Origin of the sequence: Sphingomonas adhaesiva (genome assembly GCF_036946125.1) — a bacterium.
GTDB classification, from domain to species: Bacteria; Pseudomonadota; Alphaproteobacteria; order Sphingomonadales; family Sphingomonadaceae; genus Sphingomonas; species Sphingomonas adhaesiva_A.
On record NZ_JAQIJT010000002.1, the window covers coordinates 1,777,057 to 2,598,655 of the forward strand.

The 821,599-nt window shown below is 69.7% G+C and carries 726 protein-coding genes, 10 tRNA genes and 8 pseudogenes (1 of these 744 cut by a window edge); 344 read left to right on the plus strand and 400 right to left on the minus strand.

All coding sequences use genetic code 11. The annotated features are described in order from the left end of the window. Nucleotides 1-231: the 5' portion of an FtsB family cell division protein gene (locus PGN23_RS14675; protein ID WP_335303745.1), read on the minus strand. 84 nt of this gene lie to the left of the window's left edge; only the first 231 of its 315 coding nucleotides appear in the window; the start codon lies at nucleotides 229-231; its stop codon lies beyond the left edge, outside the window. Between the two features lie 57 nt (nucleotides 232-288). Beyond that, entirely contained in the window at nucleotides 289-1,569 is a 1,281-nt protein-coding gene (eno, locus tag PGN23_RS14680) for a phosphopyruvate hydratase (RefSeq protein WP_335303746.1), read from the minus strand. A 176-nt stretch (nucleotides 1,570-1,745) separates the two neighbouring features. Between eno and PGN23_RS14685 the strand changes: the two genes are divergently transcribed. The 5 genes from PGN23_RS14685 to PGN23_RS14705 all read left to right on the plus strand — a co-directional run bounded on the left by PGN23_RS14685 (nucleotide 1,746) and on the right by PGN23_RS14705 (nucleotide 3,777). Continuing rightward, nucleotides 1,746-2,267 (plus strand): hypothetical protein, encoded by a 522-nt coding sequence (locus tag PGN23_RS14685; RefSeq protein WP_335303748.1) that lies wholly within the window; start codon nucleotides 1,746-1,748, stop codon nucleotides 2,265-2,267. Nucleotides 2,268-2,270: 3 nt separating this feature from the next. Continuing rightward, entirely contained in the window at nucleotides 2,271-2,600 is a 330-nt protein-coding gene (locus PGN23_RS14690) for a phage holin family protein (RefSeq protein ID WP_335303750.1), read from the plus strand. Further along, entirely contained in the window at nucleotides 2,597-2,872 is a 276-nt protein-coding gene (locus tag PGN23_RS14695) for a phosphatase (RefSeq protein WP_335303752.1), read from the plus strand. Before PGN23_RS14690 ends, PGN23_RS14695 begins: the two co-directional genes overlap by 4 nt. 37 nt (nucleotides 2,873-2,909) lie before the next feature. Continuing rightward, nucleotides 2,910-3,371, plus strand: a complete 462-nt coding sequence (locus PGN23_RS14700) for a hypothetical protein (RefSeq protein WP_335303754.1) — start codon at nucleotides 2,910-2,912, stop codon at nucleotides 3,369-3,371. Nucleotides 3,372-3,546: 175 nt separating this feature from the next. Continuing rightward, nucleotides 3,547-3,777 (plus strand): DUF4170 domain-containing protein, encoded by a 231-nt coding sequence (locus PGN23_RS14705; protein WP_335303756.1) that lies wholly within the window; start codon nucleotides 3,547-3,549, stop codon nucleotides 3,775-3,777. A 341-nt stretch (nucleotides 3,778-4,118) separates the two neighbouring features. Here the strand turns inward: PGN23_RS14705 and PGN23_RS14710 are convergent, their stop codons facing one another. From PGN23_RS14710 to carB, 3 genes are all read right to left on the minus strand, one after another. Further along, entirely contained in the window at nucleotides 4,119-4,895 is a 777-nt protein-coding gene (locus PGN23_RS14710; RefSeq protein WP_335303758.1) for an APH(3') family aminoglycoside O-phosphotransferase, read from the minus strand. 1 nt (nucleotide 4,896) lies between these two features. Then, the gene (gene greA, locus PGN23_RS14715) at nucleotides 4,897-5,373 is read right to left on the minus strand and encodes a transcription elongation factor GreA (RefSeq protein WP_335303760.1); all 477 of its coding nucleotides are present in this window, start codon (nucleotides 5,371-5,373) and stop codon (nucleotides 4,897-4,899) included. A gap of 90 nt (nucleotides 5,374-5,463) precedes the next feature. Next, nucleotides 5,464-8,808 (minus strand): carbamoyl-phosphate synthase large subunit, encoded by a 3,345-nt coding sequence (gene carB, locus PGN23_RS14720; protein ID WP_335303762.1) that lies wholly within the window; start codon nucleotides 8,806-8,808, stop codon nucleotides 5,464-5,466. Between the two features lie 56 nt (nucleotides 8,809-8,864). On the opposite strand from carB, the gene PGN23_RS14725 reads away from it, so the two are divergent. Further along, entirely contained in the window at nucleotides 8,865-9,134 is a 270-nt protein-coding gene (locus PGN23_RS14725; protein WP_335303763.1) for a FitA-like ribbon-helix-helix domain-containing protein, read from the plus strand. Further along, on the plus strand, nucleotides 9,115-9,531 hold the full coding sequence (locus tag PGN23_RS14730) for a PIN domain-containing protein (RefSeq protein WP_335303764.1): 417 nt from the start codon (nucleotides 9,115-9,117) through the stop codon (nucleotides 9,529-9,531). The genes PGN23_RS14725 and PGN23_RS14730 overlap by 20 nt, the downstream gene beginning before the upstream one ends. Here the strand turns inward: PGN23_RS14730 and carA are convergent. Continuing rightward, complete coding sequence (gene carA, locus PGN23_RS14735; RefSeq protein WP_335303765.1) at nucleotides 9,512-10,708, minus strand: glutamine-hydrolyzing carbamoyl-phosphate synthase small subunit; 1,197 nt, start codon at nucleotides 10,706-10,708, stop codon at nucleotides 9,512-9,514. The two genes, PGN23_RS14730 and carA, sit on opposite strands and share 20 nt — an antisense overlap. 123 nt (nucleotides 10,709-10,831) lie before the next feature. Here carA and PGN23_RS14740 point away from each other — a divergent pair, with 123 nt between their 5' ends. From PGN23_RS14740 to PGN23_RS14770, 7 genes are all read left to right on the plus strand, one after another. After that, a complete protein-coding gene (locus PGN23_RS14740; protein ID WP_335303766.1) occupies nucleotides 10,832-11,299 on the plus strand; it encodes a GatB/YqeY domain-containing protein in 468 nt (155 codons plus the stop codon). A gap of 303 nt (nucleotides 11,300-11,602) precedes the next feature. Further along, complete coding sequence (dnaG, locus tag PGN23_RS14745) at nucleotides 11,603-13,501, plus strand: DNA primase (RefSeq protein ID WP_335303767.1); 1,899 nt, start codon at nucleotides 11,603-11,605, stop codon at nucleotides 13,499-13,501. Beyond that, nucleotides 13,501-15,528, plus strand: a complete 2,028-nt coding sequence (rpoD, locus tag PGN23_RS14750; RefSeq protein ID WP_335303768.1) for an RNA polymerase sigma factor RpoD — start codon at nucleotides 13,501-13,503, stop codon at nucleotides 15,526-15,528. Before dnaG ends, rpoD begins: the two co-directional genes overlap by 1 nt. Before the next feature lie 500 nt (nucleotides 15,529-16,028). Then, nucleotides 16,029-16,700 (plus strand): DUF6975 family protein, encoded by a 672-nt coding sequence (locus PGN23_RS14755; protein ID WP_335303769.1) that lies wholly within the window; start codon nucleotides 16,029-16,031, stop codon nucleotides 16,698-16,700. Between the two features lie 73 nt (nucleotides 16,701-16,773). Next, nucleotides 16,774-17,628 (plus strand): AAA family ATPase, encoded by an 855-nt coding sequence (locus PGN23_RS14760; RefSeq protein WP_335303771.1) that lies wholly within the window; start codon nucleotides 16,774-16,776, stop codon nucleotides 17,626-17,628. Between the two features lie 103 nt (nucleotides 17,629-17,731). Next, nucleotides 17,732-18,685, plus strand: a complete 954-nt coding sequence (locus PGN23_RS14765; RefSeq protein WP_335303773.1) for an AraC family transcriptional regulator — start codon at nucleotides 17,732-17,734, stop codon at nucleotides 18,683-18,685. Nucleotides 18,686-18,862: 177 nt separating this feature from the next. Continuing rightward, complete coding sequence (locus PGN23_RS14770; RefSeq protein WP_335303775.1) at nucleotides 18,863-20,041, plus strand: vWA domain-containing protein; 1,179 nt, start codon at nucleotides 18,863-18,865, stop codon at nucleotides 20,039-20,041. 231 nt (nucleotides 20,042-20,272) lie between these two features. Here PGN23_RS14770 and PGN23_RS14775 read toward each other — a convergent pair whose 3' ends face one another. The 3 genes from PGN23_RS14775 to PGN23_RS14785 all read right to left on the minus strand — a co-directional run bounded on the left by PGN23_RS14775 (nucleotide 20,273) and on the right by PGN23_RS14785 (nucleotide 22,422). Continuing rightward, a complete protein-coding gene (locus PGN23_RS14775; protein WP_335304615.1) occupies nucleotides 20,273-20,995 on the minus strand; it encodes a ribonuclease T2 in 723 nt (240 codons plus the stop codon). Nucleotides 20,996-21,097: 102 nt separating this feature from the next. After that, nucleotides 21,098-21,943, minus strand: a complete 846-nt coding sequence (nadC, locus tag PGN23_RS14780; protein ID WP_335303777.1) for a carboxylating nicotinate-nucleotide diphosphorylase — start codon at nucleotides 21,941-21,943, stop codon at nucleotides 21,098-21,100. Continuing rightward, nucleotides 21,940-22,422 (minus strand): SH3 domain-containing protein, encoded by a 483-nt coding sequence (locus PGN23_RS14785; RefSeq protein ID WP_335303778.1) that lies wholly within the window; start codon nucleotides 22,420-22,422, stop codon nucleotides 21,940-21,942. Before PGN23_RS14785 ends, nadC begins: the two co-directional genes overlap by 4 nt. Nucleotides 22,423-22,533: 111 nt before the next feature. Between PGN23_RS14785 and PGN23_RS14790 the strand changes: the two genes are divergently transcribed. Beyond that, the gene (locus PGN23_RS14790; protein WP_335303779.1) at nucleotides 22,534-23,532 is read left to right on the plus strand and encodes a 2-hydroxyacid dehydrogenase; all 999 of its coding nucleotides are present in this window, start codon (nucleotides 22,534-22,536) and stop codon (nucleotides 23,530-23,532) included. Between the two features lie 4 nt (nucleotides 23,533-23,536). Here PGN23_RS14790 and PGN23_RS14795 read toward each other — a convergent pair whose 3' ends face one another. Next, nucleotides 23,537-23,725, minus strand: coding sequence for a hypothetical protein (locus PGN23_RS14795; RefSeq protein ID WP_335303780.1), 189 nt, complete (start codon nucleotides 23,723-23,725; stop codon nucleotides 23,537-23,539). Nucleotides 23,726-23,935: 210 nt separating this feature from the next. Here PGN23_RS14795 and PGN23_RS14800 point away from each other — a divergent pair, with 210 nt between their 5' ends. Continuing rightward, entirely contained in the window at nucleotides 23,936-24,127 is a 192-nt protein-coding gene (locus PGN23_RS14800; RefSeq protein WP_335299972.1) for a hypothetical protein, read from the plus strand. Nucleotides 24,128-24,134: 7 nt separating this feature from the next. Here the strand turns inward: PGN23_RS14800 and PGN23_RS14805 are convergent, their stop codons facing one another. From PGN23_RS14805 to thiE, 29 genes are all read right to left on the minus strand, one after another. Further along, on the minus strand, nucleotides 24,135-24,581 hold the full coding sequence (locus PGN23_RS14805) for a hypothetical protein (protein WP_335303781.1): 447 nt from the start codon (nucleotides 24,579-24,581) through the stop codon (nucleotides 24,135-24,137). Beyond that, nucleotides 24,581-25,984 carry an NAD(P)H-dependent flavin oxidoreductase gene (locus tag PGN23_RS14810; protein WP_335303782.1) on the minus strand — a complete coding sequence of 468 codons (1,404 nt, stop codon included), beginning with the start codon at nucleotides 25,982-25,984 and terminating at the stop codon, nucleotides 24,581-24,583. Before PGN23_RS14810 ends, PGN23_RS14805 begins: the two co-directional genes overlap by 1 nt. Nucleotides 25,985-26,064: 80 nt before the next feature. Further along, the gene (locus PGN23_RS14815; protein ID WP_335303783.1) at nucleotides 26,065-27,207 is read right to left on the minus strand and encodes a glycosyltransferase; all 1,143 of its coding nucleotides are present in this window, start codon (nucleotides 27,205-27,207) and stop codon (nucleotides 26,065-26,067) included. Nucleotides 27,208-27,322: 115 nt separating this feature from the next. Then, on the minus strand, nucleotides 27,323-27,610 hold the full coding sequence (locus PGN23_RS14820) for a hypothetical protein (RefSeq protein WP_335303784.1): 288 nt from the start codon (nucleotides 27,608-27,610) through the stop codon (nucleotides 27,323-27,325). Nucleotides 27,611-27,729: 119 nt separating this feature from the next. After that, the gene (locus PGN23_RS14825) at nucleotides 27,730-27,996 is read right to left on the minus strand and encodes a DUF1467 family protein (RefSeq protein WP_335303785.1); all 267 of its coding nucleotides are present in this window, start codon (nucleotides 27,994-27,996) and stop codon (nucleotides 27,730-27,732) included. 4 nt (nucleotides 27,997-28,000) lie between these two features. Further along, on the minus strand, nucleotides 28,001-29,644 hold the full coding sequence (locus PGN23_RS14830; protein ID WP_335303786.1) for a ribonuclease J: 1,644 nt from the start codon (nucleotides 29,642-29,644) through the stop codon (nucleotides 28,001-28,003). Between the two features lie 96 nt (nucleotides 29,645-29,740). Continuing rightward, nucleotides 29,741-30,532, minus strand: a complete 792-nt coding sequence (locus PGN23_RS14835) for a type III pantothenate kinase (protein ID WP_335303787.1) — start codon at nucleotides 30,530-30,532, stop codon at nucleotides 29,741-29,743. Between the two features lie 11 nt (nucleotides 30,533-30,543). Further along, on the minus strand, nucleotides 30,544-31,257 hold the full coding sequence (locus PGN23_RS14840) for a biotin--[acetyl-CoA-carboxylase] ligase (protein ID WP_335304616.1): 714 nt from the start codon (nucleotides 31,255-31,257) through the stop codon (nucleotides 30,544-30,546). Between the two features lie 19 nt (nucleotides 31,258-31,276). After that, on the minus strand, nucleotides 31,277-32,737 hold the full coding sequence (gene nuoN / locus PGN23_RS14845) for an NADH-quinone oxidoreductase subunit NuoN (RefSeq protein ID WP_335303788.1): 1,461 nt from the start codon (nucleotides 32,735-32,737) through the stop codon (nucleotides 31,277-31,279). Beyond that, nucleotides 32,737-34,275 (minus strand): NADH-quinone oxidoreductase subunit M, encoded by a 1,539-nt coding sequence (locus tag PGN23_RS14850; protein ID WP_335303789.1) that lies wholly within the window; start codon nucleotides 34,273-34,275, stop codon nucleotides 32,737-32,739. The genes nuoN and PGN23_RS14850 overlap by 1 nt, the downstream gene beginning before the upstream one ends. A 13-nt stretch (nucleotides 34,276-34,288) precedes the next feature. Then, a complete protein-coding gene (gene nuoL, locus PGN23_RS14855) occupies nucleotides 34,289-36,370 on the minus strand; it encodes an NADH-quinone oxidoreductase subunit L (RefSeq protein ID WP_335303790.1) in 2,082 nt (693 codons plus the stop codon). Nucleotides 36,371-36,377: 7 nt separating this feature from the next. Continuing rightward, complete coding sequence (gene nuoK / locus PGN23_RS14860) at nucleotides 36,378-36,692, minus strand: NADH-quinone oxidoreductase subunit NuoK (protein ID WP_082740649.1); 315 nt, start codon at nucleotides 36,690-36,692, stop codon at nucleotides 36,378-36,380. Beyond that, nucleotides 36,689-37,300 carry an NADH-quinone oxidoreductase subunit J gene (locus PGN23_RS14865; RefSeq protein WP_335303791.1) on the minus strand — a complete coding sequence of 204 codons (612 nt, stop codon included), beginning with the start codon at nucleotides 37,298-37,300 and terminating at the stop codon, nucleotides 36,689-36,691. The genes nuoK and PGN23_RS14865 overlap by 4 nt, the downstream gene beginning before the upstream one ends. 132 nt (nucleotides 37,301-37,432) lie before the next feature. Then, nucleotides 37,433-37,918 carry an NADH-quinone oxidoreductase subunit NuoI gene (gene nuoI, locus PGN23_RS14870; RefSeq protein WP_335299987.1) on the minus strand — a complete coding sequence of 162 codons (486 nt, stop codon included), beginning with the start codon at nucleotides 37,916-37,918 and terminating at the stop codon, nucleotides 37,433-37,435. A 1-nt stretch (nucleotide 37,919) separates the two neighbouring features. Beyond that, nucleotides 37,920-38,960, minus strand: coding sequence for an NADH-quinone oxidoreductase subunit NuoH (gene nuoH / locus PGN23_RS14875; RefSeq protein ID WP_335303792.1), 1,041 nt, complete (start codon nucleotides 38,958-38,960; stop codon nucleotides 37,920-37,922). Next, a complete protein-coding gene (nuoG, locus tag PGN23_RS14880) occupies nucleotides 38,957-40,951 on the minus strand; it encodes an NADH-quinone oxidoreductase subunit NuoG (RefSeq protein ID WP_335303793.1) in 1,995 nt (664 codons plus the stop codon). The genes nuoH and nuoG overlap by 4 nt, the downstream gene beginning before the upstream one ends. Nucleotides 40,952-41,089: 138 nt before the next feature. After that, on the minus strand, nucleotides 41,090-42,394 hold the full coding sequence (nuoF, locus tag PGN23_RS14885; RefSeq protein ID WP_335304617.1) for an NADH-quinone oxidoreductase subunit NuoF: 1,305 nt from the start codon (nucleotides 42,392-42,394) through the stop codon (nucleotides 41,090-41,092). Continuing rightward, nucleotides 42,394-42,627: a hypothetical protein gene (locus tag PGN23_RS14890; RefSeq protein WP_335303794.1), complete on the minus strand. Its 234-nt coding sequence runs from the start codon at nucleotides 42,625-42,627 to the stop codon at nucleotides 42,394-42,396. The genes nuoF and PGN23_RS14890 overlap by 1 nt, the downstream gene beginning before the upstream one ends. Further along, nucleotides 42,620-43,297, minus strand: a complete 678-nt coding sequence (locus tag PGN23_RS14895) for a complex I 24 kDa subunit family protein (protein WP_335303795.1) — start codon at nucleotides 43,295-43,297, stop codon at nucleotides 42,620-42,622. The genes PGN23_RS14890 and PGN23_RS14895 overlap by 8 nt, the downstream gene beginning before the upstream one ends. Continuing rightward, a complete protein-coding gene (locus PGN23_RS14900) occupies nucleotides 43,297-43,602 on the minus strand; it encodes a nuclear transport factor 2 family protein (RefSeq protein WP_335304618.1) in 306 nt (101 codons plus the stop codon). The genes PGN23_RS14895 and PGN23_RS14900 overlap by 1 nt, the downstream gene beginning before the upstream one ends. Nucleotides 43,603-43,628: 26 nt before the next feature. Continuing rightward, nucleotides 43,629-44,864, minus strand: a complete 1,236-nt coding sequence (locus PGN23_RS14905) for an NADH-quinone oxidoreductase subunit D (RefSeq protein WP_335304619.1) — start codon at nucleotides 44,862-44,864, stop codon at nucleotides 43,629-43,631. Nucleotides 44,865-44,908: 44 nt separating this feature from the next. Beyond that, on the minus strand, nucleotides 44,909-45,772 hold the full coding sequence (locus tag PGN23_RS14910; protein WP_335303796.1) for an NADH-quinone oxidoreductase subunit C: 864 nt from the start codon (nucleotides 45,770-45,772) through the stop codon (nucleotides 44,909-44,911). Continuing rightward, nucleotides 45,769-46,326 (minus strand): NuoB/complex I 20 kDa subunit family protein, encoded by a 558-nt coding sequence (locus tag PGN23_RS14915; RefSeq protein ID WP_335303797.1) that lies wholly within the window; start codon nucleotides 46,324-46,326, stop codon nucleotides 45,769-45,771. The genes PGN23_RS14910 and PGN23_RS14915 overlap by 4 nt, the downstream gene beginning before the upstream one ends. Then, a complete protein-coding gene (gene ndhC, locus PGN23_RS14920) occupies nucleotides 46,317-46,691 on the minus strand; it encodes an NADH-quinone oxidoreductase subunit A (protein ID WP_335303798.1) in 375 nt (124 codons plus the stop codon). The genes PGN23_RS14915 and ndhC overlap by 10 nt, the downstream gene beginning before the upstream one ends. 278 nt (nucleotides 46,692-46,969) lie before the next feature. Then, nucleotides 46,970-47,782: an inositol monophosphatase family protein gene (locus PGN23_RS14925; protein ID WP_335303799.1), complete on the minus strand. Its 813-nt coding sequence runs from the start codon at nucleotides 47,780-47,782 to the stop codon at nucleotides 46,970-46,972. Nucleotides 47,783-48,019: 237 nt separating this feature from the next. Continuing rightward, nucleotides 48,020-48,583 carry an elongation factor P gene (gene efp, locus PGN23_RS14930; RefSeq protein ID WP_335303800.1) on the minus strand — a complete coding sequence of 188 codons (564 nt, stop codon included), beginning with the start codon at nucleotides 48,581-48,583 and terminating at the stop codon, nucleotides 48,020-48,022. Between the two features lie 60 nt (nucleotides 48,584-48,643). Beyond that, nucleotides 48,644-49,243: a M23 family metallopeptidase gene (locus tag PGN23_RS14935; protein WP_335303801.1), complete on the minus strand. Its 600-nt coding sequence runs from the start codon at nucleotides 49,241-49,243 to the stop codon at nucleotides 48,644-48,646. 19 nt (nucleotides 49,244-49,262) lie between these two features. Continuing rightward, on the minus strand, nucleotides 49,263-50,249 hold the full coding sequence (locus tag PGN23_RS14940) for a L,D-transpeptidase family protein (RefSeq protein WP_335303802.1): 987 nt from the start codon (nucleotides 50,247-50,249) through the stop codon (nucleotides 49,263-49,265). 64 nt (nucleotides 50,250-50,313) lie between these two features. Then, nucleotides 50,314-50,997: a thiamine phosphate synthase gene (gene thiE, locus PGN23_RS14945; RefSeq protein WP_335303803.1), complete on the minus strand. Its 684-nt coding sequence runs from the start codon at nucleotides 50,995-50,997 to the stop codon at nucleotides 50,314-50,316. Nucleotides 50,998-51,342: 345 nt separating this feature from the next. On the opposite strand from thiE, the gene PGN23_RS14950 reads away from it, so the two are divergent. Further along, nucleotides 51,343-52,149 carry a hypothetical protein gene (locus PGN23_RS14950; RefSeq protein WP_335303804.1) on the plus strand — a complete coding sequence of 269 codons (807 nt, stop codon included), beginning with the start codon at nucleotides 51,343-51,345 and terminating at the stop codon, nucleotides 52,147-52,149. On the opposite strand, the gene PGN23_RS14955 is transcribed toward PGN23_RS14950, so the two are convergent. From PGN23_RS14955 to gap, 6 genes are all read right to left on the minus strand, one after another. Further along, on the minus strand, nucleotides 52,140-53,048 hold the full coding sequence (locus PGN23_RS14955) for a class I fructose-bisphosphate aldolase (protein WP_335303805.1): 909 nt from the start codon (nucleotides 53,046-53,048) through the stop codon (nucleotides 52,140-52,142). The genes PGN23_RS14950 and PGN23_RS14955 overlap by 10 nt on opposite strands. A 27-nt stretch (nucleotides 53,049-53,075) precedes the next feature. Beyond that, a complete protein-coding gene (locus PGN23_RS14960) occupies nucleotides 53,076-53,438 on the minus strand; it encodes a type II toxin-antitoxin system PemK/MazF family toxin (RefSeq protein ID WP_335303806.1) in 363 nt (120 codons plus the stop codon). Next, nucleotides 53,429-53,665, minus strand: coding sequence for a ribbon-helix-helix protein, CopG family (locus PGN23_RS14965; RefSeq protein WP_335303807.1), 237 nt, complete (start codon nucleotides 53,663-53,665; stop codon nucleotides 53,429-53,431). Before PGN23_RS14965 ends, PGN23_RS14960 begins: the two co-directional genes overlap by 10 nt. 189 nt (nucleotides 53,666-53,854) lie before the next feature. Then, entirely contained in the window at nucleotides 53,855-55,045 is a 1,191-nt protein-coding gene (locus PGN23_RS14970) for a phosphoglycerate kinase (RefSeq protein WP_335303808.1), read from the minus strand. Continuing rightward, complete coding sequence (locus PGN23_RS14975) at nucleotides 55,042-55,449, minus strand: MOSC domain-containing protein (protein ID WP_335304620.1); 408 nt, start codon at nucleotides 55,447-55,449, stop codon at nucleotides 55,042-55,044. The genes PGN23_RS14970 and PGN23_RS14975 overlap by 4 nt, the downstream gene beginning before the upstream one ends. Nucleotides 55,450-55,836: 387 nt before the next feature. Next, nucleotides 55,837-56,838 (minus strand): type I glyceraldehyde-3-phosphate dehydrogenase, encoded by a 1,002-nt coding sequence (gene gap, locus PGN23_RS14980; RefSeq protein WP_335303809.1) that lies wholly within the window; start codon nucleotides 56,836-56,838, stop codon nucleotides 55,837-55,839. Between the two features lie 149 nt (nucleotides 56,839-56,987). Between gap and PGN23_RS14985 the strand changes: the two genes are divergently transcribed. From PGN23_RS14985 to PGN23_RS15000, 4 genes are all read left to right on the plus strand, one after another. Next, nucleotides 56,988-57,179 carry a hypothetical protein gene (locus PGN23_RS14985; protein ID WP_335303810.1) on the plus strand — a complete coding sequence of 64 codons (192 nt, stop codon included), beginning with the start codon at nucleotides 56,988-56,990 and terminating at the stop codon, nucleotides 57,177-57,179. Continuing rightward, nucleotides 57,179-57,484 carry a cell division protein ZapA gene (locus tag PGN23_RS14990; RefSeq protein ID WP_335303811.1) on the plus strand — a complete coding sequence of 102 codons (306 nt, stop codon included), beginning with the start codon at nucleotides 57,179-57,181 and terminating at the stop codon, nucleotides 57,482-57,484. The genes PGN23_RS14985 and PGN23_RS14990 overlap by 1 nt, the downstream gene beginning before the upstream one ends. Nucleotides 57,485-57,670: 186 nt before the next feature. Then, a complete protein-coding gene (locus PGN23_RS14995; RefSeq protein WP_335303812.1) occupies nucleotides 57,671-58,216 on the plus strand; it encodes a 5-formyltetrahydrofolate cyclo-ligase in 546 nt (181 codons plus the stop codon). Next, nucleotides 58,198-58,419, plus strand: coding sequence for a DUF2842 domain-containing protein (locus PGN23_RS15000; RefSeq protein ID WP_443019789.1), 222 nt, complete (start codon nucleotides 58,198-58,200; stop codon nucleotides 58,417-58,419). The genes PGN23_RS14995 and PGN23_RS15000 overlap by 19 nt, the downstream gene beginning before the upstream one ends. Nucleotides 58,420-58,422: 3 nt before the next feature. Here the strand turns inward: PGN23_RS15000 and PGN23_RS15005 are convergent, their stop codons facing one another. From PGN23_RS15005 to PGN23_RS15035, 7 genes are all read right to left on the minus strand, one after another. Then, nucleotides 58,423-58,905 (minus strand): DUF421 domain-containing protein, encoded by a 483-nt coding sequence (locus tag PGN23_RS15005; protein ID WP_335303813.1) that lies wholly within the window; start codon nucleotides 58,903-58,905, stop codon nucleotides 58,423-58,425. After that, nucleotides 58,905-59,351 carry a hypothetical protein gene (locus PGN23_RS15010; protein ID WP_335303815.1) on the minus strand — a complete coding sequence of 149 codons (447 nt, stop codon included), beginning with the start codon at nucleotides 59,349-59,351 and terminating at the stop codon, nucleotides 58,905-58,907. The genes PGN23_RS15005 and PGN23_RS15010 overlap by 1 nt, the downstream gene beginning before the upstream one ends. 162 nt (nucleotides 59,352-59,513) lie before the next feature. After that, nucleotides 59,514-59,590, minus strand: a tRNA-Asp gene (locus PGN23_RS15015). A gap of 111 nt (nucleotides 59,591-59,701) precedes the next feature. Then, a tRNA-Asp gene (locus PGN23_RS15020) sits at nucleotides 59,702-59,778 on the minus strand. A 46-nt stretch (nucleotides 59,779-59,824) separates the two neighbouring features. Then, entirely contained in the window at nucleotides 59,825-61,039 is a 1,215-nt protein-coding gene (locus PGN23_RS15025; RefSeq protein ID WP_335303816.1) for an AI-2E family transporter, read from the minus strand. A 75-nt stretch (nucleotides 61,040-61,114) separates the two neighbouring features. Further along, nucleotides 61,115-61,855, minus strand: a complete 741-nt coding sequence (locus PGN23_RS15030) for a Crp/Fnr family transcriptional regulator (RefSeq protein WP_335303818.1) — start codon at nucleotides 61,853-61,855, stop codon at nucleotides 61,115-61,117. A 38-nt stretch (nucleotides 61,856-61,893) separates the two neighbouring features. Then, nucleotides 61,894-63,612 (minus strand): class I adenylate-forming enzyme family protein, encoded by a 1,719-nt coding sequence (locus PGN23_RS15035; protein ID WP_335304622.1) that lies wholly within the window; start codon nucleotides 63,610-63,612, stop codon nucleotides 61,894-61,896. Between the two features lie 124 nt (nucleotides 63,613-63,736). Here PGN23_RS15035 and PGN23_RS15040 point away from each other — a divergent pair, with 124 nt between their 5' ends. The 6 genes from PGN23_RS15040 (at nucleotide 63,737) to PGN23_RS15065 (ending at nucleotide 72,015) form a co-directional block, all read left to right on the plus strand. Next, nucleotides 63,737-64,957 carry a serine hydrolase domain-containing protein gene (locus tag PGN23_RS15040; protein ID WP_335303819.1) on the plus strand — a complete coding sequence of 407 codons (1,221 nt, stop codon included), beginning with the start codon at nucleotides 63,737-63,739 and terminating at the stop codon, nucleotides 64,955-64,957. A 103-nt stretch (nucleotides 64,958-65,060) separates the two neighbouring features. Continuing rightward, a complete protein-coding gene (locus tag PGN23_RS15045; protein WP_335303820.1) occupies nucleotides 65,061-67,085 on the plus strand; it encodes a 3-hydroxyacyl-CoA dehydrogenase NAD-binding domain-containing protein in 2,025 nt (674 codons plus the stop codon). A gap of 97 nt (nucleotides 67,086-67,182) precedes the next feature. Next, on the plus strand, nucleotides 67,183-68,499 hold the full coding sequence (locus tag PGN23_RS15050) for an amidase family protein (protein ID WP_335303821.1): 1,317 nt from the start codon (nucleotides 67,183-67,185) through the stop codon (nucleotides 68,497-68,499). Nucleotides 68,500-68,587: 88 nt separating this feature from the next. Continuing rightward, nucleotides 68,588-69,775 (plus strand): acyl-CoA dehydrogenase family protein, encoded by a 1,188-nt coding sequence (locus tag PGN23_RS15055; protein ID WP_335303822.1) that lies wholly within the window; start codon nucleotides 68,588-68,590, stop codon nucleotides 69,773-69,775. Between the two features lie 117 nt (nucleotides 69,776-69,892). Continuing rightward, on the plus strand, nucleotides 69,893-71,020 hold the full coding sequence (locus tag PGN23_RS15060) for an acyl-CoA dehydrogenase family protein (RefSeq protein ID WP_335303823.1): 1,128 nt from the start codon (nucleotides 69,893-69,895) through the stop codon (nucleotides 71,018-71,020). Between the two features lie 89 nt (nucleotides 71,021-71,109). After that, nucleotides 71,110-72,015 carry an acyl-CoA thioesterase gene (locus PGN23_RS15065; protein WP_335303824.1) on the plus strand — a complete coding sequence of 302 codons (906 nt, stop codon included), beginning with the start codon at nucleotides 71,110-71,112 and terminating at the stop codon, nucleotides 72,013-72,015. Between the two features lie 7 nt (nucleotides 72,016-72,022). Here the strand turns inward: PGN23_RS15065 and PGN23_RS15070 are convergent, their stop codons facing one another. Together PGN23_RS15070 and PGN23_RS15075 are read right to left on the minus strand one after the other, a co-directional pair. Further along, a complete protein-coding gene (locus tag PGN23_RS15070; protein WP_335303825.1) occupies nucleotides 72,023-72,766 on the minus strand; it encodes a Crp/Fnr family transcriptional regulator in 744 nt (247 codons plus the stop codon). A gap of 197 nt (nucleotides 72,767-72,963) precedes the next feature. Further along, nucleotides 72,964-73,040, minus strand: a tRNA-Pro gene (locus tag PGN23_RS15075). Between the two features lie 167 nt (nucleotides 73,041-73,207). Between PGN23_RS15075 and yajC the strand changes: the two genes are divergently transcribed. Genes yajC through PGN23_RS15095 form a run of 4 tightly spaced genes read left to right on the plus strand, consistent with a single transcriptional unit; the run spans nucleotide 73,208 to nucleotide 76,526 of the window. Then, nucleotides 73,208-73,549, plus strand: coding sequence for a preprotein translocase subunit YajC (gene yajC, locus PGN23_RS15080; RefSeq protein ID WP_335303826.1), 342 nt, complete (start codon nucleotides 73,208-73,210; stop codon nucleotides 73,547-73,549). A 1-nt stretch (nucleotide 73,550) separates the two neighbouring features. Next, a complete protein-coding gene (gene secD, locus PGN23_RS15085) occupies nucleotides 73,551-75,152 on the plus strand; it encodes a protein translocase subunit SecD (RefSeq protein WP_335303827.1) in 1,602 nt (533 codons plus the stop codon). A gap of 13 nt (nucleotides 75,153-75,165) precedes the next feature. Continuing rightward, nucleotides 75,166-76,140, plus strand: coding sequence for a protein translocase subunit SecF (gene secF, locus PGN23_RS15090; RefSeq protein WP_335303828.1), 975 nt, complete (start codon nucleotides 75,166-75,168; stop codon nucleotides 76,138-76,140). Further along, nucleotides 76,140-76,526 (plus strand): Mth938-like domain-containing protein, encoded by a 387-nt coding sequence (locus PGN23_RS15095; protein WP_335303829.1) that lies wholly within the window; start codon nucleotides 76,140-76,142, stop codon nucleotides 76,524-76,526. The genes secF and PGN23_RS15095 overlap by 1 nt, the downstream gene beginning before the upstream one ends. 250 nt (nucleotides 76,527-76,776) lie before the next feature. Here PGN23_RS15095 and PGN23_RS15100 read toward each other — a convergent pair whose 3' ends face one another. The 3 genes from PGN23_RS15100 to PGN23_RS15110 all read right to left on the minus strand — a co-directional run bounded on the left by PGN23_RS15100 (nucleotide 76,777) and on the right by PGN23_RS15110 (nucleotide 79,572). Continuing rightward, nucleotides 76,777-77,940, minus strand: a complete 1,164-nt coding sequence (locus tag PGN23_RS15100; protein ID WP_335303830.1) for a glycosyltransferase — start codon at nucleotides 77,938-77,940, stop codon at nucleotides 76,777-76,779. 43 nt (nucleotides 77,941-77,983) lie between these two features. Further along, complete coding sequence (locus PGN23_RS15105) at nucleotides 77,984-78,664, minus strand: PAS domain-containing protein (RefSeq protein WP_335303831.1); 681 nt, start codon at nucleotides 78,662-78,664, stop codon at nucleotides 77,984-77,986. An 83-nt stretch (nucleotides 78,665-78,747) separates the two neighbouring features. Then, nucleotides 78,748-79,572 carry a phosphoheptose isomerase gene (locus tag PGN23_RS15110; RefSeq protein WP_335303832.1) on the minus strand — a complete coding sequence of 275 codons (825 nt, stop codon included), beginning with the start codon at nucleotides 79,570-79,572 and terminating at the stop codon, nucleotides 78,748-78,750. 122 nt (nucleotides 79,573-79,694) lie between these two features. Between PGN23_RS15110 and PGN23_RS15115 the strand changes: the two genes are divergently transcribed. Both PGN23_RS15115 and recN read left to right on the plus strand, forming a co-directional pair. Then, a complete protein-coding gene (locus PGN23_RS15115) occupies nucleotides 79,695-80,681 on the plus strand; it encodes an outer membrane protein assembly factor BamD (protein ID WP_335303833.1) in 987 nt (328 codons plus the stop codon). Between the two features lie 78 nt (nucleotides 80,682-80,759). Next, entirely contained in the window at nucleotides 80,760-82,412 is a 1,653-nt protein-coding gene (recN, locus tag PGN23_RS15120) for a DNA repair protein RecN (RefSeq protein WP_335303835.1), read from the plus strand. Nucleotides 82,413-82,552: 140 nt separating this feature from the next. On the opposite strand, the gene PGN23_RS15125 is transcribed toward recN, so the two are convergent. Then, nucleotides 82,553-83,704 carry a glycosidase gene (locus PGN23_RS15125; protein WP_335303836.1) on the minus strand — a complete coding sequence of 384 codons (1,152 nt, stop codon included), beginning with the start codon at nucleotides 83,702-83,704 and terminating at the stop codon, nucleotides 82,553-82,555. 159 nt (nucleotides 83,705-83,863) lie between these two features. Further along, nucleotides 83,864-84,739 (minus strand): alpha/beta fold hydrolase, encoded by an 876-nt coding sequence (locus PGN23_RS15130; protein ID WP_335303838.1) that lies wholly within the window; start codon nucleotides 84,737-84,739, stop codon nucleotides 83,864-83,866. A 40-nt stretch (nucleotides 84,740-84,779) separates the two neighbouring features. Between PGN23_RS15130 and PGN23_RS15135 the strand changes: the two genes are divergently transcribed. The 8 genes from PGN23_RS15135 to PGN23_RS15170 all read left to right on the plus strand — a co-directional run bounded on the left by PGN23_RS15135 (nucleotide 84,780) and on the right by PGN23_RS15170 (nucleotide 92,602). Next, the gene (locus PGN23_RS15135; protein ID WP_335303839.1) at nucleotides 84,780-86,138 is read left to right on the plus strand and encodes a protein adenylyltransferase SelO family protein; all 1,359 of its coding nucleotides are present in this window, start codon (nucleotides 84,780-84,782) and stop codon (nucleotides 86,136-86,138) included. Nucleotides 86,139-86,159: 21 nt separating this feature from the next. Further along, entirely contained in the window at nucleotides 86,160-87,569 is a 1,410-nt protein-coding gene (astD, locus tag PGN23_RS15140) for a succinylglutamate-semialdehyde dehydrogenase (protein WP_335303840.1), read from the plus strand. An 18-nt stretch (nucleotides 87,570-87,587) separates the two neighbouring features. Beyond that, a complete protein-coding gene (locus PGN23_RS15145; RefSeq protein WP_335303841.1) occupies nucleotides 87,588-88,505 on the plus strand; it encodes a DUF808 domain-containing protein in 918 nt (305 codons plus the stop codon). 203 nt (nucleotides 88,506-88,708) lie between these two features. Beyond that, nucleotides 88,709-89,497 (plus strand): uroporphyrinogen-III C-methyltransferase, encoded by a 789-nt coding sequence (cobA, locus tag PGN23_RS15150; protein WP_335303842.1) that lies wholly within the window; start codon nucleotides 88,709-88,711, stop codon nucleotides 89,495-89,497. Further along, nucleotides 89,494-89,790 (plus strand): DUF2849 domain-containing protein, encoded by a 297-nt coding sequence (locus PGN23_RS15155; protein ID WP_335303843.1) that lies wholly within the window; start codon nucleotides 89,494-89,496, stop codon nucleotides 89,788-89,790. Before cobA ends, PGN23_RS15155 begins: the two co-directional genes overlap by 4 nt. Further along, entirely contained in the window at nucleotides 89,790-91,421 is a 1,632-nt protein-coding gene (locus tag PGN23_RS15160) for a nitrite/sulfite reductase (RefSeq protein ID WP_335303846.1), read from the plus strand. Before PGN23_RS15155 ends, PGN23_RS15160 begins: the two co-directional genes overlap by 1 nt. Then, on the plus strand, nucleotides 91,414-91,851 hold the full coding sequence (locus tag PGN23_RS15165; RefSeq protein WP_335303848.1) for a DUF934 domain-containing protein: 438 nt from the start codon (nucleotides 91,414-91,416) through the stop codon (nucleotides 91,849-91,851). Before PGN23_RS15160 ends, PGN23_RS15165 begins: the two co-directional genes overlap by 8 nt. Next, nucleotides 91,844-92,602, plus strand: a complete 759-nt coding sequence (locus PGN23_RS15170) for a phosphoadenylyl-sulfate reductase (protein ID WP_335303849.1) — start codon at nucleotides 91,844-91,846, stop codon at nucleotides 92,600-92,602. Before PGN23_RS15165 ends, PGN23_RS15170 begins: the two co-directional genes overlap by 8 nt. A 135-nt stretch (nucleotides 92,603-92,737) precedes the next feature. Here PGN23_RS15170 and PGN23_RS15175 read toward each other — a convergent pair whose 3' ends face one another. From PGN23_RS15175 to PGN23_RS15200, 6 genes are all read right to left on the minus strand, one after another. Beyond that, the gene (locus tag PGN23_RS15175; protein WP_335303850.1) at nucleotides 92,738-93,010 is read right to left on the minus strand and encodes a tetratricopeptide repeat protein; all 273 of its coding nucleotides are present in this window, start codon (nucleotides 93,008-93,010) and stop codon (nucleotides 92,738-92,740) included. 366 nt (nucleotides 93,011-93,376) lie between these two features. Next, nucleotides 93,377-93,814, minus strand: coding sequence for a cytochrome c maturation protein CcmE (gene ccmE, locus PGN23_RS15180; protein ID WP_335303851.1), 438 nt, complete (start codon nucleotides 93,812-93,814; stop codon nucleotides 93,377-93,379). A gap of 100 nt (nucleotides 93,815-93,914) precedes the next feature. After that, nucleotides 93,915-94,640, minus strand: a complete 726-nt coding sequence (ccmC, locus tag PGN23_RS15185; protein ID WP_335303853.1) for a heme ABC transporter permease CcmC — start codon at nucleotides 94,638-94,640, stop codon at nucleotides 93,915-93,917. 172 nt (nucleotides 94,641-94,812) lie between these two features. After that, the gene (locus PGN23_RS15190) at nucleotides 94,813-95,370 is read right to left on the minus strand and encodes an FKBP-type peptidyl-prolyl cis-trans isomerase (protein WP_335303854.1); all 558 of its coding nucleotides are present in this window, start codon (nucleotides 95,368-95,370) and stop codon (nucleotides 94,813-94,815) included. 101 nt (nucleotides 95,371-95,471) lie between these two features. After that, the gene (gene rpsU, locus PGN23_RS15195) at nucleotides 95,472-95,678 is read right to left on the minus strand and encodes a 30S ribosomal protein S21 (protein ID WP_007404630.1); all 207 of its coding nucleotides are present in this window, start codon (nucleotides 95,676-95,678) and stop codon (nucleotides 95,472-95,474) included. Nucleotides 95,679-95,791: 113 nt separating this feature from the next. Beyond that, a complete protein-coding gene (locus PGN23_RS15200; RefSeq protein WP_443019790.1) occupies nucleotides 95,792-96,646 on the minus strand; it encodes a carbon-nitrogen hydrolase family protein in 855 nt (284 codons plus the stop codon). A 145-nt stretch (nucleotides 96,647-96,791) separates the two neighbouring features. On the opposite strand from PGN23_RS15200, the gene cysS reads away from it, so the two are divergent. The 3 genes from cysS to PGN23_RS15215 all read left to right on the plus strand — a co-directional run bounded on the left by cysS (nucleotide 96,792) and on the right by PGN23_RS15215 (nucleotide 99,530). After that, nucleotides 96,792-98,222: a cysteine--tRNA ligase gene (cysS, locus tag PGN23_RS15205; RefSeq protein ID WP_335303857.1), complete on the plus strand. Its 1,431-nt coding sequence runs from the start codon at nucleotides 96,792-96,794 to the stop codon at nucleotides 98,220-98,222. 134 nt (nucleotides 98,223-98,356) lie between these two features. Next, nucleotides 98,357-99,304, plus strand: a complete 948-nt coding sequence (locus PGN23_RS15210) for a D-2-hydroxyacid dehydrogenase (RefSeq protein ID WP_335303859.1) — start codon at nucleotides 98,357-98,359, stop codon at nucleotides 99,302-99,304. A 76-nt stretch (nucleotides 99,305-99,380) separates the two neighbouring features. Continuing rightward, a complete protein-coding gene (locus PGN23_RS15215; protein WP_335303860.1) occupies nucleotides 99,381-99,530 on the plus strand; it encodes a hypothetical protein in 150 nt (49 codons plus the stop codon). A gap of 31 nt (nucleotides 99,531-99,561) precedes the next feature. On the opposite strand, the gene PGN23_RS15220 is transcribed toward PGN23_RS15215, so the two are convergent. Next, complete coding sequence (locus PGN23_RS15220) at nucleotides 99,562-99,747, minus strand: hypothetical protein (RefSeq protein ID WP_335303861.1); 186 nt, start codon at nucleotides 99,745-99,747, stop codon at nucleotides 99,562-99,564. 123 nt (nucleotides 99,748-99,870) lie between these two features. Between PGN23_RS15220 and PGN23_RS15225 the strand changes: the two genes are divergently transcribed. The 3 genes from PGN23_RS15225 (at nucleotide 99,871) to PGN23_RS15235 (ending at nucleotide 102,334) form a co-directional block, all read left to right on the plus strand. After that, nucleotides 99,871-100,653: an SDR family oxidoreductase gene (locus PGN23_RS15225; RefSeq protein WP_335303862.1), complete on the plus strand. Its 783-nt coding sequence runs from the start codon at nucleotides 99,871-99,873 to the stop codon at nucleotides 100,651-100,653. 69 nt (nucleotides 100,654-100,722) lie between these two features. After that, entirely contained in the window at nucleotides 100,723-102,093 is a 1,371-nt protein-coding gene (locus PGN23_RS15230) for a class II 3-deoxy-7-phosphoheptulonate synthase (protein ID WP_335303863.1), read from the plus strand. A gap of 166 nt (nucleotides 102,094-102,259) precedes the next feature. Beyond that, nucleotides 102,260-102,334, plus strand: a tRNA-Glu gene (locus PGN23_RS15235). A 322-nt stretch (nucleotides 102,335-102,656) separates the two neighbouring features. Here the strand turns inward: PGN23_RS15235 and glpX are convergent. The 3 genes from glpX to PGN23_RS15250 form a co-directional block, all read right to left on the minus strand. Further along, nucleotides 102,657-103,628, minus strand: a complete 972-nt coding sequence (glpX, locus tag PGN23_RS15240; protein WP_335303864.1) for a class II fructose-bisphosphatase — start codon at nucleotides 103,626-103,628, stop codon at nucleotides 102,657-102,659. A 100-nt stretch (nucleotides 103,629-103,728) separates the two neighbouring features. Beyond that, entirely contained in the window at nucleotides 103,729-104,547 is an 819-nt protein-coding gene (gene dapD / locus PGN23_RS15245) for a 2,3,4,5-tetrahydropyridine-2,6-dicarboxylate N-succinyltransferase (protein WP_335304623.1), read from the minus strand. Beyond that, a complete protein-coding gene (locus tag PGN23_RS15250) occupies nucleotides 104,547-105,209 on the minus strand; it encodes a pyrimidine 5'-nucleotidase (protein ID WP_335303865.1) in 663 nt (220 codons plus the stop codon). Before PGN23_RS15250 ends, dapD begins: the two co-directional genes overlap by 1 nt. Before the next feature lie 237 nt (nucleotides 105,210-105,446). Here PGN23_RS15250 and PGN23_RS15255 point away from each other — a divergent pair, with 237 nt between their 5' ends. Beyond that, the gene (locus PGN23_RS15255; RefSeq protein WP_335303866.1) at nucleotides 105,447-106,445 is read left to right on the plus strand and encodes an LLM class flavin-dependent oxidoreductase; all 999 of its coding nucleotides are present in this window, start codon (nucleotides 105,447-105,449) and stop codon (nucleotides 106,443-106,445) included. Nucleotides 106,446-106,707: 262 nt separating this feature from the next. Here PGN23_RS15255 and PGN23_RS15260 read toward each other — a convergent pair whose 3' ends face one another. Both PGN23_RS15260 and PGN23_RS15265 read right to left on the minus strand, forming a co-directional pair. After that, nucleotides 106,708-107,601, minus strand: a complete 894-nt coding sequence (locus PGN23_RS15260; RefSeq protein WP_335303867.1) for an alpha/beta fold hydrolase — start codon at nucleotides 107,599-107,601, stop codon at nucleotides 106,708-106,710. After that, nucleotides 107,598-107,906 carry an EthD family reductase gene (locus PGN23_RS15265; protein WP_335303868.1) on the minus strand — a complete coding sequence of 103 codons (309 nt, stop codon included), beginning with the start codon at nucleotides 107,904-107,906 and terminating at the stop codon, nucleotides 107,598-107,600. Before PGN23_RS15265 ends, PGN23_RS15260 begins: the two co-directional genes overlap by 4 nt. A 120-nt stretch (nucleotides 107,907-108,026) precedes the next feature. Between PGN23_RS15265 and PGN23_RS15270 the strand changes: the two genes are divergently transcribed. From PGN23_RS15270 to PGN23_RS15290, 5 genes are all read left to right on the plus strand, one after another. Beyond that, nucleotides 108,027-109,361, plus strand: a complete 1,335-nt coding sequence (locus PGN23_RS15270; protein WP_335303869.1) for a flavin-containing monooxygenase — start codon at nucleotides 108,027-108,029, stop codon at nucleotides 109,359-109,361. A 124-nt stretch (nucleotides 109,362-109,485) separates the two neighbouring features. Beyond that, nucleotides 109,486-110,535 (plus strand): acyl-CoA dehydrogenase family protein, encoded by a 1,050-nt coding sequence (locus PGN23_RS15275; RefSeq protein ID WP_335303870.1) that lies wholly within the window; start codon nucleotides 109,486-109,488, stop codon nucleotides 110,533-110,535. Continuing rightward, on the plus strand, nucleotides 110,532-111,731 hold the full coding sequence (locus PGN23_RS15280) for an acyl-CoA dehydrogenase family protein (protein ID WP_335303871.1): 1,200 nt from the start codon (nucleotides 110,532-110,534) through the stop codon (nucleotides 111,729-111,731). Before PGN23_RS15275 ends, PGN23_RS15280 begins: the two co-directional genes overlap by 4 nt. Before the next feature lie 210 nt (nucleotides 111,732-111,941). Then, nucleotides 111,942-112,718 (plus strand): SDR family oxidoreductase, encoded by a 777-nt coding sequence (locus PGN23_RS15285; protein ID WP_335303873.1) that lies wholly within the window; start codon nucleotides 111,942-111,944, stop codon nucleotides 112,716-112,718. 33 nt (nucleotides 112,719-112,751) lie between these two features. Further along, nucleotides 112,752-113,147: a hypothetical protein gene (locus PGN23_RS15290; RefSeq protein ID WP_335303874.1), complete on the plus strand. Its 396-nt coding sequence runs from the start codon at nucleotides 112,752-112,754 to the stop codon at nucleotides 113,145-113,147. A 42-nt stretch (nucleotides 113,148-113,189) separates the two neighbouring features. Here PGN23_RS15290 and PGN23_RS15295 read toward each other — a convergent pair whose 3' ends face one another. From PGN23_RS15295 to lepB, 3 genes are read right to left on the minus strand one after another with little or no spacing between them, the layout of a single operon-like run. After that, a complete protein-coding gene (locus PGN23_RS15295) occupies nucleotides 113,190-113,498 on the minus strand; it encodes an excalibur calcium-binding domain-containing protein (RefSeq protein WP_335303875.1) in 309 nt (102 codons plus the stop codon). 35 nt (nucleotides 113,499-113,533) lie between these two features. Beyond that, nucleotides 113,534-114,232 (minus strand): ribonuclease III, encoded by a 699-nt coding sequence (rnc, locus tag PGN23_RS15300; protein ID WP_335304624.1) that lies wholly within the window; start codon nucleotides 114,230-114,232, stop codon nucleotides 113,534-113,536. A 13-nt stretch (nucleotides 114,233-114,245) separates the two neighbouring features. Further along, on the minus strand, nucleotides 114,246-115,061 hold the full coding sequence (gene lepB, locus PGN23_RS15305) for a signal peptidase I (RefSeq protein WP_335303876.1): 816 nt from the start codon (nucleotides 115,059-115,061) through the stop codon (nucleotides 114,246-114,248). A gap of 54 nt (nucleotides 115,062-115,115) precedes the next feature. On the opposite strand from lepB, the gene pgi reads away from it, so the two are divergent. From pgi to gorA, 4 genes are read left to right on the plus strand one after another with little or no spacing between them, the layout of a single operon-like run. Further along, complete coding sequence (pgi, locus tag PGN23_RS15310; protein WP_335303877.1) at nucleotides 115,116-116,606, plus strand: glucose-6-phosphate isomerase; 1,491 nt, start codon at nucleotides 115,116-115,118, stop codon at nucleotides 116,604-116,606. A 50-nt stretch (nucleotides 116,607-116,656) separates the two neighbouring features. Continuing rightward, a complete protein-coding gene (locus PGN23_RS15315; RefSeq protein ID WP_335303878.1) occupies nucleotides 116,657-116,857 on the plus strand; it encodes a type II toxin-antitoxin system VapB family antitoxin in 201 nt (66 codons plus the stop codon). Further along, entirely contained in the window at nucleotides 116,854-117,267 is a 414-nt protein-coding gene (gene vapC / locus PGN23_RS15320) for a type II toxin-antitoxin system VapC family toxin (RefSeq protein ID WP_335303879.1), read from the plus strand. Before PGN23_RS15315 ends, vapC begins: the two co-directional genes overlap by 4 nt. Then, nucleotides 117,268-118,617: a glutathione-disulfide reductase gene (gorA, locus tag PGN23_RS15325; protein WP_335303880.1), complete on the plus strand. Its 1,350-nt coding sequence runs from the start codon at nucleotides 117,268-117,270 to the stop codon at nucleotides 118,615-118,617. Nucleotides 118,618-118,668: 51 nt separating this feature from the next. Here gorA and PGN23_RS15330 read toward each other — a convergent pair whose 3' ends face one another. The 5 genes from PGN23_RS15330 to PGN23_RS15350 form a co-directional block, all read right to left on the minus strand. After that, on the minus strand, nucleotides 118,669-119,118 hold the full coding sequence (locus tag PGN23_RS15330; RefSeq protein ID WP_335303881.1) for a hotdog fold thioesterase: 450 nt from the start codon (nucleotides 119,116-119,118) through the stop codon (nucleotides 118,669-118,671). Further along, nucleotides 119,115-119,576, minus strand: a complete 462-nt coding sequence (locus tag PGN23_RS15335) for a vgr related protein (RefSeq protein WP_335303882.1) — start codon at nucleotides 119,574-119,576, stop codon at nucleotides 119,115-119,117. The genes PGN23_RS15330 and PGN23_RS15335 overlap by 4 nt, the downstream gene beginning before the upstream one ends. After that, complete coding sequence (locus tag PGN23_RS15340; protein WP_335303883.1) at nucleotides 119,573-120,013, minus strand: copper chaperone PCu(A)C; 441 nt, start codon at nucleotides 120,011-120,013, stop codon at nucleotides 119,573-119,575. The genes PGN23_RS15335 and PGN23_RS15340 overlap by 4 nt, the downstream gene beginning before the upstream one ends. Before the next feature lie 76 nt (nucleotides 120,014-120,089). After that, nucleotides 120,090-122,507, minus strand: coding sequence for an ATP-dependent helicase HrpB (hrpB, locus tag PGN23_RS15345; RefSeq protein ID WP_335303884.1), 2,418 nt, complete (start codon nucleotides 122,505-122,507; stop codon nucleotides 120,090-120,092). A 202-nt stretch (nucleotides 122,508-122,709) separates the two neighbouring features. Beyond that, on the minus strand, nucleotides 122,710-123,714 hold the full coding sequence (locus tag PGN23_RS15350) for an adenosine kinase (protein WP_335303885.1): 1,005 nt from the start codon (nucleotides 123,712-123,714) through the stop codon (nucleotides 122,710-122,712). A gap of 243 nt (nucleotides 123,715-123,957) precedes the next feature. Between PGN23_RS15350 and PGN23_RS15355 the strand changes: the two genes are divergently transcribed. The 10 genes from PGN23_RS15355 to PGN23_RS15400 all read left to right on the plus strand — a co-directional run bounded on the left by PGN23_RS15355 (nucleotide 123,958) and on the right by PGN23_RS15400 (nucleotide 137,496). Beyond that, the gene (locus PGN23_RS15355; protein WP_335303886.1) at nucleotides 123,958-124,626 is read left to right on the plus strand and encodes an EI24 domain-containing protein; all 669 of its coding nucleotides are present in this window, start codon (nucleotides 123,958-123,960) and stop codon (nucleotides 124,624-124,626) included. After that, the gene (locus PGN23_RS15360; protein ID WP_335303887.1) at nucleotides 124,623-124,985 is read left to right on the plus strand and encodes a hypothetical protein; all 363 of its coding nucleotides are present in this window, start codon (nucleotides 124,623-124,625) and stop codon (nucleotides 124,983-124,985) included. Before PGN23_RS15355 ends, PGN23_RS15360 begins: the two co-directional genes overlap by 4 nt. Beyond that, nucleotides 124,982-125,881, plus strand: a complete 900-nt coding sequence (locus PGN23_RS15365; RefSeq protein WP_335303889.1) for an ABC transporter ATP-binding protein — start codon at nucleotides 124,982-124,984, stop codon at nucleotides 125,879-125,881. The genes PGN23_RS15360 and PGN23_RS15365 overlap by 4 nt, the downstream gene beginning before the upstream one ends. A gap of 166 nt (nucleotides 125,882-126,047) precedes the next feature. Then, nucleotides 126,048-127,298, plus strand: a complete 1,251-nt coding sequence (locus tag PGN23_RS15370; RefSeq protein WP_335303890.1) for an ABC transporter permease — start codon at nucleotides 126,048-126,050, stop codon at nucleotides 127,296-127,298. A gap of 36 nt (nucleotides 127,299-127,334) precedes the next feature. Then, nucleotides 127,335-128,567: a cytochrome P450 gene (locus PGN23_RS15375; protein WP_335304625.1), complete on the plus strand. Its 1,233-nt coding sequence runs from the start codon at nucleotides 127,335-127,337 to the stop codon at nucleotides 128,565-128,567. 241 nt (nucleotides 128,568-128,808) lie between these two features. Then, on the plus strand, nucleotides 128,809-132,222 hold the full coding sequence (locus tag PGN23_RS15380; RefSeq protein WP_335303891.1) for a TonB-dependent receptor: 3,414 nt from the start codon (nucleotides 128,809-128,811) through the stop codon (nucleotides 132,220-132,222). Nucleotides 132,223-132,324: 102 nt separating this feature from the next. Then, nucleotides 132,325-133,488, plus strand: a complete 1,164-nt coding sequence (locus PGN23_RS15385) for a sensor histidine kinase (protein ID WP_335303892.1) — start codon at nucleotides 132,325-132,327, stop codon at nucleotides 133,486-133,488. Next, nucleotides 133,488-134,294, plus strand: coding sequence for a LytR/AlgR family response regulator transcription factor (locus PGN23_RS15390; protein WP_335303893.1), 807 nt, complete (start codon nucleotides 133,488-133,490; stop codon nucleotides 134,292-134,294). The genes PGN23_RS15385 and PGN23_RS15390 overlap by 1 nt, the downstream gene beginning before the upstream one ends. After that, nucleotides 134,294-135,208, plus strand: a complete 915-nt coding sequence (gene trhO, locus PGN23_RS15395) for an oxygen-dependent tRNA uridine(34) hydroxylase TrhO (protein ID WP_335303895.1) — start codon at nucleotides 134,294-134,296, stop codon at nucleotides 135,206-135,208. The genes PGN23_RS15390 and trhO overlap by 1 nt, the downstream gene beginning before the upstream one ends. A gap of 413 nt (nucleotides 135,209-135,621) precedes the next feature. Next, nucleotides 135,622-137,496, plus strand: a complete 1,875-nt coding sequence (locus tag PGN23_RS15400; RefSeq protein ID WP_335303896.1) for an ABC-F family ATP-binding cassette domain-containing protein — start codon at nucleotides 135,622-135,624, stop codon at nucleotides 137,494-137,496. A 449-nt stretch (nucleotides 137,497-137,945) separates the two neighbouring features. On the opposite strand, the gene PGN23_RS15405 is transcribed toward PGN23_RS15400, so the two are convergent. The 3 genes from PGN23_RS15405 to PGN23_RS15415 form a co-directional block, all read right to left on the minus strand. After that, the gene (locus PGN23_RS15405; RefSeq protein WP_335303898.1) at nucleotides 137,946-138,212 is read right to left on the minus strand and encodes a DUF3297 family protein; all 267 of its coding nucleotides are present in this window, start codon (nucleotides 138,210-138,212) and stop codon (nucleotides 137,946-137,948) included. Nucleotides 138,213-138,290: 78 nt separating this feature from the next. Then, nucleotides 138,291-138,653 (minus strand): hypothetical protein, encoded by a 363-nt coding sequence (locus PGN23_RS15410; RefSeq protein ID WP_335303899.1) that lies wholly within the window; start codon nucleotides 138,651-138,653, stop codon nucleotides 138,291-138,293. A gap of 133 nt (nucleotides 138,654-138,786) precedes the next feature. Continuing rightward, complete coding sequence (locus tag PGN23_RS15415) at nucleotides 138,787-139,413, minus strand: DNA-3-methyladenine glycosylase family protein (RefSeq protein ID WP_335303900.1); 627 nt, start codon at nucleotides 139,411-139,413, stop codon at nucleotides 138,787-138,789. Between the two features lie 54 nt (nucleotides 139,414-139,467). Here PGN23_RS15415 and PGN23_RS15420 point away from each other — a divergent pair, with 54 nt between their 5' ends. Then, nucleotides 139,468-139,785, plus strand: coding sequence for a 2Fe-2S iron-sulfur cluster-binding protein (locus PGN23_RS15420; RefSeq protein WP_335303902.1), 318 nt, complete (start codon nucleotides 139,468-139,470; stop codon nucleotides 139,783-139,785). Between the two features lie 122 nt (nucleotides 139,786-139,907). Here PGN23_RS15420 and rlmB read toward each other — a convergent pair whose 3' ends face one another. Further along, nucleotides 139,908-140,657, minus strand: coding sequence for a 23S rRNA (guanosine(2251)-2'-O)-methyltransferase RlmB (gene rlmB, locus PGN23_RS15425; RefSeq protein WP_335303904.1), 750 nt, complete (start codon nucleotides 140,655-140,657; stop codon nucleotides 139,908-139,910). Continuing rightward, a complete protein-coding gene (locus PGN23_RS15430) occupies nucleotides 140,657-142,273 on the minus strand; it encodes a M20/M25/M40 family metallo-hydrolase (RefSeq protein WP_335303905.1) in 1,617 nt (538 codons plus the stop codon). Before PGN23_RS15430 ends, rlmB begins: the two co-directional genes overlap by 1 nt. 159 nt (nucleotides 142,274-142,432) lie before the next feature. On the opposite strand from PGN23_RS15430, the gene PGN23_RS15435 reads away from it, so the two are divergent. Further along, a tRNA-Tyr gene (locus PGN23_RS15435) sits at nucleotides 142,433-142,518 on the plus strand. A 74-nt stretch (nucleotides 142,519-142,592) separates the two neighbouring features. Here the strand turns inward: PGN23_RS15435 and PGN23_RS15440 are convergent. Beyond that, nucleotides 142,593-142,832 (minus strand): hypothetical protein, encoded by a 240-nt coding sequence (locus PGN23_RS15440; RefSeq protein WP_335303906.1) that lies wholly within the window; start codon nucleotides 142,830-142,832, stop codon nucleotides 142,593-142,595. A gap of 274 nt (nucleotides 142,833-143,106) precedes the next feature. Here PGN23_RS15440 and PGN23_RS15445 point away from each other — a divergent pair, with 274 nt between their 5' ends. The 3 genes from PGN23_RS15445 (at nucleotide 143,107) to PGN23_RS15455 (ending at nucleotide 144,555) form a co-directional block, all read left to right on the plus strand. Then, nucleotides 143,107-143,268, plus strand: a complete 162-nt coding sequence (locus tag PGN23_RS15445) for a hypothetical protein (protein ID WP_335303907.1) — start codon at nucleotides 143,107-143,109, stop codon at nucleotides 143,266-143,268. Beyond that, the gene (locus PGN23_RS15450) at nucleotides 143,265-143,564 is read left to right on the plus strand and encodes a hypothetical protein (protein ID WP_335303908.1); all 300 of its coding nucleotides are present in this window, start codon (nucleotides 143,265-143,267) and stop codon (nucleotides 143,562-143,564) included. The genes PGN23_RS15445 and PGN23_RS15450 overlap by 4 nt, the downstream gene beginning before the upstream one ends. A 457-nt stretch (nucleotides 143,565-144,021) precedes the next feature. Next, a complete protein-coding gene (locus PGN23_RS15455; protein ID WP_335303909.1) occupies nucleotides 144,022-144,555 on the plus strand; it encodes a hypothetical protein in 534 nt (177 codons plus the stop codon). Nucleotides 144,556-144,668: 113 nt separating this feature from the next. Here the strand turns inward: PGN23_RS15455 and PGN23_RS15460 are convergent, their stop codons facing one another. The 9 genes from PGN23_RS15460 to PGN23_RS15500 form a co-directional block, all read right to left on the minus strand. Then, nucleotides 144,669-145,178, minus strand: coding sequence for a DUF4411 family protein (locus PGN23_RS15460; RefSeq protein WP_335303911.1), 510 nt, complete (start codon nucleotides 145,176-145,178; stop codon nucleotides 144,669-144,671). Then, nucleotides 145,178-146,371: an XRE family transcriptional regulator gene (locus PGN23_RS15465; RefSeq protein ID WP_335303912.1), complete on the minus strand. Its 1,194-nt coding sequence runs from the start codon at nucleotides 146,369-146,371 to the stop codon at nucleotides 145,178-145,180. Before PGN23_RS15465 ends, PGN23_RS15460 begins: the two co-directional genes overlap by 1 nt. A 92-nt stretch (nucleotides 146,372-146,463) precedes the next feature. Continuing rightward, a complete protein-coding gene (locus PGN23_RS15470) occupies nucleotides 146,464-146,607 on the minus strand; it encodes a hypothetical protein (protein ID WP_335303914.1) in 144 nt (47 codons plus the stop codon). A gap of 389 nt (nucleotides 146,608-146,996) precedes the next feature. Beyond that, the gene (locus PGN23_RS15475; RefSeq protein WP_335303915.1) at nucleotides 146,997-147,491 is read right to left on the minus strand and encodes a P27 family phage terminase small subunit; all 495 of its coding nucleotides are present in this window, start codon (nucleotides 147,489-147,491) and stop codon (nucleotides 146,997-146,999) included. A 153-nt stretch (nucleotides 147,492-147,644) separates the two neighbouring features. Further along, the gene (locus PGN23_RS15480) at nucleotides 147,645-147,977 is read right to left on the minus strand and encodes a hypothetical protein (RefSeq protein WP_335303916.1); all 333 of its coding nucleotides are present in this window, start codon (nucleotides 147,975-147,977) and stop codon (nucleotides 147,645-147,647) included. Nucleotides 147,978-148,096: 119 nt separating this feature from the next. Continuing rightward, nucleotides 148,097-150,187, minus strand: coding sequence for an AAA family ATPase (locus PGN23_RS15485; protein WP_335303918.1), 2,091 nt, complete (start codon nucleotides 150,185-150,187; stop codon nucleotides 148,097-148,099). Beyond that, a complete protein-coding gene (locus PGN23_RS15490; RefSeq protein WP_335303919.1) occupies nucleotides 150,187-150,399 on the minus strand; it encodes a helix-turn-helix transcriptional regulator in 213 nt (70 codons plus the stop codon). Before PGN23_RS15490 ends, PGN23_RS15485 begins: the two co-directional genes overlap by 1 nt. A 147-nt stretch (nucleotides 150,400-150,546) precedes the next feature. Further along, entirely contained in the window at nucleotides 150,547-151,587 is a 1,041-nt protein-coding gene (locus PGN23_RS15495; protein ID WP_335303920.1) for a hypothetical protein, read from the minus strand. Next, nucleotides 151,584-152,828 (minus strand): tyrosine-type recombinase/integrase, encoded by a 1,245-nt coding sequence (locus PGN23_RS15500; RefSeq protein WP_335303922.1) that lies wholly within the window; start codon nucleotides 152,826-152,828, stop codon nucleotides 151,584-151,586. The genes PGN23_RS15495 and PGN23_RS15500 overlap by 4 nt, the downstream gene beginning before the upstream one ends. A gap of 414 nt (nucleotides 152,829-153,242) precedes the next feature. Between PGN23_RS15500 and PGN23_RS15505 the strand changes: the two genes are divergently transcribed. Then, nucleotides 153,243-154,526: an HD-GYP domain-containing protein gene (locus PGN23_RS15505; protein WP_335303923.1), complete on the plus strand. Its 1,284-nt coding sequence runs from the start codon at nucleotides 153,243-153,245 to the stop codon at nucleotides 154,524-154,526. A 4-nt stretch (nucleotides 154,527-154,530) separates the two neighbouring features. Continuing rightward, nucleotides 154,531-155,631, plus strand: a complete 1,101-nt coding sequence (locus tag PGN23_RS15510) for a GGDEF domain-containing protein (RefSeq protein WP_335303924.1) — start codon at nucleotides 154,531-154,533, stop codon at nucleotides 155,629-155,631. 15 nt (nucleotides 155,632-155,646) lie between these two features. Here PGN23_RS15510 and dapF read toward each other — a convergent pair whose 3' ends face one another. From dapF to PGN23_RS15550, 8 genes are all read right to left on the minus strand, one after another. Then, complete coding sequence (dapF, locus tag PGN23_RS15515; protein WP_335303926.1) at nucleotides 155,647-156,591, minus strand: diaminopimelate epimerase; 945 nt, start codon at nucleotides 156,589-156,591, stop codon at nucleotides 155,647-155,649. A 41-nt stretch (nucleotides 156,592-156,632) separates the two neighbouring features. Then, the gene (locus PGN23_RS15520; RefSeq protein ID WP_335303927.1) at nucleotides 156,633-157,088 is read right to left on the minus strand and encodes a DUF6456 domain-containing protein; all 456 of its coding nucleotides are present in this window, start codon (nucleotides 157,086-157,088) and stop codon (nucleotides 156,633-156,635) included. A gap of 75 nt (nucleotides 157,089-157,163) precedes the next feature. Continuing rightward, a tRNA-Val gene (locus PGN23_RS15525) sits at nucleotides 157,164-157,239 on the minus strand. A 119-nt stretch (nucleotides 157,240-157,358) separates the two neighbouring features. Beyond that, nucleotides 157,359-158,294: a winged helix DNA-binding protein gene (locus PGN23_RS15530; RefSeq protein WP_335303928.1), complete on the minus strand. Its 936-nt coding sequence runs from the start codon at nucleotides 158,292-158,294 to the stop codon at nucleotides 157,359-157,361. Between the two features lie 2 nt (nucleotides 158,295-158,296). Continuing rightward, nucleotides 158,297-159,790 carry an NAD(P)(+) transhydrogenase (Re/Si-specific) subunit beta gene (locus tag PGN23_RS15535; RefSeq protein WP_335303929.1) on the minus strand — a complete coding sequence of 498 codons (1,494 nt, stop codon included), beginning with the start codon at nucleotides 159,788-159,790 and terminating at the stop codon, nucleotides 158,297-158,299. A 100-nt stretch (nucleotides 159,791-159,890) separates the two neighbouring features. Then, a complete protein-coding gene (locus tag PGN23_RS15540; RefSeq protein WP_335303930.1) occupies nucleotides 159,891-160,193 on the minus strand; it encodes an NAD(P) transhydrogenase subunit alpha in 303 nt (100 codons plus the stop codon). A gap of 14 nt (nucleotides 160,194-160,207) precedes the next feature. Next, on the minus strand, nucleotides 160,208-161,332 hold the full coding sequence (locus PGN23_RS15545) for an NAD(P) transhydrogenase subunit alpha (protein ID WP_335303931.1): 1,125 nt from the start codon (nucleotides 161,330-161,332) through the stop codon (nucleotides 160,208-160,210). A gap of 3 nt (nucleotides 161,333-161,335) precedes the next feature. Then, nucleotides 161,336-161,455: an aa3-type cytochrome c oxidase subunit IV gene (locus tag PGN23_RS15550; RefSeq protein WP_335303932.1), complete on the minus strand. Its 120-nt coding sequence runs from the start codon at nucleotides 161,453-161,455 to the stop codon at nucleotides 161,336-161,338. 153 nt (nucleotides 161,456-161,608) lie between these two features. On the opposite strand from PGN23_RS15550, the gene PGN23_RS15555 reads away from it, so the two are divergent. Both PGN23_RS15555 and PGN23_RS15560 read left to right on the plus strand, forming a co-directional pair. Further along, entirely contained in the window at nucleotides 161,609-163,066 is a 1,458-nt protein-coding gene (locus tag PGN23_RS15555) for a sigma-54-dependent transcriptional regulator (RefSeq protein ID WP_335303933.1), read from the plus strand. Between the two features lie 20 nt (nucleotides 163,067-163,086). Further along, nucleotides 163,087-163,839, plus strand: coding sequence for an SDR family NAD(P)-dependent oxidoreductase (locus PGN23_RS15560; RefSeq protein WP_335303935.1), 753 nt, complete (start codon nucleotides 163,087-163,089; stop codon nucleotides 163,837-163,839). Here PGN23_RS15560 and PGN23_RS15565 read toward each other — a convergent pair whose 3' ends face one another. From PGN23_RS15565 to PGN23_RS15590, 6 genes are all read right to left on the minus strand, one after another. Next, nucleotides 163,840-164,724 carry a bestrophin family protein gene (locus PGN23_RS15565; RefSeq protein WP_335303936.1) on the minus strand — a complete coding sequence of 295 codons (885 nt, stop codon included), beginning with the start codon at nucleotides 164,722-164,724 and terminating at the stop codon, nucleotides 163,840-163,842. 332 nt (nucleotides 164,725-165,056) lie between these two features. Further along, a complete protein-coding gene (folP, locus tag PGN23_RS15570) occupies nucleotides 165,057-166,103 on the minus strand; it encodes a dihydropteroate synthase (protein ID WP_335303937.1) in 1,047 nt (348 codons plus the stop codon). Between the two features lie 140 nt (nucleotides 166,104-166,243). Further along, nucleotides 166,244-167,392, minus strand: a complete 1,149-nt coding sequence (locus PGN23_RS15575; RefSeq protein WP_335303938.1) for a site-specific DNA-methyltransferase — start codon at nucleotides 167,390-167,392, stop codon at nucleotides 166,244-166,246. A gap of 150 nt (nucleotides 167,393-167,542) precedes the next feature. Further along, entirely contained in the window at nucleotides 167,543-168,196 is a 654-nt protein-coding gene (locus PGN23_RS15580; RefSeq protein ID WP_335303939.1) for a ribonuclease HII, read from the minus strand. Further along, complete coding sequence (thiD, locus tag PGN23_RS15585; RefSeq protein WP_335303940.1) at nucleotides 168,184-168,969, minus strand: bifunctional hydroxymethylpyrimidine kinase/phosphomethylpyrimidine kinase; 786 nt, start codon at nucleotides 168,967-168,969, stop codon at nucleotides 168,184-168,186. Before thiD ends, PGN23_RS15580 begins: the two co-directional genes overlap by 13 nt. Continuing rightward, nucleotides 168,966-169,190: a DUF1272 domain-containing protein gene (locus PGN23_RS15590; protein ID WP_335303941.1), complete on the minus strand. Its 225-nt coding sequence runs from the start codon at nucleotides 169,188-169,190 to the stop codon at nucleotides 168,966-168,968. The genes thiD and PGN23_RS15590 overlap by 4 nt, the downstream gene beginning before the upstream one ends. 106 nt (nucleotides 169,191-169,296) lie before the next feature. Between PGN23_RS15590 and PGN23_RS15595 the strand changes: the two genes are divergently transcribed. Then, the gene (locus PGN23_RS15595; RefSeq protein ID WP_335303943.1) at nucleotides 169,297-171,504 is read left to right on the plus strand and encodes a TonB-dependent receptor; all 2,208 of its coding nucleotides are present in this window, start codon (nucleotides 169,297-169,299) and stop codon (nucleotides 171,502-171,504) included. Nucleotides 171,505-171,528: 24 nt separating this feature from the next. Here PGN23_RS15595 and PGN23_RS15600 read toward each other — a convergent pair whose 3' ends face one another. Next, nucleotides 171,529-172,251 carry a hypothetical protein gene (locus PGN23_RS15600; RefSeq protein WP_335303944.1) on the minus strand — a complete coding sequence of 241 codons (723 nt, stop codon included), beginning with the start codon at nucleotides 172,249-172,251 and terminating at the stop codon, nucleotides 171,529-171,531. Nucleotide 172,252: 1 nt separating this feature from the next. Then, nucleotides 172,253-173,590 carry a phosphoglucosamine mutase gene (gene glmM / locus PGN23_RS15605; RefSeq protein ID WP_335303945.1) on the minus strand — a complete coding sequence of 446 codons (1,338 nt, stop codon included), beginning with the start codon at nucleotides 173,588-173,590 and terminating at the stop codon, nucleotides 172,253-172,255. A 72-nt stretch (nucleotides 173,591-173,662) separates the two neighbouring features. Here glmM and PGN23_RS15610 point away from each other — a divergent pair, with 72 nt between their 5' ends. From PGN23_RS15610 to aat, 5 genes are all read left to right on the plus strand, one after another. Beyond that, on the plus strand, nucleotides 173,663-174,916 hold the full coding sequence (locus PGN23_RS15610) for a dicarboxylate/amino acid:cation symporter (protein ID WP_335303946.1): 1,254 nt from the start codon (nucleotides 173,663-173,665) through the stop codon (nucleotides 174,914-174,916). Beyond that, nucleotides 174,913-175,899 carry an aldo/keto reductase gene (locus tag PGN23_RS15615; protein ID WP_335303947.1) on the plus strand — a complete coding sequence of 329 codons (987 nt, stop codon included), beginning with the start codon at nucleotides 174,913-174,915 and terminating at the stop codon, nucleotides 175,897-175,899. The genes PGN23_RS15610 and PGN23_RS15615 overlap by 4 nt, the downstream gene beginning before the upstream one ends. 130 nt (nucleotides 175,900-176,029) lie before the next feature. Continuing rightward, nucleotides 176,030-176,797, plus strand: coding sequence for a Coq4 family protein (locus PGN23_RS15620; protein WP_335303949.1), 768 nt, complete (start codon nucleotides 176,030-176,032; stop codon nucleotides 176,795-176,797). 45 nt (nucleotides 176,798-176,842) lie between these two features. Further along, complete coding sequence (locus tag PGN23_RS15625; protein ID WP_335303950.1) at nucleotides 176,843-177,550, plus strand: ParA family protein; 708 nt, start codon at nucleotides 176,843-176,845, stop codon at nucleotides 177,548-177,550. A 2-nt stretch (nucleotides 177,551-177,552) separates the two neighbouring features. Next, nucleotides 177,553-178,275, plus strand: coding sequence for a leucyl/phenylalanyl-tRNA--protein transferase (aat, locus tag PGN23_RS15630; protein WP_335303951.1), 723 nt, complete (start codon nucleotides 177,553-177,555; stop codon nucleotides 178,273-178,275). 35 nt (nucleotides 178,276-178,310) lie between these two features. Here aat and PGN23_RS15635 read toward each other — a convergent pair. The 5 genes and pseudogenes from PGN23_RS15635 to PGN23_RS15655 form a co-directional block, all read right to left on the minus strand. After that, nucleotides 178,311-178,778, minus strand: a pseudogene (locus PGN23_RS15635) (DUF2155 domain-containing protein); the annotation flags it as partial. Beyond that, on the minus strand, nucleotides 178,775-179,170 hold the full coding sequence (locus tag PGN23_RS15640) for an NADH:ubiquinone oxidoreductase subunit NDUFA12 (RefSeq protein WP_335303952.1): 396 nt from the start codon (nucleotides 179,168-179,170) through the stop codon (nucleotides 178,775-178,777). The gene PGN23_RS15640 and the pseudogene PGN23_RS15635, both read right to left, overlap by 4 nt. A 66-nt stretch (nucleotides 179,171-179,236) precedes the next feature. Then, nucleotides 179,237-179,731: a DUF192 domain-containing protein gene (locus PGN23_RS15645; protein ID WP_335303953.1), complete on the minus strand. Its 495-nt coding sequence runs from the start codon at nucleotides 179,729-179,731 to the stop codon at nucleotides 179,237-179,239. Beyond that, the gene (locus PGN23_RS15650; RefSeq protein WP_335303954.1) at nucleotides 179,728-180,273 is read right to left on the minus strand and encodes a cold shock domain-containing protein; all 546 of its coding nucleotides are present in this window, start codon (nucleotides 180,271-180,273) and stop codon (nucleotides 179,728-179,730) included. Before PGN23_RS15650 ends, PGN23_RS15645 begins: the two co-directional genes overlap by 4 nt. Nucleotides 180,274-180,430: 157 nt before the next feature. Continuing rightward, entirely contained in the window at nucleotides 180,431-180,955 is a 525-nt protein-coding gene (locus PGN23_RS15655; protein ID WP_335303955.1) for a RecX family transcriptional regulator, read from the minus strand. Nucleotides 180,956-181,061: 106 nt separating this feature from the next. On the opposite strand from PGN23_RS15655, the gene PGN23_RS15660 reads away from it, so the two are divergent. The 3 genes from PGN23_RS15660 (at nucleotide 181,062) to PGN23_RS15670 (ending at nucleotide 183,433) form a co-directional block, all read left to right on the plus strand. Beyond that, a complete protein-coding gene (locus tag PGN23_RS15660; protein WP_335303956.1) occupies nucleotides 181,062-182,819 on the plus strand; it encodes a fatty acyl-AMP ligase in 1,758 nt (585 codons plus the stop codon). A 52-nt stretch (nucleotides 182,820-182,871) separates the two neighbouring features. Next, nucleotides 182,872-182,947: transfer RNA gene (locus tag PGN23_RS15665), tRNA-Trp, on the plus strand. A gap of 141 nt (nucleotides 182,948-183,088) precedes the next feature. Continuing rightward, a complete protein-coding gene (locus PGN23_RS15670; protein WP_335303957.1) occupies nucleotides 183,089-183,433 on the plus strand; it encodes a hypothetical protein in 345 nt (114 codons plus the stop codon). Between the two features lie 49 nt (nucleotides 183,434-183,482). Here PGN23_RS15670 and PGN23_RS15675 read toward each other — a convergent pair whose 3' ends face one another. After that, nucleotides 183,483-183,812, minus strand: a complete 330-nt coding sequence (locus PGN23_RS15675; protein WP_335303958.1) for a hypothetical protein — start codon at nucleotides 183,810-183,812, stop codon at nucleotides 183,483-183,485. A gap of 297 nt (nucleotides 183,813-184,109) precedes the next feature. Here PGN23_RS15675 and secE point away from each other — a divergent pair, with 297 nt between their 5' ends. Continuing rightward, nucleotides 184,110-184,307, plus strand: coding sequence for a preprotein translocase subunit SecE (gene secE / locus PGN23_RS15680; RefSeq protein ID WP_335303960.1), 198 nt, complete (start codon nucleotides 184,110-184,112; stop codon nucleotides 184,305-184,307). A 26-nt stretch (nucleotides 184,308-184,333) separates the two neighbouring features. Beyond that, nucleotides 184,334-184,870 (plus strand): transcription termination/antitermination protein NusG, encoded by a 537-nt coding sequence (gene nusG / locus PGN23_RS15685; protein WP_335303962.1) that lies wholly within the window; start codon nucleotides 184,334-184,336, stop codon nucleotides 184,868-184,870. A gap of 139 nt (nucleotides 184,871-185,009) precedes the next feature. Here nusG and PGN23_RS15690 read toward each other — a convergent pair whose 3' ends face one another. Next, a complete protein-coding gene (locus tag PGN23_RS15690) occupies nucleotides 185,010-186,854 on the minus strand; it encodes a methyl-accepting chemotaxis protein (RefSeq protein WP_335303963.1) in 1,845 nt (614 codons plus the stop codon). A gap of 231 nt (nucleotides 186,855-187,085) precedes the next feature. On the opposite strand from PGN23_RS15690, the gene PGN23_RS15695 reads away from it, so the two are divergent. The 4 genes from PGN23_RS15695 (at nucleotide 187,086) to rplA (ending at nucleotide 191,774) form a co-directional block, all read left to right on the plus strand. Then, entirely contained in the window at nucleotides 187,086-188,780 is a 1,695-nt protein-coding gene (locus PGN23_RS15695) for an Hsp70 family protein (protein WP_335303964.1), read from the plus strand. After that, nucleotides 188,777-190,498 (plus strand): hypothetical protein, encoded by a 1,722-nt coding sequence (locus PGN23_RS15700; RefSeq protein WP_335303965.1) that lies wholly within the window; start codon nucleotides 188,777-188,779, stop codon nucleotides 190,496-190,498. The genes PGN23_RS15695 and PGN23_RS15700 overlap by 4 nt, the downstream gene beginning before the upstream one ends. Nucleotides 190,499-190,645: 147 nt before the next feature. Then, nucleotides 190,646-191,077 (plus strand): 50S ribosomal protein L11, encoded by a 432-nt coding sequence (gene rplK, locus PGN23_RS15705; protein ID WP_335303968.1) that lies wholly within the window; start codon nucleotides 190,646-190,648, stop codon nucleotides 191,075-191,077. 4 nt (nucleotides 191,078-191,081) lie between these two features. After that, a complete protein-coding gene (gene rplA / locus PGN23_RS15710; protein ID WP_335303970.1) occupies nucleotides 191,082-191,774 on the plus strand; it encodes a 50S ribosomal protein L1 in 693 nt (230 codons plus the stop codon). 144 nt (nucleotides 191,775-191,918) lie between these two features. Here rplA and PGN23_RS15715 read toward each other — a convergent pair whose 3' ends face one another. Further along, nucleotides 191,919-193,040 carry a citrate synthase gene (locus PGN23_RS15715; RefSeq protein ID WP_335303971.1) on the minus strand — a complete coding sequence of 374 codons (1,122 nt, stop codon included), beginning with the start codon at nucleotides 193,038-193,040 and terminating at the stop codon, nucleotides 191,919-191,921. A 76-nt stretch (nucleotides 193,041-193,116) separates the two neighbouring features. Here PGN23_RS15715 and PGN23_RS15720 point away from each other — a divergent pair, with 76 nt between their 5' ends. After that, nucleotides 193,117-194,181 (plus strand): citrate synthase, encoded by a 1,065-nt coding sequence (locus PGN23_RS15720; RefSeq protein ID WP_335303973.1) that lies wholly within the window; start codon nucleotides 193,117-193,119, stop codon nucleotides 194,179-194,181. Between the two features lie 51 nt (nucleotides 194,182-194,232). Here PGN23_RS15720 and PGN23_RS15725 read toward each other — a convergent pair whose 3' ends face one another. After that, nucleotides 194,233-194,973, minus strand: coding sequence for an outer membrane protein (locus PGN23_RS15725; RefSeq protein WP_335303974.1), 741 nt, complete (start codon nucleotides 194,971-194,973; stop codon nucleotides 194,233-194,235). Between the two features lie 153 nt (nucleotides 194,974-195,126). Here PGN23_RS15725 and PGN23_RS15730 point away from each other — a divergent pair, with 153 nt between their 5' ends. Continuing rightward, nucleotides 195,127-196,296, plus strand: a complete 1,170-nt coding sequence (locus PGN23_RS15730; protein ID WP_335303975.1) for an alpha-hydroxy-acid oxidizing protein — start codon at nucleotides 195,127-195,129, stop codon at nucleotides 196,294-196,296. On the opposite strand, the gene PGN23_RS15735 is transcribed toward PGN23_RS15730, so the two are convergent. After that, the gene (locus PGN23_RS15735; protein ID WP_335303976.1) at nucleotides 196,253-196,852 is read right to left on the minus strand and encodes a hypothetical protein; all 600 of its coding nucleotides are present in this window, start codon (nucleotides 196,850-196,852) and stop codon (nucleotides 196,253-196,255) included. The two genes, PGN23_RS15730 and PGN23_RS15735, sit on opposite strands and share 44 nt — an antisense overlap. A 108-nt stretch (nucleotides 196,853-196,960) precedes the next feature. Here PGN23_RS15735 and ychF point away from each other — a divergent pair, with 108 nt between their 5' ends. Then, the gene (gene ychF, locus PGN23_RS15740; RefSeq protein ID WP_335303977.1) at nucleotides 196,961-198,061 is read left to right on the plus strand and encodes a redox-regulated ATPase YchF; all 1,101 of its coding nucleotides are present in this window, start codon (nucleotides 196,961-196,963) and stop codon (nucleotides 198,059-198,061) included. A 46-nt stretch (nucleotides 198,062-198,107) separates the two neighbouring features. On the opposite strand, the gene PGN23_RS15745 is transcribed toward ychF, so the two are convergent. Next, nucleotides 198,108-198,368, minus strand: a complete 261-nt coding sequence (locus PGN23_RS15745) for a hypothetical protein (protein WP_335303978.1) — start codon at nucleotides 198,366-198,368, stop codon at nucleotides 198,108-198,110. Between the two features lie 136 nt (nucleotides 198,369-198,504). Between PGN23_RS15745 and PGN23_RS15750 the strand changes: the two genes are divergently transcribed. Together PGN23_RS15750 and PGN23_RS15755 are read left to right on the plus strand one after the other, a co-directional pair. Continuing rightward, nucleotides 198,505-199,848: an alkaline phosphatase family protein gene (locus tag PGN23_RS15750; RefSeq protein WP_443019791.1), complete on the plus strand. Its 1,344-nt coding sequence runs from the start codon at nucleotides 198,505-198,507 to the stop codon at nucleotides 199,846-199,848. Nucleotides 199,849-199,866: 18 nt separating this feature from the next. After that, a complete protein-coding gene (locus PGN23_RS15755) occupies nucleotides 199,867-200,313 on the plus strand; it encodes a MaoC family dehydratase (RefSeq protein WP_335303980.1) in 447 nt (148 codons plus the stop codon). A 49-nt stretch (nucleotides 200,314-200,362) separates the two neighbouring features. On the opposite strand, the gene PGN23_RS15760 is transcribed toward PGN23_RS15755, so the two are convergent. The 6 genes from PGN23_RS15760 to petA form a co-directional block, all read right to left on the minus strand. Next, nucleotides 200,363-200,932 (minus strand): hypothetical protein, encoded by a 570-nt coding sequence (locus tag PGN23_RS15760; RefSeq protein ID WP_335303981.1) that lies wholly within the window; start codon nucleotides 200,930-200,932, stop codon nucleotides 200,363-200,365. Between the two features lie 441 nt (nucleotides 200,933-201,373). Then, a protein-coding gene (locus tag PGN23_RS15765; RefSeq protein ID WP_335303982.1) for an IS630 family transposase occupies nucleotides 201,374-202,322 on the minus strand; the annotation gives its coding sequence in 2 pieces (ribosomal slippage) (nucleotides 201,374-201,974 and nucleotides 201,973-202,322; 951 coding nt in all). A gap of 79 nt (nucleotides 202,323-202,401) precedes the next feature. Then, nucleotides 202,402-202,932, minus strand: coding sequence for an adenine phosphoribosyltransferase (locus PGN23_RS15770; protein WP_335303983.1), 531 nt, complete (start codon nucleotides 202,930-202,932; stop codon nucleotides 202,402-202,404). Nucleotides 202,933-203,042: 110 nt separating this feature from the next. Then, on the minus strand, nucleotides 203,043-203,885 hold the full coding sequence (locus PGN23_RS15775) for a cytochrome c1 (protein ID WP_335303984.1): 843 nt from the start codon (nucleotides 203,883-203,885) through the stop codon (nucleotides 203,043-203,045). A 33-nt stretch (nucleotides 203,886-203,918) separates the two neighbouring features. Then, nucleotides 203,919-205,205 carry a cytochrome b gene (locus PGN23_RS15780; protein WP_335303985.1) on the minus strand — a complete coding sequence of 429 codons (1,287 nt, stop codon included), beginning with the start codon at nucleotides 205,203-205,205 and terminating at the stop codon, nucleotides 203,919-203,921. 13 nt (nucleotides 205,206-205,218) lie between these two features. Further along, the gene (gene petA / locus PGN23_RS15785) at nucleotides 205,219-205,803 is read right to left on the minus strand and encodes a ubiquinol-cytochrome c reductase iron-sulfur subunit (protein WP_335303986.1); all 585 of its coding nucleotides are present in this window, start codon (nucleotides 205,801-205,803) and stop codon (nucleotides 205,219-205,221) included. A 181-nt stretch (nucleotides 205,804-205,984) separates the two neighbouring features. Here petA and PGN23_RS15790 point away from each other — a divergent pair, with 181 nt between their 5' ends. The 3 genes from PGN23_RS15790 to PGN23_RS15800 are packed head-to-tail and all read left to right on the plus strand — an operon-like array spanning nucleotide 205,985 to nucleotide 207,922. Further along, the gene (locus tag PGN23_RS15790) at nucleotides 205,985-206,443 is read left to right on the plus strand and encodes a tRNA (cytidine(34)-2'-O)-methyltransferase (RefSeq protein WP_335303987.1); all 459 of its coding nucleotides are present in this window, start codon (nucleotides 205,985-205,987) and stop codon (nucleotides 206,441-206,443) included. 32 nt (nucleotides 206,444-206,475) lie between these two features. Beyond that, the gene (gene hemF, locus PGN23_RS15795) at nucleotides 206,476-207,324 is read left to right on the plus strand and encodes an oxygen-dependent coproporphyrinogen oxidase (protein ID WP_335303988.1); all 849 of its coding nucleotides are present in this window, start codon (nucleotides 206,476-206,478) and stop codon (nucleotides 207,322-207,324) included. A gap of 4 nt (nucleotides 207,325-207,328) precedes the next feature. Further along, nucleotides 207,329-207,922 carry a GNAT family N-acetyltransferase gene (locus tag PGN23_RS15800; RefSeq protein ID WP_335303989.1) on the plus strand — a complete coding sequence of 198 codons (594 nt, stop codon included), beginning with the start codon at nucleotides 207,329-207,331 and terminating at the stop codon, nucleotides 207,920-207,922. On the opposite strand, the gene PGN23_RS15805 is transcribed toward PGN23_RS15800, so the two are convergent. Both PGN23_RS15805 and PGN23_RS15810 read right to left on the minus strand, forming a co-directional pair. Then, nucleotides 207,892-208,635 carry a hypothetical protein gene (locus tag PGN23_RS15805; protein ID WP_335303990.1) on the minus strand — a complete coding sequence of 248 codons (744 nt, stop codon included), beginning with the start codon at nucleotides 208,633-208,635 and terminating at the stop codon, nucleotides 207,892-207,894. The two genes, PGN23_RS15800 and PGN23_RS15805, sit on opposite strands and share 31 nt — an antisense overlap. Next, entirely contained in the window at nucleotides 208,632-209,513 is an 882-nt protein-coding gene (locus PGN23_RS15810) for a hypothetical protein (protein ID WP_335304655.1), read from the minus strand. The genes PGN23_RS15805 and PGN23_RS15810 overlap by 4 nt, the downstream gene beginning before the upstream one ends. Before the next feature lie 9 nt (nucleotides 209,514-209,522). Here PGN23_RS15810 and lipB point away from each other — a divergent pair, with 9 nt between their 5' ends. The 3 genes from lipB to PGN23_RS15825 all read left to right on the plus strand — a co-directional run bounded on the left by lipB (nucleotide 209,523) and on the right by PGN23_RS15825 (nucleotide 211,491). Then, nucleotides 209,523-210,188 carry a lipoyl(octanoyl) transferase LipB gene (gene lipB / locus PGN23_RS15815; RefSeq protein WP_443019792.1) on the plus strand — a complete coding sequence of 222 codons (666 nt, stop codon included), beginning with the start codon at nucleotides 209,523-209,525 and terminating at the stop codon, nucleotides 210,186-210,188. 88 nt (nucleotides 210,189-210,276) lie between these two features. After that, nucleotides 210,277-210,537 (plus strand): hypothetical protein, encoded by a 261-nt coding sequence (locus PGN23_RS15820; protein ID WP_335303991.1) that lies wholly within the window; start codon nucleotides 210,277-210,279, stop codon nucleotides 210,535-210,537. A 249-nt stretch (nucleotides 210,538-210,786) separates the two neighbouring features. Continuing rightward, nucleotides 210,787-211,491: a hypothetical protein gene (locus tag PGN23_RS15825; protein ID WP_443019793.1), complete on the plus strand. Its 705-nt coding sequence runs from the start codon at nucleotides 210,787-210,789 to the stop codon at nucleotides 211,489-211,491. Between the two features lie 43 nt (nucleotides 211,492-211,534). On the opposite strand, the gene queE is transcribed toward PGN23_RS15825, so the two are convergent. From queE to PGN23_RS15855, 6 genes are all read right to left on the minus strand, one after another. Then, on the minus strand, nucleotides 211,535-212,167 hold the full coding sequence (queE, locus tag PGN23_RS15830) for a 7-carboxy-7-deazaguanine synthase (RefSeq protein ID WP_335303992.1): 633 nt from the start codon (nucleotides 212,165-212,167) through the stop codon (nucleotides 211,535-211,537). Further along, nucleotides 212,164-212,862, minus strand: a complete 699-nt coding sequence (queC, locus tag PGN23_RS15835) for a 7-cyano-7-deazaguanine synthase QueC (protein ID WP_335303993.1) — start codon at nucleotides 212,860-212,862, stop codon at nucleotides 212,164-212,166. Before queC ends, queE begins: the two co-directional genes overlap by 4 nt. A 453-nt stretch (nucleotides 212,863-213,315) precedes the next feature. Continuing rightward, the gene (locus PGN23_RS15840; RefSeq protein WP_335303994.1) at nucleotides 213,316-214,113 is read right to left on the minus strand and encodes a transglutaminase family protein; all 798 of its coding nucleotides are present in this window, start codon (nucleotides 214,111-214,113) and stop codon (nucleotides 213,316-213,318) included. Nucleotides 214,114-214,126: 13 nt separating this feature from the next. Then, a complete protein-coding gene (locus PGN23_RS15845) occupies nucleotides 214,127-215,065 on the minus strand; it encodes an alpha-E domain-containing protein (protein ID WP_335303995.1) in 939 nt (312 codons plus the stop codon). Then, nucleotides 215,065-216,642, minus strand: a complete 1,578-nt coding sequence (locus tag PGN23_RS15850; RefSeq protein ID WP_335303996.1) for a circularly permuted type 2 ATP-grasp protein — start codon at nucleotides 216,640-216,642, stop codon at nucleotides 215,065-215,067. Before PGN23_RS15850 ends, PGN23_RS15845 begins: the two co-directional genes overlap by 1 nt. A 69-nt stretch (nucleotides 216,643-216,711) precedes the next feature. Then, nucleotides 216,712-218,715: a protein-disulfide reductase DsbD family protein gene (locus tag PGN23_RS15855; RefSeq protein ID WP_443019815.1), complete on the minus strand. Its 2,004-nt coding sequence runs from the start codon at nucleotides 218,713-218,715 to the stop codon at nucleotides 216,712-216,714. A 50-nt stretch (nucleotides 218,716-218,765) separates the two neighbouring features. Here PGN23_RS15855 and PGN23_RS15860 point away from each other — a divergent pair, with 50 nt between their 5' ends. Then, entirely contained in the window at nucleotides 218,766-220,400 is a 1,635-nt protein-coding gene (locus PGN23_RS15860; RefSeq protein ID WP_335303997.1) for an alkaline phosphatase family protein, read from the plus strand. A 189-nt stretch (nucleotides 220,401-220,589) separates the two neighbouring features. On the opposite strand, the gene PGN23_RS15865 is transcribed toward PGN23_RS15860, so the two are convergent. From PGN23_RS15865 to PGN23_RS15915, 11 genes are all read right to left on the minus strand, one after another. Further along, nucleotides 220,590-221,072, minus strand: a complete 483-nt coding sequence (locus tag PGN23_RS15865; protein ID WP_335303998.1) for an asparaginase domain-containing protein — start codon at nucleotides 221,070-221,072, stop codon at nucleotides 220,590-220,592. Continuing rightward, the gene (locus tag PGN23_RS15870) at nucleotides 221,069-223,108 is read right to left on the minus strand and encodes a M3 family metallopeptidase (RefSeq protein WP_335303999.1); all 2,040 of its coding nucleotides are present in this window, start codon (nucleotides 223,106-223,108) and stop codon (nucleotides 221,069-221,071) included. Before PGN23_RS15870 ends, PGN23_RS15865 begins: the two co-directional genes overlap by 4 nt. Before the next feature lie 279 nt (nucleotides 223,109-223,387). Further along, entirely contained in the window at nucleotides 223,388-224,593 is a 1,206-nt protein-coding gene (locus PGN23_RS15875; protein WP_335304000.1) for a hypothetical protein, read from the minus strand. A 71-nt stretch (nucleotides 224,594-224,664) separates the two neighbouring features. Continuing rightward, on the minus strand, nucleotides 224,665-224,820 hold the full coding sequence (locus PGN23_RS15880) for a DUF2256 domain-containing protein (RefSeq protein ID WP_335304001.1): 156 nt from the start codon (nucleotides 224,818-224,820) through the stop codon (nucleotides 224,665-224,667). Beyond that, nucleotides 224,817-225,719: an NAD(P)/FAD-dependent oxidoreductase gene (locus PGN23_RS15885; RefSeq protein ID WP_335304002.1), complete on the minus strand. Its 903-nt coding sequence runs from the start codon at nucleotides 225,717-225,719 to the stop codon at nucleotides 224,817-224,819. The genes PGN23_RS15880 and PGN23_RS15885 overlap by 4 nt, the downstream gene beginning before the upstream one ends. Before the next feature lie 37 nt (nucleotides 225,720-225,756). Continuing rightward, nucleotides 225,757-227,052, minus strand: a complete 1,296-nt coding sequence (locus PGN23_RS15890) for an Hsp70 family protein (RefSeq protein WP_335304003.1) — start codon at nucleotides 227,050-227,052, stop codon at nucleotides 225,757-225,759. 71 nt (nucleotides 227,053-227,123) lie between these two features. Beyond that, nucleotides 227,124-228,677, minus strand: coding sequence for a cryptochrome/photolyase family protein (locus PGN23_RS15895; protein ID WP_335304004.1), 1,554 nt, complete (start codon nucleotides 228,675-228,677; stop codon nucleotides 227,124-227,126). A gap of 86 nt (nucleotides 228,678-228,763) precedes the next feature. Further along, nucleotides 228,764-230,014 carry an arsenic transporter gene (locus PGN23_RS15900; protein WP_335304005.1) on the minus strand — a complete coding sequence of 417 codons (1,251 nt, stop codon included), beginning with the start codon at nucleotides 230,012-230,014 and terminating at the stop codon, nucleotides 228,764-228,766. A gap of 273 nt (nucleotides 230,015-230,287) precedes the next feature. Then, on the minus strand, nucleotides 230,288-231,205 hold the full coding sequence (gene epsC / locus PGN23_RS15905) for a serine O-acetyltransferase EpsC (protein WP_335304006.1): 918 nt from the start codon (nucleotides 231,203-231,205) through the stop codon (nucleotides 230,288-230,290). Between the two features lie 23 nt (nucleotides 231,206-231,228). Then, nucleotides 231,229-232,107, minus strand: a complete 879-nt coding sequence (locus PGN23_RS15910; protein ID WP_335304007.1) for an LOG family protein — start codon at nucleotides 232,105-232,107, stop codon at nucleotides 231,229-231,231. 45 nt (nucleotides 232,108-232,152) lie between these two features. Then, on the minus strand, nucleotides 232,153-232,869 hold the full coding sequence (locus tag PGN23_RS15915) for an extensin family protein (RefSeq protein WP_335304009.1): 717 nt from the start codon (nucleotides 232,867-232,869) through the stop codon (nucleotides 232,153-232,155). A 194-nt stretch (nucleotides 232,870-233,063) separates the two neighbouring features. Between PGN23_RS15915 and PGN23_RS15920 the strand changes: the two genes are divergently transcribed. The 5 genes from PGN23_RS15920 (at nucleotide 233,064) to PGN23_RS15940 (ending at nucleotide 240,945) form a co-directional block, all read left to right on the plus strand. After that, nucleotides 233,064-234,218, plus strand: coding sequence for a phosphoserine transaminase (locus PGN23_RS15920; protein WP_335304011.1), 1,155 nt, complete (start codon nucleotides 233,064-233,066; stop codon nucleotides 234,216-234,218). A gap of 123 nt (nucleotides 234,219-234,341) precedes the next feature. Then, the gene (serA, locus tag PGN23_RS15925; protein ID WP_335304012.1) at nucleotides 234,342-235,919 is read left to right on the plus strand and encodes a phosphoglycerate dehydrogenase; all 1,578 of its coding nucleotides are present in this window, start codon (nucleotides 234,342-234,344) and stop codon (nucleotides 235,917-235,919) included. Between the two features lie 164 nt (nucleotides 235,920-236,083). Continuing rightward, nucleotides 236,084-238,126, plus strand: coding sequence for a M13 family metallopeptidase (locus tag PGN23_RS15930; RefSeq protein WP_335304013.1), 2,043 nt, complete (start codon nucleotides 236,084-236,086; stop codon nucleotides 238,124-238,126). 114 nt (nucleotides 238,127-238,240) lie between these two features. Beyond that, nucleotides 238,241-240,151, plus strand: coding sequence for a nuclear transport factor 2 family protein (locus PGN23_RS15935; RefSeq protein WP_335304014.1), 1,911 nt, complete (start codon nucleotides 238,241-238,243; stop codon nucleotides 240,149-240,151). A 107-nt stretch (nucleotides 240,152-240,258) separates the two neighbouring features. Beyond that, complete coding sequence (locus PGN23_RS15940) at nucleotides 240,259-240,945, plus strand: DUF2490 domain-containing protein (RefSeq protein WP_335304015.1); 687 nt, start codon at nucleotides 240,259-240,261, stop codon at nucleotides 240,943-240,945. 6 nt (nucleotides 240,946-240,951) lie between these two features. On the opposite strand, the gene PGN23_RS15945 is transcribed toward PGN23_RS15940, so the two are convergent. After that, nucleotides 240,952-242,223 carry a metal-dependent hydrolase family protein gene (locus tag PGN23_RS15945; protein ID WP_335304016.1) on the minus strand — a complete coding sequence of 424 codons (1,272 nt, stop codon included), beginning with the start codon at nucleotides 242,221-242,223 and terminating at the stop codon, nucleotides 240,952-240,954. Between the two features lie 29 nt (nucleotides 242,224-242,252). On the opposite strand from PGN23_RS15945, the gene PGN23_RS15950 reads away from it, so the two are divergent. Next, the gene (locus PGN23_RS15950) at nucleotides 242,253-244,442 is read left to right on the plus strand and encodes a penicillin acylase family protein (protein WP_335304017.1); all 2,190 of its coding nucleotides are present in this window, start codon (nucleotides 242,253-242,255) and stop codon (nucleotides 244,440-244,442) included. Between the two features lie 71 nt (nucleotides 244,443-244,513). Further along, the gene (locus PGN23_RS15955; protein WP_335304018.1) at nucleotides 244,514-246,535 is read left to right on the plus strand and encodes a hybrid sensor histidine kinase/response regulator; all 2,022 of its coding nucleotides are present in this window, start codon (nucleotides 244,514-244,516) and stop codon (nucleotides 246,533-246,535) included. A gap of 296 nt (nucleotides 246,536-246,831) precedes the next feature. On the opposite strand, the gene PGN23_RS15960 is transcribed toward PGN23_RS15955, so the two are convergent. From PGN23_RS15960 to PGN23_RS15985, 6 genes are all read right to left on the minus strand, one after another. Beyond that, on the minus strand, nucleotides 246,832-249,771 hold the full coding sequence (locus PGN23_RS15960) for a M14 family zinc carboxypeptidase (protein WP_335304019.1): 2,940 nt from the start codon (nucleotides 249,769-249,771) through the stop codon (nucleotides 246,832-246,834). Between the two features lie 128 nt (nucleotides 249,772-249,899). Continuing rightward, nucleotides 249,900-251,216: an amidohydrolase family protein gene (locus tag PGN23_RS15965; RefSeq protein ID WP_335304020.1), complete on the minus strand. Its 1,317-nt coding sequence runs from the start codon at nucleotides 251,214-251,216 to the stop codon at nucleotides 249,900-249,902. Next, nucleotides 251,213-252,526, minus strand: coding sequence for an amidohydrolase family protein (locus PGN23_RS15970; RefSeq protein ID WP_335304021.1), 1,314 nt, complete (start codon nucleotides 252,524-252,526; stop codon nucleotides 251,213-251,215). Before PGN23_RS15970 ends, PGN23_RS15965 begins: the two co-directional genes overlap by 4 nt. A 23-nt stretch (nucleotides 252,527-252,549) precedes the next feature. Beyond that, nucleotides 252,550-255,174 carry a TonB-dependent receptor gene (locus tag PGN23_RS15975; protein ID WP_335304023.1) on the minus strand — a complete coding sequence of 875 codons (2,625 nt, stop codon included), beginning with the start codon at nucleotides 255,172-255,174 and terminating at the stop codon, nucleotides 252,550-252,552. A gap of 239 nt (nucleotides 255,175-255,413) precedes the next feature. Further along, complete coding sequence (locus PGN23_RS15980) at nucleotides 255,414-257,405, minus strand: TonB-dependent receptor (protein ID WP_335304024.1); 1,992 nt, start codon at nucleotides 257,403-257,405, stop codon at nucleotides 255,414-255,416. Then, nucleotides 257,389-260,769: a WD40/YVTN/BNR-like repeat-containing protein gene (locus tag PGN23_RS15985; RefSeq protein WP_335304025.1), complete on the minus strand. Its 3,381-nt coding sequence runs from the start codon at nucleotides 260,767-260,769 to the stop codon at nucleotides 257,389-257,391. The genes PGN23_RS15980 and PGN23_RS15985 overlap by 17 nt, the downstream gene beginning before the upstream one ends. Before the next feature lie 98 nt (nucleotides 260,770-260,867). Between PGN23_RS15985 and PGN23_RS15990 the strand changes: the two genes are divergently transcribed. The 10 genes from PGN23_RS15990 (at nucleotide 260,868) to PGN23_RS16035 (ending at nucleotide 276,706) form a co-directional block, all read left to right on the plus strand. Further along, entirely contained in the window at nucleotides 260,868-261,329 is a 462-nt protein-coding gene (locus PGN23_RS15990; RefSeq protein WP_335304026.1) for an Lrp/AsnC family transcriptional regulator, read from the plus strand. Nucleotides 261,330-261,573: 244 nt separating this feature from the next. Then, nucleotides 261,574-262,245 carry a TadE/TadG family type IV pilus assembly protein gene (locus tag PGN23_RS15995; RefSeq protein ID WP_335304027.1) on the plus strand — a complete coding sequence of 224 codons (672 nt, stop codon included), beginning with the start codon at nucleotides 261,574-261,576 and terminating at the stop codon, nucleotides 262,243-262,245. Continuing rightward, nucleotides 262,218-262,913, plus strand: a complete 696-nt coding sequence (locus tag PGN23_RS16000; protein WP_335304028.1) for a TadE/TadG family type IV pilus assembly protein — start codon at nucleotides 262,218-262,220, stop codon at nucleotides 262,911-262,913. Before PGN23_RS15995 ends, PGN23_RS16000 begins: the two co-directional genes overlap by 28 nt. An 11-nt stretch (nucleotides 262,914-262,924) precedes the next feature. Continuing rightward, a complete protein-coding gene (locus PGN23_RS16005; RefSeq protein WP_335304029.1) occupies nucleotides 262,925-264,772 on the plus strand; it encodes a TadE/TadG family type IV pilus assembly protein in 1,848 nt (615 codons plus the stop codon). Between the two features lie 120 nt (nucleotides 264,773-264,892). Then, a complete protein-coding gene (locus PGN23_RS16010; RefSeq protein WP_335304030.1) occupies nucleotides 264,893-266,278 on the plus strand; it encodes a multiheme c-type cytochrome in 1,386 nt (461 codons plus the stop codon). Continuing rightward, a complete protein-coding gene (locus tag PGN23_RS16015; protein WP_335304032.1) occupies nucleotides 266,275-268,230 on the plus strand; it encodes a heme-binding protein in 1,956 nt (651 codons plus the stop codon). The genes PGN23_RS16010 and PGN23_RS16015 overlap by 4 nt, the downstream gene beginning before the upstream one ends. Continuing rightward, nucleotides 268,211-270,217, plus strand: coding sequence for a hypothetical protein (locus tag PGN23_RS16020; protein WP_335304033.1), 2,007 nt, complete (start codon nucleotides 268,211-268,213; stop codon nucleotides 270,215-270,217). Before PGN23_RS16015 ends, PGN23_RS16020 begins: the two co-directional genes overlap by 20 nt. A gap of 17 nt (nucleotides 270,218-270,234) precedes the next feature. Then, on the plus strand, nucleotides 270,235-274,197 hold the full coding sequence (locus tag PGN23_RS16025) for an LVIVD repeat-containing protein (protein ID WP_335304034.1): 3,963 nt from the start codon (nucleotides 270,235-270,237) through the stop codon (nucleotides 274,195-274,197). Next, nucleotides 274,197-276,098, plus strand: coding sequence for a heme lyase CcmF/NrfE family subunit (locus tag PGN23_RS16030; RefSeq protein WP_335304035.1), 1,902 nt, complete (start codon nucleotides 274,197-274,199; stop codon nucleotides 276,096-276,098). Before PGN23_RS16025 ends, PGN23_RS16030 begins: the two co-directional genes overlap by 1 nt. Beyond that, the gene (locus PGN23_RS16035) at nucleotides 276,095-276,706 is read left to right on the plus strand and encodes a tetratricopeptide repeat protein (protein ID WP_335304036.1); all 612 of its coding nucleotides are present in this window, start codon (nucleotides 276,095-276,097) and stop codon (nucleotides 276,704-276,706) included. The genes PGN23_RS16030 and PGN23_RS16035 overlap by 4 nt, the downstream gene beginning before the upstream one ends. Before the next feature lie 6 nt (nucleotides 276,707-276,712). Here the strand turns inward: PGN23_RS16035 and PGN23_RS16040 are convergent, their stop codons facing one another. From PGN23_RS16040 to PGN23_RS16055, 4 genes are read right to left on the minus strand one after another with little or no spacing between them, the layout of a single operon-like run. Continuing rightward, complete coding sequence (locus PGN23_RS16040; RefSeq protein WP_335304037.1) at nucleotides 276,713-277,594, minus strand: phosphodiesterase; 882 nt, start codon at nucleotides 277,592-277,594, stop codon at nucleotides 276,713-276,715. Next, a complete protein-coding gene (locus tag PGN23_RS16045) occupies nucleotides 277,591-279,399 on the minus strand; it encodes a cytochrome c3 family protein (RefSeq protein WP_335304039.1) in 1,809 nt (602 codons plus the stop codon). Before PGN23_RS16045 ends, PGN23_RS16040 begins: the two co-directional genes overlap by 4 nt. A gap of 10 nt (nucleotides 279,400-279,409) precedes the next feature. Further along, nucleotides 279,410-280,279 (minus strand): hypothetical protein, encoded by an 870-nt coding sequence (locus PGN23_RS16050; protein WP_443019797.1) that lies wholly within the window; start codon nucleotides 280,277-280,279, stop codon nucleotides 279,410-279,412. Continuing rightward, nucleotides 280,276-282,756, minus strand: coding sequence for a cyclic nucleotide-binding domain-containing protein (locus PGN23_RS16055; protein ID WP_335304041.1), 2,481 nt, complete (start codon nucleotides 282,754-282,756; stop codon nucleotides 280,276-280,278). The genes PGN23_RS16050 and PGN23_RS16055 overlap by 4 nt, the downstream gene beginning before the upstream one ends. 102 nt (nucleotides 282,757-282,858) lie before the next feature. Between PGN23_RS16055 and PGN23_RS16060 the strand changes: the two genes are divergently transcribed. Continuing rightward, complete coding sequence (locus PGN23_RS16060) at nucleotides 282,859-283,785, plus strand: tetratricopeptide repeat protein (protein ID WP_335304042.1); 927 nt, start codon at nucleotides 282,859-282,861, stop codon at nucleotides 283,783-283,785. Nucleotides 283,786-283,792: 7 nt separating this feature from the next. On the opposite strand, the gene PGN23_RS16065 is transcribed toward PGN23_RS16060, so the two are convergent. Beyond that, nucleotides 283,793-284,530 (minus strand): hypothetical protein, encoded by a 738-nt coding sequence (locus PGN23_RS16065; protein ID WP_335304043.1) that lies wholly within the window; start codon nucleotides 284,528-284,530, stop codon nucleotides 283,793-283,795. Continuing rightward, nucleotides 284,517-286,508, minus strand: coding sequence for an adenylate/guanylate cyclase domain-containing protein (locus tag PGN23_RS16070; RefSeq protein WP_335304044.1), 1,992 nt, complete (start codon nucleotides 286,506-286,508; stop codon nucleotides 284,517-284,519). Before PGN23_RS16070 ends, PGN23_RS16065 begins: the two co-directional genes overlap by 14 nt. 198 nt (nucleotides 286,509-286,706) lie before the next feature. On the opposite strand from PGN23_RS16070, the gene PGN23_RS16075 reads away from it, so the two are divergent. From PGN23_RS16075 to PGN23_RS16085, 3 genes are read left to right on the plus strand one after another with little or no spacing between them, the layout of a single operon-like run. After that, nucleotides 286,707-288,401, plus strand: a complete 1,695-nt coding sequence (locus PGN23_RS16075; protein WP_335304045.1) for a ShlB/FhaC/HecB family hemolysin secretion/activation protein — start codon at nucleotides 286,707-286,709, stop codon at nucleotides 288,399-288,401. Continuing rightward, complete coding sequence (locus PGN23_RS16080; RefSeq protein WP_335304046.1) at nucleotides 288,401-296,722, plus strand: beta strand repeat-containing protein; 8,322 nt, start codon at nucleotides 288,401-288,403, stop codon at nucleotides 296,720-296,722. The genes PGN23_RS16075 and PGN23_RS16080 overlap by 1 nt, the downstream gene beginning before the upstream one ends. After that, nucleotides 296,719-299,748, plus strand: coding sequence for a CHAT domain-containing protein (locus PGN23_RS16085; protein ID WP_335304047.1), 3,030 nt, complete (start codon nucleotides 296,719-296,721; stop codon nucleotides 299,746-299,748). Before PGN23_RS16080 ends, PGN23_RS16085 begins: the two co-directional genes overlap by 4 nt. Before the next feature lie 4 nt (nucleotides 299,749-299,752). On the opposite strand, the gene PGN23_RS16090 is transcribed toward PGN23_RS16085, so the two are convergent. Continuing rightward, on the minus strand, nucleotides 299,753-300,397 hold the full coding sequence (locus PGN23_RS16090; protein ID WP_335304048.1) for a hypothetical protein: 645 nt from the start codon (nucleotides 300,395-300,397) through the stop codon (nucleotides 299,753-299,755). A gap of 116 nt (nucleotides 300,398-300,513) precedes the next feature. Between PGN23_RS16090 and PGN23_RS16095 the strand changes: the two genes are divergently transcribed. Both PGN23_RS16095 and PGN23_RS16100 read left to right on the plus strand, forming a co-directional pair. Further along, entirely contained in the window at nucleotides 300,514-301,179 is a 666-nt protein-coding gene (locus PGN23_RS16095) for a nitroreductase (protein ID WP_335304049.1), read from the plus strand. 150 nt (nucleotides 301,180-301,329) lie between these two features. After that, nucleotides 301,330-301,476 carry a hypothetical protein gene (locus PGN23_RS16100; protein ID WP_335304051.1) on the plus strand — a complete coding sequence of 49 codons (147 nt, stop codon included), beginning with the start codon at nucleotides 301,330-301,332 and terminating at the stop codon, nucleotides 301,474-301,476. Between the two features lie 27 nt (nucleotides 301,477-301,503). On the opposite strand, the gene guaA is transcribed toward PGN23_RS16100, so the two are convergent. From guaA to PGN23_RS16135, 7 genes are all read right to left on the minus strand, one after another. Continuing rightward, the gene (guaA, locus tag PGN23_RS16105) at nucleotides 301,504-303,057 is read right to left on the minus strand and encodes a glutamine-hydrolyzing GMP synthase (RefSeq protein ID WP_335304053.1); all 1,554 of its coding nucleotides are present in this window, start codon (nucleotides 303,055-303,057) and stop codon (nucleotides 301,504-301,506) included. Nucleotides 303,058-303,105: 48 nt separating this feature from the next. Then, on the minus strand, nucleotides 303,106-303,876 hold the full coding sequence (locus PGN23_RS16110; protein ID WP_335304054.1) for an EAL domain-containing protein: 771 nt from the start codon (nucleotides 303,874-303,876) through the stop codon (nucleotides 303,106-303,108). Between the two features lie 287 nt (nucleotides 303,877-304,163). Beyond that, entirely contained in the window at nucleotides 304,164-304,589 is a 426-nt protein-coding gene (rplQ, locus tag PGN23_RS16115; RefSeq protein ID WP_335304055.1) for a 50S ribosomal protein L17, read from the minus strand. Nucleotides 304,590-304,803: 214 nt separating this feature from the next. After that, nucleotides 304,804-305,865 (minus strand): DNA-directed RNA polymerase subunit alpha, encoded by a 1,062-nt coding sequence (locus PGN23_RS16120; RefSeq protein ID WP_335304056.1) that lies wholly within the window; start codon nucleotides 305,863-305,865, stop codon nucleotides 304,804-304,806. Between the two features lie 94 nt (nucleotides 305,866-305,959). Then, nucleotides 305,960-306,349, minus strand: a complete 390-nt coding sequence (gene rpsK, locus PGN23_RS16125) for a 30S ribosomal protein S11 (protein WP_066486290.1) — start codon at nucleotides 306,347-306,349, stop codon at nucleotides 305,960-305,962. A 103-nt stretch (nucleotides 306,350-306,452) separates the two neighbouring features. Continuing rightward, entirely contained in the window at nucleotides 306,453-306,821 is a 369-nt protein-coding gene (gene rpsM, locus PGN23_RS16130; protein ID WP_335300373.1) for a 30S ribosomal protein S13, read from the minus strand. A gap of 187 nt (nucleotides 306,822-307,008) precedes the next feature. Beyond that, nucleotides 307,009-307,242 carry a hypothetical protein gene (locus PGN23_RS16135; protein ID WP_335304057.1) on the minus strand — a complete coding sequence of 78 codons (234 nt, stop codon included), beginning with the start codon at nucleotides 307,240-307,242 and terminating at the stop codon, nucleotides 307,009-307,011. Between the two features lie 296 nt (nucleotides 307,243-307,538). On the opposite strand from PGN23_RS16135, the gene PGN23_RS16140 reads away from it, so the two are divergent. After that, nucleotides 307,539-307,751 (plus strand): hypothetical protein, encoded by a 213-nt coding sequence (locus PGN23_RS16140; protein ID WP_335304059.1) that lies wholly within the window; start codon nucleotides 307,539-307,541, stop codon nucleotides 307,749-307,751. Here PGN23_RS16140 and PGN23_RS16145 read toward each other — a convergent pair. The 29 genes from PGN23_RS16145 to PGN23_RS16285 form a co-directional block, all read right to left on the minus strand. Continuing rightward, on the minus strand, nucleotides 307,717-308,364 hold the full coding sequence (locus PGN23_RS16145; RefSeq protein WP_335304060.1) for an adenylate kinase: 648 nt from the start codon (nucleotides 308,362-308,364) through the stop codon (nucleotides 307,717-307,719). The two genes, PGN23_RS16140 and PGN23_RS16145, sit on opposite strands and share 35 nt — an antisense overlap. 56 nt (nucleotides 308,365-308,420) lie before the next feature. Beyond that, a complete protein-coding gene (secY, locus tag PGN23_RS16150; RefSeq protein ID WP_335304061.1) occupies nucleotides 308,421-309,767 on the minus strand; it encodes a preprotein translocase subunit SecY in 1,347 nt (448 codons plus the stop codon). Nucleotides 309,768-309,928: 161 nt separating this feature from the next. Continuing rightward, nucleotides 309,929-310,468 (minus strand): 50S ribosomal protein L15, encoded by a 540-nt coding sequence (gene rplO / locus PGN23_RS16155; protein ID WP_335304063.1) that lies wholly within the window; start codon nucleotides 310,466-310,468, stop codon nucleotides 309,929-309,931. Between the two features lie 101 nt (nucleotides 310,469-310,569). Beyond that, entirely contained in the window at nucleotides 310,570-310,749 is a 180-nt protein-coding gene (gene rpmD / locus PGN23_RS16160) for a 50S ribosomal protein L30 (RefSeq protein ID WP_335304064.1), read from the minus strand. Nucleotides 310,750-310,755: 6 nt separating this feature from the next. Further along, nucleotides 310,756-311,544 (minus strand): 30S ribosomal protein S5, encoded by a 789-nt coding sequence (rpsE, locus tag PGN23_RS16165; RefSeq protein WP_335304065.1) that lies wholly within the window; start codon nucleotides 311,542-311,544, stop codon nucleotides 310,756-310,758. A 3-nt stretch (nucleotides 311,545-311,547) separates the two neighbouring features. Then, nucleotides 311,548-311,898 (minus strand): 50S ribosomal protein L18, encoded by a 351-nt coding sequence (gene rplR, locus PGN23_RS16170; protein WP_335304066.1) that lies wholly within the window; start codon nucleotides 311,896-311,898, stop codon nucleotides 311,548-311,550. Further along, nucleotides 311,895-312,428 (minus strand): 50S ribosomal protein L6, encoded by a 534-nt coding sequence (gene rplF / locus PGN23_RS16175; protein WP_335304067.1) that lies wholly within the window; start codon nucleotides 312,426-312,428, stop codon nucleotides 311,895-311,897. Before rplF ends, rplR begins: the two co-directional genes overlap by 4 nt. Next, nucleotides 312,428-312,838 carry a 30S ribosomal protein S8 gene (rpsH, locus tag PGN23_RS16180; RefSeq protein WP_335304068.1) on the minus strand — a complete coding sequence of 137 codons (411 nt, stop codon included), beginning with the start codon at nucleotides 312,836-312,838 and terminating at the stop codon, nucleotides 312,428-312,430. The genes rplF and rpsH overlap by 1 nt, the downstream gene beginning before the upstream one ends. Before the next feature lie 10 nt (nucleotides 312,839-312,848). Continuing rightward, complete coding sequence (gene rpsN / locus PGN23_RS16185; RefSeq protein WP_335304070.1) at nucleotides 312,849-313,154, minus strand: 30S ribosomal protein S14; 306 nt, start codon at nucleotides 313,152-313,154, stop codon at nucleotides 312,849-312,851. Nucleotides 313,155-313,189: 35 nt separating this feature from the next. Next, on the minus strand, nucleotides 313,190-313,774 hold the full coding sequence (gene rplE / locus PGN23_RS16190; RefSeq protein WP_335304071.1) for a 50S ribosomal protein L5: 585 nt from the start codon (nucleotides 313,772-313,774) through the stop codon (nucleotides 313,190-313,192). Then, entirely contained in the window at nucleotides 313,767-314,084 is a 318-nt protein-coding gene (rplX, locus tag PGN23_RS16195; protein WP_335304072.1) for a 50S ribosomal protein L24, read from the minus strand. The genes rplE and rplX overlap by 8 nt, the downstream gene beginning before the upstream one ends. Beyond that, nucleotides 314,084-314,452: a 50S ribosomal protein L14 gene (gene rplN, locus PGN23_RS16200; protein WP_335304074.1), complete on the minus strand. Its 369-nt coding sequence runs from the start codon at nucleotides 314,450-314,452 to the stop codon at nucleotides 314,084-314,086. The genes rplX and rplN overlap by 1 nt, the downstream gene beginning before the upstream one ends. A gap of 182 nt (nucleotides 314,453-314,634) precedes the next feature. Then, nucleotides 314,635-314,907 carry a 30S ribosomal protein S17 gene (gene rpsQ, locus PGN23_RS16205; RefSeq protein WP_335300359.1) on the minus strand — a complete coding sequence of 91 codons (273 nt, stop codon included), beginning with the start codon at nucleotides 314,905-314,907 and terminating at the stop codon, nucleotides 314,635-314,637. A 13-nt stretch (nucleotides 314,908-314,920) separates the two neighbouring features. After that, nucleotides 314,921-315,124 (minus strand): 50S ribosomal protein L29, encoded by a 204-nt coding sequence (gene rpmC, locus PGN23_RS16210; protein WP_335304075.1) that lies wholly within the window; start codon nucleotides 315,122-315,124, stop codon nucleotides 314,921-314,923. A gap of 1 nt (nucleotide 315,125) precedes the next feature. After that, on the minus strand, nucleotides 315,126-315,560 hold the full coding sequence (gene rplP / locus PGN23_RS16215; RefSeq protein WP_335304076.1) for a 50S ribosomal protein L16: 435 nt from the start codon (nucleotides 315,558-315,560) through the stop codon (nucleotides 315,126-315,128). 12 nt (nucleotides 315,561-315,572) lie between these two features. Further along, the gene (gene rpsC / locus PGN23_RS16220) at nucleotides 315,573-316,283 is read right to left on the minus strand and encodes a 30S ribosomal protein S3 (RefSeq protein WP_335304077.1); all 711 of its coding nucleotides are present in this window, start codon (nucleotides 316,281-316,283) and stop codon (nucleotides 315,573-315,575) included. Further along, nucleotides 316,283-316,660, minus strand: a complete 378-nt coding sequence (rplV, locus tag PGN23_RS16225) for a 50S ribosomal protein L22 (RefSeq protein ID WP_335304079.1) — start codon at nucleotides 316,658-316,660, stop codon at nucleotides 316,283-316,285. Before rplV ends, rpsC begins: the two co-directional genes overlap by 1 nt. Then, nucleotides 316,660-316,935: a 30S ribosomal protein S19 gene (gene rpsS, locus PGN23_RS16230; protein WP_335304080.1), complete on the minus strand. Its 276-nt coding sequence runs from the start codon at nucleotides 316,933-316,935 to the stop codon at nucleotides 316,660-316,662. The genes rplV and rpsS overlap by 1 nt, the downstream gene beginning before the upstream one ends. Next, nucleotides 316,935-317,768 carry a 50S ribosomal protein L2 gene (rplB, locus tag PGN23_RS16235; protein ID WP_335304081.1) on the minus strand — a complete coding sequence of 278 codons (834 nt, stop codon included), beginning with the start codon at nucleotides 317,766-317,768 and terminating at the stop codon, nucleotides 316,935-316,937. The genes rpsS and rplB overlap by 1 nt, the downstream gene beginning before the upstream one ends. A gap of 1 nt (nucleotide 317,769) precedes the next feature. Further along, nucleotides 317,770-318,084, minus strand: a complete 315-nt coding sequence (locus tag PGN23_RS16240; RefSeq protein WP_335304083.1) for a 50S ribosomal protein L23 — start codon at nucleotides 318,082-318,084, stop codon at nucleotides 317,770-317,772. Continuing rightward, nucleotides 318,077-318,691 (minus strand): 50S ribosomal protein L4, encoded by a 615-nt coding sequence (rplD, locus tag PGN23_RS16245; protein ID WP_335304084.1) that lies wholly within the window; start codon nucleotides 318,689-318,691, stop codon nucleotides 318,077-318,079. The genes PGN23_RS16240 and rplD overlap by 8 nt, the downstream gene beginning before the upstream one ends. Before the next feature lie 3 nt (nucleotides 318,692-318,694). After that, nucleotides 318,695-319,447: a 50S ribosomal protein L3 gene (gene rplC, locus PGN23_RS16250; RefSeq protein ID WP_335304631.1), complete on the minus strand. Its 753-nt coding sequence runs from the start codon at nucleotides 319,445-319,447 to the stop codon at nucleotides 318,695-318,697. Between the two features lie 388 nt (nucleotides 319,448-319,835). Then, the gene (gene rpsJ / locus PGN23_RS16255; protein WP_007406109.1) at nucleotides 319,836-320,144 is read right to left on the minus strand and encodes a 30S ribosomal protein S10; all 309 of its coding nucleotides are present in this window, start codon (nucleotides 320,142-320,144) and stop codon (nucleotides 319,836-319,838) included. A 269-nt stretch (nucleotides 320,145-320,413) separates the two neighbouring features. After that, nucleotides 320,414-321,610, minus strand: coding sequence for an elongation factor Tu (gene tuf / locus PGN23_RS16260; RefSeq protein ID WP_335304085.1), 1,197 nt, complete (start codon nucleotides 321,608-321,610; stop codon nucleotides 320,414-320,416). 179 nt (nucleotides 321,611-321,789) lie between these two features. Continuing rightward, nucleotides 321,790-323,883 (minus strand): elongation factor G, encoded by a 2,094-nt coding sequence (gene fusA / locus PGN23_RS16265; RefSeq protein ID WP_335304086.1) that lies wholly within the window; start codon nucleotides 323,881-323,883, stop codon nucleotides 321,790-321,792. A gap of 49 nt (nucleotides 323,884-323,932) precedes the next feature. After that, the gene (locus PGN23_RS16270) at nucleotides 323,933-324,166 is read right to left on the minus strand and encodes a hypothetical protein (RefSeq protein WP_335304087.1); all 234 of its coding nucleotides are present in this window, start codon (nucleotides 324,164-324,166) and stop codon (nucleotides 323,933-323,935) included. A 29-nt stretch (nucleotides 324,167-324,195) separates the two neighbouring features. Further along, the gene (gene rpsG / locus PGN23_RS16275; protein WP_294300574.1) at nucleotides 324,196-324,666 is read right to left on the minus strand and encodes a 30S ribosomal protein S7; all 471 of its coding nucleotides are present in this window, start codon (nucleotides 324,664-324,666) and stop codon (nucleotides 324,196-324,198) included. A 62-nt stretch (nucleotides 324,667-324,728) separates the two neighbouring features. After that, nucleotides 324,729-325,100, minus strand: a complete 372-nt coding sequence (gene rpsL, locus PGN23_RS16280) for a 30S ribosomal protein S12 (RefSeq protein WP_022691828.1) — start codon at nucleotides 325,098-325,100, stop codon at nucleotides 324,729-324,731. A 357-nt stretch (nucleotides 325,101-325,457) separates the two neighbouring features. Further along, nucleotides 325,458-325,802: a DUF3140 domain-containing protein gene (locus tag PGN23_RS16285; RefSeq protein ID WP_335304088.1), complete on the minus strand. Its 345-nt coding sequence runs from the start codon at nucleotides 325,800-325,802 to the stop codon at nucleotides 325,458-325,460. Between the two features lie 80 nt (nucleotides 325,803-325,882). Between PGN23_RS16285 and PGN23_RS16290 the strand changes: the two genes are divergently transcribed. Then, nucleotides 325,883-327,331, plus strand: a complete 1,449-nt coding sequence (locus PGN23_RS16290) for a hypothetical protein (RefSeq protein WP_335304090.1) — start codon at nucleotides 325,883-325,885, stop codon at nucleotides 327,329-327,331. Between the two features lie 108 nt (nucleotides 327,332-327,439). Here the strand turns inward: PGN23_RS16290 and PGN23_RS16295 are convergent, their stop codons facing one another. Together PGN23_RS16295 and PGN23_RS16300 are read right to left on the minus strand one after the other, a co-directional pair. Continuing rightward, on the minus strand, nucleotides 327,440-328,693 hold the full coding sequence (locus PGN23_RS16295; protein ID WP_335304092.1) for a Xaa-Pro dipeptidase: 1,254 nt from the start codon (nucleotides 328,691-328,693) through the stop codon (nucleotides 327,440-327,442). Nucleotides 328,694-328,748: 55 nt separating this feature from the next. Further along, a complete protein-coding gene (locus PGN23_RS16300) occupies nucleotides 328,749-329,636 on the minus strand; it encodes a LysR family transcriptional regulator (protein ID WP_335304093.1) in 888 nt (295 codons plus the stop codon). Between the two features lie 96 nt (nucleotides 329,637-329,732). On the opposite strand from PGN23_RS16300, the gene PGN23_RS16305 reads away from it, so the two are divergent. After that, complete coding sequence (locus tag PGN23_RS16305) at nucleotides 329,733-330,461, plus strand: pirin family protein (RefSeq protein WP_335304095.1); 729 nt, start codon at nucleotides 329,733-329,735, stop codon at nucleotides 330,459-330,461. 22 nt (nucleotides 330,462-330,483) lie between these two features. Continuing rightward, nucleotides 330,484-331,086 (plus strand): NAD(P)H:quinone oxidoreductase, encoded by a 603-nt coding sequence (gene wrbA, locus PGN23_RS16310; RefSeq protein WP_335304096.1) that lies wholly within the window; start codon nucleotides 330,484-330,486, stop codon nucleotides 331,084-331,086. Between the two features lie 333 nt (nucleotides 331,087-331,419). On the opposite strand, the gene PGN23_RS16315 is transcribed toward wrbA, so the two are convergent. Then, on the minus strand, nucleotides 331,420-332,253 hold the full coding sequence (locus PGN23_RS16315; protein ID WP_335304097.1) for a M15 family metallopeptidase: 834 nt from the start codon (nucleotides 332,251-332,253) through the stop codon (nucleotides 331,420-331,422). Between PGN23_RS16315 and PGN23_RS16320 the strand changes: the two genes are divergently transcribed. From PGN23_RS16320 to PGN23_RS16335, 4 genes are all read left to right on the plus strand, one after another. Next, a complete protein-coding gene (locus PGN23_RS16320; protein ID WP_335304098.1) occupies nucleotides 332,252-332,905 on the plus strand; it encodes an RluA family pseudouridine synthase in 654 nt (217 codons plus the stop codon). The two genes, PGN23_RS16315 and PGN23_RS16320, sit on opposite strands and share 2 nt — an antisense overlap. Then, nucleotides 332,898-333,296: an alternative ribosome rescue aminoacyl-tRNA hydrolase ArfB gene (gene arfB / locus PGN23_RS16325; RefSeq protein ID WP_335304099.1), complete on the plus strand. Its 399-nt coding sequence runs from the start codon at nucleotides 332,898-332,900 to the stop codon at nucleotides 333,294-333,296. Before PGN23_RS16320 ends, arfB begins: the two co-directional genes overlap by 8 nt. A gap of 157 nt (nucleotides 333,297-333,453) precedes the next feature. Next, complete coding sequence (locus PGN23_RS16330) at nucleotides 333,454-333,933, plus strand: GAF domain-containing protein (RefSeq protein ID WP_335304100.1); 480 nt, start codon at nucleotides 333,454-333,456, stop codon at nucleotides 333,931-333,933. Nucleotides 333,934-334,069: 136 nt separating this feature from the next. Next, a complete protein-coding gene (locus PGN23_RS16335) occupies nucleotides 334,070-335,218 on the plus strand; it encodes an RcnB family protein (protein ID WP_335304101.1) in 1,149 nt (382 codons plus the stop codon). 423 nt (nucleotides 335,219-335,641) lie between these two features. Here PGN23_RS16335 and PGN23_RS16340 read toward each other — a convergent pair whose 3' ends face one another. After that, nucleotides 335,642-336,934, minus strand: a complete 1,293-nt coding sequence (locus tag PGN23_RS16340) for a M20/M25/M40 family metallo-hydrolase (RefSeq protein ID WP_335304102.1) — start codon at nucleotides 336,932-336,934, stop codon at nucleotides 335,642-335,644. Nucleotides 336,935-337,024: 90 nt separating this feature from the next. Next, on the minus strand, nucleotides 337,025-337,477 hold the full coding sequence (locus tag PGN23_RS16345; RefSeq protein WP_335304104.1) for a universal stress protein: 453 nt from the start codon (nucleotides 337,475-337,477) through the stop codon (nucleotides 337,025-337,027). 108 nt (nucleotides 337,478-337,585) lie between these two features. Between PGN23_RS16345 and PGN23_RS16350 the strand changes: the two genes are divergently transcribed. The 9 genes from PGN23_RS16350 (at nucleotide 337,586) to PGN23_RS16390 (ending at nucleotide 351,453) form a co-directional block, all read left to right on the plus strand. Continuing rightward, entirely contained in the window at nucleotides 337,586-338,947 is a 1,362-nt protein-coding gene (locus PGN23_RS16350) for a pyruvate dehydrogenase complex dihydrolipoamide acetyltransferase (RefSeq protein WP_335304105.1), read from the plus strand. A gap of 13 nt (nucleotides 338,948-338,960) precedes the next feature. Further along, on the plus strand, nucleotides 338,961-339,194 hold the full coding sequence (locus PGN23_RS16355; RefSeq protein WP_335304106.1) for a hypothetical protein: 234 nt from the start codon (nucleotides 338,961-338,963) through the stop codon (nucleotides 339,192-339,194). Continuing rightward, nucleotides 339,187-340,581: a dihydrolipoyl dehydrogenase gene (gene lpdA, locus PGN23_RS16360; RefSeq protein ID WP_335304107.1), complete on the plus strand. Its 1,395-nt coding sequence runs from the start codon at nucleotides 339,187-339,189 to the stop codon at nucleotides 340,579-340,581. Before PGN23_RS16355 ends, lpdA begins: the two co-directional genes overlap by 8 nt. Before the next feature lie 136 nt (nucleotides 340,582-340,717). Further along, complete coding sequence (locus tag PGN23_RS16365; protein WP_335304108.1) at nucleotides 340,718-341,563, plus strand: transglutaminase-like cysteine peptidase; 846 nt, start codon at nucleotides 340,718-340,720, stop codon at nucleotides 341,561-341,563. A gap of 188 nt (nucleotides 341,564-341,751) precedes the next feature. Further along, nucleotides 341,752-345,798: a beta strand repeat-containing protein gene (locus PGN23_RS16370; protein ID WP_335304109.1), complete on the plus strand. Its 4,047-nt coding sequence runs from the start codon at nucleotides 341,752-341,754 to the stop codon at nucleotides 345,796-345,798. An 83-nt stretch (nucleotides 345,799-345,881) separates the two neighbouring features. Then, a complete protein-coding gene (locus PGN23_RS16375) occupies nucleotides 345,882-346,613 on the plus strand; it encodes an OmpA family protein (RefSeq protein WP_335304111.1) in 732 nt (243 codons plus the stop codon). Nucleotides 346,614-346,633: 20 nt separating this feature from the next. Then, a complete protein-coding gene (locus PGN23_RS16380) occupies nucleotides 346,634-348,016 on the plus strand; it encodes a TolC family protein (RefSeq protein ID WP_335304112.1) in 1,383 nt (460 codons plus the stop codon). A gap of 9 nt (nucleotides 348,017-348,025) precedes the next feature. Next, nucleotides 348,026-350,170 (plus strand): type I secretion system permease/ATPase, encoded by a 2,145-nt coding sequence (locus PGN23_RS16385; RefSeq protein ID WP_335304113.1) that lies wholly within the window; start codon nucleotides 348,026-348,028, stop codon nucleotides 350,168-350,170. Beyond that, the gene (locus PGN23_RS16390; RefSeq protein WP_335304114.1) at nucleotides 350,167-351,453 is read left to right on the plus strand and encodes an HlyD family type I secretion periplasmic adaptor subunit; all 1,287 of its coding nucleotides are present in this window, start codon (nucleotides 350,167-350,169) and stop codon (nucleotides 351,451-351,453) included. Before PGN23_RS16385 ends, PGN23_RS16390 begins: the two co-directional genes overlap by 4 nt. A 267-nt stretch (nucleotides 351,454-351,720) precedes the next feature. Here PGN23_RS16390 and PGN23_RS18445 read toward each other — a convergent pair. Both PGN23_RS18445 and PGN23_RS18450 read right to left on the minus strand, forming a co-directional pair. Next, nucleotides 351,721-352,926: pseudogene (locus PGN23_RS18445) on the minus strand (ATP-binding protein); the annotation flags it as partial. A gap of 69 nt (nucleotides 352,927-352,995) precedes the next feature. Further along, nucleotides 352,996-353,829, minus strand: a pseudogene (locus PGN23_RS18450) (PAS domain-containing protein); the annotation flags it as partial. Nucleotides 353,830-354,101: 272 nt separating this feature from the next. On the opposite strand from PGN23_RS18450, the gene PGN23_RS16400 reads away from it, so the two are divergent. Next, entirely contained in the window at nucleotides 354,102-355,490 is a 1,389-nt protein-coding gene (locus PGN23_RS16400; protein WP_335304116.1) for a DEAD/DEAH box helicase, read from the plus strand. Nucleotides 355,491-355,960: 470 nt separating this feature from the next. Here the strand turns inward: PGN23_RS16400 and PGN23_RS16405 are convergent, their stop codons facing one another. Beyond that, nucleotides 355,961-356,632 (minus strand): hypothetical protein, encoded by a 672-nt coding sequence (locus PGN23_RS16405; protein WP_443019798.1) that lies wholly within the window; start codon nucleotides 356,630-356,632, stop codon nucleotides 355,961-355,963. A gap of 124 nt (nucleotides 356,633-356,756) precedes the next feature. Between PGN23_RS16405 and ispH the strand changes: the two genes are divergently transcribed. The 3 genes from ispH to rnhA all read left to right on the plus strand — a co-directional run bounded on the left by ispH (nucleotide 356,757) and on the right by rnhA (nucleotide 359,252). Continuing rightward, entirely contained in the window at nucleotides 356,757-357,719 is a 963-nt protein-coding gene (ispH, locus tag PGN23_RS16410; protein WP_335304117.1) for a 4-hydroxy-3-methylbut-2-enyl diphosphate reductase, read from the plus strand. 130 nt (nucleotides 357,720-357,849) lie between these two features. After that, on the plus strand, nucleotides 357,850-358,800 hold the full coding sequence (gene thrB / locus PGN23_RS16415; protein ID WP_335304118.1) for a homoserine kinase: 951 nt from the start codon (nucleotides 357,850-357,852) through the stop codon (nucleotides 358,798-358,800). Next, the gene (gene rnhA, locus PGN23_RS16420) at nucleotides 358,797-359,252 is read left to right on the plus strand and encodes a ribonuclease HI (protein WP_335304119.1); all 456 of its coding nucleotides are present in this window, start codon (nucleotides 358,797-358,799) and stop codon (nucleotides 359,250-359,252) included. The genes thrB and rnhA overlap by 4 nt, the downstream gene beginning before the upstream one ends. A 262-nt stretch (nucleotides 359,253-359,514) precedes the next feature. Here the strand turns inward: rnhA and PGN23_RS16425 are convergent, their stop codons facing one another. Further along, entirely contained in the window at nucleotides 359,515-360,594 is a 1,080-nt protein-coding gene (locus PGN23_RS16425) for an NAD(P)/FAD-dependent oxidoreductase (protein WP_335304120.1), read from the minus strand. Continuing rightward, entirely contained in the window at nucleotides 360,591-361,511 is a 921-nt protein-coding gene (locus PGN23_RS16430; protein WP_335304121.1) for an alpha/beta hydrolase, read from the minus strand. The genes PGN23_RS16425 and PGN23_RS16430 overlap by 4 nt, the downstream gene beginning before the upstream one ends. A 47-nt stretch (nucleotides 361,512-361,558) precedes the next feature. Here PGN23_RS16430 and PGN23_RS16435 point away from each other — a divergent pair, with 47 nt between their 5' ends. From PGN23_RS16435 to PGN23_RS16470, 8 genes are all read left to right on the plus strand, one after another. After that, entirely contained in the window at nucleotides 361,559-362,035 is a 477-nt protein-coding gene (locus PGN23_RS16435; RefSeq protein ID WP_335304123.1) for an A24 family peptidase, read from the plus strand. Nucleotides 362,036-362,097: 62 nt separating this feature from the next. Further along, complete coding sequence (gene cpaB / locus PGN23_RS16440; RefSeq protein WP_335304124.1) at nucleotides 362,098-363,141, plus strand: Flp pilus assembly protein CpaB; 1,044 nt, start codon at nucleotides 362,098-362,100, stop codon at nucleotides 363,139-363,141. Next, nucleotides 363,141-364,703: a type II and III secretion system protein family protein gene (locus tag PGN23_RS16445; RefSeq protein WP_335304125.1), complete on the plus strand. Its 1,563-nt coding sequence runs from the start codon at nucleotides 363,141-363,143 to the stop codon at nucleotides 364,701-364,703. The genes cpaB and PGN23_RS16445 overlap by 1 nt, the downstream gene beginning before the upstream one ends. 21 nt (nucleotides 364,704-364,724) lie before the next feature. Then, the gene (locus tag PGN23_RS16450) at nucleotides 364,725-365,381 is read left to right on the plus strand and encodes a CpaD family pilus assembly lipoprotein (RefSeq protein WP_335304126.1); all 657 of its coding nucleotides are present in this window, start codon (nucleotides 364,725-364,727) and stop codon (nucleotides 365,379-365,381) included. Nucleotide 365,382: 1 nt separating this feature from the next. Next, complete coding sequence (locus PGN23_RS16455) at nucleotides 365,383-366,654, plus strand: AAA family ATPase (RefSeq protein WP_335304127.1); 1,272 nt, start codon at nucleotides 365,383-365,385, stop codon at nucleotides 366,652-366,654. A gap of 40 nt (nucleotides 366,655-366,694) precedes the next feature. Then, complete coding sequence (locus tag PGN23_RS16460; RefSeq protein WP_335304128.1) at nucleotides 366,695-367,669, plus strand: type II secretion system F family protein; 975 nt, start codon at nucleotides 366,695-366,697, stop codon at nucleotides 367,667-367,669. A 3-nt stretch (nucleotides 367,670-367,672) separates the two neighbouring features. Then, nucleotides 367,673-368,674, plus strand: a complete 1,002-nt coding sequence (locus PGN23_RS16465; protein WP_335304129.1) for a type II secretion system F family protein — start codon at nucleotides 367,673-367,675, stop codon at nucleotides 368,672-368,674. A 71-nt stretch (nucleotides 368,675-368,745) separates the two neighbouring features. Beyond that, on the plus strand, nucleotides 368,746-369,063 hold the full coding sequence (locus PGN23_RS16470; RefSeq protein WP_335304130.1) for a hypothetical protein: 318 nt from the start codon (nucleotides 368,746-368,748) through the stop codon (nucleotides 369,061-369,063). 333 nt (nucleotides 369,064-369,396) lie between these two features. Here PGN23_RS16470 and PGN23_RS16475 read toward each other — a convergent pair whose 3' ends face one another. The 9 genes from PGN23_RS16475 to PGN23_RS16515 all read right to left on the minus strand — a co-directional run bounded on the left by PGN23_RS16475 (nucleotide 369,397) and on the right by PGN23_RS16515 (nucleotide 378,644). Next, the gene (locus PGN23_RS16475) at nucleotides 369,397-371,091 is read right to left on the minus strand and encodes a hypothetical protein (protein WP_335304132.1); all 1,695 of its coding nucleotides are present in this window, start codon (nucleotides 371,089-371,091) and stop codon (nucleotides 369,397-369,399) included. Between the two features lie 11 nt (nucleotides 371,092-371,102). Then, nucleotides 371,103-372,176, minus strand: a complete 1,074-nt coding sequence (locus PGN23_RS16480) for a protein-glutamate methylesterase/protein-glutamine glutaminase (protein ID WP_335304133.1) — start codon at nucleotides 372,174-372,176, stop codon at nucleotides 371,103-371,105. A 2-nt stretch (nucleotides 372,177-372,178) separates the two neighbouring features. After that, nucleotides 372,179-373,030 (minus strand): CheR family methyltransferase, encoded by an 852-nt coding sequence (locus tag PGN23_RS16485; RefSeq protein WP_335304134.1) that lies wholly within the window; start codon nucleotides 373,028-373,030, stop codon nucleotides 372,179-372,181. Between the two features lie 75 nt (nucleotides 373,031-373,105). Continuing rightward, nucleotides 373,106-373,597 (minus strand): chemotaxis protein CheW, encoded by a 492-nt coding sequence (locus PGN23_RS16490; RefSeq protein WP_335304135.1) that lies wholly within the window; start codon nucleotides 373,595-373,597, stop codon nucleotides 373,106-373,108. Next, nucleotides 373,594-375,399 carry a methyl-accepting chemotaxis protein gene (locus PGN23_RS16495; RefSeq protein WP_335304136.1) on the minus strand — a complete coding sequence of 602 codons (1,806 nt, stop codon included), beginning with the start codon at nucleotides 375,397-375,399 and terminating at the stop codon, nucleotides 373,594-373,596. Before PGN23_RS16495 ends, PGN23_RS16490 begins: the two co-directional genes overlap by 4 nt. 75 nt (nucleotides 375,400-375,474) lie before the next feature. Then, nucleotides 375,475-375,978, minus strand: a complete 504-nt coding sequence (locus tag PGN23_RS16500) for a chemotaxis protein CheW (RefSeq protein ID WP_335304137.1) — start codon at nucleotides 375,976-375,978, stop codon at nucleotides 375,475-375,477. 4 nt (nucleotides 375,979-375,982) lie between these two features. Next, on the minus strand, nucleotides 375,983-377,968 hold the full coding sequence (locus PGN23_RS16505) for a chemotaxis protein CheA (protein WP_335304139.1): 1,986 nt from the start codon (nucleotides 377,966-377,968) through the stop codon (nucleotides 375,983-375,985). Beyond that, nucleotides 377,965-378,333, minus strand: a complete 369-nt coding sequence (locus PGN23_RS16510) for a response regulator (protein ID WP_335304140.1) — start codon at nucleotides 378,331-378,333, stop codon at nucleotides 377,965-377,967. Before PGN23_RS16510 ends, PGN23_RS16505 begins: the two co-directional genes overlap by 4 nt. Beyond that, entirely contained in the window at nucleotides 378,330-378,644 is a 315-nt protein-coding gene (locus PGN23_RS16515; RefSeq protein ID WP_335304141.1) for an STAS domain-containing protein, read from the minus strand. Before PGN23_RS16515 ends, PGN23_RS16510 begins: the two co-directional genes overlap by 4 nt. A 307-nt stretch (nucleotides 378,645-378,951) precedes the next feature. Here PGN23_RS16515 and PGN23_RS16520 point away from each other — a divergent pair, with 307 nt between their 5' ends. Continuing rightward, nucleotides 378,952-379,941 (plus strand): LacI family DNA-binding transcriptional regulator, encoded by a 990-nt coding sequence (locus tag PGN23_RS16520; protein ID WP_335304142.1) that lies wholly within the window; start codon nucleotides 378,952-378,954, stop codon nucleotides 379,939-379,941. A 7-nt stretch (nucleotides 379,942-379,948) separates the two neighbouring features. Here the strand turns inward: PGN23_RS16520 and PGN23_RS16525 are convergent, their stop codons facing one another. Beyond that, the gene (locus PGN23_RS16525; protein WP_335304143.1) at nucleotides 379,949-381,433 is read right to left on the minus strand and encodes an alginate export family protein; all 1,485 of its coding nucleotides are present in this window, start codon (nucleotides 381,431-381,433) and stop codon (nucleotides 379,949-379,951) included. A gap of 12 nt (nucleotides 381,434-381,445) precedes the next feature. Beyond that, entirely contained in the window at nucleotides 381,446-382,786 is a 1,341-nt protein-coding gene (locus tag PGN23_RS16530) for a dicarboxylate/amino acid:cation symporter (RefSeq protein ID WP_335304145.1), read from the minus strand. 46 nt (nucleotides 382,787-382,832) lie between these two features. On the opposite strand from PGN23_RS16530, the gene PGN23_RS16535 reads away from it, so the two are divergent. Then, nucleotides 382,833-383,066, plus strand: coding sequence for a hypothetical protein (locus PGN23_RS16535; RefSeq protein ID WP_335304147.1), 234 nt, complete (start codon nucleotides 382,833-382,835; stop codon nucleotides 383,064-383,066). Continuing rightward, entirely contained in the window at nucleotides 383,063-384,496 is a 1,434-nt protein-coding gene (locus PGN23_RS16540; protein WP_335304149.1) for an aldehyde dehydrogenase family protein, read from the plus strand. Before PGN23_RS16535 ends, PGN23_RS16540 begins: the two co-directional genes overlap by 4 nt. A 238-nt stretch (nucleotides 384,497-384,734) precedes the next feature. Here the strand turns inward: PGN23_RS16540 and PGN23_RS16545 are convergent, their stop codons facing one another. From PGN23_RS16545 to PGN23_RS16560, 4 genes are read right to left on the minus strand one after another with little or no spacing between them, the layout of a single operon-like run. After that, nucleotides 384,735-385,151 (minus strand): hypothetical protein, encoded by a 417-nt coding sequence (locus PGN23_RS16545; protein WP_335304150.1) that lies wholly within the window; start codon nucleotides 385,149-385,151, stop codon nucleotides 384,735-384,737. Then, complete coding sequence (locus PGN23_RS16550; RefSeq protein ID WP_335304151.1) at nucleotides 385,144-385,851, minus strand: GDSL-type esterase/lipase family protein; 708 nt, start codon at nucleotides 385,849-385,851, stop codon at nucleotides 385,144-385,146. The genes PGN23_RS16545 and PGN23_RS16550 overlap by 8 nt, the downstream gene beginning before the upstream one ends. After that, nucleotides 385,848-387,269, minus strand: coding sequence for a carboxylesterase/lipase family protein (locus tag PGN23_RS16555; RefSeq protein WP_335304152.1), 1,422 nt, complete (start codon nucleotides 387,267-387,269; stop codon nucleotides 385,848-385,850). Before PGN23_RS16555 ends, PGN23_RS16550 begins: the two co-directional genes overlap by 4 nt. Next, entirely contained in the window at nucleotides 387,266-390,670 is a 3,405-nt protein-coding gene (locus tag PGN23_RS16560; RefSeq protein WP_335304153.1) for a glycosyl hydrolase 2 galactose-binding domain-containing protein, read from the minus strand. Before PGN23_RS16560 ends, PGN23_RS16555 begins: the two co-directional genes overlap by 4 nt. A 124-nt stretch (nucleotides 390,671-390,794) precedes the next feature. On the opposite strand from PGN23_RS16560, the gene PGN23_RS16565 reads away from it, so the two are divergent. Further along, nucleotides 390,795-392,135, plus strand: a complete 1,341-nt coding sequence (locus PGN23_RS16565; RefSeq protein WP_335304154.1) for an MFS transporter — start codon at nucleotides 390,795-390,797, stop codon at nucleotides 392,133-392,135. A 267-nt stretch (nucleotides 392,136-392,402) separates the two neighbouring features. Here the strand turns inward: PGN23_RS16565 and PGN23_RS16570 are convergent, their stop codons facing one another. Both PGN23_RS16570 and PGN23_RS16575 read right to left on the minus strand, forming a co-directional pair. Next, nucleotides 392,403-393,281, minus strand: a complete 879-nt coding sequence (locus PGN23_RS16570) for an ROK family protein (protein ID WP_335304155.1) — start codon at nucleotides 393,279-393,281, stop codon at nucleotides 392,403-392,405. A gap of 29 nt (nucleotides 393,282-393,310) precedes the next feature. Continuing rightward, nucleotides 393,311-394,528, minus strand: coding sequence for an ROK family transcriptional regulator (locus PGN23_RS16575; RefSeq protein ID WP_335304156.1), 1,218 nt, complete (start codon nucleotides 394,526-394,528; stop codon nucleotides 393,311-393,313). A 78-nt stretch (nucleotides 394,529-394,606) separates the two neighbouring features. Between PGN23_RS16575 and PGN23_RS16580 the strand changes: the two genes are divergently transcribed. After that, a complete protein-coding gene (locus tag PGN23_RS16580) occupies nucleotides 394,607-397,114 on the plus strand; it encodes an exo 1,3/1,4-beta-D-glucan glucohydrolase (RefSeq protein WP_335304157.1) in 2,508 nt (835 codons plus the stop codon). Nucleotides 397,115-397,213: 99 nt separating this feature from the next. Here PGN23_RS16580 and PGN23_RS16585 read toward each other — a convergent pair whose 3' ends face one another. The 3 genes from PGN23_RS16585 to PGN23_RS16595 all read right to left on the minus strand — a co-directional run bounded on the left by PGN23_RS16585 (nucleotide 397,214) and on the right by PGN23_RS16595 (nucleotide 402,605). Then, complete coding sequence (locus tag PGN23_RS16585; RefSeq protein ID WP_335304158.1) at nucleotides 397,214-398,722, minus strand: tryptophan halogenase family protein; 1,509 nt, start codon at nucleotides 398,720-398,722, stop codon at nucleotides 397,214-397,216. A gap of 129 nt (nucleotides 398,723-398,851) precedes the next feature. Then, nucleotides 398,852-401,998 carry a TonB-dependent receptor gene (locus PGN23_RS16590; protein ID WP_335304160.1) on the minus strand — a complete coding sequence of 1,049 codons (3,147 nt, stop codon included), beginning with the start codon at nucleotides 401,996-401,998 and terminating at the stop codon, nucleotides 398,852-398,854. A gap of 139 nt (nucleotides 401,999-402,137) precedes the next feature. Further along, on the minus strand, nucleotides 402,138-402,605 hold the full coding sequence (locus PGN23_RS16595; protein WP_335304161.1) for an Lrp/AsnC family transcriptional regulator: 468 nt from the start codon (nucleotides 402,603-402,605) through the stop codon (nucleotides 402,138-402,140). Between the two features lie 116 nt (nucleotides 402,606-402,721). On the opposite strand from PGN23_RS16595, the gene PGN23_RS16600 reads away from it, so the two are divergent. The 11 genes from PGN23_RS16600 to PGN23_RS16650 all read left to right on the plus strand — a co-directional run bounded on the left by PGN23_RS16600 (nucleotide 402,722) and on the right by PGN23_RS16650 (nucleotide 416,847). Then, nucleotides 402,722-402,931: a DUF6356 family protein gene (locus PGN23_RS16600; protein ID WP_335304162.1), complete on the plus strand. Its 210-nt coding sequence runs from the start codon at nucleotides 402,722-402,724 to the stop codon at nucleotides 402,929-402,931. A 161-nt stretch (nucleotides 402,932-403,092) separates the two neighbouring features. After that, nucleotides 403,093-406,167 carry a TonB-dependent receptor domain-containing protein gene (locus tag PGN23_RS16605; RefSeq protein ID WP_335304164.1) on the plus strand — a complete coding sequence of 1,025 codons (3,075 nt, stop codon included), beginning with the start codon at nucleotides 403,093-403,095 and terminating at the stop codon, nucleotides 406,165-406,167. Then, entirely contained in the window at nucleotides 406,167-407,882 is a 1,716-nt protein-coding gene (locus PGN23_RS16610) for a peptidase M61 (RefSeq protein WP_335304165.1), read from the plus strand. Before PGN23_RS16605 ends, PGN23_RS16610 begins: the two co-directional genes overlap by 1 nt. Before the next feature lie 5 nt (nucleotides 407,883-407,887). After that, nucleotides 407,888-409,948: an amidohydrolase family protein gene (locus tag PGN23_RS16615; protein ID WP_335304166.1), complete on the plus strand. Its 2,061-nt coding sequence runs from the start codon at nucleotides 407,888-407,890 to the stop codon at nucleotides 409,946-409,948. After that, entirely contained in the window at nucleotides 409,932-411,236 is a 1,305-nt protein-coding gene (locus tag PGN23_RS16620) for an APC family permease (RefSeq protein WP_335304168.1), read from the plus strand. The genes PGN23_RS16615 and PGN23_RS16620 overlap by 17 nt, the downstream gene beginning before the upstream one ends. 101 nt (nucleotides 411,237-411,337) lie before the next feature. Further along, on the plus strand, nucleotides 411,338-412,501 hold the full coding sequence (locus tag PGN23_RS16625) for a pyridoxal phosphate-dependent aminotransferase (protein WP_335304169.1): 1,164 nt from the start codon (nucleotides 411,338-411,340) through the stop codon (nucleotides 412,499-412,501). Nucleotides 412,502-412,534: 33 nt separating this feature from the next. Beyond that, nucleotides 412,535-413,551, plus strand: coding sequence for a nicotinate-nucleotide--dimethylbenzimidazole phosphoribosyltransferase (gene cobT, locus PGN23_RS16630; RefSeq protein WP_335304170.1), 1,017 nt, complete (start codon nucleotides 412,535-412,537; stop codon nucleotides 413,549-413,551). A 26-nt stretch (nucleotides 413,552-413,577) separates the two neighbouring features. After that, nucleotides 413,578-414,105, plus strand: coding sequence for a histidine phosphatase family protein (locus PGN23_RS16635; RefSeq protein ID WP_335304634.1), 528 nt, complete (start codon nucleotides 413,578-413,580; stop codon nucleotides 414,103-414,105). After that, a complete protein-coding gene (gene cobS, locus PGN23_RS16640; protein WP_335304172.1) occupies nucleotides 414,102-414,806 on the plus strand; it encodes an adenosylcobinamide-GDP ribazoletransferase in 705 nt (234 codons plus the stop codon). Before PGN23_RS16635 ends, cobS begins: the two co-directional genes overlap by 4 nt. Beyond that, nucleotides 414,797-415,318, plus strand: a complete 522-nt coding sequence (gene cobU / locus PGN23_RS16645; protein ID WP_335304173.1) for a bifunctional adenosylcobinamide kinase/adenosylcobinamide-phosphate guanylyltransferase — start codon at nucleotides 414,797-414,799, stop codon at nucleotides 415,316-415,318. The genes cobS and cobU overlap by 10 nt, the downstream gene beginning before the upstream one ends. A 26-nt stretch (nucleotides 415,319-415,344) precedes the next feature. Beyond that, a complete protein-coding gene (locus PGN23_RS16650; protein ID WP_335304174.1) occupies nucleotides 415,345-416,847 on the plus strand; it encodes a S10 family peptidase in 1,503 nt (500 codons plus the stop codon). Between the two features lie 248 nt (nucleotides 416,848-417,095). On the opposite strand, the gene PGN23_RS16655 is transcribed toward PGN23_RS16650, so the two are convergent. From PGN23_RS16655 to PGN23_RS16675, 5 genes are all read right to left on the minus strand, one after another. Next, nucleotides 417,096-418,574, minus strand: a complete 1,479-nt coding sequence (locus PGN23_RS16655; RefSeq protein ID WP_335304175.1) for a S10 family serine carboxypeptidase-like protein — start codon at nucleotides 418,572-418,574, stop codon at nucleotides 417,096-417,098. A 5-nt stretch (nucleotides 418,575-418,579) separates the two neighbouring features. Continuing rightward, complete coding sequence (locus PGN23_RS16660) at nucleotides 418,580-420,019, minus strand: S10 family serine carboxypeptidase-like protein (protein WP_335304176.1); 1,440 nt, start codon at nucleotides 420,017-420,019, stop codon at nucleotides 418,580-418,582. A 114-nt stretch (nucleotides 420,020-420,133) separates the two neighbouring features. Then, nucleotides 420,134-420,871, minus strand: a complete 738-nt coding sequence (locus PGN23_RS16665; RefSeq protein WP_335304177.1) for an NRDE family protein — start codon at nucleotides 420,869-420,871, stop codon at nucleotides 420,134-420,136. Nucleotides 420,872-420,875: 4 nt separating this feature from the next. Next, on the minus strand, nucleotides 420,876-421,811 hold the full coding sequence (locus PGN23_RS16670) for an alpha/beta hydrolase (protein ID WP_335304178.1): 936 nt from the start codon (nucleotides 421,809-421,811) through the stop codon (nucleotides 420,876-420,878). Between the two features lie 147 nt (nucleotides 421,812-421,958). After that, nucleotides 421,959-422,444 carry an Lrp/AsnC family transcriptional regulator gene (locus PGN23_RS16675; protein WP_335304180.1) on the minus strand — a complete coding sequence of 162 codons (486 nt, stop codon included), beginning with the start codon at nucleotides 422,442-422,444 and terminating at the stop codon, nucleotides 421,959-421,961. A gap of 82 nt (nucleotides 422,445-422,526) precedes the next feature. Between PGN23_RS16675 and putA the strand changes: the two genes are divergently transcribed. From putA to PGN23_RS16695, 4 genes are all read left to right on the plus strand, one after another. After that, a complete protein-coding gene (gene putA / locus PGN23_RS16680) occupies nucleotides 422,527-426,111 on the plus strand; it encodes a trifunctional transcriptional regulator/proline dehydrogenase/L-glutamate gamma-semialdehyde dehydrogenase (RefSeq protein ID WP_335304181.1) in 3,585 nt (1,194 codons plus the stop codon). A gap of 128 nt (nucleotides 426,112-426,239) precedes the next feature. Next, nucleotides 426,240-427,388 (plus strand): CaiB/BaiF CoA transferase family protein, encoded by a 1,149-nt coding sequence (locus tag PGN23_RS16685; protein ID WP_335304182.1) that lies wholly within the window; start codon nucleotides 426,240-426,242, stop codon nucleotides 427,386-427,388. A gap of 4 nt (nucleotides 427,389-427,392) precedes the next feature. Further along, nucleotides 427,393-428,058 (plus strand): TetR family transcriptional regulator, encoded by a 666-nt coding sequence (locus PGN23_RS16690; RefSeq protein WP_335304184.1) that lies wholly within the window; start codon nucleotides 427,393-427,395, stop codon nucleotides 428,056-428,058. Between the two features lie 87 nt (nucleotides 428,059-428,145). Continuing rightward, nucleotides 428,146-430,215 carry a putative bifunctional diguanylate cyclase/phosphodiesterase gene (locus PGN23_RS16695; protein WP_335304185.1) on the plus strand — a complete coding sequence of 690 codons (2,070 nt, stop codon included), beginning with the start codon at nucleotides 428,146-428,148 and terminating at the stop codon, nucleotides 430,213-430,215. Between the two features lie 45 nt (nucleotides 430,216-430,260). Here PGN23_RS16695 and PGN23_RS16700 read toward each other — a convergent pair whose 3' ends face one another. The 5 genes from PGN23_RS16700 to PGN23_RS16720 all read right to left on the minus strand — a co-directional run bounded on the left by PGN23_RS16700 (nucleotide 430,261) and on the right by PGN23_RS16720 (nucleotide 437,166). Next, nucleotides 430,261-433,086 (minus strand): TonB-dependent receptor domain-containing protein, encoded by a 2,826-nt coding sequence (locus PGN23_RS16700; RefSeq protein WP_335304186.1) that lies wholly within the window; start codon nucleotides 433,084-433,086, stop codon nucleotides 430,261-430,263. 325 nt (nucleotides 433,087-433,411) lie between these two features. Continuing rightward, nucleotides 433,412-434,779 carry a sugar porter family MFS transporter gene (locus PGN23_RS16705; protein WP_335304187.1) on the minus strand — a complete coding sequence of 456 codons (1,368 nt, stop codon included), beginning with the start codon at nucleotides 434,777-434,779 and terminating at the stop codon, nucleotides 433,412-433,414. 96 nt (nucleotides 434,780-434,875) lie between these two features. After that, complete coding sequence (locus PGN23_RS16710; protein WP_335304189.1) at nucleotides 434,876-435,505, minus strand: MSMEG_1061 family FMN-dependent PPOX-type flavoprotein; 630 nt, start codon at nucleotides 435,503-435,505, stop codon at nucleotides 434,876-434,878. A gap of 69 nt (nucleotides 435,506-435,574) precedes the next feature. Further along, nucleotides 435,575-436,738, minus strand: a complete 1,164-nt coding sequence (locus PGN23_RS16715; protein WP_335304191.1) for an NAD(P)/FAD-dependent oxidoreductase — start codon at nucleotides 436,736-436,738, stop codon at nucleotides 435,575-435,577. A gap of 41 nt (nucleotides 436,739-436,779) precedes the next feature. After that, nucleotides 436,780-437,166 (minus strand): winged helix-turn-helix domain-containing protein, encoded by a 387-nt coding sequence (locus PGN23_RS16720; protein WP_335304193.1) that lies wholly within the window; start codon nucleotides 437,164-437,166, stop codon nucleotides 436,780-436,782. Nucleotides 437,167-437,295: 129 nt separating this feature from the next. Here PGN23_RS16720 and PGN23_RS16725 point away from each other — a divergent pair, with 129 nt between their 5' ends. Then, a complete protein-coding gene (locus tag PGN23_RS16725) occupies nucleotides 437,296-438,213 on the plus strand; it encodes a DUF2971 domain-containing protein (RefSeq protein WP_335304194.1) in 918 nt (305 codons plus the stop codon). A 10-nt stretch (nucleotides 438,214-438,223) separates the two neighbouring features. Here the strand turns inward: PGN23_RS16725 and PGN23_RS16730 are convergent, their stop codons facing one another. After that, on the minus strand, nucleotides 438,224-439,684 hold the full coding sequence (locus PGN23_RS16730; RefSeq protein ID WP_335304195.1) for a flavin-containing monooxygenase: 1,461 nt from the start codon (nucleotides 439,682-439,684) through the stop codon (nucleotides 438,224-438,226). Between the two features lie 335 nt (nucleotides 439,685-440,019). On the opposite strand from PGN23_RS16730, the gene PGN23_RS16735 reads away from it, so the two are divergent. From PGN23_RS16735 to PGN23_RS16750, 4 genes are all read left to right on the plus strand, one after another. Beyond that, complete coding sequence (locus PGN23_RS16735) at nucleotides 440,020-440,202, plus strand: hypothetical protein (protein ID WP_335304196.1); 183 nt, start codon at nucleotides 440,020-440,022, stop codon at nucleotides 440,200-440,202. Between the two features lie 31 nt (nucleotides 440,203-440,233). Further along, nucleotides 440,234-440,569 carry a phosphoribosyl-ATP diphosphatase gene (locus PGN23_RS16740; RefSeq protein ID WP_335304197.1) on the plus strand — a complete coding sequence of 112 codons (336 nt, stop codon included), beginning with the start codon at nucleotides 440,234-440,236 and terminating at the stop codon, nucleotides 440,567-440,569. 11 nt (nucleotides 440,570-440,580) lie between these two features. Beyond that, nucleotides 440,581-440,973, plus strand: a complete 393-nt coding sequence (locus tag PGN23_RS16745; RefSeq protein ID WP_335304198.1) for an HIT domain-containing protein — start codon at nucleotides 440,581-440,583, stop codon at nucleotides 440,971-440,973. A 107-nt stretch (nucleotides 440,974-441,080) separates the two neighbouring features. After that, nucleotides 441,081-442,646 (plus strand): amino acid permease, encoded by a 1,566-nt coding sequence (locus tag PGN23_RS16750; protein WP_335304199.1) that lies wholly within the window; start codon nucleotides 441,081-441,083, stop codon nucleotides 442,644-442,646. A 45-nt stretch (nucleotides 442,647-442,691) separates the two neighbouring features. On the opposite strand, the gene mscL is transcribed toward PGN23_RS16750, so the two are convergent. Next, the gene (gene mscL, locus PGN23_RS16755; protein ID WP_335304200.1) at nucleotides 442,692-443,150 is read right to left on the minus strand and encodes a large conductance mechanosensitive channel protein MscL; all 459 of its coding nucleotides are present in this window, start codon (nucleotides 443,148-443,150) and stop codon (nucleotides 442,692-442,694) included. A gap of 110 nt (nucleotides 443,151-443,260) precedes the next feature. On the opposite strand from mscL, the gene PGN23_RS16760 reads away from it, so the two are divergent. The 6 genes from PGN23_RS16760 (at nucleotide 443,261) to PGN23_RS16785 (ending at nucleotide 447,732) form a co-directional block, all read left to right on the plus strand. Beyond that, the gene (locus PGN23_RS16760) at nucleotides 443,261-443,836 is read left to right on the plus strand and encodes a LemA family protein (RefSeq protein WP_335304635.1); all 576 of its coding nucleotides are present in this window, start codon (nucleotides 443,261-443,263) and stop codon (nucleotides 443,834-443,836) included. A gap of 97 nt (nucleotides 443,837-443,933) precedes the next feature. Then, a complete protein-coding gene (locus PGN23_RS16765) occupies nucleotides 443,934-444,764 on the plus strand; it encodes a TPM domain-containing protein (RefSeq protein ID WP_335304201.1) in 831 nt (276 codons plus the stop codon). 9 nt (nucleotides 444,765-444,773) lie between these two features. Continuing rightward, nucleotides 444,774-445,430: a TPM domain-containing protein gene (locus tag PGN23_RS16770; protein WP_335304636.1), complete on the plus strand. Its 657-nt coding sequence runs from the start codon at nucleotides 444,774-444,776 to the stop codon at nucleotides 445,428-445,430. Continuing rightward, the gene (locus tag PGN23_RS16775) at nucleotides 445,427-445,960 is read left to right on the plus strand and encodes an NUDIX hydrolase (protein ID WP_335304202.1); all 534 of its coding nucleotides are present in this window, start codon (nucleotides 445,427-445,429) and stop codon (nucleotides 445,958-445,960) included. The genes PGN23_RS16770 and PGN23_RS16775 overlap by 4 nt, the downstream gene beginning before the upstream one ends. 237 nt (nucleotides 445,961-446,197) lie before the next feature. Beyond that, nucleotides 446,198-446,995, plus strand: a complete 798-nt coding sequence (locus PGN23_RS16780) for an NUDIX hydrolase (protein ID WP_335304203.1) — start codon at nucleotides 446,198-446,200, stop codon at nucleotides 446,993-446,995. After that, nucleotides 446,995-447,732: an extensin-like domain-containing protein gene (locus tag PGN23_RS16785; RefSeq protein ID WP_443019816.1), complete on the plus strand. Its 738-nt coding sequence runs from the start codon at nucleotides 446,995-446,997 to the stop codon at nucleotides 447,730-447,732. Before PGN23_RS16780 ends, PGN23_RS16785 begins: the two co-directional genes overlap by 1 nt. A 49-nt stretch (nucleotides 447,733-447,781) precedes the next feature. On the opposite strand, the gene PGN23_RS16790 is transcribed toward PGN23_RS16785, so the two are convergent. The 4 genes from PGN23_RS16790 to PGN23_RS16805 form a co-directional block, all read right to left on the minus strand. Next, entirely contained in the window at nucleotides 447,782-448,333 is a 552-nt protein-coding gene (locus PGN23_RS16790) for a hypothetical protein (RefSeq protein WP_335304205.1), read from the minus strand. Nucleotides 448,334-448,525: 192 nt separating this feature from the next. Beyond that, entirely contained in the window at nucleotides 448,526-448,795 is a 270-nt protein-coding gene (locus PGN23_RS16795) for a hypothetical protein (protein WP_335304206.1), read from the minus strand. A gap of 48 nt (nucleotides 448,796-448,843) precedes the next feature. Beyond that, entirely contained in the window at nucleotides 448,844-449,641 is a 798-nt protein-coding gene (locus PGN23_RS16800; protein ID WP_335304207.1) for a transglutaminase-like domain-containing protein, read from the minus strand. A gap of 83 nt (nucleotides 449,642-449,724) precedes the next feature. After that, nucleotides 449,725-450,465: a Bax inhibitor-1/YccA family protein gene (locus PGN23_RS16805; RefSeq protein WP_335304208.1), complete on the minus strand. Its 741-nt coding sequence runs from the start codon at nucleotides 450,463-450,465 to the stop codon at nucleotides 449,725-449,727. A 135-nt stretch (nucleotides 450,466-450,600) separates the two neighbouring features. Between PGN23_RS16805 and thpR the strand changes: the two genes are divergently transcribed. From thpR to PGN23_RS16825, 4 genes are all read left to right on the plus strand, one after another. Then, nucleotides 450,601-451,143 (plus strand): RNA 2',3'-cyclic phosphodiesterase, encoded by a 543-nt coding sequence (gene thpR / locus PGN23_RS16810; protein ID WP_335304210.1) that lies wholly within the window; start codon nucleotides 450,601-450,603, stop codon nucleotides 451,141-451,143. 78 nt (nucleotides 451,144-451,221) lie between these two features. Beyond that, a complete protein-coding gene (locus tag PGN23_RS16815; RefSeq protein ID WP_335304211.1) occupies nucleotides 451,222-452,070 on the plus strand; it encodes a hypothetical protein in 849 nt (282 codons plus the stop codon). A gap of 211 nt (nucleotides 452,071-452,281) precedes the next feature. After that, a complete protein-coding gene (locus PGN23_RS16820) occupies nucleotides 452,282-452,608 on the plus strand; it encodes a hypothetical protein (protein ID WP_335304212.1) in 327 nt (108 codons plus the stop codon). 58 nt (nucleotides 452,609-452,666) lie between these two features. Next, nucleotides 452,667-454,217, plus strand: a complete 1,551-nt coding sequence (locus tag PGN23_RS16825) for a spinster family MFS transporter (protein WP_335304213.1) — start codon at nucleotides 452,667-452,669, stop codon at nucleotides 454,215-454,217. Between the two features lie 43 nt (nucleotides 454,218-454,260). Here the strand turns inward: PGN23_RS16825 and PGN23_RS16830 are convergent, their stop codons facing one another. Genes PGN23_RS16830 through PGN23_RS16840 form a run of 3 tightly spaced genes read right to left on the minus strand, consistent with a single transcriptional unit; the run spans nucleotide 454,261 to nucleotide 456,149 of the window. Then, nucleotides 454,261-454,800 (minus strand): superoxide dismutase family protein, encoded by a 540-nt coding sequence (locus PGN23_RS16830; RefSeq protein WP_335304214.1) that lies wholly within the window; start codon nucleotides 454,798-454,800, stop codon nucleotides 454,261-454,263. Between the two features lie 58 nt (nucleotides 454,801-454,858). Continuing rightward, nucleotides 454,859-455,326 carry a MaoC family dehydratase gene (locus tag PGN23_RS16835; RefSeq protein WP_335304215.1) on the minus strand — a complete coding sequence of 156 codons (468 nt, stop codon included), beginning with the start codon at nucleotides 455,324-455,326 and terminating at the stop codon, nucleotides 454,859-454,861. 1 nt (nucleotide 455,327) lies between these two features. Continuing rightward, nucleotides 455,328-456,149, minus strand: a complete 822-nt coding sequence (locus PGN23_RS16840) for a CDP-alcohol phosphatidyltransferase family protein (RefSeq protein WP_335304216.1) — start codon at nucleotides 456,147-456,149, stop codon at nucleotides 455,328-455,330. Nucleotides 456,150-456,347: 198 nt separating this feature from the next. Here PGN23_RS16840 and PGN23_RS16845 point away from each other — a divergent pair, with 198 nt between their 5' ends. From PGN23_RS16845 to PGN23_RS16870, 6 genes are all read left to right on the plus strand, one after another. After that, entirely contained in the window at nucleotides 456,348-457,454 is a 1,107-nt protein-coding gene (locus PGN23_RS16845) for an inositol-3-phosphate synthase (RefSeq protein WP_335304217.1), read from the plus strand. 5 nt (nucleotides 457,455-457,459) lie between these two features. Then, nucleotides 457,460-458,191, plus strand: a complete 732-nt coding sequence (locus tag PGN23_RS16850) for a phosphocholine cytidylyltransferase family protein (protein WP_335304218.1) — start codon at nucleotides 457,460-457,462, stop codon at nucleotides 458,189-458,191. Between the two features lie 214 nt (nucleotides 458,192-458,405). Beyond that, nucleotides 458,406-458,606 carry a hypothetical protein gene (locus PGN23_RS16855; RefSeq protein WP_335304219.1) on the plus strand — a complete coding sequence of 67 codons (201 nt, stop codon included), beginning with the start codon at nucleotides 458,406-458,408 and terminating at the stop codon, nucleotides 458,604-458,606. Between the two features lie 335 nt (nucleotides 458,607-458,941). Further along, on the plus strand, nucleotides 458,942-460,138 hold the full coding sequence (locus PGN23_RS16860; protein WP_335304220.1) for an acetyl-CoA C-acyltransferase: 1,197 nt from the start codon (nucleotides 458,942-458,944) through the stop codon (nucleotides 460,136-460,138). 34 nt (nucleotides 460,139-460,172) lie between these two features. Continuing rightward, on the plus strand, nucleotides 460,173-460,502 hold the full coding sequence (locus PGN23_RS16865) for a hypothetical protein (RefSeq protein WP_335304221.1): 330 nt from the start codon (nucleotides 460,173-460,175) through the stop codon (nucleotides 460,500-460,502). Between the two features lie 61 nt (nucleotides 460,503-460,563). Then, complete coding sequence (locus PGN23_RS16870) at nucleotides 460,564-460,707, plus strand: lmo0937 family membrane protein (RefSeq protein ID WP_335304222.1); 144 nt, start codon at nucleotides 460,564-460,566, stop codon at nucleotides 460,705-460,707. Between the two features lie 212 nt (nucleotides 460,708-460,919). On the opposite strand, the gene PGN23_RS16875 is transcribed toward PGN23_RS16870, so the two are convergent. The 4 genes from PGN23_RS16875 to PGN23_RS16890 all read right to left on the minus strand — a co-directional run bounded on the left by PGN23_RS16875 (nucleotide 460,920) and on the right by PGN23_RS16890 (nucleotide 465,735). Further along, complete coding sequence (locus tag PGN23_RS16875) at nucleotides 460,920-461,735, minus strand: hypothetical protein (protein WP_335304223.1); 816 nt, start codon at nucleotides 461,733-461,735, stop codon at nucleotides 460,920-460,922. Between the two features lie 19 nt (nucleotides 461,736-461,754). Then, nucleotides 461,755-463,086 (minus strand): dihydrolipoamide acetyltransferase family protein, encoded by a 1,332-nt coding sequence (locus PGN23_RS16880; protein ID WP_335304224.1) that lies wholly within the window; start codon nucleotides 463,084-463,086, stop codon nucleotides 461,755-461,757. Nucleotides 463,087-463,091: 5 nt separating this feature from the next. After that, the gene (locus tag PGN23_RS16885) at nucleotides 463,092-464,096 is read right to left on the minus strand and encodes an alpha-ketoacid dehydrogenase subunit beta (RefSeq protein WP_335304637.1); all 1,005 of its coding nucleotides are present in this window, start codon (nucleotides 464,094-464,096) and stop codon (nucleotides 463,092-463,094) included. Between the two features lie 349 nt (nucleotides 464,097-464,445). Then, complete coding sequence (locus PGN23_RS16890; protein ID WP_335304225.1) at nucleotides 464,446-465,735, minus strand: 3-methyl-2-oxobutanoate dehydrogenase (2-methylpropanoyl-transferring) subunit alpha; 1,290 nt, start codon at nucleotides 465,733-465,735, stop codon at nucleotides 464,446-464,448. 397 nt (nucleotides 465,736-466,132) lie between these two features. On the opposite strand from PGN23_RS16890, the gene PGN23_RS16895 reads away from it, so the two are divergent. Beyond that, nucleotides 466,133-466,885 carry an ImuA family protein gene (locus PGN23_RS16895; protein ID WP_335304226.1) on the plus strand — a complete coding sequence of 251 codons (753 nt, stop codon included), beginning with the start codon at nucleotides 466,133-466,135 and terminating at the stop codon, nucleotides 466,883-466,885. Continuing rightward, on the plus strand, nucleotides 466,797-468,917 hold the full coding sequence (locus PGN23_RS16900) for a DNA polymerase Y family protein (protein WP_335304227.1): 2,121 nt from the start codon (nucleotides 466,797-466,799) through the stop codon (nucleotides 468,915-468,917). The genes PGN23_RS16895 and PGN23_RS16900 overlap by 89 nt, the downstream gene beginning before the upstream one ends. A gap of 4 nt (nucleotides 468,918-468,921) precedes the next feature. Here the strand turns inward: PGN23_RS16900 and PGN23_RS16905 are convergent, their stop codons facing one another. Continuing rightward, complete coding sequence (locus tag PGN23_RS16905) at nucleotides 468,922-469,326, minus strand: type II toxin-antitoxin system VapC family toxin (protein ID WP_335304228.1); 405 nt, start codon at nucleotides 469,324-469,326, stop codon at nucleotides 468,922-468,924. After that, a complete protein-coding gene (locus PGN23_RS16910; RefSeq protein ID WP_335304229.1) occupies nucleotides 469,323-469,613 on the minus strand; it encodes a type II toxin-antitoxin system Phd/YefM family antitoxin in 291 nt (96 codons plus the stop codon). The genes PGN23_RS16905 and PGN23_RS16910 overlap by 4 nt, the downstream gene beginning before the upstream one ends. A 54-nt stretch (nucleotides 469,614-469,667) precedes the next feature. Here PGN23_RS16910 and PGN23_RS16915 point away from each other — a divergent pair, with 54 nt between their 5' ends. Further along, a complete protein-coding gene (locus PGN23_RS16915; RefSeq protein ID WP_335304230.1) occupies nucleotides 469,668-472,934 on the plus strand; it encodes an error-prone DNA polymerase in 3,267 nt (1,088 codons plus the stop codon). A 129-nt stretch (nucleotides 472,935-473,063) separates the two neighbouring features. Here PGN23_RS16915 and PGN23_RS16920 read toward each other — a convergent pair whose 3' ends face one another. The 3 genes from PGN23_RS16920 to PGN23_RS16930 form a co-directional block, all read right to left on the minus strand. After that, on the minus strand, nucleotides 473,064-474,155 hold the full coding sequence (locus PGN23_RS16920) for an AI-2E family transporter (protein ID WP_335304232.1): 1,092 nt from the start codon (nucleotides 474,153-474,155) through the stop codon (nucleotides 473,064-473,066). Between the two features lie 69 nt (nucleotides 474,156-474,224). Next, nucleotides 474,225-475,760 carry an alpha,alpha-trehalase TreF gene (gene treF / locus PGN23_RS16925; RefSeq protein WP_335304638.1) on the minus strand — a complete coding sequence of 512 codons (1,536 nt, stop codon included), beginning with the start codon at nucleotides 475,758-475,760 and terminating at the stop codon, nucleotides 474,225-474,227. Beyond that, nucleotides 475,760-476,761, minus strand: coding sequence for a fumarylacetoacetate hydrolase family protein (locus PGN23_RS16930; RefSeq protein WP_335304234.1), 1,002 nt, complete (start codon nucleotides 476,759-476,761; stop codon nucleotides 475,760-475,762). Before PGN23_RS16930 ends, treF begins: the two co-directional genes overlap by 1 nt. A 148-nt stretch (nucleotides 476,762-476,909) precedes the next feature. On the opposite strand from PGN23_RS16930, the gene PGN23_RS16935 reads away from it, so the two are divergent. Together PGN23_RS16935 and PGN23_RS16940 are read left to right on the plus strand one after the other, a co-directional pair. Beyond that, on the plus strand, nucleotides 476,910-478,064 hold the full coding sequence (locus PGN23_RS16935) for an acyl-CoA dehydrogenase family protein (protein ID WP_335304235.1): 1,155 nt from the start codon (nucleotides 476,910-476,912) through the stop codon (nucleotides 478,062-478,064). Nucleotides 478,065-478,551: 487 nt separating this feature from the next. Beyond that, nucleotides 478,552-479,013 carry a DUF3429 domain-containing protein gene (locus PGN23_RS16940; protein WP_335304236.1) on the plus strand — a complete coding sequence of 154 codons (462 nt, stop codon included), beginning with the start codon at nucleotides 478,552-478,554 and terminating at the stop codon, nucleotides 479,011-479,013. Nucleotides 479,014-479,187: 174 nt separating this feature from the next. On the opposite strand, the gene PGN23_RS16945 is transcribed toward PGN23_RS16940, so the two are convergent. Then, the gene (locus PGN23_RS16945; protein ID WP_335304237.1) at nucleotides 479,188-480,414 is read right to left on the minus strand and encodes an acyl-CoA dehydrogenase family protein; all 1,227 of its coding nucleotides are present in this window, start codon (nucleotides 480,412-480,414) and stop codon (nucleotides 479,188-479,190) included. 16 nt (nucleotides 480,415-480,430) lie between these two features. Next, nucleotides 480,431-481,507 (minus strand): phosphotransferase family protein, encoded by a 1,077-nt coding sequence (locus PGN23_RS16950; protein WP_335304239.1) that lies wholly within the window; start codon nucleotides 481,505-481,507, stop codon nucleotides 480,431-480,433. 100 nt (nucleotides 481,508-481,607) lie between these two features. Here PGN23_RS16950 and PGN23_RS16955 point away from each other — a divergent pair, with 100 nt between their 5' ends. Both PGN23_RS16955 and PGN23_RS16960 read left to right on the plus strand, forming a co-directional pair. After that, a complete protein-coding gene (locus tag PGN23_RS16955; protein ID WP_335304240.1) occupies nucleotides 481,608-482,516 on the plus strand; it encodes a LysR family transcriptional regulator in 909 nt (302 codons plus the stop codon). Nucleotides 482,517-482,610: 94 nt separating this feature from the next. Then, a complete protein-coding gene (locus tag PGN23_RS16960) occupies nucleotides 482,611-484,467 on the plus strand; it encodes a methyl-accepting chemotaxis protein (protein ID WP_335304241.1) in 1,857 nt (618 codons plus the stop codon). 3 nt (nucleotides 484,468-484,470) lie between these two features. Here the strand turns inward: PGN23_RS16960 and kynU are convergent, their stop codons facing one another. The 4 genes from kynU to PGN23_RS16980 form a co-directional block, all read right to left on the minus strand. Continuing rightward, the gene (gene kynU / locus PGN23_RS16965) at nucleotides 484,471-485,712 is read right to left on the minus strand and encodes a kynureninase (RefSeq protein ID WP_335304242.1); all 1,242 of its coding nucleotides are present in this window, start codon (nucleotides 485,710-485,712) and stop codon (nucleotides 484,471-484,473) included. Then, nucleotides 485,712-486,569, minus strand: coding sequence for a formyltetrahydrofolate deformylase (purU, locus tag PGN23_RS16970; RefSeq protein WP_335304243.1), 858 nt, complete (start codon nucleotides 486,567-486,569; stop codon nucleotides 485,712-485,714). Before purU ends, kynU begins: the two co-directional genes overlap by 1 nt. A 5-nt stretch (nucleotides 486,570-486,574) precedes the next feature. After that, a complete protein-coding gene (locus tag PGN23_RS16975; RefSeq protein WP_335304244.1) occupies nucleotides 486,575-488,137 on the minus strand; it encodes a hypothetical protein in 1,563 nt (520 codons plus the stop codon). Nucleotides 488,138-488,309: 172 nt separating this feature from the next. Beyond that, a complete protein-coding gene (locus PGN23_RS16980) occupies nucleotides 488,310-488,879 on the minus strand; it encodes a TetR/AcrR family transcriptional regulator (protein WP_335304245.1) in 570 nt (189 codons plus the stop codon). A gap of 143 nt (nucleotides 488,880-489,022) precedes the next feature. Here PGN23_RS16980 and PGN23_RS16985 point away from each other — a divergent pair, with 143 nt between their 5' ends. The 4 genes from PGN23_RS16985 to PGN23_RS17000 all read left to right on the plus strand — a co-directional run bounded on the left by PGN23_RS16985 (nucleotide 489,023) and on the right by PGN23_RS17000 (nucleotide 494,353). Then, a complete protein-coding gene (locus tag PGN23_RS16985; RefSeq protein ID WP_335304247.1) occupies nucleotides 489,023-491,440 on the plus strand; it encodes a TonB-dependent receptor in 2,418 nt (805 codons plus the stop codon). A gap of 39 nt (nucleotides 491,441-491,479) precedes the next feature. After that, nucleotides 491,480-492,730 carry a cytochrome P450 gene (locus PGN23_RS16990; RefSeq protein WP_335304249.1) on the plus strand — a complete coding sequence of 417 codons (1,251 nt, stop codon included), beginning with the start codon at nucleotides 491,480-491,482 and terminating at the stop codon, nucleotides 492,728-492,730. A gap of 64 nt (nucleotides 492,731-492,794) precedes the next feature. After that, nucleotides 492,795-493,586, plus strand: a complete 792-nt coding sequence (locus PGN23_RS16995; protein WP_335304250.1) for a hypothetical protein — start codon at nucleotides 492,795-492,797, stop codon at nucleotides 493,584-493,586. After that, entirely contained in the window at nucleotides 493,583-494,353 is a 771-nt protein-coding gene (locus PGN23_RS17000; RefSeq protein ID WP_335304251.1) for a metallophosphoesterase, read from the plus strand. The genes PGN23_RS16995 and PGN23_RS17000 overlap by 4 nt, the downstream gene beginning before the upstream one ends. Here PGN23_RS17000 and PGN23_RS17005 read toward each other — a convergent pair. Further along, nucleotides 494,350-495,915, minus strand: coding sequence for an acyl-CoA dehydrogenase family protein (locus PGN23_RS17005; protein ID WP_335304252.1), 1,566 nt, complete (start codon nucleotides 495,913-495,915; stop codon nucleotides 494,350-494,352). The two genes, PGN23_RS17000 and PGN23_RS17005, sit on opposite strands and share 4 nt — an antisense overlap. Nucleotides 495,916-496,187: 272 nt before the next feature. Here PGN23_RS17005 and PGN23_RS17010 point away from each other — a divergent pair, with 272 nt between their 5' ends. The 3 genes from PGN23_RS17010 (at nucleotide 496,188) to PGN23_RS17020 (ending at nucleotide 499,291) form a co-directional block, all read left to right on the plus strand. Next, complete coding sequence (locus PGN23_RS17010) at nucleotides 496,188-497,315, plus strand: acyl-CoA dehydrogenase family protein (protein WP_335304253.1); 1,128 nt, start codon at nucleotides 496,188-496,190, stop codon at nucleotides 497,313-497,315. A gap of 126 nt (nucleotides 497,316-497,441) precedes the next feature. Further along, nucleotides 497,442-498,206, plus strand: a complete 765-nt coding sequence (locus PGN23_RS17015; protein ID WP_335304254.1) for an SDR family NAD(P)-dependent oxidoreductase — start codon at nucleotides 497,442-497,444, stop codon at nucleotides 498,204-498,206. Beyond that, nucleotides 498,203-499,291 (plus strand): phosphotransferase family protein, encoded by a 1,089-nt coding sequence (locus PGN23_RS17020; RefSeq protein WP_335304255.1) that lies wholly within the window; start codon nucleotides 498,203-498,205, stop codon nucleotides 499,289-499,291. The genes PGN23_RS17015 and PGN23_RS17020 overlap by 4 nt, the downstream gene beginning before the upstream one ends. Nucleotides 499,292-499,313: 22 nt before the next feature. Here PGN23_RS17020 and PGN23_RS17025 read toward each other — a convergent pair whose 3' ends face one another. Then, nucleotides 499,314-500,150, minus strand: coding sequence for an SDR family oxidoreductase (locus tag PGN23_RS17025; RefSeq protein WP_335304257.1), 837 nt, complete (start codon nucleotides 500,148-500,150; stop codon nucleotides 499,314-499,316). A gap of 132 nt (nucleotides 500,151-500,282) precedes the next feature. Here PGN23_RS17025 and PGN23_RS17030 point away from each other — a divergent pair. After that, nucleotides 500,283-501,384, plus strand: a pseudogene (locus tag PGN23_RS17030) (ATP phosphoribosyltransferase regulatory subunit). A 27-nt stretch (nucleotides 501,385-501,411) separates the two neighbouring features. Here PGN23_RS17030 and PGN23_RS17035 read toward each other — a convergent pair. From PGN23_RS17035 to PGN23_RS17050, 4 genes are all read right to left on the minus strand, one after another. Further along, nucleotides 501,412-503,238: a DUF885 domain-containing protein gene (locus PGN23_RS17035; RefSeq protein ID WP_335304258.1), complete on the minus strand. Its 1,827-nt coding sequence runs from the start codon at nucleotides 503,236-503,238 to the stop codon at nucleotides 501,412-501,414. A 36-nt stretch (nucleotides 503,239-503,274) separates the two neighbouring features. Further along, nucleotides 503,275-503,901: a glutathione S-transferase family protein gene (locus tag PGN23_RS17040; protein WP_335304259.1), complete on the minus strand. Its 627-nt coding sequence runs from the start codon at nucleotides 503,899-503,901 to the stop codon at nucleotides 503,275-503,277. A gap of 820 nt (nucleotides 503,902-504,721) precedes the next feature. Then, a complete protein-coding gene (locus tag PGN23_RS17045) occupies nucleotides 504,722-505,021 on the minus strand; it encodes a hypothetical protein (protein ID WP_335304260.1) in 300 nt (99 codons plus the stop codon). A gap of 11 nt (nucleotides 505,022-505,032) precedes the next feature. Next, complete coding sequence (locus PGN23_RS17050) at nucleotides 505,033-507,900, minus strand: M16 family metallopeptidase (protein ID WP_335304261.1); 2,868 nt, start codon at nucleotides 507,898-507,900, stop codon at nucleotides 505,033-505,035. 107 nt (nucleotides 507,901-508,007) lie between these two features. On the opposite strand from PGN23_RS17050, the gene PGN23_RS17055 reads away from it, so the two are divergent. The 4 genes from PGN23_RS17055 to PGN23_RS17070 all read left to right on the plus strand — a co-directional run bounded on the left by PGN23_RS17055 (nucleotide 508,008) and on the right by PGN23_RS17070 (nucleotide 512,896). Next, nucleotides 508,008-508,478 carry a MarR family winged helix-turn-helix transcriptional regulator gene (locus tag PGN23_RS17055; RefSeq protein ID WP_335304639.1) on the plus strand — a complete coding sequence of 157 codons (471 nt, stop codon included), beginning with the start codon at nucleotides 508,008-508,010 and terminating at the stop codon, nucleotides 508,476-508,478. Continuing rightward, complete coding sequence (locus PGN23_RS17060; protein WP_335304262.1) at nucleotides 508,466-509,863, plus strand: efflux transporter outer membrane subunit; 1,398 nt, start codon at nucleotides 508,466-508,468, stop codon at nucleotides 509,861-509,863. The genes PGN23_RS17055 and PGN23_RS17060 overlap by 13 nt, the downstream gene beginning before the upstream one ends. After that, nucleotides 509,860-511,062, plus strand: a complete 1,203-nt coding sequence (locus PGN23_RS17065; protein ID WP_335304264.1) for an HlyD family efflux transporter periplasmic adaptor subunit — start codon at nucleotides 509,860-509,862, stop codon at nucleotides 511,060-511,062. The genes PGN23_RS17060 and PGN23_RS17065 overlap by 4 nt, the downstream gene beginning before the upstream one ends. A gap of 295 nt (nucleotides 511,063-511,357) precedes the next feature. Next, nucleotides 511,358-512,896, plus strand: coding sequence for a DHA2 family efflux MFS transporter permease subunit (locus PGN23_RS17070; RefSeq protein WP_335304265.1), 1,539 nt, complete (start codon nucleotides 511,358-511,360; stop codon nucleotides 512,894-512,896). A gap of 119 nt (nucleotides 512,897-513,015) precedes the next feature. Here PGN23_RS17070 and PGN23_RS17075 read toward each other — a convergent pair whose 3' ends face one another. The 3 genes from PGN23_RS17075 to PGN23_RS17085 all read right to left on the minus strand — a co-directional run bounded on the left by PGN23_RS17075 (nucleotide 513,016) and on the right by PGN23_RS17085 (nucleotide 517,912). Continuing rightward, nucleotides 513,016-514,455, minus strand: coding sequence for an NAD-dependent succinate-semialdehyde dehydrogenase (locus tag PGN23_RS17075; protein WP_335304266.1), 1,440 nt, complete (start codon nucleotides 514,453-514,455; stop codon nucleotides 513,016-513,018). Between the two features lie 64 nt (nucleotides 514,456-514,519). Beyond that, nucleotides 514,520-516,535: a M3 family metallopeptidase gene (locus PGN23_RS17080; protein ID WP_335304267.1), complete on the minus strand. Its 2,016-nt coding sequence runs from the start codon at nucleotides 516,533-516,535 to the stop codon at nucleotides 514,520-514,522. 75 nt (nucleotides 516,536-516,610) lie between these two features. Further along, nucleotides 516,611-517,912, minus strand: coding sequence for an MFS transporter (locus PGN23_RS17085; RefSeq protein WP_335304268.1), 1,302 nt, complete (start codon nucleotides 517,910-517,912; stop codon nucleotides 516,611-516,613). 154 nt (nucleotides 517,913-518,066) lie between these two features. Here PGN23_RS17085 and PGN23_RS17090 point away from each other — a divergent pair, with 154 nt between their 5' ends. Both PGN23_RS17090 and PGN23_RS17095 read left to right on the plus strand, forming a co-directional pair. Then, entirely contained in the window at nucleotides 518,067-520,577 is a 2,511-nt protein-coding gene (locus PGN23_RS17090) for a TonB-dependent receptor (protein WP_335304270.1), read from the plus strand. Next, nucleotides 520,564-521,724, plus strand: coding sequence for a glycoside hydrolase family 68 protein (locus PGN23_RS17095; RefSeq protein ID WP_335304271.1), 1,161 nt, complete (start codon nucleotides 520,564-520,566; stop codon nucleotides 521,722-521,724). The genes PGN23_RS17090 and PGN23_RS17095 overlap by 14 nt, the downstream gene beginning before the upstream one ends. Before the next feature lie 211 nt (nucleotides 521,725-521,935). Here PGN23_RS17095 and PGN23_RS17100 read toward each other — a convergent pair whose 3' ends face one another. Continuing rightward, the gene (locus PGN23_RS17100; protein ID WP_335304272.1) at nucleotides 521,936-522,550 is read right to left on the minus strand and encodes a glutathione S-transferase family protein; all 615 of its coding nucleotides are present in this window, start codon (nucleotides 522,548-522,550) and stop codon (nucleotides 521,936-521,938) included. A 12-nt stretch (nucleotides 522,551-522,562) separates the two neighbouring features. Next, a complete protein-coding gene (locus PGN23_RS17105; RefSeq protein WP_335304273.1) occupies nucleotides 522,563-524,965 on the minus strand; it encodes a TonB-dependent receptor in 2,403 nt (800 codons plus the stop codon). A gap of 114 nt (nucleotides 524,966-525,079) precedes the next feature. Here PGN23_RS17105 and PGN23_RS17110 point away from each other — a divergent pair, with 114 nt between their 5' ends. Continuing rightward, the gene (locus PGN23_RS17110) at nucleotides 525,080-525,994 is read left to right on the plus strand and encodes a TetR/AcrR family transcriptional regulator (protein ID WP_335304274.1); all 915 of its coding nucleotides are present in this window, start codon (nucleotides 525,080-525,082) and stop codon (nucleotides 525,992-525,994) included. On the opposite strand, the gene PGN23_RS17115 is transcribed toward PGN23_RS17110, so the two are convergent. Together PGN23_RS17115 and PGN23_RS17120 are read right to left on the minus strand one after the other, a co-directional pair. Beyond that, a complete protein-coding gene (locus PGN23_RS17115; protein ID WP_335304275.1) occupies nucleotides 525,974-526,624 on the minus strand; it encodes a TetR/AcrR family transcriptional regulator in 651 nt (216 codons plus the stop codon). The genes PGN23_RS17110 and PGN23_RS17115 overlap by 21 nt on opposite strands. Before the next feature lie 49 nt (nucleotides 526,625-526,673). Beyond that, nucleotides 526,674-528,131 carry a spinster family MFS transporter gene (locus tag PGN23_RS17120; protein WP_335304276.1) on the minus strand — a complete coding sequence of 486 codons (1,458 nt, stop codon included), beginning with the start codon at nucleotides 528,129-528,131 and terminating at the stop codon, nucleotides 526,674-526,676. Nucleotides 528,132-528,406: 275 nt separating this feature from the next. Here PGN23_RS17120 and PGN23_RS17125 point away from each other — a divergent pair, with 275 nt between their 5' ends. After that, nucleotides 528,407-530,479: a catalase gene (locus tag PGN23_RS17125; RefSeq protein ID WP_335304277.1), complete on the plus strand. Its 2,073-nt coding sequence runs from the start codon at nucleotides 528,407-528,409 to the stop codon at nucleotides 530,477-530,479. Further along, entirely contained in the window at nucleotides 530,476-531,405 is a 930-nt protein-coding gene (glsA, locus tag PGN23_RS17130) for a glutaminase A (RefSeq protein ID WP_335304278.1), read from the plus strand. The genes PGN23_RS17125 and glsA overlap by 4 nt, the downstream gene beginning before the upstream one ends. Before the next feature lie 20 nt (nucleotides 531,406-531,425). Here the strand turns inward: glsA and PGN23_RS17135 are convergent, their stop codons facing one another. The 7 genes from PGN23_RS17135 to PGN23_RS17165 all read right to left on the minus strand — a co-directional run bounded on the left by PGN23_RS17135 (nucleotide 531,426) and on the right by PGN23_RS17165 (nucleotide 536,880). After that, nucleotides 531,426-532,121, minus strand: coding sequence for a hypothetical protein (locus PGN23_RS17135; RefSeq protein ID WP_335304279.1), 696 nt, complete (start codon nucleotides 532,119-532,121; stop codon nucleotides 531,426-531,428). 73 nt (nucleotides 532,122-532,194) lie between these two features. After that, nucleotides 532,195-532,503: a hypothetical protein gene (locus PGN23_RS17140; RefSeq protein WP_335304280.1), complete on the minus strand. Its 309-nt coding sequence runs from the start codon at nucleotides 532,501-532,503 to the stop codon at nucleotides 532,195-532,197. A gap of 191 nt (nucleotides 532,504-532,694) precedes the next feature. Next, entirely contained in the window at nucleotides 532,695-533,273 is a 579-nt protein-coding gene (locus PGN23_RS17145; RefSeq protein WP_335304281.1) for a hypothetical protein, read from the minus strand. A gap of 13 nt (nucleotides 533,274-533,286) precedes the next feature. Beyond that, nucleotides 533,287-534,369 carry an NADH:flavin oxidoreductase gene (locus tag PGN23_RS17150; RefSeq protein ID WP_335304282.1) on the minus strand — a complete coding sequence of 361 codons (1,083 nt, stop codon included), beginning with the start codon at nucleotides 534,367-534,369 and terminating at the stop codon, nucleotides 533,287-533,289. Nucleotides 534,370-534,421: 52 nt separating this feature from the next. Next, nucleotides 534,422-535,315: a crotonase/enoyl-CoA hydratase family protein gene (locus PGN23_RS17155; protein ID WP_335304283.1), complete on the minus strand. Its 894-nt coding sequence runs from the start codon at nucleotides 535,313-535,315 to the stop codon at nucleotides 534,422-534,424. Between the two features lie 317 nt (nucleotides 535,316-535,632). After that, complete coding sequence (locus PGN23_RS17160; protein WP_335304284.1) at nucleotides 535,633-535,947, minus strand: hypothetical protein; 315 nt, start codon at nucleotides 535,945-535,947, stop codon at nucleotides 535,633-535,635. 54 nt (nucleotides 535,948-536,001) lie between these two features. Then, entirely contained in the window at nucleotides 536,002-536,880 is an 879-nt protein-coding gene (locus tag PGN23_RS17165) for an energy transducer TonB (protein ID WP_335304285.1), read from the minus strand. A 109-nt stretch (nucleotides 536,881-536,989) separates the two neighbouring features. Here PGN23_RS17165 and uvrA point away from each other — a divergent pair, with 109 nt between their 5' ends. Beyond that, nucleotides 536,990-539,905 (plus strand): excinuclease ABC subunit UvrA, encoded by a 2,916-nt coding sequence (uvrA, locus tag PGN23_RS17170; protein ID WP_335304286.1) that lies wholly within the window; start codon nucleotides 536,990-536,992, stop codon nucleotides 539,903-539,905. 348 nt (nucleotides 539,906-540,253) lie between these two features. Here the strand turns inward: uvrA and PGN23_RS17175 are convergent, their stop codons facing one another. Together PGN23_RS17175 and PGN23_RS17180 are read right to left on the minus strand one after the other, a co-directional pair. Continuing rightward, a complete protein-coding gene (locus PGN23_RS17175; protein ID WP_335304287.1) occupies nucleotides 540,254-540,994 on the minus strand; it encodes a cupin domain-containing protein in 741 nt (246 codons plus the stop codon). Continuing rightward, on the minus strand, nucleotides 540,991-541,662 hold the full coding sequence (locus tag PGN23_RS17180; RefSeq protein ID WP_335304288.1) for a haloacid dehalogenase type II: 672 nt from the start codon (nucleotides 541,660-541,662) through the stop codon (nucleotides 540,991-540,993). The genes PGN23_RS17175 and PGN23_RS17180 overlap by 4 nt, the downstream gene beginning before the upstream one ends. A 193-nt stretch (nucleotides 541,663-541,855) precedes the next feature. Here PGN23_RS17180 and PGN23_RS17185 point away from each other — a divergent pair, with 193 nt between their 5' ends. Both PGN23_RS17185 and PGN23_RS17190 read left to right on the plus strand, forming a co-directional pair. Further along, nucleotides 541,856-542,530 (plus strand): response regulator transcription factor, encoded by a 675-nt coding sequence (locus PGN23_RS17185; protein WP_335304289.1) that lies wholly within the window; start codon nucleotides 541,856-541,858, stop codon nucleotides 542,528-542,530. 4 nt (nucleotides 542,531-542,534) lie between these two features. After that, nucleotides 542,535-543,920 (plus strand): sensor histidine kinase, encoded by a 1,386-nt coding sequence (locus tag PGN23_RS17190; protein ID WP_335304290.1) that lies wholly within the window; start codon nucleotides 542,535-542,537, stop codon nucleotides 543,918-543,920. On the opposite strand, the gene PGN23_RS17195 is transcribed toward PGN23_RS17190, so the two are convergent. Further along, nucleotides 543,910-546,504 carry a TonB-dependent receptor gene (locus PGN23_RS17195; RefSeq protein ID WP_335304291.1) on the minus strand — a complete coding sequence of 865 codons (2,595 nt, stop codon included), beginning with the start codon at nucleotides 546,502-546,504 and terminating at the stop codon, nucleotides 543,910-543,912. The two genes, PGN23_RS17190 and PGN23_RS17195, sit on opposite strands and share 11 nt — an antisense overlap. Nucleotides 546,505-546,906: 402 nt before the next feature. After that, nucleotides 546,907-547,383 carry a hypothetical protein gene (locus PGN23_RS17200; protein WP_335304292.1) on the minus strand — a complete coding sequence of 159 codons (477 nt, stop codon included), beginning with the start codon at nucleotides 547,381-547,383 and terminating at the stop codon, nucleotides 546,907-546,909. Nucleotides 547,384-547,666: 283 nt separating this feature from the next. Here PGN23_RS17200 and PGN23_RS17205 point away from each other — a divergent pair, with 283 nt between their 5' ends. Further along, entirely contained in the window at nucleotides 547,667-548,932 is a 1,266-nt protein-coding gene (locus tag PGN23_RS17205; RefSeq protein WP_335304293.1) for a glycosyltransferase, read from the plus strand. Here the strand turns inward: PGN23_RS17205 and PGN23_RS17210 are convergent. The 3 genes from PGN23_RS17210 to PGN23_RS17220 are packed head-to-tail and all read right to left on the minus strand — an operon-like array spanning nucleotide 548,889 to nucleotide 552,226. After that, entirely contained in the window at nucleotides 548,889-549,800 is a 912-nt protein-coding gene (locus PGN23_RS17210) for a glycoside hydrolase family 16 protein (protein ID WP_335304295.1), read from the minus strand. The genes PGN23_RS17205 and PGN23_RS17210 overlap by 44 nt on opposite strands. Before the next feature lie 21 nt (nucleotides 549,801-549,821). Further along, complete coding sequence (locus PGN23_RS17215) at nucleotides 549,822-550,916, minus strand: acyltransferase family protein (protein WP_335304296.1); 1,095 nt, start codon at nucleotides 550,914-550,916, stop codon at nucleotides 549,822-549,824. A 14-nt stretch (nucleotides 550,917-550,930) separates the two neighbouring features. Beyond that, a complete protein-coding gene (locus PGN23_RS17220) occupies nucleotides 550,931-552,226 on the minus strand; it encodes an O-antigen ligase family protein (RefSeq protein WP_335304297.1) in 1,296 nt (431 codons plus the stop codon). A 222-nt stretch (nucleotides 552,227-552,448) separates the two neighbouring features. Here PGN23_RS17220 and PGN23_RS17225 point away from each other — a divergent pair, with 222 nt between their 5' ends. After that, on the plus strand, nucleotides 552,449-552,970 hold the full coding sequence (locus PGN23_RS17225; protein WP_335304298.1) for an acyltransferase: 522 nt from the start codon (nucleotides 552,449-552,451) through the stop codon (nucleotides 552,968-552,970). Between the two features lie 34 nt (nucleotides 552,971-553,004). Next, a complete protein-coding gene (locus PGN23_RS17230) occupies nucleotides 553,005-554,111 on the plus strand; it encodes an acyltransferase family protein (protein WP_335304299.1) in 1,107 nt (368 codons plus the stop codon). Nucleotides 554,112-554,115: 4 nt separating this feature from the next. Here PGN23_RS17230 and PGN23_RS17235 read toward each other — a convergent pair whose 3' ends face one another. After that, nucleotides 554,116-555,105 (minus strand): glycosyltransferase family 2 protein, encoded by a 990-nt coding sequence (locus PGN23_RS17235; protein WP_335304300.1) that lies wholly within the window; start codon nucleotides 555,103-555,105, stop codon nucleotides 554,116-554,118. 242 nt (nucleotides 555,106-555,347) lie between these two features. Between PGN23_RS17235 and PGN23_RS17240 the strand changes: the two genes are divergently transcribed. Next, nucleotides 555,348-558,119 carry a family 16 glycosylhydrolase gene (locus PGN23_RS17240; RefSeq protein ID WP_335304301.1) on the plus strand — a complete coding sequence of 924 codons (2,772 nt, stop codon included), beginning with the start codon at nucleotides 555,348-555,350 and terminating at the stop codon, nucleotides 558,117-558,119. 73 nt (nucleotides 558,120-558,192) lie between these two features. On the opposite strand, the gene PGN23_RS17245 is transcribed toward PGN23_RS17240, so the two are convergent. Both PGN23_RS17245 and PGN23_RS17250 read right to left on the minus strand, forming a co-directional pair. Beyond that, a complete protein-coding gene (locus tag PGN23_RS17245) occupies nucleotides 558,193-558,453 on the minus strand; it encodes a hypothetical protein (RefSeq protein ID WP_335304302.1) in 261 nt (86 codons plus the stop codon). A 107-nt stretch (nucleotides 558,454-558,560) separates the two neighbouring features. Continuing rightward, nucleotides 558,561-559,844, minus strand: a complete 1,284-nt coding sequence (locus PGN23_RS17250) for an outer membrane beta-barrel protein (RefSeq protein WP_335304303.1) — start codon at nucleotides 559,842-559,844, stop codon at nucleotides 558,561-558,563. Nucleotides 559,845-559,975: 131 nt separating this feature from the next. Here PGN23_RS17250 and PGN23_RS17255 point away from each other — a divergent pair, with 131 nt between their 5' ends. Beyond that, nucleotides 559,976-560,245, plus strand: a complete 270-nt coding sequence (locus PGN23_RS17255) for a hypothetical protein (protein ID WP_335304304.1) — start codon at nucleotides 559,976-559,978, stop codon at nucleotides 560,243-560,245. Between the two features lie 24 nt (nucleotides 560,246-560,269). Further along, entirely contained in the window at nucleotides 560,270-560,662 is a 393-nt protein-coding gene (locus PGN23_RS17260; RefSeq protein WP_335304305.1) for a hypothetical protein, read from the plus strand. On the opposite strand, the gene PGN23_RS17265 is transcribed toward PGN23_RS17260, so the two are convergent. From PGN23_RS17265 to PGN23_RS17275, 3 genes are all read right to left on the minus strand, one after another. Continuing rightward, nucleotides 560,617-562,302, minus strand: coding sequence for an SGNH/GDSL hydrolase family protein (locus PGN23_RS17265; RefSeq protein WP_335304306.1), 1,686 nt, complete (start codon nucleotides 562,300-562,302; stop codon nucleotides 560,617-560,619). The genes PGN23_RS17260 and PGN23_RS17265 overlap by 46 nt on opposite strands. Before the next feature lie 3 nt (nucleotides 562,303-562,305). After that, nucleotides 562,306-562,710, minus strand: a complete 405-nt coding sequence (locus tag PGN23_RS17270) for a hypothetical protein (protein WP_335304308.1) — start codon at nucleotides 562,708-562,710, stop codon at nucleotides 562,306-562,308. A 101-nt stretch (nucleotides 562,711-562,811) separates the two neighbouring features. Further along, complete coding sequence (locus tag PGN23_RS17275; protein WP_335304310.1) at nucleotides 562,812-563,798, minus strand: polysaccharide pyruvyl transferase family protein; 987 nt, start codon at nucleotides 563,796-563,798, stop codon at nucleotides 562,812-562,814. 188 nt (nucleotides 563,799-563,986) lie between these two features. Here PGN23_RS17275 and PGN23_RS17280 point away from each other — a divergent pair, with 188 nt between their 5' ends. After that, a complete protein-coding gene (locus PGN23_RS17280) occupies nucleotides 563,987-564,619 on the plus strand; it encodes a polysaccharide biosynthesis/export family protein (protein WP_335304312.1) in 633 nt (210 codons plus the stop codon). Nucleotides 564,620-565,204: 585 nt separating this feature from the next. Next, nucleotides 565,205-565,681: a hypothetical protein gene (locus tag PGN23_RS17285; protein WP_335304313.1), complete on the plus strand. Its 477-nt coding sequence runs from the start codon at nucleotides 565,205-565,207 to the stop codon at nucleotides 565,679-565,681. 274 nt (nucleotides 565,682-565,955) lie between these two features. On the opposite strand, the gene PGN23_RS17290 is transcribed toward PGN23_RS17285, so the two are convergent. The 5 genes from PGN23_RS17290 to PGN23_RS17310 all read right to left on the minus strand — a co-directional run bounded on the left by PGN23_RS17290 (nucleotide 565,956) and on the right by PGN23_RS17310 (nucleotide 574,179). Beyond that, the gene (locus PGN23_RS17290; protein ID WP_335304314.1) at nucleotides 565,956-567,071 is read right to left on the minus strand and encodes a hypothetical protein; all 1,116 of its coding nucleotides are present in this window, start codon (nucleotides 567,069-567,071) and stop codon (nucleotides 565,956-565,958) included. An 11-nt stretch (nucleotides 567,072-567,082) separates the two neighbouring features. After that, on the minus strand, nucleotides 567,083-568,549 hold the full coding sequence (locus PGN23_RS17295) for an MBOAT family O-acyltransferase (RefSeq protein ID WP_335304316.1): 1,467 nt from the start codon (nucleotides 568,547-568,549) through the stop codon (nucleotides 567,083-567,085). A 91-nt stretch (nucleotides 568,550-568,640) separates the two neighbouring features. Then, nucleotides 568,641-570,014 carry an HlyD family type I secretion periplasmic adaptor subunit gene (locus tag PGN23_RS17300; RefSeq protein WP_335304317.1) on the minus strand — a complete coding sequence of 458 codons (1,374 nt, stop codon included), beginning with the start codon at nucleotides 570,012-570,014 and terminating at the stop codon, nucleotides 568,641-568,643. A 5-nt stretch (nucleotides 570,015-570,019) separates the two neighbouring features. After that, nucleotides 570,020-571,885 (minus strand): type I secretion system permease/ATPase, encoded by a 1,866-nt coding sequence (locus tag PGN23_RS17305; RefSeq protein ID WP_335304318.1) that lies wholly within the window; start codon nucleotides 571,883-571,885, stop codon nucleotides 570,020-570,022. An 83-nt stretch (nucleotides 571,886-571,968) separates the two neighbouring features. Continuing rightward, the gene (locus tag PGN23_RS17310; RefSeq protein WP_335304319.1) at nucleotides 571,969-574,179 is read right to left on the minus strand and encodes a GumC family protein; all 2,211 of its coding nucleotides are present in this window, start codon (nucleotides 574,177-574,179) and stop codon (nucleotides 571,969-571,971) included. 384 nt (nucleotides 574,180-574,563) lie between these two features. Here PGN23_RS17310 and PGN23_RS17315 point away from each other — a divergent pair, with 384 nt between their 5' ends. Next, on the plus strand, nucleotides 574,564-575,637 hold the full coding sequence (locus tag PGN23_RS17315; RefSeq protein ID WP_335304321.1) for a calcium-binding protein: 1,074 nt from the start codon (nucleotides 574,564-574,566) through the stop codon (nucleotides 575,635-575,637). A 115-nt stretch (nucleotides 575,638-575,752) separates the two neighbouring features. Here PGN23_RS17315 and PGN23_RS17320 read toward each other — a convergent pair whose 3' ends face one another. From PGN23_RS17320 to PGN23_RS17375, 13 genes and pseudogenes are all read right to left on the minus strand, one after another. After that, nucleotides 575,753-577,231, minus strand: coding sequence for a lipopolysaccharide biosynthesis protein (locus tag PGN23_RS17320; protein WP_335304322.1), 1,479 nt, complete (start codon nucleotides 577,229-577,231; stop codon nucleotides 575,753-575,755). A 220-nt stretch (nucleotides 577,232-577,451) separates the two neighbouring features. Further along, nucleotides 577,452-578,831 (minus strand): calcium-binding protein, encoded by a 1,380-nt coding sequence (locus tag PGN23_RS17325; RefSeq protein WP_335304323.1) that lies wholly within the window; start codon nucleotides 578,829-578,831, stop codon nucleotides 577,452-577,454. Nucleotides 578,832-578,940: 109 nt separating this feature from the next. After that, nucleotides 578,941-579,702, minus strand: a pseudogene (locus PGN23_RS18455) (matrixin family metalloprotease); the annotation flags it as partial. Next, the gene (locus PGN23_RS17330; protein ID WP_335304324.1) at nucleotides 579,645-580,100 is read right to left on the minus strand and encodes a hypothetical protein; all 456 of its coding nucleotides are present in this window, start codon (nucleotides 580,098-580,100) and stop codon (nucleotides 579,645-579,647) included. The gene PGN23_RS17330 and the pseudogene PGN23_RS18455, both read right to left, overlap by 58 nt. A gap of 146 nt (nucleotides 580,101-580,246) precedes the next feature. After that, a complete protein-coding gene (locus tag PGN23_RS17335) occupies nucleotides 580,247-580,555 on the minus strand; it encodes a hypothetical protein (RefSeq protein ID WP_335304325.1) in 309 nt (102 codons plus the stop codon). Between the two features lie 60 nt (nucleotides 580,556-580,615). Further along, nucleotides 580,616-581,653 (minus strand): cell wall hydrolase, encoded by a 1,038-nt coding sequence (locus PGN23_RS17340; RefSeq protein WP_443019801.1) that lies wholly within the window; start codon nucleotides 581,651-581,653, stop codon nucleotides 580,616-580,618. A gap of 54 nt (nucleotides 581,654-581,707) precedes the next feature. Then, on the minus strand, nucleotides 581,708-581,917 hold the full coding sequence (locus tag PGN23_RS17345) for a hypothetical protein (RefSeq protein ID WP_335304327.1): 210 nt from the start codon (nucleotides 581,915-581,917) through the stop codon (nucleotides 581,708-581,710). After that, nucleotides 581,914-583,053 carry a tRNA guanosine(34) transglycosylase Tgt gene (tgt, locus tag PGN23_RS17350; RefSeq protein ID WP_335304328.1) on the minus strand — a complete coding sequence of 380 codons (1,140 nt, stop codon included), beginning with the start codon at nucleotides 583,051-583,053 and terminating at the stop codon, nucleotides 581,914-581,916. Before tgt ends, PGN23_RS17345 begins: the two co-directional genes overlap by 4 nt. Continuing rightward, a complete protein-coding gene (locus PGN23_RS17355) occupies nucleotides 583,050-583,628 on the minus strand; it encodes an EF-hand domain-containing protein (RefSeq protein ID WP_335304330.1) in 579 nt (192 codons plus the stop codon). Before PGN23_RS17355 ends, tgt begins: the two co-directional genes overlap by 4 nt. 456 nt (nucleotides 583,629-584,084) lie before the next feature. After that, nucleotides 584,085-586,727 carry a response regulator gene (locus tag PGN23_RS17360; protein ID WP_335304332.1) on the minus strand — a complete coding sequence of 881 codons (2,643 nt, stop codon included), beginning with the start codon at nucleotides 586,725-586,727 and terminating at the stop codon, nucleotides 584,085-584,087. Between the two features lie 87 nt (nucleotides 586,728-586,814). Further along, nucleotides 586,815-588,656, minus strand: a complete 1,842-nt coding sequence (locus tag PGN23_RS17365; protein WP_335304333.1) for a M61 family metallopeptidase — start codon at nucleotides 588,654-588,656, stop codon at nucleotides 586,815-586,817. Between the two features lie 244 nt (nucleotides 588,657-588,900). Next, complete coding sequence (locus PGN23_RS17370; protein WP_335304335.1) at nucleotides 588,901-589,653, minus strand: GntR family transcriptional regulator; 753 nt, start codon at nucleotides 589,651-589,653, stop codon at nucleotides 588,901-588,903. Further along, complete coding sequence (locus PGN23_RS17375; protein ID WP_335304337.1) at nucleotides 589,646-590,542, minus strand: N-acetylmuramic acid 6-phosphate etherase; 897 nt, start codon at nucleotides 590,540-590,542, stop codon at nucleotides 589,646-589,648. The genes PGN23_RS17370 and PGN23_RS17375 overlap by 8 nt, the downstream gene beginning before the upstream one ends. 110 nt (nucleotides 590,543-590,652) lie before the next feature. On the opposite strand from PGN23_RS17375, the gene PGN23_RS17380 reads away from it, so the two are divergent. The 3 genes from PGN23_RS17380 (at nucleotide 590,653) to PGN23_RS17390 (ending at nucleotide 594,012) form a co-directional block, all read left to right on the plus strand. Then, nucleotides 590,653-591,699: an SIS domain-containing protein gene (locus tag PGN23_RS17380; protein WP_335304339.1), complete on the plus strand. Its 1,047-nt coding sequence runs from the start codon at nucleotides 590,653-590,655 to the stop codon at nucleotides 591,697-591,699. A 133-nt stretch (nucleotides 591,700-591,832) separates the two neighbouring features. After that, the gene (nagA, locus tag PGN23_RS17385) at nucleotides 591,833-592,978 is read left to right on the plus strand and encodes an N-acetylglucosamine-6-phosphate deacetylase (protein WP_335304341.1); all 1,146 of its coding nucleotides are present in this window, start codon (nucleotides 591,833-591,835) and stop codon (nucleotides 592,976-592,978) included. 59 nt (nucleotides 592,979-593,037) lie between these two features. Continuing rightward, nucleotides 593,038-594,012 carry a bile acid:sodium symporter family protein gene (locus tag PGN23_RS17390; protein ID WP_335304342.1) on the plus strand — a complete coding sequence of 325 codons (975 nt, stop codon included), beginning with the start codon at nucleotides 593,038-593,040 and terminating at the stop codon, nucleotides 594,010-594,012. Between the two features lie 216 nt (nucleotides 594,013-594,228). Here PGN23_RS17390 and PGN23_RS17395 read toward each other — a convergent pair whose 3' ends face one another. Further along, nucleotides 594,229-596,334, minus strand: a complete 2,106-nt coding sequence (locus PGN23_RS17395; RefSeq protein ID WP_335304343.1) for a malate synthase G — start codon at nucleotides 596,332-596,334, stop codon at nucleotides 594,229-594,231. A gap of 129 nt (nucleotides 596,335-596,463) precedes the next feature. Here PGN23_RS17395 and PGN23_RS17400 point away from each other — a divergent pair, with 129 nt between their 5' ends. From PGN23_RS17400 to dld (PGN23_RS17425), 6 genes are all read left to right on the plus strand, one after another. Further along, nucleotides 596,464-597,357: a LysR family transcriptional regulator gene (locus tag PGN23_RS17400; protein WP_335304344.1), complete on the plus strand. Its 894-nt coding sequence runs from the start codon at nucleotides 596,464-596,466 to the stop codon at nucleotides 597,355-597,357. 94 nt (nucleotides 597,358-597,451) lie between these two features. Further along, nucleotides 597,452-598,522 (plus strand): 4-hydroxyphenylpyruvate dioxygenase, encoded by a 1,071-nt coding sequence (gene hppD, locus PGN23_RS17405; protein ID WP_335304345.1) that lies wholly within the window; start codon nucleotides 597,452-597,454, stop codon nucleotides 598,520-598,522. 350 nt (nucleotides 598,523-598,872) lie between these two features. Further along, complete coding sequence (gene hmgA, locus PGN23_RS17410; protein WP_335304347.1) at nucleotides 598,873-600,156, plus strand: homogentisate 1,2-dioxygenase; 1,284 nt, start codon at nucleotides 598,873-598,875, stop codon at nucleotides 600,154-600,156. Continuing rightward, nucleotides 600,153-600,782: a maleylacetoacetate isomerase gene (gene maiA, locus PGN23_RS17415; protein ID WP_335304349.1), complete on the plus strand. Its 630-nt coding sequence runs from the start codon at nucleotides 600,153-600,155 to the stop codon at nucleotides 600,780-600,782. The genes hmgA and maiA overlap by 4 nt, the downstream gene beginning before the upstream one ends. Before the next feature lie 120 nt (nucleotides 600,783-600,902). Further along, nucleotides 600,903-601,262: a Rieske (2Fe-2S) protein gene (locus PGN23_RS17420; protein WP_335304351.1), complete on the plus strand. Its 360-nt coding sequence runs from the start codon at nucleotides 600,903-600,905 to the stop codon at nucleotides 601,260-601,262. An 8-nt stretch (nucleotides 601,263-601,270) separates the two neighbouring features. Beyond that, nucleotides 601,271-602,908 (plus strand): D-lactate dehydrogenase, encoded by a 1,638-nt coding sequence (dld, locus tag PGN23_RS17425; protein ID WP_335304353.1) that lies wholly within the window; start codon nucleotides 601,271-601,273, stop codon nucleotides 602,906-602,908. Between the two features lie 164 nt (nucleotides 602,909-603,072). On the opposite strand, the gene PGN23_RS17430 is transcribed toward dld (PGN23_RS17425), so the two are convergent. Further along, nucleotides 603,073-603,540 (minus strand): Lrp/AsnC family transcriptional regulator, encoded by a 468-nt coding sequence (locus tag PGN23_RS17430; RefSeq protein ID WP_335304355.1) that lies wholly within the window; start codon nucleotides 603,538-603,540, stop codon nucleotides 603,073-603,075. 119 nt (nucleotides 603,541-603,659) lie between these two features. Between PGN23_RS17430 and ald the strand changes: the two genes are divergently transcribed. Both ald and PGN23_RS17440 read left to right on the plus strand, forming a co-directional pair. Beyond that, nucleotides 603,660-604,775 carry an alanine dehydrogenase gene (ald, locus tag PGN23_RS17435; protein WP_335304356.1) on the plus strand — a complete coding sequence of 372 codons (1,116 nt, stop codon included), beginning with the start codon at nucleotides 603,660-603,662 and terminating at the stop codon, nucleotides 604,773-604,775. A gap of 354 nt (nucleotides 604,776-605,129) precedes the next feature. Continuing rightward, a complete protein-coding gene (locus tag PGN23_RS17440) occupies nucleotides 605,130-606,182 on the plus strand; it encodes an NAD(P)H-dependent flavin oxidoreductase (RefSeq protein WP_335304358.1) in 1,053 nt (350 codons plus the stop codon). Between the two features lie 126 nt (nucleotides 606,183-606,308). On the opposite strand, the gene PGN23_RS17445 is transcribed toward PGN23_RS17440, so the two are convergent. Together PGN23_RS17445 and PGN23_RS17450 are read right to left on the minus strand one after the other, a co-directional pair. Beyond that, a complete protein-coding gene (locus tag PGN23_RS17445) occupies nucleotides 606,309-606,983 on the minus strand; it encodes an NnrU family protein (RefSeq protein WP_335304360.1) in 675 nt (224 codons plus the stop codon). 17 nt (nucleotides 606,984-607,000) lie between these two features. Then, complete coding sequence (locus PGN23_RS17450) at nucleotides 607,001-608,611, minus strand: peptide MFS transporter (RefSeq protein WP_443019802.1); 1,611 nt, start codon at nucleotides 608,609-608,611, stop codon at nucleotides 607,001-607,003. Between the two features lie 100 nt (nucleotides 608,612-608,711). On the opposite strand from PGN23_RS17450, the gene PGN23_RS17455 reads away from it, so the two are divergent. Continuing rightward, nucleotides 608,712-609,290 (plus strand): nitroreductase family protein, encoded by a 579-nt coding sequence (locus tag PGN23_RS17455; RefSeq protein WP_335304361.1) that lies wholly within the window; start codon nucleotides 608,712-608,714, stop codon nucleotides 609,288-609,290. A gap of 96 nt (nucleotides 609,291-609,386) precedes the next feature. On the opposite strand, the gene gltB is transcribed toward PGN23_RS17455, so the two are convergent. The 6 genes from gltB to PGN23_RS17485 all read right to left on the minus strand — a co-directional run bounded on the left by gltB (nucleotide 609,387) and on the right by PGN23_RS17485 (nucleotide 618,046). Then, nucleotides 609,387-613,910: a glutamate synthase large subunit gene (gltB, locus tag PGN23_RS17460; protein WP_335304363.1), complete on the minus strand. Its 4,524-nt coding sequence runs from the start codon at nucleotides 613,908-613,910 to the stop codon at nucleotides 609,387-609,389. Further along, nucleotides 613,907-614,389, minus strand: a complete 483-nt coding sequence (locus PGN23_RS17465; RefSeq protein ID WP_335304364.1) for a hypothetical protein — start codon at nucleotides 614,387-614,389, stop codon at nucleotides 613,907-613,909. Before PGN23_RS17465 ends, gltB begins: the two co-directional genes overlap by 4 nt. Next, complete coding sequence (locus tag PGN23_RS17470) at nucleotides 614,386-614,682, minus strand: nucleotidyltransferase domain-containing protein (RefSeq protein WP_335304365.1); 297 nt, start codon at nucleotides 614,680-614,682, stop codon at nucleotides 614,386-614,388. Before PGN23_RS17470 ends, PGN23_RS17465 begins: the two co-directional genes overlap by 4 nt. Continuing rightward, nucleotides 614,679-616,133, minus strand: coding sequence for an NAD(P)-dependent oxidoreductase (locus tag PGN23_RS17475; protein ID WP_335304366.1), 1,455 nt, complete (start codon nucleotides 616,131-616,133; stop codon nucleotides 614,679-614,681). Before PGN23_RS17475 ends, PGN23_RS17470 begins: the two co-directional genes overlap by 4 nt. A 153-nt stretch (nucleotides 616,134-616,286) precedes the next feature. Next, entirely contained in the window at nucleotides 616,287-617,096 is an 810-nt protein-coding gene (locus PGN23_RS17480) for an undecaprenyl-diphosphate phosphatase (RefSeq protein WP_335304367.1), read from the minus strand. Nucleotides 617,097-617,119: 23 nt separating this feature from the next. Then, a complete protein-coding gene (locus tag PGN23_RS17485; protein WP_335304369.1) occupies nucleotides 617,120-618,046 on the minus strand; it encodes a complex I NDUFA9 subunit family protein in 927 nt (308 codons plus the stop codon). A gap of 175 nt (nucleotides 618,047-618,221) precedes the next feature. On the opposite strand from PGN23_RS17485, the gene PGN23_RS17490 reads away from it, so the two are divergent. From PGN23_RS17490 to PGN23_RS17510, 5 genes and pseudogenes are all read left to right on the plus strand, one after another. Continuing rightward, a tRNA-Leu gene (locus tag PGN23_RS17490) sits at nucleotides 618,222-618,308 on the plus strand. Nucleotides 618,309-618,398: 90 nt separating this feature from the next. Further along, nucleotides 618,399-619,946 carry a site-specific integrase gene (locus PGN23_RS17495; RefSeq protein WP_335304371.1) on the plus strand — a complete coding sequence of 516 codons (1,548 nt, stop codon included), beginning with the start codon at nucleotides 618,399-618,401 and terminating at the stop codon, nucleotides 619,944-619,946. Nucleotides 619,947-620,334: 388 nt separating this feature from the next. Then, a pseudogene (locus PGN23_RS17500) lies at nucleotides 620,335-621,543 on the plus strand (IS3 family transposase). 540 nt (nucleotides 621,544-622,083) lie between these two features. Then, the gene (locus PGN23_RS17505; RefSeq protein WP_335300808.1) at nucleotides 622,084-622,506 is read left to right on the plus strand and encodes a DNA/RNA non-specific endonuclease; all 423 of its coding nucleotides are present in this window, start codon (nucleotides 622,084-622,086) and stop codon (nucleotides 622,504-622,506) included. After that, nucleotides 622,493-622,912: a hypothetical protein gene (locus tag PGN23_RS17510; RefSeq protein WP_335300807.1), complete on the plus strand. Its 420-nt coding sequence runs from the start codon at nucleotides 622,493-622,495 to the stop codon at nucleotides 622,910-622,912. The genes PGN23_RS17505 and PGN23_RS17510 overlap by 14 nt, the downstream gene beginning before the upstream one ends. Nucleotides 622,913-623,213: 301 nt before the next feature. Here PGN23_RS17510 and PGN23_RS17515 read toward each other — a convergent pair whose 3' ends face one another. The 3 genes from PGN23_RS17515 to rraA all read right to left on the minus strand — a co-directional run bounded on the left by PGN23_RS17515 (nucleotide 623,214) and on the right by rraA (nucleotide 628,004). Then, nucleotides 623,214-626,696 (minus strand): indolepyruvate ferredoxin oxidoreductase family protein, encoded by a 3,483-nt coding sequence (locus PGN23_RS17515; protein WP_335304373.1) that lies wholly within the window; start codon nucleotides 626,694-626,696, stop codon nucleotides 623,214-623,216. 69 nt (nucleotides 626,697-626,765) lie between these two features. Beyond that, the gene (locus PGN23_RS17520; RefSeq protein ID WP_335304374.1) at nucleotides 626,766-627,434 is read right to left on the minus strand and encodes a Crp/Fnr family transcriptional regulator; all 669 of its coding nucleotides are present in this window, start codon (nucleotides 627,432-627,434) and stop codon (nucleotides 626,766-626,768) included. Nucleotides 627,435-627,509: 75 nt separating this feature from the next. After that, nucleotides 627,510-628,004: a ribonuclease E activity regulator RraA gene (gene rraA / locus PGN23_RS17525; protein WP_335304375.1), complete on the minus strand. Its 495-nt coding sequence runs from the start codon at nucleotides 628,002-628,004 to the stop codon at nucleotides 627,510-627,512. A gap of 164 nt (nucleotides 628,005-628,168) precedes the next feature. On the opposite strand from rraA, the gene PGN23_RS17530 reads away from it, so the two are divergent. From PGN23_RS17530 to PGN23_RS17550, 5 genes are all read left to right on the plus strand, one after another. Beyond that, nucleotides 628,169-629,101: a LysR substrate-binding domain-containing protein gene (locus tag PGN23_RS17530; RefSeq protein ID WP_335304376.1), complete on the plus strand. Its 933-nt coding sequence runs from the start codon at nucleotides 628,169-628,171 to the stop codon at nucleotides 629,099-629,101. 107 nt (nucleotides 629,102-629,208) lie between these two features. Further along, nucleotides 629,209-630,609 carry an MFS transporter gene (locus PGN23_RS17535; RefSeq protein ID WP_335304378.1) on the plus strand — a complete coding sequence of 467 codons (1,401 nt, stop codon included), beginning with the start codon at nucleotides 629,209-629,211 and terminating at the stop codon, nucleotides 630,607-630,609. Nucleotides 630,610-630,637: 28 nt separating this feature from the next. Then, nucleotides 630,638-631,924: a 3-isopropylmalate dehydratase large subunit gene (locus tag PGN23_RS17540; protein WP_335304379.1), complete on the plus strand. Its 1,287-nt coding sequence runs from the start codon at nucleotides 630,638-630,640 to the stop codon at nucleotides 631,922-631,924. After that, nucleotides 631,921-632,448: a LeuD/DmdB family oxidoreductase small subunit gene (locus tag PGN23_RS17545; protein WP_335304380.1), complete on the plus strand. Its 528-nt coding sequence runs from the start codon at nucleotides 631,921-631,923 to the stop codon at nucleotides 632,446-632,448. The genes PGN23_RS17540 and PGN23_RS17545 overlap by 4 nt, the downstream gene beginning before the upstream one ends. 59 nt (nucleotides 632,449-632,507) lie before the next feature. Next, nucleotides 632,508-635,375, plus strand: coding sequence for a TonB-dependent receptor domain-containing protein (locus tag PGN23_RS17550; protein ID WP_335304381.1), 2,868 nt, complete (start codon nucleotides 632,508-632,510; stop codon nucleotides 635,373-635,375). Nucleotides 635,376-635,433: 58 nt separating this feature from the next. On the opposite strand, the gene PGN23_RS17555 is transcribed toward PGN23_RS17550, so the two are convergent. From PGN23_RS17555 to PGN23_RS17590, 9 genes and pseudogenes are all read right to left on the minus strand, one after another. Continuing rightward, on the minus strand, nucleotides 635,434-638,208 hold the full coding sequence (locus PGN23_RS17555; RefSeq protein WP_335304382.1) for a M16 family metallopeptidase: 2,775 nt from the start codon (nucleotides 638,206-638,208) through the stop codon (nucleotides 635,434-635,436). Next, a complete protein-coding gene (locus tag PGN23_RS17560; RefSeq protein WP_335304383.1) occupies nucleotides 638,205-639,005 on the minus strand; it encodes a hypothetical protein in 801 nt (266 codons plus the stop codon). Before PGN23_RS17560 ends, PGN23_RS17555 begins: the two co-directional genes overlap by 4 nt. Further along, nucleotides 639,002-639,331, minus strand: coding sequence for a thioredoxin (gene trxA, locus PGN23_RS17565; protein WP_335304385.1), 330 nt, complete (start codon nucleotides 639,329-639,331; stop codon nucleotides 639,002-639,004). Before trxA ends, PGN23_RS17560 begins: the two co-directional genes overlap by 4 nt. A gap of 8 nt (nucleotides 639,332-639,339) precedes the next feature. Then, nucleotides 639,340-640,791, minus strand: coding sequence for a metallopeptidase TldD-related protein (locus PGN23_RS17570; RefSeq protein WP_335304387.1), 1,452 nt, complete (start codon nucleotides 640,789-640,791; stop codon nucleotides 639,340-639,342). Continuing rightward, nucleotides 640,788-641,780, minus strand: coding sequence for a TldD/PmbA family protein (locus PGN23_RS17575; protein ID WP_443019817.1), 993 nt, complete (start codon nucleotides 641,778-641,780; stop codon nucleotides 640,788-640,790). The genes PGN23_RS17570 and PGN23_RS17575 overlap by 4 nt, the downstream gene beginning before the upstream one ends. A 78-nt stretch (nucleotides 641,781-641,858) precedes the next feature. After that, nucleotides 641,859-642,140 (minus strand): annotated as a pseudogene (locus PGN23_RS18460) (PmbA/TldA family metallopeptidase); the annotation flags it as partial. Continuing rightward, nucleotides 642,137-643,933 (minus strand): ABC transporter ATP-binding protein/permease, encoded by a 1,797-nt coding sequence (locus PGN23_RS17580; RefSeq protein ID WP_335304390.1) that lies wholly within the window; start codon nucleotides 643,931-643,933, stop codon nucleotides 642,137-642,139. The gene PGN23_RS17580 and the pseudogene PGN23_RS18460, both read right to left, overlap by 4 nt. 22 nt (nucleotides 643,934-643,955) lie before the next feature. Then, the gene (locus tag PGN23_RS17585; protein ID WP_335304391.1) at nucleotides 643,956-646,265 is read right to left on the minus strand and encodes a TonB-dependent siderophore receptor; all 2,310 of its coding nucleotides are present in this window, start codon (nucleotides 646,263-646,265) and stop codon (nucleotides 643,956-643,958) included. Nucleotides 646,266-646,522: 257 nt separating this feature from the next. Then, complete coding sequence (locus PGN23_RS17590) at nucleotides 646,523-647,491, minus strand: LysR family transcriptional regulator (protein WP_335304392.1); 969 nt, start codon at nucleotides 647,489-647,491, stop codon at nucleotides 646,523-646,525. A 157-nt stretch (nucleotides 647,492-647,648) separates the two neighbouring features. Here PGN23_RS17590 and PGN23_RS17595 point away from each other — a divergent pair, with 157 nt between their 5' ends. Then, the gene (locus tag PGN23_RS17595) at nucleotides 647,649-648,416 is read left to right on the plus strand and encodes an SDR family oxidoreductase (RefSeq protein WP_335304394.1); all 768 of its coding nucleotides are present in this window, start codon (nucleotides 647,649-647,651) and stop codon (nucleotides 648,414-648,416) included. Beyond that, complete coding sequence (locus tag PGN23_RS17600; RefSeq protein WP_443019819.1) at nucleotides 648,416-649,369, plus strand: glycosidase; 954 nt, start codon at nucleotides 648,416-648,418, stop codon at nucleotides 649,367-649,369. Before PGN23_RS17595 ends, PGN23_RS17600 begins: the two co-directional genes overlap by 1 nt. A gap of 3 nt (nucleotides 649,370-649,372) precedes the next feature. Here the strand turns inward: PGN23_RS17600 and PGN23_RS17605 are convergent, their stop codons facing one another. Beyond that, entirely contained in the window at nucleotides 649,373-649,867 is a 495-nt protein-coding gene (locus tag PGN23_RS17605) for a hypothetical protein (protein WP_335304397.1), read from the minus strand. A gap of 16 nt (nucleotides 649,868-649,883) precedes the next feature. Continuing rightward, nucleotides 649,884-650,240 (minus strand): GntR family transcriptional regulator, encoded by a 357-nt coding sequence (locus PGN23_RS17610; protein ID WP_335304399.1) that lies wholly within the window; start codon nucleotides 650,238-650,240, stop codon nucleotides 649,884-649,886. Between the two features lie 126 nt (nucleotides 650,241-650,366). On the opposite strand from PGN23_RS17610, the gene PGN23_RS17615 reads away from it, so the two are divergent. Genes PGN23_RS17615 through PGN23_RS17625 form a run of 3 tightly spaced genes read left to right on the plus strand, consistent with a single transcriptional unit; the run spans nucleotide 650,367 to nucleotide 651,825 of the window. Continuing rightward, nucleotides 650,367-651,038 (plus strand): glutathione S-transferase family protein, encoded by a 672-nt coding sequence (locus PGN23_RS17615; protein WP_335304400.1) that lies wholly within the window; start codon nucleotides 650,367-650,369, stop codon nucleotides 651,036-651,038. Next, entirely contained in the window at nucleotides 651,038-651,409 is a 372-nt protein-coding gene (locus tag PGN23_RS17620; RefSeq protein WP_335304402.1) for a tRNA-binding protein, read from the plus strand. The genes PGN23_RS17615 and PGN23_RS17620 overlap by 1 nt, the downstream gene beginning before the upstream one ends. Then, nucleotides 651,409-651,825 (plus strand): secondary thiamine-phosphate synthase enzyme YjbQ, encoded by a 417-nt coding sequence (locus PGN23_RS17625; RefSeq protein WP_335304403.1) that lies wholly within the window; start codon nucleotides 651,409-651,411, stop codon nucleotides 651,823-651,825. Before PGN23_RS17620 ends, PGN23_RS17625 begins: the two co-directional genes overlap by 1 nt. Nucleotides 651,826-651,941: 116 nt before the next feature. On the opposite strand, the gene PGN23_RS17630 is transcribed toward PGN23_RS17625, so the two are convergent. Together PGN23_RS17630 and PGN23_RS17635 are read right to left on the minus strand one after the other, a co-directional pair. Continuing rightward, nucleotides 651,942-652,670 (minus strand): class I SAM-dependent methyltransferase, encoded by a 729-nt coding sequence (locus PGN23_RS17630; RefSeq protein ID WP_335304404.1) that lies wholly within the window; start codon nucleotides 652,668-652,670, stop codon nucleotides 651,942-651,944. Nucleotides 652,671-652,673: 3 nt separating this feature from the next. Beyond that, on the minus strand, nucleotides 652,674-653,096 hold the full coding sequence (locus PGN23_RS17635; RefSeq protein ID WP_335304405.1) for a GtrA family protein: 423 nt from the start codon (nucleotides 653,094-653,096) through the stop codon (nucleotides 652,674-652,676). 94 nt (nucleotides 653,097-653,190) lie between these two features. Between PGN23_RS17635 and PGN23_RS17640 the strand changes: the two genes are divergently transcribed. Continuing rightward, entirely contained in the window at nucleotides 653,191-654,960 is a 1,770-nt protein-coding gene (locus PGN23_RS17640) for an AcrB/AcrD/AcrF family protein (RefSeq protein ID WP_335304406.1), read from the plus strand. A 101-nt stretch (nucleotides 654,961-655,061) separates the two neighbouring features. Here PGN23_RS17640 and PGN23_RS17645 read toward each other — a convergent pair whose 3' ends face one another. The 7 genes from PGN23_RS17645 to PGN23_RS17675 form a co-directional block, all read right to left on the minus strand. Further along, entirely contained in the window at nucleotides 655,062-655,679 is a 618-nt protein-coding gene (locus PGN23_RS17645; protein WP_335304407.1) for a MarC family protein, read from the minus strand. Next, nucleotides 655,676-656,440 carry a hypothetical protein gene (locus tag PGN23_RS17650; protein ID WP_335304408.1) on the minus strand — a complete coding sequence of 255 codons (765 nt, stop codon included), beginning with the start codon at nucleotides 656,438-656,440 and terminating at the stop codon, nucleotides 655,676-655,678. Before PGN23_RS17650 ends, PGN23_RS17645 begins: the two co-directional genes overlap by 4 nt. Next, complete coding sequence (locus PGN23_RS17655) at nucleotides 656,437-657,306, minus strand: bifunctional 5,10-methylenetetrahydrofolate dehydrogenase/5,10-methenyltetrahydrofolate cyclohydrolase (RefSeq protein WP_335304409.1); 870 nt, start codon at nucleotides 657,304-657,306, stop codon at nucleotides 656,437-656,439. Before PGN23_RS17655 ends, PGN23_RS17650 begins: the two co-directional genes overlap by 4 nt. Continuing rightward, entirely contained in the window at nucleotides 657,303-657,605 is a 303-nt protein-coding gene (locus PGN23_RS17660; protein ID WP_335304641.1) for a DUF167 domain-containing protein, read from the minus strand. The genes PGN23_RS17655 and PGN23_RS17660 overlap by 4 nt, the downstream gene beginning before the upstream one ends. Further along, entirely contained in the window at nucleotides 657,602-657,904 is a 303-nt protein-coding gene (locus PGN23_RS17665) for a YggT family protein (RefSeq protein ID WP_335304642.1), read from the minus strand. Before PGN23_RS17665 ends, PGN23_RS17660 begins: the two co-directional genes overlap by 4 nt. Before the next feature lie 267 nt (nucleotides 657,905-658,171). Continuing rightward, entirely contained in the window at nucleotides 658,172-659,083 is a 912-nt protein-coding gene (gene argB, locus PGN23_RS17670) for an acetylglutamate kinase (protein WP_335304410.1), read from the minus strand. A gap of 26 nt (nucleotides 659,084-659,109) precedes the next feature. Next, on the minus strand, nucleotides 659,110-659,748 hold the full coding sequence (locus PGN23_RS17675) for a queuosine precursor transporter (protein ID WP_335304411.1): 639 nt from the start codon (nucleotides 659,746-659,748) through the stop codon (nucleotides 659,110-659,112). Between the two features lie 440 nt (nucleotides 659,749-660,188). Here PGN23_RS17675 and PGN23_RS17680 point away from each other — a divergent pair, with 440 nt between their 5' ends. The 3 genes from PGN23_RS17680 to aguB all read left to right on the plus strand — a co-directional run bounded on the left by PGN23_RS17680 (nucleotide 660,189) and on the right by aguB (nucleotide 663,171). Then, on the plus strand, nucleotides 660,189-661,523 hold the full coding sequence (locus PGN23_RS17680) for a NupC/NupG family nucleoside CNT transporter (RefSeq protein WP_335304412.1): 1,335 nt from the start codon (nucleotides 660,189-660,191) through the stop codon (nucleotides 661,521-661,523). Further along, on the plus strand, nucleotides 661,520-662,257 hold the full coding sequence (locus tag PGN23_RS17685; RefSeq protein WP_335304414.1) for a DUF2490 domain-containing protein: 738 nt from the start codon (nucleotides 661,520-661,522) through the stop codon (nucleotides 662,255-662,257). The genes PGN23_RS17680 and PGN23_RS17685 overlap by 4 nt, the downstream gene beginning before the upstream one ends. Before the next feature lie 62 nt (nucleotides 662,258-662,319). Continuing rightward, complete coding sequence (aguB, locus tag PGN23_RS17690; protein WP_335304415.1) at nucleotides 662,320-663,171, plus strand: N-carbamoylputrescine amidase; 852 nt, start codon at nucleotides 662,320-662,322, stop codon at nucleotides 663,169-663,171. Nucleotides 663,172-663,379: 208 nt separating this feature from the next. Here aguB and PGN23_RS17695 read toward each other — a convergent pair whose 3' ends face one another. Next, nucleotides 663,380-664,054 (minus strand): uracil-DNA glycosylase, encoded by a 675-nt coding sequence (locus tag PGN23_RS17695; RefSeq protein ID WP_335304416.1) that lies wholly within the window; start codon nucleotides 664,052-664,054, stop codon nucleotides 663,380-663,382. Between the two features lie 24 nt (nucleotides 664,055-664,078). On the opposite strand from PGN23_RS17695, the gene folK reads away from it, so the two are divergent. The 4 genes from folK (at nucleotide 664,079) to PGN23_RS17715 (ending at nucleotide 667,708) form a co-directional block, all read left to right on the plus strand. Next, nucleotides 664,079-664,567: a 2-amino-4-hydroxy-6-hydroxymethyldihydropteridine diphosphokinase gene (gene folK, locus PGN23_RS17700; protein WP_335304417.1), complete on the plus strand. Its 489-nt coding sequence runs from the start codon at nucleotides 664,079-664,081 to the stop codon at nucleotides 664,565-664,567. After that, a tRNA-Lys gene (locus PGN23_RS17705) sits at nucleotides 664,568-664,643 on the plus strand. It abuts the gene before it with no gap. Nucleotides 664,644-664,752: 109 nt separating this feature from the next. After that, the gene (locus tag PGN23_RS17710) at nucleotides 664,753-666,549 is read left to right on the plus strand and encodes an SLC13 family permease (protein ID WP_335304418.1); all 1,797 of its coding nucleotides are present in this window, start codon (nucleotides 664,753-664,755) and stop codon (nucleotides 666,547-666,549) included. 43 nt (nucleotides 666,550-666,592) lie between these two features. Continuing rightward, nucleotides 666,593-667,708 carry an alpha/beta fold hydrolase gene (locus PGN23_RS17715; RefSeq protein WP_335304419.1) on the plus strand — a complete coding sequence of 372 codons (1,116 nt, stop codon included), beginning with the start codon at nucleotides 666,593-666,595 and terminating at the stop codon, nucleotides 667,706-667,708. A gap of 16 nt (nucleotides 667,709-667,724) precedes the next feature. Here PGN23_RS17715 and PGN23_RS17720 read toward each other — a convergent pair whose 3' ends face one another. From PGN23_RS17720 to PGN23_RS17765, 10 genes are all read right to left on the minus strand, one after another. Beyond that, nucleotides 667,725-668,378, minus strand: a complete 654-nt coding sequence (locus PGN23_RS17720) for an IS630 family transposase (protein WP_335303501.1) — start codon at nucleotides 668,376-668,378, stop codon at nucleotides 667,725-667,727. Then, entirely contained in the window at nucleotides 668,308-668,670 is a 363-nt protein-coding gene (locus PGN23_RS17725) for a helix-turn-helix domain-containing protein (protein ID WP_335303502.1), read from the minus strand. Before PGN23_RS17725 ends, PGN23_RS17720 begins: the two co-directional genes overlap by 71 nt. 89 nt (nucleotides 668,671-668,759) lie before the next feature. Beyond that, nucleotides 668,760-669,431: a TetR family transcriptional regulator gene (locus PGN23_RS17730; protein WP_335304420.1), complete on the minus strand. Its 672-nt coding sequence runs from the start codon at nucleotides 669,429-669,431 to the stop codon at nucleotides 668,760-668,762. 124 nt (nucleotides 669,432-669,555) lie between these two features. Further along, nucleotides 669,556-670,434 carry a 3-hydroxyisobutyrate dehydrogenase gene (gene mmsB / locus PGN23_RS17735; RefSeq protein WP_335304421.1) on the minus strand — a complete coding sequence of 293 codons (879 nt, stop codon included), beginning with the start codon at nucleotides 670,432-670,434 and terminating at the stop codon, nucleotides 669,556-669,558. Between the two features lie 113 nt (nucleotides 670,435-670,547). Next, nucleotides 670,548-671,324: an enoyl-CoA hydratase gene (locus PGN23_RS17740; protein ID WP_335304422.1), complete on the minus strand. Its 777-nt coding sequence runs from the start codon at nucleotides 671,322-671,324 to the stop codon at nucleotides 670,548-670,550. 19 nt (nucleotides 671,325-671,343) lie between these two features. Next, nucleotides 671,344-672,384, minus strand: a complete 1,041-nt coding sequence (locus tag PGN23_RS17745; RefSeq protein WP_335304423.1) for an enoyl-CoA hydratase/isomerase family protein — start codon at nucleotides 672,382-672,384, stop codon at nucleotides 671,344-671,346. A gap of 43 nt (nucleotides 672,385-672,427) precedes the next feature. Next, nucleotides 672,428-673,573: an acyl-CoA dehydrogenase family protein gene (locus tag PGN23_RS17750; RefSeq protein WP_335304425.1), complete on the minus strand. Its 1,146-nt coding sequence runs from the start codon at nucleotides 673,571-673,573 to the stop codon at nucleotides 672,428-672,430. Nucleotides 673,574-673,592: 19 nt separating this feature from the next. Next, nucleotides 673,593-674,117, minus strand: coding sequence for a hypothetical protein (locus tag PGN23_RS17755; RefSeq protein ID WP_335304426.1), 525 nt, complete (start codon nucleotides 674,115-674,117; stop codon nucleotides 673,593-673,595). Further along, complete coding sequence (locus tag PGN23_RS17760) at nucleotides 674,114-675,064, minus strand: polysaccharide deacetylase family protein (protein WP_335304427.1); 951 nt, start codon at nucleotides 675,062-675,064, stop codon at nucleotides 674,114-674,116. Before PGN23_RS17760 ends, PGN23_RS17755 begins: the two co-directional genes overlap by 4 nt. A gap of 111 nt (nucleotides 675,065-675,175) precedes the next feature. Further along, a complete protein-coding gene (locus tag PGN23_RS17765; protein ID WP_335304643.1) occupies nucleotides 675,176-676,678 on the minus strand; it encodes a CoA-acylating methylmalonate-semialdehyde dehydrogenase in 1,503 nt (500 codons plus the stop codon). 84 nt (nucleotides 676,679-676,762) lie between these two features. On the opposite strand from PGN23_RS17765, the gene PGN23_RS17770 reads away from it, so the two are divergent. After that, complete coding sequence (locus tag PGN23_RS17770; protein WP_335304645.1) at nucleotides 676,763-677,659, plus strand: LysR family transcriptional regulator; 897 nt, start codon at nucleotides 676,763-676,765, stop codon at nucleotides 677,657-677,659. A 77-nt stretch (nucleotides 677,660-677,736) separates the two neighbouring features. After that, a complete protein-coding gene (locus tag PGN23_RS17775; protein ID WP_335304428.1) occupies nucleotides 677,737-679,467 on the plus strand; it encodes a TolC family protein in 1,731 nt (576 codons plus the stop codon). A gap of 36 nt (nucleotides 679,468-679,503) precedes the next feature. Here the strand turns inward: PGN23_RS17775 and PGN23_RS17780 are convergent, their stop codons facing one another. The 5 genes from PGN23_RS17780 to PGN23_RS17800 all read right to left on the minus strand — a co-directional run bounded on the left by PGN23_RS17780 (nucleotide 679,504) and on the right by PGN23_RS17800 (nucleotide 684,772). Continuing rightward, nucleotides 679,504-680,505 carry an acyltransferase family protein gene (locus PGN23_RS17780; RefSeq protein ID WP_335304429.1) on the minus strand — a complete coding sequence of 334 codons (1,002 nt, stop codon included), beginning with the start codon at nucleotides 680,503-680,505 and terminating at the stop codon, nucleotides 679,504-679,506. Beyond that, the gene (locus tag PGN23_RS17785) at nucleotides 680,505-681,515 is read right to left on the minus strand and encodes a glycosyltransferase family 2 protein (protein ID WP_335304431.1); all 1,011 of its coding nucleotides are present in this window, start codon (nucleotides 681,513-681,515) and stop codon (nucleotides 680,505-680,507) included. The genes PGN23_RS17780 and PGN23_RS17785 overlap by 1 nt, the downstream gene beginning before the upstream one ends. Beyond that, nucleotides 681,512-682,624 carry a hypothetical protein gene (locus PGN23_RS17790; protein WP_335304432.1) on the minus strand — a complete coding sequence of 371 codons (1,113 nt, stop codon included), beginning with the start codon at nucleotides 682,622-682,624 and terminating at the stop codon, nucleotides 681,512-681,514. Before PGN23_RS17790 ends, PGN23_RS17785 begins: the two co-directional genes overlap by 4 nt. A 98-nt stretch (nucleotides 682,625-682,722) precedes the next feature. After that, complete coding sequence (locus tag PGN23_RS17795; protein WP_335304433.1) at nucleotides 682,723-683,400, minus strand: sugar transferase; 678 nt, start codon at nucleotides 683,398-683,400, stop codon at nucleotides 682,723-682,725. Nucleotides 683,401-683,560: 160 nt separating this feature from the next. After that, entirely contained in the window at nucleotides 683,561-684,772 is a 1,212-nt protein-coding gene (locus PGN23_RS17800) for a glycosyltransferase family 2 protein (RefSeq protein ID WP_335304434.1), read from the minus strand. Nucleotides 684,773-684,922: 150 nt separating this feature from the next. Between PGN23_RS17800 and purE the strand changes: the two genes are divergently transcribed. Together purE and PGN23_RS17810 are read left to right on the plus strand one after the other, a co-directional pair. Further along, nucleotides 684,923-685,399 carry a 5-(carboxyamino)imidazole ribonucleotide mutase gene (gene purE / locus PGN23_RS17805; RefSeq protein ID WP_335304435.1) on the plus strand — a complete coding sequence of 159 codons (477 nt, stop codon included), beginning with the start codon at nucleotides 684,923-684,925 and terminating at the stop codon, nucleotides 685,397-685,399. Then, on the plus strand, nucleotides 685,396-686,463 hold the full coding sequence (locus PGN23_RS17810; RefSeq protein ID WP_335304436.1) for a 5-(carboxyamino)imidazole ribonucleotide synthase: 1,068 nt from the start codon (nucleotides 685,396-685,398) through the stop codon (nucleotides 686,461-686,463). The genes purE and PGN23_RS17810 overlap by 4 nt, the downstream gene beginning before the upstream one ends. Nucleotides 686,464-686,469: 6 nt before the next feature. Here PGN23_RS17810 and PGN23_RS17815 read toward each other — a convergent pair whose 3' ends face one another. Further along, entirely contained in the window at nucleotides 686,470-686,913 is a 444-nt protein-coding gene (locus PGN23_RS17815) for a hypothetical protein (RefSeq protein ID WP_335304437.1), read from the minus strand. A gap of 47 nt (nucleotides 686,914-686,960) precedes the next feature. After that, complete coding sequence (locus tag PGN23_RS17820) at nucleotides 686,961-687,920, minus strand: M48 family metallopeptidase (protein ID WP_335304438.1); 960 nt, start codon at nucleotides 687,918-687,920, stop codon at nucleotides 686,961-686,963. A 92-nt stretch (nucleotides 687,921-688,012) separates the two neighbouring features. Between PGN23_RS17820 and PGN23_RS17825 the strand changes: the two genes are divergently transcribed. The 5 genes from PGN23_RS17825 to PGN23_RS17845 all read left to right on the plus strand — a co-directional run bounded on the left by PGN23_RS17825 (nucleotide 688,013) and on the right by PGN23_RS17845 (nucleotide 692,869). Continuing rightward, a complete protein-coding gene (locus PGN23_RS17825) occupies nucleotides 688,013-689,269 on the plus strand; it encodes a DUF445 domain-containing protein (RefSeq protein WP_335304439.1) in 1,257 nt (418 codons plus the stop codon). 72 nt (nucleotides 689,270-689,341) lie between these two features. Continuing rightward, the gene (locus tag PGN23_RS17830) at nucleotides 689,342-690,454 is read left to right on the plus strand and encodes an ABC transporter permease (RefSeq protein WP_335304440.1); all 1,113 of its coding nucleotides are present in this window, start codon (nucleotides 689,342-689,344) and stop codon (nucleotides 690,452-690,454) included. Beyond that, nucleotides 690,454-691,296 carry an ABC transporter ATP-binding protein gene (locus PGN23_RS17835; protein ID WP_335304441.1) on the plus strand — a complete coding sequence of 281 codons (843 nt, stop codon included), beginning with the start codon at nucleotides 690,454-690,456 and terminating at the stop codon, nucleotides 691,294-691,296. Before PGN23_RS17830 ends, PGN23_RS17835 begins: the two co-directional genes overlap by 1 nt. Beyond that, the gene (locus PGN23_RS17840; protein WP_335304442.1) at nucleotides 691,296-692,258 is read left to right on the plus strand and encodes an MlaD family protein; all 963 of its coding nucleotides are present in this window, start codon (nucleotides 691,296-691,298) and stop codon (nucleotides 692,256-692,258) included. Before PGN23_RS17835 ends, PGN23_RS17840 begins: the two co-directional genes overlap by 1 nt. Before the next feature lie 11 nt (nucleotides 692,259-692,269). Continuing rightward, nucleotides 692,270-692,869, plus strand: a complete 600-nt coding sequence (locus PGN23_RS17845) for an ABC-type transport auxiliary lipoprotein family protein (RefSeq protein WP_335304443.1) — start codon at nucleotides 692,270-692,272, stop codon at nucleotides 692,867-692,869. A gap of 10 nt (nucleotides 692,870-692,879) precedes the next feature. Here the strand turns inward: PGN23_RS17845 and PGN23_RS17850 are convergent, their stop codons facing one another. Next, nucleotides 692,880-693,734, minus strand: coding sequence for a peptidylprolyl isomerase (locus PGN23_RS17850; protein ID WP_335304444.1), 855 nt, complete (start codon nucleotides 693,732-693,734; stop codon nucleotides 692,880-692,882). A gap of 91 nt (nucleotides 693,735-693,825) precedes the next feature. Between PGN23_RS17850 and PGN23_RS17855 the strand changes: the two genes are divergently transcribed. Then, a tRNA-Ser gene (locus tag PGN23_RS17855) sits at nucleotides 693,826-693,916 on the plus strand. Between the two features lie 209 nt (nucleotides 693,917-694,125). On the opposite strand, the gene PGN23_RS17860 is transcribed toward PGN23_RS17855, so the two are convergent. Together PGN23_RS17860 and PGN23_RS17865 are read right to left on the minus strand one after the other, a co-directional pair. Beyond that, nucleotides 694,126-694,779 carry an IS630 family transposase gene (locus tag PGN23_RS17860; RefSeq protein ID WP_335303501.1) on the minus strand — a complete coding sequence of 218 codons (654 nt, stop codon included), beginning with the start codon at nucleotides 694,777-694,779 and terminating at the stop codon, nucleotides 694,126-694,128. After that, a complete protein-coding gene (locus PGN23_RS17865) occupies nucleotides 694,709-695,071 on the minus strand; it encodes a helix-turn-helix domain-containing protein (RefSeq protein ID WP_335303502.1) in 363 nt (120 codons plus the stop codon). The genes PGN23_RS17860 and PGN23_RS17865 overlap by 71 nt, the downstream gene beginning before the upstream one ends. Before the next feature lie 447 nt (nucleotides 695,072-695,518). Between PGN23_RS17865 and PGN23_RS17870 the strand changes: the two genes are divergently transcribed. Then, complete coding sequence (locus PGN23_RS17870; RefSeq protein ID WP_335304445.1) at nucleotides 695,519-695,659, plus strand: DDE-type integrase/transposase/recombinase; 141 nt, start codon at nucleotides 695,519-695,521, stop codon at nucleotides 695,657-695,659. Between the two features lie 180 nt (nucleotides 695,660-695,839). Here the strand turns inward: PGN23_RS17870 and PGN23_RS17875 are convergent, their stop codons facing one another. Continuing rightward, a complete protein-coding gene (locus PGN23_RS17875; protein WP_335304446.1) occupies nucleotides 695,840-696,829 on the minus strand; it encodes a Gfo/Idh/MocA family protein in 990 nt (329 codons plus the stop codon). After that, nucleotides 696,822-697,790 (minus strand): MDR/zinc-dependent alcohol dehydrogenase-like family protein, encoded by a 969-nt coding sequence (locus tag PGN23_RS17880; RefSeq protein WP_335304447.1) that lies wholly within the window; start codon nucleotides 697,788-697,790, stop codon nucleotides 696,822-696,824. The genes PGN23_RS17875 and PGN23_RS17880 overlap by 8 nt, the downstream gene beginning before the upstream one ends. Nucleotides 697,791-697,828: 38 nt before the next feature. Here PGN23_RS17880 and PGN23_RS17885 point away from each other — a divergent pair, with 38 nt between their 5' ends. Then, the gene (locus PGN23_RS17885; protein WP_335304448.1) at nucleotides 697,829-698,341 is read left to right on the plus strand and encodes a DUF1003 domain-containing protein; all 513 of its coding nucleotides are present in this window, start codon (nucleotides 697,829-697,831) and stop codon (nucleotides 698,339-698,341) included. On the opposite strand, the gene PGN23_RS17890 is transcribed toward PGN23_RS17885, so the two are convergent. Together PGN23_RS17890 and PGN23_RS17895 are read right to left on the minus strand one after the other, a co-directional pair. Next, the gene (locus tag PGN23_RS17890) at nucleotides 698,313-699,233 is read right to left on the minus strand and encodes a glycosyl hydrolase (protein ID WP_335304449.1); all 921 of its coding nucleotides are present in this window, start codon (nucleotides 699,231-699,233) and stop codon (nucleotides 698,313-698,315) included. The genes PGN23_RS17885 and PGN23_RS17890 overlap by 29 nt on opposite strands. Beyond that, nucleotides 699,230-700,063: a TIGR04290 family methyltransferase gene (locus PGN23_RS17895; RefSeq protein WP_335304451.1), complete on the minus strand. Its 834-nt coding sequence runs from the start codon at nucleotides 700,061-700,063 to the stop codon at nucleotides 699,230-699,232. Before PGN23_RS17895 ends, PGN23_RS17890 begins: the two co-directional genes overlap by 4 nt. A 100-nt stretch (nucleotides 700,064-700,163) precedes the next feature. Here PGN23_RS17895 and PGN23_RS17900 point away from each other — a divergent pair, with 100 nt between their 5' ends. Beyond that, complete coding sequence (locus PGN23_RS17900; RefSeq protein ID WP_335304452.1) at nucleotides 700,164-701,099, plus strand: glycosyltransferase family 9 protein; 936 nt, start codon at nucleotides 700,164-700,166, stop codon at nucleotides 701,097-701,099. Next, nucleotides 701,056-701,508 (plus strand): DUF6165 family protein, encoded by a 453-nt coding sequence (locus tag PGN23_RS17905; protein WP_335304454.1) that lies wholly within the window; start codon nucleotides 701,056-701,058, stop codon nucleotides 701,506-701,508. The genes PGN23_RS17900 and PGN23_RS17905 overlap by 44 nt, the downstream gene beginning before the upstream one ends. On the opposite strand, the gene PGN23_RS17910 is transcribed toward PGN23_RS17905, so the two are convergent. Further along, nucleotides 701,447-702,028, minus strand: coding sequence for a histidine phosphatase family protein (locus tag PGN23_RS17910; protein ID WP_335304456.1), 582 nt, complete (start codon nucleotides 702,026-702,028; stop codon nucleotides 701,447-701,449). The two genes, PGN23_RS17905 and PGN23_RS17910, sit on opposite strands and share 62 nt — an antisense overlap. A gap of 112 nt (nucleotides 702,029-702,140) precedes the next feature. On the opposite strand from PGN23_RS17910, the gene PGN23_RS17915 reads away from it, so the two are divergent. The 10 genes from PGN23_RS17915 to PGN23_RS17960 all read left to right on the plus strand — a co-directional run bounded on the left by PGN23_RS17915 (nucleotide 702,141) and on the right by PGN23_RS17960 (nucleotide 712,232). Beyond that, nucleotides 702,141-703,253 carry an NAD-dependent epimerase/dehydratase family protein gene (locus tag PGN23_RS17915; protein ID WP_335304457.1) on the plus strand — a complete coding sequence of 371 codons (1,113 nt, stop codon included), beginning with the start codon at nucleotides 702,141-702,143 and terminating at the stop codon, nucleotides 703,251-703,253. Then, nucleotides 703,250-704,293: an SDR family NAD(P)-dependent oxidoreductase gene (locus tag PGN23_RS17920; protein WP_335304458.1), complete on the plus strand. Its 1,044-nt coding sequence runs from the start codon at nucleotides 703,250-703,252 to the stop codon at nucleotides 704,291-704,293. Before PGN23_RS17915 ends, PGN23_RS17920 begins: the two co-directional genes overlap by 4 nt. Beyond that, on the plus strand, nucleotides 704,290-705,363 hold the full coding sequence (locus PGN23_RS17925; protein ID WP_335304459.1) for a glycosyltransferase family 4 protein: 1,074 nt from the start codon (nucleotides 704,290-704,292) through the stop codon (nucleotides 705,361-705,363). Before PGN23_RS17920 ends, PGN23_RS17925 begins: the two co-directional genes overlap by 4 nt. Beyond that, nucleotides 705,360-706,469, plus strand: a complete 1,110-nt coding sequence (locus PGN23_RS17930) for a CgeB family protein (protein WP_335304460.1) — start codon at nucleotides 705,360-705,362, stop codon at nucleotides 706,467-706,469. The genes PGN23_RS17925 and PGN23_RS17930 overlap by 4 nt, the downstream gene beginning before the upstream one ends. Continuing rightward, complete coding sequence (locus PGN23_RS17935) at nucleotides 706,466-707,551, plus strand: CgeB family protein (protein ID WP_335304461.1); 1,086 nt, start codon at nucleotides 706,466-706,468, stop codon at nucleotides 707,549-707,551. The genes PGN23_RS17930 and PGN23_RS17935 overlap by 4 nt, the downstream gene beginning before the upstream one ends. Further along, nucleotides 707,548-708,624: a CgeB family protein gene (locus PGN23_RS17940; protein WP_335304463.1), complete on the plus strand. Its 1,077-nt coding sequence runs from the start codon at nucleotides 707,548-707,550 to the stop codon at nucleotides 708,622-708,624. The genes PGN23_RS17935 and PGN23_RS17940 overlap by 4 nt, the downstream gene beginning before the upstream one ends. 15 nt (nucleotides 708,625-708,639) lie before the next feature. After that, nucleotides 708,640-709,638 carry a UDP-glucuronic acid decarboxylase family protein gene (locus tag PGN23_RS17945; RefSeq protein WP_335304464.1) on the plus strand — a complete coding sequence of 333 codons (999 nt, stop codon included), beginning with the start codon at nucleotides 708,640-708,642 and terminating at the stop codon, nucleotides 709,636-709,638. A 451-nt stretch (nucleotides 709,639-710,089) separates the two neighbouring features. Further along, on the plus strand, nucleotides 710,090-711,049 hold the full coding sequence (locus PGN23_RS17950; protein ID WP_335304466.1) for a manganese catalase family protein: 960 nt from the start codon (nucleotides 710,090-710,092) through the stop codon (nucleotides 711,047-711,049). Nucleotides 711,050-711,062: 13 nt separating this feature from the next. Continuing rightward, on the plus strand, nucleotides 711,063-711,668 hold the full coding sequence (locus tag PGN23_RS17955) for an isochorismatase family cysteine hydrolase (protein WP_335304467.1): 606 nt from the start codon (nucleotides 711,063-711,065) through the stop codon (nucleotides 711,666-711,668). A gap of 300 nt (nucleotides 711,669-711,968) precedes the next feature. Further along, nucleotides 711,969-712,232 carry a helix-turn-helix domain-containing protein gene (locus tag PGN23_RS17960; protein ID WP_335304468.1) on the plus strand — a complete coding sequence of 88 codons (264 nt, stop codon included), beginning with the start codon at nucleotides 711,969-711,971 and terminating at the stop codon, nucleotides 712,230-712,232. Between the two features lie 44 nt (nucleotides 712,233-712,276). Here the strand turns inward: PGN23_RS17960 and PGN23_RS17965 are convergent, their stop codons facing one another. Then, nucleotides 712,277-712,720, minus strand: a complete 444-nt coding sequence (locus tag PGN23_RS17965; RefSeq protein WP_335304469.1) for a hypothetical protein — start codon at nucleotides 712,718-712,720, stop codon at nucleotides 712,277-712,279. Nucleotides 712,721-712,847: 127 nt separating this feature from the next. On the opposite strand from PGN23_RS17965, the gene PGN23_RS17970 reads away from it, so the two are divergent. The 4 genes from PGN23_RS17970 to PGN23_RS17985 are packed head-to-tail and all read left to right on the plus strand — an operon-like array spanning nucleotide 712,848 to nucleotide 717,052. After that, a complete protein-coding gene (locus PGN23_RS17970; RefSeq protein ID WP_335304646.1) occupies nucleotides 712,848-713,360 on the plus strand; it encodes a DUF4142 domain-containing protein in 513 nt (170 codons plus the stop codon). Between the two features lie 23 nt (nucleotides 713,361-713,383). Then, the gene (locus tag PGN23_RS17975; protein WP_335304470.1) at nucleotides 713,384-714,238 is read left to right on the plus strand and encodes an MBL fold metallo-hydrolase; all 855 of its coding nucleotides are present in this window, start codon (nucleotides 713,384-713,386) and stop codon (nucleotides 714,236-714,238) included. Between the two features lie 34 nt (nucleotides 714,239-714,272). Beyond that, a complete protein-coding gene (locus PGN23_RS17980; RefSeq protein WP_335304471.1) occupies nucleotides 714,273-714,791 on the plus strand; it encodes a ferritin-like domain-containing protein in 519 nt (172 codons plus the stop codon). An 11-nt stretch (nucleotides 714,792-714,802) separates the two neighbouring features. Next, entirely contained in the window at nucleotides 714,803-717,052 is a 2,250-nt protein-coding gene (locus PGN23_RS17985) for a hypothetical protein (RefSeq protein WP_335304647.1), read from the plus strand. 25 nt (nucleotides 717,053-717,077) lie between these two features. Here PGN23_RS17985 and PGN23_RS17990 read toward each other — a convergent pair whose 3' ends face one another. From PGN23_RS17990 to PGN23_RS18000, 3 genes are read right to left on the minus strand one after another with little or no spacing between them, the layout of a single operon-like run. After that, nucleotides 717,078-717,842: an SDR family NAD(P)-dependent oxidoreductase gene (locus tag PGN23_RS17990; RefSeq protein ID WP_335304472.1), complete on the minus strand. Its 765-nt coding sequence runs from the start codon at nucleotides 717,840-717,842 to the stop codon at nucleotides 717,078-717,080. Then, a complete protein-coding gene (locus tag PGN23_RS17995; protein ID WP_335304473.1) occupies nucleotides 717,842-719,038 on the minus strand; it encodes a zinc-dependent alcohol dehydrogenase in 1,197 nt (398 codons plus the stop codon). The genes PGN23_RS17990 and PGN23_RS17995 overlap by 1 nt, the downstream gene beginning before the upstream one ends. Further along, nucleotides 719,035-719,574: an SRPBCC family protein gene (locus tag PGN23_RS18000; RefSeq protein WP_335304474.1), complete on the minus strand. Its 540-nt coding sequence runs from the start codon at nucleotides 719,572-719,574 to the stop codon at nucleotides 719,035-719,037. Before PGN23_RS18000 ends, PGN23_RS17995 begins: the two co-directional genes overlap by 4 nt. A 971-nt stretch (nucleotides 719,575-720,545) precedes the next feature. On the opposite strand from PGN23_RS18000, the gene PGN23_RS18005 reads away from it, so the two are divergent. From PGN23_RS18005 to PGN23_RS18015, 3 genes are read left to right on the plus strand one after another with little or no spacing between them, the layout of a single operon-like run. Then, nucleotides 720,546-722,900, plus strand: coding sequence for a TonB-dependent receptor (locus PGN23_RS18005; protein WP_335304475.1), 2,355 nt, complete (start codon nucleotides 720,546-720,548; stop codon nucleotides 722,898-722,900). Nucleotides 722,901-722,924: 24 nt separating this feature from the next. Next, nucleotides 722,925-723,800 (plus strand): alpha/beta fold hydrolase, encoded by an 876-nt coding sequence (locus tag PGN23_RS18010; protein WP_335304648.1) that lies wholly within the window; start codon nucleotides 722,925-722,927, stop codon nucleotides 723,798-723,800. A gap of 7 nt (nucleotides 723,801-723,807) precedes the next feature. Next, complete coding sequence (locus tag PGN23_RS18015; RefSeq protein ID WP_335304476.1) at nucleotides 723,808-724,587, plus strand: SDR family NAD(P)-dependent oxidoreductase; 780 nt, start codon at nucleotides 723,808-723,810, stop codon at nucleotides 724,585-724,587. A gap of 4 nt (nucleotides 724,588-724,591) precedes the next feature. Here PGN23_RS18015 and PGN23_RS18020 read toward each other — a convergent pair whose 3' ends face one another. Then, a complete protein-coding gene (locus PGN23_RS18020) occupies nucleotides 724,592-725,377 on the minus strand; it encodes an IclR family transcriptional regulator (RefSeq protein WP_335304477.1) in 786 nt (261 codons plus the stop codon). A gap of 128 nt (nucleotides 725,378-725,505) precedes the next feature. On the opposite strand from PGN23_RS18020, the gene PGN23_RS18025 reads away from it, so the two are divergent. The 10 genes from PGN23_RS18025 (at nucleotide 725,506) to PGN23_RS18070 (ending at nucleotide 737,589) form a co-directional block, all read left to right on the plus strand. Next, entirely contained in the window at nucleotides 725,506-726,039 is a 534-nt protein-coding gene (locus tag PGN23_RS18025; RefSeq protein WP_335304478.1) for a PCC domain-containing protein, read from the plus strand. After that, complete coding sequence (locus tag PGN23_RS18030) at nucleotides 726,036-726,377, plus strand: PCC domain-containing protein (protein WP_335304479.1); 342 nt, start codon at nucleotides 726,036-726,038, stop codon at nucleotides 726,375-726,377. Before PGN23_RS18025 ends, PGN23_RS18030 begins: the two co-directional genes overlap by 4 nt. Beyond that, nucleotides 726,374-728,092 (plus strand): D-lactate dehydrogenase, encoded by a 1,719-nt coding sequence (dld, locus tag PGN23_RS18035; RefSeq protein WP_335304480.1) that lies wholly within the window; start codon nucleotides 726,374-726,376, stop codon nucleotides 728,090-728,092. Before PGN23_RS18030 ends, dld (PGN23_RS18035) begins: the two co-directional genes overlap by 4 nt. Next, nucleotides 728,089-729,258: an acetyl-CoA acetyltransferase gene (locus PGN23_RS18040; protein ID WP_335304481.1), complete on the plus strand. Its 1,170-nt coding sequence runs from the start codon at nucleotides 728,089-728,091 to the stop codon at nucleotides 729,256-729,258. The genes dld (PGN23_RS18035) and PGN23_RS18040 overlap by 4 nt, the downstream gene beginning before the upstream one ends. Continuing rightward, on the plus strand, nucleotides 729,255-730,823 hold the full coding sequence (locus PGN23_RS18045; protein ID WP_335304482.1) for an acyl-CoA synthetase: 1,569 nt from the start codon (nucleotides 729,255-729,257) through the stop codon (nucleotides 730,821-730,823). Before PGN23_RS18040 ends, PGN23_RS18045 begins: the two co-directional genes overlap by 4 nt. 445 nt (nucleotides 730,824-731,268) lie before the next feature. Beyond that, entirely contained in the window at nucleotides 731,269-733,632 is a 2,364-nt protein-coding gene (locus PGN23_RS18050) for a TonB-dependent receptor (protein WP_335304483.1), read from the plus strand. Nucleotides 733,633-733,649: 17 nt separating this feature from the next. Beyond that, nucleotides 733,650-735,014 (plus strand): LLM class flavin-dependent oxidoreductase, encoded by a 1,365-nt coding sequence (locus tag PGN23_RS18055; RefSeq protein ID WP_335304484.1) that lies wholly within the window; start codon nucleotides 733,650-733,652, stop codon nucleotides 735,012-735,014. Then, nucleotides 735,011-735,973 (plus strand): aliphatic sulfonate ABC transporter substrate-binding protein, encoded by a 963-nt coding sequence (locus PGN23_RS18060; protein WP_335304485.1) that lies wholly within the window; start codon nucleotides 735,011-735,013, stop codon nucleotides 735,971-735,973. Before PGN23_RS18055 ends, PGN23_RS18060 begins: the two co-directional genes overlap by 4 nt. A 10-nt stretch (nucleotides 735,974-735,983) precedes the next feature. Continuing rightward, a complete protein-coding gene (locus PGN23_RS18065) occupies nucleotides 735,984-736,847 on the plus strand; it encodes an ABC transporter permease subunit (protein ID WP_335304486.1) in 864 nt (287 codons plus the stop codon). A 1-nt stretch (nucleotide 736,848) separates the two neighbouring features. Beyond that, nucleotides 736,849-737,589: an ABC transporter ATP-binding protein gene (locus PGN23_RS18070; protein ID WP_335304487.1), complete on the plus strand. Its 741-nt coding sequence runs from the start codon at nucleotides 736,849-736,851 to the stop codon at nucleotides 737,587-737,589. A gap of 219 nt (nucleotides 737,590-737,808) precedes the next feature. Here the strand turns inward: PGN23_RS18070 and PGN23_RS18075 are convergent, their stop codons facing one another. The 6 genes from PGN23_RS18075 to PGN23_RS18100 form a co-directional block, all read right to left on the minus strand. After that, nucleotides 737,809-738,741, minus strand: coding sequence for a TauD/TfdA dioxygenase family protein (locus PGN23_RS18075; protein ID WP_335304488.1), 933 nt, complete (start codon nucleotides 738,739-738,741; stop codon nucleotides 737,809-737,811). A gap of 190 nt (nucleotides 738,742-738,931) precedes the next feature. Further along, nucleotides 738,932-739,480 (minus strand): hypothetical protein, encoded by a 549-nt coding sequence (locus tag PGN23_RS18080; RefSeq protein ID WP_335304489.1) that lies wholly within the window; start codon nucleotides 739,478-739,480, stop codon nucleotides 738,932-738,934. Further along, nucleotides 739,480-740,166 carry a hypothetical protein gene (locus PGN23_RS18085; RefSeq protein ID WP_335304490.1) on the minus strand — a complete coding sequence of 229 codons (687 nt, stop codon included), beginning with the start codon at nucleotides 740,164-740,166 and terminating at the stop codon, nucleotides 739,480-739,482. Before PGN23_RS18085 ends, PGN23_RS18080 begins: the two co-directional genes overlap by 1 nt. Before the next feature lie 63 nt (nucleotides 740,167-740,229). After that, a complete protein-coding gene (locus PGN23_RS18090; RefSeq protein ID WP_335304491.1) occupies nucleotides 740,230-745,371 on the minus strand; it encodes a beta strand repeat-containing protein in 5,142 nt (1,713 codons plus the stop codon). A gap of 156 nt (nucleotides 745,372-745,527) precedes the next feature. After that, nucleotides 745,528-746,298 (minus strand): response regulator, encoded by a 771-nt coding sequence (locus PGN23_RS18095; RefSeq protein WP_335304492.1) that lies wholly within the window; start codon nucleotides 746,296-746,298, stop codon nucleotides 745,528-745,530. Beyond that, nucleotides 746,295-750,716 carry a GAF domain-containing protein gene (locus tag PGN23_RS18100; RefSeq protein WP_335304493.1) on the minus strand — a complete coding sequence of 1,474 codons (4,422 nt, stop codon included), beginning with the start codon at nucleotides 750,714-750,716 and terminating at the stop codon, nucleotides 746,295-746,297. The genes PGN23_RS18095 and PGN23_RS18100 overlap by 4 nt, the downstream gene beginning before the upstream one ends. Before the next feature lie 181 nt (nucleotides 750,717-750,897). Here PGN23_RS18100 and PGN23_RS18105 point away from each other — a divergent pair, with 181 nt between their 5' ends. Next, complete coding sequence (locus tag PGN23_RS18105; RefSeq protein WP_335304494.1) at nucleotides 750,898-751,524, plus strand: LysR substrate-binding domain-containing protein; 627 nt, start codon at nucleotides 750,898-750,900, stop codon at nucleotides 751,522-751,524. Between the two features lie 484 nt (nucleotides 751,525-752,008). Here PGN23_RS18105 and PGN23_RS18110 read toward each other — a convergent pair whose 3' ends face one another. Together PGN23_RS18110 and PGN23_RS18115 are read right to left on the minus strand one after the other, a co-directional pair. Beyond that, nucleotides 752,009-752,611: an outer membrane protein gene (locus tag PGN23_RS18110; protein WP_335304495.1), complete on the minus strand. Its 603-nt coding sequence runs from the start codon at nucleotides 752,609-752,611 to the stop codon at nucleotides 752,009-752,011. Nucleotides 752,612-752,848: 237 nt separating this feature from the next. Further along, complete coding sequence (locus tag PGN23_RS18115; RefSeq protein WP_335304649.1) at nucleotides 752,849-754,420, minus strand: alpha-N-arabinofuranosidase; 1,572 nt, start codon at nucleotides 754,418-754,420, stop codon at nucleotides 752,849-752,851. 305 nt (nucleotides 754,421-754,725) lie between these two features. Between PGN23_RS18115 and PGN23_RS18120 the strand changes: the two genes are divergently transcribed. Then, entirely contained in the window at nucleotides 754,726-755,475 is a 750-nt protein-coding gene (locus tag PGN23_RS18120; protein WP_335304496.1) for a FadR/GntR family transcriptional regulator, read from the plus strand. 24 nt (nucleotides 755,476-755,499) lie between these two features. Here PGN23_RS18120 and PGN23_RS18125 read toward each other — a convergent pair whose 3' ends face one another. After that, a complete protein-coding gene (locus PGN23_RS18125; protein ID WP_335304497.1) occupies nucleotides 755,500-757,299 on the minus strand; it encodes an IlvD/Edd family dehydratase in 1,800 nt (599 codons plus the stop codon). 18 nt (nucleotides 757,300-757,317) lie between these two features. After that, nucleotides 757,318-758,460, minus strand: a complete 1,143-nt coding sequence (locus tag PGN23_RS18130) for an aldose epimerase family protein (protein ID WP_335304650.1) — start codon at nucleotides 758,458-758,460, stop codon at nucleotides 757,318-757,320. A gap of 131 nt (nucleotides 758,461-758,591) precedes the next feature. On the opposite strand from PGN23_RS18130, the gene PGN23_RS18135 reads away from it, so the two are divergent. Beyond that, the gene (locus tag PGN23_RS18135) at nucleotides 758,592-759,908 is read left to right on the plus strand and encodes a sugar MFS transporter (protein ID WP_335304498.1); all 1,317 of its coding nucleotides are present in this window, start codon (nucleotides 758,592-758,594) and stop codon (nucleotides 759,906-759,908) included. Then, complete coding sequence (locus tag PGN23_RS18140) at nucleotides 759,905-762,268, plus strand: glycoside hydrolase family 127 protein (protein ID WP_335304499.1); 2,364 nt, start codon at nucleotides 759,905-759,907, stop codon at nucleotides 762,266-762,268. Before PGN23_RS18135 ends, PGN23_RS18140 begins: the two co-directional genes overlap by 4 nt. A gap of 60 nt (nucleotides 762,269-762,328) precedes the next feature. Here the strand turns inward: PGN23_RS18140 and PGN23_RS18145 are convergent, their stop codons facing one another. Further along, nucleotides 762,329-763,207 carry an SMP-30/gluconolactonase/LRE family protein gene (locus PGN23_RS18145; RefSeq protein WP_335304500.1) on the minus strand — a complete coding sequence of 293 codons (879 nt, stop codon included), beginning with the start codon at nucleotides 763,205-763,207 and terminating at the stop codon, nucleotides 762,329-762,331. 93 nt (nucleotides 763,208-763,300) lie between these two features. On the opposite strand from PGN23_RS18145, the gene PGN23_RS18150 reads away from it, so the two are divergent. The 5 genes from PGN23_RS18150 to PGN23_RS18170 are packed head-to-tail and all read left to right on the plus strand — an operon-like array spanning nucleotide 763,301 to nucleotide 770,516. Then, a complete protein-coding gene (locus PGN23_RS18150) occupies nucleotides 763,301-764,818 on the plus strand; it encodes an aldehyde dehydrogenase (NADP(+)) (protein WP_443019822.1) in 1,518 nt (505 codons plus the stop codon). Between the two features lie 53 nt (nucleotides 764,819-764,871). Next, nucleotides 764,872-765,321, plus strand: coding sequence for a hypothetical protein (locus tag PGN23_RS18155; RefSeq protein ID WP_335304502.1), 450 nt, complete (start codon nucleotides 764,872-764,874; stop codon nucleotides 765,319-765,321). Between the two features lie 10 nt (nucleotides 765,322-765,331). Further along, nucleotides 765,332-766,327: an AraD1 family protein gene (gene araD1 / locus PGN23_RS18160; RefSeq protein WP_335304503.1), complete on the plus strand. Its 996-nt coding sequence runs from the start codon at nucleotides 765,332-765,334 to the stop codon at nucleotides 766,325-766,327. Further along, on the plus strand, nucleotides 766,324-767,265 hold the full coding sequence (locus PGN23_RS18165; RefSeq protein ID WP_335304504.1) for a Gfo/Idh/MocA family protein: 942 nt from the start codon (nucleotides 766,324-766,326) through the stop codon (nucleotides 767,263-767,265). Before araD1 ends, PGN23_RS18165 begins: the two co-directional genes overlap by 4 nt. Then, nucleotides 767,259-770,516: a glycoside hydrolase family 2 TIM barrel-domain containing protein gene (locus PGN23_RS18170; RefSeq protein WP_335304505.1), complete on the plus strand. Its 3,258-nt coding sequence runs from the start codon at nucleotides 767,259-767,261 to the stop codon at nucleotides 770,514-770,516. Before PGN23_RS18165 ends, PGN23_RS18170 begins: the two co-directional genes overlap by 7 nt. 22 nt (nucleotides 770,517-770,538) lie before the next feature. Here the strand turns inward: PGN23_RS18170 and PGN23_RS18175 are convergent, their stop codons facing one another. Together PGN23_RS18175 and PGN23_RS18180 are read right to left on the minus strand one after the other, a co-directional pair. Further along, nucleotides 770,539-772,752 carry an alpha-galactosidase gene (locus tag PGN23_RS18175; RefSeq protein WP_335304506.1) on the minus strand — a complete coding sequence of 738 codons (2,214 nt, stop codon included), beginning with the start codon at nucleotides 772,750-772,752 and terminating at the stop codon, nucleotides 770,539-770,541. Nucleotides 772,753-772,827: 75 nt separating this feature from the next. Then, nucleotides 772,828-775,722 (minus strand): TonB-dependent receptor, encoded by a 2,895-nt coding sequence (locus PGN23_RS18180; RefSeq protein ID WP_335304507.1) that lies wholly within the window; start codon nucleotides 775,720-775,722, stop codon nucleotides 772,828-772,830. Nucleotides 775,723-775,946: 224 nt separating this feature from the next. Between PGN23_RS18180 and PGN23_RS18185 the strand changes: the two genes are divergently transcribed. From PGN23_RS18185 to PGN23_RS18195, 3 genes are all read left to right on the plus strand, one after another. Next, the gene (locus PGN23_RS18185) at nucleotides 775,947-777,353 is read left to right on the plus strand and encodes a glycoside hydrolase family 27 protein (RefSeq protein ID WP_335304508.1); all 1,407 of its coding nucleotides are present in this window, start codon (nucleotides 775,947-775,949) and stop codon (nucleotides 777,351-777,353) included. A 161-nt stretch (nucleotides 777,354-777,514) separates the two neighbouring features. After that, nucleotides 777,515-778,915 (plus strand): glycoside hydrolase family 27 protein, encoded by a 1,401-nt coding sequence (locus PGN23_RS18190; RefSeq protein ID WP_443019823.1) that lies wholly within the window; start codon nucleotides 777,515-777,517, stop codon nucleotides 778,913-778,915. 247 nt (nucleotides 778,916-779,162) lie between these two features. Further along, nucleotides 779,163-780,239 carry a phosphotransferase gene (locus tag PGN23_RS18195; RefSeq protein ID WP_335304510.1) on the plus strand — a complete coding sequence of 359 codons (1,077 nt, stop codon included), beginning with the start codon at nucleotides 779,163-779,165 and terminating at the stop codon, nucleotides 780,237-780,239. Between the two features lie 22 nt (nucleotides 780,240-780,261). Here PGN23_RS18195 and PGN23_RS18200 read toward each other — a convergent pair whose 3' ends face one another. From PGN23_RS18200 to PGN23_RS18210, 3 genes are all read right to left on the minus strand, one after another. Further along, nucleotides 780,262-780,711, minus strand: coding sequence for a nuclear transport factor 2 family protein (locus tag PGN23_RS18200; protein ID WP_335304511.1), 450 nt, complete (start codon nucleotides 780,709-780,711; stop codon nucleotides 780,262-780,264). Further along, nucleotides 780,708-781,955, minus strand: coding sequence for a cytochrome P450 (locus PGN23_RS18205; protein ID WP_335304512.1), 1,248 nt, complete (start codon nucleotides 781,953-781,955; stop codon nucleotides 780,708-780,710). The genes PGN23_RS18200 and PGN23_RS18205 overlap by 4 nt, the downstream gene beginning before the upstream one ends. A gap of 111 nt (nucleotides 781,956-782,066) precedes the next feature. After that, nucleotides 782,067-783,140, minus strand: coding sequence for a phosphotransferase family protein (locus PGN23_RS18210; protein WP_335304513.1), 1,074 nt, complete (start codon nucleotides 783,138-783,140; stop codon nucleotides 782,067-782,069). Nucleotides 783,141-783,406: 266 nt separating this feature from the next. Between PGN23_RS18210 and PGN23_RS18215 the strand changes: the two genes are divergently transcribed. Further along, nucleotides 783,407-784,375 carry a LysR family transcriptional regulator gene (locus PGN23_RS18215; protein ID WP_335304514.1) on the plus strand — a complete coding sequence of 323 codons (969 nt, stop codon included), beginning with the start codon at nucleotides 783,407-783,409 and terminating at the stop codon, nucleotides 784,373-784,375. A 76-nt stretch (nucleotides 784,376-784,451) separates the two neighbouring features. On the opposite strand, the gene PGN23_RS18220 is transcribed toward PGN23_RS18215, so the two are convergent. Next, entirely contained in the window at nucleotides 784,452-786,068 is a 1,617-nt protein-coding gene (locus tag PGN23_RS18220; RefSeq protein ID WP_335304515.1) for an AMP-binding protein, read from the minus strand. After that, nucleotides 786,065-788,596 (minus strand): TonB-dependent receptor, encoded by a 2,532-nt coding sequence (locus PGN23_RS18225; RefSeq protein WP_335304516.1) that lies wholly within the window; start codon nucleotides 788,594-788,596, stop codon nucleotides 786,065-786,067. Before PGN23_RS18225 ends, PGN23_RS18220 begins: the two co-directional genes overlap by 4 nt. Before the next feature lie 119 nt (nucleotides 788,597-788,715). Here PGN23_RS18225 and PGN23_RS18230 point away from each other — a divergent pair, with 119 nt between their 5' ends. Genes PGN23_RS18230 through PGN23_RS18250 form a run of 5 tightly spaced genes read left to right on the plus strand, consistent with a single transcriptional unit; the run spans nucleotide 788,716 to nucleotide 793,631 of the window. Then, on the plus strand, nucleotides 788,716-789,015 hold the full coding sequence (locus PGN23_RS18230) for an SCP2 sterol-binding domain-containing protein (protein WP_335304517.1): 300 nt from the start codon (nucleotides 788,716-788,718) through the stop codon (nucleotides 789,013-789,015). Then, nucleotides 789,006-790,217, plus strand: a complete 1,212-nt coding sequence (locus tag PGN23_RS18235) for a serine hydrolase domain-containing protein (RefSeq protein WP_335304518.1) — start codon at nucleotides 789,006-789,008, stop codon at nucleotides 790,215-790,217. The genes PGN23_RS18230 and PGN23_RS18235 overlap by 10 nt, the downstream gene beginning before the upstream one ends. A gap of 5 nt (nucleotides 790,218-790,222) precedes the next feature. Continuing rightward, on the plus strand, nucleotides 790,223-791,275 hold the full coding sequence (locus PGN23_RS18240) for a thioesterase domain-containing protein (RefSeq protein ID WP_335304519.1): 1,053 nt from the start codon (nucleotides 790,223-790,225) through the stop codon (nucleotides 791,273-791,275). Next, nucleotides 791,272-792,732 carry a lipopolysaccharide biosynthesis protein gene (locus tag PGN23_RS18245; protein WP_335304520.1) on the plus strand — a complete coding sequence of 487 codons (1,461 nt, stop codon included), beginning with the start codon at nucleotides 791,272-791,274 and terminating at the stop codon, nucleotides 792,730-792,732. The genes PGN23_RS18240 and PGN23_RS18245 overlap by 4 nt, the downstream gene beginning before the upstream one ends. After that, nucleotides 792,729-793,631, plus strand: a complete 903-nt coding sequence (locus PGN23_RS18250; RefSeq protein WP_335304521.1) for a hypothetical protein — start codon at nucleotides 792,729-792,731, stop codon at nucleotides 793,629-793,631. The genes PGN23_RS18245 and PGN23_RS18250 overlap by 4 nt, the downstream gene beginning before the upstream one ends. Nucleotides 793,632-793,822: 191 nt before the next feature. Here the strand turns inward: PGN23_RS18250 and PGN23_RS18255 are convergent, their stop codons facing one another. Continuing rightward, nucleotides 793,823-794,563, minus strand: a complete 741-nt coding sequence (locus tag PGN23_RS18255) for a glycosyltransferase family 2 protein (RefSeq protein ID WP_335304522.1) — start codon at nucleotides 794,561-794,563, stop codon at nucleotides 793,823-793,825. Between the two features lie 48 nt (nucleotides 794,564-794,611). Continuing rightward, nucleotides 794,612-797,548: a TonB-dependent receptor plug domain-containing protein gene (locus tag PGN23_RS18260; RefSeq protein WP_335304523.1), complete on the minus strand. Its 2,937-nt coding sequence runs from the start codon at nucleotides 797,546-797,548 to the stop codon at nucleotides 794,612-794,614. A gap of 143 nt (nucleotides 797,549-797,691) precedes the next feature. Here PGN23_RS18260 and PGN23_RS18265 point away from each other — a divergent pair, with 143 nt between their 5' ends. The 3 genes from PGN23_RS18265 to PGN23_RS18275 are packed head-to-tail and all read left to right on the plus strand — an operon-like array spanning nucleotide 797,692 to nucleotide 800,722. Beyond that, nucleotides 797,692-798,993 carry an extracellular solute-binding protein gene (locus PGN23_RS18265; protein WP_335304524.1) on the plus strand — a complete coding sequence of 434 codons (1,302 nt, stop codon included), beginning with the start codon at nucleotides 797,692-797,694 and terminating at the stop codon, nucleotides 798,991-798,993. Further along, nucleotides 798,990-799,871 carry a carbohydrate ABC transporter permease gene (locus tag PGN23_RS18270; protein ID WP_335304525.1) on the plus strand — a complete coding sequence of 294 codons (882 nt, stop codon included), beginning with the start codon at nucleotides 798,990-798,992 and terminating at the stop codon, nucleotides 799,869-799,871. The genes PGN23_RS18265 and PGN23_RS18270 overlap by 4 nt, the downstream gene beginning before the upstream one ends. Next, entirely contained in the window at nucleotides 799,871-800,722 is an 852-nt protein-coding gene (locus tag PGN23_RS18275; RefSeq protein ID WP_335304526.1) for a carbohydrate ABC transporter permease, read from the plus strand. Before PGN23_RS18270 ends, PGN23_RS18275 begins: the two co-directional genes overlap by 1 nt. Here the strand turns inward: PGN23_RS18275 and PGN23_RS18280 are convergent. Next, entirely contained in the window at nucleotides 800,712-801,791 is a 1,080-nt protein-coding gene (locus PGN23_RS18280; protein WP_335304527.1) for an ABC transporter ATP-binding protein, read from the minus strand. The two genes, PGN23_RS18275 and PGN23_RS18280, sit on opposite strands and share 11 nt — an antisense overlap. A 204-nt stretch (nucleotides 801,792-801,995) precedes the next feature. Here PGN23_RS18280 and PGN23_RS18285 point away from each other — a divergent pair, with 204 nt between their 5' ends. The 10 genes and pseudogenes from PGN23_RS18285 (at nucleotide 801,996) to PGN23_RS18330 (ending at nucleotide 809,554) form a co-directional block, all read left to right on the plus strand. Continuing rightward, on the plus strand, nucleotides 801,996-802,898 hold the full coding sequence (locus PGN23_RS18285; RefSeq protein ID WP_335304528.1) for a glutathione S-transferase family protein: 903 nt from the start codon (nucleotides 801,996-801,998) through the stop codon (nucleotides 802,896-802,898). 506 nt (nucleotides 802,899-803,404) lie between these two features. Further along, a pseudogene (locus PGN23_RS18290) lies at nucleotides 803,405-804,364 on the plus strand (proton-conducting transporter transmembrane domain-containing protein); the annotation flags it as partial. Nucleotides 804,365-805,028: 664 nt separating this feature from the next. Then, nucleotides 805,029-806,033 carry a hydrogen gas-evolving membrane-bound hydrogenase subunit E gene (gene mbhE, locus PGN23_RS18295; RefSeq protein WP_335304652.1) on the plus strand — a complete coding sequence of 335 codons (1,005 nt, stop codon included), beginning with the start codon at nucleotides 805,029-805,031 and terminating at the stop codon, nucleotides 806,031-806,033. Then, on the plus strand, nucleotides 806,030-806,371 hold the full coding sequence (locus tag PGN23_RS18300; RefSeq protein ID WP_335304653.1) for a Na+/H+ antiporter subunit C: 342 nt from the start codon (nucleotides 806,030-806,032) through the stop codon (nucleotides 806,369-806,371). The genes mbhE and PGN23_RS18300 overlap by 4 nt, the downstream gene beginning before the upstream one ends. Beyond that, nucleotides 806,368-807,891 carry a monovalent cation/H+ antiporter subunit D gene (locus PGN23_RS18305; protein WP_335304529.1) on the plus strand — a complete coding sequence of 508 codons (1,524 nt, stop codon included), beginning with the start codon at nucleotides 806,368-806,370 and terminating at the stop codon, nucleotides 807,889-807,891. The genes PGN23_RS18300 and PGN23_RS18305 overlap by 4 nt, the downstream gene beginning before the upstream one ends. Further along, nucleotides 807,888-808,376, plus strand: coding sequence for a Na+/H+ antiporter subunit E (locus PGN23_RS18310; RefSeq protein ID WP_335304530.1), 489 nt, complete (start codon nucleotides 807,888-807,890; stop codon nucleotides 808,374-808,376). The genes PGN23_RS18305 and PGN23_RS18310 overlap by 4 nt, the downstream gene beginning before the upstream one ends. Then, a complete protein-coding gene (locus PGN23_RS18315) occupies nucleotides 808,373-808,642 on the plus strand; it encodes a K+/H+ antiporter subunit F (protein WP_335300735.1) in 270 nt (89 codons plus the stop codon). Before PGN23_RS18310 ends, PGN23_RS18315 begins: the two co-directional genes overlap by 4 nt. Then, nucleotides 808,639-809,052 (plus strand): Na+/H+ antiporter subunit G, encoded by a 414-nt coding sequence (locus PGN23_RS18320; protein WP_335304531.1) that lies wholly within the window; start codon nucleotides 808,639-808,641, stop codon nucleotides 809,050-809,052. Before PGN23_RS18315 ends, PGN23_RS18320 begins: the two co-directional genes overlap by 4 nt. A gap of 137 nt (nucleotides 809,053-809,189) precedes the next feature. Next, on the plus strand, nucleotides 809,190-809,351 hold the full coding sequence (locus tag PGN23_RS18325) for a hypothetical protein (protein ID WP_335300737.1): 162 nt from the start codon (nucleotides 809,190-809,192) through the stop codon (nucleotides 809,349-809,351). Then, the gene (locus PGN23_RS18330) at nucleotides 809,351-809,554 is read left to right on the plus strand and encodes a hypothetical protein (protein ID WP_335304532.1); all 204 of its coding nucleotides are present in this window, start codon (nucleotides 809,351-809,353) and stop codon (nucleotides 809,552-809,554) included. Before PGN23_RS18325 ends, PGN23_RS18330 begins: the two co-directional genes overlap by 1 nt. Before the next feature lie 71 nt (nucleotides 809,555-809,625). On the opposite strand, the gene PGN23_RS18335 is transcribed toward PGN23_RS18330, so the two are convergent. Next, nucleotides 809,626-810,537, minus strand: a complete 912-nt coding sequence (locus PGN23_RS18335; protein WP_335304533.1) for a Gfo/Idh/MocA family protein — start codon at nucleotides 810,535-810,537, stop codon at nucleotides 809,626-809,628. 102 nt (nucleotides 810,538-810,639) lie between these two features. Between PGN23_RS18335 and PGN23_RS18340 the strand changes: the two genes are divergently transcribed. Next, the gene (locus PGN23_RS18340) at nucleotides 810,640-812,445 is read left to right on the plus strand and encodes an IlvD/Edd family dehydratase (RefSeq protein WP_335304534.1); all 1,806 of its coding nucleotides are present in this window, start codon (nucleotides 810,640-810,642) and stop codon (nucleotides 812,443-812,445) included. Nucleotide 812,446: 1 nt separating this feature from the next. Further along, a complete protein-coding gene (locus PGN23_RS18345) occupies nucleotides 812,447-813,310 on the plus strand; it encodes an SMP-30/gluconolactonase/LRE family protein (protein WP_335300741.1) in 864 nt (287 codons plus the stop codon). A 38-nt stretch (nucleotides 813,311-813,348) separates the two neighbouring features. On the opposite strand, the gene PGN23_RS18350 is transcribed toward PGN23_RS18345, so the two are convergent. Then, on the minus strand, nucleotides 813,349-814,077 hold the full coding sequence (locus tag PGN23_RS18350) for a FadR/GntR family transcriptional regulator (RefSeq protein ID WP_335300742.1): 729 nt from the start codon (nucleotides 814,075-814,077) through the stop codon (nucleotides 813,349-813,351). Nucleotides 814,078-814,178: 101 nt separating this feature from the next. Here PGN23_RS18350 and PGN23_RS18355 point away from each other — a divergent pair, with 101 nt between their 5' ends. The 3 genes from PGN23_RS18355 to PGN23_RS18365 are packed head-to-tail and all read left to right on the plus strand — an operon-like array spanning nucleotide 814,179 to nucleotide 817,259. Then, on the plus strand, nucleotides 814,179-815,777 hold the full coding sequence (locus PGN23_RS18355; RefSeq protein ID WP_335300743.1) for a sodium/sugar symporter: 1,599 nt from the start codon (nucleotides 814,179-814,181) through the stop codon (nucleotides 815,775-815,777). Between the two features lies 1 nt (nucleotide 815,778). Next, complete coding sequence (locus tag PGN23_RS18360) at nucleotides 815,779-816,639, plus strand: 2-dehydro-3-deoxygalactonokinase (RefSeq protein WP_335300744.1); 861 nt, start codon at nucleotides 815,779-815,781, stop codon at nucleotides 816,637-816,639. Continuing rightward, entirely contained in the window at nucleotides 816,636-817,259 is a 624-nt protein-coding gene (locus PGN23_RS18365) for a 2-dehydro-3-deoxy-6-phosphogalactonate aldolase (protein ID WP_335300745.1), read from the plus strand. Before PGN23_RS18360 ends, PGN23_RS18365 begins: the two co-directional genes overlap by 4 nt. A 407-nt stretch (nucleotides 817,260-817,666) precedes the next feature. Here PGN23_RS18365 and PGN23_RS18370 read toward each other — a convergent pair whose 3' ends face one another. Both PGN23_RS18370 and PGN23_RS18375 read right to left on the minus strand, forming a co-directional pair. Beyond that, nucleotides 817,667-818,782 (minus strand): glycoside hydrolase family 53 protein, encoded by a 1,116-nt coding sequence (locus PGN23_RS18370; protein WP_335300747.1) that lies wholly within the window; start codon nucleotides 818,780-818,782, stop codon nucleotides 817,667-817,669. Then, a complete protein-coding gene (locus tag PGN23_RS18375) occupies nucleotides 818,782-821,286 on the minus strand; it encodes a TonB-dependent receptor (protein WP_335304535.1) in 2,505 nt (834 codons plus the stop codon). Before PGN23_RS18375 ends, PGN23_RS18370 begins: the two co-directional genes overlap by 1 nt. Nucleotides 821,287-821,599 lie beyond the last annotated feature (313 nt).

Sequence of the window (821,599 nt, forward strand, 5' to 3'; positions counted from 1 at the left end):
ATGGCGCGGATCGAGGAGTGCGACGCGGTTCTTCAGCATCGCGCGGCGCTGGTCCAGCGTGGCATATACGCGCTCGCGCTGGACGATCTGCCGCTTGTAGTCGCCCAGCGCCAGCACGCCATTGGGGCCCAGGAACGCATAGGCACCGAAGAACGTCAGCACGGCGACGAACAACGCCGGCGCGATCGCGCGGCGTAGCGTGGCCTTGAGCGGATGGGGCTTGCGCGGCATGATGGGCGCGATTCTCGCGTCCCATCCGCCGCTTGGCAAGCATGTTTGACGAATAATTTACCGCGTGCGCAGCACGTCGCGCCCCGCATAGCGCGCGATATCGCCCAATTCCTCCTCGATTCGAATCAGTTGGTTGTATTTGGCGAGCCGGTCCGACCGCGCGAGGCTGCCCGTCTTGATCTGCCCGCAGTTGGTCGCGACCGCCAGATCGGCGATCGTCGCGTCCTCGGTCTCGCCCGAGCGGTGCGACATCACCGCGGTATAGCCCGCCCGCTCGGCGACGCGGATCGCCTCCAGCGTCTCGGTCAGCGTGCCGATCTGGTTGACCTTCACCAGCAGCGAATTGGCGAGCCCGCGCGCGATGCCGTCGCGCAGACGCTTCGGATTGGTCACGAACAGGTCGTCGCCGACCAGCTGGACCTTGCCGCCGACCGCGTCGGTCAGCGCCTTCCAGCCCTCGAAATCGTCCTCCGCCATGCCGTCCTCGATCGACAGGATCGGGTAGCGCGCGACCAGATCGGCGAGATATTCCGCCATCGCGCCCGGCTCCAGCGTCAGATTCTCGCCCGAGATGACGTACCGGCCGTCCTTGAAGAATTCGGTCGCGGCGCAGTCGAGCGCCAGCATCACGTCCTCGCCCGGCGTGTAGCCCGCCGCCTCGATGCTCTTCATGATGAAGTCGAGCGCGTCGGTGGTGCTCGCCAGGTTCGGCGCGAACCCGCCCTCGTCACCGACCGCGGTCGCCAGCCCCTTGTCGTGCAGCCCCTTCTTCAGCGTGTGGAAGATCTCCGAGCCGCAACGGACCGCATCCGCGAGCGTCGGCGCGCCCACCGGCATAATCATGAATTCCTGAAAATCGATTGGGTTGTCAGCGTGTTCGCCGCCATTGATGATGTTCATCATCGGCACGGGCAGAACATGCGCCGCCACGCCGCCGACATAGCGATACAGCGGCAGCCCGCGCGCATCCGCCGCCGCCTTCGCCACCGCCAGGCTGACGCCCAGGATCGCGTTGGCGCCGAGCCGGCTCTTGTTCTCGGTGCCGTCCAGCGCGATCATCGCGTGGTCGATGTCGATCTGATCCTCCGCATCCATGCCGAGCACGACATCGACGATCTCGTCGTTGACCGCGTCGACCGCGCCGTCGACGCCCTTGCCGCCCCACTTCGCCTTGTCGCCGTCGCGCTTCTCGACCGCCTCGTGCGCGCCGGTCGACGCGCCCGAGGGCACCGCGGCGCGGCCGAAGCTGCCGTCCTCCAGCAGCACGTCGACCTCGACGGTCGGGTTGCCGCGGCTGTCGATGATGCGGCGGCCGTGCAGGTCGATGATTGCGGTCACGTAACGTTCCCCCTATCTTTGGTGCCGATGGCGGCAGGACGCGCTCGCCTTAGCGGTCAGGTTGCGTTGCGGCAAATCCGCAGGCGCGCAGGCGGGCGAGGCGCTTGCCGGGACCGGGCGGCGGAACCGTGGCCCCACCCTGGGGTTGTTTCGCATCGAAGATGAAAGGGATTCAGATGGCCGAGCAACAGGATCGCGACACGACGACCGACGGTTACGTCGCACCGCCGCCCACCGGCACCACGTTCCAGCCCGAACCCTCGCTGGGCGAGGCCGCCGGCTTCACCCCCGAAGGGGAAAAGGGAACGATCGCGGGCGCCAAGCAGGCGCTGCTCGACAATGTCGCCAAGGGCCGCGAGCAGGCCGGCGACAAGGCCCGCGTGTTCGCCGAGGACGGCAAGGCCAGGGCGACCAGCGCGCTGGGCCAGCTGTCGTCGATGCTGACCGACGCCGCGTCGCAGGTCGACGAGAAACTGGGCGAGCAATATGGCCAGTATGCGCGCCAGGCGGCGGACCGCGTACAGGGTTTCTCCAGCGCGGTCGACGCCAAGAGCATCGACGACCTGCTGGAGGACGTCCGCGAACTGGTGAAGAAGAGCCCCGCGGTCGCCGTGGGGGTCGCCGCCGGGCTCGGTTTCGTGATCGCGCGCGTGCTGTCGTCGGGCCTCGACCAGCGCCCCGGACAGAGCGACCTCTGATCGATGGATCTGCGTGAGCCGGTGCTGGACGATCGCAGCATCCCCCATCTCGTCTCCCGCCTGACCGGCGACGCGCGCGAGGTCGCGCGCGCCGAAATCGCCCTCGCCAGGGCGAAGGCTGGGGCGGCGATGACGCGCTATCGCACCGCCGCGGTCTATTTCGCGGTGGCGGGCGTGCTGGCGCTGGCGGCGCTGATCGCGCTGCTGGTGGGGCTGATCCTGTCGCTGGCGACGCTGGTCGGCCCCGGTTTCGCCACGCTGATCGTCATCGGCGCGACGCTGGGGATCGCAGCCGTCCTCGCCTTCGCCGGCAAGTCGAGGCTGGCACGATGAACGACGTCGCCGAAGCGGAGGCCCGCGCGCTCGCCGCGCGCGCACGCCTCAACGGCACGGTCGAGGCGCTTCAAGGCGAACTCGCGCCGGAGAAGCTTGCGCGCGTCGCGCTGGCGGAGGTCAGCGACGGCGGCGCGCGCGCGGCGCAGGCCTCGATCGACGCGGCGCGGCGCAATCCCGCCGCGGTCGCCGGGGCGGGTGCGGTCGCGCTCGCCGTGCTCAACCGCAAACGTATCGCGGGCCTGTTGCGCCGGTTGCGCGGCAAGCCCTGATGAACCTTATCGTCCGTCCGCCCGAAAGGAATGGATCATGACCGACCACGATATCACGAACGACACCAGCGGGCGCATCCGCGACGGCATCGACACCGCGAAGGAGGCCGCGTCCGCCGCGTATGACACCACGCGCGAGAAGGCGAGCGAGGCAGCGCACGCCGCCGCCGATGCGATCGAGACCAACCCGCTCGGCATCGTCGTCGGCGGGCTGGCGCTGGGCGCGCTGGTCGCGGCGGTGATCCCGCGCAGCCGGCGCGAGAAGGAATTGCTCGCCCCCGTCGGCAAGCGGGTCAGCGCCGCCACCGTCGCGGCGATCGCCGCGGCGAAGGAGGCCGGGCGCGCCGAGCTCGACAACCTGGGCCTCAACAAGGGCGCGGCCAAGGATCAGGCGCGCTCGCTGTTCCAGGGCGTGGTGAAGGCCGCGACCACCGCCGGCGCCGCCGCGGCGCAGGCGGGCAAGGAGAAGGTGAAGGGCGACGGCACGACCGCGCGCTGACGCGCCCCTTCAAAAACGTCGCGTCCCGCGCTAGGGCGAGGCGACGGACACGTCCGCTTCAGGACGATACGGGAGAGCCGGCGCGCGACGATCGCCTCGTCGCGCGCCGGCTTTACCATATCGGCACCGCGGCGCGGATAGGGTCCGGCCCGTCCCTTCCCCAAGGAGCCCGCGCATGAGCAAGCTGCACCTCGTCTTCGGCGGCCGCGTCGCCGATCCCCGCACGCTCGACTTCGACGATCTGACGTCGATCGAGGTCGTCGGCATCTTCCCCGACTATGCCAGCGCCGAAAAGGCATGGCGCGCCGCCGCGCAGCGCACGGTCGACGATGCCGAGATGAAATATGTCGTCGTCCATCTCCACCGCCTGCTGGAGCCGGACCTGCTGGCGAAGCCGGAGGCGTAAGGCGCGGCCGCGCGCCGGGGTCGTTTGGCGGGCGCCAGATCCGCTGCGCTTCGCCGCCCGGGGTTCCTGCCTCCGCTACCGCACCTCGGCGCTCGGGTGTGACCCGCGCACGCTGAAGCACCTCTCCGGCCTTCGCAGGAGCTGCGCAACGTGGAAGCAGCAGCGCCGCGTACCGGCCGTGCTCCTGCGCAGGCAGGAGCCCAGGGTCAGGCAGAACAACGCCTGTAGTGACTGGCAACCCTGGGCTCCTGCCTTCGCAGGAGAACATTGGAGACGTTTGCAAACGCCCCGCCCTTTCCGGGAAGGCGGTTACGGCCGGTTCGCGCCGGGCCGCTCAGACGCTAGAACAGTTCGTCCAGCGCGCGGTGCAGTTCGCGCCGGGTCGGATCGAGCGCGTCGATCCCCAGCGCCGCGAGGAACGCCGCCTGTGCCGCCGCGCCGAACCCTCCCAGGTCGCGCCAGCCGATGAACACGTCGCGGTAGGGATCGCCCGCGCCCAGTCGCCCGACGTCGATACACCCGGTGATCGTGCCATCGTCGCCGACGATGATGTTGCCGAGCGAGAAGTCGCCGTGGACGACGACGTGACCGCGCTCGGCACCTGCCAATTCCTCCACCTTCGCGAGCACGCGCGCGGCGCTCCACCCGCCATGCTCGTCGTCGAAGTCGTCGGTATCGACCAGCCCGTCCGCGACCAGCCGGCGCACCACCGGCAACCACGCCGCCAGGGTGGAATCGAACGGACAGTCGGCGACCGGCAGAGCATGCAATTGCCGCAGGAAGGCGGCCATCGCCTGCGCGACCGCCACGGCGCGCGCGCGATCCGCCTTGATGAAGGCGCCGGCCGGGACACCCGGCAGCGCGGTGGTCAGCAGCCAGGCCGCATCGCCCTCCTCCACCACCTCCACGACGCGCGGCGCCGGGACACGCCCGGTCAGCCAGCGAAGCCGGTCGGCTTCGTCCAGCACCAGCCCGCGGACATGCCCGCGTCCCGTCTTCAGGAACAGGTCACCCGCATCGCCGTGCAGGCGGACGGTATCGGCCCCCGACTGGCCGTCGTCGACCGCGGCCGGGCGGCGATCACCGACACGCGCGGCGATCGCCTCCGGCCACGGCACGTCAGATGAACTCGATCTTCGACACGACATAATAGCGGTCGCCCGCGGGCACCGACACCTCGACCTCGTCATCGACGCTGCGGCCGATCAGCGCGCGGCCGAGCGGGGAATTGTAGCTGATGCGCCCGGTCTTCGCATCTGCCTCGGTCTGGCCGACGATCTGGTATTTCACCGGCTTGTCGTCGTCGTCGAGCAAGGTGACGGTCGCGCCGAACACGATCTTGTCGCCCGACAGGTCGCGCGGATCGATGATCTGCGCGCGGCTCAGCTTGTCCTCGATATCGGCGATCGTCGCCTCCACCTGCCCCTGCCGCTCCTTCGCCGCATGATATTCGGCGTTTTCCGACAGGTCGCCGTGGGCGCGCGCTTCCTCGATCGCGTCGACGATCAGCGGGCGTTCGGTCTTCAGGCGCTTCAGGTCCGCGGTCAGCTTCTCATAGCCTTCCTGCAGCATCGGCATCTTGTCGACGGTCGCCATCGCTAGTCCTTCAAATTCATAGCCCCCAACAACCAGCGGTCGGGCGGCCCCCGCCGGGGGAGCCGCCCGCGCTGTCCGAAACTGTGGGGATCAGTTGTGCGGCTGCGAATAATAGGCCTGTAGCGGGCGTACTTCAAGATTGCGCGCACCGCCCGCGTTCGCGCCCGCGCGGATCGCCGCCGCCGCCTGCACCGCGGCCGACGCGGTGGTGAAATACGGCACCTTGCCGTTCACCGCCGAGGCGCGGATCGGCTGCGAATCCTGCAGGCTCTGCCACCCCTCCGTCGTGTTGAAGATCAGCGCGATGCCGCCGTCCTTGATCCGGTCGACGATATGCGGGCGGCCCTGCGCCACCTTGTTGATCTTCTCCACCGGCAATCCGCCGCGCGCCAGGTGATCCGCGGTGCCCCCGGTCGCGACGATCGCGAAGCCGGCCTCCACCAGCGCGCTGACGGCGGGGACGATCGCGTCCTTGTCGCCGTCCTTCACGCTCACGAACACCGCGCCCGACGTGGGCAGGACAGTCCCCGCGCCAAGCTGCGACTTGGCGAAGGCGGTGGTGAAATCGCGATCGATCCCCATCACTTCGCCCGTGCTCTTCATTTCCGGTGACAGCACCGGATCGATCCCCGGGAAGCGCGTGAAGGGGAATACCGCCTCCTTCACCGCATAATAATCGATGTGGCGGTCGATCGCGGGCAGGTCGCGCAGCTTCTCACCCGCCATCACGCGGCTGGCGATCTTCGCGATCGGGGCGCCGATCGCCTTGGCGACGAAGGGCACGGTGCGCGACGCGCGGGGATTGACCTCGATCAGATAGACCTGACCGTCCTTCACCGCGAACTGGATGTTCATGAGCCCGCGCACGTCGAGCCCGCGCGCCAGCGCCTCGGTCTGGCGCTCGATCTCCGCGATCACCTCGGGCGGCAGCGAATAGGGCGGGATCGAGCAGGCGCTGTCGCCCGAATGGACGCCCGCCTCCTCGATATGCTGGAGCACGCCCGCGACCACCACGTCGTCGCCGTCGCAGATCGCGTCGACGTCGACCTCGGTCGCATCGCGCAGATACTGGTCGATCAGCACGGGCGCGTCGCCCGACACCTGCACCGCGGTCTGGATGTAATGGTCCAGCTGCTGGTCGCTGTCGACGATCTCCATCGCGCGCCCGCCCAGCACGTAGCTGGGCCGCATCAGCACGGGGTAGCCGATGCGGTTGGCGACGTTCAGCGCCTCGTCGCGGCTGCGCGCGATGCCGTTGGCGGGCTGGAGCAGCTTCAGCCGGTTGACCAGGGCCGCGAACCGCTCGCGGTCCTCCGCCAGGTCGATCGCGTCCGGCGTCGTGCCCAGGATCGGGATCCCCGCCTTTTCGAGCGCACGCGCCAGGTTGAGCGGGGTCTGCCCGCCGAACTGGACGATCACCCCGACCAGCTCGCCCGCCTGTTGCTCGACATGCAGGATCTCCAGCACGTCCTCCGCGGTCAGCGGTTCGAAATAAAGGCGGTCGGAGGTGTCGTAATCGGTCGACACCGTCTCCGGATTGCAGTTGATCATGATCGTCTCGAACCCGGCATCCGCCAGCGCGAAGCATGCGTGGCAGCAGCAATAGTCGAACTCGATCCCCTGCCCGATCCGGTTCGGCCCGCCGCCCAGGATCACGACCTTGCGCCGATCCGACGGCTGCGCCTCGTTCTCCGGCTCGCCGAAGCTGGGCGCCTCGTAGGTCGAATACATATACGGCGTCTTCGCGTCGAACTCGGCGGCACAGGTGTCGATCCGCTTGAACACCGGGCGCACGCCCAGCTTCAGGCGATGCTCGCGCACCTCCTCCTCGGTCACGCCGCCGGTCATCGCCTTGACCGCCTCGTGGATCAGCCCCGAACCGCGCGCGATCCCGCGCTCCATGCCGCGCAGGTTCGCGGATTGCAGCGCCAGCCAGGCGAGCCGCTTGTCGCTGAACCCCATCGCCTTCAGCCGGCGCATCCCCGCGGCGTCGATCGGCAGGCCGTCCTTCATCACCTCCGCCTCGGCGGCGACGATCTCGGCGATCCGCTCGACGAACCAGGGATCGAACTTGGCGATCGCGTTCACCTCCGCGACGGTGAAGCCTTCGCGAAGGGCCTGCGCCGCCACCAGCAGCCGGTCGGGCGTGGGTGAGGCGAGCGCCGCCTCGATCTCCGCGCGCGGTGCGCCGACCAGCCGGTCGACGTTGTTGAACCCCGACAGCCCGGTTTCCAGCCCGCGCAGCGCCTTCTGCATCGACTCCTGGATGTTGCGGCCGATCGCCATCACCTCGCCGACGCTCTTCATCGCGGTGCCCAGCGTCGCCTGCGCGCCCTTGAACTTCTCGAACGCGAAGCGCGGGATCTTGGTGACGACATAGTCGATCGTCGGCTCGAACGAGGCCGGGGTCGCGCCGGTGATGTCGTTGGTGATCTCGTCCAGCGTATAGCCGACCGCGAGCTTCGCCGCGACCTTCGCGATCGGGAAGCCGGTCGCCTTCGACGCGAGCGCGGACGACCGCGAAACGCGCGGGTTCATCTCGATCACGATCAGCCGGCCATCCTTGGGATTGACCGCGAACTGGACATTGGAACCGCCTGTTTCCACGCCGATTTCGCGCAGCACCGCAATGCTGGCGTTGCGCATGATCTGATATTCCTTGTCGGTCAGCGTCAGCGCCGGCGCGACGGTGATGGAATCGCCGGTGTGGACGCCCATCGGATCGACATTCTCGATCGAGCAGATGATGATGCAATTGTCCGCGCGGTCGCGGACCACCTCCATCTCATACTCCTTCCAGCCGAGCAGCGATTCCTCGATCAGCACCTCGGTGGTGGGGGACAGGTCCAGCCCGCGCCGGACGATCTCGATGAACTCCTCGCGGTTGTAGGCGATGCCACCGCCGGTCCCGCCCATCGTGAAGCTGGGGCGGATGATGGCGGGAAGGCCCACCTTCTCAAGCCCTTCGAGCGCTTCCTTCTCGCTGTGTGCGATATGGCTGCGCGCGCTTTCCAGCCCGATCTTATCCATCGCGTTGCGGAACTTCAGCCGGTCCTCGGCCTTGTCGATCGCATCGGCGTCGGCGCCGATCATCTGCACGCCGAACTTCTCCAGCGTGCCGTCGCGGAACAGCGCCAGCGCGGTGTTGAGCGCGGTCTGCCCGCCCATCGTCGGCAGGACGGCGTCGGGCCGCTCCTTCTCGATGATCTTCGCGACGACCTCGGGCGTGATCGGCTCGACATAGGTCGCGTCGGCCAGCTCGGGATCGGTCATGATCGTCGCCGGGTTCGAATTGACCAGGACGATGCGATAGCCCTCTTCCTTGAGCGCCTTGATCGCCTGCGTGCCCGAATAATCGAACTCGCACGCCTGCCCGATGATGATCGGGCCCGCGCCGATGACGAGGATGGAGGAGATGTCGGTGCGTTTGGGCATTGCTATGTCAATCTCGTTGCATACGTTGATTGCAGTGCAATCACGGGAGACAGAAGGTGGGCAGCGTCACCATCCGGAATCTGGACGATGCGGTGAAGCGGAGTGCGCGACTGGAAGCGGCCCGGAACGGGCGATCGCTGGAGGCGGAACTGCGGGCGTTGCTGGAGCGCAGCTATCCGCCCGCCGCGAACGATCGCGCGGCGCAGGTACGCGCGATGTCCAGCGACGCCTTCGTCGAGCACCTCGTCCGCACCGCGAACGGCGCCTCGCTGGAGACGGTCGAACGTCCGCGCGACGACGCGGCGGATGTCTTCGGTGCTGGTTGACACCAACGTCTGGAGCGAATTGTCGCGACCGCACCCCGATGACAGGGTCTGCAGCTGGTTCGCCGCCAACCTGTCGACCTGCATGCTGTCGTCGATCGTCCTGGCCGAGATGCGATACGGCGTCGCGCTGGCCGAGGGACAAAGACGCGACACGCTCGACTCCTTCGTCTCCGACATCGCGACACGACTGGCCGACCGGATCGTCGACTTCGACGCGGAGGCCGCCGCCGTCTGGGGCGCGATGCGCGCACGGCTCCAGCCCTCGGGCACGCTGATCGGCGAATGCGACATGTTCATCGCCGCGCAGGCGATGGCGCGCGGCGTCCCGCTGGTGACGCGGAACGTCTCCGACATGGCGAGGACCGGCGCGATCATCGTCAACCCCTGGGAGGGCTGACGCGGCGGCCGTCGTGCAGCGCCCCCACGAACCGCTCGAACAGGTAGAAGCTGTCCTGCGGCCCCGGGCTCGCCTCGGGGTGATACTGGACCGAGAACGCGGGGCGATCGGTCAGTTCCAGCCCGGCGTTCGACCCGTCGAACAGCGACACGTGCGTCTCGCGCGCATTCTGCGGCAGCGTCTCACGTTCGACCGCGAAGCCGTGGTTCATGCTGGTGATTTCGACCGCGCCGTCGCTCAACCGCTTGACCGGGTGATTGGCGCCGCGGTGGCCCTGGAACATCTTGGTCGTCTTCGCACCGACCGCCAGGCCGAGCAGCTGGTGGCCCAGGCAGATGCCGAACAGCGGCAGCTTCGTATCGAGCAGCTGCCGGATCACCGGCACCGCATAGGCGCCGGTCGCGGCGGGGTCGCCGGGGCCGTTCGACAGGAAGATGCCGTCCGGGTTCAGCGCCATGATCTCGTCGAAGGTCGCCTGAGCGGGCACCACCGACACCTTAGCCCCCGCCTGAACGAGATTGCGGAAGATGTTGAACTTGCTGCCATAGTCGATCGCGACGACGTGCGGACGCTCGCCCCCGTCGGCCGCGCCGTAACCGAAGCCGAGCCGCCAGATGCCGCCCTCCCACGTGCCGTGCGTCTCGCGCGTCACGTCCTTGGCGAGGTCCATCCCCTCCAGCCCCGGCCAGTCGCGCGCCATGGCGAGCAGCGCGGGCAGGTCGAACCGGCCCTCGGGCGAGTGCGCGACGACGCCGTTGGGCGCGCCGCCGGTGCGGATGCGGCGGGTCAGCGCGCGCGTGTCGATGCCGGCGAGGCCGATGCGCGTGTGCCGCCGCATCCAGCCGTGGAGATTCTCCATCGCGCGGAAGCTGGACGGCGCGGTCGGATCCTCGCGCACGATCATCGCCAGCGCGTGCGGATCGTCCGCCTCGACGTCGTCCGGATTGGCGCCGACGTTGCCGATGTGCGGGAAGGTGAAGGTGATGATCTGCCCCGCGAAGGACGGGTCGGTCATGATCTCCTGATACCCGGTCATCGCGGTGTGGAAACACACCTCGCCCACCGCCGCACCTTCCGCGCCGAAGCCGCGGCCCCATGCCACCTCGCCATTCGCCAGGACGACGACGCCGGTGGCGCCTTCCGGTTGGGGGACGCGCGAAATGTCGGGCTCAGCCATGATCGGCGGGCACTCCTCAGGGTGTTTGCAGCAATGTCGCTAAGTCCCGCCCGCTAGTCCCCCGGCCCCGCAACGTCAACCGGCCACTCGCCTCGCGAAGCGGGTGGCGCTATCGCAGCGGGCATGATTCGAGACGACATCAAGCAAGCCCAGATCGCCGCCATGAAGGCCGGCGACAAGGAAACCCGCGCCGCGATCGGCCTGATCCAGGCGGCGGTGAAGAACCGCGACATAGAGTTGAGAGGGGGGGAAGCGCGCACCGGCGGCGCGCCCGCGGACGACGACGCGCTGGTGATCGAGGTGCTCCAGAAGATGGTCAAGCAGCGCCGCGAATCGATCGCGATGTTCGAGCAGGGCGGGCGCACCGAACTGGCGGCCGCCGAGGCCGCGGAGGTGGCAGTGATCGAGCGCTTCCTCCCCGCGCAGATGAGCGAGGAGGAGACGAAGGCCGCGATCGAGGCGATCAAGGTGGAGCTGGGCGCGGCCGGCATGAAGGACATGGGCCGCGTGATGGCGGAGCTGAAGGCGCGGCATGCGACGACGCTGGACATGAGCAAGGCGTCGGGACTGGTGAAGGCGGCGCTGTCCTAGGCACTTCACGACATCCGTCATTCCCGCGCAGGCGGGAATGACGGGTCGGTTTGGTTCGCGCGAAGACGCGAAGACGCGAAGAAGGTTGCTTCACGCGGAGGCGCGGAGGCGCGGAGGCGCGGAGGGTTTCGCTTTCGCCGGATGCCCCGAGCCGCGCCGGCGGCTCATCAAGGGGCAAGCCGGGAGCATCGTTTGCGCTGACGCGCAGCATGGCCCCGGGCGCATCCACTCCGCGGCGCCGTCGCACGAACAGAATCGTTGCAAATTCGCGCTCCTCGCGGTAGCCCCGCGTTACAATCGCGCGTGAGCCTCACTCCCGCCTTTCTCGACGAACTGCGCGCCCGCACCTCGCTGTCGGCGCTGCTCGGCAAGACGGTGAAGCTGACTCGCGCCGGGCGCGAGATGAAGGGGTGCTGCCCCTTCCACAACGAAAAGACGCCCAGCTTCTACGTCAACGACGACAAGGGCTTCTACCATTGCTTCGGCTGCTCGGCGCATGGCGATGCGATCCGCTGGCTGACCGATCACCAGGGCCTGCCGTTCATGGATGCGGTGAAGGAGCTGGCCGCCGCCGCCGGGATGGAGGTGCCCGCGCAGGACCGCCACGCCGCGCAGCGCGCCGAGCGGGCGAAGTCGCTCCACGACGTGATGCAGGCGGCGGCCGATTTCTTCGTCCAGCAGCTGGGCGGGATCGACGGGGCGGAGGCGCGCGCGCTGCTCGACCGGCGCGGCGTGTCGCCCGCCAGCGTCAAGGCGTTCGGGATCGGCTATGCGCCCAATTCTCGCACGCGGCTGCGCGCCGCGCTCAAGGATTTCGGCGATGCGATGCTCGTCGAGGCGGGGCTGCTGATCCAGGTCGAGGGGAAGGAACCCTACGACCGCTTTCGCGGCCGGCTGATGATCCCGATCCGCGATCCGCGCGGGCGCGTCATCGCGTTCGGCGGGCGCATCATCGGAGAAGGCGAGCCCAAGTATCTCAATTCGCCCGACACTCCGCTGTTCGACAAGGGGCGCACGCTCTACAATCTCGACCGCGCCGCCCCCGCCGCGCGCAAGGCCGACCGGCTGTTCGTGGTCGAGGGCTATATGGATGCGATCGCGCTGGCGCAGGGCGGCGTGGGCGAGGCGGTCGCCCCGCTGGGCACCGCGCTGACCGAGGCGCAGCTGGAGCGGCTGTGGCGCGTGGTCGACGTGCCGGTCCTGTGCCTCGACGGCGATGCCGCGGGGCAGAAGGCCGCGATCCGCGCCGCGCACCGCGCGCTGCCGATGCTGGCGCCGGGCCGCAGCCTCGCCTTCGTCACGCTGCCTGACGGACAGGACCCCGACGATCTGATGCGCGCCAAGGGCCCCGCCGCGTTCGAGACGCTGGTGCGCGAGGCGGAACCCTTGGTCGACCGGCTGTGGAAGCACGAACTGGCCGCCGAGCCGCTGGGCACGCCCGAGCAGCGCGCGGGGCTGAAGCGCCGCCTGTCGGAGCTGGCGCAGTCGATCGCCGACCCGTCGGTGAAGGGCGAGTATCAGGCCGAGTTCCGCCACCGCTTCGACGAGCAGTTCGCGCGCAACCGCGCCACGAACTTCCAGCAGCGCCAGCCCTTCTACCCGATGGCGCAGCGGCGCCCGGGGCAGAAGTGGACGCCCCCGCCCCCGCCCGTCACGGAGGACGCGAAGAAGCTGCGTGCCGCGGGCGGGATCGACCGCGTGCTGGCCAAGGCGGTGCTCGCCGGGCTGATCCGCCACCCCGCGGAGATCGCGCGGCATATGGAGGTGCTGGGCAGCCTGAAGCTGGCCGACGGCGCGCTGGGACGGTTGTTCGAGGCGGTGGTGGACGTGGCGCTGGAGGACCGGCGCGACGGCACGCTTGATAGCGGGCGCCTCGTCACCATATTGGCCCGGTCCGGTTTCGATACGGTCGCGCACGATCTCCTGAGAGCCGATACGATGCCTTACTCCTTCACGCGCGCCGATGGCGACACGAAGCAGGCATGTGAGGATCTCGACGAGGCGATCGCGATCCTCGTGACCCGGCCGGAGGTGGATGCGGCATTGGCGGAGGCCACCTCCGCGATGCAGGCGCGCTTCACCGACGAGGCGTTCGAACGGCAGGTGGCATTGGTGAACGAACAGCGGGCGCTGGACCAGCGCCTTGCAAATCTCGTGCAGGCGAACGAAGACGCCCGCGCGCTTGGACCTGAGGACGATTGATGGCGAAGATGAACGCTGGCGTGGCGGAAGATGGTGCAGAAACGACGGATGCCCCGCTGATCGATCTGAACGACGCGAACGTCAAGAAGCTGATCGCGCGGGCGAAGAAGCGCGGCTACATCACGTACGACCAGCTCAACGAGGCGCTGCCGCAGGACCAGATGTCCTCCGACCAGCTCGAGGACATCATGTCCGCGCTGAACGAGATGGGCGTCAATATCGTCGAGAACGAGGAAGCGGGCGAGGACGGCGAGACCGAGGAGCGCGCCGACGACGAGGAAGCGGAGTCGACCGACGCCGAGGCCGACGGTTCCGCCCCCGTCGTCGAGAAGAAGAAGGAGACGGTCGATCGCACCGACGATCCCGTCCGCATGTACCTGCGCGAGATGGGGGCGGTGGAGCTGCTGTCGCGCGAGGGCGAGATCGCGATCGCCAAGCGGATCGAGGCCGGTCGCGACACGATGATCCTGGGGCTGTGCGAAAGCCCGATCACGTTCAACGCCATCATCGACTGGTCCACCGCGCTGAACGAAGGCACGATGCAGCTGCGCGAGATCGTCGATCTCGACGCGATGCTGTCCAAGGGCCCGTCGGCCGAGCAGGTCGAGGGCGCCGAGGACGACAACGGCGAGATCAGCGCGTCCAACGCCGGCCCGCAGTTCAAGGAAGAGGAAGAGCCCGAGGAGGTCGCCGCCGACGACGAGGACGACATGACCGAGCGTCGTGCGCCGCGCCCCAGCGACGACGAGGAGGAGGACAATACCCTCAGCCTCGCGCAGATGGAGGAGACGCTCAAGCCGGTCGCGCTGGAGAAATTCGCCAACATCACCGCGATCTACAAGAAGTTCTCCAGGATGCAGGAGAGCCGGCTGTTCGCGATGACGTCGGGCGACGGGCTGTCGACCGCCGAGGAGCGCAAGTACCAGAAGCTGCGCGAGGAGCTGACCGCCGAGGTCGAGAGCGTCCAGTTCCACCAGAGCAAGATCGAGTATCTGGTCGACCAGCTGTACAGCTACAACCGGCGCCTGACCGCGCTGGGCGGGCAGATGCTGCGGCTGGCGGAGCGCCACAAGGTCAACCGCAAGGACTTCCTGGAGCGGTACATGGGGCATGAGCTGGACGAGGGCTTCATTCCCTCGGTCGCGGGCCTCGACAAGAAGTGGGCGGCGTTCGCGACCAACGAGGTGGCGGCGGTCGATCGTATCCGGACCGAGATCAGCGAGATCAGCCAGCAGACCGGCATGGCGCTGAGCGAGTTCCGCCGCATCGTGAACATGGTGCAGAAGGCGGAGCGCGAGGCGCGGATCGCCAAGAAGGAGATGGTGGAGGCCAACCTGCGCCTCGTCATCTCGATCGCCAAGAAATACACCAACCGCGGGCTGCAGTTCCTGGACCTGATCCAGGAGGGCAACATCGGGCTGATGAAGGCGGTCGACAAGTTCGAGTATCGCCGCGGCTACAAATTCTCGACCTATGCCACCTGGTGGATCCGCCAGGCGATCACGCGGTCGATCGCGGACCAGGCGCGCACGATCCGCATTCCGGTCCATATGATCGAGACGATCAACAAGCTGGTGCGCACCAGCCGCCAGTTCCTGCACGAGCAGGGCCGCGAACCGACGCCGGAGGAAATGGCGGAGCGCCTTTCCATGCCGCTGGAGAAGGTGCGCAAGGTGATGAAGATCGCCAAGGAGCCGATCTCCCTCGAAACGCCGATCGGCGACGAGGAGGATTCGCACCTGGGCGACTTCATCGAGGACAAGAATGCGGTGATCCCGGTCGATGCCGCGATCCAGGCGAACCTGAAGGAGACGGTGACGCGCGTGCTCGCCAGCCTCACCCCGCGCGAGGAGCGGGTGCTGCGCATGCGCTTCGGCATCGGAATGAACACCGACCACACGCTGGAGGAGGTCGGCCAGCAGTTCAGCGTGACCCGCGAGCGTATCCGCCAGATCGAGGCCAAGGCGCTGCGCAAGCTGAAGCACCCCAGCCGCAGCCGCAAGATGCGGTCGTTCCTGGACCAGTGACCGGCGTCTGCGGCGTCGGGGAGTCGGAGGCGTTCCGATCCCCGGTGGCCGCGAAACCTGCATGACAGCCCACGTCGTCATGCCGGACCCGTTCCGGCATCCACCGCGCCGCGCCCCGGCACGGTGCCGGTGTGCGCAGCGCCAGACGCCGGAACGAGTCGGGACCTTTGCAAAAGTCTTCGTCCCCGGCGAAGGCGAGACCTTTGCAAAAGGCTACACCGTGCTCCTGCGCAGGCAGGAGCCCGGAGTTGCGGGTCCCATAAGGCGTTGTTCTGCTTGGCCCTGGGCTCCTGCCTGCGCACGAGCACGGCGTGGGCTCGATGCCGTTGCACCTGTTTTGCAAAGGTCCGGCCTCCACCGGGGACAGAAGAGGATGCAACGCCTCCCCGATTGTAAAAAATTCCGACATAAACCTCCCATTTACGTCGCGCTGCTATTTCCGCGTCACGGGATGCGGGGGTCGCCTTCCGGTTCTCGCAAGCTGGCGTTCGGGAGGCGCGATGATGGCGACGATACTCGGTAACGTCGGGCTCAAACCCACAGGCGCGGCTGCCACCATCCTGACGCTGGTCGCGTCGGACGGCACCGCGGCCTCGCCGCATGCCGCGACGCTGGGGAGTGCGACCGCTACGCTGCGCGACCTGACCGACGCGGTCCACGCGCTCGCGGTCGTCCACGGCGCGTTCCCGGGGATCGTCGACCACGCCATGGCGCGGACGACCGACGATGCGGCGCGCGACTGGCTGATTGCGGCGGGGGCGGCGATGACCGCGGAGCGATCGATGCTGATCCGGCTGGCGTCCGCGGTCGGCCCCCTGCCCTCCACCCCCAACCAGGCCGCGTCGCAGGCCGCGATATTGGGCCAGCGCCATACGCTGGAGATGCTGGCGCAATCCGACCGCAACGGCTGTGCGACCGGCACCGCGCTGGCCTTCGTCCTGGACTGGGCCGCGGTGCGCCGCGTGCTCGACAGTTGCGCCGATCGCGTCGGCCTGCGCGCCGCCACCGACTTCACCGCCACGAGCATCGCCGCGCACGCCTTCGTCGAGGGGGTGGACGCCACGCCCCCGGTCGAACGCGCGATGGCGTTCGGCGCGCAGCAGATGCTCGCGCAGCACCGCGGCCTGTGGCATCTGCTCGCGGCACGGGCCACCGCCCGCGCCCAGCTGTAACCGCGCGCTTGCGCAGCGGCGATCCTTCCCGCTACACCATACCCGTTATTCGAGATGACGACGGGAAGAGGCTATGCAGCGGTTCGAGGGAACGCAGAATTATGTCGCGACCGATGACCTGAAGGTCGCGGTCAATGCTGCGGTGACGCTGCGCCGCCCGCTGCTGGTGAAGGGGGAGCCGGGCACCGGCAAGACGGTCCTCGCCTACGAAATCGCCAAGGCGGTCGGCACCGACCTGATCGAATGGAACATCAAGTCGACCACCAAGGCGCAGCAGGGCCTCTACGAATATGACGCGGTCGCGCGCCTGCGCGACGGCCAGCTGGGCGACGAGCGCGTCCACGACATCGCCAATTACATCCGCAAGGGCAAGTTGTGGGAGGCGTTCCAGCGCGAAAAGCCCGCCGTCCTGCTGATCGACGAGATCGACAAGGCGGATATCGAATTCCCCAACGACCTGTTGCAGGAGCTCGATCGGATGGAATTCCACGTCTACGAGACGAAGGAAACCGTCCGCGCCACGGAGCGCCCGATCGTCGTCATCACCTCGAACAACGAAAAGGAGCTGCCCGACGCGTTCCTGCGCCGCTGCTTCTTCCACTATATCAAGTTCCCGGATCGCGAGACGATGCAGTCGATCGTCGACGTCCACTTCCCCGGCATCCAGAAGATGCTCGTCGCCAGGGCGATGGACATCTTCTACGACGTGCGCGAGGTCCCGGGGCTGAAGAAGAAGCCGTCGACCAGCGAGTTGCTCGACTGGCTGAAGCTGCTGCTGCACGAGGATATGCCGCTGGAGGTGTTGCAGAACCGCGATCCGACCAAGGCGATCCCGCCGCTTCACGGCGCCTTGCTCAAGAACGAGCAGGACGTGATGCTGTTCGAGCGGCTGGCATTCATGGCGAAGCGGCAGGCGAACAAGAACTGATCGCGCGCGCGTCCCGGTTGCGACCGACATTGTTCATCCGACGTTAACCACGCTACACGGGTCCCGTGCGGCGGGAGGTTGGCGTATGATCGAAAGCGGTTCGTTGACCCCGGGCGTGCACGTCGACCGCTTCGACGTGCCCGATCACACCGCGCTGCGGGTGGAGATGCCGGCCCCGGCGCTCCGCGACCTCGTCAGCAACTATCACGTCATGGATTCGGAGCGCACGCATCATGACGGGCGGGAGCAATGGCTGTTGCCGTCATGGCCCGCGCTGCGCTTCGTCCTGGCGCCGGACCCGATCACGCTGACGATCGGGTCGCGGCGGTACGATCCCATTCCCGAGGCCGCATTGTACGGCACTGCCAGCAAGGCGATGCAGATGACGACGCACGGCGGCGTCACGGTCGGGGTCGACCTCACCCCGCTGGGCTGGGCGCGGCTGATGAACCGGCGCGCCGATCTCTACCGCGACCGCATCGTGCCGCTGGAGACGGTGCTGCCCGCGGCCTGGGTGGCGCGCACGCTCCAGCGGCTGCGCGACAGCGACCAGGGCAGCGAGGTGAAGGCGATCCTGGACGACATGCTGCTCGCGATCGTGGCGCCTGCGACCCCCGACGATGCCGCGATCGTCGCGGTGCAGCGGCTGATCGCGGACGATGCCACCCGCGACCTGTCCGCCGCCGCGACCGCGGTCGGGATGACCCCCGCCGCGCTGCGTCGGCTGGCGACGCGCTATTTCGGCTTCCCGCCCAAGACGCTGCTGATCCGCACCCGCTTCCTGCGCTCGCTGGTGCGGATGATGCACGCCGGCGACGACGCCGGTTACGGCGCGATCGCGCCGACCTATTTCGACGCCTCGCACTTCCTGCGCGATGCCGATCGCTTCCTGGGCACCACGCCGCGGCGGTTCCTGCGACAGGATCACCGCTATCTCAGCGCCGTGCTGAAGGCGACGCGCGAGGTACGCCGCGCCGCGCGGGCGGCGACCGAGCGCCCGGCGTCGTCGCGCGCGGGCGCGGCCGCGCCGGTGCAGCATCTGTCCAACATGGGTTGACCGGCCATCAACCCGGATCGCCCATGATCGGCGCCCTGCCGCGCCGCCGACCCACGCCAACGATATCGGCGCGCTCATCGGCGCCCATGTCCCGAAGGCGGCAACCGCCGCCCGCTGTACCAACCGGGTCTTCGATAGCAACTCGACACGGCCGTCCGGGCGGGGCATCATGCGGGCATGTTCCTCGCTTTCCTCGACGAGCTCCGCTCCGCCGGCATCCCGGCCAGCATGAAAGAGCATCTCCTCCTTCTCGAAGCGTTGCAGGCCGACGTGATCGACCGCTCGCCGGAGGATTTCTATTACCTCAGCCGCGCGGTGTACGTGAAGGACGAGGGGCTGCTCGACAAGTTCGACCAGGTCTTCGCCAAGGTGTTCAAGGGACTGGAGGCCAGCTTCGGCCAAGCCGGCGCGGAAATCCCCGAGGATTGGCTGAAGGCGATCGCGGAGAAATACCTGACTCCCGAGGAGATGGAGGCGATCAAGTCGCTCGGCTCCTGGGACGAGATCATGGAGACGCTGAAGAGGCGGCTCGAGGAGCAGCAGAAGCGCCACCAGGGCGGCAACAAATGGATCGGGACCGGCGGCACCAGCCCCTATGGCAATGCGGGCTACAATCCCGAGGGCGTGCGGATCGGCGGCGAGTCGAAGGAGAAGCGCGCGATCAAGGTGTGGGACCAGCGCGAGTTCCGCAATCTGGACAGCACGCGCGAGCTGGGCACCCGCAACATCAAGATCGCGCTGCGGCGATTGCGCAAGTTCGCGCGCGAGGGCGCGGCGGACGAGCTGGACATCGACGCGACGATCGACGGCACCGCGCGGCAGGGCTGGCTGGACGTGCATATGCGCGCGGAACGGCGCAATGCGGTCAAGCTGCTGCTGTTCCTCGATGTCGGCGGGTCGATGGACCCGTTCATCAGGCTGTGCGAGGAACTGTTCTCCGCCGCGACGACCGAGTTCAAGAACCTCGAATTCTTCTACTTCCACAATTGCCCGTATGAGGGCGTGTGGAAGGACAACAAGCGCCGCTTTCAGGAGCGCACTCCGCTGTGGGACGTGCTCCACAAATACGGCCACGACTACAAGCTGATCTTCGTCGGCGATGCATCGATGAGCCCGTACGAGATCACGCATCCCGGCGGCTCGGTCGAGCATTTCAACGAGGAGTCGGGCGCGGTGTGGATGCAGCGGCTGACCAACACCTATCCCGCCGCGGTGTGGCTCAACCCCGTGGCGCAGGCGCAATGGGGCTATTCGCAATCGGTGAAGATCATCCGCGAGCTGATGACCGATCGCATGTACCCGCTGACGCTCGCCGGACTGGACGATGCGATGCGCGAGCTCACGCGCAAGCGGTAGTCTGCTGGAACAGGGGTTCGCTCCTTGCCGTCACCCCGGGCCCTTCGACTTCGCTCAGGAGAGCCTTGACCCGGGGTCCAGGTTTTCTTCGGCCAGAGTTTGATCCACGCGGCTTGAACCGGCCACAACCGCCTCCCCGGCGAAGGCGGGACGTTTGCAAGAAGGGCGCAGGAGCACGGTGTAGCCTTTTGCAAAGGTCCCGCGAAGGCCGGGGAACAGCGACATCGCGCCTTATCGCGCCGCCGCCATCGCCCGCCCGCGCCAGATGCGCACCGTGGTGGCGGGCGTCACGCCGCCCTGATGCGTGGGGCAGCGCGCGTACCGGAAACGCTTGTCGAGGCACAACCAGATCTCGTCCAGCCAGCCCTGCCGCGTCGTCGTGATCCGCATCATGTCGACACCCAGCCCGGGATTGCTGCGCGCCATCTCCTCCGCCAGCCGCCCGGCGGTCTGGGGCGTGCGCGACAGTCGCTCCATGTCCGGGAAGCGCAGCTGCGCGAACAACGCGTTCGACTTCGCGAAGTAGCGCTGCGGCGTGTAGCCGGCCATGCAGGTGCCGTGCTTCGCCCACTCGTGCTGCAACAGCTGCGGCGACGGGGTGGCGCACAGGTGGTCGCGGATCACCTTGCGCGACAGGATCGGGGTCGCGCGGCAATATTGCGGCCAGTCCTTGCCCGGCCCGTCGGGCCACAGCCCGTGGAGCACGAAGCCGAAACGGTTGCCGCCGCCGCACTGGAACTGCGCGTTCGGCCGGTCGGCGCGGGTGCGGCAGAACTCCGGGCTCCAGCTGATCGCGAGCGTGTAGCTGGCGATCGGCAACCGGCGGACGGGCTGGCTCGCGCTAGGCAGGTCGGGGCGCGGACGCGGCAGCTGTGCGGGGATCTCGCACGACAGCGCCTGCGCCGCCGCCGCACCCGGCACCATCGCCAGCCCCATCGCGATCGCCATCGGCATGGCATAATGCAGGATCGATCGGGCAGCGGTCACGGCCGGGCTTTCGTCGTTGGTCACGCGCCCTTCCTGCGCGTGCGGTCGCGTTCACGCAAGCTAAGGTCGTCAGGCCGCGGCGAAATCCAGCCCGATATCGGCCGCCGGCGCCGACTGGGTGATGCGACCCACGCTGACATAGGTGACGCCCGTCTCCGCGATGGCGCGGATCGTCTCCAGCGTGACCCCGCCCGAGGCCTCGCTCGGCACCCGCCCCGCGATCAGCGCCACCGCCTGGCGCAGGGTCGCGGGCGGCATGTTGTCGAGCAGCAGGTGCGTCGCGCCGGCGTCGAGCGCGGGCGCGATCTGGTCGATGCGGTCGACCTCGACGATGATGTCCGCGATACCGGCCGCCTTCGCCAGCGCCGCCGCGCGACCGACCCCGCCGGCGACGGCGACGTGATTATCCTTTATCATCGCCGCATCCCACAGCCCCATGCGGTGGTTGCGCGCGCCGCCGGTGCGCGTGGCGTATTTCTCCAGCCGCCGCAGCCCCGGGATCGTCTTGCGGGTGTCGAGCAGCGTGGCCCCGGTGCCCTCGATCCGGTCGACATAGGCGCGCGTCAGCGTCGCGATCCCCGACAGATGCTGGACCGTGTTGAGCGCGGATCGCTCCGCAGTCAGCAGCGCGCGCGCATCGCCGGTCACGCGCATCAGGTCGCTGTCTGGCGCGACGCGGTCCCCGTCCGCCGCGATCAGCTCGATCGATGCGTCGGGGTCGAGCGTGCGGAAGAAGGCCGCGGCGATCTCCAGCCCGCACACCGTGATCGCGTCGCGGCTGTCCATCACCGCCGCGAAGCGCGCCGTCGCCGGAATGACCGCAGCGGAGGTGACGTCGCCGCCCTCCCCCAGATCCTCCGCCAGCGTCGCCGCGACGAAGGCGTCGAGATCGAACCCGTCGAGCCGGAACGTCATGGCAGCGCCTCCCCCGCGTCGACGCCCCACAGGCGATCGGTCTGGACGAACCCGGCCTGCCCGCGCACGTCGAAATGGCACCAGCCGTTCGCGCACTGGCCGACGCGTCCCACGACGCCGGGCTGAGCGCGAAAGACGATGCGCGGGCCGCCGGGGCGATCGCGCATGTCCGCAGCCTCCGTCCCCTGGATGATCGCGGTGCGGGTGCTGCTGACCATATTGCCCAGCATCCACCCTTGCGTTCCGCTCGGATCCTCGATCTTGCGCCATTCCTTGAACGTGTCGATCACCCGCACCGGCAGCCCGGCGCGGACGTATAGCCAGCTGGCGGGAAAGGTACGACCCGGGCCCGTGCGCATCCGGGCGCGCGCGGGCGCGAGCGAGGCGTAATAGGGCGGCTTGCGCTCCTCCGGCGCGGCCTCCGCGGGCAGCGGCGCGACCACCGCCGCCATCATCGCCCAGACCGCCACCCGTCGCATCGCCGTCGTCCTTCCCAAGTCAGGCTTCCCCGTCCAGGATCGTCCTGTAGCGTCGGGATCGCCGTGGCATCAACCGTTGACGCGCCCCCTCCCCTGCGCCAATCCGCTGGCATGGCCGATACGCGACGCTCCGCCCGCCCCAAGGTGATCGTCACGCGCGAGCTGCCGGACGTCGTCATGCGGCGACTGGAGGAGCTGTTCGATACGCAGCTGCGCCGCGACGACCGCCCCATGACCCGCGACGAGCTTGCCGCCGCGATGGCGGATTGCGACGTGCTGGTCCCCGCCGTCACCGACGCGATCGACGCCGGGCTGATCGAGGCGGCGGGCGATCGGCTGCGCCTGATCGCGAATTTCGGTGCGGGGGTGAACCATATCGATCTGACCGCGGCGCGCGCGCGCGGCATCATCGTGACCAACACCCCCGGCGTGCTGACCGAGGATACCGCCGACATGACGATGGCGCTGATCCTGTCGGTGCCGCGGCGACTGGCGGAGGGCGAGAAGCTGGTCCGCACCGGCGAGTGGAAGGGGTGGAGCCCCGGCGGGATGCTGGGCTACCGCATCGGCGGCAAGGCGCTGGGCATCGTCGGCATGGGGCGTATCGGGCAGGCGGTGGCGCGCCGCGCGCGCGCGTTCGGCCTGTCGATCCACTATCACAACCGCACGCGCCTGCCCAAGGTGGTGGAGGCGGAGTTCGGCGCGCAATGGCACCCCAACCTGGACGAAATGCTGGGCGCGATCGACATCCTGACGATCCACACGCCGCTCAACGCCGACAGCCGCGACCTGCTCGATGCGCGGCGCATCGCGCTGCTGCGCGACCATGTGTTCGTCATCAACGCCAGCCGCGGCGGCATCCTGGACGAGGATGCGCTGGTGACGGCGCTGGAACAGGGGCGGCTGGCCGGTGCCGGGCTCGACGTCTGGCGGCACGAGCCGGAGATCGACCCCCGCCTGCTGGCGCTTCCCAACGTCGTGATGACCCCGCACATGGGCTCCGCGACCTACGAGGGGCGCGTCGCCTCTGGCGAGCGGGTCATCGCCAACATCCGCATGTGGGCCGACGGTCATCGCCCGCCGGATCAGGTGCTGGAGGGCTGGGCCTGACGCCTCATGCGCCGCGCGGGCGCCGCCTGACGCGATCCGCCGCACCCAGGATCAGCGCCGCGATCATTCGCCCGCTGTAGCGCAGGCACAATTCCTGATGGATCGCCGCGGCCTGCCCGCGGGCATGGATCGCGCGCACCGCCTCCTCGCGCGCGCGCCTGGCATGATAATCGGCTTCATGGTCGTGCAGCATCGCAGGGCACCTCCGGTTCGAGGCCGTCCGGATGCGCGCCGCGCCGTACCGCGCGATGTCGCGCGCGTTGCAGCGCGGACACGTTTGTCGCGGACGCCACGACCGGGCCCCGGCCCAAGCCACGGAGAAAGCGTGACGAAACATGTCCTGCCGGAACCTGACATGTTGCGCTGCATTAATCACGCAGCCATCCAACAGAGGAACCGTCCCATGAAGAAGATCGCCCTGTCCGCGCTGCTCGTCGCGTCCGCCGTGTCGATGTCGGCCTGTTCCACGCTGCGCGGTGCGGCGATCGGCGGTGCGGGCGGCGCCGGTGTCGCGGCGGCGACCGGCGGCAGCATCGAAAAGGGTGCAGCGGTCGGCGGCGTCGGTGGCGCCGTGGTCGGCACCGTCGTCGACTGAGCCGGTTTCAGCCGACCGTGAAGGGCGGCGCCGCACCCAGCAGCGCGGCCCTTCGCATGTCCTTCGGCCGCCCGAACAGCCGCAGGATCGCGATCAGCTCGGCCCGGTCGGGTACCGGAAATCCGCCGTGAACGACCCGCGACCGCGGCAACACCGGGCGCCAAGCGCCATCGCGATGGACGTGCAGCCCGGCCATGATCTCGATCGGCAACGCCGCACCGTCCAGACGCGCGAACGGCGTCGAGCGAAAGCGGTGGTCCGCTGCCCCGATGACGACCCCGCGGCGCCACGCGGCGACGATCGCTTCCCCGTCCGCGACGCTGGTCAGCACGTCGATATCGGCAACCGGCGTCTCCACGCCGTGCAGCCGCACCGCCGCGCTGCCGATCACCCACCAGGGATCCCGCGCCGACGCCATCGCCGCCGCGACGGCGCGCAGCGCGCCGTCCAGCATCAATCCCCCGTCAGGATGCGATCGACCAGCTGCTTCACGCTTGGCACGAAGCCGTTGGAATAGAAGGGATCGCGCTTGAAGTTGTAGGCGGCGTGACCCGCGAACATCAGGTTGCGATCGGTCTCGCCGCCGTGCGCGATGTCCTGCAATGTCTTCTGGATGCAGAAGCTGCGCGGATCGGCGAGGCGCCCGGTCGAGTTCGTCTCGGTATCCGCCCAGCTGGAGAACAGGCACTGGCTGAGGCAGCCCATGCAGTCCGCCTGGTCCTTGCGAATCTCCGCCTTCTCGCCCGGCGATACGAAGACCAGCGTGTTGTCCGGCGTCTTCAGCGCGTCGGTGAAGCCCTCCCCGAACCACTGGCGCGCGCGCAGCAGGTCGCCCCGCGTCACCCAGAAGTTCTTGCCCTTCACCCCGACGTCAAGCTGGAAGACGTGATCGCCGGCCTCCTGCGTCGAAAACGGGATCTGGCGCTCCGAGCGCGCCTCCAGCTGGCGCAGGAACGGGTTGCGGACCGCGGAGGAATAGAAGCCGGTGGGCGAGAAGCGGTGGAGCGATACCTCGCCCTCCTCGATCTCCATCAGCTTGGCCTTCCACCCCTCCGGGATCGGGCTTTCCTTCGTCAGCAGCGGCCGCGTGCCGTACTGGAACGCGATCTGCCCCAGCTCCGGATTGTCGATCCAGTCGTTCCAGTCGCGCAGGTACCAGACGCCGCCCGCCATGATGATCGGCGTGCTGTCGGGGATGCCGCCGTCGCGCATCGTGTCGCGCAGCACCTTCACGCGGGGATAGGGATCCTCCGGCTTCAGCGGATCCTCCGCATTCGATAGGCCGTTGTGCCCGCCCGCGAGCCACGGATCCTCGTAGACGACCGCGCCCAGCAGGTCCGCGACCTTCGAATAGGCGCGCTTCCACAGCGCGCGGAAGGCGCGGCCGGAGCTGACGATCGGCAGATAGTTGACGTTGTGCGCGGCGGCGATCTCGGACAGCTTGTACGGCATGCCCGCGCCGCAGGTGACGCCCGCGACCAGCCCGCGGGTCCGCTCCAGCACCCCCTCCAGCACGCGCTGCGCGCCGCCCATTTCCCACAGGACGTTGATGTTGATCGCCCCCTTGCCGCCGGCGATGTCCCAGGCGCGCTGCACCTGCTGGACCGCGCCGTCGATGGCGTAGGCGATCAGTTCCTCATGCCGCTCGCGCCGGGTCAGCGCGCGATACACCTGCGGGATGATCCGCCCCTCGGGGTCGTAGCTGTCGGCGTTGACTGCGGATACGGTGCCGATCCCGCCGGCCGCGGCCCATGCCCCCGCGGAGGCATGATTGGTGGCCGCGACGCCCTTGCCACCCTCCACCAGCGGCCAGACTTCGCGGCCCGCATAGACGATCGGCTTCAGCCCCTTGAACACGCGCTTTCCCGTTTACAGCCAGATGACGAAGCGCCCGTATAAACCAAACCGGCCGGGACGCGACAAAATTGCGACCTGCGCTACCGCGGGGTCAGGCATCCCGGGCGGCCCAGCGCGCCCGCGTACAGGTTTGCATAGCGCTCGATCATCACGCCCTCGTCATGCTCGGCCCTGGCCTTCGCCTGGTTCGCGGCCCCGATCGCACGGCGTCCGTCCGGGTTGTCGGCCAGCGCCTGGATCATGTCGCGCAGGCGCACCTCGCCGTGATGCTCGGTGATGAAGGGGCGGTTGGCGTCGGACACCATGTCGGCGACGTCGCCGACCGGCGGGGCGACGACCGGCAGCCCCGCCGCCATCGCCTCCAGCACGCTGATCGGCGCCTGTTCCGAGCGGGACGACAGCGCCAGCACGTCGAACAACCCCATGTAGCGATACGGACGGTCGATAAAGCCGGGCAGGACGACGCGATCGTCGATCCCCATCGCCATCGCGGCCTGCTCGATCGCGGCGCGCTCCGGCCCCTCCCCCACGATCACCAGCCGGAACCGCGCCGACAGCCCGCCCACCGCGCGGACCAGCGCGGGCAGGTCCTTGACCGCGCGCAGCCCGGCGACGCTGCCGATCACCAGCTCGCGCTCGTTGCGGACGAAGCCGGGGATCGCCCCGGGATCGGGTCGCCCGGCGTAGAGTGCGGTCGCGATGCCGTTGCCGATGCGATGCACGCGCCCGCGCGGCTGCTTCCACGTCTCCAGCGCGATCTGCTCCAGCGCCTTGCTGGGCACCACCAGCGCCGCCGCGGCACCCAGCGCCAGCCGGCGGTAGAGGTTGCGCTCGCGCTTCAGCCCGCCGGCCTCGTCCTCGTTGAAGCCGTCCTCGTGATGGACGACGGGCGGCGTGCCGCGCGCGAACACGCGCCTGGCCATCACCCCGTCGATCGCGCCCCAATTGTAGGTGAGCACCAGGTCGAAGCGCCGCATGTAACGCGCGATCGCCTCGTAGCGCGCGACCGAAGGCTTGCCGGTCAGCGGCGGCGCGTCCTGCGCGATCTCGTAGCGGATGCGCTGGTCGATCCGCCCCCGCGCGCCGAGGCGGTCGGGCATCGCGGAGACGATCGTATGCCGCGCGCGATCGCCGAACGCGTTCATCAGCCGGACGGCGCGCGCCTCCTTGCCGCCCAGGTCGAAGGTGGAATGGAGATGGAGGATCGACAGCGGTTGCGACATGCCCGCCCCTTACGCGCTGTCGCGGCCGGATGCACCTGTACGTCCGGTACACGACGACGCAAAAGGGCGGACCGTCGCCGGTCCGCCCCGCCGTTACCGGCTTATCGGGTGACGATCACTTCTCGCCATTGTCCTTCACGCCCACGACAGGCACGTCGACCTCGGTCTTCTTGGTGCCGACGACGACTTCCTTGCTGTCCAGATCGACCTTCGGCAGCTCGCCGCCCTTGGCCGACACGTCCACCTTCGGCAGCGAGCCCTCCTTGACGTCCGCGCTCCAGAAGCCGGTGGCGAACAGGACGATGGCGATCAGGAGCGCGATCCCGGCGATGATCGCGATCGTCCGCCCGGCGCCGCCGCGGCGCACGACCACCCGCTCGTCCGTGGTCCGATAGTCCGCCATGTTACTCTCCCGTTACATATCGTTGCGGGAGCCGAACCATCGTCGCCAACCAATTGTTCCGGCGGCGGAAAAGCGAACCTGTCTCACAACGGGAAACGAGCGCGGTCCCGTGCGCGGCGTCAGCGCTCCACCGCGCCGACGACCATGCCGGGGTGTACCCAGCCGAATTCGTAATTGGCGATGAACAGCGCGAACAGGATCGTCGCTACGATGGTGGTGCGGATCGCGACCTTCTTCAGCGAAAATTCGTGCGGCGCGCTCTCCGCGGTGCCGGGGACGTGCTCCGCCCCCGCCTCTGCGGAGGTGCGCACGCCCCATGGCAGGACGAGGAAGACCGAGAACGCCCAGAACAGGACGTAGATCGCCAGCATCGACGTCCAGCGCATCGCGTCAGACCTGGACGATCACGACGTCGATGATCGGCTTCTTGCCGGTCCAGCGCGTGGCGACCTTGCGTACCGCGAGGCGCACGTCCTCGCGCAGCCGCTCGCGGTCGCGCACGCGGCCCTGCATCGCGTCCTTCGCGGCCTCGACCGCATCCTCCAGGAAGGGCTCGCGCTCCTCCTCCACCGGGATACCCTGAAAGCGGACCTCGGGGACGCCGCCCGCACGGCCGTTGCGGTCGACCGCGATCCCGACCGAGATCTGCCCGTTGACCGCGATACGGCGGCGGTCGTTGATCGTGCCGCCGTCGGACGGCAGGATCACGTCGCCGTCCAGCACCAGCCGCCCGACCGGCGCGTTGCCGATCTTCTCGGGCTTGCCCGGCGCCAGGCGGACGATGTCGCCGTTGGTCTGGACGAAAGCGTCGCGGATGCCCTGCGTCTGGCCGTAGCGCGCATGCTCCATCAGGTGGCGCATCTCGCCATGCACCGGCAGCAGTACGCGCGGGCGCAGCCAGCCGTACATCTTGGCCAGTTCCGGACGGCCCGGGTGGCCGGAGACGTGGACGTGCGCCTGCTTCTCGGTCACCATCTCCACGCCCTTGGCGGCGAGCTGGTTCTGGATACGGCCGATCGCCACCTCGTTGCCGGGGATCTGCTTCGACGAGAAAATGACCATGTCGCCCATGTCGAGCTTGATCGGGTGCGATCCCGCGGCGATGCGCGCCAGCGCGGCGCGTTCCTCGCCCTGCCCGCCCGTCGCGACCACCAGCACCTTGTTGCGCGGCATACGCATCGCGGCGTCCATGTCGATCGTGTCGGGGAAATCCTTCAGATAGCCCGTCTGCCGCGCGACCTTGATGATCCGGTCGAGCGAGCGCCCGGTGACGCACAGCTTGCGGCCCGTCTCCTGCGCCACCTTGCCCAGCGTCGACAGGCGCGCGGCGTTCGAGGCGAAGGTCGTGACGACGACGCGACCGCGCGCGCGCCCCACACTCTCCATCAGCCCGTCGCGCACGCTCGCCTCGCTGGGCGAGGCGTCATTGTTGAAGACGTTGGTCGAATCGCACACCAGCACGTCGACGCCGTCGTCGCCGATCGCGGTCAGTTCCGCGGGCGAGGCCGGCTTGCCGATCACCGGGGTGGGATCCAGCTTCCAGTCGCCGGTGTGGAAAACCGTGCCCGCCTTGGTCCCGATCAGCAGCGCATTGGCCTCGGGTATCGAATGCGACAGCGGCACCACCTCGAGCTTGAACGGGCCGACGTCGAACGGCTTGCGCGCATGGACCAGCCGGATCTTCACCCGGTCCTCGATCCGCTCCTCCTCCAGCTTGCCGCGCACCAGCCCCGCGGTGAAGGGGGTGGCGTAGATCGGCACGCCCAGATCCTCGGCCAGATACGGCAGCGCGCCGATATGGTCCTCATGCCCGTGGGTCAGCACGATCCCGACCAGATCGCCCAGCCGCTCCTCGATGAAGCGCAGGTCGGGCAGGATCACGTCGATCCCGGGATAATGCGCATCGGCGAAGGTCACGCCGCAATCGATCATCAGCCACTTGCCGGCATGGCCGTACAAGGTGACGTTCATGCCGATTTCGCCGGAACCGCCGAGCGCGCAGAAAAGGAGTTCGTTCTTCGTTGGATTGGTCATTTATGTCTTTCGTCCGTCATCCCAGCGAGAGCCGGAATCTCCAGCCGCGAGACGTCATAGGGTGAAATGCCCGGAAAGCGCCGGGCGGCGCGAATATCACGAAGCTATATGGGCGCGTTCCCACATGATCGCCAGCCCCTGGATCGTCAGGTCGGGCTCGATCGCATCGAACACGTCGGTATGCTGCTCGAACAACGTGGCGAGGCCGCCGGTCGCGACCACCTTCACCGGGCGCGCGATCTCGCGCTTCATCCGCGCGACCAGCCCCTCGATCATCGCGATATAGCCCCAATAGATGCCGATGTTCATCTGATCGACCGTGTTGCGGCCGATCACGCTCATGTTCCCGCGCGGCGCCTCGATCGCGATGCGCGGCAGCTTGGCGGCGGCGTTGACCAGCGCGTCGAGCGACAGGTTGATGCCCGGGGCGATGATCCCGCCCTTGTACGCGCCCTTGAAGTCGGAATGATCGACCGTCGTCGCGGTGCCGAAGTCGATGACGATCAGGTCGCCGGCGTGGAGCGCATGTGCCGCGATCGTGTTGACCGCGCGGTCCGCGCCCAGGTTCTGCGGCTCGTCGACGTCGAGCGCCAGACCCCATTCGACCGGCTTGCGCCCCGCCACCAGCGCATCGACCTTGAAATATTTCGACGCCAGCACCTCCAGATTGTGGAGCGCGCGCGGCACCACGGTGGAGACGATCACCGCCTCGACATCGTCGCGGCTGAACCCTTCCAGCGCGAGCAGCTGGCTGAGCCACACCGCATATTCATCGGCGGTGCGGCGCGGGTCGGTGGCGATGCGCCAGCGCGCCTTGATCTCGCGCGTCCCCGCCTCGACCAGCGCGAAGACCAGGTTGGTGTTGCCGGCATCCACCGCGAGCAGCATGGCCTATCCCCTCATCCGACCAGGAACACGTCGCCGGCGTGGATGACACGCGCGGTGCCGTCCGCCAAGCGGAGCACCAGCGCGCCGTCTTCGTCCAGCGTCTCGAACGTGCCGGGCACCTCCTCGCCATCGGGCAGGCGCGCGACCAGCGGGGTGCCCGGCGGGTGCGCCCGTTCGCGCCAGCGCTGGGCGACCGGCGCCAGCCCCTGCCTCCGCCACAGCGTCAGCCACGCGCCGAACTGCGCCGCGAGCGAATCCAGAAACGCGGCCGCGTCCAGAGTCGCGCCCTCGGCATGCAGGCTGGTGGTCGCGCGATCGGGCAGATCGGGATGACAGGCGACGTTGACGCCGATCCCGATCACGACCCAGTCGCCGCTGCGCTCCAGCAGGATGCCCGACAGCTTCGCGCCCGCCAGCAGCAGGTCGTTGGGCCATTTGAGCGCCAGCCGGCGCGCGCGGTCGGCGGGGATGGCGAGGCGCACCGCCTCGTCCAGCGCGACCGCCGCGACCAACGCCAGCGTCGGCGCGGGCGGCTCGCCCGGCGACAGGCGGACCAGCGTGCTGGCGAACAGATTGCCCTCGGGCGAGTCCCACGGCCTGCCCTGCCGCCCGCGCCCGGCGGTCTGTCGCCGCGCGCGCAGCCACAGGCCGTCCTCACCCGCGCCGTCGCGGGCGAGCGCCACCAGATCGGCGTTGGTCGACCCGGTATCGGCGACCGTGACGATGCGGGTCAGCGGGATCGCCTCAGAACAGGCTGCGCGCGGCGGCCAGCGTCCAGCCGGAGAGCAGCGGGATCGCCAGATAGCCGAGCGGCGACACGATCACCGCCGCGACCGCGATCAGCCCGCCCTCCAGCGCATCGCCCTCGCCATACGCGGCCGCGGGCTCGTCGAAGTACATCGTCTTGACGACGCGCAGGTAGTAATAGGCGCCGATCACGCTCATCGCGATGCCGACCACCGCGAGCGGGAACAGTCCCGCCTCGACCGCGGCATAGAAGACCGCGAACTTGGCGTAGAAGCCGAACAGCGGCGGGATGCCCGCCAGCGAGAACATGAACATCGCCATCGCCGCAGCGAGGCCGGGCCGCGTGCGCGACAGGCCGGCGAGGCTGGCGATCGTCTCGACCGGCTGGCCGTCGGCATCGCGCATCTGGAGCACCACCAGGAAGCTGCCCAGCGTCATCGCGATATAGATCGTCAGATAGGTCATCACCGACGCCACGCCCGCCTCGGTCCCCGCGGCGAGGCCGATCAGCGCGAAGCCGACGTTGTTGATCGACGAATAGGCGAGCAGCCGCTTGATGTTCTGCTGCCCGATCGCCGCGACCGCGCCGAGCAGGATCGAGGCGAGCGCGGCGAAAATGACGATCTGGCGCCACTGCGCCTCCGCCGGGCCCATCGCCTCCACCGCGACCCGCACGCCCAGCGCCATCGCCGCGACCTTGGGCGCGGAGGCGAAGAAGGCGGTCACCGGGGTCGGCGCGCCCTCGTACACGTCGGGCGTCCACATATGGAACGGCACCGCCGACATCTTGAACGCCAGCCCTGCGAACACGAACACCAGCCCGAACAGCAGGCCGATCGACTTGCCATGGCCCGTCAGCGGCACGGCGGCATAGGCGCCTGCGATCTCGTCGAACAGCGTCGAGCCGGTGAAGCCGTACACCAGGCTGATGCCGTAGAGCAGGATGCCGGAGGCGAGCGCGCCCAGCACGAAATACTTCAGCCCCGCCTCGGCCGAGCGCGTGTCCTGCCGCATGAAGCTGGCGAGCACATAGGCCGCCAGGCTCTGCAGTTCGAGGCCGACGTACAGCGTCAGCAGATCGGCCGCGGACACCATGATCCCCATGCCGCAGGCGGACAGCAGGATCAGCACCGGATATTCGGGCCGAAGATTGTCGCCCGCCGTGCGCCGGAAGAAGTCGGGCGCCATCACCACCGCGACCGCGGCGGCGATATAGATCAGCACCTTGGCGAACGCGGCGAAGGCGTCCGCGCGGTACAGCCCGGCAAAGGCGCTGCCGCCCGACGACGCCGGCCCGATCAGCGCGAGGCACGCGCCCGCGAGGACGGCCACCGCGGCCCAGGACACCGCACGGGTCGCCGCCGGGCCACCCCAGGCAGACACCAGCATCAGCGCGATCGCGCCCAGCGCGAGCACCAGCTCGGGCAGCGTCATCGCAAGGTTGGCGGCATAGCTCATCAGTGTGCGCTCCCATGCGCAGGCGTTTCGGCATGGGCCGCGGGGATCACGCCCGTTCCCTTCGTCGGCCTGGAGTCACCCGCGGGCTTCGCCCGGTCGATGCGGGCGAGCAGGATCTGCGTATCCTTGCGCATCGGCGCCAGGAAGCTTTCCGGATAGACGCCCATCCACAGCACCGCCGCCGCGATCGGCGCCAGCAGCCAGAGCTCGCGCGGCGACAGATCGGGCATCGCGCGCACCTCGTCCGAGGTGATCTCGCCGAAGACGACGCGGCGGTACAGGTACAGCATGTACGCCGCACCCAGGATGATGCCGGTCGTGCACAGCAGGGCGATGGTGGTCGACACCTGATAGGTGCCCATCAGCGCCAGTATCTCGCCGACGAAGTTGCTGGTTCCCGGCAGCCCGATCGAGGCCATGGTGAACAGCAGGAACAGCAGGGCATAGCGCGGCATGTTGATCGCGAGCCCGCCGTAGCGGCTGATCTCACGCGTGTGCAGCCGGTCGTAGATGACGCCGACGCACAGGAACAGCGCGCCCGACACCAGGCCGTGACCCAGCATCACCATCATCGCGCCCTCGATCCCCTGCGCGTTGAACGCGAACAGACCGATCGTCACGATCGCCATGTGCGCGACCGAGGAATAGGCGATCAGCTTCTTCATGTCGGACTGAACCAGCGCGACGAGGCTGGTGTAGATCACCGCCACCGCCGACAGGCCGAACACCAGCCACACGAGGCTTGCCGAGGCCTCCGGGAACATCGGCAGGCTGAAGCGCAGGAAGCCGTAGCCGCCGAGCTTCAGCAGCACGCCCGCCAGGATCACCGACCCCGCGGTGGGCGCCTGCACGTGCGCGTCGGGCAGCCAGGTGTGGACCGGCCACATCGGCATCTTCACCGCGAACGACGCGAAGAAGGCGAGCCACAGCCACGTCTGCACCTGCGGCGGGAAGTCGTAGTCGAGCAGCACCGGGATGCTGGTCGTGCCCGCGGTGATGCTCATGTACAGCATCGCCACGAACATCAGCAGCGAGCCGAGCAGCGTGTACAGGAAGAACTTGTACGACGCGTAGATGCGGTTCGCGCCCCCCCAGATGCCGATGATGAGGAACATCGGGATCAGGCCGGCTTCGAAGAAGATGTAGAACAGGAACAGGTCCTGCGCCGCGAAGGTGCCGATCATCAGCACCTCGGTCAGCAGGAACGCCGACATATATTCCGGCACGCGCTTCTCGATCGCCTGCCAGCTGGCGCCGATGCAGATCGGCATCAGGAAGACCGACAGCGCGATCAGCAGCAGCGCATAGCCGTCGATGCCCAGCGCCCATGCGAACCGTCCGAAGACGGGGGCATATTCGACGAACTGCCACTGCGCGCCGCCGACGTCGAACGACAGCCACAGCACGACGCCCAGCGCCAGATCGGCGAGCGTCGCGGCGAGCGCGGTCACGCGCGCCGCCTGGGGAGAGAGGAAGAGGCAGGCGACCGCGGCCACGGCCGGGATCGCGAGCATCAGCGACAGGATCGGGAACGACACGTTACTGACCCCCTCAGCCCGCGATCGCCCAGGTGATCGCGGCGGTGAGCCCGATCAGCATGACGAAAGCATAGGTATAGACATATCCGGTTTGCAGCCGTGCGGTGACCCGGCTGCCCATCTGCACCACCCAGGCCGATCCGTTCGGCCCGAAGCGGTCGATCGTCCCCTCGTCGCCGCGGTGCCACAGGAGGCGACCGATCGCGAAGGCGGGGCGGACGAACAGGAAGTTGTACAGCTCGTCGAAATACCATTTCCGCAGCAGGAACTGGTAGATCGGCTGGAACGTATCGACGAACTTAGCCGGGAAGGACGGCGACCGGATGTAGCTGGCCCAGGCGATCAGCAGCCCGGTCAGCATCACGATCGTCGCGGCCAGCTTCACCAGCAGCGGCACCTCGTGCATCTCGTGCATCAGGTGCTCGTCGAAGAAGAGCGCCCCCTTCCAGAAGTCGCCCGCCGTCTCCGGCTCGATGAACCAGCCGTGGAAGACGAAGCCCGCGGCGACCGCGCCGATCGACAGCACGATCAGCGGGATCAGCATCGGCAGCGGGCTCTCGTGCGGGTGATAGCCGCCGGTCCCGGTCGGGATCTCGTTGAACCCGCGCGTCTCGACGTGCGGCGCGTGGCCCGCATCTTCCGTCGCCGCCTCGCCATGATGCGCCTCGGCCGAATGATCGTGCGCGTGATCGTGGGCATCGTGCAGCGCGTGCTGGATATGCTCCGACGCGGCCCAGCGCGGCGTGCCCCAGAAGGTCAGGAACATCAGCCGCCACGAATAGAAGCTGGTCAGCAGTGCGGCGAATACGCCCACCATCGAGGCGACCGGCGACCCGGCGGCCCAGGCGACCTCGATGATCGCGTCCTTCGAATGGTAGCCCGCGAACCCGCCGATACCGTAGATGCCGACGCCGGTGATCGCGAGCGTCCCCAGCAGCATCGCCCAGAAGGTGACCGGGATCGCCTTCCGCAGCCCGCCGTAGAAGCGCATGTCCTGCTCGTGGTGCATCGCGTGGATCACCGAGCCCGCGCCCAGGAACAGCAGCGCCTTGAAGAAGGCGTGCGTGAACAGGTGGAACATCGCCGCGCCGTAGGCGCCGACGCCCGCGGCGAAGAACATGTAGCCCAGCTGCGAACAGGTCGAATAGGCGATCACTCGCTTGATATCGGTCTGCGTCGTGCCGACGGTCGCGGCGAACAGGCAGGTCGCGGCACCGATGAAGGTGATGAACCCCATCGCGGTCGGCGACGTCTGGAACATCGGCGACAGGCGGCACACCATGAAGACACCCGCGGTGACCATCGTCGCGGCGTGGATCAGCGCCGACACCGGGGTCGGCCCCTCCATCGCGTCGGGAAGCCAGGTGTGGAGGCCCAGCTGCGCCGACTTGCCCATCGCACCGACGAACAGCAGCAGGCAGATGACCGTCATCGTATCCGCGCGGAACCACAGGAAGCCGATCGTCGACCCCGCCATCGACGGCGCCGCGGCGAGGATCGCGGGGATCGAGACCGTGTCGAAGACGAGATAGGTCGCGAAGATGCCGAGCATGAAGCCCAGGTCGCCGACGCGGTTGACGACGAACGCCTTGATCGCGGCGGCATTGGCGCTGGGCTTGCGGAACCAGAAACCGATCAGCAGGTAGCTGGCGAGGCCCACGCCCTCCCAGCCGAAGAACATCTGGATCAGATTGTCCGCGGTCACCAGCATGAGCATCGCGAAGGTGAACAGCGACAGATAGGCGAAGAAGCGCGGCTGGTCCGGGTCCTCGCTCATATAGCCCCAGCTATAGAGGTGGACAAGCGCGGAGACGCTGGTGATGACCACCAGCATGACCGCGGTCAGCGCGTCGACGCGCAGCGCCCAGGACACGTCGAACGTGCCCGAGGTGATGAAGTGCAGCACCGGCACGACGGTCGCGGTGCTGGTCTCCATCAGATAGCCGATGAACACCGGCCACGACAAAGCGCACGACACGAACAGCGCGCCCGTGGTGATCGCCTTGGGCAGCGTGGCGCCGAACGACTTGTTGGCGAAGCCGGCGACGACCGCCGCGACGAGCGGCAGGAAGACGATGAAGAGGATCGGGTGCACGGAGATCTTACCCCTTCATCCGGCTGGGATCGTCGACCGAGATGGAACCGCGGCCGCGGAAGAAGATGACGATGATGGCGAGGCCGATCGCGGATTCGCCCGCGGCGACCGTCAGCACGAACATCGCGAACACCTGCCCCACCAGGTCCTGCAGCGCCGCCGAGAAAGCGACGAGGTTGATGTTCACCGCCAGCAGGATCAGCTCGATCGCCATCAGGATGACGATGATGTTCTTGCGGTTCAGGAAGATGCCCAGCACCCCCATCGTGAACAGCAGCGCCGCCACGACGAGATAGTGGATCAGGCCGACGCCACCAGTCACAGCTGCACCCCCTGCCCCACGTCGGGCTTCATGTTGCGCGTCGCATCCTGCGGACGCCGCGCGATCTGGCGCGCGATATTCTGATAGCGCGACCCCGACCGCTCGCGGTGGGTCAGCACGATGGCGCCGATCATCGCCACCAGCAGCACCAGCCCCGCGCCTTCGAAAACGAAAAGATAGCGCGAGTAGAGCACGTTGCCGACCTGGACGATGTTGGGCACCGCCGCATCCGCGGGCGCCGCGCGCCGCGCCAGGTCGATCCCGCCGGCCTCCCACGCGAACACGCCGATCAGGATTTCCGCCACCAGCGCGACCGCCAGGACCAGCCCGATCCCGAAATAGCGCACGAACCCGGCGCGCAGCTGCGCGAAGTCGATGTCCAGCATCATCACGACGAAGAGGAACAGCACCGCGACCGCGCCGACATAGACGATCACGAGCACCATCGCGATGAATTCCGCCCCCACCAGCACCATGAGGCCGGCGGCGTTGAAGAACGCCAGGATCAGCCACAGCACCGAATGCACCGGGTTGCGCGACGCGATCGTCATCGCGCCGGACATCAGCACCACGGCGGAGAAGATGTAAAAGGCGATGGCCTGGATCACCGCATACCTCCGCTCGCCGCGGGCACCGCCGCGGCGTCAAGCAATGAGCGCGCACCCGCGGGGCGCGATACCCCGGCCGCAGCCGGGATGACGAACGTCAGAATCATGTCGGCCCCCGAGGTCACGCGCCGGTTACCGATACGGCGCATCGGCGGCAAGGTTCGCCGCGATCGCGCGCTCCCAGCGGTCGCCGTTGTCGAGCAGCTTGGCCTTGTCGTAGATCAGCTCCTCGCGCGTCTCGGTCGCGAAATCCAGGTTCGGCCCCTCGACGATCGCATCCACCGGGCACGCCTCCTGGCACAGCCCGCAATAGATGCACTTCGTCATGTCGATATCGTAGCGCGTGGTGCGGCGGCTGCCGTCGTCGCGCGGCTCCGCCTCGATCGTGATCGCCAGCGCCGGGCACACCGCCTCGCACAGCTTGCACGCGATGCAGCGCTCCTCGCCATTGGGATAGCGGCGCAGCGCGTGTTCGCCGCGGAAGCGCGGGGACAGCGGGTTCTTCTCGAACGGATAGTTGATCGTCGCTTTCGGCTTGAAGAAATACTTCAGCGTCAGCGCGTGCGCCTTCACGAACTCCCAGAGCGTGAACGCCTTGATCGTGGATGCGATACCCATCTTACACTCCCACGCGCAGCAACATGAGCACGCCCGACACCAGGAAGACCCAGAACAGCGACAGCGGCAGGAACACCTTCCACCCCAGCCGCATCAGCTGGTCGTAGCGGTAGCGCGGCACCGTCGCCTTGATCCACGAGAACACGAAGAAGAAGAACAGGATCTTCGCGAACAGCCAGATGATGCCCGGCACGACGTACAGCGGCGCCCAGTCGAACGGCGGCAGATACCCGCCCCAGAACAGCGTCGCGTTCAGCGCGCACATCAGCAGCACGTTGGCATATTCGCCGAGCCAGTAGAGTGCGAACGCCATCGACGAATATTCCGTCTGATAGCCCGCGACCAGCTCGCTCTCCGCCTCGGTCAGGTCGAACGGCGGGCGCTGCGTCTCAGCCAGCGCCGAGATCAGGAACACCACCGCCATCGGGAACAGCAGCGGATTGAACCCGAAGCCGTTGACGAAGCCATACAATCCCTTCTGCGCCTCGACGATCGCGGTCAGGTTGAACGACCCCGCCCACATCACCACCGAAATGATGACGAAGCCGATCGCGACCTCGTAGCTGACCATCTGCGCCGCAGCGCGGATCGCGGAGAAGAACGGATATTTGGAGTTCGACGCCCAGCCCGCCAGGATGATCCCGTACACCCCCAGCGACGACGCCGCGAGGACGTAGAGCAGCCCGACGTTGATGTCCGCCAGCACCACCCCGACCTGGAAGGGCATCACCGCCCACACGATCAGCGCCACCGTGAAGGTGATGATCGGCGCCAGCAGGAACAGCACCTTGTTCGAGGCCGCGGGGACGATCGTCTCCTGCAGGAAGACCTTCAGGCCGTCCGCGAACGACTGGAGCAGCCCGAACGGACCGACGACGTTGGGGCCGCGGCGCAGCGCCATCGCCGCCCAGATCTTGCGATCGGCATAGATAATCATCGCGACCGCCAGCATCAGCGGCAGCGCGATCAGCAGGATGCCGATGATCGTCGCCAGCGTCCATGCGGCGCCATAGGGCATGTAGGAAGCGAAGAAGCCGGTCATTCCGCCGCCTCCGCGAAGGTCTCGCCATGGACGAGTTCGGCCGAGCAGCGCTGCATCGTCGGCGACGCGCGACAGACCGCGTTGGTCAAATAGAAGTCCTTGATCGGATAGCCTTCCATCACCCCCTCGGCCGTGGTGCCGAGCGACGGCGGGTTCCAGGCGAAGGTCTTCAGCCCCAGCTCCGCCAGCTCGGGACAGTCGAGCGCCATCGCCGCGCGCAGCTCGTCGAGCGTGTCGAACGACAGCGTCTTGCCCATCCGCTCCGACAAGGCACGGAAGATCGTCCAGTCCTCGCGCGCGTCGCCCGGCGGGAACACGGCGCGCTCGCCGCGCTGCACCCGGCCCTCGATGTTGACGAAGGTGCCACTCTTCTCGGCATAGCTCGCCCCCGGCAGGACGACGTCGGCCTGCTGCGCGCCCTTGTCGCCGTGGTGGCCGACATACACCTTGAAGCCGCGGAAGTTGGCGAACGCGCATTCGTCGGCCCCCAGAAAGAAGGCCAATTTGGCGTCGTACAGCGCCGCAATGCCCGCCTTCTGCGCATAGCCGAGCATCAGCCCGCCCATGCGGCTGGCGGCCATATGGACGACGTTGAAGCCGTTCCACCCGTCCTTCACCAGCCCCAGCGTCTCGACGAGCGCGAGCGCCGCGCCGTGCGCGCCCTTCAGCGCGCCGCCGCCGACGATCACCATCGGCCGTTCCGCCTTCGCGAAGACATCGGTCAGCGCCTGCGGCAGGTTGCCGAGCACCGACAGGTCCGCGCCCAGCCACTCGACCTTGTAGGTCAGGTCCGTCTCCGGCCCGATCGCGAACACCTTCGCCCCACGCTTGATCGCCTTGCGGATGCGCGTGTTCACCAGCGGCGCCTCCCAGCGCAGGTTGGTGCCCACCAGCAGGATCGCATCGGCGCGCTCGGCCCCGGCGATCGTGGTGTTGAAGTTCACCGCCGCGAGGCTGGACGTGTCATAGTCCATGCCGGTCTGCCGCCCCTCGAGCAGCGACGAGCCGAATTCCCCCAGCAGCGCCTTGGCCGCGAACATCGTCTCGCAATCGACCAGGTCGCCCGCGACCGCCGCGATGCTGCCCCCGTGATCGACGCCGGCGATCGCCGCGAACGCCTCGTCCCAGGTGGCGGGCACCAGCTTGCCGTCGTGACGCACATAGGGGCGATCGAGCCGCCGGCGAACCAGTCCGTCGACCGCGTGGCGCGTCTTGTCGGTCGCCCATTCCTCGTTCACGTCGTCGTTGACGCGCGGCACGCAGCGCAGCACCTGCCGCCCGCGGCTGTCGAGGCGGATGTTGGTGCCGACCGCGTCCATCACATCGATGGTCAGCGTCTTCTTCAGCTCCCACGGCCGCGCCTCGAACGCGTACGGCTTGCTGGTCAGCGCGCCGACCGGGCACAGGTCGACGACGTTGCCCGACAGCTCCGACGTCACCGCCTCCTCCAGATAGGAGGTGATCTGCATGTTCTCGCCGCGATAGATCGCGCCGATCTCCTCCACGCCCGCGACCTCTTCCGCGAAGCGGATGCAGCGCGTGCACTGGATGCAGCGGGTCATGACCGTCTTCACGATCGGACCCATGTACTTCTCGGTCACCGCCCGCTTGTTCTCGTCGAACCGGCTGTGCCCGCGGCCATAGGCGATCGACTGGTCCTGCAGGTCGCACTCGCCGCCCTGATCGCAGATCGGGCAATCGAGCGGGTGGTTGATGAGCAGGAATTCCATGATGCCCTCGCGGGCATGCTTCACCATCGGCGTGGTGGTGAAGATCTCCTGATTGTCCGCCGCCGGCAGCGCGCACGACGCCTGCGGCTTGGGCGGTCCGGGCTTCACCTCGACCAGGCACATGCGGCAATTGCCCGCGATGGACAGCCGCTCGTGATAGCAGAAGCGCGGGATTTCCTTGCCCGCGGCCTCGCATGCCTGGAGCACCGTGGCGCCCGCGGGCACCTCGACCTCGATACCGTCGACCTTCACTTTAGGCATTTGTGTGTCCTGCAGGCAGGGGCATCGCAAGCATCCGATCGATGCACGCCGACATGTCGGCCAACGACGACCTGATGGCGCGGATGTCGCTTTGAATTGCGCCAAGCACCATTAGCGCACGTTGCGTTTGCGCCTCGCTCACTCGGCCGCCTCCTGCATCGGAGACAAGCCGCCGCCGGCACGCTCGTTGATGCGGCGCTCCAGCTCCGGGCGGAAGTGGCGGATGAGGCCCTGGATCGGCCACGCCGCCGCATCGCCCAGCGCGCAGATCGAGTGGCCCTCGACCTGCTTGGTCACCTGCTGGAGCATGTCGATCTCGTTGATCTCCGCGTCGCCGGTACGCAGCCGCTCCATCACGCGCCACATCCAGCCGGTGCCTTCGCGGCACGGCGTGCACTGGCCGCAGCTTTCATGCTTGTAGAAATAGCTCAAGCGGCTGATCGCGCGGACGACGTCGGTCGACTTGTCCATGACGATCACCGCCGCGGTGCCCAGCCCGGAACCGACCGCCTTCAACCCGTCGAAGTCCATCGGCGCGTCGATGATGTCCTTCGCCGGGACCAGCGGCACCGACGACCCGCCCGGAATGACCGCGAGCAGATTGTCCCAGCCGCCGCGGATGCCGCCGCAATGCTTCTCGATCAGTTCGCGGAACGGGATGCTCATCGCCTCCTCGACCACGCAGGGCGTGTTCACGTGACCCGAGATCTGGAAGAGTTTCGTGCCCTTGTTGTTCTCCGCGCCGAAGCTGGAGAACCATTCCGCGCCGCGCCGCAGGATCGTCGGCGCGACCGCGATCGATTCGACGTTGTTGACCGTCGTCGGGCAGCCGTAGAGCCCCGCGCCCGCCGGGAACGGCGGCTTGAGCCGCGGCTGCCCCTTCTTGCCCTCCAGGCTTTCGAGCATCGCGGTCTCTTCGCCGCAGATGTACGCGCCCGCGCCGCGGTGGACGAACACGTCGAAGTCGTAGCCCGAGCCGCAGGCGTTCCTGCCGACGAGGCCCTTGTCATAGGCCTCCGCCACCGCGGCGAAGAGCACCTCCGCCTCGCGGATATATTCGCCGCGGATGTAGATGTACGCCGCGCGCGCGCGCATCGCGAAGCCCGCGACCAGCGCGCCCTCGATCAGCTTGTGCGGATCGTGGCGGATGATCTCGCGGTCCTTGCAGCTGCCCGGCTCGGATTCATCGGCGTTGATGACCAGGAAGTTCGGCCGGTCGGGCTTGGGCTCCTTGGGCATGAACGACCATTTGGTGCCGGTCGGGAACCCGGCCCCGCCGCGCCCGCGCAGACCCGACGCCTTGATGGTGTCGATGATCTTGTCCTGGCCCAGCTCCAGCAGCGCCCTGGTATTGTCCCAGTCGCCGCGCGCCATCGCCGCGTCCAGCCGCCACGACTGATAGCCGTAGAGGTTGGTGAAGATACGATCCTTGTCGGCCAGCATCATCCTACGTCCGTCAAATCGAGTCGGCGATCCACGCGACCGAGGCGCTCTTCCATCCGGTCGAGTCGAGAATTGATCCCGGCAACCGACATCATCATCCCCGCGAGATGATCGTCGATCGACGACAGCCGCATCCTGGTTTCAAGATCCTCCACGTCCTTCTTGTCGAAGCGCGCGTTGAGCCGGCGGAACTGCTCGCCGATGAAGTCGAGGATGTCGGCCCCCTCAGCCATTCGCCCACTCCCCACGATAGTCGTGGTTCTCGGTCACCATCGCGGTCAGCGAGGTCGCGCCGCCCTTGGGCTCGACGGTGTGGCGGCCCGGCTCCTGCGTCCCCGGCTTGGGCGTGCCGCCGTTCGCCAGCGTCTCCAGGATCGCGATCGTGCGGTCGTAGTCGAGGTCTTCGTAATTGTCGTCGTTGATCTGGACCATCGGCGCGCTGGCGCAATTGCCCATGCACTCGACCTCGGTCAGCGTGAACAGGCCGTCGGGCGTGGTCTTGCCCTTGATGAGCCCCTTGTTCTTGCACGCCGCGAACACGTCGTCCGACCCGCGCAGCATGCACGGCGTCGTGCCGCACACCTGCACGTGATAGCGGCCGACGGGGGCGAGGTTGAACATCGTGTAGAAGGTCGCGACCTCGTACACGCGCATGTACGGCACGCCGATCTCGCGCGCGACGAACTCGATCACCGGGACCGGCAGCCACCCTTGCGTCTGCGTCTCCGCGCCGACCTGACGCTGCGCGAGGTCGAGCAAGGGGATCGAGGCGGACTGCTCGCGCCCCGCGGGGTAGCGCGACAGGATCGCGTTGCGCTTCTCGCGGCTGTCGTCCGACCATTGGAAATTGCCCCAGCGGGCGCGGACCTCGGCCTCGTCGGGAATGATGGCTGCGTCGGCCATTAGCGGATGAACTCCACGCGCGACACGCGGTCGCCCTCGAACGAATAGATGGACATGACCTCGAACGCCTCGCCGCCCGGCGCGCGCTCGACCTTCTCGTGCAGCAGCACGGTGTCGCCCAGCGTCCAGTCGGCGATGATCTCGGCGCGGTTCTGCGGATATTGCGCGAACATCGCCGTCAGCCCCGCGCGGACGCCCTCGCGCCCCTCGCGCAGCACCGCGCCGCGATACGTCGCCTCGCAGGCGTCGTCGGTCATCAGCGCGACATAGGCGTCGGCATCCTGTGCGTTGTAGCGCGCGATCATCTCGCGCGCGATCGCCGCCTTCGCCGTCACCGATCGCACTCCCCGAAGACGATGTCCATCGCCCCCAGGATGGCGGTCGTGTCCGCGAGCATGTGCCCGCGGCTCATGAAGTCCATCGCCTGGAGGTGGCTGAACGCGGTCGGGCGGATCTTGCAGCGGTACGGCTTGTTGCTGCCGTCGCTGACCAGGTACACGCCGAACTCGCCCTTGGGGCTTTCGGTCGCGACATACACTTCGCCCGCCGGGACGTGATAGCCCTCGGTATAGAGCTTGAAGTGGTGGATCAGCGCCTCCATCGAGCGCTTCATCTCGGCGCGCTTGGGCGGCACGACCTTGCGGTCGAGCGAGGCGATCGGCCCCTCGGGCATTTCGCTCAGGCACTGACGCATGATCCGCGCCGACTGGCGGACCTCCTCGACGCGCACCATGAAGCGGTCGTAGCAGTCGCCGCGCGTGCCCACCGGCACCTCGAAGTCCATCTTCGCATAGACATCGTACGGCTGCGACTTGCGCAGGTCCCACGCGATGCCCGCGGCGCGGATCATCGGGCCGGAGAAGCCCCAGGCGATCGCATCCTCGCGGCTGACGGTCGCGATGTCGACGTTGCGCTGCTTGAAGATGCGGTTGTCCGCGACCAGGCTGATCGCATCCTCGAACAGCTGCGGCAGCCGCGTGTCGAGCCAGTCGCCGATATCGGTCAGCAGCTTGAGCGGCACGTCCTGATGGACGCCGCCGGGGCGCAGGTAATTGTGGTGCATCCGCGCGCCGGACGCGCGCTCCAGGAAGCCCATGCAGTCTTCGCGGATCTCGAACAGCCACAGGTTGGGCGTCATCGCTCCCACGTCCATGACGTGGCTGCCGAGGTTCAGCATGTGGTTGCAGATGCGCGTCAGCTCGGCGAAGAACACGCGCAGATATTGCGCGCGGATCGGCACCTCCAGATCGAGCAGCTTCTCGATCGCCAGCACGAAGCTGTGCTCCATGCACATCGGCGAGCAATAATCGAGGCGGTCGAAATAGGGGATCGCCTGCGCATAGGTCTTGTATTCGATCAGCTTCTCAGTGCCGCGGTGGAGCAGCCCGACGTGCGGATCGATCCGCTCGACGATCTCGCCGTCCAGCTCCATCACCAGTCGCAGCACGCCGTGCGCGGCCGGGTGCTGGGGACCGAAGTTGATCGTGTAATTCTGGATCGCGACGTCGCCGTCGGTCGGGTGCGCCGCGTCGGTGGCGTGGACCAGCTTCTCGATCGCGGGATCCATGGCAGGGGCGTCGGTCGCCGCGCCGGCGGTGGCAGGAGCGTCGGTCACTGGTTCTGTCCTCCCGTGCCGTCCCCGCCCTTGCCGGGGATCACGTCCGGGTTCGCGGGCCTGGGCTCGCCGCCGTCCGGGCCGGGATTGCCGGCGCCGGTCTCGGCGGTGCTCTTCGCATCGTGGTTGGCGTAGGGCTGGCTGGGCGCTGCGGGCGCCTTGGTCGCGCTCTGCGCCGCGTCGGCCTGCTGGATCTGGGTCGCGGTCACCGGCGAGGGCGCGCCCTTCGCCTGCGGAAGCGCCGCCTTCTCGTCACCCGGCAGCACGTACTCCGCGCCCTCCCACGGGCTCATGAAGTCGAACGTGCGGAAGTCCTGCGCCAGCTGCACCGGCTCGTACACGACGCGCTTCTGCTCCTCGGAATAGCGCAGCTCGACATAGCCGGTCAGCGGGAAGTCCTTGCGGAACGGATGCCCGCGGAAGCCATAGTCGGTCAGGATGCGGCGCAGGTCGCGGTTGCCCGCGAACAGCACGCCGAACATGTCATAGACCTCGCGCTCCAGCCAGCCCGCGACCGGCCACAGCCCCGTCACCGACGGCACCGGCGTATCCTCGGTCGCGCCGACGTGGACGTGGAGGCGGTGGTTGCGCGTCAGCGACAGCAGGCAATAGACGACCTCGAACCGCTCGTCGCGATCGGGATAGTCGACGCCGGCGATCTCCATCAGCTGCTGATATTCCAGTCCCGGCGTATCGCGCAGCGCCGTCAGCGCCGCGACCAGCCCGTCGCGGGTGACGTGCAGCTGGACCTCGCCCGCCACCTCGACCGCGTCGAGCAGCGCAGCGCCGATCGCGCCGCGCGCCGCCTCGATCGTCGCCTCGTTCCGGTCCGCCGCCCAGGCGGGTGCAGGCGCCCTCACCGTTCGATGCTCCCGGCGCGGCGGATCTTCCGCTGCAGCTGCATCACGCCGTACAGCAACGCCTCCGCGGTCGGGGGGCAGCCGGGGACGTAGATGTCGACCGGCACCACGCGGTCGCAGCCGCGCACGACGCTGTAGCTGTAGTGATAATAGCCGCCGCCGTTGGCGCACGACCCCATCGAGATGACGTACTTCGGCTCCGACATCTGGTCGTAGACGCGGCGCAGGGCGGGCGCCATCTTGTTGCACAGCGTACCCGCGACGATCATCACGTCCGACTGGCGCGGGGAGGCGCGCGGCGCAGCGCCGAACCGCTCCATGTCGTAGCGCGGCATGTTGACGTGGATCATCTCGACCGCGCAGCACGCCAGCCCGAACGTCATCCACCACAGCGAGCCGGTACGCGCCCACTGGAACAGCTCCTCGGTCGAGGTGACCAGGAAGCCCTTGTCGGTGAGTTCGCCGTTCAGCCCGTCGAAGAACGCCTGATCGGGCGCGATCACGCCCTGGCCGCTCGCGGGCCCGTTAGCGGGATGGGTCAATTCTACTCCCATTCCAGCGCTCCCTTCTTCCATGCGTAGACGAGGCCCAGCGCGAGCTCGGCGATGAAGATCATCATGCTGATCCAGGCGACCCAGCCCAGCGAGAAGACGCTGACCGCCCAGGGGTACAGGAACGCCGCCTCCAGATCGAAGATGATGAAGAGGATGGCGACCAGATAGAAGCGCACGTCGAACTGCGCGCGGCTGTCCTCGAACGCGGGGAAGCCGCATTCATATTCCGCCAGCTTCTCGGGCGTGGGCTTCGCCGCGCCCGTCAGCTTCGCGACCGCCATCGGCAGGAACACGAAAGCGCAGGACAGCAGCAGCGCCACGCCCAGGAACATCAGGATCGGCAGATATTGCGACAGATCGACCACTATGGCTCTCTCTCGGGGCTTCTCTCGCAGGTGCGAAACAGGGTTGGCGACGCTCTAGACCCCTGCCCCATTAGGGGCAAGGGTGCGGGCGGTGAGAATGAATCGCAGGAAGCGGCGGCAATGCTTCGTCACCCCGGGCTTGACCGGGACCGTCGCGAAGGATGTCCCCGTGCTCCAGCACGGGCAGGAGCACGACGGATGTGCGCACCGTCCCGGCCGTTTTGCCAAGGTCTCGCTCGAGGAGCGGGACCCCGGGTCAAGCCCGGGGTGACGCCACCCTAGCGCAGCGCGTTGGCGACCATCTTGTGCAGCTTCGAATGCATCGCGTCGTTGGCGGCGAGGAATTCGTTGCGCTCGATCGCGCGGTCGCCGCCACGGAAGTCGGTGACGAAGCCGCCGGCTTCCTTCACCAGCAGCATGCCGGCCGCGACGTCCCAGATCTTCAGGTCGCTTTCCCAGAAGCCGTCGAACCGCCCCGCCGCGACCCAGGCGAGGTCGAGCGCGGCGGCGCCCAGCCGGCGGATGCCCGCCACCTGCGGCGCGACGGCACCGAAGATGCGCGTCCATTGCGCGAAATCGCCGTGCCCCATGAAGGGGATGCCGGTCGCGATCAGCGCCTCCGCCGGGTCGCGCCGCGAGGACACGCGCAGCCGCTGGTCCTGCAACCAGGCGCCGCGCCCCTTCTCCGCCCAGAAGCTCTCGTCGGTCAGCGGCTGATAGACGAGCGCGGTCGTGATCTCGCGCTTGCCGTTCGGCATCGGCTCCTCGACCGCGATCGAGATGCAGAAATGCGGGATGCCGTGGAGGAAGTTCGACGTGCCGTCGAGCGGATCGATGATGAAGCGCGGCTTGTTCGGATCGCCCTCGACCGACCCGCGCTCCTCCATCACGAACCCCCAGTCGGGGCGCGCCTTCGACAATTCCTCGTAGAGCGTCTGCTCGGCGCGCTGGTCGGCCTGGCTGACGAAGTCCGCCGGCCCCTTGCGACTGACCTGGAGGTTCTGCACCTCGTTGAAGTCGCGCCGCAGCCGCGGCGCGGCCTTGCGCGCGGCGCGCTCGATGACGGTGAACAGGCCGGAATGGGATGGCATTTTATGTCTCCCCCCTCCCTGGAAGGGAGGGGTCGGGGGTGGGTCGTGTCCGGGTGTTACGGCGAGGTCCGCGTGCCCCGCGCCGTATCGCGAGCACGCCACCCACCCCCGGCCCCTCCCTTGAAAGGGAGGGGAGATGATTACTGCGCCGGCCCGCCGCGGGCAAAGCCCGCGTCGTCGGACGGGCGGTGCCCGCCGGCCGGGCGGCAGCCTGTACGAATAGCGACGCTATTCGTCTCAGTCCGCACGCCGGACATAGGTCTGCTCGTACACGTCGACCACGATCCGCGTGCCCGCCGCGATATGCGGCGGCACCATCACGCGCACGCCGTTGTCGAGCACCGCGGGCTTGTAGCTGGACGAGGCGGTCTGCCCCTTCACTACCGCATCCGCCTCGACGATCGTCGCCTCGATCGTGTCGGGCAGCTGGACGCTGATCGGCTCTTCGTCGTGAAGCTCCATGACCACGTCCATGCCGTCCTGCAGGAAGGCGGCGGCGTCGCCGAGCAGGTCGCGCGGCAGCGTCACCTGGTCGTAGGTTTCCTTGTCCATGAAGACCAGCCCGTCGCCCTCGGCGAAGAGGAACTGGAAGTCCTTGGTATCGAGCCGGACGCGCTCGACCGTCTCCGCCGAGCGGAAGCGGACGTTGTTCTTGCGGCCGTCGCGCAGGTTCTTCAGCTCGACCTGCATATAGGCGCCGCCCTTGCCGGGCTGGGTGTGCTGGATCTTGACCGCGCGCCAGATGCCGCCTTCGTATTCGATGATGTTGCCGGGACGGATGTCCACGCCGCTGATCTTCATGGGGCTTCGCCTATGGAAAAGAGCTGGCCGCACCGCAAAGGGCGACCGGATGGCGGCGACTTAGCGGCTGCGCGCCGCGCGGGCAAGCAGCGGATAGGGGTCGATCGCCTGCCCCTGGTACCAGCGCTGGTCGGGCGTCGTGCGCGTCACGCCGAAGTGGAGGTGGTAGTTCCCCGCCCCGGCATTGCCGCTGTCGCCGACATAGCCCAGCGTCTGGCCGGCGCGGACGCGCTGCCCCTCCGCGATACCGGGGGCGTAACCGGCGAGGTGCGCGTAATAATAGGTCCACCGCCGGTCGGGCGAGCGCTGGTAGAGCGTGGTGCCGCCGGCGTTGCTGAGGAACAGCTTCTCCACCCTGCCCGGCGCCGCCGCGACGACGGGCGTTCCCGCCGGTGCCATCAGGTCGATGCCGGTATGCGCGCGCGCACCGCCGTCGCGCGGGTCGCCCCAATTGTCGCGCAGGTCGGCACGGTCGTAGCCGGCGACGGGAAGCGTGAGCGCGCCCGTCGATGCGGGCGGCGCCTCCGCGACGGGGGGCGGCGCGGCCTGCGTCGCGACCGCACGGCGGGTACGCTCGGCGCCGTCGAAGGACAGCAGCGAGGCGAACCCCGCGACCGCCAGCAGGATGATGCCGAGGATCGACCAGCCCAGCCGCGTCATCGCACCACGCCTCCCGCCGCTATGCCTGGAAGATCACCGGCGTGCCGCTCTTCACCATCAGCGCGACGCGCGCCGCGTCCCAGTTGGTGAGGCGGACGCAGCCGTTGGATTGCGCGCGGCCGATCTGCGCCGGCTCGTTCGTCCCGTGGATGCCGTAATGCTCCTTGCTGAGATCGATCCACACCACGCCCACGGGATTGTTGGGGCCGGGCGGGATGATCTGCGCCTTCTTGTCGTCGCTGACGCCCTTCAGGATCAGCGGGTTCATCTTCCAGTCCGGGTTGGGCGAGACGTGCAGCACCTTCCAGGTGCCGAGCGGCAGCGGATCGCGCGCCGAGCCGATCGTCGCGGTGTATTGCGATACCAGCCGGTCCCGGTCGTCATAGACGCGCAGGATGCCGTCCGACTTGTCGACCACGATCTTCGCGGCTTTGGGCACCTGCGCCTCGACGTTGAGCGAGGCGAGCGTGGCGCGCCATGCGGGCGTCGCGTCGGCCGGATAGGCGCGCGACGCGGGGAAGGTGTTGGGCACGCGGATCGTCGTGCCCGGCGCGATCGTCGTCACGCCGGGGTTGAGCTCCGCGAGCACCGCGGGGGTGGTGTGGAAGCGCTCGGCCAGCTTCTCCAGCGGACGGGTATAGGCCATCGACGGCAGCTTGGCCTGTAACGCATAGTCCTTGGGGATGTGCGCGACATAGGGTCCGCGCATCGCGTCGCGATCCAGCGTGACCTCCAGCGTCGGGCGCAGGCCGGCATAGGGGCGCAGCGCGGCGAGGGTCGCGGCGTCGGATTTGCCGGTCACCGGCAGGTCCCGGCTTTGCTGGAAGCCCTTGAGCGCGTTGGTCAGGGATTGCCCGCCGCGCCCGTCGATGATGCCGGGGCCGAAGCCCAGGCGGTCGAGCGTCACCTGCAGGCGCATCACCGCCGGGTCGATCGCCGGCGGTGCGGGTTGCGCGAGGACGGGCGCCGCGAGCGCCACGGCGGTCAGGACGGCGATACGCTTCACGGGCCTCTCCCTCTTTACGGTGCCGGAACAACGCGTCGAGGGGCCGTCGGGTCCGTGTGCCGCGTCAGCGCGCGCCCAGCACCTCCGCGAAGCCGCGCACCGCCGCCACCTCGTCGGTTTTCCAGACCGCGCCGGATACCGCGACGAAGTCCGCCCCCGCCTTCACCAGCGGCGCGGCATTGGCGGGCGTGATGCCGCCGATCGCGACGCTGGGGAGTTCGAACAGCGCCGACCACCAGGACAGGATCACCGGCTCCGGATGGTGCGACACCGCCTTGGTGGTGGTGGGATAGAAGCTGCCGAACGCCACGTAATCGGCGCCCGCCTCCCCCGCCTCCATCGCCAGGTGACGGCTGTCGTGACAGGTCACGCCGATCTGGACGCCCGGGCCCAGGATCATGCGCGCCTCGCGCGGGTCGCCGTCCTCCTGCCCGAGATGGACACCGTCCGCGCCGAGTCGCTTCGCCAGCGACACCGAGTCGTTGACGATGAACGCGACCTCGCGATCCGCGCAGATGCGCTGGAGCGGCTCGGCGAGGCGCGCGGCGCTGTGCTGGTCCACGTCCTTCACGCGGAACTGGAACGCGGCGACCGGCCCGGCGTCGAGCGCACGCGCCAGCCGGTCGGGAAAGGTGCCGGTCACGTCGAGCGGCGAGATGAGGTACAGCTGGCACGGCGGGCGCGACAGGTCGCGCGTGAACGCGGCGGCGAAATCGGGGTCCAGCGGGCCGAGCGGGTCGTCGATCATGCGCCCCCGCCTACCCGCTCCCACGCCGGGGCGAAAGCGGCTGCGTGGTCGCGGCGGTGCGCGACCGCGTGGAGGGGCCATGACGAGCGACAGGGCGATCGTGCCGGCGGGTGGAGAAGCCGTCGGTCATGGGACGAGGAGCAGCGTTTATCGGGCAGAGGCCGCCCCAGCATCGTCATGCCGGGCGTGTCCCGGCATCCAGGGTTCCGCGCACCTCACCGGGTTGAACGTGCGAAACCCCGGCCCCCGGGACAAGCCCAACGTGACGGGCCGGATGCGACTAGGTTGCTGCCCTTCCTCATGTTACACTCCCCCCGTCACGCCCGACCGGGGGGAGAGTGTGTGATGCCGTTCCATCGATCCTATTACGCCGTCCTGCTGCTCGCGCCGCTGGTGCTGGTCGCCTTCTGGCCGGGCTATTTCGCGATCCCGCGCCAGGTCGTGTTCGGGGTGCACGCGCATGCGCTCACCGCGATCCTCTGGCTCGTGCTGCTGGCCACGCAGATGTGGGCGATTCGCGCCCGCCGCGGGCACCTGCATCGCACGCTGGGCCTGGCGCTGTTCGTATTCGTGCCGCTGTTCGTCGCGGGGGGCGCGCTGGCGATCCAGGCGATGATGACCAAGGCGCTGGCCGGGCATCCGTTCTACGCGCGGTTCGGCCCCGGGCTGGCGGCGGCCGACGCGCTGGCGACACCCTGTTTCCTCGCGTTGGTCGCTTATGCGGTGGCACGCCGGCGTGACGTCCATGCGCATGGGGGCGCGATGCTGGCGACGGCGGTGCTCGTCCTGCCCCCCGCTCTGGGGCGCGTACTGCCGGCAGTCCTGCCCACGATGCCGTCGCTCCACCCCTTCGTGCCCGCCTTCTACGCAGCGCAGATCGTTGCGGTCGTCGTGGCCTTGGTGGCGGCGCGCGCGGATCGGCGACAGGCGGGGCCGTTCCTGTTGGTGGCAGCAAATGTGACACTGCAGGCGGCCGCATTCGCGCTGCTCTCCCCGTCACCCGCCGCGATGCGCGCCTTCCGGGCGGCGACCGCGACGCCTGCCGCCGTCGTCGCGCTGACCGCGATCGCCGTGGCGGCGGCGGTATTGTGGTGGGCGTGGCGCGCCGGCGGCGGGGTCCGCCGCCGGTCGCCAGCGGTCGCCTATTCCTGATTCTTGTAGATCGCGACCAGCTTCTCCAGCATCGCCAGCGCCTCGCCGCGCTCGCGCTGGAAGGTGTTGCGCCCGATGATCGAGCCGTTGCCGCCGCCGTCGCGGATGTCGCGCGCATCCTGATAGACCGCGTCGGCGCCCTTCGCCGCGCCGCCCGAGAAGACGACGATGCGACGCCCGGCGAAGCTCGACTGGACGACGTGGCGCACGCGATCGGCCTGCTTCGACCAGTCGGTGCCCTCGTAGCTCTTCCTGGCGTCCTTCTGCTCGATATGGTCGCTCGGCAGCTTCACCTTGATGATGTGCGCGCCCAGCAGCGCCGCCATGTGCGCGGCATAGGCACCGACGTCGAGCGCCAGCTCGCCCGCCTTCGACAGCTCGCCGCCGCGCGGATAGCTCCAGATGACGGTGGCGAGGCCGGCCGCGGCGGCTTCCTCGCGCAGCGCGCGGATCTGCTCCATCGCGTCGAAGATGCCATCCGACCCCGGATAGATGGTGAAGCCGATCGCGGCGCAGCCCAGCCGCAGCGCATCCTCCACGCTGCCCGTCTGCGCCTGCGCGATCGAGGTGGCCCAGCTGTTCGAGCTGTTGACCTTCAGGATGGTCGGGATCTGCCCCGCGAACGTATCGGCGCCCGCCTCCAGCATGCCGAGCGGCGCGGCATAGGCCGACAGGCCGGCGTCGATCGCGATCTGATAGTGATAGTGCGGGTCATAGGCGGGCGGGTTGATCGCGAAGCTGCGCGCCGGGCCGTGCTCGAACCCCTGATCGACCGGCAGGATGATGAGCTTGCCGGTGCCGCCCAGCTTGCCGTGCATCAGGATCCGCGCCAGATTGGCCTTCACCGCCGGGCTGGTACCCTCGTACTTGTCCAGAATGGCCTTCACGGTCGGGGTCATGATATTCTCCTGCCTGTCTGATGTTGCTTAGAGGGCGAGCCAGCGGCGCAGCGCCTGATCGACCTGCTCCATGCGCGTGGCCGATGCATGGCCGATCACCTTGACGATGCGATGACGGCGCACGCTGGTGATGCGGTCGACCTGCACCTCGCATTCGACCGGAAGGCCGGTGTGCTCCTGCGGCGAGATGGCGACGCGGAACAGCGCCTCGCCGCCGACGATCGTGGTCAGCGGGCACAAGGTGACGGTCGCATGGGTGTCGTTGAACAGGTCCGCCTGTACCACGACGCAGGCGCGCGGCGCGCCGTCGCACCCCTCCGGCGGGGCGACCATGACGATCGCGCCGTGCGCGACGGCGGGCTCCGTGCCGGTGACGGGGGTCACTTCCACGCGGCGTCCTCCGCCTCGGCGACTTCCCAGAAGGCATAGTCGGCCTGCGTGTCGCGTCGCGACGCGCGTTGCGACTGGCGCCGCGCCTCGCGCCGGAACGCCTCGTCGTGCAGCTCGACGTAGCGGCGGACCGCCTCGCGTGCGATGTCGCTCTTGCTCCGCCCCTGGGTGCGTGCGACCGCGGCGAGCCGCTCTTCCAGTTCCGTGTCGAGCCTGACGCCGAGCAACGCGTGCCTCCGTTTAACGCGTTAAACGATAGGCGGTCCTTTGGTGCGGTGCAACCCGAATTACCGGCCGGATTTGACACAGGTCGCCCACGCGGCCTTTTCCGTTCGTGGCAAGCGACGGCGACGCACAGCCGCCACGGCTGGCGCATGACCCGGGACGTCGCTCGCGCGGAACGGCGGCCGGTGCGGCTACTTCTGCAGCGCCGCGACGCCCGGCAGCTCGCGGCCTTCCATCCACTCCAGGAACGCGCCGCCGGCGGTCGAGACGAAGGTGAAGCTGTCGCCCACCCCCGCGTGGTTGAGCGCCGCGACGGTGTCGCCGCCGCCCGCGACCGAGACGAGGCTGCCTTCCTTGGTCAGCGCCGCCGCGGTCCTCGCCAGCGCGACGGTCGCGGTGTCGAACGGGCGCGTCTCGAACGCGCCCATCGGCCCGTTCCACACGAGCGTGCGGCAGGTCTTGAGCACGTCGCCCAGCGCCTCGACCGCGGCGGGGCCGACGTCGAGGATCATCTCGTCCGCCGCGACCTCGTGCACGTTGACGGTGCGGGTCGGCGGATCGGCGCGGAATTCCTTCGCCACCACCACGTCATAGGGCAGATGGACGGTGCAGTCCGCCTTGTCCGCCGCGTCGAGGATCGCCTCCGCGGTGCCGGTCAGGTCGTGCTCGCACAGGCTCTTGCCCACGTCGACGCCGCGCGCCGCGAGGAAGGTGTTGGCCATGCCGCCGCCGATGATGAGGTGATCGACGCGGGCGACGAGGTGCTTGAGCACGTCGAGCTTGGTCGACACCTTCGCCCCGCCGACGACCGCGGCGACGGGATGGTCGGGCTGCCCCAGCGCCTTTTCCAGCGCGACGAGTTCGGCCTCCATCGCGCGTCCCGCAAAGGCGGGCAGCCTGTGCGCCAGCCCCTCGGTCGAGGCGTGCGCGCGGTGCGCCGCGGAAAAGGCATCGTTGACGTAGAGGTCGCCGAGCGCGGCGAAGCGATCGACCACCGCGGCGTCGTTCTTCTCCTCGCCCCCGAAGAAGCGGGTGTTCTCCAGCACCGCGATGTCGCCCGGCTGCATCGTCGCGACCGCGTCCGCGGCGCCCTCCCAGTCGACGAAGCGCACCGGGCGGCCCAGTACCGCCTCGTAGGGCTTCACGATGGGAGCGAGCGACATGTCCGGGTCGGGCACGCCCTTGGGACGGCCGAAGTGCGCGAGGACGAGCACGATCGCGCCCTTGTCCGACAGCTCGGCGACGGTGGCGACGGTGGCGCGCAGGCGGGTGTCGTCGGTAACGCGGCCGTCGGCCAGCGGCACGTTCAGATCCTCGCGCACCAGCACGCGGCGGCCGTGGACGTCACCGATATCGTCTAGCGTACGGAAGGACTTGGTCATGATTCCTCGATCCTGATAGCATCGTTGATCGCGATCCAGCCGCCGTGGATCACCTGAGCGCACGCACCCCCGCGCCAGTCGGCCAGCAGCGCTGCCTTGAGCCCGGGGGCCAGCGCCTCCATCCGCTCGCACGGGTCGGTCTCGCGCGTCACCTCCAGCACCACGTCGGCGCCGATGCGCAGGCGGACGCCGGCCGTCTGCGGCAGGTCGAGGCCGTCGACCAGCAGGTTGGCGCGCCGCTCCTCCCAGCCGATCGTATGGCCGACCTCCGCCATCGCCGCGTCCCAGTCGCCACGCTCGATCAGCGTGACCTGCCGCTTGTACGGCTTGCGCTTCATCGCGCCGCGGAAATCGCCGTGGATGCCGCCCTCGGGCGACACCCCGACCCGGTCGACGAGCTCCATCGGCGCCTTGGGAAAGGCGTGGCGCGCGATACCGATCAGGGTGCCCGCGCTCACTTTCGTGCGCCATGGTCGCGGTTGCGGGGCGAGTGCGGTGGCTGTGCTTCGACTACGCTCAGCACGAACGGGGGTTGGAACGCCACGCCATTGCGGTCCCGAAGCAAGAGGACGCCGCCCCTCACCGCAGTGCCCCCCCGAACGCGGTCGACGGACACGCGCTGTGGCCGTGCTTCGACTTCGCTCCGCACGAACGGGGGTAGCGACGCTTCACCATTGGGGCCGCGGACCAGGAGGAGGCCGCCCCTCACCCCCGTTCGCCCTGAGCGCAGTCGAAGGGCACGCACGACGGCTGCGCCTCGACCTTGCCCAAAACGAACGGAGGCTGGCGCATCAGCCCAGCTTGGCCATCGCGGTCGCGGTGTCGACCATGCGGTTGGAGAAGCCCCATTCGTTGTCGTACCAGCTCACGACGCGCACCAGCTTGCCGTCGATCACCGCGGTCTCCAGGCTGTCGACGGTCGATGAGAACGGCGTGTGGACGATGTCGATCGAGACCAGCGGCTCGTCCGAATATTCCAGCACGCCCTTCATCGGCCCCTCGGCCGCAGCCTTCAGCAGCGCGTTGACCTCTTCCTTCGTCGTGTCGCGCGAGGGCGTGAAGGTCAGGTCGACCAGGCTGCCGTCCGGGGTCGGCACCCGCACCGCGGAACCGTCCAGCTTGCCCTTCAGCTCGGGCAGCACCTCACCCACCGCGCGCGCGGCGCCGGTGGTGGTCGGGATCATGCTCATCGCCGCGGCGCGCGCACGGCGCAGGTCGGGGTGGATCTGGTCGAGGATCTTCTGGTCGTTGGTATAGGCGTGGATCGTGGTCATCAGCCCGCGCTCGATCCCGATCGCGTCGTTCAGCACCTTGGCGACCGGCGCCAGGCAGTTGGTGGTGCACGATGCGTTCGACACGATCGTGTGGCCCGCCTCCAGCCTGTCGTGGTTGACGCCGTAGACGACGGTCAGGTCGACGCCCTTCGCCGGGGCGGAGATCAGCACCTTCTTCGCGCCCGCATCGATATGCTTCTGCGCGCTGGCGCGGTCGGTGAAGAAGCCGGTGCATTCCAGCACCAGGTCGACGCCCAGCTCCTTGTGCGGCAGGTTGGCGGGATCGCGCTCGGCGGTCACGCGGATGCGCTTGCCGTCGATCACCATGTCCTGCCCGTCCGCCTCGACGGTGCCGGCCCACTTGCCGTGGACGCTGTCGCGGCTGAACAGCCACGCGTTCGACTTCGTGTCGGCGAGGTCGTTGATCGCCACCAGCTCCAGCTCGCTGCCGCGCTCCAGCAGCGCGCGCGCCACCAGCCGGCCGATCCGCCCGAAGCCGTTGATCGCTACCTTCGTCATCGTCGTTCCTCGCCCCTATGAATGTCCGATGCGCGCGCTCTTGCGCAGGCGCGGGCGTGTCCGTCAACCGCCGCCGGCGATCCGTCCGTCCCGCAACAGGCCCGCGACGGGCTTGTCGTGCGCGTCGCGCGATCCTATTCGCTGGCCCCATGGACAATCCCGCGATCCACCGGCTGGACGCCGCCATCACCCGCGTCGAGCGCGTCGTGGAGCAGCGCCGCGCCGCCGCCGCCAAGCTGGAGCGCCGGCACGCGCAGCTGCGTGACACGATGACGCAGGCGGTCGCCGCGCTCGACCGAATCATCGCCAACGATCCGGCCGATGCGGCGGAGGAGAACTGATGGCGCGCGTCACGCTGAAGATCGGCGACACCAGCACCGAGATCGGCTGCCGCGACGGCGGCGAGGCGCGGCTGCTGCAGGCCGCGGCGCTGATCGACGAGCGGTGGGAGGATGCCAAACGCGCCGCGGGCGCCGGCGGCGTCAACCGCGTCATGATGCTGGCGGCGCTGATGGTCGCCGACGCGCTGATCGACGAGCGCGCCAAGCCGCCGCCCGAGACGCCCGAGGGCCGCGCGCTGGACGCATTGTCGCAGCGGCTGGAGGCGCTGGCGGATGCCCTTGAGAAAGCCGGGCCGAGCGCCTAAATCGGTGGCGGCGGGTTCTGCCCGGTACGAGCCGGAAATTATCCCTGAGGCTATTCTTCATCCAAGGGGGTTGTCCCTGCTAGGACCCTGGTCCGACGTACATGATCCCCACCTGACGTATCGGGCGTCGGTGGATACTTTGGCACACGGCCACGGCGGTCCCGCCACCCGCCCCCTTCCCACGTCATGAGCGACAAGAACGCCCTGCGGGCCGCGTTGCGCGCGCGGCGCGACGGATTCGCGGCCACGGCCTCGGCGGCGATCCGCGTCGACCCCGCCTTCGCGATGCTGCTGACCCCGGGGATGGTGGTCGCCAGCTACGTGCCGGTCGGTGGCGAGGCCGATCCGACGCCGCTGGAGCAGGTCGCGCTGGCGACCGGCTGCCGCCTCGCGCTGCCGCAGGTGATCGACCGCGCCACGCCGCTGCGGTTCGCGCTGCACGACGCCGCTGCCGCGCTCGTGCCCGGGCCGTTCGGGCTGCGCCAGCCGCCCGCCGCCGCGCCGGAGGCCGTACCCGATGTCGTGCTGACCCCGCTGGTCGGGTTCGACCGCGCGCTCCACCGCATCGGCCAGGGTGCGGGGCATTACGACCGCGCCTTCGCCGCCTTCCCTGCGGCGCATCGCATCGGTATCGCCTGGAGCGTGCAGGAAACCGATCCGCTTCAGCCCGACCCGTGGGACATCCCGCTCCACGCCATCGCCACCGAACGCGAATGGATCGTACGCGCATGACGCCGTCGTGGCGCAAGCCGGCGGGGATGCTGCTGATCCTGCTGCTGATCGCGATATGGTGCGTCCTGATCGTGTCGCTGTCGGCGACGGTCGGCGGATGGCACTGGCTGCTCCAGCTCGTCTTCTACATCGTCACCGGGATCGTCTGGATCACGCCGCTGAAGCCGCTGCTGCGCTGGATGGAGACGGGACGCTGGCGGTAGTCGTCAGCCCGCCGGCCCCTCACCGTCCGGCGGGTTCACCTCGCCGCCGTCGCGGCGGATGAAGCTGATCTTTCCCTGCGGCTCCAGGATCGCCCATTCGACGTCCGTCATGCGCGCGATCCCGGCGAGCCGCATTTCCGATTCCACCTCCGCCCGCGTCATGCGGTCGCGGCGCAGATTGTCCTCCAGCAGCTCGCCATGCCGCACGATGACTCGCGGGGCGCCTTCCAGTGCGGTCTTGAGCCGCGGGAAGAGATAGGCCAGCCAGCCCAGTACCAGCCCCCAGAAGGCGAAGGTGACGATCGCCAGCGTCGCGCCGGTCAGGCTGAAATCGTTGTGCGTGATCCCCTGCTGGATCAAATCGCCCATCACCACCAGCACGACGACCTCGAACGGGGTCATCTGCCCCAGCTCGCGCTTGCCGAGAAGCCGCAGCAGCCCATAGAGGATGAAGAACATCGCGGTCGCGCGCAGGACGATGTCCATCAGGGCAGCACCCGCGTCGCCACCGGCACGCGCGCCAGCGGACGTTCGCCGTCGAGCAGCACGACCTCGCCCCGCGTGCCCAGCGTCAGCGGCGGGTTGATCTGCCCGTCCACTTTCGTTTCCAGCCGCTCGCCGGGCTTCAGCGGGCCGTAATGGAAGCGCCAGAGGCCGTCGCGATACTCTTCGCTCTCGGCGGCGGGTAGCTGCGTGTTGATCGTCATGTCGCGCCACAAGGCCGGCGGGAAGGCGATGACCGCATCCGCCATCGGACGGCGCGCCTGCACGACGACCACCGTTTCGAAGAAGAGCCCGCTGCGCAACGTCTGCGGCGTCTTGACGGTCAGGGTGGCGCTTGGCGTCACGGCGCGCGTCACGGGCGACCGCGCGCCGCCCAGCAGTCCCGTCATCGGGAGGATCAGCAGCACTCCCAGCAGAAGGAGCGCCATCGGCGTGGCATGTCGGTGGAAGCCGCCGCGTGACACGGCGTGGCCGGGATGCAATCCGTCTGGATAGCCGCTCGCCATCCGCTCCGACTCCTCTGATGCGGAAGACGTAACGATCGGTAATGATGCGGGTTTCCGCGCTGCGGCTACGAACCACCCCGGCGCTGGCGCGAGTGACGGGGCTCGAACCCGCGACCTCCGGCGTGACAGGCCGGCGCTCTAACCAACTGAGCTACACCCGCTTGCAAAGCGATCGACGCACGCACCCGGGCATACACCGGAACGATATTCCGGCGCAGGAAATGCTGCTTGCCGCATGAAGTTCACGCACCGGCTGCGTATCACCGCAGGGATGGCGCGAGTGACGGGGCTCGAACCCGCGACCTCCGGCGTGACAGGCCGGCGCTCTAACCAACTGAGCTACACCCGCTTGGAGAAGCGTGAGGCGCGCCAACTAGGCGGCGCCCCGGTGGCTGTCAACGCGATTCTTCGTCTTTTTCGCGCGACCGCCAGCCCGGTTGCGGCGAGCCCGCGTTCTCGCGCGTCAGCGTGCCGTGTTCGAAGAGGAAGCCCGCGATGTCGGGGCGTCCCGCCGCCGACAGGATCGTCTGCACGATGATGAGGATCGGCACCGCCAGCAGCGCCCCCACCGTGCCCCACACCCAGCCCCAGAAGCTGATCGAGATGAGGATCATGACCGGGTTGATGGTCAGCCGGTGCCCGACGATCAGCGGGGTGACGACATTCGCCTCCACCAAGTGGAAGCCGTACATCATCGCGGGCGCGGCCAGCGCGGTCCACACGTCCGAAAAGGTCATCAGCCCGCCGACCGCGAGCAGCAGCGCGGCGACGACCGGGCCGAAATAGGGGATGTAGTTCAGCAGCGCGACGATGCCGCCCCACATGAGCGGAAACGGCATCCCCAGCAGGTGCAGCGCGCCCGCGACGAGCAGCCCGAGCGAAATGTTGATCGCGGTGATCGTGCCCAGATAGGAGGAGACGGCGTCGACCATCTCCTGCAGCACGCGCGCGGTTGCCATCGCCCCGCCGAAGCTGGCGCGCGCCGTGATGAGCCGCTCGCGCATCCGGGTCCAGCCCGACAGGAAGAAGAACGCGACCAGGATCGCGTAGAAGACCTGGACGATGACCGCGGGCGCGGACGTCGCCGCCAGCTCGACGATCGAGCTGGGCGGCGCGACGGCGGCGGTGGGCGACGGGCGCACCGGCGTGGAGGCGATCTGGCGCAGCGTGCGATTGGCGTAGCGCTCCAGGCTGGAATACAGATCAAGCAGCGGCGCCAGATTGGCCTGGATGCGGCCGATCCGCGTCGGCAGCAGGCGGAAGAACTCGGTCGCGGGCACGACGATCGCGGCCAGCGCGACATTGGCGACGATCAGGAACAGGATCACGCACATCAGCGCCGCGACCGCGGACGGGATGCGGCGACGCTCCAGCCACTCCAGCAGCGGGATCAGCGCCAGCGCGACGACCAGCGCGACCGCGGTGGGCATGAAGAACTCCGCTCCCTCCTTCAGCGCGAACGGCAGGCCGACGACCAGCCCGATCCCCGCCGTCAGCGTCAGCGCGGCGAGCAGCCGGTCGCGACGCAGCGCGACGACGGGCCCGTCGGTGGCGGCGTCGCCGGTTTCGTCCGGGACGCCGGGCGTCGCGTCATGGGGGAGATCGTACATGCCGTTAGCTAACGCCAATCCGGCCCACAGGCCAAGCGGTTACACCATCGCGCGCCGGTCTGCCGGCCCTGCCCGCTATTCCGCGGCGTCGCGCGCCCAGGCGCTGTCCTCCAGATAGAGATATTCGGGCTCGAACTCCGCGACCCGCGACAATGCCGCAGCGTCCAGGATGCGCACCGTGCCGCGCGCGACCTCCGCCAGCCCGTCCTCGCGCAGCCGGCGCAGCGTGCGGTTGACGTGGACGCTGGTGAGGCCGCACGCCTCGCCCAGATCCTGCTGCGTCAGCGGGAGCGCGAACTCCCCGTCGCGCGTCCGCCCGACCGCATCCAGGCGACGATAGGTCTCCATCAGGAAATGCGCGACGCGCCCCGCGGCGTCGAGGCGGCCGAGACGGAAGATCCATTCCCGGTGCAACGCCGCGTCGAGCAGGGTCGAGCGCCACAGCAGGCGCGCCAGGTGCGGCATGTCGCGCGTCAGGGCGTCGAGCCGCGCGTGCGGGATGACCGCGACGCGCGCCTCCGACAGCGTGGCGACGTCGTGATCGAGCATTTCCAGCGGATAGCCGTGGAGGTCGACGAAGTCCCCCGGCACCTGGAGCGCCACCAGCTGGCGATAGCCGTCGCGCGCATCCATGTAGCGGCACATCGTCCCGTCGAGCAGCAGCGTGCTGTAGCGCACGCGCTGCCCGCGGTTGATGAGGATCGTTCGCGCCGGCAGGGTTTCGACGCGGTCGACCGCGGCATCCAGCGCGTCCTTCTCCGCGGCGGTCATCCGCTCGCGGCCGCGTCCTCGCAGAAAATCCCTGGTGACGCGCATCGATCGCCTGTTCCCGAATGTGACCGCAGCGAAACGACCTACGCGGCGATACGATCCTCGAACAGGGTTTTCAGGTCGCGCTTCAGGATCTTGCCGTTGGCGTTGCGCGGCAGCATCTCGGACGAGAAGCGGATCGCGACCGGCACCTTGAACGCCGCCAGCCGCTCGCGCACCCATGCCTGCAGCTCCGCCTCGGTCGCCTGCGCATCGGGCGCGAGATGGACGACCGCCGCCGGTTCCTCGCCCAGAATGCGGTGCGGAATGCCGATCAGCGCGCAGTCGGTGACGGCGGGGTGGTCGTAGAGGACGTTCTCCACCTCGGTCGAATAGATGTTCTCGCCGCCGCGGATAATCATGTCCTTGGCGCGGTCGAGGATGAAGCAGAACCCCTCCGCGTCGATCCGCGCCAGGTCGCCGGTGCGCACCCAGCCGTCGACGAAGGTCGCCGCGGTCGCCTCCGGCTTGTTCCAATAGCCCTTCACGACCATCGGCCCGCGCGCCCACAATTCGCCGATCGTATCGGTCGGCAGGACCGTCACGCCGTCCTCGTCGCGGACTTCCAGATCGGCGACCGCCACGGGCGGGCCGCAACTGTCGGGGCGGTGGAGGTAATCCTCCGCGCCGTGCGTGGTCACGGTCGCGGTCGTCTCCGTCATGCCCCAGCCGTTGCCCGGCATCGCCTTCAGGTCGCTCGCGATCTTGCGCACCAGTTCGGGTGCGGACGGCGCACCGCCATAGCCGATGCTCTCCAGGCTGGAGAGGTCGTATTTGCCGCGGTCGGGATGCTCCAGGATCTGCCACGCGATCGTCGGCACCCCGCCGGTCGCGTTGACGCGCTCGCGCTCGATGATCTCCATCGCGCGGACGACCTCGAACTTGCGCATGTAGATGGTGGTGTGGCCCGCGGCCATCGACCCCATCAGCCCGGCCGACAGCGCGGTGGCGTGGAACAGCGGGATGACCGTCAGCGACACCTTGCGCACCGGATCGGGCAACGGATCGCCGCGGCGCAGGATCATCCGTGCGGCGGCATAGCCGGTCGACAGGATGTTGGTCATGAAGTTGCGGTGGGTGCCGAGCGCCCCCTTGGGCTTGCCGGTGGTGCCGCTGGTGTAGAGGATCGTGGCGTCGTCCTCCGGCGCCAGCGCGACCTCGGGCAGGTCGCGGTCGGGCAGCGCGGCCCAGTCGTGCGGGGTGCCGATCACGTCCTCCAGCCGCTGCGCGCCCGCGACCGGGGCGGCGGCGCGCGCGACGAGGACGTGGCGCAGCGCGGGCAGGTCGTCGCGGTGCGCCGCGATCCGCTGCCAGCGCTCGTCGTCGCACACCAGCAGCGACGCGCCCGAATCGGACAGGCCGTAGGTCAGCTCCTCGCCCGTCCACCACGCGTTGAGCGGCACCGCGACGGCACCGATCACCGTCGCGGCGAAGAAGGCGACGATCCATTCCGGCAGGTTGCGCGCCGCCACCGCGACGCGATCCCCCTTCGCCACGCCCAGCGAGCGATAGTAAGCGGCGAGCGCGGCGATGGCGCGGAACTGCGCGTCGTAGCTGACGCGCTCGTCCTCGTGGATGGTGGCCAGCGAGTCGCCGTGGGTGCGCGACAGCCGCACCAGCGCGGCCATGTGCGGCGGCGCATTCTTCCACACGCGCGTGGGGAGCCCACGGATATCGACCGTCTCCATCTCGAATCGCGCGCCCGGCGCGGTGAGCGCGGCGCGGACCTCGTCCATGCCCATCGCGGGCCAGGCACGTTCCATCGTCACGGCATTCCTCTCATCAACTTGAACATTCGGTTCGTTCGGATGCGAGACTAGAGTTGATTTACGCTGGGCTCAAGCGATAGACGTGGCGTGACATTCGAAGCGGGGGTATGGAGAGGCCATGAAGATCGCCAAGGCCGAGAAGCACGGCTTCGACCCGCGACGCCTCGCCGCGATCGATGCGCTGCTCAAGGAACGCTATCTCGACACCGGCGGCTTCGCGCAGGCGCAGCTGCTGGTCGCACGCGACGACCAGATCGTCCATTTCTCGCATCAGGGCACCGCGCGCGAGGGCGGCGCGGCGGTGGACGAGGGATCGCTGTTCCGCATCGCCTCCATGACGAAGCCGATCACCTCGGTCGCGTTCATGATGCTGGTGGAGGAGGCGAAGGTCGCGCTGGACACGCCGGTGCATCATGTCCTGCCCGAGCTGAAGGGCGTCGGCGTCTATGACGGCGGGGGCGCGGGCGTGCCGTTCATGACCAGGCCGGCGCAGGCGCCGATGCGGATGGTCGACCTGCTGCGCCATACCGCCGGCTTCACCTACGGCTTCCAGAACCGCAGCAACATCGACGCCGCGCACCGCGAGCAGAAGCTGGAGAACTGGCACGGCAACCTCGACCTCGACGGCTTCGTCGCGGCGCTGGGGAAGCTGCCGCTGGAATTCTCGCCGGGCAGCGCGTGGAATTATTCGGTCGCCACCGACGTGCTCGGGCTGGTGGTGGAGCGCGTGTCGGGGATGAAGCTGCCGCGCTTCTTCGAGGAGCGCATCTTCGCGCCGCTCAAGATGCACGACACCTTCTTCACGGTGCCCGGCGACAAGATCGACCGGCTGACCGATTGCTATACGCTGGTGCCCGGCAAGGGCCGCCAGATGTTCGACCGCGGGGCGGAGAGCATGTGGTCGGTGCCGTTCCGCTTCGTCTCGGGCGGCGGCGGGCTGGTGTCGACCGCGCTCGACTATCACCGCTTCTGCCTGATGTGCCTCAACGGCGGCGAGCTGGACGGCGCGCGCATCCTGGGGCGCAAGACGGTGGAGCTGATGACGCAGAACCACCTGCCCGGGAACGCCGACCTGTCGACCATGTCGCGTTCGCTGTTCAGCGAGACGCAGAATGCGGGCACCGGCTTCGGCCTCGGCTTTGCGGTGACGATCGATCCGGCGCGCTCGATGATGCCGGGGTCGGTGGGCGAATATTATTGGGGCGGCATGTTCTCGACCGCCTTCTTCGTCGATCCGGTCGAGCGGATCAGCATGGTCTTCATGACGCAGCTGTCGCCCTCGATGATCTATCCCATCCGCCGCGAGCTGAAGACGATGATCTACGCCGCGCTGACCTGAGTTCACCGTGCTCCTGCGGACGCAGGAGCCCAGAGCCACGAACGCCGCGCTGGCGGCCCTAGGCTCCTGCGTCCGCAGGAGCACTCAGACGGAGATCCGACGAATGACTTCCCCCGTCCGCACCGAACGCCACGACGACATCCTGGTCATCATCTCCGACTCGCCGCCGGTGAACGCGCTGGGCGCGGGCGTGCGCGACGGGCTGGAGGCCGGGGTCAAGCAAGGCGTGGCGGATGCCGGCATCAAGGCGATGGTGATCCGCTGCGACGGGCGCACCTTCTTCGCGGGCGCGGACATCACCGAGTTCGGCAAGCCGCCCAAGGGGGCGAGCCTGCACGAGGTCATCGACATGATGGATGCCAGCAGCAAGCCGATCGTCGCCGCGATCCACGGCACCGCGCTGGGCGGCGGATGCGAGGTCGCACTCGCCTGCCATTACCGCGTCGCGGTGCCGAGCGCGATGATGGGCCTTCCGGAAGTGAAGCTGGGCCTGCTGCCCGGCGCCGGGGGCACGCAGCGGCTGCCGCGCGTGGTCGGCGTGAAGGCGGCGCTGGAAATGGTCGCGATCGGCGATCCGATCCCCGCAAAGAAGGCCGCCGAGGTCGGGCTGGTCGACCGGGTGGTGGGCGAGGATTCGCTGGAGGCGGATGCGATCGCGTTCGCGCGCGAGATCGCGGACAAGCGCCCGATCCCGCGCGTGCGCGACAAGACGGTGTCCCCCGATCCGGAGGCGGTCGCCGCCTTCCAGAAGGCGCACGGCCGCAAGATGCGCGGCTTCGACGCGCCCGCGGCCAACATCGCCTGCGTCGTCGCGGCGAGCGAGCAGCCCTTCGAGGAGGGCATGAAGTTCGAGCGCGAGCAGTTCATGAAGCTGATGACGGGCACCCAGTCCGCGGCGCAGCGCCACATCTTCTTCGCCGAGCGCCAGGCCGCGAAGATCGACGACGTCGACCCCAAGACCCCGCTGCGCCCGATCAACAAGGTGGGCGTGATCGGCGCGGGCACGATGGGCGGCGGCATCTCGATGAACTTCCTCTCCGCCGGCATCCCGGTGACGATCGTCGAGATGCAGCAGGACGCGCTCGACCGCGGCACCGGCGTGATGCGCAGGAATTACGAGGCATCCGCCGCCAAGGGCCGGCTGAAGCCCGACGCGCCGGAGAAGCTGATGGGGCTGCTGACCCCCACGCTCAGCCTCGACGACCTCGCCGACTGCGACCTCATCATCGAGGCGGTCTATGAGAATATGGACGTCAAGAAGGAGCTGTTCGGGAAGCTCGACGCGATCGCGAGGCCGGGCGCGATCCTGGCCAGCAACACCAGCTACCTGAACGTCGACGAGATCGCGGCGAGCACGAAGCGGCCCGAGGACGTGGTGGGGATGCACTTCTTCTCCCCCGCCAATGTCATGAAGCTGCTGGAGGTGGTGCGCGGCGAGAAGACCGCGGGCGACGTGCTGGCGACGGTCATGGCGCTGGCCAAGAAGATCAAGAAGGTCGCGGTCGTCGCCGGCGTCTGCCACGGCTTCATCGGCAACCGCATGCTCTCCCCCCGGCAGATCGAGGCGAACAAGCTGCTGATGGAGGGCGCCACCCCGCAGCAGATCGACAAGGTGCACACCGACTTCGGCATGCCGATGGGGCCGTTCCAGATGAGCGACCTGGCGGGCGTCGACATCGGCTGGCACCGCGATCCCAACCGGATCGAGAGCATCCGCGACGCGCTCGCCGCGGAGGGGCGCTGGGGGCAGAAGAAGAACGCCGGATTCTACGATTACGACGAGAAGCGTAACCCCTCCCCCTCCCCGCGCGTGGCGGAGATCATCGAGGACTTCCGGTCGCGGTCGAACCTCGCCAAGCGCGAGATCACCGACCAGGAGATCGTCGAGCGCACGCTGTACCCGATGGTCAACGAGGGCGCGCTGATCCTGGAGGAAGGCAAGGCGCAACGGTCGAGCGACATCGATGTCGTCTGGATCTACGGCTATGGCTGGCCGGTCTATCGCGGCGGCCCGATGTTCTGGGCGCAGACCGAGGGGTTGGACAAGGTCGTCGCCGGGCTGGAGAAGCACGGCTTCAAGGTCGCCCCCAGCCTGAAGGCGGCGGCGGAGAGCGGGGGGAAGCTGTGATGCCCCGCCGTCCTTGTGTTCCTGCGCACGCAGGAACCCAGGGCCACGAAGCGCGGTATCCCGGACTCTGGGCTCCTGCGTTCGCAGGAGCACGCGCATGACCGAGAAAACCGCGCTCCAGACCGCTGCCGCGATCCGCGCGGGGGAGACGAGCGCGCTCGCCGAAACCGACGCCGCGATCGCGCGGATCGAGGCGGGCGACGGCGCGCTCAACGCGGTCGTCGTGCGCGACTTCGATCGCGCGCGAAAGGCCGCGGCGGAACTGGACGCGCGGATCGCCCGGGGCTTCGACGCGACGCTGCTCGGCGTGCCGATGACGATCAAGGAAAGCTATGACGTCGCCGGGCTGCCGACGACGTTCGGCTTCACCGAACATCGCGCCTTCGTCGCGCAGGAGGATGCGGTCGTCGTCCAGCGGCTGAAGGCGGCGGGCGTCGTGGTGCTGGGCAAGACCAACGTGCCGCCCGCGCTCGCCGACCTGCAATCCGACAATCCCGTCTACGGCCGCACCCTCAATGCGATCGATCCGACGCGCAGCGCGGGCGGATCGTCGGGCGGGTCCGCGGTATCGCTCGCCGCGGGGTTCGTGCCGCTGGAGTTCGGCTCCGACATCGGCGGGTCGATCCGCGTTCCCGCCGCCTTCAACGGCGTATGGGGGCACAAGCCGACCTGGGGCGTGGTGCCCCCGGACGGCCATTTCCATCCCGGCACCGACAGCGCGCGCACCGCTTTGTCGGTCGTCGGACCGATGGCGCGCGATGCCGACGACCTCGACGCCGCGCTCGGCGTGGTCGCCGACCACCCGCTCGCGCCGGCGCGGCAACATGCGCCGGGGCAGTGGCGCGTCCTGCTGCTCACCGGGCATCCGCTGGCGACCGTCCAGCGCGCGATCGTCGATGCGCTGGAGGCGCTGGGCGAGCGTTTCGCCGCGGCGGGCGCGACGGTCGATCGCGACAGCGACCTGCTCCCCGATCTGGCGCGGCATCACGACGGCTATTGGCAGATGCTCAACATCGCCATGTCGCGCCGCGCGCCGCTGCCCGAGGGGGCCGAGCCCCCCGCGCTGGAGACGTGGCACCACCTCCACGACGAACAGGCGCGCATCCAGCGCCAGTGGCGGCGCCTGTTCACCCGCTACGACGTAGTGATCGCGCCCACCGTGGGGATGACCGCCTTCCCGCACGATCCGACCCCGCTCGCCACGCGGCAGCTGGATATCGACGGCGAGGATACCGTCTTCTTCCACCAGTTCGCCTTCCCCGGCCTCGCCACCTTCCCGATGCTGCCCGCGACCAGCGTGCGCATCGGCACCGACGCGCACGGACTGCCGATCGGGGTGCAGGTGATCGCCGATCTCTTTGCCGACCGAACCGCCATCGCCGCCGCGCGCACCGCGCAGGAGCTGACACAATGACCCCCGCTCGTGCTGAGCGCAGTCGAAGCACAGCCGCTGCGCTTGCCCTTCGACTTCGCTCAGGGCGAACGGCTGTTGGAGACCAACGATGACCACCGACCTCGACACCTTCCGCAAGGAAACTCGCGCCTGGCTGGAAGCCAACTGCCCGCCCGAAATGCGCGAGCCGATCCGCACCGAAAAGGATGCGGTGTGGGGCGGGCGCGACCAGAGCGACCTGACCCCGGCGCAGAAGCAGTGGATGGACGCGATGGGCAGCCGCGGCTGGACCGTCCCCGACTGGCCTAGGGAATATGGCGGCGGCGGGCTGTCCGCGGCCGAGACCAAGGTGCTGCGCGAGGAAATGGCCGCGATCCGCGCGCGCAACCCGCTGAACTCCTTCGGCATCTCGATGCTCGGGCCGGCGCTGCTGAAATACGGCACGGAAGCGCAGAAGAAGCGCTTCCTGCCCGAGATCGCACGCGGCGAGATCCGCTGGTGCCAGGGCTATTCGGAGCCCAACGCCGGGTCCGACCTCGCCAGCCTGGCCACCAGTGCGGAGGACAAGGGCGACCATTTCCTCGTCAACGGCCAGAAGATCTGGACCAGCTACGCCGACAAGGCGGACTGGATCTTCTGCCTGGTGCGCACCGACCGGACGAACAAGCACAACGGCATCAGCTTCGTGCTGTTCGACATGCGCACGCCGGGCGTCTCGACCAAGCCGATCCTGCTCATCAGCGGCTATTCGCCCTTCTGCGAAACCTTCTTCGACAATGTGAAGGTGCCCAAGGAGAATCTGGTCGGCGAGCTGAACAAGGGCTGGGACGTCGCCAAATACCTGCTGGGCCACGAGCGCGAGATGATCTCGGGCATGGGGCTGGGCGGCACGGGCGGCAAGAACCCGCTGGTGCTCGGCGCGCTGGCGACGATCGGCGTCGATCACGACGGCAAGCTGGCCGACCCGCTGCTGCGCGCGCAGATCGCGCTGTTCGAGGTCCGCGCCAAGGCGTTCGCGGCGCAGAGCGAGCGCTTCATCGACGAGCTGAAGGCGGGTCGTGCGCATCCCGCGCAGCCGAGCATGATGAAATATTACGGCACCGAGCTGAACAAGGCGCGCTACGAGCTGCTGATGTCGGCCGGCGGCTCCGACGAGCTGGAGTGGGAAAGCGAGGCCAGCAACGGCGGCCGCGAGGCGCGCGCGTGGCTGCGCACCAAGGCGAATTCGATCGAGGGCGGCACCAGCGAGGTGCAGCTCAACATCATCGCCAAGCGCATCCTCGAGCTGCCGGCGTAACCCCGACCCCCATCGTCACCCCGGACCTGTTCCGGGGTCCACTCATCCACCAGCGCCACGGCCAAGAGGCGCGGTAGACCCCGGAACAAGTCCGGGATGACGTACAGGACTGATGACATGCCCCTTTTCCTGAACGACGAACAGACGATGCTGCGCGACACCGCGAAGGACTTCGTCGCCGCCTCCGCCCCCGTCAGCCACATGCGCGCCCTGCGCGACGCCAACGACGCCACCGGCTTCAGCCGCGACCTGTGGAAGCAGTTCGCGGAGATGGGCTTCACCGGCATCCTGATCGGCGAGGACGCCGGCGGCCTGGGGCTCGGCCATGTCGAGGCGGGCGTGGTGCTGGAGGAGATCGGCCGCAACCTGTCGCCCTCCCCGTTCCTGTCCACCGCGGTCGCGGCGGTCGAGGCGCTGAAGGGCACCGCGCAGGCGGAGCGCTGGTTCCCCGGCATCCTGGCAGGCGAGACGGTCGCCGCGCTCGCGATCGACGAGGGCGCCAAGCATCGCTCGACCGTGGAGATGAAGGCGGAGCGCGCCGGCAACGGCTTCCGCCTGACCGGCAAGAAGCAGTTCGTGACCCACGGGCATGTCGCCGATCTGCTGATCGTCGCCGCGCGCACCGCCGGCAGCGCCGCGGACGAGCAGGGGGTGACGCTGTTCGCCGTCCCCAAGGATGCCGCCGGCTTGACCGCGACGCCCGAGCGCCTGGCCGACGCCAGCCTCGCCGCGCGGATCGCGTTCGACGGGGTCGAGGTGGATGCCGATGCGGTGATCGGCGAGGTGGACGCGGGGCGCGATCCGCTGAACCGCCTGCTGCGCGCGGGGCGCACCGGCGCGGCGGCGGAGATGCTGGGCGTCGGCGGCGGCGCGATGGACATGACCGTCAGCTATCTGAAGGAGCGCAAGCAGTTCGGGACGCTGATCGGCAGCTTTCAGGCGCTCCAGCACCGCGCCGCGCATCTCTATTCGGAGATGGAGGTCGCGCGCGCCGCGGTGCTGAAGGCGCAGCAGCTGCTCGACGCCGGCGACGACCGCGCGATGCAGGCGGTGTCGGTGGCCAAGGCGATGACCGGCCTCGCCACGACGCTCAGCGTCCAGGAAGGCGTCCAGATGCACGGCGGCATGGGCATGACCGACGCGTTCGACATCGGCTTCTACATGAAGCGCGGGCGCGTGCTGGCGGAGATGTTCGGCGATTCGAACTTCCACGCCGACCTGCTGGCGACCACCGCGGGCTATTGACCCCGCATATGCTCCTGCGCACGCGGGAGCCCAGGATGACGAACGCGACGCCTGCGGCCCTGGGCTCCTGCGTGCGCAGGAGCACGTAGATGACCGATACGCCCCCCACCCCCGCCGCGCTCGCCGCCGACCTCGTCGACCTGCTCGACGTCGAGGAGATCGACACGGATCTGTACCGCGGGCGGCGCTCGGCGGGGGGCGTGGGGCGCGTGTTCGGCGGGCAGGTCATCGCGCAGGCGCTCCAGGCCGCGCAGCGCTCGACCGATGGCGCAGGCGAGAGCGACGGCAAGATCGCGCATTCGCTCCACGCCTATTTCATGCGCGCCGGGTCGGAGGATCATCCGATCATCTACCGCGTGGTGCGCGATTTCGAGGGGCGCAGCTTCGCCACGCGCCGCGTGATCGCGATGCAGCGCGGGCAGCCCATCCTGAACATGGCGGCCTCGTTCCAGCTGCCAGAGGACGGCTATCACCATCAGGACCGCATGCCCGACGTCCCCCCGCCCGAGTCGCTCAGGACCGAGGCGGAGCTGCGCGCCGCCGACAGCGCGCATGTCGAGGAGCGCTTCCGCAAGCAGCTGACGCGGCCGCGCCCGATCGAGATCCGTCCGGTCTATCCGCGCAAATGGTTCAGCCCGACGCCGGCCGATCCGGTCCAGCACAGCTGGTTCCGCGTCGTCGCGCCGGTGGGCGACGATCCCGCCGTGCACCGCGCGATCGTCGCCTATGCCAGCGACATGGCGCTGCTGGGGACGTGCATGCTGCCGCACGGCGTCAACTGGACCACGCCGGGGTTCCAGAGCGCGAGCCTCGACCACTCGCTGTGGCTGCACGAGCCGGTGCGCGCCGACGAATGGATGCTCTACGCCACCGACAGCCCCTGGGCGGGCCATGCGCGCGGCATGAACCGCGGCAGCATCTTCACCGCGGACGGGCGGCTGGTCGCGACGGTGGCACAGGAAGGCCTGATCCGGATGCGCAAGCCGCGGGGGTGAGCGCCGCTTACCCCACCACCAACGGCTGGTAATCCGCGAGTCGGGACAGCGCGGGCACGTCGATCAGCCCGACCTCGCGCTCGCGCAGCGTGACCAGCCCCTGCTGGCGCATCGCCTGGAGCGTGCGATTGACGTGGACGCTGGTCAGCCCCAGCGCATCCGCCAGCATCTCCTGCGTCAGCGGCATCTCGAACCGGGTGCCGTCGCCCAGCCCCGCGAGCCGCAGTCGGTCGCGCAATTCCAGCAACAGATGCGCGAACCGCTCCAGCGACGATTGCCGCCCCACGCGCGCCACCGCGTTGAAGAGGTGCTGGAGCATCAGCGCGGCGTGGCGGCGCACCGCTTCCTGCAACATGGATTCCGCCGGGGCCGCCGGGGTATCGAGCTCGATCAGCGTCACCGGGGTGAGCGCCAGGAGCGACGCGGTCAGCGGGCCCCCTGGCCCCAGGCCGACGATATCCCCCGGCACCAGCAGATGCTCGATCTGCCGCCGCCCATCGTGGAAGTGCCGCGCGAACGCCGCCCAGCCCGACTGGATCGCCAGCGTCGTCCCCGGACATTCGCCATCGCGCAGGATCTCGCGGCGGGCGCGGATCGTCCGCATCGGCATGCGCCGGATGCCCAGTCCGATCGCGTCCGCCACTCCGGGCATCAGCGCATTCAACCGGCAGCGCAGCGGATCCACGATCGGCCGCGCCCGCCCCGGCCGGCTTGCGGCGATCATCGCCCCGCTCCGTGCCGCGCTCGACATCCAGGCGTCATCTCGATCTCCCGTCGATCCACCCCGCCCCTGCGCCACTAACCCCGAACGGAGTGACGCCGTAAATATAACAGGTTGGGAAAAGGGCTTAAACCGGATCAACCGCCCCGCGTCCGCCGGGAGGCGCGCGCGCGACGAAGCCCGTGCGCCGCACGGCCACGCGCTTCGAAACCGACGATGTCGTGAATTGGTCGGGGCGACAGGATTCGAACCTGCGACCCCCACACCCCCAGTGTGATGCGCTACCAGGCTGCGCTACGCCCCGACCGAAGGCGCGCTCCTACGCGCGCTGTTGCGGCAATGCAAGGCCCGTGGCGCCGCGAAGACATATGGGCGAAGACGCATGGATTGCGCCGTCGCGCGTGCGATGATAGCGGCAGCGGCTTCGCGGACGGCATCGGTCGCCCGCTCCATGGCCATGCACGGAATTCCATGCTCATCTCTCCAGCCTATGCGCAGACCGCGGCGGGTGCCGCCAACTCCGGCGGCGGGCTCGCCGGTTTCCTCGGCCTCGCGCCGCTGTTCCTCGTCTTCATCGTCTTCTATTTTCTGATGATCCGTCCGCAGCAGCGGCGGATGAAGGCGCTGCAAAGCGCGGTGGCGGGCGTGAAGAAGGGCGACTCGGTCGTCACCGCCGGGGGCCTGATCGGGCGCGTGACCAAGGTGGAGGACGCCGTGGTCGAGGTGGAGATCGCCCCCAACACCCGCGTGCGCGTGGTGAAGGCGACGCTGGCGGAAGTCACCCCGCTCGGCGGCAAGCCGGCGAACGACTGACATGCTCGATTTCCCCCGCTGGAAGGTCACCGCCATCTGGCTGGTGCTGGCGATCCTGGTGTCGCTGTCGATCCCGAGCTTCCTGCCGGAGCGCGTGACGCAGGGCTGGCCGTTCACGCCGCCGCGGATCAACCTGGGGCTCGACCTCGCCGGCGGCAGCTATCTGCTGCTGGAGGCGGATACCAACGACGTCGCCGCGACCCGCGTCGAGGCGATGCGCGAGCAGGTCCAGACCGAGATGCGGCGGCAGAATCCGCGCATCGAGATCGGCGAAATCTCCAGCCGCAACGGGCAATTGTCGTTCCTGTTGCGCGATCCGTCGCAGGTCGACGCCGCACGCGAGCGGCTGCTGTCGATCACCGGCACCGGCGCGGGCATGACCGGGCAGCGGCAATGGGACATCCAGGTGGTGGATTCGAGCCGCTTCGTGCTCACCCCGACCGCCGCGGGCCTGGCGCAGGCGGTCGATACCGCGATGGGCGACGCGACCGAGGTCGTGCGCCGCCGCATCGACGAGCTGGGCACGCGCGAGCCGACGATCATCCGCCAGGGCGCGAACCGCATCGTCGTGCAGGTGCCGGGCCTGCAGGACCCGCAGGCGCTGAAGAACCTGCTGGGCAAGACCGCCAAGCTGGAATTCAAGCTGGTCGACACCAACGCCGACCCGGCGGGCCTCGCCAGGGGACAGGCGCCCGCGGGCAGCCAGGTGCTGCCCTATCCCAACAATCCCTCGGGCATCCCCTTCATCGCGGTGAAGCGCTCCGCGATCATCACCGGCGACATGCTGGCCGACGCGCGGCAGGAGTTCGAGCCGACGACCAACGCGCCGCAGGTGTCGATCACCTTCGACAGCCAGGGCGGGCGTCGCTTCGCACGCGTGACGCAGGAAAACGTCAATCGCCCGTTCGCGATCATCATCGACAATTCGGTGATCTCCGCGCCCAACATCAACGAGCCGATCCTGGGCGGCCGCGCCTCGATCAGCGGCGGCTTCACCACCGACAGCGCCAACCAGCTCGCCATCGCGCTGCGCTCGGGCAAGCTGCCGGTCGATCTGAAGATCGTCGAGGAATCGACCGTCGGCCCCGACCTGGGCGCCGATTCGATCCGCGCCGGCATCCTCGCCTCCGCGATCGCGGTGGCGCTGGTGGTGGCGTTCATGCTCGTCACCTACGGCCGGTTCGGCGTCTATGCGAACCTGGCCGTCGTCATCAACGTGTTCGTCATCCTGGGCGTGCTGGCGCTCATCAACGGCACGCTGACGCTGCCGGGCATCGCCGGCTTCGTGCTGACGATCGGCACCGCGGTCGACGCCAACGTGCTCATCAACGAGCGTATCCGCGAGGAGCGGCACCGCGGGCGCGGCGTGGTGCAGGCGGTGGAGCTGGGCTACAAGGAGGCCAGCCGCACCATCTTCGAGGCGAACGTGACTCACGCCATCTCGGGCATCATCATGTTCTTCCTCGGCTCCGGCCCGGTGAAGGGCTTCGCGGTCGTGCTGCTGATCGGCATCGCCACCAGCGTGTTCACTGCGGTGCTGTTCACCCGGATGCTCGTCGCGGGCTGGCTACGCCGCACGAAGCCCAAGACGATCAATATCTGAGGCGGGACGTCAGATGAAACTTCTCAAGCTCGTCCCCGACGACACGAACATCGATTTCGTCCGGCTGCGCGGCTGGGCCTTCGGGCTCACCCTGCTGCTCAGCGTGCTGGCGGTGGGCGTCACCTTCTACAAGGGGCTGAACTTCGGCGTCGATTTCGAAGGCGGCCTGATGATCGAGGAACGCTTCGCACAGAAGCCGGACCTCGATCAGGTCCGTGCCGTCGTCGATGCGCAGGGCGTGGGCGAGGCCGCGCTCCAGCAGTTCGGCGACCCGCGCACCATCACCATCCGCCTGCCCGTCCAGCAGGGCGGCGACGAAGGCGCGACCAACGCCGCGGTGAAGAAGATCGAGGCCGCGCTGGCGCAGCGCTTCCCCGGCGCGGAGTTCCGCCGCTATTCGACCGTGTCGGGCAAGGTATCGGGCGAGCTGATCCGCAACGGCCTGCTCGCGGTGGTGCTGGCGATCCTGGGCATCGGCCTGTTCGCGATCTTCCGCTTCGAATGGCAGTTCGGCGTGTCGACAATCGTCGCGATCGTCCACGACCTGCTGATGACGCTCGGCTTCTTCGCGCTGACGCAGTTCGAGTTCGACCTGAACATCGTCGCCGCGGTGCTGACCATCATCGGCTATTCGATCAACGACAAGATCGTGATCGACGACCGCATCCGCGAGAACATGCGCCGCTATCGCAAGATGGAGATGCGCGACATCATCAACCTGTCGGTCAACGAAACGCTGCCGCGCACTGTCATGACCTCGGTCACGATCCTGCTGGCGCTGTTCGCGCTGCTGTTCCTGGGCGGGCATGTGCTGCGCGGGTTCACCGCGGCGATGATCCTGGGCATCGTGGTCGGCACCTATTCATCGATCTACGTCTCGTCCTCGCTGCTGATCTCGCTGGGCCTGCGTGCCGAGCCCGAGGCGGCCGACAAGGCGCGCCCGGCGAACAGCGTCGAGGGTGCCGAGCGGGTCGGTCCGCGCACCTGATGCGGATCGACCGCGACCGTCCCGCCGCCGGGCCGCTGGTGCGCGGCTTCGGCGCCGGCGGCTTCAAGGTGGACGCGCCGGACGGCACGATGGGCGTCTATCCCGCGCTGCTGCTGACCGCGACGCGCGCCGATACGTGGTCCCCCCCGCCGATCGAGGCGTTGGACGAAGCGGCACTGGCGCCGCTGCTGGGTGAGCCGATCGAGTTCATCGTGCTCGGCACGGGCGAGAATGTGCGCCGCCCCCCGCGCGCGTTGGTGAGCGCGCTGGAGGAACGGGGCATCGGTATCGAGCCGATGGACAGCCGCGCCGCGGCCAAGGCCTGGGGAATCCTGCGCGCCGAGGATCGCCGCGTCGCCGCCGCGCTGTACCCGCTCGGCTCCTAAGGGTCCTCCCGTAGAAGGCAGGGTTCGGGGTGGTGGGAGGCCGGGTGATACGGACACCGCGATCCGAGTCCGATCCGCACCGCCAAGCCTCCACCCACCCCCGGCCCCTTCCTTGAAAAGGAGGGGAGCTACTCCCCCCGCACTGGCCACTCCTTGACCGGGTGCCGCCCCGCGGTGGGCCGTCGCATCGCCGTAGTGGATACCGTCATCGTCCAGCCCGGCCGCACCGTGCGCCGGCGCCGCCGGTGCTTCAACCACGACCCGTGCGATGCCGGTGAACCAGGCTAGCGAGATGTTCGTGCAGCGCCGCCGCATTCGCCGCCCACGTGAACCGCTCCGCCGCGGCGCGCACCGCAGCGCGTGGCGGCGGAGCGGCGATCAGGTCGCCGATCGCGCCGGCGAAGGCGACCGCGTCACGCGCCACGATCCGTCCCACGGCGGGCGTCGTCACCACTTCCCGCGCGCCGCCGGCATCGGCGATGACGATCGGCGTCCCGCAGGCGAGCGATTCGACCCAGGCGTTGGCCAGCCCCTCCGACGCGGAGGCAAGCGCCATGACATCGGCATCGGCCAGGATCGCGGGCAAGTCACGGTGCGCGACCGCGCCGGTCAGGTGGACGCGCCCTGCGACCCCCAGCCGCCGGGCCAGCGCCATGAGCCGCGCGCGCTCCGGCCCTTCCCCCACGATCGACAGCGTCACGCCGGGGAGCCGTGCGATAGCCGCGATCACCACGTCATGCCCCTTGCGCGGGATCAGCGCGCCCAGCGACACCACGTGCGGCGCCCCTCGCCGCCGCTCGACCGGCACGAAGCGGTCGAGATCGACCCCGGTGCGATGCACGCGCACCCGTGCCGGATCGATGCCGAGCGCCGCCATGTCGTCGCGCATCGCCGCGCTCACCGCGAGCAATCCGTCCGCCGCCGTGGCCGACGCGCGAACCTGCCCGCGCGTGGCGCCCTGCCGAGCCCAGAAATGAATGTCCGCGCCGCGCGCCTTGATCGACACCGGCACGTCGTATCGCCGCCCCAGCGCCACCGCCGCCGGTCCATCGGGGAAGAAGAACGACGCGTCGATCGCGTCGAACGGCGCCTCGCGCCACAGGTCGTCCAGCACCGGCCGCAGCGCGCGCGCCAGCAACGGCGCGTGCCACCGCCCGCGCGTCGCGGGGATCGCCGCGAACCGCGGGCGCGCCACCGGCAGCCCGTGCCACGTCTCCCGCGGCGGCAGGGTCGCCAGCGCATGGTGACGCGCCGCGCGCGGCAGCGGCCATGGCGGCAGTCCGACCGGCGCCACCACGCGCACCGATACGCCGTCGCGCGCCGCCAGCGCCTGCGCCTGCCGCTCCACGAACACGCCGAAGGTCGGCCGCGTCGCGTCGGGAAACAGCGTGGAAAGCGTGACGACCCGCAACATGGCGCAGCTTCTACCCGAGGCGGGTAAGCGCCGCGTGAACGCGCTAGACCCCGTCCGCCGCGGTCAGGTAGCGCCACATCGCTTTCGACCCCTTCTCGGTCAGCTGCACCATGACGCGGCGGCGATCGACCGGGTCCGGCGCACGCCGCACGTATCCGCGGTCGACCAGCATCGCGATCTGGCGCAGTGCGGTGGTCAGCGGCGCGCCGGACGCCACCGCCAGACTGGTGGTATAGGCGTTCTGCCCGTCGACCTCCTGGATGAAGAGGTCGAGCAGCAGGTCGAACGCCGGCTCGCCGTACATGTCGTCGCCGAAATGGTCCTGCCGCAGCCGCCGCCGCGTCAGGATCTGCACCGCGGCGCGGCGGACGATCACGCGCGGATCGTCGGGCACCGCGTCGCCCATCGGCTCGACGGTCGCGATCAGCTGCCGCCGCTGCGCCGCGCCGAACAGGCTGATGTGGCTGGTCATCCACAACAGCCGTCCGTCCACCGTGCAGAAGCGCTGGCGCATCCCCACCGACGCACCGTCCCGCATCAGCCGATCGAGATGCTCGCGCACGAAATCGCGATCGTCCGCGTGGGTGAGGTCGAGCAGGTCGCGCCGCAGCAGTTCGTCGCGCCCATAACCCAGCGCGTCGACGAACGCCTGGTCCGCGTCGACCAGCCGCCAGCGATCATCCGCCAGCCAGCTCATCAATCGCCGCGACCGAGCCCGATCCATCCGCTTGTCAATCCCCGGTTACCGTACCATCCGAGCTGGAGCGATTAACCTGCATCACGCCGCGTTCACAGCGTTTTCGGATGCTATCGGAAACTTGCGCCGACATAGGCGAAGAGCAGATCGGCATCGGCGGAGGCGTGCAGTTCCTCCGGCCCCTCGACCAGCACGCACTCGCCGGCCTTCCACGCCACCCCGGCGACGACGCCCTCTCCCCTGATCGGCACCAGCCAGCCCTGCCTGCCCTCGGGCAACTCGATCATCCGCTTGCCCCCGGTCCAGCGCTCCAGCACGAACTTCGGCCCGTTGACCAGGATGATGCGTCCGGGCGCGATCTCGCCGGGTGCCTCGGGCGCGACATAGGGGGTCAATTCGGCGACCGCGACGCCGTCGTCCAGATGCAGTTCGCGCGGACGACCGTAATCGAACAGGCGATACGTCGTGTCCGAATTCTGCTGCACCTCGATCACGGTGAGCCCCGCGCCGATCGCGTGGATCACGCCGGAGTGCGAATAATAGAAGTCGCCCGCCTTCACCGGCTTCCAGTCGAGCTTGTGCTCCAGGCTGCCGTCCTCCGCCGAGGCGCGCAGCTCCTCGCGTGTCATCGGCCTGAGCGGCCCAATCGCGATCGTCGAATCGGGCTCCGCGGTCAGCACGGTCCAGCATTCGTCCTTGCCGCGCGGCAGGCCGCGCTTGTGCGCCTCCTCGTCCGACGGGTGATTCTGCACCGACAGCTTCTCGCTGGTGAAGAGGTATTTGATGAGCAGTTCCGGCTCCTCGGGGTGCGGCGACTGGAACCACACCTCGCCGATCGGCTCCGCGTCGGGCGCGGGGTCGGGAAAGCCGGGATACAGGTGATGCCGGCCCCAGGGCTTCTCGACGCGCTTCGTGGCGAGCAGGGTGGCGGGCATTCGAACTCCTGTGGCTGGACGCGATCGTCGCGGACATCAACGCGCACCCCGGCCTGCCCGCTCCGCATGGTCGCGCAAAAGCCGTTGTTCGCGGCCCGCTCTCTACGCTAAGAGCCGGGCCGATGCGTACCCCCCTTTTCCGCCCGCTCACGCTCGGGCTCCTCGCCGCGCTCGCGCTTCCCGTCACCGGTTGTGCGCGTAACAGCGCCAAGGGCGACCTGCCCTATGTCGCGCGCGACGTCGGCACGCTGTATTCCGCCGCCAAGCAGCGGCTGGACCAGGGCCGCTACAAGGAAGCCGCCGCGCTGTTCGACGAGGTGGAGCGCCAGCACCCCTATTCGGTATGGGCCCGCCGGGCGCAGCTGATGGGTGCGTTCAGCTATTATCTGAACCGCGATTACACGCAGGCGATCCAGGGCGCGCAGCGCTTCCTGTCGGTCCACCCCGGCAACCGCGACGCGCCTTATGCCTATTATCTCGTCGCGATGAGCTATTACGAGCAGATCAGCGACGTCAGCCGCGATCAGAAGATCACGCAGCAGGCGCAGGATTCGCTGGGCGAGTTGATGCGGCGCTATCCCAACACCCGCTATGCCGCGGATGCGCGGCTGAAGCTGGACCTGGTGCGCGACCATCTGGCGGGCAAGGAGATGGAGGTCGGCCGCTTCTACGAGCGTCGCCGCCAGTGGCTCGCCGCGACGCTGCGCTTCCGCCGCGTGATCGACCAGTATCAGACGACGACGCATACGCCCGAGGCGCTGATGCGGCTGACCGAGACATATCTGGCGCTGGGCGTCCGCGACGAGGCGCGCAAGGCCGCCGCGGTGCTGGGCGCGAACTATCCCGGCACCGACTGGTACCAGCGCGCCTACAAGCTGATGGGGGAAAATCCCGCGACGCCGATCGCGCCGCTGGCACCGGGCGAGACGGTCGTCCCGCCGCCGCCGCGTCCGCAGGTCGAGGTGCTGGAGCCGCTGCCCGAGGGCGCGGCCAAGCCCGCCGCGCCGGCCCCGGCCCCGCCCACCCCGACGACGACCGGGGGCGACAACCCCGCCGGTGCGACGGGGGCGACCGGGGGCACGCCGGCGCCGGGGCTGCCGCCGGCCTGACGTCGGGCGTTCCAACCCGCCGTCAGAGAACAAACAGGGTAAACACCCGCCTCTTTTGCGGCTAAGGAGCGCGCGACCATGCTGACCGCGCTATCCATCCGTGACGTCGTGCTGATCGAGGCGCTGGACCTGGAGTTCGGCCCCGGGCTGGGCGTGCTGACCGGCGAGACCGGGGCGGGCAAATCGATCCTGCTCGACGCGCTCGGGCTCGCGCTGGGGCGGCGCGGCGAAACCTCGCTGGTGCGCAGCGGCGCGGCGCAGGCGGTGGTGACCGCCACCTTCGACGCGCCTGCGGGCGTCGCGGACCTGCTGACCGGCAACGGGCTGGAGATCGACGCCGGCGAGCCGCTGATCGTGCGCCGTATCGTGAAGGCGGACGGCGGCAGCCGCGCCTTCGTCAACGATCAGCCCGCCGCCGCCGCGCTGCTGCGCGAGATCGGCGCGATGCTGGTCGAAATCCACGGCCAGCACGACGATCGCGGGCTGCTGGCGGCGACCGGGCACCGCGCGCTGCTCGACGCCTATGCAAAGGGCGGCACGCGCGAGGTGGCGCAGGCGCATGCCGCATGGCGCGCCGCGACGGCGGCGCTGGACGAGGCCCGCGACGGTATCGCCGCGGCACGGCGCGACCGCGAGTGGCTGGAGCATGCGGTCGGCGAACTGACCACGCTGGCGCCCGAACCGGGCGAGGAGGAGGCGCTCGCCGAGCGCCGCCGCACGATGCAGCGCGCGGAGAAGATCGCCGACGATCTGAATGCGGTCAGCGGACATCTGGAGGGCAGCGGCGGCGCGCTGACGCATCTGCGCCAGGCCGCGCGTGTGCTGGAGCGGATCGCGGAGGATCATCCCGCGCTCGGCGAGGCATTGGCCGCGGTCGACCGCGCGGTGATCGAGGGCGCGGTGGCCGAGGAAAAGCTGCGCGACGCCTCGATCGCGCTGATGCACGATCCGCGCGCGCTGGAGGACGACGAGGAGCGATTGTTCGAGCTGCGCGCGATGGCGCGCAAGCACCGCGTCCAGCCCGACGAGCTGGCGGCGCTGGCGGACGATCTGCGCGGGCGACTGGAACGGCTCGACGCGGGCGAACAGGGGCTGGCCGGGCTGGAGGCGCGCGTCGCCACCGCGCGCGCCGCCTATGAGAAAGCCGCCGCGGCGCTGAGTGCGATCCGCAGCGCGGCCGCCGCGCGGCTGGACGCCGCAGTGGCCGCCGAGCTGGCCCCGCTCAAGCTGGACGCGGCGCGTTTCCGCACGGTAGTCGCCCCGCTCGACGAGCGCGACTGGTCGGCGGCGGGGCGCGACCGGGTGGAGTTCGAGATCGCGACGAACCCCGGCGCGCCGTTCGGCCCGCTGGCGAAGATCGCGTCGGGGGGCGAATTGTCGCGCTTCATCCTGGCGCTGAAGGTCGCGCTGGCGGAGGAAGGCGGGGCGGCGACGATGATCTTCGACGAGATCGATCGCGGCGTCGGCGGCGCGGTCGCCTCCGCGATCGGCGACCGGCTCGCGCGGCTGGCGACGGCGACGCAATTGCTGGTGGTGACCCACAGCCCGCAGGTCGCCGCACGCGGTGCGACGCACCTGCTGATCGCGAAGTCGAGCGACGGCACCGTGACGCGCACCGGCGTCCGCCCGCTCGACGCCGGCGAACGCCGCGAGGAGATCGCGCGGATGCTGTCGGGCGCGACCGTCACCGACGAGGCGCGCGCGCAGGCGGAGCGGCTGCTGGCGGGCTGATGGAGCCCTTCCCCTTCAGGGGAGGGGTTGGGGTGGGGTGGAGACCTCGTGAAACGACTCGTCCCGCGCTCGCGGATCCGTATCGGGGTCACGCCACCCACCCCCGGCCCCTCCCTTGAAAGGGAGGGGAGAAAGACGCCTCACTCCGCCGTCACCGCCCCCTTCGCCACGTGCGTGATGCGGCACGCGAGGTCGGCCTCCCCGCTTGCCACCACCCAATGCGCGCCACCGTCCGCGATACCCGTCGTGAAGACGACGTCGTCGAGGTACATCCGCTCCTTCATCGCCTCCGTCAGCGCGGGCGCTGGCTCCAGCAGCGGCGTGTGGCTGGTCGCCAGCGCCACCGACGGATCGTCGCGGTCGAGCAGCGTCCAATAGGTGCGATAGATGCCGACGACGCCCGACGGCTCAACCCCGTGCCACAGGGTAAGCCACCCTTCGCGCCCGTCGACCTGCGCCAGCACCGGCGGCGCGCCGCCGCCCATCCGCGCGGTGGCGGTCGTCGCCGCATGCGCGCGGAGGCCGGGGCGGTCGTGCGGCTTCCAGTGGAGCGCGTCGGGCGAGGTGGCGAGGTTGATCGACGGCCCCGATCGCCATTCGCTGTCGGGCGGATAGGCGAAATACAGATCGCCGAGCGGCCGCGTCTGCGCCCAGAACCTGCCCTGCACCTTCCCCTCGAAGATCAGCATGTCCTTGTTCTGGTGATCGAGGACGATCCCCTCCAGCGTCCAGTCGAGCGCATCGTCGCTGGTGTAGAGCGTGGTCGAGTGCCGCTCCGGACTGACCGAACAGGTGGTCATGTAATAGCGCCCGTCGACACGGCTGATCCGCGCATCCTCGACGCCGTAGCATTGGTAGGACGCACGCGGCGCGATCGCGCGGTCGTAATGGACCGCCACCACGCTCCTGCCCTCGCCGTCGAGCTCGACCGGCAGCAGCCACGACAGCGAGGTGAGCGCCATCACCCGCCACCCGCCGCCGCGCATCATGAACTTGCGCGGATCGGACGTATCGACCAGCGCCAGCGGCCAGGCGTCGAGGCGATAGCCGCCCCCATCCGCATCGCCCGACCAGCGGATCGCGTGGATCCTGCCATCGGCGATCGGGTGGCGCAGCGCCTCCGCGACGCGCACCATCAGCAGCAGATTGCCGTTCGGCAGCCGCGTCATGCCGGGGTTGAACGCGCCGAGCACATAGGTCTCCGCATCGATCCGGCCCGCCAGCGGCGATCGCGACAGGTCGACGTCGTCGGGTCCGAAGATCAACGCGTCGTACAGATGCTCCACCGTCATGCCGGGCCTCACTCCTCGTCCTGCAAGAAGCGGCTGATCGTCAGCCGCCGGACCGCCGCGCGGCACCCGGATGACGGCGGCACGACCGTGTGCGCGTCGGAAGAATCGATCATGTCGGCATCCTCGTGCGGCCGGGAGTGTCCGCTCGAGACGCCCCAGCTAAGCGGGTTGTTCCGGGGACGCGCGCAAGGTCGCCTCGATCGCGGCGACCGCCTCCGGCTCGTCCAGCGTGGGCGCATGGCCGACGCCGGGCAGCGTCAGCAGCGCCCCCTGCGGCAGCGCCTCGACCATGCGCCGCGCCGTTGCCGCGGACAGGATGTCGGAGCGCCCGCCGCGCACGACCAGCACCGGGACCCCCGCCAGCGCGGCCAGCGCGCGCCACATGTCCGGCCCCGCCTCCCCGCCGGGCAGGCGGAACGGCTCGGCGATCTTCATGTCGTAGTCCAGCACGATCCGGCCCGCGGAATTGAGCCGGTACAGCCGCTTGGCCATCGCCAGCCATTGCTCGATCCCCCAGTCGGGATAGGCGTCGGCGTTCATTTCCTGCACCCCGCGCGCGGCGTGCATCCAGGTCGGCCAGGTGCTCGACCTGCCGACATAGCCGCGGATGCGGGCGAGGCCCGCCGCCTCGATCTCCGGCCCGACGTCGTTGAGCACGGCGGCGGCGATCCGCCCCGGCAGCATCCCCGCCAGCAGCATGGTGACGATCCCGCCCAGCGACGTGCCGATCGCGACGAAGCGGTGGATCTTCTCCTCCTCCAGCAGCGCCACCACGTCCTGCGCATAGGTCAGCGGGACATAGGTCATCGGGTCCCTGGCATAGCCGCTCTCGCCGCGACCGCGGAAATCGACCGCGATCACGCGCCGCGTCGCGGACAGCGTGGCGGCCAGCGTCGCGAAGTCGCGCGCGTTGCGGGTCAGCCCGGCCATGCAGACGACCGGGGGTGCGTCGCTCTCCGCCGGGCCGGGATAATCGCGCGCGTGAAGCCGGATGCCATCGGCGGACCACCAGAACAGATCCCGATATTCGGACATGCGTGTTGCGCCCCTCGCCAAGCCGCCCCCATATCGCGGCATGGCTTTCGACCCGCAAGCATATCGACCCGAGCGGACCATCCTGACGCTCGGCGACGCCTTCTACGATCCCGTCGCCGCCGCGGACTTTCCGGACGCGCGGCTGCGCTGGCGCAACGACCGCGCCGCGGCGGAGGTGGGCGCGGGCACGCTCGACGATGGGGAGTGGGTGCGCCATTTCGGCCGCTTCGCCCCCCTGCCCGGCTCGCTCGATCGGCCGCTGGCGCTGCGCTATCACGGCCACCAGTTCCGCACCTACAACCCGGAGCTGGGCGACGGCCGCGGCTTCACCTTCGCGCAACTGCGCGATCGGAACGGCCGGCTGATGGACCTCGGGACCAAGGGTTCGGGCCAGACGCCGTGGAGCCGCTTCGGCGACGGCCGCCTGACGCTGAAGGGCGGCGTGCGCGAGGTGCTGGCGAGCGAGATGCTGGAGGCGCTGAACGTCCCCACCTCGCGCACGTTCTCGCTGATCGAGACCGGCGAGGCGCTGGAGCGCAACGACGAGCCCTCCCCCACGCGCTCGGCGGTGCTGGTGCGGCTCAGCCACGGGCATATCCGCATCGGCACGTTCCAGCGGCTGGCGTATCTGCGCGACGAGGACGGGCTGCGACGGCTCACCGCCTACGCCCTGCAAGAGCTGTATGGCGAGGACGGCGACGATCCCGTCCGGCTGCTGGCGCTGGTGGTGGAGCGCACCGCGCGGCTGGCGGCGCGCTACATGGCGGCGGGGTTCGTCCACGGCGTGCTGAATACGGACAATATCAACGTCACCGGGGAGAGCTTCGACTACGGCCCGTGGCGGTTCGCGCCGACGTGGGACCCCGGTTTCGTCGCCGCCTATTTCGACCAGACCGGGCTTTACGCCTTCGGCCGGCAGCCCGAGGCGATCCACTGGAACGCGATGCAGCTGGCGGTCGCGCTTCGGCCGCTGGTCGAGGCCGAGCCGCTGATCGCCGAGCTGGACCGCTTCCCCGCGCTCTACCAGCCCGCCGTCACCGCGGCGATCCTGTGGCGGCTGGGGCGGACGCCCCGGTCTGCGGACGAGGATCGCGCGCTGGTGCAGGAGGTGGAGCGCGCGCTGCGCATCACCGGGGTCGGCATCGACCGCTTCTTCTTCGATGCCTTCGCACAGGCGCCGCCCGACAGCTACGGCAGCGAATGGGATGCCGCGCGCGCGCTGCTGGACCGCCATGCCCCGCGCGCGGCGCGCGACCACGAATACTGGCGCGGCAGCCCGCGATCGATGCTGATCGAGGAGGTCGAGGCGATCTGGCACGCGATCGCACAGGCCGACGACTGGACACCGTTCCACGATACCGTCGCGCAGATCCGCGCGATGGGCGTTGCACTCGCGTAATGGCCCTCTAGAAAAGACGGCATGGCAGACCTGATCTCCTACGAACCCGCGACCGGCGCGGAGCTGTGGCGCGGGCCGATCGGCGATGTCGAGCTGGAGGTGGCGACCGCGCGCGACGGGTTCATGCCGTGGGCGTCGCGCTCGCTGGCCTATCGGATCGAGACGCTGCGCCGCTTCGCCAACGTCGTGCGCCAGCGCGCCGAGCCGTTCGCCGACGTGATCGCGCGCGAGACGGGCAAGCCGCTGTGGGAGGCGCGCACCGAGGTCGACAGCGTCATCGCCAAGGTCGACATCTCGGTCACCGCTTATGCCGAGCGGACCGCGCAGCGCCGCATGGACGCGCCGATGAACAGCCGCATCGCGCTGCGCCACAAGCCGCATGGCGTGCTGGCGGTATTGGGGCCGTACAATTTCCCCGCGCATCTGCCCAACGGCCATATCGTCCCCGCGCTGATCGCGGGCAATGCGGTCGTCTTCAAACCGTCGGAAAAGACCCCGGCGAGCGGCATCTTCCTGGTCGACTGCCTCTATGCCGCCGGCGTGCCGGAGGAGACGGTGCGCGTCCTGATCGGCGGCCCGGCGGAGGGGCGCGCGCTCGCCGCCCACCCCGATATCGACGGGCTGCTGTTCACCGGCTCCGCGCGCACGGGGATCGCGCTCAACCGCCAATATGCGGAGATGCCGGAGAAGATCCTCGCGCTGGAGATGGGCGGCAACAACCCCATCGTGGTATGGGACACCCCCGACCTGCACACCGCCGCGGTGCTGGTGGCGCAATCCGCCTTCACCAGCGCCGGGCAGCGCTGCACCGCCGCGCGCCGGCTGATCGTCGACCAGCAGCTGGCCGACGCGCTGCTCGCCGAACTGTCGAAGCTGACCGCGCGGCTGATCCTGGGCGCGCCGCACGACACGCCGCAGCCGTTCATGGGGCCGGTCATCGACAACGAGACCGCCGATGGCCTGACCGAAAGCTTCCTGACGCTGCTGATGAAGGGCGGCCGCCCGATCCGCCACATGGCGCGCCCCGATCCGGCGCGCCCGTTCGTCACCCCCGGCATCATCGACGTCACCGATCTGGTCGAGCGACCCGATGTCGAGCTGTTCGGCCCGCTGCTCCAGGTCGTGCGCGTCGACGATTTCGACGCCGCCATCGCGGAGGCGAACAACACCCGCTACGGCCTGTCGGCGTCGCTGATATGCCAGACGCCGGCCCTGTTCGACCGCTTCTGGGCCGGTGCGCGCGCCGGCATCGTCAACTGGAACAAGCCGACCAACGGCGCATCGTCCTCCGCGCCGTTCGGTGGCATCGGCTGGTCGGGCAACCACCGGCCGAGCGCCTATTACGCCGCGGACTATTGCGCCTATCCCGTCGTCTCGAACGAGGCGGAGGCGGCGCGCGCGGCGATCGGCATCGGGCTGGCGGACGGCTGAACACGACAGGGATTCTTCATGGCAAGTGGACTGGTCGCGCTGCTGGACGACATCGCGGGGCTGACCCGGCTGGCCGCCGCCTCTCTCGACGACGTGGGTGCCGCGGCGAGCAAGGCGGGGGTGAAGGCGGCGGGGGTCGTGGTGGACGATACCGCGGTCACGCCGCGCTACGTCACCGGCCTGTCGCCCAAGCGCGAGCTGCCGATCATCGGCAGGATCGCGCTGGGATCGATCCGCAACAAGCTGCTGTTCCTGCTGCCCGCCGCGCTGATCCTGAGCGCGGTCGCCCCCTGGGCGCTGGCCCCGCTGCTGATGCTGGGCGGCGCGTTTCTCTGCTTCGAGGGCGCGGAGAAGGTGCTCGAAGCGATCGGCGGCCATCACGCCCCGATGGAGGAGGATGTCGTCACCGACCCCGTCGCGCTGGAGAATCAGAAGGTTGCCGGCGCGATCCGCACCGACTTCATCCTGTCGGCCGAGATCATGGTGATCGCCCTGCGCGAGGTCAGCGACTATGCGCTGCCGATGCAGGCGATCACGCTCGCGGTGGTCGCCATCGCGATCACCGCGGGCGTCTACGGCGTCGTCGCGCTGATCGTGAAGGCGGACGATGTCGGCCTGTACCTCGCGCAGCGCCGGTCCGGCGTGGCGCGCCGCGTCGGTCGCGGGCTGGTGAAGGGCGTGCCCTATCTGATGAGCGTGCTGTCGGTGGTCGGCACCGCCGCGATGATCTGGGTCGGCGGCGGGCTGCTGCTCCACAGCGCGGAAGAGATCGGCTTCGGCGGACCCGCGCACTGGGTCCACCATGTCGCGGAAGGGGCCGGCGGCGGCGCGATCGGGTGGATCGTCAACGCCGCGCTGTCAGGCGTGCTGGGGCTGATCGTCGGCGCGATCATCGCGTGGGTGGTGCACCAGGTCGCGAAGATGCGCGGGCATTGAGGGCACCACCGTTCCCGTCATTCCCGCGAAGGCGGGAATCCATAGACGCTGCCGCTGCGGCCCTTTCGATGACCTGCGCGTATGGATTCCCGCCTTCGCAGGAATGACGGCCGTTTCGGGCGCTGCCGTCACAAAACCTCTCCTACGCCGCCGCCAAGCATCGCTGGTTTGCCGTTCCGCATCGACGCGCCCATCTCCACCCCATGGCAACCTTGCTCGATCCCGATGCGCGCGGCCGCGTCATCCTCGTCGGAGCCGGTCCCGGTGATCCCGGGCTGCTCACCGTTCGCGCGGTCGACGCGCTGCGCAGCGCCGATGTCGTCGTCCACGATGGGCTGATCGACCCGCGCGTGCTCGACATCGCGCCCCCCGGCGCCCAGCGCATCTCGGTCGCCAAGCGCCGCGCGCGTCATACGCTGCCGCAGGAAGCGATCAACGCGCTGATCGTCGCGCATGTCATGGCGGGCAGCGTCGTCGTCCGGCTGAAGGGCGGCGACCCGTTCATCTTCGGCCGCGGGGGCGAGGAAGTCGAGGCGGTGCGCGCCGCCGGGCTGACCGTCGAGGTGATCCCCGGCGTGTCCGCCGCGCTCGGCTGCGCCGCGGAGGCGATGCTGCCGCTCACCCACCGCGACCACAGTTCCGCGGTCAGCTTCGTCGCGGGCCAGTGCAAGGGGCTGTCGGAGCAGGACTGGTCCGGCCTCGCCGGTCAGGGCCGCACGCTCGTGATCTACATGGGGGTCGCGACGGCGGAGGCGATCGCCGACAAGCTGATCGCGGACGGTGTCGCCCCCGACATGCCGGTCGCGGTGCTGGAAAAGGGTACGCTCCCCGGCCATCGCGCGCTCCGGACGATGCTGGCGGACCTGGGCGCCATGGTGGCGCGCGAGAATGTGGCCAGCCCCGCGATCATCGTTGTGGGCGAGGTCGTCGAACTGTCGGATGCGGAGGACAAGCTGGCCTCCTACGCGAAGGTAGCGGAGAATATGTCGTGAAGCTGGTGACGGGCAACGATCTGGCGAGCGGCGACGTGATCTGGTGGACCGGCAGCGACTGGTCGCGCCACATCGAGGAAGCGCGCGACGCGGGCGACCGTGCCGAGGCGATCGCGCGCGAGGAGGAGGCGGCGCGGCGCGTCAACGGCCCCTATGTCATTGCCGCGACCGACACGCCCGAGGGTCCGCGCCCGGCGCATATCAAGGACCGCATCCGCGCGCTCGGCCCCACCGTGCGCCCCGACCTGACGTTGAAGCCCGCGGATGCCTCCGCCGGAAGCTGGGTGATCTGATGTACAAGTATGACGAATACGATCAGGCGATCGTCGATGCGCGCGTCGACGAGTTCCGCGACCAGGTGAAGCGCCGCCTGGCGGGCGAGATCACCGAGGATCAGTTCAAGCCGTTGCGGCTGATGAACGGCCTGTATCTCCAGCTGCACGCGTACATGCTGCGCGTCGCGGTGCCCTATGGCACGCTCGACAGCCGGCAGATGCGGATGCTGGCGCATATCGCGCGCACCTACGACCGCGGCTACGGCCATTTCACCACGCGGCAGAACATCCAGTACAATTGGATCAAGCTGGACCAGGCGCCCGACATCCTCGCCGAGCTGGCGACGGTCGAGATGCACGCCATCCAGACGAGCGGCAATTGCATCCGCAACATCAGCTCCGACCAGTATGCCGGCGCCGCCGCGGACGAGGTGACCGACCCCCGCCCCTGGGCCGAGCTGCTGCGCCAGTGGAGCACCTTCCACCCCGAATTCAGCTACCTGCCGCGCAAGTTCAAGATCGCGGTGATCGCCGCGGACGAGGATCGCGCCGCGATGCGGCTCCACGACATCGGCATCCAGCTTTTGGAGCGTAACGGCGTATTGGGTGCGAAGATCTTCGTCGGCGGCGGCATGGGGCGCACCCCGATGATCGCGCCGGAGATCAAGGACTTCGTCACCGCCGGGGACCTGCTCAGCTATCTGGAGGCGTGCCTGCGCGTCTACAATCGCTATGGCCGGCGCGACAATATCTACAAGGCGCGGATCAAGATCCTGATCCACGAGCTGGGCGCGGACGAATACCGCCGCCAGGTCGAGGAGGAGTTCGTGCAGGTGAAGGCGCTGGGGATCGATCCCCCCGCCGCCGAGCTGGCGCGCATCACCGCGATGTTCGCGCCGCCGGCCTATGCCGCGGACGCGCCGAGCGATCTCGACCGCAGCGACCCCGATTTCGCGGTCTGGCTCGACCAGAACGTGAAGCCGCACAAGGCGCCGGGCCATGCGATTGTCAACATCTCGCTCAAGCCCGTCGGCGGCATCCCCGGCGACGCCTCGGCGGACCAGATCGACGTGATGGCGGATCTGGCGCAGCGCTACGGCCATGACGAACTGCGCGTCACCCATGCGCAGAACATCGTCCTGCCGCACGTCCGCATCGCCGATCTGAAGGCGGTGTGGGAGGCGCTGGTGGAGGCGCGGCTGGCCGAGGCGAACCTCGACCTCATCAGCGACATCATCGCCTGCCCCGGTCTGGATTATTGCAGCCTCGCCAACGCGCGCTCGATCCCCGTGGCGCAGAAGATCGCGCAGCGCTTCGCCGATCCGGCGCGGCAGCGCGACCTGGGCGAGCTGAAGCTGAAGATCTCGGGCTGCATCAACGCCTGCGGCCACCATCATGCCGGGCACATCGGCATCCTGGGCGTCGATAAGAAGGGCACCGAGAACTATCAGCTGCTGCTGGGCGGATCGGGCGCGCAGGACGTGTCGCTCGGCAGGATCACCGGCCCCGGTTTCGACGAGGACGGCGTGGTCGACGCGATCGAGCGCGTGACCGACAAGTACGTCCAGGTGCGCGAAGAGGGCGAGCGGTTCGTCGACACCTACCGCCGCGTCGGCATGGAGCCGTTCAAGGAGGCGATCTATGGTTGAGGTGCCCGCCCACCTGCTGTTCCGCGAGGATACCCCGCACGAGGAGCCGGCGGTGACGCTCGACGCGTTCCTGGCCGATCAGTCGAACGCGACCGCGGTGCGGATCGAGCCCGGCGACGACGCGCGCCAGCTGATCCCGCTGCTCGACCGGATCGCGCTGATCGAGGTGTCGTTCCCGACCTTCCGCGACGGGCGCGGCTATTCGGTCGCGCGCATCCTGCGCGAGGCGGGCTATGCCGGCGAGCTGCGCGCGGAGGGCGACGTGCTGGTCGACCAGATCCCGCTGATGCGCCGCTGCGGCTTCGACAGCTTCGCGCCGCAGGCGGCGGTCGATGCCGCGACGCTCGCGCGCTCACTCGACCGCTACGACCATGTCTATCAGAAGGCCGCCGATGGCGCGGTCCCGGTGTGGAAACTGCGCCATGGGTGAAGCCGCCCGCACGCTCGACATGATCGACGTCCGTCCCGTCTTCACCGCGGAGGATGCCGCCGCGATGGAGGCGCGCTTCGCCGGGGTCGCAACGCAGGACATGCTGCGCGAATTGCTGCAGGGCGAGCTGAAGGGCCGCATCGCCGCGGTGTCGTCGTTCGGGGCCGAGTCGGCGGTGTTGCTGCACATGATCGCGTCGGTCGACACCGACGTGCCGGTCATCTTCACCAATACGCAGAAGATGTTCGGCGAAACCCTCGCTTACCGCGACGAACTGTCGGAGCGGCTGGGCTTCACCGACCTGCGCGTATTCCGCCCCGACCCGCGGCTGCTGCGGCTGAAGGACGACAAGGGGCTGCGCTGGTCCTACGACCCCGACGGCTGCTGCGACCTGCGCAAGGTGGAGCCGCTGCGCCGCGCGCTGCTGCCGTTCGACGCCTGGATCTCGGGCCGCAAGGGTTTCCAGGCGAAGACCCGCGCCGCATTGCCGCGATTCGAGGCGGACGAGGGCCGGTTGAAGATCAACCCGCTGGCGTCATGGGACAAGGCCCGCCTCGACGCCTATTTCGACGCGCACGACCTGCCCCGCCACCCGCTGGAGGCGCAGGGCTATCTCTCGATCGGCTGCGCGCCCTGCACCTCCAAGGTACGCCCGGGCGAGGACCCGCGCGCCGGTCGCTGGCGCGGCTGGGACAAGGTGGAATGCGGCATCCACGTGCCCGAGAAGCCGGGCGAGGAACCGGCGTTCTGATCGTCGCCCCCCGTCACCCCGGACTTGTTCCGGGGTCGAGGGTTCAGCACGCATCACCGTCGTTCGGCGCGGAAAACCCTGGATGCCGGAACAAGTCCGGCATGACGGCTCGGGGATGACACCGCGAGTGGACCTCTACCGTCCGATCCCCGCCCGCTGCATCGCCAGAAAGCGATCCACCAGCGCCAGCCGCGCCGCGATCTCGCGCCCATAGGCCGACCCCGGCGGCGACAGCGCCAGCGCGCGGCGCCAATAGCGTTGCGCCTCTGCCGCATCCCCGGCGCGCACATAGGCCAGCCCGAGATAATAGCGCGGCGCGGGATGCTCCGGCGCCAGCCGCGCCGCCTGGCGGAACGCGAGCAGCGCGGGCGGCGTCACCTGATCCTTCGCATCCGCCGCCAGCGTCACCCCCCGCCCAGGTCCACAGGATGAAGCTGCGCGGCAGTCGCGACAGTCCGCCCATCACCGCGCGCGCCGCCGACGCGGTATCGCCGCTGCGCGTCATCGCGTCCGCCGCGACGAGATAGGCGGCATCCTGCGTGTAGCGGCCCAGCAGCATGTCGCGCAGCGCGATCTCGTCCGGGTCGATCTCCGCCATCGTGGTACGGGCCTGCGCGGGCGCGGCCTCCAGCGAGGGCCGCCCCTGCCACGCATAGCCGATCGCGCCCAGGAACAGCGCCGCGCCCACCGTCGACCACAGCAGCCGGCCGAGCCCCAGCAGCACCATCGCGCCGAACGCCCCCACCCCCAGTACCGCGAGCGCGACGAAGCCCATCACCTGGCCTCCAGCGTCTTCGTCTCGTGCATCTTTCCCGCCATCTGGGGGGGCATGTACTTCTCGTCGTGCTTGGCGAGCAGGTTGGTCGCGACGAACGAAGCGTCGGGCCGGAAATGCCCCTCCGCCACCACGCCCGACCCTTCGCGGAACAGGTCGGGCGCGATCCCCGCGAAGCGCACCGGCGTCGTCGCCTTCCCATCGGTGACGACGAAGTCGATCGTGACGCCGTCGGCCGCACGCCTGATCGACCCGCGCTCCACCATGCCGCCCAGCCGCACCGCCTCGTCCGGGGCCGGCAACCGCGCCGCGACATCGGACGGCGCGTAGAAGAACGCCGCCTGATCCTTCAGCCCGGACAGCGCCAGCAGCGCCGCCGCGACGATCGCGCCCAGCCCCAGCAGGACGAGCGTCAGCCGCTGGTTCTTGCGCGTCACTTCTCGGCCCGCCGCATCGCGCGCCACGCCAGCAACGAGACGACACCCGTCCCCGCGATCACCAGCGCATAGGCCGCGGTGACGAAGGCCCACTGCCCCGTCATGCGCGCGCCCTCCGACGCATCCGCGCCTCCGCCTTGGCCGCGGCGAGCATCGCGCGCATCCGCATCAGGACGATCCCGCCGAACAGCAGGGTGAAGCCGATCGTCGTGATCGGCAGCGGCCACAGCAAGGAGCGATCGATCGTGGAGCTGGTCAGTCCGATGCTGGGCCCCTGGTGCAGCGTGTTCCACCAGATCACCGAATAGCGGATGATCGGCAGCAGCACCGTGCCTGCGATCCCGTAGAGCGCGGGCACGCGCCCGTCGCCGCCGCGCTCGCGATCGGCGTTCGACAGCGCGATGAAGCCCAGATAGACGAAGAACAGCAGCAGCATCGACGTCAGCCGCCCGTCCCACTGCCACCACGTCCCCCATGTCGGCCGCCCCCAGATCGCGCCGGTGACGAGGCACAGCGCGGCGAAACAGGCGCCCGGCAGCGCGATCGCGCGCGCCGCGACGGCCGCGAGCGGGTGGCGCCAGACGAGATAGACGATGCTGCTGATCGCGATCCCGCTCCAGCCCCCCATCCCCAGCCAGGCGGCGGGGACATGGATATAGAGGATGCGCACCGTCTCACCCTGAAGATAGTCGGCCGGCGTCTGCGTCAGCCCGGCCCAGCACCCGATGGCGATCAGCACCCCGCCCGTCCACCACAGGATCGGCGTCAGCGGTCGCGCGAGGCGCAGGAACCGCGCGGGATTGGCAAGGGCATGAAGGGTGGCCACGATGCCGCTCGATAAGACAGGATCACGGCGCCGTCATCCCCCCGCGATCGGGGAAAAGATGCCGCGCCCGGTCAAGGAATGACGGCCCGTGGCTCGCGCCGTCGTGGAGAGGAAAACGGCGCCGCGGATATGCTCCGCGACGCCGTGCCTATGGTGCCGTCGGTCGGCCGGATCAGCGCCCGGTCGGCGGCGCTCCCGCGCCCGGCGCGCCGCCACCCGGCATGCCGCCGGCGCCGCCCATCATCTGCTGCTGCATCTGCAACTGGCGCAGCGTGGCCTCCGGGATGAAGTCCTGCAGCTCGACGTCGAAGACGAGCGTCGAATTGGGCGGGATCGGGCCGGTGGCGCGGTCGCCGTAGCCCAGTTCCGGCTTGATCCAGAAGCGATACCGGGCGCCCTTGTGCATCAGCTTCAGCCCCTCGGAGAAGCCGGGCACGACGCCCGCCACCGGGAAGGGCGTCGGCTGCTGCGACTTGTCGAAGGTGGTGCCGTCCAGCAGCTTGCCCTCATAGTTCACCAGCGCGACATCGGCGTCGGTCGGGCGTGCGCCCTTCACGTCGCCGGGCTTGATGACCTTGTAGCGCAGCCCCGACGGCGTCGTCAGGATGCCGGTGTCGCCCGCCCGCGCCAGCGCCACCCCGGCGACCAGCGCCAGGATCAGCCCGACGACGAGCCACGTCACATAGGCACGCTTCACAGGCTGGAGCGGAACGGCGGTCACGGTCGACATGCGGCAAATCCCGATTCGCGAGCGACCGCGAACGGTCGCCGCCGGAAGAGAACATCAGGCGTGCCGGCCCCGGTCAGCGGGCACCGGCCGGCGACACGTTCTTACCGTGCGCCGTCGCGCTCGGCGCGCTTGCGCTCCAGCTTGCGCGCACGACGCACCGCCGCCGCACGCTCGCGCGCGCGCTTCTCGGACGGCTTCTCGTAGTGGCGACGCAGCTTCATCTCGCGATACACACCCTCGCGCTGCAGCTTCTTCTTGAGCGCACGAAGGGCCTGGTCGACGTTGTTGTCGCGAACGATGATCTGCATAAAACCGTAAGACTCCGGACGAAACGGGTTATAGCGGCTGCGGGCATAACCCGCGCCGAACGCACCGCCCCTAGCAGCACGTCCGCAAAACCGCAACCCGCGCGCGCCCAGACCTAACCGACCACCATCGGCGCCGGCACCGCGCGGCGGTGGCGCAGCGCGGGCACCCGCGCGCGGACGTCGGCGGTCATCGCCGCGTCGATGTCGGCATAGCCGATGCCGGGCGCCTCCCCCATGTCCAGCACCACCTGTCCCCAGGGGTCCACGACCAGCGAATGGCCGTAGGTGGCGCGCCCGTCCTGATGCTCGCCCGTCTGGGCGGCCGCCACGACCCACACGCCCGCCTCGATCGCGCGGGCGCGCAACAGCGTATGCCAATGCGCCTGCCCGGTCGGGCGCGTGAAGGCGGCCGGTACCGACAGCACCTCCGCCCCGGCATCGGTCAGCGCGCGATAGAGATCGGGGAAGCGCATATCGTAGCAGATCGACAGGCCCAGCGGCCCGACCGGGGTGCGCACCACGACCGGGCGGTCGCCGCCGGCATAAGCGGCCGACTCGCGATAGCGCTCGCCATTGGCCAGATCGACGTCGAACAGGTGCATCTTGTCGTAGCGCGCGCGGATGCTGCCCGTGTCGTCGATCACGAAGCCGCGATTCGCCATGCGCGGGTCCTGCCGTCGCAGCGCCAGCGACCCCAGGTGGACCCATACGCCCGCGCTGGCCGCGGCCTCGCGCACCGCGACCAGCACCGCATCCTCGCCCTCTTTGCGCACCGACGCCGCGGCCCGCTCGCGGTCGCGGTCGAGCAGCCCCGACATCTCGGGCGTGAAGACCATCCGCGCACCTTGCGCCCCCGCGGTCGCGATCGCCGCGACCAGCGCCGCGGCATTGGCGGCGGGATCGATACCCGTATTGGTCTGGACGACGGCAATCTTCGGCACGCATTTCTCCTCGACGGCGACCCTCATGCGGCCAACGCCCGCGCTGTGGCCCGCGCGCCACACATAGCGGGAAAATTCGACCCGGTGCAGCCATGCCGTCCGTCCGGATCGAATCGCCCCCGCCGCGTCATCGGGCTTGCGTGGCGACGCCGCCCTCGCGCATGGGCGCGGGATGACCGGCGCGCCCCTGATCCTGTACAACAGCCTGACCCGTAGCGCGGAGCCGTTCCGCCCGCTCGATCCGAGCAACGTGCGCGTCTATTCGTGCGGCCCGACCGTCTACAACTATGCGCATGTCGGCAATCTGCGCGCCTATGTCTTCACCGATACGCTGGCGCGGACCATCCGGTGGAAGGGCTGGCCGCTCACCCATGTCATCAACATCACCGATGTCGGCCACCTGACCAGCGATGCCGACGCCGGCGACGACAAGATGGAGGCCGCGGCGCGCGCGCAGGGCCGCGACATCTGGGCGATCGCGCGGCATTACACCGACGCGTTCAAGCAGAATCTCGCCGATCTGAACATCACGCCCCCCACCCACCTGCCGCTGGCGACCGATCACGTCGCGGAGATGATCGAATGGGGCGTCCGGATCGCGGACAGACACTGCTACCGGCTCGCCGACGGCCTGTATTTCGATACCACCACCGTTCCCGACTACGGCCGGCTGGCGGGGGCCGCGGACGATGCGGCGCATGCGCGGATCGAGGCGGTCGCCGGCAAGCGCCATCCGCAGGACTTCGCGATCTGGCGCGCGACCCCGCCGGGCGAGACGCGCCAGATGGAATGGGATTCGCCCTGGGGCCGCGGCGCGCCGGGCTGGCACCTGGAATGTTCGGTGATGGCGGCCAAGTACCTGGGCCCCGCGTTCGACATCCACACCGGCGGGATCGACCACCGCGAGATCCACCACCCCAACGAGATCGCGCAGAACCAGGCGCATTGCGAGTGCGCCGACACCGGCGCGCAGCTGTGGATGCACAACAACTTCCTGGTCGATCGCACGGGGAAGATGAGCAAATCCTCGGGCGAGTTCCTGACGCTCGCGCGCCTTGTCGAGCGCGGCTTCCACCCCCTGGCGTACCGTCTGATGTGCCTTCAGGCGCATTATCGCAGCGAGCTGGAATTCTCCTGGGAGAATCTCGCCGCCGCGCAGGTGCGGCTGAAGCGACTGGTCCACGCCGTCGCCGCGCTGAAGGCGCGGGGCGAGACGCCCGCGACCGGCAGCGCCGCCGCGTACCGCGAGCAGCTCGACGCCGCGCTGTCCGACGACCTCAACACCCCGCGCGCACTGCCGGTGCTCGACGCGATGCTGGCCGACAAGAAGGTATCGCCCGCCGACCGCCTCGCGATGCTGGCGGAGTTCGACGCGGTGCTCGGCCTCGACCTGCTCCAGCGCGACCGCGCCGGCCTGCGCGTCCGCCCGGCGAGCGCGACGATCGACGCCGACACGATAGAGGCGCGCCTGGTCGAGCGGCGCGAGGCGCGCGCGGCGAAGGACTTCCCCCGCTCCGACGCGATCCGCGACGCGCTCGCGGCCGCAGGCGTCGAGGTGATGGACGGCGACCCGCTCGGCTGGGACTGGAAGCTCAATCCGTGAACCTCGTCACCCCCGGGCCCTTCGACTTCGCTCAGGGGAGTCTTGACCCGGGGGCTCGCTTCCTGTGCAAGGTCAATCAGTAAGCGGGACGCCGGATCACGTCCGGGGTGACGAAAGCAAGCGGGAGAGGCACGATGTCCGAACTCAAACTGGTCCTCCCCGCCGCCGCGCGCCCGCTGCTCGAGCCGCACCTCCCTGCCGACGTCACCGTGGACTGGTTCGCCAGCGCCGCCGAGGCGAAGGCGATGACCGCCGATGCCGATATCGCCTGGATCGACATGGAGTCGAAGACCGCGATGCGCGACGCCATCATCGGTGCCGGCCCGCGGCTGAAATGGGTGTCGACGCTGTACGCGGGGCTCGACGCCTTGCCGCTCGACGATCTGAAGCGCCGCGGCGCGACCGTCACCAACGGCGCGGGCATCAATGCGATCGCGGTCGCCGAATATGCGGTAATGGGGGTCCTGGTCGGCGCCAAGCGCTTCGACCAGGTGCTGCGCGCGCACGACCGCCACGAATGGCCGCGCGACGCACCGGGCAAGATGGAGCTTTTCGAGAGCCGCGCGCTGATCGTCGGTTACGGCGCGATCGGGCGGCTGATCGGCGAGCGGCTGGCCGCGTTCGGCGTCGCGGTGACCGGCGTCACCCGCTCGGGCCGCGACGGTACGATCCGCCCCGATGCGTGGCGCGCGCGGCTGGGCGAATTCGACTGGGTCATCCTCGCCGCGCCCTCTACCGACGCGACCCGGGCGATGATCGGCGCGGCGGAGCTCGCCGCGATGAAGCCCTCCGCCTGGCTCATCAACATCGCGCGCGGCGACATGATCGACGACGACGCGCTGATCGCGGCGCTGACCGACAAGAGCATCGCCGGCGCCTTCCTCGATCCCACCAACCCGGAGCCGCTTCCTGCCGATGCCGCCTTGTGGGACGCCCCGAACTGCATCGTCACGATGCATCTGTCGGGCCGCAGCCAGACAAAGATGTTCCAGCGCGCAGGCGCCCTGTTCCTGCGCAACCTGGACGCGTTCCGCGCCGGTCGCGCGATGGAGAATGTCGCCGATCTCGACGCAGGTTATTGAGCGCGCGCCGCGCATTTGTCATCGCGCGCCCATCTTGCCATAGGGGCCGCATCGTCGGCGCGAGAAGGAGCATGACTTGGAACTGCGACTGGTCATCGCCTATTTGATTATTGCCGCGTTCGTGGTCGGTGTGGTCATCGGCGCGATCGTATTTCAGCGTCGCCGCGCCGCGCGACGGCTGCGGATGCGCGGGGTGAAGGTCGACCAGCGGGCCCAGCGTCCTTAGGCCCAGCGTCCTTAGGCCCAGCGTCCGTAGGTCAGCGGAACGCCACCGCGATCGCGGCGAAGATGGTGGCACCCCCGATCGGGGCCACCAGCAGCAGGAACAGGTTCAGCCCGATCACGCCGGTCATCACGCGCCGCTGACGCTCGGTGAGGCGCGGCTGCGGTCGCGGCGGCTGCCATGGCGGCGGTGCAGGCGTATCGCGGAAATCGACGAACATCGTGAGCCTCCGATCGAGACGCCATGCTCAACGATCGGCGTGGCACAACGCCTCACCTCCCCTTACCTTCCTCGATCGACGGGCTATTCTGCGCCCGCTTCGTCGCTTTGTGAAGGAAACCCCATGGACCTCGGCCTCTCCGGCAAGACCGCGATCGTCTGCGCCTCCAGCCACGGGCTCGGCCGCGCCTGCGCCACCGCGCTCGCCGATGCGGGATGCGCCATCGTCCTCAACGGCCGCCACACCGACGCGCTGGAGGAAGCCGCCGCCGCCCTGCGCGACCGCGGCGCTGCCGTCACGGGCGTCGTCACCGGCGACGTCGCCGACGACGGCGTGCAGCGGGCGCTGATCGATGCCGCGGGGCGCGCGCCCGATATCCTGATCAACAACAACGCCGGCCCGCCGCTGCGCGACTTCCGTCAGCTCGACGCCGATGCGCTGCACGCCGGGCTCGACGCCAACATGGTCACCCCGATCCGGCTGGTGCAAAAGGTGATCGATGGCATGATCGAACGCCGCTTCGGCCGCATCCTGTGCATCACCTCCGGCTCGGTGAAGTCGCCCGCCGCCGGGCTGGACCTGTCGAGCGGCGCGCGGGTCGGGCTCACCGGCTTCCTCGCCGGGGTGGCGCGGCAGGCCGCGCATGCCAACGTCACGATCAACTTCCTGCTCCCGGGCCTGTTCGCCACGCGCCGGCTGGAGGGCGTCCACGCCTTCGCCGCCAAGGCCCAGGGGGTCGACGTCGCGGAGGCCGAAAGGCGCGCCCGCGCCCGCGTCCCCGCCGCGCGCTTCGGCGATCCGGCGGAGTTCGGCGACGCCTGTGCGTTCCTCTGTTCCGCGCAGGCCGGATTCATCACCGGGCAGAGCCTGCTGATCGACGGCGGGGCCTATCCGGGACTGCTGTAAAGCGGAAGTTGTTTGCGGTTCGCGCACGATTCGGTCATGGACGCGCCCGCATTGGAAGGAAGATTACCGATGGCCACCAATTGGGCCCCCGACAGCTGGACCGCGGCAGAGGCACGCCAGCTCCCCGAATATCCCGACGCCGCCGCGCTGAACGCCGCCACGGAGAAGCTCACCAGCTTCCCGCCGCTGGTCTTCGCGGGCGAGGCGCGCAACCTCACCACCGACCTCGCGCGCGTGGCGGAGGGCAAGGCGTTCCTGCTCCAGGGCGGCGACTGCGCGGAAAGCTTCGCGGAGTTTCACCCCAACAACATCCGCGACACCTTCCGCGTCATCCTCCAGATGGCGGTCGTGCTGACCTATGCATCGAAGCTGCCGGTGGTGAAGGTCGGCCGCATGGCGGGCCAGTTCGCCAAGCCGCGCTCCGCCCCGACCGAGACGATCGACGGGGTCGAGCTGCCCAGCTACCGCGGCGACAACGTCAACGACATCGCCTTCACCGCGGAAAGCCGCATCCCCGATCCCGACCGGATGCTGCGCGGCTATGCGCAGTCGGCCGCGACGCTCAACCTGCTGCGCGCCTTCGCGCAGGGCGGCTATGCGAACCTCCACCAGGTCCACCGCTGGACTCACGACTTCATGGGCCGCAGCCCCTGGGCCGCGAAATATGCGGAGACCGCCGACCGGATCGGCGAGGCGCTCGACTTCATGGAGGCGTGCGGGATCAACCCCGACACGGTGCCGCAGCTGTCGCAGACCACCTTCTACACCAGCCACGAGGCGCTGCTGCTCCCCTATGAGCAGGCGATGACGCGGCAGGATTCGCTGACCGGCGACTGGTACGATACCTCCGCCCACATGCTGTGGATCGGCGACCGCACCCGCTTCGAAGGGTCGGCGCACGTCGAGTTCCTGCGCGGCATCGGCAACCCGATCGGGATCAAGTGCGGCCCCAGCCTGGAGCCCGACGCGCTGCTGGCGATGCTCGACACGCTCAATCCGGGGCGCGTGCCCGGGCGCATGACGCTCATCACCCGCTATGGCTATGACACGATCGAGAAGCACCTGCCCCGCCTGGTCCGCGCGGTGAAGCGCTCGGGCCATCCGGTGGTGTGGAGCTGCGACCCGATGCACGGCAACGTCGTGAAGGCGGCCAACGGCTACAAGACGCGCCCGTTCGAGCGCATCCTGGCCGAGGTCCGCGGCTTCTTCGCCGTGCATCGCGCGGAGGGCACGCATGCCGGCGGCATCCATGCCGAGATGACGGGGCAGAACGTCACCGAATGCACCGGCGGCGCGATCGACGTCACCGAGCAGACGCTGGCCGACCGCTACCACACGCACTGCGACCCGCGCCTCAACGCGGGCCAGAGCCTGGAGCTGGCGTTCCTGCTGGCGGAAATGCTCAACACCGAGATGGCGGAGCGCCGCAAGGCGGCCTGATGCGCCGGTAGGGGATCCTCCGGCCTGGTGCCCGGCGCAGGCCGGGCCCCGGGCGGGACGGCGCGCCGGGGCTGCCGGGTGGCGACGACCACCACCGGCGGAAAGGCGACGAATCCCCTTGACGCACCCGGCCCGCCTTCGTAACAGCGCGCCTCACACCGCGCACGGCCCCTTCGTCTAGCGGTTAGGACGTCGCCCTCTCACGGCGAAAACACGAGTTCGATTCTCGTAGGGGTCACCAGCGACATTGCGGTGTCGGATGCCACACTGTGGCTTACCCCCGCAATTTCGGTAGCGAAGCGGCTATAAGCGCTCCCGGTGTACCGCGGACTGCGGCACTCGCTTGGCTATCGCATCACACCGCTTGAGAAAGTGGATCGCGACCCGATCCGGGCGAGAGAGCACCCATTCGCAGCGCGTCTGGCATAAGCCACTGATTTCGTCGTGTCCTGACATCCCCGACGCGGCCCGAGCCCGGCCGCGAAACGCAGCCGTACGACGCGCGGGCGACTGGGCGAGCGCGCCAGGGGGCGAGCGGGGCGGCCTCGCGCCCCGCTTCGTCCTCAGCGATCCAGCCGGTGCTCGCCCTTCACCCAGCGCACGGTGCCCGAGGAGGCGCGCATCACGACGCTCTCGGTGCTCATCACCTTGCCCTTGCGCTTGACCCCGGCGAGCAGCGAGCCGTCGGTCACGCCGGTCGCGGCGAAGATGCAGTCGCCCTTCGCCAGATCCTTCAGATCGTACTGCCGGTCGAGATCCTCGATCCCCCATTTGCGCGCGCGGGCGCGCTCGTCGTCGTTGCGGAACAGCAGGCGGCCCTTGAACTGTCCGCCGACGCAGCGCAGCGCGGCGCAGGCGAGCACGCCCTCGGGCGCGCCGCCCGACCCCATATAGACGTCGATCGTCGTATCGGGATCGGTCGTCGCGATCACGCCCGCCACGTCGCCGTCGCCGATCAGCACCACGCCGCAGCCCAGCGCGCGCAGCTCCGCGATCAGCGCCTCGTGCCGCGGACGGTCGAGGACGCAGGCGATGATGTCCCTGGGCTCGACGCCCTTGGCCGCGGCGATCGCCTTCACGTTCTCGGTCGGCGAGCGGTCGAGGTCGATCACGCCCGCGGGCAGGCCCGGGCCGACCGCCAGCTTGTCCATATAGACGTCGGGCGCGTTGAGCAGCCCGCCCGCCTCGGCGATCGCGAGCACCGCCAGGCTGTTGGGGCCGGACTTGGCGCAGATCGTCGTACCCTCCAGCGGATCGAGCGCGATGTCGATCGCAGGACCGCTGCCGGTGCCGACCTTCTCGCCGATGTAGAGCATCGGGGCCTCGTCCCGCTCGCCCTCGCCGATGACGACGGTGCCGTCCATGTCGAGCTCGTTGAGCGCAGCGCGCATCGCCTCGACCGCGGCGGCGTCCGCCGCCTTCTCGTCGCCGCGCCCGGTCAGGGTCGAGGCGGCGATCGCCGCGGCCTCGGTCACGCGGACCATTTCGAGGACGAGAACGCGGTCGAGTACCTTGCTGGCGGTCGTCGTCGTCATGCTGCTGCCTGCCCCTGGATCGTTGATCGTTAAACGCGTTTAACGGGCTTAGAAGACACGCACGTGACGAACAAGCCCGTTGATCGCACGCGCGTACCGATCAATCCCGCAACAATTCGTTGATGCTGGTCTTGCTGCGGGTCTGCGCATCGACGCGCTTGACGATGACCGCGCAATACAGGCCGAGATTGCCGCCGGTCGAGCCGGGGACGACGACCGCATAGGGCGGCACCTCGCCGCGATAGACCTCGCCGGTGGCGCGATCGACGATCTTGGTCGAGGCGCCGAGATAGACGCCCATCGACAGCACCGCGCCCTCGCCGACGCGGACGCCCTCCGCCACTTCCGAGCGCGCGCCGATGAAGGCGCCGTCGCCGATGATGACCGGATCGGCCTGGAGCGGCTCCAGCACGCCGCCGATCCCGGCGCCGCCGGATATGTGGACGTTCTTCCCGATCTGCGCGCAGCTGCCGACCGTGGCCCAGGTATCGACCATCGTTCCTTCACCGACATAGGCGCCGATGTTGACGAAACTGGGCATCAGGACCGCGCCCTTCGCGACGTGCGCGCCGCGGCGCACGACGCTGCCGGGCACCGCGCGGAAACCCGCGGCGCGGAACGCGGCCTCGTCCCAGCCGGAGAACTTGCTCGGCACCTTGTCGAACCAGTGGCCCGCGCCCGGGCCGTTGTCGATCAGCACGTTGTCGTTGAGGCGGAAGGACAGCAGCACGGCCTTCTTGAGCCACTGGTTCACCTGCCAGCCGCCCCGACCGTCGGGCTGCGCCACGCGCGCCTCACCCGAATCGAGCAGCGCCAGCGCCTGCTCGACCGCGTCGCGCACCTCGCCCTGCGTCGTCAGGCCGAGCTCGGCGCGATGGTCCCAGGCGGCGTCGATCGTGGCGGCCAGGTCAGCAGTCATCATTCCTCCAGCAGGGATTCGAGCCAGGCGGTCACGTCGGTGACGCGGACGTCCACATAGGCGCGGTCGTGGTCGTGGTCCTGCTCGGACCCGTTGTCGACCCAGACCGTCGTCATGCCGATCGCCTTGGCGGGTTTCAGGTTGCGCGCCATGTCCTCGACGAACAGCGCGCGGGTGGGATCGATCGCGAAGGCGGCGCACAGCCCCGCATAGGCCGAGGCGGCCGGCTTGGGCACCAGGTCCATCGCATGGATGTCGTGCACCGCCTCGAAACTGGCACCCAGGCCGAGGCGGTCGAGCACCTTGAGCGCATACGGCTTGTCGCCGTTGGTGAAGACCAGCTTGCGCCCCGGCAGCTTCGCGAGTGCGGCGGCGAGCGGGGCGTTCTCCTCCAGCACGTCCATCTCGATATCGTGGACGTAGGTGAGGAAGTCGGCCGGATCGACCTCATGCTCCGCCATCAGCCCGGCGAGCGTGGTGCCGTGATCGAGGAAATGCTGCTTCTGGACGCGGCGCGCCTCTACGCGATCGAGGTCGAGCAGGCGCGCGACATAGGCGGTCATCCTCGCGTCGATCAGCGCGAACAGATTGGCGCGCGCCGGGTAGAGCGTGTTGTCCAGATCGAAGATCCAGGTATCGATATGGGCGAACGCAGGCGGCATCGGGGGCGGCGTGTAGTGGGTTTTGGCGGGGGGTGGAAGGCCGCCCGCGTCACTTCACGCCGTCATTCCCGCGAAGGCGGGTATCCAGAAGCGCTGTCGTCGATGGAGGCACGAGCGCAGCGCGTCTGGATCCCCGCCTGCGCGGGGATGACGGAAGGAGGCTGGGCAAAGTTGGCCTTTCCGCCCCCCAACGCCAAGCGACTGGTATCGAAACGCAACCGACCCCATGTTCCCGGCATGACCCGATATTCGCTCCTCGATCTCGTCCCCGTCACCGACACCGGCACGGTGGCGACCGCGCTGGCCAACGCCGCCGATCTCGCCCGCCATGCCGAGGCGTGCGGCTACAACCGCTATTGGGTGGCGGAGCATCACGGGATGGAGGGGATCGCGTCCGCCGCCACCGCGGTGGTGCTGGCGCATATCGGACAGGCGACGTCGACCATCCGCATCGGTGCGGGCGGGATCATGCTGCCCAATTCGGCGCCGTTGCAGATCGCCGAGCAGTTCGGGACGCTCGACGCGCTGTTTCCCGGGCGCATCGACCTGGGGCTCGGGCGCGCGCCCGGCTCCGACCAGCGCGTGGCGAACGCGCTGCGACGCAACCTGAACAGCGACGCCAACCAGTTCCCCAACGATGTCGTCGAGTTGCAGAGCTATTTCGCGGACGACGGACGCACCGGCATCCGCGCGACCCCGGGCGCGGGTGCCGCACCGCAGATGTGGATCCTGGGATCGAGCCTGTTCGGCGCGCAGCTGGCGGCGATCCTGGGGCTGCCGTACGCCTTCGCGTCGCATTTCGCGCCCGATGCGCTGGATCAGGCGCTGGCGATCTACCGCCGCGAGTTCCGGCCGTCGGCGGTGCTGGAGCGGCCCTATGCGATGGCGGGGTTCAACGTCTTCGCCGCGGACACCCATGCGGAGGCGGAGCTGCTCGCCTCGTCGCAGCAGCAGTCGTTCGTGGCGCTGCGCACCGGGACGCCGGGCAAGATGCGCCCGCCCGTGGAGGGTTATCGCCAGTCGCTGCCGCCGTCGCACGCCGCGATCCTCGACCATGTGCTGTCGGCGAGCGCGATCGGCACGCGCGACGAGGTGGCGCGCGGGATCGCCGCCTTCGTCGAGCGGACGGGGGTGGACGAGGTGATGGTGACGAGCGCGATCTACGATCACGACGCGCGCAAGCGCTCGGTGGCGCTGGCGGCGGAGGCGATGGCGGAGGTGCGCGTGGCGGCGTGAGGGTTGGCGCGCGCCGGGCTTGTCCCGGGGTCCAGGGCGTACGTCGCAACGGCACCCATGCGCGCGGAACCCTGGATGCCGGGACGAGCCCGGCATGACGGGTGAGCGGGGCGAGCGTTTCATGACCGCATCGTCTCCCCGGACTTGATCCGGGGTCCCGCTTTTACGGGCTGTCGCAGAGGAAGTGGGACCCCGGCTCGAGGCCGGGGTGACGGGAGTTACCGACGGCTCAGGCTCCGCCTTCCTCCGCGCGCCGACCATGTCACGCGTCCGGCAGCCACTCCGACAGGATTGCGTTGACCTTCTCCGGCGCCTCCTGCTGCACCCAGTGCGACACACCGGGCAGGCGGCGGATCGTCAGGTCGGCGACGAAGCGCTCTGTCCCGTCGAGCGTCTCCAGGCCCAGCGCCTTGTCCTCCTCGCCCCAGACGATCAGCGTCGGCACGTCGACGCGGCCGCCGTTCTCCAGCGCCAGCCCCTCGCGGTAACGCGCGGCGGCGCGGTACCAGTTGATCATCGCGGTCATCGCGCCCGGGCGCTGCGCCGCCTTGGCATAGACGTCGAGCACCTCGGGGCCGAAGCGCGCCTTGTCGATCGCCATGCCGTGGAAGGCGCGGCGGATCGCGGCGGCGTCGCGCGCCAGCATCATCCGCTCCGGCAGCCACGGCAGCTGGAAGAAGGCCATGTACCAGCTGCGGCGGCGCTGCGCCTTGTGCCTGAGCGCCTCGGCGAAGCAGCGCGGGTGCGGCAGGTTCATCACCACCAGCCGCTCGATCGGGCGGGCGCGGTTGATCGCGAACAGCCATGCGATCGCCCCGCCCCAGTCGTGCGCGATCAGGGTGAGCTTCGTCGCCCCGCTGGCGTCGAACAGCGCGGCGGCGTCCGCGACGAGGCGATCGGCGCGATAGGCATCCACCCCGCCGGGTCGCGACGAGGCGCCGTAACCGCGCTGGTTGGGTGCCCAGACGCGGTAGCCCTTCGCCGCCAGCAGCGGCATCTGCTCGCGCCACGAATAGTTCAGTTCCGGAAAGCCGTGGAGGCACAATGCGAGGTGATCCCCCTCGCCTGCCTCCGCCACCTCGAACGTCAGGCCGCCCGCCGCGACCTCGCGCACGCGGACACCGCTGTCGGGATCGGGCTGCCAGCTGGGCGTCACGCCGCGCGCCGGCTGATCTGGGTATGCGGCACGACGCCGGCGAAGTTGGCGACATCCGCCTGCACCTCCGCGCTGCGCGGGTTCGCCATCGCCTGCTGGAACGCCTCCATCGACGCAAATTCGAGCTGGGCGATCGCGGCGAATGCCGGGTCGCCCGCAAGGCCCGCCAGCGGGTAGTGGACGCTGACGCCGGTGACCGCATCGCCCCACACCTCCTTCGCCAGCGGGAGGTGATGCTCCAGATAATAGCGCTCGTCGAAGGGCTTGGCGGCGTCATACGGGTAGGCGACCGTGAGCGTGACCATGTTCGAACATCCTCTTCGCGCTGGTCGTCCGTCGAGCCTGGGAGGTTGATTCGATCGTCGACCGCGGGCATCATAACTTTCGTTACGGCGGAATGAAAAGGCCGGGCGAGAGGAGCGGGTATGACGGATCGCAAGCGCGCCTGTATCATCGGCGCGGGCTGTTCGGGGTTCACCACGGCCAAGCGGCTGCGGGACGAGGGCATCGCCTTCGACTGTTTCGAGATGTCCGACGATGTCGGCGGGAACTGGTATTACCAGAATCCGAACAATCGCTCCGCCTGCTATCAGAGCCTGCATATCGACACGTCGAAATGGCGGCTGGCGTTCGAGGATTATCCCGTCCCCGCCGACTGGCCCGATTTTCCCAGCCACGCGCAATTGTGGCAGTATTTCAAGGATTACGTCGCGCACTTCGGCTTGCGTGAGACGATCACCTTCAACACCGCGGTGACGCAGGCGGCGCGGCGCGCGGGCGGCGGGTGGCGCGTCACGCTGTCGACCGGCGAGACGCGGGAATACGACGTGCTGTTCGTGTGCAACGGCCACCATTGGGACCCGCGCATCCCCGCCTATCCGGGCACCTTCGACAACCCGCATTTCCACGCGCACGACTATCGCACGCCGTACGATCCGGTCGATCTGCGGGGCAAGAACGTGGTCGTCGTCGGCATGGGCAATTCGGCGATGGATATCGCCAGCGAGCTGTCGCAGCGGCACGTGGCGGGCAACCTGTGGGTCGCGGCGCGGCGCGGGGTGTGGGTGCTGCCCAAGATGGCGGGCGGCAAGCCGATGGACAAATCCGCGATCCCGCCGTGGTTTCCGCGCAAGCTGGGCAAGGCGCTGGCGCGCCGCAAGATCAAGCAGCTGGTCGGGCGGATGGAGGATTACGGCCTGCCCACCCCCGATCACGAGCCGCTGGACGCGCATCCGTCCGTCTCGGGCGAATTCCTGACCCGCGCGTCGTGCGGAGACATCCGGTTCAAGCCGAATATCAAGGCGCTGGAGGGGCGCTACGTCCGGTTCGAGGACGACAGCGTCGAGCCGGTGGACGCGATCATCTATGCCACGGGGTACAAGATCAGCTTCCCGTTCTTCGACGACGCCGCGCTGCTGCCCGACAAGGACAACCGCTTCCCGCTGTTCAAGCGGATGGTGATCCCCGGCGTGCACGACCTGTTCTTCATGGGTCTGGCGCAACCGCTGCCGACGCTGGTGAACTTCGCGGAGCAACAGTCGAAGCTGGCGGCGGCGTATCTGGCCGGACGCTATGCGCTGCCCGACGTGGAGGAGATGCGGCGCATCACCGCGCGCGACGAGGAGGTGGAGCTGGGGGATTACTACCAGTCCGCGCGGCACACGATCCAGGTCGATTTCGGACGCTACGTCGCGGACCTGCACAAGGAGATCGCCGCGGGCGAGAAGCGCGCGAGCGCGATTCAGAAGGTGGCGGCGTGAGGTGCGTTCCCCTTCGTCATGCCGGGCTTGTCCCGGCATCCAGGGTTCCCGGCACATCGCGGGCGTTGGGTGCCCGCAACCCTGGACCCCGGGACGACCCCGGGGTGACGGGGAGTGCGGGGCGGTGACAGCACTCTCCCACGAAGATCGTGCCGCGCTGGTCGATTCCGTCCGGCGGCTGCTCGCGGACCGCTGTACCGAGGCGGACGTGCGGCGCATCATGGACAGCGAGTCCGGACACGACCCGGCGCTGTGGCGCGCCCTCGCCGACATGGGGGTGCCCGGCCTCACCATCGCCGCGGAGCATGGTGGCGCCGGGCTCGGGCCGGTCGAGCTGGAGCTGGTGATGGAGGAAGCGGGGGTGGCGCTGCTCCCCGCCCCGTTGCTGTCGTGCACGATCGCCGCCGCGCTGCTGGCGGACGGCGACGCCGGCGACCTGCTGCCCGGCATCGCCGACGGCTCGTTCATCGCGACGGTGGCGTTTGCGGGGGCGGGCGGCTGGTCGGGCGAGGGCGACGTGATCGTGCGCGGCGGCCGCGCCACCGGCACCGCGCGGTTCGTGACCGATGCCGCGATCGCCGACGCGGTGCTGATCGCGAGCGACGACGGCGCGTACCTGCCGCTGCACGCGCCGCGCGTGACGCCGCTGCCGGTGTTCGACCGCACGCGCCGCATGGCGGACGTGACCTTCTACGGCGAGGTGCGGCGCGTCGGCGACGCCGCGGCGGTGCGCCGCGCGCTCGATCTGGCGGTCGTGGCCCTCGCGGGCGAACAGGCGGGCGTGGCGCGCCGCGTGCTGGAGATGTCGGTCGGCTATGCCGCGGAGCGCCACCAGTTCGGTCGCGCCATCGGCAGCTTCCAGGCGGTGAAGCACATGGCCGCCGACCTGCTGCTGGAGAGCGAGAGTGCGACCAGCGCCGCGCGCGACGCCGCCGAGCATTTGGCGGCGGGGAGCGGCGAGAGGGAGGCGGCGGTGGCGCTCGCCGCCTTCGCCTGCGCCGATGCCGCGGTGCGCTGCACGAAGGATGCGATCCAGATGCACGGCGGCATCGCCTTCACCTGGGCGCACCCGGCGCATCTGTATCTCAGGCGCGCGCGATCCGCAGCGCAAATGTTCGGCGCGTCGCCGCTGTGGCGCGACCGTTACCTGACCGCGCTGGAGGCGATGGCATGACCGACGACGAGGTGCTGCGCGAGGTGCAGGACTGGCTGGCGGCGCACTGGAAGGGGCTGCCCGCGCATCACGAGAGTTTCGGGCGTGACCCGCGTTCCGAATGGCTGGCGCAGGTGCGCGACGCCGGCTGGGCGGTGCCGCGCTGGTCGCGCGACTGGTACGGGCGCGAATTGTCCAACGACCAGGCCAGGATCGTCGAGCGCGCCTTTGCCGCCGCCGGCGCGCCCGGCGCCGGGCAGGACCGCAGCAACCTGTGGGCGAACACCGCGCTGGCGCACGCGACCGACGCGTTCAAGCGCGTCATCGTGCCGCAACTGCTGGCAGGCGAGGTCGGCATGTGCCTGCTGTATTCGGAGCCGGGCGCGGGATCGGACCTGGCGGCGATCCGCACGCGCGCGGACAAGGTGCCGGAGTCGGAGGGCGGCGGCTGGCGCATCACCGGGCAAAAGGTTTGGACGTCGGGCGCGGCGGTGGCCGATTATGGCATGCTGATCGCGCGCACCGACTGGGACGTGCCCAAGCATCGCGGCATCAGCTTCTTCTTCCTGCCGATGAAGCAGGATGGCGTCGAGGTGCGTCCGCTGCGCCAGATCACCGACGAGGCGCATTTCAACGAGGTGTTCATCACCGACGCATTCGTGCCGGAGGCGAACCTGCTGGGCCCGCTGAACGGCGGGTGGGGCGTGCTCCAGACCGCGCTCGCCTATGAACGGTCGGTGATGGGCGACAATGCGCGCGGGCCGCGATCGGGGGCGGGCGGGCCCAAGGGCGACCATTCGCTGCTGGGGCTGGCGCGCGAGGCGGGGAAGCTGGACGATCCGGTCGTGCGGCAGGAGGTGGCGCAGGTGATCGCATGGCGCGTGCTCAACAAGCTGAACACGCGGCGCGCGAAGGCGGAGCTGGCGCAGGGCAATTCGTCCTCGATCATGTCGCTCGGCAAGCTGGCGATGAGCCGCATCCTCCACGAGGAGGCCCGCGTACGCACCCTGCTGCTGGGGGCGGAGAGCCTGCTGGAGGGGCCGGAGCATCCGCGGGCGGAGGATGCCAACTTCCTGGCGCTCAACGCCTATTTCACCTCGATCGGCGGCGGCACCGACCAGATCCAGCGCAACATCATCGGCGAGCGCGTGCTGGGCCTGCCGCGCGAGCCCGAGGTGGATCGCACCGTGCCGTTCCGCGAGGTGCGCGCGGGGTGATGTGGTGTGCCCCGGCGAAGGCGGGACCTTTGCAAAAGGCTACACCGTGCTCCTGCAAACGCAGGAGCCCGGAGTTGCAGGTCCCATAAGGCGTTGTCCTGCTGGGCCCTGGGCTCCTGCCTTCGCAGGAGCACGGTGTGGACTCCGCGTCGTTGCACCCGTTTTTTGCAAAGGTCCCGCCTTCGCCGGGGAAGGAGAGAGGGAAGCTCGATGACCGACCAACGCAGCATCTTCATCACCGGCGGTGCTTCGGGCATCGGGCTGGCGGCCGCGCGGCGGTTTCATGGCGAGGGGTGGCGCGTCGGCATCGGCGACATCGACCATGCGGGGATGGCGCGGGTGGCCGACGAGCTGGGCGTCTTCACCGCCCCGCTCGACGTGCGCGACCGCGCGCAATGGGCCGGGGCGCTCGGCGGGTTCGTCGGCGCAGGCGCGCGGCTCGACGTGCTGCTCAACAACGCGGGCATCGCGCGGTTCGGCATGTTCGAGGAGGTGTCGCCCGACGAATCCGACCTTCAGGTCGACATCAATGTGAAGGGCGTCATCAACGGCGCCTACGCCGCCCTCCCCCACCTGAAGGCCACGGCGGGCGCGAAGCTGGTCAACGTCGCATCGTGCGCGGGATTGTTCGGATCGCCGGGGCTGGCGGTCTATTCCGCGACCAAATTCGCGGTGCGCGGGCTGTCGGAGGCGCTGGACGCGGAGTTCACGCGCCACGGGGTCGGCGTCGCCTGCGTGATGCCGTGGTTCGTCGAGACGCCGATCCTCGATTCGGGATCGGCCGGCACCAACCGCACCCTGCGCGATGCGACCGCGGGCCAGGAGGTCTATACCGTCGAGGAAGCCGCGGACGTCATCTGGCAGGCGGTCCACGGGCGCGAGCGGGATTATATCGTCGGCAAGGCGGGGAAGAAGGTGCGCTTCGCCAGCCGCTTCATGCCGGGGCAGATGCGCAAGCGGCTGAAGGCGGCGTTTGCGGCGGGGTGAGGCTTCTTAACGCCTGACCGATATGGGTGGGCGATGTTCGAGATCCGCTTCGACCCGGCGCAGCGCGTCCTGCACCTGACGCTGTCGGGCTTCTGGACGATGGCGACGGTCGTGCGCTTCGCCGCGGAGATGATGCTCCGCGCGACGATGATACGCGCGCGATACGGCACGTTCGCGACGCTGAGCGACGCGCGCGACTTTCCGATCCAGTCGGCGGCGGTATCGGAACGGTTCGAGCGCATTCGTGCGCGGGGACTGGAAATGAACCTCGGCCCGACGGCGATCGTCGTGGCGTCGCAACTCAGCAAGCTCCAGGCCGAGCGGGTGCTGAAGACCGAGCAGGTTCGCGTCTTCCTCGACAGGGCGGCGGCGGAGGCGTGGCTGGAAGCGCAATGGGCGCTGCATCCGGGGGCGGCAACCGAGGGATGATTTCCTGCCGTCGCGCCGAGAGGCACGAAGGCAGGGGGCAGATCAGTCCCGGATCGGTTCGCACGCCACCCCGTCACCGTCGCCGTCCATGCGGTCGTCGAACCCCGGCTCGCCTCGATAGATCGGCGCGGTCCCGGCGGAGCGGGCGTCGTGGCACCCGCCCCAATGATCGCCGGCGACAGGTTCTCGCGCGCGCCGCATCCCCGTGGCGATGGCGACAACGGCGGCGGCGCGACCGATCCCTGCCCGGCCCTCCGTTTCGAGGGCGAGCGATCCTGCGCCGGCGGCCAGCCCCACCAGACCACCGCCCAGCAATACGTGCGACAAGGATGATGGGCGGCGCGTTCCCATGGCGGGACCGTCGCATGGTGGCGGTGAAAGTTTCCCTAACGCCGACGCTTCTTCCGCTTCGGCACCGCCTGCGCCTCCAGCGTGGCCAGCAGCGCGGTGGCGGCGGCCGTTTCGGCCTCCTGCTTGCTCGCGCCCTCGGCCGTCACCTCGTCCTTGCCGACGCCGACGCGGACAGTGAAGCGCGGCGCGTGGCCGGGGCCGGAGCGCTCGACCAGCGCATAGGCGGGGACCGCACGGCGGTTGGCCGCGGCCCATTCCTGAAGCGCGGATTTCGGATGCTGCGGCGCGCGGTCGTCGGCCTGGATGCGGTCGGCCCACAGGCGACGCACCGCGGCACGCGCGGCGTCGAGCCCGGCGGTGCGATAGAGCGCGCCGAGCAGCGCCTCCATCACGTCGCCCAGCACGTTGTCGCCGTGCTGCGCGCCGTCGTTCTGCGCCTGCTTGCCGAGCCGGACGCGCGCCTCCGCCCCGATCGAGCGCGCCACCGCGGCACAGACCGCGCCGGTGACCAGCGCGTTGAACCGCTTCGACAGCGAACCCTCGGGGTCGTCGGGGAAGGCTTCCGACAGCCATTCCGCCATGACGAGGCCCAGGACACGGTCGCCCAGGAACTCCAGCCGCTCGTAGCTTTGGCCGTCATGGCTGGAATGGGTCAGCGCGCGGACGAACAGCGCGGCGTCGGCCGGGCGCGTCCCGAACGACTGCTCGATCCAGTCCTCCAGCGGCGTACTCAGAAACGCATCCCCGTCAGAACCCCTGCCCGATGCGGCGGAACCGCGCCGCCGACACCCAGGTCCACGGCTTCAGCCACTCCGCCGATCCGTCGGTCGACCAGAAGGTGACGAGCGCCCTCCCCTCGATCCGGTCCATCGGGATGTAGCCCATCCCCTCCGGCGGGGCGAAGCGGCTGTCGGCGCTGTCGTCGCGATTGTCGCCCATCAGGAAGACGGTGCCGGCGGGGACGCGGTAGACGTCGGTATCGTCGGCGCGCGGGATGTTCTCCTGATCCAGCACCTCGTAGCTGCGGCCGTTTGGCAGCGTCTCGCGAAAGCGCGGGTAGCGGCAGATCGCAGCACCGTCGGCATCGACGTCCTGGAACGCGGTGCCGCATTTTTCCGACGGGAAATTGGGCGTGATCGGCACGATGAAATCGGCCACGCGATCCTTGGGCACGGCGCGGCCGTTCAGGAACAGCTGGCCGCCGCGCATCTGCACCGTATCGCCGGGCAGCCCGATCACGCGCTTGATGACGTCGTGATCGTCCGGCCCCATCGAGCGGAACACGACCGTGTCGCCGCGCGTCGGATCGCGACCGAAGATTCGCCCCGGGATCAACGGGATGCCCCAGGGCAGCGACCAGCGCGAATAGCCGTAGTTCCACTTCGACACGAACAGATAGTCGCCGATCAGCAACCGCGGCAGCATGGACTCGGACGGGATCGAGAAGGGCGCGAAGATGAAGCTGCGCAGGATGAAGACGAACAACGCCAGCTTCAGGAAGAAGCGGATCGATTCGCTCGTTTCCGAACGCGCGGGCTTGCCGGTCGCAACAGGGGTGGCCATGTCGCACCGCGTCGCCTAACGGCGCGGGCGCGTCAAGCGAAAGGGAAGTCTCATATGGCCGATTGGTCTGCGATCGAAGCACTGCCCAACGAGCGGCTGGAAACGCTGTTCGCGAACGACGCCGAGCGGTTGCGGCGGCTGTCGCTGGACGTCGCCGGCATCCATTTCGACTGGTCGAAGACGCATCTGACGCCCGACGCGGTGGCGGCGTTCGAGGCGCTGGCGAAGCAGGTGGACCTGGCCGGCAAGCGCGAGGCGATGTTCGGCGGCAGCCACGTCAACGTGACCGAGGATCGTCCGGTCGAGCACACCGCCGAGCGCGGCGAGGGCAAGGCCGAGAGCGTGTCGCGCGCCGCCTCCTATCACGCCCGCATGCGCGCGGTGATCGACGCGATCGAGGCGGAGGCCTTCGGGCCGATCCGCCACGTCCTGCACGTCGGCATCGGCGGTTCCGCGCTGGGGCCGCACCTGCTGGTCGATGCGCTGGGGCGCGACAGCGACCGCTATGACGTGGCGATCGTCTCCAATGTCGACGGCGTGGCGCTGGACGATGTCTTCGACCGTTTCGACCCGGCGACCACGCTGCTGGCGGTGGCGTCCAAGACCTTCACCACGACCGAGACGATGATGAACGCCGAGAGCGTCATCGAGTGGATGAGCGGCGCGGGCGTCGCGGACCCGTATGGCCGCGTCATCGCGATCACCGCCTCGCCCGAGAAGGCGATCGAATGGGGCGTCGACGAGACGCGCGTCCTGCCCTTCTCCGAAGGGGTCGGCGGGCGCTATTCGCTGTGGTCGTCGATCGGCTTCCCCGCCGCGATCAAGCTGGGCTGGGAGCAGTTCCAGGAGCTGCTGGAGGGCGCCGCCGAGATGGACCGCCACTTCCGCCTGTCCGCGCTGCACGAGAACGCGCCCGCGCTCGCGGCATTCGCGGACCTCTATTACACCCAGGTCCGTGGGTGCGAGACGCGTGCGCCCTTCGCCTATGACGAGCGGCTGCGGCTGCTGCCGAGCTACCTTCAGCAGCTGGAGATGGAGTCGAACGGCAAGAGCGTGACCGCCGACGGCCGGCCGGTCGGCCGCCCGACCGCGCCAATCACCTGGGGCGGCGTGGGCACCGATGCGCAGCATGCGGTGTTCCAGCTGCTGCACCAGGGCACGCACCTGATCCCGGTCGAGTTCCTGGCCGTGATCGAGCCGGGCGACACGCTGCCTGCGGAGCATCACCGCCAGTTGCTGCTCAACGCCTTCGCGCAGGGTGCCGCGCTGATGAAGGGCAAGCAGGTCGACGATCCGGCGCGCAGCTATGCCGGCGACCGCCCGTCGTCGACGCTGCTGCTCGACCGCCTCGACGCGCGGACGCTCGGCGCGCTGATCGCCTTCTACGAGCATCGCACGTTCGTGAACGGCGTGCTGCTGGGGATCAATTCGTTCGACCAGTTCGGGGTCGAGCTGGGCAAGGAAATGGCGAAGGCCGCGGCCAAGGGCGGCGGCGACTTCGACCCTTCCACCACCGACCTGATCGCGCGCGCCGGTCTGGCGTAGGCGGCGCGGCACGCCTATGTGTATGGCTCTGCGGAGCCATACACATGCGGATGACACTCAACATCGACGACCAGCTCCTTGCGCTTGCCGTCCGGTCCAGCGGCAAGCGGACGCGTAGCGAGGCGGTCGAGGAAGCCCTGCGCCGTATGATCGCCATCAACCAGCAGGAAGCGCTCCTGTCCTTGCGCGGCATCGGGTGGGAAGGTGACTTGGACGACATGCGGACGAGCAAATACATTCCAGCCGAATGATCATTCTCGTCGTTTCCAGTATCTGGATTGATCTGTTTCGCGGCCGTTCGACGGTCGGCACGGCGGCGTTGGAAACCCTCATCAAACGTCGGCGGGTTGCCATCGGCGACCTGATCCTGACCGAAGTGCTCCAAGGCTTCAAACGTGAGACGGAATTCGAACGAGCACGGCAGACGCTGCTGCTCGCCGCGCCGTTAACGATCGTCGATGAAGAAGTCGCGCTGCAAGCCGCCCGCCACTACCGCACGCTGCGCGACCGCGGCATCACCGTGCGCAAGACGATCGACACGCTGATCGCCACGCGCTGCATCCTCGATCGCACCCCGCTGTTGTACAGCGACCGCGATTTCGACCCGTTCGTCCAGCATCTCGGCCTCCGGTCGGCGATGGACCTGCCCGGAGTGACCTGAATGCCCGAGTTCGACTACGATCTGTTCGTCATCGGTGCCGGTTCCGGCGGCACGCGTGCGGCGCGCGTGTCGGCGGCGCACGGTGCGCGCGTGGCGGTGGCGGAGGAATATCGCGTCGGCGGCACCTGCGTCATCCGCGGCTGCGTGCCCAAGAAGCTGCTCGTCTACGGTGCGCATTTCGCCGAGGACCTGCGCGATGCGCGCCACTTCGGCTGGGACGTGCCCGACGACTGCAACTTCCACTGGCCGCGGCTGCGCGACAACGTGCTGAAGGAAGTCGACCGGATCAACCAGGCGTACACCGCCACGCTGGAATCGAACGGCGCGGAGATCATCCACCAGCGCGCCACCGTCTCGGGCCCGAACGAGGTGACGCTGGCGGACGGGGCGAAGAAGACCGCGAAGACGATCCTGATCGCGGTCGGTGCGCATCCCGCGGTGCCGGAATGCCCCGGGCACGAACACGGCATCACCTCCAACGAGGCGTTCCACCTGGAGGCGATCCCCAAGCGCATTCTGATCGCTGGCGCGGGCTATATCGCCAACGAGTTCGCGGGCGTGTTTCACCAATTGGGCGCGCACGTCATCCTGATGAACCGGACGAAGGAGATCCTGCGCGGCTACGACCTGCAGATCCGCGACCGGCTGCTCCAGATCAGCATGATGAAGGGGCTGGAATTCCGCTTCGACGCCGCCTTCCAGGGGATCGAGAAGATGGAGGACGGCTGCCTGAAGGTGAGCATGGCCAACCACGAGCCGGCGATCGTCGACATGGTGATGTTCGCGACCGGGCGGAAGCCGAACACGCACGGTCTGGGGCTGGACACCGCCGGGGTCGAACTGGACGACATGGGCGCGGTGAAGGTGGACGGCGACAACCGCAGCACCTGCCCGTCGATCTACGCGGTGGGCGATGTGACCAACCGTATCCAGCTGACTCCGGTCGCGATCCGCGAGGGGCAGGCGTTCGCGGACAATCTGTTCGGCAAGGGCGGCGCGACGGTCGATTACGACTGCGTTCCCTCCGCGGTGTTCAGCCATCCGCCGCTCGCGGGCGTCGGCATGACCGAGGCGGAGGCGCGGCAGAAGCTGGGATCGGTGAAGGTCTATTCCAGCGACTTCCGCCCGATGAAGAACGTGCTGGCCGGGCGCGACGAGCGCGCGCTGTACAAGATGGTGTGCGACGGGGAGACCGACCGCGTCGTCGGTATCCATATGATCGGCCCCGACGTGCCCGAGATCATCCAGAGCGCCGCGGTGGCGGTGAAGGCGGGACTGACCAAGGCGCAGTTCGACGCCACGGTGGCGCTGCACCCGACGATGGCGGAGGAACTGGTGCTGTTGAAGTGATCGTGCTCCTGCGCACGCAGGAGCACGGTGAAGCGCGGGGTGACGTTCGACCTACCCCGCCGCCACCCCGCCGCGCCCGGTCGGAATGACCGCGGCGGTCATGCGCGCGACGCACACCAGCCGCCCATCCTCGTCCTCGATCCGGATCGACCAGACCTGGCTGGTGCGGCCGCGCGCCTCGGCGCGGGCGGTGGCGTAGACGAAGCCGTCGCCGGCGGGGCGGATGTGGTTCGCGTTGATCTCCATGCCCACGGCGGCGGATACCGCGGGGTCGACGGTCATCGCCGCGGCGACCGAGGCGACCGTCTCCGCCAGCGCGACCGAGGCGCCGCCGTGGAGCCGGCCGTAGGGCTGCTTCGTCCGCTCGTTCACCGGCATCCGCGCCCTGATCCAGTCGTCGCCCGCCTCGACGAACTCGATGCCGAGGAATCCGGGCATGGAGGTCGCCCCGGTGCGCGTCATCGCGGCCAGATCGGGGGTACCGGCGTGCCAGATCGTCATGATGTTCCTCCGAAAGGCAGGATGGATTCGTAGCTGTCGAGCGGCGGCGCGCCGGGCACGGTCCGCCCGCGGCGCAGCAGGAAGGCGTGGCGGACGATCTCCGCCTGCTGTTCGATGCCGTAGCGCCGAAGCGGCCAGCCGGGGCGGACGCTGTAATAATAGCGGCAGAAGGGATGGCGCGCGAGCGGCAGGCATATCCCCTGCTGATGCTGCCACACGTGGCACATCTCGTGGATGAACAACCCCTGCGCGTCGAGCGGAGCGGCGGCGAAATCGTCGCGGCACAGCCCGCCCCGGGGGTGGAAGTGGATATGCCCGCGCGGCGCCATGACCACGTCGGCGGGCTGGAAGAAGGCCCATTTGCGCCGGACGATCGTCACCGGCGCATAGTCGATCGCATCGCCGTAGACCGACCGCGCCAGCGCGATCTCGCCCGGGGTCAGCGGGCGCGCGGTCAATGCGGCGCCGCCTCGCCCGCGCCGACGACCTGCGCCGCGGCCTCCACCGCATGACCATCGGCGAAGCGGAAGGTCAGCGGCAACGTCGCGCCGGCGGTCACGGTGGCGGGGACGCCGAACATCATCGCGTGATAGCCCCCCGGCGCGAGCTTCGCGGCACCGCCGGCCGCGACGGGGAGCGCGGCGACGGCGTCCATCGCCATCATCCCGTTGCCGGTCATGCGGCTTTCGTGAAGCTCGATCCGCGCGACGCCGGGGGCGGTGATCTGCACCAGCTGCGCGTCCTTCGCGCCGCCGTGGAGCACGGCATAAGCGGCGGCGGGGCGGCCGGGGACGGCGGCGAGGCGGACCCAGGCGTCGCTGACGGTCGGGGTGGCGGGCGCCTGCGAGCAGGCGGCGACCAGCAGGGCGGCGGCGATCGTGGCGAAACGGCGCATCGGTTCTTCCTTCGTGTCGTATCGGATTAGGGAGCGTAGCGGATGGCGGCAACTCCCCCGCAGTGACGACGAGTCATTACGACCGCCGCCGCGCATCCGCGTTCTTCGTGCGCAGCGTCGCCGCCGCGCCGGCGGGGTCGTCGGGCCAGGGATGGCGCGGGTAGCGCCCGCGCATCTCCTTCGCCACCGCGCTCCAGCTGCCGCGCCAGAAGCCGGGCAGGTCGCGCGTGGTCTGGATCGGACGGCCGGCCGGGCTGGTGAGCGACAGGACGAGCGGCACGCGCCCCTCCCCCACCACCGGATGCGCCGACACGCCGAACAGGGCCTGGACGCGCAATTCCACCGTCGGCCCGGCCTCCGCCCCATAGTCGATCGCATGGGTGGAGCCCGCGGGGCTGGTGAACGAGGCGGGGGCGAGGCGGTCGATCTGCCGCATCGCGTCCCAGCCGGCGAGCGTGCGCAGCGCCTCGACCAGGGCGCCGGGCGGAATCGCGTCGAGCCGGCGGCGCCCCTCGACCAGCGCGGGGAGCCAGTCGTCGAGGCGGTCGAGCAGCGTCGCATCGTCGAGCGCGACGCCGGCATAGGCGGCGCGCGTGCGCAGCGCCTGCGCGCCCTCCGACCAGGGCAGCAGCGACAGGCCGTACGTCCTCACCCCCTCCACCAGCGCGTCGGCGATCGCGGCGGGATCGGCGGCGGTGTCGGGGCCGCTGGACAGGCGGATCGCGCCCAGCCTGCGTTCGCGCAAGGGCTGGACCGCGCCGGTCGCGGGGTCGAAGGCGGCGGTGCGGCGGGTTTCGAGGCGATCGGCGAACATGCGCTCCACCTCGGCCGGGTCGATCGCCGCGGCCGAGAGGATGCGCGCCCCCGCCGCCATCCCCTGCGTCTCGGCGACTGCAAGCCATTCGGCACGCGCCAGCGGGGAGGTGGCGTCGAGCCTGAACCCGCGCCCGCCGGCGGAGGCCCAGCGCTCGCCGCCGGCGTCGCGGCGTTTCGCGACGCGGTCGGGGAAGGCGAGCGCGATACAGCCCGCGATCGTCCCCTCGCCGCCTGCGCCCTTCACCATCCCCGCCCAGCGACGCGCCAGCCCGCGCGCGCTTTCCGCCTTGGGCGAGCGGTCGCCGCGCCAGCGTCGCCACCGCAGCTCCAGATCGGCGTCGTTGCCGCCCAGCCCGCGCTCCTGCAACAGCACCGCGACCTCGGCGGCGAGGCGCTTGTCGGGCGCGAGCAGCAGCATGTGCGCGAGCCGCGGCGACATCGGGAGCGCCGCCATCGCGCGGCCATGCGCGGTCGGGCGGCCGTCGTCATCCAGCGCGCCCAGCGTGGCGAGCCGCGCGCGCGCCTCCGCCACCGCCGCCTCGGGCGGCGGGTCGAGCCAGGCGAGCGAGCGCGGGTCCGCCACGCCCCAGATCGCGGTGGCGAGCAGCAGCGCGGACAGGTCCGCCTCCAGGATCTCGGGCGGGTCGAAGCGCGGCATTCCCGCGGTCGCCGCCTCCTCCCACAAGCGATAGGCGACGCCCAGTCCCTGTCGCGCTGCGCGCCCGGCGCGCTGGGTGGCGGCGGCCTGGCTCTCGCGCTCGGTCACCAGCCGCGTCATGCCCGCGGCGCGATCGTAGCGCGGGCGGCGCGCGAGCCCCGAATCGACGACGATGCGGATGCCGTCCAGCGTCAGGCTGGTTTCCGCGATCGACGTGGCGAGCACCAGCTTGCGCGCGCCGTCGGGCTCGGGGCGGATCGCGGCGCGCTGCGCGGCGGGGTCCAGGCTGCCGTGGAGGCGGTGGAGACGGACGCCGGGCAGGTCGGGGAGACGCTCGGCGGTCCGCTCGATCTCGGCGACGCCGGGCAGGAAGGCGAGCAGCCCGCCCTCCGCCTCCGCCAGCGCGCGGCGGATCGCGGCGGCCATGCCGTCCTCGATCCGCGCCTCCGCGGCGCGGCCGATATGGCGCAGGTCGAGCGGGTGGCTGCGCCCTTCGCTCTCGATCACCGGCGCGCCGTTCATCAACGCGGCGAAGCGCGCGCCGTCCAGCGTCGCGGACATGGCGACGATGCGCAGGTCGGGGCGCAACGCCCCCTGCGCGTCGAGCGCGAGCGCGAGGCCGAAGTCGCCGTCGAGGCTGCGTTCGTGAACCTCGTCGAAGAGGATCGCGGCGACGCCCGCCAGTTCGGGATCGTCCTGCAACCGCGCAGTCAGGATGCCTTCGGTCACGACCGTGACGCGGGTCGCGGCGGAGCGCCTGGTATCGAGCCGCGTGGCATAGCCGAAGGTGCGCCCGACGGGCTCGTCGGCGAGCGCGGCCATCCGCTCCGCGGCGGCGCGCGCGGCGAGGCGGCGCGGCGAGGTGACGAGGACCTCGCCCGTGCACCACGGCTCGGCCAGCAGCGCGGGCGCGACCGCGGTGGTCTTGCCCGCGCCGGGCGGGGCGACCAGCACCGCCGCCGGCCCCGCCCGCAATGCGGCGAGCAGGTCGGGGAGGACGGCGTGGATCGGGAGGGTCATGCAGGCGGCCCTAGCGCGATCGGGGGCCGGGGTGAAAGCGGGACGGTCGCCCCACCTACCACGTCACCCCGGACTTGTTCCGGGGTCCAGGGGTCCGCACGAAGCGGTCAGCGAGGTTCATGGAACCCTGGATGCCGGGACAAGCCCGGCATGACGGGTGACGACGGCGTCATTTCCGCCCGCCCCCCCGGGACCACACGGATCACACGTGCGCGGTCAGCGCCTTCAGGTCGACGATCGGGCGTGCGCCGAAATGCTGGATCACCTCCGCGGCGCAGATCGCGCCCATCGTGAGCGAGGCCTCCAGCGACCGCCCGCGCGCCTGACCGTGGAGGAAGCCCGCGGCGAACAGGTCGCCGGCCCCCGTGGTGTCGACCACCTTCTCGATCGGTTGCGCGGGGACGGTGACGCGCTCGTCACCCGCCACCGCCATCGCGCCACGCTCGGCGAGGGTGACGACGACCAGCGGCACCTTGCCCGACACCGCGGCGACCGCGGCATCGACCGACGACGTCTCGGTCAGGAACATGATCTCCGCCTCGTTGGCGAACAGAACGTCGATCAGCCCGGCGTCGATCAGCTCGTGGAAGGCGGCGCGGTGGCGATCGATCACGAATTCCGCCGACAGCGTGAAGGCGACCTTGCGCCCCGCGGCGCGCGCGATGTCGATCGCGGCGCGCATCGCGGCGCGCGGTTCCTCGGGATCCCACAGATAGCCCTCCAGATACAGATAGCGCGCGTCCGCGATCAGCGTCGCGTCGAGCTGGTCGGCGGGCAGATAGTGCGACGCGCCCAAGAAGGTGTTCATCGTGCGCTGCCCGTCCGGCGTCACGAAGATCAGGCAGCGGCCGGTGGTGGGAGCGCCGGCGCGCGCGGGCGTGTCGAAGCGGATGCCGGCGGCGCGGATGTCGTGCGCGAACACCTCGCCCAGCTGGTCGTCGGCGACCTGACCGATGAAGGCGCACGCGCTGCCCAGCGTCGCCATGCCCGCGATCGTGTTCGCCGCGGAGCCGCCCGACACTTCCTGCCCCGGTCCCATCCTGGCATAGAGCGCGTCGGCCTCCTCCGGCGAGAAGACGAGCGCCATCGCGCCCTTCGTCATGCCGTTGTCGGCGATGAAATCGTCCTGCGCGGGAGACAGGATGTCGACGATGGCATTGCCGATGGCGACGATGTCGTAATGGGGTTCGGGGCGGGAGTCGGTCACGGGGGGCCTTTCGGGAAAGAACGCGAGGAGCCCCGCAACCTCCGTTCGTGCTGAGGAGGCATCGAGCGAAGTCGAGAGGCCGTCTCGAAGCACAAGCGCTGCGCTTACCCTTCGAGACGGGTCCTCGACAAGCTCGGCCCCTCCTCAGGGCGAACGGAGGGGGTGGCGGGGCGATGTTGGCCCGCGCGGTAAAGGGCGCCTGGCACTTGCGCAACCATTGCGACCCCGCAACGCTATGACGGGATGATCCGCGCCTTCCTCCTGTCGCTGGGCCAGCTCGGCGATCCGCCGGTGCTGCGCGTGCTGGCGGCGTCGCTCGCGATCACGCTCGCGCTGTTCGCCGCGCTGGGTGCGGGGCTATGGTGGGGGATCGACGCGGCGCTGGCCGGATGGACGTGGCACGGCACGCTGGCGGGAATCGCCGCGGCGTTCGCGACCGCGCTTGCGGGATGGCTGCTGTTCCGCGCGGTCGCGGTGCTGGTGGTCGGGCTGTTCGCGGACACGATCGTCGCCGCGGTGGAGCGGCGGCATTATCCCCACGCACTCGCCGGCGCGCGCGACGTGCCGTTCCACCGCGGCCTGGCGATGGGGCTGGCGTCGGCGGGGCGGTTCGTCGCGGTCAATTTGGCGCTGTCGCCGCTCTACCTGCTGCTGCTGCCGACCGGGGTGGGCACGCCGATCGCCTTTTCGACCGCCAACGCCTGGCTGCTGGGGCGCGACCTGGGCGACATGGTGGCGGTGCGGCACATGGATGCCGCGGCGATGCGGGGCTGGCGTGCGGCGACCGCGGGGCGGCGGTTCGCGCTGGGGCTTGCGGGAACCGCGCTGTTCGTGGTTCCGCTGGTCAACATCCTCGCCCCCGTGCTGGGGGCGGCGATGGCGACGCATCTATTCCACGGAACCCGCCGATGAAGCCTGTTGCCGCCCTCCTGCTGCTCGCCCCGCTCGCGGCGTGCGCGACCGACACCGCCTCGACCGCGGCGCCCCCGGTGCTGGCGCCGATCCCGCAGGCCGGGTTGCAGACGGTGATGGGGCAGGACGCCGCCGCGCTGGTTCGCGGGTTCGGCACGCCCGACGCCGACGTGCGCGAAGGGACCGCGCGCAAGCTGCAATTCTCCAGCGCGATCTGTATCATGGACGCCTATCTCTACCCCGCGAAGGCGGGCGCCGAGCCGCGCGTCAGCTGGGTCGATACGCGGCAGCGCGACGGCAGCGCGATCGACCGCGCCAGCTGCGTGGCCGCGCTCGCGCGGCGGACCGGGGGCAAGTGAACGCGGTCGAGGCGACCGGGCTGGTCAAGCGCTTCGGCACCCGCCGCGTCGTCGACGGCGTCGACCTGAGCGTGCCGGCGGGTGCGATCTACGGCGTGCTCGGCCCCAATGGCGCGGGCAAGACGACGACGCTGCGGATGATGCTGGGCATCATCGAGCCCGACGCGGGCATGCGCACGCTGCTGGGCGCGGCGCACCCGCGCGACGCGGGCGACCGCGTCGGCTATCTGCCCGAGGAGCGCGGGCTGTATCCCGCGATGAAGGCCCGCGAGGCGATCGCCTTCATGGGGGCGCTGCGCGGGCTCGACTGGCGCACGGGCCGCGCGCGCGCGGGCGACCTGCTGGAGGCGGCGGGGCTGGCGCAGGCGGCCGACCAGAAGATCCGCAAGCTGTCCAAGGGGATGGCGCAGCTCGTCCAGCTGCTGGGGTCGGTGGTGCATCGCCCCGACCTGCTGGTGCTGGACGAGCCCTTCTCCGGGCTCGACCCGGTCAACCAGGAACGGCTGGAGGCGCTGATCCTGGCCGAGCGCGACCGCGGGGCGACGATCCTGTTCTCCACGCACGTCATGGCGCATGCGCAGCGGCTTTGCGACCGGCTGGCGATCATCGCGGGCGGGCGACGCCGGTTCGAGGGGACGGTCGACGAGGCGCGCGGCACGCTGCCGCAGCAGGTGCATTACGTGCCGCATCGCCCCGATTCCGCGATCGTCGCGATCCTGCCGCCGGATGCGCGCGCGGAGGGCGACGGCTGGCGCTTCGCGCTGCCGGCGGAGGGGATCGAGGGATTGCTGAAGCGGCTGATCGACGCGGGATACGGCATCGCGGGGCTATCGATCGAGCGGCCCGGGCTGCACGAGGCGTTCGTGCGGATCGTGGGCGGGGCGCAGGCGCAATGATGGGACGGCGCCTCCCGGCCTCCGCCACGCCGTGCTCCTGCGCAGGCAGGAGCCCAGAGCCCGGCAGAGCCACGTCCGTGACGAACAGCAACCCTGGGCTCCTGCGTTCGCAGGAGCATTGCAATTACTTGGGCAACCGTCTTGTAGCGCGAACGGCGATGCGCGCATGACCCGCCTGCGCCGCCAGATCCGCCAGACGCTGACCATCGCGCGGCGCGATTTCATCGCGACGGTGTTCACCCCCGTCTTCCTGCTGTTCCTCTTCGCCCCGCTCATCATGGTGTCGTTCGGTGCGATCGGCGGGCTGGGCGCCGCGACCGCAACGCAGAGCGCCGCCGACGGCCAGCGGATCGTCGCGATCCTGCCCCCCGCGGAAGCCCGCGCGCTCGCCGCCGCCGACGCGCGGCTGCGTCCGCTATTCGGCAGCGAACGCCCGCCGCCCGCGCTCCAGCTGCGCCGCCCGGCCAGCGATACCGCGGCCGAGGCGCAGCGCGCGCTCGCCAACCCGCATGTCGACGTCGCCGCGGTACTGCGCGGCCCGCTCGACCGCCCCGCGATCCTCCACGACGACGGCGACGGGGACGCCGCGCGCTACCTCGCCGCCACGGCACGCGAGGCGGCGTGGGCGCTGCGCGCGCCGGCACCGCGACCGGCGACGCTGGAGAGCGTCCGGCGCGCCGCCCCTCCGGCACAGGCGCGCGGCACGTCGGGGTTCTTCGCGGTCTTCGGCATCTTCTTCCTGACGCTGTTCCTCTCGGGGCAGGTCGTCGGCACGATGGCGGAGGAGCGCAACAACAAGGTGATCGAGGTGCTGGCCGCCGCGGTCCCGCTGGAAAGCGTGTTCCTGGGCAAATTGCTCGGCATGTTCGGGGTCGCGGTGCTGTTCGTCGCCTTCTGGGGCACGGTGGTGACGCAGGTCGGTGCGCTGCTCCCCGGCGAGATCGGGGCGGACATCGCGATGCTGTCGCCGGCGATGGGCCGCGGCGGGTTCGCGCTGCTGTTCGGCGCCTATTTCACCACCGCCTATCTGCTGCTCGGATCGGTCTTCCTGGGGGTGGGCGCGCAGGCCTCGACCATGCGCGAGATCCAGATGCTGTCGCTGCCGATCACCGTGATTCAGGTGGCGATGTTCGCGCTGGCGTCCGCCGCGGTGGCGCAGCCCGGCTCCACGCTGGCGCTGGTCGCGGAGCTGTTCCCGCTCTCATCCCCCTTCGCGATGGCCGGGCGCGCCGCCGCGTCCGCTGCGGTATGGCCGCATGTCGCGGCGCTGGCGTGGCAGCTGCTGTGGGTGTCGCTGTTCATCGTCACCGGCGCGCGCGCCTTCCGCCGCGGGGTCCTGCAATCGGGCAGCGCCGCGCCGATGTGGCGGCGGATATTTACCATTCGCCGCAAGGCCATTGACACGACTGTCAGTTAGGTTTTCTCTCGCAACCAATAGAATGGGAGAGGAATGATGGCGACTCTGGCGAGAGACGTGTCGGCGCCCGTCGATCCGTTCGACATGAGCCGGGCGGAATTGTACCGCGACGATACCTGGCACGCACCCTTCCGCCAGCTGCGCGCCGAGGCGCCGGTCCACAAGGTCGAACATTCCGACTTCGGCCCCTATTGGTCGCTGAGCACCTACAAGCCGATCGTCGAGGTCGAGTCGCTCCCCGACCTCTATTCGTCGGAGGCCAACGGCTTCACCATCTCGCGCATCGCCAATGACGAGGTGCGGATGCCGATGTTCATCGGCCGCGACCGCCCGATCCACACCGCGCAGCGCCGCACCGTCGCCCCCGCCTTCACGCCGAGCGAGATGGTGCGCCTGTCGCAGGACATCCGGCGCCGCTCGGGCGAGATCCTGGACGGGCTGCCGTGGAATACCGGCTTCGACTGGGTCGAGCGCGTGTCGATCGAGCTGACCACGCAGATGCTGGCGCTGCTGTTCGACTTCCCCTGGCACGACCGTGCGAAGCTGACGATGTGGTCCGACTGGATGGGCGACATCGAGATCGCGAAGGACGAGAGCCTGCGCCAGCAGCGGCTGGAGAAGATCTACGAGTGCGGCGCCTATTTCCAGAAGCTGTGGGCCGCCAAGGCGCAGGGCGAACCGACGCCCGACCTCATCTCGATGATGATCCATTCGGACGCGATGAGCCACATGGACCATAACGAGTTCATGGGGAACCTCATCCTCCTGATCGTCGGCGGCAACGACACCACGCGCAACACCATGTCGGGCCTCGTCTATGCGCTCGACAAATTCCCCGACCAGCGCGCGAAGCTGGAGGCGGACACGTCGCTGATCCCCAATGCGACGAGCGAGATCATCCGCTGGCAGACGCCGCTGGCGCATATGGCGCGCACCGCGCTGCGCGATACCGAGCTGGCCGGGCAGCAGATCGCGGCGGGCGACAAGCTGGTGATGTGGTACATCTCCGCCAATCGCGACGAGAGCGTGTTCGGCCCCCATGCCGACGATTACCAGGTCGATCGCCCCAACGCGCGCCGCCACCTGGCGTTCGGCCACGGGATCCACCGCTGCGTCGGGGCACGTCTGGCGGAGCTTCAGGTGTCGATCCTGCTGGAGGAGATGGCGAAGCGCCGGATGCGCGTGAACGTGACCGGCGCGCCCGACCGCGTGCCGGCGTGCTTCGTCCACGGCTACCGGCACCTGCCGGTCGAGATCGAGCGCTACTAGGCTGCTTCCCCGGCACACCGGCCGTTCGCTCGGGCGACGGGTACGACAGGGGCGGCGACAAGGGCGACAGGGCGGGAAGGACACCCGCCCTGTCGCTTTTTTGCAACGCACAAACCTCACGTTTCATTCACGAACGAATCGACTCGCGCCTGTCACCGGACTGACATAATCGCGGGGCAGTGGCGCATACAGGACGGCAACAGCCGCACGTCACGGGCCAGGGCTCAAAGGGACAAAATTCATGCGAAACAACCTCTTCATGGGCGCGGCCGCGATCTCGCTCATCGCACCGATGGGCGCCATGGCGCAGGAGACGACCTCCACGATCCGCGGCACCGTGACCAGCGCCGGCGCGCCGGTGGCGGGGGCTTCGGTGGAGATCGTGAACGTTCCGACCGGCGGCACCACGAACGTGACGACCGACGCGGCCGGCAGCTTCAATTCCACCGGCCTGCGCGCCGGCGGGCCCTACACCGTGACCGTCACGGCGCCGGGCTATGCGTCCGTCACCGTCACCGACATCAACACCGTGATCGCGCAGAGCTACGAGCTCCCGATCGAACTGACCGCCGCGGATGCAGCGACGGCCGGCAGCGACATCGTCGTGACCGCATCGCGCCTGCCGAACGCCCGCACGCTGAGCCAGGGTCCGGCGACCGTGCTGTCGGCGGCCCAGATCGCCAGCGTGGCGTCCGTCAACCGCGACATCCGCGACCTGATGCGCCGCGACCCGTTCGCCCGGCTCGACTACGCCGAGGGCAGCGGCCGCGCCGTCAGCTTCGCGGGCCAGAACGCGCGCTTCAACCGCTTCTCCGTCGACGGCGTCCCCGTCACCGACAATTTCGGCCTCAACCCGGACGGCCTCCCCACCCGCCGTTCGCCGGTCCCGTTCGACGCGATCGGCCAGTTCCAGACCAAGGTCGCGCCGTACGACGTTCGCGAAGGCAACTTCCAGGGCGGTGCCATCAACGCCATCCTGAAGTCGGGCACCAACACCTTCCACGGCACCGGCTTCTACGCCTATTCGAGCGACAAGCTGACGGGCAAGGAGACGAAGGCAGGCCCGGGCGTGCCGACCGGCCGCGTCTCCATCCCGAGCTTCAAGTACGAGAATTACGGCGCCGAGCTGTCGGGTCCGATCATCAAGGACAAGCTGTTCTTCATGGTCGCGGGCGAGCGTATCCGCGCGGGCACGCCGATCGTCGAGGGAACGCCGGGCGACAACGCCGGCACCGTGATCCCGAACATCACCGACGCGGCCGTGGCGCGTATCCAGCAGGTGGCGCAGAGCCGCTATGGCTATAACACCGGCGGCATCCTGAACAATTCGGACGACCAGGACGATCGCCTCGTCGCCAAGCTGGATGCGAACCTGTCCGATACGCAGCGTGCGTCGGCGACGTACATGTACACGAAGGATTCGATCCGCTTCAACCAGAACACCAATACCAGCCCGGCAAGCGGCACCGCCAACGCGACCGGCCTGGGCCTCGAGTCCAACGGCTACATCGCGACGAATCGGCTGCACACCGGCGTGTTCCAGCTGAACTCGGACTGGAGCGACGATTTCTCCACCGAGGTCCGCGGCTTCTACAAGGACTACAAGCGCGGACAGGACCCGATCCTGGGCCGCGGTTTCGCGCAGTTCCAGGTCTGCACCGCACCGACCTCGGATCGCGGCACGTTCGGAACCGGAACCAATTCCGGCAGCCTGGGTACGGGCAACGATCTGTCGATCAACTGCGCCTCGGGTAACGGCGTGGTGTCGTTCGGCCCGGACATCTCGCGCCAGGCGAATTCGCTCACCAGCCGCACCTATGGCGGTCTCGTCCAGGGTCGCCTGACCCGTGAGAACCACGACCTGCGCGTCTTCGGCGAGTTCCAGGACACGAAGATCTTCAACCTCTTCGTGCAGCGCACCGCGGGCGATTACTACTTCGACTCGCTGGCGGATTTCGAGGCCGGCAACGCACAGCGCCTGCGCTACCAGAATGCGGTTCCGTCGCTCGACCCCGCGAACGGCGCGGCGCGGTTCCGCTACCAGTCCTACTCGTTCGGCATCCAGGACATCTGGCGCCTGAGCGACATGCTCACGCTGTCCTACGGCGCGCGTTGGGACATGTACGGCGGGCAGAGCCGCCCGGCGCTGAATACTAACTTCCTGAACCGCTACGGCTTCTCCAACCTGACCTACATTTCGGGCCGGGGCGTGTTCCAGCCGCGTATCGGGTTCGACTTCAAGGCGACGCAGAACCTGGTCTTCGGCGGCGGCATCGGCATCTTCTCGGGCGGTTCGCCGGACGTCTATGTGTCGAACAGCTTCTCGAACACCGGCTTCCTGACCAACAGTATCGACGTTCGTCAGAACAACAACGGCAGCTACACGACGGGTACGGGTTCGCAGATCCTGACCAACGTGAACGGGACGACGATCCCCGCCGCCGCCAACACGCTGCTGACCAACGCCAGCTCGTCGACCACGTCGCCGACGAATGCGCTGGTGCCGGACTTCCGCCTGCCGTCGCAGTGGCGCGGCACCCTGTCCGCCGATTACGACAGCGACTTCGGCGGTTTCCTGGGCGGTGGCTGGCACCTCGGCGCCGACTTCCTGTGGTCGGGCGTCCGCGACCAGGTCTATTTCGCCGATCAGCGCGTCACGCCGACCACGCTGCTGACGCCGGACGGACGGACGCGCTACGCATCCGTCACCACGTTCGGCGACACGTTCCAGGACATCGTTCTGCGCAACACCAGCCTGGGGCGTTCGTACGTCGCCGTCGGCCGCTTCGACAAGACGTTCGACCTGGGCCTGACCCTTTCGGCGAGCTACACCTACCAGGACGTCAGGGATCAGACGCCCGCCACGTCGTCGACCGCCGGGTCCAACTACGGCAACGGCGCCTTCTTCGACGGCAGCGGCGCGGCATACGGTCGGTCGAACGACGAGGTTCGTCACCTCATCAAGTATAGCGTGACGCTCGATCGCGCGTTCTTCGGTGACTACAAGACCAACATCTCGCTGTTCGGCGAAACCCGGATCGGCAAGCCGTACAGCTACACGATGCAGGACACCTCGTCGGCGCGCAGCCAGATCTTCGGCAACGTCGGCACCCAGTCGCGCTACCTGCTCTACGTGCCGACCAGCACCACCGATCCGCTGGTCAGCTACGGCGATCGCACCGTGGGCGGCACGGTCGTGACCGCCGCACAGACTCAGGCGGCGCTGGATGCGCTCATCAACTCGACCGATCTGGCCAAGTATCGGGGCAAGGTGGCGCCGCGCAACGGCTTCAACTCGCCGTGGTTCACCCGGATCGACCTGCACGTCTCGCAGGAAATCCCGACGGGCCTGGGCGGCAGCCGTATCCAGCTGTTCATGGACATCGAGAATCTGACCAACCTCATCAACAAGAACTGGGGTCAGATCCGCGAATACTCCTTCCCGTACACGATCCCGGCGGTGCAGGTGACCTGCCTGACGACCCCGGTCGCGACGGGTACGGCGGCGACCGCCGCGCAGACGACGCAGAACACGACGCAGCCCTGCGCCCAGTACCGCTACACCGCGGCCTCGACGGCGCCGGACCAGCAGAACATCATCTCGTCGCGTCAGTCGCTGTACCAGATCCGCATCGGCGCACGCTTCAGCTTCTAAGCCTCGGCGCGCACCAAACGGGCCATACGGGCCGCCGTCCTCACCGGGACGGCGGCCCTTCTTTTTGCACGTGTCCACGCCACGGTGTAGAACGCCGCCGCAATGGCGACCCTTTCCGCTTCCCCCGCCCCCTCGTCGGCCCCCTCCTCCGCCCCGCTGCCGTCGGGCCCGAGCCCGGAACGCCCGCTCTTCGTGCGGCCCTTCTTCGAGGACAAGTCGGCCGCGTTCTGGAAGCTCCAGGCGGCAGGGTGGACCGGCTATCTGCTGCTGCGCTCGGTCTCCACGCTGTCGGGCAATTTCTCGCTCCAGGCGATCGTGCCCAACATCATCGAGGCGATCGTCGGCTATTGCCTGACGCTGCTGCTGAGCGTGCTGTACGGCCATTACCGCCAGCTGCCGCGCGTCACCGGCATCCTGCTGTCGATCTTCACGCTGGCGTTCGCGACCTTCCTCTACGCCACGCTCGACGCCTTCTCGTTCAGCTTCATCAAGCTGGCCGCGCCCGGGGTCGACGTGTCGCTGCTGCTGGGAACGCTGTTCCTGAACTTCACGGTGCTCGCGGGGTGGTCGGCGCTGTATTTCGGGATCAATTTCTACCTGATCGTCGAATCGCAGATCGACCAGATGGAGCATCTGGAGAACCAGGCGTCCTCGGCGCAGCTGGCGATGCTGCGCTATCAGCTGAACCCGCATTTCCTGTTCAACACGCTCAATTCGATCTCGACGCTGGTGCTGCTCAAGCAGACCGAGCGCGCCAATGCGATGCTCAGCCGCCTGTCGTCGTTCCTGCGCTACACGCTGGCGAACGAGCCCACCGCGCATGTGACGGTGGCGCAGGAGATGGAGACGCTGAAACTGTACCTCGAGATCGAGAAGATGCGGTTCGAGGACCGGCTGCGCCCGATCTTCGATGTCGATCCCGCGGTGGAGAAGGCGCGGCTGCCGTCGCTGCTGCTCCAGCCGTTGGTCGAGAATGCGATCAAATATGCGGTCACCCCGCAGGAGGACGGCGCCGAAATCCGCGTGTCCGTGCGGCTCGTCGGGGAGCGGGTGCTGCTGGGCGTATCCGACACCGGACCGGGTTTGATGCCGACCAAATCGCGTCCAAGCCTTTCAACCGGCGTGGGCATCGCCAATATCAGGGAGCGGCTGGCGCAGGCTTACGGGGCCGACCACCGCTTCGATGTGCGCGCCATGCCGACGGGCGGGTTCGGGGTCCAGATCGAGATCCCGTTCCAGCTCGAAGTACCGAATAGAGAGGTGTGATGACCATTCGTACCATCCTCGTCGACGACGAGCCGCTTGCGATCCAGGGGCTCGAGCTGCGGCTTCAGGCGCACGACGACGTCGAGATCATCGCCAAGTGCCAGAACGGGCGCGAGGCGATCAGCGCGATCAAGACCCACAAGCCCGACCTCGTCTTCCTCGACATCCAGATGCCCGGCTTCGACGGATTCTCGGTGGTGCAGGGGCTGATGGAGGTGGAGCCGCCGCTGTTCGTGTTCGTGACCGCCTATTCCGACCATGCGATCCGCGCGTTCGAGGCGCAGGCGACCGATTATCTGATGAAGCCGGTCGAGGAGACGCGGCTGGCCGACACGCTCGACCGGGTGCGCCAGCGGCTGGCCGAGCGGCAGAGCGCGGGCGAGGCGGACCGGCTGAAGGAAGTGCTGGCCGAACATGCACCCGAGGCGGCGGCGGAGATGGTCGACACCGGCAGCGGCGATCAGGTCAACGCCAGCCGGTTCGAGAAGATGATTAACATCAAGGACCGCGGCCAGATCTTCCGCGTCGATGTCGATACGATCGAGCGGATCGACGCCGCGGGCGACTATATGTGCATCTACACCGGCGACAACACGCTGATCCTGCGCGAGACGATGAAGGACCTGGAGAAGCGCCTGGACCCGCGCCGGTTCCAGCGCATCCACCGCTCGACCATCGTCAACCTGGACCTGGTCAAGCAGGTGAAGCCGCACACCAACGGCGAATGCTTCCTGGTGCTGGATTCGGGGGCGAGCGTGAAGGTCAGCCGGTCCTATCGCGACGTGGTGGCGCGCTTCGTCCACTGATGATCCGGATTTCGGCACTCTATCGCTTCGCCCGCTTCGATGACCCTTCCGCGCTGCGCGGCCCGCTGCTCGCGGCGGCGCAGGCGGCGGGGGTGAAGGGCACGCTGCTGCTCGCGACCGAGGGCATCAACGGGACGATCGCGGGCGAGGCGGCGGCGCTCGACCGCGTGATCGCGCACATTCGCGCGTTGCCGGGCTGTGCCGACCTGTCGCTCAAGCACAGCTGGGCGGAGGCGAGTCCGTTCCACCGGCTGAAAGTGAAGGTGAAGCGCGAGATCGTGACGATGGGGGTCGCGGTCGATCCGCTGGCGCACGCGGGCACCTATGTCGCACCGGCCGAGTGGAACGCGCTGATCGCCGATCCCGCGACGCTCGTGATCGACACGCGCAACGCCTACGAGGTGGCGGTGGGCACCTTCGCAGGGGCAGTCGATCCGGCGACCGCGAGCTTCGCCGACTTCCCCGCATGGTTCCGCGATCATCGCGACACGCTGATGGCGGGCAAGACGCGTGTCGCGATGTTCTGCACCGGCGGCATCCGCTGCGAGAAGTCGACCGCCTTCCTGAAGGCTGAAGGCGTGGAGGCGGTCCACCACCTCGACGGCGGCATCCTGCGCTATCTGGAGGAAGTGCCCGCAAGCGAGAGCCGGTGGCAGGGCGAATGCTTCGTCTTCGACCAGCGCGTCGCGGTCGGACACGGTCTGGCGCCCGGAACCCACGCGCTCTGCCACGCCTGCCGCATGCCGGTGAGCGCGGCGGATCGCGCATCCCCCCTGTATGTCGAGGGGGCGAGCTGCCCCGCCTGCCATACCACCCGCGACGATACGCAGCGCGCCGGCTATGCCGAACGCCACCGCCAGCAGCGGCTGGCGGAGGATCGCGGCGAGGCGCATGTCGGGCGGCGGTTCGACTGAAGGTCATCGCGGTCCTGATCGGGGGGTCCCGCCTCTCACCATGACTGAAGACGAAGGCGACCCCGGATCGAGGCGGAACCCTATGCGAACGTCTCACCCGTGCTCCTGCGAAGGCAGGAGCCCAGGGTCCGGCAGAACAACGCCTTATGGGGGCGGCAATTCTGGGCTCCTGCCTCCGCAGGAGCACGGCCGGTATGCGGCGCCGTTCCGCCGTCATTCAGAGGCATTGCTCAAGCGTGTCCTGAGCAAGGCCGAAGGGGCTGGGCTTGGTGCGAAGCGCGCTCATCCTCTCCGCGCGCGGGCGGCAGTCGTATCGGCCTGAACGCAAAGGTGACCCCGCGCTCCGCACACACCCTTCGCGGCTTCGCATGAACCCACCTTCCCGATTTCGCCGCAATGCGGTATGAGCGCGCATGCTCAACCTCAACGGCATCACCGTGCGCCTCGGCGGGCGCACGATCCTCGACGGCGCGACGGCGGCGCTGCCGCCCGGCAGCCGCGTCGGGCTGATCGGGCGCAACGGCGCGGGCAAGTCGACGCTGGTCCGCGTCATCGCCGGCATGCTGGAGCCGGACGACGGCTCCGCCGACATGCCGAAGGGCGCGCGGCTGGGCTATATCGCGCAGGAGGCGCCGTCGGGCACCGCGACGCCGTTCGACACGGTGCTCGCCGCCGATGTCGAGCGCGCGGCGCTGATGCTCGAATCGGAGACAACCGAGGATCCCGACCGGCTGGGCGACGTGTACGAGCGGCTGATCGCGATCGACGCCTATACCGCGCCCGCGCGCGCTGCGCAGATCCTGCTCGGGCTCGGCTTCGACGAGGAGATGCAGCAGCGTCCGCTCGACAGTTTCTCGGGCGGGTGGAAGATGCGCGTGGCGCTGGCGGCGTTGCTGTTCTCGCAGCCCGACCTGCTGCTGCTCGACGAGCCGTCGAACCACCTCGACCTGGAGGCGGTGATGTGGCTGGAGGACTTCCTGGTCAATTACAAGGCGACGATCGTGGTGGTCAGCCACGAGCGCGACTTCCTCAACAACGTCGTCGACCATATCCTCCACCTGCAAGGCGGGAAGATCACGCTCTATCCGGGCGGCTACGACAGTTTCGAGCGCCAGCGCGCCGAGCGGATGGCGCAGCTGGCCGCCGCGAAGGCGAACCAGGATGCGCAGCGCGCCAAGCTGCAGGACTATGTCGCGCGCAATTCCGCCCGCGCCTCCACCGCGAAGCAGGCGCAGAGCCGCCAGAAGATGCTGGCCAAGATGCAGCCGATCGCGGAGCTGGCCAACGATCCGTCGCTGTCGTTCGACTTCCCCGATCCCAGCGAATTGCGCCCGCCGCTCATCACGCTCGACATGGCGAGCGTCGGCTATGGCGAGACGCCGATCCTCAAGCGGCTCAACATGCGGCTCGACCCCGACGACCGCGTCGCGCTGCTGGGGCGCAACGGCAACGGCAAGACGACGCTCGCCCGCCTGCTCGCCGCACAGCTGACGCCGATGGAGGGCGACATGGCGTCGTCGGGCAAGATGAAGGTCGGCTATTTCACCCAATATCAGGTGGAGGAGCTGGACGCCGACGACACGCCGCTGGAGCATATGACGCGCACGATGAAGGGCGCGAGCCCCGCCGCGGTGCGTGCGCAGCTGGGCCGGTTCGGCTTTTCGGGCGACAAGGCGACGGGCAAGGTCGGCAAGATGTCGGGCGGCGAGAAGGCGCGGCTGGCGCTGGCGCTCATCACCCGCGACGCGCCGCACCTGCTGATCCTCGACGAGCCGACCAACCACCTCGACGTCGACGCGCGCGAGGCGCTGGTGCAGGCGCTCAATTCCTACACCGGCGCGGTCGTGCTGGTCAGCCACGATCGCCACATGCTGGAGATGACGGCCGACCGGCTGGTGCTGGTCGATGACGGCACCGCGGCCGAGTTCGACGGGACGCTCGACGATTATATCGCGCTGGTGCTGTCGGGCGAGAACAAGGCGGAGGGCAAGCCCGCCAAGGGCAGCAAGAAGGACCGCGCCGCCGCCGCCGATCGCCGCGCGGCGGAAACCGCGATCCGCAAGAAGGCCAAGGAGGCCGAGGAGGCGCTCGCCAAGCTCAACGCGCAGCGGGCGGCGGTGGACCGGGCGATGTTCGACCCCTCGACCGCGGACAAGACGCTGGCGAACCTGTCGATGACCGAGCTGATGAAGCGGCGGTCGGAGCTGTCGGATCGGATCGACACGGCGGAAGCGACGTGGCTGGAGGCGAGCGAGAAGCTGGAAGCCGGGTTGGTCGCCGCGGCGTAGCCAGCGGCTACCAACCCGGCCGGCCGGCCTCGCTCATACGAGGACCGACGGCGCGGCTACGCCGCGACGGGGTTCCAGGTCGTGCCGGTCAGGCTCGTGCCCGCGTTCGAGCGACGCTTGCCCCCAGGCACGGCGTCACCCGGACTTGTTCGAGACCTCTGCGAAACGGGTGCAACGGCACCGAGTACTTGCCGTGCTCCTGCGCAGGCAGGAGCCCAGGGCCCAGCAGAACAACGCCTTGTGGGATCCGCAACCCTGGGCTCCTGCCTATGCAGGAGCACGGCGTAGCCATTCGCAGAGGTCTCGACTTGTTCCGGGGTCCAGGGTTCCGCGCCCCCAACGCCGGCAAGGCGCGCGACGCCCTGGATGCCGGGACGGGCCCGGCATGACGGCGTGAGAAAGGCGGCATCCCCCCAGCGCCCCGTCCTGCGCCGGAATGCAAGCGGACGTCAGTCCTGTGCTTCGTCCCCGTCCTCGGCACCACGCTCGAACCATGCCTCGACCGGGCCGGTCAGCTTGATCGTCAGCGGGCGACCGCGGCGGTCGACCTTCTTGCCCAACGCGACGCGGATCCAGCCTTCGGAGATGCTGTATTCCTCGACGTCCTTGCGCTCGACACCCTTGAAGCGGATGCCGACGCCGCGCTCCAGCGCGGGCTGGTCGAAGTACGGACTCGACGGATCGATCGAGAGATGATCGGGAGGGGTATCGCTCATGGCGCGCGGCCATGCCGCAATTGACGCGCGCGGGCCACAAAAAACGGCGCGGGGACAACTCCCCGCGCCGTCGTGCGCCTACCAGCCGTAGCCGTAATAGCCGCGCGGCTGGCCATAATAGCCGCGGTACGGGTCGCGATAGTAATCGCGGTACACCACCGGGGGCGGCGGCGCGTAGTAACGCTCGCGATAGACCACGCGTGGCGGCGGCGCATAATAGCGGTCGTCGTAATAGCCGCGGTCGTAGAAGCGGTCGCGGTTGCTCGACGCGATCGCCGCGCCCAGCCCCAGACCGATCACGCCGCCGATGATCGCCCCCGCCGCGGCATCCCCGCCACGGTCGCGGCGCCAGTAACGCTGCGCCTCCGCCGGCGCGGCGGTCGCGAGCACGCTGGCCGCCAGCGCGGTGCCCAGCACGGCCTTCTTGCCCATACCCATCATGTCGGAATACTCCTTCCGTTACGCAGGGTTCGCACACGGGTTGAACGCAACCGCTGCGATCCTGTTTCCGTGCCTACGCGAGTCGCGCTGAACGGGTGCGGAATGCGATGTTCATAAGGGGTTTATTCGTCGGCTATACCGGCGCGGCGTCCGCCCCCGCCCCATAATGGTGCCACGTGAAGATCGCCGCCGCCCCGCGGTACGGCCGCCACGCCTCCGCCAGTTCGCGGGTCAGCTTCTCGCTGGGACGCGTGTCATGGCCCAGGATGCGGCCGACCTCGATCTGTACCGCCAGGTCACCGGCGGGCCAGATGTCGGGCCGCCCTTCCGCGAACAACAGGTACACCTCCGCCGACCAGCGGCCGATGCCCTTGACGCGGACCAGTTGCGCGATCGCTTCCTCGTCGTCCTGCGGCAGCGCGTCGAGGTCGAGGCGGCCGCTGGTCACTTCCTCGGCGAGGCTGCGGGCATAGCCGCTTTTCTGGCGCGAGAAGCCGCACGCGCGCAGCATGTCGTCGTCGAGCCGCTGGACGAGCGCGGGGTCGGCGGGGTCGCCCAGCGCCTCCAGCTTGCGCCACACCGCGTCGGCGGCCTTCACGCTGACCTGCTGGCCCAGGATGGTGCGCAGCAGCGTGGCATAGCCACGCGCGCGGATGCGCGGCGCGGGATAGCCGACACGCTCCAGCGCCGCGGCGAAGGCGGGCTCGCGGGCAGCGAGAGCGTCGAGGCCCGCGTTCAGGTCCGGCGCGCTCAGCCCCATTGCACCGGCCCCCGGCAGGCGGCATGGGGAGACGGATTCATCGGGGAGACAAACATGCCCAAGCTTATCGTCGTCACGCGTGAGGGGGAAGAACGCGAAATCGACGGCGACGCCGGTCTGTCGGTGATGGAGGTCATCCGCGACGCCGGTATCGACGAGATCCTGGCGCTGTGCGGCGGCTGCTGCAGCTGTGCGACCTGCCACATCCACATCGATCCCGCCTTCGTCGACAAGCTGCCGCCGATCAGCGAGGACGAGAACGACCTGCTCGATTCGTCCGCCGACCGCGACGAGACGTCGCGCCTGTCGTGCCAGGTCGAGTTCGGCGACGCGCTGGACGGGATGAAGGTGCGCATCGCCGCGGAGGATTGAGGGCCCGCCCCACGCACAACGTCACCCCGGCCCCGTGCCGGGGTCCAGGGTCCCGCTCACCAACGCCAGTGGGTCGCGTGGAACCCGTCATGCCGGGACGCGCCCGGCATGACGGGTGCGCGTTACGACACCCGCGCCGCCACCGCGTAGAGCGCGATCGCGGCGGCGTTGGAGACGTTCAGGCTCTCCACCTTGCCCGAAATGGGCAGCTTCGCCAGTTCGTCGCAATGCGCCTCGGTATTCTGGCGCATCCCCTCGCCCTCCGCGCCCAGCACGATCGCGATCCGTTGCGGCCCCATGGCCTGCGCCAGCGTCTGCGTGGCATGGCCGGTGAGGCCGATCCGCCAGAAACCGCCCTCGCCGATCTCGTCCAGCGCGCGCGCCAGGTTGACGACACGCACCCACGGTACCGTCTCCAGCGCGCCCGAGGCCGCGCGCGCCAGCGCGCCCGATTCGGGTGGCGAGTGGCGATCCTGCGTGACGATGCCCAATGCGTCGAACGCCGCGGCCGAGCGCAGGATCGCGCCGACGTTATGCGGGTCGGTCACCTGATCGAGGATCACCAGCGGGCGCTGATCGCCCTGTCCCTGATCCAGCAGGTCGCCGAGCCATACGTCCTCCAGCGGATCGACCTCCGCCACCAGCCCCTGATGCGGTGCGTCCGACGGCACCAGCCGCCCGAGATCGGGTGCCTCGGCATAGACGATCGGCAGCACCGGCGGCAGGTCGAGCGCCGCCAGCGCCTCGCGCGTGCCCCACACCTTGCGCACGACGCGCTCCGGATTGGCCAGCGCGGCGGTCACCGCATGGCGGCCCCACAGGCGGGGCCGGTTGCCCTGCGTCTGGCTGGGGCGGTGTCCACGGCGTGCCATCAATCGTCGTCCTTCGGATAGGCATAGGGGTCACTGACCACCGGCTGCGTCGGCAAGGGCCCCCGTGGCAGCGGCTGTTCGGCATTGGCGGCGTTGAGCAGGAACGAGGCGAGGATGGTCGACGCCTGCCGCATGTCCTCCGCCTTCAGGTGATCGAACGTGTCGATGCTGCTGTGGTGGATGCGCGTCTCATAGTCGAGCGGATCCTGGATGAACTGGAAACCGGGCACGCCAACCGACTGCATGAAGACATGGTCGGTGCCCCCGGTCGACATCATCGACACCTCGGTCATGCCCATCGCGCGGAACGGCGCCATCCATTCCTGGAAGATCGGCACCACGGCCGGGTTGCCCTCGGCATAGATGCCGCGCAGCTTGCCCGCGCCATTGTCGATGTTGAAATAGGCGGCCAGCTCGCCCCAGCCGGGCTGCGGGGTGATCGGGAAGCGCGTCGGGAAGCCGTAATATTTCTCGTCCCCGCGGCCGGTGCCGGTCGCCGTCACCCCGCCGCGCGTCGCCAGGTGCCGCTCGGTATAGGCCAGCGAGCCGAGCAGCCCCTGTTCCTCGCCGGTCCACAGCGCGAAGCGGATCGTGCGCTTCGGCCGGATGCCGGTGCGCGCCAGGATGCGTGCCGCCTCCATCACCATCGCCGAACCGGCGGCATTGTCCGCCGCACCGTCGCCCGCGACCCAACTGTCGAGATGCGCGCCCGCCATGACATAGCCCGCCTTCGCGTCGGTGCCGGGGATCTCGGCGATGACGTTATAGGCGTTCATGTCGCTGTCGTCGAAGCGCACGTCGCTCACGATCTCCAGCGTCGGTGCCGGGCCGGTCTTCGCCAGCCGCGCGAGCCGGCGATAGTCCTCCGCCGCGATCTGCACCGCGGGCAGCGCCGGCGTCTCGTCCTTGCCGAACAGATAGCCCTCGCCGTGGAGCAGCTTGCCGTCGCGATAGGACATGGTCGCCTGCGCCACCGCCCCCTCCGCCTTCAGGAACGCGTCGAGTTTGGCGGGGAACAGCGCACGCTTCATGCGACGATCGAGCGCGCCGGGGTCGTAGGTCGGCTGGCGGTAGCCGTCCTCCTTCGCCAGATCGGCATCGCTCAGCCGCTGGAACGGCGCCTCCCGGGGCTCCGATCCGCTGTCGGGGCGCGTCACCATCACGATCTTTCCCGCCAGCTTGCCGCGCCACTTGGCGAAGTCCGCCTCCTTGCTCATCGGCGCCACCACGACCGGCGCGGTCAGCGTGCCGTTGGTCGCGGGCGTCCAGGCGACGGGGATCGCGGTCAGCTGGATCGGGCGCGGCGTGACCATCCGCACGCTCGACCGCTCGATCCACCAGCCGCGCCCGAACGGGACCGGCTCCTTGTGGACCTTCAGTCCCCATTCGGCGAAGCGCGCCTGCGTCCACGCCTCCGCCGCGCGGGCCTGTGGCGAATTGGTCAGCCGCGGGCCGATCACGTCGGTCAGATGCTGCGCGATCGGCATCACCTCGCTGTGGTTCATCCCCTGGTCGATGATGCGGTTGGTCGCGGGCGTGCTGGCCGCGCGCTGCGCCGCGGCCGGCGGGACGATCAGGGCCGCCGCGGCGACGGCGGCGAGAAGGGTGTGGCGCATAGGGTCGCGAGATCTCCGGCGACGGCACGTCGCATGATAGGCGACGCTATGCGGCGACACCGCCGCGCGCAAGCATGTGCGAATTGGCGCGAGGATGGCGTTGACACGGCCCCGCCGCGCGGGCATTGGGCGCCCTCGCTTTCGACGAGCGTCATCCGTGGAAGGGTGGCCGAGTGGTTAAAGGCAGCAGACTGTAAATCTGCCCACGCAAGTGTACGCTGGTTCGAATCCAGCCCCTTCCACCATCGCTTTTCCGCCAATTTTTGGCGTTGAGAGGCAGAGCCCTGCGGAGCGCAGGGAAACACAAATAAGCACTGAGCTAGCGCGTGGAACGGTCGACGAGTGCGGCCTGTTCGGCGGCCAGGCAGAGCAGGACCTCCGACAGGTGCCACTCGTGCAGATCGGCAGCGCCAGCGCCATGCTCGCGAACGGCGCCGCGAAGCGCCACGAGCTGATCGGCGATCAGGTCGACCAGGCAGCCGATCGCGTCGGCGGCGCCCCGGACGTCGATGGGTGTCGCGTTCTGCGCGAGCGCCGTGATAGGGGAATGCTCAGCCATGATCGTCTCCATAGGACGGTTGAGGTCAGAGCCGGCGCTTGGGTTCCAGCCTTGCGTCGGCTCGCATTTCGTGACACCATTTATTAACCATGTCAAATAATGACGCCATAAAATCGCGTGGCCGTCCGGCGACCGGCAAAGGTCAGCCGGTAACGGTTCGTCTGAAACCGAATCAACTCGCTGCACTCGACCGCTGGATCGAGCTGCAGCCTGAGCCCCGGCCAACCCGTCCGGAGGCGCTCCGTCGTCTCGCCGAGCTGAGGCTAGAGAAACAATGACCTACAAGGGCCAATACCGCGTGAAGGGCAGCGGCGGCGCTCCGGATAGGGCTTTGGTATCGGACGGTGATCTAGAATGGTGGATCGACAAGGCCGAATACCAGGCGGGCAGCGCCATTTCGCCGCCGTGGGACGACCTTCCTTGGCGTGACGCATGATCGAACCAACAAAGCGCGAGATGGACGTCCTTCAGGCCTTATCCGGCGGCGCTGTCGAGGGTCGCGGAGGGCTGCCTTTTATTGGCGAAAAGACGATCGGCGACATGCTCGCCAAAGGCTGGATCGAAGAAGTGCCGCGTGGTGGGGTCGGTCGAACGATGGGCTATCGCAGCACCGCCGCCGGAGATGCCGTCCGAGCCGCCGGACGCAAACCGAAGCAACGAAAGCCATCGCGCCTGAAAACGCTCGCACCGCGGCTTAGGACCATACCGCCGCGCTTGCATACATTAGACTAACGCCGAGGAACGCCCATGACAAAGCAAGAGCAGTTTCTCTGGGTCGTTCAGACCCTCTCACTCCATAATGCTATTAACTTGTCGACCGACCCAGAGCGTCGTGACAAATATCGCCACGAGATATCTCCAACGGGCGCGTTCATGACCTGTGACGAGGCATTGCGTGCAAGCACCCTCATCCCAGAGGAAATGAGCGCGATCGAAGCAGCGAACGAATTCTTCTTTTTCATCGCCAGCAACCTCCGGGATCACGAAGAAAGGGCTGAGGGAAAGCGGGCAGAGTGCCCAGAGTGGTTTGTCCGACGCCCGGGAAGGCCGTAATAACGATGACAATGGTCGTTGAGGGTATCATCCGTGGCCTGAACGAGCATCAAGCCGCTACAGATGCAGAACGGCTCGCTTCCATGTTAAGCGTTGCCAACATGCATACCGTACCCGCTAGCTAACAGGGGCAGCGATGACTGACCCCTGGAACGTGGTCGCGGCCGTTGGGGGAGCGGTCAGCGCCGCCGCCGCCGTCGCCACGCTCGTGATCCTCGTTCGGACCAATGCGAATCAGCGCGCTGACGAGGATCCACTGATTGAGGTCGAGCGCCAGGGGCAGGGCGAAACCGCGACTATCACTCTCACCGCAATCAATCGGTCCCGCGCTCGTTGGATGCTCGAAGAGGTCCGGATCGTTACCCCAATCTCAGCCACTATCGCGACTCAGGAAGGCCTGCACCGATACGAACCAGGCGGCAGCTTCGTGCCTCTACCCGCCGAGGAATACGATAAAAAGTTCAGCCGCACAGCCATTCTGGGATACGAACTGCGCTCCGCAGGGACACAACCGGGGGCGCATAGCGGCATCGCGGGCGATACGCACAGAGTACCACTTGTGGTGCGGGGCATCTTGCAGCGATCGCCCCTTAAGCTGCGGGTGTCACTGCGGACCCTAGAAGCCAAGCCCAGACGGCTACGACGCAACATCACGCTCTCGCCGCAATAACGGCGCCTGCCCAACACCGCGTAGAGCGGCCCACTATCTAGCTGACCCGCGGCCCGAGGTCTTCGGAAGATTGCCATCGGGCATCTCTCATATACTTTACCGCTTCAGTCGCATTATCCTAAGAGCTTGTCGAAAGCGTCCCAGTCGGTCGAAAAGTCGAGGTCGGCGATGAAGGTCACTGGATGCATCCATCTGACCCCGCAGTCGTCGCAAACGTCGGGAACGTGCCGCCGCGCCCCAGTGCGTGTCGGCTTGGAAACCTCTGCGGTTACCACGCGACGATCGGCATGGCCCAGAGCCGCAGCGATCAGGAACGGGTCCTGCCCGATGGTGATGAGGTCCGCTTCGGTCGGCGCCTCGCCGTAGAGCGCAAGGACCGCTTGGACGGCCGCTGCATCGCTCGACCCACCCAGGAGCAGCGCCCTCTTCGTTGCCGCGTCGTGCATCCACGCGGCGAGGTCATCATTCCCACCCTCGACCTCGGCGTAGATTTCCGCCGGCATCTTCACTGTGCCAGCCTCTCCGTGATGGAGAAGCCAACGCCAAAATTCAGGGACGCGCTTGTGCCCATACCAGGTATTATGGGCCGTGATCAGCGCGTTCGCGTCGAGAAGATACAGCATTAGGCGGTCACCCGCCGCGGCTCGGCCAAGAGCGGGTAGACCGCCATCGGCTTAACGCCGAGCATTCGGGCGGCGCGCGTGGGGGTTAGCGATCCGTCCGCCATACCCTGCTTGGCGACGGCAAGGATCGCGGAGCCTAAACGGTGACGCCGGACGACGTACCAGTTCGGCCCGCCCTCCTTCGCTCGGTTCTTCTCACGCTCGCGCTCCTTCTGCGCGAGCCAATGGCCGCGGAAAGCGTCGCGTAGCTCAATCCAGCGAGCCTCGGTGATCGCCCTTGCACGATACAGCTGATATGCGACCATGGATCGGCTAATGCGCGCACGGCCCGCCAGCGCCCCGATAGCCGCGGTGTCGGCGGCGTTGCCCTGCAACGCGCGGCCGAGTTCGGCGATCTCCTCCTGGTCTATCAGCATCTCTGCCGCTGCATCGTTGCAAAGCTGCTCGACGCGACCGTTTGGAGCGCCTCCGCTCACTCCCGTTTCGCCGAGCAACAGGTGTGCGACCTCGTGCAATAGGGTGAACGGCCACGCCGCCTTCGCATCCTGATCGTTGATCACGATGAAAGGCGCGAGCTGGTCTGCAATCGCAAAGCCTCGAAAAATTCCGACCTCGATCGCGGTGGACCAATGGCCGCAATCCCCGGCGAGCAGGACGAATACGCCCTTCGCCTCGACCAACTCGCGGAGGTAGTCGAAGGCGTCCGAAGTCCTATTCCATCCGCGATAGGCCGCCCGGTCGAAGCCGATGGCATCGACCATAGACGCTGCCAGAACGGCGGCCTCGCCTACAGCCTTGGCAGATCCAACCAAGTCGACTTCCACCGCATCCTCGTCATCCTCTAGGATTTCACGCACCAGCGCCTGACGGGCCTTCACGTCGCGCAACAGCGTGGCGAGCAGGACGTTGGAAGGGTCGCCCTTGTCGGGCAGCGTTCGGAAGTCCTGTCCAAGCTCAGGTGGCGCTGGGATCTGGGGCAGGTAGAAGGTGAGGATCGGCCGATGGTATTGAGCCGCCAAGCGACGCAAGAGCGCTGCGGTGGGCACGACCTCGCCGGCCTCAATCTTTGCGAGCCGATCCGCCCCGCTCATTCCACGGGCGGCCTTGAGGTCAATCTTGCGGGCAGCCGTCTCCCGGTCGAGCCCGGCTGTCTCGCGCGCCCAGATCAGGACCTCAGGGTTCAAGCCTGCCACGTGCGTACCATGCACATCCCACGATTAAGAAGCCACTCCGATCATCAATCGCGCAGGCATCGATCCGTGGGATCGGCGCGACGGCGCGGTGGTCAGCGCGGTGGTCCGAACGCGACAAGCGCCCACGGCTCCCGGGGATGATCGGCGCGCGAGCCCAGGAATGCGGAGCCGAGGCGACGCCACGGCGGCGCCACGGCGGCGCCGGCCGCCGCGGCGGCGTCCTGGTGATGCGTCATGCGCCGTCTCCTTCGGGGGTAAGGGGGGTTCGGCGGTTCCGCGCCCGCTGGCGCTCCGCTCGCTTGCGGCACGTCTCCGAACAGAACCGGATGGTGCGCTGGTTTCGGGCGAACACGCCCAAGGTGAACCGCCGGCAGCAATGCTGGCAGATGCGGGAGTGCATGGGGGTGCCTCCGGGGTCGGGTGGGGGTCTCGAAAAGTCGCGGGGGGCCGAAAGTTTAATTCGTACGCGCGAAAAAGGACCCCGGGTTACGGTCCTGCGGCCGGGGGCGGCCGACTTTCGACCCGCCCCCGGGGTGCCGACTGCAGTTCGCACGCGAGGGGGTTCAGAAGCGGTGAGCCCCTTTCAGCGATCACGGTCAATCGACCTGCCCGGGGCGTCGCTCTATCAAGCCGATGCATCGGGCTCGTCTTCATTGGTGGGGCTGGGTGGCGGCGGCGAAGGCAGTCCCGAGCGGGATAGGTATGGGTTCCGCGCCGGGCGCGGCGGGGTAGGAATCGGATCGCCATCGCCGCGCGATCGCGGCGTAATGGCAAGCTCCGCCTCGATCGTGGCCGCGGTCTTACCGGCCTGCGTCATGGCGGTGTACCAAGGCGAGTGCATCGGGGTGCCGGTCTTCGGGGCCTTCACCACCGGCCCCGATCGCGCGACCTGTGCGGCGGCGCGATCGTAGATCAGCCAGGCCAGCACCAGCCGCTTGATCGCATGGCCGTTCACCAGCGCAAGGCGGTTGACGCTGCGAAGCTCGCGAACGACGACCCCCCAATATTGTGATGCCGCGACGCGTTCCGCCGCCGCCGCCTTCGATCGACCGGGCACCTCTTTCGTCCAGTCCGGTTCGGGCGGCGCCCCCGCCGTGGGGTCGAGTGCGATGACGTTCATGCTGCCTCCAATGGGGTCCAGGAAGGTCCCCCCTGTCCAAAATTGCTCTCGCTGCGCACGGAGGGGCCGGTCGGTCCCCAACCGCGGGGCCGATAGACTTTCGAGCCGGGGGTGGGGTCGCAGCTGGCCGCGCATCGGCTTGGGAAGCTGCCATCAGGCGCACCAGACGTTGCCGCCCACGCCGCTCCAGCGATGATCGAGCCACGAAGCGGCGCGAACGCCATGCGCCGCCTCGAATGCATCAAACACCTGGTCCATGAGCTCGCGACCGGCGACGAGACACAGCGTCTCGCCGATCACCCAGGCCGCGTAACGCGCGCAGCCCTCGCTGTCTGTGATGGCTTCCAAACGGCTCGGGATTGGACCAGCGCCCATAATGTTGGCGCGTATCGCCACAGCACCGCTCGCAGCGGCGGCGCGATGCAGCCGACTGTGCTCGTAAAGGCGAAAAAGGCGAACGACGATCGCCGGTGTGTCGATGTTCACCCTCGGTGCTTCCTCGATGCATTTGCAAGCGCGACTGGAACCGGGACACCGGGACACCCCTAAAGGGGTGTGTCCCGGCATGTCCCGGTGTCCCGCCTGTTCCCCTGCTATGTCCCGCCTCATGTCCCGGCGTGTCCCGGGGCGATCGTGTTCAGCCACGCAAAGTCGCCCCAAACCCTCACAATTCCGCGGGTTTGAAGCACCTTCAGCGCGCGATTGAACGCCTTCTTGCCCGTGTCCCGGTCCATGTCCCGGTCCGTCCCGGCCGCCTGAATTGCCCGCTCACGCCATGTCCCGGTGGGCACGACGCGAGGCGTCAGGACGCGGTCGATCTCGGCATCTGGAATCTCGGCTGGCGGGGACACGCCATCGTGCTCGGTCGCCTCGTCCAGCTGGCGAAGCGCTAGCTTAGGGCCATCGGGCAGAGCGGCGATCGCCTGCGCCAGTGGGTCGGCCTCATCGACCGTGGCGACGGCCGGCTGGACGATGCACGACGTCACGTCCTCGCCGTCCTCGTCTTCGCCCAGGTAGATGGGCAGCAGGCCAAACAACTCGGTCACCCCCTCCGGGCCGTCCTTCTGCTTGGTGACGGTGGCTTTGCGCACGCGCCCGGCCTCCACGAGGATCACCGTGTCCACGCCACCCTTTAGGCTTCCGTGCCCGCGGGGTTCGGCGTTGTCGGAGTCTTTGGGCCGATGATGAACGGGCAGGACGCAGCAGGCGAACGCCTCGGCCACCTTGCCGCAGTTGGCGACGTAGGTCGCCATGTCGTCTGTGTTCTCCTTGCCCGCGCCGAACGTTTTCGACAGCGTATCGACGACGATCAGAGCGGGATCGTATCCGCTTTCGTCCGCGGCCTGGCGGATCAGCTCGATCAGCCGAGGGGTATCCGCGTTGGCGGCCTGGAGGTCGATCGCGGATGGAACGAGCGCCAGCGGCACCGGCGTATCCGCGGCGATCTGATGGTGGTGGCGGAACGCGACCATACGGTTCTTCAGCCCCGCAAGGCCCTCCGCCCCTACATAGACGACGAGCCCGCGACGGACGCGCCGTCCCCGCCACTCCCATCCAAGCGCGACGTGGAAGGCGAAATCAAGCGCCAGGAAGCTCTTGCCGGACCCAGGGTGCCCATAGATCAGCGCGAGGCCCGACGCCGGCAACAGTCGCTTGATGAGCCACAACCCGCTCAATTGGGGGCTGATATCGCCGAACCATTGATAGTCGAGCGCGCCGGGGTTCGGCGATTGCGGCGCGCCAAATCTGGCCGGCGACGCATCGCCGCGCACGCGCTCGATGCAGCGCCAGGCGGCCCGCACGGGGTTGGCCTGCGCGAGGCAATGCTCCGACACCAGGTTGGCCGGGTTGAGCAGCACACCCTCGATCTGCGCCTCGCTGAACCCGGCGCGGAGCAGCGCCCCAGCGCAGGCCAAGGCGTCGTCCGATCGGTCGAGGCCCCCCGGGTGGTCAATCGTCGCGCGGATTGGGTCGTATTCGCCCAGCCCGAGGTCGTCGGCGTCGAGGTGCGGAGCGGAGCCGCGGTGCGCCTGGTCGTGCTCCGCCGGCTTCTCTCGCGCAGGCCGCGCGGGGAAGCGGTGCGCCAACGCGAGCGGATCGTGGCAGATGCCCGCATCCGCCTCGACGATCGTCGCCAGCGCAGGCGCCCTGCCCCGCGCGCGCTTCCGGGCGTCTGGATAGTTGACCGTGCCGGGCAGCCGCATGACGCGATCGATGTTCCAGCAGGCGTCGCCGCCGAAGCGGTCGCGCAGGCCCATGTTGATCGCCTCGATATCGTTGAGGCGGGCCGACCCGTCATCAAGGCGCCAGAAGCCCTGCAATCCGCCGCCGCTGTCGATGACGAACGACGGCTCGGCGCCGCGCACCGCCATCATCTCCGCTAGCGCCGCGGCCTTGTCCCACTCGCCGCCGGTCTTGGGCGGGTCAACGTCGATATGGGCGAAGCGCGCCAGCTCGACGTCGGCCTTCGTCGCCTTCTTGTGCACGCCAGGGCGCACAGCGTTCGGCGTCCAATAGACGTTCGCGCCACCGCGATTGCGCTCGGCCGCCCAGATGGTCGCCGCCGCCACGTCATCGCCGAACCAGCGGCCCGCCGGCGCACCGTCGGGCACGATCGCGACGAGATGGATGGCGGTGCCGACCGACCCGGCCAGAAAGCCTTGGATCGCATCGGCATTCGCTGCCGCATCGCTCATTAGGCGGCGGTCCGAACTTCGCTGGTCGAACGCACGCGGCGCGCCGCCTTCCACTCTTCCAGGTCGCGCACGTCGTAGCGCACGGCGCGGCCGAGCTTCATGAAGGTCGGGCCGGCACCCGACACCCTGTACTTCTGCAGCGTGGATACCCCGAGGCCGAGGATGCGTGCGGCGTCCGCTTCCCCCAAGGGCGCATTGCTATCGATCGCCATCGCCGTCGAACTCCGTCTAAGTCGCTCCCAATCGAGCGAGCCTCAGATGGCAGGCGGCAAGTCGCGTGAAACCGCGACACGATAGCCAAGGTGTCAGTCAGCGATTCGATACGAGGGGATGAAAGCGTATCGAATCGGGTGCGACGATTACGGCCGACGCCCCGGCTTCGCCCTATCGGGCCGGCTGACGACTGCGTTTCCCCAAGCGGTGGCGAAGCCACGCGCGCTGAGCCGACCTCGCCAACGTTGCAGCGCTTCTTCCTTGAACTGGTCCTTCACCATTCGCTCTGTCGCCTGGTCGTCGAAGCGTTCGATCAGCCAGGCGGTGACCTCGCCCAAGGCCGCAGCTTTCGAGGGGAAATGGGCGACGTTGGTTTTCTCGAGCTGCTGAGCCTCCGCGACGTCCAACAGCGCGCGCGGCCTCGGCTGCAACTCTGGCAGCAGGGATCCCTGTTCGATGCCGGCGACGAATGCGTCGAGGCTCTCACGCTCCACGAACAACCAGTGGGTCGGAGCCGCGTTGAGGTCGAAGGGACGTTCGGGATCGAGGCCGCACCAGGCAAGGCGCACCATCGCGCTATCGATCTCCCACGTGTCGGCCGGCAGCTGGATCGCGGCGCCGCCGTAGAATGGTCGAGCCATCGTGTTCAGCGCCCCCGACTGTGCGCCCGCGAGGATCATAGCCGCCACCGGAAACAGGTAGCGTCGCGCGCCATCAAGCTCGTCGGCGTGGATAGTGCCCTGCCACCAAGCACTGTTCCAATGCCGCTCGGTGATGGGATCGTCCGCGTCCTCCCCCCTCCGATGACGAAGACCGGCGCGAGTCGTGGGTTCTCCGCCATCGGGATCTGGCACCACGTTGGCCAGCCATTCCGCCATCGGCGCTTTTAACAGCTCCCTGTGCTGGAAGACGCCGACAGGCATGATCTTGCGAACCATTGGCGCGTACAGGTCGTATAACCGTTGGTCGATCCCTTTGGCGGTGAAGACGTGTTCCGCCTCGGGAATGAACGGGTGATCTCCCCCGGTCGGCCAAGTAAGGGCCGCGTCGCTCCATTCGATGAACATCGCGCTGCCGATGCGCTGCGCAGCGACCGCCAGGAACACGGCGCCCCTTGCGGCGGGCCATGCGTTCGTCATGACATGGATCGCCCACGGCTCGGAAGGCGGGGAAGGCATAAAGGTCATTCCCCTTCCCTCCCGACGAACGCCCGCACCAGGTACTTTAGATGGGCATCCCACCTGTTCAGGGCGTCCGTCTTCTCGGGCAGGTAGGCGTAACGATTATAGACACCGGCGACGCCCGACTTCGCGCCGCTGATGTGGTTCAGCACCGCCTCGACCACCTCGGCGGAAACGCCGATGGCGGGCATTTCAGTCGCCACGGTCCTGCGAAGATCGTGCAAGGTCCAGCGCGGCACGACGACCTGGGCCGGATCGTTGCCTTGTCGCTCCGCCTGCTCTTGCATCAGCGTAAGCACGATCGCGTCCAGCTTCTCTTTCGCCGCGGTCCAGTTGCCCGGCGACCCGCCGCGCGAGCCGGCGAACACGAAAACCGACTTGCCTCGCGTCTGGCGCTCGACGATCTCCACCGACTGTGGCCCCAGCGGCACGATGTGAGGCAGCCCGTTCTTCGTGCGGGGGCCGGGCAAGTTCCACTGCCGCGCAGCCACGTCGAGTTCCGTCCACTCCATTGCGGCGTCCTCTTCGAGGCGCTGGCCGTTAAGGATCAGCAGGCGCGTGACCGACCCGTGACGATCGTCGATCCGCCCGGCAGCGATCCACACCGCCGCCAGTTCGTCGCGCGAAAGGACCCGCTGCCGAGGCTTCACGCCGGCGGGAGTGTCCATCCCGGTCAACGGCGACGCATCGATATCGCCGCGGTTGACCGCCCAATTGAACAGCTTCCGTAACGTCGCGAAGACGTTCTTTGCGGTCGCCGGCCGATCAGCCAGCTTGTCGATGATCGCGGCGACATCCTGCTTGCGGATCGTGGATATGGGCTTCCCCTTCAGGACGGGGGTGCAGTGCAGATCGAGGTGTCGCTTGCCGTCCTCCCACGCCTTCCAGTTCGGCTTGAGATAGAGGTTCGTAAACAGCTCGGCATACGATCCGAACGCCAGTTCGACGGCTTCCCGGCGGCGGCGACGTTCGGCCTCGCGCGGATCGGCGCCTTGATCTGCCAAGCGCAGCAATCGCCGCGCCTCTTCGCGGGCCAGATCGGGCGTCCATACGCCGTGCTTCCCGATCGTATAGCGGGTAGGGTTGGTTTCGCGGCCACCCATGCGATATTGGACGACATAGGAGCGGGCACCCTTCGGTGTGACCTTGAGGCCGAAGCCGGGCACCTCCGTGTCCCAGAGGAAGTGGTCGCGATCGGTTGCCGTTGCGGCATCCACGGCCCGTTTCGTGATCTTGGCGGTCGGCATCGCGACTTTTCCAGTAAGCACCGAGGAAGCACCAGGAGCGAAACCGGGGGCAACTCGATGCGATTGACGGCAACTCAACTGGCGAAAAATCGTTGGAAAATCAAGCTGCCGGCAACTCGGGGCAAATCGCGGACACGGCAGACGCAGAACTGTAAATCTGCCCACGCAAGTGTACGCTGGTTCGAATCCAGCCCCTTCCACCATCACCCCGGACATCGGGGCCGCGGCCCCGGCGCCGCCCCCCCATCGCCATCCGCCGACTGACGGCGCCCCCCGGTGCGGGTTCGGTATCACGATATATTTTTTACCGAATGGCCGCCAAGTCGGCCATTCTGGGTAGTCCTTAGCGTTGGGAGTAAAGCGTCTTTAATCACGCCGGCCCTAACCCACGTCACATATGAAAGGTGGACCTGGGTGCTGATCGAAATCGCTACGAAGGATGCCCGGCTTGGCATGTACGTCCACGCGGTCGAGGGGGGGTGGCTCGCCAGTCCCTTCTGGCGGTCGCATCTGGTGCTCTCCAAACCCTCGGAGATCGCCAAGCTGGTGAAGGCCGGCATCGCCACGATCACGATCGATACGTCGAAGGGCGTCGGCCCCGCACGGGCGGCACCGCCCGCGCCGCCGGTCGACGACGTGCCGGCGATTGCCGACCGTCGCGTCGCCAGCGAGGATGCGCCCTACAACGGCCCCGAGCGACGCCTGCGCAAGCGTGGGCCGAGCGAGCTGGACCGCGCCCGCGAGACGGTGGAACGCTCCAAGGAAGCCGTGTCGCGCATGTTCGCGGAGGTGCGGATGGGCAATGCCGTGGATGCCGCCGACGTATCGCCGCTGGTCGACGAGATCGCGGAATCGGTGGCGCGCGACGCGACCGCGATGCTGAAGGTCACGCGGCTGAAGAACAAGGACGAATACACCTACCTGCATTCGGTCGCGGTGTGTGCGCTGATGATCAACTTCGCCCGCCGCCTGAACCTGCCCGAGGACGAGGTACGCGACCTGGGCATGGCCGGGCTGCTCCACGACATCGGCAAGATGTCGGTGCCCAGCGCGCTGCTGGACAAGCCGGGCGCGCTGGAGCCGGGCGAGCGCAGCGTCGTGCAGAGCCATCCCGTCAAGGGGCACCAGCTGCTGAGCGAGAGCGAGAACATCTCCGCCGCGGTGCTCGACGTCTGCCTCCACCATCACGAACGCGTCGACGGCACCGGCTATCCCGAGCGGCTGACCGGCGAACAGCTGAGCCTGCACGCCCGCATGAGCGCGATCTGCGACGTCTATGACGCGGTCACCTCCAACCGTCCCTACAAACGGCCGTGGTCGCCGAGCGAAGCGCTGGCGCGGATGCGATCGTGGGAGGGGCATTTCGATCCCGCGCTGTTCGCGATCTTCATCGAGAGCATCGGCATCTATCCCGTCGGCGGGCTGGTGCGGATGGGCGACAACAAGCTCGCGGTCATCCTGACCGCCAATGACGAGGACCCGACCGCCCCGCGCGTGCGCTGCTTCTACGACATTCCCGCGCAGGCCATGGTGCCGCACCGCGACGTCGACACCGGCGGCGGCGCGTCGCATCGCACCATCCTGCGCTCCGAACGCGGCGAGCACTGGTTCGGCGACAATTGGGGCGCGATCCACGCCCAGGTCCAGGCCGGGCCGATCGGCGATGCGGCACCGCGCCGCACCGCAGTGGGGGCATAAGGTCATGCCGCGCACCGCTGCCCGCACCGCCGCCTTGCATCAACGGATGCTGGGCTGGCTTCAGGCCGATCACACGAGCCCTGCGCCCGCCCCGCCCCCGACGCCGGAACAGACGCGCTCCGCCGTGCGGCGCCAGCTGTACCGCGACGTGGGCGAATTTCTCTTTTCCAACGGTCTGGAGCCGACGCCGCGCAACTTCATGGTCGCGCACGCCTATCTGTCGGGCGAGGACTGGGAGGTCGCGCTCGCCGTCGGAGCGCACCTGCGTTCCGGCACCCCGCTGTCCGACAGCGAGGTGACGCAGATCGTCGAGAAGCAGCGCGCGTCGGATCTCACCCCGGAGCGCCTCACCACCCTGGCCAATCAGCTGGAGGCGCGGTTGAACGACTGCGTCACCGCGGTCGACACCACGCGCGATTCGGCCGCCACCTTCGGCTCCGCGCTGGATGAGGAGGCGCAGAAGCTGAGCAGCGACCCGGTCGGGACGCTCCACCGCGTCATCGCGCTGACCCGCGATGCGGTGGAGGCGACGCGACTGGCAGAACTGCAACTCCACAAGACCCGGCAGGAAGCCGCGGCGCTGCGCAACGAGCTGGAGCAGGCACGCCGTGCCGCCGAGCACGACCATCTGACCGGCCTGCCCAATCGCCGCCGGTTCGAGGCGAAGCTGGCGGAGGTGATCGCCGACGGCGGCGAGGGGGTCGCCACGGTGGCGCTGTGCGACATCGACGACTTCAAGCAGGTGAACGACAGCCACGGCCACTCCGCGGGCGACCGCGTGCTGCGCTTCGTCGGCGACTTCCTGCGCACCCATCTGGGGCGCGGGACGATGGTGGCGCGCTACGGCGGGGAGGAGTTCGCCTGCCTGTTCGAGGGCGAAACGCCGCACGGCGCGCACGCCAGGCTCGACGCGGTGCGCGAGAAGCTGTCCACCCGTTCGCTGGTCAATCAGGAAACCGCGGCGCCGATCGGCATCGTCACCTTCTCCGGCGGGGTCGCGCCAATCCTGAACCAGGATGCGCAAGCCGCGATGCAGGACGCCGATACCGCGCTCTACGCCGCCAAGCGCAGCGGGAAGAACACGGTGGTCGTCGCGCGCGGCTGAATCGGCGCGCCCGGCTCAGCACGCAGCGTCGGCCACCGCGGCCCAGGCGGCGATCTCCGCATCCATGTGGCGCGCGATCGTCAGGTCGCCCGCGCGGGCGTGGATGAGGTCGATCGTCGCCTCGCCCGCCCATTCCCAGGTCGCATTGCCCGACAGCGTCACCATCGCATCGCGCTCCGCCCGCGCGCGGACCAGCCCGCCACGGTTGAGCACCGTCACATCGCGTCCGAACGCGACCCGGCCGTCCAGGCAGGCGGCATAGGTGGACGCCGCCATCGCGCTGCCGCAACTGTCGGTCAGGCCGACCCCGCGCTCGAACGTCCGCACGAACAGCCGGTCCTCGCCGCGTCCCTCGACGAAGGACACGTTGGCGCGGCGCGGCAGCCAGACGGGCGCCGCTTCGCAGACCGTGCCCAGCCGCACCAGCTCGTCCTCGTCGACGCGGTCGACGAAGCTCACCAGATGCGGGTTGGGGATCGCCACCGCGGTAAAGGCGCGGTGCGGATCGAGCGGGGGCACCGGCGCCGCGACGACCTGCGCCGCGCCGGCGTCCAACGGCCAGGCGGCGACGTCGAGCGTCGCGGGACCGGCGGTCTCGGTGACCGTATAGACCCCCGGTGCCAGATCGGTCGCGCGCGCCACCGTGGCCACGCTGGTCTTCAGCCGCACCGTCGCCCGGTCCAGCCCCAGCGCCTCGAACCCCGCGCGCGCGACGCAACGCAAGCCGTTGAGGCAGGTTTCCGCCTCGCTGCCGTCGCTGTTGAACATCCGCATGCCGAATGCCGCGTCGTCGTCGCCCGCGGTCAGCACCAGCAACCCGTCGCCCCCGACCGGCCCGGCGCGATCCGACAGCGCGCGCGCCACCTGTCCCCATTGCGCATCGGACAGGTCGAGCGCGCGGCCGTCGACCAGCGGGAAATCGTTGCCGGACCCATGGCATTTGATGAAGGACAATCGCATCGCGTGTTCCTGCGCCGCGGCCCGGCGCAGGGCAAGCGCGATCACGGCAGCCGGTAATGATCCGCCAGCCGGTCGAGCGCCAGTGTCAGCACCAGCCGGCCGCTGCGCGCGGGCCAGCCGAGCGCGCGTTCGCTCTCCGGCAGGGCCTCGCCCGCGCACACCACGCGCCACAGCACGTCGTTCAGGCCGCGTCCCACCGCGCTCACCGCCGCATCGAACCGTCGCCTGGCCGCGAGCTGCGCCTCCGCCGGGGACAATCCCGGCGCCCCGCCGCCGTCGACGCGCGGCGTCCAGCGCATCGTCACCGCCGCCGCCAGCTGCGCGCGTTCGTAATCGGCGCGCAGCCGCTCCCCCGCCTCCGACTGCCGCGGCGTCACCAACCCGCGCGAGGCCAGCCACGACAGCGGCGATTCGCGCCGGTTGACCGTCACCGTCCGCGCGCGCGTGCCGCCGCGCCCCGCCGTTTCCCCGACCTTGCGTTCCACCAGCTCGCGCATCACCGACTCCCATTCCGCTTGCGAACGGAGGGGCTGGCAATTGTTGGATCGTGTAGGACAGCGGCGATTTCGCGATGGTGGGCGCTGACGGGTTCGAACCGCCGACCTACTCGGTGTAAACGAGCCGCTCTACCAGCTGAGCTAAGCGCCCGATGGCGGTGCCATCGCGATGACGTCCCTGTACCGCGCCCGCGCGGACGATCAAGCCCGTACCGCGCCCGCGCGCGCGATCAAGCCCGTACCGCGCCCGCGCGCACGAGCAAGGGGCGCCTACACCAGCGGCAGCCGCGCCTCCGCGAGGGCGGCGACATACCGCTCCATCGCGATCGCCGCCTCGTCGCTCAGCGCGATGAAGGCGCGGCGGCGATCGTCGGGATCGGGGCGGCGCTCCAGCAGACGCGCCGCGGTGAGCTTCGCGATCCAGCGCAGCGCGGTGGTCGGCGCCACCGCCGATGCGATACACAGGCTGGACACCGAGACGCGCGTCCCCTCCAGCCGGGCGGCGAACAGGTCGAGCAGCATGTCCCAGGCGGGATCCTCGAACAGCGCCGCGCCGAAGAAGCGGTCGCGCAGCCGCCGCGCACGCAGCACGTCCCGCACCGCATTCGCGGCGGGCAGCGCACGCGGTGCGCCGTCCGCCGCGCCGAAGGTCATGTGCCGATCGCGCGCGCCGCCGGCACCCGGCCCGGCGCGCCGTGCGATCTGCGCGAGCAGCGCGGCGATCCGCGCCACCTCCGCATTCAGCCGCGCCTGCCGCTCCGACTCGTCGTCGCCGCTGGCGAGGCGACCGTCGTCGCGCACCGCCGCCATCGCCAGCGCGCTGATCCATTCCGCCTGGTCGGGATCGCACAGCAGCTGGATCGCGGGAGCATCCTCGGGCAGCGCCGCGATGACCGGATCGATCTGCGCCACGGTCATCGCCACCACGACGGGGCAGCCCCGCGCCAGCGCCGACGGCACCAGCGCCGCGAGTGCGTCCTGCACGGCGGCGTCGTCGGCCCCGTCCAGCGCCAGGATGACGGCCGGCGCGGCGCCGTCGTCCAGCGCCACCGCCGCTTCCGCCTGCGCCAGCGTCACGTCCGCCACCAGCGTCCCGTCGATCAGCGCCACCGCCTCGCGCGCGGCGAGCGCCCCTGCCCCGCCCGCGCTGGCGAGCAGGAAACGCGCGCCGAGCGCGTCCTCGAGTCCGAATCGTGCCGCCGGCATCGTCAGTCGATCGACTTCACGATGTCTTCGACCATCTTCTTGGCGTCGGCGAGCAGCATCATCGTGTTGTCCATGTAGAAGACGTCGTTGTCGACCCCGGCATAGCCCACGCCGCCCATGCTGCGCTTCACGAACAGCACCGTCTTCGCCTTCTCCACGTCGAGCACCGGCATGCCGTAGATGGGGGACGATTTGTCGGTCTTCGCCGCCGGGTTGGTCACGTCGTTGGCGCCGATGACGAAGGCGACGTCGGTCTGCGCGAACTCGCTGTTGATGTCCTCCAGCTCGAACACCTCGTCATAGGGCACGTTCGCCTCGGCCAGCAGCACGTTCATATGCCCCGGCATGCGGCCCGCGACCGGATGGATCGCGTATTTCACGCGGACGCCGTGCTCCTTCAGCTTGTCGCCCATCTCGCGCAGCACGTGTTGCGCCTGCGCCACCGCCATGCCGTAGCCCGGCACGATGATGACCTGCTCGGCCTGCGTCATCAGGAAGGCGGCGTCCTCCGCCGAGCCGCGCTTCCAGGGCCGGTCGATCTTCGCCGCGCCGCCGCCGCCCGCCTCGGGCGCGCTGCCGAAGCCGCCCGCGATCACGCTGATGAAGCTGCGGTTCATCGCGCGGCACATGATGTAGGAGAGGATCGCACCCGACGAGCCGACCAGCGCGCCGGTGATGATCATCGCGCTGTTGTGCAGCGTGAAGCCCATCGCCGCCGCCGCCCAGCCCGAATAGCTGTTCAGCATGCTGACCACGACCGGCATGTCCGCGCCGCCGATCGGGATGATGAGCAGGAAGCCGATGACGAACGACAGCAGCGTGATCGTCCAGAACACCCACGGGCTCTGATCGACCGTGAAATAGGCCACCAGCCCCAGGATCGCGGCCAGCACGCCCAGGTTGATGACGTGGCGCCCCGGCAGCATGATCGGCGCGCCGCCCATGTTGCCGTTCAGCTTCAGGAAGGCGATGACCGAGCCCGAAAAGGTGATCGCGCCGATCGCGACGCCCAGCCCCATCTCGATCCGGCTGACCGGATTGATGAGCGCGAACGCCCCGTCCGGCGTCAGCACCGGGATGGCGATGCCGAACGCGACCGGGTTCAGGAAGGCGGCGGCCGCCACCAGCACCGCGGCGAGGCCGACGAGGCTGTGGAACGCGGCGACCAGCTGCGGCATCGCGGTCATCGCGATGCGCCGCGCGATCGTCATGCCGATGACCGCGCCCAGCGCGATCGCCGCCACGATCTCGAACGCCGCGACATAGTCGATGCGCGCGATCAGCGCGGCATAGTCATAGCCCTCGACCAGCGTGGCGACGACGGGGATGTGCGTCAGCAGCGTGGTGACGACCGCGATCCCCATGCCGATCATGCCGTAGCGGTTGCCGCGCTGGCTCGTGGTCGGGCTCGACAGCCCGCGCAGCGCCAGGATGAAGCACACCCCCGCCACGAGGTAGGCGAGCGCCACCCAGGGATTTACCGCAACGTGTTCCATTCTTTCCCCCCTCGTCACCCCGGTCCAGAGCCGGGGTCCGGCCTTTTCTGCCCGCTTCCCGGAGGAAGCGGCGCCCCGGATCAGGTCCGGGGCGACGGTATCAGTGCCTGGCGGCCGCGGCCGGGCGCTCTTTCTTCTTGTACATCGCCAGCATGCGGTGCGTGACCGCGAAGCCGCCGAAGATGTTGACGCTGGCCAGCACGACCGCCAGCAATCCCAGCCACTTGCCGCCGGTACTTCCCGCCGCCGCCGAGGCGATCAGCGCGCCGACGATGATGACCGAGGAGATCGCGTTGGTCACCGCCATCAGCGGCGTGTGCAGCGCGGGCGTGACCGACCAGACGACATAATAGCCGACGAAACAGGCCAGCACGAACACTGACAGGATCGAGATGAAGTCCATTTGCCCAGTCCCCCTCAGGCGCCCAGCAGCCGCTGGTTGACGACCTGTCCGTCCTTCGTCAGCCGCACCGCGTCGCCGATCTCCTCGTCCAGCACCGGCTTGCCGGCCTCCTTGTCCCAGAAGGTGGACAGGAAATTGTAGAGGTTGCGGCTGAACAGCGCGGACGCATCCGCGGGCAGGCGCCCGGCGACGTTGCGATGGCCGACGATCCTGACCCCGTGGCGCGTCACCACCTCGCCCGCGACCGAGCCCTCGACATTGCCGCCGCTCTCCACCGCCAGGTCGACGATGACGCTGCCGGGGCGCATCGTCGCGATCTGCGCGTCGCTGATGAGGCGCGGCGCGGGGCGCCCCGGAATCAGCGCGGTGGTGATGACGATGTCCTGTTTGGCGATATGCCCGGACACCAGCTCGGCCTGCGCCTTCTGGTACTCCGGCGTCATCTCGCCGGCGTAGCCGCCCGCGCCTTCGCCCTCGATCCCGGCGACATTCTCGACGAAGATCGGCTTGGCGCCGAGCGACTGGATCTGCTCCTTCGTCGCGGAGCGGACGTCGGTGGCGGACACCTGCGCGCCGAGGCGCCGCGCGGTCGCGATGGCCTGCAGCCCGGCGACGCCGACGCCCATGACGAACGCCTTCGCCGCACTCACCGTGCCCGCCGCGGTCATCATCATCGGAAACGCACGGCCGTATTCGGCCGCGGCGTCCAGCACCGCCTTGTACCCCGCCAGGTTCGACTGCGAGCTGAGGATGTCCATCGACTGCGCGCGCGTGATACGCGGCATGAACTCCATCGCCAGCGCCTCGTACCCCGCCTGCGCATAGGCATCGACGCGTGCGCGCTCCCCGAACGGGTTCAGCCCGGCGACGATCCACGCGCCGGGCGCGGCACCACCCAGCGATGCGGGGTCCGGCCCCTGCACGCCCAGCACGATGCCGGCCCCCGCCAGCGTCGCGGCGCGGTCGCCGACCGCCGCACCCGCCGCGGCATAATCCGAATCGGCGAAGCTCGCCCCCTCGCCCGCGCCTGCCTCGACCGCGACATCCGCGCCCAGGGCGATGAATTTCTTGACCGTTTCCGGCGTCGCGGCCACCCGGCGTTCACCGGGAGCCCCCTCCCTCAGGACCGCGATCCGCATCTCTTACGAGATCAGCCAGATGACGAGAAAAGCGAGTAGAAAGCACGCGATCGCGCCGTATTTAAGCATCGACAGCATGCTGAAATAGGTCGATTCGTGCGCCTTGATATTGGCGTCGGCCATGACGATCCCCTTCTATTCGTGCTACGCTAGAGCCTAAAGACGCCGGATAGGCGAGGCAATATCCCCTGTGTCTCGCTTAAGCCGGCCTTTACCCCCCGTGCCTTAGGTGCGGGCCGGAGCCGCGATCGGGCAAACCGGGGGACGAATCGACCAATGACGCGTAACGGCCAACGTCTGCTGATGCTGATCGACGACGATCCCGCGCAGCGCCGCCAGGTCGCCTCGATCGCCGCACGCGCCGGATGGCGCTCGATCTTCGCCAACGACGGCGAGATGGCGCTGGCGATGTTCGGGACGCAGGACGGGATGCAGCTGGATGCGATCCTGCTCGACGCCGAATCGGCGGCGACCGGCGATATGCTGCCGGTCGAGGGAGCGGCCGATCCCGCGCCGCTGATCGCGCAGCTGCGCGGCTACCGCCCGCAGCTTCCCATCCTGCTGCTGGCGGCGGAGACCTCCGTGGCGCAGGCGGTGGGCGCGATGCGCGCGGGCGCGACCGATTATCTCTCCAAGCCGCTGGCCCCGCAGCGGCTGCTGTCGGCACTGGAGGCCGCCGTCGCCGGCAGCGTCACGGGCGAGCTGCGCCCGCTGACCGAGAAGATCCCGGCGATGCTGGAGTTCGACGAGATCGTCGGTTCCGCGCCCGAGTTCCGCGCCGCGCTGGCGATCGCCGCCAAGGCCGCGCGCGCGCGCGTGCCGGTGTTGATCGAGGGCGAGAGCGGCGTCGGCAAGGAAGTGGTGGCGGAGGCGATCCACAACGCCAGCCCGCGCGCCAAATCGCCGCGGCTGACGGTGAATTGCGCCGCGATCGCCGCCAATCTGATTGAAAGCGAGCTGTTCGGGCACGAACCCGGCGCCTTCGCGGGCGCGTTCGAGCGCCGCAACGGCAGCTTCGCGATGGCCGACGGCGGCACGCTGTTCCTCGACGAGGTCGACCATCTGTCGCTCGACGCGCAGGCGCAGCTGCTGCGCGTGCTGCATACCGGCGAGGTGCTGCCGATGGGCGCGCGCCACCCGCGCGAAGTCGACGTGCGCGTCGTCGCCGCCACGAACAAAAGGCTGCTGGACGAGGTCGGCGCGGGGCGGTTCCGCGAGGATCTCTATTACCGCCTCAACGCGGTGACCGTGACGATCCCGCCGCTGCGCCACCGCAGCGGCGACATCCCCGCGCTCGCCCGCCACCTGCTGGCGCGGATCGCGGGGCAGCCGGGGCTGCGCCAGCTGGGCATCACCGACGATGCGCTGGCGCTGCTGGTCGATTACGACTGGCCCGGCAACGTCCGCCAGCTGCAGAACGCGCTCTTCCGCGCGGCGGTGCTGTGCGACGGCGACGCGCTGACCCGCGCCGACTTCCCGCAGCTGGCCGCGCTGGGCACGCGCCCCTCGACCCGCAGCACGATCGCCCCGCCGACGCTGGGTCCCTCGGGCGGGGTCACCCTGTTCAACCCGGACGGCAACATGCGCGCGCTGGAGGAGATCGAGGCCGATGTCATCCGCCTCGCGATCGGTCACTATCGCGGGCGCATGACCGAAGTCGCGCGGCGGCTGGGAATCGGGCGCTCGACGCTCTACCGCAAGCTGAGCGAGCTGGGGATCGACAGCGCCGCCTGACGTATCGCAGAAGGTCGCGCATGACCGGCCTTCGCGATCGCAGCTTCCTTGTCACCGGCGCCGCCTCGGGCATCGGCCTCGCCACCGCGTGGCATCTGGCGGATGCGGGCGCGGCGCGGCTGGTGCTGGCCGATACGGATGCCGCGACACTGGCGCGCGTCGATCTGGGCTGCACGATCGACCTGCTGCCCGGCGACGTGCGGGAGGAGCGCTTCTGGGACGAGGCGGCCGCGGTGCTGGCGGGGATAAACGGGGCGGTCGTCAACGCCGGGGTCGCCGGGGCGGGCGCGATCGAAACCCTGGCGTTCGACGAATGGCGGCGCATCCTCTCGGTCAATCTCGACGGAGCGTTCCTGACGCTGCGCGCGGCGATGCGCGCGCTGGCGGGCCGCAGCGGCGCGATCGTCACGGTCGCCTCCGCCGCGGGGGTGAAGGCGGAGGCGGGCGTTTCCGCTTACGGCGCATCGAAGGCCGGGCTGATCCAGCTCACCAGGGTCGCCGCGAAGGAGGGCGCCGCCACGGGCATCCGCGTCAACGCGATCGCCCCCGCCGGGGTGGAGACCCCGGTATGGGATGCGGTTCCGATGTTCGCCGACCGCGCCGCTGCCATCGGCCGCGACGCTGCCTTTGCCGAGCTGGCGGCGATGGCGACGCCGCTGGGCCGCTATGCCAAGCCCGCGGAAATCGCGGCACAGATCGCGTTTTTGCTGTCCGACGCGGCCGCGACGATCACCGGCAGCGTGCTGGTCAGCGACGGCGGCTACACGCTGTAATCACCACAACACACCCTTCACCGGCTGGACCGGCTCCGGCGGGGTGTCGCCGATCGACTGGAGCAGATCGATCTCGATCGTACGACACATCGCGTTCAGCGGCAGGTCGTGGACCGTATTGGCGAACGGATCGACCAGGTCGTCGCCGATCGCCAGCACCGCCAGAAACATCAGCCCCGCCACCGTCGACCCCAGCGGCGTCGCGAAGCCCAGCGTCTCCACCAGCCCGATCGGCAGGAAGATGCAGAACATGTGCGTGAAGATCGTCGGAAAGAAGCGATACTGGTTCGGCAGCGGCGTGTTCTTCAGCCGCTCCATCCCGCCTTGCGCATTCGCGATGTCGACCAGAATGCTCTCCATCGCGCTCTGCTGGATGGTGTCGATCCAGCCGTTTTCGCGGGCGATGTTGATGCGGCGGCCGGTGCCATCGACGATGCCGTTGGCGATGTTGACGCGCGCGAGCGCGAAATCCGCCTCTCCCTTCGACAGGTAGCGCAGCACTTCCTGGTCCGCGGGCTGGCGCCGCAGCTGGCAGCGCAAGGCGTTCACATAGGCGATCTGGCGCAGGACGATGGTGCGCTTCAGGTCCGCGGCATCGGGATCGGGCAGGAAGTTGCGCGCCTGACGCGCCAGATTGCGGCTGGCGTTGATCATCAGCCCCCATAGCGACCGCCCCTCCCACCAGCGCTGATAGGCGGAGTTGCTGCGGAAGCCGAGGAACAGCGCCAGCGCGGAGCCGAACAGGGTCAGCGGCAGCGACGGCGCCTTGAACGGCAGGATGTAATAGGTGACGGTGACGATCACGTCCCAGACGAACAGCACGGTCAGCGGACGCCAGACCTCACGCATGATCTGGGTGAAGCGGGGGGTGGATGTGACGATCATGCGCGCGCTAACGCATGTTCGCGTTTCGCGTTGCGTAGGTGAAACGTTTCGATGTGTGTCCGGCTAGAGCGTGATCACGTGATGTTGACCCATCGTGATTGTCCTGAGCCGTTCGTCGGCGAGGAGCGACGTGCAGCGCGAGCTGGTAGTCCGTGCCAGCGGCGCGACGTCGTCCGGCGGGCGGCTCAGGACAACCGCTTTGCGGCGGGCGGAATGTCGTTCGTGGCGTCGTCCCTCGTCAGTCACGGGGGCAAAGCCCCGTTCCCTCCTCGCTCCTATCCACGAACGACATTCCGCTCCGTCCCGACGTGTCAACATCACGTCATCACGCTCTAGGGCGCCAGCGCGCGGTCGCGCAGTCCGCGCCACACCCGCAGCGCCTGTACCGTCGCCGCGACATCGTGCACGCGCAGCAGCTGGACGCCCGCCTGCGCCCCCGCTACCGCCAGCGCGACCGAGCCGCCCAGCCGCTCGCCCACGGGTGCCTCGTTGTCGAGGGCGCCGATCATCCGCTTGCGGCTGGTGCCGAGCATGATCGGGCAGCCGAGCCCGTGGAAGAGCGGGAGCGCCTGGATCAGGGCGAGGTTGTCGGCCAGCGACTTGCCGAAGCCGATGCCGGGGTCGACCATGATCCGTGCACGATCGAAGCCGGCCGCGACCACCGCCGCGATCCGCGCCTCCAGCCAGTCGAACACCTCGGTCGCGACATGGCGATAGGTGGGTCGCCCGTGCCCGCCGGCCCGGGGATCGGGCGAGTGCATCAGCACCACCGGCGCACCGCTGCGCGCGACCAGATCCAGCGCGCGCTCGTCCCACAACAGCGCGGACACGTCGTTGACGATCCCCGCACCGGCGGCAAGCGCGGCCTCCATCACCGGCGCCTTGCGCGTATCGATCGAGACAAGCGCCCCCGCCCGCGCCAGCCGCTCCACCACGGGGGCGGCGCGGCGGGCCTCGTCCTCCTCCCATACCAGTGTCGCGCCGGGGCGGGTGGATTCGGCGCCGACGTCGATCACCGCCGCGCCCGCCGCCGCCATCGCCATCCCCGCCGCCGCCGCGCCGGCGGGATCGTCGACATGCGCGCCGCCGTCGGAGAAGCTGTCGGGCGTGACGTTGAGGATGCCCGCGACCGCCGGCTGGTCGAAGCGCAGCGTGCGTTCGCCCAGCACCCATGCGGGGCGCGGCGACGTGATGCGCGCGTGGAGCGTGGCGGCACGCTCGCCCAGCGCGGCGATATCGGCGACGGGGACGATGCGGCGCGCGTCGCCCTCGCTGACCTCATAGGCGGCGAACCACTGCATCCCCCCCGCCAGCCGCGCGACATGGCCATCGGGGTAGGCGAAGGGCGCGTCGGCGAAATGGATCGGGCGCAGGTGCATCGAACATCTCCCCCCTCCCTTTCAAGGGAGGGGCCGGGGGTGGGTGGCGTGCTCGCGATACGGCGGCGCGGCGCTCTTGGGGAGCCGTATCGCCCGGCCTCGACCCACCCCAACCCCTCCCTTGAAAGGGAGGGGCCTCGTCAGGGCTGCGTCGCGAGCAGGTAGGTCTGGCGCAGCGTGTCGATCGGCGCCAGCGCGCCCTCGTGCTCATGGTGCCAGAAGGTCCAGCCGTTGCAGGCCGGCGCGCCCTGCAACGTCGCGCCCAGCTTGTGGATCGACCCCGTCGCACCGCACGGCGACGCCAGCGACCCGTCCGCGCGCACCGTCGCGCGGAAGCGGCGCTTCGCGTCGGTCAGGACGTCACCCGGGGTGAGGTATCCGTTCTCCACCAGCACGCCGAACGCCACCTTGGGCTGCGCACGGGGGCTCTGCATCGTCGACAGCGCGGATTCGTCCAGCGGCAGCGCGGCTTCGATCCGCTCCTGCGCGGCCGCGATATAATCCGCCTCGCGCTCGATCCCGATCCAGCGCCGCCCCAGCCGCTTCGCCACCGCGCCGGTGGTGCCGGTGCCGAAGAAGGGGTCGAGCACGACGTCCCCCGGTTTCGTGCAGGCCAGCAGGATGCGGTACAGCAGCGCCTCCGGCTTCTGCGTCGGATGGACCTTCACCCCGCCCTTCTTCAGCCGCTCGCCCCCGCCGCAGATCGGGAATTCCCAATCCGAGCGCATCTGGATCTCGTCGTTCAGCGTCTTCATGCTGCGGTAGTTGAAGGTGTATTTCGCCTTCTCGCCCTTCGATGCCCAGATCAGCGTCTCGTGCGCGTTGGTGAAGCGGGTGCCGCGGAAGTTCGGCATCGGGTTGGCCTTGCGCCAGACGATGTCGTTCAGGATCCAATAGCCCAGATCCTGCACCGCCGCGCCGACGCGGAAGATGTTGTGATAGCTGCCGATCACCCAGATCGTGCCGTCGTCCTTCAGGATGCGGTGCGCCTCCGCCAGCCATGCGCGGGTGAAGGCGTCATATTGCTGGAAGGTGTCGAACTTGTCCCAGTCGTCGGTGACCGCGTCGACATGGCTGCCGTCGGGGCGGAACAGCTCGCCGCCGAGTTGCAGGTTGTAGGGCGGATCGGCGAAGATCATGTCCACCGACTTCGCCGGCAGCGCCATCATCGCGGCGATGCAATCGCCCGCGATGATGCGGTCGAGCGCCAACGGCGGCGCGGCGTCCGACGCCGCCGGCGCCGTCCTGGCCGCACGCGAGACCCGCGCGATCTTTTCGATCACCCCCATGTCATTCCCCCGGTTTCGAGGGGCCAAAAGCGCGGAAAGCGCGGACTCCGTCAAGCGAATGTTGGTTAACGCGACTCGCCGGGAAACCGTTGAGGTGGCGGAACATTTCGTGGCCGCGACCAGATGTTGAGTCTCGCCCGCGGACGAGACTCAACCGATAGCGTGTTGCGCGAAAGACTCAGCCGCGGACGGTTCGTCGCGAAACAGGCCCAGCTGCGCGACGGGGGCGAAGCTGCGGCGGTGGAGCGGCGTCGGGCCGTGCTCGCGCAGCGCCTTCAGATGGGCGGCGCTGCCATAGCCCTTGTTGCGCTCCCACGCATATTGCGGGTGCGCCAGTGCGGCCTCGATCATGATCGTGTCGCGGACATGCTTGGCGACGATGGAGGCGGCGGCGATCGAGCGGCTGATCGCATCCCCGCCGACGATCGCGGTCGCGGGATAGACCCATCGCGGCAGGCGGTTGCCGTCGACCAGGACATGGCCCGGCGCGCAGCCCAGCGCCTGTGCCAGCTGCTCGACCGCCAGCGTCATCGCCTTCATCGTCGCCCAGTGGATGTTCAGCGTATCGATCTCCGCGGGCTCGACGATGCCGACCCCCACCACCGCGCACGCCCGCAGCCGCGCGCACAGCCGCGCGCGCTCGCCCGCCGGCAGCTGCTTCGAATCGTCGATCCCGCGCGGCACGCCCTTCGCGGGCAGGACGACGGCGGCGGCCACCACCGGCCCGGCAAGAGGCCCCCGGCCCGCCTCGTCCACCCCGGCGACGGGGGGAAGGCACAGGCGCTCGTGCTTCAATCCGGGCATCGGAACCCGGTGGCGTCCTGTTGTCCCATGGGGCCCTGCCCCTGCCCCAGCCCCGGCGCGTGCTCAAGGCTGGCACGGACGAACGCGATGGCCCGTTCGATCGCTGCGGGCAGCGACATGGCCACACCCAGCCCGGTGGCGATCGCACTCGCCAGGGTGCATCCGGTCCCGTGCGAATGGCGCGTATCGATCCGTGGATTTTCCCAGCGCGCGACCTGCCCCGAGGCATCGAACAGCCGGTCGACCACGGTTTCGCCCTCGGCATGGCCGCCCTTGACCAGCACCGCCGCGGCGCGCGCCAGCAGGGCCTCGCGTCCGCCCAGCGCCGCCAGTTCGGGCAGGTTGGGCGTCACCAGCGCCGCGCGGGCGATGAGCCGCTCCAGCCCCGCGACCGTGGCGGCATCCGCCAGCACCGATCCCGACGTGGCCACCATGACCGGATCGACCACCACGGGCACGTCCAGCCCGGCCAGCACCTCCGCCACCGCCAGCGCGGTGTCGGCCGAACCGATCATCCCGATCTTCACCGCGTCGACGCCCAGATCGTCGATCACCGAGCGCATCTGCGTCACGACGATCTCGGTCGGCACGGGGTGGACCGCCTGCACGCCGAGCGTGTTCTGCGCGGTGATCGCGGTGATCGCGGTCATCGCATGTCCGCCCAGCATCGTGACCGTCTTGATATCGGCCTGGATGCCCGCGCCGCCGCCCGAATCCGATCCCGCGACGATCAGGACGCGGGGCAGGACGCGGGGCAGAACACGCGGTGTCATCCCTTGAAATGCCGGACGGTGGACGCCGGATGCCGCCTCAGCGCCTCGTCGACGCGCGCCGGGCGGTCGAGCAGTTCGCCGCCGCAATTCGGGCAGCGCTCGTCCAGGGCATCCGCGCAATCGGCGCAGAAGGTGCATTCGAACGAACAGATGAAGGCACCCCCCTCGTCCGCGGGCAGGTCGACGCCGCAGCGTTCGCAATCGGGGCGCATCTCGAGCATCCGCCGCCCATAGCCGCGCCGCACATCTGTAACAATCCGCCCGTATGCGCGCGCTCGTCGGGGACACGCGGCAACTCGCGACCCCTCCTTGCTTGGGGGCAACAACATGATCGGGAAGACCTATTGGGCCGCCGCGCTGGCGGCGCTGACGGCCGCCATGCCGGCATGGGCGCAGGAAGCGCCCGCGGAGGAGGGCGAGATCGTCGTCACCGCGCAGCGCCGGCAGGAGAATATCCGCGACGTGCCGCTGGCGGTCTCCGTCGTCGGCGGCGAACGCGTGTCGGCCATCGCGGAAGGGGGCGCGGACATCCTGTCGCTCGCCGGGCGGGTCCCCAGCCTCTACGTCGAAAGCTCGAACGGCCGCTACGCGCCGCGCTTCTACATCCGCGGCCTGGGCAACGTCGATTTCGACTTCAACGCGTCGCAGCCGGTGTCGGTGGTGCTGGACGACGTGGTGCTGGAAAACGTCTTCCTGAAGGGCTTCCCGATGTTCGACCTCGACCGGGTCGAGGTGCTCAAGGGGCCGCAGGGCACGCTGTTCGGGCGCAACACCCCCGCCGGCGTCGTCAAGCTGGAGACGCGCCGCCCCGGTCGCGACGCGGAAGGGCAGATGACGCTGACCGCGGGCGAGCTGGGCACGATGCGCGGCGAGCTGGGCGTCACCGTACCCGCGTCGGACACGCTGTCGATCCGGCTCGCGGGCCTGGTCAACCACCGCGACAATTGGGTCGACAACGCCTTCAACCCCTCCTTCGCGCGCGCGGGCAAGGACCTGGGCCGGTTCGACGACATCGCGGGGCGCATCCACGTCGCCTGGAACCCGGACAGCCCGCTGTCGGTGCTGCTGACGGTGCAGGGGCGGCGGCTGGACGGCACCGGCACGCTCAACCGCGCCAACGTGCTGACCACCGGCTCGAACCGGCTCAACGCGCGCTACGACCGCGACCGCGTGTTCTACGACGGCGGGCTCAACAATCCGCAGCGTCAGGGGACCACGTCGCAGGCGATCCACGCCGATTACGACCTGGGCGCGGCGACGCTGACCGCGATCGTCTCGGCCTATCAGGGCAGCAGCGCGGGGCGCGGCGACATCGACGGCGGCGTGCTGGGCACGACGGCGGGCAGCGGCTTCATCCCCTTCCGCTCGGAAACGGGAACGCTGTCGAGCGATCTGGACCAGCAGACGTACGAACTGCGCCTCGCCAGCAACGGCGACACCCGCTTCGGGTATCAGATCGGCGCCTTCTACTGGCATGAGCGGTTCAAGCTGGTCTCGGGCAGCTTCGACGGGGTGGGCGGGATCAACCCGACGATCATCTCCGAGCTGCGCCAGACGAGTGACAGCTGGTCGGGCTTCGGCCAGCTGCGCTACGATCTGACCGATCGCCTGCGCGTGACCGCGGGCGCGCGCTGGACCCATGACCTGCGCAATCTGGCGGCCGACCGCACCCGTGGTGCGGCCTTCTCCACCACGCGCCGCGTCAGCGACGGGCAGCCGAGCTGGGACGTCAGCCTGCTGTACCGCGCCGACGACAGCGTCAGCCTGTTCGCGCGGGTCGCGCGCGGTTATCGCGGGCCGTCGATCCAGGGGCGCATCGCCACGTCGAACATCGTGACGACCGCCCGTTCGGAAACGCTGACCTCGTACGAGGCGGGGCTGAAGGCGGCCAGCGCGGACAATCGCTTCCGCCTCGATCTCACCGGCTATACCTATCAGATCGACGATCCGCAGTTCACCGCGATCGGCGGCCAGGGCAATTTCAACCAGCTCATCAACGCGCGCCGCGGCATCGGGCGCGGTGTCGAGGTGGAGGCGACCGCCAACCTCTTCCGCGGTTTCCAGCTGAACGGCGGCGCGTCGTACAACTACACCCGCATCTCCGACCCCAACCTGCTGGTGGCCTTCTGCGGGGCGGCCTGCACCGTGCTGGACCCGATCGTGAACGTCGGCACGACGCGCCGCGCGGCGATCAACGGCAACCCGTTCCCGCAGGCGCCGCGCTGGCAGTTCAACGTCAACGCTGCCTATACCCACAGGCTGGCGGGCGGCGGCGAGCTGTACGCGCAGACCGACTGGGTCGGGCAATCGCGCTTCAACCTGTTCCTCTACGAAGCGACCGAGTTCCGGGTCGGCACCAATGTGGAGGGCGGCGCGCGCATCGGCTGGCGGATGACGAACGGCGTCGACCTGTTCGCCTTCGCCCGCAACATCACCGACGAGAGCAACGTGATCGGCGCGATCGACTTCAACAACCTGACCGCGTTCGTCAACGAACCGCGCGTGATCGGCGCGGGCGTGGGGTACCGCTTCTGAAAGTCCGGCAATGCCACCGCCGCCTCATCGCGACGGTGGCGCCCGCCGCCACGTGCGGATCAGGAAAAGAATCTGCAGAATCGTCCATATGGGCCTGCGCCCGGACACACGCAAAAATCTGGATGAGCTGACACGCAGGCGTCGCCGACGACGGCGCTGAGCCGCGACTTCACGACCACGCGTCTTTCGGCGTTCGGCATTTAGTGCGCTCTTCAGTCCGCAGGCGGCCCCGCCGATCGGGAACAGGATCGCGAACGCGAACACGCAAAATCGATAGTATCCAGCAGCGGAATCTTCGAACGGCGATCCAATCCTGTCGTACGTCACGACAGACAGGATCGCTATGGACGAGATGCAAGCGGGCACCATTACATAAAGGAAGACGTTCCCGAGAATTTTCGCGTTGGAGAGAGTCTGAATACGTTGCTTCCACGTTCCATGACCTGGCGGATGTGGCCAGTCAGGCGTTCGACGATAGGCCCTGAAGGCCGCGAACACCAACGCCATCCGCTTTGCCTCGCCCAGCAGATGGATCCACGCGAAGAGTGATACCGCCACCCCGAAGAGTGGCAGCATGACGATAAGCCAACCAAACTCAAGCATTTGCGGCTTGATGAACGGACCCAATATACAAAGACTGACCGCTACACTCCAGATGTTGAATGATAGCCAGAATGCACGGTGCCGATACTCCCACTCCTTATACAGCAAATCCCAACGTTTCTCGGCGCTGATGTCATCATCCATCTTACGCCGCCTTGCGGACCGCGTCGCAGATGCGGTCGACGATCCGCTCGACCTGTTGCGGGTCGTCGCCTTCGGCCATGACGCGGATCACGGGCTCCGTGCCGGACGGGCGGATCACCAGCCGGCCGGAACCCGCGAGCTCGCGCTCGGCCTCCGCGATCACCGCTTTTACCGCCTCCGCCTCCAGCGGCTTGCCCCCGGCGAAGCGAACGTTCTTGAGCAGTTGCGGTAGCGGTTCGAAGCGATTGAGCACGCGGCTGGCGGGCGCATCCGCGCGGCAGATCTCGGCGAGCACCTGAAGCGCCGCGACCAGCCCGTCGCCGGTGGTCGCATAGTCGGACAGGATGATATGCCCCGACTGCTCGCCGCCGACATTGTATCCCCTGGCGCGCATCGCCTCCAGCACGTGGCGATCGCCGACCGCGGTGCGGAGCAGTTTCAGCCCCTGCGCCGCCAGATGCCGCTCCAGCCCCAGGTTGGACATGACGGTCGCGACCAGCCCGCCGCCCTGCAACCGCCCGGCGCGCGCCCAGCCGCCCGCGATCGTGGCCATCAACTGGTCGCCGTCGATCACCTGTCCCCTTTCATCGACCACGATCAGCCGGTCGGCGTCGCCGTCGAGCGCGATGCCGATGTCGGCGCGCACCTCCACCACCTTCGCGGCCAGCGCGTGCGGGTGAGTGGAGCCGATCTTGTCGTTGATGTTCAGGCCGTTGGGATTGACGCCGATCTGAACGACGTCGGCGCCCAGCTCCCACAGCGCCTCGGGCGCGACCTGATAGGCGGCGCCGTTCGCGCAATCGACCACGACGCGGACCCCGTCCAGTCGCAGATCGGACGGGAAGGTCGACTTGGCGAAATGGATGTAGCGCCCGCGCGCGTCGTCGATCCGCTTGGCGCGGCCGATCTCGCCGGGCGTGGCCAGCGTCACCGCGCCGTCGATCGCCGCCTCGATCGCCAGTTCGTCCTCGTCGGACAGCTTGTAGCCGTCGGGACCGAACAGCTTGATGCCGTTGTCCGCATAGGGGTTGTGACTGGCGGAGATCATCACGCCCATGTCGGCGCGCATCGACTTCGTCAGCATCGCGACCGCCGGGGTCGGCATCGGCCCGACCAGCGTCACGTCCATCCCGACGCTGGTGAACCCCGCCTGCAACGCCGATTCGATCATATAGCCCGACAGCCGCGTATCCTTGCCGATGACGACCCGGTGGCGGTGCTCGCCGCGCAGGAAGTGCCGGCCCGCCGCCATCCCGACCTTCATCGCCATTTCCGCGGTCATCGCGCCGCTGTTGGTGAGCCCGCGAATGCCGTCGGTGCCGAAATATTTCCTTGCCATGTCGCCGTCCGTTCGCTCCGCTTGGTTGCATGCCGCATAACGAAGCGCGGATGAAAGGGCGACTACCGGAACATGACGCAAGCGACACGTATTCTCCTTTCGTTGGTCGTCGGGCTGAGCGCGGGGATCGCGCTGGCGGCCTTCGCGCCGGGGGCGGTTCCGGGTGCCACCGCGGTGGCGGAGCCGATCGGCACCGCATGGCTGCACGCGTTGCAGATGACGATCGTCCCGCTGGTCGTCTCGCTGCTGGTCACCGGGGTCGCGGCCACCGCGGAGGCCGCGCGCGCGGGACGGCTCGCGGCGCGGGCCATCGCGCTCTATGTGACGTTACTGTTCCTGTCGGCGGTGATGGCGGCACTGCTGACGCCGCTGTTCCTCTCGGTCGCGCCGCTTCCCGCCGCCTCGGCCGCCGCGCTGCGCGCCGCGCTGTCCGGCGCGGCGGCGATCCCGCCGGTCGCGCCGCTGGGCGAGTTCTTCGCCGGGATCGTGCCGACCAACATCGTGAAGGCCGCCGCGGCGGACGCGTTCCTGTCGCTCATCATCTTCACCCTCGTCTTCGCCTTCGCCATCGCGCGGATCGGCGCGGACGAGCGTGCGCTGATGGTCCGCTTCTTCACCGCGCTGCGCGACACGATGCTGGTGGTGATCGACTGGGTATTGTGGGTCGCGCCGGTCGGCGTCTTCGCGCTGACGCTGGTGGTGGGCGCGCGCGCGGGCACCGGGGCGTTCGGTGCGCTGGTCCATTATATCCTCACGGTCTCCGCGGTCGGGTTCGCGGTGGCGCTGATCGCCTATCCGCTGGTCCGCTTCGGCGCGCGTATCCGCCTGCGCGCCTTCACCCGCGCCGCCTTGCCCGCGCAGGCGGTCGCGATCAGCACGCAGAGCTCGCTCGCCTCGCTGCCCGCGATGCTGGAGGGCGCGCGCGCGCTGGGCGTGCCGGTGTCGACCGCGGGCGTCACGCTGCCGCTGGCGGTCGCGATCTTCCGCGCGACCGGGCCGGCGATGAACCTGGCGGTGGCGATCTACGTCGCGACCTGGTTCGGGGTGCCGCTGTCGCCCGCGACGCTGGCGATCGGCGTCGTCGTCGCGACGCTCACCTCGCTCGGCTCGGTCAGCCTGCCGGGCACGGTCAGCTACGTGAGCGCGATCGCGCCGATCGCGGGCACGATCGGCGCGCCGCTCGCGCCGCTGGGGCTGCTGGTGGCGGTGGAAACCATCCCCGACATCATGCGTACCGTCGGCAACGTCACCATGGATCTGGCGACCACCGCCTTGCTCGGGCGCGGCGCGCCGCGCGATCACGACGAAGAGGACATTCTGCCATGAAGACACGCACGCTGGGCGACGGCCTGACCGTCAGCGCGCTGGGCGTCGGCTGCATGCCGATGGCGGCGGGGCGCATCAATTACGGCGCCGCCGACCTCGACGAAGCGATCGCCACCATCCACCGCGCGATCGATCTGGGCATCACCTTCTTCGACACCGCCGAAGTCTATGGCCCCGAGGAGAACGAGCGCATCGTCGGCCGCGCGATCAGGGGCAGGCGCGACGGGCTGGTCATCGCCACCAAGTTCGGGCTGGTCGGCAGCAAGGGCCCGTTCGTCCCCGACAGCACGCCCGACAACATCCGCCGCGCCTGCGACGGCTCGCTGGAGCGGCTGGGCATCGAGACGATCGACCTCTATTACCAGCACCGCGTCGACCCCGACGTGCCGATCGAGGACGTGATCGGCGCGCTGGCCGAGCTCAAGCGGGCCGGCAAGATCCGCCACATCGGCCTGTCGGAGGCGGCGGCCGCCACGCTGCGGCGCGCCTGCGCGGTCCATCCCATTGCCGCGCTCCAGTCGGAATATTCGTTGTGGGAGCGCGACGTCGAGGCGGAGATCCTGCCGACCGCGCGCGAACTGGGGGTCGGCTTCGTCCCCTACAGCCCGTTGGGGCGCGGTTTCCTCACCGGGCAGGTGACCCGGCCCGAGGACATGGAGGAGGGCGACTATCGCCGCAACGACCCGCGCTACCAGCCGGGCAATTTCGAGGCGAACCTGAAGCTGGTCGAGGTGGTGAAGCAGGTCGCCGCGGCGCACGACGCCAGCGCGGCGCAGGTGGCGCTCGCCTGGCTGCTGGCGCAGGATGCGGCGATCGTCCCCATCCCCGGCTCCAAGCGGCGCGTGACGATGGAGGACAGCGTGAAGGCCGCCGAGCTGTCGCTGTCGACGGAGGATCTGGCGCGCCTCGACGCCGCCGCGCCGCGTGGGCAGACGGCGGGACCGCGATACGGCGAGGCGCAGCTGAAGATGGTGCGGATCTGAACGGTACTCCCCCGTCATCGCTTCGCTCCGCTCGCAATGACGAATCCAGCAATGCCAGAGTGACCGAGACGCCATTGACTCCGCCACCCTTCACGACTTATTGACACATCTGTCAGTAGGAGTGTGAGTCATGGCACAGCTTCCCCCCTTCCCCGGCACCAGCGGTCGTCGCGACTGGCGCACCGCGTTCGATGCGGTCGGCAAGCTCATGGCGAATGGCGACGATACGCAGCAGGTGTTCCGCATCATGCGCGCGCTGAACGTCGGCAACGCGCCGCAGAATTACGCGCGGCTGATCGCGACCGAGCAAGGCGGGCGGATCGCCTATGAGCGCGTCGAGCTGGCGCAGCGCTTCTCCGATCCCGCCTTCGTCGCCTCGTTCGCGCCCGGCACGGTGGGGGCGGCGTATCGCACCTTCCTGGAGACGACCGGCTATTCCGCCGACGGGCTGGTCGAGGTCAGCAAGCTGGAGGGCGATCCCGAGGCGGTCGATCACCCCTATGCGTGGATGGGGCGGCGGATCCGCGACACGCACGACATCTGGCACGTCATCACCGGCTATCAGGCGGACGAGCCGATGGGCGAGGCCGCGCTGGTCGCGTTCAGCTTCGCGCAGGTCGGCGGGCTCGGCTGGGCGCTGATCGCGACCGCCGCCGCGCTGAAGAGCCTGCGCGTCGCGAAGAACCGGCTGTTCGCGGATGCGGTGTGGGAGGGCTATCGCCACGGCCGCGCCGCCAGGTGGCTGCAGGGTGAGGATTATCTCATGCTGCTGCACGAGCCGATGGACGCGGCCCGCGCGCGGCTGGGCATTCGTGAGCCGGTCGCCTATCGCCGGGCGCAGCGCGAATTGGGCGCGGCGATGGCCGATTTCCTGAAGGAGCGCCGCGCCGTCGCCTGACGACCGCTTGCCGCCCCGGCGGTGCGCTCCTAACGTGCGTCCATCATGACGACGGTCGCGATCTACAGCCTGAAGGGCGGCGTCGGCAAGTCGACGCTGGCGGTCAATCTCGCCTGGTGCGCGGCGACGCTGTCGGCGCGGCGCACGCTGCTGTGGGACCTCGATCCGCAGGCCGCGTCCAGCTGGATACTGGGCGACGGCGGCCAGCACGATCGCGCGCAGGCGCTGTTCTCGCGCGATGTCGCCCCGGCGCGGATGATCGCGGCGACGGGGATCGATCGGCTCGACCTGCTGCCCGCCGATGCGTCGCTGCGCGACCTCAACCACCTGTTCCGCGAGATCGACAAGAAGCGGCGCCTGCGCAAGCTCGTCTCCGACCTGGGCGAGCATGATTACGTCATCCTTGATTGCCCGCCGGGGCTGACCGAAACCGCCGACCAGGTGGCGCGCGCGGCGGACCTGATCGTGGTGCCGGTGATCCCCTCCCCGCTCTCGCAGCGCGCCTTCGCCGCGGTGGAGCGGCATTTCGGCGGACAGGTGCCGATGTTGCCCGTCCATGTGATGGTCGACCGCCGCCGCGCGCTGCATGTCGAGGCGATGCAGCGCCACCCCGACTGGCCCGCGATCCCGATGGCGAGCGCAGTGGAAAACGCGACCGCGCGCCGCCTGCCCGTCGGCGCCGCCGCCCCGCGCAGCCCGGTGACGGCGGCGTTCACGCATCTGTGGCGCCGGATCGAGCGGACCGCGGGATAGGGATGACGGCGACGCTCGATCTGCCGCAACTGCTGGCCGCCTATGCGATCGGCGCGTTTCCGATGGCGGACAGCCGCGACGCCGACAGCATCTATTGGGTGGAGCCGCGGCGGCGCGCGATCCTGCCGCTGGACGGTTTCCACCTGTCGCGATCGCTGCGGAAGACCATCGCGGGGGATCGCTTCCGCGTCACCGCGGATGCCGCGTTCGACCGCATCATCGCGCTGTGCGCGGAGGCGGTCGAGAACCGTCCCGACACCTGGATCAACGCCACGATCGAGGAGGCCTTTCGCCGGCTCCACGGCCTGGGGCTCGCGCATTCGATCGAATGCTGGGACGGGGAGCGGCTGGTCGGCGGTCTCTACGGCCTGGCGCTGGGGCGCGCCTTCTTCGGCGAGAGCATGGTCAGCCGCGCCGCCGATGCGTCGAAGGTGGCCATCGCGGCGCTGGTGGCGCGGTTGCGCGTCGGCGGGTTCACCTTGCTCGACTGCCAGTTCATGACCGACCATCTCGCGACGCTGGGCGCGCGCGAGATCGACCGCCGCGACTACATGGCGTTGCTGGGTGCGGCGCTCTCGGCCACCGGCTCGTCCGCGGCGGCGTCCTCCTCATTGGCCGGAGCCGCCTCGGCGGGGGCGGACTTCCGCGCGCTGGATGCCGCCGCGGGCGCGGACGGCGCGGTGCCGGGGAAGGTCATCGTGCAGGCCTTGACCCAGACGTCGTAGACCGGGTGCAGCACGACGTTGTACGCGGGCCGCTCCTTGTAGAGCCAGCCGGAGAAGGCGCGGCGCCAATGGCCGTCGATCCCGCGCACGTCGAGCTGGACGAAGCCGCCGGTCAGCTGCTCGGGTTCCCACGGCGCGGTCCGCTCGCAGGCGCGCAGGCGGATCACGACGTCGCCGACGCGCATCGCCTGCCCCGGCTTCATCGTCACGTCGCGGCCGACGCCGTTGCGCTTGTTGAGGAGCCCGAGCGTGGCGACGCGCTGCGCCATCGGAGTCGCGCCCGCGTCGACCGCCGCCGTGTCGTCGCCGGCGACCTGGACCACGTCGCGCCCGGCCTCCGCCGGGGGCGGCGCGTCGGGCACCGCCTTGCTGACGACGCGGGTATTCGCGCGCGAACCGTCACCGCCGCCGGTCAGCCGTATTCCCAGCAGGTTCGTGGCCGCGAAGCCGGCGCCTGCCAATGCCACCACCACCAGCCCGCCGATCGCGAGCGGGCGGTTCATGCGTCGGGGTTCCACGCCTCGTAATCGCCGGTCGCGGACGCCCGCGCGCCGCCCTTCTCCAGCGCGCCGGACGGGCGATAGGCGAGCGCGGTGCCGGTCATGTTGGGCACGGGCGGCTTCTGCCAGGCGCGCGGCGGGGGCAGCGCCTGGTCGGGCACGTCGTCGATCTGGCGATGGAGCCAGCTGTACCATTCGGGCGGGATGCGGCTGACGTCGTTGGCGCCGCTGTAGATCACCCAGCGGCGCGGCTCGCCCGCGGTGTCGCGGCCGCCGATCCAGTAGGTGTTGCCGAGCGAATCCTCGCCGACCTGTCGCTTGCCGCGCAGGCCGTAGATGATCGTGCCGACGGTGGCGCCGTTCCACCAGGTGAAGGGGTTGAGGTTGATGCCCATCGTGCCGACCGCTTACCCGCCCCCGCCGCCGCCTTCAATGGCGGATGTTGGCGAAGGTGGCGCGTATCACCACGCGACGCGGTCGCCGGGCGCGATCCCGAGTTCGGCGGCGCGCCCGCCGCGTAGTTCGAGCACCGCCGTCACCGGCTCGGAAGAGGACACCGGGGCCTCCGAAAAGGGCAGGGTATCCGCCTCGATGTTGGCGATGGTGCGATCGGGACGGATGAAGATGATGTCGAGCGCGCTGGGCGTGTTCTTCATCCAGAAGCTGGCGACCCGTGCGCCGCCCGCCTTCCCGTCGGCGCCCGCGGGATAGGGCGCGAACAGCATCCCGCCGTCCGCGGGGATATGGGTGCGGTACATCAGCCCGCGCTGCTGCGCCTCGGGCGTGGCCGCCACCTCCACCGCGAAGGCATGGCGCCTGCCCCCGGACACGATCGTCAGCGGCACCGTGGCGCGCGCGGTCGCCGCCGCGTCGGGCGCGCTCGCCCCATCGCCGCAGCCGGCGAGCGCGATCGCCAGCGCGGCGGCGGCGGCGGCGGCGGCGGCCAGCGCCCTCACTCCGGCAGCCCCACGCCCACCGCGAGCGGCCCCTTGCGCCCCGGCACGATCCGCGCACGCAGCGGCTGGTCGGGCTCCACCTCGACGATGCCGGCGCGGCGCAGCGTTTCCATGTGGACGAAGATGTCGCCCGGTCGCGCGGTCGCCACCAGGAAGCCGTAGCCCTTCAGCCGGTTGAACCACTTGACGGTCACGTCCTCCCAGTCGCCGGCATCCTCGGCCGTGTCGGGCGCGACGCGCTCGCGGTCACGCTCGCGCACGACATCGGCGGCGGGGGCGGTGTCGATCGCGGTGATCTCCACCGCCTGCCAGCCGCGCGGGCCCAGGATCACGCGCCCCGCGACCTTCGCGCCCTCCGGCAGGGTACGGCGACCGAACGCCTGCAACACGCTGAAATGGATCAGGATGTCGCCCATCCCCCCGCCCGGATCATCGCCCGGCGCCCCCGGCGCGCCGGCACCGGCGCCGGCGCCGGCGTCCGCCACCATGAAGCCGAAGCCGCGCGTCGCGTCGAACCATTTGAGCACGCCGGATACCGCCACCGCCGCGTCATCGGCGGCAGCGTGCTGTGGGCCGGTGTCATCCCCACGACCACCGGCGGGTGCGGAGCCGTCGTCGCGCACGTGTGCCTTTCCGTCCCCCTGTTGGAGAGCGTGCCATGGGTGCACTGCACCATGCGACAACGCAAGACGGTAAACGTCAATCGGCCTGCGGAATCTCGCCCGGGGCCGCGGAAACGATGCGCCGCGCCATCGCCATGTCGTGCCCGGCGCGCAGCAGCGCCGCCAGATGCCGCTCGCGCAGCTTCGGATCGAGCACCTCCTGCGCCGCGAAGGGACCGATCCGCCGCCGCTGCGCCAGCCGCAGCGCGCTGTCCCAGGCGGCGGCGCGCGCCTGCGCCATCGCCTCGGCCGCATCGTCGCCCGTCACCCCGGCGGCGCGCAAGGTGTCGGCGACGCGGCGCGCGCCATAGCCGCGCCGCGCGAGCGACGCGCCCTTCAGGTCGGCGAAGGCACGGTCGTCGACATAGCCGAGCGCCGCCATCCGCTGCGCGACCGCGGCGGGATCCGCCGGCGCCGCCCCCGCCCAGCCACGCTCGCGCACCTTGCGCGTCAGATAGGCGGCCAGCTTCCCGCGGGTGGTCGCGAACCGCTCGACATAGCGCAGCGCCAGCCGCTCCAGCGCGGGCGGATCGAGCGGAGAAAGGGGGCGTGGCGCGCGCACGCCATGTTTGTGCCACAGTGCCGAGGGATGTTGGGAGTGGATTTTTAACGATTGGTCACGGCGAGGGCGCGCGCACGGCGCTGCACCGCCACGACAGGGATACAGAATGACGACGCAGACCGCCCCGGCTCCTATCGTGGACGCCCCCGTTTCGACGCCGACCGCGGACACGCTGCCGCGGCGGATGTCCGACTTCGCCACGCTGGGCGAGGCGCTGGACTATGCCGCGCAAGGGGCACGCGGGCTGAATTTCCACGACGCGCGCGGCACGCTGGTGCGGGGCTATCCCTTCGCGCGGATGAAGGACGATGCGCACGACATGGCGCTGCGGCTGATCGCGATGGGCGTGACCCCGGGCGAGCGGGTCGCGATCGTCGCTGAGACGAGCGCGGAGTTCGCCGCGCTGTTCTTCGGCACGGTGCTGTCGGGCGCGTGGCCGGTGCCGCTGCCGCTGCCGACCTCGTTCGGCGGGCGCGAGAGCTATATCGACCAGCTGCGCGTCCAGCTGGCGAGCTGCGACCCGACGATGCTGGTCTATCCGCCCGAGCTGTCGTCGCTGGCGGGGGCCGCGGCCGAGGCGGCGGGCGTGCGCGGGCTGGACTGGGCCGAGCTGGCGACGCGCCCCGCCCCCGATGCGCCGCTGCCGGCGGTGTCGGGCGACGACGTCTGCTACCTGCAATATTCCAGCGGCTCGACGCGTTTCCCGCACGGCGTCGTCATCACCCACCGCGCGCTGCTGAGCAACCTGGCGGCGCACGCGCACGGGATGCGGATCCAGGACAGCGACCGCTGCGTGTCGTGGCTGCCGTGGTATCACGACATGGGGCTGGTCGGCTGCTTCCTGTCGCCGCTCGCCAACCAGGTGTCGACCGACTATCTGAAGACCGAGGATTTCGCGCGCCGCCCGCTGTCGTGGCTCGACCTCATCAGCCGCAACACCGGCACGACGCTCAGCTATTCGCCGACCTTCGGCTATGACATCTGCGCGCGCCGCATCTCCAGCCAGACGAAGGCCTCGGACCGTTTCGACCTGTCGCGCTGGCGCGTGGCGGGCAACGGCGCGGACATGATCCGCCCCGACGTGATGCAGGCGTTCGTCGACGCCTTCGCCGATGCCGGGTTCCAGGCGACCGCGTTCCTGCCCTCCTACGGCCTTGCCGAATCGACGCTGGCGGTGTCGCTGATGCCGCCGGGCGAGGGCATCCGCGTCGAGCTGGTCGAGGAAACCGAGCTGTCGGGCGGCGACCATGGCGGCGATCGTCCGCAGCGGTACCGCGCGATCGTGAACTGCGGCAAGGCGGTGCGCGACATGGAGATCGAGGTGCGCGAGGAGGACGGCACCCCGCTGCCCGACGGCGCGATCGGCAAGGTGTGGTGCCGCGGCCCCAGCGTCATGGTCGGCTATTTCCGCGACCAGGCCGCGACCGACGCCTGCCTGGTCGACGGCTGGCTGGACACCGGCGACATGGGGTACATGTCGGACGGCTATATCTTCATCGTCGGCCGCGCCAAGGACATGATTATCATCAACGGGCGCAACCACTGGCCGCAGGACATCGAATGGGCGGTCGAGCAGCTGCCCGGATTCAAGGCGGGCGACATCGCCGCCTTCGCGATCACGACGCCCGGCGGCGAGGAGACGCCGGCGGTGCTGGTACAATGCCGCAGCTCCGACGAGAGCGAGCGCGTGCGGCTGCGCGACGAGATCCGCGACCGGGTGCGGTCGGTGACGGGCATGAACTGCGTCGTCGAGCTGATCCCCCCGCGCACGCTGCCGCGCACCAGCTCGGGCAAGCTGAGCCGCGCCAAGGCGCGCAACCTGTACCTGAACGGCGAGATCAAGCCGTACGATCTGGCGGCGTGACCGCGCCCCGCTTGACGCGGACGCGGCGACCGGACTAGGGGGACCGTCACACAGGAGTGTAGCTCAGTTGGTAGAGCATCGGTCTCCAAAACCGAGGGCCCACGGTTCGAGTCCGTGCACTCCTGCCATTCCCGTCATCCTCTATCCCCGGGTACGCGGACCTGAACCTGCGGCATCGGGATGTTGTTTGTCGTTCATGCAACGACCCTCACCCGACATGCATTGACGCTCCCAGCCGGCATGACGCCGCAACAACGGGAGTATTCGTCATGAAGCGTATCATCGCCCTTTCCCTCGCCGCCGCGGTCGCCGCCACGCCGGTGGTCGCGACCGCGCAGGCGCGTACGGTCACCGCCGCCGAGAAGCAGCGCCTGATCGCGGAGGCGCAGGCCGAGAACCAGCGACTGGCCGAGCGCGAGAAGGAATTCTACGCCAGCGAGGCACGCCTGCGCGAGCAGCTGGCCGATGCCCGCGCGAAGGGCGACAACGCCCGCTACACCCAGCTCCAGACGCTGGTCGAGCGCAACGCCGCGCAGCGCGAGCGCCAGCGCGCGGCCAACGCCGACCGCCAGCGTCGCATCCAGGCGATCTACGCGCTCCAGGTCCGCAACTGATCCACGGCGCGGCCGGCCCGCGACCTGCGGGCCGGCCACCTCGCCTGCGCTATTTCCCGCCTTCCAGATAAGCGCCGCGATCGCCCTGCACCCGGTGGATCGTCCGCGTTGCGGTGACGCGGGCCTTCTCCATCTTCTGGACCGCCTTGTTGGCGGTGTAGAGCACCTTGGTGCGGCCATGCAGCCCCAGGTTGATGAGCGCGAACCACGCGACCATGCAGGCCATCGCCCCGGCGATCAGGTAATAACGCCGCAGCTGCCGGCTGCGCCCGCCATGCATCACCAGCCGCTTGTCGCAGCGGCGACAGCGATAGACCGTGGTGCCCGGCCGCGCGGTCGCGCGCGCCTGCCAGCTATGCCATCCCAGAACGCAGAACATCGACATCCCCATGGGTTGCGCCGGACGTCGCCCGCTTGCAACATCGATCTCGCGGCGATGCGGCGTATCGCGCCCGTTTCCGGACGGTAGAACCTCCGCACCCCCACGCCCGGTTCCCCCGTCGCGTCGCAGGAAGCGTCGCGCGGCGGGCCGCTTGCCTTTTGACGGTACGCGGCCTATGTCCCGCCCCCATCCCACAGCGCGGACGGCCATCACCGCTTCCTTCATCGGCGGAAGCGGTGGCGGACCCATGCCGGGACGACGCATGAAGCACAGACGAAGCAGGGCTCAACCGACGTGGCGAAGACGACAGCGCTCGAATTCATCAAGCAGGTCCGTACCGAAACCGCCAAGGTGGTCTGGCCCACCCGGCGCGAAACGGTGATGACGGGCGTGATGGTGGTCATCATGACGACGGTGCTGGCGATCTTCTTCCTCGGCGTTGACAGCTTCTTCAACGCGGTGGTGAAGCTGCTGCTGAGCCTGGCCCAGTAAAGCGAACAGACGGGAAATTTGACGCGATGGCGCGCTGGTACATCATCCACGCCTACTCGGGCTTCGAGGGCAAGGTCCGCGATTCGATCATGTCGGAGGCGGCCCGCATGGGGCTGGAGCAACTGGTCGAGCAGATCGAGGTGCCGACCGAGACGGTGACCGAGGCGCGCCGCGGCAAGAAGATCTCGGTCGAGCGCAAGTTCATGCCGGGCTATGTGCTGGCCAAGCTGGCGATGAACGACGACGTCTATCACCTCGTCAAGAACACGCCGAAGGTGACGGGCTTCCTGGGGTCCTCCGGCAAGCCGCAGCCGATCAGCGACGCGGAGGCCGCGCGCATGCTCAGCTCCAAGGAAGAGACCGCCGCCGCGCCGAAGACCAAGGTCAAGGTGGATTACGAGATCGGCGACGCGGTGAAGGTGCTGGAAGGCCCGTTCGCCAGCTTCAACGGTACGGTCGAGGAACTCGACTTCGACAAGAGCAAGGTCAAGGTATCGGTCAGCATCTTCGGCCGCGCCACCCCGGTCGAGCTGGACTTCGAACAGGTCGAGCGCAGCAAGTAACGCGCGTCCCGGACGGGATATGGCGGGCGCCGCGGGACGATGGTCCTGCGGCGCCCGTTTCGTTTGGGGCGGGAATGCGCAGTGCGTGCGCTTCGCGGATGTGCTCGCCGAAGGGGCAGGCGCGTCCCGAAATCCGGGGTCAGAACTCCGACCAGTCCTCCGCCAGCGCGGTGTTGCCCGCCGTGCGCGGCGCGGGCGCGGAGCGCGGGGCGAGCGCGGCGGCGGCGCGCGCCTGGAGCTGGTGGACGGGCGAGGGGCTGCGCGTCGCGCCGCCGGTGCGGCCCAGCTCGAACTTCGCGATCTCCTGCGTCATCGCCTGCGTCTCGTCGGCGAGGCTGCGTGCGGCGGCGGTGGTTTCCTCCACCATCGCGGCGTTCTGCTGCGTCACGCCGTCCATCTCCGCGACGGCGGTATTGACCTGGCTCAACCCGGTCGCCTGCTGATCCGCGGCCGACGCGATGTCGCCGACCAGCCGGCTGATCTCGCCGATCCGCCCGGTGATGCGGCCCAGCGCGTCGCCGGTCTCTGCGACCAGGCGCACGCCGACCTCGACCTGTTCGCCCGAGGCGGTGATCTTCGCCTTCACGTCCTTGGCGGCATCGGCGGAGCGCTGCGCCAGCGCGCGCACCTCGCTCGCCACCACCGCGAAGCCCTTGCCCGCATCGCCTGCGCGCGCCGCCTCGACGCCGGCGTTGAGCGCCAGAAGGTTGGTCTGGAACGCGATGCCGTCGATGACCGCGATGATCTCCGTGATCTCGGCGGACGAGCGCTCGATGCCGTTCATCGCGTCGACCGCCTTGCGCACCACGTCGCCCGATGCCTCCACGTCGCGGTGCGCCTCCACGACCACGGTGTTGGCGCGGGTCGCGTTGGCGGCGGTTTCGCGCACCGTCTCCGTGATCTCGTGCATCGCCGCGGCGGTTTCCTCCAGCGAGGCGGCCTGCTGCTCGGTGCGGCGCGACAGATCGTCGCCGGCCTGGCGGATGTCGACCGCCCCGTTCTCGATCCCGCGCGCGCTGTCGGTGATCGCGCCCAGCGTGGTCGATACGGAGGACATGGCGTTGTTGAAATCGGCCTTCAGCTTGGCGAACGGGCCGACCAGCTCGACCTCGATCCGCGCGGTCAGGTCCCCCCTGGCGAGCGAGTCCAGCCCGGAGCCGACGCTGTCGACGATCAGGCGGGTCTGCTGCTCCTTGGCCGCCTCCGCCGCCGCCAGCTGATCGCGGAACGCGACAAGCGAGCGGGCGAGCGCGCCCACCTCGTCGCGGCGATCGTCGACCGCGACATCGGCGCGCAGATCGCCCTCCGCCAGACGGCCCATCGTCGCGGTCATCGCGGTCAACGGCGTGGCGATCGCGCGGATCAGCGATACCAGCAGCGCGATCGCCAGCGCGATGACGCCCAGCGCCAGCGCGATCGAGATGTTGCGCGACCAGACGTAGGTGTCGTTCGCGGCGGCCATCGTGTCCTCCATGACCTTGACCTGGATGGCCTGCATGTCGGTCGCGGTGGCCTTCGCCGTTTCGAACAGCGGACGGCCCTCGCGAAGGCTCGCGAGCGCCTCGGCATTGCGATTGACGTGCGACAGAGCGAGGGTCGTGCGGGCGTGCGCCAGATAGGCCGTCCACTCGTCCTTGAACCGCTTCATGGTCGCGATGGCGGTCGGGTTGGTCAGCACGCGATCGAGATAGGCGATGTTGCGCGTGACGACCGCGGCCTGGACGCCCACCGCCTTCTCCGCGGCGGCGATGTCGGAGGCCTCGTCCGACAGAATGCTCGACATCATGCCGATCCGGTAGTCCGACGTCGCCGTGTTGATGGCGGCGATCGCGATCAGCTTGTCGCGGCGGTCCTGCCCCAGCTCGTTGGCGGCGGCATTCAGCCGCTGCTGGCTGATGACGGACGCCGTCGCCAGCACCACGAGCGCCGCGACCAGGACGCCGAACACGACGGCCAATTTTGCACTGATCTTGAGATTTTTCACGACATCGACCTTGAAAGACGCTCAGTCGTCGATAACGGAACTTCATTATGAATCCGTTGCGGCGAGCGCGCGCGCGGCCGCATGACGAGCGCTCGGGCGCACACGGGAACAGAACGGGACAAAACTGGTTCATTTCGACGATGTTTCGGCTTCTGGCCGTCATCACGCTTTGCCATACCGACCCTAACACACATCAGCTTCGTCAGTGGGCGAAGCGGGCCGGGGGGCAGCATGATCGTTGGCATTGATCTGGGGACGACCAATAGTGCGGTGGCGATCTGGCGCGAGGGCGCGGCGCACCTCATCCCCAACAGTCTAGGCGACTTGCTGACGCCCTCCGCGGTCAGCATGACCGACGATGGCGACGTGCTGATCGGGGCGGCGGCGCGGGACCGCCAGGCCACCCATCACAAGATGACCGCGACGGTGTTCAAGCGGTTGATGGGGACGCCGAAGCCGATCCACTTGGGGACCACTCGCTTCACCGCCGAGGACCTGTCCGCGCTGATCCTCCGCAACCTGAAGCGCGATGCCGAGCAATATTGCGGCGAGGAAGTGACCGGAGCGGTCATCACGGTGCCCGCCTATTTCAACGACCGGCAGCGCAAGGCGACACGGCGCGCGGGCGAGCTGGCGGGGCTGAACGTCGAGCGGCTCGTCAACGAACCGACTGCGGCCGCGCTGGCCTATGGCATTGCCGACCGCAGCGACCGCGAGCCGTTCCTGGTGTTCGACCTGGGCGGCGGCACGTTCGACGTATCGATCGTCGAGATCTTCGATGGCATCGTCGAGGTGCGGGCCTCGGCCGGCGACAATCGGCTGGGTGGTGAGGACTTCAACGACGCGCTGGCGCTGCTGGCGCAACAGCGGCTCGGATTGCCCGCGCCCGGGTCGATGGGGCCGCTGCGCGAGTTGATGCGCGCCGCCGCCGAGCGCACCCGCCGCGCGCTCACCCATGCCGATGCCGCGTCCTTCTCCGTCGTATGGGACGATCGCGAGTACCGCACCGACATCGCTGCGGACGAATTCGAGGCCGCCGCCGCACGCCTGGTCGAGAAGCTGCGCGAGCCGGTGCTGCGCGCGATGCGCGACAGCCGCCTGCGGATCGACGAAATCAGCGAGATCGTGCTGGTCGGCGGCGCCACGCGGATGCCCGTGGTTCGCAAGGCGGTCACGCGGATGTTCTCGCGCTTCCCCAATAGCGGGATCGACCCCGATCGCGCGATCGCGCTGGGGGCCGCGGTTCAGGCCGGGCTGAAGGCGAAGAGCGTCGATCTGGCGGAAATCCGCCTGACCGACGTCTGCCCTTTCACGCTCGGCGTCGACGTCATGGAGCAGGATCGCGCCGGTAACGTGCGCCACGGCGTGTTCGCCCCCATCATCGAGCGCAACACGATCCTGCCGACGAGCCGGTCGCACCGCTTCCAGACCGCGCATCATCATCAAAACACGGTCGCCTTCGGGATCTATCAGGGCGAATCGCGTCTCGTTTCCGCCAATGTCCAGCTGGGATCGGTCACCATCCCCGTGCCGACGCGACCCGCGGGGCAGGTCGTGGTGGACTGCCGCTTCAGCTACGACGTCAGCGGCCTGCTGGAGGTGGACGTGACCATTCCCGCGACGGGGGCGACGCACCAGCTCGTCATCTGCGACGACGAAGAGGTCGGCACGACAGACCTGGAGGAACGCCGTGCCGCCCTTGCCCTGCTGAAGGTGCACCCGCGCGATCAGGACGCGAACGTCGCGCTGCTCAGCCGTGCGGAGCGGTGCTACGAGGCGTTCATCGGCGACGCGCGCGACGATATCGGCCAGTTGATCGCGCAGTTCGAATCGACGCTGTCGACGCAGGACGAGCGTCTCATCTCCGACATGCGGCGCGAGGCGAACGACCAGCTCGACCGGCTCGAAGGTGAGCGTTTCCTGTGAGCGCCGGCCCCTGGGGGGAGCAGCAGGATGTCTGGACGATCCTCGACCTGGCCCCGACCGACGACCGCTCCGCGATCCGTCGCGCCTATGCGAAAAAGTTGCGCGCGATCGACGCGGATCATGACGCGGCAGCCTTCATGGCGCTGCGTGAGGCACGGGATGGGGCGTTGGCGCTGGCCGACGACGCCGAGGCGCTGGAGGGAGCGGACACGCTCGTCGCCGAGCGCGATCCCGGCCTGCTCGACGAGAGCGATCCGGCGCCCGAGAGCGCACCGCCGCCCTTCGACCTCGCAGCACTGCAGCGGCTTCATGCGATGCTGTTCGATCCCGCGGAGGCGCATACCGGGCCAGAGGCCATCGCCGCGCAGTTAGAGATGGTGCTGGGTGATCCATACATGGCGAACCTCGACCACGCCGTGGCCATGGAGGCGACGATCGCGGAGTGGATCGCGCAGGGGTCGCCACGCAGCGATCCGATGCTGGATCCCGCGATCGGCTATTTTCGCTGGGACCGTTTCGATGAGCTGGATCGGCCGCCGGTCGTCGACTGGATCCTGCGCCGGCGCGAGGATCGCTTGTTCGAGCTGGGGCTGCCGGTCAGGAGCGCCGGCTATACGCGGCTGCTCGAGCGGCTGCGCGGCGATCCGCCGAAACGCTGGCGAGCGCTGACCGCATGGTATCTGGGTCCGCGGATGGAGTATCTGCTCGGCTATCTCCAGACCTACCACCCGACCTCGTTCGACAGCCTGAACGACGGGGCAGTCCGTTGGTGGATGCACCGGATCGAGGCGCAGCAGTCGTGGCGTTTCCCCCTGGGATCGATCTACGAGCGGCGTCGGCGGGTGGCGTGGGCGCGGGGGATCGATGAGTTTCCTGCCGGCAATGAGTTCGCATTGTACTGGGCGATCCTCGTCGTGCCGCAGGTTTTCGTGTGGTTTCTGCTGCGAAGGCGCCACACCCAGACAGAGCGGATAGTCGGTTTCGTCTATCTTGCGGTGGTCACCGGCGCGTTTTTCCTGACCAATGCTCCCGCATCGCGATCGCAGCCGGGGCGGGCCGGCAACGATCAAACGACGATCGCCGCCGAGCCCCCATACTTCCAGAGCGTCAACGCCGATCTGGATCGTATATTGGCCAGCGCGACCGAAGGGACCGTCAACGTCGCGGCCCTCAAGGCGCGAAATCCCGCCATGTATCACCTGCTGCACGAAGAATGGAAAGCGGCGCGTCAGCAACAGACCAGCAGCGACGACTTTCGATCGGCTGCCCATCGGGGGATCTTCGCCACGTTGCGGTCCGCGCGCAAGACGGGCGACCCGAAGATCGTGCGAGACTATGCCAAATGGTACGAGTCCCAGCTTCGCTGGGCCTTGCGCGCCGATCCCCGGCAGTGCGTCGATTTCATCAAGGGACGGGCGCGCGTCGAATTGCCGCCAAGCTTTGCGAGCTATCTCGATCGCCTCGTCGGGCGCGCACTGCTGGACGGTGCGATGCCGTATCCGACGCAGAAAGATGGTCGCAAGACGTTCCGCATCGCCCCCGCGCTCTACGACGACGCCCGGGCGCGCTCGGGTCTGGACGAAAAGCGGTTCAGTCGCGCCTTGCTGTCCGAGAAGGGCACGCCCGCCGATATCTGCGTCGCCGACATCGCCCTGATCGACGCGGGTGTGGCCGATACGGGGACGAACGGGACCAAGCTGCTCCGCGACATGTTCTAGGGCGCTGCCCTTCCGGGCTTGCCCGGGCGCTCGCCATCGGCTATGCGCGCGCTCTTCCAGAGCCACAGCGACGGAAACGTGCGGGAGTCGCGGATCATGTCCGCGGCGTTCGGACCGCTAAACTTGTAACAGAGTGAGCAAGGCCACATGGCAAAGAAGATCACCGGCTATATCAAGCTGCAGGTGCCCGCGGGCGCTGCCAACCCCTCGCCCCCGATCGGCCCGGCGCTGGGTCAGCGCGGCGTGAACATCATGGAATTCTGCAAGGCGTTCAACGCGCAGACCGGCGACATGGAGAAGGGCGCCCCCCTCCCCACCGTCATCACCGTCTATGCCGACCGCTCCTTCTCCTTCGTGACGAAGACGCCGCCGGCGACCTTCCTCATCAAGAAGGCCGCGAACCTGAAGTCGGGCTCCAAGGAGCCGGGCAAGGTCTCCGCGGGCAAGATCAAGCGCTCGCAGCTGTCGGAAATCGCGCAGACCAAGATGAAGGATCTGAACGCGAACGACATCGAGGCGGCGACCAGGATCATCGAAGGCTCGGCCCGCGCGATGGGCCTCGAAGTGGTGGAGGGCTGAGATCATGGCGAAGCTGACCAAGAAGCAGAAGGCCGTCACGATCGATCGTGAGAAGCTGCACGGCGTCGACGAGGCGATCGCGCTGGCGAAGTCGGGGGCGACCTCGAAGTTCGACGAGACGATCGAGGTCGCGCTGAACCTGGGCGTCGACCCGCGTCACGCCGACCAGATGGTCCGCGGCGTCGTCACGCTGCCGGCCGGCACCGGCAAGACGGTGCGCGTGGGCGTCTTCGCGCGCGGTGCGAAGGCCGAGGAGGCGCTGGCCGCCGGGGCCGACGTCGTCGGTGCCGAGGACCTGATGGAGACGATCCAGGGCGGCACGATCGACTTCGATCGCTGCATCGCGACCCCGGACATGATGGGCATCGTCGGCCGGCTGGGCAAGGTGCTGGGTCCCAAGGGCCTGATGCCGAACCCGAAGCTGGGCACCGTGACGATGAACGTCGCGGAAGCGGTCAAGGCGGCCAAGGGCGGCCAGGTCGAGTATCGCGTCGAGAAGGCCGGCATCATCCACTCCGGCATCGGCAAGGCGTCGTTCGCGCAGGAAGACCTGCGTCGCAACTTCGACGCGCTGGTCGATGCGGTGGTGAAGGCCAAGCCGTCGGGCGCCAAGGGCAAGTACGTCCGCAAGATCGCGGTGTCCTCGACGATGGGCGCGGGCATCAAGGTCGACGTGGCGGAAGTGTCCGCGGCCTGATCCGCACGCGGATAGCGCTTGCTATCCGCCAGACGGACAGGCGCGACCGGCGCGGCACCGCCGCGACCGACGAGGGACCGGATTCACTCCGGTCCCGGGCCAGAGAAAAGACGGGGCCGGCGGATCACTCCGCCGGCCCCTTTCTCATTCCCGCACCCGCGCCCCGGCATACCGCGCGCGCGGGCGGATGATCGCGTCATGCATCGCCTGCTCCATGACGTGCGCGGCCCAGCCGATGCTCCGCCCCAGCGCGAACAGGCGGAAGCTCGCATCCTCCGGCAGCGCCAGCGCGCGCGTCATCGCCAGCAGCGCGAAATCGACATTGGGTGCGCCGTCGCACGCCTCCGCCGCGGCATCGCACAGCGCGGCCAGTGCCGGGTCGAGCGCGATCCCGTCCAGCAGCGCCGCGGCGCGCGGGTCGCCCAGCGGATAGAGCGGGTGGCCGAAGCCGGGCAGGACGCGGTGATCCGCCAGCCAGCGCGCGACCGCTGCGCCCGCGCCGCGCGCGTCCGCCTCCTGCGCCAGCGCCGCGGTTGCCGCACCGGCGCGGCCATGACGCGGGCCGGACAGCGCCGACAGGCCGGCGAGCAGGCATGCGGCCATCGGCGCGCCGGTCGATGCCGCCACCCGCGCGGCGAAGGTAGAGGCGTTGAGTTCGTGATCCGCCAGCAGCACGAGCGCGCGGCGGACGACATCGGCGGCGGACGGGTCCAGCCCCCAGCCGCGCGCCAGCCGCCGGTGGAGCGGCCCCTCGCCCGAGGCCCCCAATGCCCCGCCCAGCGCGGCGATGGCGGCCGCGGCGTCCGTGCAGCGACGTTCGTGCGACCGGCCCGGCAGCGCGCGCGCGGTGCCGACCAGCGCGGCGAGCGCGACGAACGGATCGAGCGCCGCCGCGCCGGGCGGCAACGCCGGGATCGCGTCCCCCTGCCACAGCAGCCGCGCGACATCCTCCACGGGCGCGGTTGCGGCCAACGTCGTCGCGTCCTGCCCGCGATAGATCAGGCGGCCGTGGACGACGGTGGAGATGGCGGTGTCGATCACCGGCTCGCCCCAGGCGATGGTGCTGGCCGCGATGGCGGCGGGGCGACGGCCCCGCGCGCGCCGCTGCGTCAGTGCGGCGATATCGTCGCTGCGATACTGGCTGCGGCGCGGATCGGCGGGATCGGCACGGCGCGCGATCATCCCGCGGCTGACATAGGCGTAGAGCGTCTGCGCTGCGACGCCGAGTTCGCGCAGCGCCTGTTCGCGGGAGTACCAATCGTCCATTGATCGGTCGTATCAAGATTGATCCATATCCGCACCCTCCGCATCCTTGCTGCACGGCACAATGATGGAGGAAGCGATGGCGATCGGTCTGGACGACGTGGTGGCGGCGGAGACGATGTTGTCGGACGTCGACGGTGCCCGCGGGCAGCTGGTGATCCGCGGCCACCGGCTCGACGAGCTCGCAGGGCGGGCGTCGTTCGAGCAGGTGACGGCTTTGTTGTTCGACGGACTGATCCCCCTGCCCGCCGCCATGCCCGCGGCCATGGGGGCGGCGCGGGGCGAGGTCTTCGCGTGCACGCGGCCGCTCCTGCCGCTGCTGGCGGACCTGCCGGTCTATGACGCGATGCGCGCGGCCGTGGCGCTGCTGGCCGACGGGACGGAGACGGAGGATGCGCTGATGCTGGTCGCCGCGCCGGGGGTGCTGATCCCCGCGCTGCTGCGACAGGCCGAAGGCCGGGACATGATCGCGCCAGATCCGACGCTGGGGCATGCCGCCGATGCGGTACGGATGCTGGGGCTCGGCCGCGACGCCGCGCGCGCCGCGGCGCTCGATACCTACCTCGTCACCGTCAGCGACCATGGACTGAACGCCTCTACCTTCGCCGCGCGGGTCGTCGCCTCCACCGCTGCGGGGCTGACCTCCGCCGTGCTGGCGGGGCTCGGCGCGCTGAAGGGGCCGCTGCACGGCGGTGCGCCGGGGCCGGTGCTCGACATGCTCGACGCGATCGCGGCGGCGGGGGATGCGCGCGCGTGGCTGAGCCGGGCGGTGGCGCGGGGCGAACGGCTGATGGGGTTCGGGCATCGCATCTACCGCGTGCGCGATCCGCGCGCCGACGCGCTGAAGGCCGCGGTGGCGCTACTGCCGCAGACCGCGGGGCGGCTGGCCGAGGCGCAGGCGGTGGAGGCGGTCGCGCTCGACGTGCTGCGCGCGCATCGGCCCGGGCGCGTGCTGGAGACGAACGTCGAATTCTATACCGCGCTGCTGCTGGAGGCGGTGGGCTTCCCGCGCGAGGCGTTCACCGGCGTGTTCGCGATGGGGCGCGTGGCGGGGTGGGTCGCGCATGCGCGCGAGCAGGCGCTGACCGGGCGGCTGATCCGGCCGCAGTCGCGATATGTGGCGCACCCGCCGGTCGCGGCGTGAGCGAACGGTTGCCGCCCCCGGCGCGCGCCGGGGACGGCCGTGCGTCATCGATCAGAAGCGGAAGCGCAGGCCCGCCGAGAAGGTGTCGGTCTTCACCTTGCCGACGATGACCCCGGCGCCGTCGTCGTCGATCGTCGCGCCATTGGTCTGGCGGCGGCGATAGTCTGCGGTCAGCGCGATCGACGGGTTGATGTCGACCGACACGCCCGCGCCCAGCTGCCAGGCGAAGCGCGCCTTGCCCTCGCCGCCCAGCTCGTAGCCGCCGATGCCCGCACCGCCGCCGACGTACGGCGTCACGACCGAGCCGGTCGGAATGTCGAGCCACACATTGGCCAGCGCGCTCAGCTGGCGCAAATGGTCGCCGTCGAAGGCGAAGGTGTTGCCGCTACCCGCGCAGGACGTGGTTTCCAGATAGTCGCACACGTCCTGGCGGATCGCCGGGGTGATCGTGACCGCCTGGTTGTTGATCGAGCGGAGCGTGAACTGCCGGGTGCGGTTGCGCGCATAGTCGACCTGCACGTCGGCGCGGATCATGCCGAAGTCGTAGCCGACGGTGCCGCCGAACGCGAACGCGCTCTTCAGGTCGACGTCGAACGCGGCGGTGTCGCGCGATCCGGTGCCGCCGAAGGTGCCGCCGGCGTCGAAATAGGTCGCATCGACGTTCTTCACCGACGCGACGCCGCCGCGCAGCTCGACATAGGCGCCGCGGACGTCGGACGCGTCCTGCGCCGCCGCGGTGGCCGCCACCAGCATCGTCGCGGCCGCCGCGGCCGTGCAGATCAGCTTCTTCATTATCGTTACCCCTTGCTTATCCACGATTCTTCGTCGTGCGGCGACGGGAGTTAGCGCGGTGGGCGAATTTGGACATACACCGTCCGGAGTATGCCGCGCTGCCTCGACAAGCGCCGGGCGCGACGCCACTCTGTGGACGACGGGAGAGACGACATGCCGCATTACGGCGACTTGCAGAACGCGATCTACGGCGCCGGACTGACGGGCGTGCAGCCGACCTGGCCGGTGGATTTCGCCACGCTGAAGGCGCGCGCGGAGGCGGCGATGCCGCCCAGCGTGCTCAACTACGTCCAGGGCGGATGCGGCGACGAAGGGACGCAGGACGAGAATGCGCGTGCGTTCCGCCACTGGGGCATGGTGCCGCGGATGATGGTGGATTGTACGCAGCGCGACCTGTCGACGACGCTGTTCGGGCGTACCCTGCCCAGCCCGCTGTTCATGGCGCCGATCGGGGTGACGGGGATCGTGACGCAGGACCAGCACGGCGACGTGGCGGCGGCGCGCGCCTCGGCGATGACGGGGGTGCCGCTGACCGCCTCGACGCTGTCGAACGATCCGCTGGAGGAGGTGAAGCGCGCGTGCGGCGATACGCCGGCGATGTTCCAGCTCTATACCCCGCGCGATCCGGACGTCGCCGCCAGCCTGGTGTCGCGCGCGGAGGCGGCGGGCTATGACGCGATCGTCGTCACGCTCGACACCTGGGTGACGGGGTGGCGCCCGCGCGACCTGAACGTGTCCAACTTTCCGCAGCTGCGCGGGCATGTGCTGACCAATTATTTCACCGACCCCGTCTTCCGCAAGCTGCTGGCCAGGCCGCCGGAGGAGGACCTGCGCACCGCGATCGGCACCTGGGGCGCGACCTTCGGCAAGGTGCTGACGTGGGACGACATGGCGTGGCTGCGCTCGCTCACCAGGCTGCCGATCGTGCTGAAGGGCATCTGCCACCCCGACGATGCGCGGCGCGCGATCGATCACGGGGCGGACGCGATCTATGTCTCCAACCACGGCGGGCGGCAGGCGAACGGCGGCATCGCGGCGATCGACATGCTGCCCGCGGTCGCCGCGGCGGTGGCGCGCCGCGTGCCGGTGCTGTTCGACAGCGGCATCCGCTCCGGCACCGACGTGGTGAAGGCGGTGGCGCTGGGGGCGGACATGGTGGGCGTCGGGCGGCCGTACAGCTACGGGCTGGCGCTGGGCGGCGCGGAGGGCTGCGCGCACGTGCTGCGCTGCCTGCTGGCGGAGGCGGACCTGCTGATGGCGGTCAACGGGATGCCGACGCTCAAGGCGGTACGCGAGGCGGGGGTGGTGCGGACGGATCGGTGAGGTCGACCTCCTCACATTCGAGCGACGGGTAGCGCCGCTCGCGCACGACACGAACGGTATCGATCGACGCCCGGAGTTCGATGGCGACCGGCTGCGGCATAGCGCCCGCCCGGGCGTAGCGCGCCAGCGTGATATGGGCGCGATCGTAGGTCGGGGCAATTTCGTCCGCAGCCGCCATCACCTCGCCCAATCGGCGACGGACGTCGACCAGCAGCATCGGCAGGTCGTGCGTCGACACGATCAAGGCATGGTGCGTGAAGATGGCATCATGGAAGACGAGCGAAAAGGCCGGCAGGAGTGGACGCTTCATGCGCCATGCGGTAGCGATCCGTTGCCAACGGGCGTCCCTGCCCTCAATCGACGCAAACGCCGGCAGCATGGTCATGACCGACAGATGCAAGGCCGCTGGTGGAATCAGCCGCAACGGCACGTCAGAACGTGCAGCCAGCCGACGCTGGAGCGCCAATAGGGCATCGACCGACGCCGGATCCGGACGCCCCTGAACGTGATAGCCGGTGCAGCGACATCCCCAGCGTTCGTCCACCTCCAACATCATGTGCCTCGCCATGCCGTCCGGGGAATGCCGGATACGCATAGCCTAGCGTTCTTCGTCCAGCTGGCCTATCCGGCGCGCTTTCCCACCTCCTTCTGACAGGTTTTCCCCATGGGTTTCCGCTGCGGCATCGTGGGCCTGCCCAACGTCGGCAAGTCCACCCTCTTCAACGCGCTGACCGAGACGGCCGCGGCGCAGGCGGCCAATTATCCGTTCTGCACGATCGAGCCGAACGTCGGCAACGTGGGCGTGCCCGACCCGCGGCTGGCCAGGCTGGCGGAGATCGCGGGCTCGGCGAAGATCATCGAGACGCAGCTCGGCTTCGTCGACATCGCCGGGCTGGTGCGCGGCGCCAGCAAGGGCGAGGGACTGGGCAACCAGTTCCTGGGCAATATCCGCGAGGTGGACGCGATCGTCCACGTGCTGCGCTGCTTCGAGAACGACGACATCCAGCACGTCGACAACCGCGTCGATCCGATCGCGGACGCCGAAACGGTCGAGACCGAGCTGATGCTGTCCGACCTCGACAGCCTGGAGAAGCGCGTCCCCAACCTCGCCAAGAAGGGGCAGCAGGGCGACAAGGAGGCGAAGCTGGCCGCGGTGGTGCTGGGCCGCGCGCTCGACCTTCTGCGCGACGGCAAGCCCGCGCGGCTGACGCCGGTCGGCGACGCGGAGGAGAAGCGCGTGCTGGACCAGGCACAGCTGCTGACCGCCAAGCCCGTCCTGTACGTCTGCAACGTGAACGAGGAGGATGCCGCGAACGGCAATGCGCTGTCGCAGAAGGTGTTCGACAAGGCCGCAGCCGAGGGCGCGCAGGCGGTGGTCGTCTCCGCCGCGATCGAGGCGGAGATCGCCACCATGCCCGCGGAGGACCGCGGCGAGTTCCTGGCCGAGCTGGGGCTGGACGAAACCGGCCTCGCCCGCGTCATCCGCGCCGGATATGCGCTGCTCCACCTGCTGACCTTCTTCACGGTCGGGCCGAAGGAGGCGCGGGCCTGGACGGTCGAGGCGGGATCGAAGGCACCGCAGGCGGCGGGTGCGATCCACTCCGACTTCGAGCGCGGCTTCATCCGCGCCGAGACGATCGCGTTCGACGATTACGTCGCCTGCAAGGGTGAGGCCGGCGCGCGCGACGCGGGCAAGCTGCGGCAGGAGGGCAAGGAATATGTCGTCCACGATGGCGACGTGATGCTGTTCCGCTTCAACGTGTAACGACGTTCCCGCTACGGCGGGGCACGGGCGTCGCGCGCGCGGCCGGCTATTTCTTCGCTGCGCCCACGAGCGGCTGGTCGAGAAGATTGCCGTAGGGCGCCTGCGTCGGCGCATCGCCGTCCGGGCGCGGCTCCAGCCACGACGCCTCGTTGCCGGGCGCGGGGCTGACCTGCATCACCGGGGTGCGCGGCGGCGGTAGCGTCGAGGCCGGCGTCGGGCGGGCCGCGACCTCGTTGCCGGTGCCCTCCCCGCGCCCACAGGCCGCGAGCAGCAGCAGCGATATCGCGGCGGGGACGAGCTTCGACATGGCGGATCAAAGCGCGACCCGCCCCGTGCGTTCCCACCTTGCGGTCCCGGAGCTTTCCCGCCGGGCGGGATCGGGACTTTCCCGCCGCGCGGGATCGGGACTTTCCCGCGCCATGTCAGCGGCGTAAGCGCGTGGCATGACATTGCCGTCTGCCGCGCCCCTCGCGGGCCTCGCCGCCGCCCTCGCGCTCCTGTCGGGATGCGCCTACCCTTATACTCCCCCCGCATTGTCGCCGGTGACTGAGGCTGCGCCCGCCGCCGCCACGGGCGTCGCGTCGCGCAGCGGTCCGCCGGTGGAGCTGCGGGCGCCGGTGACGATCCTGGTGTCGATCGACGGCTTCCGTCCCGATTATCTCGACCGCGGCGTCACGCCGAACCTGTCGCGGCTGGCGGCGGACGGGGTGAGCGGGCCGATGCGCCCCTCCTTCCCGTCCAAGACCTTCCCCAACCACTGGACCATCGTGACCGGCAAGGTGCCCGATCATCACGGCATCACCGCCAACAACATGAACGACCCCGCGCGCCCGAACGAGGCGTTCACGATGGCGAGCGACGACCCCTTCTGGTGGAATGCCGCCGAGCCGATCTGGGTCACCGCCGAGAAGGCGGGCATCCGCACCGCGACGATGTTCTGGCCCGGCAGCAACGTCGGCTGGGGCGGCACGCGCGCGAGCGAATGGCCGCACGTCATCACCGGGGCGACGCGCCCCTCCGACTGGCAGCAATATAACGAGGACCTGACCGGCGAGCAGCGCGTCGCCGCGGTGATCGACTGGCTGCGGCGCCCGGCGGCGACGCGCCCGCGCTTCGTCACGCTGTATTTCGATGCGGTGGACACCGCGGGGCATCAATATGGCCCCGGCGATCCGCGCACGACCCGCGCGGTGGCGGGGGTGGATGCGCAGATCGGCGCGCTGACCCGCGGTCTGGTGGAACTGGGGCAGCCCGCCAACCTCGTCATCGTCGCGGATCATGGCATGGCGGCGACCTCGTCCGCGCGGACGATCGCGCTCGACACCATCGTGCCGCCCGCCGATGCGCGCATCGTGGAGGCCGGCCCCTATGCCACGCTGGAGCCCGCGCCCGGGCGGGAGGCCGCGGTGGCGGCGGCGCTGCTGCGCCCCCACCCGCACATGACCTGCTGGCGCAAGGGGCAGATCCCGGCGCGCTTCCGCTACGGTACCAACCCGCGCATCCCGCCGTTCCTGTGCCTGGCGCAGGACGCGCCGGACGGCGCCTGGGTGATCGCCAAGACCGCGCCGAGGAAGGCGGAGACCGGCGGCAACCACGGGTTCGACAACGACGCCGCGGACATGCGCGCGCTGTTCATCGCGAACGGACCCGCCTTCGTCGCTGGGCGCCGCATCGGCGTGTTCGACAATACCGATGTCGCGCCGCTGCTCCGCGACCTGCTGGGCCTGCCCGCGGGAACCGGGCTGGACGGCGACGACCGCGTGTTCCGCACGGTACTGACAAGATAACGACAAGGGACGGGGAAGATGCAATATTTCGAGGATCTGGCGGTCGGCCATGTCGCGTGCTTCGGCCATTACGAGGTCACCCGCGACGAGGTGATCGCCTTCGCCGGCGCCTATGATCCGCAGCCGTTCCATCTGTCCGACGAGGCCGCGGCGAAGACGCATTTCGGGCGGCTGTCGGCGAGCGGGTGGCATACCTGCGCGATGGTGATGGCGATGCTGGTGGAGAATTTGAAGAAGCACCGTCAGGCGGGGCTGGGATCGCCGGGTGTGGACGAACTGCGCTGGCTGAAGCCGGTCTATCCCGGGGATACGCTGCGCGTCGAAACCGAGGTGCTGGAAAAGCGCGTGTCGCAGTCGCGGCCGGAGATGGGGCTCTACAAGAGCCGGATCATGGTCTTCAACCAGGACGATGTCGCGGTCCTGTCGATGATCTCCAACGGGATGATCGCCTGCCGTCCGGCGTGATGCACCCCGTCATGCCGGCATCCGTCCGGCATGACGGGTCTGCGCGCCGTTATCGATTGCGGCGGGGACGGAACGCGCGATCGGGACGCGGGGTGCGATAGCCCTCGGCGCGGTTCGCGCGGCGCAGGTCGCGATAATCCTGGCGGACGTCGCGGCGATATTCGCGCGCCGCGTCGCGCCGCCCGTCGCGAAACTGGTCGCGGGTGATGGCCCCGGCGCGATAGGCCTCGCGCTGGGCGCGGACATCGCCGCGATAGTCCCGCCGCTCGCGCCGCACGTCGCGGCCGAAATCCTGCCAGTTGGCGCGCACATCGCGGTTGCCCCAGCTTCCGCGCCGGCCCTGCCAGTAACGTTGCTGGTCGCCGTTCCAGCGATACGGGCGGCGGTATCGATCATAAACCACGACGCCGGTGCCGGGGTAATAATAGTCGCCGTACCAGCCGTAATAGCTCGGCACCCCGGCGAACCCGATCCCGCCGCCGCCATAATATGGGTCGCCGTAATAGCCGGCACTGCCATAGCCGACGTTGACGCCGCTATACCCGTAGCCGTCGGTGCACGCCGTCGTCGCCAGTACCAGGCCGCCCAGGCCCAGCATCGCCCATCGCTTGAGGAACATCGCCACTCTCCCATACGCCGGAGGAACGGCGGCGGATACGCACCGCCGGTACAAGGCGAACGACGGGCGGGTGGGGAGGTTCCGGCAGGCAGCCGCGACAGCCGGCACCCTCAGGCAGGACCCCGGGGCAGGACGAGACCTCTGCGAAAGTCGTGGATCGCCCGACAATGTCGCCGTTCCCCGGCGAAGGCGAGACCTTTGTAAAAGGCTACACCGTGCTCCTGCGCAGGCAGGAGCCCAGAGTTACAGGTCCCATAAGGCGTTGTTCTGCTGGGCTCTGGGCTCCTGCCTGCGCAGGAGCACGGCGTGGGCTCGGTGCTGTTGCACCTGTTTTGCAAAGGTCCCGCTTTCGCCGGGGAACAAGGAACTGAGTTTCGCAGAGGTCTCGGCAGGACCGGGGTCCGACGCGGTCGTCCGGAAGGCGTTGGCTAGAGCCGTTTGTCATCTGACGGGCTCATAGCCTGCGTGGCGAAGGTAGTTGGCGCATTCGGCGGGCGGGAAGTCGTCGAGAAGGCGGCCGATGCGGTTCCACAGGCCATCTCGGGTTCGCTCGCCGGCGCGACGGAGCAGGCCCTTGAGCTTGGCGAAGACCTGCTCGATCGGGTTGAGGTCGGGCGAGTAAGGGGGCAGGAACAGGAGCGTGGCGCCGGCGGCTTCGGCCAGGGCGGCGGCCTCGACGCCCTTGTGGCTGGACAGGTTGTCGAGGATGACGATGTCGCCGGGCGTCAGCTCGGGCAGGAGATACTGGCGGACATACTGGGTGAAGATGGCCCGGTTCATCGGCTGGTCGACGACGAAGGGGGCGACGATGCCGTTGCTGGTGAGGCCGGCGAGGAAGGTCGTCACTTTCCAGTGTCCGGCCGGTGCGTAGCCCCTGACCCGCTCTCCGCGCGGTGCACGGCCGTAGCGGCGCACCATGTTGGTGGTGACGCCGGTCTCGTCGAGGAAAATCAGTCGCCCCGCGTCCAGTCGCGGCTGCATCGCGCGCCAGGCCTCGCGACGCTCGGCGACATCAGGCCGGAGTTGCTCGCTGGCGTGAACGCTTTTTTTTGAAGCTGATCCCGCGCCGCGTGAAGAACCGGCTCAGCATGCCCGCGTCCGCCTTGACGCCGTGCTCGCCGAGCAGCCGCTGACCCACCTGGGCCAGCGTCAGGTCGTTCTCCGCTGCGATCAGCGCCAAAAGCCAGCCCTCGTGCAGGGGCAGCCGCGACCGGCGATCGCCACCCTGCGCCCGCGGACCGCGCCGGCCCGCCCTCAGCGCCGCCAGCCAGCGCACCGCCGTCGCCTCCCCGATCCGATATCGCCGCGCCGCCTCCCGACGCGACAGCCCCTCCTGTTCAACCGCCGCGATCACGCGATCACGCAGGTCCTGCGAATACGCTCTCGTCATCCAGGCCAGCCTCCAACTCCAGCCAGCAGGTTGAATCAGAACACAACGCTCTTGTGAATCCCTCAGATCGCAAGCGGCTCTAATGCCCCTCGAACGCCGTCAGCGCGTCGACCGCGATGCCGTCGCCGCGCAGCAGGTCGGCACCGCCCAGATCGGGCAGGTCGACCAGGAACTGCGCCTGCGTCACCACCGCGCCCGCCTTGCGCAACAGGCGAACCGCGGCGCGCGCGGTGCCGCCGGTGGCGATCAGGTCGTCGACCAGCAGGACGCGCGCACCCGGCGCCAGCGCATCGGCGTGCATCGCGATCCGGTCGGTGCCGTATTCCAGCGCATAATCCTCCGCGATCGTCGCGCCGGGCAGCTTGCCGTCCTTGCGGATCAGCAGCACCCCGGCGCCGAGCGGGACCGCGAGCGCGGCCGCGAACAGGAAGCCGCGTGCCTCGATCCCCGCGACCAGATCGACCGGCGCGTGCGTCGCCGCCACCATCCGCTCGACCGCGGTCGCCAGTCCCTGCGGCGACAACAGCAACGTGGTGATGTCGCGGAACTGGATGCCGGGCTTGGGGAAGTCCGGGATGGTGCGGATCAGCGCCTTCAGGTCGTCGTTCATGCGCGCTGGCGTACACGAAAACGGCGACCGGGACAGGGTCCTGGTCGCCGTTCGTTTCATGCCGGAAGGGCGTTGGGTCCCGTCGTGCGCTGCACGGCGGGGCCGCCCGCTCAATGCTTCACGTTGCGCCAGACGTTCTGATAGGCGCCCCAGGTCAGATAGACGAAGATCAGCAGGAAGATCACCGCCGCGAACCCGGCCGCGTGACGCGCCTCCAGATTGGGCTCCGCGGTCCAGGTCAGGAAGGCGGCGACGTCGCGCGCCATCTGATCCTTGGTCGCCTTCGTCCCGTCGCTATAGGTCACCTGACCGTCCGACGTGAGCGGCGGCGGCATCGCGATGTTGAGGTTCGCGAAATACGGGTTGTAGTGCAGGCCGTTGGGCGTCTTCACGTCCGGGAACTTGCGCAGCAGCTCCGCCGGCTGGTTGCGATAGCCCGTGATGAGCGCGTGGACGTAGTTCGCGCCGTCCTCCCGCGCCTTGGTCATCAGCGACAGGTCGGGCGGCAGCGCGTTGTTGTTCGCGGCGCGCGCGGCGACGTCGTTGGCGAAGGGCAGCGGGAAACGATCCGACGGCAGGTTCTTGCGCGTCGCCGCCTCGCCCGTCTCCGGGTTCACCGACGGCTGCTCGATCACCCACTGGCTGGCGATCGCCTTCACCTCGGGCTCGGAATAGCCGATCTGTTGCAGGTCGCGGAAGGACACGTACTTCAGCGAGTGGCAGGCGGCGCAGACTTCCTTGTACACCTGGAAGCCGCGCTGCAGCTGCTGGCGGTCGAACTTGCCGAAGAAGCCATTCGACGACAGCCCGATGTTCTCGGGATGCAGGTGGAACTCATGCTCCGCGGATTCGGGCGCCGGATTCTGGATCGCGTCCTTCGCGGTGAAGAACAGCGCCAGCGCGAGGACGAAGACGAACCCCGCACCGATCACCAGTGAAATGAGACGAGCCATTGTTCTATCAGTCCCCTATTCGTCTCGTTTCGCTCAGTGCGCCAGCGCGGTCTGCGCGGGGCTGGTGCCACCGTGCTTCGCCAGCACCGCATCGGTGATCGAATTCGGCAGCGCGCGCGGGCGCTCCGATGCCGACACCAGCGGCAGGATGATGAGGAAGTGCGCGAAATAATAGGCCGCCGCGATCTGCCCGATCATCACGTTGCGCGCGGTCGCCTCCGCCCCGCCGACATAGCCCAGCACCACCACGTCGACCAGCAGCACCGCCAGGAACCAGCGGTAGGTCGGGCGATAATTGGCCGAGCGGACCGGCGAATTGTCGAGCCACGGCAGGAAGAACAGCAGCAGGATCGAGCCGAACATCGCCAGCACGCCCCACAGCTTCGCGGGCAGGATGAAGTCCGCGGTGAAGCTCTTCAGGATCGCGTAGAACGGCAGGAAGTACCATTCCGGCACGATGTGCGCGGGCGTCGAGAGTGGGTTCGCCTCGATGTAATTGTCCGGATGGCCCAGCAGGTTCGGCGAGAAGAAGATCAGCAGCGCGAACACCAGGAAGAACACCGCGACGCCGACGCCGTCCTTGGCCGTGTAATACGGATGGAACGGCACCGTGTCCTGCTCGCCCTTCACGTCCACCCCGGTCGGGTTGTTCGAGCCGGGGATGTGGAGCGCCCAGATGTGCAGGATGATGACGCCCGCGATCACGAACGGCAGCAGGTAGTGGAGCGAGAAGAAGCGGTTGAGCGCGGCATTGTCCGGCGCGAACCCGCCCAGCAGCCACACGCGGATGGTGTCGCCGACCAGCGGGATGGCCGAGAAGAAGCCGGTGATGACCTGCGCGCCCCAGAAGCTCATCTGGCCCCACGGCAGCACGTAGCCCATGAACGCGGTCGCCATCATCAGCAGGAAGATGACCACGCCCAGCAGCCACACCATCTCGCGCGGCGCCTTGTACGAGCCGTAGTAGAGGCCGCGGCCGATGTGGATATAGACGACCAGCAGGAACATCGACGCGCCGTTGGCGTGCGCATAGCGCAGGAACCAGCCGGCGTTCACGTCGCGCATGATGCTCTCGACCGAGCCGAAGGCGACGCCCGCATTGGCGGCGAAATGCATCGCCAGCACGACGCCGGTGACGATCTGGCACACCAGCGCGAGCCCGGCGAGCACGCCGAAGTTCCAGAAATAGTTGAGGTTGCGCGGCACCGGATAGCCCGCGCCGATGGCGTTGTAGACGAGGCGCGGCAGCGGCAGCTTCTCGTCCATCCACCGCATCAGCGGCTGCTTCGGCTCATAATGCTTGGCCCAGGGAAAGCTCACGTCTCTATCTCCCTCAGCCGACCGTCACGACGGTGTCGGAATTGAAGTTGTATTCGGGAACGACCAGGTTCTTGGGCGCCGGCCCCTGGCGGATGCGCGCGGCGGTGTCGTAGGCCGAACCGTGGCACGGGCAGAAATAGCCGCCGAACGGGCCCTTGTTCTCACCCTCGCCCGCGCCCAGCGGCACGCAGCCCAGGTGGGTGCAGACGCCGAGCGTGATGAGCCAGTTCTTCTTGCCCGCCTTGGTGCGCTGCTCCAGCGTCTCGGGATCGCGCAGCGACCCCACGGGAACCGCATCCGCCTCCGCGATCTCCTTGGGCGTCAGGTTGCGGACGAACAGCGGCTGCTTGCGGAAGCTCGCCTTGATCGCCTGGCCGGGCTGGATCTTCGAGATGTCGATCTCGGTCGTCGACAGCGCCAGCACGTCGGCGGACGGGTTCATCTGGTTGATGAGCGGCAGCACGATCGCGACCGCGCCGACCCCCGCGAAGGACACCGCGGCGATGTTGATGAAGTCGCGGCGACGCGGATCGTGCGGTTCCTCGTGATAGGGCGCGGGATTCTCGCCCGGGGGAATCGTATTCTCTGCCGTCGCCATTCGCGTCAAACCTCTACCCGTTCCCATGAGCGCCGGGGTGGTGCCGATGCCGCAATGACATGAAGGCCCCCGCCGCAAGCCAGCCCGTCCCCACGGCGGCTCCGCGGCCTGATAGCCGTGCGATTGCGCCTTTGCCAATCCCATTTTGCGTGAGGCAGCCGAGCGGGTAGTGGCACGGCGCATGCGGATCGCCCTCTATCAGCCCGATATCGCCGGCAATGTCGGCACCCTGTTGCGGCTCGGCGCGTGCATGGGGGTGGCGATCGACCTGATCGAGCCGATGGGATTCGCGTGGAGCGAACGCGCGCTGGCTCGCGCCGGCATGGACTATGCCGCGCTGGTCGACGTGACGCGGCATGCCGACTGGGACGCGTTCCTGGCGAGCACGCGCGGGCGAATCGTGCTGGGCACCACGACGGGGGCGATCCCCCTGCCCCGGGCCCGGTTCCTGGCCGACGACGTGCTGCTGCTGGGCAGCGAGGGCGCGGGCGTACCGGGCGACGTTCACGCGCGCGCCGACCTGCGCGTCCGCGTGCCGATGCGCGACGGGCTGCGCTCGCTCAACGTGGCGGTCGCGGGGGCGATCCTGCTGGGGGAGGCGATGCGGCAGACGGGTCTGTGGGACGATCTGACCGATTGACCCGCCCGCCCGGTCACGCGATGGCGGCGGGCATGGAGCTGGACAACCAACAAGCCCGCGCGCGCGCCTGGTTCGAGGAATTGCGCGACCGCATTTGTGCCGAGTTCGAGGCGATCGAGCGCGAGGCGGGATCGGACGCCGCCTTCGCCTATATCCCCTGGGACCGCACCGATGCGTCAGGCGAGGGCGGCGGCGGGGGCGGCGGCGGCGTCCGGGGCGTGATGAAGGGGCGCGTGTTCGAGAAGGTGGGGGTCAACGTCTCCACCGTGGGCGGCGCGTTCGAGGGCGACTTCGCGAAGACGATCCACGGCGCGGGCGACGATCCGCGCTTCTTCGCCACCGGGATCAGCCTGGTCGCGCACATGGCCAATCCGCATGTGCCCGCGGTGCACATGAACACGCGCTTCCTGGTCACGACCAGGCGCTGGTTCGGCGGCGGGGCGGACCTCAACCCGCCGCTGCCGGTCGCGGAGGATACCGAGGAGTTCCACGCCGTCCTGAAGACGGCGTGCGATGCGCATGATCCGGCGCATTATCCCCGCTTCAAGGAGTGGGCGGACGACTATTTCTACATCCCCCACCGCCACGTGCATCGCGGGGTCGGCGGCATCTTCTACGATCATCTGGAGGGCGATTTCGACGCGAACTTCGCCTTCACGCAGGATGTCGGGCGCGCCTTCCTCGACGTCTATCCGCGGATCGTGCGGCGGCGGATGGACCAGCCGTTCACCGCCGACGACGTAGGCCAGCAGCGCGCGTGGCGCGGGCGCTATGCCGAGTTCAACCTGGTCTACGACCGCGGCACGCTGTTCGGGCTGAAGACCGGCGGCAACATCGATGCGATCCTGATGAGCCTGCCGCCGGTGGCGCATTGGGACTGACCCCATGGGATTGACCGGCCTTCCCGACGATCACGTCGCGGCGATCGTCACCACGCTTGAGATGACGCAGCGCCCGCCGCTGCGCGCGATGCCCGCCTCCCCGCTGCGGCTGGTGCGCTGGGCCGCGCCCGCGCCGGACAAGTACCGCACGCTCTTCGCGCGGGTCGGTGCGCCATGGCTGTGGTTCTCCCGCCTGGCGATGCGCGACGACGCGCTGACCGCGATCGTCCACGACGCGCGCGTCCATGTCTTCGCGGTGGTCGACCGCGCCGGGGTGGAGGTGGGGATGCTGGAGCTCGACCACCGCACCGCGGGCGCGTGCGAGATCGGCTATTTCGCGCTCGTGCCCGAGCTCGCCGGGCAGGGCCACGGACGCTGGCTGATGGCGCAGGCGCTGACGCTCGCCTGGGCGCGCGACGTGACGCGGGTGTGGCTGCACACCTGCACGCTGGATCATCCGTCGGCGCTCAACTTCTACCGCGCGCAGGGGTTCGTCGCGGTGAAGCGGACGGTGGAGACCTTCGCCGATCCGCGCGTGCTGGGCCTGCTGCCGGAGGACGCCGCGCCTCAGGTGCCGCTGTTGACCCGCAGGCGGTAGAAGACCGCGCCCAACAGCATCGTCGCGACCGCATAGGCGGCGCCCACGCCCGCGACCCCGGCGTCGACCAGCGCCAGCAGCAGCGGATTGCCGTGCCCGGGCGCGCGCAGCCACTCGTCCGCCGACATCAGCGGGACGACCACGATCCACTGCATCAGGAACAGCGTGACCAGCGCGCCGGTGATGCCCCAGCCGTGCCCCCGCGTCATCGCGGCACTGACGCGGATCGCCTGCCACGCGCCGAGATCGTCGCGCCGCGCCAGCACCGGCACCGCCGCGATCAGCCGCGCCTGTATATACAGGCCCGGCAGCACGAACAGCCACAGCCCCAGCCCGACCGGCAGCGCCACGATCATGCTCGCCAGCAGGAACGGCCAGGCCCGCGCCGCCGCCATCCGCAGCGCCCCCTGCGCGGTCGGACGCTTCGGCGACAGCAGCAGCAGCGCGATCGCCGCCACGCCCAGGATGCCGATCAGGTCGGCGAGCAGGAACCACAGCCCGAAATTCTGGCCCCAGGCGGTGACCGCATCGATCCACGCCGCCATCGTCGCCTCATCCCGCGTCTCGGGCAGCGCCGGGATCGGATCGCACAGCAGCAAAGCGGCATAGGCGGGCAGGAAGACGAACATGCCCGCCACCGCCGTGACGGTATCCGCGCTGCGGCGGAGCGTGCGCCACGCCGCGACCAGTAAGGTGGTGAAGGACACGGTCATGCCGCCCCCTCGCCGATGGCGTCCCGCGCGGCGACGTAGAAGCGCGCGGCGAAGACGCCCTGCACCACCGCGAGCCCCGCGCTGACGAGGCCGGAGACGAGCGCGATGACCAGCGCCGCGCCGCCCTCCCCCAGCGTCAGCCGGGCGAGGACGCCGACGACCGACGTCACCGCCGCGGTCACGATGCTCGCGACGACGAGGTAGAGCAGCGACACCCCGACCAGCCGCCAGCCCGCGCCCCCGGTCAGCGCGAAACTGCGATGCAGCGAGCGAAAGGACAGCGGCTCGTTGGCGACCACCGGGATCACCGGCAGCAGGCGGGCGCTCAGCCATATCGCCAGCACGGCGATGCCCAGCGCGACGAGCGAGGACACGCCCAGCCCCGCGGTGGTCATCGCGCCCACGTCCATCGCGGCGGTGGCTTCATTCGCGCGCACGCCGAAGGCGTAGGCGACCGCCAGGACGGGGATGAGCAGGCCGACGAAGAGCAGGCCGATCGACAGCGACGCGATCACGCCCGCGCCCAGCCGCCGCCAGCCGATCGCCTGCGCGCGCGCATGGCCGACCGCCGGATCGCTCGCCACCGCCGCGATCGCGAGCAGCGCGACGATCACCAGCACCAGCTGCGCCAGCGACACCAGCGCGCCGCCCCATGCCCCGCCCCCCGCCAGAGCCAGCGCCGACGGCGCGACGGCGGGCACGACCAGATAGAGCAGCGCCAGCGACGCCAGGATGCCGGCGCGTCCGCGCAGCACCTCGACGGTGGAATCCCACACCGCCCCGATCCGCACCGCCTGCGCGCCCATGCCCGTTCCTTTCGTCACCCGCCGCGCGTAGCCGTCCCCGCCGCGCTTGCCAATCGCCGCGCGGGATCGCATCTGGACATCGTGCAGGGACCGGACGGGATCGAGTGGCGCGTGTCGCCGGGGCTGACCGATTATGCGGCAGCGCTTCGCGAGATGGAGGCGCGCGCCGGCGCGGTCGCCGCGGGAGACGCGCGCGAGCTGATCTGGCTGCTGGAGCACCCCCCGGTCTATACCGCGGGTACGAGCGCGGACCCCAGCGAGCTGGTCGACCCGCGCTTTCCCGTCGTGCCCGCGGGCCGCGGCGGCAAATATACCTATCACGGACCGGGGCAGCGCGTCGGCTATCTGGTGCTCGACCTGAACCGGCGCGGGCGCGACGTGCGCTGCTTCGTCCATGCGGTGGAGGGCTGGGTGATCGCCGCGCTGGCGCGGATCGGGATCGCGGCGTTTCGCGCGCCGGGGCGGATCGGCATCTGGACGATCGATGCCGCGGGGCAGGAGGCGAAGATCGGCGCGATCGGCATCCGCGTGCGCCGCTGGGTCACGCTCCACGGCTTTTCGGTCAACCTGTCGCCCGATCTGGCGGATTTCGGCGGGATCGTGCCGTGCGGGATCGCGGAATATCCGGTGACGAGCGCGCAAGCCGTTGGAAAGCCGTGCGACGATGCAACCTTCGACGCCGCGCTGGCGTTCACCGCCTCGGCATTCCTCGATAGCCTGACTTGTGACGGTGAAATCGAGGCTTGAGAGCCCGGTCATCTGCGATTAACGTCCACGACGATTTGGGGTGAAGGGCCAACAAGGTCACCAAATCCACAGTCTAGGGAGCAATTTCATGCGTGCAGTCATCACCAAGGTTCTGGCTAGCTCGGCGCTGGCAGCCGCAGCACTCGCGGTTTCGGCGTGCGGGTCGAAGACCGAGACCACCGAGAACACCATGATCACCGACATGAACGCCACCGAGGGCATGGACACCATGACCGACAACATGACCGCCGTCGACGGCAGCATGAACGGTGGCATGATGGCTAACGACACCATGATGGGCAACGACGCCATGATGTCGAACATGGGCGGCATGTCGAACGCGATGTAATCTGCCGCACGGCGATTGTATCAGGAGGGGCCGTCCGGGCGACCGGGCGGCCCCTTCTCGTTTCCCGCCCCCTCTCATTTTGAGCAGAGGGATCCGCGATCATTACGCAAGCCAATCGAAATGCTTGCCGGTCGCGCGACGAGCCGAGTCATTCGCGCGATGGAATTCCGTGGTCGCGCGGCGACATTTACCGTAAACAACGCGGCCGTTGGATGACGGGCGGCGGTGCCGCGACGAGGAGTTTCGGGGATGCGTAACACGGGGTACGTCGGCATGGTCGGCCGGCGGGTGGCGAGCGTGCTGCTGGCGGGCGCGATGACGGTGGCGGCGATGCCCGCATCGGCGCAGTTCTTCTTCAAGTCCAAGGATTTAAGCGGTGAACCCGTGACGGGGACCGAGGCCGGGATCGGCCAGCCGCTACCCGGCGCCACGCCGGCGGAGCTGCGCGCGGGCGTGGCATGGAACATGCGCGCCGCGCTGAACGTCGCCGCGCTGCAATGCCAGTTCGAGCCGACGTTGCTGACCGTCAACAATTACAATGCCATCCTGACCGATCACAAGGCGGAGCTGGCGGCGTCGTTCGACACGCTCACCAAATATTTCGCCCGCCTCGCCAAGACCAAGAAGGAGGGGCAGGCCGCGCTCGACCAGTTCGGTACGCGGACCTATTCGGGCTTCGCCACCGTGGCGGCGCAATATGGCTTCTGCACCACCGCCGCGCGGATCGGGCGCGAGGCGCTGTATGCCCCGCGCGGCTCCTTCGGCGACCTGGCGCTGGGGCGGATGCGCGAGCTGCGCAACAGCCTGACGCCGTGGGGCGAGCAGCAATTCCCGGGGTCGCAGGTGATGCCGGCGGCGCTGCCGCGGTTCGACAAGGCCTGCTGGAAGAAGGACGAGTTCGACACCCGCCGGTGCGGCGAGCCGATCGTCCCGGTCGTCTACGCGGCGCGCTGACGTTACGGCAAAGCCCCTCCCCTTCCCGGGGAGGGGAGAAGAATTACCGCAACCCCAGCATCTTGTGCGTCTGGAGCGACAGCCGCCAGCGGGGGCGCTCCATCACCAGCGCCATCGCGGCGTCGACATTCGCCTGACCGCGGACATCGTCCATCGGTTGCAGCAGGAAATGGGCGAAGTCCCACCCCTCGACCGCGGCGAGATCGGTGCCCGGCTGCGGCCAGACCAGCTTCAGCTCGTCGCCGCGGCGCTGCACCACCTCGCTGCCCGCCTTGGGGCTGATGCAGACCCAGTCGATGCCGGGGTGGACCGGCAAGGTGCCGTTGCTCTCGATCGCGATCGTGAAGCCCTGCGCGTGGAGCGCATCGACCAGCGCATCGTCGACCTGGAGCATCGGCTCGCCCCCGGTCAGCACGACGAAGCGCCGCTCGTCCCCCTCGCCCCAGAACGCCGCCGCCGCCGTCGCGACCGCCGCGGCATCCGCGAACCTGCCGCCGCCCAGGCCGTCGATGCCGACGAAATCGGTATCGCAGAAGCGGCAGATGGCGGCGGCGCGATCCTGCTCGCGCCCGGACCACAGATTGCACCCGGCGAACCGCACGAACACCGCACGGCGACCGGCCTGCACGCCCTCGCCCTGGAGCGTCAGGAACATCTCCTTGACGGCATAGGTCATGGCGCGGGCGGCGTCACCGCATAGACGGTGGGATCGGGCACGCCGGCTTCCTGGAAGCCCTTGTGCCGCAGCCGGCAGCTGTCGCACAGCCCGCAATGCATCGCGCCGGAGGCGGGATCGTAGCACGACCAGCTGATCCCCATGTCGAGCCCGAGGCGAGCGCCCTCGCGCACGATATCGGCCTTGGTCATGTGCTGGAGCGGCGCGCGCAGGCGGAACGGCTCGCCCTCGACCCCCGCCTTGGTCGCCAGCTCCGCCAGCGCCTCGAACCCGGCGATGAATTCCGGGCGGCAGTCGGGATAGCCGGAATAATCGAGCGCGTTGACCCCCAGATACAGGTCGCGCGCGCCCGCCGCCTCCGCCCAGCCGAGCGCCAGGCTGAGGAAGATCGTGTTGCGCGCGGGCACATAGGTGACCGGGATCGTCGCGCCGACGCCGTCCTTGGGCACCGCGATCGTCGCGTCGGTCAGCGCGGAGCCGCCGAACGCCGAGAGATCGATCGGCAGCACCACGTGGCGCTCCGCACCCAGCGCATGCGCGACGCGGCGAGCGGCCGCGAGTTCGATATGGTGGCGCTGGTTATAGTCGATCGAGAGCGCGAGGAGCGGATGCCCGGCCTCGCGCGCGAGCGCGGCGGACACCATCGAGTCGAGCCCGCCGGAAACCAGCGCGACCGCAGGAGTGAGGCGTGTCATGATCGCGCGCAGCTAGGCCTTGTCGCCGCGCGGCGCAACCCATCGGCCGGGTGCGGACGAAAAGCGGCGGGATGTCCCGTCGGACATCCCGCCAGTTCGCTTGACCAGCAAGCAGGGAGAGAGCGTGCCCAAGGAGAACACGCGACCCGTATGACGCGAGAGGGTTAAGATTCGGATAACGAAGCGGTGATGCGCCACCGTCCCCGATCGTCATCGCCGCCTCCGCGGGCCCTCTGCGGAACCCAGTTCCTTGTTCCCCGGCGAAGGCGGGATATTTTCAAAATCGCTGCAACAGCGCCGCGTACCGGCCGTGCTCCTGCGCAGGCAGGAGCCCAGGGTCAGGCAGAGCAACGCCTTATCGGACCTGCAACCTTGGGCTCCTGCCTGCGCAGGAGCACGGGGGAGCCTTTCGCAAAGGTCTCGCCTCCGCGGGAACGACGAACGGAAACCGCCCTATTGCGCGCTGACCGTCACCTCGACGTCCAGCTCCTCCTCGCCCTCGCCCAGCCGCGAACCCGCGACCGGGGACGACCCCGCCGCATCGAGCGCGACCGCGACGCGGACGTGATGCTCCTCCGGCGACAGGCCCAGCATGGGGTCGAAGCCGACCCAGCCCAGCCCCTCGACCCAGGCGTCGGCCCAGCCGTGTGCGGTGGCGCGGCCGCCGTCCCGCAGGTCGCAATAGCCGGTGACGTAGCGTGCCGGCACGCCCACGGCGCGCGCGCAGGCGACGAACATCTGCGCCAGATCGCGCGGCGTCGCTGCCTCGCGCGCGAATGCCTGCGCCGCCGTCAGCCCCGGCTCCGGCCGCCCGGTCGACCGCGCGAAGCGACGGCACAGCGCATCGTTGATCGCGTGCAGTCCGGCGAGCGGCACGCGCGATCCCATGATGGTGCGCGCGAAATCGGTCAGCGCGCCGTCCGCCGTCGTGGCGGGCGTGGCGCGCAGGAACAGCGCCGGCGGCAGCGGCTCGAAGGTGCCGTGGAGGATGCCGTCGGAATGGCTCGTCACCACTTCCCCCGCGACCGCGATCTCGATCCGCTCCAGCGGCCCCTCGGCATAGAGCATCGTCGTCAGATTGCCGAAGCCGTCGCGATGCTGGCGCAGCCGCGCGTCGCAATCGACCGAGATGTGCCAGTCCGCCACCGTCTGGTCGTGCGTATTGGGCGGCGTCATCCGCAGCAGCTGGACGATGCGGCCCTGCGGCGCGGTGAAACGATAGGTCGTGCGGTGGTCGATCGAGAGGCGCATCAGGGGGCGTGTATCACAGGTGGAACTTGAACTGGCGGCCGATCGCCTCGTGCAGCATCGCATTTTCCGCGATCAGCGCCTGGAGATGCTGGTGCAGCCCGGCGGCGATGACGTCCCCGGTGCGGGTCTTCACCACGCGCGCCTGACGCGTGCGCGCCATGCGGTCCGCCTCGCCCTGCATCCCGCTGGAGCGCGCCAGCGCGGTCAGCACCGCCACTGTCTCCTCGGTCGAGGCGGCGAGGCTGCGCGGCAGTTCGGCGCGGCTGAGCAGCAGGTCGATCACGTTGGCGGGCTTCAACCCCTCGTTATACAACCAGCGATAGGCGGTGACGGCGGACACCGTCTGCAGGATCGTGGTCCATTGGTCGCGGTCGACGGTGCCGCCCACGCGCTCGCCCTCGGGTAGCAGGATGTGATACTTCACGTCCAGCAACCGCGCGGTATTGTCGGTCCGCTCCAGCGCCTGCCCCAGCCGGATGAACAGCGTCGTCTGGTTGCGCAGCATGCGGTGCAGCGCGCCCTCGAACCCGCGCGTCTCCGCCTTCACCGCATCCATGATCGCTAGCGTCGCGGTGGGATCGAGCCGGCTCATCCGCTGGTCGAAGATCAGCCAGGCGCCGTTGATCGCCTGCCACGCCTCGCGGCTGAGCGCGGTGCGCACCGCGCGCGCATTGTCGCGCGCCATCGCCAGGCTGCGCAGGATCGACCCCGGATTGGTCGCGTCGCCGATCAGGAAACGGGCCACCTCCTCGCGCGAGAGCGACAGCCCGCGCGCGGCGAAGCCGGCCTCGGTCTCGGTCACGGTCAGCGCGGAACGCCACGCATCCTCCCCCGCCGAGCGCGTCGACAGCACGTCGAGGCGCAGCGTCGCCTCCACCAGCCGCGCGATGAAGTCCGCACGCTCGATATAGCGGCCCAGCCAGTAGAGCGACGAAGCGGTACGACTGAGCATCAGTGATCGCCCCCGTCCACCTTGGTGTGCGTCGGCTCCGGCGTGTCGGGCTGCGCGGGCGGCTCCGTCGTCTGCGTCATCGCGGAGAAGCCGCCGATCCCGGCCATTCCCTGCGTCATGCCGGGCGAGGTCTGCGTCATCTCTGAGCGCTTGTCCATCAGCACGAAACTGTCCTTGGTCCCGCCGCCCTGCGACGAATTGACCACCAGCGACCCCTCGCGCAGCGCGACGCGGGTGAGCCCGCCGGGCACCACGCGCACGCCCTGCGACCCGGTCAGGACGAAGGGGCGGAAATCGACGTGGCGTGGGCACAGCCCGCTATCCGCCAGCGTCGGCACGGTGGAGAGCGCGAGCGTCGGCTGCGCGATATAGCGCTGCGGCTCCGCGACCAGCGCGGCGCGGAACGTCTCCACCTCCGCCTTCGACGCGGTCGGGCCGACCAGCATGCCGTATCCGCCCGAGCCGTCGACCAGCTTCACCACCAGCTGATCGAGATGGTCGAGGACGTATCTCAGCGCCTCCGGCTCGCGGCAGCGGTAGGTTTCGACATTGGGCAGCCTGGGCTCCCCGCCGGAGTAGAATTTCACGATCTCCGGCATGTAGCTGTAGATCGCCTTGTCGTCGGCGATGCCGTTGCCCGGCGCGTTGATGATCGCGACATGGCCCGCGGCATAGGCCGCGATCAGCCCCGGCACGCCCAGCATCGAATCCGCGCGGAAGACCAGCGGGTCGAGGAAGTCGTCGTCGACGCGGCGATAGATCACGTCGACGCGGACACGCCCCGCGATCGTGCGCATGTAGACGATGTCGTCGTCGACCACGAGGTCGGCGGCCTCCACCAGCTCGATCCCCATCGAATCGGCGAGGAAGCTGTGTTCGTAATAGGCCGAATTGTAATGGCCCGGGGTCAGGACGACGCAATTGGGGTTCTGACCCGCGCTGCGCGGCGCGACCGATCGCATCGTCTCCAGCAGCATGTCCGGGTAGCTGTCGACCGCGGCGACGCGGAATTTGGAGAACAGCTCGGGGCACAGCCGCACCATCGCCTCGCGGTTCTCCAGCATGTAGCTGACGCCGCTCGGCGTGCGGGCATTGTCCTCCAGCACGTAGAATTCGTCCGGCCCGGTGCGGACCAGATCGATCCCGCAGATATGCGCCCACACGTCGTGCGGCGGGCGGAAGCCCGCGATTTCGGGGCGGAATTGCGGATTGCCCAGGATCAGGTCGGGGGGCAGCACGCCCTCCTTCAGGATGCGGCGCTCTCCGTAGATGTCGACCAGGAAGGCGTTGATCGCCTCGACCCGCTGGACCAGCCCCTCCGACAGACGCGACCATTCGTCGGCCAGGAAGACGCGCGGCACGATATCGAACGGGATGATCCGCTCGCTCGCCTCGCTCTCCCCGTACACGGCGAAGGTGATGCCGAGCTGGCGGAAGGTCGTTTCGGCGGATTGCTGGCGTCGTCGCAATTCGTCGGGCGGCGTCTCGCTCAGCCAGCGGTGCAGCTCCGCCAGTTCCGTACGGGTGCTGCCGCCGTTCGGCGCCCCCATGACCTCGTCGAACGCCTGTGTCCCCATCGGTCCCCATAACGCGCGTGTTGCGAATTGGCCGCATGCTGCGTCACTTTGCTGCGGCGCACAAGTGTCCTATTTCAACGCCGCGAGCATGCCCGTCGTCAGCACCTGCGGCATGACCCGCGGCTCTGGCGCGCGGGGGGCGTAGAAGAGGTACAGCGGCACGCCGGCGCGGTTGTGGCGCTCGATGAAGCGCCCGAGCACCGGGTCGCCATCGGTCCAGTCGCCGACCAGTACCGCCACCTTATTGCGGCGGAACGCCTGCGCGGTGGCGGCGGTCTCGATCGCGGTCTTCTCGTTCACCTTGCAGGTCAGGCACCAGTCGGCGGTGAAATAGGCGAAGACGGGACGCCCCTGTGCGCGCAGCGCCGCCAGCCGCGCCTCGCTGAACGGCTCGGCACCGGCGAGCGCGAGCTCCTGCTTCGCCGCCGGGCGGATCGTCGCCACCGCCGCGGTGGCCAGCAGCGCGCCCGCGGCCGCGATCCAGCCGCCGCGCGCCAGCCCCGCCAGCTGCCGCCGCCCCGCGATCCACAGCGCCAGCGCCAGCAAGAGCGCGGCGGCGAGTCCCAGCGTCATGCCGTCGACCCCCGCCTGCCGCCCTAGCACCCAGGCGAGCGCGAGCGCGGTCAGGAACATCGGCACCGACAGAATGCGCCGCACGCGCCCCATCCACGCCCCCGGCCGCGGCAGCCGCCGGCGCAGCGCGGGCACGAAGCCGATCGCGAGGAACGGCAGCGCGATCCCCAGCCCCAGCCCGGCGAAGACGAGGATCGCCGCGACCGGGGGCAGCACCAGCGCCGCGCCCATCGCCCCCGCCATGAACGGCCCCGTGCACGGCGTCGCGACGAAGGCGGCGAGCGCGCCGGTCATGAAGGCGCCGGTGGCCCCGCTCCGGCCCGCGAACTCGGGCGTCGGCAGCTCGAACAACCCCGCGAGGTTGAGCGCGATCGCCACCGTCACCAGCAGCAGCACGCCGATGACGCGCGGATCCTGCAACTGGAACGCCCAGCCCGCGCTCGATCCCGCCGCCCGCAGCCCCAGCAGCAGCGCACCCAGCGCGACGCACACCGCCACGACGCCCGCGGTATAGGCCAGCGCCTCCGCGCGCGCGTGGCGCTCGCTCTCGCCCGAGCGCGCGAGCCCGAGCGCCTTGAGGCTGAGGATCGGGAAGACGCACGGCATGACGTTGAGCAGCAGTCCGCCGAGCACCGCGCCCGCGAACGCGACCAGCGCCGCCTGCCAGTCCGCCCCGGAACGCGGCATCGCGACCTCGCCCGGCTGCGCCGTGATCGACAGGCCGCGTCCCTCCCCCGTCGCCAGCACGCCCGCGATCGTGCCCGTCGCGGGCGTGGCCGCCCCCTTCGTCTCGACCACCACGCGGTCGCCGTCGCGCGTCACGGTCTGCGCCGCGGGATAGTCGGTCGCGCCGGCGGCGGCGGGATAGAACCACGCCTCTCCCAGCGCCGCCTCGCGCGGATAGGGCACCGACAGGCGGAAGCGGTCGCCCGCGCGGCTCCACGTGGCGGCGGCATCCAGCGGGCGCGGCAGCGCGCTGCGCCAGGCATCGAAGCGCGCGCGCGTCGCGGGCGCGATCGCGCCGTCGCCGACCGTCAGCACGGTCGACAGGGTCTGCGTTTCGGGCACGCAGATTTCGGTGGTGCAGACGAGATAGTCGATCTTCGCCGTGACCGGCAGCCGCGTCCCCCCGGCGAGCCCGGCGGGGATCGTGAGGCGCGTCAGCAGCGCCCACGGCTTTTCATAGACGTGGTTCATCAGCCCCGCGATGACGAGGCGCTGCGGCACCGGATAATCCAGCGGCGCCGCGGTGACGCCCGCGGGCAACGTCCAGTCGACGCGCGTCTCCACCCCGGCATCGCCGGGGTTCTTCCAGTATCCGTGCCAGCCCGGCTGCGGCGTCGCCGCGAACGCCAGAGCCACCTCCCGCCCCGGCGCGGGGGTCGTGCTCTCCGCCACCAGCTGAATCGCGACGTGCCGCGCCGGCTGCGCGGCGGCCGGCAACGCGCAACAGGCTGTCATGAGGATGAAAAGCGCCGCGCGCACAGCTTGCCTGAGCATCATCCGCGGCTCATAGCCGCAACCGATCCCTCTTGCATCAGGCCCGCTCCATGAAAGCGCTTCTCGCCGCCCTCCTGCTCACCACCACCGCCGCGCCCGCGATGGCCCAGACGGCAGCGGCCCCCGCTCCGGCCGCGCCGCGCATACCGCCGAAGCTGATCGTCGCGATCTCGGTCGATCAATTCTCCGCCGACCTGTTCGCGCAATATCGCAACCGCTTCAGCGACGGCATGGCGCGGCTGGCGGGCGGCGTGGTCTTCCCGGCGGGCTATCAGAGCCATGCCGCGACCGAGACGTGCCCGGGCCACTCCACGATCCTGACCGGCATGCGGCCCGCGCATACCGGGATCGTCGCCAACACCTGGCTCGACCAGTCGGCCGTCCGCCCCGACAAGCTGGTCTATTGCGCGGAGGACGAGACCGCGCCCGGCAGCGACCACGAGAAATACACGCCGTCCGACATCCACCTGAAGGTGCCGACGCTGGGCGACATGATGAAGCGCGCCGATCCGCGCACGCGCGTCGTCTCGGTCGCGGGCAAGGACCGCGCCGCGATCATGATGGGCGGGCACGACACCGACCAGATCTGGTTCTGGGGCGGCAAGAGCTTCATCTCGCTCGCCGGGCGGCAGGAGCCGGCCGTGGTGACGCGCGCCAATACCGCGGTCGCCGCGCTGCTGGCGGCGCCGCAGGAGGCGCTGCCGCTGCCGGGCTATTGCAAGGGCCTGTCGCAGCCGATCGCGGTCGGCGAGCAGACGCTGGGCACCGGCCGGTTCGAGCGCGCGGCGGGCGACGCCAAGGCGTTCCGCGCCTCGCCCGCGCTCGACGGCGCGGTCTTCGCGCTGGCGGCGGGACTGATCCAGGACATGAAGCTGGGGCAGGGCCCGGCCACCGACCTGATCGCGATCGGCGCGTCGGCGACCGATTACGTCGGCCATTCGCGCGGCACGCAGGGGGCCGAGATGTGCATCCAGATGGAGCAGTTCGACCAGACGATCGGCGGCTTCCTCGCCTTCCTCGACCAGCAGGGCGTGGATTACGAGGTCATGCTGACCGCCGATCACGGCGCACACGACATGACCGAGCGGCAGGTGCAGCGCGCGATGCCGATGGAATCGCACCTCGACCCGGCATCGATGGCGAAGACGGTGGGCGCCGCGATCGGGCGCGACCTGGGCATCGCCGGCCCCGTGCTGCTCGGGCCGGAGGGCGACGTCTATATCGCCGATTCGGTGCCCAGGGCGCGGCGCGCGCAGGTGCTCGCGGAGGCGAAGCGCCGCTATCTCGCGATGCCGCAGGTCGCCGCCGCGCTGACCCGCGACGAGATCGCGGCGACGCCGATGGCGACGACGCCGCCGGAGAACTGGACGTTGCTGGAGCGCGCGCGCGCCTCGTTCGACCCGCAGCGCTCGGGCGACCTGACCGTGCTGCTGAAGCCGCGCGTCACCTCGATCATCGCGCCGGCGCCCTATTATGTCGAAACGCACGGCAGCCCGTGGGATTACGACCGCCGCGTCCCGATCCTGTTCTGGCGCAAGGGGATGACCGCGTTCGAACAGCCGCTGTCGGTCGAGACGGTCGACATCGCCCCGACGCTGGCGGCGACGATCGGGCTGAAGGTGTCGGGGCTCGACGGACGCTGCCTCGATCTGGATGCGGGTGCGGGGGATACCTGCGCGCGGTGACGTAGCGCGCGGATAGCCCCATCTTCAACGTCACCCCGGACTTGTTCCGGGGTCCAGGATTCCGCGCCCCGACGGTCGGTAAGGCGCATGGGCCTCTGGATGCCGGGACAGGCCCGGCATGACGGGGCGGATTTGGTGAATGGCCCGCCCGTTTCACCCGTCACCCCCGGCGCAAGGCCGGGGTGACGATCACGCCGCGACGAAGCTGTTGATCGAGCGATCCTTGCGCACCTTCGCGCCGTCGAAGATCGTGCCGTTCATCGCGATCCACACCCCCGGCCGCGCCACCTGCGCCGCGGCGAAGGCCATGCCCAGGTTGAAGGTCGCGTCGCTCTCCGCGAACCGCGCCGGCGCCAGCGCGCCGACCAGCACCACCGTCTTGCCCGCGCCGTCGCCCAGCGCGTGCGCGGTGTCGGTCATCGTGTCGGTGCCGTGGGTGACGATCACGCGCTCCTCCGGCGCCTCGCGCACCGCCGCGACGATCGCGCGGCGGTCGTCGTCGGTGATCTCCAGGCTGTCCTTGCGCATCAATTCCCGCACGCGGAACGCGGGCGCGACGCGCGCGGTGCGCAGCAGCCGCTCCACCACGCTGTCGCCGATCTGATACTCGCTCAGCGCGTCGAAATACAGCTTGTCGATCGTGCCCCCGGTGGTGAGGATCAGGATGCTCACTTCTCCACCACCTCCAGCAGACCGTGCCGCGCCAGCATCGCGGTGGGATCGGCATCGCGCCCGCGGAACGCGCGGAAGCTGTCGGCCGCCGGTCGCGTCGCGCCCTTCGCCAGCACTTCCTCGCGGAACGCCGTCCCCGTCGCGCGGTCGACCAGCCCGGCCTCGGCAAAGCGCAGGAAGCCGTCCGCCGCCAGCACCTCGGCCCACAGATAGCTGTAATAGCCCGAGGCGTAGCCGCCCGCGAAGATATGCGCGAAGCCGTGCGGGAAGCGGTGCCATTCCGGCGGGCGGATCACCGACACCTCGTCGCGCACCGCCTCGATCACCTCCATCGGGTCGCTGCCCAGCGTGCCGAGGTGAAGCAGCAGGTCGAACAGCGCGAATTCCAGCTGGCGCACGATGAACATGCCCGACTGGAAACGGCGCGCAGACACCATCTTCTCGAACAGTTCGGGCGGCAGCGGCGCGCCGGTCGCGTGATGCCCCGACATGCCGGTCAGCACCTCGCGGTCCCAGGCGAAATCCTCCATCAGCTGGCTGGGCAGTTCCACCGCATCCCATTCGAACCCGCTGGTGCCCGCGATCGACGGGCGATCGACGCGGGTGAACAGATGGTGGAGGCAATGCCCCGTCTCGTGCAGCAGGGTGACCACGTCGTTGTGGCTCAGCAGCGAGGGCGCGGCACCGCCGGCCGGCGCGAAGTTGCAGACCAGATAGGCGACCGGCACGCGCACCATGTTGCCGTCATGAAGCCGCGGGCGCGCCTGCGCCATCCACGCGCCGCCGCGCTTGCCGGGGCGGGCGTGCAGGTCGAGATAGAGGCCGGAGAACACCTCGCCCGCATCGTCCACCACATCGAAATAGCGCGCATCGGGGTGATACAGCGCGACGTCGGTGCGTTCGACCAGCCTGATCCCGAACAGCCGCCCCAGCAGCGCCTGCCACCCCGCGGTGACGCGCTCGACCGGGAAATAGCCGCGCACCTCCTGCTCGTCGACCGCGAAGCGCGCCTGGCGCAGGCGGTTGGCGGCGAAGCCGGCATCCCAGGGCTGAAAATCGGCGATCCCCAGCGTCTCCGCCGCGAAGGCGCGCAATTGCTCCAGATCGCGCTCCGCCGCCGGGCGAGCGCGCTTGCCGAGGTCGCGCAGGAAGGCCAGCACCTCGCCCGCATTGGGCGCCATCTTGGTTTCCAGCGACCAGGCGACGGGATCGGGGAAGCCGAGCAGCTTCGCCGCTTCGCGCCGCAGCTCCAGGATGCGCGCGATCCGCGGGCCGTTATCGTATTCGCCCGCGTTCGGCCCCTGGTCGGAGGCGCGGGTGCCATAGGCGCGGTACACCGCGGCGCGCAGGTCGCGATCCTCGGCGAAGGTCAGCACCGCGTTGACGCTGGGCTGCTGGAGCGTGACGAGCCAGCCGTCCAGCCCCTTCGCCTGCGCGGCGGCGGCGAACATCGCCTTGTCCGTGTCGGACAGGCCGGCGAGCCGCCCCCCGTCGGTGAGGTGCTCGCTCCACGCGTCGGTCGCGTCGAGCAGCGCGCTGCCGAACTCCGTCGAGAGCGTCGACAGCTCGACCGAGATCGCGGCGAAGCGGTCGCGATCCTCCGCGTCGAGGGCGACGCCCGCCAGCGTGAAGTCGCGGATGGCGTATTCCACCGCGACGCGATCCGCCTGCGGCAGGTCGGCGAAGGCGGGGGACGCCTGGAGCGCGGTCAGCACCTCGTACAGGTCGCGGTTCTGCGCCACCGCCATCGAATGCTGGACGAGCTTCTCCTGCCCCGCGGCATGCGCGGCGCGCAGCTCCGGCGTGTCCGCCACGCCGCGCAGGTGCGACACCGCCGACCAGAGCGCGTCGATCGCCGCCTCGGCGCGCTCCAGCGGCAGCCACGCCTGATCGAACGTCGTCGGCCGGTCGCGGGTGACGGTGGCGACCGCATCGGCATGGCGCGCGATCGCGGCGTCGAGCGCGGGGGCAATGGCGTCCGGCGTGAGCGCGGTGAAGTCCGGCAGCGCCAGCGGATCGAGCAAGGTAGAGGTCATCGGGTCGTCCTATCGTGATGCCGACAGGATAGGAATGCGCGGCGTTTGTGGGAAGTGTTCGGGGCAAACCGTCATGCCGGAACAAATCGAAAACCTCTGCGAACGTCGTGGATCGATCGACAATGTCGCCGTTCCCCGGCGCAGGCCGGGGTCCAGTTGGCGTGGCTTTTCCGTCTGTTACCACCGTCCCCCAGCTGGGCCCCGGCCTTCGCCGGGGAACAAGGAACTGCGTTTCGCAGAGGTTTCGAACACGTCCGGGGTGACGGAGGTATCAAACGCTCACAGCACCCAGTCGAACTGCAGCCACAGCTTCTTGGTATCCGCGCCGAATCCCTTGGCGCGGTAGTCGGCATAGCGCAGGCTGGCGAGCGTGCGCCCCAGCTTGCCGGCGGCGAGCAGGTCGATCTCGTCGCCATATCGCCGCACCAGCCGGTCGCTGTCGAAACGGTGGTACACCGCCTGAAGCGACACGCCGCTCCACCGCCCGACCTGCTTCCACCCCCAGCCGGCGCTGGCATAGGCGTCGCGGATGCCGTCGGGCGGGGTGGTGGTGAACTTGTCGGCCCAGCCCTGGAACTTGAAGATCGCCGACAGCGGGGTCTGGAAGCTGGTCAGCGCGCGGCCGTCATCGGCCCCCAGCACCTCACGCCCCGCGCCGACGCGCGGGCCGCCCAGATCGAGCGCGACGTCCGCCATCCAGTAATCGGCGCGGAAGCGATTGGGGTTGCGCGCATAGTCGGACTGACGCGCATAGCTCCCCTGCCACGTCAGCCTGGCCTGGCCGAACGCGCGCGATCCGACGAGGCGCGCGCCATAGGTCTGGCTGGACAGGCGGAAGCCCTGCAATGCCGCCTCGTCCAGGTCGAGCAGATAGGAGAAGCCGGTGACGGTGCCGACCGGCGTCGCGACGCCCAGGGTGGCGAAGACGGTGTCGCCGCCGATCGAGCGCGGGCGCGCGCCGGTGCCGTCGATGCCCCAGACGGTCCACACGTTCCACACATAGGTGACGTCCGCCGTCACCCCCTTCAGCGGTTCGAGCTGCGCGCGCACCGCGTCGAAGGTCTGGCCGTTGTTGCGGATCGCCGCGCCGCCGACGAAGCGTTCGTCCTCCAGCATGATGCGCTGCCGCCCCGCGGTGACGGTGGCACCGGGCGCGCGATACTGGATCTGCGCGCGGTACAGCGCGATGCTCTGCGGATCGCCGATTAGCGGGCGGAGGGTCGAAGGTCCCTCCACCCCGTTGTAATAGTCTGCGACGATGGCGAGATTGCCCTGCGCCTCCGCCAGCGCCGACCAGCGCCCGCGCGTCGCCTCCAGCCCCGAACGGACACGCACCGTCACCGCGTCCGAGTCCTGCGGCAGGTCGTCCTGCTCGACATGCTCCTCGCGCAGCCGCGCCTCCACCACTGGCTTCAGCGCGACCGTCTCCGCCACTGCCGGAGAGGCGATGGCGAGCAGCAGGCACGAGGCGGCAAAACAGCGCATGGAACGACGAATCCGGTGGGTGAGGCGCCCCTTCCTACAGCTTTGAGGGTAAGCGAACAGTAACCCTGTCGCTAGGCGGCATCGCCCTTCCCCCGCGCGCTCGTCCGGCACCGATCCGAGCAATATTTCACCTGATCCCAATCGCGCGCCCATTTCTTGCGCCAGGCGAACGGACGCTGGCACACGACACAGGTCTTGGTCGGCAGATGCGGCTTGCGGTGGGTCATGCGCTGCGCCGGATCGGCACGCGCGCGGCGAGGTCGTTGCGGATCGTCGTCGCCGCCACCCCGCCCTCGCCCATGGCGTGGCTGATCTGGTCGAGCCCGAGCACCACGTCGCCCGCGGCATACAGGCCGCGGACGCCGGTGCGCTGGTGCGCATCGACGATCATGCAGCCGTCGGGGCTGACCTCCGCCCCCAGCATCCGCGCCAGCCCCGAATGGATCGCGGAACCCATCGCGGGATAAGCGGTGTCGAAGGCCCGCCCGCCGATCAGGATCGCGTCGTCCGCCAGCGCGATCGGACCGCACGGGACCTCCGCGACGGCGACGCCCGCCGCGTCCAGCGCCGCCCGCGCCGCCGCGTCGAGGTCGTGCGCGCCATCGGGGGCGATCAGCGTGACGTCGGCGGTATAGCTGCGCAGGAACAGCGCCTCCCTGACCCCGCGCTCGCCCGTGCCGATCACCGCGACGCGGCGGTCGGTCACCTCGTAACCGTCGCAGATCGGGCAATAGCGCAGCAGCCCGCGCGCCAGCGCCGCATCATGCATGGCATCGTCCATCGCGGGACGGTGGTTGGTCACCCCCGTCGCCAGCAGCACCGCGCGCGCCGCCACCTCCTGCTCCCCCGCCGCCGCGGCGAAACCGTCCTCCAGCCGCACCAGCGCCGTTACCTCGGCATCGATCAGCCGCGCGCCGTAGCGGGCGGCCTGATCGCGCATCCGCCCGACCAGCTCCGCGCCGCCGATGCCCTCCGGGAAACCCGCATGGTTGCGCGTCCGCGGGATCAGAGTCGCGCGCCCGCCGCCGCGGTCGGCCACGACGACCGACAGGTGGAAACGCGCGAGATAGATCGCCGCGGTCAGCCCGGCCGGGCCACCGCCCACGATCAGCACGTCCACCCTCATGCGCGCGGCAACGGCAGGCGCGCGCGGCGGTTCCCGCTCAGGCGGTCCAGGGGGTCAGGTCGTCCTCCGCCCCGATCAGCGCGAGGCCGTGCGCGATCGACGTCAGCTCGCCCCCGGTCGCGATCCGCTCCTCGCCGAAGCGGCGCAGGAACAGCGCGCGGATCGCCGGGATCAGCGAGGAACCGCCGGTCAGGAACACGCGGTCGATCGCCTCGACCGGCAGCGCCGCCTTCGCGAGCGCGGCGTTCATCGCCGCCTCGATCCGGCGCAGGTCGTCGGCGATCCACGCCTCGAACGCGTCGCGGCGCACCTCCGCCTCGATACGCACGCCGCCGCCCTCGAACCGGAACGGTGCCACCTCCGCGTCCGACAGCGCGCGCTTCACGCGGCCGACCGCGTCGTAGAGCGGAAAACCCTGCTCGTTCTCGATCAGCGCGATCATCCGCCCGATCGCCGCGGGGTCGAGCGCGTCGCGCTGGAGCCGGCGCAACTCCTCCAGCGTGCGGCGATTGCGCATCATCGCCAGGCGCGACCAGTCGGCGACATCGTTGAAATAGCCGCCGGGGATCTCCAGCAGCTTGCCCATCGAGCGATATTGCCCGCCCTTGCCCAGCAGCGGCAGCACCAGCTGCGTCACGATCCGCTGATCGAAACGGTCGCCCGCGATCCCGACGCCCGCGCTGGCGAGCGGCACGCAGCGCCGCGCCGCGCCCGGCGCCGCGACCCGCACGATCGAGAAATCGGTCGTGCCCCCGCCGAAGTCCGCGACCAGGATCGTCGCGGGCTCGCTCAGCCGCGTGGCATAGCTGTGCGCCGCGCCCAGCGGCTCGTAGACGTAATGCACCTGCGCCCCGAACGCGGCCATCATCGCATCGTAGCGCGTCCGCGCCAGCGCCGCGTCCGCGCGCGCCCCCGCATATTCGACCGGACGCCCGACGACGACGCGCGCGGGGCGCCGATCCAGCTGCCCGCCGGCGTGCATGACCAGCTTCTGCAACAGCAGCCGCCCTATATCCTCGAACCGGAACGGCTTGTTGAAGATCAGCGCGCGGTCGAACAGCGGGCTGGCGGCGACGCTCTTGAACGACTGAATGAAGCGGCTGTCGAGCGGCGACTGGAGATATTCGTCGATCGCCCACGGCCCCGCCTCGCTGGCGATGCCGTTCCAGCCCTGCTCGTCCTCCCAGAAGCACAGCGCCGAGCGGAACACCGCGCCCGCCGCCGCCTCGCCCGCGAACTCGATCAGCCGCGACCGTCCCGCGCCGTCCGCCGCCGCGACGACGGTATTGGTGGTGCCGAAGTCGAGCCCCAGCGCAACGATGTCGTCGGCCACGCGGGTGCTCCTTCGATCACCGGGAAAGGGCGGCGCCTATCGCACGGTGCGGGGGCGCGCGCAACGACCGCTCACGACCGCGCCCAGCCCGGCCGTGCGGGCGCCAGCGTGGCCAGGAACGCCGCCGCGCTGTCGCGGTATGCCGCCCGCGTGTCCGGCGTCATCCGGTTCCACGTCGCGTACATGTTCGCCATCCGCCGGTTGCGCGCGAACCGCCGCTCGTGCCGCGCGAGGAAGTCCCAGTACAGCGCGTTGAACGGGCACGCGCCCTCCCCGGTCTTCTTCTTCACGTCGTACCGGCACGCCCCGCAATGGTCCGACATGCGGTCGATATAGGCGCCGCCCCCGGCATAGGGCTTGGTCGCCATCCGCCCGCCATCGGCGTGCTGGCTCATCCCGATGACGTTGGGCAGTTCGACCCATTCATAGGCGTCGGCATAGACGACCAGGAACCAGTCGGCGACCTCCTGCGGCCGTACGCCCGCCAGCATCGCGAAATTGCCGAGCACCATCAGCCGCTGGATATGGTGCGCATAGCCGTGGTCGCGGGTGTTGCGCACCGCCTCCGCCACACACAGCATGTCGGTGTCCCCCGTCCAGTAGAAGTCGGGGAGCGCGCGCGTGGCGCCCAGCGCATTGGCGTCCGCCACCTCGGGCATCTCCAGCCAGTAATAGCCGCGGACATATTCGCGCCAGCCGATGATCTGGCGGACGAAGCCCTCCGCCGCGTTCAGCGGCACGTCGCCCGCGGTATAGGCCTGCGCGGCGGCCGTCGCGACCTCCAGCGGGGTCAGCAGCCCCAGGTTGATCGCGGGGCTGAGCCAGCTGTGGAACAGCCAGTCCTGCCCGGTGACCATCGCATCCTGAAACGTGCCGAAATGCGGCAGCGCGGTGCGGACGAAATGCGTCAGCGCGCGGCGCGCCTGTGCCGCGGTGACCGGAAGCGCGAACCCCTCCAGCCGCCCGAAATGGTCGCCGAAGCGCGCGGCGACCAACGCCATCACCTCGCGCGTGATCGCATCGGGCGCGACCGCGAGCGGTTCGGGGTAATTGACCCCGCGCTTGGGGGGCGCACGGTTCTCCTTGTCGAGATTCCACCGGCCGCCCTCCGGCTTGCCGTCGGCCGTCATCAGCAGCCCGGTCTTGCGCCGCATCTCGCGGTAGAAGAACTCCATCACCAGATCGTTGCGCGACTGCGCCCAGGTCTGGAACTCCAGCAGCGAACAGATGAAGCGGTCGTCGGGAATGACCTCGACCGGCACGCCGAGCGAGCCGGCCCAGCCGTCGATCATCTCCTTCACGCGCCATTCGCCGGGCTCGACGATGCGGACCGCGCGCGCGGCATGCCGCTTCACCGCGCGCGCTACCTCGCCGGTGAAGCTGCCGGTGTTGGCCGGATCGTCGAGCCGGATATAGTCCACGCGCCAGCCCGCCGCGCGCAGCTCGTCGGCGAAATGCCGCATCGCCGACAGGATCAGCGCGATCTTGCGCTGGTGATGGCGGACATAGGTCGTCTCCTGTGCCACCTCCATCAGCAGCACGACCGCCTCGTCCGGCGCCACGTCGCGCAGCGAGGCGAGGCCGTGCGACAGCTGGTCGCCCAGCACCGGGATCAGGATCGTCATGCGCGCGCCAACGCGTGAGCCCCGTGCGCGGGGGCAACGCCGGACATCGGGTGTGCGTTTACCCGTCATCGCGAGCGGACTCGCCGCTACCCGATCAGCAGCCGCGCGCCCAAAGCGACCGCGAGCGCGGGGAACATCGTCACCGCACCGACCTTCAGGAAACGCCGGAAGCCGACGTCCTCGCCCTCCCGCCGGATCGCCTGCAGCCACAGGATGGTCGCCAGCGACCCGGTGATCGACAGGTTGGGACCCAGGTCGACCGCGATCAGCAGCGCATCGACCACCAGCCGCGGCGGATGCGCCTGCGCCACCGCCTCGCTCGCGATCAATCCGGCCGGCAGGTTGTTGACGAGGTTCGACCCCACCGCCAGCGCGCCCCCGGCGACCGCCGCCGCCTGCGTCGGATCGGCGGACAGCGCACGCAGCCACGCCGCGATCGCCGCGATCACCCCGCTGCGATCGAGCGCCTCGACCAGCACGAAAAGCCCCGCCACCAGCGGCAGGACGCTCCACGAGACGTCGCGCGCGATCCCGAGCGGCGAGGTGCGCGTCATCGCCGCGACGAACAGTGTGGTCGCCACCCCCGCGATGCACGTCGGCAACCCCAGTGCGCGGTCGAGCGCGGAGGCCGCCAGCAGCACGGCCGCGGTCGCGACGATCCCCGCCAGCGCCGCCTTGCCCCCCGACGACAGCGCGTCGCGCGCCACGTCGGTCGCGCAGGTGCCCGCGATCCGCGCCCGCTCGGCCCAGCGCAGCGCGGCGAAGGTGACGACGATCGCACCGAGCGAAGGCCAGGCGAACGACGCGAACCACTGCCCCAGCGGCGGCATCGTCCCGCCATAGAGGACGAGGTTCGCCGGGTTGGAGATCGGCAGCACGAAGCTGGCGGCATTGGCGACCAGCGCACAGGCGAACAGCAGCGGCAGCGGATCGGCGCGGGCATGGCGCGCGGCGGCATAGACCGCCGGCGTCAGCACGACCGCGGTCGCGTCGTTCGACAGGAACGTCGTCGTGACGACCCCCGCGGCATAGACCAGCGCGAACAGTCGCGGCGTCGAGCCCCTCGCATGGCGCACCGCGGTCGCCGCGACCCAGTCGAACAGGCCGTGCCGCCGCGCGGTTTCGCTCAGCAGCATCATGCCGATCAGGAAGAGATAGACGTCGCCGCCCTTCCCCGCCGCGGCGATGGCGGCGGACAGCGGCAGTAGCCCCGCGACGAGCAGGACGACCGCGCCCAGCACCGCCCAGATCGCCTCCGGCCAGCGGAACGGGCGCACGATCACGCCCGCGGTCGACAGCGCGCAAATGCCCCAGGTGGCGGTGGTGGCGAGGATCATGCACGCGTCCGTGACGAAGAATGAACGCCGCGGCAACGGCGGTCGTGGGCAGAAGGTCCGTCCAGCCTCCCCCGTCATCCCGGCTCAGGGCGGGACCTTTGTAAAAGTCTCCACCGTGCTCCTGCGAAGGCAGGAGCCCTGGGTTGCCGGTCCCTACAGGCGTCGTTCTGCCTGACCCTGGGCTCCTGCCTGCCCAGGAGCACGGCGTGGGCTCGACGCCGTTGCACCCGTTTTGCAAACGTCCCGCTCAGGGCCGGGGTGACGGGAGCAACCTCAGCCCCGCACGTCCTCGGCCACGACATGCCCCGGCGGCAGCGTCGCCGCGACGGTCGCGCGCTCCGCACAGGCCTGATGGATGGCGCTGCGCGGCGGTACGCTTTCGGTCAGCCACACGTTGCCGCCGATCACCGATCCCGCGCCGATCGTGACCCGCCCCAGGATCGTCGCACCGGCATAGATCACGACGTCGTCCTCGATGATCGGATGGCGTGCGATGCCCTTGATGAGCGCGCCGTCCTCGTCCGCGGGGAAGCTGCGCGCGCCCAGCGTCACCGCCTGATAGACGCGCACGCGCTCGCCGATCACCGCGGTCTCGCCGATCACCACGCCGCTGCCGTGGTCGATGAAGAAGCCGCGCCCGATCGTGGCGCCCGGATGGATGTCGATCGCGGTTTCGGAATGCGCCAGCTCCGCGATCATCCGCGCGACCAGCGTCATCCCCTGCCGGTACAGCTCGTGCGCGAGCCGGTGGCACAGGATCGCGGTGACGCACGGGTAGCACAGCAGGATCTCGTCGACGCTGCGGGCCGCGGGATCGCCCGCGAACGCCGCCTCGACATCGCTGTCGAGCAGGCGGCGGATCGCGGGCAGGCGCCGGGCGAAGGTGGCGACGACCTCCTGCGCGCGCGCCGGATCGGCGCGATCGTAGAGCAGCTCCAGCCGCACCTGCTGCGCCAGCCGGTCGAGCGCACGCGCCAGCGTCTCGCGCACATAGCCATGCTCGTCCGCGGGCGGTGCGCCGTCATGCCCCAGCCGGGCGGGGAACAGCGCGGCAAACAGGTCGGCCACGACGCCGCGCATCACCTGGCGCGACGGAAACCCCGCCTCGCCGTGGCGGGGGTGCGCGGCGCGCCAGTCGTCGCGCGCGGCGCGCAGTTCCGCGGCGATGTCGTCGATCGGCCAGTCGCTCACGTCGTCCTCCCCGGCCGGCAGCGTCAGCGCGCCGCCTGCGCGGCACGCTCCTGGTAGAATTGCTGGACGACCGCCCAGCCCTCCGCCGCGGTTTCGACGTAGCGGAAGATGCCCAGATCGCGCTCCGACACCACGCCTTCCTCGACCAGCGCGTCGAAATTGACGACCCGCTCCCAGAATTCGCGGCCGAACAGCAGCACCGGCATCGGCTCCACCTTGCCGGTCTGGATGAGCGTCAGCAGCTCGAACAGTTCGTCGAACGTCCCGAACCCGCCGGGGAACGCGGCCAGCGCGCGCGCATGGAGCAGGAAGTGCATCTTGCGCAGCGCGAAATAGTGGAATTGCGTGCTGAGCGCGGGCGTGACGTACGGATTGGGCGCCTGTTCGTGCGGCAGGACGATGTTCAGCCCGATCGATTCGGCGTGAACGTCCGCCGCACCGCGGTTCGCGGCCTCCATGATCGAGGGGCCGCCGCCCGAACACACCACGAAATGCCGCTTTCCGGACTCGTCACGCGGGAAGTTGGAGCACAATTGCGCCAGTTCGCGCGCCATGTCGTAATATTTGCTCTTCGCCACCAGCCGCTCGGCGATGCGGCGGCTCTTCTCGTCGGTGGCCAGATCGAGCAGCGCCTGCGCCTTCGACGGCTCCGGGATGCGGGCCGAGCCGTAGAAGACGAAGGTGGAGCCGATATGCGCTTCCTCGAGGATCAGCTGCGTCTTGAGCAGTTCGAGCTGGAAGCGGACCGGGCGCAGGTCCTCGCGCAGCAGGAAATCCATGTCCTGGAACGCGAGCGTGTACGCCGGGCTTTCGGTCTGGGGGGTGGAGATGCCGGTCTTGGCGACTTCGGCATCCTGTTTCGCGCGCGGGAAGACGCGGCTGGGTACGCGGGTTTCTGTCATTCGCGGGGTGTAGTCACGCGCCGTGACCGCGGCAAGACACCTGAATTACCGGCAGAACCGCTTTCCGTCATCCTCCAGGTGCAGATGATCGCGGTGCGCGGCGTTGAAATCGGGGGTCAGGACGGTGCCGAAGCGGCGGCATGCGGAGGTGCGGACCGTCTCCAGGAAACGGCGGATGTCGGGATCGGGCGAATTCCAGTCGCGCAGGATCGAGATGCGGCGCCCGTCCTTCAGCTCGAACGCGCCGATGTCGATCGCATTGGCGATGGCGTGGCCGGAGCGGCGCGCGGGTCCCGTCGTCCCCACCGTGTCGCGACAGGCATAGCTGCCCATGCTGACGACGCGCGACAGTTCGGAGCCGAGGATCTGGTACGCCGCGGGCGCGACGCCGTTGCGCGCCCAGGATGCATAGGCGCGCGCCTCGCCGCAGCGGACCGCCCCCAGATTGGCGGTGGGCACGCCGATGTCGAGCAGCTTGACCGTACCGACGAGGCCGCAGCCGCGCCCCATCGAAGGGCGATCGGGCAGCCGCTGGAAATCGACCCCCAGCGCGCGCAGGTCGGCCAGGCACTGCGCGGTCTCGCGGTCGGACGGCGCCTGCACCTCGGGCCGCGGCGGCGCGACCGGGCCGACCGGCGCCGGGCGATCGGAACGACCGCAGGCGGCGAGGATCAGGGCGGTGACGGGAACGAGCCGAGCCTGCCACGACCGCTTGTTCCCCGGCGAAGGCCGGGGCCCAGTTGGAAGCGGCTTACGCATCATCACCACCCGCTCCCATCTGGACCCGGCCTTCGCCGGGGAACTTAGGGAGAATAATGACGGCCGGCACAAGTCCGCCGGTGACGGAACGATTCTGCGCTGCGACGGGCGGTTGCCAACCCCGCCCCGCGCCGCTAGGGCCGTCGACGGGCCACGCGGTCCCAACGCCGCGCGTGCTCTCTGTGAGGAGAGTCTATATGACCGATTCGATTGCCGCCGACGCCACTCTTGCGCCTGCGAAGCCCGCCACCAGGCCGGCACGCCCCCATTTTTCCTCCGGCCCCTGCGCCAAGCCGCCGGGATACGATCCGGCCAAGCTCGCGACCGACGTCCTCGGGCGTTCGCACCGCTCGAAGCTGGGCAAGCAGCGGCTGCAATATTGCATCGACCTGATGCGCGAACTGCTCGACCTGCCCGACACCCACCGCATCGGCATCGTCCCCGGCTCCGACACGGGCGCGTATGAGATGGCGATGTGGACGATGCTGGGCGCGCGCCCGGTCACCGCGCTGGCGTGGGAAAGCTTCGGCGAGGGCTGGGTGACCGACGCGGTCAAGCAGCTGAAGATCGATCCCACCGTCCTGCGCGCCGATTACGGCCAGCTGCCGGACCTGAGCGCGGTCGACTGGTCGAACGACGTCCTCTTCACCTGGAACGGCACCACCAGCGGCGTGCGCGTTCCCGATGGCGACTGGATCGCGGACGATCGCGAGGGGCTCTCCTTCGCGGACGCGACGTCGGGCGTGTTCGCCTACGACCTGCCGTGGGACAAGATCGACGTCGCGACGTTCAGCTGGCAGAAGGTGCTGGGCGGCGAAGGCGCGCACGGCGTCCTGATCCTGGGCCCGCGCGCGGTCGAGCGGCTGGAAAGCTACACCCCCGCCTGGCCGCTGCCGAAGGTGTTCCGCCTCGTCTCCAAGGGCAAGCTGACCGAGGGCGTGTTCAGGGGCGAGACGATCAACACGCCGTCGATGCTGGCGGTCGAGGATGCGATCTGGTCGCTGGAATGGGCCAAGTCGCTGGGCGCGGGCGGCCTCATCAAGCGCTCCGACGCCAATGCCGCGGCGCTCGACCGGATCGTCGCGACGCGCGACTGGCTGGGGCATCTGGCGCAGGACGAAGCCTCGCGGTCGAAGACCAGCGTGTGCCTGACGGTGGATGCGGACGAAGCGGTCATCAAGAAGATGGTGTCGCTGCTGGAGGCCGAAGGCGCCGCGCTCGACATCGGCGGCTATCGCGATGCGCCGCCGGGGTTGCGCATCTGGTGCGGCGCCACCGTCGACACCGCGGATATCGAGGCGCTGGGGCCGTGGCTCGACTGGGCCTATGCCACCGCCAGGGCCGCTGCCTGATCCCTTCGCGTCACCCCGGCCTTGAGCCGGGGTCCCGCTTCTTCTTCTTCTTCACCGCCCGCCGAAAAGAGCGGGACCCCGGCTCGAGGCCGGGGTGACGGTGCCGTTCAAGGATAGCCGAACATGCCCAAGGTACTGATTTCCGACAAGATGGACCCGCGCGCTGCCGAAATCTTCCGCGAGCGCGGAGTCGAGGTGGACGAGATCACCGGCAAGACCCCCGACGAGCTGAAGGCGATCATCGGCCAGTATGACGGCCTCGCCATCCGCTCCTCGACCAAGGTGACCAAGGACATCCTGGACCACGCGACCAACCTGAAGGTGGTCGGGCGCGCCGGGATCGGGGTCGACAACGTCGACATCCCCGCCGCCTCGGCGAAGGGCGTGGTGGTCATGAACACGCCGTTCGGCAATTCGATCACCACCGCCGAACACGCCATCGCGCTGATGTTCGCGCTGGCGCGGCAATTGCCGGAGGCGGACGCCTCGACGCAGGCGGGCAAGTGGGAGAAGAACCGCTTCATGGGTGTCGAGATGACCGCCAAGACGCTGGGGCTGATCGGCGCGGGCAACATCGGCTCGATCGTCGCCGATCGCGCGCTGGGGCTGAAGATGAAGGTCGTCGCGTTCGATCCGTTCCTGACCGAGGAGCGCGCGGTCGAGCTGGGCGTGACCAAGGTGACGCTGGACGAGCTGCTGGCGCGCGCCGATTTCATCACCCTGCACACGCCGCTGACCGACCAGACCCGCAACATCCTGTCGGCGGAAAATCTCGCCAAGACCAAGAAGGGCGTGCGCATCGTCAATTGCGCGCGCGGCGGGCTGATCGACGAGGCGGCGCTGAAGGCGGGGCTCGACAGCGGGCATATCGCGGGTGCGGCGCTGGACGTGTTCGTGACCGAGCCGGCGAAGGAGAGCCCGCTGTTCGGCACCCCCAACTTCATCTCCACGCCGCATCTGGGCGCGTCGACCAACGAGGCGCAGGTGAACGTGGCGATCCAGGTCGCCGAGCAGATGGCCGACTATCTGGTCGACGGCGGCGTCACCAACGCGCTGAACATGCCCAGCCTGTCGGCGGAGGAAGCGCCGAAGCTGCGCCCGTACATGGGGCTGGCGGAGAAGCTGGGCTCGCTGGTCGGGCAGCTGGCGACCGGCGCGATCGACCGCGTGTCGATCCACCGCGAGGGTGCGGCCGCGGACCTCAATCCGAAGCCGATCACCTCCGCCGTGCTCACCGGCTTCCTGCGCACGCAGACCGACACGGTGAACATGGTCAACGCGCCGGTGCTGGCGCGCGACCGCGGCATGGAGGTGCGCGAGATCCGCACCGAGCGCGAGGGCGACTACCACACGCTGCTGCGCGTCGCGGTGCGCACCGCGGACGGCGAGCGCTCGGTCGTCGGCACGTTGTTCGGCGACGCCGCGCCGCGACTGGTCGAGCTGTTCGGGATCAAGGTCGAGGCCGATCTGGCCGGCCCGATGCTGTACGTGGTCAACGAGGACGCGCCCGGGTTCATCGGGCGTCTGGGCACCCTGCTGGGCGAGGCGGGGGTCAACATCGGCACCTTCCACCTGGGCCGCCGTCAGGCCGGTGGCGAGGCGGTGCTGCTGCTGTCGGTGGACGAGGCGGTGAACGCGGACCTGCTGGCGAGGGTGAAGGCGCTGCCCGGCGTGAAGACCGCGATGGGGCTGTCGTTCTGAGGCCTTGAAAGCCCCTCCCCTTCAGGGGAGGGGTAGGGGGTGAGGGATGTCTCACCGAGACGATCGCCCTTGACTGCCCCACCCCAACCCCTGCCCTGAAGGGCAGGGGCTTTCCGGCCCGCCCCGATCCTCGTAGCGTGGCGCACCCGTCACGAGGATCCCCGATGCGCCGTACCTATCTGCTCGCCGCCGCCAGCCTGCTCGCCGCCCCCGCCCTGCTGATCGCGCAGACCGCCAGGCCCCGCTACGGCAGCTGGGGCCTCGAGCTCGCCGACATGGATCGCAGCGTGAAGCCGGGCGACGACTTCTACGAATTTGCCGAAGGGACCTGGCTGAAGAACCATCCGATCCCCGCGGACAAGGTGGGCGCCGGCTACAATTACGACCTGCCCGACGAGATCGAGGGGCAGGTGCGGCAGATCGTCGAGGAGGCCGCGGCGAACCCCACCTCCCCCACCGCGCGCAAGGTGGGCGACTTCTATGCCGCATGGATGGACGAGCAGGGGATCGAGGCGCGCGGGCTCGCGCCGCTGCGGCCGTATCTGGCGAAGATCGACGCGGTGAGGACCCGCCCCGCGCTGGTGCGGCTGATGATGCACCCGGGCATGCCCTCCCCGCTGAACGTCGGGATCAACGCCGATCAGGACGACCCTACGCGCTACACCGTCAATGCGGGGCAGGGGCAGCTCGGGCTGCCGGTGCGCGACTATTACCTGCTCGACGGCGAGAAATATGTCGCGATCCGCAAGGCGTACCGCGATTACCTCATCCGGCTGCAGACGCTGGCCGGGCTGTCCGATCCGCAGGGGCGGGCCGACCGCATCATCGCGCTGGAGACGCGGCTGAGCCAGGATCAGTGGACGCCCGAGCGGCGGCGCGATCCGGTGGCGACGCACAATCCGATAACGCGCGCGCAGCTGACCGCGCTGGCGCCCGAGTTCGACTGGGACGCGACGCTGGCCGCGATGGGGCTGGGCGCGGCGAAGACGGTCGATGTCGCGGAGACGACTGCGGTGACCGCCACGGGCAAGCGGCTGGCCGACGTGCCGCTGTCGACGTGGAAGGAGTGGATGACCGCGCGCTTCCTGAGCGACCACGCCGCCTATCTGCCGCGCGCGTTCGACCAGGCGAATTTCGATTTCTACAAGAAGACGCTGTACGACGTGCCGGAGCAGCGCGCGCGGTGGAAGCGCGGGATCGCGCTGCTCGACGACGCGCTGGGCGAGGCGGTCGGTGCGATCTACGTCCAGCGTTACTGGACCCCGGCGACCCAGGCGAAGGCGGACGAGCTGGTCGCCGACATGCGCGCCGCCTACCGGGACAAGATCCAGGCCGCGTCGTGGATGGACGATGCCACCCGCACCGCGGCGCTGGCGAAGCTCGCGACGTTCGACCCGCGCATCGGGCATCCGGCGAAGTGGATCGACTATTCGACGCTGGCGGTGTCGCGCACCGACCCGCTGGCCAATGCGATGGCGTCCGACGCGTTCGGCTGGCGGCTGGCGCTGGCGCGCTTCCCGCATCCGGTCGATCGCGGGCTGTGGTACATGACGCCGCAGACGGTAAACGCCTATTACGACCCGACGATGAACCAGATCACGTTGCCGGCCGCGATCCTGCAACCGCCGTTCTTCGATCCCAACGCCGACCCGGCGGTCAATTACGCGGAAACGGGCGCGACGACGATCGGGCACGAAATGGGGCACGGCTTCGACGATCAGGGCCGGCAATATGACGAGAAGGGCCGCCTGCGCGACTGGTGGACCGCGGCCAGCGCGGCGAAATACACCGTCCAGGCCGACCGGCTGGCGAACCAGTTCGACCAGTACGAGCCGATTCCGGGGACGAGGATCAAGGGGCGGCTGACGCTGGGCGAGAATCTGGCCGACCTGGGCGGGCTGGAGACCGCCTATGCCGCCTATCGCCGCTACGTCTCGCGCCACGGCGAGCCGCCGGTGCTGGACGGCTTCACCGGCGACCAGCGCTTCTTCCTGGCCTATGCGCAGGCGTGGCAGGGCAAGCGGCGCGAGGGCGCGCAGCGTGCCGCGCTGCTGTCCGACCCGCACAGCCCGGACAAGTACCGCGTCAACGGCATCGTGCGCAATTTCGGCCCCTGGTACACCGCCTTCGCGGTGAAGCCGGGCGATGCGCTGTACCTCGCCCCCGAGCGGCGCGTGTCCGTCTGGGGGCCGGTGAAGGGCGATTGATCGGCGATCGGCATCAATCGCCGCGTCGCGCCGATTGGACTTTCGCGCGCACGCGGGCGACGATGGAGGGAGAACGACCGCAGCGGCGGCGCACGTGAGAGAGGACAGACCCGCATGGTTCGACCCGCCGTCATGGACGACAGCAGCGTCCCCTCTCCCACCGATCTGATCCGCGCCTATTGGGAGGAGGTGTGGAACCGGCGCCGTGCGGAGCTGATCGGGCAATTGTGCCACGACCAGATCATCCGCCACGACCCCTCCTGCGTGAATGCGCTGAGCGCGGAGGCGCAGATCGCGCGCGTCCGCCAGCAAAGCGAGATGCTGAACCCCCGCTTCACGCACGAGGTGCTGCTGGGGGACGATCGCTTCGTGTGCTCGGTGTGGAACATGACCACGACCCGGGGCGAGCGGGTCGATCTGTCGGGGATCGAGGTGTTCGAGGTGTCGGGCGGGCGCTTCAGCGACTGCTGGAACACGCCGTACAGCAAGGGCTTCTGGGCGCGCGCGGGAGAGGATCGCGACATCTTCCATCCGCGCGATCCGGTCGGCGGCGTGGGCGATGCGGACGGCACCGCAGAGGTCGCCAGCGCCTTCCTGACGGCCTGGGCGTCGCGTGACGAGGCGCTGTTGCGCTCGACGCTGGGCGACGGCGCGATGCGGTATCGCACCGGCGAGGCGACCGCGGTCATGCCCGCCGATCTGCTCGACGATCCGGTGACCGGCAGCGGCGCGCGCATCGCGTTCGACGCGCTGTTCGCACAGGGCGATCTGGCCTGCGCGGTGTGGAACCTGCATCCCGCGGACCCCGATGCGCGCGCGACCTGCGGGATCGACGTGGTCCGCGTCGCGGGCGGGCGCGTGGTCGAATGGTGGGCGCCGCCGCGCACCGCCGGTGCCTGGGGCCGCGACGGCGACGGCCAGGTGCCGGGCGACCTGCCCCCGCCCGTCATGCTCGCCTCGGTCGAGGAAATCGACGGACATTGGCTGCAGGCGGTGTTCCGGCACGCCGGGCTCGACCTGCCGCGCATCTCGATGGCGCGGATCGCTCCGCTGGGCCATGGCAACGTCAGCGACACGGTGCGGGTGGCGATCAACTATAACAAGCCCGTCGTGGACGAGCCGACGAGCGTCGTGTGCAAGTTCCACTCCCGCCATGAGGGGATGCGCGACCTGGTCGCCGCGATCGACCCGTATCGCGCCGAGGTGGAGGCGTATCGCCTGTTCGGCGACACGCCGCCGCTGCGTACGGCGCGCGCGTGGCACGTCGCCTGTTCCGGGGACGGTCACAGCGCCAATCTGGTGCTGGAGGATCTGGGCGCCTTCTGCACGCCGGGCGACCAGATCGCGGGTTGCTCGACGCAGGACGCCGCGGCGGTCGTTCATGAACTGGGCCGGCTGCACGCGCGTTTCTGGCGCGCACCGGAGCTGACGCGGTGGCCGTGGATCGCGGCGAACCGCGCCGCCGCCCCCGGCACCCCCGACTTCTACGCTGTGGGGCTCCGGGTGTTCGAGGATCGCTATGCCGCGGACATGGGCCAGGAGGACATGGACATCATCCGCGCCTTCGCCGCCCTGCGGGCCGCATGGGGCGCGCACGATTATGGCCATGCGACGCTGATCCACGCCGATCCGCGCGTCGACAACGTGATGTTCGACCGGCGCGGCGCCGCGCCGCTGGCGTATCTGATCGACTGGCAGATGGTGAGCCGCGGCGCACCCGCGATCGACCTGGCCTATTTCCTGACCGGCAGCCTGTCGGTCGAGGATCGGCGCGCGGTCGAGCGCGCGCTGATCGCGGACCATGCCGCGGCGATCGGCGCGATCGATCCGGCCTATACCCCGGCGCGTGCGGAGGCGGATTATCGCATCGCCGCCGCCAGCGGGCTGGCCGCCACCGTGGGGGCGGCGGCGGTGATGCCGGATACGCCGCACAATCGCGCGCTGCTGGTGACGCTGGCGCGCCGCAACGTGGCCGCGGTGCGCGACTGGGGCACCATCGAGGCGCTGGCCCGGGCCGGCGCGTAGGCCGTGATGGCCCTTTCCCGGGCGCGCATGGCCTGATAGCGGCACCTCCGGACGTGGAAACGCGGCGGGGGGCCGCGACGCGCCGCGTGCCTGGGGGGAACTCATCCGTGCGCCGACGTCATCTGGTCTGGTCGATCCCCGCGCTGTTCGCCGCCGCGCCCGCGACGGCGCAGGTGGAGGACGACCAGCTGTGGGAGCAGGTCAATCTGAACGTGCCGCTGACGTCGGACGTGCGCGTCACGCTGGAGCAGATCGCGCGCTGGGGCGACCGGGCGGACGGGCTGAACCAGACCGAATATGGCGCGCTGCTGGGGTTCAGGGCGAACAGGACGTTCGAATTCGGCATCGGCTATCGCCGTGTCGGGCTGTTCAGCAACACCAGTCCCGACGTGCGGGAGAACCGGCTGCGCCAACAGGTCGTCGTCACGCACGGCCGCCTCTCCGGCCGGTTCCGCGTCGACGAGCGGTTCAACCCCGGCGGAAGCGAGGTGGGTTTCCGCGTCCGGCCGCTGGTGCGCTACAACCACCCGCTGGGGTCGAGGGGTTTCGCGCTGTTCGCCAGCCATGAAAGCTTCCTGATCCCCAACACCACCAGCTGGGGCCAGCGCGCCGGCTATGAGCGGATGCGCAACGTGCTGGGCGTGACGATCCCGTTCCTGCACCGCAAGGCGCTGCTCGACGCGGGCTACCTCAACCAGTACCGGCTGGGTCTGGGCGGCCGTCGGCCGACGATGGAGCATACGCTGAGCCTGCAGCTGACGATCAACGCGCTGGGGCCGCTGCTCCACGATTGAGGCACGTCACGGCCGCGCGACGACCGCGCCGTTCTTCATCACCCAGCGCACCTGCCGCGTCGCCGCCATGTCGCGCAGCGGATCGCCCGCGACCGCGACCAGATCGGCGAGCATCCCGGCGCGGATCGCACCGACGCGGTCGCCCACGCGCATCCACCGCGCATTGCCCGAGGTCGCGGCGAGCAGCACCTGCGCCGCCGGCATCCCCGCCGCCGCCATCAGCACCATCTCGCGCGCATTGTCGCCGTGCGCGTACACGCCGACGTCGCCCCCCATGCACATCGGCACGCGCTCGGCCAGCGCCAGGCGGAAACTATCCCGGCTGAGGCGCACCGCCGCGGGGGCCGGCTCCGCGCCGTTCCAGCCGCGATAGCGCGCGCTGGCCTCCGCGGCGGCGAGCGTCGGGCACAGCGCGATCCCCTTCGCCGCCATCGCGGCATAGATCGCGCGGGTGCCGCCATAGCCATGCTCGATCGTGTCGACCCCGGCGGCGACCGCGCGGCGCATCCCCTCCGGCGTGGAGGCATGGACCGCGACCGGGCGCCCGGCATCGTGCGCCGCCGCCACCGCGGCCTCGATCTCGCGCTGGCTCAGCGTCGCGCGGCTGTCCTCGCCGGGGCGCCAGCGGTAGTCGGCATAGAGCTTCACCCAGTCCGCCCCCGCCGCGATCTGACGACGGACGGCGGCGACCATCTGGTCGGGGCCGGACACCTCCTCCGCCCCCTGCGGCACTTCGACGCCCGGCTCGAACCCCTTGGGTCCGTAGGCGCCCAGCGCGACAATGGCGCGGGTCGCGACGTGCAGCCGGGGCCCCTCGACTACGCCCTGATCGATCGCCGATTTCAGCCCGACATCGGCATAGCCCGCCCCTTCCGTGCCCAGATCGCGCACCGTGGTGAACCCGGCGCGCAGCGTGGCGCCCGCCTGCGCCACCGCGCGCGCGGTGCGCAGCGCCAGCGGCTCGTGCAGCACCTGATCGTCCCATGTCGCCTCGTCATAGGGGTGCAGGAACAGATGCGCATGCCCCTCGATCATGCCGGGCATCAGCGTGGTGCCGGCAAGCTCGATCACCTGCGCATCGGCGGGCGCGGCCGGAGACGGGCCGACCGCGACGATGCGGTCGCCGCGCACCAGCACCTGCCACCCGACATGCGCCACGCCGTCGACCCCGTCGAACACCGCGGCGGGGCGCAGCAGCGTCACGCGGGGCTCCGGCGGGGGCACCGTTGCGCCGCCGAGCATCACCGCCGCAACAACCGTCAACCAGCGCATGGCCATCCCGCCCCGTTTCGTCCTAGACCCGCTGCATGGATAGGCTTCTTCCCCGCGCACGCGATCCGCTGCTCCTGCTGGCGCTGCTCGCCACCACGGCGGCGGTCCCCGCCCCCGCCCCCGAAACGGCACGCTGGCAGGCGCAGGCGGCGCGCGTGACGATCACGCGCGACGACTGGGGCATCCCGCATGTCCGCGGCAAAAGCGACGCGGATGCGGTGTTCGGGATGATCTACGCGCAGGCGGAGGACGACTTTTCACGTATCGAGGCGAATTACCTGACCGCGCTGGGCCGCACCGCGGAGGCCGAGGGCGAAGAGGCGATCTGGGCCGACCTGCGCCAGCGGCTGTATGTCGATCCGGCGGAATTGCAGGCGCAATATGCCGCCAGCCCGGACTGGCTGCGCGCGCTGATGGACGCCTGGGCGGACGGGCTGAACTATTATCTGGCGACGCATCCGCAGACCCGCCCGCGCGTGCTCACCCGGTTCGAGCCGTGGATGGCGCTGAGCTTTACCGAGGGGAGCATCGGCGGCGACATCGAGCGGATCGCGCTGTCCGACCTGAAGACCTTCTACGGCCGCCCGACACCCCCCACCCCGGAGGAGCGCGGCACCGTCCCGCGCGAGCCGTCGGGGTCGAACGGCATCGCCATCGCGCCGAAGCTGACGAGCGCGGGCCATGCGCTGCTGCTCATCAACCCGCACACCAGCTTCTACTTCCGCTCCGAGGCGCAGGTGACGAGCGACGCGGGGCTGAACGCTTATGGGGCGAGCACCTGGGGGCAGTTCTTCGTCTATCAGGGGTTCAACGCGCATGCCGGGTGGATGCACACCTCGTCCACGGTCGACAACGTCGACCAGTTCGCAGAGGCCGTGACGCGGCGCGCGGGCGGCTGGGCCTATCGCTACGGCAAGGAGGTGCGCCCGGTCGAGGAGCGCGGCGTGACGCTGCGCTATCGCCGCGCCGACGGCAGCATGGCGGAACGCCGCTTCGCGACGTGGCGGACGCATCACGGGTCGATCGTCGCGGCGAAGGACGGGCGCTGGATCGCCACCGCGCTGATGTGGCGGCCCGTCCCGGCGCTGGAGCAGAGCTGGCTGCGCACGAAGGCGACCGACCTCGCGTCGTTCATGGCGATCGCCGAGCGCAAGGCGAATTCGTCCAACGACACGCTCTTCGCCGACGACAAGGGCGAGATCGCGTTCCTGATGCCGCAGTTCATGCCGGTGCGCGACGACCGCTTCGACTATACCCGCCCGGTCGACGGCAGCGATCCCGCGACCGACTGGCGCGGGCTGCACACGCTCGCCAGCCTGCCCAGCGTCGCCAATCCGCGCGTCGGCTGGGTCCACAACACCAACGACTGGCCGTGGAGCGCGGCCGGGCCGGACAGCCCCAAGGCGGCGGACTATCCGCGCTACATGGACCAGACCGGCGCCAATGCGCGCGGCGAACATGCGGACCTGTTGCTGACCGGCAAAACCGGCTGGACCGCGGAGCGGCTGCGCATCGCCGCCTACGATCCGTACCTGCCCGCCTTCGCGCATTTGCTGCCCGGCGTGGTGTCGGCGTGGCGCGCGCTGCCCGCGGGCGACCCGCGCCGCCGCGCGCTGGCGGCGCCGGTCGCGACGCTGGCCGGCTGGGACCATCGCTGGGGCTACGATTCGGTCGCGACCAGCCTCGCGGTGTTCTGGGGCGACGAGCTCTGGCGCGAGGTCGGCGAATTCGCGCAGGCGGAACGGATGAACGTGCCCGATTATATCGCGACCCGCGTCACCCCAGCGGCGAAGCTGGCCGCGCTGGAGCGTGCGGTCGCGCGGCTGTCGCGCGATTTCGGGACGTGGCGGACGCCGTGGCGGGCGATCAACCGCTTCCAGCGGCTGGACGACGCGATCCAGCCGCATTTCGACGACCGCCGCCCCTCCACCCCGGTGCCCTTCACCTCGGCGCAATGGGGCAGCCTGGCCTCGTTCGGGGCGAAGCCATGGCCGGGGACGAAGCGCTATTACGGCACCAGCGGCAACAGCTTCGTCGCGATCGTGGAGTTCGGGCAGCGCGTGACGGCCACCGCGGTGATGGCGGGCGGGCAGAGCGGCGACCCCGCCTCGCCGCATTTCGCCGATCAGGTCGACCGCTATGCCGACGGCCGCCTGCGTCCGGTCTATTTCCACCCCGACGAGCTGGCGGGGCACGTCGAGCGTACCTATCGACCCGGCGGCTGATGACGCGGGGCGCGGAACCTCCTATACCGATCGGCGTCTCCACCCGCAGGGGGCATCGCGCGAGACATGACATGGCCGATCCGGCGTCCCCGACCATCCCGACCGCCCACGACCATATCCTGGCCGAGGGGGAGGCGCGGTTCCGCCAGATGGTGGATACGGTGCCGCAGATCGTCTGGATCGCGGATGCGCAGGGGCAGATCGAGTTCCTGAACCAGCAGTTCACCGACTACACCGGCGCCAGCTATCGCTCCATGTCGCCGGCCGAGATCGCCGCGGCTTTCATCCACCCCGACGACGCGCCGCACGTGGTCGCCGCCTTCACCGCCGCGCTCGCCACCGGCACGCCGCATCATTGCGAGCATCGCATCCGCTCCGCCACGGGCGAATATCGCTGGTTCCTCGACCGCGCCAACCCGTACCGCGACCCCGCGACGGGCGAGATCACGCGCTGGTTCGGCTCGTCGGTCGACATCCACGACCGGAAGGCGGCGGAGGAGGCGCTGCGTCACTCCGCCTCGGTGCTGGAGGAGCGCGTGCTGGCGCGCACGCGCGAGCGCAACCTGCTCGCGACGATGATCGAAAACACCGACATGATGGTGATGGCGGTCGATCTCGACTTCAACATCCTGGCGATCAACCTCGCCAATGCCGACGAATTCGAGCGCGTCTTCGGGGTGCGTCCGCGCACCGGCGACAACATGCTGGCGCTGCTGGCCGACCAGCCCGAGCATCAGGCGGAGGTGCGCGCCGCCTGGCTGTGCGGCATGCGCAACGAGCCGGTGACGCTGATCGACGATTTCGGCGACCCCGACCGCGCGCGTCCCTATTATGCCATCAACCTGCATCCGCTGCGCGACGATCGGGGGCGGCAGGTCGGCGTCTACCAGTTCGTCACCGACGTGACCGAGCGGCTGCGGCGCGACCATCAGCTCGCCGATGCGCAGGAGGCGTTGCGCCAGGCGCAGAAGATGGAGGCGATGGGCCAGCTGACGGGCGGCGTGGCGCACGATTTCAACAATTTGCTGACCCCGATCGTCGGCGTCCTCGACATGCTCGGGCGCAGGACCGCGAGCAGCGAGCGCGAGCAGCGGCTGATCGCGGGCGCGCTGCAATCGGCGGAGCGCGCAAAGACGCTGGTGCAACGCCTGCTCGCCTTCGCGCGCCGCCAGCCGCTCCAGCCGGTCGCGGTCGATCTGGCCGAGCTGGTCGCCGGCATGGGCGAGCTGATCGCGAGCACCACCGGGCCGCAGATCAACGTCGTCGTCGATGCGCCGTCGGGCCTCCCGCGCGCCAGCGCCGATGCCAATCAGGTGGAAATGGCGCTGCTGAACCTGGTGGTGAATGCGCGCGACGCGATGCCCGCGGGCGGCACGCTGCGGATCGGCGTCGCGGAGGAAGCGGTGGGCGACGGCCACCGGGCCCGCCTGCCGCACGGGCGCTACCTGCGGCTGGGCGTGTCCGACAGCGGCACCGGGATGGATGCGGCGACGCTGGCGCGTGCGATCGAGCCGTTCTTCTCGACCAAGGGCGTCGGCAAGGGTACCGGGCTGGGCCTGTCGATGGTCCATGGGCTCGCGCTCCAGCTCGGCGGCACGCTGACCATCGCGTCCGCACCCGGCGCCGGGACGCAGATCGAGCTGTGGCTGCCGCGCAGCGCGGCGGCGGACGCGCCGGTCGAGACGGTGGTGATCGCCGATCCGGCGACGCGCACCAGCGGCCGCGTGCTGCTGGTCGACGACGAGGAGCTGGTTCGGCTGAGCACCGCCGACATGCTCGCGGAGCTGGGCTATGACGTCGTCGAGGCATCGTCCGGAGAGGAGGCGTTGGGGCTGATCGAGCGCGGCGTGGCGTTCGACCTGCTGCTGACCGACCATCTGATGCCCGGGATCACCGGCGCGGAACTGGCCGCGCTGGTCCATGCGCGCCGGCCCGACGCGGGGGTGCTGCTGATCTCGGGCTATGCCGAAGGCGACGATCTGTCGCACGTCACGGCACGGCTGACGAAGCCGTTCCGCAAGGACGAGCTGGCCGCGGCGCTGGCACCGTTCGCGGCGGCGGCAGAGATGCTGGTGGCGACACCGCTGGTTTAGAGTTTGATCCACGCGGTGTGAACCGGCCAAAACCGCCACCCCGGCGAAGGCGGGGCCTTTGCAAAGCAGGTGCAACGGCGTCGAGCCCACGCCGTGCTCCTGCGCAGGCAGGAGCCTCAGGTCACGCAGAACAACGCCTTATGGGACCTGCAACTCTGGGCTCCTGCCTTCGCAGGAGCACGGTGCAACCTTTTGCAAAGGCCCCGCCTTCGCCGGGGAACGGCGAATTTGTCAAGCGATCCACGACTTTCGCAGAGGTCTCGACTTGACCCGGGGTGACGAATGGAACCGCCCCCTCACCGCGCCGCGGGCGTGCCCGCGTCGAGGTGATCCCAGTTCAGAATCGTGTTGAACCCCAGCATGTAGCTGCCCTGCGTCTGCCAGCGCCAGAACGGGCGTAGCCCGAACAGCACCATGTGGCCGCGCCCCGCCGGCACGTCGACCACCAGCGCCTTGTTGGTCAGCGCGTCGCCGCCGCTCAGCATCCCGCTGAGCAGGATGTCGTTCGCCTTCGTCGGGAAGCTCATCACCACGCGCGGGAATTGCGTCGGTTCCGCCCCGCTCGACCGCGACGCCGGCAGCGCCGAGCCGAAGGGCGAGTTCTCCACCTCCGCATTGGCCAGCACGCTGGTCGCGCCGCCGGGCCAGGGCGAGATCGGCACCGGGGTGACGTTGGGGGTCACGTTCTGCGCCAGCTTCGTGCCCGGACCGTTGGGATCGAAGTAACCCATCCCGCCGCCGGTGCGCGACACGGTGATGACCGGCGTCTGGCTGAAATAGACCGGCAGCTGGCGCCCCTCATAGCCATAGACGATCGGGCTGGTGGTGTCGGCGATCAGCCCGCGCATGATCGCGCCCTTGCTGTAATAGTCCGACGGCGCGGTGACCGACACGCCCTGCGCCATGCCGAACGACGCCAGCATCTCCACCGTCGAGCCGTCCGCCAGCAGCGTGCCGCCGTCCTCGACGAAGCGGCGCAGCGCGTCGAGCCCCGCCCCGCCGACCCCGCCGCGAATGTCCTTTGCGCTGTCGAGCGCGCCCAGATGCGGGGTCAGCGCAGACTTTTCATAGGGAATCGCGTCCTTGCCGTTCATCGGCACGCCGACGAACTGCTCGCGCGCGTTGTTGGCGACGGTGGGATAGATGATGACGTCGTACTTGCCGCGCAGCCTCGCACCCGATTTCAGCGTGGTGTCCGCGAAATAATCGTACGGGATGCCATAGGTGTCGAGCGCGGCGCGCCACCAGCCCTCGTCCTGGGTGCGCAGCCAGCTGTGGATATAGCCGATCCGCGGGGCGGTGAGCGCATGGGTGGCCACCTGCGGCATCGTCGCCACCGCCTCGCCCGACACGCCCAGCGCCTCCGCCGCGCGCGCCACCGCAGCGCGATCGGCGCCCGGGAGGATGAAGCTGCCCGCGGCATATTTGCGGCCGTCGACCTCGAACGGTGCCTCGGCCGCCAGCATCCGCGTGCCCTTCAGGCGGAAGCGCAGGCCGACCAGCGCATTGTCGCCGCTGTGGTTGAACACGATCGTCGAGCCGTTGCCCGACACGCCCGCCGGTGCCCTCGCCGCGTCGGTCAGCGGGGTCAGCGCCTGCTGGAACACCGCGGGATCCTTGATCGTCTTCAGCGCGACGTTGTGCATATACTGCATCGTCCAGCCGGTATCGTCGTAGGGACGCGGATTGGCGGCGGGGTAATTCTGCACGCTCAGGTACATGTCGAGCAGGGTGCGATACGGCTGATCGGCGCGGATGACGTAATCGCCCGCCGCGACCGGCACCCCGCCCGCGGTGAACGGCTGCGCGGCCCGGTGCACCTCGATCCCCTGCCGGCGCAGCATGTTGACCATGTCGGCGGCATTGCCCGCGGCATGCTGCGCGGCGGGGATGACATAGGCGTTGACCGCGCCGGTGCGCCCCGCCTCCACCGCGTTGCGGTTCTTCGCCCAGTAATTCTCCAGATAGCTAGTGCGGTCGGTCGCGACGCGGTTGAGCACGAAGAGCAGCGCCGATTCCTGGATGTTGGTGTTCTGCCGCGGTGCCCAGTCGACCGAGGGAAGCGGCGGATTGGGGCGGAACCACTCGCGGCTGGTGGTCGCGGGCGGCATCTTCAGCCCCTTCTGCACGTCGGGGCCGTAGCTCTGCACCTCGTAAAAGCGTCCGGTGCTGTTGTGGGTGTGCGCGATCCAGAACAGGTAATTGGGCACCCAGCCGTCGTAGAAGCCGTAGGTCCACACGCCGGGCACGCCGCGCTTGCTGAGCTCCATCACCTCGGTCTCGGCGAGCAGCCACCATTCGTTCGACTGGATCGGGTCGAGCGACGGGTTGTAGGGCCCGGTGCCGGTCGAGGTGTAGAGATACGCGACCGATTCATGCAGGTCGTGCAGCACGGTCGGGTGCCATTCCAGGAACCCCTTCGTGATGTTCTGCGTCAGCTTGAGATATTGGCCCAGGCCGTCGCGGTTGTTGTCGTGCGCGACATACTTGCCCCAATAGACGAGCGGCGGCTTGGGCTTGCCGGTCTTCTTGCCGTAATAATAGGTGTCGACCATCTTCTCGCGCCCGTCGACCTCGACGACCGGCGTGATGAAGGTGATGACGTTGTCGCGGATGTTGCGGATCATCGGCGTATCCTCGACCGCGAGGCGATAGGCCAGTTCCAGCAGCATCTCCGGCCCGCCCGTCTCGGGCGAATGGATGCCGCTGGTCAGCCAGTAGATCGGCTTGGCGGTCCTGATGATCTCCGCGGCCTGTTTCGCATCGGTGCGCCGGGGATCGCCGAGCATCGCGAGCTTCGCCTTGTTCTCGTCCAGCCCGGCGAGCACCGCCTCGTCCGCGATCGCGATCACGACCTGCTCGCGCCCTTCTTCGGTGGTGCCGAGCGTCATGTACTTCACGCGCTTCGAGGTGCGCGCCAGCTCGCGGTAATAGCGGTGGATGTCGGCGGCATAGGTCAGCTCGCCCGGGGTGCCCGGGATGCGACCGAAGAACTTGAGCGGCGACGGCACCGTGTCCGATGCGGGCATGTGATCGGTCAGCTCGGTCTGGAAGCGCTGGTCGATCATGTGCTGGCGGATCAGGCGGCCGTATTCCTCGTCCTGCGGCTGCGTCAGCGGGGCGGTGCCGCTGGGCATCGCGACGTTGGTGCCGGGCGGGGTCTGCGCGGTCGCGGGAATGGTGGAGAGGATCGTCGCGGCGAGGGCCGCTGCCTGAACCGAGAAGCGCGTGCGCATGATGATCTCTCCCTGACGTGCCGTTTTGGCTATTGTTCCCCGGCGCAGGCCGGGGTCCCGTCACGCACGGCTCGTTGTCTATCGTAACGCTTTCCCAACTGGGCCCCGGCCTTCGCCGGGGAACAGGGTCACTCCGCGATCGGCTGCATCGCGCCGTCGCGCTTCAGCACGTCGCCGCCCTTCATCACGAACGCGACGCGTTGCAGGACCGTGATGTCGGCCAGCGGATCGCCGTCGACCGCGACGATATCGGCATAGCGGCCCGCCTGGACCGAGCCGATGTCCTGCGGCGCGCCGATCAGCTCGGCGGCGTTGCGGGTGCCCGCGAAGATCGCGTCCATCGGCGTCAGCCCCGCCTTCACCAGCAGCGCGAACTCCTCCGCCTTGTTGCGGTCGCCCAGCCCGGTGAAGTCGGTGCCGAGCGCGATCTTCACCCCCGCCTTGTACGCGCGGCCGGCGTTGCCGATCATCGTCGGGGTGACCGCGATCGCCTTCTCCGCGACGGTGGGGGGCAGCGCCTGCGGTGTCTTGACCGCGGTCTGGTAGATCCAGTCCGCGACCAGCAGCGTCGGCACCAGGAAGGTGCCGTGCTTCTTCATCAGCGCATAGCTGGTGGCGTCGGCATAGGTGCCGTGGTCGACCGAATCCACACCCGCCTCGACCGCATGGTTGATCGCCTTGTTCCCGTGCACGTGCGCGGCGACCTTCATGCCGAGCTCGTGCGCGGTGGAGGTGACGGCGCGCATCTCCTCGTCGGTCATCGTCATATGGTTGGGATCGTCGCCGATCGAGCCCACCCCGCCCGAGGGCATGATCTTGATGAGCGCGGCGCCATCGCGCCGGTGCGCGCGCACCTTGCGCTGCGCATCCTCGGGCCCGTCGACGATCGAATTCTCGCGACCCTCGAAATGGATCTCGGGCTGCATGCCGTTGGCGGGATCGGAATGGCCCCCGGTCGCGGACAGCGGCTGCATCGCGGACCAGATGCGCGGCCCCACCAGCTGCCGGGCGGCGATGGCTCGGTTGAGCGCGGGCGCCTCGATCGCGCCGGAGCCGCAGTCGCGCACCGTGGTGAAGCCCATCTCGATATCGCGCACCGCATTGCGCATCGCGGTGACGACGCCGTCCGCCTGGTTGCGGGTGAAGCGGTTGATGACGCTCCAGTCCGGCCCCATCGAGATATGGTCGTGGGTGTCGATGAAGCCCGGCAGCACGGTCTTGCCCGACAGGTCGATGACCTCCGCCCCCGCGGGCGTGACGAAGCCCGGCTGGACCGCGACGATGCGCTCGTCCTTGACGATGATCGACACCTGGCGGCGCGGGGTGGCGGACGCACCGTCGATCAGCGTGCCGGCGTGGATGACGACGTCCTTCGCCCACGCGGGCGCGGCGGACAATGCGGTGGAGGCAGCAAGCAGCGCCGCTGCGACACGGGTCAGTCTCACTTCACCATCCTCCCGCCGGTCTTGAACACCTCGCCGCCCTTCATCACGAAGTTCACGCGTTGCAGCGTGGTGATGTCGGCCAGCGGATCGCCGTCCACCGCGACGATATCGGCATAGCGGCCCGCCTGGATCGCACCGATGTCCTTGCTGCCCAGCAGGTCGGCGGCGGCACGGCTGCCCGCCAGGATCGCATCCGCCGGGGTGAAGCCGGCCTTCACCAGCAGCGCATATTCCTCCGCCTTGTTGCGACCCGAACTCGCCGACTGATCGGTGCCCAGTGCGATCCTGACTCCGGCCTTATAGGCGCGGCCCGCGTTGCCGATCATCGTCGGCGTCACCGCGATCGCCTTCTCGGCGACGGTCGGCGGCAGCGTCTCGGGCGACTTGATCGCATTCTGGTAGATCGCGTCGGCGACCAGCAGCGTGGGCACCAGATAGGTGCCGTGCTGCTTCATCAGGCGATAGCTCTCGGCATCGGCATAGGTGCCGTGCTCGATCGAATCGACGCCCGCCATGACGGCATGATCGATCGCCTTCTTGCCATGCGCATGCGCGGCGACCTTCAGCCCCAGTTCGTGCGCCGCCTCGACCGCGGCGACCATCTCGGCGTCGGACATCACCATGTGATGGGGATCGTCGCCGATCGAGCCGACCCCGCCGGAGGGCATGATCTTGATGACGGTGGCGCCGTTGCGGCGATGCTCGCGCACGCGCATCTGCATCTCCTCCGGCCCGTCGGCGATCGCCTCCGCGCGTCCGTCGATCGTCACCGCAGGCGACAGGCCGTTCTGGCGGTCGCTGTGCCCGCCGGTCGGCCCCAGCGCCTGGAGCGCGGTCCAGTAGCGCGGGCCGACCATCTGCCCCGCCTCGATCGCGCGGATGATCGCGGGCGCGGTGATCTCGCTCGACCCCAGGTCGCGGATCGTGGTGAAGCCGGTCTCGATCGCCTTGCGCGCATTGACCGCCGCGGCGATCGTCGAATCCCCCTCGGTCAGGACGAAGCGGTTGATCGGCTTGCGGCTGCCGGTGGCGGAGATGTGGTCGTGCGTGTCGATGAAGCCGGGCAATACCGTCTTCGTCGACAGGTCGATCACCTGCGCGCCGGCCGGGGTGACGAAGCCGTCGCTGACCCCGGCGATGCGGTCGTCATGGATCAGGATCGACACCTGGCGCCGCGGGGTCGCGGTCTGGCCGTCGATGAGCGTGCCGGCGTGGATGACCACATCCTTCGCCGCCGCGGTGCCGGCGGGGAGCAATCCCGCCGATGCCAGGGCGACCGCCGCGCAGGCGTGCGCGAAACGTGCGTGCATGATCGTGTCCTTCGTTGGGAGGATCAGCGGAACCGGGCGGTGGCCTGGATCCCGATGACGCGCGGCGGGGCGGTCTGGACGAAGTTCGGCCGGATCAACTGCCCGTTATAGCGCTGCGACAATTGGGTCGCGCTCGCCTGACCGTTGGTCAGCGCGGTCAGCCCCAGCGTGTTGAACACGTTGTTGGCGAACAGATAGACGCCCCAGCGGCCCCCGTCCTTCTCCAGGCCCATGCGCAGCCCCACGGTGGCGAACCCCGGCAGCGTGTAGAGCGCCGCGCCGCCCGGCGTGCCCGCCGGACCGTTGGGATAGGCCGCCGCGAAGCGCGGCAGGTCGTAGGTCGTCAGCGACTTGCTGCGATAGGCGAGGTCGGCGTGGTAGATCGCCTCCAGATCGTTCGGCAGCGGCACGCTGTAGTCGGCCGAGCCCTGGATCGTCCACTTGGGCGAATAGGGGATCGTATCGCCCTTGCGTCCGGCGGCCAGCGTGGCGCACCCGGTCGTGCCGGGCACGAACGGGACCGGGCATTGCGTGATCCCCGCGGGCAGGCCCTGATCGCCGCGCAGCTTGGCATCGATATAGCTGCCCGACAGGCGGAACGACAGGCGATCGACCGGATAGACCGACGTATCCAGCTCGATACCCTGGATGCGCGCCGCGCTGGAGCTGTTGGTGATGAAGCCGAAGGCGTTGTTGAAGCTGGCGGAGATCTGCATCCCGTCCCAGTCCATGCGGAACGCGTCCAGATTGACGATCAGCTTGCGGTCCAGCCAGCTGGTCTTCACGCCCGCCTCGTAGCTCCAGACCGAGTCCGATTCGTACGTGGTGGCATAGCTGGGCAGGCCCAGTGCCTGGTTGACGCCGCCCGGGCGATAGCCCTGCGCCGCGGTGGCGTAGAACATCACGTCGCGGTTGACGGTATAGTCGACGCCGAACTTCAGCAGCGATCCCGTCTCGTCCCCGCGCGCGGTCTGCGGTGCCTGCCGCCGGTTGCCCGCGATATAGCTGGGCACGACGACCTCGGCGGTGGTACGCTTCTTGTATTTGAAGTAGCGCGCGCCGCCCGTGGCGCTCAGCCGGTCGGTGATGTCCCAGGTCAGCTCGGCGAAGCCCGCGAACTGCTCCAGCCGGTCGTCGATCGTGCGGTCGAGGCCGGTGGAATTGACCCCCACGATCAGCGCGGTGCCATTGGCGAAGCCGTTGGGATAATTCTGGAACCCGGTCACCGGATCGGCACGCTCCAGGATCGAGCGGGTCAGGTTCTTGCGATAGCTGTGATAGACGCCCACCGTCCATTTCAGCGCATTGGCATCGTCCGCCAGCCGCACTTCCTCGGTCGTGGTTTCGTTGCTCTGCGGCTGGTAGGTCGACTGGTTGCCATAGCTGTTGACCAGCGCCTGATAGCCCGCGCCGTCGCAGGTCGCGCGCTGGATGTAGCCCGCGACGCAATCCTCCTGGAAGCGCGCGAAGCCCGGGATCGCGGTCCCCGCCCCGGTGTAGGTCGGGGTCAGGCCACGCGTATCGTTGGTGGTCTGATAGCGCGCGAAGAACGGCGTATAGTCGAAGCTGTATTCCAGGTTCCGCTTCGAATAGGACCCGGTCGCGGTCAGCGTGGCGAAGCCGAAGTCCCAGTTGAGCGTCGCGCCGAACAGCGCCAGCTCGTCGGTCTGCGGCTGGCGGATCAGCACCTGCTGATCGTAGCGGCGCCCGGTCAGCTGATAGTTGGTGTAGTTCCAGTCGCTGCGCGCGCCGGTCCGCTTCTGATAGACGCCGAGCAGGTCGAGCGTGATGGTGTCGAGCGGCTTGATGCGTACCGTCGCACGACCGCCGAAGCTCTCGGCATCGTTGATGTTCCTCACGCCCAGCAGGCTGTTGTCGATGAAGCCGGGCTGCTTTTCGTAGAAGCCGACGACGCGCGCGGCCGCGGCACCGTCGACGATCGGCAGGTTGACCATGCCGTTCATCTGATAGCCGAACGCGCCGCCGCTGCCGTCGATGCTGCTGGTCTGGCCGTCGATCGCCCCTTCGTAGCGGTCGAGCTTGGGCTTGGCGAAGATCACGCGGATCGTGCCGCCCATCGAGCTGGCGCCGTACAGCGTCCCCTGCGGACCGCGCAGCACCTCGGCGCGCTCCACGTCGAACAGGCGCAGGCCGGGCAGCGTCGCGCCGGCGTCGTTGGACACGCCGCCGGTACCGCTCAGCGGAACCTCGTCGTAATAGAGGCCGACCAGCGGCTCGCCGGTGGCGTACAGGTTGCGGATGATGACGCGGCTGCCGCCGTTGGCGCCTTCGTTGACGACCAGGCTGGGCGCGACGCGACCCAGCGCGTTGGAATCGGTGATATTCTGACGCACCAGCGAATCCGCGGTCACCGCCGAGATCGAGATCGGCGTCTGCTGGATGCTGGTCGAGCGCTTCAGCGCGGTGACGACGATGTCGCCCTGCTGCGTCACCTCGGACTGCGGCGTGGCGCTGCCGTCGGTGGTCGGCGGCGCCTCGGTCGTGGGCGTGCTGCCGGTGCCGCCCTCCTGCGTGCCGATCGGCGGCGCCGGCACGGTCTGCGCGTGGAGCGCGGTGGTCGCCGCGAGCAGCGATGCGCCCAGCAGCATGCCCGAACGACGGACCAGTGACGAAAGACGATGACTCATTTGATGTGCCCCCTTGCCCACGGGGACGCAGCCCCGGGAAGTTCCCTCACCCGCCATCGCAATTTTTTTCCTGCGTTTGGCGATCGTTACGCCCACCTGCACCCGTTCGGTGGCATGATGAGAAACCCTCCGTCACGAAATCGCAACACCAATTTCATTCAGATTTCACGATGAGATTGGTCTATTTTCGCCGCGCAGGACGGTGATTTTGGCGCGAACGATCCAATCGCCGGCGCACGTCAGAAATTGCCTACCGCGAGCCCGATTCTCAGCGTGCGTCCGGGGGCGGGCAGCCCGAGCTGCGGCAGCACCAGGGCGTCACCGATATTGTCGGCGCGGGCGAACAGCTCGATCGCTCGCCCGGCCACCGCGACGCGCTGTCCCACGCGCAAATTGACCGCGGTCGAGCGCGGCAGCGCCACCAATACGCCGTTCGCGTCGGCCGAATAGGCGCGCCCGGTGTAGAGCACCTCCGCCAGCGCGTTGAAGCCGCCGTCCGCGGTATAACCGCCATAGCCGCGCGAGAGGACCGACGGGCGTTCGGCGAGCCGGTTGAGCGTGCCCGGCGCCGCGCCCTTGCGCCGCACCCTGCTGAAGGTCGCGTTGCCGCCCAGCGACCATCCCGGCGCGGGGCGCCACGCGCCGCCCGCCTCGACCCCTTTCACGGTCGAGCCCGTCAGGTTGATGCGCTGGCGCAGGCGACCGACGTTGCGCTGGTCGATCGTGCCGTCCAGATCCTGTCCGAAGGCGACCACGAACACCTCGGCATCGCGCCCGCGCCATTCCGCGGCCATCTCCGCGCTCACGATACGCTCCGGCTGCAGATCGGGGTTGAGCAGGAAGCGGTTGAGCGCCTGCCCGAACAGTTCGCGCATCGTCGCGGCGCGGATCTTGCGCCCGAGCGCCGCGCGCAGCCGCCAGCCGGACGGCATTTCCCACGCCAGCGCGGCGCGTCCCGTCCAGCCGCCGACGGCGGGGATCGCGGGCTTATCGCCGGTAACGAGATAGTCGACGCGGTCGTAGCCGCCCCCGGCCTCCGCGGTCAGCCGCGGCGTCAGCATCACCGCGGCATCGCCGCCGAGCGCCCAGTTGCGCTGGCGATAGCGCAGATAGCCCGGCAGGATCGCCGGTGCGGCGCCGCCGGTGAAGGCGATGTCGCGCTGGTCGTGGACGGAATCGAGCACATTGCCCGACACGGTCAGGCGCACCGCCTCGCCCGCGGCCTGGCTCAGCAGGGCGCGTGCGCCCCATGTCCGGTCGCGGTTCGCCTCCTGCGCGTCGCGGCGGTCGTAGGATGCGGTCGTATAGCTGTCGATCACCTGGTCGAAGCGCTGGTGCCAGCCGACCAGCATCAGCGAGGTATCCGGCGTCAGCGCCAGCCCGGCATTGGCGGATATGAGCGTGTGCCGGACGGTGGGATAGCGCCAGAAGCGTGCGCCGCTGGCGCGATCGCCCTCCGGCGCGATGCCCTTGCCCGCATCGACGTGGAAGGCGGTGAGCGACAGCGTCCGGCCGGCGCGCTCGGTCGCGAGACGCGCGAAGACGCTCGCCAGATCGCGGTCGGTGTTGGTACGCAGCCCCTCCGCGGGCTGGGAGTATGGCAGGCGCTCCGCATGCGACAGCGGCTCGCCGCGCCGCGCGGACGCGCCGCCGCCGACGACCAGCGACGTGTCGCCCGACACCAGCGGCGCGATCGCCTGCACCTCGCGCAGCCGCCCCGATCCGATCAGCCCGCGCGCGACGGTGCCGTCGGGCTCGCGCGGCGAGAAGCTGACCGCCCCCAGCGCGTTGACGCCGTACAGCGGGGCGAGCGGCGCGACCGCGACGCGCGCGCTGCCCACCAGCGCGGCGGGTAGCAAGCTGAGGTCGAGGCGATTGTCCCACGGCACGTTGATCGCCGCGCCATCGTAGAACACCGCGACCTGCCGCTCCGCCGCGCCGCGCAGCACCGCGATCGCCTCGCCACGCGAATTGACCGGCACGGCGAGCGAGGGCAGCCGGCGCACGATCTCGTCGACGCTGTTCGCCGCGATCGCATCGATCGCGCGCGCGTCGAGCGCGTGGCGCGTCTCGAACGGGGTGGTCAGCCGGCCGGCCTGTCCCTGGACCACGATGTCGCTGGTGGGGTCGGCGGGGGCATCGGAGGGGGCGTCCGCCGCCGCCCCCGACGCCGCCAGCACGACGGCGAGCGCCAGCACGCCCGCCGCCACGCGCTCAGTTCGTCTCCGCACCGACCGCCTCATATTCCGGCACCGCGGAGGCCAGCTGCGCGGCGCGATCCGCCGCCAGCTGCGCCTCCGCCGCGAGCGTGACGGGGGCGAGCTTCTGGCGGCGCAGCACGTCGTTGAGCGCGGCGACATCCTCCTGCTTGATGCGGCTCCACGCGCCCAGCTGCGTGTCGGCGACCGCCTTCAGCTTGGCGAATTCCTCGCGATGCTGCTGCGCGGGGGCGGTGTCGCCCTGTGCGACGGTGGTCGCCAGCGACGCGAGCATGTTGTTGAGCCGGATCGGATAGTTGAGCGGATCCTGCGAGGCGACGTTCTTCACCTGGATCAGCACGTCCTCGACCGCGACCGCCTTCGCCTCGACCGCATCGGCGGCGGCGGTGACCTGCGGATCGCGCGAGGCGGTGCGCGCCTCGCCCAGCTGGCGATGGAGCGCGCGCAGCTCCAGCACCGCGGTGTTGACCAGCGCCAGCTCGCGATTGATCGCCGCGACCAGGTCATATTGCTGCTGCAACTCGGCCTGCGTGACCGACAGGTTGGGGTTGGGCAGCACGCGGATCGTCTGCGACTGCGTCTTCCCGTCGACGGTCAGCCGCGCGGTATAGGTGCCGGGCACGACGGTCGGGCCGCCGCGCATCGCATGCCACACCGACGCCTTGGGCACCGCGACCGCGGCCTCCTCGCGGAAGTCCCAGACGAAGCGGTTGACACCGGCGTGGCGCGTCAGCCCGGCGGGCTTGCGGCTGCGCGCGCCTTCCTCATCTTCCCCCTCGTCGGGCACCGCCTGGTGCGGCGAGGGATAGGTGCGGATGACGCGACCCGACGCGTCGACGATCTCCAGCTTCAGGCGGTCGTCGGGCTTCTTGCGCGCGACCGCGGGGGTGACGATCGCCTTGGCGGCGGACGGTGCCTGTTGCGGCGCGGGGTCGATGCCCTTCGCGGCGACGGGCTCCGCCTTCGTCTCGGCCTCGCCATCCTTCAGATAGTAATAAAGGATGACACCCTGCGGCGGATTGGCCGCCGTCGGCCCGCCCATCGACGTGCCGCGCCCTTCGTACAGGATGCGCATCGTGTCGCGCGGGGCGAACAGGTGGAACGGCTTGCGTGCGATCTCGGGCGACCATTGCCGCACCGCGCTCAGATCGTCGAGCACCCAGAAGGAGCGCCCGTGCGTCGCCACCGCCAGATCGCCCGCCCCCGCGACCGCGAGATCGTGGACCGGGCTGCGCGGCAGCGCCATCTGGAACGGCTCCCACCTCGCCCCGCTGTCGAAGGAGACGAAGACCCCGTTCTCGGTCCCGGCATACAGCAGCCCGGGGCGCGCCGGATCGGCGCGGATGACGTGCAGATAGGCGTCCGCCGGCAGTCCGGCGGTGATCGACGTCCACGTCTCCCCGAAATCGTCGGTGCGAAAGCCGTAGGGCGCGAAGTCGTCGAGCCGGTGGCGGTCCGCCGCGACGTACATCGTGCCGGGCTTGCGCGGGTCGGGCTCGACCATGTTGACGGTCGCCCATTCCGGCATCGCCCTGGGCGTCACATTCTGCCAGCTGCCGCCACCGTCGCGGGTCAGATGGATCAGCCCGTCGTCGGTGCCGACCCACAGCAGGTCCTTCTGCACCGGCGATTCGTTGACCGAGAAGATCGTGTTGTAATATTCGACCCCGGTATTGTCCTTGGTCAGCGGCCCACCCGACGCCACCTGCTTCGACTTGTCGTTGCGCGTCAGGTCGGGCGATATCTGCTTCCAGCTCTTGCCCTCGTCGGTCGTCTTCCACAGCACTTCGGTGGCGTTGTACAGGACGTTCGGGTCGTGCGGCGAATAGAGGAGCGGCTCGGTCCATTGCGGACGATGCTCCAGATCCTTCGCCGCCCAGCCCATCGCCTCGTGCGGGAACGGGCCGATCGCGTACAATTGCCCGGTCTTGTGGTCGTAGCGCGTGACCTGGTTGCCGTAGCTGTTGGCGATCACGACGTCGGGGTTCTTCGGATCGGCGACGACGTAGCCGCTCTCGCCCCCGCCGACCGCCCAGAAGCTCTCCTGCCCGATCGGCCCGCGCGTGTTGCCGCTGGCGATCGAGACCGTCGTATTGTCCTGCTGCGCGCCGTAGATGCGGTACGGCACCTGCCGGTCGACCGAGATGTGGTAGAATTGCGCCGTCGCCTGGTTGGCGCCCGTCGTCCACGACGCGCCGCCGTTGACCGAGACGTTAGCGGCGCCGTCGTTGCCCTCCACCATACGGTCGGTGTCGGTCGGGTTGATCCACAAAGCGTGATTGTCGCCGTGGAAGGTCGGCATGGTCTTGAACGTCTTGCCCGCGTCGGTCGACTTGTAGGCGCCGGTGTTCAGGACATAGACCTTGTCCGCGTCCTTCGGGTCCGCGATCACATGCATGTAATACCAGGCGCGCTGGCGGAAATCGCCGCGGTCGCTGATGCGCTGCCACGACGCGCCGCCGTCGTCGGTGCGGAACAGCCCACCCTCCTTCGCCTCGATCAGCGCGTAGACCCGCTTGGGGTCCGGCGTCGGCGCGACGCCGATGCGGCCCAGCAGCCCCTCGGGCAGGCCGCGGCCGGTCTGCTTCTGCCACGTCTCGCCGCCGTCGGTGGAGCGGTACAGGCCGCTGCCGGGGCCGCCGCTCTCCATGATCCACGGCTTGCGGTGCGCCTGCCACATGCCGGCCCACAGTACGTTGGGGTTGCCCGGCTCCATCTGCACGTCGATCGCGCCGGTCCTGTCGTCGACGAAGAGCACGCGCTGCCACGTCTTGCCGCCGTCGCGCGTGCGGAACACGCCGCGTTCCGCATTGTCGCCGAAGGGATGGCCGAGCGCCGCGACGAAGACGGTGTCCGGATCGGTCGGGTGCACGACCATCCGCCCGATCGCCATCGTGTCGCGCAGCCCGGCGAAGGTCCAGGTCTTGCCCTCGTCGGTCGACTTGTAGACGCCGTTGCCGGTGATGACGTTGCCGCGGATATTGGCCTCGCCCGTGCCGACGTAGATCGTCTTCGGATCGGACGGCGCGACCGCCATCGCGCCGATCGACGGCGACGCCTCGGGCAGCTTGTCCCACAGCGGCTTCCAGCTGTTGCCGCCGTCGTCGGTGCGCCACACGCCCCCGCCCGACGCGCCCATGTAATAGGTGTCCGGCTTCTGCACGACGCCCGCCACCGCGCTGACGCGCCCGCCGCGGAACGGCCCGATCAGGCGATATTGCATCCCCGCGAACCGGCTCGCCTCCGCCTTCCGCGCAGCTTCGGCAGGGGCGCGCGACTTTACGGCGGGGGCGGCCCATGCGGCGGGGGCGAGCCCCTGCCCGGCGAGCAGCGTGCCCGCCAGCAGGAGGGCGATCGTCTGGCGCGTCATCATCATTTCCCCTTTTCACGCAGCATGTTGAGCACGTTGCAGCAGCGGCCCCGTCGTGCGTATGACGCACGTCCGATCCCCAGCCTCAGCCGGAAAGTGCGACCATGAAGGCCAAGCTCGATTCCTTCGATACGCGCATCCTGCGGATCCTGACGACGCAGGGGCGGATGACGTGGCGCGATCTGGCCGACGAAATCGGGCTGTCGCTGACCCCGACGCTGCGGCGCGTGCGCTGGCTGGAGAGCGAGGGCTATATCCTGGGCTATGGCGCGCGGCTGGACGAGGCGCGGCTGGGCGGCGCGCTGGAGGCGCTGGTGACGGTGACGCTGGAGCGCCAGTCGGAGGAAGCGCTGACGCTGTTCGAGCAGGCGATCGGCGACGTGGGCGAGATCACCGACTGCTATCAGGTGACCGGGCAGGACGATTACGTGCTGCGCGTGGTGGTCAGCGACCTGACGCATTACCAGGCCACGATCATGGCATTGTCGCGCATCCCGATGCTGGCGCGGATCAATTCCAGTTTCGTGCTGAAGACCGTCATGCGCCGCAGCACGCAGGTGCTGTAGGCCGCCCCTCCCCGCCCGTCATGCCGGCCTCCCTTTCTCTTGCGGAGGCTAACGCGGCATCGCCGGGCGTGTCTTGCCAAAATCACGCTCGTCCAGCGGCCCGACTTGGTAGAAAGTCGTTGGTTTCGCACGGATGTTGGTTCGATCGACGCACCGATCCACCAGCGGCGACCCCGCGGCACGCCGCCGGCCGTTTACGAAATGTGAACGCCGATGCGCGATGGCAGGCTCAAGGAGGCCTTGCTTGTCGTATCTGCGCCGGATCGTATCCGCAGGAAATGTCGCTCGCCGGTTCGGCAGGAAACTGTCGGAGGATCGGGGTGGCACGGCTGCGCTCGAATTCGCGCTGGTCGGCCCGGCGCTGATCGCGCTGCTGCTCGCGATCCTGTACACGATGCTGATCTATCTGGCGCAGCAGATGCTGGAGACGACCGCGCAGAGCGCCGGACGCCTGTTGCTGACCGGCGCGGCGCAGACGACGACGCTGGCCAACGGCCGCGTCGGCATGAACGCCGCCGATTTCAAGGATGCGATCTGCAACGGCTATGCCGGCACCGCCGCCAATGGCCAGGCGGTCCGCGTGGCCTCGCTGATGCCGCCGATGCTCACCTGCTCGCGGCTGACCGTCAACGTCACCACCGCCAATGCCTATACCACCGGCGGGCTGGCGGCGCCGAACTTCATCTATGACAGCAACGGCAACGTGACCTCGACCGGGACCGGCTACAGCCCCCAGTCCGGCGGCAGCGGCAAGGGCAAGATCGTCGTCCTGCAACTCATCTACCTGTGGCCCACGGGCAAGGGGCCGCTGGGCGTCAACCTGGCCAATCAGCCCAATTCCAACCGCAAGCTGGTCGCCACGTCGGTGTTCACGACGGAGGATTTCTCATGCAACGCAGCGCAGGCGTCGTGCTGAGGCGGGCCGCCACCGACGCGCGCGGCACGGCGCTGGTCGAGTTCGCGCTGTGCCTGCCGGTCCTGATCCTGCTGTACACCGGCGGATGCTGCGTGTCGGACATGCTGGCCGCCAGCCGCAAGGTGACGATCGCGACGCGGTCGCTGGTCGACCTCACCAGCCGTTCGCTGTCGCCCTCGATCGTCTATAACGATCCGGGCAGCATCAACGGCCGATCCTATCTGAGCGCCAGCGCGGTCGTCCTGTCGCCATACAAGCTCGACAAGGCGTCGCAGGAGGTGTCGCTGGTGCGCGTGTGCGACGCGACCCACGCCTATGTCCTGTGGACGCAGGCGCAGACGCAGAACGCCGATGGCAGCACGACGACCCCGGTCGCCTCGAGCGTGACCGCCGGCACGCTGCCGAAAAGCGAGACGCAGTCGGCCGCCAACGTGATCCCGGTCCCGGCGAACATGATAAGTACGGGCATGATCCCGGTATCCCCCGACGGGTCGAACGTGTGCGGCAATCTGGCGCCGGGGACCAGCACGAAGACCCAGGTCGGGACCGCCGGCGGCTGGCTCTACATGGGCACGGTCCGATACGACTTCACCCCCTCGGTCAGCTTCGTCCCCATCGCGACGACGCGCATGACCCACACCCTCTTCATGACCCCCCGCCTCTTCTAGGTGCCCGACCGATGACGACGACCTCCCGTTTGCTCGCCACGCGCTCGCTGCTGGGCACGACCGCCCGCCGGCTGGCGTCCGACCGACGCGGCGGCGCGATGCTGCTCACCGCCTTCGCGATGGTGCCGCTCACCTTCGCGGTCGGGTTCGGCGTCGATTATTCGCGCGCGATGAGCCTGCAGACGCACCTGAACGCCGCCGCCGACGCCGCCGCGCTGGCCGCGGTGTCGCCGTCGATGATCCTGCAGGACGAGGGGGCATCCGCGAAGGCGGCGGAGGCGATCTTCCGCGCGCAGGCCGCGCTGGTCGACGGCTTTCAGGGACTGGAACCCAGGGTCACCGTCGCTCCGGACAATTCGGGCGGCAACGGCGCGCTGGGCTATCTGCGCAAGGCGACCGTTTCCTACACGGTCCAGTCGGTCAACGCGTTCGGCGGCATCCTGGGCGCGCGCACGATGACCGTGACCGGCACGTCCAGCGCCAGCGCGGCGCAGCCGCCCAACGTCGATTTCTATCTGGCGATGGACAATTCGCCGTCGATGCTGCTGCCGGCGACGTCGGACGGGATCAGCAAGATCCTGGCGGCCACGGCGATGGTCGAGAGCACCCCCGACGCCAACCTGGGAAAACAGTGCGCCTTCGCGTGTCATGCCATGATCGCGAAGGACGACGGCATCTATGTGATGGACCCGCAGTATCGCCATATCCTGCTGCCGGTATCGGGCGGCGACTTCTACCGCTGGGACAAGCCGAACAACCTGCTGTACGATGCCTCCGGGAACCCGATGGCGTCGTCGACGGCCAAGCAAAGCAACACCGTGCAGACGACGAGCAACGGTTGCAACTACAACACGACCACGACGACGTGGAGCGTCACGACCTATTCGGTTACCGAAAATCGTTCCGGACCCGCCGCGGTCGTCACGAAGACGGTGACGCCCTACACGTCGGTGAAGTCGGTTCCCCGGCGGCGGAATTGCGGCACGACGTCCGACACGGGCGACACGAAAGGGACGCAAAGCACCTCCACGTTCAACGGCTATTGGGCCGATGGCTATTGGCTGACGCACAATTACGGCCGGCTGTTCAACAACGCGTCCAGCATCGCGCTGCGCAAGGACGACATGGTCGCCGCCGCGACGCAGCTGATCCCGTTCGCCAGCAATCAGGCATCGCAGTACAACGTCACCTACCGCGCGCAGATGTTTTCGTTCGACTGGATCAAACCCGGCAACACGTCGTCGGTGAATCAGCTGAACGACCTCACCAACGTATCCCAATACGGCAGCGGTTTCTCGGCAGCCTCGCTCTTTCCGGCAGACGATTACTGGTGGAAGAACGGGCAGCCGACCAGTTCGACCAACAACGACGACAGGGCGACCGACGTCATCAACATGCTCGGCGTGATGAAGGACAAGATTCCCACGGCGGGGACGGGTGCGCCCAGGGACACGCCGCAGAAGATCCTGTTCATCATCACCGACGGCATGCTGGATCAGCCGAATGGCGGCGGCCGCTACTTCGGCCCGATGCGTAGCAACGAGCAGACCCAGTGCACCGCGATCAAGGCCAAGGGGATCAAGATCGCGATCCTGTACACGCAGTACCTGCCCGAATCGCTCGTCGGCGACGGCTGGTCGCAGAGCAACGTCGCTCCGTTCCTGCCGCCGCCGCCGCCATCGTACCCCAGGGGCAATCCGGGCAGTTCCGACCAGGTCCTGACCGCGCTGCAACGCTGCGCCTCGCCCGGCACGAGCGGATCGCCGCTGGTGCAGGTCGTGACCGCCGACGACAATATCGGGGCGGCGCTGCGCAACCTGTTCTCCACCGCGCTCCAGACCGCGCGACTGGTGCGATGAGCTGATCCGGGCGCGCTGCCGACCCACCTTGGCATGATCGGTACGGGCGAGGCGGCGCGTTCCGCTTGCCTCCGCCCGAACCGATGTTAAGCGAAGGCGGGGCGATAGGGCGTGGGGGGCATGGTCGGATTCGGCCGCATCGCATTGTGGGTGACGACGATCGCGCTGGCGGTGACGCTGGTGCTGGGCGCGTTCCATCAGCGTGCGGTCGCCGGACCCGCCGTCGCCGCCGGGGCTGCGTCGCCAGAGGATACGCGGCACCTGGGCGTCGGATCGTGCGCCGGATCGACCTGTCACGGCCGTCAGGAAGCGACCGGCGCGGTGGTGCGCCAGGACGAACTGATGCGGTGGCAGGACCCCGCCTCGCCCGCGGGCGCGCACAGTCGCGCGTGGACAGTGCTGAACGCGCCGCGCGGGCGCGCCATCGCGGCCAGGCTGGGCATCGGCGATCCGGGCAGCAGCGCGTCGTGCATCGGCTGCCATGCCGATCCGATGGCCGGCACGAGCCCCGGCGTCCGGCTGGCGGACGGCGTCGGGTGCGAGGCGTGCCACGGCGGCGCCGCCGGCTGGATCGCCAGCCATGCCGCGGTCGGCGGCACCCATGCCGACAACGTCCGCCGCGGAATGATCGCACTCGACGACCCGCGCACGCGCGCGTCGCGGTGTCTCGACTGCCATTTCGGCAGCGACCGGCCGGGCCAGTTCGTCGACCACCGCATCATGGCGGCGGGGCATCCGCGCATCTCGTTCGAGCTCGACCTGTTCTCCACCATCCAGCAGCATTGGAACGAGGATGCGGATTACGCCCGGCGCAAGCGGCGACCCTCCGCGGTGCGCACCTGGGCGGTGGGACAGGCCGCGGCGCTGACGCGCGCGCTGGCGACCTTCTCGGGGCCGCGCGGCACCGCGGGTGCGTTTCCCGAATTCTACTTCTTCGACTGCCACAGCTGCCATCGCCGCATTTCCGACGATGCCGGATATCGCCCCGCCGCGGTGGCCAATCCCGGACGTCCGGTCCCGCCGGGCACGCCGCCGTTCCAGGACGAGAACATGATCATGCTCTCCGCCGCGGCGCAGGTGGTGGCACCGGCGGCGGGCGCCCGCTTCGACCGCGACAGCCGCGCGTTCCACGCCGCGCTGACACAGGGTCGCCCGCAGGCGCTGGCCGCCGCGCGCACGCTGTGGGGCAGCGCGGACGCGCTCTCCGCCGCCTTCGCCGCGCACGCCTTCGGCGCGAGCGAGACGCTGGCGATCGTCGGCGCGGTCGCGAACGGTGCGGCGGCGCGCTACACCGATTACGAGGCGAGCGTGCAGGCGGTGATGGCGGTCGATACGCTGCTGAGCGCACTGGTCCATGACGGCACCGTCTCGGCCGATGCAGCGGCGGGGATCAGGGCCGAGGTCAACCGCGCCTATGCCGCGACGCGCGATCCCAACGCCTATCGTCCGCTCGAATTCCGTGCCGCCATCGCGCGGGCGGGCGCGGCGATCCGGAGGCTGGGATGAGGCAGGCGGCCGGCGCGCTGGCCATCGCTGCGCTGCTGCTCGCGTCCTGCGGCGGTGGCGGCGGCGGTGCCCCGGCGACGAGCGCGCAGCCGACGCCCGCACCGACATCGCCGACATCGGGCCGCGCCTATTCGGCGCCGGCGCAGGAAGCGCTGACCACCGCCGATGTCGGGCGGATCGTCGCTCAGGCCGCGGCGGAGGCGAAGGCCCGCTCGCTGCCCGCGGTGATCGCGGTCAGCGACCGCGTCGGCAACGTGCTGGCGGTGTTCCGGATGGACGGCGCGCGCCCGACCGCCACCGCCCCCGTCCCGCGCGGCACCCCGCACGACGTGCAGGGCGTGAGCTTCCCGGCCGAGCTGGGGGCCATCGCCAAGGCGCTGACCGGCGCCTATCTGTCGAGCGGGGGCAATGCCTTCTCCACGCGCACCGCGTCGCAGATCGTGCAGGAGCATTTCCCGCCCGCCCCCTCCACGGCGGGGCTGGAAAGCGGGCCGTTGTTCGGGGTGCAGTTCAGCCAGCTGCCCTGCTCCGATCTGTCGGCGCGCTATGCCGTCGCGGGCGGCGCGGGCGCGATGATCGGCCCGAAGCGCTCGCCCCTGGGGCTGGCCGCCGATCCGGGCGGCATGCCGCTGTACAAGAACGGCGTGCTGGTCGGCGGCATCGGCGTGATGGCGGACGGCGTCTACGGCTTCGACGCCGACATCCGCGATGTCGAGGATGACGCCGAAGAGGGGATAGCGGTCGCGGGCAGCACCGGCTTTACCGCGCCGGAGACGATCGCCGCCGACCGGATCAGCGTCGACGGCACCACCTTGCGCTTCGCCGATACGCGCACGTTGCGCAGCGTGCCGTCCGCCGCCCCCGGGCTGTCGACGGTTCCGGGCGCGCTGCTTGCGGTACGCGGCTATTTCGGCGAAGGCGGGGCGCCGGCGATCCTGGCCGGCACCGCGTACGGTAGCGAGGCGTCGGGGCTGCGCGCGGCCACGGCCGCCGACTTCTCCAATGCCGATGCGTTCGTGCTGAGCGACGGCGCGGGCAACAATCGCTACCCGATCACCGGCGGCAGCGTCGGGGCCGAGGTCCGCCAGCCGCTGACCGCCGCGGAGGTGCGCGCCGCGCTGGAGGCGGCGTTCGCGATCATGACGCGCGCACGCGCGCAGATCCGCCGTCCGCTCGACAGCCGCGCGCAGGTGTCGATCACCGTCGTCGACACGCGCGGCACCCCGCTGGGGCTGGTGCGCGCGCCCGATGCGCCGATCTTCGGTACCGACGTCGCCTTGCAGAAGGCGCGCAGCGCGGCCTTCTTCTCCGCCGCCGACGCCGGTGCGCAGCTGACCGCGGCGGGCGGCGAGGGTCCGGCCTATGCCGCCGCGTTCCGCAGCTTCCTGTCCGATCCGGCGGCACTGACCGGGCGCACCGCCTTTTCCGCGCGCGCACTCGGCAATCTGGCACGACCGTATTTCCCGGATGGCGAGGTGGGGCGCCCGCAGGGGCCGCTGTCGCGCGACATCGCGGACTTCAACCCGTTTTCGACCGGGCTTCAGTCGGCATTGGTGATCGGCAATCTGGCCGCGCATATCGGCTATGTCGCGAGCGGGGGCGCGGACACCCCGGTCGGCTGTACGACCCTGCCCGCCACCGGCAGCGGGCGCGCGCGGCTCGCCAACGGGTTGCAGATCTTCCCCGGCGGCGTGCCCATCTACCGCGGCGACACGCTGGTCGGCGCGATCGGCGTGTCGGGGGACGGCATCGACCAGGACGACATGATCGCGTTCCTGGGGGCCAACGACGGCGGCATGGTGACGAAGGCGTTCGGCAATGCCGCCCCGGCGATGCGCTCCGACCGTGTCGTCATCCGCGTCGGCGGCAACGACGTGCGGCTGCGCTGGGTCGGCTGCCCGTTCGCGCCCTTCCTCGATACGAGCGACCAGAATGCCTGTTCGGGCAAATAGGCTGGCGCTGCTGCTGACGGTCGCGGCGCTGCCCGCGCACGCCCAGACGCCAACCCATGCTCCCCCGACCGGCGATCCGGTCGCGGATACCGTCCGCACCGGCGCACCGCTGCCCGCCCGCCCCGACGTCCCCTCGCCCGGCCCGCAGGCGCAGCTGGAGCCCGCCCCCGCCGGCGATGCCGCGCTGCTCGAGCCGCAGGCGGTCGACGCCCCGCCCCCGCCCGATCCGCTCGACGATGCGCTGCTGCCCGGCCGCCGCCGCCCCGGCGCAGCCCCCGCCGCGCTGCCCGAACGCGTGACGCAGGTGAACCCCGGCGCGGTCGCCCCGCCCTCGCCCAATGCCTTTCCCGAGCATGAGTTCGCGGTCCCCGACCGCTGGCGCCTGGTCCACGCCTTGTGTCCCGATCCGCTCTATACCGCGGTCCACGCGGTATGCCGGTCGAAGCGCGATCCCTATCACCAGAATTTGCTGAAGGGCGACATCCCGCTCGATCCCGCGAAGGTGGGACCGTTGCCGATCACCGGACACGACTGGTTCCTGGTGCTGAGCGGGATCAGCGATACCGTGGTCGAGCCGCGCTCCTTCCCCACCCCCGTCGGCGTGCAGACGACGAGCCGCCCGGACAGCCTGGACGTGTTCGGCAAGACCTCCAGCATCGTCTTCTCGCAGACGTTCACCGCGTCCGCCGCGCTCATCAAGGGGCTGACCGCGTTCAAGCCGCCCGAGATCGAGTATCGCGTCACGCTGGCGGTGAACTACAATTACGCGGCCATCCCGGAGCGGCGCATCCTGTCGGTGCAGCCGTCGCGGCCGCCCCATCGCCACGATGCCTTCGTCGGCGTGCAGGAAGCGTTCGTCGACTATCACCTGCGCAACGTGTCGGACCGCTACGACTTCGACTCGGTGCGCATCGGCATCCAGGGGTTCCAGGCCGATTTCCGCGGCTTCCTGTTCAACGACAACCAGCCGGGCGTGCGGCTGTTCGGCAACCGCGACAACAACCGCTTCCAGTATAATCTCGCGATCTTCGGCCGGCTGGAAAAGGACACCAATTCCGGGCTGAACGACCTCACGCGCACGCCGCGCAAGGACGTCGTGTTCCTGGCGAACGTGTATCGGCAGGACCTGCCCGTGCCCGGTTTCACCAGCCAGGTGACGCTCGCCTACAACGCCAATCGCGAGCGCCGGAACATCCAGATCGATACCAACGGCTTCCCGGTGCGCCCGGCGCTGCTCGGAGATCTTCGCGGGCGCAATTACGACGTGGTCTATGCCGGCTATAACGGCGACGGGCATATCGGGCGGCTGAACCTGACCGCGTCGGGCTATGTGGCGCTGGGGCAGGACCGCAACAGCTTCTTCACCAGCCGCCCCGCGCGCATCCGCGCCTTCTTCGCCGCGGTGGAGCCGTCGATCGACTTCGACTGGCTCCGCGTGCGCGGCGCCGCACTCTACGCCAGCGGCGACGGCAACCCCTACGACGATGTCGAGGGCGGCTATGACGCGATCGTCGAGAACCCGATCTTCGCCGGGGCCGACACCAGCTACTGGATCCGCCAGTCGATCCCGTTCGCGGGCGGCGGGCGCGCGATCGGGGTCAACGGGCGCAACGGCGTGCTCGCGTCGCTGCGCTCGTCGAAGGATCAGGGTCAGTCGAACTTCAACAACCCCGGCACCGTCCTGTTCGGCGTCGGCGCGGATGCGGACCTGACCCCGCAGTGGCGGTTGTCGGCGAACGTCAATCACCTGTCGTTCGCCAACACCGCGACGTTGCAGGCATTGCGCGTCGAGGGATCGATCCCGCGTGAGATCGGCTGGGACCTGTCGACCGCCGCGATCTGGCGCCCGCATTTCACGCAGAACCTCGTCTTCCGCCTGTCCGCCGCGGTGTTGCAGGCGGGGCGGGGCTTCCGCGACCTCTTCGCGCAATCGAACGGCAGCCGGCGCTACCATTCGATCCTCGCCAATGCGATCGTGACCTATTGATGCGTGCTGCCCTCTCCATGATCCGCTCGGTCGCGCTGCTGCTGGCGCTCGCCTTCGCGGCATCGATGGCGCTGGCCTCGGACGCGGAGCACCCCCGCACGATCACCTATGCCGTCACGCCAGACGCGCCGGCGTCCCAGTCGCAGGCGGCGGCGGATGCGAAGAGCGCAGGCTGCCTCGGCTGCCATTCGGCGAGCGATGCCAGGTCGATGCACGTCAGCCAGGCGGTCGTGCTGGGTTGCACCGACTGCCACGGCGGCGATGCGACGGTGAGGGTCCCGGCCAGCCTGAAACAGGACGACGCCGGCTATGTCGCGGCGCGCGACACGGCGCACGTCCTGCCGCGCTATCCGCAAAGCTGGGGCTGGCCGCGGTCCGCCAACCCGAAGCGATCCTATGCGCTGCTCAATCGCGAGGCGCCGGAGTTCATCCGCTTCGTCAATCCGTCCGACTATCGCGTCGCGCGTCAGGCGTGCGGCGCGTGCCATCTGGAGATCATCCAGGCGTCCGAGCGCTCGCTGATGGCGACGGGCGCGATGCTGTGGGGCGGGGCCGCGTACAATAACGGCATCGCCCCCTATAAGAATTACAAGTTCGGCGAGGCGTTCACCCGCACCGGCGAGCCCGCCAGGCTGCTGTCGCCGGGCAGGCCGGTCGGTACCGTCACCCCGCAGCAGGCGGCGCGCGGTGCGCTGCCCGAGCTCTACCCGCTGCCGACATGGCAGGTGGTGCCCCCCGCCGACGTCTTTCGCGTGTTCGAGCGCGGCGGGCGCAACATCGGGACGCAGTTCGCGGAGGTCGGCCTGCCCAACCCCTCGGGCAGCATCCAGCGGCTGGAGGAGCCGGGACGCCCCGACCTGAAACAGTCGAACCGCGGCCCCGGCACCGGCCTGCGCGTCGCGATCCCCGTGCTCAACATCCACAAGACGCGGCTCAACGATCCCTTCACGACGATGATGGGCACCAACGACCAGCCCGGCGACTATCGCTCGTCGGGCTGCGCCAGCTGCCATGTCGTCTATGCCAACGACCGCGATCCGAAACATTCGCTCGGCTGGGCGCAATATGGCCGCGACGGGCAGACCGCGACGGTCGATCCGACGATCGCCACGCTGATGGAACGCGCCGCGGCCGACCTGCATGGCGGGCACGACGCGCCGCCCGCGAACCATCCGATCGGCGCGATCAAGGAGAGCGGGCATCCGGTGAAGCACGCCTTCACCCGCGCGATCCCGACCGCGCAATGCATGAATTGCCACATGCACCAGCCGAACATCTTCCTGAACTCCTACCTCGGCTATACGATGTGGGATTACGAGGCGGATGCGCCGCTGATGTGGCCGGACAAGCAGAAATTCCCGAGCGCCGCGGAGACGCGCGCGATCAACGAGCGCAATCCGGAGGCCGCCGCCGCGCGCGGCAAATGGGGCGACGTCGACTTCCTGCGCCGCGTCTACGACGACGTGAACCCGAAGGCGAAGGACACGCAGTTCGCAGACTATCACGGCCATGGCTGGAATTTCCGGGCAGTCTACAAACGCGATCGCGAGGGCCACCTGCTCGACGCCGCGGGCAACCGCATCGCCGCCGACGATCCGGAGAAGTTCCGCAAGAGCGGCATGGGCGAGTTCGCGCCCGTCGGCGAGCAGAAGGGCAAGGCGGTCCATCTGATGGACATCCATGCCGAAAAGGGCATGCAATGCGCCGACTGCCACTTCGCGCAGGACAGCCACGGCAACGGGCTGATCTACGGCGAGGTCGCCAATGCGGTCGAGATCGGGTGCAAGGATTGTCACGGCACCGCCGATGCCTATCCCACACTCAGGACCTCCGGCCCGGCCGCGCGTCCCGGCGGCACCGACCTGACCCTGCTGCGCAATCCCGATGGCCAGCCGCGGTTCGAATGGAGCACCGATGCCGCCGGCCGGCGGCGGCTGCTGCAACGCTCGATCGTCGACCCCCGGCTCGCCTGGCCGGTGAAGCTGGTACGCAATTCGGTGGATCGCAGCGATCCCGAGTTCAACGCCAAGGCGGCGCGCGCCAAGCTGATGGGGCGCGAGGGCATGGACACCGGGCGCTTCACCTTCGGCCCCGGCATTCCCGCCAGCGCACGCGCGCATTCGCCGGACAAGGTCGCGTGCTTCACCTGCCATCTGTCGTGGACGACGTCGTGTGGCGGCTGCCACCTGCCGATCGAGGCGAACTGGAAGACGACGACGCACAAGTACGAGGGCGAGGAGACGCGTAATTTCGCGACATACAACCCGCAGGTCGCGCGCGACGACATGTTCCAGCTCGGCATCCACATGACGACCAAGGGCAACCAGGTCGCGCCGGTGCGCTCCACCTCCGCGCTGGTGCTGTCGTCGACCAACGTCAACCGCGAGCGGATCTACGTCCAGCAGCCGCCGATCAGCGCGATCGGCTTCTCCAGCCAAGCCTTCGCGCCGCACTTCCCGCACACGGTCCGCACGACCGAGACGAAGCAGTGCAGCGACTGCCATCTGTCGGCGGCGAACGACAACAACGCGATCATGTCGCAGCTGTTGCTGCTGGGGACCGGCAGCGTGAACTTCGTGGGGCTGAACGCTTGGCTCGGCCTGGATCGCGGGATCGAGGCGGTGCGCGTGACCGAGTGGGACGAGCCGCAGGCGGTGTTCGGCTCCTACCTGCATCGCTACGCCTATCCCGAATGGTATCGCCAGCATGTCGAGCGCAACAGGCGCGAGCTGGTCGGCTGGAACCGCGGCCGCACGTTCAACGGCAAGCTGTCGGGCGAGCGCGACGCGCGCGAGGCGATCTTCAATTCGGTGCAGAGGACCGGCGACGCGGCACGCTGCGTCCAGCTGCGCGGCGAATATCTGTATGTCGCCGAAGGGCGCGGCGGTTTCCGCGTCTATGACGTCGCCTCGATCGCGAACAAGGGCGTGTCGGACCGCATCCTGACCGCGCCCTTCTCGAAGCTGGGCCACGACACGCATGTCGCGAGCCGCAATGCGACCTGCATGGCGCTGCCGACGACGCAGCCGATCAACCCGCTGCGCAACACCCCCGCGATGCGCGCCGCCAATCAGGAACAGCCGTTCGACCCGATCTATCACTATGCCGCGATCACCGATGCGGAGGAAGGGCTGATCCTCGTCAACGTCGACACGATGGCGGACGGCGAGCCGCGCAACAATTTCCTGAAGCGCGCGGTGACGTGGAACCCGGACGGCGCGCTGACCGGCGCGCGCCACGTGATCCTGGCGGGGCATATCGCCTATGTCGCGACGCCGCGCGGGCTGGCGGTCGTCGACCTTGCCGATCCGCTGCGGCCCCGGCTGACCGCGCAGGTGCCGCTGGAGGATGCGCGCGCCAGTGCGATCCAGTTCCGTTACCTGTGGGTCACGACCGCGCGCGGGCTTCAGGTGCTGGACGTCACCGACCTGCGTCGCCCGAAGCTGCTGCCCGCCACGGTGCCGCTGGCGGATGCGCGCCGCGTCTACGTCGCGCGAACCTACGCCTATGTCGCGGCGGGGCGCGAGGGGCTGGCGATCGTCAACGTCACCAACCCGGAGGCGCCGCGGATGCTGCGCAAGGAGACGTTCGGCGGCGCGCTGGCCGACGCGTCCGACGTGGTGGTGGGCGCGACCAACGCGTCGCTGTTCGCCTATGTCGCGGACGGCAGCGGCGGGCTGAAGGTCGTCCAGCTGTATTCGCCCGCGACCCAGCCCGATTTCTACGGCTTCTCGCCCGAGCCGCGCCCCGAGCTGATCGCGTGGGCGCGCACCCCCAGCCCCGCCCGGGCGATCTCGCGCGGGCTCGACCGCGACCGCGCGGTGGACGAAACCGGCGGACAGGTCGCGGTGTTCGGCCGGCTCGGCTCCCGCCCGTTCAACCGCGCCGAGATGGAGCGGCTGTTCCTCAACCGCCGCGGCATCCCGTGGAAGGTGGTCGACCGCGCCGACATGACCGACTGGGTCGCGGCGACGCGCTGATGCTCGCCGAACTGGGTCTGATCGCGCTGTGGCTGGCCGCGGCGCTGGCGCTGGCGCAGCTGGTCTGCGCCACGCTGGCGGTCCGCGATCCCGCGAGCGGTGTCGGCGGCGCGGTGCGCCCCGTCGCGGTGGCGCAGGGGCTGCTCGCCGCGCTGGCGATGGCGGCGCTGACCGCGGCATTCGTCCGCGTCGACCTGTCGCTGGCGCTGGTGGTCGCGAACGATCATCCCGACAAGCCGCTGCTCTATCGCTTCGCCGGCGCCTGGGGAAACCACGAGGGCTCGATGCTGCTGTGGGTCACGATCCTGGGCGTCGCGGGCGGTGCGGTCGCGATCCTGGAACGCGCGCTGGCGCCGCGCACCACGCTCGCAACGCTGGGGGCGCAGGCGTTCCTCGCGCTCGGCTTCCACGCCTTCCTGCTCTTCAGCTCCAATCCGTTCACGCGCATCGATCCGGCACCCGCGACCGGCAACGGGCTGAACCCGCTGCTGCAGGACCCGGGCCTCGCCTTCCATCCGCCGACGCTCTACGCCGGCTATGTCGGCCTCTCGGTCGCCTTTTCCTTTGCGGTCGGGGCGCTGGTGACGCGCGACGTCGGCCCCTCCTTCGCCCGCGCGATGCGCCCGTGGGTGCTGGGCGCCTGGGTCTTCCTGACGCTCGGCATCACCGCGGGCTCCTATTGGGCCTATTACGAGCTGGGCTGGGGCGGCTGGTGGTTCTGGGACCCGGTCGAAAACGCCAGTCTGATGCCGTGGCTTGCCGCGACCGCGCTGCTGCACTCGGTCACGGTGCTCGCGACCCGCGACGGTTTGCGCGCCTGGACGATCCTGCTCGCGGTGGTCGCCTTTTCGATGAGCATGCTGGGCACGTTCCTGGTGCGCTCGGGCATCCTGACGAGCGTCCACGCCTTCGCGGTCGATCCGGCGCGCGGCGCGTTCATCCTCGCGCTGCTGGCGCTCTACATCGGCGGCGCGCTGGTGCTGTTCGGGATGCGAGTCGGCACGGTGCGGCGCGGCACGCTGTTCGATCCGCTGAGCCGCGAAGGCGGGCTGGTGGTCAACAACCTGCTGCTCAGCGTCATCCTGGGCATCGTGCTGATCGGCACGCTGTACCCGATCGTCGCGTCCGCGATGGGGGTGCAGCTGTCGGTGGGCCCACCGTTCTTCGACCGCGCGGCAGGGCCGGTGGCGCTCGTGCTGCTGCTGGTCATGGCGGTAGGGCCGCTGATCCGCTGGCGTCGCGATACGGCGCGCGCGGTCGCGCGGCGGGTGCGCTGGCCGGCGGCGGCGCTGGCGGGCGCGGGCGGCGTTCTCCTGATCCTCCACCCCGCGATGGGCGTGTTGCCGTTGCTGGGGCTGATCGTCGCCACGGGGGTGATCGCGGCTAGCCTCGCGCCGCTGTGGGGGCGCCACCTGCGCCGTACGCCGCTGACGATCTGGGGGATGGTGGTGGCACATCTGGGCATCGGCGTCAGCCTGGCGGGGATGGCGAGCGACAGCGCCTTCACGCGAGAGACACTGGTCGCCGCTCCGCTGGGCGGCACCGCGATGGTAGGGCCGTGGCGCGTGCGCTTCGTCGGGGTCACGCCGACCGCCGGGCCGAACTGGACCGCGGTCGAGGCGCGTCTGGCGGCGAGCCGCGACGGTGACATCGACTATATCCTGCGCCCGCAGGCACGGCTGTTCAACGCCCCGATGACCGCCACCAGCGAAAGCGCGATCCGCACCGTGTGGAACGGGCAGCTTTATGCCGTGCTGGGTGCGCAGGACGACCGCGGGCGGTGGCAGTTGCGGCTGTGGTGGAAGCCGTTCGTGACGCTGATCTGGCTCGGCGGTGCCCTGGTCGCGTTCGGCGGCATGCTGTCGCTGGCCGGGCGCTGGCAGCGGAGGCGGGCGCGATGACCGGGTGGTTGCTGCTGATCGCGCTCGTGGCGCTGACCGCGATCGGGCTGTGGCGCCTCGGCCGGGTGCCGCCCGCGGCGGTCGAGCTGCTGGGCGCCGCCGCGTTGATCGCGGTCGCGGGCTATGTGTGGCAGGGGTCCCCTGCCCTGCCGGGCAAGCCCACTTCGCCCGCCGGATCGACCTCGGCGCCCGCCGACCGCGCCCTGCTGGCCGCGATCGTCGCAGGGCGCGTCGACAACAGGGAGGCGGTGCTGTCCGCGGCCGACCGAATGATCGCATCCGGCGCCACGCAGGAAGCGGCGACCGCGATCCAGGCGACGCTCGACCGGCATCCCGGCGACCCCGATCTGTGGGTCGGGCTGGGCAACGCGCTGGTCGCGCACAACAACGGCGTGGTCGCCCCCGCCGCGCGGCTCGCCTTCGCCCATGCCGCCACGCTCGCGCCGGGGCATCCGGGCCCCGCCTTCTTCGCCGGTCTCGCCTATGCCCAATCCGGGCAGGTGGAGGCGGCGCGACGCGAGTGGCGGCGCTTGCTGGCGCGCACGCCGCCCGGCGCACCGTGGCGCGAGGATCTGGAGCAGAAGCTGCGTTCGCTGGACGCGCGCTAACCCGGCCTAACGCCCGCCGGGACGCTCCGCCGCCATCTCGGCGATCATGCCGCGCAGCTTCTCGTCGTAGAAGGCGACCGCGGGCGCATCGTCGATCAGCACGAAATGGCTCACCAGCGCCTCGCCGTCCCAGCGATGCAGCGCATAGCCGGGCGTACCGTCGACGATCAGGCGGCGGCCGTCCGGCTTGTCCGGATCGATCGGCCCCAGTTCCAGCGCGACGCGCGGCGCCACCGACGGCGCCACCGTCACCGGCAGCCCGGCCCAGCGCGCCGCGATCGCGCGGTGCAGGTGCCCCGACACCAGCCCGACGACGTTCCGCCCCGCCGCCAGCGCGCCGCGCAACCGCTCCAGCCACGGCTCGGCCGGGTCGACGTCCATCCACGGAATGCCGGTGACGCACGGCGGGTGATGCAGGAAGATCAGCGTCGGCGTGTCGGGTGCCTCCGCCAGTCGTGCGCTCAGCCACGCCTCGCGCGCCGCGCAGAAGGCGCCGCCGTGTCGTCCCTCCTCGAGCGTGTCGAGCAGGATGCAGCGCAGGCCCGCCTGCTCGACGACATGGTGCAGAAAACCACCGCTCAGCGGCACGTCCGCGAACGCCGCGGCGAAGGCGGCGCGCGCGTCGTGATTGCCCAGCATCAGCCGCACCGGCGCGCGGAGCGGTGCGAGCGCCTCGCGCACGCGGGCATAGGACGCCGCGTCGCCATGCTCGACCAGGTCGCCGCTGACGACGATGAGGTCCGGCGCGGGGTCGAGCGCACCGATCGCGGCGACCACCTTGTCCAGCCGCAGCCGGTTGGGCTCGTCCGCACGGTCCCGCTCGAACCCCAGGTGCAGGTCGGTCAGCTGCGCGATCAGCAGCGGGCGCGCGGGCGAGGCGTGCGTCACCGTGCCGTCGCTCCCGGCGCGAGCGCGGAGGGCGGGAACGGCGTGGCGCGACGGCGGCGGATGTCCGCCACCACGCCGCCGGGGTCCTGGTGATAGACGTGGCACATCGCGCAGGTCGACTTGATCTGCCCGCGCGCCGGCTCCGCCCCGGCGTGGCAGGTGCGGCATTGTGCGATCTTCGGCAGCAGCACGTCGCGCGCGCTGGTGGAGGTCGGCGCGGCGTGGCAGCTGGCGCAGGTCTCGCCCGCATGCGCGCGGTGATCGAACCAGCCATGCGCGAAGTAGCGCGTCTGCTGCACCACCGGCCTGATCCGGAACGCGAGGCTCCCCGCCCGCGCCGGCGGCTCGACCACATGGCAGTCGTAACAGGCGCCGCCGGGGGAGAAGACCGCGCGGATCGAGCGATCGACGCCGCCGCCCGCGCGCGCCGCCACCGCGCGGCCATAGGTCGCCGCCATGCTGTCCGCGGCGAAATCGCCGGGACGCCGGCGACCGCCCTCCATCGCCATCGGTCGCACCGGCCCGCGCAGCGCGTAGAAATCGCGGAGTTCCGCCACCACCTGGCGCGGGTCGCCGTGGCGCAGGGTGCGCACCGTGCCGTCCGATCGTGCGAAGGCGAGGCTGTGGCACGACTGGCAATTCGCCTCCATCGACACCGGCGCGAACCCGCCGCGCGCATCGGAGACGTGGCAGTCGGCACAGTCCATCGCCTTGCCGGCGCGCGCCTGTCCCTGCCGTACCGCCATCTGTGCCACCGCATTGGTCGTCGACAGGTGGAGCGCGTGCGGGAAGGTGAGGCCGCCATCCTGCTTCGGTGCATCGTCCAGCGAGATACGCTCGAACACCGGCCTGGGATCGCTGCGCACCAGCACGGCGGGGCGGAATTGCGGATGCCCCTTCGCGAAGTCGGTGGCGTCGCCGAACGGGGTATCGGGCAGTTGCTGCTTCAGCGTCCCGTGGCAATCGGCGCAGAACTTCTGCGGCGTCGGTGCCATCGCGGTCGCGCCCTGATGCTCGGTATGGCAGTCGACGCAGCGGCCGGGCGGACGGTTGAACGCCATCGCGATGCGCCGGTTCAGCCGCTCGCCCACGCCCAGCGCAGGCATCGCCGCTGCCAGCCGTGCGGGCGGTGCGTGATCGTGCACCGACTGATGGCACGAGCGGCAGCTGTCGTCGCGCACCGCGACGAACGGCGTGTCGTGGCAGGCGCGGCAGTTGTTCTCCAGCCCGGCATGCGCGTTGGACAGCTTGCCCGGCGACCAGCTGGCATCCGCGACCAGCCCGGCATGCGGATTGGCGACCGCATCGGCGCGCCCGTAGAAATGCCAGACCGGCCAGGCGAGGAACGCGAGCAGCACCGCCGCCGCCAGCGCCCACGCCAGCGGGCGCTTGGACGGCAGCGCACTGCCCAGCGCGAACAGCGTACGCTCGTCCTTACCGCCGATCGAATGCGCGACATCGCCTGCGCGCGCGATGTCGATCAGGATGTCGCCTGCCTCGTCGCGGCGGATCAGCAGGCGGTGCGTGCCCAGCCGCACCTCGCCGCCGCGCGCCAGATCGATCGTCGCGCGTTCGGTGCTCGCCCCCTCGACATCGATCGGCATCCCGGCGGTCGCCAGTACCAGCAGCCGCGCACCATCGCCCCGCTCCAGCCGGGCATGATCGAGCGCCAGCAGCAAATCGGGCAGCACCAGGTCGCGGTCGCTGCCGCGGCCGACGGTCAGCGCCGGCCGATCGACCCGGACCGCGCGAACCACCTCGCGCCCGCTCGCGAGCCGCTCCGTGGTGCGAAGGACGAACGCCATCTTCCTGCGCCTACCAGTAGAAGAACACGGAGACGACGTGCGCGGTCAGCGCCGCCAGCAGGGCGATCGTCATCGGGACGTGGACGTACAGCCAGATCTCCAGCAGCGCGCGCAACCGCAGGTGGCGGTGGATCTGGCGCGCGATCTCCAGCTTGCGTTCCAGCAGCCGCTCGACGCGCAGGATCGCATCGTCGCCGCCGCGGATCGCCGCGCGTGCCGCCGCGGTCGCCCCGCGCCGCTCGCTGCCCGACAGCCGCCGCCAGATGCCGCCGGCGAACACATCCTCGTCCAGCGCGCGCGCGACGAGCTCGGCGCGGTCGGGCGGCAAGGGTTGCGCGGCATCGTGCAGCTGGCGGTCGAGCGAACGCAGGTTTTCCAGCATCTGCGTCTCGGTCAGCTCGCCGCGGTTCTGCGACAGCAGCCGCGGCAGCGTGGCATAGACGACGATCCCGAACAGCCCCGACAGGATCACCAGCATCATCAGCGCATAGGCGAGCGTGTGGACGTTCCAGCCGAACTGGAACCCGGCATGCAGCGTGCCGATGACGATCAGCGACAGCCCCAGATAGACGTGCGCCGACGTCCACGCCTTCAGCGACCACGCCCCGCGCGTCATGGTACGCTTGCGCAGACCCAGCGCGGTCAGCCACAGGATCAGCAGCGCGCCGATCGTGCCCAGGACATAGCCGTACCAGCTGCCGCCATTGGGACGCGGATCGGGATCATGCCAGGCATAGACCGCGATCGCGACGATCGCGATCACGCTGGCGAGCTTCGCCCAGCGGAAGCCGCGGTAGCGCAGGAAGCCTTCGTGCCGGAACGCCGACTCGCGCGCGACCTGCCGTCGTCCGCCTGCCCCTGCGGCCCTCGACGCGCTCACGGCCGGTCGTCCTCCAGCCGCGCGACGGAGAGGAACTGCTCGGGCGCGACACGGATCGCGGCGCCGGTGGGACAGGCGCGTACGCAGGCGGGGCCACCGCTGATCCCCGAACACATGTCGCACTTGATCGCACGCTTGGGCGCCTCGGGATCGGCCTTCTTCTTCTTCCACTTCGCGCCCGCCTCGCCCGGCCCGGGGCCGGTGCCGAACAGCAGCCAGGCGAGCAACGGCGGCTTCTTCGGCGGGATCTTGTCCATGCGGATCACGCCATAGGGGCAGCCGCGCTGGCAATTGCCGCAGCCGATGCAGGTGTCGTCGATGAAGACCTCGCCATCCGGGCCGCGGTGAATCGCGTTGGGCGGGCAGTCGGCCATGCAATGCGGATGTTCGCAGTGGCGGCAGCTGGTGGGGACGTGCAGATGCGCATAGGTGCGCCCCGCCTCGCGATCGAGCCGCGACAGGCCCTCGTGGCTGTCCGCGCACGCCTTTTCGCAATTGTCGCAGCCGATACACAGCTTCTCGTCGATCAGCAGTACGTCGGTCGCCTCGCCGATGCCGTTGTCGACCAGGAAGCCGGCGACCGACGAATACATGTCGACCGCGCCCGAGAAGCTGTCCTTGCGCGCCTCGACGAAGGCATTGACCTCGCGCCGCGCCGCCATGTCGCGGCGCGCGCGCTCGGCCAAAGCCGGCCTGGCGGCGAGCAGCCGGCCGAACGCGTCGCCGTCGAGCCGGATCACTTCGGACCGGATCGCGGCGCGCACGCTGGCGGTGCGCCTGCCGCCGTCCAGCAGCGCCATCTCGCCGACGTAGGAGCCGGCCGGCAGGTAGGAGAGGAAGATCGGCTTCCCGCCGATCGTCTTTTCCACCACCATCGAGCCGGAGCGGATGACGTAAATGTCGCGCCCCTCGTCGCCCTCGCGCAGGATCGTCTCGCCCGCGCGCACCGCCTTCACCTCGGCGGTTTCCAGGACTTCGGCCAGATCCTCGGCGACCAGCCCCGCGCCGAACATCTGCAACAGCTGCCGCTCGATCGAGATGCGCGTGATCGCGCGCCCTGCCGCGGGGACGGTGGAAATGAGCTTCAGCGCGGCGGCGCGCGGCACCTCGACCAGGATCGCGGCTTCCGCGGTGCGCACGGTCGACCCGCGCGGGCGGCCGGAGATCAGCCCGACCTCGCCGAAGATCGAGCCCTGCCCGATCCGCACCGACCGTCCGCCGCCGATGTCGACAGCGACCGCCCCTTCCGCGATGCCGAACAGCGACGAGCCGGGCTGATCGCGCTCGAATACGACCGCGCCGGCGGGCATCGCGCGCACCTCCGCCTCCAGCATGAACTCACGCATCTGGAGCGACGACAGCTCGTTCAGGATGCCCACCTCGCGGCGCAGACGGTCCAGCCACTCGTCGACCGGGCGCGCCCCCGGCAGGCCGGCGAACTTCGCCTCCAGGATCGGCTCGTCCGCCGGCTTCAGCGCGGTGTTCCCGGCGATGAACTCGATCACGTCGTGACCCTGGTTCATGCAATGCTTGATGAGCGGATAGCCCGCCAGCGCGCCTATCACGTAGATGCCGGGAACGGTCGACTCGAACGTCGCCGACAGTTTCGGATAGGCGACGCGGTCGGCGCTGGTGAATTGCACGCCGGTGCCCGGCACCGATGCGCGGCGACCGCCGTCACCCTCCGCCATCTGCGCACAGCAGCTTTCGACGAAGCCGCGCGGCGGGGCCGAGCCCATGCGCGCGATCACGCGGTCGCAGCGTACCCGCACCGCGCCGTCGCGCGCATCCAGCGTCGCCTCGCCCGCGTCGATCGCGGCGAGCGTGGTCTCCATCATCACCTTCAGCCGGCCCTCGCGGTCGGCGGCGAGCAGCGCCTCGACATTGGCGGGTTTCGCGGTGCGGAAGTCGAGGCCGCGATTGAGCAGCGTGACGGTGTTGCGCTGCGCCGGATCGGCGACCAGGCCGAGCGCATTCTCGATGCCCGCATCGCCGCTGCCCGCGACGATGATATGTTCGTCGAGATATTCGGTGGGGTCGTCCAGCGTATATTGGACCTGCGCGCCCTCGGCGACCGGGCAGCGCACCAGGTTGGGATTGCCCTGCGTCCCGATGGCGAGGACGACATGCTCCGCCTCGACCGTCCGTCCGCCCGGCAACGATAGGGTGAAGCCGCCCCGCGCGCCGGTGATCGCGCGCACCTCCGCCTCGTACAGCACGTTGACGCCGGTCGCCTCGGCCCCGTCCTGCCACCGCTCCAGCACCGTCTCGCGCCGGCCGGCCTCGAACGTCAGGTCGCTGCGCAGCACCAGCTGGCTGGGCGTCGCCATGACGTGCTTGCCCTTTTGATAGCGGTAGATGGTGTCCGAGAGATGATCGGCCTTTTCGAGCAGGACATGGTCCAGCCCGAGTCGCGCCGCGTGCGCAGCCGCGCTCAACCCGGCCGGGCCGGAGCCGATGATGGCGACCTTGTGCACTTTCCCCCCGCCGCGCCCCCGCACGCGCCTTTCCCACACGACGCATCCATGCCAGTAGCGCAACGCCTACGGCAAGCGCCTTCATAAACTGGGATAACCGAAATGGGTGGATCGCCGCGACTGGGACGGTATCTGTTGGCGGGCGCAGGCGCGGTGGCGCTGGTGGCGATCGGTGCCCGCGCGCTGGGCGGCAGGGACGAGGCCGCGCCCCCCACTCCGGGCGCCAGCGCACCCGCCGCCCCCGATGTGGGCGAGATGGTCGCCGGGCTGGAGGCGCGGCTGAAGGCGGAGCCGAACGACGCGGCGGGCTGGCGGATGCTGGGCTGGTCCTATTTCAACATGCAGCGCTTCGACAGGGCGGCCGAGGCCTATCGCCGTGCGACCGCGCTGTCGCCGGACGACGCCGCCTTGTGGTCTGCGCTGGGCGAGACGCTGGTGCTGGGCGGCAAGGGCGTCGGCGACGATGCGGCGCAGGCGTTCCGGCGCGCGCTGGCGGTCGATCCCAAGGATCCGCGCGCGCGCTACTTCCTGGCGGTGAAGCAGGACATGGACGGCGACCATGCCGGCGCCGTCGACGCCTGGATCGCGTTGCTGCACGACACGCCCGCGGGCGCGCCGTGGGAGCAATCGGTGCGCGAACTGGTGCAGACGGTCGCCGCCCGCGAGAAGATCGACATCGCCGGCCGCCTGCCCGCCGCCTCCGCTCCTCCCACCGCCCCGTCGACGGGAGGGGCGGATGCCGCGACCGCCGGCATTCCGGGGCCGTCGCAGGAGCAGCTCGCCGCCGCCGCCGCGCTGCCCCCCAGCCAGCAGAACGAGATGGCGCGCGGCATGGTCGACCGGCTGGCGGCACGTCTCGCGCAGAACCCGCGCGACGTCGACGGCTGGCTGCGGCTGATGCGCGCGCGCGTCGTGCTGGAGGACCGCGCCGGCGCGACCCAGGCGCTGGCGACCGCGCGCCGCACCTTCGCCGACGACGCGGTGGCGCGCGCCCGCCTCGACGAGGGCGCGCGCGCGTTGTCGTTGTAGGGAACCGTCAGTTCGCGGGCAGCGACGCGGCGACCAGCTGGTCCAGCTGCGCCTTGCACCCGGCGGCGATCAGCGTGCCGGCCGCCTCGGTCAGTTCGGTGCCCGGCGCCGCGATGATCTTCACCGTCACCTCCACCGGGGCGGTGCCGGTGCCGGTGCCGGGGCCGGGGCCGGTCAGGCGAAAGCGCGCGCCGTCGGCGATCGGCAGCGCGGCGGGCCACGCCGCGCTCGACTGCCCCGCCTCCCACGCGGCGGTCTGTGCAGGTCCGCCGGCGACGGGGGTGATCGTCACCTTGCCCGCGGCGGTGGCATCGGGGCGCCACAGCGGCGGGGCATTGGTGTCGAGCAGGCAGACGGGCCCCGGCTTCGACACGTCGATCATCCACAGGCTGGGGCGTTCCGCGGTGATGCCCGGGGCGGAGCGGACGGCCCCGACGCGCACCCGGCGATTGTCGTTCTGCGCCAGCGCGAACGACGGTGCGCTCGCGGGTGCGGGGGAGGATGCGGCGTTGGCGCTGAACACCCCCGGTCCGCGCAGCACGCGGGTGCCCTTCGCATCGATCAGGACGATCGCGTCGCCCGCCGCCAGCTTCAGCCGCGCGGTATCGGACAGCTTGCGACCGACCGGATAGGTTGCCGCCGACGGCCCGGTCGCACGTACGACCAGCACATCGGCGTGCGCGGTCGCGGGCAACAGCAGCGCCAATATCGTGCCCAGCGCGGCGGTTCGGTCAATCGAGCGCATAATGTCCTCCGGGTCCGGCGGCGACCAGCCGCGTCAACAGGCAGGCGAGCGCGGCATCGTCGGGCCGCTTCGCGGAAAGAACCGATAGCGTATCGAGGGCGTTGCTGTCGCCTGCATCGAACGTGCCGACCGCCTGCGTGACCTGTGCGCGGACCGTCGGGTCCAGATCGGGCACCGCCTCGTAGACGGCGATCGGTGTCGAGCGCCCCCGTACCGTCACGCGTCCCATAGGGCGAAAGATGTCGAGCGACGTGCGCGCGACGACGCTGTCGCTGACCAGCACGGTCGTGGACAGCGGTTTGTTCGCGCTTTCGAGACGCGCCGCGGTGTTCATGCTGTCGCCCAATGCGGTGTACTGGATGCGTCCCTCGCCGCCGAAATTGCCGACGATCGCCTCGCCGTGATGCAGCCCGACGCGGGTGCGGCCGACCGGCGGCAGCGCGGGGTCGACCTCGGCACGGAAGCGCTCGCCCGCCTGGTACAGCGCGACCGCGGCGCGCACCGCGCGATCGGCATCGTCGGCGCGCGCGATCGGGGCGCCCCAGAACGCCACGACCGCGTCGCCCACGAACTTGTCGAGCGTCCCGCCATGCGCCAGCACCACCTCCGACAGCAGGTCGAGGTAGCGGTTGAGCAGGGTCGCCACCGTCTCCGGCGGGATGCGGTGGCTTAGCTTCGTGAAGCCTTCCAGATCGGAGAACAGCGCATAGATCTCGCGCTTCTCGCCCTGAAGGGTCAGGCGATCGGGATCGGCGATGATCTGCCTGGCGACATCGACCGGCAGGTAGCGGCCCAGCGTCGCCTGCGCGAACCGCCGCCGCGCCGAGCCGACCGCGCGCGCCGCCGCACCGACCGCGACGAAGGCGATCAGCCAGCCGAGCATCCAGCCGAACATCGGCACGCCCTGCGTGTCCCATCCGCCGCGCTCCAGCGCCCAGGGGAGCGTGACGATCAGGATCGCCGATCCGATCAGCTCGGTCGCCATCGCGCGCGACGACTGGTCGCGTGCGCCGATCGCGCCGCCCAGCAGCACCAGCGCCAGCGCCGCCAGCCACAGCGACCAGTCGGGCAGCGCGCGCGGAAACTGCCCGTCGAGCATCTGCGCCAGCATCGCCGCGTGGATCTCCACCCCCCAGGTCATCCTGCCGGTCAGCCGGCTGGCGGGGGTGTCGAACTGGTCGGTGTCCGCGATCTCGGCACCGACGAAGACATAGCGGCCCGCGATCTGGTCGCGCAGCAGCGGCGCGGTGTCGGCGTCGCCGAACAACCCGATCGGCAGCACCGCGAAGACCGGCCGCTCGTCTGACACGGGTGCCCGGTACTTCACGCTGCCGGTATAATCGGCGAAGCGGGCGTCGCGCGGATACATCGCCACGCTCAGCAGCGGCGGCACGCCGGGGGGGCGCGTCGGCCAGCTGCGCAGGACGTTGTCGGGATCGGCCTCGATCCGGACGCTGCCGGGGTGGACGTTGCCGGGCGCCAGCGACGCCTGGAAGCGGCGCATGAACCCCTCCTGCCAGTCGAGGACGCTGTCGGCGTTGGTCGCACTGCCCGCAAAGCCCAGATAGACCGGCGTGCGCATCGCGCGCAGCGCCGCGATCAGCTGCGGATCCTCGGGCTGGGCCTGGTCGATCAGGATGTCGACCCCGATCGCCTTCGCGCCCATCGCGTCCAACTGGGTCAGCGCGCGCGCCAGCACCGCGCGATCGAGCGGGGACCGCTTGCCCGTGACGCGCAGCGTCTCGTCGTCGTAGACGACCAGCGCGATACGCCCGTCCTGATCGACGCGGGGCTGCGCCGCGGCGCTGCGCGCATCGTAAAGCGCCCGCTCCGCATCGACCAGCAGCGGCACCTGCCACCCGTAGCGCGCGACCAGTAACGCGAGCAGCAGGAACGCCGCGGTGCGCAGCAGCCGCCACGCGCCGATCTGACGCGCGGCACGCGCTGCAACGCCGATCTGGTTCCGGAATCGATCCACGCGCACGCATCAACGCCAGCCCGCGACGATCGGCAAGCGCCGCGTTCGCGCAGGTGGCCGTTTTGTCGTATTCTCGTCGCACGACGTAGCGAAATCCGGTGTCCTGGCGTAATCGGTCTGCGACATCGGCGCGTGCAGGGGGCGCGACGCGGTGCGACTCGGGGGCGGGACGTGGTGACGGGGCGGGGGATGTATCGGGTGTCGCTCGTGGCAGCGGCGCTGGGAACGGTGGCGGGCACCCCGCTGGCGGCGCAGCAATTGCAGCCCCCTCCCCCCACGCGCGAGGAAGTGACGCCGCCGCCGGTGGCCCCGGTCGCCCCCGCGCCGCGGGTCGAGGTGACCGGCGACATCGAACGCGCACCCTGCGCGCTCGCCGACCCGGCCTATGCCGCGGTGCGGGTGACCATCACCGAGGCGGCGTTCGCGAATCTGGGCCCCGTCACCCCGCAGGAATTGTTGCCCGCGTATCGCGACCTGCTGGGCGCGGACCGCCCGGTCGCCACGATCTGCGACATTCGCGATGCCGCGGCGACCGTGCTGCGCCGCAAGGGCTATCTCGCCGCGATCCAGGTGCCGGTGCAGAAGATCGAGAACGGGCGCGTCGCGTTCGAGGTGATCTACGGCCGGCTGACCGCGATCCGCGTGCGCGGCGATGTCGGGCGCGCGGAGCGTCTGATCGAGGGCTATCTGTCGCAGCTGACGCGCCAGCCGGTGTTCAACCGCAACGAGGCGGAGCGCTATCTGCTGCTGGCGCGCGACCTGCCGGGGTATGACGTGCGCCTGGCGCTGCGTCCTGCGGGTACCGTGCCCGGCGAGCTGATCGGCGAAGTGACCGTCCGGCGCAGCGTCCTCGACATGGATGTCAACGTCCAGAACTATGCCGCGCCCGATACCGGCCGCTGGGGCGGGCAGTTGCGCGCGCAATTCTACGGCCTGACCGGGATGGGCGATCGCACCACCGTATCGCTGTATTCGACCGCACAGACGCGCGAGCAGCAGATCCTGCAGCTGGCGCACGACGTCAGGCTGGGCTCGGAAGGGCTGGGCTTCGCGGCACGCTATACGCGGGCGTGGAGCCGCCCGTCGGGAATCGCGGCGGGCCGGATCCGCGCGGACACGCATTTCGGCACGTTCGAGGCGAACTTCCCGTTCGTCCGTGCCGAGCGCGGCAATCTGCGCGGCGCGGCGGGGCTCGACGTGGTCGATCAGACGGTGCGCTTCGACGGCCTCGCGCTCAGCCGCGACCGCATCCGTATCGCCTATCTGCGCGTCGACGGGGATGCGACGGACGTCCGCACCGGCCCGGCGCCGGGATGGCGTGGCAGCTATTCGCTGGAGCTGCGTCGCGGACTGGCGATCCTGCACGCGTCGCGACTCGATCCGGCCTCCGGCGTCGGGCTCAGCCGGCTGGACGGCGACGCCACCGCCACCGTGATCCGCGGCTCCGCCTATGCCGAGATGGGGCTCGGCCGCCGCGTGATCCTGACCGCGGCGCCGCGCTTCCAATACGCCTTCTCCCCGCTGCTCAGCTTCGAGGAATTCTCGGGCGGCACCTACACGGTCGGGCGCGGCTACGATCCCGGCGCGATCATCGGGGACGAGGGCGTCGGGCTGACGGTGGAGGCGCGGCTGGCCCGGTTCGCGCCGCTGCCCAACCGCAACATCGTGATGCAGCCGTTCGCGTTCGTCGACTCCGCGCGGGTGTGGAACCGCGACCGCGGCGGCATCGACGGATCGCTCGTCTCGATCGGCGGCGGCGTGCGCGCCGCGGTCGCCAACCGGATGCGGATCGACGCGACGCTGGCCGCGCCGCTGCACCGCACCGCGCTGCAGACCCGTCGCGGCCCGGTGCGCGCGCTCCTCTCGATCACGACCCGCCTCGGAGGCCTCTGATGATCCGCATCCCGCACCTGCACGGCTCCGCGGTATCGCTGATGGCGCTCGCCGCCGGGCTGGTCGCCGCGCCCGCGGCAGCACAGACGTCGTACAACGCGAACGATCCCACGGTCACGTCCGGCACCGTAACCTATGACCGCGGCGTCACGACGCCCGGCACCGAAGTCTACACGATCGACTCCCCGACCGCGGTACTCGACTTCCAAGTGTTCGGTAACAGCAGCTTCGTCATCAATTTCCAGCGGCCCGACACCACCGTCGTCTATCAGAACGGCACGAATACGCCCGATTTCACCGTCCTGAACCGGATCCAGGATAACGGCATCCAGCCGATCCGGTTCGACGGCACCGTGCTCAGCCGACTGCGCGATACGGCAGGCAACGTGACACCCGGCGGGACAGTATGGTTTTACAACCCCGGCGGCATCATCGTCGGCAGCAGCGCGACCTTCGACGTCGGCAGCCTGCTGCTGACCACCGCCGATCCCACGGGGGGCACCGGCGTCATCAACAGCACGTCGCGATTAGTGTTGGCGACCGACGTCAACCAGGATCGCGCACTGCCGGGCATCGAGGTCGAGCCGGGCGCGCAGCTGACCGCGACGCGCAACAACAGCTATATCGCGCTGGTCGCGCCCTTCGTCCGGCACGGGGGCACGACGAGCGTCAACGGCGGCGCGGCCTTCGTCGCGGCGGAAACCGCGACGCTGACGATCGATCAGGGACTGTTCGACATCCAGGTCGCGGTCGGCTCCGACGGGGAGGCAGACGATCAGGGCCAGAACCGCTCGTCGATGGAGCTCTATGGCTCGATCGCGGGCCAGGGGCCGACCGCCGCCGGACAAAATCGCGCCATCTACGCGGTCGCGGTGCCGAAGAACCAGGCGATCACGATGCTGGTCGATGCCGACCGGCTGGGTTTCACCCCGGCGACGTCGGTCAGTGTCGAGAACGGCGCGATCTACCTTCAGGCCGGCGGCGGGATCACCGTCGCCCCCAGTACGCCCATTGTCAGCCGCATGAACCTGCCCACGCAGGGGACGGCAGATATCTCGCTGACGCTCGACAACATCACCTCACCGATCGCGGCGCAGGCGGCCAATGCGCTGACGGTCCGCACTCCGCTCACCGAGATACCGCCGGGATCCCAGCCGGTATCGACACCCTTGGGCGGGGGCGCCTATTTTTACGGCGGCCGCTCAGCGACCGTGACGATCGACGACGGCAAGCTGTTGTCGACGCTGACGGGATCGGTCCGGATACAATCTTTCGGCAATGGCACTGCCGGGACGGCGCGGCTCGAGGTTTCGAACGGCAGCACCTTCGACGTCGGCGGCCAGCTTGGGGTTCGCGCCGACACGGTCGGAAGGATATTGCCGGCCGGATGGACCGCGGTGGCTGGCGAGGCGTCACTATCCGTGACGGCGTCGACGCTGACGGCGCAGACCGTGGACGTCGTCTCGGATTACACATCCGGCAGTCAGGGACCTCTGACCGGCAGCGCCGGCACGGCGTCGATCGCCGTGTCGGGCGGCGGGGCGCTGAATGCGTCGCGTTATGTGGGCGCCGGAGCATCGGCGATCGGTACCGGCGGCACGGTCCGCATCACGCTCGACGACGGGACGATCGCCGCGGATCAATTGTTCGCCACTGCGCGAGGCGGTGGGCCCGATGGCGGCATCGGCGGCTCGGCCCGCATCGCCACGCTCGATGGCGGCGGCGCTTTTACCATCACGCGCGGCGTCCTGATCGACGCCACCGCGCTCGGCAATCCGCGCGTCGACGCCCGCCTCGGAACCGTTGCCAACGTCGGCGGCGATGCCTCGCTGTCGCTGGGCGGCGGGCGCACCAGCACCGCGCGTTCGATCACCATCGACGCGTCCGTCGACGGCTTCGACAACGGCGGCTTCGCCAACGATGCCGCGACGCTCCGTTCGACGGGCGGTACCGCGACGCTCTCGCTCGCGGGCGACACCGGGCTGACGGCGGACAGCCTGACGCTGACCGCGGCGGCGACCGACTTCGGCGTCAGCAGCGCCGCCACCCGGCGTACCACCGGAGGCACCGTCACCGCGGCGATCGACGGGGCATTGCGCGTCGGAACGCTGTCGCTGGTGAGTGATGCCACCGGCGGTGCGGTGTCGGGAAGCCAGTCCGTGGCCGGCAGTGCGCTCGGCGGCTCCACATCGCTTTCGGTGAACGCGGGCGGGACGATCGCCGCGAGCAGCCTGATTTCGCTTACCGCCGGGGCGGTCGGCGGCGCGAGCAGCGGCACCGCGACGGGCGGCGCAGCCACCGGCGGCACGTCGGCACTGACGGTCGATACCAATGGCACGCTGAACGCCGCCGGGATCGACATGGCCGCGAATGCGCTCGCTGGCGCATCGCAAGCCGGAACCGGCGGTGCGGCGCAGGGCGGCTCGACGAGCGGGGTCGTCAGGGGTAACCTGACTGCGGCGTCGCTCACCCTGCGCGCGCGGGTCACGGGCGGCGACGGCGCCGCGGGTGGCGATGCTACCGCAGGCGCGGTGAGCGCGAGCGTAAGCGGCGGCACCCTCACCGTCTCGCAGGCACTGACTCTCGGCGCGAACGCGCTGGGGGGTGCTGCGAAGGGTGGCGGGGGCGGCGGCATCGGCCGCGGCGGATCCGCCGTGGCGGACGTATCGAACGGCACATTGACGTTTGCCGACGCCGTCGTCGCCGCGCGCGCTACCGGCGGGGCCGCAAGTGCGGGAACCGGCGGCGCAGGATACGGCGGCACTGCGACCTTCGCCACCGGAACGGACGGCGTGGCGCGCTTCGCCAGCGGGACGATCGGGGCCGAGGCCATCGGTGGCGATGCCACTGGCGGCACCGGCGGGGTCGCGTTCGGAGGCGACGTCGCGATACGGCTGGCCGACGGCCGCATGGAGACCAGCGCCGACGGTCTGGCGCTATTGGCACGGGCGCAGGCAACCGGGGGGAGCGGCATCGATGGCGGGGCCGCTACCGGCGGCACGGCACGGCTGACCGCGACATCGGGCGTCGCGGCGACGCGCAGCGTCTTGTCGCTTGTCGCCTCCGCTTTCGGCGGGGCAGGCGCGGGTGGCACGGCCTCCGCCGGCACCGCCACCCTCGCCACGACCGAGGCGGCCGACCTCACCTTCCGGCAGGTGAGTTTGATCGCCACCGCCCAGTCCCCCGGCACCAGCGTCACCGCGCGTAGCGCGACAGGCGGACAGGCGGGCATCGATGTCGCCGCCGGGCGCCTGACGACCGACATCCTCGCGATGAACGTCAACGCTTTCGGTGCCTCGCCGCAGGGCGGCACCGTCTCGGTCGCGAGCGGCAGCGGCGCGATCGGCGTGCTGCAAACCTCGCTGCTGCTGGCACGCTCGGCGCTGGGCACCGTAGCCGGCACCGGCGGGACCGTGCGCGTCCGCGCGGACACGACCGGCGGCGGCGGGACCACCGATCTGGGCGATGCCACGATCTTCGCCAACGATCTGGTGGCCATCGGGGCGGTCGGCGGCAATCGCGCGGACAGCCCGGTCGGTTTTGCCGCCCTGGACGCCCGTGCGAACCGGGCGATCCAGGTCGGTCAGAACCTCGCCATGCGCACCGGCGCGCTCACCTTGTCCAGTAACGGAACGCTGAACGCGCTCGACCTGAACAGCCCGACGACGGTCACCGTCTTCGCCGCCAATGCCGCCAACATCGGCAACGTAACGGGCAGCGACGTGTCGTTGGCGGGCAACGGGACGGTGGCCGCAGGAAACGTCACCGCAACGCGCAACGTCGCGCTCGGCGCCGGTAGCGCCACCATCGGCGACGTCGTCGCCCAAGGGACGGTCCGGCTCATCACGACCGGCGACCTGACCAGCGGGAGCCTGCGCGGCGGGTCGATCCTGGCGCAGGCGGACGGCGCGCTGCGGGTCGGCGCGCCGACGATCGTGCCCAACAGCGCGACGGACGGCAGCATCACGCTGATTTCCGGCCAGGCGCTGGCCGTCGGCGACATCACCGCACCCGGCAGCGTCGCGCTGGCCGCGCGCGGTGGCGGCCTAACCGCGGGTACGCTCGATGGCGGCGGCGACGTGGTGATGCTCGCGCGGGACGGCGTCACCGCGACCGGCATTCGGGCCGGCGGCGTCGCGAAGATCGGCAACGTCGCCGGCCTCGGCAGCGTCCCTGCCCCGCTGGCGCAGGTCGGAACCGCAGCGACGCGGCTGGGCGGTGCCGCACAGGTGACGAACGGCATACAGGCGAGCCGCATCGACGTCGCCGCCGGCGGCATCACCGCCCCCACCGTCGCCGCGACCGGCGACGTCCGCCTCGACAGCGGCAACGGCATCACCATCGCCACCCTCGGCGCCGGTTCCTCCACGATCGGCGGCGAGGGGCGGGTCGCGATCGACAGCGCGACCACCACCGCCGCATTCGCGGTCGCGACGCGCGGCGACGTGGCGCTCGGTGCCTTCGCCAGCGGCGGCACGGCGGTGGTGAGCGCCACCGGCGCGCGCCTCGACGTGGCGCGCGCGTCGCGCGCCGCCGGCGACCTCACGCTGACGGGTGCCACGATCACCGCCGCACCGCTGCAAAGCGGCGCCCGCCTGTCGGCGAGTGCGATCGGGTCGGCGACCTTCGCCACGGTCGGTAGCACGAACGCGCTGGCGATTACCGCGGGGAACGGCGTCATCGTCGACAGCTTCGCCAGCGGCGGCACCGCGTCGCTGGCGTCGAGCACCGGGGGCCTGCGTATCGCAGGCGCCTCGCGCGCGGCGGGGGACATCACCCTGTCCGCCGCGTCCCTCGACGTCGCCGCCGTGCAGAGCGACGCCGGCCTTGCCGCTATCGCGAGCGGGCCGGCCATCTTCGCCACGGTCACGACGGGTAGCGGGCTGTCGATCGCGGGCGGTAGCGGCGTTACCGTCGACAGCTTCGCCAGCGGCGGCACCGCGTCGCTGGCGTCGAGCACCGGGGGCCTGCGTATCGCAGGCGCCTCGCGCGCGGCGGGCGACATCACCCTGTCCGCCGCGTCCCTCGATGTCGCGGCCGTGCAGAGCGACGCCGGCCTTGACGCCGTCGCGAGCGGGCCGGCCGTCTTCGCCACGGTCACGACGGGTACCGGGCTGTCGATCGCGGGCGGTAGCGGCGTTACCGTCGACAGCTTCGCCAGCGGCGGGGCGGCGGTGCTGAATGCCACCGGCGCGCGCCTCAGCATCGCGCGCGCGTCGCGCGCCGGCGGCGGCATCACGCTGTCCGGCGGCGTCGTCGACGCGGTCGATCTGGACAGCGCCGCTGGCCTGACCGCTACCGCAAGCGGTGCCGCGACGTTCGGGATGCTCGCCACCGACGAAGCGCTGTCGGTCACCGCGGGGGGCCCGATCACCCTCGCCAGCTTCGCCAGCGGCGGGGCGGCATCGCTCGCCTCGACGGGTGGACCGCTCCGCCTCACCGGCGCGTCGCGTGCGGCGGGCGACCTCACCCTTTCCGCCAGCGCGATCGAGGCCGTCGCGCTGGACAGCGGCGGCCTGCTGAGTGCCGCCACCACGGGGACGGCGGCCATCGACGCCATCACGGCGGCCACCGGCGTGGTCGTGAACGGAAGTAGTGGCGTCAGCATCGGCAGCTTCGCGACCGGCGGCGCCGCGGCGCTGACGGCAGCGCGCGGGCCGCTCACCATCGCGCGCGCCTCCCGCGCGGGCGGAGACCTCACCCTCGTGGCGGACACGCTTGCTGCCGCGGCGCTGGGGAGCGGCGCACGGCTGAGGGCCGACGTCGCTCGGACCGCCTCGATCGACACGGTGGCGGCGTCCGGCGACCTGACGCTCACGACGAACGGCGGCCTGACCATCGGCAGCTTCCAAAGCGGCGGCACGGCCGCGCTGATCGCACGCGAAGCGCCGCTGACGATCGCACGCGGTTCGCAGGCGAGCGGGGCCGTGACGCTGGAGGGCGGCACGATCACGGCCGCCGCGCTGAATGGCGCCGCCGGCCTGTCCGCTTCCGCAAGCGGCGCCGCCACCTTCGACACGATCGCGACCGCGGGTGCACTGGCGCTGTCGGCGGGCGGCGACCTGACCGTAGGCAGCTTCGCCAGCGGTGGCGCGGCGACCCTCGCCACGAGCGGCGGGCAACTGAGCATCGCCCGCGCGGCACGATCGACCGGCGAGATGACGCTGACGGGGACGGCGATCACCGCCGGCCCGCTGGACAGCGGCGCCGGATTGACCGCCACCGCGAGCCGCGCCGGGACCTTCGACGCCGTGACCGCCGCCGACACGCTCACGCTCGTCGCCGGGGGCGATCTGTCGACCGGCGCGCTGCGGAGTGGCGCGGTCGTCGCGCAAGCGGGGGGCGTGCTGGCGACCGGCGCGCTCGCGGTCGATACGACCCCGCGCGCGAGCGGGGACATCCGCCTGACGTCGGCCCGCACGCTGAGCGTGGGCGACATCGCCGCGCCCGGCAGCATCGCCCTGACCGCGCGTGACGGCGGATTACAGCTGGGCACGCTCGCGGCCGGCCGCGACGTGGCGCTGACCGCGGCGGGCGACGTGTCGGCCGCCAGCCTGAGCGCGGGCAATGCGGTGCGGATCGGCGGTATCGACGGGGCGTCCACCGGGTCACCATCGCCGCCGCTTCCCGGCAGCGTGCGGATCGCCGGTGCGATCGGCGCGCGGACGATCGCCATCGCCGCTGCCGGCGAGGTCCGCTTCGACGCCCTCGCTGGAGGCGACCAGTTCCGGATCGACAGCGGCGCGGCGATCACGGGGCGTATCGTCACCGCCGGCCGCGGCGCCCTTCTCGCGGTCGGCGACATCGCGCTGGGCGGTGCGACGACGAGCGGCGACCTGCTGCTGTTGAGCGGGGGCGGGATTGGCGTGACCGGGCCCGCGCGTGTCGGCGGCAGCCTCGCCTTGCTGGCGCAACGGGCCGTTTCGGCGGGGCCGATCATCGCCGACGGTGTCGTCTTCGCCGGCGGCGTCGCGAATGCGAACCGCATCACGAGCGCGACGGCGCTGCCGGCGTCCTTCGCCGACTCGTCGAGTGCGAACGTCGCAGGGCCGGTGACGTTCGCCGGCCCGGTCGGTGCGCAGGCCGTGCGCGTGGCCGCCGACGGCGCGGTATCCACCGCCGGGGTGGCGGCAACGCGCACGCTGTCGCTGACCGGCGCGACGGTGACGCTTGCGGGTGCCGTCGCGGCGCCTGCCATTACGCTCTCCGCCAACGACCTGACGATCGCTGGTGCGGGCACGCTGGGGGATGCAGGCACGACCGCGATCACGATCGCCCCCCTGCCCGGCACGACGACCCTCTCGCTGGGGGACGGTCTCGCTGCGGGCGGCTTCGCGATCGACCAGGCGGAGTTCGGCCGTATCCGCGCGGGAACGCTGTCGATCGGCGATACCGCCGCCACCGGGCTGCGCACCGTCATCGGCACCCTGACCGTGGCGGGGGATCGCATCGGCACGTTGCAGGCCGCCGGGGAGCAGCTGGCGGTGGTGGGTGCGCTCCGCATGACGACGGCCGATGCGCGATCGGGCATCGATCTCTCCGCGGCGCGCGACCTCGTCGTGCGCACCGATACGGGGTCGATCGGCGTGACGGGCACCGGCGATGCGCTGGCGGGGACGCTCCGGCTGCGCGGCGGCGACGTCGCGATCGGTACGCCGGCGTTCGTGACCGCTGCCGTGGGCCAGTCCCCCGCCGCCGTCGCGACCGCGGCCGGCACGCCCTATGCCACGCCGGTGCCCGGTGGCGTGGTACGCGCGGGCGGCATCGACCTGGGCGCGGCGCGGCTGATCGCGGTGCAGAACAGCGGCAGCACGCTGACCGCGGCCGGTATCCTGGCGGGGGACGGCGGGCTGACGCTGACGTCCACCGCGGCAGGCGGCAGCGCGACCACCGCGATCGTCTATGGCGCGATCCGGAACGGCGGCACGCTGCTGACCAACCGCGACGTGCGGCGTGTCGTGCGGCTGGCGCGGGATGGCGCGAACGGTACGGCCGCGGACTTCGACGCCGGCTCGACGGTCAACGGATGTGCGCTGACGCCGTCCAGTGCCTGTCTGTTCGGTGCGGCGGCGTTGTCGGAGGAGCCGATCGTCGCCTCGATCCCGACCGACGTGCAGGGGATCGTCGGCAAGCTGACCGGCACGGAGAGCAGCGCGCTGGGCCCGCGGCTGACGGTCGGGACCGAGTTGCTGATCGACACCACCGCGATCGACCTGCCGCAGCGGATCGGCGATCCGGTCGGCAGCGCCGGCAATGCGGCGCTGTGGGATCCGAACGATCCCGAGGCCGAAGAACGCAGTGACAGGGAGGGCGGCCGATGACCCGCATTCTGGGGATGCTGGCCGCGGTCGCGCTGTCGATCGGCGCGGGGGGTGCCGCGGATGCGCCGCTGTCCTCGCGCGCCAGCTTTCGCATCGGCACGTCGGGCGTGCTGTGTTCGGCGCAGGTGCGGCTGAGCGATCCCGTGCTGGGGGGGATGTTCGATCGCGGCTATGCGATCACCTGCCGCGATGCCGCCGCGCCGGTGGGGCGTCTCTACGCGCTGCGCGGCCCCCAGGATCGCAGCGCGGTCGTGACCCGCAGCAACGGCGAGCCGCTGACCTGCATCGCCCCGACGCGCGAGACGATCGCGAAGGTCGGGGCGGTCGCGGTCAGCCAGTGTACCGGGGGAACGACCGGGCTGCCGTATCGCCTGTACGCGGTGCAGCATGGCCGCACGCAGCTGCTCGCGATCGGACTGGCCGGGTACGATCCGGCGTTGCGGCTGGGGCTGGTATCGCTCGCCACGGATCGCCCCGCGGAGGGCGCAGTGGAGGTCGCGGCCACCGCGGCAGGCGATCCCGCCGCCTTTGCCCGCGCACAGGCCGGCGCGCTCGATGCGTCCGCCGCGCTGTCGCAGGCGTATGAGCGCAACAATGCGGGCAATTTCGCGGAGGCCGCGGAGTTCTTCGCCAGCCTGTCCGACCGGCCGCAGCGGGCCGGCGATGTCGATCGCTCGGCGGAATATCTGCTGGGCCAGGCGATGCAGCAGTCCAATCTGGGCAATCGTGCCGGCGCGCGGCGGCTGTTCGCGCGCGCCGATGCCGCGATCCGGCCCGGCGACGTCGTCACCGCGCGGCTGCTGCGCAATTATCGCGCGATGGAGGCGCTCAACCGGCACGAATCCGCTGCGGCGCGCGCGTTGCTCGACGCGCCGCTGCCGCTGGTGGATCGCGGGACCGACGATGCGCTGACGTCCGGGCGGATCGACGCCGCCCTCGCCGCGCAGATCAATGCGGAAAACGGCGTGCTGGGGCGCCTGGCCGGGGTGGAGCCGGGGCTGCTCCCCAGCGAACGCGTCGCGATCTTGGATGGTCAGGCCGCGCAATTGCGCGGCGTCGCGTTGCGAATGGAGGGGCGCTACGCCGATGCGCTGCTGGCGCTGGAGCAAGCCGGCCGTGCCATCGCGGCGGTACGCGAGGGGCGCGTGGCCTCCGCCGCGTTCATCCGGTCGGAGGCGCAGACCGAAACCGCGCTGATCCGCGAAGCCGGGGGCGACTATCCCGCCGCCGAGCGCGCTTTGACCGCAGCGGTGGCGATCCTGGATGCGGATTATCCGCGCTCCAGCGCCGCGCTGACGGCCCGCGCCCGGCTGGCCGGATTCCTGGCGCGGCGCGGTCAGGATGCGCGGGCCAGCACGCTTTATGCCGAGGTGGTGGCGCAGATTCGCGACACGCCGGGCTCGGCCGCGACGCTGCGCGACCTGCTCGCCCCCTATTTCGCCACGCTGGCGCGGCGCGCGGGGACCGATCCCGCCGCCGCCGCCGCGCTGTTCGACGCCGCGCAGGTGCTGGTCCGCCCCGGCGTGGCGCAGACGCAGGCGGTGTTCGCCCGCGAACTGTCCGCCGGCGACGACCGCGCCGCGGCGCTGTTCCGTCAGTCGATCAACCTGACGCGACAGGTGGCGCAGGCCTCCGGCGAGGTGGCGCGCCTGTCGTCCGCGGGTGACACCACCGCGACCGCCGCCGCGCGCGCGCGACTGGATGCGCTGGAGCGGGAGCAGACCGGCGTCACGGCACAGCTGGCGGCCTATCCGCGCTTTCGCGCGACGATCAGCGACGCCGCCGACCTGGCGACGCTGCGCGCCGCGCTCCGCCCCGACGAGGCGTATCTGCTGGTACGCGCGGTCGGCAGCGACCTGTACGCCGCGTTCGTCACCCCGACGACGCTGCGCGCCTATCGCCTCGACACGACGCTGGCGAAGCTGGGGCGTGACGTCGCGGCCCTACGCGCCAGCGTCGTGACGGTCACCGACGGGCGCAGCATCGTGTCGCCGTTCGATCTCGACCGCGCGCGACGGCTCCACACCATCTTGCTGGGGCCGGTCGGCGACCTGCTGCCGGGGGTGCGCAGCCTCGTCTACGAGCCGGACGGGCCGCTGCTCCAGCTGCCCATGAACCTGCTGGTCGAAAGCGACGCGGGGCTGGCCGATTATCGCCGCCGTCAGAGCGCACCGGGCGCGGACCCGTTCGACTATCGCGGCGTCGCCTGGCTGGGTCGCGACCGGACGGTGACGACCGCGGTGTCCCCGCGCGCCTTCGTCGACGTTCGCGCCGCCGCGCCGTCGCGCGGGGGCAAGGCGTACCTGGGCTTCGGCGAGAACGCGCCCCCGGCAGCCGTCGCCAGCCTGCTCGCCCCGGTCGCGGCGCGCGGCGAGTGCGACTGGCCGCTCGCCGCGTGGCGCAACCCCATTTCGGCGGCGGAACTGCGCTATGCGCGCGACGCGCTGGGCGATCGCCGCGGCGAAATCGTCACCGGCGCGGCGTTCAGCGACACCGCGGTGGAGGCTCGCCGCGACCTGGCCGACTATCGCATCCTGCATTTCGCGACCCACGGGCTCGTCACCGCGCCGCGCCCGATCTGCCCGGCACGGCCCGCCCTGCTGACGTCGTTCGGGGGGGCGGGGTCGGACGGGCTGCTGAGCTTCCGCGAGATCTTCGACCTGCGGCTCGATGCCGATGTCGTGATCCTCTCCGCCTGCGACACCGCGGGCATGGCCACGATCGAGGCCACGCGCGAGGCCGGGGTGACCACGGGCGGCAATTTCGCGCTCGACGGGCTGGTCCGCGCCTTCGTGGGGGCCGGCGCGCGGACGGTCGTCGCCAGCCACTGGCCGATCCCCGACGATTACGGCGCCACGCAGCAACTGGTCAGCACGCTGTTCGCCGCCAGGCCGGGCACCTCGATCGCCGACGCGCTCGCCACGGGGCAGCGTGCGCTGATGGACCGCGCGGAAACCTCACACCCCTTCTACTGGTCGGCGTTCGCGATCGTCGGCGACGGGCGGCAGCCGCTGCTGCGCCGCTGACGCCTCAGGCGAAGAACAGCGGCTGGTCGCGGATGTGGCCGGTCGCGCGGGACAGGGCATGGTCGACATGGATCGGCACGCCATGCGCGCGCAGCAGGTCGCACAGCAGCCAGTCCTCGCCCTCGATCGTGCCGTCGGCATGGGCACGCGTCTCGAACAGGGGACGTCCGGCCGCCGTCACCGCCTGAAGCACCGTCGCCACGTCCATCAGCGCGAGCCCCAGCCCGATCCGGTCGACCGCCTCCAGCGGCTGGGCGGCGGCCTTCTGCGCGCTGCTCTCGACCAGGCGCCACCCACCCTGCCCGTCCGCCGCCAGCGCGGTCGGGACCAGCGCATCGTGGCGGCGCGGATAGTTGGCCCCCACCATCGGTTGCCGCCACAGCAGCAGGCGGACGAGCGCATCGGCCGGGAAGACATGATCCGCGTCCAGCCACAGGATGCGATCCGCGCCCCAGTCGCGCGCCCAACCGAACAGGCTGGTGCGCGCCTGCACCAGGATCGAGCCGTGGGCGATGAACGTGTCCATCTCCAGCCCCCGAACGGAGGCCAGCGTCGCCGGGATCATCCGCGCCAGGCTGGAGACGAACCCCGCCTTCACGTCGCCGAACGTCGGGATGCAGATCGCGACCTTCACCGCCGCAGCCCACATGGCAGCGTCAGCGCGGTCGTCGGCGCGCCGCCGCCGGCCGGGATGGCGGAGATGATCCCCACCGCACTGGACTTCGCGCGTCCGCCTGCCCATGCGCATCGCGAGAGGACAAGCATATGCAATTCAACGAGGTTGTCCGCGCCCGGCGCTCGGTGCGCGCCTTCCGTCCCGATCCGGTCGCGCCGGAGGTACTGCGCGAGGTGCTGGGCACCGCGTGCCTCGCGCCGTCGGGCACCAACATCCAGCCATGGAAGGTGCATGTCGTCACCGGCGACGCACGCCGCCGGTTGGAGGAGGAGGTGCTCGCGCACCGCGATACCGGCCCCGCCGACGATCGCGCGGAGTTTCCGCGCACCTCGAAGCGCAAGGAGCCCTATACCTCGCGGATGCGCGCGCTGGGCAAGGACATGTACGGGCGCATCGGCATCCCGCGCGGGGACGAGGCGGCGAGCTGGCAGCAATGGGGACGCAACTATCGCTTCTTCGATGCGCCGGTCGGCCTGATCTTCACGATCGACAAGGATCTGGACGCGATGTCCTTCCTCGACATCGGCATGTTCATGCAGACGCTGATGCTCGCCGCAAAGGATCGCGGGCTCGACACCTGCGCACAGGGCGCCTGGAACATGTTCTGGACCGTCACCCGCCGCGTCCTGTCGATCCCGGACGACGAATATATCATCGCCGGCATGGCGCTGGGCTATGCCGACCACGCGCATCCGGTGAACGGCGTGGTCGCCCCGCGGGAGCCGCTGGAGCAGGTCGTCACCTTCCACGAATGAGGACCGGCTTCCGTCGTCGAGGCGCCGTCCGTTACCGCGATCTTTTCCACCAACGGTCGGAAAACCCACGATCATTCCCGCCCCTTAACGATTTGTTTACCTTTTCCGGTCATCTTTGCGGTCGGACTTCAGGGGGACTGGAGAGCCGTCATGGTATTGACCGAGAAGATGCGAGAGGAACTGCAGCGCGCCCGCCGGACCGTGGCACGGATCCAGCCGAGCGACGCCGATCCGCTGCGCGACGTGCTCGACCGCGTCGAGGCGCTGCTGGTGCGCGGGGACCTGCCGCGTCGCTGATGCGGCCCGGCGCCCGGCGTCGGCGCCTCATTCCCATTCGATCGTGCCCGGCGGCTTCGAGGTATAGTCGTAGGTCACGCGGTTCACGCCCTTCACCTCGTTGACGATTCGCGTCGCGACCCGCGGCAGGAAGTCGCCCGGAAACTGGAACGCCTGCGCGGTCATGCCGTCGGTCGAGGTCACCGCACGCAGCGCCAGCACGCTGTCATAGGTCCGCCCGTCGCCCATTACGCCGACCGACCGCACCGGCAGCAGCACCGCGAACGCCTGCCAGATCGTGTCGTAGAGCCCGGCGTTGCGGATTTCCTCCAGATAGATCGCATCCGCCTTGCGCAGGATGTCGCACCGCTCCTTCGTCACCTCGCCCGGCAGGCGGATCGCCAGCCCCGGCCCGGGGAAGGGATGCCGCCCGACGAACACGTCCGGCAGCCCCAGCTCGCGACCCAGCGCGCGCACCTCGTCCTTGAACAGCTCGCGCAGCGGCTCGACCAGCTTCATATTCATCCGCTCGGGCAGGCCGCCGACATTGTGGTGGCTCTTGATCGTCACCGACGGGCCGCCGGTGAAGCTGACGCTCTCGATCACGTCGGGGTAGAGCGTACCCTGCGCCAGGAAGTCGGCGCCGCCGATCTTCTTCGCCTGCGCCTCGAACACCTCGATGAAGGTCCTGCCGATGAACTTGCGCTTGGCCTCCGGGTCGGTGACGCCGGCGAGACCGCCGAGGAACGTCTCCTCGACGTTCACATGCACCAGCGGGATGTTGTAGGCGCCGCGGAACAGGCCGACGACCTGATCCGCCTCCCCGGCGCGCAGCAGGCCGTGGTCGACGAAGACGCAGGTCAGCTGGTCGCCGATCGCCTCGTGGATGAGCACCGCCGCGACCGCCGAATCGACCCCGCCCGACAGGCCGCAGATGACGCGGCCCGTACCGACCTGCTCGCGGATCTCCGCGATCTTGGTGGCGCGGAACTCGGCCATCGTCCAGTCGCCGGCCAGCCCGCAGACGTGACGCGCGAAATTGGCGATCAGCTTGCCGCCGTCGGGGGTGTGGACCACCTCGGGGTGGAATTGCATCCCGTAATAGCGCCGCGCCTCATCGGCGACGACCGCATAAGGCGCGCCGGGCGAGGTCGCCACGGGGGCGAAGCCGGGGGCGAGCGCCGCGACATGGTCGCCGTGGCTCATCCACACCTGGTGCCGCTCGCCGCTTTGCCACAGGCCGTCGAACAGCGCGCAATCGCCCTCGACCGTGACATAGGCCTCGCCGAACTCGCCCGAATTTCCCTTGTCGACGCGCCCGCCGAGCTGCGCGGTCATCACCTGCTGGCCATAGCAGATGCCCATGACGGGCACGCCGCTGTCGAACACCGCCTGCGGCGCGCGCGGGCTGCCCTCGTCCACCACCGATGCGGGACCGCCCGACAGGATGACGCCCCTGGGCTTCATCCGCTCGAACGCGTCGGCCGCGGACTGGAACGGCGCGATCTCGCTATAGACCCCCGCCTCGCGCACGCGGCGCGCGATCAGCTGGGTCACCTGGCTGCCGAAATCGATGATGAGGATGCTGTCGGGGTGTTCCATGGCGGGCCTGTAGCCGGTGGCGTGCGCGGGTGGAAGGGGTGCGGGCCGCTATGCCGCGACCGCGGCGGATGCCGACGCGGGCGGCAGGACCGGACGCGGCAGCGCCATCAGTGCCGGGCGTGCCAGCAGATAGCCCTGCATGTAGCGTACGCCCATGGCGCGCAGCGTCTCATATTCGCCGGGCGTCTCGATCCCCTCTGCCAGCACGGTGATCCCCATGCGCGCGAACATGCCCAACAGCCCCTCGACGATCATCCGCCGCGGCATGCTGGTATCGATGTTGCGGATCAGCTCCATATCGAGCTTGACGATGTCGGTCTGCAACCGCGCGAGGAGCGACAGCCCGGCGTGACCGGCGCCGAAATCGTCGAGCGCGGTGGCGAAGCCCATGCGGCGATAGGTGTCGATGATGTTGGCGACATGCCCGGTGTCGGTCATCTCCTCATTCTCGGTGAACTCGAAGATCAGGCGCTTCGTGGGAAAACCCACCGCCGCGGCGGTCTTCAGCGTCAGCTGGATACAGGCGACGGGCGAATAGACCGCATTGGGCAGGAAGTTGATCGACAGCCGCGCCCCGGTGTCGAGGATCCCGGCCGCGACCGCATGGGTGATGGCGGCCACCCGGCATTGCTGGTCGAAGGCGTAGCGAGCCTGTGGCGTGACGCGCGCCAGCACCTCCGCCGCCGATTCCCCATGGATGCCGCGGACCAGCGCCTCATAGGCCCAGACGTCACCCGTCCGGACATCCACGATCGGCTGATACGCCATCGCCAGTTCGAACGGCTCGGCCGCGCCGCGGCATCCCTCGCACCCACTCATCGTCGAAACTCCTCATCCGACCCCTTCGACCATGGAGGTTAACGAATCCCGTCATCGCCCTCTCTGCCGGGGCAGCGACTCGGCGGAAGTTGACAAAGTTGACGCCACGTCGCGCCCGGAACTCCTCCCCCGCGAGCATTCCCCCATGGCCCGGACGCCCGCCCGCGAAGGAACCCGTGACGGATACCACGTCATGTGCGCTGTAGGACAGCGCGACGAACCACAAGAAAAAGGGGCCGCGCCATCGCTGGCGCGGCCCCCTCCCGGAAACGTTCGTGACGCGCCGATCAGGCGGCGGCGTCGAAATCCTCGTCGTCGTTCATCACCGGACCCGAATCCTGGCCCTTCGCCGAGACGTCGCGGTCGACGAACTCGATGATCGCCATCGGCGAGGCGTCCGACGCGCGGATGCCCGCCTTGATGATGCGGGTGTAGCCGCCGTTGCGCGAGGCGTAGCGCGACGCCAGCACGTCGAACAGCTTCACCAGCTGCGCATCGTCGAGCAGGCGCGCATGCGCCAGACGACGGTTGGACAGCCCGCCCTTCTTCGCCAGCGTGACCAGCTTCTCGACGTAGGGGCGCAGCTCCTTCGCCTTGGCGACGGTGGTGGTGATCTGCTCGTGCTTGATGAGCGCGGCCGACATGTTGCGGAACAGTGCGATACGATGAGCCGAGGTACGCTGCAGCTTACGACCGCCAACACGATGACGCATGATATGTCCTTCTCGTTCGCTCGGGGGCCGTGTCAGGTACCCCGGACCAGGTGGGACGGCAGGCCACCGGGAAAACCGTCACCTCCGCGCAGGAGGTCCAAAACATCGGCCGGTCACGACGCGGCGAAGCCGCGTCGTCGGTCGGGGCGGCTCGCCGCCCCGCCGGCCGGGCCTGGCCTGTCTCCGCCGCAAGCACGCTTGCGGCGGTGCAGGCTCAACCCATTATTTCCTGTTCCAGCTTCTTGGCGACTTCCTCGATGTTCTCGGGCGGCCAGCCGGGGATTTCCATGCCCAGCCGCAGCCCCATCGACGACAGCACTTCCTTGATCTCGTTCAAGGACTTGCGCCCGAAGTTCGGGGTACGCAGCATCTCGGCCTCGGTCTTGCCGACCAGATCGCCGATATAGATGATGTTGTCGTTCTTCAGGCAGTTCGCCGAGCGCACCGACAGCTCCAGCTCGTCCACCTTCTTCAGGAGGTAGCGGTTGATCTGCTGCGTGTCGCTGGTCGCCTCGCCCGCGGCCGCCGGAGCCGCGACGCCGACCGGCGCCGAGCGCGTGACCGCCGAATCGTCGAAGTGGACGAACAGCGCCAGCTGGTCCTGCAGGATGCGGCCGGCATAACCCACCGCGTCCTCGGGCGTGACCGTGCCGTCGGTCTCGATCGTCAACGTCAGCTTGTCGTAATCCAGGTCCTGACCGACGCGGGTCGGGTCGACCTTGTACGACACCTGGCGCACCGGCGAGTACAGCGCGTCGACCGGGATCAGCCCGATCGGCGCATCCGCCGGACGGTTCGCGACCGCCGCGACATAGCCCTTACCGACGTCCGCGGTCAGCTCCATGTTGAGCGTCGCGCCTTCGTCCAGGTGGCAGATGACCAGCTCGGGGTTCATCACCTCGATGTCGCCCGACACCGCGATGTCGCCCGCCTTCACCGCCGCCGGACCCGTCGCGGACAGCTGGAGCCGCTTCGGCCCCTCGCCCTGCATGCGGATCGCGATCTGCTTCACGTTCAGGACGATGTCGGTCACGTCCTCGCGGACGCCCGCCAGGCTGCTGAATTCGTGCAGCACGTTCTCGATCTTGATCGACGTGACCGCCGCGCCCTGAAGCGACGACAGCAGCACGCGACGCAGCGCGTTGCCGAGCGTCAGGCCGAAGCCGCGCTCCAGCGGCTCGGCCACGAAGGTCGCCTTGCGCTTGCCGTCACCGCTCTTCTTCTCGAGCTGGTTGGGCTTCTTCAGTTCTTGCCAGTTCTTTGCGTTGACAGACAAGCTCTCGTCCCCTGGGGTTGGGCACCCCCGCGAGCGCGGGGGAGCCGGAGTAGTAGCCGCAGCCGCTCGTCAGCGGCCACGCGAAGAAGAACGATCAGACGCGACGCCGCTTCGACGGACGCACGCCGTTGTGCGGGATCGAGGTCACGTCGCGGATCGACGTGATCTGGAAGCCGACCGCCTGCAGCGCGCGCAGCGCCGATTCGCGACCCGAACCCGGACCCTTCACCTCGACCTCGAGCGTGCGGACGCCGTGCTCGGCGGCCTTCTTGCCCGCGTCCTCGGCCGCGACCTGCGCCGCATACGGGGTCGACTTGCGCGAGCCCTTGAAGCCCATCATGCCGGCCGACGACCAGCTGATCGCATTGCCCTGCGCATCGGTGATGGTGATCATGGTGTTGTTGAAGCTGGCGTTCACGTGCGCGACGCCCGCGGTGATGTTCTTGCGTTCGCGCCGACGAAGGCGCTGCGGTGCCTGAGCCATGTGGTATTCCTGACCTGTATCTTCAATACGGAGGGCGGGAGGCTGTCAGCCGTCGACCTGCCTCCGGTGGAGAAGAAGTAGAAAATCGTCCCCCGGACGATTTTTACTTCTTCTTGCCCGCGATCGGCTTCGCCTTGCCCTTGCGGGTGCGCGCGTTGGTGTGCGTGCGCTGGCCGCGGACCGGCAGGCCCTTGCGGTGGCGCAGGCCGCGATAGCAGGCCAGGTCCATCAGGCGCTTGATGTTCATCGCGGTCTGGCGGCGCAGGTCGCCCTCGACGCTGTACGACGCGTCGATCGTCTCGCGGATCTGCAGGATCTCCTGGTCGGAGAGGTCCTGGACGCGGCGGTCGGCGGCGATCTCCAGCTTGTCGGTGATCTCCTTGGCCTTCGCCGGACCGATGCCGTGGATATAGGTCAGCGCGATGATAACGCGCTTGTTGGTGGGGATGTTGACCCCCGCGATACGTGCCATGAACTACGTCCTCCTGTGCTCCACGGGATGCGGCATGGCTGCCACGCACCCCATCTCGTCGCATTGCGCTCCACCCTTCCGCTTCCGATTCGCCCCCGCGACACGCAGGAACGCGGCGGACGCACATGTACGCCGCCGACGATCGGTGGATGGAAGGAAGGTCGGATAGGCGCGCGCCAACGCACTGTCAAGCGCGCGGTTCCCGCCGGTGGCGCAGCCCCACCCACCGCCGGAGCGCGACCACGAACCAGATCAGCTCCACCGCGCCGAACGGCCACGCCCCCTGAAGGAAGCCGTACGCCGACCCCATCAGGCACCCGAGCGCGAACAGGAACGTCCAGAAGGGCGCGCGATCCTCCAGCACGTAGCAGATCAGCATGAAGGTGACGGCGAACAGGCCGAAGGCGGTGAGGGCGTCCATGACGCAAGGCCATGCCCGCGGGAGGCCCCGCCAGGCAAGCCCCGCGCAGGCGACGACACGCGGCGACACATTTGGCGTGCGATGGGGGGGGGGGGAGCCGGCGGAGGGGAGCCACCCTCCGCCGGCGGGGGACCGCGCCAGGCGACAACACCGGGAGATAGGTGCCGCCTGACGGGGTTCGCGTCGTTTCGACCCCCGCTCTATGCCGCACCCCGCTTCTCGAACGCGTGGCGGGCGGATGAACTTTCCGTCATGTCCGCGACGCATCGCGCGCGGCCGCGGTGCGTTCGTGCGGCATGAGCGAGCCGCAACGCGCCTATGTGGAGCTGTCGACCGCGCGCCTGACCGCGCGCGCCGGCATCAGCGTGACGCCGGCCGGGCTGATGGCGATCGGAACCATGGTGTCGATGATCCTGGCGGGCAGCGCCGCGATCGTCGTCGCGGCCCGTACCCCCAGGCTGCGGGACGGGCGCGTCAGCGCGCGCGGAGGATCGCGTCGATCGCCTTAGTCACGACCGCGATATCGGCCATGCCGTCGACGCGGCGCAGCAGCCCGCGCGATTCGTAGATCGGGATGATCGGCGCGGTCTTGGCCCGGTATTCGGCCATGCGCGTCCGCACCGTCTCCTCATTGTCGTCGGGGCGGCGCTTGAACTCGGTCGCGCCGCAGGCGTCGCACACGCCCGCGACCCTGGGCTGCTTGAACGTGTCGTGATAGCCCGCGCCGCAATGGGCGCAGGTGAACCGGCCGACGATCCGCTCGACCAGCGCATCCTCGTTCACTTCCAGCTCGATCACATGATCCAGCCGCTGCCCGCGATCCTGCAATAGTCCATCGAGCGACTCCGCCTGCGCCGCGGTGCGCGGATAGCCGTCGAAGATCGCGCCCGCGCCGGTGCCCGCATCCAGCCGCTCGCCGATGAGCGCGGACACGATCGCGTCGGACACCAGCCCGCCGGCGTCCATGATCGACTTGGCCTCGATCCCGACCGGGGTCCCCGCCTTCACCGCGGCGCGCAGCATGTCGCCGGTCGACAGCTGCACCATGCCGCGGTCCTCGACCAGCCGCTGCGCCTGCGTGCCCTTGCCCGCACCCGGCGGCCCCAGGAGGATGATGTTCACGAAGCCCCGCTCCCTTTCGTCACTCGTCCCGCACCCTACACTCGACCGGCACCGCGTCAGCGGCGGCGCGCGCCCTTCAGCTTCGACTTCTTGATGAGGTCACCATATTGGTGCGCCAGCAAGTGCGACTGAATCTGCGTCACCGTGTCCATGGTCACGTTCACGACGATGAGCAAGCTCGTTCCGCCCAGATAGAAGGGGATCGAGAGCGCCGAGACGAGATATTCCGGCACCACGCAGATGAAGGTGAGGTACGCCGCACCGATTACCGTGATGCGGGTCAGCACATAGTCGAAATACGTCTCGGTATTCTTGCCCGGGCGGATGCCTGGGATGAACCCGCCGTAGCGCTTCAGATTCTCCGCGGTCTCCTCCGGGTTGAACACCACCGCGGTGTAGAAGAACGAGAAGAAGATGATCCCCGCCGCATAGAGTGCCATGTAGATCGGCGAGCCGTGCTGGAGATACTGGTTCAGCGTGATGAGCACGTCGCCGAAGCGGCTCTCGCCCGACACGCGGTTGCCCGCGAACTGCGTGATCGTCAGCGGCAGCAGCAGCAGCGACGAGGCGAAGATCGGCGGGATCACGCCCGCGGTGTTGATCTTCAGCGGCAGGTGGCTGCGATCGGCCTGCATCCCGCGCTGTGTCTGGCGCTTGGGATACTGGATCAGGATGCGGCGCTGCGCGCGCTCCATGAAGCAGATCAGCAGGATGAGCCCCACGACGACGACGACGATCGCGATCAGCGTCGGCGCGCCCATCGAGCCCGAGCGGCCGCCCTCCAGCAGGTTCAGCAGCGTCGTCGGCAGATGCGCGACGATGCCCGCCATGATGATGAGGCTGATGCCGTTGCCGATGCCGCGGCTGGTGATCTGCTCGCCCAGCCACATCAGGAACATCGTGCCCCCGATCAGCGAGATGACCGCGCCGATGCGGAAGATCATCCCCGGCTCGATCACCGCGCCGCCGGCCTCCAGCCCGCGCGCGATGAAATAGCCCTGTACCGCGGTCAGCGCGACGGTGCCGTAGCGGGTGTACTGGTTCAGCTTCTTGCGGCCCGATTCGCCTTCCTTCTTGATGGCGGCGAGCTGCGGGCTGAGGCTGGTGGCCAGCTGCACCACGATCGAGGCGGTGATGTACGGCATCACGCCCAGTGCGATCAGCGACGCGCGCGACAGCGATCCGCCGGAGAAGGTGTTGAAGAAGTCGAGCACGCCGCCCTTCATCCGCTCCGCCAGCACGCCCAGCTGCGTCGGGTCGATCCCCGGCAGCGGCACGTAGCTGAGCAGACGGAAGACGATCAGCGCGCCGATCGTGAACCACAGCCGTTTCTTGAGGTCGGTGGCCTGCGAGAATTTCGCGAGGCTGATGCTCTGCGCCATCTGGTCGGCTGCGGATGCCATGCGTGTCGATGTCCTGGAAACAAAAACGGCGGGAAACGAAAACGGCGGGAAGCGTTGCTCCGCCCCCCGCCGCTCATATAGGCGCTGGACGCGCCCTGTCTAATCCCGGCGGTTCGATGGCGACATGGCCGGCGCGACGCGTGTCGCCCCGGCCACAGGGATCACGCCTTGAACGACGCCTTCTTCTCCTGGCGCGCCTTGTAGGCGACGCCCTTCTTCGCCGCGGCCTTCTCGGCCGCGGGGACGACCTCGATCACGTTGACCGAACCGCCCGCCTTCTCGATCGCGGCGCGCGCGCCGGCCGACACGCCGGCCACGGTGAACGACAGCTTCGCGGAATACTCGCCCTTGGCGAGCACGCGCACGCCGTCCTTGCCGCCGCGCGCCAGACCGGCCGCCTTCAGCGCCTCGTGGTCGATGTCGCTGCCGGTCAGCTTGCCCGCGTCGACCGCCTTCTGTATCGCGCCCAGGTTCACCTCGGCATAATCCTTGGCGAAGATGTTGTTGAAGCCACGCTTCGGCAGACGCATGTGGAGCGGCATCTGGCCGCCCTCGAAGCCGGCGATGGACACGCCCTCGCGGCTCTTCTGACCCTTGACGCCGCGGCCGCCGGTCTTGCCCTTACCCGAGCCGATGCCGCGTCCGACGCGGATCTTGCGGTGACGGGCGCCCGCGTTGTCGCGGAGTTCGTTGAGCTTCATGATAGGCACTCGCTTTCGCTTTTGTCGCGCTGATGGAAAAATGAGGAAGGGGGCCGGTTAGCCCCCTTCCCCGCATATGTCACGAGTCGAATGCGGAAGGCTCAGCCCTCCACCACCTCGACCATGTGCTGCACCTTGCGGATCATGCCGCGCACCTCGGGGGTGTCCTGCAGCTCCGCGACGCGGTGCATCTTGTTCAGGCCCAGCCCGACCAGGGTCGCGCGCTGGTCCTTGGTGCGACGGATCGGGGATCCGGTCTGCTTCACCTTGATGGTCGCCATGTCGCCTTACTCCACCACGGCCGCGGCATCCGCCTCGGCGGTCTGCGCATCGGCACCGTGCGCGCGGCCCAGCAGGTCCGCGATCTTCTTGCCGCGACGCTGTGCCACCGCCTTCGGCGAGGTCTGGTTGCCCAGCGCCTCGAAGGTCGCACGGATCATGTTGTACGGGTTGGACGTGCCCACCGACTTCGTCACCACGTCGTGGACGCCCAGGCTCTCGAAGACGGCGCGCATCGGGCCGCCCGCGATGATCCCGGTGCCCTGCGGCGCCGAACGCAGCGTCACGCGGCCGGCACCGAAGTGGCCGTTGCCGTCGTGATGCAGCGTGCGGCCTTCCTTCAGCGGCACGCGGACCATCTTCTTCTTGGCCGCGGCGGTCGCCTTCGAGATCGCCTCCGGCACCTCGCGCGCCTTGCCGTGGCCGAAGCCGACGCGGCCCTTGCCGTCGCCCACGACGACCAGCGCCGCGAAGCCGAAGCGCTTGCCGCCCTTCACCGTCTTCGACACGCGGTTGATGTGGACGAGCTTCTCGATCAGCTCCTCGCCGCCGTCATCCGCACCGGGGCCGCCACGGCCGCGATTGTCGCGACCGCGGTTGCCGTCGCGACCGCCACGGTTGCCGCCGGGACCACCCGGACCGCGACCGCGACCACCGCCGCCGCCACCGCGACCGCCACGAAAGCCGCCGCCCTGGCCGCCGCCGGCGTAACCGCCGCCGGCATTGCCGCCGTCCTGCTGCTGCGCCGGGGCCGACGCCTCGGCGGTCTGCGGCTGGTTGTTTGCTTCGTCAGCCATGTCTTAGAACTCCAGTCCGGCTTCGCGCGCGGCTTCCGCCAGCGCCTTCACCCGGCCGTGAAAGAGGAAGCCGCCACGGTCGAAGACGACCTGCGTGACGCCGGCGGCCTTCGCCGCCTCCGCGACGCGCTTGCCCACCGCGGCTGCCGCCTCGATGTTGGCCGACTTGCCCTCGTGCCCCGACAGGGTCGAGGCCGAGGCCACGGTGCGGCCCTGAGCGTCGTCGATCACCTGCGCATAGATGTGCTGGCCCGAACGATGCACCGACAGACGCGGACGCGTACCCGCGCGAGCGCGCAGCGCCGTGCGGTTGCGGCGACGCCGCTTCTCGAAAAGCGAAAGACCCTTGGTCACTTCTTCTTCCCTTCCTTGCGGAAGATGAACTCGCCCGCGTACTTGATGCCCTTGCCCTTGTACGGCTCGGGCTTGCGCCAGCGGCGGATTTCCGCGGCCAGCTGACCCACGCGCTGCTTGTCGGCGCCGCTGATCTCGACCGTGGTCGCGTCGGGCGTCTTCACCTCGATGCCTTCCGGCACGTCGATGTTGACGTCGTGGCTGTAGCCCAGCTGCAGCTTCAGCGTCTTGCCCTGCGCCGCGGCGCGGTAGCCGACGCCGGTGATGAGCAGCTTCTTCGAGAAGCCCTCGGTCACGCCGGTCACCAGGTTCTGCACCAGCGTGCGCTGCATGCCCCAGAACGCGCGCGCGCGCTTGGTGTCGTTCGCCGGCTGGACGCCGATCGAATCCGCCTGCACGTCGTACGAGATCAGGTCCGACAGCGGCATCGTCAGCGTGCCCTTGGGGCCCTTGACCGACAGCTCGTTGCCGTTGCGGGTCGCGGTCACGCCCGAAGGAATGGCGACCGCCTTCTTGCCGATGCGGCTCATCAGAACACCTCCGCCAGCACTTCGCCGCCGACGTTCTGCTCGCGTGCTTCCGCATCGGACAGCACGCCGCGCGGCGTCGAGACGATGGTGATGCCCAGGCCGTTCATCACGCGCGGCAGGTCCTGCGACCCGCTGTAGATGCGGCGGCCGGGCTTGGAGACGCGCGCGACATGCTTGATCGCGGGCTGGCCCTCGAAATACTTCAGCTCGATGCGCACGCCCTTGGTCGTGGCACCCTTGCCCAGCGCCAGCTCTTCCTCGGAATAGCCGCGGATGTAGCCCTCGCGCTGGAGCACATCGAGCACGCGGACGCGCAGCTTCGACGCGGGCGACAGGACGCTGTCCTTCTTCGCGCGCTGGCCGTTGCGGATGCGGGTGAGCAGGTCACCCAGGGGATCGGTCACTGCCATGATCGTATCCTTACCAGCTCGACTTCGTGAGGCCCGGGATCAGGCCCTTGTTGGCCAGATCGCGCAGCATGACACGGGCGAGCCCGAACTTGCGGTAGTAGGCGCGCGGACGCCCGGTCAGCGCGCAGCGGTTGCGGATACGCGTGGGATTCGCGTTGCGCGGCAGCTCGGCCATCTTGAGGCGCGCGATGAGACGCTCGGTCTCGTCGAGCGACTCGTCGTTCGCCTGCGCCTTCAGCTTCGCCAGCTTCGGCGCATATTGCGCCACGAGCTTCTTGCGACGCTCGTTCTTGTTCACGGAACTCAGTTTCGCCATGGACTTAAGCTCTCTTTGTCAAAACGCGAAGGCGGTCATGCCGCCTTCTTCTCTTCGCCCGATTCCTCGATCGGGAACGGGAAGCCGAACAGGCGGAGCAGCTCGCGCGCCTCGTCGTCCGTCTTCGCGGTCGTGGTGACGATCACGTCCATGCCGCGCACCTTGTCGACGCGGTCATAGCTGATCTCGGGGAACACGATCTGCTCCTTGATGCCGCAGGCATAGTTGCCGCGGCCGTCGAAGGACTTCGGGTTGAGACCACGGAAGTCGCGCACGCGCGGCAGCGCGATCGTGATGAAGCGGTCGAGGAACTCGTACATGCGCTCGCGACGCAGCGTCACCTTGACGCCGATCGGCATGCCCTCGCGCAGCTTGAACTGCGCGATCGACTTCTTCGCCTTGGTGATGACCGGCTTCTGGCCCGCGATCAGCTCCATCTCGGACGCGGCCTGGTCGACGCGCTTCTTGTCCTGGGTCGCTTCGCCCACGCCCATGTTCAGCACGATCTTCTCGATCCGCGGAATCTCGAGCGCGTTCTTGTAGCCGAACTTGTCGGTCATCGCCTTGATGATGCGATCGTCGTAGATCGCCTTCATGCGGGGCTTGTAGGCATCAGCCATCGATCTTCTCCCCGGTCTTGACGGCGACACGAACCTTCTTGCCGTCCTGGGTCTCGAAACGGACGCGGGTCGGCTTGCCGTCGGCGGTCACGTGCGCGACCTTCGAGATGTGCAGCGGCGCCTCGATGCGCTCCAGCCCGCCCTGCGGGTTCGCCTGGCTCGGCTTGCGGTGGCGGGTCGCGACGTTCACGCCCTCGACCACGACCTTGCCGTCCTTCGGCAGCGCCGTCGTGACGGTGCCGGTCTTGCCCTTGTCCTTGCCGGACAGGACGACGACGCGGTCGCCCTTCTTGATCTTCGCGGCGGCCATTACAGCACCTCCGGCGCCAGAGAGATGATCTTCATGTGCTTCTTGCCGCGCAGCTCGCGCACGACCGGGCCGAAGATACGGGTGCCGATCGGCTCCTCGTTCTTGTTGACCAGCACCGCGGCGTTGCCGTCGAAACGGATCACCGAACCGTCGGCACGACGGATGTCCTTGGCGGTGCGCACGATGACGGCACGGTGCACGTCACCCTTCTTCACCTTGCCCCGGGGCTGCGCTTCCTTGACGCTGACGACGATGATGTCGCCGACGCTGGCCGTGCGACGCTTCGAGCCGCCCAGCACCTTGATGCACTGCACCCGCTTCGCGCCGCTGTTGTCAGCGACGTCGAGATTGGATTGCATCTGGATCATCGATCCGCTTCCTTCTCGCTCATGGGGTGGATACCGACCCAGCCCCGCCTAAAAAATGACCCCCGGCAGCGGGCGGACCCGCGCCAGGGGGAGCGGCCCCATAGCCACTCCGGCGGCGGATGGCAATGCCCCCGCCCCCTCGCCCGTCGATCGCCCCGGCGCCAGGCCGGGGCGACGATCGATCAGCCGTCGATCTCGACCCGCTCGGGCGACACGTGCGTGTTGACGCGCGCGATCACCTTCCAGGTCTTCAGCTTGGAGATCGGCGCGGTCTCTTCGATGCGCACGGTCTCGCCCGCCTTGTACTCGTTCGCCTCGTCATGGGCGTGATACTTCTTCGAGCGGCGGATGATCTTGCCGTAGAGCGGGTGCTTCACCTTGCGCTCGACGTTCACCACCACGGTCTTCTCGCCCTTGTCGGACACGACCAGCCCGGTCAGCACGCGCTTCGGCATGTGCTCGGTTCCCTTACTTGCCGGACGCAGCGTTGCGCTGCGCCTGGATGGTCTTGATGCGGGCGATGTCCTTGCGGACCTCGCGCACGCGGCTCGGCTTCTCCAGCTGGCTGGTCGCGGCCTGGAAGCGCAGGTTGAACTGCTCGCGCTTCAGGTTGCCCAGCGTCTCGCCCAGCTGGTCGTCGCTCTGCCCGGTCAAATCGATCTTCTTCGCCATCTCACTCACCCCCGAGGTGCGACGTGTCGCCGAGGCGCGCCACGACCTTGGTCTTGATCGGCAGCTTCATCGCGGCGCGCTCGAACGCCTCCGCGGCCAGCGGCCCTGCGACGCCGTCCAGCTCGAACAGGATCCGGCCCGGCTTGACGCGCGCGGCCCAGAATTCCGGCGAGCCCTTGCCCGAGCCCATGCGGACTTCGGCCGGCTTCGACGACACCGGCACGTCCGGGAACACGCGGATCCACAGACGCCCCTGGCGCTTGATGTGACGCGTGATCGCGCGGCGGGCCGCCTCGATCTGGCGCGCGGTGATACGCTCCGGCTCCATCGCCTTGAGGCCATAGGAGCCGAAGTTCAGCGACGTGCCGCCCTTGGCGTCGCCGTGGATACGGCCCTTGAACGCCTTGCGGAACTTGGTGCGCTTCGGTTGCAGCATTGCTCTATTTCCTTAGCGGCGATGGTCGTCGCGCGCCGGGCGCACGCCGGAGGTCTGGGCCTCCATCATCAGGCGATCGGTCGCGAGCGGGTCGTGACCCAGGATCTCGCCCTTGAACACCCACACCTTGACGCCGCAGACGCCATAGGCGGTGTGCGCCTCGGCATGAGCGTAGTCGATGTTGGCGCGCAGCGTGTGCAGCGGCACGCGGCCCTCGCGATAGCTCTCCGAACGCGCGATTTCCGCACCGCCCAGACGGCCGCCGCAATACACCTTGATGCCGTCGGCACCCAGGCGCATCGCGGACTGCACCGCGCGCTTCATCGCGCGGCGGAACGCGATACGACGCTCCAGCTGGTCGGCGATGCCCTGCGCGATCAGCTTGGCATCGACCTCCGGCTTGCGGATCTCGACGATGTTCAGCGACACGTCCGAGCTGGTCATCGCGCCGAGGGTCTTCCTCAGCTTCTCGATGTCCGAGCCCTTCTTGCCGATGATGACGCCGGGACGCGCCGCGAAGATCGAGATGCGGCACAGCTTGGCCGGACGGTCGATCACCACCTTCGAGATCGCGGCCTGCGGCAGCGTCTTCAGGATGTACTCGCGGATCTTCAGATCCTCGAGCAGCAGGCGCTTGTAGTCCGCACCCTCGGCGTACCAGCGGCTGTCCCAGGTGCGGTTGATCTGCAGACGCAGACCGATCGGGTTGCTCTTGTGACCCATTACGCTTCTTCCTGCTCGCGCACGACGATCCGCAGCCGCGAGAACGGCTTCAGGATGCGGGTGGACTTGCCGCGGCCGCGCGTGGCGAACCGCTTCATCACGATCGACTTGCCGACCGACGCCTCCGCGACGACGAGCGCGTCGACGTCGAGGTTGTGGTTGTTCTCGGCATTGGCGATGGCCGAGGCCAGCACCTTGCGCGCGTCGATCGCCATGGACTTCTTCGAGAAGGCCAGGATGTTCATCGCGTCGCCGACCTTGCGGCCGCGGATCAGCGCGGCGACCAGGCCCAGCTTCTGCGCCGAACCACGGATCTGCGTGCCGACCGACAAGGCTTCCTTGTCGCCGACCTTGCGGGGGGACTGAGGCTTGCTCATCAGCGCTTGCCCTTCTTGTCAGCCGCGTGACCCGGGAAATAACGGGTCGGCGCGAACTCGCCGAGCTTCATGCCGACCATGTCCTCGTTGACCGAGACGGGCACGAACTTGCGGCCATTGTAGACGGAGAACGTGAGACCCACGAACGACGGCAGGATGGTGGAGCGGCGCGACCAGGTCTTGATCGGCGCGCGGCCACCGGCGTCCTGCGCGGCTTCGGCCTTCTTGAGCAGGCTCAGTTCGACGAACGGGCCCTTCCAGACGGAGCGCGCCATTACTTCTTCCTCGCGTGACGGCTACGGATAATCATCTTGTCCGTCGCCTTGTTGTGGCGCGTGCGCGCACCCTTGGTCGGCTTGCCCCACGGCGTGACCGGGTGACGGCCGCCCGAGGTCCGGCCTTCACCACCGCCGTGCGGGTGGTCGACCGGGTTTTTCGCAACACCGCGCGTCAGCGGGCGCTTGCCCATCCAGCGCGAACGGCCCGCCTTGCCGAGGTTCTGGTTCTGGTTGTCCGGGTTGGACACCGCCCCCACGGTCGCCATGCAATCGGCGTGGATATAGCGCTGCTCGCCCGAGTTCAGGCGGACCATCACCATGCCCTTGTCGCGACCGACGACCTGCACGTAGGTGCCGGCCGACCGCGCGATCTGACCACCCTTGCCCGGCTTCATCTCCACGTTGTGGACGATGGTGCCGACGGGGACCTGGCCGATCTCCATCGCGTTGCCCGGCTTGGTGTCGGCCTTCTTCGCCGCGATCACCTTGTCGCCCGGCGCCAGCCGCTGCGGCGCGATGATATACGCCTGCTCGCCGTCCGGGTACGACACCAGCGCGATGAACGCGGTGCGGTTCGGATCATACTCCAGCCGCTCGACGGTGCCCTCGACGTCCCACTTGCGACGCTTGAAGTCGACGTAGCGGTACTTCTGCTTGTGGCCGCCCGCGATGCCGCGGCTGGTCACATGGCCCTTGTTGTTGCGGCCGCCGGTCTTGTTCTTGCCCTCGGTCAGCGCCTTGACGGGCTTGCCCTTCCACAGCGACGACTTGTCGACGAGGATGAGGCCGCGCTGCGCGGGCGAGGTCGGATTGTAATGCTTGAGTGCCATGTTACTTGGCCCCCTCGGTAACGTCGATCGACTGGCCTTCGCCCAGCGTCACGATCGCCTTCTTGACGTCGGAGCGACGGTAGGGCGCACCCTTCCAGCGCTTGGTCTTGCCCTTCTGGACGATGGTGTTCACGCCGACGACGCGCACGTCGAACAGCGCTTCCACCGCCGCCTTGATCTCGGGCTTGGTCGCCTTGTTGGCGACCTTGAAGACCACCGCATTCTGCTCGGAGAGCAGGGTCGCCTTCTCGGTGATGTGCGGCGCGACAATCACGTCGTAATGACGGTTGTCGATCGCCTTTGCCGGCTTAGCCATTGAAGCGCGCCTCCAGCTTCTCGACCGCCGCGCGCGTCAGCACCAGCGTGTCTGCCTTGATGATGTCGTAGACGTTCGCACCGACCGCGGGCAGCAGGTCCACGCCCGGCAGGTTGCGACCGGCGCGGAAGCTCTCGCCCGCCTCGCCGTCGATCACCAGCGTGCGCTTGCCCGTGTTCAGCGTGGCGAAGTGACCCTTCAGGTCCTTCGTCTTCTGCACCTCGAACCCGTCGAGCACGATCAGCGAGCCGGCCTTCGCATGGCTGCTGAGCGCCATCTTCAGACCGAGCGCGCGGATCTTCTTGTTCAGACCCGGATTGAAGTCGCGGACGCGGGCGCCGTGCGCCTTGCCGCCGCCGATGAACACCGGCGCGCGGCGATCGCCGTGACGGGCCACGCCGCCGCCCTTCTGGCGACCGAGCTTCTTGCCCGAGCGCGCGACGTCCGAACGCTCGCGGGTGCCGCGCGCGGTGGCGCGACGCTTCTCGAGCTGCCAGGTCACGACGCGGTGCAGGATGTCGGCGCGCGGATCGAGGCCGAAGACCTCGTCGTTGAGCTCGATGTCCGCTGCGTCGGTGCCGGCAAAGGAGGAAACCTTGACCTTCACTTCTTAGCCCTCCTGGCCGTCGGTCGCGGTCGCGTCCGCCGAAGTCTCGGCCGGCGTATCCGCTGCGGTGTTGCTGTTGGCCGCCTGCTTCAGGCTGGCCGGGTACGGAGCGTCCGCGTGGCGATCGAGCTTGACCGCATCCTTCACGAACAGCCAGCCGCCCTTCGAACCGGGGACCGAACCCTTCACGAAGATCAGACCGCGCTCGACGTCGGTGCCGACGATCTCGAGGTTCTGCTGCGTGCGGTTCTTGTCGCCCATGTGGCCGGCCATCTTCTTGTTCTTGAAGACGCGACCCGGATCCTGGCGGTTGCCGGTCGAACCGTGCGAACGGTGGCTGACCGAAACGCCGTGCGTCGCGCGCAGACCGCCGAAGTTCCAGCGCTTCATGGCGCCGGCGAAGCCCTTGCCCTGCGTGCGACCCTGGATGTCGACGTACTGGCCGGCGACGAAATGGTCCGCCGACAACTCGGCGCCGACGTCGAGGAGGTTGTCCTCGCTCACGCGGAACTCGTGGACGATCGCCTTGGGCTCCACCTCGGCCTTGCCGAAGTGGCCGCGCTGCGGCTTGGCGACATTCTTTGCCTTGGCGACACCGGCGCCAAGCTGGACGGCGGTATAGCCGTCACGATCCATCTCGCGGCGGGCGACGACCTGAAGCGCCTCGATCTGCAGGACGGTGACCGGCACGTGCCGACCGTCATCCTGGAACAGGCGGGTCATCCCCATTTTCTTCGCGATCACGCCAGTACGCATGACCTCGTGCTCCTTGACAGAGGCACCCACGGGCCCATCCCATGGGTGCTTGTGACCACCGGCTCGCGCCGGCGATCGGTTCAGCCCGGAAATGCGAAGCGTGCCCCCGTCCCGGGCTGGGCGCTCCCCACGACGGGAAGCAGACGGGAGACGCTGTCCCGGCAGCCCGAAGGCGGCCGGCGGTATCTCTATTGTCGCCATGCCGGCGTCGTGGCCGGCATCTCATCGGGTCCGGCGATACGCCCGTTCCCGCAAAGATCCCGCCGGACGACGGGATGACGCGAAGGGGACGAGACTCACCCCTCGCGAGAAGCCGCGCGTTTAGGCCAACCTGTTGACGCAGTCAACAGGGACCCCGGCCTTCGCCGGGGCCAAAGGCAAGCTTGCTTCAAGCAAGCTTGATCTCGACGTCAACACCGGCCGCCAGGTCGAGCTTCATCAGCGCGTCGACGGTCTGCGGGGTCGGCTGCACGATGTCGAGCATGCGCTTGTAGGTGCGCACCTCGAACTGCTCGCGCGACTTCTTGTCGATGTGCGGACCGCGGTTGACGGTGAACTTCTCGATGCGGGTCGGCAGCGGGATCGGGCCGCGGATGAGCGCGCCGGTACGGCGTGCGGTGTCGGCGATGTCGCCGGTCGCCTGGTCGAGCACGCGATGGTCGAACGCCTTCAGGCGGATGCGGATGTTGCTGTCCATATTCCCTACCGATAACTGCGGTCACGACCCCGGCCGTTACCCCGGGCCGAAGACCGGAGACTCGCGCCGCAGGTGGAAGCACCGGCGGGATGAGATCCCCCTCGCAAGGCCTGGGCCTCCAAGGAAGAAACGGAGAAAGAGCCGCAACTCGAATTTCGAAGGGGCGCCAATAACGGCGCCCTCATAAAAAGGCAACGCCCGCCGCACAAAAAACGTGCGGCGGGCGGAACCTTTTGCGGTGGGCCGCCGAGGCGGCCCGCCGGACCAGCTTACTTCGAGATCGCGCTGACCACGCCCGCACCCACGGTGCGGCCACCCTCGCGGATGGTGAAGCGCTGGCCGACGTCCATCGCGATCGGGGCGATCAGCTTGATGCCGAGCGCCACGTTGTCGCCGGGCATGACCATCTCGGTGCCCTCGGGCAGCTCGACGGTGCCGGTCACGTCGGTCGTGCGGAAGTAGAACTGCGGGCGATAGTTGGCGAAGAACGGCGTGTGACGGCCACCCTCGTCCTTCGACAGCACGTACACCTCCGACGAGAAGTCGGTGTGCGGCTTGATCGAGCCGGGCTTGCAGAGCACCTGGCCGCGCTCGACCTCGTCACGCGCCACGCCGCGGATCAGCGCACCGACGTTGTCGCCGGCCTGGCCCTGGTCGAGCAGCTTGCGGAACATCTCGACGCCGGTGACGGTGGTCTTGCGGACGGTCGGGTGGATACCGACGATCTCGACTTCCTCGCCGACCTTCACGATGCCGGTCTCGACACGGCCGGTGACGACGGTGCCGCGACCCGAGATCGAGAACACGTCCTCGATCGGCATCATGAACGGCTTGTCGAGCGGACGCTCCGGCTGCGGGATGTAGTCGTCGACCGCCTGCATCAGCTCCATCACCGCGTCGGTGCCGAGCTTCTGGTTCGAACCCGACAGCGCGCAGGTGGCCGAGCCCTTGATGATCGGAATGTCGTCGCCCGGGAACTCGTACGAGCTCAGCAGCTCGCGGACTTCCAGCTCGACCAGCTCGAGGATTTCCTCGTCGTCGACCAGATCGACCTTGTTCATGAACACGACCATCGCCGGCACGCCGACCTGGCGCGCGAGCAGGATGTGCTCGCGGGTCTGCGGCATCGGGCCGTCGGTGGCCGACACGACCAGGATCGCGCCGTCCATCTGCGCCGCGCCGGTGATCATGTTCTTCACATAATCGGCGTGGCCGGGGCAGTCGACGTGCGCATAGTGGCGGTTCGCCGTCTCGTACTCGACGTGCGCGGTCGAGATCGTGATGCCGCGCTCGCGCTCTTCCGGCGCCTTGTCGATGTTCGCGAAGTCGACCGCGGCGTTGCCCGCGACGTTCTCCGCCAGCACCTTCGTGATCGCTGCGGTCAGCGAGGTCTTGCCATGGTCGACGTGACCGATGGTGCCGATGTTGAGGTGCGGCTTGGTCCGCTCAAACTTAGCCTTGGCCATTGTTTCCCTACCTTCTTGGATTCGTCTTCGCGAACGGAGCCGCGCCAGAACGCGGCCCCATAGCGAACCGTTTTCGATATTGCTACCCCGTCATGCCGGCCTTGAGCCGGCATCCCGCTTCTTTCGCCCACGAAGAGGAAGCGGGACCCCGGCTCGAGGCCGGGGTGACGGTCATCTCATCAGGCGAGCTTCGCCTTGACTTCATCGGCCACGTTCTGCGGCACTTCGTCATAGTGCGAGAACTGCATCGAGTAGCTCGCGCGGCCCTGCGTGAACGACCGCAGCGAGTTGACGTAGCCGAACATGTTGGCGAGCGGCACCATCGCGGTCACCGCCTGCGCGTTGCCGCGCGTGTCGGTGCCCTGGATCTGGCCACGGCGCGAGTTCATGTCGCCGATGACATCGCCCAGATAGTCCTCCGGGGTGACGACCTCGACCTTCATGACCGGCTCGAGCAGGGTGATGCCCGACTTCTGCGCGGCCTCGCGCATCGCGCCGCGCGCGGTGATCTCGAACGCCAGCGCCGACGAGTCGACGTCGTGATACGCACCGTCATAGAGCGTGATCTCGAAGTCGATGATCGGGAAGCCGACCAGCGAGCCGGTCGCCGCCGTCTCGCGGAAGCCCTTCTCGATCGCGGGGATATATTCCTTCGGAATGTTACCGCCCTTGATCTCGTCCTTGAAGATGATGCCCGCGCCGCGCTCGCCCGGGGTCAGCTTCACCTTCACGCGGCCAAACTGGCCGGTGCCGCCCGACTGCTTCTTGTGCGTGTAGTCGATGTCGACCGGCTTCTTGAGGTACTCGCGATACGCCACCTGCGGCGCACCGACGTTCGCCTCGACCTTGAACTCGCGCTTCATGCGGTCGACCAGGATCTCGAGGTGGAGCTCGCCCATCCCCTTGATGATGGTCTGGCCCGATTCGTGGTCGGTCGACACGCGGAACGAGGGATCCTCGGCGGCCAGGCGGTTGAGCGCGATGCCCATCTTCTCCTGGTCGGCCTTGGTCTTGGGCTCCACCGACAGCTCGATCACGGGCTCGGGGAATTCCATCCGCTCCAGGATGATCGGGTGCGCCGGGTCGCACAGCGTGTCGCCTGTCGTCGTCTCCTTCAGGCCCGCGATCGCGACGATGTCGCCCGCACGCGCCTCGTCGATGTCCTCACGCGAGTTCGCGTGCATGAGGAGCATGCGGCCGATCTTTTCCTTCTTGTCCTTCACCGAGTTCAGGTAGCCGCCCTTCACCAGGACGCCCGAATAGATGCGCGCGAAGGTCAGCGAGCCGACGAAGGGATCGTTCATGATCTTGAACGCCAGCGCCGAGAACGGCGCCTCGTCCGAGGACGGACGCTCGTCCGGCGTCTCGCCGTCGAGCTTCACGCCCTTGATCGCCGGCACGTCGAGCGGCGACGGCAGGAAGTCTACCACCGCGTCGAGCAGCGGCTGGACGCCCTTGTTCTTGAACGCCGAGCCGCAGACGACCGGCACGAACGACATGTTGAGCGTGCCCTTGCGGATCAGCGCCTTCAGCGTCTTCGTGTCGGGCTCGTTGCCCTCCAGATACGCCTCCATCGCCTCGTCGTCCTGCTCGACGGCGAGCTCGATCAGGTCGTTGCGATACTTCGCCGCCTTCTCGGCCATGTCGTCGGGGATCGGCTGATATTCGAACTTCGCGCCCAGCGACTCCTCAAGCCAGATGATCGCGCGGTTCTCGACCAGGTCGACCAGGCCCTTGAACCCGCCCTCGATACCGATCGGCAGGTACAGCACCGCCGGCTTCGCCCCCAGGCGATCGATGATCGACTGGACGCAGAAGTAGAAATCGGCGCCGGTGCGGTCGAGCTTGTTGACGAAGCACATGCGCGGCACGCCGTACTTGTCGGCCTGACGCCACACCGTCTCGGACTGCGGCTCCACGCCGGCGACGCCGTCGAAGCACGCCACCGCGCCGTCGAGCACGCGCAGCGAACGCTCGACCTCGATCGTGAAGTCGACGTGGCCCGGCGTGTCGATGATGTTGATGAGGTGCTCGGGCCCCTTGCCCTCCTCGGCCTTCCACTTGCAGGTGGTGGCAGCCGAGGTGATCGTGATCCCGCGCTCCTGCTCCTGCTCCATCCAGTCCATCGTCGCGGTGCCTTCGTGCACTTCGCCGATCTTGTAGGACTTGCCGGTGTAATAGAGGATGCGCTCGGTCGTCGTCGTCTTGCCGGCGTCGATGTGCGCCATGATGCCGATATTGCGATACAGTTCGAGCGGATGGCTGCGGGCCATGATCGTGGTCCTTGCGTTGGATTGTCTGCGCGCCCGGCGGACCGGGATATTAGGGGAAGAACAGCTTTGCGATCGCCGCACCTGCACCCAGCAGACCGGCGATGGCGATCAGGCCCTGGAACACCGTCGCAAACGGAACGGCCTTCGTTTCGGCGCCGACCTTGTTGGCCCCGGCCAGCAGCTTCCGCGTCTCCGCCGACATCTTCTCGACTTCCTCGATCGCGCGCACAATCCTCATGCGCTGCTCCTCGAAGTCGAGATTGCCGGTCGGTTGGGTCGCCACTGGCCTAGCCTCCAAGCCTTATATAGCGCTTACCAGCGATAATGCGAGAACGCGCGGTTCGCTTCCGCCATGCGGTGCGTGTCCTCGCGCTTCTTCACCGCGTTGCCGCGGTTGTTGGCGGCATCCATCAGCTCGCCCGACAGGCGCGCCGACATGGTGTTCTCGCTGCGGCCGCGCGCCGCGGAGATCAGCCAGCGGATCGCCAGCGCCTGTGCACGCTCGGGACGCACCTCGACCGGCACCTGGTAGGTCGCACCGCCGACGCGGCGCGAACGGACCTCGATGCCCGGCTTGATGTTGTTCAGCGCATCGTGGAACACGCCGATCGGCTCGCGCTTGGCGCGGGTCTCGACCGTGTTGAGCGCGGAATAGACGATGCCTTCGGCGACGGACTTCTTGCCGTCCAGCATCACCGAATTCATGAACTTGGAGAGAACCTCATCACCATAGACGGGGTCCGGCAGAATTTCCCGCTTTTCGGGGCGACGACGACGAGCCATCTCAGATTTCCTTCTTGAACTTCAGCGAACCCGGAACACGTCCGGCGCTTACTCTGGCTGAATTACTTCGGACGCTTCGCGCCGTACTTCGAGCGGCTCTGCTTGCGGTCCTTCACGCCCTGCGTGTCGAGGACGCCGCGCAGCACGTGGTAGCGCACGCCGGGAAGGTCGCGCACACGGCCGCCGCGGATCAGCACCACCGAGTGCTCCTGCAGGTTGTGGCCTTCGCCCGGGATGTAGCTGATGACCTCGCGCTGGTTGGTCAGGCGGACCTTGGCCACCTTGCGCAGCGCCGAGTTCGGCTTCTTCGGGGTCGTGGTGTAGACACGGGTGCAGACGCCGCGCTTCTGCGGGTTCTGCTCCATCGCAGGAACCTTGCTCTTGGCCTTCTGCGGGTCGCGGCCCTTGCGGACCAGCTGGTTGATCGTCGGCATTGAAGCCTTCACCTTTCTTGAGGTTACTTTGCTGGAGCCATCACAAGCTATACGGAATACGAAAAGGACCATCGGCCACCGTCGCCGGCGCCTTCGGCCCTTAATGCATCCAGCAATGTTCAAGCGTCGCGGCGGGAGTCGCTCCCGTCGGACCGGCGCGCTATACCTACCACCGCCCCCGCGGTCAATCCGCGCTACTTTTGGGGCCTTTGCAAAAAAGGTGCAACGGCACCCAGCCCACGCCGTGCTCCTGCGCAGGCAGGAGCCCCAGGCCAGGCGGAACAACGCCTTATGGGACCTGCAACTCCGGGCTCCTGCCTGCGCAGGAGCACGGCGTCGCCTTTGACAAAGGTCCCGCTACTTTTCGGGGTCGTGGCCCCAGTTCATCAGCGAATAGCGCCAGTCGGAATGCGCCGCGTCCTTCTTCGGCCCGCCCTGCGCCAGATGACGGTGCACATAGCTCACCACCTTCTTCATATGCGCATAATCGTCGTCGGTGAGATCGACCTTCTTCTTGCGCTTGATCGCGACGATGCGGCGGCCGGACTGGTGGCCGACGCTTTCACCCTTTCCGTCGCCGCCCTCGCCCTTCCAGCCGACCCGCTTGCTGTCGTCGGTGTCGAGCCACTTTTCCAGGTCGGCCGGCGCCATGTTGACCGCCTCGGCAAAGTCCTTCGCGATCGCATCGTGGTCGTCGGCCATGCCCTGTCTCCTCTGCCCCGTCCAAAGCGCGAGCGGGCGACGGGTTCAATTCCCGTCGCTTGCCGCTATCACGCGGCGCCATGGCCCTCCCCCTCGAGCTCGATCGCCCCGCGCGTGCCGCCCTGCTGCTGGCGCTGGTCGCCGTCGCCGCGCGCATCGCGATGTGGGGAAACCCCGCGACCGGCTTCGACGAGCAATATTACCTGCTGGTCGGCGACCGGATGCTCCACGGCGCGCTGGTCTATGTCGACATCTGGGATCGCAAGCCGATCGGGCTGTTCCTGATCTTCGCCGCGATCCGCCTGCTGGGCGGCGACGGGGTGCTGCACTACCAGGTCGTCGCGACCCTCGCCGCCTGGGCGACCGCGTGCGTCCTCTACCGCGTGGCGCGGCGCGGCACCGGCGCGGCGGGGGCCCTCGCCGCCGGCGCCGCCTATCTGCTGTGGCTCGACTTCACCGAGGGGGAGGGCGGACAGTCCGCGGTGTTCTACAACCTGCCGATGGCGATCGCCGCGGCGCTGGTGCTGCGCCACGTGACCGGGCGCCCCCGCCGCCCGACCGCCGAGGGTGTCACCGCGATGCTGCTGGTCGGCATCGCGTTGCAGATCAAATATTCGGTGGTGTTCGAGGGCATGTTCTTCGGCCTCGCACTGCTCTGGACCGCATGGCGGCGGGGCACGCACCTGCCGGCGCTCGCCGGCCATGCGCTGGCGCTCGTCGCCGCGGCGCTGCTGCCGACCGCGATCGCGGTCGCGGCCTATTGGCGGGCGGGCGCGCTCGACGCCTTCGTGTTCGCCAATTTCCTGTCGATCCTGGGCAAGGAGGGCGGCGCGCTGGCGGACAAGGCGACGGGCTGGCTGCTCGCGCTGGCGATCCTGGCGCCGCTGTGGATCGCCGCCTTGCTCGCGCCGCGCGGGGCGAACGCCGATCCGGCGCGGCGCTTTGCCTGGGGCTGGCTCGCCGCGGCGATCGTCGGGCTGATCCCGTTCGTCAACGGGCCCAATCCCAATGCGCTGCCGCCCGCGCTGCTGCCGCTGGCGCTGCTCGCCGCGCCGGGGCTGGACCGGCGGCCCGGGCGGACGCTGGCGCTGCTGGCCACGATCTTCGTCGTCGGACAGGTGGTGCTTCAGCTCAACACGCGGGTGAAGGGGACGCGCGCGCAGGCCTATGCCTTCGCCGCCGCCGCGACGCCGCGGCAGGGCTGCCTCTATGTCTATGACGGCTATCCGGTGCTGTACCATCTGACGCACACGTGCCTGCCGACGCGCTACGCCTTCCCCGGGCTGCTCAATACGCGGTCGGAGGACAATGCCGCGGCGCTGGGCGTGGATCCGGCCGCGGAGGTGCGCCGCATCCTGGCGACGCGGCCGGAGAAGATCGCCGACGTCCTGCCCGCGTTCGGCGGCGGCAACCCGCGCACCCGCGCGCTGGTCGAGGCGGCGCTGGCGCGGGACTACCGCGCGACGTTCGAGATGCGCACGGGCGGCGGGCGGCGGATCGTCTATACGCGGCGGGATGCGGTGCGGTAAGTACCAAGCACCGCCCCCGCTCCCCGTTCGTGCTGAGCGAAGTCGAAGCACAGCCGCCGTCCCGCATGGCCTTCGACTTCGCTCAGGCTGAACGGAGGTGGCGCCCCCTCACTCTACCCGCACGCCGCCCTTGATGACCGCGACCGGCCGCTCCAGCACCGTCACGTCCGCGGTCGGATCGCCCTTCACCGCGACCATGTCGCCCCAGCGGCCGACCGCGATCGCGCCGACGTCGTCGCGCCCCAGCGCCAGCGCCGCCTGCGAGGTGGCGGCACGGATCGCCTGAAGCGGGGTCATCCCCCATTGCACCATCTTCGCGAACTGCTTCGCATTGTCGCCGTGCGGATAGACGCCCGCATCGGTCCCGAACGTCATCGGCACGCCCATGCGCACCGCGCGCTGGAAGGTCTGGCGCTGCTTCAGCCCGATCGCCTTTTCCTTGTCGAGGCTCTCCTGCTCGGTGCCGTTCGCGGTCCCGGTCGCCAGGATGTAGTCGTCGTTGTAGATATCCATGTCGAACCAGGTCCTGTGCTGGATCGCGAGCTTCATCGCCTCGTCGGAGGCCAGGCTGACATGCTCGATCGTGTCGATGCCGGCGACGATCGCGGCCTTGATCCCCTCGTCGCCGTGCGCGTGCGCCGCGACCTTGAGGTGGAGCATGTGCGCCTCGTCCGCGATCGCCTTCATCTCCTCGACGCTCAGCTGCTGCCCGCCGACCGAATCGCCCAGCGAGAAGACGCCGCCCGTCGCGCAGATCTTGATGACCTGCGCGCCGTATTTGTGGAGCCAGCGCACCTTGGCGCGCGCTTCCGCAGGCGAGTTCACCACGCTGGGCAGCGTCTTGTCATAGGAGGGCGGCAGCGCATTGTCGTCGCAATGCCCGCCGGTCGCGCCGATCGCATAGCCCGCGGGGACGATCCGCGGGCCGATCACCCAGCCGCCGTCGATCGCCTCCTTCAGCCCGACGTCCTGGAAATCCGCCGCGCCGACGTTGCGCACGGTGGTGAAGCCCGCGCGCAGCGTCTTCGCCGCATTGGCCACGCCCACCGCACCCCAGAAGCTGTCGGTATATTTCAGCGTCTGATAGCCGCCGATCTCCGCCAGACTGGTCAGGTGGACGTGCATGTCGATCAGCCCGGGCACCAGCGTCACGTCGCCCAGGTCGACGCGCTTCGCGTCCGCAGGGGCGTCGCCGCCGCCGGTGGAGACGATCTTCCCGTCGGTCACGACGATCGTCGGGCGATCGACCATGCGTCCGCTGTCGACGTCCAGCATCCGTGCCGCGGTGACCACGACCGTCTCCGCCGTCGCCGGCGCACTCCCCATCGCCAGCGCCATCAGCGCCCAGCCCGCTACCTTCATGCCGTGATCCCCCGATGCCCGTGTGTCCGTGGCGGGGAACCATGGCGCGCGCGCGTCAGTCGCGCAACCGCTCGCTCAGGAACGCGATCAGCCGCTCGACCCGTGCCGGGCGCAGCGCGCTGGGCGGCGTCAGCAGATGGAGCCCGATGGGCGGAGGCGCCCATTCGCGCAGGATCTCCACCACCCGTCCGTCGCCCAGCGCATCGCCCAGGATGAACGCCGGCAGCCGTGCGATCCCCAGCCCCGCGACCAGCGCCGGCATCAGCGCGTCGCCGCTGTTCGCCGCCAGCGGCCCCTGCGCCTTGACCGACAGGTCGGTGCCGTCGCGCCCGCGGAAGCGCCACGGCCCGGTGACGTTGGTGTAGGACAGCAGGCGATGCTCCCCCAGCTGCGCGGGGTGCGTCGGCGTGCCGTGGCGCGCCAGATAGGCGGGGGCGGCGACCAGATGCGTCGCCACGCCGCACAATCGCCGCGCGCGCAGCGAACTGTCGGGCAGGTCCGCAATGCGCAGCGCGACGTCATACCCCTCCGCGACGATGTCGACCCGCGCATCGGACAGGTGCAGCTCGATCTCCACCGCGGGATGCGCGACCAGGAACTCCGCCACCAGCGGCGCGACGTTGCTGACCCCGAAGGTCATCGGCGCCGCCAGCCGGACGCGTCCCGCCGGCGCGCTCGCCCCCTGCCGCGCGGCCTCCTCCGCCGCCTGCGCCTCGACGACGATGCGCGCGGCGTGCTCCGCCAGCGGCCGCCCCGCCTCGGTCAGCGCAAGCCGGCGCGAGGTGCGATGGAACAGCGACAGCCCCAGATGCGCTTCCAGCCGCGACACGCCCTTGGAGACCGTCGCCTTGCTGAGTCCGATCGCATCCGCCGCGCCGCTGAACGAGCGATGCTCCGCGACGGCAGCGAAGATCGCCCAGGCTTCCAGATCGGGTAACCGCATCGCGCGATGCTATCGATCGAAACGATCCGTTTCAATCGTTTCCGTTTTCGCGCGACGCTCGCCGTCCTATCTCCGCTCCATCACAGGAGGCAGATCATGACCACCGATACCATCGCCCGCGTCGAACGCCGCCCCTTCGTCACGCTGGGTCATGCCGATCACGGCTGGCTCGACGCGCGCCACCATTTCTCGTTCGCGAACTATCACGATCCGGCCCGCATGAGCTGGGGCGCGATCCGCGTCTGGAACGACGACCGGATCGCCCCCAACAGCGGCTTTCCGCCGCATCCGCACCGCGACATGGAGATCGTCACCTACGTCCGCTCGGGCGCGATCACGCACCAGGATTCGATGGGCAACACCGGCCGGACCGAGGCGGGCGACGTGCAGGTGATGAGCGCCGGCAGCGGCGTGCGCCACGCGGAATACAATCTGGAGGCCGAGCCGACGACGCTCTTCCAGATCTGGATCGAGCCGACGCGCCGCGGCGGCAGCCCCAGCTGGGGCGCCAAGCCCTTTCCCAAGGGCGATCGCTCGGGCCGGTTCGTGACGCTGGCCAGCGGCTATGACGCCGACCTGACCGGCGAACAGCCCGCGCTGCCGATCCGCGCCGAGGCGCGGGTGCTGGCGGCGACGCTGAAGGCGGGCGAGACGCTGACCCACACGGTGGGCGACGGCCGGCACGCCTATCTCGTCCCCGCGACGGGTGCGATCCTGATCGATGGCCAGCCGTTCGCCGCGCGCGACGGCGCCGCCATTGCCGCGGGCACCGTCACCATCACCGCGACGCAGGACGCCGAACTCGTCCTGGTCGACGCCGAATAACGATCACGAAAAGGAGCTGAACATGACCAAGGTCCTCGTCCTCTATTACTCCTCCTACGGCCATATCGAGAAGATGGCGGATGCCGTCGCCGAAGGTGCGCGCGAGGGCGGCGCGCAGGTCGACATCCGCCGCGTCGCCGAGACCGCACCGGCGGAGGTGGTCAAGGCCGCCGGGTTCAAGACCGACACCGCGCACCCGGAGATCGAGGGGCCGGACGCGCTCGCCAATTATGATGCGATCATCGTCGGCGCACCGACGCGATACGGCCGGATGCCCAGCCAGATGGCGGCGTTCTGGGACACCACCGGCGGGCTGTGGATGAAGGGCGCGCTGGTCGGCAAGGTCGGCGGCGCGTTCACCTCCACCGCCAGCCAGCACGGCGGGCAGGAGACGACGCTGTTCTCGATCATCACCAACCTGCTCCACCACGGCATGGCCATCGTCGGGCTGGACTATGGCTATCAGGGCCAGATGGGGGTGAAGGAGGTCCACGGCGGCACGCCGTACGGCGCCAGCACGCTGGCCGACGGCGACGGCAGCCGCCAGCCGAGCCAGGTCGACTTGGACGGCGCGCGCTATCAGGGCCGCCGCATCGCGCAGACCGCAGCGAAGCTGGCGGGGTAAGGACGCCATTGGTCATGCCGGACGTGTTCCGGCATCCACCGTTCCGCAAACCGTCACTCCGGCGTGGGCGCGGAACAGTGGGACCGTTGCGAAAGTCTTCGTCCCCCCGGCGAAGGCGGGACCTGTGCCAAAGGCGACACCGTGCTCCTGCGCAGGCAGGAGCCCAGAGTTGCGGGTCCCATAAGGCGTTGTTCTGTTTGGCCCTGGGCTCCTGCCTGCGCAGGAGCACGGCGTGGGCTCGGGGCTGTTGCGCCCGATTTTGCAAAGGTCCCGCGAAGGCCGGGGCTCGGAAAAGGGGTTTGCAGAGGCCGCGATCAGGTCCGGGGTGACGCGTTACTTCCGTTTAGCCTTCGCCACCCTGCACTTCCCCTTGCGGCATTCCGGCGGCGGGATTGCCTCCATATACACCGGCGGCGGCGCTACGTCGCGGATCACCAGCGCGTCGGGCGCCACCGCCGGGTTCGCCGGAAACGCGGCGCGCGCGCGCGCGAACACCGCGCGTGCCCGCCCTGCCCCCGGCGCATCGCCGCTCGCACCGACCCAGCGCCAGTGCCACGGCTCCCATTTCACCCGCTGCCGGTTGCCCGCGGGGAACGACATCTCGAACCCGAACCGCGTCGCATTCGCCGCCAGCCAGCGGAACGCCGGCGTCGCGGCGACGCACGCCTCCGCATCGGGGCAATCGTTGACGCGCGGGCGGAACGCGAAGTCGAGCGCGAAGCCCGTCGCATGCTCGCTGTGCCCCGGGGGTGCCACCGACTGCGCACGGTCGTCGACCGCCGAATTGGCCTCGCGGCAGAAGACCGACTGCTGATAGCCGAGCGAGCGGTGACACGACAGCGTCAGGATCCGCCCGCCGACCGCCGGATCGCCCGCCGCCGCCGTGAGCAACCGCAACAGGTCGGGCAGCATGTCGCGCCGCACCAGGCACGCGCCGCCCGCATTCCACGGCGCCGGGACCGGGACCAGTTCGCCCGGCGCGACGTCGCCGTAAGGCAGATGTCCCAGCACGCGACCGTCCGCCGCCACGGCGGGCTGCCGCCCGTCGGCGCACAATTGCGCGTGCGCGGGGAGCGACACGGTCATCATCACGAAAACGGCAAGCAGGCGGCGCAGCATGACGCCCTCTGGCCAGCCGGGCGCCATGATGGCAAGGGCCGTCGCCATGCTGGGTGACCGAGTGCTCTTCCTCGACGGCGAGGCGTTGGTGATCGACAAGCCCGCGGGCCTGCCGGTGGACAGGCCGCGCGACGGCGCGATCAGTCTGGAGAATCACCTCGAATCGCTGCGGCTGGGGTTCAGGCGCTGGCCGATGGCGGTGCACCGGCTGGATCGCGACACCAGCGGCTGCCTGCTGCTGTCGCGCAACCCGAAGGCGCATGCCCGCTTCCAGCAGGCGTTCGAACAGGGACTGGTCGCGAAGCGCTATGTCGCGATCCTCGACGCGGTGCCGCGCGCGACCGCGGGTCTGATCGACCTGCCGCTCGCCAAGATCTCCAGCGCCGAGCAGGGCTGGCGGATGACCGGCGATCCGCGCGGCAAATCGGCGCGCACCGCCTGGACGCTGCTGGCCGAGAAGGACGGCCGCGCGCTGGTCGAGTTCCGCCCGGAGACGGGACGCACCCATCAGATCCGCGTCCATGCGCGCGAGGGGCTGGGCGCGGCGGTCACCGGCGATGCCGTCTATGGCGCGGCGCATCCCGCGGGGATGATGCTCCACGCCGCCGCGCTGACCGTCCCGCGCGCCGGCAAGCCCGATGTCGCCGCCGAGGCGCCCTGGCCGGAGCGATTCGCCGCGGCCGGGTTCGACCATGGCTGACGTGCCCGAGGATGCGGTCGAGGAGCGCTTCCTCGCCGCCACGGGGCCGGGCGGGCAGAACGTCAACAAGGTCGCCACCGCCTGCCAGTTGCGCGTCGACGTGTTCCGGCTGGGACTGTCGCCGGAGACCTATCGCCGGCTGAAGGCGATCGCGGGCAGCCGCCTGACCGCGTCGGGGACGCTGGTGCTGACCGCCAGGCGGTACCGCACGCAGGACGCCAACAGGCAGGACGCGCGCGCGCGCCTGGCGGAGATGCTGGCCGAGGCGGAGAAGCGCGAGGCGCGGCGCGTGAAGACCAAGCCGTCGCGCGCGGCGAAGGCGAAGCGCGTCGACGAGAAGAAGGGCCGCGCGCAGGTGAAGGCGGGGCGGGGCAAGGTGCGGCTGGAATAGCGCGAACGCCCGACGTCTCCCACGGTGCTCCTGCGCAGGCAGGAGCCCAGCGTTGTCGTTCCCACAAGGCGTTACCATGCCTGGCTCTGGGCTCCTGCGTTCGCAGGAGCACGGTGTGGGATTGGCACCGCCACCCGCCCCACCTACCTACGCCGGCATGTACGCCTTCGACATCGCCGCCGGCTCCAGGCAGGAGCTGTACCGCGACCTTCACGCCGCGCTCGACGCGCTGACCGCGGACGAGCCCGACGCCATCGCCAACATGGCCAATGCCGCCGCACTGATCGCGCAGTATCTGCCCGACCTGAACTGGTCCGGCTTCTACCGGCTGGTCGACGGCGAACTGGTGCTCGGCCCGTTCCAGGGCAAGGCGGCGTGCATCCGCATCCCGCTGGGCAAGGGCGTGTGCGGCACCGCCGCAGCCGAGCGGCGCACGCAGCTGGTGGAGGACGTCCACGCCTTTCCTGGCCATATCGCGTGCGATGCGGCGAGCCGCTCGGAACTGGTCGTCCCGATCCTCGCGGGCGAGCGGCTGATCGGGGTGCTCGACCTCGACAGCCCCTCGCCCGCGCGCTTCGACGACGAGGATGCGCGCGGGTGCGAGGCGTTGATGGCGCTGCTCGCGCCGCGGCTCTAGAACGCCCGCCCGACCGTCCCGCTCCTCCCGTTTCGGGACAGGCGGGACGCTGGTTGCGTGTCCGTGACGATGGTACGGCAACTCTCATCAGGATGCGGGCGTTGCCGCGCGCAGTCCACGAACAGGGGAGTTATCCGTGCCCATCCGCACGCTGCTGATCGCCACCGCCGCCCTTGCCGGGTCCCTCGCCGCCACCGCCGCCGCGGCACAGGCCCCCGTGTCGCATGGCTGGAACGGCACCCGCTGGAGCAATGCCGGCACCGGGGGCGGTGCCTGGAACGGCACGCGCGGGCGCTGGGGCGAGCGGATCGGCGGCCGCTGGTGGGGCGGCGTGCGCGCGCCGGGCGGCTGGGGCGCGTATCGCCGCCCGGTCCGCGGCTGGGTGCTGCCGCGCTACTGGGTCGCGCCGACTTGGTACGTCAACGACTGGTCGTCCTACGGCCTGCCGCAGCCGCCGCAGGGCTATGTCTGGTCGCGCTATTACGACGATGCGGTGCTGATCGACGGCCGCGGCAGCGTCTATGACAGCGTCGGCGGCGTCGCCTGGGATCAGGGCGACCCGGGCTATGCGTATGACGAGCGCGGTTACGGACCCGCCTATGGCGCACCGCAGCTGCCCTATCCGACCCGCGATGCCGACGACGGGCTGGGCGGCGCGGCGACCGGCGCGGTGGTCGGCGGCGTGGCGGGCAACGTCATCGCCGGGCGCGGCAACCGGCTGGGCGGCACCTTGCTGGGCGCGGGCGCAGGTGCGCTGGCGGGCATGGCGATCGACCGCTCGGATCGCGCCGGCCGCGTCCCCGTCGCGCCGCCGCCCGCCTATGGCGCCGGCTATGCCCCGCCGCCCGCGTACGGCGCGGGTTACGCGCCGCCGCCCGCTTACGGCGCAGGCTACGCACCGCCCCCGCCGTACCGCGCCGGGGGAGCGCCGGTGGTCGCCTATCAGCAGGGCAGCTACGGCGGCGATTATGCGGGCACCACCTATTCGGGCACGACCTATTACGGCCCCGCGCCGCAGCCAGCGCCCGCGCTGGTCGCGCAGCCTTACGGCTATGGCGCGCCGGCGACCGTCTACGGCGCCGACGGGACGGTCGTGACGACCTCCACCACGCAGGGCAGCGCGGGCTATGTCGCGGGCGGCTGGTATTATCCCGGCACCACGGTCACGACCGTCACCGTCCAGTCGGGCAGCAGCGCCGCCGCGGAGGTGTTCGAGGAGCAGGCGGTCGCCTACAAGGGCGGCTATCGCGGGCGCCGCTTCACCAAGGGCCGCTGCCGCTGCTGAGCGGGTCGGGGGACAAGCGCGCATCGGCGCCGTCGAAACAGGAAAGGGTCCAGACCGCTACAAAGGTCGCGCACCGTTCGACATAGCAGCCGTTCCCCGGCGAAGGCCGGGGGCCAGATGGCATGGCTCCTCAGCATCTCGCCGCCGTCCCCCAACTGGGCCCCGGCCGTCGCGGGACGTTTGCAAAACAGGTGCAGCGGCATCGGGCCCACGCCGTGATCCTGCGCAGGCAGGAGCGCAACGCCTTAAGGGACCTGCAACTCCGGGCTCCTGCCTGCGCAGGAGCACGGTGTCGCCTTTGGCACAGGTTCCGCCTTCGCCGGGGAACGGGCAGGCGACTGTCGAAGCGGCTTCGAACCGGCCGGGGCGACCGACCCGCGGTGCAGGCGAGGATCGCGGACCGACGTCCTGCCCGCCCGTCCGCTACTTCCTCTCCTTGCCCGCGAAGGTGACGAGGCTTTCGCTGCCGTCGCCGGCCAGCGCCGCGACGCCGAAGAAATGGTCGTCCACCGCCACCGCCGGCACGTCCAGCATCGTCGCGGTCGTGTCGCGCGACTGCTGCCAGTCCTGCGCGTCCGTGCGGCGCCAATAGACGCGGTACCCCGTCGCGCCCGGCACCGCCGGCCACGTCACCCTGGTATCATAGGACAAGGCGCCCGAGATCGCCGCGCCGGCGGGCGCGGCGGGGGCGGCCGCCAGCCGGGCGATGGTGGCGACGTTGATCGCGGTCACCTTCGCCAGATAGGCGAAGTCCATCCCCTCGATCGTGTCGCCGTAGACGCGCCCGTTCTCCTGGCGCAGATCCTGATGCTGGCGATCCCAATTCTCCGCCGCGACGGTGAAGCGCACCGCGGGGAAGCCCAACGCCAGGAAGGGCTCGTGATCGCCGCCGCGCCCGAAACGATCGGGGCGGCGGTCGACGAACACGTCGAACCCGCCCGGCAGCGTCGCCGCCACCTTGTCCACCGCCTTCGCCAGCGCGCGACTCTGGCCATCGTCCTCGCCGCCGATCGCGCGGCGGTCCATCGCCTGCACCAGCGACTCGCTCGCGCGGATACCCTCGGAGAAGACGCGGACATGGCCGTCCATCACGACGCCGCCCTGCCCGGCCGAATTGCCGACGATGTCGTTGTTGAGCATCGCATCGACCTGCCACCCGCGCGCCCTGGCGGTGTCCGCCAGCAACGTCGCGCCCAGCAGCCCCTGCTCCTCGCCGGAAAAGGCGACATAGACGATGTTCGCGGCGAACGTTTCGCGCGAGAGGATACGCGCCGCCTCCAGCACCAGCGACACGCCGCTGGCATCGTCGTTCGCCCCCGGCGCATCGGCGGTGGCGTTCATCACGTCGGTCACGCGGCTGTCGATATGCGCGCCGACGATGATGTAGCGGTCGGGGTCGCTTCCCTTCTGGATGCCCAGCACGTCCTCGATCATCACGCCCTGCGGTGCGCGCGCGTTGACGAAGCGGCGCCGCGGGCGCTCGACCGCGATGCACCCGCCGCACGTCCGCGACAGCCGGGCGAATTCGCCCGCCACCCAGTCGCGCGCCGCGCCGATCCCCCGCTTCGGGTCGGTCGCGGACGAGAGCGAATGGCGCGTGCCGAAGGATACCAGCTTCTCGACATTGGCGCGCAACCGCGGCTGCGACGGCGCGTCGCGCGCGAAGGCGGGGGTGGCGAGGAGCGTGGAGGCGGCGAGCAGGGTGCGCAGGATCATGCCGCGGTGATGGCGCAAGAAACGCGGGCGCTCAACCACTTGCCGTACCGCCGCCCGCGCGCGGGCGGGGATCCGGCAGCGCCGCTCAGCTCAGCTCAGCCGGTCGATCGCGTCCGCGTCCAGCCCGCCCGGCACGATCATCAGCGGCACCGGCAGCGTCCCGGCCTCCGCGGCGAAGTGGCTGACCAGCACGCCCGGCGCGCCGCTCGCCGCCGCTCCCAGGACGAGCGCGGCGATGCTGGGGTTGTCCGCGATCATCTCGCGGATCACCCGGGGCCCGTCGCCTTCGCGCACCGTCAGCGACGGGCGCACGCCCGATTCCTCCAGGATCGTGCCGGCGGCGCGCGCCACCAGGCCCTCGGCATGCTGGCGCTGCTCCTGCTCGATCGTCGCCTGCACGCCGCCGAAGGGGATGAATTCCTGCGGCGGCAGCAGCGCCAGTATCTCCACGCCGCCCCCCGTCTTCACCGCGCGCCGCGCCGCGAACCGCAGCGCGCTCAGCGCCTCGGGAGTGTCGTCGATCACGGTCAGATAGATGCGCATCGCGCCTGTGTACGCCTCCGCCACGCCGTCGCCAAGGCGCGCGCACTTGACCCTACGGCGTCCGTCCGCAAGAGACGCGACTTCCCCAGGAGCCTTTCGAGGATCACGATGCCCATCGAAATCAAGATGCCTGCGCTGTCGCCGACGATGGAGGAAGGCACGCTCGCCAAATGGCTCGTCAAGGAAGGCGACACCGTCAGGTCCGGCGACATCATGGCCGAGATCGAGACCGACAAGGCGACGATGGAGTTCGAGGCGGTCGACGAGGGCGTGATCGCGAAGATCGTCGTGGCCGAGGGTAGCGACGGCGTGAAGGTGGGCGAGGTGATCGCGCTGCTCCAGGGCGAGGACGAGGAAGCGGGCGAGAGCACGCCCGCCCCCGCCGCCAGGGAGAGCGAGGCCAAGCCCTCGCCCGAGGATCCCAACAAGACCGGCACCGAGGCGAAGCCCGCGAAGGAAGACGTCGAGGATCACGGCAAGCCCGCCGACCGGCAGGTGGCGAAGGAAGAGACGCCGGCCGCCGCCCCCGCGCATCGGGACGGCGCGAGGGAGCACGGCCGCGTGAAGGCCAGCCCGCTGGCGCGCCGCATCGCCGCGGACAAGGGCGTCGACCTGTCCGCGGTGCAGGGCTCCGGCCCCAACGGCCGCATCGTGAAGGCCGACATCGAGAACGCACAGCCGGGCGCCGCACCCGCCGCCGCCGGATCGAGCGACACCCCCGCCGCCGCCGCCGTCGCGCCGGCCCCCGCCCCGGCGAAACCCGCCGCGATTCCCGACATCCCGCACGAGCTCACGAAGCTCAGCAACATGCGCAAGACGATCGCGCGCCGCCTGACCGAATCGAAGCAGCAGGTGCCGCACATCTACCTCACGGTCGACGTGCGCCTCGACAAGCTGCTGAAGCTGCGCGGCGAGCTGAACGCCGGGCTGGAGGCGCGCGGCGTCAAGCTGTCGGTCAACGACCTGATGATAAAGGCGCTGGCGGTGGCGCTGATCCAGGTGCCCAAGTGCAACGTGATGTTCACCCCCGACCAGCTGGTCAGCTTCGCGCGCGCCGACATCTCGGTCGCGGTGTCGACGCCCGAGGGCCTCATCACCCCGGTCATCACCGAGGCGGACAGCGCCTCGCTGTCGAGCATCTCCACCCGGATGAAGGACCTGGCCGCGCGCGCCCGCGACAAGAAGCTGAAGCCGGAGGAATTCACCGGCGGCACCGCCTCGATCAGCAACATGGGCATGTACGGGATCAAGCAGTTCGAGGCGGTCATCAACCCGCCGCAGGGCATGATCCTGGCGATCGGCGCGGGCGAGAAGCGCCCGTGGGTGATGGAGGACGGCCAGCTGGGCGTCGCCAGCATCATGAGCGCGACCGGCAGCTTCGACCACCGCGCGATCGACGGTGCGGACGGCGCGGAGCTGATGCAGGCGTTCAAGACGCTGGTCGAGAACCCGCTGTCGATGCTCGCCTGAGGCGGGCGTCGCGATGGCACAGATGCAGCTGCCCGAGGTGTGGCGCGAGGTGGCGTGGGGGCTGCTCGGCCTCGGCTTCACCGCGCTCGCCTTCCACGGCGCGGCATGGAGCTATCCGCAGGGGTATGAGACGATCTGGGCGATCGGCGGCCTGACCCTGGCCGCGGTCGCGATCCTGAGCGGGCGGGAGGTGATGCGCGTGCACGCCGCCTCCCCCGCCGATACCAAGGACATTCATCATGGCTGACACCTACGACCTCATCGTGCTCGGCTCCGGTCCGGGCGGTTACGTGGCGGCGATCCGCGCATCGCAGCTGGGCCTGAAGGTCGCGATCGTCGAGCGCGAGCGGCTGGGCGGCATCTGCCTCAACTGGGGCTGCATCCCGACCAAGGCGCTGCTGCGCACGTCGGAGATCTATCATTACATGACCCACGCCGCCGACTACGGGCTGAAGGCGGAGAAGATCGGCTTCGACCTCCCCAAGATCGTCGAGCGCAGTCGCAAGGTGTCCGGGCAGCTGAACGCCGGCGTGAAGTCGCTGATGAAGAAGAACAAGGTGACGGTGGTCGAGGGTGTCGGCGCACTGGCCGGAAAGGGCAAGCTGTCCGTCAGGCAGGGCAACGGCACGGTCGAGCTGGAGGCGAAGCACATCATGGTCGCGACCGGCGCGCGCGCGCGCGACCTGCCGTTTGCGAAGGCGGACGGCAAGCGCATCTGGACCTATCGCCACGCGATGGTGCCCGAGGAGATGCCGACGAAGCTGCTGGTCATCGGATCGGGCGCGATCGGGGTGGAGTTCGCCAGCTTCTACAACGACATGGGCGCCGACGTGACGATCGTCGAGATGCTGCCGCGCATCCTGCCGGTCGAGGACGAGGAGGTCAGCGCCTTCATGGAGAAGCGCCTGGGCAAGGACGGGATCAGGATCGTCACCGGCGCGGGCGTGGAGAAGATCGACAGCGACGCGAAGGGCGTGAAGGCGACGATCAAGGGCAAGGACGGCAAGTCCACCACCGAGGATTACAGCCACGTCATCGTCGCGATCGGCATCGTGCCGAACACCGAGGAGATCGGGCTGGAGACACTGGGCGTCGAGACCGAGCGCGGGCATATCAAGGTCGACGGCTTCGGGCGAACCAATGTCGAGGGCATCTACGCGATTGGCGACGTCACCGGCGCGCCGTGGCTGGCGCACAAGGCGAGCCATGAGGGCGTGGTGTGCGTCGAGAAGATCGCGGGCGAGGATCCGCATCCGTTCGAGACGTGGAACATTCCGGGCTGCACCTATTCGCGCCCGCAGGTGGCGTCGGTCGGGCTGACCGAGGCGAAGGCGAAGGAGCAGGGCCGCGACGTGAAGGTCGGCAAGTTTCCCTTCATCGGCAACGGCAAGGCGATCGCGCTGGGCGAGGCGGACGGTTTCATCAAGACCGTGTTCGACGCCGGGACCGGCGAACTGCTCGGCGCGCATATGGTCGGGGCGGAAGTGACCGAGCTGATCCAGGGCTATGTCGTCGCGCGTCAGCTGGAGACGACGGAAGCCGAGCTGATGGAGACGGTGTTCGCGCACCCGACGCTCAGCGAGATGATGCACGAGAGCGTGCTCGGCGCCTACGGCCGCGCGCTGCATTTCTAGGCGGTTGCCGCCCCCCCCTTCCGGGGGCGGGGCGCGCCCGCCGGGCATGAGCCGGCTCGCAGATTGTTGATGGTGGACAGCGGCTTAACCGCGTCCGTTCGTAAGTTCTTCCGCTGTTCCCGGCATCTTTCGGGATATGAAGAACGCGAGCCGCCTCTCCCTTTCGCGAGTCGCCGTCCTGATGACGGCGGCGGCGCTGACCGTCGCGGCCGAGGCCCGCGCCGACGATCTCCCGGCCGATGGTGCCGGACGCGCGATGTCCGCGCTGGAGGCGGTCGTGTCGCGACAGGGCGGCGCCCCCGCCCGCGTCGCCGCCGTGACGACGCCGCCGCGCGGTTCGTGGCGGGCCGGCGCGTCCGATCGTTACGGCCTAGCGTCGGTTCCTTTCGCGACCGTTAACCGCGACGCGCCCGATGTGTTCGGGTCCACCTCGCTGCGGGTCGGACGCACCCCGCTCGACCAGCGGTGGCAGCGGGTGTCGGTGGGCGCGGCGCGGGCGCTGGACGCCTCCGCCCGCCGCTTCGTCGCCTCGATCCGCCATCTCGACCGGCGCGCGCAGGTCGATGCGGTCAACGGCTGGGTGAACGCGCGCGTCACCTTCCGGTCCGACCGCGAGGGTCACGACATATGGGCCGATGCCGCGCAGACGCTGCGCACCGGCCGCGGCGATTGCGAGGATTATGCGATCGCGAAGATGCAGCTGCTGCGCGCGCTGGGCCATCCCGCCACCAGCCTGTATTTCGTGGTGGCGCAGGATCTGGTCCGGCGGCAGGGTCACGCCGTCCTGGTCGTCCGCCACCAGGGCACGATGCTGATGCTCGACAGCAGCAGCGACCGCATCCAGGACGCGACCCGCCGCGCCGATTACCGGCCGATCCTGTCCTTCTCGGCGGACCGGGCATGGATCCACGGCTATGCCGGCGAGGGAATCGCGACGCGAATGGCCAGCACGGGGAACCCCGACCCGGGTGTGTCATTATGACCGCATATTCGTGGTTAACGCGCAGAAAGTTGTAAATTCGGCCGTAACCTCGTTGACCTTTTCGCCCCCTCGCGCGCTTTAATGCGAGCGAGAGTACGGGAGCGTCATCCATGGTCAGCGTTCGTGTTGCCGAGTCGTCGGCGCCGCTGGTTCAGACCCGCTCGGGCCCGGGCGTTGCGCCGGCGCCCGTGTCGGCCAGCGATGTTCAGGTGGTGCAGGGTCAGGGCGGCGGCATCATGCGCATCGCCGTGCCGGTGGACGGCGTGGTGCAGCTGCCCGCCGGCACCGATCTGGGCACGATCGTCGCGGACGGACGCGACCTGATCGTCGCGCTGCCCGACGGGACGAAGCTGGTCATCGTCGACGGCGCGGTGTTCGTCCCCGACCTGGTCGTCGGCACGGTCGAGGTGCCTCCCTCCACGCTGGTCGCGCTGCTGATCGGGCATGAGCCGCAGACCGCGGCCGGCCCGCCGTCCAGCTCGGGCGGCAATTTCGCGGTGCCGGTCGGCTCGCTGGGCGATGCCTTCGCGATCGGCGACCTGCTGCCGCCCACCGCGCTCGCCTTCACCGTGCCCACGTTCGAGGATATCGACGTGCGCCCGCGCAACATCGTCGACAACCTGTTCCCCGACATCACGATCACCACGCCGCAGACCCCCGGCGGCGCGATCGATGCGGTGGCGACCGTGTCGGAGGCCGGGCTGCCCGCGCGCGGCAATGAGCCCGCGGGGACGAACCCGACCTCCAATCTGGAGACGACCACCGGATCGGTGCAATACGATCCGGGCGACGCCCCCGCGGTCGTCGCCGTGGACGGCAATGCGATCACGACGGTCGGCCAGACCATCACCACCCAGTTCGGCGTGGTCACGATCACCGCGGTGCGCGCGGACGGGTTCGACTATAGCTACACGCTCAGCGACAATACGTCGGGCCAGAACGTCCGCGAGGTGCTGAACCTCACCGTCACCGATCGCGACGGCGACCGGGCGACCGGCACGCTGACGGTGACGATCATCGACGATGCGCCGATCGCGCGCGCCGACATCGACAGCGTCGCCGCCCCCACCGGCCCGGCGGCGTCCAGCGCCACGGTCGGGGTCGATTTCACCGACGCCGCCTTCTGGTCGGGCGTGCCCGCGGGGAGCACCTCGGTCGCGCTGAACGGGGCGACGCTGTCGTCGATCAACGGCGCGCTCGGCTTCTACCTGGGCGCCAGCGTCTTCTCGCCCGGCGACGGCCGTCCGGGCCAGTCGTGGACCAACGAGGTCGACGCCTTCAACGACCAGCCCGAGGGGCTGCGCATCACCTTCGCCACCGCACAGTCGAACGTGCGGCTGGCGCTGGGACAGCTGTACCAGGAGCGGCTGTTCAGCCCGACGCCGGACGCGGAGCGCGTGACGGTGGAGGTCACGCTGGCGGACGGCACGACGCAGACGCGCACCGTCACCGCGGTGGCGACGTCGCAGCCCGGGTTGCTGAACGTGTCGCTCGCCGCGTCCGATTTCGGCGGCGTCGCGATCACGTCGGTGGTGCTGACCCCCGATCTGTCGCTGGCGCCCGTACCCGCGGGGGTGACGCCGGCCAGCAACGCGCTGCTGCCCTATTCGGAGTTCGTGCTGCGCGGCATCAGCTACGACGTCGCCTCCTTCGTGCCGCCCACCGCACCGTTCGCGGACGGCAACGTCCTGACCGGCGTCGGCGGGACCGATGCCAACACCACCGATGGCGTGGCCGATACGCAGGGCGCGGACGGCGCGACCGTGACCGGCGTGGTCGCGGGCGTCGCGACCAGCGCCAGCGGCAACCTGGGCACCGCGGTCGCGGGCACCTACGGCACGCTGACGCTGACGGCGGACGGCAGCTACCGCTACGTCCCCTCGTCCACCAATGCGGAGCTGCGCGCGCTGATCCCCGGCGAGACGCGGACCGACACCTTCACCTACACGCTGACCGACGGCGACGGCAGCACCGCCACGACCACGCTGACGATCACCATCGACGGCACCGACGATCCCGTGGCGCTGACCGGGCTGACCCCCGCGATCACCGGCGGCGACGTGATCGTGGCGGAGGCGAACCTGGCGAACGGCACCGCGCCGGACGCGACCGCACTGTCGCCGCAGGGCGACTTCACGATCGTGGCGCCGGACGGCTACGGCAATTTGAGCATCGCGGGCCAGACCGTGATGACGGGGGGCGCCTTCACCGCGACGACGATCACCACGCCGCTCGGCAACACGCTGGCGATCACCGGCTTCGACGCCGCGACGGGGCGCGTCACCTATCAGTACACGCTGAACGGCCCGGTCGATTCCGGCGGCACCCTGGGCGACCGCGTGACGGAGACGTTCAACGTCGTCGCCACCGACCGCAACGGGTCGAGCACGCAGGGGTCGCTGGTCGCGACGATCGTCGACGACGCGCCGATCCTGTCCGCCGATGCCGACCGCGTGACCGTGGGCACGCCCGCGACGCAGCAGAGCAGCACGACCGTGGTCGATTTCACCGACGCCGGCCTGTGGAACGGCGTTCCCGCGGGCAGCACGCAGGCCGGCTTCGGCGGCGGCGGCGTCACCTTGTCCTCGATCAACGGCGCGCTGGGTTACTATCTCGGCGCCAGCGTCTTTTCCCCCAGCGACGGCCAGCCGCGGCAGGCGTGGACCAACGAGGTCGACGCCTATAACGATCAGCCCGAGGGCCTGGTGCTGTCGTTCGCGCAGGCGCAGTCGACGGTGCGGATCACGCTCGGGCAATTGTATGTCGAGCGCCAGTTCAACTTCGCGCCCGACGCCGAGAAGGTCGACGTCACGGTCACGCTGGCGGACGGTTCCACCGCGACCCGCATCGTCACCGCCTCGCCCACGGCGGTGGGCGGCCAGGCGACGGTGACGTTGACGTCGGCGGACTTCGGCGGGCAGGCCATCCGCTCGGTCGCGCTGACCCCCGACCTGTCACCGCCCGCGCCGCCGGCGAACGGCGCGACGGGGCCGACGCTGAACACCCCGTTCTCGGAGTTCGTGCTGCGTGGTGTCGAGTTCCAGACGACGAGCGACACCCCGCAGTCGCGCTCCTTCGCGGACGGCAACGTGCTGACCGGCGTCGGCGGGACCGATGCCAACACCACCGACGGGGTGGCCGATCGGCTGGGGGCGGACGGCGGACAGGTCACCGGCGTCGGGCTGGGGTATCAGACCGTCACCGGCGGCGTGGGGACGCCGCTGACCGGCACCTACGGCACGCTGACGCTGACGGCGGACGGCTCCTATACCTATGTCCTCAACAACGACCTGCCCGCGGTCCAGCGGCTGTCGGGGTCGAACACGCTCGTCGATCGCTTCACCTATACGGTGACCGACGGCGACGGGGATCGCGCCTCGACCCAGCTGACGATCACGATCCAGCCGCAGAGCGCCGCCGCGCGCTTCTCCGCATCGGCCGGGCCGGTGATGGCGGCGGAGGATACCGCCGCGCTGCATCTGTCGCGCGCGACGGAGACGACGACCGGCACCACCACGCTGACCGCGGCGCTGCTGACCGCGGCGGTGGTGGCGGGCGAGCCGGCGCATGCCCGCTCGCCGGCACCCGAGGCCGCGGCGACGCACACCGATGCGGACGCGACCGGACAGGCCGCCACGACGCATGCCGCCGCCGCCGCGATCGAGCCGGTGCATCAGGCCGCGGCGACGGAGCCGGCCACGACCCAGCCCGCTGCCACGACCACCACCACCCCGACCCATGCGTCGGCCACGGCGGAGCCGGTCACGACGACCGATCATGCGGGCGTCGCCGGCAGCCACGCCGCGTCCGCGTCGGAACCCGCGCACGACACCGCCCCCCATGCCGACGCGACGCCCGTCGCCGCCGCGCCAGTGGCGGCGCTGGCGGAGGGGATCGCCATCCCCGCCGCGCTGGCCCCCGCCGCCCAGGTCGCGGAGGCGCCCGCCGCCGCGAACGCGACGCAGGCGGCGCAGGTACTGGCCGATGTGCTGCACGGTGGCGCGCCCGCGCATGCGGCAGGGATCGATACCCTGCTGTCCGCGTTACCCCAGGATCAGGGGGTTTCGGACAATAGCATCCACGCCGCATCCGCTCCGGCCTATGTCGCCGCCAACGATACCGGCGCTGCGGAGGCGATGTCGGCGGCCTGGAACGCGATGGCGGCCGCCCATGCACAGGCCGCCGCCGCGGTGACGGCGCACGACGGGGTGATGGTGGTCGCTCACTCCGCCTGACGAGACGTTCGACGATAGCGCGGCGATCCGCGCGCCAACCGCAGCATAGCGGGGCGCGGGTCGCGGCAACGGGGAGTAGAGGGATGAAAAGGGGTTTGGGCGTCGCCGTGGCGGCGCTGGCGGCGGCGACCGCGGCACCGGCGCTCGCACAGGGTGCATCGGTCGGCGAGCTGCGCGCGGAGATGACGCGCAACTACGACGCCGCGCTGGCGATGACGCTGCGCCGCGATGTCGTGGCGGCGGACGACAGCCGGTACATCTGGGCGTCGGAGGCCAAGGTCGCGTGCGGGATCGCGATCGGCTATCTGAAGACGCGCACGATCGACGACGAGACGATCGCACGCTGCCGCTCCATGTCCGGCCTGATGACGAACACCGCGGTCGCGCCGCCGGTGGCCGACACGCTCCCCCCGCCTCCCCCGCCCCCGGCGATGGCGCAACCCCTGCCGCCGCCCCCGGCGCCCGCCGCCTGCCCGGTCGCGCTGCCGGCGGAGGTGCATTTCGACTGGGCGGTCGCGACCCCGCTGCCCGACAGCAGCGCGATCATCGAATCGATCGCGTCGTCCGCCGCGGCCTGCGGCGTGCGCGCGGTGGCGGTGGTGGGACACGCCGATCGCTCGGGCAGCGCAGGCTTCAACCAGCGCCTCTCGCAGCGCCGCGCCGAAGCGGTCGCCGCCGCGCTGGTCGCGGAGGGGATGCCGCGATCCGCGGTGAGCGTGCGCGCGGTGGGTGAGCGCGATCCCGCGGTGCCGACCGCGGACGGCGTCCGCGAACCGGCGAACCGCCGCGTCGCGATCAGCCGCAACGACCGATAAGAAAAGGGAGGAGCCACCTCATGCGTATCATCCGTGCGTCGCTCGGCGCGATCGCGGCCGTCCTTGCCGCCTCCGCCGCGGGTGCCACCGACCTGCGCACCGCCATCGCCAGCGCGATGGAGAGCAATCCCGAGATCAACCAGGCGGTCCAGAACAAGGAAGCGATCGAGTTCGAGCGCGAGCAGGCGCAGGGCCTGTGGCGCCCGCGCATCTCGGTCGAGGCCGCAGGCGGCGTGCGCCGCGTCGACAGCCCGACGCGCCGCGCGATCCAGGCCGACCGCGACGCGCTCGCCACGCGCGAGGCGAGCGTGTTCGCCGACCAGACGCTGTTCGATTCGGGCCGCCGCCGCTCGGAATTGCAGCGTCAGGCCGCGCGCACCGACGGCGCCGCCAGCCGGGTGCAGGAACGCTCGCAGTTCATCGCGCTGGAGGTCGCGCGCCGCTACATCGACTACCTGCTCCAGCAGCGCGTGCTCGCCGCGGCGGCGGACAACGTCTCCTTCCATCAGAAGCTCGCCGGTGATCTGGGTCAGGGCGTGCGGGGCGGCTCGGTCAGCATCGCCGACCAGCAGCAGGCGCAGGAGCGGCTGCAATCCGCGATGGCGCGCCGTACCGAGGCGCAGGAGGAGCTGGAAAACGCCGCGATCAGCTTTCGCACGCTGACCGGCCTGACGCTCGACAACGCCACGCTGCCGCCCGAGCTGACCGCGAAGATGCCGCCGTCGCTGTCGGAGGCGATCGCGCTGGCGCGCACCGACAACCCCCGCGTGCGCGAGGCGGTGGCGGACGTCGATGCGGCATACGGGGTCCTGGGCGTGGCGAAGGCCGCGCTGGGCCCGCGCGTCAACCTGGAGGGTCGCGCGCGCTACGGCGAGGATGTCGACGGCTTCCGCGGCTATACCAGCGACCTTCAGGCGCGCGTCGTGCTGCGCTGGGACCTCTACACCGGCGGAGTGAACCAGGCCGCGGTGCAGGAGAACGTCCGCCGCGCGAGCGAGGCGCGCTACCGCCTCCACCAGATGGAGCGCGAGGCGGAGAACGACGTGCGCACGTCGTGGAACCGCCTGCAGCAGCAGACCAAGCTGGTCGGCGAGCTGGATACGCAGGCGGGCGTCTCGGGCGACCTGATCCTGTCCTATCGCGAGCAGTTCAACGTCGGGCGGCGCTCGCTGCTGGACCTGCTGGATGCGCAGAACACGCGTTACAACGTGGTCGTCCAGGCGGAAACCGCGCGGCTGGCGCAGCTGTTCGCGCAATATCGCGTGCTCGCCGCCACCAACCAGCTGATCGAGGCGGTGGGCGTCACCCCGCAGAAGGCCGCGATCGGCGACGCGCGCAAGCGCTACGACGTGCCGATGATCCCGCCGGCCGAATTGATGGACCGCCGCTATCCCGGCAAGTGACGCGAACCGATGAGCATCGGTGACTGGTATGGCGACTGGACGCGCGAGCGCGATCCGGTGCTGGCGTGCATGGTCCGCCTGGCGGTGCTGCACGATCGACCGGCCGCGCCCGCGCGGATCCTGACCGGCATCGCGCTCGACGACGACGGCCGCCTCCCCTTCCATCAGGTGGAGGCGGTCGCCGAACAGCTGGGGATGAACGCGCACCCGCTGACGCGCCCCTTCGCGCGCTGGCCGGTCGACGCCGCGCCCGCGCTGCTCGCCACGCAGGGCGACCGTGCGATCCTGCTGCTGGAGCTGACCCAGACCGACGCGTTGGTCTTCGTCCCCGGCCGAGACGACCCGTTCTGGACCCCGCGCGCCGCGCTCGCGCCGTTTCTGACCGGCGCGGCGGTACGTATCGACCCCGATCCGACCGCCGAGCGCGATGCCGAGCGGCCGTGGGAGCGCGCGGTGCGCCGCCACTGGTTCTGGAGCGAGGCGTGGAAGATGCGCGGCGCGCTGTGGTACGTCGTCCTCGCCGCCGCGGTCATCAACCTGCTGGGTTTCGCGGTCCCGCTGTTCACGATGAACGTGTACGACCGCGTCATCCCCAATCGCGCCGCCGCCAGCCTGTGGGTGCTGGCGATCGGGGCGGTGCTGGCGCTGGGGATGGAGCTGACGCTGCGGCTGGCGCGGGCGCGGCTGATCGACGAGGTCGGCCGGCGGCTCGACGCGCGATTGTCGCAGAAGCTGTTCGAGAAACTCCTCAACCTGCCGCTGTCGCAGAAGCAGGGCAGCACCGGCGCGCTGGCGAAGCGCGTGTCGGATTACGAGCAGGTGCGCGACTTCTTCGCCTCCACCACCGTGGTGCTGACGGTCGACATCAGCTTCCTGCTGCTGTTCCTCGTCATGATCGCGGTACTGGCGGGATGGCTGGTGCTGGTGCCCGTCGTCGGCATCGTCGCGATGCTGGTCGCGGGCTGGCTGCTGCAGCGCGCGATGGGGCGCGTCGCGCTCGACGCGCAGGCGGATTCGGGGCTGCAACATTCCGCGCTGGTCGAATCGATCGGCGCGCTGGAGACGCTGAAGGCGGTCCACGGCGAGGGGCGGATGCTCGGCCGCTGGCGCCGCCACGCGCAGTCCAGCGCGATGACGCAGGAGCGGTTCCGCCGCCTGACCGCGATCAGCGTCAACCTCGCCACCTTCTGCCAGCAGGCGATCACGATCGGGCTGGTGGTCGGCGGCTTCTACCTCTTTTCCGCCGGCACGATCTCGATGGGCGGGATCATCGGCATCGCGATGATCGCGGGGCGCGCGCTGGCGCCGATCGGGCAGTTCGCATTCCTGATGACGCGCGCGCGACAGGCGCTGCTGACGATGGCGACGCTCCAGCGGATGATGGAGCAGCCCGACGAACGCAGCGAGGGCGCGCGCACCATCGCGCCGACGATCGCGGCGGGCTCGCTGGTGCTCGACCATGTCGGCTTCGCCTATCCCGGCAGCGGGCGCGCCTCGCTCAGCGACGTATCGCTGACGATCCGGCCCGGCGAGCGGATCGCGATCATCGGCCGCGTCGCCTCGGGCAAGTCGACGCTCGGCAAGCTGCTGTGCGGCCTCCATGCGCCGGGCGAGGGCAGCTACCTGATCGACGACATCGACAGCCGCCAGTACCAGCCGCATGCGATCCGCGAGACGTTCCGCTACGTCGGCCAGGATGCCGAGCTTTTCAGCGGCACGGTACGCGACAATCTGACGCTCGCCGCCAACGGCGCGGACGACGCGCAGCTGATCGAGGCCACGCGCAAGGCGGGTGCGGACAGCTTCCTGGCGCGCGATGCCGCCGGGTTCGACCTGTTGGTGGGGGAGCGCGGCGCGCGGCTGTCGGGCGGGCAGCGCAGCTTCCTGGTCCTCGCGCGCGCCTTCGCCGCGCCCGCCAAGCTGCTGTTCCTCGACGAGCCGACCGGGGCGATGGATACCGCGAGCGAGGCGCTGTTCGTCCAGCGGATGCGTGACGCGATGCGGCCCGACCAGACCGTGATCGTCTCCACCCACCGCCACGCGCTGCTGGCGCTGGTCGACCGGCTGATCGTGATCGACCAGGGGCGTATCGTCGCCGACGGCGCGCGCGACGCGGTGCTGGCGCAACTCGCCGCGATGGGAGCGCCGAAATGACGGCCCGGACGACATGGCGCGATCGCTGGGATGCGCTGGACGGCACGCGCCGCATCATCCTCGTCACCGGGGTGGGCTTCTTCCTGCTGCTGCTATGGGCCGCGCTCGCCCCGATCGACGAGGTGACGCGCGGCGAGGGCCGCGTGATCCCGTCGAGCAAGGTGCAGGTGGTGCAGGCGTCCGAGGCGTCGAGCGTGCGCCAGATCCTGGTCCGCTCGGGCCAGCAGGTGAAGAAGGGCCAGCTGCTGGTCCGCATGGACGACACCGAATCCGCCGCCGCGCGCGGGCAGATCGAGGCTGAGCGCCAGTCGCTCGCCGCGCGCTCCGAACGGTTGGCGGGCGAGGTGTCCGGCCGCAGCGCCGACTGTCCGCCCGGCACGCCGCAGTCGCTGTGCAACAGCGAGGCGCAGCTGGCCGACCTGCGCGCCGCGACGCTGCGCAGCAAGCTGTCCGGGCTCGGCTCCGCGATCGAGCAGCGCCGCCGCGAACTGGGCGAGGCACAGGCGACCGTCGCCTCGCTGCGCAGCAGCGTCGCGCTGGCGCAGAAGAACGTCGACATGCTCGCCCCGCTCGCGGCGAAGTCGATCGTCCCGCAGACCGAGCTGCTGGCAGCGCAACGCGACGTCAACGACCAGCGCGGGCGGCTCGCGGCGGCGCAGCAGACCGTGTCGCGCGCGATGGCCGCGGTCCGCGAGGCGCAGGCGCAGGCCTCCGAGGCGAACCTGCAATTCCGGCAGGAGGCGCTCAACGAGCAGAGCCAGCTGAATGCGAAGATCGCGGTCAGCGACCAGTCGCTGCGCGGCGCGACCGGCAAGCTGGCGCGCTCCGAAATCCGCTCGCCGCTGGCGGGCGTCGTCAACGACGTGCAGGTGACGACGATCGGCGCATTCCTGAACCCGGGGCAGAAGATCATGGAGGTGGTGCCGCTGGGCGACCGCCTGCTGGTCGAGACGCGCGTCACGCCCAAGGACATCGCCTTCATCAAGGTGGGCGATGCCGCGACCGTGAAGGTCACCGCCTACGATTTCTCGATCTACGGCGGGCTCGACGCGCGCGTGGTGCAGGTGTCGCCCGACAGCATCTACGACGAGGTGAAGCGCGAGCCGTATTTCTCGGTCATGGTGGAGACGCGTCGCTCGTACCTGACGATGGGCGACCGCCGCCTGCCGATCACGCCGGGGATGCTGTGCGACGTGGAGATCGTCACCGGCCACAAGACGGTGCTGAGCTACCTGCTGAAGCCGGTGCTCAAGGCGCGCAGCGAGGCGCTGCGGGAGAAGTAAGGCTTTCCGTCACGCGGCCTTGAGCGGGGCCTTTGCAAAACAGGTGCAACGGCACCCAGCCCACGCCGTGCTCCTGCGCAGGCAGGAGCTCCGAGCCAAGCAGAACAACGCCTTATGTGACCTGCAACTCTGGGCTCCTGCCTGCGCAGGAGCACGATGTAGCCTTTTGCAAAGGTCTCGCCTTGAGCCGGGGTCCCGCTTCTTCTTCTCTCATCGAGGTAAAAAGCGGGACCCCGGGTCAGGCCCGGGGTGACGATAAGGACCGATCTACTCCGCCAATACCCCGCGCACCTTCGCCGCGAATGCCTCCATCGCGAAGGGCTTCGTCAGCAGCGCCATGTTCGGCGCCAGCTGCCCGTTGCCGATCACCGCATTCTCCGCATAGCCGGTGATGAACAGCACGCGCAGGTCCGGGATCAGCGCCAGCGCGGCGTCCGCCACCTGCCGCCCGTTCATCTGCCCCGGCAGGCCGACGTCGGTCACGAGCAAGTCGGGGCGCACCCCGCTCGCCAGCAATCGCAGCGCCGCGGTGCCGTCGCCCGCCTCCAGCGTGGTATAGCCCAGCTCCGACAGCACCTCGATCGCCAGCATCCGGATCGTCGGCTCGTCATCGACCACCAGGACCATGCGCGCGCCGTCCGAATGCGGCGCGCGGTCGAGCGACACCGCGGGCGCCTCGTCCGGCAGCGCGCTGCCGTAATGGCGCGGCAGGTAGATGCACAGCGTCGTCCCCTGCCCCGGCTCGCTGTAGATGCGCACCTGCCCCCCCGACTGGCGCGCGAAGCCGTAGATCATCGACAGCCCCAGCCCGGTTCCCTCGCCCAGCGGCTTGGTGGTGTAGAAGGGGTCGAACGCGCGCGCCTGTACCTCGGGCGTCATGCCGGTGCCGGTATCGGTCACGCACAGCGACAGATATTGCCCCGCATCCAGATCGCGCTCCTTCGCCGCGCGTTCGTCGAGCCAGCGGTTGGCGGTCTCGATCGTGATCCGCCCGCCGTCGGGCATCGCGTCGCGGGCGTTGATGCACAGGTTGAGCAGCGCATTTTCCAGCTGGTTGGGATCGACCAGCGCGTCCCACAGCCCCGCCGCGCCGACCACCTCGACCGCGATCGCCGGACCGACGGTGCGGCGGATCAGATCCTCCATCCCCTGGACCAGCCGGTTGACGTCGGTCGGGCGCGGGTCGAGCGTCTGGCGGCGCGAGAAGGCGAGCAGCCGATGCGTCAGCGCCGCCGCGCGCCGCGTCGCCCCCTGCGCCGCGGTGACATAGCGGTCGAGATCGCCGACCCGCCCCTGCGCCACGCGGACCTGGATCATCTCCAGCGCGCCGGAGATGCCGGTCAGCAGATTGTTGAAATCGTGCGCCAGCCCGCCGGTCAACTGGCCGACCGCCTCCATCTTCTGCGCCTGGCGCAGATGCTCCTCGGCGACCATCAGCTCGGCGCTGCGCGCCTCCACCTCCTGCTCCAGCCGTTCGTTGAGCGCCGCCAGTTCGGTTTCCGCCCGGCGCCGCTCCACCGCATCGCGCGTCCGCTCCGCCACCTCGCGGACGAAGGCCAGCTCCTCCTGCGTCCACCGGCGCGGCTCGGCATGGTTCAGGTACAGCAGCGCGACGAAGCCACCCTGCTCGGTCACGGGCATGTTGATGAACGACATCGCCGACAACCGGCGCAGCGCCTCCGCGGTGTCGCGGGTGCGATCGTCCTCGCGCACGTCGGCGATCGCGACGGTGACACCGTTCTTCAGATCCTCGATGTACGAGCCGTAGTCGCGGAAGTGGAGGATCGGCGGCAGCGCGGCGATCCCCCCTGCGCAATAGGCGCGTTCGGTCACGATCGTCTCCGCCGCCGGATCGACGATGCCATAGCCGACGCGGCTGACGTCCAGCGCGCGCCCCAGCACGGTCGCCGCCGCCAGCGCCAGATCGCCGGCGTCGCCCGGCTGGCGCAGCCGGTCGCCCAGCTCGACCAGCGCGGCCAGCCGCAGCTCGGCCCGCTTGCGGGTGTCGATGTCGAAGCTGATCCCGGGGAAGTGCACCGCGCGCCCCGCCTCGTCACGGTCGAGCCGCCCCTGCGCGGCGAGCCAGCGCGTCTGCCCGTCGCGCCCGACCACGCGATATTCCGCCTCGAACGCGGCGCCGGTCGCCAGCGTATGCGCGATGGCGGCGCGGACGCGCGGCAGGTCGTCCCGGTGGATACCGCCGAAAAAGGCGTCGATCGGCGCGCCGCCGGCGGCATCGGCGGGCGCGACGCCGTACAGTTCGGCGAACCCGGCGTCGGCGGTCACGCGATCGGCCAGGACATCCCAGTCCCATCGCCCGACACTGGGGGCATCGGCATGGCGGCGGTGGGGGTCGGTCGTGATCGGGTCGGTCATGTCAGTGCGCCAACGATAGACGCGGCAAAAGGTGTCTTCATTGTGTGTATTGGTGTCATATCAATACGATAGCGCCGCCATCTTGACGTTTTGCAGTGCAGCGGTCATATCGCCGCCATCGGGACGTCGGCAGCGTGATCGGGCTCATCGCCCAGGCTCCGTCCCGGTCAGTTTGTTCACGGGCTTCCCAAGTCACGCGGGGTGTCATTTTTCCCCCGCCCCTCGTACGCCATGCCGCGTGCGAGCCCGGCATCGTACAGGATTACCATTTCATGCCATTCGCTTCTCTCGGCCTCGCCGATACCCTCGTGCGTGCTCTCGCCGCCAAGGGCTATAACGAACCCACCCCGATCCAGCGCGACAGCATCCCGCAGCTGCTGGAGGGCCGCGACCTGCTCGGCATCGCGCAGACCGGCACCGGCAAGACCGCGGCGTTCGTGCTGCCGTCGATCCAGAACCTGGTCGCCGCGAACAAGCGCGTCCTGCCGACGCATTGCCGCATGCTGGTGCTGGCGCCGACGCGCGAGCTGGCCGGGCAGATCGCCGACAATGCGCGCGCCTATGCGCAATTCTCGAAGCTGTCGGTCGCGACGATCTTCGGCGGCACCAGCATCGCGAAGAACCGCAACGACGTGGCGCGCGGCGTCGACATCCTGGTGGCGACGCCGGGTCGCCTGATCGACGTGGTCGAGCAGGGCTATCTGAACCTGTCGATGATCGAGATCCTGGTGCTGGACGAGGCCGACCAGATGCTCGACCTGGGCTTCATCCACGCGCTCAGGAAGATCGTGCGGATGCTGCCGCGCAAGCGCCAGACGCTGTTCTTCTCCGCCACCATGCCGCCGTCGATCCGCCAGCTGGCCGACCAGTTCCTGACCGATCCGGTCACCGTGTCGGTCGTGCCGCAATCGACCACCGCGGAGCGCGTCGACCAGTCGGTGATCTTCTGCAACCAGACCGAAAAGCAGGCGCTGCTGACGATCATGCTGCGCGATCTGCCCATCGACCGCGCGCTGGTGTTCACCCGCACCAAGCACGGCGCGGACCGCGTCGTGAAGCTGCTGGCGGGCAACGGCCAGGGCGCGGTCGCGATCCACGGCAACAAGAGCCAGCCGCAGCGCGAGCGTGCGCTGGCCGCGTTCAAGTCGGGCGAGGTCAAGGTACTGGTCGCGACCGACATCGCCGCGCGCGGCATCGACGTCTCGGGCGTCAGCCACGTGTTCAACTTCGAGCTGCCCAACGTGCCGGAGCAATATGTCCACCGCATCGGCCGCACCGCGCGCGCGGGCGCCAGCGGCGAGGCGATCGCCTTCTGCGCGGACGACGAGAAGCCATACCTGAAGGACATCGAGAAGCTGACGCGGCAGAAGGTCGCGGTGGCGCCGCTGCCCGACGACTTCCTGCGTCAGGCCGATAAGATCAAGGCCGAGCGCGTCAAGGCGATCGGTGCCGACCCCGCCCCGCGCGAGGATCGCCCCCGTCAGCAGCGCGGCCCCGCGCGCCCCAAGGCTAGCCACGCGCCGCGCGCGACGAGCGGCAGCCCGCAGGACCGCAACTACGCCAACGCCAGCCGCCGCGGCGGCGGCAATGGCGGCGGCAGCGGTGGCGGTCGCCGCCGCGGCGGCGGCGGTGGCCGCCCGCAGGCGCAGGCCGGGCGGTAACGCCTCCCCGTCATGCCGGGCTCGTCCCGGCATCCGCGGTGCCGCGCGCCACAAGCCGTGGGGCGCGCGGAGCCGTGGACCCCGGAACACGTCGAGACTTTTGCGAAACGGGCGGAACGGCGCGACGTCCACGCCCGCAAAGGTCCGGAACAAGTCCGGAGCGTCATCCCCGGCTCAACCGCGGACCCAACCGCGCGCGATCGGCTATCGAAGCGGGCTCGCAGAAGGAACACGCCTCCCCGTCATGCCGGGCTCGTCCCGGCATCCAGGGTGCCGTGCTCCACAAGCCGTGAAGCGCGGAACCCTGGACCCCGGAACACGTCCGGGGTGACGACGGAAATTCGGGAGGGTATCGACCGAAACGACGGTGGCGTTACCCCAACGCGCTCATGCGCAGGCAGGAGCCCAGGGTTGTCGGATCCATCGGACGTTGCTCACCGGGCTCCTGCCGTCGCAGGAACGCCATCCCGTCACCGCGTCGCGTTATACTTCAGCTGGTCGTCGGTCAGCTGGAACCCCACCAGCGCCTCGAACGAGGCGGAGAGCACCGCCTGACGCACCGCCGGATCGGCGAGCGGGTCGGTGGCGGCGTCCTCGTCGCCGGCCTTGCGCTTGCGCGTCAGGCGGTCGCGCACCTCCTGCGGCACCGTCGCCGCCGCGCGCGCGACCGCGCTGGTCGCCTCGGCATTGGCGGTCGCGATCGGCTGGCCCGCGTCGAAGTGCAGCTGCACCTGTCCCAACCGCTTGGCCACCACCTCGCTGCCGCCGCGCGTGATCGCGATGAAATAGGGCAAGGTCACGTCGCGCGCGCCATCGGTCCGCGTCCGCCGCGCCCTCACGTCGAAGGTGACGCGCGTCACCACGTCCGACCCCTGATCGTCGCAGGTCGAGCGCACGTTGCTGATCGCGGCGGAGACGTCGATCGCGCTCGCGTCGCGGCTGGCGGGCGGGTCGAACAAGGTCACGTCGCCGGTCCCCGCGGGCACGCCCACGGTCGGGCAGGCGGTCCGCACCGCGGTGATCCCGACCCCCTGCGACACGTCGATATCGCCGCTCTTGGCACACCCCGCGATCAGCAGCAGGGCGAGCGGGGCGGCGGCAAGCATGGCGGGGGCAAGCGGGCGAGCGATCAACGTAGGCATCCCGGACAATTGGGCACACGCGATACGGGGCCGCCCGGCACTCTGGCCGGGTACGGCCCCGTCACGCCGCGCCACCATAGGAACCGACTATCGCGGCGGCAAGCATTCGCGTAAGTGCTGCGCCATGGCCGAACCTGCATCCGACCGCCGCCCGCTGGAACTGCTGATCGCCGCGCCGCGCGGGTTCTGTGCCGGGGTGGACCGCGCGATCCGCATCGTCGAGCTGGCGATCGAGAAGCACGGCGCCCCCGTCTATGTCCGGCACGAGATCGTCCACAACAGGTTCGTGGTCGACGCGCTGAAGGCGAAGGGCGCGGTCTTCGTCGAGGAACTGGACGAGGTGCCGGACGGCGCCCCGGTCGTCTTCTCCGCGCACGGCGTGCCCAAGTCGGTCCCGGCCGCGGCGCAGGACCGCGGGCTCGACTATCTCGACGCGACCTGCCCGCTGGTCTCCAAGGTGCACCGCCAGGCCGAGCGGCTGGTCGCCGCGGGGCGCCACATCCTCTTCATCGGCCATGCCGGTCATCCGGAGGTGATCGGCACCTTCGGACAGGTGCCGGCCGGCGCGATGTCGCTGATCGAGACGGTGGAGGACGTCGCGACACTTTCGGTGCCCGACGAGGCCAACCTGGCCTTCCTGACGCAGACCACGCTGTCGGTCGACGATACCGCCGCGATCGTCGCCGCGCTCCAGGCGCGCTTCCCGCTGGTGCAGGCGCCGCGCGGCGAGGACATCTGCTACGCCACCTCCAACCGGCAGGCCGCGGTGAAGGCGATCGCCGCCGCGTGCGATGCGGTGCTGGTGATCGGCGCGCCCAATTCCTCCAACTCGGTGCGGCTGGTCGAGGTCGCCGAGCGGCAGGGCGTGCGCGCCGCGCTGATCCAGCGCGCGGCCGATCTCGACTGGTTGTTCCTCGACGGCGTCGGCACGCTCGGCATCACCGCGGGCGCCAGCGCGCCCGAGCTGCTGGTGCGCGAGCTGGTCGACCTGCTCGCCACCCGCTTCGATGTGACCGAGCGCGAGGAGGAGACCACGCGCGAGACGATCGCCTTCAAGCTGCCGCGCGGGCTCGACGCCGCCGCCTGAGCCCCCGTCGCCCCGGCCCTGAGCCGGGGTCCCGCTTCCCTGCCACCCTTGCGGAGGAAGCAGCGGGATCCCGGATCGCGTCCGGGATGACGAAGAATTTCACACCGCTTCTTGCACGCCGGACACGACCATGGCCGTCTACACACAGGTTTCCGCCGAGGCGCTGGCCGCCTTCCTCACGCGCTACGACGCCGGCGCGCTCGTCTCCGCGAAGGGCATCGCCGAGGGGGTGGAGAACAGCAACTATCTGGTCGACACCACCAGCGCGCGCTTCATCCTGACGCTGTACGAGAAGCGCGTGGCCGCGGAGGACCTGCCGTTCTTCATGGCGCTGCTGGCCCATCTCGACGCGCGCGGGCTGCCGGTGCCGCCCGCGATCAAGGACCGCACGGGCACCGAGATACAGGAGCTGGCCGGTCGCCCCGCCTGCCTCATCAAGTTCCTGACCGGCGTGTCGCTGTCCGATCCCACCCCGGCGCAGGCACGAAGCGCCGCGCGCGCGATGGCGGCGATGCACGAGGCGCTCGCCGACTTCGCGCCGACGCGCGACAATTCGATGGGCGTCGCGACATGGCGTCCGCTGCTGGAGCGCTGCGGGCGCGCGGCGATGGACACGATCCGCCCCGGACTGTTCGACCGCGTCGACGCGGCGCTGGCGCAGGTCGAGGCGGCATGGCCCGCCGACCTGCCGGTCAGCGCGATCCACGCCGACCTGTTCCCCGACAACGTGCTGATGCTGGGTGACGCGGTCACCGGGTTGATCGACTTCTATTTCGCCTGCACCGACCTGCGCGCCTACGACCTGGCGATCATGCACACCGCGTGGATGTTCGATGCCCGGGGGCTGAACCCGCGGACCGCGGTGGGCGCCGCCTTGCTGGAGGGCTATGGCGACGGCCTGACCGCGGCGGAACGGGCCGCGCTGCCGGTGCTGGCGAAGGGGGCGTGCATCCGCTTCCTGCTCAGCCGCGCCTGGGACTGGATCCACACGCCCGCGGACGCGCTGGTCGTGCGCAAGGACCCGCTCGCCTATCTCAACCGCCTCGACTGGTACGAGGCGAACCCGGACGCCTTCGCATGACCGCCGAACTCACGACCGTGGAGATCGCCACCGACGGCGCGTGCAAGGGCAATCCCGGCCCCGGCGGCTGGGGCGTCCTGATCCGCTCGGGCACGCACGAGAAGGAAATGTCGGGAGGCGAGCCGCTGACCACCAACAACCGCATGGAGCTGACCGCGGCGATCGAGGGGCTGAACGCGCTGACCCGCCCGTGCCGCGTCCTGCTGTCGACCGACAGCCGCTATGTCATGGACGGCCTGACCAAGTGGATCCACGGCTGGCAGAAGAACGGCTGGAAGACCGCCGACAGGAAGCCGGTGAAGAACGCCGAGCTGTGGCAGGCGCTGCTCGCCGCCGCGAAGCCGCACCGGGTCGAGTGGAAATGGGTGAAGGGCCACGCCGGCCACCCCGACAACGAACGCGCCGACCGCCTCGCCAGCGATGCCGCGGTCGCGGCGGGGAAGCGGCGTTAAGACGCAGATGTGCTCCTGCGCAGGCAGGAGCCCGGGGTTGCCGATCCCAAAGGCGTCGTTCTTCCCGGCTCCGGGCTACTGCGGGACGTTTGCAAAAGGCTACACCGTGCTCCTGCGAAGGCAGGAGCCCAGGGTTCCAGGTCACATAAGGCGTTGTTCTGCTTGGCGCTGGGCTCCTGCCTGCGCAGGAGCACGGTGTGGGCTCGGTGCCGATGCACCCGTTTTGCAAAGGCCCCGCTCCTGCCTGCGCAGGAGAACCGGCTTACCCGAATCGCCCCGCGGCGTACCGATCCGCGTCCAGCCCCGTCGGTACCGCATCGTCCAGCAGCAACGCCGCCCCCAGCGCCGCCGCGGCGGGTGCGGTCTGGATGCCGAAGCCGCCCTGCCCCGCGAACCAGAAGAAGCCGGAGATGCGGGGGTCCGCGCCGAAGACCGGCAGCCGGTCGGGCGCGAAGGAGCGCAATCCCGCCCACGACCGCTCCACCCGCTTCACCCGCCAGTCGACCGCCCGTTCGAAGCGGTCGATCGCGATCGCCACGTCGATTTCCTCCGGCGCGACGTCGTGCGCGGCGACCGGGTGCTCGTCATGCGGGCTCAGCCACAGCCGCCCGCCGGCCTCCGGCTTGAAGTAGAAGCCGCCCGCCAGATCGACCACGAACGGCATCCCCGCGGGCGCGCCGGGGTCCGTCTCCAGCTGCACCATCGTGCGCCGGTACGGCTGGATGCCCAGCGGCCGTGCACCCGCGACCGCGGCGACCGGGTCCGCCCACGCCCCCGCCGCATTCACCAGCACCTCCGCCGCGAAGCGCGCGCCGTCCCGCACGGTCAGCTGCCACGCGCCATCCGCGCGCACCGCCTCCGCCAGCGCCGCGCCCGCCACGATCGTCGCGCCCGCGCGCCGCGCTTGTGCCAGACAGTCGCCGTGCAGCCGCGCGGCATCGATATAGGCGCAGGTCGGCTCGCTGACCCCCAGCGTCCATTCGGGGCGCAGCCCAGGGATCAGCGCGGCGGGCGTCACCCGCTCCAGCGCGACCGGCGTGCCCGCGAATTCGTCGAGCAGCGCCGCCATCGCCGCACCGTCGCCCGCGCGCCCGATGTGCACCGCACCCAGCGGATCGAGATAGCCGCCGTCGCGCAGCGCCGGGCCCGATGCGGTGGTCAGCGGCTGGATCCCCGCGCCGCCGTAGGTTTCCGACCAGAAGGCCGCGGATCGCCCGGTCGCATGATAGCCGGGCTGCGCCTCCGCCTCCAGCAGCAGCACGCGCGCCCGGTCGCCGATCGCCGCCGCCAGGCTGGCGCCCGCGATGCCCCCGCCCACGATCGCGATGTCGTGGCGCGTCACCCCGCGCGTTCCGCCAGAAACGCGTCGATCGCGGCCAGCGCGCGGTCGCGCACCGGGTCCGCCTCGCGCAGGATCTCGTGCGCCGACTCCGCCCCGAACCGCACCAGCCGCGCATCGGGCAGTCGGCGCACGACCGCCGCCGCCGCCTGCGGGTCGACCAGCCGGTCGTGATCCGCCACCAGCGTCAGCACCGGGGTGCGCATCGTCGCCAGCCGCGCGTCGGCGCGCAGCCGCGCCGTCGCTGCGAACGCCTCCGCCAGCCACGCCCAGCTCGGCGGACCCAGCCGCAATGCCGGGTCGGCGCGGTAGAAGAAGTCCTCGTCGTCGTAGCGATCGGCATCCGCGGTCAGCAGCAGGCGGCGATCGGGCGCACCGGGGCGCTCATGCCCCTTCCACGCCGCACGCGCCGGGTCGCCCAGCGCGCGCATCAGCGCCGCGACCTTGCCCCCCAGCCACGCCCCCACCGGGCTGCGCAGCCCCAGCATCGGCGCGATCAGCACCGCCGCATCGGCGTCGATCGCGCCCTCCACCAGCGCCCGCAGCGTCAGATACCCGCCCATCGAGTGCCCCATCGCCACGCGCGGGCGCGCGCGCGGCGCCTCCCACTCACCCCACAATTGCGCCAGATCCGCGATCCAGGGGGTGAAATCGGCGCAATGCCCGACGTTGGGATCGGCGCTCAGCCGCCCCGAGCCGCCCTGCCCGCGCCAGTCGAACGCGCTGACCGACCAGCCCTGCCGATGCCAATAGGCGAATGTTTCCAGATACTTCTCGAAAATGTCACCGCGCCCGGCCTGGAACAGGATCGCGCCCCGCCCGCCCCCCGGCCAGTCGAACCGCCGCAGCGGCCAGCCATCGGCCGCCCGCCAATGGGTCACCCGCGCATCCGGGGGCAGCGTTCGGCGGTCGATGGTCATCGCGCGTGGTTACGGTTTCTCAAACCCTTCCGTCTAGCGGCGATGGCATGGGATGGAACATTCTCACCTTTCTGCTGCCCGCGGCTTTGGGCGTCCTGCTGGTATCGGCGGGCATCCAGGACATCCGCATGCGCGAGATATCCAATGCGAAGAACGCCGCGATCGCGCTGATGGCGCCGTTGTGGTGGGTGTCGATCGGGCTGGCGCCATGGCCCGGCATGGCGATCCAGCTGGGCGTCGCGCTGATCGTCTTCGCGCTGTTCATCGGCGCGTTCGCGCTGGGGCAGATGGGCGGCGGCGACGTGAAGCTGATCGGCGCGCTGTCGCTGTGGCTGACCCCGCTCAAGCTGCTCGACATGCTGACGGCGATGGCGATCGCGGGCGGCGTGCTGACGCTGCTCTTCCTGATCGACCGGCGCTGGCACCGTCGCGAGGGCCCGGTGGAGGTGCCCTACGGCGTCGCCATCGCGGTCGCCGGGCTGCTCGCGCTTCGCGAACCGCTTCTTAACCAATTTACCCAATAACCAGCCGACGAGAACGGCCTGACGCGCGTCCGAGGGGCGCGCATCCGAGGGACACGGACAATATGGACAGTCGCAAGGTGATGATGCTGGTGGGGGCGCTGTTGGTGGCGGCCGTCACCGCCTTTGCCGCCCGCTCGCTGATCGCAGGCGCCGCCGCCCCGCAGGCGCAGGCCGCCGCCGCGACCCCTGCCCCCGTCGTGATCGACGGACCGGAGGTGCTGGTCGCCACCCGCGCGCTGCCGGTCGGCACGATCCTGGACGCCACCGCGCTGAAGTTCCAGCCGTGGCCCAAGGAACTGGTCGAGAACGCCTATTTCCAGAAGCAGACGACCGATATGTCGAAGCTGCTCGGCACCGTCGTGCGCCTGCCGATCACCGCGGGGCAGCCGGTCACGCAGGGCGTGCTGGTGAAGCCCGGCGACCGCGGCTTCCTGGCCGCGGCCCTCGGGCCGGGGATGCGCGCGGTGACGGTGCCGGTGTCGGCGCAGACGTCGGTCGCGGGCTTCGTCTTCCCCGGCGATCACATCGACCTGCTGCTCACCCAGTCGGTCGGCGGCACCAACGACGGCCCCGCGCTGAAGGCGACCGAGACCGTGGTGCGCAACCTGCGCGTGCTGGCGACCGACCAGCGCACCAGCGACAACAAGGACGAGGCGGGCAACACGATCGTCCAGACCTTCTCCAACGTAACCGTGGAGGCGACGCCGCGCATCGCCGAGCAGATCGCGGTCGCGCAGACGATCGGCACGCTGTCGCTGTCGCTGCGCTCGATCGCGGACAATGCCTCCGAGCTGGAGCAGGCCATCGCCTCGGGCGCGGTCAGCGTCGGCGACGGCAAGGATCCGGGCGCCGAGAAGGCGATGCTGGCGAAGGCCTCCGCCATGCCGCAGGCGGGCAATTCCACCTATGTCGTCGGTGCCGACGTGTCGCGTTTCCAGCGCCGCACCGTGCCCGCGATGACCGACAACAACGCACCGGCCGCGATGGGCGCCGCGCCCGGCGCCGCGATGGGGATCGCCGCCGCTCCCACCCGACCCGCCGGTCCGGTGGTGCGCATCGCGCGCGGCAACAACGTGACCGAGGTTCCGGTCGGAGGAAAGTTCTGATGCGTATCTCGTCCACGATGGCGGTGTCGCTGGCAGCGCTGACGCTGTCCGCGACCTCGGCCTCCGCCCCGGCGCAGATGGCCCCGGAGACCGCAGCGGTCGCGGCGCCTTCCGGGCAGACGTTCCAGGTCGCGACCAACCGCGGTCGCCTCATCAAGCTGGCGCGCCCGATGAGCGACCTGTTCGTCGCCAATCCGGACATCGCCGATGTCCAGGTCCGCTCGCCCACATTGCTCTACGTCTTCGGCAAGAAGCCGGGCGAGACGACCGTCTCCGCCACCGCGAAGGGCGGCGCGGTGGTCTATGCCAGCACGGTCCGGGTGGGGAACAACTTCGATTCGATCCAGCAGATGCTGAACCTGGCGCTGCCCGATGCGCAGATCGTCTCAACTCCGATGAACGGGCTGATCCTGCTGACCGGCACCGTCCACGGGCCGGAGGACGGCGCGGAGGCCGAGCGGCTGGTGAAGGCCTTCGTCGGCGAGGACGTGAAGGTGCTCAGCCGCCTGCGCACCGCGACCCCGCTGCAGGTCAACCTGCAGGTGAGGTTCGCGGAGGTCAGCCGTACCTTCCTGAAGAACATCGGTGCGAACCTCGCCTCGGTAGACGGCACCGGCGGGTTCCAGTTCGGACTGACGCGCGGTCGCGGCGGCGGCAGCCAGTATACGCCGGGCGGACCGCTCGGCGTCGGCTTCACCTCGGCACCGGCGGGCGGCACCGTCGTGTCGCAGGGGACGTCGAACACGACGCTGGGCCTCGCGGGCAAGCTGCTCGGGCTGAACCTGCTGGGCGCGATCGATCTGGGCGAGACGATGGGTCAGGTGACGACGCTCGCCAATCCCAACCTGACCGCGCTGTCGGGCGAGACGGGCACGTTCCTGGCCGGTGGCGAGATCCCGGTGCCGATCGCGCAGGCGCTCGGCACCAATTCGATCGAGTACAAGCAGTTCGGCGTCAGCCTGGCCTATACGCCCACGGTGCTGTCGGACGGGCGCATCTCGCTGCGCGTCCGCCCGGAGGTATCGCAGCTGGATTACGCCAACGCGATCACGGTCAGCGGCGGGCGCGTCCCCGCGCTCACCACGCGCCGCGCGGAGACGACGGTCGAGCTGGGCTCGGGCCAGAGCTTCATGATCGCGGGGCTGATGCAGAACTCGCACAACAACAGCTACGACAAGACCCCCGGGCTGGGCGACGTTCCCGTACTGGGCGCGCTGTTCAAGTCGAATGCGTTCCAGCGCAACGAAACCGAGCTGGTCATCGTCATCACCCCGTATCTGGTGAAGCCGGTGAACGGGAACGACATCCGCCTGCCGACCGACAATTACCGCCAGCCCGGCGACCTGGAACGCATCCTGCTCGGGCCGATCGACGACGGATCGCGCGGTGCCACCCGGCCGAAGCCGACGATGCAGGTGACGCAGCCCGCCGCGGCGCCCGCGGTCGGCGCGGTCGCCCCCGCGCCGCTCGCCCCGGTGCCGGCCGCACCCGCCGATCGCAAGGCGACCAGGGCCGCCGTCCGCAAGGGAGCCGCCCCGGCCCCCGGTTTCTCGATCAACTGACGCGCGCGAAGGTTCACGACCATGACGCATCCCTCCTCCTTCCGGCGCCCGCTCCTGCTGGTCGCGCTCGCCGCCGCCCTCCCGCTCGGCGGGTGCGGTGCGGTCAACCGCGGAGTCGAATCGGTCAACCAGCCGGTCGTCACCCGCACCGACTATGCCTTCGACGTGCAGGCCGGCCCCGGTGGCCTCGCCGCCGGAGAGGCGCAGCGGCTGCGCGGCTGGCTCGATGCGTTGCGGCTGGGCTATGGCGACAGCGTCGCGATCGACGATCCCGCCGGCACCGGCACCGCCGCCCGCGCCGACGTGGCGGCGGCGGCGGCGCGCTACGGCCTGCTGCTGGCGGGCGATACGCCCGTCACCGGCGCCCCGGTCGCGCCCGGCACGCTGCGCGTGGTGGTCAGCCGTTCGCGCGCCTCGGTACCCAGCTGTACCGACGGCCGCCGCAACGTGGAGCCCGCGTTCGAGCACAACAACACGACCGATTACGGCTGCGCGATCAACACCAACCTGGCGGCGATGATCGCCAATCCGGCCGATCTGGTGCGCGGTGCGTCGACCGACGGCAACTACGATGCGCAATGGGGCACCCGCGCGATCACCACACTGCGCGATGCCAAGCCGACCGGCGGCGGCGGCACCTCGCTCAAGGGTCAGTCCGAATCCACGGGGAGCAAGTGACATGAACGCGCCCTGGAAACCCGGCAGCACCGGCACGCGCACGCCGTTCCTCGCCTTCGCCTGCGACGACGCCTCCGTCGAGCAGCTGCGCCCGATCGCGGCCGAGCTCGGCTGGCCGGTCGACAACGTCTACAAGGGCGGCGTGCGCAACGCGGTGCAGACGCTGTCGGTGACGTCCAGCCCGCACGTGCTGTTCGTCGACCTCGCCGAATCGGGTGATCCGCTGGGCGACATCAACAGCCTGGCCGAGGTGTGCGAACCCGGCACGATCGTGATCGCCGCGGGGCAGGTCAACGACGTGCGGCTGTACCGCGACCTGCTGGCCAGCGGCATCCAGGACTATCTGCTCAAGCCGCTGGGCGCCGATGCGCTGCGCGATGCCTTCGCGCAGGCGCACAACGTGATGAACGCGCCCAAGGTGTCGGACATGGCGATGAACCGCCCGCATTGCGGCGTGGCGGTGATCGGCACGCGCGGCGGCGCGGGCGCATCGACGCTGGCGACGTCGCTGGCATGGCTGATGAGCGAGCGCGGCAAGCGCACCACCGCGCTGCTCGACCTCGACGTGCATTTCGGCACCGGCGCGCTCGCGCTCGACCTGGAGCCGGGCCGGGGGCTGACCGACGCGATCGAGAACCCCAGCCGCATCGACGGGCTGTTCATCGAACGCGCGATGGTGAAGGCGTCGGAGAAACTGTCGGTGCTATCGGCCGAGGCGCCGATCAGCAATCCGATCGTGACCGACGGCGCCGCCTATCACCAGCTGCACGAGGAGATGCGCAACGCGTTCGAGTGCAGCGTGCTCGACCTGCCGCGCGCGATGCTGGTGCAGCACCCGCACCTGCTGTCAGACGTCAATGCGATCGTGCTGGTGACCGAGCTGACGCTGGCCGCCGCGCGCGATACCATCCGCCTGCTGTCGTGGCTGCGCACGCACGCGCCGCAGGCCACGGTGACGCTGGCCGTCAATCGCATGCATCCCGGCGCACAAGCGGAGATCACGCGCAAGGATTTCGAGACCTCGATCGAGCGCAAGGTCGATGTCGCGATCCCGTTCGACCAGAAGCTGGCCGCGCAATCGGCGAAGCTGGGGAAGCCGCTGGCGGAGACCGGCAAGGTGTCCAAGACCGTGGCGCCGCTCGCGGATCTGGCGGACCGGCTGCTCAGCGCGGCCGACGACGGCGGCGACGGCGGTGCGACGGGCGCGCGCAAGGGCGCATCGCTCATGGCGCGCTTCACCGACCTGAAGGGGCTGGTGGCCCGGAAGAAATAGGCCCCCTTCCCCCTCTCCTCCTGCCGGACCGCCTCCTTCCATGCCCATGCTCCCGCTCCTGCTGATCGCGCTCGGTGCCCTGATGGCGCTGGGCATGATCCTGTTCGCGCTCGCCGGCCCCTCGGCGCAGAAGGCGGGCACGCGTCGGCTGGCGGCGGTGCGCGAACGGCACACCGCGTCGCCCGGCAGCGCGATCGAGGCGCAGATGCGCCGCATCACGGGGCGCAGCGCGACCAAGGCCGATCTCGCGGCGATGCGGCTCCTGCCCAATGTCGAGCAGTTGCAGAAGCGGCTGAACATGACGGGCAAGGCATGGACGGTGGGCCAGTACGGCTTCGCCACCGTCGGCATCGCGCTGTTCGCCGCGGTCGCGCTAATGCTGAAGGGGGCGCCGCTGCTGCTCGCGCTGCTGCTCGGCCTCGCACTGGGCGCGGGCATCCCGCACGTGGTGGTGGGCAAGGTCATCAAGCGCCGCGTCGCGAAGTTCACCGCCAAATTCCCCGATGCGATCGAGCTGCTGGTCCGCGGCCTGCGCTCCGGCCTCCCGATCTCCGAGACGATGCAGGTGGTCGGCGCGGAAGTGCCCGGCCCGGTCGGCGAGGAATTCCGCTCGGTGTCGGACAAGATGAAGATCGGCCGCTCGATGGACGTCGCGCTTCAGGAGACCGCGGACCGCCTCGGCACGCCCGAATTCCAGTTCTTCGTCATCACCATCGCGATCCAGCGCGAGACCGGCGGCAATCTGGCGGAGACGCTCCAGAACCTGGCCACCGTGCTGCGCCAGCGCGGTCAGATGAAGCTGAAGATCAAGGCGATGTCGTCCGAATCCAAGGCATCGGCCTATATCATCGGGGCGCTGCCGTTCATCGTCTTCGCGCTGATCTACATGATAAACCCGCCCTACATGGCCGGCTTCTTCAGCGACGTGCGCCTGATGACGGTCGGCGGCGGCGGGTTCGTCTGGATGGGGATCGGCGCCTTCATCATGTCCAAGATGATCAGCTTCGAGATCTGACCCATGGAACCCGCACGCGCCACCTTCATGGGATTCGACGTCGTCACGCTGGCGACCATGCTGTCGGGCATCGCCGCCGCGGCGGTGTTCCTGGCGATCTATGCCGCGCTCGGCGTGCGCGATCCGATGGCGCGCCGCGTCAAGGCGCTCAACGACCGGCGCGAGCAGCTGAAGGCGGGCATCACCGCCTCCACCAGCAAGCGCCGCGCGAAGCTGGTGCAGAAGAACGAGACCGCCGACCGGCTGCGCACGTTCCTGTCGTCGCTGCGCGTGCTGCAGGACGAGCAGGTGAAGGTCGCGCAGCTCAAGCTGCTCCAGGCCGGCATCCGCAAGAAGGAGTGGGCGGTCGCGGTCATCTTCGGCCGGCTGGTGATGCCCGTCGTCTTCGGCGGGCTGATGATCGTCTATGTCTATGCGATGGATTCCTTCCCCGACTGGAATCCGCTGAAGCGCTATGCGCTGGTCGCGGTGACGCTGGTCCTCTCCTACAAGTCGCCCGACCTGTACCTGAAGAACAAGATCAACAAGCGCAGCGATGCGATCCGCAAGGGGCTGCCCGACGCGCTCGACCTGCTGGTGATCTGCGCCGAGGCCGGCCTGACCGTCGACGCCGCGTTCCACCGCGTGTCGAAGGAGCTGGGGCGCGCCTATCCCGAACTGGGCGAGGAATTCGCGCTGACCGCGATCGAGCTCGGCTTCCTGACCGACCGGCGCCAGGCGTTCGAGAATCTCGCCACCCGCGTCGATCTGGACGCGGTGAAGGGCGTCGTCACGACGATGATCCAGACCGAGAAATACGGCACCCCGCTCGCCAGCGCGCTGCGCGTGCTGTCGGCCGAATTCCGCAACGAGCGCATGATGCGCGCCGAGGAAAAGGCCGCGCGCCTGCCCGCGATCATGACGGTGCCGCTGATCCTGTTCATCCTGCCGGTGCTGTTCGTCGTCATCCTCGGCCCCGCGGCGTGCTCGATCAACGACAGCTTCATCCAGGGCGGCCCGAAGTAACGTCGCCTCGCTGCGGCGGGGAACGGCCCCGCCCTCCTGTCGTTGAGACGGCGTAACAGGAGGGTCGCACAATGCTGTTCACCACGCCGACGCAATATATCGCGGTGGCGATCGCGCTGATCGCGGGCTGGCTGTTCGGGCTGGCGAGCCACCCCGGCGGCAAGAAGTGGAAGGCGCGCTACGCCGCCGAGCGCGACGCGCACGCCGCCACCAGCAAGCGCGTCGCCGAGCTGGAACGCGAGAATGCGCGGCTGGTGAAGGAGCGCCCCGTCGTCGAGGAGCGCGTGGTGGAACGCCCGGTGGTGGGCGACCGCGTGGTCCACGACGACCACGTCACCGCGCGGTCCGCCGCGGAGCCGGCGCACCGGAGCGATCGCTCGCCGATCTGATCCGGCCGGTAGCACCGCCGCCGCATCAGCTCGAAAACCCTTCGTTCCCCGAAGACGGGTCCTTTGCAAAGGTCCCGCGAAGGCCGGGGCCCGGTTGGGGCGCCTCACGGCATGTCGCGAGCGCGCCGGTGCTGGGCCCGGCCTCCGCCGGGGCGGGGCAAACAGGCTTTGCGGCGCTATCGTGAGGGCGGGCATTCAGTGGCGCTGGTCTGTCGGGATCAAACCCCTCGCCGCGCGGATTACGGAGCCATCCGGGAGCGTCGCACGCCGGGCCCCGGATCGCGTCGCCCCGCCCGCGATGACGGGCGAGACGACGCCGGACGATTCAGCCCGTCAGAACAGCCCGTCGTCGTCGTCGAACGACACCGCGGCGGGGGCCGGCGGCGCCGCCGCTTCCATCCCCGGCAGCACGAACAGCGCGTGGACGTCACGCTCGCACGCCATCGTGTAGAGCCGCGCGATCCACGGCAGCAGCTCGCGCAACGCTTCCTCGTCGTCCGCGGTCAGCTCGGCGCCGTCCGCCGTCGCCGACTGGAGCGACAGCCGGTCGGCGACCGTCAGCAGCATCTGCGTGAACGACTGCTGGTCGCCCAGGTCGCTGGCGCTCGCCTGAAGCATCGCGATGATGCCCTGCGCCTCGTCGCCGCCGCGCGTCATCGCCGCGCCGGAACTGTCGCAGGCGCTGCGGACCACCGCCAGCGCTTCGTTCAGCACCAGCCCGCCGTCGTCCGCCCCGCCGTCCTGGACGAGGTCGATCGTGCCCAGCGCCTCGATCTGATGCGTGACCGCGACGCGCAGCTTGTCGAGGTTCGTGGCACACGGCGCCACCTCCTTGGCGATCACCGCGACCGCGCGCCCCTTCTCGCCGTGACGGCGCGACAGCAGCCGCGTGTTGGTGGAGATGTCCTGCACGTCCACCGCGATATGCTGGATCCGCTCCAGTCCCTGCGCCAGCTCGCCCAGCGTCTGCGTGACGAACCCGGTCAGCGAGGCCAGATGCGCATCCGCCTCGCACAATTGCGCGGTGACGGTGCCCAGCTTCGCGATATCCTGCTCCAGCATCTCCAGGATCCGCCCATCGCCGCCACCGCCGTGCGACGCGATCAGCTCCCCCAGCTGCCCGGCCAGCGGCGCCAGACGATCGAGCGAGCGGACGATCGCGTCGATCTCCTGCTGGAAATCGCCCGCCATCGCGCGCAGCTGCGCCTCGACCAGCCGCTCGATATGCGCGCGCGCGGCCGGCATCAGCCCGGCCTGCGGATCGTAGATGCGCTGAAGGATGGTGACGCAATGCTCGGCGCGCTGGCGCACGCTGTCGCCGATCTGGATCGCGCCCAGCACGCGCGCGACCTCGGCCTGCACCGTCCGCACGATCGTGCCGACGCGGTCGGTCATCCGCACCACCGCGTCGACATGCTCCTGCAGCGCGCCCGCGTTCGCGGTCAGCTGATCGGGGACGTGGCTGCCGGCGCGGGCGCCCTCTTCGGACAGCAGGCGGTCGGCCTTGCGCACGTCGCCCACCACGCCGTTGAACTGGTCCAGCTCCCGCGTCAGCCGCGCGATCTCGCGCCGCCCGCTTTCCAGCTTGCCGTCCATGCCCGTCACGAAGTCGACGAACGCCGCCTCGCCCGACGAGGTGATCTTGATGTTCATCCCGTAGATGCCGAGCAGGTCGAGGATCGTGCGGATCTCCGCCAGCATGGCGCGCAGCTCGCGCGTGCGCGTCGTCAGCGTGTCGATCTCGTCCGCCCGTCGCCGCTGCGCATCGGGCAGCGTGCGCAGGCGATGCGCCACCCGGCGCAACCGCTCCACCGCCGCCCCCGCGGTTTCGGGCGCCAGCGAGCGCCGGATCTCGTCGAGTCCCGAGGCCATGCGGTCGATCGTGCCGATCGACGCCGCCAGGGACTCGCCGACGGTGCGGAAGCACGTCTCCAGCCCCGCCATGCTGGTATCCAGATGGCGCGCCGCATCGCCGGCGGACACCAGTTCCGCCCCCTCGCCTGCGCCCGCGATCCTGCTCATGTCCATCGTTCGATCTCCTAGCGCGCGGTCGCCTGAAGCAGCTCGCGGGCGACGCCGGCGAGCGGGATGACCCGGTCCGCCGCGCCGCGCGCGATCGCTTCCTTGGGCATGCCGAACACCACCGAGGATGCCTCGTCCTGCGCGAAGGTCCGCGCGCCCGCCTCCTTCATCTCCAGCAGCCCGCGCGCGCCGTCGTCGCCCATCCCGGTCAGGATGATGCCGACCGCATTGGCGCCTGCGTTGCGCGCGGCGGAGCGGAACAGCACGTCCACCGACGGACGGTGCCGCGATACCAGCGGCCCCTCGCGCACCGATACGACGTACCGCGCGCCCTGCCGCTCCAGCATCGTGTGGCGCAGCCCGCCCGGCGCAATCAGCACGCGCCCGCGCATCACGGTGTCGCCGTCCTCGGCCTCCTTCACGTCGACCTGGCACAGTCCGTCGAGCCGCTTGGCGAAGGCGCGGGTGAAGCTTTCCGGCATGTGCTGCACGATGACGATGCCCGGCGAGTTGGCGGGCAGCGCCTCCAGCACCTCGCGCAGCGCCTCGGTCCCGCCGGTCGATGCGCCGATGCAGACCACCATCTCGGTCGTGCGGCTCATCGCGCGGCCGGTGGGCGGCGGCAGGACGGCGTCCGCGGTCAGCTTCTGCGCGGGCGCGGCGGCACGCGCCGCGCGGCGCGCGCCGATCCGCGCGTCGGCCGCACCCTTCACCGTCTCGCGGATCATCAGATGCGCCTCCGCCAGATGATCGGCGACGCCCACGCGCGGCTTCAGGATGACGTCGACCGCGCCGGCCTCCAGCGCCTGGAGCAGCGTCTCCGACCCCTCCTCCACCAGCGACGAGCACATCACGACCGGGATCGGCCGCTGGCTCATCAGCTTGCGCAGGAAGGTGATGCCGTCCATCCGCGGCATCTCCACGTCCAGCGTGATGACGTCGGGGATCTCGTTCTGGATGTGACGCGCGGCGGCGAACGGATCGGCGGCGGCCGCGATCACCTCGATCTGCGGATCGGCGGACAGGATCGCGGTCATCGCCTGGCGCACGCTGGCGCTGTCGTCGATGATGAGCACACGGATCTTCTTCATCGTCACGTCCTTGCGAAGACGGTGTTCGCCACCGTGGTGAGCGGCAGGTCGAAGCCCGTGATCGATTCCGAATGGCCCAGGAACAGCAGCCCGCCCGGGCGCAGGCAGTCGGCGAGCCGCCGCACCACCTTCTCCTGCGTCGGCTTGTCGAAGTAGATCAGCACGTTGCGGCAGAAGATGATGTCCATCGGATCGCCCACCGGATAGCGCTCGTCCATCAGGTTCATCTGCGCGAAGCCGACCGAGGCGCGCAGCTCCGGCACGATCCGCACCTCGCTGCGCTTCGGATCGGTCGCGCGCAGCGAATAGCGCGCGCGCATCGACGCCGGCACGGGATCCAGCATCGAGGCGGGATAGACCCCGCGCCGCGCGGTGCGCAGCACCTCGCTGTCCAGGTCGGTCGCCAGGATGGCGTAGTCGGGGCCGCGCTGATCCCTGGCGAAGGCATCCAGCACCATCGCCAGCGTGTACGGCTCCGCACCCGTCGAACACGCCGCGCTCCACACCCGCAGCCGCGACTTCCCCTCGCTGCGCAGCCTGGGCAGCGCGGTCTCGACCATATAGTCGAAGTGCTTGGGCTCGCGGAAGAAATCGGTCTTGTTGGTGGTGACCGCGTTGATGAGGTGCTCGCTCTCGATCTCGAGATGATCGCCCTCGAACAGCCAGGCGCAATAGTCGCGCAGGCTCGACATCCCGTTGGCGCGGACGCGGCGGCGCAGGCGCCCCTCGATCATCGTCAGCTTGGCCGGGGGCAGCCGGATGCCCGCCTTGTCATAGATATACGCAGACAGACGGTCGAAGTCGCGGCGCGACAGCACATCGTCGTTGATCGGCACACGGGCGGCGTTGCGCAACGGGTATCTCCTGCTAGCCCTGCGGGCGCAGAGGCCGGCCGACCGTCGCGGGATCGCGACGGTCGGCCGGTCGGTTCAGGCGGCGAGCGACAGTGCGGCGATGGCGTCGCCCGCACCGGCGGTGCCGAACAGGCGGTCGACGTCCAGCAGCGCGACGAAGCCGGCGCCGCGGCGCAGGATCGCGTCGATCTGTTCGGAGCGCCAGCGCCCGCCCAGGTCGGGCGCGCGCTCGACCGCGTCGGGGCCGAAGGTGCTGACGTCGGACACGCGGTCCACGACCAGCCCCAGCGCCAGCGGCTCGCCGCGATCGGCAGCGACGTCGACGACCAGGACGCGCGTCGCCAGCGTCGCCTCCGCCGGGCGCATGCCCAGCCGGACGCGCAGGTCCACCATCGGCACCGACAGGCCGCGCACGTCGGTCAGCCCCAGGAACCATGCGGGCGCATCGGGCACGCGATAGGCGGGGCGGTGGTCCAGGATTTCGCGGACCGAGGCGACGGGGAGGCCGAATTCCTCCTCCCCGAGCCCGAAGACCACGACCTGGATGTCCTGGCCGGCGGTCGTCATGCGGCGCGTCCGAATTCGGCGTCCTCGCCGTCCGGGCCGCCGTTGGTCAGGTCGAGCGCGAAGCCCCGCACGCGCGCCTGCTGATCGGCGACCGAGTTCGCCTTCGCCGCCGGCTTCTTCGCCGCCGGCCTGGTCGCGGCGGCCGGACGGCTGGCGGGCTTGCGCACCGCGGCCTTCGGCTTGCCATGGCCCACGCCGTCGACGCGGAAGTAGGCGATGCCCTCCTGCAGCTCCTCGGCCTGGCTCGACAGTTCCTCGGAGGTGGAGGAGATCTGCTCGGAGGCCGACGCATTCTGCTGCGTCACCTTGTCGAGCTGCTGGATCGCCTCGTTGATCTGCACCGCGCCGATGTCCTGCTCGCGGCAGGCCGCGCTGATCTCGGACACCAGCTCGGCGGTGCGGCGGATGTCGGGCACCAGCTTCGTCAGCATCTCGCCCGCCTCGGTCGCGGCCGACACGGTGTCGGACGACATGCCGCTGATCTCCGCCGCGGCGGTCTGGCTGCGCTCGGCCAGCTTGCGCACCTCAGCGGCGACGACGGCGAAGCCGCGGCCATGCTCCCCGGCGCGCGCCGCCTCGACCGCGGCGTTCAGCGCCAGCAGGTCGGTCTGACGCGCGATCTCCTGCACGATGCCGATCTTCTCGGCGATGGTGCGCATCGCGACGACCGCCTTCTGCACCGCCTGGCCGCTGATTTCGGCGTCCTGCGACGACTGGCGCGCGATCTTCTCGGTCTGGGTCGCGTTATCGGCGTTCTGCTTGATGTTGGCCGCCATCTGCTCCATCGACGCGGACGCTTCCTCGGCGGCGGCGGCCTGCTCGGTCGCACCCTGCGACACCTGCTCCGAGGAGGACGACAGCTGCTGGCTGCCCGCCGCGACGTTCTGTGCCGCGATCGTGGTGTCGCCGACGACGCCGCGCAGGCGCTCGACCATCGACACCAGCGCATGGCCCAGCATGTCCTTGTCCGACAGCGGCTGGTGCTCGACCGTCAGGTCGCCGCTCGCGATCGTATCGGCCAGCTGCGCGGTCTGGCGCAGGTTGGCGGTCATGCGGTTGACCGTATCGACCAGATCCTTGATCTCGTCGTTGGTCGTGACCTTCACGTCCTGCTCCAGGTCGCCGATGGCGACCGCCTCGATCGCGACCGACGCGACCTTCAGCCCGCGCGACACGATGCGCGAGATCCAGAAGGCACCGGCGATCGCGACCAGCAGCGCCAGCGCGGCCGTGCCCAGCAGGATGTTGCGGCTGGACTCGTACAGGGCGGTGGTCTGCTCGTCGGTATCCGCCATCACCCTGGCCTGCAGCGCCTTCAGGGCATCGATGTCGCGCTGGAACTTGTCCAGGAGCTTCGTCTGCGTCGCGTTGCTCAGCCGGGTCGCCTCTTCGTTCTGGTTGGCGAAGCCGAGTTCGCGGATCTGGTCGAACGTCGGCTTGGTCTCAGCCCAGGTACGCTTGACGGCTTCCCATGCCGGGCGATCCCGGTCGATGGACAGCGCCAGGCCCTGGTCCATCAGCTTTTCCATGTCGGCTTCCTCGCTGGCCACCCGGTCGCGATAGGTGCGCATCAGCGACGGATCGGTGTTCAGGATCAGCGACTGCTGGTCGGCCAGCGACTGGCTCTGCTGGGTGTCGACCGCCTGCGCGATCGACAGCCGCTTGGCCGGACCCGCGATCACTTCGGAAATCGCGCTGTTCAGCGCCCCCATTTTGCTGATGCCGACGCCGACGACGGCCAGCAGCAGCAGGATGACGACGGCGAAACTCGCCGCCAGCTTCATTTTGATCGTAGCTCGCATGTTAAATCCTCCCCAGAGGGCGTGATATTGATGACAGGATGGACCCGGCACCGGCGCACCGGCGCGGTCGAATGTTCAGTGCAACGTGACCGGATCGTCCGCGCGGCCGGTCAGCCGGGCGAAGAGGTGCGGCAGGTCGGGCAGGACGACCACGTCGCCCGCGCGCCGCACCAGGCACCGGACATGCTCGCGCGGCCAGCGGATGCCGATGACCGGCGCCTCCTCCGCATCGCCCGCATGGAGCACCGTCACCTCGTTGACGCGGTCGGCGGCCAGCCCGATCAGGGTGGGATCGCCGTCCAGCTCCAGTTCGATGACGATGATGCGGCTGTCGGCGGTGGTGGCGTGCGCCTCCATGCCGAACGATCCGCGCAGATCCGCCAGCGGCACGATGCGCCCGCGGAAATTGATGACCGCCGCGGCCAGCGGATCGGCGCCGGGCACCCGGGTGATCGGCTGCACGTCCAGGATCTCCTGCACGATGCCGGCCTCCAGCGCGAAGGTCTCTCCGCCCAGGCCGAAGGTCAGCACCTCCAGCCCGCGCTCCGGCGTCCAGTTCGGTATCTTGCTGTATGGCATCGGCTTATCCAGCGGCGAGGCGCCGCTCCTCCCGTGGCTGGCCCAGCGCGACGAGCTGGGCGATGTCGAGGATCAGCGCGACCGAGCCGTCGCCCAGGATCGTGGCGCCGGCGAAGGACGCGACACCCCGGTGCAGCGGCGACATCGCCTTGATGACGGTCTGGTGGTTGCCGATGATCTGGTCGACGACCAGCCCGACCCGCTCGGCCCCGGTGCCGACGACCACGATCTTCTGATAGGTATCGGGGCGGGTGCCGGTATCGAACACCTCGCGCAGCCGCAGGAACGGGATCAGGCGCTCCCGAAGGGTGATGATGCTGCGCCCGCGCGAGCGCAGGTCCTCCTCCAGCGACAGCTCCAGGCATTCCTCGACCGCGGACAGCGGGATGACGTAGCGCCCCTCGCCCACCCGCACGAGCAGCCCCTCGATGATCGCCAGCGTCAGCGGGATGCGCAGCGTGATCGTCGATCCGGCGCCGTCGACGCTCTTCACCACGATCGATCCGCGCAGGCTCTCGATCGTGCGCTTCACCACGTCCATGCCGACGCCGCGCCCGGACAGGTTCGTCACCTGCGCCGCGGTCGAGAAACCGGGGTGGAAGATCAGCCCCAGCAGCTCGTCGTCCGACATTGGCTGGCCCGGCGTGATGAGGCCGTTGGCCTCCGCCTTCGCGCGGATACGGTCGCGCGCGATGCCGCGGCCGTCGTCGGTGATGGTGATGAGGACCTCGCCACCGGCCTGATGCGCGCTGAGGCGGATCAGCCCGGTGCCCGGCTTGCCCGCCGCGATACGATCCCCGGCCGTCTCCAGCCCGTGGTCGCAGGAGTTGCGGATGATGTGGACCAGCGGATCGAACAGCCGCTCGATCACGGTCTTGTCGACCTCGGTCGTCTCGCCCTCGGTCACCAGTTCGATCGACTTGCCGGTCTCGATCGCCAGATCGTGGATCAGGCGGCGGAAGCGGCCGAACAGCGTCGACACCGGCACCATGCGCAGCACCATCATGGTGTCGCGCATCTCGCCGGCCAGCCGCTCGATCTCCTCGGACACGGAGCGCAGCGCCAGGTCCTGGCCATGCCCGGCCAGCTGCGACAGCCGGCTCTGCGCGATGACCAGTTCGCCGACGCGGTCCATCAGCGCGTCCAGCCGCTCGGCGGGCACGCGGACATGCTCGCCCTGCGCGCGCGCCGCGGCGGCGGGCTGCCGGTTGCCGGCATCGTTGGCCGCGACGGGCGGCGCGACGACGTCGGCCGCCGGCCCGGGCGCCGCCTCGGGCGCCGGGTCGATGGCCTCCACCTGGCTGGCGAGCGGGGCGATCGTGATCTCCATGTCGTCCATGACGAACAGGAACACGTCCTCGATCGCATCGCGGGTGATGTCGCCGATCAGCGTGCAGTCCCAGCCGACGAAGCAATGGTTGGGCACCAGTTCGTCCAGCGTCGGGATCGCATCGGTGCGCGCGACGATCGTCGCCTCGCCCAGTTCGCGCAGTTCGTCGAGCAGCGCCAGCGGGTTGGTGCCGTTCGCCATCGCATCGGGCGGCAGCGTGAAGGTCAGCGTCCAGCCCTGCGTCGCGGCCGGCGCGACGGCAGCGGCGGCGGCGCCCGGTGCATCGACCCCGGCGGCGGCGTCGACCGCCGCGGCGAGCCGGTCGAGGATCGCCTGCCCCTCGGCCGGCGAGGCGGCACCGTCGACCAGCGCGCGCATGTGATCGCCCGCGGACAGGATGACGTCGACCAGCTCGGGCGTGGCGCGCACGTCGCCCTTGCGGACGCGGTCGAACGCGGTTTCGCAATGATGGGTGAACCCCGCCAGCGCGTCGAACCCGAACATCGCGCCCGAGCCCTTCAGCGTGTGGAGACCGCGGAAGACCGCGTTCACCAGGCCCAGGTCGCCCAGCCGGTCGCGCAGGTCCAGCAGCCCCTGCTCGACCTGTTCGAGAAGCTCCCCCGCCTCGATGCGGAATGCGGCTGTCGGATCCTCGCTCACCGCGCCAGCACCTTCTGCGCGACGCGGATCAGCTGCTCGGGCTGGAACGGCTTCACCAGCCAGCCCGTGGCCCCCGCGGCCTTGGCCTGCGCCTTCATCGAATCGTCCGATTCGGTGGTCAGGAAGATGATCGGCACGCCCGCCTGCGCCGGCTGCTGCCGCAGCGCGCGGATCATCTCCAGCCCGTCCATGTTCGGCATGTTCAGGTCGGTGACGATCAGGTCGAAGCGCGACGCGGTCGCCTTCGCCAGGCCCTCGGCGCCGTCGGCGGCCTCGGTCACGGCATAGCCCGCGCCGGTCAGGGCGATGCGGATCGCCATCCGCAGGCTCGCGCTGTCGTCGACGGTCAGGATGGAAGCGGTCATTGCGCGGTATCTCCGTGGAACCAGAATTCGCTGTCTGCGGTGGAAAGTCGGGTCAGGAAGCCGGCGCGCTCCAGCACGGCGCGCAAGGCGGCGCCGGCGGGCGCGGTCAGGGTCAGCGCCCCGCCGGCCTGCGCCGCGGTGGCGCGCGCCGATTGCACCAGTTGCAGCACGCTGAGGTCCGGCGCCGCGACCCCCGACAGGTCCAGCCGGACCGACGCGCCGGCGGTCAGCGCGTCGCGCAGCGTCTGCGCCAGCGTGCCGATCGTCGGCAGACACAGGTCCTCGGCTGCGGTCACCGTAGTGATCGGCATCTTGTTACCCCTCAGATGTAGAACCGTCGTCGCGAAGACGCTGCGATGACGATGTCGAATCTCACCAACGGACGGTGGACTGTCGCCATTCGGCGCCCATCCCCTCCCAGGCCACGATAGGTAGCCGGAACAGGTGAAACATAGATTAACTCTGCCGACATCTTGGCGGACTTTATACAGATGGCGGACGAACCCCCGCTTCTACCCTTGTTTCATCGACGCCAGCCGATTGGTCACCCGCGACCATCATCCGCGCCGGCGCCTGCCCCTCGCCCTGCGCCGCGGTCCGCGATAGGGAGGGTTCGTCATGCCGATGAAACTGGCCGATCTCGCTGCGATCGCGGGTGTCTCCACCGCCACGGTGTCGCGCGCGCTGTCGGGCCATCCCGCGGTCAGCAAGGCGACGCAGGAGCGAATCGTCGCGCTGGCGCGCGAACACGACGTCCGCCCGAATCAGCTGGCGCGCAACCTGCGGATGCGCAGCACCGGGGCGATCGGGCTGGCGATGCCGCTCGGCCATGCGCGGCGGCAGCATCTGACGGACCCCTTCTTCCTGTCGCTGCTGGGGTTCCTGGCCGACCTGCTGGTCGAGCGCGGCTACGACATCCTGCTCTCACGCGTGCTGCCCGACGGATCGGACTGGCTGAAGCATCTGGTCGACGGCGGGCGGATCGACGGGCTGCTGCTGATCGGTCAGTCCGACCAATATGACGCGATCGAGCGGACGGCGGAGCGCTATCGCCCGCTGGTCGTCTGGGGATCGCACCGCCCCGGGCAGCGCCACGTCACGATCGGAACCGACAATATCGCGGGCGGCGCGATGGCGGCGGCGCATCTGCTGGAGCGCGGTCGACGCCGGCTGCTGTTCGTCGGCGACCCCGCCCCGCCCGAATTCGCGGATCGCTGGACCGGCTTTCGCGACGCGGCGGGCGGACGCGGCGTCGAGCCCGAACTGCTGGCCTGCGCGATGGAGCCCGACGCGGTCCACGCCGCCGCCGCCGCGCGCTTCGCCGCGGGCGACGCGCCGGACGGCATCTTCGCCGCGTCGGACGTCGCCGCGATGAGCGTGATGCGCGCGGCGGCGGCGGCGGGTCTGGCGGTTCCCGGCGACCTTGCCGTCATCGGCTTCGACGACGTCACGCTGGCGGCGCAGATGTCGCCCCCGCTCACCACCATCCGCCAGGATCTGGTGCAGGGTTCCGCCCTGATGGTCGACCGCCTGCTGCGCCGCATCGGCGGGGAGGATGCGCCCTGCGCGATCATCCCCCCCGAACTGATCGTCCGCGCCTCGACCTGAGCGCGGCTCAGAAGCGGAAGCTGATCCACCCCGCCAGGAAGTCGGAGCTGCGATAGCCCGCCCTGGTCAGCGACGGTCCCGCGACGAAATGCTCGTACCGCCCCGTCATCGACAGCCGCGGCGAGATCGACCAGATCGCCTGCAACCGCGCGACATCGGCGATCTTCGCATCGCGCACGTTTTGCGTCCCCGCGAACGGCTGGCCGTTGGCGCGGTACACCGCATCGCGCACGTCGTCGCGCCACGCCAGCTGATATTCCGCGGTCACGCGCAGCCGCTTCGTCGGCGACACGGTGACGTTGGGCGCCACCGCGATCAGGTTCGACGGCGTCAGGAACAGCCCGTAGCTGTAATAGATGTTGTTGCCGAACGGGGCATAGGCGTTGCGCAGCTTGCCGTCGCCGTATCCGCCGCCGCCGCTCGCATAATCGGCGTGGAAGCCGACGCGCACCGCCTGCGGCGAAGCGCCCAGGCGATAGGTCTGCGCCATGAACACCTGCCACGCATCGACCTGCTGGTCGATATAGGTGCCCCATTGGTGGTTCGCGGACCAGTCGATCGTCCATCGCCCCGCATCACCCCACAGCCGCGCCCCGGCGTAATAGCGCGTCGCCGGGCCGATCCGCCCGCCCCACGCGCCCACCGCATTGCGCCGCCGCCACAGGAAGGGGTCGAAATACAGCTTCGACCCGCCCAGCCACGTCCGGGGCACCACCAGCCCCAGCGTCATGCCGGAGAAGCGGCGCGCGGGGTCGATCACGTCGTCGTCCGCGCCCAGGTCGCCGTATTGCGTCGGTTTCAGGTCGAACAGGTCGACGCGCATCGTCGCGGTGCGCGCCCAGCCGCGCCAGCCGTTCAGCGTGTAGCGGATGGTGTTGTTGTCGCGTTGCGAGACGAGCAGGTTCGGGCCGTCGGTGAACTCCTGCCGGCCGTAGCGCACGCCCAGCTCCGCCCCGGCGACTTCCGCGCCCACCTCGGCGAACGCCTGCTGCACCACCAGGTCGTTGCGCAGCGCGGCGGAGGGCACGCCCAGCGCGATACCGGAGATGCCGCCGTGCGCCACCTCGACGAATCCGCGCAGGTGCGGTCCGACATGCACGTCCGCGCCCAGCACCAGCCGGCGGATGTCCTGCCGCTGCGCGCGCGTCTCGCGCAGATTGGGATTGGTGGTCAGGTTGACGCGCGCGCGCGCCTCGCCCGACAGCGTGACATAGACGTCGCCGTCCTCGTCCGCCGGGATGAACTTCAGCGCGTCGAGCGCATCGCGGCGCTTGGCCGGGTCGCGCAATGCACTCCAGTCCTCGGCCCAGCGCGACAGGTTGTAGCCGTTGGTATTGGCCCCGTCGCCCGCCGCCGCCTGCGGATAGGAGGTGACGGTCGGCGTCGCGGGATTGCGCGTACCCCCCGCCTCGCTCGGCGCCACCTGCTGCGCCGCCGCGGCATGCGCCATCACGAGCGCTGCGGTGGCCCCCGCAGCGCGAAACGTCGTCATCATCATTCCCCCTCAACCCGCCGAAACCGCATCCGCATCCCGTTGGTCGACCCGTGCGGCGCGGCCCGCCAATGCCGCATCGAACTGTGCGCGGTCCAGTTTTCCTTCCCAGCGCGAGACGACGACGGTGGCCACCGCGTTGCCGATGAAGTTGGTGAGGCTGCGGCATTCGCTCATGAAGCGGTCAACGCCCAGGATCAGCGCCATGCCCGCGACCGGCACGCTGGGGACGATCGACAGCGTGGCGGCCAGCGTGATGAACCCCGCGCCGGTCACCCCCGCGGCCCCCTTCGACGACAGCATCGCGACCCCCAGCAGCAACAGCTGCTGCCCCAGCGTCAGCTCGACGTTGCACGCCTGCGCGATGAACAGCGCCGCCAGCGTCATGTAGATGTTGGTACCGTCCAGGTTGAACGAATAGCCCGTCGGCACCACCAGCCCGACGATCGACTTCGGGCAACCCGCGCGCTCCATCTTCTCGATCAGGCTCGGCAGCGCGCTTTCCGACGAGGACGTCCCCAGCACCAGCAGCAGTTCCGCCTTCAGATAGGCGATCAGCTTCAGGATCGAGAAGCCGCACAACCGCGCCACCGCGCCCAGCACGACGATCACGAACAGCAGCGAGGTGAGGTAGAAGGTGCCGACCAGCGCGGCGAGGTTGGCGAGCGTGCCGACGCCGTACTTGCCGATGGTGAACGCCATCGCGCCGAACGCGCCGATCGGCGCGGCCTTCATCAGGATCGCCACCACCTTGAACACCGCCAGCGACAGGTCCTCCAGCGCGTGGAGCACCCGCGCGCCGCGCTCGCCGATCATCGCGAGGCCGATGCCGAACAGGATCGCGACGAACAGCGTCTGGAGGATGTTGCCCCCGGTCAGCCCCGACAGGAAGCTGTCGGGGATGACCCCCAGCAGGAAGCCGGTCAGCGTGCTGTCGTGCGCCTTGGCGGCATAATCCGCGACCTTGCCCGCATCGAGCGTGGCCGGATCGATGTTCAGCCCCGCCCCCGGCCGCACCACGTTGGCGACGACCAGCCCGACGATCAGCGCCAGCGTCGAGAAGAACAGGAAATAGCCGAACGCCTTGGCCGCGACGCGTCCCACCGCGGCCAGGTCGCGCATCCCCGCAATCCCGGTCACGATCGTCAGGAAGATCACCGGCGCGATAATCATCTTCACCAGCTTGATGAACGCATCGCCCAAAGGCTTCAGCGCCTCCCCCGTGGCCGGCGCGAAATGCCCCAGCAGCACCCCCGCCGCGATCGCGACCAGCACCTGGACGTAGAGGTGCCGATACCATGGCGGCGGCGCGACCGGCGGCGCGTCGGCGGCGGGCGGGGGGAAATGAGCCATGATCGCGATCCTCGTTCCGGCATGACGCTACGGTATCCGCGGACCGTTGCCCACCGGCGTCGCGATCGCCAACCAGAAACTGCCCGGCCCCGCGCACGACATCGCATTTTTCGCCCGCACCGGCCCGATCCCGCGCGCGACCCAGCGCGCGATCCTCGCACGCCACCGCACGATTGTGCCGGAAACGCCGCAGGAAGCGGCCATCGCCCCCTCTGGCGCGGCCGCCATGACTTCTGTTATGCCGCCGTCGATAGCGGTTTGCAGGAGAGCGATGCGATGACGTTCGACGATGATTACGCGATGCTGATCGGTGGCGAGCGCGTGCGCGGCACGGCGACCTTCGACGTCGTCAATCCCGCGACCGAGGAAGTGATTGCACGGGTGCCCGACGCCACGCGCGAGGATCTGGATCGGGCCGTCGACGCCGCGCGTGCCGCCTTTCCCGCCTGGGCCGCGACCCCGATTGCGGAGCGCAAGGCCAAGCTGATGGCGCTGGGCCAGGCGGTGATGGCGCAGGCGGATCCCTTCATGCGCCTGCTGACGCAGGAACAGGGCAAGCCGCACGCCGAGGCGCAGGGCGAGGTGATGGGCGCGGGCTATTGGCTGATGGGCGCGTCGCAGCTCGACCTGCCGGTGACGGTGAACGAGGATTCGGCCGACCGCTACAGCGAGACGCGGCACGTGCCGCTCGGCGTCGTGGGGGCGATCTCGCCGTGGAACTTCCCGTTGATCCTGGCGATGTTCAAGGTCGGCCCGGCGCTGCTGGCGGGCAATACGATGGTGCTCAAGCCGTCGCCCTTCACCCCGCTGACCACGCTGAAGTTCGGTGAGATCGCCGCCGGTATCCTGCCGGCGGGCGTGCTCAACATCGTCACCGGCGGCGACGATCTGGGTCCGTGGATGACCAGCCACCCCGGCTTCGACAAGATCAGCTTCACCGGCTCCACCGCGACCGGCCGGCGCGTGATGCAGTCCGCGGCGCCGACGCTGAAGCGCGTCACGCTGGAGCTGGGCGGCAACGACGCCGCGATCGTCATGCCCGACGTCGATGTCGAAAAGGTCGCCGAGGAGCTGTTCTGGGCCGCGTTCCGCAACAACGGCCAGATCTGCATCGCGACCAAGCGGATGTACGTCCACGAGGACATCTACGAGCCGCTGAAGGAGGCGCTGGTCGCCTATGCGAAGACCGTGAAGGTCGGCGACGGCGCGGAGCAGGGCACGCAGATCGGCCCGCTCAACAACAAGCAGCAGTACGACCGCGTGCTCGACCTGATCCAGGACGCCAAGGACAAGGGCTATCAGTTCCTGGTCGGCGGCGAGAAGGCCGACGTACCGGGCTATTTCATCCCCGTCACCATCCTCGACAACCCGCCGGAGGACAGCCGCATCGTGCAGGAGGAGCAGTTCGGCCCCGTCCTGCCGCTGCTGAAGTTCGACGATCTGGAGGACGTCGTGCGCCGCGCCAACGCCACGGACTATGGCCTGGGCGGCTCGGTCTGGGGCAATGACGAGGACAAGGCGCTGGAGATCGCGCAGCGCATCGCCAGCGGCACCGTCTGGGTCAACGAAACGCAGCACCTGTCGCCGACCGCGGCGTTCGGCGGCATGAAGCAGTCGGGCGTCGGCGTCGAGGGCGGGGTCGAGGGCCTGCTGGAATATACCAACGCGCAGACGATCGTGCGCAAGAAGAGGGCGCCGGTGGCGGCATAAGAGCACACTTCCCCAACGCGTCACCCCGGGTCTGACCCGGGGCGGCACCTTTGCAAAACGGGCGCAACAGCACCGAGCGCATGCCGTGCTCCTGCGCAGGCAGGAGCCCAGGGCCAAGCAGAACAACGCCTTATGGGACCTGCAACTCTGGGCCCCGGCCTTCGCCGGGGAACAGGCAGGAAGTCTCGCGGCGGCCTCGCTCAAGCCGGGGTGACGAAGCGGTCCCCGGGGGGCACCGTCAGGCGTCTTCCGCCTCAGCCAGCACCGCGCGCACCGCGTCCTCGGTCACGCCGAACACCGTCGCCAGCCCCGCCACCGTCGCCCCGCGCCGCGCCAGCTCCACCATGCGCGCGTGATCCACGTTGGTCGTATAGCCGCGCACGTCGCGCTCCACCCGCGCCTCGCCGGTCCGCGCCAGCGCGCCCGTCGACGCGCGCCGCCTCGGCCGCGCGTCGCGCTCCTCGACCCGCCCCTCTACCCTGGCGCTGCGCCGCTGCTCCTCCTCGATTCGACGCGCCTCGCGCGCCTGTTCGCGGGAGCGCATCCCCGCCTCGCGCTCTTCCTGCCGGCGCGCGGTGCGCGCCTCTGCGGCGGCGATCCGCTCCTGCGCGCGGCGTTCGCGGTCGGCGGCGCGCTGCGCCTCGCGATCAGACACCCAGCCGCGCCAGCACCGGCGACAGCACGCGCGCCATCGCGTCATAGCCCTCGGCGGTCGGGTGGACGCCATCGGACGCCAGCCCCGGCTTCATCGCGCCCGCCGCATCCGCCAGCGCGGGCGTATAGTCGACGAAGGTCGCGCCCATCGCGGGCGCGCTCCGCCGCAGCCAGGCGTTGATCGTGCGGATCGGCGTCAGCACGTCCAGCCCCGGCCGCCACGGGAAGTTCGCCGCGGGCGGCACCGACGCGACCAGCACCCGGATGCCGTTGGCGCGCGCCAGCTGGACCATCGCGGTCAGATTGTCCTGCGTCTGCGCCACCGTCATCGGCCCGGTATTGCCCGCAATGTCGTTGGTCCCCGCCATCAGGTGCATCACCTTCGGCTTCAGCGCGACGACGTCCGCCATCATGCGGCACAGCATTTGCGGCGTGGTCTGCCCGCCGATCCCGCGGTCGACACGCCCCGCGGTAAAGAAGGCGGGTCGCTTGTCGATCCACCCCTGCGTGATCGAATCGCCCATGAAGACGATGCCGGTACCCGCGCCCGACGCGATCAGCCGCCGGTTGTCCTCGGCATAACGTCCCAGCCACGGCCAGTCGGTCTTGAGCCTCGCCTCCGCCGCGTCGTCGGCCCGCGCGGCGGTGGCGGCCAGACCCGCGAGCGCCGCCGCGCCGAAGAGGGTACGCCGATCGATCATAGCTTGTCCGTCCATTGGCAGATGTCCGCGCGCAGCCCGCTCGCCGGCCGCGCCCCCGTCGTGTCGAGCGCCAGATAGGCCCCCTGCGCCCCATAGGCGGGCCATGCCGGCAGCGCCTCGCTGTTGGGGTCGCCCGTCTTCACGAAGTTCGCCCAATAGTCCATCAGGTGCAGCGCCCCCAGCCGCTTGTCGCCGTAGAGATACGGTATCTCCGCGGCGTGATGCGTCATCGGGCCGCCGGGTGCCTCGTCGAACTCGTAGCTCCACACCCGGCCGCCCTGGCGCGCGACCAGCCGCGCCATGCGCTGCGCGGGGCAGCGGAACGTGGCGTCGGTCGCGATCTGCTGGTCGCGCGTCCCCATCCGCGCGTCCGGCGCGGGGTCGGGCTCGTCCAGCCGGTAGAAGGCGCGCGCCCTCGCCTCGTTCGCGCCGAACGCGGTCGCGACGAACGCGTCGCGCCGCGTCCGCCCGCCGGGCAGGTCCAGCTCGAACCGATCGGTCCCGATCAAGAGGTCGAGCGCGGGCCGCGCCGCGATCAGCCGCTCGGGCGTATCGGGCAGCACCGCGCCGTCGATCGTGGTGCGCAGCCAGCGATAGTCGTCCGCGGTCAGGACGGGATCGTGCAGCTGCTCGCCCGCCGCGATCGCCGCGCCCGGCGCGGCGCGGCGCAGATCGGCGGGTGCGACCTTCATCAGCGCGTCGAACTGGTCCCCCATCCGCCACGCCTCCTCCCGGCTGCGCCACGGCAGCCCGAACCCGGGCGTCCCGCTGCCCATGATCGCGCGGCGGAACAGCCCGCGCGCGGCGGGCGCGGCGATCAGCACGCCGACGTCCTGCGCGCCCGCGCTCTCGCCCGCGATCGTCACCATGTCCGGGTCGCCGCCGAAGCGCGCGACATTGGCGCGTACCCAGCGCAGCGCCGCGATCTGGTCCTGCACGCCCAGATTGCCGCCGCTGCCGTCGCGACGATGCAGGAAGCCGAGCGCGCCGAGGCGATAGCGCACCGCGACCACGACGACGCCCTTGGCGACCATCGCGGTCTCGACCATGTCCCCCGGCGACCCGGCGTAATTGCCGCCGCCGTGGATCCACACCAGCACCGGGCGCCGGCCCGTCAGCGACGTCGTGCCGACGTCCAGCGTCAGGCAATCCTCCGACTGAAACGCATAATCGCCGTGGTTCCAGCCATAATCCGCCTGCGGGCAGCTGTTCGCGGGGGCGGTCGCATCGCGCACCCCCTTCCATCGCACCGGCGCGGCGGGCGGCGACCAGCGCCGCTGTGCCACCGGCGGGGCGGCGAAGGGGATGCCGCGAAACACGACATGTCCCCCCGCGACCGTACCGCGCACCGCCCCCGCCTCGGTCGCGGCCACCGGCTGGACCGACGCGAGCGCCGCGGCGAGCAACGCGGCGATCATCGCGCCGCCACCTTCGCCTCGGCGACGTTCCACCCGCGCAGCGTCAGCGCGGGGGTCGCGGCGACCGTCGCGGGATAGCGCACCGTCACCGCCTTCGTCTCGCCCGGCAGCAGCGCGACGTAATTGTCGCTGTAATAGGCGGGCAGGATGCGCTTCCCCGCGCCGTCGACCAGCGTCAGCTTCGCGTTCAGCGCCGGGACCGTACCCGTGTTCGCCAGCGTCACCGTCACCACCTTGTCGGCCCCGTCCGTCACCGGCGCGGCGGCGCTGGCGGTCAGCGTCGCCGGCGCCATCGCCTCCAGCGCGCGGTAGGAGGCGGTGTCGCGCCCGCGCCAGTAGAAGTTCTCCGACACCGGCTTGCCCGCGGCATCGACCAGCTTCAGGCTGACCAGCACCATCGGGTTCGCCGCGAACAACGTGTCGAGTGGCACCGCCGCCAGCGGCGTCGCGGCATTGGCCGCGGCATCGACCGTGTCGGTGCGCGTGAACAGCTCGCGATTGTCGAGGCCCACGACCCGCACCGTCGCGCGCATCCCCGGCATCGCGACCTGCGTGGTGTTCAGCACCACCAGCTCGTTCCCCGGCAGGTTCAGCTGGACGTGGAGCGGCTCGGTCGCCTTCTTCGCCCCGTAATAGGCGGCATGGGTGTCATAGTCCCACGAATAGATCTGCCACGCGTTCGACGGCCACGCCGGGTGCGTCATCCACAGCAGCCGCCCGCTGTTCTTCGTCCACAGATGCCCCAGGAACCCCTCGTACATCGCCTTGTGGGTTTCCAGGTTCATCATCTGCGCCTTGCGCTCGAAATCGGCGAAGTCGCGGCCGGGGCCGAACATCGTCGACAGCGTCTGCATGAACGTCTTCGTGTCGCCGTTCCCGGCGAAGTGCCAGTCGTGGTACGCCAGCACGTCGCCCAGCGGCCAGCGGTCGCCCGCGGGCACGTAGCTGGCGATCGACTCCGCGGTCGACAGCGACGGCGTTCCCGTCTCGACCGAGAAGCCGGTGGCGAGGTCGGTGAAATAGCCGACCGGCGGGCGGTAGTTGTACGGCCCCGACCCCTGCAGATTCACGACGTTGCTGCTGCCGGTGAACCAGCGCGTGCCGTCCAGCTCGAACACGGCGTCGTCCAGCCCCTCGTTCAGCGTCGGATAGGGCACGCCCTCGTTGCGCCCGAACCACAGGATGATCGACGGGTGGTTGCGATAGCGCGCGATCGTGTCGCGCGCGTTCGCCAGGAACAGCGCGGCATCGTCGGGCTCGACCTGGAAGTTCTGCGTCGACTGCCAGAAGTCGTTCAGGACCATCATGCCGTTCTCGTCGGCCAGGTCGTAGAACTCGTCCTCGCTGTTGTTGCCCATCCAGTTGCGGATGATGTTCATATGCGCCTCCTTCTGAAGGCGGAAGAACGGCGCGAGCCAGTCGTAGCTGACGCGCTTCATCGCGTCGTCCATGCCCCAGTTGCCGCCGCGCGCGGCGATCCTGACGCCGTTGACGCGGATCGTCATATGCGGCTCGGGCAGGGTCTGGGTGATCGCGGTCACCGCCCTCGACACCTCGCCCGCCGGGGTCAGCGATTCCGCCCAGCCGGTCGGGGTCTGCTTGATCGCCTGATGGCGCACGTCGATCAGCTTGGTCCCCGCCAGCGCGCCGTCGGTGGTCTGCACGTTGACGCGCCGCGCCTGCCCCTTCGCATCGAACAGCGACAGGTCGTAGCTGACCTCGCGGATGCCGAACCGCCCCGCCTTGCTGTCGGACACGCCCGACGCGTCGCTGACCTGATAGGTCGCGTTATACAGATGCGCCTCGCCATAGCCGTTGGGCCACCACAGTTTCGGGTTGGCGACCTTCAATTGCGCGAACTCGGTCGGGGTGAACTTCACCTCGCTGCGGCCCGTGGGCGCGGTGACCGTCTTCTCCGCCGTCACGCCCTCAAACGCGACCTTCACCGTCACCGGCGCGGCGGCACCGGCATTGTCGATCGGCACCGTGACGTAGACGTCGGCGCTGTCGGTGCGCGGCAGCGGCAGGTCGGTGACGACATGCGGATCGAGGATGCGGACGTTGCCGTGCGCCACCAGCTCGACCGGGCGCCACAGCCCCGTGTTGCGGTCGCGGATGCCGGGGATCCAGTCCCACCCCTCGGTCGCGACGAAGGTCGGGCCGTCGATCGCCAGCTGCCCGCCGTTCTCGCCCACGCCCGCCTTCACCGATTGCTCGTGCGGGATGCCGGGGTGCGGCGGCGGCGATACCTTCACCGCGATGACGTTCTCGCCCGCGACCGGCACGAAATCGAACTGCCCGCGGATGAACGCGCCGCGCGTCGTGCCCAGCGGCGCGCCGTTGGCCCACATCTCCGCGGCGTAATTCACCCCGCCGAAGACGAGCGTCAGCCTCCTGCCCGCGGCTTCGGCGGGCACGGTGAAGGTGGTGCGGTACCAATAATCCTGCCGCGCCAGGCTTTCGGGGATCCTGAGGTTGTTCAGCCCGTAATAGGGATCGGGATAGACGCCGCGATCGACCAAGGTCTGGAGCACCGTGCCCGGCACCGTCGCTGCGCGCCACGTCCCGCCCGCGCGGCCGGGCCGCGACAGCGCCGCGCCGCCCGCCGCCACCTCGGGTGCGGCGGCCAGCTGCCAGCCGTTGATCTGCCACCGCCCCGGCGCCAGCGCCTGGGTCGCGGGCTTCGCCACCACCGGCTTGGCGACCGGCGCGGTATAGGCATTGTCCCTCGACTGCGGCAGCGTCCACGCATCCTGCTGCTGCGTCAGGCCGATGTTCGCCTGCTTCTGGAACGGCCAGCCGACGCCGACCTGCCACAGCTGGACGTTGGCGAAGTCGGGGCGGGTAGCCGCCGCCTGCGCGATGCGGCGCGCGTCCAGCGCGGCGGCATCCACGGTCGCGCCGACCAGCGTCCCGCCGAAATGCGGCTGCCCCGGCGTCGCGCGCGCCACGGTCACCACCGGCGTCGTCGCCGCCGAGCGCGCCGCGCCCGACGCCACGCGCCGCCCGTCGACGTACAGCGCGACGCGCGCGCCGTCCGACACCGCCGCGACATGCGTCCACCGCGCGGGCGCGATCGCCGCGCCACCGATGCGCGTCGCGCCGTCGACCAGCGTCAGGCGCCCGTCCGCCAGCACCAGCTCGCGCGCGGCACCGATACCGATCAGCGGCACCACGCCCGCCTGCTTCGCGTCCGGCTTCACCCAGGCGGACAGCGTGTAGGGCGCGCCCTCCGCCGCCAGCGCGGTGCCCGCCGCACCCTCGATCGCGCGTTCCGCCCCGATGCCGCCGGGGAGCACGCTGACGTTGTACGGACCGCCGTTGACCGGCACGTCCGCCAGGGCCGGCATCCACGCCGCCGTCGCGAGCAGCAATGCCGCCACCTTCGTCAAAGCCTTCACGCGATCCTCCCGTTCCGATAAGCCCCCGCGCCGCGGCGGCGATTGGCGCTATGCACGCACGGTGATTAATGCCATCATATTTCGTAATTCGGCAAGGGCCGATGTGACAGGGTTGGGGAGGAAGATGACGACCACGCGCACCACTCGAATGGCGTTCGTCGCGGTGACGACGCTGTTCCTCGCCTGGGGGTTCATCACCTCGCTGCTCGACCCGCTGGTCGCCGCGGTGAAGGGCGTGTTCACGCTCACCGACCTTCAGGCGCAGCTGAGCGCCTCGGCCTTCTTCCTCGCCTACGGCCTCGTCTCGCTGCCCGCGGCGGTGCTGGTGTCGCGGCGCCGCCCGGTGCCCGCGATCCTGATCGCGCTGACGATGATGGTCGGCGGGTGCCTCGTCATGCTCGCCGCCGCGAATCTCGCCATTTATGCGCTGGTGCTGGCGGGGCTGTTCCTGCTGGCGAGCGGGATCACCATCCTGCAGGTCGCGGCCAACCCGCTCGCCGCGGCGCTCGGCGAACAGCGGCTCAGCCACTTCCGCCTGACGCTGGCGCAGGCGTTCAACTCCTTCGGCACCTTCGTCGGCCCGTATCTCGGCGCGGCGCTGTTCCTGGAGGGGCTGGAGACGAAGGACGGCGCCGCGGTGTCGGCGGCGGCGCGTGCGCAGGCGCTGGTCGGCATCGACCGCGCCTTCTTCTGGATCGCGGGGCTGATCGTCCTGCTGCTCGCCTTCTTCTTCGCCGCGCGCAAGCGGGTGGAGGCGGCCGCGCCCGTCCTGCCCGCTCACGGAAGCGGCGGCGTCGGCGCGATGCTGCGCGACGCCACCTCGTCGCGCTGGGCGATGATCGGCGCGGGCGCGATCTTCCTCTATGTCGGCGCGGAGGTGTCGATCGGCACGCAGATGGCGTTCTTCCTCAACAGCGACGCGATCTGGGGCGCGTCGCAGGCGCCCGCCGCCTTCGCCCCGCTCGCGCACTTCCTCCAGCTCGACGCCACGCCCGGCGTGTCGTTGCAGGAGGCGGGCCGCGCGGTGTCGCTCTACTGGGGCGGCGCGATGGTCGGCCGCATCATCGGCGCCGCGCTGCTGTCGCGCGTCAACGCCGCGCGCCTGCTGATGACCGTCACCGCGATCGCGGCGGCGATGTGCCTGTTCGTCGCCTTCGTCGGCGGCCCGGTCGCGGGCTTCGTCGCGCTGGCGATCGGGCTGGTCAACGCGGTGATGTTCCCGATCATCTTCACGCTGACGCTGGAGCGCTCGACCGCCAGCGCGGAGGCGACCTCGGGGCTGCTGTGCACCGCGATCGTCGGCGGCGCCGCGCTGCCGCCGCTGGTCGGGGCGGTGTCGGGATCGGTCGGCTATGCGACGGCGCTGGTCGTCCCCGCCGCCTGCTACGCCGCGCTCAGCCTCTTCGCCGCCGCCGCCCGCCGCGCGCCCGTGCACCAGATCGCGACGGGCAATTCGGCGCATTGATTCGCTAACGGAGCCGCCCGCGGTGGCTCTAGGGAATTTCACGCGAAGCCGCGAAGCCGCGAAGAGGTGGGTCCCTGACGCAATCCCTTCGCGTCTTCGCGTGAATCATCGCAGCGCTGACATGGTCGACACTTGGGATATGCCCCCCGTCACCCCGAACTTGTTCCGGGGTCCAGGGTTCCACGCACCCAGCGATGGCAAGGCGCACTGAACCCTGGATGCCGGAACAAGTCCGGCATGACGACGAGGATCGGGCACGCGCCGAGCCTACGCCAGCGCCAGCGCGATCGGCCCCAGCGGCCCGGCCTTCGTGCCCAGCCCCGGCGCGACGATGAAGTCCTCGGCCGGCAGCGTCAGGTAATCGCCGATCAGCGCGCGCACCCGCGCATCCACCTGCGCGATCAGCTCGGGCCGCTGCGCCAGCACGCCGCCACCCAGCAGGAAGCGGCGCGGCGCGGTGCTGCTCACCAGCGCCTGCACCATCTGCGCCAGCGCATCCGCGACCAGCCCCCACACCGCATGATCCGCCGCCACCGCCTCCCCCGCGACGCCCAGCCGCTTCAGGATCGCCGGTCCCGCCGCCAGCCCCTCGACGCAATCGCCGTGATAGGGGCACGCCCCCGCGAACGTATCGCCGGGCACCCGCGCCACGCGCATATGCCCCGCCTCGCAATGCCCCAGGCCACGCGTCGCGCGACCGTTGACGATCAGTCCGACGCCGACGCCGGTCCCCACCGTCACATAGGCGAAATCGTCCAGCCCCCGCGCCGCGCCCCAGCGCCCCTCCGCCAGTGCCGCGCCGTTGACGTCGGTATCGAACGCGGCGGGCACGTCATAGCGCTCGCGCAGCGGCCCCAGCACCGCCGTATCCCGCCAGCCCGGCTTCGCGGTGGCGGTGATATGGCCATAATCGGGTGCCGCCGGATCGAGCCGCACCGGCCCGAACGATGCGACGCCCAGCGCATCGAACCCGCCGTCCCGCCACCATCCGTCCAGGATCAGCGACAATTCCGCCAGCGCGCGCGACGGCGCGTCGCCGGTCGCGACCGGGCGCTGGTCCAGGATGGCGCCCTCCGGAGTGGCGAGCACCGCGATACATTTCGTCCCCCCGAGCTCCACGCCCGCGACCCGACCGCTACGCCCCATGTAGTCCCCCTTAGAATTGCGAAGGCGCGTCAGCCGACCGCCGACAGCACGCGCCGCGACGCCCCCGCGTCGGCCGGCAGCAGCAGGTCGCCGAAGGACAGCAGCGCCGCCCCCACCGCCGGTGAATCCTCCGCCAGCGCCGCCGCCTGCACCGGCGCCAGCGCGGGCGCGTGCCGCCCGTGCAGCCGCACCAGCGTGTTCGTGCGCTGCGCCAGCTCGTCGACCAGCGCGATCGGCAGCCGCCCGCCGATCAGCACCGCGCCGGGATTGAGCAGGCAGCTGACCGCGATCAGCGGCTCCGCCAGCGCCTGCGCCGCGCGCGCGACCCATTCGTGCGCCACCGCCGCGACGCGCGCATTGCGCATGTCGGGCTGGCGCACGCTGACGTCGGTCAGCCCGGCCTCGGCAAAAGCGCGCGACAGGCCCGCCAGCGAGACGATATTCTGTAACTGCGTCCGCCCGCCCTGCCCGTCGTCGACGATCAGGAACCCGATCTCGCCGCTGCGCCCGTTGGCGCCGTGGTCGTACAGCGAATTGACGACCACCCCGCCGCCCAGCCCGAACGCGACCAGCAGGTAGAAGAAGCTGGCGTGATGCTGCCCCATGCCGAACTGCATCTCGCCGATCGCCGCCGCCGCGGCGTCGTTCTGCACGACGACAGGCGCATCGATCGGCGCCGCGAACAGCGATGCGATGTCGATCGTCGCCCATACGTCATAGCCCGCGGGCCGCCCCGGCAGCACCACCGCGCCCAGATCGTCGGGCAGCGCCACGCCGATCCCGCTGATCGCATCCTCCGCGATCCCCGCATCGGCGAGCAATCCGCGCACATAGCCGCGATAGAAATCGCGCACGTCGTCGGGCATCGGAAACGCCATCTCGCGGCTGATCCGCGCGCGCACCACCCCGCCGAAATCGACCGCCACCATGGTCAGGTGATCGCGGTCGATGTTCACCCCGATCGCGAACGCGCCGCCCGGACTGACGACCAGCCGCGTCGCCGGCTGTCCGCGTCCGCCGCGCCGCTGCCCCGCGGGCTGCAACAGCCCCGTCTCCAGCAGCCGGTTGGTGATGTTGGACACCGTCGCCGGGGTCAGCCCGGTGACCTGTGCGATCTCCGCGCGGGTCGCCGCGCCCGCGACGCGGATCGCGTGCAGCACCACGCGCTGGTTATGCTGGCCGGCGTGTTCGATATTGGCGCCGGTCAGCCGCGGTCGCGATCGCAACGGGGTGTCAGCGCTTTCCATAACGCCTCCTTCTTACGGCGTGGACAGAATAGATCAATCGTTTTACGCTTTTGTTCGAAACGTTGGTTCGGGAGAGTGATGATGCGCGCACGGATGGTGTTGCTGGCCGGGATCGCCAGCCTGGCCGGGGCAGGGGCGAACCCCGCGATCGCGCAACAGGCGCCCGCCGATACGCTGGGCGTCGAGACCGTTCACCCGGCCGAGTGGCCCTCCCCGCGCTGGCCCTATCCGCGCGACGCCGCGGTGGAGGCGAAGGTCGCCGACATGCTGAAGCGGATGACCGTCGCGGAAAAGGTCGCGCAGGTCATCCAGCCCGACATCGCGCACGTCACCCCCGCCGACATGCGCAAATATCATTTCGGCTCGATCCTGAACGGCGGCAATTCCGCGCCGAACAACGACGAATTCGCCCCCGCGGCCGAATGGCTGAAGCTGGCCGACGCCTTCTACGACGCCTCGGTCGATCGCACGGACGGCGGGGTCGGCGTGCCGATGATCTGGGGGACGGACGCGGTCCACGGCCATTCCAACATCGTCGGCGCGACGCTGTTCCCGCACAACATCGGGCTGGGCGCGACCCGCGACCCCGCGCTGATCCAGCGGATCGGCGCCGCCACGGCGGAGGAGATCCGCGCCACCGGCATGGAATGGACCTTCGCCCCCACCGTCACCGTGCCGCAGGACTATCGCTGGGGCCGCGCCTATGAGGGCTATTCGTCCGATCCCACGCTGGTGTCCGGCTATGTCGGCGCGATGATCCGCGGGCTTCAGGGCGCACCCGGGGCGGAGCCGATCCTGAAGGGCCCGCACGTCATCGCCAGCACCAAGCATTTCCTGGCGGACGGCGGCACGAAGAACGGCGTCGATCAGGGCGATGCGCAGATCGACGAGACGACGCTGCGCACGATCCACGGCGCACCCTACGTCCCCGCGATCGAGAACGGGGTCGAGACGGTGATGGCCAGCTTCTCCAGCTGGAACGGGCGCAAGCTGACCGGGCACAAGGGGCTGCTGACCGACGTGCTCAAGGAGCGGATGAATTTCGGCGGGCTGATCGTGTCGGACTGGAACGCGCACGGCCAGGTCGCGGGCTGCACCAACGCCAGCTGCCCCACCGCGCTGCTGGCGGGCATCGACCTGTATATGGCGCCCGACAGCTGGAAGCCGCTGTACGATTCGCTGCTGGCGCAGGTGAAGGCGGGACAGGTGCCGATGTCGCGGCTCGACGATGCGGTGTCGCGCATCCTGCGGGTGAAGGCGCGGATGGGGCTGTTCGAGGCGGGCCGCCCGTCGTCGCGCCCGCTCGCCGGGCAGTTCGACCTGCTCGGCAGCCCCGCGCACCGCGCCGTCGCGCGCGAGGCGGTGGCGAAGTCGCTCGTCCTCCTGAAGCAGCAGGGCAGCGTCCTGCCGATCCGCCCCGGCGCGAAGGTGCTGGTCGCGGGCGACGGCATGGACGACGTCGCGCGTCAGTCGGGCGGCTGGACGCTGACGTGGCAGGGCACCGGCGTCGATGCCTCGCGCTTCCCCGGCGCCACCACGATCTGGAAGGGGCTGGACGAGGCCGTGACGGCGGCGGGCGGCACCGCGACGCTCTCACCCGACGGCAGCTTCGCCGCGAAGCCAGACGTCGCGATCGTCGTCTTCGGCGAGACGCCCTATGCGGAATTCCAGGGCGACCTGAAGGCGCTCCAGCTCGCCCCCGAACTGCGCGCACCCTGGGCGACGATGGCGGCGCTGAAGGCGAAGGGGGTGCCCGTCGTCGCGGTGATGCTGACCGGCCGCCCGCTCTACGTGAACCCCGCGCTCAACACCGCCGATGCCTTCGTGGTCGCGTGGCTGCCGGGGTCGGAGGGGGGCGGCATCGCCGATGTGCTGGTCGCGGGGAAGGACGGCAAGGCGAAGCGCGGCTTCTCCGGCAGGCTGCCGACCGCGTGGCCGGTCAGCGCCGCGCCCGGTGCCGCGACGCTCTTCCCGCTGGGCTACGGCCTGACGGGCGCGACGACCTGGACGCGCCTGCCAGAGGTGGCGGGCGTGCCCGACGCCGCGACCGAGGGGGTGTATCTCGACCGCGGCACGCCCAGCGCCGCCTGGTCGCTGGAGGTGGGCGCGCCCGGCGGCTCGGCGACGCGCATCACCACCGTGCCGGCGAGCGCCGCCGCAGGCCATGTCACCGTGACCGCGACCGACCACGTCGTGCAGGAGGGCGCGCGCCGCTTCGCCGTCGCGCAGGGGAAGGCGACCATCGCGCTCGCGACGCAGGTGCCGGTCGACGTCACCCGCCAGTCGAACGGCGACGTCACCCTCGTCATGACCGTCCGCCGCGACGCCGCGGTGTCGGGCACGCCCACGATCGGCGTGCGGGCGGGCGCGACCGTCACCGAACTGCCCGTCCCCGAACTCGCCGCGCTGCCGCAGGGCCAGTGGAAGACGCTGTCGGTCCCGCTGAAATGCTTCGCGAAGGCGGGCGCGGACCTGTCGAAGCTCGACGTCCCCTTCGCGCTGACGCTGACCGGACCGACCACGATCAGCCTGTCGCGCGTCGCGCTGGGGATGGTCGCGGACCAGACGGTGAGGTGCGCGAAGTAGGCCCAACCGCCCGTCACCCCGGACTTGATCCGGGGTCCCGCTTCCTTCCGACCTGGGCGAAGAAGCGGGACCCCGGGTCAAGCCCGGGGTGACGAAATCCTACCCCCCCACCACCCGCGCCAGAAACGCCGCATGGGGCTCGGCATGGCGCAGCGTCCCCGCCACCGCCTCGCGCATCCGCGCCAGTATCTCGCGCAGCTCCGCCTCGTCGAACTGATCCGCCAGCACCGAATGGCGCGCCGGCCAGTCCTCGAACCCGGCATACATGCTCAGCCAGCTGGGATCCTGGAACGTATCCCACTCATTGCGGACGAACTCGCCGCCCGCGCGCCACGCATCCAGCTTGATCCGCAACCCCTCGGTCGGCGGCACCGACCGCATATGGTCCCAGAACGGCTCCCCGACGCGTCCGTTGGCGCGGTAATGCAGCAGCAGGAAGTCGCGGATCCGCTCGAACTCCAGCACCGACTGGCGATTGTACGTCGCCGCCAGCCGCGCGTCGCACGCGCGATCCGGGAACAGCGCGACGAACCGCTCCAGCCCCGACTGGATCAGCGTGATGCTGGTCGATTCCAGCGGCTCCAGGAACCCCGACGCCAGCCCCAGCGCGACGACATTCTTCTCCCAGAAGCGCGCGCGATGCCCGGTGGTGAAGCGCAGCCGGTTGGGCGCCGCCAGCGCCTCCCCCTCCAGCGACGCCGTCAGCACCCCCTCCGCCGCGTCGTCGCTGGTGAAATCCGAGCAATAGACATAGCCGTTGCCGATCCGGTGGCGCAGCGGGATGTGCCATTGCCACCCGGCCTCCCGCGCGGTCGCGGTGGTCAGCGGCGGCGGCGCGCGGTCGCCCGCACGGCAGGGGATCGCGATCGCGCGGTCGCACGGCAGCCATTGCCGCCAGTCGATGTACGGCACCCCCAGCGCGTCGCCCAGCAACAGGCTGCGGAAGCCCGAGCAATCGACGAACAGGTCGCCCGCGATCCGCCGCCCGTCGTCCAGCACCACCGCCGCGACCGCGCCGTTCTCCGCCGACAGGTCGACGCGCGCGATCCGCGCATCGACATGACGCACGCCGTTGGCGGTCGCCAGTCGCCGCAGCAGCGCGGCGAACTTCGACGCATCGAAATGCACCGCGAAGTTGAACACGCCCAGATCGTTCGCGGGCCGGTCGCTCGGCGGCAGGAACAGCCCGCGCTCCGCCAGTTGCGTCGCCAGGCAATAGTCCGACAGCGGCGCCGTCTCCCCCGCCGCGCGCATCTTCAGCCAATATTGATGGAACGGCACCCCGCGTGCGGGCACGCCGTACAGCCCGAACGGGTGGAAGAAGCGCTCGCCCGGCGCCTTCCATCCGTCGAAGCGGATGCCGAACTTGATCGTCCCCTCGGTCTCGCGCAGCACGTCGGGCTCGCCCAGCTCGACCGCGGCGAAGAAGTCGCGGATCGCGGGCACCGTCGCCTCGCCCACGCCGACCGTCCCGATCGCGGAACTCTCCACGACCGTGATGTCGAGCCTGAGGTGCGCGAGCCGCCGCGCCAGATAGGTCGCCGCCATCCACCCCGCGGTGCCCCCGCCCACGATCACGATCGAGCGGATCGGTTGTGCGTTTGTCATTGATCCTCCCCAATCCCGTCATCCCCGCGCAGGCGGGAATGACGAACTCGTCGATACATAGAAAAACCGCCGCCCCGACCCAAGGATCGAAGCGGCGGCAGGTGGTCGTGGCTCAGGGGGCCGACGGACTTAGAACTTGACGCGCGCGCCCGCGATGAAGCGCCGCTCGAAGATGTTCTCGTTCAACACCTGGCTCGGGAAGGTGAGATAGAAGCGCTCGGTCTCGCCGGTCAGGTTGGAGGCCTGGCCGTACAGCGTCAGGAACGGCGTCACGTCATACGACACCGACGCATCGACGTAGTTGGTCGGCGCCTGATACTGCGCCAGCCCGCTGATGCCGCCGTAATCCGACGATGCCAGACGCTTCGAGCGGTAGTTGTACGCCACGCGCGCCTGGAAGCCGTATTGCTCGTACCACAGCGCCGCGTTCACCTGGTGCTTGGAATTGTCCTGGAACGGCTGCTTGTTGCCGGCCAGGTCGACACGGCCGGTCTCGCCCAGCGACAACGTGTAGTTGGCGTCGACGCCGAAGCCGCCGAACAGCCCGTTCACGCCGTAATCCGCCAGCGACTGCCGTGCCGAGGCCTCGATCCCCTTCAGCGTGCCGCCCTCGCCCTGGACCGCGGTGTTGGTCGGCACCACGCGCCGGATGACGCCGTCGTTGTCCGGGATGTCGGTGCGGTTGATCGTCGCATTGGCGATGAAGCTGTCGACCGAGATGTAGAAGGCGCCGACCGACACCAGGCTGGAACGCCCGGTGTAATATTCCAGGCTCGCCTCCACGTTGGTCGCGCGCCACGGATCGAGGTTCGGGTTGCCGCGCGAGTCCGCGGTGCTCGCCTCGAAGCGGTTGGGCTGGATCTGCGTGTTGATCGCATAATTGACGTTCAGGCCACCGCCCCATTGCAGGAAGTCGAGCAGCGTCATCGTGCGCGAGAAGGCGGCGCGCGCGCGAAGCTTCTGCGTGACGTCGAAGGCGACGTTCACCGACGGCAGGAAGTCGGTGAACTCGCGGTTCGTCACGAAATCGCCCGCATCCACGCCCGACACGCCATAGGGCTGCGGCGCGCCGACGATGTTCTGCCGCACGTTCAGCCGGGTGTTGACCACCTGCAACCCGCCGTTGGCGCGGAACGCCATTCCCAGCAGCTCACCCTCGCCCGACACCTGGCCGTAGCCGGAGATCTGGCGCACGTTGACCGAGAAGCTGTCGGCCGGGTTCACGTTGTTGCGGCTGCCCGGGTAGAACTTGTTCTGCCACGCCTCGCTGTCGTCCATCGCCTTGGGATCGAGCACGAAGATCGACGGCGTACCGGCGGCGGGCAGCTGATACTGGCGCACCAGCCCGGCGAAGACAGGATCGTTCGCCAGCCGGGTATAGCCCGCGGTATAGGCGTTGCCCTGCGCGTCCAGCACGCTGCACTTGCTGTCGTTCAGGTTGACGTCGAACGCCTTCCACTTGACCAGGCAGCCGTTGGCCGGGTTCGCCGCATTGTCGCGGTTGCCGGCGTAGAAGGGCGACACGCGCTCGAAGGTGAACTGGTCGACGCTGCGCTCGCCGTAGCGCGCGCCGAAGGCGACCTTGACCTGGTCGTTGGCCTGCCACTCGGCATCGCCGCGCAGCGCCCACAGGTCGCCGTTCTGATAGACGTTGCCCTCCGACGAGATCGTCTTGAGACCGTAGCGCGACGGATCGCTCGCCTGCGCCAGGAAGGCCGGCGAGAAGCCGAACACCGGCGCGCCGCTGGAATAGTCGACCAGCGCCTTCTGGCTGTACGGCTGGTAGCCGTTCTGGTTGAAGCGCACGTCCCCGCCCAGCGACGCGGGATAGTTGCCGACGCCGTTGTACGCCCATTGCGTGCCGTTGGTCAGGCTGAACTGGGTGTAGCTCTGGTCGCGGTTGCGATACGCCTTGCCGTAGATGCCGCGCACCGTCGCCTTGAACGTGTCGCTGGGCGTCCAGTCGAGCTGCAGGTTGTAGTTCTGCGACTCGCTCCTGGTGCGGAACGTCTCCGAATAGCTGTCGAAATTGGGCAGGTCGTAGTTATAGGCCTGCACCGTGTTCAGGCTCAGGTCGCGGTTCACGTTGCTGCCCGCGCCGCCATCCACGCCGCGCGACACGGTCGCGCCGGTATCGGTCGACTTGGTCGGGATGAAGGGCGACGACTGCCAGTCGATCGCCTGCAACTGGAAGCCCGCGGTCCGCTCGAACTGGGTCTGGCGGGTGTAGAAGGCGTCCGCCGTCAGCCGCAGCGCATCGTTCACCTCGAACTGGAGCGAGGCGTTGGCGCCGAAGCGCTCGCGGTTGGTGACACGGTTCCACGCGGTGTGCGACTGCGGCGTGATGAACGCATCGTTGGCGTCGCCATCGCCGTTCACGTCATAACCGACGATGCGGCCGTTCTCCGTGATGGGCGTGCCACGCGACTGACCCGCGGGCAGCCCGACGCCGAAGTCGCGCTGGACGTTACCGTCGCCGTCCAGGTAGTTGCGCTCCTGCCGGGTGCGAACGCCGAAGTCCTGGATCCCGCGGAAGCTGTTGCCCAGCGTCAGGTCGCTGTACGCCGCCGACACCAGCACGCCGACGCGCTCGCCGCGGAACGAAAGCAGGCCGTTGGCGGACGGGCTCCACTTCTTGGTGTTGTCGCCATACTGACCCTCCGCGGCCGCGGAGACGGTCAGCCCGTCCTTCAGGTCGAACGGACGCCGCGTCAGCAGGTCGACGGTGCCCGACAGGCCCGCCTGCTGGAGCGAGGCGGTCGGCGACTTGAACACGGTCGCGCCGCTGAACAGCTGCGACGGGATGTCGGTGAAGTTCGGCTGCACCGTGGTCACCGAATTGGCGCCCAGGAACTGCTCGCCGTTCAGCAGCGTCGTCACCTGCGGCAGGCCGCGGATGTTGACCGCGCCGCCCTCGCCCGCGTCGCGGCGGATCTGCACGCCGGGGATGCGCTGCAGCGAGTCGGAGATGGTGACGTCGGGCAGCTTGCCGATGTCCTGTGCGCTGATCGCCTCGACCACGCTGTCGGCGTTGCGCTTCACCTCGATCGCGCGCGCCTGCGATGCGCGGATGCCGGTGACGACGATGTCTTCCGAGGTGTCGGCCTGCTGCGACGGCGCGGCCACCGCATCGGCGGGCGTCGCATTCACGTCGGGCGTGTTGCCGACCGGCGTCTGCGCCAGCGCGGCGGCGGGCAGCAGCCCGGCCACGATCACCACCGACGATGCCGCTGCCAGCAGCTTCGAACGAACCAACGGCTCGCGACCGTAACGCATCGTAATCCCCTCCCTGTCGAACGTTCGGCCGCGGTTAGCGCTGGCGGAACCAGTAATCAATTTGATTTATTCATTCGATCGCACGTCTGTCAAGCGCTGTCACTTTCGGGCAACATCTCTGCGGACGGGGCAGTCGGGGTCAGTCGAGCGGCAGCGCGGTGGTCGACTTGATCTCCTGCATCGCGAAGGAGGAGCTGACGTCGTGGAGCGGCGCGACCTTCGTCAGCTTGCGATAGATGCGGTCGTAATCCGCGATGTCGCGCGCCACGATCTTCAGCAGATAATCTATGTCGCCGCTCATGCGATAGAATTCGACGACCTCCGGGATGCGCGACACGCCTTCCGCGAACGTCTGGAGCCAGTCGTCGCTGTGATGCGCGGTCCGCACCCCGACGATCACCGTCACCCCCAGCCCCAGCCGGTCGCGGTCGAGCACCGCGACGCGGCGCGCGATCACGCCGTCGCGCTCCAGCCGCTTGATCCGCTTCCAGCACGCGGTCTGCGACACCCCCGCCCGCTCGCCGATATCGGCGATCGCGACGGTCGCATCCTCCTGAAGGATCGCGAGGATACGCCGATCGATCGCATCGAGAACCAGTTTCTCCACGACGCCCCCTTCATGGAACCTGCTTCACCGATATAGCCGCTTCGCCGCCGGATTGAGAACCCGTTTTCGCGTGCGGGCCGCTATCCTCCGTCCATCACCTCTCACGGAGCGCCACGATGCTGAACCGCCTGTTCGTCGACCATCCCCGCAGCGTCGGAGAGAGCTATGTCGCGCATCTGCTGGTCGCGACGCGGTTCGGCGTGACCATGATCGGGGCCGGGATCGCCTGCCTCGTCCACGGGCTGGTGCCCGGGCTGTTCGCATCCACCGGCAGCCGCGCGATCGGCGACCTGCACCAGCGGATGGTCACGCACCGCCGCCGCTGACGCCCGCGCCGCGGAATAAATCATGCGCCGGAACGCGATCCGGCGCCATGAAACGAAAAGAATTCGCACCGCCCCGACCTATTGTGGCTGTGATCGGATCGCCTCCTGAGAAGGCGGACGCGCTCGCAGGGATACGCAGCCAGGTTATTTCGGGGGAAGACATGCGTCACGGTTTCACGATTTCGCTCCGCGCGGGGATGATGCTCACCACCGCCGGCGCCGCGATGCTCGCCGGCATCGCGCCCGCCATGGCGCAGACCGCCGCCGCGGCGCCCCCGGAAACCACGATCGCGTCGGGCAGTATCGAGGCTGCCGCCGCCGATGAGGGCAATGCGGACAAGGACATCATCGTCACCGGCTCGCGCATCCGCCGTGCCGCCACCGACACCACCACGCCGGTCGCCGTCATCGACCCGCAGACGATCAGCGACCGCGGCTTCGTCAGCGTCGGCGACGCGCTGAACAACCAGCCCTCGCTCAACGCGCAACTCGCGCAGGCCAGCGGCAGCGGCACGTCGAGCGGCAGCGGCATCAACGCACCGTCGCTGTTCGGCCTCGGCACGGGCCGCACGCTGACGCTGGTCAACGGCCGTCGCATGGTCACCACGTCGAGCGGGCTCGGCGATTCGCAGGTCGATGCGAACATCGTCCCCGTCGGGCTGCTCCAGCGGGTGGAGGTCGTGCAGGGCGGCGCCGCCGCGGTCTACGGCTCCGATGCGATCGCCGGCGTCGTGAACTACATCCTGCGGAAGGACTTTCAGGGCGTGGAGGGCGACGTCCAGGGCGGCGTGACCGAGCGCGGCGACCGCCCGACCTACAGCGCCCGCCTGACCGCGGGGCACAATTTCGGCGACGGTCGCGGCAACATCGCCGCCAACGTCGAATGGTCGAGGGTCGCGGCCCTCGCCTACGACACGCGTCCGCGCACCCAGCTGGGCCGCCTGACCGTGCCCAACAGCGCCAACACCTCGTCGACCGACGGCATCCCCTCCACGCGCGAGATCTTCGACGCGCGCTTCTGGGAGTTCAACGCCGACGGCGTGATCTTCACCACGCCGGCCCCGGTGTCGCGCTTCCTGCTGGGGCGCCAGTTCCAGCCCGACGGCAGCATCGCGAACTTCAACCTCGGCACGCAATACGGCGTCCCCTTCGCCGCGGGCGGCGACGGCTTCCCCTATGCGAAGCTGGTCGGCACGCTGCGCACCGGGGTGGAGCGCGTCACCGCCAACGTGCTGGGGCATTACGACCTGACCGACGGCGTCACGCTGTCGACCGAGCTGCTGTACGCGCGCACCGACGCGACCGAGGGGTTGCAGGTCCGCTCCAACACGATCCTGGGATCGAGCGCGCTGGGCACCGGCCCGATCGCCTTCACCCGCACCAATCCGTACCTGACCGCCGGCGCGGTCACCGCGCTCAGCGCGCTGTCGCCGACCTTCGCCGCGGGCGGGCCGCTGTTCCTGTCGAAGGTGTTCAACGACCTGACGCCGGACAACGACCAGACCTATCGCACGGAGACGTACCGCGGGCTGCTGGCGCTGGACGGCCGGTTCGACGTCGCGGGGCGCCGCTTCGACTGGAGCGTCTCGGGCAGCTATGCGCGCGTCGACGGGCGGCAACAGGCATGGGGCGTCAATCTGGCGCGCTACAACAATGCCATCTCCGCCGCGCGCAACGCCTCGGGCGCGATCGTCTGCGGGATCAACGCCGATGCCGTCACCACCAACGACGACGCGGCCTGCGCGCCGATCAACCCGTTCGGCAACGGCAACGTGTCGCAGGCCGCGCGCGACTATGTCTCGGTCCGCACCGGCAACCGCTATCGCAACGAGCAGGTCGATCTGCTGGCCACGCTCAGCGGCGCGGTGCTGACGCTGCCCGCCGGCGACGTAAAGGTCGCCGCCGCCTATGAGCACCGCGACGAGACCGCGCGCTTCACCCCCTTCGCCGCGGACCAGTCCGGCATCCTCGGCACCGCGCCCGTGGTGCCGCAGCGCGGGCGCTACAATACCGACGAGGTCTCCGGCGAAATCCTGGTCCCGCTGGTCGGCGGCGACGTCCGCCTGCCGCTGGTCAACGCGCTGGAGCTGTCGGGCGCCTATCGCTTCGTCAACAATTCGGTCGTGGGCGACGAGCAAGTGTGGAACGTCGGCGCCCGGTGGGAGCCGGTCGAGGGGATCGGCCTGCGCGCCAACCGCAGCCGCAACTTCCGCGCGCCGACGCTGACGCAGCTGATCTCGCCGTCGGTGCAGAACCTGCAGGGCGGCAACCAGGATCCCTGCGATGCCGACCGCATTTCCGGCGGCCCCAATCCGACGCAGCGCCGCGCCGCCTGCCTCGCGCTGTTCCAGGCGAACCCGACCTATGGCACCGGCGGGCCCGGCGGCGCCGCGGTCGGCGCGTCGGCCGCCGATCGCCTCGCCGCGTTCCAGAATTCGGGCGAGAATTTCAGCACCACGTTGGTCACGACCGGCGGCAACCGCGCGCTGCGCAACGAGGTGGCGAAGACCTGGACCTACGGCGTCGTCGCGCAGCCGCGCTTCATCCCCGGCCTGACGATCACCGCCGACCGGATCGAGATCGATCTGACCGACGGCCTCGTCCCCTTCACGACGCAGGATTTCGCCGCGGCGTGCTATGACGACGTCGCTCCGGCCGCCGGCGTGTGCGACGCGTTCACCCGCCTCTCCACCGCCACCACGGCCAGCCAGGCCGGATCGTTCGCGACCGGGCGCACCACGACGTTCAACGCGGGCATCATCCGCTATCGCGGCGAAACCTACGACATCAGCTACGTCCTGCCGCTCGGCGCCGATGCGGGCCGGGTGGAGTTCGAGGTGGCGGCCACCCACACCGGGTTGCTGACGAGCTCGCTGACGGGGGCGGTGTTCACCCGCTCCGACAATACCGCCAACAGCCCGATCACCGGCGTGGCGCAGCCCGACTGGGCGGGCCGCTTCGACCTGCGCTACAGCAACGGGCCGTTCCGCTTCACCTACCAGGCCTTCTACCTCAGCCCGGTGCTGGCCGCGCCGAACGCGTCGATCGAGAACAACCCGAACCCGAACATCGCGGGCAACACGACGCACAGCATCTCGTTCGCCTATGACATCGGCACGTTCGCGTTCCGCTTCGGCGTCAACAACCTGACCGACAAGGAGCCGTCCTACCCGACGATCAGCTACGGCGACATCATCGGCCGCAGCTTCTTCGCCGGCGCGCGGTTCCGCTTCTGATGCCGGGCGCCGCGCTCCTCCTCGCGCTGGCCGCCCCCGCCGCGGCGCCGGCGGTGGAGATCGTGCTGGCGCCCCATGCAGAGCGCGGTGCGATCGACCGTCTCACGGTGACGCTGCGCCTGCGCGGCGTCGCCGCGGCGGCGGGCGCCCCCGTGCTGCGGCTGCCGCTGGTGGCGAGCAACGTCGATACCGTCGCGCGCACGATCACCACGATCGCGGCGCGCGACGCGCGCGGTACGGTGACGCTGCGCCCCCGCGACGTCGACCTGCCGACCGCCGCCGCGCGCGATGCGGAGGCCGGCGGCCCCTCGCGCGAGTGGATCGCGGATCGCGCGATCGCCGGCCCGCTGACGGTCCGCTACGCCTTCCCCGTCGCCTCCGACCTGCCCGTGCGCGGGTCGGGCCCGCCCTTCGCCTTCCGCACCGATGACGGCGCGGTATCGGGCGCGGGCCACGTCTTCCTCGCGCTGCCGCCGGGCGACGCGGCCTATCGCACCACCATCGCCTGGGACCTGTCCGCGCTGCCGAAGGGCGCGCGCGGCGTCAGTTCGCTGGGCGAGGGGCGCCGCACCGCCGCCGAGCCGCTGACCGCCGGACAGATCCGCATGGGCTTCTTCATGGCCGGGCGCGTCGCCACCTGGCCCGCCACCCCGCCCGCGACCGGCTTCTTCTCCGCGCTTCAGGGCCGGCCGCCGTTCGACGGGATCGCGCTGATGCGCTGGACCGGCACGCTCTACGGCCATTACGCGCGCTTCTTCCGCCAGAAATCGCCCCCGCCCTACGGGGTCTTCATGCGCTTCAACCCGATCAACGCCGGCGGCGGGGTCGGGCTCTACCATTCCTTCGTCGCCACCTATGGCCGCCCCGGCGGCCCCGGCAGCGATCCCGCGGAGCTGCAATTCACGCTCGCGCATGAGATGTTCCACACCTTCCAGCCGTTCATCGAACGGCCCGCGGGTCTGGAATCGTCGTGGTTCGGCGAAGGACTGGCGACCCTCTACCAGCGCCGCCTGCCGCTGCGCTTCGGCATGGTGTCGCCCGCCTCCTTCCTGATCGATCTCAACACCCATGCCGGGCGCTATTACACCAGCGCGAAGGCGACCGCGCCGAACCGCGACATCGCCCCCAATTTCTGGCGCGACACCCGGCTTCGCACGCTGCCCTACGATCGCGGGATGCTGTATTTCGCCGACCTCGACGACAGGCTGCGCAAGGCGTCCGGCGGCCGGCGCTCGCTCGACGACCTGATGTTCGCGATGCTGGCGCTGCGCGGTCCGACGACCAACGCCGATTGGGAAGCGCTGCTGCGCCGCGACCTCGGCGACCGCGCCGTCACCGACTTCCGCGCCTTCCTGGACGGCGCGATGCCGCTGCCCGCCTCCGACGCGTTCGGCCCGTGCTTCCGCCGCGTGGCACGGCCGCTGCGCCGGTTCGAACCCGGCTTCGACGCCGCGATCCTCGCCACGCCGTCACGGATCGTGACGGGCGTCGTCCCGGGCTCCGCCGCGGCACGCGCCGGATTGCGCGACGGCGACGCGATCGTGACATGGACGCCGCAGGACTATCTCCAGGGCGAGCAGACCGCATTGATGAAGCTGACGATCCGGCGCGACGATCGTGTCATCCCGCTCGAATACCTCCCCCGCGGCGAGACGGTCGACGCGTGGCAATGGGAACGCGTCGCGGGCGTCCCCGACACGGCCTGCGCGCTGTGAGGCGCGTGCTCCTCGCGCTCCTGCTCACCGCCTCGCCTGCGCTGGCGGAGACGGAGAAGCTATCGATCGTCGCGAACGGCGAGGTCGTCGGCAGCGTGGTCGCGGAGACGAGCGGCAACCGCACCCACGTCGACTACCGCGTCGACGACAACGGCCGCGGACCGAAGCACCGCGAGGACATCGTGCTCGGCGCGCGCGGCGTGCCCGTGGAATGGACCGTAGCGGGCACCTCGCTGATGGGCGGCCCCGTCGACGAGCGCTTCCGCTGGAGCGCCGGTCGCGCCGCCTGGGAAAGCCAGGCCGACAGGGGCGACGCCGCCGCCGCGACGCCCGCGCTCTACATCCTCAACGACGACAGCCCCTATGCCGCCGGCATCTACGCCCGTGCCGCGCTGGCGGCGGGCGGCAGCATCGCGACGCTGCCCGGCGGGCGCGTCACCGCGACGAAGGTGCGCACGATGCGCATCGGCGCGACGCCGGTCACCGTCGTCCGGCTCGACGGCATCCAGCTGTCACCCGACTACCTGATGCTCGACGCGCGGCAGCGGCTCTTCGCGACCTTCAGCGCCACCGGCGTCGCGATCCGCGCCGGGCAGGAGAGCGAGGCGCCCGCGCTGCTGAAGCTGGGGGCGGAACTGGAGGGCGAGCGCGTCCGCGCGATCAGCGCGCGGGTCGCGCACCGCTACGACGTGCCGGTGCGCATCCGCAACGTCCGCATCCTCGATCCCCGCACGGGGACGCTGGGCGCGGTCTCGACCGTCGTCGTCATGCGCGACCGCATCACGCAGGTCCTGCCCGGCGACACCGGCCCCGCGCCCGCCGACCAGCTCGTGATCGATGGCCAGGGCGGCACGCTGATGCCCGGCCTGGCGGACATGCACTCGCACACCTCGCTCGACAGCGGGCTGTTCTACCTCGCCGCCGGCGTCACGCTGACGCGCGACATGGGCAACAAGAACGATTTTCTGCTCGACCTGCTGCCGCGGGTCGAGGCGGGCGAGATCGCCGGCCCGCACATCGTCCCCGACGGCTTCATCGAGGGGCGCAGCCCCTATTCGGCGCGCAACGGCTTCATTCCCGACACGCTGGCCGACGCGATGAAGGCGGTGCATTGGTATGCCGACCGCGGCTACCGCGAGATCAAGATCTACAACAGCCTCGACCCCGATTGGGTGAAGCCCGTCGCCGCTGAGGCGCACCGCCTCGGGCTCGGCGTGACCGGGCACGTTCCCGCCTTCTCCTCGCCCGACCGCGTGATCGCGGACGGCTACGACACGATCGCGCACATCAACCAGCTGATGCTCGGCTGGCTGCTCGATCCCCGGGACGATACGCGCACTCCGCTGCGCCTCACCGGCATGGCGCGCGCCGCCGACCTGGACCTCGCGTCCCCGCGCGTGCGGCGCACCGTCGCGCTGATGAAGGCGCACCGCACGTCGCTCGATACCACCGCGGTGATCCTGGAACGCCTGATGCTCAGCCGCGCCGGCACCGTGGCGGAGGGCGATGCGGCTTATCTCTCGCACATGCCGATCGGTTATCGCCGCTACCGCCAGCGCACCTTCGTCCCGCTGAAGGACGCCGCCGAGGATCGGCGTTACCACGCCGCCTTCGCGACGCTGTTGGACACGATGAAGCTGCTCCACGCGCAGGGCATCCGCCTGTTGCCCGGCACCGACGACGCCACCGGCTTCACCGTCCAGCGCGAGGTGGAGCTGTATGCCAAGGCCGGCATCCCCGTCGCCGACGCGCTGCGCCTCGCCACCTGGGGTGCGGCCGATTACCTCGGCGATACCGCGTCGCGCGGGTCGATCGAGCGCGGCAAGACCGCCGAGTTCGTCCTGCTCGCCGGCGATCCGACGCGCGACGTCGCCGCGATCCGCACGCCCCGCATGGTGATGCGCGCGGGCGCGATCTACTATCCGGCGGAAATCTATCGCGCGCTGGCGATCGAGCCGTTCGCAGCACCGCCCCCGGTCACGCTGCCCACCGCGACGACACCCGCCGCCCTGGGCCATGCCGGCACCGCCTATTTCGGCGCGGCGGCGCATGACCATGTCGACTGAGCCGCACCTGACCCGCGGCGTCGGGCTGACCGGCGTCGTCATGTTCGGCGCGGGCACCGCGATCGGCGTCTCGATCTTCTCGGTCCTGCAACCCGCCGCGCAGGTGGCCGGCTCCGGGCTGCTGATCGCGATCGCGCTCGGCGTCGTGCCGATGCTGCTGTTCGCGACCGTCTATGCCTGGCTCGCCTCCGCGCTGCCGGTGTCGGGCGCGTCCTACGAATGGCCGCGCCGCTTCCTGGGGCCGTTCGCGGGCTTTTCGATCGCCTGGCTGCGCATCATCAGCAACGTCGGCGCGACCGTGGTGCTGGCGCGCGTGCTGGTCAATTACCTCGGCATGGCGATCGCGCTGCCCGGGACGCCCGTCGTGGCGGCCGCGATCACGCTCGTCTTCGTGCTCAACTATGTCGGCGTCACCGTCGCCGCGCGCGTGCAGACCGTGCTGATGCTGCTGCTGATCGCGGTGCTCGCGGCCTTCGTCGCGACCGGCGCGCCGCGGGCGTCCGCCGCGACGATCGGCCCGCTCGTCGCCAACGGCGTACCTGCGATCCTCGCCGCGCTGCCGCTCCTCATCAGCCTGTTCCTCGGCATCGAATCCGCGGTCGAGATCGGCGACGAGGTGCGCGATCCGCAGCGCACCATCCCGCGCGGCATCGCGCTCGCCATCCTGCTCACCGCGCTCGTCTACGGCGCGGTCGCGGCCACCGCGCTCGGCCTCGTCGGTGCGCCCGCGCTCGCCGCGAGCAAGGCGCCGCTGCTGACCGCCGCACAGGTGCCGCTCGGCGCGCTCGCGCTGCCGCTGGTGGTCGGCGCGGCGACCGTCTCGATCCTGAAGACGATGAACGCCACCGCGCTCGTCTTCTCGCGCAGCCTGTTCGCGATGGCGCGCCGCGCCGCGTTGCCGCCCGCGCTCGCCGCGATCCACCCGCGCTTCGGCACCCCGCACCGCGCGATCCTGCTCGCCTATGTCTGCGCGATGGCCGGGCTGCTGATGCCCGACAGCCTCGTCTTCCTGCTGCTGGCGGTGAACCTGCCGACGATGCTGAAATACATCGCCTGCTCGCTCTGCGCGATCCGCGTGGCGAAGGGCGCGCAAGGGGTGGCGGCGGGCGCGTGGCTGCGGATCGCGCCGCGCCGGATGGTCGCGATCGGCTGGTGGGCGGTGGTCGCCGCCGCGATCATCATCGTCGCCGGGCTGGAGGCGGACGGGCGCCCCTATGCGCTGGTCGGCGGCTGGCTGGCGATCGGCACGCTCTACTATCTCGCCTATGCGCGCCGCGCCGCGCGCTGACCGGCAAGGTTATGCACCCGCGCCCGCGCCGCTCCGCCACTTCGGATAACGTTGCCGCCGCCGGCAGCTACAATCCGGCGTCAAGGGGGACTCGACACCGGATGACCGACATATTGGAAGCGGACAGCTACGCGCTGTGGATCCGGCGAACGCTGTCGCGCGCCCGGTCCGCCGGCGGTCGCATCGTCCCGCTGTTCGACAGCTCGGTTCCCGAACCCGCCGACCTGCTGACCGCCGCCGTCGCGCGCGCGTTCGCCGCCCCCGTCACCGACCGCTACGTCAGCGCGTTCAGCGGCGGCAACCCGCATGTCGTCGCGCATCTCAAGCGCCGCTACGGCGTCGCCGCGGATCAGGTGCTGTGCACCACCGGCGCCACCGCCGCGCTGTCGATGCTCTACCGCGCGCTGCTGCGCCCCGGACAGCGCATCGCGGTCGAGACGCCCGGCTTCGACCTGTTCGGCGGGATCGCCGCGCTCCACGGCATCGCCGCCGACACGTTCCCGCGCCCCGCCCCCGATTTCGCGCTCGACCTCGACCGCCTCGCCGCCGCGATCCGCCCGGCGACGCGGATGGTCGTCGTCTCCAATCTCCACAATCCGTCCAGCGCGGTGATCCCGCACGATCAGCTGGTGGCGCTCGCCCGTTTCGCGGAGGAGCGCGACCTGCTGGTGGTGGTGGACGAGGTGTACGGCGACTATGCCGATGCCGCCACCCGGCCCTGCGCCGCGGCCTCGCTGTCGCCGCGCTTCGTCACGATCAGCAGCCTGACCAAGATCTTCGGCCTGTCGTCGCTGCGTTGCGGCTGGATCGTCGGCGACGCGGGCGTCGTCGCACGGGTCCGCGCGCTGGCCGACCGCTTCGAATTCGGCGTGTCCAACCTGTCGCACGCCGCCGCCGCGCTGGTGCTCGACGACGCCGCGACCTTCACCGCGCGCACGCATCGGGTGATCGACGCCGCACGCCCCGTCGCCGCCGCCGCCTTCGCCGACTGGCAGGCCGACGGGCTGATCGCGGGCGACCTGCCGCGTTTCGGCTGCGTCGCCTTCCCCCGGCTGGTCGGGGTGGAGGATACCGCCGGCTTCGCCGAATGGCTGGGCGAGCGATCGGGCGTCGTCGTCGCACCCGGCGAGTATTTCGGCGCCCCCGGCCACATCCGCATCGGCTTCGCCCAGCCTCCTGCCCTGCTCGCCGCCGGGCTGGACGCGCTGGGCGAGGGGTTGCGCGTCTGGCGCGCCGATCCGCAGCGGCGTCGCGCGCGCGGTTGACCTGCTTCGCCGCGGACCGATAGGGGGCCGGGCGTGCCCGCCGCCTTCGCCACGCCTGCCGCCTTCCTCGACGCGCTCGACCGGCTTCCCGCGTCGGATGCCGCGGCGCGCGACGCCGCGACCGCGCGCCAGGCGCAGCTGACCAAGCCCGCCGGCTCGCTCGGCCGGCTGGAGGAGATCGCGATCTTCATGGCCGGGTGGCAGGGACGCCCGCGCCCGCAGCTGCATCGCGGGCGGATCGCGGTGTTCGCGGGCAATCACGGCGTCGCCGCGCGCGGGGTCAGTGCCTTCCCGGCCGACGTGACGGCGCAGATGGTCGCCAATTTCGAGCGTGGCGGCGCGGCGATCAATGCGCTCGCCCGGGCCGCGGGGCTGGAATTGGCGGTCGTCCCGCTCGACCTCGATCGCCCCACCGCCGACATCGCCGCCGCCCCCGCGATGGACGCGCAGGAGACGCTGGCCGCGCTCAACGCGGGCGCGGCCGCGGTGACGCCGGGGCTCGACCTGTTCATCCCCGGCGAGATGGGGATCGCCAATTCCACCCCCGCCGCCGCTTTGTGCGCCGCCGCCTTCGGGGGCGCCCCGCGCGACTGGGTCGGGCCGGGCACCGGCGTCATGGGCGCGGCGCTCGCCGCCAAGCATGCCGCGGTCGATGCCGCGCTGGCGCTCCACCGCGCGGACGCGCGCGACCCGTTCGAGATGCTGCGCCGGCTGGGCGGGCGCGAGCTGGCCGCGATCGCGGGCGCGGTCGTCGCGGCGCGGATGCGGCGCGTGCCCGTCCTGCTCGACGGCTTCATCGCCACCGCCGCGCTCGCCCCGCTGGCGTCGCACCGCCCCGCGATCCTCGACCATTGCCTCGCCGCGCACCGCTCGGCCGAGCCGGGCCATGCGCGGCTGCTCGACCGCCTCGCGCTGTCGCCGCTGCTCGCGCTCGACATGCGGCTGGGCGAGGCGAGCGGCGCCGCGGTCGCCGCACAGATCGTCCGCGCCGCGCTCGCCGCGCACGACGGCATGGCGACCTTTGCCGAGGCGGGCGTCGCGGGCGCGTGAGCGACACCGTGCGCGACATCCATCTGATGCGCCACGGCGCCCCGGCGACGCCCGGCCTGCTGCTGGGCCGCACGGACGCCCCCGCCACCGCCGACGGCATCGCCGCCTGCCACGCCGCGGCCGCCACGATCGGGGGGCGCGTTATCGTCGCCTCCGACCTGATCCGCGCCCGCGACTGCGCGCCGCGCGCGCCGCGCATCGACCCGCGCTGGCGCGAGCTGGACTTCGGCGACTGGGACGGGCGGAGCCCCGCGGCGATTCCTCCCGACCGGCTGTCGCTGTTCTACGACGATCCCGACACCCACGCCCCCCCGAACGGCGAGACATGGTCCGCGCTGACCGCCCGCATCGCCGCCGCGCTCGACGATTGCGCGCCCGACACGCTCGTCGTCACCCACGGCGGCGCGATCCGCGCGGCGCTGGCGGTGACGTGCGGGTTCGGCACGCGGCAGGTCTGGGCCTTTCATCTGCCCTATGCCGCAATCCTGTCGCTGCGCTGCTGGCTGGGCGGCGGCACGGGGATCAGGGGGCAGATCATCGGGCTGCGGACATGACCCCGCTGCTGCTCGCCTTCGCGTTCCTGACCCGCCTGCCCGTCCCGCGCGTCACCGCCACGCCCGCCGATGTCGCCGCCGCGGTCCGCTCCTACCCGCTGGTCGGAACGGTCATCGGCGTCGCGCTCGCGCTCGCCGCCGCGATCGGCGACGCCTGGACCGGCGCGCTCGCCGCGCTGGTGGTGTGGACCGCGATCACCGGCGCGCTCCACCTCGACGGCCTCGCCGATGTCGCCGATGGGCTGGGTGCCGCGCACGGCGATCGCACGCGGCTGATCGCGGTCATGCGCGATCCGCATATCGGCAGCTTCGGCACGGTCACGCTCGTCGTGCAGCTGCTGGCCAAGCTGGTGCTGCTCCACGCCGTCATCGCGACCGCCGCCCCGCTGTGGATGCTCGCCGCCGTCCCCGCCGCGGCCCGCGTCGGCCCGCTCGTCTGGTCTCGGGTCCTGCCCCCGATCACGCCCGGCCTCGGCGCGCAGGTCGCCGCCGCGGTGCGCGCGCGCGACATCGCCGGCTGGGCGCTCCTGCTCGCCGCCGCCTGCGTCGCCATCCCCTGGCTCGCCGCGATCGTACCGCTGATCGCGGCCTTCGCGCTGTGGGCCCGCCATCGCCTCGGCGGCATCAACGGCGATGGCCACGGCGCAGGGATCGAGCTCATCGAGACCGGATTGCTGGGAGCATGGCTGCTATGGGCGTGACGACCCTCGTTCTCGGCGGCGCCCGCTCGGGCAAGAGCCGCCATGCGCAGGCGCTGGCCGAAAGCGCCGGGGGCCCCCTCACCTTCGTCGCCACCGCGCAAGGATTCGATGACGAGATGCGCGACCGCATCGCGCGCCACCGCGCGGACCGCGACGCGCGCTGGCACACGGTCGAGGCGCCGACGGACCTCGCCGCCGCGCTGCGCGCCGCCGATGCGCCCGGCGCGACGATCCTGGTCGATTGCCTGACGCTGTGGACGTCGAACCTGCTGCTGGCCGACGCCGACATCCCTGCCGCCTGCGACGCCCTGCTCGCCGCACTCGCCGACGCACGGGCGACCGTCATCCTCGTCGCCAACGAGGTCGGCTGGGGCATCGTCCCCGACAACGCGCTCGCCCGCGCGTTCCGCGACGCCGCCGGCATCGTCAACCAGCGCGTGGCGGCAGCCGTTCCCCGCGTCCACCTGATCGTCGCCGGGCTGCCACTGGTGCTCAAGGAACCGCCGCGCTAACGGTCCGCAAAACAACGAGGATGTTCATGCGCCTGACGCACCTTGCCGCCGCCGCCGCGGCGCTCCTGCTGACCACCGCCCCCGCCATCGCACAGGATGCCAGGCCCGCCGCCGGCGCGAAGGCGGACGAGAAGAAGCCCGCGATCGACCTGCCCCCGCTCCCCGCCGACCGCAGCATTATGCAGAGCGCGCGGATCGGCACCCGCACGATCAGCTACCGCGCCACGGTCGGCACCATTCCGGTGCGCGACGACACGGGCAAGGAGATCGCACAGGTCGTCTATACCGCCTACACCGTCCCCGGCGGTGATGCGCGACGCCCCGTCACCTTCGCCTTCAACGGCGGCCCCGGCGCGGCCTCGGTCTATCTCAACCTCGGCGCGATCGGGCCGAAGCGCGTCCAGTTCGGCGCGCAGGGCGATGCCCCGTCCGACGCGCCGATCGCGCGCGACAATCCCAACAGCTGGCTCGACTTCACCGATCTCGTCTTCATCGACCCCGTCGGCACCGGGTTCAGCCGCAGCCTGGTCGATGCGGAGGCGACGAAGAAGGCCTTCTACGCCAACGATCCCGACGTGAAATATCTCGGCAAGGTCGTCTACGACTGGCTGGTGAAGGAAGGGCGTCTGCGCGCGCCCAAGTACATCATGGGCGAAAGCTACGGCGGCTACCGCGTCCCGCGCATCGCCTACGAGCTTCAGTCGCAGATCGGGGTCGGGGTCAACGGCCTGATCCTCGTCTCGCCCTATCTGGACCCGGCCTCGCGCGACGATGCCACCGCGCTGTCGCCGCTGCCGTGGATGACCGCGCTGCCGTCGATGGCGGCGGCGCATCTGGAGCGGCAGGGCCGCCTCACTCCGGCGGCGATGGCGCAGGTCGAGGAATACGTCCGCGGCGACTATATGCGCGACCTGCTGCGCGGCCGCTCCGATCCGGAGGCCACCGCCCGCCTCGTCGCGCGCGTCACCGAGCTGACCGGGCTGGAGCCGGCGCTGGTGAAGAAGCTGGGCGGGCGCGTCGACACCGCCACCTACCTGCGCGAGGTACACCGCGCGGAGGGGACGATCGGCAGCATCTACGATTCGAACGTCACCGCCTTCGATCCCTTCCCCTGGGCCTCGGAGCAGCGCGCCAACGATCCCATCCTCGACGCGCTGATCGCCCCCACGACCAGCGCGATGGTCGATTTCGTCACGCGCGAGGTGGGGTGGAAGACCGACGCGCGCTACAACGCGCTGTCCTATGCGGTGAATGCGGCATGGGACCGCGGCAAGCCCGACGACGCTCCCGTCACCGACCTGCGCAAGGCGATCGCGGTCGACCCGAAGATGCAGGTGCTGATCGTCCACGGCTGGGACGACCTGTCCTGCCCCTATTTCGCGTCGCGGCTGATCGTCGATCAGATGCCCGCCTTCGGCCCCACGCAGCGCGTCCGCCTGCGCGTCTATCCCGGCGGGCACATGTTCTACAGCCGCAGCGACAGCGGCGCCTCGTTCCGCGACGACGCGCGAAGCATGTACGGGTCCTGAGTCTCGTCGCCCCGGGCGTGACCCCGGGGTCCCGCTTCCTCCCCTACCGCAGCTGAAAAGCGGGACCCCGGCTCAAGGCGGGACCTTTGCAAAAGGCTGTACCGTGCTCCTGCGCAGGCAGGAGCCCAGGGTTGCAGGTCCCATAAGGCGTTGATGTGCTGGGCCCTGGGCTCCTGCCTGCGCAGGAGCACGGCGTGGGCTGGGTGCTGTTGCGCCCGTTTTGCAAAGTTCCCGGCTCAAGGCCGGGCTCACTTCACCCCCACGAACCTCCGCACCGCCCGCGCGAACTTCGCGCGGTTCGCCGCGCCCTCGTACACGCCGTGCGGCCCGTCGAAAATCTCCGCCGTCAGCCGCTCCGCCGGTATCCCCGCCTGGTCCAGCCCGTAGCGCGCCTCGTACGCCGGCGTCGTCAGATCATAGACCCCCGCGGTCCAGAACAGCCGCAGTTTCGGGTCGGCGCGCATCGCCTCGGCCACCGGGCGTACCGCATCGATCGTCGGATCGTGCTTCCACTGCGCATTGGCGGTGAAGTTGACCGCATAATAGGTGTCGGTCGTCGGGAATTTCAGGTCCTGCGTCAGGTGCCGCCCGAACACCGGGTTCGGGATCGGCCCGACATCGGCGGGGTTGAACGGCTTGCCGTCCTTCTTCGCCCCCGTCGGCACCACCGCCAGCGCCGGATCGTCGAGCGCGCCGTCGCCCTCGCGATCCGCCGGCAGCGGCGCGGTGACGCGCACGTCGAGCAGCCCGGTGCGCTGCCCCTTGTCCTTCAACAGGTCGAACATCCACACGTTCTTCGGCACGCGCAGCCCCTTCGCCAGCACCAGCGCGGGGTCGATGCCGATCAGCGCCGCCACCCGCTGCGCGACGCCGTTCCGCTCCGCCTCCGTCATGCTGCCGCCGCGGATCAGCGCGCTGGCATAATCGGTCTGCGCGAAGGCGACCGCCGCGTCATAGACCTGCCGCACGCTCATCGCGCCGCGCGTCTCGGGCCGGTGGAACCAGCGCCCCGCCGCCATCGTCGGCAGCGCGGTGATATAGGGCAGGTCCGGCCCCGGCGTCCGCCCCACCAGCGCCACCAGCATCACCCCGTCGAACCGCAGCGCCGCGGGGTCGCGCATCAGCAGCCCGGCGCGCACCGTGCCGTAGCTTTCCCCCATCACGTAGCGCGGCGACCCCTCGCGCCCGTGCACCTTCAGCCAATGCGCGATCGCCTGCCGGACGGAGCGGACGTCGGCCTCCGCATTGTAATATTGCGTCGCATCGACCCCCGGCAGCGCGCGGCTGACCCCGGTGCCGACGGGGTCGACGAAGACCAGATCCACCGCGTCCAGCACGCTGTCGGGATTGGCGACCAGCGGCGCGGTCGACGCCCCCGCCATCGTCCCCGCCGGCTCGTCGGCGCGGATCAGCGGCCCCAGCGCCCGGGTATTGAGCATCGCGGAGCCCGCGCCGGGGCCGCCGTTGAAGGCGAACAGCACCGGGCGGCGCCGCACGTCCTTCACCCCGTCGCGCAGATAGGCGGTGGTGACGATCGACGCGCCCGGGCGGTCGTCGTCGGCGGGGACGATATTGTCCTCCACCACCGCGGTATAGCGCACCGCCCGACCGTCGAAAATGCCCGCGTGACGCGTCGTCGCGCGCCGCTCGACCGGCGCGCGCTGCGCCGTCACCGGCGCTGCGGCGACCAGCGCGGTCATCAGCATCAGGGCGGGCGCTCGCGTCATCGGTATCACTCCCCGGCGGCGATGAGCGCCGCGACATCGTTGGACAAGGCACGCCGCGCGGGCGCGTCGCGGTACATCATGTGCCCGCCGCGGTAGCAGCGGAACGTCACCCGCGGCGCCAGATCGGCGGGCAGCCGCGCCACCCGCTCGCGGTTGGCGGCACAGCTGCTGTAGCTGTCGTACAGCCCCGTCGCGACCAGCACGCGCAGCGCGGGTGCGGCGCGCATCGCCTCCGCCGTTCCCGGCGGCGGCGGGCCCAGCCGCGGCGGCCCGTCCCCCGCCGCGGCGGCGCGGCGATACTCCGCCTGCACCTCCTGCGGCGTCATCGTCTTCGTCGCCCAGTTCCACCGCGCGCCCGCGCCATCCGGAAAGCTGCCGTCGGGGCTGAAGCCGGTGTCGCTCGGCTCCACGCCCCAATAGGGCAGGCTGGTGCGGTAGCCGAACGGGCCGCGCAGTTCGCGCACCATCGCCCCTTCGTCGACGACCGGCTCCGCGGTCAGCCGCATGTCATAGGCGTTGCGCGGCGGCCCGCCGGGGTTGGTCGCCTCCAGCCACGCGCGCGGGGTGAAGCGCAGCGTCCTCGCATCGATCGCGGCACGCGGCATCGCGGTCGATGCCGCCAGCCGCGCGATCACCGCCGCGCGCTCCGCCGCGGGCAGCGTCGCCGCACGGTCGAGCGCGGGAGCATAGACGCGCCGCGCCCAATCCTCGACCGCGGCGTCGTCCTCGCCCGCCCCCTTGCCGATCGCGCGCACGGTCGCGGCCAGATCGACGACATGCAGCGCGTGCGCCAGCGCCGCCGGGGTCGCATCGGGCAACCCCAGCCCCCCCGACACCAGCACCAGCCCCGCCACCGGCGCGCCTGCCTGCGCGAGCAGATATGCGACCTGCCCCGCCCGTGCCGAGCCGAAGCTCTCGCCCATCAGATACGTCGGCGCATCGCCTGCGTCGTGGGTCACGCGCCACGCCCGCACGAACTCGGCAAAGGCGCGCGTATCCGCTATCGTCCCGTAGAAGGCCGGGGCTTCCTCCGCGCGTGCCAGCCGGCTGAACCCGCTCCCCACCATGTCGACGAAGACCAGATCGGCGTGCGTCAGCAGCGTCTCCGCATTGTCGACCATCCGCGCGCCCTCGATGCGTCGCGGCCCCGCGAATTCGAACTGCAACGTCGTCGACGGCGCCCCCGGCCCGCCGTTCCACACGAACATCACCGGCCGCCGCGGCGCCCCCGGCGCGCGCGGCCGCGAGTAGGCGACGTAGAACATGTGCGCGCGGGGCGTCCCCGTCTCCGCATCACGGATCGCGATGCGTCCCGCCTCCGCGCGATAGTCGAACGCGCGCGGGGCGAAGCGATGCGTGGTGACCACCGCGGGCTCCTCGAACGGCCCCTGCGCCCCCACCGGCCCCGCGATCAGCGCCGCCGCCAGCCATGCCCATCCGCGCACGTCCGCCTCCCTCGTCTCGCCCGGTCCGCAACGACCCCCGACCGCGACCTTCCCACACGCGATCCGCGAAAGTTATGCGCATATCGCGCCCCGCATCGCGCGCGCGCATAGCGATCACGCGCCGGGCCATACGAAATCGTGCCGATCATCCCCCACGAACGCCCCGTTCGCATCGTAACGCCGCTCCACGATCGTCCCCCGCCCGGCGGCATCGACCAGCACCAGCGTGCTGCACCGCGTTCCGTAGACGGGATCGTCGACGAAGATCGCGACCGGATCGCCCCCCGCCGCCATAGGCGGCAACCGATCGCCCCACGCCTCCACCGGCGAGGAGCGATCGCGCAGCCCCTCGAACAGCACGTCCTCACCCGCGTCGGGCGTCTCCAGCCACGCTGCGATCAGCGACGCCAGCCGCCGCGTCTTGGGCCAGGGCGGGTCGAGCGGCCCGTTCGACATCGCATGCACCCCCGGTGCCAGCGCATGCGACGCGACCCGCGGCCGGTTGGTCAGGAACGTCGCCACCCCGCCGCGGATCGCGACCGCGTTGAACGGGTTCACCGCCGCCGCATCCCCCGCGGCGCCCGTCGCCAGATCGACCACCAGCGCCCCGCGCGATGCCTTCGCCGGGTCGGGGCCGCCGAACCCGCGCAGGTTCGTCAGCGCCGCGAAGCCGCCCGTCCGCGTCACCGCCAGCCACGTTCCCCCCGCGACCAGATCGCGCCCCGCGATCACCCCGCCCTCCGGCCAGGGGGCGAGCGGCGCGGTGGCGCGCGCGTGGAACTCGTCGCGGTTCGCCGCCACCACCAGCCGCCAGCGCGGATGCGCGCGCCACGCCAGCGCCAGCACGCACATGACGCTATGTCAGCGCGCGCGCGAGCGCGGCGTTGCGATCCGCCCGCGCACGCTTCGCCACCGCCGCATCGGGCGAGGCGTCGAAGCCGTGGAACGCGCCGGGATACACCTGCAACTCGGTCGGCACCCCCGCCGCGATCAGCCGCCGCGCATAGTCGATATCCTCCTCCACGAAGAGGTCGAGTGCGCCGGTCATGATATAGGTCGGCGGCAGCCCCACGAGGTCCGTCGCCCGCGCCGCGGCGGCATAGGGCGAGACGTCCGCCCCGCCCGGCTCCTGCCCCAGCAGCGAGGCCCAGCCGAAGCGGTTGCTCCCGCGGTTCCAGATGAACTCGCCCGCCTGCGGGTGCGGCGCGCCGGTGCAGGTCCGGTCGTCGATCATCGGATAGACCAGATGCTGGAAGGCGAGGGCATATACCCCCCGATCGCGCGCCAGCAGCGCCAGCCCCGCCGCCAGCCCGCCGCCCGCGCTCTGCCCCAGCACCCCGATCCGCGCCGGGTCCACCCCCAGCCGCGCGGCGTTGGCGAAGGTCCAGGCGAGCCCGGCATAGCAATCCTCCAGCGGTCCCGGGTGTACCGTCTCCGGCGCCAGCCGATAGTCGACCGACACGATCGCGCACCCCAGTTCCTGCGCCATCGGCCGCAGGAAGAATTCCATCTCCGCCGCCGCGCCCAGCACATAGCCGCCGCCGTGGATATGATAGATGCACCCCACCGGCCCCCGCGCATCGCCCGGCAGGTAGACGTCCATCCCCACGTCCGGCGCCCCGTCGCGCCCGGGCACCTCCACCCGCTCGCGCGAGACGTCGGTCGGCGGCACCGGCGGCCGCGGAATCTCACGCCCGCGCGCCAGCGGCAGCAGGTCCGCGGTCAGCGTCATCGTCGGCCACGTCTCCAGCAGCGGCAGCAGTTCGGGGTCGACGAGGTGACGGCTGGTCATCGCTTTCTCTCCTGTCCAATTCCGTCATTCCCGCGGAGGCGGGAATCCAGATGCGCTGACCTGTGCGAAGGGTTCGCAACGACATCGGCTCTGGATCCCCGCCTTCGCGGGGATGACGACGTCGACGTATCCCGCGCTTCGCGTCACTTACACCGCGCCATCGCGGATCGTCTCCATCGCGACGAAGGTGGACGTGCTGGCGACATGCGGCAACGACGAAATGCGCTCCCCCAGCACCGCACGGTAGCGGCGGATGTCCGGCGTGCGCACCTTCAGCAGATAGTCGAAGCTGCTGGCGATCATATGGCATTCCTCCACCTCCGGGATGCGCAGCACCGCGCGGCGGAAATCCTCCAGCGCCGCCTCGCGCGTGTCGGACAGCTTCACCTCGGCAAAGGCGACATGGTCCAGCCCCAGCCGCGCCGGATCGACGATCGCGCGGAAGCCGAGGATGTACCCCTGATCGATCAGCCGCCGCAGCCGCACCTGGCACGGCGTCTTCGACAGCCCGACCCGGCGCGCCAGTTCCGCCACCGACAAGCGCCCATCGGCGCGCAACGCATCGATGATCCGGCGGTCGAACGCGTCGATCGCACTGTCCGCGGGCGGTTTGGCGGCGATCCGGTCTGCCATATGTCCTCGATCAGGTTCGTTCGGGTTGGTTCTGACGCATCTGTGGGCAAACCGCCAGCGCCGGATCTGCTATGCGGGCGGCATGACCCAGCCGCCCTTCGCCGATTTCGCCCCCCCGGTTCGCACCCCCACCCCGCTGCGCCGCCGCATCACCTCCGCCTATCGCCGGCCGGAGCCGGCCTGCATCGCACCGTTGCTGGAGGAAGCGACGCTCGCCCCCGACCTGCGCGCCGCGGCGCAGGCGACCGCCGCCGCGCTCGTCACCGCGCTGCGCACCAAGCACAAGGGCACCGGGGTCGAGGGGCTGGTGCAGGAATATGCGCTGTCCAGCCAGGAGGGCGTGGCGCTGATGTGCCTGGCCGAGGCGCTGCTGCGCATCCCCGACCACGCCACCCGCGACGCGCTGATCCGCGACAAGATCGCCGGCGGCGACTGGCGCGCGCATGTCGGCGACGGGCGCTCGCTGTTCGTCAACGCCGCGACCTGGGGCCTCGTCGTCACCGGCAAGCTGACCGGCAGCGTCAACGACAGCGGGCTGGGCGCCGCGCTGACCCGGCTGATCGCGCGCGCGGGCGAGCCGGTGATCCGCCGCGGCGTCGACATGGCGATGCGGATGATGGGCGAGCAGTTCGTCACCGGCGAGACGATCGCGGAGGCGCTGAAGCGCGCCCGCCCGCTCGAGGCGCGCGGCTTCCGCTACAGCTACGACATGCTGGGCGAGGCGGCGACCACCGCCGCCGACGCCGACCGCTATTATCGCGACTACGAAAACGCGGTCGAGGCGATCGGCCGCGCGGCGAAGGGCAAGGGGCCGTACGAAGGCCCCGGCATCTCGATCAAGCTCTCCGCGCTCCACCCCCGCTACACCCGCGCGCAGGCCGGGCGCGTGATGGCGGAGCTGCTGCCGCGCGTGAAGGCGCTGGCGCTGATCGCGAGGCGCCACGACATCGGCCTCAACATCGATGCGGAGGAGGCCGACCGGCTGGAGCTGTCGCTCGACCTGCTGGAGGCGCTCGCCACCGACCGCGATCTCGCCGGCTGGGACGGGCTGGGCTTCGTCGTGCAGGCCTATGGCAAGCGCTGTCCGTTCGTGATCGACTGGATCGTCGATCTCGCGCGCCGCGCGCGCCGCCGCATCATGGTCCGGCTGGTCAAGGGCGCCTATTGGGACGCCGAGATCAAGCGCGCGCAGGTCGACGGGCTCGCCGATTTCCCGGTCTACACCCGCAAGATCCATACCGATGTCGCCTATATCGCGTGCGCACGCCGCCTGCTGGCGGCGAAGGACGCGGTTTTCCCGCAGTTCGCCACCCACAATGCGCAGACATTGGCGACGATCTACCACCTCGCCGGCCCCGATTTCGCGACCGGCGACTATGAATTCCAGTGCCTCCACGGCATGGGCGAGCCGCTGTACGACGAGGTCGTCGGGCGCGCGAAGCTGAACCGCCCCTGCCGCATCTACGCCCCCGTCGGCACGCATGAGACGTTGCTGGCGTATCTGGTGCGCCGCCTGCTCGAAAACGGCGCCAATTCCTCCTTCGTCAACCGCATCGGCGATCCAGAGGTGCCCGTCGCCGAGCTGGTCGCCGACCCGGTCGAGACGGTGCGCGCGATGACCCACCCGGGGCAGAAGCACCCGCAGATCGCGCTCCCCCACGACCTGTACGGCGACCGCGCCAATTCCGACGGGCTCGATCTGTCCGACGAACGCACGCTGGCCGCGCTGTCGGAGGCGATGCGCGCCGCCGGGCCGTGGACGGCGGGCGATCGGGGTGCCCCGCGCGACGTCCCGAACCCCGCCGATCACCGCGATCTCGTCGGTACGGTGCGCGAGATGACGCCCCAGCAGGCCACCGACGCCGCGCGTCTGGCGCATGCCGCCGCCCCGCGCTGGGCCGCCGTGCCCGCGACCGAGCGCGCCGCGATCCTGGAGCGGGCCGCCGACGCGATGCAGGCGCGCATGCCCCAGCTCCTGGCGCTCATCGTGCGAGAGGCGGGCAAGTCCCTCCCCAACGCCATCGCCGAGGTACGCGAGGCGATCGACTTCCTGCGCTATTACGCGCAGCAGGCGCGCACGCATCTGGGTGCCGCGCAGCGTCCGTTGGGCGTCGTCACCTGCATCAGCCCATGGAATTTCCCGCTCGCCATCTTCACCGGACAGGTCGCCGCCGCGCTCGTCGCGGGCAATGCGGTGCTCGCCAAGCCCGCCGAGGAGACCCCGCTCGTCGCCGCGAAGGGCGTCGCCTTCCTCCACGAGGCGGGCGTCCCCGCCGACGCGCTCCAGCTGATCCCCGGCGACGGCGCGATCGGTGCCGCGCTGGTCGCCGCGCCGGAGACGGCGGGGGTGATGTTCACCGGCTCGACCGAGGTCGCGCGGCTGATCCAGAAGCAACTCGCCACCCGCCTCTCCGCCGATGGCGCGCCGGTCCCGCTGATCGCGGAGACCGGCGGGCAGAATGCGATGATCGTCGACAGCTCCGCGCTGGCGGAGCAGGTCGTCGCCGACGTCATCGCCTCCGCCTTCGACAGCGCGGGGCAGCGCTGCTCCGCGCTGCGCGTCCTGTGCCTGCAGGAGGACATCGCCGACCGCACGCTGGCGATGGTGAAGGGCGCGCTCCACGAGCTGTCGATCGGCCGTACCGACCGCCTCGCCACCGACATCGGCCCCGTCATCTCCGCGGAGGCGAAGGCCGGTATCGAGCGCCACATCGCCGCGATGCAGGCGGCCGGACACAAGGTGGAGCAGGCGCAGCTGGCCGGCGACGTCTCGCACGGCACCTTCGTCGCGCCGACCATCATCGAGCTGGACGACATCGGCGCGCTGGAGCGGGAGGTCTTCGGCCCCGTGCTCCACGTCGTCCGCTTCCGCCGCGAGCACCTCGACCGGCTGATCGATCGCATCAACGCGACCGGCTACGGCCTCACCTTCGGGCTGCACACCCGGCTCGACGAGACGGTGGCGCACGTCGTCACGCGGGTGAAGGCGGGCAACCTCTACATCAACCGCAACGTCATCGGCGCGGTCGTCGGGGTACAGCCGTTCGGCGGGCGCGGCCTGTCGGGGACGGGGCCGAAGGCGGGCGGTCCGCTGTACCTCGGCCGGCTGGTGACGGGCGCGCCCATGCCCCCCGCGATCGCCTCCACCCATGCCGACGCCGCCGCGCGCGACCTCGCCCGCTGGCTGGAGGAAGCCGGCGATGCCGCCGCCGCGGCACGCGCTCGCGAGACGATCGCCGCCTCGCTGCTGGGTGCGGAGGTCGAGCTCGCGGGGCCGGTCGGCGAGCGCAACCTCTATGCGATCCACCCGCGCGGCCGCATCCTCCTGCTGCCGACCACGCGCGACGGACTGATCGCGCAGCTGGTCGCGGCGCTGGCGGGCGGCAACGATGTCGTGATCGGCACCCCCGCGCTGCACTGCGACCTGCCCGCCACGGTGGCGCAGCGCGTGCGCTGGGCCGACGACTGGCGCACGGCGGGCCCCTATGCCGGCGCGCTGATGGAAGGCGACGCGCTGCCCGCGCTGACCGCGCTCGCCGACCTGCCCGGCCCCATCGTCCTCCCGCAGACCGCGCCCTACCGGCTCGAATGGCTGGTCGAGGAAGTATCGACCTCGATCAACACCACCGCCGCCGGGGGCAACGCCAGCCTGATGGCGATGGTGTGATCTCTTTCTAAAGCCCCTCCCCTCAAGGGGAGGGGCTTGGAAAGCCACCCCCCTTTACGCCCGTTCAGCGCACTCCTAAGCTCCTGCATCTACGGGCCGACCGAGCCCGCATCCTCGGGAGGGCCACCATGCTGAACGGTATCCGCGTGATCGAACTGGCCAGCTATATCGCCGGCCCCGGCGCCTGCGGGCTGCTCGCCGACTGGGGAGCGGAGGTCATCAAGGTGGAGGGGCCGGGCGGCGATCCGTTCCGCCACTTCTACGCCTCGGTCGGGCGCGACGATGCCGAGAATCGCGTGTTCGAGAACGACAATCGCTCCAAGCGCTCGATCGTCCTCGACCTGGCGCAGGAGGACGATGCGGAGGTGCTGCGCCGCCTCGTCGCCAGCGCCGACGTCTTCGTCACCAACACCCGCCCGCAGAGCCTCGAACGGCTGGGCCTGTCGTGGGAGGCGCTGCGCGCGATCAAGCCGGACCTGATCTTCGCCGGCTTCACCGGCTATGGCGCTACGGGACCGGAGGCGGATCAGCCCGGGTTCGACATCACCGCCTTCTGGGCGCGCTCGGGCCTGTGCACGCTCACCACCGTGAAGGGCGGCGACCCGGCGCAGCTGCGCACCGGCATCGGCGACCATATGTCCGCCATGGGCCTCGCCGCGGGGATCATGGCCGCGCTGTACCACCGCGAGCGCACCGGCGAGGGGCAGAAGATCGAGACGTCGCTGCTGCGGATGGGGGTCTATGCCGCCTCCTCCGAACATGCGGTGCAGCTCCAGATGGGCAAGCTCGCCTCCACCAAGCCGCGGCACGAGACGATCAACCCGCTCAACAATTTCTTCCGCTCGTCGGACGGCCAGTGGTTCGTCGTGGTGCCGCGGCAGGGCGCCGACGATTTCCCCCGCTTCGCCCGTGCGATCGGCCGGCCCGAGCTGGTCGACGATCCCCGTTTCGATGGCGTCCGCGCACGTCGCACCAACGGCCCGGCGCTGGTCGACATCCTCGACGCGGGCTTCAACGCGATGACCTGGGACGCGGCGCGCGCGGCGCTTCGGCGCGAGAAGCTGATCTTCGGCCCGGTCCAGTCGGTGGCGCAGGCGACGCAGGATCCGCAAGCCGCCGCCGCGGGCTGCTATACCGAGGTCGCCGGCGCGGACGGCGCGCCGATGCGCCTGCCCGCGACCCCGATCGACTTCGGCGTGGCGCGGCGCCCCGCCCGCCCCGCACCCGCGCTCGACGCCGATGGCGCGGCGATCCGCGCCGAACTGGGCCTGGCGTGAGGCGGTGACGGCACCGCGCGCCCGGGCGACGGCGCCCGCCTCGCGAGGCGATACCGCCTCTCGCGAGCTGCTGCTGAAGGCCGCCGATGCGCTGATGACCGAAAGCGGCAGCGCCAACGCCTCGCTCCACGCGATCGCCCGGCGGGCGGGGGTCACCGCCCCGCTCGCCACCTATCATTTCGGCAGCAAGCAGGGGCTGCTGCTCGCGCTGGTCGAGCGCGTGACGGGGCGGTCGCGGGGCCAGATGGCGGCGCTTCTGGCGCTCGACGTCGACGCGCGCACGCGCCTGCGCCTCCACATCACCGGGATCGTGCGCACCTATGCGCGGCATCCGTGGCTGCTGGCGCTGCTCAACCAGCTGCTGCGCGGCCCCGACGAGGCCGCCGCCGCGCGCGTGAAGGCGGAATTCGTCGCCCCGCTGATCGACACCCAGCGCCGCATCATCGAGGACGGCATCGCCACCGGGCAGTTCCGCGCGGTCGACCCCGAGCAGCTCTACTTCATCATCATCGGCGCGTGCCAGTATCTGTTCTCGGCCCGTGCCACCATCGGCGCGGCGATGGGCGACCGCCCCGCCCAGCCGGCCTTCGCCCGCTCCTTCGCCGGTACGGTGGCGGACATCGTCATGGGCGGATTGAATGCGTCCGATCGCGACTTGGAAAGGGAATAGTAAGGCGTCGTCTGATACACGCCGCGCAATTATATGCTGCCCCGGTCGATCACCTTCCGAGTCCTCGCTGCCTTCACGGCGGTGTTCGTGCTCGCATTGGTGCTGCTCTCGGGCGGCGTCCTGACCGTCGACGATGTCCGCGCGGAGAACGATCGCGTCCAGCAGCTGAGCCGGATGCTGGCCGCCGAGGAGGAACACGATCAGGTCCAGCAGGTGCTCCGCCTGGGGCTGGGCGAGGTCACGCGGATCGCCGAGCGCGGGCAGCCGGTACCGGCGGCGGCGCGCGCCCGGACCGAGGATGCGCTGCGGCGGTTCGCGCAGGACCCCGGCGTGATGAGCGTGGAGGCGCTCGCGGCGCTGCACCGGCTCGACCATGACCGCCTTACCGACGGCGGCGAGCCGCTCGCCCGCGCGGTGCGGACGGCGATGACCGAGCGTCGCGCCGCGGCCGCGCGCTTCGCCGCGATCGGCGGCGACCTGCTGCGCACCGCGCTCACCGATCCCGCCGGCATCAAGCCGCGCATGCCCGGCTTCCTCGCCGGGCTGAAGCGGCTGGAACATGCGCGAAGCGAGCTGCGGCTGCGGCTGGTGCGCGGGATCGACGTCGAGGTGTCGCACAACGCGCGCAAGATGCAGCGCAGCATCGACCGCGTGCTGCTGGGCGGCGCGGTCCTGCTGCTCGTCATCCTGCTGCTGGCGACGTGGCTGCGTCGCCGCGTCATCGTTCCCATCGCCGAGATCGCCGACCGCCTGCGCCAGTTCAACGCCGGGCAGGACGCGAGCGCCGTCGTGCCGGGGCTGGATCGCCGCGACGAGCTGGGCGAGCTGGCGCGGGGGCTCGCCGAATATCGCCACGCCATGGTCGAGCGGCGCGAGGCGGAGCGCCGCGTCGCGTTCCTGGCGCACCACGACATGCTGACCGGGCTGCCCAACCGCCTGATGTTCGAGGAGCGGCTGGCGCACGAGCTCGCCCGCTCCCGCCGCACCGGCGAGCGGGTCGCGGTCTTCGCGATCGACCTCGACGAGTTCAAGGCGATCAACGACCGCTTCGGCCATGCCGGGGGCGACAGCGCGCTGAAGCGGGCCGCAAGCCTGTTGTCGAAGACCGTCCGCACCGACGATCTGGTCGCGCGGCTGGGCGGCGACGAATTCGCGATCATCCAGGTCGCGCGCGACCAGCCGCGCGCCGCGGAGGCGTTGCTGGCCCGGCTGTTCGACGCGCTGGCCCGCACGGCGCAGGATGAAATCGCGCTGCGCATGAGCGTGGGCGTCGCCGTCTCCGCCCCCGATCTGGCGTTCGAGGAGCTCTACAACCTGGCCGACATGGCGATGTACCGCGCTAAGTCGGAAGGGCGGAACACCGCGCGCTTCTTCGACGACGGGCTGAAAGAGGAGGTGCGGCTGCGCTGGCGGCTGGCGCACGATCTGGAGGGCGCGATCGAACGCGGCGAAATGTACCTGGCCTATCAGCCGATCGCCGATGCCGACACGCTGCGGGTCGAGGGGTACGAGGCGCTGCTGCGCTGGTCGCATCCGGAGCTGGGCGAGATTTCGCCCGAGCTGTTCATCCCGCTGGCCGAATCGAGCGGCGGCATCGGCGCGATCGGGCTGTGGGTCGCGGACCGCGCGATGGCGACCGCGGCGCGCTGGAACCGCGGGCTGTCGCTGGCGCTCAACCTGTCCGCGATCCAGTTCCGACACGACCGGCTCGCGCAGTCGCTGCTCGCGCTGGCCGATCGCCACGGCATCGCGCCGTCGCGGCTGGAGTTCGAGGTGACGGAGAGCGCCACCCTGCTCGGCGTCAACCGCGCCGCGGCGCTGACCGCGCTGCGCGCGTTGCAGGATGCGGGCGCGCGGGTCGTCATGGACGATTTCGGCACCGGCCATTCCTCGCTCGGCAATCTGCGCGAATTCCGCTTCGACAAGCTCAAGATCGACCGCAGCTTCGTGATGTCGATGCTCGACCATGCGCCCTCGGCGTCGATCGTGCGCAGCATCATCGCGCTGGGGCACAGCCTGGGCGTGCCGGTCGTGGCGGAGGGGGTCGAGGGTCGGGAAGAACTGGCGGCGCTGCGCGCCAGCGGCTGCCACCAGGTGCAGGGCTATCTCATCGGCCACCCCGCCCGCATGGCGGAGGAACGCTGCACCGTGGCCTGAGCCGGTTGTCGTCACCCCGGGGCCCGACCCCGGGGTGACGATCCCTTACCGCTTCACCGTGAACGACACCCCGAACCGACGCCCGATCACGTCATACGATTGCGGGAAGGTGTTCGCGTCCGCCGAGTTGGTGAAGGCGAGCGGCGGCTGCCGGTCGAGCAAATTGTCGACGCCGACGATGAACCGCGCACGCTCGGTCACGTCGAACGACACCGCCAGATCCAGATAATGCTGCGGCCCGATCCGCTCGACCAGATAGGTCGTGGCGGCATCGTCGCGCACCGCCCCCTCCGTCCGCCACGTCACGCGCAGCGACACGTCCTGCGCTCCCAGCGACGCATCCATGCGGTGGCGATAGCGCGGCAGCGCGCGGCGCACCTCCAGCCCGCAGGTGGCGCCGAACCGGCCGGCGCATTCCACCACCGGCGCGGTCGAGCCGTTCTGCTGCTTCTGGCTCAGCACGATCGTCCCGGCGTAGCTGAGGCCAGCGCGCAGGCCGCCGATGTCGAAGCCATAGTCGCCGGTCACGTCGACGCCGCGCGAGGTCAGCAGCGCGACGTTGATGTCGGAACTGTCGACCGAGGCCAGCTGCCCGTTGGCCTGCCGCCTGACCTGCTGGCAGAAGACGTTGTCGATGTCGCGCGCGACCACGAAGCAGGTGTCGAGCGTCGCCTGCGGCAGCACCGCGCCGACCGCATTGTCGATGCGGATGTCGTAATAATCGGCGGTCAGCGTCAGCCCGGGGATGAACCGCGGCGTCAGCACCGCGCCCGCGGTCCACGTCTTGCCCGTCTCCGGCCGGATCGTCGAGCGCCCGCCGAAGATGAACAGCGCCCCCGTCAGATCCTGCACATAGCCGCCCGCGGGCGCGCCGCTGGCGGTGCAGGTCGCGACCGAGGCGCCCGACGCGACCGGGTTGGCGCACGGATCGACGGCGCGACCCTGAAGCGGGATCGACGAGGTCGCGCCGAACAGCTCGCCGATATTGGGCGCGCGCACGACCCGCTGGTAGCTGCCGCGGAAGCGCACGTCCGGGGTCGGCGACCAGTCGCCGCCCAGCTTCCACGCATCCACCGCGCCGCTGGTCGAATAGTCGGAGCGGCGATAGGCGCCCTCGACGTTCAGCCGGTGGAAGAACGCCACGTCCGCCAGCAGCGGCGCGCGCGCCTCGACGAACACGTCCTTCACGTCATAGCCGCCCGCGAAGTCGACGCGCGTGCCCTGGTTGAACGTCTGCCCCGCGCGCGCGGTCGCGCCGTACGTGTTGCGCCCACGCTCGTCGCGATATTCGAAGCCCGCGACGACATCGATCGGCCCGCCCGGCAGCGTCAGGAAGCGGCCGCTGTCCGCCGACAGCGTGACGCCCGCGACCACCTGCTCGCGGCGGCGACCCTGCGCCACCGGCTCGTCGATATAGGCCGCCGCCGCCGCGCCGATCGCACCGGGGCCGAAGATATTGGCGGGCACGCAACCGTTAGACGCATCCGCGCACACCGCCGCGCCCGACGCGTCGACGGTCGCATTGCCCGCCTGCTGGAAGCGCGCGAGCACGCCCTCGCCATAGATCGGGCTCGATTCGTCGCTGCGCCCGTACTGGCCATAAGCGTCCCAGCGGATCCCCGCGACCGTGCCGCGCAGCCCCAGCTGCCCCTGCCACGTCTCGCGCGTCGTCTCCGTCACGCGGTCGCCCAGCTCGCCCAGCGAGCGGGTCACGGTCAGCAGCGCCGCGTCGGTGCCGGGCGCGGTGCCGGCCGCGTTCAGGTTGAACGCCGGCGCCAGGATCGTGCGCAGCTGCGGCGTCAGATACGGATTGTCGCGCCGGATCAGCACGTTCGCCGCAACGGTCGCGGGCGGCAGCACGTCGCGCACCTTGCTGTTGCCGTACATGCCGCGCCCGTACAGCTCGACGCCGTCCGCCACGTCGTAATGGAAGAACAGGCTGGCGTTGTAGCGCCGCTGCGACAGCACCAGCGACTCGCGCCCGCTCAGCACGCTGCTGGTCGCGAGCGGCGACAGCGAGCCGTCGTCGTTATAGCCGAACGTGCTGCTCGCCGCCGCGCCGCCGATGCCGGACAGGTTGAAGACATTGGCCGAATCCGACCGGCGGAAGAACCCGCCCAGCGGGCGCGCGGTGGTGACGCCGGTGTCCGACCGCTCCGGCGCGGCGAAGCCGCGGTCGCGCTTGAACAGCGGGTCGCGCTCCGACCAGCCGAGATAGACCGCGACGTTGCCGCGACCGCCCAGGTCCTTGCCCCAGGTCAGGTTCGCGCCGCGCGACCCCGCATCGCCGCGCTCGGCGATATTGGAGACGATCTGCGCCTCCAGCCCGGTGAAGTTGCGCTTCGTCACGAAGTTGACGACGCCCGCCACCGCGTCGGAGCCATAGACCGCCGCCGCGCCGCCGGTGAGCACGTCGACCCGCTCGACCAGCGGCGCCGGGATGGAGTTGAGATCGACCGAGTTGCGGAAGCCGAACGGCGCGCCGCGCGTGCCGTCGATCAGCACCAGCGTCCGGTTCTGCCCCAGCCCGCGCAGATCCGCCGTCGCCGCACCGCGCGAGTCCGCCCCGTTGGACGACGCGCCGAAGCTGCCGACGAACTGCGGCAGGCGGTTGAGCACGCTCTCGACGTTCAGCGCACGGTCCAGCGCGATCGCCTCCGCATCGACCGAGGCGACCGGGCTCACCGCGGTCACGCCGGGGCGCGTGATCCGCGTGCCGGTGACCAGAATGTCCTGACCGTCGGCGCCCTCCGCCGCCCCATCGACCGCGGTGGCGCCGGGCGCGGGAGTGACCTGCGCCACCGCGCCGCCGCCCGCCACCAGCGCGATCAGCGCGCTACCCAGCAGAAGCCCGTCGAATGTCCGTGCCATGTCCCCGCGCCCCTTCAACTGGTATTATTGTCGTTGCTACCTGTTGCAGACGACACGGGAATTGGTCTGTTTTGTCAAGAGGGGGTCCATTGCAGACGTCACCCCGGCCTTGAGCGGGACCTTTGCAAAAGGCTACACCGTGCTCCTGCGAAGGCAGGAGCCCGGAGTTGCAGGTCCCATAAGGCGTTGTTCTGCCTGGCCCTGGGCTCCTGCCTGCGCAGGAGCACGGCGTGGGCTGGGTGCCGTTGCACCTGTTTTGCAAAGGTCCCGCCTTGAGCCGGAGTCAAGCCCGGGGCGACGAGGAAACCCAGCCTCGCACGCTGCCTCAATTCACCCGCGCGCCCATGTCCTCCAGCGCGACGCCGTTCGTCTCCGGCATGAAACGTCGCACCCATACCAGCTGCGCCAGCATCATCGCGCCGAAGAAGAAGAACACGAACCCGCCCAGCGCCCCCGCGACCACCGGGAACAGCCAGGTGATCGCCGCCGCCATCACCCAGTGGGTGGTCGATCCCAGCGCCTGCCCCTTGCCGCGCACTTCGCTGGGGAACACCTCCGACAGGAATACCCAGATCACCGCCCCCTGGCTGACCGCGAAGGCGGCGATGAACCCCATCAGCCCCAGCAGCACCAGCGTCCCGTCCGGCCGCGCCGCCTCCAGCTGGATACCGACCAGGATCAGCGCGGCGGCGCACGCGACCGAGCCGACGTACAGCAGCGGCTTGCGCCCGAAGCGGTCGATCAGGAACAGCGCCAGCACGGTGAAGGCCAGGTTGGTGCCGCCCACCGCGACCGACTGAAGCAGCGCGCTGTCCGCCCCGGCCCCGCCCAGCGCGAAGATGCGCGGCGCGTAATAGAGCAGCGCGTTGATCCCCGACAGCTGGTTGAACATCGCGATCGCGATCGCGCAGCCGACCGGGGTGGCGTAGCGGCGCTGGAACAGCCGCGGCGCCGCCTCCGCCGCGCCGTCCCGCGCGCGGGCGTCCTGCATCCGCGCCAGTTCCGCCTCTGGCGCGGCGAAGCCCAGCCGCCGCATCACCGCCAGCGCCTGCGCCTCGCGACCGTTCACCGCATACCAGCGCGGCGTGTCGGGCAGCGCCAGCGTCACCGCCAGGAAGATCGCGGAGGGGACCGCGACGATCCCCAGCATCCAGCGCCACGAATCGTCGCCCGGCACGACCTGCGCGATCACATAATTGGACGCGAAGGCGATCAGGATGCCCAGCACGATGTTCAGCTGGTTCAGCGCCACCAGCCGCCCGCGGAACCTCGCGGGCGATACCTCCGCGATATAGACCGGCGTCACCACCGATGCGGCGCCGATCGCCAGCCCGCCCAGGAAGCGGAACGCCAGCAGCATCGCCCAATTCCCCGCCAGCGCCGCCCCCAGCGACGACACGACATAGGCGATCGCCACCACCAGCAGCATCGGCTTGCGCCCGTAGCGGTCGGCCGGCGCGCCCGCGATCAGCGACCCGATGACGGTGCCGATCAGCGCGGAGGCGACGGTGAACCCCAGCGCCCCGTCGCTGAGCGCGAAGCGGGCCTGCAACGCCGCGGTGGTGCCGGAAATGACCGCCGTATCGAATCCGAACAGCAGGCCGCCGAGCGCCGCGCCCAGCGCGCTGACCACGATGGCGGCGGTAACGCGGGCCTCATCATCGCGCGGCGGCGACAATACGGTCGGGGTCATGGCAGTCTCCGCTGATCCGCCCCCGGACGGGAGCGTGTGCGGGCCCGTTACGCGATGCCGCGGCGGCACTCAATCGGCGCCTCCACGTCCCCCCCCTCAATACAGGTTCGTCGCGGCGTCATGCTCCAGCGCGGCGTCGATCGTCTCCGCCGCGACCGCCAGGCGGAACTGGTCGCGCGCGATCTGCCCCAGCGTCGGAAAGTCGCCGCGCGCCCGGTGCCGCTGCGGGTCCCACAAAGCCGAGCGCCGCAACGCCTTGGAGCAATGGAAATAGACCTCGCGCGTCTCGACCACGACGACGCTGCGGGGCGCCTTCCCTTCGTGCGCGAACCGCTCCATCAGCCCGGGCGCGAGCGTGACATGCGCCACGCCGTTGATCCGCATCATGTCGTCGATCCCGGGCAGGAAGAACAGCATCCCCACCGCCGGATCGGCCACGATGTTGACCAGCGTATCGAGCCGGTTGTTGCCCGGACGATCCGCGAAGGCGATGTGGCGGTCGTCCAGCGGCTGCACGGCGCCCGGCTCCCCGCCGCGCGGCGACACGTCCGCGCTGCCGTCCCCCCGCTGCGACCCGATGCAGAAGAAGGGCGACAGCTCCAGGAACCGCCGGCTGTGGCGGTCGAGCTGCGGGAACGCCTTCGCCTTCACCCCGGCGGATGCCTCGCCATAGACCGCGCGCAACGCCGCCTCGCTGGTCAGCCGATACGGATCCTCGCCGCTCATCCACGCCTCCTCATGCTATCCGCTCGCAATAGCATGAGGAGGCGTCCGCCGCTATGAATCTGTCCGCCGCTATAGGGCCTCTCCCGCCGCCCAGCCGCTCGCCCAGGCCCATTGGAAATTGTACCCGCCGAGCCAGCCGGTGACATCGACCGCCTCACCGATCGCATACAGCCCCGGCAGGTGCCGCGCCGCCATCGTCTGCGACGACAATCCGGTGGTCGCGATCCCGCCGACCGTCACCTCCGCCTTCGCGAACCCCTCCGTACCGTCGGGGTGGAAGCGCCAGTCGCGCAGCCGCCGCTCCGCCTCGGCCAGCGTGCGATCGGTCGCATTGCCCAGTTCGCCGATACCGACGCGTTCCGCCAGCGCGTCCGCCAGCCGCGCGGGCAGCCCCGTCGCGGCGGCGAAGCTCGCGCGCGGCCTCGCCCGCTTCGCCTCCACCAGCCAGCCGGGCGCGGCATCGGGGCGGAAGTCGATCGCCACCGCCTCGCCGTGTCGCCAATAGCTCGACGCCTGCAGGATCGCCGGCCCCGACAGCCCGCGGTGCGTGAACAGCGCCGCCTCCGCGAACGCCGCCTTCCCCGCGCGCGCCACCACCGGCGTCGCCACGCCCGACAGCGCGCGGAACAGCGCCTCGTCCCCCGGCAGCGTCAGCGGCACCAGCGCCGGGCGTGGCTCCACCACCTTCAACCCGAACCGCCGCGCCAGGTCGTAGGCGATGCCCGTCGCGCCCAGCTTCGGGATCGACGGACCGCCGGTCGCGATCACCAGCGACGGCGCCGCGATCTCGCGCGCGCCGTGGACGACGACGAACAGCCCGTCGGCATGCCGCACCTCGCCCAGCGGCTGTCCCAGCCGGATCGCCACGCCCCCCGCCGCCGCCTCGTCCAGCAGCATGTCGACGATCTGGCGCGCGGAGCGGTCGCAGAACAATTGCCCCAGCGTCTTCTCGTGCCAGCCGATGCCGTGCCGCTCGACCAGCGCCAGGAAATCCTGCGCGGTGTACCGCCCCAGCGCGGACTTCGCGAAATGCGGGTTGGCGGAGAGATAGCGATCGGCGGCGGTATGCACATTGGTGAAATTGCATCGTCCGCCGCCGGAGATCAGGATCTTCTTGCCCGCCGCATCGGCATGATCCAGCACCGCGACGCGCCGCCCGCGCTGCCCCGCGACCGCCGCACACATCAGCCCGGCCCCGCCGGCGCCCAGCACGATCGCATCGAACCGTTCCATCGCGCGGCGTTACGTCACGCCGCCCGCGCCGTCACCCCGGATCACGTCCGCGGCGTCACCGACGCGGGCGCCAGCGGCACCTCGCGCAGCCGCTCGCCGAGCGCCGCGAACGCCTCCGTCGCGCCCACCGCGCTGTCGATCGCCGCCTCCAGCGCGCGATACGCCGCCAGCACCTCGCGCCCCGCCTCGGTCAGCGTCGCCCCGCCGCCGCCGCCGCGCCCGGTCGCGACCAGCCGCTCCCGCCAGCAGCGGTTCATCTCGTCGACCAGCAGCCAGGTCCGGCGGTAGCTCATCCCCAGCGCGCGTCCCGCCGCGGAGATCGAGCCTTCGCGCGCGATCGCCTCCAGCAGGTCCGCCTTCCCCGGCCCCATGGCGATCGCATCGCCGCACAGCAATTGCGCCTTCAGCTTGAGCGGACCGTGTCGCATGCCCGCGATCGTGCCGCGCGTCGGGCGCGGGTGCAACCATAACGGACCAAACGCCGCCGCCACAACATTGACCGGGCGTTCGCCGATCCAGACCTTGCCGCCAAGAAGCCAAGAGGGAGGGACGGCGACATGGCAGCGATCAGCGAGGCGAAGGCGGAGGCGAAGTTCAAGGCGATCTCGAACCGCTGGGTCGAGGAGACGCGCGTCGCGCGCAGCGGCGAGGTGCCGGAGGAGGTGTTCCATTATACCGACGCCGCCGGGCTGCACGGCATGCTGTCACAGCACAGCATCTGGCTGACCGATCACCGCTTCCTCAACGACAAGACCGAGGCCGCCTATACGAAGACCCTCGTCCGCTCGATCCTGGACAAGCTGGACAGCGACGACGCGATCACCCGCGCGTTCCTCAAGCGGATGCGAATCCTGTCGGAGATCCGCAGCAACGATGATTCCTTCGTCTTCTCGCTGTCGGAGGCGTCGGACGACCTGAGCCAGTGGCGCGGCTATGCGCGCGACGGGCAGGGCTTCACGCTGGGGTTCGACGCGAACGTCCTTCACACGGTCGGACGGCCGGACGATGCGGAATATTCCTTCGCCAAGGTCGAATACGATCCGGACCGCCAGAGCAGCACGCTGGAGAAGATGATCCGCGAGTTCATCACCACCCTCGGCGGCATGAAGCTGGATGCGACCGCGGACGAGAAGATCATCAAGGTCGCGGCCGACAAGGCCGACTGGGCCGTCGAGAACAAGTCGCTGCTCAACAAGCACCGCTCCTTCCAGTCGGAGAAGGAGTGGCGCATCGTCTCCTATTGCTCACCCAAGCACGACGACGTGCGCGTCCGCACCTCCGGCTTGCGCCTGGTCCCCTATAACGTGGTCAAGCCACAGGGCGACGACGTGGAGCTTCTGCCGCTCACCTCGATCCGCATCGGCCCCGGCTTCGACGATCCGGAGGCGGTGCGGGACGCGGTGCGCACGCTTGCCGACATCCACGGCTACAAGCCGCGTATCGAGGTCGCCGACACGCCCTACCGGAAGGTGTGACGCGTCGGGCTCACCCGATCGCGACGACCTCGCGATCGACCGTGCCCGTCGCCTCGGCATATTCGGCGCAGCTGCCCGACCAGTTCTGGTAGATGCGCCCGTTCGCCGCCTTGTACCAGCTGCGGCAGTGCGGGTCGGCCCAGACCGTGCCGGACAGCTTTTGCGCCAGCGCGTCCTGGAAGCGCCGCTGCCCGTCCTCGGACACATCGGCGGCGCGCGCGTCCTGCGCCTCGACGCCCGCCAGCGTGCGCAGCATGAAGGCCACCTGCTGCTCGATCATGAAGCTGATCGAATTGTGGCCCAGGTTCGTGTTCGGTCCATAGAGCATGAACATGTTGGGAAAGCCGTGGACCATGATCCCCAGATACGCCTCCGGCCCGTCGCGCCACGCCTCCCTCAGCGACACGCCGCCGCGCCCCAACACGTCCATCGACCAGTTCCACTCGGTCGTCTCGAACCCGGTCGCGAAGATCAGCACGTCCAGATCGTGGAACCCGTCCGCGGTGCGCACCCCGCCCGCCTCGATGCGGTCGATCCCCGCGGTCTCCAGCGTCACATTGTCGCGGCACAGCGCCGGGTAGAAATCGTCGCAGATCAGGATGCGCTTGCACCCAATCGGATAATCCGGCGTCAGCTTCGCGCGCAGCGCGGGGTCGGCGACCTGCGCCTCCAGATGATCGAGCGCGGTGCGGGTGAAGGCGGCGCGCCCCTCCGGCGTCCATTGGAACGCCTGCCAGAAGAACGCATCCGCATTGTCGAAGATCATCGCCCGGTGCGCCGCGCCCAGCTTCATCGCCACCTCCAGGTTGGTGGCCATCAACGCCTTCGTCTCGGGGGTCACCGCCTGGTCGTTGCGCGGCACGATCCAATTGGGGGTGCGCTGAAACACGGTCAGGTGGCCCGCGACCTTGGCGACTTCGGGGATCAGTTGCACCGCGCTCGCCGCCGAGCCGACGACGCCGACGCGCCTGCCGGCCAGGTCGATCCCCTCGGGCCATTCGGCGGCGTGGAACATCGTGCCGGCGAAGTCGTCCCGCCCGGCGATCCCGGGCAGTTGCGGGCGCGACAATTGCCCCAGCGCGGGCACGATCGCGTCGAACGTCTCGCGCGCGCCCTTCTCGGTCTCGACCTGCCATTGTCCCGCGGCCTCGTCCCAGACAGCGCGCGTCACACGTTCGTTCAGACGGAGCACGTCGCCCAGCGCGAACTGCTCGACCAGCGACTGCGTATAGGCATGGATTTCCGGCCCGCGCGCATAATGATGGCTCCAGTGCGGGTTGGGCGCGAAGCTGAACTGATAGAGGATCGCCGGCACGTCGCAGGCCACGCCGGGGTAGCGGTTGGCGCGCCACGTCCCGCCGACCGTATCGGCATGTTCGTACAGCACGACCTCGTGCCCCGCCTCGCGCGCCTTGATGGCCGCGCACAGCCCGCCCATGCCGGCACCCACCACCGCGATCCGCTTCGCCATCGCCTGCTCTCCTAGCCCGCGGTCTGTGGCCGCATCGTTGGCGCGCAGGATGGCGCGGCGGCGGGCGGATGGGAAGCCCCTATCAAGTCGATCGTTTTAGCGCACTCCGACACGCCCCGTCACCCCGGCCTCGAGCGGGGCGTTTGCAAAAGGCGACACCGTGCTCCTGCGTAGGCAGGAGCCCAGGGTTGCGGGTCCCATAAGGCATTGTTCTGCTGGGCCTTGGGCTCCTGCCTGCGCAGGAGCACGGCATGCAGAGGCCCCGCCTTGAGCCGGAGTGATGCCGGGGGCATTTTAACCCCTTCGAAACCCCGCCCCGCCTAACCCTCCCGCCGGTGCGCACCATCTTCCTCACCCTGCTCCTGATCGGCCCCGCGCTCGCCGATACCGGCCACGACGGCATCGTCCGCGCGCGCACGATGCCGGAGCTGTCGGACGTCGCGCTGTTCGTGCTCGCGGTCGTCGCGATCTGGCTCGCCCGCCGCGCGCTTCGCCGTCGCTTCGCTGCCAAGGATTGACCTCGCGCGCCGCGCGCGGCACCCGCTGCGCATGGCAGACGACATCCTGGACCGCCTCGCCGCCACGATCGCCGCACGCAAGGGCGCCGATGCCGGCAGCTCCTACACCGCCTCGCTGTTCGCCAGGGGCCGCGCCCGCATCGCGCAGAAGATCGGCGAGGAAGCGACCGAGACCGTCATCGCCGCGATCGGTGCCGACCCCCGCGCGATCGTGCCGGAGGCCGCGGACCTGCTCTATCACCTCTTCGTGCTGCTGGCCGATGCCGGGCTGACGCTGGACGACGTCCGCGCCGAGCTGCGCCGCCGCGAAGGCACCGGCGGCCACGACGAAAAGGCCGCCCGCCCGCTCTCCTTCCCTCCGCAATAAAGGTGCCCGTGATGAGCGTCGATGCCACTTCGCCCTATGACGACGGCAACATCTTCGCCCGGCTGCTGCGCGGCGAGATCCCGTCGAAGCGCGTGTACGAGGACGATCACACCGTCGTCTTCCACGACATCGCGCCCTGGGCGCCGATCCATTTGCTCGCGATCCCGCGCGGCCGCTACGTCAGCTGGGACGATTTTTCCGCCCGTGCCTCGGACGCGGAGATCGTCAGCTTCACCCGCGCCGTGGGACAGGCCGCGCGCGAGGCCGGGCTGGTTGAGCCGGGCTACCGGCTGATCGCCAATACCGGCACCAACAGCCATCAGGAGGTGCCGCACCTCCACGTCCACATCATCGCCGGCCGCCCGCTGGGCCCGATGCTGGTCGAGAACGACAGCCGGCGTTGACCCATCTCCGACCGATCGCCCGCGCAACACTATTGCGCGGACGCGATTTGGCATTAGGCTCTCGCGCTTGGCATGACGGCGCCCCGGGGGGCGACCAAGGGAGAGTTATGGCGACCCGACCCGAAGGTGGCGTTTTCGCGCGCATGATGGCGCGCAAATCGATCGCGCAGGTGCAGCGCGAAACCGAAACCAGCGAGCTGAAGCGCACGCTGGGCAAGTGGAACCTGCTGCTGCTGGGCGTCGGCTGCATCATCGGCGCGGGCATCTTCGTCCGTACCGGCAGCGCCGCGGCGCTCCATGCCGGGCCGGCGGTGCTGTTGTCGTTCGTCGTGGCGGGCATCGTCTGCGCCTTTGCGGGGCTCTGCTATGCGGAGCTGTCGTCGACGCTGCCGGTGTCCGGATCGGCCTATACCTACGGCTACACCACCCTCGGCGAGTTCGTGGCGTGGATCATGGGCGCGCTGCTGCTGCTCGAATACGGCCTCGCCGCCTCGGTGGTGGCGGTCGGCTGGGGCGGTTACGTCGTCAGCCTGCTCGCCGATTTCGGGCTCCACATCCCGCCGCAGCTGACCGGCCCCGCGGGCTATACGCTGATGCGCGACGGCGTGCCGGTGCTGGTCGACGGGCGGACGGTGACGACGATCTTCAACCTCCCCGCCTTCCTTATCTGCCTCGCGCTCGCGACGCTGCTGGTGGCGGGCGTGTCGGAATCGGCGAAGGTCAACAACGTCATCGTCGCGGTGAAGGTCAGCGTGCTGGTCGCGTTCATCGCGGTCGGCGGGCTGATCGTGCTCAGCAACTTCGGCGAGCTGGTGGCGAGGAACTGGACCCCCTTCATCCCCGAGGGGCAGGGCGACGGCAAGTACGGCGTCGACGGCATCATGCGCGCCGCCTCGATCGTCTTCTTCGCCTATATCGGGTTCGAGGCCGTCTCGACCGCGGGGCAGGAGGCGAAGGACCCCAAGCGCGACATGCCCTTCGGCATCATCGGCAGCCTGGTCGTGTGCACCGTCATCTACATGCTGGTCGCCGCGATCATGACGCTGCTGGTGCCCTACAACCAGCTCAACGTGCCCGATCCCGTCGCGGTCGTGGTCGATAATTTCGGCCCGGCGTGGAGCTGGCTGGCCAAGATCATCAAGATCGGCGCGATCGTCGGGCTCACCTCGGTGGTGCTGGTGCTGATGTACGGCCAGACCCGCATCTTCTACACGATGGCGCGCGACGGGCTGCTGCCGCGCGTCTTCGCGACGGTCCATCCGAAGTACAAGACGCCGTACATCAACACCGCGCTGGTCGGCATCATCACCGCGGTGGCGGCGGGGTTCTTCGACATCAACGTGCTGGGCGACATGACCTCGGTCGGCACGCTGGCGGCGTTCGCGATCGTCTGCCTCTCGGTCATCTACCTGCGCCGCGCCGCGCCGGAGCTGCCGCGCGGCTTCTCGGTCCCGCTCTATCCGGTGCTGCCGCTGCTCGGCATCGCGTCGTGCGCCTATCTCATCACGACGGTGCCGTGGCCGGTGCTGAAGTTCTTCCTGTGGTACATGGCGGGCGGCGTGGTGCTGTACTTCCTCTACGGCATCCGCAACTCCAACCTGCAACGCGGGCTGGGGCAGGACGGCGGCCCCGACATGGGCGAATATGTCGCCCCCGTCGGCGAGCAGCGGTAACGCCCGCACCGTCACCCCGGCCGTGCGCCGGGGTGACGCGACCCGTCACATCTCCTTCGCCCGCCCCTTCAGCTCGTCGCGGATCTCGCGCAACAGCACCACCTCCGCCGGCTCCGCCGCGGGCTCGGCATTCCCCTGCACCTTCTCGCGCTCCGCCGCCGCGATCAGCCGGTTCACGCTGCGCACCAGCAGGAACACGATGAACGCCAGGATCACGAAATTGATGACGACGGTGACGAACTCGCCGTATCCGAACAGCGGCACGCCCGCCGCCTTCAGCTCCGAATAGCTCGTCAGCGATCCCCTGTACGTCGCCGGCACCGCGCCCAGCCGCACGAAATAGCTGGAGAAATCGAACCCGCCGAAGATCGCGCCCACCACCGGCATGATGATGTCGTCGGTCAGCGACTTCGTGATCGTGGCGAACGCGCCGCCGATGATGACGCCCACCGCCAGGTCCAGCACGTTGCCGCGCGCGATGAACGTCCGGAAATCCTTCAGCATGGCTGGTCCCTTCGTGTCTGTTGTGGGGTCGAAATAAACCATTCGTGCGATCTTCACGACCCCCGGGGCGGTGTCCTATATGAATGACACAGACAGTGGAGACCGCACCGATGATCCGTCGCTATGCCCCCGTGATGCTGGCGCTGCCGCTCGCCGCCTGCGGGCTCAACAGCGTCCCCACCGCCGAGGAAACCGCCAAGGCGCGCTGGGCCGACGTGCAGAACGAGTATCAGCGCCGTGCCGACCTGATCCCCAACCTGGTCTCGACCGTGAAGGGCTATGCGAAGCAGGAGTCCGACGTGCTGACCCGCGTGACCGAGGCGCGCGCGGGCGCCGGCCGCATCCGGCTGTCGGGCGACGACCTGACCGATCCGGCGAAGGTGCAGCAGTTCGAGCGCGCGCAGAACGCGGTCACCTTCTCGCTCCAGCGGCTGCAGGAGGCGTACCCGGACCTGAAGTCGAACCAGAACTTCCTCTCGCTGCAGTCGCAGCTGGAGGGGACCGAGAACCGCATCACCATCGCGCGCCGCGACTACAATCAGGCGGTCCAGGACTATAACACCCGCATCCGCACCTTCCCCGACGCGGTCGGCGCGAAGATCTTCTACGGCGCGAAGCCGCTGGTCCCGTTCCAGGCCACCACGCCGGGCGCGGAGACGGCGCCGACGGTGAACTTCGGCGGCTGAGGTGCCCCGACCTTTCCCCCCCACCTCGTCACCGCGGACTTGTTCCGGGGTCCACCGTTCCGCACGCGCACCAGCGATCACGCCTGCGGAACGGTGGATGCCGGAACAAGTCCGGCATGACGGTGCGGGTCGGAGCATCCTCTGCCTCCTGCTGGCGTTCTTCCTCACCACCCTCGCGCTCGCCACCCCCGCAACCGCGCAGACCTTCCCCAAACTCTCCGGGCGCGTCGTCGATGCCGCCGGGCTGCTCTCCCCGCAGCAGGTCCAGCAGCTCACCCAGCTGTCGGCGGAAACCGAGAAGGCGTCGTCGCGCCAGCTCGTCGTCGCCACCATCCCCGACCTGCAAGGCTATGCGATCGAGGATTACGGCTATCGCCTGGGGCGCGAATGGGGGATCGGGCAGAAGGACGCGAACAACGGCATCATCCTGCTGGTCGCACCCAAGGAGAAGAAGGTCCGCATCGAGGTCGGCTACGGGCTGGAGCCGATCATGACCGACGCCCTCTCCAGCGTCATCGTCAACCAGACCATCCTGCCGCGCTTCCGCGAGGGCGACATGGCCGGCGGCATCGTCGCCGGTGCGCAGGCGATCGCGGAGCAAATGACGCTCCCGCTCGAGGCCGCGGAACGACGCGCGCAGGCCGCCGCGGCGAAGCGGACGCAGCGCAAGGACACGGTCGGCGACTGGATGGTCGCGGGCTTCTGGATCATGGTCGTCGTCTTCATCATCCTGCCGATGCTCTTCGCGCGCGGGCGCGGGCGCAGCTACCGCGGCGGTGTCGCCCCCGTCGTCATCTGGGGACCCGGCTGGGGCAGCGGTGGCGGCGGCGGCGGTGGATGGGGCGGCGGCTGGGGCGGCGGCGACGGCGGCGGCTTCTCGGGCGGGGGCGGCTCGTTCGGCGGCGGCGGCGCGAGCGGGAGCTGGTAGGTGACGCGACTGGTCCTGACCGCCGCCGAGCGCGAGGCGATCGCCGCCGCGGTCACCGCCGCGGAGGCGACCACCGATGGTGAGATCGTCACCGTCGTCGCGGAGCGCTCCGACGCCTATCACGACGTCGCGCTCCACTACGCGGTGCTCGCCGTCCTCGCCGTGACCGCGATCGGCGCGATCCGGCCCGGCATCTTCACCCCCTTCGACCGCGGCTGGGAGCAGGCCGACCTCGCCCGCGACATGCTCGCCGTGCTGATCGCGCAGACGCTGGCGTTCCTGATCGTACGCGTCGCGCTCGCCTGGATGCCGCTGCGCCTCGCGCTCACCCCCCGCGCCACCAAGGCGCGCCGCGTCCGCCGGCGCGCGGTGCAATATTTCCGCATCGGCACCGAAAGCCGCACCGCCGGGCATGAGGGCGTGCTGCTGTTCCTCTCGGCGGACGAGCATATCGCCGAGATCGTCACCGACGCCGCGATCCACCGCGTCATCGCGCCGGAGCGCTGGGGCGATGCGATGGCGGCGCTGGTCGACGCGGTACGCGACGGCCGCCCCGGCGACGGCATGGTCGCCGCCGTGGCCGCGATCGGCGCGGTCCTGCGCGAGCATTTCCCGAAGACCGCCGACAATCCCAACGAACTGCCCGACCGGGTGATCGAACTATGACCGCGGAGGACAATGCCGCCTTCCCCGCCGCGACGATGTGGGAGGGGCGCTTCATCAAGGCGATCCGGCAGGGGCAATGGGAATATGTCGCGCGCGCGCGCGGGATCGAGGCGGCGGTGATCGTCGCCTTCGACGAGGCCGACCGCGTCGTCCTCGTCGAGCAGTATCGCGTGCCGCTCGCGCGCCGCTGCCTGGAGCTTCCCGCCGGCCTCGTCGGCGACGATCACGCCGGCGAGCCGGTCGTGGACGCCGCGGCGCGCGAACTGGAGGAGGAAACCGGCTATCGCGCCGGACGCATGGAGGAACTCGGCTTCTTCCACGCCTCCCCCGGCATGGTCACGGAGGGGTTCACGCTGGTCCGCGCGCACGACATCGTGAAGGTCGGCGACGGCGGCGGTGCGGGTGACGAGGACATCACCGTCCACCTCGTCCCGCGCGCCGACATCGCCGCCTTCGTCGCCGCGAAGCGCGCCGAGGGCGTCGCGATGGACGTCAAGCTTCTGCTGCTGCTCGCCGATTCGTTGATCTAACGCCGCCCCATTCAATTCGTCACCCCGGGCTTGACCCGGGGTCCAGGGTTTCCCTGCGAGCACGCTCGTGAGGCGCCGGCGGCCTTGGATGCCGGGACCAGCCCGGCATGACGGACGATGCCATGATGGCCCTCGCTATCCTCCGCGCCTGTCCTCGCTTGCCCTTCCGCCCGACGCGCCCGATGATGGCGCAAACGACGGCGCCGGACCGCCGCCACGCATCGACGGAGAGACGCCATGACCGACCGCAGCTTCAACGACAGCCATTTCGCGGACGAGGGCGAGGATCTTCCCGAGGCCATCCCAGCCGCCACGCTGGTCGTCTTCCGCGACGTGGCCGACGGCCCGCCCGAACTGCTGATGGTGGAGCGTGCGAAGGCGATGGTCTTCGCCGCCGGCGCGATGGTCTTCCCCGGCGGGCGGGTCGATCCCGGCGATCACCTGCTCGCGCAGACCATGGGTGGCGATGAGGAGATGGCCGCCCGCATCGGCGCGGTGCGCGAGACGATCGAGGAAGCGGGCCTGCCCGTCGGCCTCGCCACCCCGCCCTCGGCGAAGACGCTCGACGCGATGCGCGCCGCGCTCCACGCCGGCACGCCCTTCGGCGAAGTGCTGAAGGAGGCCGGCGCCGCACTGGACCTCGACCTGCTGGTCCCCTTCGCGCGCTGGCGTCCCGCGCACCGCAACATGCGCATCTTCGACACGCGCTTCTATCTCGCGCGCCTCCCCGCCGACGCACCGCGCGCGACGGTCGACCAGACCGAGAACGTGCGCCTCGTCTGGGCCAGCGCGCATAAAGTGCTCGACGAGGCGGACGCCGGGCGCATGGCGATCATCTTTCCGACCCGACGCAACCTGGAGCGGCTGGCGCAGTTTGCCAGCTACGAGGATGCGGTGGCGCACGCACGCGCGACGCCGCAGCGGGTGGTGACGCCCTGGCCCGAAACGCGTGACGGAGAACAGCACCTCTGCATCCCCGACGATCTCGGCTACCCCATCACCTCGGAAAGGCTGGCAGCGGCCATGCGCGGCTGATCCGCGCCATCCGCCGCGCGGTCGTCAGCGCGGTGGTGCTGGCGCTGCTCGTCCTCGCCGGCGTCGTGCTGTGGGGGGCGCTGCGCGGCAAGCCGCAGGACCTGCCCTGGACTCCGCTGGACCTCGGCGCCCCCGTCGGGGCGGCCACCGGGCGCAAGCTCGCCGCGCTGGGCGAGGATACGCCGCGCTGCCGTGCGCTGCTGGAGCAGGCCGGCGTCCGCTACACCGCGCTGCCCGCCCGCCGCCCCGCGGGCGAGGCGCAATGCGGCTATGACGAGGCGACCCGCCTCACGCCCGGCGGTGCGCGTCGCATCGCGCTGGCGCCCGCGAACGTCGGCACGTCGTGTCCCGTCGCCGCCGCGATGGCGATGTGGGAGTGGAACGTCGTGACCCCCGCCGCGCGTCGCGCCTTCGGTGAGCCCGTCACGCGCATCGAGCATTTCGGCAGCTACAATTGCCGCCGCATGTATGGGCGCGACGCGGGCGCCTTCAGCGAACATGCAACCGCCAACGCGCTCGACATCGCCGCCTTTCGCCTCGCCGACGGCACGCGCATCAGCGTGGTCGGCGACTGGAACGACACGGGCGCGAAGGGGCGTTTCCTGCGCGAGGTACGCGACGGCGCCTGCGACCTGTTCGCCACCGTCCTGTCCCCCGATTACAACGCCGCCCACCGCGACCACTTCCACCTCGACCAGGCGGATCGCGGCGCGATGAGCTGGCGCGCGTGCCGATGATGTTGCCGACTCGTCATGCCGGAGCACGTCCGGCATGACGGATGATGGCTCAGTTCGGCAGGGCCGCCGTATCGACCTTCTCGACCCAATAGGGGAAGAACGCCGGCTGTCGCGACGACCAGCCCGACGCGGTCGCCGCCGCCTCGCTGATCGACTGGAGCAGCTTGCGCCGCAATTCCGGGTGAAGGTGCGGCATCGCCGCGCCGGCGCAGAACGCGCTCGGCAGCCACGGACGGACCGCGGCCCCCACCAGCCGTTCGTAGAGGAAGCGATAGGCCGAGAAGGACGTGATCCGCCCCTGCCCCAGGTCGAACGCGGTCAGCGTCACCAGCGGCGCCAGCAGCCGCTCCGCCACGTCCAGCCCGCTGTCGTCCGGCACCAGCGCGCGCAGGTCGGGGAGGCGGCGATAATGCTGCGCCTGCGCCCGGATGCTCGCGGATTCGACCACGTCGCGCGACCAGCGCGCCATCGCATCCTCGCGGTCCAGCCCGACGTCCAGGCTGCGGCGGATGTACCGCTGCGTCGCGCCCGCGAAACCCGCGAATTCCTTCATCTCCGCCAGCGTCATTGCGCCTTCCGCCGGCCGTGTCCTTCCACCCATCGCCTGACCCCACCCCACAGTTGGACCTGAGAGGCAGGATGCCCGAGGTTGGTTAACACCAGCCTTAACATCCGCCCCCGGCTGTCATCAATCGATCATGAAACCATGGTGCGCCGCAACATGGATGCGACGAACGGAGTTATTCCATCGTGAAAGATGCGTCGGCCGGGGTGCGGGTGTGGCGGCGGCGCATCACGCGTCGCGCTGGCGCTCCGCTTCCTCGGCCGCGTCGAAGCCGGACGACGGCGCCGGTTCGGCCCGGCTCGGCTGGGTCGCCGCGGGCGGATCGGACGCATCCATCGATTCGTCGAGTGCCTCGTCCAGGCTGTCGTCGCCCAGCGACGGGTCGCGCCCGGCATCGCCCCGTCGCGGTGCGCCCGCCTCCTGCCCCGCGTCCTGCCCCGCCGGCGCGACCGAGAGGCTGTCGAGCGCCTTGTCGTCGATCGGGCTGTCGCTGCTCATGGTCCTGCTCCTGCTCCTGCGTTGGTTACGCGGGCTCAACGTGCCGGATCACGCGACCGTTCCGGCATCGGCCAGCCGGACGACCTCGACGGTCTGCGCCAGCAGGTGCGCGGTGCCGAAGATCGTCATGAACGCGACGTCGGTCGCATCGCGCCCCACCGCGACCCGCGCCAGCTCGTCCGCGCGCGCCATGCCGGTCGCGTCCATCAGCCGCCACGCCCCGTCCAGCCACAGCTCGGCCACCGCGTGGAAGTCGGGCGGATCGACGCCGGGCGCATAGGCCGACACGCAGCGCGCCGGGATCTCGACCGCGCGCGCCAGCGCCACCAGCAGGTGCGCATAGTCCCGGCACACGCCGCGTCGCTGGGCGAACGTCTCCAGCGCGCCGGTACGCCCGCTGGAATCGGTCCAGCCATATTCCAGGTTCGCGTGCACCCATTCCATCAGCGCCATCGCCAGCGCACCGCCCGACAGCCCGGCGAAGCGGCGTCGCGCCCAATTCTCCAGCCGGTCCGACTCGCAATAGCGGCTGGGGAGCAGATACGCGATCAGCCCCGGCGGCAGTTGCGCGACCGGCGTCGCGGGCAGCGCGGTCAGGTCGACATCGTCGCGCGCGATCCGCACGGTGGCGGCATAATCGGCGACCAGCCGCCGGTCGCCGCGCGCCCAGCAACGCTGCCCGATCCCCTCCTCCCCCGCCACCGCGCGGATCGGGTGATCGGAGCGGATCGTCAGCGACTGCGCCTCCAGCCGCTGATCGCGTTGCGCCGCCGCCTCGATCTGCAGCAGCACGTCGGCCGGCTCGGGAAAGGCATAGTCCAGGTGGACGCGGATGGAGAGGCGCATGCGGCGATCCTTGCGGACAAAAAGAAGGAGGCCCGGCGGTCCCCCGCCAGGCCTCCGATACCGTCAACGTACGAGCGGGAAAATCAGTCCCGGTTGCCGCCGAACAGGCGCAGGATGAACAGGAACATGTTGATGAAGTCGAGGTACAGGCTCAGCGCCGACATCACGATCGCCTTGCCGACCATCTCCGGGCCATAGCCCGCGACCTGGAAGTACAGGCTCTTGGTGCGCTGCGTGTCATAGGCGGTCAGGCCCGCGAACAGCAGCACGCCGACCAGCGAGATGACCAGGCCCAGCGGCCCCGACTGGACGAACATGTTGATGAGGCTCGCCACGATCAGGCCGACCAGACCGATGATGAGGAACGTGCCGAACGCCGACAGGTCGCGCTTGGTGGTGTAGCCGTACAGGCTCAGCGCACCGAAGCCCGCCGCGGTGGCGAAGAACGCCTGCGCGATCGCCAGCGGCGAATAGACGAGGAAGATCGTCGACAGCGACAGCCCCATCGCGACCGCGAAGCCCCAGAACATCGCCTTCAGCGTACCGGACGAGAACTTGCCCTGTCCGAAGCTCATCGCGAACACGAAGCCGAGCGGCGCCAGCGTGATGACCCAGCGCAGCGGCGTCTGGAACACGGTAGCCGCGGCACCCGACATGGCGAACAGCAGCGCGACGATACCCGTCAGCAGCACGCCCGATGCCATGTAGTTGTAGACCGACAGCATGTACGAACGCAGCCCGGCGTCATACGCCTCGGTGCGGGTGCCCGAAGCGGCGCCGCCGAAAGCGGTGGCGGAGGGCCGGGGATCGGACCAATTGGCCATTGTCTTCTTGCTCCTTCGTCCGGCTACAGCTGCCGGATAATGTGAATATCGCGCGCTCGACGCTGCAATTCAAGAAACGCGCGGATCGTTCCACCCCCAGCAACCGTTCGTTACACAGATTTCATCCGGGATCCGATGCACCGCCTGTTCGTCGCCCTGCGCCCGCCCCCCGCCGTCCGCGCCGCCCTGTTGGCGGCGATGGAAGGGCTGCCGGGCGCGCGCTGGCAGGACGACGAGCAACTCCACCTCACGCTGCGCTTCATCGGCGAGGTGGACCGGCATCGGGCGGAGGATATCGCCGCTGCCCTCGCCGGCATAGCCGCCCCGACGGTCGCGGCCCGCGTCGAGGGGGTGGGCACGTTCGACACCCGCGGGTACGTCGACACGCTGTGGGCACGCGTCGTGCCCGTCGACGCGCTCGCCGCGCTCCACCGCAAGGTGGATCAGGCTGTGGCCCGCGCCGGCATCGCGCCCGATCGGCGCCGCTACCTGCCGCATGTCACGCTCGCCCGCTTCGGTCGCCGCGCCGCCGATCCCGCCGCGATCGCGCGCTGGGTGGAGGCGCACGCCGGCCTTGCCACGGCGCCCTTCCCGCTCGACCATCTGCTGCTGTACGAAAGCCACCTGACCGGCGACGGCGCCCGCTACGACGCGGTGGCACGCTGGCGGCTTGATTGATCCGAAACGGACGCAACACCGGCCGCGGCGATTCCGCGATCCCCTATCCTGACCGCACAGGATTCGGGGGGATCGATCATGACGAAGAAGGTGTATACCGCGGCTTCCATGGCGCTCGCGCTGGCGGGATGCGCATCCGGCTCGGCGCTCTCCACCGACCTGTCCGCGCCGCCGGTCCCGTCGCCGCAGACCGAGGACGCCTTGATCGCGGTATTGAGCGAATCGCTGGAGCCGACCGGCACCAGCACCGGCGCCGACGGCAGGGCGAAGACCAGCTTCACCTTCCGCGACCCCGAGAACCCCGGCGAGATCAAGCGCTACCTCGCCGCCGGGTTCGGCCTGACCGACATCTATTGCGACCGCTTCTTCCGCGAAACCAACGCCTCGATGCGCCGGCGCAAGTTCGGCCGCGCGCTGACCAACGACGTCGGCACCGCGGTAGGAAGCGTGCTGGGCCTGATTACGACCGTCCCCAAGGCGGTGGTCAGCGGCACCACCGCGATCACCGGCGGCCTCGATTCGACGTGGCGCAACTACGACGATTCCTTCGTCGTCGCGCCCGAGCTGGAAAGCATCCGCGCGCTCGTGCTCGCCGCGCAGGATGAATACCGGCTGCGTACGTACCGCGACGGGTCGCTTCCGACCGACTATATGACCGCGCGCTCGGTCGTCGTGCGTTATGCCGGCCTGTGCAGCTTCCTCGGGATGAAGGCGCTGCTCAACCAATCCGTCGATCAGCGGCGCAACGACCTGGTGAACATCGTCGATCCGCCCAATCCAGCCCCCAGCCCCACCCCGACCTCCACCCGCCCGGCGACGGGAACCGCCGCCCCCGCGCCCATCGCACCCGCTGCAACCGCCGCTCCGTCCAGCGACACGTCCATCGACAGCCCCGCCGCCCGCGCCGGGGTGATCCCGCCAGGCTGAGGCGTCATTCGTGCCGCCTTCCGTCAGCCGTGTCCGCGCCAGGGTCGCACGCCGTCACCGGCCAGGTCCGCGGCCGGGCCGACAGCGCTTTCCATGGCTTCCACCTCGTCCGCCACTGGACCTCGTCGACCGCCCAAGAGTAAGGCAGGGCCGTCGCCCGCCCTTGCCGTTGCGGAACGCGAGCATCCGGAGGTGTCGGCTGTCGTCCCGTATGAGCATCGCCGCGGCCGGGACCCTGCTGCTCGCGCTGCTCTACTGGAGCGTAGTGGCGTGGGTCGCGAACGTCACCGAGCCATGGGATGCCCCCGCTTACTGGTACGGCTGGTATCCCGGCGCCTTGCTCCTGTGCGCCCTCGCCGGACGCAAGCTCGGCTGGGGCGGGGGCGTCGTCGTGGTCATCGCGCAGGCGCCTGTCATGTGGGCCCATGGCGCGCTGGCGTCGCCCGGCTGGCCGGTCGCGGTCGCGTTCCTGCTCGTCCTCAGCATTCCCGCCATCGCCGTCGCCGCCGTGGCCGGGATGCGCCACCGCGCGCTTTAGCCCCTTCCCTCGCGCCCCTCCTCTGTTACGCTTGGCGCGAAACAGGATGGAGAGGCGAATGACGAGCGAGAGCGAGACCCGCGCGAGCGGCTACGCCTGGTACGTGCTGGGGATCCTGTTCCTCGTCTACATCCTCAACTTCATCGACCGGCAGGTGATCTCGATCCTGGCGGAGGATATCAAGCGCGACCTGGGGCTGAAGGACGAGGATCTCGGCTTCCTCTACGGCACCGCGTTCGGCGTCTTCTATTCGCTGTTCGGCATCCCGCTGGGGCGGCTGGCGGACAGCTGGAACCGCGTGCGGCTGATGACGGTCGGGCTGGGGCTGTGGTCGACGATGACCGCGCTGTCGGGCCTGTCGTCGACCGGCGCGCACCTCGCCGCCGCGCGGATCGGCGTGGGCGTGGGCGAGGCGACCGCGTCGCCCTCCGCCTATTCGCTGATCTCCGACTATTTCCCGAAGAAGCTGCGCGCCACCGCGCTGTCGATCTATTCCGCCGGGCTCTATGTCGGTGGGGGCTGCTCGCTCTTCATCGGCGGGCTGATCGTGCAGTCGTGGAACCGTGCCTATCCGCAGGGCGGCCCGTTCGGGCTGGCCGGGTGGCAGGCCGCGTTCCTCGCGGTCGGGATCCCCGGGCTCGTCCTGGCGCTGGTCGTCGCGACCCTGCGCGAGCCGATCCGCGGCGCGGTCGAGGGGCTGCCCGAACCGGAGAAGCACCCCGCCCCCTTCCGTGCCTTCCTCGACGAGCTGATGACGATCCTGCCGCCGTTCACGCTGATCGGCGCGGCGCGGCTGGGGATGCGCGCGCTGCTCGTCAATCTGGCCGGGCTGGCGGTGACGGTGGCGCTGGTCGCGCTGCTGCTGGCGCTCGGCGAGCCGCTGCCGCAATGGCTGGCGATCGGGATCGGCGTCTATGCCGTCTTCTCCTGGGCGTGCGCGCTGCGCCACCGCGACCTGCCGACCTTCCGGCTGATCGTGGGCACGCCGGCGTTCCTGTGCACCGTGGTCGCCTACGGCCTCAACGCCTTCCTGAGCTATGCCGCCGGCTTCTGGGCGGCGCCGTATGCGATGCGCGATCTGGGCGTGTCCGCAGCGGAGGCCGGGCTGATCCTGGGGGGACAGGGCGCGGTATCGGGCTTCCTGGGGGTGACGGTGGGCGGACTGATCGCCGACCGCCTGCGCCGCCGCAACCCCGCGGGGCGCCTGATCCTGGTGCTGCTCGGCGCGACGCTGCCGGTGCCGTTCATGGCGGCGGCCTTCACCACCTCGACCCCGATCGTGCTCTATGTCTGCCTGTTCGGCGCGCAATTCTTCGCCAGCTGGGGGCTGGGCGGGGCCGCGGCGACGACGCAGGACCTCGTCCTGCCGCGGATGCGCGGCACCGCGACCGCCACCTTCTTCATCGGCACGACGCTGCTCGGGCTGGCGCTGGGGCCGTATCTGGCGGGCCGCGTCTCGACGCTGACGGGCAGCCTGTCGACGGGGATGCTGTCGCTGCTGCTGACGGTGCCGGTCACGGTCGCCGCCGGCATCGGCGCCTATCGCCTGGTCCCCGCCGCCGAACGCACCCGCGAGGACCGCGCACGGGCGGCGGGGGAGGTCATCTGACGGTAAGAAGCCCCTCCCCCTGAAGGGAGGGGCGTTCGACACATCACCCCGCGGTGAATACGCCGCAGGCGATCCGCCCGCCGGAATTGCCGCTGGGATCGGTCTTCAGGTCATCGGCCTGCGCATGGACGACCATCGCCGCGCCGTCCGCGTCCATCAGCGCGGCCATCGTCGCGCCGGGGATCGTCGCCGCGATCGTGCCGCGGCCGTCGTTGCCGATCACCAGGTTGGGCAGGTCGCCCTGGTGGGGGCCCTGCGGGTTCATCGTCCCGTGCTTCATCGCGGTGGGGTTCCAGTGGCTGCCCGCGCTCGCGAAGTCGGGCGCATCGCAGCGGCCGACCATGTGGACGTGCGCGCCGTGCGTCCCCGGCGGCATCCCCATCGCATCGATCGTGAAGCGCACCCCGCCCGCCACCTCGGTCGCGGTGGCGCGGCCGACCGCGGCGCCGGTCGCGGTCATCAGATTGGCCGTCGCGCTCGGCGCGCCCGCGACCGGCGCCCCGGTCGCCATCTTGCCCTCGTCGTTGCAGGCCCCCAGCGACAGCGCCGCCGCGCCGATCCCCGCCAACATCACCAGCCGCATCGCTCGTCTCCCTGTTGCATCGCCCGGGCCAACCATCAGGCGGAGCCCGCGGTTCCTCTCAGCCAGCGCCCGTCCCCGCCGGCTTCGCCATCATCAGCGCCGCGCGCAGCGTCCGGCACACCGTCTCGCCACGCTGGTTCAGCCCGACATGCTGGAACGTCACCACGCCCTGCCCGGGACGCGAGGCGGACGGGCGCAGCGCCGTCACCTCGGTCTCGACCCGGATCGTGTCGCCCGCGAAGACCGGCTTGGGGAAGCTCGTCTCGCTCATCCCCAGGTTGGCGACCGTCGTGCCGAACGTCGTGTCCTGCACCGACAGGCCGATCACCAGCCCCAGCGTGAACAGCGAATTCATCAGCGGCCGCCCGAACTCGGTCGTCGCGGCATAATCGTGGTCGATATGGATCGCCGCCGGATTGTGCGTCAGCGCGGAGAAGAGGATGTTGTCGGTGTCCGTCACCGTGCGCCGCACCTCGTGGACGAAGCGCTGCCCGACCGAGAACTGCTCGAACCACAGACCCGCCATCTCAATCCTCCCTGTTGCCGTGCGCGATCTGCGCGGCGATGCGCCGCCCGATCGCCGCCGCCTGCACGATCGCTGCGACCAGCACGATATTGAACGCCACCGTCTCGATCAGGAAGAACCACAGCGGCGACCCCGCGATCATGCTGAGCCCCAGCAGGATCGTGCGCGGGTTCGCCCCGATGATCGCGACCGTGGGCAGGATCGCGCGGCCCGTCCGCCGCGCGATCTGCGCGATGCGCGCGCGCTCGGCCGGGTCGTGCTCGGCGCTGAGCACCAGCGCGTTCACCGCCTGCGTCGGCCCCGCCATCTTGCCCCACGCCCACAGGTAGAGCCGCGACAGCTTCACGCCGATGCCGTCGCCCTTGCCCCCGGGCGGGGACGCGGTGTTCTGCAGCCACGGCACGTCGTACGCCCACCATTGGTAGGTGCGCCGCTGGCTCTCCGCGAAGACCGACTGGAACGCGCGACTGACCCCCGCCGCCAGCGCCAGCGCCCACGCGCCCGCGCCCAGCGTGTCGTCCAGCGTCGCGGCGAACAGGACGTAGAGCACGCCGTGCCCGGCATAGTCGCACAGTCCGTCGACGATCTCGCCCGAGGGGGAGGCGCGCCCCGACATGCGCGCCAGCGCGCCGTCCGCACCGTCGACGACATGCCACGACAGGTGCAGCGCGAAGGCGAGCGCGATCGCCCACGGAGTCGCCACCAGCGTATAGAGCGCGCCTGCGACCATCACGATGATCGCCCCCGCGATCGACACCATGTTGGGCGTGACCGGGGTCGGCACCAATGCGCGCGCCAGCCGGTGGGCCAGCAGATGATACACGGTCCGGTTCAGGAACCCTTGCAGTTCCCGTGGCTTCCCTGCATCAGTTGGTAAAGATTCGTTCACGCTGCCCTCACCCGCACACTCGGTGGCGATGCCTATACAGGGCAATGCGTCGCTTGACAGATGCCACGTATCTGTCACCTAGCGGCAACGTATTAGTCTCGGGAGGCCGGTCCGTCCGGCGAGTGGGGAAGAATGAAGACGATCAAGGTCGCTGTCATCGGCGTGGGCAATTGCGCCAGCAGCCTGGTTCAGGGCAAGTATCACTATACCGGCAGCAACACCGCCGCGGGCCTGATCCATGAGGAGATCGGCGGATACAAGGTCAGCGACATCGATTTCGTCGCCGCATTCGACGTCGACTCGCGCAAGGTCGGGCTCGATCTGGGCGAGGCGATCTTCGCCAAGCCGAACTGCACGAAGGTGTTCCACGCCGACGTGCCGAAGACCGGCACGATCGTGAAGATGGGCGCCAAGCTGGACGGCGTCGCGCCGCACATGCTGACCGCCGCCAACGACCGCGGGTTCGAGATCGACGACACGCGCGACGCGTCCAAGGCCGAGATCATCGCCGAGCTGAAGGCGTCGGGCGCGGAGATCCTGGTCAACTTCCTGCCGGTCGGCAGCCAGGAGGCGACCGAATTCTACATGGAGTGCGCGCTGGAGGCGGGGCTGGGCGTCGTCAACTGCATGCCCGTGTTCATCGCGTCGAAGCCGGAGTGGGAGAAGAAGTTCGCCGACGCCGGCCTGCCGATCGTGGGTGACGACGTGAAGGCGCAGGTGGGTGCCACCATCGTCCACCGCGTGCTCAGCAACCTGTTCGGCCAGCGCGGCGTGACGATCGATCACACCTACCAGCTGAACACCGGCGGCAACACCGACTTCATGAACATGCTCGACCGCAATCGCCTGGCGAGCAAGAAGGAGTCGAAGACCGAGGCCGTGCAGGCGGTCATCGCCGAGCGTCTGGCGGACGAGAACATCCACGTCGGCCCGTCGGACTATATTCCGTGGCTGGGCGACAACAAGCTGTGCTTCCTGCGCCTGGAGGGCGACCTGTTCGGCGGCGTGCCGATGAACCTGGAGCTGCGCCTCTCGGTCGAGGATTCGCCGAACTCCGCCGCCGTCGTGGTGGACGCGATCCGCTGCGTGAAGCTGGGTCTGGAGCGCGGCGCCTCGGGCGCGCTCGACGGCCCCTCGGCGTTCTTCTGCAAGCACCCGCCGCGTCAGGTGACCGACGACGTCGCCGCGCAGATGACCGACGAGTTCATCCACGGCGAAACCCGCCTGGCCGCCGAGTAACCCACTTGCACGCGCTTATCGTCGCGGCCGGCTACGGCAGCCGGCTGCGAGCGGTCTCGCCGTCGAAGCCGCTCACCCCGGTTCACGGCGTGCCCCTGATCGAGCGCGTGATCCGCGCGGCGCACGACGGCGGGGCCACCGCCTTCACCGTCGTCACCGGGCATGAGGCCGAAGCGCTGGAGCGGCACCTCGCGCTCGCCGCACGGCAGCTGTCGTTGCCGATCCGGTGCGTGCGCACCGGCGACTGGTCGCTTCCCAACGGCCATTCGGTCCTGAGCGGCGCGGCCGCGATCGGCGCGCAGCGTCACCTGCTGCTGATGTCCGACCATCTGGTCGACCCGGCGCTCATCGCCACCGTCGTCCGCGCCGCGCCCGCCCCGCTGGTGCTCGGCGTCGACCGCCGCCTCGACAATCCGCTGGTCGATCTGGACGATGTCACCCGCGTGCGCACCGCGGGCGACCGGATCGTCGCGATCGGCAAGCACCTGCCCGACTATGATTGCTACGACACCGGCGTCTTCGCGGTCGACGCGCGCTTCCACGCCGCCTTGCAGGCGTCGGTCGATGCCGGCGGCGCGGGGTCGATCTCCGCCGGGGTCGAGGCGCTGGCCGCCGATGGCGGTGCGCGGGTCGCCGATACCGGCGATCATTGGTGGCTGGATGTCGACGACCCCCGCGCCCTCGACCAGGCCGAGGAAGCGCTCGCCGCGCACGACCGCTACGCCCGCGCCGCCTGACCTCGCGTCGCGTCGTTGCCCGGCGTCAGGGCAACACTGTCTGCAAAGGTCCCGCGAAGGCTCGGACCCGGCGGGATGCCCTGCCGCCACCGTGTCAGCCGGTCGCTGGCCGCCCCCGCCCGCGGCAAGAAAATGTAACCTGGGTGAAGCGGAACGAGCGCCCGGCCATCGTCATTTCCTGCCGCGTGTGTTCACCGCTGCAGGGATTTGCCCGATGACCGACACCCCTCGCCGATCGACGCGCCGCATCAACGGCCTGCCCGCGCTCATCGCGATCGCGCTGCTGATCGTCGCCGCGCTGTTCGTTACCTTCACCCGCGAGGACGCCCGCCTCAAGCCCGCCACCGGCGCAGCGCAGGCCATGGCGCTGGCGGCGGAAGAAGGCCTCCGCCCCGCGCCCAGCCCCAAGAGCTGAACCCCACTCCAGTGTCGGCGGGACGTTTGTGAAAATGCCAACTGTGCTCCTGCGCAGGCAGGAGCCCAGGGTTGCTCGTCCCCTAAGGCGTTATTCTGCCGGACCCTGCGCTCCTGCCTGCGCAGGAGCACCGTGTCGCCTTTTGCGAAGGTTTCGCCTCCGCCAGGGTCACGGTGAGAAGGCCGGGCGGTGACATCCCGCCTCCAGTGGCCCGGTGCCCGCGTCCGCCCCGGCAGGCTTCCGCGTGCCGCCGGCGCCAGTGTATCACCCCCGCTTGCCCTCCCCCGCCCCGCCGCCTACCCCGCTTCTCGAACCCTTGGAGAGAGAGGCCAACCATGCGCGAAGCCGCGATCGTATCCACCGCCCGTACCGCCATCGGCCGCGCCTATCGCGGCGCGTTCAACGCGACCGAGGCGCCGGTGCTCGCCGGCCACGTCATGAACGCCGCGGTGGAGCGCGCCGGGATCGATGCGGCGCGGATCGACGACGTCTTCTGGGGTATCGGCAACCAATGGGGCACGCAGGGCGGCAATGCGGGACGCATGGCGATCTTCGCCGGTCAGCTGCCCCAGTCGGTGCCCGCCTTCACGCTCGATCGCAAGTGCGGCTCGGGCCTCACCGCCGTCGCGCTCGCGGCACGCTCGATCATCGCGGGCGACATCGACGTCGCGCTGGCGGGCGGGATGGAATCGATCAGCTTCACCGTGACGAAGGACGCCCCGCGCTACGTCAACAAGAGCGTCACCGCCCACGTCCCCGCCGCCTATATCCCGATGATCGAGACCGCGGAGATCGTCGCCGACCGCTACGGCATCTCGCGTGAGGCGCAGGACGAATATGGCGCGCAGAGCCAGCAGCGCGCCGCCGCCGGGCTCGCGAACGGTGCCTTCGCCGAGGAAATCGTACCGATCACCGTCGAGAAGGCGCTGCTCGACAAGCAGGGCAACCAGACCGGCACCGAGACGGTGACGATCGCGCAGGACGAGGGCATCCGCCCCGGCACCACGCTCGAGGCGCTGCGCGGGCTCAAGACCGTGTGGGGCGGCGGCGAGTTCAGCGGCCCCGGCAGCCACATCACCGCCGGCAACGCCAGCCAGCTGTCGGACGGCGCCGCCGCGCAGATCGTGATGGACCGCGCCACCGCGCAGGCCGAGGGCAAGGAGATCCTGGGCGTCTATCGCGGCTTTCAGGCGGCGGGCTGCGCGCCCGACGAAATGGGCATCGGCCCGGTCTTCGCCATCCCCAAGCTGCTGGAGCGCGCCGGCCTCTCGGTCGCCGACATCGGGCTGTGGGAGCTGAACGAGGCGTTCGCCTCGCAATGCCTCTATTGCCGCGACCATCTGGGCATCGATCCGGACAAGTATAACGTCAACGGCGGCGCGATCGCGGTCGGCCACCCGTTCGGCATGACCGGCTCGCGGCTCGTCGGCCATGCGCTGATCGAGGGGCGAAAGCGCGGCGTGCGCTATGTCGTCGTCTCGATGTGCACCGCCGGCGGGATGGGCGCCGCCGGGCTGTTCGAGATCGTCTGAGGATCGCAGGCGCGCGGCGGTGCGTTGGGGCGGCATGACCGACCACGATATCGAGCACCGCCGCCGCCCCGCCTTCGACAGGAACGAGGGCAAGTTCGGACAGGGCTATTCGCTGGAGGAGGAGCGCAAGCTCGGCGCGCGGATGCCCGCGGGCAGCGTCGCGCCCGTGCCCTCGCGCGTCACCGACGACGATCCCGTCATGCCGCCCGACAACGGCAGGCGCGCCTCCTTCGACCCCGTCACCGGCGAGGTTCGCGGCAGCGGCGCCGGTGCCGGCGGCGGCAATCCCGGCGAGGATTTCGAGGCGGATCGCAGCGTCGGCGACGGGAAGCCGCTCACCGGACGGGATACCCGTCCCGACTGATCGACGGAACCGCGATCGGCACGGATGCGTAATGCTCGCAGATTAGGCGAGGTAAAACATCATGTTGTGGACGATTGCGGCGATCCTGCTGATCCTGTGGCTGCTCGGCTTCGGCTTCCACGTCGCGGGCGGGCTGATCCATATCCTGCTGGTGCTGGCGCTGATCGTCGGGCTGGTCCAGCTGTTCACCGGCCGCAGGGTATAGCGGACTGACCATCCCGGCGAAGGCGGGGCCTTTGCAGAACGGGTGCAACGGCACCGAGCCCACACCGTGCTGCTGCGCAGGCAGGAGCACGGTGTAGCCTTTTGCAAAGGTCCCGCGAAGGCCGGGATCCAGTTGCGCAGGCGTTGCGATCCACGCGAACCGGCGCCTCACTGGCCCCCGCCCCCGCCCCGGTCGTCGTAAGAGCGTCGCAGCTACCCCGCGACCCGCACCCATAGCGCGGTCGCGTCGTCGCTGGCCTTGAACCGCGGAAAGCGCACGCACGCCGCGTCCGCCGCCTCGATCGCGCGCAGTTCCACCGCCAGCGCCGCCAGCCCGCGCGCCTCGACCGCGGCGAACAACCCCGCCGCGTCATAGGCGCCATAGGCATCGACCAGCGCCGAAAAGCCGTCGCTCATCAGCAGCAGCGCGTCCCCCGCCGCCACCGCGACGCTGGCAAACGATGTCACCGCGCGCGATTCCGCGGCCTTCACCCCCATGACCCGCCGCCCGACGCGTTCGCGCGCGCGTCGCCGGTCCGCGAGCACCGCCGGACTGCGTATCGTCTGCCCGGCGCCCAGCGCCGCGGCATCCGCGCTCTCGCGCGCGCGGTCCGGCACCGGCGTCACCCACGACACCCGCTCGCCCGCGCGGTGCAGCAGCGCGCAGTCCGCCGCCCACGCCGCCTCCAGGGCGCCATCGGCCAGCTGCACCGCGACGAACGCCGCGCTCGGCAGCTCCCACGCCGCCACCGGCTCCCGCCGCCGCTCGGCCAGGAACCGCGCCTCGACATCCGCGAACACGCAAGCGCAGGCATCCGCCAGCGTCCCCGACCGCGTCGCCCCGAACGCAACATCGGCCACCGCCGCCAGCCAGGCCGCCCCGCCCTGATCGCCCAGCAGTCCCGGCGGCCCCAGATCGGTCGCGCCGTCGATGACCCAGGCGCGCGCGGCCGTCGCCCCCGCGCGGTCGTCATTGGGGGTGGCGGGGTCGCCGCACAGGCTCAGCGACTGGATCAGGTCGAGGTGCATCGCCGCACCCCTACCCGCCTCAGTCGGCGAACAACAGCACCGGCGTCTCCAGCAGCTTCTTGAGCGCCTGGACGTAGCTCGCCGCATCCCAGCCGTCGACGACGCGGTGGTCGCAGCTGATCGACAGGTTCATCAGCTTCGCGCGGACGATGTCGTCGCCCCCCCGAGCATTTTTGGCAAACACGGGTCGCTCGACGATCTTGTTCGGCCCGATGATCGCCACCTCCGGCCGGTTGATGACCGGCGTCGTCGCGACGCCGCCCAGCGGCCCCAGCGAGGTGACGGTGATCGTCCCCCCGCCCAGCTCCTGCGGCGTCAGCCTGTTCGCGCGCGCCGCATCCGCCAGCCGCGCGATCTCGGTCGCCAGCTGCCACACGTTGCGGTCCTGCGCGTCGCGGATGACCGGCACGGTCAGCCCGGCATCGGTCTGCGTCGCCATGCCCAGATGCACCCGCCCCGACCGCGTCACCACGCCCGCCTCGTCGTCGTAGCGCGCGTTGAGCATCGGAAAGTCGGGCAGCGTCCGACAGATCGCGACGATCATCAGCGGCAGCATCGTCAGCTTCGGCCGCTGCCCCCGGTTCGCGTTCAGATCCGCGCGGACGCGTTCCAGCTCGGTCACGTCGATCTCGTCGACATAGGTGAAGTGCGGGATATGGCGCTTCGACGCGGCCATGTTCTCCGCGATGCGCCGCCGCATGCCGATGACGCGCACCTGCTCGTCCGCGTGCGCGGCGCTGGCATGCGGGGCGTTGTAGCCCTGCCCCGCGTTGTAGCGCAGATAGGCGTCGAGGTCGGCGTGGCGGATGCGGTCGCCCTCGGCGATGCGCACCTGCGCGAGGTCGACGCCCAGGTCCTTCGCCCGCGCCCGGACGGCGGGGGAGGCCAATACTCCCCTTCCTGCAAGGGAGGGGTCGGGGGTGGGTTCGATCTTCGAGGAACGGTCCTGAGACACATCGACCGGGGACGGGTCGCGCGCGAGGACGGGCTCCTCGGACCCATCACCCACCCCCGGCCCGTCCCTTGCAGGGAGGGGAGCCGCCGCTTCCTCCACGCCCGGATTCTCCGCCTCCAGCACCTCCGGCTCGGTAGCGGGTGCCTCACCCGCCCCCTCGACCTCGATCACCACCAGCGCCGCGCCGATCGACACCTGGTCGCCGACCTCGCCCGCCAGCTCCACCACGACGCCCGCGACCGGCGACTCCATCTCCACCGTCGCCTTGTCGGTCATCATGTCGGCGAGGCTCTGGTCCTCCTCGACCCGGTCGCCGACCTTGACGTGCCACGCCACGATCTCCGCCTCGGAAATGCCCTCGCCGATATCGGGCAGCTTGAAGGTGAAACGCGCCATCTGCCTTAGTCCTTCAGAATCTTCTTGAGCGCCTGCCCGATCCGCACCGGCCCCGGGAAATAGGCCCATTCCAGGCTGTGCGGATACGGCGTGTCGAACCCGGTGACGCGCTCCACCGGCGCCTCCAGGTGATAGAAGCACCGCTCCTGCACCAGCGCCGCCAGCTCCGCGCCGAACCCGCCGGTGCGCGTCGCCTCGTGGACGATCATGCAGCGCCCGGTCTTCTTCACGCTCTCCTCGATCGTCTCGATGTCCAGCGGCACCAGCGTGCGCAGGTCGATGATCTCCGCATCGACGCCCGTGTCGGCGACGACCTGCGCGCAGACATGCACCATCGTGCCATAGGCCAGCATCGTCACCGCCTCGCCGCGGCGCACCACGTTCGCCTTGCCCAGCGGGATCCGGTAATAGCCGGTCGGCACCTCGCCCGCGGGATGCTTCGACCAATTCTCCGCCGGGCGGTCCCAATGGCCGTTGAACGGGCCGTTGTAGATGCGCTTCGGCTCGAAGAAGATGACGGGATCGTTATCCTCGATCGCGGAGATCAGCAGCCCCTTGGCGTCATAGGGCGTCGACGGAATCACCGTCTTCAGGCCCGAGACATGGGTGAAGATCCCCTCCGGCGACTGCGAATGCGTCTGCCCGCCGAAGATGCCGCCGCCGAACGGCGAGCGCACCGTGATCGGCGAGATGAACTCCCCTGCGGAGCGATAGCGCAGCCGCGCCGCCTCGCTCACCAATTGGTCGAGCGCGGGGTAGATATAGTCGGCGAACTGAATCTCCGGCACCGGGCGCAGGCCGTACGCGCCCATCCCGATCGACACGCCGATGATCCCGATCTCGGTGATCGGCGTATCGAACACGCGCGTCTTGCCGTATTTCTTCTGCAGGCCCGCGGTCGCACGGAAGACACCGCCGAAATAGCCGACGTCCTCCCCCATCACGACGACGCCCGCGTCGCGCTCCATCATCACGCCCATGGCGGAGTTGATCGCCTGGATCATGTTCATGCGGGTGGTGGTATCGATTGTATCGGTCATGGTGTCACTCACAACCCCTCTCCCCTGGTGGGAGAGGGAGGGGCCCGCTCGACGCAGTCGAGTGGGAGGGTGAGGGGGAAGGCGGTCATGGGCTTATCCCGTCACCCCGGGCGTGACCCGGGTTCCCGCTTTATCGCGCGGGAAGTTGGAAGCGGGACCCCGGGTCGAGCCCGGGGTGACGAAGAAGGGTAAAGCGCTCACCACGCAACCTCCGTCATTCCCGCGAAAGCGGGAATCCATAACCTCTGACGTTTCGCCTCTAGCGAAGACCTGCGCGTCTGGATCCCCGCCTCCGCGGGGATGACGGCAGCGGCGGCGCTCACTTGCGCGCCCATGGCCGCCCGCTCGCTTCTTCCTCGGCCATCATCTGCGCCTGCTGCTCGCGCAGGTGCCACGGCATCTCCTCGAACACGCCGTCGAACAGCGTGTCGAGCGGCTGGTGCAGTCCGTGGCCCAGGATGCCGTTCTTCTCCGCCGCCTTCTGCGCCGCCTTCACCTCTTCGGCGATCTCGCGGTCCATCGCTTCCTGCCGCGCCTCGTCCCATTCGCCGACCGCGATCAGGTGATCCTTCAGCCGCCGGATCGGGTCGCCCAGCGGCCAGGCGGTCGGCTCGCCCGCGGAGCGATATTGCGTCGGGTCGTCCGAGGTCGAATGCCCCTCGGTGCGATACGTGAAATGCTCGATCAGCGTCGGCCCGGCATTGGTCCGCGCGCGCTCCGCGGCCCAGGCGGTCGCGGCATAGACCGCCAGCGCATCGTTGCCGTCCACCCTGAGCCCGGCGATGCCATAGCCGATCGCGCGTGCCGCGAACGTCGTCGCCTCCGCGCCCGCGAATCCGGAGAAGCTGCTGATCGCCCACTGGTTGTTGACCACGTTGAAGATCACCGGCGCACGATAGACCGTGGCGAAGGTCAGCGCGGAGTGGAAATCGCCCTCCGCGGTCGATCCCTCGCCGCACCAGGTCGCCGCGATCCGCGTATCGCCCTTCGACGCGCTGGCCATCGCCCAGCCGACCGCCTGCGGATATTGCGTCGTCAGGTTGCCGGAGATCGAGAAGAAGCCGAAGCGCTTCTCCGAATACATGATCGGCAGCTGCTTGCCCTGCAGCTTGTCGCCGGTGTTCGAATAGATCTGGTTCATCATGTCGACCAGCGGGCAGCCGCGCGCGATGAGCAGCCCCTGCTGGCGGTACGACGGGAAGCACATGTCCTCGTCGTCCAGCGCGTGCGCGGCGGAGACGGCGACCGCCTCCTCGCCCAGCGACTTCATGTAGAAGCTGGTCTTGCCCTGCCGCTGCGCGCGGAACATGCGCTCGTCGAACGCGCGCACCATCGCCATGTGGCGCAGCATCCGGCGCTTCTTGTCGGGCGACAGCTGCGGGTCCCATGGCCCGACCGCGCGACCGTCCTCGTCCAGTACGCGCACCATCGTATAGGCCAGATCGGTGAAATCATGCGGGTTGGCGGCGGTGTCGGGGCGACGCACGGAGCCCGCGGCGGGCACCTCCACCGCGGCGAAATCGACCGCGTCGCCGGGGCGGAACTTCGGCTCCGGCACGTGAAGCGACAGCGGCTTCAGGTTGCTCAAACGATCGGGGGCCTCGCCCACTGCTCTCTCCTTCGCGTACCACGGGGTCGCTTGCGGGCGAGTGTACGGCGCGCGTAATAATATTTCAACGCCTGCCGATCGCCCCGTCCGCGCAGCACAATGCCCGATCCGCGCGGCAAATCCGCAATTTTGTTGCGACGGCAGCCTGCGCCTCGTCACCCCGGCCCTGAGCCGGGGTCCCGCTTCTTCAACTTCCATCGTCACCCCGGGCTTGTCCCGGGGTCCAGGGTTCCGCGCTCCGAACGGCAGCGGGGTGCGTCGAACCCTGGATGCCGGGACAAGCCCGGCATGACGGGGGGCTACCAGAGACGACGCCCCCCAAAATCAACGGATTGACTCGACTCGCTCCAAGGGAACAAATTAGGAACGAACTTCCCCATCGCGAGTCGTATCATCCGTGTCCCAGTCGAGCGTCCTCCAGTCCCTGCGCGACACGCTCCGCGCGATCGAGGGCGACGGCCATCGCCGCCGCGCGACGCTGCCGTTCGGCACGCCCGCGGTCGACACGCGGCTGGCGGACGGCGGGCTGCGGCTGGATGCCTTGCACGAGGTCGCCGCCGCCACCGCCTCGATGGGCGACGATGCCTCGGCCACGCTGTTCCTCGCCGGGATCGCGGCGCGCGCCTGGGGCCCGGTGCTCTGGGTGGTGCGCCGCCGCGACCTCTTCGCGCCCGGGCTCTACCAGTCGGGCCTCTCCCCCGAGCGCGTCCTCTATGCCGAGGCGGCGGACGATGCGGAGGTGCTGGCATTGATGGAGGAAGGGCTGCGTCATCGCGCGCTGGGCGCGGTGATCGGCGAGACGCGCCGCGCCGCCATGGCCTCCACCCGCCGGCTGCAACTCGCGGCGGAGGGCGGGCGCACCATCGCGCTCCTGATGAAGCGTCACGCGCGCGAGGAGGCGGACCCGTTCGCGGTCCCCTCCGCCGCGGTCACGCGCTGGCGCGTCGCCTCCGCCCCGTCCGCACCGCTGCCCGTCGCCGGCATCGGCCGCGCGCGCTGGGATGTGCACTGCACCCGCCAGCGCGGCGGCGAACCCTTTCAACTGCTTGTGGAGGCCTGCGATGAAACGGGTCGCATCGCTCTACCTGCCCGACTGGTCGATCGACCGGCTGCGGCGGGCGGAACCCGCGCTCGCACCGCCGCCGCCTGAGCGCGTGGCGCTGGACGCCCTGGTGCCGGATTGGGCCGCGATCAAGGCGGCGAGCGATGCGGAACAGGGCGGCAAGAACTGCGACGCACCGCGCAACACCGGCTGGCGTCCCGGCGCCAGATGGGCGCGCGACATGGGGGGACGGGAGGAGGTGGCGCGCCAGATCGCCACGCTGCCCGCGCACCAGCGCCCGCCGATGCGCGAGATGGGGCGCCGCAGCGAGGCGGCGGACCATCCCTACAAGCGCCTGCCCGGCGACGACGGGGGGAAGGCGACCGGCTGGCCCAAGCCCGCCGCACTTCCTTGTTCCCCGGCGCAGGCCGGGGCCCGGTCGGGCGCGGTTTCCGCATCTTGCGAGCCGCGCGCAACGGGACCCCGGCCTGCGCCGGGGAACAGGAAGAATGGCTCCAACGACCCCGGCGCCGCGGTGAAGGAGGTCGCCGCCTTCTTCGACACCGCGCGCAGCACGGGCACCGTGTCGCGCGTCTGTCCGCCCACATCGGCGCATCCTTCGCCAACATCGGGCGACCCTGCGCCGCCGCTCGTAACCGTCCACAAGGTCGGCAGCCGGGTCGAGGTCGCCGCCGCCTCGCCGTCCGCGCTGGCGCTGGGCGTCGCCCCCGGCATGCCGCTGACGCAGGTCCGCGCCGCGGTCCCCGACGTGGTGGTCCGCGATGCCGATCCTGAGGGCGATGCGTGCGACCTTCGCAAACTTTCGATCGCGCTCGCCCGCCGCTGGACCCCGGTGGTGGCGGTCGCCGATGCGCAGACCCTGTTCCTCGACCTCACCGGCGTCAGCCACCTGCACGGCGGAGAGGAGGCGATGGCACGCCGCCTCGTCCGCCTGCTCGCCCGGCTCGGCTTCGCCGCGCGCGTCGGCATCGCCGATACCGCGGGCGCCGCCTGGGCCTGCGCGCATTTCGCCCCGTCCGCCATCACCTCGCTGCCCCCCGGCGATCCCCTTCCCGCGCTCGCCCCGCTGCCGGTCGCGGCGCTGCGGGTGGAGGAACACGCGCAGGAGCTGCTCCGCCGCCTGGGCGTGGAGACGGTCGGCCAGCTCGCCGCGCTCCCCCGCGCGCCGCTGGTGCGCCGCTTCGGCCGCACCCTCGCGCTTCGCCTCGACCAGGCGTCGGGGCGCGCGTCGGAGCCGCTCGACGCGATCGTCCCCCCGGTGGCGATCATGGTCGAGCAGCGTTTCGCCGAGCCGCTGCTCACCGCGGAGCCGATCGCGCACTGGATCGGGCAGCTCGTCAGCCGCCTCGCCGTCGATCTGGCGCGCGCCGGGCGCGGCGCCCGCGCGGTCGTGCTGGCCGCCACGCGTATCGACCGCGCGGTGCAGACGATCCGCATCGGCTTCGCCCGCCCCACCCGCGCGCCCGACCACATGCTGCGGCTGCTGGTGCGGCAGGTCGACCGCCTCGACCCCGGCTTCGGGATCGAGGCGCTGGCGCTCCACGTCCAGCGCGCCGACCCGCTGGGGGCGGAGGCGTTCGACGGCGATCTCGCCGATGGCGAGCGCCCCGATCTGGCGCCCCTGATCGACGCCATCGTGAACCGCATCGGGCAACGGCGGCTGTGGCGCATGGCCCCGGTCGAAAGCGACGTGCCCGAACGCGGCACGGCGCGCGCCGCCCCGCTCGACCCGCCCGCCGACACCGCCCCGCAGCTCGTGCGCGAGGACGTCCGACGCCTCGACACGCGCCCTCAGGCGCATCCCTGGCACCCGCGCTGGCCCCGCCCGGCGCGGCTGCTGCGCCGTCCGGAACCGCTCGACCATGTCATGGCCGAAATGCCCGATTATCCCCCCGCACGCTTCACCTGGCGCGGCATCACCCACCGCGTCGTGCGCGGCGACGGGCCGGAGCGGATCACCGGCGAATGGTGGCGCCGCCCGGGCGAGGCGAGCGCGGTACGCGACTATTTCCGCGTCGAGGACGAGGCGGGCGCGCGCTTCTGGCTCTTCCGCCGCGGCGACGGTCTGCGCGCCGAGACGGGCGACCTCAGCTGGTACATCCATGGCACCTTCGGCTGATCCCTCACACCCGCGCGTCGATCGCCTTCAGATGGCCGGCGGCGGCATATCCCAGAATCTTCTCGTCCGCCGTCATCAGCGGGCAATTCAGCGCACGCGCCGTGGCGATCATGATCCGATCGCAGGGGTCCCCGTGTATCCCCGCCTTCAGGCTGCCCGCGTCCGTCGCGATCAGAACGGATACAGGCACTTCGCGTGCATCAAGCGATCGCAGGCTTCGCCCGATCCATCGGTCCAGCGGAACGTCGGAGGTCAACCTTCCCTTCTCGGCCATCATCGCGACCTCCCACGCCACCATGGCCGAGACGCGGCAATCCGCGTCGCGAGCGATGATGTCGCGCGCCGACCGACCCAGCGTGGGGATATCGCCGACGGCCCACACGACGACATGGGTATCGAGCAGGATCACGCCCCGTCTCGTGCCGGGGCGACGAAGCCACGCTCATCCCACTTGCGTTCCCACTCGACCTCCCAATCGGGATCGACGGGACCGACGATGTCGCCGTGGATCATGAACGTCCCCTTCATCGCCCCGAACAACGGCTTCGCCACCGCCTCCTCCGCCGCCTTCGCACTCAATGTCAGCGATGGCTTGCCGCGCCGCGTGATCGTCAGCGGCTCACCGCTGCGCTCCATCTCGTCGAGGAGCGCGATGCACTTCGCCTTGAACTCGGTGATGCCGATCGTCTTGCCCATTTGCGCACCTCTCGAACCGACCAGTTCATATGGTCGGTTCGCGGCCCCCCGGCAATGACCTACAGCGAGCTTCAGGTCACCACGCACTTCTCGTTCCTGCGCGGCGCGTCCTCGCCGGAGGAGCTGGTCGTGACCGCGGCGGAAATGGGCATGCCCGCGATCGGCGTCACCGATCGCAACTCGGTCGCGGGCGTGGTGCGGATGCTCTACGCGCAGGAGCAGATCGCCGCCCAGCATCCCGACCCGCCCCGGCTCGTGCTCGGCTGCCGGCTCGACCTCGTCTCGGGCGCATCGCTGCTGGTCTGGCCGGAGGACCGCGCCGCCTGGTCGCGCCTCACCCGGCTGCTCACCCTCGGCAAATCGCGCGCCGATGCGCAGAGGGGCGAGAAGGGGCGCTGTTTCCTCCACTGGGACGATGTCGCGACCCATGCCCGGGGGCTGGTCGCCGCGCTCGTCCCCGATGTCGCCGGGGTCGCGGATACCGACCTGCGCTGGATGGCGGACCTGTTCCCGGATCGCGGCCACCTCTGCCTCACCCCCTGGCGCCGCCCCGGCGAGGCGCTGCGGCTGCACGGCACCGCGGACGCCGCGCGGCGCTACGGCCTCGCCCCGCTCGCCACCGGCGACGTCCTCTACCACCATCCCGACCGCCGCGCGCTCCAGGACGTGGTCACCGCGATCCGCGAGAAATGCACGATCGACGAGCTCGGCTATCGCCGCGAACGCCATGCCGACCGCCACCTGATGCCGCCCGACCAGATGGCGCGCCACTTCCGCCACCATCCCGACGCGCTCGCCGCGGTGGAGGCGGTGGTCGAGCGCTGCACCTTCTCGCTGCGCGAGCTGCGATACCAATATCCGGACGAGGAAGTGATGAGCGGCAAGACCGCGCAGGAGGCGCTGGCCGCGCTGGCGTGGAACGGGCTGCGCCACCGCTTCGGACCTGCCCCGCCAAAGGCCTATGTCGACCTGCTCGAGCATGAGCTTCGGCTCGTCGGGCGGATGGAGTACGCGCCCTATTTCCTGACCGTGAACTCGATCGTCCAATATGCCCGCAGCCAGGACATCCTGTGCCAGGGGCGCGGCAGCGCGGCCAATTCGGTCATCTGCTTCGCGCTCGGCATCACCTCGATCGACCCCGTCAAGCACCAGTTGCTGTTCGAGCGGTTCGTGTCCGAGGAACGCCGCGAGCCGCCCGACATCGACGTCGACTTCGAGCACGAACGGCGCGAGGAGGTGATCCAGTTCATCTACGACCATTACACCCGCGACCATGCCGCGCTGACCGCGGTGGTCAGCCGCTTCCGCACCCGCGGCGCGATCCGCGAGGTGGGCAAGGCGCTGGGCCTGCCCGAGGACATGACCGGCGCGCTCGCCTCGCAGGTATGGGGCTGGTCGAACGAGGGGGTGCCGACCGAGCATGTCGCCGCGCTCAACCTCGATGCCGGCGAACCGCGCCTCGCGCTGGCGCTGAATCTCGCCCGCGAGCTGATCGGGACGCCGCGCCACCTGTCGCAGCATCCCGGCGGCTTCGTCCTGACACGCGCGCCGCTCCACGACCTCGTGCCGATCGAGCCCGCCGCGATGCAGGACCGTCACGTCGTCGAATGGGAGAAGGTCGATATCGAGGAACTCGGCTTCATGAAGGTCGACATCCTCGGGCTGGGGATGCTGGGCTGCATGCGCCGCGCCTTCGACCTGCTCGCCGCGCACAAGAACGTGCACATGACGATGGCCAGCCCGATCATGCAGGAGGACGACCCCGCCACCTATGCGATGATCCAGCAGGCCGACACGCTGGGCGTGTTCCAGATCGAGAGCCGCGCGCAGATGAGCATGCTGCCGCGGATGAAGCCGAAGGAATTCTACGACATCGCGATCCAGGTCGCGATCGTGCGCCCCGGCCCGATCCAGGGCGACATGGTCCACCCCTATCTGAAGCGGCGCGAGGGCCGCGATCCGGTCGACTATCCCAGCCCGGATCTGGAACGCGTACTGAAGAAGACGCTCGGCATCCCGCTGTTCCAGGAACAGGCGATGCAGGTCGCGATCCTGGGCGCCGGGTTCACGCCGGGCGAGGCGGACGAGCTGCGCCGTGCGATGGCGACGTTCAAGCTGACCGGCGGCGTGGGCCGCTTCCATGAAAAGCTGGTCGCGGGGATGCGCGAGCGCGGCATCGATCCGCTCTTCGCCGAGCGCCTGGTCAAGCAGATCGAGGGGTTCGGCAGCTACGGCTTTCCCGAAAGCCACGCCGCGAGTTTCGCCAAGATCGCCTATGCCTCGTCATGGATGAAATGCCACCATCCCGACGTGTTCTGCGCCGCGCTGCTCAACGCGCAGCCGATGGGCTTCTATGCCCCCGCGCAGATCGTGCGTGACGCGCGCGAGCACGGCGTGGTGGTGCACCCCGTCTGCGTGCTGAAGAGCGAGTGGGACACCACCCTGCTCGACGGGCGCGGCATGCTGCCGCTGCGGCTGGGGCTGCGCATCGTCAACGGCCTGTCGGGGGCGGATGCCGGACGCATCCTGACCGCGCGCGCGCAGGCGCCGTTCGCAAGCGTGGAGGACGTCTGGCGCCGCTCGGGCGTGCCGCTCGCCACGCTGGAGAAGCTGGCGCGGGCGGACGCCTTCCACGCGCTCGGGCTCGACCGGCGGCAGGCGTTATGGGCGATCCGCGGGCTGGGCGAGACACCGCTGCCGCTCCTGGCCGGGATCGAGCGGCGCGAGGAGCCGGTGACGCTCGCACGGCTGACGCAGGGGCGCGAGGTGGTGGAGGATTACCGCGCCACGCAATTGTCGCTGCGCGCGCATCCGCTCACCTTCCTGCGCGGGACGCTGGACGAGCGGCGCGTGGTGCGATGCGCCGATCTGGGCGCGAAGGACGGCAAATGGGTGGAGGTCGCCGGCATCATCCTGGTCCGCCAGCGCCCCGGCAGCGCGAAGGGGGTGCTGTTCATCACGATCGAGGACGAGACCGGCGTCGCCAACGGCATCCTGTGGCCCGATCGCTTCGAGGCGCAACGTCGCACCGTGATGAGCGCGGCGATGGTCAGCCTGCGCGGGCAGGTGCAGAAGGAGGGCAGCGTCATCCACGTCATCGTCGAGCGCGTCACCGACCTGACGCCGATGCTGCGCCAGGTGGGGGACATCGACCTGCCACGGATGGTGTCACGCGGCGACGGCGCGACGCATCCGGGTGCGCCCGATCGCGGAGACAAGGGATACAAGGAAAAGGGGTGGAAGCCGCCGGTCCGCTCCGACTATCACTTCCGCGAGCGCGCCGAGGACGTGATCCCGATCAGGAGCCACGACTTTCATTGAGGCGCATCCCCCGCCCCCCCCACACGCACCGTCACCCCGGGCTTGTCCCGGGGGCCAGGGTTCCACGCACCTCAGGCTTGACGGTGTGCGAAACCCTGGATGCCGGGACGAGCCCGGCATGACGGTGAGTTAGCCAGCTTCCGGGTCCGAGCTCTCATCCGCCGCCACCCCCAGCCGCTGCTCGGTCAGGATCCGCCACCCGGTGATGAACAGCGCTCCCGCCAGCGGACCGACGACGATCCCGCTCAGCCCGATCAGGTCGATCCCGCCCAGCGTCGTCACCAGCACCAGCCAGTCGGGGATGCCGGTATCGCGCCCCACCAGGATCGGGCGCAGGATATTGTCCGCCAGCCCGATCACCAGCACGCCAGAGGCGATCACCACCGCCGCCTGCCAGATCGCGCCCGTCGCCAGCAGGTAGATCGCGACCGGGGTCCAGATGATCGCCGGCCCCACCGCGGGCAGCAACGCCGCGATCGCCATCAGCACGCCCCACAGCAGGAACGCCGGCAGCCCGACGATCGCGAAGGTCGCCGCGCCCAGCGCACCCTGTACCACCGCGACGACGCCCGATCCCTTGATCGTGGCGCGCACCACCGTCACGAACTTGTCCGCCAGCCGCTCCGCGATGCTGCGCTCCAGCGGCAGCGCGCGCACGATCGCGGGGCCGATCCGATCGCCGTCGCGCAGCAGGAAGAAGGCCACGTACAGCCCGACGCCGAACGCCAGCAGCCATGCCGCGGCATTGGCGCCGATCGAGAGCGCCTGGCGGGCGATCGTGCTCACGGAACTGCCGACCGCCTGGGACACCTTCGCCTGTACGCGCTCGAACGTGTTGAACCCGCTGCTGTCGAGCAACCGCTGGAGCCGTAGCGGCAGCGCGTCGTGCACCTGCTTGAAATAGCTGGCGACATCGACCTGTCCGCTGCGCAACTGCATGTAGAGCCCGCTCGCCTGGTCCACGACCAGGCTGGCGACGACCAGCGCCGGTATCACCACCGCGACGGTGAGGATGAGCAGGGTCAGCGCCGCGGCGAGGTTGCGCCGGTCCGGCCAGCGCGTCAGCAGGCGGCGATACAGCGGCTGGAACAGCAGGGCCGCCAGCGCCGCCCACAGCAACGCGCCCAGAAAGCTCGACACCACCAGCGTCAGGGCCACCGTGATCGCGACGACGAACAGGATCAGGCCGCCGTTTTCCAGGCGGTCGCGCGCGATGGTCATGCGGTCGTGGCTTCCCTGCGGTGGATCGTTGCGCTCCTGAACCATCCGCACCGCGAATGGCTCCGCGCATCAGCGCGCGTAACGCTCCTGCAACGCACGCGTGACGCCGTTGGTCCACCCGAAGCCGTCCTGCGTGGGATATTCGCCCCCGCCCCCGGCGCGGCTTTCCTCCACGTCGTACTTCTCGAGCAGCTTGCCCGAGGCACGATACTCGCGCTCGACCGTCGCCAGGAAGCGCACCGCGATCCGCTGCGCCAGATCGTCGCGCCCGTAGCGACGCAGCCCGTCGACCGCGATCCATTGCAGCGGAGCCCAGCCGTTGGGCCGGTCCCATTGCTGCCCCGTCGTCGCCATCGTGCTGCGCAGACCGTTCGCCGCCAGCAGATCGCGCTCGATCGTCGCCGCCACGCGCGCCCCGCGCCCGGGCGAGGCCATGCCGGTGAAGAGGGGATAGGCGGTCGCCGCGGTCACCCCGGCGCGCACGCGGCGCTCGCCCAGGTCGTAGTCGCCGTAGCGCGCCTCGTCGTCGCGCCACAGCCAGCGTTCGATCGCGGCGCGGCGAACCTCCGCCATGCGATCGTAGTCGCCCGCATCGCGGTGTCCCAGCGCGCGGCTGCGCTCCGCCAGCGCGCGCTCCATGCCGTACAGCAGGCTGTTGAGGTCGACCGGCACGATCCCGGTGGTACGGATCGTCGCCAGCGTGCGCCCGTCGGCCAGCCAGCGCGACGAGAAATCCCACCCGCTCTCCGCACCGGCGCGCAGGTCGTTGTACCTGGCGGGGTCGCCGCGCCCCGTCTCGACATCCTCGCGCCACGATTCGTCGCGCGGCGTCCGGCGCGCATCACCGTAGCGCTGGAGCACCGCGCCGTCGGGCATCGTCACCGACCGCTGCGTGATCCAGAAGCGATGCTCCGCCTTCAGCGCCGCCAGCCAGCGCGCCTGCGTCGCCGCGTCCGCATCGCGCACCAGCCCCATCATCAGATAGAGGAACGGCGGCTGCGACCGGCTGACGTAATAGGTGCGCGTGCCGTTGGGGACGTGGCCGTAGCGCGTGACCAGCGAGACGAAATTCTCGATCATGTCGCGCATCAGGTCGCCGCGGCCGTCCGCCTCCAGCCCCAGCATCGTGAAATAGCTGTCCCAGTAATACATCTCGCGGAAGCGCCCGCCGGGCACGACGTAGCGATGCGGCAGCGCCAGCGCGGACGATCCCGCCGGCGGATCGAGCGGCGGCCGCGTCAGCTGCGGCCACAGCGCCCGGATATGCTCCGCCAGCGGCGGTCGCGCCGCGCTCGCCGGCGTGGCGGGCGCCGCCGCGGGAACGTCGAAATTCGCCATCACGAACGCGGTGAGCGCCGCATCGTCGCGATAGTCGCCGCGGCGATAATCCGCCACGATCGCTGCCGCATCGCGCTTCGCCACCGCATCGACGAACGTCTTCCCGTCGGGAAAGATGCGCCGCATCTGCACCGCCTCGAACAACGGACCGTAGAGATCGGCCGGCGTCCGCACCTGCGCGGTGGGGGCCGGGGCCGACAGGCGCGCGGCGGGCGCCATGCAGCCGCCGACCAGCGCCAGCGATAGGGCGACCGCCGCGCGCTGCATCACGCGACCGTCTGCTCGATCGCGCCGAAGATGGTGTGGTGGCGATCGTCCTCGGCCCAGATGCGGACGGTATCGCCCTTCTTCAGGAAGGGGGTGGCCGCCGCACCCTCGCGGATCGTCTCGATGGTGCGCACCTCGGCGATACAGGCATAGCCCACGCCCCCCTGCGCGATCGGCTTGCCCGGGCCGCCGTCGGCATCGCGGTTGGACACCGTGCCCGATCCGACGATCGTCCCCGCCCCCAGCGCCCGCGTCTTCGCGGCATGGGCGACCAGCGTGCCGAAGTCGAAGGTCATGTCCTCGCCCGCCGCGACGCGGCCGAACGGCTGTCCGTTCAGATCGATCATCAGCGTGCGGTGCAGCTTGCCGTCCCGCCACCAGTCGCCGAGCGCCTCGGGCGTGACGAACACGGGGGAAAAGGCCGACGCCGGCTTCGACTGGAAGAAGCCGAACCCCTTCGCCAATTCGCCCGGGATCAGGTTGCGCAGCGAGACGTCGTTGGTCAGTCCGACCAGCCGGATCGCCGCCAGCGCCGCCTCCCGCGTGGCGCCCTGCGGCACGTCGCCGGTGACGACGACCACCTCGCCCTCCAGGTCGCAGCCCCAGCTCTCGTCCGCCAGCGGGATGTCGTCGCGCGGCCCCAGGAAGCCGTCCGACCCGCCCTGGTACATCAGCGGATCGTGCCAGAAGCTCTCCGGCATCTCCGCGCTCCGCGCCTGCCGCACCAGCGCGACATGGTTCACATAGGCCGAGCCGTCCGCCCATTGATAGGCGCGCGGCAGCGGCGCGGCGGCGTCATGCTCGTGGAAGCGCTCGCGCGGGATCGCCTCGTTGCGCAGGTCGGTCGCCAGCAATTCGAGCGACGGCGCGATGCGGTCCCAGTCGTCGAGCGCCGCCTGCAACGTCGCGCAGACGTGGGTCGCATCCGCATACCAGGCGAGATCGTCCGACACGACGACCAGCTTTCCATCGCGTCCGTGCTTCAGGCTGGCGAGCTTCATGCGCTTCTCTCCGTTGGAACGTATCTCCCGTGACTAGCGCCGCCGGGCGGCCGACGCCACCCACCGTACCGCCATAACAAAAGTTACTTGACCCCCCACCCCCGTCCCGCGACAATCCCGGCGACAGAATATCCGGAGAGCTTGCCCGATGTCGCTCGATACCCTGCCCGGTCGCTTCGCCTATACCGACGACCACGAGGCCTTCCGCCAGACCGTCCGCAGCTTCCTGGCGAAGGAAGGCGTGCCGCATGTCGATCAGTGGGAGAAGGACCGGCTGGTGCCCAAGGCCTTCTGGCAGAAGGCGGGCGAGATCGGGATGCTGTGCCCCACCGTGCCGGAGGAGTTCGGCGGCCTGGGCCTCGACTTCGGCTACAACGCCATCGTCGACGAGGAGATGGCCTATGCCGGCGTTCCCGCCGGCTTCTCGCTCCAGTCGGACATCGTCGCCGGCTATATGGAGCATTATGGCTCCGACGAGCAGAAGAAGGAATGGCTGCCCAGGATGGTGTCGGGCGACGTCATCACCGCGATCGCCATGACCGAGCCGGGCACCGGCAGCGACCTCCAGTCGATCCGCACCACCGCGAAGAAGGACGGCAACCACTACGTCATCAACGGGTCGAAGACGTATATCACCAACGGCCAGAACACCGACCTGACGCTGGTCGTCGCGAAGACCGATCCCGATGCGCAGCCGGCGTGGAAGGGGATGTCGATCATCCTCGTCGAAAGCGACCGCGAGGGGTTCAGCAAGGGGCGCAAGCTCGACAAGATCGGGCAGGATGCCGCCGACACCTCCGAGCTGTTCTTCGAGGACGTGCGCGTGCCGATCACCAACTGCCTGGGCGAGGAGGGCATGGGCTTCGTCTATCTGATGAGCCAGCTGCCGCAGGAGCGCCTGTCGATCGCGGTGTCGGTACAGGCCTCGTCGCAGAAGGCGTTCGACGAGACGGTCGCCTTCACCAAGGACCGCAAGGCCTTCAAGGGCCATGTGTTCGATTTCCAGAACACCAAGTTCGTTCTCGCGGACCTCAAGGCGAAGCTGCAGGTCGGCTGGGCGCATCTCGACTGGGCGATCAAGCGCCATCTGGCGGGCGAGCTGACCAACGAGGAAGGCGCCGCGGCGAAGCTGTGGCACACCGACCTGCAATGGGAAGTGATGGACAAGTGCCTCCAGCTGCACGGCGGGGCGGGCTATATGAACGAATATCCGATCGCGCGGGCATGGCGCGGCGCGCGCGTCAGCCGCATCTACGGCGGCACCAACGAAATCATGAAGGAAGTGATCTCGCGCAAGCTGTGACACGCCCGGCCGGGATGCCGCGGCGTCCCGGCAGCGACTGTCATCGCCCCGTCATCTGCGGGAAAGCCGGCATTTACGATCCCCGCGTAGAGCACGTCCCGCAAGAAAGGACGTCGCCTCGTGGGTCGCGGTGGTACAGCCGGCGAACGGATCGGACATGACATGGTGTCGGCCGGGTGGATCACCGGCCGACACCATTTGCGGATCGACGCGACGCTCCGCGACGCGGTGGAAATGCTGCGCGCCGCCCCCACGCTGCGCTCCATGGCGCTGATCGACGCCGACGACCGACCGCTCGGCGTGCTGCTGGAGCGCGACGTGCGCGACTGCTGTTCAGCCCGTTCGGTCACGCGCTGCTCTGCAACCGCAGCCTGCCGATGGGCGTCGAAACCGGACTGTCCGGCTTCCTGTAGGCGCTGCGCACCGCCTGACGGATCGCATCGCCGGCTGCGGCGTAGGACGGGCGTACCACCTGCGAGGAGCCGCCGTGACACCCGCTTCCCCCGATCGTCCCGCGCTGGAGCGCGCCGCCGTGGCGCTGGGCTTTGCGGGCCTGTTGCCGCAGATGGCCGCGGTCGCGCTGCTGCTCGGCGACGTGCCGATCGCGACCGCGGCAGCGTTCGGTTACGCGCTGCTGATCCTCAGCTTCCTGGGCGGGATCTGGTGGGGGTTCGCGATGCACCGACGGGGCGACGCGACGCAGGGGCGGCTCGCGCTGCTGGCGGTCGTGCCCAATCTCGTCGCCTTCGCCATCCTGCTCGCCGCGACCGTGACGGGGCACGTCGAATGGGGACTGGTCGCGACCGGCAGCGCGATCCTGCTAACGCTGCCGGTCGACCGGATGCTGGTCCGCCGCGGCGACGCGCCCGCCGACTGGATGCGGCTGCGCGTGCCGCTGTCGGTCGGCCTGGGTGCGCTCACCATCCTGGCGGGCGCGCTGTCGGCCTAACGCGCGCTGGACGCCCCGGCGCGCTAGTCATCTGAATCCGAAGTTCAGCTCATGGATACCGTCATCCCAGGCTTGACCCGGGCTCCCGCTTTTCTTCGGCTAGCTTGAGAGAGAAGCGGGACCCCGGGCCAAGCCCGGGGTGACGGTAAGGAACCGAACCTCTGTTCCACCAGACTAGCGCGCGTTGGATGCGTTATATTCGCGGATCTTCTGCTTGCCGAGCTGGCTCATGTGCACCTCGTCCGGCCCGTCGGCGATCCGGACGAAGCGATTGATCGTGAAGAATTCGGCGATCGGCGTATCGTCGCTCACCCCCATGCCGCCGTGGCTCTGGATCGCACGGTCGCATACGTTCTGCGCCATCTGCGGCGCGACGACCTTGATCGCGGCGATCAGGTCCTTGGCGTCCTTGTTCCCCACCTTGTCCATGCGATCGGCGGCCTTCAGCGTCAGCAGCCGGGCCATCTCGACCTCGCAGAAGCCCCTGGCCACGTCCTGCCGGATCGAGGATTGATCCGACAGCTTTCTGCCGAAGGCGACGCGATTCTCGACCCGGCGCGCCATGATCTCCAGCGCGCGCTGCGCCTGCCCGATCGAGCGCATGCAATGGTGGATGCGCCCCGGCCCGAGACGCCCCTGGGCGATCTCGAACCCGCGCCCCTCACCCAGGATCAGATTGCCCCTGGGTACGCGCACGTCCTCGAACCGCAGTTCGCACTCGCCACCCGGCGAATTGAGGCTGCCGAACACGCGCTGGTGCTTCACCACGGTGATGCCGGGCGTGTCCTTGGGCACGATGATCGTCGAGTGCTGCGCGTGGCGCGGGGCGTCGAAGTCGGTCTTGCCCATCACCAGCAGCAGCGTGGTCGCGGGGTGCATGAAGTTGGAAATCCACCATTTGCGCCCGTTGATGACGTAATCGTCGCCGTCCGCGACGATCGACATCTCCAGGTTTGTCGCGTCGGAGGAGGCCACCTGCGGCTCGGTCATGACATAGGCGGAGCGGATACGCCCCGCCAGCAACGGCTTCAGCCACCGCTCCTGCTGCTCGGGGCTGCCGTATTTCGCCAGCACCTCCATGTTGCCGGTATCGGGCGCGGAGCAGTTGAAGATCTCGCTTGACCACGGCACGCGGCCCATGATCTCGGCCAGCGGCGCATATTCCAGGTTGGTGAGCCCCGGCGACCAGTGACCGTATTCGTGCGGCAGGAACAGGTTCCACAGCCCCGCCTCGCGCGCCTTCTCCTTCAGCGCCTCCAGCCCCGGCCACTCCTTCCAGAGGTTGGCGGGGTCGATGACGAATTCGTGCCGCTCGCGTTCGACCGGATAGACGTGCTCCTCCATGAAGGTGTCGAGCCGGGCGATCAGGTCGCGTGTTCGTTCGCTACAGTCGAAGTCCATGGCGGGTTCCTTTCGATCAGACGATCGGCTGGTCGATCCGGCGCAACGCGCGGTCGAACAGCGCAATGGTATGGCTGTGGAGCTGGTCGCCGATCGCCCTCGGCGTCAGCCCGGCGCAGGCACGGGCGTGGCTCCCCTCCAGGATGGCGCCCAGCTTGAACGGCGCCAGCACGCTGTACCAGCGCGCCTCCGCCGCGCTGCGCCCGGTCGCCGCCAGATAGCGGTCGACGATCTCCGCCAGCGTCGGGAAGCCGTCCCAGGGCGTGACCGCCACGCGGTGCTCCGTCTCCGCCGGGTCGCGCCACGTCGCGGTCAGCCAGCCGAGATCGAGCAGCGGATCGCCGCGCGTCGCCAGTTCCCAGTCGACCACCGCCGCCAGCTCCGGCGCGTCCGGTGCGAACATCACGTTGGCGAGGTGGAAGTCGCCGTGGATCAACCCCGGCCGGATCGTCGCCGGCCGGTTGGCCTCCAGCCACGAACAGATCGCATCCACGTCGGGCAGCGCGGCCAGCCCGCTCCAGCCCTCGAACTTGGCATAGCCGTCGAGCTGCGCGCGCCAGCGCGGCACCTGGCGCTCGACCCAGCCGTCCAGCTTGCCCAGGTCCGACAGGCCAACCCGGTCGGGATCGATCCGCGACAAAGCGACGATGGCATCCACCATCGCCTCCCCCATCCGCCGCCGCACCGCCGGGTCGCCGGCGTGATAGGGCGGCAGCCCCTGCGTCGGGTTGAACCCCGCGACCGGCTCCATCAGGTAGAAGGCGGTGCCGAGCGCCGCGGGATCGCCTTCTCCCGCGATGAAGCCGGGGTGCGGCACGTCGGAGCCGGCCAGCGCGGCCAGCACCTTCATCTCGCGCCGCATCACCTCGTCGCTTTCCGGGCGGGGCCGGCGCGGAGGGCGGCGCAGGACATGGACGCGACCGGCGCGGCGGAAACGCAACAGGATGTTCTGCGTGCCCCCGCCCAGCGTTTCGGGCTCCTCGATCGCGGCGCCGGTGCCCAGCCCGCGCGAATCCATCCAGCGCGCCAGCCGCTCCAGATCGATCAGTTCCGCCCACGCCTCGCGGTCGTGGGCCATCTCCGCGCTGCTCATGTCCGATATCTCTCCACCGTGCGAAATTGCGGTGTCGCCGGCGCGCCGTCCAATATCCGATCTTTCGCCTGTCGATCCAACTTGCTTATGGACGATCGCGATGGATCTCGACGCCCGCCCCTATCGCGCGTTCATCGCGGTCGCCGACACCGGCTCGTTCAGCCGCGCGGCGGAGGTGCTGCACGTCAGCCAGCCCGCGCTGTCCGCGCAGATCAAGGAATTCGAGCGGCGGCTGGGCTTCGCGCTGTTCGCACGGTCGAGCCGCACCGTCGCTCTGACGCCGGAGGGGCGATTGTTCATCGACCGCGCGCGGCGACTGGTGACGGAAACCGACTGGGCCAACAATGCCGCGCGCGAGATACGGCTCAACCAGCTGCGCATCGGCGCCGCGCACTTCACCGGCGACATCGCGGAGCGCAATGCGGTCATCGATTCGTTCCGGCATGACGAACCCGACGTTCCGCTGCGGGTGCTGCGCCGCAGCCCGCCGCAATTGCACGACGATCTGGATCGTGGCGACATCGACGTGGCGCTGCTGCTCGACTTCGCGGAGGACGAACGCGGCGGCATCGACGCGCGGGGCGCGATCGGCTGGATCCTGGCCGAGCGCCCGCTGGCGCTGTGGATCCCCGTGACGCATCCGCTGGCGCACGCCGACGGGCCCGTCACGGCGGAGGCGCTGCGCGATATGCCCGTCGGGATGATCGATCGGTCGCACGGTGTCGGCGTAGCGGAAGGAGTCGGGCGGGTGCTGCTGCAATCGGGCGCCACGTTACGCTCCTTGCCGGAAGGGGACGCCCGCTCCGTGGCGCGACAATGCGCGCAGTTGGGCTGGTGCGCGATCGATCTCGGCTGGTTCGGCGACAGCGGCGGCGGCGCCATGCAGTCGCACAAGGTGGAGGGATGGACCGCCGTGACCCGCCTGATCGCGCTCGCGCGCCCCGGCGACCGGCGCGACGGCGCCCGCCGCTTCATCGACCGTCTGGGCCCCGCCACCGGGCACGGCTGATCGCCGGACCGGATATGGTGGATACCGATGGTAACCAACTATTATACCCCCTTGCCCTAGGCAGCCTGCTCATCAGAGGCTCGGGAGGCTCAAGGTGCAATCAATCAACCGCATGATGATGGCGGCGATCGCGGCGATCATCGGCCTGCTTCTGGTATCCGGCGGCAGCAGCCTGTGGTCCAACGATCAGCAGGCGAAGGCGCGCGGCCAGCTGGCCGACGCGTCGAAGCTGCTGCGCAATCACATGACGGCGGACATGATGCACGACGCGGTGCGCGGCGACGTATTGTCAATCCTGCGCGCGGCGGGCTCCGGCGATCTGGATCTGGCGGCCAACCGCAAGGCGCTGGAAACCGATGCGGAACAGCTGCGTACCTCCCTGACCGCCGACGCCGCCTATGCCGCCGCGCCGAGGGTGACGGAGCAGGCCCGCGCGATCCAGCCGATGGTGGACGACTATATCGCCACCGCGAATGCGATCGCGCAGGCCGCGACCAGCGACCCGGCACGCGCGTCGACGCTGCTGCCGCGGTTCCTGACCGCCTTCGAGAAGCTGGAAGGCGGCATGGAGACGCTGTCCGACTCGATCGAGCAGCATCTGGTCGAGGTGGACGACAGCGCCGCGGCCACCGCGACGCTGGCCAACATCCTGCTGGCGATCACCGCCGGCGCCACGCTGGCGCTGGTCATCGCGATCGGCCTGCTGTGCCGCCGCCACGTCGTCGCCCCGCTGACCACGCTGGTCGGGGTCGTGCGTCGCATGACCGCGGGCGAGCTGGACGTCACCATGCCCGCCACCGGGCGGCGCGACGAGCTGGGGCAGCTGTCGCTGGCCACCGGGCAGCTGCGCGATCAGCTGGCCGCGGCCGAACAGGCAAAGGCGGAGCAGACGCATCTGGTCGTCGCCAGCGTCGGCCAGGCGCTGACCCGGCTCGCCGAGGGCGATCTTGTCACGCGGATCGACGCCGATCTGGGCGGACCGTTCGCGCGGATCAAGGACGATTTCAACCTCGCGGTCGCGACGCTGCAATCCACGCTCAGCAGCGTCGTCCAGGCCGCGAGCAACATCAACGGCGGCGCCGGCGACATCCGCCAGGCCTCCGACGAACTGTCGCAGCGGACCGAGCAGCAGGCCGCCAGCCTGGAGGAAACCGCCGCCGCGATGGATCAGATCACCGCCACGGTGAAGTCGACCGCCGCCCGCGCGGATCAGGCCAACAGCGCGGTATCGAGCGCCACCGCGGAGGCGCGCCGCTCCGGCACGATCGTGCGCGACGCGGTGGGAGCGATGAGCGGGATCGAGCGGACGTCGGGCGAGATTTCCGAGATCATCAGCGTCATCGACGGCATCGCGTTCCAGACCAACCTGCTGGCGCTCAACGCGGGAGTCGAGGCGGCGCGCGCAGGCGATGCGGGCAAGGGGTTCGCGGTGGTGGCGAGCGAAGTGCGCGCGCTGGCGCAGCGCTCCGCCGATGCCGCCAAGGACGTGAAGGCGCGCATCACCGCCTCGTCGGAACATGTCGGCGAGGGCGTTCGGCTGGTCGGCGAAACCGGCGCAGCCCTGAGCCGCATCATCGAGCGGATCGACGAGATCGATGCGCTGGTGTCCGAGATCGCGACCTCCGCGGATCAGCAGGCCACCGGGCTTCAGCAGGTCAATACCGCGGTCAGCGAGATGGACGGCGTCACGCAGCAGAATGCCGCGATGGTCGAACAGGCGACCGCCGCGGCGCGCAGCCTGGCCGCCGACGCGGACACGATGGCGAGCCAGATCGCGCGCTTCCGCATCGGCGACGACGCACCCCGCCCGGTCGCGGTGCGGCCGAGCGCCCCCGCGCCCCGCCCTGCCCCTAAGAGCCCTGCCCCGCAGCGCGCCGCCGCGCCCGTGCAGCTGCGCACGGTCGGCAATGCGGCCCTCGCCCCCGCTGACGAGGATTGGACCGAATTCTGATCGTCAGGTGACCGCGGCACGCTCGCGATATTCGGGGCGGTCCCACGCCCGGGTGACGCAGATGTCGCGGATCACCTCCACCGCGTCGAGCATGTCGACATGGCGCAGGTACAGGGGCGTCAGCCCGAAGCGCAGGATGTCGGGCGCGCGGAAGTCGCCGATCAACCCGCGCGCCTTCGCCGCCTGCATGATCTCGTACCCGTGCGCATGGGCGTAGGAGACGTGGCTGCCGCGCGAGCGCGCGTCGCGCGGGCTGACCAGGGTGAAGCCCATGCCGGCACAGCGCGCGTCCATCGCCTGCACGAACAGCTCGCCCAGCGCCACGGACTTTGCGCGGACCTCGCCCATGTCGGCCTGCGCCATCAGGTCGACGCCGCACTCCAGCGCCGCCAGTCCGAGCACCGGCGGCGTGCCGCACAGGAACCGCTCGATCCCCGCGGCGGGGCGGTAGTCGTCTTCGAAGGCGAACGGGGCGGCATGGCCGAACCAGCCCGACAGCACCGGCACGGCCGCGCCCTGATGCCGCGCGGCGACATAGACGAACGCGGGGGCGCCGGGGCCGCCGTTCAGGAACTTGTACCCGCAGCCGACCGCGAAATCGGCGCCCGCGCCGTTCAGGTCGACCGGCACCGCGCCCGCGCTGTGGCTCAGGTCCCAGACGGTCAGCACGCCGCGTTCGTGCGCGCGCCGCGTCACCGCAGCCATGTCGCGCATCCGCCCGGACTTGTAATGGACCTGCGTCAGCAGCAGCACCGCCACGTCGTCGCCCAGCCGGTCGAGCACCGCATCGGCATCCACCGCCTCGACGCGGATGCGCCCGCCGCTGAACGCCGCGATCCCCTGCATCATATACAGATCGGTGGGGAAATTGCCGCGCTCCGACAGGATCACCGACCGCCCGGGGCGCAGCGACAAGGCGGCGGTCAGCGCCTTGAACAGATTGACCGAGGTGGAGTCCGCGACGATCACCTCCCCCGGCGTCGCTCCCAGCAGGCGCGCGATCTTGTCGCCGATCCGCCGCGGTGCGCCGACCCAGTCGGCATCGACCCAGGACGTGATGAGCCCCTCGCCCCATTCCCGCGTCACCGTGTCCGCGATGCGCGCGGCGGTCGCCCGCGGCAGCGCGCCCAGGGAGTTGCCGTCGAGGTACAGCAACCCCTCGCGCAGCGCGAAGGCGTCGCGGAAGCGGCGTAGCGGATCGGCGGCATCCAGCGCCGCCGCGGCGTCACGGGTCGGGACGGTCATCAGTCGGTGAAGACGACGGTCTTGTCGCCGTTGAGCAGCACGCGATCGGCGAGATGGTGGCGCACCGCGCGCGCCAGCACGCGGCGCTCGATGTCGCGGCCCTTGCGCACCAGCGTGTCGGGGGAGTCCGCATGGGTCACGTGCTCGACGTCCTGCGCGATGATCGGGCCTTCGTCGAGGTCCGCGGTGACGTAATGCGCGGTCGCGCCGATCATCTTCACCCCGCGGGCGTGCGCCTGATGATAGGGTTTCGCGCCCTTGAAGCCCGGCAGGAAGCTGTGGTGGATGTTGATGCACCGGCCCGTCAGGAACGCGGCGAGATCGTCCGACAGGATCTGCATATAGCGGGCCAGCACGACCAGCTCCGCGCCCGTGTCGTCCACCACCTGCTTGATCCGCCCCTCCTGCGCGGCCCTGGTCGCGGGCGTGACCGGCAGGTGGTGGAACGGCACCCCGCCCAGGTCGAGCCCCGCGAACGCCTCCACCGCGTGATTGGAGACGATGCCGACCACGTCCATCGCCAGTTCGCCGATACGCCAGCGATAGAGCAGGTCGGCCAGGCAATGATCGAACCTCGACACCAGGATCAGCACCTTGCGCCGCCGGTCGGCCCGCCGCACCGCCCATATCATGCGATGCCGGTGCGCCAGCGCGCCGAACCGCTCGGTCAGCGCGGTCGACCGCGCCTCCTCCAGCGTGAAGACGACGCGCATGAAGAATTGGCCGGTATCGGGATCCTCGAACTGCGCGGCTTCGCGGATGTTGCCGCCGCCCTCGAACAGCAGCCCGGTCACGCGCGCGACGATGCCGGGCTGATCGGGGCAGGACAACGTCAGGATATGCGGCGCGTCGGTCATGCGGCCTATTTGCCGAGTTGCCGCAGCAAGGCCAGCGTTTCGGGGTCCTTCGCACGATAGGCGAGCGCGCGCTGCGCCTGCACGCGCGCGCCCTCGCGGTCGCCCGCCGCCAGCAGCGCCGCGGCCACGTCGCGGCGGACCGGATAATACCAGCCCGGGGGATCGGTCAGCAGCGAGAATTCCTCGCCCTCCTGCACGTCGGCCGCCTGCTGGAAGGCGATGGCGGCGTCGCGCGGGCGGCGGTCGAGCATCGCGGCGCGTCCGGCCAGGACGCCGCGCGCGATGAAGGTCAGCTGCAACGCCTGCCGCGAGCCGTCGTCGTCGCTCAGCGCACCGGCGGGTGCGACGATCGCCGCGGCCTCGCGCCGGACGCCGTCGGCGTCGCCGCGGCGGGCGCTGGCCTCGCCGCGGGCATAGTGCCACGCGTTGGTCAGCACCGGCAATCGGGGCTGCGGCAGCGCCAGCACCTCGCCCGGATCGGCGAAGCGCGCCATCGCGAAATAGCCGCTGGCGGCGATCACCTGGCTGAAGGGAGCGGCCGCGTCGCGAGTCTGCGAGCGCAGCACCAGCGGGCGGCCGAGCGCCAGCGCGGTCGTCGCATCGCCCGCCTCCAGCGCGCCGCCCAGCCCGTAGGTGACGTTGTGGACGTGATAGGGCAGCCCCCATACGCCGTCGGGCGGCGGCAGCCCCAGTTCGCGGGCATTGTCGAGGCCGATCTGCACCGCGCGCACGTTCGCGTCGGCCGCATCCTGATAGCGGCCGACCCAATAATAGGTGTGGCTGGGCATGTGGACCAGGTGGCTGGCGCGCGGCGCCAGCGCGGCGAGGCGATCGGCGTAGCGCTCCGCCAGCGCGGGCGTCCCCGCCACCTCGGTGGCGTGGATGTAGAAGTGGATGGCGGGGGTGTCGTCGGGATGGCGCTTCAGCACCCCCTCCAGCAGCGGCATCGCCAGCTCGGCGTTCAGCCTCCAGTCGCCGGGCGTCTTCGCCTCGGTCATCAGCCAGGCGTCGGCGGCGATCACCGCGATCTCGTCATCGGCCGGATAGCGCGCGGCGAGCGTCGTCATCGCCTTGGCGAAGGCGAGGTCGCCCGGCTTCCCGCCGCCGCCGTCGGCGTAGCGCAGCTGGAGCGCGCGGATCAGCGCGCGCTCGCGGTCGGTGCCGCGGTCCTTCGCGAGCGCGGCGGCCCGGTCGGCCATGGCGGCGAGCGGGGCCAGTTCCTCGGGCGTCTTGCCGAAGTTGATCGTCGGGCCGGATGCCCAGGCCTGTCCCCACAGGCACATGGCGCAGGCCGGGTCCTGCCGCACCGCCTCCGCCATGGCGGCGATCGCGGCCTTGTGCGCGAAGGCGTGCGCCAGCTGCATGCCGTTGTCGAAATACGCCTGCGCGCCCGGCACCCTGGTCGAGATCAGGAAGCCGCCGTTGCCGTAGCCCGCCATGATCCGCGGCGTCTTCGGCGCGGTCGTGTCGGCATGGTTCATGCCGTCGTGCATCGCCTCCTGCGCGGCGGCGGGCCCAGTGGCGGACGCAGCGGCGGCGAGCAGCAGCGACAGGATCGGACGGCGCATCGGACTTCCCCCATTTTCCCCGTCGATAGCATGTCCGCGCGGCGGATGTTGGCAATGTTGGCACGCAGCGGTGCCGCAGCGACGCCGCGACGACGAAAAACCGCGCGAAAGCGTCGCGATCCGGCCGCACGGGGCAGGCGCACGGTGCCCGATGTTGGCGCCGACGCAGGCGTTACAGTTGCAGGAAGTCGACCATCAGCTCGGCCGCGCGCGCGGGCGGCGGGGTGAGCCCCGATTCGATCCAGGCGAGCAGGAACCCGCTGACCGCGCCGGCGATGACGCCGACCGCCAGCCCGGCCGAGCCCGCCCTGTCCGCCTGCGCCAGATAGGGGGCCATCGTCGGCAACCGCGCGATCTGATCCTTGAACAGCGTCACCGCGTTGGTGCCCGCCGACCCGTTCAGCAGCGCATGGTACAGGCGCGGCTGCGTCGCGATCAGCTCCAGCGCGTAGCGCGACACCGCCAGATGCGCCTCGCGCAGGGGAATGTCACTGGCGACGAGCCGCGCCGCCCATTCGCGCTGCCGGTCGAGATCCTCGCGCAGCCGATCGACCAGCAGCGCGTCGACGCCGGCATAATGACGATAGAAGGTCGGTCGCCCGACGCCCGCCTCCTGCGCCAGCAGGCTGACCCCGATGTCGGCATAGTCCATCCGGTTCACGAGTCGCCCCAGCGCCTCGTGCAGCGCACAGCGCGTCTTGCGCTGGCGCTCGTCCATCCTCCCCACGGCCCCCGTCGTCATTGCCGCCAGCCTACATCGTGATGCCGCGCACGCAACGGCCATCCGATAAGATACACTTGTTTCATATTCGCATCCGGTTTACGCACCGCGTGAAATGGTCCGGCGAGGCCAGAGGAGCGATGGGAGAGATGACGATGGCGTTCATGACGTGGCGTTTGCTGGCGACTGCCGCCCCGGTGATGCTGGCCCCCGTGGCCCTGGCACAGCCGGCACTGGCGCAGACCCCGGCGGCGGCCGAGACCACGCAGAGCACCACCGCCGCCGCCGCCTCCACCGCCGCCGCCGCCGATCAGCGTTCGTCGGGCGGGCTGGAGGACATCGTCGTCACCGCGCAGCGGCGTAACGAGAACATCCAGGACGTGCCGATCGCGATCACCGCGGCGGATGCGGACGCGCTGGCGACCGCGCGGGTGGAGAACGTCTCCAACATCCAGGCGATCAGCCCCAGCATCAGCTTCCGCGTGACGAACATCTCCACCTCGTCCGCGAACGTCATCATCCGCGGGCTGGGCACGACCGGCAACAGTCGCAGCTTCGAGGGCTCGGTCGGCGTCTTCATCGACGGCGTCTATCGCAGCCGCGCGGCGTCGGCGCTTCAGAACTTCCTCGACATCGACAACCTCCAGGTCCTGCGCGGACCGCAGGGGACGCTGTTCGGCAAGAACACCACCGCGGGCGCGCTGCTGCTGACCTCCACCAAGCCGGCGATCGACCGGACCGAGGGGCTGGTCGACCTGAGCTATGCCAATTACGACACCGTGCTGGCGCGCGCCGCCGTATCGGTGCCGCTGGGCGAGAATGCGGCGTTCCGCATCGCCGGGCTGGCGGGCAAGCGCGACGGCTTCTACACCGACCCCACCACCGGCCGGCCGCTGAACAACGATTCCAGCCAGGCGCTGAAGGCGCAGCTGCTGTTCGAGCCGGGCGCGAACCTGTCGATCCGGCTGATCGGCGACTATTCGTTCAGCGAGGGCAATTGCTGCTACGCCACCAGCGATTTCATCAACGGCCCGACGCAGCCGCTGGTCGATGCGCTGACACTCGCCAACGGCCGCCGCGTGCCGTCGCGCCGGCTGGAGGATTTCCAGGCCTCGCTCAACACCAACGGCGGCCAGCGGATCGAGGATTGGGGCGGCACCGCGCTGGTCACGCTGGGCGTGGGCAATGGCGAAATCCGGTCGGTGACCGCGCTGCGCCGCTTCAACATGAAGCAGACCGACGCCGATGCGGACTTCTCCGGCGCCAGCATCCTGAGCCTGGACGAAGGGTTCAAGAGCAAATTCTTCTCGCAGGAGCTGACCTATAACGGCAAGGTCGAGGCGCTGAACGCCGACTTCGTGCTGGGCGGCTTCTTCTCCGACGAGAGGCTGTCGATGTCGCGCGACCTGTTCTGGGGCACGCAGGCGCAGGCCTATTGGAGCACGCTGCTGGGCGCGGCTGGCCTGCCGGCCGGAACGGTCTCCGCGGTTCCGGGGCGCGTCGCCAACGAGATCATGGGCGGCCGGTCGAAATCCTATGCCGGGTTCGCGCACTTCGACGCGAAGCTGGGCGATCGCTTCAACGTGATCGCGGGCATCCGCTATTCGGTCGAGGAGAAGCAGGGCGCCTTCCGCTACGGCTTCTACGACCCGCGGCCCAATGCGGTGTTCCGCGTCCTGGGCGTATCGCCCGGCCCCAGCTACGACCGCTCCACCACCGACAAGGCGTTCAGCGGCACGCTCGGCCTGCAATATCGCCCCGTCGACGACGTGATGCTGTACGCGACGTACAACCGCGGCTTCAAGGCCGGCGGCGTCAACATCGACGCCAACGGCGGCGGCACCCTGCTCAACAACCCGACCGAGTTCGCCGCGCTGCCCGCGGCGCTGCAGGGGCTCGTCCTGGCGCTCAACCCCGGCCAGACGGTGACCGCGCCGCTGAGCCCGGTGTACAAGCCGGAGACGGTCAATGCGTACGAGATCGGCGGCAAGTTCGAATATCTCGACCGCCGCGCGCGCACCAACGTGTCGTTCTTCTATTACGACATCTCCGACGTGCAGGTGGCGCAGTTCGTCGGGCTTCGCTTCACCGTGCTCAACGCGCGGTCCGCGACCGATTACGGCGTCGAGATCGAGAATCTGTTCCAGCTGACGCCGGCGCTGACGCTGGGGCTGGACGGCACGTGGCTGCCGCACGCCCAATACGGCGTCGATCCCGCTATCGACGCGGTGCTGTCGGGGTCGCGCTTCCGCTTCGCGCCGAAGTTCCAGGGCAATGCGACGCTGAACCTGGACCAGCCGATCACCGACGAGGTCAACCTGACCGCGCGCGTCCAGTATCAGTACAGCGGGCGCCAGCTCATCAGCACCGCCTCGCGCGCGGAGCGCGGCGACGTCCACGTCATCAACGCCAATCTGGGGCTGAAGCTGGCCTCGGGGCTGAGCGTCGAGGCGTTCGGGCAGAATCTGACCAACGAAATCTACCCCACGCAGTCGTTCAACACCCCGCTCCAGACCGGGGACGAGAACGCCTATCTGGCGCCGCCGCGCACCTATGGCATCCGCCTGCGCGCCACCTTCTGACGGATCGCTCGACGGATCGCTTAACGGGGGAGACACGTGATGGACGCCTTCGACGTCAACCAGATCGCCGACCCGACGCTGTACGGCGATCAGGCACGGTTGCAGGCGTTCTTCACGTGGCTGCGCGACCGGCATCCGGTCGCGCGCGCCACGCCGGAGGGGATCCGCCCCTTCTGGGTACTGACCCGCCATGCGCATATCCGCGAGGTGGAGCGGCGCGCCGACATCTTCGCCGCGGGGCCGCGCAACACGCTGATGTCGATCGAGATGGAGGAGGCCAACCGGCACTTCTTCGGCTTCGAGGCGGGGGTCGAATCGCTGGTGGCGATCGACGGTGCGCGCCACCAGGAATTGCGGACGATGACGCAGGATTATTTCCTGCCGAAGAACCTGCGGCGGCTGGAGGCGATGGTCGAGGGGCTGGCCGACGATTTCGTCGCGCGGCTGCGCACCTTCCCCGGCGGGGCGTGCGACATCGCGGCGGACGTCGTGTTCTGGTATCCCCTGCGCGTGGCGATGACGATCCTGGGCATCGATGCGCAGGACGAGGCGCGGATGCTGAAGCTGACGCACGAGATCTTCGGCGCCAGCGATCCCGCCGTGCGCCGTCCGGGCATGACGCTGGTCGAGCATCTGACCACCGTGGTGCAGGAATATGCCGCCTTCTTCGACCGGGTGAACGACGAGAAGCTGGCGAACCCGAAGGACGATGTCGGCACGCTGATCGCGCGCGGGCTGCCGGGCGAAAAGGCGCTGACCCCGCGCGAGCGGCTGGGCTATTACGTCATCGTGGCGACCGCGGGACACGACACGACAGCGGCATCAATCGTCGGCGGGATCAAGGCGCTGGCAGACGATCCCGCGCTGCTGGAGCGGCTGCGGAGCGAGCCCGCGCTGGTGAAGTCGTTCGCCAACGAGGCGATCCGCTATACCGCGCCGGTCAAGCACTTCTTCCGCACTGCGCTCGCCGATTACGACATCGACGGGGTGACGATCCGCGCGGGCGACCATGTCATGCTGAACTACGGCGCGGCGACGCGCGACGAGGCGGTGTTCCCCGACGCGCAGGCCTTCGTCCCCGATCGCTCGCCCAACAACCACCTCGCCTTCGGCTACGGGCCGCACCAGTGCCTGGGGCAGTTCATCGCCAAGCTGGAGATCGAGGCGTTCTTCCGCGCCTTCGCGCGCGACGTGTCCGCGGTCCGGCCGGACGGACCGGCGCTCTATACCGAGTCCGCGTTCGTCAGCGGCATCCGCGCGCTGCCGGTGCGGCTGGAGATGGCGGCCTAGCGTCAGGGGATACAGCAAGGGTTCAGCGCCGTTCCCGCATCCCGCGCGGCGAAAGGCGACGACCATGAACGACGATCACCGCGCTGCCCCCGCCCCCGCCGCCCGCCCGGCGGCGGCGCAGGAGATGGCCGCGATCTTCGGCGAGGGGCCGCGGATCGCGACGCCGCGGGCGACCGCGCCGCCGCCGCCGCCGGCCCGGCCGGGGAGGCGCGCCGGGATGGCGGCGCTGTTCGTCGGCGCGCTGGGCGTGGCGGTCGCGGGGGGCGTGATGCTGGGGCGGGATGCGGTCGGACCCGCGGCGACCAGCCCGCCTGCGCCGACGCGCGCCGCGCGCAGCGCCCCGCTCAGCGCCCCGCTCAGGGCCGCGCCGCCGCGTGCCGCCGCGCTCGCCCCCACCGCGGTCGCGCCGGTGTCGCTGCCGCCGGTGGCCGCGCCGGACGTTCCGGACGACACGCGCGGCGAGACGCCCGCGCCCGCCGTGGTGGTGCCACGCGCCGCGCCGCCGGCCTTCGCGGCGGCGGTGCCGGTGCCCGAGGCCGCCCCCGCGCCCGCACCGGCACCCGCCACCTATGCGCCGCCGGTGCGCGCGGCGCGGATGCGGTGCTTCGGCGAGGTGGATTGCCTCAACGTCCGGGTCTACGAAACCGATGGCGAGGTGGCGCGCGCCTATCGGGCGGCGACCCGCGCCGGCGTGCCGCCGCGCATGCTGCGCGAGTATCGCGACGAATGGCTGCGCGCGCGCGACCTGGCCGAGCGCCGCCCGCGCGAGGCGCTGCGCCTCTACGGCATGATCGCGGCCGACCTGTTCGACCTGGCGGAGGATGCCGCGGCGGACGAGCGGATGCCGCCGGCGTGATCGCGATCCGACGCGAGCGGCACGACGCGCGCGCCGGTGCGACCACCGGCGGTGCGACCGTCTATGCGGTGGGCGACGTGCACGGGTGCTACGACCTGTTCCACGCGCTGCTCGCCGAGATCCGCCGCGACGCCGCGGAGCGCGAGCCGGAGAGGGCGCCCCGCGTGATCCTGTGCGGCGACTATATCGACCGCGGGCCGGACAGCGCGCGGGTGCTGGATGCGGTCACCTGGCTGCTGCGGTCGGGCACGGTCGACGTCACCGCGCTGGACGGCAATCACGAGGCGATGTTCCGCGCCTTCCTCGACGATCCGCTGGCGCATACGCCGTGGCTGCGCTTCGGCGGGCGCGAGACGCTGCTGTCCTACGGCATCGCCGTGCCCGAGCAGCATGACGATCCCGCCGCGATGATCGCGCTGCGCGACCGCGTGCTGGACGTGATGCCCGCCGCGCACGACCGCACGCTGCGCGCGCTGGCGCTGAGCGTGGAGATCGGCGACTATGCCTTCGTCCATGCCGGGGTGCGGCCCGGCGTCGCGCTGGCGGATCAGGTGGCGGACGACCTGCTGTGGATCCGCGGCGACTTCCTCGATCATCCGCGCCCGGCCGCGGCGGTGATCGTCCACGGGCACAGCTGGATCGACGGGCGCGCGGCCGTGCTGCCGCATCGCATCGGCCTGGACACCGGCGCGTACGAGACGGGCGTGCTGACCGCGGTGCGGATCGACGATGCCGGCGTCGAGGTGATCCAGGCGGTAAAGGGCTAGCGCGCGCGGTCGAGCAGCGCGCGGCCGATGACCTTCAGCGCCAGCGTCTCCTCCGCCCCTTCGAAGATCGACAGGACGCGCGCATCGACGAACAGCCGGCTGACCGCGCTCTCCTCGGCATAGCCCATGCCGCCGTGGATCTGGAGCGCGTCGCGCGTGACCATCTCCGCCGAGCGGCACGCGATCAGCTTGGCCAGCGCGGCGTCGACCGCGGCGGTCGCGCCGTCGCCGCCTTGCGCGACCGCGAAGGCGAGCCGCCGGCACGCCAGCGCGCGCGCCGCCATCCGCGCGACCCTGGCCTGCGTCAGCGCATAATGGCCAAGCGGCGCGCCGAACACGCGGCGGTCGCGGGCATAGCCGCAGGCGGCGCGCAACGCCGCGCGCATCACGCCCGACGCGCGCGCCGCGGTCTGCATCCGCCCGCCGGTCATCCCAGCCATCGTCAGGTAGAAGCCGCGCCCGACGCCCCCCTCCTCGCCGACGACATGGTCGTCGGGGACGAACCAGCCGGCGAAGGACAGGTCGAAGGAATGCATCCCGCGGTAGCCGATCGTGGGGATCGCGCGCCCCTCCAGCCGCCCGCCGCCCGGCTGGTCGTGCGCGAAACGGTGGCCGTCGTCGGCGGGCTTCTCCACCATCATCAGCGACAGCCCGCGGTGCCCCGCGCCGCCGGTGCGCGCCACCACCATCAGCAGCCCCGCCTTCCCCGCGAAGGTGCACCACGTCTTCGCGCCGTCGAGCCGCCAGCCGCCCGCGACCCGCGTCGCGCGCAATTGCAGCCCGGCCACGTCGGAGCCGAAATCCGGCTCGGTAATGGCGATCGCGCACAGCGGCTCGCCGCGGGCGATGCGGGGAAGCCAGGCGCGCTTCTGCGCCTCCGTCCCGCCCGCGAGCAGCGCGCGGCTGAGGATCTCCGGCCGGGTGATGAGGCTGCCCGCGGCGGCGAGCGACGCCTCCGACAGCACCTCCGTCACCGCCACCATCGTGACCTCGCCCCCCCCGCCCCTCTCACCGGCCACCCCGCCATAGGCCTCGGGAATGGCGAGGCCGAAGGCGCCCATGTCGCGCATCGGCCGCAGGATCGCCTCCGGCACGGTCAGGTCGTCGCGGTGGATCGCCCCGGCCAGCGGCGCGACCACGTCCTGCGCCAGCCGCGCGAAGGCGTCGCGGGCGAGGCGCGCGTCCTCCCCCATGTCGATCTCGTCCACCTCGCCATCGGCCGCGATCACGGCAGCGCCCAGGCGGCGCAGCGTCGCCGCGCCGGTGGCGGACAGGGCCTCGTCCCATGCCGCGCAGTCACGCAGCGGGGCGGGCGCCATGCCCGCCGAGCGCGCCACCGCCTCGATCCGCATCAGCGCCGCCTCCGCCGCATCGGCGGCGAACACCGCGGCGAGACCGGCGGCCAGCGGCGTCGTCGCGGTCAGCCCTGCGCGCGCGGCGCGCAGCTCGGCGGCGGCCCAGGCCAGCTCGAACGTCTCGATCTGCACCGCATCGGCGGGATGATGCGCGAGCGCACCGGCGAGGCGATCCGCTTCCTCCTCCAGACGGTCCAGCAGCAGCATCGTCATCCTCCCCGCGAGCCCGCAGCGTCATGGACCGGACCGCGCCGCGCCGCCAGCCCGCGGATGGGGCTGGACATTCAGCAGCATCCCCGATCAATCGCCCCCGATAATCGATTGGACTTAGCCGTTCGGGTCTTTCTAGCGCGGCAAGGCGGTCGGGCGCGCGGCGGGGCGGTTGACAGGGATGTCGTCAGCCCGGATCGACGCGTCATCCGACGGACGTGCCGCCTGCGCGGCGGGCCCGCGTTACCTTATCGCCCCCTGGAGGCAGAATGCGACTGACCGACGACCAGAACGCCATCCGCGAGCATATCCGCGCCTTCGCGCAGGAGCGGCTGCGCCCCGCCGCCGCCGCGCACGAGGCCGCCAAAGGCTATCCCGATGCGCTGTTCGCCGAGATGGGCGAGATGGGGCTGTGGGGCATGACCGCGCCCGCCGACACCGGCGGCGCGGGCATGGACTATGTCGCCTATGCGCTGGCGCTGATCGAGATCGCGGCCGCGGACGGGGCGCTGTCGACGATCGTCAGCATCCAGAACAGCCTGATCGTCGGCGGGCTGCTGAAGACCGGGACGCCCGGGCAGCAGGCGCGCTTCCTGCCCGACCTGATCGCGGGTCGCGCGATCGGCGCCTTCGCGCTGACCGAGGCGCACGCCGGCTCCGACGCCTCCGCGATCCGCACCCGCGCGGTGCGCGAGGGCGACGGATGGCGGCTGAACGGCGCGAAGCAGTTCATCACCAGCGGCAAGATCGCGCGGCTCGCCATCGTCTATGCGGTGACCGATCCGGCGGCGGGCAAGCGCGGGCTGACCGGGTTCCTGGTCCCCACCGACCGCCCCGGCTATTCGGTCGACAAGGTCGAGCACAAGATGGGGCAGGCCGCGTCGGACACCTGCGCGATCCGCTTCGACGACGTGCTGCTGGAGGATGCGCTGCGCTTCGGCGACGAGGGCGGCGGGTACAAGCTGGCGCTGTCCAACCTGGAGGCGGGGCGGATCGGCATCGCGGCGCAGGCGGTGGGCATGGCGCAGGCCGCGCTGGAGATCGCCGCGGCCTATGCCAAGGACCGCGACAGCTTCGGCCGCCCGCTGATCGAGCATCAGGCGGTCGGGCACCGGCTGGCCGATCTGTGGACGAAGCTGGAGGCGGCGCGGCACATGGTGCTCCACGCCGCGGCGATGAAGGACGCGGGCGAGCCGTGCCTGACGGAAGCGTCGATGGCGAAGCTGTTCGCGTCCGAAGCGGCGGAGGCGATCGTGTCCGGCGCGATCCAGACGCTGGGCGGCTACGGCTATCTGGAGGAATACGGGCTGGCGCGGATCGCGCGCGACGTGCGCGTCTGCCAGATCTACGAGGGCACGTCGGACATCCAGCGCATGGTGATCGCGCGGGCGCTGTGACCATTCTCGTCATCCCCGCGCAGGCGGGGATCCAGATGCGCTGACCTTCGTGCAGGATACGCAAAGACATCGGCTCCGGATTCCCGCCTTCGCGGGAATGACGGGGCGCTTGAGGAAGGGGTTGATATGAAGATCGAAGGATTGGCCGCCATCGTCACCGGCGGCGCATCGGGACTGGGCGGGGCGACCGCGGCGCGGCTGGCGAAGGCGGGGGCGAAGGTCGCGATCTTCGACCTAAACGCCGAGCTGGGCGAACGCCACGCCGCCGCGATCGGCGGCACCTTCCTGCGCGTCGACGTGACCGACGAGGCGGCGGTGGAAGCGGCGATCGGCGAGGCCGAGGCGGTCAACGGCAAGGCGCGCATCCTGGTCAATTGCGCCGGCATCGGCCCGCCCGCCAAGGTCATCGGGCGCGACGGCAAGGCGATCCCGCTCGCCGACTTTTCGAAGATCGTGACGATCAACCTGATCGGCACGTTCAACATGCTGTCGAAGTTCGCCGCGCGCCTCCACGATGCCGACGTGATCGGGCGCGAGGAGCGCGGCGTGATCGTCAACACCGCCAGCGTCGCGGCGTTCGACGGGCAGATCGGGCAGGCCGCCTATGCCGCGTCGAAGGGCGGCGTGGTCGGCATGACGCTGCCGATCGCGCGCGAGTTCGCGCGCCACGGCATCCGCGTGATGACGATCGCGCCGGGGCTGTTCCTGACCCCGCTGCTCGCGTCGCTGCCGCAGGAGGCGCAGGATTCGCTGGGCCAGCAGGTGCCCTTCCCCAGCCGGCTGGGCGATCCGGACGAATATGCGCAGATGGTCGAGAGCATCGTCACCAACCCGATGCTGAACGGCGAGACCGTGCGACTGGACGGCGCGATCCGGATGGCGCCGCGGTGAGCGCCGATACCGGCGCCAACGAGGGCGCGTCCGAAGTCCGCACCCGCTTCGACGAGGCGGCGCTGGCACGGTGGATGGCGGACAATGTCGCGGGCTTCGCCGGCCCGCTGACGGTGGAGCAGTTCAAGGGCGGGCAGAGCAATCCGACCTATCGGCTGACCACGCCGGATGCGCGCTACGTGCTGCGCCGCAAGCCCGCGGGCGCGCTGGTGAAGGGGGCGCACGACGTGCTGCGCGAGGCGCGCGTGCTCTGCGCGCTCGCTCCCACGCCGGTGCCGGTGCCGCCGGTCTTGGGCGTGTGCGACGACGACGGCGTGATCGGCACCGCCTTCTACGTGATGGCGCTGGTCGACGGGCGCATCTTCTGGGACGCGAGCTTCGCCGAGGTGCCGCAAGGCGAGCGCGCCGCCTATTTCGACGCGATGAACGCGACGATCGCGGCGCTGCATCAGGTCGACCCGGGCGCGGTCGGGCTGGCGGATTACGGCAGGCCGGGCAATTTCTTCGCGCGCCAGATCGCCCGCTGGGCGCGCCAGTATCTGGAGGACACCGACGCCGGGCGCGACGACGGCATGGACGCGCTGATCGCGTGGTTGCCGGACGCGATCCCGCACGGCGACGAAACCGCGATCGTCCACGGCGACTTCCGCTGCGACAACATGATCTTCCACCCCACCCGCCCGGAGGTGCTGGCGGTGCTGGACTGGGAATTGTCGACGCTGGGGCATCCGCTGTCGGATTTCGCCTATCATGCGACGATGTACCGGATGCCGCCCGACATCGTCGCCGGGCTGGGCGGGGCCGATCCGGTCGCGCTGGGACTGCCGACCGAGGCGGACTATGTCGCGGCCTATTGCGCGCGGACCGGGCGCGACGGCATCCCGCACTGGGCTTTCTACATCGCGTTCAACTTCTTCCGGCTGGCGGCGATCTTCCACGGGATCAAGGGGCGCGCGATCCGCGGCACCGCCAATTCCGCGCACGCGCTCGAACGCGCCGCTGCCTATCCCCGGCTGGTCGCGCTGGCGGTGGCGGCGATGGCGACCGCGCGCGGCGGCGGATCGGTGGACACGTCGGGGGGCTGAGGCAGCCCCCCGACCCGACAGGTCACAGGATGAAATGGTCGCCCGCGGCGCGGACGGTCACTTCGCCGATCGACACGCCCCATGGCTGGTCGATCGCGTGGATGACCGCATCGGCGATATGCTCGGGCGCGAGCGACTGATAGTCCATCTGCCCGGCATCCATCTTCTCCGGCGCGACCGAGCCGTCGCGCATCGCCGCCGCCAGCTCGCCGTAGGCGGGCATGTTGTAGCCCAGGATGCCGACGACCGCCTCGCGGTTGATGACGCCGGCACCCAGTCCGGTGGCGGGCACGCCGGTCGGCTTCACCGTCGTCACCTTGATCCTGCCGCGGGTTTCCAGCCGGAAGGATTCGGACAGGAAGTTCACCGCCGCCTTGCTGGCGCCGTACGCCGCCGCGCCGATGACCGGGAAATTGCCGTAGATCGAGGAGATGTTGACGATCTGCCCGCGCCCCGCCGCGATCATCGGATCATGCGCGGCGATCATGCCGTTCAGCACGCCCTTGATGTTGATGTCGATGCACTTCAGCCAGGCGGCATGGGCGGTGGGATGGTCGGAGAAGAACGCCAGCGGCATGATGCCGGCGTTGTTGACCATCACGTCGACCGCGCCGTACGCCGACACCGCGGCCTGCACCAGCGCCTTCACCTGATCGGGCTGGGTGACGTCCGCCGCCAGCGCCTGTGCCGTGCCGCCCGCCGCGACGATCGCATCCGCGGTCGCCTGCGCGGCGTCCGCATCGATGTCGCCGCAGGTGACGCGCGCGCCGCGCGCCGCGGCCTTTTGCGCCACCAGCCGGCCGAAGCCGCCGCCCGCGCCGGTGATGACGATGCTCTTGCCGGAAACGTGATCGGTCATCGGTCTGTTCTCTCCTGTACGTTGGTCCGTCGTGATCGAGGTTGACGACGATCCGCTCACCGATCAAGCGCTCGCGTGCCGATGGCGGCATCGGCGCTGCGAAGGAATGGTGGACGTGTACGGATGGACCCGATGACCGCGCTGTTGCCAGAGGGTCTGCGCGACCGGCTGCCCCCCTTCGCCGATGGCGCCGCCGCGGTCGAGGCGCGTGTGCTCGCCGCGATCCATGCGCACGGGTACGAGCGGGTCGACCCGCCGCTCGCCGAATTCGCCGAGGGGCTGGGCTCGCGGTTGAAGGCCGGCGCGCTGCACGATGCGGTGCGCTACGTCGATCCGGTTTCGCAGCGCACGCTCGCGATCCGCCCGGACCTGACCGCGCAGGCGGCGCGGATCGCGGCGACGCGGATGGCGCACCACCCGCGCCCGGTGCGGCTGAGCTACGCCGGATCGGTGCTGAAGCTGCGCGCATCGCAACTGTCGCCCGCACGCGAGACGCGGCAGATCGGCGCGGAGCTGTTCGGGCTCGATTCGGTCGCCGCCGCGCAGGAGGTCGTCACCGTCGCGATCGACGCGCTGGGGGCGGCGGCGGTGCCGGCGCCGTCGATCGACTTCACGCTGCCCGATCTGGTCGATGCGCTCGCCGCCGGGCCGCTGCCGGTCGGCGCGGACGTGCTGGAGCGGCTGCGCGAGCGGCTGGATGCGAAGGATGCCGGCGGGGGTCGCGGCGCTGGCGCCGGACTATCTGCCGCTGGTGGAGGCGGCGGGCCCGTTCGCCCCCGCGCTGGAGCGGTTGCGCGCGTTCGATCGCGACGGGACGCTCGCCTCGCGGCTCGACGGGCTGGCGGCGATCGCGGCCGTCGTCGGCGACCGCGTGACGATGACGCTGGACCCGACCGAGCGGCACGGGTTCGAATATCAGACGTGGCTGGGCTTCTCGCTGTTCGGCGGCACGTCAAGCGCGGAGCTGGGCCGCGGCGGCACCTATATGGTGGTGCACGAGGACGGCGCGGAGGAAGCCGCGACGGGCTTCTCGCTCTACGCCGACCGGCTGCTGGGCGACCCGCCGGTGGCCGCGCGACGGCGGCTGTTCCTGCCGTTCGGCACGCCCGCCGCGCAAGGCGCGGCGATGCGCGCGCAGGGCTGGGTCACGGTCGCCGCGCTGGAGCCGGGCGATACGCCCGAGGCGCAATTGTGCACGCATCTGTACGCGGAGGGCGACGCGCGGGCGCTGTGATGCGCCTGCGACGAGCGTGACGGAAGCTCACCCCTTCGTCCGCGCGATATAGCGGTCGACGTTCGCGCCCAGCACGTCGAGCGGCACGTTGCCGCCGCCGACCACCGCCTGATCGAAGTCGCGCAGGTCGTAGCGCGCGCCCAGCGCCGCCTTCGCGCGGTCGCGCAAGCCCACGATCTCGACCCGGCCGAGCATGTAGCCGCACGCCTGCCCCGGCCATGAGCAATAGCGGTCGACCTCGCTATAGGCGTTGCTTTGCGGCAGGCCGGTCGCCGCGATGAAGGTTTCGCGCGCCTGCTGGCGGGTCCAGCCCATCGCGTGGATGCCGGTGTCGACGACCAGCCGCACCGCGCGCCACGACAGCCCCATCAGGTAGCCGAGCCGCCCGGCGGGATCGTCGGCGTACATGCCCAGTTCGTCCGCCAGCTGCTCGGCATAGAGCGCCCATCCCTCCGAATAGGCGTTGAAGGCCAGCACCGAGCGGATCAGCGGCAGCTGCTGCGCATATTCGCCTTGCCAGACGTGACCGGGAATCCCCTCGTGATAGACCAGATCGGGGATGGTGACGCGGTTGTGGATCGTGGGATCGCCCAGATTGACCCACACCTTGCCCGGGATCGACCCGTCGAGCGAGCCGGGACCGCCATAGGCCGCGGGGGCGCCGGCCTCCTGCGCCTCCGGCATGCGGCGGATCTCCAGCCGGCCGGGGACGAGCGTGCGGAACGCGCGCGGCAGCTGCGGGCGGATCGCATCGATGCGCGCCTGCATATAGGCGACGATCTGGCGCCGGCCCGCGTCGTTCGCGGGGAAGGCGATGTCGGGGCGCTTCTGGAGCGCGATGGCGCGTTCGGCGACCGTCCCCTGCGTCAGCCCGAAGCCGCGCAGGATCACGTCCATCTGCGCCCCCAGTTCGACCAGCAACGTGCGGCCGAGCGCATGCATGTCCGCGGGCGTGCGCCGCGTCGTCGTGCTGGCGCGCAGCCCCCAGGCATACCATTCGGGGCCGTGCGGGCGCGTGCCCATGCCCGGCGCGTCGGTCGCGACGGCCCGCTGCGCGCGCAATTCCGCCAGCTGCCGCTCCAGCGCGGGGACGATCGCGCCCGTCACGATCCGCTGCGCGCGGGCGGTCCAGTCGCCGGGGATCGCCGCGCCCTTGCGCGCCAGCGGGCCGACCAGCGGGCCGTCCGGCTTCGCCGCCTCCGCGATGGTGCGCGTCATGCCGGCGATCGTGGTGTCGAGCAGGAAGGACGGCGGTACGAGCCCCTGCGCGCGCGCGGCACGGATGCGCGTCGTCTCGCCGTCCAGCTGCTGCGTCATCGCCGCCATGCGCGCCAGATACGCCTCCGCATCGGCGCGGGTCGCGACCGGCTGATCGCCGTCGAGCTGCTGCGGCACGTCGAGCCACGCGCCGACGTTCTGGATCACGACATAGGGCGTGTTGCGCCACTGGCCGATGGTGACGTCGCCATAGGGGAGCGCCATGCCGTCGAGCGCGGTGCGGAACGCGCTGTCCGCGACCGCCAGGCTGGTCTGAGTCGCCTCGTCCACCCCGGTGCGCGGCACGCGGGCGAGCTGCGCCAGAGCCTGGGTCAGGAAGCGGCGGCGCTTCCCCACGCCGGCGGGGGTGCGATCCTCCGCCGCGCCGCGCAAGCCCGCGTGCGCGCCGGTGTCGACGCCGAGGCGGGTCGCCTGCGTCGGGTCGAGTTCGAGCAATTGCCAGGCGAAGCGGTCGAGCAGCGTATCGGCCGGGGTGGCGGACGCGGCGGCGGCGCGCACCGGGGCGGCGGCGAAGGCGGCCCCGGCGGCGAGCGTGGCGAGGGTGGCGCGGCGGGTGAGCGTGGTCGGATCGTTCATCCGCGCCACGCTACACCGCTGGCAACGCCGGTCAATTCACCGACGGAACGCCGGGTCGCCGCCGCGCGCGATCGCGGCCCGATACGCCGGGCGCGCCTTCAGCCGGGCGAGCCAGTCCTGGATCGCGGGCGTCGCGTCGCCGGGTGCCGCGGCGTCGAGCAGTTCGGCGACGAAGGCCAGGTTGACGTCGGCGCCGGTCGGCTCGGCCCCGACGACATAGGGGCTCGTCGCCAGCGTGGCGGCGATATAGTCGCGGTGACGGACCAGCTCGTCGTCGATCCGCGCGCGCAGCGGCGGCGTCTCTCCGCCGCGGGTGGTGACGTACAGGTTGAGCATCACCGGCAGCATCGCGGACCCTTCCGCATAATGCAGCCACATCTGGTAGCGGTCATAGTCCGCGGCGGCGGGATCGGGCGCGAACCGGCCGTGGCCGTGGCGGCGGATGAGATAGTCGATGATCGCGCCGGACTCGATCAGCGTCACGTCGCCGTCCTCGATCACCGGCGACTTGCCGAGCGCGTTGACGCGTTCCAGCTCGGGCGGGGCGAGCCGGGTCCTGGGATCGCGGCTGTATTCGACCAGCTCGTAGGGGAGGCCGAGCTCCTCCAGCAGCCACAGCACGCGGAACGAGCGCGACTGTTCCAGATGGTGCACGCGGATCATGACCGGCCTCTCCTTGTTGGTTGGCGCCAACTGTCGAAGGTCGGGAGGTGGTTGTCGAGAGGGGACACCAGCCGTCACTCCGGACTGGTTCGAAAGCGCTGCGAACGTCGTGGATCGCTGGACAATGTCACCGTTTCCCCGGCGAAGGCGGGGCCTTTGCAGAACAGGTGCAACGGCATCGAGCCCTCGCCGTGCTCCTGCGCGGGCAGGAGCCCCGGGCCCAGCAGAACAACGCCTGATGGGACCTGCAACCCTGGGCTCCTGCCTTCGCAGGAGCACGGCATAGCCCTTTGCAAAGGTCCCGCGAAGGCCGGGGCCTTTGCAGAACAGGTGCAACGGCATCGAGCCCACGCCGTGCTCCTGCGCAGGCAGGAGGCCAGGGCCCAGCAGAACAACGCCTGATGGGACCTGCAACGCTGGGCTCCTGCCTACGCAGGAGCACGGCGTAGCCCTTTGCAAAGGTCCCGCGAAGGCCGGGGCCTTTGCAGAACAGGTGCAACGGCATCGAGCCCTCGCCGTGCTCCTGCGCAGGCAGGAGCCCAGGGCCCAGCACATCAACGCCTTATGGGATCTGCAACGCTGGGCTCCTGCCTTCGCAGGAGCACGGCGTAGCCTTTTGCAAAGGGCCCGCCTTCGCCGGGGAACAATGAGACTTCGAGCTGTCGCAGAGGTTTCGACTTACTCCGGGGTCCAGGGTTCCGCGCGCCTCGCGGTCGCTTGGCGCGCGGAACCCTGGATGCCGGAACAAGTCCGGCATGACGGGGTGGGCGCGGGCGGCCCGTCGCCACCCGCGCCGTGTCGTGCGGCTCGCGCGCGCCGGTCAGGCGGTGCGGGTGCCGTTCAGCGGGAAGCTGCCGAAGGCGCCGGCGCCGACGTTGCCGGTGATCGTGTCGCCGTCCACCGTCGCGGTGATGTCGAGCGTCATCGGCATCGGCGAGGTCATCTGCTGCTTCCACGACAGCGTGTTGCCGTCCACCTTGCCCGAGACGTCGCTGGCGCCCATCGCGCCCGACGCCTGGCCGGTGAACGTGTCGCCGTCCTGCGTCACCGTCAGCTTCAGGTTCTGGTCGCCCAGCGGCGACTTCACCGTGCAATCGTAGCTTCCGTCCACTCCGGCCATGCTGCTCTCCTTTACTGGGCGCCCGCGGTCGGTGCCGCGGACGTGCCGGCCACCCGGGCGGCGGGAATGACCTCGACCGGCAGGCCGAGCGAGTCAAGCTGCGGCTTCACCTTCGCCGCCTCGCCCACGACGACCCACGCCATCTTCGCCGGATCGATCGCACGGTCGAGCGCGGCCTGCACCTGATCGCGGGTCAGCGCACGGTACCGCGTGGTGATCGTGGCGTAATAATCGTCCGGCCGGCGATAGAGGTCGTTGGCCTGCATCGCCGACAGCACGTCGAGCGACGTCTCGAAATTGCCCGACAGCGAACGCGTGCCCGCATTGATGGCGCGGTCGAACTCCGCCGGGGTCATCGGCTGCGTCGTCAGATAATCCGCGATCCCGCGGCGCAGCGCGGTCAGGCTCGGCCCGGTCTGGTCGGCCTGTACCGGGGCGGAGACGACATAGGGCGCGGCGAACGCGTTGCGGCTGAAATTGCCGCCGACGCCGTAGGACCAGTGCTTCTGCTCGCGCAGGTCCATGTTGAGTCGGCCGAGGAAGCCGGCGCCCAGGGCGTCGTTCGCGACCTGCACCGGCAGCAGGTCGTCGGTCCCCTTCAACCCGGTCTGCATGCCGCCCTGGATCAGCGACTGCGGGCTGTCGGGCCGGTCGATCAGGACGATCCGCGGCGAGACCGAGGCGATCGTCGCGGGGAAGGTCTTGGTGCCCGCCGGCCCGGTCGCGCGCCAGTCGCCCAGCTGCCGGTCGAACACCGCGCGCACCTCCGCCAGCGGACGATCGGACACGACGAAGATCTTCGCCTTGTCGGGGCGCAGCCACGCCTGCTGGAACGCGACCAGATCGCCGCGGGTCAGCGCGGCGACCGCCTTCGGATCGCCCGACCCCTGCGACTTGGCATAGGGCGTGCCGGGCGACATCAGCCGCGGCAGCACGCGCGCGGCGAGGCCGTTGGGGCTGGTGAGCTCCTGCGCGATCTGCGTCAGCTGCTGCGTCTTGACGCGCGTCAGCTCGCCCTCCGGGAAGGCGGGGTTGCGCGCGATGTCAGCCCATAGCGCGGTGCCCGCGACGAGGTTCGCGCTGGGGACGCGCAGCGACAGCGTCGTGCGGTCCTGGCTGTTGCCGGTGCCGATGTCCGCGCCCAGCCGCTCCTTCGCCTCCGCCAGCGCGATCGACGACATGGTCGCGGTGCCCTCATCCAGCATCGCCAGCGTCAGCTGCCCGGTGCCCAGCTTCCCCTCGACATCGGCGGCGATGCCGGCATCGAAGCTCAGCACCGCCTGCGTCACCGGGACGGTATCGCGCTGCGCATAGACCAGCTCGATCCCGTTCGACAGCTGTGTGCGCTGGACCGCGGGGAAGCTGAGATCGGCGACCCGATCGACCGCGGGGATCGGGCCGCGATCGCCCGTGACCGCGGGCGCCGCCTCGGCCGGCACGTCCTTGTGCGGCGGCACCTGCGCCTCGGCATAGGCGTCGCGCGCGCCGGGGACGATCGACAGCTGATAGGCGGGGCGGGTCAGCCACCTGCCCGCCGCGGCCTTCACGCTCGCGGGGGTCTGCGCGGCGAGCGCGGCCAGCTCCTTCTTGTAATGCGCGGGATCGCCCGAATAGAGCGCGCCCTCCGCCAGCGCGACCGCCTTGCCGCCGAAGCCGCCGACCGATTCCAGCCCGCCGATGCGCTCGGACACGGTGCTGGTGACGTAGCGCTTCACCTCGTCCGCGGTGGGGCCGGTGCGGAGAAAATCGGCGACCAGCGCGTCGAGCCGCTTCGACACTACCGCCGCGTCGACGCCGGGGCGGACGATCGCCATGACCTGAAACATGCCCAGCTGCGCCATCGGCTGGTAGGACGCCGACGCCGACACCGCCAGCTTCTCGCCCTTCACCAGCACGTTGTCGAAGCGCGAGCTGGCCAGCCCGCCCAGCACGCCCGCCGCGACGTCGAGCGCGGCGGCGTCCTTGTCGTTGATGCCCGGGACGGCCCATTCCCTGACGATCATGGTGGCGGCGACGCGGTCCTTCATCACCTCGCTCGCCGGACCGGGCAGCGACGCCGGGATCGGCGCGGGCGGCGCGACGCTCCTCGGCCCCGCGGGGATCGCGCCGAAATACTTCTCCACCTTCGCGCGCGCGGTCGCGACATCGACGTCGCCGGCCAGTACCAGCACCGCGTTGTTGGGGCCGTAGTGATCGCGGAACCACGCCTTCACGTCGGCCAGGCTGGCGGCGTCGAGATCCGCCATCGAGCCGATCGTGGTGTGGCCGTAAGGGTGGCCGGCGGGGAACAATCCCTCCACCAGCTTGTAGCGGCGCAGGCCGTAGGGCTGGTTGTCGCCCTGTCGCTTCTCGTTCTGGACGACGCCGCGCTGGACGTCGAGCGTCCGCTGCGTGATCGCGCCCGTCAGATACCCCATGCGGTCAGATTCGAGGAAGAGCGCGCGGTCCAGCGCCGCGGTCGGCACCGTCTCGAAATAATTGGTGCGGTCGAAGCTGGTGGTGCCGTTGACGTCGGTCGCGCCGACCTGCTCCAGCGGTTCGAAGAAGTCGCCGGGCGCATTCTCGCTGCCGTTGAACATCAGATGCTCGAACAGATGCGCGAAGCCGGTCTTGCCCCTGGGCTCGTGCTTGGAGCCGACGTCGTACCACACGCTGACCGCGACGACCGGCGCCTTGCGATCGGTGTGGACGATGACGCGCAGGCCGTTCGACAGCGTGAACTGCTGGAACGGGATGTCGACCGCCCTGACGAGGTCGGCCACCGGCGCGGCGGCGGGCAGCGCGGCGCCCGTCGTCTGCGCCGTCGCAGGGGTGGCGGGGGCAAGGGCGGTCAGGACGGCCAGCGCGGTGCCGGTCGCCAGAAACGGACGGTACGCCAAGCAGGATACTCCGGTAACATGAGTTACGATCTTCCATAGCACGCCCCACCCTGCCCGCAAGCTGAACGAGATGGCGATTGACTGCCATCGCAATGATTGCCAATGCAATGGTTGTGAGCTTCTACGATCCGTCCAACTTCTTCCCCGATACGTCGGTCGGCTATCTGATCCGCGTCTGCAACCAGCTGGGCATGGCGCGGCTGGACCAGGCGTTCGCGGACGAGGGCGTGACCGCGGTGCAATGGTCCGCGCTGATCGGCATCCATCTCGCGCCCGCGCCGACCTGCGCCGCGCTGGCGCGGGACATGGCGCATGACAAGGGCGCGATGACGCGGATGATCGATGCGCTGGAGGCGAAGGGCTGGGTCGTGCGCGCGCGCGACGATGGCGATCGCCGCATCGTCAACCTGGCACTGACCGCGGAGGGCGAGGCGGCGGCGATGCGCTGTCGTGCGCGCGCGATCGATTGCTGGAACGCGCTGTTCGCCGACTGGTCGCACGCCGAGATCCACACCTTCATCGCGCAGCTGCAACGGCTGCGCCGCACGCTGGAGTCCGCCCCCTCATGCGCCGCCTGATCCTGCTGGCCACCCTGCTGACGGGGGCGTGCGCGATCCCCGCCTCGCCGCCCGCGACCGTCTCGCGCACCGCCGCCGATCTCGCGCTGGCGGGACCGTCGGTGGCGCTGGCGCCCGACTGGTGGAGCGCGATCGGCGATCCGCAGCTGGACCGGCTGGTCGCGGATGCGCTGGCGGGCAACCCGTCGCTCGACGTCGCCGCGGCGCGCGTGCGCCAGGCGCAGGCGGCGCTGGCGCGGCAGGATGCGGAGCTGAACCCCGACGTGTCGCTCGACGCGCAGGTACAGGCGGCGCGGCTGTCGGGGAACTACACCATCCCGCCCCCCTTCGGCGGGACGGTCCGCATCCTGGGCACCGGCCAGGCCGGGCTCGCCTGGAACCTGGACCTGTTCGGGCGGCAGAAGGCGGCGATCGCGAGCGCCGCGGCGCAGGCCCGCGCGGCCGGGTACGACGCCGCCGCCGCGCGGCTGATGCTCGCGGGCGCGGTGGTGCAGAGCTATGCCGAGGTGGCGCGGGCGGAGCGGCGGGCGCAGATCGCGACGCGCACCATCGGCACGCGCGAACAGTCGCTGGGGCTGGTGCAGGTGCGCGAGCGCAACCGGCTGGCGAGCCGGATCGACGTCGCGGCGGCGAACACGCTGCTGGCACAGGCGAGGGGCGCGCTGATCCAGGCGCAGGCCGCGCGCGCGCTGGCGGTCAACGCGCTGGCGGCGCTGGCCGGGCGCGGCAGCGATTATGCCGCCGCGATCCAGCCGACGCGGCTGCCGGTCGACGCCGCGCTGCCGGTCCCCGCGGTCCTGCCCGCCGACCTGCTCGCGCGCCGGGCCGACGTGGCCGCGGCGCAGGCGCGGGTCGAGGCGGCGGCGGCCGGGCGACAGGTCGCGCGGCGGGCCTTCTATCCCAACATCAACCTGTCGGCGCTGATCGGATTGCAGGCGGTGGGGATCGGCAATTTCCTCGACCTCGATTCGGGCACTGCGGGCGGCGGCGCGGCGCTCCATCTGCCGCTGTTCGATTCCGGGCGGCGCAAGGCGGACCTGGCCGGGGCCACCGCCGCGCTCGACGTCGCCACCGCCAGCTATAACGAGGCGGTGGTGGGCGCCGCGCGCGAGGCGGCGGACGGCATCGCGCGCGTCCGCGCCGCCGATGCCGCGCGCGTGCAGCAGGCCGCGGTGGTGCGCGGCTTTGCGGAAACCAACCGGCTGAACGCGGTGCGCGTCGCCTCCGGGCTGAACAGCCGCCTCGACCTGGTCGACAACGACGTCCGGCTGCTCGACGCGGAGCTTGCCGCCGCCAGCCTCTCGATCGACGCGCTGACCGCGCGCGCCCAACTCGCGACCGCCTTGGGCGGCGGCTTCGCGCCCGTGCAGGAACCCGCCCGATGACCGATACCGCGACCGACAAGGCAGCCGACGAGCCGACCGGCAACACGACGCAACCCGCCGCCGATACCAAGCCGACCGACAAGCCGCAGGCGCGCAGGCGGGCGCTGCTCATCCTGGGCGTGGTGGTCCTGGTCGGGCTGATCGTCTGGGCGGTGTTCCACTTCCTGCTGGCGAAGCCCGAGGAGGAGACCGACGACGCCTATGTCGCGGGCGACGTGGTCGCGGTGACCGCGCGCGATCCCGGCACGGTGCTGGCGCTGCACGCCGACAACACGCAGGCGGTGAAGGCGGGGCAGCCGCTGATCGACCTGGACCCGACGACCGCGGACGTGAACCTGGCCTCCGCCGAGGCCGAGCTGGCGCGCGCGGTGCGCGCCACACGCGCCGACTTCACCCGCGTCGGTCAGTCCGACGCCGGGATCGTCCAAGCCCAGGCCGAGCTGGCGCGCGCGCGCGACGACTACGCGCGGCGCCGCGGCGCCGCGGCGCAGGGCGCGGTATCTGGCGAGGAACTGGACCATGCCGCGGACGCGGTGAAGGTCGCCACCGCCAATCTGCGGCTGGCGCAGGAGCAGCGGCGGCAGGCGCAAAGCGCGGTGCAGGGCACCGACGTCGACACCAACCCGGCGGTGATGGCGGCGAAGGCCGCGTACCGCCGCGCCGCGATCGTGCGCGGGCACATGCGGGTCATCGCGCCGATCACCGGCGTGGTCGCGCAGCGCACGGTGCAGGTCGGGCAGCAGGTCAACGCCGGCATGCCGCTGATGGCGATCGTGCCGCTCGACCGGCTGTGGGTCGATGCGAATTTCCGCGAGACCCAGCTGAAGGACCTGCGCATCGGGCAGCCCGCGACGGTCGTCGCGGACGTGTACGGCGGCGACGTGGTGTATCACGGGCGCGTCGTCGGCGTGGGCGCCGGCAGCGGCAATGCCTTCGCGCTGCTGCCGCCGCAGAACGCGAGCGGCAACTGGATCAAGATCGTCCAGCGCGTGCCGGTCCGCATCGCGCTGAACCCGCAGGAACTGCGCGCCAATCCGTTGCGGGTCGGACTGTCGGTGAAAGCGACCGTCGACACCGCGAACCTGAACGGCGGGCGGCTGGCGCAGGTCGCGGCGGCGCCGTACCGCGGCGATGCGACCGTGGGCACCACGCCCGAGGTCGAGGCGCGCATCCGGCGGATCGTGGCGGCGAATCGATGAGGGCGATGCGCCGCCCCGCACATGACGTCACCGCGGACTTGTTCGCGACGTCTGCGAAAGTCGTGGATCGCTCCACAATGCGCCGTTCCCCGGCGAAGGCCGGGGCCCAGTTGGCGTGGCTTATCCGTCTGTTACCACCGTCCCCCAGCTGGGCCCCGGCCTTCGCCGGGGAACAAGGAACCGAATCTCGCGGAGGTGTCGCCTTGTCCCGGGGTCAAGGGTTCCGCGCGCCGCACGATCGTCGGCGCTCGACGCCCAGGATGCCGGGACAAGCCCGGCATGACGGAGAGAGTCGGTGAGCCAGCCCCCCTCCCCTCCCCCGCTGTCCGGCGCGAAGCTCGGCCTCACCGCCTTCGCGCTGGCGCTGGGCACGTTCATGATGGTGCTCGACACCACGATCGCCAACGTGTCGCTACCGACGATCTCGGGCAATCTGGGCGTCAGCAGCGACAATTCGACGTGGATCATCACCGCCTTCGCGGTCGCCAACGGGGTGGCGGTGCCGCTGACCGGGTGGCTGATGCGGCGGTTCGGGGTGGTGCGGGTGTTCTGCACCTCGGTCGCGCTGTTCACCATGGCGTCGTTCCTGTGCGGCATCGCGTGGAACCTGCCCTCGCTGATCGTCTTCCGCGTGCTGCAGGGCGCGGTGTCGGGGCCGATGATGCCCGGCAGCCAGGCGCTGCTGATCGCGATCTTCCCGCCGGACAAGCGCGGGACGGCGCTGGGCATCTGGTCGATGACGACGCTGGTCGCGCCGATCATGGGGCCGATCCTGGGCGGCTACATCTCCGACAACTACCATTGGTCGTGGATCTTCCTCATCAACGTGCCCTTCGGCATCCTGACCGCGCTCGTCTGCTGGACCAACCTGAAGGATCGCGAGACGCCGACGACGAAGCTGCCGATCGACACGATCGGGCTGGCGCTGTTGGTCGTGTGGATCGGATCGCTGCAGATCATGCTGGATCTCGGCAAGAATGCCGACTGGTTCAACGATCCCACGATCGTCGTGCTGGCGCTGGTCGCGCTGGTCGGGTTCGTCGCCTGGGTGATCTGGGAGCTGACCGACGCCAACCCAACCGTCGACCTGACGCTGTTCGCGCGGCGCAATTTCGTGATCGGCAACCTCGCCTTCTCGCTCGGCTATGCGGTGTTCTTCGCCAACATCCTGATCCTGCCGCTGTGGCTTCAGACGCAGCTGAACTATACCGCGACCTGGGCCGGGCTGGTCGCCGCGCCCAGCGGGCTGGTGGCGGTGGTGCTGACGCCGTTCGTCGCGCGATTGTCGGGGAAAGTCGACGCGCGCATCCTGGCGACGATCGCGTTCGGCGGCTTCGCGGTCAGCTACTGGATGCGCTCGGGCTATACGACGCAGGCGAGCTTTGCCGACTTCGTGCTGCCGCTGCTGGTGCAGGGCGTGTCGATGAGCACGTTCTTCCTGTCGATGCTGACGATCTCGCTCGACAAGATCCCGCCCGACCGGCTGCCGTCCGCGACCGGCATCTCCAACTTCTGCCGCATCGTCGCGGGCAGCTTCGCCGCGTCGATCATCACCACCGCCTGGGACCGGCGCGAGGCGCTGCACCAGACGCGGCTGGCCGATGCGGTGGGGCAGGGCGTGCCGTACCAGATGGCGGCGGAGCAGCTGCAACGGCTGGGGCTGAACGCGACGCAGGCGGCAGGCGCGGTCACGCGGCAGATGGTCGGCCAGGCCTATCTGCTGGCGTCGACCGACCTGTTCCGGCTGTCGGCATGGCTGTCGGGCAGCCTGATCGTGCTGGTGTGGCTGTGCCGCCGGCCCGGCACGCCGTCGGGGCCGGTGGCGGCGGATTGAGGTATCGAAGCCCCTCCCCTTCAGGGGAGGGGGTGGGGTGGGGCAGTCACAGGTCGGCCTCTCTGCGAGGCTTCCCCCCACCCCCTCCCCCTCCCCTGAAGGGGAGGGGCTTGCCGTGGTCAGACGTTCGCGATCACCACCGCGCGCGTGTTCAGGTACGCCTCCAGCGCCTCCGGCCCGCCCTCGGTGCCGTAGCCCGAGTCCTTGATCCCGCCGAAGGGCAGTTCCGCGGTGCCCGCGGCGGGGGTGTTGACCCACAGCATCCCCGCCTCGACCCGGCGCGTCAGCAGATCGGCGTTCTTCAGCGAGGCGGTGAAGGCATAGGCGGCGAGGCCGTAGGAGAGCCGGTTCGCCTCCGCGATCGCCTCGTCCAGCGTGTCGAACCCGCGAATACCGGCGACGGGGCCGAACGGCTCCTCGTTGAACAGCTTCGCCGATAGCGGCACGTCGGTGAGCACGGTCGGCTGCCAGAAATTGCCCGCCTCGCCGATGCGCGCGCCGCCGGTCAGGACGGTCGCGCCCCGCGCCACGGCATCCTCCTGGAACGCCTTCATCGCATCGAGCCGGCGCGGGTTGGCGAGCGGGCCCATCTGCGTCCCCTCGGCGGTGCCGTCGCCCACCTTCAGCCCCTGCGCCAGCGCGGCGAACGCCTCGGCGAAGCGCGCCTTGACGCTGTTGTGGACCAGGAAGCGCGTGGGCGAGATGCACACCTGTCCTGCGTTGCGGAACTTCGCGCCGCCGATGCTCTTCACCGCCAGGTCGACGTCGGCATCCTCGCACACGATGACCGGCGCATGGCCGCCCAGCTCCATCGAGACGCGCTTCATATACTTGCCCGCCTGCGCGGCGAGCAGCTTGCCGACCGGGGTCGAGCCGGTGAAGGTGATCTTGCGGATGATCGGGCTGGCGATCAGATATTCCGAAATCTCCGCCGGATCGCCGTAGACGAGGCCCAGCACGCCCTCTGGCAGGCCGGCGTCCTGGAACGCGCGGATCAGCTCCGCCGGGCTCGCGGGGGTTTCCTCCGGCGCCTTGACGATCATTGAGCAGCCCGCCGCGAGCCCGGCGCCGATCTTGCGCACCACCTGGTTGATCGGGAAGTTCCACGGCGTGAAGGCCGCGGTCGGCCCGACCGGGTCCTTCACGACCATCTGCCGTACCGCCGGATCGGTGCGATGGGGGACGAGGCGGCCGTAGACGCGGAAGCCCTCCTCCGCGAACCATTCGATGATGTCGGCGGCCGCCATCGCCTCGCCCTTCGCCTCCGCCAGGGGCTTGCCCTGCTCGCGGGTCATCAGCTGCGCGATGCCGCCCGCGCGCTCGCGCATCAGCGCCGCGGCGCCGCGCATGATCCGGCTGCGCGCGGCGGGCGTCATGTCGCGCCACGTCGCGAACCCCTTGTCCGCCGCCTCCAGCGCGGCGTCGAGATCGGCGCGCCCGGCGTGCGCGACGCGGCCGATCTCCTCGCCCGTCGCGGGGTTGCGCACGGGGATCGTGCGGCCGTCGGCGGCATCGCGCCACGTCCCGGCGATAAACAGCCGGGTATCGGGATAGCTCATGTCATGCTCCGTTGGGAATCGGATGGAGAGGGACGCGCCGCGCCGCAGCGCGTTCCCCTCCCCCTCACTTACCCTTGGCGAGACGTGCCGTGTACGCGTCGAGCGACAGCGGGCGGCCGAGGAAATCCTGCACCAGCGCGGCCGCAGGCTTCGCCCCGCCGGGGGCCAGCACCTTCTCGCGATAGGCGCGCGCGACCGCCGGGTTGCGCAGCCCCTCGCGCTCGAACCGGGTCCACAGGTCGAGCGCGATCGTCTTCGACCACATATAGGTGTAATAATAGGCCGAATAACCGCCCAGATGCCCCCATGCCGCCTGCGGATGCACGCCCGCGGGGGTGGGCGGCAGCGCGTAGCGATCGTTCAGCGCGATATATTGCGCGGTCAGGTCCGGCTGCGGCGGCCCCAGGTGATAGCCCAACGACGCGTTCGACAGGCCGAACTGGCGACGATCACCCAGCGCCTCGCCGAAATAGCGCGCACGGTTCATCCGCTCGACCAGATCGCGCGGGATCACGTTGCCCTTGGCATCCTTCGCGAAGCGCGCCAGCGTATCATAGTCCCAGACGAAATTCTCCAGCATCTGCGACGGCGCCTCGATGAAGTCCCATTCGAGATTGCCCATGCCGGACGAGGCGTAATGCACCCGACCGGACAGCATGACGTGGATGAGGTGGCCGTATTCGTGGAGGAACGTCTCCACGTCGCGGTGCTCCATCAGCCCCGTCGTGTGATCGCCCGCGGGGAAGTTCGTGACCAGCGCCGCCATCGGGATCACGCGCCCCGCGACGCCCGCGCGCAGCGGCACGACATTGGCGTGACTGTACTTGCCCGGCCGCGGGTGGGTGTCGAAGTAGAAGCGGCCGATGACCTGTCCGCCGTCGAGCATCTCATACGCCTCGACCGCGGGGTCCCAGGTCGCGGTCTTCCACGGGCGGATCTCCACCCCCATCAGGTCGCGCGTCAGCTGGAGCATGCCATCGCGCACGTCGTCATAGGCGAAATACTGGCGCACCGCCTGGGGATCGACCGCATATTGCTCCTTGCGGACCAGCTGGCCGTAATAGCCGGTCTGCCACGCGGCGATATCGGTCGCGCCGGGCTGATCCTTGCGCAGACGCTCGACGAGGCGGGCAAGGTCGCGGCGCGCATAGGGGTCGCCCGCGGCGACGCCGCGGTCGATGAACGCCGCCGCCTTCGCGGGCGTGTCCACCATCTTGTTCTCCAGCGCGACGGTGGCGTAGTTCGGCCGCCCGAGCAGCTTCGCCAGCGTGTCGCGGGTGGTGAACATCTCGCTCAGCACGGCGTCGTTCTGCGGCCAGGCGCGGCTCTGGAAGGCGGTGTAGAGCCGGCGGCGCAGCGCGTCGCTCCTCGCATAGCTCATCACCGGCATCAGGTCGGGGTAGTCGGTGGAAATCTCCACCTTCCCGTCCGCGCCCGGCTTGTGCGCGGCGACGAAGTCCGCCGGCAGGCCGTCGAGCTCGGCGGGATCGGCCTTCACGACCAGCCGGCTGCCCGCGATGTTGCCCTCGAACCGCACCTCCAGCTCGGAGATGCGCTTGCTGAGCGCCGCCACCCGCGCGCGCGTCGCCTCGTCGCGCGAGACGCCGGCGCGGTCGAAGTCGGCGAGCGTGCGGCGGACGACATGCTGCGTCTCCGCGTCCGCGCCTGCCAGCGGCACCGCCTTCAGCCGGTCGTAGACGGGGCGCGACAGCTGGAGCGCGGTCGCCGCCTCGTTGACGCGGGTCTGGCAGGCGCGACCCGCCTCGCGCCGCGGTTCGTCGGGCGCGACCTCGGCGATCAGGCTGCTGTCGCCCGCCGCCGCGCCGAGCAGCCCGGCGATGTCGTCGAAGCGCCGGAAGCTGGCGAGCGTCGCCGGACCCGACTCCTTCTCCAGCGCGGTGCGCAGCGCCATGGCCCGGGCCAGATAGCGGTCGCACAGCGCAGCGACCGCGGCCGGATCGGCGGGGGTCAGCGCGGTCGTGTTCAGCATCGCATCGGTATCGGACGCGGGCGCCGCGGTCGGCGCCTGTGCCGCGACGAGCGCGAGCAGCGACGGCAGCAGGAGCAGGTGGCGTGTCATCGTAAATCCCCTCTTCGTTGCAGCGCACGATGGTCGGCCCGGCGCGCTTTCACAAGGGGTGCGGGGCGCTGGACGTCAGGCCGGAGTCGCGCGCGCCTCGCGGACGCGCAGCGTGGCGGCGGCGGCACACAGCATCATCGCGCCCGCCAGCACCAGCACGTGGCGCGGATCGCCGCCCAGCACGGGGCGGTAGATCAGCGGCATCACCAGCGTCTCGATCATCATCGGCACGACGATGAACATGTTGAAGATGCCCATGTAGATGCCGGTGCGCTGCGGCGGGATCGCGCCCGCGAGCATGACATAGGGATTGCCCATCAGGCTGGCCCAGCCGATGCCGATGCCGATCATCGGCAGCGCCAGCGCGGTGCGGCCGTCCACCCAGGGCAGCGACAGCATCGCCGCGCCCGACAGCAGCATGGCGACGGCATGGACGTGCTTCGCGCCGAAGCGCCGCGCGATCGGCACCATCGCGAAGGCGGCGAGGAACGCGACGAAATTGTAGAGCGCGCCCGCCTGCCCCGTCACCAGCGTCGCCTGGCGGAAGCCGGCACTCGCCGCATCGGCGGTATCGAACAGCGACCGCGCGATCGCGAAGGCGATATACTGCCAATAGGCGAACATCGCGAACCACTGGAACAGCATCGCCAGCGCCAGCTGGCGCATCGCCGGCGGCATATCGCGCACCGCCTGCGCGATATCGGCAAGCGCACCGCGCGCCGACAGCGAAGGGGCCTCCTCCGCGGGGTCGAGCGGGAGTTCGGGGACGCGAACGACCGACCAGACGATCGTCGAGATGGAGAGCACCGCGCCGATCAGGAACGCGATTCGCGTGATCTGCGGGATGCCGTTGGCATCGATCAGGTCGGCGCTGATGCCGCCCCAGACCAGCAGCGACGGCGCGAGATAGGAGAGCGTCTGCGCGAGCCCCGTGAAGGCGGACTGCGTCAGGAAGCCCGCAGTCCGCTGCGACTCGTCCAGCCGGTCGCTGACGTACGCGCGGTACGGCTCCATCGTGACGTTGTTGGCGGCATCCAGCATCCACAGCAGGCTGGCCGCGACCCACAGCGCGGGGCTGTACGGCATCGCGAGCAGCCCCAGGCTGCACAGCACCGCACCGATCAGGAAATAGGGCGTGCGACGGCCGAACCGCGTCCGCGTGCGGTCGCTGAGCGCGCCGATCAGCGGCTGGACGAGCAGCCCGGTGACGGGACCGGCGAGCCACAGGAGCGGCATCGTCGCCTCGTCCGCGCCGAGATAGCTGTAGATCGGCCCCATGTTCGCCTGTTGCAGGCCGAACGAGAATTGCAGGCCGAAGAAGCCGAGGTTCATCTCCGCGATGCGCATCGCGGACAATCGCGGCTTGCCGATCCTCATCCTCGTTCCTCTCCGTCAGCCGGGGTGCATGGCCCCTTCCGCAGCGATACGGCCACCCGCAAACGATTGCAAGATTTCTGTTGCAATCGTTTGCGAAGCGCGTATCCAGCGCCTCAGCAACGGGCAAGACGCCCGATCTTCCGGGAGAGGCGACATGAAGGCGATCCATATCCTGCTGGCGACGACGATGCTCGGCGCGCCGGTCCCCGCATTCGCGCAGGCTGCGACCACGACCGCGACGACCACCGACACCGCCGCGCCGCAGGAGGCGCCCGCCGACGACGGCGCCGGGTCGGAGGACATCGTCGTCACCGCCGTGGCGCAGGGCACCAACCGCCTCGACAGCTCGGTCACGGTCAGCTCGATCAACGCCGCCACGCTGGTCGAGCTGGCGCCGCGCACCTCGGGCGAGCTGCTGCGCAACCTGCCCGGCATCCGGGTCGAGGCGTCGGGCGGCGACGGCAACGCCAACATCTCGGTCCGCGGCCTGCCGGTCGCATCGGGCGGCTCCAAGTTCCTCCAGCTGCAGGAGGATGGCCTGCCGATCCTGGAGTTCGGCGACATCACCTTCGGCAACGCCGACATCTTCCTGCGCGCCGATTTCAACGTCCGCACCGTCGAGTCGGTGCGCGGCGGCTCGGCCTCGACCTTCGCGTCGAATTCGCCCGGCGGCGTCATCAACTTCATCAGCAAGACCGGCGAACAGGAAGGCGGCGCGTTCCAGGTGTCGGGCGGGCTCGACTATCGCGAGTTCCGCACCGACGTCGATTACGGCGGGCGGCTGTCGGACAGCGTCACCTATCACCTGGGCGGCTTCTACCGCGTCGGCGACGGGCAGCGCACGGTCGGCTATGACGCGGTGCGCGGCGGGCAGATCAAGGCCAACATCACCAAGTCGTTCGACAACGGCGGCTACGTCCGCCTGTACGGCAAGTATCTGGACGATCGCGCGATCGGCTATCTGCCCAATCCGGTGCGCGTCACCGGCAGCAACGGCGACCCGACGTACGAGAACCTGCCCGGCTTCTCGATCAACAACGACACGCTCCACGCCGGGGCGATCCGCAACGTGCTGACGCTGGACGGCAGCAACCAGCCGGTGCGCCGCTCGATCGCGGACGGCCAGCACCCCGTCGTCGCGGCGATCGGGCTGGAGACGAAGATCCCGGTCGCGGACGGCTGGAACATCGTCGAGCGGTTCCGCTACGCCGACATCTCCGGCGGCTTCACCTCGCCCTTCCCCGCCAGCGTGGGCGGCGCGCAGTCGGTGGCCGAGGCGCTGGGCGGCGCGGGGGCGCAGCTGTTCTACGCCTCCGGCCCGCAATCGGGGCAGCGGATCGCCAACCCGTCCGCGCTGGGCGGCAACGGCCTGCTCGCCAACGTCGTGCTGTTCGACGTCGACCTGAAGAGCCTGAACAACGTCACCAACGACATCCGCCTGAACGGGTCGGTGCCGATGGGCGACGGCACGCTGTCGATCACCGGCGGCTTCTATGCCTCGCGGCAGGACATCCAGAGCGACTGGCTGTGGACCTCGTTCGTGCAGACGGTGCAGGGCGGCGGCAATTCGCAGCTGGTCGACGTGCGCACCGCCGCGGGCGTGCCGGTGACGCAGAACGGCGTGCCGGGCTATTCGGCCAGCTTCTTCGGCAATTGCTGCCGTCGCAGCTACGACCTGAACTACACCACGATGGCACCGTTCGCGCAGCTGGGGCTGGAGCTGGGCGCGATCAACCTCGACGGGTCGCTGCGCTACGATTTCGGCCGCGCGCGCGGCAGCGTGGCGGGGTCGGACCTGGGCGCGGCGTTCGGCACCGGCATCGCGACCCGCGACATCGACGGCGACGGCGTCATCAGCGCGCCGGAGCGGCAGGTGGCGGTCATCCCGTCGCAGCGCTCGCCGCTGAACTACGATTACGACTATCTGTCCTATTCGGCGGGCATCAACTTCCGCCTGACCGACGCGACGGCGCTGTTCGCGCGCTATAGCCGCGGCGGGCGCGCCAATGCCGACCGCCTGACCTTCGGCCCGTCGATCAACCCCGCCACGGGCGCGCTGATCGATCAGGGCGCGGCGGTCGACTTCGTCCGCCAGCTGGAGGGCGGCGTGAAGTACCGGGCGGGCGGCGTGTCGCTCTATGCCACCGGCTTCTGGGCGCGCACCGAGGAGCAGAATTTCGAGGCGACGACGCAGCGCTTCTTCGACCGCAATTACGAGGCGAAGGGTGTCGAGCTGGAGGGTCGCGTCGCGCGCGGGCCGTTCAGCCTGTCGGCCGGCGGCACCTATACCGATGCGAAGATCAAGCGCGACGTGCTGAACCCCGCGGTCGTCGGCAACCGCCCGCGGCGCCAGGCGGAGTTCATCTACCAGGTGACGCCGCAGGTCGAGCTGGACCGGGTGAGCTTCGGCGCGAACATCCTGGGCACCACGTCCAGCTACGCGCAGGACAACAACCAGCTGAAGATGCCGGGCTATACCCAGGTCAACGGTTTCGTCTCGTTCCGACCGGCGGAGAACATCACCGTCACCGTCAACGGCAACAATTTGTTCGACGTGAAGGGCATCACCGAGGTGGAGGAGGGCGCGATCCCGACCGGCGGCATCGTGCGCGCGCGCTCGATCACCGGGCGCACGATCTCGGCCGCGCTGCGTGTCGGCTTCTGAGGCGGCGGTGTCGGACCGGATCGAGACCTTCCGCTGGACCCCCGCGCATGTCGCCGCGATCGGCGATGGTGCGGGGGGGGGCGCGGGAGCCGCAGCGCCGCTGATCGCCGCGGCGCCCGCGCCGGTGCTGCCGGGCATCGACATCTGGGATCACTGGCCGATCGTCGATCGCGCGGGGCGGACGGTCGCCTTCGCCGGCGGGCCGCTGGTGGTGGCGCTGACCGCGCCGGTGCTGCCCGACCCGGACGACCGCCACGCCATCGCACGGCTGCGGCTGATGCAGGCGGGGGCGGACGGGTGGCGCGACTTCGGGTATCTGCTGCCCGACACGCTGAACCCCGGCAGCCGCGAATGGGCGGGCAATACCATCCTGGAGGAGGACGGGCGGACGTTGTCCTTCTACTACACCTCCGCCGGGGTGCGCGGCGAGGCGAGGCCCAGCTTCGTGCAGCGGCTGCTGCTGACGCGCGGCACCCTGTCGTTCGCGGGCGGCGCGGCGCACGCCAGCGACTGGAGCGCTCCGGAGGAGATCGTCGTCCCCGACGACGTCCTCTACCAGCGCGACATGGAGGGCGGCGGCGCGGTCGGCGCGATCAAGGCGTTTCGCGACCCCTTCCCCATCGTCGATCCGGTGACGGGGGTCGAGCATGTGCTGTTCACCGCCTCGCGTGCGGGCTCCGCCAGCGCGTGGAACGGCGTGATCGGCATCGCCCGGCGCGACGCGGCGGGCTGGACGCTGCTGCCCCCGCTGGTCGATGCCGACGGGGTCAACAACGAGCTGGAGCGACCGCATGTCGTGCGCCACGACGGGCGCCTCTACCTCTTCTGGTCGACGCAGGCGAAAGTGTTCGCCGATGGCGGCCCGCGCGGGCCGACCGGGCTGTACGGCGTGGTCGCGGAGGAGCTTTATGGGCCGTGGCGACCACTCAACGGCACCGGGCTGGTGCTCGCCAACCCGGCGGAGGCACCGTTCCAGGCGTATAGCTGGCTGGTGCTCGACGACCTGAGCGTCTGGAGCTTCGCCGATCTGGTCGGTGTGGCGACGCCGCCGGACGACGTCGCCGCGACGCGCGCCGCCTTCGCGGGAACGCCCGCGCCGGTCGTGCGGCTGACGCTCGACGGCGATCGGACGGCGGTGGTGGGTTAGACCTGGTGGAACAGAGGTTCGCTTCTTTACCGTCACCCCGGGCTTGACCCGGGGTCCCGCTTCATTCGCACGATCGCCGAAGAAAAGCGGGATCCCGGGTCAAGCCCGGGATGACGGTCTCCATGAGCCGAACTTCGGATTCAGTGGTGGACAAGGTCCAAGTCTAGACGACGCCCCCTGCCCGAACCGTCATCCCCGCGCAGACGAGGCCTCAGGCCGCGTAGCTGGGTCGCGCCGTCATGCGCGCGTGCCATGCCGCCACCGCCTTCTCCTCCTTGATCGGCTGCATCCCGATCAGCTCGGCGAAGTCGACGATCGTCACCGCGGCGATATCGACGACGGTCAGCGTCTCGCCGGTCAGCCACGTGCGCCCGTCCGCCACCTCGCCCTCCAGCCACGCCATCGCACGGTCCAGCGCCGCCAGGTTGGAGCGGCCGAAGTCGCGATGCTGCTCGATCAGCGCGGCGGTCGCGGGATGGGCGTGGCGCCAGTACATCTTCACCGGCTCGCCGATCTGGATCTCGAAGCGGCGGATCCACATGTCGACCTGCGCCATTTCCAGCGGCGTGCGCCCGAACATCGGCGGCTCCGGGTGGATGCCGTCGAGATAGCGACAGATCGCGATCGTCTCCGAGAGGGTGGTGCCGTCGTCCAGCTCCAGCACGGGCACCTGACCCAGCGAATTGCGCACGACATGCTCGGGCGCCTTGTGATCGCGCTGGCGCAGGTCGAGCATCACCTCGTCCAGCGCGATGCCCTTCTCGGCGGCGAACATGCGCACGCGGCGCGGGTTGGGCGCGGGCATGGGGGCGGAGTAGAGTTTCATGACGGGCGGCTCCTAGAAACGAAAGTCGAGCGTGGCGCCGACGGTGCGGACCGAATCCGGGCTGAGATATTGCAGATAGCCGCCGGGGTTGAGCGTGGTGGTCGGGCTGGGGTTCTTCTGCGCGGCCCAGAACTGGTCGAGCAGGTTGATCGCGAACAGCCCGACGCGCCAGCTGTTGTCGTCCGGGCCGATGCCGACGTTCGCGCCCAGCAGGCCGAACGCCTTCTGGATCGTCCCCGGATCGCCGTTGGCGGAATAGTTCACGTCCGACTGGCCGCTGAAATTGACCTGTGCGGAGGCGCGCCAGCCGTCGCCGACGCGCTTCTGATAATCGGCGACCAGATTGTAGCTGAAGCGCGGCGCGGCAGCGAGGCGCAGCCCGGCGGCGTTGAAGAAGCCGTCGACCGAGGCCGGGTTGGACGGCGGCGCGACGCAGGGGCCGCCCTGCGCCACCTTGGGCTGGCCGAAATAGCATTGCACGCCCGCGAAGTTGCCGTACTTCGCATCGACATAGGCGCCGCCGCCGCTCAGCGTCAGCTCGGGCGTGGGGCGCGCGACCACGCTGAATTCGACGCCCTTGCTGTCGAGCGAGCCGGCGTTGGTGATGCGGTTGGCGTAGCTGGCGCTCGACAGATCGGCGACCTGCGCCTGGAAATCGCGCACGTCGGTCTTGAAGAGCGTGGCGTTGAGCGTCAGCCGCCGGTCGAGCAGCGAGGCGCGCACGCCGATCTCGTAGTTGGTCGGGATCTCGGGTGCTACGCTCTGGTCCTGCGACGCGTCGGACACGGTCAGCCCGCTGAACCCCGGCCCCTTGTACCCGCGCGAGACGGTCGCATAGAGCATGATGTCGGGCACGACCGTATATTGCGCGCCCAGCCGGAACGAGAAGTTGGTGTTCGCAATCGACTGGCGCAGCGACAGCGTGACGCCGCCGGGGATCGGCACCGCGCCGGGAATGGTGCCGCGGCTGTAGTTCAGGTCGAGCGAGTCGTGCGTCAGCCGCCCGCCCAGGATCAGGTTCAGCTGCGGCGAGAGATGCACGTTGGCCTGCGCATAGCCCGCGGTGCTGCGCGAATGGACGCGGTTGGTCAGATTGCCGTCGAAGATCGTGCCCGCGGGCCGGGTGGGCACGACGCGGATGACGTTGCCGTTGGACGCGGGCACGATCCATTCCAGCCGCCCGCGCTGGTCGATGTATCCGGTCGCCCGCTGGTCGAAGAAGAACAGCCCCGCGACATAATCGACCACGCCGCCGGTGGGCGAGGTCAGCCGCAGTTCCTGGCTCAGCTGGCGCAGCGCGTTGGTGCCGCCGTTGCGGTCGACATAGTTCACGGTCGTGTTGTCGCCGTCGTAGAAGCCCTCGCGGTAGGACTGGCGATAGGCGCCGAGCGAGGTCAGCGAATAGTCGCCGATCTCGAAATTGGCCTCGATCGAGGCGCCGCCGCGGTGCGAATAGCCGAACGACGGCCCGCCGATCGCGACCAGCCGGTTCCGGTCGCTGGCGACGATGCCATATTGCGCCAGCGTCACCGCGGGGGCGTAGCCGGGCGCGTTCTTGGCCCAGACCATCGAGCAGCAGAATCGCCCGACCTCCGAATAATCGCCCGAGAAGAACAGGCTGGCGGTATCGCTGGGGCGCCACATCGCCTTCAGTGCGCCGCCGTAGTTGAGCTGTCCGTCGACCTTGCGCGGCTGGAACGGGCTGACGTTGGTCACCACGCCGTCACGCTCCTTCGCGAAGCCGACGACGCGGATCGCGAGATCGTCGGTCACGGGCAGGTTGGCGATCAGGTTGACGACATGGTGGCCGTTGCTGCCGAATTCGGTGCGGCCGATCAGTTCGGTCACGCCGATCTTCGGACGGACGGTGGTGAAGGAGACGAGGCCCGCGGACGCATTCTTGCCGAACAGCATCCCCTGCGGCCCGCGCAGGATCTCCACCCGCTCGATATCGACCAGCGTCGAGATGGTCGAGGGATCGCCCAGCACGACGCCGTCGACGACCGTGGAGATGCTCTGCTCGATCCCGGCGGAAAAGCTGCTGGTGCCGATGCCGCGGATCAGGAAGCCGGAATTCCCCGCGCTGGTGCTCTGCTTGTAGCGGATGCTGGGATCGATCAGCGTCAGCTGCTGCGGACTGGTGATGTTCAGCCGCTGGAGCGCGTCGCCGCGCACCGCGGTCACCGCGATCGGCACGCGCTGGACATTCTCGGCACGGCGCTGGGCGGTGACGACGATCTCGTCGTCGTTGCTGGTGGCGACGGCCGCCACGCCGTCCTGCGCGCCGCCGGAGGCCTGGGCGCGGTCCTCGGGTCCGACGCCGGTTGCGGACGGTGCCCCCTGCGCCATCGCTGCCGTGGACAGCGCCATCGCGCCGATACCGGCGAGCAGCCGCGCCGTGCCGAATGTCTGCATGTGATCCTCCCCACGCCTCTTATTGGTGCGTTGGTCACTGGATAGATTCTAACTGGAAGTCGCGTCAATGCCGAAAAGCGTTGGTCGCGTAGGGCGGCGTGGTATGACGACCGGGTGACGACGGCCCCGCCCCCCTCGCCCGAAGCCGACGACCCCGCCCGCGTGCTGTCGCGGCAGGCGGTGTACGACCTGGTCTGGTCGCAGCCGATGTCGAGCGCGGCGGCGGAGCTGGGGCTGACCGGCAATGGCCTGGCGAAGGTGTGCGACCGGCTGCTGATCCCCTATCCCACGCGCGGCTATTGGGCGAAGGTCTATGCCGGACGCGACGAGCCGCAGACGCCGCTGCCCCCCGCGCCGCCCGGCACCGCGACCGAGGTGTCCTTCGCTCCGGCGCGCGCGCGCTCGCGGCGGCCGCGCCACCGCCTGTCGCGCAGCGAGCGCGAGGAGCAGATTCTGAGCGTGGCGGAGCGGATCATGCGCGCCGAGGGCGTCCACGCGATGACGCTGAAGCGGGTCGCGCGCGACGTCGGGATCAGCGAGGCGCAGGTCTATAACTATTACCGCTGCGGCGCGGAGGTGATGGTCGCGATCGCGCGCACCGAACTGACCGAGATGAACAAGGCGCGGCTCGCCGCCAGCCGCCACTGCACCGACCCGCGGCTGCGCTACACGCTGACATCGATCGCGTATCTGCGTCAGGTCGCGAAGCGCGGCGACCTGCTGCCACAATTGCTCGCGGTGCCCGAGGTGCGGCTGGCGCTGCGCGACGAGCATGAGGAGCGCCGCCACGCCAACCGCACGACGCTGGGCGAGGTGTTCGACACGACCTATGGCGTGCCGCCGCCGGTCAGCACGCTGGTGGCGGCGATGCTGACCGCGATGTCGCTGCGCGGCGGGCGGTTGCTGGCGCGGGGGAAGATCGACCTCGACACCGCGGAGCGGCTGGTGGTGCCGCTGATCGGCGCGGGCAACGATTACATGATCGGGCGCCACGGCGGGCGCGCGGCGTCAGAGCAGGTCGGCGCCTAGCATCGCCTCCTCGTCGCGCGCCCCCGCCAGCGCCGCCAGCCCCGCCGCGACCGCATCGCCGCACAGCGCCCGCGCCAGCGCGCGATTGGCCTCGCCGCGGAACACCTTGCGACCCGCCTCCTCGGGATAGGTCATCAGCAGATGGAGCACGACGTTCGCCTCGCGCGGGGACAGGCGCAGCGTGTCGGCGACGCGCCGCGTGAGGCGCCGCAGCCGCAGCGCGGCGCGCACCGCGACGGCGCGGTCCTCCCCCTGCGCCACCACCGGATCGGTCAGCAGCAGATGGAGCAGCGGGCCGCGAGTCGCCACCACGTCGAAATAGCGCGTGGCGACCGCGCGCGCCGCGTCGCCCGCGTCGTCCAGGTCCATCGCCGCCGCCAGCGCGGGCCAGTCGATCGCCTCCCACTCATCCGCCAGCAGCGCGAGGGCGAGCGCGGCCTGGGTCGGGAAATGATGATAGACCAGCGCCTTGCTGACCCCGGCGGCCCTGGCCAGCCGGTCGAACGGCAGCGGCAGCCCGCCCTGTTCCAGCACCAGCGCGGCGGCGTGGACGAGCAGATCGGCCTGCCGCTGGTCGCGGGTGGCGCGCGTCGCTCGCGCGCCGCACCCCGCCCCGGCCCCCTCGCTCATCCTGTCCATCGCGACCGGGCATAGCCGAGCGGGCGGGCGGCGGGAACGGTCATCCCGGTACGGCGACCGACTCCCGCCGCAGCCGGTCGACCAGCGCGACATACGGGCGATAGGCGATCAGCAGGGAGGTCAGCGACAGCAGCATCATCGTCACGCTGACGATCAGGATCGAATAATGGATGCTGGCGGGGTCGCGAAACACGCGATCGGTCAGCAGCGCGATCGAGGTCGGCCCCAGTCCCAGCCCGAGCAGGTTGATGACCAGCAGCGAGATGGAGATGGCGGTGCCGCGCATCTGGTTGGGCACCATCTGTTGCAGGATCGCGGGGCTGAGCCCGTTGAGGAAGGTGGGCAGGAACACCGTGGCCGCCAGCGGCCAGATCGCCGCGCGCCCGTCCGGCAGCAGGGTATAGGCGATGATGAAGGGGATCGTCAGCAGCTTCACCGCGATCGCCGCGCGCAGCCGCCCCGCCGCCCCGCGCCGCCGCGTCATCACATCGCCCAGCCAGCCGCCGCACAGCACCCCCGCAGTGCCGAAGGTGAGCAGCAGCAGGCCGTAGGTGTGGCCGATCTCCACCGCGCTCCACCCATGGCGACGGATGAACAGCGACGGCACCCAGGCGGCGACGCCATAGCCGGCCACCGCGGAGAAGCCCATGAACAGGTTGATCCCCCAGAAGGCGCGCGCGTTGGTCCGCAGGAACGCGACGACCTCCGCCAGCGGCACGGCGGCGACGGCGGTGGTCCCGTCCGCGCCGCCGTCCGCGCCGGTCGCGTGGCGAAGCGCGCCCTTGCGCGCCGGCTCGCGCAGCGACAGCGCCAGCGCCGCGACCGCAATCCCGGGCAGGCCGATCAGCAGGAACACCGTCTGCCACGGCCGCACCTCCCCCACCAGCGGCAGCAGCAGCGGGCCGGAGCGCAGCGCGCCCTGGATGATGGTCGCGCCGATCACCAGCGCCAGCCCGCCGCCGATGAAGATGCCGATGCTGTACACCGCGAGCGGCAGGCCGACCTTGTGCGGCGGGAAATGGTCCCCGATCAGCGAGTTGGCCGCGGGCGTCAGCACCGCCTCGCCCGCGCCCACCCCCATGCGCAGCAGCAGCAGCGCGGGGAAGGTGCGCACCAGCCCGCACGCGGCGGTCGCGAGGCTCCAGAACGCCACGCCCGCCGCGACCAGCGCGGTGCGGCGGCGCGTATCGACCAGCCGCCCGAGCGGCAGCCCGACCAGCACGTTGCACAGGGCGAAGGCCATTCCCTGCAACAGGCTGATCTGCGTGTCGCTGAGCGACAGGTCGCGCTTCATCGGCTCGACCAGCAGGCTCAGGATCTGGCGATCGAGGAAGGAGAAGACATAGGCGACCGTCAGCACCGCGACGACGTACCAGCCATAGGCCGGCCGGGGGTAGGCGTCCGCCGCACCCATCGCGGGCCCACCCACCGGCACCCCCGCGGCCCGCGCCGATCGGATCACCGACTCCGGTGCCGGCATCGCTTCCACCTGTTCCATCGCCGCGGTCCTCCCCTGCCCCCAAGAGACACGTTATTGGTGCGATGTGCAATAGCATGAGCGCTGCGGCGGGGATTCTGCGGGACCTTGCGAACGTCTTCCGCCGTGCTCCTGCGCAGGCAGGAGCCCGGCCAATACGCGGCACCTTTTCAGCCGCTTGGCGAAGGCCCTGCAACCGGCGGGGCGCACCCCGGCATTTTTTCCGAGCGACGCCACCTATTGAGCGCGGGCTCGTTCGGACTCCCGATCCCTGTCCACTGATCCAAGGAAAACCCATGAGCAACGACGGCACGCACATCGGCCATGGCGGCGAGACGCATCAGCAGGCCGGGGGCGACGCCGCGGTGCTGACGACGAACCACGGCGTTCCCGTCAGCGACAACCAGAACAGCCTGAAATCCGGCGCGCGCGGGCCGACGTTGCTCGAGGATTTCGTGCTGCGCGAAAAGATCTTCCACTTCGACCACGAGCGCATTCCGGAGCGGATCGTCCATGCGCGCGGTTCCGGCGCGCACGGCGTGTTCGAGGCGACCGCGGACATCAGCGACCTGAGCAAGGCGGCGGTCTTCACCAAGGGCGAGAAGACCGAGGTGTTCGTCCGCTTCTCCACGGTCGCGGGCGGGGCCGGATCGGTCGACACCCCGCGCGACGTGCGCGGCTTCGCGGTCAAATTCTACACGCGCGAGGGCAATTGGGACCTCGTCGGCAACAACATCCCGGTCTTCTTCATCCAGGATGCGATCAAATTCCCCGACCTGGTCCACTCGGTGAAGATGGAGGCGGACCGCGCCTATCCGCAGGCGGGCAGCGCGCACGACACCTTCTGGGACTGGGCCAGCCTGATGCCCGAGGCGACGCACATGCTGATGTGGGCGATGTCCGACCGCACCCTGCCGCGCAGCTTCCGCACGATGGAGGGGTTCGGCGTCCACACGTTCAAGCTGGTCAATGCCGAGGGCAAGGCGCAGTTCGTCAAGTTCCACTGGAAGCCGAAGCTGGGGCTGCAATCGACCATCTGGGACGAGGCGCTGAAGCTGCAGGCGGCCGACAACGACTATCAGCGCCGCGATCTGTGGGAGGCGATCGACAGCGGCGCCTTCCCCGAGTGGGAGCTGGGGATCCAGGTGTTCGACCAGGCCTTCGCCGAGGCGCAGCCCTATGACGTGCTGGACGCGACGAAGCTGATCCCGGAGGAGGACGTCCCCGTCCGCATCATCGGCACGCTGACGCTGAACCGCAACCCGGACAATTTCTTCGCCGAGACCGAGCAGGTCGCGTTCCTGCCGACCAATATCGTGCCGGGGATCGACTTCTCCAACGACCCGCTGCTGCAGGGGCGGCTGTTCAGCTATCTCGACACGCAGAACTCGCGGCTGGGGACGACCAACTTCCACCAGATCCCGATCAACGCGCCGCGCTGTCCGTTCGGCAATTTCCAGCGCGACGGGAAGATGCAGACGCACGTCCCCAAGGGCCGCGCCAATTACGAGCCGAACAGCCTGGCCGCGCACGGCGAGGACGGCGGTCCGCGCGAAAGCCGGGAGCGCGGCTTCGCGACGGTGAATGCCGCCACCGGCGCAGACGAACAGGGCGACAAATTGCGCATCCGCGCCGAGCTGTTCGCGGATCACTACAGCCAGGCGCGGCTGTTCTACCGCTCGCAGACGCAGAGCGAGCAGGCGCATATCGCGTCGTCGTTCGTGTTCGAACTGTCGAAGGTGGGCGTGCTGGATCAGGTGCCGCCGCGGATGGTCGCCAACCTGCGCAACGTCGACGAGGATCTGGCGCGCCGCGTCGCGGAGGGGCTGGGCATCGACCTGCCCGAAAAGGCGAAGGCCGCGCGCGAGCCGGTCGACATGGCGCCGTCCGACGCGCTGTCGATCCACAAGAACATGAAGGACACGCTGGAGGGACGCGCCGTCGGCATCCTCTTTGCGGACGGCAGCGATGCCGCGACGCTTGATACGCTGATCGCGGCGGTCGACGGCGCGGGGGGCAAGCCGGTGCTGGTGTCGCCCAGGGTCGGCGGCGCGACGCTGTCCGACGGCAGCAGGCGCAAGGCGGACGGACAGCTGGCCGGCACCCCGTCGCAGCTGTTCGACGCGGTCGCGGTCGTGCTGTCGCAGGAGGGTTGCACCGCGCTGCTGAAGGAGGGCGCGGCGGTGCAGTTCGTGATGGATGCGTTCGGCCATCTGAAGGCGATCGGCGCGAGCGACGCCGCGCGACCGCTGCTGGACAAGGCGGGCGTCGAGCCGGATGCGGGCGTCACCGCGGCGGACGCATCGTTCGTGGCAGCGGCGGCGAAGCGCTTCTACGACCGCGAGCCGAAGGTGCGGACGCTGGTGTGAACCCGCCGCTGGAGACCATCCTGCGCGATATCGCGGCGGAGATCACCGCCGATGCCGCCGCGATCGAACGCGCCGCCGATGCGAAGGAGGAAGGGCTGGCGCCCGGCCCCTTCGGCATCGCGGTCACGCTGCGGGATGGCGGGACGATACAGGCGGGGGCGGCGGACACGCCGTTCCCGCTGCAAAGCATCGCCAAGGTCTTCACGCTGCAACTGGCGCTGTCCACGATCGGCGACCGGCTGTTCGAGCGCGTCGGGCGCGAACCGTCGGGCGATCCGTTCGACTCGATCGTCGATCTGGAGCGGACCGACGGCGTGCCCCGCAACCCCTTCGTCAATGCCGGCGCGCTGGTGACGGTGGATGCGCTGCTCGACGCGCGCGGTGCGGACGACACGCCGCTGGCGCTGGTGAAGCGCGCGACCGGCGACGCGTCCGTGGCGCTGGATGACGAGGTGCTGGCGAGCGAACAGGAAGCGGGCGACCTCAACCGTGCGATGCTTAGCTTCATGCGCCATCACGGCAATCTGCGCTGCCCGCCGGACGACGTGATGCGCGCCTATGTCGAGCAATGCGCGATGTTGCTCAGCGCGGCGGGCCTGTCGCGTGCCGGGCTGTTCCTGTCGCACACCCGGCTGACCGACGACGAGGACGATTGCCGGCGCGCGCGGCTACAGCGGCGGATGCTCGCGCTGATGATGACGTGCGGGCATTACGACGGCTCGGGCGACTTCGCGCTGCGCGTCGGGCTGCCGGCGAAGAGCGGCGTGGGCGGCGGGATCCTGGCGATCATGCCCGATGTCGCGTCGATCGCGGTCTGGTCGCGCAACCTGGACCAGCACGGCAATTCGATCCTGGGCGTGCGCGCGCTGGAAATGCTGGCGCATCGCACCGGCTGGTCGGTGTTCGGGCCGCCCGCCGCCGGCTGAACGGCGGGGGGGATGGCGTGTCAGGAGGCGATCGGCGGTGCGGTCAGCGCATGGACGCGCAGCCGCGGGAACACCTCCTCCATCGGCTTCACGTCGGGCAGGACATAGACATAGCCGCCCTTCTTGCGGAACTTCGGGCCGAGCGTTTTTGCGTAGAAGGCGCGCGGCACGTTGATGCAGCCGAAGGTGATGCGGTGCTGCGCCGGATCGGGCGACGCCATCCGCGCGGCGCGCCGCTCGCCCCTGGCCGCGTCGGCCGGGATCGCGTGGATCGCGACGCTGTTGGCGTAATCGACCCACAACACGCTGGTGCGCCCCGCGGCATAGCCGAACTTCGCCAGATAGCGACCCGCAGGCGTCGTCTTCTCCGCCGGGCCGATCTCCTCCAGCTTCTTCGCCCCGACACCCGGGGAGGCATCGTCGCCGAGCGCGATGCCGATCAGGACGGGCACCTGCGCCAGCGGCATGCCGCGCGCGTCGAAGAGCGTGAGCGAGGCGGCCTTCTTGTCGATGACGGCGAAGGGCAGCTTGCGATTGTCGCCCGAGGTCGCGACCCAATCGGCGACGAAACGCGTATCGGCGGAGGGGAAGATCGGGGGCCTCGCGACCGACGTCGCGGCGGCGGCGGGGCGCGGCGGCGTGCGTTTCTTCGGCGCGGCATCGGCACCGGCGCCCATCAGCGCCAGCCCGGCCAGCAGCGGGATCATCGTCTTCATCGCGTCTCCAGCAGCGACGGCGGCGGCCCCGCCATGGGAGCCGCCGCCACGATCGCCTGTCTCGGGCGTGGGATCAGTGGCGCGGGCGCTTGCCGCGACGCTCCTGTTCCTGAAGCCGCTGCTCGACGCCGTCGACGCGGCCGTTCAGCTGATCGAGGCGCTGGCCGTGCTGCTGCACCTGACCGGACGCAGCCTGTGCCTCCGCCAGTGCCTGCTTGGCCGTCCCGTCGGTGGCCTGCAGCTGCGTCTCCAGCGCACCGACGCGGGCGCTGACCGGCGCAACCTGCTCGCGCACGTAGGACTTCGTGGCGCAGCCGGCGAGGCCGGGGGCGACCAGCAGCGCGAGGACCGCAGGGGACAGCTTCGTCAGGATGGGGGGCATCGCAATCTTCCAACAGTTGATGGTCGCGGGAGGGAGCCAGCGTGACGTCATGGCGGCAAGAGACGCGGCGACGATGCGAGACGACGACGCGACAGATGGAGCCGATCGTCGTCGGGCGCGACTTCGATCGAGCGGGAAATACCCGTTTTTTCTTGCCGGATGAACGCACTATGAACTTGGACGAGGGGTCGTTACTTCCTCGATTCGGCTTTGCCGGCGAACGGATCGAGCGGGATGCCGCCCGCCGCGCGGCCCGGTCTGGAAACCGCGGGCGGCGCCGCCCGGCGACGCTCGACGCAGGTCCGCAGCGCCGCGATCGCGGTGCCGCTGCCGGCGAGCGACAGCTCCTCCACCCGCACGGTGCCGCGGCGCACGTGCAGGAATGCCGAGGTCGCCAGATTGCGCGGGAAGGTCGTGCCGAAGGTGGTGACGAAACCGCGCCGCCCCTCCGCCACGATCCCGATCGCATCGTGCCGCGGAAAGGCGGCATTCGACAGGCGGAAGTCGAGCTTCATCCGCTCGCGCGCGCGGATCGACCAATTGGCGTTCAGCAGCGTCAGCCGGTTGCTGCCGTCGGTATCCAGCCCGAATTGCAGCACCGTCTCGCGCGGGGGCGGGAAGGCGCGGGTGACGAAGCACCCCTTGCCATCGCTGCTGGGCGACAGCGTCCAGCCGCCGCCCACGTCCCGCACCGGGTCCTGCGCGGTCGCGGTGGCGGCCGCCGTCAGGGCGGCGGCGACCACGAGGGTGCGGCTCCACATCGTCATCATCGTCCTGTCCCGTTCAGGCTGCATCGCTCGCGACGAAACCCGGCCAGCCGCTCATGTATCCGATGAACGCGGCGCCCAGCCCCTCGTCCGCCAGATGCCGCGCGGTCACCGGCAGCGCGGGCGAGGTGAAGTCCGGATCGGCGCGGACGCGCGCGGGAAAGTCGTGGCGCAGGATCGCCGCGCGCCCGATCACCGCGAAGTCGCACCCCGCCGCGATCACCGCGCGCGCGTCCGCCCCGCTCATGATCTTGCCCGCCGCGCCCAGCCTGACGCCGCCGCGCGGCAGGTCGGTGAAATAATCGAGCAGCGGGCGCCCCTGATGCTCCGACTCCACCGGCTCCTTCGCCACGTCCCACAGCGACATGTCGAGATAGTCGATCGCGCCCGCGCGCAGGAACGCCGCGGCGACCTCGCGAATCTCCATCAGCTTCAGCCCGAACCGCTCGGGCGACAGCCGCAATCCGATCTGGAAATCGTGGCGGCACGCGGCGCGGATACCGTCGACGATCTCGACGATCAGCCGCGCGCGATTCTCCAGCGTGCCGCCGTAGCGATCGGTGCGCCGGTTGATGTCGGCGGAGAGGAACTGCGCCAGGATATAGCCGTGCGCGCCGTGTACCTCGACCCCGTCGAACCCGGCCGCCTCCGCCCGCCGCGCCGCCGCGATGAAGTCGTCGCGCAGCCGCTCGACCTCCGTCAGCGACAAGCCGCGCGCGCCGGTGTCGGGGTCGTCGGAGGGGCAGACCGGGGTGCCGACCAGCTCCGCGGGCGAGCGGTTGCCGGCATGGTGCAGCTGCACCGACGATACCGATCCCTCCGCCCGGATCGCCGCCGCCAGCCGCGTCAGCCCCGGCGCTTGCGCATCGTCGAAGATGCCGAGCTGCCCGGGAAACCCCTGCCCGCCCGGCTGGACGTGCGCCGCCGCCGTCATGGTCAGCCCGAAGCCGCCCGCGGCGCGCTTCGTCAGCCAGCGCTGCTCGTCGTCGGACAGGCGGCCATCGGCATGGCTCTGCTGATTGGTCAGCGGGGCGAGCATGAAGCGGTTGCGCCACGCCGGCCCGCGCGCCAGCGACAGGGGTTCGAACAGGTCGCTCATCTCAACGTCTCCCGCCGCCGCGCCCGCCGGGGGCGCGGCATGTCGCCGCGTCTCAGGAATAGACCTGCTCCTCCCACCACGGCACGAAATCGGGCATGTGGCTGCTGACGCGGTCCGGATACACCGGGGTACGCTTCTCCAGGAACGAGGTCACGCCCTCCTTCGCATCGCCCGAGCGGCCGCGCGACAGGATGGCGCGGCTGTCCACCTTGTGCGCGTCCATCGGATGCGCATAGCCCAGCCCCCGCCACAGCATCTGACGCGTCAGCGCGACCGAGACGGGCGCGGTATTGTCCGCGATCTCGCGCGCGATCGCATGCGCACGCGCCAGCAGCCGGTCGCCGGGCACCACCTCCTTGACCAGCCCGCCCGCCTGCGCCTCGGCGGCGTCGAACACGCGCCCCGAATAGCACCATTCCAGCGCCTGGCTGATGCCGACGACGCGCGGCAGGAAGTAGCTCGACGCCGCCTCCGGCACGATCCCGCGGCGCGCGAAGACGAACCCCATGCGCGCGCTGTCGCCGGCGAGGCGGATGTCCATCGGCAGCGTCATGGTGGAACCGACGCCCACCGCAGGACCGTTGATCGCGGCGATCACGGGCTTGAGGCATTCGAAGATGCGCAGCGTCAGCCGGCCGCCGCCATCGCGCGCCTCCTCCATCTCATAGCTCAGCGTCTTCGTGCCGCCGCCCTTCTCGGGCCGGTCGGTGCGGTTGTCGTAGTCGAAGGTCTTGGCCCCCGCCGACAGGTCCGCCCCGGCGCAGAAGGCGCGCCCCGCGCCGGTGACGATCACGCAGCGCACGTCGTCGTCGGCATCGACCGCGTCGAACGCGGCGATCATCTCGTGCATCATCGTGCCGGTGAAGGCGTTCAGCTTCTCCGGGCGGTTCAGCGTGATCGTGGCGACGCCGTCCGCCACCTCGTAGATGATCTGCTCATAGGCCACCGCATCTCTCCTCGCTCTGTTCGTTGCCGGCATAACAGAACTTATGGAGCGTGAGGTCAATGGCTTGTATGTCGGTCGACCCGAACGTGATCGACACCGCTGCGGACGTCAGCGTTCGTTCGACAGTCTCGGCGTTCCCCGGCGAAGGCCGGGGCCCAGTTGGCATGGCTGCGCGGTTTGTTGCCAACGTTCCCCATCTGGACCCCGGCCTTCGCCGGGGAACAAGGGACGTTCGAAGTTCTCTATGGAATCCGCGAGCCCCCTACCGGCCTCGCAGAAGAAGCGGGACCCCAGGGCCAAGCCCGGGGTGACGTGCGTCAGGCGCGCCCGCCGAACAGCTTGCCCAGCACCGCCTCCGCCGCCTTGCCGACGACGTCCGCCACCGCCTGCGGATCGGGCGCGCGCGTCGTGCCCTGCGCCGCGTCGGATCGATCCGCATCCTGCTCGCGTCCGCGCGCGATCGCGGCGGTCGCCGCCGCCGCGGCGATCGTCAGCGCGCCCGCAATCGCCTGCCGCCCCTGCGGCGAGGACGCCTGCTCGATCACCCGGTCGCCCGCCTTGCGAAGCTCCCTGGGCAGCTTCACCCCCAGCACTTCCTTCGGCAGCCTGCCCTTCTTCGCCTTCTTGCCCATGTCGTCCTCGCAGCGGTGTGGCAGGGATATAAGACACCGCAGGCGGAGTGCAACTCAGGGCTTCGGCGCGCCGCCGTCCGAAGCGAGATCGTCGCGTCGCAGCTTCTCCTGATAGCGGACATAGGCATTGTCGTCCTTCCAGCCTTGTCCCGGCATCAACCAGACGATCTGGCGTGTCAGCATCGCCGGTACCGGCTTCCCGGCCGCGTCACGCCCCGGAATGAAGCGGGCGCGACCGATCAGCGCCCTGCACACCGCGTCATCGAGATCGGGCGATCCGCTGGATATGGTGACGTGGCAATCCTCGACGCTACCGTCGACACCGACGGTCCACGCAATCGCAGTAGTGCCCATCTGTCCCTTCGCCATTGCGGCGACGGGATAATCCGTCCACCTGATCCAGCCGTGCGGATCGACGAAGCGCGGCGGGGTCACGACATTCGCGAGCCGAACCGGATCCTTTCCCCAAGAACCCAGCACGCTGGCACGACAAGCGTCCACGGCCTTCCACGCTTTCGCCAGTGCGGTCGTTTTCAGGCTCACTGCCGGACCCAGCGCGGGCGTGATGGTCAGCACCGTATCGGACGGCGCATCCCGGAACATCGTCGTCGTGACCTGAAACTGCTGGCGGCGCGTCGTACGATCGCCGTAGGAGAAGGCTTGGAACGGCGACTCCTGCGTCCCGCCACCCGCGAGGGCAAGCGTCGCCACACTGCGTTGCAGACCATCGTCGCGCGCATGTCGACTGACGATGAATTGCGCCTTGTCACCGATGGGCAGCACGCGCCATGCGACCGCGACCGTGTCGGCACCGCTTCCAAACGACCGCGCCAGCGTACAACCCTGGTCGCGGTAATCCACCAACCAGCTGCCCGCGGGCTCCAGTGCGGCCACCTGTGTGCTCGCCGCCAGCAGCACCCCCATCATCAACATCGCGTCGTCCCCCGCCCTGCGCGCCTTGCCCCGCGTCCCTACCCGCCCCACATCCCGGCGCACAAGCGCGCGCTGGACGCGGGCGAACAGATATGGAACATACCCCCGCATGGCTCTCACCACGATCTCGGTCCGCGGCGCGCGCGAGCATAACCTCAAGGACGTCAGCGTCGACATCCCGCGCGATACGCTGACCGTCATCACCGGCCTGTCGGGCTCGGGGAAGTCCAGCCTCGCCTTCGACACCATCTATGCCGAGGGGCAGCGCCGCTACGTCGAGTCGCTGTCGGCCTATGCGCGCCAGTTCCTGGAGCTGATGCAGAAGCCCGACGTCGACCATATCGAGGGGCTGAGCCCGGCGATCTCGATCGAGCAGAAGACAACCAGCCGCAACCCGCGCTCGACCGTGGCGACCGTCACCGAGATCTACGATTACATGCGCCTGCTGTGGGCGCGCGTCGGCGTACCCTATTCGCCCGCCACCGGGCTGCCGATCGCGGCGCAGCAGATCAGCCAGATGGTCGACCGCGTGATGGCGCTGCCCGAGGGCACGCGCCTCTACCTGCTCGCCCCCGTCGTGCGCGGGCGCAAGGGCGAGTATCGCAAGGAGATGGCGGAGTGGCAGAAGGCGGGCTTCACCCGCGTCCGCATCGACGGCCAGCTCCATGAGATCGACGAGGCGCCCGCGCTCGACAAGAAATACAAGCACGACATCGAGGTCGTGGTCGACCGCCTCGTCGTCGGCGGCGACATCGCGACGCGGCTGGCCGACAGCTTCGAGCAGGCGCTGAAGCTGGCCGATGGCCTGGCCTATGTCGACCCCGCCGATCCCGCCAGGGACGAATACGAACCGCGCACGCCCGAGAGCGTCGTGCTGGGCGACCATGCGCCGCCGGGGCGGATCGTCTTTTCCGAAAAGTTCGCCTGTCCGGTCAGCGGCTTCACGATCGCGGAGATCGAGCCGCGGCTGTTCTCGTTCAACGCGCCGCAGGGCGCCTGCCCGGCGTGCGACGGGCTGGGCGAGAAGATGATCTTCGACGAGGATCTGGTCGTCCCCAACCACGATCTGTCGATCAAGAAGGGCGCGGTGGTGCCCTGGGCGAAGAGCAACCCGCCCTCGCCCTATTACATGCAGGTGATGGCGAGCCTGGCGCGCGAGTTCGGCTTCTCGCTCGACACGGCCTGGGGCGAGCTGCCGGGCGAGGTGAAGCTGGTGATCCTGCACGGCACCGGGGGCAAGCCCGTCACCCTGACCTTCGTCGACGGCAAGAAGTCGTATGACGTGAAGAAGCCGTTCGAGGGCGTGATCGGCAACCTCAACCGCCGCCTGCTCCAGACCGAGAGCGCGTGGATGAAGGAGGAGCTGTCCAAGTATCAGTCCAGCCAGGCGTGCGAGGTCTGCCACGGCGCGCGCCTGAAACCCGAGGCGCTGGCGGTGAAGATCGCGGGCGAGGACATCAGCCACGCGACGCGGATGAGCGTGGTGGACGCGCTCGCCTTCTTCACCGCGCTGCCCGACCATCTCGGTGACCAGCAGCGCGCGATCGCGGAGCGCATCCTGAAGGAGATCGTCGAACGGCTGGGGTTCCTCAACAACGTCGGGCTCGACTACCTCAACCTCGACCGCACCAGCGGCACGCTGTCGGGGGGCGAGAGCCAGCGCATCCGCCTCGCCAGCCAGATCGGCAGCGGGCTGTCGGGGGTGCTCTACGTCCTCGACGAGCCGTCGATCGGCCTGCACCAGCGCGACAACGACATGCTGCTGGCGACGCTCCGGCGGCTGCGCGACCTGGGCAATACCGTCATCGTGGTGGAGCATGACGAGGATGCGATCCGCATGGCGGACTATGTCATCGACATGGGGCCGGGCGCAGGCGTCCACGGCGGCAAGGTGGTGGCGCAGGGCACCGTCAAGCAGCTATTGAAGAGCAAGACCTCGGTCACGGCCGATTACCTCAACGGTACGAGGCTGGTGCCGCTGCCCGCGAAGCGGCGCAAGGGGTCGGGCAAGAAGCTGACCGTCCACAATGCGACCGCCAACAACCTGACGGGCGTGACCGCGTCGATCCCGCTCGGCACCTTCACCTGCATCACGGGCGTGTCGGGGTCGGGCAAGTCGAGCTTCACGATCGACACGCTCTATGCCGCCGCCGCACGGCAGCTGAACGGTGCGCGCATCCTGGCGGGCAGGCACGACAGGATCAGCGGGCTCCAGCATCTCGACAAGGTGATCGACATCGACCAGTCGCCGATCGGGCGCACCCCGCGATCGAACCCGGCCACCTATACCGGCGCGTTCACGCAGATCCGCGACTGGTTCGCCGGGCTGCCGGAAAGCCAGGCGCGCGGGTACAAGCCGGGGCGGTTCAGCTTCAACGTGAAGGGCGGACGGTGCGAGGCGTGCCAGGGCGACGGCGTGCTGAAGATCGAGATGCACTTCCTGCCCGACGTCTACGTCACCTGCGACGTGTGCCACGGCGCGCGCTACAACCGCGAGACGCTGGAGGTGAAGTTCAAGGGCCATTCGATCGCCGATGTCCTCGACATGACGGTGGAGGATGCCGCCGCCTTCTTCGCCAACGTGCCGCCGATCCGCGACAAGATGGCGATGCTGGTCGAGGTGGGGCTGGGCTACGTCAAGGTCGGGCAGCAGGCGACGACGCTGTCGGGCGGCGAGGCGCAGCGCGTCAAGCTGGCCAAGGAACTGTCGCGGCGCGCGACGGGGAATACGCTCTATATCCTGGACGAGCCGACGACGGGGCTGCATTTCGAGGACGTGCGCAAGCTGCTGGAGGTGCTCCACGCGCTGGTCGAGCAGGGCAATACGGTGGTGGTGATCGAGCACAACCTGGACGTCATCAAGACCGCCGACTGGATCATCGACCTGGGCCCCGAGGGCGGCGTGAAGGGCGGCGAGATCGTCGCGGAGGGTACGCCGGAAACGGTCGCGGCGGCACCGCGGAGCTTCACCGGGCGCTATCTGGCGCCGCTGCTGGAGCGCGGCGCGAAGGGGAAGGCGGCGTAGCGCGCGGGGCGCGCGGGGCGCGCGGCGCGCGCGGGGCGAGGAGTAGATGTCTGGAGCGCCCCGTCACCCGAAGCGAATGCCAGCCATCTGCCCGGCTCCCGCATCTGTTCGCGGGCAAAGGCGGAACCCGTCCAAAAATGGGTGGGACCGCGCCGCATACACGCCGTGCTCCTGCGCAGGCAGGAGCCCGGAGTTACAGGTCCCATAAGGCGTTGTTCTGCTGGGCCCTGGGCTCCTGCGCAGGCAGGAGCATGGCGTGGGGTCGGTGCCGTTGCACCTGTTTTGCAAAGGTCCCGCGTTCGCCGGGAGCAGAAAGGACCCCTGCTCAGGGCAACGACGCCCCGACGATCACGCCGCCGCGCGGTAGATCACCCACAGCTTCGCGCAATCCTCGGTCGACAGCCACGAGCAGCGCGCGCCCGGCAGCATGACGAACAGGTCGCCTCGGCGGAAGGTGGCCGCGTTGCCGTGGTCGTCCTCGAACGTCACCGATCCCGCCAGCAAATGCATCAGCTCGGCATGGCGATAGTCGATCGCACGACGCGCATAGGGGGTCGAATCCCACACGCCGCACATGAACTCGCCGTTGGGCGTGACATAATCGGTGTGGCTGCGGCACGACGGCACGTCGGAGGTCAGCACGTCCGCCGCGGGCGGGTTGGACGGGTTCAGCGTCGCGGCGAGGTCGATCGGGACGACATGATCGGCACCGCCGCCCGCGCCGAGGTAGCGCACCACCGCAGCCTGCGTGCCCGCCGCGGCGGTCCAGCCGAACGCCAGCCCCTGCGGCAGCATCGCGCCGGTGTCCGCCGCGATCTCCCGCGTGGTATCCGCCGCGATCGTCAGCGTGCCCGCGATCACGAAGACGAATTCGTCGAAGCCGAGCGTCACCTCGCCGCTGCCCTCCAGCGTCATGACCGACACCGCGACCGGGCCGTCATACGGCAGCACCCGGCGCGCGGCGAACCAGGCGTCGCCGGTCTCGCGCGTCGCCTCGCCGGCGGCCGGATCGGCCGCGAAGGCGCGCAGGTCGTGGACGAACGCCGGCATCGCCGCGGCATCGCGCACCTTTTCCGTCACGCCGCTCACAGCCCCACCAGCCCCGGCAGACCCGCGATGCTGGAGATTTCGTTGACCTGGTAATATGGCGTCGACGGCTCGTGCCCGCGGTTGACGAACGCCTTGTTCCTGATGCCGACGTCGTGCGCGGTCATGTGATCGTAGCGGAAGCTGGAGGAGACGTGCAGGAAGTCCTCCGGCACCGCGTCCAGCTGATCGATCATATATTCGAACGCCTGCATCCGCGGCTTGTACGCCTGCGCTTCCTCCGCGGTGAAGACGGCGTGGAATGTCGCCCCCAGCTTTGCCACGCTGTGCGGGATCAGGTCGACCATCGAATTCGACAGGATCACCAGCCTGTATTCCTCTCCGACGCGCGTCAGCGGCTCGACCACGTCGGGGTGCGGGTTCCACGTCGGGATCTCGGCATAGATGCGCTCCACGTCGCTGTCGCGATATTCGACGCCGTGGCGCGCGCAGGTGCGGCGCAGCGCGCTCTCGACCACGTCGCGATACGGCTTCCACGCGCCCAGCACCTCGTCGAGGCGGAAGGCGGAGAAGCTCTCCTTGAACGCCGCCATCTGGTCGGGCGCGACACGCTCGCCGCCATAGACGCGCTCCGCGGCGGGGGCCATTTCGAAGTAGATGAGCGTGCCGTAGCAATCGAACGAGATGTATTTCGGCCTCAGACCCGCCATCGCATGGCTCCCCCGATGAAGTTGATGCAGCGAAACGTAGCCGCTCCGCCGGCGCGATGCGGGCGAAAGCACGCGGCCGCAGAATATATCGTGCCGATTGCGTCGACCTGCCCGGCAGAGGCTGCGGCCCCCGCCTCTCGCCAGCGCGCGCGTGGCGCATTATGGCAATGTTTCGACAAGGAAGGACCGGCCGATGGACCTGCTGATCGTGGAGGACGACCGGGACTATGCCGCCGCGCTGAAGGCGGAGCTAACCGCGCTGTCGCACGACGTGACCGTGGCGACCACCGGGCCGGAGGCGCTGACCGCGGTGGATGCGCGCGTGTTCGACGCGGTCGTGCTCGACTGGATGCTCCCGCTGCTCGACGGGCCGACCGTGGTGCGCCGGATGCGCGAGCGCGGACACCGCCTGCCCGTGCTGATGCTGACCGCGCTGGGGCTGGCGACCGAGAAGGTCGGCGGGCTGGATGCGGGTGCGGACGATTATGTCGTGAAGCCCGCCGCCGCGATCGAGATCGACGCCCGGCTGCGCGCGCTGCTGCGGGCGCGCGGCTGGACCGAGGGCGACGGCGACACGCTGCGCGCGGGCGACCTGCTGGTCAGCCCGGGGCAGCACCGCGCGTGGCGGGGGGAGCGGGCGCTCGACCTCGCCAATCTGGAGTTCAGGCTGCTGGCGGAGCTGGCGCGCCATGCCGGCAGCTTCGTCACGCGGGCGATGCTGATCGAGCGGGTGTGGGGCTATGATTTCGAGCCGACGACCAACATCGTCGACGTCCAGATCCGCGCGCTGCGCCGCAAGCTGTCGGTGGGGGACGAAGCCGATCCGATCGTGACGAAGCGCGGCGTCGGCTACATGCTGGAGGCGTGACACGGTGCGGCTGCGCACGCTGACCGCGCTGTTCGTGGCGGCGTTCGTGCTGGCCACGCTGCTGACCGGCTATGCCATGTTCACGGCATCGCGCGGCGCGATCGTCCGGCTGGTCGATCGCCGGATCGAGGCGGTGAGCGATGCGGTGCTGGAGAACGTGCGCCCCGGCGATGCCGCCGGGATATTGGCGCAGATCCGCGAAATCCTGCGCCGGCGCGACAGCGGCGACATCGGGTTCGAGCTGCGCGACCGGGCCGGGCGGCGGATCGGCGGCAATGTCGCGCTGTCGCGCGCGATCCCCGCCGGCTTCTCCACCATCTCGCACAACGACCGGATCGAGGGGCTGACCGAGGGACGCGCGCAGGCGCGGGAGGCCGGCGGCGGGCTGACGCTCATCACGGTCGCGGAGACCGAGCCGATCGACGGGCTCGCCGCGGTGCGCTGGCGCACCTACCTGCTCGGCTTCGGGCTGATCGCGGCGGTCGGGCTGGCTGGGACGATCGCGTTCGGCGTGACGGTGCGGCGGCGGATCGAGGAAGTGCGCGCCACCGCGCTCGCGATCATCGACGGCGATCTGTCGCGTCGCGTGCCCGTGGCGACGCAGGGCGGCGTCTTCGCCGAGCAGGCGCGGACGTTCAACCGCATGCTGGACCGCATCGCCGCGCTGGTCGACGGGTTGCGCCACGTCGGCAACGATGTCGCGCACGACCTGCGCACGCCGCTGGCGCGGCTGCGCAGCCGCGTCGCGCTGGCCGCCGCTCGCTCGCCCGGCGACGAGATGGACGCCGCGCTGGAGCAGTGCGACGAATTGCTGGCGATCTTCACCGCGATCCTGCGCATCGCGGAGATCGACACCGGCGACCGGCGCGGCGCGTTCGAGACGGTCGACCTGGCGGCGTTGGTTCGCGAGGTGGCGGAGACATTGACCGATGTCGCGGCGGACGACGGGCATCGTCTGACGATCGCGCGACTGGACGAGGTCGCCATCGCGGGCGACCGCCAGCTGCTGAGCCAGGCGTTGCTCAACCTGACCGAGAATGCGCTCCACCATACCCCGGCGGGAACGCGGGTGACGCTGTCGGTGGAGGCCGATGCCGCCGCCGTGCGGGTGGTCGTGCTCGACGACGGCCCCGGCATCGCGCCCGGCGACCTCCCCACCGCGCGGCGGCGGTTCGGGCGGCTGGACCCGAGCCGCCACCGCCCCGGGCACGGCCTGGGGCTGCCGATCGTCGAGGCGATCGCCGGCTTGCACGGCGGGACGCTGGAACTGGCGGACGCGCGGCCGGGGCTGTCGGCCGCGCTGGTGCTGCCGGGGAGAGAGCGCGTCTCACCCAACGCCGTCATCCCCGCGGAGGCGGGGATGACGAAAGCAAACGACCTCAGAAGTTGACGAGCGCCTCCACGCCATAGGTGCGCGGCGCGTTGAAGTTGCCGTAGTCGCCCAGCACGTTGTTGATGCTGCCCGAGGTGACATTGGTGGTCGGGGCGCCCGGCAGGCTGTTCGACGGATCGCGGCGGAAGATATATTGCTGGTCGAACAGGTTGCGGCCCCACAGCGCGACCGTCATCTTCGGCTTCCCCTCGCCCAGCGCGATATCGGCCAGCGCGACCCGGCCGTTGACCAGGAACGATGCGTCCGCCTTGGTCGCGAACTGGTCGAATGCCTGCGTCGCCTGCGCGTAATTGGCGTCGAGGTGGAAGCGCAGGCGGGTGTCGCCCCCGCCCACCGGCAGCGCATAGTCGACCGAACCCGACGCCGCGTTGCGCGGCGTGAAGACGATGTAGAAGTCCTGGAGCACCTGCGTGCTGGTGGTCACGCCGCCGCTGGTGACGCTGTTGGTGATGAGCACCGGCGGGATGCGGGTATAGGTATAGGCGTAGGAGGCGTTCAGCGTCAGGTTATCGACCGGCTGCACGGTCAGCTCCGCCTCGACGCCGCGGATCTTGGTGGTGCCGGGGGCATTGATCGTGACCAGATTGTTGAAATTGCCGGTCGCGGTCGTCTGGATCGAGCTGATGTCGACCTGGCTGTCCTTGCGGTCCATGATGTAGCCCGCGAGGTTCAGCCGCACGCGGCGGTCCCAGAACTGCGTCTTCAGCCCGACTTCGTAGGACTTCACGTCCTCGGGATTGAAGGCCTGGTAGTTGGACGTGCGCGAGCTGGCGCCGCCGGCCCGGTAGCCGGTCGCATATTTGACATAGCCGTGGATGTCGCTGTCAAAGTCATAGGCTAGGGTGACCATCGGGTTGAAGCGGTCCCAGCTCGCGTCGAGCGGGCGATAGCCGTTGGCTGCCGCTACGGCGGGGTTGGTCACGTAATTGACGTTGCGCGAGAAGAGCAATTGCCCCCGCTTCACGTCATGCGTGTAGCGGCCGCCCGCGGTCAGGTGCAGCGCGTCGGTCGCGTTCCACGTCACCTGTCCATAAGCGGCGTAGCTCTTCGACACCACCGCCGAGGCGCGGTCGATCGAGCGGCAGCCCGGCTGCGAGCCGGCCAGCGACGTCGTGCCCCCCACCGGCTGGCCATTGACCACGGTGAACCCGGTCGTGATCGACGTGCACGGGTCGAGCACGGTGATCTGCCCGTTGGCGCTGTTGTAGAAGTTGGAATTCGGCGTCGCCGCGTCGTCGCTGACGTGCTCGTTGAAATAGAACAGTCCCGCGACATAGTCGAACCGGCCGGCGGTGCCGACCGCCTGCAATTCCTGGCTGAACTGGCGCTGGCGCAGATCGGCCAGCGAATAGCGGCTGAACAGCTGGCCGTTGAAGAGCGTGCCGTTGATGACGACGTTGCCGGGGTTGAACACCGGCACGCGGTGCGCGCCGCCCGAATTGTCCCACTGCGTCGCATCCACGCCGCGCCATGCGGTGATCGAGCGCAGCTCGACCTCGGGCGACAGCTTGTACTTCAGCACGTTGGTGAAGCCGTGCGTCTCGTCGATGCTGGGCTGCTGCGGCACGCCGATGTCGGCGACCGTCATCCGGCTGCTGCCGTTGACGACGACGCCGGGCATCAGCGGCTTCACCGTGCCGGTCAGCGTCGTATAGGCCGTCCCCGGCAGGAAGCATCGCGGCGCGGCGGATTGCGCGCCGGCGACGCAGCCGTTGGGATTGTAGTTGAGCAGCTGGCTGTAGAACGGCGAGTTGCGATCGCTGGCGACGTCGTAGGAAAAGTCGTCGGTCAGCCCGTCGACCGGCGCCCAGCGTACCGCGACCCGACCGCCGCGACGATCGAAGTAATTCCAGCCGGTCTGCCCGGCGAGCGGGTTCTTCGTCGTCGGCCCCTGATACTGGACCACGCCGTCCAGCTTCACGCTGAAATTCCGGTAGCTCGGCAGGTCGAGGTGCAGCTCGCCGTTGTAGGCGCCGTAATTGCCGATGCCGGCGCGCGCGCGGCCCCCGAATTCGCCCGATGGTCCTTTGGTGACGATGTTGAGCGCCCCGCCCTCGGTATTGCGGCCGAACAGCGTGCCCTGCGGCCCCTTCAGAACCTCGATCCGCTCGACGTCGAACAAGGCGGCGTTCAGCCCGTGCTGGCGACCCAGATACACGCCGTCGACGTAGATGCCCACGCCCTGTTCGCGCGCGGGCTGATTCGCGTCGAGCGGCACGATGCCGCGGATGCCGATCGTCAGCGCACTCTGGCGCGCCTCGAACGTGGCCACGCGCAGCGAGGGCGCGCCGCCATCGGCGAGGTCGTAGAGGCTCTGGACATGGCGGTCGACCAGCGCGGGCGCGCCCAGCACGGTGATCGCGACCGGCGTCTGCTGCAGGTTCGTCTCGCGGCGGGTTGCGGTGACGACGATGTCGGCCATCTGTTCGCCCTCGGCCGCGGGGGCGGCGGCGGGTGCGGCGGCGGGTTCCGCGGCCGCTGCCGGCGCGGCGCCGGCCGGCGCGGCAAAGGCGGCGGTGGGTGCGAGAGTAGCGGCAAAGCCCGCGAGAAGGCGCGCACGCACGCTCGAACGGAAGGTCATGTCGTAAGGTCCCCTTAGTCGCCGATCTGGCTGCGAAGGGGCCGTTAAAGCGATTCGGCGGCGGCGCGGTGACACTTCGGTGACGCACCGCGGCATCGTGATTTCATCTTGGCTTCATCTTGCGCGACCGCGCCGGTCATTTGGCGCGATCATGTGCCATACTGTCGTCGCGACGCCAAACCTGTCGCCGGTGTCGAGGCCGGCGCTGCCGTTCATGACCGGATGATAGTCGCCTTGGCCGCCGCCGCATTGGCCGCGATCGCCATCCGGCATGATGGGTGGTACTCCGACGGACGGAGGGCGCCGGGTCGTGCGGCGCCTGCCGCGCCCTCCATCACGGGGACACGAAAACGGGGTGCCCCGGCATGACCGGAACACCCCGTTTCGCGATCGGTCAGGCGATCAATAGAAGGCGAAGTCGCCCGCGCCCAGCGCCTTGCCGTTCAGCGACTGGATGTCGAACGCACCCAGCACGTTCCCGCTGCTGTCGACGATGTGATAGGTGAAGATCTTGTCGGTGGTCGACGTGGCCACCGTGCCGTCACGCTCGCCCACGACGAGCAGCGATGCGCCCGAACCGAAGCCCGAGAAGGCGACGAAGTCGTTGGTGGTGGCGCTCCAGTTGGCCGGGCCGGTGCCCGCTGCGCCGTCGAAGTCCGACACGTACTTGCTCACCGTCGTGGAGCCGTCGAAATCCTTCGCGCGCAGGATGAAGGTGTCGTTGCCCTCGCCGCCGAACATCCGCTGGAAGCCGGTGTAGGCCGAGCCGTCCGAACCGCCGGTCTGCAGACGATCGGCGCCCTTGGTGCCCGAAACCGTGTCGGGGCGCGTCGGGCTGATGTCGGTGTCGCCGTAGGTGATGCCATAGCTGTCGGGCATGATCTGTCCCCTTTCCTTGGTGGGTTGCACTGACTGCCAGACGCTCGACCACGCCGATCGTTCACGAAGTTTTTACCGTCTTGCGCGCGCAAAAGTCTCAAATTGAAACAGGCGGTGCGTGAGCTTCGTCACCCGGCCGAAAAAGGACCCGCTTTTGCGGGAACCGGGCGAGTGCAAGTCTCACCGCAGGCGCTGCGCGCTTGTTGCGGTGCGTGCGCCATCCTAAGGCGCGCGGCGTGCGCCCCGTCGGCGCGCACCGCGGACGCGACAGGCAGGAGATCCCATGACGGCCCGGGGCAAGCATGTGCTGTTCATCAGTCGCCAGCGGCTGGTCGGCACCACCAACGGCAGCTCGACCTATCTGATCGACCTGGCGCGGGCGGTGCGGGCGGCGGGGATGGTCCCGCATCTGCTGCAACCCGCGCCCACGCTGATGGGGCGCTGGCCGATGCTGACGCTGCGCCCCGAAATGGCGGTGTTCGAAACGCATGTCGCGCGCGGGCTGCTGCGGGTCGGGAACCGCCTGATCTCGCTGTCGCCGCGCCTCTATTCGTCGGTCGCGCGCGCGGGCGTCGCGGCGCTGGCGCGGCGGGCCGGCGTGCAGGCGGCATGGGCACGCGACCGCAAGGCGCCCTATGCGGTCGCGATTCCATGGACCGCCGCCGACCACCGCTTCGTGGCGCAGCACGCCCGCGGACGCTGCGACGTCGCCATCGCGGACTATATGTTCAACGCAGAGGCGTTCGCCGACCTGCCTGCGGGAACCCCGACCGCGATCGTGATGCACGACCTGTTCCACGCGCGCGGCTCCGCCGCGACCGATTCGGTGGCGCAGGTGGAGCGCGCACACGAGGTAGCGATGCTGGCGCGTGCCGATGCGGTGATCGCGATCCAGGCGACCGAGGCGCGGTTCGTCGCGGACGAGGTGCCCGGCACGCGCGCGATCCTGGCCCCGATGGCGGCGACGCCGGTGGCCCGGCCGCAGCCCGGCACCGTGGACCGCCTGCTGTTCGTGGGCAGCGATACCGCGCCCAACGTCGACGGGCTGCGCTGGTTCTTCGACGCGGTGTGGCCGTCGATCCGTGCCGCCGCCCCGACGACGCGGCTGGAGGTGGCGGGCAGCGTCGCGCGCGCCTTTCCGGACGGCGCGCCGGAGGGCGTGACGCTGCTGGGCCTCGTCGATTCGCTGGTGCCGCTGTACGCGGCCGCGGGCGTGGTGATCTCGCCGCTCACCTTCGGATCGGGATTGAAGATCAAGCTGATCGAGGCGCTCGCGGCAGGCAAGGCGATCGTCGCCACCCCGGTGACGCTACAGGGCGTGGAGCGCGAATGCGCCGGCGCGGTCGACTGCACCGACGATGCCGCGGCGTTTGCCGCGCATGTGCTGGCGCTGCGGGACGACGAGCGGCGGGCGCGCCAGGCGGCGGCGGCGCTGGCGGTGGCGGTGGCGCATTTCTCGCCCGCGGCCTGCTACCGCGACGTCCAGCAATGGCTGACCGCCAGCGTCAGCCCGCCTTCCACGCCCGCACCGAGCGCACCCGCATCGTGATGCTGTCGGTGGTCGCGGGCGGCTCGCCGGGCCAGGCCCCGCCCACGGTCAGGTTGAGCAGCAGGAACATCGGCTCGGTATAATCGTCCGGCGTCGCGACCTGTCCCACCAGGCGGCGATCGTAATAGAAGCCGATGCGATCCGCCCGCCACAGCACGCCGTAGCGATGCCAGCCGCGCTCGCACGCGCCCGGCGTGACCACCTGCGCCCCGTCGTGCTTGCCGTTGCGGAGGGTATGCGCGGTCCAGAAGAGCTTGCCGGTGCCGACCGTCTCCGGCACGTCGATCTCGCCGTGCCGCGGCCAGCCCAGGTTGCGCGGCAGCAGCCAGAAGGCGGGCCACGCCCCCTTCTGGCACACCGGCAGGTCCATCTCCGCCTCGAAATAGCCGCGCAGCTGCGCGAAGCTGAACTTCGTGGTCAGCAGGCCGCTGGTCCAGGTGCGCCCGAACAGCGCCGCCTTCTGCGCCGGATCGGCGCGGCGCGCGGTGATCGTCAGTCCGTCGCGTGTGGTGGCGAAGGGTTGCAGCCCGAGCGGCCGGGTCCCGCCCTGCCCTGCGAAATCGGGATCGACCGCCAGCGTCGTCCGGCTGAGCGAGCGATTGCCCACCGACGCGGGGCCGCCATAACCGTGCACCGTACGCCAGCGATGCGGCCGCGCGGGCTTCACCTGATCGACGCCCCAGTCGAGGGTGCGGAAATCCTCCGCGAAGGTCGGCTGGCCCAGCGGCGCGACGTCGATCCGTTCCGGCAGCGCCGCCGGGGCGTCGCGCCCCGGGGGCGGATCGGCCGGCGACGCCGTGCCGATAGCCAGCGGCAGGGCGAGCGACAGCGTCGCCACGATGCGATCGGCGAGCAGCGAGGAGAACATGCCGACACTCCCGTCCGGTGGTTACGTCATCTTCTGCACCGGATCGGTCCTGTGCAGGACGGCCGCGTTCATGAACCGCTTGAACGGCCGCTCCAGATGCCGGTCCAGCAACCACGACATGAGCAGAAGCAGCCCCAGCATCATCGCCCCCGACACGGGGGCAGCGCCGCGTACCAGATCGAGGCCGAGGAGGGAAATCACGATGCCGGATACCGGCACGTGCAGAACGTAGATGCTGTACGACGAGACGCCGAAGAACGAGAGAACCGACTTGATACGGTCCGGCAGTTCCACGTTCATCGCGACGACGACGATGAGCGGGAACGCCACGAAGATCACCAGCAGGTCGAACAGCTCGTCACCCCAAAAGGCCCGCGGTGCCGCCAGGATCGCGGTCACCGCGCAACAGGCCAGGGCGGAGAAGATCACGTTGACGATCCGCCGGTCGGGAAACGGGGTCAGCAACGTGCGATAGCGGTACAGCAGCACGCCGATCGAAAAGGAATATCCCACCCTGAAGGCGCCGCCCGGAAAATTCTTCGCCGACCAGCCGAAGTCGACCGCATGGCGACCGCCCTTGACCGACAGCCCGATCAGGATGACCGCGCTGACGATCGCCACGCCCGCGATCACGATGTTGCTCAGCCGCTTGAGAAAGAGCGCATAGGCGAAGTTGATGACCAGCTCCAGCGACAGCGACCAGGTCGGGCCGTTCAACGGATAGGCATAGCCGGCCGCGGGATCGGCGCTGATGACCGGCAGGAGGAGGATCGCGAGGACGATCGCCGCCCCCACGGGAACGATGCTGGCATAGAAGGTAGGATCGACGAAATAGGCGAGGATCGCCAGCCCCAGCCCCACGTAATATAGCGGCAGAAGCCGAACGCCCCTGATGATCGCGAAACGCGAAAAGCTCATATGCGAGAGCAACTTGCCCTCATACGCATTGGCGATGACGAAACCGGACAGCACGAAGAAGATGTCGACGGCCAGATACGATCGGGGGAAGTAGCCGGAAAAGAACGCCGGGAGATGATACATCACGATCATCACCGACGCGATCATGCGGATCGCGTCCAGCAGCGGATAGTATTTGCGCGGAGCTGGATGAGACACCACCGCCTCCTTCCTCAATAGACGGCTGCGCGGCGGGCGGATGTCCGGCGGGTGCGCCGCGCAGGCACGGTGTCGGCGGCGGCGTGCCGCGCCCGCGCCACGGCCGCCGCGGAGAAACTCAGCATCGCCGTCAGCAGCACCGTCACATGGTTGAACGGCGCCAGCCCGACCGCCTCGATCTGCACGCGGGACAGATACAGGATGCCGATCACGAGCCAGAACATCGCCTCGATCTCGGGGACCAGCACCATGTAGCCGAGCAGCGACAGGGTGAACATGACGGTGACGGCCGCGATGAGGCCGTAGCCGATCCACCCGATGTTGATCCGCATCTCCACCATCGCATTATGGAAATTGAACCCCTTTTGCGACGTGATGCCGGCGTAGCGCCACAGTCCCTCCGCATCGGCATTGCCGACGCGCCAGAAGGACCCGTACCCGACGCCTAGCAGGGGATTTTGCGCCATGATCGGCTCGGCGCGAGCCCATAGATAGACCCGCCCGGTCAGCGTCGGATCCTTGCCCAGCGCCGCCAGCACGGTGGTGGCGATCTCATCCTTGAACGTGACGAACAGGAATATCAGGATCGAGACGGCGATCAGCACCGACAGGACGGCGATCACGCGGCTGAGGTTGGACGACAGCCGGTAGATCATCAGCGTGAGGAACAGCGCGACGCACGACGTCGCCGACACGATCGCGCCGGAGGAACGCGCCTGGACGAGGATGTAGGTCGCGACCACGATCGTCAGCAGGAAGGCGCCGGCCAGAAACACGCCGTTTCCGCGTTTCGGGATGACGAACACCGCCGCCAACCCGCCGATCAGCGCGAGCGAGGCCGAATCGGCCATCGCGCTCTTCCCGCCGTTCAGTCCGGCGAACGCGGTGGACCCCGCCGTCGCGCCCCATGCGACGGAGCCGCCGAAGATGAAGGACACGAACAGGAATATCGCGAAGGCGGCGGCCAGGCTGACGATCGTTTCGGATCGCCGATCCGAAACACCGATGCCGATCCCGACCAGCATCGTCAGAACGACCTCGGCCGACAGCTTCAGCGTCGTCGATGGCGCCTGCGACCACAAGGTCGAGACGACGGGAAACAGCCCCGCCGCCATGATCGGCAACAGGAACACGAAGTACTTCGATATCTCCTCCCGGTAGACATAGGCCGCCGCGAAGCTGGTCATGACGAACAGCAACGGGGCAAGCGGCCCCAGCTGGACCGTGAATTGCAGCACCAACATCGCAAATCCCGGGAGGATAAATTTCGCGATGTCCTGATACGACACGCCGCCCTCTGCGACCGACATGCCTCTGCGTCCCATACGCGGATCGTGTCTCGGGCGGGGCATATCGCGTCATCTCCGACAGGAACCGGGGTAAAAGGCATCCTGTGACTTGATTTGCTCAATGCTTCATGAAGGGGCGCATCTCAAGGGGCCACCGCCGCCACGTGAAGGCTGGCGAAGCGGCGGATGGCGCTGTATCGCGCGGCCTGCCGCCCCGCCCCGCCTCACCCGCCGGAGATCGTCATGACCGCCCGTCCCCGTCGCCTGTGGCCTCTGGTGGTGCAGAAGACCTCGCTGGTCCCGCCGCGCTGGCGCCGGCTGCTGCTGCGCCGCGCAGGCTGCGCGATCGATCCGCGCTCGCACCTGGAGCACGGCATCGATTTCGTCCCCGGCGACTTCGCGATCGGCGCGGGGTCGTTCGTCAACCGCGAGGGGTTCCTCGACTGTTCCGGCGGGATCGCGATCGGGCGCGACACGCTGCTGGGCCCGCGCGTCGTCGTGTTGACCACGACGCACGACGTGCAGGACACGCTGCCGCGCGCGGGCGCGCCGCGCTACGACGGCGTGCGCATCGGCGACGGTGCCTGGATCGGCGCGGGCGCGACGATCCTGCCCGGCGTCACGATCGGCGACGGCGCGGTCGTGGCCGCGGGCGCAGTGGTGCGCGGCGACCTCGAACCGGACGGCCTCTATGCCGGCGTGCCCGCGACGCTGAAGCGCCGCCTGCCCGCGACCGGCGGAACCGCCGCTCGGGCCTGGCCATGACGGACCGGGCCGCAGACCAGACAAAAGGGCGACGATGAGACGATTCGAGACGCTGGACGGGCTGCGCGGGGTCGCCGCGATCGTCGTCATGGTGATGCACGCCAGCGAGACGGCGCATCTGTCGCTGTTCCGGAACGGCGGGCTGGCGGTGGACTTCTTCTTCATCCTCAGCGGCTTCGTGCTGGCGCATGCCTATACCGGGCGGGCGGGGCTGACGTTCGGTCCGTTCATGCTGAAGCGGCTGGTGCGGCTGTACCCGATGTTCCTGTTCGGGCTGATGCTGGGCGCGGTCGCGCTGTTCGTCGCCATCGCCGCGGGGACGACGACGCTGTCGCCCGCGTGGGGTGCGGTCTCGGTTGCGCTCAACCTGGTGTACCTGCCCTTCTTCAACGCCTTCGCGGTGACGCCGATGGGGGGCGCGCCGGTGGTCGGCGGCGTGTTCCCCGCCAACCCGCCGCAATGGTCGCTCCATTTCGAGCTGGTCGCCAACCTGTTCTTCCTGACGCTGCTGCGATGCTCCACGCGCGTGCTGGCGGCGATCTCGCTCGCCAGCCTGGTCCTGCTGGTCGCGTTCGCGCGCTATGTCGAGCATCGCAGCGGGGTACCGGGGCTGTCGATCTTCATGGGCTGGTCGACGGGCAATTTCATCGGCGGCTTCCCGCGCGTGATGTACGGGTTCGTGGCCGGGATGGTGCTCCACCGCGCGGTGTCCTCGCGCACGTTCGACCGGGTGGAGGCGGCGCTGGCGCGCGTCCCGCTGGCGGAGATCGCGATCATGGCCGCGATCGCCGTCGTGCTCGGGTTCGGGCCGGACCGGCTGCGCGGCGCCTATCACCTGGCGGTGGTGCTGGTGCTCGCGCCGGTGCTGGTGTTCGCCGGCGCCGCGGTGGAGCCGCCGGCGGGCCGGCGGATGGCGCTGGTGAAGTGGCTGGGGTGGATCTCCTACCCGATCTATTGCGTCCACGTGCCGGTGCTGATGCTGCTCGGATCGGCGACGCAGGCAGGGTATCTGCCGGTATCGGCGGTGCTGCCGCTGACGATCGTGCTCGCGTTCGTCCTGGCCGCGATCGGCGCGGCCTGGTTCGACGAGCCGGTGCGCGCGCGCATCAACGCCTGGCTGAAGCAGCGCCGCACCGCCTGACCGGCTACGCGCCGAAGCGCTTGCGCACCAATCGCTTCGCCAGCGGCGCCGGCGCCGCCAGCGTCGCCAGCGACCAGGCGGACAGCTTCAGCCGGCGCTTGAGCGGCTCGGACCCGGGCAGCACGATGTTGCGCACCGCGTCGATCATCGCCGGCACGCGCCCGTCGCGCGGCAGCGGGTGCCCCTCCGGCGCCATCCGCAGCGAGGCGACACGCAGCTGCAACACGTACCAGCTGCGCCGCAGCACGTCCGCCGGGGGGGCGGTCACCCCCGCCCGATCCGCGAACAGCGTCGTCGTCTCCTGCCGCTCCATCGCGCGCGCCACCTCGCGCGCGAACAGCGCGGGGTTGGCGGTCAGGTTGCTGTCGTTGCTGCCGTGGCGCCGGTAATAGACCAGCGGCCGTGCGATCGACACCACGTCGCCCATCAGCGGGGCGAGCGGCAGCGTGGTCGAATCGGTGAAGCTGTCGCGCTCGGGCCCGATGGGGAAGATCTTCTCCAGGAAGGTGCGGGCATAGGCGTTCCCGGTGCCCGGCGGGGTGGGATATTCGCTCGACGTCAGCGTCCAGCGGCGGATGTCGGCCGGGGTCGGCACCGGGTTCCACGCCGGGAACGGCGCGCCGTAGCGCTTGCCCGCGCTGTCCATGTGGATCAGCTGCACCTGCACCTTGCTGACGTTCGGCCCCCACACCTTCACCACCGACGAGGCGAAGTCCGGCTCCACCGTGTCGTCGGCATCCAGGAAGACGATGATGTCGCCCTTGCTGGCGGCGAATCCGGTGTTGTTGGCGACGCGCTGCCCGCCGTTCTGCTGGAAGATCGCGGTGATGCGGTCGCCGTACCCCTCGATCACGCGCCGCGAATCGTCGCGCGATCCGTCGTCGACGACGATCACCTCGATCCCGGGCCAGTCCTGCGCCAGCGCGCTGTCGAGGCAGGCGGGCAGGTACTGGGCGTAATTGTAGTTCGCGACAACGAAGGACACCATCGTCATGGATCGTAAATTCCTCATCGGCCCCCAGGTTGAGGAAGCGTTAGCGCATCCGTTAACATCGCGCGCTGACAAAAGGACGGCACCCCCCGCCGCGCTCTTCGCACGCGCCCGGCCGCCACCGCGGCCCGACGCCGAATTTCCCAGCGAAAACTAGCCTTTACGGCACGTTTACCAGCCTCGGAAGGCTTTCTTCAAAAGCCCGCGGCTATCCCCGTCATCAACATCCAGCGGGGATTTCGATCGTGCCAAACTACATCAACAGCCGTGGCCTGACGCTCGCGCAGTCGGGCAAGACCGTCAAGGGTATCGTGGGCACCGCGAAGAGCGACAGCCTGGTCGGCACGGACGGCAACGACGCCTTCCGCGGCGGCAAGGGCCCGGACACCTATGCCGGCGGCAAGGGCGACGACACCTATTTCGTCTCCAACTCGACCGACATCGTCATCGAGAAGGCGGGCGAGGGCATCGACACGGTCAACAGCGAGGCGAAGTTCCGCCTGACCGGCAACATCGAGAACCTGACGCTGACCCACGTCAACGCCTGGTACGGCGAGGGCAACGACCTCGACAACATCATCACCGCGACGCTCAGCGGCCAGCAGATCAACGGCGGCAAGGGCAACGACGTCCTGGTCAGCCTGGCGACCGACAACACCTTCATCATCACCAAGGGCAACGGCAGCGACGTCGTCTACGGCTTCGACAAGACCGACACCGTCCGGCTCGAGAACTACGGCTTCACCAGCTTCAAGCAGGTGCAGGCCGCCGCGTCGCAGGTCGGCGCTGACACCGTCATCGCGCTGGGCGCGGGCGAGACGCTGACGCTGCGCGACACCAAGGTCGGCACGCTGACCGCGGACAATTTCATGGTGCAGCAGGACCGCACCGGGCTGTTCCAGACCTTCAACGACGATTTCAACACGCTCAGCCTGTACATGAACGGCGGCACGTGGCGCACCGAATACGGCCACGGCGGCGCGGGCACGCTGGGCAGCCGCATGCTGAACGACGAGGTCCAGATCTACATGGACGCCGCCTACAAGGGCACGTCAAAGGCGGCGCTGGGCGTCGACCCCTTCTCGATCAGCGACGGCGTGCTGACGATCACCGCGGCGCCGACCGTGGCGGAGGCGAAGCAGTATCTGGGCAACATGGACTATACGTCGGGGCTGCTGACGTCGAAGTTCACCTTCTCGCAGGAATACGGCTACTTCGAGATCAAGGCGAAGATGCCCGAGGGGCAGGGCTTCTGGCCGGCGTTCTGGCTGCTGCCGACCGACAACACCTGGCCGCCCGAGCTCGACGTGTTCGAGGGGCTGAGCAAGGATCCCTCGACGCTGTACATGACCGTCCACGGCGAGGACGCGAACGGCAAGCACGTGGGCGACCAGGCGAAGCTGCACATCGATTCGACCCAGTGGCACACCTACGGCGCCGACTGGGGTCCGGAATTCATCACCTATTACGTCGACGGCATCGAGGTCGCGAAGCTGGCCACGCCGGACGGGATGAAGGACAAGGAGATGTACATGCTCGTCAACCTGGCGGTCGGTGGCCGCTGGGCGGGCGCGCCGGACGGGTCGACCGGGCAGATGCAGGTCGATTACGTCCGCGCCTATGGCACCGCCAACACGGTGCAGTCGACGACCAACGGCAAGACCACCGTCTATACCCCCGGCCAGGGCGGCACGATCACCACGCCGGTCGTGACCACGCCGGTCGTGACGACGCCGGTCGTGACCACCCCCGTCGTGACGACGCCGGTCGTCACCACCCCCGTGGTGACCACGCCGAGCGTCACCACCCCCGCCGTGACCACCCCCGTCGTCACCGCGCCGGTCTCCACGACCGTCACCCCGGTGTCGTCGGCGCCGGTGAAGATGGTCGGTACCGCGGGCACGGACACGCTGGTCGCCACGAAGGCGGGGGCCGAGCTCTTCGGGATGGACGGCCACGACACGCTGAACGGCGGCACCGTCGCCGCGACGCTGCGCGGCGGCGACGGCAACGACATCTACATCGTCTCCAACGCCGGCCATATCGTGATCGAGAACGCCGATGAGGGGATCGACACCGTCCGCAGCACGATCTCCTACACGCTGACGGACAATGTCGAGGTGCTGCTGCTCGACGGCACCGCGCACATCAACGGCACCGGCAACGCGCTCGACAACCGCATCACCGGCAATGCCGGCAACAACGTCCTGACGGGCGGGGCCGGCAACGACACGCTCGACGGCGGCAGCGCGGGCAACGACACGCTGATCGGCGGCACCGGCGACGACACCTATGTCGTCAGCCACGCCGGGATGACGCTGGTCGAGAAGGCCGGCGAAGGCACCGACACCGTGCGCTCCACCATCTCCTGGACGCTGGGCGCCAATTTCGAGCGGCTGGTGCTGGAGGGGTCGGCCAACATCAACGGCACCGGCAACAACGAGGGCAACCGCATCGTCGGCAACACCGGCAACAACGTCATCACCGGCGGCACCGGCAACGACAATCTCGACGGCGGCACCGCCGGGCTCGACACGCTGATCGGCGGCAAGGGCGACGATCTGTACTGGGTCAACCACGTCGGCACGACGCTGGTCGAGAAGGCGGGCGAGGGCAACGATACCGTGCGCTCCACGCTCGGCTGGACGCTCGGCGAGAATTTCGAGAACCTGGTGCTGGAAGGGACCGCCAACATCAACGGCACCGGCAACGCGCTGAACAACCGCATCGTCGGCAATGCGGGCAACAACGTCATCACCGGCGGCGCGGGCAACGACTCGATGACCGGCGGCGGCGGCAACGACACCTATCTGTTCGGCAAGGGCTTCGGGAAGGACACCATCACCGACTTCTCCGCGGCGAACGACTATCTGCAGTTCAGCGGCTATTCGAAGGCGCAGCTGCAGATCACCCAGGTCGGCGCGAACACCGTCATCGGCTTCGGCGGGGCGGACACGATCACGCTGATCGGGGTGCAGGCGAACGATCCGCACCTGATGTCGCACCTGCTGTTCTGATCCCGCGCGGCGATCCCGCCGCCAGCGACGAAAGGGGGGAGCCCGGCCATGCCGCGCTCCCCCCTTTTTTTCGTCAGCCATTCCGCGCGTTGGTGACCATGATGAGCGCGGCGAAGCAGATGAACAGCGACCCGATCCCCGCCAGCCCCACGCCGACCGCGACCTCCAGCTTCGCCTGGTGCATCGTCACCCAGTCCTGTGGCCCCGGGCGGTCGCCGAAGCCCCACAGCACGAAGACCGCCGACACCAGCCACAATCCGCCGCCGAACAGCGCGAACAGGCCGCTGAGCCGGCGTCCCTCATGTCCCGGTTGATCCCGATTGCGGCGTGCCATGCGCCCCCTCCCCTGACCGTCTCGACCACTTTTGTTGGGACAGGCTGCGCCTTCCGGGACGCGATGACAACCGTCGACGGCGCGGCCGCTGACCGGGAACGGGACGGTCAGAAGGACAGCTGCACCCCGGCGGACACCCGATTCTCGTGCAATTCCCGCACGGGATCGGGCGAGCTGCGATCGCCGCGCGCATAGGCCGCGCGCAGCGACAGCTGGCGATTGACGAAATAGCGCGCGCTCAACCGCGCGCCGCGTTCCGAGCTGGACGCGAAATCGCCCAGCGGCGCGATCGCCGCATAGCGGCCATAGGCGGTGACGATCAGGTTGCGCAGAAGCTCGTGGTCGACCGTCAGCGTCACCTCGGTCACGCGGTTGCCCGCGACATCGATCGAGCTGGCCTCGTCGATGCGGCGATCGGCGTACAGCTGGATCGAGGTCAGCGGGGTCACGTTCCACAGCACGTTGGCGCCGAACGAGGCGCCGCTGGTATCCCTGAACCGCGGATCGGCATAGTCGCGCACCAGATAGCCGGCGCGGATCTCTCCGGTGATGAGATCGGTCAGCGTCAGGCGTACGCCGGCCTCGATCCGGCCGCCGCTGGAATTGCGGTCGAAATTGCCCGGCTGGCGCGGATCGTCGGCCCCGATGACGTAGCGCCGCCGGTCGGCCGTCCCGCTCACCACGACGCTGTACCCCGGCGAGACGGCATAGGCGATCGAGCCCGACGCCCCCAGGATGCTGGCGTCGCGGAACTGCTGCGGGATCGGCACGCCGTCCAGCGTGACCGCATCGTCATAGTCCACCTTGGTATAGGACAGCACCGACTGCACCACGAGCCGCCCGAAATCCTGCTCCGTGGCCAGCGTCGCGCGGGCGCGGTTGTAGCGCACCGGCTCCCGCGCGCCGGCGGGGCTGGTGAAGCTGCTGCGATCCTCGACCAGATGGTCCGCGCGCAGCACCAGCCCGACATTGGCGACGCGGCTGACGTCGTAACGGCCATCGAGCTGCGCGCCATATTGCGTGGCGTTCTCGGTCGACAGCGTGTGCGCGCTTTGCGAGGCATAGACCTGGGCGTTCAGCGCGTGCACCGACCAGTTGGACACCAGCTTCGCCTCGCCGTTCGCGACCACGAACGCGTCGTCGCGCTTGTCCGCGTCGGAGGCCCGCGCGTTGTCGGTCGCCGCGCCCGTCACGGTCAGCGTCGGATACAGGAAGAACGAGCCCAGCCGCCCCCCGATCGGCAGATACTCGGGGCGCTGCCGGTCGGCCACGCTCTTCATCACCGGCGTGGCCGGGGTGGCCGATTGCGCATGCGCCGCGCCCGACACCAGCGGCCCCGAGACCAGCGGCATCGCGACGATCGCGAGCAGATACCGATTGTTCAACGCCATTCCCCGGATGCTTCCCTGTATGCGCTCGCGTAGCACGTCCGCCGCGCCACAGGCAAAACGTGGCGCGTTTACCACGTCGCAACCGCTGCGCCCGCACAGGGTGCGGAACGGCGACGAAAGGGAATGAACGGATGCCGAGGCACGCAACGAACAGCTGGCGCCGGACACCGCGACCGATGCCGGGCGCGCCGGCCGCCGCGGTCGTCCGGCCCATGGCGGCGGGGGACGATGCGCGTGCGCGGCAGCGCCGCCTCGTCCATGCGTTCGACCGCGGCGAGCCGGAACGCGCGCCCGGGGGCGTCACCCCGCCGGCGCTACGCTGGCTGATGAACGGCGCGGTCGCGGCGCTGCTGTGGTACGTGCTGTTCCGCCTGGTGCAGATCGCGCTAGGCGCGGCATGACCGGCGCAGAATGACCGGCGCAGAATGACCGATGGGGCGGACCTGTGGCTGCTGGCGAAGGACGTCGCGGTGGCGACCTCCGGGCTGTCGCGTCCGGCGCTCCACGTCCTGCTCGGCACCGCGCTGTTCGCGCTGCTGCTGCCCGCCTCCCCGATCCGCGCCTGGGCGATCGTCATCGCGATCGAACTCGCGAACGAGGCGGTCGACCGGCATCACCTGCTGGCCATCGGTGCGGGGTTCGATCCGATGGCCAGCTGGCGCGATGTGGTCGACACGATGATGCTGCCGACGCTGATCCTGCTGGCGCGGCAGGCGTGGCACGACGGCCGCCACGGCTACCGCCGCCGCCGCCGCCGTGCCCGCCGCGGCGATCACCAGCCGGCGAACACCGCCCTGACCGCGTCGCGCAGGACGTAGATGCCGCCGAACCCGGGCGCGGCGATGCTGCTGACGACCGGATGCCCGCCATCGGCGGTGAACGCGTCGGTCGCCGCCCCCGTCGCGGTCAGGTGGGTCGATCCGTCGCCGCTGCGCCACAATCCGCTGTCGCGCGCCGTTTCGGCCACGTCGGCGGCATCGAACAGGATGTCGATCCCGCCGATCCCGCCGCGCAGCGCGGCATTGACCTGCGCGCGACGCGACCCCGCCCCGCCGGTGAAGGCGCCGGTCGGGGTCGCCTTGGGCGCCTGCCCCGCCACCGTCCTCCACCCGTCGCTCGACGTCGTCGACGGGCATTGCGTCGCATAGACGAGCTTCACCTGCGGCACCGCGGACTTGAACCCCGCGGCGATCGCGGCGATGTCCGCGGTCTGCTGCGCCACGGTGCGCCCCGCGTTGGTGTCGTTGACCGACCAGTTGCAGAACACGTGCGTGACGCCGATCCGCGACAGCAAGGCGGCACGCCGGACGAACGCCGCCGGCTGGTTCTCGAACGCCTTGGTACCGGCGTACCCCATGTTGACATAGGGATAGCTGCCCGCACACGCCCGGCCGAAATAGCCGATATTGCCGCGGGTCGCGCTCGCCGCGTCGGCCGCGTCGCCGACGCCGTAGATCAGGCTGTCGCCCACCCCGGCGAACGCCTTGCCCACCGGCGTCCCGCCGAAGCCGGTCGCCTTCACCGCGCAGGGGCCGTAGCCGCGCCGGGTGGCGGTCGGCGTGGCGTTCGTGATCGTGCCCCCGCCCGTCCGGTTCACCCCGGTGGCGAAATCGGCCGCCTCCAGCAACGGGCTGCCCGGCTGCACGACATAGCCCTGCACCCATTTGCCGCCCGCCGCGACGGAGACGCTGGTCCGCACCCAGTAGATCGCGCCCGCGGGGATCGGCGTCGCGGGCACCGCCTCGTCGCTTTCCGCCCAATTGTCGGGATGCGCGGCCGGAATCGTGACGGAGGGCGCCCCGGCGAAGGTCAGCGGGGTGATCGTACCCGCCGGATATTCGATCGCCGCGGTCACGGTGATCGGGTCGCTGCCGTCCGCTTCGTTGGTCGCGGTCGCCAGCCAGTTGGTGAAATAGGCGCGCAGCTTCGTCACCGTCGCGCCGGTTTCGTTATAGCTGGCGATGCGCGAATTGCTGTCCTGGTCGGTGCCGTTGGACATCGTCCCGCCATAGCCCATCTGGTTGAAGCGCGATCCCATCAGCAGCGCCGCGGGGGCGTTGCCGCCGCCGGCGTCGTCGTCGCGGATCGTGCCGGTGCCGGTGGCGAGCAGCGGGACCGTGGCCACGACCGTGATCGCGAACCCCTCGTCGGCCTCCGGCGACGAATCGCCCGCGATCGTCAGCGTCAGCGTCTTCACCGTCTCACCGGCGGCGAAGGTGCCGCTGCCGGCGGGAAACGCGCCGCCCGCGAAGTCCGACGCGCTCGCCGGATCGGCGCCGCGTCCCGCGACGCTCCAGGTGAAGGGCACCGCCTCCGCCAGCCCGTTGCGCGCCAGCGTCAACGTGTAGGACAGCGTGCGGTCCGCGCCCGTGCCCTCGGTCGCGATCTGCGGTGCCGACAGCGTCAGCGCGGCACCGCCGGGCGCCTTCGGGGTCACCCCCAGGTTGAGGAGCCCCATCGCTTACCACTCCCGCGCGGCGAAGGACTGGCCGCTGGTCGCGCCGAAGAGCGAGATCGCGCCCGCCGGCACGCCGTGCGCCGGCGCCTCGTACAATTGTCCCGGCGCGATACGCAGCGCCGGCTGGTCCGCCGCTGCGGTGCCGACGCTGCTGATCCACAGGTCGCCGCTGGACAGGTTCTGGACGAAGAAGCCGCGCCGCGTCGCCTGCGCCGGCGCCAGCACCTGCGCGGTGCCGCCGCTGGCGATCGTGCCGGAGCGATCGACGTAGCTGACCGCCACCGCGCGCGCGGCGACGGGCAGCGGGTGCGCCTCGTCCACCGCGACCGCGGCGGCCTCCGCCGCGCCATAGCTGAGCGCGACGCGCGGGACGAAGCTTCCCGGTGCGCTGATAATCGGATCGGCCATCGCTGTTCTCCTTGCTGAAACAGGTTTGTTCCTGCTTCGTTCGCAGAAGAAAGCGATGTAGGACAGCGCAAAAATACGGCGGGCGCTCTACGCCCCCGCACCTACCGCATCGAGCGGTCGAGCGCGTACAGCTTCTCCATCATCCGGTCGCGCAGGCTGTCGCGGCGCGCCTCCTGGCTGAGCGACGTGGGACGCGCGGCGAGGGCGGTCAGCGCCTCGGCGGTGCGGGCGGGCGAATAGCCCAGCAGGCGCTGCAACGGCGGCACCGCGGCGACCACCGACTTCACCCATGCCTTGGGGCCGCCGGGGGGGCCATAGCCGGTCTTCTCGATCTGGTTCATGCGCCCGGCATATTCGCGCATCGCCTCGTCCAGCGTGAAGGTCAGCGTGGTGCCGAACGGCTCCGCGCGCTTGCCGAAGCGCAGCAGCTGCGCCGCATTGGGCGGCGGCACCAGGGTGGTCGAGAAGTCGAGCGACAGCGTCGCCAGCCAATCGACCCATTTGCTGGTCGACAGGTTGCGCGAGCAGCCGAACGCGATCCACGGCACCCCGTACACATCCGCCAGGATCGCGCCGTGGAGCGATTCGGTCAGCACCAGATCGGCGCGCGCGATCGCCCCGATCACCTCGGCCGGCGTGCCGCGGGGATCGATCAGCGTGAAGCCCGCCTGCGCGCACGCCTCCGCCCAGCCCGGATAGGCGATGGTCTCGAAATGCGGGATCACCACCGTACCCCCGCCGCCGGTGCCGCGATCCGGGAAGGCGGGCGCCAGCGGGACCGTGATCGCCCCGTCGCCCAGCGCCAGCTCCGGCCCCACCCCCATCAGCTTCGCGGTCAGCGGCCCGCGCACGCAATGCACCGTGATGCGCTTCTTCGCCCACAGGTCGACGTGGAGATAGCCGGCGCCGCTGGAGAAGATGTCCAGCTGGGTGACGTCCGTGTTCATCCCGATGATCGTCCCGATCCCGCAGAAACCGCGATCGACCGATGAATCCGCGAACAGCTCGGGCACGAAGGCGGGCCACAGGTCGACGTTCAGATCGTCCCCGAAATTGGGCACCGAGTTGCGGAAATGGATAAGCTGCATGGTCTCGCGATCTCGGTTCGTGGCTGGGTTCGTGGAGCGCCGCCGGGAATCCGGCGACCGCGCGATAGCGCATAGTCGTTAATCGTTGCGACCGGAATGACGTGATACCCGGTCGCCCTCTCCCCTTGCCCTCGCCTGTGCCGTTGCGGCATGACACAGGCCAGCGCCTATTCTTGAGGTTTTTCACGATGAATGCGATCGGCCTGTCCGCCCGGGTGGCGATGCTGATGTTGGCGGTGTCGCCTGCGGTGTCGATCACCGCCTGCGCGCAGGCCACGCCGCCGGTGCAGACCGGCGCCGCACCCGCGACCGGGGGCGGCCCTGCTGCCGCCCCGACGACGCCGGCACGCGCCGGCGCGACCGATTACACGCTGGGCGCGGGGGACAAGCTGCGCATCACCGTCTTCAACGAACCCGGTCTCACCGGCGAATATACCGTCTCCTCCACGGGCATGGTGTCGTTCCCGCTGATCGGCGACGTGGCCGCGGCGCGACAGACGCTGGTGGACGTGCAGGAGGCGATCCGCTCGCGTCTGGCCGCCGGCTATCTGAAGGATCCGCGGGTGGCGGTGGAGGTGCTGGAATATCGCACCTTCTATATCCTGGGCGAGGTCAACAAGCCGGGCGAATACCCCTTCCGCAACAACCTGACGCTGGAACAGGCGGTCGCCACCGCCGGCGGCTATTCCTACCGCGCCAATCGCAAGAAGTTCGCGATCGCGCACGGCGACGGCGACGAGGTGAAGCTGCAATTCAAGGAATCGGGGCAATTGCGCGTCCAGCCGGGCGACACGATCCGGATCCTCGAGCGCTTCTTCTGATCGCCCCCCGGACCGAATCGCGCCGTCGATTCGGTCCTTCCCGCCGTCGCGGCTGACGCAAATTTCGCAATAAATTACAATCGCCATGGATCCGCTTCGCGCCGGAATGCGTTGAGGCCTGGCTGACGGCGTATTGAAATGAGCGCTCGGGTTTGATACCGTCCCAATTCGGGACAACGCCATTTTGGGTAGTGTGCGCGGCGCCATTTCTTCGTCGGGCGGCCATCAATCTTTTGCTCAACCGGCATCGTCGTGACAGGCCATATCGGCAAATGAGACGGCGTCACGTCGTGATGTCGCCGGATCATGTCGTCGCGAGGGCAGCCCGCCCTGACGTCTTATTCTCGCTGATAACAGCGGGATTCGTGTCGTGCGGCAAACTCAGCACCCCTATTCATTTTCTCCATCATCCTCACATCCTCAGCTTCCCGAAGAAGTACTAGGGGATGACCGCCGTTGTCGACGTCACGTCACCGGCGTTAACCTTTGACGAGCTTTACAGACTTTTAACCCTGGCATACCCCGGAACCACGAAAGAGGGACCAAGAGCGGGGCTTTTTCGGGAAGGTTCAGGAGGAAAATCGCATGGCTACTGTTGACAAGACCCCCACCCAGCCGGACATCCATGGCGTCGTCCAGGGCAACGGCGGCACGACCGACAATCTCGCGGGCGGCGCGGGCAATGACCGTCTGGAGGGCCATGCGGCCAACAACTCGTACTACGGCGGCGCGGGCAACGACACCTTCATCATCTCGGGCAAGTTCGCCGAAAGCTCGGGCGCGCATGAGGGTGCGTCGCGCGCGTTCGGCGATCAGTTCGCTTTCGTCACCGACTTCGGCGGCGCCGGGGGCTGGTCCGCGAGCAACAACGACTTCATCGCGCTGATCGGCTGGGGTGCCGGTTCGACGCTGACGCTGAACGGCCCGGCCGGTGACGGCGCCAACGGCGCGAAGGTCTATTACTACACGATCACCGACGGCGTGACCGGCAATGTGTTCAACATGGAAATCAACTCGCTGAACGGCAAGGAACTGGGCAAGGGCGACTACGCCTTCTATTGATCCAGGTTCGCCGACGGCAAAGAGAAGGGCGGGGTTCTCCCCGCCCTTTTTCATGCCCGCAACGACGCCCGAGGCGACCGCCTTTCCCCACGCCAGCGCGACGAGCCGCCGCATCGTCATCGGATCCGAACCCGGTGCGACCGCACCCGCCGCGATCGAGCCCGCCGCGCCGCCACCGGCGTCTGGTCCGGTGGAACAGAGGTTCGCTCATTTACCGTCACCCCGGCTTGACCCGGGACGACGGTATCCACGAGCCGAATCTAGGCTTCTGGGATTATTGCTGCTTGCGGAACGGGATCGTGATCGGGCGCGGCGGCACGCCGAAATCGCACCCCCCCGCCGGGGTCGGGGACTGCGTCGGCGCAGCGGCGACCCGCGGCGCGAGCAGGTCCGCCACCCGCCGCGACACGGCGGTCGCGCCCTGCGCGTTCAGATGATCCGGATCGTGCCAGAATTCGCGGTGACGCAGCAGGTCGTTGACCGTCATCATCGGCCGCCCTCGGAACAGTCGCATGTCGAACGGCCGGGGCGGCATGCCGTAGCCCGGCAGGTACAGCAGGATGACCGGCACGCCCGCCTTATCCGCCTCCGCCAGCAGCGCGGCGACATAATGGCGCGGCACCGCATATTCGAACCGCTCGAGTGCGGCGGGCAGCATGTTCAGGTTCTTGTTCTCGCGGCGCGACGCCGCCGCCGCCTCCAGCGTGACCGGATCGAGCACGCGCGTCAGCGGCGGGGTGAACGCCTGCCCGTGGACGTTGACGATGCGCGTGTTGTCGACGGTCGAACCGTCGTAGGTGGCGAGCGAGAACGCCGGCTTCAGCCCGAATTGCGCGGGCGCCGCGCTCTCCACCGCCAGCTTGAGCTGGCGATAGGGCAGCCGGATCAGGTCGCCGACGTAATTCTGGTTGAGCAGGATCGGCGCGCGCACCAGATCGGCCGAGTCGGCGACGCGCCAGAACATCGGGTGCGCCTTGCGCGTCTCGTTCTCGAACACCTCCAGAACCAGCGCACGCGGCTTGCGCGCCGACAGCAGTTCGTGGACGATCGCCCAGTGCAGGTTGCGGCCGTAGGACGGGATCGCCAGGTTGCTGACGGTCAGGCAGCGACCGTCCGCCGCGCGCGCGCCGGTCGCGGCGATCCGCTGCGCAATGGCGAGGCCGTCGAGCCCGTTCATCGTGTGCGACGTGCCCACCAGCACGATGTCGGTCGGGGTGCGATCGTAATGTACCCGCTCGTACACCCAGCCCAGCCGGGCATAGGCCTCGGTCCGCTCGTCCTGCCAGCGGACATAGCGGTCGTGCGGCAGCGCGACCATCAGCGCCAGCGTCGCCAGCATCGCCGCCAGCCCGATCGCGAACAGGCGCGCCGTCGAATAGGTATCACGCATCCGTCGCAGCCCTAGAAATTGAAGTACAGGAAGACACCGGGATCGGGCAGCTTCGCGAAGGCGAAGGCCGCGATGCAGCCGATCGCCAGCGCCGATACCAGCGGCGACGGCACCCGCCGCACCGGGCGCAGCCCCTCATGCTCGATCGGCAGCCCGGGGGTCGATTCCGGATAGCGCACGATCTCCAGCACGTTGGGCAGGCTGACCACGATCACCACCCCGATCGCGACCGCGACCCAGCCGACCTCACGCGCGAACAGGAAGCCCGCGACGTTGCCGGCGCCATGGCCGCCCGCCATGCTGGTGAGCACCGACCAGGCCGAGGCGAAGCTGTCGGCGCGGAACAGGACCCAGGCGACGACCACCGCCAGCATCGTCAGCAGCCAGCCCGCCACCCGCCGCGCCGCGCCGCCGCCCGCGGGCACCACCGCATTCCACATATGGTTGATGACCAGATAGACGCCGTGCAGCACGCCCCACAGCAGGAAGGTCCAGCTGGCACCGTGCCACAGCCCGCCCAGCGCCATCGTCGTCAGCAGGTTGACGTAGCGCCGCGCGCGCCCGCGCCGGTTGCCGCCCAGCGCGATATACAGATAGTTGCGCAGGAACCGCGACAGCGAGATGTGCCAGCGCCGCCAGAATTCGGTGATGCTGGTCGACTTGTAGGGCGAGGCGAAGTTCACCGGCAGCAGGATGCCGAACATCAGCCCCAGCCCGATCGCCATGTCCGAATAGCCGGAAAAGTCGAAATACAGCTGGAGCGTATAGCCCAGCGCCCCCAGCCACGCGTCGCCCGCGCCCAGCGTCGCGCCGCCGCGCACCGCGTTGAACGCCGGGTCCGCCAGCATCGCGAACCCGTCCGCCAGCACGACCTTCTTCGCCAGCCCCAGGATGAACACCGCGGTGCCGACCAGCACGTAGGAGCGCGGCAGCCGCCCGGTCCCCGATGCCGCGAACTGCGGCAGCATCTCCTTGTGATGCGTGATCGGCCCCGCGATCAGGTGCGGGAAGAAGAGGACGAACAGCGCATAGTCGACGAAGCTGTCCGCCGCCTTCCCGTCGCGCCGGCTCTCGACCAGATAGGCGATCTGCTGGAAGGTGAAGAAGCTGATCGCCAGCGGCAGGACGATATTGCCGATGTGCCAGCCGATGCCGGTCAGCGCATCGACCGTACTGACGAAGAAATTGGCGTATTTGTAATAGCCGAGCAGCGCGAGGTTGGCGAGCACGCCGATCCCCAGCAGCATGCTGGCCCGCTCCGGCCGCCGCTCCATCACGCGGCTCCACCAGAAATTCACGACGATCGAGGCGGAGACCAGCCCGACGTAGCGCCAGTCCCACCAGCCGTAGAAGATCAGCGAGACCGCCACCATCCACGCCTTCGCGGCGGGCGCGCGGTCGCGCAGGCGAAGCCAGTGATAGCCGATCAGCGCGATCGGCAGGAAGGCGAAGATGAAGACGAGCGAACCAAACAACATGGACGGCGAACGCTCCCCCTTTGGCGCGATCCGGATCGGGACGGCGGCGCGGCCTCAGCCGCGCTCGCCTAGAGCCCGTGAACGATGACGATCAATGCTCGCGCCCGCTGCGCCACAGCGCCTGGTTGATCGGCTCGACCAGATATTGCAGCAGCGTCCGCTTGCGCAGCGGGACCAGGATCTGGACCGGCAGGCCCGCCTTGATCCCCTCGCCCGCGCCCTTGATCCGCTTGATCGTCGCCAGGTCCGACGCCGGCACGGTCACCTCGCCGGTGTAGAAACGCGCGCCGGAGCGTTCGTCGGTGAAGCTGTCAGCGGACAGTCGCGTGATCTCGCCCTCGAACACCGGCATGTCGCGCTCGTGCAGCGTGACGAAGCGGATCTCGGCGGTCTGCCCGACGTAGATGTCGTCGGCGTCGTTGGGGTTGATCATCGCCTCGATCACCAGCGGGGCGGCATCGGGGACGATCTCCATCAGCTTCTGCCCCGGCGTCACCACCCCGCCGACGGTGAAGACGGTCAGCCCCACGACCTGCCCGGTGGCGGGCGCGCGAATGCGGGTCTGCTCCAGCTGGCGGCGCAGCGTCTGCCACTTGGGCAGCGCCTCGCCCAGCTGTTCGTCGGTCTTGACCAGCTGCTCGCTCACCTGTTGCAGGCTGTTGCTGTCCAGCGTCAGCGCCTGCATCTGCGACTCGCCGATCTGCTGGCGCGCCGCGGCGCTGGACGAGGCGAGCCCGGCATAGTCGCTCGACACGCCGGCCTGCGCGCGCTCCAGCTCGCGCAGGCGGTTGACGCTGGCATAGCCCTTGTCGACCAGCGTCTTCGTGCCGGTCATCTGGTCGTCGAACAGCGAGCTCTGCCGCCGGTTCTCCGTCATCTGCTGCCCCAGGCCAGCGATGCGCTCGCGCAGCTGCGCCGATTGCTGCGCCAGCACGCGCTTCTGCGCGCTGATCGCGGCGCGGCGCGTCTGCAACGTGTTCTGCTGCACCCGCATCGCCGCCACGGCCGCCGCGCGATCCTCCCCGGTCAGCGACGCAAAGCTCTCCGGCGTCGCGATCGATGCCGATCCGGTCCGCTCGGCCAGCAGCCGCGCGCGCTCCGCCTGCAGCCCGATGACCTGCGCGGCGAGCGCCCGCTCGTTCGCCAGCACCTCGGCCCCGGCGAGCTCGATCAGGACGTCGCCCGCCTTCACATGCTGTCCCTCGCGCACGTTCAGCTTCGTGATCGTGCCGCCGTCGCGGTGCTGCACCGCCTGGCGGCTGCCCGCGACCTTCACCGTCCCCTCGGCATAGGCCGCCGCGTCCAGCCGGACGAACGCGGCGAAACCCAGGAACACACCGAAGAACAGCAGCACCACGATCCAGCCGAGACGGAAGTCGCCGGCGGCGCGGCCTTCCTCCGCCAGCGTGGCCTGGTCGCTCAGCGCGACGGGATAGAAACGGGCGGGAACGAGATCGTTCGACATGACGCTTACCTAACTTCGGCGGTATCGGCACCGCTCGGCTCGACCGCTTCGCCGGACGCCGCCGGCTGGGCAGGGGTGACGGGCGGGGTGGCGGGCGGGGTGACGGTCGTCGCCCCCGCCGGCGGCGCGCCCGCCGCCGCGGGGCCGCGCGGTCCGGTCACGGTCGGCGGGGCGTTCAGCGTCGCCAGCACCTCGTCGCGCGATCCGAACATCTCCGCGCGTCCGTTGCGCATGAACAGCAGCTTGTCCGCGTTCGCCAGGATGCCCGCGCGGTGCGCGACGCACACCACCGTCACCCCGCGTTCGCGCAGCACCGCCAGCGCCTGCGCCAGCCGCGCCTCGCCTTCGGCATCCAGCGAGGCGTTGGGCTCGTCCAGGATCACCACGCTCGGCGCGCCCAGGAGCGCGCGCGCCAGCGTCACGCGCTGCGCCTGTCCGACCGACAGCCCGCTGCCGGCCCAGCCCAGCTCGGTATCGTATCCCTGCGGCAGGCGGACGATGAAGTCGTGCGCACCGCACAGCTGCGCGGCGGTCACCACCTCCTCGTCCAGCGCGCCCGGCCCCTCCATCTCGGTACGGAAGCGCGCGATATTCTCCTTGATCGTGCCGCGGAACAGCACCGGCTCCTGCGGAACATAGCCGATCGCCGCGCCCAGCTGCTCCTGCGGCCAGTTGCGCAGGTCCGCGCCGTCCAGTCGCACCGCGCCGCTGGCGGCGGGCAGCACGCCGACCATGGCCTTCACCAGCGTGGACTTTCCCGCGCCGCTCGGCCCGATGATGCCCAGCAGCTCGCCGGGTGCCAGCGCGAACGTGACGCCGGAGATCAGCGCGCGATCCTGCGCCGGCGACGCCACCGTCAGCCCCTCGATCGACAGCGCCCCCGACGGGGCGGGCATGACGGTCGGGGTCACCACCGGGCCGCGACGCTCGAACAGGTCGACGATCTGGCGATAGGCGGCGCGCGACTGGATCAGGTTCTTCCACGCGCCGTTGATGAGCTCGATCGGCGCCAGCGCGCGCGAGATCAGCAGCGAGGCGGCGAAGATCGCGCCCGCGGAAATCTGCTGCTCGATCGCCAGCAGCGCCCCCAGCCCCAGCGCCAGCGATTGCAGCAACAGGCGGATGCCCTTCACGAACGACCCGTAGCCCGAACTCTTGTAGCCCGCCTGCGTCGTCAGCGCCGTGCCCTCGAACCGCTCGCGCAGGTGGCGGCGCACCATCGCCTCGCGCATGCCCAGCGCGCCGATCACGCCAGCCGAACCCAGCGACAGGTCGATGCCGGTATAGGCCGTCTGCGCGCGGATATTGGCATCCTTGATCGGCGCGCTGGTCGCCCGCTCGTTCAGCCAGCTGAGCAGCGACAGCACCAGCGCGCCGACCAGCGCCATCGCGCCCAGCGCGGGGTGGATCAGGAAGCACACCAGCACGTAGATCGGCGCCCAGGGGGCGTCGAACAGCGCCAGCACACCGACCCCCGTCATCGTCTGGCGGAAGACGTCGAATTCGCGCAGCACCACCGCATTGCGCGCACCGTTGGAATTGGTCGACGTCTGGAGCAAAGCCTCCAGGATATAGGCCGACAGCATGCGGTCCAGCCGCTCGCTGGCGCGAACCAGCAAGCGCGTGCGCACCAGGTCGAGCAGAGAGATCGTCGCCACCGCGGCGACGAAGATCAGCGTCAGCATGACCAATGTCGTCACGCCGCGCGTCGGCACCACCCGGTCGTACACCTGCAGCATGTACAGCGTCGGCGCGAGGTACAGCACGTTCAGGAAGGCGCTGAAGATCGCCGCATTGACGAAATGCCGGCGGCACGCCGCGATCGCCTGTCGGATGGGAGCCGCCGCAGCGGCTTGGGGCAAGAGGGCCATCGATCGATTCCAGGCGCCGCCGATGGCGCGATTGACATAACGAGGCGCCGCCGATCGGCCCGGTGACGCAGCAGAGCCCTAGCCTAGTTCACGTAATATCCGGTAAACTTCTTGTAATAGCCATAGGTGTCGGCGTGGCCGGTACTGGCGTACTGGCGCACGTCGACCTGCGACAGCGCGACGCCGGCGACGTTCGCCCCCGCCTCGTCCAGCATGTCGAGCGCCGCCTGCCCCGCCTTGATCGCGGTCTTGCGCCACCGCGTGATGAGCAGCGTCGCATCGGCGAAGCGCGTCAGCACGCGGGTATCCACCACGCCCAGCAGCGGCGCGGTGTCGACGATGACGACGTCGAACTCGCGCTTCAGCCGCGCGTAGAGCTCGGTCACGCGCTCGGGCACCAGGAAGTCCTGCGTCCCGGTGATGCCGGCGGTGGGCAGCACCATCAGGCCGGTCGCCTCGTCCTTCACCAGCGCGTCCTCCAGCCGCATCTCGCCGCTCAGCACCTTCAGCAGGCGTTCGCCCTGCCCCGGCACGATCATGTCGCTGACCGAATGGCGCCGCAGATCGGCATCGATCAGCACGACGCGGCGATTGCCCATCGCCAGCACCCGCGCCAGGCAGATCGACAGCGTGGTCTTGCCCTCGCGCGGCAGCGGGGAGGTGATCGCGACCACGCGACCGCCGCCGCCACCGCCGCCGCCGCCTTCGCCTTCGCCCCCGGCGCGTCCCAGCGTGAAGGCGCCGATCGTGCGCAGCGCCTCGGCGAACGCGGAAAAGGGATGAGACAGGACGTAGACATGGGGCGGAACGCCGCGATTGTCGCGCGTCACCACCGAATTGAGATCGGGGATCGCCCCTGCATACGGCGCGTCGAGCCGGCTGACGACGTCCTCGCGCGTGCCGATGCTGTTGTCGAGATATTCGGCGACCGCGATCGCGACCAGCCCGAGCAGCACGCCCAGCCCCAGCGCGGCGATCGCGCCCAGGCGGCGGTTGGGCCAGCTGGGACTGTCGGGCAGCCGCGCCAGCGAGGAGATGCTCGCGTCCGCCTGAGGCAGGTTGCTGGTGGCGGCGGTTTCCTTCGCGCGTTGCAGGAACGCGGAATAGATCGTCTTGCTCGCCTCGGCCTTGCGCTGGAGCTCCAGCAGGCCGACCTGCGCGGAGCTGTTCGCCGCCAGCGCGCCGCGCGACTGCGCCTCGCTGCCCTCCAGCGACGCCAGCCGCGACGCCGCGACCTGCACGTTCGCCTGCAAGGTGGAGATGATGCGCTGCCGCTCCGCGGTGATCTGGTCGCGCACGTCGGCGAGGTTCTGCTTCGCCTTCTGCACATCCGGGTACAATTCGCCGTAGCGCGACTGGAGCGCGGCGAGCTCGGCGCTGGCCTGCGCCTCCTGCCCGCGCAACTGGCGGATGGTGTCGGACGACAGCACCGCGCCGATGTCGGCCCCGCCGCCGCCACGCCCCAGCTGCCCGCGCGCCGCGGCCAGCTTGCCGCGCTCGGACGCCAGCTCGGCCCGCGCCTGCGCGATCTGCTGGTTGAGCGAGGACACTTCCTGCTCCGCCATGGTCGCGCCCTGCGCGCTCATCAGGTTGTTCGCGATCATATAGCGCTGGACGGCGGCATCGTCCGCCACCGCCTGCGCGCGCAGCTCGTCGGCGCGCTTGCTGACGAAGGCGGCGGCATTTTCGGACACGTCCATCTTGCGCGCCGCCTGCAACGCGATGAACTGCTGGGCGAACGCATTGGCGATCGCGACGGCCTCCGACGGATCGCTCGACTGCGCGGTGATGTCGATGACATAGGTCAGCCCGGCGCGGCGCACCGTCACCCGGCCGAGCACCGCCGCGGTCGCGCGACGCTCCGCCGCCGTCACCCCTGCGCTTTCGATCGCCGGCGCCGCGCCCGGTGCCGCCGCGCCGACGAACGCCGGGTCGCGATCGAGGTGCAGCTGGCGCACCACCGCCAGCCCGACGGTCGGCGAGCCGATGATCCGCGCCTCGGTATCGACGACGTTGCTGTCGGCGGGCAGCCCCTGGACGACGTTGCCCAGATCGATCACCTCGGTCTTGCCCGGTTCGATCAGCACGCTGGCGGTCGCCATATAGACCGGCGTCGCCGACATGACCGCGTAGATCACCGCCGCCGCCGCGAGCGCGGCGACCGCCAGGAACAGCCACAGCCGCCGGCGGAAGATCATGAGCACATATTTGGGATCGGGCAGCAGCGAACGCTTCTCGCGCGCCGTGCGCTGGAAGCCATAGTCCTGGCCGCCGTTGTCGGTCATGGTCGCCATGTTTTCGTCACGTTCCTCTTGCGGTCGCGCCGCGCGCCCGCACCCCAGCACGATCCCGTCCCGATCCGCGCCGCGGGACGCGCGAATCGACATGACGACGCAGCGTCACCGCCCCATCGTCCGACGACCGTATGAAAGATGGTCGGGCGCCACAAGGCGATTTGCTCGCACGCATCGCGCCGCAGCAACGGCCGATCGGAGTCGACGAGGGCGACGCCGCACCGTCCCAATGCCGGACACTTCGCGCCGCAATGACCCGGAATGGCAGTTTCGTGCTCGTTTTGGGACAGGAGGTTTCAGTCTTTACCACCCTTTGCCCTTCCCCGCGGTGCCCGGCGCGACAAGAACACCGTCCGGTTAGCAACGGGTAAACGGGGACACATCATGGGCATTCTGGCGGCGCTGTTCGGCCAACTCACCATCGGCACCTTCAAGCAGGACACGATCACCGGGTCCAACGGCAAGGACACGATCTTCGCGCTGTGGGGCAACGACTGGGTCTATGGCGACAAGGCGCCGGACGCCAAGACCTACAATGCCGACTTCACCGCCGACGCCACCTGGACCAACGTCTCCTCGACCGCGACCAGCATGGCGCTGACCGGGATGACCGTCACCGCGCAGGGTGGCGTCCTGTCGCGCTACAACGGCGCCAGCATCCTGTCGCCCAGCGACGGCGCGCCCAAGGAAGGCTGGACGAAGGAGATCGACGCCTACAACGACACGCCCGAGAAGATCGGCCTGTCGTTCGAGACCGCGCAGACCCATGTCGAGGTGACCGTCAAGCAGCTGTATCGCGAGATCCTGCTGGAATGGACCCCGACCCCGGAGAAGGTGAACCTCACCGTGTCCTTCACCGACGGCAGCACGGCGCAGGTGCAGGGCGTCGCGAGCGCCACGCCCAACAACGGCGAGCTGACGATCGCGCTCGACAGCGCCGACTTCGGCGGCCGCTACATCGCCGGCGTGGAGCTCACCCCGGCGCTCGACATCGCGCCGCAGCGCCCCGGCCTGCCCGATTCGATCAAGAACAGCCCGGGCGCCAGCCTGCCGTACAGCGAGTTCACGCTGAAGTCGGTCAGCTATGTCGCCGATGCCAACGCATCGGTCGGCGGCAACGACAAGCTGTTCGGCGGCTGGGGCAACGACAAGCTGTGGGGCGGTGCGGGCAACGACTGCCTGGTCGGCGGCTGGGGCAACGACGTGCTCGTCGGCGGCTCGGGCAACAACACGCTGTGGGGCGGCGCAGGCCGCGACACCTTCGCGTTCGGCTGGGCGTCGAAGGGCTGCGACGTCATCAAGGACTTCGAAAAGGGCTATGACAAGATCAAGCTGATGGAGGGCATCACCATCACCGGCAGCAGCTACAGCAGCGCGGGCACGCTGCTGCACCTGTCGTCGGGCGGCGACGTGCTGCTGGCATGCGTCAAGATCGCCGACTGGCAGACGCTGCTGTAAGCCGGGCGATCGAGGCGAAAGGGGCCGGCCGGTCGGGTGACCGGCCGGCCCTTTTTTTGTCGAGGCCGGACGGCGCGGCGGTCGTCGGGTACCCGGGGCCGGGTGTCGATCCGGCCTATACCTCGGTGCTGCCCGCATCGGCGGGCGAGGGATCGATCGGCAGGCGGCGGTTCTGCACGAACTGCCGGATCATCGCGATACCGCTGCGATCCTGCAGCAGATAGGCGGCGAAGAAGATCGCCCCCCCGGCCGGGACCAGCAGGACGAGGCGAAGCAGCGCCGACAGCGCGGGCGTCAGCGCGGTATCGGCCAGCCCCACCGCGGCGGCCATGGCCACCGCGCTGACCGCCGCCGGGCGAACGCTGCGCAGCACCACCATGATGCCGACGCCCAGCACGCGCCGCTGGAGGATCATCGCCAGCGGAAGCAGCAGATAGGCGCGCACCACGTTGACCGCCAGCATCGCCTCCCATCCCCAGGGCGCCACCGCGACGACCAGCGCGATGCCGAGCGCCGCCTGCCCGATCGACCAGCCGAGCACCAGCTTCGACCGGCCCGCCGCCGCCAGCGCGGCGATGAACAGCACGTTGACCTGCAACGGCACCACCGCCAGCGCCAGGATGCGCATGGCGTCGGATGCCCCGCCCCAGCCGGGGCCGAACACGACCTCCACGATCGGCGGCGCCAGCGCGAATACGCCCATGAAGCAGGGAAACATGAACAGCGCGGACATGCGGCTCAGCTGCACATAGACCGCGTTGCGCTGGACGGGATCGTGCTGGACGCGCGCCTGCATCGGCATCGCGATCTGGTGGAAGGGCGCGAAGGTCAGCTGGTTCAGCACGTCTATCACGCGCCCGCCGGCACGGATGAACGCGACGACGCCGGGCCCGAAATAGACGCCGCTGAGCAGCTCCGCGATCCGCCCGTTGAGCATGATGAACAGCTGCGACAGCGACAGATACCCGCCGAAGCGAAGGAAGCTCATGAAGGCGCCCGCGCGAAACACCAGCCGCGGGACCCAGCGAGTCGCCGTCCACGCCAGCACCGCCAGCACCGTCGCCATCACCAGCCGCTGTCCCACCAGCGCCCACGCGCCGAAGTGCATCAGCGCCATGACGATGCCGACGACCGCGCCGGTCACGTTGGCGGCGACGTTGCGGAACGCGAGCGCGCGGAAGTTCATGTCGCGGGTCAGGCGGGCGTTGTGCATCACCCCCAGCGGGGTCAGCAGGAACACCAGCGCGAGCGCGCGCACCACCGGCGCCAGCTCCGGACGGTGATAGAAATCCGCGATCGGCTCGGCCAGCGCCAGCACCAGCACGCAGAACGCGAGCCCGAGCGCCATGTTCGCCCAGAAGGCGGTCGCCGCCTCATCCTCGTCCAGCGTCGCGCGCTGCACCAGCGCATCCGCGATCCCCGCGCTGCTCAGGATCAGCAGCAGGTCGACGACCGACGCCGCCAGCGCGACCAGCCCGAACGTCTCCGCCCCCAGCGTGCGGGCGAGCACCGCGAAGGCCACGAACGACACCAGCTGCGCACCCACGCTGGACGCGGTCGACCAGAACAGCGGCGCCTTGACCGACATACCCATGAACACGTCCCCCACGATCCGTCGGCAAGACCCGGCGCCCTTCCCCATCCGCCTCCACGACGCAAGGGCGTCGCGGAAGGGCCATTGTCGTTCGCATGTCTCGGGCGTGCTGCGCCGCGGCATACGGCAAACGGCGAACACAAAAAAGGGGCGGCCCTCCCCGCGATGGGAGGGCCGCCCCGCGACGGGCCGGAACGACCCGATGGGTAAAGGTGGCGGGTTACACCAGCCAGCCGCCCAGCACCTGCCCGTTCGTGTCGAGATAGCCGCGCTGCGTCAGCGACGCGATCGTCCACGCCTCGATCGTGATGATCCCACCGCTCGCGGTGGTGACGCGCACCGCATCGGCCGTGCCGTCGCCGTTGCCGTCGTAATCGGCGAAGCGCGCGGTCTGGCCGTTGCCCTTCAGCGCGGCGAGCCCGCCCAGGAACGCGGTCACGTCGAAGTCGCCGCCCGGCACCGCCAGCGAGGATGCGCTGGTCAGCACGATCTTGTCCTGACCCGGATCGAAGTCGACCAGACGGTCGCTGCCCGATGCGGGAGCGAACAGGAACGTGTCACGCCCCAGCCCGCCGCGCAGCGAATCGTCGCCCGCGCCGCCGATCAGGAAGTCGTCGCCCGCGCCGCCCAGCAGCGAATCGTTGCCGTTGCCGCCGAACAGCGCGTCGCTGCCCTCGTCACCCTGGAGATAGTCGTTGCCGTCCAGCCCCTGCATCACGTCGTTGCCGGCGCCGCCGACCAGGCGGTTGGCGACCGCGCTGCCGTTGACGATGTCGTTGAACGCCGTGCCGATCGCATTCTCGAAGTTGTTCATGATGTCGCCGGTGGCACCCAGCCCGCCGCGACCGTTGGCCAGTTCGATACGCACCGCCGCCGTATCGGTGGCATAGCTGACGGTATCGATCCCGGCCCCGCCGTTCATCAGGTCGCGGCCACCGCCGCCGTTGATGACGTTGTTGCCCGCGTCGCCGGTGATGTAGTCGTCCTTGGTCGAACCGATGATGTTCTCGATGCCGATGAGCGTATCGTAGCCGGCCTTGCCGGTCGACATGCTGATGTACAGCCCCTTCGACGAGGTGACGAAGCTGGCGGTGTCGTTGCCGCCGCGGCCGTCGAGCACGTTGGCCGCCTCGTTGGCGATCAGCAGGTCGTCGCCGCCGCCGCCGATCGCATTCTCGATGATCGTGTTGTACGCGATCGAGATGTTGTCCTTGAACAGCGAGCTGGTGATCCCGTACTCCTTCTTCAGCGCTTCGTAGAAGTCGTAGGTCGCCTGCGTGCGGGCGGGCAGTCCGGCCGCGGCGCGGGCCGCATTGACCTCCTCCAGCGTCAGGAACTTCGCCGCACCGCCGCCCGAGCTGAAGGCGCCCGGGTTGAGGTCGATCGTCGAGGGCGTGTTCCAGCCCGAGAAGTCGATCGTGTCGTTGCCGCCGGCGTCGTAGATGGCGACGATCGGCCGCGTGTTGAGCGCGAAGTCGAATTCGTTGCGCCCCGCGGTCGAGTTGAAGCCATAGACGGTGTTGCCGGTCCGGGTCGTCGGATCGGCGCCGTAGATGCGCTGGATCGCGGCGATGTCGTGGATCAGCGGGGGTCGCGGCATAAGCGAAGTTCAGCAGCGTGAAGTCGATGTGCTGCGCGCCGGTCTCATAGGCGTCCCAGTAGCTCATGATGCTGTACTGGGCGGAATCCTGCGCATATTTGGCGCTGTTCTTGTAGCTGATCGGCTGGCCGTCGAGCGCGTCGTAATCGCCCGGATGGCTCAGGCCCAGCGCGTGCCCGACCTCGTGGACGACGGTCGTCTTCGCATAATAGCTGTCGCGCAGCGGCGAGAAGTTCGACGCGACGAACCCGTCGATCCACACGTCGCCGGACAGTTTGCCGATCTGGTTGAAACCGGCCGGCTTGTACTCGGCATCGTAGATGTTGCCGAACGGCAGATAGGCATAGGCCTGCGCACCACCCGTGGAGGTATTGCCGAAGGTGATGTCGGCGTCGCCGGACTTCGTTTCCCTGAACTTGATGTTGGCCAGGTCGTCCCACAGCGCCATGGTCTGGCGGGCGAGTTCCTTCTGGCCGTCGTTGAACGCGGAGAAGGTCTTCTCGTTCACCTCGCTGAAGGAGTCGGTCGACGTCTCGTTGACGTAATAGCTGTTCTGCAGCTCCGCCAGGTTCTTCCAGAAGCCGAAGTTCAGGACGCCGTCGTTCAGCTCGCCATATTGGTTCAGATACCAGCTGTAGCCCGTGCGGTTCAGGTTCTGCGCGATCTGGGTCACGTCCCAGATCGGCTTGCCCATATAGCTGCCGCCCGCATTCGGATCGAGCGATGCCGCGTCGACCGTCTCGCCCCGCACGCTGGGCCAGTCACCTTCGTAGTGAATGCCCGATGCAACCCCTGCCATTTTTTCTTCTCCCGTTACGCTCTGGGTGGTCCGGCCACCCTCCCTGCTCCCCGCCGGGCGGCGGACCGCCATGGCAGGGCATCGCCGAGGGCCCGCGCCAGCGCCCCCCGCATCGCCCCGGCTTCGTGGGTCGATGCGGGAACACTCAGGCCGTGGCGGACATAGGCCCCTTGCGAATCGTCGAGTGCCGACGCGGGCTCGATCCGCAGCGTCAGCGTGCGGTCGGCCTCCAGCGTCAGCAGGATGTTGATGGTGCCCGCCTGCGTGGCGGGCCGGTCGGCGCGCGCGACCGGCACCGGCGCGCCGCGGCGCACCTCGTCCAGCGCGTCACCGCACCAGGCGGGCGTGCCCGCGGCGGATTCGGAATCGGAAACAGGGGCCATGCAGACGAGCGCGATCCGCTCCATGCCCCACCACAGCCTGGCCGGCGTGCCCGCGGGGACCGGCGCCGCGGCTGCCCCCAACGTCATCAATCCAGGAAGGGCATTCACCCAGTCGGGCAAGCCGTCATTCTCCGTTCACGCAGCCATCATGGTCGTGGAGCGCGACGGTTCCGTCAATCAGCCATTAACTTATTTTGGGCGCGATTTTGGCACGGTTCGAAGGCCCGCCCGGTTCAACTCATCATCAGCCGGTCGAGTGCCTGCTGAAGCGCGCCGGGCTGGCTCTCCGCGGTGCGGGCCCGTTCCAGCTCCAGATAATGCAGCGGCACCCAGAAGCGGATGCCGTCGATCGGCGCGTCGAAGCGGTCGGCCTCGCCCTGCGCGCACGTGGCGACATAGTCGAGCAGCTGGCCCAGCTTGTGGAACTGCGCGGCGGGGATCGTGACGTGCGTGTCGGGCTTCGCCGTGGCGGTCGCCGCGATGATCCGCTTCGCCTCGTCGCGCGCGGCCTGCAGGATCTGATACTGGTCGTCCGATGACATGGGAACGTCGCTCCTTGCCGCGGGACCATAGATAGAAGTTGGTAAACGCCGCGTTGACGCTCAGTTCCGCGTGAGCGGCCGCCCCGAATCGCGCCAGCGCTCGAGGATCTGCGCCTCCGGCGATGTCGGGGCGGTGGCGGGCAGAGGCGAGGACAGGGACAGGGACAGGGACAGGGGCAGGGGCGCGGGCCTGGCGATGCTCGCCGCCGCGCGCGGCGGGACGATCGCGACCGCCGGGACCGCCCCCTCCTCCGCCACCACCGCGGCGACCCTCGCGGCGGTCGCCGCGGGATGCGGCCCCGGCACCGGCTCGTGCCCGCGATAGCGCCTGGCGAACGCCGCGCTCGTCCCCCAATAGCCGCGCCAGCGATGGAAGAAATGCGCCCCCACCGCATCGGTCATCACCAGGCTGCGGTTCCATGCCGGCGTCACGGCGTAGGTGTGATAATGGGTCGCCAGCCCGACCGGCGCATAGACCGTGCCCGCCAGCGCCGCCGCGGCGATCCGAGTCGCGCGCGCCCAGCCGTCGCGCGCGGGGGCGCGGGCCATGGCGCCGTCGCACGCGAAGCTGAACTGACAGCCGGCGCGCTCCGATCCCTGGTACACCACGCCGCATACCGTCGGCGGAAAGGCGGCGTGGCGGACGCGATTGAGCACCACCTGCGCCACCGCGCGCTGGCCGTCGACCGGCTCCGACGCGGCCTCGTAATAGATCGCCGCGGCGAGGCATTCGACCGCGCGGCCGCGATCCGCCGCGCCGATCCCGCGCAGCGAGAACGGCAGCGCCGCCACGGCGCTGCCCTCCTCCGCGGGGGACGGAAACGGCAGCCCCCGGGGCGGCTCCGGCGGCAGCGGCGCGGTGCCGGTCGCGCCGCGCGCGGGCGACGGCAATAGCGTCCGTACCGCGGGCGGCGGCACGACCCGGCTCACCGCGGGTGGCGCCGGCCGCCCCGGCGCGAGCAGCAGGAGCGCCGCCTGCGCCGAAAACGCCCCCAGCGCGACGACGATCGCCGCGGCCACGACCGCCAGCGTGCGGCGCGCGGGCGCCATGCCGGGTCCCGGCCGGTGCGACGTCAGGGCGACAGGGGGCACGCGCATCTCCCGCGCACCACGGGATGCGGCGCGCCGCGCGATGCCCTACCCCGCGCGGGGTTACTTTTTGTTTTCGCTGCGCGCGTTGGCGAACAGCACCGCCGCTGCGACCGCCGCCGATCCGATGCCCACCCCCAGCCAGGTCTTGCCGAGCTGCCAGCGGCGCGCGCGCGCCTGCTCCTCGCCCTTGCCGGTCGCGGCCTCCTCATGCGCCTTGGCGGCGGCGACGGTGGCCAGGATCTCGTTGGGTTCGGTGGTGTCGTCGGTCACGCGGACTCTCCTTTGGCGGCGCCATAGCGCGCACGGAAATCATTGGCGAACGGCGTCAGCGTCCCGCCCGCGATCGCCGCGCGCAGGTCCGCCATCAACGCCTCGTAGAAGGCGATATTGTGTTCGGTCATCAACATCGCGCCCAGCATCTCGCCCGCGCGCACCAGATGGTGGACATAGGCGCGGGTCCAGGTACCACACACCGCGCACCGGCATTCCGGGTCGAGCGGCCCCCGATCCTCGGCGAAGCGCGCGTTGCGGATGTTGACCGGCCCGGCCCGGGTGAACGCCTGTCCGGTCCGTCCCGAGCGCGTCGGCATGACGCAGTCGAACATGTCGACCCCGCGCTCCACCGCGCCGACGATGTCGGTCGGCTTGCCCACGCCCATCAGATAGCGCGGGCGGTCTTCGGGCAGCTGCGCGGGCGCGAAGTCGAGGCAGCCGAACATCGCCTCCTGCCCCTCGCCCACCGCCAGCCCGCCGATCGCATAGCCGTCGAACCCGATGTCGATCAGCGCGTCCGCGCTCGCCCGGCGCAGCCCCTCGTCCAGCGCCCCCTGCTGGATGCCGAAGATCGCGTTGTGCGCGGCATGGTCGCCGCCGCCGTCGAACGCGTCGCGGCTCCGCCTTGCCCAGCGCATCGAGCGTTCCATGGCGGCCGCCTGCACCTCGCGCGGGGAGGTGGTCGGCACCAGCTCGTCGAACGCCATGACGATGTTGCTGCCGAGCAGCCGCTGGATCTCGATCGAGCGTTCCGGGGTAATCATGTGCCGCGTGCCGTCGAGGTGCGAGGCGAACGCCACCCCCTCCTCCGACCGCTTCGTCAGCGCCGACAGGCTCATCACCTGATAGCCGCCCGAGTCGGTCAGGATCGGCTTCTCCCACCCCATGAAGCGGTGCAGCCCGCCCAGCCGCGCGACCCGCTCCGCGCCGGGGCGCAGCATCAGGTGATAGGTATTGCCCAGGATGATGTCCGCACCCGCACGCTCGACATCGGCGGGCTTCATCGCCTTGACGGTGGCGGCGGTGCCGACCGGCATGAAGGCGGGCGTGCGGATGACACCGCGCTCCATCGCGATCGCGCCGGTCCGCGCCGCGCCATCGGTGGCGGTGACGCAGAAGGCGAAGCGGCTCACGGGGTGTCGTCCTTGTCGGCAGGCGCCGGCGGCGGCGGCGGCGCACCGCGCCGGCCGCGGCGTCCGGCGGGCGCCTCCTTGGGTTCGGGCCGCCGCCCCGCAGTGGGTCCGCGCGCATCCACCGGCCCGGTGCGGTACGTCACCAGCTCCGCGCGGCTGATCGTCTTGCTGCCGTCCTTGTCGTAGCGCGCGAACAGCCGCGAGAACTGGTCCTGCAATTCCTCCAGCGTGATCTGCCCGTCGCTGTCGCGATCCACCTCGAAGGGGCTCGGCAGCGCGTTGCGATCGCCCAGGAACCGCTCGGCCCAATCGGCGAAGGCGATGTAGCGCAGCCGGCCCGTCCTCGCAGTGTCCACCGCCTCGAACGAGGCGCGCACCCCGGCCAGCATCTCCGATCGGTCGACCAGCGCGTCGCCGTCGCGGTCGAACGTCGCGATCATCATCGCCACCGGCTCCACCACCATCGTCGCCGGCGTCTGTGGCTGCGCGGGCTGCGGCCCCTTCACCACGATCGGCGGGCCGTCCTGCTGGGGAGGCGTGGCGGCAGCGGCCAGCGCGAGAAACAACGCGATCATGCCCGCCCCCGTGGCAGAGCGGAGGGCGCGTTGACAAGCCGAACCGTCATGACGCCCTGCTGATCGGCCGAGCCGTCGTTCCCCATCGCTCCGCCACCCCGCGCATGTCCGGGACCTCTGCGAACGTCGTGGATCGCTCGACAATTTTGCCGTTCCCCGGCGAAGGCGGGACCTTTGCAAAACGGGTGCAACGGCACCGAGCCCACGCCGTGCTCCTGCGCAGGCAGGAGCCCAGGGGTCAGGCAGACCAACGCCTGTAGGGACCGGCAACCTTGGGCTCATGCCTGCGCAGGAGCACGGTGTAGCCCTTTGCAAACGTCCCGCCTTCGCCGGGGAACAGGGAACTGAGTTTCGCGAAGGTCACGGCCTGTCCCGGGGGCCGGGGTTCCGCGCGATCGGGCAAACGACGCGTGCGCGACCCCGGATGCCGGGACGAGCCCGGCATGACGGCAAGGCTCAGCCCTCGCCCTCCAGCGCGCGCCTTGGCGCGGGCGCGGTCGCCACGCCCGCTTCGCCCGCGATCATCGCCAGCAGTTGCGCGGCACTGTACGGCTTGGCCAGCACGGCCGCGCCGGGCAGCGCGCCCGACACCCCCGCGGTGTCGCCGCTCGCCACCACCACGCGGATCCCCTCGCGGATCAGCCGCGCGCGCGCCGCCAGCTCGATCCCCGAGCTGCCCGGCAGATGGATGTCGGTCATCAGCACGTCGATCGGCGCGGTCTGGAGCGCGGCCATCGCCTCCTCCGCGCTCGCCGCCTCCACCACGACGTGACCGCCGTCCTGCAATGCCTCCGCGGTGGCGGCGCGGATCAGCGCATCGTCCTCGACCAGCAGGACGGTACGGCCGGTCGCCTTCGTCACGACCGGGCTCACCACCGGCGCCGGAGCCGCCACCTGCCGCCGCTGCCCCTGATTGGCCAGCACGTGGCGGAACTTCCGCGCCAGCGCCTCGCGCGTGTACGGCTTCGACAGCAACTCGACCCCCGCATCGAGCCGCCCGCCATGGACGATCGAGTTTTCCGTATAGCCGCTGGTGAACAGCACCGCGATGTCGGGTAGCCGCTCGCGCGCCTGTCGCGCCAGCTCGGGGCTCTTCAGCGTCCCCGGCATCACCACGTCGGTGAACAGCAGGTCGATCGGGATCCCGCTCTCGATCACGCTCAGCGCGCTTTGCGCATCCACCGCCTTCAGCACACGGTAGCCCAGGTCGGCGAGCAGCTCGACGACGGTGGCGCGCACCTCGTCGTCGTCCTCGACCACCAGCACCGTCTCGGTCCCGCCGGTGATCGGGCCGGTATCGACCGCGACCTCCATGTCCTCGCTCTGCATCGCGCGCGGCAGGTACAGCTTGATCGAGGTGCCGTGCCCCGGCTCCGAATAGATCTTCACGTGCCCGCCGGACTGTTTGACGAAGCCATAGACCATCGACAGCCCCAGCCCCGACCCCTTCCCTTCCGCCTTGGTGGAGAAGAACGGCTCGAACACCTTGTCGACGATCTCGGGCGGGATGCCGCTGCCGGTGTCGGTCACCGCCAGCATCACATATTGCCCCGGTGTCACCTCGTCATGGGTGCGCGCGTAATCGTCGTCGAGATGCGCGTTCGCCAGCTCGATCGTCAGCCTGCCCTGCCCGTCCATCGCGTCGCGCGCGTTGATCGCCAGGTTCAGCAGCGCATTCTCGATCTGGCCGGGATCGATGAAGGTGTTCCACAGCCCGCCGCCGACGATGGTCTCGATCTCGATCCCCTCGCCGATCGCGCGGCGCAGCATGTCGTCCATTCCGCCCACGAAGCGGGTGACGTTGACCACCTTCGGCTCCAGCGCCTGCCGTCGTCCGAACGCCAGCAGCTGCGCGGCGAGCCGCGACCCGCGCGACACGCCCGCCATGGCGTTGGCGACCCGCGTCTCGGCGCGCTCGTTCCCCGCCACGTCCTTCATCAGCAGCTGGAGGTTGCCCGACACGACCTGGAGCAGGTTGTTGAAATCGTGCGCGACGCCGCCGGTCAGCTTGCCGACCGTCTCCATCTTCTGCGCCTGCATCAGCTTCGCCTCGGCCGCGCGGCGCGATCCGATCTCGGCGATGACGCGCGCCTCCAGCGTCTCGTTCAGGTGGCGCAGCTGGTCCTCGGCGCGCTGGCGGTGGCGCACCTGCCGCTCCAGCTGCTCGGCATGGTCGCGCAGCGCCGCCTCGGCGGAGCGCTGGTGCGTGATGTCGGTGTGGACGCCGACCCATTCCGCGATCTCGCCCGAGGCATCCAGCCGCGGCACGCCGCGGATCGCGAAGGTGCGCCACTCGCCGCAATGCCGCCGCACGCGATGCTCGAACACGAAGGTCGACTTGGTCGCGACCGCGCGCTGCCACGCCGCGATCGACGGCTGGGCATCGTCGGGGTGGACCGCATCGGCCCAGCCATAGCCGTGATACTCGGCCTTCGTCTGCCCGGTCAGCATCGCCCAGCCCGGCTGCTCGCCGGTCATCCGCCCCGCCGCGTCATTGGTCCACAGCACGCCGTGCGTCGCCTCGATCGCGGAGCGGAAGCGCGCGTTCGCCTCGCCCAGCGCGACGACGTTCGCCTCCAGCTCCCGCTTCAGCAGCAGCCGGTCGGTATTGTCCAGCGCGGTGCACATCACCCCGCCCACCGCACCGTCCGCGTCGTAGACGGGGGTGTAGAACAGGTCGAGGAACACCTCCTGCGCGATACCGCCGCGCACCAGCGTCATCGCCTGGTCGCGATAGGAAAGGACCTCGCCCGCGAAACCGCGGCGCAGGATCTCGCGGTTCCAGTCCCACAGGTCGGGCCAGACGTCCCGCACCGTCCGGCCCAGCGCGCGCGGGTGGTTGGCCCCCGCGATCACGCTATAGCCCTCGTTATAGATCATGACGTGGTCCGGCCCCCACATCAGCACCTTCGCCACCGGCGAATTGACGATGTTCGACACCGTCGCGCGCAGTTCGCGCGACCAGTCGGCGATCGGTCCCAGCGACGTGGCGGCCCAGTCGAACGCGCGCACCAGCGCCCCCGTGTCGCCGCCCCCGATCGGCCAGGCGGAGGGGTTCGACGTCACATCGGGCGGATGCGATGAATCGGCGCGCGTCATCCCGTCCACGTGCGCGCCACCAACGGGGCTGTCAATCGGAAGCTGGGTACGTCGCCGTCCCGCTCGCGCACCTCGTCGCGTCGCCCGTCAGCGCCCCAGCCAGCGCTCGCGGAACGCGCGCTGCGCCGCGGTCGGCGTCTGCCCGGCCGTCTCCATCCGCACGATCGCGACGGCGGGATCGGTCGCCACCGTCAGCACCGCCTGCCGCTCGCGCCCGCGCTGGACGAAGCGGACGGGGACGCGCGCGCCGGGCGTCAGCCGCGCGAGCGCCGCCTCCCAATCCGCCGCGGTCGCGATGGCGGCGTCGCCCAGCAGCACCGGGCGGTCGCCCTTGTCCGCGCCCGCGGCATACAGCGGCGATCCGACCGCGGGCGCGGCAGCCAGCACCACCCCGCCGGCAATCGCGCTCGCCTTGGGCGCGCCGATCCACGCCCGGCCCGGGTTCGCGGGTCGCGCCACCAGCCCCGCCTGCGCCAGCAGCGGCGCGGCGTCGGGCAATTCATGCCCCGCGATCGACCGCGCGAAGAACGCGTCCGCGAACGCGGCGTCCCCGGTCACCTGCGCCAGCGCGCGGCGCAGGTCGTCGGGGCGGTACGGCGTCTCGGTCCGGCCGAAGGTGCGCCACAGGTGCCGCATGTAATCGTCGAGCGTCAGCGTCGGGAAGCGCTGTCGGATCGACAGGTCCAGCAGCATGCCGACGACCGCGCCGTACGGATAATAGGAAATCCGCGCCTGCGGCGCGACCGGATCGATCGAGGTCGCGGCATCGGCCAGCGGTGCGCGGATGCTCGCCTCCTGCGGTCCCGCGAACGCGCGCGCGGGGGAGCGCAGGATGCCGTCATACTGCTCCGACATTTCCGCCAGGAACGCGTCCACGTCGCTCAGCCCCGCCCGGCGCAGCATCAGCGGGCCGTAGTAACTGGTGAACCCCTCCGCCAGCCACAGCGACGGCGTGGCGTTCGCGCGCGAGAAATCGAACGGCTCCAGTTCCGCCGGGCGCATCCGCTCGACGTTCCAGGCGTGGATGAATTCGTGCGAGATCGTGCCCAGCTGCGCGGCATTGTCGCCGCCCAGCGGGGTCGGCGTGGTCACGATCGTCGAGTTGCGATGCTCCATCCCGTCACCGCTGATCTGGGGCACGTAATCGGCGATGAAGGTATAGCTGCCGCCGTCGAAGCGCGGCCATTCGCCGAACAGCGCGGCGTGCTGCGGCACCAGCTTCTGCACCTGCGTCGCCAGCTGGTCCATCTGCGCCGCGCTACCGGGATGATGCGCGGCGATGCGCATGGTCTGGTCGCCGATCTTCCACTCGCGCACCATATGGTCCGACAACTCGACCGGGCTGTCCATCAGATATTGCAGGTCGCGCGCGCGGTAGCGGTGGGGGGCGCCCGGCACCGCGATCAGCTGCGTCGCTATCTTCCATGACGGATCGGCGGGGGCGAAGCCGACCTCGACCGGCGCGGCGTCATAGCCGGTGGCCCACATCAGCGTCGCCGGCATGTTCAGGTGCGCGTGCGTCGCGTCGATCTGGGCATAGGTGCCGTCGCCGCGGTCGCCGTACAGCGAATAGGTGACGCGCACGGTCCCGTCATGCCCCGCGACGCTCCAGCCATAGGGGTCGCTGCGCGTCACCGCCAGCGCCCGTCCGGCGCCGTCGACCGCCTGCACGTCGAACACGTTCTTGGCGAATTCGTGCAGCGCGTAGCGCCCCGGCGACGAGCGCGACATCTGCACGCGCAGCGGCCCCGCCGGCACGCCGCGCCATGTCGCGGTCACGCGCGCCAGATGATGCGCCGGATCGGGGAAGGCGACCTCGTAGCGCACCGGCGGCGGCGGCGTCCCCTGCGCCTGTGCCGCCGTCCCCGCCGCCGGCGCCAGCCCCAGCCCCAGTCCCAGCAGCAGCCATGCCCCGATCGTCGCCCGCATCGTCATTCCCTGTCTTCGTCCCCGTCTTCGACCCCGTCTTCGGCCCTGTCTTCGACCCCGTCCTCGGCGGCAGGATAGCCGTCGCGATCCCCGCCACACAACATCGCGCCCGCCCGCGGGTTCTCAAGCCCGTACGGCGGAGGAAACCCGGACGCGCCCCCGCCTTCGCGGGCATGACCGACCGGGAGCGGCAAGCGCACCCTGCTTTCGCGAACGCAGGCCCTCCGGCCTTTGCGCTCGGCGCCTAATCCGCCGTCGTCCCCCCGCCCGGCAGTCCGCTCAGTTCCGACACGAAATCGTAGCGATCCCCGCGATAGACCGACCGCGTGAATTCCACCGCCTCGCCCGCCGCGGTGCGCGTCACGCGCTCGATCCGCAGCACCGCGGCGTTCGCGCGCGCGCTCAATATCCCCGCCTCGGTCGGGGTGGCGAGGCACGCGCGCAGCCGCTGCGTGCCCGTCGCGGGCCGCACCCCCGCCGCCGCCAGCGCGGCGTAGAGCGAGGTGTCGACCGCCTCCAGCCGCGGCAGGTGGTGCGCGGGCACCACCGCATGTTCGATCGCCAGCGGCTCGCCCCCCGACAACCGCACCCGCCCCAGTCGCGCCACGCGCGTGCCCGCGGCGACGCCCAGCGCCGCGGCCTCCTCCTCGGTCGGCTCGCCGTACGCCTTGCTGATCCAGACCGTCCCCGGATCCTCGCCGCGCGCGCGCGCATCGTCGCTGAAGCTCGACAGCACCGATCCCGCCGCATCGATCCGCCGCGCGACGAACGTGCCAGACCCCTGCTTGCGGACCAGCACGCCCTCCGCGATCAGCTGCTCGATCGCCTTGCGCACGGTCACGCGCGACATGCCCGTCACCGCGCTCAGGTCGCGCTCGGACGGCAGCGCGCTGCCGGCGTCGATCGCCCCGCTCGCCAGATGCTGGCGCAGGTTGCGCGCCAGTTGCAGGTAGAGCGGCGTCGCGTCCCCCTCGCGCGCGGCGAGCAGCTCACGCATCCCGGATGCCTTGCCCGTAGGCCGCCATCGCCTGACGCAGCGTATCGTGCCGCGCCACCAGCGCCGCGGCCTCGCCCGGCGCCGCGCCCAGTGCGATCAGCACGCCGTTCCTGATCTCCTCGCCCCCCGCCGCCAGCGCCGTCGCCGCCGCATCGGCCTCCACGCCCGCGATCTCCGCCACCATCCGCTGGGCGCGCGCGCGCAATTTGTCGTTCGACACGCGCATGTTGACCATCAGCCCGTCGTGGACCAGCCCGCGGCGCAGCATGATCGCGGTCGACAGCATGTTGAGCACCGCCTTCTGCGCGGTCCCCGCCTTCATCCGCGTCGATCCCGCGATCAACTCGGTCCCCGTGTCGACCGGCAGCGCATGCTCGGCATCCGCCAGCAGCGGCGCGCCGGCATTGTTCGCCAGCGCGATCGTCAGCGCCCCCGCCGCGCGCGCCGCCGTCACCGCCGCGCGCGTGAAGGGCGTGCGCCCGCTCGCCGCCACCGCGACCAGCACGTCCGCTGCGCCCAGCCCGGCCTCGGCCACCGCGCGCCGCGCCGCGTCGCCGTCGTCTTCCGCCCCCTCCGCCGCCTCGGTCAGCGCGGACAGCCCCCCCGCCATCAGGAAGACCAGCCGCTCCTGCGGCCAGTTGAACGTGGGGTACAGCTCCACCCCGTCCTGCACCGCGATCCGCCCCGACGTGCCGGCGCCGGCATAGGCCAGCCGCCCGCCACGCCCCAGCCGGGTGGCGGCGGCCTCCGCGGCGGCGGCGATCGCGGGGACCTGAGACTGGACGGCGGCGACCGCGGCCAGCTGCCCCTCCCACATCGCCTGCACCGCATCGGCCAGCGGCCATTGGTCGATATGCGCGAAGCGGGGATCGTTGGTCTCGGTACTCATGATGCCATTATCAGACCACGAACCCGGTCATCCTGTAAAGATGACCCGCGGTTATGCCCGTACCATTCGGATACCATTGAACCGTCATGCGTGCATGGTAGAGCGGGATCATGACAGGTTCGACCACGCTGATGCGCGCCGAGATGCTGGAGGCACCCCTGCGCGTTCGCGAGCAGCTGACCCGCAACGCCGACCTCGTGCGCGCGGCGGGCGAGCGGTTGCGCGCGCTCGGCCCGCCCTTCGCCGCGACTCTGGCGCGCGGCAGTTCGGATCAGGCCGCCGCCTTCGCGAAGGTGCTGCTGGAGACGCGCGCGGGCGTGCCGGTGCTCAGCCACTCGCCCTCGATCGGCTCGCTCTACCACGCCACCTCGCCGAGGTTCGCAGGCGTGCCGCTGATCGCGATCTCGCAATCGGGGAAGAGCCCCGACCTGATCGCCGCGGCGCAGGACGCGCAGGCGCAGGGCGCTGTCGTGGTCGCGATCGTCAACGACGCCGCCTCCCCGCTCGCCACGCTCGCCGACATCGCGATCCCCGTCCACGCCGGCGCGGAACGCAGCGTCGCCGCGACCAAGTCGCTGATCGCGACGCTGGTGGCGCTGGTCCATCTGGCCGCGGAATGGAGCGGCGACGCGGGCCTCCGGGCCGCGCTCGCCACCGTCGCCGACCGGCTCGACACCGCGGCGGCGCAGGACTGGGGCGCGGCGATCCCGCTGCTGACCGGGGCCGCCTCGCTGCTGGTGCTCGGGCGCGGGCCGACGCTGCCGATCGCGGGCGAGGCGGCGCTCAAGCTCAAGGAAACCTCCGGCCTCCATGCCGAGGCGTTCAGCGTGGCGGAGGTCGCGCACGGGCCGATGACGCTGATCGGCGCCGGCGATCCGGTGCTGGTCTTCGCCCCCGCCGATGCCGCGCGCGCCGGGGTGGCGGAGCGCATCGCCGACTTCGCCGCGCGCGGGGCTCGGGTGATCGCGACCGGCCCGGCGGATGCGGTCGGCGGCGCGACGCTCGTCCTCCCCGCGGCAGGTGAGGCGGACGACCCCGTCGTCGCGGCGATCGCGGAATTGCAGGCGTTCTACGGCCTTGCCGAACATCTCGCCCGCGCGCGGGGCCGCGACCCCGACCAGCCCCCGCATCTCGCCAAGGTCACGAGGACGCTGTGATGCGCAGCCCCACGCTTTTTGTGCTCCGGCGAACGCCGGAGCCCAGGGTTGCTGATCCCAGCCGCCGTGGCTCTGCTGAACCCTGGGCTCCTGCCTTCGCAGGCGCACGGCATCGCTCCGGGAGGAAAGGGCGATGAAGGCCCTAACCGGCGCGCGCATCGTCCTCCCCGATGGCGTCGCGGAAGGGCATGCGCTGCTGATCGACGGCGCGCGCATCCGCGACATCGTCCCCGACGCCGCGATCCGCACCGGCATCGGGCGCGTCGACCTCGGCGGCGGCTGGCTCCTCCCCGGGTTCATCGATACGCAGGTCAACGGCGGCGGCGACGTGCTGTTCAACGACGCGCCCACCGTCGAGGGCATCCGCGCCATCGCCGCCGCGCACCGCTGTTACGGCACCACCGGCCTGCTCCCCACGCTCATCAGCGACCGCCCCGCGGTGGTCGATGCCGCCATCGCCGCGGGCGAGGCCGCGCTCGCCGCGCAGGTGCCCGGCGTGCTGGGACTCCATATCGAGGGGCCGCACCTCAACCCCGCGAAGAAGGGCATCCACGACGCCGGCGTCTTCACGGCGATCGACGATGCCGTGATCGCCCGATTGACCGCCCCCACCGCGGGCGTCCGCCTCGTCACGATCGCGCCCGAGCTGACCGACGATGCCGCGATCCGCGCGCTGGCCGCCGCGCGCGTGATCGTCGCCGCCGCGCACAGCATGGCCGACTACGACCGCACTCGCGCCGCCATCCGCGCCGGGCTGGCGGGGTTCACCCACCTGTTCAACGCGATGACCGGCCTCGCCAGCCGCGCGCCGGGCATGGTCGGCGCCGCGCTGGAGGATCGCGGCACGCACTTCGGCCTGATCGTCGACGGCGTCCACGTCCACCCCGCCACCTGCCGCGTCGCGCTGGCGGCGCGGGGTGCGGACGGCGTGATGCTGGTCACCGATGCCATGCCCCCGGTCGGCGGCAGCGCGGGCGGGTTTACGCTCATGGGGCAGGCGATCCGCGTCGTCGACGGCACCTGCCGCGGCCCCGACGGCACGCTCGCCGGCTCCGCGCTCAGCATGGCGCAGGCGGTGCGCAATGCGATCGACCTGATGGACTGCTCGATCGTGGAGGCATCGCGGCTGGCCAGCGGCAACCCTGCCGCCTTCCTGCGCATGGCCGACGTACGCGGCGCGATCCGCCCCGGACTGATGGCGGACCTGGTCCACTGGAACGACGAGCGCCGCGTCACCGCCACCTGGATCGCGGGCGAGCGATCGGACGCGGGGGAGTAGCGCCGATCTCGTCATGACGGACGGTTCCGTTTCGTCGTCGCAGCCCCTAAGGCGCTGACATGCTGCGCAGGATCCTCGCCGTCTTCGAACCCTTCGTCCTGATGCTGCTCGCCACCGTGGCGATCGCGTCGGTGCTGCCGCCGGTCGGCGCGGCGGCGACGGGGTTCGGCTGGGCGGCGGATGCGGGGATCGTGCTGCTGTTCTTCCTCCACGGCGCGAAGCTGTCGCGCGCGGCGATCGTCGACGGCCTGCGCAACGTCCGCCTCCACGCCGCGGTGTTCGCCACCACCTTCGTGCTGTTTCCGCTGCTGGGGCTGGGCATGACGGCGCTGCCGCTGCTCGATCCGCTGCTGGCGGCAGGCGTGCTGTTCCTGACGCTGCTGCCGTCGACCGTCCAGTCGTCGATCGCCTTCACCTCGATCGCGCGCGGCAATGTCGCCGCGGCGGTGTGCAGCGCCAGCTTCTCCAACCTCGCCGGGATCGTCGTCACCCCGCTGCTGGTCACCTTGCTGATGAAGGGCGCCGGCCAGGCGCACGTCTCGCTCGCGCAGGCGGAGGGGATCGTGCTCCAGCTGCTCGCCCCGTTCGTCGTCGGCCATTTGTCGCGCCGCTGGACCGCGCCGTGGATCGCGCGGCGCAAGTCGCTGGTGACGACGGTCGACCGCGGGTCGATCCTGCTCGTCGTCTATACCGCGTTCGGCGCGGCGGTGGCGGACGGGCTGTGGCACCGCGTGTCGGGCGCCGATCTCGCGGTACTGCTCGCGATCGGCGGCGTGCTGCTCGCGGTCGTGCTGGCGGCGACCTGGTATGCGGCGAAGGCGCTGAAGCTGCCGCGCGCCGATGCGATCGTGCTGCTGTTCTGCGGGTCGAAGAAGAGCCTGGCCTCCGGCGTGCCGATCGCCGGGGTACTGTTCCCCGCGGCGCAGGTCGGCATGGTCATCCTGCCGGTGATGCTGTTCCACCAGATCCAGCTGATCGCCTGCGCGGTGATCGCGCGGCGGCTGGGGGAGGCCGCACCGTCACCCCGGCCTTGAGCGGGGCTTTTGCAAAAACAGGGCAACGGCATCGAATCCACGCCGTGCTCCTGCGCAGGCAGGAGTCCGGGGCCAGGCAGAACAACGCCTTATGGGACCTGTAACGCTGGGCTCCTGCCTGCGCAGGAGCACGGCGTAGCCTTTTGCAAAGGTCTTGCATCGAGCCGGGGCCCCGCTTCTGCAAACGGCGGGAAGGAGGAAAAGCGGGACCCCGGGTCAAGCCCGGGGTGACGGGAAGGCCGCCTTCTTCTGCGCACGGAAGCGGTGCAGCAGCGGCTCGGTATAGCCGCTCGGCTGCGTCTCTCCCTCGAACACCAGCGCGCGCGCCGCCTGGAACGCCAGGCTGTCCGCCTCGCGCCCCGCCATCGGCTCGTACAGCGCGTCGCCCGCATTCTGCGCGTCGACCTTCGCCGCCATCCGCCGGAGTGCCGCATCCGCCTCGTCCGCGGTGGCGACGCCGTGCCGCAGCCAGTTCGCCATGTGCTGGCTGGAGATGCGCAGCGTCGCGCGGTCCTCCATCAGCCCGACGTCGTGGATGTCGGGCACCTTGGAACAGCCCACCCCCTGATCGACCCAGCGCACGACATAGCCCAGGATACCCTGCGCATTGTTGTCCAGTTCCTCGCGCACCTCGTCCGGTTGCCAGTTGCGCCCGATCGCGACCGGCACGTCGAGCAGCGCGTCGAGCCCGGTGACGCCCTCCGCCCGCCGCGCCTCGCGCCGTGCGAAGACGTCGACGTCGTGATAATGCGTCGCGTGCAGCGTCGCCGCGGTGGGCGACGGCACCCAGGCGGTGTTCGCGCCGGTCATCGGATGCGCGACCTTCTGCTCCAGCATGTCGGCCATGCGGTCGGGTGCGGCCCACATCCCCTTGCCGATCTGCGCCTTGCCCGACAGCCCGCAAGCGAGCCCGATCTGGACGTTGCGATCCTCATACGCCTTGATCCAGCCGGCGTTCTTCATCTCGCCCTTGCGGATCATGGGGCCGGCGCGCATCGACGTGTGCATCTCGTCCCCGGTGCGATCCAGGAAGCCGGTGTTGATGAAGACGATACGGTCCCTCACCGCATGGATGCATGCCGCCAGATTGGCGGAGGTGCGCCGCTCCTCGTCCATCACCCCCACCTTGATCGTGTGCCGTGCGAGGCCCAGCAGATCCTCGACCGCATCGAACAGCCGGTCGGTGAACGCGACTTCCTCCGGCCCGTGCATCTTGGGCTTCACGATATAGATCGAGCCCGCGCGGCTGTTGGTGCCCTTATCATGCATCGCGATGAGGCTGGTGACGATCGCGTCCAATATCCCCTCGGGCGCCTCGCTGCCGTCCGCCAGCAGCACCGCGGGCGTCGTCATCAGATGGCCGACGTTGCGCACGAACATCAGGCTGCGCCCCGGCAGCGTAAAGTTGCTGCCGTCGGGCGCGACATAGTCGCGGTCCGCGTTCAGCCGCCGCGTCATCGTCGCGCCGTTCTTCTCGAACGTCTCGGTCAGGTCGCCCTTCATCAGCCCCAGCCAGTTGGCATAGGCCGCGACCTTGTCCGCCGCATCGACCGCGGCGATCGAATCCTCCAGGTCCGCGATCGTCGTCAGCGCGGATTCGAGCACCACGTCCGCCAGTCCGGCGGGATCGTCGCGCCCGATCGGATGGTGGCGGTCGATCACGAGCTCGATATGCAGCCCGTTGTGGCGCAGCAGCAGGTTGTCGCCCGCGCGCCCGACCAGCTGTGCGGGGTCGGCGAGCGTCGGCTCGCCCCCCTGCCAGTCGCGCCAGCTTCCCTGCGCCAGCGGCACGCTGCGATCCAGGAACGACTTGGCCCAGGCGATCACCTGCGCGCCGCGGGTCGCGTCATACCCCTTCCCCGCCGGCGCGCCCGGCAGGGCATCGGTGCCGTACAGCGCGTCGTACAGGCTGCCCCAGCGCGCGTTGGCGGCGTTGAGCAGGAAGCGCGCGTTGAGGATCGGCACCACCAGCTGCGGCCCGGCGGAGGTCGCGATCTCCGCATCCACGTTCTGCGATCCGATCGCGAACGGCGCGGGTTCCTCGACCAGATAGCCGATCTCGCGCAGGAACGCCTGATAGTCGCGCTGGTCGATCGGCTTGCCCGCACGATCGTCGTGCCAGACGTCGATCTTCGCCTGCAATGCGTCGCGCACCGCCAGCAGCCGCGCATTCTCCGGCGCGAAGGTCGAGAAGATATTCGCCGTGCCGTGCCAGAATGCCGCCGCGTCGATCCCGGTCCCCGGCAGCGCACGCTCCTCGACGAACGCCGCCAATGCCGCCGCGACCTTCAGCCCTGCGCGATCCTCGTACCGCTCCGCCACGTCATCTCTCCGTCGTCAGCCGTCATTGCTCCGCCACGCTTGCAATGACGAATCGGCGCAAACCTAGACGCCTCGAATTCACTTCGGTAGCAGCGAAGATCGCCAAACACCTTTTCCCCAGAGGAACGAATGAACCCCGATTACGCGCTGTTCGCGCAGGTGGTGGAGGCCGGCAGCCTCAGCGCGGCGGCGCGCGCGCTCGCCATCTCCCCCGCGATGGTGTCGAAGCGGCTGGCGCGGCTGGAGGCGCGGCTGGGCGTGCGGCTGGTCCACCGCACCACCCGCCGCCTGTCGCTGACGGACGCGGGCGAGGCGTTCCACGCCGACCTCGCCGTCATCCTGCAATCGCTGCGCGAGGCGGAACACCGCGTCATGGGCACCAGCGCGCATCCGGCCGGGCGGCTGCGCGTGTCCGCCCCGACCTCGTTCGGGCGGCTCCACCTCACCCCGCACCTCCACGCCTTCCTCGCGGCGCATCCCCGCATCACCGTCGAGCTCGACCTGAGCGACGCCTATGTCGATCTGATCGCGCAGCGGATCGACGTCGCGATCCGCATCGCCGCCGACGTCCCCACCAGCCTCGCCGCGCACCGGCTGGGGCGCAACCGCCGTATCCTGTGTGCCAGCCCCCGCTACCTGACGCAGTCGGGAACGCCGGCCACACCCGCCGCGCTGCCCGCCCACCGCCTGCTCGCCGCGGACGGGCAATGGCCGTGGCGACTGGTCGGCCCGGACGGTCAACGCCGCGCGGTCGACGGTATCAGCCACGTCCGCACCAATTCCAGCGAAGTCGTCCGCGAGCTGGCGCTGACCGGCGTCGGCATCGCGCTGCGCTCGCTGTGGGATGTCGGCGAGGCGCTGTCGAACGGCACGCTGGTGCGCGTGCTGCCGGACTGGGAGGGGCCGGACGACCTCGCCATCTGGGCCGTCCACCCGCGCGCCGCCGCGATCCCCCCGGCGGTGACCGCGTTCGTCGCCTTCCTGACCGAGACGATCGACCCGGAGGCGTGGGAACAGCCATAGCCCTGATCGCCGCCATGATAGTATCCATTGACACCACCTCCCTCCCGCGCCACATTCGTCTCATCTGTTACCATCTTCGACGAAGGCGCGCTTCATGGACCATATGGACGTCAACCCGATGGGCCTCGACGGATTCGAGTTCTGCGAATTCACCTCGCCCGATCCCGATCGCATGGCCGCACAGCTGGAGCAGTTCGGCTTCGTCGCCGCCTCGCGCCATCCGACCCGCGACGTCGTCCGCTACAAGCAGGGACGCATCAACCTCCTGCTGAACCGCATGACCGCGGGGCAGGCGGCGGAATTCCGCGCCGCGCACGGCCCGTCCGCCAACGGCATGGCCTTCCGCGTGCAGGACGCGCGCGCCGCCTACGAGGCGGCGCTCGCCCGTGGCGCCAAGGCGGCGGACCCGGCGCAGAGCGCGCTGGGCGACGGCGCCTATGTCCTCCAGGGGATCGGCGGCTCGCTGCTGTATCTGGTCGATCGCCATGGCGCCGCCGGCACGATCTACGACGATTGGGATCAGGTGGAGGGCGCGGCCGAGGCGGAGGCCGCGAACAACGTCGGGCTCGACCTGCTCGACCACCTGACCCACAACGTCAACCGCGGCCAGATGCGCGTCTGGGCGGAATTCTACGGCCAGATCTTCGGCTTCGAGGAGCAGAAGTATTTCGACATCAAGGGCAAGGCCACGGGTCTGTTCAGCCAGGCGATGATCGCCCCCGACCGCGCGATCCGCATCCCGCTCAACGAAAGCCAGGACGACAAGAGCCAGATCGAGGAATTCATCCGCGAGTATAACGGCGAGGGCATCCAGCACCTCGCGCTTACTACCGACGACATCTACGAGACGGTGGAGAAGCTGCGCGCGCGCGGCGTCCGGTTGCAGGATACGATCGAGACCTATTACGAGCTGGTCGACAAGCGCGTCCCGGGCCATGGCGAGGATCTGGAGCGGCTGCGCCGGAACCGCATCCTGATCGACGGCAACGTGGAGGAGGAGGGCATCCTGCTCCAGATCTTCACCGAGAACATGTTCGGGCCGATCTTCTTCGAGATCATCCAGCGCAAGGGCAACGAGGGCTTCGGCAACGGCAATTTCCAGGCGCTGTACGAAAGCATCGAGCTGGACCAGATCCGGCGCGGCGTGGTGACGGTCGACGCATAAGCGTCGACCTCACGCCGCGCGCAGGCGCGGCCCGCGCCCGGCCGGCACGGCAAGGCCGGCCCACAGGGCCCGGCTTCGCCGGGTCCGACGGGCCGGCGGGTGGATGAGCGGGACCGCGGCCCACACGTCACCCCGGGGCTTGACCCGGGGTCCCGCTTCTTTTCCACCGGCGCGAGAAGAAGCGGGACCCCGGATCAAGTCCGGGGTGACGCAGATGCCACCCACCCCGTCATTCCCGCGAAGGCGCGAATCCAGATACGTTGCCGCCACGAACCCATCGACGCCCAGCGCTTCTGGATCCCCGCCTCCGCGGGGATGACGTAAGATAGCGAGACGGAGAGGAGACACCGATGACCTACCACCCCGGCTTCGCCAACCACGTCGCGACCGAAGCCGTCGCGAACGCGCTCCCGATCGGTCGCAACTCTCCCCAGCGCGCGCCCTTCGGCCTCTATGCCGAACAGCTCTCCGGCACCGCCTTCACCGCGCCGCGGCACGAAAACCGGCGCAGCTGGCTCTACCGCCTGCGCCCCACCGCGCAGCATCCGCCGTTCGTCCGCTACGACGGGGCGCCGCACCTGAAATCCGCTCCGTTCGACGAGCTGCCCCCCAGCCCCAACCGGCTGCGCTGGGACCCGCTTGCGCTCCCCGCCACGCCGACCGACTGGGTCGACGGCCTGGTCAGCTACGGCGGGACCGGCAGCGTCGCGGAGCAGACCGGGGTCGGCATCCACCTCTACGCCGCGACCGCCGACATGGAGCGCGCCTTCTTCTCCGCCGATGGCGAGCTGCTGATCGTGCCGCAGCAGGGCCGGCTCGCGATCGATACGGAACTGGGACGGATGGACGTCGCCCCGCTCCAGATCGCGCTGATCCCGCGCGGGGTGCGCTTCCGCGTCCGGCTGCCCGACGGTGCGGCGCGCGGCTATGTCTGCGAGAATTACGGGAGCCTGTTCCGCCTCCCCGACCTCGGCCCGATCGGCGCCAACGGCCTCGCCAATCCGCGCGATTTCGAGACGCCGGCGGCCTGGTTCGAGGATGTCGACGCCCCCTTCACCGTCATCCAGAAGTTTCAGGGCGCGCTCTGGTCGACGCGGCTCGACCATTCGCCGTTCGACGTCGTCGCCTGGCACGGCAATCTCGCCCCGTGCCGCTACGATCTGACGCGGTTCAACACCGTCAACACCGTCAGTTTCGATCATCCCGACCCGTCGATCTTCACGGTGCTCACCTCGCCCAGCGACACGCCGGGCACCGCCAATTGCGATTTCGTGATCTTCCCGCCGCGCTGGATGGTGGCGGAGGACACGTTCCGCCCGCCCTGGTTCCACCGCAACGTGATGAGCGAGTTCATGGGGCTCATCACCGGCGCCTATGATGCCAAGGAAGGCGGCGGCTTCGCCCCCGGCGGCGCGTCGCTCCACAATCAGATGAACGGTCACGGCCCCGACCAGGCGACGCACGAAAAGGCCTCGACCGCCGAGCTTCGGCCGGTGAAGATCGCCGACACGATGGCCTTCATGTTCGAAACCCGCCACGTCGTCCGCCCGACCCGCTGGGCGATGGAGACGCCGGCCATGCAGCTCGACTATGACGACGTCTGGTCGGGCTTCGCCAAGGCGCAGTTGCCGTGATCCTGCACGGCTATTGGCGCTCCAGCGCGGCGTACCGCGTCCGCATCGCGCTCGCGCTGAAGGGCGTCGCCTACGACCAGGCCACCCACGACCTGCGCCGCGGCGAGCAGCGCGCGCTGGGCGGCCTCAACCCACAGCCGCTGGTACCCGCGCTGGAAACCCACGACGGCGTGCTGACGCAAAGCCCCGCGATCCTCGAATGGGTCGAGGAGACGTTTCCCGAGCCGCCGCTGCTGCCCTCCCGCGCTGCCGACCGCGCCGTCGTCCGCGCGATGGCGGCGATCGTCGCGTGCGACATCCACCCGGTCAACAACCTGCGCGTGCTGAACGCGCTGCGCACCGACCTGTCCGCGGACGAGGCGATCGTGCAGCGCTGGATCGCGCGCTGGATCGCGGACGGCTTCACCGCGCTGGAGGTGCTGATCGCGCGCCACGGGCGCGGCTTCGCGTTCGGCGACGCACCGACGCTGGCCGACTGCCATCTGGTGCCGCAGGTCTATGGCGCGGAGCGTTTCGCGGTCGACCTCACCCCCTATCCCGCCTTGCGGGCGGCGGCGGAAAACGCCCGCGCGCTCCCCGCCTTCGCCGCCGCGCACCCCGCGGTACAGCCCGATGCGGATGCGTGATCGCCAACTACCCCACCGTCACCCCGGACTTGTTCCGGGGTTCAGGGTTCCGCGCGCCTCACGCCCGCTGATGACGCGGAACCCTGGATGCCGGGACGAGCCCGGCATGACGGTGCGCACATGACCGACCGCCTCACCACCACCCCCGCCGGCGTCAAACTCGGCCCGCTCGACCTCATCCCCGACAACACCGCACGCAATTTCGTGCTCCAGATGCGCGCCGGGCGCTTCCACGGCTTCGTCGTGCGCCGCGGCGACGCGGTGTTCGGCTATGTCGACCGCTGCCCGCACATGGGGCTGCCGCTGGCGCAGAAGCTCGACGAATATCTCAGCCCCGATGCGTCCGTCATCGCGTGCAGCTGGCATTCCGCGCTGTTCCGTATCGAGGACGGCGCGTGCGTCGGCGGGCCCTGCGCGGGGCAGCGGCTGACGCCGTGGCCGGTCGCGGTGGTCGACGGGATGCTGACGACGGGCGTATAGCCGCGCGCATGGACCTCCTCGCCCAGCTGCGCGGCATCGTCGGGCGCCGTCATGTCCTGACCGGCGCGCGCACCCGGCGCTTCGCCACCGGCTATCGCTACGGCGCGGGCGAGGTGCTGGCGGTGGTGCGCCCCGGCACGCTGGTGGAGCAATGGCGCGCGCTCGCCGCCTGCGTCGCCGCCGACGTCATCGTCATCGCGCAGGCCGCCAACACCGGCCTGACCGGCGGCTCGACGCCGGACGGCGCCTACGACCGCCCGGTCGTGCTCATGAGCGTGACGCGGATCGCCGGCATCCATCCGATCGACGGCGGGCGGCAGGTGGTGTGCCTGCCCGGCGCCACGCTCGACCGGCTGGAGCAGCTGCTCGCGCCGCTGGGACGCGAGCCGCACTCCGTCATCGGATCGTCGTGCATCGGCGCGTCGGTCATCGGCGGCGTGTGCAACAATTCGGGCGGCGCGCTGGTCCGCCGCGGCCCCGCCTATACCGAACTGGCACTCTATGCGCAGGTGACCGCGGACGGCCGCCTGACGCTGGTCAACCACCTCGGCATCCCGCTCGGCGACGATCCGGAATCGATCCTGACCCGTGCCGAGCGCGGCGGGTTCGCCCCCGCCCCTACCGATGCGCGCGCCTCCGACGACCGTTACGCCGCGCACGTCCGCGCCACCGACGCCGACACGCCCGCGCGCTTCAACGCCGATCCCGCGCGCCTGTTCGAGGCATCGGGCAGCGCGGGCAAGGTCATGCTCTTCGCGGTCCGTCTCGATACCTTCCCACGCGATCGCGAGACCGCGACCTTCTACATCGGCACCAACGACCCTGCCGAGTTCACCGCGCTGCGCCGCGCGATGCTCGCCCCCGACATGCCGCTTCCGATCTCGGGCGAATATGTCCATCGCACCGCGTTCGACATCGCCGACAGCTACGGCAAGGACACGTTCCTCGCGATCCGCACGCTCGGCACCGCGCGCCTGCCCGCGCTGTTCGCGTTACGCGGCTGGTTCGACCGCGTCACGCGCCGCCCGCATCTCGGCGATCGCCTGCTCCAGCGCCTCGCCGATCGCCTGCCCGACCACCTCCCGCCGCGGATGCGCGCGTATCGCGACCGTTTCGCGCATCATCTGATCCTGAAGGTCGCCGACGACGGCATCGCCCCCACCCGCGCCTGGCTCGCGGCGCACATGCCGGACGCGCATGTCGAATGTACCGCGCATGAGGCGCAGGCCGCCTTCCTCCACCGCTTCGCCGTGGCCGGCGCCGCGGTCCGCTACCGCGCGGTCCATGGCGGCGAGGTCGTCGCGCTCGACTTCGCGCTGCGGCGCAACGACGCCGACTGGTCGCGCGACCTGACCGGCGACGCCGCGCCCGCGGTTCGCCACGCGCTGCGCTACGGCCATTTCTTCTGCCACGTCTTCCACCACGATTATGTCGTCCACGCCGATGCGGATGCCGCCGCGGTCGAACACACGATCCACGCCGCGCTCGACGCCTGCGGCGCGGAATATCCGGCCGAGCACAATGTCGGCCACCTCTATGCCGCCAAGCCCGCGCTGGCGGACCATTACCGCGCGCTCGACCCGTGCAACGCGTTCAACCCCGGCATCGGCCACACCCCACGCACGAAGGGTTGGCGCAGAGGGTGATCCATCAAAACTGAAGCACTTCCCCGGCGAAGGCCGGGGCCCAGTTGGGAAGGCTTCGGTGAGGAAGCGAGCGCTCGATCACCAGCGCTGGACAACTGGACCCCGGCCTTCGCCGGGGAGGCGGTTGTGGCCGGTTCAAGCCGCGTGGATCAGACTCTCGAGGTTCACCGCACCGGATACCCGCTCCAGCGCTTGATCGGCCGGATCGCGAAATACGTCCGCATCGCCGCCACCTCGGGCAGCTGCGACAGGCAGTTGCGGTGGATGTCGTCGAAATGCTTCAGGTCGCGCGCCGCGACGCGCAGCACATAGTCCGCGTGCCCCGCCATCAGGTCGCATTCCAGTATCTCGTCATAGCGCATTACCGCCGCCTCGAACCGCTCCAGCACGTCGCGGTTCTGGCTGGTCAGCGAAATCTCGACCAGCGCCTGGAGGTCCAGTCCGATCCGCACGGGATCGAGCCGCGCATGATAGCCCTCGATCACCCCCGCCGCCTCCAGCGCCTTGATCCGTCGCTGGCAGCTCGACGCGGACAGCCCCGCATCCGCCGCCAGCTCCGCGATCGACCGGCTGGAGTCGCGTTGCAGCAGCGCCAGCAGCGCAGCATCGGCCCGGTCGAACGAATTTCCCATCGATTGACCTGATAGCGGGTCGATCACCCACTTCAAGCCATGCGCCGCGCATCTTTGCGCACTTTCGCCACGCGGACGCGGCTATATCCGCGCCACCACAGGGGCAGGAGCAATTAGGCATGATCGTAGGCACGGTACGCGAGATCAAGACGCACGAATATCGCGTCGGCCTGACGCCGGAGAGCGCGCGCGAGCTGGTCGCGCACGGTCACGAGGTGCTGGTCGAAAGCGGCGCGGGCGTCGGCATCGGCTCCAGCGACGAGGATTATGCCGCGGCGGGCGCGACGCTCCTGCCCGACGCCAAGGCCGTCTTCGACGCCGCCGAGATGATCGTGAAGGTCAAGGAGCCGCAGCCGGTCGAGCGCGCGATGCTGCGCCCCGGGCAGATCCTGTTCACCTACCTGCACCTCGCGCCCGATCCCGAGCAGGCGAAGGACCTGATCGCGTCGGGCGCGACCTGCATCGCCTATGAGACGGTCACCGACCGTTCGGGCGCGCTGCCGCTGCTGAAGCCGATGAGCCAGGTCGCGGGCCGCATGTCGATCCAGGCGGGCGCCACCGCGCTGGAGAAGGCGAACGGCGGGCGCGGCGTGCTGCTGGGCGGCGTGCCCGGCGTGCGTCCGGGCAAGGTCGCGATCCTGGGCGGCGGCGTCGTCGGTTTCAACGCGGCGCAGATGGCGGCCGGGCTGGGCGCGGACGTCACCATCCTCGACCGCAGTCCCGAGGTGCTGGAGCGTCTGGCGATGCATTTCGAGGCGCGCGCCAAGACCCGCTTCGCCAATGCCGCCAATGTCGCGGAATGCGTCGCGGAGGCCGATCTGGTCATCGGTGCGGTGCTGGTGGCGGGCGCCGCCGCGCCGAAGCTGGTATCGGCGGCGATGCTCAAGACGATGCAGCGCGGCGCGGTGCTGGTCGATGTCGCGATCGACCAGGGCGGCTGTTTCGAGACGAGCCGCCCGACCACCCATGCCGAGCCGACCTATGTCGTCGACGACGTGGTCCATTATTGCGTCGCCAACATGCCGGGCGCGGTCGCGCGCACCAGCACCTATGCGCTCAACAACGTGACGCTGCCCCACGCGCTGCGCATCGCCGACCTGGGCTGGAGGGACGCGCTGCGCCGGGACCCGCACCTCGCCGCCGGGCTGAACGTGTGGGACGGCAAGATCACCTACCCCGCGGTCGCCGAGGAACTGGGCCTGCCCAGCGCCACACTGGACACCGCGCTGGCGTAAGCCGCGCCCTCGTCACCCCGGGCCTGACCCGGGGTCCCGCTTCTTCTTCCCACGTCGCGAAGAAAGCGGGACCCCGGCTCGGGCGAAACCTCTGTGAAGGTCGCGGATCGTTTGACAATTTCGCCGTTCCCCGGCGAAGGCCGGGGCCTTTGCAAAAGGCTACACCGTGCTCCTGCGCAGGCAGGAGCCCAGGGTTGCAAGTCCCATAAGGCGCTGATGGGCTGGGCCCTGGGCTCCTGCCTGCGCAGGAGCACGGCGTGCGCCCGGTGCTGTTGCGCCCGTTTCGCAGAGGTCTCGATCGGGTCCGGGGTGACGGATATTGCCGAAACGATTCGACCCGCATAGTCAGTCGCGATGACCGACACGCTCATCGCCTCCTCCCCCACCGACACCAGCGGCGCCGCGCGCCTGGCCCGCCGCATGGAGCGCGGCGCGCGCTTCCTGGGCGCCGACGTCGCGATCATGGCCGGCGCCATGTCCTGGGTGTCGGAGCGCAACCTGGTCGCCGCCATGTCCAACGCCGGCGGGTTCGGCGTGATCGCGTGCGGCGCGATGACGCCCGCGCTGCTGGATGCCGAGATCGCCGCGACCAGGGCGCTCACCGCGCGAGCCTTCGGCGTCAATCTCATCACCATGCATCCGCAGCTCGACGAGCTGATCGCGGTCTGCGCGCGCCATGAGGTCGGCCACGTCGTCCTCGCCGGCGGGCTGCCGCCCAAGGGCTCGCTGGAGGCGATCAAGGCGTCGGGCGCCAAGGTCGTCTGCTTCGCACCGACGCTGGCGCTGGCGAAGAAGCTGATCCGCTCCGGTGTCGACGCGCTGGTGATCGAGGGGATGGAGGCCGGCGGCCACATCGGCCCCGTCTCCACCAGCGTTCTGGCGCAGGAGATGCTGCCCGTCATCGCCGATGACGTGCCCGTCTTCGTCGCGGGCGGGATCGGCCGCGGCGAGGCGATCGCGGGCTATCTCGACATGGGCGCGGCCGGCGTCCAGCTCGGCACCCGCTTCGTCTGCGCGACCGAGTCGATCGCGCACCCCAATTTCAAGAAGGCGTTCATCCGCGCCAGCGCGCGCGACGCGGTAGCGAGCGTCCAGATCGACCCGCGCCTCCCCGTCATTCCCGTCCGCGCGCTCAAGAACGCCGGCGGCGAGCTCTTCACGGCCAAGCAGCGCGAGGTCGCGCAGTCGCTCGACGAGGGCAGCGTCGCGATGGCGGAGGCGCAGTTGCAGATCGAACATTACTGGGCCGGCGCGCTGCGCCGCGCGGTGATCGACGGCGATGTCGAGCATGGCAGCGTCATGGCGGGCCAGTCGGTCGGCATGGTGACGAAGGAAGAGCCGATCGCGGACATCATCGCCACGCTGATGGCGGAGGCCGCGCACGCGCTGGAGAAGAAGGCGGGGTAAGTCGGCCCTTAGAAAGCCCCTCCCCTTCAGGGGAGGGGTTGGGGTGGGGCTGTCACAGGCGCCGGTCTCGGCGAGGCTCGCCCCACCCCAAACCCCTCCCCTGAAGGGGAGGGGCTCTTCAGCTACCTACAACACCCACCGCCACACCCCCGCGGCCCATCCTGCCAGCGGCAGATGCGCCCAGGTCGCGACCAGCCACACCACCAATCCGCCCCCCAGCGCATGCCCGCCGAGGCCGCGCAGGCGCACCCCGCGCGCGAACGGCACGAAGCTCGTCCGCCGCTCCCACTCCGGCCAGAAACCGGGCTCCAGCCGCGCCTTCTTGCGGTCCTGCGCCGCCGCGCCCACCAGCGCCAGCACGACGATCGCACCCGCCAGCACCACGTTCGACGGCTCGGGATAGACCAGGATGTGGGCCGCGCCCCATAGCGCGAAGCCCCACATCATCGGGTGCCGCGTGATCGCGAACACGCCACGCGGCTCGGGCACCGGCCTCGCCCGCCCGGTCGGATCGGGCAACGCCGGGTTGCGCACCAGCGACCCCATGAACAGCACGCTCGCGACCAGCATCACGACGGTCGCCACCGCCCACAGCCCGTCGCCGACCGGCCACAGCGCGCGCCCCGGCGGCGCGGCGCGATAGGCGACGACCAGCCACCCCAGCGTCACCGCCGCGACCAGCGAATAGAGCCCCAGGAACCCGCGCTCCCCCACGCGCCTCACCAGCGCGCCTCGCAGGGGATGCGACAGGAGGAAGTGCGTCCCCACGAACGCGGTGGCCGCAAGCGCTACTTCCTCCATGGCATCCCCCTTTCCCGCTACGGGCGCCGCGTCTCCGTGGCGGTGTCGATGCCGGCGGCGGCCGGCTCGGCCAGTTCGCGCTCGCCCGCCATCGCATGGTCGGGGCTGTCGCGCAGCGTGTCGAGGTGCATCAGCCGCCGGATCAGCGGGCTGACCACCAGCACCGCCACCGCGATCCCCATCGCCCACCAGCCGACGGTGTTGTAGATCGCGAGCGTTCCCTCCTGCGTCATCGTGCCGCCCTCGCCGCCCCCGGTCGCCTCGCCGATCTTGCCGGCGACGAAATTGCCGACCGCGGTCATGTAGAACCATGCCCCCATGATGAGGCTGGCGAGATGCTGCGGCGCCAGCCGGTTCATCGCCGACAGCCCCACCGGCGACAGGCACAGCTCGCCGCTGGTCTGGAAGAAGTAGATCATGAAGACGAGGAAGACGGGCGTCGCCACGCCCGGCCCCATCATCCGCGCGCCCCAGACGAACAGCAGGAAGCTGAGCGCGATCTGCGCCAGCGCCAGCCCGAACTTGGCGGGCGCGGACGGCTCCCAGCCGCGCTTGCCCAGGAACACCCACAGCCCCGCGAACAGCGGCCCCAGCAGGACGATGTAGATCGGGTTGATCGACTGGAACAGCGACGCCGGCACCCCGCCGCGGTCGACGAAACGGTCGGTATAGAGGTTCAGCGATCCGCCCGCCTGCTCGAACAGTCCCCAGAACACCGGGTTCAGCGCGATCAGGAACAGGATCGCCAGCATCCGGTCGCGCGCGTGCGGCTCCAGCTTCAGGCTGGCGAACAGCACATAGCCCAGCAGCCCGACGCCGCACACGATCAGCAGCGTCTCCATCACGTCCTGATACTGGATCAGCGCCCAGATCACCGCGACCGACGCGACGCCGATACCGTAGATGCTCCACTCGCGCCCGCGCGCCAGCATCGCGGGCGGCTCGCCGCGGCCCATCAGCAGCGGACGCCCCAGGACGAAGACGATGAGGCCCAGCAGCATGCCGACCCCCGCCGCGCCGAAGCCGTACGCCCAGCCATAGGTTTCGCCCAGCCAGCCGGCCAGGATCGTCCCGATCGCCGCGCCCGTGTTGATGCCGATGTAGAAGATCGTATAGGCGCCGTCGCGGCGCACGTCGGTCAGCGGGTACAGCTGCCCCACGATCACCGACACGTTGGCCTTCAGAAAGCCGACGCCGACGATGATGAACGCCAGCGCCAGCCAGAACACGTTGATCGCGCCCGATGCCTGACCGCCGTCGCCCTCCACCGCCATCAGCGCATGGCCGATCGTCAGCAGCACCGCGCCGTACGTCACCGCCTTGCGCTGCCCCAGGTAGCGGTCCGCCAGATAGCCGCCCAGCAGCGGGGTGACATAGGTCAGCGCGGTATAGGCACCGTAGATCAGGTTGGATTTGCCGTCGTCGAACAGCCAGTGCTTGGTCAGGTAGAAAATGAGCAGCGCGCGCATGCCGTAATAGGAGAAGCGCTCCCACATCTCGACGAAGAACAGGACATACAGGCCTTTGGGATGACCCGCGAACTCGTCGCCCGGGCGCACCGCGGCGGCGATGCCGCCACCCAGCAGCAGCACCAGGAAGCCGAGCGCGATCGTCGGAATGATGGGCAAGGGAAGAACGCTCCTACATCGAGGCGAAAATGGTTGCGGCGGAGACTAGCGGCAAAGCCGGCGCTGTAAATACGCCGCGCGGGCCTCTATCTGAGACGCGATGTTCAACGATACCTCCTCCCCACTCTCGCTGCTCGCCTCGCGCCGCTCGGGCAAGCCGCGCGACCTGGTCGCCCCCGCCCCCGATCGGGCGCGATTGATCGAGATGATCCGGCTCGCCGGGCGCACTCCGGACCATGGCAAGCTCGCGCCGTGGCGCTTCGTGATCGTCCCCGACGATCGTCGCGATGCGCTCGCCGCGCTGCTGGTCGACGCCTATCGCGCCGAACGCCCCGAGGCCAAACGTGCCGAGCTGGACGCGATGGAGCAGTTCGCGCGCCAGGCGCCCGCACTGGTCGTGGCGCTGTTCTCCCCGCGCACCGGCAGCCATATTCCGATGTGGGAGCAGGAGCTGTCGGCGGGCGCGGCCTGCATGAACCTGCTCCACGCGGTCCATGCGCACGGTTTCGCCGGCGGCTGGCTCACCGGCTGGCCGGCGTTCTCCGATCGCGTCCGCGACGCCTTCGGTGCGGCCCCGGAGCGGATCGCGGGGTTCATGTTCATCGGCACGCCTGCGCGCGCGCTGGAAGAACGCCCGCGCCCCGACGAGGCGACGCTGTGGAGCGAGTGGGCGGGGTAGAAACGTCACCCCGGCCTTGAGCCGGGGCCCCGCTCTCCACCACCGTCGCGGAAGAAGCGGGACCCCGGGTCAAGCCCCGGGGTGACGGAAAACGGATTACTCCGCCGCCTCCAACGCTACGCTGTCGTCCAGCGGATGCGCCAGCCGCGACAGCATCTCGCGCGGCACCACCTGCCAGATACTGCCGATCGTCCGCTCCCAATCCTCCAGCAGCCCGCGCGACCAGCGGCTGTCGGTCGCCACCGCATGTTCCGCGATCAGCGCGCGCAGCACTTCCTCGTAATGCGCCGAGGCGATGCGCTGCCACACGATGTTCTCCGGATTGGCGCGCCGCGCGAAGGTGCCGCTGGCGTCGTAGACGAACGCCATTCCCCCGGTCATGCCCGCGCCGAAGTTCGCGCCCACCTCGCCCAGCAGCACCGCGACCCCGCCGGTCATATATTCGCAGCCGTTGGCGCCGCAGCCCTCTACCACCACGATCGCGCCGGAATTGCGCACCGCGAAGCGCTCGCCCGCCTGCCCCGCCGCGAACAGCTTGCCCGACGTCGCGCCGTAGAGGACGGTGTTGCCCAGGATCGTATTCTCCTGGCTGGTCAGCGGCGACGATACCGCCGGGCGCACCACGATCGTGCCCCCCGACAGCCCCTTGCCGACATAGTCGTTGGCGTCGCCGAACACCTCCAGCGTGACGCCGCGGCAAAGGAACGCGCCCAGCGACTGCCCTGCGGAGCCGCGCAGCCGGATCGTGACGTGCCCGTCGTTCAGCTTCGACATGCCGAACGTCCGCGTGATCTCGCTCGACAGCCGCGTGCCGACCGCGCGGTGCGTGTTGCGCACCGAATAGGTCAGCTGCATCTTCTCCCCGCGCGAGAAGACGGGTGCTGCATCCTTGATGATCTGCGCATCCAGGCTGTCGGGCACCTCGTTGCGGAAGGTGCTGAGCGAAAAGCGCCGCTCGGCATCGGTCGCATCGACCTTGGCGAGGATCGGGTTGAGATCCAGGTCGTCGAGATGCTCCGCACCGCGGCTCACCTGCCGCAAGAGCTCGGTGCGCCCGATCACCTCGTCGAGCGACCGCACGCCCAGCCGCGCCAGGATGTCGCGCACCTCCTCCGCGATGAAGGTCATGAGATTGATGACCTTCTCCGGCGTGCCGACGAACTTGTCGCGCAGCTTCTCGTCCTGCGTGCAGACGCCGACCGGGCAGGTGTTCGAATGGCACTGGCGCACCATGATGCACCCCATCGCCACCAGCGACAGCGTACCGATGCCGAACTCCTCCGCGCCCAGGATCGCGGCGATCACGATGTCGCGCCCGGTCTTCAGCCCGCCGTCGGCGCGCAGCTTGATCCGCCCGCGCAGGCCGTTGAGCGTCAGCACCTGGTTGACCTCGCTGAGGCCCATCTCCCACGGCGTACCCGCGTATTTGATCGAGGTCTGCGGGCTCGCGCCCGTGCCGCCGACATGGCCGGAGACGAGGATGACATCGGCATGCGCCTTCGCCACGCCCGCCGCGACCGTCCCGATCCCGGCGGAAGACACCAGCTTCACGCACACCCGCGCGCGCGGATTGATCTGCTTCAGGTCGTAGATCAGCTGCGCCAGATCCTCGATCGAATAGATGTCGTGGTGCGGCGGCGGGCTGATGAGCGTCACGCCCGGCGTCGCATGGCGCAGCCTGGCGATGAACTCGGTCACCTTGAAGCCGGGCAGCTGCCCGCCCTCGCCGGGCTTGGCACCCTGCGCGACCTTGATCTCGATCTCGTCGCACGCGTTCAGATATTCGGCGGTGACGCCGAACCGCCCCGACGCGATCTGCTTGATGACCGAATTGGCGTTGTCGCCATTCTCATACGGCTGATAGCGGACCCTGTCCTCGCCGCCCTCGCCCGACACCGCCTTCGCGCCGATGCGGTTCATCGCGATCGCCAGCGTTTCGTGCGCCTCCGGCGACAGCGCGCCCAGCGACATGCCCGGCGTGACGAAGCGCTTGCGGATCTCCGTGATCGCCTCGACCTGATCGACCGGCACGCCTTCGTTCGGGAAGTTGAACTGCAACAGGTCGCGCAGGTAGATCGGCGGCAGGTCGGACACCCCGCGCGAGAATTGCAGGTAGCTGGAATAGCTGTCGGTCGCGACCGCGGTCTGCAGCAGGTGCATCAGCTGCGCCGAATAGGCATGCGCCTCCCCGGTATGGCGCTGGCGATAGAAGCCGCCGATCGGCAGCGTCGCCACGCCCCCCGGTCCCATGCCGTCGAACGCCGCCCCGTGCCGGTCGGTCGCGTTGACGTGGAGCGAGGCATAGCCCTCGCCCGAAATCTTGGCGGGCATGCCGGGGAACAGGTCGTTGACCAGCGCACGGGACAGCCCGACCGCCTCGAAATTATAGCCGCCGCGATAGCTGGAGATCACCGCGATCCCCATCTTCGACAGGATCTTGAGCAGCCCCTCCTCGATCGCCTTCTTGTGGCGCTTCAGGCATTCCTCGATCCCCAGATCGCCGAACAGGCCGCGCGCCTGACGGTCGGCGATCGCGGCCTCCGCCAGATAGGCGTTCACCGTGGTCGCGCCGACGCCGATCAGCACCGCATAATAATGCGTGTCGAGGCATTCCGCCGCCCGCACGTTGACCGAGGCGTAGGAGCGCAGGCCCCGCCGCACGAGGTGCGTATGCACCGCCGCCGCCGCCAGCACGCCGGGGATCGCGACGCGGTCCTCGCTGATATGCTCGTCGGTCAGGAACAGCTCGCTCTTGCCCTCGCGCACCGCCTGTTCGGCCTGGTTGCGGATGCGCTGGATCGCCGCGCGCAGGCGGTCGGGGCCGCCCCCCGCCTCGAACGTGCAGTCGATGTCGGCGGCGGCATTGCCGAAATACGCCTTCAGCCGCGCCCAGTCGGTCGAGGTCAGCACCGGCGAATCGAGCACCAGCACGCGCTCGCGCCGGTCCTCGGTATCCAGGATGTTGGCCAGATTGCCGAAGCGCGTCTTCAGCGACATCACATAGCGTTCGCGCAGGGGGTCGATCGGCGGGTTCGTCACCTGCGCGAAATTCTGCCGGAAGAACTGGCTGATGAGCCGCGGCTTGTCGCTGATGACCGCCAGCGGCGTGTCGTCGCCCATCGATCCGATCGCTTCCTTGGCGGTCTCCACCATCGGCGACAGGATCAGCTCCATGTCCTCCAGCGTCTGCCCCGCCGCGACCTGCCGCCGCGTCAGGTCGGCACGGTCGTAGCGCGTGACGCTGTCCACCGGCGCCGGGGGCAGGTCGTCCATCGCCGAGAATTCGCCGATCATCGCGGCATAATCCTGCTCGGCGGCGATCTTGTCCTTGATCTCGCGGTCGCGCAGCACGCGGCCTTCATGCAGGTCGACCGCGATCATCTGCCCCGGCCCCAGCCGCCCCTTGGCGACCACGGTGCTCTCCGGCACCACGACCATCCCGGCCTCCGACCCGACGATCAGCAGCCCGTCGGCGGTCTGCGTATAGCGCAGCGGGCGCAGCGCGTTGCGGTCCACGCCGCCCACCGCCCAGCGGCCGTCGGTCATCGCCAGCGCGGCCGGGCCGTCCCACGGCTCCATCACGGAGGCGAGATACTGGTACATCGCAGCATGGCTCTCGGGCGTGTCGGTGTTCTCCTGCCATGCCTCGGGCACCAGCATCAGCTTCGCGGTCGGCGCGTCGCGGCCCGAGCGGCAGATCGCCTCGAACGTCGCGTCCAGCGCCGCGGTATCGGACGCGCCCGCCGGGATGACGGGCTTGATGTCCTCCGAATGTTCGCCGAACGCGATCGACGCCATCCGGATCTCGTGGCTCAGCATCCAGTTCTTGTTGCCGCGGATCGTGTTGATCTCGCCGTTGTGCGCCAGGCACCGGAACGGCTGCGCCAGCCACCATTGCGGGAAGGTGTTGGTCGAATAGCGCTGGTGGAAGATCGCGACCCGGCTCTCGAACCTCTTGTCGGTCAGATCGGGGTAGAAGACCGACAGGCTCTCCGCCAGGAACAGCCCCTTGTAGATGATCGAGCGGCAGCTGAGCGAACAGATGTAGAAGCCCTGGATCTGCGCCGCGATCACGCGCTTCTCGATCCGGCGGCGGACCAGGTACAGGTTCTTCTCGAACTCCTCCAGCGACGCTTCGTCGGGCAGCGGGCCCGCGATCATGATCTGCTCGATCTCGGGACGCGTCGACTGCGCCTTCATGCCGACGACGCTGACGTCGACCGGCACCTGCCGCCAGCCGTAGATCGTATAGCCCGCCTCGATGATCGCGCTTTCCACGATCGTGCGGCACGATTCCTGCGCGCCCAGATCGGTGCGCGGCAGGAAGATCATGCCGACCGCCAGCCGGTTGGGCAGCACCTTGTGCCCGCCCGCCGCGATCGCATCGTCGAAGAAGCGCGCGGGCAGGTCGACATGGATGCCCGCCCCGTCGCCGGTCTTGCCGTCCGCATCCACCGCGCCGCGATGCCACACCGCCTTCAGCGCATCGATCGCGGACTGCACCACGCGCCGCGACGGCTTCCCGTCGGTGGCGGCGACGAGACCGACGCCGCACGCATCGCCCTCATATTCGGGGCGGTACATGCCGTGAGTGGCGAGGTACTGGCGCTGGTCGGTCATGGGATAAGCCCCTCGGATTGAAGCAGCGAGATAATGCGGCGTGTGCCGGCGATCAGATCGGGCAGGTCTCGCCAGGCCAGATTGGCGCGGTCAGCCTGCATGGCGGGCCGGGTCGGATAATCATGCGCCAGCACGTTTCGGGTCGTGCCCAGTTCGATCCAGCGATCGGCGCTCGCGATGCCGCCCAGCGCCTCGATCCGCCGGAACTGGTTCTGCGCGGACAGACCCGCGATCGTCTCGCCGGAAAGAAAGAGGAAGCCACGGAAGAGCTTTCGGGCGACGAGGTCGTATAATTGATCGAATATCCGCAGCATCGCGTGGAGCCGCTCCCGATCTTCGTCCTGCCATGCCGCAAGCCTCGCACCGTCGAGCGGAAAGAGCATCGCCATCCGGCGGCTTAGCCGCTCGGCATGCGCCGCCAGTTGTTCAGCCGCGAACGCCGCCTCCCGGGTGGCCTCCCGCACCTCTTCGCGCGTCACAGGACGATACCTTCGCGACGCGCGGCGCGATCGATCCACCGGGGTTCGGCACCCCGCGCGGCGACGACGACATCGATCTGCTCCTCGTCCAGCGCCTTCCAGATCGACGCTCGAAACAGCACCTCGTGAGCGAGATCGGCCACGTCGGGATCGGCCTCGACATGAAGGTCGATGTCGCCTCCCGTGCGATCGTCATCCGCCCTGCTGCCGAACAGTCGGACGGTCGCCGACGGGCCGAACGCCTCCAGGGCCGCGGCCTTTATCGCGCTTACCTGATCGGCGGACAGCCTCACGCCGCCACCTTCTCCGCGCCGGCTGTCTTGGCCTTGGCCTTGGCCTTCAGATGGTTGTGCATCGTCGCGGCCACGTCGCGCCCGTCGCGGATCGCCCACACGACCAGCGACGCCCCGCGCACGATGTCGCCCGCCGCGAACACGCCGTCCAGCGAGGTCATCAGCGTCTTGCTGTCGACCAGCACCGTGCCCCAGCGCGTCACGCCCAGTTCCGGCGCGCCCCACAGGTGCGGCAGTTCCTCCGCGTCGAAGCCGAGCGCCTTGATGACCAGGTCCGCGGGCATGTCCTCGGCCCCGCCCGGATCGACCTCGGGCGCGCGGCGTCCGCTGGCATCCGGCGCGCCCAGCCGCATGCGGTTGGCGCGCACCGTCGCCACCTGTCCCTCTTCCCCCGCGAACGATGCCGGCGCGGAGAGCCAGACGAACTCGACGCCCTCCTCCTCCGCATTGGCGACCTCGCGCTGCGAGCCCGGCATGTTGGCGCGGTCGCGGCGATACAGGCACTTCACGCTGGCGGCACCCTGGCGGATCGCGGTGCGGACGCAATCCATCGCGGTATCGCCGCCGCCGATCACGACAACGTTCTTGCCGTTCGCGTTCAGGCGGCCGTCCTCATATTCCGGCACGTCGTCGCCGAAACCCTTGCGATTGGATGCGATCAGATAGTCCAGCGCCGGTACCACACCCGCCAGATCGTTGCCTCCGACCTCGATCGCGCGCGCCTTGTAGACGCCGGTCGCGATCAACAGCGCGTCGTGGCGCTCCCGCAACTCACCCAGCGACGCATCGCGCCCCACCTCGAACCCCTCGTGGAAGGTGATTCCCCCTTCCTTCAGCCGCTCGATCCGGCGCATCACCACCGGCTTTTCCAGCTTGAACCCCGGAATGCCGTAGGTCAGCAACCCGCCGGCGCGGTCGTGGCGGTCGTAGACGTGCACCTCATAGCCGTGTGCGCGCAGATATTCCGCCGCGGTCAGCCCCGCGGGACCTGCGCCGATCACCCCCACCGACTGCCCGCGCGCGGGCCCCGGCACCAGCGGCTCCACCCAGCCCTCGGCCCAGGCGGTGTCGGTGATGAACTTCTCGACCGATCCGATCGTCACCGCGCCATGCCCGGTGAATTCGATGACGCAATTGCCCTCGCACAGCCGGTCCTGCGGGCAGATCCGCCCGCAGATTTCAGGCATGGTGGAGGTCGCGTTGCTCAGCTCGTACGCCTCGCGCAGCCGCCCTTCCGCGGTCAGGCGCAGCCAGTCGGGGATATGGTTGTGTAGCGGGCAATGCACCGAGCAATACGGCACGCCGCATTGCGAACAGCGCCCCGCCTGATCCTCCGCGGCGACGACCGCATAGCGCTCCGCAATCTCGCGAAAGTCCTCGGCACGCTTCTGCGCCACCCGCTTGGCAGGGTAGGATTGCGCGCGATCAACGAACTTCAGCATGTCAGCCATGAGGGGTCCTCCACCCCCCACGTCTCACACGGCCCGGCCCTTGTCACGCCTTTTCGATCGTTAAGGTAAGTAAGTCTTACCTACTTTTTTCTCAACGCCCGCTGGTCGGATCAGCCCGATCACACGACATCGAATGTTAGTTCCGATCCGGCCTCAACGCATGGCGAGCAGCGCCAGCGCGACCGTGCCGGCAACGATCCGGTACCAGGCGAAGGGCGAGAAGCCATGGCGCGTGACGATCGTCATGAACCAGCGGATCACCGCCAGCGCGACCACGAACGACACGACGAAACCGATCGCGATGGCGGAGAAATGGGCATTGCCCAGCTCGTGCCGGCTCTTCCACAACGCCAGCGTGGTCGCGCCCATCATCGTCGGGATCGCCAGGAAGAAGCTGTATTCCGCGGCCGTCTCCTGATCGATCCGCATCGCGCGCGCGCCCATGATCGTCGCGCCCGAGCGGCTGACCCCCGGGATCATCGACAGGCATTGGACGACGCCGATGCCCAGCGCCACGCGCCAGCTCATCGCCTCGACCGAGGTCTTGGCGGCGGGCGGCACGGTGCGCTCGATGAACAGGATCGCGATCCCGCCCACGATCAGCGCCACCGCGACCACGAACGGCCCCGTCCCCGGCGCCTCCAGCAGCCCGCGGATCGCGGAATAGGCGATCATCCCCACCACCGCCGAGGGCAGGAACCCCAGCAGGATATTGCGCGTGAAGCGGATCGCGCCCGCGTCGCGGCGCAGCAGCCCCTGACCGACCGCCACGAAGCGCCGCCAGAACAGCACGATCACCGCCAGGATCGCGCCCAGCTGGATCACGATGTCGAAGGTCGCATCGGCCTCCTTCATCCCCAAAAGCGCGCCCGCCAGGACGAGGTGCCCGGTCGAGGACACGGGCAGGAATTCCGTCACCCCCTCGACGATGCCCAGGAGGATGATGGTCAGCAGGTCGTTCACGAATGCCCCTTTCGGGATGGAGGTCAGCGCGCGTGCTGGATCAGCCCGAAGCGGCCCGCGCGGCGATAGCGCACCAGCCAGCCCGGCGCGACCGCGTCGAGCGGGGTCTGCGCCACGCCGAGCGCCGACAACCCCTCGGCATGCGACGACACGACCGAATCATGCCCCAGCATCTTCCACTGATCCGTGGAAATCGGCGTCCCCGGCAGCGAGGCGAGCAGCCCGCCGACCGCATCCGGCAGCGCGAGCAGCCGCGGCGTGCGCCCGACATGCTGCGCGATCCGCTGGTGGAGCTCCAGCATCGTCAGCACCTCCGGCCCGCCCAGCTCGAACGTGCGGCCGCCGTACGTCTCTTCGTCGTCCAGCGCGGTGACCGCCGCCTGCGCGACATCGCCGACATAGACCGGCTGGAACCGCGCCGCACCGCGCAGGACCGGGACGACCGGCAGCGTCGCGATCATGCCGGCGAAGCGGTTGATGAACTGATCCTCCCGCCCGAAGACGGTGGAGGGGCGCAGGATCGTGGCGTGCGGTGCCGCGGCGCGCACCGCGCCCTCGCCCGCGCCCTTGGTCCGCGCGTAGAGCGAATCGCCGTTCACGTCCGCGCCGATCGCGGAGACATGGACCAGCGCCGCCCCCTCGTCGGTCGCCGCCTCGGCCACGGTGCGCGCGCCGTCGACGTGAATGCGCTGCGCGTCGTTGCCGAACACGCCGACCAGATTGACGACCGCCGCCGCGCCCTGGACCGCGCGCACGATCGTCTCGGGCCGGGTCACGTCCGCCGCGACGAACTGCGTCTGCCCCAGTCCGCCCAGCGGCTTCAGGAAGAACGCCTGACGCGGATCGCGCTGCGCCACGCGCACCCGCGCGCCGCGCTTCAGCAGCGCCTGGGCGACATACCGCCCCAGGAACCCACCGCCACCGATCAGCGTCACCAGCTTGCCGTCCATATCCTTCACCTCAAGCCCGAGCCCGCACGCGCCTTGCCCGCCCTGCCCCGCGAAGACAAGGCTTGGGGCGGCGACAGGGCCTGAACGCACCGCGGCGCGTCGATAACGCACGCCGTGAAAAAAGAGGTGTTGACAGGCCCGCCATCCGCCCCCTAGAGGCGCCGGCCTACCCCGTGCCCAGATGGCGGAATTGGTAGACGCACCAGCTTCAGGTGCTGGCGATCGCAAGGTCGTGGAGGTTCGAGTCCTCTTCTGGGCACCATTTTGCACTAGGGCTTAAAAACCCTAGGAATTAGCGGAAATCTTAGGCTTTTTACGAGCGTCTAGTACAAAGGTACGAGGACGACGGCCTATGTGTTCATACCTCCACCGCGCCCCGAACGGGGTCTATTATTTCCGCATGGGGATACCTGCGGACCTGCGCCCCTTCATGGCTGGCAAGCGGGAGATTAAGCGATCCTTGGGCCTAAAGGACCGGGAAGCGGCCAAGGCCCTCATCCCCGATATGACCAAGACGGCCCATGCTCTGCTCAAGCAAGCTGAGCGGGATAAGGCCGCTGCCAAGCCTGCCCCTGTCATTGCTCCTAAGCCTGCATCCCAGATCGAACGGGAGCGGAAGCGGTGGGAGGCTGACCAGCTACAGGCCGAGCTTGTGGCCGATGACCTGTTCGCCTCTGACAGCGAGGTAGAGCGGCTAGAGCCGGTCATGGACGCATTGGCAGCGGGGATAGAAACTGACGCCTCCCCGGCTGACGTGGCAAAGGCTGGCAAGCTGCTAGTCGGGCATGAGCGGGAGAATGCCGGGGCGCTGATCGCGTCCATGCAAGCTCGCTACGGCAAGACTGCCCGCGCATCGGAAAGCCAAAATCAGGCCGTTGAGTGCGAGCCGGATGCCAAAGCCAGCGAGGGCAAGGGCAAATACCTAGATACAGATATCCTCGACGGGTGGGCCGCTGAGCGTAAGCCGTCGCCCCGTGGCAAGGATGCCTATTGGCGGGATGCCAAGCTGTTCAATTCCATGATGGGCCGTAAGTCCGTCGAGCTAATTACCAAGGCCGATGTGATGGCCTACAAGCGCAAGCTGATAGCGGACCCTGCCCGATCACAGGTGAACGTGCGGGATCGGCTGGCCTACCTGCGGACCCTGCTAGAGTGGGCTGCACAAGAGGATATCGTACCCGTCAACGTAGCCCGTGACGTTAAGATGGCCGTTACTGAGCGGGGAGAGAAGCGTAAGGACTTCTCGACAGATGACCTCAATGCCCTGTTCGCTGGCCCGGTTCATGCCAAGGGCGAGCGGCCTAAGGGAGGATATGGTGAGGCTGTCTATTGGTTGCCCCTGCTAGCCCTGTTCATGGGAGCGAGGCGGGAAGAGATAGGCCAGCTACGGGTGCAGGACGTGAAGCCCGTTGCCTACATAGACGATGACGATAAGCGGCAAGAGGTATGGTGTATCGACATTACAGATACGCCGGATGACGATGCCCTACCTAATCAGATCAAGAATGAGGCAAGCAATAGGCTTGTCCCGCTTCATCCCAAGCTAATTGAGCTAGGGTTCATCGACTATGTGCAGAAGCTGCCAGATCAAACAGGCCGCGTATTTCCCGGCTTGAAGGCGGTAGGCATTGGCAAGAAACTAACCGACAAGGTGGGCCAGTGGTTCAGCCGCTATAAGCAAGATTGCGGGATTGAGGATAAGTCCAAGGTCTTTCACTCATTCCGCCACACATGGAAGACCCATGCTGTAGATGCTGGCATCCCTGAGCGGGTATGCCGACAGTTCCAAGGGCATGAAGGTAAAGACGCTGCGGATAAGTATGGGGCTGCTCCATCAATGCGCGTTATGGTAGCGGCTATTGCATCTTATCGGGTGCCCGGATTGATAATACCAAGTTGATGACCAGAAAGGAATAACGTGATCCTATATCGTTTCTTTAAGCCTCATGGCTGGCGCATGGCCCTTACGCCGGATCAAACCGGTGCCAATCTTCCGGCTGAGAAGACCCCTTGGATGGTAGGTGGGCAGGTTGATGTTAATAGGAACGAGCACCCTCCCCGGATCGGGGCATCAGCAGACCAGATACTTGATGCCATAGACAAGGACGGCATCTTTCTCATGGGTTGAGACCCGAACATACAGATACCCGAAATCGCCGCGCTCAGCCCCGTCAGGACTCGATTGGAAGCGGTCGGGTATCTGTAGGCCGGGATGAGCTACCGCTGACGTGACCCCCGTTTCTTCATCCACCTGGACCTAGAGACCGGCCCTTGAAGGGACGGACGGAATGAAGCGGAAGCAGTTTTCGGAAGAGCAGATCATCGGGATCCTGAAGGAGGCCGAGGCGGGTGCGGTGGTGACGGAGCTGTGCCGCAAGCACGGCATGTCGAGCGCGACCTACTACGCCTGGAAGGCGAAGTTCGGCGGTCTGGAGGTATCCGACGCGAAGCGGCTGAGGTCGCTCGAGGAAGAGAATGCCCGGCTCAAGCGGCTGCTTGCGGACACGATGCTCGACAATGCGGGGTTGAAAGACCTGCTGTCAAAAAAGTGGTGACGCCCGCCGCGAAGCGACAAGCGGTCGCGCATCTCCAGGCGACGTTGGGGATGAGCGAGCGGCGGGCGTGTACCGTTGTCGGAGCGGATCGCACGAGCATGCGGTATCGCTCGTGCCGGGCAGATGATGGCGACCTGCGGTCGCGGCTGCGCGAGCTGGCGCAGCAGCGCCGGCGGTTCGGCTATCGGCGGCTGCACATCCTGCTTCGCCGGGACGGCATCACGATCAACCGCAAGAAGACCCAGCGGCTCTACCGCGAGGATCGTGCCGGAACAGGCATCGATCCGGGGGATCGATGACCCGGCATGACTGACGGTGCGTCGCCGTAAAGGACGAAGGCGTGCTACAGGCAGCCGGGCACCCGCGCCGGTGCTGGCGCTCCCGAACCAGCGCTGGAGCCTGGACTTCGTGCACGACCAGCTCGTCACCGGCCGGCGGTTCCGCGTGCTCAACATCGTCGACGACGTGACGCGCGAATGCCTCCGGGCGGTGGTGGACACGTCGATCTCGGGCCGGCGCGTCGTGCGCGAGCTGGCCGATCTGATCGCCGAGCGTGGCAGGCCGAAGATGATCGTCAGCGACAATGGGACCGAACTGACCTCCAACGCGGTGCTCGCCTGGTCCGGCGATACCGGCATCGAGTGGCATTACATCGCGCCGGGCAAGCCGACGCAGAACGGGTTCGTCGAGAGCTTCAATGGTCGCATGCGCGATGAGCTGCTCAACGAGACGCTGTTCTTCACCATCGGTCAGGCCCGCTCGATCCTGACGCGCTGGGTCGACGACTACAACACCGAGCGGCCACACTCCTCGCTCGGCTACGATACCCCGGCTGCGTTCGCTGCCGGGCTCGAACAGCAACGGGCGGGGTTAACCCCGCCCGTTGCTTCACCTGCGCTCATGCGCGACAACACCGGTCGGTCTCTGGTTGCCGCTGGATGAAAGGCGGGGGTCACGTCACTGCGGACCGGGAGGTTGCCTTCCTTGAGAAATGCGGAAGGAGTCGAGCTCAAGTTCAATCCCTGGCATGATCCAGAAACCGGGCGTTTCACCTTCGTCGGTGCGGGACGGCATTATAGCCAGTGGGGCGGCGGTGGATTTTCTGGTAGCGGAGGCGGCAAGGGTGGCGGTGGCGGCGCGACCGGTTCAGGAGACTGGCCGGCCCGGTCATCCCGGCCAAGATCGCAAGAGTCGGCAAACCGTGCCATTCCCAAAGACCGGACGCGCGCCTCCCAAGGCAACCACGTCGCGGCTCACAAGCCGTACGCCCAACGCGCAGGGACTGGTGGCGGGTTTTCGGGAGGCGGCGGTAGCTTCGGTGGAGCGGGCGCGTCGGGAACGTGGGGATCACCTGATCCGCACCGTCGTCCGAAGAACTCACCAGGTTCGGCAACCGCCGTTGTGTCCTCGGATCGCGCTTCCGAGACGAACACAACCGCCACCCGACCCGCAAGCGCGTGAAGCGAAAAGTTCCGCACGGTCGTGCGCAACGGCTATACTTACCAAATCGATGCGCGCGAGCGGACGCGGCGCGTTTCTGGTGCGCTGACGGTTACCGATGTTCCGATCCGTTCTTGCGTTTCGCAAGCACAGGCGGGCGGCGCAGAACGTCGGGCGAGCGACGATGGCGGCCACTACATCGCGGCGCGCTTCAATGGACCGACCGAGGCGTTCAATCACATCGCGCAAAATGCCAACTTCAATCGGGGCGGCTATCGCGTGCTCGAGGATGAGTGGGCGAGAGAGAAGCGAGGCGGAAAGACTGTCACGGTCAGGATCGTGCCGCGGTTCGAGGGGGAGTCCGGGCGACCATCGGCGATCGACGTGTGGTGGACGGTCGATGGCGACGAGAAGAGTCTGAAATTCCCCAACGAACGATCGGAGAAAAGCCGTGGCGGACGCTGAAGCCGAGAAGCTGCTGAACGAGATCGGGCAATTGCTGATGGAGGATCGTGAGTATCCGGTCGAACCGACGCTGCTCTACGCCCAGCTCGATCGGAACATGGTCGGCGAATCGATCTTCAAGGAACTCGGCAACCAGATCTTGTATCGGCGGCCGGTGATCGAGGGGCTGCCGTATGCGCTGCTCGACCTGTGGGAAACGCAAGACGGCGGCGATCGGTGGTCAGAGATGGAATATGTGCTTCGCGACGGTAAGTTCGAAGTCGCCTATATTTACCCCGATGAGATCGATGCCGAAGAGGATGTTGTGGAGCGGCGCGCACGGGCGGTTCGGCGACACTTCGGCGAGAAGCCGATCGTGTATCCGCCCTGGCCCCCCGAGGACGACGCGCCGGACTACGACCTTTAGGTCGCGACCTGGCCGATCGTTCAGCGAAGCATGGAAATTTCCCAGTGATCTGAGTGCCCATCTTTGTCCTCTTCTGGGCACCATTTCCGGTCATGGCCGGGCACTTGTGGTCATAGTGGCGTCGCCGCTGTGCACGACCGCGCGATTGACCGCTGCCTTGCCGCCCCCATGGCCCCGCGGGACGATCGTCGCCAGCGGGGCGAGAGCCCGACTGGCCGACCCAACTTCTCGTTGAGATCGAAGACCGCCACCTTCGCGCCCCTCGCGGCGACTCGCGGAGGCGGTCCCCTCCCTCTTCGTCTCAGGCCGCGACCGGCACCGCGCGCTCGTTCCGCCAGCCGTCGAGCAGCGCCGGCAGCGCGGCCTCGTACGCGCGCAGGGACGCCTCCTTGACGGGGCCGTAGCCGCGGACCTGCTCCGCCGCCGACAGCAGCGCCACCGCGCGTGCGTGGTTCGCCGCGGAGAGTCCCGCCTGCACCTCGTCGAGGAGCGCCTCGTAGGAGGCGATCAGCGCCCGCTCATCCCTCCGCTCGGCGGTCCGGCCGAAGGGGTCGAACGCGGTGCCCCTGAGACGTCGGCCGCGCGCGACGACGGCGAGGAGCGGCCGCATCCACTTCGTGGCGAAGGCGCGCTTGGGCGGCCTGCCGTTCACCGGCGTCCCGCCCATCACGGGCGGCGCCAGATTGTATTCGAGGCGGGCGCCGTCACCGAAGGTGCGCCGGATCTCCTCCATCAGCGTGTCGCCGGACAGGAGTCGCGCCACCTCATACTCGTCCTTGTAGGCGAGCACGCGCGAATAGGTCCGGGCCACCGCGCGGGCCAGGTCGTCGCTTCCCGGGGCGACCGCCCGCTCGGCGTCGGCGATCGCCGCCACCCGGCGGCGGAAGCGGTCGGCCAGAGCCTGGTCCTGGTAGGCGATCAGATGCTCGGCGCGACGCTCGACGATCGACGGGAGATCCTGCGCGAGCGGCGCGGGCCGGGCGGGCAGCAGCCGCTCGACCGCCGCCGGATCGGCGACGAGGAGGCGGCCGAGCCGGAACGCGTTGAGGTTGAAGCCGACCGCCGTGCCGTTCAGCTCCACGGCCCGCTCGATCGCCTCGACCCCGACGGGCAGGAGGCCGCGCTGGGCCGCTACGCCGACCATGAAGAGATTGGCCGCGATCGTGTCGCCGAGCAGCGCGGTTGCCAGGGCGGTCGCGTCGATCGTCTCCACCGCCTCGACGCCCACGCGCCGCCGCAGGCGGCCGAGGAGCAGACGCGTGTCGACGGACGCGTCACGGTCGAACTGGAAGGCGACGGTCGGCGACACGTCGCTGTTGACCAGCGCGCGGGTGCGCTCCGGGGCGTAGGTCGCCGTCGCATCGTCCGCCATCGCCGCGACGAGGTCGAAGGCCAGCAGGAGGTCGGTCTCGCCGCGTCCCAGCTTCTGGGAATGCAGTCCGCCCGGCTCGGCCGCGATCCTCACATGGCTGAAGACGGCGCCGTTCTTCTGCGCGAGGCCGGTCATGTCGAAGAGCGAGGCAGCCCGCCCCTCGAGGTGCGCGGCCATCCCCACGATCGCCGCCACGGTGATGACGCCGGTGCCGCCGATACCCGCCACCAGCATGTTGATCGAGCCGCCCTCCAGGCCGAGGACCGGGGGGGCGGGCAGTGCGGCGAACAGCGACTCGTCGACCCTGGCGGCCTGGGGCTTGCGCGGCTCGGCGTCGAGCACCGTCACGAAGCTCGGGCAGAAGCCGTTGAGGCAGCTGTAGTCCTTGTTGCAACTCGACTGATCGATGTGCCGCTTCGTGCCGAGGTCGGTGTCGACCGGCACCAGGCTGACGCAGGTCGACTGTACCGAGCAGTCGCCGCAGCCCTCGCAGACGGCCTGCGAGATGAACAGCCGCTTGGCCGGATCGGGGAAGGTGCCGCGCTTGCGCCGCCGCCGCTTCTCGGCTGCGCAGGTCTGTTCGTAGAGGAGCACGCTACAGCCCGCGACCTCGCGCAGGTCGCGCTGCACCTCGTCCAGCCGGTCGCGATGCTCGATCCGGACGTCGCCGGGCAGCTCGGGATTGCCGCGATGGGCCTCCGGGTTGTCGCTCACGAGGACGATGGTCCGCACCCCCTCGTGCCGCACCTGCTGCGCGATCTCGGCGACGGAGATCGGACCGTCGACGGGCTGGCCGCCCGTCATCGCGACCGCGTCGTTGTAGAGGATCTTGTACGTGATGTTGACGCCGCTCGCGATGGCGGCGCGGATCGCCAGCAGCCCGGAGTGGTAATAGGTGCCGTCGCCCATGTTCTGGAAGACGTGCTTCGTCCCGGTGAACGGGGCCAGCCCCATCCAGTTGCCGCCCTCGCCACCCATGTGCGTCGGCAGCAGCGTCTCGGCAGGCCGGACGAACGCCACCATCGTATGGCAGCCGATGCCGCTCATGGCGACGCTGCCGTCCGGGATGCGCGTCGACCTGCTGTGCGGGCAGCCCGAGCAGAAATAGGGGCTGCGGCGCGGCAGGGCGAGGACCGGAGCGTCGGGCGTCAGCAGCGCCTCCAGCCGCGCCGCCGCCGCGTCCAGCGCGTCGTCGCGCACGTCCAGACGGCGCAGCCGCTCGACGATGGCGAGTGCGATCCGGATCGGCTCCAACTGGGTCGCGAGCGGCATGAGCGGATGGCCCGCCTCGTCCCGCTTGCCGATGATGAGGGGACGCTCGGCCTGGTTGAAGAGGACCGCGGCCGCCTGTTGCTCGACGAAGCTCTTCTTCTCCTCGACGAAGAACAGGACCTCGTGGCCATGCGCGAAGCGGGCGATGCCGGTCGGCTCGAGCGGCCAGATGCATCCGACCTTGTGGAGCGAGACGCCCAGCGCCGCGGCGCGGTCGTCGTCGAGCCCGAGCAGGTCGAGCGCCTGGCGCGTGTCGACGTAACTCTTGCCCGCCGTAACCAGGCCCAGACGCGGCGTCCCGGCCCTGAACTCGGTCCGGTCGATCCGGTTCTCGCGCACGAAGCGCTCGACCAGCGGCAGCCGGTAGTCGCTGACGATCTGCTCCTCGCGAAGCGGGCCGAACGCGCCGGAGCGGGCGTGGACGCCCTCCGGCGGCAGCTCGCCGACCTCGGGGATGACCGGCGCCACCGCCTCGATATCGATGTCCGTCGTCATCGTCTGCTCGACGATCTCGTTGACGAGCTTCAGACCGACCCAGGACCCCGAATAGCGCGACATGGCGTAGGCTATCAGCCCGTATTCGAGGATTTCCGCCGGGTCGGCCGGATAGAGCGAGGGGATGAGCGCGGCGGCCATCGCCTGCTCGCTGTGGTGGGCGATCGACGACGATTTGCCGCCGTGGTCGTCGCCGTAAAATACGACGACGCCGCCGTTCGGGTGCGTGCCCGCGAAATTGCCGTGCTTGAGCGCGTCGCCGGAGCGATCGACGCCCGGGCCCTTGCCGTACCAGGCGCCGAATACGCCGTCGAAGAGCGGATCGGGGACGGCGTCGAGCTGTTGGGTGCCACGCACCGCCGTCGCGGCCATGTCCTCGTTGACGCCCGGCACGAAGGTGATGTCCGCCGCGGCCAGCCGCTTCCCGATCGACCACAGGGTCGTGTCCACGTTCCCGAGCGGCGATCCGCGGTAGCCGGTGATATAGCCCGCCGTATTGAGCCCCGCGGCGGCGTCGCGCGCCTTCTGCGCCAGGAGGACGCGCGCGATCGCCTGCGTGCCGTTCATCAGGACGCGGCCGCGCTGCACCGTCCACTTGTCGTCAAGCGTGGTGTCGGGCCGCAGGATCGTGGTCTGGACGTTCATGATGCTCTCCGCTTTCCGGCGACGCATGGACCGGCGTTCGCCGCCGCGTCTGTCAACTTCGCGACATGTTCAGTCATCCGCCGCCTCCCGCCGGACGGCGGCTAGATCCAGCACGCCGACCGAGCCGTGCTCGATTTCGAGGATCCCTTCCCGCTGCATCGTGCCCAGGACCTTGTTCACGCTCTGCCGGGACGCCCCCACCATCGCGGCCATTTCCGTCTGCGAGAGCCGCACGTCGCCGCCGCCCCCGCGAAGGAGCGGCGCGAGCTCCAGGATGCGGCGCGCCACCCGCGCGCGCAGGCTGCTGAGGCTGGCCTCGGCGAACCGCTCGGAGACGACGCGCATCTGCGTCGACAGCAGTTTCAGGAGCGCGAGGTCGTAGGCGCGATCGGCGCGATGCAGCTCGTCGAACGCGGCGCGCGAGAGCACGTCGAGCTCGACCGCGGTCAGCGCCTCCGCGCTCTGCGGACGAGGGCCGCCGTCCACCATGCTGCTGTCGCCGAAGAAGTCCCCCGCGCGGAGCAGGAGGAAGACGATTTCGCGGCCGTCGTGCCGGCGGACGGAGAGCCGGACCGAACCGGACACCACCCTGAACATCTCGTCGCCCGCGTCGCCCTGCGTGTAGACGATCGCGCCGGCGGCGAACGACCGGCGACGCATCGCCCGCGACAGCGCGTCTGACGCGTCGGGCGTCAGCCATGCCGTCAGGTCGAAAGCGGGTCCGGTCGACACGGTCATGTCAGGGCGCGGGCCGCGCCTCGCCCACGGCGAAGCGCGACGGGGCGCCCTGCGTCACGGACGGCATCGGTCGGTTTACGAACGGCGCAGGACGATGACGGCGTCCTCGTCCGCGACGACTGTGAGCCCGGGTTCGAAGGTGACGCCGCCCAGGTTCACCGACACGTCCCGCGTGGCCCCACCGTCACGCCCGAACGGACGCCTCGCGGTGGTACCCAGCGCCCGCACCCCGAGCGGCAGCGCGGCGAGCGCCGCGGAGTCCCGCACGAGCCCGGCGACGACCACGCCAGCCCAGCCGTTGTCGACCGCGCGGCGGCCCAGCATATCGCCCAGGCAGGCGCAGTCCGCCACCGCCAGCCCGTCGATCACCAGCACGCGGCCTTCGCCGGGCTCCGACACCGCCTGCGCGATGGCGGACGGATCGTCGCTCGCGACCAGGGTGGAGCAGGGGCCACGAAAACGCGCGCGGCCACCGTAGTCGATGAACGGCAGGGCGCAGACGGCGACGCCGGACGGGTCGGCATCGAAGAGGTCCGCGGTCGAGGTCGCGATGCTCTCGGGGACGCTCATGCGACGCACGCGGTCGTTCGGGTCATCGGGTCCGTCCCTCCTGGATTTCGCCTCCGGTTCATTGCCGCCGGGGTCGTCGGGACCGTAAGAGCACCACCAAGGGACGGATAACAGCCTCGATTCGCGAAGGCTGGTTTCGCCTATCGCGAACGGAGAAACCACGGATGAACCTGCGCTTCGACCTCCGGTCGCTCCAGATCTTCGTCTCCGTCGCGGAGGCGCGCAGCATCACCAAGGCGGCGGACCGGGAAAACATCGCGGCATCCGCGGTGAGCAAGCGGATCGTCGATCTCGAGGAGGCCGTCGGGGCACCGCTCCTTTCCCGGCAGCCGCGCGGCGTCGAGGTCACCCCGGCGGGACAGGCCATGCTGCTGCACGCCCGCGGCATCCTGCGCGCGATCGACCGGATGAGCGGCGACCTCAGCTTCTACGCGGACGGCGTGCGCGGAACCGTCCGATTGCTCGTCAACAAGTCGGCGATCGTGCAATTCCTGCCGGAGGACCTCAGCAGCTTCGTCGATCGCTACCCGGAGATCCGCGTCGAGGTGCGCGAGGCGAACAGCCCCGCGATCCTCCGAGGCGTGTACGACGGCGGCGCCGACCTCGGCGTCTATACCTTCGGCGGGCCGCACGAGGACGAACTCGAGGTCGAGACGTACCGGCGCGACCGGCTGGTGGCGATCGTCCGCGAAGGTCACGCGCTCGCGGAGGCGAAGAGCGTCCGGTTTACCGAGATGCTGGACTACAGCCTCGTCGGCCTCGCGCCGGGAAGCGCCTGGCACGCGATGATGACGGAGATGGCGGTGGCCGCGGGTCGCGGCATCGACCTCGCCTACGAGGTCAACTCCTTCGACGCGGTCTGCCGGATGGTGTCCGCGGGCCTGGGAGTGGCGATCGGCCCCGACGGGATGCTTCACGCCATGGCCCCCAACAACCTGGTGGAGCTGCCGCTCGACGAGCCATGGGCCATGCGCCGCATCAAGATCTGCGTGCGCGACCGGGCCGCCCTCAGCGCGCCCGCACGGTTGATGTTCGAGCACCTGACCGCCCGCAGCGCGACCGAACCCGACCCCGAGGCGCCCGCCGATCCTTCTTGATCGGAGAAGCGAGGCCTCGCGCATCGGAAATTGTCGCCGATCGCAGGCGTCCGTAGTCCGAAGCCAGGAACGGCGGTCCGAAGAAGGCCGCCGAGAGGAGAGGCTTCGTGCTCCAGCGGAGAGAAGACGACGGCGCGCGAGCGGTCGCCGACCTGACCGCGCGGCTCGACCGCCTGCCGGCCACCCGGTCGGTCTGGTCGCTCATCGCGCTCCTCAGCCTGGCCTATTTCTTCGAGGTCTACGAATTGCTGCTCAGCGGCTATATCGCGCCCGGCCTCGTCTCGTCCGGTGTCCTGACCGCGACGACCCAGGCCATCTTCGGCATGACGGGTCTCGCCTCCTTCATCGCGGCGCTGTTCGCCGGCCTCGTGATCGGCACGCTCTCCTCGGGCTTTCTGATCGACCGCTTCGGGCGGCGCGCCGCCTTCACGACCGCGCTGCTCGGCTACACCGCCTGCGGTTTCGTCATGGGCTTCCAGACCGGCCCGTTCGGACTGAATCTCTGCCGTTTTCTCGCGGGCATCGCGCTCGGCTGGGAGATGGTCACGATCAACACCTACATCACCGAGCTCATGCCCCGGCAGATGCGGGGCCGCGCGTTCGCCTTCTGCCAGATGATCGGCTTCTCGGCGGTGCCCGTCGTCGCCTTCCTCTCCTGGGCCCTGGTGCCGCATCGTCCGCTCGGCGTCGACGGATGGCGCTGGGTGGTCTTCATCGGCGCCGGCGGCGCGCTCTTCGTCTGGTATGCGCGGCTGCGCCTGCCGGAGAGCCCGCGCTGGCTCATCCGAAAGGGACGCGTCGCCGAGGCCGTGGCGATCGTCGACGATCTCGAACGGCGCGTCGCGGCCGAGCACGGCCGTCCCCTGCCCGATCCGACGCCGGTCCGCGAAGACCCGGCCGAAGGTCGCTTCTCGGAGATGTTCGGACCCGCCTATCGTGGTCGCACGGCCATGCTGGTCGCCTTCAACATCTTCCAGACGATCGGCTATTACGGCTTCACCAACTGGGTGCCGACGCTGCTCGTCTCCCACGGCATCGCGGTCACCGAGGGGCTGCTCTACACCGTACTGATCGCGCTGGCGGCTCCGGTCGGCCCGATGGTCGGCTTCCTGCTGGGCGAAGGGGTCGAGCGGAAGTTCATCATCGTCGGCGGGGCGGCCACCATCGCCATCGCGGGGCTGCTGTTCGGCGCGACCACCAACGCCGTCGCCCTGGTCGCCCTCGGCCTCGTCATGACGCTCGCGGGGAACATGATCTCGTTCGCGTACCATGCCTATCAGACCGAGCTGTTTCCCACGCGGTTCCGGGCCAAGGCGGTCGGCTTCGTCTACTCGTTCAGCCGCATCTCGGCGATGCTGAACGCCTTTCTGATCGCCTTCTTCCTGCGGGAGTTCGGGGTCGGCGGCGTCTTCGCCTTCATCGCGGTGGCGTATGTCATCGTCGTCGCGGTCATCGGCCTCTTCGGACCCCGCACCGCCGGACGCTCCCTCGAGGAGATCGCCAGTTGATCCAATATTCTGAACAAGGAGCCCTCACATGGGGATGACCGCAGCGGAGAAGATCTTCGCGGCGCACGCCGGTCTCGCCGCCGTCTCGGCGGGCGAGATCGTCGTCGCCAAGCCAGACCGCATGATGCTCCACGACATCACCGGGGAGCTCGCCTTCGCCATCTTCCGGTCGATGGGCGCGACCGAGGTGTGCGATCCCGACAAGGTCGTCCTGGTCGGCGACCATTATTCGCCGCCCCCGCACCCGGAGGCGGCCGCCCTGCTCGCCAAGATGGAACGGTTCGCCCGGGACATGGAGGTGCAGCACGTCTTCACGACCGGCCAGGGTATCGAGCACACCCTGCTGCCGGAACGGGGCCTGCTGAAGCCGGGCAACCTCGTCATCGGGACGGACTCGCACACCTGCACCGCCGGCGCGTTCTCGGCGCTGGGCACCGGCATGGGCTCCTCCGACGTCGCCGCCGCCATGGCGCTGGGCGAGATGTGGTTCATGGTGCCCGAGACGATCCGCGCGACCTACGTCGGCCGACGCCCCGCCTGGATCACCGGCAAGGACCTGATCCTCGCGCTCCTGGCCCGCATCACCGTGGACGGCGCCACCTACAAGTGCGTCGAGTTCGACGGCGAGGCGATCGCCTCCCTCAACATGGATGAGCGCATGGCGCTGTGCAACATGACCGTGGAGGGCGGCGCCAAGACCTGCTTCGTCGCGCCCGACGACACGCTGCGCGCCTGGGCCGTCGGGAAGCACGGCGAGGGTGCGCTCGACCATCTGGTCGAAAGCGACGCCGACGCGATCTATTCCCAGCACCAGGTCATCGACGTGAGCGAGTTGGAGCCGCAATGCGCGGTGCCCTTCTCCCCGGACAATGTGGTGCCGGTAGGCGAGCTGCGCGGCACTCGCGTCAATCAGGTCTATATCGGCAATTGCTCGAACGGCACCATGACCGACCTGCGGCAGGCCGCCTCCGTCCTGCGCGGTCGCAAGGTGGCGCCCGGCGTGCGGTGCATCGTGGTGCCCGCGACGCAGCGCATCGCGGCGCAGGCGGCACGCGAGGGCATCATGGAAACGCTTCTGGAGGCGGGCGCGATCGTGGGTCCGTCGACCTGCGGCGCCTGCGCCGGCCTGCACATGGGCGTCATGAGCGACGACGAGGTCGCCGTGGCGACCACCAACCGGAACTACCGGGGCCGGATGGGCGCGTTCAGCTCGCGAATCCACCTGGCCAATGCCTGGGTGGCGGCCGCCAGCGCGGTCGCCGGCGAGATCGTGCATCCGGGCGAGGTCGTCACTGGGGAGGCGATGGCGGCATGAACGGGGACACCACCTTCGAGCCCGAGTTCCGCACGGTGCGGGCCCACACGTTCGGCGACGACATCGACACCGACATCATCATCCCGGCCCGGGTCCTGTCGCAACGCACGCCCGAGGTGCTGCGTGCCCATTGCATGGAGCCGCTCGCGCCCGACTTCGCCGATCGGGTGACCCCCGGCGACGTGCTCGTCGCCGGACGCAACTTCGGATGCGGCTCGTCCCGCGAGCACGCCGTGCTCGCGCTCCAGGCCTGCGAGCTGTCGTGCGTCGTCGCGCGGAGCTTCGCGCGCATCTTCTTCCGCAATTCCATCAATCGCGCCTTTCCGCTGCTCATCTGCCCGGAGGCGGTCGACGCCATCGCGGACGGGCAGGAGATCGGCATCGATCTCGACCGCGGCAGGATCGAGGTCGACGGCACCATCTATCAGGCCCGCCCCCTGCCGGAGTTCCTGCAGGGCATCATCAGGGCGGGCGGGCTCGTCGAATACGTCCGCCGGACGCTGGCCGAGCGAGCGGCCGCCTAGCCATCAACGAAACGCGCCGATCGGAAAAAGTCCGACGGTGAATCCAGGAGAGGATCATCATGACGAGCTTCATCGAAAAGGGTCCGGCCGCGCGAAAGTGGATCGCGGTCAGCGCGCTCGCCATGAGCGTCGCCCTCGCCACGCCGGCCGTCGCGCAGACGCAGCAGCCGCCGATCGGCGCGGCGACCCCCGATCCCGCCGCCGAGCCCGCCGGCGTGCCGCAGCCGGCCGCGCCCGTCGCGGAGACCGCGCAGGAGCAGGCGCCGGCCAACGCCGCCGACATCATCGTGACCGGATCGCGCGTGAAGCGGAACGGCTACAAGGCGCCGACGCCGGAGACGGTCGTCAGCGCGCAGGACCTCGCCTCCAACGCGCCCGCCAACGTGGCCGACTTCGTCAACGACCTCCCGCAACTCGCGGGCTCCGCCACGCCGCGCGCGGCGACGACGACGGTGTCGAGTGGCACCGCCGGATCCAACTTCCTCAACCTGCGCGGCCTGGGCGCGAGCCGCACGCTCGTGCTCCTCGACGGTCGCCGGGTGGTGGGATCGAGCGTCGAGGGACTGGTCGACGCCAACACGCTCCCTTCCGCCCTGATCTCGCGCGTCGACATCGTCACCGGCGGCGCGTCGGCCGCCTACGGCTCGGACGCGGTCGCGGGCGTCGTGAACTTCGTCCTGGACACCAGGTTCACCGGCGTGAAGCTGGAGGTGCAGAGCGGCATCAGCACCTACGGGGACGATCGCAAGAGCAAGGTCGAGGCGGCGGTGGGCAAGTCGTTCGCCGGCGGCCGCGGCCACATCATCGTGAGCGGCTCCTACACCGACACGGCCGGCGTCTCGCGCGCCGATTCCCGCCCGTGGTTCAACGGCGCCAAGATCATCGCCAATCCCGCCTTCGTGGCCGGCGGAACGCAGCCCCGCCTCATCCTCGCCGACAACGTCAACACCGCCAACGCCTCGTTCGGGGGCCTCATCACCTCCGGCGTGCTGGCGGGCACGCAGTTCGGCGAGGGCGGGTCCATCGGACGCCGCGTGTTCGGCACTCCCGCCGGGGCGATGTACACGATCGGCGGCGAACGACAGGACCTCGCCGCCTTCTACTCGCTCGAGGCCCCCGTCGAGCAGATCACCGCCTTCGGCCGCGTCAGCTTCGAGATCGCGACCGGCTTCGAGCTGTTCGGCGAGTTCAATTACGGCCGGGGTCTCGCCAAGCCGCAGTCCGCCTACAATTGGGCGTTCGGCAACGTGCGCATCCAGCAGGACAACGCCTTCCTCGATCCCACCCTTCGCACCCGGCTCCTCGCGGCCGGTCAGACGTCGTTCCTGCTGGGCACGTTCAATCCCGATCTCGGCCGGTTCACGTCGCGCAACGAGCGCGAGCTCACCCGCTACGTCGGCGGACTCAAGGGCGATCTCGGCGGCGGATGGACCGTCGATGCCTATGGACAGTACGGCAAGACCGCTTTCGACACCTCCGTCTCCAACCTCCAGATCCGTTCGCGCTACGCGCTGGCCGTCGACGCGGTGCGCAACGCAGCGGGGCAGATCGTCTGCCGTTCGACGCTCACGAACCCCACCGACGGCTGCGTACCCTACAACGTCTTCGGCAGCGGGGTGAACACGCCCGAGGCGATCGCCTACTCGGCCGGGACCGCCCGGCTGAAGCTGGATCTGGAGCAGACCGTCGGCGCGGTGACCGTGCAGGGCGAGCCGTTCTCGACCTGGGCGGGCCCCGTGTCGGTCGCCTTCGGCGGCGAATACCGCAAGGAGAAGGTGTCCGGCACGTCCGACGCCATCTCCCAGGCCAACGACTTCTTCGCCGGCAACTACAAGCCCACGAACGGCTCCTACGATCTCGGGGAGGGGTTCGGCGAGGTGGTCGTGCCGATCGCGCGCGACCTGCCGTTCGCGCAGTCGGCCGACCTGAACGGCGCGGTGCGCTACACGCACTACAGCACGAGCGGCGGGGTCACGACCTGGAAGGTCGGCGCCACCTACAATCCGGTCCGCGACATCCGGCTGCGCTTCACGCGGTCGCGCGACATCCGGGCGCCCAACCTGAACGACCTCTACCTGGGCGGCGTCCAGTCGATCGGACAGACCGTGATCGACCGGGGCGTATCCACGGGCAACATCGTCGCGACCACGATCGGCAACCAGGCGCTCGATCCGGAGCGCGCCGACACGCTCACCGCCGGCGTGGTCCTCGCCCCGACCTTCCTGCCCGGCTTCACCGTGTCGTTCGACTATTACGACATCAAGATCGCGGATGCGATCCTCACCCCCTCCACGCAGGCGGTCGTCAACTACTGCAACGCCGGCAACACCGCGGTATGCAACCTGATTACCAGGAACGCCGCCGGGGTCATCACCGCGATCACCCGCAGCCCGATCAACCTGGCCCGGGAGCGGTCGAAGGGGTTCGACATCGAGGCGAGCTACAACGGCGAGATCGCGCCCGACGCCCGCATCACGGTGCGGGCACTGGCCACGCACGTGATCGAACGCTCGCTGAACGACGGCATTTCGGTCGACCAGCTCGGTGGCGAGAACAGCGTCAACCCGCCCGGCGGCAGCATCGCCGACTGGCGCGTGAACGGCTCCGTCGGCCTGGCGGTCGGACCCTATACCGCGGTGTTCACCGGGCGCTACACTTCGTCCGGGGTGTACGACAGGGCGTTCACCGCCGCCGACCTCGCCGACAACCGGATCGGCGATGCGGTCTATTTCGATCTGGCGACGTCCATCAAGTTCAAGGGCGTCGGCGGAGGAGGCGAGTTCTTCTTCAACGTGGACAATCTGTTCAACCGCGATCCCGTGATCGTCGCGCCCATCAACCAGCCGTTCTTCAACGCGCCGGTGAACGCGCTCCTCTACGACACGATCGGTCGGGAATTCCGCGCGGGCGTTCGGGTGAAGTTCTGAAGCGCGCGGCGCCCTCCGCGCCGCCTCACCGGGTCGGTCCCCTTGACCGACCGCCCGCTTACCGCGGGGTCGTGACGGACGGCGCCGGGTTGCCGGTGATGCGCCATCCTGGGCCCAGCTGCGGCCGGATCGCGGCGGCATCGCCGATGACGATCCAGGTCAGCCACGTCGGGTCGATCGCGCGGCGCAGCGCCGCGACCACGTCGTCGCGGCGGAGCGCGGCGTAGCGCGCGGGCAGGGCGGCCTGGAAGTCGTCCGGCCGCCCGAGCGCGACGTTCGACCGCATCGCCGCGAGCACGCTGTCGCCGGTCGCGAAGGCGCCTGGCAGCCGCGCCTCGGCGGTGTGGATACGGCTGTCGAGTTCCTCCTGCGTCAGCGGGCGCTCGCCGACGAAGTCGGTCACCTCGCGCCGGATCGCGTCCATCGCCGCGCCGGTGCGATCGGTCTGGACCGCGGTGCGCAGCTGCCACGTCATCCCGGCGTCGCGCCGGACGAAGGCGCCGCCCGCACCATAGGTCCAGCCATGGCGTTCGCGCAGGTCGAGGTTGATACGCCCGCGCGCGCCGCCGAGCGCATCGGCGCCGAGCTGGAGCGCGAACAGGTCGTCCTGCGCCTTCGCCGGTGCGGGAAACGCCGCCGCGATCAGCGTCTGGACGCTGCCGGGCGCGTCGATCAGCACCACCTGCGGCGCGGCCGGTGCGGGCGCGAGGGTCGCCTCGGGCTTGCGCCCCGCAGCGCCGGTCGCGCGCCAGTCGCCGAACGCCGCCTCCAGCGCAGCGCGCGCCTGTTCCAGCGACAGGTCGGAGACGACGAAGAGCATCGCCTTGTCGGGGCGGAACCAGGCGCGGTGAAGCGCCGCGAGTTCGTCCCCGGTCGTGCGCGCCAGCCGGTCGGGATCGATCGCTGCGGCATTGGCATAGGGCGAGCCCTCGCCCCACAAACGTCGCTCCAGCACGCGTCCCGCGACCGCATCGACCTCGTCGCGCTGCTGGCGGAAGCGCCCGGCGAGAAGCTGCCGCTGGCGCGCCACCGCCTCCGCGGCGAAGGCGGGGCGGCGGATCACGTCGGCGAACAGCGCCAGCGCCGGGGTCAGCGTCGCGGTGGGCACGTGCAGCGTCGCGCTCGTGCGGTCGTCGCCGGCATCGAACAGCCAGTTGATCCCGAGCATCTCGGTCTCGCGCGCGATGGCGTCGGCGCTGCGCGTCGCGGTGCCCTGTCGCAGCGTGGCGAGCAGCAGGTCCTGCGTCCCGCCCGCCCCCGGCGGGTCGATCGCCGCCCCCGCGTCCAGCACCAGCGCGACCCGGGTGATCGGCGTGTCGGGGCGCTGCGCATGGACCACCATGATCCCGTTCGACAGCGTCGTGCGGCGCACCGCCGGAAAGCGGAACGGCGCGGGCGGGCCGATCGGCGGCAGCGCGAGGTGCGGGGTCGGCGCCACCGGCGCGGCCGGTGCGGGCGATGGCGCAGCGGTCGCGCCCGGGGCCTCGCGGTGCGCGGCGGCGGGGCCGGGCACGACCGTCACGGTCAGCGCGGGCCGCGTCAGCCAGCGTCGCGCAGCCTCGCGGATCGCGGCGGGGGTCAGCGCCGCGGCGGCGTCGAGCATCCGGCCGCCGTACAGCGGGTCGTCCGCGATCAGCACGCCCGCGGCGATGTCGCCGCCCAGCGCCGTGCTCGATTCGTGCGACAGGGTGCGCAGCCCACGCTCGCGCATCGTCACCCGCCGGATCTCCTCGCGGGTCGGCCCCTCCTTCAGGAACCGGGCCAGCACCGCGTCGAGCCGGGCGGCGACGCGCGCGGGCTCGACGCCGGGTGCGACCGTATAGGCGATGCGGAAGATGCCGGTCCGGTTCGATCCGCCCGAGGCGACGAAGACCGAACTCGCCAGCCGCTCGCGCCGCACCAGCGCCCCGTCGAGCCACGCGCCCGACAGCGTCCCCAGCGTCTTCGCCGCCATGTCGAGCGCGAGCCCGTCGGGCCGCCCGGCCCCCGGCACCGCCCAGTATCGCGTCACCTCGGTCGCGGTGACGGCATCGGCCAGCGTCATCGCGACCGGCGCGGGCAGCGTCGGCACGGGAGCGGGCGGCGCGACCACCGGCGGGCCGGGGGAAAGCGCGCCGAAATGCCGCGAGACCAGCCGCTTCGCGGTCGCCAGGTCGATGTCCCCGACCAGCACCACCACCGCGTTGCGCGGGGTGTAGAAGCGGCGGTGCCAGTCGCGCACGTCGGCGACGGTCGCGGCGTTCAGCGTCGCCATCGACCCCAGCACGGTATGGCCGCTCGGGTGACCGGGCGGGAAGAGCGTCGCGAGCACGCGCTCGTGGATCGCGCTGCCGGCCTGCGCATCGGTCAGGCGGCGCTCGTTCTGGACGATGGCGCGATTGACGTCGAGCGCGGCGCGGTCGATCGCGCCCTCCAGATGCCCCATCCGGTCGGCCTCGAGGAACAGCACCCTCTCCAGCGCAGCGGTCGGCACCGTTTCGTAGAAGGTGGTATAGTCGGTGCCGGTCGTCGCATTGACGCCCGGATCGCCCAATTCGGTCAGTCGGGTCAGGTAATTGCCCGGCGCATTCTGCGACCCGTTGAACATCAGATGCTCGAACAGATGCGCGAACCCGGCGCGATCGGCGGGCTCGTGGGTCGATCCGACGCCGTAAGCGACCGTCACGCTGACGACCGGCGCCGCCCGGTCCGTCACCACCACGACGCGCAACCCGTTGGAAAGCGTGAAGCGCTGCGCATCCTCCGGCGTCGCGGCATGGAGCGCGACCGGGAGCAGCAGCAGCGCCAGCACCAGCGCGGCGGCGCGGCGCAGGGTCGCGCCCCGGCCGCTCACTGGTTCGCCAGCAGGGCGATGCAGCGCTGCGCCAGCGCCTTCACCCGCACCTGACCGTGGCGGTTGACCCACCTGAGGTTGCGCTCGAAGCCGTCGAACAGCGCCGGGTCGCGGTCGCGGAACAGCGCCGGATAATCGGGATGCTCGCCGCGAGCGCGCCGCTCCTCCTGCGCCTGCCAGATCGTCTCCAGCGTGGCCTGCGCCCGCGCTTCCTGCTCGCGCGACCAGTGATCGGCGTACAGCTCCAGCCCGCGCCAGGCGCGGAAGGTGGAGGAGAGGACCGACCGCCCCTCGTCCGCGGGCCAGGCGGCTGCCTCCCACAGGGCGGCCACGGCGTCCTGCTGCGGATCGACGGCGGTGTCGGCGGCGGACAGGACGGCGTCACGCGCGGCTTTCCATTCGGCATCCGAACCGCCGCGACGGTGGAGGTCGATCAGCATCGCCGCGACGTCGCCGCGCCAGTATCGGGCCTCGGGCGCATCGAGCATATCGATCATCAGCGAATTGGCGACGTCGCGCGCGCGTGGTCCCGACGGGCGCGCCGCGACACAGCCGCGGACGAAGATGCGCGCCGCGTCCGGCGTGCGCATCGCCGCCGCGATGGCATCGATCATGTCGATCACGGTCCGGGTGAGATCGAGAAAGCGGCGCAGGTCCGCCGCATCGTCGCCGGCGAGCGCGGTGGCGAGCGGGGCGGCCGGACGCTCGTCCTCCACCGACATGATGCGATCGATGCGCGCCAGCAACCGCGACCTCCTCGTCGCGGCGACCTCCGCCGTCGTCGTCGACGCCGTCACAGCGCCTCCTCCACCATGCGCGCCAGGCGCAGGCGGGACGCCATGCCCGCGACGCGCGCGACCTCGCGCCCGTCGCGGAACAGGATCAGCTGCGGGAGCGCGCGGACACCGTGCGCCTCGGCCAATGCGGGATGCGCCTCGGCATCGACCTTGGCGATGGTCGCGCGTCCGGCGACATCCTCCGCGAGGTCCTCCAGCACCGGCGCCAGCGCGCGGCACGGCGCGCACCATGGGGCCCAGAAATCGACCAGAACGACCCCCGCGTCCGGCGCCAGCACGCGGGCGGCAAAGGCCGCGTCGTCCAGCGCGATCGTTCCCATCGTCATCACTCCCTTTACGCGCGCCCGCCGACCATCATCCGGTCGATCCTGACGGTCGGCTGGCCGACGCCGACGTCGAGCCATTGTCCTTCCTTGCCGCACGACGCCTCGCCGCTGTCGAGCGCGAGGTCGGACCCGATCATCCCGATGTGCCGCAGCGCCTCGTCGCCCGCGCCGATCAGCGTCGCGCCGTCGATCGGCGCGGTGACGCGACCGTTCTCGATCAGGAACGCCTGCGTCGTGCTGAAATTGAACCGCCCGCTGACGATATCGACCTGCCCGCCGCCGAACTCGACCGCGTAGATGCCGTGATCGACCGACGCGAGGATGTCCGCGGGATCGTCGCGGCCCGCCGCCAGGAAGGTATTGGTCATCCGCGGCATCGGCAGATGGGCGTAGGACTGGCGCCGCCCGTTGCCGGTCGGCCGCGCGTTCATCAGCCCCGCGTTCAGCCGGTCCTGCATCAGCCCGACCAGCACGCCGTCCTCGATCAGGACGGTGCGGTCGGCGGGCGTGCCTTCGTCGTCGATGCCGACCGATCCGGCACGGCCGGAAAGGCCGCCGTCGTCGATCACCGTCACGCCGGGCGCGGCGATCCGTTCCCCCATGCGCCCGGTGAAGACCGAAATGCCCTTGCGGTGGTGGTCGCCCTCCAGCCCGTGGCCGACCGCCTCGTGGAACAGCACGCCGGGATAGCCGGGGGCAAGGACGACGGGCATCGTGCCGGTGGGCGCCGGGTACGCGTCGAGGTTAACCGTCGCGATCTCGACCGCGCGGCGCACGGTGCGGCGCAGCGCTTCCTCGTCCAGCGCGGCGAGGTCGTGCCGGCCGCCGAGGCTCGCGCTGCCGCGCCCGCGCCGGTCGCCCGCCTGCGCTACCACGGTCAGCCCGACGCGCAGCAACGGGCGCACGTCGGCGTGCATCCGGCCGTCGAGCCCGATGACGAGAACGACCTGATCGGCGGCGGTCATGCCGGCATCGACCCGCTCGACCCGCGGATCGGCATCGCGCGCGAGCGCGTCGATACGTTCCAGTAGCGCGATCCACGCCGCCGCGTCGGGGGCGGAGACCGGGTCGACCACGGGGTACAGACCGTGGTGGCCGCCGACGCGCGCCACCGGCACCGCCGCGACCGGCGGTGCCGCATCGCCGTGGCGCATCATCGCGCGTACCGCCCGCGCGGTGTCGAGCAGCGCGGGTTCGCGCAGGTCGGCGCTGTGCGCGAAGGCGACCTCGCCGTGGCGCGCGGCGCGGATGCCGACGCCCTGCCGCATTTCGAACCCGCCGCCGACGACCCGCCCGTTCTCCAGCCGCCAGCGCCGCGTCTTCACCGCCTCGAAATAAATATCGGCCAGGTCCGCGCCGGTCGGCACCAGCGCGGCCATGGCGCGCCCGATCGCCGCCTCGTCGAGCCCGGCGGGGGAGAGGATCGCGGCTCCGGCGATCTCCATCGGGATGTCGATCATGCCGTGCCTCCCACGGTCATGCCGTCGATCAGGATCGATCCGCTGCGGATCGCGCCGTGGCGCTCGACGTCGTCGCCGACCGCGACGATCGCGTGCAGCATCCGCGCCAGGTCGCCGCCGACCGTGACATCGATCACCGGATGGTCGATCCGCCCGCCGACGACCCGGAACCCCGCCACCGCGCGGGTCCAGTTGCCCGTGACGGGGTCGGTCGCGCCGCCCAGCAGGTGCGTGACGAACAGCCCGTCGCCGAGCCGCGCCAGCATCGCGTCGAGGTCCCCGCCCGGCAGGCGGCTGCGCAGCGACAGGTTCCACGGCCCGTTGGCGTTGCCGGTCGAGCGCATCCCCAGCCGCCGCGCGGAGCGGGTGGCGAGGAAATAGCCGGTGGCGACCCCGCCCTCGACCACCGGCCGGCGCGATCCCGCGACTCCTTCCGCGTCGAAGCCGCCGCTCGCCATGCCATAGGGTTCGGACGGATCCTCGATCAGGTCGAGATGATCGGCCGCCACCGCCCGTCCGATCGCGTCGCGCAGGAAAGTGGTGCCGCGCTCCTGCGACCCGCCGCTCAGCGCGCCGACCAGATCGCCGACGATCGCGGGCGCCACGCGCGGGTCGAACAGCACCGGCATCGTCCCCCCCGGCATCGCGCGCGCGCCCAGCCGCCCGGTCGCGCGCGTCACCGCCTGCGCGGCGAGCGCGCCCGCCGAGGGCAGGTCGGCGAGGCGGCGCTCGTAGCCGTCGGCGTGATCCTGCATCGCGCCGCCCGCGCCCTGCGCCATCACGACCAGCCAGCGGCCGTGGAGCGAGGAGGCGGCGCTGCGGCAGAAGCCGTCCGAGGTCGCCAGCGCCATCAGCGCCTCCTGCGACGTGGTGCCCGCCTCGACGACGCGCACGCCCGCGTCGTGCCGCGCTGCCCCGGCCTCGATCTCGGTGGTGGTCGCGATCAACTCGTCCGCCTCCGGCTGGTCGCCGGCGTCGAGCGCGGGCATCGCGCCGTCCCACGCCAGCCAGTCGCGATCGGCAAGCCCGGTGCCGGCGTCCGGCTCCACGCGCCGGGCGATGGCGACCGCCTCCTCCGCAACGCGCGCGATCGAGGCGGAATCGAGCGCGGTCGCCGAGGCGCTGCCGTTGCGTCCGTCGCGGAAGACGGTGACGCCGAGCGACTGGTAGCCGTCGCGCAGCCGCGTCTCTATCGTGCCGCCGCGCGCGACGAAGCGCACGCCCCCGCCCGCCCGCACGTTCGCGCTCGCGGCATCGGCGCCGAGCGCCACCGCGCGCTCGACCGCCGCCGCCGCGGCATCGCGGAGCGCGGCCTCGCTCCACTGGGTATAGTGCCGCGCCGTCGTCATCGATCGTCCCGTTCGACCGCCGCGCCCGTGGCGATGGCGCCCTCGATCGTCAGCTTGTGGGTGTAGAAGCCGCGCAGCCGGTCGTCGTGGACGACGCTGACCAGCGTCACGCCGGGCAGCGCGGCGAGCAATTCGCGGTGGAAGAAGCGCGCGTTGTCGCCGTCGAGCGCACTGGTCGCCTCGTCCAGCACCAGCAGCGTCGGGCGGTGGAGCAGGATGCGCGCCAACGCGATCCGCTGCTGCTCGCCCGGCGACAGCTCGTCCTGCCAGATGCGCAGCGCGTGGAGCTGGTCGGCATGGTCGGCCAGCCGCACGCGCGCCAGCAGCGCCGCGATCGCGGCATCGTCGTGCGCCTCGGGCGCGTCGGGGAAGCAGATCGCGGCCTTGAGCGTGCCGAGCGGCAGGTACAGCCGCTGCGGCACGAACATGACGACGCCCTCGCCGGTCATCGCGACCGCGCCCGCGCCGTCCGGCCACAGCCCCGCCATCGCGCGCAGCAGCGTGCTCTTGCCCGCGCCCGAGGGACCCTCGACCAACCAGCGTTCGCCCTCGCGCACCGTCCAGTCGCCGACGTCGAGCAGCGACGCGCCGTGCGGGCGGTGCAGCCGCAACCCGGCCGCCGACAGCGCGACGCCGGCGGCGGTCCCGGTCGCGAAGTCGATGCCGCGCGGGCGCTTCAGGTCCATCGCGTCGTCCAGCGCCTTCAATCGGTTCAGGCTGGCGATCTGGAACGCGATCATGCCGTAGCTCTGCACGACATAGGACAATTGCATGACAAGCTGTTGGAAGGCGTCGCGCGCGCCCATCATCTGGCCGAAGCTGAATGCGCCCGCGAAGTAGCGCGGCACGAGCAGGAACAGCGGCAACATGCTGCTCAGCCGCTCGTAGATGCCCTGTCCGGTCTGGATGCCGAGCAGGCCGTACATGAGGCTGCGATAGTTGCGGCGGATCGCGGCGAAGGCGGTGCCAAGCGCCTCGCGCTCGGTCGCGGTCGCACCGACGAAGCCGATCTGCGCGGCGTTGCGGCGGACGTGGATCAGCCCGGCGCGGAAATCCGCCTCGTAATGCTGGTCGCGCATCCGCGCACGGACATAGGGGCGCCCGATCAGGGAGATGACCCAGCTGCCTGCGAAGGCGAAGGCGACCGCATACCAGATCGTGCTGCCCGGGATCGACAGCGTGCGGCCGAACAGCGACAGGCGGATCGGCGCCGCCGTCTCCATCAGGATGATCGCGAAGCTGACCGACCCGACGATCATGCCGACGAAGCCCAGCGCCAGCGTGACGAGCGAGGTGTCGCCGTTGCGGCTGGTGCCGGTCACGTCGGCGATGTCGACCGCGATGCGCTGGTCGGGGTTGTCGATCACCTGCAACCGCTCGATCTCGGCGAAGCGGTTGTTCGTCATCCAGCGGTCGAGGTAGCGCCGCGTCATATAGGTGCGCCAGCGGATCGCCAGCACCATGCGCGCATAGGTGTCGATCAGCGTGCGGACGATCTGCATCGCCATGATGATGGCGAAGCTGAACAGCAGCGGCACGAACTGCGACGCCTGCCGCTGCTCCAGGCTGTCGAAGAACGCCTGCTGCCAGCGGTTGCCGGCGATGAAGACCCAGGCGCTGCCGAACTGGAGCGCGAGGAGGACGATCAGCAGCGCCCAGGCCGCCTTCCAGTCGGGCGAGGTCCAATAGGACGTCAGCAGCCTCCAGCCGTGGCGCCAGCGCTCGCCCGCGGGCTGCGGCGCGTCGAGGCCCGTCTCGCGACGGGCCTCCTTGCCGTGGGGTTGGGGTAGCATGGGGCTGGCTCCGGCGATCGACTCAGAAGAAGCGGTAGCCGACCGTAAGCCGCCAGTTGCGCGGTTCCAGTACCGGCACCGCACTGTTCGAGAAGGTCGGGCCGTAATTGACCCGGTCGAACACGTTGCGCACGCCCAGGTTCAGGTCGAAGCGGCCGACCTTGGCGAAGAGGTTGAGGTCCACCTGCCGCGTCCCGGGCACGAACAGCGTTCCACGGGTGTCCACCGCCGAGCTGGAGCTGCCGTACAACCCGCCGGCGAAGCCCAGGCTGTTCTCGCCGCCGATCTTCTTGGTGTAGTTCAGGAAGACGCTGTACTGGTCGCGCGGCTGCGCCGCTATGACGTTGCCGAACTCCAGCGGCTCGATGTTGCTGAAGTCGGTCCGAACGAAGCTCGCCTGCGCGGTCAGCCCGGGCAGGATGGTGCCGGTGATGTTGAAGTCGACGCCCTTGCTCTCCTGCCCCGGCTGCGCGATCAGGAAGTCGGGGTTCCTTGGATTGGTGACGAGGACGTTGCTCTGGCGGATCACGAAATAGGACAGGTTCACGACCGCGCGGTCGTTGAACAGGTCCCATTTCAGGCCCCCTTCCAGATTGCGCGACCTGATGTCCGGCAGCGCGTTGCCCTCCGCGTCGAGCAGGATCGTCGGGACGTAGCCGTAGACCAGATTGCCGAAGAGCGAGAGGTTCTTGGTGACGTCCAGCACCGCGCCGAAGTCCGGCGTCGTCCCGTCCCCCGCCTCGGAGGTGTTGAACCGGCTGGTCGCGCCGCGGAACACGGTCGTCTTCGTCTCGTTGCGGCGCACGCCCGCCAGCAGCGTCAGCTTCCAGAATTCGGCGACGTACTGGCCGTACTGGCCGAACTGGGTGTTGGTGACGGTGTTCCTGAAGTCGAAATTGCCGGTCGGGATCGGGATCACCCTCGGCGTCAGGAGGTTGACGACGTCGGTGAACCCGCCGTCGACGTTGAACTGTGTCGTCTTGTTCCAGGTCTTCGTCAGGCCGGCGATGATCGAGTGCTTGACCGGACCCGTCGTGAAGGTGGCGCGGGCGTAGCCGTCGACCGCGTCGCCGGTGCCGCGCTGGCGGTTGCGAAGGGCGGAGACGAACGCGTCGCCGGGCTCCGCCGGGATCAGGCCGAACGGCGCCACCGACGCATTGTCGAATTGCTGCACCTCGTGCTGGCCGCGAAGGACCAGCGTCAGCCAGCTCGCCACCTGCTGCGTCGCATCGCCGAACAGGCGGGTGCTCGATACCTGGAAATACTGGTCGCGGCCCAGGATCGGCTGGTCGACCGGGCGGTCGATGATTCGGCCGGTGGCGAAGTTGAAGACGGTATAGGCGGGCCGTCCGAAAATCTGGTTTGCCGCGGAGGCGCCGAGCAGCACGTCGGTATTGCCGTTCTTGAAGCGGATCGACGGCGCGAACAGATAATCCTCGTCGCCGCGATAGCCGCCGTAGTTGCGGTCCGCGGTCGCCGCGACCGCGATGACGCGCGCGCTCAGCGTCTTGGCGTCGTTGATCGCGTTGTTGGCGTCGATCGTCAGCCGCGCCTGCCCGAACGATCCGGTCTGCGCCGTCGCGGTCAGCAGCGGCTGCGCGAACGGCCTCTTGGTCACGATGTTGACCGTACCGCCCAGGTTGCCGCGCCCGGCGAGCAGCGCGTCGGGGCCCTTGAGCACCTCGATCCGCTCGATATTGGCGACCGGCTGCGTGATGCCGGCGGCGGTGCCCAGGTTGCTCGCCGCGGGCAGGCCGTTGAGGATGCCGCCGGCCGCGAAGCCGCGTACCGAATAGCTGACGCCGCCCTGCACCGCCGATCCGTTGACGCGGACGCCGCCCGCGTTGCGCAGCGCGTCGAACACGGTCAGCGCCTGCTGGTCCTCGATCGTCTTGCTGGTGATGACCTGCGTGTTGCGCGACTGTTCGCGCAGCGACCGGCCGGTACGGGTGGAGGTGGTCGCGCGGTTGGCCAGCGCGTCGACCTCCGCCTCGTCACGCCGTGCGATCACCTGGATATCGCCCGATACCAGCAGGACGCCGTCGCGCTCCTCGATCGCCAGTCCGGAGCCGGCGATCGCGGCGGCCACCGCGGCGCGCGCGCTGCGGGCCCCCTCGACCGGGTTCGACGTCCGGTCCGCGACCGCGTCGGGATCGAATTCGATCCGGCGTCCGCTCTGCTCGGCGATTCGTTGCAGCGCCTGCGCCAGCGGCTGCGCGGGGACGGTGATGCGGCGCGATTGCGCGCTGGCGGTCGGCGGCAGGAGAACGGCCGTGCCGATGGTGCCGCCCAGCAGAAGCGACGAGAGGACGATGGATCGTTTCGTGCGCATTGTCTTTCCCCCCTGTTGACCAGCCACGCGCCGCCGGCGGTGCCGACCGCACGCGGCCGGGCACCCATGCGTCGTGGCATGGTTTGAAGACCGGCCCCTTCGACTGCCGGATGACTGCATCGGCCTGATGCCCGGATGCCCCCTGCTGCGGCAAAGAGGCATGCATCACGTCCTTCGACGCCCGTGACCTTCTTTTGCTGCGATGCCGAGTTTCGCCCAATCACCCGGCAACACAAATCAATAATGGTGATGGGCCATCAACGCGATTGATGCCAGCGGTTGTCGGTCGGCCCCTTGCGGGCCAGCACGTCGAGGATCCGCGCCATGAGCCACCGGATCATCGGGTCGGTGCCGCGATGCTCCTGCCACTGCGCCACGACCGGGGGCAGCGTGAATTCGCCGGGCAGCTTGAGCAGCTGGAGCGGCCACATCGCGGCATGGAACTGCGCCAGCCAGCTCGCGGCGGTGACGATCAGGTCGGTGCCGACCGCCAGCCGCGGCAGCGCCGAGTGCAGCCCGGTGCGGACCACGATCCGCCGCGCGCTGAAGATCGATTCGTCGAGGATCGCGCCGAACTCGTTGCGCTCGATGCGCTCGAACAGCGCGGCGTGACGACCGCCCAGGAACTGCTCGCGGTCGAGCGAACCGACCGCCGCGAGCGGATGCCGGTTCCAGACCATCGCCACCACGCCCTGATCGAACAGCGGCCGCGACGCCAGCGCGCGGCTCGCGAATTGTCCGGGGACCAGCGCCATGTCGGCACCGCGCTCGAACATCCGTTCGGTGCCGCCGTGATCGAACGGCATCAGGTCCACCTTCAGACCGGGGGCCTGCTGCAACAACGACGGCACCACATGGCTCAGCAGCAGCAGCTGCACCGACTCCGGCGCCGCGATCGTCACGGTCCGCTCGGTGGTGGCCGGGTCGAACTGCATCGTCAGGTGGAAGGCATCGTCCGCCTCGCGCAGCAGGCGGCGGGTCCGCCCGCGCAGCGCCTCGGCCAGCGGGGTCAGCTGGCGCTGTCCCCCCGCATAGCTCACCAGCCGGTCAGCGAACTGGATGCGCAGCTTGCGCAGCGCCATGCTCATCGCCGGCTGGCTGAGGGACACCATTCGTCCCGCCGCGGTCAGCGTGGGAGCGTGCAGGATGGCGTCGAGCGCGTAGAGATCGTTCAGATTGACGCGGCGCAGGGGACGATCATCGGCAAAACGTTCGTCGGCGTCCATGCGGCACGTATTTCCGGGAATCGAAAGCTTTGGTCAATCCGGAGGTCGCGGCGGCCGACCGTCCGATCTGACGCGCTGCGCGGCGCTCCGGCGTCGTCGTGCCACCAACCCCCCGCCCGTTCGTTATCCCGCCGCGACAGCATGGAGGCGCGCGGCGATGACGGGGCGGACGGTGGTGGTGACGGGGGCGGAATCGGGTATCGGGGCCGCGTGCGCCGCCGCCTTCGGCGGGCTGGGCGACCGCGTCGCCGTCCTCTACTTCGCCGACGCCGCCGCTGCCGAGCGAACCGCCGGTGCCGTCCGCGACCGCGGCGGCAAGGCGATGACCGTCCAGGCGCATGTCGATGACGAGGGGTCGGTCGATGCCGCCTTCGCCGCGGTCGAACGCGCGTGGGGACCACCCGACGTGCTCGTCAATTCCGCCGGGCTGAACATGAGCGGGGTGACCGTCCGGACGATGCAGCTCGCCCAGTGGCGGCGGCTGATCGACACCGACCTGACCGGCGCGTTCCTCACCTCGCGCCGTTTCCTGACCGGACGCGGCGAGACGAAGCGCGACGCGGCGATCATCCACATCTCCTCGATCCACGCCTATGCCGTGCGCGCGGGCGGGGCGGATTATTGCGCGGCCAAGGGCGGGCTGTCGAACCTGGTCGAGACGCTGGCGATCGAGGAGGCGCCGCGCGGCATCCGCGTCAACGCGATCGAACCGGGCATGATCCTGACCCCGATGAACGCGCGCGCGCAAAGCGACGCCGCCTATCGCGCAAGCCTGGAGCGCAACATCCCCATGGGCCGCGCCGGCGATCCGGCGGAGGTGGCCGATCTGGCGGTATTCCTCGCCTCCGACCGGGCGCGCTACATCACCGGCGCGCGGATCGTCATCGACGGCGGGCTGTCGCTGATGCAGGCGGTGGGCGCATGATGCACGGCACCGCCGCCACCGCCGATCCGCACCGCAAGGACGATGTGGCGCCCAGCGACATCGAGCTCGATTTCAACGTCAGGCGGATCGACACCGTCGCGCTGGACGGCCCGCCGGCGCTGATGGCGCGCGACCTGATGAGCCCGTTCGTCTGGCGCGAGGACGACGGGCGATGGGGCATCATGGTGCGCGCGGTCACGCGCCCCGGCGAGCCGATGGTCGATACCGGGCAGATCTGGGCCGGGTGGAGCGACGACGGGCGCCGCTTCGCGATGCTCGACGCGCCATCGATCGTCCCCGGACCCGACGCGCATGATGCGGGCGGGGTGGAGGATCCCACCGTCGTTCGCACCGCGGACGGCTATGTCGTCTATTATTCGGGCGTCCTCGCCGATCATGCGCATGGCGAATTGTCCTACGCGACGGGCCCCGCGCTCGACCGGCTGGTCAAGAGCGGCGTCGCGCTCGCCTCGTCCAAGTCGGAGGGCAATACGAAGGAGGCGACGGTCGATCGCAGCGACGACGGGCGCTGGCGGCTGTTCTACGAATATGCCGCGGACGACGCGTCGCGCATCGGGCTGGCCATCGGCGCGGGCGTGGCGGGGCCGTGGACCGAGCAGCCGACGCCCTTCATGCCGCGCGAGGACAGCTGGGACGACTGGCATCTGTCGACCGGGCCGCTGCTGCGCGACGATCCGGCGATGCCGGTGATGTTCTACAACGGCGCGACGCGCGACGCGCGCTGGCGGATCGGCTGGGTCGCGTTCGACGCCGATTACACCCGCGTCGTCGCGCGCGGCATCCAGCCGCTCGTCACCCCGCCCCCGGTCGACGACCGCAGCGCGACGGACATCGCCTTCGCCGCCTCGGTCGTGGTCGCGGACGGCGCGATCTGGCTCTATTATTCGCTGGAGGACCGCCGGCTGGCGCGCGCGCTCATCCGGCGGAGTTGACGCCTATTCCCCCGACGGACAACCGCCCTCGGGGTTCGGCCCCGCCCCCTGCGGGTACCAGCGCGCCTCCTGCGCATCCTGATCGTAATAGCATACCGCCGCGGTCCGCGCATCCGGCGTCACCGCGATCGCCCAATTGTGCGGCCCGCAATTGTGCGGCTCGCAGGCGTAGGACAGCACCCGCCCCTCGACCAGCGCGATCGGGGTCGCGGTCGCCTCCGCATCCAGCACGCGCTCGCGGATACCCGGATCGGGGACCGCGGACGCGACCGCCGCGCGCACCGCCGGGTCCGACAGGAAGCTGCTCGTGCCCACCGTGTCGCTGGGATAGCTGCCGACGTAGCGGGTCAGCGCACCTGCCGCCGCGCTCGCCGTCGCGCCGGGCGATGCGGAGGGGGACGGCGTGGGCGTCGCGGCCGGCGGGGGTGCTGGCTGCTGCTGGCAGGCGGCGAGCAGCAGCGCACCGCCCGCGGCGATCGAAAGCGAACGACGTGTCATCCGCGCGACCATAACGTCACGCGGGACGGCGTTCCAGCAGGTCCGCCGCATCCAGCCCGAGCAGCTCGATCCGCTCGCGGATGCGCGGCCATTGCTGCGCCACGAAATCGGCGCGCTCCGCATCGCGCAGCCGCTCCGCCGCGCCCGCCAGCACGAACATGCCGACGCCGCGTCGCACCTCGACATAGCCATCGTCCTGAAAGCTCTGATACGCCTTGGCCACGGTCAGCGGGTTCGCGCCATGCTCGGCCGCCAGCGCGCGGACCGAGGGCAGCTGGTCGCCCGCGCCATATTCCCCGCGCAGGATCGCCGCCGCGATCGTGCCGCGCAGGCGGAGGTATACGGGGGAGTCGTCGCTGCTGAGCGCTGCCATGGTGCCTTAATACAGCAACTGGCCAAGGAGTCGACCCGCCCGATGCGTCGCACGGCGCGCCTGCGTCGATCAATTCCCATGTAAGCGCTTCCCCCGCCCCGCCCTTTGCGCCTAACAGCACGGGCTATGTGGCAGCTCTATCAGTTCCCGCTGTGTCCCTTCACGCGCAAGCTGCGCACGCTCCTGAACGAAAAGGACGTGGGCTATCAGCTGGTGCGCGAGAATCCGTGGGAACGCCGCGACGCCTTCGTCGACATGAACCCCGCCGGGCAGACCCCGGTGATGACCGATCACGAGCGCGGCATCGTGCTGGTCGATTCGATGGCGATCTGCGAATATTTCGAGGAAACGGTGGAGCGCGCCGCGATGATCAACGGCACCGCCGCCGATCGCGCGGAGATTCGCCGGCTGGTCGCGTGGTTCGACACGCATTTCCACCGCGACGTGACGCAGCCGCTGCTCGACGAGCGGATGATGAAGCGCATCGTCCACCGCATGACCCCCGATGCGTCGCGCCTGCGCGAGGCGATGAAGAGCGCGGTCGGGCACCTCGATTACATTGATTTCCTCCTCGATCACCGCAAATGGATCGCCGGGTCGACGATCAGCCTCGCCGATCTCGCCGCGGCGGCACAGATTTCGGTCGCCGACTATCTCGGCGGGATCGACTGGACCGGGCATGCGCATACCAAGGCGTGGTATTCCGCATTCAAGAGCCGGCGCAGCTTCCGCCCGCTGCTGGCCGAGCGGATCAGCGGGATCGAGCCGCCCAATTACTACGAGAACCCGGATTTCTGATGCACGTCACGCATGACGCCGATGCGGGGGCCGCGCCGCCGATCACCTTCGACGATTTCCTGAGGGTCGACATCCGCGTCGGCACGATCGTCGCGGCCGAGCCGTTTCCGGAGACGCGCAAGCCCGCCTTCAAGCTGACGATCGACTTCGGCCCGACGCTGGGGACGAAGCGGTCCTCGGCGCAGATCACCGAACATTACACCTGCGAGGCGCTGATCGGGCGGCAGGTCGCCGCGGTGGTCAACTTCCCCCCGCGCCAGATCGGCAAGTTCATGTCGCAGGTCTTCACGCTCGGCTTCCCCGATGCCGACGGCAAGGTCGTGCTGGTGTCGCCAGACGTCACCGTGCCCGACGGCGGGCGGCTGTTCTGATGCGGCAGGCGCAGTCCGTGCTGACGATCGCGACGCGCGGTCAGGGACTGGTCGAGATCACCGCCGAGGTCGCGCGCTGGGTCGCCGCGCAGGGGATGGAAACGGGGCTGTTGACGGTCTTCTGCCGCCACACCTCCGCCTCGCTGCTCATCAACGAGAATGCGGCGCCTGCGGTACGCCGCGACCTGGAGCGCTATTTCGCGAAGCTGGCACCCGAGTCGCGCGAATACGAACACGACGACGAGGGGCCCGACGACATGCCCGCCCATCTGAAGACCGCGCTGACCGACGTATCGCTATCGATCCCGGTCGCGAACGGGCGGATGACGCTCGGCACGTGGCAGGGCCTGTACCTCTTCGAACACCGCACCGCCCCGCACCGGCGGCAGGTGGTGTTGCATATGATGGGGGAGTGATCGAACCGAGCCCCTCCCCTTCAGGGGAGGGGTAGGGGGTGGGGGTAGCCTCGCAGAGACCTCCGCCCGTGACTGCCCCAACCCAACCCCTCCCCTGAAGGGGAGGGGCTCTCGCCTCACCCCCGCTCCGCCAGCGTCAGGATCGACACCCCGATCGGCATCGGCACCCGCCCGACCAGAAACCGTTCGGCGCGGAAAATCCGCTCGAACAGCGCGTTGAGCGGCGCGGCCGGGGGCGAATCGTCGCTGTCGTCGCGCCCCGTGACCCGCCCCGCGACGCGCGCCGCCGCCGCCAGCGGGAACAGCAGCGAGTTGAAATAGGTCAGCCCGCGCTCCTTCAGCCCCGCCGCCCGGATCGCCTTGACCAGCGTGTCCTTCGAATAGCGGCGGTGGTGGTGGTTCACGACGTCGTGCGCGCTCCACATCCACTGGTGCGCCGGCACCGCGATCAGCACCTTGCCGCCGGGCGCCAGGCAGTCGCGCATCGCGGCCAGCGCGGCGACATCGTCCGCGATATGCTCGACCACGTCCAGCACCGCGATCAGGTCGTAGCTGCCGCGCGGCACGCCCGGCAGCTCGGGCAGCGGCGCCTCGCCCACCGGGCGGCCCAGCCGCTGGCTGGCGACCGCGCGCGCGGCGGGATCGATCTCGATCGCGTCGACGGTGCCGAACTGCGCCAGCATCGCCAGGTTGTGCCCGGTGCCGCACCCGATCTCCAGGATCGACGCGTCCCGGGGCAGCGCGGCGTACCGCGTCAGATAGTCGGACAGGATGTCGCGCCGCGCGCGGTACCACCAATGGGTGGAATCATGCTCGGCCATGCGGTCGTAGACGCGGCGGTCCATGGTCTATCGAAAAACCCAGTTGCGTTGCAGCCAGAAGGTGAGCAGCGGCACCACCGAGACGGCGGGAACCAGCGGCCACCACGTCGGGCCGTGGAAGAAGGGGCCGGTGACCAGCACCCAGGTGAAGCCCTGCTGAAGCACGAACCCGAACAGCTGGACAAGGAAGAATCGACGCGCCGTCGCGGCATTGCGCGTGCCATAGCCGCGGAAGCTGACCGCGCCGTGCGCGAACCGCCCCAGCGTCGTCGCCGCCAGGAAGGCGATGACCACCGCCAGATTGGGGTTCATGACATAGGTGGCGAGCGGCCAGTAGATCGCGGCGTAGAAAGCGGTCATCGCCCCCCCGGTCACGCCGAAGCGGACCAGCTGCCAGAACGTCTCGCGGCGCGCCGGACTGACGAAGGAGGGGAAACGTAGCGCTGCCAAGAACCTTGCCCTTTGCGCGGGCAGGCGTAAGCACGCCGCCGCGAGGCGCCACTAATACCATGGCGCCGGTGAAGGAAGCCTTTTGACCCATCCGATGCTGAGACGCGCGGCGCAGCTGCTCGACCGCCGCTGGATCCGCCTGACGCTCTATGCCTGGGCGGTCATCATGGCGTGGTATCTGTGGAAGCGCTGGAATGCGATCCAGTGGCTGTCGCTGGGCGATACCGACGACAACATGCGGCTGATGCAGGTGCGCGGCCTCCTGAACGGGCAGGGCTGGTTCGACCTGCGCAACTACCGCCTGAACCCGCCCGCGGGGTTCGACATCCACTGGTCGCGGCTGGTCGACCTGCCGATCGCAGGCCTGATCGTGCTGCTCCGCCCGATCGTGGGCGTGGCGCAGGCGGAGCGGCTGGCGTGCGGCATCGCGCCGATGCTGCCGATGGGCGTCGCGCTGGTGGCGCTGGGCGCGACGGTCCGCCGGCTGGTGGCGCCGCTCGCCTGGCCGCTGGGCATCGCGCTGTTCCTCGCCACCACGGTGTGTCTGGGGATGTTCATGCCCGACCGCATCGATCACCACGGCTGGCAGCTGGCGATGCTGGCGGTCACGGTGGCGGGCCTGTGCGACCCGGCGCGCGCGCGTGGCGGTGCGCTGGTCGGCATCGCCACCGCGGTGTCGTTCACGATCGGGCTGGAGATGCTGCCCTATGCCGCGATGGCCGGCGCGATCATCGCGCTGTCGTGGGTATGGGACGCCGCGGAGCGCCCGCGGCTGATGGCCTATGCGCTGGCGCTCGGCGGCGGCACCGCGGCGGGCTATGCGGGCTTCACCTCCTATGCCAACCGCGTGCTGAGGTGCGACGCGCTGACCCCGGTGTGGCTCTCGACGATGGTGCTGGCGGGGGCGCTGCTGCTGGCGCTCGCGCTCTGGTCGCCGCGCCACGCCGGCGTGCGGCTCGCGCTGACCGTCGCGGCGGGCGCGGCGCTGGCGGGGTTCTTCGCGCTCGCCTTCCCGCAATGCCTGGGGCGGCCGGAGCAGGTGTCGCCCGAACTCTATGCCACCTGGCTCGCCAACGTGCGCGAGGCGAAGCCGATCTACAAGCATCCGTTGCGCGTCGCGCTGCCGATCGTCACGCTGCCGCTGATCGGGCTGATCGGCGCGATGCTGGCGACGTGGCGTGCGCGCTTCGACCGCCGCGTGCTCGGCTGGGCCTGCGTCGCGCTGTTCGGCGCGTTCGCCGCGCTGATGCTGCTGTGGCAGGCGCGCGCCGGGCCCGCGGCGCAGCTGCTCGCGATCCCCGGCGCGGCGGCGCTGGCGTGGATGCTGGTGCCGTGGCTGCTCGCCCCGCGCCACCGCTTCGTAAAGGGCTTCGCCGCGGTCGCCGCGTTCGTCGTGCTGTCGGGCTCGTTCGCGCAGCTGGCGATCGACTGGTTCCGGATCGATGCGCCCAAACCCTATGTCCAGCGCGTCAACCGCGCGACCGGGCGCTGCCTGACGATCCCCGCGATGGCGCCGCTCAACCGCATCCCGGCGCAGACGATGTTCACCTTCGTCGACCTCGGCCCGCGGCTCGTCACGCTGACGCACCACGACGCGATCGCGGGGCCGTACCACCGCAACGGCGACGCGATCCTGGACGTCCACCACGCCTTCGAACGCTCGCCGGACGAGGCGCGCGCGATCATGAAGCGCCACGGCGCGACGATCCTGCTGCTGTGCCCCGACATGGCCGAATCGACCAACTATCGCGCCAGGGCGCCCGCGGGCTTCTACAGCCGGCTGGCGAAGGGCGAGACGTTTGCGTGGCTGACGCCGGTCCCGCTGGCGAAGGGATCGCCGTTCCGCGCGTTCCGGATCGAATAGATGGCCGTCACCCCGGCCTTGAGCCGGGGTCCCGCTACCTTCGACACGCCGCTGAAGAAGCGGGACCCCGGATCAAGTCCGGGGTGACGGACGTGAGTAGGCTACTTCAACTGCTCCATCACCCCGTCGATCACGAACTGCACCGCCAGCGCCGCCAGCAGCACGCCCAGCAGCCGCGTGATGACCGCCTCGATCTTCGCCCCCAGCACGCGCATCAGCGGCCCCGCCGCCAGCAGCGACACCAGCATCAGCGCCAGGTTCGCCGCCAGCGCCGCCATCACCACCGCCGAATTGGTGGCGCCGTGCGCGCGCGCCATCAGCAGCATGACGGTCGCGATCGATCCCGGCCCCGCGATCATCGGCATCGCCATCGGAAAGATCGAGACGTCGTCGGCTTCCTCCGGAGAGATCTTCGACGCGCGATCCTCGCGCCGCTGGGTGCGCTTCTCGAAGACCATCTCCAGCGCGATCAGGAACAGCATGATCCCGCCCGCGATGCGAAAGCTGGCGAGCTCGATCCCCAGCCCGTGGAGCAGCGGCTCGCCGATGAAGGCGAAGGTCAGCAGGATGCCCGCCGCGACCATCACCGCGCGGATCGCCATCGCGCGACGATGCGCCGCGCTCGCGCCCGCGGTCAGCCCGGCGAAGATCGGCGCGCAGCCGGGCGGGTCGATCACCACGAAGAAAGTGACGAAGGCGGAGACGAACAGCTCGATCATGGCGTCACCCCTGTCGTCTCATACAGCACGATACGCCAGCCCCTCGCGCGCCCCTGCCACTGGCTGACGATCAGGTCGTGCGCGCCCGCCGCGCCCTTCAGCGGCGCACTGCGCCAGTGCAGCGTCCCGTCCTGGCTCTCGCCCGAGACTACCATGCCGGGAAGCGCCATTTCGGGCAGGTCGCGCGGCGCGCCGGTCGTCGGCATCGCATCGTCGCGCTGCACCGCCACGTCGTCGGCGAAGCCGTCGAGCGCGACGCGCGCCCGGTACCATTCCGCCTCGCTGCGCTCTGCCCCGCCGAACAGCGACATCAGCCGCCGGTTGCGGTCATCCACATCGGCATCGGTCGGCAGCGCGTCGCACACCGGACGGACATGGCGCACCGCCTGCGCCGCGGCGACCGGCTGCGGCGTGTCGCGGCCATGATCCATGATCCACCGCCAGCCGTCCTCGCGCCGAACCCACAATGTCGTGAAGGTGCCGTGCGCACCGCCTTCCGCGGTCCACGGGCCCGTCGTCACCGCGCGCTCGCCGTCGCACGAATCGAACACCGTCGCGGGCTGCCACTGCACCGACACCGGGGGGTCCTTGCGCCCCTTCAGCCAGTCCTGCGCCCGAACCGCCTGCGGCACGAACATCACCGCATCGTCCGCGGCATAGCGGCGGAATGCGGTCCACTGCCCCTTCACATGCGCGGTCGCGGCGAAGGCGCGCTCCGCGTCCACCGCGCTCGCCTGCGCGGCGAGCGCGAGCAGGATCACAGCCCCTCCGGCGCGGGCAGCCCGGCACGGCGATGCGCCGCGACCAGCGTGTTGCGCATCAACACCGCGATCGTCATCGGCCCCACCCCGCCGGGCACCGGCGTCATCGCGCCGGCGACCTCCGCCGCCGCCGGGTCGACGTCGCCGACCAGCCCGGCGTCGGTGCGGTTGATGCCGACGTCGATCACGGTCGCACCCGGCTTCACCCAGTCCGCCCTGACGAACGCCGGGATGCCCACCGCCGCCACGACGATATCGGCGCGGCGGACGTGACCGGCGACGTCGCGCGTGCGGCTGTGCACCGTGGTGACGGTGCAGCTTTCCTTCAGCAGCAGCTGCGCCATCGGCTTGCCGACGATGTTGGAGCGGCCGATCACGACCGCCTCCATCCCCGACAGCGACGCATGGCGGTCCTTGAGCAGCAGGATGCAGCCCAGCGGCGTGCACGGCACCAGCCCGTCCATCCCGGTCGCCAGCCGCCCGGCATTGACCGGGTGGAAGCCGTCGACATCCTTGTCCGGATCGATGCGGATCAGCACCGCCTGCTCGTCGATGTGGCGCGGCAGCGGCAGCTGGACCAGGATGCCGTCGACCGCATCGTCCGCGTTCAGCGCATCGACCAGCGCGATCAGCGCGTCCTGCGTGGTGTCGGCGGGCAGGCGATGCTCGATGCTCTCCATCCCCGAGGCGACCGTCGCCTTGCCCTTGGAGCGGACGTACACCGCGCTCGCGGCGTCCTCCCCCACCAGCACCACCGCCAGCCCCGGCCTGCGCCCGGCCCGTGCCGTGAACGTCGCCGCCGCCGCCCCCACGCGCTCGCGCAGCCCGGCCGCAAAGGCCTTCCCATCGATCATCGTCGCCGTCATGGGGCCGCCGCATAGAGCGCTGCGGCGATTTCCGCCAGCGCTGCGGCGTCGCCGGCGACCGTCACGCGCTTGATGCGCGCGCGATGCCCCGCCACCAGCGTCACGTCGCGCCGCGGCACCCCGAAATGATGCGCGACCAGCGCCACCAGCGCGTCGTTCGCCGCCCCGTCGACGGGCGCGGCGGCGAGCCGTGCGAGGAAATGCTCGCCGGTCCCCGCCAGCAGCGCGTCACGCCCGCCGCGCGGCGTCGCGCGGACCGCGATCGTCAGCCCCCGGGCGGTGGCCGCCCACGCACTCAGAGCGCGCCGCCCGCCATGATGCTGGTCGCGATGTTGTTCAGGATGATGTTGAAGATCACCAGCAGCAGCAGGACCACCATCGGCGCGAAATCGATCCCGCTGGTGTTCGGCAGGAAGCGGCGGATCGGCCGGTAGAGCGGCTCGGTCAGCCGATCGAGCCCGTCGTGCAGCGAGCGGATGAACGGGCTGGACGTATTGATGATGTTGAAGACGATCAGCAGCGACAGCACGAACTGGATCAGGATGACCCAGCGGACGACCTGGAAGATCACCTGAAGGATCTGGATAAGGGTCAACATCAGCACGCGGCGCGTCTCCGAAAGGGTGTGTGGCGGATATAGGGCACCGCGTTGGAGAAAGGAACATGTCCCCTCCTCATCACCCCGGACTTGATCCGGGGTCCCGCTTTCTCGCCACCGCCACAGCAGAAGCGGGACCCCGGCTCGTGTGGGACGTTTGCAAAAGGCGACGCCGTGCTCCTGCGTAGGCAGGAGCACGGCGTGGACTCGATGCCGTTGCACCCGTTTTGCAGAGGCCCGGCCCGTGTCCGGGATGACGGCGGACCTTTATGCCCCCCGCCGGATCAGCGTCCCCGCGCCGCGCTTCGTGAAGATCTCCAGCAGCATCGCATGCGGCACGCGCCCGTCCAGCACCACCGCGGCATCGACCCCCGCCTCGACCGCGGCGACGCACGTCTCCAGCTTGGGGATCATGCCGCCGCTGATCGTCCCGTCCTCGCGCAGCGCGCGCACCGCGGCGGGGTCGAGGTCGCTCATCAGCTGCCCCTGCTTGTCCAGCACGCCCGCGACGTCGGTCAGCAGGAAGAAGCGCTTGGCCCCCAGTGCCGCGGCGATCGCGCCCGCCATCGTGTCGGCGTTGATGTTATAGGTGTGCCCGTCCGCACCGATCCCGATCGGCGCGATCACCGGGATGATCCCGTCCGCGCTCAGCGTATCGATGAGGCGGCGGTCAACCGCGACCGGCTCGCCGACGAAGCCCAGGTCGACCTTGCGCTCGATCCCCTGCAACGGATCGGGGTCGGAGCGACCGACCTTTTCCGCCTGCACCAGCCCGCCGTCCTTGCCCGAAATGCCGACCGCACGTCCGCCCGCACGCCCGATCCAGCTGACGATCTCCTTGTTGATCGATCCCGCCAGGACCATCTCCGCGATCTGCGCCGTCTCCGCATCGGTCACGCGCAGCCCGTCGACGAACCGCGACTCGACCCCCAGCCGCTTGAGCATCCGCCCGATCTGCGGCCCCCCGCCGTGGACCACGACCGGGTTGATCCCGACCGCCTTCAGCAGCACGACGTCCTCGGCGAAATCCGCCTGCGCCTCGGGATCGCCCATCGCATGGCCGCCGTATTTCACGACGAAGGTCGCACCGGCATAGCGCTGGAGGTACGGCAGCGCCTCGACCAGCGTCTCGGCCTTCAGCGCGGGGGACAAGGAGGGAGAGGGGGTGGGATCGGTCATGCGCCGCGCCATAGCGACCGCAAGGGTCAGGCGTCCAGTCGCCGCCCCAGCCGCACGAAGAAGGTGATGAGCAGCGGCACCAGCACGATCGACAGCACGACCTTGGTCAGCATCTGCCCCGCCATCAGCGCCAGGATCGGCCGCTCGCCCAGGAACGAGATGCTGATGAACAGGACCGTGTCGACGATCTGGCTGACGATGCTGGCGATCATCCCGCGCCACCACGCGCCGCGCCCTTGGCCCGCCGACAGTTTCGAGAAGATCGCGACGTTCAGCGACTGCGAGATGCCGTAGGAGATCAGCCCCGCGATCATCATCCGCGCACTCTGCCCCACCACCACCGGGAACGCGTCGACGGCGGGCGGGTACATGCCGGGATCGTGCGGCAGGACCAGCACCAGCTGGATCAGCGCGGCGGACACCAGCAGCGGCACGAAGCCCAGCCGCACCAGCAACGTGGCGGTCCGCTGCCCGTGGAGTTCCGCGACCGCGCTCGACATCGCCACCAGCAGCAGGAACGCGAAGATCCCCGCCTCCACCGCCAGCGGCCCCAGCGCGACCTGCTTCACCCCCAGCACGCCCGCCATGCAGACCATCCCGCCGTACAGGATCGACAGCACGAACATCGAGCGCGCGATGGGCGGGGCGGTGGCGGCGGGTTCCATGCCGCTCGATAGCGGAGGGTATGCGGCACGGGCAACACGTTACGTCGCCTCCCTATTGTGCCCCTCCCGCGCCCCTTAGCGTCATCCCCGCGGAGGCGGGGATCCAGACGCGCAGGTCCGCGCAAGGGCCGCAACGTCAGCGTGTCTGGTATCCCGCCTCCGCGGGAATGACGGAGGTGGGGATCGGTTGGGGACACCGCCTCAACCTCCTTTCCTGTCGAGCAACGCCGCTCTCACCGGCCGTCACCCCGGGCTTGACCCGGGGTCCCGCTTTCTCCCGAGGTGGCAGAGAAGCGGGACCCCGGCTCAAGGCCGGGGTGACGTGTCGCGGGTAATGGCCCCACGGGTCACAAGGGCTGGCCACCCACGCGCACGCGTGTAAAGGTGCGCGACCGCGCGGGGGGCCGCGTGACCGGCAACCTCGCGGAATTTGCGGAAGAATGCAGAGAATCCTCATCGGCCTCGCGGGCATCGTCGTCATCCTGCTGCTCGCGGTGCTGCTGTCCGCCGACCGGCGCGCGATCCGCGTGCGCGTCGTGGGCAGCGCCTTCGCGCTTCAGGTGCTGATCGCGGTCGTCGTCCTCTACTGGGGGCCCGGCCGTGCCGCGTTGCAGGGCGCGTCGAGCGGTGTCGCCGCGCTGCTCGGCTATTCGCAAAAGGGCACCGAGTTCCTCTTCGGCCGCCTCGCCGCACCCGACGTCGGCGGGCAGAGCTTCGCGATCGCCGCGCTTCCGGTCATCATCTTCTTCGCCAGCCTCGTCTCGATCCTCTATTATCTGGGCGTGATGCAGCGCGTCGTGCGCTGGGTCGGCGGCGCGATCGAGAAGGTCATCGGCGTATCGAAGGTCGAGAGCCTGTGCGCGGCCGCCAACATCTTCGTCGGGCAGAGCGAATCGCCGCTCGTCATCCGCCCCTACCTCGCCGGGCTCACGCCCGCGCAGCTGTTCACCGTCATGACCAGCGGGATGGCGGGCGTCGCTGGCACGATCCTGGCGGCCTATGCCTCGATGGGGATCAGCATCGACTATCTGCTCGCGGCCAGCTTCATGGCGGCGCCCGGCGGCATCCTGATGGCGAAGATCGTCATGCCCGACCGCGTGCTGCCGCCCGAGGGCGAGCTGCCGCTGGGCGACCTGCCCGACGAGGATCGCCAGATCGCGCTCGCCGAGTCGCGCATCAGCGGGATGGGCCCCGCCGCGCTGCTGCCGGAGGGGACGCCGGGCGAGCCCCTGCCCGAGGCGACGCACGACGAGGAGAAGCCCGCCAACCTCATCATGGCCGCCGCGCAGGGCGCGCAGACGGGGGTGAAGCTGGCGGTCGCGGTCGGTGCGATGGTGCTGGCGTTCGTCGCGCTGGTCGCGCTCGCCAACGGGCTGCTCGCCAGCCTGGGCGGGCTCGTCGGCATGCCGGGGCTCAGCTTCCAGGGGCTGCTCGGGCTCGTCTTCCAGCCGATCATGTTCCTGCTCAACGTGCCGTGGAGCGAGGCGGGGATCGCCGGCGGGCTGTTCGGCGAGAAGATCGTCCTCAACGAGTTCGTCGCCTATATCGACCTCGGCAAGCAGGCCGCGCAGCTGTCGCCGCGCACGATCGCGGTGGTGACGTTCGCGCTGTGCGGCTTCGCCAATTTCTCCTCGATCGCGATCCAGATGGCGGTCACGGGCAGCCTGGCGTCCAACCAGCGCCCGACGATCGCGCGGCTGGGCCTGCGCGCGCTGGCGGCGGGCAGCCTCGCCAACCTGATGTCCGCGGCGCTGGCGGGGTTGCTGATCGGATGATGCGCCTCCTCCCGCTCGCCGCCCTGCTGCTCCCCGCCGCCGCGCACGCCGACGAGATCAACCACGGCGGGCAATTGTGGGGCAGCATCCAGGTCACCGCGCCGCTGGGCGACAATGTCTTCGCGACGATGGACATCCAGCCGCGCGTGTCGACCCCCAATGCCGCGACCGCGCCGATCACGATCATCCCGCCGGTCATTTCCTATCGCGTCAACGACAACCTCATCGCGTCGGGCGGCTATCTCTACGCCTATATCGACGGCGCGCGCATCTTCGGGCTGCACGAGGACCGCTTCTTCCAGCAGTTCGGCTACCGCATCGGCAACATCGGGCGCGTCGGCGTGCGGATGCAGACCCGGCTGGAGGAGCGCAAGCGCTCGACCGGGCAGGACTGGAACGTCCGCGTCGCGCAGCAGCTGCTCTTCGCGCTGCCGCTGGGGAAGGAGTCCGGCGCGGGCCCCACCGCGGTCGCCTCGACCGAGCTCTACTGGAACCTGAGCAAGGCCGACTGGGGCGCGCGCAAGGGCTATGACGATCTGTGGACCTTCGCCGGGCTCCAGGTGCCGCTGCGCGAGGACGTGGCGATGGAATTCGGCTACCTCAACCAGCGCCAGCGCGCGGTGAACGGACGCGCGAACATGAACCACGCCGCGGTGATCGGCGTGTCGTTCCAGCTCGCGCGCCGCGTCCGCCCGCCGCTGGTGGTGCCGACCCTGCCGGGGCGGGCGTTCTAGGCCCGCCCTCGCCATGACGGGAGGCCTTCCCCCCACGCGCGCGCGCGCCTATCTGCGCGCGCATGACCCAGATCACCGTCGCCGCGCTCCAGCTCGCCTTCTCCGCCGACATCGACGCGAATATCGCGAAGGTGTCCGACGCCGTGCGCGAGGCGCATGCGCGCGGCGCGCAGGTCATCCTCCCGCCCGAATTGTTCGAGGGCGAGTATTTCTGCCGGGTGGAGGACGAATCGCTGTTCGCCAACGCCGCGCCGGCGGGCGAGCACAAGGCGGTGCTGGCGATGCAGGCGCTGGCCGAGGCGCTGAAGGTGTGGATCCCCACCAGCTTCTTCGAGCTGGACGGCCCGCACCATTACAATTCGCTGGCGATGATCGGCCCCGACGGCGAGATCCAGGGCCTCTATCGCAAGAGCCACATCCCCGACGGCCCGGGGTATGAGGAGAAGTTCTACTTCCGCCCCGGCAATACCGGGTTCAAGGTGTGGAAGGGGCCGGAGCGGACGACGCTGGGCGTCGGGGTGTGCTGGGACCAATGGTATCCCGAAACCGCGCGCGCGATGATGCTGATGGGGGCGGAAATGCTTTTCTACCCCACCGCGATCGGCAGCGAGCCGCACGACACCTCGCTCGACACCGCGCGGCTGTGGCGGCGCGCGATGGTGGGCCATGCGGTGTCGAACGTCGTGCCGGTGATCGCCGCCAACCGCGTCGGCACCGAGCACGGCCAGACCTTCTACGGCACCAGCTTCATTACCGACGAGCGCGGCGACATCCTGGCCGAGCTCGACCGCGAGGAGGAAGGCGTCATCACCGCGACGCTCGACCTCGACCGGGTGAAGCGCCACCGCGCGGCGTTCGGGTTCTTCCGCGACCGTCGCCCGGACCTCTACGGCCGGCTGGTGCAGGACATTTGAGGAAACCTCCCCGTCCCCCCGGACTTGAGCGAGACCTCTGCAAAAGGCTACACCGTGCTCCTGCGCAGGCAGGAGCACGGCGTGGGCTGGGTGCCGTTGCACCTGTTTTGCAAAGTTCCCGCCTTGAGCCGGGGTCCCACTTCTCACCCCACGGTCGCGGGAAAGCGGGATCCCGGGTCGAGCCCGGGGTGACGAATTGTCGGATCGGTCAGGCAGCCGCCCCCATCTCCTCCCGCACCGCCAGCGCCCGCGCGAAGACCGCCGCGAACATCTCCGGCGTCAGCCGCCCGGTGTTCTGGTTGTAGCGGCTGCAGTGATAGCTATCGATCAGCACCCGCCCGTCCGGCATCCGGTGCTCCGCCAGATGCGCGAACCGCGCCTTGGGCAGCCGCCCGCCCATCACCTTCACCGTCGACTGATGCGCGATCTGCCCCAGCGCGACGAACACGCGAACGTTGGGCAGCGCCGCCGCCTGCCCCGCCAGGAACGGGCGGCAGTGGCGGATCTCCTCCGTCGTCGGCTTGTTCTCCGGCGGCAGGCATTTGACGGCGTTGATGATGACCGCGCCCGTCAGCCGCAGCGTATCCTCCGGGCGGCCCTCATATCCTCCCTCCGCCAGCCCGTATCGGGCGAGCGTGCCGAACAGCAGGTCGCCCGAATAGTCGCCGGTGAAGGGGCGCCCGGTGCGGTTCGCCCCCTGCTTGCCGGGCGCCAGACCCACGATCGCCAGCCAGGCGTCGGGGTCGCCGAACGCGTTGACCGGCGCGTTCCACCAGTCGGGATGCGCCGCGCGCAGCGCATGGCGCACCGCGACCAGCCGCGGGCAGAGGGGACAATCGCGCGGCGGCTCGCTGGCGGGGATGGGAGAGGGTGCGAAATCCATGGGCGTGCGATATTCGGGCGCGCGATGGCCATTTCAACCTATGCGGTCGCGGTCGGCGGCAACCGGCGGGGACGTCACGGCACGCCGCGTGCGGAGGTACGCGCCGCGCTGGCACTGCTCGGCGGTACCCCCTCGCCGATCATCGACACGCCCCCGCTCGGCCCCTCGATCCGCCGCTTCGCCAATGCCGTGACCGTGATCGCGTCCGCCGAGCCGCCCGCCGCGCTGCTCGCCCGACTGAAGGCGGTGGAGCGCGCCGCGGGGCGCCGCGCCGGGCGCCGCTGGGGCGCGCGCGTCCTCGATCTCGATATCGTGCTGTGGAGCGGCGGACGCCTCGCGACGCGCCCGCTCACCCTCCCGCACCCCGCCTTTCGCACGCGCGCCTTCGTTCTGCGCCCGTTGCTCGCGGTCGCGCCGGGCTGGCGCGATCCCGTGACGGGGTTGCGCGTCCGCCATCTTCATGCCCGGTTGACCCGCGCCCGCCCGATCAATAGGCCCCGCGGAACATGGTGAGGGTCCGTAGCTCAGTCGGTAGAGCAAGCGACTTTTAATCGAGAGGTCCCGGGTTCGAGCCCCGGCGGACCCACCATGGCGCCCCGCCCACCACCACACCACGTGCGGCGACATTCCCGCCATCGCCGTGCAAGTGCCGCAATCCGGCGGACATTGTCGGCGTCTCGCGCATTCCTGTCTCGACGATGACGCTGCCCCAGATCCTCTCCATCGCGACGCTCATCGGCATGATGGCGCTCTTCATCTGGGGGCGGTTCCGCTACGACGTGACCGCGATCGTCGCGCTGCTGGCCGCGCTGCTGCTCGGCATCGTGTCGCCCGCGGAGGCGTTCAAGGGCTTCTCCGACGACATCGTCGTCATCGTCGGCTCCGCGCTGGTCATTTCGGCCGCGGTGCAGCGCTCGGGCGTTGTCGAGCGCGCGCTGCGGCGCGTCGGGCGGCGCGTCACCCGCGTGCGCTCGCAATTGCTGGTCCTGACCGCGTCGGTCGGCTTCGCCAGCGCGCTGGTGAAGAACATCGGCGCGCTCGCCATGCTCATGCCCGCCTCGTTCCAGATGGCGAAGAAGAACGACGCCAGCCCCTCGGTCTTCCTGATGCCGATGTCGTTCGCCGCCTTGCTCGGCGGATTGATGACGCTGGTCGGCACGTCCCCCAACATCATCGTCAGCCGCGCGCGCGAGCAGATGACCGGCCAGCCGTTCGGCATGTTCGACTATACGCCGGTCGGGCTCGGGCTGTTCGTCATCGGGCTGATCTACCTGCGCTTCGCCTATCGCCTGATCCCGCGGGACCGCCGTGCCGCCCCGACCATGGGCGAGGCGCTCGACATCACCGCCTATGTGACCGAGGTGGTGCTCACCGCCGGTTCGCCCGCCGTCGGGGAGACGGTGCAGGCGTTCCTCGACCGGCACGAGGGCGAGGTGACGGTGACGCAGCTGCTGCGCGCCGGAATGCGCAGCGCCCCCCTGCCCGACACCGAATTGCGGGAGGACGACACGCTGATCCTGGGCGGCGAGCCCGACGCGCTGGAGCGCGTGATCGCGGGCGACCGCCTCGCCTATGAGGGCGAGGCGCGCGAGAAGGCGCAGGAGCGGCGCGACAGGGAGGCCGGCACCGACGCGGGCGAAGTCGGCGTGATCGAGGCGGTCGTCAACGCCGGATCGCGACTGGAGGGGCAGACCGCCGGCCAGCTGAACCTGCAACGCCAGCACGGCGTCAACCTGATCGCGATCTCGCGCCGGGGCGAGCGGCTGTCGCGGCGGCTCGCCAACATCCGCCTGCGCACGGGCGACGTCGTCGTGCTTCAGGGCGGGCTGGATACGATGCCCGGGAAACTGCGCGATCTCGGCTGCCTGCCGCTGGCGGAGCGCGACCTGCGGCTCGGCTCGCGGCGCGCGACATGGCTGCCGATCTCGATCCTGGGCGTGGCGATGTTCCTGACCGCGATGGGCTGGGTGCCGGTCGCGGTCGCCTTCTTCGCCGCGGCGGGGCTGGTGATGGCGACCGGCGCCATCAGCCCGCGCGACGCCTATGAGCATGTCGAATGGCCGATCCTCATCATGCTGGGCGCGCTGATCCCGGTGTCCGATTCGCTGCGCACCACCGGCGCGTCGGACGTGATCGCGACGTGGCTGGCGCAGTTCGCGACCACGCTGCCGCCATGGGGCGCGGTCGCGCTGATCCTGGCCGCGGCGATGGCGGTGACGCCGTTCCTGAACAATGCCGCGACCGTGCTGGTGATGGCACCGATCGCCGCGCAGTTCGCCGGCGATCTGGGCTATCGGCCGGAGGCGTTCCTGATGGCGACCGCGGTGGGCGCGGGGTGCGACTTCCTCACCCCGATCGGGCACCAGTGCAACACGCTGGTGCTCGGCCCCGGCGGCTATCGCTTCGGCGACTATGCGCGGCTGGGCGCGCCGCTGTCGCTGCTGGTCCTGCTCCTGGGCACGCCGCTGATCCTGTTCGTCTGGCCGCTGGGGTGAGGCAGGGCTTGGCGCGCGCGCCGATCGGCGCCACACCCGCGCCATGATCGCCGCGCTTCTCCTGCTGCTGGCTCAGGCAGCCGCTCCCGCCACCCCGCCGCCCGCCACGCCACCGATCGCCGCCGCCGCGGTCCCCCGCACCCCGGCCGCGACGCGCTGGCCCACGCGCGAGGCGGATTATATCATTCCGGGCTTCCGCTTCCGCTCGGGCGAGACGCTGCCCGCGCTGCGCGTGCATTACACCACGCTCGGCCAACCGCATCGCGATGCGAAGGGTGAGATCGACAATGCCGTCATGGTCCTCCACGGCACCGGCGGGACGGGCAGGCAGTTCCTCAATCCCGCCTTCGCGGACGAATTGTACGGGCCCGGCCAGCCGCTCGACATCACGCGCTATTGGATCATCCTGCCCGACGGCATCGGGCACGGCGGCTCGTCGAAGCCTTCCGACGGGCTGCACATGCGCTTCCCGGCCTATGATTACGACGACATGGTCGAGGCGCAGTACCGGCTGCTGCGCGACGGGCTGGGCATCCGCCGGATGCGGCTGGTGATGGGCACGTCGATGGGGTGCATGCACAGCCTGATGTGGGGCGAGGCGCATGCCGACTTTCTGCGCGCGCTGATGCCGCTGGCGTGCGAGCCGGTGGAGATCGCGGGGCTGAACCGCATGTGGCGGCAGCTGGCGATCGACGGCATCCAGACCGATCCGGCGTGGCAGAACGGCGAATATCGCACGCCCCCGGTGCAGGGACTGCGCACCGCCGCCAGCCTGCTGTTCGTCGCGGGCGCGGCGCCGCTCTACTTCCAGGCGCAATATCCCACCCGCGCCGCGGCGGAGGCGTTCGCGCGCCAGCGGGTCGCCGCCTCGATCGCCGCGACCGACGCCAACGACCTGATCTACCAGGTCGACGCCTCGCGCAGCTATGCCCCCTGGTCGCGGCTGGAGGCGATCACCGTGCCGACGACGTGGATCAACTCCGCCGACGACTTCATCAACCCGCGCAACCTCGACTACCCGACCCGCGCGGTGGCGCGGATGAAGGATGCGCGCTTCCGGCTGGTCCCGGAGACCGCCGACACGCGCGGCCACGGCACCCACACGGTCGCACGCTTCTGGAAGCGGGATCTCGCCGATCTGCTCGACCGTACGAAATAGCTAGAGTCAGTTTCGATCATGTTTGCACGTAGCCTGAGTGTCGGAGGTAGTTTGCGCATTCGGCGGGTCTGAAGCGTTTGAGGATGTGCTTGAGGGCTGTGACGATGGCGTCGAAGGAGCGCGGGGCGGCCTTTCGGAGCAGCGCCTTGATCTTGGCGAAGGCCTGCTCGATCGGGTTGAAGTCGGGGCTGTAGGCTGGAAGGTAGAGCAGGCCCATGCCTGCATCCTCGAGACACTGCCGGACGCCGTCGACCTTGTGGGCCGCCAGGTTGTCGCAGACCACGATGCTGCCGGGCGGCAGTTCGGGGATGAGGTGATCGGTCAGCCATTGCTGGAAGATGCGGCCGGTCATCGGCGTGTCGATCAGCATCGGCGCGGCGATGCCGTCGTGGCGCAGGCCGGCGACGAAGGTCGAGGTCATCCAGTGCCCGTGGGGTGCCTTGCCGAGCAGCGGCTTGCCCTTCCGGCCCCAGCCGCGCAGCCGGGTCATGCTGGTGGTCGTCCCTGTCTCGTCGACGAAGACCAGCGACGTGAAGTCCAGTCCGGCCTGTGCGGCACGCCAGACCTCGCGCGCGACCGCGACGTCCGGCCGGTCCTGCTCAGCCGCGAAGATGGTCCTTTTTTTTGTGCCGCAGCCCCAGCCTGCGCACCGTCCGCCAGACGCTCGCATAACTGACCTCGATCCCGCGCCCGGCCAGCTCGCTCCTGACTTCGCCCAGCGTCAACTCCGGCACCTCGGCCAGCCGCTCGCCGATCCAGCCCGCCTGATCCAGCAGCTTCGAGCGCCGATCGCCGCCCATCGGCCGCGCCGCGTGGCTGCTCTCGCGCCGGTAGCGCCGCCACCAGTTCCCCGCCGTGCTCGGCGCCACGTCGAACGCCGCACCCACCTCCCGACAGCTCCGCCCCGTCGCCATCGCCGCTACCACCCGCTTGCGAAGGTCATCCGAATACGCCTTGCCCATCCACGCCAGCCTCCCATCCGGCCAGCACCTTGAATCACCAAATCACCCCTACGTGAATCCCCCTTGATTCAACTCGGTCGCAGACGACTCTAGGCGCGCACGCTGTCGAGCAGCAGCGCGATGACGTGGCGTGCGTAGTCGCGGCGCAGCGCATCGTCGATGTCGGGGACGCCGAACGCCCATTTCAACGCGTAGCGAGCCTGGAACAGGTGATCGCACGCGCCGATCAGCGAGAAATAGAACAGCATCGGGTCGATGTGGCGGAAGACCCCTTCCGCCTCGCCCTGCGCCAGGATCGCGGCCTGCGCGCGCGCCAGCGGCTGCACCACGCGCTCGGAGATGAAGCGCGCGCCCTCCCCGTCCACCTCCTGCGACAGCGCCGCGATCAGGCGGTTGAGATAGGGGTGCTCGAAATAGGTCTTGATGATCGCCTGGATGTGGCGCGTCAGCTTCTCCTCCGCCGGCAGGTCGGCCGCGACCAGATCCTCCAGCATCGGGAAGGTGCCGCCGACGTCGCGGCTGATGAGCGCCCGGAACAGCCCCGACTTGCCGCCGAAGCGGTAATGGATCAGCGCGGAATTGAGGCCGGCGCGCGCCGCGATCTCGTTGAAGGTGACGGTGATCGAATTGCGCTCGATCATCAGCCCGCTGGCCGCGTCCAGCAGCACGTCGCCCGAGTGGCGACCATCGCGCTTGCGCGGCCTCACCGGCGCGCGCGCGCCCACGCCGCGCACAGGGGTTCCCGCTGACAGGCTGGGCATCCGCGTCTCATCCCTTTTCGCGGGCCCGCTATGACGATGCCCTCTCCTGACGGGGAGGATAAGGCCGCTTCGGAACGGATGGCAAGGAGAAACCCCGTCCTTCCCGCTCAGGCGGGGATGACGATCATCCGCGGTCCAGCATCCGGATGATCCCGGAGAAATCCAGCCCGCCCTGCCCCGCGTCAGCGAACGCCTGGTACAGCTCGCGCGCGCGCTCGCCCATCGGCACCTGCGCCTGGACGCCCTCCGCCGCCGCCATGGCGAGGTTTAGGTCCTTGAGCATCAGCGCGCCCGCGAACCCGCCCCGATAGTCGCGATCGGCGGGCGATACCGGGCCGACGCCGGGCACCGGGCAATAGCTCGTCATCGACCAGCTCTGCCCGGTCGCCTGCCCGGAGATGTCGAAGAAGGTCTGCGGGTCGAGCCCCAGCCGCTGCGCCAGCACGAACGCCTCGCACGTCGCGATCATCGTCGAGCCCAGGATCAGGTTGTTGCACAGCTTCGCCGCCTGTCCCGCACCGTTGCCGCCGGCGTGGATCACCGCCTTGCCCATGTCCTCCAGGAACGGCCGGGCGAGCTCGAACGCCTCCGCGCTGCCGCCGACCATGAAGGTCAGCGTGCCCCCCTCCGCCGCCGCGATCCCGCCGCTGACCGGCGCGTCCACCGCGGGGACGCCGCGCGCCGCCGCGCCCTGCGCCAGTTCGCGCGCGGTGGCGACGTCGATCGTCGAACAGTCGATCAGGATGGTGGAGGCGGCCGCGCCGCCCAGGCTCTCGGCATAGACCTGCGCGACATGCCGCCCGGCCGGCAGCATGGTGACGACCGCCTCGGCGCCCTCCGCCGCCTCGGTCGCGGAGGCGACCGGCAGGCACCCCGCCGCCTTCGCGCGCTCCATCGCCTCGGCCGACAGGTCGAACGCGCGGACGTCGTGCCCCTTCTTCGCCAGATTGGCGGCCATCCCGCCGCCCATGTTGCCCAGCCCGATGAACCCGACGCGTGCCATATCGCTCTCCAGTAAACTCGTATCGTCACCCCGGCCCTGAGCCGGGGTCCCGCTGTGTCGTCGCCGCCGCGGAAGAAGCGGGAGCCCGGATCACGTCCGGGGTGACGGCGTGGCTATTTCCCCCTCCACTGCCCCGCGCGCTTCTCGACGAAGGCGGCCATGCCCTCCTTCTGGTCGGCGGTGCCGAACAGGCCGTTGAACAGCCGCCGCTCGAACTGCACGCCCTGCGCGAGGCCCGTCTCGAACGCGACGTTCACCATTTCCTTGTTCGCGATCACCGCCAGCGGCGCCATGCCGGCGATCGTGGCCGCGGTCTTGACCGCCTCCTCGACCAGATCGCCCGCCGGGATCACGCGGCTGACGAGGCCGGCGCGCTCCGCCTCGGCGGCGTCCATCATGCGGCCCGTCAGGCACATCTCCATCGCCTTGGCCTTGCCCACCGCACGCGCGAGGCGCTGCGATCCGCCCATGCCCGGCGACACCGCCAGCTTGATCTCCGGCTGGCCGAACTTCGCGGTGTCGGCGGCCAGGATGAAGTCGCACATCATCGCCAGCTCGCACCCGCCGCCCAGCGCATAGCCCGCGACCGCGGCGATGATCGGCTTGCGCGTGCGCGTCAGCGTCTCGTACCCGCCGAAGAAGTTCGCGCCGTACATATCGGCGAAGCCCTGCGCCGACATCTCCTTGATATCCGCGCCCGCGGCGAACGCCTTCTCGCTGCCGGTCAGCACCGCGCACCCCTGCGACGGGTCCGCATCGAACGCGGCGAACGCGGCGAGCAGGTCCGCGAGCACCTGCGAGTTGAGCGCATTGAGCGCCTGCGGACGGTTCAGCGTCACCAGCGTGACGGCCCCGCGCTGCTCGACGAGGATCGTTTCATAATCGGCCATGTGCACAGTCTCCTGATCGTCAGTACGGGTTCCACGCCTCGCCATCGGGCAGCGGCGCGAAGATCTGGTCGATGACGTGATCGCTCACGCCGTCCGGCGTGGCGGGGTTCCAGCGCGGTGCGTTGTCCTTGTCCACGATCACCGCGCGCACCCCCTCCAGGAAGTCGTGGCGCTGCACCACGCGAGCGCCGACCGCATATTCCTGCCGCATCTCGTCCTCGAACGTCGCCATCGTGCGCCCGTCGAGCAGCAGCTTCAGGCTGACCTTCATCGTCTGCGGCGACTTGGTCTTCAGCGTCGCCAGCGTCCCTTTCGCGAAGTCGGACGGGTCCGCCTCCAGCGCCTCGAACACCTCCTCCAGCCGGTCGGACGCGAACAGCCGGTCGATCGCCTCGCGGTGGGCGAGCAGCCTCGCCTCGCCCGGCTCCACGGACAGCGCATCCAGCACGCCCGCGACGTCGTCCGGCGTTGTCGCCAGCCGCGTTTTCGCGTCCTCGACGCGCTCGGCGGGCAGGTAATGCGTCGCCAGCCCCAGCGCCCGCGTCTCCGCCCCGTCCAGCCGGTGCCCGGTCAGCGCCAGGAACTGTCCGATGCGCCCCGGCAGCCGCGACAGATACCAGCCGCCACCGACATCGGGGAACAGCCCGATTCCCGTCTCCGGCATCGCCAGCTTCGTATTTTCCGTCGCGACGCGGTAGCGGCACGGCTGGCTGATGCCGACGCCGCCGCCCATCGTGACGCCGTCCATGAACGCGACCGTGTCCTTGGCATAGGTGAACAGCCGGTGGTTCATGCGATATTCGGTGGCGAAGAAGGCGCGCGCCTCCGCGCCGTCCTTCGCACCCGATTCCGCTAGCATCCGGATGTCGCCCCCGGCGCAGAAGCCCCTGCCCTCGGCATGGTCGATCACGACGCAGCGGATGGCGGCATCCTCGCGCCATGCCTCCAGCGCGTCGAGCACGCCGGCGCACATCGCGGTGTTCAGCGCGTGGATCGCCTTGGGCCGGTTCAGCCGGATGCGCCCGACCGGGCCGTCGGTGGTGATGATGAGGTCGTTCATACCCTCTTCCTCTCGATCGTCCCTTCAATCGTCCCTTCAATCGTCACTGCCGCGTCAGCTCGCGCCCGACGATCATCCGCATCACCTGGTTGGTCCCCTCCAGGATCGAATGGACGCGCAGGTCGCGCCAGAACCGCTCGATCGGATAATCCATCAGATAGCCGTAGCCGCCATGCAGCTGGAGCGCGCGATCGACCACGCTGCTGCCGGTGTCGGTCGACAGCCGCTTCGCCATCGCCGCGAAGCGCGTCTTGTCGGGCGCGTTCGCGCTCACTTTCGCCGCGGCGACGTACAGCAGGTAGCGCGCCGCCTGCAGCTCGGTATCCATGTCCGCCAGCATGAACTGCGTGTTCTGGAACTCGGCGACCGGCTTGCCGAACTGCTGCCGGTCCTTCGTATAGGCGATCGCCTCGTCCAGGCAGCGCTGCGCGCCCCCCAGCGAACAGGCGCCGATGTTCAGCCGCCCGCCGTCCAGCCCCATCATCGCGAAGCGGAAGCCCTCGCCCTCCTGGCCGACGCGATTGTCGACCGGCACGCGGACGTTGTCGAAGATCACCTGCCGCGTCGGCTGCGCATGCCAGCCCAGCTTGCGCTCGTTCGCGCCGAAGCTGACGCCGGGCATGTCCTTCTCGATCACCAGGCAGGAAATGCCCTTGGGCCCTTCCGCGCCGGTGCGCACCATCGTGACATAGACCTCGTTCTCGCCCGCGCCGGAGATGAACTGCTTGGTGCCGTTGACGACATAATGGTCGCCGTCGAGCCGCGCGCTGGTCTTCAGCGCCGCCGCGTCCGATCCCGACCCCGGCTCGGTCAGGCAATAGCTGGCGATCCGCTCCATCGTGACCAGGTCGGGCAGGTAGCGCGCCTTCAGCTCGGCGTTGCCGAAGCGGTCGATCATCCAGCTGGCCATGTTGTGGATCGAGATGAACGCGCTGGTGGCGGGGCAGCCATAGGCCATCGCCTCCATGATGAGCGCCGCCTCCAGCCGGCCCAGGTTGATCCCGCCGCTCTCCTCGCTGACGTAGATCGCGGCGAAGCCGAGCTCCGCCGCCGCCTTGATCGTATCGCGCGGGAAGATGTGCTTCTCGTCCCATTCCGCGGCGAAGGGCGTGATGCGGTCCGCGGTGAAGCGGCGCGCCAGCTCCTGGATCTCGCGCTGGTCGTCGGTCAGGTCGAACTGGTCGGTCATGTCACGTCCCGTCTGGCGCTCAGCAGCGCTTGTAGCGGATGGAGAGGGCAGGCTGTCCGGCGGCGGCGGCGCGGGTGCGCGACAGCGTCGTGTCGCCATTCTCCAGCCGATAGGTTTCGGTGGCGATGGTCGCCTGCCCCTCCCCGTCGAAACGCAGGTCCGCGCTCAGCGCGATCGGCGACAGCGGCCGCATCGCCTGCACGCGCGCCTTGGATTCGTAGAAGCGGATCGTGTCGCCATCGACGTCGATCCGCCCCGTTGCGGCGGTGTTCGCCAGCTCGCAATCGTCGTCGCTCGCGCCCCAGAAGCCGCGGAACGCCGCGGGAAAGGCACGGTCGCGCGCGGCATTGGGCGTCGGCGTCGCCACCGGCACGCCCAGCCGTGCGGTCGATTTCGCGCCGCTGCGCGCCACCTCGGCATCGATCGCGGCCTGCGCACGCGCTTCCTTCTCCGGCACCTCGACGCGATTGTAGTCCGCCGACGTGCCGCCCGAGCACGCCGCCAGCATCGCCGCCAGCGCCATTGCCGTGATCGCCCGCGTCATGGCGCCTCCTTCTCGTGCAGCACCCGCGTCGCGAACAGCCGGTTGGCCAGCCGCGAGTCGTTGCGCTCGTAGGAACGCGGCGCCGGCACGCCTTGCTCCAGCGCGATCATCTCGATCCGCGTGCCCTGCGCGACGGGGGTGTCCGGCGCCGGGGCGGCGGCGAGCGGGTCGGCATAGGCCGCATCCGCGGTCACGATCGTCCAGCCGTCGCGGCGCAGCGCCCTGGCCAGGTCCGCGACATATAGCGCCGCCAGATCGGTTTCGTGCAACAGCAGGACATGCGCGGGCGACCGCCCCAGCACGCGCCGCGCCAGCGCATCGCCGAAGTCCGCCGAGCGGACCATCGTCTCGACGTACAGCGTCCTCAGCGCGGGATAGTCGACCCGCTTGCCCGCCCGCACCGCCTGTTCCAGCTGATATTCGATGTTCCAGTCGGAGCCGTCGACGGTGACATAGGCGTTCGACAGCCCGCGCGCCGCCAGCCCGGCGCGCGCCGCATCGCGCAGCGCGCGGTCGCTGCCGCCTTCGTCCAGGAAGGGGAAGCGGAACCACGGCCGATAGCCGGTCCGCCCCTTCAGCCAGGCCTCGCTGCGGTCGATGTCGGCCAGAAAGGCGGTCGCGCCGATCCTGCTGAGCGCGGGATGCGAGAAACTGTGGTCGCCGATGACGTGACCCGCGGCGACATAGGCGGCGATGCGCTGCTCGCCGCCCGCGCCGTCCGCCGTGGCGAGCGATCCCGGATTCACGAACATCGCCGCCTGCGCCACCTTCGCCCGGCGCAGCTGCGCGATCAGCCGCCGCGTCCGCTCCTCCGGCGTGAACAGCGCACCGCGCGTGCGCGGCACGTCGTCGAACGTCAGCGCGATGCGCTTCTCCTGCGCCGCCGCGGGCACGGCGGCGAGCAGGGCCAGAAGGATCAGGATCAGGCGCCGCAGGGTCATCGTCATCGCCTCCTCGTCACCCCGGACTTGTTCCGGCATCCACCGTTCCGCGGGAGCAGCATCCGCGACCCTTGCGGCACGGTGGATGCCGGAACAAGTCCGGCATGACGGCTCCCCTCACCCCATCGTCGGGATGACGAAGGCATTGGCCGCATCCACCCCCGCCGCGCCGTCGGGCCAGCGCTGCGTCACGGTCTTCACCCGGGTCCAGAACTTCACCCCCTCCATGCCGTGCTGGTTGGTATCGCCGAACGCGCTGCGCTTCCACCCGCCGAAGGTGTGATAGGCGACCGGCACCGGGATCGGCACGTTGATGCCGACCATGCCGACGTTGACGCGCGCCGCAAACTCGCGCGCGGCGTGGCCGTTGCGCGTGAAGATCGCGACGCCGTTGCCATATTGATGCTCGCTGGGCAGCCGCAGCGCGGTCTCGAAATCGGGCGCGCGCACGATCTGGAGGACGGGGCCGAAGATCTCCTCCTTGTACGCCTGCATGTCCGGGGTGACGCGGTCGAACAGGCTGGGCCCGATGAAGAAGCCCTGCTCATGCCCCTGCAACGTGAAGTTCCGGCCGTCGACGACCAGTTCGGCACCCTCGTCGACCCCGGTCTGGATCCAGTTCTCGACCCGCTGCTTGTGCGCGGCGTTGACCACCGGGCCGTAGTGCGCGTCCTTGTCGGTCGATACGCCGACCCGCAACGCGGCGATCGCGGGGATCAGCTTCTCGCGCAGGCGGTCCGCGGTCTGCTCGCCCACCGGCACCACCACCGGCAGCGCCATGCAGCGCTCGCCCGCCGAACCGAACGCCGCGCCCGACAGATCGGCGACGACCTGGTCCAGATCGGCGTCGGGCATGACGATGCCGTGGTTCTTCGCGCCCCCCATTGCCTGCACGCGCTTCCCCGCATCGACGCCGCGGCGATAGACGTAATGCGCGATGTCGGACGACCCGACGAAGCTGATCGCGCCGATCGCGGGATGATCCAGGATCGCGTCGACCATCTCCTTGTCGCCGTGGACGACCTGCAACACGCCCTCGGGCAGCCCCGCCTCGCGCATCAGCTCGGCGAGGCGCACCGGCACCGACGGGTCGCGCTCGCTGGGCTTCAGGATGAACGCGTTGCCGCAGGCGATCGCGACGCCGAACATCCACATCGGGATCATCGCGGGGAAGTTGAACGGCGTGATACCGGCGCCGATGCCGATCGGCTGGCGCATCGAATAGACGTCGATGCCGGGGCCCGCGCCCTGCGTATATTCGCCCTTCAGCACGTGGGGCACGCCGCAGCAGAATTCGATGACCTCCAGCCCGCGCTGGATGTCGCCCTTCGAATCCGCGATCACCTTGCCATGTTCGGAGGACAGGGTGCGCGCCAGCTCCTCCATGTTCGCCTCGACCAGTTCCTTGAAGCGGAACATCACGCGCGCGCGGCGCTGCGGGTTGGTCGCGGCCCACGCCGGCTGCGCGGCCTGCGCCGCGGCGACCGCGCGGTCGAGGTCCGCCGTCGTGCCCAGCGTCACCCGCGCCTGCACCTGCCCGCTGTTGGGGTCGTAGACATCGCCGTGGCGGGTCGCCGTCCCCGCGGCTCCGCCGGCTACGACATGCTCGATCGTCCGCATCGCATCGCTCTCCATGATTGACCTGCGTCTGCGCGCTGCATCATTTGCCCGCAAGCGGCGAATCTGCAACCATCACCTGCAATGATGCAGCCCCTCCCCTGGAACGACCTGCAGGACTTTCTCGCCATCGCGCGCGCCGGGCAATTGTCGCGCGCCGCCGCGCTGATGGGGGTGGACGCGACCACGGTCGGCCGCCGCCTGCGCCGGCTGGAGGCGCGGCTCGGGCGGACGCTCTTCGAACAGACGCGCGAGGGGCAGGTGCTGACCGAGGCGGGCGAGGCCCTGCTGGCGCAGGTCGAGGCGATGAGTCGCGCGGCGGAACGCATCGCGGACCCCGCGGGCGACCGCGCCGACGTCTCAGGACTGCTGCGCGTCAGCGTGTCGGAGGGGTTCGGGACGTGGCTGATCGCCGAGCATCTGCACGATTTCGCCGCCCGCCACCCCGCGGTCACGGTCGATCTGGTGGCCAGCAACGGCTTCCTCAGCCCCTCCAAGCGCGAGGCGGACTGCGCCGTCCTGCTCGCGCGCCCGCGGCAGGGGCCCGTCGTCGCCGCCAAACTCGCCGATTACCGGCTCCATCTCTACGCCAGCCGCGATTATGTCGCGCGACACGGTACGCCGACGCGCGCGACACTGGCGCGCGACCATCGCCTGATCGGCTATATCCCCGACCTGCTCTATGCGCCGGAGCTTCGCTACCTGCACGAAATCGACCCCGCGCTCGCGCCCACGCTGCGCAGTTCCAGCATCCATGCGCAGGCGCGCCTCGTCGCATCGGGTGCGGGGGTGGGCGTCCTGCCGCATTTCATCGCCGGCGCCGATCCCGCCTTGCTGCGCGTCCTGCCGGAGATCGCGATCACCCGCGCCTTCTGGCTGGTCACGCACCGCGATACCCGCCGCCTGCGCCGCGTGCGTGCGTTTCGCGACTGGCTGACGGAGCTCGTCTCGACGCATCGCGCGCGGCTGGTAGGGACGTATTAACCATGCCCGACTACCCGATCGTCATGATATGGCCGCTCTCAAACGCCGACGGGAATCGGCCAGGGGGATTGCAGACGATGACACGGGTGTGGGTGAAGGCGGCGTTGCTGCTGGGGAGCGCCGCGGGCGCGTTGACGCCGCTGGCGGCGCAGGTGACGAGACCCACCGCCCGCGCCACGCAGCAGCCCGCCGCCGCCCCCGCCGCGACCGCGACGACCCCGGCGGTCGCGCCGCGCAGCACCGTGGCGACGACTGTCATCGCCGGCCCGCCGGTCACGGGCCTCCCCGATCGCCCCGCTCCGCGCTACGCCCCCGATTTCGGCGGCAAGTTGTCGGGCCTGCCCTATGACAAGAAGGCGCCCGTCCCCGCGATCGCGCCGGTCCGCACGCTGGCGGAGGCGATCACGCTCGCCTACCGCACCAATCCCGAACTGCTCCAGGCGCGCGCGCAGGCGCGGTCGACCGACTTCGGCGTGCCCGCGGCCCGGTCGCAATTCGGCCCCCAGCTGGGCGTATCGGGTGCCTACACCTTCACGCGCACCCGGCAGGAGGTGATCCCGGGCACCTTCCTGGGCGTCCAGGGCTGGAACAGCTCGGCACAGGCGGTGCTGTCGCAGCCGGTGTGGACGTTCGGGCGCAACGCATCGGCGGCGGCGGGCGCCGTCGCGACCGCGCAATTCCAGCGCGACGCGCTGCGCGTGACCGAGGCGCAGGTGATGAACGACGTCGTCACCGCCTATGTCGCGGTGCTGCGCGACGCCGCCTCGGTGACGATCGCGCGCGAGAATCTGGCGCTGCTCAACCGCCAGCTGGACGAGAACCAGACCCGCTTCGAGGTGCGCGACCTGACGCTGACCGACCTCGACCAGACACGCACCCGCGTCCAGCTGGGCCAGGCCGACCTGCTCCAGGCGGAGGGGCAGCTGGGCATATCGCAGAAGGTGTTCCTGCAGCGCGTCGGTGCGCCTCCGGGCGACCTCCAGCCGCCCGACCTGCTCAACATCACCTTCAACTCGCTCGACGGCGCCTATGCCTTTGCCGAGGCGAACAGCGGCCTGGTCCGCGCGGCGCAATCGCGTGAGAAGATCTCGCGCGCCGCCGTCGCCGCGGCGCGCGCCGAGATGGGGCCGCGCGTTGACCTGCGCGGCACGGCCAGCTACGGCAGCGTCTCGCCCTATAACGACCAGCTGCGCACGACCAACCTCGTCGGTCAGGTGGTGGTGACCCAGCCGATCATCGACTCCGGCCTGCGCCGTTCGCGTGTCGGCCAGGCGGAGGAGGCGAACCAGGCCGACTGGCGCCTGCTCGACCAGACCTATCGCGACACCCGGCAGACGGTGGGCGCCGCGTGGGAGCAGCTGGCCGCGACGCGCACGTCGCTCGCCAACTACCGCGCCGCCATCGACGCCGCGCAGCGCGCCTATGACGGCGCGCTGATCCAGCAGAAGGCGGGCGATCGCAGCACGCTCGACGTGCTGAACCTTGCGCGCGACCTGCTGACCGTGCGCAACAGCTACAATCTGACGATCGCGAGCGAATATCTCGCCCGCGCCGGCCTGCTCGCCGCGGCCGGGTTGCTGGAGGGGCCGCAGATCGTCCCCGGGCTGACCGGCTATGACGATCAGGACCATTACGATCGCGTGCGTCGCCGCGGCGACATTCCGCTGCTGACGCCGGTGCTCAACGCGCTCGACAACGTCACCACCGGCAATCTGACGCGCGACCGGCCCGTCCGCGACGCCGGTGCCGAGCAGGCGATCGGCGCCACCATGCCGCTGCCCGCCCCCGATCCCGTGACGAAGCCCTGACCGGCACGGAAGGGGGGGACGGGGGCGGGGTGCCCGTCACATCCCGGGGATGGGCACCCCCAGCCGCGACTTTCGCCGCTTCAGCAGCACGTTGATCGGCTTCTCGATCGTCCGGTAGGCGACGATCCCGCCGATCAGGCTGGCCGCCACGCACAGGACGATCGTCGGCGCGATCGGCAGCCCGACGATCCGCGCCGCCTTCACGACGACCGCCAGGATCATCGTGTGCCACAGATAGATCGAGTAGCTGGCGTCGCCCAGCAGCTTGAGCGCGGGGACGTACGGCAGGCCGCCCTCACGATGCTCCAGCTGCAACACCCCCGCGAGCAGCAGCAGCGCCGGGATGCCATAGGTCAACGGCCGCAGGCGATCGCTGTCGGTCCACCAGGCACCCACGTACAGCACGGCCGCCAGCGCGACCACCGCGGGCCCGCCCACGGGCGCGCCGTGCCGTTTCCAGTACCAGCCCAGCCACGCCCCCGCGACGAACTCCAGCAGGATCGGCTGCGAGTAGAAGGCGAGCAACGCGCCCGGCGCGACCGCCAGCGCGCCGATCACGCACACCATCGCGAGCAGGACGGTCAGGACCGGCAGCTGCCACACCCGCGGCCCCAGCAGGGTGAGCGCGAAGAGCACGTAGAAGAACATTTCGAAATTGAGCGTCCAGCCCGGCACCAGCAGCGGCAAGGTCGCCGATCCCTCGGCAGCCTGGTACGGGATGAAGAGATAGGAGGCGATGATGTGCGCCACGTCGACGCGCGCCTGCGGAAACAGCCCGAGCAGGATGCCCGCCAGAAAGACCGTCGTCGCCACCCAATAGGTCGGTGCGATCCGCTTGATGCGGTCCATCATGAACGTGGTGGCGCGGGTTTCGGGGCTGGTGATCGCGATCATCAGGAACCCGCTGAGCACGAAGAACAGGTCGACCCCCGCCTCGCCGACGGTAAACCGCGTGCCGACGCGTTGTGCCGCGTGATAGATGACGACGCCGGTCGCCGCCGCCGCGCGCAGATACTGGATCCCGACCAGCTGTCGCATTACCCCCCCCATCCCCTCGGCAACGGGCCCGGCCGCGCGCCGGTCAGATGCACCCCGACGAACCCCAGCGACCAGGCGACGTGCATGACCATCGCCGCCCACCCCGATGCCGCGACGCAGGCCGATTTGGCGCGCCAGCCCAGCAGCGCGCCATACGCCAGGCACAGCCCAGCCCAGCCCAGCGCGGGCAGCGCCAGCACCAGCGCCCAGGGCGTCGCCACGATCGCCAGCAGCGCGCCGAGCATCGCCGCGGCGACGGCGGGGGCGATCACGATCGGCACCGCCTGGCGCAGCTTGATGCGGCTGCCGTGGCGCAGCAGGTTGAGCGCGCGCCCACGCCCATAGCCGCGATACTGGCGGAACAGCGGCCCCGCGGCCGTGCGCGGCCAATAGGTCAGCACCAGCGCCGGCTCCAGCCAGATGCGCCCGCCCGCCGCCAGCAGCCGCTGGTCCAGCTCCGCATCCTCGTTGTGCGAGAACCCCTCGTCATATCCGCCGACGCGCGCGTACAGCGCCAGGTCGAACAGCGCGTGATGGCCGTGATCGACCCACTGCCCCGCCGTCAGCCGTCGGTGGGCCGACCCGCCGTTGCCCAGCACCGAATTCTGCGCCGCCGCCGCCGCCTGCTGGAAGCAGCCGCGCGCCGCCGTGACCATCGGCACCACGACCGACGTCGCATCCTGCGCCCGCGCCGCCGCGAGCAATCCGGCGACATAGTCGCGCGGATAGCCGCAATGCGCATCGACGCGCACCAGCCAGCGCCGCCCCGCCCCGTGGGTCCGCACCGCCAGATTGACCCCCGCGCTCTGGATGCGCGCGGGATTTTCCAGCAGCACGACGTTCGGGTGCCGCGCCGCCATGTCGGCGACGATCGCGCGGCTGCGGTCGGTGCTGCCGCCGTCGGCGACCACGATCAGCGCGTCGCCGCTGTCCGCCACCAGCCCCGCCAGCAGGTCGGGCAGGTGCGCTTCCTCGTTGAGGCAGGGGATGACGATCAGCACGTCCTTCATGCCGCCGCTCCCACGATCCGGTCGGCGATCGCACGGGCCTGCGCGGGCGTCATCGTCATCGCGTCCGCCGGGATCGCCGCCACCCTGTCGCGCAATCGCCCGTAGCCGTCGCGGTCCAGCCCCGCGATCAGCGCCGGCACCTCGCGCGCGGGATCGTCCAGCAGCACGCCGGCTTCGTGCGCCGCGAGCCAGTCGCCGGTCGCGACGCTGCGCAGCGCCAGCGGCACCGCACCGTGCGCCACCCCCTCGTACAGGCGGTTGGGCAGCAGCCAGGTGGAGTTCAACCCTTCCTCGAAATAGTCGATCGCCCAGATGAAGTGGATCCGCCCGAACAGCTGCGGCAGGTCCGCGGCGGTGTACCCGCCCAGATAGGTGACGTGCGGCGCGGCCTGCGCCATCGCCGCGAAATCCTCGAACAGGTCGGTCGACGGCCGGCCCGCGATCACCACCTCGATCCGCCCGTTCGCGCGCCGCGCCATCTCGCTCAGCATGTCGAAGCTGCGGCGACAGCGCAGCATCCCGAACCAGCCGATGACCCAGGGCGGCGGCGGGGGCGGGTCGATCACCGGCGACGGGGCATCCGCCTCGCACGGGACCAGGTTCTCGACCAGCATCACCTCGCCCCGGTAGCCCAGGCGGTCGCGGAAATAGGCGTCGCGAAACGCCGGCGCGCTCACCACCGTCAGCGCGACGCCCCGCAGCGCCCAGCCCTCGATCGCGTGCAGCGCCCGGCTCGCGGCGCCGCCGCCCAGCAGCAGCCGGTGGATGTCGAGGCATTCGTAGACCAGCCGCTGCGCCGGCCGCCGGACGCGGCGCGCGAGCACCAGCGTTTCCAGGTTGCGCGCGACGATCGTATCCGCATCGCGCGTCAACCGCGCCACCTGCCCGGTCAGCGCGGCATGGCGCGCGACGCTGAGCACGCGCTTCGCCAGTGCACCGTCCTCGGTCCGGCCCAGCGGCGTGACGGGGGCCTTGCCGATCGTCGCCGGGACGTGCGGATCGCGGTGGAAACCGCCGACCGCGACATCGTGCCCCGCCCCCTCGAACAAGGCGACGCGTCGGCGCACGGCGGCGTCGTTCAGGTCGTGGACAAGATAGGCAACCTTCACGGCAATCCCCCGATGCAGCGCCGATCATGTACAACCTGGGCGCGCGCGCGACCACCCGTCGCCGCGTTCCCGCGACGCGCCTCCCCCTTATGCGACGGTCAGTAGGATCCGCGCGCCAGCAGCACCGCGGGCACCGTCATCACCAGGATGCGCAGATACAGCGACAGGCTCTGCGACCGGCTGAACGCGACGTCCAGCGCGACGCGGCGACGGTAGCTGACGTCGTTGCGACCGCTGATCTGCCACAGCCCGGTCACGCCCGGCGTGGTATGGTAATAATCGACGATGTAGCGACCGTAGCGCGGCACCTCGGACGAGGAGATCGGCCGCGGCCCCACCAGGCTCATCTCGCCCTTCAGCACGTTGAACAGCTGCGGCAGCTCGTCCAGGCTGGACGCGCGCAGGAAGCGACCGATCGGCGTGATGCGCGGATCGCGCGGCAGCTTGTGGTCACGGTCCCATGCCGCCTGCAAGGCGGGGTCGCTCGCCAGCACGGCCTGCAACCGCGCCTCCGCATCGACCACCATCGAGCGGAACTTCAGGCAGCGGAACGGCCGGCCGCTGCGCCCGACGCGGACATGGCCGAAGATCACCGGCCCGGGATCGGTCACCGCGACGATCAGCGCCACCGCGGCCATCAGCGGCAGGAAGAAGATCAGAAGCAGCGCGGCCAGCACGCGGTCGACGATGCGGACCGACAGCGGACTGCCCGCCGGTGCGGCGGTGACGACGCCGCGTACATGACGCTGCTGCCAACCACCGAACGATTCCTCCATCGCCGATTTCCCCCTCTTGCGACCGTCATGTGCCGTTGCACGAAGAGTCGCAATAAATCCTGAACGGCGGGCACGCGGTACGATGTGCCGGTTCAGGACAGGCCGGTTCAGGACAGGAACGCGGCGGCCCGCATCGCCGGATCCGCGACGGCCGCGACCGTCAGCCGTGCGGCTGGATGACGCGCGTAAGCGCGGGGGCCATCGCATAGCCCGCATCGTCCTGCGTCGCGGGCGGGACCACGACGATCCGCTCCAGCGGCGGCAGGCCGTCCGCCAACGCGGCACGCGCGGCATCGTCCGCCGGCGCGGCGCGGACGATCACGCGGTGCCCCGGCATCCCGGGCGCCTCGTCGCCGACGACCAATACCGCCGGCGTCGCATCGCCTGCGGCGACCGATCGCCGGGTCAGCCTGGCGACCCGCTTCACGCCGCCCTCCGCGAAGGAGCGCGCCATCAGCCGCCACGCCGCGACATCCGTCCCCAGGGCGCGGATCGCGGCGGCAGGACGGCGGGCCTTGAGCGCGTCGAGCGAGCGGACATGCGCCTGCGCACTGGCGATCCCCGCGGTACGATGCGCCACCGCCGACAGCACCGCGGCGTCGCCGGTCAGTCGCGGCAGGGCGTCCGCCGCCGCCATCAGCCCGTCCAGATCGCGCAGGCTGGTGCGATGCGACGTCGATGCGGCGTGGCGGCGATAGAAATAGGTCGGGCGCGGCAGGAAGACGTAGCGCGCGCCCTTCGCCAGCGCGCGCGCGACCAGATCGTAATCCTCCCCGATACGCAGCCGAAGATCGTATTCCAGCCCGTGCGCGCGCAGGAAGTCGAGCGAGAACAGCGGCTTCAGATAGCCCGTCGACACACCCCCGGCAGCGACGCCGTTGCTGCGCACGAACGCCAGCAGGTCGATGTCGCGCTCCTGCCGCCATTCGGGCGCGTCCGCGAACAACGCGGTTCGGGTCAGGCCTTCGTCGACGTTGAAGGACACCATGTTGGCGGATACCAGCGTCGCGCCGGTTCGCTCCGCCGCGGCGACCAGCCGCGCGACATGCGCGGGGTGAAGCAGATCGTCGCTGTCGAGGATCGCCGCCCAGCGTCCGCGCGCGGCGGAGAGGCTGGCGTTGCGGACCGCCGCCAGCCCCGCCTGCGGCCCGTCCAGCACCCGGACGCGTGCGTCCTGCGCGGCATGGCGCTCCGCGATCGCGCGCGTGTCGTCGGTGGAGGCGTCGTCTACCACCACGATCTCGATATCGCGACAGGTCTGCTGCCGTGCGGAGAGGATCGCGTCGCCGATGAACGGCCCGGTATTGCGCGCCACGATCAGGATCGACACCGCCGGCCGCATCGCGGGGGCACCTTCCTCTAGTCCCAACATCGCCGAAATCCTCGCAGCCGGGGGCGGCTTAGTCGAGCACCGGCGGCAAGGCCAGTCCCCGCGCGGCACGGCCCGGTCCCCGCGCGGCACGGCGACGTCGCCATCCACAAGGCTGTTGCCCTGCCCTGCGGGCGCGGCTAACCGCACGCGATGGCGCGCGTCGGCATCATCATGGGGTCCACCTCCGACTGGGAGACGATGCGGCACGCCGCGGAAACGCTGGCGGCGCTGGATGTCGCGCACGAGACGAAGGTGGTCTCGGCGCACCGCACCCCGCAACGGCTGTACGATTACGCCGGCGGCGCGGCCCGGCGCGGACTCCAGGTCATCATCGCGGGCGCGGGCGGCGCGGCGCATCTGCCGGGGATGGCCGCGTCGATGACGCACCTGCCGGTGCTGGGCGTGCCGGTCGAATCGAAGGCGCTGAAGGGCATGGATAGCCTGCTGTCGATCGTTCAGATGCCCGGCGGCATCCCGGTCGGCACGCTGGCGATCGGCAAGGCGGGCGCGATCAACGCCGCGCTGCTGGCCGCCGCGATTCTGGCGCTCGGCGACGCGGACCTGTCGCAGCGGCTGCAGGCGTGGCGCGCGGCGCAGAGCGATGGCGTGGCGACCGATCCGGCATGACGATGTTGGCACCGGGCAGCACGATCGGCATCCTGGGCGGTGGACAGCTCGGCCGGATGATCGCCAGCGCCGCCGCGGACCTGGGCTACCGCACCCATGTGCTGGCGCCCGACCGCGAGAGCGTGGCGGCGCAGACCGCCTCCTCGCTGACCCGCGCCGATTATCACAACAAGGTCGTGCTGGCCGATTTCGCCGCGCAATGCGACGTCGTCACCTACGAGTTCGAGAATATCGACGCCGCGCCGGTGCGCTGGCTGGCGGAGCGCGTGCCCGTCCACCCCTCCCCGCTCAGCCTCGAGGTGGCGCAGGACCGCGTGCGCGAGAAGACCTTCGTCGAGCAGGTCGGCGGGCGCCCGGCGCGCTGGCGGGCGGTGAACGACCGCGCGGAGCTGGACGCAGCGATCGCGGCGATCGGCTGTCCTGCGGTCCTCAAGACCACGCGTTTCGGCTATGACGGCAAGGGGCAGGCGCGGCTGACGAGCGCGGCGGACGCCGATGCCGCGTTCGAGGCGATCGGCGCGCCCGCGGTGCTGGAGGCGTTCGTCGACTTCACCCACGAATTCTCGATCGTGCTGGTGCGCGGCGCGGACGGCACGATGACCAGCTATCCGCCACCGTGGAACGAGCATCGCGACGCGATCCTGCACCGCTCCATCCTGCCCGCCCCCGCCCCGATCGCGGCGCAATGGACCGAGGCGGCGGCGCTGACGGGCCGTATCGCCGATGCGCTGGGGCATGTCGGGGTGCTGACCTGCGAGTTTTTCGCCGGCGCCGAGGGGCCGGTGTTCAACGAAATGGCCCCGCGCGTCCACAATTCGGGGCATTGGACGATCGAGGGTGCGGCCACGTCGCAGTTCGCCAACCACGTTCGCGCGATCTGCGGCCTGCCGCTGGGTGAAACCGCGCTCACCGCGCCGCGCGTGGAGATGGAAAACCTGATCGGCGACGAGTGGCAGCGCTGGCCGGCGTTCGTCGCCGAGCCGGGCGCGTACCTTCACCTCTACGGCAAGCGCGAAACCCGCGAGGGCCGCAAGATGGGCCATGTCACCCGGCTGACGCGCTGAGCGCGATCAGGCCGCGGGCGGCGCGGATGGCTCCGACCGGCAGGTCGTCTTCGTCCCTTTCACGGTGATCGTGGCGCGCTCGCCCGCCGTCAGCGGGGTGATGATGCGCTTGCCCTTCCAGAGGAACTTGAAATTCGCGGGCCCGACCAGTTTGCAGACCGCCCCCTTGTCCTCGGGCAGGCACATCGTCTCCAGCCGCCGGTAATCCTCGACCGTGGCCGGCTCGACCGGAAGCAGCCCCACCCCCGTCGCCGCGGTGCCGCCGAACAGGAAGCGCTGGCCGAAGTTCAGCGCGTTGACGGTCCATTCGGTACGCCCCTCCGCCGCCACCGGCGCCTCGATCCCGCTGTTCTCCGCCAGCCGCGCGCAGAAATCGCCTGTCGAGGCCGGCGCCGCACCCGTCGACAACGACAGCGTCGTCACCAATGCCGCCGCTCGCTTGCCCATCATGTACCACGCCCCCCGCATCGTCCCGCACCGCATAGCGCGCGGGGACGTCATGGCAACGGCTGATCGCGCCGCGCAAGCAGCGGCGGCCGATACGGGGTGGGCGCATTCGCGGGCATCGTCGCCAGTTCCGCCGCGATCGCCTCGGCGCGCGCCTTCGACGAGGGGTGCGTGCGGCTGCGGAACAGTCCGCCGTCCACCTTCCCGCCCTGCGTCCGCCAGAAGGTGATCGCGCTGCGCGGATCATATCCGGCGTTGCGCAGCAGATAGGCGCCCATCAGGTCCGCCTCCGTCTCGGCCTGGCGGAACAGCCGACCGTTGCGGCCGAACTCGGACAGCAACCCCCAGGTCGCGCCCGCCGCCTCCAGCCGCGCACGGTGCCGCAGGACGACATGCCCCAGCTCGTGCGCGACCACGACCGCGACCTGATCGTCGTCGAACAGCTGGAACAGCCGCCCGCCGATCTGGATCACCTGCCCGTCCGACGAGGCACCGATCTTGTTGCCCGCCATCACCTCGAACTCGACGCGACAGCCGGGGACCGGCTGCACCGTGACGACGCTCGACGCCGTGCCGCGACGGATGGTGAGCGGCAGCGGCGCGTCAACCGGGCGCCCCGCGATCAGCGCCTGCGCGGCATTGCGGGTCGTGCTGGTGATGCCGCCCTGCGCCGCCGCGACCGGCACCGGCTGCCCGGCGACCGCGAGCAGCCCGTCATTCTCCCGCAGGCCCGCGCGATCGGCGGGCGTGCCCGGCAGGACCAGCTCGACCAGCACCGCGGCGGCGGGCAAAGTATCGCCGAACGCCCCGGCCGGATATTGGTCGACCGCGTGCAACGTCGCGCCGGTCACCGGCTGCCGCTCGCGACACAGCGCCGCATTGGCGGTCGTCAGCCGCCACGCGATCCGCGCGAGCCGGGTGTCCGCCTCCAGCAACGTCGGCTCGGCAGCGCAAGCGGTCGCTGCGATCATCGCCACGAGGGCAAGCAGGAACGTCGGGATCGGTCGCATCGCCGCATCATCGGCGATCCCCGCGTCGGCCGCAATCCGCGCCCGGGCGCCGCCGTGCTTGAACTTCCCCCCCGATCAGCGATTGTCACCGGATGACGCCGTTCGCCCGCATACCCGCCGCCCCGCCCGCGCTGCTGCGGATGCGGCGCGTGGCGACCGCGCTGCTGGTGGTGATGGCGGTCGCCTTCCTGATCGCGCGCGCGCTGGAGCCGCGCCACCCCGCCGCGGGCTTCGTCCGCGCCTTTGCGGAGGCGGCGATGGTAGGCGGGCTGGCGGACTGGTTCGCGGTAACCGCGCTGTTCCGGCATCCGCTCCATCTGCCGATCCCGCACACCGCGATCATCCCCAACAACAAGGATCGCATCGGCGACCAGCTGGCCACCTTCCTGCGCGATTATTTCCTGATTCCCACGGTCGTGGCGCGGCGGATGGGACGGATCGACATCGCCGCGGCGGCGGGACGCTGGCTGGCGGATCCGCGCGGGATCGGCGGCGGGCGGCTGGCGCGCGGGCTGTCGCGGCTGGCGCAGGAGGTGCTCCAGGCGCTCGATCAGGAACGGCTGGGCGGCATGGTCCGCGCGATGATGGTGACGCGGGTGCGCGACACCGAACTGTCGCCGATGCTGGGCCGCGCGCTCGCCGCCGCGCTGGCGGAGGATCGCCATCTGCCGGTGATCGACCATGCGGTCCGCTGGGCACGCGAGGCGCTGGCCTCGAACGAGCACCTCGTGCGCACGATGGTGCGCGAGCGCGCCGGCTCGATCCTGCGCTGGACCGGGCTGGACGAGACGCTGGCGACGAAGCTGATCGACGGGCTCGACCGCATGGTCGCCGACATGGCGGAGAACCGCGCCCACCCGCTGCGCCACAAGCTGGAGGAGGGCCTGCGGACGCTCGCCGCCGGATTGCAGCACGACCCCGAGATGCGCGATCGCGTCGAGCGGCTGAAGATCGAACTGCTCGAAAACCCGGCGATGCAGGACTGGATCAACGGCCTGTGGGAGCAGGCGCGCGCCGCGATGCTGCGCGCCGCGCGCGATCCGGAGGCGCTGATGCGCGGCAAGCTGGGCGAGGCGCTGCGTCAGCTGGGCGCGACGCTGCAGGACGATCCGCGACTGGGGCGCACGATCAACCGCTTCGTGCGGCGGGCCGCGGTGGGGGCGGCGGCGGACTATGGCGACGCGATCGTGCGGCTCGTGTCGGAGACGGTGCGCGGATGGGATGCGGATACCGTCACCCACCGGCTGGAACATGCGGTGGGCAAGGACCTGCAGTTCATCCGCATCAACGGCACGCTCGTGGGCGGGATGGTCGGGGTGGCGATCCACACGGTCGACGTGCTGCTGTGACGGTACGCTGGCGGAACGAAACCGCGTATCGCGCGCTTGTGACCGCATGAGCTTTGCCGCATGGATCGAGGGATGAGCGCGGCAGCGGATTTCTCCACGGATTCGGGTGAGGGCGGCGCGCAGGTGCTGCGCTTCACCGGCGACCTGTCGTTACCGCGTCTCGGCAACCTGCCGTCGCGTCTGGAGCGGCACGAGGGGGACGTCACCGCCGTCGACCTGTCGCAGGTCGAGCGGATCGACACGATCGGCGCCTGGGTCGTCCACCGCTTCGCGCGGGAGCGCAAGGCGGAGGTGACGGGCCTCAGCGGCGACGCGCAATATCTGCTCGATCAGGTGGTGGCGGCCGACCAGCCGGTGCAGATGCGCCCGCCGTCGCGCTCGTCGTTCCGCCGCGTGCTCGGCGAAATCGGCGATGCGACCGCGCATTCCGCGAAGACGGCGCTGGGCCTGCTCGACTTCATGGGCGCGACGCTGATCGCATTCGGCGCGGTGATCCGCCACCCGAAGCGTTTCCGCTTCAACGCCACGGTGCAGCGGTTCGAGGTCGTCGGCGTCTCCGCGCTCGGCATCATCGGCCTCATGAGCTTCCTGATCGGCATCGTCATCGCGCAGCAGGGCGCGGTGCAGCTGCGCCAGTTCGGTGCGGAGGCGTTCACGATCAACCTCGTCGGCCGCATCACGTTGCGCGAGCTGGGCGTGCTGATGACCGCGATCATGGTCGCGGGCCGTTCCGGCTCCGCCTTCGCCGCGCAGCTGGGCACGATGCAGCTGACCGAGGAGATCGACGCGATGCGCACCATCGGCGTGTCGCCGATGGAGGCGCTGGTGCTGCCGCGCACGATCGCCGCGATCGTGCTGATGCCGCTGCTCGGCTTCTATTCCTCGGTCATCGCGATCATCGGCGGCGGGCTGCTGTGCTGGTTCGCGCTCGACATCCCGCCGGTCGCCTATGTCGCGCGCATCCGCGAGGTGGTGCCGATCACCGACCTGTTCGTCGGCCTTATCAAGGCGCCCGTCTTCGGCGCGATCATCGCCATCGCGGGCTGCTTCCAGGGCATGCAGGTGAAGGGCGACGCGGAACAGGTCGGCCTCAAGACCACCTCAGCGGTGGTGCAGGCGATCTTCATGGTCATCGTCGTCGACGCGTTCTTCGCGGTCTTCTTCGAACAGATTGGCTGGATCTGATGGCCGCGGCGCGCGACGACGACGAAGCGATCATCCGCGTCCGGGGGCTGCGCAACAGCTTCGGCGAGCAGGTGATCCACGACGACCTCGACCTCGACGTCCGCCGGGGGGAGATTCTGGGCGTCGTCGGCGGCTCGGGCACCGGCAAGTCGGTGCTGATGCGCTCGATCATCGGCCTCCAGACGCCCGAAGCGGGCGAGGTGGAGGTGTTCGGCGAGCCGACGCTGGGCCGTTCGGAGACCGAAACGGTCGACATCCGCAAGCGCTGGGGCGTGCTATTCCAGGGCGGCGCGCTGTTCTCCACGCTGACCGTCGCGGAAAACGTGCAGGTGCCGCTGCGCGAATTCTATCCCGAGCTGGAGCTGTCGCTGCTCGACGAGATCGCCTCGTACAAGGTGGTGATGACCGGCCTGCCCGCCGATGCCGGGCCGAAGTTCCCCGCCGAGCTGTCGGGCGGCATGAAGAAGCGTGCCGGGCTCGCCCGCGCGCTGGCGCTGGATCCGGAACTGCTGTTCCTCGACGAGCCGACCGCCGGGCTCGATCCGATCGGTGCCGCGGCGTTCGACGAGCTGACCGCCTCGCTGCAGAAGACGCTGGGGCTGACGGTCTTCCTCATCACCCACGATCTCGACACGCTCTACGCCATCTGCGACCGCGTCGCCGTGCTCGCCGACAAGCGCGTGATCGCGGTCGGCACGATCCCGGAGCTGCTGGCGACCGACCATCCGTGGATCCAGGAATATTTCAACGGCCCGCGCGGCCGCGCCGCGGTCGCCTCGCAAAAGGATGCGGCCGACAACACCGCCGGGACCGGGCAGGTCCGGGCAACGGGGACTGAGTGATGGAAACGCGATCGAACCATGTCCTGGTCGGTGCCGTCGTGCTGATCCTGCTCGCGATGGTCGCGATCTTCACCGTGTGGATCGCGCGCGTGTCGGGCGGGGCGGAGCGCGAATACGACATCTTCTTCCGCCAGTCGGTCGACGGCCTGGCGAAGGGATCGTCGGTCACCTTCTCCGGCGTCCCCTCGGGACAGGTCAAGACGATCGCACTGTGGAAGCCCGATCCGCAGTTCGTCCGCGTGCGCATCAGCGTCAACGACGATACGCCGATCCTGCGCGGCACCACCGCGACGATCCAGGGCAGCTTCACCGGCACCAGCACGGTCAGCCTGGACGGTGCGATCAAGGGTCAGGCGCCGATCACCTGCCCCGAGCAGAACCCGCAGAACGTCTGCCCGCTGGGCGTGCCGGTCATCCCGACCAAGACCGGCGGCATCGGCGCGATCCTGAATTCCGCCCCGCAGCTGCTGGAGCGGCTGTCCACGCTGACCGAGCGGCTGACCGGGATGCTCAGCGACAAGAACCAGGCGTCGATCGCGGGCATCCTCGACAATACCAACCGCCTGACCGACGCACTGGCGGATCGCGGGCCGGAGATCGCCGCGACGCTCGCGCAGACCCGCATCGCCATCGCCCAGGCCGGCACCGCTGCCGAGCAGATCGGCCAGCTGGCGGAAACCACCAACGGCGTGCTGGCGCAGGACGTGAAGCCGACGCTGGCGAACCTCAACGCGACGATCAAGTCGGCACGCGAGAGCACCGACACGCTCAATGCCGCGATCGGCGATGCGCGCCCGGGCCTCACCACCTTCTCGAAGCAGACCATCCCGCAGGTCAATCAGCTGGTCCGCGACCTGCGCGTCACCGCCGCCTCGCTCTCCGCCATCTCGGAACGGGTCGAGCAGGGCGGCGCCGGTTCGCTGATCGGGCAACAGAAACTACCGGACTATAAGGGGAAATGACCGTGCGCCGGATGACCGCAACCCTCCCCGCCCTGTTCGCCACGCTGGCCGCGCTGCCGCTGGCGGGCTGCCTCAGCTTCGGGGGAAAGCCGCCGAAGCAGCTGCTGACGCTCGCCGCCACCGCGCAGCCGCAGCCCGGCGTCGACCAGACCTCGTCGGCCGCCAGCGCGATCGTCATCCAGGTGCCCGCGGTGCCGCAGGCGCTCGCCAACACCCGCGTGCCGGTGCAGGAAAGCGACGTCGCCATCGCCTATGTGAAGGATGCGCAATGGGCCGAGCCCCCCGCGCGGCTGTTCGCGCGGGTGCTGGCCGACACGGTGACCGCGCGCGCGAAGATGGTGGTGCTGTCCCCGGCACAGTCGTTCGAGGCGCCGAGCGCGGATCTGGCGGGCGAGCTGCGCGCGTTCGGCGTCGATGCGGCGCAGCGCCAGGCGGTCGTGATCTACGACGCGGCGCTGACCCGCGCCGGCCGGACGACGGTCGAAAAGCGCCGGTTCGAGGCGCGCACGCCGGTCGCCGTGATCGAGGGGCCGCAGGTCGCCGCCGCCCTCGGACAGTCCGCCAACCAGGTCGCGGCGCAGGTGTCGGACTGGGTCGCGAGCGGACGCTGACGCACCGGCATCAGTCGAGCCGCCGCACCTCCAGCGGGACCTCGCACACGTCCGCCCCGCCCGTCCCGATCATGGGCGGCGGCGGATTCTCGCGGCGCCGGACCGCGGCCTCGAACCGCGGATTGTCCGCCGCGCGGTAGGCGAAGCGCGGTCGCTCCGCCGGCGGCATGTCGCTCGCCAGCCGTACCGAGACGATCGGCGTGCGCTGCGCGGCCTCGGCATAAACGCCCATCGGCGCATCGCTGCGCGGCAAGGCTGACAGATGGGCCATCCCCGCGATCACGCGGCCGACGACAGCGTAGTTGCGGTCCAGCCGGCGCGCCGACTGGCCGATCGGCGTGAACAACTCCGCCCCCGATCCCGAGCGGGGATCGGCATCGCGCGCGACGCCGACCATGCCGTAGCAATGCGTCAGCCACCCCCTCCCCCGCCCGTCACCCGCGACCGGCCAGCCGTCCGCGGTGATGCCCGATACCGCGGCATGCGGGCCGCTGCGCGTCATGGACACGGCGGGCGCGAAGCGGGCGATCTCGAATTCCGGCGCGACCTGCGCCGGGACGTGGGCGGGCAACGGCTTCTTCTCGCTGGCGTCGCCCCATTGCGCGACCCAATTCTCCTGCACGCGATAGACGCTTTCCCCATCCCACCAGCGCGCCGCCGCCAACGCCCGGATGTTCGCCACGTGCGCCGGCGCATACGCCGCCGCCAGCCGCACGACGACCGTCCGGCCGCCCGCCAGCCGCATCACCAGAATCTCGTCGTCGGGGATCGTCCGCCAGTCCGACGCCGCCGCCTCGTACCGCGCAACGGCAGCGGGCGTCGCCTGGAGCAGCAGGGGCAGCGCGGCGAGGAGCGAGATCGACATGCCCGCATCGTGCCGCCCTGCGGCGCCCGATGCAATCCAGCCGCTTGCGTACTGGCGCCCCCCCGGTTAGGGCGTCCCCTCCAAGGCATGCGGAGCGGTGGCCGAGTGGTCGAAGGCGCTCGCCTGGAAAGTGAGTATACGGCAAAACCGTATCGAGGGTTCGAATCCCTCCCGCTCCGCCACATAGTCCTGACTATCTGAGAAACTTCGTCATCTCTATGGGAAATGGGGCGTTTCTGCGCGTCCCGAGCGCTCGATCGGTAGCGCAGAGAGACGTTTCCGGGCCTTGAATGGGAAATGCCGCCCGGTATTCTCCGGCACTCTCCACGGCAGTACCGAATGCATTTCCCACGCTCCGCGCAGCCGAAATTCCCATTAGAGTCAGTTTCGATCATGTTTGCACGTAGCCTGAGTGTCGGAGGTAGTTTGCGCATTCGGCGGGTCTGAAGCGTTTGAGGATGTGCTTGAGGGCTGTGACGATGGCGTCGAAGGAGCGCGGGGCGGCCTTTCGGAGCAGCGCCTTGATCTTGGCGAAGGCCTGCTCGATCGGGTTGAAGTCGGGGCTGTAGGCTGGAAGGTAGAGCAGGCCCATGCCTGCATCCTCGAGACACTGCCGGACGCCGTCGACCTTGTGGGCCGCCAGGTTGTCGCAGACCACGATGCTGCCGGGCGGCAGTTCGGGGATGAGGTGATCGGTCAGCCATTGCTGGAAGATGCGGCCGGTCATCGGCGTGTCGATCAGCATCGGCGCGGCGATGCCGTCGTGGCGCAGGCCGGCGACGAAGGTCGAGGTCATCCAGTGCCCGTGGGGTGCCTTGCCGAGCAGCGGCTTGCCCTTCCGGCCCCAGCCGCGCAGCCGGGTCATGCTGGTGGTCGTCCCTGTCTCGTCGACGAAGACCAGCGACGTGAAGTCCAGTCCGGCCTGTGCGGCACGCCAGACCTCGCGCGCGACCGCGACGTCCGGCCGGTCCTGCTCAGCCGCGAAGATGGTCCTTTTTTTTGTGCCGCAGCCCCAGCCTGCGCACCGTCCGCCAGACGCTCGCATAACTGACCTCGATCCCGCGCCCGGCCAGCTCGCTCCTGACTTCGCCCAGCGTCAACTCCGGCACCTCGGCCAGCCGCTCGCCGATCCAGCCCGCCTGATCCAGCAGCTTCGAGCGCCGATCGCCGCCCATCGGCCGCGCCGCGTGGCTGCTCTCGCGCCGGTAGCGCCGCCACCAGTTCCCCGCCGTGCTCGGCGCCACGTCGAACGCCGCACCCACCTCCCGACAGCTCCGCCCCGTCGCCATCGCCGCTACCACCCGCTTGCGAAGGTCATCCGAATACGCCTTGCCCATCCACGCCAGCCTCCCATCCGGCCAGCACCTTGAATCACCAAATCACCCCTACGTGAATCCCCCTTGATTCAACTCGGTCGCAGACGACTCTAAGATGGGAAAAGAAATGGGAACGTTCACCGGGACCGAGGCTCACGCAGCGAAATCGGCCGCGTGCACAGCGACTTCGTCTAGACATGCCCCGCCCGCGCAAACCCGTCAGCCCGCTTCGCTACTTCAATTCGCTGCCCGAGGCGATCCGGTTGTTGGTGCTGATGGACGTGCGCTTTCCGCTGTCTCTCGGGAACGTGGTGGGTTGCTGGTCGAGCGCGGCATCGACATCTGCCATGGGACCGTGCGACTGTGATGGAACAGGTTCCGGCGGACGTTCGCGGAGGATGTCCGCCGCCAGCAAGTGAGCCGAATGCGTGGCTTTCGCAGTGGCGATGGCATCTCGACGACATGTGCGTGAAGCTGAACGGCGAGATGGTCTACCTGTGGCGCGCTGTCGATCATGAGGGCGAGGTGCGGGAGAGCTACGTCAGCGGGACGCGCTCGCTGGCGTGCGGCGATGCCGTCACCCTGTCCACCATTCGCCGGCGTCAGTGACAGAGATGAATACTTCATATCAGACGATATCGGTGAAACTCGGCGCCCCGCAGGAGATTCACCGTAGCTGGCCGGGATCGGGCACAAACGTCGTCACGTCGATCAGGATCGGCGGCTCGCGAGGGTGTCACGTGCCAGCCGGGTTCCCGCCCGACGTTCCTGCTGCGGCCAGCCCGGCAATTACGAACGCGCGTAGATCGCATCCAGCAGTCGCGCCGCCGCCACCAACCCCTCTCCCGCCGCCGCGTCGAACCGCTCCCCCGCCGCCAGCCGCTGCGCCCAGTCGACCGCGGCGCGCCCGCCCCAATCATCCGGCGGCACGGCCATCACCTCGCGCGAGGTGCCGCGAAACAGCGTGGCGGTAAAGTCATGGAAACTACCGTCCACGTTGCGCAGCGCCGCGCCGCCGGCATCGCCATAGAACGCCGCCTCGATCACCGCATCCTGCCCGGCATGGAGCCGCCACGAACACGCCAGCCGCACCGTGACGCCGCCCGCCAGCCGGACCTGCGCGACCGCATGATCCTCGACCGCGCCCGGTGACAGCGGCCGTCCCTGCGCCGACAACACCGCATCGACGTGCTCCACCGCGGGCGCGCCGGTCAGCCACAGCGCGAGATCGGCGAGGTGGATGCCCAGGTCCATGACACACCCGCCGCCCGACAGCGCCGGATCGTAGAACCACGGCTTGTCCGGCCCATAGGCATTGTGGAACGTCAGGTCGATTGCGAACACCCGCCCCAGGTCGCCGCCGCGCACCCGCTCCGCGATCGCGCGCATGCCGTCCGTGAAGCGATAGGACAGATCGACCCCCAGCAGTCGGTCCGCCGACCGCGCCGCCGCGACCACCGCACCCACCTCCGCCGCATCGCGCCCCAGCGGCTTCTGGCAGAACACCGCCACGCCCGCCTCGAGCGCAACCCTCGACTGCGCCGCGTGCATCGCGCTGGGCGTCGCGATCACCACCCCGTCGAGCCCCAGCGCCAGCATCTCCTCCAGCGACCCGCACACCGCCGCCCGTGGCGCCAGCGCGGCGGCCTCGCGGACCATCGCCGCGTCGGGGTCGGACACGGCCGCCGCTTCCACCGCCCCGCTCGCGATCATCGCCGCCATCCGGTGCCGGCCGATCCAACCCACCCCCAGGAAGCCGACGCGCGGCCGCTCACGCATAGGTCACCACCGCCTTCACGAACCCCTCGGGCTTGTCGCGCGTCGCCGCGATCGCCTCGCCCACGCGCTCGAGCGGAAAGCGATGCGTCACCAGCGCGTCGAGGTCGATCCGCCCCGCCGCGACCGCCGCGACCGCCTCCTCCAGCCCGCGCATCGCGGCGCGGGGATCGCGCTCGTGCGCATTGACCACGTCGATCCCCTTCCAGTTCCAGTCCTGCATGTTCACCTGCCGCGCGCCGTCCTGGTGATAGCCCGCGATGACCAGCCGCCCGCCGAAGCCCACCAGCGCGGAGGCAAGGTCGAGCGGCCATTGCTTACCCACCGCCTCGATCACGCGCTCGCACATCGCCTCCCCGGTCATCGCCGTCACGCGCTCGATGATGGCCCAATGATCGTCCATCGCCACCGTCTCCGCAGCACCGAACCGCGTCGCGAGCGCAAGCGACTCCGCCCGGCGCGAGATCGCGATCACCCGCGCCCCCGCATCGCTCGCCAGCTTCGTCAGGATCGCGCCCAGGAAGCCGATCCCGACGATCGCCACCGTCTGCCCGGCGCGAAGGTCGCTGCGGCGGAAGATGTTCATCGCGCACGCCACCGGCTCCCCGGGCACCGCGCGCCCGGCCAGCGCCTCGGGCAGCGCCACCACCTGATCCGCCCGCGCCACGTCATATTCGGCGAAACCGTTTCCGCCCAGCAGCGTCACCCGCTGCCCCGGCGCGACCGCCGTCACCCCCACGCCCAGCGCATCGACCACGCCCCAGCCCTCGTGCCCCATGCCGCCGGGCGCGCCGGGGAAGGTCGACCACGCCCGCCCCTCCCACGGCTCGATGTTGGAGGCGCAGACCCCGCACCCCTCCAGCCGTATGCGCACCTCGCCCGCGGCCGGCTGCGGCATCGCGACATCGTGCACCTCCATCCGCCCCGGCGCGACCAGCACCGCGGCCTTCATCACAGCTTCCACAATGCTTCCTTTTCAATCGTCAAGCGTTTGACAGTGCGATGGAAATATCCGCGCCCCTCAATGCCACGCTGGACGACAACATCGCCCGGCTGACCCGCCGTCAGCAGCAGGCCGACCGCGCCGCGCCGCTCGCCGATCGGTTGGCGGGTCGCATCACCGCCTTCACCGGATCGATGGCGTTCGTCGGGCTTCACGTCGCGCTGTTCGGTGGCTGGATCGTCTGGAACCTGTGGTTCGCGCCGAAGTTCGACCCGACCTTCGTCGTGCTGGCGATGATCGCGTCGGTGGAGGCGATCTTCCTCTCCACCTTCGTCCTCATCAGCCAGAACCGCATGGCCGCGCAGTCGCAGGCACGCGCCGACCTCGACCTCCACATCAACCTGCTGGCCGAGCACGAGCTGTCGCGACTCGCCGCGCTGGTCCGCCAGATCGCGGAGAAGGTCGGCGTGGAGCCGCCCGCCGACCTGACCGAGATCGAGCAAGACGTCCGCGCGGAGGAGATCCTCGACACGCTGGATCAGGTCACGCCATCACCGCCGCAGGCGGCGTGACCGCGGCGGGTGCATAGCGGTCGATCGCCCAGGCGCAGAAATCCGCGAACGCCTGCGGCTCGCGCGCGGCGGAGCTGTGGTGCGGCTGGATCCCCAGATGCTCCGGCGTGAAGCAGAAGGTGACGGTCACGTCGAATTCCGCAAGCGCCTCCATCTGACGGTCGAACCAGGCGGTCGCATCGGGGCGGAAGCTGTCGGCCCAGCTGAGCCCCGTGCGCAGCTTGCGCGTTCCCAGCCGGCGTAGCCACTCGACCGCATCGTCCAGCCGCGGGTCGTGGTAATGAAACCACTGCATCAGCCCCACCTCGCGCGCGACCCGCGCATAGCGGTCCAGCGCGGGCTTGGGCGTGCCGTCGGCACGGATCAGCCCCATGTAGAAATGGCGATAATAGCTCGACCCTTCCGCCTCGCGGTGGCGCGTGGTCGCCCCCCATTCCTGCGGCAGGTCGAACAGCGAATACCAGAAGATGCGCGGGGCCCGGCCGATCAGCAGTTCGGCCGTCTTCTCGACCCCGAACACCTGCACTTCCTCCGCGCCGAACGAGCCGACGCCGACCTCGGTCACCCACACCGGCTTGTCGGTGACGCGCTGTATCTCGGCCAGCTTCGCGGGCCAGTCGTGGATCGACCACAAATTCCAGTCGAGCGGGAAGCCGTGGACCGCGACCACGTCGACCGCATCCATGCAGCCATGCGCCTCCATCCGCTTCAGCCACGCCGGATCGATCGGGGACATGCCACCCAGCACGCGCAGAACGGCGGGATTGGCATCCGCGATGGCCGCCCCGGCCCGTGCAACCGTGTCCGCGTAGAGCGACCAGTCGGGGTCGACCTCCGGATCCCAGTGCGACTTGTTGTTGGGCTCGTTCCAGATCATCGCGGCTTCGATCATGCCGTGGCTCCTCCTCTTGCCGGATACGCCGCCATCTGCCCCCAATCGGCATAGGGAACGGGAGCGACACGGCAGAGATAGACGTCGCTCTGCGGATGCGCCTCGATCACGAACCCCGCCGCGCGCAGCATCGCCTCCGATCCCGCGCGGTTGGGCGCCCACCAATTGGTCCAATCGCCTGCGAAGCGATGCTCGATGAAATGCATCTTCGGATAGGTCGCGTCGTCGAAATAGGACGGCGGGGTCCAGGTGCCCGGCAGGTAGAAGGGATGGTCCTCCGGCACCTCGCCGACGTCGGTCGATCCCTGCTGCATCGTCTGGAACAGCATCAGGTCGCCCGCGACATGCTCGCGGATCAGGTCGAGCGCGAGCAGCGGATGCCGCAGGTGGTACAGCACGCCCATGAAGATCACGAGGTCGAACCGCTCGCCCAGCGCCGCCACGTCATACACCGACAGCTGCCGGAACTCGACGCTGTCGGCATAGCCCAGCGCCTCCGCCGCCAGCTGCGCCTGCGCCAGATAGCGCTGGTCCCAGTCGATCCCCAGAACCCGCGACGCGCCGCGCCGCTTCATCTCCATCGAATAGAAGCCCGCGTTGCAGCCGATGTCGAGCACGGTCTTGCCGGCTAGATTCTCGGGCAGGCAGCCGCCGAAGTCGGCGAACTTGGCCGCGGGATAGTCGCCCAGGAAATGGTCGGGCGCGGTGACGACACCGCCCCCCAGGTCGATGTTGTGGAACCACGGCGCCAGCGCCGACACGCGCTTCTTCAGGCCTTCGCGATCCGCCACCCCGCCCGACACTCCCGATCCGATTGCGTCACGACCCAACGATTGTTGATCCTACACGTTCCACAAAGCTGTTGTAATTCAGTATGTTGATCTGCATCAACGTGGGAACCCGATGCCGGCGTCGCGGCTTTGCGGCGGCATGGAAGACGCCACCCCCCGCTGGATCGCCGCGATGCGCGATGCGCGCTACGACGATGCATGGGCGATCGAGCGGGCGATCATGGCGCAGCGCGACCCCGCCACGCGCAACGATCCGTCGCTGCCTTATCATTGCCGCTGGGTGTGGGACGGGCGCAGTCCGGACGGGCGCGACGTGCTGGTGCGCTGCCACCACGGCCTGGGCGACACGATCCAGTTCGCGCGTTACCTGCCGCTGCTGGCGTCGCGCGCGCGATCGGTCACGGTCGAGGCGCCCGAGCGGCTCCACATCCTGCTGCGCGCGATCGCCGACGTGCCGCTGCTCGCCTTCGACCCCGCCCGCCCCGCACCGCCGGCCGCGCTGGACATCGAGATCACCGAGCTGCCCTCCGCGCTGCGCGTCCCCCCGCTCGCGGTGCCTGTGCCCTATCTGTCGCATAGGCCGGCGGCGCTGCCGCGCGGCACGATCGGGCTGTGTTGGCAGGCCGGCGGCTGGGATCGCGACCGCTGGGTGCCGGAGGAACTCCTCCTGCCGATCACGCGCGCGCGCCCCTGCCTTTCGCTGCTTCCGGGAAGCACGGCGCTGCCGGTCCTCAACCCGGACGGTTGCGCCCTCGATCTGTCGACCACCGCCGCGCTGATCGCGGGCTGCCCGCTGGTCGTCACCGTCGACACGATGGTCGCCCACCTGGCCGGCGCGATGGGGCGGCCGGTCTGGCTGATGCTGAAGGCGGAGCCCGACTGGCGCTGGAACCCGCAGGCGCTGCGCAGCGACTGGTATCCCTCCGCGCGCCTCTATGCCCAGCAACGCGCCGGCGACTGGACGGGGGTCGTCGACCGCATCGCGCACGACCTGCCCGGCTTCTTCCACCATGGTTCAGCGGAGAACAACGATGGCCAGCCTGCCCAGCCCCTCGGTGCCCGTCTCCTGGGGTGAACTGCTCGACAAGATCACGATCCTGGAGATCAAGCGCGATCGCATCACGCGCCCTGACGCACGCGCGAATGTGCTGCGCGAACATTCGCTGCTCGCCCGCTTCGGATCGGGCGTGCTGCGCAACGCCGCGGTCCGCCAGCTGTTCGGGCGGTTGAAGACGGTCAACGCCGATCTGTGGGACATCGAGGACGCGATCCGCCGCGAAGAAGCCGCCGCCCGCTTCGACGATGCGTTCGTCCGGCTCGCGCGTGCGGTCTATCACCGCAACGACGAACGCGCCGCGCTCAAACGCGCGATCAACCTCGCGCTCGACAGCGAACTGATCGAGGAAAAGAGCTACGCCGACCTCACCCCCGCTCGTTCAGCGCCACCAGTCGCGCCCCCCGCCCCTCCAGCACCAGCGTCGTGACCGACCCCGGGTCGCATTCCAGCTGGAAGATCCGCGTCATTTCCAGCCCCAGATAATGCGCCACCACCCCGCGAATGACGTCGCCATGCGTCACGCACAGCGTAATACCCGGTGGCCGTGCCGCGACGAACCCCACCGCGCGCGCCACCGCCCCCGCCATCGTCTCCCCGTTCGGGCATCGCGCGCTGTCCCGCGCCGCATTCCATCGCTGCCAGTCGGCGTCCTCGCCGAGCGCGTCGAACGACCGTCCGGTGAAATCGCCGAAGTCGACCTCGTCCAGCCCGTCCGTCACCTCCACCGCCAAGCCCCTCGCCGTGGCGATCGGCCCGGCCGTCTCCAGCGCGCGCCGCCGCGGGCTCGACACGATCGCGTCGACCCGCACGCCGATCATCCGCCGCACCAGCCCCTCCGCCTGCGCCCTGCCCGCCCCGTCCAACGCGATATCCGACCGTCCGCTCAGCACGCGCCCGACCTCCGCATGGTGGCCGTGACGGACCAGCATGATCTGCCTCAATGTCATTCGGCAACCTGCATCATAACTCTCGATCAATACGCAAAATCATTGTATCACAATATCTTAGGTAACAATCCTGCCAAGAAGATGTTGATCGTTCCGTAACGGAGGGATGCGGGTGGAAACGATCCTGATTACCGGCGGCGCAGGCTTCATCGGCCGGTTCGTCGCCGACGAACTGCTGGCCCGCGGCCACCGGGTGCGCGTGCTCGACAGCCTGATCGAGCAGGTTCACGGCGATGGCGACCGGCCGCCCCTGCTCAACGACGAGGTCGAACTGATCCGCGGCGACGTCCGCAACGGCGACGTCGTGGCGAAGGCGCTCGCCGGCGTCGACAGCGTCATCCACCTCGCCGCAGAGGTCGGCGTCGGCCAGTCGATGTACGAGGTCGAGCGCTATACCTCGACCAACGACGTCGGCACCGCCGTCCTGTTCGAGAAGCTGATCGACCGCCCCGTCCGCCGCGTCGTCACCGCCTCCTCCATGTCGATCTACGGCGAGGGTCTCTACCGCGATGCCGATGGGGGCGTGGTGCAGGATGCCGCGCGCAATGGGCTGCGCGACGGGCTGACGAACTGGGACCCGGTCGACACGCACGGTCGCCCGCTCACCCCGGTCGCCACGCCGGAGTGGAAGCGGCCCAACCTCGCCTCGATCTACGCACTCAACAAATATGTGCAGGAGCGCACCACGCATATCATGGCCGCACCCTACGGGATCGAGGGTGTGTGCCTGCGCCTGTTCAACGTCTATGGCCCGGGGCAGGCGCTCTCCAATCCCTATACCGGCGTGCTGGCGATCTTCGCCTCGCGACTGCTCAACGGGCAGCAGCCGATGATCTTCGAGGATGGCGAGCAGCGCCGCGACTTCGTCCATGTCACCGACGTCGCGCGCGCGTTCGCCGATGCGCTGGTGTTGCCACAGGCGGTCGGGGGCACGTTCAACATCGGCTCCGGGCAGGATCGCTCGGTAAGCGAGGTCGCAACCGAACTCGCCCACGCCATGGGCAAGAACCATGTCGCGCCCGAGATCGTCGGCAAGGCGCGGATCGGCGACATCCGCCACTGCTTCTGCGACACCACGCTGGCGCACGATCGGCTGGGTTTCGCCGCGCGACAGGATTTCCGTGCGGGGTTGGCCGAACTCGCCGAATGGGTCGCGCGGCAGACCGCCGTGGACAAGGTGACGACGATGCGGGCCGAGCTGGAAGAGCGCGGGCTGATCGCATGACAGGCCCGGTTCTGGTCACCGGCGGCGCGGGGTTCATCGGTTCCAATCTTGCCGACCGGCTGGCGAGTGACGGGCATGACGTGCTGGTCTACGACGCGCTCGCCCGTGCTGGGGTCGACCGGAACCTCGCGTGGCTCCAGCAGCGCCACGGCGACCGCATCCGCTTCGTCCACGCCGACCTGCGCGACGAGGCCGCTCTGACGCAGACCGCGGCGCAGGCAAGCGCCGTTTTCCACCTGGCGGCTCAGGTCGCGGTCACCACCAGCCTCGACGATCCGCGCGCCGACCATGCGATCAACGTCACGGGCACACTGACCTTGCTGGAGGCGCTGCGGTGTCATGCGCCGGACGTGCCGTTGATCTTCGCTTCGACCAACAAGGTGTACGGCGACCTGGCCGACCTCGATTTCTTGCTGGAAGACGACGCCTATCGCCCGGTCGACGCGCACGTCCGCGCGCATGGCATCGGCGAGGCGCGCCCGCTCGACTTCCACACGCCTTATGGCGTGTCCAAAGGCGCCGCGGATCAGTATGTGCTCGATTACGCGCGCAGCTATGACCTGAAGACCTGCGTCTTCCGGATGAGCTGCATCTACGGCCAGCGCCAGATGGGGACCGAGGATCAGGGCTGGGTCGCCCACTTCCTGATCCGCGCGCTCTCCGGCGATCCCATCACGCTTTATGGTGACGGCTATCAGGTGCGCGACGTGCTCGACGTGCGCGATGCGGTCGCCGCCTATATCGCGGCATGGCGCAGGATCGACCGCGTCACCGGCCGCGCGTTCAATCTGGGCGGGGGGCCGGACAATGCGGTCAGCCTGCGCGCCCTGCTCGATTATATCGCGACGCTCACCGGATGCACCCCGCGTGTCGAGTATGCCGACTGGCGCGCGGGCGACCAGCGCTATTTCGTCGCCGATGCGCGCGCCGCCGCCGCCGCGCTCGACATGCCCGCGCGCCGCGACTGGCGTGACGGCGTCGCCGCGCTCGCCGACTGGCTGAGGCAGGAGCGCCGCGCTCCGGTCGAGGTGGCGGCATGACGCGTCTTCTGATGACCGCCGATACGGTCGGCGGCGTGTGGCAATATGCCACCGACCTCGCGCACGGGCTGACCGCCGCTGGGATGACGGTCGAACTCGCCATCCTTGGGCCGCCTCCTGGCGAGGCGCAGCGCGCCGCCGCCGCGGGCCTGACCGTGATCGACACCGGGCTGCCGCTCGACTGGCTCGCCGACGGACCCGCCGCGGTCGAGCAGGCCGCCACTGCCATCGCCGCGCTCGCGTCGGCGCGCGGTGCCGACCTCGTCCAGCTCAACCAGCCCGCGCTGGCGATCGCCCGCTTCGACCGACCCGTCGTCGCGGTCGCGCACAGCTGCGTCGCGACGTGGTGGGACGCCATCGAGCGCGGCCCCCTCCCCGCCGATTTCGCCTGGCAGACCGGCCTGATCGCGCGCGGACTGGCGAACGCCGATGCGGTCGTCTGCCCCTCGCGCAGCCATGCCGCCGCCGTCCAGCGGACCTACCGCCTGCCCCGCGCCCCGCTGGTGATCCACAACGCACGCGACCGCGCCGCGGCCGATGGTGCGCTCCACGATTTCGTCTTCACCGCGGGACGGCTGTGGGACCGCGGCAAGAACGTCGCGACACTCGACCGCGCCGCCGCACGGCTTGGCGTGCCGTTCAAGGCCGCCGGCGCGATCACGGGACCACAGGGCGACCGAGTGGCGGCGGGGAACCTCCACCTGCTGGATCATGTCGGCGACGATACGATCACCCGCTGCCTCTCGACGCGCCCGGTCTTCGCGTCCGCTGCGCGCTACGAGCCGTTCGGGCTCGCGGTGCTGGAGGCCGCGCTGGCAGGCTGCACACTGGTGCTGTCGGACATCCCGACCTTCCGCGAATTGTGGGACGGGGTCGCGGTCTTCGTCGACCCCGGTGACGCGCCCGCCTTCGCCGATGCGATCGAGGCGCTGGTCGCCGATCCGCAGCGTGTCGCGATCGGCCACGCTGCCCGCGAGCGTGCACTGAGCTACTCCCCGCAGCGGCAAATCGGTGCGATGATCGCGCTCTACGACCGGCTGCTGCCCGCAACACGCTGGGTGGCGGCATGAGGATCGTGTATTTCACGCACAGTCTCGTCTCGTGCTGGAACCACGGCAATGCGCATTTCCTGCGCGGCGTGCTGTCGGAGCTGATCGCGCGCGGCCACGACGTCCGCGTCTTCGCGCCGGAGAACAGCTGGAGCCTCGCCAACCTGCTCGCCGATCACGGCCCCGAGGCGCTCGATGCCTATCGCACGGCCTATCCGGAGCTGGGATCGGTCTGCTATCCGGAGGATGCGGATGTCGAGGCGATGGCCGATGGCGCCGATGTCGTCATCGTGCATGAGTGGAATGCGCACGCGTTGGTCGCGCGATTGGGCCAGTTGCGCAAGCGCGGCGCCGCCTTCACCCTGCTGTTCCACGACACCCACCACCGCGCGGTCAGCGCCCCCGACGAGATGCGCGCCTACGACCTGTCGGGCTATGACGGCGTGCTCGCCTTCGGGGAGACGCTGTCGCAGGTCTATCGCGGCTGGGGCTGGGGTGACCGCGTGTGGACCTGGCACGAGGCCGCCGACACGCGCCGCTTCGTACCGCTGGAGGGCGAGCGCGACGGGCTGATCTGGATCGGCAACTGGGGCGATGGCGAGCGCACCGCGGAGATCGAGCAATTCCTGCTCGCCCCCGCCCGCGCCGCCAACCTGCCACTCGACGTGCACGGCGTCCGCTATCCCGCGGCGGCGATGGCGATGCTCGCGCGCTACGGCGTGCGCTATCGCGGCTGGGCCGCCAACGCGGTCGCGCCGGCGCTGTTCGCGCAGCATCTGGCGACAGTGCACGTCCCACGACGCTATTACGCCACCATCCTCCCCGGCATCCCCACGATCCGCGTGTTCGAGGCATTGGCCTGCGGCATCCCCCTCGTCTCCGCACCGTGGGACGACAGCGAGGGGCTGTTCCGTACCGGCCAGGACTTCCTGACCGCGCATGACGGTGCGGCGATGACCGCGCGGCTGCGCGACCTGCGCGACGACGCTGCGCTGCGCACCGCGCTGGCGAAGTCGGGGCGCGAGACCATTCTGGCGCGCCACACCTGCGCGCACCGCGTCGACGAACTGATGGCGATCCTCGCCCGCATCGATGCCCACCCCCAGCAACGGAGCGCCGCGGCATGAAGATCGCCTTCTACGGATCCAGCCTGCTGTCGTCCTACTGGAACGGCGCCGCGACCTACTACCGCGGCATCCTGCGCGCGCTCGCCGCGCGAGGGCACGACATCACCTTCTACGAACCCGACGCCTTCGGCCGGCAGCAGCACCGCGACATCGACCCGCCCGATTATGCCAAGGTGGTCGTCTATCCCGCCACCAGCGACGGCCTGCGCGGCGTCCTCGCTCAGGCGGGCGCGGCGGACGTCGTGGTGAAGGCGAACGGCGTCGGCGTGTTCGACCGCGAATTGCTGGAGGGCATTCTCGCCCACGCCCGCGAGGATGCGCTGACGATCTTCTGGGACGTCGACGCCGCCGCCACCCTGGACGAGATGCGCGCCGACCCCGCGCACCCGGTCCGCGCCGCGCTGCCGTCGCTCGACATGGTGCTGACCTACGGAGGGGGCGATCCGGTGGTGGACGCCTATCGCGCGTTCGGCGCGGCGCGATGCGTTCCCGTCTACAACGCGCTCGACCCCCAGACCCACCACCCGGTCGCGCCGGACGCGCGCTTCGCCTGCGACCTCGCCTTTCTCGGCAACCGCCTCCCCGATCGCGAGGCGCGCGTGGAGGAATTCTTCTTGCGCCCCGCCGCCGTGATGACCGAACGATCCTTCCTGATCGGCGGCAACGGCTGGGAAACCAAGGCAATGCCCGCCAACGTCCGCCACCGCGGCCACGTCTTCACCGCGGAGCACAACGCCTTCAACTGCACACCCCGCGCCGTCCTGAACGTCGCGCGCGACTCGATGGCGCATGTCGGCTTCTCCCCCGCGACCCGCGTGTTCGAGGCCGCAGGCGCCGCCGCCTGCCTCATCACCGACGCATGGGAGGGGATCGAGCTCTTCCTCACCCCTGACCGCGAAGTGTTGGTGGCGCGCGACGGGCAGGACGTGGTCGAGCATCTCGCCGCGCTCACCCCCGAACGCGCGCAGGCGATCGGCGAAGCGGCGATCGCGCGCGTCCGGCGCGAGCATACCTACGACTTGCGCGGCGCGCAGGTCGACGCGCTGCTGCGGGCCCATGCCGACCGGCGAGTGGCGGCATGAAGCTGATCGTCCTTGGCCTCTCGCTTTCCTCCTCCTGGGGGAATGGCCACGCCACCACCTTTCGCGCGCTGCTGAAGGCATTTGCCGCCCGCGGGCACGACGTGCACTTTCTGGAGCGCGACGTCCCCTGGTACGCCGCGCATCGCGACGAACCCGCGCCCGAGTACTGCCGGCTCGATCTCTATCCCACGCTGGATGCGCTGGACGACTGGCGGGGCACCATCGCGGATGCCGACGTGGTGATCGTCGGCTCCTACGTGCCCGACGGGATCGCGGTCGCGCGCCTGGTGCAGGACTGGGCGCGGGGAGTCACCGCCTTCTACGACATCGACACCCCGGTCACGCTCGCTGCGCTGGACCGCGGCACCTGCGCGTATCTGTGGCCGGCGGTCATCCCCGGCTTCGACGTCTATCTTTCCTTCACCGGCGGCCCGACGCTGGCGCGGATCGAACGCCAGTACGGCAGCCCCGCCGCCCGCGCGCTGTACTGCTCCGCCGATACCGACCGCTACCGTCCCACCGGCGCGGCGAAGCGCTGGGACCTGTCCTATCTCGGCACCTACAGTCCCGACCGCCAGCCGACGCTCGAGCGGCTGCTGATCGAGCCTGCCCGCCGCGCGCCCCATCGCCGCTTCGTCGTCGCGGGGCCGCAATATCCCGCCGACGTCGACTGGCCCGCCAACGTCGAGCGGATCGAGCATCTGCCCCCCGCCGGTCACCCCGATTTCTACTCCGCCAGCCGCGCGACGCTGAACGTCACCCGTGCGGACATGATCGCGGCAGGCTGGTCGCCCTCCGTCCGCCTGTTCGAGGCGGCGGCCTGCGGCACTCCGATCGTGTCGGACCGCTGGGACGGGATCGACGACCTGCTGGTGCCGGATCGCGAGATCATCCTGGCCGACACCACCGACGATGCACTCGCCGCGCTCGATCGCGAGGACCTGCCCGCGATCGGCGACGCCGCCCGGATGCGCGTCCTCGCCCAGCACGCCGCCATCCACCGCGCCGCCGAACTCGAACATCACCTGATCGCCGCGATCGCTGCCGGCCGGCGCGCGCGTGCCTACGCCTAGAAGGAGACACCAACCATGGGTCAACAGCCACCGATCGCTCTGGTCGCCGGGGGCGCGGGCTTCATCGGGTCGCATCTGTGCCGCGCGCTGGCCGAGCGCGGGTTCGAGGTGCTGTGCCTCGACAACCTCCAGACCGCGCGCCCCTCCAACCTGCGCGTGCTGGAGGACCTGCCCGGCTTCACCTTCGTCGAGGCCGACATCGTCAACGCGCTGCCCGCCACCGTCATGCGCCACGCGCGGCGTATCACCCGCATCTACAATTGCGCCTGCGCCGCCTCGCCCCCGCAATATCAGGCCGATCCCGAGCATACGATGCTGACCAACGTCGTCGGCACGCACCACCTGCTGCGCCTCGCCGAGCAGAGCGGCGCGCGCTTCCTGCTGACCTCCACCAGCGAAGTCTATGGCGACCCGGAGGTGCATCCGCAGGTGGAGGGCTATCGCGGCTGGGTCAGCTGCACCGGCCCGCGCGCCTGCTATGACGAAGGCAAGCGCGCGGCGGAGGCGATGACCTTCGACTATGCTCGCATGGCGCGCGCGGAGGTGCGCGTCGCGCGCATCTTCAACACCTATGGACCGCACATGCACCCCGATGACGGGCGCGTCGTCTCCAACCTCGTGTGTCAGGCGCTGACCGGCAACGATATCACCGTCTACGGCGACGGCACGCAGACGCGCAGCTTCTGCTACGTCAGCGACATGGTGGAGGGACTGATCCGGCTGATGGAAAGCGACATCGACGGGATGGAGCCGGTCAACCTGGGCAACCCCGACGAATTCACGATCGGCGAACTGCTGGACAAGGTGCTGGCGCTGGTGCCGACCGACGGCCGCGTCATCCACATGGACCTGCCCCAGGACGATCCCCGCCGCCGCCGCCCCGACATCGCCCGCGCGCGGTCGCTGCTGGGTTGGGAACCGAAGGTGCGGATCGACGATGGCCTGCCGCGGACGGCAGCCTGGTTCGCGGAAGAGCTGGGGGTAAGCACTCCGGCGTTGATGGCGGCGGAGTAAGCCCGCGAGAAAACCAGGGGCGGACCGGCATTGGGATCATCTCACCAAAGGCACCGACTGAAAAAGGGGCAATCAGGCACGCCCCCGCCCTCGCAACCCTGCCAGCCCGGTTCGGTACTTCAACTCGTCGCCACGGTCGTCCAGCTGATGTTGTTGATGTACGTCCGCTTTCGCCCGGAAACGTCGGGGGCGTGCTGGTCGAGCGCGGAAACGACATCTGCCACGAGACCGTGCGGCTGCGGTGAAACAGGGTTGGACCGAGCTACGCCGGTGATATTCGCACCCGAAGCACGAGGCGACTCATCGATAGACGAGTTTCCGATAGACCGCCAGCAACCTGCGCTGTTTTGATGAGCAGTTTCTTATCAATAACTTATATGAAGATAATTGTCTCGCCAATTACGAAACTACTTTTTCCGCCACGCGCTGATGGGGCTGAGGAGTCCCGCCAATGTTCATGCACAACAAGCGCCTGCAATACACCGTTCGCGTTGCCGAGCCTAACCCTGCTCTCGGATCATTCATGCTCGAGCAATTCGGCGGACCGGACGGCGAGCTGGCTGCGGCGATGCGTTACTTCACGCAGGGGCTTGGCGAGGACGACCCCGGGCGCAAGGATCTGCTCATCGACATCGCTACCGAAGAACTGAGCCACCTCGAGGTGATCGGCTCGGTCGTCGCGATGCTGATGAAAGGCGCGAAGGCGCAGGTCAGCGAAGGCGCGATGACGGAAGCCGAACTGTACCTGTCGCTCAATCGGGGCGGCAACAGCCATACCCAGGCAATCCTGTACGGCGGCGGGCCGGCGCTGACCAATTCCTCCGGTGTGCCGTGGACTGCGGCGTATATCGACAGCCGCGGCGACCCGACCTGCGACCTGCGCTCGAACATCGCTGCCGAAAGCCGCGCGAAGATCGTCTACGAGCGGCTGATCAACTGTACCGACGACCCCGGGATCAAGGATGCGCTCGGTTTCCTGATGACCCGCGAGATCGCGCACCAGAAGAGCTTCGAGAAGGCGCTCTACGCGATCGAGAACAATTTCCCGCCGGGCAAGCTGCCGGGGATCGCGCCCTATGCCGATACCTACGTCAACACGTCGCAGGGCGAAGGCGACGCCGACGGACCATGGAACAGTGGCGATCAATGGGAGCGGATCGACGACGTGGCCGGAGCGATTCCGGTCGACGGTGGCGACGGCATGGCCAGCGTGCAGCTCGGCGAGGATGACATGGCCGCGTTGACCGCGCTGGCCGGGCGGACCAAATCGCAGACCGGTTCCGACCCGATAACCGGCGCCGATCTGGGGGCTGGCCCCGGTGCCGGTCGAGTGACCGACGGCGATCTCGGCGCGGCTACCGACATGGACGATGCCAAGACCCGAGCCCTCGATCCGACCGCCAGCGAGTGACGGTGCTGCCGGAATGACCGACGCAGCGATCCTCATGATCGACGTGCTCAACACGTTCGATTTTGATGGTGGAGAAGCGCTGGCGGACGCCGCCGACGGCATCGTCGCGCCGATAACCGCGCTGCGCGAGCAAGCCGTGGCAGCCGACGTTCCGGTGATCTATGTCAACGACAATTACGGGCGATGGCGCGATGAGCCGAGCCAGCTGATCGAGGAGCTTTCGAGCGAGCGGAACCGTGGCGCATCGATCGCACGAGCGCTTCGACCGGGAACCGGCGACTATTTCGTTATCAAGCCCGAGTCCTCCGGGTTCTATGCAACGACTCTGCCGGCCTTACTGCCGCGGCTCGGCGTCTCGCGATTGGTGCTCGTGGGGCTGGCGGCGGATATCTGCGTGCTCTTCACCGCCGCCGACGCGCATATGCGGGAATACGATCTGTGGGTGCCGTCTGACGCAGTGGCGGCGCAGGAGCCTGCACGCTGCCGCTGGGCAAGCGAACTCATCTCCAATGGAATGAATGCCGAGACGGCAGCCGTCGGCGACCTGTCGCTCGCTGATTGGCGAGCGCACGAGCCGCGCGTCGCTCCGGGCGGAGCGCGCATGATCAGGTCGACATAGGTTGTCGCGGACGGCACCGACGTCTGCTGGGGTCCACCATCGTTTTGCCGGGAGCTATCGTGTCCGACGATACAGCGAACCGGGGCAGACGGAGGCAGATCCTCGATTTCAAGGTTGCCGGCGATCTGGTCGGATATTCCGATCGGCCAGGGCACGTCGCGCCCGCGACGCTCGTCGCGATCACGCCGGTGCTGACGTGCCCGGCGCCCGATGCTGGCATGCCGTCGCTGCGCGCCGCCTACGCCGCATCGGCCGCCTGCGACGAGATCTACCTTCTCAATCAGATCGCGCGTCGGCCGCATGACGGCGTCAGAGCGATTGGAGGATCTGTTTCTGGAACTGCTCGAAAGGCTGCAACTGGCCGGCTGCACGAGCGATGCCAGCTGCCCGCTGCCACTGACGCAGGAAATCCTGGCCGACGCGCTTGGCCTCACCTCCGTCCACCTCAATCGCGTGCTTCAGAGCGCGCGGCGCGAGAACCGCCTGACGCTGCGCAATGGGGTGCTCGAACTGCTCGATCCGGAGCGTTCCCGTCACCAGGTCCGACGCGTCGCGCGGCGGTAGCGGCCGGACCGCTCGCGCGGGGACGGTGCAATGGTGCCTGGCGATCATTGACGAGGCATTTCGTCCGCGGAGGCTCTTCGTCGCGCGGCGCGGCTAGCGGTGAAGCATGTGCTGCAGGCCGAGATGCCCGGCTCGGCCCGCTTGCCTTTACGCAAAGCGCCGATCAGCGCGGTGTCACGCAGGGCGCCCGCGACGATCGTCTCGCTGTCCCGCTCGGGGTCGTCGAGAATGACGGCGAGCCATATATTGGCATCCCTATGACGCGCGGCATGCGCGATCTTGCGCCGGATGAACGCCCGCAAGGCGTTCCCGGCCATGTCGCTAAACTTCGGCAGGCGCGCACCCCACATGCGCTCAGCGGCATGTCGACGTGAGGCGCCACGATGAGAAGATCGAGCATCGAGGACGTGTTTACCTTCAAGAATACATCGGAGAATTTGCCAACAATTATACTGCATGTCATGATCGAGATTAACAACATATAACATGATCTAATCTAGGTAAGGCGATTTCTTGGTAGCTTTAATGAGACCATATCGTAGCAGCTTTGTTTTCGTGGGGAGACAGCACTCGTTTCGAAGAGTCCTGCACATCACCAGGATAGGAGATTTGACGATGCGGTTTGCTTTGCTCACCTCCCTCACCCTGCCCGTCGTTGCCGCTGCGAAGACTCCGCCTCAGCCGCCACAGGCGAGCTCGCAGGCGGCCGGGTATGTCGCAGCGGCCGGGCGAAGCGACCTTCACGAAATTCGGTCGAGCCAGATTGCCATGAAGAAGGCGAAATCGCCGCAGGTCCGCCGCTATGGGCAAATGCTCGTCACCCATCATCGCGATACGACCGCAGCGACCCTCGCCGCGGCACGCAAGGCCGGTATGAGCCCGCCGCCGCCAGGACTCGATGCGGGCGCTGCCCGCTCGATCTCGGAACTGGATGGCGCCGCTCCGGCAGACCTCGACCGGGTCTATCTCCGCCAGCAGAGCCCCGCGCACCAGGCCGCCTTGTCGCTGCATCAGGCCTATGGGCGCAACGGCGACCAGGCGCCGCTCCGCGCCTCGGCAGAAGCCGCGATACCGATCGTCCAGGCGCACCTCTCCCAGGCGGAGAAACTTTGGACCAACGCGCGCTGATCGCGCGGGCAGCCTTGGCATCGATGCGCATCCACCATCTCAACTGCGGTACCGCCTGTCCGCTCGGCGGCGCGCTCTTCGATGGACGCAGCGTGGGGCCGCTGGGGCATATCGTCTGCCACTGCCTGTTGATTGAGACGCAGGCGCACGGATTGGTACTGGTCGACACGGGCTACGGGCTGCGCGATGTCGATCATCCGCACGCGGTGCCAGGCAAACGGATCCCCATTCCTTGGCGACTGATGCTCAACATCCGTCTGCGCGAGCGCGACACCGCGCTTTTCCAGATCGAGGCGCTGGGCTTTCGCGCGGAGGACGTGCGCCACATCATCCTCACCCATCTCGATTTCGATCATGCCGGCGGGCTGGAGGATTTCCCCGAGGCGACGGTCCACGTCATGCAGCGCGAGTATGACGATGCAACGCGGCCGCAAACAGGTTTCGTCGCGCGTCATCGATGGCGCGCGCGACAATTCGACGATGTGGTGTCGTGGCGGCGCTACGGCGTGCGCGGCGAGCCATGGTTCGGGTTCGACGCGGTACGCGATCTCGACGGCCTGCCACCCGAAATCCTGCTGGTGCCTCTCCCCGGGCATACCTGGGGGCACGCCGGTGTCGCGATCCGCCGTCCCGACGGCCGCTGGCTGCTGCATGCCGGCGATGCCTATTTCTACCGCGGTGAGATGCGCCGCGCGCACCGCCACTGCACGCCAGGCTTCCGCGCCTATCAGCGGCTGATGGAAGTCGATCGCACCAACCGCCTTTCCAACCAACACCGCCTGCGAATCCTGTCCATCGAACAGGCCGGCGCCGTCACCGTCGCCTGCGCTCACGATGCGGTGGAGCTTGAGCGCTGCCAGGCAGGGATGCCGCTGTGAGCCGCCGCCGTTCCCTCGACCAAGGAGAAGTTTCATGACCGATCACGATCGCCGAACGTCGCTGTTCATCGACGGCCTGCGCAATGCCCATGCGATGGAGAAGCAGGCCCTCTCGATCATGACGCCGCAAGTTGCCCGGATCGTCAATTACCCGGAGGTTGCCGATCGCCTGCGCGCGCATATCGACGAGACCGAAGGGCAGATCGCACGGCTCGATGAGGTGCTGAGGGGATTCGACACGAGCGCATCCATGCTCAAGGATACGGGCCTCAGCCTGTCGGGTAGCATGGCGGCGGTGGCGCACAGCGTCGCCGGCGACGAGATCCTCAAGAACAGCTTCGCGAACTACGCATTCGAGCATTTCGAAATCGCCAGCTACAAGGCACTGATCACACTCGGAGAAGATTGCGGGCTCGCCTCGGTATCGATGCTGCAGCAGTCGCTCGACGAGGAACTGCGCATGGCCGCGTGGATCGACGAGACATTGCCGACGGTCACGCGGCGATACGCCGAGCTGTACGCCGGCGAAGGCCCGGGCGAGGCCAAGGCGTAGCTGCGCACGATATGGTGAAGAAGGCAGGCAAGGCGCACGCGGCGAAATCCGGCGGTAGCCGCTCGCCGGGGGCGAGCGGCTATGTCCTGGCGCTGCGTGAGGCGCTTGCCGCCGGCCTTGAGGCGATCGGGACGTTCGAGATCGGCGATTGTCGCGTCGAGATCGCGGCGGGCGACGATTCGATGTGGGCGGTCGTTCGCCGTCCCGGCGGCGGCGGAATCGCGATCCGCGCCGGCCATGCGACCGGCGGCTTTCGCAGGATCCGCAAGCGCAAGGCTGGCGAAGGCGAGGCGCTCCATCTGGTGGCGGAAAGCGCGGCCGGTCGCCATCGCTTCAGCTTCGGGGGGAGCGGCGACGATCTCAGGCGATTGCGCGTCAGGGCGTGGGTGACGCCGACGGCCCCGCTGCTCATCCCGTTCCTTCCGCGCGATCTCTATCCGCTTGATGGCGACGATGACCCAATGGGCGCGACGGGACGGGTGGAAGCGGCGCAGCGCGGTCCGAATACCGGACTGGTCTATCTCACGGTCGAAGAGCCGGCCTTCGGCCACGTGCTCTACGTGCAGGACCTGACGCGCCTCAACGACTATTTCCGCACGACCGAGACGTCGCCGATCGGCCGGGTCGGCGGAGAATGGCCCGAACTCGGATATCTGCCGCCGACCCCGCCGCAGAGCGGCACGCCACCGATCAAGCCGCTGCCCGCTGGCGAAGAGACCGCGATGAGCGACGCGATCATCGTACTGCGAGATTTGGGCGCCACATCCGAACAGGAGAAGGCGCGGCAGTTCGTTCAGATGCTCGGTGAGGCCTATGCGGCGCTCGATCGCCCGCCGATCCTCTTCCGCGACTGGGTGTCGCGCGCAGAGGCAACGCTGCGCGACCTGGACCAGGCGCCAGCGGCAACCTGCACCAGCTATGGCCATCGCTACATCCGCCCCTACACCGGTGCCGAATACCCCGATTCGATGGTGCAGATGACGGTGCTCGCTGCCATCCACGATTTCGCGCGGTGGAGCAGGCAGCCGGAACCGCTCGAGGCAGCCTTCGCCGCCGGCATGGAGCGGTTCTATGACCCTGACCTCAAGACGCTGCGGCGCTATCTGCCCAACGTCGGCGAGGACAAGAATGCGGACGCCGTCGATTCCTGGTATCTCTATCACCCGCTGCGCAATCTGGCCCATCTGGCGCTCGACGGGGAGGATTGGGCCCGTGACCTTTTTCTGCGCTCGGTCGATTACGGCATCCGCGCGGCGCATCATTTCGCCTACGACTGGCCGATCCAGTATGACGTGCGTGACTTCCGCGTCATCACGGCCAAGCGCGGTGACGAGAAGCATGGGCAGACCGATGTCGGCGGCTTCTACGCCTATGTGATGCTGCTGGGCTTCGAACTGACCGGGGAGACGCGCTTCGTCGACGAAGCGCGTGCGGCACTCGACGCCGCGATGGGAATGCGCTTCGAGCTGGAATATCAGGCGAACCTCACCGCGTGGGGCGCTGCAGCCTGTATGCGGCTATGGCGCGTCACAAACCGCGCCGAATATCGCGAGCAGGCCTATGTCTATCTCGCCAGCTTCCTGCACAATTGCGAGATCTGGGAATCGCGCATCGCCGCAGCGGCGCATTACAGCAATTTCTTTGGCACCACCGCGCTGCACGACGCGCCGTACATGGCGATGTACGAATGCTTCGACAGCTTCATGGCGTGGGAACGCTTCCTTCTCGAAAGCGGGCCGGAGCTCGATCCCGCCGCGCGGACGCTGATCGCGGAGTATGGCAAGTATGTGCTCCACCGCGCGTGGTTCTATTATCCCGATGCGCTGCCCGCCGACATCCTGGCGAGGGACATTCGCAACGGGCATATCGATCGGGCGTTATCGTTTCCTGTGGAGGATTTGTATGCCGACGGACAGGCGCCGGGGCAGGTAGGGCAGGAAATCTATGGTGCCGGCGCCGCTCTCGTGCTCGCAAGTCGCGCCTTTCACCGCGTCGACGATGCGCCGTTCCATATCTTCAGCGATCACCTGCTCGCGGCGCAGGAGACGACCGGCGATCGAGCGATCGGCCTGCAACTGACGGGTACGCGCGAGAGCGAGGCGCTGCTCGCGATCGTCCGCCGCGGGCGTCGCCGGCTACCGGCCTGCCACGTCACCATCGGAGACGGTGAGGCGATCCGGCCGACATATGTTGGTCACGACCGGATCGAGTTCCGCTTGCCAGGTGACGCGCACGTCACGCTGAGCTGGAATTCGCCGTGATGCCCGAAGAACAACCGGCGACGGGCTAGCGATCGGCGGATCCCGGCTCGGCCATGCGACGATGCTGTTCGGCAAGCACCGACGCAGGGGTGACATTGGCGAGCACGCCCTGCACCTTCGTCTTCCATCCGGCGAATACCGATGCCTTGCCCCGCATGACTGCGTCCCAGCCGACCTTCGCCACATCGGCGGGATCGCTCTTGTTCGGATCGGTGCCGACGGAGGTATCGAGCATCTCGCCTCGCGCAAAGAATTCGGTGTCGACCGGCCCGGGCATCAGCGTCGACAGCGTCACGCCGTCGGCATCCTTCAATTCGTTGCGCAGCGCCTCGGTGAAGCTATCCACGAACGCCTTCGTCCCGTTGTAGACCGCCTGGAACGACCCGGGAATGTAGCCGGCGACCGATCCGGTCACCAGCACCTTGCCGTCGTTGCGCGCGACCATGTCGGGTATCACCCGCTGCAGCAGGTAGATCGTGCCGGTGATGTTGGTGTCGATCACGTGCCGCCACTTCGACACCTTCTGATCGAGGAACGCGTGCCCCAATCCATGGCCGGCATTGGCGCAGAGCAGGTCGATCTGCCGTCCACCCGCCTTCTCCATCAGCGCGTCGACCCCCTCGATCGTGGAGAGATCGACCTCGATCGTCTCGGCACCCGACGGTGTCTCGTCGTCGAACGGCGTATCGGCGGCGAGCAGCAGCTCGTATCCATCAGCCGCAGCGAGCCTGGCCAGCTCCAGCCCAATCCCGCTCGATGCGCCGGTCACGATGGCGAACTTGCTTGTCATCACGCGCCTCCCACTTGCCGGCCGATGCCGGGCTTCAGCACCACCTTGGTCACATTGTCCTGGTCGTTGAGGAACATGTCGTAGCCCTGCGGCGCCTCCTCGAGATCGAGCCGGTGCGAGATGAGGAACGTCGTGTCGATCTTGCCCTCCATGATCGCGTTGAGCAGCGCGGGCATGTAATGCTGCACGTGGGTCTGCCCCGTCTTCAGCGTCAGCCCCTTCTCCATGAAGGCACCGAGCGGGAACTTGTCGACGAACCCGCCATAGACCGCTGGCATCGAGACGCGCCCACCCTTGCGGCAAGCGAGGATCGCCTGCCGGATCGCATGGATGCGATCGGTGCCGGTGAACGTCGCCGCCTTGATGTGGTCGATCACATTGTCGAAGAACATGCCGTGCGCTTCGAGGCCGACCGCATCGATGACGGCGTCAGGGCCGATCCCGCCGGTCATCTGCTGGAGCGCGTCGTGGATGTCGGCCCCCTCGAAATTCAGCGTCTCGGCGCCGAACTTCTTGGCCAGCGCGAGCCGGCGGGGCCGGTGATCGATCGCGATGACGCGCTCGGCGCCCATCAGGAACGCCGATTGCACCGCGAACAGCCCCACCGGGCCGCAACCCCAGACGGCGATCGTGTCGCCGGGTTCGATCTGTGCGAATTCCGCCGCCTGCCAGCCGGTCGGCAGGATATCCGACAGGAACAGGACCTTGTCGTCGTCTATACCGTCGGGGACGACGATCGGCCCGACGTCGCTGAACGGCACGCGGACATATTCGGCCTGTCCGCCGGCGTAACCGCCGGTCATGTGGCTGTAGCCGAACAGACCGCTCATCGGCTGCCCGTAGACGGTCTGCGCAATATCCTGGTTGTCGGCGGGCAGCCCGTTGTCGCACGCGGAATATTGGTGCTTCTTGCAATGATAGCAGCCACCGCAGCTGATTGTGAAAGGTACGACGACGCGCTGCCCCTTCTTCAGCGTGGATTTCGCCCCGACCTCGACCACCTCGCCCATGAACTCATGGCCCAGGATATCGCCCGACTGCATCGTCGGGATGTAATGATCGTACAGGTGCAGATCGGACCCGCATATCGCGGTCGAGGTAACGCGGATGATCGCATCGCGTGGATTGACGATTTCGGGATCATCGACGGTGTCGACACGAACGTCATGCTTGCCGTGCCAGGTGAGCGCCCTCATGCCATTTCCTCTTCTCGAGCAGCGCGGGTGCGCGCGGCGGTGGCGATCTCGCCGGTTTCCATCAGTTGCTTGAAGCGCCTGAGATCACGTCGCACCTGGATCGCCGGCTCGCGCTGAAACAGCTTGGCGACGACCTTGCCCATGACGCCGCCCGGCGGGTCATAAGCGATCGTCGCGGTGACGACGGTGCCACGCGGGCCAGCGTCGACAAATGTTACTTTGCCCGAATTCGGGATGTCGGCGCCCTCATCGGATTGCCAAGTGAGCCATTTACCTTGCTCTTCGGCAGTGACGGTGGCGTCCCACTCCACCGTCTTGCCCGCCGGCGCCTTGATCACCCAGTGCGAGCGCCTGTCGTCGTACACGTCGATGCGCACGATATTCTCCATGAAAGAGGGCAGGTTCGCAAAATCGCGAAAATGACTGTAGAGTTCTTCTGCCGGGCGACCGATCGTCACGGCAGCCGCGGTAAGGTCACGGTCGCCGCGAAGATCGGTGTGCGTCTCGGGCGGGGCGTCCTGATTCTCAGCTGCCATGCTTCTTCCTTACGGTAATCTTGCGTCGGCAACGTTCGCGGCGCGCTCGGCGATCCGCTCATTAACGCTGCGTAAACGTAGATCAGTCATTTTTCTCTAGGGCGGCTGACGGAATCTCAGGCAACGGGGCGCTGTCAGACCAACTCGGCATCCTCTACGTTAGCGGCATGAGCTGCAGGTCCCAAGGGTATCGTCAGACCAAATGCACCGGCCCGTAAGGTGGTTACAGCGAGGCCGAGGCATGCCCCGCCCGCGCAAGCCCGCCAGCCCCTTTCGTCACTTCAACTCGTCGCCCGAGGTTAGCAGATCATTCTTCGATCCCATGAATGCGTAGCCCGTCGTCGCCCACCTAGACGTGCGGCACCAGCGCGCGCAGATGATCGCCGCCCCCGTCGAGCCGCATTCGTTCGTGCGCAGCCGGTGACAGACCGCCGCCCCTCTTGAGCGTGATCGCTCGCCCGCCGGTGCTCTTCGGCCTCGCTTGAGCGCGGTCGGCGCCGACCCACCACGGGCCGCTCCTTCAGCGCCGGTCGTCAAGTTAGACGACCTTCGCTTCGGTCGAGTCGAAGAGGGGTTTGAGGCACAAGTGCGTTTCGGCGGCGAACCTGCGCGGATCACCATCAGCGGAATCGCTACCTCGATCCGAGCCGACTTTGCACGCCGGCGAGCCCGTCACGGCGAATGCCACCGCGATCCGGGTCTGGCCGGCGGCACAGCGGATGCGCGACGGGGACGATTCCGCTCAGATCGTCGACCGGGAGGCAGGGCGCTGGCGAGACCTCCGCCCAGCCGCGCGACATGGGCGGGTTCATTATCGGGGGCCCGCATTTCAGTAATCGAACCACTTCGGCCACACCGCGTGATGGGAGGATGCAGTCGCAGATGCTTGGCGCATCCTGAGCCTGAGGACGCCAGCGGGCGTCTCCCGATCGTAAATGCGACGGGTCCTTGGAGGGGATTGAAAGATGGGCTTGAAGAGGTCCTTGGCGCTGAGCAGCTGCATCGTCTCGTTGATGGCGGGTCACGCGAGCGCGCAGACCGCACCGGCGGATACCCGGCAGACGGATACGCAACCGCGGGGCGAACCGGCAGGCGCGACGTCAGCCGCCGCGCCGGCGACGCCCGAATCCGACTCCCCGTCCCCCGGCGCGGAGATCGTCGTCACCGCCCGGCGGCGGTCGGAAAGCATCCAGAAGGTGCCGATCTCGATCATCGCGGTTACCGGCGAGACGCTGCGCAACCAGGGCGTCCAGGACCTCAAGCAATTCTCGTCCTTCGCGCCGGGCGTCAGCATCAACAACGGCCGCGCCGACGGCGGCGGCACGACCGCGCAGATCTTCATCCGCGGCGTCGGCCAGAACGACTTCCTCATCCCCAACGAACCGGGCGTCGGCCTCTATGTCGACGACGTGTACGTGGCGAGCTCCAGCGGCGCGCTGAACAGCCTGGGCGACGTCCAGTCGATCGAGGTTCTGCGCGGGCCGCAGGGGACGCTGTACGGCAAGAACACGATCGGCGGTGCGATCCGCATCACGACGGTGAAGCCCGACCTCGACACCTTCAGCGGAAACGCCACGGTGGCGGCGGGCTCGTACAACCGGCTCGACATCACCGCCGGCGTCAACGTGCCGCTCGGCGGCGACGTCGCGCTGCGGCTGTCCGCGATCAGCCGCAACACCGACGACCTGCAGAAGCGCTACCTCAGCCGCGACGGCGACGGGCAGGGCAACATCAATCAGGACGCGGTGCGCGCGGTGCTGCTGTGGAAGCCGTCGAGCACCTTCGACCTGACGCTGTCGGGCGACTATACCCGGATCCGCCAGCACCAGGCCTACGGCGGCAACATCGGCTATGTCGCGGGGGCGAGCCCGCTGGTCGACGTGCTGAACAACGAATATTATCCGACGATCAACGCCGCGCTCGGCCTTCCCGCCAACGCGCGCTTCGATGCGCGCTGGGCGACCGCGCCCGGCGCGGTGGGCGCGACCGGCCCCAACGCGGACCACTATGATGTCTGGGGACTTTCCGCGGTCGCCAACCTCGCCTTGTCGGACGACATCTCGCTCAAGTCGATCACCGCCTTCCGCCGGGTCAAGGGCTTCGCCGGACGCGACGGCGACAGCTCTCCCTATCCGTTGCTGGAGACGGTCAGCTACGACAACAACAAGCAGTTCTCGCAGGAATTCCAGTTGAGCGGTTCGTCCATCGACGACCGGCTCAAGTGGACCACCGGCCTCTATTACATGCACCAGGACCTGGAGAACCGCATCGTCGCGAACCTGTGGTCGGGCCTCGTCACCACCTCGATCCCGATCGACTTCGACGCGCGGTCGCTCAGCCGGTTGAGCGGCAACACCTACGCCGCCTTCGGTCAGGGCACGTTCGACATCACCCCGCGCCTCCATCTGACCGCCGGCCTCCGCTACAATCGCGAGCAGCGCAATTTCCGCAACGACTGGTTCTTCCTGGTCCAGCCGCGGTCCTACACGTGCCCCGGCGTGGACGTGAACGGCGTCTTCATCCGGTGCGAATCGACCGACAACGTGGTGACCCCGGCTGCCTCGCTGTCCTACGATCTCAGCCCGACGAAGCTCGTCTACTTCTCCTACTCGGACGGCTTCAAGGTGGGCGGCTGGACGCCGCGCCTGTTCAGCCAGCAGTCGCTGCGGCGGTATCTCCCGGAACGGCTGAAGGCCTATGAGCTCGGGCTCAAGACGAGCTGGTTCGACCGTCGCCTGGTGTTCAACATCGACGTGTTCCAGAGCGACTATACCAACCTGCAACTTACCACGATCCAGGCGGACAGCACCGGCGCGCCGCAGCCGACGGTACAGAACGCCGGCGCGGCGCGCATCCGCGGCATCGAATCGGACCTGACGATCAACCTCGACGGCGGCACGCGCATCCAGGGCGGGCTCAGCTACCTCGACGGCGAATATCGCCGGCTCGACCCCGGCGTGTCCTTCCCACTCAGCGCCGAGCTGCCGGAGACGCCCAAACTGTCGCTGAGCGCGTCGATCGAACAGCGCATCGAGCTGTCCGCGGGCGGCCGGATCGTCGCGCGGCTCGACGGAACCTATCGGTCGAAGACGTACAAGGAGGCGAACAACGTCGAGGCGATCGCGCAGCGCCCCTATGCCCTGCTGAACGGCCGCGTCTCCTACACGCTGCCGAGCGACAAGGTGACGTTCTCGGGCTATGTGACGAACCTGACCGACAAGCGCTACATCGTCAGCGCGATCGACGTCGCCAGCACCTTCTCGCTCTACGAGGCCTATTTCGGGCGCCCGCGCGAGTTCGGCGGCGAGATCGCCGTTCGCTTCTGACCCGTAAGGATGAAGGGCTTGACCGTGTCGATCGATGCTTCCTCTCCGCCGACGCCCGCGCCCGTCACCGGCTGGCTGACCACCAGCGACGGCGCGCGCATCCCCTATCGCCGGCAGGGGAGCGGGCCCGCGCTCGTCATCGTACCGGGCTGGTCGCAGACCGCGGCGATGTTCCAGCATCAGCTCGACGCGCTGTCCGACCGCTGGACCGTCGTCGTCGCGGACGTACGCGGCCATGGCGAGGCACCCGTGCCGCCCGGCGGGCTGCGCATGGCGCGGCTGGCGCAGGACGTGCGCGAACTGATGGACCATCTGGAGCTGAAGCGCGCGCACCTGCTCGGCTGGTCGATGGGGGCGTCGGTCCTCTATGCCTTCGTCGACCTGTTCGGCACGGACGCCATCGACCGGCTCGTCCTCGTCGACCAGCCCTCGATGCTGCTGCAACTACCCGGCATGGACGAGGAGGAGATCGCCGACGCGGGCGCGATCTTCCCGATCGCCACCCTCTACGACCTGTACGCGGCGCTGAGCGGGCCGGACGGGGAGGCGACGCGTGCCGGCTTCGTCGCCGGAATGGTCACGCCGTCGATCCCGCCCGCGCTCTACGACTGGATCCTCGCAGAGAACGCCAGGACGCCGCCGGCGCTCGCGGCGACGCTGCTGCTCAGCCACGGCACCAACGACTGGCGCGACATCCTCGCCCGGATCGACCGGCCGACGCTGGTGATCGCCGGCAGCGTCAGCCACGTGCCGCCGCGCTCGCAGCGCTACGTCCATTCCCGCATCGCCGGTTCGACCTATCACGAGTTCGGCGCCCATGACGGCGGTGCGCACTTCCCGTTCCTCGAGGCGCCGGACGCGTTCAACGCCGTCCTGCGCACCTTCCTCTCGCCCGAATGACCGCGGCGTGACCGATCGCGGCCCGAGCAGGAGCGAGCGCCTCGCCGGGCGGCTGTGCGTCGTCTTCGGCGGCGGTGCCCCGAACGGCGGCGTCAGCGTCGGCCAGGCGGCCGCGCTCGCCTATGCCGCCGCGGGGGCGGAGGTCGTGGTCGTCGATGCGCGCCACGAGAACGGCCACCGTACCGCGGCGCTGATCGGCGACGCGCTGGTCATCGAGGCGGACGTGACCGACGAGGCGAGCGTCGCGGCGGCGATCGAGCGCACCATCGCCACGCACGGGCGGATCGACGTGCTCCACAACAACGTCGGCGTTCCCATGTCGGGCGATTTCGCCACGCTGACCGGCGAGCAGTGGACGCGCGGCATGGCGCTCAACTGCATCGGCGCCGCGCTGACGACGCGTCACGCGCTCCCGCACCTGATCGAGCGCGGCGGCGCGATCGTGAACGTGTCCAGCATCGCCGCGATCCGTCACACCGGCATGAACTACGCCATCTACAATGCCTCGAAGGCCGCGCTCGATCAGATGACCGTCGCGGTGGCGCTGGAATATGCGGCGGCCGGCATCCGCGCCAACGCCATCCTCCCCGGCCTGCTCGACACCGACATGGGGCGCTCGCTCGCCGATCCCGACGATCTGTCGGCACGCAACCGGCGGAGCCCGACGGGGGCGCAGGGCGATGTATGGGACGTCGCCAACGCCGCCGTCTTCCTCGCCTCGGACGAGGCGCGCTACATCAACGGGCACCTCCTGGTCGTCGACGGGGGGCTTTCCCGCCGCTGCTGAACGGTCAGGCGATCGTCTCCAGCCTGTTGCCGATCAGCAGCGCGCGCTGCTCGATCTTCTCGATCCCCTCGCGCAGCAGCGTGTCGATCAACTGCACCCGCGCCGGTGCGAGCCGGTCGAGCACCGCGGTGACGCTGATGACCGCGATCCCCTGCCCCGCCGGCCCGCGGATCGGGCGCGCGACCGCGCCCATCCCGGCGACCACCTGACCCGCGTAATGGGCATAGCCGCGCCGCTGCGCCGCCTCCACCTGCGCCAGGATCTCGTCGGCGCGGACCGAGTGGAATTTGGATATCTCGATCGCATTGTACTGGATGGCATGGCGGATGTCGGCGTCGCTCATCGTCGAGAGCATGGCGACGCCCCCCGCGCTGACGCCCAGCGGCACGCTTTCACCGACCGTCAGCGTCTGCGCCTTGATCGGATAGCTGCCGGTCGCGCAATCGACGCAGACCGATTCGTAGCGGTTCCGGACCGACAGGAACACGGTATCGCCCGTCTCCCGGGCGATATGCGAGACGATCTCGCGCGCGTGCGCCAGCACGGAGAACCGGCGCGCGGCGATTGCGCCGAGATTGAAGAGATAGACCCCGAGGCGGAACCGCCGGCTTTCGGTATCGCGATCGACCAGCCCGATCCGGCCCAGCGAGACGAGCGCGCGATAGGCGGTCGCCTTGTCGAAGCCGGTGGCGGTGGCGATCTGGCCCGACGTCATGCCCTCCTCCGGCCCGCGTTCGAGCGCCCGCAGGATGTCGCCCACCCGCTCGATCGTCTTCGACCCGCCTTCCATTCCTCCCCCCGTTTCAATTATCGAAATCGGAAAGCGGATAGTTATCCAAAAGTCCCCGATCGACAAGCGCGACCGTTCGACGCCTCCGGCGAAATGCTAATCCCCTCGCAACGACGACGAGAGGATCCATGCGAGGCGCGCGCACATCGAAGCTGAGGACCGTCCTGCATCCCGGTGCGCCGCTCGACGCGCGGGCGCGGAGCGTCGCGGTCGAGACGTCGCCGACCGTCGGCATGACCGTGCCGGCCGGACGCGACCTGTTCGGCGCCGTCCATGAGCGGCTGGACATGCTCGGCGCGCCGGGCGGCTCCTTCGTCCTGACGCGCGGGAGCGTCGATCGGCTCAGGTTGATGACGGGCGGCGCGGGGAGCGACGGGCTGCCGATGGGGTTCCATGGACCTCATGCGCTGGCGGCGCCGCTCCGCATCGTGGCCGGTGCGGCCGGCTCCGGCATCGACGAGGCGGGCGCGCGGTTCACCCACTGCCATGCCGCGTTCCGCGACCGGGACGGCCGCCTCGTCGGCGGACACCTGATCCCCGGCGAGACCATCGCCGGTGCCGATGGGATCGACCTCGACCTTGTCGCCCTCGTGCACGGCCGGTTCCGCCGCCAGGTCGATCCCGAAACCCGCTTCAGCATCTTCCACCCGGAACCCGCATGAGCGCGATCCTTCTGAAATTGCAGCCCAACCAGGACGTGACCGAAGCGCTGGAGACCGCGGTCCGGGATGCCGGCATGGAGCGCGCGCGCATCGTCGCTGCGGTCGGCAGTCTGGTCGAGGCCGTCGTCCAGAGCCCGAAAGGCCTGGAGGTGGTGCCCGGGCCGGCGATCGAGGTCGCGGCGCTGACGGGAGAGGTGTGCGCGAACGGGTGCTCGCGGCTGCACGGCTACATGATCCGGCAGGATACCGGCGTCGTACATGGCGATCTGGTGCGCGGCCGCAACGCCGTGGGCGTGACGTTCGAACTGCTGCTGACGTCGATGGACGGCGCACGGTGACGGACGGTCTCGTCCCGGCGCTTCGGACGATCGTCGGTCGACGGCACGTCCTGACGACGCCGGGCGCGACGCGCGTCTATCGGCTGGGCTTCCGGGAAGAGCCCGGCCCCGCAAGACAAAAGGCACCGGGCGTGGTCGCCGTCGTCAGGCCGGGAAGCCTGGTCGAACTGTGGCGGACGCTGATGCTGCTCCTCGCCCATGACGTCGCCGTCATCGTGCAGGCCGCCAATACCGGCTTGACCGGGGGCTCCACGCCGGACGAGCGGATCGACCGCCCCGTCGTGATCGTCAGCACGATGCGGCTGCACGGCATCCACCTCGTCGCCGATGGCCGGCAGGTCGTCTGCCTGCCCGGCGCGACGCTGCACCAGCTGGAACGGGCGGTCCGCGCGATCGGGCGCGAGCCGCATTCGGTGATCGGATCGTCCTGCTTCGGTGCGTCGGTGGTCGGCGGGATCTGCAACAATTCCGGCGGATCGCTGGTGCGCCGCGGCCCCGCCTATACCGAAGCCGCATTGTTCGCGCGCGTCGACGCCGATGGGCGGATGACGCTGGTGAACCGGCTGGGCATCGCGCTCGGCGACGATCCCGAGACCATGCTCGCGCGGCTGGAGCGGGGCGAGTGGGACGCATCCGTCACCGCCGCACATCTGTCCGATCCCGATTACGCCAGCCACGTCCGCGCCGTCGAGGAGGCGACGCCGGCGCGGTTCAACGCGGACGCCAGGCGCCTCCACGACGCCTCGGGCAGCGCCGGCCGCGTCGTCGTCTTCGCCGTCCGGCTCGACACGTTCGCGCAGGAGAAGGCGGGCGGCTCCTTCTACGTCGGCACCAACGATCCGGACGACCTCGCCGCGCTGCGCCGGACGCTGCTGTCCGCCGAGATGCCGCTTCCCATCTCGGCCGAATACATCCACCGCGACGCCTTCGACATCGCCGACCTGTACGGGCGCGACACCTTCATGGCGATCCGACATCTGGGCACCGGCCGCCTGCCGTGGCTGTTCGCCGCCAAGGCCCGCGTCGACGCGTGGGGCATGGCGGTCGGTGTCCGCGACCTCGCCGATCGCGTCCTGCAACGGGTGGGCCGGTTGCTTCCCGACCATCTGCCCGCGCGGATGCGGACATGGCGTGATCGCTACGAACACCATCTCATCCTGACGGTCGATGCCGCCTCGCTCGACGCGACCCGCTCCATCCTGTCGGCGCGCTGGCCGTCGGCAAGCGGGGATTTCTTCCTCTGCGACGCGGACGAGGCGGCTCGCGCCACCCTGCACCGCTTCGTCACCGCCGGTGCCGCCGTTCGCTACCGCGCGGTCCATCGCGCGACGACGTCCGGGATCGTCGCGCTCGACGTCGCCCTGCCCCGCAACGCCGTCGACTGGTGCGCGCCGCTTCCTCCGGAACTGACCGGGGCGGTCGTCGCGGTACTGCGCTACGGCCACTTTCTCTGCCATGTCTTCCACCGCGACTATGTCACCGCACGAGGGGCCGATCCCGCGGCGATCAAGTCGGCGCTGTTGCGCGAGCTCGATGCGGAAGGGGCCGAATATCCCGCCGAGCACAACGTCGGGCGCCAGTACCTCGCCAGGCCCGAGCTTGCATCCTTCTACCGCGCGCTGGACCCGACCAACCGGCTGAACCCCGGCATCGGGCTGACCTCGACCCAGCCCTTCTGGGGCCGGACCGCACAATCCAATGGAGACAATCAATGACGGACGCCGCGATCGTGGGTTGGGCGCATACGCCGTTCGGCAAGCTGGACATGCCCGACGTGGAGACCCTGATCGCCGCGGTCGCGCGTCCGGCGCTCGACCACGCCGGCGTGCCGGTCGGGATGGTCGACGGGATCTTCGTGGGCGCGTTCAATCAGGGCTTCTCCAGGCAGGGCTTCGAGGGCGCCCAGGTCGCCCTCACCATGCCCGAGCTCGCGCACGTTCCCGCCGTCCGGGTCGAGAACGCCTGCGCGACGGGCTCCGCCGCGATCCATGCCGCGCTCGACTTCATCGCGGCCGGGCGCGGTCGCGTCGCGCTGGTGGTGGGCGCGGAGAAGATGACCGCGGTGCCGACATCCGTCGCCGGCGACATCCTGCTCGGCGCGAGCTACCGTGCGGAGGAAGCGGCGGTCGACGGCGGCTTCGCCGGGCTGTTCGGCCGGATCGCCTCGCACTATTTCCAGCGCCATGGCGACCGCAGCGAGGAGCTGGCGCTGATCGCCGCGAAGAACCACGCCAACGGCGTCGCCAACCCTTACGCGCAGATGCGCAGGGACCTGGGGTTCGACTTCTGCAACACGGTGTCCGATCGGAACCCGTTCGTGGCGCCGCCGCTGCGACGGACGGACTGCTCGCTGATCTCGGACGGTGCCGCCGCGCTCGTCATCGCCTCGCGCGATGTCGCCGCCGACCTCGCGCGAGAGATCGGGTTCCGGGCCCGCGTCCAGGCCAACGACCACCTGCCGCTGTCGCGCCGCGATCCGATCGCCTTCGACGGCGCGCGCCGGGCGTGGCGGTCGGCGCTCGACGCCGCGTCGCTGACCCTCGACGACCTCCACCTCGTGGAGACGCACGACTGTTTCACGATCGCGGAACTGATCGAATATGAGGCGATGGGGCTGGCGGCACCGGGGGAGGGCCACCGCGTCGTCCGCGAAGGATGGGCGCGGCGCGACGGCCGCCTGCCCGTCAACGCCTCGGGCGGATTGAAGTCGAAGGGCCATCCCATCGGGGCGACGGGCGTCTCGCAACACGTCATGGCCTGCCTGCAACTGGCCGGCGAGGCGGGCGATATGCAGCTTCGCGATCCCGCACTCGCGGGCGTCTTCAACATGGGCGGCGCGGCGGTCGCCAATTACGTCTCGATCCTGGAGCGGCGGCGATGAGGCGCGCGTCGAACCGGGTCATGAACCTGGCGCATATGCTCCGCCAGGCGGCGCGCCGGCATCCCGCCGACATCGCCCTCGTCCACGGCGACCGGACGCTCGGCTGGGCCGAACTCGACGCCCGCGTCGATGCCTTCGCGCACGTGCTGGGCGAATGCGGGATCGGCAAGGGCGATCGCGTGCTCGTCCAGTCGCGCAATTCGCATCAGCTGGTGGAGACGATGTTCGCCTGCTTCCGCGCCGGCGCGGTCTGGGTGCCGACCAACTTTCGTCAGACCCCGGCCGAGATCGCGTGGCTCGCCGCGTCCAGCGGCGCCCGCCTGATGGTGTGCGATGCCGCCTTTCCCGATCATGCCGCGGCCTGCGCGATCCCCACCGTCATCACCATCGGCTCGGGCGGCGAGGCCGATTACGACGCGCTGGTGGCGGCCCATCTCGGGCGCGCATTCCGCGACGCCGATGTCGAGCACGACGATCCCTGCTGGTTCTTCTACACCTCGGGCACGACCGGGCGGCCGAAGGCGGCGGTGCTGACCCACGGGCAGATGGCGTTCGTGGTCACCAACCACCTGTGCGACCTGATGCCCGGCACGTCCCAACGCGACGCGTCGCTGGTCGTCGCGCCCTTGACGCACGGCGCGGGCGTGCACCTCCTCACGCAGGTCGCGCGTGCGGCGAAGACGGTGCTGCCGATCGGCGACCGCTTCGATGCCGGGCAGGCGTGGGCGCTCGTCGAACGGTGGCGGATCACCAACATGTTCACCGTACCGACGATCCTGAAGCTGCTGGTCGAGCATCCGTCGATCGCGGCGCACGACCATGGCTCGCTCCGCCACGTCGTCTATGCCGGCGCGCCGATGTATCGTGCGGATCAGAAGCGCGCGCTCGCCGCGCTCGGACCCGTCCTCGTCCAGTATTTCGGCCTCGGCGAGGTCACCGGGGCGATCACGGTGCTGCGTCCCGAGGATCACCATGCGGAGGATGGGCCGGGGGTGAAGCTTTCCACCTGCGGACGGGAGCGCACGGGGATGCAGGTGTCGATCCAGGACGATCGGGGCATCGAGATGGCGGCCGGCGAGACCGGCGAGATCTGCGTGTGCGGCCCGGCGGTCTTCGCCGGCTACCACGACAATGACGAGGCCAACGCGAAGGCCTTCCGCGACGGCTGGTTCCGGACCGGCGACCTGGGCCACCTCGACGCCGAGGGGGACCTGTTCATCACCGGCCGCGCGTCCGACATGTACATCTCGGGCGGATCGAACGTCTATCCGCGCGAGATCGAGGAGACGATCCTCGTGCACGACGCGGTCGACGAGGTCGCGGTCGTCGGAATGCCGGACCCCGTGTGGGGAGAGGTCGGGGTCGCCGTCTGCGTCCTTCGTCCGGGCGCCGTCCTCGCCGACGCCGAGCTGATCGACTGGCTGAAGAGCCGGATCGCGTCCTACAAGCTCCCCCGACGCATCCTCTTCTGGGACGAGCTTCCCAAATCCGCCTACGGCAAGATCACCAAGGCGGCTGTCAGGCACGCCATCGCCGAGCGCGGTGAGGTCGATACGGCTGCCTAGCTGACGGGAGCGGACGCCGACGGCGTTTCGGGCCGGGGCAAAGCGTCCCGAGCGAAGCCGGATTGCCGATCGACGATTGTCGCCGACGGCGCGCGCCCGCCCGGACAAGCGCGGGCGATGGTCGCGACAACCAAAACTATCTTCGCGTTTAATCCCTATGCGATCAGTATAAATTCAACGGTCGCACAGCGGCCCGCGGCTTTTGATGGGATCAGCTTGCTCCGCGTGACCAACGGCTAAAGCGCACCCGTGCTGTCGGCATGACAGGACGCGTGTTCCCGCGGACCACGGGAGACTCTGATGCACCTCGACCCCGGCTGACGCTCTTCTCACCTGACTGATGCCCGCCCACCCGCGCGCGCCGTGCACCACCATTCGCGGCGATGGGAGGGCGCGCGTCCGACGCATTCGACGAAACAACGATGATCGGGGGAAATCCGACACGATGACTCATGCCTTCTTCGCGGCCCTGCTGGCCGGCACCGCACCTGTCGCCACGCCCGCCGAACCCGCCGTCTCCGCCCCGGTAGCGGACGAGGCGCCCGCGGGCGACATCCTCGTCACCGCGCGCCGCCGCACCGAAAGCGTCCAGGACGTCCCCGTCGCGATCAGCGTGCTGGGCGGCGAGGCGCTGGAGCAGAAGGGCGCCTACCAGCTTCAGCAGATCTATCAGGAGGTGCCGAGCCTCACCGTCTACACGTCCAACCCGCGCAACGTCACGATCAACATCCGCGGCCTGGGCTCCAACGTCGCGACCGCCAACAACGGGCTCGATCTGGGCGTCGGCTTCTACGTCGACGACGTCTATTACGCGCGCGTCGGCCAGTCCGGCTTCGACCTCGTCGACCTCGACCGGATCGAGATCCTGCGCGGGCCGCAGGGCACCTTGTTCGGGCGCAACACCACCGCCGGTGCGATCGTCGTGTCGACCAGGAAGCCGACCTTCGAGACGGAAGCCTCCGGCGACGTCACCATCGGCAACTTCGGGCTGTTCCAGGGACGCGGCAGCGTGTCGGGCGCGATCGGCGACAAGGTGGCCGGGCGACTGTCGTTCGAGGCGACACGCCGCGACGGCTTCCTCTACAACACCTATCAGAAGCGCCGCGTCCACGATTTCCAGAATTATTCGGTCCGCGGGCAGCTGCTCTTCACCCCCGGCGACGACCTGACCGTGCGTTTCATCGGCGATTATGCCGAACAGCAGCAGAATTGCTGCGTCCCGATCCTGCTCGGTACGCTGACCAACTACGACAATGGCGCCGCCATTCCCTACAATTACGCGCAGCGCACCGCGCAATTCGGCTACAATCCGCCGCTAGGCGACCCCAGGGACCGCATCACCGACAGCGACTGGCTCGGCCCGATCCGCATGAAACAGGGCGGCGTGCAGGCAAATGTCGAGTGGGACCTGGGCCCTGCCACGCTCACGTCGGTCACCGCCTTCCGCTTCTGGCACTGGACCCCGCGCAACGACCCCGATTACTCCGCACTCAACATCTCGCTGGAGGGCAATCAGTACGACCGCCAGCGCCAGGTCAGCCAGGAGCTGCGCCTCGCCTCCAACGGAAAGCGCACGATCGACTGGGTCGTCGGGCTCTACGCCTTCCATCAATCGATCAACGGCTGGTTCCGCAACGAATATGGCCGCGATGCGGGCGAGTTCCTGATCGCGCCGGGCACCGCGGGGCTCACCCCGGCGCAGCGTCGCGCGACGCTGGAGGGCACCTTCACCTACGCCCCGTCGAAGCCGGAGACCGACAGCTACGCCGCGTTCGGGCAAGGCGTCTGGCATCTGACCCCCGCGATCGATCTGACCGTGGGCCTGCGCTACACCCAGGAGCGCAAATACGGCTTCTACGAGCAGGTGCGCGGCGGCGGCTCGCCGCTGTCGACGCTGAGCCCCGCGCAGATCGCGCTGCGCAACGCCTACACCCCCGTCTATGCGCGCTACACGCTTGACCGCAGCTGGGGCGATGCGTCGGGCCTGGTCAGCCTGTCGGGAAGACTGGGCGCGGACGCGCTCGTCTATGTCACCTACGCGCGTGGCCAGAAATCGGGCGGGTTGAACTTCGCCACGCTACCGCTCGCATCGGACGGCACGCCGCTGCTGGACCTGGCCGTGGTCGCGCCCGAGAAGGTCGACAATTACGAGGTCGGATGGAAGAGCGAGTGGTTCGAGCGCCGCCTGACCGCCAACCTGTCCGCATTCCTCACCGACGTCAGCAACTATCAATCGACCATCGTCGACGCGAGCGTGGTCCCGCCGCGCGCCTACATCGCCAACGTCGGCGACGTTCGCTCCTACGGCGTGGAGGGCGAATTGCGCGCGCGCCCGATCGACGGACTGTCGCTCTACGCCAGCGCGACGTGGAATCCGGCCGAGTACCGCCGCTACACCAACGCACAATGCCCGTTCGAACAGCGCGCACCGGGGCAGCCGACCGTCTGCGACCTGTCGGGCCGGCAGCTGCCCGCCGCGCCGCGCTGGGCATGGTCCGCGGGCGGCAGCTACGACGTGCCGGTCAACGACCGGGTCACCGCCTTCGCCGGCGCGGACTATGCGTTCCGCTCGTCCTTCTACACCAGCTACAATCTCAGCCGCTTTTCGCTGGTCGACGGGTTCGGCCTCGCCAATGCGCGCGTCGGGGTACGAAGCGCGGACGGCAAGTGGGAAGCGTCGCTGTGGGCGCGCAACCTGTTCGACACGCTCACTTATTACACCAGGGGCATCAGCGAGAACGGTGCCGTCTTCTTCGGGCTGACGGGCGATCCGCGCACCGTCGGCCTCACCCTGCGCACGCGCCTGTAACTTTCGGGAGAGACCGCATGACCAAGCGTACCGACCAGATCCGCCTCGGCGCCTTCCTGATGGCGACCGGCCACCATGTCGCCGCCTGGCGCCACCCGCGCGCCGCCGCCGACGCCGGGGTCAACCTGGAGCATTACGTCAGCATCGCGCAGAAGGCGGAAGCCGCGAAATTCGACATGATGTTCCTGGCCGACAGCCAGGGCGGCTGGGTCGACCGCAGCGCGCCCGAGGCATTGGCGAGGACTGCGCAGGGGGCGGGGTTCGAGCCGCTGACCCTGCTGTCCGCGATCGCCGCGCGCACGCAGCGCATCGGCCTCGTCGCGACCGCGACGACGACCTATTACCCGCCGTTTCTGCTGGCGCGGCTGTTCGCCTCGCTCGACAATGTCAGCGGCGGTCGTGCGGGGTGGAACCTCGTCACCTCCGCCGCGGCGGCGGAGGCGCAGAACTTCGGTCTCGACCGGCATCCCGAGCCCGAGGCGCGCTACGCCCGCGCGGAGGAATTCGCGCGCGTCGTGAAGGGCCTGTGGGAAAGCTGGGAGGACGACGCCTTCCCGCGCGACCGCGCGGCAGGATGGTTCGCCGATCCGGACAAGCTCCATATCCTGAACCACAAGGGCGCGCATTTCTCCGTCGCCGGCCCGCTCAACGTGCCGCGCTCGCGCCAGGGTCACCCGGTCGTGGTGCAGGCCGGATCGTCGGAGCCGGGGCGCGAACTGGCCGCCGCCACCGCCGAGGTGGTCTTTACCGCGCATCAGACGCTCGACAGCGCCGCCGCCTTCTACGCCGATGTGAAATCGCGGATGGCCCGCCACGATCGCCATCCGGACACGCTCAAGATCATGCCGGGCGTCATGGCCGTGGTCGGCGACAGCGAACGCCACGCGCGTGAGAAGTACGAGGAATTGCAGGCACTGGTCCATGACGAGATCGGCGCGCGCTTCCTGGCGCGCACGTTCGAGGACGACCGGCTGCTCGACCACGACCCCGACAAGCCCCTCCCCGACTGGCTCGAGGTCGACGGCCGCAAGAGCCGGCCGGCGCTGTTCCTGGAGCTCGCGCGGCGCGAGAACCTCACCGCGCGCGAACTCCACCTGCGCGTCACCGGCGCGCGCGGCCACTGGACGATCTTCGGCGATGCGGGACAGATCGCCGATCAGCTGGAGGCGTGGTTCGACGGGCGCGGCGCCGACGGCTTCAACGTGATGCCGCCGCACCTGCCCGACCATCTCGACGACTTCATCGCGCACGTCCTGCCCGAGCTGCGCCGCCGCGGCCGCTTCCGCGAGGATTATGACGGCGACACGCTGCGCGAGCATCTCGGCCTGCCCTTCCCGCGTCATCCCGCCAGCCGGGTCGCGCTCGCGGAGGCGGCGGAATGAAGCGGCGCACGCTGCTCGGTGCCGGAGTGGCGCTGCTGCTCGCGGCCTGCGGCGGGGGTGGCGACGCGGGCCGGGGCATCACCATCGGCGTCCAGAAGGGCGGCGTGCTCTTCGTCGCGCAGCAGCGCGGCGAGGTCGCGAAACGCCTCGCCGCGCAGGGCATCGCGCCGGTCAAATGGGTCGAATTCCCCTCCGGTCCGCCGCTGATCGAGGCGATGCGCGCCGGCTCGGTCGATCTCGGCGCGGTCGGCGACACGCCGGTCGCCTATGCGCAGGCGTCGGGCAGCGACATCGTCTATGTCGCGACGCACAGCTTCCCCAGCAGCATCACCGGCGGGCTGATCGTGCCCAAGGGTTCGCCGATCCGCGCCGCCGCCGATCTCAAGGGCAAGCGCCTCGCCTTCACCAAGGGCTCCGCCAGCGAGCTGAGCGCGGTCGTCGCGCTGAAGAAAGCCGGGCTGACGCTGAGGGACCTCACTCCGGTCTATCTCGCCCCCGGCGACGCGATGACCGCCTTCGCCAACGGCTCGATCGACGCATGGCTGACATGGGACCCGTATCGCGCGCTGGCGCAGGAGCGGTTCGGCGCGCGTGAAGTGCCGATCGACCGCGCCGGGCTCGCGGCCACCAATTTCACCATCGCGCGCGGTGCGCTGGTCAGGGAACGCCCGCAGGTCGTCGTCGCCACGCTCGACGCGCTGCGCGACGAAGCGGCCTGGGCGCGCGCGCATCTGCCCGAGGTAGAGAAGCTGGCGTCCGCCGCGACTCGCCTGCCGCCGGCGGTCCAGCACGCGATGCTGGCGCGCTATGGCGGCAATGCCTTCGCGATCGATCCGGTCAGCCCCGCCGACATCGCCAACCAGCAGCGCGTGTCCGACTATCTGACGCAGGCCGGCGTGCTCGACCGCAAGCTGGACGCCGCCGCGGCGGCGTGGACCGGCTGGAAACCGAAGAGCTGAGGAGACGATCATGGCCAGTCTCGCCCCCGACGTCCGTCCCCCTGCCGCCCGCGCCGCCGACCCCCGCGCCGTATCCGCCCGCGCCGCCGCCGCGCGCGCGGACGCGTCGCTGCTCGCGCGGTCGCGCTGGACGCCGTTCGTCCTGCCCGTGCTGCTGCTCGCCGCGTGGCAGCTGGCCTCGATCACCGGCGCGCTTCCGTCGACGATCCTGCCCGCCCCCACCGCGGTCATCGACGTCGGGTGGGAACTGCTGCGCGACGGTACCCTGCTCGCCAACCTGGGCGTCAGCGCGACGCGCGCGATCACCGGCCTGCTCGCGGGCGGATCGATCGCGCTCGCGCTCGGCTTCGCCACGGCGCTGTCGCCGGGGTTCAGGCGGCTGGTCGACCCCACGTTGCAGGCGGTGCGCACCATCCCGCACCTGGCGCTGATCCCGCTCGTCATCCTGTGGTTCGGCATCGACGAGGGCGCGAAGGTGCTGCTGGTCGGCTGGGGCGTATTCTTCCCGCTGTATCTGAATACCTATCACGGCGTGACATCGGTCGATCACGCGCTGATCGAGATGGGGCGCGTCTACGGCATGAGGCGATGGACGCTGTTCCGCCGCGTGATCCTGCCCGGCGCGCTGCCCTCGATCCTCGTCGGGCTCCGCTTCGCGCTCGGCGTCATGTGGCTGACGCTGATCGTGGCGGAGACGATCGCGGCCAATTCGGGCATCGGCTACATGGCCAATCAGGCGCGCGAGTTCAGCCAGACCGACGTCATCGTCCTCGCCATCCTCGTCTATGCCGCGCTCGGCAAGCTCGCCGACACGCTCACCCGCCTCGCCGAGCGGCGCTTCCTGCGCTGGAACCCCACCTATGGAGTCCGCTGACATGGCCACCGTCCACACGCTCGCCCGCGCCACCGCCCAAGGCGGGGCGTCGGTATCGATCAGCGGACTGTCGCTGTCCTACGGCGCCAACCGCGTCCTCGATGCGCTCGACCTGACCATCGACAGCGGCCAGTTCGTCTCGATCGTCGGCCGCTCGGGCTGCGGCAAGAGCACGCTGCTGCGCGCGATCACCGCGCTGGAGACGCCCGACACCGGCGGGATCGAGACCGATCGCGCGCGCACCCGCGTCGTCTTCCAGGAACCGCGCCTGCTGCCGTGGAGCGACGTGCGCGCCAACGTCGAGGTGGGCGCGGACGGCGACGCCGCCGACCGCCGTGCCCAGGCCGATGAGGCACTGGAGCTGGTCGGACTGTCGGACAAGGCCGGCGAGTGGCCCGCGCGGCTGTCCGGCGGCCAGCGCCAGCGCGTCGCGCTCGCCCGCGCGCTCGTCAGCCGCCCGCGCCTGCTCCTCCTCGACGAACCGCTCGGCGCGCTGGATGCCTTGACCCGGATCGAGATGCAGCGGCTGCTGGAGCGGGTCTGGCTGCGGCAGGGGTTCACCGCGCTGCTCGTGACGCACGACGTCGCCGAGGCGGTGGCGCTGGGCGACCGCGTCGTGATGATGGAACACGGCCGCATCACCCGCGACATCGCCGTGACCGCCGAACGCCCGCGCCGCCATGCGGACGCGGCGCTGGCGCGGGTCGAGGCGGAGATATTGGGGCAGTTGCTCGCGGGCTAAGGGAGTTTTCCCCGCGACCGCGACCGCTCGGCTACGGGCGTCGGGCTGGCGGCGATGATCGACGCATCGACGTAGTGCGCGCCGGAAAAGCCACCAGCACCACCTGACGCGGAGACGCGAACGTCGCCGCCCGCGCTCCCGTCGTCGAGACCGGATACCCCCGGTCCCCGACCGATGGCAGGGACCGGAGGGAAATCCATCAGCTACGTAGCGCGGCGGTCACTCCGCCGCCTCGAGCAGCGCCTCCGGCTCCGGCCGGATCGACCGGCTATGGCGCCCGTCGATCGACACCGGCACGTCCCCTGCAATCGTCACCCGCCGCACCGTGCGGCGCTGCGTCCCGAAATCGGCGGTGGCGCGATGCTGGGTCGCGCGATTGTCCCAGATCACGACGTCGCCCTGCCGCCACCGCCAGCGCACGACATTTTCCGGTTGCAGGATATGGTTCTGCAGAATCTGGAACAGCGCCAGGCTGTCGGGCTGGCTGAGTCCGACGAAACGCTGCACGAAATGCCCGAGCACCAACGTGCGCTCGCCGGTGACGGGATGGATGCGGACCACGGGATGCTCGGTTTCGTACACGGTGCGCGCGAAGACCTCGCGATGGTAGCGGATCCGATCCGCCGAGGACTCCGGCTTCACCGCGGCATAGTCGTAGGCGTTGGAATGGATCGCCCACAGATTGTCCGCCAGCCGCTTCAGCGGCTCGGGCAGGTCGTCATAGGCGGCGGCCGTGTTCGCCCATTGGGTGTCGCCGCCGGCCTCGGGAATGGTCACGCCGCGCAGGAAAGAAGCGGCGGGATAGGCTGCCACGAACGTCACGTCGGTATGCCACGAACTGGCGGCACGGCCATCGGTCGAATCGAGATCGAAGATATGCTGCGTTCCCTGACGCACCGGCACGGTCGGATGTGAGACAGGATCGCCCAAACGCGCGGCGAACGCCTCCTGCCCGGCATCGTCGAGCTGATGCTGGTCGCGGAAGAACAGCACCTTGTGGCGCGCGAGCGCGGTGCGGATCGCATCGAGCGTTACGTCGTCGAGATCGTCGGACAGCGTTACATTGCGTACCTCACCCCCGATACGGCCCGTCACGGGCAGAATGTCGAGCGGGCTGGCCGGGTCGGCGAAATTCACGGGTTGGCTGGTCATCGTTCGTCACCTCCAATCCCCATCCTTCCGATAGACATTGGGAAAGGCGACGCAGTTGCGCTTCCAAACGGCGAAGCTCAGCTTTGACGTCAGGCATCGGGAAACCGAGCATGCCGACGACCGCCGCGGTCATCGCCGACAGCGTACACTCGATTTCGACAGTGGCGGCAGTACCGGCAGACGGATGGCGTCAGCGCGGTGGCGCGGCCTGGCAGCCGAGTTGCTGATACTGCGTCATCAGCGCACCTGCGCGCACCGCATCCTCCCCCTGCGCGCCGGTGTCGGCGAGCGCGGCCATCACGTCCGCCGATGGCGCCGTCGATGCGACAGGCGGCGTACCCCGCGTGGCGCGCCCGACCGCCGGACCGACCAGTTCCGCACCCGGGACGATCATGCCCAGGAGAGCTCCTGCCACCCCTGCCGCGACACCGGCACGACGCTGCGCCTCCATCGCGTCGCGCTGCGCCTGCTGTTGCGCCATCATGCCGGCCATCGCCGCGTTCATCGCGGCGCTGCGCGCGACGAGGCGCGCGTTGAGCGCGTCTATCTCGGCGGAAACCGCGGTGCACGTGGGGGCGGACTGCGCACGGGCACCGGCTGTCTGGCCGACCAGCCCGCACGCGCACGTGACGGCGATCAGGCAGGCGACGGTTCGATACCGTCGCAGCGGCGGCGACCGACGGCGCTGACGCTCGGCCCGGGCGAGCGAGACAGCGGCCATATCGGCGACTCCCAGCATCACCGGCCCCCCATGCCAGCCGCCGCGGTCGGGGTGGGCGCGGAATCGAGCGGCGGGGGTACCGTCAGGTCCGCCTTCCGCCGGACGGCAAAGCTCTTGTAGAGGTTGGCACCGTACAGCTTCTTGTAGCTCAGCATCACGAAACCGTTGACCAGCTTGTCCTCCGTGTCGTCACGTTTCGCCCCCGATCGCCCCACATCGGCCGCGAGCGAAATGAGTCCGCCGAAGGGCAGGAACGACGTGCCGATGTCCGCCAGGCTCAGCATGCCGTCCGCGGCAGAAAACTGCGTCGCGTCGTCGGACGTGATCTTGTGCTTGGCCAGGATCCTGCCCGACGCGGACTCGACGATCTCGATCCGACCGGCGAGCTTGTTCTCGTTCGCGCCGGCAAACAGCCCGACCAACGGCAACCCGGCGGCGATCGCCTTTCCGGCCGATTTGGTCTTCACCTTGTCGACCACGATCCGCAGCGTCGCTGCGGTCAGCCGTGGGTCGTAATATCCCGCCTCGCGCTGCGAGGCGACGGTCAGGCGATCCTTGATCCGCGAGCCGTCCGCGATCCTGGAGGCGACCACCACCACGGTGGTCGCGATATGGTAAGGCGCCGGCGACGGTGCGGCGGCGACAGGTGCGGCCAGCGCGAGGAGCGACAAGCTCGACGCGACGACGGCGCGGTGGTGAAACATGGTCCCGATCCTTTACGGTAAAAGCGGGGCCGGCGCGGGGCGCGCCGCGCCGGCCTGCGGCCATCAGAGGAAGAAGTCGCCGCCGAGCAGGGTGTGCGTCCCGGTCAGGGTGATCGCGAAGTCCGCCACCGCGTCACCGTTGACGTCGCCCATGATCGTGGTCCTGTCGCCCGCCACCTCGTAGCGCAGTTGCCCCGCCTTGCCCGAGAATCCCGCGGTGCCCAGGAAGGTGAACGCCTCGTTCGCCGCGTTGCCCGCCACCGCGTCGATCCGGCTAAGGTTCAGGCGATCGCCGGTGGCGAAGTCGAGCACCTGATCGCCGTTCGCGTCGCTGGCGGAGGTGAAGAGGAAGCTGTCGTTCCCCGCACCGCCTTCCATCGTGTCCGCGCCGGCACCGCCGATCAGCGTGTCCACGCCCTCGCCACCCAGCAGATAGTCGTCGCCCGCGTCGCCGGAGAGCAGGTCGTCGCCGTCACCGCCGATCAGCAGGTCCTTGCCGTCGCCGCCGTAGAGCAAGTCGTTGCCGCCATAGCCCTGCAGCGTGTTGGCGCCCGCATTGCCGCGCATCACATTGGCGACGTCGTTGCCCGATGCGCGGATATCCGCGGTGCCCGCCATCGTCAGGTTCTCGATATTGTCCGCGATGCTGCGGGTGACGGTGGTGATGATGGTGTCGATACCCTCGCCCGCCTCCTCGCGCAGCTGGTCCCCGGCGTCGTCAACGTAATAGGTGTCGTTGCCGGTCCCGCCATACATCGTGTCCGCCCCGGTGCCGCCGTTGAGGATGTCATTGCCCTCGCCGCCGAACATCAGGTCGTCGCCGGCATTGCCGAGCAGGCTGTCGTTGCCGCCGTTCCCGATCAGGACGTTCCGGTGCTCGTTGCCGATCAGCTTGTTGTCGCCCTCGTTGCCGTCGCCGCGCAGTGCACCGCCCATCAGCACCAGGTTCTCCAGGTTGCTGCCGAGCGTATAGCCCAGGTACGACTTGACCGTGTCGATGCCGCCGTCCTCGAGTTCGAAGACCACGTCCCCGCTCTGGTCGACGATATAGGTGTCGTGCCCCTTGCCCCCATCCATCACGTCGGCGCCCAGGCCGCCGTCGAGCAGGTCGTTGCCCTCGCCGCCGATCAGCTCGTCGCTGCCCGCGTTGCCGAACAGGCTGTCGTCGCCGTCGTAACCGCTGAGAATATTGTCCTCGCCGTTGCCGATCAGCTTGTTCGCGGCCGCGTTGCCATGGCCGATCACCGCCCCGCCCAGCAGCGTCAGATTCTCCAGATTGTCGGCCAGCGCATAGTCCGACAGGTACGAACGGACGGTGTCGTTGCCGGCATCGGCCAGCTCGACGACCTCGTCCCCGGCCTCGTCGACGACATAGGTGTCGTTGCCGACGCCGCCCTCCAGCCGGTCCGCCCCCGCGCCGCCGTCCAGCGTATCGTCGCCCTCGCCACCGATCAGGCGGTTGGACAGCGCGTTGCCGGTCAGACGGTTGGACAGCGCATTGCCCGCGCCGACCACGGCCGAACCCGCCAGCGTCAGATTCTCGATATGGTCGCCGAGCGCATAGTCGATGGCACTCACGACCGTGTCGTTGCCCTCACCCTCACGCTCGATCACCCGGTCGCCCGCCTCGTTGACGAAGAAGGTGTCGTTGCCGGTCCCGCCGTCCATCACATCGGCACCCGCCCCGCCGTCGAGCGTGTCATGGCCCTGGCCGCCCTCCAGCCGGTTGGCCAAGGCATTGCCCAGCAGGCGGTTGGCCGATGCGTTGCCCGTGGCCGCGATCGCCGCCCCGATCAAAGTGAGGTTCTCCACCTCGCCCGACAGCGTGTAGCTGACGCTGCTGAGGACCGTATCGGTGCCCTCGCCGGCGCGCTCGACCACCTCGTCCGCCGCATCGTCGACATAATAGATGTCGTTGCCGATGCCGCCCTCCATCCGGTCGACGCCGGTGCCGCCGTCCAGGATATCGTTGCCCTCGCCGCCCAGCAGCAGGTCCCGGCCGTCATAGCCGTACAGCACGTCATTGCCCGCCATCCCGCTCAGCGTGTTGGCCAGCGCATTGCCCTTCAGCGAGTTGGCGCCGGCGTTACCGACCCCGCTCGTGGCCGCGCCGGTCAGGACCAGATGCTCCACGTTCGCGGCCAGCTGGTAATCGACCGAGGCGAAGATCGTGTCGGTCCCCTCGCCGTCCAGCTCGATCGCGCGGTCCCCGGCGTCATCGACATGATAGGTGTCGTTGCCCGTCCCGCCGTACATCGCATCCGCGCCCGCGCCGCCGTCGAGCCGGTCGTGGCCCGCGAAACCGTAGAGCGTGTCCGCATTGCCCGTCGGCAGCGGCTGGCCCGGCAGCGCCTTGGCCGGGGTGATGACGTCGTTGCCCGCGGTGCCGTTGATCGTCACGCCCGTCACCTTCGGGGTGAACGTCGCGGTGCGCACGTCGTAGGTGCCGTCGGCGAAGTCGAGATAGTGGATATCCGCCATCCGGGTCATGCCCGTGCCCGACGATACCGTGTCCTGGCCCTGCGAGTAGCCCAGCGTGTAGGTCGCGAACGCCCCGCCGAACGACGCGCGGTTGGTGCCCGTGCCGCCATAGATTGTGTCGTTGCCGAGCCCGGTGATGAAGACGTCGTTGCCCTCGCCGCCCAGCAGCGTGTCGTCGCCCGCGCCGCCGTCCAGCGTATCGTCGCCCTTGTTGCCGTGCAGCGTGTCGTTGCCCAGCCCGCCGCGCAGGATGTCGTTGGCGTCGCGACCGTAGAACACATCGTTCTTGTCGCCGCCGATCACCTCGTTACCGAGCGCGGAGGTGGTCACGACCGCGCCGCGCTTGCCCTCCAGCTCGTCCGACAGGTCCAGCGTGCCGCCGTCCGCCAGCGTCAGCACCACATCGCTCGTCCGGTTGGTGTCGCTGACCGCGATCGTGTCGAACGCCTCGAACTGAGCGACCGTGCCGGTGATGCCGTAACCGCTGGTGCCCAGCGTCTCGACATTGCTGATCGTCATGCCGGTGATGTCGCCATAGGCATACAGGATGTCGCTGTCCGCGCCGCCATCGACCCTGCCGACACGATGGTCGCCGACCGCGATCGTGTCGGCACCCGCGCCGCCGTCGATGTCCAGCCGCCCGCTGTCGTCGGTGATCGTGTCATCGCCCGCACCGCCCAGGACGATGTCGTCACCCGCGCTGCCGTTCAGCGAATCGTTGCCATCGCCGCCGTCCAGCGTGTCGTTGCCGCCCCCGCCGCGGATCAGGTCGCGCCCCGCCCCGCCGCGCAGCACGTCGTTGCCGATGCCGCCGTAGAGGCTGTCGTTCTTGTCGCCGGCGGTGATGTCGTTGCCCAGCGCCGAGGCCTGCACGGTGACCGCACGCTGCCCCGCCAGCTCGTCGCTCAGGTCCAGCTTGCCACCGTCGGCCAGCGTCAGCGTCACGTCGCTCTGCGGGTTCGCCTCGTTGGTGAGGATCACGTCGAACGCATCGAGCTGCGCGACCGTCGCGGTGATGCCGAACCCGCTGGTGGCCAGCACCTCGACGTTGCGGATATCCAGTCCGGTGAGATTGCCGGGCGCGTACAACGTGTCGCGATCCGCGCCGCCGTCGATCACGCCGACACGGCCGTCACCGATACCGATGATGTCGTTACCCGCGCCCGCATCGATGTCCAGCCGCCCGCTGTCGTCGTAGATCGTATCGTCGCCCGCACCGCCCACGATGGTGTCGTCGCCGGCATTGCCGTTCAGCAGGTCGTCCCCGTCGCCACCGTCGAGCACGTCGTTGCCGCCATGCCCGAAGATCGTGTCCCTGCCCGCACCGCCGCGTAGCGTGTCGGTGCCGGCGGCGCCGTACAGCGTATCGTCCTTGTCGCCCGTGATGATCTCGTTGCCCTCGGCCGACGCCGTGACGAGGGCGGCGCGCTTCCCGTCGAGTTCGTCGGACAGGTCGATCCGGCCGCCGTCGGCCACCACGATGGTGACGGAACTTTGCGGGTTCGCCTCGTTGGTGACGATCACGTCGAACGCATCGAGCTGCGCGACCGTCGCGGTGATGCCGAACCCGCTGGTGGCCAGCACCTCGACGTTGCGGATATCCAGTCCGGTGAGATTGCCGGGCGCGTACAACGTGTCGCGATCCGCGCCGCCGTCGATCACGCCGACACGGCCGTCACCGATACCGATGATGTCGTTACCCGCGCCCGCATCGATGTCCAGCCGCCCGCTGTCGTCGTAGATCGTATCGTCGCCCGCACCGCCCACGATGGTGTCGTCGCCGGCATTGCCGTTCAGCAGGTCGTCCCCGTCGCCACCGTCGAGCACGTCGTTGCCGCCATGCCCGAAGATCGTGTCCCTGCCCGCACCGCCGCGCAGCGTGTCGTTGCCGGCGGCGCCGTACAGCGTATCGTCCTTGTCGCCCGTGATGATCTCGTTGCCGTCGGCCGACGCCGTGACGAGGGCGGCGCGCTTCCCGTCGAGTTCGTCGGACAGGTCGATCCGGCCGCCGTCGGCCACCACGATGGTGACGGAACTTTGCGGGTTCGCCTCGTTGGTGAGGATCACGTCGAACGCATCGAGCTGCGCGACCGTCGCGGTGATGCCGAACCCGCTGGTGGCCAGCACCTCGACGTTGCGGATATCCAGTCCGGTGAGATTGCCGGGCGCGTACAACGTGTCGCGATCCGCGCCGCCGTCGATCACGCCGACACGGCCGTCACCGATACCGATGATGTCGTTACCCGCGCCCGCATCGATGTCCAGCCGCCCGCTGTCGTCGTAGATCGTATCGTCGCCCGCACCGCCCACGATGGTGTCGTCGCCGGCATTGCCGTTCAGCAGGTCGTCCCCGTCGCCACCGTCGAGCACGTCGTTGCCGCCATGCCCGAAGATCGTGTCCCTGCCCGCACCGCCGCGTAGCGTGTCGGTGCCGGCGGCGCCGTACAGCGTATCGTCCTTGTCGCCCGTGATGATCTCGTTGCCCTCGGCCGACGCCGTGACGAGGGCGGCGCGCTTCCCGTCGAGCGCATTGGTCAGGTCAATCTTGCCGGTGTTCGCCATCGTCAGGGTGACCGTGCCCGCCGGATTGGCGGCGTTGATGGCGATCGTATCGTAGGTGGCGAACTGCTCGACGGTCTTCGTCACGCCATAGCCGTCGGTATACAGGACGTTGCTGCCGTTGGTCACGGCCGTGCCGGCGATAAGGGGCTTCTTGCTGCGCATCTGTCTCTTCCCGTGTGCGAGTGTCCGGGAAGCTGCCGGAGCGCCGCTCCCCCCTTGAACGACACCGGCCTATCGTGCGGCGTGGGGCGATGGGGGGACGTTGCGACCGCGGCGACGCGCGGGCGACGGATGCGACGAAACCGCGACGAAACCGCGCTACCGCTTCAGCCGGTGCGCGACCTCGCCGACATATTGCGGACCGACGCGAACGACCGCGCCCGACGTCAGGATCAGCGTGGTGTGGCGACCGATCTGGTTGATCGCCCGCACCGCATCGGGTCGCACGAAGGAGGAGCGGTGGACGCGCATCAGCTGTGCGGGGTCGAGCGCGTCGGCGAGCGCGCCCATCGTCACGCGGATCATGTGGCTGCGCTCGCCGGTGTGGAGCAGCGCATAGTCCTTCGCCGCCTCGATCCACTCGATCGTCTCGACCGCGACGCGCGTCTGGCCGTGCGCGGTGGGGATCCAGAATTCCTGCTGATACCCATCGTCGGGAACGATCGGGGCGGGGGCGGCGACCGGCATCGAGGTCGCCGGGGGCGCGGCGGAGGACGCGACGCGGCGCAGCACCGAACGGATTCGCGCGAGCAGCTCGCGCGGCTCGAACGGCTTCATCAGATAGTCGTCGGCGCCCAGTTCCAGCCCCACCACGCGGTCGATCACATCGCGCCGCGCGGTCAGCATGATGATCCCGGTCGGGCGCCCGGTCGCGCGCAGCCGCCGCGCGATCGAGAAGCCGTCTTCCTCGGGCATGGTCACGTCTAGCACGACCAGGTCGGCGTCACGCGCTGCGAGCAGCGCGTCGAGCGCGCGCCCGCCATCGGCCTCCGACACGTCGAGCCCCTGATCGGACAGATAGGCCGCGGTCGGCTCGCGCAGGTCCTCCTCGTCGTCGACCAGGATGATGTGGGGGTTGGTGGGGGTCATGCCTGGTCCATCTGGTCGAGGAAGCGGCGCACCGCCTCGGGTACGAAGGGTTTCTCCAGCACCGGGCGGCGTGCCTCGGCGATGAAGCGCGCTGCCGCGGCACCCAGCGTGTCGCCGGTGGCGAATGCCATGCGCGCGGCCAGCTCCGGGCGGGCGGTGCGGACGAAGTCGTACAGCGCCGGCCCGTCCAGGTCGGACATACGCAGGTCGCTGACGATCAGGTCGTAGTCGCCGTGTGCCAGCCGCGCGCGTGCGGCGACGCCGCCGATCGCGATCTCGCAGACATAGCCCTCCAGCGACAGGAAGTCGGCGAGCGACTCGGCGATCTCCGCCTCGTCGTCCACCACCAGCGCGCGCCGCGATAGGGCCACCGCCGCCGCGACGGGCTCGGGCTCGACCAGCGACAGCGTCTGCTGAGGCTCGACCGGCAGCGTCAGGCGAAACGTCGCGCCGGCGTCGCCGGGCAGCAGCGTCAGCCGGCCGCCGTGCGCCTCCGCCAGCCCTTGCGAGAAGGACAGGCCGACGCCGGTGCCCTCGCCCTGCGTCTTGGTGGTGAAGAACGGCTCGAAGATGCGCCGCCGTACCTCGGCGGGGATGCCGGGGCCGTTGTCCGCGACGTCGAGCACGACCGTCATCGGCTCCGGCCCGCGCGCGGTGCGGATCGTGACGCAACGCTCGCCGTCCTGGCCGGCGAGCGCATGCTGCGCGTTGATGAGGAGGTTGATGATGATCTGGTGCAGCTGGTCGGCGTCGGCGGCGATCTGCGGCAATCGCTCGGCGAAATCGCGCCGGACCACGATCCCCTCGCTGCGCATGCCGTATTCGGTGAGGTCGAGCGCGGCGACCGCCACCTCGCCGAGATCGACCGGGCGACGCTCGGGCGCCTTCTGCCGCGCCATCGCCAGGAAGGTCTGCACGATCCGCGCGCAGCGGTCCGCCGCGCGGCGGATCTTGAAGGCGCGCTCGGCAAGCTCGGTACCCTTGCCCTGCCGCTCCATCATCACCGCCTGCGCGACGACGATCGACAGCGGATTGTTGAGTTCGTGGCTGACGCCGGCGAGCAGCGAGCCCAGCGCGGACAGCTTCTCGGCCTGAAACAATGCCTCACGGCTGCGCGCCAGCGCCTCCTCGGCACGCTTTCGCTCGGTCAGATCGATCGTGAAACCGCCGATATGCGCAGGGCCGGTCGTGCCGCCGATCGGGAAGCTGATCGACAGGACCGACTGGTACGCGCCCTGCCGCCCGGTATCGAACTCGTCGGCGGCGACATGCCCGGCAAAGGCGCGCGTCGCCAGCGCATCGACGGTCGCCGCGACCGCGGGCGGGAACAGATCCTCGGCTCGAAGCCCCTGCACTTCTTCATATTCGCGTCCCACGGCGGTCGCGAACTGCGGATTGATCCGAACGTAACGGCCCGCGGCATCCTTCAGATGCATCGCCACGGGGGCATTCTGGAGGAAGGCGGACAGCTGCGCCTCGCTTTGGTTCAGCCGCTCCTCCGACCGCGCGCGCTCCAGCACGGCCCAGGTACGATCCGCCACGTCGCGCAGCAGCCGGATTTCGCTCGGCAGCCAGTGGCGCGGTTGCGCCTGCTGGAGCGAGAAGACCGCCTCCAACCGCCCTGCGCGCACCAGCGGGATGCTGGCGGACGCGCGGATGTTCAGCGCGGCGAACAACGCGCGATGGCGCGGATCGAGCCGCGGATCGGTCGACGTATCGGCCATCACCACCGGACGGCCGGTGAGATGATCCGCGATCAGCCGCTCACCCATGCCAGCGATCGCAAAGCGCCGCCCGACGTACCGCTCGCCGGGGACCGAGAGGAATTCGCTGATCGTGACCAGCCCCTCGCCGGTGGCGTCCGCCTCCGCACAGGCACCACGGTCGACGCCCAGGTAGCGGCCGACGCGCTCCAGCGTGGTCGCCAGGATCGCATGCGCGCCCACTTCGTCGCGCACCGCATCGCTCCATTCGATCAGGAACGCCTGGTCGCGTTCGCGCTGGCGCAGGTCCGCCTGCGCCGCGGCGCGATCGAGCGCGATCCACAACCGCTCCGAGATGTCGCGGATCAGCCGGATCTCGCTCTCTTCCCACACCCGCGGCTGCGCGCTCTGCACCGAGATCGATCCGCGCATCTCGCCGTCGACGATCAGCGGTACGGTGACGAACGCGCGCACCTCGATCCCGGCGTAATACGCCTCGCGCCCGGGTAGCACGCGCGGATCGCCGACCACGTCGTCGTAGCGAACGATATGCCCCGCCAGCCACTGGTCGACGATCGACGGCGACACGTCGGCAAGCGAGAAGCGCGCGCCCACGACGCTGCGCACGCCATCGCACCAATTGCCGATGACGACGAACTCCCCCGGCTCGCCGGTGCCGACCGAATAGGTCGTCCGCGTGCCGCCCAGATAGCGCGTCAACCGCTCCAGCGTCAGCGACAGTACCTGATCGGCGGACGCGGTGCGGCGGATCGCGTCGCTCCAGTCGAGCAGGAACGCCTGATCGCGCTCGCGCTGCTGCAACGCCTCCTGCGCACGTGCGCGCTCCAGCGCGTTCCACGTCCGCTCGGCCGCATCGCGCATCAGCGCGACCTCGCGATCGGCCCAGACGCGCGGCCCCTCGCTCTGCACCGACAGGATGGCGACGACACGGTCGTCCCGGATCAGCGGCAGGCTGACGAAGGCGCCGATCCCGCGCGCGGCGTAGGTCGCACGATCTTCCGCGCCGACACGCGCGTCCCGCGCGACGTCGTCGTAGCGCACGATCTCGCCCGCCAGCCATTCGCGCTCGATCGCGCTGCCCACCGCGTCCAGCGAAACGCGCAGCCCGAGGAGGCTCGCGTGGCGCGGACTGGCGCACCAGTTCCACCGCGTGGTGAAAACGCGGTCGGCGGCTTCGGAAAAGGTCACGCGCCCGACGTCGAGATGCCGGCCCAGCTGCGCCAGCGTCTCGTTCATGATCGCGTCTTGCCCCGCGATCCCGCGGACCGCGTCGCTCCATTCGAGCAGGAACGCCTGGTCGCGCTCGCGCGCCTTCAGCGACGCCTCCGCCCGCGCGCGGTTCAGCGTCGACCAGGTGCGCTCCGCCACTTCCTCCACCAGCGCGATCTCGTCGCGCTGCCAGCGTCGTGGCGTGTCGTGCTGCACGATCAGCACGCCGTCCAGCCGCCCCGCCTTCACCAGCGGCACCGCGAACCCCGATCGCACTCCGATCGCGGCGAGAAAATCGCGCAATCCCGCGTTGATCGCGCCGCCCAGGCGCGCGAAATCGTCGCTGACCACCGTCTCGCCGCGCGCATAGGCGGCGAACAGATCGTCGAAGCAGGGCGGGAAATGATGCAGGCCCGACACGTCCGGAAGCGCATCGGCCGCGTCGCGCCGTACGTTGAAGACGGGGCCGTTCTCGCCCTGCTCCGCCTCGCTGTAGATCACGCGCGCGACGTCGAGGTGCGCCTTCAGCATGTCGGCGACCAGATCGAGGATCGCCGCGGGCTCGGCCGCATCGCGTATCGCATCGGCCAGCGCACGCGAAAAGGCGTCGTGACGGCTGCGCGCCTGCTGCTCCGACAGGTCGAACTGCAACCCGCACCAGCGCGTCACCGCGCCCGCGGCATCGCGAATCGGCATGGTGCGCGTCAGCATCGGCGGATAGCTGCCGTCCGCGATGCGCATCCGCACCGTCATCTCGAACGGCACGCCGTGCCGAAGCGATCGCGCCTGATGCTGCAGGACCGCGGCGCGATCGTCGGGATGCACACGCTCGAGCGGATCGGCGACGACGTCGCCATAGGTTGTCTTGCCCGCGCGATTGGTCCAGCGCGGCAGCCCGTCGGCATCGGACAGCCAGCAGATGCCGGGCATGTTCTCCGCCAGCAACCGGAACTGCTCCTCGCTCTCGCGCAGCTGGGCGATGGTGCGCGCGTGCTGCAACGCCGCCCACAACCGCGCGCCGGTCTGCGTCACCAGCGCGACCTCGTCCGCGCTCCAGGCACGCGGCAGATGATGATTGACCGCAAACAGCGCGACGAAGCGGCCGTCGTGGATCAGCGGCACCGCGACGAACGCGCGGGTCTGCGACTGCGCGAGCCACGCGCGCTCCTCCGCCGCCAGCGTCATATCGCCGACGTCCGGGACGATCAACGTGCGTCCGCGGGCATATTCGCGCACCAGTTCCGCATCACGATACAGCGGCCGCCGCCCGGCGACCGAGGCGACGCCATCGGTCCAGTCGGGCAGGATATGGATGATATCCTCGTGCGGGTCGATCTCGCCGTAGGCGACGCGGCTGATGCCCAGGAACCGGCCCAGCGTCTCGGCGACGACCGCCAGGATCGCCTGCCCGTCGGTCTCCACCGCGAATCGTTCGGACAGCCAGAACCGCACCGCCTCGGCGGAGTCGAATCGCTGTACGGCCATGCTCCCCATCGCCCGGTACGTCCGTTTTTCCTGTATGCCCCGTCGCGTGATAGCACCACCTGGGCGGATCGCGCATAGCCCCGTCGCGGCTCGGTCGCCCCCGGTGTCGGCTTCGTCGCAATCTCGTCGCGCCCGTCGCAGCGCCACGCGCGTCACGCGGTGCATGCCCCATGCCCGGCCGATGAATATCGACACGCAGGACCGTAACGCATCGATCCGCATCGGCTTCTTCGCCTCGCTCTTTCGCGATCGCATGGCCGATGCGCTGATGGCGCTGGCGCGCGACTGGCCTGCCGTGGTCGTGGGCGTGGAGGAGATGGCGCTCGCCGAACTGCTCCCCGCCGCCGCGGCCGGGCGGGTGACGCTGGCGATCCATCCCGGCGTCGCCGCCCCCGGCGTACCCAGCTGCATCGTGTGGCACGACCATGCCTTGGTCCTCCTGCCTCCCGGCCACCGGCTCGCCGCCGTCGCGGAGGTGACGCCGTCGATGCTGGCGGACGAGATCCTGCTCACCTGTTCGGAGCGGTCGCGTGCCGCGCTGCACCGCTTCCTGGCGGAGCGGCTGTTCGTCGCCGCGCCGCCCCCGGTTCGCATGGTATCGCCCGCGCATGCGCAGACCCTGTTCGACCGGGTCGCCGATGGACATGGCGTGATGTTGACCTGTGAAAGCCAGGTCGATCGCGCGGTCGGGCGGCTGGTCGCGCGCCCGATCGCGTCGCCCGACGCCGCGTTCGCGGTCAGCGCCTCGTGGTCCGCCGCCGGCATCGCCCCGGTCGCCGCCGCGCTGCTGGCGCTGTTGCGCGATTGATCGTCGGCACGCTCGTCGCTCCTTCGTCGCGACGGTCGCAACGCACCTGATCGGCGCACGAACGGCGTGCATGCCGCCACCAACAGGTCGTCACCGGGACGATCGCTTCGTCACCGAAAGATCATCATGCGCAAGCCCCGCTTCTTCTCGCTCTTCCTCTCCAGCTTCACGCTGACCGTCTGCCTGCTCTTCCCGCATCCGGGCACGGCGCTGTCCAGGGTCGCCGCGATAGGGGATGAGCGCTGAGCCGCCCCGGCGGCGCCTCCCTCGCGCACGCCGAAAGGCGGCCGCCCCGACAAGGGGCCGGCCGCCTTTTCGATGATAGACGCGTCCGGTCAGGCGATCGTCAGGCGATAGCCCCAGAGCATGATGGCCAGCGGGAGCGAGGCCCACGCGATGGCGGTGACATATTTCAGCATGATCGCCCCTTTTCCCGGCGGACAACCGGCGGGCCTCGTGACACCCGCCGGTCGCGCCGCGCCGCTCAGAAGCGCATTCCCAGGCCGGCCAGGGCCTGATGCCGGTGCACGCCCTCGCCATAGGTGGTGTAGCGATACTCGGCCTTCGCATAGATGCGCTCGCCCAGCATCTGCTCGACGCCCGCGCCGACGCGGAAGCCGTTCTCGTCGCTTGCCTGATCGATGCGGGTGGTGCCCGTCACCGCACGTGCGGAGTAGCGCGAGTTGGCCCAGCCGGCCTTGGCATAGAGCAGCGTCGCGCTACCCGCCTTGTACCCGAGCCGGAGCGAGGCATCGAGGTCGCGCCCCTGATCGACGTTGAAGCGGGTAGCGCCCTGCGACACGTCGCGCCCGCCGCCCAGCGTTCCGCCGATGCCGGCCTCCGCGCCCAGCGTCCAGTGGCTGCCCAGCGCCACGTCGTAACCGACCGCCGCGCCCAGACGCGCCTGGCTGACCGAGCGCGGCGCGCCGGCGGGCTGGTCGGACAGGCGCGTGCTGTCATAGCCCACCGTCACTTCGGCACGCGGGCCGGTGAAGGTCGCGCGATCCTGCGCCGAGGAAGGGGTCGCGAAGGCGAACAAGGCGGTCGCCGCCGCGGTCGCGGCGAGCATGGTGATCGTACGGTGCATGGTCATTCTTCCCTTTGACGTCGAACAGCTCTGATTGGCTGACCGGCGTCTGTTAGGGGCGGGACGCGGCACCGTAACGCGACCTGCGACGCGGGCGACGAAACTGCGCCCAAACGGGTCCCGCGGCCGACCGGGACGACGAACAGCAGGTCGCCGGCATCGTCGACGCACATGCACCGGCCGACAGGGTGGCGCGCCCGGGCTGGGATCGCCTGCCGCGCGTCGCGCGCACCTCCGCTATCGGATGTCCAGCATGATGAGCGATTTGGCCGGCAGCGTGACGGTCAGCGTGCCGTTGGACAGCGCCGCTTCGGTGAAGGCGCGGGGCACGACCGTATCGGGCGCGTCGAACGTGTTGTGCGCGTCCATCGCCGCGGCCGTGAGGATACGGCCCGTGACCGCGCCGCCCGTCACCCCGTCGAGGCGGACCGTGACCGTCTGCGGCTGGTTGGGGTCGACGTTGGTCAGCCCGACGTGCACGACGCCATCGGTGCCGCGGACCGCGCTCGCGCTCACCGCTTTCAGCGTCCACTCTTTCTTGTTGTACCAGCGCGAGCGGACATCGACCGGCAGCACCACGCCGTCGGCAAAATCCTTGTAGAGATCGAAGGCGTAATAGGTCGGCGTCCTCACCATGCGCGCGCCGTCCGTCAGCATCAGCGCCTGGAGCACGTTGACCATCTGCGCGATGTTGGCGCCCCGCAGGCGGTCGGTGTGCCTCGCGAAGATGTCGAAGTTCAGGCTGGCCACCAGGGCGTCGCGCAACGAATTCTGCTGATAGAGGAAACCGGGGTGGCTGCCCGGCTCCTGATCGTACCAGGTGCCCCATTCGTCGACGAAAAGGGCGACCCGCTTGTCGCGATCATACTCATCCATCTCGCGCGCGTGGCGCGTGATATATTCGTCCATCCTGACCGTCTTGGCGAGCGTGCGCGCCCACTGGTCCTCGTCGAAGCCCGTGGCGCGGCCCTTGCGGTTCCACTCATAGGGGATCGTGTAGTAATGGACGCCGATGCCGTCGATCTGCGCGCCGGCGTCGCGCATCATCACCTTGGTCCAGTTATAGTCGTCGACGTTGGCGCCGCTGGCGATCTTCATCACGCGCTGCCCCTCGGGCATCTTGACGAAGGTGGCGTAGCGACGGGTCAGATCGGCGGCATATTCGGGACGCATATTGCCGCCACATCCCCACAATTCGTTCCCGATGCCGAACATGGGGAGCTTCCACGGTTCGCGACGCCCGTTGGCGGCGCGCTCCCTGGCGAGGCTGGAGCCACTGGGCGAGGTCATGTATTCGACCCACTCCGCCATTTCGAACGGCGGCGCGGAGCCGACGTTGCCCGAGACATAGGCCTCGGCACCGACCAGTTCCGAATAGTCCATGAATTCGTGCGTGCCGACCGCATTGTCCTCGGTCACGCCGCCCCAATGGGTATTGATCTTGATCTTGCGCTGCCCGCGCGGGCCGATCCCCTCGCGCCAATGATATTCGTCGGCGAAGCAGCCGCCCGGCCAGCGGATCACGGGAACGCGGATCGCCTTCAGCGCGTCGAGCACGTCGCGGCGGTAGCCGCGGATGTTGGGGATGCGGCTGTTGGTGCCGACCCAGATGCCGCCGTAGATCCCCGTGCCGAGATGCTCGGCGAACTGCCCGAAGATGCGCTTATCGAACCTGGGCGCGGGCCGATCCGCGTGGACGATGACGCTCGCTGCGCCATCGGTATTGGCGGGGGGGGCCGGGTCCGGCGCCTGCCGGGCGAGCGCGGGGGTGGCGACGATCAGCGCGATGGCGCTCAGGGCAAGTCGCATCATTCGGTCTCCTCGGCGCGGCAACGCGACGCCTCGTGATTGTCGGGATGATCGGGGGTGGAGCGGCAGAAGGCGCGGCCGGCGCGCGGGCCGGGCGGTCACGATCCGGTCGCGCGGCGGGGAGACGCCGCGTCGCGGGGCGTCGGCGGCCTGCCGAGCGAGATCGTCGCGCGCTGCATTTCGTTGCTCCTCCCGTGCGACCTTGGCGGTCGTCTTGTCGGACAATAAAACATCGCTGGATTGTTGCAACCCCCTGATGCAGAATGCGCGCCGCCCCGAACCAGTCGTGGCGGCAGGAGGGTTGCATGGCCGTTGCGAAGAGAGGGCGGCCGGCGCATCTGTCGCTGGCCCAGCGGCTGGGCACCGCGATCGTCACCGGACAGAACCCGCCCGGCAGCGTCCTGCCGGGAGAGATCGAACTCGCCGAGAGTTTCGGCGTGTCGCGCAGCGTGATCCGCGAATCGTTGCGCATGCTCGCGGCCAAGGGACTGGTCGAGAGCCGGCCGAAGACCGGCACGCGGGTGCGCGGGCGGTCGGAGTGGAACCTCCTCGATCCCGAGCTCCTCGGCTGGATGTTCGAAGGTGCGCCGCCGCTCGGCTTCGTCCGCAGCCTCTTCCACCTGCGGCTGATCGTCGAGCCGGCCGCGGCCGAACTCGCAGCAGAGCTGCGGACCGGCAAGCAGCTCGGCGAGATGGGCTATGCGATGGAAACCATGGCGCGCCACGGGCTGGCGACGGACATCGGTCGCGCCGCGGACCAGCAATTCCACGCGCTGATCCTGGAGGCGACGGGAAACGAACTGCTGGTCAGCCTGTCCGCCAGCATCGCGGCCGCGGTACGCTGGACCACCTTCTTCAAATATCGCGGCGACAAGCATCCCCGCGATCCGATGCCCGCCCATCGCACGCTGTTCGAGGCGATCGCCGATCGCGATGGCGCCCGGGCGAGGGAAGCGACCAGCCTGCTGATCCAGCAGGCGCAGCGCGATACCGAAAGCGCGATGGCGCGCGAGAAACCGCCGACCCACGACGCCTCGGCGTCCCCGGCCGGCTGAGCCCGGCGGCCCGCCCGCCGCGCGTCAGTGGTTGTCGCGCGGCAGACCCATCGTCTGGGCGATACGCTGATATTTCTCCGCGCCCTCCAGGATCGCGCCCGTGCTCAACTGGCCGACGGTCGCGCGCTGGATCTCCTGCCACGGCGTCTGCGCGGCGGGGTAGCGATAGCCGCCCGCCGCGATCAGCGCGCTGCGCCGCCGGGCCAGTTCCGCCTCGTCGATCAGCACGTCCACGCGCCCGCGCCGAAGGTCGACCCGCACGCGGTCCCCCGTCTCGATCAGCGCCAGTCCGCCCATCGCCGCGGCCTCGGGGCTGGCGTTGAGGATCGACGGGCTGCCGCTCGTCCCCGACTGGCGGCCGTCCCCGATACAGGGCAGCGCATGGACGCCCTCGGTGATGAGATAGGCCGGGGGCCGCATGTTCACGACCTCGGCCGCACCGGGGTAGCCGACGGGGCCGGCCCCGCGCATGAACAGCAACGTCTCCGGCGTGATGCCGAGCGCGGGATCGTCGATCCGGTGGTGATAATCCTCCGGCCCGTCGAAGACGACGGCGGGCCCTTCGAAGGCGTCGGGATCGGCGGGATCGGACAAATAGCGGTCGCGGAATTCCGGCCCGATCACGCTGGTCTTCATCACCGCCGCATCGAAGAGGTTGCCGGTCAGCACGATGAAGCCCGCATCCTCCATGATCGGTCGGTCGATCGGCCGGATGACCGCCTCGTCCTCGATCCGGGCGTCGCGACAATTGTCGCCCATCGTGCGGCCGTTCACCGTCAGCGCGTCCTCGGCGATGAGCCCCCGCGTCATGAGCTGCGCGACCACCGCGGGGACGCCGCCGGCGCGGTAGTAATCCTCGCCGAGATACTCGCCCGCAGGCTGGAGGTTCACCAGCAGGGGCACCTTGTGCCCTTCGGTCTCCCAGTCCTCGATCGGCAGATCGACCCCGACATGGCGCGCGAGTGCGGCGAGGTGGATCGGCGCGTTGGTGGACCCGCCGATCGCGGAATTGACCTTGATCGCGTTGTGGAAGGCGTCGCGGGTCAGGATGTCGGAGGGCCGCAGATCCGCCGCCACCATCTCGACGATCCGCTTGCCGGTGCGATAGGCGACTTCCTGGCGGTCACGATAGGGCGCGGGGATCGCCGCCGATCCCGGCAGCGACATGCCCAGCGCCTCCGCCAGCGAATTCATCGTCGTCGCCGTCCCCATGGTGTTGCAATAGCCGGTCGACGGTGCGGACGAGGCGACGAGGCGGATAAACTCGGCATCGTCGATCTCGCCAGCGGCCAGCATCTGCCGTGCCTTCCACACGATCGTGCCCGACCCCGTCCGCTCTCCCTTGTGCCAGCCGTTGAGCATCGGCCCGACCGATAGAGCGATCGCGGGGATGTTGACCGTCGCCGCCCCCATCAGCATCGCCGGCGTCGTCTTGTCGCATCCGATCGTCAGCACCACGCCGTCGAGCGGATAGCCGTACAGCACCTCGACGAGCCCCAGATAGGCGAGGTTGCGGTCGAGCCCCGCGGTCGGGCGCTTGCCCGTCTCCTGAATCGGATGCACCGGAAACTCCAGCACGATCCCGCCTGCCTCGCGCACGCCCTCGCGCACGCGCTCCGCGAGCACCAGATGGTGGCGGTTGCAGGGCGACAGGTCGCTGCCGGTCTGCGCGATCCCGATGATGGGCTTGCCCGAACGCAGTTCCTCCAGCGTCAGCCCGAAGTTCAGATAGCGCTCCAGATACAGCGCCGTCATGTCGATGTTCGCCGGATTGTCGAACCACGCACGGCTGCGCAGCGTCGTCGGGTCGAAGGTCGTGGTCATGTCAGCAAACTCCGGAGGTCAGCGCGACACCGAGACGCGATAGACCATGCGATGACGATAGGGCTTGCCCGGATCGACCCGCGCCGAGCCGAACGACGGCTGGTTGGGGGTGTTCGGAAACTTCTGCGGTTCCAGCGCGAAGCCGTCGCCCATGCGGTACACGTGGCGGCGTTTGCCGACATAGGTGCCGTCGATGAAATTGCCCGAATAGAATTGCACGCCCGGCTCGGTGGTCAGCACCTCCAGCACGCGGCCGGAGGCGGGATCCTCGACGCGTGCGGCGAGCCCCGGCTCGTCCGTCGCGCCCTTGTCGAGCACGAAATTGTGGTCGTAGCCGCGACCGATCACGATCTGCGGGTCGCGGCCGTCGCGCACGCTCAGCCCAATGGCGCGCGGCGTCGTGAAGTCGAACACGGTGCCCGCGACCGCGGCGAGCTCGCCGGTCGGGATCAATGCCGCGTCGACGGGCGTGTAGCGGCGCGCCGGGATCGTCATCTTCTGCGCGTAGATGCCGCCCGACGACCCCTCCCCCGCCAGATCGAACAGCGCGTGGTTGGTCAGGTTGACGATCGTCGGCGCGTCGGTCTTCGCCGACATGTCGATCGTCAACGCCCCCTTGTCGTCCAGGCTGTAGGTCACGGTGACGTCGAGAGTCCCGGGATAGCCCTGGTCGCCGGCCGGGCTGCGCATCACCATGGTGACGCTGGCCTGCGGCCCCGACCTAACGTCCGTGATCCGCCACACGTATTGGTCGAAACCCCTGGTCCCGCCGTGGAGCGAGTTGGTCTTGTCGTTGAGCGGCAGCCGATAGGTCCGGCCGTCGATCGCGAACGTCCCGCCCGCGATCCGGTTGGCGTAGCGCCCCACCGTCTGGCCCCAGAAGTTCGGCCTGGTGACGTAGCTGGCCGCATCGTCGTAGCCGAGCGTGATGTCGGCGACCTTGCCGTCGCGGTCGGGCGCGTTGAACGACTGCAGCGTCGCCCCCAGCGTCATGATCCGCGCGCTGACGCCGTTGCTGCCGGTCAGCGTCACCGCCTCGATCGCGGTCCCGTCCGGCAGCGCGCCGAAACCCGCCCGCACGGCGGTGGCGGCGTCCGCCGACGCGGCGGGAGCCGACGCCGCCAGGGCGAGCAACGGCGCCGTCCAGTGACCATGTCGCATCATTCCTGCCCCCTCCCGCCGGACCGCATCGCGGTTTCGGCATTGACCCTCATATGTCAGACCATATAGTCAGACATAATAGCGGGTGGCAAGCGGCGCAGATCGCGGGTCACAAAAATAGGGAGGATGGAATGGCAGGTCCGATCGGTTCAGCGGCTCCAGCGGCACCAGCGGGGGCGCCGGTCGCGGGCGGCGGCTACGGCAAGGCGTTGACGCTGCTGGCCAGCCTGTTCTTCATGTGGGGCTTCATCACCGTCATCAACAACACGCTGCTGCCCCATCTGCGCAGCGTCTTCGACCTCAATTACACCCAGACGACGCTGATCGAGAGCGTGTGGTTCATCGCCTATTTCTTCGCCTCGATCCCGTCGGCGAAGCTGATCGAGCGGGTGGGATATCAACGCTCGCTCGTGATCGGCCTGCTCGTCATGGCCGCGGGCGCACTGGGCATGATGCTCGCCGCCAGCCTGCCGTCCTACGGCGTCACGCTGCTGATGCTGTTCGTCATCGCCAGCGGGATCACGCTGCTTCAGGTCGCGGCCAACCCCTATGTCGCGGTGATCGGCCCGGCGGAAACATCCTCGTCGCGCCTCAACCTCGTCCAGGCGATGAACTCGGCCGGCACCATGCTCGCGCCGCTGTTCGGCGCCTATCTGATCCTGGGCCGTTCGCGCGGCGGCACCGCGGAGACCGGAACCGTGCTCACCCAGGCGGAGCGCCTGGCCGATGCCCAGTCGGTGATCCTCCCCTATGCGCTCGTCGCGGTGGTGCTGGTGGTGCTGGCGGTGGTGATCGCGCGCTTCCCGCTCCCGGCAATGGGCTCCGCCACCAGCCGCGTCGCGAAGGAGGAGCGCGGGCGCCACTCGCTGTGGGCGCACCGCAACCTCGTCTTCGGCATCCCCGCCATCTTCATCTACCTGATCGCCGAGATCGGAGTCGCCAACCTGTTCGTCAATTTCGTCTCGCAGCCGGAAATCGCCAACATCACCGCGGAACAGGCCGGACGCTACCTCACGTTCCTGTGGGGCGGGATGATGGTCGGCCGCTTCGCCGGGTCGGCGATCATGCAGCGCATCCCCGCGGAAACCGTGCTGGCGGCGTTCTCGGTCGGTGCGTTCGTGGTCATGCTCGTCACCGTCTTCACCACCGGGCCCGTCGCGATGTGGGCGCTGATCTCGGTCGGGCTGTTCCACTCGATCATGTTCCCGACGATCTTCACGCTGGGCATCAAGGGGCTGGGTCCGCTGACCGAGGAGGGGTCGGGCCTGCTCATCATGGCGATCGCCGGCGGCGCGCTGGTGGTGGTGCAGGGCTGGCTGGCCGACCGCTACGGGCTGCAGGCGTCGTTCCTGCTGACCGCGGCGTGCGAACTCTACATCCTGTTCTACGCGCTGTGGGGCGCGAAGGTGACCGCGCCGCTGGCGGAGCCGGTGATCGAAACGATATGAGCGGGATGCGCTCGACCCGGCGCGAGCTGCTCGTGGGAACGGCCGCGGCGGCGAGCCTCGGCTTGCCGCTCGGCGCCGCGAGCGCCGCCTCGGGTGTCGTGCGCGCCGAGCCCGTTCCGATGCGCTACGTGCGGCTGAAACCCTCCCCGTTCCAGGATGCCTTCGCCGCCAATCGTCGCTATCTGCTGTCGCTCGATCCGGAACGGCTGCTCCACAATTTCTACGTCTCCGCCGGCCTGCCCGCGCCCGGACCCGTCTATGGCGGCTGGGAGGCGCAGGGGATCGCGGGACACAGCCTGGGCCACTGGCTGTCCGCCTGCGCCCTCGTCGTCGCCAACACGGGCGACCGCGCGATCGCGGCGCGGCTCGACCATGCGCTGGCGGAGATGGCGCGCATCCAGGCCGCGCACGGCGACGGCTACATCGGCGGCACCACGGTCGAACGCGGCGGCAGGACCGTGGACGGCAAGATCGTGTTCGAGGAGGTCCGCCGCGGCGACATCCGCACCGGAGGGTTCGATCTCAACGGCGGCTGGGTGCCGCTCTACACCTGGCACAAGGTGCAGGCGGGGCTGACCGACGCGCATCGTCTGGCGGGCAACCCACGCGCCCTGCCGGTGCTGCTCGCCATGGCCGGCTATCTGGCGGGCGTGCTGGAGCCGCTCACCGACGCGCAGATGCAACAGGTGCTGCGCGCTGAGCATGGCGGCCTCAACGAGAGCTTCGCGAACCTCCATGCGATCACCGGCGCGCCCCGCTGGCTGCGCCTCGCCGAGAAGATCCGGCACAAGGCGGTGCTCGATCCGCTTACCGCCGGCATCGACAGCCTCGAGGGGCTGCACGCCAACACCCAGATTCCCAAGGTCATCGGCCTCGCGCGCCTTCACGAACTGACCGCGCGCGCCGACCAGGCCGCGGCGGCGCGCTTCTTCCACGCGCGCGTGACCGGGCACCACAGCTACGTCATCGGCGGCAATTCGGAACGCGAACATTTCGGCGCCCCCGACAGGCTCGCCGCGCGCGTCACCGAGGCGACGTGCGAGGCGTGCAACAGCTACAACATGATGAAGCTGACGCGGCATCTGTATGGCTGGCAGCCCGACGCGCGATGGTTCGACTATTACGAGCGCGTCCAGCTCAACCATATCCTCGCGCACCAGCGGCCCGACACCGGGCAGTTCGTCTACTTCATGCCGCTGGCGAGCGGCGCGCGGCGCAGCTACTCCATGGCGGAGGACAGCTTCTGGTGCTGCGTCGGGTCGGGGATGGAAAGCCATGCCAAGCATGCCGATTCGATCTTCTGGCACGACACCGGCGGTGGCGGGACGCTCTACGTCAACCTCTACATCCCCAGCCGGCTCGACTGGCCGGAACGCGGAGTGGCGCTCGACCTCGACACCACCATGCCATTCGCAGGTCGGGCGACGCTGACGATAGGGCGCGCGCCGCGCACCGCGCAACGGATCGCCCTGCGCATGCCGGGCTGGTCGAGCGGAGCGCGACTGATGGTCAACGGCCGACCCGCCGCGGTGGTGGCCGAACGCGGCTATGCGATCCTCCAGCGGCGATGGGCGGCGGGCGACCGGATCGACATCGACTTGCCGATGCGGCTGACCGCCGAGGCACTGCCCGACGATCCGAGCATCGTCGCCTTTCTCCACGGCCCGCTCGTAATGGCCGCCGACCTCGGTCCCGCCGACGCGCCCTTCGACGGGGTCGAGCCGGCACTCGTCACCAAGGGCGCCGCGCCGGACGCGCTCGCGGCCGACGGGTCGGGAGGCTTTCGCACCACCAGCGCAATCGGCGAACCTCTGTCGCTCCGCCCCTTCTTCGCGCAGCACGAGCGGCGCACCGCGGTCTATTTCCCGACCTTCAGCGCGGCGGGCTGGTCCGCGGCGCGGACGGATTACCTCGGCCGCGCGCAGGAGGCGAAGGCGTTGGCACGGCGGACCGTCGACATCTTCCATCCCGGCGAGATGCAACCCGAACGCGACCACGATTTCGTCTCGGCCCGGAGCGATGTGGTGAACTGGGCCGGGCGACCGGGACGGCGGCTGCGGCCCGGCGCCCGCATGGACTTCGCCATGACGCGTGCCGAGGGGCCTGCGATCCTGCGCGTGATGGTGGTGGCCGGGGATGCGGATCGTCCAATGGCGGTCACCGTCGACGGACAGCCCGTGCCACCCACGGGGCGCGGCGACCGCACGGGCGAACGCTTCGCGCTGCTCGACCATGCGATCCCCGCGATGGGCGCGCAGGGTCGCCCGCGCGCGATGGTGTCGATCATCGCCGGACGGGACGATGCCGTCATCTACGAAGTACGGATGCTGACCGCTCCGGACGCGGCCTCCACGACCTGACGTCAAGTGCCAAGGGGGGCTGCGAGGCCCCCCCCCCCCCCGCGCGTCAGTCCGCCGCACTCATTCCGTCACGGCCAGCCTGGCGAGCGGCAGCCGCTGCCCCGGCGTATCGACCTTGAAGGAGAAGACGTTGCCCGCCTCCGGCTGCGCCGCGAGCGCCGCGGGCGACAGGCCGACGCGCGCGCTGGTGGCGTAGGCGGTGCGTCCGTCGGCACCGCCCAGCGCCACCTTGGTGATGTTGGCGGCCGGAAGCCGGACCTCCGTGACGATCGCGCCCGCGGGATCGTAGAGCCTGGCGCGCCAGCCGCCCCACAGGCCGACCCAGACGTTGCCCGCCGCGTCCACCGTCACGCCGTCCGGATGACCATCGTCCGGGTCGATCCGCGCGAAAACCCGCACCTCCCCGGTCGCCCCGTCGCCCGACAGCGCGACCGCGTGGATGATCCCGCCCACCGTATCGACATGGTACAGCGTGCGACCGTCGGGCGACACGCCCGGGCCGTTGGTAATCACGACCGGCTCGATCGCGCTGGTCTCCACCGAGCGGCCGTTCCAGCGGTGGACGCGACCCGTCGCCTGCCGCTCGCCGTCGTCCATGCTGCCGAACCACACGCTGCCGTCGGGCGCGACGGTGGCATCGTTGAGCCGGTTGCCGGGCAGATCGGGCTCGACCTGTGCCAGATGGGCGAAGTCCCCGCTGACCGGATCGAAGCGCGCGAGACCCGTCTGCAGACCGGCGAGCAGCACGCCGCCCTCCGCCGGAACCACCCAGCCGACCGGCGCCGGCGCGTCCCACGCCCGCGTCGTGGCCGAGCGGGGATCGTATCGGTGCACCCGCTGCCCCTTGATGTCGACGAACCACAGCATGTCGTCGCGCGGATCCCAGCACGGCCCCTCCCCCAGCTGCGCCGCACCGTTCCAGATCGTGATCGTCGCCATGCGCTCTCCTTTTCCCGGTCCGGCTGTTGTGACTCCGGGCGAGCGCCCCTATAGACGCTGTTAAGTCAGACATAAAGGTTGACCATGCGAGAGATGGATGTGCTTTACGGCGTCGCCGCCGCCACCGGCGAGCGACTGGAACCCGGCTACCCCGTCAGCACCGCCGCCGACGTGGCGCACGCCTGCATCGCGGCCGAGGCGGCGTTCGATCCGTATCGGGCGAGGGCGGCGGACGAGCGAGCGGCGCTGCTGGACGCCGTCGCGGAGGAAATCCTCGCGCTCGGCGAGGCCCTGATCGATCGGGCGGCCGCCGAAACGGGGCTGCCGGTCGCGCGCCTGACCGGCGAGCGCGGCCGGACGGTCGGGCAATTGCGCCTGTTCGCGCAGGTGGTGCGCGACGGCCATTGGCGCGGGCTGCGCATCGACCCCGCCCAGCCCGACCGCCAGCCGCTGCCGCGTCCCGATCTTCGGCAGCGCCGCGTACCGCTGGGCCCGGTGGCGGTGTTCGGCGCGTCGAACTTCCCGCTCGCTTTCTCCACCGCCGGCGGCGACACCGCCGCGGCACTGGCGGCCGGCTGTCCGGTGGTGGTGAAGGGGCATCCGGCGCATCCCGGAACCGATGCCCTGGTCGCCGATGCGATCCGCCGCGCGGTGGAACGCTGCGGCATGCCCGCGGGGGTCTTCGGACACGTCCGGGGCGCGGGCAACGAGCTCGGCGCCGCCCTCGTCCGGCATCCGGCGATCGCGGCGGTCGGCTTCACCGGGTCGCGGGCGGGCGGGCTCGCGCTGATGCGGCTGGCGCAGCAGCGCCCCGTGCCGATCCCGGTCTATGCCGAAATGTCGAGCATCAACCCCGTGGTGCTGATGCCCTGCGCACTCGCCCACCGGGGCGCCGAGCTCGGGCGCGCCTTCGTCGCGTCGCTCACCATGGGTGCGGGACAATTCTGCACCAATCCGGGGCTGCTGCTGGCGATCGAGGGCGATGGCCTCGCGGCCTTCGAGGCGGCGGCGGCGGAGGCGCTGCGCACTCATGCGCCGCAGCCGATGCTGACCGATGGCATCCGCCGCGCCTATGCCGAGGGCACCGCACGGCTCGCCGGACGCGAGGGCGTGGTCGAACTCGCCGCCGGCATCGCGGGCGACGGCGTGGCGAGCGAGGAGGCGCGGCTGTTCGTCACCGACGCCGCGACGTTGCGCGACGCGCCCGAACTCGCCGAAGAGGTGTTCGGCGCCTCGTCGCTGCTGGTGCGTTGCCGCGATCTCGACGAGGTGATCGCCATCCTCGCCGCCGCCGAAGGCCAGCTGACCGCCACCATCCAGCTCGACGCCGGGGATGAGGCACAGGCCGCGCGCCTCGTCCCCGTGCTGGAGCGCAAGGCCGGGCGCCTCCTCGTCAACGGCTGGCCGACCGGGGTGGAGGTCGCGCATGCCATGGTCCATGGCGGCCCCTTCCCCGCCACCTCGGACGGGCGGTCGACCTCCGTCGGCACCCTGGCGATCGACCGCTTTCTGCGGCCCGTCTGCTATCAGGACCTTCCCGCCGCGCTGCTCCCGCCCGAGTTGCGGGACGGCGCGACGGAACCGCGGATGGTGGACGGCCGACCGGCTTGACGCAACTGTTCGACCCTGTATTGTCTTACATATAGGATGGGAGGGAGACGGATGTGACCGGCGACTCTATCGCGGTCGGCGGGGAGACGACCGACCGGCGCGCCCGACGTCTCTCCGCGAAGGCCGCCGTGATCGACCACGCCGGCAACGATACCGGCCGGCTTGCCGTCACCCCCGACGCCCGTCCGCAGGAGACGGCGGGGATAACAAGCGCCGAAGCGGTACCGGGTGCGGCGCAGGCCGCGGCGGCGGCAGCCGCCGGAGGCACGGTGATCGTGTCGTCCGCCCCCGACACCCGCGTCGCCGCCGCCGCCGCGCGGGGGCGGGTCTCGCTGCCCGGCTTCTACGAGGCGCTCGCCGCGCTGTCGGCGGGCGCCATCGCGCCGAAGCCGGTTCCCGCCGACGCCGCCGACCCCGCGATGCCGACGGCTCCCACCTCTACCGTCCGGGAAAGCCCGCCGCCCACGTCGGCGCGGGCGCCCCGGCCTATCGTTCAGCCCTGAAGGACCCTGCATGACCCCGATCAGACTGCTCCAGCATCGTGCGGCCGATGGCCGCCGCCGCCTGATCCTGGCCGAGGGCGACCGCGCGCACTTCCTGTCCGGCCCCGCCACCACGCACGACCTCGCGATGGAGGCGATCGCGCAGGAAGCGTCGCTGGCCGACGCCGCCCGCGCGCACCGCACCGGCGAGGCGGCGGACCCCGCCGCCGAGCTCGCCGCCGGCCGGCTGCTGCCGGCGATCGATCATGCCGATCCGGCGCGGCTGCTGCTGGCAGGCACCGGGCTCACCCATCTCGGCTCCGCCGAAGGGCGCGACGCCATGCACAAGGCCGCGTCCGAGGCCACGCACCAGACCGATTCCATGCGCATGTTCCTCGAAGGGGTCGAGGGGGGGAAGCCCGGCGAGGGGACGATCGGCCAGCAGCCGGAATGGTTCTACAAGGGCGACGGCCAGGGTCTCGTCGGGCCGGGCGAACCGCTGACGTCGCCCGCCTTCGCCAGGGACGGCGGCGAGGAGCCGGAGCTGGCCGGGATCTATGTCATCGGCGACGACGGCACGCCCTACCGGCTGGGCGTCGCGCTCGCCAACGAGTTCAGCGACCATGTCACCGAGCGCCACAATTATCTCTGGCTCGCCCATTCGAAGCTGCGGCCTGCGGCGCTGGGCGCCGAACTGCTGCTGGGCGAGCCGCCGGCGGACATCCGGGGCACGAGCCGCATCGTCCGCGACGGCGCGACGGTGTGGGAGAAGCCCTTCCTGACCGGCGAGGCGAACATGTCGCATCACCTCGCCAATCTCGAGCACCATCATTTCAAATATGCCGGCTTCCGGCGCCCCGGCGACGTCCACGTCCACTTCTTCGGCACCGCCACCCTGTCCTTCGCGGACGGGTTCGGGACGCGGGCGGACGACGTGTTCGAGATCGAGGCCGCGCCCTTCACCCTGCCGCTGCGCAATCCGCTGGCGATCGCGGCCCCGGCGCCGGTTGCGGTGCGCGCGCTGTGACCGCGCCGATCCGCCTCGCACTCATCGGCATGGGCAAGATCGCCCGCGACCAGCACCTGCCCGCGATCGCCGGGATCTCCAGCTTCGACCTCGTCGCCACCGTCAGCCGCCATGGCGGACCGGAAGGCGACCTGCCGTTCTTCCCCGATATCGATGCGCTCATCGACAGCGGGGTCGGCATCGACGCGGTGGCGCTGTGCACCCCGCCGCAGGTGCGCCGCGCCATCGCCGCCCGCGCGATCGAGCAGGGCTGGCACGTGTTCCTCGAAAAGCCGCCCGGCGCGACGCTGGCGGAGGTGGTCGCCCTGCGCGACCAGGCCGCGGCGAGGGAGGTGAGCCTGTTCGCGAGCTGGCACTCGCGCTACGCCGAGGGGGTGGAGCCGGCACGGGCGTGGCTCGCCGACCGGACCGTGCGGCGCGCCACGATCACCTGGCGCGAGGATGTGCGCCACTGGCATCCGGGGCAGGACTGGATCTTCGAAGCGGGCGGGTTCGGCGTGTTCGATCCCGGGATCAACGCGCTGTCGATCGCGACCCGCATCCTGCCGCACCCGATGTTCGTCGATACCGCCGAGATCGACCTGCCCGCCAACCGCGCCGCGCCGATCGCCGCGCGCGTCGGCTTCCTCGATGCGACCGGCGCGCCGATCGCGATGGACCTCGATTTCCGCCAGGAGGGCCCTCAGAGCTGGGACATCGTCGTCGAGACGGACGCCGGCACGCTGACGCTGGCCAGGGGCGGAGCCGAACTGTCGATCGATGGCGGCACCGCGGCCGACCCCGGCGGCGAGCTGCACGGCGAATATCCCGGGCTCTACCGTCGCTTCGCCGCGATCGTGCGGGCCGGGGTCTCCGACGTCGACGTCGGCCCGCTGCGGCTGGTCGCCGACACGTTCCTGCGCGCGCGGATCAACACCGTGGCGGCGTTCGAATGGTAGCGACGCGCCGCGCGTGCCGGGCGACATCGCGCACGCTGCTGCGGGCCGGCACCGCGGCGATGGCCCTCGCGCTGGCCGGCACGGCGGGCGCGCAGGATACGGCACCGCGGGTCGACCCGGTGCAGGTCGACCCACGGCGTCCCGACTGGGAAAATCCCGCCGTCTTCGCGCGCGGCAAGCTGCCCGCCAGCGCGACGGGCTTCGCGTTCGAGACGCGCGAGCGCGCGCTGGCGGGCGATCCCGCCGCATCGTCGCGCTTCCTCTCGCTCGACGGCGCGTGGAGATTCTCCTTCTCGCCCGACGCGGACCGGCTGCCGACCGGGTTCGAGCGCCCGGACTATGACGTGTCGGGCTGGAAGAGCATCAAGGTGCCCGCCGACTGGCAGACCGAGGGATATGACCAGGCGCGCTACAACAACATCACCTACCCCTTCCCCGCCAACCGCCCGCTGATCCCGCACGCGACCAACCCCGTCGGCTCCTACCGCCGGACCGTCGACGTGCCGGCCGGCTGGGCCGGGCAGGACGTGATCCTGCACATCGGCGCCGCGGGATCGGCCTATACGGTCTGGGTCAACGGCACGAAGGTCGGCTATTCCGAGGATTCGAAGCTTCCGAGCGACTTCGACGTGACGGCGTCGCTGAAGCCCGGCCCGAACACGATCGCGATCCAGGTGGTCCGCTGGTCCGACGGCAGCTATCTGGAGGATCAGGATTTCTGGCGCGTCTCGGGGATCGAGCGTTCGGTCTGGCTGGCGGCGGTGCCGAAGACGCGGGTGCGCGACACCTTCGTCCATGCCGGGCTCGACCCCGCCTATCGCGACGGCCGGCTCGCCGTCGACCTGGCGGTGACGCCGGGCGCGGCGGCCACCGCGCGCATCGTCCTGCTCGACGGCGAGCGGCCCCTCCTGACCCGCACCGCGCCGGTCGCGGCGGGCGAGGCGGAGCGCCGCGTGACGCTGTCGGCCGCCGTGCCGGCGGTGCGCGCCTGGACCGCGGAGACGCCCGCGCTTTACACGCTCGTGACCGAATTGCTCGACGCCCGCGGCCGGATGCTGCAATCCACCGCGCGCCGCATCGGGTTCCGCACCGTCGAGATGAAGGACGGCCTGGTGTCGGTCAACGGCAGGCCGATCACGATCCGGGGCGTCAACCGCCACGAACACGATCCGGAGACCTTCCACGTCGTCGACCGCGCCTCGATGGAGCGCGACATCCGGCTGATGAAGCGCAACAACATCAACGCGATCCGCACGTCGCACTATCCCAACGACCCGTATCTCTACGAACTCGCCGATCGTTACGGCCTCTACGTCATGGACGAGGCGAACATCGAGAGCCATGCGTACATGGACTATGCGAACAAGCATCCCGACGAACGCGGGACGCTGCAGATCGGGTTCGATCCGGCATGGAAGAACGCGCACGTCAGTCGTGTCGTCAACATGGTGGAGCGCGACAAGAACCATCCCTCGGTCATCTTCTGGTCGCTCGGCAACGAAGCCGGCATCGGCCCCAATTTCGCCGCCGCGGCGGCCGCGGCGAAGGCGCGCGATCCGGACCGGCTCGTCAGCTATCTGGGCTGGGGCACGTGGGACGGCGTCCACGACCATCGCCCGAACGACTATGCCGACATCTACGCGCCGATGTACGATCCGGCGGTCAAACTCGCCGACTACGCCCGGAACTGGAATTTCCGGCAACCGCTGATCGAATGCGAATACGGCCACATGATGGGTCAGTCCGGCGGCAACCTGAAGGAATATTGGGACACGATCTACGCCTATCCCGACAAGCTTCAGGGTGGCTTCGTCTGGGACTGGGTCGATCAGTCGATGTATCGCTACACGAAGGACGGCCGCCGCTATTGGGGCGACGGCAGCGAATATGGGGCGAACCCCGGCGGCGACATCGAGTTCGGCGACGGCCTGCTGCAGTCCGATCGCACCCCCAACCCGCAGCTCTACGAGCTGCGCAAGGTCTATGCGCCGGTCCAGTTCGACGGCTTCGATCCCGCGACCGGACGCGTCACCGTCCGCAACCGCCACGACTTTCGCGACCTGTCGGGCTTCGCGTTCGAGTGGGAGGTCAGCGAGGATGGGAGGCCGGTCGCACGGGGCACGTTGCCGGGCCTCACCACCGCGGCCCGCAGCGCGGAGACGATCGCGCTGCCCTTGTCGACCGTCCCGCGGCGCGACGGTTCGGAATATTTCGTCACCGTCGCGGTGCGCGCCAGGGACGGCGCCGTGCCGCTGGTGCCGGGCGGCACGATGCTGGGGTTCGAGCAGTTCGCGCTCGCCGGCTCGCCCGCCGCCCCGCCGCCGGCGGCCGGCGCCGCCGCGATGCGCCGGACGCGCGATGCCTTCGTCCTGACCGCCGCCGGCGCGACGCTGGAAATCGATCGCAGGACGGGGCTGATCCGCCGCTATGCGAAGGACGGACGCGCGCTCGTCAGCGGCGGCGCACCGCATTTCTGGCGCGCGGTGACCGACAACGACATCGGCATCGGCACCGACCGGCAGCTCGCGATATGGAAGACGATGAGCGAGGCGCGCACCCTGACGTCGATCCGCTACGACCGCGCAACGGGGACGATCGCGATCGCCTTCGACCTGGGCGACGGTGCGGCGCGCTTCGACACCGTCTATCGCATGGCGGGTGACGGATCGGTCGCGGTCGACGGGACGCTGACTCCGCTGAAGACGGACCTGCCCGCGCCGTTCCGCGTCGGGCTCGCCTTCGCGATGCCGACCGGCATCACCGATGTCGAATGGTATGGCCGCGGGCCGCACGAAAGCTATGTCGATCGCCGCACCTCCGCGCCGATCGGGCTGTGGCGCGGGCCGATCGCGGCGCAGAACCACGATTTCATCCGACCGCAGGAGACCGGCAACAAGGTCGACGTGCGCTGGATGGAATTGTCGGGCGGCGATCGCGGCCTGCGCGTGCAGGGTGACGCCCCGCTGATGATGAACGCGCTCGCCTTCCCTTACGCCGATCTCGACCGTCACGCACCGGGCAGTAGGAAATCGACGGATGTCGTCCCGCACGGGCAGGTCACGCTGTTGGTCGATGCCGCGCAATGGGGCGTCGGCGGTGACACGCAATGGAGCGAGGTGGGCAAGCCCCTGCCCGTCTATCGCACCGATACGCGCGCACCGACGCACGTGGGGCTCCTCCTGACGCCGTTCGCGGGGAAGGGGACGACGCCGGAGAAGGCCCGGCCCGCGAGCGCGACCGACATGGACTGACGGGCGCGCATCGCCGCGGCGTCTATTCGAAGATGAGCGCCGCGCCCTTGAAGTCGCCGCGCAGCGGGATCGTCACGCCCTGCGACATCCACCGCGAGCCCAGCGCGCTTGCGGGTATGCCGTCCGGCAGCTTGCCGCCGCCCGCCAGGCGGACGGTGTAACGGCGGTCGGGATCGAGGCCGCGCAGCCTGATCGCCGGGACGTCGTCACGCGCCTGGTAATTCTGCAGCATGTGGAAGAGGACCGCCTGCCGCTTGTCGTCCGCGACGTACAGCGTGTCCACCGTGGGACCGCCGTCGCCGGGCCGGGCGAGGCGGTAGAGCGCGCCCGTCTGCACGGTTGCGCGGATCGTCTTGTAGTCGGCGATCATCCGGGTCGCGACGTCGAAGTCGGCGGCGCCCCATTTGTTGAGATTGTTGCCGACGCCCAGCCCACCCTGCATCGCCGACAGGAAGCGATACGAAAGGTCGACCGTCCGGCCGGTCGCCCAATTGGGAACGTCCGTCGTCCACGCCATCATGATCGCGGGCGTGAAGGCGTGGGTGAAGCCGTCCTGGATCGTAAGCCGGTCGAAGGCATCGGTGTTGTCGGACGTCCAGACCTGGTTCGTGTAGCGCAGGATGCCGAGGTCGACGCGACCGCCGCCGCTGGAGCAGCTCTCGATCTCGACCTTCGGGTGGCGCTTCTTGAGCTCGGCAAGGATGTAATAGAGGTTGCGCGTATAGTCGACGTACAGGCGCTGCTGGTCCGCCACCGGCTGTTCCGGCCAGCCGGGCTCGCTGAAGCTGCGATTATAGTCCCATTTCAGATACTGGATGTCGTTGGTCGTCAGAAGTTCGTCGAGCACCTTCAGGACGTGATCGCGCACGTCGGCGCGCGCCAGGTTGAGCGTCAGCTGGTTACGCGATTCCGTTCGCGGGCGCCCGGTGAAATTGATGACCCAGTCGGGGTGCGCGCGATAGAGGTCGCTGTCGGGATTCACCATCTCGGGTTCGACCCACAGGCCGAATTCCATCCCGAGCTTGTGGACGCGATCGATCAGCGGGCCCAGGCCATTGGGGAATTTGGTGCGGCTGGGCGTCCAGTCGCCGAGGCCGGCGCGGTCGCTGTCGCGCTTGCCGAACCATCCGTCGTCCATCACGAACCGTTCCACGCCGATCCGCGCCGCCTTTTCCGCCAGCGCGATCTGCCCCGCCTCGTCGATGGCGAATTCGGTCGCCTCCCAGCTGTTGTACAGCACGGGGCGGACCTTGGGCCGGCCGTTGCCGGGCAGGATGCCGGCGATCTGGAAGCGATGCTGAAGCCGCGACGCACCGCCCATCCCGTCGTCCGAATAGCCGACGTAGAAGATCGGGGTTTCCAGCGTCTCGCCGGGACGCAGTTGCCATGAGAAGTCGTACGGGTTGTAGCCGCCGGCGATCCGGACCCGGCCGATCAGGTCGGTGCCGACGCTGATCCGCCACGATCCGCTCCAGCCGAGCGTGCCGAACCAGACGGGGCCATGTTCCTCGTCGCTGACGCCCTTCTGGTCGATGGCGAACCAGGGCGACATATGGTTGCTGGTGCCGCCGCGGCGGCTTTCGAGCACCGCGAGCGCGGGACCGACGTCCTGCTGCGCGAAGCCGAACTCGGCCAGCTGCCGCCCGGCGAGATAGGACAGGCGATAGCCGGGCTGATAGGGCAGCGTCAGCGTCGCCGCCGCGATCTGGTCTATGCGGACCGGCGCCTTGCCGTCGTTGCGCGCCGTCGCCGAGCGGCCGACGATGCCGGTGGCGGGATCGACGGTGTAGCGGAGCGTGACCGTGAACGGCCGCGAGATGTCCGCCAGCTCGATCGTCAGCGTCTCGCCCGCGATGCGGTGCGAACGATATTTCAGAACCAGGTCGCGATTGCCGTCGGCGAAGGCCACCTTGATGCCCGGTTCGGTCACGATGCCGCCGCCCTGCCCGGCATATTCCTGCGCGGTCACCGAACTGGGCGGGTCCATCGCGCCGATGACGGGGGGTGCGGGCAGGGGCGGAAGCATGATCGGGGTCGCCGCATCGAGTGCCTTTCCCCAGTGCGCCGGGCGCAGATAGCCCTGCTCGTCGACCGCGATGTCATATTCGGTGTCGCCGCCGGTCAGCCGGAAGACGCGCGACGCGGGGTCGTACCGGACCTCGCCCGCCGCGGGTGACGTCACGACCGATGCGAGGATTCCGGCCGACGACAGGGCGATCATCTTGCAGCGGGACATGGGCGGTCGCCTCGTTCGGTCATGATGGAAGAAAAAGTCCTCCCCGGCGGGTGCCGGAGAGGAGCAGGGGAGAGATCAGAAGCGTCCGCGAATGCCGAACAGATACCGGCTTCCGGTATTTTGCAGCAGCAGGAACCGCTCCTCCAGGTCGGAATAGTCGCGAACATAGGCGCTCGTCAGGTTCACGCCCTGGACATAGACCTGGATCGCAGGCGTCACGTCGTAGGCGATGCTCGCATCGAACTGACCGTAGGAGGCGCGGTTCTCGGGGCGCGATGCGGCGCCGAAGCAAGCCCGCAGGAAGGACGAGCGCCAATTGTACGAGGCGCGCGCCTGGATACCGAACTTCTCGTAGAAGATGCTGCCGTTGGCCGAGTGCGGCGAGAGGCCGTTATAGCCGCAGCCGGCATTGCTGGCGGAGCCCGATCCCCGGTCGACGTTGCTGGAGACATAGGTGTAGTTGCCGGCGACGCCCAGGCCGGACAGCACGCCGGGCAGCCGGTCCAGCGTGTACTGGCCGCCGATCTCGACGCCCAGGATCGAACCCGACTGGCCGTTGCGGGTACGGGTATCCTGGAACTGGAGCCCGGTGAGGTTGGCCGGCAGGGTCACGCCGGCGAGTGGCGCGGTCAGCGTCTGCGTCTCGAGGAAGTCGCGGAACTGCTTGTAGAAGCCGCTGACGCTCAGATAGCTGACATCGCTCAGGTAATATTCCAGCGACAGGTCGTAGTTGGTGGACCGGAACGGCCGCAGCAACGGATTGCCGCCGCCCGACGTCGCGTTGGTGACGCGGCCCGAATAGAAATTGTCGGTGCCGAGCGACGTCAGCGTCGGCCGGGTCAGCGTCTGCGACACCGCGCCGCGGAGGATCACGTTCCGCTCGATGTCATACTTGATGTTCGCCGAGGGCAGGATGTTGGTGTAGCTGTTGCGGATCTCGACCGGCTGCGGCGCGCTCAGCGTGAAGACCAGGTTGTCGTCGCCGGCGTTCCGGGCGATCGCGAGCACCGTCTGCCCGAAACCGCGCGACACCAGCTTCGTGTCGACCAGGCGTGCGCCCACGTTGGCCGTCCAGTTGTCGCCGCCGAACTCCGCCGTGACATAGCCGGCCGCCACCTTCTCGGTCACGTCGAGCCGCTGGCCCGGTCGGTCACGCAGGCCGTAGGGGCCGCCCTGCAACGCCAGCACCCGTGCGGCCTCGGCCTGCTGCTCCGCCGCGGTGCGACCCTGGCGCGGCGTGGCCAGTACCGAGGGTTGCGAGATATAGGCGAAGACGTCCGCCGGGTCGAAGGTGAAGAAGTTGGTGGGCACGTTCTCGCGACCCGACGCCTTGTTCAGGAATCCGTCGAGCGTGTACGGGGTCACCAGGCGCGACGGGATCGGCACCTCGTAGCCGCAATAGGTGCAGACCGTATCCTCGTTGTTGGCCAGCGTCCGGGTCTTCTGCCGCTTGTTGTAGGCCATGCCGAAGAGGATCTTGCGGAAGACGCCGTCGTCGGCCTTCCACGCGCCATCGATGTGAAACTCGGTTCCCTTGTCGCGCACCCGCACGAATTCGTTCAGGCCGTAATGCGCGCGCAGCAGGCTGGCATCGGTGATCGGGCCCAGATTGGACGCGGTCGGCAGGTCGTTTTCCGGCGTCAGATCGAACCGCGGCGCGGTCTGCGCCAGCGATCCGACGACGAGGAACTGGCGCGGCCGGTTGCTGATCGCCTTGGTGGTCGACGCGTCGAACTTCATCGTCAGCCGGTCCGACAGATCGACCGCGACGTTGGCGCCGAACTGATAGCTTTCCGTGAGGCGCTTGGACGGCGTGACGATGTTGTCGTTCTGCGAGGCCGTCACCTGCCGCTGGCCCAGCGCCGGATCGTTGAGCGCGGGATTGGCCGAGACGAAATTCGTGCCCGGCCGGTTGAAGCCGATGACCGTGTTGTTGGCGTTGGTGGTCAGGCCGATGAAGGGCTCGGTGTAGAAGATGCCGAAGAAGCGGTTGACGTTCTCGACGTTGAACTTGGAATAGATGCCGTCGATGGTCAGCAGCGCGGCATCGTTCAGCTGCGCCTGCACCGCACCGGACAGGTTCAGGCGTTCGCGACGCTGCGTCTCGCGATTGTAGTTCAGGTTGCGCGGCGTGTTGAAGACGGTCTCGTCGCCCGCCGGGCTGAGCGCGTCGGGGGTAAGGCCGGTCGCGGTCGGCGACGCGTTGATGCGGTTCTGCGGCCCCTGGATCCAGCCGTTGAGATCGACGAAGTCGCGCTGGCTGCGCCGGTCGGTGTAGGAGGCCGCGAGCACCGCCCCGAGCGTCTTGTCGTCATTGGCCCAGCTGACGACGCCGGAGACATCCGGGCTCAGCTTCTTCGCAAGGCCGTCATAGATGCCGCCGGCCGCAGCCGCGACGTGAAGGCCGGACTTGCCGTCCAGAGGACGGGCGGTGACGACGTTCACGGTGGCACCGATGCCGCCTTCCTGAAGCTGCGGCAGCGAGGATTTGTAGACGTCGGTCCGCTGGATCATGTTCGACGACAGCACGTCGAAGGAGAATTCGCGGCCGTCATTGTCGGTCGCCATGATCCGGCCGTTGACCAGAACCGTGTTGAACTCCGGTCCCAGGCCGCGGACGGTGATGAACTGACCCTCGCCGCCCGATCGATCGATCGCGACGCCGGTGATCCGCTGCAGCGATTCGGCGACGTTGTTGTCGGGGAACTTGCCGGTGTCCTCGGCGGAGATCGAGTCGACGATGTTGTCGGCGTTCCTCTTCGTGGCGACAGAGCTGCGCAGGCTGGCCCGGATGCCGGTGACGACGATGTCCGCCTCCCCGGGCGCGGCCTCCGACGGACCGCGCGGCTGTTCCGGCGTGTCCGCCCGCGGCGTGCCCGTCTCCGCCACCGCATTGGCATTGGATTGCGCGCTCGCCGGCGCCGCGGCCAACGCCATCATCGTCACGCCGCACAGCAAAAGTGCCTTCATCGCTGATCCCCTTCCCTGACGGCCAGCCGTAAACCTCTGGTCCGCTCCCGGCGCCTTATATGCCGGTCAACATCGAAATCAATAGTCAGACAAGATAAATGTAACTCTCCCCCAACCTGTCGCAAACCTGTCACGACACCTCGCTCTAGCGACCTGCCTGTTTTCCCTTGTCGACGTATGTTTTTTGTCAGACATTGATGCGAACGAGAAGACGGGAGGATGTGATGACGGACAAGACGATCAACCGGCGTGACGCGCTGCGGGGGGCGGCGATCGCCGGGGCGGCGGTGGCGGGATCGCTCGCGATTCCCGCATCCGCCGCCCGCGCCGCGCCGCGACCGTCGAGCGATCAGGCGGAGACGGCGGCGCGTGCCGGCAATCTGCTGGCACCGCGTCCGCCGATGGGGTGGAACAGCTGGAACAGCTTCGCCACCACCATCACTGAGGCGCAGGCCCGCGAGACGGCCGCGATCATGCGGGACAAGCTGCTGCCGTTCGGATACGACGTCTTCACCGTCGACATCCAATGGTATGAGCCCAAGGCGTCGAGCTACGAATACAACACCGCCCCGATCCCCGCCATGGACGGCTACGGCCGCCTGATCCCCGCGCCCAATCGTTTTCCCTCCAGCGCGGACGGGTCCGGCTTCACCAGGCTGGCCGCCGACGTCCACGCGATGGGGATGAAGTTCGGCATCCACCTGATGCGGGGCATCCCGCGTCTCGCGGTGAAGAAGAACCTGCCGGTGCTGGGCACGCGCTACCGCGCGCAGGACATCGCCGATACGACCAGCATCTGTTCGTGGAACCCCGACATGTACGGGGTGGACATGAGCAAGCCGGGTGCGCAAGCCTATTACGACAGCGTCTTCAAGCTCTACGCCGACTGGGGCGTCGACTTCGTCAAGATGGACGACATGAGCCGCCCGTATGACGCCCATGCGCCCGAGATCGAGGGGGCGCACAAGGCGATCGTCAACACCGGCCGGCCGATGGTGCTCAGCCTGTCGCCGGGCGAGACGCCGGTCATTCGCGGCGACCACGTCCGCGAATATGCGCAGATGTGGCGGATTTCCGACGATTTCTGGGATGACTGGGCGATGCTCGAGGCGCAATTCGTCCGGCTGGAGAACTGGAACCCGTGGCGCCGCCCCGGTGCGTGGCCGGACGCCGACATGCTGCCGCTGGGCCGCCTCGCGCTGGGCGAGCGCGACACGAAGTTCACCCCCGACGAGCAGCGGACCGTGATGACCCTGTGGTCGATCGCGCGTTCGCCCCTCATCATGGGCGGCGACCTGCGCTATCTCGACGCGCCGACGCTCGCGCTGCTGACCAACCGCGCGGTGCTGGCGGTCAATCAGGCGTCGACGGACAACAAGCCCCACTTCCTCGAGGACGGCACGCGGATCTGGTCCGCCCGGCCGGAGGATGCGCCCGGCGATCGCTACGTCGCGCTGTTCAACACGTCGAAGGCTGCGAAGGAGGTGGGCATCCCGCTCCAGACGCTCGGCATCAGCGGTTCCGTTCAGGCGACCGACCTGTGGTCGGGCGCTCGGCTGCCGCGCGTCGACACGCGGCTGGTCCAGACCCTTCCGCCCCACGGATCCGCCCTGATCCGCCTGCAGGCATGATGCGTCCGTCGGGCGGCACGACGGGCAGATGCCCGCACCGGCATGGTCGGCACCGGCGGGCGTCGCGCCACGCACGGCCCGACTGACCGGCACGGGCCATCGGGCCGGACTGCGCTGCGCGGCGCCGGTGGACGGCATGGAAGGAAGACGGGAGGGACATGATGGAGAACGACGCATCGCCGGCGGTCAGCCGGCGCAGCGTGCTGCTGGGCGCGGCCGCCGGTGCCGCGTCCGCCGCGGCGGCGCGTGCCGGCGCCGCGGCGGCATCGTCCGAGCCGGCACTCGCGCTGCGCCCGCCGATGGGGTGGAACAGCTGGAACAGCTTCGCCACCACGATCAACGAAGCGCAGGCGCTCGAGACGGCGCACATCATGGCGGCCAGGCTGCTGCCGTTCGGCTACGACATCTTCACGATCGACATCCAGTGGTACGAGCCGTCGGCGTCGAGCTACGACTATAGCGCGACGCCGGTGCCGACGCTGGACCGGCATGGGCGGCTGCTGCCCGCGCCCAATCGCTTTCCCTCCAGCGCCCGCGGGGCGGGCTTCGCGCCGCTGACGGACAAGATCCACGCGCTGGGCCTGAAGTTCGGCCTGCACCTGATGCGCGGCATTCCGCGGCTGGCGGTGGAGCGGAACCTGCCGATCGAGGGCACGCCCTATCGCGCCGCCGACATCGCCGACCGCGACAACCCCTGCCACTGGAACCCCGACATGTGGGGCGTCGACATGACGAAGCCCGGGGCGCAGGCCTATTACGACAGCGTGTTCCGCCTGTATGCGTCCTGGGGGCTCGACTTCATCAAGATCGACGACATGAGCTACCCCTACGATACCCGTGCCGCGGAGATCGAGGCGGTGCACGCCGCGATCGCCCGATGCGGCCGGCCGATCATCCTCAGCCTGTCGCCGGGCGAAACACCGCTGCTGCAGGGCGACCATGTGTCGCGCCACGCGCAGATGTGGCGGATCGCGGACGATCTGTGGGACGAATGGCCGATGCTGGAGGCGCAGTTCGCCCGGCTGGAGAATTGGACGCCCTATCGCCGGCCCGGGGCGTGGCCCGACGCGGACATGCTCCCCCTGGGGCGGCTGGCCCTTGGGGAGCGCGACACGCGCTTTACGCCCGACGAGCAGCGCACGCTCATGACCCTCTGGGCGATCGCGCGCTCGCCGCTCATCATGGGGGGCGACCTGCGCCATCTCGACGCCCCGACGCTCGCCCTGCTGACGAACCGCGAGGTGCTGGCAGTCAATCAGGCGTCGACCGACAACCGCCCGCACGACGTGCAATGGGGGCTGCGGATCTGGTCGGCGCGCGCTTTGGGATCGGAGGATCGCTATGTTGCCCTGTTCCATCCGGGCGACAAGCTGAACCCGAAGCGCGAACCGCGCGAAGTAGCCATCGGCCTCGACCAGCTCGGCCTCACCGGCGCGGTGCGCGTGCGCGACCTGTGGTCGGGCCGCGACCTGGGACGTGCGGAGGGCAGGGTCGCGGCCACCTTGCCGGTACACGGCGCGGCGCTGTTTCGCGTTTCTCCCGAGGCGCGGGCCACGACCTGACGCGGCCTGCGCGTCGGGACGGATGACGGAGCCGGCCGGCGACCCCCGGCGCCGGGACACGCCGCACGGCAGTCGCGATCGCGCCCGCGGTCGTGTTTCGACCATGGAGCGTCCGCCGGGTTTGTACGGATCGATAGCCAATGGCGATAAGTGGCCGGGCAATGCCGATTGGACCCGCCGCCGCCGCGCGTTAGCTTTGCGTCATGGACGGGCCCGGACGATGGCGCGCCGGAGAGGAACCACGGGCATGACCCGGATCGCTGCCGCACTGCCGCGCCCGGATACCGTGACGCCGGAATGGCTCGCCGCGCGGCTCGGGCCCGGCGTGACGATCACGGCTCTGGCGATGCAGCCGGTCGGAACCGGCCAGCTGGGCGACACCGCCCGCTTCACCCCGACCTACGCGCCCGGTTCCGCCCCGGCCCCGGCGACGATCATCGGCAAGTTCGCCGCCGCCGATCCCGACAGCCGCGCGGTCGCGGCCGCCTGGCGATTGTACGAACGCGAGGTCGGCTTCTACCGCCACCTCGCCGCCGATGCCGCGATCGCCACCCCACGCTGCTACGGTGCGGCGTTCGACGCCGGGACCGACGCCTTCGTGCTGCTGCTGGAGGATTGCGCCCCGGCGACACCCGGGGATCAGTTCGCCGGCGTGTCCCCGGACGCGGCACTGCGCGTCATGCGAGAGGCGGCGCGCCTGCACGCCGCGTTCTGGGATCGCGGCGATGACCCGGCGTTGCAATGGCTGGATACCGGACCACTGGCGCAGCCCTTCTACGAGGCCGGCGTGCTGCGCGGCGCCTGGCCCGCGTTCCGCGACCGCTATGCCGACCGGCTGACCGACGACATGGTGTGGGTATGCGACGGACTGGCCGAGCGCTACGAACGGTACGGCGCGCCGCTCGATCGCCCGCGCTGCCTGACGCACAACGATTATCGCCCGGACAACATGCTGTTCGGCGCCGACGGCGGCGTTCGCGTGGTCGACTGGCAGTCCGCGGCGCTGGGCCATAATGCGGTCGATGTCGCCTATATGATCGGCGGCGCCTTCACCCCGCCGGATCGTCGCGCCGCGGAAGGTGGCCTGCTGGACACCTATCTCGACGAACTCCGGCGCGGCGGCGTGACGGGCTACGGCCGCGCCGAACTCGACGAGGATTATCGCCACTTCTCCTTCGCCGGGATCAACGTCGCGGTGGGCGCCGCTATGATGGTCAAGCGCACCGAGCGCGGCGACCGCATGTTCCTGACCATGCTCGACCGCCACGTCGCCCATGTCCTCGACACCGGCGCGATGGCGATCCTGCAGGCACCACCGCCCTGACGACGTCACGCCGCGCAGGAGGTCAGTCCGCGCGTCCCAGGGCGCCGACGCGCTCGCCCGCATCGCCGCCCACCGTCGTCCAGGCCGTGCCCGGCGCCCGCCCGGCGAGGAAATCGATCGTCGCTGCGGTGTCGAAGCTCTCGGCGACGTGAGAAATGCCCGCCGGCCCGCTTCGCACGAACAAGGTATATTCGTTCTCGTACCAGTCCGCGGCGAAGTGGGACCAGGCGCGGTAGGTGAACCGCACCGCGCTCGTCGCGTCGTCCCCCGCCTCGTCGAGGATCGTCACGACGCAATCGGGGCGATGATGCTCGGTCCATACCTGCCGGTTGAAGGCGCTGACCGCATCGCGCCCCTCCAGTGGCGGCACCCCCAGCGAAGCGGAGATGCGCCACCGGACGTCCGGCGCATAGAGCGCACGCATCGCCGCCACGTCGCCGAAGCGCTCGGCCAGCTTCCGCGCGGGCGTCATCCCCGACCGGCCCGGTAGCGGATCGGCAGCGACGTGAGCCCGGAGACGAAGCTCGCTTCGACCCATTTCGGCTCTCCCGCCAGCTGGAAGTCGTCGATCCGCGCCAGCATTTCCGCGAAGAGGATGCGGATTTCCAGCTTCGCCAGCGCATTGCCCAGGCAGGTGTGCGGACCATAGCCGAACGCCAGATGCTTTCGCGCATCGGGGCGATCGACCCGGAACTCGAACGGCCGATCGAACACCGCCGCGTCGCGATTGGCGGAGGGGTAGCACATCATCAGATTGTCACCCGCCCGCACCCGCTGCCCCCCGACCTCGCAGTCGGACACCGCGGTACGGAAGAAGTGCTTCACCGGCGTGGTCCAGCGAATGAATTCGTCGACGGCCTTGCCGATCAGCGACGGGTCCGCCCGCAGTTTGGCCATTTCCGCCGGGTTCTGAATCAAGGCGAGAAGCCCGCCCGAAATCGATGAGCTGGTCGTATCATGCCCCGCGGCCGCGACGATCAGGTAGTAAGCGTTGCGCTCCGCCTCGCCGATTGGCGCGCCGTCTATCGTCGCGGTGGCGAGGATCGTCGCGACATCGTTGCGCGGGGAGGCGCGACGATCGGCGGTGATCCCGGTGAAATAGGCGTTGAACGCGTTGAAGGCGTCGACCATTCCGGCCATCCCCTCGACACCGCCGACCGCCCCGAACAGCTTCTGCGACAATTGCAGCATCAGCGGCTCGTCCTCGCGCGGGACGCCCAGCACGATCATGATCGTCCGCAGCGGGAACCACGCCGTGACATCCGCCGCGAAGTCGCACGCGCCGCCCATGTCGATCATCCTGTCGACCGTCTCGCGCGCCAGGGCGGCGATCTCGTCCTCCAGGCTCTTGAGGCTCTTGGCCCCGAACCATGCCGAGGTGAGCGCGCGATAGGCACGATGTTTCGGGTCGTCCATCGCGACCAGATTGTCGGCGAACTTGCGGCTGCCGGTCTGCTCGAACAGCAGGTCCTCGTCCGCCGCCGTCACCAGAAACTGGCGCGGGTCGTTGAGGAACCTCTTCGCGTCGATTTCGACCGCCATGATATCGGCGTGACGCGTCACCGCCCAAAACGGTCGGTAGCGGTCCGGCGCCGTCCAGTGCACCGGGTCGTTCTCGCGCAGCCAGCTGAACGCGCGGTGGTAGCTGTGCTCATCGCCATAGGTCTTGGGATCGACGATGACCTCGTCGATGTTATCGGAAAGCGTTTGATCCACGACTTTCTCCTCTCCATCGGCGATCCTGCGCAGCCACCGGCGACGCGTCCAATCGGGTTTGCGCGGATATTCATCGACGTTGCCGATCGTTCGGCGCGATCGAGATGGCGATCAGTCGATCGCCGCGATTGAATCCCAGTCGATCGCGGCGGCGAGATTGCGGCGCAGCAGCGTGAGCAGCAACGCATCGAGCGGCGGCGACAGCGTGAGTAGCCCGTAGGCCGCGATCGTCGTCATCAACCCGCTGAGCAGCTGAATCCGATAGTCGCGCGTGACATCCGTCAGCGGATAGCCGTCACCGAAGGTCGCCACATAATAGGCCAGCAGGTCGCGTTCGTGCGCGCGCCGGTCCGCTTCGGTGACGCTGCCCGACATGAAATAGCCGACGTCATGCATCGGGTTGCGCCAGCCGGTCAGCTGCCAGTCGATCAACACCGCCTGCACCTCGCCGGCGTTGCGATCGAGGAACAGGATATTGTCGACGCGCGGGTCGCCATGCGTCAGCGTTCCGTGGTGCATCGGCAGGCGGTACCATCGCGGTGCCGCCGCCACCGCCGCCTCGACGGTCGCCATTTCCCGCTCATTCAGGCGCGCCGCGACATGCTCGCGAATGATCGGCAAGGCGCGCTCGATCGCGGCGATCCAGTAATCGGCGGTCGCCGCCATGCTCATCGACCATTCGGGGGCATCGGCTTCCTTCATCGGGAAGTACCGCCGATGCAGCCGCGCCAGCTCGGCCACCACCGCACGCGCGTCCGCGGGACTGCAGCCCGCGATCTGATCGCCCGCGCGCGAGGTGCGCGACAGATCCTCCATGACGAGGTTGATGTTGTCGTGTCCGCCCGCGACCCAGTGCAGCCGCGGGGTGCGGCAGGCCTGCGCGGCCAGCGGATAGCTTCCCGTTTCACGAAAGTAGGAGCCGCTGCTGATTCCGTGCGCGTGCGCGACCTCCCCTGAGCAGCGGAACTTGCACACCACCGATGCCGGCGCCTCGCCCGCGGCGGCGTGGGTCAGGTCGATCCGTACGGTGTCGCTGACGTTCCCGTTGCCGATCGGCGTCACCACGAAGTCCGTCACCGACGCGGTCGCGTAGCCCGCCTGTCGCAGCACCGCGGTCAACCATGCGGCATCGATCTCGTCGAGACGGTCCAGCAGGCGTGGCGTGCCCAGCGCGATCTCGTTCATACACCTCTCCCGTCGTCGCCCCGGCGAGCGATCTGGTCGTTGAGTGACACACGTCCATGGCAGCCACCAATCGGATAGACCTGCGCATTGATCGGTGGAGGCGATGAGCGGGCGCGGGTTCCCGACCGGCGGCACAGACGATAACCGGACGGGCGACCTCACCCTCGCCCGCGCCCGGCCTGTGAGCTGATCTATAGACGATGCCGATAGGTCTGGTATTTCGCTGGGATCTGCCGATGTCGGGTCGGCAGAGGAGAGGGGAAACCGTGTTCCATCCGGAGCTACGATTGTTACGCAGCTTCGCTGCCATCGCGGCGGAGGGATCGCTCACGCGCGCGGCGGAGCGGCTCAACCTGACCCAGCCGACGGTTTCGGGTCAGCTCAAGGAGCTGGAACAGGCGATCGGCCACCCGCTATTCCATCGCACGACGCGCAGCGTCGCGCTGTCGGTGCACGGCGCGCGGCTGCTGCCGCTCGTCGACGACCTCCTCGTCCGGGCCGAACGGCTGCGGCAGGAGGTCGAGGCGATGCAATCGGCCGATCGTACCCGGTTCCGCCTCGGCGCGGCGATGTACACGATGGACCTCCCCGAGCGCGTCGCATTGCTCGACGCCTTCGCGGCGGAGCATCCCGAGATCGGCTATTCGATCGACAACCGCTTGCAGAGCGCGCAGATCCCCGATCTCGTCGGTGACCGTCTCGACGTATCGGTCCTGCTGGGGATCAGCGCGCCGTGCGTGGAGCCGGGGATGGACGCGACGACGATCTACAACGAAACGCAATATCCCGACACGCTCGACCGGGTGGTATTGCGGCGCCAGGCGATGAACCTGCTGGTCCCGCGTGGATCCCCCCTTGAGGCCTGTCGGGTCATCCCGCGCAGCGCCTTGCGGGGGGTGCGCGTCGCGATGATCAACCATGAGCATGGCAGCGCGCTGACCGATCCGATCGAGGCATTCTTCGCCGATTGCGGTGCCGAGCTGGTGATCCCCGCCGAAGGAAACGCGCTGGCGGTCGAGCGCTATGCCGAGCGCCACGGCATCTGCGCCCTGGGGATCGGCTGGTTCCCGGTCCCACCCGGCCTGGCGCCGCGGGCGGTGGAGGGTCTGCATTTCTGGCTCGACTTCGCGGTCGTGCTGGGGCGCGACGCCAATCGCGCCGCTCGCCAGTTCTTCGCTTTTGCACGTCGCTGGCAGGCCGCGCGCGAGGCGACCGAGACAGGCCCGGTCGCCTAGGCCGGCCGGGATCGAGCGCCCGGCGGGGTGCCGATCGGCGGTGCTGCCGACCGGGCGGAGACGTCGCGAGCCGCGGCTACGTGGTGAACAGCGTGCGCAGCCGGACCAGATCGGGCTTGTAGTTCGCCAGCCGCGGGATGGTGTCGATGACACGGATGGTGCGGGGGATCATATGCTCCGCGGTGGCCAGCCCGACCGCGCGGCGCAGCGTCGCCGCATCGGGCGCCTCGTCGCCATCGTCCGCCACCACGACCGCGACGATCGCATCGCCCTCGCCGTCCACCTCGATCGGCAGGGCGACGGCATCGGCGATCCCCCCGCACGAGCGCAGCGCCGCCTCGATCTCGCCCAGGTCGGCCCACAGGCCATGGATCTTCAGCCGGCGATCGGCGCGGCCGATATAGTCGAACAGCCCGTCGTCGCGCATCCGCAGGAGGTCGCCCATCGGATACAGCCGCTCGCCGGGATGGTCCGGATCGGACAGGTAGCGCCCGGTGGTGAGCCGCCCCGCCTGCCAGCCCCCCGCCGCGAGCGTCCCCCCGACCAGCAGCTCGCCGATCGCGCCCGGCGGCGTCGGCCCGCCCGCCTCGTCGACCAGCGCCACGCGCTTGCCGGGCAGCAGATAGCCGACCGGCGCCACCCCGCCCTCGATCTTCGCCTCGTCGACGAACCAGGAAAAGACGAAGCCCGTCTCGCTGGCCCCCATGGTGATGCTGATGCGGCAATCCGCGGGCAGCTTCTCGCGCATCAACGCCAGATCAGGCGCCAGCGTGCGCTCGCCGTGCAGGTCGAGCACGCGCAGGTGCCGCACCGACCGCTCGACCCCCGGCAACCCGAAGACCATGCGCACGAACGACGGCACGAAGCTGAGGAAGGTGACACCCTCCTCCCCCATCACGCGCAGCGCCTCCATCAGGCCGGCGGTCTTCACGTCCACCAGCCGGATCGTGGCCCCGGTCGTCAGCGCCAGAAACGCGTCGCGCGAGCCGCCGGTGCTGAGCGATCCCAGCCCGATCAGCACGTCGTCCTCGTTGATGTGGAACAGGTCGACCTGCTGCGCCATCGTCGCCGATGCCGCATTGGCATAGGCGATGCCCTTGGGTCGCCCGGTGCTGCCCGAGGTAAAGATGACGTACATCGGTGCGTCCGGATCGCCCGGCGCCTCGATGCGGGCAGCGCCGGTGACCGCGGCGGGATCGAGCGTCAGCCGGGGCAGGTCGGCGGCGACGAAGCCGTCGTCATGCGCAGCGCCGGCCTCCACGATCAGCGCCACCGCGCCGCTTTCCTGCATGATCGCCGCCTTGCGCTCCAGCGGGTGGCCCGCGTCGAGCGGCACCAGCGTCCGCCCGACCGCCACGCACGCCATGACGATGATCGGCGCGGCCACCGTGCTGCCGACCAGCGAGGCGACCACCCCGCCCGGCGGAACGGCCGCGTCGATCCGCGCGGCGAGGCCATAGACGCGGTCGAGCATCTCGGCATAGGTCAGCCGCATCGTGCCGTCGTACGCGGCGACCTTGTCGGGCAGCCGGGCCACCACGCGCTCGAACGGGCGGATGCCGAGCAGCGTGTCGGCATCGGTCGCCATCGGCACATAGGGCCGGTCGGTCGGGCCGCCATGGTCGAGCGGCACCGGGCGATCCTCGATCCAGGTCAGCCGGGTCCGCGCCGTCCCGTCTGCTGCCGCCGTCATCGTGCCCCTCCCGTCATGATCGTCAGTTCGGCGCGTACCGCACGCGGCGATGCGGCGATATAGCTCGGCAGGCCGAACGACAGGCTGCCGGTGCCGATGTCGCGGACATAGCGCCGGTCGAGCAGGTTCGTGGCGAACGCATCGAGCCGCCAGCGACCGCGATCGGGCGCATAGCCCAGGTGCAGGTTCACGCGCGCGTACGGCGCCTGCGACGACTGGAACGGCAGCGGGGTCAGGAACGCGCCCGCGAACTGGGACAGGTCGCCGTTGCTGTTGTCGAAATAGATCCGCGAGCGCCACACCAGCGCGGGTTCGATCGACAGCGTACCGCCATGCCCCGGCACCGTGACCGTGCCGCCCGCTGCGGCCTGGTGATCGGGCGACAGGCGGAAGCGATTGCCCTCGTACAGCCCGTCACCGAAGCGCGCATGCGTATAGCCGTAGCTGGCGAACAGCCCCAGCGCGGGCAGCGGGTCGTAGCGGGCCGACACCTCGCCGCCCCAGGTATTGCCGCGCCCGGCATCGACCGAGACCAGCGTCGTGCCTTGCAGCAGCTCGGTCTGGAAATGGCGGTAGCGATACGCGAACATCGCGCCGTCGAGTCGCACCGTGCCGCGCCGCAGCTTCGCGCCGGCTTCGATCGAATCGACCGTCTCCGCCGCCAGGACGGAGAAGCGCGACGGAGCGCCGGGGGCTAGCGGCGGCTGCGGTGACAGCACCTCGGGGCGGCGTCCGCGCGCATAGGTGGCGTACAGGTTCAGCGACGGCGAGGCGGCGTAGCGCAGCGAGGCGCTGCCGCTCACCCCGGCGCGATCGATCGAGGCGCTGTCGCCGCTGCCCGCGGTCGGCTGGTACAGCAGCCCGAACTGCGGCACCGGATAGGCGGCCGAGGGCGGGATCGCCGCGGCGCCGGGCACCGACAGCGCCCCCAGCAGCGCATCGCGCACCACCGCGGGCTGCGTCAGCGCACCGAAGAAGCCTGCCAATACCGAGCGCTGCTCGATCACGGTGGCCAGGTCGCTGCGCTTGTCCGCCAGGGTGACGCGCATGCCGCCCTCGATCGCCAGCCGCGCCGCGGGCTCGAACCGGATGCTGGCGAACCCCTCGTAGAAGCGGGCGCGGCTGGCGCGCAGCAACCGCTCGCGATGGTTCGCCTGCAGGTTCGCGGCCAGTGCCGCGGCCTGTCCCGCCGGCAGCGCCACGCCGAACGCGCCCGCGATACCCGCAAGCTGCCCTGCGACCAATGCGGGGTTCCGATAGACCGCATTGGGCAGCAGCGCCGTGTTGCGGCGATCGAGGAACCCGGTCTGCAACGCCAGCAGGTCGCGCTCGTCGATCTGGGTCAGGATGTCCTGCGTCCCGCGCTCCTCGGCCACGCTCGCACCCAGGATCGCCGAGATGCCGCCGGTCGGCGCGTAGCGCACGCGGACCTCCGCGCTCAGCTGTCGTCCCCGCGTGATTTCGCCCGAGGCCGCGGTCAGCAGCGCGCTGCCGTCGAAATCGCCGACGAAGCTGGTGCGGAAGCGTGTCCACGCCGCGGTCGCGCTCACCCCCCAGTCGCCGCCCAGCGGCTGGTCGAGCAGCAGCGTCGCGCCGGCCAGGTCCCGGCTGCCGCCCAGCCCGCCGCGGGGGAAATCCGCGGCGACGTTCAGATAGGCGGGCGTAAAGGGGGAGGTGGTGCCCAGCGGCGCTCCGGTCGCGGGATCGGACGGCGCGAACGTGCCCGACTTGTACGACAGGCCGGTGAAACGGTCGCGCTGCACGTTGCCGATCAGGTCGATGGCGCCGCCGCCGGGCAGATCGGCATGGACCGCCCCGCGCACCGCGCCGATGCGGTTGCCGTTCAGATCGGGACCGCCCGCCAGGTTGCGGACATAGCCGTCCTCGCGCCGCGCGACGCCCGCGATCCGCACCGCCACCGCGGACGACAGCGGCAGGTTGACCATGCCCTCCGCGCGATACGCCTCCAGATCGCCGACGCCCGCGGTCACCCGGGCCGCAGCCGCGCGCGGATCGGCCTTGTTCTGCACCACGCTGATCGCGCCGGTCAGCGCACCGCGTCCGAACAGCGTCGGCTGCGGCCCCTTGACGACCTCGACCCGCGCCAGATCGTACAGCTCGAACAGGGCGGATTGCGGGCGCGAGACGTAGACGCCGTCCTGATAGACGGAGATTCGCGGCTCTGCGGTGACGTCCGCGGTGTCGGTGCTGATCCCGCGGATCACGATCGCGGGCGTGCTGGGATATTGCGTCTCGACGAACACCCCGGGTACGAATGCGGCCAGATCGCGCACGTCGCGGATCGCCAGGCCGCGCAGGTCGCGCTGGTCGAATCCCTGGACCGACAGCGGCACCTCCGCCTGCGTCTCGGGTCGTCCCGACGCGGTGACGATCAGGTCGTCCCCCGCGACCGCATCGCCGCCGGTCTCCTGCGCCCTGGCCGCCACCGGCGACAGCGCCAGCACGATCGCCGCGCCCATACCGCCGTACCCGCGCCCCAGCGCGGCGCGCCCCCGCCCCCTCTTCACGTCTCGTCCCCCCGGAATGCTCGTCAACGGCTCTTTATGACCTAGCGTCTTAAGGTCTACTTTCTTATGTGCACCTTGGGCATGGGCCGGCGCGGGGGCGTCGGACGGATGGGGGAAATATGGCCACGGTCGAGGAACTTACGTCGAAGTTGCGCGACGCGCTGTCGCGCCAGCCGGTGGCCTCGTCGCTGAAGGTCGACCTGGGCGAGGCCGGGGTGATTCGCGCCGAGGGGTTCGAGGTGACGAACGAGGATCGCGACGCCGCCTGCACGCTGGTGCTCGCCAAGGCGGACCTTGACGCGGTGCTCGCGGGTCATCTCGATCCGGTCGTGCTGATGAACGACGGGCGCATGCAGCTTCAGGGCGATCCCGCCGCGGCCATGGCGATGCAGCCGGTGCTGTTCGCGGCATGGCTGTAGCCGCCCCTACCGGGCTTTCCCCCACCAGGCTCGGCCGCCTGACCCGCGCGATGCGCGGCTATGTCGATCGCGGCGAGACGCCGGGGCTGGTGACGCTGGTGTTGCGCAACGGCGTGGAAGCGCATTGCGACGTGCTGGGCACGCTGGGCGACGAGGCCGCCACCCCGCTGCCGCGCGATGCGCTGTGGCGGCTGGGTTCGATGACGAAGGTCGTGACCAGCGTCGCGGCGCTGATCCTGCTGGAGGAAGGCGCATTGCGGCTCGACGACCGGGTCGCGCAATGGCTGCCGGAACTGGCCGGCGCGCGCGTGCTGACCGCGCCGGGTGCGGAGCTCGACTCGGTACGGGCCCCTGCGCGCGCGATCACCGTGCGCGACCTGCTGACCCATCGCGCCGGCTTCGCCAGCTACGCCATGCCGCAGGGACCGATCGGGCGCGCGGCGATGGCGCTGATGGCGGGCACGTCGATGCGGCCCGACCTCGCCCCCGACGTCTGGCTGGCGCGGCTCGCCGAGCTGCCGCTGATCCACGATCCGGGCGAGCGGATGGTGATGGGATTTTCCAGCGATGTGCTCGCGATCCTGATCGCGCGCGCCGCGGGCACGACCTTTCCCGATTTCCTGCGCGAGCGCATCCTGGCGCCGCTCGGCATGGACGACACCATGTTCTGGGCGGGCGACGACGCGATCGCGCGGCTCGGTCCGGCGCTGACCGTCGGGTGGCTGAACAACAAGCGCACGGTGCACGATCCCGCGGCCGGCGGCTATTTCAGCCGTCCGCCCGCGCATCCCTCCGGCGGCGGGGGGCTGCTGTCGACCGCAGACGACTTCGCGCGGTTCGGCGCGATGCTGCTGAACGGCGGGCGGCTGGGGGACGAACGCATCCTGTCGCGCAAGACGGTGGAGCTGATGACCACCGACTTCCTGACCCCCGAACAGCGCGCGATCCCCTATTTCGCCACGCCCTATTGGCGCGACCGCGGGTTCGGACTGGGCGTGTTCGTCACCGACGACGTGGCGGCGCGGGGCGCGCCGGTATCGGTCGGGCAATATGGCTGGCGCGGGGCGTTCGGCACCTATTGGTTCAACGACCCGCGCGAGCGGCTGGTCGCGGTGCTGATGCTGCCGGTCAGCTGGCCCGCCGTCATCCCCCCGATCCTGGGCGACTTCGAAACCCTGGTCTATCAGGCGATAGAGGATTGAGCGCGGTGACCCAGGCCCCCTCCCCCGCCGACGCGATGCTCGACGTCCTGCGCGGTTGCTGGCAGGCGACGTTCCGCGACCTGCCGTTCGAGCCCGACCTGCCCTGGGCGGGGAGCGGCGCGGATTCGCTGCGCAGCCTGCACTTCATGCTGCGGCTGGAGGAGGCGCTGGCGCGCCCGCTCGCGCTCGACCTGCTCGAACAGGACATGACCGCGCGGCAGCTGGCGGAGCGGCTGGTGCGCGAGGAGGCGCAAGCGACCGACGACGACACGCCGCTCGTCTTCCTGCTGCCCGGCTCGCTGGGCGATCAGCCGCAGCTCGCCGCCTTCCGCCAGCACCTTGCGGGCACGATCCGGTTCGAGACCATGCGCTTCCCCGACGTGGGCGACGACATGAGCGTCATCGGCGACATCCCCGCGACGGCGCGGCTGCTGGTGCCGGTCGTGCAGCGGCGGCAGCCCGACGGCCCGGTGCACCTCGCCGGCTACAGCTTCGGCGGGATCGTCGCGGTCGAGCTGGCGCACCAACTCGTCGTCGCCGGCCGGCGGATCGGCTCGCTGACCCTGCTCGACCCGTTCCTGCGCCACCGCGCCTTCCGCGCGATCGAGGCGGCGCAGGACGGCGAGACGGTACCGCGGCTGGTCGGCGGCAATCCCTTCGCCACGGCGGACGGCGGGCGGCTGGCGCTGCTGGTCGACAAGGCAGCATTCGGCATCCCGCTGACGCTGGGCGCGCTGGGGCTGGCGCGCCGCGCGCTGCTGCGCGGTGCCGGGCGGCTGTCGCCGGAGACGTTGTTCTGGCGCCGCCAGCGGCTGATCCAGCGGCTGCGCGGGCGCGCGCTGCGTCGCTGGCGACGTCGGACGATCGACGCGCCCGCGCTGCTCGTCCTCAGCGATGAGGCGCACCGCCACTTCGACGCCGGCGAGTGGGATCCGCTGGTGCCGCGCCGGCAGCGGCTGGACGTCGGTGGCAAGCACGTCACGCTGTTCCGCGCCGAGGCGCTGGCGCGGATCGCGCCGGCGATGACTGCGATGGTGACGGGACGGGAGCCCGCGTGAGCGACGCCGCCGCGCGCACGATCGCGGGCAGCGCCTTCTGGTCCTATGCCGGGACGATCGTCGAGCGCATCGTCCGCTTCGGCGTCTTCGTCGTCATCGCGCGACTGGTGACCCCGGCGGAGTTCGGCGTGGTCACGCTGGCGGCGATCGTTACCGCGCTGATCCAGGATCTGCTCGATGCCGGGATCGCGCGCGCGCTGGTGCGACAGCGCGAGGTCGACGACCGGCTGTTCGACACCGCCTTCTGGAGCGCCAACGCGCTGGGCGCGCTGCTCAGCCTGGCGATCCTGCTGGTCGCCTGGGGCTTTGCCGACGTGATGCGTCCCGCGGCGCTCGCCCCGGTGCTCGCCGCGCTGGCGATCATGCCGCTGATCGCGACGGCGGGATCGATCCACGCGGCGCGGTTGACGCGCGAGATGGGTTTCAAGGCGCTGTCCGTCCGGCTGATCGCGGCCAGCCTGCTGTCGGGCGCGCTGGGCGTGGCGCTCGCCTATCACGGCTGGGGCGCGTGGGCGCTCGTGCTGCGCATGCTGGCGTACCAATCGTTGCAGACCGCGACCTTGTGGATCGCGTGCCGCTGGCGACCGCGCCCGTTCGTCGCGCCGGCGCTGCTGCGCCCGCTGCTGCCCGACAGCCTGCGGTTGATGGGGTCGAGCGCGCTCAATCAGCTGAACGCGCGCGGCTTCGACCTGGTCGCGGGCATCGTGCTGGGCGCGGTCGCGATCGCGACCTTCCGCGTTGCCGGCCAGACGGTGATGCTGGCGGTGGAACTGACCGCGGGACCGATCTCCGCCGTCGCCTTCGCCGCGCTCGCGCGCCAGCGCGACGATCCGGCACGCGCGGCGGAGACCTTCCTGCTGCTGGCGCGCATTTCCGCCATGCTGATCTTCCCGGTGTTCTTCGGGCTCGCCGCGGTCAGCGACCTGCTGTTCCCGCTGATGTTCGGCGACCAATGGGGCGAGGCGGTGCGGATCATGCCGCTGCTGTGCCTCATGAGCCTGCCGATCCACTTCCAGATCATGCTGCTGGCCGCGCTCTACGCCGCGGGGCGGATTGATCGCATGCTCCACTGGCAGTTGGCGCAGGGCGTCGCCACGCTCGCGTCGATGGTGCTCGGCGCCCCCTTCGGCCTGATGGGGGTCGCGGTCGCCGCATCGGTGCACATGTACCTGTTGCTGCCCTATGGCGTGCGGCTGATGCGGCGCGACAGCGCGACCGACCCCCGGCTGCTGGCGCGCGCGACCTGGCCGCATCTGGTCGTGGCCGCGATCATGGGCGTGACCGTGCTCCTGGCGCGTCATCTGCTGGCGGGCGTGCTGCCGCCGCCCGCGCTGCTGGCCGCCTGCGTCGCCTCCGGGGTGGCGGTCTGGGCGCTGTTCCTGCCCGCCACCGCGCCCGACCTGCTCGTCCAGGCGCGCGACGCGCTCAACATGCGCCGGCGGGGGGCCAAACGATGACCGATCATCGCGAGACCATCGACATGACCGAGACCGTCCCTGCCCTCGTGGACCGCATCCGCGCGCATATCGAGGCGCGCTTCGCCCCGGCGACGATCGACGAGCGGCCCTTCCCCCATCTCATCATCGAGGATTTCTTCCCCGCCGACGTCTACGACCGGCTCGTCGCCGGCAATCCGTTCCGGCGCAATGCCGGCAGCGTGTGGCGCGACGCGGCGGACGCATCCAACGTGACCGCGCGCACCCCCTATCAGGCGCGCCGCCAGATCAACTTCCACGCCGACGAGCCGTTCGACGCGCCGCCCGACGATCGCGCCTTCTGGGACGCGATCCGCGACGTGTTCCTGGCCGACGACTGGTTCCCCGGGCTGATCTTCGCCAAGGCGCCCGAATATTTCCGCCACCGTTTCGGCAATCTGATGGACGATCCGGGGGTCGCGCGGCATTTCCGGCGCGAACTGTTCCTGCAACGCCACGAACCGGGTTTCCACATCGGCCCGCACACCGATATTCCGACACGCGTCTTCACCTGCATCTTCTCGCTGCCGCGCGAAACCGGGTGGGAGCGTTTCGGCACCGAGCTGCTCGAACCCGACGACCCTTTGGTCCGCTGCTGGGGCAACGACCATCATCCCGTCGAGGGGTTTCACGTCAGCAAGCTGGCACCGTATCGGCCCAACAATTTCCTGCTGTTCCTGAAGACGCGGCACTCGTTCCACAGCGTGGCGTGCACCGACGAGAGCGTGCCGGACCAGCGATACGGGATGCAGTTCCAGTTCTACGAACCCGCCGGCGGGCTGTTCACCGACCTGTCGGCGCCCGATCTGATGACGGTGCGGCATCGCCCCGGCGCCGCACGCCGTTCGCTGCGCGCGATGCTGGGCTGGCGCCGGGGCTGATCGCGGAGCCTCGACAGGTCATTCTGGTCTGGTCATGCCCGGGCCGGCCGTCGCTGCCGCTGGACGTCCGCTTCCCGCTATCGCTCGGGACCGCGGAGAAGCCGCCGGTGGAGCCCGGAGCCGCCGGATGCCCGGCCTACGCCATGGGCGACGGCATCTCGAGCGGCGGGTGGCGCAAACGTGCGCTCACCTCAAGCGGGCTCGGGCTCGCGATGCTGCCGGAAGAGTGGATGCGACAGGACGCGGCGCGCGTTTTCGGCACCGATCGTGACGTCGGCGACCAGGCGATGCCCGGCGACCGTGCGATACAGCGCGACCGCCGCGTCGATCCGGCGAAACGTCGCGCCCGATGCGGCGGCGCGCGTGTAGAAATCCCAGTCGTTGCAATTGTGAAAGGACGGATCGAACCCGTCCACCCGCCGGACCACATCGCGCCGGACGATCGACCACGACGGCCCGATGACCCCGCCGTGCGACAGCGCGACGCGAATGTCGTCGCCCCACCAGCCGCATTCCGGCTCGCCGGGGTGACCGTCGCCCTCGACGCGTCGGAAATGGCCGCAGACGATATCGGCCTCCGCACTCGCGCGCAGCAACGCCACCGCCGCTCCGGGCAGCCATAGGTCATCGCTGTCGAGGAACGCGATCCAGGGCGCCCGGCACAGCGCCGCGCCCGCGTTACGCGCGTTCGACGCCCCGCCGTTACGCGGCAGCAGCACCGCGACGACACGCCCCGCGCCGGCGCGCGCCAGGGCGTCGATCACCGCGGCGCTATCGTCGCTCGACCCGTCGTCGACGACGATCACGCGCGTCGGTGCATGCTCCTGAGCCAGCACGCTGGCCACCGCGTCCGCGACGACATGCGCGCGGTTGTGGCAGGGGATGACGACATCGTAATCGGGCAGGACCGGGCGGGTGGCGGCGGAATACATCGATCCCTTATGTGCGGTGCAGCATGAACCGGCAAGGCGGTGGCGCCCTCATCGTCCACCGGCCAGATTGATGCGTGCGCCAGCGTACACATACCGCCCGACCGGGGAGATCGGCACGTTGGTTTCGAACCCGATATCGGGGCGCTGGTCCCCCAGGTTCGTGGCGCCGACATAGAAGGCGAAGTCCTTGCCCGCGCGCCACTCGACCTGGAGATCGTGCTGCCACAGCGCCTTGAAGCGGAAGTAGCGCGGATCGACGAAATCCGGGCGTCCGTCGGTTTCCACCCGCGTGAAGCGGCGCGTCGCGCTCTGCCAGCGAAGATTGTAGGCGATCGTCACCGCATCCAGCGTCCAGGTGGGTGAGAAGGTGGCGTTGTAGGCCGGCCGGAACGGCTGGTCGCGATTGTCGATCACCGCGGCACCGGGCAGCGGGATCAGCTCCAGCGTCGCGAGATATCCGCCGACCAGGCGCAGGTCGAACCGCCCGGCCGCGGCGGTGTCGACCAGGTAGCTGGCGTTCACCTCCAGCCCCGACGTGCGGAACGCGGCGACGTTCTGCGGCGAGACGGTATAGCCGCTGATATAGCCGGTCCCCTGTCTGCGGGTGATGGCGGCGCAATAGGGATTGTCGGTCGAGGCCAGGTCGACGCACAGCCGCGCGAGCTGGGTCGGGGTGGCGCGATTGATCGCGTCACGCAGCCGGATATCGTACCAGTCGACGCCGATCTGCAGCCGCGGCAGGAAGCCGGGGCGCAGCACCACGCCCGCGGTCCATGTCCGCGCCACCTCCGCGCGCAGGTTGCGATTGCCCGACTCGATACCCACGATGCTGACATTGCCGTCCGGGTTGCTCGCCTGGCTGAAGGTCGCCGGATTGCCCCCCGCCGCGGTGATGAGCGCGCGGCAATTGGCGTCGCGGAACTGGCTGCCCTGCCCGCGTTCGGACACGTAGCAGGGGTCGGAGATGAAGTCCTGCAGCCCGGTCGCGGGGCGGAACACCTCCGCGATATTGGGCGCGCGTACCGACTGTCCGTAGGAGCCGCGGAAGCTGATGTCGGCGACGGGCGCCCAGATCGCGTTGAACTGATACGCCTTGGTGCCGCCCACCGTCGAATAGTCCGAATAGCGACCCGCCGCGCCGAAGGAGAGCAAATGCGCGAACGGCATGTCGCGCAGCAGCGGCACGTTCAGCTCGCCGAAGACCTCCCGCACGTCGAAGCTGCCGTCGCTCGGCGTCGGCACCACCGGCTCGTCGAACTGGTAGAAGACACCGTCCAGCAACGACTGCGCGGGGCGAAAGCGACTCGACTCGCGGCGATATTCGCCGCCTACCGCGAACTGCACCGGGCCGCCGGGCAGGGTGAACAGCGCGCCGAAATCGCCGGTCAGCGTGGCGTTGACGACATGTTGCTCGATGCGCGCGTCGCTGACCGGATCGAACAGGAAATAGCCGAACGACCGCGGATCGGCGACCGTGATGCCGAAGGTGTTGACCGGCAGGCACCCGGCCGCCCGTGCCGCGGCGGAGCGGCAGACGATCTGGCCGGTGCCGCTGTCGCGCACCGCGTCGAGCGCGGCGGTGAAGCGGTCGGCCAGACGGTCGTTCAGCTTCGTCGCGCGTACGTCGGTGCGCCCGTAGGTGTAGGAGACATCATAGCCGGCATGTTCGCTGATCCGCCCTGCCACATCGACCACCCCGCGCCAGGTCCGGCGGCGATCCTCCTCGCCGCGACGCGGCAGGTCGAAGTTGTTGCGGTTGATGAAGAGGGTCGTGTCGCCCGCCTCGCGCGCGGCGGCCAGGAGGGCGGCGGGGATGAACGGATTGTCGAGCGTGATCGGCGCGCCATAGCTGCCGAACGGATCGCTGTACGTGCCGCTATAGCTGCCGAAGGTTCGCGCGGTCACCTCGACGAACTTGCCCTCCAGGCTGATCTTGAACGCGTCGGAGACGTCGAAATGCGCCAGCGCATTCACCGCATGGCGGCGCGTGAGCGGCAGGATGTCGCCGATATACCCCGCCACGGGCGAGTCGTCGCCGCCCTGCGAATAGTCGAAGGTGCGATCCTGCGTGCCGAAGGTGTAGGGCTGGCCGTCTCCGCGGTAGAAGCGCCCCCCGATCTTGAAGATATTGGCATAGGAGCCGCCCGGATATTCCACGCCGTCGATGAAATAGCTGCCGGCGTAGCGATTGTCGGTCTGCGGTATCCGGGCGAACGAGCCCGGCTGGCCCGCGACATAGGCGTTGTTGTTGACGAAGAAGACGCGCTCGTTCGAGCGGAGATAGGCGCGATCGTCGTTGGCGAGCGGATCCTCGGCATTGAATTCGTAGCCCAGCGTTACATTGCCGCGGCCATCGGCGAAGTTTCGGCCCGCGATGATCGAGGCGAAGCGGTTTCCGGCGTCGCCGCGTTGCGAGATACCCGCCTGAACCCGCGCCGCGACGCCGTCGAAGTCGCGCTTCAGGATGAAATTGACCACGCCCGACACGCCGTCCGCGCCATAGATCGCTGAGGCCGACCCGGTCAGCACGTCGACCCGCTCGATCAGGTCGGTCGGGATGGCGTTGATATCGACCGCGGCGGTGTTGACCAGGCTGGCGACGTGACGGCGGCCGTTGACCAGCACCAGCGTGCGGTTGGTGCCCAGCCCGCGCAGGTCGAGCAGGTTCAGCCCCGCCTGCCCGATCAGGCCCTCCTGCGAATTGCCGGCGCTGCGTGTCGCGTCCTGCGAATTGGTCAGCGCGGGAATACGGCGCAGGAACTCGGTGACGTTGGTGTTGCCCGATTGCTGCAATCGCGCCGCGTCCACCGACACGATCGGGTTGGGCGCCTCGTAATCGGGGCGCCGGATGCGTGATCCGGTGACGACGATATCCTCGGACGCGGCCGTCTGCGCCGCCGGCGCCGCCTCCTGTTGCGCCGCCGCGCGGATCGGCACCGTCACGACCCACGCAGCGCCCGCCAGCAGCGCCGTACGCACCATCATCGCCGTCAGCATCCCTGTTCCCCCTCTGGCGCGGTCGGTTGGTACGGTGACCGCCTTGTTCTTTGTTATTCTGTCAGAAAACGACATGGCGTCATTGGTTGCATGCTGGCAACACGAGGTGTGATCCGCGACCGTACCCAAGCATGATCGCCGTCGATCCGCCCGCCTTCCGGCCGACGCGTCGCGCTGTGCTAGGCGGGGGCGCTGTGCTGGGCGGGGGCGCGGTGCTGGGCGGGGGCGCGGCCATGGCGCTGGCGTCCTGCGCCACCGCCTCGCCCGCGCCGCTCAGGCTGTGGGCGATGAGCTACGAGGGCGACTATTCGCCGCTGCTGATGCCCGCCTTCACCCGCGCGACCGGCGTATCGGTGGAGGTGCAGTCGCTGCCCTGGACCGCCGGCCACGAGAAGCTGCTGACCGCCTTCGCGGGCGACGCGCTGCCCGATGTCATGATGCTGCCCGCGGGGTGGGTGAACGAGTTCGCGACGATCGGCGCGCTCGCGCCCGTCGCCGACGCCGCGCTGGTCGACGACCTGTTCCCGGGGCTGCGCGACGCGGTCCGGGTCGGCGGGCGCGACTTCGCCGTTCCCTGGTCGGTCGGGCCGCAGGCGCAATTCTATCGCCGCGACCTGCTGGCGGCGGCGGGCTATGCCGCACCGCCGCTCGACTGGGCATCGTGGCGGGCGATGGGACGGGCGCTCAAGCGGCGGCGGCCCGACGAATGGGTCTTCCTGATGCCGCTCAACTGGTGGGACGCGCTCTTCACCTTCGCCGGGCAGACCGGCGCACGGATGCTGCGCGATCGCAACACGCGCGGCGACTTCGACGCGCCCGAGTTCGCCGCCGCGCTCGGCTTCTACGCATCGCTCTATGCCGACCGCCTCGCGCCGCCGATGCTGTCGACCGAATTGCAGGATCCGTTCGCGGCCTTCGCACAGGGACGGTTTGCGATCTACCCGCGCTCGCCCGCGATGCTGCTCGACCTGAAGCGGCGCGCGGGCGAACTGCCGCGCGATCGCTGGGGCGTGGCGCGGATGGCGGGGCCGCGCGGTCCGGCACCCGGCAGCGGGATCAGCGCGACGCTGGCGCTATCGGCACGGTCGTCGCGCGCGAACGACGGCTGGGCGCTGATCCGCTACATGACCGACGTCCCGGCGGAGCTGCGCTTCCAGCGGTTGATCGGCAGCCTGCCCGCGCGGCGGGCGGCCTGGACCGCGCCGCAGATGCAGGCGGACGTGCTGGCCCCGTTCCGCGCCCAGATGCTGCAACCCGCCCCAGGCCCCGCGATCCCCGAATGGGAACGGATCCGCATCGAGGTGCAGCTGGTCGCGGAACGACTGGTCCGCGGCGACCTAACGCTGGCGGAGGCGATGCGGACCATGAACGTGCGCGCCGATGCGATCCTCGCGAAGCGGCGCGAGCTGGTCGATGCGGGTGCGATCGCATGACCCGGCAGGAGCGCGCCGCCTGGCTGTTCGTCGCGCCCGTCCTCACGATCATCGCGCTCGTCTTCCTGCTGCCGACGCTGCTCGCGCTGGCGCTGGGGGTCACCGACTACAGCATCTACGCGCTGGCCGACTGGTCCCATCTGCGCTTCGTCGGGCTGGGCAATTTCGTCACCTTGTTCCACACCCCGCTGTTCTGGCGCGCTCTGACGAATACCGCGCTGTTCGCCGCGCTGGGCGTACCAATGGCGATCGGCACCTCGCTCGCCGCCGCGCTGCTGCTGAACGATGCGACGGTGCGGTGGAAGCCGTTGTGGCGTGTCGCGCTGTTCGCACCCTATGTCACCAGCGTCGTCGCCACCGCGACGGTGTGGCAATATATGCTCAACACCCGCTTCGGGCTGATCAATCGCGCGCTGGCGTGGGTCGGGGCGGGGCCGGTCGACTGGCTGGGCGATCCGCACGCCTCGATCCCCGCGATCCTGCTGTTCGTGACGTGGAAGATCTTCGGCTACAACATGATCGTCTTCACCGCCGCGCTGTCGGCGGTGCCGCAGGACCTGATGGAAGCCGCGCGGCTGGACGGGGCGTCGCGATGGGAGCGGTTTCGCCACGTCACGCTGCCCGCGATCGGCCCGACGCTGTTGCTGGCCGCGGTGATGAGCGTGGCGGGTTTCCTGCAATTGTTCGCGGAACCCTATGTCATGACGCAGGGCGGCCCGGCGCAACGTACGACGACGGTGCTGTACTTCATGTTCGACGAAGGCTTCAAATGGTGGAACCTGGGACAGGCGAGCGCCGTGGCGCTGATCCTGTTCCTGCTGATCCTGGCGGTCACGCTGGTGCAGGCACGGATCGGGCGCCGCTACGAATGGCTGTGATGCGCCCCCGTTTCGTGCGCGGCGTCGTCGCCAACACGCTGGTCGCGCTGTTCACGCTCGCGACGCTGCTGCCGCTCGCATGGATGGTGACGGTGTCGTTCATGCCGCGCGGCGAGGCGAGCAGCTTTCCGCCGCCGTTCTGGCCGTCGCGCTGGTCGTGGGAAAATTACTACGAGCTGTTGGTGCGGCGCGAGATCGACGGCGCCTTCTTCGACTACCGCGTTCTCCCCGCGCTCTGGAACAGCCTGGCCGTGGCGGCGCTGGCGACGCTGCTCGCGCTGTTGCTGACGGTGCCGGCCGGCTATGCCTTCGCCAAGCTGCGCTTCACCGGGCGCGAGCGATTGCTGCGACTGCTGATCGTCAGCCTGGTGGTGCCGGGACAGGTGGCGATGCTGCCGCTGTTCCTGATCTTCCGGGAGCTGGGGCTGGTGAACAGCTATGCCGGCGTCATCCTTCCGGGGCTGGCGGGCATCTTCGCGGTCCTGTTCGTGCGACAGGCGACGCTGGCGATCCCCGACGAGATGATCGACGCCGCGCGACTGGACGGGGCGGGCGAGCTGCGCATCTTTGCCACGATCGTCTTGCCGCTGCTGGCGCCGATCGTCGTCACGCTGGCGCTGTTCGTGTTCCTGGGCAGCTGGAACGACTTCCTGTGGCCGCTCATCATCCTGACCGATCAGGACAGATACACGCTGCCCGTCGCGATCGCCGCGATCGGGCGCGAACATGCAGCGGAAGGGGAGCTGATGATGGCGGCGGCGGTGGTGACGACGCTGCCGGTGCTGGCGATCTTCCTGGCGTTGCAGCGGTATTACATGACCGGCATGCTGGGCGGCAGCGTCAAGGGATAGCGGGCAGCGCGCGGCCGGCGGCGTCGAAGACGTGGACCAGCGACGGCGCGATGTCGAACGACAGCGGCTCGCCCAGCACGACGCGGCGATCGGCGGGCAGTTGCGCGACCATCGTCTGCGCGCCGCCCGGCGTGCCCAGATGCGCGAAGGACAGCGGCCCCAGCCGCTCGAACAGCTCGACCGCGCCCGTCACGACGCCGCGCGGCGCCGGCACCAGATGTTCCGGGCGCAACCCCAGCGTGACGGGCGCGCCCGCCTCCGCCCGCACGGCGGCGGGAACGTCCGCGCCACCCGGCAGCCGGATCACCGCGCCGTCCGCATCGGTGCGCAGCACCCGGCCGGCGACCAGGTTCATCCCCGGCGACCCGATCGCCCGCGCCACCGCGAGCGTCGCGGGACGCTCGTAGAGGTCGATCGGCGTCCCGACCTGCTCGACCCGTCCCTCGTTCATCACCACGATGCGGTTCGCCAGCGTCATCGCCTCCAGCTGGTCGTGGGTGACGTAGATCATCGTCGCGCCCAGCGCCGCGTGGAGCCGCGCGAATTCGTGCCGCATCCGTACGCGCAGCGCCGCGTCCAGATTGGATAGCGGCTCGTCGAGCAGCAGCACCTGCGGCCTGCGGACAATCGCGCGGGCGATCGACACGCGCTGGCGCTGCCCGCCGGACAGGGCGCGCGGGCGCCGGTCGAGCAACTCCTCCAGGTCGAGCGCCGCGGCCACCTCGCGCACGCGCGCGGCGACCTCGGCACGGGGTCGCCGTGCGACGCGCAACGGAAAGGCGATGTTCTCCGCGACGGTCAGGTGCGGATACAGCGCATAGGACTGGAACACCATCGCCAGCCCGCGCTCGGCCGGCGCGACATCGGTGACGTCGCGACCCGCGATCACGATGCGCCCGGCGGTGGGTTGCTCCAGCCCCGCGATCAGCCGCAGCAGGGTCGATTTCCCGCATCCCGACGGTCCGACGATGACGACGAACTCGCCCGCGTCGATCGACAGGTCGGTACGATGCAGCACCTCGCTATCGCCGAAGCGCTTCGTCACTCCCTCGATGATGACACCGGACACGATGTCCCTCCCGCCCTGTCGTCCCGCATCCGGCGTAGTCCCGCATTCGGCGCTCCTGCACAAGTCGGCGCCAAAGGTCGGGGCGACATCATCTTTTCCTGCCCAGCGACGCGATGATATCGTACGCGATCGGGCACCCTGCCGCCATGGCGCGAGCGGTTTCACGGACGCGCACGTCCGCGACCGGATGATGGGAGATACGGGTTGGATATCCTGCTGCACCAGTACGACACCTCGCCCTTCTCCGAGAAGGTCCGCGTCTGCCTCGGCATCAAGGGCCTGGTGTGGCGTGCGGTCGATCAGCCCGTCATCATGCCCAAACCCGATCTGATCGCGCTGACCGGCGGGTATCGGCGCATCCCGGTGATGCAGATCGGGGCGGACATCTATTGCGACAGCGTGCTGATCGTCCGTGAACTGGAGCGTCGCTATCCCACGCCGACGCTCTTCCCGACAGGTACGGCGGGGATGGATCACGCCGCGGCGCAATGGACCGACCGCGGCATGTTCCAGGCGGCGGTGACCGTCATCTTCGCCGGGCTGGGCGACGCGGTCGATGCCGAATTCATCAAGGATCGCGAAGCCATGAGCGGACAGCCGTTCGATCCCGCGGCGATGCGCGCCGCCGTACCGCATATGGCGGCGCAGCTGCGTGCGTATGCGGCGCTGATCGACGAGCAGCTCGCCGACGGTCGCGCCTATCTTTCCGGCGACCGGCCGGGACTGATCGATGCCAATGCCTATTACAACCTGTGGTTCGTCCGCGCGTCCTACCCGCCCGCGGCCTCGGCGTTCGGGGACCTGGCGCATCTGGCGGCGTGGATGGAGCGCGTCGCGGCGATCGGCCACGGCGACCGCTCCTCCGCCACCCGCCCGGAGGCGATCGCCGCGGCGCGGGCGGCCAGCCCGCAGCCGGGCGAGATCGACGACCGCGACGCGGCGCTGGCCGGGCGGAACGTCGTCATCGCCGCGACGGATTACGGCCGCGACCCGGTTTCGGGGGTCCTGATCGGATCCTCGCCCCACCACGTCGCCATCAGGCGCGAGAGCGACGAAGCGGGAACGGTCGCGATCCACCTGCCGCGGATCGGATATGCGATCCGGTGAACCGCGCCGGCGGCTCGGTCGGCAGCCCCCTCGCCCGCAATTCCGCCGTCGCCGGTGGCATGGGCGGACGGCGGGGTTGTGAACGCGCCGGCGGTCTGCGATACGACGAACGGGTGTTCGCGACAGGCTGTGCGGGCAGGTTCTCAAGCGTTGGTCGGGCCGCCAGCGTGGGAACGCCTGCGCCTGGAGCATCCGCCTGTCCGTGCCACCCCTTGCGACCGCCCTCGCTCGCCTGACGCGCGCCGACACCCCCGTTGCGACGGGATCGGGCGGCGCGCGTCGATGTGTCTCGACCCGCAACGTCGTCTAGGGGACCGGGCGTGTCGTTGCTGGCCTTGATCCTCCTGCCGTTCCTGACGGTCGTCGCCCTGATGGCGATGCGGCGGGCATCCCGCGGCGTTCATATGTCGCTCGCCGCGATCGGCAGCGCGGGCGGCCTCGCGATCCTGCTGTCGCAGGCGGGCGAGGTTCTTGCCGGCCGGATCCCCCGAACGACCATCGCGTGGATGCCGACGCTGGGCCTCAATTTCAGCCTCTGGCTCGACCCGCTGGCGCTGCTGTTCGCAGGGTTGATCCTCGGCATCGGGCTGCTCGTGGTGATCTATGCGCAGGGTTATCTCGGCAAGGAAGAGCCGACCGCGCGGTTCCTGTCCTTCCTGATGCTCTTCCAGGGCGCGATGGTCGGCATCGCCGTATCCGGCAACGTGCTGCTCATGCTCGTATTCTGGGAATTGACCAGCCTCGCCTCGTTCCTGCTGATCGGCTTCTGGCGCGATCGGGCGGACGCGCGACAGGGCGCGCGGATGGCGCTGACCGTCACCGGCGGCGGCGGGCTTGCGCTGATCGCGGGTCTGATGCTGCTGGGCAAGGCGGCGGGCAGCTACGACCTGGCGACCATCCTGTCGCGCGGCGACCTGATCCAGGCGTCGCCGCTGTACCCCGCGATCCTGATCCTGATCCTGATCGGGGCCTTCACGAAGTCGGCGCAATTCCCGTTCCACTTCTGGCTGCCGCACGCCATGGCGGCGCCCACGCCGGTGAGCGCCTATCTCCACGCCGCGACGATGGTGAAGGCGGGGGTGTTCCTGCTCGCGCGGCTGTGGCCGGTGCTCTCGGGCACCGACTGGTGGTTCGCCGTCGTGGCGCCGGTCGGGCTGGTGACGATGCTGTTCGGCGCCGGCGTCGCGCTGTTTCGCTACGACCTCAAGGCGATCCTCGCCTATTCGACGATCAGCCAGCTGGGGTTGACGGTCATGCTGCTCGGCTTCGGCACGGCCGCGGCGGTCGCGGCAGCGATCTTCCACATCCTGAACCATGCCGCGTTCAAGGCGGCGCTGTTCATGCACGCAGGCATCGTCGACCACGAAACCGGGACCCGCGACCTTCGTCGCCTGGGCGGTCTGGCGGCGATCATGCCGCTGACCGCGACCCTGGGGGTCCTGGCGGCCGCGGCGATGGCGGGCCTGCCGCCGCTCGGCGGGTTCATCTCCAAGGAGATGATGCTGGAGCAGAGCGCCGGGACGATATGGGCCGGGCAGTCTTTGCTGGTGCCGGTTCTGGCGACGATCGCGGCGATGCTGTCGGCGGCCTATTCGCTGCGCTATGCGGTGGCGCTCCATTTCGGGCCCCGCGCGACCGGCGAGACGACCGCGCCGCACGATCCCGGCGCGACGCTGCTCGGTCCGCCGGCGATCCTCGGCGGGGTGGCACTCGCGCTCGGCCTGCTGCCGATGACACTGGCGGCGCCGCTGGTCGCGGCGGCCAGCGCCGCGGTGACGGGCGGCGAACGGCCGGACCTGCATCTGGCGCTGTGGCACGGCGTCAACCCCGCGCTGTCGATGAGCCTGGGGGCGGTCGCGATCGCCGTTCTGCTGCTGTGGCGCCATCGCGTCATTGCCCGCGGCGTCGCCCGCCTGCCGTCGCCCGACGCCAGGCGTCTGTTCGACCGCGGCACGACCGCGGCCGTGGGGGGGCTGCGTCGGCTGTCGAACGCGCTCCACGCCGCGTCGCTGCAACGATATCTGGCGGTCCTGCTCGTCGTCGTGATCGCGCTCGGGGTCGAGGCGGGGGTGGCGCCTCGGCGTGCCCGCCGGGGGGCGGTCGACGACGCCCGCCTCACCCGCGGCGATCGTGGCCTGGGCAGCGCTGGTCGTGGCCACGGTGGCGGTGCTGGCGGTCGACCGGCGTCGCTATCTCGCCCTCATCTTCATCAGCGTCATCGGGCTGGTGATGGCCCTGGCGTTCATCCACCTCTCCGCGCCCGACCTCGCCCTGACGCAGATCGCGGTGGAGGTGGTGACGATCCTGCTGATGCTGCTGGCGCTCCACCTGCTGCCGGGCGGTCCTCCCCGCCTGTCCGGCGTCACCCGGCGAGTGCGCGACGGCGCGATCGCGGTGGTCGGGGGGATCGGCACGGGCTGGCTCGCCTGGGCGATCATGACCCGGCCGGAACGTGCGGGGATCTCGCGCTTCCATTGGGAGAACAGCTATACCGGCGGGGGCGGGACCAATGTCGTGAACGTCACGCTGGTGGACTTCCGCGCGTTCGACACGCTCGGCGAGATCATCGTGCTGGGGATCGCGGGCCTTGCCATCTACGCGCTGCTCGAACCGGCGGCGCGCGGTGCCGCGGGGCGGCGGCTGCGGACGTGGCGTTCCGACGACCGGCATTCGCCCGAGCGGCATCCGATGATGTTCCTGATGGCGACCCGGTTGCTGCTGCCGCTGGCCTTGCTGGTCGGCAGCTACATCTTTCTGCGCGGTCACAACCAGCCGGGCGGCGGCTTCATCGCCGCGCTGGTGTTCTCGATCGCCATCCTGCTGCAATATCTGGCCTCGGGATTCGACTGGACCGACGAACGGCGCAAGTTCGGCGAACATGCCCTGATCGGGGCCGGGGTCCTGATCGCGGTCGCGACGGGGGCCGGAGCGCTGCCGTTCGGCGCGCCTTTCCTGTCGAGCAGCTTCGGCCATTTCCACCTGCCGCTGATCGGCGAGTTCGAATTGGCGACGGCGATGCTGTTCGACCTGGGCGTCGCGTGCGTCGTCGTGGGTGCGGTGATGATGGCGCTGGCGCAGCTCGCGCATGTCGCGCAGCGCGCGGCGCGGCACGACGACGACGGGGAACCGGCATGACGCTGGAGTTCCTCGTTGCCTCCGCCATCGCGATGCTGGTGGCGGGCGGCATCTATCTTGCCCTGCGCGGACGTACCTTTCAGGTGGTGCTGGGACTGACGTTGCTGTCGTATGCGATCAATCTGTTCCTGTTTGCGATCGGCCGACTGGTCGTCGACCGCCCGCCGCTCTGGTCCGCGGACGTGACGGAGCACGCCGACCCCCTGCCCCAGGCGCTGGTCCTGACCGCGATCGTCATCACCTTCGGCATGACCGCCCTCACCATCATCCTGTCGCTGCGCAGCTATCTCGAAAGCGGATCGGATCAGGTCGACGGCGACCGGGACGATGCAGCATGACGCTGTCCGATCATCTGCCGGTCGCCCCCGTGATCGTGCCCGCGATCGTCGCGCCGGTGACGATGCTGCTGATGCGCCGTCACCGCGACATCGGCCGGTTGCTGTCGCTGGGAGGATGCGCCGCGCTGCTGGCCGCGGCGATCGCCCTGTTCGGCGTGACGCAGGACGACGCGATCCGCAGCTATGCGCTGGGGGCATGGCCGGCGCCGTTCGGGATCGTGCTCGTGCTCGACCGGCTGTCGGCGACGATGCTGCTGGCGGCGGCGACGCTGGCGGCGGTGGTGCTGCTGCACGCGATCGTCACCGGCGCGGATCGCAAGGGCTGGCATTTCCACGCGCTGTTCCATTTCCAGCTTCTGGGCATCAACGGCGCGTTCCTGACCGGCGACCTGTTCAACCTCTTCGTGTTCTTCGAGGTCCTGCTGATCGCGTCCTACGGCCTGATGCTGCATGGCCAGGGTGCGCTGCGGCTGAAGGCGGGCGTCGCCTATGTGGTCGTCAATATCGTCGGATCGGCGCTGTTCCTGGTCGCGCTCGGCCTGCTCTACGGCCTTACCGCCACGCTCAACATGGCGGATCTGGCGGTGCGGGTCGCCACCCTCGGGGAGGAGGATCAGGGGCTGCTGCGTATCGCGGGCCTGTTGCTGACGGCGGTATTCGCGCTGAAGGCGGCGGCGGTGCCGCTCCACCTGTGGTTGCCGCGCACCTACGCCGCGACGATGCCGGTGGTCGCCGCACTGTTCGCGATCATGACCAAGGTCGGCGTCTATGCGCTGATCCGCACCGTCCCGCTGATCTTCGGCGCGACCGCGGGTGCGGCGGCGTGGGTGCCCGCGCCCTGGCTCCTCCCATCGGCGATCCTGGGTGCCGTCGTCGGGTTCGTCGGCGTGCTCGTGGCGCGGGGAATGCGCGAGCAAGCGGCGTTCGCGATACTGGCATCGACCGGCACGCTGCTGATGCCCGTGTCGATGTGGCGGGAGGCCGCGCTGGCCGCCGCGCTCTATTACATGGTGCAGGCGATCGTCGCGGGCGCGGCGCTGTTCCTGGTCGCGGACGCGACGATGCGGCGGCGCGGCCAGTATGCGGACGCCCTGGTACCCAGCCCACGCTTTGCCGGACAGGATGCCGCGGGCCTCTCGTACCTCGTCGCGGCGATCGGCACCGTGGGATTGCCGCCGCTCGCCGGCTTCGTCGGCAAGCTGTCGATCCTGGACGCGAGCTTCGCCGGCCCCGGATGGCCCGCGATCTGGTCGACCATCCTCGGCACGACCCTGATCGGCGTCGTCGGCTTCTCGCGCAGCGGATCCTCCCTGTTCTGGAAGACGGCGGCGCCGGATGCCGAAGCCGTGGCCGTGGTGCCCCGGTCGCGCGCCGACTTCATCGCGCCGGCGCTGCTGCTGCTGCTGCTGGGGGCGCTGAGCGTCTGCGCAGGCTGGGCGGAGGCGCAGACCCGTGCCACCGCCGCACAGGTCATGGCGCCGGAACGCTACGTGGCCGCGGTCCTGGGGACGGCACGATGAGGCGGCTGCTGCCCCATCCCGCGCTGTCGGCGATGCTGCTGACCGTCTGGCTGCTGATGGTGAACGATGTCACGGTCGGCGGGATCGTGCTGGGGGCGGTCTTCGCGCTGGTCCTGCCGAAGTTCACCCAGCCCTTTTGGCCGGACCGCCCCCGGATACGCTTCCGCCGAGCCCTTCTCGGCTATCTGGCGATCGTCCTCCTCGACATCGTCGTCGCCAATTTCCACGTCGCGCGGCTGATCCTGTTCCGCCGCAACCGCGATCTGCGCTCGCGCTGGCTCACGGTACCGATCCGGCTGACCACGCCGGAGGCCATCACGATGCTGGCCGGCACGATCAGCCTGACGCCCGGTACGGTATCGTCGGATGTATCGGCGGACGGCCGCTTCCTGTTGGTCCACGCGCTGGACGTCGCCGACGAGGCGGCGGAGATCGCGCGCATCCAGATGCGCTACGAAGCACGCCTGCAACGGATTTTCGCATGATCGGCATCGCTCTCCACCTGGCGGCGGGCTGCATCGCGGTCGCGCTGGTGCTGAACCTCTGGCGGCTTCTGCGCGGACCCGCGCTGGGCGACCGCATCCTTGCGCTGGACACGATGGTCATCAACGCGATCGCCCTCATCGTCCTGATCGGCATGATCGGCGGCACCGATTCCTATTTCGAGGCTGCGTTGCTGCTGGCGATGGTCGGTTTCGTGAGCACCATCGCCTATTGCAAGTTCATCCTGCGCGGGGACATCGTGGAATGAGCGTGCTGGCCAACCTCGTCATCGTCGCGCTGCTGGTGCTGGGCGGCGGGTTCGCCCTGATCGGCAGCTGGGGCCTCGTGCGCTTGCCATCGACGATGGAGCGACTGCACGGGCCCACGAAGGCGACGACCCTGGGCCTGGGCGCGCTGCTGCTCGCCTCCGTCGTCCATTTCCAGGCGCGGCTCGGCATCTGGACCGCGCACGAGCTGCTGATCTCGCTGTTCCTGTTCATCACCGCGCCGATCTCGGCCAACATGATCGCCAAGGTCCACCTGCACCGCACGCGCGCCGGTGCCGACGGCGAGCACGACGGTATCGCCGGTCGGCCGCAGCGTCCCGGGGGAGATGCGGACTGGGCGACGTTCGAGGCGCCGAAGCGGGGCACGCCCGCGTCGACGGCGAGCGACTGAGCCGCCGTGACGATCAAGGGCCACCGTCCAAACTACCACCTCTATCGCCGATGTCTTGGGACGCACTGCACCAAAACGATACCGAACGTGACACTGGAGACTATCCATCCAATGGAAACTTACATTAGTAATGCAGGATGGAGCTGGATGATTTATATGAGGTTGCCATCCGACCCGAGCGGGAGTTCGAGGGCAAGTGGGGCATCCGCCTGCTGGAAAGCGGGGAGTGGATCCCCGTTACTTTCCGCACCGAGGATGACGCCCGCGAGGCGGTCGCCGCAGCAGGCAGAACGGATTGATGCAGCGCGGAGAAGGGTTTTCGGTGATCAATAATCCGTATTCCGAGGGTGTGGCCGCCCGGGCGTCGCAGCGCATGCGCGTGGAAGATTGTCCCTACACCACGGAATTGATGCAGCAGGAGCGCGCGGATTGGCTGCGCGGCTTCGGCTCCATCGATCATCCGGGGGCGTCGTCGGCTTTCCCGCGCCGACCCGAGCAATAGGCCGCGCGCGGCGAATCGCCCGGCATCGGCTTGCGTCAGCCACCCGCCGGCCGTCGGGGCCACGTGGCATGTCACCAGGAGAATGTCGCGGTCGATCGGCGACGGCCGATCGCGAGGGCGTCGGCCACCAGACGGCTCGGCTCGTCGTCCAGATCCGATCGCCCGTCGTCGATCAGGCCGGCGAAACGCCGGTAGAGACGCGGATATTCCTCGTTCGGGTATGAACGGCGCTGGCCGTCGAGGAGCAGGACGCGGCCCCCGTCGTCCAGCCGCAACACGCCGTCGTCACACTCCACCACGATCGTCCAGCACGGCGCGTCACGCTCGAGGAAATCGAGCGACATGCGCCCGTCGGCATCGCCGCAGGCCAGCCCGACCTCCGCGGCGATCGGGCTTTGCCGGTCGTTCGGGATCGCCAGGTCGGCCTGCGTCACGAGCAATCGGCCGGGCAGGATGGCGGTGGCGATCGACAAGGCGTTGATCGCGGGGTCGAACACGCCGAAGCCGCCGGCGTCGAGGATCCAGTCCTGCCCGGGATGCCAGCGGCGGATATCCTCCTTCCAGTCGATCCGGATCCCCGACACCCGGCGCGATGCGAGCCATGCGCGGGCCGGCTCCACCGCGCCCGCGGCGCGCGAATGCCATGCCGCGAAGAGCGTGCGACCGGCCGCGGCGGCCGCCTCTCGCAACAACGCCACCTCCCCCAGCGTCGCCGCAGGCGGCTTTTCCAGCAGCACGTGCAGCCCCGCCCCGAGCGCCTTGGCGGCCAGCGCGGCGCGCCCCTGCGGCGGGGTGCAGATGGCGACGGCGTCGAGCGTCGGACCGGCGCGCAGCAGATCGTCCAGCGTCGCGAACGCCGGCACGCCGTCGATCCCGCCGCACGGGTCCGCGGTCGCCGCCAGCGTGAACGCCGGGTCGTTTTCGATCGCCGGGACGTGGCGATCGCGCGCGATCTTCCCGACCCCCACCAACGCCACCTTCATCCCGTATCGCTCCAATTATCGTACAAATGTCTTCCTAGCTGCGTGCCGATCGGCTATCAACCGCCGACATCGCCGCCGCATGGCCATTTGACGAGAGACCGGATGAGCAACGACGACCTGCCGCCAGAGGCCCGGCATCGCACGGGGTTGCGCTCGCGCGCCTGGTTCGACGATCCCTCCAACCCCGACATGACCGCGCTCTATATCGAGCGCTACCTGAACTACGGGCTGAGCCTGGAGGAGCTGCAGTCGGATCGCCCGATCATCGGCATCGCGCAGACCGGCAGCGACCTGGCGCCGTGCAACCGGCATCACCTGATCCTGGCGGATCGCGTGAAGCAGGGTATCCGCGACCGCGGCGGCATCCCGATCGAATTTCCGATCCACCCGATCCAGGAAACCGGCAAGCGCCCCACCGCCGGGCTGGACCGCAACCTGGCCTATCTCAGCCTGGTCGAGGTACTTCACGGCTATCCGATCGACGGCGTCGTGCTGACGATCGGGTGCGACAAGACGACGCCCGCCTGCCTGATGGCCGCCGCGACGGTGAACATTCCCGCGATCGCCCTGTCCGTCGGGCCGATGCTGAACGGCCATTACCAGGGCCAGCGCACCGGGTCGGGGACGATCGTTTGGAAGGCGCGCGAGCTGCTGGCCGCGGGCGAGATCGACTATAAGGGCTTCATCGAACTGGTCGCGTCCAGCGCGCCGTCGACCGGCTTCTGCAACACGATGGGCACCGCGACGACGATGAATTCGCTCGCGGAGGCGCTGGGCATGTCGCTGCCCGCCTCCGCCGCGATCCCCGCGCCGCACCGCGACCGGCAGCAATGCGCATGGGAGACGGGGCGTACGATCGTCGAGATGGTACGCGCCGACCGCCGTCCGTCCGACATCCTGACCCGCCCGGCCTTCCTGAACGCGATCCGCGTCAATTCGGCGATCGGCGGCTCCACCAACGCGCCGATCCACCTCAACGCGATCGCGCGTCACATGGGGGTCGAGCTGTCGCTGGCCGATTGGGAGGAACAGGGGGCGGGCATCCCGCTGCTGGTCAACATGCAGCCGGCGGGCCAGTATCTCGGTGAGGATTTCTACCGCGCCGGCGGCGTTCCGGCGGTGATGGCACAGCTGCTCGCGGCCGGGCTGATCGATGGCAGCGCGCTGACCGCCAACGGCGCGACGGTTGCAGAGAACGTGGCGGGCGCGACCATCGCGGACGAGGATGTGATCTACCCCTTCGATCGCCCGCTGAAGCCGGCCGCCGGGCTGACCGTCCTGTCGGGCAACGTGTTCGACGCCGCGGTCATGAAGCTGTCGGTCATCTCCGACCAGTTCCGCGGCATGTACCTGAGCGATCCCGAGGATCCCGATGCCTTCACCGGCACCGCCGTCGTGTTCGACGGACCGGAGGATTATCACGCCCGGATCGACGACCCCGCCAGCGGGATCGACGAACGCTCGATCCTGGTGATGCGCGGCGCGGGTCCGGTCGGCTACCCGGGCGGCGCTGAGGTGGTCAACATGCGGCCGCCCGCCGCGCTGATCCGCACCGGGGTCCATGCGCTCCCCTGCCTGGGCGACGGGCGGCAATCGGGTACCAGCGGCAGCCCGTCGATCCTGAATGCCGCCCCCGAAGCGGCGGTCGGCGGCGGCCTCGCGCTGCTGCGCTCCGGCGACCGGATGCGGATCGACCTGAAGGCGAACCGCGTCGACATGCTGGTCGACGAAGATGAACTGGCGCGCCGCCGGGCGGAGCTGGAACGCGTGGCGATCCCCGCCTCGCAGACGCCGTGGCAGGAGATCCACCGCGACACCGTCGGCCAGTTCGACACCGGCGCGGTCATCGAGAGCGCGGTCAAGTATCAACGGATCGCCGAGCGCGGCCTGCCGCGCGACAGTCACTGAGATGGTCGCCGCGGTAGCGGGCAGCGGACGGGCGACACTGGGCGAGGGGCCGCTGTGGTCCGGCCGCGAACGGGCCGTCTACTGGGTCGACATACTGGGGCGGTGCGTGCGGCGGCTGGCGCTGGCGGACGGCACGGTGACGGCATGGGACATGCCCGCGCCGACCGGCTGGATCATCGAGCGGCAGGATCGCGCCGGCTTCATCGCCGGCACGGCCACCGGCTTCGTCGAACTGCTGCTGCCCCCGGGTGCCGCGCCGGTCGTGACCCCCATCCACGACCCCGAGCCCGACCTGCCCGCCAACCGCATGAACGATGCGAAGGCGGACGCCGCCGGTCGCATCTGGGCCGGGACGATGCCGTTTTCGTGCCAGGGGGAGACGGGCGCCTTCTATCGGCTCGACCCGGACTTCAGCTGCCGCCAGGTGGATGCACCCTATACGATCGCCAACGGCCCCGCGATCGCGCCGGACGGCCGGACGATCTTCCACACCGATACCGCGCGGCGCACCATCTTCCGGTTCGACGTTCACGACGACGGCACGCTCGGCCGACGGGCGCCGCACATCGTGTTCGACGAGGCATGGGGCAGCCCCGATGGCATGACGCTGGACGCCGACGGCTGCCTGTGGGTGGCGCATTGGGGAACCGGGCAGGTCAGCCGCTTCGATCCGCCGGGCGCACGGATGCGGTCGATCGCGCTGCCCGCGTCGCAGATCACCAGCATGACCTTTGCCGGCGACGGGCTCGACCGGATGTTCGTCACCTCCGCCGCGGACGGATGCGATGACGAGCCGCTGGCCGGCGCGCTGTTCGAGGTCGATCCGGGATGCCGCGGGCTGCCGACCCAGCGGTTCGGCGGGTAGCGGACGCCTGCCACCCCGGCCACGCCTGTCGATCGGGCCTAGTCGCGCTGGTCGCCGATCAGGTCGAGCACGTCGCCGATGATGCGCCGCATCGCCCGGCGGCTGGCATCGGCGTCGCGGGTCGCGATCGCATCCGCAACGGCGGCGTGATCGGCGATGTTGGCCGAGCGCCCCTTGATGCGGTTGGTGAAGCGGATCGACGTGTGGAGCGCCGTCGCCACCACGGTGCGGAACTGGGCGTAGAACGGGTTGCCCGACGCCTGGAGGATCGCGACGTGGAAGGCGATGTCGGCCTCCAGCGGATCGCCGGTGCCCGATTCGGCCGCCGCCATCCGCGCCAGCTCGGCGCGGATCGCCGCCATGTCCGCAGCGGAATGGAACTGCGCCGCCAGCGCCGCCGCCTCCGGCTCGATCGCGATTCGCAGCTGGTTGAACTGGCGCAGCAGGTCGACCGAGAATTTGCGCTCCAGCAGCCAGCGCAGCACGTCGGTGTCGAACAGGTTCCACTGCGACGCCGGGCTGACGACCGTCCCCTGCCGCGGCCGGGCGGTCACCAAACCCTTCGCGGTCAGCATCTTGACCGCTTCCCGCGTCACCGAACGGCTGACCCCGTACGCCTTGGCGATCTCCGCCTCGGTCGGGAACGGGCGCGTTTCGTAGCGGCCGATGACGATCGCCTTGCCCAGCGTGTCGAGCATCCCGTGCGTCAGGTTGCGGCCGAGATCGTGCTGCAAGGCGCGATCGGATGTGGTGTGCCCCCTCTCCATAATGCTTCTTCTGCGCCAAGCTATGCGCCATGTGAAGTCGTCGGACTGGACTTGCACAATTTATCGTATAATTCAGCAGCAGCTTGGGGAGGAACGGCGCGATGACGCTCTCGACGATCGATCTGGCGGTGGTGATCGCCTATGCAGTGGGCATCTTCGCGCTGGCGCAGTGGGTGAGCCGCGACAAGGCGGGCGAGACGAAGGACTCCTCGGACTATTTCCTGGCGTCCAAGTCGCTGCCGTGGTGGGCGATCGGGGCGTCGCTGATCGCGGCGAACATCTCCGCCGAGCAGATCGTCGGCATGGCGGGGTCGGGCTATGCGATCGGGCTCGCCATCTCCTCCTACGAATGGATGGCCGCGCTCACCCTGCTGATCGTCGGCAAGTGGTTCCTGCCGATCTTCCTGAGGAACGGCATCTACACGATGCCGCAATTCCTGGAGCAGCGCTACGGCCCGAACCTGCGCACGCTGATGGCGGTGTTCTGGCTCGGGCTGTACGTCTTCGTGAACCTGACCTCGATCATCTGGCTGGGCTCGATCGCGGTCAATCAGGTGGCGGGCGTCGACCAGGACGCGGCGCTGATCGCGCTGGGGCTGTTCGCGCTCCTCTATCAGCTGCGCGGCGGGTTGAAGGCGGTGGCGCTGACCGACATCGTCCAGGTGACGCTGCTGGTCTTCGGCGGGCTGTGCGTCTCGGCGATCACGCTGTCGCGGATCGGGGGCGCGGGCGGCATCATCGGCGGGTTCGCGCGGTTGCAGCAGGTCGCGCCCGAACATTTCGAGATGATCCTGTCGCCCGACAATCCCTTCTACAAGGACCTGCCCGGCATTTCGGTGCTGATCGGGGGCATGTGGATCGCGAACCTGAGCTATTGGGGGTTCAACCAATATATCATCCAGCGCGCGCTGGCGGCCAAGGACCTGCCCGAGGCGCAGAAGGGCATCGTGCTGGCGGCGTTCCTGAAGATGCTGATGCCGTTCGTGATCGTCGTGCCCGGCATCGCCGCCGTCGTGCTGGCGCCCGACCTGGCCAAGCCCGACCAGGCGTATCCGACGATGCTGCGGCTGTTGCCGCCGGGGCTGCTGGGCCTCGTCTTCGCCGCGCTGGTGGCGGCGATCGTCGCCTCCACCGCGTCCAAGATCAACTCGATCGCGACGATCTTCACGCTCGATCTCTATGCCAAGCGCAAGGGCGCCGCGACCGCCGCAGAGGACGGCGCGGCGAAGGACCCGGCGACCGAGCGGCGGCTGGTGATGGTCGGGCGCATCGCCGCGGCGGTGGCGATCGTGCTGGCGATGGTCACCGCGCGCCCGCTGCTGGGCAAGTCGGACCAGGCGTTCCAGTACATCCAGGAATATACCGGCTTCTTCACGCCGGGCATCACCGTCATCTTCCTGATGGGGCTGTTCTGGCGCCGCGCGACGGAGGCCGGCGCGCTGACCGCGGCGGTCGCCTCCTTCGTGCTGTCGCTGGTGCTGAAATCGGCGCTGCCGGCGCTGCCGTTCATGAACCGGATGGTCGTGGTCTTCGTCGCCGCCGCCGCACTCGCCGCGATCGTCTCGCTGCTGCGCCCGCAGGCGCGCGAGGCGAACCGCGTCGTCACCGGCGACGTCAGCTACGCCACCACCACCGCGTTCAACGTCGCCGCCCTGGGCGTCCTGGCGATCCTCGTCGCCCTCTATGCGACATGGTGGTGAGATGAGGTTCCTCGCCGTCGACTGGGGCACCACCAACCGCCGCGTGTTCGCGATCGACGACGGCCGCGTCGTCACCACCGAGCGCGACGATCGCGGCGCATCGGTCGTGGAGGACTTCCCCGCCGAGATCGCCGCGATCCGGGCGCGGCACGGGGACCATCCGCTGCTGCTCGCGGGCATGGTGGGATCGAATATCGGGTGGCGCGCCATGCCCTACGTCCCCGCGCCCGCCGGACTGGCGGAGGTCGCCGCCGCGGTCGCGCAAGTGGCGCCGGGGGTCCGGATCGTGCCGGGCGTCTCGTACCGCGACGCGCGGCGCGGCGACGTGATGCGCGGCGAGGAGGTGCAGTTGCTGGGCGCGGTCGCCGCCGGACAGGTGCCGGCGGACGCGCTGCTGTGCCAGCCGGGCACGCATTGCAAATGGGCGACGATGGCGCAGGGGCGGATCGCCGCCTTCGTCACCGCGATGACGGGCGAGCTGTTCTCGCTGCTGCGCACGCACGGGCTGCTGGCGCGCCAGCTGACCGGCCCGGTGAGCGACGGCGCTGCGTTCCGCGACGGCGTGGCGGAGGGGGCGCGCGCCGACCTGGCCGCCAGCCTCTTCGGCATTCGCGCCGCCGCGCTGCTGGGGATGCGCGACGATGCGGCGGCGGCCGCATATGCCAGCGGGCTCCTGATCGGCGCCGATGTGGCGCAGCGACTGGCGCAGGCGCGCCACGACCTCGTCCACGTCCTCGCCGATCCGGCGCTGGGCGGGCTGTACGCCGCCGCGATCGAGACGCTGGGGCGCCGCGCCGCGATCGTCGACAGCAACGCCGCCTTCGTCGCCGGAATCACCCGCATACAGGAGCTTGCCGCATGACCCACCTCGCCGCCTTCGACACCGCCTTCGCGCATTGCCCGTTGATCGCGATCCTGCGCGGGGTGCGCGTGGACGAGGTGGTCGCGATCGGCGAGGCGCTGGTCGCGGCGGGGTTCACGATCATCGAGGTGCCGCTGAACTCGCCCGACCCGCTCGCCAGCATCGCCGCGCTGGCGCGCGCGCTGAAGGGGCGCGCGGTCGTCGGCGCGGGCACCGTGCTGCGCGTCGAGGATGTGGCGGCGGTGCAGGCGGCGGGCGGTACGGTCATCATCGCGCCCAACGCCAACCCCGCGGTGATCGCGGCGGCGGCGGCGCGCGGGCTGGTCGCGCTGCCGGGGGTGGCGACCCCGACCGAGGCGTTCGCGGCGCTCGACGCGGGCGCGGCTGCGCTGAAGCTGTTCCCGGCGGAGGCCGCGTCGCCCGCGGTGCTGAAGGCGATGCGCGCGGTGCTGCCCAAGGCGGTGCGGGTGCTGCCGGTGGGCGGCGTGACCCCGGAGGGGATGGCGCCGTGGCGCGCGGCGGGCGCGGCGGGGTTCGGGCTGGGCTCCGCGCTGTACGCGGCGGGGATGACGGCGGACGAGGTGGGCGCGCGGGCGGCGCGATTCGTCGCCGCGCTGTGAGCGGAAGTTGACAAAGTTGACGCCACGTCGGCGCCGGAAGCGGGTTCGTGCGGGGGTGTCGCGGGCGGCGTGAGCTGGGCGGGGGTCGACGGGCGCAACACGATCCGGCGGGCATGCCTGATGACGGGGCGTGTAGGACAGCGGTTTTCCGGAACGTCATCCCGGGCCTGACCCAGGACCTCTGCGAACGTCGTGGATCGCTTGACGATGTCGCCGTTCCCCGGCGCAGGCCGGGGTCCAGCTGGCGTGGCTTTTCCGTCTGTTACCGCCGTCCCCCAGCTGGGCCCCGGCCTTCGCCGGGGAACAAGGAACCGAGTTTCGCAGAGGCCTCGATCAAGTCCGGGACGACGCGGGATGCGGCCGCCTTGCGCCCGCGCCGTCGTCCCCGCGGAGGCGGGTGGACGGCGCTACTTCGCCGTCGCGCCCCGGCGGTAGTCGTGCGTCAGGAAATCGAACGCCGGCAGCGCCTCGTGCCGCCGGTAGTCGAACCAGGCGGCGTTTTCCCAGTTGGAGCCCTTGCCCCACCGCGTCCCGCAGCGGGTCGACACCCAGTTGGGCTCCCAATAGACCACGCCGACGCCGCCCGCATCGACCACCGTCTGCGTCAGGTCGATGAGATACCGGCGCTGCCCCGCCGGCGTCGCGGGATAGCCCGCCACCAGCGTATCCTCGCCCAGCAGGTTGGGCGAGGTATCGGCATTGGCCATGGTGAAGGGATAGGCCGTCTCCACCACGATCACGTCCGCCTTGTAGCGCGCCTTCACGCGCGCCAGCGTCGCGCCCATCTCGGGCATCGATTGGGTCGACCACTTCTTGTAATAGCTGATGCCGATCACGTCATAGTCGAGCACCCCGGCCGCGGTCGCATCGTCGAACCAGCGCTCGACATTCTCGGGCTGCGCGATGTGGAGCATCACGCGCGGCGCGATCCGGCCCGCCTTCCCCGCATCGCGCACCGCCTTGATCCCGGCGTTGAATAGCGTCGCGTTGCGGGTCCAGTCGATCGCCTTCTTCGGCCCCGCCATCAGTTCCGGGTTGGTTTCGTTGCCGACCTGGACCATCTCCGGCATCAGCCCCTGTGCGTCGAGCCTGCCCAGCACGTCGCGGGTGTAGGCGTAGAGCGCCTTCGCCTGCGCGGGCGTATCGAGCGCCGCCCAGGCGGCGGGCACGATCTGCTTGTCGCCGTCGGCCCAGTCGTCCGAATAATGGAAGTCGAGCAGCACCTGCATGCCCGCCGCCTTCGCCCGGCGGATCGTCTTCGAGACGTCGGCCAGGTCGCTGTACTTCGTCCATTTCGCATCGTTCCAGATGCGCACGCGGACGATGTTGCCGCCCTTCTTCGCGAGCAGCGCGTACGGATCGACCGGCTTTCCGCCGCTGCGATAGACCGCGCCGCAATCCTCCATCTCGTTGACGTAGGACAGGTCCGCGCCGAGGTAGAGCGGCGGCACCGGAGCGCGTGGTCCCGCGAGCGCCGGGGTGGCGGCCAGCAGCGCGGCGGCGGTGAGGAGCGCGCGGCGCATCAGAAGCTGAACCCCACGCCCGCCAGGAAGCGGCGGCCGAACTTCTCGTACCGGCCCTGCAGGCGGCGGTCGCCGTAATAGGTCTCGAACGGCTCGTCGGTCAGGTTGTTGGCCTGGAACAGCAGGCGCACGCCCTTCAGCGCGCCGGCGCCGAATTCGTAGCTGGTCTGGAAATCGAGCACGCTTTCGGGCGCGGTGAACAGGATGCGGTCGGTATCGCCCAGCTCGGTCGCGTAATTGGAGCGGTAGCGGAAGGCGACGCGCGCCTCGAACCCCGCCTTGCTGTAATAGAGCGTGGCGTTGGCGACATGCTTCGACAGGCCGGGCAGCTGGATCGCGCCGATGGCATTGTCGTTCTCGGTCACCGAGATGTTGCTGTCGGTATAGCTGTAGTTGAGGTACGTGCCGAAGCCGTCGAACGGCGCGGGCAGGAAGGTGAACGCCTTCTGGAACAGCACCTCGACGCCCTTGATCGTGCCGCCCGAGCCGTTGATCGGCCGGCGGAAGGTGCCCTCCACCGGGTTGCCGTTGGCATCGTTGACGAAGATCGGCGTGACCTGCTGCGCGATATAGGTGCTGAGGTCCTTGTAGAAGCCCGAGATGGTCAGCGCGCTGTCGCGGTCGAAATACCATTCGACGGTGGCGTCGAGCTGCTTGGCGCGGAACGGCTCCAGCAGCGGGTTGCCGCCGAACGCGGACGGCGCGCCGAAGGTGAAGACGCCGAACCCGGCGCTCAGATCGTCGAGCGGCGGGCGCGCGAGCGCCTGGCTGGCGCCCAGGCGGATCTGGAGCTTGTCGGTCGGCTTGAACGTGAGATTGAGGTTGGGGAGCCAGTCGGTGAATTCGTTCGTCACGCGCACGGGCACCGCGGTCTGCGAGGTCGGGTCCTGATCGATGCGGATCGAGCGCGAGTCGGTTTCGGTGCGGATGACGCGCAGCCCGACGTTGCCGTTGAAGGGCAGGCCGAAGAGGTTGCCCTCCAGGTCGACCTGCGCATAGCCGGCGTAGGTCTTCTCCCCCACCTGCCAGCTGGAGCGCTGGTCGAAGAAGGATTGCGTCGGCGCGATCGGACCGAACAGCGTCGTGACCGCCTTCAGGATGTCGATCGACTGGACGGCGGGCAGCCCGGCATAGGCGCCGGAGAAATTGTAGGTGCCGTTCAGCAGCGACGCGGGGGTCGCGGTGCGCTGCGCCGGATCGATGAAGCCGAACTGCGTGCGCTGGGTATAATCCTTCGATCGGTCGGTGTAGCGCGCGCCGAAGCGCAGGGCCGCGAGCGGGCCGCGGCCGATCTGGCGCGTGGCATCCAGGCTGGCGGTCCACAATTCGTCGTTGATGAGCGGCGCGCCGCCGCCGTTCTCCGGGATCTGGAAATCGGCGATGCGGAAGGCGGACGGATCGGCGAGGTTCGCGTTGATCGTCATCGCCGGCACGCTGTCGTTGCCCGAGCGGAAGGTGGTGGTGGGCGCGAAGCCGAACGGCTCGGTGCGCAGCGTCAGGAACTGCTGGTCGCGGTGCGTGGTGGAATAGCCGACGTCGGCGGCGATCTCCCACCCCTCCGGTCGCCACTTGGCGTTCAGGCCGCCGGCGTAGAGATCGTCCTCGAAGAAGAACAGCTCGTTCACGCCGCGCACGACCTGGCCGAAGCTTTCGTTGCCGGGGAAGACGGTGGTGGTGATGCCGGTCACATAGTCCTGCGTGCCGCCGCCCGCCTGCGGGATCGTCACCGCGCTGACGCCGCTCTGGGTGTTGCCGAACGGCAGGTTCTCGACGCGGAAGCCGCGCTGCGTCTCGTCGAACTTCACCTTGCTGTAGAAGAAGTCGCCGTTCAGCTCGAAGGCGCGGCTGGGCTTCCACTGGAGCGCGGCGAGCGCGCCGTGGCGGATGTCGTCGCCGCCGCGCGCCAGCCCCTCGAACCCGAAGGGAATGTTGTCGTTGCCCTGCCCGTTGCCGTTCAGGTCGGCAAAGCTGTTGGTGTAGCGGAAGATGTTGGTGCGCACCGTCGCGACCGACTGGCGCCGCCCGGAATAGCCGACCGCGATGCCCAGCGTGTCGTCGAGCAGCTGCGTCACCACCGAGGCGCTCGCGATACAGCCCCAGGGGCTGGTGTCCTGCACCTTTTCGGCCAGGTCGCTGTAGATCGCGCGCGCGTTCAGCACGACCTTCGTCTCGGAGAAGTCGAGCGGGCGCAGCGTGCGCAGGTCGACCTGGCCGGCGATGGCACCCTCCACCTGCGCGGCGGTCGGCGACTTGAAGACATAGGCGCCGTTGATGAGCTCGGCGGGATATTGCTCGTACCGGACGTTGCGGCTCGCCTCCGCGGAGACGATCTCGCGCCCGTTGAGCAAGGTGTTGACCAGGTTCGGCCCCATGCCCCGGATCGAGATGGCGGTGCCGTTGCCGCGGTCGCGGTTGGTGGCGAGGCCGGGAAGACGCGCGAGCGATTCGGCGATGCTCGCCTCCGGCAGCTTGCCGATGTCCTCCGCCGCCAGCACCTCCTGCACGCGGGTCAGCGGCGCGCTTCGCGTTGATCGCGGTGCGCAGCGACTGGCGATAGCCGGTGACGACGATCTCGTCGCCGTCCGCGGCCGGAGTCGCGGCGTCGGTCGTGCCGCCCTGGCTGCTCTGCGGTGCGGCGTCCGACGCCGGTGCTGCCGTCTGCGCCTGCGCCTGCGCCTGCGCCTGCGCCTGCGCGGCCAGCGTGCCGATGCTCGCCGCGGCGAGCAGGAATGCCTTCGAAATCACGGTCGTCCTCCCCTGTCGGCCCCTCTTGCGAGCGCCCGACGTTTTTGTATGATAAATCAGCCAGCCGTGGCA

What these genes read in the sequence shown, in the direction of transcription:
- PGN23_RS14685 (WP_335303748.1), top strand. Translation starts at nt 1,746, where the DNA reads ATGGCCGAGCAACAGGATCGCGACACGACGACCGACGGTTACGTCGCA.
- PGN23_RS14690 (WP_335303750.1), top strand. Translation starts at nt 2,271, where the DNA reads ATGGATCTGCGTGAGCCGGTGCTGGACGATCGCAGCATCCCCCATCTC.
- PGN23_RS14695 (WP_335303752.1), top strand. Translation starts at nt 2,597, where the DNA reads ATGAACGACGTCGCCGAAGCGGAGGCCCGCGCGCTCGCCGCGCGCGCA.
- PGN23_RS14700 (WP_335303754.1), top strand. Translation starts at nt 2,910, where the DNA reads ATGACCGACCACGATATCACGAACGACACCAGCGGGCGCATCCGCGAC.
- PGN23_RS14705 (WP_335303756.1), top strand. Translation starts at nt 3,547, where the DNA reads ATGAGCAAGCTGCACCTCGTCTTCGGCGGCCGCGTCGCCGATCCCCGC.
- greA (WP_335303760.1), bottom strand. Translation starts at nt 5,373, where the DNA reads ATGGCGACCGTCGACAAGATGCCGATGCTGCAGGAAGGCTATGAGAAG.
- carB (WP_335303762.1), bottom strand. Translation starts at nt 8,808, where the DNA reads ATGCCCAAACGCACCGACATCTCCTCCATCCTCGTCATCGGCGCGGGC.
- PGN23_RS14730 (WP_335303764.1), top strand. Translation starts at nt 9,115, where the DNA reads ATGTCTTCGGTGCTGGTTGACACCAACGTCTGGAGCGAATTGTCGCGA.
- carA (WP_335303765.1), bottom strand. Translation starts at nt 10,708, where the DNA reads ATGGCTGAGCCCGACATTTCGCGCGTCCCCCAACCGGAAGGCGCCACC.
- PGN23_RS14740 (WP_335303766.1), top strand. Translation starts at nt 10,832, where the DNA reads ATGATTCGAGACGACATCAAGCAAGCCCAGATCGCCGCCATGAAGGCC.
- rpoD (WP_335303768.1), top strand. Translation starts at nt 13,501, where the DNA reads ATGGCGAAGATGAACGCTGGCGTGGCGGAAGATGGTGCAGAAACGACG.
- PGN23_RS14755 (WP_335303769.1), top strand. Translation starts at nt 16,029, where the DNA reads ATGATGGCGACGATACTCGGTAACGTCGGGCTCAAACCCACAGGCGCG.
- PGN23_RS14760 (WP_335303771.1), top strand. Translation starts at nt 16,774, where the DNA reads ATGCAGCGGTTCGAGGGAACGCAGAATTATGTCGCGACCGATGACCTG.
- PGN23_RS14770 (WP_335303775.1), top strand. Translation starts at nt 18,863, where the DNA reads ATGTTCCTCGCTTTCCTCGACGAGCTCCGCTCCGCCGGCATCCCGGCC.
- PGN23_RS14775 (WP_335304615.1), bottom strand. Translation starts at nt 20,995, where the DNA reads ATGCCGATGGCGATCGCGATGGGGCTGGCGATGGTGCCGGGTGCGGCG.
- nadC (WP_335303777.1), bottom strand. Translation starts at nt 21,943, where the DNA reads ATGACGTTCCGGCTCGACGGGTTCGATCTCGACGCCTTCGTCGCGGCG.
- PGN23_RS14785 (WP_335303778.1), bottom strand. Translation starts at nt 22,422, where the DNA reads ATGCGACGGGTGGCGGTCTGGGCGATGATGGCGGCGGTGGTCGCGCCG.
- PGN23_RS14790 (WP_335303779.1), top strand. Translation starts at nt 22,534, where the DNA reads ATGGCCGATACGCGACGCTCCGCCCGCCCCAAGGTGATCGTCACGCGC.
- PGN23_RS14795 (WP_335303780.1), bottom strand. Translation starts at nt 23,725, where the DNA reads ATGCTGCACGACCATGAAGCCGATTATCATGCCAGGCGCGCGCGCGAG.
- PGN23_RS14800 (WP_335299972.1), top strand. Translation starts at nt 23,936, where the DNA reads ATGAAGAAGATCGCCCTGTCCGCGCTGCTCGTCGCGTCCGCCGTGTCG.
- PGN23_RS14805 (WP_335303781.1), bottom strand. Translation starts at nt 24,581, where the DNA reads ATGCTGGACGGCGCGCTGCGCGCCGTCGCGGCGGCGATGGCGTCGGCG.
- PGN23_RS14815 (WP_335303783.1), bottom strand. Translation starts at nt 27,207, where the DNA reads ATGTCGCAACCGCTGTCGATCCTCCATCTCCATTCCACCTTCGACCTG.
- PGN23_RS14820 (WP_335303784.1), bottom strand. Translation starts at nt 27,610, where the DNA reads ATGGCGGACTATCGGACCACGGACGAGCGGGTGGTCGTGCGCCGCGGC.
- PGN23_RS14825 (WP_335303785.1), bottom strand. Translation starts at nt 27,996, where the DNA reads ATGCGCTGGACGTCGATGCTGGCGATCTACGTCCTGTTCTGGGCGTTC.
- PGN23_RS14830 (WP_335303786.1), bottom strand. Translation starts at nt 29,644, where the DNA reads ATGACCAATCCAACGAAGAACGAACTCCTTTTCTGCGCGCTCGGCGGT.
- PGN23_RS14835 (WP_335303787.1), bottom strand. Translation starts at nt 30,532, where the DNA reads ATGCTGCTCGCGGTGGATGCCGGCAACACCAACCTGGTCTTCGCGCTG.
- nuoN (WP_335303788.1), bottom strand. Translation starts at nt 32,737, where the DNA reads ATGAGCTATGCCGCCAACCTTGCGATGACGCTGCCCGAGCTGGTGCTC.
- nuoI (WP_335299987.1), bottom strand. Translation starts at nt 37,918, where the DNA reads ATGGGTATCGCATCCACGATCAAGGCGTTCACGCTCTGGGAGTTCGTG.
- nuoH (WP_335303792.1), bottom strand. Translation starts at nt 38,960, where the DNA reads ATGACCGGCTTCTTCGCTTCCTACATGCCCTATGGCGCCGCATGGACG.
- nuoG (WP_335303793.1), bottom strand. Translation starts at nt 40,951, where the DNA reads ATGCCTAAAGTGAAGGTCGACGGTATCGAGGTCGAGGTGCCCGCGGGC.
- nuoF (WP_335304617.1), bottom strand. Translation starts at nt 42,394, where the DNA reads ATGCTGGCCGACAAGGATCGTATCTTCACCAACCTCTACGGCTATCAG.
- PGN23_RS14890 (WP_335303794.1), bottom strand. Translation starts at nt 42,627, where the DNA reads ATGGCTGAGGGGGCCGACATCCTCGACTTCATCGGCGAGCAGTTCCGC.
- PGN23_RS14895 (WP_335303795.1), bottom strand. Translation starts at nt 43,297, where the DNA reads ATGGCCGACGCAGCCATCATTCCCGACGAGGCCGAGGTCCGCGCCCGC.
- PGN23_RS14900 (WP_335304618.1), bottom strand. Translation starts at nt 43,602, where the DNA reads ATGATCGCGCGCTACAACGCACAGGATGCCGACGCCTATGTCGCGCTG.
- PGN23_RS14905 (WP_335304619.1), bottom strand. Translation starts at nt 44,864, where the DNA reads ATGGATCCCGCGATCGAGAAGCTGGTCCACGCCACCGACGCGGCGCAC.
- PGN23_RS14915 (WP_335303797.1), bottom strand. Translation starts at nt 46,326, where the DNA reads ATGGGAGTAGAATTGACCCATCCCGCTAACGGGCCCGCGAGCGGCCAG.
- PGN23_RS14925 (WP_335303799.1), bottom strand. Translation starts at nt 47,782, where the DNA reads ATGCCATCCCATTCCGGCCTGTTCACCGTCATCGAGCGCGCCGCGCGC.
- efp (WP_335303800.1), bottom strand. Translation starts at nt 48,583, where the DNA reads ATGAAGATCAGCGGCGTGGACATCCGTCCCGGCAACATCATCGAATAC.
- PGN23_RS14935 (WP_335303801.1), bottom strand. Translation starts at nt 49,243, where the DNA reads ATGACGCGGCTGGGCTGGTCGATCCTCGGCATCATCCTGCTGGCGGTC.
- thiE (WP_335303803.1), bottom strand. Translation starts at nt 50,997, where the DNA reads ATGATCGACGACCCGCTCGGCCCGCTGGACCCCGATTTCGCCGCCGCG.
- PGN23_RS14950 (WP_335303804.1), top strand. Translation starts at nt 51,343, where the DNA reads ATGCCGTTCCATCGATCCTATTACGCCGTCCTGCTGCTCGCGCCGCTG.
- PGN23_RS14955 (WP_335303805.1), bottom strand. Translation starts at nt 53,048, where the DNA reads ATGACCCCGACCGTGAAGGCCATTCTGGACAAGTACGAGGGTACCAGC.
- PGN23_RS14970 (WP_335303808.1), bottom strand. Translation starts at nt 55,045, where the DNA reads ATGACCAAGTCCTTCCGTACGCTAGACGATATCGGTGACGTCCACGGC.
- PGN23_RS14975 (WP_335304620.1), bottom strand. Translation starts at nt 55,449, where the DNA reads ATGGAGCTCGTCGACCGGGTCGGGGTGTCGCCCGAGGGCGGCATCCAC.
- gap (WP_335303809.1), bottom strand. Translation starts at nt 56,838, where the DNA reads ATGACGAAGGTAGCGATCAACGGCTTCGGGCGGATCGGCCGGCTGGTG.
- PGN23_RS14985 (WP_335303810.1), top strand. Translation starts at nt 56,988, where the DNA reads ATGGACAATCCCGCGATCCACCGGCTGGACGCCGCCATCACCCGCGTC.
- PGN23_RS14990 (WP_335303811.1), top strand. Translation starts at nt 57,179, where the DNA reads ATGGCGCGCGTCACGCTGAAGATCGGCGACACCAGCACCGAGATCGGC.
- PGN23_RS14995 (WP_335303812.1), top strand. Translation starts at nt 57,671, where the DNA reads ATGAGCGACAAGAACGCCCTGCGGGCCGCGTTGCGCGCGCGGCGCGAC.
- PGN23_RS15000 (WP_443019789.1), top strand. Translation starts at nt 58,198, where the DNA reads ATGGATCGTACGCGCATGACGCCGTCGTGGCGCAAGCCGGCGGGGATG.
- PGN23_RS15005 (WP_335303813.1), bottom strand. Translation starts at nt 58,905, where the DNA reads ATGGACATCGTCCTGCGCGCGACCGCGATGTTCTTCATCCTCTATGGG.
- PGN23_RS15010 (WP_335303815.1), bottom strand. Translation starts at nt 59,351, where the DNA reads ATGGCGCTCCTTCTGCTGGGAGTGCTGCTGATCCTCCCGATGACGGGA.
- PGN23_RS15025 (WP_335303816.1), bottom strand. Translation starts at nt 61,039, where the DNA reads ATGTACGATCTCCCCCATGACGCGACGCCCGGCGTCCCGGACGAAACC.
- PGN23_RS15030 (WP_335303818.1), bottom strand. Translation starts at nt 61,855, where the DNA reads ATGCGCGTCACCAGGGATTTTCTGCGAGGACGCGGCCGCGAGCGGATG.
- PGN23_RS15035 (WP_335304622.1), bottom strand. Translation starts at nt 63,612, where the DNA reads ATGGAACGTGCCTGGCCCGCGATGGGCATGGACGAGGTCCGCGCCGCG.
- PGN23_RS15040 (WP_335303819.1), top strand. Translation starts at nt 63,737, where the DNA reads ATGAAGATCGCCAAGGCCGAGAAGCACGGCTTCGACCCGCGACGCCTC.
- PGN23_RS15045 (WP_335303820.1), top strand. Translation starts at nt 65,061, where the DNA reads ATGACTTCCCCCGTCCGCACCGAACGCCACGACGACATCCTGGTCATC.
- PGN23_RS15050 (WP_335303821.1), top strand. Translation starts at nt 67,183, where the DNA reads ATGACCGAGAAAACCGCGCTCCAGACCGCTGCCGCGATCCGCGCGGGG.
- PGN23_RS15055 (WP_335303822.1), top strand. Translation starts at nt 68,588, where the DNA reads ATGACCACCGACCTCGACACCTTCCGCAAGGAAACTCGCGCCTGGCTG.
- PGN23_RS15060 (WP_335303823.1), top strand. Translation starts at nt 69,893, where the DNA reads ATGCCCCTTTTCCTGAACGACGAACAGACGATGCTGCGCGACACCGCG.
- PGN23_RS15065 (WP_335303824.1), top strand. Translation starts at nt 71,110, where the DNA reads ATGACCGATACGCCCCCCACCCCCGCCGCGCTCGCCGCCGACCTCGTC.
- PGN23_RS15070 (WP_335303825.1), bottom strand. Translation starts at nt 72,766, where the DNA reads ATGTCGAGCGCGGCACGGAGCGGGGCGATGATCGCCGCAAGCCGGCCG.
- yajC (WP_335303826.1), top strand. Translation starts at nt 73,208, where the DNA reads ATGCTCATCTCTCCAGCCTATGCGCAGACCGCGGCGGGTGCCGCCAAC.
- secD (WP_335303827.1), top strand. Translation starts at nt 73,551, where the DNA reads ATGCTCGATTTCCCCCGCTGGAAGGTCACCGCCATCTGGCTGGTGCTG.
- secF (WP_335303828.1), top strand. Translation starts at nt 75,166, where the DNA reads ATGAAACTTCTCAAGCTCGTCCCCGACGACACGAACATCGATTTCGTC.
- PGN23_RS15095 (WP_335303829.1), top strand. Translation starts at nt 76,140, where the DNA reads ATGCGGATCGACCGCGACCGTCCCGCCGCCGGGCCGCTGGTGCGCGGC.
- PGN23_RS15100 (WP_335303830.1), bottom strand. Translation starts at nt 77,940, where the DNA reads ATGTTGCGGGTCGTCACGCTTTCCACGCTGTTTCCCGACGCGACGCGG.
- PGN23_RS15105 (WP_335303831.1), bottom strand. Translation starts at nt 78,664, where the DNA reads ATGGATCGGGCTCGGTCGCGGCGATTGATGAGCTGGCTGGCGGATGAT.
- PGN23_RS15110 (WP_335303832.1), bottom strand. Translation starts at nt 79,572, where the DNA reads ATGCCCGCCACCCTGCTCGCCACGAAGCGCGTCGAGAAGCCCTGGGGC.
- PGN23_RS15115 (WP_335303833.1), top strand. Translation starts at nt 79,695, where the DNA reads ATGCGTACCCCCCTTTTCCGCCCGCTCACGCTCGGGCTCCTCGCCGCG.
- recN (WP_335303835.1), top strand. Translation starts at nt 80,760, where the DNA reads ATGCTGACCGCGCTATCCATCCGTGACGTCGTGCTGATCGAGGCGCTG.
- PGN23_RS15125 (WP_335303836.1), bottom strand. Translation starts at nt 83,704, where the DNA reads ATGACGGTGGAGCATCTGTACGACGCGTTGATCTTCGGACCCGACGAC.
- PGN23_RS15130 (WP_335303838.1), bottom strand. Translation starts at nt 84,739, where the DNA reads ATGTCCGAATATCGGGATCTGTTCTGGTGGTCCGCCGATGGCATCCGG.
- PGN23_RS15135 (WP_335303839.1), top strand. Translation starts at nt 84,780, where the DNA reads ATGGCTTTCGACCCGCAAGCATATCGACCCGAGCGGACCATCCTGACG.
- astD (WP_335303840.1), top strand. Translation starts at nt 86,160, where the DNA reads ATGGCAGACCTGATCTCCTACGAACCCGCGACCGGCGCGGAGCTGTGG.
- PGN23_RS15145 (WP_335303841.1), top strand. Translation starts at nt 87,588, where the DNA reads ATGGCAAGTGGACTGGTCGCGCTGCTGGACGACATCGCGGGGCTGACC.
- cobA (WP_335303842.1), top strand. Translation starts at nt 88,709, where the DNA reads ATGGCAACCTTGCTCGATCCCGATGCGCGCGGCCGCGTCATCCTCGTC.
- PGN23_RS15160 (WP_335303846.1), top strand. Translation starts at nt 89,790, where the DNA reads ATGTACAAGTATGACGAATACGATCAGGCGATCGTCGATGCGCGCGTC.
- PGN23_RS15165 (WP_335303848.1), top strand. Translation starts at nt 91,414, where the DNA reads ATGGTTGAGGTGCCCGCCCACCTGCTGTTCCGCGAGGATACCCCGCAC.
- PGN23_RS15170 (WP_335303849.1), top strand. Translation starts at nt 91,844, where the DNA reads ATGGGTGAAGCCGCCCGCACGCTCGACATGATCGACGTCCGTCCCGTC.
- PGN23_RS15190 (WP_335303854.1), bottom strand. Translation starts at nt 95,370, where the DNA reads ATGTCGACCGTGACCGCCGTTCCGCTCCAGCCTGTGAAGCGTGCCTAT.
- rpsU (WP_007404630.1), bottom strand. Translation starts at nt 95,678, where the DNA reads ATGCAGATCATCGTTCGCGACAACAACGTCGACCAGGCCCTTCGTGCG.
- PGN23_RS15200 (WP_443019790.1), bottom strand. Translation starts at nt 96,646, where the DNA reads ATGAGGGTCGCCGTCGAGGAGAAATGCGTGCCGAAGATTGCCGTCGTC.
- cysS (WP_335303857.1), top strand. Translation starts at nt 96,792, where the DNA reads ATGACCGGCGCGCCCCTGATCCTGTACAACAGCCTGACCCGTAGCGCG.
- PGN23_RS15210 (WP_335303859.1), top strand. Translation starts at nt 98,357, where the DNA reads ATGTCCGAACTCAAACTGGTCCTCCCCGCCGCCGCGCGCCCGCTGCTC.
- PGN23_RS15220 (WP_335303861.1), bottom strand. Translation starts at nt 99,747, where the DNA reads ATGTTCGTCGATTTCCGCGATACGCCTGCACCGCCGCCATGGCAGCCG.
- PGN23_RS15225 (WP_335303862.1), top strand. Translation starts at nt 99,871, where the DNA reads ATGGACCTCGGCCTCTCCGGCAAGACCGCGATCGTCTGCGCCTCCAGC.
- PGN23_RS15230 (WP_335303863.1), top strand. Translation starts at nt 100,723, where the DNA reads ATGGCCACCAATTGGGCCCCCGACAGCTGGACCGCGGCAGAGGCACGC.
- glpX (WP_335303864.1), bottom strand. Translation starts at nt 103,628, where the DNA reads ATGACGACGACGACCGCCAGCAAGGTACTCGACCGCGTTCTCGTCCTC.
- dapD (WP_335304623.1), bottom strand. Translation starts at nt 104,547, where the DNA reads ATGACTGCTGACCTGGCCGCCACGATCGACGCCGCCTGGGACCATCGC.
- PGN23_RS15250 (WP_335303865.1), bottom strand. Translation starts at nt 105,209, where the DNA reads ATGCCGCCTGCGTTCGCCCATATCGATACCTGGATCTTCGATCTGGAC.
- PGN23_RS15255 (WP_335303866.1), top strand. Translation starts at nt 105,447, where the DNA reads ATGACCCGATATTCGCTCCTCGATCTCGTCCCCGTCACCGACACCGGC.
- PGN23_RS15265 (WP_335303868.1), bottom strand. Translation starts at nt 107,906, where the DNA reads ATGGTCACGCTCACGGTCGCCTACCCGTATGACGCCGCCAAGCCCTTC.
- PGN23_RS15270 (WP_335303869.1), top strand. Translation starts at nt 108,027, where the DNA reads ATGACGGATCGCAAGCGCGCCTGTATCATCGGCGCGGGCTGTTCGGGG.
- PGN23_RS15280 (WP_335303871.1), top strand. Translation starts at nt 110,532, where the DNA reads ATGACCGACGACGAGGTGCTGCGCGAGGTGCAGGACTGGCTGGCGGCG.
- PGN23_RS15285 (WP_335303873.1), top strand. Translation starts at nt 111,942, where the DNA reads ATGACCGACCAACGCAGCATCTTCATCACCGGCGGTGCTTCGGGCATC.
- PGN23_RS15290 (WP_335303874.1), top strand. Translation starts at nt 112,752, where the DNA reads ATGTTCGAGATCCGCTTCGACCCGGCGCAGCGCGTCCTGCACCTGACG.
- PGN23_RS15295 (WP_335303875.1), bottom strand. Translation starts at nt 113,498, where the DNA reads ATGGGAACGCGCCGCCCATCATCCTTGTCGCACGTATTGCTGGGCGGT.
- lepB (WP_335303876.1), bottom strand. Translation starts at nt 115,061, where the DNA reads ATGGCCACCCCTGTTGCGACCGGCAAGCCCGCGCGTTCGGAAACGAGC.
- pgi (WP_335303877.1), top strand. Translation starts at nt 115,116, where the DNA reads ATGGCCGATTGGTCTGCGATCGAAGCACTGCCCAACGAGCGGCTGGAA.
- PGN23_RS15315 (WP_335303878.1), top strand. Translation starts at nt 116,657, where the DNA reads ATGACACTCAACATCGACGACCAGCTCCTTGCGCTTGCCGTCCGGTCC.
- vapC (WP_335303879.1), top strand. Translation starts at nt 116,854, where the DNA reads ATGATCATTCTCGTCGTTTCCAGTATCTGGATTGATCTGTTTCGCGGC.
- gorA (WP_335303880.1), top strand. Translation starts at nt 117,268, where the DNA reads ATGCCCGAGTTCGACTACGATCTGTTCGTCATCGGTGCCGGTTCCGGC.
- PGN23_RS15330 (WP_335303881.1), bottom strand. Translation starts at nt 119,118, where the DNA reads ATGACGATCTGGCACGCCGGTACCCCCGATCTGGCCGCGATGACGCGC.
- PGN23_RS15340 (WP_335303883.1), bottom strand. Translation starts at nt 120,013, where the DNA reads ATGCGCCGTTTCGCCACGATCGCCGCCGCCCTGCTGGTCGCCGCCTGC.
- hrpB (WP_335303884.1), bottom strand. Translation starts at nt 122,507, where the DNA reads ATGACCCTCCCGATCCACGCCGTCCTCCCCGACCTGCTCGCCGCATTG.
- PGN23_RS15355 (WP_335303886.1), top strand. Translation starts at nt 123,958, where the DNA reads ATGATCCGCGCCTTCCTCCTGTCGCTGGGCCAGCTCGGCGATCCGCCG.
- PGN23_RS15360 (WP_335303887.1), top strand. Translation starts at nt 124,623, where the DNA reads ATGAAGCCTGTTGCCGCCCTCCTGCTGCTCGCCCCGCTCGCGGCGTGC.
- PGN23_RS15370 (WP_335303890.1), top strand. Translation starts at nt 126,048, where the DNA reads ATGACCCGCCTGCGCCGCCAGATCCGCCAGACGCTGACCATCGCGCGG.
- PGN23_RS15375 (WP_335304625.1), top strand. Translation starts at nt 127,335, where the DNA reads ATGGCGACTCTGGCGAGAGACGTGTCGGCGCCCGTCGATCCGTTCGAC.
- PGN23_RS15380 (WP_335303891.1), top strand. Translation starts at nt 128,809, where the DNA reads ATGCGAAACAACCTCTTCATGGGCGCGGCCGCGATCTCGCTCATCGCA.
- PGN23_RS15385 (WP_335303892.1), top strand. Translation starts at nt 132,325, where the DNA reads ATGGCGACCCTTTCCGCTTCCCCCGCCCCCTCGTCGGCCCCCTCCTCC.
- PGN23_RS15390 (WP_335303893.1), top strand. Translation starts at nt 133,488, where the DNA reads ATGACCATTCGTACCATCCTCGTCGACGACGAGCCGCTTGCGATCCAG.
- trhO (WP_335303895.1), top strand. Translation starts at nt 134,294, where the DNA reads ATGATCCGGATTTCGGCACTCTATCGCTTCGCCCGCTTCGATGACCCT.
- PGN23_RS15400 (WP_335303896.1), top strand. Translation starts at nt 135,622, where the DNA reads ATGCTCAACCTCAACGGCATCACCGTGCGCCTCGGCGGGCGCACGATC.
- PGN23_RS15405 (WP_335303898.1), bottom strand. Translation starts at nt 138,212, where the DNA reads ATGAGCGATACCCCTCCCGATCATCTCTCGATCGATCCGTCGAGTCCG.
- PGN23_RS15410 (WP_335303899.1), bottom strand. Translation starts at nt 138,653, where the DNA reads ATGATGGGTATGGGCAAGAAGGCCGTGCTGGGCACCGCGCTGGCGGCC.
- PGN23_RS15415 (WP_335303900.1), bottom strand. Translation starts at nt 139,413, where the DNA reads ATGGGGCTGAGCGCGCCGGACCTGAACGCGGGCCTCGACGCTCTCGCT.
- PGN23_RS15420 (WP_335303902.1), top strand. Translation starts at nt 139,468, where the DNA reads ATGCCCAAGCTTATCGTCGTCACGCGTGAGGGGGAAGAACGCGAAATC.
- rlmB (WP_335303904.1), bottom strand. Translation starts at nt 140,657, where the DNA reads ATGGCACGCCGTGGACACCGCCCCAGCCAGACGCAGGGCAACCGGCCC.
- PGN23_RS15430 (WP_335303905.1), bottom strand. Translation starts at nt 142,273, where the DNA reads ATGCGCCACACCCTTCTCGCCGCCGTCGCCGCGGCGGCCCTGATCGTC.
- PGN23_RS15440 (WP_335303906.1), bottom strand. Translation starts at nt 142,832, where the DNA reads ATGGCTGAGCATTCCCCTATCACGGCGCTCGCGCAGAACGCGACACCC.
- PGN23_RS15445 (WP_335303907.1), top strand. Translation starts at nt 143,107, where the DNA reads ATGACCTACAAGGGCCAATACCGCGTGAAGGGCAGCGGCGGCGCTCCG.
- PGN23_RS15450 (WP_335303908.1), top strand. Translation starts at nt 143,265, where the DNA reads ATGATCGAACCAACAAAGCGCGAGATGGACGTCCTTCAGGCCTTATCC.
- PGN23_RS15455 (WP_335303909.1), top strand. Translation starts at nt 144,022, where the DNA reads ATGACTGACCCCTGGAACGTGGTCGCGGCCGTTGGGGGAGCGGTCAGC.
- PGN23_RS15460 (WP_335303911.1), bottom strand. Translation starts at nt 145,178, where the DNA reads ATGCTGTATCTTCTCGACGCGAACGCGCTGATCACGGCCCATAATACC.
- PGN23_RS15470 (WP_335303914.1), bottom strand. Translation starts at nt 146,607, where the DNA reads ATGACGCATCACCAGGACGCCGCCGCGGCGGCCGGCGCCGCCGTGGCG.
- PGN23_RS15475 (WP_335303915.1), bottom strand. Translation starts at nt 147,491, where the DNA reads ATGAACGTCATCGCACTCGACCCCACGGCGGGGGCGCCGCCCGAACCG.
- PGN23_RS15485 (WP_335303918.1), bottom strand. Translation starts at nt 150,187, where the DNA reads ATGAGCGATGCGGCAGCGAATGCCGATGCGATCCAAGGCTTTCTGGCC.
- PGN23_RS15490 (WP_335303919.1), bottom strand. Translation starts at nt 150,399, where the DNA reads ATGGCGATCGATAGCAATGCGCCCTTGGGGGAAGCGGACGCCGCACGC.
- PGN23_RS15495 (WP_335303920.1), bottom strand. Translation starts at nt 151,587, where the DNA reads ATGACCTTTATGCCTTCCCCGCCTTCCGAGCCGTGGGCGATCCATGTC.
- PGN23_RS15500 (WP_335303922.1), bottom strand. Translation starts at nt 152,828, where the DNA reads ATGCCGACCGCCAAGATCACGAAACGGGCCGTGGATGCCGCAACGGCA.
- PGN23_RS15510 (WP_335303924.1), top strand. Translation starts at nt 154,531, where the DNA reads ATGCCGCGCACCGCTGCCCGCACCGCCGCCTTGCATCAACGGATGCTG.
- dapF (WP_335303926.1), bottom strand. Translation starts at nt 156,591, where the DNA reads ATGCGATTGTCCTTCATCAAATGCCATGGGTCCGGCAACGATTTCCCG.
- PGN23_RS15520 (WP_335303927.1), bottom strand. Translation starts at nt 157,088, where the DNA reads ATGCGCGAGCTGGTGGAACGCAAGGTCGGGGAAACGGCGGGGCGCGGC.
- PGN23_RS15530 (WP_335303928.1), bottom strand. Translation starts at nt 158,294, where the DNA reads ATGCCGGCGGCACGATTCGGACTCGAGGACGCGCTCGGCGCGCGTTTC.
- PGN23_RS15535 (WP_335303929.1), bottom strand. Translation starts at nt 159,790, where the DNA reads ATGGAACACGTTGCGGTAAATCCCTGGGTGGCGCTCGCCTACCTCGTG.
- PGN23_RS15540 (WP_335303930.1), bottom strand. Translation starts at nt 160,193, where the DNA reads ATGGACTTCATCTCGATCCTGTCAGTGTTCGTGCTGGCCTGTTTCGTC.
- PGN23_RS15545 (WP_335303931.1), bottom strand. Translation starts at nt 161,332, where the DNA reads ATGCGGATCGCGGTCCTGAGGGAGGGGGCTCCCGGTGAACGCCGGGTG.
- PGN23_RS15550 (WP_335303932.1), bottom strand. Translation starts at nt 161,455, where the DNA reads ATGGCCGACGCCAATATCAAGGCGCACGAATCGACCTATTTCAGCATG.
- PGN23_RS15555 (WP_335303933.1), top strand. Translation starts at nt 161,609, where the DNA reads ATGACGCGTAACGGCCAACGTCTGCTGATGCTGATCGACGACGATCCC.
- PGN23_RS15560 (WP_335303935.1), top strand. Translation starts at nt 163,087, where the DNA reads ATGACCGGCCTTCGCGATCGCAGCTTCCTTGTCACCGGCGCCGCCTCG.
- PGN23_RS15565 (WP_335303936.1), bottom strand. Translation starts at nt 164,724, where the DNA reads ATGATCGTCACATCCACCCCCCGCTTCACCCAGATCATGCGTGAGGTC.
- folP (WP_335303937.1), bottom strand. Translation starts at nt 166,103, where the DNA reads ATGCACCTGCGCCCGATCCATTTCGCCGACGCGCCCTTCGCCTACCCC.
- PGN23_RS15575 (WP_335303938.1), bottom strand. Translation starts at nt 167,392, where the DNA reads ATGGGGGTGATCGAAAAGATCGCGCGGGTCTCGCGTGCGGCCAGGACG.
- PGN23_RS15580 (WP_335303939.1), bottom strand. Translation starts at nt 168,196, where the DNA reads ATGCCCGGATTGAAGCACGAGCGCCTGTGCCTTCCCCCCGTCGCCGGG.
- thiD (WP_335303940.1), bottom strand. Translation starts at nt 168,969, where the DNA reads ATGACACCGCGTGTTCTGCCCCGCGTCCTGCCCCGCGTCCTGATCGTC.
- PGN23_RS15590 (WP_335303941.1), bottom strand. Translation starts at nt 169,190, where the DNA reads ATGCTCGAGATGCGCCCCGATTGCGAACGCTGCGGCGTCGACCTGCCC.
- PGN23_RS15595 (WP_335303943.1), top strand. Translation starts at nt 169,297, where the DNA reads ATGATCGGGAAGACCTATTGGGCCGCCGCGCTGGCGGCGCTGACGGCC.
- PGN23_RS15600 (WP_335303944.1), bottom strand. Translation starts at nt 172,251, where the DNA reads ATGGATGATGACATCAGCGCCGAGAAACGTTGGGATTTGCTGTATAAG.
- glmM (WP_335303945.1), bottom strand. Translation starts at nt 173,590, where the DNA reads ATGGCAAGGAAATATTTCGGCACCGACGGCATTCGCGGGCTCACCAAC.
- PGN23_RS15610 (WP_335303946.1), top strand. Translation starts at nt 173,663, where the DNA reads ATGACGCAAGCGACACGTATTCTCCTTTCGTTGGTCGTCGGGCTGAGC.
- PGN23_RS15615 (WP_335303947.1), top strand. Translation starts at nt 174,913, where the DNA reads ATGAAGACACGCACGCTGGGCGACGGCCTGACCGTCAGCGCGCTGGGC.
- PGN23_RS15620 (WP_335303949.1), top strand. Translation starts at nt 176,030, where the DNA reads ATGGCACAGCTTCCCCCCTTCCCCGGCACCAGCGGTCGTCGCGACTGG.
- PGN23_RS15625 (WP_335303950.1), top strand. Translation starts at nt 176,843, where the DNA reads ATGACGACGGTCGCGATCTACAGCCTGAAGGGCGGCGTCGGCAAGTCG.
- aat (WP_335303951.1), top strand. Translation starts at nt 177,553, where the DNA reads ATGACGGCGACGCTCGATCTGCCGCAACTGCTGGCCGCCTATGCGATC.
- PGN23_RS15640 (WP_335303952.1), bottom strand. Translation starts at nt 179,170, where the DNA reads ATGGGCATCAACCTCAACCCCTTCACCTGGTGGAACGGCGCCACCGTC.
- PGN23_RS15660 (WP_335303956.1), top strand. Translation starts at nt 181,062, where the DNA reads ATGACGACGCAGACCGCCCCGGCTCCTATCGTGGACGCCCCCGTTTCG.
- PGN23_RS15670 (WP_335303957.1), top strand. Translation starts at nt 183,089, where the DNA reads ATGAAGCGTATCATCGCCCTTTCCCTCGCCGCCGCGGTCGCCGCCACG.
- PGN23_RS15675 (WP_335303958.1), bottom strand. Translation starts at nt 183,812, where the DNA reads ATGTTCTGCGTTCTGGGATGGCATAGCTGGCAGGCGCGCGCGACCGCG.
- nusG (WP_335303962.1), top strand. Translation starts at nt 184,334, where the DNA reads ATGGCGCGCTGGTACATCATCCACGCCTACTCGGGCTTCGAGGGCAAG.
- PGN23_RS15695 (WP_335303964.1), top strand. Translation starts at nt 187,086, where the DNA reads ATGATCGTTGGCATTGATCTGGGGACGACCAATAGTGCGGTGGCGATC.
- rplK (WP_335303968.1), top strand. Translation starts at nt 190,646, where the DNA reads ATGGCAAAGAAGATCACCGGCTATATCAAGCTGCAGGTGCCCGCGGGC.
- rplA (WP_335303970.1), top strand. Translation starts at nt 191,082, where the DNA reads ATGGCGAAGCTGACCAAGAAGCAGAAGGCCGTCACGATCGATCGTGAG.
- PGN23_RS15715 (WP_335303971.1), bottom strand. Translation starts at nt 193,040, where the DNA reads ATGGACGATTGGTACTCCCGCGAACAGGCGCTGCGCGAACTCGGCGTC.
- PGN23_RS15720 (WP_335303973.1), top strand. Translation starts at nt 193,117, where the DNA reads ATGGCGATCGGTCTGGACGACGTGGTGGCGGCGGAGACGATGTTGTCG.
- PGN23_RS15725 (WP_335303974.1), bottom strand. Translation starts at nt 194,973, where the DNA reads ATGAAGAAGCTGATCTGCACGGCCGCGGCGGCCGCGACGATGCTGGTG.
- PGN23_RS15730 (WP_335303975.1), top strand. Translation starts at nt 195,127, where the DNA reads ATGCCGCATTACGGCGACTTGCAGAACGCGATCTACGGCGCCGGACTG.
- PGN23_RS15735 (WP_335303976.1), bottom strand. Translation starts at nt 196,852, where the DNA reads ATGATGTTGGAGGTGGACGAACGCTGGGGATGTCGCTGCACCGGCTAT.
- ychF (WP_335303977.1), top strand. Translation starts at nt 196,961, where the DNA reads ATGGGTTTCCGCTGCGGCATCGTGGGCCTGCCCAACGTCGGCAAGTCC.
- PGN23_RS15745 (WP_335303978.1), bottom strand. Translation starts at nt 198,368, where the DNA reads ATGTCGAAGCTCGTCCCCGCCGCGATATCGCTGCTGCTGCTCGCGGCC.
- PGN23_RS15750 (WP_443019791.1), top strand. Translation starts at nt 198,505, where the DNA reads ATGACATTGCCGTCTGCCGCGCCCCTCGCGGGCCTCGCCGCCGCCCTC.
- PGN23_RS15755 (WP_335303980.1), top strand. Translation starts at nt 199,867, where the DNA reads ATGCAATATTTCGAGGATCTGGCGGTCGGCCATGTCGCGTGCTTCGGC.
- PGN23_RS15760 (WP_335303981.1), bottom strand. Translation starts at nt 200,932, where the DNA reads ATGTTCCTCAAGCGATGGGCGATGCTGGGCCTGGGCGGCCTGGTACTG.
- PGN23_RS15770 (WP_335303983.1), bottom strand. Translation starts at nt 202,932, where the DNA reads ATGAACGACGACCTGAAGGCGCTGATCCGCACCATCCCGGACTTCCCC.
- PGN23_RS15775 (WP_335303984.1), bottom strand. Translation starts at nt 203,885, where the DNA reads ATGGCTCGTCTCATTTCACTGGTGATCGGTGCGGGGTTCGTCTTCGTC.
- petA (WP_335303986.1), bottom strand. Translation starts at nt 205,803, where the DNA reads ATGGCGACGGCAGAGAATACGATTCCCCCGGGCGAGAATCCCGCGCCC.
- PGN23_RS15790 (WP_335303987.1), top strand. Translation starts at nt 205,985, where the DNA reads ATGCGGATCGCCCTCTATCAGCCCGATATCGCCGGCAATGTCGGCACC.
- hemF (WP_335303988.1), top strand. Translation starts at nt 206,476, where the DNA reads ATGGAGCTGGACAACCAACAAGCCCGCGCGCGCGCCTGGTTCGAGGAA.
- PGN23_RS15800 (WP_335303989.1), top strand. Translation starts at nt 207,329, where the DNA reads ATGGGATTGACCGGCCTTCCCGACGATCACGTCGCGGCGATCGTCACC.
- PGN23_RS15805 (WP_335303990.1), bottom strand. Translation starts at nt 208,635, where the DNA reads ATGACCGTGTCCTTCACCACCTTACTGGTCGCGGCGTGGCGCACGCTC.
- PGN23_RS15810 (WP_335304655.1), bottom strand. Translation starts at nt 209,513, where the DNA reads ATGCGATCCCGCGCGGCGATTGGCAAGCGCGGCGGGGACGGCTACGCG.
- PGN23_RS15820 (WP_335303991.1), top strand. Translation starts at nt 210,277, where the DNA reads ATGCGTGCAGTCATCACCAAGGTTCTGGCTAGCTCGGCGCTGGCAGCC.
- PGN23_RS15825 (WP_443019793.1), top strand. Translation starts at nt 210,787, where the DNA reads ATGCGTAACACGGGGTACGTCGGCATGGTCGGCCGGCGGGTGGCGAGC.
- queE (WP_335303992.1), bottom strand. Translation starts at nt 212,167, where the DNA reads ATGACCTATGCCGTCAAGGAGATGTTCCTGACGCTCCAGGGCGAGGGC.
- queC (WP_335303993.1), bottom strand. Translation starts at nt 212,862, where the DNA reads ATGACACGCCTCACTCCTGCGGTCGCGCTGGTTTCCGGCGGGCTCGAC.
- PGN23_RS15840 (WP_335303994.1), bottom strand. Translation starts at nt 214,113, where the DNA reads ATGCGCCTCTCGATCGACCACCGCACGACCTATCGTTTCACCGCGCCG.
- PGN23_RS15845 (WP_335303995.1), bottom strand. Translation starts at nt 215,065, where the DNA reads ATGCTCAGTCGTACCGCTTCGTCGCTCTACTGGCTGGGCCGCTATATC.
- PGN23_RS15850 (WP_335303996.1), bottom strand. Translation starts at nt 216,642, where the DNA reads ATGGGGACACAGGCGTTCGACGAGGTCATGGGGGCGCCGAACGGCGGC.
- PGN23_RS15855 (WP_443019815.1), bottom strand. Translation starts at nt 218,715, where the DNA reads ATGCTCAGGCAAGCTGTGCGCGCGGCGCTTTTCATCCTCATGACAGCC.
- PGN23_RS15860 (WP_335303997.1), top strand. Translation starts at nt 218,766, where the DNA reads ATGAAAGCGCTTCTCGCCGCCCTCCTGCTCACCACCACCGCCGCGCCC.
- PGN23_RS15870 (WP_335303999.1), bottom strand. Translation starts at nt 223,108, where the DNA reads ATGACCTCTACCTTGCTCGATCCGCTGGCGCTGCCGGACTTCACCGCG.
- PGN23_RS15875 (WP_335304000.1), bottom strand. Translation starts at nt 224,593, where the DNA reads ATGCGCTGTTTTGCCGCCTCGTGCCTGCTGCTCGCCATCGCCTCTCCG.
- PGN23_RS15880 (WP_335304001.1), bottom strand. Translation starts at nt 224,820, where the DNA reads ATGACCCACCGCAAGCCGCATCTGCCGACCAAGACCTGTGTCGTGTGC.
- PGN23_RS15885 (WP_335304002.1), bottom strand. Translation starts at nt 225,719, where the DNA reads ATGAGGGTGGACGTGCTGATCGTGGGCGGTGGCCCGGCCGGGCTGACC.
- PGN23_RS15895 (WP_335304004.1), bottom strand. Translation starts at nt 228,677, where the DNA reads ATGACGATCCTGATCCCGGTGCTGGGCGACCAGCTGTCGCACGGCCTC.
- PGN23_RS15900 (WP_335304005.1), bottom strand. Translation starts at nt 230,014, where the DNA reads ATGATCCTCGCCACCACCGCCACCTGGGGCATTTGCGCGCTGTCGACC.
- PGN23_RS15910 (WP_335304007.1), bottom strand. Translation starts at nt 232,107, where the DNA reads ATGACAGAAACCCGCGTACCCAGCCGCGTCTTCCCGCGCGCGAAACAG.
- PGN23_RS15915 (WP_335304009.1), bottom strand. Translation starts at nt 232,869, where the DNA reads ATGATGCGTAAGCCGCTTCCAACTGGGCCCCGGCCTTCGCCGGGGAAC.
- PGN23_RS15920 (WP_335304011.1), top strand. Translation starts at nt 233,064, where the DNA reads ATGACCGATTCGATTGCCGCCGACGCCACTCTTGCGCCTGCGAAGCCC.
- serA (WP_335304012.1), top strand. Translation starts at nt 234,342, where the DNA reads ATGCCCAAGGTACTGATTTCCGACAAGATGGACCCGCGCGCTGCCGAA.
- PGN23_RS15930 (WP_335304013.1), top strand. Translation starts at nt 236,084, where the DNA reads ATGCGCCGTACCTATCTGCTCGCCGCCGCCAGCCTGCTCGCCGCCCCC.
- PGN23_RS15935 (WP_335304014.1), top strand. Translation starts at nt 238,241, where the DNA reads ATGGTTCGACCCGCCGTCATGGACGACAGCAGCGTCCCCTCTCCCACC.
- PGN23_RS15945 (WP_335304016.1), bottom strand. Translation starts at nt 242,223, where the DNA reads ATGGCCATGCGCTGGTTGACGGTTGTTGCGGCGGTGATGCTCGGCGGC.
- PGN23_RS15950 (WP_335304017.1), top strand. Translation starts at nt 242,253, where the DNA reads ATGGATAGGCTTCTTCCCCGCGCACGCGATCCGCTGCTCCTGCTGGCG.
- PGN23_RS15955 (WP_335304018.1), top strand. Translation starts at nt 244,514, where the DNA reads ATGGCCGATCCGGCGTCCCCGACCATCCCGACCGCCCACGACCATATC.
- PGN23_RS15960 (WP_335304019.1), bottom strand. Translation starts at nt 249,771, where the DNA reads ATGCGCACGCGCTTCTCGGTTCAGGCAGCGGCCCTCGCCGCGACGATC.
- PGN23_RS15970 (WP_335304021.1), bottom strand. Translation starts at nt 252,526, where the DNA reads ATGCACGCACGTTTCGCGCACGCCTGCGCGGCGGTCGCCCTGGCATCG.
- PGN23_RS15975 (WP_335304023.1), bottom strand. Translation starts at nt 255,174, where the DNA reads ATGAGTCATCGTCTTTCGTCACTGGTCCGTCGTTCGGGCATGCTGCTG.
- PGN23_RS15985 (WP_335304025.1), bottom strand. Translation starts at nt 260,769, where the DNA reads ATGATGATGACGCGCCAGACGATCGCCCTCCTGCTGGCGGGCACGCTG.
- PGN23_RS15990 (WP_335304026.1), top strand. Translation starts at nt 260,868, where the DNA reads ATGAAGGCCAAGCTCGATTCCTTCGATACGCGCATCCTGCGGATCCTG.
- PGN23_RS16000 (WP_335304028.1), top strand. Translation starts at nt 262,218, where the DNA reads ATGCAACGCAGCGCAGGCGTCGTGCTGAGGCGGGCCGCCACCGACGCG.
- PGN23_RS16005 (WP_335304029.1), top strand. Translation starts at nt 262,925, where the DNA reads ATGACGACGACCTCCCGTTTGCTCGCCACGCGCTCGCTGCTGGGCACG.
- PGN23_RS16010 (WP_335304030.1), top strand. Translation starts at nt 264,893, where the DNA reads ATGGTCGGATTCGGCCGCATCGCATTGTGGGTGACGACGATCGCGCTG.
- PGN23_RS16015 (WP_335304032.1), top strand. Translation starts at nt 266,275, where the DNA reads ATGAGGCAGGCGGCCGGCGCGCTGGCCATCGCTGCGCTGCTGCTCGCG.
- PGN23_RS16020 (WP_335304033.1), top strand. Translation starts at nt 268,211, where the DNA reads ATGCCTGTTCGGGCAAATAGGCTGGCGCTGCTGCTGACGGTCGCGGCG.
- PGN23_RS16025 (WP_335304034.1), top strand. Translation starts at nt 270,235, where the DNA reads ATGATCCGCTCGGTCGCGCTGCTGCTGGCGCTCGCCTTCGCGGCATCG.
- PGN23_RS16030 (WP_335304035.1), top strand. Translation starts at nt 274,197, where the DNA reads ATGCTCGCCGAACTGGGTCTGATCGCGCTGTGGCTGGCCGCGGCGCTG.
- PGN23_RS16035 (WP_335304036.1), top strand. Translation starts at nt 276,095, where the DNA reads ATGACCGGGTGGTTGCTGCTGATCGCGCTCGTGGCGCTGACCGCGATC.
- PGN23_RS16045 (WP_335304039.1), bottom strand. Translation starts at nt 279,399, where the DNA reads ATGGCGTTCGTCCTTCGCACCACGGAGCGGCTCGCGAGCGGGCGCGAG.
- PGN23_RS16060 (WP_335304042.1), top strand. Translation starts at nt 282,859, where the DNA reads ATGGGTGGATCGCCGCGACTGGGACGGTATCTGTTGGCGGGCGCAGGC.
- PGN23_RS16065 (WP_335304043.1), bottom strand. Translation starts at nt 284,530, where the DNA reads ATGCGCTCGATTGACCGAACCGCCGCGCTGGGCACGATATTGGCGCTG.
- PGN23_RS16080 (WP_335304046.1), top strand. Translation starts at nt 288,401, where the DNA reads ATGATCCGCATCCCGCACCTGCACGGCTCCGCGGTATCGCTGATGGCG.
- PGN23_RS16085 (WP_335304047.1), top strand. Translation starts at nt 296,719, where the DNA reads ATGACCCGCATTCTGGGGATGCTGGCCGCGGTCGCGCTGTCGATCGGC.
- PGN23_RS16090 (WP_335304048.1), bottom strand. Translation starts at nt 300,397, where the DNA reads ATGTGGGCTGCGGCGGTGAAGGTCGCGATCTGCATCCCGACGTTCGGC.
- PGN23_RS16095 (WP_335304049.1), top strand. Translation starts at nt 300,514, where the DNA reads ATGCAATTCAACGAGGTTGTCCGCGCCCGGCGCTCGGTGCGCGCCTTC.
- PGN23_RS16100 (WP_335304051.1), top strand. Translation starts at nt 301,330, where the DNA reads ATGGTATTGACCGAGAAGATGCGAGAGGAACTGCAGCGCGCCCGCCGG.
- guaA (WP_335304053.1), bottom strand. Translation starts at nt 303,057, where the DNA reads ATGGAACACCCCGACAGCATCCTCATCATCGATTTCGGCAGCCAGGTG.
- PGN23_RS16110 (WP_335304054.1), bottom strand. Translation starts at nt 303,876, where the DNA reads ATGAGTGGGTGCGAGGGATGCCGCGGCGCGGCCGAGCCGTTCGAACTG.
- rplQ (WP_335304055.1), bottom strand. Translation starts at nt 304,589, where the DNA reads ATGCGTCATCGTGTTGGCGGTCGTAAGCTGCAGCGTACCTCGGCTCAT.
- rpsK (WP_066486290.1), bottom strand. Translation starts at nt 306,349, where the DNA reads ATGGCTCAGGCACCGCAGCGCCTTCGTCGGCGCGAACGCAAGAACATC.
- rpsM (WP_335300373.1), bottom strand. Translation starts at nt 306,821, where the DNA reads ATGGCACGTATCGCGGGGGTCAACATCCCCACCAACAAGCGCGTTATC.
- PGN23_RS16135 (WP_335304057.1), bottom strand. Translation starts at nt 307,242, where the DNA reads ATGGACGCCCTCACCGCCTTCGGCCTGTTCGCCGTCACCTTCATGCTG.
- PGN23_RS16140 (WP_335304059.1), top strand. Translation starts at nt 307,539, where the DNA reads ATGAGCGAGCCGCAACGCGCCTATGTGGAGCTGTCGACCGCGCGCCTG.
- secY (WP_335304061.1), bottom strand. Translation starts at nt 309,767, where the DNA reads ATGGCATCCGCAGCCGACCAGATGGCGCAGAGCATCAGCCTCGCGAAA.
- rplO (WP_335304063.1), bottom strand. Translation starts at nt 310,468, where the DNA reads ATGAAGCTCAACGAACTCCGCGACAACGCGGGCGCCCGTCACCGCAAG.
- rpmD (WP_335304064.1), bottom strand. Translation starts at nt 310,749, where the DNA reads ATGGCGACCATCAAGGTGAAGCAGACCGGATCCCCGATCCGTCGCACC.
- rpsE (WP_335304065.1), bottom strand. Translation starts at nt 311,544, where the DNA reads ATGGCTGACGAAGCAAACAACCAGCCGCAGACCGCCGAGGCGTCGGCC.
- rplF (WP_335304067.1), bottom strand. Translation starts at nt 312,428, where the DNA reads ATGAGCCGCATCGGCAAGAAGGCGGTCGCCATTCCTTCGGGCGTGACC.
- rpsH (WP_335304068.1), bottom strand. Translation starts at nt 312,838, where the DNA reads ATGGCAGTGACCGATCCCCTGGGTGACCTGCTCACCCGCATCCGCAAC.
- rpsN (WP_335304070.1), bottom strand. Translation starts at nt 313,154, where the DNA reads ATGGCGAAACTGAGTTCCGTGAACAAGAACGAGCGTCGCAAGAAGCTC.
- rplE (WP_335304071.1), bottom strand. Translation starts at nt 313,774, where the DNA reads ATGGCTGATGCCTACAAGCCCCGCATGAAGGCGATCTACGACGATCGC.
- rplX (WP_335304072.1), bottom strand. Translation starts at nt 314,084, where the DNA reads ATGGCCGCCGCGAAGATCAAGAAGGGCGACCGCGTCGTCGTCCTGTCC.
- rplN (WP_335304074.1), bottom strand. Translation starts at nt 314,452, where the DNA reads ATGATCCAGATGCAATCCAATCTCGACGTCGCTGACAACAGCGGCGCG.
- rpsQ (WP_335300359.1), bottom strand. Translation starts at nt 314,907, where the DNA reads ATGCCGAAGCGCGTGCTGACCGGGCTGGTCGTGTCCGACAAGGGCGAG.
- rpmC (WP_335304075.1), bottom strand. Translation starts at nt 315,124, where the DNA reads ATGGCGAAGAAGATCGATTTGACCGGGCAGAGCGACGACCAGCTGGGC.
- rplP (WP_335304076.1), bottom strand. Translation starts at nt 315,560, where the DNA reads ATGCTGCAACCGAAGCGCACCAAGTTCCGCAAGGCGTTCAAGGGCCGT.
- rpsC (WP_335304077.1), bottom strand. Translation starts at nt 316,283, where the DNA reads ATGGGTCACAAGAGCAACCCGATCGGTCTGCGTCTGCAGATCAACCGC.
- rplV (WP_335304079.1), bottom strand. Translation starts at nt 316,660, where the DNA reads ATGAGCAAGCCTCAGTCCCCCCGCAAGGTCGGCGACAAGGAAGCCTTG.
- rpsS (WP_335304080.1), bottom strand. Translation starts at nt 316,935, where the DNA reads ATGGCGCGCTCCGTCTGGAAGGGCCCGTTCGTCGAACTGAGCCTGCTC.
- rplB (WP_335304081.1), bottom strand. Translation starts at nt 317,768, where the DNA reads ATGGCACTCAAGCATTACAATCCGACCTCGCCCGCGCAGCGCGGCCTC.
- PGN23_RS16240 (WP_335304083.1), bottom strand. Translation starts at nt 318,084, where the DNA reads ATGGCTAAGCCGGCAAAGGCGATCGACAACCGTCATTACGACGTGATT.
- rplC (WP_335304631.1), bottom strand. Translation starts at nt 319,447, where the DNA reads ATGCGTACTGGCGTGATCGCGAAGAAAATGGGGATGACCCGCCTGTTC.
- rpsJ (WP_007406109.1), bottom strand. Translation starts at nt 320,144, where the DNA reads ATGGACAGCAACATCCGCATCCGCCTGAAGGCGTTCGACCATCGCGTG.
- tuf (WP_335304085.1), bottom strand. Translation starts at nt 321,610, where the DNA reads ATGGCCAAGGCTAAGTTTGAGCGGACCAAGCCGCACCTCAACATCGGC.
- fusA (WP_335304086.1), bottom strand. Translation starts at nt 323,883, where the DNA reads ATGGCCCGCAGCCATCCGCTCGAACTGTATCGCAATATCGGCATCATG.
- rpsG (WP_294300574.1), bottom strand. Translation starts at nt 324,666, where the DNA reads ATGGCTCGTCGTCGTCGCCCCGAAAAGCGGGAAATTCTGCCGGACCCC.
- rpsL (WP_022691828.1), bottom strand. Translation starts at nt 325,100, where the DNA reads ATGCCGACGATCAACCAGCTGGTCCGCAAGGGCCGCGACCCGCAGAAG.
- PGN23_RS16285 (WP_335304088.1), bottom strand. Translation starts at nt 325,802, where the DNA reads ATGGCCGACGACCACGATGCGATCGCGAAGGACTTTGCCGAGGCGGTC.
- PGN23_RS16290 (WP_335304090.1), top strand. Translation starts at nt 325,883, where the DNA reads ATGGCCCTCCCCCTCGAGCTCGATCGCCCCGCGCGTGCCGCCCTGCTG.
- PGN23_RS16295 (WP_335304092.1), bottom strand. Translation starts at nt 328,693, where the DNA reads ATGAAGGTAGCGGGCTGGGCGCTGATGGCGCTGGCGATGGGGAGTGCG.
- PGN23_RS16300 (WP_335304093.1), bottom strand. Translation starts at nt 329,636, where the DNA reads ATGCGGTTACCCGATCTGGAAGCCTGGGCGATCTTCGCTGCCGTCGCG.
- PGN23_RS16305 (WP_335304095.1), top strand. Translation starts at nt 329,733, where the DNA reads ATGACCACCGATACCATCGCCCGCGTCGAACGCCGCCCCTTCGTCACG.
- wrbA (WP_335304096.1), top strand. Translation starts at nt 330,484, where the DNA reads ATGACCAAGGTCCTCGTCCTCTATTACTCCTCCTACGGCCATATCGAG.
- PGN23_RS16320 (WP_335304098.1), top strand. Translation starts at nt 332,252, where the DNA reads ATGCTGGGTGACCGAGTGCTCTTCCTCGACGGCGAGGCGTTGGTGATC.
- PGN23_RS16315 (WP_335304097.1), bottom strand. Translation starts at nt 332,253, where the DNA reads ATGGCGACGGCCCTTGCCATCATGGCGCCCGGCTGGCCAGAGGGCGTC.
- arfB (WP_335304099.1), top strand. Translation starts at nt 332,898, where the DNA reads ATGGCTGACGTGCCCGAGGATGCGGTCGAGGAGCGCTTCCTCGCCGCC.
- PGN23_RS16330 (WP_335304100.1), top strand. Translation starts at nt 333,454, where the DNA reads ATGTACGCCTTCGACATCGCCGCCGGCTCCAGGCAGGAGCTGTACCGC.
- PGN23_RS16340 (WP_335304102.1), bottom strand. Translation starts at nt 336,934, where the DNA reads ATGATCCTGCGCACCCTGCTCGCCGCCTCCACGCTCCTCGCCACCCCC.
- PGN23_RS16345 (WP_335304104.1), bottom strand. Translation starts at nt 337,477, where the DNA reads ATGCGCATCTATCTGACCGTGATCGACGACACTCCCGAGGCGCTGAGC.
- PGN23_RS16350 (WP_335304105.1), top strand. Translation starts at nt 337,586, where the DNA reads ATGCCCATCGAAATCAAGATGCCTGCGCTGTCGCCGACGATGGAGGAA.
- PGN23_RS16355 (WP_335304106.1), top strand. Translation starts at nt 338,961, where the DNA reads ATGGCACAGATGCAGCTGCCCGAGGTGTGGCGCGAGGTGGCGTGGGGG.
- lpdA (WP_335304107.1), top strand. Translation starts at nt 339,187, where the DNA reads ATGGCTGACACCTACGACCTCATCGTGCTCGGCTCCGGTCCGGGCGGT.
- PGN23_RS16365 (WP_335304108.1), top strand. Translation starts at nt 340,718, where the DNA reads ATGAAGAACGCGAGCCGCCTCTCCCTTTCGCGAGTCGCCGTCCTGATG.
- PGN23_RS16375 (WP_335304111.1), top strand. Translation starts at nt 345,882, where the DNA reads ATGAAAAGGGGTTTGGGCGTCGCCGTGGCGGCGCTGGCGGCGGCGACC.
- PGN23_RS16380 (WP_335304112.1), top strand. Translation starts at nt 346,634, where the DNA reads ATGCGTATCATCCGTGCGTCGCTCGGCGCGATCGCGGCCGTCCTTGCC.
- PGN23_RS16385 (WP_335304113.1), top strand. Translation starts at nt 348,026, where the DNA reads ATGAGCATCGGTGACTGGTATGGCGACTGGACGCGCGAGCGCGATCCG.
- PGN23_RS16390 (WP_335304114.1), top strand. Translation starts at nt 350,167, where the DNA reads ATGACGGCCCGGACGACATGGCGCGATCGCTGGGATGCGCTGGACGGC.
- PGN23_RS16400 (WP_335304116.1), top strand. Translation starts at nt 354,102, where the DNA reads ATGCCATTCGCTTCTCTCGGCCTCGCCGATACCCTCGTGCGTGCTCTC.
- PGN23_RS16405 (WP_443019798.1), bottom strand. Translation starts at nt 356,632, where the DNA reads ATGCCTACGTTGATCGCTCGCCCGCTTGCCCCCGCCATGCTTGCCGCC.
- ispH (WP_335304117.1), top strand. Translation starts at nt 356,757, where the DNA reads ATGGCCGAACCTGCATCCGACCGCCGCCCGCTGGAACTGCTGATCGCC.
- thrB (WP_335304118.1), top strand. Translation starts at nt 357,850, where the DNA reads ATGGCCGTCTACACACAGGTTTCCGCCGAGGCGCTGGCCGCCTTCCTC.
- rnhA (WP_335304119.1), top strand. Translation starts at nt 358,797, where the DNA reads ATGACCGCCGAACTCACGACCGTGGAGATCGCCACCGACGGCGCGTGC.
- PGN23_RS16430 (WP_335304121.1), bottom strand. Translation starts at nt 361,511, where the DNA reads ATGACCATCGACCGCCGAACGCTGCCCCCGGATGCGCGGGTGACCCAT.
- PGN23_RS16435 (WP_335304123.1), top strand. Translation starts at nt 361,559, where the DNA reads ATGGGATGGAACATTCTCACCTTTCTGCTGCCCGCGGCTTTGGGCGTC.
- cpaB (WP_335304124.1), top strand. Translation starts at nt 362,098, where the DNA reads ATGGACAGTCGCAAGGTGATGATGCTGGTGGGGGCGCTGTTGGTGGCG.
- PGN23_RS16445 (WP_335304125.1), top strand. Translation starts at nt 363,141, where the DNA reads ATGCGTATCTCGTCCACGATGGCGGTGTCGCTGGCAGCGCTGACGCTG.
- PGN23_RS16450 (WP_335304126.1), top strand. Translation starts at nt 364,725, where the DNA reads ATGACGCATCCCTCCTCCTTCCGGCGCCCGCTCCTGCTGGTCGCGCTC.
- PGN23_RS16455 (WP_335304127.1), top strand. Translation starts at nt 365,383, where the DNA reads ATGAACGCGCCCTGGAAACCCGGCAGCACCGGCACGCGCACGCCGTTC.
- PGN23_RS16460 (WP_335304128.1), top strand. Translation starts at nt 366,695, where the DNA reads ATGCCCATGCTCCCGCTCCTGCTGATCGCGCTCGGTGCCCTGATGGCG.
- PGN23_RS16465 (WP_335304129.1), top strand. Translation starts at nt 367,673, where the DNA reads ATGGAACCCGCACGCGCCACCTTCATGGGATTCGACGTCGTCACGCTG.
- PGN23_RS16470 (WP_335304130.1), top strand. Translation starts at nt 368,746, where the DNA reads ATGCTGTTCACCACGCCGACGCAATATATCGCGGTGGCGATCGCGCTG.
- PGN23_RS16475 (WP_335304132.1), bottom strand. Translation starts at nt 371,091, where the DNA reads ATGGACATGAGCAGGATCGCGGGCGCAGGCGAGGGGGCGGAACTGGTG.
- PGN23_RS16480 (WP_335304133.1), bottom strand. Translation starts at nt 372,176, where the DNA reads ATGAAGAAGATCCGTGTGCTCATCATCGACGACAGCGCCAGCGTGCGC.
- PGN23_RS16490 (WP_335304135.1), bottom strand. Translation starts at nt 373,597, where the DNA reads ATGACGACCGCCGGCCAGGACATCCAGGTCGTGGTCTTCGGGCTCGGG.
- PGN23_RS16495 (WP_335304136.1), bottom strand. Translation starts at nt 375,399, where the DNA reads ATGCGAGCTACGATCAAAATGAAGCTGGCGGCGAGTTTCGCCGTCGTC.
- PGN23_RS16500 (WP_335304137.1), bottom strand. Translation starts at nt 375,978, where the DNA reads ATGCCATACAGCAAGATACCGAACTGGACGCCGGAGCGCGGGCTGGAG.
- PGN23_RS16510 (WP_335304140.1), bottom strand. Translation starts at nt 378,333, where the DNA reads ATGACCGCTTCCATCCTGACCGTCGACGACAGCGCGAGCCTGCGGATG.
- PGN23_RS16515 (WP_335304141.1), bottom strand. Translation starts at nt 378,644, where the DNA reads ATGCCGATCACTACGGTGACCGCAGCCGAGGACCTGTGTCTGCCGACG.
- PGN23_RS16520 (WP_335304142.1), top strand. Translation starts at nt 378,952, where the DNA reads ATGCCGATGAAACTGGCCGATCTCGCTGCGATCGCGGGTGTCTCCACC.
- PGN23_RS16525 (WP_335304143.1), bottom strand. Translation starts at nt 381,433, where the DNA reads ATGACGACGTTTCGCGCTGCGGGGGCCACCGCAGCGCTCGTGATGGCG.
- PGN23_RS16530 (WP_335304145.1), bottom strand. Translation starts at nt 382,786, where the DNA reads ATGGCTCATTTCCCCCCGCCCGCCGCCGACGCGCCGCCGGTCGCGCCG.
- PGN23_RS16540 (WP_335304149.1), top strand. Translation starts at nt 383,063, where the DNA reads ATGACGTTCGACGATGATTACGCGATGCTGATCGGTGGCGAGCGCGTG.
- PGN23_RS16550 (WP_335304151.1), bottom strand. Translation starts at nt 385,851, where the DNA reads ATGATCGATCGGCGTACCCTCTTCGGCGCGGCGGCGCTCGCGGGTCTG.
- PGN23_RS16555 (WP_335304152.1), bottom strand. Translation starts at nt 387,269, where the DNA reads ATGATCGCCGCGTTGCTCGCCGCGGCGCTCGCGTCGGTCCAGCCGGTG.
- PGN23_RS16565 (WP_335304154.1), top strand. Translation starts at nt 390,795, where the DNA reads ATGACGACCACGCGCACCACTCGAATGGCGTTCGTCGCGGTGACGACG.
- PGN23_RS16570 (WP_335304155.1), bottom strand. Translation starts at nt 393,281, where the DNA reads ATGGGGCGTAGCGGTCGGGTCGCGGGCGTGGAGCTCGGGGGGACGAAA.
- PGN23_RS16575 (WP_335304156.1), bottom strand. Translation starts at nt 394,528, where the DNA reads ATGGAAAGCGCTGACACCCCGTTGCGATCGCGACCGCGGCTGACCGGC.
- PGN23_RS16580 (WP_335304157.1), top strand. Translation starts at nt 394,607, where the DNA reads ATGATGCGCGCACGGATGGTGTTGCTGGCCGGGATCGCCAGCCTGGCC.
- PGN23_RS16585 (WP_335304158.1), bottom strand. Translation starts at nt 398,722, where the DNA reads ATGACAAACGCACAACCGATCCGCTCGATCGTGATCGTGGGCGGGGGC.
- PGN23_RS16590 (WP_335304160.1), bottom strand. Translation starts at nt 401,998, where the DNA reads ATGCGTTACGGTCGCGAGCCGTTGGTTCGTTCGAAGCTGCTGGCAGCG.
- PGN23_RS16600 (WP_335304162.1), top strand. Translation starts at nt 402,722, where the DNA reads ATGCTGAACCGCCTGTTCGTCGACCATCCCCGCAGCGTCGGAGAGAGC.
- PGN23_RS16605 (WP_335304164.1), top strand. Translation starts at nt 403,093, where the DNA reads ATGCGTCACGGTTTCACGATTTCGCTCCGCGCGGGGATGATGCTCACC.
- PGN23_RS16610 (WP_335304165.1), top strand. Translation starts at nt 406,167, where the DNA reads ATGCCGGGCGCCGCGCTCCTCCTCGCGCTGGCCGCCCCCGCCGCGGCG.
- PGN23_RS16620 (WP_335304168.1), top strand. Translation starts at nt 409,932, where the DNA reads ATGACCATGTCGACTGAGCCGCACCTGACCCGCGGCGTCGGGCTGACC.
- PGN23_RS16625 (WP_335304169.1), top strand. Translation starts at nt 411,338, where the DNA reads ATGACCGACATATTGGAAGCGGACAGCTACGCGCTGTGGATCCGGCGA.
- PGN23_RS16635 (WP_335304634.1), top strand. Translation starts at nt 413,578, where the DNA reads ATGCGCCACGGCGCCCCGGCGACGCCCGGCCTGCTGCTGGGCCGCACG.
- cobS (WP_335304172.1), top strand. Translation starts at nt 414,102, where the DNA reads ATGACCCCGCTGCTGCTCGCCTTCGCGTTCCTGACCCGCCTGCCCGTC.
- cobU (WP_335304173.1), top strand. Translation starts at nt 414,797, where the DNA reads ATGGGCGTGACGACCCTCGTTCTCGGCGGCGCCCGCTCGGGCAAGAGC.
- PGN23_RS16650 (WP_335304174.1), top strand. Translation starts at nt 415,345, where the DNA reads ATGCGCCTGACGCACCTTGCCGCCGCCGCCGCGGCGCTCCTGCTGACC.
- PGN23_RS16655 (WP_335304175.1), bottom strand. Translation starts at nt 418,574, where the DNA reads ATGACGCGAGCGCCCGCCCTGATGCTGATGACCGCGCTGGTCGCCGCA.
- PGN23_RS16665 (WP_335304177.1), bottom strand. Translation starts at nt 420,871, where the DNA reads ATGTGCGTGCTGGCGCTGGCGTGGCGCGCGCATCCGCGCTGGCGGCTG.
- PGN23_RS16670 (WP_335304178.1), bottom strand. Translation starts at nt 421,811, where the DNA reads ATGACCAGCCGTCACCTCGTCGACCCCGAACTGCTGCCGCTGCTGGAG.
- PGN23_RS16675 (WP_335304180.1), bottom strand. Translation starts at nt 422,444, where the DNA reads ATGGCAGACCGGATCGCCGCCAAACCGCCCGCGGACAGTGCGATCGAC.
- putA (WP_335304181.1), top strand. Translation starts at nt 422,527, where the DNA reads ATGACCCAGCCGCCCTTCGCCGATTTCGCCCCCCCGGTTCGCACCCCC.
- PGN23_RS16685 (WP_335304182.1), top strand. Translation starts at nt 426,240, where the DNA reads ATGCTGAACGGTATCCGCGTGATCGAACTGGCCAGCTATATCGCCGGC.
- PGN23_RS16700 (WP_335304186.1), bottom strand. Translation starts at nt 433,086, where the DNA reads ATGGCACGGACATTCGACGGGCTTCTGCTGGGTAGCGCGCTGATCGCG.
- PGN23_RS16705 (WP_335304187.1), bottom strand. Translation starts at nt 434,779, where the DNA reads ATGACCCCGACCGTATTGTCGCCGCCGCGCGATGATGAGGCCCGCGTT.
- PGN23_RS16710 (WP_335304189.1), bottom strand. Translation starts at nt 435,505, where the DNA reads ATGAGCGGCGAGGATCCGTATCGGCTGACCAGCGAGGCGGCGTTGCGC.
- PGN23_RS16715 (WP_335304191.1), bottom strand. Translation starts at nt 436,738, where the DNA reads ATGGAACGGTTCGATGCGATCGTGCTGGGCGCCGGCGGGGCCGGGCTG.
- PGN23_RS16720 (WP_335304193.1), bottom strand. Translation starts at nt 437,166, where the DNA reads ATGCGACACGGTCCGCTCAAGCTGAAGGCGCAATTGCTGTGCGGCGAT.
- PGN23_RS16725 (WP_335304194.1), top strand. Translation starts at nt 437,296, where the DNA reads ATGGCAGCGATCAGCGAGGCGAAGGCGGAGGCGAAGTTCAAGGCGATC.
- PGN23_RS16730 (WP_335304195.1), bottom strand. Translation starts at nt 439,684, where the DNA reads ATGGCGAAGCGGATCGCGGTGGTGGGTGCCGGCATGGGCGGGCTGTGC.
- PGN23_RS16740 (WP_335304197.1), top strand. Translation starts at nt 440,234, where the DNA reads ATGGCAGACGACATCCTGGACCGCCTCGCCGCCACGATCGCCGCACGC.
- PGN23_RS16745 (WP_335304198.1), top strand. Translation starts at nt 440,581, where the DNA reads ATGAGCGTCGATGCCACTTCGCCCTATGACGACGGCAACATCTTCGCC.
- PGN23_RS16750 (WP_335304199.1), top strand. Translation starts at nt 441,081, where the DNA reads ATGGCGACCCGACCCGAAGGTGGCGTTTTCGCGCGCATGATGGCGCGC.
- mscL (WP_335304200.1), bottom strand. Translation starts at nt 443,150, where the DNA reads ATGCTGAAGGATTTCCGGACGTTCATCGCGCGCGGCAACGTGCTGGAC.
- PGN23_RS16760 (WP_335304635.1), top strand. Translation starts at nt 443,261, where the DNA reads ATGATCCGTCGCTATGCCCCCGTGATGCTGGCGCTGCCGCTCGCCGCC.
- PGN23_RS16765 (WP_335304201.1), top strand. Translation starts at nt 443,934, where the DNA reads ATGCCGGAACAAGTCCGGCATGACGGTGCGGGTCGGAGCATCCTCTGC.
- PGN23_RS16775 (WP_335304202.1), top strand. Translation starts at nt 445,427, where the DNA reads ATGACCGCGGAGGACAATGCCGCCTTCCCCGCCGCGACGATGTGGGAG.
- PGN23_RS16780 (WP_335304203.1), top strand. Translation starts at nt 446,198, where the DNA reads ATGACCGACCGCAGCTTCAACGACAGCCATTTCGCGGACGAGGGCGAG.
- PGN23_RS16790 (WP_335304205.1), bottom strand. Translation starts at nt 448,333, where the DNA reads ATGGGTGGAAGGACACGGCCGGCGGAAGGCGCAATGACGCTGGCGGAG.
- PGN23_RS16795 (WP_335304206.1), bottom strand. Translation starts at nt 448,795, where the DNA reads ATGAGCAGCGACAGCCCGATCGACGACAAGGCGCTCGACAGCCTCTCG.
- PGN23_RS16800 (WP_335304207.1), bottom strand. Translation starts at nt 449,641, where the DNA reads ATGCGCCTCTCCATCCGCGTCCACCTGGACTATGCCTTTCCCGAGCCG.
- PGN23_RS16805 (WP_335304208.1), bottom strand. Translation starts at nt 450,465, where the DNA reads ATGGCCAATTGGTCCGATCCCCGGCCCTCCGCCACCGCTTTCGGCGGC.
- thpR (WP_335304210.1), top strand. Translation starts at nt 450,601, where the DNA reads ATGCACCGCCTGTTCGTCGCCCTGCGCCCGCCCCCCGCCGTCCGCGCC.
- PGN23_RS16815 (WP_335304211.1), top strand. Translation starts at nt 451,222, where the DNA reads ATGACGAAGAAGGTGTATACCGCGGCTTCCATGGCGCTCGCGCTGGCG.
- PGN23_RS16820 (WP_335304212.1), top strand. Translation starts at nt 452,282, where the DNA reads ATGAGCATCGCCGCGGCCGGGACCCTGCTGCTCGCGCTGCTCTACTGG.
- PGN23_RS16825 (WP_335304213.1), top strand. Translation starts at nt 452,667, where the DNA reads ATGACGAGCGAGAGCGAGACCCGCGCGAGCGGCTACGCCTGGTACGTG.
- PGN23_RS16830 (WP_335304214.1), bottom strand. Translation starts at nt 454,800, where the DNA reads ATGCGGCTGGTGATGTTGGCGGGGATCGGCGCGGCGGCGCTGTCGCTG.
- PGN23_RS16835 (WP_335304215.1), bottom strand. Translation starts at nt 455,326, where the DNA reads ATGGCGGGTCTGTGGTTCGAGCAGTTCTCGGTCGGGCAGCGCTTCGTC.
- PGN23_RS16845 (WP_335304217.1), top strand. Translation starts at nt 456,348, where the DNA reads ATGAAGACGATCAAGGTCGCTGTCATCGGCGTGGGCAATTGCGCCAGC.
- PGN23_RS16855 (WP_335304219.1), top strand. Translation starts at nt 458,406, where the DNA reads ATGACCGACACCCCTCGCCGATCGACGCGCCGCATCAACGGCCTGCCC.
- PGN23_RS16860 (WP_335304220.1), top strand. Translation starts at nt 458,942, where the DNA reads ATGCGCGAAGCCGCGATCGTATCCACCGCCCGTACCGCCATCGGCCGC.
- PGN23_RS16865 (WP_335304221.1), top strand. Translation starts at nt 460,173, where the DNA reads ATGACCGACCACGATATCGAGCACCGCCGCCGCCCCGCCTTCGACAGG.
- PGN23_RS16870 (WP_335304222.1), top strand. Translation starts at nt 460,564, where the DNA reads ATGTTGTGGACGATTGCGGCGATCCTGCTGATCCTGTGGCTGCTCGGC.
- PGN23_RS16875 (WP_335304223.1), bottom strand. Translation starts at nt 461,735, where the DNA reads ATGCACCTCGACCTGATCCAGTCGCTGAGCCTGTGCGGCGACCCCGCC.
- PGN23_RS16880 (WP_335304224.1), bottom strand. Translation starts at nt 463,086, where the DNA reads ATGGCGCGTTTCACCTTCAAGCTGCCCGATATCGGCGAGGGCATTTCC.
- PGN23_RS16885 (WP_335304637.1), bottom strand. Translation starts at nt 464,096, where the DNA reads ATGAACATGATCCAGGCGATCAACTCCGCCATGGGCGTGATGATGGAG.
- PGN23_RS16900 (WP_335304227.1), top strand. Translation starts at nt 466,797, where the DNA reads ATGAAACGGGTCGCATCGCTCTACCTGCCCGACTGGTCGATCGACCGG.
- PGN23_RS16910 (WP_335304229.1), bottom strand. Translation starts at nt 469,613, where the DNA reads ATGGGCAAGACGATCGGCATCACCGAGTTCAAGGCGAAGTGCATCGCG.
- PGN23_RS16915 (WP_335304230.1), top strand. Translation starts at nt 469,668, where the DNA reads ATGACCTACAGCGAGCTTCAGGTCACCACGCACTTCTCGTTCCTGCGC.
- PGN23_RS16920 (WP_335304232.1), bottom strand. Translation starts at nt 474,155, where the DNA reads ATGACCATCGCGCGCGACCGCCTGGAAAACGGCGGCCTGATCCTGTTC.
- treF (WP_335304638.1), bottom strand. Translation starts at nt 475,760, where the DNA reads ATGCAGCGCGCGGCGGTCGCCCTATCGCTGGCGCTGGTCGGCGGCTGC.
- PGN23_RS16930 (WP_335304234.1), bottom strand. Translation starts at nt 476,761, where the DNA reads ATGAAGCTCGCCAGCCTGAAGCACGGACGCGATGGAAAGCTGGTCGTC.
- PGN23_RS16935 (WP_335304235.1), top strand. Translation starts at nt 476,910, where the DNA reads ATGTCGCTCGATACCCTGCCCGGTCGCTTCGCCTATACCGACGACCAC.
- PGN23_RS16945 (WP_335304237.1), bottom strand. Translation starts at nt 480,414, where the DNA reads ATGGACTTCGACTGTAGCGAACGAACACGCGACCTGATCGCCCGGCTC.
- PGN23_RS16950 (WP_335304239.1), bottom strand. Translation starts at nt 481,507, where the DNA reads ATGAGCAGCGCGGAGATGGCCCACGACCGCGAGGCGTGGGCGGAACTG.
- PGN23_RS16955 (WP_335304240.1), top strand. Translation starts at nt 481,608, where the DNA reads ATGGATCTCGACGCCCGCCCCTATCGCGCGTTCATCGCGGTCGCCGAC.
- kynU (WP_335304242.1), bottom strand. Translation starts at nt 485,712, where the DNA reads ATGACCGTCCCGACCCGTGACGCCGCGGCGGCGCTGGATGCCGCCGAT.
- purU (WP_335304243.1), bottom strand. Translation starts at nt 486,569, where the DNA reads ATGACCGACGCGCCGCATATCCTGACGTTGTCCTGCCCCGATCAGCCC.
- PGN23_RS16975 (WP_335304244.1), bottom strand. Translation starts at nt 488,137, where the DNA reads ATGCGCCGTCCGATCCTGTCGCTGCTGCTCGCCGCCGCTGCGTCCGCC.
- PGN23_RS16980 (WP_335304245.1), bottom strand. Translation starts at nt 488,879, where the DNA reads ATGACGACGGGGGCCGTGGGGAGGATGGACGAGCGCCAGCGCAAGACG.
- PGN23_RS16985 (WP_335304247.1), top strand. Translation starts at nt 489,023, where the DNA reads ATGACGTGGCGTTTGCTGGCGACTGCCGCCCCGGTGATGCTGGCCCCC.
- PGN23_RS16990 (WP_335304249.1), top strand. Translation starts at nt 491,480, where the DNA reads ATGGACGCCTTCGACGTCAACCAGATCGCCGACCCGACGCTGTACGGC.
- PGN23_RS16995 (WP_335304250.1), top strand. Translation starts at nt 492,795, where the DNA reads ATGAACGACGATCACCGCGCTGCCCCCGCCCCCGCCGCCCGCCCGGCG.
- PGN23_RS17005 (WP_335304252.1), bottom strand. Translation starts at nt 495,915, where the DNA reads ATGCTGCTGCTGGACCGTCTGGAGGAGGAAGCGGATCGCCTCGCCGGT.
- PGN23_RS17010 (WP_335304253.1), top strand. Translation starts at nt 496,188, where the DNA reads ATGCGACTGACCGACGACCAGAACGCCATCCGCGAGCATATCCGCGCC.
- PGN23_RS17015 (WP_335304254.1), top strand. Translation starts at nt 497,442, where the DNA reads ATGAAGATCGAAGGATTGGCCGCCATCGTCACCGGCGGCGCATCGGGA.
- PGN23_RS17025 (WP_335304257.1), bottom strand. Translation starts at nt 500,150, where the DNA reads ATGACCGATCACGTTTCCGGCAAGAGCATCGTCATCACCGGCGCGGGC.
- PGN23_RS17035 (WP_335304258.1), bottom strand. Translation starts at nt 503,238, where the DNA reads ATGAACGATCCGACCACGCTCACCCGCCGCGCCACCCTCGCCACGCTC.
- PGN23_RS17040 (WP_335304259.1), bottom strand. Translation starts at nt 503,901, where the DNA reads ATGATCCGCGTGCACCATCTGGAACAGTCGCGCTCGTTCCGCGTGCTG.
- PGN23_RS17045 (WP_335304260.1), bottom strand. Translation starts at nt 505,021, where the DNA reads ATGGCCGGAGTGGACGGAAGCTACGATTGCACGGTGAAGTCGCCGCTG.
- PGN23_RS17055 (WP_335304639.1), top strand. Translation starts at nt 508,008, where the DNA reads ATGGTTGTGAGCTTCTACGATCCGTCCAACTTCTTCCCCGATACGTCG.
- PGN23_RS17060 (WP_335304262.1), top strand. Translation starts at nt 508,466, where the DNA reads ATGCGCCGCCTGATCCTGCTGGCCACCCTGCTGACGGGGGCGTGCGCG.
- PGN23_RS17065 (WP_335304264.1), top strand. Translation starts at nt 509,860, where the DNA reads ATGACCGATACCGCGACCGACAAGGCAGCCGACGAGCCGACCGGCAAC.
- PGN23_RS17075 (WP_335304266.1), bottom strand. Translation starts at nt 514,455, where the DNA reads ATGAGCTATCCCGATACCCGGCTGTTTATCGCCGGGACGTGGCGCGAT.
- PGN23_RS17080 (WP_335304267.1), bottom strand. Translation starts at nt 516,535, where the DNA reads ATGACACGCCACCTGCTCCTGCTGCCGTCGCTGCTCGCGCTCGTCGCG.
- PGN23_RS17085 (WP_335304268.1), bottom strand. Translation starts at nt 517,912, where the DNA reads ATGAGGATCGGCAAGCCGCGATTGTCCGCGATGCGCATCGCGGAGATG.
- PGN23_RS17090 (WP_335304270.1), top strand. Translation starts at nt 518,067, where the DNA reads ATGAAGGCGATCCATATCCTGCTGGCGACGACGATGCTCGGCGCGCCG.
- PGN23_RS17100 (WP_335304272.1), bottom strand. Translation starts at nt 522,550, where the DNA reads ATGAAACTCTACTCCGCCCCCATGCCCGCGCCCAACCCGCGCCGCGTG.
- PGN23_RS17105 (WP_335304273.1), bottom strand. Translation starts at nt 524,965, where the DNA reads ATGCAGACATTCGGCACGGCGCGGCTGCTCGCCGGTATCGGCGCGATG.
- PGN23_RS17115 (WP_335304275.1), bottom strand. Translation starts at nt 526,624, where the DNA reads ATGAGCGAGGGGGCCGGGGCGGGGTGCGGCGCGCGAGCGACGCGCGCC.
- PGN23_RS17120 (WP_335304276.1), bottom strand. Translation starts at nt 528,131, where the DNA reads ATGGAACAGGTGGAAGCGATGCCGGCACCGGAGTCGGTGATCCGATCG.
- PGN23_RS17125 (WP_335304277.1), top strand. Translation starts at nt 528,407, where the DNA reads ATGAGCAACGACGGCACGCACATCGGCCATGGCGGCGAGACGCATCAG.
- PGN23_RS17135 (WP_335304279.1), bottom strand. Translation starts at nt 532,121, where the DNA reads ATGAAGACGATGATCCCGCTGCTGGCCGGGCTGGCGCTGATGGGCGCC.
- PGN23_RS17140 (WP_335304280.1), bottom strand. Translation starts at nt 532,503, where the DNA reads ATGCCCCCCATCCTGACGAAGCTGTCCCCTGCGGTCCTCGCGCTGCTG.
- PGN23_RS17145 (WP_335304281.1), bottom strand. Translation starts at nt 533,273, where the DNA reads ATGATGACGATGTGGAGCCGCACCCTCGTGGTCGCCGCCGCCCTGACG.
- PGN23_RS17150 (WP_335304282.1), bottom strand. Translation starts at nt 534,369, where the DNA reads ATGAGCGACCTGTTCGAACCCCTGTCGCTGGCGCGCGGGCCGGCGTGG.
- PGN23_RS17160 (WP_335304284.1), bottom strand. Translation starts at nt 535,947, where the DNA reads ATGGGCAAGAAGGCGAAGAAGGGCAGGCTGCCGAAGGAAGTGCTGGGG.
- PGN23_RS17165 (WP_335304285.1), bottom strand. Translation starts at nt 536,880, where the DNA reads ATGTTGATGATGGGGGTGCTGCTGGCGGCGAGCACACAGGTGGCCGCA.
- uvrA (WP_335304286.1), top strand. Translation starts at nt 536,990, where the DNA reads ATGGCTCTCACCACGATCTCGGTCCGCGGCGCGCGCGAGCATAACCTC.
- PGN23_RS17180 (WP_335304288.1), bottom strand. Translation starts at nt 541,662, where the DNA reads ATGGCGGGTCTGAGGCCGAAATACATCTCGTTCGATTGCTACGGCACG.
- PGN23_RS17185 (WP_335304289.1), top strand. Translation starts at nt 541,856, where the DNA reads ATGGACCTGCTGATCGTGGAGGACGACCGGGACTATGCCGCCGCGCTG.
- PGN23_RS17195 (WP_335304291.1), bottom strand. Translation starts at nt 546,504, where the DNA reads ATGACCTTCCGTTCGAGCGTGCGTGCGCGCCTTCTCGCGGGCTTTGCC.
- PGN23_RS17200 (WP_335304292.1), bottom strand. Translation starts at nt 547,383, where the DNA reads ATGCCCGACAGCTATGGCATCACCTACGGCGACACCGACATCAGCCCG.
- PGN23_RS17205 (WP_335304293.1), top strand. Translation starts at nt 547,667, where the DNA reads ATGACGGCCCGGGGCAAGCATGTGCTGTTCATCAGTCGCCAGCGGCTG.
- PGN23_RS17210 (WP_335304295.1), bottom strand. Translation starts at nt 549,800, where the DNA reads ATGTTCTCCTCGCTGCTCGCCGATCGCATCGTGGCGACGCTGTCGCTC.
- PGN23_RS17220 (WP_335304297.1), bottom strand. Translation starts at nt 552,226, where the DNA reads ATGTCGGTCGCAGAGGGCGGCGTGTCGTATCAGGACATCGCGAAATTT.
- PGN23_RS17225 (WP_335304298.1), top strand. Translation starts at nt 552,449, where the DNA reads ATGACCGCCCGTCCCCGTCGCCTGTGGCCTCTGGTGGTGCAGAAGACC.
- PGN23_RS17230 (WP_335304299.1), top strand. Translation starts at nt 553,005, where the DNA reads ATGAGACGATTCGAGACGCTGGACGGGCTGCGCGGGGTCGCCGCGATC.
- PGN23_RS17235 (WP_335304300.1), bottom strand. Translation starts at nt 555,105, where the DNA reads ATGACGATGGTGTCCTTCGTTGTCGCGAACTACAATTACGCCCAGTAC.
- PGN23_RS17245 (WP_335304302.1), bottom strand. Translation starts at nt 558,453, where the DNA reads ATGGCACGCCGCAATCGGGATCAACCGGGACATGAGGGACGCCGGCTC.
- PGN23_RS17250 (WP_335304303.1), bottom strand. Translation starts at nt 559,844, where the DNA reads ATGGCGTTGAACAATCGGTATCTGCTCGCGATCGTCGCGATGCCGCTG.
- PGN23_RS17255 (WP_335304304.1), top strand. Translation starts at nt 559,976, where the DNA reads ATGCCGAGGCACGCAACGAACAGCTGGCGCCGGACACCGCGACCGATG.
- PGN23_RS17260 (WP_335304305.1), top strand. Translation starts at nt 560,270, where the DNA reads ATGACCGATGGGGCGGACCTGTGGCTGCTGGCGAAGGACGTCGCGGTG.
- PGN23_RS17265 (WP_335304306.1), bottom strand. Translation starts at nt 562,302, where the DNA reads ATGGGGCTCCTCAACCTGGGGGTGACCCCGAAGGCGCCCGGCGGTGCC.
- PGN23_RS17270 (WP_335304308.1), bottom strand. Translation starts at nt 562,710, where the DNA reads ATGGCCGATCCGATTATCAGCGCACCGGGAAGCTTCGTCCCGCGCGTC.
- PGN23_RS17275 (WP_335304310.1), bottom strand. Translation starts at nt 563,798, where the DNA reads ATGCAGCTTATCCATTTCCGCAACTCGGTGCCCAATTTCGGGGACGAT.
- PGN23_RS17280 (WP_335304312.1), top strand. Translation starts at nt 563,987, where the DNA reads ATGAATGCGATCGGCCTGTCCGCCCGGGTGGCGATGCTGATGTTGGCG.
- PGN23_RS17285 (WP_335304313.1), top strand. Translation starts at nt 565,205, where the DNA reads ATGGCTACTGTTGACAAGACCCCCACCCAGCCGGACATCCATGGCGTC.
- PGN23_RS17290 (WP_335304314.1), bottom strand. Translation starts at nt 567,071, where the DNA reads ATGCGTGATACCTATTCGACGGCGCGCCTGTTCGCGATCGGGCTGGCG.
- PGN23_RS17295 (WP_335304316.1), bottom strand. Translation starts at nt 568,549, where the DNA reads ATGTTGTTTGGTTCGCTCGTCTTCATCTTCGCCTTCCTGCCGATCGCG.
- PGN23_RS17300 (WP_335304317.1), bottom strand. Translation starts at nt 570,014, where the DNA reads ATGTCGAACGATCTCGTTCCCGCCCGTTTCTATCCCGTCGCGCTGAGC.
- PGN23_RS17305 (WP_335304318.1), bottom strand. Translation starts at nt 571,885, where the DNA reads ATGGCCCTCTTGCCCCAAGCCGCTGCGGCGGCTCCCATCCGACAGGCG.
- PGN23_RS17310 (WP_335304319.1), bottom strand. Translation starts at nt 574,179, where the DNA reads ATGGCGACCATGACCGACAACGGCGGCCAGGACTATGGCTTCCAGCGC.
- PGN23_RS17315 (WP_335304321.1), top strand. Translation starts at nt 574,564, where the DNA reads ATGGGCATTCTGGCGGCGCTGTTCGGCCAACTCACCATCGGCACCTTC.
- PGN23_RS17320 (WP_335304322.1), bottom strand. Translation starts at nt 577,231, where the DNA reads ATGGGTATGTCGGTCAAGGCGCCGCTGTTCTGGTCGACCGCGTCCAGC.
- PGN23_RS17325 (WP_335304323.1), bottom strand. Translation starts at nt 578,831, where the DNA reads ATGCCGCGACCCCCGCTGATCCACGACATCGCCGCGATCCAGCGCATC.
- PGN23_RS17330 (WP_335304324.1), bottom strand. Translation starts at nt 580,100, where the DNA reads ATGACGTTGGGGGCAGCCGCGGCGCCGGTCCCCGCGGGCACGCCGGCC.
- PGN23_RS17335 (WP_335304325.1), bottom strand. Translation starts at nt 580,555, where the DNA reads ATGTCATCGGACGACCAGTATCAGATCCTGCAGGCCGCGCGCGACGAG.
- PGN23_RS17340 (WP_443019801.1), bottom strand. Translation starts at nt 581,653, where the DNA reads ATGCGCGTGCCCCCTGTCGCCCTGACGTCGCACCGGCCGGGACCCGGC.
- PGN23_RS17355 (WP_335304330.1), bottom strand. Translation starts at nt 583,628, where the DNA reads ATGATCGCGTTGTTTCTCGCGCTGGCCGCTGCCGCCACGCCTCCCCAG.
- PGN23_RS17360 (WP_335304332.1), bottom strand. Translation starts at nt 586,727, where the DNA reads ATGACGCGCGCCGATTCATCGCATCCGCCCGATGTGACGTCGAACCCC.
- PGN23_RS17365 (WP_335304333.1), bottom strand. Translation starts at nt 588,656, where the DNA reads ATGCGGGCGACGATCGGGGCATGGCTGCTGCTGGGACTGGGGCTGGGG.
- PGN23_RS17370 (WP_335304335.1), bottom strand. Translation starts at nt 589,653, where the DNA reads ATGCGTGAGCTGCTCGCCGCGCGCGAGGGGGACGCGACGCCGCTCTAC.
- PGN23_RS17375 (WP_335304337.1), bottom strand. Translation starts at nt 590,542, where the DNA reads ATGAGTACCGAGACCAACGATCCCCGCTTCGCGCATATCGACCAATGG.
- PGN23_RS17380 (WP_335304339.1), top strand. Translation starts at nt 590,653, where the DNA reads ATGACAGGTTCGACCACGCTGATGCGCGCCGAGATGCTGGAGGCACCC.
- nagA (WP_335304341.1), top strand. Translation starts at nt 591,833, where the DNA reads ATGAAGGCCCTAACCGGCGCGCGCATCGTCCTCCCCGATGGCGTCGCG.
- PGN23_RS17390 (WP_335304342.1), top strand. Translation starts at nt 593,038, where the DNA reads ATGCTGCGCAGGATCCTCGCCGTCTTCGAACCCTTCGTCCTGATGCTG.
- PGN23_RS17400 (WP_335304344.1), top strand. Translation starts at nt 596,464, where the DNA reads ATGAACCCCGATTACGCGCTGTTCGCGCAGGTGGTGGAGGCCGGCAGC.
- hppD (WP_335304345.1), top strand. Translation starts at nt 597,452, where the DNA reads ATGGACCATATGGACGTCAACCCGATGGGCCTCGACGGATTCGAGTTC.
- hmgA (WP_335304347.1), top strand. Translation starts at nt 598,873, where the DNA reads ATGACCTACCACCCCGGCTTCGCCAACCACGTCGCGACCGAAGCCGTC.
- PGN23_RS17420 (WP_335304351.1), top strand. Translation starts at nt 600,903, where the DNA reads ATGACCGACCGCCTCACCACCACCCCCGCCGGCGTCAAACTCGGCCCG.
- dld (WP_335304353.1), top strand. Translation starts at nt 601,271, where the DNA reads ATGGACCTCCTCGCCCAGCTGCGCGGCATCGTCGGGCGCCGTCATGTC.
- PGN23_RS17430 (WP_335304355.1), bottom strand. Translation starts at nt 603,540, where the DNA reads ATGGGAAATTCGTTCGACCGGGCCGATGCTGCGCTGCTGGCGCTGCTG.
- ald (WP_335304356.1), top strand. Translation starts at nt 603,660, where the DNA reads ATGATCGTAGGCACGGTACGCGAGATCAAGACGCACGAATATCGCGTC.
- PGN23_RS17440 (WP_335304358.1), top strand. Translation starts at nt 605,130, where the DNA reads ATGACCGACACGCTCATCGCCTCCTCCCCCACCGACACCAGCGGCGCC.
- PGN23_RS17445 (WP_335304360.1), bottom strand. Translation starts at nt 606,983, where the DNA reads ATGGAGGAAGTAGCGCTTGCGGCCACCGCGTTCGTGGGGACGCACTTC.
- PGN23_RS17455 (WP_335304361.1), top strand. Translation starts at nt 608,712, where the DNA reads ATGTTCAACGATACCTCCTCCCCACTCTCGCTGCTCGCCTCGCGCCGC.
- gltB (WP_335304363.1), bottom strand. Translation starts at nt 613,910, where the DNA reads ATGACCGACCAGCGCCAGTACCTCGCCACTCACGGCATGTACCGCCCC.
- PGN23_RS17475 (WP_335304366.1), bottom strand. Translation starts at nt 616,133, where the DNA reads ATGGCTGACATGCTGAAGTTCGTTGATCGCGCGCAATCCTACCCTGCC.
- PGN23_RS17485 (WP_335304369.1), bottom strand. Translation starts at nt 618,046, where the DNA reads ATGGACGGCAAGCTGGTGACGCTGATCGGTGGCGGTGGGTTCCTGGGG.
- PGN23_RS17495 (WP_335304371.1), top strand. Translation starts at nt 618,399, where the DNA reads ATGTGTTCATACCTCCACCGCGCCCCGAACGGGGTCTATTATTTCCGC.
- PGN23_RS17515 (WP_335304373.1), bottom strand. Translation starts at nt 626,696, where the DNA reads ATGAACGTCCAGACCACGATCCTGCGGCCCGACACCACGCTTGACGAC.
- PGN23_RS17520 (WP_335304374.1), bottom strand. Translation starts at nt 627,434, where the DNA reads ATGACCGTGTCGACCGGACCCGCTTTCGACCTGACGGCATGGCTGACG.
- rraA (WP_335304375.1), bottom strand. Translation starts at nt 628,004, where the DNA reads ATGAGCGTCCCCGAGAGCATCGCGACCTCGACCGCGGACCTCTTCGAT.
- PGN23_RS17530 (WP_335304376.1), top strand. Translation starts at nt 628,169, where the DNA reads ATGAACCTGCGCTTCGACCTCCGGTCGCTCCAGATCTTCGTCTCCGTC.
- PGN23_RS17540 (WP_335304379.1), top strand. Translation starts at nt 630,638, where the DNA reads ATGGGGATGACCGCAGCGGAGAAGATCTTCGCGGCGCACGCCGGTCTC.
- PGN23_RS17545 (WP_335304380.1), top strand. Translation starts at nt 631,921, where the DNA reads ATGAACGGGGACACCACCTTCGAGCCCGAGTTCCGCACGGTGCGGGCC.
- PGN23_RS17550 (WP_335304381.1), top strand. Translation starts at nt 632,508, where the DNA reads ATGACGAGCTTCATCGAAAAGGGTCCGGCCGCGCGAAAGTGGATCGCG.
- trxA (WP_335304385.1), bottom strand. Translation starts at nt 639,331, where the DNA reads ATGACGATGGGAACGATCGCGCTGGACGACGCGGCCTTTGCCGCCCGC.
- PGN23_RS17570 (WP_335304387.1), bottom strand. Translation starts at nt 640,791, where the DNA reads ATGATCGACATCCCGATGGAGATCGCCGGAGCCGCGATCCTCTCCCCC.
- PGN23_RS17575 (WP_443019817.1), bottom strand. Translation starts at nt 641,780, where the DNA reads ATGCCCGCGCTCGACGCCGGCGACCAGCCGGAGGCGGACGAGTTGATC.
- PGN23_RS17580 (WP_335304390.1), bottom strand. Translation starts at nt 643,933, where the DNA reads ATGCTACCCCAACCCCACGGCAAGGAGGCCCGTCGCGAGACGGGCCTC.
- PGN23_RS17585 (WP_335304391.1), bottom strand. Translation starts at nt 646,265, where the DNA reads ATGCGCACGAAACGATCCATCGTCCTCTCGTCGCTTCTGCTGGGCGGC.
- PGN23_RS17590 (WP_335304392.1), bottom strand. Translation starts at nt 647,491, where the DNA reads ATGGACGCCGACGAACGTTTTGCCGATGATCGTCCCCTGCGCCGCGTC.
- PGN23_RS17595 (WP_335304394.1), top strand. Translation starts at nt 647,649, where the DNA reads ATGACGGGGCGGACGGTGGTGGTGACGGGGGCGGAATCGGGTATCGGG.
- PGN23_RS17600 (WP_443019819.1), top strand. Translation starts at nt 648,416, where the DNA reads ATGCACGGCACCGCCGCCACCGCCGATCCGCACCGCAAGGACGATGTG.
- PGN23_RS17605 (WP_335304397.1), bottom strand. Translation starts at nt 649,867, where the DNA reads ATGACACGTCGTTCGCTTTCGATCGCCGCGGGCGGTGCGCTGCTGCTC.
- PGN23_RS17610 (WP_335304399.1), bottom strand. Translation starts at nt 650,240, where the DNA reads ATGGCAGCGCTCAGCAGCGACGACTCCCCCGTATACCTCCGCCTGCGC.
- PGN23_RS17615 (WP_335304400.1), top strand. Translation starts at nt 650,367, where the DNA reads ATGTGGCAGCTCTATCAGTTCCCGCTGTGTCCCTTCACGCGCAAGCTG.
- PGN23_RS17620 (WP_335304402.1), top strand. Translation starts at nt 651,038, where the DNA reads ATGCACGTCACGCATGACGCCGATGCGGGGGCCGCGCCGCCGATCACC.
- PGN23_RS17625 (WP_335304403.1), top strand. Translation starts at nt 651,409, where the DNA reads ATGCGGCAGGCGCAGTCCGTGCTGACGATCGCGACGCGCGGTCAGGGA.
- PGN23_RS17630 (WP_335304404.1), bottom strand. Translation starts at nt 652,670, where the DNA reads ATGGACCGCCGCGTCTACGACCGCATGGCCGAGCATGATTCCACCCAT.
- PGN23_RS17640 (WP_335304406.1), top strand. Translation starts at nt 653,191, where the DNA reads ATGCTGAGACGCGCGGCGCAGCTGCTCGACCGCCGCTGGATCCGCCTG.
- PGN23_RS17645 (WP_335304407.1), bottom strand. Translation starts at nt 655,679, where the DNA reads ATGATCGAGCTGTTCGTCTCCGCCTTCGTCACTTTCTTCGTGGTGATC.
- PGN23_RS17655 (WP_335304409.1), bottom strand. Translation starts at nt 657,306, where the DNA reads ATGACGGCGACGATGATCGATGGGAAGGCCTTTGCGGCCGGGCTGCGC.
- PGN23_RS17665 (WP_335304642.1), bottom strand. Translation starts at nt 657,904, where the DNA reads ATGTTGACCCTTATCCAGATCCTTCAGGTGATCTTCCAGGTCGTCCGC.
- argB (WP_335304410.1), bottom strand. Translation starts at nt 659,083, where the DNA reads ATGACCGATCCCACCCCCTCTCCCTCCTTGTCCCCCGCGCTGAAGGCC.
- PGN23_RS17675 (WP_335304411.1), bottom strand. Translation starts at nt 659,748, where the DNA reads ATGGAACCCGCCGCCACCGCCCCGCCCATCGCGCGCTCGATGTTCGTG.
- PGN23_RS17680 (WP_335304412.1), top strand. Translation starts at nt 660,189, where the DNA reads ATGCAGAGAATCCTCATCGGCCTCGCGGGCATCGTCGTCATCCTGCTG.
- PGN23_RS17685 (WP_335304414.1), top strand. Translation starts at nt 661,520, where the DNA reads ATGATGCGCCTCCTCCCGCTCGCCGCCCTGCTGCTCCCCGCCGCCGCG.
- aguB (WP_335304415.1), top strand. Translation starts at nt 662,320, where the DNA reads ATGACCCAGATCACCGTCGCCGCGCTCCAGCTCGCCTTCTCCGCCGAC.
- PGN23_RS17695 (WP_335304416.1), bottom strand. Translation starts at nt 664,054, where the DNA reads ATGGATTTCGCACCCTCTCCCATCCCCGCCAGCGAGCCGCCGCGCGAT.
- folK (WP_335304417.1), top strand. Translation starts at nt 664,079, where the DNA reads ATGGCCATTTCAACCTATGCGGTCGCGGTCGGCGGCAACCGGCGGGGA.
- PGN23_RS17710 (WP_335304418.1), top strand. Translation starts at nt 664,753, where the DNA reads ATGACGCTGCCCCAGATCCTCTCCATCGCGACGCTCATCGGCATGATG.
- PGN23_RS17715 (WP_335304419.1), top strand. Translation starts at nt 666,593, where the DNA reads ATGATCGCCGCGCTTCTCCTGCTGCTGGCTCAGGCAGCCGCTCCCGCC.
- PGN23_RS17720 (WP_335303501.1), bottom strand. Translation starts at nt 668,378, where the DNA reads ATGCGAGCGTCTGGCGGACGGTGCGCAGGCTGGGGCTGCGGCACAAAA.
- PGN23_RS17725 (WP_335303502.1), bottom strand. Translation starts at nt 668,670, where the DNA reads ATGGGCAAGGCGTATTCGGATGACCTTCGCAAGCGGGTGGTAGCGGCG.
- PGN23_RS17730 (WP_335304420.1), bottom strand. Translation starts at nt 669,431, where the DNA reads ATGCCCAGCCTGTCAGCGGGAACCCCTGTGCGCGGCGTGGGCGCGCGC.
- mmsB (WP_335304421.1), bottom strand. Translation starts at nt 670,434, where the DNA reads ATGGCACGCGTCGGGTTCATCGGGCTGGGCAACATGGGCGGCGGGATG.
- PGN23_RS17740 (WP_335304422.1), bottom strand. Translation starts at nt 671,324, where the DNA reads ATGGCCGATTATGAAACGATCCTCGTCGAGCAGCGCGGGGCCGTCACG.
- PGN23_RS17745 (WP_335304423.1), bottom strand. Translation starts at nt 672,384, where the DNA reads ATGAACGACCTCATCATCACCACCGACGGCCCGGTCGGGCGCATCCGG.
- PGN23_RS17750 (WP_335304425.1), bottom strand. Translation starts at nt 673,573, where the DNA reads ATGACCGACCAGTTCGACCTGACCGACGACCAGCGCGAGATCCAGGAG.
- PGN23_RS17755 (WP_335304426.1), bottom strand. Translation starts at nt 674,117, where the DNA reads ATGACGCGGGCGATCACGGCAATGGCGCTGGCGGCGATGCTGGCGGCG.
- PGN23_RS17760 (WP_335304427.1), bottom strand. Translation starts at nt 675,064, where the DNA reads ATGACGATGACCCTGCGGCGCCTGATCCTGATCCTTCTGGCCCTGCTC.
- PGN23_RS17765 (WP_335304643.1), bottom strand. Translation starts at nt 676,678, where the DNA reads ATGCGGACGATCGAGCATGTCGTAGCCGGCGGAGCCGCGGGGACGGCG.
- PGN23_RS17770 (WP_335304645.1), top strand. Translation starts at nt 676,763, where the DNA reads ATGCAGCCCCTCCCCTGGAACGACCTGCAGGACTTTCTCGCCATCGCG.
- PGN23_RS17775 (WP_335304428.1), top strand. Translation starts at nt 677,737, where the DNA reads ATGACACGGGTGTGGGTGAAGGCGGCGTTGCTGCTGGGGAGCGCCGCG.
- PGN23_RS17780 (WP_335304429.1), bottom strand. Translation starts at nt 680,505, where the DNA reads ATGCGACAGCTGGTCGGGATCCAGTATCTGCGCGCGGCGGCGGCGACC.
- PGN23_RS17785 (WP_335304431.1), bottom strand. Translation starts at nt 681,515, where the DNA reads ATGAAGGACGTGCTGATCGTCATCCCCTGCCTCAACGAGGAAGCGCAC.
- PGN23_RS17795 (WP_335304433.1), bottom strand. Translation starts at nt 683,400, where the DNA reads ATGGAGGAATCGTTCGGTGGTTGGCAGCAGCGTCATGTACGCGGCGTC.
- PGN23_RS17800 (WP_335304434.1), bottom strand. Translation starts at nt 684,772, where the DNA reads ATGTTGGGACTAGAGGAAGGTGCCCCCGCGATGCGGCCGGCGGTGTCG.
- purE (WP_335304435.1), top strand. Translation starts at nt 684,923, where the DNA reads ATGGCGCGCGTCGGCATCATCATGGGGTCCACCTCCGACTGGGAGACG.
- PGN23_RS17810 (WP_335304436.1), top strand. Translation starts at nt 685,396, where the DNA reads ATGACGATGTTGGCACCGGGCAGCACGATCGGCATCCTGGGCGGTGGA.
- PGN23_RS17815 (WP_335304437.1), bottom strand. Translation starts at nt 686,913, where the DNA reads ATGATGGGCAAGCGAGCGGCGGCATTGGTGACGACGCTGTCGTTGTCG.
- PGN23_RS17820 (WP_335304438.1), bottom strand. Translation starts at nt 687,920, where the DNA reads ATGCGACCGATCCCGACGTTCCTGCTTGCCCTCGTGGCGATGATCGCA.
- PGN23_RS17825 (WP_335304439.1), top strand. Translation starts at nt 688,013, where the DNA reads ATGACGCCGTTCGCCCGCATACCCGCCGCCCCGCCCGCGCTGCTGCGG.
- PGN23_RS17830 (WP_335304440.1), top strand. Translation starts at nt 689,342, where the DNA reads ATGAGCGCGGCAGCGGATTTCTCCACGGATTCGGGTGAGGGCGGCGCG.
- PGN23_RS17835 (WP_335304441.1), top strand. Translation starts at nt 690,454, where the DNA reads ATGGCCGCGGCGCGCGACGACGACGAAGCGATCATCCGCGTCCGGGGG.
- PGN23_RS17840 (WP_335304442.1), top strand. Translation starts at nt 691,296, where the DNA reads ATGGAAACGCGATCGAACCATGTCCTGGTCGGTGCCGTCGTGCTGATC.
- PGN23_RS17845 (WP_335304443.1), top strand. Translation starts at nt 692,270, where the DNA reads ATGACCGCAACCCTCCCCGCCCTGTTCGCCACGCTGGCCGCGCTGCCG.
- PGN23_RS17850 (WP_335304444.1), bottom strand. Translation starts at nt 693,734, where the DNA reads ATGTCGATCTCGCTCCTCGCCGCGCTGCCCCTGCTGCTCCAGGCGACG.
- PGN23_RS17860 (WP_335303501.1), bottom strand. Translation starts at nt 694,779, where the DNA reads ATGCGAGCGTCTGGCGGACGGTGCGCAGGCTGGGGCTGCGGCACAAAA.
- PGN23_RS17865 (WP_335303502.1), bottom strand. Translation starts at nt 695,071, where the DNA reads ATGGGCAAGGCGTATTCGGATGACCTTCGCAAGCGGGTGGTAGCGGCG.
- PGN23_RS17875 (WP_335304446.1), bottom strand. Translation starts at nt 696,829, where the DNA reads ATGCGTGAGCGGCCGCGCGTCGGCTTCCTGGGGGTGGGTTGGATCGGC.
- PGN23_RS17885 (WP_335304448.1), top strand. Translation starts at nt 697,829, where the DNA reads ATGGAAATATCCGCGCCCCTCAATGCCACGCTGGACGACAACATCGCC.
- PGN23_RS17890 (WP_335304449.1), bottom strand. Translation starts at nt 699,233, where the DNA reads ATGATCGAAGCCGCGATGATCTGGAACGAGCCCAACAACAAGTCGCAC.
- PGN23_RS17900 (WP_335304452.1), top strand. Translation starts at nt 700,164, where the DNA reads ATGGAAGACGCCACCCCCCGCTGGATCGCCGCGATGCGCGATGCGCGC.
- PGN23_RS17905 (WP_335304454.1), top strand. Translation starts at nt 701,056, where the DNA reads ATGGCCAGCCTGCCCAGCCCCTCGGTGCCCGTCTCCTGGGGTGAACTG.
- PGN23_RS17910 (WP_335304456.1), bottom strand. Translation starts at nt 702,028, where the DNA reads ATGACATTGAGGCAGATCATGCTGGTCCGTCACGGCCACCATGCGGAG.
- PGN23_RS17920 (WP_335304458.1), top strand. Translation starts at nt 703,250, where the DNA reads ATGACAGGCCCGGTTCTGGTCACCGGCGGCGCGGGGTTCATCGGTTCC.
- PGN23_RS17925 (WP_335304459.1), top strand. Translation starts at nt 704,290, where the DNA reads ATGACGCGTCTTCTGATGACCGCCGATACGGTCGGCGGCGTGTGGCAA.
- PGN23_RS17930 (WP_335304460.1), top strand. Translation starts at nt 705,360, where the DNA reads ATGAGGATCGTGTATTTCACGCACAGTCTCGTCTCGTGCTGGAACCAC.
- PGN23_RS17935 (WP_335304461.1), top strand. Translation starts at nt 706,466, where the DNA reads ATGAAGATCGCCTTCTACGGATCCAGCCTGCTGTCGTCCTACTGGAAC.
- PGN23_RS17940 (WP_335304463.1), top strand. Translation starts at nt 707,548, where the DNA reads ATGAAGCTGATCGTCCTTGGCCTCTCGCTTTCCTCCTCCTGGGGGAAT.
- PGN23_RS17945 (WP_335304464.1), top strand. Translation starts at nt 708,640, where the DNA reads ATGGGTCAACAGCCACCGATCGCTCTGGTCGCCGGGGGCGCGGGCTTC.
- PGN23_RS17950 (WP_335304466.1), top strand. Translation starts at nt 710,090, where the DNA reads ATGTTCATGCACAACAAGCGCCTGCAATACACCGTTCGCGTTGCCGAG.
- PGN23_RS17955 (WP_335304467.1), top strand. Translation starts at nt 711,063, where the DNA reads ATGACCGACGCAGCGATCCTCATGATCGACGTGCTCAACACGTTCGAT.
- PGN23_RS17960 (WP_335304468.1), top strand. Translation starts at nt 711,969, where the DNA reads ATGACGGCGTCAGAGCGATTGGAGGATCTGTTTCTGGAACTGCTCGAA.
- PGN23_RS17965 (WP_335304469.1), bottom strand. Translation starts at nt 712,720, where the DNA reads ATGTTATATGTTGTTAATCTCGATCATGACATGCAGTATAATTGTTGG.
- PGN23_RS17970 (WP_335304646.1), top strand. Translation starts at nt 712,848, where the DNA reads ATGCGGTTTGCTTTGCTCACCTCCCTCACCCTGCCCGTCGTTGCCGCT.
- PGN23_RS17975 (WP_335304470.1), top strand. Translation starts at nt 713,384, where the DNA reads ATGCGCATCCACCATCTCAACTGCGGTACCGCCTGTCCGCTCGGCGGC.
- PGN23_RS17980 (WP_335304471.1), top strand. Translation starts at nt 714,273, where the DNA reads ATGACCGATCACGATCGCCGAACGTCGCTGTTCATCGACGGCCTGCGC.
- PGN23_RS17985 (WP_335304647.1), top strand. Translation starts at nt 714,803, where the DNA reads ATGGTGAAGAAGGCAGGCAAGGCGCACGCGGCGAAATCCGGCGGTAGC.
- PGN23_RS17990 (WP_335304472.1), bottom strand. Translation starts at nt 717,842, where the DNA reads ATGACAAGCAAGTTCGCCATCGTGACCGGCGCATCGAGCGGGATTGGG.
- PGN23_RS17995 (WP_335304473.1), bottom strand. Translation starts at nt 719,038, where the DNA reads ATGAGGGCGCTCACCTGGCACGGCAAGCATGACGTTCGTGTCGACACC.
- PGN23_RS18000 (WP_335304474.1), bottom strand. Translation starts at nt 719,574, where the DNA reads ATGGCAGCTGAGAATCAGGACGCCCCGCCCGAGACGCACACCGATCTT.
- PGN23_RS18020 (WP_335304477.1), bottom strand. Translation starts at nt 725,377, where the DNA reads ATGGAAGGCGGGTCGAAGACGATCGAGCGGGTGGGCGACATCCTGCGG.
- PGN23_RS18025 (WP_335304478.1), top strand. Translation starts at nt 725,506, where the DNA reads ATGCGAGGCGCGCGCACATCGAAGCTGAGGACCGTCCTGCATCCCGGT.
- PGN23_RS18030 (WP_335304479.1), top strand. Translation starts at nt 726,036, where the DNA reads ATGAGCGCGATCCTTCTGAAATTGCAGCCCAACCAGGACGTGACCGAA.
- PGN23_RS18040 (WP_335304481.1), top strand. Translation starts at nt 728,089, where the DNA reads ATGACGGACGCCGCGATCGTGGGTTGGGCGCATACGCCGTTCGGCAAG.
- PGN23_RS18045 (WP_335304482.1), top strand. Translation starts at nt 729,255, where the DNA reads ATGAGGCGCGCGTCGAACCGGGTCATGAACCTGGCGCATATGCTCCGC.
- PGN23_RS18050 (WP_335304483.1), top strand. Translation starts at nt 731,269, where the DNA reads ATGACTCATGCCTTCTTCGCGGCCCTGCTGGCCGGCACCGCACCTGTC.
- PGN23_RS18055 (WP_335304484.1), top strand. Translation starts at nt 733,650, where the DNA reads ATGACCAAGCGTACCGACCAGATCCGCCTCGGCGCCTTCCTGATGGCG.
- PGN23_RS18060 (WP_335304485.1), top strand. Translation starts at nt 735,011, where the DNA reads ATGAAGCGGCGCACGCTGCTCGGTGCCGGAGTGGCGCTGCTGCTCGCG.
- PGN23_RS18065 (WP_335304486.1), top strand. Translation starts at nt 735,984, where the DNA reads ATGGCCAGTCTCGCCCCCGACGTCCGTCCCCCTGCCGCCCGCGCCGCC.
- PGN23_RS18070 (WP_335304487.1), top strand. Translation starts at nt 736,849, where the DNA reads ATGGCCACCGTCCACACGCTCGCCCGCGCCACCGCCCAAGGCGGGGCG.
- PGN23_RS18075 (WP_335304488.1), bottom strand. Translation starts at nt 738,741, where the DNA reads ATGACCAGCCAACCCGTGAATTTCGCCGACCCGGCCAGCCCGCTCGAC.
- PGN23_RS18080 (WP_335304489.1), bottom strand. Translation starts at nt 739,480, where the DNA reads ATGCTGGGAGTCGCCGATATGGCCGCTGTCTCGCTCGCCCGGGCCGAG.
- PGN23_RS18085 (WP_335304490.1), bottom strand. Translation starts at nt 740,166, where the DNA reads ATGTTTCACCACCGCGCCGTCGTCGCGTCGAGCTTGTCGCTCCTCGCG.
- PGN23_RS18090 (WP_335304491.1), bottom strand. Translation starts at nt 745,371, where the DNA reads ATGCGCAGCAAGAAGCCCCTTATCGCCGGCACGGCCGTGACCAACGGC.
- PGN23_RS18095 (WP_335304492.1), bottom strand. Translation starts at nt 746,298, where the DNA reads ATGACCCCCACCAACCCCCACATCATCCTGGTCGACGACGAGGAGGAC.
- PGN23_RS18100 (WP_335304493.1), bottom strand. Translation starts at nt 750,716, where the DNA reads ATGGCCGTACAGCGATTCGACTCCGCCGAGGCGGTGCGGTTCTGGCTG.
- PGN23_RS18105 (WP_335304494.1), top strand. Translation starts at nt 750,898, where the DNA reads ATGAATATCGACACGCAGGACCGTAACGCATCGATCCGCATCGGCTTC.
- PGN23_RS18110 (WP_335304495.1), bottom strand. Translation starts at nt 752,611, where the DNA reads ATGCACCGTACGATCACCATGCTCGCCGCGACCGCGGCGGCGACCGCC.
- PGN23_RS18115 (WP_335304649.1), bottom strand. Translation starts at nt 754,420, where the DNA reads ATGCGACTTGCCCTGAGCGCCATCGCGCTGATCGTCGCCACCCCCGCG.
- PGN23_RS18120 (WP_335304496.1), top strand. Translation starts at nt 754,726, where the DNA reads ATGGCCGTTGCGAAGAGAGGGCGGCCGGCGCATCTGTCGCTGGCCCAG.
- PGN23_RS18125 (WP_335304497.1), bottom strand. Translation starts at nt 757,299, where the DNA reads ATGACCACGACCTTCGACCCGACGACGCTGCGCAGCCGTGCGTGGTTC.
- PGN23_RS18130 (WP_335304650.1), bottom strand. Translation starts at nt 758,460, where the DNA reads ATGCGACATGGTCACTGGACGGCGCCGTTGCTCGCCCTGGCGGCGTCG.
- PGN23_RS18135 (WP_335304498.1), top strand. Translation starts at nt 758,592, where the DNA reads ATGGCAGGTCCGATCGGTTCAGCGGCTCCAGCGGCACCAGCGGGGGCG.
- PGN23_RS18140 (WP_335304499.1), top strand. Translation starts at nt 759,905, where the DNA reads ATGAGCGGGATGCGCTCGACCCGGCGCGAGCTGCTCGTGGGAACGGCC.
- PGN23_RS18145 (WP_335304500.1), bottom strand. Translation starts at nt 763,207, where the DNA reads ATGGCGACGATCACGATCTGGAACGGTGCGGCGCAGCTGGGGGAGGGG.
- PGN23_RS18150 (WP_443019822.1), top strand. Translation starts at nt 763,301, where the DNA reads ATGGATGTGCTTTACGGCGTCGCCGCCGCCACCGGCGAGCGACTGGAA.
- araD1 (WP_335304503.1), top strand. Translation starts at nt 765,332, where the DNA reads ATGACCCCGATCAGACTGCTCCAGCATCGTGCGGCCGATGGCCGCCGC.
- PGN23_RS18170 (WP_335304505.1), top strand. Translation starts at nt 767,259, where the DNA reads ATGGTAGCGACGCGCCGCGCGTGCCGGGCGACATCGCGCACGCTGCTG.
- PGN23_RS18175 (WP_335304506.1), bottom strand. Translation starts at nt 772,752, where the DNA reads ATGTCCCGCTGCAAGATGATCGCCCTGTCGTCGGCCGGAATCCTCGCA.
- PGN23_RS18180 (WP_335304507.1), bottom strand. Translation starts at nt 775,722, where the DNA reads ATGAAGGCACTTTTGCTGTGCGGCGTGACGATGATGGCGTTGGCCGCG.
- PGN23_RS18185 (WP_335304508.1), top strand. Translation starts at nt 775,947, where the DNA reads ATGACGGACAAGACGATCAACCGGCGTGACGCGCTGCGGGGGGCGGCG.
- PGN23_RS18190 (WP_443019823.1), top strand. Translation starts at nt 777,515, where the DNA reads ATGGAGAACGACGCATCGCCGGCGGTCAGCCGGCGCAGCGTGCTGCTG.
- PGN23_RS18195 (WP_335304510.1), top strand. Translation starts at nt 779,163, where the DNA reads ATGACCCGGATCGCTGCCGCACTGCCGCGCCCGGATACCGTGACGCCG.
- PGN23_RS18200 (WP_335304511.1), bottom strand. Translation starts at nt 780,711, where the DNA reads ATGACGCCCGCGCGGAAGCTGGCCGAGCGCTTCGGCGACGTGGCGGCG.
- PGN23_RS18210 (WP_335304513.1), bottom strand. Translation starts at nt 783,140, where the DNA reads ATGAACGAGATCGCGCTGGGCACGCCACGCCTGCTGGACCGTCTCGAC.
- PGN23_RS18220 (WP_335304515.1), bottom strand. Translation starts at nt 786,068, where the DNA reads ATGACGGCGGCAGCAGACGGGACGGCGCGGACCCGGCTGACCTGGATC.
- PGN23_RS18230 (WP_335304517.1), top strand. Translation starts at nt 788,716, where the DNA reads ATGGCCACGGTCGAGGAACTTACGTCGAAGTTGCGCGACGCGCTGTCG.
- PGN23_RS18235 (WP_335304518.1), top strand. Translation starts at nt 789,006, where the DNA reads ATGGCTGTAGCCGCCCCTACCGGGCTTTCCCCCACCAGGCTCGGCCGC.
- PGN23_RS18250 (WP_335304521.1), top strand. Translation starts at nt 792,729, where the DNA reads ATGACCGATCATCGCGAGACCATCGACATGACCGAGACCGTCCCTGCC.
- PGN23_RS18255 (WP_335304522.1), bottom strand. Translation starts at nt 794,563, where the DNA reads ATGTATTCCGCCGCCACCCGCCCGGTCCTGCCCGATTACGATGTCGTC.
- PGN23_RS18260 (WP_335304523.1), bottom strand. Translation starts at nt 797,548, where the DNA reads ATGATGGTGCGTACGGCGCTGCTGGCGGGCGCTGCGTGGGTCGTGACG.
- PGN23_RS18265 (WP_335304524.1), top strand. Translation starts at nt 797,692, where the DNA reads ATGATCGCCGTCGATCCGCCCGCCTTCCGGCCGACGCGTCGCGCTGTG.
- PGN23_RS18270 (WP_335304525.1), top strand. Translation starts at nt 798,990, where the DNA reads ATGACCCGGCAGGAGCGCGCCGCCTGGCTGTTCGTCGCGCCCGTCCTC.
- PGN23_RS18275 (WP_335304526.1), top strand. Translation starts at nt 799,871, where the DNA reads ATGCGCCCCCGTTTCGTGCGCGGCGTCGTCGCCAACACGCTGGTCGCG.
- PGN23_RS18300 (WP_335304653.1), top strand. Translation starts at nt 806,030, where the DNA reads ATGACGCTGGAGTTCCTCGTTGCCTCCGCCATCGCGATGCTGGTGGCG.
- PGN23_RS18305 (WP_335304529.1), top strand. Translation starts at nt 806,368, where the DNA reads ATGACGCTGTCCGATCATCTGCCGGTCGCCCCCGTGATCGTGCCCGCG.
- PGN23_RS18310 (WP_335304530.1), top strand. Translation starts at nt 807,888, where the DNA reads ATGAGGCGGCTGCTGCCCCATCCCGCGCTGTCGGCGATGCTGCTGACC.
- PGN23_RS18315 (WP_335300735.1), top strand. Translation starts at nt 808,373, where the DNA reads ATGATCGGCATCGCTCTCCACCTGGCGGCGGGCTGCATCGCGGTCGCG.
- PGN23_RS18320 (WP_335304531.1), top strand. Translation starts at nt 808,639, where the DNA reads ATGAGCGTGCTGGCCAACCTCGTCATCGTCGCGCTGCTGGTGCTGGGC.
- PGN23_RS18325 (WP_335300737.1), top strand. Translation starts at nt 809,190, where the DNA reads ATGGAGCTGGATGATTTATATGAGGTTGCCATCCGACCCGAGCGGGAG.
- PGN23_RS18330 (WP_335304532.1), top strand. Translation starts at nt 809,351, where the DNA reads ATGCAGCGCGGAGAAGGGTTTTCGGTGATCAATAATCCGTATTCCGAG.
- PGN23_RS18335 (WP_335304533.1), bottom strand. Translation starts at nt 810,537, where the DNA reads ATGAAGGTGGCGTTGGTGGGGGTCGGGAAGATCGCGCGCGATCGCCAC.
- PGN23_RS18340 (WP_335304534.1), top strand. Translation starts at nt 810,640, where the DNA reads ATGAGCAACGACGACCTGCCGCCAGAGGCCCGGCATCGCACGGGGTTG.
- PGN23_RS18345 (WP_335300741.1), top strand. Translation starts at nt 812,447, where the DNA reads ATGGTCGCCGCGGTAGCGGGCAGCGGACGGGCGACACTGGGCGAGGGG.
- PGN23_RS18350 (WP_335300742.1), bottom strand. Translation starts at nt 814,077, where the DNA reads ATGGAGAGGGGGCACACCACATCCGATCGCGCCTTGCAGCACGATCTC.
- PGN23_RS18355 (WP_335300743.1), top strand. Translation starts at nt 814,179, where the DNA reads ATGACGCTCTCGACGATCGATCTGGCGGTGGTGATCGCCTATGCAGTG.
- PGN23_RS18360 (WP_335300744.1), top strand. Translation starts at nt 815,779, where the DNA reads ATGAGGTTCCTCGCCGTCGACTGGGGCACCACCAACCGCCGCGTGTTC.
- PGN23_RS18365 (WP_335300745.1), top strand. Translation starts at nt 816,636, where the DNA reads ATGACCCACCTCGCCGCCTTCGACACCGCCTTCGCGCATTGCCCGTTG.
- PGN23_RS18370 (WP_335300747.1), bottom strand. Translation starts at nt 818,782, where the DNA reads ATGCGCCGCGCGCTCCTCACCGCCGCCGCGCTGCTGGCCGCCACCCCG.